Annotated in this window: 542 protein-coding genes, 8 tRNA genes, 2 other RNA genes, 3 pseudogenes, 1 riboswitch and 1 other annotated feature (1 of these 557 running past the window's edge); of the genes and pseudogenes, 259 read left to right on the plus strand and 296 right to left on the minus strand. The window is 58.9% G+C overall.

Annotated elements, in window-relative coordinates; translation table 11 throughout:
- Positions 1-56 carry the final stretch of a multidrug efflux MFS transporter EmrD gene (emrD, locus tag G5171_RS00290; protein WP_005333920.1) on the plus strand. It extends 1,141 nt beyond the left edge of the window, so 56 of the gene's 1,197 nt are visible here — the last part of the coding sequence; its start codon lies off the left edge, out of view; its stop codon occupies positions 54-56.
- Positions 57-184: 128 nt separating this feature from the next.
- Here emrD and G5171_RS00295 read toward each other — a convergent pair.
- A pseudogene (locus G5171_RS00295) lies at positions 185-973 on the minus strand (LysR family transcriptional regulator); the annotation flags it as partial.
- 161 nt (positions 974-1,134) lie between these two features.
- Here G5171_RS00295 and G5171_RS00300 point away from each other — a divergent pair.
- Both G5171_RS00300 and G5171_RS00305 read left to right on the plus strand, forming a co-directional pair.
- Positions 1,135-1,838, plus strand: a pseudogene (locus G5171_RS00300) (formate dehydrogenase accessory sulfurtransferase FdhD).
- Complete coding sequence (locus G5171_RS00305; RefSeq protein WP_421259648.1) at positions 1,825-4,116, plus strand: FdhF/YdeP family oxidoreductase; 2,292 nt, start codon at positions 1,825-1,827, stop codon at positions 4,114-4,116. Before G5171_RS00300 ends, G5171_RS00305 begins: the two are co-directional and overlap by 14 nt.
- Positions 4,117-4,281: 165 nt before the next feature.
- Here G5171_RS00305 and ssrS read toward each other — a convergent pair.
- Positions 4,282-4,463, minus strand: a non-coding RNA gene (ssrS, locus tag G5171_RS00310) — 6S RNA.
- 16 nt (positions 4,464-4,479) lie between these two features.
- The gene (zapA, locus tag G5171_RS00315; RefSeq protein ID WP_005333910.1) at positions 4,480-4,812 is read right to left on the minus strand and encodes a cell division protein ZapA; all 333 of its coding nucleotides are present in this window, start codon (positions 4,810-4,812) and stop codon (positions 4,480-4,482) included.
- 173 nt (positions 4,813-4,985) lie between these two features.
- On the opposite strand from zapA, the gene G5171_RS00320 reads away from it, so the two are divergent.
- The 3 genes from G5171_RS00320 to G5171_RS00330 all read left to right on the plus strand — a co-directional run bounded on the left by G5171_RS00320 (position 4,986) and on the right by G5171_RS00330 (position 8,361).
- Positions 4,986-5,555 (plus strand): UPF0149 family protein, encoded by a 570-nt coding sequence (locus G5171_RS00320; protein ID WP_033138039.1) that lies wholly within the window; start codon positions 4,986-4,988, stop codon positions 5,553-5,555.
- A 177-nt stretch (positions 5,556-5,732) separates the two neighbouring features.
- Positions 5,733-6,956, plus strand: coding sequence for a 2-octaprenyl-6-methoxyphenyl hydroxylase (gene ubiH, locus G5171_RS00325; RefSeq protein ID WP_204383460.1), 1,224 nt, complete (start codon positions 5,733-5,735; stop codon positions 6,954-6,956).
- Positions 6,957-7,092: 136 nt separating this feature from the next.
- Complete coding sequence (locus tag G5171_RS00330; RefSeq protein ID WP_204385383.1) at positions 7,093-8,361, plus strand: FAD-dependent 2-octaprenylphenol hydroxylase; 1,269 nt, start codon at positions 7,093-7,095, stop codon at positions 8,359-8,361.
- Between the two features lie 212 nt (positions 8,362-8,573).
- Here G5171_RS00330 and G5171_RS00335 read toward each other — a convergent pair whose 3' ends face one another.
- Positions 8,574-8,801, minus strand: coding sequence for a hypothetical protein (locus tag G5171_RS00335; RefSeq protein ID WP_033138042.1), 228 nt, complete (start codon positions 8,799-8,801; stop codon positions 8,574-8,576).
- On the opposite strand from G5171_RS00335, the gene gcvT reads away from it, so the two are divergent.
- The 3 genes from gcvT (at position 8,778) to gcvP (ending at position 13,525) form a co-directional block, all read left to right on the plus strand.
- Entirely contained in the window at positions 8,778-9,875 is a 1,098-nt protein-coding gene (gcvT, locus tag G5171_RS00340; protein WP_058056652.1) for a glycine cleavage system aminomethyltransferase GcvT, read from the plus strand. The two genes, G5171_RS00335 and gcvT, sit on opposite strands and share 24 nt — an antisense overlap.
- Before the next feature lie 85 nt (positions 9,876-9,960).
- The gene (gene gcvH / locus G5171_RS00345; protein ID WP_005333898.1) at positions 9,961-10,350 is read left to right on the plus strand and encodes a glycine cleavage system protein GcvH; all 390 of its coding nucleotides are present in this window, start codon (positions 9,961-9,963) and stop codon (positions 10,348-10,350) included.
- A gap of 298 nt (positions 10,351-10,648) precedes the next feature.
- Positions 10,649-13,525, plus strand: coding sequence for an aminomethyl-transferring glycine dehydrogenase (gene gcvP, locus G5171_RS00350; protein WP_421259649.1), 2,877 nt, complete (start codon positions 10,649-10,651; stop codon positions 13,523-13,525).
- 90 nt (positions 13,526-13,615) lie between these two features.
- On the opposite strand, the gene G5171_RS00355 is transcribed toward gcvP, so the two are convergent.
- Complete coding sequence (locus tag G5171_RS00355) at positions 13,616-15,169, minus strand: methyl-accepting chemotaxis protein (protein ID WP_216978550.1); 1,554 nt, start codon at positions 15,167-15,169, stop codon at positions 13,616-13,618.
- A 203-nt stretch (positions 15,170-15,372) separates the two neighbouring features.
- Between G5171_RS00355 and G5171_RS00360 the strand changes: the two genes are divergently transcribed.
- Positions 15,373-16,083, plus strand: a complete 711-nt coding sequence (locus G5171_RS00360) for an HAD family hydrolase (RefSeq protein WP_421259650.1) — start codon at positions 15,373-15,375, stop codon at positions 16,081-16,083.
- 127 nt (positions 16,084-16,210) lie between these two features.
- Here G5171_RS00360 and G5171_RS00365 read toward each other — a convergent pair whose 3' ends face one another.
- Positions 16,211-17,281, minus strand: coding sequence for a permease (locus G5171_RS00365; protein ID WP_216962066.1), 1,071 nt, complete (start codon positions 17,279-17,281; stop codon positions 16,211-16,213).
- A 106-nt stretch (positions 17,282-17,387) separates the two neighbouring features.
- Between G5171_RS00365 and G5171_RS00370 the strand changes: the two genes are divergently transcribed.
- Entirely contained in the window at positions 17,388-17,714 is a 327-nt protein-coding gene (locus tag G5171_RS00370; RefSeq protein WP_005344826.1) for an ArsR/SmtB family transcription factor, read from the plus strand.
- Positions 17,715-17,813: 99 nt separating this feature from the next.
- Here G5171_RS00370 and G5171_RS00375 read toward each other — a convergent pair whose 3' ends face one another.
- On the minus strand, positions 17,814-19,196 hold the full coding sequence (locus G5171_RS00375; protein ID WP_005352966.1) for an amino acid permease: 1,383 nt from the start codon (positions 19,194-19,196) through the stop codon (positions 17,814-17,816).
- 386 nt (positions 19,197-19,582) lie between these two features.
- Between G5171_RS00375 and G5171_RS00380 the strand changes: the two genes are divergently transcribed.
- The gene (locus G5171_RS00380; protein WP_421259651.1) at positions 19,583-19,879 is read left to right on the plus strand and encodes a hypothetical protein; all 297 of its coding nucleotides are present in this window, start codon (positions 19,583-19,585) and stop codon (positions 19,877-19,879) included.
- 239 nt (positions 19,880-20,118) lie between these two features.
- On the opposite strand, the gene ppsR is transcribed toward G5171_RS00380, so the two are convergent.
- The gene (ppsR, locus tag G5171_RS00385; protein ID WP_005344832.1) at positions 20,119-20,931 is read right to left on the minus strand and encodes a posphoenolpyruvate synthetase regulatory kinase/phosphorylase PpsR; all 813 of its coding nucleotides are present in this window, start codon (positions 20,929-20,931) and stop codon (positions 20,119-20,121) included.
- A 347-nt stretch (positions 20,932-21,278) separates the two neighbouring features.
- Between ppsR and ppsA the strand changes: the two genes are divergently transcribed.
- Positions 21,279-23,651, plus strand: coding sequence for a phosphoenolpyruvate synthase (gene ppsA, locus G5171_RS00390; protein WP_421259652.1), 2,373 nt, complete (start codon positions 21,279-21,281; stop codon positions 23,649-23,651).
- Between the two features lie 82 nt (positions 23,652-23,733).
- Here the strand turns inward: ppsA and G5171_RS00395 are convergent, their stop codons facing one another.
- Complete coding sequence (locus G5171_RS00395; protein WP_323935154.1) at positions 23,734-24,606, minus strand: U32 family peptidase; 873 nt, start codon at positions 24,604-24,606, stop codon at positions 23,734-23,736.
- Between the two features lie 11 nt (positions 24,607-24,617).
- On the minus strand, positions 24,618-25,613 hold the full coding sequence (ubiU, locus tag G5171_RS00400; protein WP_042080116.1) for a ubiquinone anaerobic biosynthesis protein UbiU: 996 nt from the start codon (positions 25,611-25,613) through the stop codon (positions 24,618-24,620).
- Between the two features lie 189 nt (positions 25,614-25,802).
- Between ubiU and ubiT the strand changes: the two genes are divergently transcribed.
- Complete coding sequence (gene ubiT, locus G5171_RS00405) at positions 25,803-26,336, plus strand: ubiquinone anaerobic biosynthesis accessory factor UbiT (protein WP_101530750.1); 534 nt, start codon at positions 25,803-25,805, stop codon at positions 26,334-26,336.
- Here ubiT and G5171_RS00410 read toward each other — a convergent pair.
- Positions 26,289-26,705: a hypothetical protein gene (locus G5171_RS00410; protein WP_005359788.1), complete on the minus strand. Its 417-nt coding sequence runs from the start codon at positions 26,703-26,705 to the stop codon at positions 26,289-26,291. The two genes, ubiT and G5171_RS00410, sit on opposite strands and share 48 nt — an antisense overlap.
- Before the next feature lie 187 nt (positions 26,706-26,892).
- On the opposite strand from G5171_RS00410, the gene trmJ reads away from it, so the two are divergent.
- The 20 genes from trmJ to G5171_RS00510 all read left to right on the plus strand — a co-directional run bounded on the left by trmJ (position 26,893) and on the right by G5171_RS00510 (position 45,874).
- The gene (gene trmJ / locus G5171_RS00415) at positions 26,893-27,615 is read left to right on the plus strand and encodes a tRNA (cytosine(32)/uridine(32)-2'-O)-methyltransferase TrmJ (protein ID WP_407957894.1); all 723 of its coding nucleotides are present in this window, start codon (positions 26,893-26,895) and stop codon (positions 27,613-27,615) included.
- Between the two features lie 92 nt (positions 27,616-27,707).
- Complete coding sequence (gene iscR / locus G5171_RS00420; RefSeq protein WP_026035025.1) at positions 27,708-28,211, plus strand: Fe-S cluster assembly transcriptional regulator IscR; 504 nt, start codon at positions 27,708-27,710, stop codon at positions 28,209-28,211.
- Positions 28,212-28,264: 53 nt separating this feature from the next.
- A complete protein-coding gene (locus G5171_RS00425; RefSeq protein WP_013723838.1) occupies positions 28,265-29,479 on the plus strand; it encodes an IscS subfamily cysteine desulfurase in 1,215 nt (404 codons plus the stop codon).
- 41 nt (positions 29,480-29,520) lie between these two features.
- Positions 29,521-29,904, plus strand: coding sequence for a Fe-S cluster assembly scaffold IscU (gene iscU / locus G5171_RS00430; RefSeq protein ID WP_005333813.1), 384 nt, complete (start codon positions 29,521-29,523; stop codon positions 29,902-29,904).
- A 15-nt stretch (positions 29,905-29,919) separates the two neighbouring features.
- A complete protein-coding gene (gene iscA, locus G5171_RS00435) occupies positions 29,920-30,243 on the plus strand; it encodes an iron-sulfur cluster assembly protein IscA (protein ID WP_005333812.1) in 324 nt (107 codons plus the stop codon).
- Between the two features lie 118 nt (positions 30,244-30,361).
- Complete coding sequence (gene hscB, locus G5171_RS00440; RefSeq protein ID WP_042013204.1) at positions 30,362-30,880, plus strand: co-chaperone HscB; 519 nt, start codon at positions 30,362-30,364, stop codon at positions 30,878-30,880.
- 28 nt (positions 30,881-30,908) lie between these two features.
- A complete protein-coding gene (gene hscA, locus G5171_RS00445; protein WP_288728017.1) occupies positions 30,909-32,756 on the plus strand; it encodes a Fe-S protein assembly chaperone HscA in 1,848 nt (615 codons plus the stop codon).
- Between the two features lies 1 nt (position 32,757).
- A complete protein-coding gene (fdx, locus tag G5171_RS00450) occupies positions 32,758-33,096 on the plus strand; it encodes an ISC system 2Fe-2S type ferredoxin (protein WP_005333808.1) in 339 nt (112 codons plus the stop codon).
- A 173-nt stretch (positions 33,097-33,269) separates the two neighbouring features.
- Positions 33,270-34,574: an aminopeptidase PepB gene (pepB, locus tag G5171_RS00455; RefSeq protein ID WP_421250294.1), complete on the plus strand. Its 1,305-nt coding sequence runs from the start codon at positions 33,270-33,272 to the stop codon at positions 34,572-34,574.
- Positions 34,571-35,854, plus strand: a complete 1,284-nt coding sequence (pepB, locus tag G5171_RS00460) for an aminopeptidase PepB (protein WP_005359802.1) — start codon at positions 34,571-34,573, stop codon at positions 35,852-35,854. Before pepB (G5171_RS00455) ends, pepB (G5171_RS00460) begins: the two co-directional genes overlap by 4 nt.
- 267 nt (positions 35,855-36,121) lie before the next feature.
- Complete coding sequence (ndk, locus tag G5171_RS00465; protein WP_005333805.1) at positions 36,122-36,550, plus strand: nucleoside-diphosphate kinase; 429 nt, start codon at positions 36,122-36,124, stop codon at positions 36,548-36,550.
- A gap of 167 nt (positions 36,551-36,717) precedes the next feature.
- The gene (locus G5171_RS00470; RefSeq protein WP_033136073.1) at positions 36,718-37,821 is read left to right on the plus strand and encodes a bifunctional tRNA (adenosine(37)-C2)-methyltransferase TrmG/ribosomal RNA large subunit methyltransferase RlmN; all 1,104 of its coding nucleotides are present in this window, start codon (positions 36,718-36,720) and stop codon (positions 37,819-37,821) included.
- Positions 37,822-37,832: 11 nt separating this feature from the next.
- Positions 37,833-38,624 carry a PilW family type IVa pilus biogenesis/stability lipoprotein TapF gene (tapF, locus tag G5171_RS00475; protein ID WP_085943024.1) on the plus strand — a complete coding sequence of 264 codons (792 nt, stop codon included), beginning with the start codon at positions 37,833-37,835 and terminating at the stop codon, positions 38,622-38,624.
- Positions 38,614-39,582 carry a cytoskeleton protein RodZ gene (rodZ, locus tag G5171_RS00480; RefSeq protein WP_219264689.1) on the plus strand — a complete coding sequence of 323 codons (969 nt, stop codon included), beginning with the start codon at positions 38,614-38,616 and terminating at the stop codon, positions 39,580-39,582. The genes tapF and rodZ overlap by 11 nt, the downstream gene beginning before the upstream one ends.
- 10 nt (positions 39,583-39,592) lie before the next feature.
- Complete coding sequence (gene ispG, locus G5171_RS00485; RefSeq protein ID WP_288728027.1) at positions 39,593-40,708, plus strand: flavodoxin-dependent (E)-4-hydroxy-3-methylbut-2-enyl-diphosphate synthase; 1,116 nt, start codon at positions 39,593-39,595, stop codon at positions 40,706-40,708.
- A 138-nt stretch (positions 40,709-40,846) separates the two neighbouring features.
- Positions 40,847-42,124 carry a histidine--tRNA ligase gene (gene hisS, locus G5171_RS00490; protein WP_005344864.1) on the plus strand — a complete coding sequence of 426 codons (1,278 nt, stop codon included), beginning with the start codon at positions 40,847-40,849 and terminating at the stop codon, positions 42,122-42,124.
- A gap of 3 nt (positions 42,125-42,127) precedes the next feature.
- On the plus strand, positions 42,128-42,778 hold the full coding sequence (locus G5171_RS00495; protein WP_421250291.1) for a YfgM family protein: 651 nt from the start codon (positions 42,128-42,130) through the stop codon (positions 42,776-42,778).
- Positions 42,771-43,955 (plus strand): outer membrane protein assembly factor BamB, encoded by a 1,185-nt coding sequence (bamB, locus tag G5171_RS00500; RefSeq protein WP_421250290.1) that lies wholly within the window; start codon positions 42,771-42,773, stop codon positions 43,953-43,955. The genes G5171_RS00495 and bamB overlap by 8 nt, the downstream gene beginning before the upstream one ends.
- Before the next feature lie 74 nt (positions 43,956-44,029).
- Positions 44,030-45,526, plus strand: coding sequence for a ribosome biogenesis GTPase Der (gene der, locus G5171_RS00505; RefSeq protein ID WP_043823902.1), 1,497 nt, complete (start codon positions 44,030-44,032; stop codon positions 45,524-45,526).
- 123 nt (positions 45,527-45,649) lie between these two features.
- Positions 45,650-45,874 (plus strand): zinc ribbon domain-containing protein, encoded by a 225-nt coding sequence (locus tag G5171_RS00510; protein ID WP_005344872.1) that lies wholly within the window; start codon positions 45,650-45,652, stop codon positions 45,872-45,874.
- 373 nt (positions 45,875-46,247) lie between these two features.
- On the opposite strand, the gene mltF is transcribed toward G5171_RS00510, so the two are convergent.
- Positions 46,248-47,732, minus strand: coding sequence for a membrane-bound lytic murein transglycosylase MltF (gene mltF, locus G5171_RS00515; RefSeq protein ID WP_421250289.1), 1,485 nt, complete (start codon positions 47,730-47,732; stop codon positions 46,248-46,250).
- Positions 47,733-47,881: 149 nt separating this feature from the next.
- On the opposite strand from mltF, the gene purL reads away from it, so the two are divergent.
- A complete protein-coding gene (gene purL, locus G5171_RS00520) occupies positions 47,882-51,805 on the plus strand; it encodes a phosphoribosylformylglycinamidine synthase (protein ID WP_421259653.1) in 3,924 nt (1,307 codons plus the stop codon).
- Positions 51,806-51,869: 64 nt separating this feature from the next.
- Here the strand turns inward: purL and G5171_RS00525 are convergent, their stop codons facing one another.
- The 26 genes from G5171_RS00525 to G5171_RS00650 form a co-directional block, all read right to left on the minus strand.
- A complete protein-coding gene (locus G5171_RS00525) occupies positions 51,870-53,405 on the minus strand; it encodes an HD domain-containing phosphohydrolase (RefSeq protein WP_254204468.1) in 1,536 nt (511 codons plus the stop codon).
- A 16-nt stretch (positions 53,406-53,421) separates the two neighbouring features.
- Entirely contained in the window at positions 53,422-54,852 is a 1,431-nt protein-coding gene (locus tag G5171_RS00530) for an HD domain-containing phosphohydrolase (RefSeq protein WP_216978568.1), read from the minus strand.
- Positions 54,849-55,979, minus strand: coding sequence for an FIST signal transduction protein (locus G5171_RS00535; RefSeq protein ID WP_421259654.1), 1,131 nt, complete (start codon positions 55,977-55,979; stop codon positions 54,849-54,851). Before G5171_RS00535 ends, G5171_RS00530 begins: the two co-directional genes overlap by 4 nt.
- Positions 55,980-56,170: 191 nt before the next feature.
- On the minus strand, positions 56,171-57,634 hold the full coding sequence (gene nuoN / locus G5171_RS00540; RefSeq protein ID WP_194496077.1) for an NADH-quinone oxidoreductase subunit NuoN: 1,464 nt from the start codon (positions 57,632-57,634) through the stop codon (positions 56,171-56,173).
- On the minus strand, positions 57,631-59,175 hold the full coding sequence (gene nuoM, locus G5171_RS00545) for an NADH-quinone oxidoreductase subunit M (protein ID WP_421250286.1): 1,545 nt from the start codon (positions 59,173-59,175) through the stop codon (positions 57,631-57,633). Before nuoM ends, nuoN begins: the two co-directional genes overlap by 4 nt.
- 98 nt (positions 59,176-59,273) lie before the next feature.
- The gene (gene nuoL, locus G5171_RS00550; RefSeq protein ID WP_421259655.1) at positions 59,274-61,121 is read right to left on the minus strand and encodes an NADH-quinone oxidoreductase subunit L; all 1,848 of its coding nucleotides are present in this window, start codon (positions 61,119-61,121) and stop codon (positions 59,274-59,276) included.
- Positions 61,118-61,426 (minus strand): NADH-quinone oxidoreductase subunit NuoK, encoded by a 309-nt coding sequence (gene nuoK, locus G5171_RS00555; protein ID WP_005337247.1) that lies wholly within the window; start codon positions 61,424-61,426, stop codon positions 61,118-61,120. Before nuoK ends, nuoL begins: the two co-directional genes overlap by 4 nt.
- On the minus strand, positions 61,423-61,974 hold the full coding sequence (nuoJ, locus tag G5171_RS00560; protein WP_005359828.1) for an NADH-quinone oxidoreductase subunit J: 552 nt from the start codon (positions 61,972-61,974) through the stop codon (positions 61,423-61,425). The genes nuoK and nuoJ overlap by 4 nt, the downstream gene beginning before the upstream one ends.
- A gap of 10 nt (positions 61,975-61,984) precedes the next feature.
- The gene (gene nuoI, locus G5171_RS00565) at positions 61,985-62,527 is read right to left on the minus strand and encodes an NADH-quinone oxidoreductase subunit NuoI (protein WP_005337245.1); all 543 of its coding nucleotides are present in this window, start codon (positions 62,525-62,527) and stop codon (positions 61,985-61,987) included.
- Positions 62,528-62,537: 10 nt separating this feature from the next.
- Complete coding sequence (gene nuoH / locus G5171_RS00570) at positions 62,538-63,506, minus strand: NADH-quinone oxidoreductase subunit NuoH (RefSeq protein ID WP_005337244.1); 969 nt, start codon at positions 63,504-63,506, stop codon at positions 62,538-62,540.
- The gene (gene nuoG, locus G5171_RS00575) at positions 63,503-66,259 is read right to left on the minus strand and encodes an NADH-quinone oxidoreductase subunit NuoG (RefSeq protein ID WP_421250284.1); all 2,757 of its coding nucleotides are present in this window, start codon (positions 66,257-66,259) and stop codon (positions 63,503-63,505) included. Before nuoG ends, nuoH begins: the two co-directional genes overlap by 4 nt.
- A 41-nt stretch (positions 66,260-66,300) precedes the next feature.
- Positions 66,301-67,686 carry an NADH-quinone oxidoreductase subunit NuoF gene (gene nuoF, locus G5171_RS00580; RefSeq protein ID WP_421259656.1) on the minus strand — a complete coding sequence of 462 codons (1,386 nt, stop codon included), beginning with the start codon at positions 67,684-67,686 and terminating at the stop codon, positions 66,301-66,303.
- Entirely contained in the window at positions 67,683-68,225 is a 543-nt protein-coding gene (gene nuoE / locus G5171_RS00585) for an NADH-quinone oxidoreductase subunit NuoE (protein WP_005337236.1), read from the minus strand. Before nuoE ends, nuoF begins: the two co-directional genes overlap by 4 nt.
- An 80-nt stretch (positions 68,226-68,305) precedes the next feature.
- Positions 68,306-70,111: an NADH-quinone oxidoreductase subunit C/D gene (gene nuoC / locus G5171_RS00590; protein ID WP_107685022.1), complete on the minus strand. Its 1,806-nt coding sequence runs from the start codon at positions 70,109-70,111 to the stop codon at positions 68,306-68,308.
- Positions 70,112-70,113: 2 nt separating this feature from the next.
- Positions 70,114-70,788 carry a NuoB/complex I 20 kDa subunit family protein gene (locus tag G5171_RS00595; RefSeq protein ID WP_005344917.1) on the minus strand — a complete coding sequence of 225 codons (675 nt, stop codon included), beginning with the start codon at positions 70,786-70,788 and terminating at the stop codon, positions 70,114-70,116.
- 29 nt (positions 70,789-70,817) lie between these two features.
- Positions 70,818-71,222: an NADH-quinone oxidoreductase subunit A gene (locus G5171_RS00600; RefSeq protein ID WP_005344919.1), complete on the minus strand. Its 405-nt coding sequence runs from the start codon at positions 71,220-71,222 to the stop codon at positions 70,818-70,820.
- A gap of 377 nt (positions 71,223-71,599) precedes the next feature.
- Positions 71,600-72,169: a DUF1566 domain-containing protein gene (locus tag G5171_RS00605; protein WP_005351118.1), complete on the minus strand. Its 570-nt coding sequence runs from the start codon at positions 72,167-72,169 to the stop codon at positions 71,600-71,602.
- A 13-nt stretch (positions 72,170-72,182) separates the two neighbouring features.
- Positions 72,183-73,622, minus strand: a complete 1,440-nt coding sequence (locus G5171_RS00610; RefSeq protein WP_421259657.1) for a DUF1566 domain-containing protein — start codon at positions 73,620-73,622, stop codon at positions 72,183-72,185.
- Between the two features lie 59 nt (positions 73,623-73,681).
- A complete protein-coding gene (locus G5171_RS00615) occupies positions 73,682-76,129 on the minus strand; it encodes a proprotein convertase P-domain-containing protein (RefSeq protein WP_421259658.1) in 2,448 nt (815 codons plus the stop codon).
- Positions 76,126-78,132, minus strand: a complete 2,007-nt coding sequence (locus tag G5171_RS00620) for a prolyl oligopeptidase family serine peptidase (RefSeq protein ID WP_421259659.1) — start codon at positions 78,130-78,132, stop codon at positions 76,126-76,128. Before G5171_RS00620 ends, G5171_RS00615 begins: the two co-directional genes overlap by 4 nt.
- A complete protein-coding gene (locus G5171_RS00625; RefSeq protein ID WP_421259660.1) occupies positions 78,132-80,270 on the minus strand; it encodes a TonB-dependent hemoglobin/transferrin/lactoferrin family receptor in 2,139 nt (712 codons plus the stop codon). The genes G5171_RS00620 and G5171_RS00625 overlap by 1 nt, the downstream gene beginning before the upstream one ends.
- A 162-nt stretch (positions 80,271-80,432) precedes the next feature.
- A complete protein-coding gene (locus tag G5171_RS00630; protein WP_245130660.1) occupies positions 80,433-81,311 on the minus strand; it encodes a flagellar motor protein MotB in 879 nt (292 codons plus the stop codon).
- Positions 81,286-82,044, minus strand: coding sequence for a flagellar motor protein (locus tag G5171_RS00635; protein ID WP_335843154.1), 759 nt, complete (start codon positions 82,042-82,044; stop codon positions 81,286-81,288). The genes G5171_RS00630 and G5171_RS00635 overlap by 26 nt, the downstream gene beginning before the upstream one ends.
- A 364-nt stretch (positions 82,045-82,408) precedes the next feature.
- A complete protein-coding gene (locus G5171_RS00640; protein ID WP_005344933.1) occupies positions 82,409-83,731 on the minus strand; it encodes a Na+/H+ antiporter family protein in 1,323 nt (440 codons plus the stop codon).
- A gap of 262 nt (positions 83,732-83,993) precedes the next feature.
- Positions 83,994-84,671 carry a ribonuclease T gene (gene rnt / locus G5171_RS00645; protein WP_005344934.1) on the minus strand — a complete coding sequence of 226 codons (678 nt, stop codon included), beginning with the start codon at positions 84,669-84,671 and terminating at the stop codon, positions 83,994-83,996.
- A gap of 99 nt (positions 84,672-84,770) precedes the next feature.
- Positions 84,771-85,514, minus strand: coding sequence for a phosphatase PAP2 family protein (locus tag G5171_RS00650; RefSeq protein ID WP_216978582.1), 744 nt, complete (start codon positions 85,512-85,514; stop codon positions 84,771-84,773).
- A gap of 246 nt (positions 85,515-85,760) precedes the next feature.
- On the opposite strand from G5171_RS00650, the gene G5171_RS00655 reads away from it, so the two are divergent.
- The 8 genes from G5171_RS00655 (at position 85,761) to G5171_RS00690 (ending at position 95,158) form a co-directional block, all read left to right on the plus strand.
- Positions 85,761-86,882, plus strand: a complete 1,122-nt coding sequence (locus G5171_RS00655; protein ID WP_216978583.1) for a 4-phosphoerythronate dehydrogenase — start codon at positions 85,761-85,763, stop codon at positions 86,880-86,882.
- A 193-nt stretch (positions 86,883-87,075) separates the two neighbouring features.
- Positions 87,076-88,092: an aspartate-semialdehyde dehydrogenase gene (locus G5171_RS00660; protein ID WP_216978584.1), complete on the plus strand. Its 1,017-nt coding sequence runs from the start codon at positions 87,076-87,078 to the stop codon at positions 88,090-88,092.
- Positions 88,093-88,363: 271 nt separating this feature from the next.
- Positions 88,364-90,556, plus strand: a complete 2,193-nt coding sequence (locus tag G5171_RS00665) for a FimV/HubP family polar landmark protein (protein ID WP_421259661.1) — start codon at positions 88,364-88,366, stop codon at positions 90,554-90,556.
- A 188-nt stretch (positions 90,557-90,744) separates the two neighbouring features.
- Entirely contained in the window at positions 90,745-91,554 is an 810-nt protein-coding gene (truA, locus tag G5171_RS00670; RefSeq protein WP_421211352.1) for a tRNA pseudouridine(38-40) synthase TruA, read from the plus strand.
- 119 nt (positions 91,555-91,673) lie between these two features.
- Positions 91,674-92,537 (plus strand): acetyl-CoA carboxylase, carboxyltransferase subunit beta, encoded by an 864-nt coding sequence (gene accD / locus G5171_RS00675; protein WP_005344944.1) that lies wholly within the window; start codon positions 91,674-91,676, stop codon positions 92,535-92,537.
- 2 nt (positions 92,538-92,539) lie between these two features.
- Positions 92,540-93,799, plus strand: a complete 1,260-nt coding sequence (gene folC / locus G5171_RS00680; RefSeq protein WP_421259662.1) for a bifunctional tetrahydrofolate synthase/dihydrofolate synthase — start codon at positions 92,540-92,542, stop codon at positions 93,797-93,799.
- A gap of 74 nt (positions 93,800-93,873) precedes the next feature.
- On the plus strand, positions 93,874-94,668 hold the full coding sequence (gene dedD, locus G5171_RS00685; RefSeq protein WP_337072093.1) for a cell division protein DedD: 795 nt from the start codon (positions 93,874-93,876) through the stop codon (positions 94,666-94,668).
- Between the two features lie 172 nt (positions 94,669-94,840).
- On the plus strand, positions 94,841-95,158 hold the full coding sequence (locus G5171_RS00690; RefSeq protein WP_216953896.1) for a heavy metal-binding domain-containing protein: 318 nt from the start codon (positions 94,841-94,843) through the stop codon (positions 95,156-95,158).
- Positions 95,159-95,266: 108 nt separating this feature from the next.
- On the opposite strand, the gene cysG is transcribed toward G5171_RS00690, so the two are convergent.
- The 5 genes from cysG to G5171_RS00715 all read right to left on the minus strand — a co-directional run bounded on the left by cysG (position 95,267) and on the right by G5171_RS00715 (position 100,808).
- Positions 95,267-96,646: a siroheme synthase CysG gene (gene cysG, locus G5171_RS00695; protein ID WP_421259663.1), complete on the minus strand. Its 1,380-nt coding sequence runs from the start codon at positions 96,644-96,646 to the stop codon at positions 95,267-95,269.
- 197 nt (positions 96,647-96,843) lie between these two features.
- On the minus strand, positions 96,844-97,854 hold the full coding sequence (asrC, locus tag G5171_RS00700) for a sulfite reductase subunit C (RefSeq protein WP_040066440.1): 1,011 nt from the start codon (positions 97,852-97,854) through the stop codon (positions 96,844-96,846).
- Between the two features lie 11 nt (positions 97,855-97,865).
- Complete coding sequence (gene asrB / locus G5171_RS00705; protein WP_216978590.1) at positions 97,866-98,705, minus strand: anaerobic sulfite reductase subunit AsrB; 840 nt, start codon at positions 98,703-98,705, stop codon at positions 97,866-97,868.
- A gap of 1 nt (position 98,706) precedes the next feature.
- Positions 98,707-99,765 carry an anaerobic sulfite reductase subunit AsrA gene (asrA, locus tag G5171_RS00710; RefSeq protein WP_043819574.1) on the minus strand — a complete coding sequence of 353 codons (1,059 nt, stop codon included), beginning with the start codon at positions 99,763-99,765 and terminating at the stop codon, positions 98,707-98,709.
- Positions 99,766-99,965: 200 nt separating this feature from the next.
- On the minus strand, positions 99,966-100,808 hold the full coding sequence (locus G5171_RS00715; protein ID WP_042053080.1) for a patatin-like phospholipase family protein: 843 nt from the start codon (positions 100,806-100,808) through the stop codon (positions 99,966-99,968).
- A 265-nt stretch (positions 100,809-101,073) separates the two neighbouring features.
- Between G5171_RS00715 and G5171_RS00720 the strand changes: the two genes are divergently transcribed.
- Complete coding sequence (locus tag G5171_RS00720) at positions 101,074-102,090, plus strand: S66 family peptidase (protein WP_421259664.1); 1,017 nt, start codon at positions 101,074-101,076, stop codon at positions 102,088-102,090.
- Between the two features lie 102 nt (positions 102,091-102,192).
- Here the strand turns inward: G5171_RS00720 and G5171_RS00725 are convergent, their stop codons facing one another.
- The gene (locus G5171_RS00725) at positions 102,193-103,788 is read right to left on the minus strand and encodes a methyl-accepting chemotaxis protein (RefSeq protein ID WP_421250277.1); all 1,596 of its coding nucleotides are present in this window, start codon (positions 103,786-103,788) and stop codon (positions 102,193-102,195) included.
- A 256-nt stretch (positions 103,789-104,044) separates the two neighbouring features.
- Between G5171_RS00725 and hutW the strand changes: the two genes are divergently transcribed.
- Positions 104,045-105,406 (plus strand): heme anaerobic degradation radical SAM methyltransferase ChuW/HutW, encoded by a 1,362-nt coding sequence (gene hutW, locus G5171_RS00730; RefSeq protein WP_421259665.1) that lies wholly within the window; start codon positions 104,045-104,047, stop codon positions 105,404-105,406.
- A gap of 111 nt (positions 105,407-105,517) precedes the next feature.
- Here hutW and G5171_RS00735 read toward each other — a convergent pair whose 3' ends face one another.
- A complete protein-coding gene (locus G5171_RS00735) occupies positions 105,518-106,921 on the minus strand; it encodes a DEAD/DEAH box helicase (protein ID WP_421259666.1) in 1,404 nt (467 codons plus the stop codon).
- A 182-nt stretch (positions 106,922-107,103) separates the two neighbouring features.
- Positions 107,104-107,580 (minus strand): glutathione peroxidase, encoded by a 477-nt coding sequence (locus G5171_RS00740; protein ID WP_100653573.1) that lies wholly within the window; start codon positions 107,578-107,580, stop codon positions 107,104-107,106.
- 349 nt (positions 107,581-107,929) lie between these two features.
- On the opposite strand from G5171_RS00740, the gene G5171_RS00745 reads away from it, so the two are divergent.
- On the plus strand, positions 107,930-108,538 hold the full coding sequence (locus G5171_RS00745; protein ID WP_337072099.1) for a 2OG-Fe(II) oxygenase: 609 nt from the start codon (positions 107,930-107,932) through the stop codon (positions 108,536-108,538).
- A gap of 204 nt (positions 108,539-108,742) precedes the next feature.
- On the plus strand, positions 108,743-109,732 hold the full coding sequence (locus tag G5171_RS00750) for a D-alanine--D-alanine ligase (RefSeq protein ID WP_040066371.1): 990 nt from the start codon (positions 108,743-108,745) through the stop codon (positions 109,730-109,732).
- Positions 109,733-109,900: 168 nt separating this feature from the next.
- Here G5171_RS00750 and mngB read toward each other — a convergent pair whose 3' ends face one another.
- Together mngB and mngA are read right to left on the minus strand one after the other, a co-directional pair.
- Complete coding sequence (gene mngB, locus G5171_RS00755) at positions 109,901-112,555, minus strand: mannosylglycerate hydrolase (protein WP_337072100.1); 2,655 nt, start codon at positions 112,553-112,555, stop codon at positions 109,901-109,903.
- Positions 112,556-112,641: 86 nt separating this feature from the next.
- Entirely contained in the window at positions 112,642-114,588 is a 1,947-nt protein-coding gene (gene mngA, locus G5171_RS00760; protein WP_337072101.1) for a PTS 2-O-a-mannosyl-D-glycerate transporter subunit IIABC, read from the minus strand.
- A gap of 247 nt (positions 114,589-114,835) precedes the next feature.
- Between mngA and G5171_RS00765 the strand changes: the two genes are divergently transcribed.
- Entirely contained in the window at positions 114,836-115,555 is a 720-nt protein-coding gene (locus G5171_RS00765) for a GntR family transcriptional regulator (RefSeq protein ID WP_043851054.1), read from the plus strand.
- A gap of 127 nt (positions 115,556-115,682) precedes the next feature.
- On the opposite strand, the gene xseA is transcribed toward G5171_RS00765, so the two are convergent.
- Positions 115,683-117,062: an exodeoxyribonuclease VII large subunit gene (gene xseA / locus G5171_RS00770; RefSeq protein ID WP_337072102.1), complete on the minus strand. Its 1,380-nt coding sequence runs from the start codon at positions 117,060-117,062 to the stop codon at positions 115,683-115,685.
- A gap of 147 nt (positions 117,063-117,209) precedes the next feature.
- Positions 117,210-117,956, minus strand: a complete 747-nt coding sequence (locus G5171_RS00775) for a lysozyme inhibitor LprI family protein (protein ID WP_337072103.1) — start codon at positions 117,954-117,956, stop codon at positions 117,210-117,212.
- A 625-nt stretch (positions 117,957-118,581) separates the two neighbouring features.
- Between G5171_RS00775 and guaB the strand changes: the two genes are divergently transcribed.
- From guaB to G5171_RS00795, 4 genes are all read left to right on the plus strand, one after another.
- On the plus strand, positions 118,582-120,045 hold the full coding sequence (gene guaB / locus G5171_RS00780; RefSeq protein WP_005345006.1) for an IMP dehydrogenase: 1,464 nt from the start codon (positions 118,582-118,584) through the stop codon (positions 120,043-120,045).
- 84 nt (positions 120,046-120,129) lie between these two features.
- Positions 120,130-121,719, plus strand: coding sequence for a glutamine-hydrolyzing GMP synthase (gene guaA / locus G5171_RS00785; RefSeq protein ID WP_076495702.1), 1,590 nt, complete (start codon positions 120,130-120,132; stop codon positions 121,717-121,719).
- Positions 121,720-122,100: 381 nt separating this feature from the next.
- Positions 122,101-122,373: a hypothetical protein gene (locus G5171_RS00790; RefSeq protein WP_139473124.1), complete on the plus strand. Its 273-nt coding sequence runs from the start codon at positions 122,101-122,103 to the stop codon at positions 122,371-122,373.
- A gap of 239 nt (positions 122,374-122,612) precedes the next feature.
- Positions 122,613-126,263, plus strand: a complete 3,651-nt coding sequence (locus tag G5171_RS00795; protein WP_421259667.1) for a hypothetical protein — start codon at positions 122,613-122,615, stop codon at positions 126,261-126,263.
- Between the two features lie 295 nt (positions 126,264-126,558).
- Here G5171_RS00795 and G5171_RS00800 read toward each other — a convergent pair whose 3' ends face one another.
- The 5 genes from G5171_RS00800 to G5171_RS00820 form a co-directional block, all read right to left on the minus strand.
- A complete protein-coding gene (locus G5171_RS00800) occupies positions 126,559-127,386 on the minus strand; it encodes a bifunctional transcriptional activator/DNA repair enzyme AdaA (protein ID WP_199428642.1) in 828 nt (275 codons plus the stop codon).
- A gap of 51 nt (positions 127,387-127,437) precedes the next feature.
- Positions 127,438-128,202, minus strand: coding sequence for an SDR family oxidoreductase (locus G5171_RS00805; RefSeq protein WP_421259668.1), 765 nt, complete (start codon positions 128,200-128,202; stop codon positions 127,438-127,440).
- 384 nt (positions 128,203-128,586) lie between these two features.
- On the minus strand, positions 128,587-129,660 hold the full coding sequence (locus G5171_RS00810; protein ID WP_421211323.1) for a lipocalin-like domain-containing protein: 1,074 nt from the start codon (positions 129,658-129,660) through the stop codon (positions 128,587-128,589).
- A complete protein-coding gene (locus tag G5171_RS00815; RefSeq protein WP_421243714.1) occupies positions 129,657-132,086 on the minus strand; it encodes an FtsX-like permease family protein in 2,430 nt (809 codons plus the stop codon). The genes G5171_RS00810 and G5171_RS00815 overlap by 4 nt, the downstream gene beginning before the upstream one ends.
- Positions 132,087-132,116: 30 nt before the next feature.
- Complete coding sequence (locus G5171_RS00820) at positions 132,117-132,797, minus strand: ABC transporter ATP-binding protein (RefSeq protein WP_421211319.1); 681 nt, start codon at positions 132,795-132,797, stop codon at positions 132,117-132,119.
- 197 nt (positions 132,798-132,994) lie between these two features.
- Between G5171_RS00820 and G5171_RS00825 the strand changes: the two genes are divergently transcribed.
- Together G5171_RS00825 and nhaD are read left to right on the plus strand one after the other, a co-directional pair.
- Positions 132,995-133,462 carry a DUF4357 domain-containing protein gene (locus G5171_RS00825; RefSeq protein ID WP_005333716.1) on the plus strand — a complete coding sequence of 156 codons (468 nt, stop codon included), beginning with the start codon at positions 132,995-132,997 and terminating at the stop codon, positions 133,460-133,462.
- Positions 133,463-133,569: 107 nt separating this feature from the next.
- The gene (gene nhaD / locus G5171_RS00830; RefSeq protein WP_421259669.1) at positions 133,570-134,994 is read left to right on the plus strand and encodes a sodium:proton antiporter NhaD; all 1,425 of its coding nucleotides are present in this window, start codon (positions 133,570-133,572) and stop codon (positions 134,992-134,994) included.
- 76 nt (positions 134,995-135,070) lie between these two features.
- Here the strand turns inward: nhaD and G5171_RS00835 are convergent, their stop codons facing one another.
- The 11 genes from G5171_RS00835 to G5171_RS00885 all read right to left on the minus strand — a co-directional run bounded on the left by G5171_RS00835 (position 135,071) and on the right by G5171_RS00885 (position 149,761).
- Positions 135,071-136,282 carry a Bcr/CflA family multidrug efflux MFS transporter gene (locus G5171_RS00835; RefSeq protein WP_421243712.1) on the minus strand — a complete coding sequence of 404 codons (1,212 nt, stop codon included), beginning with the start codon at positions 136,280-136,282 and terminating at the stop codon, positions 135,071-135,073.
- Between the two features lie 112 nt (positions 136,283-136,394).
- Positions 136,395-138,089 carry a hypothetical protein gene (locus G5171_RS00840; protein WP_421259670.1) on the minus strand — a complete coding sequence of 565 codons (1,695 nt, stop codon included), beginning with the start codon at positions 138,087-138,089 and terminating at the stop codon, positions 136,395-136,397.
- A gap of 58 nt (positions 138,090-138,147) precedes the next feature.
- Positions 138,148-139,476: a hypothetical protein gene (locus G5171_RS00845; protein ID WP_421259800.1), complete on the minus strand. Its 1,329-nt coding sequence runs from the start codon at positions 139,474-139,476 to the stop codon at positions 138,148-138,150.
- Positions 139,477-139,582: 106 nt separating this feature from the next.
- Positions 139,583-140,143, minus strand: a complete 561-nt coding sequence (locus G5171_RS00850; RefSeq protein WP_337072111.1) for a hypothetical protein — start codon at positions 140,141-140,143, stop codon at positions 139,583-139,585.
- A gap of 34 nt (positions 140,144-140,177) precedes the next feature.
- The gene (locus G5171_RS00855; protein WP_421243710.1) at positions 140,178-141,602 is read right to left on the minus strand and encodes an NAD(P)/FAD-dependent oxidoreductase; all 1,425 of its coding nucleotides are present in this window, start codon (positions 141,600-141,602) and stop codon (positions 140,178-140,180) included.
- Between the two features lie 102 nt (positions 141,603-141,704).
- Positions 141,705-142,544 carry an FTR1 family iron permease gene (locus G5171_RS00860; RefSeq protein WP_204383065.1) on the minus strand — a complete coding sequence of 280 codons (840 nt, stop codon included), beginning with the start codon at positions 142,542-142,544 and terminating at the stop codon, positions 141,705-141,707.
- On the minus strand, positions 142,544-145,549 hold the full coding sequence (locus tag G5171_RS00865) for a YncE family protein (RefSeq protein ID WP_421259671.1): 3,006 nt from the start codon (positions 145,547-145,549) through the stop codon (positions 142,544-142,546). The genes G5171_RS00860 and G5171_RS00865 overlap by 1 nt, the downstream gene beginning before the upstream one ends.
- 4 nt (positions 145,550-145,553) lie before the next feature.
- On the minus strand, positions 145,554-146,003 hold the full coding sequence (locus G5171_RS00870; RefSeq protein WP_421259672.1) for a hypothetical protein: 450 nt from the start codon (positions 146,001-146,003) through the stop codon (positions 145,554-145,556).
- Between the two features lie 249 nt (positions 146,004-146,252).
- Entirely contained in the window at positions 146,253-146,729 is a 477-nt protein-coding gene (locus G5171_RS00875) for a DUF2919 domain-containing protein (protein ID WP_421243706.1), read from the minus strand.
- Positions 146,730-146,877: 148 nt separating this feature from the next.
- The gene (gene corA, locus G5171_RS00880) at positions 146,878-147,825 is read right to left on the minus strand and encodes a magnesium/cobalt transporter CorA (protein ID WP_005345036.1); all 948 of its coding nucleotides are present in this window, start codon (positions 147,823-147,825) and stop codon (positions 146,878-146,880) included.
- A gap of 292 nt (positions 147,826-148,117) precedes the next feature.
- Positions 148,118-149,761 carry an electron transfer flavoprotein-ubiquinone oxidoreductase gene (locus tag G5171_RS00885; protein ID WP_421259673.1) on the minus strand — a complete coding sequence of 548 codons (1,644 nt, stop codon included), beginning with the start codon at positions 149,759-149,761 and terminating at the stop codon, positions 148,118-148,120.
- Between the two features lie 169 nt (positions 149,762-149,930).
- Between G5171_RS00885 and G5171_RS00890 the strand changes: the two genes are divergently transcribed.
- From G5171_RS00890 to aroG, 5 genes are all read left to right on the plus strand, one after another.
- Complete coding sequence (locus G5171_RS00890; RefSeq protein WP_193860402.1) at positions 149,931-150,683, plus strand: electron transfer flavoprotein subunit beta/FixA family protein; 753 nt, start codon at positions 149,931-149,933, stop codon at positions 150,681-150,683.
- Positions 150,680-151,606, plus strand: coding sequence for an electron transfer flavoprotein subunit alpha/FixB family protein (locus tag G5171_RS00895; protein ID WP_268011779.1), 927 nt, complete (start codon positions 150,680-150,682; stop codon positions 151,604-151,606). The genes G5171_RS00890 and G5171_RS00895 overlap by 4 nt, the downstream gene beginning before the upstream one ends.
- A 225-nt stretch (positions 151,607-151,831) precedes the next feature.
- Positions 151,832-152,920, plus strand: coding sequence for a 3-phosphoserine/phosphohydroxythreonine transaminase (gene serC, locus G5171_RS00900; protein WP_005345045.1), 1,089 nt, complete (start codon positions 151,832-151,834; stop codon positions 152,918-152,920).
- 224 nt (positions 152,921-153,144) lie between these two features.
- Positions 153,145-154,428, plus strand: coding sequence for a 3-phosphoshikimate 1-carboxyvinyltransferase (gene aroA / locus G5171_RS00905; protein ID WP_421259674.1), 1,284 nt, complete (start codon positions 153,145-153,147; stop codon positions 154,426-154,428).
- 220 nt (positions 154,429-154,648) lie between these two features.
- Positions 154,649-155,704 carry a 3-deoxy-7-phosphoheptulonate synthase AroG gene (gene aroG / locus G5171_RS00910; protein WP_005345047.1) on the plus strand — a complete coding sequence of 352 codons (1,056 nt, stop codon included), beginning with the start codon at positions 154,649-154,651 and terminating at the stop codon, positions 155,702-155,704.
- A 92-nt stretch (positions 155,705-155,796) separates the two neighbouring features.
- On the opposite strand, the gene G5171_RS00915 is transcribed toward aroG, so the two are convergent.
- Positions 155,797-158,052 (minus strand): LTA synthase family protein, encoded by a 2,256-nt coding sequence (locus G5171_RS00915; protein WP_337072119.1) that lies wholly within the window; start codon positions 158,050-158,052, stop codon positions 155,797-155,799.
- Positions 158,053-158,307: 255 nt separating this feature from the next.
- Between G5171_RS00915 and G5171_RS00920 the strand changes: the two genes are divergently transcribed.
- Entirely contained in the window at positions 158,308-159,393 is a 1,086-nt protein-coding gene (locus tag G5171_RS00920) for a hypothetical protein (RefSeq protein WP_216978618.1), read from the plus strand.
- Between the two features lie 82 nt (positions 159,394-159,475).
- On the opposite strand, the gene lysC is transcribed toward G5171_RS00920, so the two are convergent.
- A complete protein-coding gene (gene lysC, locus G5171_RS00925; protein WP_337072120.1) occupies positions 159,476-160,828 on the minus strand; it encodes a lysine-sensitive aspartokinase 3 in 1,353 nt (450 codons plus the stop codon).
- A 90-nt stretch (positions 160,829-160,918) separates the two neighbouring features.
- Positions 160,919-161,142: riboswitch (Lysine riboswitch) on the minus strand.
- Positions 161,143-161,249: 107 nt separating this feature from the next.
- Positions 161,250-162,578: an amino-acid N-acetyltransferase gene (gene argA / locus G5171_RS00930; protein WP_005345063.1), complete on the minus strand. Its 1,329-nt coding sequence runs from the start codon at positions 162,576-162,578 to the stop codon at positions 161,250-161,252.
- A 270-nt stretch (positions 162,579-162,848) separates the two neighbouring features.
- Here argA and msrA point away from each other — a divergent pair, with 270 nt between their 5' ends.
- Positions 162,849-163,481 carry a peptide-methionine (S)-S-oxide reductase MsrA gene (gene msrA, locus G5171_RS00935; RefSeq protein WP_005352745.1) on the plus strand — a complete coding sequence of 211 codons (633 nt, stop codon included), beginning with the start codon at positions 162,849-162,851 and terminating at the stop codon, positions 163,479-163,481.
- A gap of 245 nt (positions 163,482-163,726) precedes the next feature.
- Here msrA and G5171_RS00940 read toward each other — a convergent pair whose 3' ends face one another.
- The 3 genes from G5171_RS00940 to G5171_RS00950 are packed head-to-tail and all read right to left on the minus strand — an operon-like array spanning position 163,727 to position 164,976.
- Positions 163,727-164,062, minus strand: a complete 336-nt coding sequence (locus G5171_RS00940) for a DUF3802 family protein (protein WP_421259675.1) — start codon at positions 164,060-164,062, stop codon at positions 163,727-163,729.
- Positions 164,063-164,119: 57 nt separating this feature from the next.
- Positions 164,120-164,596, minus strand: a complete 477-nt coding sequence (locus tag G5171_RS00945; RefSeq protein WP_216978621.1) for a GNAT family N-acetyltransferase — start codon at positions 164,594-164,596, stop codon at positions 164,120-164,122.
- Positions 164,593-164,976, minus strand: coding sequence for an MmcQ/YjbR family DNA-binding protein (locus G5171_RS00950; protein ID WP_216978622.1), 384 nt, complete (start codon positions 164,974-164,976; stop codon positions 164,593-164,595). Before G5171_RS00950 ends, G5171_RS00945 begins: the two co-directional genes overlap by 4 nt.
- Positions 164,977-165,093: 117 nt before the next feature.
- On the opposite strand from G5171_RS00950, the gene G5171_RS00955 reads away from it, so the two are divergent.
- The 3 genes from G5171_RS00955 (at position 165,094) to G5171_RS00965 (ending at position 168,353) form a co-directional block, all read left to right on the plus strand.
- Entirely contained in the window at positions 165,094-165,885 is a 792-nt protein-coding gene (locus G5171_RS00955) for an alpha/beta fold hydrolase (RefSeq protein ID WP_216978623.1), read from the plus strand.
- Positions 165,886-166,136: 251 nt separating this feature from the next.
- Complete coding sequence (locus tag G5171_RS00960) at positions 166,137-167,507, plus strand: leucine-rich repeat-containing protein kinase family protein (protein WP_421259676.1); 1,371 nt, start codon at positions 166,137-166,139, stop codon at positions 167,505-167,507.
- A 198-nt stretch (positions 167,508-167,705) separates the two neighbouring features.
- The gene (locus G5171_RS00965; protein ID WP_421211293.1) at positions 167,706-168,353 is read left to right on the plus strand and encodes a thiopurine S-methyltransferase; all 648 of its coding nucleotides are present in this window, start codon (positions 167,706-167,708) and stop codon (positions 168,351-168,353) included.
- Positions 168,354-168,683: 330 nt separating this feature from the next.
- Here G5171_RS00965 and G5171_RS00970 read toward each other — a convergent pair whose 3' ends face one another.
- Positions 168,684-171,470, minus strand: a complete 2,787-nt coding sequence (locus G5171_RS00970; protein WP_421259677.1) for an insulinase family protein — start codon at positions 171,468-171,470, stop codon at positions 168,684-168,686.
- 162 nt (positions 171,471-171,632) lie between these two features.
- Here G5171_RS00970 and sixA point away from each other — a divergent pair, with 162 nt between their 5' ends.
- The 3 genes from sixA to G5171_RS00985 all read left to right on the plus strand — a co-directional run bounded on the left by sixA (position 171,633) and on the right by G5171_RS00985 (position 173,523).
- Positions 171,633-172,100 (plus strand): phosphohistidine phosphatase SixA, encoded by a 468-nt coding sequence (gene sixA, locus G5171_RS00975; protein ID WP_021230584.1) that lies wholly within the window; start codon positions 171,633-171,635, stop codon positions 172,098-172,100.
- Between the two features lie 134 nt (positions 172,101-172,234).
- Positions 172,235-172,441, plus strand: a complete 207-nt coding sequence (locus G5171_RS00980; RefSeq protein WP_005336998.1) for a DUF1107 domain-containing protein — start codon at positions 172,235-172,237, stop codon at positions 172,439-172,441.
- Positions 172,442-172,605: 164 nt separating this feature from the next.
- A complete protein-coding gene (locus G5171_RS00985) occupies positions 172,606-173,523 on the plus strand; it encodes a DMT family transporter (protein ID WP_421211289.1) in 918 nt (305 codons plus the stop codon).
- A gap of 105 nt (positions 173,524-173,628) precedes the next feature.
- Here G5171_RS00985 and G5171_RS00990 read toward each other — a convergent pair whose 3' ends face one another.
- Positions 173,629-175,245, minus strand: coding sequence for a peptide ABC transporter substrate-binding protein (locus tag G5171_RS00990; RefSeq protein WP_421211287.1), 1,617 nt, complete (start codon positions 175,243-175,245; stop codon positions 173,629-173,631).
- Between the two features lie 383 nt (positions 175,246-175,628).
- Between G5171_RS00990 and fbp the strand changes: the two genes are divergently transcribed.
- Entirely contained in the window at positions 175,629-176,663 is a 1,035-nt protein-coding gene (gene fbp / locus G5171_RS00995; RefSeq protein WP_421259678.1) for a class 1 fructose-bisphosphatase, read from the plus strand.
- Between the two features lie 248 nt (positions 176,664-176,911).
- Here the strand turns inward: fbp and mfd are convergent, their stop codons facing one another.
- Positions 176,912-180,379 carry a transcription-repair coupling factor gene (gene mfd / locus G5171_RS01000; protein WP_421259801.1) on the minus strand — a complete coding sequence of 1,156 codons (3,468 nt, stop codon included), beginning with the start codon at positions 180,377-180,379 and terminating at the stop codon, positions 176,912-176,914.
- 55 nt (positions 180,380-180,434) lie between these two features.
- Positions 180,435-181,010 (minus strand): hypothetical protein, encoded by a 576-nt coding sequence (locus G5171_RS01005; RefSeq protein WP_005336991.1) that lies wholly within the window; start codon positions 181,008-181,010, stop codon positions 180,435-180,437.
- 76 nt (positions 181,011-181,086) lie between these two features.
- On the opposite strand from G5171_RS01005, the gene G5171_RS01010 reads away from it, so the two are divergent.
- From G5171_RS01010 to lolE, 3 genes are all read left to right on the plus strand, one after another.
- Positions 181,087-182,322, plus strand: coding sequence for a lipoprotein-releasing ABC transporter permease subunit (locus tag G5171_RS01010; protein ID WP_005345085.1), 1,236 nt, complete (start codon positions 181,087-181,089; stop codon positions 182,320-182,322).
- Between the two features lie 97 nt (positions 182,323-182,419).
- Complete coding sequence (gene lolD / locus G5171_RS01015; protein ID WP_198303926.1) at positions 182,420-183,118, plus strand: lipoprotein-releasing ABC transporter ATP-binding protein LolD; 699 nt, start codon at positions 182,420-182,422, stop codon at positions 183,116-183,118.
- Positions 183,118-184,359, plus strand: a complete 1,242-nt coding sequence (gene lolE, locus G5171_RS01020) for a lipoprotein-releasing ABC transporter permease subunit LolE (protein ID WP_005336986.1) — start codon at positions 183,118-183,120, stop codon at positions 184,357-184,359. The genes lolD and lolE overlap by 1 nt, the downstream gene beginning before the upstream one ends.
- A gap of 87 nt (positions 184,360-184,446) precedes the next feature.
- On the opposite strand, the gene yfbR is transcribed toward lolE, so the two are convergent.
- Positions 184,447-185,037 (minus strand): 5'-deoxynucleotidase, encoded by a 591-nt coding sequence (yfbR, locus tag G5171_RS01025; RefSeq protein WP_139401703.1) that lies wholly within the window; start codon positions 185,035-185,037, stop codon positions 184,447-184,449.
- A 92-nt stretch (positions 185,038-185,129) separates the two neighbouring features.
- A complete protein-coding gene (locus G5171_RS01030; RefSeq protein ID WP_005336982.1) occupies positions 185,130-185,564 on the minus strand; it encodes a YccF domain-containing protein in 435 nt (144 codons plus the stop codon).
- Positions 185,565-186,005: 441 nt separating this feature from the next.
- Between G5171_RS01030 and tig the strand changes: the two genes are divergently transcribed.
- From tig to ppiD, 6 genes are all read left to right on the plus strand, one after another.
- Entirely contained in the window at positions 186,006-187,316 is a 1,311-nt protein-coding gene (gene tig, locus G5171_RS01035) for a trigger factor (protein ID WP_005345092.1), read from the plus strand.
- Positions 187,317-187,402: 86 nt separating this feature from the next.
- Positions 187,403-188,026 (plus strand): ATP-dependent Clp endopeptidase proteolytic subunit ClpP, encoded by a 624-nt coding sequence (clpP, locus tag G5171_RS01040; protein WP_005336979.1) that lies wholly within the window; start codon positions 187,403-187,405, stop codon positions 188,024-188,026.
- A gap of 70 nt (positions 188,027-188,096) precedes the next feature.
- Positions 188,097-189,371 (plus strand): ATP-dependent protease ATP-binding subunit ClpX, encoded by a 1,275-nt coding sequence (gene clpX / locus G5171_RS01045; RefSeq protein WP_201938413.1) that lies wholly within the window; start codon positions 188,097-188,099, stop codon positions 189,369-189,371.
- A 141-nt stretch (positions 189,372-189,512) separates the two neighbouring features.
- Positions 189,513-191,867: an endopeptidase La gene (gene lon / locus G5171_RS01050; protein ID WP_421259679.1), complete on the plus strand. Its 2,355-nt coding sequence runs from the start codon at positions 189,513-189,515 to the stop codon at positions 191,865-191,867.
- 240 nt (positions 191,868-192,107) lie between these two features.
- Entirely contained in the window at positions 192,108-192,380 is a 273-nt protein-coding gene (gene hupB / locus G5171_RS01055; protein WP_005315375.1) for a nucleoid-associated protein HU-beta, read from the plus strand.
- Positions 192,381-192,530: 150 nt separating this feature from the next.
- Complete coding sequence (gene ppiD / locus G5171_RS01060; protein WP_421250253.1) at positions 192,531-194,444, plus strand: peptidylprolyl isomerase; 1,914 nt, start codon at positions 192,531-192,533, stop codon at positions 194,442-194,444.
- Between the two features lie 223 nt (positions 194,445-194,667).
- Here ppiD and G5171_RS01065 read toward each other — a convergent pair whose 3' ends face one another.
- The 5 genes from G5171_RS01065 to G5171_RS01085 all read right to left on the minus strand — a co-directional run bounded on the left by G5171_RS01065 (position 194,668) and on the right by G5171_RS01085 (position 200,923).
- Positions 194,668-196,260, minus strand: coding sequence for an ABC-F family ATPase (locus tag G5171_RS01065; RefSeq protein ID WP_005336974.1), 1,593 nt, complete (start codon positions 196,258-196,260; stop codon positions 194,668-194,670).
- A 165-nt stretch (positions 196,261-196,425) separates the two neighbouring features.
- Positions 196,426-198,078 carry a cation acetate symporter gene (locus tag G5171_RS01070; protein WP_026035062.1) on the minus strand — a complete coding sequence of 551 codons (1,653 nt, stop codon included), beginning with the start codon at positions 198,076-198,078 and terminating at the stop codon, positions 196,426-196,428.
- Between the two features lie 11 nt (positions 198,079-198,089).
- Positions 198,090-198,401 (minus strand): DUF485 domain-containing protein, encoded by a 312-nt coding sequence (locus tag G5171_RS01075; RefSeq protein WP_157160654.1) that lies wholly within the window; start codon positions 198,399-198,401, stop codon positions 198,090-198,092.
- 105 nt (positions 198,402-198,506) lie between these two features.
- The gene (locus G5171_RS01080; protein ID WP_157160655.1) at positions 198,507-199,133 is read right to left on the minus strand and encodes a 3'-5' exonuclease; all 627 of its coding nucleotides are present in this window, start codon (positions 199,131-199,133) and stop codon (positions 198,507-198,509) included.
- A 2-nt stretch (positions 199,134-199,135) separates the two neighbouring features.
- On the minus strand, positions 199,136-200,923 hold the full coding sequence (locus tag G5171_RS01085; protein ID WP_421259680.1) for a putative nucleotidyltransferase substrate binding domain-containing protein: 1,788 nt from the start codon (positions 200,921-200,923) through the stop codon (positions 199,136-199,138).
- A gap of 168 nt (positions 200,924-201,091) precedes the next feature.
- On the opposite strand from G5171_RS01085, the gene G5171_RS01090 reads away from it, so the two are divergent.
- The gene (locus G5171_RS01090; RefSeq protein WP_337072130.1) at positions 201,092-201,898 is read left to right on the plus strand and encodes a crotonase/enoyl-CoA hydratase family protein; all 807 of its coding nucleotides are present in this window, start codon (positions 201,092-201,094) and stop codon (positions 201,896-201,898) included.
- 70 nt (positions 201,899-201,968) lie between these two features.
- On the opposite strand, the gene G5171_RS01095 is transcribed toward G5171_RS01090, so the two are convergent.
- A complete protein-coding gene (locus G5171_RS01095) occupies positions 201,969-203,468 on the minus strand; it encodes an alanine/glycine:cation symporter family protein (RefSeq protein ID WP_421250251.1) in 1,500 nt (499 codons plus the stop codon).
- Between the two features lie 349 nt (positions 203,469-203,817).
- Between G5171_RS01095 and G5171_RS01100 the strand changes: the two genes are divergently transcribed.
- Positions 203,818-204,255 (plus strand): GNAT family N-acetyltransferase, encoded by a 438-nt coding sequence (locus tag G5171_RS01100; RefSeq protein WP_216978638.1) that lies wholly within the window; start codon positions 203,818-203,820, stop codon positions 204,253-204,255.
- A 71-nt stretch (positions 204,256-204,326) separates the two neighbouring features.
- The gene (locus G5171_RS01105; RefSeq protein ID WP_421259802.1) at positions 204,327-205,097 is read left to right on the plus strand and encodes a zinc-dependent peptidase; all 771 of its coding nucleotides are present in this window, start codon (positions 204,327-204,329) and stop codon (positions 205,095-205,097) included.
- An 80-nt stretch (positions 205,098-205,177) separates the two neighbouring features.
- Here G5171_RS01105 and G5171_RS01110 read toward each other — a convergent pair whose 3' ends face one another.
- The 9 genes from G5171_RS01110 to G5171_RS01150 all read right to left on the minus strand — a co-directional run bounded on the left by G5171_RS01110 (position 205,178) and on the right by G5171_RS01150 (position 216,785).
- Positions 205,178-205,774, minus strand: coding sequence for an acetate uptake transporter (locus tag G5171_RS01110; RefSeq protein ID WP_005345103.1), 597 nt, complete (start codon positions 205,772-205,774; stop codon positions 205,178-205,180).
- Positions 205,775-205,998: 224 nt separating this feature from the next.
- Positions 205,999-209,001 carry a DUF748 domain-containing protein gene (locus G5171_RS01115; protein WP_421259681.1) on the minus strand — a complete coding sequence of 1,001 codons (3,003 nt, stop codon included), beginning with the start codon at positions 208,999-209,001 and terminating at the stop codon, positions 205,999-206,001.
- 52 nt (positions 209,002-209,053) lie between these two features.
- Positions 209,054-209,815: a substrate-binding periplasmic protein gene (locus tag G5171_RS01120; RefSeq protein ID WP_421211266.1), complete on the minus strand. Its 762-nt coding sequence runs from the start codon at positions 209,813-209,815 to the stop codon at positions 209,054-209,056.
- 36 nt (positions 209,816-209,851) lie between these two features.
- Positions 209,852-210,262: a MerR family transcriptional regulator gene (locus G5171_RS01125; protein ID WP_266133925.1), complete on the minus strand. Its 411-nt coding sequence runs from the start codon at positions 210,260-210,262 to the stop codon at positions 209,852-209,854.
- 2 nt (positions 210,263-210,264) lie between these two features.
- The gene (locus tag G5171_RS01130) at positions 210,265-211,233 is read right to left on the minus strand and encodes a hydroxymethylglutaryl-CoA lyase (RefSeq protein WP_421259682.1); all 969 of its coding nucleotides are present in this window, start codon (positions 211,231-211,233) and stop codon (positions 210,265-210,267) included.
- Entirely contained in the window at positions 211,230-213,200 is a 1,971-nt protein-coding gene (locus G5171_RS01135; protein WP_421259683.1) for a biotin carboxylase N-terminal domain-containing protein, read from the minus strand. The genes G5171_RS01130 and G5171_RS01135 overlap by 4 nt, the downstream gene beginning before the upstream one ends.
- Positions 213,197-214,033, minus strand: a complete 837-nt coding sequence (locus G5171_RS01140) for an enoyl-CoA hydratase-related protein (RefSeq protein ID WP_421259684.1) — start codon at positions 214,031-214,033, stop codon at positions 213,197-213,199. Before G5171_RS01140 ends, G5171_RS01135 begins: the two co-directional genes overlap by 4 nt.
- A gap of 11 nt (positions 214,034-214,044) precedes the next feature.
- Positions 214,045-215,646, minus strand: a complete 1,602-nt coding sequence (locus G5171_RS01145) for a carboxyl transferase domain-containing protein (protein ID WP_421259685.1) — start codon at positions 215,644-215,646, stop codon at positions 214,045-214,047.
- Entirely contained in the window at positions 215,643-216,785 is a 1,143-nt protein-coding gene (locus G5171_RS01150) for an isovaleryl-CoA dehydrogenase (RefSeq protein ID WP_421259686.1), read from the minus strand. Before G5171_RS01150 ends, G5171_RS01145 begins: the two co-directional genes overlap by 4 nt.
- Before the next feature lie 305 nt (positions 216,786-217,090).
- Here G5171_RS01150 and G5171_RS01155 point away from each other — a divergent pair, with 305 nt between their 5' ends.
- From G5171_RS01155 to ffs, 8 genes are all read left to right on the plus strand, one after another.
- On the plus strand, positions 217,091-218,248 hold the full coding sequence (locus G5171_RS01155) for an acyl-CoA dehydrogenase family protein (RefSeq protein ID WP_421259687.1): 1,158 nt from the start codon (positions 217,091-217,093) through the stop codon (positions 218,246-218,248).
- Positions 218,249-218,388: 140 nt separating this feature from the next.
- Positions 218,389-219,171: an enoyl-CoA hydratase gene (locus tag G5171_RS01160; protein WP_421259688.1), complete on the plus strand. Its 783-nt coding sequence runs from the start codon at positions 218,389-218,391 to the stop codon at positions 219,169-219,171.
- Positions 219,172-219,189: 18 nt separating this feature from the next.
- Positions 219,190-220,302, plus strand: a complete 1,113-nt coding sequence (locus G5171_RS01165) for an enoyl-CoA hydratase/isomerase family protein (protein WP_421250243.1) — start codon at positions 219,190-219,192, stop codon at positions 220,300-220,302.
- A 51-nt stretch (positions 220,303-220,353) separates the two neighbouring features.
- Positions 220,354-221,274, plus strand: a complete 921-nt coding sequence (mmsB, locus tag G5171_RS01170) for a 3-hydroxyisobutyrate dehydrogenase (protein WP_421250242.1) — start codon at positions 220,354-220,356, stop codon at positions 221,272-221,274.
- A gap of 52 nt (positions 221,275-221,326) precedes the next feature.
- A complete protein-coding gene (locus G5171_RS01175; protein ID WP_042052836.1) occupies positions 221,327-222,106 on the plus strand; it encodes an SDR family oxidoreductase in 780 nt (259 codons plus the stop codon).
- Positions 222,107-222,464: 358 nt separating this feature from the next.
- Positions 222,465-223,901 carry an arginine-ornithine antiporter gene (gene arcD / locus G5171_RS01180; protein WP_005336921.1) on the plus strand — a complete coding sequence of 479 codons (1,437 nt, stop codon included), beginning with the start codon at positions 222,465-222,467 and terminating at the stop codon, positions 223,899-223,901.
- 105 nt (positions 223,902-224,006) lie between these two features.
- Entirely contained in the window at positions 224,007-224,795 is a 789-nt protein-coding gene (locus G5171_RS01185; RefSeq protein WP_042052835.1) for a sulfite exporter TauE/SafE family protein, read from the plus strand.
- 102 nt (positions 224,796-224,897) lie between these two features.
- An RNA gene (gene ffs, locus G5171_RS01190) (signal recognition particle sRNA small type) lies at positions 224,898-224,994 on the plus strand.
- A 323-nt stretch (positions 224,995-225,317) separates the two neighbouring features.
- On the opposite strand, the gene G5171_RS01195 is transcribed toward ffs, so the two are convergent.
- Complete coding sequence (locus G5171_RS01195; RefSeq protein ID WP_421259689.1) at positions 225,318-227,141, minus strand: ATP-binding protein; 1,824 nt, start codon at positions 227,139-227,141, stop codon at positions 225,318-225,320.
- 8 nt (positions 227,142-227,149) lie between these two features.
- Entirely contained in the window at positions 227,150-227,641 is a 492-nt protein-coding gene (locus G5171_RS01200; RefSeq protein ID WP_005351410.1) for a molybdopterin-dependent oxidoreductase, read from the minus strand.
- Between the two features lie 338 nt (positions 227,642-227,979).
- Here G5171_RS01200 and G5171_RS01205 point away from each other — a divergent pair, with 338 nt between their 5' ends.
- The 6 genes from G5171_RS01205 to G5171_RS01230 all read left to right on the plus strand — a co-directional run bounded on the left by G5171_RS01205 (position 227,980) and on the right by G5171_RS01230 (position 234,133).
- A complete protein-coding gene (locus tag G5171_RS01205; protein WP_005333409.1) occupies positions 227,980-228,330 on the plus strand; it encodes an STAS domain-containing protein in 351 nt (116 codons plus the stop codon).
- Positions 228,327-228,743, plus strand: a complete 417-nt coding sequence (locus G5171_RS01210; protein ID WP_005351415.1) for a hypothetical protein — start codon at positions 228,327-228,329, stop codon at positions 228,741-228,743. The genes G5171_RS01205 and G5171_RS01210 overlap by 4 nt, the downstream gene beginning before the upstream one ends.
- Before the next feature lie 18 nt (positions 228,744-228,761).
- Positions 228,762-230,867 (plus strand): SLBB domain-containing protein, encoded by a 2,106-nt coding sequence (locus tag G5171_RS01215; RefSeq protein ID WP_005360128.1) that lies wholly within the window; start codon positions 228,762-228,764, stop codon positions 230,865-230,867.
- A gap of 1 nt (position 230,868) precedes the next feature.
- Positions 230,869-231,537 (plus strand): tyrosine-protein kinase family protein, encoded by a 669-nt coding sequence (locus tag G5171_RS01220; RefSeq protein ID WP_076493047.1) that lies wholly within the window; start codon positions 230,869-230,871, stop codon positions 231,535-231,537.
- A gap of 23 nt (positions 231,538-231,560) precedes the next feature.
- Entirely contained in the window at positions 231,561-233,051 is a 1,491-nt protein-coding gene (locus G5171_RS01225; protein WP_421259690.1) for a SpoIIE family protein phosphatase, read from the plus strand.
- Between the two features lie 80 nt (positions 233,052-233,131).
- The gene (locus G5171_RS01230) at positions 233,132-234,133 is read left to right on the plus strand and encodes a glycosyltransferase family 4 protein (RefSeq protein WP_421259691.1); all 1,002 of its coding nucleotides are present in this window, start codon (positions 233,132-233,134) and stop codon (positions 234,131-234,133) included.
- 288 nt (positions 234,134-234,421) lie between these two features.
- Here G5171_RS01230 and G5171_RS01235 read toward each other — a convergent pair whose 3' ends face one another.
- The 3 genes from G5171_RS01235 to G5171_RS01245 are packed head-to-tail and all read right to left on the minus strand — an operon-like array spanning position 234,422 to position 237,430.
- On the minus strand, positions 234,422-235,057 hold the full coding sequence (locus G5171_RS01235; protein WP_005333398.1) for a sugar transferase: 636 nt from the start codon (positions 235,055-235,057) through the stop codon (positions 234,422-234,424).
- Entirely contained in the window at positions 235,054-236,247 is a 1,194-nt protein-coding gene (locus G5171_RS01240) for a glycosyltransferase family 2 protein (RefSeq protein ID WP_042010803.1), read from the minus strand. The genes G5171_RS01235 and G5171_RS01240 overlap by 4 nt, the downstream gene beginning before the upstream one ends.
- A gap of 31 nt (positions 236,248-236,278) precedes the next feature.
- The gene (locus G5171_RS01245; RefSeq protein ID WP_421259692.1) at positions 236,279-237,430 is read right to left on the minus strand and encodes a glycosyltransferase; all 1,152 of its coding nucleotides are present in this window, start codon (positions 237,428-237,430) and stop codon (positions 236,279-236,281) included.
- 157 nt (positions 237,431-237,587) lie between these two features.
- Between G5171_RS01245 and G5171_RS01250 the strand changes: the two genes are divergently transcribed.
- The 4 genes from G5171_RS01250 (at position 237,588) to G5171_RS01265 (ending at position 241,794) form a co-directional block, all read left to right on the plus strand.
- A complete protein-coding gene (locus G5171_RS01250; RefSeq protein WP_124929590.1) occupies positions 237,588-239,003 on the plus strand; it encodes a GumC family protein in 1,416 nt (471 codons plus the stop codon).
- Positions 239,004-239,398: 395 nt separating this feature from the next.
- The gene (locus G5171_RS01255; protein ID WP_421259693.1) at positions 239,399-240,103 is read left to right on the plus strand and encodes a Cthe_2314 family HEPN domain-containing protein; all 705 of its coding nucleotides are present in this window, start codon (positions 239,399-239,401) and stop codon (positions 240,101-240,103) included.
- Between the two features lie 387 nt (positions 240,104-240,490).
- Positions 240,491-241,036 (plus strand): hypothetical protein, encoded by a 546-nt coding sequence (locus G5171_RS01260; RefSeq protein ID WP_421259694.1) that lies wholly within the window; start codon positions 240,491-240,493, stop codon positions 241,034-241,036.
- Between the two features lie 131 nt (positions 241,037-241,167).
- Positions 241,168-241,794 carry a hypothetical protein gene (locus tag G5171_RS01265; RefSeq protein ID WP_421259695.1) on the plus strand — a complete coding sequence of 209 codons (627 nt, stop codon included), beginning with the start codon at positions 241,168-241,170 and terminating at the stop codon, positions 241,792-241,794.
- Positions 241,795-241,897: 103 nt separating this feature from the next.
- Here G5171_RS01265 and G5171_RS01270 read toward each other — a convergent pair whose 3' ends face one another.
- Positions 241,898-242,743, minus strand: coding sequence for a DUF1194 domain-containing protein (locus tag G5171_RS01270; RefSeq protein ID WP_368151326.1), 846 nt, complete (start codon positions 242,741-242,743; stop codon positions 241,898-241,900).
- Between the two features lie 158 nt (positions 242,744-242,901).
- Between G5171_RS01270 and G5171_RS01275 the strand changes: the two genes are divergently transcribed.
- Together G5171_RS01275 and G5171_RS01280 are read left to right on the plus strand one after the other, a co-directional pair.
- Entirely contained in the window at positions 242,902-243,669 is a 768-nt protein-coding gene (locus tag G5171_RS01275) for a hypothetical protein (RefSeq protein ID WP_421259696.1), read from the plus strand.
- Positions 243,670-243,759: 90 nt separating this feature from the next.
- Positions 243,760-244,206, plus strand: a complete 447-nt coding sequence (locus tag G5171_RS01280) for a hypothetical protein (RefSeq protein WP_421259803.1) — start codon at positions 243,760-243,762, stop codon at positions 244,204-244,206.
- Here G5171_RS01280 and G5171_RS01285 read toward each other — a convergent pair.
- Genes G5171_RS01285 through G5171_RS01300 form a run of 4 tightly spaced genes read right to left on the minus strand, consistent with a single transcriptional unit; the run spans position 244,184 to position 249,160 of the window.
- Positions 244,184-244,660, minus strand: a complete 477-nt coding sequence (locus tag G5171_RS01285) for a hypothetical protein (RefSeq protein ID WP_100653878.1) — start codon at positions 244,658-244,660, stop codon at positions 244,184-244,186. The genes G5171_RS01280 and G5171_RS01285 overlap by 23 nt on opposite strands.
- 11 nt (positions 244,661-244,671) lie before the next feature.
- Positions 244,672-247,212, minus strand: a complete 2,541-nt coding sequence (locus G5171_RS01290; protein ID WP_421259697.1) for a hypothetical protein — start codon at positions 247,210-247,212, stop codon at positions 244,672-244,674.
- Entirely contained in the window at positions 247,209-248,408 is a 1,200-nt protein-coding gene (locus tag G5171_RS01295; RefSeq protein ID WP_421259698.1) for a glycosyltransferase, read from the minus strand. Before G5171_RS01295 ends, G5171_RS01290 begins: the two co-directional genes overlap by 4 nt.
- Positions 248,405-249,160, minus strand: coding sequence for an acyltransferase (locus G5171_RS01300; protein WP_421259699.1), 756 nt, complete (start codon positions 249,158-249,160; stop codon positions 248,405-248,407). Before G5171_RS01300 ends, G5171_RS01295 begins: the two co-directional genes overlap by 4 nt.
- 299 nt (positions 249,161-249,459) lie before the next feature.
- On the opposite strand from G5171_RS01300, the gene G5171_RS01305 reads away from it, so the two are divergent.
- Genes G5171_RS01305 through G5171_RS01320 form a run of 4 tightly spaced genes read left to right on the plus strand, consistent with a single transcriptional unit; the run spans position 249,460 to position 254,590 of the window.
- Complete coding sequence (locus G5171_RS01305; protein WP_421259700.1) at positions 249,460-250,779, plus strand: lipopolysaccharide biosynthesis protein; 1,320 nt, start codon at positions 249,460-249,462, stop codon at positions 250,777-250,779.
- Entirely contained in the window at positions 250,767-252,173 is a 1,407-nt protein-coding gene (locus G5171_RS01310) for an O-antigen ligase family protein (RefSeq protein ID WP_421259701.1), read from the plus strand. Before G5171_RS01305 ends, G5171_RS01310 begins: the two co-directional genes overlap by 13 nt.
- Entirely contained in the window at positions 252,170-253,441 is a 1,272-nt protein-coding gene (locus G5171_RS01315) for a glycosyltransferase family 4 protein (RefSeq protein WP_421259702.1), read from the plus strand. The genes G5171_RS01310 and G5171_RS01315 overlap by 4 nt, the downstream gene beginning before the upstream one ends.
- 12 nt (positions 253,442-253,453) lie before the next feature.
- The gene (locus G5171_RS01320; RefSeq protein WP_421259703.1) at positions 253,454-254,590 is read left to right on the plus strand and encodes a glycosyltransferase family 4 protein; all 1,137 of its coding nucleotides are present in this window, start codon (positions 253,454-253,456) and stop codon (positions 254,588-254,590) included.
- Between the two features lie 44 nt (positions 254,591-254,634).
- Here G5171_RS01320 and G5171_RS01325 read toward each other — a convergent pair whose 3' ends face one another.
- The 3 genes from G5171_RS01325 to G5171_RS01335 form a co-directional block, all read right to left on the minus strand.
- Positions 254,635-255,681: a diguanylate cyclase domain-containing protein gene (locus tag G5171_RS01325; RefSeq protein ID WP_421259704.1), complete on the minus strand. Its 1,047-nt coding sequence runs from the start codon at positions 255,679-255,681 to the stop codon at positions 254,635-254,637.
- A 301-nt stretch (positions 255,682-255,982) separates the two neighbouring features.
- A complete protein-coding gene (locus G5171_RS01330; protein ID WP_421259705.1) occupies positions 255,983-258,781 on the minus strand; it encodes an HD domain-containing phosphohydrolase in 2,799 nt (932 codons plus the stop codon).
- A gap of 363 nt (positions 258,782-259,144) precedes the next feature.
- Entirely contained in the window at positions 259,145-260,758 is a 1,614-nt protein-coding gene (locus G5171_RS01335) for a response regulator (protein ID WP_421250214.1), read from the minus strand.
- A gap of 362 nt (positions 260,759-261,120) precedes the next feature.
- Here G5171_RS01335 and G5171_RS01340 point away from each other — a divergent pair, with 362 nt between their 5' ends.
- The 13 genes from G5171_RS01340 to G5171_RS01400 all read left to right on the plus strand — a co-directional run bounded on the left by G5171_RS01340 (position 261,121) and on the right by G5171_RS01400 (position 278,329).
- Entirely contained in the window at positions 261,121-262,293 is a 1,173-nt protein-coding gene (locus G5171_RS01340) for an HD domain-containing phosphohydrolase (RefSeq protein WP_421259706.1), read from the plus strand.
- A complete protein-coding gene (locus tag G5171_RS01345) occupies positions 262,290-266,318 on the plus strand; it encodes an ATP-binding protein (protein ID WP_421259707.1) in 4,029 nt (1,342 codons plus the stop codon). Before G5171_RS01340 ends, G5171_RS01345 begins: the two co-directional genes overlap by 4 nt.
- A 956-nt stretch (positions 266,319-267,274) precedes the next feature.
- Positions 267,275-268,408, plus strand: coding sequence for a hydrogenase 2 small subunit (gene hybO, locus G5171_RS01350; RefSeq protein ID WP_216978671.1), 1,134 nt, complete (start codon positions 267,275-267,277; stop codon positions 268,406-268,408).
- 2 nt (positions 268,409-268,410) lie between these two features.
- A complete protein-coding gene (gene hybA / locus G5171_RS01355) occupies positions 268,411-269,457 on the plus strand; it encodes a hydrogenase 2 operon protein HybA (protein ID WP_216978672.1) in 1,047 nt (348 codons plus the stop codon).
- Positions 269,450-270,637: a Ni/Fe-hydrogenase cytochrome b subunit gene (hybB, locus tag G5171_RS01360; RefSeq protein ID WP_421259708.1), complete on the plus strand. Its 1,188-nt coding sequence runs from the start codon at positions 269,450-269,452 to the stop codon at positions 270,635-270,637. The genes hybA and hybB overlap by 8 nt, the downstream gene beginning before the upstream one ends.
- Entirely contained in the window at positions 270,634-272,337 is a 1,704-nt protein-coding gene (gene hybC / locus G5171_RS01365) for a hydrogenase 2 large subunit (RefSeq protein ID WP_058059088.1), read from the plus strand. Before hybB ends, hybC begins: the two co-directional genes overlap by 4 nt.
- The gene (locus tag G5171_RS01370) at positions 272,337-272,867 is read left to right on the plus strand and encodes a HyaD/HybD family hydrogenase maturation endopeptidase (RefSeq protein WP_421259709.1); all 531 of its coding nucleotides are present in this window, start codon (positions 272,337-272,339) and stop codon (positions 272,865-272,867) included. Before hybC ends, G5171_RS01370 begins: the two co-directional genes overlap by 1 nt.
- Entirely contained in the window at positions 272,849-273,364 is a 516-nt protein-coding gene (hybE, locus tag G5171_RS01375; RefSeq protein WP_421259710.1) for a hydrogenase-2 assembly chaperone, read from the plus strand. Before G5171_RS01370 ends, hybE begins: the two co-directional genes overlap by 19 nt.
- Positions 273,365-273,495: 131 nt before the next feature.
- Positions 273,496-275,106 (plus strand): ABC transporter substrate-binding protein, encoded by a 1,611-nt coding sequence (locus G5171_RS01380; protein ID WP_421259711.1) that lies wholly within the window; start codon positions 273,496-273,498, stop codon positions 275,104-275,106.
- Positions 275,091-276,101, plus strand: coding sequence for an ABC transporter permease (locus tag G5171_RS01385; RefSeq protein ID WP_421259712.1), 1,011 nt, complete (start codon positions 275,091-275,093; stop codon positions 276,099-276,101). Before G5171_RS01380 ends, G5171_RS01385 begins: the two co-directional genes overlap by 16 nt.
- Positions 276,091-276,906 (plus strand): ABC transporter permease, encoded by an 816-nt coding sequence (locus G5171_RS01390; RefSeq protein ID WP_416034699.1) that lies wholly within the window; start codon positions 276,091-276,093, stop codon positions 276,904-276,906. Before G5171_RS01385 ends, G5171_RS01390 begins: the two co-directional genes overlap by 11 nt.
- Positions 276,900-277,688, plus strand: coding sequence for an ATP-binding cassette domain-containing protein (locus tag G5171_RS01395; RefSeq protein ID WP_421259713.1), 789 nt, complete (start codon positions 276,900-276,902; stop codon positions 277,686-277,688). The genes G5171_RS01390 and G5171_RS01395 overlap by 7 nt, the downstream gene beginning before the upstream one ends.
- Positions 277,688-278,329 carry an ATP-binding cassette domain-containing protein gene (locus G5171_RS01400; protein WP_421259714.1) on the plus strand — a complete coding sequence of 214 codons (642 nt, stop codon included), beginning with the start codon at positions 277,688-277,690 and terminating at the stop codon, positions 278,327-278,329. The genes G5171_RS01395 and G5171_RS01400 overlap by 1 nt, the downstream gene beginning before the upstream one ends.
- 332 nt (positions 278,330-278,661) lie before the next feature.
- On the opposite strand, the gene hypB is transcribed toward G5171_RS01400, so the two are convergent.
- Entirely contained in the window at positions 278,662-279,498 is an 837-nt protein-coding gene (gene hypB, locus G5171_RS01405) for a hydrogenase nickel incorporation protein HypB (RefSeq protein ID WP_421259804.1), read from the minus strand.
- Between hypB and G5171_RS01410 the strand changes: the two genes are divergently transcribed.
- Entirely contained in the window at positions 279,379-279,759 is a 381-nt protein-coding gene (locus G5171_RS01410) for a hypothetical protein (protein ID WP_421259715.1), read from the plus strand. The two genes, hypB and G5171_RS01410, sit on opposite strands and share 120 nt — an antisense overlap.
- On the opposite strand, the gene hypA is transcribed toward G5171_RS01410, so the two are convergent.
- From hypA to G5171_RS01505, 19 genes are all read right to left on the minus strand, one after another.
- On the minus strand, positions 279,737-280,078 hold the full coding sequence (hypA, locus tag G5171_RS01415; RefSeq protein WP_010633719.1) for a hydrogenase maturation nickel metallochaperone HypA: 342 nt from the start codon (positions 280,076-280,078) through the stop codon (positions 279,737-279,739). The two genes, G5171_RS01410 and hypA, sit on opposite strands and share 23 nt — an antisense overlap.
- A gap of 69 nt (positions 280,079-280,147) precedes the next feature.
- On the minus strand, positions 280,148-281,152 hold the full coding sequence (gene hypE / locus G5171_RS01420; RefSeq protein WP_279989571.1) for a hydrogenase expression/formation protein HypE: 1,005 nt from the start codon (positions 281,150-281,152) through the stop codon (positions 280,148-280,150).
- Positions 281,149-282,261 carry a hydrogenase formation protein HypD gene (gene hypD, locus G5171_RS01425; RefSeq protein WP_421259716.1) on the minus strand — a complete coding sequence of 371 codons (1,113 nt, stop codon included), beginning with the start codon at positions 282,259-282,261 and terminating at the stop codon, positions 281,149-281,151. The genes hypE and hypD overlap by 4 nt, the downstream gene beginning before the upstream one ends.
- Positions 282,255-282,506: a HypC/HybG/HupF family hydrogenase formation chaperone gene (locus G5171_RS01430; protein ID WP_257697510.1), complete on the minus strand. Its 252-nt coding sequence runs from the start codon at positions 282,504-282,506 to the stop codon at positions 282,255-282,257. The genes hypD and G5171_RS01430 overlap by 7 nt, the downstream gene beginning before the upstream one ends.
- 5 nt (positions 282,507-282,511) lie before the next feature.
- On the minus strand, positions 282,512-284,950 hold the full coding sequence (gene hypF, locus G5171_RS01435; protein ID WP_421259717.1) for a carbamoyltransferase HypF: 2,439 nt from the start codon (positions 284,948-284,950) through the stop codon (positions 282,512-282,514).
- A complete protein-coding gene (gene selB, locus G5171_RS01440) occupies positions 284,947-286,830 on the minus strand; it encodes a selenocysteine-specific translation elongation factor (RefSeq protein ID WP_421259718.1) in 1,884 nt (627 codons plus the stop codon). Before selB ends, hypF begins: the two co-directional genes overlap by 4 nt.
- Before the next feature lie 4 nt (positions 286,831-286,834).
- A complete protein-coding gene (gene selA / locus G5171_RS01445; protein ID WP_421259719.1) occupies positions 286,835-288,313 on the minus strand; it encodes an L-seryl-tRNA(Sec) selenium transferase in 1,479 nt (492 codons plus the stop codon).
- 314 nt (positions 288,314-288,627) lie between these two features.
- Positions 288,628-288,719: transfer RNA gene (locus G5171_RS01450), tRNA-Sec, on the minus strand.
- Between the two features lie 213 nt (positions 288,720-288,932).
- Positions 288,933-289,424 (minus strand): hydrogenase maturation peptidase HycI, encoded by a 492-nt coding sequence (hycI, locus tag G5171_RS01455; protein WP_124929561.1) that lies wholly within the window; start codon positions 289,422-289,424, stop codon positions 288,933-288,935.
- Positions 289,424-289,837, minus strand: a complete 414-nt coding sequence (locus G5171_RS01460) for a formate hydrogenlyase maturation HycH family protein (protein ID WP_421259720.1) — start codon at positions 289,835-289,837, stop codon at positions 289,424-289,426. The genes hycI and G5171_RS01460 overlap by 1 nt, the downstream gene beginning before the upstream one ends.
- Entirely contained in the window at positions 289,830-290,645 is an 816-nt protein-coding gene (locus tag G5171_RS01465; RefSeq protein ID WP_005301886.1) for an NADH-quinone oxidoreductase subunit B family protein, read from the minus strand. The genes G5171_RS01460 and G5171_RS01465 overlap by 8 nt, the downstream gene beginning before the upstream one ends.
- Positions 290,645-291,202 carry a formate hydrogenlyase complex iron-sulfur subunit gene (locus G5171_RS01470; RefSeq protein ID WP_043850919.1) on the minus strand — a complete coding sequence of 186 codons (558 nt, stop codon included), beginning with the start codon at positions 291,200-291,202 and terminating at the stop codon, positions 290,645-290,647. The genes G5171_RS01465 and G5171_RS01470 overlap by 1 nt, the downstream gene beginning before the upstream one ends.
- 9 nt (positions 291,203-291,211) lie before the next feature.
- On the minus strand, positions 291,212-292,930 hold the full coding sequence (locus G5171_RS01475) for an NADH-quinone oxidoreductase subunit C (RefSeq protein ID WP_421259721.1): 1,719 nt from the start codon (positions 292,928-292,930) through the stop codon (positions 291,212-291,214).
- 80 nt (positions 292,931-293,010) lie between these two features.
- Complete coding sequence (locus tag G5171_RS01480) at positions 293,011-293,964, minus strand: respiratory chain complex I subunit 1 family protein (protein ID WP_040065713.1); 954 nt, start codon at positions 293,962-293,964, stop codon at positions 293,011-293,013.
- Position 293,965: 1 nt separating this feature from the next.
- On the minus strand, positions 293,966-295,837 hold the full coding sequence (hyfB, locus tag G5171_RS01485) for a hydrogenase 4 subunit B (protein WP_421259722.1): 1,872 nt from the start codon (positions 295,835-295,837) through the stop codon (positions 293,966-293,968).
- Entirely contained in the window at positions 295,837-296,502 is a 666-nt protein-coding gene (locus tag G5171_RS01490; protein WP_123172985.1) for a 4Fe-4S dicluster domain-containing protein, read from the minus strand. The genes hyfB and G5171_RS01490 overlap by 1 nt, the downstream gene beginning before the upstream one ends.
- Positions 296,503-297,244: 742 nt before the next feature.
- Entirely contained in the window at positions 297,245-299,113 is a 1,869-nt protein-coding gene (gene kup / locus G5171_RS01495) for a low affinity potassium transporter Kup (protein ID WP_024944982.1), read from the minus strand.
- A gap of 576 nt (positions 299,114-299,689) precedes the next feature.
- Complete coding sequence (locus G5171_RS01500; protein ID WP_421259723.1) at positions 299,690-301,426, minus strand: ATP-dependent nuclease; 1,737 nt, start codon at positions 301,424-301,426, stop codon at positions 299,690-299,692.
- Between the two features lie 112 nt (positions 301,427-301,538).
- Positions 301,539-302,573 carry a restriction endonuclease gene (locus G5171_RS01505; protein ID WP_376901102.1) on the minus strand — a complete coding sequence of 345 codons (1,035 nt, stop codon included), beginning with the start codon at positions 302,571-302,573 and terminating at the stop codon, positions 301,539-301,541.
- A 537-nt stretch (positions 302,574-303,110) separates the two neighbouring features.
- On the opposite strand from G5171_RS01505, the gene G5171_RS01510 reads away from it, so the two are divergent.
- From G5171_RS01510 to fdhD, 5 genes are all read left to right on the plus strand, one after another.
- Positions 303,111-303,710, plus strand: a complete 600-nt coding sequence (locus tag G5171_RS01510) for a 4Fe-4S dicluster domain-containing protein (RefSeq protein ID WP_033112617.1) — start codon at positions 303,111-303,113, stop codon at positions 303,708-303,710.
- 46 nt (positions 303,711-303,756) lie between these two features.
- Complete coding sequence (gene fdhF / locus G5171_RS01515) at positions 303,757-305,901, plus strand: formate dehydrogenase subunit alpha (protein WP_421259724.1); 2,145 nt, start codon at positions 303,757-303,759, stop codon at positions 305,899-305,901.
- 96 nt (positions 305,902-305,997) lie between these two features.
- Entirely contained in the window at positions 305,998-306,396 is a 399-nt protein-coding gene (locus G5171_RS01520; protein ID WP_421259805.1) for a hypothetical protein, read from the plus strand.
- Between the two features lie 416 nt (positions 306,397-306,812).
- Positions 306,813-308,945 (plus strand): sigma 54-interacting transcriptional regulator, encoded by a 2,133-nt coding sequence (locus tag G5171_RS01525; RefSeq protein ID WP_421259725.1) that lies wholly within the window; start codon positions 306,813-306,815, stop codon positions 308,943-308,945.
- The gene (fdhD, locus tag G5171_RS01530) at positions 308,942-309,772 is read left to right on the plus strand and encodes a formate dehydrogenase accessory sulfurtransferase FdhD (RefSeq protein ID WP_421259726.1); all 831 of its coding nucleotides are present in this window, start codon (positions 308,942-308,944) and stop codon (positions 309,770-309,772) included. The genes G5171_RS01525 and fdhD overlap by 4 nt, the downstream gene beginning before the upstream one ends.
- Positions 309,773-309,879: 107 nt before the next feature.
- Here the strand turns inward: fdhD and asd are convergent, their stop codons facing one another.
- The 4 genes from asd to G5171_RS01550 form a co-directional block, all read right to left on the minus strand.
- Positions 309,880-310,992 carry an aspartate-semialdehyde dehydrogenase gene (asd, locus tag G5171_RS01535; RefSeq protein ID WP_005345266.1) on the minus strand — a complete coding sequence of 371 codons (1,113 nt, stop codon included), beginning with the start codon at positions 310,990-310,992 and terminating at the stop codon, positions 309,880-309,882.
- A gap of 330 nt (positions 310,993-311,322) precedes the next feature.
- Entirely contained in the window at positions 311,323-312,630 is a 1,308-nt protein-coding gene (locus tag G5171_RS01540) for a D-amino acid dehydrogenase (RefSeq protein WP_337993052.1), read from the minus strand.
- A 157-nt stretch (positions 312,631-312,787) separates the two neighbouring features.
- The gene (locus G5171_RS01545) at positions 312,788-314,308 is read right to left on the minus strand and encodes a cryptochrome/photolyase family protein (RefSeq protein ID WP_421250189.1); all 1,521 of its coding nucleotides are present in this window, start codon (positions 314,306-314,308) and stop codon (positions 312,788-312,790) included.
- The gene (locus tag G5171_RS01550) at positions 314,308-314,472 is read right to left on the minus strand and encodes a DUF2256 domain-containing protein (RefSeq protein ID WP_421259727.1); all 165 of its coding nucleotides are present in this window, start codon (positions 314,470-314,472) and stop codon (positions 314,308-314,310) included. The genes G5171_RS01545 and G5171_RS01550 overlap by 1 nt, the downstream gene beginning before the upstream one ends.
- Before the next feature lie 460 nt (positions 314,473-314,932).
- Here G5171_RS01550 and G5171_RS01555 point away from each other — a divergent pair, with 460 nt between their 5' ends.
- On the plus strand, positions 314,933-316,318 hold the full coding sequence (locus tag G5171_RS01555) for a tryptophanase (protein ID WP_421250188.1): 1,386 nt from the start codon (positions 314,933-314,935) through the stop codon (positions 316,316-316,318).
- A 132-nt stretch (positions 316,319-316,450) separates the two neighbouring features.
- Here G5171_RS01555 and cdd read toward each other — a convergent pair whose 3' ends face one another.
- The 3 genes from cdd to G5171_RS01570 form a co-directional block, all read right to left on the minus strand.
- Positions 316,451-317,335: a cytidine deaminase gene (gene cdd, locus G5171_RS01560; RefSeq protein WP_421250187.1), complete on the minus strand. Its 885-nt coding sequence runs from the start codon at positions 317,333-317,335 to the stop codon at positions 316,451-316,453.
- A gap of 197 nt (positions 317,336-317,532) precedes the next feature.
- The gene (locus G5171_RS01565) at positions 317,533-318,219 is read right to left on the minus strand and encodes an LrgB family protein (RefSeq protein WP_021230200.1); all 687 of its coding nucleotides are present in this window, start codon (positions 318,217-318,219) and stop codon (positions 317,533-317,535) included.
- Positions 318,216-318,572: a CidA/LrgA family protein gene (locus G5171_RS01570; RefSeq protein WP_421250186.1), complete on the minus strand. Its 357-nt coding sequence runs from the start codon at positions 318,570-318,572 to the stop codon at positions 318,216-318,218. The genes G5171_RS01565 and G5171_RS01570 overlap by 4 nt, the downstream gene beginning before the upstream one ends.
- Before the next feature lie 165 nt (positions 318,573-318,737).
- Between G5171_RS01570 and G5171_RS01575 the strand changes: the two genes are divergently transcribed.
- Positions 318,738-320,447, plus strand: a complete 1,710-nt coding sequence (locus tag G5171_RS01575) for a glycoside hydrolase family 36 protein (RefSeq protein ID WP_421259728.1) — start codon at positions 318,738-318,740, stop codon at positions 320,445-320,447.
- A gap of 78 nt (positions 320,448-320,525) precedes the next feature.
- On the opposite strand, the gene G5171_RS01580 is transcribed toward G5171_RS01575, so the two are convergent.
- On the minus strand, positions 320,526-321,026 hold the full coding sequence (locus tag G5171_RS01580; RefSeq protein WP_421250184.1) for a hypothetical protein: 501 nt from the start codon (positions 321,024-321,026) through the stop codon (positions 320,526-320,528).
- 155 nt (positions 321,027-321,181) lie between these two features.
- Complete coding sequence (gene sbcB, locus G5171_RS01585; protein WP_421250183.1) at positions 321,182-322,609, minus strand: exodeoxyribonuclease I; 1,428 nt, start codon at positions 322,607-322,609, stop codon at positions 321,182-321,184.
- Between the two features lie 1,218 nt (positions 322,610-323,827).
- Here sbcB and G5171_RS01590 point away from each other — a divergent pair.
- From G5171_RS01590 to rplY, 5 genes are all read left to right on the plus strand, one after another.
- Positions 323,828-325,105, plus strand: a complete 1,278-nt coding sequence (locus G5171_RS01590; RefSeq protein ID WP_421250182.1) for an HD-GYP domain-containing protein — start codon at positions 323,828-323,830, stop codon at positions 325,103-325,105.
- A 120-nt stretch (positions 325,106-325,225) separates the two neighbouring features.
- Positions 325,226-325,648, plus strand: a complete 423-nt coding sequence (locus tag G5171_RS01595) for a CBS domain-containing protein (protein ID WP_005333273.1) — start codon at positions 325,226-325,228, stop codon at positions 325,646-325,648.
- Positions 325,649-325,886: 238 nt separating this feature from the next.
- Positions 325,887-329,786 (plus strand): ATP-dependent RNA helicase HrpA, encoded by a 3,900-nt coding sequence (gene hrpA, locus G5171_RS01600; RefSeq protein ID WP_421259729.1) that lies wholly within the window; start codon positions 325,887-325,889, stop codon positions 329,784-329,786.
- Positions 329,787-329,880: 94 nt separating this feature from the next.
- Positions 329,881-330,759, plus strand: coding sequence for a hypothetical protein (locus G5171_RS01605; protein WP_421259730.1), 879 nt, complete (start codon positions 329,881-329,883; stop codon positions 330,757-330,759).
- Between the two features lie 116 nt (positions 330,760-330,875).
- The gene (rplY, locus tag G5171_RS01610; RefSeq protein WP_005345280.1) at positions 330,876-331,163 is read left to right on the plus strand and encodes a 50S ribosomal protein L25; all 288 of its coding nucleotides are present in this window, start codon (positions 330,876-330,878) and stop codon (positions 331,161-331,163) included.
- Between the two features lie 109 nt (positions 331,164-331,272).
- Here the strand turns inward: rplY and G5171_RS01615 are convergent, their stop codons facing one another.
- A complete protein-coding gene (locus G5171_RS01615) occupies positions 331,273-331,665 on the minus strand; it encodes a MerR family transcriptional regulator (protein ID WP_421250179.1) in 393 nt (130 codons plus the stop codon).
- Between the two features lie 122 nt (positions 331,666-331,787).
- Here G5171_RS01615 and G5171_RS01620 point away from each other — a divergent pair, with 122 nt between their 5' ends.
- Complete coding sequence (locus G5171_RS01620; RefSeq protein WP_421250178.1) at positions 331,788-332,963, plus strand: thiolase family protein; 1,176 nt, start codon at positions 331,788-331,790, stop codon at positions 332,961-332,963.
- Here the strand turns inward: G5171_RS01620 and G5171_RS01625 are convergent.
- The 11 genes from G5171_RS01625 to G5171_RS01675 all read right to left on the minus strand — a co-directional run bounded on the left by G5171_RS01625 (position 332,960) and on the right by G5171_RS01675 (position 345,206).
- Positions 332,960-334,183, minus strand: coding sequence for an EAL and HDOD domain-containing protein (locus G5171_RS01625; RefSeq protein WP_005345291.1), 1,224 nt, complete (start codon positions 334,181-334,183; stop codon positions 332,960-332,962). The two genes, G5171_RS01620 and G5171_RS01625, sit on opposite strands and share 4 nt — an antisense overlap.
- A gap of 116 nt (positions 334,184-334,299) precedes the next feature.
- Positions 334,300-335,556 (minus strand): OmpP1/FadL family transporter, encoded by a 1,257-nt coding sequence (locus tag G5171_RS01630; protein ID WP_337072196.1) that lies wholly within the window; start codon positions 335,554-335,556, stop codon positions 334,300-334,302.
- Between the two features lie 251 nt (positions 335,557-335,807).
- Positions 335,808-337,091, minus strand: coding sequence for an outer membrane protein transport protein (locus G5171_RS01635; RefSeq protein WP_216978735.1), 1,284 nt, complete (start codon positions 337,089-337,091; stop codon positions 335,808-335,810).
- Positions 337,092-337,493: 402 nt separating this feature from the next.
- A complete protein-coding gene (locus G5171_RS01640; RefSeq protein ID WP_182963791.1) occupies positions 337,494-338,273 on the minus strand; it encodes a DUF3379 domain-containing protein in 780 nt (259 codons plus the stop codon).
- A complete protein-coding gene (locus G5171_RS01645; RefSeq protein WP_216978736.1) occupies positions 338,266-338,865 on the minus strand; it encodes a sigma-70 family RNA polymerase sigma factor in 600 nt (199 codons plus the stop codon). The genes G5171_RS01640 and G5171_RS01645 overlap by 8 nt, the downstream gene beginning before the upstream one ends.
- A gap of 37 nt (positions 338,866-338,902) precedes the next feature.
- Positions 338,903-340,390: a hypothetical protein gene (locus tag G5171_RS01650; protein ID WP_421259806.1), complete on the minus strand. Its 1,488-nt coding sequence runs from the start codon at positions 340,388-340,390 to the stop codon at positions 338,903-338,905.
- 20 nt (positions 340,391-340,410) lie between these two features.
- Complete coding sequence (locus tag G5171_RS01655; RefSeq protein WP_421259731.1) at positions 340,411-341,859, minus strand: VWA domain-containing protein; 1,449 nt, start codon at positions 341,857-341,859, stop codon at positions 340,411-340,413.
- Positions 341,850-342,842 (minus strand): VWA domain-containing protein, encoded by a 993-nt coding sequence (locus G5171_RS01660; protein ID WP_236768100.1) that lies wholly within the window; start codon positions 342,840-342,842, stop codon positions 341,850-341,852. Before G5171_RS01660 ends, G5171_RS01655 begins: the two co-directional genes overlap by 10 nt.
- Complete coding sequence (locus G5171_RS01665) at positions 342,839-343,378, minus strand: DUF4381 domain-containing protein (protein WP_236768099.1); 540 nt, start codon at positions 343,376-343,378, stop codon at positions 342,839-342,841. The genes G5171_RS01660 and G5171_RS01665 overlap by 4 nt, the downstream gene beginning before the upstream one ends.
- The gene (locus tag G5171_RS01670; RefSeq protein WP_236768098.1) at positions 343,363-344,265 is read right to left on the minus strand and encodes a DUF58 domain-containing protein; all 903 of its coding nucleotides are present in this window, start codon (positions 344,263-344,265) and stop codon (positions 343,363-343,365) included. Before G5171_RS01670 ends, G5171_RS01665 begins: the two co-directional genes overlap by 16 nt.
- The gene (locus G5171_RS01675; RefSeq protein WP_421259732.1) at positions 344,256-345,206 is read right to left on the minus strand and encodes an AAA family ATPase; all 951 of its coding nucleotides are present in this window, start codon (positions 345,204-345,206) and stop codon (positions 344,256-344,258) included. The genes G5171_RS01670 and G5171_RS01675 overlap by 10 nt, the downstream gene beginning before the upstream one ends.
- Before the next feature lie 182 nt (positions 345,207-345,388).
- Here G5171_RS01675 and fadI point away from each other — a divergent pair, with 182 nt between their 5' ends.
- Positions 345,389-346,699 (plus strand): acetyl-CoA C-acyltransferase FadI, encoded by a 1,311-nt coding sequence (gene fadI, locus G5171_RS01680; RefSeq protein ID WP_337072199.1) that lies wholly within the window; start codon positions 345,389-345,391, stop codon positions 346,697-346,699.
- The gene (gene fadJ, locus G5171_RS01685) at positions 346,699-348,846 is read left to right on the plus strand and encodes a fatty acid oxidation complex subunit alpha FadJ (protein ID WP_421259733.1); all 2,148 of its coding nucleotides are present in this window, start codon (positions 346,699-346,701) and stop codon (positions 348,844-348,846) included. The genes fadI and fadJ overlap by 1 nt, the downstream gene beginning before the upstream one ends.
- Positions 348,847-349,014: 168 nt before the next feature.
- On the opposite strand, the gene G5171_RS01690 is transcribed toward fadJ, so the two are convergent.
- The 4 genes from G5171_RS01690 to G5171_RS01705 form a co-directional block, all read right to left on the minus strand.
- Entirely contained in the window at positions 349,015-350,535 is a 1,521-nt protein-coding gene (locus G5171_RS01690) for a SpoVR family protein (protein WP_421259734.1), read from the minus strand.
- A gap of 9 nt (positions 350,536-350,544) precedes the next feature.
- Positions 350,545-351,816 carry a YeaH/YhbH family protein gene (locus G5171_RS01695; protein ID WP_064337906.1) on the minus strand — a complete coding sequence of 424 codons (1,272 nt, stop codon included), beginning with the start codon at positions 351,814-351,816 and terminating at the stop codon, positions 350,545-350,547.
- Positions 351,817-351,839: 23 nt separating this feature from the next.
- Positions 351,840-353,762: a PrkA family serine protein kinase gene (locus G5171_RS01700; RefSeq protein ID WP_005345315.1), complete on the minus strand. Its 1,923-nt coding sequence runs from the start codon at positions 353,760-353,762 to the stop codon at positions 351,840-351,842.
- Between the two features lie 591 nt (positions 353,763-354,353).
- On the minus strand, positions 354,354-356,270 hold the full coding sequence (locus G5171_RS01705; RefSeq protein WP_421173057.1) for a RecQ family ATP-dependent DNA helicase: 1,917 nt from the start codon (positions 356,268-356,270) through the stop codon (positions 354,354-354,356).
- 355 nt (positions 356,271-356,625) lie between these two features.
- Between G5171_RS01705 and sstT the strand changes: the two genes are divergently transcribed.
- Entirely contained in the window at positions 356,626-357,876 is a 1,251-nt protein-coding gene (sstT, locus tag G5171_RS01710; RefSeq protein ID WP_421173056.1) for a serine/threonine transporter SstT, read from the plus strand.
- 605 nt (positions 357,877-358,481) lie between these two features.
- Here the strand turns inward: sstT and G5171_RS01715 are convergent.
- The 3 genes from G5171_RS01715 to pabB all read right to left on the minus strand — a co-directional run bounded on the left by G5171_RS01715 (position 358,482) and on the right by pabB (position 361,889).
- Positions 358,482-359,780 carry a serine/threonine transporter gene (locus tag G5171_RS01715; RefSeq protein WP_005351750.1) on the minus strand — a complete coding sequence of 433 codons (1,299 nt, stop codon included), beginning with the start codon at positions 359,778-359,780 and terminating at the stop codon, positions 358,482-358,484.
- A 216-nt stretch (positions 359,781-359,996) separates the two neighbouring features.
- The gene (locus tag G5171_RS01720; protein ID WP_421173222.1) at positions 359,997-360,563 is read right to left on the minus strand and encodes a CoA pyrophosphatase; all 567 of its coding nucleotides are present in this window, start codon (positions 360,561-360,563) and stop codon (positions 359,997-359,999) included.
- A 42-nt stretch (positions 360,564-360,605) separates the two neighbouring features.
- Positions 360,606-361,889 carry an aminodeoxychorismate synthase component I gene (gene pabB / locus G5171_RS01725; RefSeq protein WP_421173224.1) on the minus strand — a complete coding sequence of 428 codons (1,284 nt, stop codon included), beginning with the start codon at positions 361,887-361,889 and terminating at the stop codon, positions 360,606-360,608.
- A gap of 294 nt (positions 361,890-362,183) precedes the next feature.
- On the opposite strand from pabB, the gene G5171_RS01730 reads away from it, so the two are divergent.
- Positions 362,184-363,710 carry a fumarate hydratase gene (locus tag G5171_RS01730; RefSeq protein WP_421259735.1) on the plus strand — a complete coding sequence of 509 codons (1,527 nt, stop codon included), beginning with the start codon at positions 362,184-362,186 and terminating at the stop codon, positions 363,708-363,710.
- Between the two features lie 204 nt (positions 363,711-363,914).
- Here G5171_RS01730 and G5171_RS01735 read toward each other — a convergent pair whose 3' ends face one another.
- On the minus strand, positions 363,915-364,493 hold the full coding sequence (locus tag G5171_RS01735; RefSeq protein ID WP_005333203.1) for a PhnA domain-containing protein: 579 nt from the start codon (positions 364,491-364,493) through the stop codon (positions 363,915-363,917).
- A gap of 183 nt (positions 364,494-364,676) precedes the next feature.
- On the opposite strand from G5171_RS01735, the gene G5171_RS01740 reads away from it, so the two are divergent.
- Together G5171_RS01740 and G5171_RS01745 are read left to right on the plus strand one after the other, a co-directional pair.
- Positions 364,677-365,897, plus strand: coding sequence for a methyltransferase (locus tag G5171_RS01740; protein ID WP_421259736.1), 1,221 nt, complete (start codon positions 364,677-364,679; stop codon positions 365,895-365,897).
- A gap of 306 nt (positions 365,898-366,203) precedes the next feature.
- The gene (locus tag G5171_RS01745; protein WP_421250174.1) at positions 366,204-367,667 is read left to right on the plus strand and encodes a chitinase; all 1,464 of its coding nucleotides are present in this window, start codon (positions 366,204-366,206) and stop codon (positions 367,665-367,667) included.
- A gap of 126 nt (positions 367,668-367,793) precedes the next feature.
- On the opposite strand, the gene G5171_RS01750 is transcribed toward G5171_RS01745, so the two are convergent.
- Together G5171_RS01750 and smrB are read right to left on the minus strand one after the other, a co-directional pair.
- Positions 367,794-368,348 carry a porin family protein gene (locus tag G5171_RS01750; RefSeq protein ID WP_041234263.1) on the minus strand — a complete coding sequence of 185 codons (555 nt, stop codon included), beginning with the start codon at positions 368,346-368,348 and terminating at the stop codon, positions 367,794-367,796.
- A 695-nt stretch (positions 368,349-369,043) separates the two neighbouring features.
- Positions 369,044-369,568: an endonuclease SmrB gene (gene smrB / locus G5171_RS01755; RefSeq protein WP_005333198.1), complete on the minus strand. Its 525-nt coding sequence runs from the start codon at positions 369,566-369,568 to the stop codon at positions 369,044-369,046.
- 82 nt (positions 369,569-369,650) lie between these two features.
- Here smrB and prmB point away from each other — a divergent pair, with 82 nt between their 5' ends.
- Together prmB and aroC are read left to right on the plus strand one after the other, a co-directional pair.
- A complete protein-coding gene (prmB, locus tag G5171_RS01760) occupies positions 369,651-370,586 on the plus strand; it encodes a 50S ribosomal protein L3 N(5)-glutamine methyltransferase (RefSeq protein ID WP_113739592.1) in 936 nt (311 codons plus the stop codon).
- Positions 370,587-370,598: 12 nt separating this feature from the next.
- Positions 370,599-371,687, plus strand: coding sequence for a chorismate synthase (aroC, locus tag G5171_RS01765; protein ID WP_021230156.1), 1,089 nt, complete (start codon positions 370,599-370,601; stop codon positions 371,685-371,687).
- Between the two features lie 112 nt (positions 371,688-371,799).
- Here aroC and G5171_RS01770 read toward each other — a convergent pair whose 3' ends face one another.
- Positions 371,800-372,627, minus strand: a complete 828-nt coding sequence (locus tag G5171_RS01770) for a substrate-binding periplasmic protein (protein WP_337072206.1) — start codon at positions 372,625-372,627, stop codon at positions 371,800-371,802.
- A 348-nt stretch (positions 372,628-372,975) separates the two neighbouring features.
- Between G5171_RS01770 and G5171_RS01775 the strand changes: the two genes are divergently transcribed.
- Positions 372,976-374,379, plus strand: a complete 1,404-nt coding sequence (locus G5171_RS01775; protein ID WP_421259737.1) for a DEAD/DEAH box helicase — start codon at positions 372,976-372,978, stop codon at positions 374,377-374,379.
- A gap of 113 nt (positions 374,380-374,492) precedes the next feature.
- Here G5171_RS01775 and G5171_RS01780 read toward each other — a convergent pair whose 3' ends face one another.
- The 3 genes from G5171_RS01780 to cra all read right to left on the minus strand — a co-directional run bounded on the left by G5171_RS01780 (position 374,493) and on the right by cra (position 377,846).
- Positions 374,493-374,879 (minus strand): MAPEG family protein, encoded by a 387-nt coding sequence (locus G5171_RS01780; RefSeq protein WP_216978747.1) that lies wholly within the window; start codon positions 374,877-374,879, stop codon positions 374,493-374,495.
- Between the two features lie 220 nt (positions 374,880-375,099).
- The gene (locus G5171_RS01785; protein ID WP_421243605.1) at positions 375,100-376,293 is read right to left on the minus strand and encodes an aromatic amino acid transport family protein; all 1,194 of its coding nucleotides are present in this window, start codon (positions 376,291-376,293) and stop codon (positions 375,100-375,102) included.
- Between the two features lie 566 nt (positions 376,294-376,859).
- On the minus strand, positions 376,860-377,846 hold the full coding sequence (cra, locus tag G5171_RS01790) for a catabolite repressor/activator (RefSeq protein ID WP_421259738.1): 987 nt from the start codon (positions 377,844-377,846) through the stop codon (positions 376,860-376,862).
- 296 nt (positions 377,847-378,142) lie between these two features.
- Between cra and fruB the strand changes: the two genes are divergently transcribed.
- From fruB to fruA, 3 genes are read left to right on the plus strand one after another with little or no spacing between them, the layout of a single operon-like run.
- Positions 378,143-379,243, plus strand: a complete 1,101-nt coding sequence (fruB, locus tag G5171_RS01795; RefSeq protein ID WP_421259739.1) for a fused PTS fructose transporter subunit IIA/HPr protein — start codon at positions 378,143-378,145, stop codon at positions 379,241-379,243.
- Positions 379,243-380,232, plus strand: a complete 990-nt coding sequence (gene pfkB, locus G5171_RS01800; RefSeq protein WP_421259740.1) for a 1-phosphofructokinase — start codon at positions 379,243-379,245, stop codon at positions 380,230-380,232. The genes fruB and pfkB overlap by 1 nt, the downstream gene beginning before the upstream one ends.
- A complete protein-coding gene (fruA, locus tag G5171_RS01805; RefSeq protein ID WP_421259741.1) occupies positions 380,229-381,965 on the plus strand; it encodes a PTS fructose transporter subunit IIBC in 1,737 nt (578 codons plus the stop codon). The genes pfkB and fruA overlap by 4 nt, the downstream gene beginning before the upstream one ends.
- A 101-nt stretch (positions 381,966-382,066) precedes the next feature.
- Here fruA and G5171_RS01810 read toward each other — a convergent pair whose 3' ends face one another.
- Complete coding sequence (locus G5171_RS01810; RefSeq protein WP_421259742.1) at positions 382,067-382,318, minus strand: DUF1289 domain-containing protein; 252 nt, start codon at positions 382,316-382,318, stop codon at positions 382,067-382,069.
- 150 nt (positions 382,319-382,468) lie between these two features.
- Between G5171_RS01810 and mltA the strand changes: the two genes are divergently transcribed.
- Positions 382,469-383,620: a murein transglycosylase A gene (gene mltA, locus G5171_RS01815; protein ID WP_421243599.1), complete on the plus strand. Its 1,152-nt coding sequence runs from the start codon at positions 382,469-382,471 to the stop codon at positions 383,618-383,620.
- Positions 383,621-383,740: 120 nt separating this feature from the next.
- On the opposite strand, the gene yfaE is transcribed toward mltA, so the two are convergent.
- The 5 genes from yfaE to ubiG all read right to left on the minus strand — a co-directional run bounded on the left by yfaE (position 383,741) and on the right by ubiG (position 389,575).
- A complete protein-coding gene (gene yfaE, locus G5171_RS01820; protein ID WP_421243598.1) occupies positions 383,741-384,064 on the minus strand; it encodes a class I ribonucleotide reductase maintenance protein YfaE in 324 nt (107 codons plus the stop codon).
- Complete coding sequence (nrdB, locus tag G5171_RS01825; protein WP_005336708.1) at positions 384,061-385,194, minus strand: class Ia ribonucleoside-diphosphate reductase subunit beta; 1,134 nt, start codon at positions 385,192-385,194, stop codon at positions 384,061-384,063. Before nrdB ends, yfaE begins: the two co-directional genes overlap by 4 nt.
- An 80-nt stretch (positions 385,195-385,274) precedes the next feature.
- Entirely contained in the window at positions 385,275-387,542 is a 2,268-nt protein-coding gene (gene nrdA / locus G5171_RS01830) for a class 1a ribonucleoside-diphosphate reductase subunit alpha (protein WP_323908400.1), read from the minus strand.
- A gap of 621 nt (positions 387,543-388,163) precedes the next feature.
- On the minus strand, positions 388,164-388,859 hold the full coding sequence (locus G5171_RS01835; protein WP_421250164.1) for an HAD family hydrolase: 696 nt from the start codon (positions 388,857-388,859) through the stop codon (positions 388,164-388,166).
- Positions 388,859-389,575 (minus strand): bifunctional 2-polyprenyl-6-hydroxyphenol methylase/3-demethylubiquinol 3-O-methyltransferase UbiG, encoded by a 717-nt coding sequence (ubiG, locus tag G5171_RS01840; protein ID WP_421259743.1) that lies wholly within the window; start codon positions 389,573-389,575, stop codon positions 388,859-388,861. The genes G5171_RS01835 and ubiG overlap by 1 nt, the downstream gene beginning before the upstream one ends.
- Before the next feature lie 198 nt (positions 389,576-389,773).
- On the opposite strand from ubiG, the gene gyrA reads away from it, so the two are divergent.
- Complete coding sequence (gene gyrA, locus G5171_RS01845; protein ID WP_421250162.1) at positions 389,774-392,512, plus strand: DNA topoisomerase (ATP-hydrolyzing) subunit A; 2,739 nt, start codon at positions 389,774-389,776, stop codon at positions 392,510-392,512.
- Positions 392,513-392,619: 107 nt separating this feature from the next.
- Here gyrA and G5171_RS01850 read toward each other — a convergent pair whose 3' ends face one another.
- Positions 392,620-394,017 carry an alpha-amylase family protein gene (locus tag G5171_RS01850; protein ID WP_421250161.1) on the minus strand — a complete coding sequence of 466 codons (1,398 nt, stop codon included), beginning with the start codon at positions 394,015-394,017 and terminating at the stop codon, positions 392,620-392,622.
- Between the two features lie 262 nt (positions 394,018-394,279).
- Between G5171_RS01850 and G5171_RS01855 the strand changes: the two genes are divergently transcribed.
- Positions 394,280-394,435 (plus strand): hypothetical protein, encoded by a 156-nt coding sequence (locus G5171_RS01855; RefSeq protein ID WP_005336695.1) that lies wholly within the window; start codon positions 394,280-394,282, stop codon positions 394,433-394,435.
- Between the two features lie 158 nt (positions 394,436-394,593).
- On the opposite strand, the gene G5171_RS01860 is transcribed toward G5171_RS01855, so the two are convergent.
- The gene (locus G5171_RS01860) at positions 394,594-395,649 is read right to left on the minus strand and encodes a PA0069 family radical SAM protein (RefSeq protein ID WP_337072215.1); all 1,056 of its coding nucleotides are present in this window, start codon (positions 395,647-395,649) and stop codon (positions 394,594-394,596) included.
- Between the two features lie 173 nt (positions 395,650-395,822).
- Here G5171_RS01860 and G5171_RS01865 point away from each other — a divergent pair, with 173 nt between their 5' ends.
- The 14 genes from G5171_RS01865 (at position 395,823) to G5171_RS01930 (ending at position 412,761) form a co-directional block, all read left to right on the plus strand.
- A complete protein-coding gene (locus tag G5171_RS01865) occupies positions 395,823-396,410 on the plus strand; it encodes a tetratricopeptide repeat protein (RefSeq protein ID WP_421250160.1) in 588 nt (195 codons plus the stop codon).
- Between the two features lie 233 nt (positions 396,411-396,643).
- Positions 396,644-398,572, plus strand: a complete 1,929-nt coding sequence (gene thrS, locus G5171_RS01870) for a threonine--tRNA ligase (protein WP_005336690.1) — start codon at positions 396,644-396,646, stop codon at positions 398,570-398,572.
- Between the two features lie 21 nt (positions 398,573-398,593).
- Positions 398,594-399,124: a translation initiation factor IF-3 gene (infC, locus tag G5171_RS01875; protein ID WP_196783562.1), complete on the plus strand. Its 531-nt coding sequence runs from the start codon at positions 398,594-398,596 to the stop codon at positions 399,122-399,124.
- A gap of 86 nt (positions 399,125-399,210) precedes the next feature.
- Complete coding sequence (rpmI, locus tag G5171_RS01880) at positions 399,211-399,408, plus strand: 50S ribosomal protein L35 (protein WP_005300673.1); 198 nt, start codon at positions 399,211-399,213, stop codon at positions 399,406-399,408.
- A gap of 15 nt (positions 399,409-399,423) precedes the next feature.
- Entirely contained in the window at positions 399,424-399,780 is a 357-nt protein-coding gene (gene rplT / locus G5171_RS01885) for a 50S ribosomal protein L20 (RefSeq protein WP_005300683.1), read from the plus strand.
- Positions 399,781-400,145: 365 nt separating this feature from the next.
- Entirely contained in the window at positions 400,146-401,129 is a 984-nt protein-coding gene (gene pheS / locus G5171_RS01890; protein WP_139459358.1) for a phenylalanine--tRNA ligase subunit alpha, read from the plus strand.
- A gap of 12 nt (positions 401,130-401,141) precedes the next feature.
- The gene (pheT, locus tag G5171_RS01895) at positions 401,142-403,529 is read left to right on the plus strand and encodes a phenylalanine--tRNA ligase subunit beta (protein ID WP_421259744.1); all 2,388 of its coding nucleotides are present in this window, start codon (positions 401,142-401,144) and stop codon (positions 403,527-403,529) included.
- Between the two features lie 3 nt (positions 403,530-403,532).
- The gene (gene ihfA, locus G5171_RS01900) at positions 403,533-403,829 is read left to right on the plus strand and encodes an integration host factor subunit alpha (protein ID WP_005300715.1); all 297 of its coding nucleotides are present in this window, start codon (positions 403,533-403,535) and stop codon (positions 403,827-403,829) included.
- 15 nt (positions 403,830-403,844) lie between these two features.
- Complete coding sequence (locus G5171_RS01905; RefSeq protein WP_421259745.1) at positions 403,845-407,834, plus strand: response regulator; 3,990 nt, start codon at positions 403,845-403,847, stop codon at positions 407,832-407,834.
- The gene (locus G5171_RS01910) at positions 407,821-409,065 is read left to right on the plus strand and encodes a response regulator (protein ID WP_139402131.1); all 1,245 of its coding nucleotides are present in this window, start codon (positions 407,821-407,823) and stop codon (positions 409,063-409,065) included. The genes G5171_RS01905 and G5171_RS01910 overlap by 14 nt, the downstream gene beginning before the upstream one ends.
- A 3-nt stretch (positions 409,066-409,068) precedes the next feature.
- Positions 409,069-409,710: a GNAT family N-acetyltransferase gene (locus G5171_RS01915; protein WP_123173087.1), complete on the plus strand. Its 642-nt coding sequence runs from the start codon at positions 409,069-409,071 to the stop codon at positions 409,708-409,710.
- Positions 409,711-409,770: 60 nt separating this feature from the next.
- Positions 409,771-410,544 carry a Sir2 family NAD+-dependent deacetylase gene (cobB, locus tag G5171_RS01920; protein WP_005336680.1) on the plus strand — a complete coding sequence of 258 codons (774 nt, stop codon included), beginning with the start codon at positions 409,771-409,773 and terminating at the stop codon, positions 410,542-410,544.
- Positions 410,545-410,635: 91 nt separating this feature from the next.
- Positions 410,636-411,112, plus strand: coding sequence for a hypothetical protein (locus G5171_RS01925; RefSeq protein ID WP_421259746.1), 477 nt, complete (start codon positions 410,636-410,638; stop codon positions 411,110-411,112).
- Positions 411,112-412,761, plus strand: a complete 1,650-nt coding sequence (locus tag G5171_RS01930) for a diguanylate cyclase domain-containing protein (protein WP_421259747.1) — start codon at positions 411,112-411,114, stop codon at positions 412,759-412,761. The genes G5171_RS01925 and G5171_RS01930 overlap by 1 nt, the downstream gene beginning before the upstream one ends.
- A gap of 87 nt (positions 412,762-412,848) precedes the next feature.
- Here G5171_RS01930 and G5171_RS01935 read toward each other — a convergent pair whose 3' ends face one another.
- The 7 genes from G5171_RS01935 to G5171_RS01965 form a co-directional block, all read right to left on the minus strand.
- On the minus strand, positions 412,849-413,853 hold the full coding sequence (locus G5171_RS01935) for a substrate-binding domain-containing protein (protein WP_216962786.1): 1,005 nt from the start codon (positions 413,851-413,853) through the stop codon (positions 412,849-412,851).
- Positions 413,853-414,785, minus strand: coding sequence for a ribokinase (gene rbsK / locus G5171_RS01940; protein WP_216962783.1), 933 nt, complete (start codon positions 414,783-414,785; stop codon positions 413,853-413,855). Before rbsK ends, G5171_RS01935 begins: the two co-directional genes overlap by 1 nt.
- A gap of 108 nt (positions 414,786-414,893) precedes the next feature.
- Positions 414,894-415,769 (minus strand): ribose ABC transporter substrate-binding protein RbsB, encoded by an 876-nt coding sequence (rbsB, locus tag G5171_RS01945; protein WP_005351947.1) that lies wholly within the window; start codon positions 415,767-415,769, stop codon positions 414,894-414,896.
- A gap of 30 nt (positions 415,770-415,799) precedes the next feature.
- Positions 415,800-416,768 (minus strand): ribose ABC transporter permease, encoded by a 969-nt coding sequence (rbsC, locus tag G5171_RS01950; RefSeq protein ID WP_005336670.1) that lies wholly within the window; start codon positions 416,766-416,768, stop codon positions 415,800-415,802.
- Complete coding sequence (gene rbsA / locus G5171_RS01955; protein ID WP_421255122.1) at positions 416,765-418,294, minus strand: ribose ABC transporter ATP-binding protein RbsA; 1,530 nt, start codon at positions 418,292-418,294, stop codon at positions 416,765-416,767. Before rbsA ends, rbsC begins: the two co-directional genes overlap by 4 nt.
- Positions 418,295-418,330: 36 nt before the next feature.
- Complete coding sequence (gene rbsD, locus G5171_RS01960; RefSeq protein ID WP_021230086.1) at positions 418,331-418,750, minus strand: D-ribose pyranase; 420 nt, start codon at positions 418,748-418,750, stop codon at positions 418,331-418,333.
- Positions 418,751-418,983: 233 nt separating this feature from the next.
- Complete coding sequence (locus G5171_RS01965; protein ID WP_266134628.1) at positions 418,984-419,601, minus strand: glutathione S-transferase family protein; 618 nt, start codon at positions 419,599-419,601, stop codon at positions 418,984-418,986.
- Positions 419,602-420,254: 653 nt separating this feature from the next.
- Between G5171_RS01965 and G5171_RS01970 the strand changes: the two genes are divergently transcribed.
- Entirely contained in the window at positions 420,255-420,950 is a 696-nt protein-coding gene (locus tag G5171_RS01970; RefSeq protein ID WP_421259748.1) for a hypothetical protein, read from the plus strand.
- Positions 420,951-421,342: 392 nt separating this feature from the next.
- Here the strand turns inward: G5171_RS01970 and G5171_RS01975 are convergent, their stop codons facing one another.
- The 4 genes from G5171_RS01975 to potA all read right to left on the minus strand — a co-directional run bounded on the left by G5171_RS01975 (position 421,343) and on the right by potA (position 425,236).
- Positions 421,343-422,410: an extracellular solute-binding protein gene (locus G5171_RS01975; RefSeq protein WP_421259749.1), complete on the minus strand. Its 1,068-nt coding sequence runs from the start codon at positions 422,408-422,410 to the stop codon at positions 421,343-421,345.
- Positions 422,411-422,491: 81 nt separating this feature from the next.
- Positions 422,492-423,262, minus strand: a complete 771-nt coding sequence (potC, locus tag G5171_RS01980; protein WP_421259750.1) for a spermidine/putrescine ABC transporter permease PotC — start codon at positions 423,260-423,262, stop codon at positions 422,492-422,494.
- Entirely contained in the window at positions 423,259-424,146 is an 888-nt protein-coding gene (potB, locus tag G5171_RS01985) for a spermidine/putrescine ABC transporter permease PotB (RefSeq protein WP_421259751.1), read from the minus strand. The genes potC and potB overlap by 4 nt, the downstream gene beginning before the upstream one ends.
- Entirely contained in the window at positions 424,133-425,236 is a 1,104-nt protein-coding gene (potA, locus tag G5171_RS01990) for a spermidine/putrescine ABC transporter ATP-binding protein PotA (RefSeq protein ID WP_421259752.1), read from the minus strand. Before potA ends, potB begins: the two co-directional genes overlap by 14 nt.
- Positions 425,237-425,437: 201 nt before the next feature.
- Here potA and G5171_RS01995 point away from each other — a divergent pair, with 201 nt between their 5' ends.
- The gene (locus G5171_RS01995) at positions 425,438-426,175 is read left to right on the plus strand and encodes a hypothetical protein (RefSeq protein WP_421259807.1); all 738 of its coding nucleotides are present in this window, start codon (positions 425,438-425,440) and stop codon (positions 426,173-426,175) included.
- Positions 426,176-426,191: 16 nt separating this feature from the next.
- Positions 426,192-426,878 carry a DUF2987 domain-containing protein gene (locus tag G5171_RS02000; protein ID WP_421259753.1) on the plus strand — a complete coding sequence of 229 codons (687 nt, stop codon included), beginning with the start codon at positions 426,192-426,194 and terminating at the stop codon, positions 426,876-426,878.
- A 103-nt stretch (positions 426,879-426,981) separates the two neighbouring features.
- Here G5171_RS02000 and ttcA read toward each other — a convergent pair whose 3' ends face one another.
- From ttcA to ccoN, 11 genes are all read right to left on the minus strand, one after another.
- Positions 426,982-427,890: a tRNA 2-thiocytidine(32) synthetase TtcA gene (ttcA, locus tag G5171_RS02005; RefSeq protein WP_005336634.1), complete on the minus strand. Its 909-nt coding sequence runs from the start codon at positions 427,888-427,890 to the stop codon at positions 426,982-426,984.
- A gap of 74 nt (positions 427,891-427,964) precedes the next feature.
- Positions 427,965-428,912, minus strand: a complete 948-nt coding sequence (uspE, locus tag G5171_RS02010; RefSeq protein WP_421259754.1) for a universal stress protein UspE — start codon at positions 428,910-428,912, stop codon at positions 427,965-427,967.
- Between the two features lie 153 nt (positions 428,913-429,065).
- A complete protein-coding gene (locus tag G5171_RS02015) occupies positions 429,066-429,821 on the minus strand; it encodes an FNR family transcription factor (RefSeq protein ID WP_005336632.1) in 756 nt (251 codons plus the stop codon).
- 68 nt (positions 429,822-429,889) lie between these two features.
- Positions 429,890-430,576, minus strand: a complete 687-nt coding sequence (locus G5171_RS02020; protein WP_019446375.1) for a sulfite exporter TauE/SafE family protein — start codon at positions 430,574-430,576, stop codon at positions 429,890-429,892.
- Complete coding sequence (gene ccoS / locus G5171_RS02025; RefSeq protein WP_005336630.1) at positions 430,560-430,748, minus strand: cbb3-type cytochrome oxidase assembly protein CcoS; 189 nt, start codon at positions 430,746-430,748, stop codon at positions 430,560-430,562. The genes G5171_RS02020 and ccoS overlap by 17 nt, the downstream gene beginning before the upstream one ends.
- Positions 430,749-430,886: 138 nt before the next feature.
- Positions 430,887-433,271, minus strand: coding sequence for a heavy metal translocating P-type ATPase (locus G5171_RS02030; protein WP_421259755.1), 2,385 nt, complete (start codon positions 433,269-433,271; stop codon positions 430,887-430,889).
- An 86-nt stretch (positions 433,272-433,357) separates the two neighbouring features.
- Positions 433,358-433,858, minus strand: a complete 501-nt coding sequence (locus G5171_RS02035) for a FixH family protein (RefSeq protein WP_005345427.1) — start codon at positions 433,856-433,858, stop codon at positions 433,358-433,360.
- A gap of 141 nt (positions 433,859-433,999) precedes the next feature.
- Complete coding sequence (gene ccoP, locus G5171_RS02040) at positions 434,000-434,980, minus strand: cytochrome-c oxidase, cbb3-type subunit III (protein ID WP_047435046.1); 981 nt, start codon at positions 434,978-434,980, stop codon at positions 434,000-434,002.
- Positions 434,980-435,159: a CcoQ/FixQ family Cbb3-type cytochrome c oxidase assembly chaperone gene (locus tag G5171_RS02045; protein WP_005336620.1), complete on the minus strand. Its 180-nt coding sequence runs from the start codon at positions 435,157-435,159 to the stop codon at positions 434,980-434,982. Before G5171_RS02045 ends, ccoP begins: the two co-directional genes overlap by 1 nt.
- A 10-nt stretch (positions 435,160-435,169) precedes the next feature.
- Entirely contained in the window at positions 435,170-435,784 is a 615-nt protein-coding gene (gene ccoO, locus G5171_RS02050; protein WP_021230095.1) for a cytochrome-c oxidase, cbb3-type subunit II, read from the minus strand.
- A 16-nt stretch (positions 435,785-435,800) separates the two neighbouring features.
- Positions 435,801-437,225 (minus strand): cytochrome-c oxidase, cbb3-type subunit I, encoded by a 1,425-nt coding sequence (gene ccoN, locus G5171_RS02055; protein WP_005336616.1) that lies wholly within the window; start codon positions 437,223-437,225, stop codon positions 435,801-435,803.
- Between ccoN and G5171_RS02060 the strand changes: the two genes are divergently transcribed.
- The 16 genes from G5171_RS02060 (at position 437,217) to rmf (ending at position 456,829) form a co-directional block, all read left to right on the plus strand.
- Positions 437,217-437,396: a hypothetical protein gene (locus tag G5171_RS02060; protein WP_148344940.1), complete on the plus strand. Its 180-nt coding sequence runs from the start codon at positions 437,217-437,219 to the stop codon at positions 437,394-437,396. The two genes, ccoN and G5171_RS02060, sit on opposite strands and share 9 nt — an antisense overlap.
- A 111-nt stretch (positions 437,397-437,507) precedes the next feature.
- Entirely contained in the window at positions 437,508-437,969 is a 462-nt protein-coding gene (locus tag G5171_RS02065; protein ID WP_421243579.1) for a hypothetical protein, read from the plus strand.
- 93 nt (positions 437,970-438,062) lie between these two features.
- The gene (locus G5171_RS02070; protein ID WP_005345435.1) at positions 438,063-438,521 is read left to right on the plus strand and encodes a GAF domain-containing protein; all 459 of its coding nucleotides are present in this window, start codon (positions 438,063-438,065) and stop codon (positions 438,519-438,521) included.
- A 102-nt stretch (positions 438,522-438,623) separates the two neighbouring features.
- A complete protein-coding gene (gene proQ, locus G5171_RS02075) occupies positions 438,624-439,262 on the plus strand; it encodes an RNA chaperone ProQ (RefSeq protein WP_005345438.1) in 639 nt (212 codons plus the stop codon).
- A gap of 8 nt (positions 439,263-439,270) precedes the next feature.
- Positions 439,271-441,286, plus strand: coding sequence for a carboxy terminal-processing peptidase (prc, locus tag G5171_RS02080; protein ID WP_005345439.1), 2,016 nt, complete (start codon positions 439,271-439,273; stop codon positions 441,284-441,286).
- Between the two features lie 143 nt (positions 441,287-441,429).
- Complete coding sequence (gene pepN, locus G5171_RS02085) at positions 441,430-444,054, plus strand: aminopeptidase N (protein ID WP_421259756.1); 2,625 nt, start codon at positions 441,430-441,432, stop codon at positions 444,052-444,054.
- Positions 444,055-444,122: 68 nt separating this feature from the next.
- Complete coding sequence (locus G5171_RS02090; RefSeq protein ID WP_005345441.1) at positions 444,123-444,344, plus strand: DUF2835 family protein; 222 nt, start codon at positions 444,123-444,125, stop codon at positions 444,342-444,344.
- A 278-nt stretch (positions 444,345-444,622) separates the two neighbouring features.
- Positions 444,623-449,461, plus strand: a complete 4,839-nt coding sequence (locus tag G5171_RS02095) for an NAD-glutamate dehydrogenase (RefSeq protein WP_421259757.1) — start codon at positions 444,623-444,625, stop codon at positions 449,459-449,461.
- 77 nt (positions 449,462-449,538) lie between these two features.
- A complete protein-coding gene (gene pyrD, locus G5171_RS02100) occupies positions 449,539-450,549 on the plus strand; it encodes a quinone-dependent dihydroorotate dehydrogenase (RefSeq protein WP_421259758.1) in 1,011 nt (336 codons plus the stop codon).
- A 90-nt stretch (positions 450,550-450,639) separates the two neighbouring features.
- Positions 450,640-451,176, plus strand: a complete 537-nt coding sequence (locus tag G5171_RS02105) for a cell division protein ZapC (RefSeq protein WP_421211051.1) — start codon at positions 450,640-450,642, stop codon at positions 451,174-451,176.
- A gap of 372 nt (positions 451,177-451,548) precedes the next feature.
- Positions 451,549-451,812 (plus strand): type B 50S ribosomal protein L31, encoded by a 264-nt coding sequence (locus tag G5171_RS02110; RefSeq protein ID WP_005336598.1) that lies wholly within the window; start codon positions 451,549-451,551, stop codon positions 451,810-451,812.
- Positions 451,813-451,938: a type B 50S ribosomal protein L36 gene (ykgO, locus tag G5171_RS02115; protein ID WP_005336596.1), complete on the plus strand. Its 126-nt coding sequence runs from the start codon at positions 451,813-451,815 to the stop codon at positions 451,936-451,938.
- Between the two features lie 141 nt (positions 451,939-452,079).
- Positions 452,080-454,275, plus strand: coding sequence for a bifunctional 23S rRNA (guanine(2069)-N(7))-methyltransferase RlmK/23S rRNA (guanine(2445)-N(2))-methyltransferase RlmL (gene rlmKL, locus G5171_RS02120; protein WP_216978784.1), 2,196 nt, complete (start codon positions 452,080-452,082; stop codon positions 454,273-454,275).
- Complete coding sequence (locus tag G5171_RS02125) at positions 454,275-454,505, plus strand: glutaredoxin family protein (RefSeq protein WP_216978785.1); 231 nt, start codon at positions 454,275-454,277, stop codon at positions 454,503-454,505. Before rlmKL ends, G5171_RS02125 begins: the two co-directional genes overlap by 1 nt.
- Before the next feature lie 73 nt (positions 454,506-454,578).
- Positions 454,579-456,492, plus strand: a complete 1,914-nt coding sequence (locus G5171_RS02130) for an ABC transporter ATP-binding protein (RefSeq protein WP_216978786.1) — start codon at positions 454,579-454,581, stop codon at positions 456,490-456,492.
- 157 nt (positions 456,493-456,649) lie between these two features.
- Positions 456,650-456,829, plus strand: a complete 180-nt coding sequence (gene rmf / locus G5171_RS02135) for a ribosome modulation factor (protein WP_005315693.1) — start codon at positions 456,650-456,652, stop codon at positions 456,827-456,829.
- A gap of 84 nt (positions 456,830-456,913) precedes the next feature.
- On the opposite strand, the gene fabA is transcribed toward rmf, so the two are convergent.
- The 5 genes from fabA to G5171_RS02160 form a co-directional block, all read right to left on the minus strand.
- A complete protein-coding gene (gene fabA, locus G5171_RS02140; RefSeq protein ID WP_196783564.1) occupies positions 456,914-457,453 on the minus strand; it encodes a 3-hydroxyacyl-[acyl-carrier-protein] dehydratase FabA in 540 nt (179 codons plus the stop codon).
- Positions 457,454-457,551: 98 nt separating this feature from the next.
- On the minus strand, positions 457,552-459,528 hold the full coding sequence (locus G5171_RS02145; RefSeq protein ID WP_421250144.1) for a Lon protease family protein: 1,977 nt from the start codon (positions 459,526-459,528) through the stop codon (positions 457,552-457,554).
- 913 nt (positions 459,529-460,441) lie between these two features.
- A complete protein-coding gene (locus G5171_RS02150) occupies positions 460,442-460,750 on the minus strand; it encodes a hypothetical protein (RefSeq protein ID WP_421259759.1) in 309 nt (102 codons plus the stop codon).
- Positions 460,751-460,850: 100 nt separating this feature from the next.
- Positions 460,851-462,098 carry a tyrosine-type recombinase/integrase gene (locus tag G5171_RS02155; protein ID WP_421259808.1) on the minus strand — a complete coding sequence of 416 codons (1,248 nt, stop codon included), beginning with the start codon at positions 462,096-462,098 and terminating at the stop codon, positions 460,851-460,853.
- 381 nt (positions 462,099-462,479) lie between these two features.
- Entirely contained in the window at positions 462,480-462,782 is a 303-nt protein-coding gene (locus tag G5171_RS02160) for a YebG family protein (protein ID WP_203117064.1), read from the minus strand.
- A 170-nt stretch (positions 462,783-462,952) separates the two neighbouring features.
- Between G5171_RS02160 and G5171_RS02165 the strand changes: the two genes are divergently transcribed.
- Positions 462,953-463,828 (plus strand): esterase/lipase family protein, encoded by an 876-nt coding sequence (locus tag G5171_RS02165; RefSeq protein ID WP_421259760.1) that lies wholly within the window; start codon positions 462,953-462,955, stop codon positions 463,826-463,828.
- A gap of 90 nt (positions 463,829-463,918) precedes the next feature.
- Here G5171_RS02165 and G5171_RS02170 read toward each other — a convergent pair whose 3' ends face one another.
- Positions 463,919-465,892: an SDR family oxidoreductase gene (locus G5171_RS02170; protein ID WP_421211029.1), complete on the minus strand. Its 1,974-nt coding sequence runs from the start codon at positions 465,890-465,892 to the stop codon at positions 463,919-463,921.
- A 248-nt stretch (positions 465,893-466,140) separates the two neighbouring features.
- On the opposite strand from G5171_RS02170, the gene G5171_RS02175 reads away from it, so the two are divergent.
- The 4 genes from G5171_RS02175 to G5171_RS02190 all read left to right on the plus strand — a co-directional run bounded on the left by G5171_RS02175 (position 466,141) and on the right by G5171_RS02190 (position 469,452).
- A complete protein-coding gene (locus tag G5171_RS02175) occupies positions 466,141-466,713 on the plus strand; it encodes a phasin family protein (protein WP_139462516.1) in 573 nt (190 codons plus the stop codon).
- A gap of 94 nt (positions 466,714-466,807) precedes the next feature.
- Positions 466,808-467,995, plus strand: coding sequence for a patatin-like phospholipase family protein (locus G5171_RS02180; protein WP_120414267.1), 1,188 nt, complete (start codon positions 466,808-466,810; stop codon positions 467,993-467,995).
- 1 nt (position 467,996) lies between these two features.
- The gene (locus G5171_RS02185; protein ID WP_005345492.1) at positions 467,997-468,638 is read left to right on the plus strand and encodes a TetR/AcrR family transcriptional regulator; all 642 of its coding nucleotides are present in this window, start codon (positions 467,997-467,999) and stop codon (positions 468,636-468,638) included.
- 25 nt (positions 468,639-468,663) lie between these two features.
- Positions 468,664-469,452 carry a hypothetical protein gene (locus G5171_RS02190; RefSeq protein WP_323889209.1) on the plus strand — a complete coding sequence of 263 codons (789 nt, stop codon included), beginning with the start codon at positions 468,664-468,666 and terminating at the stop codon, positions 469,450-469,452.
- An 85-nt stretch (positions 469,453-469,537) separates the two neighbouring features.
- Here G5171_RS02190 and G5171_RS02195 read toward each other — a convergent pair whose 3' ends face one another.
- Together G5171_RS02195 and G5171_RS02200 are read right to left on the minus strand one after the other, a co-directional pair.
- The gene (locus tag G5171_RS02195; protein WP_421259761.1) at positions 469,538-470,968 is read right to left on the minus strand and encodes a wax ester/triacylglycerol synthase family O-acyltransferase; all 1,431 of its coding nucleotides are present in this window, start codon (positions 470,966-470,968) and stop codon (positions 469,538-469,540) included.
- A 254-nt stretch (positions 470,969-471,222) separates the two neighbouring features.
- Positions 471,223-471,555, minus strand: a complete 333-nt coding sequence (locus G5171_RS02200; protein WP_100645872.1) for a polyhydroxyalkanoic acid system family protein — start codon at positions 471,553-471,555, stop codon at positions 471,223-471,225.
- Between the two features lie 259 nt (positions 471,556-471,814).
- Between G5171_RS02200 and G5171_RS02205 the strand changes: the two genes are divergently transcribed.
- Positions 471,815-472,543, plus strand: coding sequence for an FFLEELY motif protein (locus G5171_RS02205; protein ID WP_157160780.1), 729 nt, complete (start codon positions 471,815-471,817; stop codon positions 472,541-472,543).
- 104 nt (positions 472,544-472,647) lie between these two features.
- Here G5171_RS02205 and G5171_RS02210 read toward each other — a convergent pair whose 3' ends face one another.
- From G5171_RS02210 to prpB, 3 genes are read right to left on the minus strand one after another with little or no spacing between them, the layout of a single operon-like run.
- Complete coding sequence (locus tag G5171_RS02210; RefSeq protein WP_421259762.1) at positions 472,648-474,093, minus strand: bifunctional 2-methylcitrate dehydratase/aconitate hydratase; 1,446 nt, start codon at positions 474,091-474,093, stop codon at positions 472,648-472,650.
- Positions 474,094-474,103: 10 nt separating this feature from the next.
- Entirely contained in the window at positions 474,104-475,231 is a 1,128-nt protein-coding gene (gene prpC, locus G5171_RS02215) for a bifunctional 2-methylcitrate synthase/citrate synthase (RefSeq protein WP_270656830.1), read from the minus strand.
- A 10-nt stretch (positions 475,232-475,241) separates the two neighbouring features.
- The gene (prpB, locus tag G5171_RS02220; RefSeq protein WP_421259809.1) at positions 475,242-476,129 is read right to left on the minus strand and encodes a methylisocitrate lyase; all 888 of its coding nucleotides are present in this window, start codon (positions 476,127-476,129) and stop codon (positions 475,242-475,244) included.
- Positions 476,130-476,276: 147 nt separating this feature from the next.
- On the opposite strand from prpB, the gene G5171_RS02225 reads away from it, so the two are divergent.
- The 4 genes from G5171_RS02225 (at position 476,277) to rsmF (ending at position 481,672) form a co-directional block, all read left to right on the plus strand.
- Positions 476,277-476,903, plus strand: a complete 627-nt coding sequence (locus G5171_RS02225; protein WP_421250138.1) for a paraquat-inducible protein A — start codon at positions 476,277-476,279, stop codon at positions 476,901-476,903.
- The gene (locus G5171_RS02230; RefSeq protein WP_005333132.1) at positions 476,887-477,489 is read left to right on the plus strand and encodes a paraquat-inducible protein A; all 603 of its coding nucleotides are present in this window, start codon (positions 476,887-476,889) and stop codon (positions 477,487-477,489) included. The genes G5171_RS02225 and G5171_RS02230 overlap by 17 nt, the downstream gene beginning before the upstream one ends.
- Before the next feature lie 55 nt (positions 477,490-477,544).
- Complete coding sequence (locus G5171_RS02235; RefSeq protein WP_421250137.1) at positions 477,545-480,097, plus strand: MlaD family protein; 2,553 nt, start codon at positions 477,545-477,547, stop codon at positions 480,095-480,097.
- Between the two features lie 144 nt (positions 480,098-480,241).
- A complete protein-coding gene (gene rsmF, locus G5171_RS02240; RefSeq protein WP_421250136.1) occupies positions 480,242-481,672 on the plus strand; it encodes a 16S rRNA (cytosine(1407)-C(5))-methyltransferase RsmF in 1,431 nt (476 codons plus the stop codon).
- Between the two features lie 226 nt (positions 481,673-481,898).
- Here the strand turns inward: rsmF and G5171_RS02245 are convergent, their stop codons facing one another.
- From G5171_RS02245 to yceD, 15 genes are all read right to left on the minus strand, one after another.
- Positions 481,899-482,183 (minus strand): RepB family protein, encoded by a 285-nt coding sequence (locus G5171_RS02245; RefSeq protein ID WP_216978799.1) that lies wholly within the window; start codon positions 482,181-482,183, stop codon positions 481,899-481,901.
- A 161-nt stretch (positions 482,184-482,344) separates the two neighbouring features.
- The gene (locus tag G5171_RS02250) at positions 482,345-483,373 is read right to left on the minus strand and encodes a site-specific integrase (protein ID WP_236280468.1); all 1,029 of its coding nucleotides are present in this window, start codon (positions 483,371-483,373) and stop codon (positions 482,345-482,347) included.
- A gap of 283 nt (positions 483,374-483,656) precedes the next feature.
- Positions 483,657-484,436: a TatD family hydrolase gene (locus G5171_RS02255; RefSeq protein WP_216978800.1), complete on the minus strand. Its 780-nt coding sequence runs from the start codon at positions 484,434-484,436 to the stop codon at positions 483,657-483,659.
- A gap of 25 nt (positions 484,437-484,461) precedes the next feature.
- Positions 484,462-485,409 (minus strand): DNA polymerase III subunit delta', encoded by a 948-nt coding sequence (holB, locus tag G5171_RS02260; RefSeq protein WP_216978801.1) that lies wholly within the window; start codon positions 485,407-485,409, stop codon positions 484,462-484,464.
- Positions 485,394-486,035 carry a dTMP kinase gene (tmk, locus tag G5171_RS02265; protein WP_216978802.1) on the minus strand — a complete coding sequence of 214 codons (642 nt, stop codon included), beginning with the start codon at positions 486,033-486,035 and terminating at the stop codon, positions 485,394-485,396. The genes holB and tmk overlap by 16 nt, the downstream gene beginning before the upstream one ends.
- Entirely contained in the window at positions 486,035-487,036 is a 1,002-nt protein-coding gene (gene mltG / locus G5171_RS02270) for an endolytic transglycosylase MltG (RefSeq protein ID WP_162632596.1), read from the minus strand. The genes tmk and mltG overlap by 1 nt, the downstream gene beginning before the upstream one ends.
- Positions 487,026-487,832: an aminodeoxychorismate lyase gene (gene pabC, locus G5171_RS02275; protein ID WP_216978803.1), complete on the minus strand. Its 807-nt coding sequence runs from the start codon at positions 487,830-487,832 to the stop codon at positions 487,026-487,028. The genes mltG and pabC overlap by 11 nt, the downstream gene beginning before the upstream one ends.
- 68 nt (positions 487,833-487,900) lie before the next feature.
- Positions 487,901-489,142 (minus strand): beta-ketoacyl-ACP synthase II, encoded by a 1,242-nt coding sequence (gene fabF / locus G5171_RS02280; protein ID WP_064337925.1) that lies wholly within the window; start codon positions 489,140-489,142, stop codon positions 487,901-487,903.
- An 82-nt stretch (positions 489,143-489,224) separates the two neighbouring features.
- Positions 489,225-489,461 carry an acyl carrier protein gene (gene acpP, locus G5171_RS02285; protein ID WP_005300909.1) on the minus strand — a complete coding sequence of 79 codons (237 nt, stop codon included), beginning with the start codon at positions 489,459-489,461 and terminating at the stop codon, positions 489,225-489,227.
- A 158-nt stretch (positions 489,462-489,619) separates the two neighbouring features.
- Positions 489,620-490,354, minus strand: a complete 735-nt coding sequence (gene fabG / locus G5171_RS02290) for a 3-oxoacyl-ACP reductase FabG (RefSeq protein ID WP_005351850.1) — start codon at positions 490,352-490,354, stop codon at positions 489,620-489,622.
- A 13-nt stretch (positions 490,355-490,367) separates the two neighbouring features.
- Positions 490,368-491,303 (minus strand): ACP S-malonyltransferase, encoded by a 936-nt coding sequence (gene fabD / locus G5171_RS02295; RefSeq protein WP_216980309.1) that lies wholly within the window; start codon positions 491,301-491,303, stop codon positions 490,368-490,370.
- Positions 491,304-491,374: 71 nt separating this feature from the next.
- Positions 491,375-492,334 (minus strand): beta-ketoacyl-ACP synthase III, encoded by a 960-nt coding sequence (locus tag G5171_RS02300; RefSeq protein WP_216978804.1) that lies wholly within the window; start codon positions 492,332-492,334, stop codon positions 491,375-491,377.
- Between the two features lie 7 nt (positions 492,335-492,341).
- Entirely contained in the window at positions 492,342-493,361 is a 1,020-nt protein-coding gene (gene plsX / locus G5171_RS02305) for a phosphate acyltransferase PlsX (protein ID WP_421211009.1), read from the minus strand.
- 9 nt (positions 493,362-493,370) lie between these two features.
- Entirely contained in the window at positions 493,371-493,538 is a 168-nt protein-coding gene (gene rpmF, locus G5171_RS02310) for a 50S ribosomal protein L32 (RefSeq protein WP_005300935.1), read from the minus strand.
- Between the two features lie 19 nt (positions 493,539-493,557).
- Positions 493,558-494,079, minus strand: a complete 522-nt coding sequence (gene yceD, locus G5171_RS02315) for a 23S rRNA accumulation protein YceD (RefSeq protein ID WP_005345553.1) — start codon at positions 494,077-494,079, stop codon at positions 493,558-493,560.
- Between the two features lie 118 nt (positions 494,080-494,197).
- Between yceD and G5171_RS02320 the strand changes: the two genes are divergently transcribed.
- Positions 494,198-494,779: a Maf family protein gene (locus tag G5171_RS02320; protein ID WP_421243563.1), complete on the plus strand. Its 582-nt coding sequence runs from the start codon at positions 494,198-494,200 to the stop codon at positions 494,777-494,779.
- Positions 494,780-494,879: 100 nt separating this feature from the next.
- Here the strand turns inward: G5171_RS02320 and G5171_RS02325 are convergent, their stop codons facing one another.
- Positions 494,880-495,542 carry an HAD-IA family hydrolase gene (locus G5171_RS02325; protein ID WP_421243562.1) on the minus strand — a complete coding sequence of 221 codons (663 nt, stop codon included), beginning with the start codon at positions 495,540-495,542 and terminating at the stop codon, positions 494,880-494,882.
- The gene (rluC, locus tag G5171_RS02330) at positions 495,542-496,486 is read right to left on the minus strand and encodes a 23S rRNA pseudouridine(955/2504/2580) synthase RluC (RefSeq protein ID WP_005351815.1); all 945 of its coding nucleotides are present in this window, start codon (positions 496,484-496,486) and stop codon (positions 495,542-495,544) included. The genes G5171_RS02325 and rluC overlap by 1 nt, the downstream gene beginning before the upstream one ends.
- A 413-nt stretch (positions 496,487-496,899) precedes the next feature.
- Here rluC and rne point away from each other — a divergent pair, with 413 nt between their 5' ends.
- Positions 496,900-499,992, plus strand: a complete 3,093-nt coding sequence (gene rne, locus G5171_RS02335; protein ID WP_421250089.1) for a ribonuclease E — start codon at positions 496,900-496,902, stop codon at positions 499,990-499,992.
- Between the two features lie 995 nt (positions 499,993-500,987).
- On the opposite strand, the gene G5171_RS02340 is transcribed toward rne, so the two are convergent.
- The 4 genes from G5171_RS02340 to apbC all read right to left on the minus strand — a co-directional run bounded on the left by G5171_RS02340 (position 500,988) and on the right by apbC (position 505,316).
- Positions 500,988-502,457, minus strand: coding sequence for an inorganic phosphate transporter (locus G5171_RS02340; protein ID WP_005345566.1), 1,470 nt, complete (start codon positions 502,455-502,457; stop codon positions 500,988-500,990).
- Positions 502,458-502,833: 376 nt separating this feature from the next.
- Positions 502,834-503,415: a dCTP deaminase gene (gene dcd / locus G5171_RS02345; RefSeq protein WP_005336719.1), complete on the minus strand. Its 582-nt coding sequence runs from the start codon at positions 503,413-503,415 to the stop codon at positions 502,834-502,836.
- A gap of 63 nt (positions 503,416-503,478) precedes the next feature.
- Positions 503,479-504,123, minus strand: coding sequence for a uridine kinase (gene udk, locus G5171_RS02350; RefSeq protein WP_005345570.1), 645 nt, complete (start codon positions 504,121-504,123; stop codon positions 503,479-503,481).
- 110 nt (positions 504,124-504,233) lie between these two features.
- On the minus strand, positions 504,234-505,316 hold the full coding sequence (apbC, locus tag G5171_RS02355) for an iron-sulfur cluster carrier protein ApbC (protein WP_005345574.1): 1,083 nt from the start codon (positions 505,314-505,316) through the stop codon (positions 504,234-504,236).
- A gap of 186 nt (positions 505,317-505,502) precedes the next feature.
- Here apbC and metG point away from each other — a divergent pair, with 186 nt between their 5' ends.
- Positions 505,503-507,536, plus strand: coding sequence for a methionine--tRNA ligase (gene metG / locus G5171_RS02360; protein WP_421259763.1), 2,034 nt, complete (start codon positions 505,503-505,505; stop codon positions 507,534-507,536).
- Positions 507,537-507,673: 137 nt separating this feature from the next.
- On the opposite strand, the gene G5171_RS02365 is transcribed toward metG, so the two are convergent.
- Positions 507,674-508,540: a CHAD domain-containing protein gene (locus G5171_RS02365; protein ID WP_421259764.1), complete on the minus strand. Its 867-nt coding sequence runs from the start codon at positions 508,538-508,540 to the stop codon at positions 507,674-507,676.
- 15 nt (positions 508,541-508,555) lie between these two features.
- Positions 508,556-508,828, minus strand: coding sequence for an acylphosphatase (locus G5171_RS02370; protein ID WP_005345583.1), 273 nt, complete (start codon positions 508,826-508,828; stop codon positions 508,556-508,558).
- Between the two features lie 82 nt (positions 508,829-508,910).
- Between G5171_RS02370 and G5171_RS02375 the strand changes: the two genes are divergently transcribed.
- Positions 508,911-510,341: a methyl-accepting chemotaxis protein gene (locus G5171_RS02375; RefSeq protein WP_421259765.1), complete on the plus strand. Its 1,431-nt coding sequence runs from the start codon at positions 508,911-508,913 to the stop codon at positions 510,339-510,341.
- A 126-nt stretch (positions 510,342-510,467) separates the two neighbouring features.
- Here the strand turns inward: G5171_RS02375 and G5171_RS02380 are convergent, their stop codons facing one another.
- Positions 510,468-512,036: a flagellin gene (locus tag G5171_RS02380; protein ID WP_421259766.1), complete on the minus strand. Its 1,569-nt coding sequence runs from the start codon at positions 512,034-512,036 to the stop codon at positions 510,468-510,470.
- Between the two features lie 293 nt (positions 512,037-512,329).
- On the opposite strand from G5171_RS02380, the gene G5171_RS02385 reads away from it, so the two are divergent.
- Both G5171_RS02385 and G5171_RS02390 read left to right on the plus strand, forming a co-directional pair.
- Positions 512,330-513,523 carry a class I SAM-dependent methyltransferase gene (locus G5171_RS02385; RefSeq protein ID WP_005336736.1) on the plus strand — a complete coding sequence of 398 codons (1,194 nt, stop codon included), beginning with the start codon at positions 512,330-512,332 and terminating at the stop codon, positions 513,521-513,523.
- A 352-nt stretch (positions 513,524-513,875) separates the two neighbouring features.
- Positions 513,876-515,060 (plus strand): acyltransferase family protein, encoded by a 1,185-nt coding sequence (locus tag G5171_RS02390; RefSeq protein ID WP_421259767.1) that lies wholly within the window; start codon positions 513,876-513,878, stop codon positions 515,058-515,060.
- 34 nt (positions 515,061-515,094) lie between these two features.
- Here G5171_RS02390 and G5171_RS02395 read toward each other — a convergent pair whose 3' ends face one another.
- The gene (locus G5171_RS02395; protein WP_335865713.1) at positions 515,095-515,523 is read right to left on the minus strand and encodes a GNAT family N-acetyltransferase; all 429 of its coding nucleotides are present in this window, start codon (positions 515,521-515,523) and stop codon (positions 515,095-515,097) included.
- Positions 515,524-515,928: 405 nt separating this feature from the next.
- Here G5171_RS02395 and selD point away from each other — a divergent pair, with 405 nt between their 5' ends.
- Genes selD through G5171_RS02410 form a run of 3 tightly spaced genes read left to right on the plus strand, consistent with a single transcriptional unit; the run spans position 515,929 to position 518,745 of the window.
- Positions 515,929-516,966, plus strand: coding sequence for a selenide, water dikinase SelD (gene selD, locus G5171_RS02400; RefSeq protein ID WP_270904894.1), 1,038 nt, complete (start codon positions 515,929-515,931; stop codon positions 516,964-516,966).
- Entirely contained in the window at positions 516,963-518,078 is a 1,116-nt protein-coding gene (gene mnmH, locus G5171_RS02405; RefSeq protein ID WP_421250079.1) for a tRNA 2-selenouridine(34) synthase MnmH, read from the plus strand. The genes selD and mnmH overlap by 4 nt, the downstream gene beginning before the upstream one ends.
- Positions 518,079-518,100: 22 nt before the next feature.
- Positions 518,101-518,745: an MBL fold metallo-hydrolase gene (locus tag G5171_RS02410; protein WP_139408220.1), complete on the plus strand. Its 645-nt coding sequence runs from the start codon at positions 518,101-518,103 to the stop codon at positions 518,743-518,745.
- 804 nt (positions 518,746-519,549) lie between these two features.
- Here the strand turns inward: G5171_RS02410 and rnd are convergent.
- From rnd to G5171_RS02445, 7 genes are all read right to left on the minus strand, one after another.
- A complete protein-coding gene (gene rnd, locus G5171_RS02415; protein ID WP_058059758.1) occupies positions 519,550-520,662 on the minus strand; it encodes a ribonuclease D in 1,113 nt (370 codons plus the stop codon).
- Between the two features lie 108 nt (positions 520,663-520,770).
- Positions 520,771-522,447 carry a long-chain-fatty-acid--CoA ligase FadD gene (fadD, locus tag G5171_RS02420; protein WP_085942148.1) on the minus strand — a complete coding sequence of 559 codons (1,677 nt, stop codon included), beginning with the start codon at positions 522,445-522,447 and terminating at the stop codon, positions 520,771-520,773.
- Positions 522,448-522,645: 198 nt separating this feature from the next.
- Complete coding sequence (locus G5171_RS02425) at positions 522,646-523,524, minus strand: alpha/beta fold hydrolase (RefSeq protein ID WP_421259768.1); 879 nt, start codon at positions 523,522-523,524, stop codon at positions 522,646-522,648.
- Between the two features lie 8 nt (positions 523,525-523,532).
- Positions 523,533-524,048: a Slp family lipoprotein gene (locus G5171_RS02430; protein WP_019446435.1), complete on the minus strand. Its 516-nt coding sequence runs from the start codon at positions 524,046-524,048 to the stop codon at positions 523,533-523,535.
- Between the two features lie 119 nt (positions 524,049-524,167).
- On the minus strand, positions 524,168-524,869 hold the full coding sequence (gene tsaB / locus G5171_RS02435; RefSeq protein WP_421259769.1) for a tRNA (adenosine(37)-N6)-threonylcarbamoyltransferase complex dimerization subunit type 1 TsaB: 702 nt from the start codon (positions 524,867-524,869) through the stop codon (positions 524,168-524,170).
- Between the two features lie 90 nt (positions 524,870-524,959).
- Positions 524,960-526,879, minus strand: a complete 1,920-nt coding sequence (locus G5171_RS02440) for an ATP-dependent DNA helicase (protein ID WP_421259770.1) — start codon at positions 526,877-526,879, stop codon at positions 524,960-524,962.
- Between the two features lie 67 nt (positions 526,880-526,946).
- The gene (locus G5171_RS02445; RefSeq protein ID WP_139408228.1) at positions 526,947-527,192 is read right to left on the minus strand and encodes a hypothetical protein; all 246 of its coding nucleotides are present in this window, start codon (positions 527,190-527,192) and stop codon (positions 526,947-526,949) included.
- Positions 527,193-527,379: 187 nt separating this feature from the next.
- Positions 527,380-527,504 (plus strand) — a sequence feature (His leader region).
- A gap of 28 nt (positions 527,505-527,532) precedes the next feature.
- Here G5171_RS02445 and hisG point away from each other — a divergent pair.
- From hisG to hisIE, 8 genes are all read left to right on the plus strand, one after another.
- Complete coding sequence (hisG, locus tag G5171_RS02450; protein WP_005352174.1) at positions 527,533-528,429, plus strand: ATP phosphoribosyltransferase; 897 nt, start codon at positions 527,533-527,535, stop codon at positions 528,427-528,429.
- Between the two features lie 12 nt (positions 528,430-528,441).
- Positions 528,442-529,767, plus strand: a complete 1,326-nt coding sequence (gene hisD / locus G5171_RS02455) for a histidinol dehydrogenase (RefSeq protein ID WP_421259771.1) — start codon at positions 528,442-528,444, stop codon at positions 529,765-529,767.
- Positions 529,764-530,834 (plus strand): histidinol-phosphate transaminase, encoded by a 1,071-nt coding sequence (gene hisC, locus G5171_RS02460; RefSeq protein ID WP_421259772.1) that lies wholly within the window; start codon positions 529,764-529,766, stop codon positions 530,832-530,834. Before hisD ends, hisC begins: the two co-directional genes overlap by 4 nt.
- A gap of 15 nt (positions 530,835-530,849) precedes the next feature.
- The gene (gene hisB, locus G5171_RS02465; protein WP_421259773.1) at positions 530,850-531,974 is read left to right on the plus strand and encodes a bifunctional histidinol-phosphatase/imidazoleglycerol-phosphate dehydratase HisB; all 1,125 of its coding nucleotides are present in this window, start codon (positions 530,850-530,852) and stop codon (positions 531,972-531,974) included.
- Entirely contained in the window at positions 531,974-532,615 is a 642-nt protein-coding gene (gene hisH / locus G5171_RS02470; protein ID WP_421259774.1) for an imidazole glycerol phosphate synthase subunit HisH, read from the plus strand. Before hisB ends, hisH begins: the two co-directional genes overlap by 1 nt.
- Positions 532,616-532,620: 5 nt before the next feature.
- The gene (gene hisA, locus G5171_RS02475; protein WP_236398436.1) at positions 532,621-533,382 is read left to right on the plus strand and encodes a 1-(5-phosphoribosyl)-5-[(5-phosphoribosylamino)methylideneamino]imidazole-4-carboxamide isomerase; all 762 of its coding nucleotides are present in this window, start codon (positions 532,621-532,623) and stop codon (positions 533,380-533,382) included.
- Complete coding sequence (gene hisF, locus G5171_RS02480) at positions 533,382-534,155, plus strand: imidazole glycerol phosphate synthase subunit HisF (RefSeq protein WP_047440078.1); 774 nt, start codon at positions 533,382-533,384, stop codon at positions 534,153-534,155. The genes hisA and hisF overlap by 1 nt, the downstream gene beginning before the upstream one ends.
- 182 nt (positions 534,156-534,337) lie before the next feature.
- Positions 534,338-534,904: a bifunctional phosphoribosyl-AMP cyclohydrolase/phosphoribosyl-ATP diphosphatase HisIE gene (gene hisIE / locus G5171_RS02485; protein ID WP_421259810.1), complete on the plus strand. Its 567-nt coding sequence runs from the start codon at positions 534,338-534,340 to the stop codon at positions 534,902-534,904.
- A gap of 33 nt (positions 534,905-534,937) precedes the next feature.
- On the opposite strand, the gene G5171_RS02490 is transcribed toward hisIE, so the two are convergent.
- Positions 534,938-536,404 (minus strand): KAP family P-loop NTPase fold protein, encoded by a 1,467-nt coding sequence (locus G5171_RS02490; protein WP_421172356.1) that lies wholly within the window; start codon positions 536,402-536,404, stop codon positions 534,938-534,940.
- A gap of 359 nt (positions 536,405-536,763) precedes the next feature.
- Here G5171_RS02490 and G5171_RS02495 point away from each other — a divergent pair, with 359 nt between their 5' ends.
- Positions 536,764-538,053 carry a sensor domain-containing diguanylate cyclase gene (locus G5171_RS02495; RefSeq protein ID WP_421259775.1) on the plus strand — a complete coding sequence of 430 codons (1,290 nt, stop codon included), beginning with the start codon at positions 536,764-536,766 and terminating at the stop codon, positions 538,051-538,053.
- Positions 538,054-538,152: 99 nt separating this feature from the next.
- On the opposite strand, the gene G5171_RS02500 is transcribed toward G5171_RS02495, so the two are convergent.
- Positions 538,153-539,775, minus strand: a complete 1,623-nt coding sequence (locus tag G5171_RS02500) for an acyl-CoA synthetase (RefSeq protein ID WP_421172354.1) — start codon at positions 539,773-539,775, stop codon at positions 538,153-538,155.
- Positions 539,776-540,429: 654 nt separating this feature from the next.
- Here G5171_RS02500 and G5171_RS02505 point away from each other — a divergent pair.
- On the plus strand, positions 540,430-541,956 hold the full coding sequence (locus G5171_RS02505) for a YfcC family protein (RefSeq protein ID WP_201910884.1): 1,527 nt from the start codon (positions 540,430-540,432) through the stop codon (positions 541,954-541,956).
- A 62-nt stretch (positions 541,957-542,018) separates the two neighbouring features.
- Here G5171_RS02505 and G5171_RS02510 read toward each other — a convergent pair whose 3' ends face one another.
- Positions 542,019-542,207: a hypothetical protein gene (locus G5171_RS02510; protein WP_005345660.1), complete on the minus strand. Its 189-nt coding sequence runs from the start codon at positions 542,205-542,207 to the stop codon at positions 542,019-542,021.
- A gap of 501 nt (positions 542,208-542,708) precedes the next feature.
- On the opposite strand from G5171_RS02510, the gene G5171_RS02515 reads away from it, so the two are divergent.
- Positions 542,709-543,248: a glycine zipper 2TM domain-containing protein gene (locus G5171_RS02515; protein ID WP_026035120.1), complete on the plus strand. Its 540-nt coding sequence runs from the start codon at positions 542,709-542,711 to the stop codon at positions 543,246-543,248.
- Positions 543,249-543,362: 114 nt separating this feature from the next.
- On the opposite strand, the gene xdhC is transcribed toward G5171_RS02515, so the two are convergent.
- The 10 genes from xdhC to ygfK all read right to left on the minus strand — a co-directional run bounded on the left by xdhC (position 543,363) and on the right by ygfK (position 560,306).
- Positions 543,363-543,848, minus strand: coding sequence for a xanthine dehydrogenase iron sulfur-binding subunit XdhC (xdhC, locus tag G5171_RS02520; protein WP_421259776.1), 486 nt, complete (start codon positions 543,846-543,848; stop codon positions 543,363-543,365).
- On the minus strand, positions 543,845-544,723 hold the full coding sequence (gene xdhB, locus G5171_RS02525) for a xanthine dehydrogenase FAD-binding subunit XdhB (protein WP_421259777.1): 879 nt from the start codon (positions 544,721-544,723) through the stop codon (positions 543,845-543,847). Before xdhB ends, xdhC begins: the two co-directional genes overlap by 4 nt.
- Complete coding sequence (gene xdhA, locus G5171_RS02530; protein ID WP_421259778.1) at positions 544,716-547,034, minus strand: xanthine dehydrogenase molybdenum-binding subunit XdhA; 2,319 nt, start codon at positions 547,032-547,034, stop codon at positions 544,716-544,718. The genes xdhB and xdhA overlap by 8 nt, the downstream gene beginning before the upstream one ends.
- A gap of 364 nt (positions 547,035-547,398) precedes the next feature.
- The gene (locus G5171_RS02535) at positions 547,399-548,700 is read right to left on the minus strand and encodes an NCS2 family permease (RefSeq protein ID WP_421172372.1); all 1,302 of its coding nucleotides are present in this window, start codon (positions 548,698-548,700) and stop codon (positions 547,399-547,401) included.
- Positions 548,701-549,097: 397 nt separating this feature from the next.
- The gene (gene guaD / locus G5171_RS02540) at positions 549,098-550,414 is read right to left on the minus strand and encodes a guanine deaminase (RefSeq protein WP_040069820.1); all 1,317 of its coding nucleotides are present in this window, start codon (positions 550,412-550,414) and stop codon (positions 549,098-549,100) included.
- A gap of 52 nt (positions 550,415-550,466) precedes the next feature.
- Positions 550,467-551,990 carry a nucleobase:cation symporter-2 family protein gene (locus G5171_RS02545; protein WP_139734930.1) on the minus strand — a complete coding sequence of 508 codons (1,524 nt, stop codon included), beginning with the start codon at positions 551,988-551,990 and terminating at the stop codon, positions 550,467-550,469.
- Positions 551,991-552,085: 95 nt separating this feature from the next.
- Positions 552,086-554,983, minus strand: coding sequence for a molybdopterin-dependent oxidoreductase Mo/Fe-S-binding subunit (locus tag G5171_RS02550; protein WP_421259779.1), 2,898 nt, complete (start codon positions 554,981-554,983; stop codon positions 552,086-552,088).
- Entirely contained in the window at positions 554,980-555,756 is a 777-nt protein-coding gene (ygfM, locus tag G5171_RS02555) for a molybdopterin-dependent oxidoreductase FAD-binding subunit (RefSeq protein WP_421259780.1), read from the minus strand. The genes G5171_RS02550 and ygfM overlap by 4 nt, the downstream gene beginning before the upstream one ends.
- A gap of 80 nt (positions 555,757-555,836) precedes the next feature.
- Positions 555,837-557,165, minus strand: coding sequence for a putative aminohydrolase SsnA (gene ssnA, locus G5171_RS02560; RefSeq protein ID WP_421259781.1), 1,329 nt, complete (start codon positions 557,163-557,165; stop codon positions 555,837-555,839).
- A 30-nt stretch (positions 557,166-557,195) separates the two neighbouring features.
- Positions 557,196-560,306, minus strand: coding sequence for a putative selenate reductase subunit YgfK (ygfK, locus tag G5171_RS02565; RefSeq protein WP_421259782.1), 3,111 nt, complete (start codon positions 560,304-560,306; stop codon positions 557,196-557,198).
- Positions 560,307-560,442: 136 nt separating this feature from the next.
- On the opposite strand from ygfK, the gene G5171_RS02570 reads away from it, so the two are divergent.
- Positions 560,443-560,670, plus strand: a complete 228-nt coding sequence (locus G5171_RS02570) for a hypothetical protein (protein ID WP_159158880.1) — start codon at positions 560,443-560,445, stop codon at positions 560,668-560,670.
- A gap of 109 nt (positions 560,671-560,779) precedes the next feature.
- Here G5171_RS02570 and mocA read toward each other — a convergent pair whose 3' ends face one another.
- Positions 560,780-561,445 carry a molybdenum cofactor cytidylyltransferase gene (gene mocA, locus G5171_RS02575; RefSeq protein ID WP_338071901.1) on the minus strand — a complete coding sequence of 222 codons (666 nt, stop codon included), beginning with the start codon at positions 561,443-561,445 and terminating at the stop codon, positions 560,780-560,782.
- On the opposite strand from mocA, the gene yqeC reads away from it, so the two are divergent.
- Together yqeC and yqeB are read left to right on the plus strand one after the other, a co-directional pair.
- Positions 561,444-562,280, plus strand: coding sequence for a selenium cofactor biosynthesis protein YqeC (yqeC, locus tag G5171_RS02580; protein ID WP_421259783.1), 837 nt, complete (start codon positions 561,444-561,446; stop codon positions 562,278-562,280). The genes mocA and yqeC overlap by 2 nt on opposite strands.
- Before the next feature lie 38 nt (positions 562,281-562,318).
- Positions 562,319-563,911, plus strand: a complete 1,593-nt coding sequence (yqeB, locus tag G5171_RS02585; protein WP_421259784.1) for a selenium-dependent molybdenum cofactor biosynthesis protein YqeB — start codon at positions 562,319-562,321, stop codon at positions 563,909-563,911.
- A gap of 103 nt (positions 563,912-564,014) precedes the next feature.
- On the opposite strand, the gene G5171_RS02590 is transcribed toward yqeB, so the two are convergent.
- The 7 genes from G5171_RS02590 to ygeW form a co-directional block, all read right to left on the minus strand.
- On the minus strand, positions 564,015-565,100 hold the full coding sequence (locus tag G5171_RS02590; RefSeq protein ID WP_151285962.1) for a calcium/sodium antiporter: 1,086 nt from the start codon (positions 565,098-565,100) through the stop codon (positions 564,015-564,017).
- Positions 565,101-565,260: 160 nt separating this feature from the next.
- Positions 565,261-566,184 carry a DMT family transporter gene (locus G5171_RS02595; RefSeq protein WP_421259785.1) on the minus strand — a complete coding sequence of 308 codons (924 nt, stop codon included), beginning with the start codon at positions 566,182-566,184 and terminating at the stop codon, positions 565,261-565,263.
- 194 nt (positions 566,185-566,378) lie between these two features.
- On the minus strand, positions 566,379-567,311 hold the full coding sequence (arcC, locus tag G5171_RS02600; protein WP_421259786.1) for a carbamate kinase: 933 nt from the start codon (positions 567,309-567,311) through the stop codon (positions 566,379-566,381).
- A 95-nt stretch (positions 567,312-567,406) separates the two neighbouring features.
- Positions 567,407-568,831, minus strand: a complete 1,425-nt coding sequence (gene hydA, locus G5171_RS02605; protein WP_421259787.1) for a dihydropyrimidinase — start codon at positions 568,829-568,831, stop codon at positions 567,407-567,409.
- Between the two features lie 110 nt (positions 568,832-568,941).
- The gene (locus G5171_RS02610) at positions 568,942-570,159 is read right to left on the minus strand and encodes a YgeY family selenium metabolism-linked hydrolase (RefSeq protein WP_279458779.1); all 1,218 of its coding nucleotides are present in this window, start codon (positions 570,157-570,159) and stop codon (positions 568,942-568,944) included.
- Between the two features lie 125 nt (positions 570,160-570,284).
- Positions 570,285-571,484 carry a diaminopropionate ammonia-lyase gene (dpaL, locus tag G5171_RS02615; protein WP_421259788.1) on the minus strand — a complete coding sequence of 400 codons (1,200 nt, stop codon included), beginning with the start codon at positions 571,482-571,484 and terminating at the stop codon, positions 570,285-570,287.
- Between the two features lie 138 nt (positions 571,485-571,622).
- Entirely contained in the window at positions 571,623-572,810 is a 1,188-nt protein-coding gene (gene ygeW, locus G5171_RS02620; protein ID WP_019445868.1) for a knotted carbamoyltransferase YgeW, read from the minus strand.
- Between the two features lie 602 nt (positions 572,811-573,412).
- Here ygeW and G5171_RS02625 point away from each other — a divergent pair.
- Positions 573,413-574,006 carry a hypothetical protein gene (locus tag G5171_RS02625; protein ID WP_042055951.1) on the plus strand — a complete coding sequence of 198 codons (594 nt, stop codon included), beginning with the start codon at positions 573,413-573,415 and terminating at the stop codon, positions 574,004-574,006.
- Positions 574,007-574,047: 41 nt separating this feature from the next.
- On the opposite strand, the pseudogene G5171_RS02630 reads toward G5171_RS02625, so the two are convergent.
- Positions 574,048-574,936, minus strand: a pseudogene (locus G5171_RS02630) (Wadjet anti-phage system protein JetD domain-containing protein).
- A gap of 212 nt (positions 574,937-575,148) precedes the next feature.
- On the opposite strand from G5171_RS02630, the gene G5171_RS02635 reads away from it, so the two are divergent.
- The 3 genes from G5171_RS02635 (at position 575,149) to G5171_RS02645 (ending at position 578,002) form a co-directional block, all read left to right on the plus strand.
- Complete coding sequence (locus tag G5171_RS02635) at positions 575,149-576,390, plus strand: esterase/lipase family protein (protein ID WP_421250060.1); 1,242 nt, start codon at positions 575,149-575,151, stop codon at positions 576,388-576,390.
- 483 nt (positions 576,391-576,873) lie between these two features.
- Entirely contained in the window at positions 576,874-577,077 is a 204-nt protein-coding gene (locus G5171_RS02640) for a hypothetical protein (RefSeq protein WP_005345744.1), read from the plus strand.
- A gap of 298 nt (positions 577,078-577,375) precedes the next feature.
- The gene (locus G5171_RS02645; RefSeq protein WP_236348320.1) at positions 577,376-578,002 is read left to right on the plus strand and encodes a heme-binding beta-barrel domain-containing protein; all 627 of its coding nucleotides are present in this window, start codon (positions 577,376-577,378) and stop codon (positions 578,000-578,002) included.
- Between the two features lie 36 nt (positions 578,003-578,038).
- Here the strand turns inward: G5171_RS02645 and G5171_RS02650 are convergent, their stop codons facing one another.
- From G5171_RS02650 to cmoM, 6 genes are all read right to left on the minus strand, one after another.
- On the minus strand, positions 578,039-578,566 hold the full coding sequence (locus G5171_RS02650; protein ID WP_421250059.1) for a DUF6979 family protein: 528 nt from the start codon (positions 578,564-578,566) through the stop codon (positions 578,039-578,041).
- 158 nt (positions 578,567-578,724) lie between these two features.
- Positions 578,725-579,111: a septal ring lytic transglycosylase RlpA family protein gene (locus G5171_RS02655; protein WP_421250058.1), complete on the minus strand. Its 387-nt coding sequence runs from the start codon at positions 579,109-579,111 to the stop codon at positions 578,725-578,727.
- A gap of 221 nt (positions 579,112-579,332) precedes the next feature.
- A complete protein-coding gene (mukB, locus tag G5171_RS02660; protein ID WP_421259789.1) occupies positions 579,333-583,760 on the minus strand; it encodes a chromosome partition protein MukB in 4,428 nt (1,475 codons plus the stop codon).
- A gap of 3 nt (positions 583,761-583,763) precedes the next feature.
- Positions 583,764-584,483, minus strand: coding sequence for a chromosome partition protein MukE (mukE, locus tag G5171_RS02665; RefSeq protein WP_421250056.1), 720 nt, complete (start codon positions 584,481-584,483; stop codon positions 583,764-583,766).
- Positions 584,464-585,783 carry a chromosome partition protein MukF gene (gene mukF, locus G5171_RS02670; RefSeq protein WP_041207658.1) on the minus strand — a complete coding sequence of 440 codons (1,320 nt, stop codon included), beginning with the start codon at positions 585,781-585,783 and terminating at the stop codon, positions 584,464-584,466. The genes mukE and mukF overlap by 20 nt, the downstream gene beginning before the upstream one ends.
- 100 nt (positions 585,784-585,883) lie before the next feature.
- Positions 585,884-586,660, minus strand: a complete 777-nt coding sequence (cmoM, locus tag G5171_RS02675; protein ID WP_407959415.1) for a tRNA uridine 5-oxyacetic acid(34) methyltransferase CmoM — start codon at positions 586,658-586,660, stop codon at positions 585,884-585,886.
- Between the two features lie 101 nt (positions 586,661-586,761).
- Between cmoM and elyC the strand changes: the two genes are divergently transcribed.
- From elyC to pfkA, 3 genes are all read left to right on the plus strand, one after another.
- A complete protein-coding gene (gene elyC, locus G5171_RS02680) occupies positions 586,762-587,532 on the plus strand; it encodes an envelope biogenesis factor ElyC (protein ID WP_421231039.1) in 771 nt (256 codons plus the stop codon).
- Positions 587,533-587,667: 135 nt separating this feature from the next.
- A complete protein-coding gene (gene tpiA, locus G5171_RS02685) occupies positions 587,668-588,423 on the plus strand; it encodes a triose-phosphate isomerase (RefSeq protein WP_120414341.1) in 756 nt (251 codons plus the stop codon).
- 149 nt (positions 588,424-588,572) lie between these two features.
- Positions 588,573-589,544, plus strand: coding sequence for a 6-phosphofructokinase (gene pfkA / locus G5171_RS02690; protein ID WP_005336840.1), 972 nt, complete (start codon positions 588,573-588,575; stop codon positions 589,542-589,544).
- Positions 589,545-591,140: 1,596 nt separating this feature from the next.
- Here the strand turns inward: pfkA and G5171_RS02695 are convergent.
- Entirely contained in the window at positions 591,141-592,382 is a 1,242-nt protein-coding gene (locus tag G5171_RS02695; protein ID WP_115522932.1) for a dicarboxylate/amino acid:cation symporter, read from the minus strand.
- 270 nt (positions 592,383-592,652) lie between these two features.
- Here G5171_RS02695 and G5171_RS02700 point away from each other — a divergent pair, with 270 nt between their 5' ends.
- The 3 genes from G5171_RS02700 to G5171_RS02710 all read left to right on the plus strand — a co-directional run bounded on the left by G5171_RS02700 (position 592,653) and on the right by G5171_RS02710 (position 596,121).
- The gene (locus G5171_RS02700; RefSeq protein WP_005336842.1) at positions 592,653-592,937 is read left to right on the plus strand and encodes a pyrimidine/purine nucleoside phosphorylase; all 285 of its coding nucleotides are present in this window, start codon (positions 592,653-592,655) and stop codon (positions 592,935-592,937) included.
- 152 nt (positions 592,938-593,089) lie between these two features.
- Positions 593,090-594,475 (plus strand): L-serine ammonia-lyase, encoded by a 1,386-nt coding sequence (locus G5171_RS02705; protein WP_113740008.1) that lies wholly within the window; start codon positions 593,090-593,092, stop codon positions 594,473-594,475.
- A gap of 275 nt (positions 594,476-594,750) precedes the next feature.
- Positions 594,751-596,121, plus strand: a complete 1,371-nt coding sequence (locus G5171_RS02710) for an L-serine ammonia-lyase (protein WP_005336844.1) — start codon at positions 594,751-594,753, stop codon at positions 596,119-596,121.
- Between the two features lie 854 nt (positions 596,122-596,975).
- Here G5171_RS02710 and G5171_RS02715 read toward each other — a convergent pair.
- A complete protein-coding gene (locus G5171_RS02715; protein WP_005360946.1) occupies positions 596,976-597,254 on the minus strand; it encodes a YcgL domain-containing protein in 279 nt (92 codons plus the stop codon).
- Positions 597,255-597,361: 107 nt separating this feature from the next.
- On the opposite strand from G5171_RS02715, the gene minC reads away from it, so the two are divergent.
- The 5 genes from minC (at position 597,362) to mtgA (ending at position 600,482) form a co-directional block, all read left to right on the plus strand.
- Complete coding sequence (gene minC / locus G5171_RS02720; protein ID WP_106843635.1) at positions 597,362-598,081, plus strand: septum site-determining protein MinC; 720 nt, start codon at positions 597,362-597,364, stop codon at positions 598,079-598,081.
- Positions 598,082-598,099: 18 nt separating this feature from the next.
- A complete protein-coding gene (minD, locus tag G5171_RS02725) occupies positions 598,100-598,912 on the plus strand; it encodes a septum site-determining protein MinD (protein WP_005345776.1) in 813 nt (270 codons plus the stop codon).
- Positions 598,913-598,914: 2 nt separating this feature from the next.
- A complete protein-coding gene (gene minE, locus G5171_RS02730) occupies positions 598,915-599,184 on the plus strand; it encodes a cell division topological specificity factor MinE (RefSeq protein WP_005345779.1) in 270 nt (89 codons plus the stop codon).
- A 195-nt stretch (positions 599,185-599,379) separates the two neighbouring features.
- Positions 599,380-599,706 (plus strand): HI1450 family dsDNA-mimic protein, encoded by a 327-nt coding sequence (locus tag G5171_RS02735; protein WP_005352317.1) that lies wholly within the window; start codon positions 599,380-599,382, stop codon positions 599,704-599,706.
- Positions 599,691-600,482: a monofunctional biosynthetic peptidoglycan transglycosylase gene (mtgA, locus tag G5171_RS02740; RefSeq protein ID WP_228023760.1), complete on the plus strand. Its 792-nt coding sequence runs from the start codon at positions 599,691-599,693 to the stop codon at positions 600,480-600,482. The genes G5171_RS02735 and mtgA overlap by 16 nt, the downstream gene beginning before the upstream one ends.
- Positions 600,483-600,485: 3 nt before the next feature.
- Here mtgA and G5171_RS02745 read toward each other — a convergent pair whose 3' ends face one another.
- Positions 600,486-600,614 (minus strand): hypothetical protein, encoded by a 129-nt coding sequence (locus G5171_RS02745; protein WP_019445852.1) that lies wholly within the window; start codon positions 600,612-600,614, stop codon positions 600,486-600,488.
- Between the two features lie 147 nt (positions 600,615-600,761).
- Between G5171_RS02745 and G5171_RS02750 the strand changes: the two genes are divergently transcribed.
- Positions 600,762-601,085, plus strand: a complete 324-nt coding sequence (locus G5171_RS02750; protein WP_005336851.1) for an HI1450 family dsDNA-mimic protein — start codon at positions 600,762-600,764, stop codon at positions 601,083-601,085.
- A 55-nt stretch (positions 601,086-601,140) separates the two neighbouring features.
- Here G5171_RS02750 and G5171_RS02755 read toward each other — a convergent pair whose 3' ends face one another.
- Positions 601,141-601,452 carry a DUF1289 domain-containing protein gene (locus G5171_RS02755; RefSeq protein WP_005345788.1) on the minus strand — a complete coding sequence of 104 codons (312 nt, stop codon included), beginning with the start codon at positions 601,450-601,452 and terminating at the stop codon, positions 601,141-601,143.
- 1 nt (position 601,453) lies between these two features.
- On the minus strand, positions 601,454-602,332 hold the full coding sequence (locus G5171_RS02760) for a CvfB family protein (RefSeq protein ID WP_005345791.1): 879 nt from the start codon (positions 602,330-602,332) through the stop codon (positions 601,454-601,456).
- Between the two features lie 231 nt (positions 602,333-602,563).
- Between G5171_RS02760 and G5171_RS02765 the strand changes: the two genes are divergently transcribed.
- The 4 genes from G5171_RS02765 to G5171_RS02780 all read left to right on the plus strand — a co-directional run bounded on the left by G5171_RS02765 (position 602,564) and on the right by G5171_RS02780 (position 604,947).
- Positions 602,564-603,778, plus strand: coding sequence for a YecA family protein (locus G5171_RS02765; RefSeq protein WP_421243529.1), 1,215 nt, complete (start codon positions 602,564-602,566; stop codon positions 603,776-603,778).
- A 170-nt stretch (positions 603,779-603,948) separates the two neighbouring features.
- Entirely contained in the window at positions 603,949-604,413 is a 465-nt protein-coding gene (locus G5171_RS02770; protein WP_005345795.1) for a MarR family winged helix-turn-helix transcriptional regulator, read from the plus strand.
- Positions 604,414-604,415: 2 nt separating this feature from the next.
- Positions 604,416-604,604, plus strand: a complete 189-nt coding sequence (locus tag G5171_RS02775; RefSeq protein WP_204383253.1) for a DUF4250 domain-containing protein — start codon at positions 604,416-604,418, stop codon at positions 604,602-604,604.
- Between the two features lie 163 nt (positions 604,605-604,767).
- Positions 604,768-604,947, plus strand: coding sequence for a hypothetical protein (locus G5171_RS02780; protein ID WP_005336860.1), 180 nt, complete (start codon positions 604,768-604,770; stop codon positions 604,945-604,947).
- A 168-nt stretch (positions 604,948-605,115) separates the two neighbouring features.
- On the opposite strand, the gene G5171_RS02785 is transcribed toward G5171_RS02780, so the two are convergent.
- A complete protein-coding gene (locus tag G5171_RS02785) occupies positions 605,116-605,703 on the minus strand; it encodes an FMN-dependent NADH-azoreductase (RefSeq protein ID WP_421259790.1) in 588 nt (195 codons plus the stop codon).
- Between the two features lie 225 nt (positions 605,704-605,928).
- On the opposite strand from G5171_RS02785, the gene G5171_RS02790 reads away from it, so the two are divergent.
- From G5171_RS02790 to G5171_RS02805, 4 genes are all read left to right on the plus strand, one after another.
- On the plus strand, positions 605,929-606,819 hold the full coding sequence (locus tag G5171_RS02790) for a DMT family transporter (protein ID WP_164461759.1): 891 nt from the start codon (positions 605,929-605,931) through the stop codon (positions 606,817-606,819).
- A gap of 85 nt (positions 606,820-606,904) precedes the next feature.
- Positions 606,905-608,083: a formate-dependent phosphoribosylglycinamide formyltransferase gene (gene purT / locus G5171_RS02795; RefSeq protein WP_421259791.1), complete on the plus strand. Its 1,179-nt coding sequence runs from the start codon at positions 606,905-606,907 to the stop codon at positions 608,081-608,083.
- A gap of 126 nt (positions 608,084-608,209) precedes the next feature.
- Positions 608,210-608,869, plus strand: coding sequence for a hexitol phosphatase HxpB (hxpB, locus tag G5171_RS02800; RefSeq protein WP_047440653.1), 660 nt, complete (start codon positions 608,210-608,212; stop codon positions 608,867-608,869).
- 274 nt (positions 608,870-609,143) lie between these two features.
- Positions 609,144-609,347, plus strand: a complete 204-nt coding sequence (locus tag G5171_RS02805; protein ID WP_005336871.1) for a CPXCG motif-containing cysteine-rich protein — start codon at positions 609,144-609,146, stop codon at positions 609,345-609,347.
- Between the two features lie 174 nt (positions 609,348-609,521).
- Here the strand turns inward: G5171_RS02805 and G5171_RS02810 are convergent, their stop codons facing one another.
- Complete coding sequence (locus tag G5171_RS02810) at positions 609,522-610,139, minus strand: riboflavin synthase subunit alpha (RefSeq protein WP_128835639.1); 618 nt, start codon at positions 610,137-610,139, stop codon at positions 609,522-609,524.
- Between the two features lie 132 nt (positions 610,140-610,271).
- Between G5171_RS02810 and G5171_RS02815 the strand changes: the two genes are divergently transcribed.
- From G5171_RS02815 to G5171_RS02845, 7 genes are all read left to right on the plus strand, one after another.
- Entirely contained in the window at positions 610,272-610,478 is a 207-nt protein-coding gene (locus G5171_RS02815) for a YaeP family protein (protein WP_421259792.1), read from the plus strand.
- A 149-nt stretch (positions 610,479-610,627) separates the two neighbouring features.
- Positions 610,628-612,007, plus strand: coding sequence for an MATE family efflux transporter (locus G5171_RS02820; RefSeq protein ID WP_421250054.1), 1,380 nt, complete (start codon positions 610,628-610,630; stop codon positions 612,005-612,007).
- Between the two features lie 159 nt (positions 612,008-612,166).
- Positions 612,167-612,243 (plus strand) — tRNA-Val (locus tag G5171_RS02825).
- A gap of 13 nt (positions 612,244-612,256) precedes the next feature.
- Positions 612,257-612,333 (plus strand) — tRNA-Val (locus tag G5171_RS02830).
- Positions 612,334-612,351: 18 nt separating this feature from the next.
- Positions 612,352-612,428: transfer RNA gene (locus tag G5171_RS02835), tRNA-Val, on the plus strand.
- Positions 612,429-612,462: 34 nt separating this feature from the next.
- Positions 612,463-612,539: transfer RNA gene (locus tag G5171_RS02840), tRNA-Val, on the plus strand.
- A 38-nt stretch (positions 612,540-612,577) separates the two neighbouring features.
- A tRNA-Val gene (locus G5171_RS02845) sits at positions 612,578-612,654 on the plus strand.
- A gap of 162 nt (positions 612,655-612,816) precedes the next feature.
- Here G5171_RS02845 and G5171_RS02850 read toward each other — a convergent pair.
- The 6 genes from G5171_RS02850 to fadR form a co-directional block, all read right to left on the minus strand.
- A complete protein-coding gene (locus G5171_RS02850; protein WP_421259793.1) occupies positions 612,817-614,652 on the minus strand; it encodes a sigma 54-interacting transcriptional regulator in 1,836 nt (611 codons plus the stop codon).
- 283 nt (positions 614,653-614,935) lie between these two features.
- Positions 614,936-615,400 (minus strand): hypothetical protein, encoded by a 465-nt coding sequence (locus G5171_RS02855; RefSeq protein WP_201973168.1) that lies wholly within the window; start codon positions 615,398-615,400, stop codon positions 614,936-614,938.
- A 172-nt stretch (positions 615,401-615,572) separates the two neighbouring features.
- On the minus strand, positions 615,573-616,451 hold the full coding sequence (locus G5171_RS02860; protein WP_421259794.1) for an AEC family transporter: 879 nt from the start codon (positions 616,449-616,451) through the stop codon (positions 615,573-615,575).
- 12 nt (positions 616,452-616,463) lie between these two features.
- Positions 616,464-617,021 (minus strand): YaeQ family protein, encoded by a 558-nt coding sequence (locus G5171_RS02865; RefSeq protein ID WP_005336887.1) that lies wholly within the window; start codon positions 617,019-617,021, stop codon positions 616,464-616,466.
- A 188-nt stretch (positions 617,022-617,209) separates the two neighbouring features.
- Entirely contained in the window at positions 617,210-617,350 is a 141-nt protein-coding gene (locus G5171_RS02870; RefSeq protein WP_005345965.1) for a TIGR02808 family protein, read from the minus strand.
- Between the two features lie 265 nt (positions 617,351-617,615).
- Entirely contained in the window at positions 617,616-618,329 is a 714-nt protein-coding gene (gene fadR, locus G5171_RS02875; RefSeq protein WP_026034983.1) for a fatty acid metabolism transcriptional regulator FadR, read from the minus strand.
- 333 nt (positions 618,330-618,662) lie between these two features.
- Between fadR and nhaB the strand changes: the two genes are divergently transcribed.
- Both nhaB and dsbB read left to right on the plus strand, forming a co-directional pair.
- The gene (gene nhaB / locus G5171_RS02880) at positions 618,663-620,243 is read left to right on the plus strand and encodes a sodium/proton antiporter NhaB (protein WP_216962989.1); all 1,581 of its coding nucleotides are present in this window, start codon (positions 618,663-618,665) and stop codon (positions 620,241-620,243) included.
- Positions 620,244-620,341: 98 nt separating this feature from the next.
- Positions 620,342-620,863, plus strand: a complete 522-nt coding sequence (dsbB, locus tag G5171_RS02885; protein ID WP_005336895.1) for a disulfide bond formation protein DsbB — start codon at positions 620,342-620,344, stop codon at positions 620,861-620,863.
- A 78-nt stretch (positions 620,864-620,941) separates the two neighbouring features.
- Here the strand turns inward: dsbB and G5171_RS02890 are convergent, their stop codons facing one another.
- The 3 genes from G5171_RS02890 to uvrB form a co-directional block, all read right to left on the minus strand.
- Entirely contained in the window at positions 620,942-621,589 is a 648-nt protein-coding gene (locus tag G5171_RS02890) for a DedA family protein (protein WP_040069761.1), read from the minus strand.
- A 179-nt stretch (positions 621,590-621,768) separates the two neighbouring features.
- Positions 621,769-622,026, minus strand: a complete 258-nt coding sequence (locus G5171_RS02895) for a YkvA family protein (RefSeq protein WP_421250049.1) — start codon at positions 622,024-622,026, stop codon at positions 621,769-621,771.
- The gene (gene uvrB, locus G5171_RS02900) at positions 622,023-624,035 is read right to left on the minus strand and encodes an excinuclease ABC subunit UvrB (RefSeq protein WP_421259795.1); all 2,013 of its coding nucleotides are present in this window, start codon (positions 624,033-624,035) and stop codon (positions 622,023-622,025) included. The genes G5171_RS02895 and uvrB overlap by 4 nt, the downstream gene beginning before the upstream one ends.
- 133 nt (positions 624,036-624,168) lie before the next feature.
- Between uvrB and G5171_RS02905 the strand changes: the two genes are divergently transcribed.
- Positions 624,169-624,244, plus strand: a tRNA-Asn gene (locus G5171_RS02905).
- A gap of 138 nt (positions 624,245-624,382) precedes the next feature.
- On the opposite strand, the gene G5171_RS02910 is transcribed toward G5171_RS02905, so the two are convergent.
- A complete protein-coding gene (locus G5171_RS02910) occupies positions 624,383-624,880 on the minus strand; it encodes a hypothetical protein (protein ID WP_216978859.1) in 498 nt (165 codons plus the stop codon).
- 137 nt (positions 624,881-625,017) lie between these two features.
- On the opposite strand from G5171_RS02910, the gene G5171_RS02915 reads away from it, so the two are divergent.
- A complete protein-coding gene (locus tag G5171_RS02915) occupies positions 625,018-626,703 on the plus strand; it encodes an aspartate:alanine antiporter (protein WP_005345980.1) in 1,686 nt (561 codons plus the stop codon).
- Between the two features lie 310 nt (positions 626,704-627,013).
- On the opposite strand, the gene fabB is transcribed toward G5171_RS02915, so the two are convergent.
- Positions 627,014-628,225, minus strand: coding sequence for a beta-ketoacyl-ACP synthase I (fabB, locus tag G5171_RS02920; RefSeq protein ID WP_100645761.1), 1,212 nt, complete (start codon positions 628,223-628,225; stop codon positions 627,014-627,016).
- A gap of 90 nt (positions 628,226-628,315) precedes the next feature.
- Between fabB and mnmC the strand changes: the two genes are divergently transcribed.
- Entirely contained in the window at positions 628,316-630,334 is a 2,019-nt protein-coding gene (gene mnmC, locus G5171_RS02925; protein ID WP_421259796.1) for a bifunctional tRNA (5-methylaminomethyl-2-thiouridine)(34)-methyltransferase MnmD/FAD-dependent 5-carboxymethylaminomethyl-2-thiouridine(34) oxidoreductase MnmC, read from the plus strand.
- A 95-nt stretch (positions 630,335-630,429) separates the two neighbouring features.
- Here the strand turns inward: mnmC and G5171_RS02930 are convergent, their stop codons facing one another.
- Both G5171_RS02930 and G5171_RS02935 read right to left on the minus strand, forming a co-directional pair.
- Positions 630,430-631,026: a DUF922 domain-containing protein gene (locus tag G5171_RS02930; protein WP_337073813.1), complete on the minus strand. Its 597-nt coding sequence runs from the start codon at positions 631,024-631,026 to the stop codon at positions 630,430-630,432.
- 183 nt (positions 631,027-631,209) lie between these two features.
- Entirely contained in the window at positions 631,210-631,674 is a 465-nt protein-coding gene (locus G5171_RS02935; RefSeq protein ID WP_421250046.1) for a hypothetical protein, read from the minus strand.
- A 195-nt stretch (positions 631,675-631,869) separates the two neighbouring features.
- Here G5171_RS02935 and dcuC point away from each other — a divergent pair, with 195 nt between their 5' ends.
- The 5 genes from dcuC to G5171_RS02960 all read left to right on the plus strand — a co-directional run bounded on the left by dcuC (position 631,870) and on the right by G5171_RS02960 (position 638,313).
- Positions 631,870-633,222, plus strand: coding sequence for an anaerobic C4-dicarboxylate transporter DcuC (gene dcuC, locus G5171_RS02940; RefSeq protein WP_203116837.1), 1,353 nt, complete (start codon positions 631,870-631,872; stop codon positions 633,220-633,222).
- 91 nt (positions 633,223-633,313) lie between these two features.
- Complete coding sequence (locus tag G5171_RS02945; RefSeq protein ID WP_421250045.1) at positions 633,314-634,960, plus strand: bifunctional metallophosphatase/5'-nucleotidase; 1,647 nt, start codon at positions 633,314-633,316, stop codon at positions 634,958-634,960.
- Between the two features lie 186 nt (positions 634,961-635,146).
- Positions 635,147-636,790 carry a hypothetical protein gene (locus tag G5171_RS02950; protein WP_421210163.1) on the plus strand — a complete coding sequence of 548 codons (1,644 nt, stop codon included), beginning with the start codon at positions 635,147-635,149 and terminating at the stop codon, positions 636,788-636,790.
- A 144-nt stretch (positions 636,791-636,934) separates the two neighbouring features.
- Complete coding sequence (locus tag G5171_RS02955; protein ID WP_139407751.1) at positions 636,935-637,438, plus strand: M48 family metallopeptidase; 504 nt, start codon at positions 636,935-636,937, stop codon at positions 637,436-637,438.
- 65 nt (positions 637,439-637,503) lie between these two features.
- A complete protein-coding gene (locus tag G5171_RS02960; RefSeq protein WP_421250321.1) occupies positions 637,504-638,313 on the plus strand; it encodes a DUF2927 domain-containing protein in 810 nt (269 codons plus the stop codon).
- A gap of 177 nt (positions 638,314-638,490) precedes the next feature.
- Here G5171_RS02960 and G5171_RS02965 read toward each other — a convergent pair whose 3' ends face one another.
- On the minus strand, positions 638,491-638,742 hold the full coding sequence (locus tag G5171_RS02965) for a DinI family protein (RefSeq protein WP_005333426.1): 252 nt from the start codon (positions 638,740-638,742) through the stop codon (positions 638,491-638,493).
- A 74-nt stretch (positions 638,743-638,816) separates the two neighbouring features.
- Positions 638,817-641,243, minus strand: coding sequence for a DNA polymerase II (locus G5171_RS02970; protein WP_421250320.1), 2,427 nt, complete (start codon positions 641,241-641,243; stop codon positions 638,817-638,819).
- 166 nt (positions 641,244-641,409) lie between these two features.
- On the opposite strand from G5171_RS02970, the gene G5171_RS02975 reads away from it, so the two are divergent.
- Together G5171_RS02975 and G5171_RS02980 are read left to right on the plus strand one after the other, a co-directional pair.
- The gene (locus tag G5171_RS02975) at positions 641,410-641,904 is read left to right on the plus strand and encodes a prolyl-tRNA synthetase associated domain-containing protein (protein ID WP_421212381.1); all 495 of its coding nucleotides are present in this window, start codon (positions 641,410-641,412) and stop codon (positions 641,902-641,904) included.
- Positions 641,905-642,167: 263 nt separating this feature from the next.
- A complete protein-coding gene (locus G5171_RS02980; RefSeq protein WP_421259797.1) occupies positions 642,168-643,418 on the plus strand; it encodes a GGDEF domain-containing protein in 1,251 nt (416 codons plus the stop codon).
- A gap of 125 nt (positions 643,419-643,543) precedes the next feature.
- On the opposite strand, the gene G5171_RS02985 is transcribed toward G5171_RS02980, so the two are convergent.
- From G5171_RS02985 to G5171_RS03000, 4 genes are all read right to left on the minus strand, one after another.
- Positions 643,544-644,404 (minus strand): PA4780 family RIO1-like protein kinase, encoded by an 861-nt coding sequence (locus tag G5171_RS02985; RefSeq protein ID WP_005346020.1) that lies wholly within the window; start codon positions 644,402-644,404, stop codon positions 643,544-643,546.
- Positions 644,405-644,599: 195 nt separating this feature from the next.
- Entirely contained in the window at positions 644,600-645,595 is a 996-nt protein-coding gene (locus G5171_RS02990) for a lauroyl-Kdo(2)-lipid IV(A) myristoyltransferase (protein ID WP_337073820.1), read from the minus strand.
- Between the two features lie 149 nt (positions 645,596-645,744).
- A complete protein-coding gene (gene lpxM, locus G5171_RS02995) occupies positions 645,745-646,734 on the minus strand; it encodes a lauroyl-Kdo(2)-lipid IV(A) myristoyltransferase (protein WP_337073821.1) in 990 nt (329 codons plus the stop codon).
- Positions 646,735-646,989: 255 nt separating this feature from the next.
- A complete protein-coding gene (locus tag G5171_RS03000) occupies positions 646,990-647,982 on the minus strand; it encodes a TDT family transporter (protein WP_216978873.1) in 993 nt (330 codons plus the stop codon).
- Between the two features lie 102 nt (positions 647,983-648,084).
- Between G5171_RS03000 and G5171_RS03005 the strand changes: the two genes are divergently transcribed.
- Complete coding sequence (locus G5171_RS03005) at positions 648,085-648,990, plus strand: LysR substrate-binding domain-containing protein (protein ID WP_335840825.1); 906 nt, start codon at positions 648,085-648,087, stop codon at positions 648,988-648,990.
- 96 nt (positions 648,991-649,086) lie between these two features.
- On the opposite strand, the gene nfo is transcribed toward G5171_RS03005, so the two are convergent.
- The 5 genes from nfo to G5171_RS03030 form a co-directional block, all read right to left on the minus strand.
- The gene (gene nfo, locus G5171_RS03010) at positions 649,087-649,929 is read right to left on the minus strand and encodes a deoxyribonuclease IV (RefSeq protein ID WP_216978875.1); all 843 of its coding nucleotides are present in this window, start codon (positions 649,927-649,929) and stop codon (positions 649,087-649,089) included.
- A 320-nt stretch (positions 649,930-650,249) separates the two neighbouring features.
- Complete coding sequence (locus G5171_RS03015) at positions 650,250-650,579, minus strand: YbaB/EbfC family nucleoid-associated protein (RefSeq protein WP_041210739.1); 330 nt, start codon at positions 650,577-650,579, stop codon at positions 650,250-650,252.
- Between the two features lie 114 nt (positions 650,580-650,693).
- Positions 650,694-653,273 (minus strand): DNA polymerase III subunit gamma/tau, encoded by a 2,580-nt coding sequence (gene dnaX / locus G5171_RS03020; protein ID WP_421259798.1) that lies wholly within the window; start codon positions 653,271-653,273, stop codon positions 650,694-650,696.
- Positions 653,274-653,445: 172 nt separating this feature from the next.
- Positions 653,446-653,991: an adenine phosphoribosyltransferase gene (apt, locus tag G5171_RS03025; protein WP_005352403.1), complete on the minus strand. Its 546-nt coding sequence runs from the start codon at positions 653,989-653,991 to the stop codon at positions 653,446-653,448.
- Between the two features lie 134 nt (positions 653,992-654,125).
- Complete coding sequence (locus G5171_RS03030) at positions 654,126-654,503, minus strand: YbaN family protein (RefSeq protein WP_216978877.1); 378 nt, start codon at positions 654,501-654,503, stop codon at positions 654,126-654,128.
- A gap of 218 nt (positions 654,504-654,721) precedes the next feature.
- On the opposite strand from G5171_RS03030, the gene dusC reads away from it, so the two are divergent.
- The 3 genes from dusC (at position 654,722) to G5171_RS03045 (ending at position 656,998) form a co-directional block, all read left to right on the plus strand.
- On the plus strand, positions 654,722-655,666 hold the full coding sequence (gene dusC / locus G5171_RS03035; RefSeq protein ID WP_421259799.1) for a tRNA dihydrouridine(16) synthase DusC: 945 nt from the start codon (positions 654,722-654,724) through the stop codon (positions 655,664-655,666).
- Between the two features lie 97 nt (positions 655,667-655,763).
- Positions 655,764-656,132, plus strand: a complete 369-nt coding sequence (locus G5171_RS03040) for a TraR/DksA family transcriptional regulator (RefSeq protein ID WP_421250042.1) — start codon at positions 655,764-655,766, stop codon at positions 656,130-656,132.
- Positions 656,133-656,290: 158 nt separating this feature from the next.
- Positions 656,291-656,998 (plus strand): substrate-binding periplasmic protein, encoded by a 708-nt coding sequence (locus G5171_RS03045; protein ID WP_232307774.1) that lies wholly within the window; start codon positions 656,291-656,293, stop codon positions 656,996-656,998.
- 74 nt (positions 656,999-657,072) lie between these two features.
- On the opposite strand, the gene yjjG is transcribed toward G5171_RS03045, so the two are convergent.
- The 3 genes from yjjG to G5171_RS03060 all read right to left on the minus strand — a co-directional run bounded on the left by yjjG (position 657,073) and on the right by G5171_RS03060 (position 659,517).
- Positions 657,073-657,756, minus strand: coding sequence for a pyrimidine 5'-nucleotidase (gene yjjG / locus G5171_RS03050; RefSeq protein WP_236348757.1), 684 nt, complete (start codon positions 657,754-657,756; stop codon positions 657,073-657,075).
- Between the two features lie 22 nt (positions 657,757-657,778).
- Positions 657,779-659,269 (minus strand): M17 family metallopeptidase, encoded by a 1,491-nt coding sequence (locus G5171_RS03055; protein ID WP_421250041.1) that lies wholly within the window; start codon positions 659,267-659,269, stop codon positions 657,779-657,781.
- Between the two features lie 171 nt (positions 659,270-659,440).
- Positions 659,441-659,517, minus strand: a tRNA-Met gene (locus G5171_RS03060).
- Positions 659,518-659,678: the final 161 nt, after the last annotated feature.

Below are 659,678 nucleotides of genomic sequence, written 5' to 3' on the forward strand. Positions count from 1 at the left end.
TGAGCTTTGTCTGGTTGCGCCACCACGGCTCGCCGCACGAGCAGATGGCGATTTGATGCCCGCGCTTGTTCTCTGAAAGCCCGCCTTCTGGCGGGCTTTTTCTTTGCCAGAACCGGATGAGGTTTACCGCTTGGCCTGCATCAAGGCGCGTTTGCCGGTTCACCTTCAGCCACCAGTTCAAGAAAGGCGCGCATGGCGGGGGTGATGCTCTGCTGGCAGAGCGGGCGAGGCCGGCGCTGACGATGGCCCAGCCCAGCCGATGGCGTACGGCGCTGACCAGATGGAACAGCGAGTCGGTCTCCAGTACCACGTTGAGCGAGGTTCCCCCCTGCTCGGCGGCGCGATCCAGATACTGACGAAATTGCATGGTGCGGCTGGGCAGCACCAATGGCTGTTGCTGTAGTTCAGCAAGCGCAATGTCGCCGCTGTGCGGGTACAGATCCGCTTCGTCACGGTTCATCAGCACCGCCATCTGGTTGGCGCCTTGCGGGTAGACATGAAAGGCGCGCCGGCCAGCTCCGCCGGCGGGTTCATCAAATCCCAGTCCGATATCGCACTGATGCAGCTCCAGCTGTGATAGCAGGGCTTCGTTGCTGAGCACCGACAGGCGAATGACGATGTCGGGATAGCGCTGCTTGCAGCGGGCGATAAACGGCATGATGTCTAGATTGGACTGGGGCACGATGCCGATGCGCAGGGTGCCGGATAGCTCGCCCTGAAACAGCGCCAGCTCCTGCTTGAGCGCCTCCTGTTCCAGCAACATTCGTTCGGCATACTGGCGTACCAGCTCGCCGGCCTCGGTCAGGGCGACAAACTGGCTGGTGCGTACCACCAGATCGGTGCCGACACTCTTTTCCAGCGCGGTAATGCTGGCCGAGAGGGTGGGTTGGGTGATGTGGCAGGCTTTGGCCGCTTTGGCAAAATGCCGGTGTTTGGCCAGCTCGTGAAAGTAGTGAAGTTGCTTGATGTTCATCTGGTTGTAGTGGAGGCAGTGGAACCGGCTATTGAAGAATTAATTAATTGAAAAAACATCTTCGATAGAATAACTCTATCAGGATATAGATTTATTTCATTGGTTTTGCGTCAGTCGCCTCTCTAAACTTGAATGCAGTTTGCATTTTTAGGCCAACCTGCATGCCTGCCCATTCTCCCGTCGCAACCCCCGCCAACTTGCCGTCACTGGATCATCTGGTAGAGGAGGTAGCCGTCGCCATCAACATCAATGGCATCAACCATGCGGTGATGATGGCGACCCCGGACGATCTCGACGACTTTGCCGTCGGCTTTCTGTTTGGCGAGGGGATTATCCGGCATAACCACGAAGTCCACGACATTGAGATCGCGCCAGCCGAGCAGGGGGGGGGTGCTGGACATCACCATCGCCAACCGCTCTCTGGCCGCCCTGACCGAGCACAAGCGCCGGTTGACCGGGGTGACCGGGGTGACCGGCTGCGGCATCTGCGGCGTAGCGGCGGTAGAGCAGGCGTTGCCCGCTCTGTCGGTGTTGCCGCTGACGCCGCCGCTGGATGCCGAGGGCCGGATCCTCCACTGCCGGGAAGATATCGGGCGCCACAATGCTCTCGACAATGCTGCTGCGTCAACACAGTGCGTGCGACACCCTGGTGGTGACCAGCCGTTGCGGTAGCGAGCTGGTGCAAAAAGCCGCCCGCTTTGGTGCCCGTCATCTCATCTGTCTGGCATCGCCCAGCCAGCTGGCGGTCAGGCTGGCCCTCAAATACAACCTCAACGTCGTTCATATTCCCAAGTTTGATCCCCCGGTCAGCTATTCGAGCTATCGCCCGGCGGATCCCATCGGAGAGTGCCATGAGTCATATTGAAAAGCCCGCCAAAGCCGGCGGTTTTTCGTCCCTGCAATCCACCATGAAACAGGTGCTGCGCAGCCAGAAGACCCGTCAGAACATCAAGAACCTGCTGCGGGTCAACCAGACCGACGGTTTCGACTGCCCGGGTTGTGCCTGGGGTGACAACGACCACGGTACCTTCCAGTTTTGTGAAAACGGCGCCAAGGCGGTGGCATGGGAGTCTACCGGCAAGACGGTAGGGGCCGAGTTTTTCGCCGCCCACTCGGTGCGCCAGCTGGCTACCCAGAGCGACTACTGGCTCGAGTATCAGGGGCGGCTGACCGAGCCGATGCGCTACAACCCGGCGACCGATCACTACGAGCCGATAAACTGGGACGACGCCTTTGCCCTGATTGCCGACACCCTCAAGGGGCTTGCCAGCCCGGATGAGGTGGAGTTCTACACTTCGGGGCGTGCCAGCAACGAGGCCTCTTATCTTTATCAGCTGTTTGGCCGCCTGTTTGGTACCAACAACTTCCCCGACTGCTCCAACATGTGCCACGAGGCGAGCGGGGTGGCGCTGATCCAGTCGGTCGGCATCGGCAAGGGGACTGTGGTGCTGGATGACTTTGACCAGGCCGATGCGGTGTTCGTCTATGGACAGAATCCGGGTACCAACCACCCGCGCATGATGAATGCCCTGCGCCAGGCGGCGCGCGGCGGCTGCAAGATCGTCAGCTTCAACAACTTGAAAGAGGTGGCGCTGGAGCGCTTCGCCAGCCCGCAGAGCCCGCTGGAGCTGCTGACTCCGGCTGCCACCACCATCAGCCACCAATACCTGACGCCGAAACTGGGTGGCGACATGGCCGCCATCCGCGGCATGGCCAAGTACATCCTGGAAGAGGCGCCGGAGGCGGTGGATCGCGACTTTATCGCCCGCCACACCCGCCACTTTGCCGAGTACGAGGCGCAGGTGCGTGCCACCGACTGGGCCATGATCGAGCAGCAATCCGGCCTGACCCGCGCCGACATCGTGCAGGCTGCCCGGGTCTTTGCCGCCAGCCAGCGCATTATCAGTTGCTGGGCCATGGGGGTGACCCAGCACCTGCACTCGGTTGATACCATTCGCGAAATCGTCAACCTGCACCTGATGCGTGGCCAGATTGGCAAGCCGGGTGCGGGGCTCTGTCCGGTTCGGGGTCACAGCAACGTGCAGGGCAACCGTACCATGGGTATCAACGAAAAGCCCACCGCCGCCTTTATCGAGCGGCTCGAGCGTCACCTGCAGGTGAGCCTGCCGCGGGCCCGCGGTCACAATGTTTACGAAGCGCTCAAGGCGCTGGACCAGGGCAAGAGCAAGGTGCTTATCTGCCTGGGCGGCAACCTGGCGGCAGCGGCGCCCGATACCGACTTCACCTACGGGGCGATAAAAAAGGCCGAGCTCAACGTGCAGATCAGCACCAAGCTCAACCGCAGCCATCTGCAGGTGGGTAAGGCTGCGCTGATCCTGCCCTGCCTCGGCCGTACCGAGCTCGATATCCAGCGCAGCGGCAACCAGAAGATCACGGTGGAGGACACCTTCAGCATGGTGCACGCCTCGACCGGCGCAGCCGAGCCTGTGTCGCAGCTCTGCCTCTCTGAGACCGACATAGTTGCGCGGATGGCTCATGCCACTGTGGGCAGTGAGCGGGTCGACTGGCTGGCCCTGCGCGATGACTATGCCCGTATCCGTGATCTCATCGAGCAGACCATCGCCGGCTTTGCCGATTTCAATGCCCGCATCCAGCAGCCGTGCGGTTTTCATCTCGATAACTCCGCGGCGCTGCTGACCTGGAATACCGCCAGTGGCTGCGCTGAGTTTCGTGCCAGCACCCTGCCGCAATCAGTGTTGCCGGAATGTACCCGCCATGCCGAGCAGATGGTGGATCAGCCGGTACTGCTGCTGCAGAGCCTGCGCTCTCACGATCAGTACAACACCACCATCTACGGCATGGATGACCGCTATCGCGGCATCAAGGGCCAGCGCAACGTGGTATTCATGAACGAGGAGGATGCTCGCCAGCTTGGCTTTGCCGAAGGGGAGCGGGTCGACATGGCGGCCATCTGCAACGACGGGCGCGAGCGCATTGTTACCGGATTCAACGTGGTGATCTACGAGATCCCGCGTGGCAACATCGCGGCCTACTATCCGGAGACCAACCCGCTGGTGCCCATCGACAGTATCGGGGCCGGGTCGTTTACCCCCACCTCCAAGTCCATCCCGGTGCTGGTGACGGCCTCCCGCCAGCAGGAGAACTTGTTGCTGCTCAAATAGAAGCGCTAACGCGACTGGCTGCGCTAACACAGCATGCACTGTGAATGCTGTGATGCCCCGGGTGAGCTTTTCATCCGGGGCATTTTTTCAGCTCTGAAAGGGGTAGGGGGCGTTGATCATCAGGCAAAGAAAAAGCCCGTCACGCTGGTGACGGGCTTTTGCTGTTGGTACCCCGAGATGCCGTTGCCGGTTTGGGCCCTTGAACCGTCGGTTCAAGGCGGGGATCGGATCTGACCGCAGGCTTCTCGGTCGTGCCGAGCATGCGCAATAGCCAGAAGGCAGATCCCCTGTTTGGTATGAATATCGGCTCGGGGACTTGAACCGGCTGACAAACATCCCAGGGAATTTTAAAACGGTTTGCGATTAGGGCTGCTGCCCCTCTTCGCTGGAATCACCATATTGTCCGTGCTCGATCAGGGCCGCTTCGATGGTGCGCTGCAGCATCTTGATCCGCTTGTCCATGGTCTCAGAGTATTGGTGGTTCTTCTCTTTTTCAAGGCAGAGCTCATGACAGAAATTGAGCGCCGCCATGATAGCCAATTGCTCGTTGCTGGAGACTTTGGAACGTTGACGCAGGTCGATCAACTTGTCGGTCAGCTGCTCGGCGGCCTGGCGCAGGGCATCCTGCTGTCCCAAGGGACAGGATACCTTGTAGGGACGTCCCAAAATGACGATTTCTACGGCCTCTGTGCTCATGCCTTCCTCAATACGGCGGAGCTGATTTCCGCCTTTATCCACGTGGACAACTGGGCGGGACTATATAGCGCAGATGCATAAGTTTCAAGGCCTTGCTGGCTCTGCAAGAGGGAGAATGCTAGGATCCTGACCATTAATTCTGCAAATTTGCCTGAACTTTGAGCGGATCCTCTATGAGCAAAACAAACCCCCTTAAATATGCGGCTGTGGCCGACATCATGGAGCAGCACGAGCTGATGGCCAGTGCAGTCGAGGCCCATGGTGTGATCTGCGGTCTGGTGTGCGGTGGTGTGGCACTGGATGAGAAGAGCTGGGTCCCCCATTTCAACGATCTGGTGAACGACGGTTTCGGCCTGCCGGCCCCGGTGCGCCAGGTGATGACCGATCTTTATCACAATGTAGTCGAGAGCCTGATGGCCCAGAAGGGGGTCGAGCTGCTGCTGCCAAGCGATGATGCTCCCCTCGACGAGCGCATCGATTCGCTGGTGGACTGGTCACAGGCATTTCTGGCCGGTTTCGGCGTGGTGCAGCAGGAGCTCTCCCGCGCATCGGAAGAGCTGCAGGAGATGATCCAGGATATCGCCAGCATCACTCAGGTCTCCGCCGAGTTCGATCAGGAAGATGACGAGAACGAAGCTTCCTTCCTGGTGCTCTACGAACACGTCAAACTGGGTGTCATGATGGCCTTCGAAGAGTTTGGCAAGCGCCCCGATACCCCGAGCGCGCCGCCGACCCTTCATTGAGGTGCGGGTCAACGCGACCCTTACTGAATCTGCAAGAGCGCCTGATGGCGCTCTTTTTTATTTCCTTGTGGTGGCTAACCCTGTGAGGCGCAACCGGTTTTTTGCCGGTGACCTCGCATTCGGCCAGCGGCTTTGTGATAGCATGAGGCCACCTTTTTCACTTCTTCCTCTCTGCTTATGTCTCAATCTGATGTGCGACAGGTCGATGTCACCTTGGTCGGCGGTGGAATGAGCGGTGCCGTGCTGGCCCTCTCGCTGGCGGCCCTGCTCCGATCCGATGGCTCCCCCCTCGAGATCCTGCTGCTGGAGGCAAGCGTCCCCGAACAGCACACCCATTCAGGGTTCGACGCCCGCGCCATTGCGCTCTCGGCCGGTACCTGTGATGCGCTGTTGCGACGCGGACTCTGGCCGCTGTTTGCCCCCCATTGCGCCCCCATTACCCAGATTCATGTCTCGGATCGGGGCCACTTCGGTCAGGCTCGCCTGTCGGCTGCCGAATACGGCCTGCCCGCGCTGGGCCAGGTGATCGAGCTAGCATCCGCCGGCAAGGCGCTGCAACGGGCGATGGCGGCCTCGCCCAATCTCCGGGTTTGTTGTCCGGCACGGGTGAGCGAGATTGCGCCCGATGAGGATAAGGTGACCCTCACCCTCGAGAGCGGTGAACAGATTGAGACCCGCCTGCTGGTGGCGGCAGACGGCGGCAACTCCTTTGTGCGTCAGCACTTCAAGTTGCCGGTGACCCGCCACGACTTTGAGCAGCACGCCATCATCGCCACGGTCAAAACGGCGCAAGACCCTGAGGGACGCGCCTTCGAGCGTTTTACCGAAGGGGGGCCGCTGGCCCTGCTGCCGATGCAGGAGGGGCTCTCCTCGCTGGTGTGGAGCGTCGGGCAGCATGAGGTGGATGAGCTGACGGCCCTCGATGAGGCGGCGTTTCTTGCCCGTCTGCAGCAGGCCTTTGGCTGGCGGCTTGGTCGCTTCGAGCAATGCGGTGTGCGTAACGTCTATCCGCTCATTCTGACCGCCTGCGACTACCCGCTGGCCCAGCGCACCGTGCTGGTCGGTAATGCCGCCCACGCCCTGCACCCGATTGCCGGGCAGGGCTTCAACCTCGGGATGCGGGATCTGGACCTGCTTACCGGCGCCGTAGCCAAGGCGTTGGCAGAGGGGGAGGATATCGGCAGCTTCAAGGTACTGAGTGGCTACTGGCAGCAGCGTCAGCGCGATCAGGAGCAGACCGTCTGGCTCACCTCTTCGCTGGCCCAGCTCTTCTCCAATGGTCACGATCCGCTGGTGGCGGGGCGCAATCTGGCGCTCACCCTGATGGGGCGATTCCCGTGCCTCAAGGCGCCGCTCGCCTCGCGCACCCTGGGCTTTGTCGCCGATGTGTGCGGCAACTAGCCAGCACTTGTTGAGTGGAGCCTGTTGACCGGAAGATGGTGACCGCCATTCGTTGATCAAAACCTATTGAATAAAGAGGTGATGCCTGCGGGCGTCCCCTCGCTGGCCAGCCGGTCAGCCCTGAAAGGATGAGATGATGCAGATGCAAAATGTGGATGTGGTGATTGTCGGTGGCGGCATGGTGGGGCTGGGGCTCGCTGCGGCCCTGAAACATAGCGCCCTCAAGGTGCTGGTGGTGGAGGGACAACTGCCCGACCCGCAGCTGGGGGAGGTGGCCGATAATCGGGTCAGCGCCCTGAGTCTGGCCAGCCAGCAGATCCTGCGCCATGTCGGCGCCTGGGACGGCATTGAAGCGCGCCGCCTGCAGGCCTATGACAAGATGGCGGTGTGGGAGCAGGACAGTTTCGGCCATATCGACTTCGATGCCGCCAGCCTGCGTCAGGCCAACCTCGGCCACATCGTCGAGAATCGGGTGATCCAGCTGGCGCTGCATGAGGCGATTGAAGGTGCCAGCAATATCCAGCTGCTGACCCCCGCCAGAGCCAAGAGCCTGCAGAGCGGCCCGGCGGGCGCCTTGTTGCTCCTTGAAGATGGTCAGGCCATCTCGGCCAAACTGGTGGTGGCTGCCGATGGCGCCCACTCCTGGGTGCGCCGTCAGGCCGATATCCCGCTCACCAGCTGGGATTATGGCCACCACGCCCTAGTGGCGACGGTGCGCTGCGCCGAACCCCATGAAGCGGTTGCTCGCCAGATCTTCACCCCGGATGGCCCGCTCGCCTTTTTGCCGCTGTGGCAAGAGAACCTCTGCTCCATCGTCTGGTCGCTGCCTGCGGCCCGCGCCGAGGCGCTCTGCGCCTGCGATGACGAGCAGTTCAATCGCCAGCTTACCGCTGCCTTCGATGCACGGCTCGGTCTGTGCAAGGTGGAGGGGCCGCGCAGCGCGATTCCTCTTACCGCCCGCTATGCTCGCGACTTTGCCCGCGAGCGGCTGGTGCTGGTGGGGGATGCCGCCCATACCATCCATCCGCTGGCGGGCCAGGGGGTCAACCTCGGCCTGCTGGATGCTGCCGCGCTGGCGGAGCAGATCTTGCAAAATCATGCCGCGGGCGAGGATATCGGCCTGCTCGCTAACCTGCGCAGCTACGAGCGCTGGCGCAAGAGCGAAGCGGCTCGCATGCTGGCGGCGATGGAGGGGCTCAAGCGGCTGTTCAGCGGGGCCAACCCGCTCAAGAAGCTGGTGCGGGGCGTGGGATTGCGGGCAGCCAATCTGCTGACGCCCTTCAAGGAGGGGGTGATCCGCGCCGCCATGGGGCTGGAGGGCGAGTTGCCCGCATTGGCCCGTCCTGACTGGGTCGTTGCGGCGACCAAGGGCAGTGCCATGCAGGCCAAGGGTGAAAAAAACTAATATTACTCGCGTTTTTTGACAACAAAAGTAATCCGACAAGGCTGATGACCCGTTTTGGGTGTCAGCCTTTAATTTTGCTCTGGAGCGAAACGTTTTTCTGCAAATTGTGACGAAACGGTAAAAATCAAAATTTAATCTCGCCTGAGTCGGCTTATAGCTGTTTTTATCACTGCATTTATCTTAGTGTCTGGAGTCAGTTTTACGGGAGGGGATTAGTTTTTTTTGAGCGGCACGCTCGCCTGCTTGTCATATAATCCGCTCCGTTCAAGGAATCCCTCTTGCCTGGCAAGGGCAGGAGCGAGCACACACTTTTGGATCCGGTCGCTTTTTGCTGCGCGTAGTGCAGTCAGAGCGGTGGCGCGGGTCGCAAGGGTGGTCGCCAAAGCGAAAAGGCTTTTTGCTAAGGAAAGAATGCGATGATCCAGACTACTGTACTGCATCCCAAACACCTGGAAGCCGGCGCCAAGATGGTGGACTTCCACGGTTGGGAAATGCCCATCAACTACGGCTCCCAGCTGGAAGAGCACCACGCGGTGCGCAGCGATGCCGGTATGTTCGATGTCTCCCACATGACCATCGTCGATTTGACCGGCGAACGGGTTAAAGCCTTTCTGCAACACCTGCTGGCCAACGACGTGGCCAAACTCACAGCCCCCGGCAAGGCCCTTTACAGCGGCATGCTCAATCCGGAAGGCGGCGTGATCGATGACCTCATCACCTATTACCTGACCGATACCTTCTACCGGCTGGTGGTCAACTCCGCTACCCGCGAGAAGGATCTGGCCTGGATCCGCCATCACGCCATCGATTTCGATATCACAGTAACCGAGCGTCCCGAGCTTGCGATGATTGCGGTGCAGGGCCCCAACGCCAAGGTCAAGGCTGCTGCTGTGCTGAGCGCCGCTCAGCGTACCGCCGTGGTGGGGATGAAACCCTTCTTCGGCGTGCAGGCTGGCGATCTCTTTATCGCCACCACCGGCTACACCGGCGAGGATGGTTATGAAATCGTGGTGCCGCAAGAGAAAGCCTGCGAGCTGTGGCAAGCGCTGCTGGATAACGGTGTGGCCCCGTGCGGCCTCGGTGCCCGCGATACCCTGCGCCTGGAGGCGGGGATGAACCTCTACGGTCAGGATATGGACGAGTCAATCTCTCCACTCGCCGCCAACATGGCCTGGACCATCGCCTGGGAGCCGAGCGATCGCAATTTCATCGGCCGTGACGTGCTGGAAGCGCAGAAAGCGGCGGGCAACCAGCCCAAGCTGGTGGGGCTGGTGATGGAAGAGAAAGGGGTGCTGCGTGCCGGTATGCCCGTTACCTTCACCGCGGCAAACGGTGAGAAGCGGGAAGGTGTGATCACCTCCGGCTCTTTCTCCCCCACCCTGGGCTACAGTATTGCCCTGGCGCGGGTGCCCCGCGATATCGGTGAGCTGGCCGAGGTGGAGATCCGCAAGAAGCTGGTCACCGTGAAGGTCACCAAGCCCGCTTTCGTCCGTAACGGCCAGAAGCTGGTTTAACATCGTCTTGGGGGAGGGCTGTGCCTCCCCCCATCCCTTTTCATATTCGTTTTTAAACGCGACTCAAAGATCAAAGGAAGCACAAATGAGCCATATCCCGAGCGAACTGAAATATGCCACTTCCCACGAGTGGATCCGTGTTGAAGCCAACGGCGAGGCCGTGGTCGGTATCACCGAGCACGCCCAGGAGCTGCTGGGTGACATGGTGTTTGTCGAGCTGCCGGAAGTGGGCAAGCAGGTCAGTGCCGGTGACGACTGCGCCGTGGCCGAGTCGGTCAAGGCGGCCTCCGACATCTACAGCCCGGTGAGCGGCGAGATCATTGCCGTCAACGAAGAGCTGGAAGGGAGCCCCGAGCTGGTCAACTCCGATCCCTACAGCGCTGGCTGGCTGTTCCGCATCAAGCTCGATGACGAGAGCGAGCTGGCCAACCTGCTGGATGCCGAAGGCTACCAGAACGTGGTGGACGAAGAGTAATGCCCCGGGCCCTGCCAACACAGCAGGGCCCCTTTGTATGACAGCCAGCCGGGCAAGCACCGGCCGGTGGAAGGGTGAAGTCGCCCGCGCCTGCCGTTTGCCAGCCTAGGTGCCTAGGGGGCAAACGGGCCGGTCCGCAACAAGGCGATCCCCTCTTGATGCTGCCGTAGCATCTGGTGCCGCACCCTGTCTGCGGGACCCAGAACATGAGTGGAGTCGGTATCAGCCGACGATCAGGAACATCAGGTCTTGGTTATCAGGATGTCATGCCAGGACTTATTTATCAGGAAATAGGGAAATGACCCAGTCACTGTTTGAACTCGAGCAAAAAACCGATTTTGTCCGCCGCCATATCGGCCCGGGCGAGGAAGAGCTGCGCCAACTGCTGGCGACCGTTGGGGCCGAAAGCCTGGACGATTTGATTGAACAGACCGTGCCCGCCGCCATTCGCCTGCCGGGCCCGCTCGGCATCGGTGCTGGCATGACCGAAGTAGAGGCGCTGGCCAAGCTCAGGGGCTATGCCGCCCAGAACAAGATTGCCAAGAGCTATATCGGCATGGGCTATCACGATACCCATGTGCCCCACGTCATTTTGCGCAACGTGCTGGAAAACCCGGGCTGGTATACCGCCTACACCCCGTACCAGCCCGAGCTGGCGCAGGGCCGTCTCGAAGCCCTGCTCAACTTCCAGCAGCTGACGCTGGATCTCACCGGCATGGATCTGGCCAGTGCCTCCCTGTTGGATGAAGCGACCGCCGCCGCCGAGGCGATGGCGCTGGCCAAGCGGATGGCCAAGTCAAAATCCAACCTCTTCTTCGTGGCCGATGATGTGCACCCGCAGGTGATCGACGTGGTCAAGGAGCGCGCGGTTCACTTCGGTTTCGACGTGGCGGTTGGCGCCGCGAGCGATGCGGTGAGCGAAGAGGTGTTTGGTGCCCTGTTCCAGTACCCCACCACCACAGGTGAGGTGAAAGATCTGCGCGCCCTGATTGCCGCCGTACAGGCCCAGAAAGGGCTGGCCTGCGTCAGCGCCGATCTGCTCTCCCTGCTGCTGCTCAAATCCCCGGGTGAGCTGGGCGCCGACGTGGTGTTGGGGTCCGCCCAGCGCTTTGGCGTGCCCATGGGTTACGGTGGCCCCCACGCCGCCTTCTTTGCCACCCGCGATGCCTACAAACGTTCCATGCCGGGTCGTATCATCGGTGTCTCCAAGGATGCCCGTGGCAAGGCTGCGCTGCGTATGGCGATGCAGACCCGCGAGCAGCATATCCGCCGCGAGAAGGCCAACTCCAATATCTGTACCGCACAGGTGCTGCTGGCCAATATGGCGAGCTTCTACGCCGTTTACCACGGTCCGGTAGGGCTGAAAACCATCGCCTCCCGCGTGCACCGTCTCACTACCATTCTGGCGCTTGGCCTCAAGGCCAAGGGTGTGGCCCTCAAGCATGCCAGCTGGTTCGATACCCTGACCGTGCTGACGGCAGATAAAGCAGCACTCATTGCCAAGGCTGAAGCTAATGGCATCAACCTGCGTGCAGACCTCGACGGTGCGGTAGGGGTCTCCCTCTCTGAAACCACCACTCGCGGCGATGTGGCCGAGTTGTTCGATCTGTTCCTCGGTCAAGGCCATGGCTTGGATATCGAGGCACTCGACAAGGCGGCCCAGACCCATCACGCCATCCCGCAGGATCTGCTGCGCACCGACGCCGTGCTGACCCACGAGGTGTTCAACAAGTACCACTCCGAAACCGAGATGCTGCGTTATATCCATCGTCTCGAAGCGAAAGATCTGGCCCTCAACTACGCCATGATCTCCTTGGGCTCCTGCACCATGAAGCTCAACGCCACTGCCGAGATGATCCCGGTGACCTGGCCCGAGTTTGGCAAGTTGCACCCGTTTGCGCCGCTGGCGCAGGCCAAGGGCTACCAGCTGCTGCTGGCCGACCTCGAAGATTGGCTGGTGAAAGTGACCGGTTACGATGCGGTCTGCATGCAGCCCAACTCTGGGGCGCAGGGTGAGTACGCTGGTCTCTTGGCCATCAAGAAGTACCACGAGTCTCGTGGTGAGGGGCATCGCGATATCTGCCTCATTCCGGCTTCTGCCCACGGCACCAACCCGGCATCTGCCCAGATGGCGGGGCTCAAGGTGATCGTCACCGCCTGTGACAAATCCGGCAACGTGGATCTCGACGATCTGCGCGCCAAGGCGGCCGAGGCGGGGGAGCAGCTCTCCTGTCTGATGGTGACCTACCCCTCGACCCACGGGGTGTATGAGGAGACCATCAAGGAGGTGTGCGACATCGTTCACCAGCACGGTGGTCAGGTTTACCTCGACGGTGCGAATATGAACGCGCAAGTTGGGTTGACGGCGCCGGGCTTTATCGGGGCGGACGTTTCCCACCTCAACCTGCACAAGACCTTCGCCATCCCTCACGGCGGTGGCGGCCCGGGCATGGGCCCCATCGGCGTGAAGAAACACCTGGCGCCGTTCGTGGCCGGCCATGCCGTGGTCAAGACCGACAAGGAGAGCCGCAACAACGGCGCCGTGTCGGCCGCACCGTTCGGCTCGGCCAGCATCCTGCCCATCAGCTGGATGTATATCGCCATGCTGGGTGATGAGGGGCTGAAGAAATCCACTCAGGTGGCCATCCTCAACGCCAACTATCTGGCCAAGAAGCTGGGTGACTCCTTCCCGGTGCTCTACTCCGGTCGTAACGGTCGTGTCGCCCACGAGTGCATTCTGGATATCCGCCCGCTCAAGGAGGCCTCCGGCATCAGCGAGATGGACGTGGCCAAGCGGCTGATGGACTACGGTTTCCACGCACCGACCATGAGCTTCCCGGTCGCGGGTACCCTGATGGTCGAGCCGACCGAGTCGGAATCCAAGCGCGAGCTGGACCGCTTCGTCGAGGCGATGACTTCCATCCGCGCCGAGATTGCCAAGGTGCAGGAGGGGCAGTGGAGCCTCACCGACAATCCGCTGGTCCATGCACCGCACACTCAGGATGACGTGATGGATGCAGAGTGGAATCGTGGCTACAGCCGCGCCGAGGCGGTCTTCCCGTCCAACGCCATGCGTGCCGCCAAACTGTGGCCGTCAGTCAACCGCATCGACGACGTCTACGGCGATCGCAACCTGTTCTGCTCCTGCATCCCGACCGAGGAATACGCCAAGTAAAGGCGTGTTCAGAATCGCGTACTAAACAATGCTAAACAACAGGGCCACCCAAACGGGTGGCCCTTTTTATATGTCATCTGATTGCTACGGCTATCCAAAGGTCCGGCTTAAGTCCTTGAGCTGGCTCGCTTTGGTCTGCAAGTTGGCGCTGGTTTCACTGACCTGATCGATTTTGAGGCTATTATCGTGAGAGAGCGAGGATATCTGGTTGATATTGCGGCTGATCTCCTCGATGACCGCTTGTTGCTCGGTAGCTGCGGCGGTTATCTGGTTGGAAAAATCAGAGACCTTGTCTATCTCGACCACAACCTGATTGAGGTTGCCGGTACTTGCCTGGGTGGTGGCGAGGCAGGCGTTGGTTCTGGTCACATTGAGATGCATCATCTCTTTCCATTCCCCCAGGGTTTGCTGGATATGGCCAATGCTGTTCTGGATTTGCTCTGTCGCCTTATGGGTTCTGGTCGAAAGGCTGCGTACCTCGTCTGCCACCACCGCAAAGCCGCGCCCCTGATCGCCAGCCCGCGCAGCTTCGATGGAGGCATTGAGCGCCAGCAGGTTGGTTTGATCCGCAATACCGCGAATTTCGCTCATTATGCTGCCGATACGCTCGGATTCACTTGCCAGTTCGACGGCTGACTGAAAGGCTTGCTCCGCCTGGGTTGCCAGCGCCGACATTTCTTCTCCCGCTTCCGAAAGCTGCTCGCTGGTGGTGATGCAGTGGCTGCGGGCCTCTTCGATCTGGTTGCTGCTGTCCTGAATGTTGCGGCTAATCTCTTCGGCAGCCGATGCCATCTGGGTGACTGCGGTGGCGACTTGCTGAATTTGCATATCCTGTGCGGAGATATCCTGGCTGGCCAATGCTGCCGAACCGCTCAAGTTGTTGGCCATGGCGTTGAGCGAGACAGTCGTGTCATCGACCCTTCCCAGCACGGTACGGATTCTGGCTTGCCACAGCTTGATATGGAAATCGGCAATGCTATGGGGTGCATCCCCCGAGAAGATGAGGCGGCTAATGCTGTCGTAGTCTTGCTCGAGCTGCTGCAAGTATCGCGGCGTGCGGAAGAGAGAATTACGGTTGAACCAGATGGCGGTCAACAGGGGAATGATGATCCAGAGCGCTTGCAGTGGTGGGAGTAGCCAGCCTGCGCTGATAACACAAACTAACAGCAGGGGGATGGTCATCATGGTTGGCGTGATCAGGCGCTGTCCCATGTGAATGGCAGAGCCGGTTTCGCGGGCTTTAAGAGCCTTGTACATCTTGCTGGCCCGCTCTTTGTGCTCCGCAGTGGGGCGACAACGGACGGATTGATAACCCACCATCTTGCCATCTTCATAAATCGGGGTGACGTAGGCATCTACCCAGTAATAGCGACCATCTTTGCAGCGGTTCTTTACCATGCCTCGCCATGGCTTGCCCGCCTTCAGGTGGGCCCAGAGATCGGCAAATGCTGCTTTGGGCATGTCGGGGTGGCGCACCAGGTTGTGATGCTGCCCCAGCATCTCTTCCAGACGATAGCCTGCCACCTGACAGAATGCCGGATTGGCATAGGTGATGTCCCCTTTGAGATCGGTCGTCGATACCAACTGCACATTATCGGTAAATTCAACCTCGGTATCTGTGGTGTGAAGTGTACTGGTTACCATGTTCAGGCTCCGGTTTTGCCATAACGGAATGCTTCGCCTGAGTATGGCAGAGGATGTTCATTTATTGTGTTGTTACACATTAACTCTTGTGCTACTGCGTGGGGACGGGACGGGTCTCACATTTTTACAGCGCGGTTTGGCGAGGAAAGGCAAGCCAAGTAACATGGCGTGACTTATGGCTGTGCAGCGAGACAGGTAACGCAATGAAGTTGGATGCGATTTTATGGGATTATGACGGTACTCTGGTCAATTCGGTGCCGAAGAATATCGATATCACCAAGCAGATCCTGGCTGAGGTCGCCCCCCATCTGACCGGAGAACATCTGCCGCGCTATCTGCGCAGCGAAGCGGAGTATCACCATGCCAATCACTCCGCCAAGAACTGGCAGGCGCTCTATATGGATTACTACGGTTTGTCGCGGGACGAGATGGTGCTGGCTGGCAGTCTGTGGGCCAAGCATCAGGAGATGAACCGGACCGAGGTGCGTTTTTTTGCGGGGCTGGAGGCGGTGATTGACCATTTCTCTGCCATTCCCCACGGAATTTGTTCGCAGAACTCCCAAAAGAACATTCGCCGGGTACTGGAGCTGCATGGCGTGAACAGCCTGTTCAAGGCTGTGGTCGGCTATGATGACGTGCCCGGACAGCAGCAAAAACCTCATCCTTTCGGTGGCCTCAAATGTCTGGAGTCTATCTTCGGCCCAGCCAGGTGCCAGTCGCTGATCTATATCGGTGACCATGAAGCGGATGTGCAGTTTGCCCGTCATTTGCAAAGGGCGCTTGGCGAGCAGAGCCGTGTGATCTCGGTGGCTGTCGCCTATAGCTGCGCGACCCCGGAGCGCTGGGAACACCAACCCGACCATATCGCCCGTGACGTCGAGGATCTGCTCCCCATTATCGGGCAATATCTGTAACGCCGGTTGCAGATTGTCGTACGGAACATGCAAAACGCCGATCAGTTGATCGGCGTTTTGTCTATGGGATGCCTGATGGTTTCACACTCTGCTGGCTTAACACCCTGTCTGTTTAATGATGGGCGACTTAAAACAACAGTTGCGTCAGGTAGCCCATCAGGATCGCCATACCGAGTATCACGGTAAGGAAGGCCGCAATCATCGGGGTTCTGAACATGGATTTGAGCAGGATCACCTCGGTCAGACTGGCACCGGCACTGCCGATGATCAGCGCCATGACGGCGCCCATTCCCATCCCTTTGCCCAGCAGTACCGACGCCAGCGGGATCACGGCCTCGGCGCGGATGTAGAGCGGGATCCCGACGATGGCGCTGAATGGAATGGCCAGCGGGTTGTCGGCGCCAGCATGGGCGGCGATCCACTCGGCCGGAATAAAACCGTAAATAAACGAGCCGATGAGCACCCCCAGCAGCAGGAAGGGCAATACCGTTTTGAACTGCTGCCAGGCATCGATGCGAGCTTTGACCCAGGCGGTGGGGAGCTGTGGCGCTCTGGTCAGGGCAGCCGTGCCATCGCCGCAGCAGGGGAGGGTAGCCTGTTCTGCCATCTCTGGTTGCGGAGCCGGGCAGCACGCCGTCCCCTTGAGTTGTTTGATTGCGCGAATGGTACCGCGTTGGTTGTCACTGCAATTTGTTTGAGTTGTGGCGCGGGTCGCCGGGCCACAGTCGCTACCGCAAGAGGGGGTGGCCTCTTTGGGGTCGATGACGTGGCGCTCGAACCCGAGCCTGTCGAGCAGCATGCTCGCCATGACGGAGACGCTGGCGGCGATCACGGCGTAGAGCAGGGTCACTTTCCAGCCGAAGGTGGCCCACATCAAGCCGACGATGATGGGGTTCAGCAGTGGCGAAATAAACAGGAAGGTGAGGGTGGGGCCAAAGCCAGCTTTGGCCGAGAGCAGCCCTCTCAGCATGGGGATGGTGGAGCAGCTGCAAAAGGGGGTGACGGCACCGAGCAGGGCCGAGAGCAGATAGCCCTTGCCATGGCGCGCCCCCAGCATCCGCTGGATCTTCTCGTCGGGGATCTTCTGGCGGATCAGGCTGACCCCGGCGCTAATGACCAGAAACAGCACCGACAGCTCGACAGCCAGAAACAGGAACATCTGGGCTGCATCGGTCAGCATGGTTAACCACTCATTCATTGTCGTATCCTCACTTGGTTTCTATATTTCCAAAATAATCGAAATGAATGGCCGGTCAAGATATTTCTGGTATTATCGAAATATCAAATTTGTGGAGGGCGCAGAGATGCAACTGGAAGAGGTCGCCAAGGCATTGAAAGAGCTGGGTCATCCGACCCGGCTGTTTATCTTCAAGCATCTGGTCAAGGCGGGAGAGCAGGGGCTGCCGGTGGGGGAGCTGCAAAAGCAGCTGGCGATCCCCGCTTCTACCCTCAGCCACCATATCGCGGCGCTGGTCTCGGTGGGGCTGGTGAAGCAAAACCGGGAGAGTCGCACCCTGCTTTGCGTCTCTCAATACGCGGTGTTGGAGGAGATCATCGCCTTTTTCCGTGATGAGTGTTGCGTCAATAGCCCGGAGCATCGGCAAGATCAAAGGCAAGAGCTGCCTTCCTGAGGGCTATGGCTGCTAGTAGTGCGGTCAGTTGCGCTGAGCGCAATAAAAAACGCCGATCATGTGATCGGCGTTTTGCATTGTTTTTCTCAGCTACGGGCATTAACCCAGATTGGCTGCGACCTTGCTTTGGGCTTGTCCCTTGCGCTTGATGACAAAGCCAATGCCCAGTACCACCAGCCAGGCGGGGATCAGTTCGACTGAGATGCGGAAATCGGGGGTCATGTACATGATCACCAGGATACCAGCCATGAACGCGAGGCAGAGGTAGTTGCCGAAGGGATACCAGAACGCCTTGAACTTGGGCTGGACGCCTTCTGCGACCTTGGCCTTGCGGAACTTGAGGTGCGCGAGGCTGATCATCGCCCAGTTGATCACCAGTGCGGAGACCACCAGCGCCATCAGCAGGCCGAACGCCTTGCCCGGCATCAGGTAGTTGATCAGCACGCAGAGCAGGGTGGCGATGGCCGAGACCGAGAGGGCAACCAGTGGCACGCCGCTCTTGTTGGTCTTGAGCAGGGCTTTCGGGCCGTTGCCCTGTTTGGCCAGACCGAACAGCATCCGGCTGTTGCAGTAGACGCAGCTGTTGTAGACCGACAGTGCCGCTGTCAGCACCACGATGTTGAGTACGGTGGCGACCAGATTGCTGTCCAGAGCGTGGAAAATCATCACGAACGGGCTGCCGCCTTCCACCACTTTACCCCAGGGATAGAGGGACATCAGGATAGCCAGGGCGCCGATGTAGAAGATGAGGATGCGGTAGATCACCTGATTGGTGGCCTTGGGAATGCTCTTCTCGGGATTGTCCGCTTCGGCGGCGGTAATGCCCACCAGCTCCAGACCGCCGAAGGAGAACATGATCACCGCCATCGCCATCACCAGACCGCTGATGCCGTTGGGGAAGAAGCCCCCTTGTGCCCACAGGTTGGTGACGCTCGCCTCGGGTCCGCCGGCACCGGAGAGGAGCAGATAGCCGCCAAAGCCAATCATGCCGATGATGGCGACCACCTTGATGATGGCGAACCAGAACTCCATTTCGCCAAACGCTTTGACGTTGGAGAGGTTGATGGCGTTGATCAGCACGAAGAAGAAGGCTGCCGACATCCAGGTCGGGATCTCGGGCCACCAGTACTGGACATAGATGCCCACCGCGGTCAGCTCGGCCATGCTCACCAGCACGTAGAGCACCCAGTAGTTCCAGCCGGACGCAAAACCGGCAAACTCGCCCCAGTATTTGTAGGCAAAGTGGCTGAAGGAGCCGGCTACCGGCTCTTCCACCACCATTTCACCGAGCTGGCGCATGATCAGGAAGGCGATAAAGCCACCGATGGCATACCCCAGCAGGACTGAGGGGCCTGCCATCTTGATGGTTTGGGCAATGCCCAGAAAGAGGCCGGTGCCGATGGCGCCGCCCAAAGCAATCAACTGAATGTGGCGGTTTTTAAGGCCGCGCTTCAGCTCCTCACCGTCTTGTTTCAAATCCATGGGTCTGTCCTTACGTCTCTGTTGTCTCTGGTCGGTGTTGGGCTCATCCTGAGCAGGCCGCATTGCGTAGCCAAAACCTGACGAAATCTGTATTTATTTCGTTACGCCATGCCGTTTTCAATTTTTAATGTTGGCTGGCAACCGAAGCAGAATAGTGATAATCCGCCATGAATGCACCTATTTTCCATCTCTAATGGCCGTATTTTGTACCAAAGGCAGCTTTTTCATGATTTGAAGAGGCTTCTTGGTAGTTTTTGGTTGATGTTTGTGCAATCGAATTCTGTTTTGTTGACATTTTGTCTTGTTGGTGTGCTTTTGTGGTGCCAAGCCACAAATGGATGCAAATGATGCCAAACAAGCAAGAGTACAGGGAAGAGTGCAGGGAGTTGGAGTACAGAGAGCGCGAAAGCGTGCTGCAACAAGGGGTTGCCCGGGGTGTGCTGGTGGCGCTCTGGTTAGGGATTGCTGCCAGTCCGCTGTTGTTGCTGGTGGCCGCGATTATGTTGCTGGGTTGGCTGTTACTCGGTGATCAGGAGTTGCTGCACTACTGGCAGCCGCTGTTGCTGATTGGTGGGGTAACGGGGGCGCTCGTTGGCGGCTGGCTGGCGGAGCGGGTTCGCCTGCGCCACGGTTTGCTGGCCTTCTATGCCCGGTTGATGAACAACCCTGAGCTCAATCGTTAGTTAACGCTGGCTGTTTGCCGAGCGCAGCAGAACGGAATCGAATAGCAGCTAACTGGCAGCGGGTGACAAGGGCACAACGGCAAGGTCGACAAGAAGAGGGATAAGCATTTGTGGTGCTTATCCCTTTTTTATCCATGCTTTTCACTGTCATCTATGTGAATTGCAGTTAGCAACAGCTGACTTTCGCCGCGACACTGTAATTTTTATCTTTTGTTGATGCCGATAGCTGTCAAGCTGGATTAACAGAGCTGGCGGCGCAGACCGGTCGCCTCGAGAACCTTGGCGCTGATCTCCTCCACCGAGTGGGAGCTGGTATCGAGGAAGCGTATCGCCTCCTGGCGAAACAGCCTTTCCACGCAGGCCAGCTCTTGCTCGCACTGTTCGATGGAGGAGTAGCGGCTGTTAGCGCGGCGCTGGTTACGGATCTCGTGCAGCCGCTGCGGCGCTATGGTGAGGCCAAACAGCTTGTGACGGTTGGCCTTGAGGGGGGCGGGCAGCTCCAGCATCCCCATGTCCTGCTCGATAAAGGGGTAGTTGGCGGCGCGAATGCCAAACTGCAGCGCCAGATAGAGGCTGGTGGGGGTCTTGCCGCAGCGGGAGACCCCGATCAGGATGATGTCCGCCTCATCGTACTCTTTGGTGGTGATGCCATCGTCGTTGGCCAGTGCGAAGTTGACCGCCTCGATGCGATCGTCATAGAGCTTGCGATTCTCCATACCGTGGGTGCGGTGGAGGCGGGGCTCGGCTTTTACCCCCAGCTCCTGCTCCAGCGGGCTGACGAAGGTATTGAGAAAGTCGTGGCCGCACGCCTCCGATTTCAGTACCTCTTCCCGTACCAGCGGGTCGACGATGGTGTGAAACAGGATGGGGCGTACCCCGGTCTGGCGGAACTGCTCGTCGATCCGCATCCGTACCTGACGGGCTTTCTCCAGTGTCTCCACAAAGGGGATAGTGATCTGCTCGAAGGCCAGCGGAAACTGGCTCAGTACCGCGTGGCCGAATACTTCGGCGGTGATGGCGGTGCCGTCTGAAACATAAAATACGGTGTGCACGTAGGGCTCCTGTGATACCGCGGGTGGGATCGCATGGGGTAAAGGGTGAGAAGTATCTCCCGAAACCATATCAGTTTTGTCAACCAGTCTGCTGTGCCCAAGTTGTGAAGTGGCTTGCAAACCTGAATCGTTATCTTTTTGTGTCGCCATTGTAGAATGTTCCGGTCATTCGACCATCCCCAATGCTTGCTCGGGGATTTTTTTGAAAACCAATAGAAAACGTTTTCATGGTCGTTGGCAACAGAAGAAACAGACAATAACGCACCTGACTTACCCATAACCTCATCGATTAAATCGGGCGCACGAGGTGCTATGGCATCGGTGCCCACCAACCTGGAGACATCCAAGTGCAACAGTACGTGCTCTGGTACGAACAACTCGGAATGCAGGACGTAGAACGAGTTGGCGGCAAGAACGCATCCCTTGGCGAGATGATCAGCAACCTCTCTGGCGCCGGCGTATCCGTGCCGGGGGGCTTTGCCACCACCGCCTTTGCGTTTCACGAGTTTCTGGAGTCAAGCGGCCTCAACGGCAAGATCCACCATCTTCTCGACAATCTGGACGTGGACGATATCGCCGCCCTCAACCGGGCCGGTCAGCAGATCCGCGACTGGGTGATCGAAGCCCCGTTCCAGCCCGAGCTGGAGCAGGCGATCCGGGTTGCCTATGAAAAGTTGAGTGCAGGAGTCGAGGCCTCGTTTGCGGTGCGATCCTCCGCCACCGCCGAGGATATGCCGGACGCCTCCTTTGCCGGTCAGCAGGAGACCTTCCTCAACGTACGTGGCATTGATGCCGTCATGACGGCGGTCAAGCATGTGTTTGCTTCCCTGTTCAACGATCGCGCCATCTCCTATCGGGTGCATCAGGGCTATGACCACAAGGGCGTTGCCCTCTCGGCCGGGGTGCAGCGGATGGTGCGTTCCGATCTCGCCGCCTCCGGCGTCATGTTTACTCTGGATACCGAGTCCGGCTTCAACGACGTGGTTTTTATCACCGGGGCCCATGGTCTTGGCGAGATGGTGGTGCAAGGGGCGGTCAACCCGGACGAGTTCTATGTGCACAAGCCGACCCTCAAGGGGGGGCGCCCGGCGGTGGTGCGCAAGACCCTCGGCTCCAAGCTTATCAAGATGACCTATTCGGACGATGCCGGTCACGGCCGTCAGGTGAAGATTGTCGACACCGATGAGGCCGAGCGCAGCCGCTTCTGCATCAGCGATGAGGAGGTGATGGCGCTGGCGAAACAGGCCCTTATCATCGAGCAGCACTATGGCCGCCCGATGGATATCGAGTGGGCTAAGGATGGTCAGGATGGCCAGCTCTATATCGTGCAGGCTCGCCCGGAAACCGTGCGCAGCCGTCAGGAGGCCAACACCCTCGAGCGTTTTGCACTCAAGCAAGCGGGTAAGGTGTTGATCGAGGGGCGTGCCATCGGCCACAAGATTGGCGCGGGCCCGGCGCGGGTCATCTCCTCCATCAGCCAGATGGACGAGGTGCAACCCGGCGACGTGCTGGTGACTGATATGACCGATCCGGACTGGGAGCCCATCATGAAGCGGGCCTCCGCCATCGTCACCAACCGTGGCGGCCGCACCTGCCATGCTGCCATTATCGCCCGCGAGCTGGGCATTCCGGCAGTGGTGGGCTGTGGCAACGCCACCGACCATATTCAGCCGGGCCAGCGGATCACCGTCTCCTGCGCGGAAGGGGATACCGGTTTTATCTATGACGGCGAGCTGGACTTCGATGTGGCAGTGACCGAGGTGGGCAATATGCCACGCCTGCCCATCAAGATCATGATGAACGTCGGCAACCCGGACAGGGCGTTCGACTTTGCCCAGTTGCCTAATGCTGGCGTAGGACTGGCACGCCTTGAATTCATCATCAACCGGATGATCGGCGTGCACCCCAAGGCCTTGCTGGAGTTTGACCAGCAAACCCCAGAGCTGCAGGCCACCATCGGCAAGATGATCGCCGGTTACGACAGCCCGCGGGAGTTCTATGTGGCCAAGCTGACCGAGGGGATCGCCACTCTGGGGGCCGCCTTCTGGCCGGAGCGGGTGATCGTGCGGATGTCGGACTTCAAGTCCAACGAGTACGCCAATCTGGTGGGCGGTCGTGGCTACGAGCCCCACGAGGAGAACCCGATGATCGGTTTTCGTGGCGCATCCCGCTACATCGCCGACAGCTTCCGCCCCTGCTTTGCCCTCGAGTGCGAGGCGATCAAGCGGGTGCGCGATGTGATGGGATTGACCAACGTCGAGGTGATGATCCCCTTCGTGCGCACCGTGGGCGAGGCGGAGCAGGTGATCGACATCCTGGCCGAGAACGGTCTGCGCCGTGGCGAGCGGGGGCTCAAGGTGATCATGATGTGCGAGATCCCGAGCAATGCCCTCTTGGCAGACAAGTTCCTCGAACACGTGGACGGCTTCTCCATCGGTTCCAACGACATGACCCAGCTGACCCTTGGGCTGGATCGGGACTCGGGGCTGATTGCCCACCTGTTCGACGAGCGCAACGAGGCGGTCAAGGCACTGCTGTCGATGGCGATTCAGGCCGCGCGCAAGGCGGGCAAGTACGTGGGGATCTGCGGTCAGGGGCCATCTGATCACCCGGACTTTGCCGCCTGGCTGGTGGAGCAGGGGATCGATTCGGTGTCTCTCAACCCCGATACCGTGGTCGATACCTGGCTCTATCTGGCGGAGCAGCATGGTGCCAAGTAAGTCACTATCGACATGAGTGATTAGAAAGGGGGGCCTAATGGCCCCCTTTTGATCGCTATTATCTTATGTTTTGCCCTTGGGCTTATTCCACCAGGCTCATGCCGGGGATCTGGCGCCAGTAGCCGTTGCAGTCACTTCCTTGCTGCAAGGAGAGGGGAGCCTGGCCCTGCCGGTTGACTTTGAAGCGGGCCAGCATCACCAGCGTCTCCATCCCTTGCGGCGAAAGCCTGACCACATCTACCAGACCTTCCATACCAGCCAGCTCGTTACCCAGGTTGTAGCAGTAACCGGACTGGGTCTGGATCCCGTTGAGATTGAACACCCGCTGCCCCTCGCGGCTGTTGGCCAGTCGTCCGGTGGGGTAGTTGATGCAGGCGAGCTCGCAGTTGTCTTTCGGTTTGTCAAGGGAGCGGGCGGTGAAGCAGCGCGCCGAGTAGGCGAGCGGCAGATGGCCGTAGGCAAACACCTCCACCTCAAATTGGTCGCGCAGGGGGCCCAGATCCTGATTGAGCTGGATCAGCCAGTCACGGGAGAGCTCCACCGGCATGACCCAGCGTTTCATCCCCTGTTTGAGCAACATGCGCAGCACATCGGCGTTATAGGCGTTGATGGCGGGACCACAGACGAAGGGGATCCCTGCCTCCCTGGCGAGTTGCACTGTACCGAGATCGTTGGCTTCGACCATAAGATCGCCATTGTCGACCAGTCGCTTCACCTCCTTGAGCTCGGAAGGGGCGGAGATAAGGGCGAGGGTCGAGAGCACCACCTGCTTGCCGGAGCTGGCCACCTGACGGGCCAGTGCAATCCAGTCATCGACTTTGAGTTCGCGCCGCTTGCTGCAGACTGTCTCCCCCAGATAGATGATGTCGGCCTGACTGTCGGCAGCGGCATGGTAAAAAGCTTCGGTATCGGCTTTGGGCCAGTAGAAGAGCAGAGGCCCGAGAGAAAATTGCATGGGTGGACTCCTTATTGCCACTGACGATGGTAGGCACCGAGGGTAGTCTGGCTACCTTCGGAGACGCGGGCGAGCTGGGCATCCCACTCAGCTTTAACCTGATAGGCCTCGGGATTGGCCTGATAGGCATCGATGGCTGCACGCCAGACCCGGGTCACTTGCTCCACATAGGCGGGGCTGCGCTGGCGCCCTTCAATCTTGACCGACTGGATCCCGGTCTTGAAGAGCTCGGGCAGGAGACCCAGGGTATTGAGACTGGTGGGCTCTTCCAGCGCGTGGTAGGTCTGGCCATCCACGTCGAAACGCCCCTTGCACAGGGTCGGATAGCCAGCATTTTCGCCCGGGCCATAGCGGTCGATCAGCACCTCGTTGAGCCGCGACTCGAGACCATTCGGGGTCTCTTCCCAACGGACGAACTTGGCCGGTGAGCAGGCGCCGACGGTGTTGGGACTCTCGCCAGTCATGTAGGAGGAGAGATAGCAGCGCCCCTCGGCCATGATGCAGAGGCTGCCAAAAGCGAATACCTCAAGGCCAACATCGGTCTCGCGGGCCAGCTGCTTGACCTGATGCATGGAGAGCACCCGGGGCAGCACCACCCGTGTGACATTGAATTGCTGCTGATAGAAGCGAATGGCGGCGGCATTGGTGGCGCTGGCCTGCACCGAGACATGGAGTTCCATCTCGGGGTAGTGGCGGCTGGCATATTCCAGCACGGCGAGATCGGCGATGATTAACGCATCGGCGCCGAGGGCCACCCCGCGATCAACCGCCTGTTTCCATCGAGTATCGGCCCCGGGATGGGCAAAGGTATTGATGGCAATATGCAGCTTGCGACCATGTTGATGCACATAATCTACCGCCTTCTCCAGTTTGCTGTCGGTAAAGTTGAGACCGGCAAAGTGGCGGGCATTGGTGTCATCCTTGAAACCGATATAAACGGCATCGGCCCCGTTATCCACGGCGGTTTTCAGTGCCGGCAAACTGCCTGCCGGACAGAGTAATTCCATTGGTACGCTCCGAGAGTGCATATGAAGGGCAAACGAGCCCTGATTGTATGCAGCCATGCACTCCCGCTTTTTGACCTGAGGCAGCTTTGTGTGGCTTTACCCTTCTTGAGGTAACCCTGCACAAGTTTGATTTCCAACAGGATCTTGACACTCTCCCTGTGTTTGAATGCGCAAAAAAGGGAGTCTATCGTGTTTCAACAACTGCAACGCCGCCTGGTCGAACAGGCTCCGCGCTTCTTGCGCCATCCCCTCAAGCTGGTTCCCTTCAATCTGCAAAAGCAGCTGATGGAGAGTTTGCTGGCCCGGGTTTTCAAAGAGGCTATCGAAGATGGCGATTTCGAGTTTCTGGCAGACAAGTGGCTGAAAGTCGAAGTCTCTGATCTGGAGCTGTGCTGGTTTATCAGTGAGCAGAATGGCCAGCTGGTGGTGGCTCGCGAGTGTGACAAGGCCGATGTCTGCTTCAGCGGTACCGCCAACGACCTGATCCTGATTGCCGGTCGCAAAGAGGATCCGGATTCGCTCTTTTTCCAGCGCAAGCTGAAGATAGAAGGGGATACCGAACTGGGCCTTGAGGTGAAAAACCTGATGGACAGTCTGGATCTCGATGGCTTGCCAAGCCTGATGAAGTATCCCCTGATGGATCTGGCGACGTTTATCGAACGGGCCCGTACCGCGTCAGCGCAGGCTCCGGTGCAGACGGCGCCGGGCGGGATCCCGTCTTAAGTGGACAATCACCCCATGGGCATGGCGACGATAATGGTGCCGTGCCCAGAGGCAACGACAGGCCCACAGACAGGGCACCAAGGCGATGAGTGCCGCAGGGGCGGGCAGCTGTGACATGGCTAGCCCCGCAGCCAGCCAGATGAAGGGCTGCGCTTCATACAGCCACTCCGGCTGTAGCCAGCGTTTGCTCGGAAAGATAATCAGATCGGTACGTCGGTAGCTGGAGCGCATCATCCAGGTCACCGCTCCGGCGATAAACAGTAAGGCTCCTGCAAACCAGAGCAGGGGCTGATCACTCAACGTAATAATGGCAATGGCTGCCAGCAGGTAGAGGCTGGGCAATCTCTCATAGATAAAGGGAGGAAGCATGGCGCGGTGTCTCCTGTGCCGTTTATCGGATATCCATCAAGTTTAGTCCCCCCCTCTCACTTCCCTCATGCTGGTTTGTTATACAAACGGGTGGTTTTGTTCTGAAATGGCTCGGCTTTTACGGTGCCAACATCGTGTTCTCTTATGTTACAATTGCGCGCCATTTTTGACTGAAGATTGACTGGGCATGTTGGATCAGATTCGTATCGTTTTGGTAAACACCTCTCATACCGGCAACATGGGGTCTGCGGCACGTGCCATGAAGACCATGGGGTTGACCCAGCTGGTATTGGTTGATCCGCAAGCCTTGCCGGATGACAATGCCTTCGCCCTGGCGGCTGGTGCCAGCGATGTGCTTGCCAATGCCCGTATCGTCCCGACACTGGATGACGCGATCGCCGATTGTGGTCTGGTGATTGGCACCAGCGCCCGCTCGCGAACCCTGAGCTGGCCTATGCTCGATCCCCGTGAGGCCGGCGAAAAGTCGGTGGTCGAGGGGATGCAGCACCCGGTTGCGCTGGTGTTTGGTCGTGAACGCACCGGTCTCACTAATGACGAGTTGCAAAAGTGCCACTACCACGTGGCCATTCCGGCCAATCCTGATTACAGCTCCCTCAATCTGGCCATGGCGGTGCAGACCCTCTGTTACGAAGTGCGGATGCGCTGGCTGCAGGGGCAGGCCGCCGAGCCTGAAGAGGAGATGGCCTATCCGAGTGCCGCCCAGCTGGAAGGGTTTTATCAGCACCTGGAACAAACCCTGATGAAGACCGGTTTTATTGCCGATGACCATCCGGGTCATGTGATGAGCAAGCTGCGTCGCCTGTTCAATCGAGCTCGGCCGGAAGCTGCTGAGCTCAACATTCTGCGCGGTATTCTGACCTCGGTGCAGAAAGCGCGCATACCGGATTAATCCGACTGATTTACTCAACCATATACTTGACTGATTTGGTCGGGTATGTGACCATGTGCCCCATTAAATTGCTTCGCAAGACGGTAAGGCACATGAGACTGACTTCAAAAGGACGTTACGCTGTAACCGCCATGCTCGACGTGGCGCTGCATGCAGAGCAGGGGCCCGTCCCCCTTGCCGATATTTCCGAGCGCCAGGGCATCTCGTTGTCCTATCTCGAGCAGCTCTTTGCCCGCCTGCGCAAACATGGTCTGGTGAGCAGCGTGCGTGGCCCAGGCGGTGGTTATCGCCTCGGGTTGGCCCCAGGCGAGATTTCGGTTGGTCAGGTGATCACCGCGGTCGATGAGTCGGTCGATGCCACCAAGTGCCTCGGCAAGGGCGGCTGCCACGGTGGTACCCAGTGTCTGACTCACTCCCTGTGGCGCGACCTGAGTGAGCGGATCTCCAGCTTCCTCGGGGATATCACGCTGGCCGAGCTGGTACGCCAGGCCGATGTGCGCCGCATTGCCGGCAAGCAAGATGAACAAATGAAGACCGTGTTGTCCCTGGTTGATCGGGCAGAACACGGCGATGTGAGCTTGAAAGTCCAACTATAAACGTGCTTTCCACAGCGGGACTCTGTATGACCCGGACTGTGACGGAGAAAAACATGAAACTGCCTATTTACCTTGATTATTCGGCAACCTGTCCGGTGGACCCGCGTGTCGCAGAAAAAATGATGCAGTGTCTCACCATGGATGGCCTGTTCGGCAATCCGGCTTCCCGTTCTCACCGCTTTGGCTGGCAAGCCGAAGAGGCGGTGGATCTGGCCCGTAATCAAGTGGCAGATCTGATCGGTGCCGATCCCCGCGAGATCGTCTTCACTTCCGGTGCGACCGAATCCAATAACCTGGCCATCAAGGGGGTTGCCCACTTCTATGCCAGCAAGGGCAAGCACATCATCACCTCCAAGACCGAACACAAGGCGGTGCTCGATACCTGTCGCCAGCTGGAGCGTGAAGGGTTCGAGGTGACCTATCTTGAGCCGATGCCCAACGGCCTGTTCACTATCGAGATGATCGAGAATGCCATGCGTGATGACACCATCTTGGTCAGCATCATGCATGTGAACAACGAAATCGGTGTGGTTCAGAACATTGCCGCCATCGGCGAGTTGTGCCGTTCCCGCAAGATCCTGCTGCACGTGGATGCCGTTCAGAGTGTGGGCAAGATCCCGGTAGATGTGGAAGCACTGAAAGTGGATCTGCTCTCCGTCTCAGCACACAAGGTGTATGGTCCGAAAGGGATCGGTGCACTGTTTGTTCGCCGTAAACCCCGCGTTCGTCTGGAAGCCCAGATGCACGGTGGCGGCCACGAGCGCGGCATGCGTTCCGGTACTCTGCCGACCCACCAGATCGTCGGGATGGGCGAAGCTTTCCGCATCGCCAAAGAAGAGATGGTGAGTGAAGGCGAGCGCATCTTGGCTCTGCGCCAGCGTCTGTGGAATGGCATCAAGGATATTGAAGCCGTCTACATCAATGGCGATCTGGAGCAACGTGTTCCGGGTAACCTCAACGTCAGCTTTGCCTATGTGGAAGGGGAATCCCTCATCATGGCGCTGAAAGATTTGGCGGTCTCTTCCGGTTCGGCCTGTACCTCCGCCAGCCTGGAACCCTCCTATGTGCTGCGCGCACTGGGTCTGAACGACGAGCTGGCACACAGCTCCATCCGTTTCAGCATGGGTCGCTTCACCACCGAGGAAGAGATTGACTACGCGGTCAAGCTTATTCGTGACTCCATCGGTCGTCTGCGCGAGATGTCCCCACTGTGGGAGATGTACAAAGACGGCGTCGATCTGAACACGGTCGAATGGGCTCATCACTGATCCACCGGGTCAGTGAGCAACAGAATTAGCAGGAGTGAGATATGGCTTACAGTGAAAAAGTAATCGACCACTACGAGAATCCTCGCAACGTCGGTGGTTTCGACAAGAATGATCCCAGCGTTGCAACCGGCATGGTCGGTGCGCCCGCCTGTGGTGACGTGATGAAGCTGCAATTGAAGATCAGCGACGAAGGCATCATCGAAGATGCCAAGTTCAAGACCTACGGCTGCGGTTCCGCCATCGCCTCCAGCTCCCTGGTGACCGAATGGGTCAAGGGCAAGACCCTGGACGAAGCGGCTGGCATCAAGAACACCGATATCGCCGAAGAGCTGGCTCTGCCACCGGTGAAGATCCACTGCTCCATTCTGGCCGAGGACGCCATCAAGGCTGCTATCGCCGATTACAAGCAGAAGAAAGGTCTCTAAGCGCCGGAGAGCAGTATGGCTATTACCATGACAGATGCCGCCGCGGCACGGGTTTCCTCTTTTTTGGCTAACCGGGGCAAGGGCATTGGCCTGCGCCTCGGCGTCAAAACCACCGGTTGCTCCGGTCTGGCCTACGTGCTTGAGTTCGTTGATGAACTGACCGATGAGGATCAGGTGTTCGAGCAGCAGGGCGTCAAGATTATTGTCGATGCCAAGAGCCTGATCCATCTGGATGGCACCGAGCTGGATTTCGTCAAGGAGGGCCTCAACGAGGGCTTCCAGTTCAACAATCCCAACGCCAAAGGCGAGTGTGGTTGCGGCGAAAGCTTCAGTGTCTGAGTTGTTTGACGTCAATGATCCTTCGTCTGTGGTTGAGCGGGTTGCCCATGACCCGTTCAACCACATCTCATTTGCCAAGGGCGAGTGAGGTTGTGGCGAATGTTCCCAAGAGGTTTGCATGAATCATTTCGAGCTGTTTGGGCTGGTTGAAGGCTTCGAGCTCGATACCCGTCAGTTGGCTGATACCTACCGCCAGCTGCAAACCCAATTCCATCCTGATCGTTTTGCCACCGCCCCCGAACGGGAGCAGCTGGCTGCGGTGCAACGTGCCGCCCAGATCAACGAAGCATTCACCACCCTCAAGGCGCCGCTACGCCGTGCAGAATATCTGCTCTCCCTGCGTGGCACTGATATCCGTGGTGAACAGCAGACCCTGCAAGATACCGCATTTCTGATGCAGCAGCTGGAGTGGCGCGAGCGTCTGGCCGATCTGAAAGATGACGCCGACCCTGAGCGCGCCATCAAGGATTTTCGCAGTGAGATCAGGCATGATCACCAGATGTTGATGCAGCAGCTGACCGAGTCTCTTGCCGCCGGTAAAGATCTCGTTGCCGCTGATTGCGTTCGCAAACTCAAGTTTGTCGACAAGCTCCTTGAAGAGCTGGAACGATTCGAAGACTCGCTTCTCGAGTCTTGATCCTTTAACGCTGGAAGTTTCATTACCCATGGCATTACTGCAAATCGCCGAACCCGGCCAGAGCGCTGTTCCTCATCAGCACAAACGTGCCGTCGGCATCGATCTCGGCACCACCAACTCTCTCGTCGCTGCGGTTCGCAGCGGTCACGCTGATACTCTTTGCGATGAGCAAGGGCGCGACCTGCTCCCGTCAGTGGTGCACTATCAAAGCGACGCCATTCGAGTGGGGATTGATGCCAAGCGCGAAGCGGCACTCGATCCTCACAATACCATCGTCTCGGTCAAACGGATGATGGGCAAGGCGCTGGCCGATATTGATACTCGCCAGCAGCCCTACCAGTTCATTGCTGCCGACAATGGCATGCCGCAACTGCAAACCCGTCAGGGGCTGGTCAATCCGGTGCAGGTCTCGGCCGAAATTCTCAAAAAGCTGGCCGAGCGTGGCGCCCAGACTCTCGGGGGCGATCTCGATGGCGTGGTCATTACCGTGCCGGCCTATTTCGATGATGCCCAGCGTCAGGGCACCAAGGATGCCGCCCGTCTGGCTGGTCTGCACGTGCTGCGCCTGCTCAACGAGCCGACTGCGGCCGCGATTGCCTATGGCCTTGACTCCGGTCAGGAAGGGGTGATCGCGGTTTACGATCTGGGGGGCGGTACCTTCGATATCTCTATCCTGCGTCTGCATCGCGGTGTGTTTGAAGTGATGGCGACCGGCGGTGATTCCGCCCTCGGCGGTGATGACTTCGATCACCTGTTGGCGGACTGGATCAAGGAACAGGCGGGCCTCACCGGTGAGCTGGATGCCCATCTGCAGCGCGAGCTGCTGGATGTGGCCGCTGCCGTCAAGCACGGTCTGACCGATGCCGAGCAGGTGGCGTGCACCTTTGCGGGCTGGCAGGGTTCAGTGAGCCGTAGCCAGTTTGATGAGCTCATCACCCCGCTGGTGAAACGGACCTTGCTGGCTTGTCGCCGCGCCCTGCGCGATGCGGGCCTTGAGCAGGTGGAAGTGCTGGAAGTGGTGATGGTTGGTGGCTCCACCAGGGTGCCGCTGGTGCGCGAACTGGTGGGCGAGTTCTTCCAGCGCACGCCGTTGACCAGCATCGATCCGGACAAGGTGGTCGCCATCGGCGCCGCCATCCAGGCCGATATTCTGGTGGGCAACAAGCCCGATGCCGAGATGCTGTTGCTGGACGTTATCCCCCTGTCGCTGGGTCTGGAGACCATGGGTGGCCTCGCCGAGAAGGTGATCCCGCGCAACACCACCATTCCGGTTGCCCGCGCCCAGGAGTTCACCACCTTCAAGGATGGTCAGACCGCCATGGCCATTCACGTGGTACAGGGTGAGCGCGAGTTGGTCGCCGATTGCCGCTCCCTGGCACGCTTTACCCTGACCGGTATTCCGCCGATGGCCGCCGGTGCCGCCCATATTCGCGTCACCTTCCAGGTGGATGCGGATGGTCTGCTCTCGGTGAGCGCCATGGAGAAATCCTCCGGCGTGCAGGCCGAGATCCAGGTCAAGCCCTCTTACGGGCTGGCGGAGCAGGATATCCTCAACATGCTGAGTGCCTCCATCGAGAACGCCCAGCAGGATATGGATGCCCGCATGCTGGCCGAGCAGCAGGTTGAAGCCGATCGGGTGGTCGAGAGTCTCAATGCGGCGCTTGCCGCCGATGGTGATGCCCTGCTCAATGCAGCCGAGCGTGCCGAGATTGATGCCGCCATCGCCCATCTGCTGATCATGCGCAACAGCGGCGCAACCCATCAAATCAAAGAAGCCATTGAGGCAGCCGATGCTGTCAGTGGCGAGTTTGCAGCCCGCCGGATGGATGCTTCCATCCGCAAGGTGCTGACCGGACAAAACGTCAACAAGGTGTAATATGCCAAAACTGATCATTCTTCCTCATCCCGTACTCTGTCCGGATGGCGCCGCCCTCGAGGGGCAAAGCGGCGAGACCATTCTGGATGTGGCGCTGCGCAATGGTATCGAAATCGAGCATGCCTGCGAGAAATCCTGTGCCTGCACTACCTGCCACTGCGTGGTGCGCGAGGGCTTTGACTCGCTCGAGCCAAGCGACGAGCTGGAAGACGACATGCTGGACAAGGCGTGGGGGTTGGAGCCGGAATCCCGTCTCAGCTGCCAGGCAAAACTGGCGGACGAGGATCTGGTGGTGGAATTGCCCAAGTACACCCTGAACCTTGCCTCTGAACGCCATTAATTACACATGAGTGAATTGCACGTGCAGCATCCTGTGGTGCTTCAGTGATATGGTGGAAGGCCGTGACCCTCGGGGGCACGGCCTTTTTTGTATTCGTTATTCTCTCTTTGCTAATAAGCTCTTTCCCATAAAGAGTGCTTATACATAGTGCCAGTAAAAAGGAAGCAAACACGATGGCTGACATGATGAAGGTAGCGTTATCCACCCAGGCTGCGGCTACCTATTGGGGCGAGGGCGCCCAGCTCAGTTTCAATGGCGACGAGGCACTGATCCATCTCGGTGCCGCCGGTCAGGAGAAGGATGTCCTGCGCACCGTTCAGCGCGCTGCCCGTCGCCTCGAATCGAGCGGGATCAAGCGGGTGACGCTGGCTGGAGAGGGGTGGGATCTGGAGCGTCGCTACGCGTTCGCCCAGGGGTTCTACGCCGCCAAGGGAGCCCGTGAACTGGATTTCGGCCAGCAGAGCGACGCGGACGCCCGTGAACTGAATGCGCTGCTCAAGGCTGCTCGCTGGGTACGTGACATCACCAATGGCTGTCCGGAAGAGATCTACCCCATGAGTCTGGCGGAATCGGCCCTGTTGCTTATTCGTGGTCTGGCCGGGGATCAGGTTACTGCCCGCATCACCGCCGGTGAAGCGCTACGTGAGTCTGGCCATATCGGGATCTGGTCGGTTGGCCGTGGCAGCGAGCGCGAGCCTGTGCTGCTGGAGCTAGACTACAACCCGACCGGTGATCGCCATGCGCCCGTGGTGGCGGCGCTGGTGGGCAAGGGGATCACTTTTGATTCTGGCGGCTACTCCATGAAGTCCTCTGACAACATGCTGCCGATGAAGTCCGACATGGGCGGCGCCGCCATGGTCACCGGCGCGCTGGCGCTGGCCATCAGCCGCGGTTTGAACCAGCGGGTGAAGCTCATTCTCTGCTGCGCCGAGAACCTGGTCTCCGGCCACGCTTTCAAGCTGGGCGACATCCTTACCTACAAAAACGGCATTTCGGTCGAGATCCAGAACACCGATGCGGAAGGGCGTCTGGTGCTGGCCGATGGCCTGATGGCGGCCTCCGACAGCGGTGCAGCTTTTATCCTTGACGCAGCCACCCTGACCGGCGCCGCCAAGATGGCGCTGGGGCGCGACTACAATGCGGTGTTTGCCCTCGATGAGACCGAGCAGCAGCGCGCACTGGCCGCCGCCAAGGTGGAAAACGAGCAGGCGTGGGCGCTGCCGCTGGAGCCCTGGCATGCCAGCCAGCTCACCTCGGCCTTTGCCGATCTGGGCAACGTCGCCTCAGCCGAAGGCACGGCCGGTGCCACCACGGCTGCTGCGTTCCTTTCCCGTTTCGTACGTGATGAGGGCAAGGGTTGGGTGCACCTGGATCTGGCGGCCTCTTATCAGAAATCGGGTAACGATCTCTGGGCAACCGGCGCCAAGGGGCACGGTCTGCGCACCATCGCCCGCTGGCTGCAGGAGGTGACCGCATGAATGTCTGGTTAAGTCGTGAATTTGCACCGGCCGAGTGGGGGGAGGGGGCGCTGCTCTCTCACCGTGCCGACGGCATGGTGATCCATCTGGTGACGGCCAATCCGCTGCTCGATATCCAGCAGGCGGCCCGTCGCCTCTGCCAGCAAGGGATCCAGAAAGTGACCCTGGCTGGTCATTGGGAGCGTGAACAGCAGTGGGCATTTGCACAAGGGCTGCAAACCCCCAAGGCGGAGGTGCAACTGCAGTGGGCCATGTCCTCGGAAGAGGACCGAGAGGAGCTGGAAGCGCGCTGGCTCTGTGGCCGCTGGGTGCGCGAGATGACCAATGCCACCCCGGAGCAGTTGGGCCCGCTGGAGCTGGCGGTGGAAGCGGCCTCCTTTATTACCGAGCTGGCGCCGGACAAGGTGAGTCATCGCATTTTGAAAGGTGAAGCGCTGCAACAGGCGGGCTGGGTCGGCCTCTATCAGGTGGGCCGCGGCAGTGCGCGCGAACCGGTATTGCTGGAGCTCGACTTCAACCCGGGACGTGACCCCAAGGCGCCGGTAGCGGCAGCGCTGGTGGGCAAGGGGATCACCTTTGACTCCGGCGGCTACTCCATGAAGAGCTCCGAGGGGATGCTCACCATGAAGTGCGACATGGGGGGCGCGGCGATTGTCACCGGTGCACTGGCGCTGGCCATGCTGCGCGGGCTCGACAAGCGGGTGAAGCTGATCCTCTGCTGCGCCGAGAACCTAGTCTCCGGCCACGCCTACAAGCTGGGCGACATCCTCACCTACAAGAACGGCACCACGGTCGAGATTGTGAATACCGATGCCGAGGGGCGGCTGGTGCTGGCCGACGGCCTGCAACTGGCGAGCGAGTCCGGCGCACCGCTGATCATCGATGCCGCGACCCTGACCGGCGCAGCCGTGATGGCGCTGGGTGGGCGCTACAATGCTCTGTTCGGCCTCGACAAAGGGTTGGTAAGCCGGGCCATGACCTATGCCGATGCTGAGCATGAGCCTGCCTGGCCGCTGCCGCTGGAGCCCTGGCACCGCCAGCAGTGCCCCTCCCATTACGCCGACACGGCCAACAGCCGTCCGGTGAAGGGGGGCGGGCCGGGTGGCGCCTCCAACGCTGCGGGTTTCCTCTCCCGTTTCGTTGCCAACGAAGGGATGGGCTGGTTGCATATCGATCTGGCCGCCTGCTTCAGTGACAACGGCGATGCCCTCTGGGCGCCGGGGGCCAATACCCTGGGGATGCGCACCATAGCGCGGGCCCTGCTGGCGGAAGCCAAATAGGCGAGACAAGGCACCTTCGGGTGCCTTTTTCATGCTGTTCGAATTGTGAACAAAAGATGGGGTTTTGGCGGCTTAAGGTAACTATCGTGCGCAAGCGCACATATTTTCCGGCTCTGCTCGGTCAAGATGAGTGTGGATGTTGATTGCAAGGGAGTGATGTTTAATAAAAAGTTGCTCGTTTGTGTGTTTTTCCGGTTTTTGTTTACGTATAATCGCCAGCGAACATGGATTCTAACAATAAAACTCTGTAGTTAAGGAAAGATATCAATGGCCATCGAACGTACCTTCTCTATCGTTAAACCGGATGCTGTCAGCAAGAACCTGATCGGTGCCATCTATAGCCGTTTCGAAAGCGCAGGCTTGAAAGTGGTGGCATCCAAAATGCTGCACATGAGCAGTGAACAGGCTGCCGGTTTCTATGCCGAGCATCAGGGCAAGCCTTTTTATGACAATCTGGTCAGCTTCATGACCTCTGGCCCTGTCATGGTGCAGGTGCTGGAAGGGGAAGACGCCATCCGTCGCAATCGCGAGATCATGGGGGCTACCAACCCGAAAGAGGCGCTGGCTGGTACCTTGCGTGCCTGTTATGCCGAGAGCATCGATCGCAACGCAGTGCATGGCTCCGATGCACCGGCATCCGCAGCCCGCGAAATTGCCTACTTCTTCTCTGACAACGAGATCTGCCCGCGCGGCTGATTTTTGTGGATGATGACCCAAGGGAGCCTCGGCTCCCTTTGTTGTTTTCGCCGTTTACGCAATATCCCTCTATTCTCCAGGTGGAAAGCCAGACCCATTATTTGTACAATGCCGCCCCCTGACGTCGTCAGCCAATAATTGATGAAGTGTTTGAACTGAGGCCATTGATGAGCGAAACAAAAATCAACCTGCTGGATCTTGATCGGGATGCCATGCGTGCCTTTTTCGTCGAACTGGGCGAGAAGCCATTCCGGGCAGATCAGGTCATGAAGTGGATCTATCACTTTGGGTGTGATGATTTCGATCAGATGACCAACGTCAACAAGGTGCTCAAAGAGCGCCTCAAGGCGATCGCCGAGATCAAGGCGCCCGAGATCAGCCGCGAGCAGCGTTCTGCCGATGGCACCATCAAGTGGGCCCTGCAGGTGGGCGATCAGGAGGTCGAGACCGTCTACATCCCGGAAGATGACCGCGCGACCCTCTGCGTCTCCTCTCAAGTTGGCTGTGCGCTGGAGTGCAAGTTCTGCTCCACGGCTCAACAAGGCTTCAACCGCAATCTGAAAGTCTCCGAGATCATCGGTCAGGTGTGGCGTGCGGCCCGCGTGGTCGGTGGCAAGCGTCCCATCACCAACGTGGTGATGATGGGGATGGGCGAGCCGCTGCTCAACCTCGCCAACGTGGTGCCCGCCATGCGTCTGATGATGGATGACTACGGCTTTGGCATCTCCAAGCGCCGGGTGACCATCTCCACCTCTGGCGTGGTACCTGCGCTGGACAAGCTGGGCGACCAGATCGACGTGGCGCTGGCTATCTCCCTGCACGCCCCAAACGACAAGCTGCGTTCAGAGATCATGCCGATCAACGACAAGTACAACATCGAGGAGTTCCTCGCCGGTGTCCGTCGTTACCTCGAAAAGTCCAATGCCAACGGTGGTCGGGTAACCGTCGAGTATGTGCTGCTCGATCATATCAATGACGATATGCAGCATGCCCACGAGCTGGCCAAGGTGCTCAAGGACACTCCGAGCAAGATCAACCTGATCCCGTTCAACCCCTTCCCGGGCAACCCTTATGGCAAGCCGAGCAACAGCCGTATCGATCGCTTCTCCAAGGTGCTGATGGAGTACGGTTTCACCGTGATTGTCCGCAAGACCCGTGGTGATGACATCGATGCCGCCTGTGGTCAGCTGGTGGGGGACGTGATTGACCGTACCAAGCGAACTATCAAAAATCGGATGCAACAGGATGGGATTTCCGTCAAAATGGTTTAAATGCTAAGCCATTGTATAGACAGGGAATGGATACACGTACATTGATCGTAGTGGCAGCGCTCTGCGCGCTGCCAGGCTGTGTGACCGAGACCACTTACGCTGGCCAGAACTCGACCCAGCGTGAAGTGGGTCCTGACCTCAAGGCGGCTGCCCAAACCCGCCTCGACTTGGGTATCCAGTACTTGCGTCAGGGCAATGCCGAGCAGGCCAAGTTCAATCTTGACCGCGCCCTCCAGTATGACCCCTCCAACCCCCAGATCCAGATCGGTTTTGCCTACTTTTACCAGAAGGTAGGAGATTTCAAGGCAGCCGAGACCCATTACAAGAACGCCCTTGCCATGGATCCGTCCAATGCTGACGCAATGAACAACTATGGTGCCTTCCTCTGTGATCGCGGCAGGTATGCCGAGGCAGATCAGGCGTTCAACCAGGCTGTTATTCAGCCAGGCTACGTAAAAATTGCCGATACCTATGAAAATGCGGCACTTTGTGCGCTGCAAAATCGCAGAAATGATAAAGCAGGCGAGTACTATCGCCTGGCCTTGGGGTATAATCCCCGCAATCCAGGGTTATTGCTGGACTTGGCCGAGCTTTCCATGAAAGATGGCAAGCTGCCTGATGTGCAGTCCTACCTCGCCCGTTTTGCCGATGTGTCAGACGAGAACGAGGAGAGTCTCTGGTTGAGACTTCGGCTGGCACAGGCGATGGACAAGCCGGCATTACTTCACCAATTCGGGACTGAGCTGGTAAGGCAATATCCCACTTCGCAACAAGCCAAGCGTTATTTAGCCAATGACTATTGAACAGCAACACGATTTCCAAGACGACTCCCAGGCAGTAGGCCCAGGCCAATTGCTGCGCAACGCCCGTGAACAGCTTGGCTGGACACGAGAACAGGTTGCGTCCCGCATTCACCTTCGTCTGACCCTGATCGCCGCTATCGAATCGGATACCTACGACAAGCACACGTCCCACACCTTTATTCGGGGTTATTTGCGTACCTATGCCAAGCTGGTCGGGATCCCCGACGAGACCATTCTGGCCGCTTACGACAAGCTGGGTCTGACTCCTCCCGACAATATCGACATGCAGAGCTTCTCCCGTCGTTCTCGCCAGCAAGCCAACGACAATCGCCTCAAGGTGGTCACCTGGTTGGTTATTCTGGTGTTGATTGCGCTCTCGGTCGCCTGGTGGTGGCAGAGTACTTCACGCCGCTCCGCCGGTGATGAAGCCTTGGCTGCCACCGAGATGAGTGCAACCAGTTCAACACCGGTAGCGTCTGCTACCACGGTGCCTGATGCAATCAATAGCGCTCCGGCGGAAGGTACTCCTATCGCCCCTGCCGCCCCTGATGTAAATACTCCAGCGATGGTTTCTGGAGCAAGCACCACCCTGACGCCGGCCTCTGCGGCCGTGGCCCCGACCGATGTCAGCGCGGCTGTCGGCACTGCGACCGATGCTGTGGTATCCGGCGCCAATGGCACCGAATCTAATGAAGCTGTCGTTGATCCGGCGACTGCGCCGCAACTGAAGATGAGCTTCACCGCCGATTGCTGGCTGGATGTTAAGGATGCCAACGGCAAGACCCTGTTCAGTGGTCTGAAGAAGGCCAACGACGAGCTGGTGCTGGAAGGCGCCGAGCCCCTGAAGTTCATCATTGGCGCGCCGATGGCGGTCAAGCTTGACTACAAGGGTCAGTCGTTTGATATGAGCCGTTACAACAACGGTCGTACAGCCCGCTTCTCACTGCCGCAGGAGTAATCTGTTTCCCATGTCATCTCACGAATCTCCCATTATTCGTCGTAAATCCAGACAGATCATGGTTGGTAATGTACCGGTTGGGGGCGATGCCCCCATTACCGTGCAGACCATGACCAACACCAAGACCACAGATGTTGCCGCCACCGTCGAGCAGATCCAGCGGATCGAGCGGGTCGGTGCCGATATCGTTCGTGTCTCCGTGCCCACCATGGAAGCGGCGGAAGCGTTCCGGCTGATCAAACAGCAGACCCGCATTCCCATCGTCGCCGATATCCACTTCGACTATCGCATCGCCCTGAAAGTGGCGGAATACGGCGCTGACTGCCTGCGTATCAATCCGGGTAACATCGGCAACGAGCAGCGGGTGCGCTCGGTGGTCGATTGCGCGCGCGACCTCAATATTCCGATCCGTATCGGGGTCAATGGTGGTTCGCTGGAGAAAGATATTCAGGAGAAGTACGGCGAGCCGACCCCCGAAGCGCTGGTGGAGTCCGCCATGCGGCACGTGGAGTATCTCGATCGCCTCGATTTCCAGGATTTCAAGGTGAGCGTCAAGGCCTCCGACGTCTTCCTGGCAGTCGGCGCCTATCGCCTGCTGGCCAAGCAGATCGAGCAGCCGCTGCACCTTGGCATCACCGAAGCGGGCGGTTTCCGTGCCGGCGCGGTGAAATCTGCCATCGGTCTGGGTATGCTGCTCACCGACGGCATCGGCGATACCCTGCGTATCTCGCTGGCGGCGGATCCGGTGGAGGAGGTGAAGGTCGGTTTCGATATCCTCAAATCCTTGCGTATTCGCTCCCGTGGCATCAACTTTATCGCCTGTCCCTCCTGCTCTCGGCAGGAGTTCGACGTCATAGGCACAGTCAATGCACTGGAAGAGCGGCTCGAAGACATCATCACCCCGATGGATGTCTCCATCATCGGCTGTGTGGTGAACGGGCCGGGCGAAGCGCTGGTTTCCGACCTTGGTCTGGCGGGTGCCGCCAACAAGAGTGCCTTCTATGAGGGGGGCCAGCGGGTCGATCGGCTCGACAACAAGGATCTCATTCCTACTCTGGAGCGCCGCATTCGTGCCCGCGCCGCCATGCTGGATCCGGCCAACCGGATCCCGATGGACAAGGAGTGAGCGAAACAGGGCCACATGGGGTGGCCCTCTTTCCAGGTGACTGATTTTACACCCCGCATCCGGACTCCCTGATTTTACCTCGGGGGTGAAACTCCCTATAATGCGGCCAAATTTTACCTCTTTTTCTCGAGTATCAACGTGGCAAAACAGATCCAAGCTATTCGCGGTATGAATGATTGCCTGCCGGAGCAGAGCCCGGTATGGCAGAAAGTTGAACAGATCCTGCGCCAGGTCGTTGCCAGCTATGGCTACAGCGAAGTGCGCATGCCGATTGTCGAGCAGACTCATCTGTTCAAGCGCGCCATCGGTGAAGTGACCGACGTGGTCGAAAAAGAGATGTACACCTTTGAAGACCGCAACGGCGACAGCCTGAGTCTGCGTCCGGAAGGGACCGCCAGCTGCGTCCGTGCCGGTATCGAGCACGGTCTGCTTTACAACCAGGAACGCCGGATGTGGTACATGGGCCCCATGTTCCGTCACGAGCGTCCCCAGAAGGGCCGTTACCGCCAGTTCCACCAGTTCGGTGTCGAGCTGTTTGGCATCAACGGGCCGGACATTGACGCGGAGCTGATCATGCTGACCCACCGCCTGTGGCGTCTGTTTGGCATCAGCGAACATGTCACCCTGCAGCTCAACACCCTGGGGCAGAGTGCCGAGCGTGCCGCTTACCGTGATGCGCTGGTAGCCTATCTGGAGCAGTACAAGGACCAGCTGGACGAAGAGAGCCAGCGCCGCATGTACAGCAACCCGTTGCGGGTGCTCGACTCCAAGGATGAAAAAGTACAGGCCATTTTGGCGGGTGCCCCGCGTCTGTTCGATCACCTGGGCGAAGAGAGCCTGGCCCACTTCGAGGGGCTCAAGCGCCTGCTTGAGTCTGCCGGGATCAAATACGAAGTGAACGAGCGTCTGGTGCGTGGTCTTGACTATTACAACCTGACCGTGTTCGAGTGGGTCACCAGCAGTCTGGGTGCCCAGGGCACCGTCTGTGCCGGTGGCCGCTACGATGGTCTGGTAGAGCAGTTGGGCGGTCAACCGACCCCGGCCGTGGGCTTTGCCATGGGCATGGAGCGTCTGGTGCTGATGCTGGAGACCCTCGAGCTCAACGCCGATATCCGCCCGGCGGTGGATGTTTATCTGGCGATGGTGGGCGAGGGGACCGAGCAGGCTGGCTTCCAGCTGGCCGAGCGTCTGCGCGATGCCCTGCCTGACCTGCGCCTCATGAGCCACTGCGGCGGTGGCAACTTCAAGAAACAACTCAAGCGTGCCGACAAGAGCGGTGCGGCAATCGCCCTGATCCTTGGTGAAACCGAGGTGCAAAACGGGGAGATCACTATCAAATATCTGCGTGGTCAGGCCGAGCAACAGACCGTCAAGGTTGACGCCGCCATTGCCCTGCTGGCAGCCAAAGGAGAGTAAGCTGTGGAAGTCTATACCACCGAAGAACAACAGGTTGAGGTTATCAAGGAGTGGTGGAAAGAGAACGGAACCTCGGTGATTGCCGGGACCGTGATCGGTCTGGTCGGTCTGTTCGGCTGGCGCTATTACAACCAGCACCAGCAAGAGACCATGGAGGCCTCCTCCAACTCTTACAACCAGGTGATTGAGCTGCTGGCCAAGGGCGATGTCGCCGGTTTCGAGCAGGCACAGCAGTTTGTCACCGCCAACAAGGGCGACTCCTACGGCGAACTGGCCGCTTTGCAACTGGCTGCTGCTGCCGTCAAGGCGGGCAAGCTGGATCTGGCTGCCGAGCAGCTGGAGCTGGTGGCGACCACAGGTGACGAGAGCATTCGTCCCATCGCGGCGTTGCGTCTGGCCCGAGTGCTGAATGATCAGGGCAAGGCAGATGAAGCGCTGGCCCAACTTGGCAAGATCAACAGCGACGCCTTCAAGGCCCAGGTGGCCGAAGTGCGCGGTGACATCCTGCAAAAGCAGGGCAAGATTGAGGAGGCTCGCGACGCCTATCAGGCGGCGGCGGATGCCGGCGGCCTGCAGGGTAGCGCCGAGCTCAAGCTGAAAATGGATGATCTGGCCCTGCCGGCCGTTGCGACTGGTGAGGCACCGGATGCGTAATCTATTCAAGATGGTGGCGCTGGGGGCTGCGGTCTCCTTCGCTCTGCAGGGTTGCTCCCTGTTCAGTTCGGAAGAGGATCTCAACCCGATGGCGCCGCTGCCCAAGGTTGAATCTTCCTTCACTGCCGACACCGCATGGTCATCCACCGTGGGTGATGGCATCGGTGACTTCTACTCCCAGCTCAAGCCGGTGGTGGAAGAGGACCGCATCTACGCGGCTGCCCGCGACGGCGATGTCAGCGCCTTTGATCGTGCCAGTGGCGATCGCCTCTGGACAGTCGATCTGGCTGACCTGCCGGTCAACGCCGACAAGCGCAGCGCGCGCCTCTCGGGTGGCTTGGTATCCCGTTACGGCAAGCTGTTCCTCGGCTCCGAGAACGGAGTGGTATACGCCCTGAACGAAGAGAATGGTGATGTGCTGTGGCAGACCAATGTGCCCGGCGAAGTGGTGGCGAGCCCTGCGGTGGAAGATGGCCGCGTGGTAGTGCTGACTACCTCCGGTCGCCTGATTGCCCTCGATACTGACGAAGGCAAGGTTCAGTGGACTCTCTCTGAAGAGCAGCCGCCGCTGACCCTGCGCAGTGCAGGTGCGCCGGTGATCACCAATGGTGCCGTGATTTATGGCCGCGCCGATGGCAAGGTGGGCATTGCCCTGCTCGGGAACGGCCAACCGGTGCGCCAGTCCAAGGTCGCCGACCCGCGCGGTGCCACCGAGCTTGACCGTATGGTGGACGTCGATGCCAGCCCGCTGATTGCCGGTGATGAGCTCTATGCCATCGCCTACAATGGCCAGTTGATGGCACGCAAACTGATGAGTGGTGACGAGGTGTGGAAGCGCAAGTATTCCGGCTATCGCGATCTGGCGATTACCGGTAATGCCATTGTGCTGACCGACAGCCGCAGCCACCTGTTTGCCGTGGACCGCCGCAACGGTCTGGAGCTGTGGTCCAATACCCAGCTGGAAAACCGCACCGTCACCGCACCTGTCATCTTCGGTGACTATGTGGTGGTAGGCGATGTGGAAGGATACCTGTATTGGCTTGATCGTACCGACGGTACCATCAAGGCGATGCAGCAGCTCGATAGCAGTGGTCTCTACGCCGCTCCCTTGGTGGATGGCGAGACCCTGTATGTACAGAGCCGTGGCGGCAAGTTGTACGCCCTCAAGCGTCCTTGATCGTCCGTTAATGTGAATATACGGCTCCTGGTCTTCGGACCCGGAGCCTTTGTCGTCTTGAGAATGAGGCTTTTATGACTCCTGTAGTAGCCCTGGTGGGCCGCCCAAATGTGGGGAAATCCACCCTGTTTAACCGTCTGACTCGTACCCGGGATGCCCTGGTTGCCGATTTTCCCGGTCTGACCCGGGATCGCAAATACGGTCAGGCGAAGCTGGGCGAGCTGGAATTTATCGTGGTCGATACCGGTGGTATCGATGGTACCGAAGAGGGGATCGAGCTGAAGATGGCCGAGCAATCCCTGTTGGCCATCGAAGAAGCGGACGTCGTGCTGTTCATGGTGGATGCCCGTGCCGGTCTGACCGCGGCGGATCAAGCCATCGCCGAGCACCTGCGCAAGGCCCACAAAAAGGTATTTCTGGTGGCCAACAAGACCGACGGTATCGACGGTGATTCCGCGGTTTCCGAGTTCTACGGTCTGGCCCTGGGCGAGGTCTACCAGATCGCGGCCGCCCACGGTCGTGGCGTACTGAGCCTGCTGGAACTGGCCCTGGCCCCCCATCTGGAGACCCTGGTTGATGCCGCTACCGATGAAGATGCGCAGGATGAGGAAGAGGAGGACTTCGACGAAGAAGCCCTGCTGCGCATGGTGGCTGCCGGTGAACTCGATACCAAAGAGGACACCAAGGAGACGCCGTTCGCCGACCTGCCCATCAAGTTTGCCATCGTCGGTCGCCCCAACGTCGGTAAATCGACCCTGACCAACCGCATGCTGGGTGAAGATCGGGTCATCGTCTATGACATGCCCGGTACCACTCGTGACTCCGTTTACATTCCGATGGAGCGTGACGAGCAGAAGTATGTGGTCATCGACACCGCCGGTGTGCGTCGTCGTGGCAAGGTGCACGAGACGGTGGAGAAGTTCTCCGTTATCAAGACCCTGAAAGCCATCGAAGATGCCAACGTCTGCCTGCTGGTGATCGACGCTCAGGAGACCATCACCGATCAGGACTTGAGCATTCTGGGCTATGTGCTCCATGCCGGTCGCTCCGTGGTGCTGGTGGTGAACAAGTGGGATGGCCTGGATCAGAAGGTTAAAGAGGATGTGAAGAACGAGCTGGATCGTCGCTTGGGCTTCATCGACTTCGCCCGCGTTCACTTCATCTCCGCCCTGCACGGTAGCGGTGTAGGCCACCTGTTTGAATCCATTCAGGAGGCTTATCAGTCCGCCACCCGTCGTACCAGTACGGCGATGCTGACCCGCATCATGCAGATGGCGCAGGAAGATCACCAGCCGCCGATGGTCAATGGTCGCCGCGTCAAGCTCAAGTATGCCCACGCCGGTGGTTACAACCCGCCACGCATCGTGATCCACGGCAACCAGCTGAACGACTTGCCGGACTCCTACAAGCGGTATCTCATCAACTACTTCCGCAAGTCCCTCAAGATCATGGGCTCGCCGATCCGGGTCGAGTTCCAGGAGTCGGTCAACCCGTTTGAAGGCAAGAAGAACACCATGACCCTGAGTCAGGAACGTCAGCGCAAACGCCTGCTGAAGATGAAGAAGAAATAAGTCCTTGCGGCTGCCCTCACCGGCAGCCGCTTTGTTATCCTCGCCATGTTAAGGTGAGGAATAAGGGGAGGGGAACCCGCCATGGGCAAGCCTATCGCAGGTTCACTTTATGAGGAGTCTACAATGGAAGCCCTGCTTTGCCCGTCATGCCAGGCTGAACTGGATACCCGCAGCAAGGAGCAAACCTGTGGTCAGTGCCAGGCACCTGTTCGCGTCACGGCCATCTGCCCGACCTGCCAGCAGGAGCTGGAGCGTCTCAAGGCGTGCGGCGCGGTGGATTACTTCTGCAACCACTGCAACTCACTGATCTCCAAGCGGACGGTACAGTTCAAGGCGGCGCTGGTGTAAGACGATTTTCAGGTGAGAAAGAAGATAAAAAAACCCGGCGAATGCCGGGTTTATGCTGTGTGCTCTGCAATAAGCAGGGTATAGGATCGATTTCTGCGCCACAGGTTGCGCTTGATGTCATTAAGCTTGAGTTTGCGTCTGGGGCTCCAGCTGCACTTCGCTTTTCTGACCAGACTGATTTTTCTACGTTTTTGCATCTTGGTCTCCTCCCAACTCAGGTGGCCATCCCGGCCTTGGGTCATTGATGGCGCCCATCCGAAATTGCTGTTATTTACTCTCTCAACATAATGAAAACAATGCGATTTCGGATAGGCTCCGATGTGGATCGATGGTAACAGAGAAGTTTGCGTGAAAACAGCCGAATAATGGCTGGTTAGCGCATGGTGATCTGATTGACCACTTCGGCGATGATAGTCGGGCGCTCGGCGATCTCCGGCTCGCTGTCGTTGTCGAGACTCTCCCGTTGGTGGGCCTTCTGTTGCTCGTTATCGAGCCAGAGCAGGCTCTGGTAGTACTGACGCACGTTGTTGACATAGTTGCGCGCCTCGCTGCCGCGGGCATAGCCGTAACGCACCTTGCGATGCCAGCGTGCTTGCTGCAGCAGCGGCAGCACATCCTTGACGTCGCTCCAGGCGTCGGGATTCTTGCCTAGTTCCTTGGTCAGACGGCGCGCGTCCATCATATGGCCGTAGCCGATGTTGTAGGCGGTGAGAGCAAACCACACCTTCTCGTCCTCGGGCACCGAGTCGGGAACCTTTTCCATCATCTGCTGCAGATAGAGAGAGCCCCCCTTGATGCTCTCTTCCGGATGAAGCCGATCATTGACCCCCATCGCCTTGGCGGTGGGCTCGGTCAGCATCATCATGCCACGCACGCCGGTGTAGGAGCGCGCCTGCGGGTCCCAGTGGGACTCCTGATAGCTGATGGCAGCCAGCAGGCGCCAGTCGATATTCTTGGCGTGGGTCTGGAACAGCGGCTGGTACTTGGGCAGCAGGCTCTTGGCCCGCTGCAGGAAAGTGCGGGTATCGACGAAGTCAAAGTTCTGCACGTGGCCGAAGTACTTCTCGTCCAGCTTGGCGATAGCGCCGTCCATAAAGCGCTGACCGAAAAAGTCGATGACGCTGGCATAGAGGCTGTCATCGGGCAGCTTGCTCATGGCCCAGGCAACGGTCTGCTTCTGTGCCAGGGTCAGCCCCTCGGTGAGCTCCGGGTAGTAGCGCTGGGTACGGGCCAGCACGGTATCCTGCACCACCGTGTAGTCAATCTTGCCATCCACCACCTGCTTGAGCAGTTCCTCCACATCGGCGTTGTGGCTGGTGCTCCACGTCAGTTTGGGATTCTCTTTGCTCATCTCTTTGAGCAGATCTTCCCCGGTGGAGCCGGCGGCCACCACCAGCTTGCCTTTTATATCGTTCAACGAGGCCGGCTTGGGCTTGCCATTACGGTATACCAGCTTGGGAGAGACCTGGTAGAAGCCCGGGCCGAAGCGAAACAGCTCGCGCCGCTCCTGAGTGACCATGATGGCGGCTGCCGCCAGATCGACTTTACCCTTTTTCAGCAGGGTAACCAGTTCGTCAGTGGTGTTGACCGGGATGATGGTGAGTTTCACCCCCAGCCATTCGGCATAATGTTGCGCCAGCTCATAATCGAACCCCTGGGCGAGGTCGTCACGCTGGTAATAGGATGTGGGGCCATAGATGGTGCCAACCCTGATCTCGCCTCGTTGGCGGATCTGCTCCAGCTGGCTGGAGGGGGTATAGAAGTCGCAGCCAACCAGCGTCAGCGTCAACAACAGCCCGATAAACAGTCGAAAAATGCAGCGCAAGTAGGTGAGTACCTTTGTTGAAAAAATCGGCATTTGTCAAAAAAGAGGCACCTTTATACCAGAGAGTGTGCGCAGAGTCACACTGCGTGAAGTGAGAAAAACGTTTGTCCGCTGTGAGCCAGATCCCTATAATACGCGCGTCTCAATTCCCCCCCACTTTAAAACTTGGTGAGAAAGGTCATATGGATATCTTGCGTGGTGCCCCAGCACTGTCTGATTTTCGTGTCCAAAAACTGCTGCAACGCTTCGCACAGATGAAAAACGAGAGTGGAGTAGAGAGCGGAGTAGAGATAGAGGATGTCTATGCCGAGTATGTGCACTTTGCCGAGCTGACAAGCCCCCTCTCTCCCCCCGAGCGAGCGACCTTGGGCCAGCTCTTGCGCTACGGCCCGACCATCCCCGAACACACCCCCAGTGGTCAGCTGTTTCTTGTTACCCCCCGCCCCGGCACTATCTCCCCCTGGTCTTCCAAAGCAACCGACATCGCCCACAACTGCGGCCTGAAACAAGTCAAGCGGCTGGAGCGTGGTATTGCCTATTACCTGACCATCAAGGGGCCGGGTGAGCTGAGTGCCGCCCAGCGCAGCGCCATTGCCGCCGTGCTCCATGATCGGATGATGGAAGTGGTGTTTGCCGAGATGAGCGAAGCTGCCGCCCTGTTTGCTCACCACGAGCCTCGCCCCTTCACCCAGGTGGATGTGCTGGGCGGTGGTCGCGTAGCCCTGGCCGAAGCCAACGTGGCGCTGGGTCTGGCGCTGGCCGACGACGAAATCGACTATCTGGTGGAGAACTTCACCAAGTTGGGTCGCAACCCCAACGATATCGAGCTCTACATGTTCGCCCAGGCGAACTCCGAACACTGCCGTCACAAGATCTTCAATGCCGACTGGACCATCGATGGTGAGCAGCAGCCCAAGTCGCTGTTCAAGATGATCAAGAACACCTTCGAGCAGACGCCGGATCATGTCCTCTCTGCCTATAAAGACAACGCCGCCGTGATGGAAGGGAGCCAGGGTGGCCGCTTCTTCCCGAGCCCGGCCAACGGCGAATACCAGTATCACCAGGAACAGGTCGACATCCTGATGAAGGTGGAGACCCACAACCACCCGACCGCCATCTCCCCGTTCCCGGGGGCAGCCACCGGCTCCGGCGGCGAAATCCGCGACGAGGGAGCCACCGGTCGTGGTGCCAAGCCCAAGGCGGGTCTGGTCGGTTTCTCCGTCTCCAACCTGCGCATTCCCGGCTTCGAGCAGCCCTGGGAGCAGGATTTCGGCAAGCCGAGCCGCATTGTCAGCGCCTTTGACATCATGCAGGAGGGGCCGCTCGGCGGCGCCGCGTTTAACAACGAGTTCGGCCGTCCGGCCATTCTCGGCTACTTCCGTACCTTCGAAGAGGAGGTGCCGAGCCACAACGGCGTCGAGGTGCGTGGCTACCACAAACCCATCATGCTGGCTGGCGGCATCGGCAACATCCGCACCGAACATGTCCAGAAAGGGGATATCCCGGTCGGTGCGGCGCTGATCGTGCTGGGCGGCCCGGCGATGAACATCGGTCTGGGCGGTGGTGCCGCATCCTCCATGGCCTCCGGCCAGTCGGCCGAAGATCTCGACTTTGCCTCGGTGCAGCGTGACAACCCCGAGATGGAGCGCCGTTGCCAGGAGGTGATCGATCGCTGCTGGCAGCTGGGTGACGACAACCCTATCGTCTTTATCCACGATGTGGGGGCGGGTGGTCTCTCCAACGCCATGCCGGAGCTGGTCAACGACGGTGAGCGTGGCGGTCGTTTCGATCTGCGCGCCATCCAGAGCGACGAGCCGGGCATGAGCCCGCTGGAGATCTGGTGCAACGAATCCCAGGAGCGTTACGTGCTGGCGGTAGCGCAGGACAAGCTGCCGCTGTTCAAGGCGCTGTGCGAGCGTGAGCGCGCCCCCTATGCCGTCATCGGTACCGCGACCGAAGAGAAGCATCTGACCCTCTCTGACGACCACTTTGACAACCAGCCCATCGATCTGCCGCTGGACGTGCTGCTCGGCAAGGCCCCCAAGATGCACCGCGACGTGGTGACTCTGCCTGCACAAGGCAAAGCGCTCCAGCTCGATGGCATCACTTTGAGTGACGCAGCCGAGCGGGTTCTGCGTCTGCCGACCGTGGCGGAGAAGTCCTTCCTTATAACCATCGGCGATCGCAGCGTGACTGGCTTGGTCAATCGCGATCAGATGGTTGGCCCCTGGCAGATCCCGGTGGCCGATTGCGCCGTCACCGCTGCCACCTACGACAGCTATCACGGCGAAGCCATGTCCATGGGCGAGCGTACCCCGGTGGCGCTGCTCTCCCACGCCGCCTCCGCTCGCATGGCGGTGGCGGAAGCGCTTACCAACCTGGCGCCGGCCCACATCGGGTCGCTGAAGCGGGTCAAGCTCTCCGCCAACTGGATGGCCGCTGCCGGTCACCCGGGGGAAGATGCCGGTCTCTATGAGGCGGTCAAAGCGGTGGGCGAGGAGCTCTGCCCAGCCCTTGGCATCACCATTCCGGTGGGCAAGGACTCCATGTCCATGAAGACCCGCTGGCAGCAAGATGGTAAGGAGCACAGCGTCACCTCGCCGCTCTCCCTGCTCATCTCCGCCTTTGCCCGGGTCGAAGATGTGCGCAACACGGTTACGCCACAACTGCGTACCGATCTCGGTGAAACCGACCTTATCCTCATCGACCTTGGCAACGGCAAGCAGCGCCTCGGCGCCTCGGCGTTGGCGCAGGTCTATCGCCAGTTGGGTGACAAGGCGCCGGATCTCGACAATCCGGTCCAGCTCAAGGGCTTCTTCAACGCCATTCAGGCGCTGGTGGCCGATCGCAAGCTGATCGCCTATCACGACCGCTCCGACGGCGGCCTGTTTGTCACTCTGGTGGAGATGGCGTTTGCTGGTCACTGCGGTCTCGACATCCAGCTCGATCGTATCGGTGGCGAGCTGTTGCCTGCGTTGTTCAACGAGGAGCTGGGCGCCGTCATTCAGGTGCGTCGTGAAGATAAAGAGGCGGTGATGACCCTGCTGGCCGGCCACGGTCTGGCAGCCTGCTCCCATGTGCTCGGTACCGTGCGCGAAGGGGATCTCATCACCCTGCAACGGGCCGGTCAGGAGGTCTATCGTGCCAGCCGTACCGCCCTTCGCACCATCTGGGGCGAGACCAGCTGGCAGATGCAGCGCCTGCGCGACAACCCCGAGTGCGCCGACAGTGAGCACGCGGCCCGTCAGGACGCCACCGATCCGGGTCTGCATGCCAAGCTGACTTACAACCCGTCCGAGGATGTGGCTGCACCTTACATTGCCCGCGGGGTCTCCCCCCGTCTGGCGGTGCTGCGCGAGCAGGGGGTCAACTCCCACGTGGAGATGGCGGCGGCGTTCGATCGTGCCGGTTTCGCGGCTGTGGACGTCCATATGAGCGACATTCTCTCCGGTCGCATCAAGCTGGAGGAGTTCCAGACCCTGGTGGCCTGTGGCGGCTTCTCCTACGGTGATGTGTTGGGTGCCGGTGAAGGCTGGGCCAAGTCCATCCTGTTCAATGACAACGCCCGTGAGCAGTTCCAGCGCTTCTTCGAGCGCGGCGATACCCTCTCTCTGGGTGTCTGCAACGGTTGCCAGATGATGTCCAACCTGCGGGATCTCATCCCGGGTGCTGATCTCTGGCCGCGCTTTGTACGCAACCGCTCCGAGCGCTTCGAGGCCCGCTTCAGTCTGGTGCAGGTACAGGAGTCCCCGTCGGCCTTCTTCGCCGGCATGGCAGGCTCCGTGATGCCCATCGCCGTTTCCCACGGGGAAGGGCGTGTCGAGGTGCGCGATGCCGCTCACCTGAGCGCACTGCAGCAGAGCGGTCTGGTAGGGCTGCGCTTTGTCGACAACCGCGGCAGCGTGACCGAGCAGTACCCGGCCAACCCAAATGGCTCGCCGGATGGTATCACCGCCGTGACCACCACCGATGGCCGCGCCACCATCATGATGCCGCACCCGGAGCGGGTGTTCCGTACCGTGGCCAACTCCTGGCACCCCGACAACTGGGGCGAGGACGGCGCCTGGATGCGGATGTTCCGCAACGCCCGGGTTCGTCTGGGTTAATAGAGACAGCACCAGCGCATAAAAACAGAAACCGGCCATTTGGCCGGTTTTTTTATCCGTGTCGTTACGGCTTGCCGAGCGGTTGGGGGATAAAGTCTCCCCGGTCTAGGATCCGCAGACAGGCATCCACCACATCCGCATCGAGCTGATGGCCACGCATCTGGATGATCTGCTCCCTTGCTTGGGGAATGCCGAGGGCGGCGCGATAGGGACGATCCGAGGACATGGATTCGACGATATCGGCGACGGTGAGGATGCGGGCCTCCAGCAGGATCTCATCCCCCTTTAGCTTCCCTGGATAGCCGGAACCGTCCAGATACTCGTGGTGCTGGTGGATCATCCGGGCGATGGGCCAGGGTAGAGCAATATCCTTGAGCACCAGATAACCTGCCGTCGGGTGCTCCTTGACCAGATTGAACTCCTGGGGGGTCAGCTTGCCCGGTTTGGTCAGGATCTCGACAGGCACCTGGATTTTACCGATATCGTGCACCATGGCGCCCAGATAAAGACCACGTAACTGTTTGTCACCCAGCCCCAGTTCCCGACCGATGGCCAACGCCAGAGTAGCGACGTGCTTCTGGTGACCAGCGGTGTAGGGATCGCGTTGTTCCAGCACGGCAGCGATGGCTCCCAGCGCATCCTCCAGGGCCAGCTCCAGTTGGCGGGCATGCATGGCTTTTTCTCGCTGAGCGGCGAGATAGGCTTGCTGGGTACGACGAGCTTGCAGGCCATATGTCAGGTAGTCAGCCAGTCCGTTGAAGAGGTGTACTTCCTCATCGGTGAAGGCTCTGGCCTGCGTGCTGTGAATAAGCAGGCCACCTGGCACTGCGGCTTGCCACGGTAATGGCAGCAGCAGCCGGCCCCTCAGGGTGGCGGAGTGGTGAACCAGTTCGATGCCGAGTGCTTCGTTAAGCATCTCGCCTGAGCTGATGGCCCGGATCAGGGCCACATCCCGGGTGAGCCAGTCATCGCTGGCAAACCAGATAGCCTGACCTGCCTGCGCCAGGATCTGCATTCTGTCCTGATCAGCGGCCTGCAGCACGATCACCAGAGGAAAGCGACCATCGAAGGTGATGGCATCGCAGATCTCCTGCAGTAGTGTCTGCTCGTCCCCCTGCTTGAGCATGGCATGGTGGGCGCGGGTAATGGCTTCAAGCGTCCAGGTATATTGCTGGAGACGCTCCTGCTGCTGCTTCTGGTCGGTAATATCTTCGAAAAAGACACCGACGCCGATCACCTTGCCCAGCTCATCGTACAGGGGAAACTTGGTGGTACTGAGCCAGCGGCCTTCCCCTCCCTTCAGATAGGGTTCTTCGTGATGCCGGGTTTTGCCGCTGGCCATGACCTGGAGATCATCATCCCGATAGCGTTGTGCCAGTTCGGCCGGAAAAAAGTCGGCATCACACTTGCCAACCAGCTCTGCCGGGGTGAGGGCAAGATCGTTGGCCAAGAGACGGTTGCAGGCGATGAAGTGTGAACGGGTATCTTTCAGCAGGACGCGATAGGGCAGCTGTTCCATCACCTGATGGAGCAGGGCTGCGGTAGGGTGATCGCTGACGCCCGGTGGCTGAGTGGATGGCGGTATATTTTTAAACATCATCTTGGTGCAACCAGAGTCAGGTGGTAGTAAAGCGGTAGCCCGCTTGCCAGACGGCGAAACAGGCATCGACCACCCGTTCGTCGTAATGCACTCCGGCATAGCGCGTCAGCTCGGCGAAGGCTTCGGTGAGGGGGAGGGCACGCCGGAACGGACGGTGGGCCGTCATGGCGGCGAGGGAGTCGGCGACCCGTATAATTCTCGCCTCCAGAGAGATGGCATCCCCCTGCAGCCCCTGCGGGTAGCCACTACCATCCATGTTTTCATGGTGCTGCTGCACTATGGTGGTGATGGGCCAGGGGAAGTCAATTTGTTGCAGGATCTCGCGACCTGTCTCCGGATGTTGTTTGATCAGTTCGAACTCCACCTGTCTCAGTTCCCGTGGGCGGGTGAGGATCTCTGCTGGGATCTGCAACAGGCCGATGTTGTGCACCATGGCCGCAAGGCCCAGCCCATCCAGCTGCTCCTGCGGCAGTTGCAGCTGTTGACCGATGGCCAGCGCGAGATCGTGCACGCGCCGTTCGTGTCCTGCCGTGACCGGATCTTTGTGGGCAATCGCGGAGGAGAGGGCCGCTATGGTCTGAAACAGCAGGGTGCGCTGGCGCTGCTCGCTCTCCTTGATATGAGTGATGTCGACCAAGGCGCCGATGATACCTGCCACCTCGCCCTGATGGTCATAGAAGAGATCCTTGAAGTTCAGCACCTGGTAGCGGTGGCCGCTGCGATCAAACAGCGTATGTTCGAAATATTGCGGCTGCCTGCTGCGCAGCACCTCCATGTCACGTTGGGTATATTCGTCCGCCATCTCTGGCGGCAGGATTTCGTCTACTCGCTTCCCCTGCAGATCGGTCCTGCTGATCCCGGTCACTTGAGTAAAGGCAGGGTTGCAACTGATAAAGCGCCCTTCAACATCCTTGTAGAATACCGGGATGGGGATGGCCTTGAGCAGGGACTCGTTGAGGCGCTGCATGTCGACCAGCTCGGCCTGCTGGCGCCTGGCGAGCTGTTCGCTGTCCTTGCATAGCTGGATGGCTCGAGCCAGATTACCAAGTACCGGGCTGAACAGATGGCAGACCGGTACAGTATGCTGCTGGGGGTGGGGTGCCAGCAGCAAGATGAGATATCCCCCGTCAACCCTGAGCCGATAGGCAAAGTGGTATGGCCGGCCACCGGGGAGAGGCACAGTTGTTTGCAGCGCACACTGATCTCCTTCACCAACCCAGGTCGGCAAGGAGAGCCGAGAGCCACAGTGCCGGGATAGCTGATCATCACCAATGACCTTGAGCAGCTCATATCCTTCCCGTTGCTGCTGCAATACCACACCAACCGGTGTGGCACAGTGAAACATAAAACGCTGCAACACCTTGGTGAGCAGGGCATCGAGTGTGACCTCCCGACCAATACAGAGGGCGAGATCGCAGACAATGGCCATGGCGTGATCGTTGTTCACCGCGGTCCCTCCCCGTTGCAGAGAATGGCGCCGTTGTGAAACAGCGGGTAGTCCCCTGGTCGCAGGTTCCCTATTTCACCAAGGGAGAGGGCACCAGCCAATTCATGTGCCCCACTGTGAGTGAAGAGGGTTTCCAGCTCAAGCGCACTCTGCGTACCGAAGTGCTGCTGACGCCCGGCGCAGTAGTAGAGCTCGATGTATTCAGGCACACCATGCTGGCTGAGTTTTCCGGCCAGCTCAATGGCATGGGTTGTCGGACTTTGCGGCGCCTTGAGCAGCGTGAGAATACTGTGGTCAGGGACCTCTCCCACGCAGAGCAGGGCACCCTCTTCGGTGACGGCGACCGGGATCCGCACGATTACATCGCCATTGGCTCTGAGCAACCCGAGCGGCAAGTGGACGCCGTACTGGTAGAACTGCTCCGGGGTGAGGTTCTGCTGGAATTGCTGCCGGATCAGGGATTGATAGCGGCTGAAGGCGGGTTCCCAGTCGATAAAGGAGATCTTGTTGCCCTCGCTGCTGGTGGCAAGCATGGGTTGAGCAGTGAGCTGGTAGCCGTGCTCGAGCAGGGAGTAACTTTGGTGGGGAAGCAGTACACAACTGACCCCATGATCCAGCAATGTCCGGGTATCAAACAGGCAGGGCATGGCAGTGAACTGACCGCTGCCCGCATTGACGCCGGCATAGTTGACCCTATCTGCCAGCCGCAAATAGAGCCCTTCAAGAATGGAGGCGATATTGGGGATCATGGCGTCGAAAGTGAGAAAGAGGGTAGGAATTTTCTGTGCATCCGGCCACTCGGAAAGTCTGGAGGCCAGTCGCTCGCAGATGATGGCGGCCAGTTCATCGGCGCTGGCTGTAGAAGAGAGCGGGATCAGCAGAGGGTTGTGAGATGTGGATCTGGGCAACAGCCAGGCCCCCCGTTCGTGGAAACCATGTCGGCTGACCAGGCTTGGAAAGATGGCGCCACAGAGCTGAATATCGAGGCGCTGACACTGCTGCTGCAGTTCGGCAACACGTGCGGCATCCCGCTCGGCCAGCAACACATCGAGTCGTCCCCCTCGGTAGGGAAGCAGTGTATCGGTCAGTGGATGCGCATCAAATTGATGAAAAGTAGGCTGCATCATCGCTCGGAACTCCATTCCTGCCAGTCATCAATATATCAGCAAGGGGGCTGGCTGAATACCCATCAATATTTGATGTGTCAGTATAAGCCTTTCTAAAGACAGGCAAATTTGAGTCGTGGCAGGGGGTATCGGTTATGTGGCAATAAAAAACCGGCCACAGGGACCGGTTTTGATTGAGAGGTTGTTTGATATTACTGCAGTACCACGTTCTGGAAACCCTGTACCAGAGAGATGACGGGTTGTGGGTAGAGGCCGAGCAAGACCACCAGTGCGGCAGAGAGCAGCACTACCACACCACCGGAGGAGAGTGCCCAGTCGGCGCTGGCATCCCGCTGCTGCATGCCTGGTTCGCGCAGATAGAGGGTCACCATCACCTTGAGGTAGTAGTAGAGACCCAGTGCGCTGCCGAGCACGATGGCGCCGGAGAGCCACCAGAGCTGCGCCTCGACGGTGACGCCGATGAGGTAGAACTTGCCGATAAAGCCGAGGGTCATCGGGATGCCCGCGAGTGACAACATCATCACCGTCAGTACGGCTGTGAGGTAAGGACGCTTCCAGAACAGACCGCGATAGCTGTGCAGGGAGTCTGCATCCTTGCCGCGATAGGGGCTCGACATCATGCTCACCACCCCAAAGGCACCCAGGCTGGTGAACAGATACATCAGCAGGTAGACCCCGGCCGCTTCCACCGGCATCTGGCCGAATCGGCTCGCCACGATCACCGCCAGCAGGTAACCGAAGTGGGAGATGGAGGAGTAACCCAGCATCCGTTTCACGTTGGTCTGCACCAGGGCCAGCAGGTTGCCGACCAGGATGGAGATAACCGCCATGGCTGCCAGCAGCCAGTGGATCATGGGATCGCTCGCCGCCGGTACCGCCAGATAGAAGCGCAGCAGCACGGCAAAGACCGCCACCTTGCTGACGGTGGCGAGGAAGGTGGCGACCGGTGCCGGGGCACCTTCGTAGACATCCGGGGTCCAGAGGTGGAAGGGGGCCAGGGAGAGTTTAAAGGCAAAGCCGACCAGCATCAGCCCCAAACCGCCCATCAACAGCGGGTGGTGAGCCGGGCTCTCGGCCAGGGTCTGCCCCAGGGCTGCAAAGCTCAGGCTGCCTGCCTGTGCATAGAGCAGCGCCATGCCAAACAGCAGGAAGGCGGTAGCTGCGGCAGAGAGCACCATGTACTTCACTGCCGCTTCCAGCGAGTGGCGCTCGCGGTAGGCGTAACCCACCAGACCGAACATCGGCAGGGTCAGCATCTCGATCCCGATAAAGAGAGAGGCGAGGTGACGGGAGCAGGCCAGCACCAGACCACCGGCAGTGGCGATCAGCAGCAGCAGGAAGAACTCCTCCCGGTTGTCCGGGTAGGCTTTCAGCCACGATTGACCGAAGGTGCAGGTGGCCAGGGCGCCGATGAGCACCAGTCCCATGTAGAAGACGGCGTAACTGTCCACTTGCAGCAGCGGGGTGACCCCCTGATCCCCTTGCGCCATCACGATGGGCAGCGAGAACAGAGCAAGGTTGAGGCCAACGATGGTCACGGTAAAGGCGGTGGTGACACAGCGGCGCCAGGCGATGGCCAGCATCAGGGCCGCCATGGCCCCGGTGGTCAACAGCAGGGGAAGCAGTGCCAGCAGTTGGGAAGCGGAGAAAGTCATTGCAGGGCTCCAGCAGTCGGCAGCAGATACCAGTGCAGCACGTTGATAAGGCTGCTGCTGGCGGTGTCAATCACGGGTTGGGGATAGAGGCCAAGCAGAACCAGCAGGCCCGCGATCACCATCATCATGGTCAGCTCGCGGCGATCCAGTCCCTTGAGCATGCTCTCATCCTTGGCGGGGCCAAAGCAGGCGCGCTGCAACATGATGAGGGAGTAGACCGAGGCCAGTACCAAACCGAAGGTGGCGACCGCCGTGATGACAGGGGCAACCTGGAAGCTGCCGACCAGGATCAGGAACTCGCCGACAAAGTTGCCGGTGCCCGGCATGCCGAGCGACGCTACCGAGAAGAAGAGCATCACGCCGGGCAGATAGCGCAGGCGTCCCCACAGGCCGCCCATCTGGCGCAGATCCCGAGTGTGCAACCGCTCGTAGAGCTGACCGCAGAGGATAAAGAGGCCGGCAGCCGAGAGACCGTGGGCGATCATCTGCACAACGGCACCCTGCAGGGCCACTTCGCTACCTGAGTAGATAGCGATCATCACAAAACCCATGTGGGAGATGCTGGTGTAGGCCACCAGGCGTTTAATGTCGGTCTGGGCAAAGGCCACGATGGCGCCATACACGATGCCGACAAGACCCAGCACCATGGCGTAGGGAGCAAATTCGGCGGAGGCCTCCGGGAAGAGGGGCAGGGCAAAGCGCAGCAGACCATAGGCCGCGGTTTTCAGCAAAATACCGGCGAGGTCCACGGAGCCTGCGGTCGGCGCCTGACTATGGGCATCCGGCAGCCAGCCGTGCAGCGGCACCAGCGGCATCTTGACCGCGAAGGCGATGAAGAAGCCCAGCATCAGCAGCCACTGTACACCCTTGCTCATCGGGGTATTGAGCAGATCTAGATAGTTGAAGGTGAAGACACCGGTAGCATGCTGGTGGGTCAGCACCAGCCCGATGATGGCCACCAGCATGATCAGGCCGCTCACCTGGGTGTAGATGAAGAACTTGGTCGCCGCGTTGATCCGTGATTTGCCGTCAGTGACCGAATGGCCCCAGAGCGCAATCAGGAAGTACATGGGAACCAGCATCATCTCCCAGAAGAAGAAGAAGAGGAACAGATCCAGCGCCATAAAGACGCCGAGCACGCCACCCAGGATCCAGAGCAGGTTCAGATGGAAGAAGCCGATGCGTTGCACGATCTCTTTCCACGAACAGAGAATGGCCAGTACCCCGATAAAGCAGGTGAGGATCACCATCAAGAGCGACAGGCCATCCACCGCCAGATGCAAAGAGATGCCGAAGCGCGGGATCCACGGCAGGCGCCACTCGGCGGCCCAGGCGGAGGCAGCACCGGAGACGCCCGCGCTGTCGAGACCCGTGGTGGCAAGGGAGAAGTCACCACTTAGCCAGATGGCACAGGAGAGCAGCAGGCTGGCGCTCATGGAGAGGAGGGCTACCCAGCGGACAAACTGCCCGCCGAGACGCTCCATCTGCCAGCAGAGCAAGCCGCCGATAAAAGGAATTAGCAAGATCCAGAGTAAGGTCACGGTATCAGCTCTCGTTCAAGTTCATATGAGATTGCGCTCCCTGTTCCATCAGGGAGAGCAAACAGCCCGGCTGTACGGTCTTCGTGTTGTTCATCGCGTTACCCCAACAGCAACAGCGCCAGCACCAGCACGGCGCCGATCCCCATGGAGGCGGCATACCAGCGCAACTTGCCGGTGACTGTCCAGGCCAGCAGCTGGTTGCCCCGCAGGGCAAACCAGGCGGGCAGGCCCATCATCCAGTCCAGCGGGTCTCGGGCCAGCAGCCGGGTCGCCAGCAGATAGGGTTTGACCCACAGCTGGTCGTAGAGCCAGTCAAAGCCCCAGGCGTTGAACCAGAGGGTGCTGAGCAGGCGGCCTGGCGCGCTGTTGGCAATGGCGGTGGCCAGACGGCGCTCACCAAGGAACAGAAACGCGGCCAGCGTGATGCCCGCAATGGCGATGATGCCGGAGGCTACCTCCAGTGCATGGCGACCCTCTTCGATATGGTCCCCCGGGCCTGCGGGCAGTACACCTGCCAGTGGCGGGGTGATCAGCGCGCCTATGCCGGTAGAAAGCACCAGCAGCACCAGCAGCGGCAGATGGTGAGCCAGACCGTGACCAGCGTGGGCTTTGGTCTGCTCTTTGCCATGGAAGGCGATAAAGATCAGCCGGAAGGTATAGAGCGAGGTGAGGAATGCCCCTACCAGACCTGCCCACAGCAGCGCGCTTTGGCCAGAGGCTTCTACTTGCCACAGGATGGCGTCCTTACTGTAGAAACCGGAAGTGACCAGCGGCAACGCCGCCAGCGCCGAGCCCCCCACCAGGAAGCAGGCATAGACCAGCGGCAAACTCTTGCGCAGGCCACCCATCTTGAAGATGTTCTGCTCATGGTGGCAGGCAACGATAACGGCACCGGCGGAGAGGAACAGCAGCGCCTTGAAGAAGGCGTGGGTCATCAGGTGGAAGATGGCCCCTTCCCATGCGCCGACACCCAGTGCCAGAAACATGTAGCCAATCTGGCTCATGGTGGAGTAGGCGAGGATCCGCTTGATATCGGTCTGAACCAGCGCGGCAAAGCCTGCCAGCACCAGGGTGATGGCGCCAACCAGTCCGACCAGATGGAGGATCTCTGGCGCCAGCAGGAACAGGCCGTGGGTACGTGCAATCAGGTAGACACCGGCGGTCACCATGGTGGCGGCGTGGATCAGCGCGGAGACCGGGGTCGGGCCTGCCATCGCATCCGCCAGCCAGGTTTGCAGCGGCAGCTGGGCCGATTTGCCGACTGCGCCGCCCAAGAGCATCAGGCAGGCCAGCGACAGGGCAGGGGAGCCCTCGGCAAACAGGGTCGGGGCACGAACCAGCAGCTCGTGGATATTGAGGGTGCCCAGTTCCCGATAGAGGATAAACAGGCCGATGGCGAGGAAGACATCACCCACCCGGGTCACGACAAATGCCTTGAGGGCCGCCGCTCCGTTGTTGCGATCCTTGTAGTAGAAGCCGATCAGCAGATAGCTGCACAGCCCTACCCCTTCCCAGCCGAGGTAGACAAACAGCAGGTCATCGGCCAGTACCAGAAACAGCATGCTGGCGATAAAGAGGTTGGTGTAGGTAAAGAAGCGGGAGTAGCCCTCTTCACCGCGCATATACCAGGAGGCGAACAGGTGGATAAAGAAACCCACCCCGGTCACTACCCCCAGCATGGTCAGCGACAGGCCATCCAGTGCCAGCGAGAAGCTCGGGGTAAAGTTGCCCACCGCCATCCATTGCCACAGGCGCTGGACATAGACGCCCCCCTCGGGCGGGTTGCCCAGAAAGTCGATGCCCACCCACAGGGTAGTGAGGGCCGACAGGCCAATGGAGCCCACCCCGATCAGCGCCGAGGTACGCTCGCCAAACCGGCCGAGGGAGAAGGCCAATACCAGCCATCCCAGCAGCGGAAATAGAAAAGTCAGATATAAGAGGCTCATCCGCGCATCTCACTCACAGTGTCCACGTTCAGGGTGTGGTAACGACGATAGAGCAGCAGTAACAGGGCAAGGCCGATACTGGCCTCCGCTGCCGCCAGAGAAATCACCAAGATATACATGATCTGGCCATCGGCCTGGGCCCAGCGGCTACCCGCCACCACAAACGCCAGTGCCGAGGCATTCATCATGATCTCGATACTCATCAGGATGTAGAGCAGGTTGCGGCGGATCAGCAGACCGCACAAGCCGATGCAGAAGAGCACCGCGGCCAGCAGGAGGCCGTGCTCCATAGGGATTCCATTCATTGCTGACCTCCTTCTTGTGCAGAGCGGGATGCTGTGCGGGGGACGGAGAGCACTTCACCGCTCTTCTCTTCCCGACCCAGGTGATAGGCGGTTACCAGACCCGCCAGCAGCAGGATGGAGGCAAGCTCCACCGCCAGCACATAGGGGCCAAAGAGCTCGACACCTACCTGCTTGGCGGTCACCTCGGTCACTCCGATCAGGCCCCCGGTCACCCCGAGAATGCCGTGGGCCAGAAAGCCCAGCAGGATCAGCGAGAGCAGGGCTGGGCCCCCCCAGGTCATGGGGGTGAGCCACTTTTTCTCCTGTGCCTGGGCACTCCCCAGGTTCAGCATCATTACCACGAACACGAACAGCACCATGATGGCGCCGGCGTAGACGATCACCTGCAGGGCGCCCGCAAAGGCGGCACCCAGGCAGAAGAAGATCATGGCCACGGCGATGAGGGAGATGATGAGATTGAGCAGCGCATGCATGGGATTGCTGGTGCTGATCACCCGCAGCGTGCTGTAAATGGCCACCAGGGCCGAGGCATAAAATGCCAGTTCCATGATTGACTCCTCAGGGCAGCAGGCTCTTGACATCGATGGGCTTGGCTTCGTTTTCGGCATCCCCTTTCGGCTTACCGTCGATGGCCATCCCGCTCATGCGATAGAAGTTGTAGTCCGGGTATTTGCCGGGCCCGCTGATCAGCAGATCCTCCTTCTCGTACACCAGATCCTGGCGGCGATACTCACCCATCTCGAAATCCGGTGTCAGCTGGATGGCGGTGGTGGGGCAAGCCTCTTCACACAGGCCGCAGAAGATGCAGCGAGAGAAGTTGATGCGAAAGAACTCCGGATACCAGCGACCATCTTCCCGCTCGGATTTTTGCAGCGAGATGCAGCCGACCGGGCAGGCAACTGCGCAGAGGTTGCAGGCCACGCAGCGCTCGTCCCCGTCGGGGTCGCGGGTCAGCACGATGCGACCGCGGTAGCGGGGGGCCGCATAGACTGCCTGCTCCGGATAGTTGAGGGTTTCACGGGGCCGCCAGGCATGGGAGAAGACCATGGCCAGACTGCGTAACTGGGTGCCGACACCCTGAATAATGCTAACAATTTTCATATTGAGTGCCTCACTGCGTACTTATCAGTACAACTGCCGCGGTGACCAGCATATTGATCAGGGTCAGCGGCAAGCAGACTTTCCAGCCAAACGACATCACCTGGTCAAAGCGCGGGCGAGGCAGGGAGGCCCGCAGCAGGATGAAGAACACCATGAAACAGGCGGTCTTCAGGGCAAACCAGATGAAGGGGGGCAGCCAGGGGCCGTGCCAGCCACCGAAGAAGAGGGTCACGATGAGCGAGGAGATCAGCACGATGCCGATATATTCGCCCACGAAGAAGAGACCCCACTTCATCCCCGCATACTCGATGTGATAGCCGTCGGCGAGCTCCTGCTCGGCTTCTGGCTGATCGAACGGGTGACGGTGGGTGACGGCGACACCGGCAAACAGGAAGGTGACAAAGCCCAGGATCTGGGGCACCACGTTCCACAAGTCTGCCTGTGCCTCGACGATATCCCGCAGGTTGAAACTGCCGGTCTGGATCACAATCCCCATCAGGGATAGCCCGAGAAACACCTCGTAGGAGAGGGTCTGGGCCGAGGCGCGCAAGCTGCCAAGCAATGAGTATTTGTTGTTGCTCGACCAGCCGGCGAACAGCACCGCATAGACCGCCAGCCCTGCGATGGCCAGGATGTAGAGCAGCCCCACATTGAGATCCGCCACGCCCCAGGTGGGGGTGATGGGCACCACCGCAAACGCCAGAATAAAGGCAGTGAAGGCGATGATGGGGGCCAGGATAAAGATCCGGCGATCGGCGAAGGGCGGGATCCAGTCCTCCTTGAAGAACATCTTGATCATGTCGGCGGCCAGCTGGAGCAGACCAAACGGCCCCACACGGTTGGGGCCGTAGCGATCCTGCCACAGGGCCAGCAGACGGCGCTCGATGAAGCTCATGAAGGCGCCAGCCCCCACGATCCCCACCAGCACGATCAGTGCTTTGCCCACCTCCAGCAACAGATCGATCAGCGACTCGCTCATGCGATCACCTCCTGCAGGTTAGTGATTGAGGCTTGTTGCAGGGCCGTCGGCAGGCCGTTCACCCCAAGGGGGAGCCCCACCAGACCGGCGCTTAGCTGATCGCTCAGGCGCAGGCGAAGTTGCCAGTGGCTCCCGCCCCAGGAGAAGGAGACCTGATTACCGGCATGCAGGGCCAGACGCTCTGCATCAAGGGGATTGAGCACCAGCTCGGGTTCATTCATCCGGGCCTGAATAACCGGGCTGCGAGCGGAGAGCTCCTCACCGCCAAACAGCTGGGCATAATTGACCACTTGCAGCGCCTCTGCGGCCTTGAAGGGGGCGGGGATGGTGGTGAACCAGCCGAGCGGCTCCTTGCCTTCTGCCTGCGGGTCTGTTGCTTCCAGCAGACGGCGACCCGGATCGCCAGCACGCAGTTTGCCACCCACTTCATCCTGGAACTTGTTCCAGGCGGAGGGAGAGTTCCAGCCCGGCGCCCAGGCGAACGGTACTTGCGGCAGCGGCTGACGGGCTCCGGCATACCCTTCCATGGAGAAGTTGAAGGGGGAGTCGGGATCTTGCGCTACCCGCGGTTCGCTGACGTTCTGATCCGCCAGCATGGAGGTGCGACCGCTGTAACGATGCGGCTCACGGGCCAGTCGCATGCCACGGATCCGCAAGCCTGCGTTGGGCGCCGCTTCCAGCATGGTAGCCAGCAGCGGATTGCTGGTGGCGCAGTCATGGTTGACCTGGTCGAAGTTCTGCCAGCGCAGCGGCTTGCGTTCGATCGCCCCTTGCAGCGCCGCCAGCCAGCGCCACCCTTCACGCACCTGAATATCGGCGTTGTAGAAGGCGGGTGCATAGACCTGGAAGAAGCGTTGGGCGCGCCCTTCCATGTTCACCAGGGTGCCATCGGCCTCGGCAAAACTGGCCGCTGGCAGCACCAGATCTGCCTTGTTGGCGGTCGGGGTCGCCTGATGGTCGATGACCAGCAGGTGCTGCAGCCGTGTCAGAGCAGCATCCACCCGGTTGCGCGGCGCGCGGCGGTAGAGATCGTTCTCCAGGGTGACCAGCGCCAACCCCTCTTCTGACTCGATACGCGCAAGGGCGGCTTCGAGTGGCTTGTCTGACAAGGTTTGGGCGCCCAGCATGGCCAGACCCAGCGAGTTGGCCTCCTGGCCAACCAGCGCGATGTTGGCTTCCAGACCTCGGCCTTTCAGGGCGCGGGCAATGTTGCTGGCCGCCTCAACCAGCGCCACATCGCGGGCACTGGAGCCTGCAATGATGAGCGGCTTCCTGGCGTTGCCGAGCAGCTCGGCCCAGCGAGTCGCTTGTGCCTGCAGCTCGGGGCAGAGGTCGGCCACGGCCGGTGCACTCGGGTCGAGCAGGTTGGCGATGGCAAAGCCAATGCGCGCCTGATCGGCATAGGGGGCGTGCAGCTTGTCGGCCGCCACATCGTCCAGACGGGTGGTGTCGAGGCTGGTGATGAGCAGCGGGTAGCGCTCGTTCTGCCCCAGGGTCTGAACGGCGGCGACTTGCCACAGATCCACCTTCATCTTGCGGGCCAGCTCGCGGGCCTTGCCCTTGACGGCTTGGCGCAGCGCCAACGCGATACGGGCGGCGCTCATGGTGACATCTTCACCGAGCAGCAGAATGGCGTCGGCCTCTTCCATGTCCCGCAGGCTCGGGGTTGGCACGCCGCCCTGTTGCAAGATCTGCAGCATCTTCAGCTGACAGGCCCACTCGGCCTGCTCGACGCCTGCGTAGAAGTTGGCTTCACCCACCAGCTCGCGCAGGGCAAAGTTGCTCTCCAGCGAGGCGCGGGGCGAGCCGATGCCGATGAGGCTGCTAGCGCTGCGCAGGGCATCGGCGGCGCGGTTGAGGGCGCCATCGACCGTGATGGTCAGCTGGTCGTTGCCATCTTTGAGCAGCGGTTGGCGCGGGCGGTCGGCCAGATTGACGTAGCCATAGCCAAAGCGGCCACGGTCACAAAGGAAGTAGTGGTTGACGCTGCCGTGGAAGCGGTTTTCGATGCGGCGCAGCTCGCCATAACGCTCGCCCGGGCTGATGTTGCAGCCCACGGAGCATTGCTGGCAGATGCTGGGGGCAAATTGCATGTCCCACTTGCGGTTGTAACGTTCGGAGTGGGTCTTGTCGGTGAAGACGCCGGTGGGGCAGACCTCCACCAGGTTGCCGGAAAATTCACTCTCCAGGGTGCCATCCTCGACCCGTCCGAAATAGACGTTGTCGTGGGCACCATAGACCCCGAGATCCTCGCCACCGGCATAATCCTTGTAGTAGCGGACGCAGCGGTAGCAGGCGATGCAGCGGTTCATCTCGTGACCGATGAAGGGGCCCAGCTCCTGATTCTGGTGGGTGCGTTTGGTGAAGCGGTAGCGACGGCTGTTGTGGCCTGTCATCACCGTCATATCCTGCAGGTGGCAGGCGCCGCCCTCTTCACACACCGGGCAGTCGTGGGGGTGGTTGGTCATCAGCCACTCCACCACGCTCTTGCGAAATTCTTTAGCCTCTTCATCCTCGATGGCGATGTAGCTGCCATCGGTGGCCGGGGTCATGCAGGACATGACCAGACGACCGCGCTTGTCATCGGCATTCTGATACTGTTTGACCGCACACTGGCGGCAGGCGCCAACGCTACCCAGCGCCGGATGCCAGCAGAAATAGGGGACGTCCAGACCCAGCGACAGACAGGCTTGCAGCAGGTTATCTGCTCCGTCTACCTCGTACTCTTTGCCGTCTACATAAATGGTTGCCATACAACTTCCCTGAAACCTGTTTTGTGAAATCTGTGGTGTCGTTACCAGCGCTCGCCCAGCAGATTGGGCTGGATCCCTTTGACCGGCTTGCGGTTATCACCGCTGCCTTTGATCCCGGCCTCGAATTCGGAGCGGAAATATTTGATGGCGCTGGCGAGCGGCTCGACGGCGCCCGGTGCGTGGGCGCAGAATGTCTTGCCCGGGCCAAGGAAACCGCAGAGTTGCTCCAGGGTCGCCAGATCGCCGGATTGCCCTTCGCCACGTTCCAGTGCCCGCAGCAGCTTGACGCTCCAGGGCAGGCCGTCGCGGCAGGGCGTGCACCAGCCGCACGACTCGCGGGCGAAGAACTCCTCCATGTTGCGCAGCAGACTCACCATGCTGATGGAGTCATCCACCGCCATGGCGAGGCCGGTCCCCATCCGGGTGCCGACCTTGCCGATACCGGCGGTATACATCTGGGCATCGAGGTGCTCCGGCAGCAGGAAACCGGTGCCCGCGCCGCCCGGTTGCCAGGCTTTCAGGCGATAGCCGCTCTTCATGCCGCCGGCGTAATGTTCAAACAGCTCGCGGGCGGTGATGCCAAAGGGCAGCTCCCAGACCCCGGGGTTGTTCACCTTGCCGGAGAAGCCCATCAGCTTGGTGCCGTGATCTTCCGAGCCCGGCAGCGCCAGCCCGTGATACCAGGCGACTCCGTTGCCGATAATGGCGGGGACGTTGCAGAGGGTTTCGACGTTGTTGACGCAGGTGGGTTTGCCCCAGACGCCGGAGACGGCGGGGAAGGGGGGTTTGGCGCGCGGGTTGGCACGGCGCCCTTCCAGCGAGTTGATCAACGCCGTCTCTTCACCACAGATGTAGCGGCCGGCGCCGGTGTGGACGAACAGCTCGAAGTCAAAACCGGATCCCAGAATGTTCTTGCCCAGTAGACCGGCGGCCTTGGCCTCTTCCACCGCACGGCGCAGGTGGATGGCAGCATCCACATACTCGCCGCGCAGGAAGATGTAGCCGCGATAGGCCTTGAGCGCCCGGGCACTGATGATCATCCCCTCGATCAGCAGATGGGGCAGTTGCTCCATCAGCAGGCGATCTTTCCAGGTGTTGGGTTCCATCTCGTCGGCGTTGCAGAGCAGGTAACGGATGTTCATGCTCTCGTCTTTGGGCATCAGCCCCCACTTCACACCAGTGGGGAAGCCCGCGCCGCCACGCCCCTTGAGACCGGCATCCTTGACGGTACTGACAATCTCGTCCGGGCTCATCTGGCCGAGCGCCTTGCGGGCGGCGTCATACCCCTGTTTGGCCTGATACTCCTCCAGCCACACCGGCTGGCCGTCATCCCGCAGCCGCCAGGTGAGCGGGTGGGTCTCGGCGGTGCGGGCCGTGCGGTTGGCGGTGCCAAGAGAGGCGAGGATTTTGTTCTGCGGCAGGCTCATGGGTAAGCCTCCAGGGTTTTCAGCAAGGTCACCGGATCGAGGCCGCCATAGGTGTCGTCATCGATCATGATCGCTGGCCCCTTGTCGCAGTTGCCAAGACAGCAGACCGGCAGCAGGGTGAAGCGACCATCCGGGGTGGTTTGACCGGGGCCGAGGTTCATCACCTCCTTGAGACCGGCCAGCAGATCTTCATGGCCATTGATGTAGCAGACCATGCTGTCGCAGACGCGGATGATGTGGCGCCCTACCGGCTGGCGGAAGATCTGGCTATAGAAAGTGGCAACCCCCTCCACGTCGCTGGCGGGAATGCCGAGCTCGGCCGCGATGGCGTGAATGGCGCCGTCGGGTACCCAGCCTCTGGCCTGCTGCACGATCTTGAGCGCTTCGATGCTGGCGGCGCGGGGATCTTCGTAGTGGTGTTTCTCGTGTTCGATGGCATCGCGTTCAGCCTGGCTCAGAACGAAGTCGTCCTGTTTGCTGCTGCATGCCCCTTGCCCCTGTGGGGTCTGATTATTGTGACACTGACATTGCTGGCTCATGACTTGACCTTTGGTGGCTTGTCCTTTTACTGCTCGTCCGGCGATCCCGATTCCCGGCCATGGCCGGGAGGGCGGATCACTTAACGGTCCACATCCGACATAACAAAATCGATACTGCCCAGATAGACGATGAGGTCCGACACCATGCTGCCTTTGATCACCGAGGGGATCTGCTGCAGGTGAGCAAAGCTCGGGGTGCGGATCCGGGTCCGGTAGCTCATGGTGGAGCCATCGCTGGTCAGGTAGTAACTGTTGACGCCCTTGGTCGCCTCAATCATCTGGAACGATTCGGCAGCGGGCATCACCGGGCCCCAAGACACTTGCAGGAAGTGGTTGATCAGGGTCTCGATGTGCTGCAGCGTGCGCTCTTTGGGCGGCGGCGTGGTGAGGGGGTGATCCGCCTTGAAGGGACCCTCCGGCATGTTCTTCATGCACTGTTCGATGATCGACATGCTCTGGCGGATCTCCTCGATCCGCACGGTGGCTCTGTCGTAGGCATCGCCATTGCTGCCGACCGGTACTTCAAAGTCGAACTGATCGTAACCGGAGTAGGGACGCCATTTGCGTACGTCGAAGTTGAGGCCGGTGGCGCGCAATCCGGCCCCCGTGGTACCCCAGGACAACGCCTGCTCGGTGGTGTAGGCCGATACACCTATGGTGCGACCGCGCAGAATGCTGTTGCGCATCGCTGCTTTTTCGTAATCCATCAGACGCTTTGGCAGCCAGCTCAGCAGGTTGTCCTGTACCAGCCGTTGCCATCCCTTCGGCAAGTCGTGGGCCACACCGCCGATACGGAACCAGGCCGGGTGCATACGGGCTCCGGTGATCGCCTCGATGATGGTGTAGATCTTCTGCCGGTCGGTGAAGGTGAAGAAGACCGGGGTCATGGCCCCCACGTCCTGGATATAGGTACCGAGGAACAGCAGGTGGCTCTGGATGCGGAACAGCTCCGCCATCATCACCCGGATCATGTCGACCCGCTGTGGCACCTTGATGCCAGCCAGCTTCTCGACCGCCAGCACATAGGGGAGGTTGTTCATCACCCCGCCCAGATACTCGACCCGGTCGGTATAGGGGATGTAACTGTGCCAGGATTGGCGCTCGCCCATCTTCTCGGCACCACGATGGTGATAACCGATGTCGGGCACGCAGTTGCGGATCTCCTCGCCATCGAGCTGCAACACCAACCGGAAGGCGCCGTGGGCAGAGGGGTGGTTGGGGCCGAGGTTGAGGAACATGTAGTCCTCGTTCTCGTTGCCGCGGGCCAGGCCCCACTCTTCCGGTTTGAACAGCAGGTTCTCCTGCTCCATGTCCTGTTTGGCGGCATCGAGCATGAAGGGATCGAATTCGGTGGCGCGCGCCGGGTAATCCTTGCGCAGCGGGTGACCCTGCCAGCTCTTGGGCATCATGATCCGGGTCAGATGGGGGTGGCCATCGAAGGTGATGCCCATCAGATCCCACACTTCCCGCTCGTACCAGTTGGCATTGGGGAAGTGGTTGGTGATGGTGGGCAGATGCAGGTCACTCTCGGCCAGCGCCACTTTCAACATCACATCGGCGTTACGGTCGATGGAGATGAGGTGATAGAAGACGGTGAAATCGCTCTGGGGCAGACCGTCGCGATGGCTGCGCAGCCGCTCATCGGTGGCGCTGAGATCAAACAGCATCACAAACGGGGAGGGCACCTTGCGCAAAAAGCCCATCACATCCTGAAGCCGTTCGCGGGGAAGCCAGACCACCGGCACGCCAGTGCGCGTGGTCTGCACGGTGAAGTGCTCGGCCCCGAAGTGGGCAAACAGTTCGCCAATGACTTTGGCATCCTTGTGGTCGCTGGGCTGCCACTGGGCCATGGCGTAATTGCTGGGAAAATCACGAGTCAGTTTCATGGTCAGATCTCATCCGGCGTGCGCAGGTTGGTCACATTGATCCGTTCGCCGCGCTTGCGCTCTTTTTCGGCCTGCATCTGGGGACGGTAGATCCCCTGATCGCCCACCACCCAGGAGAGGGGGCGGCGCTCTTTGCCGATGGAGTCCTGCAGCAGCATCAGGGCTTGCAAAAAGGCTTCGGGACGGGGCGGGCAACCCGGAATGTAGACGTCGACCGGCAGGAACTTGTCCACCCCCTGCACCACGGAATAGATGTCATACATGCCGCCGGAGTTGGCGCAGGCCCCCATGGAGATCACCCACTTGGGTTCGAGCAGCTGTTCATACAGGCGCTGGATGACTGGCGCCATCTTGATGAAGGGGGTCCCTGCAATCACCATGAAGTCGGCCTGACGGGGCGAGGCGCGGATAACTTCGGCGCCGAAGCGGGCCACATCGTGGGGGGAGGTGAAGGCGGTACACATCTCCACGTAGCAGCAGGAGATGCCGAAGTTGTAAGGCCAGAGGGAGTTTTTGCGGCCCCAGTTGACTGTGTCTTGCAGCACCTCCTCGAGGCGGCCCATCATGATGCCGCGCGTCGCTTCTTGCGCCAGTGGGTCATCGACGGTCTGGCGCTGCTCCTGGGGGTAGCGCTCAACGGGTGCATCCGGGTCAATCCGGGTCAGGGTGTACTTCATGGTGCAACCTCAAGGAAAGGGTCTGTGGTTCAATCACTGTTTTTGTTGTTCAGCTGCGGTTTGCGCGGTGACCAGTCCAGTGCGCCGATGCGCCAGAGGTAGATCAGGCCGATAAGCAGCAGTCCGATGAAAATGGTGGCTTCAATAAAGCCGACCCAGCCGCTCTCCCGCACGGAGACAGACCAGGCAAACAGGTAGAGCGCCTCGACGTCGAAGATGACGAAGAACATGGCGACCAGATAGAACTTGGCGGAAAAACGCAGGCGGGCACTGCCGACCGAGTCGACACCAGATTCAAATGGCTTGTTCTTGGTGCGGCCGTAGGCGCGACCTCCCAGCAGGGCGGCGAGACCTATCATCACCAGACAGATGGTGATGGCACCGATGACATAAATGGCAAAAGCCCAATGTTGAGCAGAAATATCAGCAAACATAGAGGTTTTTCCTAACCAAATTAATCAAGTGACTTAACAATAATGTTACGCATTATGACACTTTCGCACTGATTTACATGTCATTTTTACGGGTTAATTATTAATCGGTTAACCGGTAATTAAATTTTGTTAAGAAGCGCACTTTTTTGTTGGTTATGGTGGGCGAGAAAGGCCTGGAAAGCGCAGAGAATTGCTCCTCGTCATCACCTGAAAGGGGTATATCGCGTGCGGAGCAGGAGCAGATCGGTATCGCGGGCAGGGGGCACAGGCGGGAGAAGAGCGTGATGGCGGGTGAGGTAGGGGGGCGGCAAGAGCAATAAAAAGAGAGGCTTTCAAGCCTCTCCTGTCATCGCGTTCCGGTTTCGAGCGTGGGGCGGTCAGGGTTTATTGGCGACCAGCAAGACCTGATCCGGGTAGGCGCCAATGGAGCGAAGACCGATATCTCCCGAGGTGATATCCAGATACGCCCGCTGGCCATTGGCGGAGGTTACCGTGCTGCTCATCAGATAGACATAGCCTTCATTGACCTCTTTACCGCCCCCCGCCATGGCGCGCGGGAAAATGGCTTCATTGAGAGAGGGCTTGTAGCAGGCATGCTCGACCAGGGTTGCCAGCTCCTTGATGTCGGGCAGGCGCCACTGGCTGATACCGCCGAAGTGATAGAGAGCATGGCTGCTGTCACTGCGGATCCGTTCCGCCACTTGCAGCCCCTGCTGCCAGTAGTAAACGGTCGGTTCACCCAGGCAACTGCTGCCACTCCATGTCTGCCCCAGTTTGCATCGCATCCAGGTGAGGCCGGTGTGTTGATCCGTGACGGTGCCGTTGCCATGGTCAAGAAAACGGGCAGAGGGGGCGGTGCGATCCATGGTGTCATCACAAATGGCAGCACCGTGGGCCAGGGGGGCCAGCAGTGCCAGCATGGCGAACGAAAAGCGATAAAGGCTCATGATATTCCTCGGATTATTGGGGAGTGGCGACCAGTCGTACCTGCATCAGCTCGATATAGGTATCTTGCTGCACCAGCGCGGGATAGGTGGTGCCCGCATCTTCTCCCAAGAGCTGGACTGTGCGTTTGCTGATGGGACCACCGGAGAAGCGCTGAGCTGTGTTGCTGGTGGCGCTCCAGTAGTAGCCATGGTAGGTGTCATCTTCCGAGGGGGCGATATCCGGGAAGTAACGGGTATCCACGATGATGCGCTGACCCAGCGGGTCCTTGGCCAGGCTACCGTAGTGCATCAGTGACATCAGTTCACCCATGGTGGGCAGCCGCCACTGGCTGATGCCGCAGCGCTGCTCGCCATTGAGCCACTGCTGATACGCGCGGGTGGTCAGCATGGTGGCCAGCGCCTGTGCTCGGGCGAGGGCCGCCAGATCTCCTTCGGCGGTGAGCTGTTCGATCCTCTTATGAATATGCTGGTAGGCCGCTTGCTGCTCGCCTGCGGTCGCCTTGAACTGCTCATCCTCATAGGCAAAGGGCCTGCTTTTCCAGGCCGGGCTCAAGGGATCGTCCGATTTGACCTCCCACACCAGACCGGTATTGAGATCCTTGACGCACTGCCAGCTCGGCGCGTTGTCGGGGAGAACCTGACCGCGATCATCGAGTTTACGATAGGCAAGTTGGGGACGAGTGCGATTCCAGCTGGCATCTTGTCCCGGATAGTCGGCGGGTTCCTGTTCCAGCAGCGGGTCATTGCCATCGCTGAAGGTGGTGACGCCGGTGACGGTCAGCAGGTTGCGTGGCTGCTGCTGCACCAGCAGGGTCAGCAGTTCGCTTTGGGTCTCTTCAGCAAACTGGCCGTTGCGCTGCCACTCCTGAGCCAATTGCGCCAGCATCAGGCTGATGGCGCGATAGCTGGTGGTGAGCAACTGGGTCTCCTTGGCGTTGGCAAGGCGTGTGCGGGCCTGTTGCTGCAAGCTGATCGCCACCTGTTGCAGCGCCTGATCAAACTGGCCGAGACCTGCGAGGGCCACGCGGTCGCTGCCCGGTTGCAGCAGCGCGAGATCGGCCAGCAGCTGCGTCAGTGCGCGATCGGCGGCCACCCCTTCGGCAATGCGGCTCTGCCACAGGGTACTGAGCAGGGTTGGTTGCAGCCGTTGTGGATCCCCTTTGGCGGCCGGATGTGCCAGTAGCAGGCCTCCGCTCCTCGGTACGAAAAGCAAGGGCGAGTTGACGATGTTGGCCGAACGGCTGACCAGGGCCACAGCTCCTTCGCCGCTGACGGCAGGATCGGCGGGATCACATTGCCAGTTCTGATCCAGATCGGCGCACAGGGTACCGGCGGTCGGCAGAGCGACATCGACCCGGTAGTCCGGGATCGCCAGTGGTGCGTTATCTTCCCCGCCGCCACAGGCGCTGAGCAGGGCTGAGAGGGTTGCAATAACCAGTACGGATGATTTCACTTCACATTCCTTGATTCGGTCACAGGTTCACGGGGGCGGTAACCCCCGTGGTGCAGGATTCAACGGCGCGGGGTGCTCCGGCGCCAGAGGCGGGGCCAGAGGGCCAGCAACAGCAGCAGGGGGGAAGTCGTGCCGCCACCCCCTTCATCCTGCTCAAGGGGAATGATGCCGGTGTTGGGCAGGGCTTCATCCTTGTCGCAGCGGGCGCCGACTTGCTGGGCTACCCGCCAGTTGCGCAACTGACCGGTGTCACCGGCGCTGGTGTCGTTGATCTCCAGCAGCCAGCGGCCAGCGAGCGGTTCGCCGTGCAGCTTGTCCAGCGATTCGAACGGTACCAGTTCACGGGGGAACTCCCCCTTGAGCCGGGTATGGCTGACGTAACCCTTGTTCCACAGGCTGATCCGGGTGCCGTAAGGGGAGGTGAGCCAGATCTCCAGCTGCTCCAGCTTGCTGTGCTCCAGATCGAGGGCAACCACGAATCCGCTGTCGATGCGGGCCTTGCTCTCGGGCAGGGTGAGAGTGAAGCGGGACAGGCCGTGCCGCTCACCGCTCACCGCATCTTTGATCTGGCCACCCTGGCCGATGGCCCGCTGCCAGAGCGGTTCACCGATCGGCAGTTGCAGGTCAAGGCGGGTCTGGCGCTCGGTGGGGCTGGGCAGGGTGAGCTGGAACTGCAGCGGCAAGGTGACTGCCTCGCCACAGGTCAGGTTGCTCGCTGCTTCCAGCGGCAGGGTCCAGCGGGCGGTGCCATCGGCGTTGAGCTCTCCCTGCCAGTGACCGTCACCCACGAGCCCCTTGGTCGGGAGCAGGTTGGCGTCAGCTACGGTCAGAGGGCGGCCGCTCTGGTTGGTCAATTCGATGGCGAGGCTCTTTTTCTCCCCGGGCAGCAGGTAGCTGTCATCGGCAAGGCGGGCCGCGATGGGAGTGGGCAGCAGGGCGTGGTGGCGGAAGGCCTGCTCCAGCAGCTTGCCATAGCTGCGAGCCGGATAGAGGCGGTTGGCGGTATCCACGGTGACGCGCGCCAGCTGGGGCATCCGCACCTGCGGGCCGAGACCGAAGTGGGATTCAATCAGCAGGGTATCGAACTCGTCACGGGCTACCTCGCCATACTGTTCAACGGCCTGGCGCAGCGCGGTGAAGAGCGGGGTGCCCCACAGCTGGTCGCCGTTGCTGCCGTTGATGGTGAGGTGAGCCGGATAGAGGAAGCCCGGATGATAGCGCGCCCGCAGGTCATCGAGCTGACGGGGCGTCCGGCCGCTGATCCTGGCATCCCAGTTGAAGACCATGAAAGGCTCGAACTGGCGGGCTTCGGGACTGCGCTGGCGCCAGCTGGCGGCCAGATAGTCGCTAAAGCCCTCGCCGATGGCGCCCCAGTCCCCCTCTTCTCCCATGTCGGGCAGGATATGGTGCTGCACCGCATGGCCAAACTCGTGCCAGATCACCATGGGATCTTCCGCATCGGGCACCCCTATCCGGCCAATTTCCAACCGGCGCAGGAAGGGGTCATAGAGAGAGTTGTCATGCTCCCCGGCATCGGTATCGATGGCCAGGGGGCCGCCCATCAGCGTCGGGTAGCCAAGGGATTCCACATGGCGCTGGGCCAGATCCAGATGGTAGTAGCCATTGATATCGAGGAAGGCGGGCTGCTGGTGATCCAGCTGGAAGCCATCGGCATCAGGGCTGCTAAAGGGGGCAGTTTCCGGCTCCGTGCCATCCACGACCCGGGCGCGTGGGCCACTCAGCTGGTAGGTGTCATCCACCTTTTGTACCGTGAGCGGGACGGTGCGATAGGCCCGGTTGTCCAGCACCAGATCGTGGCGCCACAGCAGGTTGCCATCTTGCAGCTGGGTGCGGGGATCGAGGGCAAAGATGCGGGCCTGCACCGTGGCCGCTTCCCCTGCCAGCGGGACCGCTTCGGCACGGGTGTTGGCCTCTTGCAGCGTGCGCCCCAGCAGGGCGCTGCCATCGCAGGTGACAAACAGTTGCCAGTGGCTGCTCTTGCTGTTGCCCGGCTGGCTTTCCACCGCCAGCAGACGCCAGGCCGCAGTCAGGGTGTCGCCATCCTGCCAGTACCAGGGCTGGGCTTCGTCACTGCCAGCGAATTTCCACACAGTACCATCCAGCGTGGCGGTATAGGCATCCACCCCGGCGCGGCTTGCTTCATCACATGGAGCCGCCTGTGCCTGCATCAGCCGGGTATTGTGATAAAGGCGCCACGGGCGACCCTGCTCATCGAGACTGACGGCGGCCATCAGGCCGGCGATCGGTGCGCCATTGAGCTGCTGGCGATAATGCAGATAGTGGCCCAGCTTGCCTTGGCGCTGATAGGCCGGGGCATCACTCAGGGTGACGCCGAGCTGCTGTTCGAGCCAGAGGCGGGGATCGGCCGGGGCGTCCTGTTCGACAAAACGCAGTTCGGCGGCCTCGGTGGCAAAGCCAGCCAGCCCCAGCAAGAGGGCGGGCAACAGGGGTTTCATAGTGGTACTCCCAATCAGCGGCAGGGTCATTGATTGATCCCCGCCAGATGCAACAAGAAGGCAAATTCACGAGCCCGATCGCCGCCACCAGCGCGGTGGCCACCCTCCAGTTCGGTCAGCAGCAGGTAGGGTCCGGAGCCCGTGCTGTGCTCCCGCAGGCGAGCCAGCCACTTGACCGGCTCCCAGTAGGGGACCTGGCTATCGTGCAGGGCGGTAGTGACCAGCAGGGGCGGGTAGGGGGCGCGGTGCAGGTTGTCGTAGGGGCTGATGCGGCGCATCGCCTGATACTCTGTGGGCTTGGCCGGGTTGCCCCACTCCTGATACTCCTGACGGGTCAAGGGGAGGGCGGGATCGCTCATGGTGCCGAGCATATCGACGAAGGGAACCTGCAACACGGCGCCGCTAAAGAGCGTCGGTTGCTGGTTGAGGGCCGCAGCAACCAGCGTGCCCCCCGCGCTGCCCCCCATGGCAAACAGGGGCAGGGGAGCAGAGTCGGGCGACCAGTGGCGCAGGGTATTGCCGGCAGCAATAAAGTCGCTGATGCCGTTCTGCTTGTGTATGCCCCGTCCGTCGCGGGTCCACTGCTCCCCCAGCATGCCGCCGCCGCGCACATGGGCGATGGCGTAGACAAAGCCCCGATCCAGCAGGCTTAACAGCTCTTTCTGGTAGTAGGGGCGCATCGGCGTGCCATAGGCGCCATAGCCATAGAGCAGCACGGCACGGGGGGCCAGATCTTTGCGCCACACCAGCGAGACAGGCACCCGGGTGCCATCGGCAGAAGTGATCCAGCGCCGCTTGCTCTGATAGGGCAATGCTTTATTGTCTGCGGTGTGCTGGTCGTTGATCCACTGGCCGCTGGTCAAATCCAGCCAGCGTTGGCCGGGGGGCTGGCTCAAGCCCTGACTGCGCACCAGAATACGGTCGCTGGCCGGGTCATGTTCTCCTTGCAGCCAGCCGGTACCGGCGCCACTGGCCAGCGGCAGGCGCTGGCGTTCATGGCCGTTGCGATCGAGCAGGGCGAGCCAATCCTCCCCCTGCTGGCGAAACTGCACCACCAGATGGCGATCAAACAGTCGCCATTTCTCGGGATCGCCGAGATCCTCCCCTTTGGCGGGCCACAGGCGCTGCCACTCACCGAGCGGCGTGCTGGCTGAGTAGAGGGCAAACGCCCCCTCCCGGTTGCTCTTGATCACCCAGCCGGATTGGCTGTCCAGATAGTATTCCACCCCGCGTTGGCGGGGTTTGACCTGCTGCGGCTTGCCCGAGTCGAGCAGGTATTGCTCCGAGCTGTCGTGGTTGTTGCCCTGCAACACCAGATGCTGGCCATCCGTGGTGCGATAGAGGCTGAGCAGCCAGGCGGGATCCTGCTCCTCATAGAGAGTCTGCTCCTGGCCATCCTGCCAGCTGCGCAGCTGCCAGGGGCGTAGGGTGTAGCGCTCGTTGGCGATGCTGTAGAGGGTGCGACCATCTTGTGACCAGGCGAGATCAGCGCTGCGCTGTGCCAAACTGGCCAGCGCCTTGCCGCTTTGGAGATCGAGCAGGGTGACCTGATAGTCGAGATCGCCGCGCCTGTCTTCGGCGATGGCCAGTGTGCGGTTATCCGGGCTCAGGGCCCAGCCGCCCGCTTCGTAATAGCCCTCACCCGCTCTGGTGGGAAGCCGTTGCTGCACCTTGCCCCCGTGGCGTTGCCAGAGTGAGCCATCCGGGCGCAGCTGCCATGCCTGATCGCCGCGGACAAGCCAGTTGTCTGGCACAGATTCCCCCGCCGGATGGCGGGTAAACTCGGCGCGCAAGGTTGCTTCCAGCGGCTGCTGCGCGGCGAGCTGCTGCTCGCTCCAGCGATTTTGCTGCTTGAGCAGGGCGAGAATGGCCGGGTTGCTACGGCTCTCGTCCCGCAACCAGAAGTAGGGATCCTGGCGTACGGGATTGCCTGAAATCAGGTGCGATTGGGACGGGATCGGCGGTGGCAGGGCCTCTTGCGCCCACGCCAACGGGGCGGCCAACAGGGCTGCCATGATTGCATGATGCTTCATCACATCCCCACGAAACGGTAGCTGAGGCTGGCTGACAGGTAGCGGCCGCTCTGGCTGTAGAGGGAGGTGTCGCTGCCAGCCGGGAGTCCGGCCACATCCTGATAGCGGACGTAGCGGGTATCGAGCAGGTTGCCGATGGTGGCATTGACCTTGAGCGCCTCGGTGATCTGCCAGTCGCCGGTGAGGTCCAGACTGAACCAGCCTGCGCTGCTCTGGCAGGCACCGTTGTAGCCAGTCTGCGCATTGGCGCACTGGGGCACTTTGGTCATGGCGGCGGCATAGTTGCCACTGAGCTCAACCCCCCAGTCGAGCTGTTGCCAGCGCAGGGTGGTGTTGCCTTCCAGCGGTGTCTGGGTGCGCAGCGGCTCACCGCGGTGATCCTTGCCATCCATCCAGGCCAGATTGGTCGAAAGCTCCCACTCGTCGCTCAGCCAGAGGCTGGCGGCCAGCTCGGCGCCCCAGGTTTCTGCTTTGGCAACGTTGCGATACTGGCGCAGGAAGACACCGTCATCGAGGCGAAAACCGGTCTGGCGCCAGTCGATGAAGTTGTAGTAGCGGTTGTAGAAAACGGCCGGTTTGACGCTCCAGTTGTCGCTTTGGCCATTCACTCCCCACTCCAGACTGTGGCTGGTCTCCTCCTTGAGGTTGGGGTTGGCAATGATCTCGAACGGCGGCATGGCAAAGTAGTGAGGAATGTTGCCGTAAACCTGATCGTAAGCGGGAGCGCGGAAGCCGTTGGCATAGCTGAGCCAGCTGCGCCATGTTTCGTTGAAGCGGTAACTGGCCGCCACACTGGGGGAGATGTGATCGCTGTGGTTCTCGGCCAGATTGCTGTCCGGTGCGCGCAGGCGCTGGCGGTCAAAGCGCAGGGTCGGGGTAAACTGCCAGTTGCCCAGATCGATCACATCGCTCAGCCAGATACCATCGCGGCGGGTCTCGGCCTTGCTGAAGGGGGCTTTCTGTTCCTGGGTGGTGATGCCATCTTCCAGGGTCAGATTGCTGACCGGCCGCTCGTGGTTGGCCTGCTCCAGCTCCACACCGTAGCTGAAGGTGTGATCCAGCGAGCCGGTGCTCAGCTTGCTCTGCAGCTCCAGCTCACTGCCAAGGCGCAGCTCCTCGAATGTGGAGAGGGTGCGCTGGCTGCGATATCTGGGATAGCCGCTCAGGGCATCGTTGCGCAGCAACTGGCGCTGGTTGGCCTCGTTGCGTGACTGGTTGCCAAACAGGCTCCAGTTGAGGGTATCGATCATGCCCAGATCGCTGGCTTCCCAGCTGAACTTGCCGCCCTGGGTGCGCTGATCGCCATCTTCCTGAAAACCGACCACGTCCCAGCTGCCATCGGGTTGGGGCACCGCTTTGGGCCCCATCTGGCGTTTGGCGTGATCCTCGTAGTAGTCCAGCTCCAGCCGCAGAGCGTGATGGGCATTGAGGGGGAGGCGGCTGCTGGTGGAGGCACTCATGCCATCCAAATCAGCCGGAATGCGGTTCTCCTCAAAGTTGGCGGTTTCGTTGCCGCGCCAGCCGGAGAGGCGCAACAGATGTTCGCTCTCCAGTGCCCGCACCGCGCCTGTCATGCTGAGCTTCTTCTTGTTGCTGTCGCCACCGTAGAGAGTCTTGGCCGCCAGATAGCTATCCTGCTGTTGCAGATAATCTTCCGGCTGCTTGGTATTCATCACCACGGTGCCGCCGATGGCATCGGAGCCATGCAAGGAGGAGCCGGCCCCCTTGGCCACCTCAATCTGCTTGATGTCATCAAGGTCGAAGTTGAAGCGACCTACCTTGTCATTGATGTTGTCGGCGCCAAAGCCGTCGCTGACGCGCACCCCATCCTTGATCAGCAGGATACGGTTGCCACCGATGCCGCGTACGCTGATGTTTTGCGGTCGCCCGGCAGAGCCGGTGACCGAGACACCGGGGATCTTGCGAAACACATGAGTCAGCTCGCTGGCGACCTGACGGTCCAGCTCTTCCTGGGTGATGACGGTAATGGAGCCGGAAACATCGGAGAGTTTCTGTTGTACCCGTTGCCCGGTGACAATGATGGTGTCGTCGCTGCGCGCCTTCTCCACAGGGGGAAGACCGGCCGCGCCAGCGGAGGCACACAGGAGTGCCGGCCATGCCTGAAGCAGTTTGTTCATAATGATAATTGTTTTTATTTAAGCCTGAAGGGCGGCATTATTGCAGAGGCCTGACCACTTGGCAATAAATGGCAATCATTATCATTAAGATCTTATGGCGTTGATATTATTGAGTTATTTGTTTTTAAAAAGAGGCTCCCGCGCGAAGCGGGAGCGGGGGGATCAGGGCTTGAGCAGTTGCAGTGACTCTTCTGCTGCCTTGCCTTGGGAGAGGGTGATATCGACCCGGCGGTTCGCCTGGCGATGTTCGGGGGTGTCATTGGCAAAGCGGGGTTGAGTGTCGGCAACACCCTGAGCGATGACTCGTCTGGCATCCAGCTGGGGATTGGTCAGCATGGTCTGCACGATGGAAGAGGCCCGCAGCACCGAGAGCTCCCAGTTGTTGCGATAGAGCTCCACCGGCGCTTGGGAGTTGTCGGTATGACCGGTGACCACTACCTGCCCCGGGATGTTGGCCAAAATGCCGGCGATCTTGTTGACCAGCGGGATGAACTGGGGCTGCAGGAACGCCGAATCGGAGGGGAACAGCGCCTTCTCGCCGATGCGGATCACCAATTGACTGCCGAGTTGCTCGACCTCGAGATCCTTCGATTCAATCTGGGCCTTGAGCTGTTGCTCAAGCTTCTGCTTGGTCACCTGCACCCACTCCTGCTCCTTGGTCTTATGGGGCCAGGATTCGGTGGCGCTCGGCTTTTCCGAGGCACCTATGGTCTCGTTGAATGGATCCGATGCCGCCATGGGGGCATCTTTCTCCAGCACAGTCTCTTCTTTCGGGCTGCTTGGCGTGGTCTTCGATTCCGGTTCAAGAATCCCTGTGCCCCCCTGCATCAAGGGTGAGCCGGCAGGCGGGGAGATGAGGCCGATTTTACCCAGCGACTCGATAAAGCCCTGGATAAGCACTCGGGTTTCGGACTGCTTGGCCATGGCAAAGGAGTAGAGCACCACAAACAGGGCGAACAGCAATGTCATGAAGTCGGCATAGGAGACCAGCCAGCGTTCGTGGTTCTCCGGCGCTTCAGCCTTTTTCTTTTTCGCCACCATGGCCTCCCAGATAAGGTTCGAGGGTCACTTGCAGGCGTGCTTGGGACTCGCCATCCACGATGCAGAGAATGCCGGTCAGAGTCATCTCCTTGTAGTGGCGGATCTGGTGGGCAAACCCCTTGTAGCGGTTGCCGAACGGCAAGAAGATCAGGTTGGCGGCGGATACCCCGTAGATGGTGGCGATAAAAGCCACCGCGATGGCGCCACCCAGCTTGTCGGGGGCATCCAGCAGACCCATGGCGTGGATCAGGCCAAATACCGCGCCGACGATCCCCATGGTCGGGCAGTAGCCTCCCATGGCTTCATAGAATTTGACCGTCTGTTCGAGATCTTCCTGTTCAAATTCGATCTCGTTCTCCAGCACCTCGTGGATTTTGTTCTTCTCGTAGCCATCGACCATCATCTGCACCCCTTTCTTCAGGAAGGGATCCTTGATCTCCTCGATCATCCCTTCCAGCGCCAGCATGCCGCTGCGGCGAGCATTGCCTGCCAGGGTCTCCAGCAACTGGGCCTGTTCCAGCATGTCGAGTTTGAGGGGAGAGAGCAGCCATTTGAAACGCTTCATGGTGCTACCGACGACAGAGAAGGGGAACTGGGTCAGCGCAGCGCCTATGGTGCCGCCGATCACGATGAGGAATGCGGGCAGATCGAGCAGTGCACTGGGGTGACCACCCTCGATCATGTTGCCGCCAAGGATGGCGATCAACGCCAGCACCAAGCCAATCAAGCTCATTTTTTACACGTCCCTGTATGTTGATAATGGCTAGTGTAGCTAGTTAAGTATCAGTTTTTCAAAATGATATCCAATCGCTGAGCAATTAATCGGCGTGGTATGTGGCTGCGGGTGTCGCGCACAAAGCGGGGAGAGGCAAACGTTGTTATGGCATCAGTGGCGAGAGACTGACTAAGAGCGAAACAGTCTGCGGCTACTATAGTGCGCAATCATCCAGAGTCGGGAATCCATGAAGCACAATAAAGAGCTTCTCCTCTCGGGACCATATCCTGGTGATTAGGTGACGTCATCATCAAGAAGGCGACCATCAGGTCGCCTTCTTGTTTCGTATTTTGCAGTATATGGCTCGATGTCAGAGGGGCGATCAGAGCACCATGGCTGCAATCCAGCCGAAGATCACCAGCGGGATGTTGTAGTGAATAAAGGTGGGCACCACGCTGTCCCAGATATGGTCGTGCTGGCCATCGGCGTTGAGGCCGGATGTCGGGCCCAGGGTAGAGTCGGAGGCCGGTGACCCCGCATCCCCCAGCGCGCCAGCGGTACCGACCAGCGCGATGATCGCCATCGGTGAGAAGCCGAGCTGCAGACAGAGCGGCACATAGATGGTGGCGATGATGGGCACGGTGGAGAAGGAGGAGCCGATCCCCATGGTGATGAGCAGGCCCACCAGCAGCATCAGGAAGGCGGCGATCCCCTTGTGCTGGCCGATGCCGGAGGCGACCACCTGTACCAGAGAGTCGACCCCGTGGGTTGCCTTCATCACCGCGGCAAAACCGGCGGCGGAGATCATGATGAAGCCGATCAGCGACATCATGCGCACCCCCTGGGTGAAAGCATCCTGGCTTTCGCGAAACTTGATGACGCCGCCGCAGGTGAAGATGACAAAACCGGCCAGCGCACCCAGTACGATGCTGTTGGTCATCAACTGCAGCCCCAGTGCTACACCAATGGCCAGCAGGGCCACCCAGATATGAGTGAGGTTGAGCTCGACCGCTTCGGGCTCGGCATCCAGGATCTTGGCCAGATCGTACTGGCGCGGTTTGCGATAGCTGATGAATACCGCAATCAGCAGGCCCAGTACCATACCGGCAACCGGAATGGCCATCGCCAGCGGGATCTGGCTGGTGGTGATGGGCACGCCGTTATCGATCAGGTTCTTGGCCAGAATGTTGTTCAGGAAGATGCCGCCAAAGCCGACCGGCAGCACCATATAGGTGGCGGTCAGGCCAAAGGTGATGACACAGGCCACCTGACGACGGTCGATCTGCATCTGCGCCATTACATGCAGCAGCGGCGGGATCAGAATGGGAATAAAGGCGATATGAACCGGGATCAGGTTCTGGGACGAGATGGCCACGGCCAGCACGGAAGAGAGCAGCAGGGTTTTAACCCACATGATGCGGGTCGAGCTGGCATCCTTGCCCAACTGGCTGATCACCTTGCGGGCCAGCAGGTCGGTGATCCCGGAGCGGGAGATGGCAACCGCAAAGGCGCCCAGCATGGCGTAGGAGAGAGCAATCTCGGCGCCACCGCCCAGGCCACCGCTGAAGGTGGTGAGGGTATCGGTCAACGATAGCCCGCCCACCAGGCCGCCAGCAATGGCCCCCAGCGCCAGCGAGACCACCACATTGATCCGCAGCAGACTGAGCACCAGCATCAGCCCGACTGCGATAACAACAGGATTCATTTGATTTCCTTATAGTTTGTTATTGCTGTCTGTCATATGAAGGGGGGTTAGTTTGCGAAAAATGTGACAAATGTCGAGTAAAAAATCGGTCAAGCCGGCCATATCACTGCTGCTTGTGGCGCCGGGTTGATCAACATGAGGCTTTCCGACCTGTTTGTCTCCATAGATCGCATACATAACGGTTGATAGTGATTATCGGTGCGCTGTGCGTTCAAACCCGTTTCGCAAAAAGCGAAGGCTGCCAGTGGCAGCCTTCATTTGTTTATGTCTGCACGTCGTCATCGGCAGGGGTATCCGGTGTGTCGTCATCCGGATACGCTGGCGGCCAGCCCCCCATGCTCTTCCAGCGGTTGACGATATGACAGAACAACTCGGTGGTGCGCTCGGTGTCATAGAGGGCAGAGTGCGCCTCTTTATTGTCAAACGGGATGCGGGCGCTCTGGCACGCTTTGGCCAGCACGGTCTGACCCAGCGCAAGCCCGGATAGGGCGGCGGTGTCGAAGGTGGCAAACGGGTGGAACGGATTGCGCTTGAGGCCTGCTCGTTCGGCGGCGGCCATCACGAAGCCGTGATCGAAGGTGGCGTTGTGGGCCACTATGATGGCGCGGCCGCAATCCTGTTCCTTCATCCCCTTGCGGATCCCCTTGAAGATCTCGGTCAATGCCTCTTTTTCCGAGACTGCGCCACGCAACGGGTTGTAGGGGTCTATGCCGGTGAACTCCAGCGCGGCCTTTTCCAGATTGGCCCCTTCGAAGGGCTCGACATGAAAGTGGAACACCTGGTCGGGAACGAGCCAGCCCTGCTCATCCATTTTCAGGGTGTAAGCCGCGATTTCGAGCAAAGCATCGGTCTTGGCGTTGAACCCGGCTGTTTCAACATCGATGACGACGGGGTAAAAACCACGGAAACGGCCCTTGAGGGTATGAACTGCGTCGGTCATGGGATCTCGGTCGGGATAAAATGAGGCGGCATTATCGCAAAAAAGCGTTGGCTTGTCCTCCCATCCCACGCAGGAAGCCTGTGCAAGATGGCGCTGGATTCAATATCTGTGCAGCCACCAGCGGGCGGCGATCAGCGCCGTGACAGTGCCAAGCAGGGCGCTGGCCAGCACATCCACCGGCCAGTGCATCCCCATTACCATGCGCGACAGACCAACCCCCAGGGCCCACAGTGGCAGTAGCCAGACGCCCGTGGGGGCGCGGGCCAGCCAGATGAGGCCAAAGAATTGGGCCAGGCTGATGGCGGCGATACTGTGGCCAGAGGGGAAGGCGTAATTCACCTCCTTTTGCCAGTGGTGGCCGAGCCACTCTGGCAGGGCCAGCAACTGACTGGCCGCATGCACCTGCTCACTGCGTACATCGACGCTACTGGCGTAGAAGCTTTTAATGGCCGGGATCAGCCCCTGACTCTCCAGCCAGAGCAGGTAGGGTCTGGGCTCTTCGGTCAGGTGTTTGACCAGGCTCTTGATCACCCAGTCGCTGGCAAGCAGGGCCGCCAGTGCACACCCCAGCGCAATGAAGGAGGCCCACTCCAGTTTGAGTTTGTAGCGGGTCAGTAGCAGCAAGAGGGCGCCACTGACCCCGATCCCGGGAATATCGACCATGCGGGTCAGGGCGTATGACCACCATAACCAGCCTGAATGCAGGGAGTCGATCAGAAAAGGCTGCCAGGGCAGCGTAGTGAGCAACAGCAGCGGCAGGATCAATAGGGCGCTAAACCCGAGCACCTGACTGCGCGTGAGTGATGGGACTGGGGCTGAGAGCGATGATGAGTGTGGCGGCATGGCTAGTATGGGCTATCGCAAAATGAGGAGGCATTGTGCCATCGGGGCATGTACAGACCAAGCCGAGCCGAGGGTTTGTTACCTCTGCTTACACATTTGTAGCGAAATATTCTGTTTGAACAGTCGGATCGAGCCGTCACCGCGCAATGGATGCCGATTCTCTGCCGATTGCATCACAGGCTGAAATCTCGGGCGGCTTTGCGCTAGAATGGCGCCCCCGTGGCGGTTGTGACCAAAGAGAGCCCGATGAAGATAGTCGTTGATGAGAATATGCCCCATGCCGTTGAGCTGTTTGCCGAATTTGGCGAGGTAGTCGCCTTGCCCGGACGGCAGATGCAGGCTAGCGATCTGCTGGATGCTGATGTGCTGCTGGTGCGTTCGGTCACCCGCGTCAACGGCGATTTGCTGGCAACCAGCCCCAAACTCGGGTTTGTCGGCACCGCCACCATCGGCACCGACCATGTGGACAAGGCCCTGCTGGCAAGTCGCAATATTCCCTTCTTCAGCGCCCCCGGTTGCAACAAGTACTCGGTGGGGGATTATGTACTCTCGGCTCTGCTGGTACTGGCGGAGCGTTACGAGCTCGACCTCTCGGCGATGACGCTGGCGGTGATTGGCGCGGGCAATACCGGTGAGTGCGTGGCTGGCAAGGCCCAAGCGCTCGGCATGAAGGTGCTGCGCTGTGATCCGCCCAAGGCGCGGGATAATCCGGATGCGGGTTTTGTCGACTATCAGACCGCTCTTGACGCCGATATTGTCAGCTTTCACGTACCCATTACCCGTGAAGGGCCGGATGCCACCTACCATCTGCTGGATGCAGAACAGATAGCTGTCCGTCCTGCCGGGCAGATCCTGATCAACGCATCCCGCGGTGAGGTGTGGGATAACCGGGCCCTGCTGGCACGCCAGTTGAGCGATGCGCCGTTGCGACTGGTGATGGATGTGTGGGAGAACGAGCCCGAGCCACTGGCAGCGCTGGTGCCCCATACCGAGATTGCCACCCCTCATATCGCCGGTTACAGCCTGGAGGGGAAGGCGCGTGGCACCTGGATGCTCTATCAGGCGCTCTGCCAGCAGCTGGGGCGCGAGCCTCGTCAGGATTTGAGTCAGCTGTTGCCAGCTCCCGATGTGCAGGCAGTGGTGCCGGGCCGCATACCGGATCAGGCGCTGATCAAGCAGCTGGTGCATCTGGTCTATGACGTGCGCCGCGATGATGCCCGTTTTCGGGTACGACTCGGCCAGTCCGGCAGCTTTGACGAGCAGCGCAAACACTATCCCGAGCGCCGTGAACTGTCCTCCCTGCAGATTGAGGGGGCCTTTGCCTGTCAGGCGCTCGGCGCCTTGGGATTTGCGCTGTCACGCTCCTGAACAGGGGGCAAATTGTTGGAAGATAACGGGAAGAGGTGAGCCGTACTGGCCATACTGAAACCATTTTTTACTGAGTTGGCGCAGATCCTGCTGCGCCAACTCAGCTATATCAGGCAGCGTCATCTCGCAGCGCGAGAGTATGCCGACCATGGTGCCAGCCGGCGCCATTGCAGCATTATCAGAGGAGAACAGAATGAGCCAGCAGTTTAACGTAGCGGTATTGGGTGCCAGCGGCGCCGTGGGTCAGGCGATGATCGAGATCCTGGAAGAGCGCGAATTTCCGGTAGCGACCCTCTATCCGCTGGCTTCCAGCCGCAGTGCCGGTGATACCGTGCGTTTTGGCGGCAAGAACCTCGAGATCCTCGATGTGGAGGAGTTTGACTGGAGCCAGGTGCAGATCGCACTCTTCTCCGCCGGTGCCGAGGCATCTGCCAAGTGGGCACCGATTGCTGCCGAGCACGGCTGCATCGTTATCGACAATACCTCCTGCTTCCGCTATGACGAAGATATCCCGCTGGTGATCCCGGAAGTGAACCCGGATGCGCTGGCCGATTTTCGCAATCGCAACATCATCGCCAACCCCAATTGCTCCACTATCCAGATGTTGGTGGCCTTGAAGCCGCTGCATGACGAAGTGGGCATTGCCCGTATCAATGTTGCCACCTATCAATCCGTGTCCGGCTCGGGCAAAGAGGGGATCAGCGAGCTGGCGGGACAGACCGCTCATCTGCTCAACGGTCGTCCGGTAGAACCGACCCTCTATCCGCAGCAGATCGCCTTTAACCTGATCCCGCAGATCGACAACTTCACCGACAACGGCTACACCCGTGAAGAGATGAAGATGGTGTGGGAGACCCAGAAGATCCTCGGCGATGCCAGCATTGCCGTGAATCCGACTTGCGTGCGGGTGCCGGTCTTCTACGGCCACGCCGAGGCGGTACATGTCGAACTGCACCAGCCGCTCGATGCCGAACAGGTCAAGGACCTGCTGCGCAATGCACCGGGCGTGACCCTGTTTGATGACGAAGGGGACTATCCGACCCCGGTGCGTGATGCCACCGGCAAGGATGAGGTGCTGGTCGGTCGGGTGCGCCAGGATATTTCTCATCCGAGTGGTATCAATATGTGGATCGTGGCCGATAACGTTCGTAAGGGCGCGGCAACCAACAGTGTACAGATTGCCGAGCTGCTGGTTCGCGACTATCTGTAAGGCTGGAGAGATGTCACAGATGCGCAGCAGGGAGTGCTGCGCATCCGGCCTGTGATCAAACCGGGGTGTGACCCATGCCGCACTCCGTTACATCAAGATTCTGTTGCGATATCAACTGATTAAGTTTTTTCCTACACTCAGAGTCAAGTCGGGTGCTAAATGTGTCGGACTACTGGCTTGCGACGCGAGCCTGATTTATATTGAACCGACTGTTTTGGGGTAACTATCCAGATTTTTCAATGTGATAGGGCCGTCATACGAAGGAACGAATATGGGACATTCCCGCATAACATTGGCAACGCTTTTCGCATTGGGTCTGCTGGGCAACGTCCAGGCTGAAGATTCGGCGCGGGAGCCTTTTTTTGTCGAGCTAAAAGGCCCTGACGAGCCCGTACCTCCCGCCGTCAATACCCAACCGCTGGCGCAGCCGGTCGCCAGACCCGTTGCGCAACCGGTACGTGCAACCGCCCAGCCTGTGGTTCGTCAGGTCACGGCCAATGCCGGTAGTTATGGCCCTGTTCGTCCAACCGATACCCTCTGGAGTCTGGCGAGCAAATACCGCCCCTCCAGTAATGTCAGCGTCTACCAGACCATGGTAGCGATCTACGAGAAAAACCCCCGCAGTTTTGCCGATGGCAACATCAACCACATTCTGGTGGGATCCCGCATTTTGCTGCCGACCGTGGCCGAAGCGAGCGTCATCACCGACGCTCAGGCGCGAGCCAGATTCCGCAGTGACAACGCCAGCTGGAAGGGGCTGAGTCCCAAGTATCTCGCCGAGAAGCAGGCCCATGGTGCCAAACCGGCGGCCAAGCCCGTGAAGGTTGAGACTGCCAAAGCCGAACCGGTGAAAACCGCGCCAGCTCCGTTGCCTGCGGCAAAAGCGGCCCCCATTCCTGCTCCTGTTGTAGCACCGCAACCGTCTGCTGAAACCAAAGATGTTGTCAAGGCGAGCGAGCCCGCGTCAAAAGAGGCGGTGGCCCCAGTCCCGGCGACGAGCGCCGCAGCAAACACCACACCGGCGCCTCTGCCTTCCGATCTTGAAAAACCGGTGGGCAAACCGGCCACCGAGATGGCGCTGGCACTGGAAGATGCCAACGCCCAGCTCGGTCAGGTGACCGAGATGAACCACAGGCTCAAACTGCGCCTGCAATCCCTGACCGAAGAGGTCGAGACCCTCAAGGCCCAGTTGCAGGATCAGACAGCACTGCAAAAAGAGCTAGCCGAGTTGAAGGCCAGACCTGTCCCCCCCGTGGTGGCAGAGCCTGAACCCAAGCAGCACTGGCTGATGGAGCTACTCTCCTCGCCGCTCAATCTCGCCATGATCATCTTGTTGCCGGTGCTGCTGGTATTGGCGCTGGTGACCCTGTGGCTGCGGGCTCGGGCTCGTCGCGAGCTGGAGGAGCAGGAGAAGAGCCTCTCCGAGTCCACCGCCATGATGATGGATCAGGAGCAGAGCGAGTTCGATGATCTGCTAAGCGTCGATTTGACTGATAACGAGCCGGTGCGCCCGATGCCGGATCTCAACACTCCTGATGGTTTTATGCCGGTCGAGCCCGATGCGTCAGCTAAAAAGCCGGATGTTGACTTGGTCTTCAGCGACGATGGCGAGATAGATCTGCAAGGTTTCGAGCCGGAGCGAATGGCTGCCCAGCCAACCAGCAGTGACCCTGATCTGGTTCCGGATCTCGATCTCTCGCTGGATGAGCCTGTCGCGTTGGCCAATGAACCCGACATGGATCTGGCCAGCGAGTTCAACCCCAAGTCCAGGGGGGCTGATGAGCTCATGAGTGAAGAGGAGCTGCAGGCAGCCCTGTTTGCTGAGCTTGATGCGGATCTTTCGGCTGATCTGGAACCGGAGTTGAGTGCAAGCAGCAAGAGTTCGGCTGCTGATGATCTGGCCAGTTTTGATCTGGGTGATTTTGAACACGAGGTGGATGAACCGGCTGCGGGCGAGGGCAACAATGCCATCGACTTGAGCGTGGATGGTTCGGCTGATGATATGTTGGCCGAGTTGGGGCTTGAGTCAACCAAAGGCAAGGAGACCGAGCTGGATCTGGAGTGGGATCCCAATGAACTGGCGCTCTCCGATTTTGAGGATGCCTTCACCGAAGTGGAGTCTCATCCGGCAGATGTGCAGCCGCGTGAGCAAGCGCAGGAGAGCGGCTACGTCGAGATCGACAAGCTGCTGGCCGATGCCGATGCCAGCACCACTGAGCAGGAGCCTTATCAGGGCTTCTCGCTGGATGTGGGGCTCGATGGCTTCCCCGAGGTGCTGCCGGAATCCACCGGGTTTGACGTGGATGCCGACGACGGTGGTGTGGGAGCCAAGCTGGATCTGGCCCGCGCCTACCTCGAGATTGATGACAAGGACAGCGCCCGCGAATTGCTGCAAGAGGCGGCAGCGCAGGGAACTGATCATCAGCGTGCCGAGGCTGAGAAACTGCTCAAACGGCTGGGGTGAGTCACCTTCCATAACGAGATAAGCATGACGAGGGCAGCCAGTGGGCTGCCCTCTTCTTTATGGTGATGTTTGATGGGGTTGAGGCCAGGCATGCCAGCCAATTGTGCGCTTTATGGGACTTTTCTAGCTGAGCGCGTATAATCCGCCCCGTTTCTTTCACTGCGTTTCACAACAAGACAAGTTTATCCATGCGAATTGCCCTAGGTATTGAATATGACGGCAGCCGGTATTTCGGCTGGCAGCGTCAGCGTGAAGTGATCAGCGTACAGGAGGAGTTGGAGAAGGCCATCAGCCGGATCGCCAACCACCCTGTTTCCATCCAGTGTGCCGGACGCACCGATGCCGGTGTCCATGCGACCGGCCAGGTGATCCACTTCGATACCGAGGCGAACCGTGCCGAAGGTGCCTGGACCCTGGGGCTCAACTCCAACCTGCCGCCTGATATCGCCGTGCGCTGGGTCAAGGAGGTGGACGACACGTTCCACGCCCGCTTCAGTGCCACCGCTCGTCGCTACCGCTATGTCATCTACAACCACAACTTCCGTCCGGCGATCCTGGGCAGTGGCGTCAGTCATTATCACGAGACCATTGATGCCGAGTTGATGCACCAGGCGGGCCAGAGCCTGATCGGGGAGCATGACTTCAGCACTTTTCGCGCCGTCGCTTGCCAATCCAATACCCCGTGGCGCAATGTGACCCATCTGTGCGTCAGTCGTCAGGGGCCCTACATCGTGCTCGATATTCGTGCCAATGCCTTCCTGCACCACATGGTGCGCAATATCACCGGGTCCCTGCTGCTGGTGGGGCAGGGGCTCAAACCGGTGGAGTGGATTGCCGAGGTGCTGGCGGCCAAGGATCGCAATCTGGCCGGGCCGACCGCCAAGGCTGGTGGCCTCTATCTGGTCGACGTGGATTACCCGGCCGAGTTTGCTCTGCCGCAGTTGCCGCTCGGCCCGCTGTGGCTGCCGGACTCGGCACCGGGTACGACCAGTTTTTAGTAACTGCGCCCGAAAAATTGTGGTTTAATGACCCGTCATTTGTTGCCATCGAGCTATTAAGTCATTGAACAATCTAGGCTCGATGCGTTTTGTCAGGCACAAAAGCATTAAGGAATTCCATGAGCTGGCTTGAGAAGATTCTTCCCAAGAGCAAGATCACTGCACCCCGTCGTCACAACATTCCGGAAGGGGTGTGGACCAAGTGCAGTGCTTGTGAACAGGTGCTCTACCGGGCAGAGTTGGAGCGCAACCTCGAAGTGTGCCCCAAGTGTGATCATCATATGCGCATCAGCGCTCGCGCCCGTCTCGAGAGTTTCCTCGACGAGCAGGGTCGTACCGAGATCGGTGCCGAGCTGGAGCCGCAGGATGTACTGAAATTCAAGGATTCCAAGCGCTACAAGGATCGTTTGTCTGCCGCCCAGAAAGCGACAGGAGAAAAAGATGCGCTGGTGGTAATGAAAGGGACCCTCAAAGGAGTGCCGGTTGTCGCCTGTTCCTTTGAGTTCTCCTTTATCGGTGGCTCCATGTCCTCCGTGGTCGGTGCCCGCTTCGTGCGCGCCGTCGAGGAGTGCATCAAGGAGGGCCGCGGTCTGGTCTGTTTCTCCACTTCTGGTGGTGCCCGCATGCAGGAAGCCCTCTTCTCCCTGATGCAGATGGCCAAGACCAGTGCGGCGCTGGACCGACTCTCCAAGGCTGGCCTGCCCTTTATCTCTGTACTGACCGACCCCACCATGGGGGGGGTCTCCGCAAGTCTGGCGATGCTGGGTGACATCAACGTGGGCGAGCCCAAGGCGCTCATCGGTTTTGCCGGCCCTCGGGTTATCGAGCAGACCGTACGCGAGAAACTGCCGGAAGGCTTCCAGCGTTCCGAGTTTCTGCTGGAGAAGGGTGCCATCGACCTGATTATCGATCGTCGCGACATGCGTAACCGTCTGGCCAGCCTGCTCGCCAAAATGCTGAATACTCACGTCATCGAAGAGTGAAGATGAGTTCAAACATGCAACAATCCCAAAGCCGGTCGCTTGTCGACTGGCTTTCTTATTTGGAGCAGATCCATCCGGTCAATATCGACATGGGACTGGATCGGGTCGGTGCCGTTGCCCGCCGCATGGAGCTTACCCAACTGCCGTTCAAGGTGGTCACGGTGGCGGGCACCAACGGCAAGGGCTCCAGCTGTGCCATGGCGGCCAGCATTCTGATGGCCGCAGGCTATAAGGTCGGCGTTTACTCCTCGCCCCATCTGCTGCACTTTACCGAGCGAGTGCGGGTCAACGGGCAGGAGCTGCCCGACAGCGACCACTGCGCCGCCTTTGCCGAGGTGGAAGCGGCTCGCGGCGAAATTGCCCTTACCTTCTTCGAGTTCGCGACGCTGGCTGGGCTGTGGTTGTTCCGCCGCGCCGCGCCCGATGTGCTGCTGCTGGAGGTGGGGTTGGGTGGCCGGCTCGATGCCACCAATGTGGTGGAGTCCGATGTGGCGATGATCACCTCCATTGCCCTCGATCACTGCGACTGGCTGGGTGATACCCGTGAAGCCGTGGCGGTGGAGAAGGCTGGGGTCTATCGCGCCGGCAAACCCGCCATCAGCGGTGAGCCCAATCCACCTGCGACTATCGCGAGCGAAGCACAGCGTCTTGGTGCCAACCTGCGTCAGGTCGGTATCGATTTTCGTGGCGATGAGCGCGAGAGCGGTTGGGATTATCTGGGCCTCAACCAGTGGCGGGATCTGCCCAAACCGGCGCTGCCGCTGATGAATGCAGTGACTGTGCTGGCGGCGCTGGAATCGCTCGGCTTGCCGCTGCCGGAGTCTGCCATTCGTGACGGGCTGGCCAATGCCCGGCTGGCTGGCCGGATGCAGCAGCTGCAAAGCGCGCCGCTGGTGATCGTCGATGTGGCCCACAATCCCCATTCGGCAGCTTATCTGGCAGCGCAATTGCGCAAAATGCCCTGCTCGGGTGTGCGCCGCGCCGTGGTCGGCATGCTCAAAGACAAGGACATGGCGGGATCCCTTGCCGAACTCGATGGCCTGATTGGCGAGTGGTATCTAGCCAGTCTCACCGGCCCGCGCGCCGCCACCGCAACGCAGCTGGCTGCCGCGCTGGGGGGGGGGAAGGAGCCTGCCAGGGAGTTTGATGATGTCAGCGCCGCTTATCAGGCAGCGTTGGCCGCATCGAGTCCGGACGATATGGTCATTGTGTTTGGTTCGTTTTACACTGTCGCCGACATTCTGGCGGGTGTCGCCGTCTAGGCCACACCCCGGATCCCCAGCCCTCGGGCGGGGAGCCAAATCGCATATTGAGTTACGTAAAGGTAGGATTCAACTTGGCCTCGAAGTTTCAAAACCGTCTGGTGGGCACCGTCATCCTGGTGGCCCTGGTTGTTATTTTCCTGCCGGACTTGCTGGATGGTCACAAGCTGGCGCAAAAGGAGGAGGCTTTTGCCAAGATCCCGCTGCGCCCCGAGCTGGAGCCTGCCAAGCCTGCGCTGCAGGTCTCGGCAGCCAGCACCTTGCCGGCCGATCATCTGGCCAGCCAGCAACAGGCCTCTGCGGCCCAGCAGTGGCAAGTGGAAGAGGTGGCGGACCCCATGACCCTCGCCGGTCAGGGCAGCGGCGCACAGCCGGCTACAACCCCTGCGGCACCGGTACAGTCGCAACCGAATGCCCAACCCAAGCCACAGCCCAAGCCGGAAGTGGTGGCCAAAAAACCGGTCGAACCGCCCAAGCCAGCACCCAAGCCGACACCAGCCAAACCGGTTGAAGTGGCCAAGGCTCCTACGCCAGCCAAACCGCAGGCTGGTCAGATCAAGTCCCTCGACGATCTGATTGAAAGCAAGATGAATCAGCCGACCACACCTGCACCCGCTGCCGCGCCAGCGCAGGGTAGCTGGATCCTCCAGCTTGGCGCCTTCAAGAACGTCGACAGCGTCAATGCGCTGGTGAGCAAGCTGCGTGCAGCGGGCTACTCTGCCCACACCTCGCCGCGCACACCGGTGCAGGGGCAGCTCAACCGGGTCTTTATCGGGCCGGATGTCTCCAAGGCCAAACTGCAGGGGATGCAGGGACGGATCTCTCAGATGACCGGCCTCAGTGGCTCGGTGGTCTCCTACAACCCGTAACGGCGTTGCCGCGGGCTAGACCCTCTGCCATCAACACCGCGCCCCGTGCGCGGTGTTTTTTTTATCTGGCTGTCGTGATTTTTAAGGTCGGCGTCGTACAGGACACCACCCGGTTGGGATTTGCTGGCAGTTGGGGTAGTCTGGGGCCTTCTGCTACTCACAGGAGTTCAAGATGATCCTCTCGACAACCCCCACGCTGGAAGGCAAAACCATTCGTGAATACCGCGGTATCGTGGTTGGCGAAGCCATTCTCGGCGCCAACATTTTCAAGGATCTCTTTGCCGGGATCCGCGACATCATCGGCGGCCGCTCCGGCGCCTATGAAAAAGAGCTGGCTCGCGCCCGCGACATCGCCTTCGATGAGCTGAAAGAGCGTGCCGCCGCCCTTGGTGCCAATGCGGTGGTCGGTATCGATATCGACTACGAGGTGGTGGGGCAAAATGGCAGCATGCTGATGGTCAGCATCAGTGGCACCGCCGTGCTGGTGTGATGCGCCAAGCAAGGGTTGCCGACAACTGCCGTCGCAGGCAGGGTCACGGATAAAGTGCCGGCTGCCCAAGGGCCGACAACCCGGTTGTCTGCCCTTCTCGTTTATTGATCAATTTCTGCCGTTGCCATACCAGTCGAGCTGGTCGGCCAGAGTGACCACCGAGCCGATGATGATGAGACTCGGGCTCTTCACCTGACGGGCCAGTTCGGCCAACTGCTGCAGCTCGCCGCGCACCACTTGCTGACTGAGCTGGGTGCCTTGCTCCACCAGCGCCACCGGGGTGTGACCGGGCATGCCGTGGGTTTGCAGCGCATCCTGAATGCGGGCGGCATGGGCCAGCCCCATGTAGAACACCAGGGTCTGGCGGGGGGCCGCCAGCGCCGACCACTCCTGGGCGATATTGCCCTCCTTGTCGTGGCCGGTGATGAACTGCACCCGCTGGGCGTGATCGCGGTGGGTGAGGGGAATGCCGCTGTAGGCGGCGCAGCCCGATGCGGCGGTGATGCCCGGTACCACCGAGAAGGGGATGCCCGCCTCGGCCAGGGTTTCCAGCTCCTCGCCACCCCGGCCAAAGATAAAGGGATCGCCCCCCTTGAGCCGCACCACCTGTTTGCCCAGCTGCGCTTGTTCCAGCAACAGCTGGTTGATCGCCTGCTGGGGTACGCAGTGGCGTCCTGCCTCCTTGCCAACAAAGATCCGCTCGGCATCCCGGCGAACAAGCGCCAACACCTCCTGCGACACCAGCCGGTCATAGACCACCACATCCGCCTGCTGCAGCTGCTGCAGACCGCTCAGGGTAAGCAGGCCCGCATCGCCGGGGCCTGCGCCCACCAGGGTTACGCTTCCCTTGCTCTGCGGTTGCTCATCGAGTAGCTCGGCGACGTTCTGCTCGGCGGCCTGTTGTTGGCCGCGGGCCAGCTGGCATGCCAGTCGCTCATGGCTAAAGAGCCGCTCCCAGAAGCGGCGGCGGGCCAGCTTGTCCGGAATGAGTTTGACCTGCTCGCGCAGCTTGCCCGCCAGCGCCGCGAGTTGGCCGAGGTGTTGCGGCAGCATGGCTTCAAGTTTTTCCCGCAGCTGGCGGCTTAGAACCGGCGCCGCGCCTGCGCTGGAGATGGCCACCATCAGCGGCGAGCGGTCGATGATGGCGGGCATGATGGCGCTGCAGTGGGCCGGAGAGTCCACCACGTTGCAGAAGATTTGGCGCCGATTCGCTTCGTTGAAAACCTGCTGGTTGACCTCGGGCTGGTTGGTGGCGGCGATCACCAGCCACTTGCCATCGAGCAGCTCGGGGTGAAAGTCGGCGGCGCAGACGGTCAGCACTCCCTGCTCGGCCCAGCTCATCAGCTGGGGTTCCAGATGGGGGGCATTGATGGTCACCCGGGCTTTGGCATCGAGCAGCAGGCGCGCCTTGCGTACAGCGACTTCGCCACCGCCGACGATAAGCACCGGCTTGTGTTGCAGCTGACAGAAGAGAGGGAGAAAGTCCATAACAGGCTCCGGATGCTGGCCCGCTCGCAATGCCGCGCCGGGCGAGATAGCAGGGCACGCCGTGACGTACCCCTGATGGTCGGGGGAAAGATCCCCCGACGGGAATAAAAAAGGGGAAGGGTGATCTACGCCCGGGCCAACGACAGATCCCCACCGGTGTCGGCCACTTGATCACGCTTCCCCAAACGAGGTTTTTCCTATTGCACCGCTTTGACATGCATGTTGGCGACGTACTGATCTTCGGCCCAGAAGATGCGGTCAGCGACCATGGCTTCCGGGTTGAGGGTGACGCCGCGCAGCACCCGCTCCTTGAACTTGTGATAACCGGCCCGGTCGATAAGGTGACCCATGTGCAGGTAGATGGGCTTGCCATCCAGCATCTCGGCCTCGAACTCGAACAGGTTCTTGATCACCGCATGCAGCACCTCTTCGGTGACCCAGTTGAGGAACAGCTTGCCGGTACGGGGGGTCTTCTTGCTGGTGCGCCCCCCCAGCTTGACCATGTAGAGCTGCTTGGGATCCCGCTGCCAGGCCAGGGTCGGGCAGGCCAGCACACACTCGCCACAGCCGATACACTTGCTCTCCTCCTTCACCGCCTTGCCATGCTTGATGGCGAGGCAATCCACCGCGTGGTGGCTGCATGCCTTGACGCAGGCGCCGCAGCCGATGCAGCGCTCGGCATTGAAGTGGATCTTGGCGATGCCGAGGATGCCGAAGTCGGCCATGTTGGCCTTGGCGCAGTCGTTGGGGCAGCCGGCGATCACCATCTTGAGGTGATAGGGGTTGGGGTAGAGGTGTTTCTCCATCCGCTGAGCCAGCCCGGTGCAGTCGATATTGCCCTTCTGGCAGATGGTGTTGCCCTGACAGGCGACGATATTGCGCCCGCCGATGGTCTGGTAACCGGCTGTTGTGTCCTCTACCTCGATGCCGCAGGTCTCCACCTCGATCTCCTTGATAAAGGGTTCGAGGGCGGCGTTGACCTTGTCCATGTCCTGATATTTGATGCCGGGCATCGCCAGCTTCTGGCGGGTGGTGAGGTGGATCAGGCCGTTGCCGTACTGTTCGGCGATCTGCTGGGCCACCGCCAGCAGGTGGGCGGGCATGATCCCGCCGGGAATGCGTACGCTGATCATCGCTTCGCCGCGCACCTTGGAGAGGCGGTATTCGTTCTTGGCGCGGGCCTTGATGATGTCGATATCGAGACTCATGGTGTTCTCCCTCAGTCGATCAGATGCTGGGCCTGGTCAAAACGAAAGACCGGTCCATCTACGCAGATATAGGTGTCGCCCATCCGGCAGTGGCCGCATTTGCCCACGGCGCAGGCCATGCGGCGTTCGTAGTCGACCCAGATTCGATCCTTGGGGATACCCCGCTCGAGGAAGGCGAGCACCACGAAGCGGATCATGATGGGGGGGCCGACCACGATCACCTGGATATCCTCCTTGTCAGCGAGATCCAGCTGGTCGATGTAGTCGGTGACCCGGCCAATGCGAAACTGCTCGCTCTCCTTGCCCTCGTCCAGGGTGACGATAAGGTTCTGCTGCTCGGCCCAGAGCGGCATCTCGTGGCGATAGAGCACCGCCTGCTCGTTCTTGAAGCCGAGGATCATGTCGAGGGATTTCACCTCTTCCGGATGTTTGCTGAAGCGGCGCAGCAGCCCCTTGACCGGCGCTACGCCGGTGCCGCCCGCCACCACGATGAGGTGCTGGTTGCGATAGGTCTCCAGCGGATAGCCGTTGCCGTGGACGCCGCGCATCCACACCTTGTCGCCCACATCGAGGGCAAACAGCGCATCGGTTACCTTGCCGACCTTGCGGATCAACAGATCCACATAGCCATCGCCATAGTCGGAGGCCGAGATGGGCGCTTCGCCCACGGTGGGCAGGGAGATCTCCACAAACTGGCCGTAGTGGACATCAAAGTCGCGTGATACTCGAAAGTTCCACTCAAGTTCGGTGTGGCGCTCGATGGCCAGAATGGTGTAGGCCTTGGGCAGCAGGCGGTTTTCGACCACGTCCTGCTGCGGTTCTGCTGTTGCGGTTTGCTGGCACTGGCACATATCAGTTCGCCCCCTGCGCGTTGTCGGCTGCGATGGTCTGTTCGACCACATCGGTCATCTTGTTGATGATGTTGCTAAAGGAGATGTAGTGAGGGCAGCGATCGTCGCAGCGGCCGCAGCCGACGCACATGTGCTCCTCTCCCTGACGGGCCTTGTAGTCGTTGACCTTGTGCAGGGCGCGATAACGCAGGCGCTCGCCATGTTTGGCGCGAAAACCGTGGCCACCGGCCATGTCGCTAAAGCCATCCACCATACAGCTGGCCCACTGGCGACGGCGCTCGCCCTGCTTGGGGTTCTCGGCATAAGTGAGGTCGTGCACGCTGTAGCAGCTGCAGGTCGGGCAGGAGGTGGTACAGCGGCCGCAGCCGATGCAGCGGCTGTCGTACTCGGCCCAGACCGGATGGGCGGTGAGGATCTGGCGGATCCGCTGGGGGTCGTCACAGACGCTGTCCGGGGTGCGTACCTTGACCGGGTTGCTCTGGACAAATTCCGGGGTGAAGTCATCGGATTCACCCAGCTCGGCAAAGTAGCCGAGCAGCTCGGGATCCTTTACCTCGATACGGGCACCCTCATCGCTCAGACGAATGGCGGCGGCGTAGTCCTGGGTCTCGTTGCTGCCCATGGAGACGCAGAAGCAGTTCTCGAAGCTCTCGCGGCACTCCAGCAGCACCAGCTTGAGCTTGCTGCGCAGTCTGGCGTAGTAGACGTCGCTGTTCTGGCCATTTTTCAGGTAGACCTGATCCAGCCTGCGCAGAGCGTGGATATCGCAGCTGCGCAAGAACAGCAGGGTGGGCTTGGCCTCCACCTTTGATTCGCGCAGCTCCAGATTGTCGAAGTGGAACAGGGTCTGGGTGATGGGGAGCACCACTTCTTTCGGGGAGAAGTGGGACTTCTCCTGCCACACCAGATCGGCCGGATGGCGGATGCTGTGGTAGGTGACGTTGTCGGTGTCGGAGAAGCGGCCGCCTCGATATTCGGCCGCGGGCGCCATGATCCGGTAATCGGGCAGCAGCCGCTCGAACAGCTGCGCCAGCGCGGGATGGGTGAGAAGAAACGACATAAATAAACACCTTGTATGAGGGTGAGATGCCCTGGCATAGGGATGAGGCGCGGGCCGGTCAGGGTGTCTGGCACCGGTTCTGGCCGCGCTTGCCTCGCCACGGTCTGTTTTTATGACTCATGTTGCTCAACTGACCCGATTGTTATTGTGTTGGCGGCGCGTGCGTCGCGGCAGGTCGGGTCATGCCTGTAAAACCCTTATCAATTGAGCAGGGCGGCCTGATAGCCTGCGCACTTGCCCATCACGTATCCCATCTCCAGCTTGTTGATATCGCGGGTAAAACGGGAAACGGGGAAGTAGTCAGCCGGGGCGATCACCTCGATCTGGCAGTCCTCCGGCGGATTGGCGATAAAATCGAGCGCCTCGTTGTAGCTGCGATCCCGCTGCTCCAGCGCCTGTGCCAGCGCGGGACGGGTCTTGAGCAGGGTGCGGATCATCCAGGGGAAGGGCATCGGCTTTAGCCGATAGCCAAGGGGCTCGGAGAGGATCACCGTCAGGTGACGGGCACCGCGGCGGTAGGCCTCGATCACCGGGATGGAGTCGGCTACCCCGCCATCTGTCATCGGTACCCCGTGCACTTCCGGGTATTCGTGGGAGGCGAGGGGAATGGCGCAGCTGGCGGGCAGCACCTCGTTCATGTTCTCCGGCTTGACCCGGATGTACTCCGCCTTGCCGGTCAGGGTATTGGTCACCACCGCATAGAAGGGGATGCCGGTCTCCCGGTAGGCGTGAATGTCGAGAGGATACTTGCTGCAGCTGGTGTTCCACAGCCAGTGGATATCCACCAGATTGCCCCCCTTGGCAAAACGCAGGGGATCCATAAACTGCTGGCTGCACGCCAGTTTGGTCAGGATCTCGTGGCTACGGCCATGCTGGCTGGCGAGATAAGCCAGCAAGTTGGTGGCCCCCGCCGAGACGCCGATGGCGAAGTCAAAGGGGCGATAGTCATGCTCGATAAACGCATCCAGCACGCCGCTGGCAAATATGCCGCGCATGGCGCCGCCTTCTACAACCAATGCGCTGGGGGATGCGTTTTTGTTCATGACAGGCACCTCATTGATAAGTCAGAGAGAAAAAGTGGGAAAGAGAACGTCCGGGCTGTCAGGCCGACCGTTCTGACAACCAACCGGGGTTGGCCATCGCAATGAGGTCATTCTAGGAAGGGGATAGTGTTTAGAATATCTGTTAATAATGAATCAAGTGTTTTGTATTTCTAAACGACACTGATAAACCCGTTGTGATCAAAGGGGTTGTGTAGGAGTCTCAACGACTCTGTGATGGCTGGATATTGGCAAGGATGAGTGTGTCATGACGTTATTGGTTCCCCCGCTGCTCCGACGTGGCGATACCATCGCTTTTTTCTCCCCTTCCAGCGCGGCGACCGCCTGGGCACCCAACCGTTTTGCCCGCGCAAAAGCCTTTCTTGAGGGGCAGGGCTTTAGGCTCAAGGCGGGCAGCCTCACCGGCCAGCAGGATCACTGGCGATCCGGCTCCATCGCCGCGCGGGCCGAGGAGCTCAACGCCCTTATTCGCGACCCAGAAGTGCGCTGCATCATGTCGGTGATTGGCGGCAGCAACTCCAACTCCCTGCTGCCCTACCTCGATTTTGAGGCGCTCAAGCGCGATCCCAAGATCATCGTCGGCTACTCCGATGTGACGGCACTGCTGCTCGGCATCCACGCCCAAACTGGCCTGGTTACCTTTTATGGCCCGGCGCTGGTGGCCTCGTTCGGCGAGTTGCCGCCGCTGGTGGAGGAGACGCTGGCCAGTTTTTTACAGATTGTGCTGGCCGACGAGGCTGGCGTTCCCTGCACGTTGCCCACCCCGGCAAAGTGGAGCGATGAACGGCTCGATTGGGAAAATCAGACCCGGGCCAAGCAGTGCCAGCCCAACCGGCTGATCTCGGTGGGGACTGGTCGGGTAGCGGGGCGGCTGATAGGCGGCAACCTCAACACCATGGCGGGGATCTGGGGTTCCCCCTATATGCCGGCCATCGAACGCGGTGACATTTTGCTGCTGGAGGACAGCCTGAAATCTGCCGAGACGCTGGAGCGCTCCTTTGCCCATCTCAAGCTGTGCGGGGTGTTTGAGCGGATCGGCGCGCTTATCCTTGGCAAGCACGAGCTGTTCAACGATCAGGGTAGCGGCAAGCGCCCCCTCGATATCCTGCTGGAGGTGGTGGGGGAGCCGAGCTTCCCCATTCTGGCGGAGTTTGACTGCGCCCATACCCACCCCATGCTGACATTGCCGCTTGGCATTGAGGTGGCACTCGATCTTGACCGCCAGCAGCTCACCTTGCTGGAGCCCTGGTGGGATGGTTGTTGAGGCTATGTGCTCAGAGGATTGAGAAGTGATTGATACTGCTCATCAAAAACCATGTGCAATAACAAGCGCGACTGAGAGTCGCGCTTGTTGCAGTTGGCGGTATTACCAGCGGTAGGTTTTCAGTAGTGCTTCCAGTTTCTGACACTGCTCCACCAACTGGATGCTGGCGAGGTTGGCGGCGTGAGCTTGACCCAGGGTGTCGTTGGAGGTGTTGCGAATATCGCTCACCGAGCTGTCTACCTCATGGCATACCCTGTCCTGTTCTTCGGCCGACTGCGCCATCTGGGCGTTGAGGTCGTTGATGCGGGCAATGCGCTCGATGATGTTCTGCATGGCGGCCAGGGTCGCCTCGGTTTTGCTGATGCTCTCACCGGCTTTGCTTTTTGCATCCCCGATCACCGTAACTGCGCTCTGGGCCTCATTTTGCAGGGCGGCGATCATCTGGGAGATCTCTTCGCTGGCGGCGCGACTGCGATTGGAGAGGGCCCGCACTTCATCGGCCACTACCGCAAAGCCACGGCCTTGCTCGCCCGCCCGGGCTGCTTCAATGGCTGCGTTGAGGGCCAGCAGGTTGGTCTGATCGGCAATCCCCTTGATCACCTCGAGTACGCCGTCAACCGCAAGACAGCGGCTGTCGAGTTGCTGGATCACCTGATCCACCCGATCAATCTCTGCCGACATCTCGCCCATATCGGTGATGGAGTGCTGGGCTAGGCGGCTGGTGTTGGCAGCATCCTGATTGGTGAGTGCGGAGAGCTCGGCGCTATGGCGGGCATGTTCGCGCACCTCATGAGAGCTGGCGGCCAGCTCGCTGACGGCGGCGGCGACCTGGGTGGTCATCCCCTCTTGCTGGCGGGCCGAGTTTTCGGTCTGGGTCGCCACCTGACGGATCTGGTTTGACTCCTGATAGAGCTGGTGGGTTGCCTCTTCCACCTCCTGCAGGCTGTGGCGGAATCCCTGCACCATGTCATTGACTGCGCGGGTCATCTGGCCCAGTTCATCCCGGCTGTGATTGACCAGGGGGAGGGCGAGGTCGCGCTCTTTGGCCATCCGAATCATGGTGAGCTGCAACTGGCGCAGTGGGTGTTTCACGTAGCGTTGCAATACCCACCAGAGCAAGCCGAAGCCGATGCTGAAGACGGCGGCCAAGCTGCCGCTCAGGATAAGGTTGTTGTGGCGGATCTCGCCGAAGGTGTGGCTGAGGTCATAACTGATCCGCACTGCCCCCATTACGGTCCCTTCATTGACCTGGTGACAGGTGAGACATTGGGTGCCGCGATACTCCTTGTAGGCTTTGAACGGTTTGATCAGGGTGAGCCGGTTGCCCTGCTGCTCCAGAATGGCTTCGCCTTGATTGATAGCGCGCTCATCGAGGGGATCCTGCGCTTTCTGGTCTGGGTGACCCGGGCCAAACAGGTTGCTGACGGCAGGGGCGCGGATCAGGCGAGCCTCGACGATGCCCGCTTCACTCTTGAGCTTGGTCTGCACGATTTGTCGGTTGGCCATGCCACCGGTCATCATCAGGACGTTGAGCTGGTCCATGTAGGTGTTGGCGGCGCTTTCCACTTTTTCGCCCGCCAGCCGGATAGCGAGATCCCGTTGCAGCCATGCGGAGAGTTCGAAGCAGAGGCCAAAGGTGGTGCTGATGACCAGCGCAAGAGGGAGGAATATTTTCCAGTTCAAGGAGAGGTTATGCATTTTGGGCAAGTTCCATGCGCTTGGTGTTGTTATGTGATCCCGTATCATCTTGATCGTAGACGAAGAAACGGCGGGAGATGGTTCTCTATCGGCACACGATAACCACTCTTGAGTAAATAATCTGTTAAGCAGATCGGTAATGCAGGTTGCCAAAATGGCTTTCAGGAGGGGGGCTGCTCCTCGGGTTGATCCAGAACAAATTGCCAGTAACGATAATCGTTATCATTGTCGTTATTTGCTGATAATAGTGACCATCATGAATCTGACCCCTTCCATGACCGGTATTGCCACGCCGGATCCCCTCAAGTTTGCTTTTAGCGCCAAGACCTCGGCTCACGCCAGTCGGGGAGGGATGCGCCCCTTCCCGCTGGATGAGGCTGGCTGGCAGAGCTGGTGGCAGCGAGAGAGTGAAGCTGAGGAGCGCGCCCTCTACATCCACATTCCTTTTTGCCGAAAGCGCTGCAGCTTCTGCAATTTCTTTGAAAATGGTGCCAACCCGGCGCGGATCAACCGTTATGTCAACGCCCTCTGCGCCTCCCTTGCGCAGGCGGCTGACACCCCGCTGGCGCAGAGCATGCCGTTTTCAGCCGTCTATGTGGGGGGCGGTACGCCGACTGATATGAGCGCCGACGAGCTGGCCATGCTGGCCGCCGTGATCCGCCGTTTTCCTCTGGCGGCGGATGCCGAGGTGACGCTGGAGGGACGCCTCAACGGCTTTGATGATGAGAAATGGCAGGTGGCGTTGGCGGGGGGCTTCAACCGCTTCTCGTTCGGGGTGCAGAGCTTTGATACCCGGGTGCGTCAGCAGGCTGCCCGTTTCGATGACAGGGAGACCTTGCTGACCCGTCTGGGTGAGCTGACCCGGGATGATGCGGCTGTGATCGTGGCGGATCTCATCTTTGGTCTGCCCGGTCAGGATGATGCCGTGTGGCAGCAGGATATCCGCGATGTGATGGCGAGCGGTGTACACGGGGTCGATCTCTACCAGCTCATCGCCATGCAGGGCACCAATCTGGAGCGGGCGCAGGAGAAGGGCACCCTGGATTGGCTCGCCGATGGCCAGCAGCGGGCGGCCATGTATGCCTATGGCGGGGCGCAACTGGAAGCCCACGGCTGGGAGCGTCTCTCTTGCAGTCACTGGCGGCGCAGCCCGGCCGAGCAGAGTCGTTATAACCAGATGGCCAAGCGCGGTGCGGAGATCCTCCCCTTTGGCGCCGGTGCGGGGGGCAGCATTCTTGGCCACGGTTTGATGTATGGACGGGATCTGGCCCCCTGGCATGACGCGCTGGCCAGTGGCAAGCGGGCGCCCGGGATGGTGATGGGACGCAATCCCAATGCAAGGATGGACGGTCTGCTGCGTGGCGCCCTCGACAGCGGTGTGCTGGCGCTGGATCGTCTGCCAGCGCCTTTGCTGACCCATCTGATGCCGCTTTTTGCCGCCTGGCAGCAGCACGGGCTGGCCGAGATCGAGAACGCACGGTTGCAACTCACCCTCGCCGGCCGCTTCTGGAACGTCAATATGCAGGCTGGCTTGTTCGAGTTCTTGCAGCTCAATCCGCTCGATGGTTCTGCGCCGCTCAGCCATGGTACTGCCGCGGTACGCCATTCGCTGGTTTGAGCCCGAGCGGAGCATTTGCACGGAGCATTTGCCCGGCTCCGTGCGATCCATAACGAAAGAGGGAGCCTTGCAGGCTCCCTCTTTTGGCTTGGCAGTTAGCGTCGCGCGAGCTTACTCGTCGCTGCTCTCCTGATAGCTGTCACGCTGCGCCTTGGGCAGGCGGCGCATCGGCGCAAAGCCGATATCCTCGCCCACCACTTCCCGCTTGCGGGACTTGTTTTGAGGAGACTGGGCGGGATTTTTGCTGGCGTCACCCTTGGCTTTGCCCTTGCCCGCGGCTTGCTTGCCCTTGGCATTGCTGCTCTTGGCGTTGGCATGACCACGAGCCCGAGGCGGGTTCTGCACCGGCTTGCTGCCCGGCAGAGTCTGGCGACTCGGCTTGCCGCTTGGCTCATACCCTTCCAGGATCTCCATGGTCAGGGATTGGCCGATCAGGGCTTCGATCGCCTTGAGCTGACCCAGCTCGTCCTGACTGACCAGCGAGATGGCCTCGCCGCCACGACCGGCGCGGCCGGTACGGCCGATACGGTGGATGTAATCCTCCGCCATCTGGGGCAGTTCAAAGTTGATCACGTAGGGCAGTTGATCGATATCGAGACCGCGGGCGGCGATATCGGTCGCTACCAGCACCCGCACCTCGCCACTGCGAAAATCGGCCAGTGCCCGGTTGCGGGCACCCTGGCTCTTGTCACCGTGGATCGCCACGGTATTGAGACCATCTTTTTGCATCTGCTGGGCGAGGCGGTCGGCGATCTGCTTGGTGCGAACAAAGACTAGCACCCGCTGCCAGTTGCCACGGCCAATCATGTGGGAGAGCAGCTCGCGGCGGCGTTCCCGATCTACCTGAATGATGCGTTGGGTCACCTGCTCCGCGGCAGTATTGCTGGGGTCCACCTCGATCAGGGTGGGGTCGTTCAGCAGATCGTCCGCCAGCGCCTTGATATCGTTTGAGAAGGTGGCAGAGAAGAGCAGGGTTTGCCGCTCTGCAGGCAGCGCCTTCATGATGCGGCGGATGTCGACGATAAAGCCCATGTCGAGCATGCGATCCGCTTCATCCAGCACCAGCACTTCCAGCTGGCTCAGGGTCAGGGCGCCCTGGGTCAGCAGATCCAGCAGACGGCCCGGGGTGGCGACCAGAATGTCCACACCCAGCTTGATGGCGTCCAGATTGGGCTTGATGCTGACACCGCCATAGGCGATCAGAGTCTTGAATGGCAGGTGGTGGGCATACTTGATGATGCTCTCGCCCACCTGGGCTGCCAGTTCGCGGGTCGGGGTCAGTACCAGTGCGCGCACCTGACGACGGCCTCGACCGTGGTTGGCCAGCAGACGCTGCAACATCGGCAGGGTGAAACCGGCCGTTTTGCCTGTGCCTGTCTGAGCGCCGCCGAGCACATCCTGACCGGCCAGAATGGCCGGAATCGCTTGCTGCTGGATGGGGGTTGGCTGTTCGTAACCCAGCTCCTTGACGGCCCGCAGAATATGCGGAGACAGACCCAGTTCGTTGAATGACATGTTCGAGAGAAACTCCTGAGATGAGCCTTTGGCTCAACGGGCAGCCAGCATGTTGGGGCCAGCCACGATATGGAAAAGATAGTGGGGCCGTAATATAGCAAAAGAGCGGCCGCTGCGCAGTAGCTGTCGCACCGGCCGCCACACAATCGTTCAACGCAGTGGCGTAAAACGGCTCAGGAGAGTCAGAGTATCTCGCGGATCTGCTCGGCCAGACTCTCCGGTTTGGCCTGGGGGGCGAAACGCTCTACCACATTGCCATCACGGTCGATCAGGAACTTGGTGAAGTTCCATTTGACGTTTTCCAGCCCAAGAAATCCCGGTTTCTGTTGCTTGAGCCACTGGTAGAAGGGATGGGCATGCTCACCGTTGACATCGCACTTGGCCATGATAGGGAAGGTGACCGGATAGTCGAGGGAGCAGAAGCGGGCGATCTCGTCCGCATCCCCCGGCTCCTGCTGACCGAACTGGTTGCAGGGGAAGCCCAAAATCACCAGCCCCTTGGGGCCGAGCTCCCGATAGAGCGTTTCCAGCCCTTCATATTGGGGAGTAAAGCCGCAGCGACTGGCCACATTGACCACCAGCACTACCTTGCCCGCCAGTTGAGTCAGCGGGTAGGGGGTACCATCCAGTCGTTGCAAAGTGAGATCGGGCAGAGGCATATGAAGATCCTTTCGTGGGTGATGCGCGGGTTGTGCCGTGAGTGGTTCGGTCGGTGACAGAGACAAGCGCCGGATGAACAGCAACATGGCGATGCGGATACGGTATCGGTTGGCTCTTGGTACCGCAAGGAGGCCGCGGCGCCTCCTCGTCCCGATTGCAAGGGCCATCACAGTTTCGACAGCCAATACGCCTGTTGGCGGAGCGGGATCACAACTGGCGATAAAAAGCGGGGAGGCGGGCAGCAACTCGCGTATTGATGTTGGGACTTCTCAAGAGAAGTAAACCGGTTTGTGACTTTGCCGGTAAGTCGCTACAAAGCGCCCTCTTTCCACTCATTGTGAGCCAATCTTGGACTATCAAGCTGCCATGGATGCCATTTACACCCGGGGATGGGTGATAGTGGATGATTTTTTGACCGCCGCCGAGGTGGATGCCCTCAAAGCCTGTTTGCCAGGCGAATGGCAACCGGCCGGGATCGGCCGTGACGCCCTGCACCAGGGCAATCCCGATATTCGCCGTGACCAGATCCACTGGCTGGAGCCCTCTCTCGGTGCGCCGGTGGCCGACTACCTCGCCCGGATGGAGTCCCTGCGTCTTGCCGCCAACCGGATGCTGATGCTGGGATTGTTCGACTACGAGGCCCACTTCGCCCGCTATCGCAGCGGGGATTTTTACGCCCCCCATCGGGATGCCTTTGCCGGTCGCTCCAACCGCCGTCTTACCACCGTGTTTTACCTCAACAACGACTGGCTGCCCGAAGCGGGTGGAGTGCTGCGTATGTATGACGACAAGGAGCAGTTTCTGATGGATGTCAGCCCCAAGGGGGGGCGGCTGGTCATGTTTCTCTCCGAGGAGTTTCCCCATGAGGTGCTGCCTGCCAATCGCGAGCGCTACAGCATTGCCGGCTGGTTTCGGGTCAATGGCAACGGCATGGGAAGGGTCGATCCCCCGCGCTGAGGGGCAATGTGTCCCGATTTTGACACAGGGGAGACTTTTCACTGCAAGAAGTGGGGTCATGGGTCTCCCATCAGCTGACAAGGGTTGATCTCCCTTGCTACACTGGCGCGCACTTATGTTCGTATCTGGCTTCGTCCGGTTTTTATGGTGGTTGGCTTATCAAATGGTCATGACGAGGCCGCTTTTCCCAAGGGATCACATCTAATGAAGAACATGCATGTCTTGCTGCTGTGCGGCGGCGGTGGCTCCGAGCACGAAGTCTCTCTGCGCAGCGCCAATTTCCTCGAGCAACAACTGGGCCTTCTGCCCGGTGTCGAAGTGACCCGCGTCGAGATGTTCGCCGATCGCTGGCTCAGTGCCGATGGCCGCGAGTGCAAGCTGGGGCTCGACAAGCTGCTTTCGTTTGACAGCGTGGCCCGTCCGGTGGATTACGTGGTGCCCTGCATCCACGGCTACCCGGGTGAGACCGGCGATCTGCAATCCTTCCTCGAGCTGGCCGGATTGCCTTATCTCGGTTGCGATGCCGAGGCGAGCAAGATCTGCTTCAACAAGATCAGCACCAAGCTGTGGCTCTCCGCTATCGGTATTCCCAACACCCCGTACCTGTTCCTGACCGAGCAAAATGAGGCGGCGCTCGCCGAGGCCAAAGCTGCGCTGGCCAAGTGGGGCAAGGTCTTTATCAAGGCTGCTTCCCAAGGCTCTTCCGTTGGCTGCTACTCCGCCAGCAACGAAGCGGATCTGGTAAAAGGCATTGCCGATGCCTTTGGTTACTCCGAACAGGTACTGATTGAGAAGGCGGTCAAGCCGCGCGAGCTGGAAGTGGCGGTTTACCAGTATGGTGACGAGCTGGTGGCTACCTATCCGGGCGAGATCTGCGTGCCGCAGGACAAGTTCTACACCTATGAAGAGAAGTACAGCAGCGCCAGCCATACCGAGACGGCACTGCGTGCCGAGGGGTTGACCGAGGCGCAGGCCGATGCGATCCACGAGTACGCCCTCAAGGCGTTCCGTCAGCTGAAACTGACTCACCTCTCGCGCATCGACTTCTTCCTGACCGAGGAGGGGGAGATCCTGCTGAATGAAATCAACACTTTCCCGGGCATGACCTCCATCTCCATGTTCCCGAAACTGCTGGAGCATCACGGTCACCGCTTCGCCGACTACCTTGAGCAGATCCTGCGCAAGGCCAGCTAAGCGCGATCTCCCGCTCGCGGGATGAAGAAGAACCCAATAAAAAATCCCCGCCAATCGGCGGGGATTTTTTATGCCTTTATCAAGCGGGGCAGGCCAGCTGAAGGGATAAACAGGCGGGGAGGGGATGACTCTTCCCCGCCTGTTGCTACCTGTGGGTGTTACCGGCGGTTAGCCGTGAGCCACCCGAAAGCGCACGCTGCGGGAGTGGCAGGGCGCCAGATCGCCAAACTCGCCAGCGGCCAGTTCAAGAGGCAGGGGTTGTTCATCCATCCGCACCGCTTGCCAGTCGCTCAAGGTGTGCTGGCTGGTCACCTTGCCTCCCTCCAGCACCGCCTGTTCGCTCGGGTTGTAGACCCTGATCACCAGCGCCTCTTCATCCTCGGCTTTTTTCAGGGCGCTCAGCACCGGACCGGAGGGATCCATGGCGAGCAGACTGAAGTGGAGCGGGGTGGTGAAGCTCGCTTTGTTGAGCTTCATGGCATCGAACGGGATCTTGTTGTAGCAGCGCACCGGGGTGAGGTAGCTGCGCGCCGCCTGCATCACGTTGGCGCTGATGTGATCACCGGCAAACGCCAGCAGGCTGAAACGGCAGCTGAGCTTGCCACGCACCTGGGAGTCCGGGGTGGGCAGCTTGATGCCGGAGGGGCGACCCGGGCGCAGCAGCAGCTCCTCTTTACCGAGTACGCCGACCCCGCGCAGCAGGGTGAGTGCCAGGGTGTCGCACTGCTCACCGATCACTTCAAACTCGCGCAGACCGTCACTCAGCACCGCCAGCCCCTGCTTGCCATCTTGCAGGGCGACGAAGTTCATCAGCTGCCAGACCGGAATGGGGGCCTCTTTCCACCCCTCCGCTTCCCAGTTCGCCATGGCGCTGTCGCGGGTGGGGCGGGTGATGCAGCCAAACTGGTTGTCGGAGACCACGGTGTCGCTCGGGAAGGGGGTGGGGATCAGCACTCGCACCCGATGATCATCGGCCTGATTGTCGAGCTCCAGCTCGATATCGATACGCGGGCTCTGGTGCGCCAGCGTGATACGGCAGGTGACATCGAGGTGACCGTTGCACTGGCGGCTGGCCCGCTCGGCGAGGTTGGCCGGCAAGGCCATACGCAGTTTGAGAGTGGCGATGCTCTGCCACGCCTGATGGGTGACCTCGCGGGTCACCGCAAACTCGGTGGAGTAGCGCAGCCACTCGTCCCGCGATGGCGAGTAGTCATACTCGTCGCCATCATCGGAGCCCTCTTCGAGAGTGAGCACCTGATCAAAGGTGGTGCCGCGCAGTTTATCCAGGATCTGCAGGGTGCCGTTGTCATTGAGGGCTATGCGATAAAAATCGTTCTCCAGCAGCTCGCCGCTGGCCGTCACCGGTTGCTCCAGTCCCGGCTGGTTGCCCTCGATATGCAGAGTGCAGTAGCCCATGGCGGGCAGGGGATGACAGAGCTGGATGTCGTACTCCATAAAGGGGTCGTAGTTGCCGTAGTGCACGATCTGTCGGTCCACCAGTCCCGGGTCAATCTCGCGCTTGGCGCGGATGAAGTAGGGGACCGGCTGGCCCGCTTCATCGCGCAGGGCAAAGGATTGGGCGCGAATGCGGATGCTGGTGTTGATCACCTCCTGACGGGGGAAGGGCATCAGGTTGAACAGGCAGAGTTTGTCGGCCACCTGCACGCCGTCTTCGCAGAGCGCCACCGGCATATTGTCGACAATCTTGCGCATGTAGAAGCGGATCAGGTTCTCGGCCATGTCGTCTGCCAGAATGAAGCGGGTCATCACCTCCTGATGCACCTTGTCGCTGCAGCAGCAGCCGATGCTGTCATGGGCGTGGTTCTTCATGATCTCCTTCCACATCTTCTCCAAAAGCCCGTGGTGGTACTCGAAGCCGAGCGCCCAGGCGATGCTCGCCAGCGGCTCGAGGATGTTGACGATCTTGTTCTCGATGGCGGCGTGAGCCAGCTTGATATCCATCCGGGTGGAGGAGATGGTGCGGTGTACCCGCATGTATTTGCCGTCGTTGAACTCCCCCTTGAGGGGGGCCAGCTGGTCGCGGCATGCCTCGATACGCTCGAAGACCTGCTCGAAGCGGCTCATGTGGAATTCACGCTGGGGGTAGATCTCCCGCAGCTTGTCGATGATGGCGAAGATGTTCTGTTGCAGTGGCATCTGGTCGTGGCCGTTGGGCAGCAGGATATCCTTGGTTACCGAGGCCTTCTCCAGCACCTCGAAGTAGGATTCGAGCCGCTTGCGCAGGCCCGCTTCATCTTCCGGCAGGTACTTGCCGATGGCGTAGCCGAGCGGCAGGACCTGGGCGGTCACCTCGCTGCCATCGTTGCTCTGCCAGAGGAACTCGGTCTTGTCGGTGCCGTGACGCTCGGAGCAGCCGCGCCAGAACATGGCCCGGTCAATCCCGAAGCCGTTGAAGATGTGGGGTAGCTGGGAGGACATACCGAACGAGTCGGGCAGGTAACCGATCTTCATCGGCTCGCCAAGGCTAAGGCAGTCGCGCATCCCGTAGAGCAGGTTGCGCAGGATGGACTCGCCGCTCACCTGCATGGTGTCGGTCTGGGTGTACCAGGGGCCAATAATGAGTTTGCCCGCTTCCACCAGCGCCTTCACCCGGGCCTTGTTCTCGGGCTGGATGGCGAAGTAATCCTCCAGCACCGCGGTCTGGCCGTCCAGCACATAGAACTTGTAGTCGGGGTCGGACTCAAGCCGCGCCAGGATCTCCGCCATGTTGTTGACCAGCAGGATGCGGGACTCCTCGGTGGTGAAGTACCACTCCCGATCCCAGTGCATGTGTGGCGTGATGTGAACTCGTGAAACTGTCATGACAATGATCCTTTGCTGACGCACGGCGGCCCTTGCCTGCCGTGCGGAAAAATAGTCTGTTGAAAAAGCGGTGGTGAAGATGCGCCTTACTCTGCAGCGACCACCTGATAGGTGCCGCGCTGCATGGCGTGACGGCGCCAGCCGATCAGCACCACAGTGGAGATAAGGGTGCCCACCAGCGCCGCTCCGAGCCAGACGGCGGCAGCCATCAGGGCGCCGTGGCCGCCATCGTGGAGCAGGAAGAGGGAGAAGATGCCAGCCCCCGGGGTGGAGAGACCAATCCCCATGGCACCCACCATGGCGCCGGTGACCACCGAGCCTGCGAGGAAGGAGCCGATCACCCGGATCGGATCTTCGATGGCCATCGGAATGGCGCCCTCGGTGATCCCAGCCAGCCCCAGCAGCCAGGTGGATTTGCCGGTCTCGATCTCGAAGGTCTGGAACAGGCGCGGTGCCAGCAGGGTGGAGAAGGTGACGGTAAAGGCCGAGACCATCTTGACCGCGCCGAAGATGGCGTAAGGGCCGTAGACCCCGTTGGCCATGGCGCCGAGGCAGAAGGCGTAGGCCGCCTTGTTGACCGGGCCACCTAGGTCAAACGAGCACATAAAGCCGAGCAGGGCGCCCAGCACCAGCGCATTGGTGCCGGAGAGGCCGTTGAGCCACTCGGTGAGGCTGTTGTTGAGCCAGGCCACCGGCTGACCGATGACAAACAGCATCAGGCTGCCCGCCACCAGGGTGCCGATCACCGGATAGAGGTAAAAGGTGAGAAAGCCGTTGAAGTTGGGGCTAAGGCGCACATGCTGCTTGACCCAGCGCATCAGGTAACCGGCGATAAGGCCACCGACCACGCCGCCGAGAAAACCGGAGCTAATCATGTTGGCGGCCAGTCCCGCTGCAAAGCCTGGGCCCAGCGCCGGTTTGTCCGCCAGCGAATAGGCGGTATAGGCCGCCAGCACCGGCACCATCAGAGTGCCCAGCATGCCACCGCCCAGCTTGCGGTACATCCAGAGCCAGGAGTTCTCGGTATCAAACAGATGCTGCAGGCCGAAGATCTGGGCCAGCAGCACAGAGACGGCGAGCACGGTACCGCCTGCCACGATGAGCGGCACGGCAAAGGAGATGCCGCTCAGCAGCGCCTGCTTGAGCTCGGTCTTGAGGCTCACCTTCTTGCCGGTCTGCGCGTCGCTCTGGCTGGTGTTGGGCGTCGGGGCGGTGCGACCGGCCTTGGCCGCTTCCAGCGCGTCATTCAGGATCCGCTCGGCATGGCGGATGGGCTCGGCCACCGGCGTCTCGATCCGGGGGATACCGGCGAAACGCTCCTGCTCCTTGATGGCCACCTCGGCGGCGAAGATGCAGGCCACCGCAGCATCGAGCGCCTCTTGCGGCAGGCGATCCTCAATGCCGTTGGCACCCTGCTTTTCGACCAGTACCCGAATGCCCAGCTTGCGCCCCGCTTTTTCCAGATACTCGGCGGCCATATAGGTATGGGCGATCCCCGCCGGACAGGCGGTGACACAGACCACAGTGGGTTTATTTGTATCTAAGTTGTCTTCTTTTGCTGGTTGCTTGCCGCTATCCCCTTCACCATCGAGCAGCGCCATCAGCTGCTCGGCACTCTGGGCCGCCAGCACTGCCTCGCGGGTATCGTCATCCACCAGGGCGGTGGTGAGGGTGGTGAGCAGTTGCATGTGGGTGGAGCCCGCCTGATCGGTTGGGATCGCCAGCATGAAGATCAGGTTGACCGGCTCGGGGCCGTCGATCCCCTCCCAGCCCAGCTCCTCGCTCAGGGTCGCGACGGCAAAGGCTGCTTCACGCACCGCATCGCACTTGCCGTGGGGTACCGCCAGCCCTTCGCCAAGGGCGGTGGGGCCCTGCGCCTCGCGGGCCATGACCGCAGCCAGAAAGGCGGCCTTGTCGTGCAGCTTGCCGGCCTGATCGAGCCGATCAGCCAGGGCATGAATGGCCGCATCCCGATCGGCAAACCGGGTTTGCAGCGTGATGAGATGGGGGCCGGTAAGACTGGTCAGATTCATGATGATCCTCTGTCAGGTTGGCTTGCCAGCAAGCCGTCATGGTGAAAGTGACTGCGATGCTAACAAACCGGCCGACTGATTTTTGTGAGTGGTATCATACAATTCATTATTTGTATTGTTTTTGTATTGTTTGGTCGAGGTGATTTGTTAGGTCAAAGGAGGCTGAGCCGTTTTGTCTGCCGGGTAACTGGGGTAGAATGACGCCTCTTCCATTTATCATGGCGCAGAGCCGACGAGGTGGCCTTTCGTGTCGAAAAAACCTATGTATCGCCAGATAGCCGACACCATCCAGCAGTGGATTGCGCAAGGGGAGCTGGCCCCCGGCGATGCCCTGCCCACCGAAGCCGAGCTGCGCGAGCAGTTCGGGGTGAGCCGGGTAACGGTGCGTCAGGCCCTCAAGCAGCTGACCGAACTCAACGTCATCGAGAGCATTCAGGGCAGCGGCAGCTATGTGCGGCAGGAGAAGGTGAACTACGACATCTATCAGCTCACCAGCCTCTATGAGAAGGTGACCGATCCGGCGGCCGAGACCCACAGCGACATTCTCGCCTTCGAGGTGATCAAGGCGAGCAGTGAGTTGGCCGAGCGGCTCAATCTGGTGGAGGGGGCGCTGGTCTATTACGTCAAGCGGGTACGCTTTATTCGCCAGATCGCGGTGACGCTGGAGGAGACCTGGATGCCGCTCGCCCTCTTCCCCGATCTCAGCTATGCGGTGATGCAGGGCTCCAAGTACCACTACATCGAAGAGGTGAAGCAGCTGGTGATTGACCGCAGCGAGCAGGAGATCATTCCGGTGCTCCCCTCGGCGCAGGTGGTGGAGGCGCTCGGTATCGATCCCGCCAAGCCCATTATCGAGAAGGTCTCCCGCGGCTTCTTGCAAGATGGCACCGTGTTCGAGTTCAGTCGCAACTTCTTCAAGAGCGATGATTACAAGTTCACCCTGGTCGCTCGCCGCGCCAAGGGGTGAGCGGGCGGCAGCACCCGAGATAAAAAAGGCCACCACCGAGTTTGCGGTGGTGGCCTTTTTGTTTGACCGATTAACGGGTCGATGCCGGGCTAAATAGCAGATTGGCTGGTGGTTTGATGCTGCTGATCTACTGCGCTGAGTCTTTGATAACTTCCTCGACCCGCACCTGCAGGCTCCCTTGCGCCAGGGTGGTGATGAGCTGGTCGCCACTGTTGACCTGATCGGCGCGGCTGATGACTTCGCCACGCGCAGTGCGGGTGATGGAGTAGCCGCGCCCCAGAGTAGCGAGCGGGCTCACCCCGTCGAGACGGGTGGTGAGCATGGCGAGGCGGTGACTGGCAAGGTCTTGCCGCTTGGCAATCAGGGCATAGAGCCGCTCCTCGGCCAGCTGGTGGCGGCGCTTGCCAGCTGCCAAGAGGCGCTCCGGGCTCTTGCCCTGCAGGCGCAGCTCAAGGTTGGCGAGGCGCCGCTCACCCTGATGCAGCCGCTGGCGCAATAGCTGCTGCAAACGGGTGGAGAGCTCGTCGAGGCGCTGGGACTGCTGCTCCAGTCGCCGTTTCGGATCCTGATGATCGAGCCGCTTTTGCAGCAGGATGAAATCGTGGCGGGCAGCGGTCTGCTGGCGGTTCATCGCCTGCAGCAGTCGCTGCTTGAGGTGAACGAGACGCTGGGCGCGGGCGCTCTGATCCGGCGCCACCAGCTCGGCGGCGGCCGACGGGGTAGGGGCGCGCAAGTCGGCGGCAAAGTCGCTGATGGTGACATCCACCTCGTGGCCCACTGCGCTCACCACCGGTATGGCTGAGTGGGCAATGGCACGCGCCACCGCCTCTTCGTTGAAGCACCAGAGATCTTCGAGCGAGCCGCCGCCGCGCCCGACGATAAGCACATCCACCTCGGCACGCTGGTTCGCTTTGGCGATCGCCGCGACGATCTGGCTGATGGCGGCGCTCCCCTGTACCTGAGTCGGGTAGATAAAGACCGGCAGATCCGGCGCGCGCCGTTTAAGCACCGTCAGCATATCGTGCAGGGCGGCGCCGGTGGCGGAGGTGATAAGGCCCACCGCCCGCGGTTCACGGGGCAGCGGCCGCTTGCGGCTTTCGTCAAACAGCCCCTCGGCGCCGAGGCGGCGCTTGAGCTCTTCAAAACGCAGCGCCAATACGCCGTCGCCCGCCGGCTGCATCGACTCGATGATCAGCTGGTAGTCGCCGCGCGGCTCATAGAGGGAGACCCGCGCCTGCACCAGCACCTGCATGCCATCCTGCGGGCGGAAGGCCACCCGCCGGTTGTTGCCCTTGAACATGGCGCAGCGTACCTGCGCCGACATGTCCTTGAGGGAGAAGTACCAGTGACCGGAGCTTGGCATCGCCAGATTGGAGAGCTCGCCGGTCAGCCACACCAGCCCCAGATCCTGCTCCAGGATCATGCGCACGGCGCTGTTGAGGCGGGTGACGGTAAAGACCTGCTGCTCGCGGCCGTTCGCCGCACTGGATGGGGTAAATCGGTTCAATGGCGTACCTGTGGTCTGCCCCGGCGGGGCCGGGATAAAACGATGGACACTATCTTACCCCAGTGCGGGGCAGGTGCCGAGCCTCTATCTGGAAGTGATGCGTTACGGGTATTCAGGCCATATATAACTTGCCACGCATGAAGACATTCAGTATCCACGGTCACAGCCTGTTGTCATCGACAAATTTTTAGGAAAAACGGTGCCATCAAGGCCGGCTCTCATACCGCAGGAATATTCCCGGCATTTCATATCAGGGTCGAGTATCAAGATACTGCCAGCCCGATTAACTATGCGTAACGAACATGCTTTATCTAGTTCATCTGTATCCGATGAGGGTATATATTGGTATTCATTTCCAACAAGTTTGGCTATGCCATTAATATCACAAATATGCCCGTTTGTATTAAATGTTAATATGGAGAAAGATATGGTTATATTGTCTCTCGCTTCAATTGATATGTAATTTTTAGCATCAATCAAGTAATATCCTTCCTTTGTCGAGTTACTTATTATTGGTACTGAATGCGAGAGATAATGCGTACCAATCATTGTTGTATCGGCAGGGATGCTCTTTTCCCAATTTTTCAGTGTTTCCAGTCTGATCCGATAATTTTTTATGAGACAGTCAGCAGATGAGCACTCTTTCTTAATCTGTTTCAGCCAAGCTCGTTGTGATTTTTTTATAATATCATTATCTGCGCTATTTTTGAGTGAGAGTAGATATGTTTTGGCAAGTTCTTCATCTAATTTACTCAGCTCAGGCGTCATACATATCAACTTTTCATTTGATGTTTTTGCTTTCTTACAATCAAAACTGGCGGCATGAGATAAATAGGGTGAGATAATGAATGATGCTGCGACAAACAGATTTATGATTGATTTCTTACGAGACATTTCAACTCCGTGTTGGGGTTTTAAAAAAATTAAAATGTTGATTTGTTGCTAGATTATGGCGCTGAGGTAACCCCTTATGAAAACAAGCTTCAGCTATTGGTGCGGTGGGTTCGTAACCACGGCATATGTGAGTAATCATACGGAGCTCATGATGTTTTGCACCACTAATTTTTCACCTGTGCAACAAATGGCCTGTATGTTGTCTCATAGGTATGACAATGGCGAAAATAGTTGTTGTTTTTAGGTGCTGCTGCGGTGGCAAAACCGTACCCGAATAGGAAATATGTGCCATGCGAGGCGCGATTCGAACAAGAAAAAAACGCTCAAAAAACAAGCGATTTGACGCTCTTTTTGGTGGGATAGGTAAGGCGAGGGGAGCCATTCTGACCGCTCTGAGAGGGGCATCTGGCAAACGGGCAGGGTGCATAAAATACCACTTAGCCAACTCTTTTGCCCCGAAATGGCGCTTTTCGTACTGATAATCTTGGTTTTTTGGCGTTTTGGCCGCCTAAAAGAGGGCTATGCCATAAAAAATTCAAAAAACTTCTTTACCAGTGACCAATGCGTGAGTAAACTTCGTCGGCAATATTTTACACCCCCACTTCCTCAACGGTGAGATATTGCCATGCTCAGGATTGCCAAAGAAGCGTTAACCTTCGACGATGTACTGTTGGTTCCCGCCCACTCCGAAGTTCTTCCCAATACTGCCGATCTGCGTACCAAGTTGACCTCCGCCATCAGCTTGAACATCCCGATGATCTCCGCTGCCATGGATACAGTGACCGAAGCCCGTCTGGCTATCGCACTGGCCCAGGAAGGCGGTATCGGCTTTATCCACAAGAACATGTCCATCGAGCAGCAGGCTGCTGAAGTGCGCAAGGTCAAGAAGTACGAGAGCGGCGTGGTCACCGACCCCGTCACCGTGCGCCCTGACATGACCATCGCCCAAATCAAGGAGCTGAGCCACAAGAATGGCTTCGCCGGTTACCCCGTGGTGACTGACGGCAATCAGCTGGTCGGTATCATCACCGGCCGTGACGTGCGCTTCGTGATTGACCTCTCCCAGACCGTTGAACAGATCATGACCCAGAAAGATCGTCTGGTCACCGTGCGTGAAGGGGCCCCTCGCGAAGAGGTGGTTGCCCTGATGCAAAAGCACCGTATCGAAAAAGTGCTGGTGGTGAACGGCGACTTCAAACTCAAGGGCATGATCACCGTTAAAGATTTCCAGAAAGCCGAGCGCAAGCCCCACGCCTGTAAAGATGACAAGGGTCGTCTGCGGGTCGGTGCTGCGGTTGGTGCCGGTGCCGGCAACGAAGAGCGCGTCGCTGCGCTGGTAGAAGCCGGTGTAGACGTGCTGCTGATCGACTCCTCCCACGGCCACTCCCAGGGCGTGCTGGATCGTATCAAGGCCACTCGTGACGCCTATCCGGATCTGCAGATCATCGGTGGCAACGTCGCGACCGCCGCGGGCGCCAAGGCGCTGGCTGCTGCTGGTGTCAACGCCGTCAAGGTCGGTATCGGCCCGGGCTCCATCTGTACTACCCGTATCGTGACCGGCGTGGGTGTGCCCCAGATCACTGCCATCTCCGACGCCGTTGATGCGCTGGAAGGCACCGGTATTCCGGTGATTGCCGATGGCGGCATCCGCTTCTCCGGCGACATCGCCAAGGCCATTGCCGCGGGCGCCAGCTGCGTCATGGTCGGCTCCATGTTCGCCGGTACTGAAGAAGCGCCGGGCGAGATCGAGCTCTATCAGGGTCGCTCCTTCAAATCCTACCGTGGTATGGGTTCTCTGGGCGCTATGTCCAAAGGCTCCAGCGATCGCTACTTCCAGACCGACAATGCCGCCGACAAGCTGGTACCGGAAGGTATCGAAGGTCGCGTGCCGTACAAGGGTCGCCTCAAAGAGATCATCCACCAGCAGATGGGCGGCCTGCGCTCCTCCATGGGCCTGACCGGCAGCGCCACCATCGACGACATGCGCACCAAAGCTGAATTCGTGCGCATCTCCGGCGCCGGGATGAAAGAGTCCCACGTCCACGATGTGACCATTACCAAAGAAGCCCCCAACTATCGGATGGGCTGATAAAACGGGGCCCTGCGCCCCGTTTTTCCACCCTTTTTTTATCCCGTGCCCTTTGTGACAACATCAGCCTGATGCAGGAATAAAATGACTAAAGACATTCACCAGCACCGTATCCTTATCCTCGACTTCGGTTCCCAGTACACCCAGCTGATCGCCCGCCGCGTGCGCGAAATCGGCGTTTACTGCGAACTGTGGGCCTGGGACGTAACCGAAGAGCAGATCCGCGAATTCAATCCGAGCGGTATCATCCTCTCCGGTGGCCCCGAGTCCGTCACCGAAGCGGGCAGCCCGCGCGCCCCCGAGTATGTATTCAACGCCGGTGTCCCTGTGTTCGGCATCTGCTACGGCATGCAGACCATGGCCGAGCAGCTGGGTGGCAAGGTGCAATCCTCCACCGAGCGTGAATTCGGTTACGCCAAGGTGGAAGTGCTCGGCGAAGCTGGCAAGAGCAGCGCCCTCTTGCGCAACATCGAAGATGCCATCGCCGACAACGGCAATGCCCTGCTGGATGTCTGGATGAGCCACGGTGACAAGGTCACCACCATTCCGGCCGACTTCACTACCATCGCCCAGACCCCGACCTGCCCCCACGCGGCCATGGCCAACGAAGCCAAGCGTTTCTACGGCGTGCAGTTCCACCCGGAAGTGACCCACACCCGTCAGGGTGCCCGCATGCTGGAGCACTTCGTCAAAGACATCTGCGGCTGCGAGTGCCTCTGGACGCCGGCCACCATCATCGACGACGCCGTTGCCCGCATCCGCGAGCAGGTGGGTGACGATGAAGTGATCCTCGGCCTCTCCGGTGGGGTCGACTCCTCAGTGGTCGCCATGCTGGTACACCGCGCCATCGGCGATCGCCTGACCTGCGTCTTCGTCGACAACGGCCTGCTGCGCCTGAACGAAGGCACCCAGGTGATGGAGATGTTTGGCGATCACTTTGGTCTGAACATCGTCAAGGTCGATGCCGAAGAGCGCTTCCTCTCCGCGCTGGCCGGTGTTGACGAGCCGGAAGCCAAGCGCAAGATCATCGGCCGCGTCTTCGTCGAAGTGTTTGATGATGAAGCGAAAAAGCTGAAAAACGCCAAGTGGCTGGCGCAAGGCACCATCTATCCGGACGTTATCGAATCTGCCGCCAGCAAGACCGGTAAAGCCCACGTCATCAAGTCTCACCACAACGTCGGCGGCCTGCCGGAAGAGATGAAGATGGGTCTGGTCGAACCGCTGCGCGAGCTGTTCAAAGACGAAGTGCGCCGCGTCGGCCTCGAGCTGGGTCTGCCTTACGACATGCTCTACCGTCACCCGTTCCCGGGCCCGGGTCTGGGCGTGCGCGTCCTTGGCGAAGTGAAGAAAGAGTACTGCGATATTCTGCGCCGCGCCGATGCGGTCTTTATCGAAGAGCTGCGCAAAGCCGACCTCTACAACCAGGTCAGCCAGGCGTTCGCCGTGTTCCTGCCGGTGCGCTCCGTTGGCGTGATGGGCGATGGTCGCAAATATGACTGGGTCATTGCCCTGCGTGCCGTCGAAACCATCGACTTCATGACCGCCCACTGGGCTCACCTGCCGTACGACTTCCTCGGTCACGTATCGAACCGCATCATCAACGAGATCAACGGTATCTCCCGCGTGGTGTACGACGTCTCCGGCAAGCCGCCCGCAACCATCGAATGGGAATAAGCGGCGCGCGCCCTTCTGCCCATCGAGCATAAAAATGCAAAAAAGACGCCCTTGCGGCGTCTTTTCTTTTTACAATCGTTTGCGCCGCAATTTTCTGCCCGCTAGCAGCTTTGCCCGGGCGCGCCCCTGTCACATCTAACAGGAGGCGATTTTTGGCATCGGCACTAGGCTCTTTCATGCCCATTGCGACCGGCCCCTGATGATACGGCGCCAGCAAGCCTTATCAGACAAGGCGGGCGGCAACAGGGCCGAGATGCGGCAAAGGGGAGTCAGCGAGCCTACCGGCAGCGGCTCCCGGTGGAGACTGGAAACCACTTTAATCAACGGGGCGCAGCCCGATCGGCCAAACGAGTCGGGATCATAGAGCACGGAGAGTTTGATATGTCAGAACAAGCAGTGTTGGTAGGTGGATGGACCGCATATCACAAGCTGACCGCCGAAGATCAGGCAGTGTTCAACCAGGCGATGAAAGGATTTGTCGGGGTACAGTACACCCCCTTTGAAGTCTCCACCCAGGTGGTGGCTGGTACCAACTACCGCTTCAAGTGCAAGAGCACTGTGCCGCTCGCCCAGCCGATCCATGGCGAAGCCGTGGTACAGATCTTCAAATCACTGGACGGGGATGCCCATATCACCTCCATTACCCCGATCTGATTGGGTTGTGGGGCAAGGCGGGGAGGGGGAATAACCTCCAATCTGTTTGCTCCTAATCCTGAAAATAAGAAAGACGCCTTAGGGCGTCTTTTTAATTCTGATGCACCTTCATGTTTATCTGCGGCCTATTGCGTAGTTAATTTATTTTTGCTCCAGAACAAAATTTTATGCGATCGGTTTGGGTATTTCTCTATAGGGAGTGGCACAATGTGATGTCCTGAATGGAGAAAATGTGCGACATGATGGTGTGCCAAAAAAATACTTCGTCTGAACCTTGGAATCTAGTACCTCTTACGCCCGAATACCTCGAGGCCGAACATGGTGAGTATGTTGCGGCAATTGAATCAGCTTTTGCTGACGAGCAAATCCGGAATATAGCCTTGTCTGGTAATTATGGGGTAGGTAAAAGTAGCATCCTGCGAGAGGTTGCTCGCAGACAGAAAGACCGAGTGGTTGAGCTATCGTTGTCGACCCTTGCTCCAATAGAAATGTCACAACTCGACGAATCTGTGCCAAAACAGGCAACTACCCAGACCAATCGTATCCAGCAGGAAATCGTCAAACAGTTACTCTACCGAGAAGAGCCAAGTAAAACGCCAGGTTCGCGGTTTCAACGTATTCAGCGCTTTCGATGGCCACGAGAAATTGGGATGGCGATAGTACTTGGATTTGTTTTTGCGATCATTTTCTTACTGACCGGATGGACAAATCAGATTATTGCCTCGCTGACAATGTTAAAAGGTGTCGGTGATTGGGCTCACGCTGGAGTTTTAGGGCTAGGTGCGGGGGCTGCGCTTCTGGTTCGCTGGTGGTTCTATGGGAAATTTCACATCAAGCAGTTTTCAGCTGCTTCGGCAACCGTGACTCTTGACGACCATTCTGTTTCATACTTTGATCAGTATCTTGATGAGATCGTCTACTTTTTTGAAGTGTCAGAACATGATGTTGTGATCTTCGAGGATATTGATCGCTTCAACGACTCATATATTTTCGAAACCCTCCGAGCGTTAAATACATTACTTAACACCGCACCTCAGATAAAAAACTCAATTCGTTTCATCTATGCCATTAAAGACAGCATCTTCGACCAGATTGGATTAGAAGCAGAAGGTCGAAAGCTTGAGATGGGTATAGTTACAACCGATGATCCTGCACTGGTTGAGTCCGCACGAGCAAACCGTACTAAATTCTTTGACATGGTTATTCCCGTTGTCCCATTTATCACACACAGAAGTGCTCGCAATCTAGCAACACAACTGCTGGGGAAAATAGATCATGACGTAGCTCCTGCTCTGCTAGATTTAGCTGCACAATATGTCCCAGACATGCGATTGCTAAAAAACATTCGAAACGAGTTTATTGTTTTTCGTGGTCGGATTTTTTCGGGTGACGGTGAGCAGCTCCAGCTAAGTGAAACCGATCTTTTTGCGATGATGCTATACAAAAGTACTCATTTGACAGACTTCGAGTATATCCGGCTTGGCAAGAGTAATCTTGATATTCTTTACAAATATAGTCGCGAAATTGTAAATTCGAACATAACTAAACTTGATAGGAAATGTATAGAGTTACGTCAACAGCTCGCACGGCGAACTGGTGCTGAAAGACGCAACAATAAATTAGGTGAGAAGCTAATTGCACATGTAGAGCGGACGCTAGAATCAATCGGCACTCAGTGGCAAAATGGTTCTTTAAATTTTAAACAAGAAGCCTTGTCTAAGGATGAGCTTAAGCAACCAAGTTTCTGGGCTAGTTTCGTCGCGGCAGATTCTAATACTGCCGTACTTCAATGGCACAGTAATTATTACAATAAAACTTCACTATCATTCACTCGTAATAATCTCGCAGGTGCTCTAGATGATCCTCTAGATGCTGAAAGTTGGAACGAAGAGGATCACAGATTTTTAACTGAACAGATTGAGGATAAGCAGCAAGATATAAGATTCTTGAGAACTGCTGAGCTTAATGAGTTAATTAAACGACCTGATTTTATTGTGATGTATGAGGGGGTTGAACAGCCCTTCGATACAATTGCGAAGTCTCTCCTGAAACCTGGTTTAGCTTATCAGCTTGTCTGCGCAGGATACCTCAACAGAAATTTCACTTTATATACGTCAACCTTTCATGGAGATCGAGTAAGTCCTGCAGCGACTAACTTTATCATTCATCATGTTGAAAGAGGCCTGATGGATGAGTACTTTGAATTATCTCCAGATGATGTTGATGCCGTCGTTCGTGAGCGAGGTAGAAGCTCACTGAAAGAATCCGCATTGTATAATATAGCCATCCTCGACCACCTTTTGGTGACTGATATCAATGGATCAGATATTATGGTTCGTTCCCTTGCGGAGCTTGGGAATAACCAGACGCGTTTTTTACAGTCATATCTCTCTGCAGGAACACAAAGCGCAGCCTTTATTAAGCAATTTACAGCTGTTTGCCCGAGGGTACTTGTTTATCTGATCACTCAAGTCGAATTGGAAGAAGGATTACGGTTGAAATTGGTCGATATGGCACTGGCTCATCTTACATCATTAAAGCTTCGTGCTGATTCGGCGGTAGCTAAATATCTCTCAACATACTATTCAGAATTCATATCGTTGACTTCTGACTCTACTGAATCTGCCATAGCAGAGCGTATAGGTAATCTTTATGCTGATTCGAGTATCAAGGTGTTTAGCCTCAAGCATCTTGGCAAATCTGTTTGTTCATCATTTGTCTCACGTAATGTGTATGAGATCACTCATGAGAACCTCACTATTGCGATCAGCAACACAAATACAGTAGCACTTGATGTCATTCGTACAGCAAACAATACAACTTACGAGTATGTACTTGCGCATTTAGGTGCTTATTTAAACAATACGAAAGGACTTACCACGACAATTGATGCAAATGAGCACTTCAACATAGTGATAGAAGATGTGCTTGGGCGAGAAGAATCTTTCCTTGGTGATGTGATCGAGCGTGCAGCGTCAAATTGTATAATCACAGATTTGAATGACGTGTCTGATACCGCGTGGCCTGCTTTGGCAGAGCACTTGCGTTTCCCTGCTACCTTTAATAATATCAGTTGTTATTTCGATGTGTTTAATTCGATTGATTCACACTTGGCAAAGGTGCTGACTCATGCAGGATGTATCACCGAGAATAAAAAAAATGAAGATAAGATAAAGGAAAAATTAGCTGTCGCTGTACTGGAGGCGAAGGTAGATATCCCATCACCAATATTACGTGTAGAACTTGTCACAAGCTTGGATTTGGGCGAGTTCCTAAATGTTGAGGATGTTGCACCGGAAGCTGGGGAATTATTCCCTCTGCTGCTAAAAAACAAAATTATTGCGGACGAGTTTGAAACTTACGCGTATCTTGCTACGTTGGATTGGTCGACGCGCCATCAATTTATTTGTGCATCGGAGAAATTTGTCAATTACATGTCGCCAGAGCTAGTGGGTACAGATTTGGCTAGGCTTTTGACCAGCAATGATATTGATTCAGCGATCAAAATGGTGATTATCGATCAGTCTGTTGAATATGTAGAGGTGGGTGGTGCTCAGGGGCTTGAGGAGTTGGCTCAGTTTGCAGCTATCAATCGACATCAACTACCGTCGATAGTTTTGCATAAAATGGCACAGGCAGGTATTGATGCTCAATTGCTCGTACAGTTACTCGAACCTAATCTGGTATCAATCCCAACTGAACAGTTATTCAAAATTTTAACTTCAGTCGGTGGCGATTATGCGAAGCTAACTACGGTCGGATATGACAAACCTAGGATTCCAAATACATCAGCCGATCGTGCGCTGCTTGATCGTCTCAAACAAGATGGGATTGTCGGAAAATATGACGAACAGGGTGGGTTGATAAAAGTAAATAAGAGATACAAATAAGTAGGGTGCAATGAAATTGCACCGCTAATTTGTGCCTTATATTTTGCACAAAAGCCGCTTTGCAAACGGTGCAATGCGCTGCGCTTATTGCATCCTACGTCTTTTCGTCAATTCGCTGGGGTGGTGTGGCTAAGCGCTATTCCTCGCCAAAGCAATAAAAGGGGCGATTTGCGCCCCGATTCTTCAGGTCTCCCCGTTTTATATCGCCACAGGCTTGTCTGGCGCTGCCTGATTGTCTGCTGACTCACTACCAAGATGCCTGTGTTCCTCATCAGGCGGACAGAAAAAGCCACATTCACTCATACCTCGCCGCTTCCCAGACGTGTATCGCCTGTTTGCGGGTCTCGCCCCAGTGATAGCCGCCGAGTTTGCCGTTTTGCTGGATGACCCGGTGGCAGGGGATCATCAAGGCGACGGGGTTGGCGCCCACCGCCAGTCCCACGGCGCGGGCAGCCTTGGGATTGCCGACGGCGCTTGCCACCTGGGCGTAGCTCACCACCTTGGCGGGCGGGATCTGCAGCAGCGCCCGCCAGACGCTGATCTGAAAGTTGGTGCCGCTCACGTACAAGGAGATGGGGCGATCCGGTGCCTTGCTGCCATCGAACATGGTGTTGATGACCCCTTGGGTGCGTGATGGCGCCTCCCTAAGCTCTGCCTCGGGCCAGTTATGGGCGAGGGCGGCCAGCGGCACCTCTGGGGCCTTTTCATCGAGAAACGAGAAGTTGCACACCCCCCGCGGGGTCAGGGCGACGAATGCCTGACCAAAGGGGGTGTCGTGCACCCCGTGATCGATAACCAGCCCGGCCCCGCGCTGTTTGTACTCGCCCGGCGTTACCGCTTCGAGCTGCACGAAGTGATCGTAGAGCCGCGAGCCGCTGCTAAGGCCCAGGGTATCGGCCACCTCAAGCAGCGGACGCGACTCCTGCAGCAGCGCCTTGGCCCGCTCCAGGGTCAGCACCTGCAGATAGCGTTTGGGCGTCACTCCGGCCCAGCGGCTGAACAGCCGCTGGAAGTGGAAGGGACTTAAGTGAACGTGCGCCGCTATCTCGTCCAGAGTGGGCTGGCGCTCCACCTGACTTGCGATAAAACGGATGGCATCGGCGATGCGGGCGTAATCAGACATAAGGCGCTCTCACGATAAGGTTGCGGTCGCAGGGTGTGGGGGGCGACAACGTCATGTGCGACAAATTGATACCCCACCATCGGCCAGCAGCGCAATGCCGGTGGTAAAACTGGAGGCATCGGACGCGAGGTAGAGGGCCGAACGGGCGATCTCCTCCGGTTGGGCCAGACGTTTGAGGGCATGCATATTCTGCACAAAGGCGAGGCTCTCTGGCGTATTGGCAAAAGCCCGCCCCATGGGTGTGTCGGTACCCCCCGGCAGCAGGGCGTTGACCCGCACCCCTTGTACCCCATACTCGGCAGCCAGCACCCGGGTCAGACCGATGAGGCCCGCCTTGCTCGCCGCATAGGCCGCCATGCCGGGCAGCCCCAGGGTATGGCCGACAAAGGTAGAGGTAAAAATAAGCGAGCCGCCGCCACGCGCCAGCATGGCGGGGATCTGGTACTTGGCTCCCACAAAGGCGCTGGTGAGGTTGGTATCCAGAATTTCCTGCCACTGCGTCAGCTCAAGCTCCTCTATGCTGCCCGGCGTGCCTGTGGTACCTGCGTTGTTGAAGGCGATATCGAGCCCGCCGAAACGGGTTAGCGCGAGATCAACAAGATCGCGGGCGTAAGTCTCACTTTTCACATCTCCCGCCAGACTCACCGCCTGGCCCCCCTCGTGGCGGATCTCCTCCACCAGCAGATCCAGTTCGGGCTGGCGGCGGGCGCCGACGACGACGCTGGCTCCTTCGCGGGCAAACAGGATGGCGCTGGCGCGGCCGATACCGGAGCTGGCGCCGGTGATGATGGCGACCTTGTTGGACAGTGATGACATGGCAGTTCCCTCGCAGGTGTGTTGTGCGCCAAATCAGTGGGGCACAGGGTTGGCTGTGGGTTGGAACCCCAGTAGGTTCCAACCGACTTGGGTTTGGCCCCCACTATGGCAACCACTCCTCGCTGGAACGACCCGAATCTTGCTCTCTTTGTCCCCAAGTCGTTTTGCGACATGTCGATACAGTCCTTCGCGGCAACAAAAAGGGGCGTTCTGCGCCCCGAATTCTTTATAATGCCCCCCTTTAAAATCGCCGGATCCAGGTGCGGCGCGCCCTGTGTGCTGCAGTGAGGGGCGAGAGCCCCGGCGCCATGGTGGCTGCGTGCATCATCAAGCCTGCCTGGCAGGGCATTGACGGCGATTGCAATCAACAGACACGCTCCTGGATCAATAGCCCGTCATCTCCAGATAGCCGACCCCCTTGGCATCCCCCGAGACAGAGACCGCGCCCTCCCAGTAGTCAAAGCGACCTGTCATGGCCTGATTGGGCTGACGGGCTTTGATGGTGAGGCTCATTCCGGCGGCGTTTAGCTGCCACTCGACGGGGTAATTCTGCCCCTTGGGGCCGCGCCAGGTGTTGCCCGGGGTAAGGCGAATCGCGTCGGGGGCGAGCATCCGGCTGCTGCCATCCCGCTCAATCAAGATGCCGTAGCGATTCTCAGGCTCTGCGCGGCCCGCCTTGGTGCGCAGGCGAAACAGCATCAGCTCGCGGCCATCGGCCAGTTGCAGCGAAAACCAGTCCCAGCCCGATTGCCACTCGGCCAATACCGAGCTGCTCCATTCGTGATCAAACCACCCTTGGCCTGTGACGGTGCGGGTCTCGCCATCACGAGTCAGGGTGCCGTGAAGAGTGAGGCGCGGGTAGGAGTAGTAAAAGGAGGCGTTGCCTGGGCTCTTCTCGCTGTAACCGGCCTTGCCTTGTAGCACCAGCGGCTTGGCGGCAGTGACGGTGAGGTTCAGCTCGCCAATCTTGCTCTGTACCTTGAGGGTGGCGGGGAAGAGCGCCGCCCCTTGCGAGGCAAGCCGCCACTCCCTGAGCCAATATTGGCCGCCGCTGGCCCCCGCCAGTCCCGGCCCCTGCCGACTGGCCCGCTCATCTTGCTGGTGGCTGCCACGGTCGAGATCCGTGATGGCAAACTGGGCCAGCCAGAGCTGGGGCGTGAGCCAGGGGTTGCTGGTGCGAAGATCTTGTTCGATACCCTGGCGAAACAGAGTCCACTGCATGCCATATTCGCGCCCCTGTTCATCCTTGAGGTTGCCGGTGAGATACCACCACTCGGAGCGGTAATCGGGGTGGGCGGCGTGATCCTCCGGCAGTTTGATAGTTTGCCCCAGCAGCACCTTTTTAAAGCTGTCGCTGCCACCCCCGAGCAGGGCGCCCAGATCGCTGGCAGCGATAGCTCCGCTATAGAGCGTCCAGAGCATACCCAGCGCCAGCGGCCACCCTTTGATCTGTTTCATACCACTCTCCTTGCCGCATACCAGGATGCCAGTGCGCCACATACCGGTGCCAGCAACAGGGCGGTGACCGCATGAAGGGGGGCGGCCTCGAAGGCGAGGCGCCAGCCAAAGGCGCGAGGGTTGACCACCTCGATCAGCACCCAGGCGAGGCCATACCCCACCGGCAGAGCCAGCAGGGCGGTAAGCAGCCCCAATCCAGCCCCTTGCCACACCAGCAGCTGGCGGCAGTGGCGGGGGCTCAAGCCCAGACTCTGCAAGATCTGCAGCTCGCCACGGCGCGCCAGCCCCAGCACCATAAAGGCCGAGCCTATGCCGACAAAGGCGATGCCGAGGATCAGCAGTTTCAATAGCTCGGTCACCACAAAGGTCTGGTCAAACACCTTGAGGGCCGCGCTGTGAATGGCGGGGGCGGAGAGCAGATTGAGCTGCTCGCCAAAGCGCTCGCGCAGGTGGTCGGCCAGCTGCTCGGGATGGTCGCTAAAGAGGGCGAGGGATTGCACCGCCCCCGCCTCGAAGGCATGCAGGATCTGCCCCTTGTCGCTGCCGTAATCCTGATAGACGCCGGTGACGGTGAACTGCCTTGGCCCCTGCTCGCCGCTGATCGCCAACGTCTGGCCCACCTTGACCCCGAGGCGCACCGTCAGCGGTTCGCTCGCCAGCGCTTCGTCTGGGCGGGTCGGCCAGCGTCCGGCCAGCAGCGGATAGGCCGCTTTAAGCTGGGGGATAAAATCCATCTGCGCCCACTCGATGGGCTGCCCCTGCCAGCGGGCCGGATGCACCGAGCGGCGCGAGGCGGCGCTCACCAGCGGATTGGCGAGCAGGGGCTTAAGGGTCGCTTCGCTCAAGGTGCCCTTGCTGCCCGCCACCCCCTTGGGGGCGGTGACATAGAGATCGGCGGCCAGACGCTGGCCGAGCCAGATCTCCACGCTTGAGCGAAAACTCGACACCATGACCCCGATGCCGATGGCCGCCGCGATGGCGAGCTGCAACGCCATCACCGCGATGGCGGTGCGATCGAGGTGATAGAGGGTCTCGGCTACCCCGAGCCGGGCCGTGAGGGGGCCGCCCGCGCGCCGTCGCAGCCAGCCAAGCAGGCCGCGCAGGGCATCGGGCAGCCAGAGCGCCATGGCCAGCAGCCAGCCTCCGGCGATAAACAGCGCACCGGTGAGACCGGTTTGCGGCAGCCACAGGCACAGAGCGCACAGCAGCAAGATGGCGATGGCCAGCAAGCGCCGTCGCCACGGGTGCGCAGGGGGGCGGCTGCTCCCGGCGCGCAGTTCGAGGGGGGATTGGCGCAGCAGTTGCCACCAGCCGGGCAGGTTGGCGGCCAGCGTGCCGAGCAGCCCGATCAACAGCGCCTTGAGCAGGCTCACGGGGGAGAGGCGCAACATATCGATGGGGTTGGGCCCATAGAGATCGGCCAGCGCCTGGGTGAGCTGCCCCATCAGCGCCAGCGCCAACAGGCTGCCGAGCAGCACCCCGAGCAGGGTGCCGATGGTGGCAAGAATAAGCAGTTCCAGAATGAGCCAGCGGAGCACCCGGCTCGGCCCCATCCCCAGAATGATCAACTGGGCCAGTTGGGGGCGGCGCACGCTCTGGACAAATCGCTGGGCGTTGAACACCAGAAACAGTCCCACCGCCATGGCGAGCAATGAGAGCGCCGTCAGGTTAAGGGCCAGTGCATCGCCAAGCTGGCTGGCATCGAGCGCCGGGCTAATGGGCTCAAGCCACAAGGGCTGGTTAGGGTAATCGGTTTGCAGGGTGGCCTGCAGGGTACGAGCCTCGGCGTCGCTTAGCTTGAAGACGATGCGATCGAGCCGACCCGTTTTATCCAGCAACGGCTGGGCGAGGCCGATATCGGTTATCAGCAGCCGCTCCATGGGCACGGCGCCCGGTTCGAACGTGCCCGCCAGCGTCAGGGTCAGGGGGCGGGCGCTTGCGCCATCACTGCCGCCCAGCACAAAGCGGCGGCTCTGGCCTGCTTGCCAGCCAAGGCGATCTGCCTCGGGGGCCGCCAGCCAGATGCTGTCGGCACGGTTGAGGGAAAAGGCGGGCTCGCTTGCGGGTTGGGCGCCAAACAGCTGGCGCAGGGGGCCGGGGTTGAAGAGATCCATCCCAAGCAGTTGAAAGCTGCGCCCCTCTTCATCCTTGAGCCAGCCATGGATCTGGGGCATGGCATCGAGGGCGGGCTGGCTGGTCACCAGTTGTACATAAAGCTGTTCATCCAGCCCACCAGCGGGGGCCAGCCGGTAGTTGGCTTCCCCTGCCAGCTGGCTGCGGGCGGCAACAAAATTGGTACGGGCACTGTGGTTGAGCAGCTCGATGGCCACCACCAGTGACACCCCCAACACCAGCCCGGCCAGACTCATCAGCAGCAACCAGGGGTGACTGCGATAGAGGCGCAGCAGCGCTTTGAGTGGCAGCATCAGCGTGCTCCCGGCAGTTGCAGTCGCCGTTTAGTCATGACGGGGTCCCTTGAGCTCGATAAGTTGGCCCCCTTCGAGGCGCAGCACTCTGTCGGCCAAGGCCGCATAGGCGGGGTTGTGGCTCACCAGCAGCAAACCGGCGCCGGTATCGCGCACTGCCGCCACCATCAACGCCATTACCTGTTCGGCATTGTGCTCATCGAGGCTGCCGGTGGGTTCGTCGGCGAGCAGCCAACCGGGTTGATGGATGAGGGCGCGGGCCAGCGCCACCCGCTGACGCTGACCGCCGGAGAGCTGCTCCGGCCAGGCATGGCGCTTGTGGCTCATATCGAGCCTGTGCAGCAACAGGTCAATCCTGGCCTCATCCGGTGGCAGAGCGTTGATGGCGAGCGGCAGGGCCAGATTCTCGGCCACGTTGAGGGTCGGCAGCAGGTTGAAATCCTGATAGACGATACCGAAATGGCGGCCCCGCAGGCGCGCCCGCTCGTCGGGGGAGCGGGTGTCGATCCGGGTCTCCCCCAGCCAGATCTCCCCTTCATCCGGTGCAATCAGCCCGGCGATCAGATTGAGCAGGGTCGACTTGCCGCAGCCGCTTTGGCCCAGCAGCAGGGTGATCTCGCCAGCGGGGAGGGCGAGATCGAGATGGTGGAACAGCGGCAGTCGTTCACTGCCGTTATCGAAGCTCTTGCAGAGGTTGCGCAGGGTCAGCATGGGATAACCGTTTGATGGTCAATGGCTTTCATCATGCTTGGTACGCTAGCACGGCCAGCATTGATCAACACCCCTTACGGCTGATCAAGAGTGCCAGTTAGTGATCAAGGCGGCAAAAGAGCAGTGGATCCTCGCTGGATCCCGCTTGCCCGAGGTGGTTAGAATAGGGGCTTCCATGGGTCACAGGATGAGCAAGGATGTTACACAAGCAAGTCAGTTTTATCATCGATAGCAAGGGCAACAAGCAGGCTGCCGTCGTCCCCATCGAGATCTACAACGAGCTGATGACCCTGCAAAAGGCACTCTCCGACAACCGGCCGGGGGAGCGCGAGCTCTACCACTTCAACGGCAAAGGGGCCGAGGCCCACGGTTATCCGGTGGGCAAGCGGCAAAATCCGGGCTTTATGGTGCTGGCCGGTTCCACCGCCAATGGCGAGGATGCCGCCTCCCTGCGTGAAGCTGTGATCGAGCTGCGTCACGAACTGCTGGAGAAGGGGGTTATAGTGCCCCGCAGTCAGGGCGGATTTGTCTTTACCGCCGATCAGCTGTTCAACAGCCCGAGTCTGGCGGCCAGTCTGGTGGCGGGCAACAACCGTAGCGGGCTGGATGCCTGGCAGAACAGCGCAGGTTATACCCTCAAGCAGTCGGGTTTCGGCAAGAAATAATCCCGCGTTTTGACAGCACACCAATTAATCGTTAATTGACCTGGATGAATTCTTCTTTTCATCCAGGTGCTAGCATGGTTGCCAGACGGTTCTAAAAGGAAGAGACCATGTCTGCGCTCACCCCTGTTATGTTGCTGCTTTCCCTGTTTATCCCTCCCGCCCATGCCAGTAGTGGCCCTGTTTTGTTGACATCCTCCGCCATCGGACTTTTTTGTGTCGGATTGTTTGTGTTGGCCTACGCCCTGGTGATGGCTGAAGAGTATCTGCAACTGCGCAAGTCCAAACCCGTGCTGGTGGCCGCCGGGGTGATCTGGATCCTGATCGGTATCGCCTACCAGCAACAAGGGATGAGCCCTGTCGCCGAGCAGGCATTTCGCCATACCTTGCTGGAATATGCCGAGCTGATGCTGTTCCTGCTGGTGGCGATGACCTACATCAATGCCATGGAGGATCGCAGGCTGTTCGATGCCCTGCGCGCCTGGCTGGTGCGATCCGGTTTTCACCTGCGCACCCTGTTCTGGTTGACTGGCGGGTTGGCATTTTGCATCTCGCCGGTGGCAGACAACCTGACCACTGCGCTCTTGATGTGTGCCGTGGTGTTGAAGGTGGCCAATGGTGATCGGCGTTTTGTGAACCTGGCCTGTATCAATATCGTGGTGGCAGCCAATGCCGGTGGTGCTTTCAGTCCTTTTGGGGATATCACCACCCTGATGGTGTGGCAGGCGGGCAAGGTACAATTTGGCCAGTTCTTCACCCTGCTTATTCCCTCTCTGCTCAATTTTCTGGTCCCGGCCATCCTGATGAGCCTGATGGTGCCGCGTCATGTGCCGGAGGCTGATAACGAGGTGGTCGATCTCAAGTGGGGTGCCCGCCGCATCGTCGCGCTGTTCTTGCTGACCATCATCACGGCGGTGCTATGCCACAGTTTCCTCCACCTGCCACCCGTACTGGGCATGATGCTGGGACTCGGTTATCTGCAGTTTTTCGGGTTTTATCTGCGCAAGTCGTTGCCACGATCCCTTGCACACAAACGGGCGCTCTACGAACGCAATGGCGACACTGAAAGATTGCGCAGCCTGGGCTCTGTGGTGCCATTCGATGTGTTCAACAAGGTGGCCAAGGCGGAGTGGGATACCTTGCTCTTCTTCTACGGAGTGGTGATGTGTGTAGGGGGGCTGGGCTTTATGGGCTATCTGGAGCTGGTATCACACTGGTTGTATGCCGGTGGGGAGCCCACCATGGCCAACATCTTCATCGGGGTGTTGTCGGCCATCGTGGATAACATTCCCGTGATGTTTGCCGTGCTGTCGATGAACCCGGATATGGCGCTGGGGCAGTGGCTGCTGGTGACCCTGACCGCCGGGGTGGGCGGCAGCCTGCTCTCCATCGGCTCTGCGGCCGGGGTGGCCCTGATGGGACAGGCCCACGGCATGTATACCTTCTTTGGCCACCTGAAGTGGCTGCCTGCCATCTTGCTTGGTTATCTGGTGAGCATAGGGGCGCACCTCTGGCTCAACAGTGCCCAGTTCTGAACGTCTGGCCGCCAGTACGAAAAGAGGCTTCCGTTGACGGAAGCCTCTTTCGTTTTCATAACGGGGGATAGGGGGATCAATCGCCTCGCTTGCCGGTCAGCAGCCAGTAACTCAGGGTGGAGCCCACCCCGCAGCAGGCGATGGCGATGGCCATGGGCAGCGGCGAGTGGGGCGGATTGAGGTTGACCAGAATCCCGACCAGGGCGCCGATGCCAAAGCGCAGGGTGCCCGCCAGTGCCGAGGCGGTGCCCGCAGATTGCGGGAAGTGGCCCATCAGGCCGGTCATGGCGTTGGCGCCCACCAGACTGATATGGCCGACAAACAGCACCACCGGAATGACGATGCCCCACAGGCCGCCGGTCTGGCTCCAGGCGTTGTAGACCAGCAGGGCGCCCGCGCAGGGCAGCACCAGCAGGCCGTATTGCAGCATCCGCTCGGCGCCCACCCCTTTCACCAGTCGGCTGTTGACGAAGGTGACCACCATCATCAGCAGAATATTGAGGCCAAACAGCCAGCCGTAGTGCTCGGTCGGCACCTTGAAATACTCGATATAGACGTAAGGGGAGCCGCTTAAGAAAGCGAACATGCCGGAGCTGGAGAGGGAGCCGCACAGCACGTACCCCATGGCGCCGCGATGGGAGAGCACCCCCCAGTAGTTTTTGAGGATCTGGCCGATCTTGAGCGGCTGACGGTGCTCCGGTTTCAGGGTCTCCTGAATTTTCCACTGCATCACCAGACAGATCAGCAGGCTGATCCCCACCAGCAGCCAGAAGATCACCCGCCAGTCGGCGTGGGCACTGATATAGCCGCCCACCACAGGCGCCACCAGCGGCGCCAGGGTCATCACCAGAATGACGAACGACATGGCGCGGGAAAACGCATCCTTCTCGAACAGATCGCGCAGCAGGGCATTGACCACCACAGAGCCCGCCGCGCCGCCCGCTGCCTGCAGCATCCGATAGGCCAGCAATTCGGGCAGGGAGTCCGCCATGGCGCAGCCCACCGAGGCGACGGCAAACATCACCAGCCCCGCCAGGATCACCGGCTTGCGGCCATAGCTGTCGGCGAGCGGGCCGTAGAAGAGCTGGCCGATGGCAAAGCCGCCCAGAAAAGCGCTGATGGTGAGCTGGGCACCGTCGATGCTGGTGGCCAGATCCCGGGCGATGGCCGGAATGGCGGGCAGATACATATCCACCGCCAGCGGGGTCAGACCCGCCAGAGCACCCAGCAGGATAAACAGGAAACGGGGGGAGAGGGCGGCAGCCTGAGCTGTTGGCGATTGGGGCATAGGGTATCCGCTGGTGAACCTTGGTTGAAAAGGGAGAAGGGCGAGTCTATCAGGTTTGCCCCCGCTCGGCATGACGTTCCTGCCCCCTCAAAAGGGGGAGATGCCCGGCCATTCAGGCACCTTGGGGTGTACGCTTGCGGTCATGTGGGCGCACTGCGCGGATCACTCCCCCCAGCCAGAGCAGCCAGGCCAGCGACGAGATGGCGTACCCGAGCCGCTCCGGCCAGCGGGCGGTGAGGGTAAAGGTGAGGCTGTGTTGTCCGGCGGGCACCCAGACCTGTACCAGCCCGTTACGGGTGCTGCTGACGCTAAGCGGCAGGCGCTGGTCGAGCCTTGCCTGCCAACCCGGGTAATCAAACTGGTGCAGGATCAGTTTGGCGGGCGCCGGGGCATCCACCGTCAATTCGATATGACGAGGCTGCCAGCGCTGGATCTGCCAGTTTACCCCCTGATGGTCGCTGGTGATGGCGGGCTGGAATTCCTCTTTCCAGGCCAGCAGGGTGGGGGCAAACATGCCGCGTGGCACCTGCTTTGGACGGTATTCGCGGGCGCTGCGCTTGCTGTCGAACTCTCCGTCGAGCTGACTCTTTACGGGAGCCTGGGTGAGCGGCGCCTCGCGTACATAGATCCCCTGCGAGAGCAGGGTGAGGGCAAGCAGCAGCCACCAGACCCACTGCCACGGGCGATAGGTGGGGGTACCCAGCGCCACCACGGCGACGGTAGCGATGACCAGCAGCAGATTGAGGCGCCAGGGAAATTGCACCAGTTGCAACGGAGTCAGCAGCCGCCACAGGGGCTCGCTTGGTGGCAGCATCATCAAAAAGCTCAGGGTGCCAATGACCCCCCAGAGCAGCAACTCGGGATGGCGTGGCTCGCGGGCGGCAGCCCAGGCTACCAGCAGCAGACCCAGGGTGAGCAGCGTCAGCCAGGCGAGATGGCCGCGAAAGCGCCAGTCATCACGGCTTTGGGGCAAACGATCGAGAAAGTTGCGCTGAAATTCGAACATGCCGGTGCGCATCTGCTCCATGGAGATCCCCCCCTGATCCAGCAGAGCGGGCAGCAGCAACAGGCTGGCCATCGCCAACCCCCAGAGCTGGCCCAGCAGGGTGCCAATGAGCGGGGAGGCGGTGACAGGGACACTGACAAGCGCTGTGCTCCCCTTGTAGCGCCAGACCAGCAGCAGGCTGCGCAGGGTGAGCAAGCCCAGAATGAGCAGGGTGCTTGGTAGATGGGAAAGCGTCAGCATGGAGACGGCCAGTGCGAGCAGCAGTAACGCAGAGGGGGCGCCGCGGCAGAGGCGATCCTGCGCCAGCAGTGCCAGCGGTGCCCAGACGAAGGCCCAGCTCTCTGCCAGGGCAAAGCGGGCGTAGATATCGATGGCCAGATGATAGGGCAGCGCCATATAGAGCAGACTGGCCGCCAGCGCCCGTCCGTGGCCGGCAAAGGGGCGCAACCAGAGATAGGCAAACAGGCCGGAGAGCCAGAGTGCCACGCTGCTGCTCCAGAGCAGCGGCGTCATCGCCTCGTGGGCCAGTGGGGTGGGGCCGGCGAACAGGGCGCTCACATAGTAGGGCAAGGGGGGATAGAAGAAAAAGACCGGGCTGCCGAAGGCGCCGTTCATCTCCATCAACCAGCGCGGATAGAGCTCACCTTGCCACAGTTGCACGGCAAAGAAGTGACCGGAGAGCAGGTGGTGAAACAGATCATGGCCCTGACTGCCGCCACGCAGCCAGAATGGCAGCAACAGGAGGGCACAGGCCCCGGTCAGCACCGACAAAACCCACAGCCACTCTCTGGTTACACGCATAAGGAGACTCGTCTGTTATGGATGCGCAGTGAGTGTACCCGAGTTGTTCCCCTCTTTTTTAGTTGCTTTGGCTGATTTTTGCGCTCTTTCTATGTTTCTTGTCACTTTTGCCATGGGTTGTCTGCCGCGAGGGAATGGCGAGCCAGAGGCCGGGCTCGGCGGCAAAGCGCGGGGCAAACCAGTGCTGGCGCACCGCAGTGGGCATTTCGTTCGCGTCGATGGGGCGGCGACTGAGGCGGCAGGCTCCCCGAGAGAGCGCCAGCGCCGCATCCCCTTTGTACCAGCCGTCCGTCATCGGCAGAGCTGTGGTTTCCCGCAGCAGTCTCACTCCCCACTGGGTCACCAGCGCCGGGCAGCTTTTCTCTGCGAGCCTTGCCGCCTGCAACATGGCGGGTGGACGGGGCAGGGTAAAGGTCACGCCGAGCAGCAGCAATCCGGCCACCGCGACTACCCACTCGCCACGGCGCGGCAGCCAACCTGCCAGCAGCACGATACCGAGCAGGGTGATGGGGGCCAGATGGCGGGGATTGTCGGGATTCTGGCCAAACAGGGTCCAGAGCAACAGGGCAAGCCAATAGAGTGTCCAGAGCGGGGGGAGGGCGGCAGGGTGGTTTTTTGCTCTTTGCCAAAGCGGCAGCATCAGCAGCGCCACCATCAACAAGGGCCAGAGCGGGGTGAGCTGATCGTTGAAGGTGCGCGCCCAGCTCAGCAGCCGATCGCCGTGGGCCGCCGCCGTGTTGCCCCAGAGGGTAAAGTGGCCGTCGGTAAAGCGGCGTCCCTCGCTGAAATAGGCCCAGCCATCGGCCTGCCAGACAAAGAGCAGGCTGATAAGTCCAACCTGTGCGATGGGGAGCACAAATCTGATGCGCGTTTCCTTCTGCGCCAGCCCGAGCCACAGGGGCAGCAGCGCCAGCACAAAATAGGAGGGGCGCAGCGCCAGCATAAGGCCCAGTAACAGACCCGCCAGTGCAATTCTGCGCTGCTGCAAGGCCAGCAGCGTCCCGAGCCAGGCGGCGAGCGCCGGCCCATCCGAAAGGCCGGAGAGGGCGAGCGTCGGGGTGAGCGGCAGGGCCAATACCAGCAGCCAGACTGGGGCGAGCAGGCTGGGCCGTTGCCACAGTTTTACCGCCAGCAAGGCGGCGAGCAGCGCCAGCAAACTGCTACCGAGCAGACTTGCCCACTGCACCGCGCGGGCCGGTTCGTCCACCGCCAGATTGATCAGCCGTGCCAGCCAGATAAAGGCGGGGTAGCCCGGAAAGTGGGGGGAGAATTCCAGCACGCTAAAGCGCGTCACCCCGTGGGCGAAATTGAGGGCATCGTCGGAATCGAGGGCCACCGGGAAGGCCAGCAGCCAGCCTAGCCAGACCAGTTGCAGCAGGATCAGCAAGTAGGGTCGATTAGCGAAGCGTAATCGGCCGTGGTGACGCCCCCCTTCTCCCCTTGCGGGAGAGGGGCCGGGGATGAGGGGGGCCGTCGGCATCAATGAGAGGTCATCAAAGCGGCGCCAGCACGGCCATCAGCGCTTTTTCCGCTGCGGCAAAGGCGGCGGCGTCGGCGGGCTTGGCGCCCACCCCGAATACCCCCGGGTTGCCGATGGCATCCAGCACCTTGGCCAACGCCTGTTCGGCCGCCTTGCGATCCCCCTCGCTAAGGGAGGGGAGGATCAGATCGAGGAAGCGCTTGCTCTTGACCACCAGCACCTTGGCGGTCTGGTAGTCGCCAAGATTCTGGCTGGCCCCTTCGAGGCGGCGCTCGATCTCCGCCTTGTAGGCCCGGTTGAGCAGGGCGGCGGTTGCTGCGGCGTCTTTCCCCTTGATGGCGGCGGCCAGCGGCCCTTGCAGCTCCACCTTGTGGTGCTGTTCCAGATAGGTCAGCTCGTCGGCAATCTCGCTCAAGGTGGCGCTGGCATCCTTGCCGTCAGTGGCGGCGCCCAGCAGCGCCTCGCGGGCGTCGATCAGTGGCTCCTTGCCGGCGGCGGCGTAGGAGTATGCCTGCGCCTGCCCGCTCAGGGTCAGCAGCAGGGTGAGGGCGAGTAAACCCGGGCGGATGGTCATCCTGTTCTCCTTACTTATGCCAATGGCGCGGCACTCAGGCCACGCTCTGGGTTTCGATTACGGTATTTTCGTTGCGATGGTTAAAGATGGCATGACGTCTGTCCACCCCGTCGATCACCATGTCGGCCGCCATCATCCCCATCTCCATGGCGGTGTCGGTGAAGATGTAGCGAAATGTCCCCTGACGGCCGGTCATGATGAGGTTACTGATCGGCATCAGCGCCTTGATGGCTTCGTTACGGCGTGCCTGATAGCCCAAATCCATCAGCGGATAGGCGTACTCGCTGCGGGCTTCGAAGGTCTCATCGCCAAGCTTCTGGGTATCGACGCCGAGGCTCGCCAGATCAGCTGTAACCCGACCGCGCAGATCAGAAAGCGGAGCCTGCCAGGTGGCATCCCCCGGATTGCAGGGGATCTCCAGCATTACCGAGGTCTGGCCTTGGGGCGCCATAAAGGGGCTGCGGCGGCGCGGCTCCTGCAAGCGGGTCGCCAGAATATGGGGGTCGGAGAGGTACTGCCAGGTGTTGTCCGACAGGTTCTCTGTTTTAAGCGGCATATTGACGAAGCGAAGCGACCGGTAGTGCAGATCGCACGGCAAGCCCAGATGCTGGCAGGTGAGTGGCAGCGGCAGGGTGGAGATCACCTGATCAAATTGCTCGCTCTGCTCAACGTCATCTTGTTTCCAATAAACCCGTTCGATGCGGCCATCAGCCTGCTCAAGGCGGGTGATGGTGGCGCCGGTTTTCAGCTCAACGCCCTCTGCCACCAGCCGCTCCCCTAGGGTGGTGAAGATCTGGCCGAAGCCATACTTGGGGTAGCGATATTTGCGGGCATAGGTGCGCACCGAGATACTGCCGTTGCGTCTTGGCAGCAGGCGGCGCGCCACGTCTTTGAGATCGATGAGGCTGATGCGCTGACCGGCCCAGTCGGCGGAGAGCTTGTCCGGGTTGATGCCCCACAGCTTGCCGGTGTAGCCCTCGAAAAACTGGCGGTAGAGGGTGCGACCAAAGTGGCTCTGGATCCACTCGGCAAAGCTCGCCTTGGCAAAATCATCCGGCTTCTTGGCAAAGGGCAACAGCAGCAAGTCTTTCACCGCACCGGCCATCAGGGCGAGCGGCGCCGTCTTGAGCAGGTTGGGCAGGTTCAGGGGGTAGTCATAGGTGCGTCCGCCAAAGCGGATCACGCTCTTGCGCTCGGCATGGAGCAGATCGTCCCCCATCAGCTCGTCGATAAAGGCGAGCAATTCGGGGTTCTTGGTGATAAAGCGGTGGCCGCCGTAGTCAAAGCGATACTCCCCATCGCGCCCCTTGAAGGTCTGGGTGGCGCACATGCCACCGACCACCGGCTCCTGCTCGAACAGGGTGACGGCAAAACCGGCGCGGCGCAGGCGCCAGGCCGCCATCAAACCGGCGGGGCCAGCGCCCAGCACTGCAATGCTTTTCTTGTTGTTATCGCTCATGACCTATTCCGAAACTGCTTGATAGATAAGGGAACCGCGCCAAGGCGCGGCTCTCGAATAGTGTTGTTACCCCGCGGCCTTGTTGCCACAGGGCGTGTTGGCTTAGCCCTTGCTGGATGCAGTGCTCACCTGCGGGCGGTAGCTGCGTTGCCAGAGGGTAACGAAGATCGCCAGATAGAGGGCCCAGGTCAGCAGCTGCAAGCCAGCGGGTGAGGCATTGTAGCCAAACAGGGCGCGCAGGAAGGTACCAAATACCCCCTGATCGTCGAGAATGTGGCTGATGTCGAACACCGGCGTGGTCCAGAAGGTGATGATATCCGCCGCCTGCAACATGTTGACGGCGGACGAGAGCAAGCCTGCGGCGATGATGATGATAAGCAGGCCAGTCCAGCGGAAGAAGGGAGCCAGCGCCACCTTGCGGGTGGAGCGCAGCAGCCCCCACACCAGCGCGATGGAGACCAGCAGCCCTGCCAGCGCGCCCATCATGCCGGATTGCAGATCGACCCCTTGGCCCGAATAGAGCAGGGCGGAGAAGAAGAGCACGGTTTCAAACCCTTCGCGCATCACCGCCAGAAAGGCGAGCAGCACCAGCCCAAACAGGTTGCCGCCATCGATGGCCGCATCGATGCGCGCTGTCATGGCCCCCACCTGGGATTTGGCCTGCTTTTGCATCCAGATCGCCATATAGGTGAGCACCAACGTGGCGAAGATGAGGATCCCCGCCATCAAGAGGTGGTTGTAGCGCTCGCTCTCGAACTGGCTCACCACCACCTGGAACAGGAAGGCGACCACAAGGGAGGCGACAAGGCCGAGCGCCACCCCCAGATAGATGAACTTGTTGTAGCGGCTCGCCCCCAGCTTGGCGAGGTAGGAGAGGCAGATGCCGACCAGCAGGAAGGCTTCCAGCCCCTCGCGCAGGGTAATGAGAAAACTTGCAAACATCAGGATTGAGGCTCCGTAGCGGGCGTGACGGGGAGAGGCTGCAAGGTGAGTTGCAACCGATTTAGTTGTAGACGCGTGAGCAGCACTATGGGTGGCTCCGGCAAGCTCGGCTCGGCGGCGCGCACCGCATCATTGACCCACTTGGGGTAGGTGCGGAAATTGAGTTTGATGTCGGCCTTGAAGGGCCCTTGGGCATCTGCGGGCAGCGGCCAAGCTTCATCTCGCCAGCCATCGGCCGGAATGCGGGTATCTTCCAAGAGCTTGGCGTAGCGCCAGAACTTGAGCCCCACCGGCTTGCCCTCGGCATCGCCGAACACTTTTCTGAACAGTCGCGCATCTTCTGGGACAGCGCCATCCACCGGCTGGCCGCTGGCAAGCACCAGCTTGCCGTTGGCGTCTGTGACGGTCAGCTCCAGCCAGAGTTCACGAAAATCGGCCACCCCGGTGGGCAGGGCATGGCCTGCGCCGGTATTGGCGACTCGCACCACCAGCCGCTGACTATCGGCCGCCTGTTCGATACGGGCGGAGAGGGTAGCGCTGGAGCGCAAGAGCGCCAGACTCTCCTGTTCAAGGTCTGGATTGCGCAGCCCCACCAGCTGGTGCTGGGCGCCAGTAAAGTTGTGGCGATAGAGCCGCGCCTTCATGGTGCCGTTTTCGGTGGACTGGCCCGCGACCGGTGCGCCGCCATTGCTCGGCTCCGGGTTCATGTGGCAGTCAATGCAGGTGCGCCGCTTGGCAGGATCCTCGGCCTTGGCGAAGCTGGATTTTTCCCACTCGTCCCAGGTGTTGACGATATTGGCGCCGGTGCCCGGGGCAAACTCGTTGTGGCAGGATTTGCACAGGGCCGCATCGCGGTAGAAATCCTTCTGGTAGGAGGCTTTGTGGGCTGCCGGGCGGGCGTTGATCTGCCGCTCGGCCAGCCAGTGCTGGAGGCTGCCGCCCGGGGCATCCTCGAACACATAGCTCTCCCGGTCTTTCAAATTCACCGTAAAGGCGCTGTTGCCGCCCGCATCTTCCACTTTGGTGATGCGATGGCAGAGCACGCAGCCGGTCCCTTCCTCAACCACAGGTTCGCCCGCCTTGTGGGCGGCAATCAGCGAGGCGCCGCCCTGCTCGAACATGTGGGAGCCCTTGGGCAGATCCAGCTGGCCTGTCATCACCTGCTGGGGCATATGGCAGCCCTGACACCACTGGCCGAACGCTTCCCCTTCGGTTTCGCGGGCCAGCGCCTGCACCACCTTGTAGTAGGGGTGGGAGTTGCCCATCAGTCGGTGGTTGCTCTCGCTCCAGTCCTTGAAGGCCTGTTGGTGGCAGTTCTGGCAGGAGGCGGAGTTGAGCCACTCCTTCGGGTGGGTAGTCGGCGCCTTGGCGGGATCAGTGCGCGGGGCATCGAGTCGCAGCCAGTTGGCGAGATAGGGGAGGTTGCCATCGGCGGTGACGAAGGCGTGCAGATCTTCCATCATCGCCTTCACCTCGGGCTGGGGCTTGGCGGGGTCAACTGCCTCGGCCCCATCGCGGGTGTCATGGCCCATGCCGCCCTGGGTCTGCTGGGTCATGCGCAGGTATTCGCTGACAAAATCCCCCGCCACCATGTTGGTGAGGTTGGCGTGGCCGTTGATGGCGTTGTCGCCGCTCTTCTGGCGATGGGCCGCCATCAGATAGCGGTTGGTGAAATTGAACCCATCCAGATGGCAGGAGTTGCAGCTCATCCAGTTGTCCCCCGCCATGGGGAAGCGTGAGTTGGACGCGGTGTTGCCCAAGTTGAACAGCCGCTCGCCGCGCTGAAGAGGCTCGGGGCGCGGATCCGTCTCTACCAGCTTGGCGAAGTGGGGCGCATCAACCGTGACTCGGGCGAAGGGGCCGCTGCCGCCGCTATTGAGGCGGGTGAGATCCTGCCCCATGGCGTTGTGCACCAGAATGTGGTCGCCATCGATCAGCAGATCCCGCGGATTCTGGCCCGGCAGGTGGCGCAAGAGCTGGGTCGCCTTGGCGCCCCCCTGAAACTTCTTGCGGCGGTGGCGGTTGTTGTTGGACTTGCCGCTGCGGGAGAGATCGAACACCAACAGATCTTCCGAGCCCGCCAGGGTCAGATAGACCCGCTTGCCGTCGGCGGCGAAGCGCGCCGCGAACGGGTTGGAGACAATCTGGCTGCGGTTGCCGACGCTTGGCAGGTTGATCTGCAAAAAGAGCTGCTTTCTTTCATCGACCCGCTCTTTCTCCTCATCGAGATCGATGATGGAGACGGCCGGAAAGACGGTGCTCTGAAACTGGAAGGGGTGATCGAAGCTCCACAGCACATGAGGCAGCCAGGCCTCGCTGCCATCGGGGGAGAGGGCGATGCCATCGAGCAGGCGCGGCAAGCCCTGGGAGTCGCTCGGCGTGTCGCTATGGGTCTCGGTCAGGGTGATGAGCTTGGGCTTGGGAAGCGAAGAGCCCTTGGCGCTGTGGCCAAGCTTGGCGAGATCATAGATGGCGAGCTGGCCGGTCATGGCGTGGGTCAGCAGCAGGCGATCGTCGTCGGTCAGGGCCAGTCCACGGGGAGTCTCGGCGGTTTCTGCATCCAGCTGGAGGTTGCCGGCGCTGTCGTAAGCCTGCAGGCGAGCGGATTCGAACAACGTGACCCAGAACCACTGCCGCTTGGCATCGAAGATGACCCCATAGGGGCGATGACCGGTGGGGATCGCCTTTTCCAGATCGAGATCATCATCCAGCAGCAGCACGCGATCGCCGCTGTAGTCGGTGACCAGCAGAGTGCCATCATCGGCGCGGGCCAACTGGCGCAGATCGCCCCCCAGCTGCACCTCTTTGAGCCGCTTGCCGCTATCGCGCTCAAGCAGGGTGACGGAACCTGCGCTCAGGTTGGCGGTGACGAGGCGCGGGCTTTGCCCCTCCTCATAGGCGATCATCCCTGAACTCATCTGCTGGGCAAACGCGAAAGGGCTGGCCAGCAGCAGGACGAGTGTCAACAGGGGTGACAAACATGCACAAAGAGATGACTTCAACATGGGATCAGGAGCGCCATTTCAAGATGGTCCAGCGCCAGGCGTGGCGCAGCACCAGAGGAGTTAACGCCAATGTGCTCAGCCAGTGGGCCCAGCTGGCGAGGTTGCCCGTGGCATCGCCCGGAGTGCCGTGCAGCACCAGCAGCAGGCCGCTGGCCAGACAGATCAGCAGCAGGGCTTCAATAATCCGCCCCGTGGTGCGTAAAAAGGGTTTGTTGCTGCGGTTCAACAAGCTGCGATGGGAGAGCCAGAAGGCGCCAAACAGCAGCGGGAACAGGGTGAGCGAGAGCATCACATGGAAAAACAGATTCCAGCGTGCCAGCGACCAGAGCGGGGTCAGCGGTTCCCACAGCAGCAGGCCGGAGAAGAACATCAGATAGAGGGTGCCCTCGGCGGCCTGATGGTGGTAGGCCAGCCACTGCCAGAATTGTCGGGGTGAGAGAGAAAGGCTTGTCATAAAGGCTCCAGCACCCGGGCGGGGCCGCCCGGGGGGAGCAAGTTTATAACGCTGTAAGAGTAATGAAAAGTGTTATCAATTGTATTGCTGATGAATCAAAGCTGAATGCAGTGACCGAACACCTATATTGATGATCCCTTATCCGATTGGGTGTCACCAATGGGGCTAGAGTGCGGGCGTTGCCGCCCCTCGACAGCGGGGCAGCGGCCTCCTCATGTTTACGGTCCGATGCTATGACCACGTGTCTGGCTAGATGGAGGGTTCCTGATGAGGATCATCAGCAGCATATTCCCGTAGCTGGCGGCTGCGCAGCAGATACCATAGTGACCAGAGGCTGGCGACCAGCACCAGTGCGGTGGGCCAGCTGAATGACCACTTCTGCAGATTGAGGCTGTGGAGTTGCATCAACAGGCCGCTGATGGCAGAGCAGAGCAGCAGCAACGGGCTGTGGCGCCGGAGTCTGGCGCGAATGCTCTGGGTCTGCTGATAGGTGCCCCCGCAGGCGAGCAACGCCAGCATGGCGGGTACGTCGGTCAGCAGGCTGATGTAGAGACTTATCCTGTCGGGATAGAAGAGGGTCAGGATCTCGCTGCCGCTCTCGCGGGTGACGCCGGCCATCAGAAATAGCCAGACCGAGCGGGTCAGCAACAGGGCGATGGGCCAGAACCAGAGGGGCGGGCGCAACTGGCCGTGATCGTCATAGCGGTGTTCGGGGTAGAGGGTCATGGTTGCCCGATATCCATTCATAGAGTGCAGGTGATGCAGAGGATATGGGGCGAAGGCGACCCCTTTGCAAGGCAAGGGAGAGGGGGGGAATTAATCGGGGGCCATGCCCCCCAATCCGCGAGAATCTTTTTGTGCCGGGCAGCTGGCGTTACAGCCAGCCTTTGCGCTTGAAGAAGAGCCCGGTGCCGAGCGATGACATCACCATCAGCACCAGTGACATGGGATAACCATACTCCCAAGCGAGCTCCGGCATGCGGCCGAAGTTCATGCCGTAGATACTGGCGATCAGGGTCGGCGGCAGGAAGATTACGGCGGCTACCGAGAAGATCTTGATCACCTTGTTTTGCTCCAGATTGGTTACCCCCATGGAGGCTTCCAGCTGGAAGTTGATCTTGTCAAACAGGAACTGGGTGTGGGGCAAGAGAGACTCCACGTCGTGCAGCATCTCGTCGATCCACTTGTTCTGCTCCAGGCTCATGCGTTGGCGCAGGCTGCGTTTGAGGAAACGCAGGGCGCGGCGGGTATCGTGCAGGGAGAGACGGATCTGACCGTTGGCCTCTTCCTGTGCCAACAGCTCCTTGAGCATGGGGTTGATCTGATCCGGCTCGAAGATCTGATCTGCGGTGTTTTCCAACGTTTTGTAACCATCTTCGATAAGGTCGGAAAGGTACTCTACCTTGAGGTTTTGCACCTCCAGCAGGATGTCGAGGGCATCCTCCACTTCAAGCCGATCCTGGCGCATGTAGTGGCGCAGCAGGCGTACCAGCCCGATGTCATCTTCACGAATGCTGATCAGCAGGTTGTTGCGCAGGGTAAAGGAGACGTGGACACCCTTGGTGTCACGACCGATCCGCTGGGGAAACAGGGAGTGAATGTGCAGACCATCGGTATCCCAGTAGAAACGGGCGGATGCTTCGATGTCGTCGAGCTCTTCTTTGTCGGGGACCTCTTCCAGGAACAGGCCCGTCAACCATTCTCGCTCTGCCGTGTCCGGCTTGTAGGCATCCAGCCAGACCGTGTTGTCAGGTACTATGTCGTCAGGCCCGAGCGTGACTATGTCCAGCACCTTGTTGTTGAGAATGTAGGCGGTGATCATCTGTCCCCCCTTAAAATGTCATGGGTAATCAGGGATGGTTGCACAGGTCATGCGGCCTTAGATCGCAGCAGAAGGCGATCCCGTGGATAAGCAGATCGGGCCGATGGAAAACCTGAATGCGGCGAACTATACAGGGGCGGGCCGCGCTTGTCAGGGGCTATTCATCAGGGATTCAGCTTGTTTGTTCAAAAAACCAGCGAGGTCGGATCACCTGAGCGGCTATGCGGGGTAGAACCCGCCTTTGGCTGGGGGAGGGCTAGCTGGGGCTGCTTGTTGCCGCTGCCCCGCTTCATCACATATTCGGATAATTGGGCCCGGAGCCCCCCTGTGGTGGAGTCCAGATGATATTTTGACTGGGATCTTTAATGTCACAGGTCTTGCAGTGAATACAGTTGGCAGCGTTGATCTGCAGTTTGGCCGCACCTTCCGTTTCCAGTACTTCAAACACCCCTGCCGGGCAGTAGCGTTGGGCGGGTTCGGCCCAAGTGGGCAGATTGACCTCGACCGGAATGCGCTCGTCCTGCAGCTTGAGGTGACAAGGCTGATCCTCGTCGTGACTGGTGTTGGCCAGATACACAGACGAGAGCTTGTCAAAGCTCAGCTTGCCATCGGGTTTGGGATAATGGATGGGCTCGCAGCGACTGGCCACGCGCAGCTGACGATAATCGTGCGCCTTATCGAGCAGCTTGAAGGGCGAGTTTGCGCCAAACAGCCGTTGCTCCAGCCAGTTGAAGGCACCGCCTAACCAGGGACCATAGCGGTGAAGCGCCGCGCCGAAGTTACGCGCCGCCTTGAGTTCGCAGGCCAGCCAGCTCTGGTGCAGTTCGTCGCCATACTGTGCCAGATCTCGGCCCCCCTCATCGCCTCCCCGCAGTGCCATTGCGACGGTTTTTGCCGCCAGCATCCCCGATTTCATGGCGGTGTGGATCCCCTTGATGCGGGAAAAGTCGAGGGTGCCCGCATCACAACCGATCAGCAGGCCGCCGGGAAAATGCATGCGGGGCAGGGCGTGCCAACCCCCCTTGGTGATGGCGCGGGCGCCGTAACTGATGCGCTCCCCCCCTTGCAACACGCCGGCGATAAGCTGGTGATGCTTGAGGCGCTGGAATTCGTCGAACGGGCTGAGCCAGGGGTTCTGGTAGTTAAGATCGACAATCAGCCCGACCGCGACCTGATCCCCCTCCATGTGATAGAGATAGAAGCCACCGTGGCTATTGCCACCCCTCTGCTTGCCAAGGGGCCAGCCACTACCGTGCAGCACCCGTCCTGCTCTGCCCCGACCTGCAGGCAGTTGCCACAGCTCCTTGAAGCCGATGGCGTAGTGTTGGGGTTGGGCTGGGTTTTCCAGATTGAACTCGGCGATCAGCTGCTTGCCGAGATGGCCGCGGGCCCCTTCGGCAAAGAGGGTGTAGCGACCGAGCAGCGCCATGCCGGGCACATGATCAGCTTTTGGGTTCCCAGCCCGATCCAGCCCCAGATCGCCGGTGATCACCCCCTTGACCCGGCCTGCTTCCATGATAAGTTCGCTGGCGGTAAACCCCGGGTATATTTCGACTCCCAGCTGCTCCGCCTGTTGGCCAAGCCAGCGGCAGAGATTGCCAAGACTGACCACATGGCAACCCTGATTGTGCATCCGGGGTGGCACGGCCCAGGCGGGTAGTTGCAGGGAGCGTTGCTCGCTTTGCAGCAGATGCACCTGATCGTCGCTGACCGGTACGCCGAGCGGTGCTTGCTGCCAGCAATCCGGCAGCAGTTCTTGCAAGGCGACGGGATCAAACAGGGCGCCGGAGAGCAGATGGGCGCCAATTTCCGCCCCTTTCTCCAGCAGACAGACCGAGAGAGTGGCATCCTGCTGTTTCAGGGCGATGGCTGCAGTGAGCCCCGCCGGACCGCCGCCGACGATGACGACATCAAATTCCATTGCTTCCCGTTCCATCTTGCCTCTGCGCTCTGGTTGGCCTAGGGTAATGCTGGTAGTTTACGTAAACGTAAAGCAGTTGTAAGCAAAACTGGGCAAGAAAAAGCAAAAAATCAGGGAAGAGCGTACTGCAACAAACGCAGAGGCACACTAATGAATTCAATCCAAAGAGACGAGGCATGACCCCATGAAGCTGCTGGTCGCAATCAAACGGGTAGTCGACTACAACGTCAAGATCCGGGTGAAGGGAGACGGCTCCGACGTGGAGCTCGCCAATGTGAAGATGGGGATCAACCCCTTTTGTGAAATTGCGGTGGAGGAGGGGGTCAGGCTGCGGGAAGCCGGGGTTGCCAGCGAACTGGTGGTGGTGACATTTGGCCCTGACGCTGCCGCCGAGCAACTGCGCCATGGGCTGGCGCTGGGGGCGGATCGGGCGCTGCATTATGTCACCGATGAGACGCTCACACCGCTGACTGTCGCCCGTGCCTTGCACAAGGTGTGTGAGCAGGAGCAGCCAGATCTGGTGCTGCTCGGCAAGCAGTCCATCGATTCAGACAACAATCAGGTGGCCCAGATGTTGGCTGCTCTCAATGATTGGCCGCTGGCGACCTGCGCGTCCGCCCTTAAGGTGGAAGCGGGAGAGCTGCTGGTGACTCGCGAAATCGACGGTGGCCTCGAGACCCTGGGCATGCCTTTGCCTGCGGTAGTGAGCGCCGATCTGCGTTTGAATGAACCGCGTTTTGCCTCGCTGCCCAACATCATGAAGGCCAAGCGCAAGCCGCTGGATAGCGCTCCGTTCTCGACACTCGCCGTTGAGGTGGCCAATCAGACCCGTTTGCTCGGGGTGATGGCACCGCCAGCCCGCAGCGCCGGGGTCAAGGTGGGCTCGGTGGACGAGCTGGTGGACAAACTCAAACACGAAGCGAAGGTGCTGCCATGAGCGTGCTGATCATTGCCGAACATCATCAGGGTCATCTGGCCGACAACGTGGCACAACTGGTCACCGCCGCCGGAGCCATCGGCGGTCAGGTCGACCTGCTGTTGCTGGGGCAGGGGCTGACCGAGGCGGGTGAACAGGCGGCAGCCCTCAGCGGCGTCGACAAGGTGTTGCTTGCCGAACATCCCCTGTTGGCCGACGGGCTGCTGGATGGGGTGGACAAGCTGCTGGCCAGCTGGTGCAAAGGTTACAGCCACTGTCTGATGGCGGCGAGTACCATGGGCAAGGCGTTGCTGCCACAGGTCGCGGCCCGGCTCGGGGTGGAGATGCTCTCCGAGGTGACGGCTATCGAGAGCAGCGACATCTTCCTGCGCCCCATCTATGCGGGCAATGCCATTGCCAGAGTGGCAAGCTCGGCACCCGTCAAGGTGATGACAGTGCGGGCCACCGCGTTTGCCAAGGCGGCGACGGGCGGACAGGCTCTTATCGAGCACTTGGCCGTGCCCGAATTCGCTGGCCGTACCCGGCTGGTCGAGCGCCGCGCGGTGCGCTCCAGCAGGCCCGAATTGACAGCCGCTCGGGTGGTGGTCTCCGGTGGTCGGGCGCTGGGCTCCAAGGCGCAATTTGCTCTGATTGAGGCGCTGGCCGACAAGCTGGGCGGCGCGGTGGGGGCATCGCGGGCCGCCGTTGATGCGGGATATGTCGCCAACGATCTGCAGGTGGGGCAGACCGGCAAGGTGGTGGCGCCGGAGCTCTATATCGCGGTCGGTATTTCGGGGGCCATCCAGCATCTGGCGGGGATGAAGGAGTCGAAAGTGATCGTGGCCATCAACAAGGACAGCGACGCCCCCATCTTTCAGGTGGCGGACTACGGGCTGGTGGGGGATCTCTTCACCCTGCTGCCTGAGCTCACCGCCAAACTGTAAATTTGTCAGAAATGGCTGAGCTGTGGTCGTTTATGCGCTCTGCCCGCCATTTCTGTGCATGTTCCCTGCAAGCCCTGACCCGTTCAGGGCTTTTTCTACTGCAAGGGGGATGCAGAGTGATGGTAAAAGGTTGAGCCAGCTCCCAAAAAGCCTTTGATCCTGTGGCGGCTCTTGTGTAAAACCTGACAAGTCATCGATTACTCTCATCCACTCACGGAAAGCGTCATGAGCAAACAGATTTACAACTTCTGCGCCGGCCCCGCCATGCTGCCGGTTGAAGTCATGGAGCGCGCCCAGCGCGAATTTTGTAATTTTCAGGGGCTGGGAGCCTCGGTCATGGAGCTTTCCCATCGCGGCAAGCCCTACATGGCGGTTGCCGAGAAGGCCGAAGCGGATCTGCGCGAGCTGCTGGCGGTGCCGGACAACTACAAGGTGCTCTTCATGCACGGTGGCGGCCGCGGTCAGTTCTCCGCCGTGCCCATGAACCTGCTGGGCGGGGCCAACAAGAAAGCGGACTTTCTGCTGACCGGTGTCTGGTCCCAGAGCGCGGTGGATGAAGCCAAAAAGTATGGCGATATCCAGACCTTCCAGGGTGTTGCCAAGAACGAGCAGGGGATCTCCCACCTGCTGCCGACGCCGGCGTTTCGCGCCGATGCGGCCTATGTTCACTACTGCCCGAACGAAACCATCGACGGCATCGAGATGTTCGACATCCCGGCCACCGGCGAGGTGCCGCTGGTAGCAGATCTCTCCTCCACCATCCTCTCCCGTCCTCTCGACGTGAGCCGCTTTGGCATCATCTATGCCGGTGCCCAGAAGAATATCGGGCCGTCCGGGCTTGCCATCGCCATCGTGCGCGATGATCTGCTGGATCAGGCAAGAGCCGATGTCCCCTCGATTTTTGACTACAAGCTCACTGCCAAGAACGACTCCATGTTCAACACGCCGCCCACCTACGCCTGGTATCTGGCCGGTCTGGTGTTCGAGTGGCTCAAGGAACAGGGTGGCCTCGAGGCGATGGAAGCGCGCAACAAGGAGAAGGCCGACTTCCTCTATGACTATCTCGATCAGTCGAGCTTCTATGGCAATCAGGTCGATGTCAGCTGCCGTTCGCGGATGAACATCCCGTTCCAGCTGAAAAATGCCGAGCTGGACAAGCAGTTCCTGGCCGAATCGGAAGCGGCTGGTCTGCTGGCGCTCAAAGGGCACCGCATTGTCGGCGGCATGCGCGCCAGTATCTACAATGCCATGCCGCTGGAGGGGGTGAAGGCCCTGGTCAGCTTTATGGATGGCTTTGCCAAGCGCCACGGCTGATAAGAGAGCTCCACCTGTTTGCTGGCGGCCTCTCGTGACAACCCGTGAGCCGCTTACAGCTATTGCAGTGATTCAAGACGCCGGGTATACCCCGGCGTTTTTTTCAACAGAACCAGCGCGCTGGCGTTTGCCGTGCGATTTCCGCTGAAAGTGCCCTTGCCGAGCGGGACGCAGGCTGTTAACGTCCGGACAGGCGTTTATTTTTGAGATAGCACAGGAAGTCTATGAATTTGTTGCGTTTGGAACCCATTTCACGTGTGGCCGGTGAGGTCAATTTGCCCGGCTCCAAGAGTGTCTCTAACCGAGCGCTGCTGCTGGCGGCGCTGGCTCGTGGCACCACTCGTCTGACCAACCTGCTCGACAGCGATGACATTCGTCACATGCTGGCTGCGCTGACCCAGCTCGGGGTCAAGTACAAGCTCTCCGCAGACAAGACCGAGTGTACCGTGCAGGGTCTGGGCCGCAGCTTTGCGGTAAAAGAGCCGGTCAATCTGTTCCTCGGCAACGCCGGTACTGCCATGCGACCGCTGTGCGCCGCGCTATGCCTCGGTTCCGGTGAATATACCTTGGGTGGCGAGCCGCGTATGGAAGAGCGTCCCATCGGCCATCTGGTGGATGCCCTGCGTGAAGCGGGTGCCCATATCCAGTACCTGAAACACGATGGTTATCCGCCGCTGGTGGTGGACGCCAAGGGGCTGTGGGGCGGCGATGTGCACGTCGATGGCTCCGTCTCCAGCCAGTTTCTGACCGCGTTTTTGATGGCGGCGCCGATGGCGGCCGGTGATACCCGGATCCACATCAAGGGAGAGCTGGTCTCCAAGCCATATATCGATATCACCCTGCACATCATGAAGCAGTTCGGGGTGGTCATCGAGCACGACAACTACAAGCTGTTCTACATCAAGGGCAACCAGACCTACATTAGTCCGGGTGACTTTCTGGTGGAAGGAGATGCCTCCAGCGCTTCTTACTTCCTCGCAGCGGGCGCCATCAAGGGCAAGGTGCGGGTCACCGGTATCGGCAAGCACAGCATTCAGGGTGATATCCACTTCGCCGACGTGCTGGAGAAGATGGGCGCGCGCATCACCTGGGGCGATGATTTTATCGAGGCGGAGCAGGCACCGCTGCACGGAGTGGATATGGACATGAACCATATTCCCGATGCGGCCATGACCATCGCCGTTGCCGCACTGTTTGCCGAGGGGCCGACCTCCATTCGCAATATCTACAACTGGCGGGTGAAAGAGACCGATCGTCTGCACGCCATGGCGACCGAGCTGCGCAAGCTTGGCGTTGAAGTGGAGGAGGGGCATGACTTCATCACCGTGACCCCGCCGACCCAGCTCAAACATGCCGAGATCGACACCTACAACGATCACCGTATCGCCATGTGCTTCTCGCTGGTGGCGTTGTCGGATACTCCGGTCACCATCAATGATCCCAAGTGCACCTCGAAGACCTTCCCGGATTACTTCGACAAGCTGGCCAGTATCAGCTCGCGTGGCTGATCACTGACAAACCCGTCATCATCGACGCTTCGGGCCCGCGCTGAGCGGGCCTTCTTGCCTTCCTCACCAGCATCGTCATTTCGCGTAGCATCATTTCAATAACTTGCAAGATTGCCATGCAAAATAGTTTTGTGATTGCTGTAATTTCCTATTTACACATGCGCTGTCGCGGGCTATGTTGAGATTTCCTAATCGCAGTCATCTAGCAGGAAGCCTTGTCATGCAGCATCAAACCGACGACGTTCGTATCAGTGAAATCAAAGAGTTATTACCCCCGGTTGCGGTGCTTGAGAAGTTTCCGGCTACCGAGGTGGCCTCGTCCACCGTTTTTGAATCCCGTCAGGCCATTCACAATATCCTGGCCGGCGAAGATGATCGTCTGCTGGTGGTGATTGGTCCTTGCTCCATCCATGATCCGGTTGCCGCGCTGGAGTACGGCAAGCGCCTCAAGGCGTTGCGCGACGAGCTGAAAGGTCAGCTGGAGATCGTGATGCGGGTCTACTTCGAAAAACCGCGCACCACAGTGGGCTGGAAGGGGCTGATCAACGATCCGTACCTCGACAATAGCTGCAAGATCAACGACGGTCTGCGCATTGGTCGCAAGCTGTTGCTGGATCTCAACGACATGGGGCTGCCAACTGCCTCCGAGTTCCTCGACATGATCACCCCGCAATATGTGGCGGATCTGATGAGCTGGGGCGCGATCGGTGCCCGTACTACCGAATCCCAGGTACACCGCGAGCTGGCCTCCGGTCTCTCCTGCCCGGTGGGCTTCAAGAACGGCACTGATGGCACCATCAAGGTGGCCATCGATGCCATCGGGGCTGCCAGTGCGCCGCACCACTTCCTGTCGGTCACCAAATACGGTCACTCCGCCATCGTGGCGACCCGCGGCAACCCGGACTGTCACATCATTCTGCGTGGTGGTCGTGAGCCGAACTACAGTGCGGCCCATGTCAGCGAAGTTGTGAAGGGGCTGGAGAAGGCCGGTTTGCCGCAGAAGGTGATGATCGACTTCAGTCACGCCAACAGCAGCAAACAGTTCAAGAACCAGATGGTGGTGGCCGAAGATGTAGCCGGTCAGCTGCGTGCCGGCAGCAAGGCGGTGTTTGGTGTGATGGTGGAGAGCCATCTGGTGGAAGGGCGTCAGGATTTGGTCGAGGGCTGCGAGCTTACCTTCGGTCAGAGCATCACGGATGCCTGCATCGGTTGGGCCGATACAGAAGTGCTGCTGCGCAATCTGGCGGATGCCGTTGCAACCCGCAACGCCCGCTAAAGACGGGATTTTGCAGTCGCAGTGACAAAGAGAAAGTAATAACCAGAGGCCGCTATTGCGGCCTCATCTATTCGTGTTGCAGGGCTTAAGGCTCAGGGTTGGGCATCGGGCCGGAAGCTGGCGCGGATCTGCGGAACCAGGCTCGAGGGGTCGAACCCCTTCTCTTCTCCCAGCACCGGATGGAGCAGAGGCTTGTCCTCGATGGGGGTGATATCCCCCGCCAGCAGCTGGCGGGTGGCCTGACCCATCTGGTAGAGCTGGCGCACCGGAGCAAATTGTTCCCCGAGGATAAGAGGATCATCGCTGCGGGCAAAGGCCATCATGGGGATCTGGTAGGTGGCATCGCGCGCCGGTTTGTCGCCGTGAATACCCTTGCCGGCGGACATCAAAAACGGCTGGTGATCGCCAAAGGCCACCACCAGATAGCGCTTGCCCGACTGGTCGAGGGTCTTGAGCAGACGCTCAAGCGAGGCCATGGCATCCACCACCCCGGTGTAGTAGGTGTTGAGCAACTGGGTGTCGCTCTCGCTCTGGTTCGGGCAGGCGCCGCTGCGCTCCTGCCCCTGATAGCGGGGGCCATCGAAGGGGCCGTGCCCCTGCATGGTGACCGCATAGGCAAACAGCGGCTTATCATCCTGTTCGCTGCGCTTGAGCAGGTGGTCGATCAGCGCATCATCTGAGATATAGAGCCCCTTGTACTCAAGGGTGGTAAAACGGGTATCGAACCAACGCTCCTCATAGCCGAGCGCCGGGATTGCCTTGGCGCGGCCCCAGAATTTTTCTACGTAGGGGTGGGCGAACAGCGTCTTATAGCCGCTCTGTCTGGCGCTCTGGGCCAGCCCCGGCACCTGCTCCGAGAGGTAGTAGTAGGGCACCACCCCCTGCTTGAGCAAGCCCACCGGCAGGCCGGTATTCATCTCGAACTCCGCCAGCACCGTCATGCCGCCAGTGGTGGGGGAGTGGATGGTCTTTTGCCACTGCTGCACGCTGGCGGGCAGGGATAGGGTGGGGGCCGGGGCGCAGATACGCCCCTTCCAGTCGAGCCAGAGCGACTCATATTGCAGCACGATCACCAGATCCCAGCGCGGCGCAATGCCTTGGGGCGGATGGCTCAACTGCGGGGTCAGCTCGTTGATCTGCAAGGGGTAGCGAAACACGCTGCCGCTTTGCAGCATCTCGTCCACCAGATTGAACAGATAGAGGCCGGGGCCGGAGCGGATGATGTCCCTGTGGTAGTTGACTGCGCGATCCACGTAACGAATGTTGGCCCCCAGCAACTTGTTGCCGGTCTGGGTGGCAAAGACACAGAGGGCAAAGAAGGCGACGGTGGCGGCTGCGGTGCGCAGCACCCAGCGTGACAGGGCAAAGCGCCAGCAGAGAAACAGTGCCAGCAAAAGGGTGAAGATGGGTAGGATGGGGTGCTGATCGAGGAGAATCCGCAGCAGCGCCAGCAGGTTGCCAAAATCATCACCCCCGAGTGGCACCCCGTAGATGGCGATCTTCATAAAGTTGGCCAGCAGGCCTATTCCCGAAAGTGCGGTAAAGACCAGCCCCATATAGAGGTTGAAGCCCGCGAGCGCGCAGAGGCTCCAGCCCAGCACCATGCTGCCCCAGGCCAGATAGTAGTGTTCCGGCCGAAAGCCTGACCAGAGCAGAAACTCCCCCAGCTTGAACACCACGAAGCCGTGCAGCAGCACGAAGGTGAGGTTGCCGAGCAGCAGGCTGCCGATGATCCGCCAGCGCAGGCTGCGGCGCAGCGTTGGCAGCACCGTTTTGAGCACGGCGGCGCTCAGAACCAGTACCAGAGTAAGGCTCACCATCAGATAGGTGAGGTTGAAGCCCTGCTCCGGCAGGGTTTGCAGGATCTGGCTGAAATCGCCGCTCTCGGGGCGATCTTTGAGCAGCAGACCGATGCGCAGCTGATAGCGGCTGGCCAGTGCATCGTCCGGGGCGCGCAGGGTGCTGTTTAGATCCAGCGAGCAGCGGTTATTGCGGCACACCTGACGCTTATCCACCGCCTGACTGAGCTGGTCTATCCGCTCCCCCTTGTCGTTGAGCAGCTCCACTCGCACCTTGTCCCCCGCTTGCAGCGGCCCCCGCAACAGCCACTGGCTGCGCACCACCAGATAGAGGCCGCGGCTGTCGCTTTTATAGAGCAGGGCGTGGCGGGTGAGGGTGGCCAGCGGATTGTCGGCGGGGCCCAGCACCAGCGGTTGGGCACGGCCCAGCCAGCTGCCGGGATTGATCAGCGGTAATAACAGCGTCAGCAGCAGCAATCCGCCCAGCAGGGCCAGTAGCCCGGAGGACAGACTCAGGGCACGGGGGCGGCCTGAGGAGGGGCGATTCATATAAGCTCATCCTTTGAGCGAGTAAGGGAGAGATCGTTCATCCGTATAGAGTTTGACCCGATGGTGCGGGCCTTGTTCCAACTTGTCAATTTAATGACCACTTAATGAATATTTGGTTACAGCTCAACCTTGCAAATTGTGATCCCGATCGAGGGGTTGTTCGGAATATGTGATGAAAGCGTCATCATGGGGTTTTGCCACTGGCTTGGGAGGGGTGTGCTGTTTAGGCTCTCAATAGCGACAGGAGGTACATGTATGAATCCTAAGGTGATGGCGCGTCAGGCCAGATTACTGCGCATGCTGGAGAGCAAGGAAGAGATCCGGATCGGACGCGAGCGCGACTGTCCGCTGCCACTGGCCCAGCTGACCAAACTAAAGGATACTCATCCCGCGGTGGTCAAGGTCTATCGCCACGGTCTTACCGCCGAGGTGTTTCACCTCAAGGTAGAGGGGCATCACTGGTGCCTCAAGCGGCGGCGTCAGGATTCGCTGGTAGCCAACCTTGATGGCAAGACCGCTTTCCTCACCGAGCTGGAACGGCGGCGTGAAATCGAGGCGCTGCGCGAGCTGCATCCCACCATCCTCTCCCATGTGGTCTGCACCAGCTTTGGCTCGGCGCGGGCTGGAGTGCTGGTTTCCCCCTGGTTGCGGGGTGTGCCGGTCCATCAGCTCAACGAGCGCAATCTGGCCCAGATGCTGGAGGTGCAGGGTGAGCTGGCCCGCTGGGGCTGGTTTGACTGGGACCCGAGCCCTGGCAACCTGCTCGATGATGGCGAGCAGATCTGCGTGTTCGACTTTGGCTATATGTGGACCTTTGACCCCCGCTTTGAATACAACTCCAATGGTCTGGTCGACTCGCAGTTCCATGTGCCGGAGCGGCTGGAGACCCGCACTCTCTCGGGGCTCTGGCTCGATGAGGCCGATCCCTTGCCGCAATTTCGCTATTGGCGCGAGCTTTGTCTGAAATGGGTCAAACGGGAGATCCATCACCTGATCCGCGAAGGGGCAAGTGCCCCTGTGCTGGCCCGCTTGCAAGCCCTGCAGGGGGAGTGGAGCACCGCGCTGGCGAGTGACGAGGCGCTGGCCGCCAACTGGTGGCGGGACATGTATCGCAGCCACCAGCTCGATGTGGCCGATGATCTGAGCGGCCAGAGCTGCGGCCCGCTGACCCTGCGTCGTCTTGACTGGCTGGAGCAGGCGGTAACGGATCACTATCCGCTGCTGGTGGACAATCTCTCATCTCAACAGACGGAGCTTGGCCAGACCGGGCTGCTGGCCCGCTTGCAGCAGCTGCGCCGCGAAGCCGTGGCCTGCCAGTTGCCCGCCACCAGCTTTGCCTGAGCCAATACGTCAGTGATACATAAATAAACAGGGCGCCTTGTCGGCGCCCTGTTGCATGGTAGGAACCGCATCGCGGTGAGGGTCAGTCCAGCAACTCCTGATGGAGGCGGTTGACGATATTGCCCGCCTCGCTCTCCTTGACCAGGAAGCAGAGGTTATGGGCGCTGGCGCCGTAGCAGATCATCCGGATGTTGTGCTCGCGCAGGGCGTCAAAGACCTGACTGCCCACCCCGTTCACTTCGCTCATCCGGTTGCCGATCAGCGCCACCAGTGCCAGACCGGTTTCCACCTCCACCTTGCAGAGTTGCCCCAGCTCGGCCAGTACCTTGTCGCTCAGGATCGGCTCGCCGTTGCTCTGGCTGCCGGTGTGATCCAGCGTCAATGACACGCTCACTTCCGAGGTAGTGATGAGATCCACCGAGATGCGGTGACGGGCCAGAATGCCGAACACTTCGGCCAGAAAGCCGTAGGCGTGGAACATATTGAGGCTGTGCAGGGTCACCAGCACCTGCTGGCGGCGCAGGGCGACGGCGCGAAACAGCGGGCTTGAATCTGTGCTGGCACGGATCCAGGTACCACTGGCGGCAGGATCCTTGGCGGAGCCGACAAACACCGGAATATTCTGGCGCACCGCCGGTTGCAGGGTGGCAGGGTGCAGCACTTTGGCGCCGAAGGTGGCCATCTCGGCCGCTTCGACAAAGCTGATTTCGGGAATGGGGCGGGCGCGGGTGACGAGGCGCGGATCCGTGGTGTAGATGCCGGGCACATCGGTCCAGATCTCGATACTGGCGGCATCGAGCGCTTCGGCGAGCAGGGCGGCGCTGTAGTCGGAGCCGCCACGACCCAGCGTGGTGGTGCGGCCATCGCCATCGGCACCGATAAAGCCCTGGGTGATGATGAGGCTGTCGCCCAGCTGCGGGCCCAGCGTCTGCTGGCAGAGGGTACGGGTGGTGGCCAGATCGACGGTGGCCTTGCCAAAGCGGCTGTCGGTGCGCATCAGCTGGCGCACATCCTGCCAGTGGGCCTTGACGCCGCGCTGGCGCAGCAGTTCGGTAAAGAGACGGGTAGACATCAGCTCGCCACAGGCGATGAGGCGATCAGCCAGTTCGGCATCGGTCTGCTGGCTGGCCTGCTGCGACATGGTGCGGATCTCGCCGAGTTGATCGTGGATCAGCGCCGTCACTTCGGCGGGGTGGCCAAGGTCGGCCAGAATTGCCTGTTGAATGTCGGACAGCTTGGCCAGCTGCTCGTCGCGGCCCGCTTCGTCCAGCTCACCTTGTGCCAGAGCGACCAGCAGGTTGGTGACACCGGCGCTGGCGCTCAGTACCACCACCCGCGTGGCGGGATTGGCCAGCACGATATCGGCGCAGTGATTCATGGCCGGGAAGTTGGCGACACTGGTTCCGCCAAACTTGGCGACATTGATCGGGCTCATTGCTTACTCCTGTCTTATTTTAAGATTCCGGTTCCATCGGGCAAAAAAGAGAGGAGGAGGCTGAAAATGGCAGGAATGAACGAAGCTATCCCGGCCAGAAGCACTCCACCTGCAGAGCCCATCCCGTACCGCCCCTGACAGGGCGCGGTGGGGGATGATCACTACCGATGACAACCCGGGGGATTCAGCCCCCGCAGCCGACGTTGAGGTTACCAGTCTCCTCACTCGTCTCGGCGCTGCTCCCCCTGACCCAAGTTCACCGGACGCTGGCGTCCTCCCTTGGGCTGCCTGGGCAGCGCTCCTCTTCTGGCTCCACCAGGGTGGTGGAGTGCATTTAGAAATACCCTGCGTTGGATTGCACTGTCAATCGAGTTTGTGAAAAAGTTCAAATTGTCAGCTAACTCAACGCAGGATCAATGACTTAGGCAATGGTCTTTGACAAAACCTTGGAACGGCGCTGCCAGTTGTAGAGACGCTGGCGCGCCACCGGCAGATCTTCCACTTCCAGCGGATCAAAGCCCCGCTCCCGGAACCAGTGGATGGAGCGGGTGGTAAGCACGAACAGGCGGCGGATCCCGAGCCGCTTGGCCCGCTCGGCCACCTTGGCCACTAACTGATCCCCCCGGTTGGAGTTGCGATAGTCGGGATGGATGGCGACGCAGGCCATCTCCGCCATCGCCTCTTCCATAAAGCAGTAGAGGGCCGCGCAGCCGATGATGAGGCCATCGCGCTCGATGATGGTGAACTTGTCGATCTCCATCTCCAACTGCTCGCGGGAGCGGCGCACCAGAATGCCTTCCTCCTCCAGCGGGCGGATCAAATCCAGAATGCCGCCGATATCCTCGATGGTGGCGGCGCGGGCCTGTTCGGCGCTTTCCCGAACTATCTGGGTGCCGAGGCCGTCACGGCTGAACAGCTCCTGCAACATGGCTCCATCATCCTGATAGCTCACCAGATGGGAGCGGGGCACGCCGCCGCGGCAGGAGGCAATGGCTGCGCGCAGGTAGCGGGCGGTGCCAGACATCTCTTCGCCCGCCTGCTCCAGCTCCACCAGCAGCTCTTCGGCCTGCTCGGGGAAGAGCTCGGAGATGGCTTCGCCGCGTCTGTCCATCACCCCCTGGGTGCTGCTAAAGCAGATGAGCTTGTCCGCCTTGAGGTCGACCGCCACCCGGCGGGCCACCTCTTCGGAGCTCAGGTTAAAGCTCTCGCCGGTGACCGAGCAGCCGATGGGGGAGATGAGCACCAGACTCTTCTGATCGAGCTGGCGGGTGATCCCCTCCACGTCGATGCGGCGCACCCGGCCGCTGTGGCAAAAGTCGATGCCATCATCCACCCCCAGTGGCTGGGCAGTGACGAAGTTGCCGCTCACCACACTGATCCGCGCCCCCTGCATGGGGGTGTTCGCGAGCCCCATGGAGAGCTGGGCGGTGATGTCATATTGCAGGCCGCCACACACCTGTTTGATGATGGTGAAACTCTCGTCATCGGTGACCCGGATCCGCTTGTGATACTGGGCCTCGATACCGGCGCGGGCCAGCGCCTCATCGTTTTGCGGACGTGAACCAAACACCAGCACCAGGCGTATGCCCAGTGTCTGCAGCAGGGCGATATCGCTGACGATATTGGCGAAGTTGGGGTGGCAGATGGCTTCTCCCCCCATCATCAGCACAAAGGTGGCACCCCGATGCACATTGACATAGGGGGTGGATTGCCGGAAGGCATTGACCAGACTGGGTTCGCGTTCACGCACTTGATATTTCTTCCATAAAAAAACAGCGATTGGCTCAATATATGAAAATTAATTCACAAATCAAGACTAAATATTGATTTTGGCCGTTTCTGGTCTCTACGAGGGGCGGCTTGGCCGTGCAGATCGGGAAAGGATGGTTGGAAGCGCAGATGGCTGTTGGGGCGAGCGGGGAGGGGCCCGCCGGTTGATCCAGCGCGATAAACTGCTATCTTCGATGCTCCTTTTCGTCAGCTGTGTGATTTCACAGGGTTTTATACAAGGACAGAATTCATGGAACAGATTATTTCACCGGCAGATGCCCTGCCGGGACGACGCGAAGCGATGGTGATTGGTCAGCAGCATGCGGTGAATGGCAACCCGACCCAGGGTCCCTGGCCCGAGAACATGGAGATCGCCTGGTTTGGTATGGGCTGTTTCTGGGGCGTGGAGCGCCTGTTCTGGCAGCAGCCGGGCGTCTATTCCACCGCGGCCGGTTATCAGGGCGGTGTGACCCAGAACCCCACCTACAAAGAGGTGTGCAGCGGCCTGACCGGTCATGCCGAGACGGTGCAGGTGGTGTTTGATCCGGCGGTGATCAGCTACGGCGATCTGCTCAGACTGTTCTGGGAGCAGCACGATCCGGCGCAGGGGATGCGTCAGGGCGGGGACATTGGTACCCAGTATCGCTCGGTGATCTTCTATGGCGATGAGAGCCAGCAGATCATTGCCCAGCAGAGCATGGCGGCCTATCAGCAGGCGATGGCGGCAAGCGGCGACAGTCGTGCCATTACCACCCGCATTCTGCCGCTGGCGCCCTTCTACTACGCCGAGGATTACCATCAGCAATATCTGGAGAAAAATCCGGATGGCTACTGCGGATTGGGTGGCATTGGAGTCTGTTTGCCGCCAAGCCTGAACCGCTGAACAGGTTTGTAGTCGATTTCTTAATAAAAGTGAAAATAAATGGTCGGAGGAGGGAACTTATTGCGACCAGTCGGGACTAACTAGGTAGCGTCCAGGGATCGGATGCAAAGTCCAGACACATTTCTTGCCTTGATAACCGCCTGATGAATGAACGCACTGGCGGGTTGAAAATGATAGCAAGCAGGGCTGCCCACCAAGGCGGCCCTTTTCATATCTGCTTGTTTTCGCTCGGGAGGGGCGATCGGTCAGGCGATCGCGCTGTCGAACAGGTTCTTGATGAGATCGATAAATTCGATGAGGAAGGTTTTTTGTTCCGGGGTCGGGGCGCGCAGCCAGACAGCAGAGAGCACCTCTTCCAGATCGGCGACCACGGCGTCGGCCTCCTGCATGATGGCGAAACGCACCTTGGGATCGAGCTGGGGGTTTTGTTCGCAAATGGCCATCAGGTTGCTGGCAACACGGCCACTGACCAGGTCTTCGATGGTCTCGTCACCATCGCTCTGCTGTTGGGATTCAAACAATCCCAAACTCTCCACCAGATACTCGATCAGCGAGATATAGCCTTCACTTTCTACCACCATGGTTGCTGCCTCAATACAGTAACAATACGAAAATTGAGCGTATTTTAGTGGCTTGCTCTAGCTTGGCAAGCTGCAGTGCAGGCGATGGCGAGTAAAACTGACTCCGCCCCGCTCCACGCACTCCAGCCCGGTCAACGTAAAGCCATGTCGTAAAAATAGCTCATAACTGAAGGCGCTGGCCTCGGTGGTGATGAGCGTCAGACCGAGCCCTCTGGCTCCCGCGAGCGCCGTGGTGAGTAACAGATTGCCCAGTCCCTGGCGCTGATGGTCGGCGCTCACATAGAGCAGACTGAGGTGGCCATCGGAGCTCAGAGTGACAAAACCGAGAGGCACATTTGCCTGCTCTGCCACCCAGCCGTGGTGTTCACGCAGCTGGCCGACAAAGCCCGGATGCTGTGAACCGAGGGCCCACTGCTCCACCTGTTCTGCGCTGTAGTGCTCGGGGCCGCTGTGTCGCACCGCCTGCTCAAACAGGGTCACGAGGGCGGGGATATGTGTCTCGTCAAGGGGGATAATACGCAGTGCTGGCGTCATAAGGTTGGGTCGTCAGTGGGGGAGAGGGTGCGCGGCGCCTGTGGCCGTTTGGCTTTGGGCAAACCCGCGACAACCCGCTCATAGGAGTGGAGCACCCAGCCTTGCCAGAGATCATCCGGCAAGGTGCTGTTCAGGGTCACTGTGTTCCAGTGTTGTTTGTTCATATGCCAGCCCGGTTTGACCTCGGGGTGGATCTCGCGCAGCAGCAACGCTAGCTCGGGCTCGCACTTGAGGTTGATGGTAAGCGGCTCGGCCTGCCAATCCACCAGCGCGAACATCTTGCCCGCGATGCGGTAGACCAGGATCTCCGGGCCAAACGGTGTATCTTCGGTGGTGCCCGGCAGGGAGAGCAGAAAGTGGCGCAAACGGGTCAAATCCATGGTGGGTTCTCGCGCAAGGGGTGATCCGGGTCATGTCAGGCGCATATCTATCGGCGGGCCTGTTCTGTTAATATGCGCCAGCCGAGTATACCCCCCATCACCAAGGGAGCCTATTGGATGTTGTATCACAAGACTTTCGAACTAGGTCCCGAGCGGGATTGGGTGGTGTTTGTCCACGGCGCCGGTGGCAGCTCCTCCATCTGGTTCAAGCAGCTGCGCGCCTATCGCGAGCACTTCAATGTGCTGCTGCTGGACTTGCGCGGCCACGGCCAGTCCCACCAGCTGCAACAGGTGGTCAAGGGCCACTACAGCTTTCGGGAAGTGACCGAAGATATCGTTCGGCTGCTCGATCATCTCGATATCCGCCGCGCCCACTTTGTCGGCATCTCCCTTGGTACCATCCTGATTCGCCATCTGGCCGAGCTCTGCCCGGAGCGGGTCAAGAGCATGGTACTGGGGGGCGCCATCCTGCGGCTCGATATCCGATCGCGGGTGCTGGTGCAGCTGGGCCGACTCGGCCAGCACTTCCTGCCCTATATGTGGCTCTACCGGCTGTTTGCCTTCATCATCATGCCGCGCCAGCACCATCAGGAGTCGCGCAACCTCTTTGTGCGCGAGGCCCGCAAGCTCTGCCAGAAAGAGTTCAAGCGCTGGTTCCGCCTCGCCACCGAGGTCAACCCGCTGATGCGCTATTTTCGCGAACGCTCCCTGCCCATTCCCACCCTCTATGTGATGGGGGAGGAGGATCATATGTTTCTGGCACCGGTGCGCGAACAGGTGGCCATCGATGCCAGCTCCTCGTTGGCGGTGATCCAGCGGTGCGGCCATGTCTGCAATGTGGAGCAGCCGGAACAGTTTAATCGTCGTACGCTGGCATTTATTCAATCGCTGGGGTGCGGACGGAAATAAGGATTCGTTACGCTGTGCATTCAGGTCATGCTACAGCGGCATTGCAAGCAGGCCGTGAGCAAAGCGCTGCCAACGTGCAATAGATGTCGCTGTCTTGGCGATCGTATAAGCCGCATACTTTCAAGCTACAAGGGGTGATCTGCCCCTCTGATTCTTTATAATGCCCCCCTTTAAAATCGCCGGACCCGGGTTCGGCGCGCGCTGATGGCTGGCTACGTCATCAGGCAGATCATCAGGATTGAGAAACGGTTATGCATACTCTGGAACAGCTGCGCGCAGGTGAACTGTGCGGTGCCCGCCATCTGAAGCTTTGTGAAAACCTGACGGAGTTCCCCACCGAGATTTTGAGCCTGAAAGAGACGCTGGAGGTGCTGGATCTCACCGGCAACCAGCTAAGCGCGCTCCCCGACGAGCTGGCCGGGTTTGGCAAACTGCGCATCATCTTCTGCTCCGAGAACCGCTTTACCGAGCTGCCCGAGGTGCTGGGGCGTTGCCCGGCGCTCACCATGGTGGGCTTTAAGGCCAACCGGATTGCCACCGTCTCGGCCAGGGCGCTGCCCGCCGGTTTGCGCTGGCTGATCCTGACCGATAACGCAATTGAAAGGCTGCCCGATGAGCTGGGCCAGTGCGACGCCCTGCAAAAGTTGATGCTGGCGGGCAACCGCCTGCGCGAGCTGCCGACGAGCCTTGCCAACTGCCGCAATCTGGAACTGCTTCGCATCGCCGCCAACCGCATCGAACGCTTCCCCGAGTGGCTGCTCTCGCTGCCGCGCCTTTCATGGCTTGCCTACTCCGGCAACCCCTTTAGCGAAGGGGAGGAGGCGCGGGCCATCGATGATGCCCATGTCACGCCGATTGCCTGGGAGACGCTGGCGCTGGGCGATCTGCTGGGGCAGGGAGCATCCGGCGTTATCCATCGCGCCACCCTTGTGGGTAATAGTGCTGATGAAGTGACTCAGGCGAGCGGCAGAGCCGATGCCAGTCAGGTGGCGGTCAAGCTGTTCAAGGGGGCGGTGACCAGCGATGGACTGCCCCGCTGCGAGATGGCGGCATCGCTGGCGGCGGGCACTCATTCCAACCTTATCAAGGTGATAGGCAAGGTGGCGGATCACCCCTCCGGCATTCCGGCGCTGGTGATGGAGCTGATCGACCCGGCCTTTGCCAATCTGGCCGGGCCGCCGAGCCTGGACTCCTGCACCCGGGATATCTATCCCGAGGGGCTGCATCTGAGTGTGCCGGATGCGCTGGCGATGGCCCACGGCATTGCCTCGGTGACTGGCCATCTGCACCGCGCGGGCATCATGCACGGGGACCTCTACGGTCACAATATTCTTTTTGCCCGTGGTTCTGACGCACCGGCTCGCGCCCTGCTGGGGGATTTTGGCGCCGCTTCCTTATATGACCGCTGCGACCGCGAGCGGGCCATGGGCCTTGAGCGACTGGAAGTGCGCGCCTTTGGTTGCCTGCTGGAGGAGCTGCTGGCCCATTGCGATACGCAAGACTCACTGCTTGATGGGTTGCATCAGCTCAAAGCGGCCTGCCTCTCGGAACTCCCCGCCGAACGCCCCGATTTTGCTTATATCGAGCGTCAGCTGGCGGCCGCTCGCGCCACGCTGTCGTGATCTAATTGACGTTGGCAGGCACGTTATAAACGCAGCCAATAGCGCTCATTGCGACAGCGAGGCGCACGGCAAGGTGACGTCCCGCCATTCTCCCGATAACACGCCGAGGCTGCGCGGCAAAAAGGGGAGGGCAGAGGGTTGCGCGGTGCCGGTTAAGTTGTGATATTGAGGCATCTTTAGTACAGAAGGGTAATAACGATGGAAGCTGCGTTTTGGCATCAGCGTTGGGAAGAGAACCGGATTGGCTTTCATCAGGCGGACTTCAACCACTGGCTGCAATCCTGGTGGTCAGCCCAGCAAGCGGACGAGCCGGTGCTGGTTCCCCTGTGCGGCAAGTCCCGTGACATGCTCTGGCTGAGCGCTCAGGGCCATCCGGTCGACGGTTTCGAGCTATCGAGCCTTGCCGTCAGCCAGTTCTTCAGTGAAAACCAGCTCGCCGCGACCGTGAGCGAAGTAGGCCCTTATCAGTGTCATCAGGTGGACAGCCTGCGCATTTTTCAGGGGGATTTTTTCGCCGCCTCCAGTCTGGGTCGCTGTTACCGGCTGGTCTATGATCGCGCGGCGCTGATCGCCCTGCCGACCGCGATGCGCCGCCAGTATGCAGCCCTGATCAGTTCGCTGGTCGAGACCGGCGGCCAGATCCTGCTGGTGACCCTTGAATATCAGCCGGAGCAGCAGAGTCAGCCCCCCTTCTCGGTGGGTGAGATGGAGGTGCGAGCCCTGTTTGAGCGCGATTTTCGTATCGAGGTGCTGGGGCGCGCCGCCGAGGTGGATCACCCGCGGGTGTTGTCGGGCCAGCTCTCCTACTTCGATGAGGTAGCCTACCGGCTGGTTCGCCGGGGTTAACGGGCAGCTAACGGGCGAGCAAAGGGTGATCTGCGCCGACAAATCATCGGGCTATGCGCTCTTCGCTACCTCCTTTGACGTAGATCAACGTGATTGGCGGGGGGAGTGCCTAATATGAGGCTGTTTCTCAATCACTGTTGGCATTGCAAAGCGAGTATCGGGTCTTTCCCGCTTGCTGATCAGCAACTCAGTGTCTGATTTTCACGCTCATGTTCACTTTTGGCGGCTTTGGTCGCAATTGTTATGGTTTTTCCAGCCGACCCTGATGGGTCGGCTTTTTATTGTCTGTGATTTGCCGCGGGCAGGAAAATGGAGGATGTCGAGGCCTGATCAGGCCTCGAAGGTGGCGGCATTGAGCCGAAATGCCCGTGGATCATCGATAAACTGGCCGGTGATCCGCTCGTCATGTTCGTGCCCCTGACCATAGCTGCAGAGGATCAGCCGATCGGAGGTGCGCGAGCGCAGCTGGGTGATAAAGCGCACCAGATCGGCGCGGCTCAACTTGCCCACCTCATCGCAGACCCGTTCCCGCTGATCGAACCCCAGGTCCTTGTTGCCAATACTGACCCACAACCGCTGGCCGCGACTGCGCAGGTTGGCATCCCGCTCGCTCAGCTGGGCTTGCAGCCCCGCCTTGCTCTCTTGCCACTGCTGCTCGGTAAATTCGAGCATGGCCAGCGGGAAGAGGTCGATAAACTCCTCCACCGCATCGAGCAGGATCTGCGGCCCCGCCACCGGCGACTGGATATAGAAGATCAGCCCCGGATGGCGATTGAGGGGCAGGTTGCCGGCACCCACCACATACCCCAGTTGCTGGCGGGTGCGCAGCTCGTGGAAGAAAGTAGAGGACATGATGTGGTTCGCCAGGGTAAAGCAGGCGAGATCCCGCGCCCGGGTGGTACGGGACTGGTAGTAGACCAGCAGTGCCGAGTCTTCGTGATCGCAACCCTGCTCGCGAATAAGGGTGCCCCTGTCCTGAATGGAGATGAGCGGACGACGGGTCTCGCCGCTCGGCTTGCTGCTGGTGCCATTGATATCGCTCAGGTGGCGCTCCATCAGGGCGGCCAGCTCCAGCGCTTCGGCGGCAGTCCAGTCGCCGTGTACCAGCGCCTCGACATGCACCTCGCCAAACAGCTGGGCCACGAAGCCGGGCATCTCCTCCAGCTCGACGGTGCGCAGGTGGCGCAGCAACTGCTCGAACGGCGGGTTGTTCGGTTGCAGCAAACTGGTGAGCTGGTTAAAGAGCTGGGAGATGGGGCGCGCCTTGGACTGGTTGTCCCAGTTGCGGATGAGCTGCTCTTTGATCTCGGCGAAGCGGCCCGGATCCGGATACCCCAGCGTGCGGTTGCCGAGGATCATGTCGAGCAACAGCGGCTGCTTGTCGGCAAAACCGCTCAGGTTGATGGTAAAGCCCCCCTGATGGGCATAGATCTGGTAGCCCAGCCCCGCCAGCTCCGCCGGATAGGTGAGGGCGTTGAGGTGGTCTGCCAACAGCTCCACGGCAAGGCGCGCCATGGCGATATTGCGCGGATTTTTGACCGCATGTTCGCTGTCGATGGAGATGTAGAGATTGCCCTTGGGCACGCTGAACAGGTGCTCATGGAGGTGCCAGAGGCGAAAACCGGGGCGATCGATAAGGCAGGCGGGCATGTCGGCGGCAAGCTCTGGCGTGCGCGGATCGAGCCTACTGCTGATAAAGGGGTTGGGCTTGGGTAGCGCCAGCGCCGGATCCGGTTCGCTCTGCTGCCAGCGAATTTTCTCGGCCTCGGTAATGGTTGCCACGCTGTAGGGGGTCTGATACCAGCGGGCCAGCCGATCGGTTGCCACTTCCGGCGCAGTGATGGTGATACGCAGGTTGTGCGGGGTGAGCTTGGCGAGGAAGCGGCGGATCAGCCCCTCGTCATATTCGCGCATCATGTAGTCGCCGTAGAGCAGATCCTCAGGTTTGTAGCTAAAGAGGTTGAGCACCAGCCCCGACACCGTATCGAGGGGGCGGCCGCGCTCCTGAAAACGGAACGCCGATTCGAGCACGGTCCGTTTTTCGTCGTAGCGCCAGCTCTGCAGCCCTTCGCGGCCAATCAGTTTCAGATAGCCAAACAGGGCGGCGAGGATGTCGTCCACATGCTCAAGGCCCAGAGGTGTGAGGCCGAAGTTGACGCCAAAATCCTTGAAGTTGGCGCCGCTTATGCCACCGCCCGCCGAGAGCTGATTGACCCAGCCTTTCGCCTTGAGCAGGGAGAGCAGGCTGCCATCCCCCTCATAACCGATCAGATGGCTCAGGAAGGTGAGGGGCTTTTTGTCGTAAAACTCGTCCACATTGGGCAAGGGGAAGCTGAGCGACAGCTTGCGGGTCTCCTTGACCGGATTGATGTGGATGCGCACGCCGAGATCGTCGAGCCGGTAGAGCGGCATGGTGAGAGTCGGGGTTCCCAAATTGCGATTCAAAATGGGAGCAAAGTAGCGACAGCACCACTGCAACTGGGTATCGATGGATTCCGGCGAGATCATCACCAGCGCCATGCGATCCGCGCTGTAGTGGCTTTCGTAAAAACGGATAAGGTCGGAGCGCAGATCCCGTCCCGGCAGATCGGCCAGGGTATCAAGGTTGCCCACCGAGAACTTGGCGAAGGGGTGCGCCGGGTTGACCGTCTCTTTATGCACCTGATAGCTGCGGCGCATGTCGTCCTGCAGCTTGAGGCGATACTCGGAGTCGACCGCATTGCGCTCCTTGTCCACCCACTCCGGATCAAAGGTGGGGCAGATAAAGAACTGGGAGAAGCGATCCAGCCCTGCTTCGAAGAAGCCGTTGTCGATCTCGAAGAAGAAGTTGGTGAATTCGGTGCCGGTCCAGGCGTTGTTGCTGCCGCCATGACGGCTCATAAATTGCTGGTACTCACCAGGCTTGGGGTAAGTGGCGGTGCCGAGAAACAGCATGTGTTCCAGAAAATGGGCCATCCCCTGCCGGTCGACAGGATCGTCAAAATGGCCGGTATTGACCGCCAGCGAGGCGGCCGATTTGTCGGTGTCGGGATCACAAATCAACAAGACCCTGAGCCGGTTAGCCAGCTCCAGAAAATGGTATTGCCGATGGTCATTGGGACTGGCATATGGGCTCATTGGCGTGTGACTCACGTTGGATTTATTTGAATTTAAACATGATTATCGACCCCGCTATCCCGTCAGGCAAACCCTTTTCTGAGAGGTAGCGCAATTGTTTCCACACCCGTAGCGGGGTAAGATCCCCCGGCTATCAAAACAGGCCCTTTGGGCGAGGTTGTAATGAAGATCTATATCATGCGTCATGGCCAGGCTGGCATGAATGCGAAAACAGATGAACAGCGTCCATTGACCGAGCAGGGTATTGAAGAGTCTATCCAGATGGCTCGCTGGCTGGCGCCTCAGCTGATTGGCCCGCTGGATCGGGTGATTCACAGCAACTATCTGCGGGCACGCCAGACCTGGCAAGCTATATGCAGTGAGTTACCTGACGCCGCAGCCGTTGAAGAGAGTGGCGACATTACTCCCTATGGTGATCCCGCTTTCGTGGCCAGCTACCTCACTACTCTGGCTGAGCAACATGACCAGATCCTGATGGTCAGCCATCTGCCTCTGGTGGGTTATCTGGTGCAAAGCCTCTGCCCGGCTGCAGGAGCACCCATGTTCGCCACTTCGGGGATTGCCTGTATCGAGTGGCATGATGGCAAAGGAGCCTTGCTCTGGCTCGAAGGGCCGCATACAATAGGTTAAAAGTTAATAAAAAGTTATAGATTGAATTTTTTTGGGAAGAGATGGGCGAGTTTTCCGGATTTTTATAAATGTTTTTCGGAATTAATTCGCAGAAGCTGCTGTCATACGGATACAACTGCAAGAGGTTGCAAACGATGAGAGTGTTCAAGAAGTACCTGCCACTGATGGTGGCAAAGCATGTCAAAACCTTCTTTAAAGGTCGGATTTACATTCATGGTCGGGGGCGGTTTGATTTCCAATCCGGTTTGTTGCTGATGCCAAATCCGGCGGATATTCCCCACCGCCAGACAGTCACCGAGGTCAACGAGCTGATCTCAAGATTGCACATGGATGCCGCGTGATGCGCTTCTGAACCTGTTTCTGCACTGATATGCCCGCACCTTTGCGGGCATATTTGTTTCTGGCGACTGGCTTTCGCGCGATGCCTGGTCAGCTCCGCACCTTTGTTTATTTTCCGTCGCTCCCTATACTGGCCCGCTGTTGTCTCTTCGGTCTGGATCGTTTCATGCCCCTTGCCATTCTGTTTCCTTTCTCCTGCATTGCCATCTGGGCTGGCAATGGCATCGTCAGCAAACTGGCGGTCGGCATGTTGTCCCCCGCGGCCTTGGCCTGGTCACGTTGGGTGGTGGCTGCCTTGGTATTAAGCCCGTTTCTGGCCCGTCGGGTATGGCGTGTACGCGCTCGCCTGTGTGCTGGTCTTTGGCAGATCGCCATGCTGGCGCTGCTGGGCATGGTGCTCAACCAGACCTTTGGTTACTACGCGGCGCAAACCATGGGGGCCACCGAGATGGGGTTGATGATGGGGCTGACGCCACTGTTGACGGTGTTGCTTAGCATCTGGCTGCTGCGCGAGCTGCCCACTTGGGGTGCCGTGCTGGGGGCGCTGCTCTCGATCCTCGGCTTGTCTATCTTGCTGGGGCAGGGGGATCCTACCCGGCTGTTTACCCAGGGTATTCATATCGGCTCGGTCTACATGCTGCTCTCGGCGGGTACTTATGCCCTCTATAGCGTGCTGCTCAAGAAGTGGGAGCTGGGGCTCGACAACTGGTCGCTGCTCTATGGTCAGGTGCTCTGCAGTGTGGTGATCCTGACCCCCTTCTTTCTGCTGGTGGATGGTCAGCTGCCCGAGGGGCGGGCGCTCTGGCTGATCTTCTATGCGGGGATCCCTGCCTCGGCACTCTGTCCCTGGCTCTGGATGCAGGGGATCACCCTGCTCGGCGCCAACCGTACCGCCATTTTTATGAACCTGCTGCCGGTGATGACGGCTGGCCTTGCCATCACCCTGCTGGGCGAGCGGCTGACCAGCTATCACCTGATCGGGGGCGGTCTGACTCTGCTGGGTGTTTTGCTGGCACAGCTGCTGGTGCGTCCGGTGGTGGCGGGGAGTCGCCGGGGGGCGTTGGCGCCCTGTCCCGAAGAGTAAGCTTGCGCGAACGCGTAAGTGGGCCCAATGGCCCGCTGGCCGCCAATGAAAAAGCGCCTGCAGCAATGCAGGCGCTTTTTTTATGATCAGGTAGTGCCAGACCGGTTACTGGGCGACCAGATAGAGGTCCCGGCTATAGACGATGTCTTGCGGGCTCTCATAGGGATAACCCTTGACGAACGGCTTGAGCAGTCGCGATTTGACGTAGAAGTAGAGCGGCGCGATAGGGGCGTCAGCCTCGATCAGTGCTTCTGCCTGCTGGTAGAGCTGATTGCGCTCGGCTGCATCCTGCGAGTCGTGAGCCTTGGCCAGCAGGGCATCGTACTCCTTGTTGAACCACTTGCCGCTGTTGGCACTGCTGCTGGAGGTCAGGATATCGAGGAAGGTGGAGGCATCGTTATAGTCCCCGTTCCAGGAGTAGCGACTCACCCCGAAATCCCCCTCGTTCAGTGCCGAGACCATGGTTTTCCACTCCATGTTGTTGAGGGTGGCGGTGACCCCCAGGTTGTGTTTCCACATGGAGGAGACAGCCAGCGCGATCTTTTTATGGCTCTCGTTGGTGTTGTAGAGGATATCCACGCTGAGCGGTTTGTCCGGGCCATAACCCGCTTCGACCAACAGGGCGTTGGCCTGCTTGATCCGCTCCTCTTTGCTCTGCTGCTGGCTGGCCGGTTTTTTCAAATCGAAGCCATCGACACTCGGTGGGGTCAGGCTGAAGGCGGGTAGCTGTCCCTGTCCCAGGATCTTGTCGGTAATGGTTTCCCGATCGATGGCCAGCGAGAGCGCCTTGCGAACCTTGGGATCATCGAACGGTTTACGGTTCACATTGAACACATAGTAATAGGTGGCGAGCATGGGAGCGCTGACCAGATCTTGAGGGCTCTGGCTCTTGATGTGCTTGTACTGCTCCAGTGGGTAGGTGGTGTAGTGCAGCTCGCCGGTGCGGTAGCGGTTGTAAGCGGCGGTTTCGGAGACGATCTCCAGATAGACCACCTTGTTCAGGACGGTGTGCTGGTTGTCCCAGTAGTGGGTATTGCGCTCGGCACTCAGCCGCTCGTTGGGGGTCCACTCCTTGAGCACAAAGGCGCCGTTGGAGACGATGTTGCCCGGTTTGACCCACTCCTTGCCGAATTTTTCGATGGTGGCTCTGGGGGCCGGGAAGGTGGTGTAGTGAGCCAGCATCTTCAGGAAGAAGGGGACCGGAGTGTTAAGGGTGACCTGCAGAGTATGGTCATCCAGTGCCTTGACACCCAGCGTATCCGGGCTCTTCTTGCCCTGGATCACCTCACCGGCATTGGTGATACCCATCAATTCGATAAACCAGGCGTAGTTGGAGGCGGTCTTGGGGTCGGCCGCCCGTTGCCAGCCATAGACATAATCTGCGGCAGTGACTGGCTCTCCGTTTGACCATTTGGCCTCCGGCCTCAGCTTGAAGGTGTATACAGTACCGGTGTTGTCGATGTCGTAGCTGAGAGCGCCTGCGGGTTGGGGTTTACCCTTGCCATCCAGTACATAGAGCCCTTCAAACAGATCGTTGACGATCTCGCTACCGGCACTCTCTTCCACCAGCTGGGGGTCGATGGTAGTGGGCTCGGTGCCGATATTGGTCACATAGATTTGTTGGGCATCTGGCAGCAGCTTGGTACCGGCAGGCACTTGGGCAGCCCAGGCGGGAAGGGCAAACAGTCCGGCTACCATGCCGGCAATGAGAGTCTTGTTCATTGATAATCCTTGAGTTTTATTTGCTTCCAAAGCGAAATCAGTGTGCTGGATTGGCGATTGGATCTCAAGAGGCAATGGCTGAGGCCTGCACAGGCCCATCAGACTCCATTTTTAATGGTTCAAGGTCAGTCAGCTTATGGCTTGCTGCAGGTTATTACCACGAATTAAGGGGGTGCAAGTAATCGAATGACACCGTGCAAAAAGCATGAATGATCATCGGGCAAGGGGAAATTGGCTATTTATCAGGCTGCTTAATTCGCTGCAAAAATAAAAAACAGACGTTACATTAGGTTACAAAACAAAGCGGCCGAGGATCGGCTTTTTTTTTGTCGATGCTTGCAAACGTTTTCAATGCCAACGGAAATGATCTTAAAGGACCAAAAATGCGAAACATGATCACCATGGGCGAGTTCATCGTCAAAAAGCAGGCAGATTATCCTACTGCGACCGGCGAGTTGACCTCGTTGCTCAGCTCGATTCGTCTCGCTGCCAAGGTGGTGAACAGGGAGATAAACAAGGCGGGGCTGGCTGACATCATCGGCTCCATGGGCGCTGAAAACGTACAGGGTGAGGTGCAGCAGAAGCTGGATGTCTACGCCAATGAACGTTTCAAGGCGGCACTGGAAGCTCGTGGCGAGGTGTGCGGTATGGCTTCGGAAGAGGAAGAGGACTTCGTGGCCTTTGACTCACCACTCTCCAAAAACTCCAAGTATGTGGTGCTGATCGACCCCCTCGATGGATCTTCCAATATCGACGTCAACGTCTCGGTCGGGACGATCTTCTCCATCTACCGCCGATTGAGCCCGCAGGGATCGCCGGTGACGCTGGAAGACTTCCTCCAACCGGGCAACCGTCAGGTCGCCGCCGGTTATGTGGTTTACGGATCCTCCACCATGCTGGTCTACACCACCGGCTTTGGCGTCAACGGCTTTACCTACGATCCTTCCATCGGCTGCTTCTGCCTCTCCCACGAGAACATCCGCATCCCGGAAGAGGGCAAGATCTACTCCATCAATGAGGGCAACTACATCAAGTTCCCGGACGGGGTGAAGAAGTACCTGAAATATTGTCAGGAGCGCGATGAGGCGACCCACAGACCCTACACCTCCCGCTATATCGGATCCCTGGTTTCCGATTTCCATCGCAACCTGCTCAAGGGCGGCATCTACATCTATCCGTCCGGCACCAACTCGCCGAGCGGCAAGCTGCGCCTGCTCTATGAGTGCAACCCGATGGCGTTTCTGGTGGAGCAGGCCGGTGGCAAGGCTTCCGACGGCTTTGGCCGGATCATGGATATCCAGCCCACCGCGCTGCACCAGCGTACCCCTTACTTCGTTGGCTCGACCAAGATGGTGGAGCGGGCCGAGGCCTTTATGCGCGAGTTCTCCGCCCATGAGGATCCAGCCAACCAGGGCTGAACGTCAGAGGTGTAGGTTGGTGCTGAGCGCAGCCGAAGCCCAACATTTACCGGTGCGATTCCCTCTCCCCCCTGGGATAGGGCAGGTGGAGGGGAATGGTTTTCACTGCCCCCCTCATCCCCGACCCTTCTCCCACAAGGGGACAAGGGAGACGCTAGTCACCAGCCAACGTAAACAAAACGGGAGCCGATTTGGCTCCCGTTTTAGTTGGCATTATCTCTCTGGCTCGCCGCCAGCCTTGCAGAGACTCACAGGCTGTTGTTGGCCAGATCCGCCAGCAAGCCATCCACCAACTTCAGGCGCATGGCCCTGTCCTGAGTCGGCACCTGGAAACGCAGCCGGGTCGGCCCGTCCATCTTGTAGACCCGGGGCTGGCTGGAGAGCAGCTTGACCAGATAGGCCGGATTAACCTTGGTCTCCTGGGTGAAGTCGAGATAGCCGCCGCGCTCGCTCATCTCCACCCGGCGAATGCCAAGGGCGGTGGCCCGCTGGCGGAAGGCAGCCAGCTCCAGCAGGGTTTTGGTCGCCTCCGGCAAGAGGCCGAAACGGTCGATCAGCTCCACTTTCAGCTCGCGCAGCTCCTGCTCGTCCGCCGCACTGGCGATCCGCTTGTACATGGAGAGGCGCATGTTGACGTCCGGAATATAGTCATCCGGCAGCAGCGCAGGCAGGCGCAGCTCCACCTCGGTGTGCTGGCTCATCAGCTGCTCGAGCGACGGCTCTTTGCCATTTTTCAGCGCCTCGACCGCCTGCTCCAGCATCTCCATGTAGAGGGTGAAGCCGACTGATTCAATCTGGCCGCTCTGATCGTCGCCGAGTAGTTCGCCTGCACCACGGATCTCCAGATCGTGGGTCGCCAGCGCAAAACCGGCGCCGAGATCTTCAAGCGAGGCGATCGCCTCAAGCCGCTTGGCCGCATCCTTGGTCATCAGCTTGGGATGGGGGGTGAGCAGGTAGGCATAGGCCTGATGATGAGAGCGGCCAACCCGGCCCCGTAGCTGGTGCAGTTGGGCCAGTCCGAGATGATCCGCCCGATCCATGATGATGGTGTTGGCGCTCGGCACGTCGATGCCGGTTTCGATAATGGTGGTGCAGACCAGCAGGTTAAAGCGCTGGTGGTAGAAGTCGGACATGATCCGCTCAAGGTCGCGCTCGCGCATCTGGCCGTGGGCGATGCCGATGCGGGCCTCGGGCACTAATTCGGCAAGATCGGCGGCGCACTTCTCGATGCTCTCCACGTCATTGTGCAGGTAGTAAACCTGACCGCCGCGCTTGAGTTCCCGCAGCACAGCCTCGCGCACCACCGCCGGTTCGTGCTGGCGCACGAAGGTCTTGATGGCGAGTCGCTTGGCGGGCGGCGTGGCGATGATGGAGAGATCCCGCATGCCGGACATTGCCATATTGAGGGTGCGTGGAATAGGAGTGGCGGTGAGGGTGAGGATATCCACATCGGCCCGCAGCGCCTTGATCTTCTCCTTCTGGCGTACCCCGAATCTGTGCTCCTCATCGACGATGAGCAGCCCCAGATCCTTGAAGGTGAGTTCGGAGCCGAGCAGCTTGTGGGTGCCGATGATGATGTCCACCTTGCCTTCGGCCAATTCCTTCATCACTGCGCTCTGCTCTTTAGCGGAGCGGAAGCGGCTCAGTACCTCGACCCGCACCGGCCAGTTGGCGAAGCGGTCGCGGAAGTTGTCGTAGTGCTGTTGCGCCAGCAGGGTGGTGGGCACCAGCACGGCAACCTGCTTGCCGCCGTGTACAGCCACAAACGCTGCCCGCATCGCCACTTCGGTCTTGCCGAAACCGACGTCGCCGCACACCAGTCTATCCATGCTCTTGGCCTGACACATGTCCCCCAGCACTGCATTGATGGCGTTGAGCTGATCGTCGGTCTCCTCGAACGGGAAGCTGGCGGCAAATTGGCGATAGGCCTCTTTGTCGTGCTTGAAGGCAAAACCGGCGCGAGCGGCGCGATGAGCGTAGACATCCAGCAACTCGGCTGCCACGTCGCGCACCTTCTCCGCCGCCTTGCGCCGCGCCTTGCTCCAGGCTTCACCGCCGAGCTTGTGGCTGGGCGGGTTATCAGAACCGGTGTAGCGGCTGATAAGGTGCAAGCTGGTAACCGGCACGAACAGCTTGTCGCCGCCGGCATATTCGAGGGTCAAAAACTCGGTGGGCAGGCCACCGGCATCGATGGTTTCGAGCCCCAGATAGCGGCCGACCCCGTGATCCAGATGGACCACTGGCTGACCCTGGGTTAGCTCGCCCAAGTTTCTGATCACCGCATCGGAGCTCAGGTTCTTGCTCTTCTCCCGCGCCCGCTTGCTGCGCACCTTGCCGCCCAGCAGTTCGGTCTCGGTGATCAGCGCCAGTGGATCCTGACCGACCTCCTGCCACAGGAAGCCACGCTCAAGCGGTGCAACCAGCAGGCCGTGGCGATCCGGGCTCGCCATAAAGGCGTCGAGAGAGGGGAACTCCTTGGGTTGCAGTGAGATACGCGCCAGCAGATCGCCGAGTACCTCCCGCCGTCCTTCGGATTCCACCGCAAACAGGGTGCGCCCGGCAAAACCTTGCAGGAACTGGTTGAGCGCCAGCAGGGGTTGCTCTTTGCTGTGATCGAGTTGCAGGTCGGGCAGCGCGGAGATGGGCAGATCGTGCTGACCAGCATCACCGGCGGTAGCGGACTCTTGCAGCCGCACCGCACCATATTGGCCCAGAGAGGCAAAGAGCTGTTCCACCGGCAGATAGAGCTGGGCCGGGGGTAGCAGGGGGCGAGTGTTGTCCCAGCGTCTGTCTTCATAGCGCTGGCCGATATCGTTCCAGAAACGCTGGGCGGCGGGGTAGATATCCCCCACGGTGAGCAGCAGGGTCTCTGCCGGCAGGTAGTCAAACAGGCTGGCAGTCTGGTTGAAGAAGAGTGGCAGATAATACTCGATGCCGGCGGGCCAGCGTCCCTTGCTCACCTCCTGATAGACGGAGCCCTCGGCCCGCGACAGCTCGAACTGCTCGCGGAACTGGCCGCGAAACAGTTCGATGGCCGCCTCGTCGGTAGGGTATTCCCGGGCGGGCAGCAGGCTGACCGTCTTGACCGGTTCGCTGGAGCGCTGGGTCTCGGGATCGAATGGGCGGATGGAGTCCACTTCATCGTCGAAGAAGTCGATGCGATAGGGGCTGCTACTGCCCATGGGGAAGAGATCGAGCAGGGAGCCGCGGGCGGCAAATTCGCCATGTTCCAGCACCTGATCCACCGCCACGTAACCCGCCTCGGCCAGCCGCCCGCGCAGCTGTTGCAGGTTGAGGCGCTGACCGGCCTTCACCATCAGGCTGTATTTGTCGAGATAGACCCGGGGGGCGCAGCGCAACATCAGGGTGGAAATGGGGACAATCAATACCCCCTTGCTCATCTGCGGCAGCTTGTAGAGGGTCTCGAGTCGCTGGGAGATGATGTCCTGATGGGGAGAGAAGGTGTCGTAGGGCAGGGTCTCCCAATCGGGGAACAGCAATACGGGGGCGGACTGATCGGCTAGCTGCTTGTCTGCCAGCAAATACTGTAGCTCCTGCTCCAGGCGCAGGGCGCTCGGGGTATCGGCGGTGATAAGCAGTACCGGCCCCTTGGCTTCACTGGTGAGACGGGCTGCAATCAGCGAGAGGCTGCTGCCGACCAGCTGGCCGAGCGTGATCTTTTGGCCCGCTTTGGCGGGCAAGGCGGGGAGTGTCATTGGCATGATTCGATTCTTTTAACGTTGACGTTATCTATCGCGACGTTCGCTCTGGTTAGCGCTGACGTTCTTGGGCGCGCAGCTTGAGCTGCTTCGATTGCACGTGGAGGCTGGCACGAACCAGAAGTTCACGGTCATCTTCGCGGATCCGCACATAGTCGAGCTGCACATGGGTGCCATGTTCACCGCCGTCGAGCTGTTTGACCTGGCCATAGCAGTAGATGGCGGCCGCCTCTTCCCGCAGGAAGATCTTGAGGCGCACTATCTGGTGCAGGTGCGGCGCAGCCCCGTGATCATGATAGGGGTGCAGGTAGGTGAGCTGGCCAGCCCCGAAGCGCAGGGTGTGGAAGCGCTGCTCCGGATGGTCCTGCAGGGAGAGCACATAGCCCATGATCATGTCGATCTTGCGGGACTGCTGATTGACGATCTCGATCAGGTCGTGCATCGACTCGTTCTGGTTGCGCAGCAGGCGGGTGGTCACCAGATCGATGGAGGTAATGGCCGAAGAGATCCGAAAGGGCTCCGGCAGCTCAGCGTCCAGCTCCTCCAGCGAGGGGAGGTGGAAGTCGGCCGGCATGGGGATCACATTGACCGGCGTGGCATGAGTGACGCTGAAGAACTGTTCCTGCATGGAGGCTATCCCTTGTTGTCATGGACGGTTTCCCTTTATTATCCGGTATCTTATTTTGTTGGCAACGTACATATCCTTGAAGACCGGACTTTTTCAGCCCCTTTCGCTGGCCATCGGCCTGCGTTATGCAGGCTCGAAGCGCAGCAATCGCTTCGTCTCATTTATCTCCCTGTTCTCTACCTTTGGCATCGCCATCGGGGTTGCCGCCCTGATGGTGGTCATTTCGGTGATGAACGGTTTCGAAGGGCAGCTCAAAGGGCGCATCCTCGGGGTGATCCCCCATGTGGTGGTGACCAATCAGGCTGGCCGCATTGATGCCGACCCGCAAGGCTTGCCGGATCTGGCCAAATTACCCCATGTGGTCGCCTCGGCCCCCATGCTCGACAGCGAAGGGATGCTGCAAAGCCCCGGCCAGCTGACCGGGGTGAGCGTGCAGGGGATCGACCCTGCGAAGTGGCCCAAGGATGACATCCTCCACAGCCAGATGCTGGGGGGGCGCCTCGATACCCTGCAGGCTGGCCACTACCGCATCGTGCTGGGGCAGGGGGTGGCACGCCGCCTCAATGTTTCCATCGGCGATCAGGTTCGGCTGATCCTGACCGAAGGGACCCGCTTCACCCCGTTTGGCCGGGTACCGGCCCAGCGCCTCTTTACCGTCTCCGGCATCTTCGGGGTCGGCGCCGATGTGGATAACCAGATTGCGCTGATCGCGCTGGGGGATGCCCAGCGACTGCTGCGCCTGCCGCCAGAAACCGTCGGTGGCATTCGCCTTTGGCTCGATGATCCCTTTGCCGCTGACGAGGTGATCAAGACACCGTTGCCGGATGGGCTGCTGTGGCAGGATTGGCGCCGCGAGCGGGGCGAGCTGTTCCAGGCGGTCGCCATGGAAAAACGGATGATGGGGCTGATGCTGGTGCTGATCATCGCCGTCGCCACCTTCAACATCCTCTCTGCGCTGGTGATGGTGGTGACGGACAAGGAGGGCGAAGTGGCCATCCTGCGCACCATGGGCATGAGTGAATCAGGGATCGTCAAAATCTTCATGGTGCTTGGTGCCTCCAGCGGGGTGATTGGTGCCCTGTTTGGCGGGCTGGCTGGCCTTGCGCTCTCTTTGGGTCTCAACCCTCTGCTCAATGCGGTGGGGCTCAACCTCTATATGGCGGCGGGCGGCAGTGGCCTGCCGGTCATCGTCGAACCGGCTCAGGTCATCACCATCTTGCTGGGCGCCGTGCTGCTGAGCTTCAGTGCCACCCTCTATCCGGCGGCCCGCGCCGCACGGGTGAAACCGGCCGAGGCGCTGCGTTATGAGTAATGCCGTGAATAATACATCTTCTGTTGTTACCTCCGGTGCGAGTACCGGCGTTGTTACTGGTGCCTCTGTGGTCACTGGCGTAAGTGGAGCCCCTGTTATGAATGAAGCCGTATCCCGTGAACCTCTGCTGCGCTGCCAGGCGCTCAATCATGTCTATAAAGAGGGGGAGCTGGAGACTCAGGTGCTCAAGGGGATCGATCTCTGTGTCGCGCCCGGTGAAATGCTGGCGGTGGTGGGGAGCTCGGGCTCCGGCAAGACCACTCTGCTGCACCTGATGGGGGCGCTGGACAACCCCTCCAGCGGCGCCGTGCTGTTCAAGGGTGAGGATATCCACCACTGGGACAGTCGTACCCAGGCTCGCTTTCGCAACCGCGAGCTGGGCTTTGTCTACCAGTTCCACCACCTGCTCTCCGAGTTCAGTGCGTTGGAAAATGCGGCCATGCCGCTGCTGATCGCCGGTGAGTCGGTGGCGGTTGCCACCGAAAAGGCAACCAAGATGCTGGGGCGGGTGGGGCTCTCCCATCGCTTGAATCACCGTCCCTCCGAGCTTTCTGGTGGCGAACGTCAGCGGGTGGCGATCGCCCGAGCGCTGGTCAACGAACCGAGCCTGGTATTGGCGGACGAACCCACCGGCAATCTGGATCACGCCAGTGCTACTGCTGTCTACGAACTGCTGTGTGAACTGAACCGTGAACTGGGCACTGCGTTTGTGGTGGTGACCCACGACCTGAGCTTGGCGGCCAAGCTCCATCGCCGGGTGAACCTGGTGAGCGGCGTGATGGCGGAGGTTGCCTGATGTTCAAACCGCTGCCCCTCTTTCTGGGCCTGCGTTACAGCCGCTCCCGCCGTCGCAACGGGTTTATCGCCTTTATTTCTGCCTCTTCCCTGATCGGTATCGCCCTCGGGGTGATGGCGCTGATCTTGGGCCTCTCCGCCATGAACGGTTTCGAGCGGGAGCTTAAAGATCGGGTGCTCTCGGTCGTGCCGCAAGGTGAGCTGGACGCCGTCGAGCGGCCGTTGCCGGATTGGCCACGTCTGCGTGACTACCTGCTGGCTCAGCCGGGCGTTGAGGCGGCAGCGCCGGTCATTCGCCTCAATGGCCTGCTGGAGCATGGCTCTGCCCTCAAGGGGGTGCAACTGCGCGCAGTGCTGCCCGATCTGGAAGCCAATCTGTCGGATGCGGGCAAATACATGACGGGCCGTGGCCTGCGTGAGCTGCAACCGGGTGAACGTGGCGTGATCCTTGGCAAGACCATCGCCGACAAGCTGGGCGTCAAGGTGGGGGATTCTGTTGCCCTGCTGCTGCCGCAAGGGGGCGATCAGGCCGGGATTAAGAATCCCCGCCGCGAAGCCCTGACCGTGGTGGGGCTGCTGGAGATCGGCGGTCAGCTCGACGGCCTGCTCGGCTTTATGCATCTGGCCGATGCGCAAGCGATCACCGGCATGGGCAGCGATGTGGAGGGCTTCAGCCTGCGGGTGAGCGATGTGCTTAATGCACAAAATATTACGATCGCCGCGGCGCAGCAGTTCCCTCATCACGTCTATATCCGCAGCTGGATGAACAGCCAGGGCTACCTCTATCAGGACATCCAGATGGTGCGTACCGTCATGTATGTGGTGATGCTGATGGTGGTGGCCGTCGCCTGTTTCAACATCGTCTCCACCCTGGTGATGGCGGTGAACGAGAAGCGCAGCGAGATCGCCATCCTCAAGACCATGGGGGCGAGCCCCGGCCAGATCCGGCTTACCTTCGTCATTCAGGGGATGGTCAACGGTGTAGCCGGTGCGCTGCTTGGCGCCCTGCTGGGCGGGCTGCTTTCGAGCAAGCTGACCCAGATCCTGAGCGTTGTCGAAAAGCTCATCGGCCATCGCTTCCTCAATCCGGATATCTACTTTATCGACTTCTTGCCGACCGAGTTGCATATGCAGGACCTGCTCATCGTGACGGGCGCCGCCATCCTGATGAGTCTGGTGGCGACCCTCTATCCCGCCTGGCGGGCGAGCGGTCTGGTACCCTCCCGCGAGCTGGGTCACTGATGCGTTGCATCTAATGCGCAATAAAGAACGAAGGGCCCGCCGGTGCAAACCGGCGGGCCCTTCTGTTTTCTGGTCATGTAGACTGGCTTAGTGAGCGTTCAGCTCATCGAGTGGCAGGGAGAAGCTGGCCACAAAGGTGTCGATAAAGTAGCGCATCTCATCGCTCATCCGCGCTTCCAGCATGGCCTCAAGGCGTTTGCGAGCCGGTTCGAACTCCCGGTTACCCGCGTTGATCTCCTCCAGACACTTGGTATAGGCGCAGAGGGTGTCGGCATCCTTGACCAGTCTGGCCAGCTCGTCATCCTGGGCTGCCGAATCGAGCAAGGGGCGAAAGTCATCGATCAGTTCTGGCGGCAGCATGCCAAGCAGACGCTGTTCGGCGGCCAGCTCTATCTTCTTGTACTCGCGGGCGATCTCGGGATTGAAGTATTTGACCGGGGTAGGCAGATCGCCGGTCAGCACCTCACTGCTGTCGTGATAGAGGGCCATCACGGCGGCGCGGTCGGCATTCACGCTACCGCCAAACAGCCGGTTTTTGATGATGCCGAGGGCATGGGCCACCATGGCGACCTGCAGGCTGTGCTCGGCGATGTTTTCCGGCTGGATGTTGCGCATCAGGGGCCAGCGGTAGATGAGTTTCATGCGGGCGAGATTGGCGAAAAAGTGGCTGGGTAACATGATGGCCTCAACAAAAGAGAATAGAAAAGGGCAGACTCTAGTCTGCCCTTTTTTTCGTTGCAGGGCAGCGTCTGCCCGCGTATTTCCCGCCGTTAGCGGATATAGCGGCCCGATTCCGCCTCCTGATTGGTCACAATCATCTGGCCAATGGGCGCCAGGCTGATCAGCGCCAGCTTGAGGTGCTGGATACCGAACGGGATACCGATAATGGTCACAAAGCAGGCCAGTGCGGAAGCGATGTGGCCGATGGCCAGCCAGACACCGATCAGCACGAACCAGAGGATGTTGCCAATCAGCCCCAGAGTGCCGGTGCCTATATCACTCTGGCCGGTCATGGTCTTGCGATTGACCGCCTGCTTGCCAAACGGGAAGAAGGTAAAGGTGCCGATCACGAAGCAGGCTCGTCCCCAGGGAATGCCGACCAGCGAGATAAAGCAGACAAGACCGGCCAGCCACCAGGCCAGGCCCATAAAGACACCTCCCAGTACAAACCAGAGCAGATTGAACAAGAAGCGGAAAAAGGCCATGTGAGTGACTCCAGAACATCAATTTGGTTGCCACCATAACGAGGGAGGGGTAGGGACGCAATGGTTGATTGGCCCAATCGCCATTTGGCTGGACAAATTGAGTCGCCGCCCGCAACGGTGGGCTGTTTTTCGGTGAAAGATGGGCAATAAAGCGGCGTTCGGATGAAAAAAGGTGAACAAACGCAAAATTATTGCCATCGGATAGTTGAAGTCTGGCACCTCTCTCCCCATATAAAGGGCAGTTTTGCACGAATTGTGCTTGCACGCCGCTCAATGTGGGGGATGTGTGGCTCGACTCGACCAAAGTGCGCCGCTATAATGCCGCGTCATATTTTCTCATCACAAAGACATATCGTTGTCTTTATAAACAGGAAGACTCCGGGCTTTGCCCAGGGGCAATAAAGGGTCAGCACACAGTGCTGAGTTGAACGAGGTAGAAGAATGCAAGTTTCTGTAGAGACAACCCAGGGTCTGGAACGCCGTCTTACCATCACTGTACCGGCCGCTACCGTAGACGCCGCTGTGCGTAAAGAATTGAATGGCCTGGCCAAAACTCGTCGCATCGACGGTTTCCGTCCTGGCAAGGCTCCGGTTGCCATCATCAAGAAGATGTTCGGCGCCATGGCTCACGCCCGCGTTGCTGATGAAATGATGCAGAGCAACTTCATCAAAGCCATCATCGAAAACAAACTGAGCCCGGCCGGTGCCCCGACCATGGATCCGAAAGAGATCAAAGAAGGTCAGGATTTCGAATTCACCGCCACTTTCGAAGTGTATCCGGAGTTCGAAGTTGCAGGTCTCGAGACCATCAAGGTCGAGAAGCCGGTTGCGACCGTGAAGGACGAAGATCTGGCCAACATGATCGACACCCTGCGCAAGCAGCACGCTACCTGGGCTGATGCCGATGTTGCCGCTGCCAATGGCATGCGTGTGACCATGGACTTCGTCGGTTCCATCGACGGTGAAGAGTTCGACGGCGGCAAAGCTGAAGGCTTCAACCTGGTGCTGGGCGCTGGCCGCATGATCCCGGGCTTCGAAGACGCCATCCTGGGCAAGAAAGCGGGCGACGAGTTCACCATCGAAGTGACCTTCCCGGCTGACTACCACGCTGAAAACCTGAAAGGCAAAGAGGCCAAGTTCGCTTCCAAGCTGATCAAGGTTGAAGAGCAGATCCTGCCTGAGCTGACCGAAGAGTTCGTGAAGCGTTTCGGTATCGAAAGCGGTTCTGTTGAAGAGCTGAAAGCCGAAGTGCGCAAGAACATGGAGCGCGAACTGGCTCAAGCCCTGAAAAACAGCGTGAAAGAGCAAGTTCTGAACGGTCTGGTTGAAGCCAACCAAATCGACCTGCCGAAAGCTGCCGTTGCTCAAGAGATCGACGCACTGCGTCAGCAGGCTCTGCAGCGCTTCGGTGGTTTCCAGGGCGGCAACGCTCCCGAGCTGCCGGCTGAACTGTTCCAGGCTCAAGCCGAGCGTCGTGTACGTGTAGGCCTGCTGCTGGGTGACGTGATCCGCACCAACGAGATCAAGGCTGACGATGCCCGTGTAAACAGCATCATCGAGTCCATGGCGACTGCCTACGAAGATCCGAAGGAAGTGATCGAGTACTACCAGAAGAACGAACAGATGCTGAACGGCGTTCGTAACCTGGCAGTAGAAGATCAAGCCATCGACCTGATCCTGTCCAAAGCGCAAGTGACCGAAAAAGAAGTTGCATTTGACGAAGTGATCAACAAGTCTGGCGCCGCTGCCTAAGAACATTTGACTTAAGGTCAAGACTGTTAAGTATAATGGCTCGTGTGATCTCCACTCGGGCCATTTTATTTTAGGGACAATGCCTTATGTACAAGAACTATAACGATATGACCGATTCTCCCAGCAATGCGCTGGTCCCCATCGTGGTCGAACAGACTGCCAAGGGTGAACGTTCCTACGATATTTACTCCCGTCTGCTGAAAGAGCGGGTGATCTTCCTGACCGGTCAGGTTGAAGATCACATGGCCAATCTGGTGGTTGCCCAACTGCTGTTCCTCGAGTCCGAGAATCCGGACAAGGACATCTATATCTACATCAACTCGCCGGGTGGTTCGGTGACTGCGGGCATGTCCATCTACGACACCATGCAGTTCATCAAGCCGGATGTCAGCACCGTCTGCATGGGGCAGGCCTGTTCCATGGGTGCCTTCCTGCTGGCTGGTGGCGCCAAGGGCAAGCGTTTCTGCCTGCCTAACGCCCGTGTGATGATCCACCAGCCGCTGGGTGGCTTCCAGGGGCAGGCATCTGATATCCAGATCCACGCCCAGGAGATCCTGAAGATTAAAAATACCCTGAACGAGCGCCTGGCGTTCCACACCGGTCAGGACATGGCTACTATCGAGCGTGACACCGATCGTGACAACTTCATGTCCGCCGAGCAGGCTGTGGCCTATGGCTTGGTAGACGGTGTCCTGAGCCAGCGTAGCTGAGCAGGGTGTCCCGGTCTGTTGTAAACTCAACAGGCCGATCCATCCTCTATTGATAAAACGAGGTTGCTGAATGACAGAAAAACGCAAGGGTGAGGGTGATAAGCTGCTCTACTGCTCTTTTTGCGGCAAAAGCCAGCATGAAGTGCGCAAGCTGATCGCTGGCCCTTCCGTCTACATATGCGATGAGTGTGTCGAGCTGTGCAACGACATCATCCGCGAAGAGATCCGCGAGATCTCGCCCAAGCGCGATGGTAACGAGCTGCCGACCCCTCATCAGATCCGCGCTCATCTCGATGACTATGTGATCGGGCAGGAGTATGCCAAGAAGGTGTTGGCCGTTGCCGTCTACAACCACTACAAGCGTCTGCGCAACAGCGGCGAAAACAGTGGTGTGGAGCTTGGCAAATCCAACATCCTGCTGATTGGCCCGACCGGCAGCGGCAAGACCCTGCTTGCCGAGACTCTGGCTCGCCTGCTGGATGTGCCGTTCACCATGGCCGATGCGACCACCCTGACCGAAGCAGGTTACGTGGGCGAGGACGTGGAGAACATCATCCAGAAGCTGCTGCAAAAGTGCGACTACGACGTAGAAAAGGCTCAGCGTGGCATCGTCTACATCGACGAGATCGACAAGATCTCCCGCAAGTCGGACAATCCCTCCATCACCCGCGATGTCTCCGGGGAAGGGGTACAGCAGGCACTGCTCAAGCTGATCGAAGGAACCATCGCTTCCGTGCCACCGCAAGGTGGTCGCAAGCACCCGCAGCAGGAGTTTTTGCAGGTTGATACCTCCAAGATCCTCTTCATCTGTGGTGGTGCCTTTGCCGGTCTGGACAAGGTGATCGAGCAGCGTTCCGTGAAGGGGACCGGTATCGGTTTTGGCGCCGAGGTAAAATCCAAGGATGCCAAGGCCACCCTGAGCGAGACCTTCGCCAAGGTAGAGCCGGAAGATCTGATCAAGTATGGTCTGATCCCCGAGTTTATCGGCCGTCTGCCGGTGGTCGCGACCCTGACCGAACTGGACGAGGCTGCCCTTATCCAGATCCTGAAAGAGCCGAAAAACGCACTGACCAAACAGTACGCTGCGTTGTTCGATCTGGAAGGGGTTGAGCTCGAGTTCCGTGACGACGCACTCAACGCCATAGCCCGCAAGGCGATGGAGCGTAAAACCGGTGCTCGTGGTCTGCGTTCCATCGTGGAAGCCGTACTGCTGGATACCATGTATGACCTGCCTTCTCTGGAAGGGGTCAGCAAGGTGGTGATCGACGAGACCGTGATCAAAGGGGACTCTGCGCCCTTGATGATCTACGAAAATCCCGAGACCCAGGCTGCTGCATCAGAGTAAATGTCTGATTTTTAATCAAATGGAAGGGGCTTTTTGCCCCTTTCATGCTTTTTGCGGTTTCGGCGATTGAATCTCATCTCTGCGCCCCCATATACTCAGCCAAGCGCTTTGCCAACGGTATAACAAGCCGAGAGGACATATATGAACCTAGAGCGTTCAGAACGCATCGAGATTCCCGTCCTGCCTCTTCGTGACGTGGTGGTTTACCCCCACATGGTCATTCCACTCTTTGTGGGGCGGGAAAAATCCATTCGCTGTCTGGAAGCGGCCATGGAGCAGGACAAGAAAGTTCTGCTGGTGGCCCAGAAGGATGCGTCAACCGACGAGCCGACGGTGGAGGAGATCTTCTCCGTCGGGACAGTGGCCAATATTCTGCAGATGCTCAAGCTGCCGGACGGCACCGTCAAGGTGCTGGTAGAGGGGGGACAGCGTGCCCGCCTGGAGCGGATGATCGACGACAAGGATTTCTTTGTCTGCGAGGCCCAGTACATCCCCTCCCAAGCCATTGAGGAGAAGGATCAGGAAGTGCTGGTTCGCTCCGCCATCGGCCAGTTTGAAGGCTATATCAAGCTCAACAAGAAGATCCCGCCCGAGGTACTGACCTCGATCTCGGCGATCGACGATGCTGCGCGTCTGGCTGACACCATGGCGGCCCACATGCCGCTCAAGCTGGAAGACAAGCAGAAGGTGCTGGAGATTGTCTCTGTCTCCGAGCGCATCGAATTCCTGATGGCGATGATGGAGTCGGAAATTGACCTGCTGCAGGTCGAGAAGCGCATCCGTACTCGCGTCAAGAAGCAGATGGAAAAGAGCCAGCGCGAGTATTACCTAAACGAGCAGATGAAGGCCATCCAGAAAGAGCTGGGTGAGCTGGAAGATAGCCCAGATGAGTTTGAAGCCCTCAATCGCAAGATTGAAGAGGCTGGCATGCCGGAAGATGCCCGTGACAAGGCGCAGGCCGAGCTTGCCAAGTTGAAAATGATGTCGCCCATGTCTGCCGAGGCTACCGTGGTGCGCAGCTATGTGGACTGGATGGTTCAGGTGCCGTGGAAAGCGCGCTCCAAGGTCAAGAAAGACCTTGGCAAGGCGCAAGAGGTGCTGGATGCCGATCACTATGGCCTGGAGAAGGTCAAGGATCGCATCCTTGAATATCTGGCGGTACAGGCACGGGTGAACAAGCTCAAGGGCCCCATCCTCTGTCTGGTTGGGCCTCCCGGTGTGGGCAAGACCTCCCTTGGCCAATCTATCGCCAAGGCGACGGGCCGCAAATATGTGCGGATGGCCCTCGGTGGGGTGCGTGACGAAGCGGAGATCCGCGGTCACCGCCGTACCTATATCGGTTCCATGCCTGGCAAACTCATCCAGAAGATGGCGAAAGTCGGTGTGAAGAACCCGCTGTTCCTGCTCGACGAGATCGACAAGATGAGCTCGGACATGCGCGGCGATCCCGCATCCGCCTTGCTGGAAGTGCTGGATCCGGAACAGAACAACAGCTTCAACGATCACTACCTGGAAGTGGATTATGACCTGTCGGACGTGATGTTCGTGGCCACCTCCAACTCCATGAACATCCCGGGCCCGTTGCTGGACCGGATGGAAGTGATCCGTCTCTCCGGTTACACCGAAGATGAGAAGCTCAACATTGCCAAGCAGCATCTGGTTGCCAAGCAGATCCAGCGCAACGGCCTGAAAGAGTCCGAGATCACCATCGAAGATTCTGCCCTGGTCGGGGTGATCCGCTACTACACCCGCGAGGCGGGGGTGCGGAGTCTGGAGCGCGAGATCTCCAAGATTTGTCGCAAGGCGGTCAAACGCATCCTGCTGGACAAGAGCATCAAGCATGTTCAGGTCAATCAGGAGAACCTCAAGGAGTTCCTCGGGGTGCAGCGTTTCGATTACGGCAAGGCCACCGACCAGAATCAGGTGGGTCAGGTGTGTGGTCTGGCGTGGACCGAAGTGGGGGGCGATCTGCTCACCATCGAGACCACCAACATGCCGGGCAAGGGCAAGCTCACTTATACCGGTTCCCTCGGTGAAGTGATGCAGGAGTCCATTCAAGCGGCGATGACGGTGGTGCGCACCCGTGCCGAGAAGCTGCGCATCAACGCCGACTTCTACGAGAAGCGTGATATCCACGTGCACGTGCCGGAAGGGGCCACCCCGAAAGATGGTCCGAGCGCCGGTATCGCCATGTGTACCGCACTGGTCTCCAGCTTGACCGGTAATCCGGTTCGTGCTGATGTGGCGATGACAGGAGAGATCACCTTGCGCGGCGAAGTACTACCCATTGGTGGTCTGAAGGAGAAGTTGCTGGCAGCCCACCGTGGCGGCATCAAGCGAGTGCTTATTCCGAAAGAGAACGAGCGTGACCTTGAGGAGATCCCGGCAAACGTCAAACAAGACCTTGAAATTTATCCTGTTCGCTGGATTGACGAGGTGCTGGAATTGGCGTTGCAGGACAATCCGCAGGGGTTTGAGCGCGTTTCTGTCGTGTAAATGTTGATGCGCCGCAAATTTGGCGCATTCGGCGGGTGGTTAAGGCTTGCATGCGCCCGATAACGGAAGTAGCCTTGACCACCGATCGGGTACTCGTGATGAGTCGCAATGCGTTGTGTGGCGCGGGTTTGCGCCAGATTGTCACTTGCAACTGATCAGGAGGCTTGCTATAAAACCTCCACTTGTTGTGGCCAGGGAAATCAGCGCCGCAGCGGTGTTCGATAAAAGGGGAATATAAGAGTGAATAAATCTCAACTGATTGACAAGATTGCAGACGGTGCCGATATCTCCAAAGCTGCCGCTGGCCGTGCATTGGATGCCTTCATTGATGCTGTTGGTGAAGCGCTGAAAGAGGGTGACCAGGTTGCTCTGGTCGGTTTTGGTACTTTCGCTGTACGCGAGCGTGCTGCCCGTTCAGGCCGTAACCCGCAGACTGGCGCGACCATCGAAATCGCTGCTGGTAAAGTTCCTGCCTTCAAAGCTGGTAAGGCCCTGAAAGACGCTGTTAACTAAGTCGGTCGCTGATATCCGTCGGCTACCGTCCTTGGTCGCAGACCAGACAAGTTAGAGAGTCTTCTCTCATACTGATTGACCAAGGCGCATCGCAATCGGTGCGCCTTTTTATTGTTTACGCCCATCGAGTTCGGGAGCATAAGTACAAACATGATGTTGGATAAACTACGCGAAGGGGCGCAGGGCAAGGTAGCCAAGGTTATCTTGGGCCTGATCATCCTCTCCTTTGCCTTGGCTGGTGTAGGTAGTTACCTGAACGGCCCGGCCCGTACCGCCCCCGCCACCGTCAATGGCACCGAGATCAGTGCTGCGGCACTGGAAAATGCCTACCGTAACGAGCGCGCCCGCATGGAATCCCAGATGGGAGAGGCATTCAGCCAGCTGGCCGCGAACCCCGATTACATGAAACAGTTCCGCCGTGGCGTGCTGGATCGGCTGATCGATCAGGCGCTGCTGGACAGCAAGGCCCGTGAACTGGGTCTGCGCATCAGCGATGAACAGATCAAGCAGGCCATCGTTGCCATGCCGGAGTTTGCCGAGAACGGCAAGTTCAACAATGACCGCTATCTTCAGTTGATCCGTCGTGCTGGTATGACTCCCGAAATGTTCCGTGACTCCCTGCGTCAGGATATGGTGCGTCAACAGCTGATGAGCGCCCTGCTGGGCACCGAATTCTCCCTCAAGGGTGAAGCGGAGCAGCTCGACAAGCTCTACAACCAGACTCGCGATCTGCGCCTGGTTCGTCTGGCTGCCGCCAACTACATGGCTGACGTTCAGGTCTCCGACAACGAGCTGGAGCAGTACTACAAGACCAATGGTGCCCGTTTCATGAACGACGAGCAGGTCAAGGTCGACTATCTGCTGCTGGACGCCGCCAACCTCGCCAAAGATATCAAGGTCACCGAGCAGGATGCCCAGGATTACTACGATCAGCACCAGGATCTGTTCCAGCGTGCCGAGCGTCGCCACGTGGCTCATATTCTGATCCCGTTTGGCAAGGATGAGAAAGCGGCTGAGCAGAAGGCCGAGGCCGTATTGGCCAAAGCCAAAGCTGGAGATGATTTTGCTGCATTGGCCAAGGCTGACTCCTCCGATACCTTCTCTGCCAAAAAAGGCGGCGAGCTGGACTGGTTCGAGAAAGGGGTGATGGATCCGGCTTTCGAGAAGGCGGCCTTTGCCCTGAACAAGGCTGGTGATCTCTCCACCGTAGTGAAGAGCCCGTTCGGTTTCCACATCATCAAGCTGCTGGGGGTTCAAGCTGCCCAGACCAAGCCGTTTGCCGATGTGAAGGAAGAGACCATCACTCGTCTGCAAGCTGACAAGGCCAAGGAGAAATTCTTTGCTGAGCAGCAGAAGATGGCTGACCATAGCTTCGAGAACCCGGACTCGCTGGATCTGACTGCCGAGGCAATGGGGATGAAGGTCGATTCTACCGATTACTTCACTCAAACAAATGCCCCAGCACCGCTGAACGATCCCAAGGTGCTTTCTGTGGCGTTTTCCGAGCAGTTGCGCGAGGACAACACCAACTCCGACGTGATCGAACTCACCGATGGCAAGGCGCTGGTACTGCACATCACCGGTCACAAGCCCAAAGCGGTCAAGCCGTTGGCCGAGGTGAAAGAGCAGGTGATTGCCGCCATCAAGCATGACAAGGCTAGCGAAGTGGCCCGTGGCAAGGCTCAGGGTTTGCTGGACAAGCTGAAGGTCGGTGAGAGCATAGATGGGGACCTGGCTGCTTTGGGGCTGAAAGTAGAAACCCACAAAGGGGTTTCCCGCTTCGAACGGGCGATGGATGAGAATCTGGTCACAGAAGCCTTTATGTTGCCCCATCCCAAAGATGGCAAGCCCAGTGTCGGGTTGGTTGCAGAGAACAATGGTGATCGCGTGGTAGTTGCGCTGGACAAGGTCAACGTCCCTGCCGCCGCATCCGGCATGGCCGCCATGCTGCAAGCTCAGCTGGGTCAGGGCAAAGCCCAGGTGGATTACAAGTCTCTGATCGACGAGCTGCGCAAAGCGGCCAAGATCGAGTACTTCACCAGTGTGGAAGCGACCGTCGAGTAATCGGCACTGCCCAATCCATTGAAAACGGCTCCTTGATGGAGCCGTTTTTTTATCTGTGGGCAAGAGGGGGGGATATTTAAGCTCTGCTCTCTGCTCTCTGCTCTCTGCTCTCTGCTCTCTGCTCTTCGTGTAGTCACATCGCGGCTATACGTCCTGATACGGGATATAAAAAAACCGGCACCTGAGTGCCGGTTTTGCATTGCGCACTTGCGCAGGAGTGGGGTTATACCACGCCCTGGGTGCGCAGGTAATCCTCGTAGGTGCCGCCGAAGTCGCGGATACCATCTTCGCTCAGCTCCAGAATGCGGGTCGCCAGAGAGGAGACGAATTCGCGGTCGTGGGAGACGAAGATCAGGGTGCCTTTGTACATCTCGAGAGCCAGGTTCAAGGATTCGATAGATTCCATGTCCAGGTGGTTAGTCGGCTCATCCATGATCAGGATGTTGGGGCGCTGCATCATCAGCTTGCCGAACAGCATGCGGCCCTGTTCACCACCGGAGAGCACCTTGACCGGCTTCTTGATGTCGTCCTGGGAAAACAGCAGACGGCCCAGTACGGAGCGCACAGCCTGCTCGTCTTCGTTATCCTGTTTCCACTGGGCCATCCAGTCGAACACGTTGAGGTCGGTATCGAAATCTTCGGCGTGATCCTGAGCGTAGTAACCGATCTGGGCGTTTTCGGACCACTTGATGGTACCGGTATCCGGTGCCAGATCCCCGACCAGCGTCTTGATCAGGGTCGATTTACCGATACCGTTGGTACCCAGAATGGCGACCTTTTCACCCACTTCCAGCATCATGTTGAGGCCCTTGAACAGGGGCGCCTCGCCATAACCTTTGGACAGGCCTTCGATCTCCAGAATGTTGCGGTAGAGCTTCTTCTCCTGCTCGAAGCGGATGAAGGGGTTCTGACGGCTGGAGACCTTCACTTCCTCAATCTTGATCTTGTCGATCTGCTTGAGGCGGGAGGTCGCCTGGCTGGACTTGGAGGCGTTGGCACTGAAACGGGAGACGAAGGATTGCAGATCGGCGATCTGGGCCTTCTTCTTGGCGTTGTCGGCCAGCAGACGCTCGCGCGCCTGAGTGGCGGCCAGCATGTAGTCATCGTAGTTGCCCGGATAAACGCGCAGCTCACCGTAGTCCAGATCCGCCATGTGGGTACAGACGGAGTTAAGGAAGTGACGGTCGTGAGAGATGATGATCATGGTGCTTTCACGTTCGTTGAGCACCTGTTCCAGCCAGCGAATGGTGTTGATATCCAGGTTGTTGGTCGGTTCGTCCAGCAGCAGGATATCGGGGTTGGAGAACAGTGCCTGTGCCAGCAGCACCCGCAGTTTCCAGCCAGGAGCCACTTCGCTCATCGGGCCGTTGTGCTGCTCGATGGGAATACCGGCACCCAGCAGCAGTTCGCCTGCGCGAGATTCGGCGGTATAGCCGTCATACTCGGCGACCAGACCTTCCAGCTCGGCGGCCTTCATGTAGTCGTCGTCGGTCGCTTCGAGGTTAGCGTAGATGGCATCGCGCTCGGCGATGGCCGCCCACAGCTCGGTGTGACCCATCATGACCACGTCCAGTACGCGCATATCTTCGTAGGCGAACTGATCCTGACGCAGCTTACCGATGCGCTCGTTGACGTCCAGGCTCACATTACCGCCAGTGGGCTCCAGATCACCGCCGAGGATCTTCATAAAGGTGGACTTGCCACAGCCGTTGGCGCCGATAAGGCCATAGCGGTTGCCGCCGCCAAACTTGACGTTGATGTTCTCAAACAGCGGCTTGGCGCCGAACTGCATGGTGATGTTGTTGCTACTTAACAAGGTATGTGTCCCGATTGGTCTGTCAAATGGCGCGCATTATGGCACAGATCCCCCGAAAGTTTTAGCGAGAAGTGTGATCTTGATCGGGGCAAGCGGGGCGTGCAGCCGATTGATGGGCAATAAAAAAAGCCGGCACGAGGCCGGCTTGGGAGTGTGATTGACTCATCAGTGGGAGGTGGCGCCAGAGGCACCCAGCCCGGTTTGGGAGCGAACGAACTGCGGCAGGAACTTGGCGTGTTCGTCAGCGGCGTTCTGGGAGCTGTCGGTGATGGAGAAGAACCAGATCCCGACGAAGGCCAACCCCATGGAGAAGAGGGCAGGGTATTCGTAGGGGAAGATGGCCTGGGCATGGCCCAGCACTTTCACCCACACGGTCGGGCCCAGGATCATCAGGGTTACGGCGCTCACCAGTCCCAGCCAGCCACCGTAGACGGCGCCACGGGTGGTCAGGCGTGACCAGAACATGGAGAGGAACAGTACCGGGAAGTTGCAGCTGGCGGCGATGGAGAAGGCCAGACCCACCATGAAGGCGATGTTCTGCTTCTCGAACAGGATCCCCAGACCAATGGCAACCACGCCCAGCACCAGAGTCGTCATCTTGGAGACACGCAGTTCATCGGTCTCGTTGGCCTTGCCCTTCTTCAGCACACTGGCATAGAGGTCATGGGAGACCGCAGAGGCACCGGCCAGGGTCAATCCGGCAACTACCGCCAGAATGGTGGCAAATGCCACGGCGGAGATGAAGCCGAGGAACAGGCTGCCACCAACCGCATTGGCCAGGTGGACGGCTGCCATGTTGGTGCCGCCCAGCAGGGCGCCGGTGGCGTCCTTGAAGGCCGGGTTGGTGCTGACCAGCAAGATGGCGCCAAAGCCAATGATGAAGGTGAGGATGTAGAAGTAACCGATAAAGCCGGTGGCGTAGAACACCGATTTACGCGCCTCTTTGGCGTCACTCACGGTGAAGAAACGCATCAGGATATGGGGGAGACCGGCGGTACCGAACATCAATGCCAGCCCGAGCGAGATGGCGGAGATGGGGTCAGCAACCAGGCCACCCGGACTCATGATGGCGATCCCTTTCTCGTGCACCTTGACCGCTTCGCTAAACAGGGCACCGATATCGAAGTTGACCGATTTCATGACCATGATGGCCATGAAGCTGGCACCGGAGAGTAGCATCACTGCCTTGATGATCTGCACCCAGGTAGTGGCCAGCATGCCGCCAAACAGCACGTAGAGCACCATCAGGATACCGACCAGCACCACGGCCACATGGTATTGCAGGCCAAACAGCAGCTCGATCAGTTTGCCGGCACCGACCATCTGGGCGATCAGGTAGAGGGCGACCACCACCAGCGAACCACAGGCGGAGAGGGTACGCACTTCAGTCTGCTTGAGACGATAGGAGGCGACATCGGCAAAGGTATATTTGCCGAGGTTGCGCAGCCGCTCGGCGATCAGGAACAGAATGATGGGCCAGCCCACCAGAAAACCGATGGAGTAAATCAGGCCATCGTAGCCGGAGGTGTAGACCAGCGCGGAGATCCCGAGGAAGGAGGCGGCGGACATATAGTCACCGGCGATGGCCAGACCGTTCTGGAAGCCGGTGATACGGCCACCGGCCGCATAGTAGTCGGAAGCCGAGCGGTTGCGCTTGGAGGCCCAATAGGTGATGAACAGGGTGGCGGCCACAAAGACCACGAACATCACGATGGCCGATACATTGAGGGGTTGGCGTTGTACCTCGCCGGTCAGCGCATCCGCTGCCAGCAGGGGGGAGGAGGCCAGTGAGGCCAACAGCAGCCACTTGCCTTTCATGCTTTTTGCGCTCATGACTGCACTCCCTTGAGGATCTTCTGATTCAGCTCGTCAAACTCGCCGTTGGCCCGAAACACATAGATGCCGGTCAACACGAAGGAGGAGAGGATCAGTCCCACCCCGACCGGAATGCCGCGAGTAATGGTCGACCCTTCGCTCAAGGGGGTGCCCAGCCAACCGGGGGCAAAGGCGATGAGCAGAATAAACGCCAGGTAGAGTCCCAGCATCAGAGCCGAGAGGGCCCAGGCAAAACGCTGGCGCTTGGCGACCAGCTCCTGGAAGTTGGGATCTTGCTGGATCCTCAGATAGCTTTGCTGTTCCATTGCAGTTCTCCATGACATGAGTGTCAGCGGTGGATGGGGTAACCCCGACGAGCAGGCAATCTGCTCATGTAAGCAAAATGTGAATTAAATGTTATTTTCCGACAATTAGACTTTGGGATAAGTGAGCGGCGAGCCGCAGGTCAGGCGCAGGTAGATGAGCGCGGCCGTGGTGGCATCGGCAAGGGCATCGTGGGCGGGCAGGGATGGCAGTTCAAGGTGGCTGCAGATGGCGTTCAAGTGGAGGTCAATGGCCGCATCGGGATAGCGACGATAGAGGTGGTCGTGATAGAGCTGGCTCACCTCGATCCCTCGCTGGGGCAGGGTCAATCCCCACAATTTCTGGCAGGCGAGATTGAGAATGCGCAGGTCGTAGGCGATGTGATAGCCCACCAGTTCACGGGGGCCGATAAAGTCGAGCAGCAGGCGCAGCGCGGCTTCCAGCTCCATCCCCTGTTGCAGATCCTGATGGCGCAGACCGTGGATCACCACCGATTGGCCGGTCAGGCTGGCCGGTGGCTGCACCTTGATGGCGAGAGCCTCGCCGGTCAGCAGCCGGTTGCCCTGAATGCGCACCGCCCCGATGGAGACGATCTCAGCCTGCTCGGGATCGAGACTGGTGGTCTCGAAATCGAGAGCGATCCGTTCATCTTTCGGTGGGGTGGCAAAGAGCGGCGCGAACTCGCCCGTTCGGAACCCGCGGCCATACCAGTAGCGTCGAGCGCGGCTCAACATGACTATTGTCTCAGACGAAAGTGCAAGGTGAGCCACTGCTGGAACTTCTTAACCTGATGCAGCGCCTGACGCAACAGATCCCGCTCACTGTGGCTAAGCTCGCTTGTCTGCACCCGACTATTGCCCCCCTTGAGCTGGCTGCGCAGCCTCAGCCGGATAAAGAGCCGAAACGCCTCTGCCAGATTGCTGCCATAGTCGGTACTGAGCCGCTCGGCGGCCACCAGCGCATCGATGCGTCCCAGGGTCGAGGTCTCCAGAATGCCTGCCTCAATGGCCAGCATGCGGATACCGTGCACCAGCGGGAACAAGCCGCCCCGCTTCAGATCCAGCCCTTCCGGTGGCTGCTCCAGCCGGCCAAACAGGGTGAGGGGGGCATGAAAGGCCACTGCCGGTCGCACCATATCCGCCAGCAGGTCCCGTCTGTCCGCCAACTGTTCGCGCAGCGCTCTGGCAACCGGCAGATGGAGCTGTCGATCCCCCGCGATGGGGTGAGCATCGGCCAGGGTGGCGAGCCAGAGTAGCTCATCCTCTTTTGCCGTGGTGCAGGCGCTGGCAATGGCGCTTTGCCACTCGCTGCCTGTTTTTACCCAGGCCGGATTGTTCACCATCACCTGCCCGGGGCACAGCGGGTAGCCGAGGCGCTCCAGCAGGGCGCTGAATTCGGCCAGATCGGCTGCCTGGGTGGGCCATGCCAGCCCCTCTGGCAGGATCAGGGCGTTGTCCTGATCGGTTTTGAGGATCTGTTCGCCGCGCCCCTCCGAGCCCAGCATCAGCAGGCAGACCTTATCCTGCACCTCGGGGGGGATCACCAGCGCAAAGGCTTTGGCGATCAGCTGTTCGTTGATGGTGGCGATGAGCTTCATCAAAAAGGCGGTGTGGATCCCCTGTGTAAACAGCGAGCGGGTCAATTGCTGCTGCTCGCGGGCCACCGCCTCCAGTGCCGGCAGGCTGTCGGCGCGGGCAATGCGCAGGGTCAGTACGTGGGAGTGGGTCGAGAAGAGCCCCAGCACCTGAGTCAGTTGCAAGATGCCCGCCACTTCGTTGCCACGCCACACCACCAGTCGCTTGATGCGATGGCGGGTCATCAGCAGCAGGGCATCAAACAGATAGCTCTCCAGCGGCAGACCAATCAGCGGCGTGGGGGTCAGCACCGAGAGGGAGGCCGTCAGCGGCAATCCCTTGAGGGTCAGGGCGTGGAGCAAGGTCTTGCGGGTTGCCAGCGTGAGGGAGCCGTCGTGGGCCGGGTAGAGCAGGCAATCGGTCCCCTTGCTCACCATGGCTTCGGTCGCCGCGAGCAGTGACAGCTTGCTGTCGACGATAAGCGGTGCCTGCAGGTGGCCGGGTTCGATGCGGGTCAGGATAAATTCAGCCAGATTCTTCTGACCCAGTTGTTCGCGTTGCTCCTGCTGGCGCTGGCGCTCGGCCAGATTGGCGGTGAAGTAGCTGGCAAACTGCGGATCTTGCTCACAGAGCGCCAGAAAGGTGTGGCGAGGAATGAGTTGGCAGAGGCTATCTTCCAGTGCGGTGAAGCGGTGGCGGCAGCGACCATCAAACTGGGCGCGCACATCGAACAGGTCATCAACCCCGTAATCACCAAACTGGTGGTGAGGGGCCGACTCTTCCACCGCCCCCTTGATGATGAGATAGAGGCCGGGAGGCTCGTCCCCCTCCTTGAGCAGCAGATCCCCGGCCCGAAAATAGCAGAGCGAGAGGTGACGGGAGAGCCGCTCGCGCGCCTCCTCGCCCAGTCGGTCGAACGGTGGTCTGGCAAAATTGAACAGGGTTGACATGACAGCGTCCTCTGCTGGCTTGCGGCACTCATGCAGCTCCCAGTGTGACAAAGGGAGAGGGAGGCGACCAGCCGACTTTAGTCTCAGCTGTACCGCCTGTTTACACTCTGATAACGTAGTGGTATGACCAGTGAGTCAGTTTCAGGGATCAAGGAGAGGACAAGGAAGATGGAAAAACCAAGGGTCAAGTGCGAGATCCACGACGGGATTGCCGAAGTGATGCTGACGCGGGGGGACAAACTCAATGCGCTGGACCGCACCATGTTCAGTGCCATCGATGAGACATTGACGCAGCTCGCCCGGCACAAGGGGTTGCGGGCGGTGATCCTGCATGGCGAGGGGCGGGCCTTCTGTGCCGGGCTGGATGTGAAATCCATGCTCAAGCAGCCAGTGGCGGCACTCGATATTCTCAAGCGCGAGGCGGACGAGGCGACCAATCTGGCCCAGCGTGTTGCCTATGGTTGGCACCAGCTGCCGGTGCCGGTGATTGCAGTGACCCAGGGAGTCTGTTTTGGCGGTGGCTTGCAGATTGCGCTCGGCGCCGATTTTCGCTTCAGCACCCCCGATTGCCGCTTCTCGGTGATGGAAATCAAGTGGGGGATCATCCCCGACATGAGCGGTAGCGTCACCATGCGTAACCTGATGGGGCTGGATACAGCCATGGAGCTGGCCATGAGCGGGCGCGAGCTCGATGCCATCGAGGCCAAAGCTCTAGGGATGGTGAGCCGGGTCTGCGCCGATCCGCTGGTGGAGGCGCGAGAGTTTGCCCGCACCCTTATCACCAAGTCGCCGGATGCACTGGCGGGGATCAAGCAGCTCTACAGCCAGGCCTGGGCCCGCAGTGACGAGGCGATGCTCAAAGAGGAGACCCGGCTGCAAAAGCAGATCCTGGGGCGACCCAATCAGTGGCGGGCCACCCTTAACAGCCTGTTTCGTTGGCGTCTGCCCTTCGGGCCGCGGCGTAATCCGCTCTGAGATAAGGTGACAGGAAAAAGAAATGGCAGCCGAGGCTGCCATTTAAATTGATGTCTTATGTCGTTCTGGTTCAGGAGGTCTTGCGATCCTGATCCGGCTCGAACTGATGGCCCGATTTCTCCAGCTCCAGGTTCTCTTCGGAGCGCTTGCCCACCCAGTAATCGGCATTTTTGATGCCGAGCTTCTCCGGGTGGAACACTGGATCCAGCCCTTGCGCCTGCTGCGCTTCATAATCCTTCAGACAGGTGAAGGCGGTCTTTTGCAGCAGCAGAATGGCGATGATGTTGAGCCATGCCATCAGGCCAACCCCGATATCACCCATGCCCCACGCCAGATCTGCGGTCTTGACGGTGCCGTAGACAGTGGCAGCCATCAACGCAATCTTCAGCAAGAAGGTGAGCCAGGGGCGATTAATCTTGCGGTTGATGTAGGCGATGTTGGTTTCGGCGATGTAGTAGTAGGCAACGATGGTGGTGAACGCGAAGAAGAACAGCGCGATGGCCACGAAAATGCTGCCAAAGCCCGGCATCATGCTCTCCATGGCGGTCTGCACATAGCCCGGGCCTGCTGCGATACCGGCAATACCCGTGTAGATGGCGGCGCCGTCCGGCCCTTGTACATTATAGAGGCCGGTGATCAGCAGCATAAAGCCGGTGGCGGAGCAGACGAACAGGGTGTCGATATAGACGGAGAACGCCTGCACCAGACCCTGCTTGGCCGGGTGACTCACTGCCGCAGCAGAGGAGGCGTGCGGCCCGGTACCCTGACCCGCTTCGTTGGAGTAGACCCCGCGTTTTACCCCCCACATGATGGCCAGACCCAAAATGGCACCGAAACCGGCATCCAGACCGAAGGCGCTCTTCCAGATCAGCAGGATCACGCCTGGCAGTTGGCCGATATTGAGGGCGATGATGACGCAAGCCACGATGATGTAACCCAGCGCCATGAAGGGCACTACGGTACTGGCGAAGTTGGCGATACGCTTGACGCCACCGAAGATAATAAAGCCGAGCAGCAGCGCCAGACCGGCGGCGGTGACGTTCGGATCGATATTAAAGGCGGTCTGCAGGCTGGAGCCGATAGAGTTGGCCTGCACCCCAGGCAGCAGCACGCCGCAGGCGAAGACGGTCGCGATGGCGAAGGTCCAGGCGTACCACTTCATGCCAAGCCCTTTCTCGATATAGAAGGCCGGGCCGCCGCGGTATTCACCGTTGATCTTCTCCTTGTAAACCTGACCCAAGGTGGACTCCACGAAGGCGGAGCTGGCGCCAAGGAAGGCAACCATCCACATCCAGAACAGGGCGCCCGGACCACCGAAGGTGATGGCGGTCGCCACACCGGCGATGTTACCGGTCCCCACGCGACCTGCCAGGGTCATGGCCAGCGCCTGGAAGGAGGAGACACCGGCATCGGTGCTCTTGCCATCAAACATCAGGCGCACCATCTCTTTGATATGACGCAGTTGCAAAAAACGGGTGCGCAGGGAGAAGTAAAGACCGACCCCCAGACACAGGTAGATGAGCGCTGGGCTCCATATTACACCATTGATGGCATTGACGATTTCATTCATGTACAACAACTCCTTTGTTGTGTTTGTGGCGCTGTCTTGGCGAGATCTTGGCCTCGCTCTCTGTCACAGTTTGGGGCTCATTTGTTAACAGTCCGAGGTAAGCAAACGAGGGTGGCTCCAAGTGGTTTGGCAGGGCGCAAACCCGCGCCATGCATGGGAGGTAACATATCGAGTTGAATCCATTCTTCCCAGCTAAAAATGTTGTTTTGTTGCAAATTTGTGAATTGACAAGGGTGGGTGGATAATGGCAGGCAGCGTTTTCTATGAGTAAAGATGAAATCCTCCTTGTTGATCTGCGCCGGACAATGTGACGGGCGTAACACAATGGAAAGCAAACATGAGGCCAACAATGAACAATGACCCTGACACCTTGACGATCTGTCCCCCTGAGGCCGACGACGGGAGCGCCATCGCCCACCTGTTCATCCAATTGGGGTATCCTGCCGAAGGCGCTGACGTGACGGCGCGCCTGTTGGCGCCTGATCCCGCGAGCTCCGTGCTGCTCGCCTCCCAGGCTGACAAGGTGGTCGGCGTGCTGGTGTGGCACAAGCTGGCTCCACTGCATGTTGCACCAGCTTGGGGCCTGATCTCGGCGCTGGTTGTCGATGAAGGGGCAAGAGGGGCGGGAGTGGGCACAGCCTTGCTCAAGGGCGCCGAAGCGATGGCGCGGGCCGCTGGTTGCGCCCAGCTGGAGCTCTCCAGCAGTCTCAAGCGCGAGGCGGCACACCGTTTCTATCTGGCGCAGGATTATCAGGAGCGGCCGAAACGGTTCGTCAAACTGCTGTAACCTGTTTTTTTACATCAAAAGAAGGAGTAGGTGTGCTGGGATGGTTCAAATGGCTGGGTGGTCGCCCGAAAATGCCCATGAGTGAGGATGAGTTGGCACTGTGGCGTCAGGCGCTGGCGGCTGTGCCCATCTTGCAAGGGCTCAGCAACACCGAGCAGACGACGCTTATCGGCTTGGGGCAACAGCTGCTCAAGCGCAAGACCCTCACCCTGATCGGGGTAGAGCTCAGCCGCCGTCAACAGGCGGTGCTGGCGCTGCAGGCGGCGTTGCCCATCTTGCACCTCGGCCTTGACTGGTATCGCGGCTTTCACGAAATCATCATCATTCCCGAACCCGTGACCCGGCGCCAGGAGGTACAGGATGAGTTCGGTCTGGTGAGTGAGTTTGAAGAGGAGAATGCTGGCGAATCCTGGCCGCAAGGGCCGCTGGTGCTGGCCTGGAGCGAACTGCAGCAAGATGGCGACTGGGACGGCTTTAATCTGGTGATCCACGAGCTGGCCCACAAACTCGACATGCTGGGTGGTGAGGCGGACGGTGCGCCGCCGTTGCCGGGGCTGATGAGCAGCCAGCTGTGGCAACAGGCCTTTCAGAGCGCCTTCGATACGCTGTGCCAGCAGCTTGATCGGGACGAGGTAACCGCCATCGATCCCTATGCGGCCGAACATCCCGCCGAATTTTTTGCCGTCAGCTGCGAGTGCTTCTTTACCGACCCGCTGCGGTTGCAGCAGGTTTATCCGGCGGTATACCGACAACTGAGCCAGTTCTTCAGTCAGGATCCTGCACTGCGTTTCCCCGCAACCCGCTTGCTGGCGGGGGAGGGGGACACTGGGTCACTTGGCTGATAACCGATCTGTTGAACGGTTATTCGAGATAGCAAAAAGGCACCCTCGGGTGCCTTTTTCACAATCTGAGGGCTTGCCTATCAGGCAGCGGCTTTCAGCTGTACGGCGGCGGCTTTCTTGTGATCGCCGATCGGCATTACGGTGCGGCCGAACTGCTCGTTGATCACGGTGGCCATGGCCAGGTAGATGGCGCTGGCACCACAGATGATCCCTTCGAAACCGGCGATGGTGCCGATCAGGGTGCTGCCGGTGAAGTCACGGGCGGCCAGCAGGAAGAACAACACGGTCAGGGAAGCGAACACGAACTGCTTCACGCGCGGGTAGTTGACGGTGCCAACCAGCATGAACAGGGTGAACATGCCCCACATCAGCAGATACCAACCCATGTAAGCGTGCGGAGTGGCTTCGGCCAGACCCATGGTCGGCATCACCAGCAGGAACACCAGGCTCCACCAGAAGGTGCCGTAGGAGATGAAGGCGGTCACACCGAAGGTGTTGCCACGCTTGTACTCCATGATGCCGGCGATGATCTGGGCCAGACCACCGTAGCACAGGCCCATGGCCAGGATCATGGCGCTGATGGGGAAGAAACCTGCGTTATGGATGTTCAGCAGGATGGTGGTCATACCGAAACCCATCAGACCCAGAGGGGCAGGGTTGGCCAATTTTTCGCTCACGTGGCATTCTCCAAAAATAGAGGTGGGGGTTAACAAAAGACGCGCGATTTTAGGCAGGCTGCGGCGCGCCCGCAAGGGGGCAAGGGGGATAAATCGTAAAAAAACTACGTGATTATTTGCATCAGAGGCCAAACGCTCACCAAAGCAGGCTGTTTGGTGAGCAAAAGGTGTCAAAATAGTTGAGGGGGTGTATTTTTATTACGCTTTTGCGCAGTGCGGCGGCGTCACTGATCCAGTGTCAGGATCACTTTGGCTTCCTTGTCCTCTTCCTTGACCTGGCTGTCGAGCACGAACAGCCGCTCCGGAGCGATCCCCTGGTTGTCGACCAGAAACTCTTTGGTATTTTGCGCCCGGCGCATGGCAAGATTGCGCAGGGATTTGGCGGTGATGAGCTGTTGATCCCGCAGCAGGATCACTGCTTGTGCCCGCAGTGCCGCGCTCTCTTCATCCAGATGGAGGCGGTCCGCCAGATCATTTAGATCTTCGCCAAAGCGCTCTTCATAGGCTTGGGCCAGCGCCTCTTGCAGTGCGGGATCCTGTTCCAGCAGGTCGAGATCCGCCTGATTGCCGGTGAGCTTGGCCAGTACCCGCTCCAGCTTTTGCCGTTGCAGGATGGAGCGCTCCTCGTTGAAGTTGACCTTGCCGCGAATGTTCATGCTGAGCTTGGGTCTCTCCTTGAGGGCCTGTGCCAGCTTGACCAGTTTCTCCTGCTGGGTGGGGGTGAGATCGGGCTCCCCCGGCAGGAAGGGAAGTTCGTCGAGATCGTCGGTGCCATCGGCCAGCGAGGCGAGCAGGGAGAAGGGGGAGGTGATCGCCTTGCTCAGGGTGTTGCCCAGCACATCCCAGAAGATATTGCCGATACTGAAGTCCGGTTGATCGAGATCTCCCTTCACCTTGAGGTTCATCTGTATCACCCCGTTGGCATCGCTCAGCAGGGCGATGGCCAGCCCCAGCGGCAGATCCTTGGCCTGATCGCTCTTGATCTTCTCGCCCAGTTGCAGCTTCTTGATGGTGATGTCGTTATCCCCCTCCAGTCGGTTGCCTTCCAGCTTGTAGTGCAGCTTCATGGAGAGCTGCCCCTTGTCGATGGCATAACCGGCATAAGTGCCCGAGTAGGGGGTGAAGGTGGTGAGCTCCAGATTGTGGAAGGCCACCGCGATGTCGAGGATCGGGTTGGCGACCAGCAGGTTGGTGCCGCCACGAATGGTCACCGGCGCATAGCGATCCACCTTGCCGTTGAAGGCGAGATCGGAGCGTTGCCCCGGAATATTGCTGATATGGCGGCTCTGGCCGCCCAGCGAGGCAATATCGGCCACGAAATCCTGACTCAGGCTGCGATCGGCAAAGCGCAGGTTGCCCTGCTCGGTGCGCAGCTGGTCGATGGTGAAACGAAAGTCGGGAGCCTTGCTGCCTGCCGCCGCTTGAGTGCTTTTGGCTGACGCCGGTTGTGGCAGCAGCAGCTGTTGCAGGTTGGTGGTGCCATCCTCGTTGATCTCGATGCGGGCGAAGGGCTTGTTAAGGGCAATGTCCTTGATCCGCATCTGCTGGCTGATGCCGTCGTACGTCAGACCGGTGAGGGCCAGGGTGTTGAACTCCAGCAGCCGTTGATTGTCTGCCCGATCGACCACTTTGAGCCCGTTGACATCGAGCCCCCCTTGCAGGGTCAGCTTGCTGAGATCTCCCTGGGCGGTGGTGGCGAGATCGAGTCGGGTCTTGCTGCTCAGCAGCCCGTTTTGCACCTTGATACGCACCAGATCAGCCAGATAGGGTTGCGCCAGCGTCAGGGGCAGCCCCTGCTGGTTGATGTCGCCGCTTAGGGTGAAGGGGCTCAGGGTCAGTTGGCCATCAAAGGCGAGGGGACTGCTCTGGTTGAACTGGGTGGCCAGAGTCAGTTTGCTCGGTTGCTCCCCCTTGCTGCCCAGTGGCCCCAGCGCTAGCTTGAGGCCTGAGATCTGACGTGCCTGCGGTTTGCCGCTGCTCGATTCGGTGAGGGTGAGATCACCCTTGTCGATAAGGATCTGCTTGATCTGCCACTGCCAGGGTTTGTCTGCCCTGTGTTTCTTGCCGTTACCTGCAGCCTTTGTTTTTTGTGCCGACTTGGGCGCCGCATTGTTGGCCACCTCGTTTGCGGCGTAGGCTTCTTTGACGGGCTTGGCGGGAGCCTGTTCAATCAGCAAGTCGGCCAGATCCAGCTCCTGCTGTGGGTTGAGGGTGGCCTTGATCAGGGGTTGTTGCATGGTGATCTTGCCGATCTGGAGCGACTGTTTCTGGCCATCGACAGCCAGATCGCTAAGAGCCAGCTGGCCGAAGCGGGCAAACTCGTCGCCCTTGAGTTTTTTAAGCTGCCAGTTGTCCAGGGTCAGCTTGCCTTTGGACAATTGCCACTGCACCCCTTGCTTGCCCTCTTTGAGCTGGTACTCCACCTCCGCATTAGCGTGGCCCTTGGCCAGATCCAGCTTGAGATAGGGTGCCCAGAGCGGGGCGAAGGGTTTCAGCTCGACCAGCTTGAGGCTCACCTTGCCCTGACCCATGCCGCTCATCACATCGAGCTTGCCGTGAGCGGCGAGGCTGCTTTTGCCGTTAATGGCGGCACTCAGCTGATAGGCAGTCGGATGGTTTGCCTTGGTGCGCAGGTTATCGAGCTTGATGGTCACTTTTTCCATATAGAGAGGCGGCAACCAGCCGGGTTCGCTCTCCTTGCGTTGATCCTGATAGCGCACATGCCCATCAGTGACAGCGATGCTGGCGATGTCGACCAGTAGCGGGGCGCTGGCTGTCTCGGGCTCGGGGGAGGGGGCAGAAGTGAGCACGGTCGCCAGCGCATCGGTCAGATTGAGTCGAACATCCCCCTTTTTGTCTGCCAGCCGTTGCAGCAGCACTACGGGTTTGATCAGGGTGACGGCGGAAAGCACGACCCCTTTCTGCTGCCAGCTGGCTTGTAGGTCGGGGGTGATAACGAGCTGCTCAAAACGGATGATAGGTTGCTGTTTGGCATCGAGCAGGGCAGTCGCGCCGAGGGTAAGAGAAGGGGTGCGCAGTCCAACATCAATCTCCCCCAGCGTCAGTTGCAGGCCGTAGTGCTCGGCCAGCCAGCCTGGCAGATAGCGTTGGAGCAGACGGGGGGTCTGCCACAGCAGCAGTGTAATCAGGATAAGAAGCAGCAGGAAAGCGTAGGCAAGGTAGCGCAGAAAGCGGGGTTTGTGGGACGCTGGCTCGGTAGTGTTCATTTGGTGCACTCCCATTTGGTTCCCACCATGGTACAGAAAAGCTGGATAGTAATCATGGGGTTGCGTACTGTTGTACGCCGTACTTTGTCCAAAGGCGATCCAGTTCACCCTTTTGTTGCAGGGCTGCCAGCCATTGTTCCAGCTGGGCAGGAGTAATGGGTGCCGCAGGGTGAAGAATGGCGCGGTGTTGATACTGTTGATCCCATTTTTTCGAGATCAGCAGCTGGTTGGCTGTGTCGGGATGGGCCAGCAGATACTGGTTAAGGTAAGAGACGTTGATAATGGCCACCTCACCACGCCCTTTGAGCAGTGCTTGCAGGGCGCTGACATTGTCTTTGACCAGGGTGATATTGAGCTTGCGCTGCAGGTAGATGGGATCGGCATTGAACTGGCCGATGCCGTAGTGGTAGCCGGTCACCCCGATAAGGTGGTGCCGAGAGGGGTCATCGAAAAAGCGCTGATCCCGGCCCTCTTTGCTCAGGGCCACATAGACTTCGCCACCACCGAGAAAAGGCGCAGTCATCTTGAGTTTCTCCGTTTGCCAGCCCCAGTTGCTGTCTTCAAACAGCATCAACGAAAAGCGACCCATATCAAGCGCTTTGTAGCGGTTGGCAGCCGAGGTGGGGACAAAGACGAAGGTCACCTCTTTTTGCACCGCGTTGAGCTGCTCGATAAGATCCAGTGTCAGCCCTTCATAGTGCGCATCTGAGAGTTTGACCACGAAGGGCGCATAGGGATAGCCACCAACCTTGACGAGGGAATGGCACCAACCGGGCAGGCTGAGGAACAACAATAACCAGCACCAATATTTCATGAGATCACCAAGGTAATGACATGATCCCAGATTCGGTTAATCTGTGTCGGTTTTCAAGCTGTTAAGGGAATTAACACAGCGTTGTTCGGCGGCTTCCAGCTCGGCCATCACCATCTGGATATCTTCCAGTTGCTGGTGCAGCACACCGCGTTTTGCCTCGATCAGCTGGATCATGGAGTGGAGCTGGGTTTTGCTTGACCGGTCGGTGTCATACATCTCGAACAGCTCGCGGATCTCCGCCAGGCTAAACCCCAGCCGTTTGCCGCGCAGGGTCAACTTGAGCCGGATCTTGTCCCGATGACTGTAGATGCGGGTTTGACCCTCCCGCTGGGGAGTGAGCAGACCCTCGTCCTCGTAGTAGCGGATGGTGCGCGGCGTGACATCGAACTCGTGGGCCAGCTCCGAAATGCTGTAGGTGATCTCCTTGCCGGACAGGGAACGCGACATGGTTATGACTCCTGTCGCTGGGCGTGTGGCTGGCAGAGGCTGGCACGCAGCCGCTCGGCATTGGCGTGCAAGGCCTGACCGACCCGTGAGCCGTTGGGGCGACCGAGCTGCTCGCAGACCCACTGGCCGGTGGCCGCCAGTTTGTCGAGATCCACTCCGGTTGTCATGCCAAGGCCGTGCAGCAGGTAAACCACCTCTTCTGACGCCACATTGCCGGAGGCGCCCGGCGCATAGGGGCAGCCGCCAAGGCCCGCTACCGAGCAGTCTATGGTGCGAATGCCGCGCTCCAGCGTGGGCAGCAGGTTGGCCAACCCCTGGCCGTAGGTGTCGTGAAAATGGACCGCCAGCCGGCCGGCCGGGATCTCGTGCAGCACCGCATCCAGCATGGGGGCCACCGTGCCCGGGGTGCCGACGCCGATGGTGTCCCCCAGCGAAATTTCGTGGCAGCCGAGATCCAGCAGTTGCTCGGCCATGGCGGCGACCCGTTTCGGGCGGGTCGGGCCATCGAACGGGCAGGCGATGACGGTGGAGAGGTAGCCACGCACCTTGATGCCGAGGCGTCGTGCCTCCTGCACCAGCGGGGCGAAGCGCACCAGCGATTCCTCCACGCTGATGCCGATATTGGCGCGGGTAAAACCGTCGGAGCAGGCGGTGAAGAGGCCAATCTCGTCGGCGCGGGCGGCAATGGCTGCTTGCAAACCTTGCAGATTGGGCACCAGGGCACCGTAACGGGTTGAGCCCTTGCGCGGCAGTGCCTCGAACAGTGCTGCGGAGTCCGCCATCTGCGGCACCTTTTTCGCAGAGACAAAGGCACCGACCTCGATGCGCTGCAGACCGCTGTCGGTAAGGCGCTGGATCAGCTCCAGCCGCTGTACCAGGGAGAGGGGCGCGGCTTCATTTTGCAGGCCATCTCGCGGCCCCATCTCCACCAGACTGACCCTGTCGTCACGGACGTCCTGTGATCGGTTCATGGGTGATCCTCCAGTGAAGTTGTCTCTTCGGCAAAGCGCACCAGTACGGCCCCCTGGCTTACCTGCTCGCCCTGTTTGCACTGCAGGGCTTCAATTATCCCGTCCCGCTCTGCACGCAACTGGTGTTCCATCTTCATCGCCTCCAGCACCAGCAGGGGGTGCCCCTTGCTGACCGTTTGCCCCTGCTCGACCAGCACGGCCACTACGATGCCGTGCATGGGCGCGATGGCACCCTGCACCTTCTCGTTTGCCTGCTCATGGTGGTGGCTGTGCTGCTGATCATCAGCAGTGAAACGGATGCGCTGGCCCCCCAGGGTCATGATGAAGGCTGCCTCCGAGCCTGCGACCGTCTGAATGGGGATCTGTTGCCAGCAGCCACTTCGTTGTAGCCGGATATGGTCGTCGCCTCTTTGGTAGCAACGGGTCTCCCCTTGCCACTCAAACTGGCCGCCATGATCGTTAAGGGTCAATACCCGGAGCTCATCACCGATGCGCACCGCCGCTGTCCAGCAGCGATCCGGCCCCAGCCGAAATCCGCAGGTTTGCTGCCAAGGGGAGGTGCCCGCAGGACGGCTAGCCAGCCAGAGGGTGGCCAGCGGCCAGGCGAGTTCAGGGATGGGCTGCGCTGTGGTGGGGATGGGCCACTGGGTATGGTGGCCCATGGCCAAGACGTCGGGCTCTTCACACAGGCGCAGCAGCAGCGGGCCGTTGTGCACCAGCGGGCCGAGATCCAGCGCAGCCAGTGCATCAGCCAGTTGGGCGAACGCCTCGGCGCGGCTTTGGCCGTGGGCGATCAGCTTGGCGATCATGGGATCGTAATAGGGGCTGACCTCATCGCCAGCGGTAACGCCGGTGTCGATGCGCACGCCAACGGGCCAGTGGAGCCAGTGGATAGGCCCGCTGGCGGGCAGAAAACCGGCCGCCACATCTTCGGCGTAGAGGCGCGCCTCCACTGCATGGCCGCGCAGCACCACTTCCTCCTGGGTGAGTGGTAGCGGCTTGCCTTCGGCTACGGCCAGCTGCCAGGCCACCAGATCCTGCCCGGTCACCGCTTCGGTGACCGGATGCTCCACCTGCAGCCGGGTGTTCATCTCCATAAAGAAGAACTCATCCTTGCAGAGCAGGAACTCGATGGTGCCCGCCCCCTGATAGTGGATGGCCTTGGCTGCGGCCACGGCTGCCTTCCCCATGGCGCGGCGCAGAGCCGGAGGGATGTCGGGGGCGGGCGCCTCTTCGATCACCTTCTGATGGCGTCGCTGCAACGAGCAGTCCCTGTCCCCCAGATAGATGGCGTTGCCGAGGCTATCGGCAAAGACCTGTACTTCCACATGGCGAGCCTGGGGCAGATAGCGCTCGAGCAGTACCAGATCATCGCCAAAGGCAGCCTTGGCCTCCCGCTTGACTGCCGCCAGCGACTCGTCAAAGTCAGCCAGCTGATCGACCCGGCGCATCCCCTTGCCACCGCCGCCGCTGGCCGCCTTGATCAGCAGAGGGAAGCCCACCAGGCTTGCCTGATCGCGCAAGAAGTCCGGCCGCTGATCCGTGCCGTGATAGCCAGGCAGCACAGGTACACCGGCAGCCTGCATCAGCGCCTTGGCGCCCGATTTGTCGCCCATAGCGAGAATGGCGGCGCCGCTTGGGCCGACAAAGCGCAGGCCGCGCTGTTCGCAGGCGGTGGCAAAATCGCTGTTTTCCGACAGAAAGCCGTAACCGGGATGGATGGCATCGGCGCGCGCCTCTTTGGCAATCTTCAGCACCCTGCCGGTGTCGAGATAACTCTCTCTGGCCGGTGCTGGCCCCAGATGCCAGGCCTCATCGGCCAGACGGGTGTGCATGGCGTGGGCGTCGGCATCGGAGTAGAGGGCGATGGTGTGGATGCCGAGGCGTTTCGCCGTCTTGATGATGCGCACGGCGATTTCGCCGCGATTGGCGATCAGCAGGCGTTTAATCTGAGAGTGATAGGTCATGTCTCATCCTTGAAACGGGGACGCCAGGCGGGAGGACGTTTGTCGAAGAAGGCCTGCATCCCCTCCTGGGCTTCGAGCCCCACCCGAACCCGGGCAATGGTCTCGACGGTTTTCTCTTCGTGCAGGCGGGAAGGATGGGCCTCTATCGCCGCCAGCAGCCGTTTGGTCTCTTTCATCGCTTCCGGCCCGTTGCGGCACAGACGAAGGGCTTGCGCCCGTCCTTCCGCCAGCAGTTGATCCGGTTGGCAGAGTTGATGCGCCACATTGAGCCGACAGGCGGTGATGGCATCGAATGGTTCGGCACTGAGCATGTAGCGGCGCGCCTGACGCATTCCCATGGCGCGAACCACGTAGGGGCTGATCACCGCAGGCACTAGCCCGAGGCTTACCTCTGAGAGGCAAAAGCGGGCATCGTTGCTGGCCAGCACCAGATCGCAGGCACAGATCAGCCCCAGCGCCCCGCCATAGGCGGCCCCTTGCACCAGCGCTACCGTAGGGAAGGGGAGCTCGTCGAGGGTCTGCATCAGCCGCGCCAGTACCCGGGCGTCTTCGCGATTGTGCTCGAAATCGGCATGGGCCAGATTGCGCATCCAGTTGAGATCGGCGCCCGCGCAGAAGTGTTTGCCCTCGGCCCGCAGCAGCAGGACATGAGGGCGTTCGGCGAGATCATGACCATGGAGATGGGCCAGATCATCGAGGCAGTCGAGCAGCCCCAGCATCAGGTCGGCATCAAAGGCGTTGTGGCGGGCCGGGCGCGACAGCACCAGCTCGGCCAGCGGGCCATGCCGTTCCAGCCGAAACGGGGTCTGGGAGGAAGTGAGTGGATCTGGCATGGGGTTGCTCCTTACATCCGGAAGATGCCGTACTGTTCGGTGCCCTGGCGGGCACCCTGACAGGCGGCCAGTGCCAGCGCCAGCACGGTGCGGCTCTGGGCTGGGTCGATGACGCCGTCATCCCAGAGGCGAGCGCTTGCGTAGTAGGGGTGGCCCTGGCGCTCATACTGCTCTATCACCGGCGCGCGGATGGCTGCTGCTTCCTGCTCGTTAAGGCTCTTGCCCTCGGCAGCCAGCTTGTCCCGACGTACCTGCACCAGCACGCCGGCCGCTTGCTCGCCCCCCATGACGGAGATGCGGCTGTTGGGCCAGCTAAAGAGAAAATCGGGTTCATAGGCGCGGCCGCACATGCCGTAGTTGCCGGCACCGAAGCTGCCACCGACTATCAGAGTGATCTTGGGCACCCGGCTGCAGGCCACCGCGGTGACCAGCTTGGCGCCGTGCTTGGCGATCCCCTCTTTTTCTGCGCTACTCCCCACCATAAAGCCGGTGATGTTCTGCAAAAAGAGCAGCGGGATGGCACGCCGGTTACAGAGTTGGATAAAGTGGGCCCCCTTCTGGGCGCTGTCGCTGTGCAGCACGCCGTTGTTGGCGAGGATCCCCACTTCCATGCCGCAAATACGGGCAAAGCCGGTCACCAGGGTGGTGCCGAACAGCGCCTTGAACTCGTCAAAGTCAGAACCATCCACCAGTCGGGCAATCAGTTCGCGGGCGTCGTAAGGGCGTTTGAGACTGGTGCCCACCAGACCGTAGAGCTCCTCGATCGGGTAGCAGGGGGGCTCGTAGCCGGGGCTGCTCTCTATCGGCTCGTTACCCAGATGAGTAACCAGCGTGCGGGCGATGGCCAGCGCATGGGCATCGTCACGGGCCATATGATCAGCAACGCCGGAGTGGGCACAGTGCACTTCAGCACCGCCCAGGGCCTCGGCGCTGATCTCCTCGCCGGTGGCGGCCTTGACCAGCGGCGGACCCGCCAGAAAGATGGTGGCCTGCTCCCTGACCATGATGGATTCATCCGCCATGGCGGGCACGTAGGCGCCGCCTGCGGTGCAGAGCCCCATCACCACCGCCAGCTGCGGGATATTCTGGGCCGACATGCGGGCCTGGTTGTAGAAGATGCGACCAAAGTGATCCCGGTCGGGGAACACCTCATCCTGCATCGGCAGAAAGGCGCCGCCGGAATCCACCAGATAGAGGCAGGGGAGACGCAGCCGCTCAGCGATGGTCTGGGCACGCAGGTGTTTTTTCACGGTGAGCGGGTAGTAGGTACCACCCTTCACGGTGGCGTCGTTCACCACCAGCATGCAGAGCCTGCCCGAGACCCGGCCGATGCCGGTGATGATACCGGCGGCGGGTACCGGCTCGTCATAGACCTGCCAGCCAGCCAGCGCCGACAGTTCGAGAAACGGGGAGCCCGGGTCCAGCAGCTGATTGATGCGCTCGCGGGGCAGCAGCTTGCCACGGGCCTGATGGCGGGCGTTGTTGGCCGCGCCGCCCCCTAGCGCGATCTCGGCAATGCGGGCGTGGAGATCGTCGACCAGCACCTGCATTGCAGCCCGATTGGCCGCATATTCCGGGCTCGCCGTGTCGAGACGGGAGTGGAGACGACTCATGCGTTATCCCCCATCAGCTCGCGGCCGATGAGCCAGCGGCGGATCTCCGAGGTGCCGGCGCCGATCTCGTAGAGTTTGGCGTCCCGCAGTAGGCGGCCAGTGGGGTATTCGTTGATGTAACCGTTGCCGCCGAGCAGCTGGATGGCATCGAGGGCCATCTGGGTGGCGTTTTCGGCGGCAAACAGGATGGCTGCGGCGCAATCTTTACGGCTGGTGCGACCCTGATCGCAGGCGCTCGCCACCGAGTAGACCAGCGCCCGGCTGCTGGCGAGGCGGGTATACATGTCGGCGAGCTTGCCCTGCACCAGCTGGAACTCGCCGATGGCTTGACCGAACTGCTTGCGCTCACGCACATAGGGCAGCACTACATCCATGCAGGCCTGCATGATGCCAAGGGGGCCCGCAGCCAGCACCACCCGCTCGTAATCGAGCCCGCTCATCAGCACCTTGACCCCGCCGTGCAGGGTGCCCAGCAAGTTCTCCTGCGGCACTCGGCAGTTGTCGAACACCAGCTCGCAGGTGCTGGAGCCGCGCATTCCCAGCTTGTCGAGCTTCTGGGCGGTAGAAAAACCGGGAGTCCCCGCCTCGACGATAAAGGCGGAAATTCCTTTGGGGCCTGCACTGGTATCTGTCTTGGCATAGATGACGAAGGTCTCGGCATCGGGACCGTTGGTGATCCACATCTTGTTGCCGTTCAGCACGAAGTGATCGCCCTCGCGCTCCGCGGTGAGGCGCATGCTAACCACATCGGAGCCTGCGCCCGGCTCGCTCATGGCCAGTGCCCCCACATGCTCGCCACTCACCAGCGGTGGCAGGTAGCGCGCTTTCTGTTCCGCCGTGCCGTGGCGGTGGATCTGGTTGATGCAGAGATTGGAGTGGGCGCCATAGGAGAGGCCGACCGAGGCGCTGGCGCGGCTTACCTGTTCCATCACCAGCACGTGGGCCAGATAGCCGAGATTCACCCCGTCATACTCCTCCGCCACCGTGATGCCGTGCAGCCCCAGCTCACCCATCCGGGGCCAGAGATCACGGGGAAAGGCGTTGCTCTGATCGATCTCGCTGGCGCGCGGGGCGATCACTTTCTGGCAGAAGGCCGCAACCTGTTCGGTCAGGGCATTCAGGGTCTCATCCATCTGCATCCATGCTCTCCTTGCGGATATGACAGTCGGGTAGGAAGGTGGGCTAGACCGGCTGACTCGGCGTTACGGCTGGCAGTGGTCGGTCCATTTTGTACTTCACTTCTGCCACAAGTTTACGTTAGCGTAAACGTAAATCAATTGTTAATCTGTTGTGTGTCGATAGATAGGCGGTAGTGAGAGCGTCAGCAGCTACCACGACAACAGCGCCATAGTGGCAGATCCGAATGACGCAGCGTGTGGGCGACGCGTCATAAAGCGCTAAAGCGGTAAAATAAGCGCGGGGCAACAAGGGAGCGAACGACAAGATGGATTTTACCCTGACCGATGATCAACAGGCGTATGTGGAGGCCGCCGCCGCCTTTGCCGATGAGGCGCTCAAACCCCATGCCGCGCGCTGGGACAAGGAGCATGAGTTTCCGATCCCGACCATCAAGCAGGCGGCCGAGCTCGGGTTTTGTGGCCTCTATACCCCGGAGCCGTTTGGCGGATTGGGGCTGCCGCGCCTCGATGCGAGCCTCATCTTCGAGCGTCTCGCCATGGGCTGTACCTCGACTACTGCGTACCTGACCATTCACAACATGGTGAGCTGGATGCTGGGTAGCTGGTTGCCCACCGAGGTTGCCAAGGAGTGGGTGCCCAAACTGGCCAGCGGCGAGCTGTTGGGCTCCTATTGCCTTACCGAGCCGGGTGCGGGTTCCGATGCGGCGGCCCTCAAGACACGAGCGGTGTGCGAGGGTGACAATTATCTTATTGAGGGAACCAAGGTCTTTATCTCGGGAGCGGGCAGCAGCGATGTGCTGGTGGTGATGGCGCGCACCGGTGGTGAAGGTGCGAAGGGGATCTCAGCCTTTATGGTACCGGCTAATACCCCCGGCGTGAGCTACGGCAAGGCAGAAGAGAAGATGGGCTGGAACAGCCAGCCGACCCGGGAGGTTGTTTTCAATGGGGTTCGCATTCCTGCCTGCTATCGGTTGGGCGAAGAGGGGGAAGGGTTCAAGTTCGCCATGCAGGCGCTTGATGGGGGGCGCATCAATATCGCCATCTGCTCGGTGGGCACTGCCCAGCAGGCACTGGACGATGCGCTGGCCTATGTGCAGCAGCGCCAGCAATTTGGTCACCCGATCAGCGAATTCCAGAGCGTGCAATTTCGCCTGGCCGATATGGCGACCGAGCTGGCTGCCGCCCGTCTGCTGGTGCGTCAGGCCGCCGACAAGCTGGATCGCGGGGCACCGGACAAGAGTGCCTGGTGTGCCATGGCCAAACGGTTTGCCACCGATGTGGGTTATCGAATCTGTGATGAGGCTCTGCAACTCTTTGGCGGCTATGGTTATATCCGCGAGTATCCGCTCGAGCGCTATCTGCGCGATACCCGTGTACACCGCATTCTGGAGGGCACCAACGAGGTGATGCGACTCATCATCGCGCGCCGCATGCTGGCCGATCACGGTTTGTCGCTGGGCTAACCGATGGTCGCATCAAGGGTGTGTTGCCTACCACCCGATTTGCACCATGCCATGCCGGTTTCGGCTTTGTGAGCCAGCCACAGGTTGGTGTCATTCAAGCCTGTCATCATGGCGGCAGCTTCATCGACAAGGACAATGTTATGACAAGGATCAGACTCGAATATCATGGCCACGTGGCCTATATCACCCTCGACCATCCCCCTGCCAACACCTGGACCCTCGCCAGCCTGCAGGCCTTTTTGCAGATGATGGTGGAGCTCGACAGTCGTCCCGATGTGGTGGCGCTGGTGCTCCGCGGAGCAGGCGACAAATTTTTCTGCGCCGGTGCCGACCTAAATATGTTTGTCGAGGGGAATGTCGAGCTGGCCCGCGAAGTAGCCGAGGACTTTGGCAAGGCCTTCGAGGCGCTGGCCCGTTTTCATGGCGTCAGTATCGCCGCCATCAATGGTTATGCCATGGGCGGCGGGCTGGAAGTGGCGCTGGCCTGTGATATCCGCATCGCCGAGCAGCAGGCGTTGCTGGGACTGCCGGAAGCCTCGGTGGGCTTGCTTCCCTGTGCCGGTGGCACCCAGCGCCTGACCGAGCTGGTGGGGCCGGGCTGGGCCAAGCGGATGATCCTCTGCGGCGAGAAGGTGAGTGCCTCGCTGGCCTACGAGATGGGGCTGGTGGAGGAGGTGGTGAAAACCGGTCAGGCGTGGGAGGCCGCGCACCAGATGGCCCATCTGGTGGAGCGCCAGAGCCCGAGCGCCCTGCGCGCCTGCAAAACCCTGATCAATCTGGGCCGCAGTGGCCCGCGGGATGCCGCCTTGCCCCTTGAGCGGTCGCTGTTTCTCGAACTCTTTAGCGATGCCAACCAACGTGAAGGGGTGGCCGCCTTCCTGGAGAAACGCTTACCGCGCTGGCAATATGGCCCAACAGAATAAATCCATACGGAGCCGTTTATGAGTGAGCCGGTCAAGGTTAGCTGTTATCCCACCGAAGATGGCCATCAGATCGGGGTGTTGACCCTCGACAGCCCTGCGTCTCTCAACGCATTGAGCCTGCCGATGATCCAGATCCTGCAACAGACGCTGACCCGTTGGGAGCAGGATCCCGCCATCGTCTGTGTACTGCTGCAGGGGATGGGTGAGAAGGCATTTTGTGCCGGTGGCGATATCCGCTCCTTCTATTACCGCAAGCAGGAGGCAAGCGGATCGGAACTGTTCGAATATGCCCGCGACTTTTTCGAGCAGGAGTACCGGCTCGACCACCACATCCACTCTTACCACAAGCCCCTGATCTGCGTGGCGGACGGTATCTGCATGGGGGGCGGTATTGGCCTGTTTGCCGGAGCCGATTTTCGGGTGGTGACCGAAAGAAGCCTGTTCGCCATGCCGGAGGTGACCATCGGCCTCTACCCCGACGTGGGGGCGAGCTGGTTTTTAAGCCGGATGCCGGGGCGGCTGGGGCTCTGGCTCGGTCTGACTGGTGCCCGCTTTAATGGCGCCGATGCCCTTGGGGTGGGGTTGGCGGATCACGCCATCGCCAGTGGCGAGCGCAGTGCGCTGCTGTCACGCCTCGCCGTACTCGACTGGGCTGCCAGTGGTGATCCCCGTGAGCAGATCGAGCTGCTGCTCAGCGGGTTGCATGGTGAGGTGGTGGCCCGGTTGCCTGCGCCAGTATTGCTGCCCCATCAACAAAGGATCGATGCCTTGCTGGCGGGACGCTCGTTGCAAGGGGTATTGGGTCGGTTGTTCGAGGCCCAGTTCGATGAACAGGAGGCGGTACTTCAGCAGGCGCAACAGATCTGCCGCACTGGCAGCCCCATCAGCCGCGCCATTTTGTGGCGCCAGTATTGGCAGGCTCGTCGCAACTCACTGGCAGAGGTATTTGCCGAGGAACTGACCCTCTCGGTCAACTGCGTGCTCAAGGGGGATTTTGTGGAAGGGGTGCGGGCACTGCTGATCGACAAGGATAAAGATCCCCGCTGGCAGCAGCTACTACCGGAGGGGGCGTGGCTGGACGAGTTCTATCGCTGGCCGCTGGGGCGCAATCCGTTGACCTGCAAGGAATAACATCTTGGCAACCGGCGCACGCCGCCATCAGCAACGCAAGGAGCAAGCGGGATGACAAGGATAGGGTTTATCGGGCTCGGCAACATGGGGGGGCCCATGGCGGCCAATCTGGCCAGGGCCGGGCACACGGTGCAGGTGTTTGATCTGGTTGCCCAAAACATTGAGCGCGCCATCGCCGCTGGCTGCATCGCCACGGGGGATGCCCGCGAGGCGGTGACCGGCTGCGAGGTGGTGATCAGCATGCTACCTGCGGGGGAGCATGTACGCGATCTTTGGTTGGGCGAGAGCGCCGGTGAGCGAGGTGGGCAGGATCTGCTGGCAGCACTGCCGGTTGGTGCACTGGTGATCGACTGCTCCACCATAGATGTCGACTCTGCCCGTCAGGTCGGGGAGGCGGCCCGCGCGCGTGGTTTGCGTTTTATCGATGCCCCTGTCTCGGGTGGTGTCGCCGGTGCGGCCGCCGGGACGCTCACCTTTATCGTCGGTGGCGACGGGGCGGATTTCGAGTCAGCCAAGCCCCTGCTCGCCTGCATGGGGCAGAATCTGTTTCATGCCGGGGCGTTGGGGGCAGGGCAGATCGCCAAGATGTGCAACAACATGCTGCTTGCGATCCACATGGCGGGCACCGCCGAGGCGTTGGCCCTCGGGGTGAAGGAGGGGCTGGATCCCGCCGTGCTCTCCACCATCATGGGCAAGAGCTCCGGCAACAACTGGAGTCTGGAGCGCTACAACCCCTGGCCCGGGGTGATGGAGAATGTCCCTGCCGCCCGCAACTATCAGGGGGGCTTTATGACCCGTCTGATGGTGAAAGATTTGGGGCTGGCCATGGCGCTGGCCGAGCATGCTCACAGCGCTGTGCCCATGGGGGCGCTCGCGCGTAACCTGTTCAACCTGCATGCCGCTCAGGGGCAGGGGAGCCGCGATTTCTCCAGCATCGTCGAACTCTATCTGGATAAACAGGGTCCCGCCTGACGGGCCACCTCTCTTCAAGGCATCTCCCTTCGACCAGCTACAAGGAGCATTGATGGATATCAAAGATAAGGTCATCGTTATTACCGGTGCCGGACGTGGCTTGGGACGTGCCATTGCGCTGGCCTTGGGCGCACAGGGGGCGACGCTGGCGCTGCTCGACATCAATCGCGCCGATCTGGAGGCGACCGCAGCCCTGGTGCGCAGCCAGAATGATCAGTGCGATCAAGATAGCCAGTGCGAGCTGTTTGTCTGCAATGTGGCGAGCGAAGCCGAGGTTGAGGCCGTGTTTGCTGCCATCAAGGGGCGTTTTGGCGTGCTGCACGGTCTTATCAACTGCGCCGGCATTTTGCGCGATGGCATGCTGATCAAGGTGAAAGAGGGTGAGCTGGTGGAGAAGATGACGCTGGCCCAGTGGCAGAGCGTGATTGACGTCAACCTCACCGGTACCTTCCTCTGCGGTCGTGAAGGGGCGGCGCTGATGGCGCAAGGAGGGCAGGGGGGCGTTATCATCAACATCTCTTCCATCGCCCGCGCCGGCAATATTGGCCAGAGCAACTATGCCGCCAGCAAGGCAGGGGTTGCCTCGCTGGTGGTGACCTGGGCGCGGGAGTTGGCGCGCCATGGCATTCGGGTGATGGGGATTGCCCCCGGGGTGTTTGCCACCGACATGACGGCGGCGATGAAGCCGGAGGCGATGGCGCGGATGCAGCAGGCCATTCCGGTCGGCACCCTTGGCGAGGCGCAGCAGCTGGCCGAGACGGTGAGCTTTATTTTTGCCAACGACTATCTGTCGGGAAGGATGATAGAACTGGATGGCGGTTTGCGTTTATAGGGATTTACATAATGGGCCCCGGTGTTTCCACCGGGGCTTTTTTATGCAGATTATTTATACAGAGAGTGCCTGAATGGCGATGCATAGGAACCATGCGAGTCAGGTTGTGTTGGCAGAAAAATGAGAAATATCAATGGGTCTTGGTTAATTTGAGCCAGCTCACAGGCCATATGGGTCAGTGCTGTAAAATTGCGCGCGGTCAAGGCGGTGCATGATTGACGGGACGAGGGATTGCGGTCGGAATAGTCATGCAATATAGTTGCCGCCTTTTTCACGGGGTCAGGATTCCCAGCCCCTCCCATATTGCGCGCAGTATGAATACGGACGCTCTGCCGCCGCCTAAATAAACAGGATTGAAATGGACAAGAAACTAGGGCTGGGCGCCCTCATTTCGCTGGTGATCGGCTCCATGGTCGGCGCCGGGGTCTTCAGTCTGCCACAAAACATTGCTGCGCATGCCAGTGCCGGGGCGGTCGCCCTGGGTTGGGCCATCACCGGTCTTGGCATGATCTGTCTCGCGCTGGTCTATCAGAACCTCTCCATGCGCCGCCCCGATCTCGATGGCGGTATCTTCAGCTATGCCAAGGCCGGTTTCGGCGATTTCATCGGTTTCAACGCCGCCTGGGGTTACTGGCTCTGCCAACTGCTGGCCAACGTCTCTTACGCCATCGTAGTGTTCAGCGCCCTGAGCTACTTCTTCGATACGCCTGACAACGTCATCTTCGGTGACGGCAATACGCCGGTGGCCATCACGCTGGCCTCCATCCTGATCTGGTCGGTGCATGCGCTGGTGCTGCGCGGGGTGCAGGTCGCTGCGCTGGTGAATATCGTCACCACCATCGCCAAGATGGTGCCGCTCATCGTCTTCTGTGTCGCGATCCTGCTGGCCTTCAACATGGATACCTTCACTCTGGATATCTGGGGCCAGAACAACATGGAGCTTGGCTCCGTGATGGATCAGGTCAAGTCCACCATGAAGGTGACCCTCTGGGTCTTTATCGGGATTGAAGGGGCCGTGGTGGTCTCTGCCCGTGCCCGTCATCGCAAGGATGTGGGCCGAGCTACCGTGCTGGCGCTGCTCGGCGCCCTGACGCTTTACGTGATGGTGACCCTGTTCTCGCTGGGTGTCATGAGCCAGCCGCAACTGGCGGCGCTCAAGAACCCTTCGACCGCCATGATCCTTGAAGCCGTGGTCGGCCCTTGGGGCGCCTGGCTTATCAACATTGGTCTGGTGGTGTCTGTGATGGGTGCTCTGCTCAGCTGGACCGTGCTGGCCGCTGAAGTGCCCTACATCGCGGGCAAGACCGGTGTGTTCCCGGGCTGGTTTGCCAAGGAGAACAAGAACGGCTCGCCGCAGGTGTCCCTCTGGTGCTCCACCTGTCTGGTGCAGATCTTCCTGATCATCATCTACTTCCAGAGCAGCACCTATCTGGCGCTGGTCAACATCGCAACCTCGGCGGCGCTGGTGCCTTACGTCTTTTCGGGCGCTTATGGCCTGAAGCTGGCATTGAAAGGGGAGACCTATCAGGGTCAACCTCATCAGCGCAAGCGTGACCTGCTGCTGGCCCTGGTGGCGACCGTTTACGGCTGCTGGCTGGTCTATGCTGCCGGTGTGGAGTACCTGCTGCTGGTGGCGCTGCTTTATAGTCCGGGCATCTTCATCTACTGGAAGGCGCGTCAGCATCACGGTCTGCGCGGCCTTAACCGATTGGAGCAGGGGATGACGGCGGCCCTGCTCGGCTGTGCCGTGCTGGCCTTCTACAAGGTGATGGACGGTACCATTCCACTGCACTAACCGGCACAATGAAGAGATGGCCCTCGCGCCATCTCTTTTTTTTCATGCAGATATCCACTGTTGCCCGGCCGTGTTGGCCAGTTTTTGTTTAACACAGGAATTTTTATGCTGTTTATGGGTTACCTCCTGCTGGGCGCCTTTGCCGGTATGCTGGCGGGACTGTTCGGGATCGGCGGCGGTCTTATCATTGTCCCCGTGCTGGTCATTACCTTTCGCGCCCAGGGCATCGACCCTGAAATCATTACTCATCTGGCCCTTGGCACCTCGTTGCCCACCATGATCTTTACCGGATTCAGCTCGCTGCGGGCCCACCGGGAGGCGGGCGCCGTCGATTGGGTGATGATCCGCCGACTCGGCGCCGGCATGCTGATCGGGGGTTGGCTCGGCGGCATGACCGCCAATCTGCTCAGCACCAGCACCCTCAATATCATTATCGGCTGCTTCGCCTGGAGCATGGCGCTACAGATGGGGCTCAACCTTAAACCCAAAGCGGAGCGCCATATGCCGGGGCCGCTCGGCACAGGCATTGCCGGTACCATCATTGGCTGGATGTCAGCCCTGTTTGGTATTGGCGGTGGCTCGCTCACTGTCCCTTATCTGAGCTGGAACTCGGTGCCAATGCGCAATGCGGTAGCGGCCTCTGCAGCCTGCAGCATACCCATCGCGCTGGCGGGGAGCCTCAGCTACCTCTATGCGGGTTGGGATCATGCCGATCTGCCCGAGTGGAGTGTGGGCTACATCTATCTGCCCGCCCTGCTGGGCATTGTGCTGACCAGTACCCAGTTCGCACGCATTGGCGCCAAGCTGGCACACCGCCTGTCACCCACACGCCTCAAGCAGGCCTTTGCCCTGCTGATGCTGCTGGTGGGGGCGAAATTTATGCTGTTTAGCTGATTCATTCAGCAGATTGTTGAAAAATAAGGCAAACGATCTGTTGGAGGGTAGAAAGCCGTTGCATTGAACGCCCAGTTTGCCTATTCTCCTCGCCGGTGGTCCTATTGGTCCTCTCGCATTGATAACCCGTCGACCTGGTCAGGACCGGAAGGTAGCAGCCAAGGCGGGGGACTCGAGTGCCGGGATGTGGCTGGTAGGGCCACCACTTGTTTCTGCCATTCAATAAGTTAGCTTTCTAAAGCCCTTGGTCATCCACTTTGTGTGGACGACGAGGAGCTCATCGATGAATCTCTGGCTCAGTCCCCACGGCATCTGGTATTACCGGAAAGTCACCACGCTCCCCTGTGGTCGTCGTAAAGAGATCAATAAATCCCTGCGTCCCCGAGACAAGCCGACGGCCCGTGCAGCTGTTGTGAAACTGCCTGCCTGTGCGCGTTCCAGACCCAAGCCAATTCAGTTGCCTGCAGAGGTCAATGTTGCTCCACATGAGCAATCAGTAGCCCGGAATCAGGGGGGGGGTTATTACTTGGTGACACGCAGGGTGGCGTTGTATTTGAGCCGACCATCGGAAATATGTCTGTTTATCTCGCTTAGCAGCGTCTCTTTATTGATGGGCTTGGTGATATACCCGTTCATGCCATGGGAGAGATAGTATTGCTTGGATTCCGGCATCGCATCAGCCGTCAGGGCGATGATGGGGATATCTGCCCAAGGCATCTGGGAGGTGCGGATCCGGGTGGTGGCCACCAGGCCATCCATCACTGGCATCTGGACATCCATCAACACCAGATCAAATTCGGTGTGACCCAGTTTCTCCAGCGCCTCTTCTCCCTGAACGGCCAGTGTGACCTGATGGCCCACGGAGTCGAGCATGGCGCCGATCACCTTGCGGTTGGTGGCATTGTCATCAACCAGCAAGATGCGATAACTCTCCTGATCCAGCGGTTTGGACGGCAGGCAAACAATCGAGGGGGTCGTGGCTCTGGCGGGCCAGATGTAGGTAAAGGTACTGCCATGCCCTTCGCTGCTCTCTACCGAGATATCGCCGCCCATCAGGCGTGCGAGATTACGGGATATTTCAAGTCCCAGGCCCGATCCGCCATATTGGCGGGTGATCGAGACATCCGCCTGGGCGAATCGTTGAAACAGGTTCTTTAGCTGACTTTTGCTCATGCCGATCCCGGTGTCCTGGATCGAGATGCGTATCGAGTGGCGATCCTGCTCCAACAGGGTGCTATCAACATGGATCTTTACTTCCCCCTGATGGGTGAACTTGATGGCATTGCTCACCAGGTTGAAGAGGATCTGGCGCACTCTCAGCGGGTCGATCATCAACCACTCCGGCGTATCGGAGGCAACAGTCAGGGTCAGTTTGATCCCTTTTGCATCGCAGTTGCTCTGCATCAGGGCCCGAATATCCTCCAGCAGCTGGGGCAAGTGATGGGGGGCCAGTTGCAGCTCGATCTTGCCCTCTTCCAGCTTGGATACATCCAGAATGTCGTTAAGCAGACCGAGCAGATGATTTGCCGATTCCCGCGCCGTCTCCAGATAGTCTCGCTCCCTCGGGTCCATATCCCGGTCGGCCAGCAGTGAGAGCATGCCGAGAATGCCATTCATGGGGGTGCGAATTTCATGGCTCATGTTGGCCAAAAAGCTGCTTTTGGCTCTTGTGCCTGCCTCTGCCGCCTGATTTGCCCGCAGCAGTTTGTCATTGAGCTGCTGCATCAGTTTGTGCTGCAGAAACGAGATATTCATTTGCCGCCAGATCAGCAGGGCGAGCACAAAGAGCAGCGCAAATTGCAGGGTCGCGATGAGTGTCGTCGTGATGATCTGCTCCCTCACGCTGTCGCGACGCGCCACATCAAACAGGGTCGCCTGCTGGTTCACCTCCAGAGTCAGCTGATGGAGCAGGGGAAGCAGGGAGGCAAGCTGTTGGCGCAGCTCCTGATGGGCAAGATTGTCGAGCGGCTTGGTGGCTTCCGGGCCGAGCCAGATATCCGCCAGAGAGATGTAGGATCGAATGGCTTTGCTTGCCTGCTGATATATCTCTGTTTGCTGAAGCAGGCTGCGATCCTTGCTCTCCAGCACCAGATCCATGCGGCTGACCAGAATATCGTATCTGAGCTGGAAGGTCGGTTGCGACTCATGGAGCAGCGAGCTTTGAAAACGCAGCGCTTCGTTATAGAGCTGGAAATAGTTCCACATCACGTTGTCTTCGCCCTGGCTGGTACTGCGCTGCAGATCCTGAAATTGCCGGTACTGGATGGTACCAATACCGGCAAAGGCTAGGAGCAGCACGCAGAGCACCACAAACAAGAAACGTTGACTGGCCGCCATGGAACGCATGATGGGATCTACTCCACTTTTATCGCACTGATCTGCCAGATAGCCCGACCGTAATAGAGCTTGTTTTGCAGTTCGGGATATTGATCGAACGGATAGACAAGGAACAGCGGCCCTTTGTCACGCACCGACAGTGGCTTGCCATTGATCGTGCGGGCGAGGATGACCCGATACTGCTCGGCATCGCTTGTCGGCACCTGTACCGAGTAGTCATTGAGCGCGGTAATGGTGAGCTGTTTGCCGGTTGCCCCGACCTTGGCCAATACATCTTGCAGCAGCGGGCCGCGAAAGGTCTTGGCTTCGTCATACCAGGGGGTATGGGTTTTGATTTCGTGTACCGGCAGTTGATCCAGCATGGCGCTGTCCCACAGGGCCAGAGCCTGATGAGTGGGGCTGCTGATGGCGCCTTCAACCTTCAACACGGCACTGTCAGGGGAGGGGGCTGCGTATGCGGTGCCGCAAAGGGCTGCCAGCAGTGGTGCGATGTAAAGGCCTGCTTTCATGGTCTCTCCTTCCTGGAAAATGGCGGCATGGGGGCCGAGCCAACGGTGGCTTGTGAAGTGTGTCCAAAGGCAAGCAATAATCGGGCCCAGTCTAATGGGCTTGAATTATCAGCCATTTAGCCTGTTATCGGGCGATCTCGGCCAAGGTGAATTGCAGTTTGCAACGTTCGGGGGAGGTTAATTGCAATTTGGCAATCAAAACGAGGAGTGGGTGTCGGTGAATAAGGCGCAAAGAGTATCATTTGGAGAACAAGAGCCGTGGCACTGCCCGGCATAACATTTGCAACGTGCTGAATGCCGTGACAGCAAATAGTCTGAGAATCGACAAGGAGCTAGCGATGGAAAGCATGACTTACACCCTTAATGATATCCAGGTAGTGGTACTGGAAAACGAGTTTGACGCGATGGCCGTCAGTGAGCTCCGCCCGTTGTTTGAAACCCTCTCGACCCACCCGGGAGATATCCTGGCCGATATCAGCGATGTTCATTTTATCGACTCGTCGGGGATCGGAGCCTTGGTATTTCTCTATAAAAGATTGATTATGAACGGGCATCAGATGGCCCTTGTCTGTGGACCCGGTCAACCTCATGACCTGCTGGAGATGCTGCATATCGATCGGGTGATCCCCTGCCATGAGAGCATCAAGGCCTATATGCGCTCCCGTGGCATGATGGCCGCTGCATCATGAAACGCTTTGGTATCCTGCTCTCATCCATTCTGCTGTCGGGTTGCGCGCAGTGGCCGCCGGAGGGATATGGCGGCATGGCCGAGGCAAGACCCACCCGTATTCCGGTCAATGAGGATGAACGGCGGGTCTGGTCTCGTTATGATGAGCGTCAGAAGGAACTCGACTTGCAGCTGACGGAATTAAAGCAAGCGAGTCTGCAGGGGTGTATGCCTGCCGAGTTGAAACGACTACAATCTCAACGTATTGATATCGAACGGGATATGCACGGACGGCTCTGGTCGGATGTAGCCTGGCGTCAGACCGTGTTGGCACAATCACTACAACAAGTACGTTTGCGGCTGCAACAGACAACAGCGGATGGCTGTCGTGCTGATTGGTCAGGGCTCCCCTTACGCCAATGGGGGCAGACGTAACAGACGAAAAGGATGTCTATGAAACGGGGCGCTCTCGAAGGATTGATCTGTGTTCTCTTGCTGTTGTTCACCTGCCCGTTACTGGCCTCCACCTTATTGGCTCCCGGTGATCGGTTGGCAATAGTGCAACCCGGTGAGCCTGCTTTTGATCAGCCTTTCCAGATCAACAAGCAGGGGGAGATTGCACTGCCTGAGGTCGGCAACGTCGTGGTGGGGGGAAAGACCCTGCAACAGGCGGATGAGCTGATCCGCACTGCCCTCAAACCTGTTTACAACAACCTCTCTCAATTGACCGTCACCTTGCTGGAGAAGCGGCTGCTGATCAGCGTGATGGGCTATGTCAAAAAACCCGGCAGTTATGATCTGGCGCCCGATGGCAACGTGCAGATGGCCCTCGATGCCGCTGGCGGTCTGGTGCCCGGTGCCCAGCTCAACAATATGCAGGTGCGGCGTGGCAGCACGGTCTCTAGCTTCGACTACAAGCGTTATCTCGATACCGGCGATGCCAGCGTGTTGCCGCCATTGCAATCCCTCGATGTGGTGTTCGTGCCCGCATCGCCTTTGATCGGCAACGTGCAGATCGATTTTGATGCGGCGACCCTGGCGGCAGGTGGGGATGGCGATACCGGCAAGGCGATCAAGGTATTTGGCGAGGTCAACAGCCCCGGCGCCTTCAGTTTCAAGAGCGGCAACTCTATCGTGGATCTGCTGATGCGAGCCGGTGGGGTGACCCGCTTTGCCGGGGTGGAGCGGATCCGGGTGATCAATGGTGATGCCCCCGAACTGTTCGATCTCAAAGCCTATCTCGACTCCGGCAACAACAAGCTGCTCCCTAATCTGGCGCCGGGCGCCACCATCTTCGTGCCCAAGGATGAAGAGCAGATAAAACGGGGAGCGCGCACCATCTACATCATGGGCGAGGTGTTCAAACCCGGCGCCTATGAGGGGCGGGAAGGGGACTCCTTCCTCGATATTCTGGCCAATGCCGGCGGCCCGACCCGCTATGCCGAGAGTCGCCAGATCCGTTTGCTGCGCACCGATGGCACGATCGAACCCATCGACTTGCAGGCCTATACCGAAGGGATGCAAAAGGCGCTTCCCCAAGTCAAACCCGGTGATGCCATTTTTGTGCCGGAAAAGACCGATATCAACGAGAAGTCCTGGTTGAAAGTGGCACCCGGACGGGCGGTGATGGTGATGGGGGCGGTGCGGATCCCGGGCCGCTATGAATGGTCTGACGAGATGTCGTTGCTGGATCTGATCGCCCACGCCGGAGGACCCAACGAGCGGGCCGATATCGCCAAGGTGCAGATCCTGACCGCCGAAGGGGGGCAGGCCACGCCGACCCTGTTTGATCTCGACAAGTTCCTTCATCAGGGCGGGGCGCTGGCCAGCCTGCCGAAGATCCGGGCCGGATTCACCATCATGATCCCCGAGCTGCCCACCGATCCCAGTGACAACAAGTCCCAGTGGGTGCGCCAGTCACCGGACAGTTCCATCTATATCTTCGGTCAGGTCGGAGCCCCCGGTCGCTATGCCTTCAATGAGCAGATGGGCTTTATCGACATCCTGTCTGCCGCCGATGGTCCGACTGCGGCGGCGGATCTGCGCAATGTGCGTATCGCCCATCGCAGTGGCAGCACGGCGCGGGTCAGCAAGCTCGACCTTGCTCTCTACTTTGAAACCGGCGATGAAACCTTGCTGCCCAAGGTGCTGCCCGGCGACTCCATCTACCTGCCGGAGAAGAATCGTCCCTGGCTCGACGAGCCGAAGGAGAACACCATTCGGGTGCTGGGAGCGATAGCCCGTCCCGGTCGCTACCGCTTTGACTCCTCCATGACCCTGTTGGATCTGCTGGCCGAGGCAGGGGGCCCGACCAGCAGCGCCTATATCAAGAAGATTGTGGTGATCAACATGGCCACCAGTGGTCAGGGGGATCAGGCCCGCAGCTTCGATCTCGACGGCTTTGCCAAAGAGCCCGACTTTAGCCAGTTACCGGTGCTGCGCGCAGGGGACACCGTCTTTATCCCTGACAGCAAGAGCAGCAACTGGGCCATTTTCATGGATGGCATGCGCGACATTTTGACCACGATTTCGGTGGTGGCCCTGGTCGGGACGCTTTGATATGAGCATCCCCATTCAATATCTGGAGCTCGAATCCCTCTACGCGGCGACGGTCGCCCGGGGGATCCGCTCGCTGGCGGTCACCTCGTCAGAAGGGGGAGAGGGGGTGAGCTCCATCTGCGATGCGCTGGCAAGGCGCTCGGAGGCGGATGGGCTGCGCACCCTGCTGGTGGATCTCAATCTCTATCACCCCGGCCGCGCCACGGCGGTTGCCTGGGGTCCCAATGATGTGCCCGAGCCTGTGGCCACTGGCCGCTCCTTGTCCTTGCTCCCGGCGCCGGGCAAGGATCTGATGGCCTTTCGCAACAAGGATACCTTGCGTCAGCTGCTGGTTCGCTGGCTGGAGCATTACGATGTGGTGATCTTCGATACCTCGCCGCTCACCGCCCTCAATCGGGGCAATATTCCGGCCGATCAGGTGTGTGGGGCCTGTGAAGGGGCGCTGCTGGTGGTATTGGCCGGGGTGACCCCGACGACCGTGGTACAAAGTGCGGTGGATAAACTGACCCGTGCCGAGGCCAATCTGGTTGGCGCTGTCTATAACGACAAACTCAACCCGGGGCTGGCCAGCGAGATCCTGCGCGAACTCAACCGGCTGCCCAGTAACCGGGTGACCGAATGGCTCAAGCGCTGGTGTCGGCGCAGCGCCTTGCTCAATTTCCGGATCTGATCGCTCGCTGATGGAGGCCCGATATGGATGACTGGTTGCGATCTGCTCCGGCAACCCTGCAGGCGGTGCGCGAACTGCGCAACCGGCTGGCACAGGGACTCTCCCTGTTTCAGGTCTCCCCAAAGGATCAAGCCAACTGGCTGCTCTGTTTCAGTGAGCTGGCCACCAATAGCGTCAAACACACAGCTCCTCCTGCGACCCGGCTCTGGCTCACGCTGAAAGAAGATGAAACGGGCTTGAGTCTGATACTGGAGGATGATGGCGGCCCTCAACCCGGTCTTGCCAGCGCGCCGTTACCCGATGAGCTGCAGGAGGGGGGATACGGGCTGGCGCTGGTGCACCAGCTGTTTGCCGAGGTGCACTTCTCTCGCGACGGTGATCGCAATCGCGTGACCCTTCGCCAGCAGGGCCCGCTCAACCAACTGCCGGTGCTCGCGGTGATCGACGATGACAAGGTGATGCGTGCCTTGCTCACCGCCTACCTTCATGAGCACTACCGGGTTGAAAGTTATGCCGACTCCCATGCCGCCCTGCTGGCGCTCGGGAAGCAACCTCCCGCGCTGGTGCTCTCCGATATCGAGATGGAGGGGATCGATGGCTTTGGGCTGCGTCAGCAGTTGATGAAGGATCCCAAGATGAAGGGGGTGCCCTTTATCTTCCTGACCGGTCATCAGGATCAGTGGACCCAGAGTCGGGCGGGGGCGCTGGGGATCGATGACTTTCTGGTCAAACCCATCACCAAGCAGGACCTGTTGCTGGCGGTTTCGCGGGTGCTACAACGATCGGAGCAGCTCAAGTCGCAATGGGGCGAGCAGCTGGATCAGCGCATGACCTCGGCGCTGCGCCCGTTATTGCCCTCCACCTCCATTGGGGGATACCAGCTGGCTTTGCAAACCCGCGCGGCCACCGTGGGGGGCGGGGACTTTCTGCTGGTCAAGGATCGGGTGCTGTGGCTCGGGGATGTGATGGGTCACGATGCAGAAGCCAAGTTCTTTGCCCATGCCTATGCCGGTTATCTGCGCGGCTTGCTGACGGCGCACGATCTGGAGCGCGCCCCCGCCCGTTTGCTGACCATCTTGTCCAATGCGGTTCACAGTGATCCGCTCCTCGGGGCTACCCTGCTCACCACCCTCTGTATTGAGCTCGGCAACGAGGGGCGGGTGCAGTGGGCCAGCGCGGGCCACCCTGCGCCCTGGTTGATCGGGCCCGGCACCATCCGTCAGGTCGGCGTGACCGGCCCCTTGCCCGGTTTGCGCCCGGATCCCCACTTCGTGACCAATGAGCGTCAGCTCAAGCTCGGCGAGATCCTGCTGTTCTGGACCGACGGCCTGCTCGATAGCCGTGATGCCGCAGAGCGCCAGTGCTGGGAGTCGCAGCTCAAGGAGATCTGCCTGACCTCGGGGCCCGGTCTTGAGCAACTGGCTCATCGCATTGCCCGCTGGTTTGATGAGCGCATCAATGATGCCGCCCTCGATGACATGACCCTCCTGCTGGTCGCCTGTCCCGGCGCCTGATCCTGCCCCTCTTTGCCTGACTGGCCCGCTCTATGCAGCGCCCCATTTCAGGTGGCATGGAGCCACGGGAGGAGGGCCTTATGTTACCCATGCAGCAGATCTGGCTGGCCATCGATGCGCGTCAGGTCGGTGGAATTGAAGTTCACATTATCCATCTCGCCAACGATCTGCTGGCCAGGGGATTTCGCCCCACCATAGTGCTGGTGAGCAACCACGGTATGACCCCTTTTACGACCCTGCTCAAACAACAGAGCTTGCCCTACGAGGTGTGCCAAAACAGCCGCGATTTTATGCGCCGTCTGGCCCGCCAGCCTGCTTCTGTGCTGATCCATACCCACGGCTACAAGGCCGGGGTGCTGGGGCGGCTGACAGCCTGGTTCACCGGTAAATCGGTGGTCTCGACTTTTCACAGTGGAGATGACGGGGAGGGATTGCTGAAGTTTTACAGCTGGCTGGATCGCACTACAGCGCGTTTTGCGAAGTGTATTGCAGTGAGCGAGCCCATCGCTCGCAAATTGCCTGTGCCAAGCACGGTGATCAGCAACTTTGTGCCTATGCCTGCAACGCCTGCATCGGTAACTGGCAACCGGATTGCATTTGTCGGCCGCCTCTCGCCGGAAAAGGGGCCGGAGGCGTTCTGCCAGCTGGCCGCCTTCTGCCCGGAGGGCGCGTTTCATCTCTACGGGGATGGCCCCATGAAAAGGGCTTTATGGCAGCAGTACGGTGATCGCGTCCAGCTTCATGGTTTCCAAAACATGGCCAATGAGTGGCACAACATCGACCTGCTCTGCATCACCTCCCGCTTTGAAGGGTTGCCGCTGGTGGCCCTGGAGGCGATGGCTCACGGCATACCGGTTTGTACCTTTGCGGTGGGGGGCCTGGTCAATCTGATCGACCATAAATCCAATGGCTGGCTGGTGGAGCCCGGCCATGTGAGGGATATGGCGGAGCTGGTCAACTACTGGCTGCGCAGCGATGGGGTGGTGCGCAGCAAAATGAGTCAGGCGGCCCGCAACACCATAGCCCGCGGGTACAGCGTCAACAACAGAGTGACCGATATTCTGGCTGTCTACGGCGTCTGAATCACAAAGCGAAACCTGCCAAAACGAGTGGCTGCTGGCCACTCGTTTTTTATGTGCCGGTGTTATGGGAAGCAGGGGGCGGATTGCTTCTGTGATCACGCAACGCTTGGGTTCCTGCGGTTGGTTAATCTGGCATCAGGCCTTTGGATGGATGGGGTCAGATGATGGCGATCAGATCGCTGACTTATCTGTGATCACCATTGATTTGCCACAAGGATGCGCCATAAAAAAAGGCCATTGCAGTGACAATGGCCTGATGGGGTTGAGATGTGGCTGAGATTGGCGGGATTAGCGCCCCTTCTTGCCAACCATGATGGCGATCGTCTTGCCGATGATATGCACATCCTGCACCAGCCAGCGCCAGGGGTGGAGCAGGGCGACCGAGTAGGCCAGATCGAACGCCAGCTTGCTGCGCACATCATCCAGCGACTCGTCGTAACCCTGATTGACCTGTGCCAGACCGGTAATGCCGGGGGCCACTTCATAGGTGCGTTCGATAAAGTACGGCACCGCATCTTCCAGCCGGTTGGCGATCCCGGGTCGCTCCGGACGGGGGCCGATCAGCGACATCTCCCCTTTGAGCACATTGATAAACTGCGGCAGCTCATCGAGCCGGGTTTTGCGCAGGAAGTCGCCGCTGCGGGTGATCCGGCTGTCCCCCTTGCCACACCAGACCGGCCCGGTGGCCGCCTCGGCATCGGCGCGCATGGTGCGAAACTTGATCATGAAAAAGAGCTCGGTATGGGTGGCGTGGCTGCGCCCGATCCGCAACTGACGAAAGAACACTGGCCCCGGGCTATCGAGCCGGATGGCCAGCATGATCAGTGGCCACAGCGGCAGCGTCAGCAGCAGGCCAAGAGTGGCACCGAGCAGATCCATGCTGCGTTTGACCACCAGGGTCAATCTTGGAATGGGGTGTGTCATACGGCTTTCTCCTGTGACATGAAACGTATGGGGGCGCGCAGGCAGTAGCGCAGGGTGCCCATGCCGTTGTACCAGTGTCCGAGTACCAGATAGTGGATCTTGCGAAACAGATTGGGCCAGGGGTGGACAGGGGTCAGCTGGATCAGGATGACCAGCAGATACCCCAACAGTTGCAGCCCCAGCAGCAGCTGAAACAGCAGAGATTGGGTAGCCAGCGGGATGGCGCAGAGCCACAGCAGGGTCAGGCAGAGCGGCATCAACACCCGCAGCCCCTTGCCACTGGCAAAGTTGAAGGCAACCCAGCCGAACTTGGGGTGCAGCAGGGGCAGCAACCGCAACAGCTGCTGGGTGTTGCCAGCCCCGATCCGCTTGCGCCGTGTCGCCTCCAGCGCGGCATCGGAAACTTCCAGCTCCAGTGCGGCGCAGCGATTGTCATAGACCGCCCGATACCCCTTGGCGATGGCCTGCATCGGCAGGATGAAATCGTCGTTGATGGTATCGGCGGCCAGTGGGGTGAGGCACTCCCGGCGCATCATGTAAAAGGCCCCATGGGCCCCCAGCATGCCGCCAAGGGCCGACTCGCAGAGCTTGATCTGGCTTTGATAGTGCCAGTAACTCTCCTCGCCCTGAGAGCCCGGTTGCCAGAACCGGTATGCTTCCCCGACCACCCCTACCTTGGGATCGGCAAAATGGGCGACCGCCAGCAGCAGGCTGTCGATGGGCAGTAGGGCCGAGACATCGGTGAGGGCCACCAGATCGCTGTGCACCCGGGTCATGGCCTCGTTGAGCACGGCGACCTTGCCGCGATTGCGGGGGTGATCAAACAGCCTGATCTGCAACTGCTGCAGGGCGGGATCACCGAGCTGGCTCAGCGCAATGGGGTAACTGTTGTCGCTGCAGCCGTCGAAATGCACATGTACCCACAGCTTGTCGGCGGGGTAATCGAGGCTGGCGAGGTTTTGCAGCTTGGCCGCGATGGTCGCCGCCTCGTTGTAGACCGGCATCAGCAAAGTGATGGTCGGCAGCGCCTCATCGGTGGCGTCTGCTTTGAACCCTCGATCCAGAGGGCGCGGTGGATTGGCTACCTTGCGCGCCTGCCGACCACCGAATTTGAGCAGCAGGGGATAGCCGACATGGTGGTAGACCACCAGTACAGCGCACAGCCAGAACACGATCATGATCCATTCCATGGGATGCTCCTCTGGTCATCGGGTCGCTTGATCAGCGGTTGTAAAGCTGCTGATAGGCCTGAGCCATCCGGCTCAAGCTGCTTTGCTGGCACACAAACTCACGGGTGACGGCACGCAGGCTATGGCACTGCAGCAACCCTTGTGCCAGAAGCTGGGCAAGGCGGTCGGGATCCCGCTCCGACAGGATATGGCCGCTGGCCTGGCAGACGATCTCTCTGGCCGCCCCCACATCGCTCATCACCACCGGTACCCCGCAGGCCTGTGCTTCCAGCACGCAAAGCGGCATCCCCTCCGCCAGCGAGGGGAGGCAGAAGAGATCCAGCCCCTGATAGAAGCGCGGCATGTTTTCGACCAGCCCCAGAAAATGGACCCGATGGGCGATCCCCAGTTGCTGACACTGTTGTTGCAACGCATTTTGCAAACTGCCGACCCCAGCCAACGCAAGATGCACCTCCTCCGGCAGGGCGCGGATCGCCTCCAGCAGCAGAGTGTGACCCTTGACCGACTCAAGGCGGGCGGCGCAGCCAATCAGTTTGACCTCTTGGGGCAGCCCCAACTCATGGCGGGCGGGGTTGATGGCGCCCGGCGCAAAGCGCTGTTCATCAATGCCATTGGGAATGACGGTCGGTGACAGTTGGCCAAGCTTGGCTTGCAGCTGACTGGCGACCAAAGTGGCATCCGCCACCAGAACGGGTTTCAAGATGCGCACACCCAAGAGTGCCAGCGTGCGCTGATGCGGGTTATCGAGATACCAGGCATCGTGCTCGGTGTGTACTAGGGTGGGCACCCGGGCCAGCCGACTGGCCAAGCCGCCATAGAGCATAGGCCCCAGATGGTGGGTATGTACCGCGATGGGCTTGAGTTGGCGCAGCAGCCGGGTGAGCCGCCAGAGGGTCGCCAGCGACCAGCCCGCAGGCTTTTCCAGACAGTGAATATTGCCAGCAAAGGGATGCAGGGCGGGCCAGGCGTTTAGCACATCCGTTTTGCGCCCTTCAAGGGAGATGATATGCACCGGCTGATCGGCCGGGCTTGCCTGAGTGAGGTTGAGCACCATGGTCTCCAGCCCGCCGGGCTGCAGGTGCTGCACGATTTGTACGACAGGTTGCAGGGCAGGTTGCACGATGGGCTTGGCGCTGGCGCTCCCGCGGGGATGGGGTCTGTGCGACGGGGTTGATGACAACATGGTTCGCGCTCCGGCAAGGGAAGGGGTAACACCCCGGATAGCGGGAGAATGCGAATCTTGTACCACTCTTGCGATCTGCCCACAGAGGCGATCAGCTCCTCTGGTGGCACTGCCTTTGCATCGTGCGAGGGGAGCGCTTTTCTCAGGGAGTGAGGCCATGCCTGTCCAGTTCTATTACAACCTCTACATCATTCTCTTTGCCGCCTGGCGCCGTCGCTATCTGCTGGTGATCCCGGTACTGGTGATGCCGCTGGTGGGCGTGACGGTCGGCTTGCTCACCCCCAAGGAGTATGAGAGCCGCACCACCTTTATGGTGCCGCAAGATGCCAACCAGACACCGACCCTCAAGGATCTGATCACTCAGGAGAGCCTGAAAGATCGCTTTGCGGTGCTTGAAGCCCTGCTGCGCAGCCGTTATGTACTGGATGGGGTGGCGCGGGATCGCGGTCTGGTCAATGATGAGACCCCCCCAGCCCAGCGCGATGCCATCATGGACTGGCTCTCGAGTGCCGTCTCGCTGCGGCTGATCGGCGATGAGGTGATCGAGATAAAGGTCAAGGCGGATTCGGCGGCCAACAGCGCCGGTTTGCTCGAAGCCATTTCGCGGCGCTTTTTCTTCAACCTGCTCAGCAAGGGGCGCCAGTCGGCGGAATCGTCCGAACGTTTCCTGCAAAGCCAGCTCGACAGCCGCCGCAGCGAACTGCAAGCGGCCGAGCAGCTGCTCGCCGATTTTAAACGGGAGCATGCCAGCGCCTTGCCCCAGCAGCAGAGTACCAACGTCGCCCGTCTTTATGGTTTGCAGGAGCGCTATGCCGAGAGCCTGATCACCTTGCAGCAGGCCAAGGCCCGGGTCGATCAGCTATCGCTGGGGCAGGAGAGTCAGCTGGCCCGCCAGCTGGATGAGAAGCTGCAGCTGATGCGCACCGAGCTGGTGTTGCTGCGGGCCCGCTACAGCGACGAGCACAGCAAGGTGCAGAGTCTGCGCTATCAGATTGACCAGTTGCAGCAGGAGTTCGAGCAGCTCAAATCCCAGCCGGATATGGCCCGCGGGCCCGAGTGGCAGCTGGCCCAGACGCAGCTGACGGAGGCGGAGCAAAACGCCGCCGGCTTGAAGAGCCAGCTGGATGGGCTGGACAAGGTGGTCGACTCCCAGGGGGATACCGAGCGCCAGCTCGCCGAGCTGGAGCGGGATCTTGCGGTCAAGCGCACTCTCTATCAGGATTTGCTGCTGCGCTATGAGAAGGCCAAGGTGACCGGCGATCTGGGCAACTTCGAGCAGGGGGAGCGGATCAAGGTGATCGACAAGCCCTTTGCCCCCAGCAAGCCGAGCAACTACCCGCTCTGGCTGTTTCTGCTGGCGGGCATTGTTGGCGGGCTGGGGCTCGGCTGCGGTCTTGCGCTGGTGGCCGAACTGGCGGATGCCAGCCTGCGCCGCTCCGATCAGCTGGCCGCCCTGGTCAAGGCACCGGTTCTAAGCCGGATTCCCTACTGCGAGCCGGTGCCGGACTATCCATCCCATAGTGATCAGGCGCTCGATGGGCAGGTGTTGCCCTTATCACCGGAGCCGGGTTGATTGGCGCAACCAGCGGGCTGCCAGTCTGAATCTGGATATTTCTGAAAAGGCCTTGTGATAAGGCCTTTTTTATGAGTATCAGGCGGTGTTTTGGGAGGCGACGCTATTTAATTAGGCTCGATTCGATTTGCGTCCTGATGTTGTTAAGAAGACGAGGCAGGTAGCATTTTCCATAGCAACAGATTGACTGTGATTTTGTACAGTGGTAGAAATGGACCCAAATAAATGAAACAGAGACAATCAGTTCATAAACTGGAGCTAGGTTGGTAATTTAATGATTTTAAAGTGATTTTCAGAGTGGGTAATGTATCAAAGGGCGGCGTCGTTCGGAATGATAAGTTATTGGTTTAATACTGCCTTCAATATAATTAATGTTATGTTTATTTGGAGGGGGCGTGCATTTATTTGAGGAAGTTGTTTTATACGATTCTGATAATCCAGTACGAAAGCGTGGGTTAGAAGGAAAAGAAGTCCACTGTGAAAATAATTTGGAGTGGTATGTATTCCGTTGTGGGCAAACTCTGGTTCGCTTGTCTTGTGCAATTGATAAATGCCATCTGTCATTAAATCAATTGGAGTATGTTGTTAACAAAAAACGTTCAGATGAAAAATTTACAAACGCAGATTATATAGAATATGAAATTGAAAATTTCTTGATTAGAAGCAGTGCTATTTATGATCGTGCTTTAATACTAGCCAGTAGTCTACATGACTTAGGTATTGCCGACGAATCTATTTCTCATATGTCAGTTGTCACAAATTCTCATGTTCAATCATCTGGCATGGCTGACCAACTTAAAAAATTACGTAAGCATTGCACTGAATTTAGAGAAATGCGTAATAAAATCGTTCATCATGCCAATTACACAGATGAAGCATTTGATTTGTTGTCAATGCTACATAAACTTGATGCCAGTGAAAAGCAAGGTAGTAGCGTTACATTACCTCAAGATGTTCTAATCAAATTAACTGATGATTTTATGCATATACAAATAAGTGAGTTTAAAGAGCATTTAAATTCAATAGTTGAATCAGTAGAGAAAATATATGATAAGTCGTTACTTATTTATGCAACTAACAAAATTAGAAATACAAAGTAAACATAACAAATTGCTGCGTGTGGATTTGATATAGCTCGTAGGTTCGATTAGCAAAGCGTAATCGGACGCTTGCGGTGATACTTCCGGCTAATATTGCATACGTTCAGGCGGTGACCTTTGCTGTCTGTTCGAGAGTTAGCTTCGGGATGGTATAGGAGTAGCAAGATGGAAAAGTGTTGGCTTGTTGAAGATGCATCTCCTAGGAAGGCCACGAACGTCCGATTACGCTTCGCTAATCGAACCTATGGTTCTCCTAATTTTCAGGTAAACAAGGCGTTAGGCACTTGTCATAAAATATTTTAAAATATTGTTTTTTATGCATAAAGGTATGCTATGGAAGGAAAAATAAAATTAGCTCTACTCATTATTACTCTTATGGAAAGAGCTATGAAGGAAATCTCCCAGAATCCTGAATTGAGAGGTTCTATTCTAGATGGTGCACAGAATATTGATGATTGGCTGCAAGAAAAGTTAGGCAATGTTAGCAGACCTTCGACAAAAGATAGTGTCGCATTAGCTATTGAGACATCTGTTGTAAGAGATCGGGATACTATTTGTTCCATTATTGCTGTTATTACTACTCTTTATGCGACTAGAAAAGTTACAAGGGGGGCTCATGTTGGTGGTACATTGAGAAAATACTTCGGCGAGGACGTTTTTCCACACATTGATGAGAAAGAACTAAGGTTCGCCAAGCCTGTAAATGAAAATGTTTATAATTATGTTCTGAAAAGTGTCAGTGAATCATTTTTTGATGTCATGAAAGAATACGACTTCAAGAAATATGCTGATTTTTCAAACGTTGACTCCGGCTACGGAACCTGGGCAGTGACATCATGCTCAGCGGTTCATGGCCTAACCAAAACTTTATTGAATTATGGGCCTGATATTTTAAGTTTTCTAAAAACGCTCCTGAATTTTAAACGCGTATAACAAAGCCTCCCAGCAGAATTCGTCTGCGGTGGTGCAGCTGAAGGCGGTGTTATATAGCTAATCGAACTTTGTATCTTGCTTCTGGCAAGTAGCGGCTGCTGCGAGGCAGTTTATTTCAAACGTGAGGATCGATGAATCAACCCATGGCGCTCACTGATGACTACACGTTTTGCGTCGCAGGCACCGGTACGGAATACCGCTTGTGCGCTCCCTATCTGCTCCCCGAAGCGGTAGACCCAATAGCTATGCTGGCAGTTGCCAATCAGTCCCTCGCCCTGCATCCCTATGCTGCATTATCACAAGATGCTTCAAGAGCTCGGAGCGCTGCCGCATTTATGTTGCTATGTGTGGGACGAGCCGCTCAGGCAGAAGTCATTCTCCGAGAGGCGATCTCCGCGCAGATGGTTTCAGAGGACGATGCTGCTCGCGTTAGCTCAGAACTACGCCTGGTGCAGGTTTTGCAGCGGCTCGATCGTGCAGATGAAGCTGTCAGCTTGGCCACCCAAGTAGTTTGTCGGTTGCAACCAAAATCCCTTATGCGGCATTTCGCATTGCATCATCTTGGCAAGGCTCTCGCACAGACCGGTGCTTATGACAACGCTCGCGCCGTGTTGTCAGAGGCGCTCTCTCTACGCCAGGCGCTGGGTAAGAGTGAACTTATCGCATCCACTCTGGAGGCGTTATCGTTGTTGCCCTCAGAAGAACAAGCGGCGCAGCATCCATATGGTAAGACTTGGCATATTTGTCAATCGGGCTAATTTCGTCAGGGTGACTAGCCTTTTCGCGCTGTATTCAGGTCATCGTTGCCCCAAAAAAATCAGGGAGCCATAGCTCCCTAATCGCGACACACGAGGTGATAGATCAGCCGATGGCGGGGGTTTGTTGCCAGTTGGCTTGCTGCAGGCGTCCCTGATTACGGCGTTGATAGCGCCAGGCTAGCAGTAGCGGCATACCGAGCAGCAGCTGGGCGGCCAGCGGGATCTCCTCGATGGGGGCGGCCAGTGCACCTTCCGGAATAATGCCCCCCTCAATTTCGGCAGCCAGTTTGAGCTCCAGCGCATTGCCAAAGTCGGCGAAGGTGGTGGCATTGATGACAAATGCATCCTGACCGCCCGCCACGTTTTCCACATACCACTCTTGCAACACCCCATCGGCATAGTCCTGACCTATGGTGATGCCGTTGATGGTATCGATGCCGGAGGCGAGCAGTTGATCCCGCACGGTAGAGGTATCCAGCCCGTTGTTCTGGATCCCGTCACCCGACACATCCATCACTTGGCGGGCGGCGGTGTAGTTGTTGGTATCAAACTGCTGGGCACCAAAGGCCATGGCCGAACCGGGGGCCGTCATCCCCGCATAGGGGCGCACCAGGGCATCCAGGGTGGCGGCGAAGTTGTTGATGGAGGTCATGTCGTAGAGGTGGAACCAGTCAGTCATCACGCTCTGCTGGTTGCTGCTGCTCCACATGATCATCTGTACGGCGATGGACCCGAGTTTGCCACCACTGGTGTCGAGGATGGCGCTTTGTACATCCTGACTGTAAAAGGCGTCCACATACCCCTGTAATTGCAGATTGAATTCCGATGAACTGACGCTGCCCGACACATCCATCAGCAGTTGCAGTTCGGTATCGACTTCGGTCAAGGCGTATGCGGGGGAGGTTACCAACAACATCCCCAGCAGCCCTGCCAACGGTTTGAGTTTCATTGCTCACTCCTATTCCCTGGCGCTAGTGCCAGCAGGGTGGAATGAATAAAGCGTGCCAGCTTTGTTGCATCCTCTGACTTGGCTTGGTCCGGGTGAGAGCGGGCAGGCATGGAACTTGCGACAGCGGTCAAAAGCGCTGATAACCGGCAGGAGTTGCGATGGAGATCCGTCCCTGGCAGTGGGCACCCAACTGGCTGCTACTTGGTTTGGCCAATCAGTGGGGCATGGTGTGGCTCAATATGGGCCACTTCAACCTGCTGGTGGTGTTGCTGATTGCTATCTGGTGGCAAATTGCATCGCGGGTTGCACCGAGCTGGCGCCCGCATCCACTGGCGCTCGCCCTCTTTATCCTGCTGATCCTGATCCCCAGCGCCAGTTGCAAGGCGCTGGCCTGTCTGTTGCTGGTGGCCTCGCTGTGGCGCCGTCATCAGAGTGGCGATGAGCGGGCGGTGTTGCAGATTGTGCTCGCCTTTACCGTGGCGGTGTTGTGGGGGCAGCAGGTGTTTGCCCTGCTCTCTGGCCCTGTGCTGGCGCTCGATGCCTGGGTGGTGGGCCAGTGGTTGCAGCTGCTAGGCTGGGAGACTCGCCTTGATGGCAATCGTATCGAGCGGTTGGGGGGCCATGCGCTGATCGTGCTCAAGGGGTGCTCCTCGTTTTCTCAACTCTATCTGGTGGTGCTCTCCTGGCTGGTCTCCTGCTGCTGGCTGGCGCCGGAGCGCCCCCTCTACCGGCAGTGGCCCATGTTGCTGCTGGTTTGCCTGCTCTATATCGGGGCCAATCAGCTGCGGTTGGTGCTGATGAGCCTGGATCTGCGCTGGTATGGCTGGCTGCATACCGGCTCGCTGGCCCAGCTCTACCAGTGGGCCATCATGTTGTTGGTGATGACCATCCTCTTTCTAAGGGGGCGCCGTGATGGGTCTGTCTAAGGGATATCTGCGGTTGGTGGCGTTATCAGAGCCGGGTGGTCAATATGATGCTGCTGGTGATGACCATCCTCTTTCTAAGGGGGCGCCGTGATGGGTCTATCTAGGGGATATCTGTTGCTGTTGCTGGTGGCACTGCTCAGTGCTGCCGCCATGGGCTGGCGTTATCAGAACCGGGCGATCAATGAGGGGGCCAAACCCATGCTAATGGAGCTGGTCCAGTTGGGCTGGCGCTTGCGGGTGGCCACGCCGGTATTGGGCGGCACCTATGTCAGCTATCAGCTGGCCCATCCCCGCTGTGACGGCCTGCTGCAGGCCATGCTGGTGGCGCCTGATAGCGAGGCGATGTCAGTGACGCTGGCGGGTGAAGGGATGAGTCAGGGGGTGATGTTTTTAGGCGAGCTGCACCAGAGCCCGCCGCTGCTCTCGTACCGTCTTACCCAGGGTTGGCGCAAGTTGTGGGGGCTGGCCCCTTATCCCCTCTATCGGGTGGCTTTGCCAACCTCTTGCCTCGGCCTTATTGCGCCGCCGCTGGGGTGACCGACCCCGATTCACCGTTTGGCAGAATGCGGATCAGCAAGGTATTGGGGGCCAGCATGGGGTCATAGCGGGGCTCCAGCTCAATGGCGCGAGCTCCCAGCAAACGGGTGAGGGCGGTCAGTCGCACGCTCGCCATCCGCGCACTCTCCAGCATGTCAGTTTGCAGCCCGGGGCCGCTTACCAGCGCAATTCGGGCCGGATCCTTGCGTCCTAAAAACTGATGCAGCAGCTGCTCCTGATCCGCTGGCAGTTGTGTCTCCGCTTGCTGGTACTGCAGTTGCAGCTGGGGCTGTTCGGCCAGTTGCTGTTCCCGCAACTGGTTGAGGATCGGCAGGGTCTCATTGACCGGCTCCTGACGGGCGCAACCGGTGAGGATCAGCAATGGCAGCATTAGGGGCAACAGGCAGCGCAGGGCGCTGTCTTTGGCTGTGGAGCGGGGAGTCTGGTTGGCCATACGCAGTCACTTCAGGAGGATGAGTTGGCACCAGTTTGCAATGTTTTCAATCCCTTGGCCAGTTGTTCAATCTCGCGGCGCCACTGGATCCAGGCGGCAGAGGGCAGTTGCTCTGCCACCTGCCAGCGGGTCGGCAGCTGATCGCGCAGACGCTCCAGCAGCAGGGCGGCTTCCACCTGATAGCGGGCCTCCTGCTCCAGCCAGGCGAGCCAGCGCAGATCTTCGATGGCTTGCTGCAACAGCAGCAGATCGTGAGAGAGGCGGTGCGCCTCGCAGGCTTGTGGGCCGAGCAGCATAAAGTCGCTCTCCCGCCCGTCGGTGGGGTCATAGGGCAGGGCGGTGGGCATGCGGCCATGCCACTGCAAATAGCCTTCGGCGCCGCTTTGCCACAGATAGAACCCGGCGGCTCTCGGGGTGCCCAGATTGTAAAACCAGGGGGTGACCTTGTGCTGGCGTACCCGCGCCACATCGGCCTTGTCGGCGCCAAAGCCTGCGTTGATCAAGGCAATCTCCACCTCTGCCAGCAGACCAGCCTGACCCGGATGATTGAAGTGACCTGCGCGGAGCACCGCCGGATCCCGCCGTTTCATCTCCCGCGCCAGGCTGGTAATGGCGGGCAGAGTGGCAAGATCCGGCTCATCAAACAGGCTCCATGCCAGCGGGGGCAAGCCGCTGGCGGTCAGCCCCTGTTGCCGCGCTTGCCACTGATCAAGCTGGCTGGCAGGGTCGCCCCCCCAGCGTTTGAGCGGGGTATAGGCCAGCAGGGGGGGCACAAAGCCGAGCCCGGCCGCTTCTCCCATGATCTCCCGCATCCCTGCTTCATCTTGTGGCAGGGCGGGCGAGAGGCCGCTGATCCCCAGCTTGGCGAGCCGCTCCAGATCGCAGCGACTGGCTGTGGCGATCTGCTCTTTTAGCACCTCGGGGTTTGGGCTTAGCCAGTTCAGATAGGGGGGCGCTTCGACATAGATGCCGACCGGCTTGCTGGCCGCGGGCAGGGTCAACGGCAGCACCTCGATAGTCAGTGGCAGCTGCACCAGTTGCTGTTGGCTGAGCAGCTGAATATTGCCCAGATAGCGTCCCGCCGGGGCGTCTCTGGGGACGGTCATTTGCAGCACCAGACGCCGTGGCACCCCTGCCAGTAGGGTGAGCCCGGCGATCCCCTCGACCAGCTCCTGATCCGAGGGGGCCAACAGGGTGCCGCTCGCCTGCGGGCGAACCAGATGCCACTTGCCGTAATAGGGGATCAGCGCCAGCGGTGATCCTGCCTGTTCGGGGGGCTGGATCACCAGCAAGGGGGCCGGATCGTCGGTGGCGGCGTGTATGGCAAACTCCAGCAACAGCTGGCTGCCACGGGCCGCCAGCACCGGTTGTGAAGCCTGCAGCAACGCATCGGCCGCAGATAGCGGGGCGATCTGCAGGGTTGGGGCGGCATCTGTAATCGGCGTGAGGCTCAGTTGCTGCGAAGCAGGGGCTGGGGTTGGGGAATAGGGGGCCAGAGTCCACTTCTCCAAAAACAGCTGGCGCTGCTTGGTCAGCACGATGGCGGTAGCGTCGGCCAATACAGCGTGATCTTTCCCACTATTCGGGAGCGCCTCTTTGCTGGTGGGGGCCGGATAGGGGGCAAGCAGCAGTCCCGCCAGGTACTTGGCATCCGGTGAGTGACCTACCAGTGTGATAGTGAGCGGGCCGCCTGGGTGGTTCAGGGTGACATGAACGGGGCCGCCCTGTCGTGCCCCGAACAGCTGCCAGGGATCCGGGTTTGGCAGTGCCTCGCGGGATTGTCCCGCCAGATAGCGCTGCGTTAGCCACTCCTGCGGTTGCCACTGCTCGGCCCAGATGGGCTCGCCATTGACCAGAACGCTGCGCTCGAAGGGGTGGGGCAGATACTCCCACTCGCCGGGGTCATCGAGCCAGAGGGTGAGCTGGTAGCGCCCCTTGGCGACCTCCACCCGTACGCCATCCAGATTGCGCAGCCCATCGCGCACCAGGGCATCGCCGGAGGGGCGCAAGATGGCGGTGGGGTGGCCAATCAGCCGGGGATCCCCCGGGCTCAGGGGCTCAAAGCCGGTAAAGCGGGGCGCAGCCGCCGCCCCCAGATCCAGCGCAATGGTGCCCGCAGGCAGAGTCAGACCGGGCTCCCAGTACCAGCGGTGAATGGTCATTGAGGGGGCGTTATCGGCCATAAAGAGATAGAGCTTGGTGAGTTTGTCCAGCGCCAGCGCTCTGGGCTGGCTGGTGCGCCACTCACTCAAGGCAAAGCGCTGGGTGAAGGGGCCGGGGGCGACAATCCGCTCCAGATTGACCCGGCTGCGGTAGTTGACCGAGGCCTCATCGTCGATACGCAGGATCAGGGTTTGCGGGCGGGCGCTGGGGTTATGGCCCTCGATCACCAGTTCATCATCGCTGCCTATTGGCCAGTTGTGGGTGCTCAGATCGAGCCGCTGGGGGGTCTGGTTACCTGTCAGGGGCAGCGGGGTCTGCCCCTCCAGCCGGGTAGCGCCCATCGCTGCATTGGCGCAGAGCAGGATAACCAGCCAGAGCCTTTTGCTCATCCGGCTAGCCCCTTCAACCAGTTGTTCAGCTCGGCAGCCTTGTGATCCCAGCTTTGCAGGGCCACCTGTTGTTGGCGAGTGTGGCGCCCTTCGCTGCGGGTGAGCCCCTCCCAGCCACTCTCCTGAAACCAGCCCGGATTGGGTTGATCAAAGGCGGCCCGATTGATGGCCTGGGCCAGGCTCTCCCCACTGCGGGGGAGCTGGATCTGATCCCGATAGCCATCGAGCGCCGGAAAATCGGTGCTGACGATGGGGCGCCCTGCGGCCAGATACTCACGCAATTTCAACGGATTGCAGGCACGGATCTGGGCGTTGTCGACAAAGGGCAGCAAACTCACCTGCCAGTGCTGGGCATAGGCCGCCAGCGTGTGATGGGGACGGGGCCCCAGCAGATGGATATTGGGGAGCCCCTTGAGGGGGGAGATATCGGTCTGGACCGGGCCAATCAGCACCAGATCCCAGTGGGGCAGGGCGGCGGCCGTCTCTGCCAGCAGGGGGATATCAATCCAGTCGCTCAGGCTGCCGTAAAATCCGGCAATGGGGCGGCCGGAGGGGAGATCCGCCGGACGCTCTCTGGGGGGCATAAACAGCTCGAGATCCACACCGTGGCTGAGGAGCCGGGTTTTATGGGGGGGGAAGCGGCTGGCCAGCGCGGGGCTGGCGGCCAGAATGAGATCCGCTTTTTCTACCAGTCGGGTTTCGCAGTGGGCGATAGCCTGATGATCCACCCCCGCCAGCGCCGAGAAGTCATCGCCGCAGTAGTAGATGACCGCCCGCTCTTCGAGCTTGCCAATCAGATCGACGGCGCTGGGCAGGGAGATCCAGAGCAAGGGGCGATCCAGCTCGGGCAGCTGGCGCCGGATCTGCGCCGCCAGCCAGTGGCCATTGATCTTGCCCGCTAGCCAATTGCCCGGTAGCGGCAAGGCTAGCGGCGGCAGTACCCGGGGGCTGCTGGCTTCGGATGGCGCAACCGACTGGCCGCCAGAATGGCGTGCGCCGCGCAGCACGGCCCCCAGTTTGCGGACGATGCGGGTGAGATCATGAAGGGTAAAGCGGGGGCAACGCATGCCGATGGAGTTGACCCAGAGCACCTGATAATCGGGCAACAGACGCTTGATCAGGTGCTGGGTGCTGGAGGGGTGCTGACCCCAATCCTCGCCCAGTACCACCAGTTGCGGCAGTGAGTGTGGTTTCATGAAAAGGTCTCCGAAGCGTGTGCGAGGTCGCTGTGATCCTGTGGTTGCAAGGGACGAAGTACGGTGGCCGGTACACCCGCTGCCAGCACACCTGCGGGCAGATCCCGGGTGACGACGCTGCCTGCGGCGACAATGGTGCCGGCGCCTATGGTGACACCGGCCATCACCATCACCCCGGTGCCAAGCCAGACATCCTGCTCCAGCACAATGGCCCCCACCTGTTCATCGCGATCCGGTTTGCCAAGGGCACGATCGCGGGCGTTGACCGGGTGCCCCGGGTAGCCCGCCAGAAAGGCACGCCCTGCAATCCGTACGTTATCCCCCAGCACTATCTTGCTGCCCACCGCCAGGGTGGTCTGCCAGCCAATGCCGACATTGCGGCCAATCACCAGCCTTGGTGTCTGGCTCGATGCCCGGCCGCTGATGGTCATGGCGGCGCTGAGGCGGCAGTCGGCACCAATTTCGATGGTGACCGGACCGCTGATATAGGGGATGCCGCCATAGAGATAGAGACGCGGAGCGGGGGCCGTGAGGCGAGATTGAAACAAGGGGGTCCACCAGAGGGTGCGGGTCAGGGTCGCCAGCGCGTTGCTGCCGAGCAAATAGAGCCGATAAAGCAGCCGATGCAGGGGAGGGATCACTGGGCATGACCAGTGGCGGGCACTTTTGGCCAGTCGCCATACCCGGCGGGCCAGTGGCGTCTCCCCCTGTTTTGCCCAGCTTTTCATGCGGTGCAGGTTGATGGTGTTCATGGCGACCTCTCCCTCTGGTGCAGTCCGTTGCTCGCTAAGCAGAAAGCAGGGATCGGGCCAACAGGACGACCCCAGTGTGATCGGGCCAAATGGGGCTAAGAGGAGGGGCAGATTGCGCCGGTCGGTGCAATTTGCAGCCCGCGTTGTGCAAAACGCAAATGCCAGTCTCATTCTGGGCCTGTTTTGGACGGTTAAGCCGCACAGAGAAGCTATCGTCTCTGGGCGGGAGTGAGTGGCGTGGGCTTTGCATTAGCGGTAGCTGACCCGAAGCGAGATGCTTCGGGTGGCTGGGAGGCCCTATGAAACTTGGTGTGAACCAGATTGCCATGCTCTACTACGCCGGTGGCTTGCTCTTGATGAAGGGGATCTCCCTGCTGATGCTGCCGGTGCTGACCCATCAGCTGCTGCCTCGTGAATACGGCCAGCTGGAGGTGCTGCTGACCCTCATCAATCTGGGCTCCCTGATCCTTGGCTTCGGGCTGGTGGATGCCCTCTACCGCTTTGCCGGATTGGCGAAAGATGAGCAGGAGCGTCAGCAGGTGGTGGCCCGCATGTTTGGTCTGGTCTGGCTGATCGCCCTGGCCAGTCTGGTGCTGCTCTGGCTGCTGGCGCCTGTGGTGCAAGCCTGGCTGCCGGTGGAAACCCGCCTTGCGGATGTGCGCTGGGTGCTCTGCGCCCTGCCGTTTGAAGGGGTGATCGGCGTGCCGCTGGCATGGCTGCGGATGCGCAATCAGGCGCGGTTCTTTTTCGTGGCGACCGCAGGCAAGGCGGTGATCCAGTCGGTGTTGACCGGCTGGTGGCTCTGGCTCGGCTGGGGCGTGAGCGGGGTGCTGGCCTCCGGCACCCTGACCTGTGTTGCACTGGCGCTGCTGCTCAGTCTCTGGCAGTGGCGAGATAGCGGGATCCGCTTTGACTGGCAGCACTATCGGCCGCTGCTGCGCTATGGATTGCCCCTGGTGGTGAGCGGGCTCGCAGGCTTTGCCCTGAGCGGACTGGATCGCTGGCTGCTGGCCGATGTGGTGGGGGAGGCGCTGCTTGCTTACTACGCGGTGGCGGGCAAGTTGGCGCTGGCGGTGGGGCTGTTGCTGCAACCCTTTGCCCTCTGGTGGTATCCCCGCCGTTTCATGCTGCTGCGCGAGCCTGATGGACTGCGACTCAATGCCCACTACAGCGTGATGGGGTCGGTACTGGGGTTTGTCACCGCGGGGATTGTTGGGCTCACTGCCCCCTTGCTTATTCGCTGGCTGACCCCGGAGAGCTATCACGGGGCGATCGCCTATATTCCGCTGCTGGTGCTGGGTATGGCGGTGCGCAATGTTTCGGACTTGCTCAATGTCGGCTGCTTTAGCGGCGAGAAGAGCAATGCCCAGATGGTGATCAATCTGGGCTGCAGCGCCCTTGGGGTGGCAGGCTTTCTGCTCGCCATCCCCCCCTTCGGGGTCGCCGGGGTGATCTGGACCCTGCTGCTGGTCTATCTGGTGCGGGCGCTCGCCTTTTATCTGGTGAGCCAGCGGTTGCTGCCGCTGCCGTATCGCCTCTCGCCCCTCTGGGCCAGTTCGCTCGGGGCACTGGCGATGGTCTGGCTCGGCCAATGGTGGGCAGGATCATGGCTCGTCTAACGCCAGCCATCTGGGCAAGCGCCATCTGTCTGGTGCTGGCCCTGCTCTGGTGGCGGCTGCCCCATCCCTTGCTGCTGCCAGTGCTCGGCCTTGCCATTCCCGCCATCTGGTTTGCCCTGCGCTGGCCCTTCTTGATGGTGCTGGGATTTGTCACCTTCTCCTTCTTTCGACTGCATGAGGTGTTCCCCCAGCTCTATCCCCTCAAGATCCCGCTGCTCTTCTCGCTGGCCGCCATCGGCGCACTGGTCTGGCACATTTTGCTGACCGGCCGGATCAAGCCCTACTGGAGCCAACCCCTGAGCTGGCTGACGGCCTTCTTTGTGATGGTCTCCATCGGTGTGCTGTTTGCCAGCAACCGGGGCGAGGCGATTGCCACCTGGACCGGCAGCTACAGCAAGATCTATCTGATGACCCTGGCCACCGCCTGGCTGGTGCGCACCCCGGGGGATTTTGCGTTGGCGGTGCGCACCTTTGTGGTGGCGGGTTGTCTGGTGGCGCTGGTGGCCCTCTACAACAAGGCGAGCGGGATCGGACTGGTGGAGGGGACCCGGGTGACCATAGGGCGCGAGCTGGGCTCTGTGCTGGGGGATCCCAACGATCTGGCGCTGGTGCTGCTCTTTCCTGCCGGTTTTTCGCTGAGCTTGCTGCTCAATCAGGGCAATGGGGTGGGGGGGCGTTTACTGGGGGGGCTCGGCTTTGCGCTGACTGCGGCCGCCATTATCGCCACCCAGAGCCGGGGTGGTTTGCTGGGTATCTGCGCCGTTGGTGGCCTGTTTGCCTGGCAGCGGGTGAAGTCGAAAACCCTGTTGATCTCGCTGGGGATGGTCGCGCTGGTGGTGCTGTTTGCCGCCGCCGGGATCAGCGACCGGGCATCTGGCGGTGCCGCCGAGAGCGGGGTCGATGCCTCGGCCATGGGGCGGATCTACGCTTGGCAAGCTGCCTGGGGGATGGCACTGGGCCATCCGCTGGTAGGGGTGGGCTTGTCCAATTTTTATTACAACTACTTCTTCTACAGCCCCCATTGGGATGGACTCAATCATGCGGTGCACTCCACCTGGTTCGGGGTGCTGGCTGAAACCGGCTTTGTCGGGCTGGCGCTGTTTATCGGCATGGTGACGGTGACACTGCGCAGTTGCTGGCGTTGTCAGCTTGCTGGCATGCCTCCTGCAGTGATCACGGCGATGCAGGGGGTGATGGCCAGCATGGTGGGATTTGTGATTTCGGGATCCTTCCTGACCCAGGGTTTTACCTGGCCCATCTATCTGGAATTGGCGCTGGCCGTCGCCGCCATCAAGTACGTGCAGCAGGCGGCCACAGAGGTGAAGGCCACCGCTGCGGATCATCAGGAGGCAACCCGGTTGCCGGCAGTGCCACCAAAGGGAGCAAGAGGATGAACGCAATCCCTGTTTTGCTGGTTCACTACGGAGAGGACTGGATCCGCGGCAGCGAACGCTGCCTGCTGGATCTGCTGGCCCACCTCGATCGCAGTCGGTTTACGCCGTTGCTCTGGTGCAATAGCCCAACGCTGGCGGCAGAGGCGGCCACCCTCGGGGTAGAAACCATGGTCGAGCCGTTCAGCCTGCTGCTGGGATGGCAGGCGCCCCGCTTTGATCTTGCGGCCCATCGGCGCCTCTCCCGGCGAGCCAGAGAGCTCATCACCGAGCGGCAGATTGGGCTGGTGCATGCCAACAGCGCGGCCCCTTGTCAGTGGCTGGTGGGGGTCTGTCGGGCGTTGCAGGTGCCGCTGGTGTGCCACCTCCATGCCCGCTACCAGCCCAGAGACAGATTCAGCCTGCGGGTTCATCAGGCAAGCGTGCTGATCGGGGTGAGCGAGCCGGTGTTGATCGGTTGGCGCCAGGATGGCTGCGCGGCCGATCGGTTGATCCGGGTACCCAACGGGGTGGATGCCGCTCGTCTGAATGGCGGTGCTCACTGGCCGGTCGTCGGCATGCTGGGCTTGCCCCCGGGGGATATGATCATCGCAACCGTCGGCTCCCTGATCAAACGCAAGGGGATTGATCTGCTGATCCGCTCGCTGGCTGCCCTGATGGCATCGGGGGAGGAGGCCCAGTTGCTGATCATTGGCAGCGGCCCGGAGCGGGAAGCATTGATGGCGTTGGCTGTCGAACTCGGGGTGGCCGAGCGCGTCCACTTTTTGGGCGAGCGGCCGGACAGTGCCGCGATCTTGCGGGGCGGGGTGGATCTGCTGGTCTCTGGAGCCCGTGAGGAGGTGTTTGGTCTGACGTTGGCGGAGGCGGGCATGTTGGGGCTCCCGGTCAGTGCCTATCGGGTGGGCGGCATCCCTGAAGTAGTGGAGGAGGGGGTGACCGGTTTGCTGGCAACCCCGGGGGATTGGGCCGAGATGGCTGATCACTGGCGGCAATTGAGCAATCCGCAGCGCCGATGTGAAATGGGGCGGGCCGCTCAGTTGCGTGCCGCACAGTTGTTCACGGTGGCGCGCTATGTCGACGGGGTCACGGCGGTGTGGGACGCCGCGCGGGCTGGTCGTTGGCACTCAACGGCCCCCGCGCCCTATCGCACACTCATTCATTGGGCGGGGCAACGACTCGTTGCCAGAGGGCGCAATATGCTGGCGAGTGGGGTGGCAAGAGTGGCGCAAAGAGTGCAACTGGGGTTTGGCCGCCGCAAGGTGCCAGAGTAAGGGAGTAGCAAGATGAGCATGCAAACTGAGCCGGTGTTTGGAAAGGTCATCGTCGTGGATCCCATCCCGTTTCGCGGTGGCTCCAAGGTTGCGACCGAAGTGCTGCTCGATGAGTTGGCCAAACGGATGCCCGGGCTCACATGCCATGTGCTGACCCAGGATCCCGGCTCCTGGTCCCGTTGTCAGCATCATCCTCTTTGGCTGCCCCACATATTGAAGGGGCGGGAGTCCGGCATCGGCTATCTGCTCAAACAGGGGTGGCAGACCCTGCTGATCCTCTGGCTGGTGTTGCGTCTGGGGCAGGTGAAGTGCCTGGTGGCGGCGTCCGGGCCGGGGGTGGATCTCTGCTGTTACTGGGCGGCCCGCTGGTTGCGGTGCCGGGTGGTTCAGCTGATCCATGGCCCTGTGGGGTGCTCGGGGCTCTCTGCCAGAGCCTTGCAACGGGCGAGTTTTGTGTTTTATCTCGAATCAACCCGCAGCTCCTTGGCGGCATTGCTGGCCCGGCTTGGTGAGACCGAGTTCCCGTCACACTGGCAGCCATTTACCAATGGTTTGAGCGAGATTGATTGGCCCAAAGCGACTCTGGGGGGGCCTCGTATTTTGTGGGCGGCCTCGTTGCTGCGCTGGAAGGGGCTGGAGACCATGCTGGCCGCCCATCAACTGATCCCTGATGCTCGCCCCGAGCTGATGGTGTGCTATCTGCAGCCCAAGGGCACGCTGCAGCCCTGTAGCCAGCCTCAGCCACAGCTGCCAGACACGCACTGGTATGCCAACCCCGCCAATCTTGACGAGATCCGATCTCAATGCGGCATTTTTGTCTCCACGAGTCACCAGGAACCCTTTGGTCTCTCCATTCTGGAGGCCATGGCGGCGGGATTATGCGTAGTGATCCCGGCCGATGGCGCCTGGTGGGATCGACACCTCACCGATGACGTGAATTGCCGCAAATATCAGCCAAACGATCCCGGCGATCTGGCGCAGGTGCTGGCCAGCCTCAACACCATGCCCGATGTGGTCAAGCGACTTGGCCATCATGCCCGCCTGCATGCCATGGCCCATTACAACGCGGCGGATACCTATCAAAGCACACTGGATCAGTGGGAAGGTATGTTGCGATGGGATGCGTTGAGCCTTGCCGTGCATGGTTAGCGCGCAGTGGTTTCCCGTGAGGAGGATGGGGGCGTATGAGGGACTTATGGGCAGACTGGTTGCGGGAGGCTGGGTGACTCCGCCACTCTGATGCAGTTACGGCCGGATGATTTGGCGGTGTAGAGCGCAGAATCAGCCAGTTTGACCAGTTCAGATGGCTGCCAGTGACTCGATGGTCTGAGGCAGGCAACACCCATGCTAACGGTCACCAGACCGGTGGCATTTTGTGCGTGTGGCTGCGCCAGTGCAAAAATCAGTCGCTGGATATGTTGGGCAATTTCATAGGCGGATTGACGCTCGACATGTGGCAGCAGGATGACAAATTCCTCTCCGCCGTAGCGAGCCACCAACTCCCCCGAGCGGCGCCCGGATTGCGCCAGGGTATGGGCCAGCAATCGAAGGCACTCGTCACCGGCAACGTGGCCATAGAGATCGTTGAACTGCTTGAAATGATCGATGTCGAGTATGATGAGCGCAATCGGCATCTCTGTCTGAATACAGTGTTCCCAGGCCTGGTTCAATGAGTTGTCGAACAGACGACGGTTGCCGATATTGGTGAGCCCGTCGGTATTGCTGAGCGCTTCCAGTTTCCGGTTCGCTTCCGCCAGCTCCTTGGTTCTGAGCTCGATAATGAGCTCCAGCTCATGTTGGCGCTCCTCCAGACTGGTCATCGGGTAAATTTCGCTTTCCCGAGCAGCACTGTAAGGGATGGAGATACTGCTGTGAGCAATTTTCCACGCCATGGCTTCGTGTCGAAAAATCAGCACCAACCTGGCGGTTCTGCGGGAGAGGATAGGTTCTGATTTCGGTAGATGGATATGGAAGAAGGCGGTGACAGCCACCACATCAGCGGCCAGATCTTGCAGGGTTACATCGAGTATTTCCAGGCGGATCCTGCCCGGGATCTGGGCAAAATCGCGGCGGGTTATCCGGATCCACTCATCTTTATCGGTAACCAGAACATCACTGCTGCCGGCAAAACCGCTGAAATTGTCGCTAAACCGCGTGGTGAGCCGATCATCCCGTGATGAATACAGCTCGATGTACTCATCAAACAGTGAGCGGATCAACGGTTCCCGTTCAGTGGTCATTGCGCTGGGCCCATGTGAAGTGGTCACGTTTTTAAAACGTTCGATTGAACTATAGTCAATTATGTCGTTTTAATTGGCTATCTATCTTGATTTTTATCGTTTTTTGTTCGATTACCGTTATTGGCAAGTGTCCGTAAGGTCAGTCAGAACAAGGTGCCATGGAGAGGATTAGCATGGCTGTCCGGTGCATATCCTCCCCATCTCTATTGCGCATCGGGGTGACCACCGGTGACAAGACGGCGGGTCTGCATGCAGATCCCCAGATTGCAGGCATCAGGTAACCCAGAGTGCCTCGCGGCGATCAATGGCTGGCGAGATAGGGGCTGATATCCACCTCGTCAATGAGCTCCGGGCTCATGTAACGCTTGGCATAGCGCAGGTAGACGCCAGAGCGGAGAAAGAGCGCAAACAGCTCGGGGTCGATATGGTGATCCTGTTGCATGAATCCCATGATGCGGATGGCCTCCGAAAGAGATTTGGCTTTCTTGTAGGGGCGATCGCCGGCGGTCAGCGCCTCGAAGATATCGGCGATGGCCATCATCCGGGCAGGGATGCTCATCTCGTCCCGTTTCAGCCGCTTGGGATAACCAGTGCCATCCATCTTCTCATGGTGTCCCCCTGCGATTTCCGGCACCTGTTTCAGGTTGGCGGGGAAGGGGAGTTTTTCGAGCATGATGATGGTCTGGATCATGTGCTCGTTGATCTTGTAGCGCTCCTCATCTGTGAGGGTGCCCCGGCGGATGGCGAGGTTGTAGAGCTCGCCGCGGTTATAGAGGTATTCAGGGGTGTTGACCTGAAATCCCCAAGGGTTGTCAGGGGCAAGGCGGTCGCGGTTGCTGCGGGTGAAGAGGTGATCCGGGCGATCGGCCAACAAGGGGTCGGTGACCGGCAGCGGTGACTCCGCGGCCCGCTGTTTGCGCGCCAGTTCATCCTGAGAGATCCCAATCCGATCGGAGAGCGTGCGCTGCCAGGTGCGGCCCGCGATCTGCTGCAGTCTTGCAATATCCTCTGTGGCCATAAATTCGCCCCCTTCGTTGCAACGGGCGATAAAGGCAAACTCCTCATCCAGCTGTTGCCACTGCTGTTGCAGCGTGGCCTGTAACGTGGCCTCATCACCCCCATGGAGACGTGCCTGCCAGTAGGCAATCTCGGCATCCCGTTTCAGCACTTCAAAGCGCATCCTGACCTCGTGAATGCGATCGCACAGGGTTTCCAGCTTGGTGGCCTTGTCGACCACAAACTCCGGAGTGGTGACTTTGCCGCAATCGTGCAGCCAAGCCGCGATATGTATTGCTTCCCACTGTTTTTCATCGAGCGAAAAGTGTTGGAAGGGGCCCTCCTTGGCCTCACATGCCGCTTCTGCCAGCATCTTGGTCAGTTCGGGGACTCGCTGACAGTGGCCACCGGTATAGGGGCTCTTGGCATCGATGGCCCCTGCGATGAGCTGGATAAAGGCTTCCAGCAGATTGCGCTGCTCCTCTAGCAGTCGCTGGGTGGTGAGCGCTACGGCGGCGGTGGAGGAGAGGGCTTTGACAAAGGACATCCGCTGCGGGGTCAGGGATTTCTGCTGTTCATCGATCAAAAACACCAGGGTGCCGAGCAGTTGGCCATCGCGGTTTTTCAGGGCTATCGGCCAGAAAGTCAATGGTGTGTCACTTTCCTCGATGTATGGAAAAAGGATCTGCAATTCGCTGGTGACCAACGCGACGGGTTCCAGTTCAACTCCTTGCAAGCTCTGGAACAGTGGATGTTTGGGTTGATTGAGGGACCCGATACTGTGGGTTGGCTTTTGCTCCTGTACCTCACCATTCCAGCACAACCCAGCCAGATCCAGCGTCTTGTTGCCGTTATCGGAGAGGTAGAGCATGCAGCCTGTTGCACCGGTGAGTTGCTGCATTTCGCTGAGTAGCCGTAAAAGCAAGCGGGGGAAGCTGGTCTCGCTTGAGAGTGACGTGGAAAGCTGCAAAAAGTGCTGGATCGTCGATTTCATGTTACCCATGGCCTGGGATAGATCGATGATTTCGGCAATATATGTGTTGACCCGGACAGGGTCATGGAAGTCGAAGCTGGCAATTTTTCCTGCCTCTTGCGTCAGGGCATCAAGAGGCTTGGCGGCGGTTCTGGCAAGCATTATTGCTGCGAAAAGGGCAAGAATCAGAAATATCCCCGACAATAGGAAGGTCTGGTTGCGAATGGTGATGGCGGTAGCCAGTAATTCATCGACAGGTGCCGCAATCCAGAGTGATAGCCGTGATTCATCCGCATCCGGCAGATCAATGCGCATTCCTTGCCAATCGTGCCCTTCCGAGTGAAACGTCAGTTTATCTATGTTCTGGTGTTGGCTGGCATCTATCAGATGTTGCAGCATGGGGAGCTCTGCCTCAGCGACCTTAGCTAGCCGATATGCCCCGTTCTCACCGTGAATGATCATGCCGCCTTTATGACTGGTAACCAATTCCCCCATCTCATTGACGATGGCCTGCCGCATATTTGGGGTGATCATGGCAGATTTGAGCAAGCGTTCGATGGATCTCAGACTCAGGTCTACCCCGACGACGCCAGCCCCGTTCTGCATCGGTTTGGCAAAGCTCAGGTTTATCTCCTGAGTATCGATCGAGATATAAGGTGGCGTTTGAACCAGTCGTCCAGCCTGTTTGGCTTGAATAAACCATGGGCGCGTTCTGGCATCAAAGAGCTGCCCTGATACCTGTTTGTGTTCGATGATGGTGAGATTGTCGGTCAGCGCGAAGATGTCCGTGAGGGTCGCAGTCTCTTGGTGCCGAACGCTTTTCAATATCCAGTGGGTATTGGCTGGAGGGGTCAGGCGTTGCACCTCTGCATCGGCAGGCCAGCGCATAAGCCAGAACATATCGCCGTTGTGGTACCCGGCATAAACCCCATTGGCTGAGCGCTGTCCTTTTAGCAAGGTTGCCATGTAAGGAAGGTTAGCCATGCGAGCAGCTAATGTTGTTGCCTCGATCAAGCGTTGCTGGGCGAGCATATTGGTGCTCAGTGCCGCAGGTCGAAATAGTCCCTCCAGCTCTTGAATCGTCAGTTGGCCGATCAGGCTGAATCTATCTTCGGCTTCCTTCATCAGCATGATTTTTGTCTGTCGGTATTGGTGGCCGAGAGTGCTCAGGGCAAACACCAGCAACAAACCTAAGAAAAGATGTGCAATATGGACATACAAGGGGATAACACGGCGAAAAAGATTCATGTTATCTCCTCAGGTAAATGGGGTCATGAAATGAGCCATAGAACAGACAACCCAACGGGATCATGGACAGTATTATTGTGTTCATCCTGCCTGCTGCATACATGAAGATTACCCCGTTGTGTTACACCACAAGATGAAGATCAATGGAAAGGACGGAGAAAACCCATCGTGTGTTACTCACCCATCACATAAGCAGAAAATAATTTGCGGCGGTGTCACGGCTGAACACGGGGACCTTGATCCGGTTCATTCTGGATATGGATTGAAATCCTCTTTTTGCGGGAAAATTGCTGAGATATTAAGCAGATGGGATTCTTCGTCAAGCGATGCAGTAACGGTAGCGCCATTAGCTTCCAGCATGATTTTTCCATGATAACCATTGCGACTGTGCATTTCTTTATTATCTGAGGAGGAGAGTTGATCGAACAGAGATGAGACACTGCTGATATCCAGCATGCTAGAGCTATCAATATTCAAGATAATGCTGTCTGGTTTTTTCAGACAGACAATCTCCACGCAGGAGGAGGGCGCTGCATGTTCACAAGCGAGCCGTATCAATATTTGAAATGCGGAATAACAGAGAAATTCGTCACCGGCGATGAACAGCTCGTCATAGAGATAATTTTTGGGTTTGGTCAGCTTGATATCGAGCTTTTTCTCGGCATAGAGATTTTTGAATTGTACCGAGAGCCGGTTGAATATCTCAAAGAGCTGGACTTTTCCCGCTTTCAAAACAAAGGCACCGGTTTCAATCTGATAGATCTCGGTGGCCAGACGGGTCAATTCCAGCGCATCGCCCACTGATTTTCTGGTAATGGAGAGCTGTGTCTTCTGGATCATGTTGAGCGATGGATCGGCCGCCAGCTCTTCCAACAGATGCACCGCATTGAGCAGGGGCTCCCGGATTTCATAGCGGATATTGAACTCGAGGCTCTCTTTGAGCCTGTTGAGCTCCAGCATCTGATCGAACTCTTTTTGCAGGTCTTTTCTGGCATGCACCAGCCGCATCAGATTGGCAATACGGAAACGCAGCATCTCGATGTCGATCGGCTTGGTGATAAAATCGACTGCTCCCAGTTTCATCGCCCGTTTACGGGAATAGATATCATCCAGTGCCGTCATAAAGACGATGGGAATATGTTCTGAATGGGGGTGTTCACGCAAAATTCTGGCGACATCAAATCCGTTCAGCTTGGGCATCATGATATCCAGCAGCACCAGGTCGGGTGGATTATCCGACTGGCAGATATTGATCGCCTTTTCGCCATCCTTGACTAGCTTGAGATGAAACTCTTTGCGAAATACCGAGGTGATCAGCATCAAATTATCTGGAACATCGTCAACCACCAGAATAGTGGGACTGTCCTGATTGCTGGCGATCAGATCGCTGTTGGAAAAACGGTGCAAACGACCAAAATCGAATTGAGATAGCTGGAGTTGCGATTGACTGGTTGCCAAAAGCAGCCGAGCGATCCTGTTTTTAAGTACATCGGGTTTGAGCGGGGTCAAAATAATGTCAGAGACTTTCGCCTGAACAAATTGTTCGATCCGTGAGCGATCGATCCCTGAGGTCAGGGTCAAAAAAGGCAGTGTGTGATAAGGGGCTGTGCTGCGGATATTTTTCAGCAGTGTGAGCAGATTCGCCGAGTCGATATCGATATTGCAGATGATCATGGCAACGGGGCCGTCAGATATGCAACGTTCCAGCGCCTCTACACTCTCCACCACCGTAATCTGGCTTATGCCAATGGCACGTAACTGCTGGCAGAGCGCATCACTATGCACATTATCTTTTTCCAGTACCAGCGTGGGCCCGGCAATGATTTTTGCTATGTCCATATGGCTATCTGATGTGCCCATCTGTTGCTGTATCCTGCCAGCTCATTTTGAGCATGATAATATAGAGTGCATGACCTTGGTCAACCGATACTGCGGTTATCTTGTGCTGGAGATCTAAATCTATACAGAGGCACATATCTTCAACTGGATTAACGGCTCAATCTGATCTGATGTCACAGCGACAGTGGGCGTAAGCCATCCTGTGACGCAACAAAACTGCCGCAATCACATATCCGCTGTCTTCTTGGCCAACTGTTGACTCCATTGGTTAGACCGCATATTTCAACCGGGTTGCCATGGCTGCCAGCCGGTGGATCCGTTATGGTGTGAGAAGGGCTGTAAAGGTTCACAGCCTTCCATCATGGCAGGGAGAATCACAAGATATGGAACATCTTGCCCTGGACGCAATTCGTCCTGTGGTGCTGGTGGTTGATGATGATACCGGCACCCTCAATTTGATGAATGCACTGCTCAGTGCTCGCTATATCATCAAGCTGGCGACCACGGGTCGCAAGGCGCTGGAGATAGCCCTTGCCGACACGCCTCCCGACCTTGTGCTGCTCGATATCATGATGCCGGATCTGGATGGACATGAGGTGTGCCGTCAACTGAAAGCCGATCCAAAGACAAGCGAAATCCCGGTGATTTTTCTGACCGCCATGGCGCAGATCGAGGATGAGCGGCAGGGATTTGCACTAGGTGCCGCGGACTACATTACCAAACCCATCAGCCCGCCGATCCTGTTGGCCCGCATCGACACTCACCTGATGCTCAAGCGAGCGGTGGATCAACTGCGTGCATCTCGTCACCAGCTGGCGTGTCAGCATGCAGGGCAAGCAACGCCTCATCACGCCCTTGCACTGGGTGCCGCTTTGTTGCTGGCTACGTTTGCCGCGCAGCGTGTCCTTGATGTGCAACCTCATGTCTTTTACACCCAATCCTGCCTCAAAGCGCTGGTTAGCCAGCTGGTAAATCAGTCGCACTATCGGGATGCGTTGGCTGGGCTCGATCTCGAGCTGCTTTATCAGGCCGCTTTGCTGAGGGATGTGGGGATGTTAAGTGTTCCGGAAACCGTCCAGTGTAACTCTGCGCCACTGACTCTGTCAGAGCGTGAGCAGATCGTCCGCCATCCTGAGTGGGGAGAAGTTGCGATCGCCCGGTTGGCGGGGTGGGTTGAGGAGTCTGTCGCCTCTGAGAACCTGGGGGAAGAGTGTTGTGCTGATAACAGTACTAATAGGCTACTCACCGGGTTTGCCCTCGCCGGGATATTGGCTCGTCATCATCATGAGCGCTGGGATGGCAACGGCTATCCCGATGGTCTGGCGGGAGAAAAGATCCCGTTGGTAGCGCGCCTGATGGCTATCGTCGATGTATATGGTGCTCTGCTTAGTGAACGACCCTATCGTCCGCCTTTCTCCCGCGAGCAGGCACTGGCACTAATGATGGCTGGGAGAGGCAGCCAGTTTGATCCTCTGCTGCTGGATTGTTTTGTCGCTCTGGCGCCGACATTCCCGCCGCTTGGCGGAGTGGCTGACGGAGCATGCCATACACCATGAAATCCCGTCTTTGGCATATGGTCGCCGTGCTGTTGCTCTCCCTGATGTTGGCCACGCTGGTCGATGCCTTCTATCTGGAGCTGGAGCGGCAGGAGTATCGCCAGTCGCTGGATACCCGCATTCAGCGCGAGGGCGACAATCTGCAGCAACTGACCCTCTCAAGCAAGGGGATGGGGGCGGTGCAACTGGCTGGCCGCCTCAACCGCGAGATCCAGCAATCGTCACTGCTCGAGCGGGGGGAGCTGAGCCCGAGCGAAGCTCTGCAGGTGTTGGCGCAGGGGGTGAAGGCCAATCATGCCTTTGTTACCAATAAAGCAGGGGTGATTGTCCGTGATTGGGATGCGCTTGGCCGCCATGTCGTCGGGCAGGATGTGTCGTTTCGCTCCTACTTCAGGCAAGGGCTCAAGGGGCTGGAAACAGTAGATGCCGGGGTTAGCCTCAATACCGGCAAGCGGATGATCTATGTGGCGGCGCCAGTCTCTCACGATCGGGCGCAAGGAAGCGACATTACTGGGGTGGTGGTGGCGCGTTACGAGATGGCGCTGCTCGATACCTTTCTGGCCGGGTGGGGCGATACCATCGGTTTGCTGGTCTCGCCAGATGGAGTGGTGATGGCCAGCAACAAGAGCGATTGGCAAATGGCGGTGGTGGGACCGAACTCTGCCGCCAGGCAACAGCAGCTCTTTGCCTCTCGCCTATATGGACACTACTTTGCCCCGGATCGCAAACCGGTGATCCTGCCTGCACTCGATGGCAGTGAAGTTCGGATAGGGAAAGATAGCTATCTGGTGAGCCGCATGCATATCGAGTGGCACGATGCCAAAGGGCAGTGGACGCTGCTGCTGTTGGGCAATGTGGAACAGGCCGTGTCAGGATGGCGGCGAGTGGCCTTGTTCGGCACCGCCCTGTTGATATGTCTGAGCTCGGCCCTGCTCTGGCAGGGGCGGATGTTGCGTCGCCGCAGCATTCGCGAGCGCAACGAGCAGTTTGCCTTCCAGCAGGCGTTGATCGATACCCTGCCACATCCTCTCTTCTATACCGACAATCAGGGGCGCCTGCTGGGGGTGAATCGCGCCTTTACCAGCGCATTTGGTGGCGCCCGGCCGGTCGAAGGCAAGCGGCTGGCGGAGTTGCCGCAACTGGCCGGACTGGATGCGGTGGATGAGGGTAACACCTTGCAAAGGGTGGCGGGCAGTCAGGCCAGAACGCAGCATGAGGTGCGCCTGTTTTCGCCGGATGGCCGTCCTCTGGACATGCTCTATTTTCTCTCGGGGATCGAGCTTGCCGAGAGCGAGCGAAGCGGTGCGGTCGGCAGCTTGGTCGACATCACCCCGATCCGTGCCGCCGAGCAGGCCATGCGGGAGGCTCATGACCGGATAGCGGCAGATCGCCAGCGGCTGCACGAGAGCGAGCAGCGGATCCAGTCCATGGTGCGCAACGTACCGGGTATGGTCTATCGCTGCTTGCCTCATCATCCCTGGACCATGTTGTTCGTCAGCGACGAGGCGGAAAAATTAACCGGCTATCCCGCCAGCGATTTTGTCGATAACAGCCGCGATTTTGGTGACTTGATCCATCCCGATGACCTCGAACTGAGCAACCGCAACACCATCGAGGCGATTGCCGAACACCGGCAATACATCAACGAGTACCGCATCTTCGATCGCTGGGGTCAGCTCCGCTGGGTCTACTCCATCGGACTCGCCACCTATGATGCCGAGGGTAAGGCCATCTATCTGGACGGGATCATCTTCGATTTCAGCGACCGCAAGCAGGCTGAGGCCGCCATGCTAGAAGCTAGGCAGATCGCCGAAGATGCCACCCGAACCAAGAGCGAATTTTTGGCCAACATGAGCCATGAGATCCGCACGCCAATGAATGCCATCATCGGTATGGCCCATCTGGTGCTGCAAACCAACCTCTCCCCCGAGCAGCACAACTATGTGAGCAAGATAGACAGAGCGGCGAACAACCTGCTCGGGATCCTCAACGACATCCTTGACTTTTCCAAGATGGAGGCGGGCAAGTTGCAACTGGAGAAGGTGGATTTCCAGCTCAACGAGGTGTTCGAGTGGCTGGCGGATCTTACGGCGTTTCGGGCGCGGGAAAAGGGGCTGGCGCTGCTGTTCGATCTGGCCGCTGATCTGCCTGACCGTTTGTGCGGCGATCCCCTGCGGCTTGGCCAGATCCTGCTCAACCTGACCAGCAATGCCATCAAGTTCACCGAGCAGGGAGAGGTGATTGTCCGGCTGGCACGCAGTAACGAGCGAGATGGCAAGATCTGGCTGCAGGGCAGTGTGCAGGATAGCGGTATCGGCATGACAGCCGAGCAGTGCCAGCGTCTCTTCCACTCCTTTGAACAGGCTGACAGCTCGACCACCCGCAAATATGGTGGCACCGGTCTTGGTTTGGCCATCACGAACAATCTGGTGCAGCTGATGGATGGGGAGATCCGGGTGGAGAGTACCCTTGGGCAGGGCAGCGAGTTCCACTTCCGTATCTGTCTCGCCACCCTGTCGGATCAGAGTAAGGAGAAAGAGCAACGTGTGGCCATGCCGCTGGCGCCGCAGCGTCTGCTGTTGCTGGAGTCGTGTCCTGCTTCGCGAGCGGCCATTCTCCACCAGCTGGCGGCGCTGCCTGTTGAGCTTGTCTGCGCGGACGAGCCCGCCGCAGTGCTGGCACTGCTGCATCAAGGCATCGCGGCGGGCAAACCCTGTGATCGAGTTGTGCTGGGCTGGCTGGAGGGGGAGAGCTGGTTGTCAGAGGTGCTGCAGGAGGTTGGCACGCTGGCAGCGCCGCCCGCGATCTTGCTGATCACCTCGGGCGATCCCGCACCGCTTGCCAGCTATGTTGCTGCGCTGGGGTTGGCGCCGTGTGATGTGCTGGCCCATCCGTTTACCCCGCAGGCACTGTGTCAGGCATTGTGTAAGGCGCAGGGGGGCGATGCCGTGGGACGAGAGGCGTTATCGGATGCAAGCCCCTATCATCAGGTTGCGCTGCCCGCTCATGGGCTGGCGGGGGCTCGTCTGCTGTTGGTGGATGATAACGACATGAACCGGGAGGTGGCGCTGGCCCTGCTGGGCAAGGAGCAGATCTCCCTGGTCTGTGCTTGCGATGGGGCACAGGCGCTCGCCCTGCTGGCGCAAGATCGCGGGTTTGACGGCATCCTGATGGATTGCCAGATGCCGGTGATGGACGGATATACCGCGACCCGGTTGATCCGCGCCGATCCGGCGCTGTCCGGGATCCCCATTATCGCCATGACTGCCAGCACCATGGCCACAGATAAAGAGAAGGCGCTGGCGGCCGGCATGAATGCTCATATCGCCAAGCCTTTGAATATGTCGCTGTTGCTGGCGACCCTTTCGCACTGGATTAAACCTGCCAGACCGCTGGGAGCCGCTAGCAACTCGCAGGTGTCAGACGATGTGACCCCTTGGCAAGATGTGCTCGGTCTTGATGTACAACGGGGCATGGCAGTAATGGGGGGGGACAGTGTGCTCTACCGAAATATGTTGCAGCGTTTCTGCCAGGGACAGCAGGGATTTGAAGCCAGTTTCCACTCAGCGTGGGCCTCGGATGACAAGGGGACGGCCCGGCGTCTGGCTCACACCCTCAAGGGCAGTGCCAGCACCATAGGCGCAACCGGTGTGGCGGCACAGGCTGCGCTGCTCGAGCGCGCCTGTGAAGAGGCGGATTACGCAGGGGTTGCAACCCGCTTGCCATCCCTGATGGCAGAGCTGATGCCGCTGTTGTCTGGGCTGGAAGCTGTGCTGGCATCGTCCCCCATGGCGGTGGTAACTTCCCGGGGTATCGATGCCGAGATGCTGGCGTTGCAACTGCGGCAGTTGAAGGCCTTGTTGGCACAGAGCGATGCCCAGGCGTTGGCGCTCTGTCAGCAGATAGAGGCTGATCTGGCTGGCAGTGAATTGCAGCTGCGGGCTGCGTTTCAAGAGGTGAGTCGGGTGGTCAACGAGTTTGAGTTCGATCAGGCGTTGCAGTTGCTGGAGCCACTGCTCGGCTGATGATTAATACATTGATCGTTTGTCATGATCATCGTCACCCCTACCCATTTCTTTTCGTTGCCATTGAACAAGAATAATTATCATCCATATCGATGAACATGGATATTTACGCTCTGGTTAATTACGCAGGGTGACGTGAAGGTAAATAGTGTGACTGTGGGCGATAACATCTGTAACAGGATGAGCAAATATATCTCGATTTAAATATGATAACTATGTTGCCGCAGCCGTCCAACTTGCCATTTCTCTCACTGTTAATTTGAATGCAGATTCACGATGATGCGTAAACATATCAGTGAATGCGATATTTTACTCACCAGCATCCAATACAATAAAGAGTGGGGGAAGTCGTACTGATATGCATAGCCAGGCGGCATCTTTTCATTAAGCTGTGTTAAGTGTCAGGGACGCTGGGTGAGGTTATGCTGTGTGGGCTAGCAGGAGGAATCATCGCCCTGCAGTGCAGGAAAAATGCAAGCTGAAACCAAGCGACATTCAGGTAAATCGTGCCGTGCAGGCCGTGCTTGCTACCGGTGGTAGCTGGCCGAGAGACCGTTCTGGTATGGGGAGGCAAGTCAGGAGGTTGTCCCATGGATGACTGTATGGAATATGCAATGAGATGAGTAAAGATATATTCAATGGATTATTTATTGGTGGGCATCAGTATTGTTAAATAAGCGGTACAGCCAAGATTTCAGTCATGTTAATTTGGCTCGCAGCGAAAGAGAGGGAGATGCGGTGATTAATTATTTTATATCCAATTAAGTGCATAAAATTTATTAAGCAGCCAGATATCTCTTTGGGGGTAATTGATTTCGTTTGTGATGTGGCTCGCTATGGAAATAGGGGTAAGCCGGTCGAAGTTGATAGAGATCAATACTGTGATGTGGGTGAGTCCTTAGCATTTCTCCTATTAAGCATTTACCAAACAAGTGCTCACTACGGGAATAAGAAGAATGGTCGAGGATAATTTTTTATCGGCTCATGGGATTAATCGCCGTGATTTTATGAAATTGTGTGCCGGGATGGCCGCAACCCTGGGATTAAGTCAGAATGCCGTCGCCAAGATGGCCACTGCGCTCACCAGCCCCGAGCGGCCGCCGGTGATCTGGATAGGGGCGCAGGAGTGCACCGGCTGTACCGAGTCGCTGCTGCGGGCCACGCACCCCACCATCGAGAACCTGATCCTCAATACCATTTCGCTGGAGTACCACGAGGTGCTCTCGGCGGCCTTTGGTCATCAGGCGGAAGAGAACAAGCACAACGCCATCAAGCGCTATAAAGGCAAGTATGTGCTGGTGGTGGATGGTTCCATTCCGCTCAAGGATGGTGGCGTCTACTGCATGGTGGCCGGTGAGCCCATCGTCGACCATATTCGCCGTGCGGCTGCCGATGCGGCTGCCGTCATTGCCATTGGTTCCTGTGCAGCCTGGGGTGGCGTCCCTGCCAGTGGTGGCAACCCGACCGGCGCTGTCAGCCTTGAAGAGGCGCTCGGCAATATCGGCACCCCCATCATCAATATCCCGGGTTGCCCGCCCAATCCTCACAACTTCCTCACCACGGTTGCCTACTACATCACCTACGGCAAGCTGCCAGCGCTGGATAGCAAGAAACGTCCGCTGTTTGCCTATGAGCGACTGATCCACGAGAACTGCGAGCGTCGTCCGCACTTCGACGCAGGGCGTTTTGCCAAGGAGTTTGGCGATGAGGGGCACCGTCAGGGCTGGTGTCTCTACCATCTGGGCTGCAAGGGGCCGGAGACCTACGGCAACTGCTCGACCCTGGAGTTTTGCGATGTGGGCGGCGGCATCTGGCCGGTCGGCATCGGTCACCCCTGTTATGGCTGCAACGAGCAGGGGGTCGGTTTTAGCAAGGGGATCTTCCAGCTCGCCAAGGTCGAGAACCCGACTCCGAGGGTGGATAAACCAGATGTGAAGATCCAGGAGGGGGGCTATACCTCGCCCACCGCGACCGGCCTGATCGGTGGCGCCCTCGGGGTGCTGGTCGGGGTGAGTCTGATGACGGTGCGTGAACTCGGTCGCCAGCAGAAGCGCCACGAAGCCGGGCAGCACCCATCACGGGAGGAGTGACCGTGAACAGACGCAACTTCCTCAAATTTGCCTCCGTCGGCGCGCTGGCGGCGGGCACCACCGTCTCCGGCAGCGCATTGGCGGCGGCCGAGAACAAGCCGCCCATTCCCGGCGCGCTCGGCATGCTCTACGACTCTACCCTCTGCGTCGGCTGTCAGGCCTGTGTGGCGGAGTGTCAGCGCCTCAATGGCAATCCTGTCAACCCGGCAGGGGCGCAGACCTGGTCCAACAACGACAAGCTGACCCCCTACACCAACAACATCATTCAGGTGTGGAAAAGCGGCACTGGCGAGCACAAGGATCAGCTGGTGGATGGCTATGCCTACATCAAGAAGCAGTGCATGCACTGCGTCGATCCCAACTGCGTCTCTGTCTGTCCGGTGCAGGCTCTTAAAAAAGATCCCAAGACCGGCATCGTTCACTACGACCCGAGCGTCTGCACCGGTTGCCGCTACTGCATGGTGGGTTGCCCGTTCGATGTACCCAAATATGACTATGACAATCCGCTGGGGGCGATCCACAAGTGCGAGCTCTGCAACCAGAAGGGGCTTGAGCGAATTGATCAGGGCAAGTTGCCCGGCTGTGTCGAGGTGTGCCCCACCGGCGCCGTCATCTTCGGCACCCGCGAGGAGCTGATGGCCGAGGCCAAGCGCCGGTTGCTGGCGACTCCGGGCAGTGAATATGCCTATCCGCGCCAGACCCTCAAGGCCAACGACCCCTACCTGCACGAAGTGCCCAATTACCAGCCCTACGTCTATGGCGAGAAGGAGGGGGGCGGCACCCAGGTGCTGGTGCTGGCCGGGGTGCCCTATACCAAGCTCGACATGCCCGACTTGCCGGAGCTCTCCTCCGGTGCCCGCTCCGAGCATATCCAGCACACCCTCTACAAGGGGATGGTGCTGCCCATGGTGGTGCTGACCGGCCTTTCGGTGCTTATCCGTCGCAACACCAAGAATGGTCACGATCACCATCATGATGATGGCCATGATCAGGGGAGTGCGCAGATCAAGGGTCAGGGCTCCACAAAGGGAGGCAAGGATCATGAGTAATCACAAGGCGTATCCCCTCGGCGGCAAGCTGGTCAGCTGGCCTGTACTGGTGCTGGCGCCGTTCGTCATCCTGTGCGGCATGTTGATCCTCAAACGTCTCATCCTCGGATTGGGCTCGGTCACCGACTTGAATGGCGGTTATCCCTGGGGTTTGTGGATTTCGTTCGATCTCTTGATCGGTACCGGTTTCGCCTGCGGTGGCTGGGCGCTGGCCTGGGCTGTCTATGTGTTCAACCGGGGTGAGTATCACCCGCTGGTGCGACCGGCCCTGTTGGCGAGCCTGTTTGGCTACTCGCTCGGTGGTCTCTCCATCACCATCGACGTCGGCCGTTACTGGAACCTGCCGTACTTCTACCTGCCCGGTCACTTCAACACCTCATCGGTGCTGTTCGAGACGGCGGTCTGCATGACCATCTATATCGGGGTGATGGCGCTGGAGTTTGCGCCCGTGCTGCTGGAGAAGTTCGGCTGGAAGAGCTCCATGGTGCGACTCAACAAGATCATGTTTTTCATCCTGGCGCTGGGGGCCCTGCTGCCCACCATGCACCAATCCTCCATGGGCTCGTTGATGATAGTGGCGGGGGAGAAGATCCATCCGCTCTGGCAAAGCTACGAGTTGCTGCCGGTCTTTTCGCTTCTGACCGCATTCATCATGGGTTTTTCCATAGTGGTGTTTGAAGGATCCCTGGTGCAGGCCGGATTGGCGGGGCGGGGCCCCAACGAGAAGCCGCTCTTCTACAAACTGACCCAGGTGATCGACATCTTCCTGATCCTGTTTGTGGCGCTGCGCTTTGCCGAGATCGTCATCCACGACAAGTCGGCCTACCTCTCCGAGCTCAATCGTTACTCCATCATGTTCTGGAGCGAGATTGCGCTGATGATCTTCCCGCTGCTGGTGTTCCACTGGGACAAGAGCCGCCGGGATTCGCGCATGTTGTTCCTGGGGGCCCTCAGCATGCTGCTGGGCGCAGCCCTCTGGCGACTGGATTACTCCCTGCTCGCCTTCAACCCCGGCAATGGCTACCACTACTTCCCCTCCGCGGAGGAGGTGCTGATCTCCTTGGGCTTTGTTGCCATCGAGGTGTGTGCCTATTTGCTGTTGATCCGGCTGCTGCCGGTACTGCCATCACTTGAACGTGTTCACCAAGATTATCAGGCCCGAGGGAAAGCCAACGTATGAGCCAACGTATCACCATAGACCCCATCACCCGCATTGAGGGGCACCTGCGTATCGACTGCGAAATCGAAGGCGGCAAAGTGACCAAGGCCTGGTCGTCCGGCACCATGTGGCGCGGCATGGAGGAGATCGTCAAGGGCAACGACCCGCGCGATGCCTGGATGATAGTGCAGCGCATCTGCGGGGTATGTACCTCTATTCACGCCATCGCTTCGGTGCGGGCGGTGGAGAACGCCATCGGCGCCAAGGTACCGGTCAACGCCCAGTACATCCGCAACCTCATTATCGCGGCCCACAACATCCACGATCACATCGTCCACTTCTACCAGCTCTCCGCGCTGGACTGGGTGGATATCACCGCGGCCCTTGAGGCCAATCCGCAAAAAGCGGCGGACATGCTCAAGGGGGTATCAACCTGGTCCCTTAACAGTGCCGACGAGCTGACCAAGGTGCAGGACAAGATCCGCGCGCTGGTGGCGAGTGGCCAGCTCGGCATCTTCGCCAACGGCTACTGGGGTCACAAGGCGATGAAGCTGAGCCCGGAGGTGAACCTCATCGCCGTGGCCCACTATCTGCAGGCACTGGAGTGCCAGCGCGATGCCAACCGTATTGTCGCCATTCTCGGCGGCAAGACCCCCCACATCCAGAATCTGGCGGTGGGCGGCGTGGCCAACCCCATCAATCTGGATGCGCCGAGCGTGCTCAACCTGGAACGACTGCTCTACGTGAAGAGCTTTATCGACCGGCTCGGCGAGTTTATCGAGCAGGTCTACAAGGTGGATGCCGCCATCATCGCCGCGCACTATCCCGAGTGGCTGACGCTGGGGCAGGGGGCCAAGCACTACCTGAGCGTGCCGGAGCTGCCCACCGACGCCAACGGCGGCAGCTTCCTGATGCCGGGCGGTTATATCGAGAATGGCAATCTGGCGGGTTATCGCCCTATCGAGAGCCATCAGGATGGCTGGCTGATGGATGGCATCGCCGAGAGCAACAAGCACGCCTGGTACAAGGATGACGAGCCCCTCAAACCCTGGGATGGCAAGACCGAGCCCGATTACACCGGCTGGCAGGATGACGGCAAGTACTCCTGGGTCAAGTCCCCCACCTTCTACGGCAAGGTGGTGGAGGTGGGTCCTCTCGCAGACTTGCTGGTGAAACTGGCCGCCAAACACCCGGAGACGGTGGCGCACTTCGATCAGCTGAACGGCATCTACAAGGCGCTCACCGGCTCGGCCATCAAGACCGAGCAGCTGCACTCCACCATGGGCCGCATCATCGGCCGCGCGGTGCGCTGCTGCGTGCTCAAAGATACCCTGTCCCATCAATGGAAGGCGCTGGTGGACAACATCGGCAAGGGGGACACCACTGCCTATATCAAGGCGGAGATCCCGGCGGACAAGGAGTTTCGCGGAGTGGGCTTTGAAGAGGCGCCGCGCGGCATGCTCTCCCACTGGATCGTCATCAAGGGCGGCAAGATCGAGAACTATCAGGCGGTGGTGCCCTCCACCTGGAACTCGGGTCCGCGCAACTTCAACGATGAACCCGGCCCCTACGAACAATCGCTGGTAGGCACCCCGGTGGCCGATCCGGCCAAACCGCTGGAGGTGGTTCGCACCGTCCATTCGTTCGACCCCTGCATGTCCTGTGCGGTGCATGTGGTGGATACCCAAAATGGCGAAACGACTCAGGTGAAGGTGTTGTGATGAACATCCTGATCCTGGGCGTGGGCAACCTGCTCTTGAGTGACGAGGCCGTCGGCGTGCGCATCGTTGAGGGGCTGGGGCGCGAATACCGTTTCGCCCCCGGCATCGAGCTGCTCGACGGCGGTACCGCCGGCATGGAGTTGCTCGAAGCGATGGCCAGTCGCGATCACATCATTCTGGTGGATGCGGTGCGCAGCGGTAATCCGCCGGGCACCGTCGTGACCCTGAAGGATGAGGAGATCCCGACCCTGTTTGGTCGCAAGATATCCCCCCATCAGCTGGGGCTGGCGGACGTGCTCTCGGCGCTGCACATGACGGGGGAGTCGCCCAAGCGGCTCACCCTGATCGGGGTCGAGCCTGAATCCCTCGAACCCCGCATCGGCCTCACCCCCGTGGTGGCGGCAGCCATGGGGGAGGCGACGGATCGGATTTTGACTCTGCTGGCTGCCGTTGGTGCGCCCGCCATTCCGCTCTCTGAGCAGGAGAAAGCTGAACAAGAGCAGGAGGGCCTATGGCGCAGTCTCATTTAAGCGAGCTTGATGCTGCGCAGGAGTTTGCCGGTTTTGCCAGCAATCCCGCGCCTCTGCTGGTAGCCCAGTTCGAGCGGATCGCTCGTGAAGAGATGCAGGCGTTGCCTTTCTATCACGCCACCATGCCCATTGTGGCGGAGTGCACGTTGTTTGAAGGTCAGTGGCTCGGCTGTGTGCTCACCCCCTGGATGCTGAGCGTGGTGCTGCTGCCGGGGCCGGATCAGCTCTGGCCGGTACGCAGCAACAGCGATCGGCTCGCCCTGCAGCTCCCCTGCGGCAACATGACCTTTATGGTGGGTGAATTGCCCGAAAGTGGTCAGCTGTTGTCCTGCTCCCTGATGTCGCCGCTCGATCCCCATCTCGGGGCCGGGGAGGGGCGAGCGCTGGTGAGCAGCACCCTCAAGATGCTGCTCTCCTTGCCGGTGCAGCAAGGGGCTGGCGGTGTGGATCTGGGCCGCAGACGGCTATTCGGTGCCCGGCGTGGTCAACCGGCATAGTCCCTAGGTTTCACGCGAAATCAAGTTTAGAATAGGGGGCCATTTTGGCCCCTCACTCCCATGTTCAGACACGCATTCCGCCTCTTTTTTGAGTGATGATCCGTGAGTGGTACAAAACAAGAAGGATCCCCATGACTGTTCCACGCAATTCTCTTCGCTATTACTGTGGCACCAGTGCTGCCGCCCTGTTGACTCTGCTGGTGGGCACCGCCTCTCACGCGGCGCTGGCCGCTGCCCAACCTGTGCCTGCCGAGCTCAAGCTCGCCATCGGAGCTGAACCCACCGAAGGGTTTGACCCTCTGCTCGGCTGGAGCCACGGCAGCTACCTGCTGCTGCACAGTCCGCTGCTCAAACAAAACGCCGATCTCAGCTGGCAAAACGTGCTCACCCAATCGGTGACCCCGAGCAAGGATGGCAAGGGGTGGCTCATTACCCTCAAGCCTGACCTGAAATTCTCCAACAGTGCGCCGCTCACCGCCGAAGATGTGGCCTTTACCTACAACAGCGCAGCCAAGGGCGGCGGTAAGATCGACATGGGCAACTTTGTCTCGGCCAAGGTGCTCTCACCCACCGAGGTTGCCATCACCTTGAGTGCCCCCCAGAGCACCTTTGTCAACGTGCTGGGATCTTTGGGGATAGTGTCGAAGCAGGATTACGACGCAAAAGCATATGCCCAAAAGCCGGTCGGCGCCGGCCCCTACCGGCTGGTAAGCTTCCTGCCCGGCCAGCAACTGGTGGTGGAGGCGAACCCCTATTACGCCGGCGGCAACAATGACTTCAAACGGCTGGTCTTTGTCTTTATCGATGAAGAGAGCGCCTATGCCGCGGCCCAGAGTAGCCAGCTCGATGTGGTGCGCATTGCCCCGTCACTGGCGCCCACCGTGCCTGCTTCCCTCAAGCTCTGGGTGCGGCCGAGTGTGGAGAACCGTGGCATCGTCTTCCCTATTCCGCCTGCGGGTGGCAAGGATGCCAAGGGTTATCTCATCGGCAACGATGTGACCTCGGATGTAGCGGTGCGCCGCGCCATCAACTACGCCATCGACCGCAAGCTGCTGGCCGACCAGCTGCTGGAAGGACACGCCATCCCCGCCTACAGCGCGGTGGAAGGGTTGCCTTGGCTAAACAAAGCAACTGCCTTCAAGGATGGGGATGCGGCCCATGCCAACGCCCTGCTCGACGAAGCGGGCTGGAAGATGGGCAGTGACGGCATCCGCCACAAGGGCAATCTGCGCGCAGCCTTTACCCTCTGGTACACCAGTGGCGACAGCACCCGCCGGGATCTGGCGGAAGCGGTGCGGGCCATGCTCAAACCCATTGGCCTTGAGGTGAGCCTCAAGTCCGGCAGCTGGGAGCAGGTGGAGCGGGAGATGCACGCCAATCCGGTGCTGATGGGGTGGGGGAGTCTGGATCCCATGGAGCTCTATCACCACTACCAGAGCGGCTCCGGTGGCGTGGAGTTCTACAATCCGGGCTACTACAGCAACCCTGTGGTGGATGGCCACCTCAAGCAGGCGCTGGATGCCCCGAACTGGCAGGCGGCCGTGCCGTTCTGGCAGCAGGTGGAGTGGGATGGCAAAACGGGCGCCGGAGTGCAGGGAGATGCGGCCTGGGCCTGGCTGCTAAACGTGCAGCACACCTATCTCGCCAACCGTTGCATCGATCTTGGCAAGGGGGCGCCGGAAATCCACGGTAGCTGGTCACTCCTCAACAACCTGCAGGATTGGCGGTGGACGTGCCGTTAAGTTCGCCCTTGAGTCATTCAGGTTATTTGTTGCTAAAAGCCCTGCTGCGTCTGGCAGGGCTGTTATGTCTGGTCTCGGTCGCCACCTTTGTGCTGCTGAGTTACTCCCCCATCGACCCCATCAAGGCCTATATCGGCAACGATCTGCTCCATGTGCCGCCGGAGCAGTACGCCCGCATAGCTGCCCGTTGGGGGCTGGATCAGCCGCTCTGGCTGCGCTACTGGCACTGGTTTACCCAGGTGCTGCGGGGGGATCTCGGTTACTCCATGCTCTACAACGCACCTGTGGGTGAAGTCATAGGCCAGCGCTTTGCCGCCTCCTTCCTGCTGCTGGCGGGCGCCTGGCTGCTATCCGGTTTTTTCGGGATTTTGCTGGGCCTCTGCGCCGGTCGCTATCTCAATCGCTGGCCCGATCGCCTTATCTGCCGCTTCGCCTACCTGCTCGCCTCCTTGCCCACCTTCTGGGTCGGCCTGTTGCTGCTCGCCCTGTTTGCGGTGCACTGGCCGCTACTGCCAGTCTGCTGCGCCTGGGCGCCGGGCCTCTCCGCCGATGAGGCAGATTGGGTTATGCGAGCACGCCATCTGTTGCTGCCGGTGGCTACCTTGGCGCTGCTCGGGCTTGGCAATATTGCCCTGCACACCCGGGAGCGGGTGGCCGAGGTGTTGGAGAGCGACTTTATCCGCTACGCCCGCGCTCAGGGGGATGGTGGCTGGCCCATGCTGCGTTTTCATGTGCTGCGCCACGCCCTGACCCCGGCGCTCTGCCTGCAGTTTGCCTCCCTTGGCGAGCTGATTGGCGGATCGCTCTTGGCTGAAAAGGTCTTCTCCTATCCGGGGCTCGGCCAGGCCACCGTGGATGCGGGGCTCAGGGGCGATATTCCCCTGCTGATGGGAATCGTGCTCTTCTGCACCCTGCTGGTCTTTATTGGCAACACGGTGGCCAGTTTGCTGCTGGCCCGCATCAATCGGGGTTGGGAGGGTGAGCATGCTGTTTAATCCGCTTCCCTCCATACTGCGGTTGGTTTTTGCCCTGCTCGGATTGGCGCTGCTGGCCACTTACGGCTGGAGCCTCTCTCATCAGGATGTGCCGATGGATCTGCTGGCGCGCCAGCAGCCTCCCTCGCTGACCCACTGGTTCGGCACCGATCAGATGGGACGGGATCTCTGGTTGCGTGCTTTTCAGGGCACCCTCACCAGTCTGGAACTCGGCATCAGCACGGCGCTCTGCAGTGGTCTGCTGGCCATGATGGCGGCAAGCGTGTCGCTCATTCACCCCAGATGTGATGCGGCGGTGCGAATGGTGATCGACGCCATGCTGGCGCTGCCCCATATGCTGCTGCTGATCCTCATCTGCTTTACCGTGGGGGGCGGTATGCGCGGGGTGATCCTGGCGGTGGCACTGACCCACTGGCCCAAGTTGGCACTCATTCTTTGTGCAGAAGCGCGGCGGATCGCCTGCAGCGACTATGTGGTGCTGGCCCGCTGTCAGGGGATGGGGGCGCTGCGTCGCTGGCGCATCCACCTGCTGCCGGGGCTGTTGCCCCAGTGGTTTATCGGCACCTTGCTGATGTTTCCCCATGCGGTGCTGCACAGCGCGGCCTTGAGCTTTCTCGGCTTTGGGCTGGCGGCCCACGAGGCCTCGCTGGGCCTGCTGCTGGCCGATGCCCTGCGTTATCTGGCCGGCGGTGGCTGGTGGCTGGCCCTCTTCCCGGGGCTGATGCTGCTGCTGCTGGTTCTGCTGTTTGATCAGGCTACCCGCGCCTTGCAACAGCTGTTGTGGCACAGGAGTGAACCATGCTGAGTTTTGATCAGGTGACCATAGAGGCGGCCCACTACTCCTGGCTGGGGCGGCGCAGCTGGCAGCCTTTGCTGACCGATATCAGCCTGCAACTGGCGCCAGGGGAGATAGTGGCGCTGGTGGGGGGGAGCGGCGAGGGCAAGAGCCTGCTGCTGCAAAGCGCTCTGACTCTGCTGCCGGACAATCTGCGGATGCGCGGCACCATCTCTCTTGATGGTACTCCTCTGTGCGATGCCAGCCGGGCCCGTTTGCGCGGCCACACCCTCTGCTATGTGCCACAGGGGGTGAGCGCCCTCAATCCGCTGCTGACGGTGGAGCGTCAGCTGGGGCGTGCGGCACGCCTCTGCGGCCAGAGCTGTTCTCGCGAGCGGCTCGGCGAGCAACTGCTGCGCTACCAGCTGCCCGCGACCACCCTGGACAGATTCCCGCGCCAGCTCTCCGGTGGCATGGCCAAGCGCATTCTGGCATGCACTGCTGCCCTCGGCGGCGCCCGCTACATTCTGGCAGACGAGATCTCCGCCTGGCTCGACGAGGGGCTGGCCTGTCTGCTGCTCGGCCAGTTGCGTGAATTGGCCAATCAGGGCAGCGGTATCCTCTGGGTGACCCACGATCTGGCGCTGGCGGCCCGCTTTGCCGATCGCATCGTGGCGCTGCATCAGGGGCAGGTGAGCGATACCTTGAGTTGCCATCATCTGCGCCAGGGGCAGGGGAGCGAGATGCTCCGCGCCCACTGGCAGGCGCTGCCCGAGTTCAATGCGCTCTTCTCTGTGCCGGAGGTTTCCTGATGTTTGAAGTACGAAATCTCACTATCGCCCAGGGGGAGCGACCCCTCTGGCAGGGGTTATCGCTGACGGTGAAAGCGGGCGAACGGCTCGGCATCTCCGCCCCGAGCGGTTATGGCAAGACCACGCTGGGGCGGGTATTGGCGAGTTGGCAGCCTGTTCGGGCAGGCGGGCAGATCCTGCTGGATGGGCAGTCGGTGCCTGAACAGGTAAAAGGCTATAACCCCATCCAGCTGGTGCCCCAGCACCCGGAGCTCACCTTCAATCCCTATCGCACCACCGGGCAGGCGCTCTGGGATGTATGGCGCCCCGATGACGCCATGCTTGCCCGCTTTATGGTCAAGCCTGCGTGGCTCGGTCGTAAACCCGGCCAGCTCTCCGGCGGTGAGCTGGCCCGCATCGCGTTGCTGCGCGCCCTCGATCCCCGCACCCGGTTGCTGATTGCCGATGAGGTGACCGCCCAGCTGGATCCGCAAATCCAGCGCCAACTCTGGCGGGAGTTGATGGTTGAGTGCGAGCAGCGCGGGCTTGGCATGGTTATATTCAGTCACCAGCAGGCGCTGTTGCGTCAGATCTGTCATCGGGTGCTGCGCTTTGGTGAGGTGCCTGCTGAGCAGGATGCAATGGCTCGTAGCGTGGCCTAAGAGTTGGCGTTCTCCCTTCATCCCCAACCCTTCTCCCGCAAGGGGAGAAGGGAGCAGAAGGTGCCATCTCACCACGCTCAGGGTTTGGGAAACAGGACGGGTTGTTAAGCCCACAGACTTTCTGGGGGGCTGTGCGTACTTTGAGCACCTCGCGAGCATTCACAAACCGATTCCCTCACCCTGGGGAGAGGGCCAGGGTGAGGGGGCGCGAGTATGAAACGTTGGCCATTCTGTATACAGAGAGAATCGTTGGCAAAGCGCGCAGATAAAAGAGAGGGAGGCATCAGCCTCCCTCTCTTGTTTTCTACCGTTATCAGCGGTGTTTAACCGGTTCAAGCACTGGCCAGCCAGTTGAGCCAGGCATCCATCCCTTCACCCGTGGTGGCGCTGACCTGGATCACCTGAATATAGGGGTTGACCCGTTTGGCGTTCTCGATGCAGCGGGCCACGTCAAAGCTGACGTAGGGCAGCAGATCGATCTTGTTGATCACCATCAGCTGGGCGGCGGCGAACATGTCCGGGTATTTCAGCGGCTTCTCTTCCCCCTCGGTGACGGAGAGGATTGCCACCTTGTACTTCTCGCCGAGATCGAAGCTGGCGGGGCAGACCAGATTGCCCACGTTCTCGATAAAGAGGATGCCCCCTTCATTGGCGGGCAGCTGGTGGCAGGCGTCGTGGACCATTTTGGCGTCCAGATGGCAGCCCTTGCCGGTGTTGATCTGCACGGCAGGGACGCCGGTGGCACGGATGCGATCCGCATCGGCGCTGGTCTGCTGATCCCCTTCGATCACCGCGCAGGGGCGTTTGTCGGCCAGTTGGCGCAGAGTTTCGCACAGCAAAGTGGTTTTGCCTGAACCCGGGCTAGAGACCAGGTTAAGCACCAGCTGGTCTGCGGCAGTGAAGTGTTCGCGGTTGTGGGCCGCCAGCGCGTTGTTCTTGGCCAGCACATCCATCTCGATGGCGATCAGCTGGCGCTGCCCCATACCTGGCACCGACAATCCCGCTTCCCCTTTGCCATAGTGCAGATCACCCTGCTGATGGTCATGGTCATGGTCATGGTCATGGTCATGGCAGTGATCATGGGGATGCGTGTGGGAATGGCCGTGCTCATGAGAGTGGGCATGATCATGATGATGGTCGTGGGGGTGATCATGACCCTCGTAGCTTATGGGAGCTCGCACCCCGTGGTAGTGGTGATGGACATCCCCCTGATGGTGATAGTGGTGGTGAATGATCAGGGTGCGCGGCGCACTCTGCTCGTGATCATGATGGTGATGGGCGTCATGACCATGATGGTGGTCGTGCTCATGACCATGTTCATGGTGATGTTCATGTTCGTGATGATGCTCATGATCGTGCTCATGGCCGGCGATCCGCGCCTGGCTGCATCCGCATACGCTACACATATCAACTTACCTCGATGTCGGTGATGCGCAGGCTATCACCCTGCGCGACTCGTAATTTGTATCCGCCGCACCCGGGACAGGCCTGCCCGCGCTCGGTGAGGGTGACCGTCTGGTTGCAGTCGTAACACCAGGCCTCTGCCGCCTGGTGCTGAAAGTGCAGCTGGGCCCCCTCGACGGCGGTGCCCTTGGCGGCCGCCTCGAAACAGAAGGCAATGGTGTCCGGGTCGACGCAGGAGAAGCTGCCAACCTCGAGCCAGAGGGCGGTCACCTTGGTAAAGCCCCGCTGGGTGGCCTGCTCGGCCGCCAGATCGATGGCAGCCATGGCCAGAGACATTTCGTGCATGGTGACTCCTTAACCGATATGGGGAGGAGCAGTGACTCCTCCCTGTAATTGACGGAACGGCATGGTTGCTCAACAGATCCGCGGCAGCAGCTCCCCCTGCGGCAGCTCCAGATAGCGGCGGCTGCCCCAGGGGTTGTTGAGGATCACCTTGTGGCGCTCGCTCGCCTGCACAACGCCGATCTGGCTTGCAGCGGGGTTGAATTGTCGCAAGATGCCCAGTGCGTCCTGCGCCTGTTCGGCAGGCAGGGCCAGCACCATGGTCCCCTCGTTGGCGAGATCATGGGGCTCGAAACCGTAGAGCTCACACAGTCCGCGCACCGGATCGCACACCGGAATGGCGGACTCCTCCAGCTCGATGGCAACACCGGAGGCGCTGCTCCACTCGTTGAGCACGGCGGCAAGGCCACCGCGGGTGGCGTCGCGCAGGGCGTGCGGGGTAATCCCCGCTTTTAGCAGCGCTTCTACCTGTGGCCAGAGGGTGGTGCAGTCGCTCTTGAGATCAGAGCCCAGTTGCAGGGCGTCGCGGGCCATCAGGATGCAGGCGCCGTGGCTGCCGATATCCCGCGACACCAGAATGGCGTCACCGGCCTTGAGGTTGCGTACCGAGATGCCCCGGCTCTGCTCAGGCAGCGGGAAGGTGCCGACCCCGCTGGTGTTGATAAAGATCTTGTCGGCTGCCCCCTTGGGCACCACCTTGGTGTCGCCGCAGACGATGCGGGCGCCGCTTTTGGCAAGCTCTGCTGCCATCGACTCGACGATGCGGGCGAGATCGGCGTAGGGAAAGCCCTCCTCGATGATAAAGCTGCAGCTCAGATACTCTGGCTTGGCCCCCATCATGGCGAGATCATTGACCGTGCCGGCGATGGCCAGCTTGCCGATATCCCCCCCCTCGAAGAAGAGCGGCGAGACGGTAAAGCTGTCGGTGGTGAAGGCAACGGGGCCGCTCACCGGCAGCAGGGCGGCATCTTCACCGCGCAGCAGGATCTCGTTGCCAAAGTGGCGAAAGAATAGCTGGTTGATCAGCTGGTTCATTTCTACACCGCCGCCGCCGTGGCTTAACTGAATTTCTCTCATTGGATCCCCATATATCGGTAGTAGGCATTGCAGGCCCCTTCGGAGCTGACCATGCAGCTGCCCATAGGCTGGGTCGGGGTGCAGCCCCGGCCAAAGACTTTGCACTGGTTCGGTTTGGCCAGGCCGCGCAGGATATCGGCGCACTGACACGCCTTGTGGTCATCGATGGGAGTCTGATCAAGCTGGAAGTAGCCCTCCGCATCGCGCTTGGCAAAGGCATCGCGCAGGCGCAGGGCGGAGGCGTTGATATCCCCCAGACCTCGCCAGCGAAAGTGCTCGCGGGTCTCGAAAAAGCGCTCGACCAGCCGCTGGGCGGCTTTATTGCCGCTGGCAGTGACGGCGCGGCTGTATTGCACCTCCAGCGCGTAGCGACCCTCCACCTTCTGGCGCACCATCATCAAGAGCGCCTCCATCACGTCCACCGGCTCGAAACCGCTCACCACCACAGGCACCTGATAGCGATCGACGATGGGCAGGTAGATATCGGCGCCGGTGATGACGCTGACGTGGGAGGGGCCGATAAAGGCGTTCACCTTGGCCACCCCGTCGGCCATCACCGCATGAATGGCGGGGGGCACCAGCACATGGTTGATATGAAACAGCAGGTTATCGATCCCTTGATCTTCCGCGGCAGCCAAGAGCGCCGCAGTCATCGGGGTGGATGTCTCGAAACCGATGGCGAAGAAGACCACGGTTTTCTCCGGATTCTCTTTGGCGATACGCAGGGCGTCGAGGGGGTCGTAGACCGGGCGGATATCGCTCCCCTTGGCCCGCTGCTGGGCCAATGTGCCTTTGGAGCCTGGCACCCGGATCATGTCCCCCAGGGTGACCAGAATGACGTTGGGCTGGCGGGCCAGCTCGATGGCCTGATCGATGCGCTCTTTGGGCATGATGCAGACCGGGCAGCCGGGACCGTGGACAAACTCGATGCTGGCCGGCAGCAGCTGGTGCAGGCCGTACTTCATGATGGTGTGGGTATGGCCGCCGCATACCTCCATTACCCGCAGCGGTTCGGGGAGTAATTTGGCCAGTTCGGTGATCTGGGCGGCGAGGGCGCGGATCACCTCGGGCTGGCGAAAGCCCTGAAAGAGATCATTGAGGGTCAGCATGGCAAGATATCCTGTTTGGGCATCAGGGCCACCATCTGGCGGAAGCTCTCGAGGCTGGCCTGCGCCTCCTCGTCGTCAATCTTGCTCATCACAAAGCCGATATGGAGCAGCACATAGTCGCCCACCTGGAGGGGCTCTTCGAGCAGCATGCAGCTGACGCGCCGCTGCACCCCCAGGGTGTCGACGGTGACGCAGTTATCTTCGGGGTGCAGTTGCACCACCTGAGAGGGGATGGATAGACACATGGATTTCAGGACTCCGACAAGGTGGCACAACCGGCTGTGGCAGGCTGGTGCGTGGCAAGATGGTGGATGGCAAACCAGAGCTGACCGGCGGCGATGCCACCGTCATTGAGCGGCTGGGTTTCGCTGGTCAATACCTGCCTGCCAGCGGCTTCGAGAGTGGGAACAAGCTGATCCATCAGCACTCGGTTTTGAAAGACGCCCCCCCCTAGCGCCACCGGATAACCGGGGAAGCGCTCGGCCAGGGCAACCACCAGATTGCTGATGGCGCGGATAAAACCGGCGGCCAGGCTGGCGGTTGAGGTGCCTTGGCGCCGCTCGCTGACAAGGGTATTGATGAGCTCGGCCCACTGGATCTGCAGTGGCCCTTCCGCTGATTGGCTGAGATCAAAGGCGAGGGGAAAGGGCTGTTCATCGGGTGCCAGCTGCAAGGCAGCCGCCTCCAGCAAGAGTCCCGCCTCGCCCTCGTAATCCGGGGTGTTGATCACCCCCAAGAGTGCCGCCACCGCATCGAATAGCCGACCGATGGAGCTGGTATGGGGGGCGTTGCGACCCAGCTGCCAGAGCTGGTGCAGGTTGTTGATCCGCTTAAGGGGCAGTTGCTTGATCAACGGAATATCGAGGGCACTGATCTGCTCAGGAGTGTGCGATTCAAACAGCAGCCCCAGCAGCTGGCGCGCCGGCTCGCGAATGGCCGCTTCGCCGCCGATCAGCTTGAAGGGGGCAAGGTGGGCAACCCGCTCAAATCCCTGAACGTCTGCGATCAGCAGCTCGCCGCCCCAGAGGGTACCGTCATCACCAAGGCCGGTGCCATCGAAGGCAACACCCAGCACCGGGCCCGTGATGTTGTGCTCGGCCATCACCCCCAGCAGGTGGGCGTGATGGTGCTGCACCTCGAGGTGAGTTGCACCCTGATCCTGGCAATAGCTTTTGGCCCACTGGTGGCTGAGGTAGCCGGGGTGGCGATCCGAGACCAGCAGTTCTGGCTTGAGATCGTAGAGATCGCGAAAGGTCGCCAGGGTCTGCTCGAAGTGCTCCTGCATCGGCAGGCTGTGCAGATCGCCGATATAGGGGCTGTAGATGCGCTGGCGGCCGAAGGCGAGCGCCAGCTGGTTCTTCTGCTGCGCTCCGACTGCCAGCAGTGGCGCCTTGACCGCCTCTTGCAGGCTGGGAGTGCAGGGGGCATAGCCCCGGGCGAGGCGCAACGTCTGGCGCCGCCCGCCTGCCCACTGCACCAGACTGTCGTCGCACGGGTGCAGGATGGGGCGGTTGTGATCCAGGATGCCGTCAATCTCGCGGCCGAGTTCCCTGACCACCGCCTCGCACTCGATAAGGATTGGGCTGCCGCGACCATTGGCGCTGGTGGCCACCAGCGGCATGGCGCAGGCGTCCAGCAGCAGCTGATGGAGCGGGGTATAGGGGAGCATGATGCCAAGGTAGGGGATGCCGGGGGCGATCCCCTCGGCCAGCGGCGCAGTTGTCAGTCGGGATTCTGACGGCCGATCATCGTTTTCGCGCTTGCGCAGCAAGGTGATGGGTCTGGCCTGAGAGGCGAGCAGTTGCCACTCGTCTTCGCTGCCGGTGACATGCAGTTTGGCCTCGGCAAGGGAGCCCATCATCACCGCCAGCGGTTTGCGCGCGCGCCGCTTGAGCGTTCGCAATCTGGCCACACTCTGTTCATTGCGGGCATCACACATCAGGTGATAACCCCCCATCCCCTTGACCGCAATCAGCGCCCCCGCTTGCAGGGCACGTGTAGCTTCGTGCAGGGCATCCACGCGCTCGGCCAAGGCATCGCCGTGGCCGGAGCGCCAGCTGAGGTGAGGACCACACTCGGGGCAGCTCACCGGCTGGGCGTGGTAGCGTCGATCCAGCGGGTTTTCATAGGCCGCCGCACAGCGCGGGCACATGGCAAAGCCCGCCATGGCGGTATGGGGGCGGTCGTAGGGGAGGCGGCGGATAATGGTGTAGCGCGGGCCGCAGTGGGTGCAGTTGGTAAAGGGGTAGTGGTGGTGGCGATCGTTGGGGTTGGCCACGTCCCGGGCGCACGCCTCGCACATTCCCTGATCCGGCGAGATGGCGACCGTGGCCGCGCTCTGCTGCTGGCTCGCTTTAATTCGAAACTGGCCATGAAATTGGCCATCGAAGTCGGGATCATGAGCAAGGGGCAGTTCCCGCTCGCTGAAATGATCGATGCGGCTAAGTGGCGGCGCCAGTTCCCGCAGTTCGCGGGCAAAGCTGGCCAGCTGCTCAGGGGATCCTTCGGCGCCGATGGTGACGCCGTTGGCATCGTTCAGCACATAACCGGCAAGGCCGTGGCGCAGCGCCAGCCCATAGACGAAGGGGCGAAAGCCGACCCCCTGTACGATGCCGTCGATATGAAATTCGCGGCGCAGCCGGTTGGCCACAAGATTGGCAGACACAGAGGGGGCGATGGTGGCGCTCATGCCAGCTCCATCTCATCTTGAGTGGCTGGCAAACGCAGCACCCGGCGCTCGTTCTCCTCGCGCCGCACCCAGCCATCCATCTCCATGCGCAGGCAGAACGGAATGGCGTATTTACGCGACAAGCCGGTGATCTCCTTGAGGGATGCCATGTCGATCAGATCTCCCACCTTCTGGCCCGCCAGCACGGCGGCGACCATCTGGTTGTAAAGCTCGGCGTCGTAGTAGATGGGGCCATCGAGCTGCACCAGATACTTGAGTCTCGCCAGATTGCGCAGCTGCTTTTGCAACGCGCCTTTTTGTAGCAGGCCCTGCTGCAGGGCCGCGGGCAGCTGGCGGGTGATAAAGGGATCAAGCTCCACGCCGCCGGGGCCCAGTTTACCGGGCTCGTACCCCTCCTTGCCTTGATCTCGCACCACCTTGAGCACCAGCTGCGCCTCTTCCCCCAAATCATCTTCCGACTCGCCGCTGCCCTGCTGCCACTTCTCATGGTGCAGGCGAACAAGCTGCTCGCTCTTGAGCTGCTGGAGCAGGGCCTGAATGACCGGCAGTGCGATGCCAAAGCGGGTTGCCAGCTCGGCGGCACTAAGCGGTTCGCTGGCCAGCGTAGCGAGCAGCTGGTCGCGGCTTTGGGCCAGCCAGCAGTTATCCAGTAGCCACTCACCGAGAGGGGTGACCTGCTCTGGCCGCTGGTCAAAGCGGCTAGCAAGCACATAGCCATTGAGCCCCAGTTGCAGGGTGGCCGGGTTGTAGTGCTCCAAGTCATCAGGCAGCTCGCCCAGCAGAGTGTGCAGTGCCTTGCGTCTGGCGGGATGGATATCGCCGCACCAGACGATGCGGGCGCCGTGCAGCAGTTCGCTGCTGCCGTGGCGAATGATGGCAAGCGGCTGGCCGAAGAAGCAGGGGATGGGGTTGGTAAAGATCAGCCGCGCCAGCTGGGTGTCCTTGATGGGTACAACGCGCGCCCGACCGTGCCAGCTGCCGAGGGCCACTTCCACCTCCTGCGTGCGTAGTGCCTTGCTGCTCAGGCTCTCGGCGTTGAGCCGCACGATAAGGTGGGTTGCCGCCTCGCACTGGCCGGCAGCGCTGGTAAGGCAGTGACCGCGGGCCACCTCCTTGTGGGGCACCTTTTTAAGGCCCACAGCTACCCGGCAGACGGCGCCAATTTCATCAAGGCTCTGGTGATAGGCCTGCAGGGAGCGCACCTGCACCTCCCGATCGGCGGGGTAGAGGCGCAACTTGTCCCCCACCTTGAGGCGGCCCTGTTGCAAGGTGCCGGTAAGCACTGTGCCGGTGCCATTGGCGGTAAAGACCCTGTCTACATACAGTCGCGGGGCGCTCTGCTCGTGGGCAGCGTGTGAGGCAGGTAGCTCGGCAAGCTGGCGCACGATGGCGGTGTGCAGGGCAGCCATATTCTCGCCGGTTTTGGCGCTGACGCTGACGATATCGGGCACCATGCCGCTCTCGTCCATCACCCGCTCCAGCAGGCTCTCCTCCAACAGCAAAAGCTCGTCAGGGGAGACCAGATCGCACTTGTTGATGCAGACCAAGAGGCGCGGCACCCCCATCGCCTTGAGCAGGCGCAGGTGATCGCCGGTCATTGGCATCCACCCCTCGTCGGCGGCAATCACCAGCAGCACCAGATCCAGACTCCAGAGCCCCGCCACCATATTGCGGATATAGCGCTCGTGGCCGGGCACGTCGATGACGCCTATGGTGTTGCCCTGACCGTCGTCGAAGTGGGCAAAGCCGAGATCCTGGGTCATGCCGATGGCCTGCTCGTGGGCGCGGGCGGTGGTGATGCCGGTGAGGGCCTTGATCAGCAGGGTCTTGCCGTGATCCACGTGGCCGGCAAGACCGATAACGGCGCGATAGGGGGTCATGGGATCAAGGCTCCTCGGTCGCATTTGTTGCATTGAACGGGGCGGGCAGTAGCAACTCCCTGAGTTGGGCGATCAGCAGTTCCATCTCGGTCGGCAGCAGGGTGGCCATATTGAGCAGCACCTTCTGCTGGCGCACGGTGGCGATGACCGGCACCGGCAGTTCGCGCAGCGCATCGAGCAGCTGCTGGGCCGGGCGCGGGTCGGTGCACTCCAGCGCAGGGGCCGGGTAGAACTCGTCCGGCAAGGTGCCGCCGCCCACCACCAGCTGGGCGGGGACCGGCACAAAACAGCCGGGCAGGGCTTCCATCAGCTGGGAGGCTCTCGCCTGCATGGCGGCGGGGTTGCTCAAGGTGCGTTGGGCAATGCCCTCACCGATGGGAGATTTGTTGAGCTTGTGGATGAGCAGACGTTCGAGCAGGGAGTAGACGATGCGGCTCGGGCGGAAGGTGCGCATCATGGGGTGTTTTTCCAGCCGCTTGATAAGGTCGCTGCGGCCGCTGATGATGCCCGATTGCGGGCCCCCCAAGAGCTTGTCACCGGAGTAGCAGACCAGATCTGCCCCCGCCTTGATGTACTGCCGTACCGAGGTTTCATCCGGCGCAAACTCTTCGGTGGTCAAGCCGGAGCCCTGATCCACCGCCAGCACTACATGTTCGGGCAGGGCGCGGGCCACCTCGCCGATGTCGGGGGATTCGGTAAAGCCGCGAATGGCGAAATTGGATCTGTGCACCATCAGTACCAGCGAGGTCTGATCGGTGATGGCATCGAGGTAATCGTTGGCGGTAGTGATATTGGTAGTGCCCACCTCCACCAGTTTGGCACCGGAGAGCGCCAGAATATCGGGAATGCGAAAGCCGCCGCCAATCTGGATCTGCTCGCCGCGCGAGACGATCACCTCGCGCCCCTTGGCCACCTCCTGCAGCAGCAAAAAGAGCGAAGCGGCGTTGTTGTTGACCACCAGCGAATCCTCGGCCTGGGTGAGGCAACGGAGCAGGGGGGCGATCAGCCCCTTGCGCCCGCCGCGCTTGCCGGTGGCGAGATCCAGCTCCAGATTGTTGTACCCGGTGTTGAGGTCACGCACCTCATCCCACAGCTCGTGACTTAATGGCGAGCGCCCCAGATTGGTATGCACCAGGGTGCCGGTGGCGTTGATCACCCGGGTTTGACGCTGGCGCAACTGCTGTCGGCAGCGCTTGGCAATCAGCGCCGCGATCTGCTCGGGGGCAACGCCATGCTGGCGAAAATCTTCGCTCTGGCGCAGCTCGCTCAGGGTGTCGCGCACCGCCTGAGTCACCAGCGGGCGGCTCAGCGCTTCGATAAAACCGGCGAGAAAGGGTTGCTGCAGCAGCTGTTCCACTTGCGGCAGACGGCGCGTTTGTTGCTGGCCGGGCTGTTGCTGAGAATCTGGCTGTGAATCGTCGGCAGCCGTACCTGATGCGGGCTGGCGATGGGGGATGGCTGGCGCGTGAGACGAGTTCGGCATGGGATTACCAGTGCAGTGCGTGGGTTCGGGATGCGCACCGGTTTGCCGATAGAGAGGCCGAGCTGACGGGTTATGGCACTACTGGCGATTTGCGGATGAGTGCAAACTGGATGCATCAATGAGCGGGTATAAATTAATGCTGCATCGATGCTGATAAATTAATTTTTGGCCAGCGAGATAACCTGAGTTCGGATTATATTGGCAAGCGGCAAGCACCTTTTTTAAGGTATTACTTCAAACATATTGAACAAACAATGGAAATAACATCCAAGCCGAAGAATTCAGCGAGAGAGTATTTGTTCAATAGATGAATTTGGCGGAAGAGGCAGGAATCGAACCTGCCAAAGCCTTCTCGGCTCACATCGGTTTTGAAGACCGAGGAGGCCACCAGACCCCATCAACTTCCGTAACGGTCGCCATTTTGTGGCAAATTTCTGTGACTGGCAACGCTTTTTTTGTCATAAAAAATCGAGAGTTAGCGATTTTTTGAAAAAATCAAAGAACCTTGTTTTATATCAAGTTCAGCACAATTAGCCCGATGTTTTTAATTTAACATCGGGCCTCGATCACATTGCCTGAACCGTCGGTCAATAACGGTCGTTAACAACTCGATAAATAATCACCGGTTGGCGTTGGCAATATTCCACTGATCCAGTTTATCTATTAACAGACCAGTATCACTGGCGGCATCAAGATGCTGATAAAGATAATCCATCGCCTCGCTCACCATCTCGGTCATCGGGAAGGAGAACGCCACGATGGCCGGTTGTACTCCGACAAAGATCACCTCTGGGACAAAGGTCTTGAGCTCGTCGATCAGGAAATTGAGCGGCATATTGTGGGTCGAGAAGATAAACATCTCGGCGATGGTCTCGGGGGGGATCACCTGCAGGGTTCCCGCCTTCTCGCCGATCTCGGCGGCATCCACCAGCACCACCCGCTCCGGTTGCAGCTCCCGCACCTTGTAGACCACATTTTCCGGCGCGATGCCGCCGTCGATATGGATCCAGCCGGACAGGGGGGCGGCTTGCAGTTTGTCGGCAAGATAGGGGCCGGCACCGTCGTCCCCCATCATGGCATTGCCCACGGTCAACACGAGATTGCAGCCCATCAGCGGCTCCTTACCATCAGGTACATATGGGGGTCGTTAAAGAGGGCAGTGAGCTGATCCATAAAGGTGTGGGTCCAGCCCAGCTCCTGCTCATCCAGCACATTGTCGGCTTTGCGCAGTCGGTCGAAGGCACAGGCCAGCATATGGCAGTGCTCGCGATAGATGGTGATCTCGCCAAAGGTGAGAAATCCCTCCATCTTGCGGCGCGCCTCGCTCCCCTCTGGCAGCTTGGCTACCCAGTCGCGATAACCGGTCAGCGAGCAGACCAGGTCTGCTCGCAGGCAATCGACGATGCCGAGGTGATGGCCGATGGCGAGGCTGTAGTACATCACCTCTTTGGCTTCCTCGGGGACGTCGAACTGCTCGTCGACGAACTTGCGCGAGAGGCGGTAGAAGAAAACCTCGTCAGCCATGCACCGCCTCTCCCTTGCCGGCCGCCCGGTTGAGGCAGGCGTTTGCGAGGTTGTTGACGATCTCCGCCAGGCGCGGATCGTCGTGCTGATCGAGGTAGCTCTGGATGCGCAGATCCACATCCTGCTGGGTCGCCCCTTCAAGCAGGGCCATAAACTCGTCGGCGATGATCCGCCCCTGCCGGTAACCTGCCATGCGGCGCGCTTCGCGCTCGATCATCACCCGGATTTCATTGGGGATGCCGGTGTGGCGCAGCTCGACCCGCTCACCCGGTTGCACCTCGTGGCTGGTGGCTTTGAGTTTCTGTTCCAGCAGGCCGAGCGCCACGGCAAAGCCGTAGATGGTAGCCGCCGGTGTCGGAGGGCAGCCGGGGATATAGACATCCACCGGCACGATCTTGTCGGTGCCGCCCCAGACGCAGTAGAGGTCGTGGAAGATGCCGCCGTCACAGCCGCAGGCGCCATAGGCGATGCAGATCTTGGGATCGGGCGCCGCCTCGTAGGCGCGCAGGGCCGGTACCCGCATCGCCCGCGTCACCGCGCCGGTAAAGAGCAGGATGTCGGCGTGGCGGGGGGAGGCGACCACCTTGATGCCGAAACGCTCGGCATCGAACAGCGGGGTGATGGTGGCGAAGATCTCGATCTCGCAGGCGTTGCAGCCGCCGCAATCGACCCGGTAGACATAGGCCGAGCGGCGAATGTCCTTGAGCAGGGTCTTCTTGAGTTTGGTGATCTCGGGATCCTGTGCCAGCGGCACGGCGCGGGTATGGGCATGGCCGACAACCGGTTCTATGCCTTTTATCTTGCTCATCACATCCACTCCTGTTGTGTGGCCATCGGTGTGGCTATCGGTGTGATCAGGGCCGAGTCAGGCTGGCTCAGCATGCTCTGTTTTCGTTTGCAGTCGGGGCAGTGATGCAGCCGCTCCGGGGTCGCGAGCGGTGTGCCCGCCTGCTTGAGGGTGTCCTCCACCAGCGCCACCAGTTTGCTCGGGGCAAAGTAGGTGCCGCACAGGGTGCAGGGGGCCAGCGCAAAGCGGGCCTCCTCATAGAGATCCGCCTTGTTGGTCACCGCCAGCTCGAACTCGGGGGAGAGGGCGATGGCGCGGGTCGGGCAGACCTCCTCGCAGCGGCCGCAGAAGATGCAGCGCGCCATGGAGATCTCCCAGCGCCGTTCGCCGGTCTCCATGTCCACTTCCATCACCAGCGCATTGGCCGGGCAGGCCTTGGTGCAGGCGGCGCAGGCGATGCACTGATCCGCCTGATATTTGGGTTTGCCGCGAAAATCCCGGTTCACCTCGTAAGGGGCGAAGGGGTACTTGGCGGTCGGGGTGCCAGCCTTGAGGATGGTCTTGAACAGCTTGATCATGATGACCCCTTATTTCAGCGGAGAGTTTTTGCGATCGATGCCGTAGCGCTCGATCTCCTTGTAGGAGACCACGGTGGATTTGCCCTTCTTGGGGTCGACCAGAGTGACCCGGTCGGTACAGGAGTAGCAGGGATCCAGACTGCCGATGATGAGCGGCGCATCCGCCACGGTATTGCCGCGCAGCATGTAGCGCAGGGCGGGCCAGTTGGCGTAGGTGGCGGCGCGGCAGCGCCAGCGGAACAGCTTCTGGTTGTCTCCGGTCATGCTCCAGTGGACGTTCTCGCCGCGGGGCGCCTCGGTAAAGCCCAGCGCAAACTTGCCCGGCTGGTAGGTGAACCCTTCGGTCAAAAGCGGCCCTTCCGGCAGGTGCTCAAGACCAAACTCAATCATGTCGAGGGAGTCGTAGAGCTCGTGGATGCGCACCAGCACCCGGGACTGCACATCGCAACCCGCCTTGGTCTGGATCTCCATCGGCAGCTCGCGGTAGCCGGCAAAGTCGTGGACCCGGCGCACGTCGCGCTTGAAGCCGCTCGCCCGCACCATGGGGCCGACGCAGCTGAAATCGCGGGCAATCTGTGGCTCGAGCTTGCCGATACCGATGAGGCGGGAGGAGATGTTGGCGGTATCCAGCAGCATGGCCACCAGGGGTTTGAGCTCATCACGGAGTTCCCGCACCAGCTGGGCACCCTTGATGCGATCTTCCTTGAAGATGTCACGGCGTACCCCGCCAATCAGGTTGAGGCCGTAGGTCTTGCGCGCACCGGTCAGCAGCTCGGCCAGGGTCATGGATTTTTCCCGTACCCGGAAGAACTGCATAAAGCCGGTGTCGAAACCGGTGAAGTGGCTCGACAGGCCGATGTTGAGGATATGGCTGTGCAGGCGCTCCACCTCCAGCAGCACGGCGCGGATCATCTTGGCCCGCTCCGGCACCGGAATACCCATGGCGTTCTCTACCGAGGTGGTGTAGGCGACGCTGTGGGTAAAACCGCAGATGCCGCAGACCCGGTCGGTCAGAAACGCCACTTCGTTGTAGCCCATCCGGGTTTCCGCCAGCTTCTCCATGCCGCGATGGACATAGAAGAGGCGGTAGTCGGCATCGATGATGTCTTCCCCATCGACGAACAGACGAAAGTGGCCCGGTTCGTCCGAGGTGATGTGCAGCGGGCCGACCGGCACGATGCGGTTGGCATCACTGCCGAGCTCGTTGACGAAGGGGTAGGTCTCGGTGTCGGTGGTGGGCATCGGGCGCTGGCGGTAATCCATGGCGTCCTTGCGCAGGGGATGGATATCCTCCGGCCAGTCGTCCGGCAGCACCAGACGGCGTTCATCCGGCAGACCGATGGCGCGTAGGCCGAACATGTCGCGGATCTCCCGCTCGCCCCACACCGCCGCCGGAATGGTCGGGGTGATGGAGGGGTACTCCTGGGTATCGGCATCCACCAGCACCTTGACGGTGATCCAGCACTTGGTGTCGCCCTCCATGGAGAAGACGTGGTAGACGGCGAAGTGGCCGTTGAGGCTGCGCTCGTCATTGGCAAAGGAGAGCGGAAGCCAGCCCCCCAGCTGATGGAAGATCAGGCTGGCGGTCTCGACCAGACTGGTGGGTTTGACGGTGATGGTGGCCTGATCGGCGGTTTGCCACTCCTCGTCGACGATGGCGTGGGGCAGTTGTGCTCGCACCTGCTGGATGTAGTCGCAGCCGATGCGATCCGAAATGGCGATGGTCATGCAGTTCTCACTTTAATGTTCGGGAATGAGCATTCACAAATGATGAAATTGGAAAAAATTGCTGTGCTGGCGGGCATGGCTCAGACCCCGACCAGATAGGCGAGCAGCGCCAGCAGGGCCAGCCCCAAGCCGTAGCGGGTGAGCTTGTGGGTGCGCACGAACTGGGTACGGGCCATGGCGTTTTCGATGATGCCGGCCAGCAAAAAGGCCACCAGCAGCTTGCAGGCGAGGATCAGCGCCGCGCCGATAAGTGCCGGCAGACTCCAGTTGGTCGCCTTGCCGAAGGGCAGGAAAATCACCAGAAAGAGCTGCACCACTACCAGCTGCTTGAGGCCGATGGAGAGCTTGAGCAGGGCCAGGCCCGCACCGGAGTACTCGGTAAGCGGCCCCTCCTGCAGCTCCTGCTCGGCTTCGGCGCAGTCAAAGGGCAGCTTGCCCATCTCGACAAACACCGCGAAGGCGCAGGCGGCACCGGCCAGCAGGGTGGCGATGGGAGCGGCCAGTGGCTGGGTCGCCACATAGCTGCTGATGTTGCCCAGATCCGAGCTGCCCACCATCATCGCCATGATGAAGCAGGCGAGCACCAGAATGGGCTCCACCAGAATGCCGAGGGTCAGTTCGCGGCGGGCACCAATACCTGCAAACATGCTGCCGCTGTCGAGCCCCGAGAGGGAGAAGAAGAAGCGGAAGATGGCGAACAGATAGATATCGGTGATGAGATCCCCGGCGATGGGGAAGGGGGACTCGTGAGTCAGGGTCGGCAGCGCCATCCCTACCAGCAAGAGGGCGGCGATGAGCAGCGCAGGCATCAGGTTGAAGATGATGCCGGCAGGCTCGGGGGTCACCTCCTGACGGCGCAGGAGCTTGGCGATATCCCGGTAATCCTGCAGCAGGCCCGGCCCCTGACGGGAGTGCATCTTGGCCCGCAGCACCCGGTTGAAACCGGTGGCGAGCGGTGCCAGCGCCAGCATGGCGATGGCCTGGGTCAGGGCGAGGGCAACCATGCCCCAGCTCGGCATTTCAAGAACAGGCATATCAGACTCCTACAGCCATCAGGATAAAGAGCGCCAGCACAACACCGTGCAACAGCCAGCCAGCGGCAGAGGGGGAGGCGCTCACCCCGTGCAGGGCGCTGGCCAGATCGAGCTGCGGCTGCTTGCGATAGAGCGGCGCGCAGAGTTGGCGCAAGGTGTGAGTGACACCGCCAGAGGTAAGGCTCATGCGCTCCTCATAGGCGTAACCACAGGCCCACGGGGTGCCAGCGTGACGACGACCGAGCTTGGGCCCCTTGAAGATGGCCAGTACCAGCAACGGGATGAGGAACAGACCCAGCAGGGTGATGGCGATAACGGGTGGTGAGAGGATCGCCTGTGAGCTGTCGAGTGGCAGCAGGGTGGCGCCAGTGGCCACGTTCATTTGGTCGCTTACCAAGGCTTGGCCATAGCTGGCGATATGGGGGGCAATCCAGGGGGCGCCCAGACCCAGCACCAGACAGACGGCGGCCAGCAGCAGGGTGCCTGCCACCATGGCGCCCGGCACTTCGCGGGCGTGGCTCGCGTGTTCGCTGCGCGGGGCGCCGCAGAAGCAGATGCCGTACACCTTGACGAAACACATCACCGCCATGGCTCCGGTTACCGCCAGCATCACTACCGCGAGCGGCGCAACGACAGAGGTGCCGAGTTTGGTCATGGAAAGGAGCGACTGATAGATAAACCACTCGCTGACAAAGCCGTTCAGCGGCGGCAGCGCCGAGATGGCCATGGCACCGATGAGGAACGCCAGCGCAGTCCAGGGCATCAGCTTGGCCAGCCCCCCCATCTTGTCCATATCGCGGGTGTGCAGGCGGAACATCACCGAGCCGGTGCCCATAAAGAGCAGGCTCTTGAAGATGGCGTGGTTGAGCAGGTGATAGAGGGCGCCGAGCAGCCCCAGCACCACCAGTGCCGGTTGCTGGTTGGCGATGCCGATCATGCCGATGCCCATCCCCATCAGGATGATGCCGATGTTCTCCACCGTGTGGTAGGCGAGCAGCCGCTTGAGGTCATGCTCGGCCAGCGCAAACAGCACCCCGAGCACCGCCGAACAGGCACCGAAGATCAGCACCACATAGCCCCACCAGAGCTGGTTGGCGCCGAGAAAATCGATGCTGACTCGCAAGATGCCAAAGAGACCCAGCTTCACCATGACGCCGGACATCAGCGCCGAGATATGGGAGGGGGCAACGGGCTCGGCCACCGGCAGCCAGCCGTGCAGCGGCACGAAACCGGCGCGCAGGCCAAAGCCGCAGAAGCTGAGCAGGAACACCAGGGATGCCAATGTGCCCGCCAGATGGTGCTCGCGCAGCGCGGCGAACTCCAGCGAGCCGCTTTCGCGGCAGAGCAGCCAGAAGGCGACCAGCACCAGCGCCATGCCGATATGGTTCATCACCAAGTAGAGACGGCTCTGTTTGGCGGCCTCGGGGTTGGTCTTGACCAGCCAGTAGGTGGTGAGGGTCACCAGCTCGTAGCAGAGCAAGAAACCGAGCGCGTTGTCGGCCAGCACCATGCCCACCATGGCAAAGAGGAAGAGGTTCATCAGCGCGCCGATGGCCACATCCCCCTTGCCCTGATATTCGCGGATATAGGCAAAGGAGTAGAGGGCGACGGCGACGCCGACGGTGCTAATCACCAGCAGCATCAGCGCGGCCAGCATGTCGAGGTGAACCGAACCCAGCAGCCAGAGTTGGCCGTCGACGGGGGCGCCTTGGGCAAAGATCTGGATGGCGGCGACCAGACCCGCGAGCGAGCCCAGCAGGGCAAAACCGCTATTGAGACGGTTGGCCAGTGCGGGCAACTTTTGCAGGAGCAAACCGGCGGCAGCGCCCAGCAAAAAGAGCAGGAGCGTAGCCATTACAAGGGGGGACAACATCAGCGAACTCCCTCTGTGGTAGATAAATCGGATGCAGGGAGCGCCGTGGCAGGCGCCGAGAAGGCAGAGGCCCCTTGCGGGTTGGTGTCGGCCGCTTGCTGGCGACGGATACGGGCGGCGCGTTCGGTGTCGCCGTCATTGACCAGCTTCAGTGCCTGGGAGGGGCAGGCACTGACACAGGCCGGGCCTTCGGCGCGAAACTCGCACAGGTCACACTTGACCGCGATGCTGCGCACGCCCGGCTCCCAGCTCAGCAGATCCTCGCCAAAGCAGCGCAGACCGGCGGAGGTGGAGGGGTTGCTGGAGCGGATGGAGCAGGGGATATAGGTGTCGTAACTGGTGGCCACGGCCACCGGACGGCTGCCGCCGCTCTGGATAGCGCCAAAGGGGCAGGCCACAGCGCAGAGATTGCAGCCGATGCAGAGCGACTCGTTGAGTTGCACGCAATCGCCGGTTTGGCGAATTGCCTCGACCGGGCACACCTTGATGCAGGGGGCATCGTCACAGTGACGGCACTGAACCGGCATGGTCGCCTGCTCGTGTCGCATAACGGTTAAACGGGGGGCTTGCTGCAAACCTTGCGCCTTGTGTACCTCGCTGCAGGCCGCCATACAGGTGCCACAGCCGATACAAAGCTTGGGGTCAGCGATAACGAAGCGGTTCATAGCCTACCTTGTCGTGTCGCGAACGGAGAAAGTAGGGGCAGGTTGGCAAGATACGGGCCAGAATGGTTTTTGCAGGAAAATTGGTTTTAACTGGTTGTTTTTAAATGAATAAAAATATTGGTGTGGTTGGGTGAAAGGGCTGGCATGGCTGTCGAACTGTGACGTTCGTCACTTGTGACGAAGCCGCCAAGAGGGTTCGTCACCCCCCGACACGGCTGAATGCGGGGGTCGTGACAAGGGACGAAAGGGTGATTCGTCTGCGCTTAGGGCATCGGTGGGAAGGCGTAGGGTGCAATGAACGAAGTGAATTGCACCGTTGGCAACATATGGTCGCCGTGGTTTGCTCCCTTCTCCCCTCGCGGGAGAAGGGCTGGGGATGAGGGGGAAAGTCAGCCATATGGTCACGGTGCACGGCGCTGCGCTTGTTGCACCCTACGGCGGTCTGTCTGTTCGGATAGAGCCCGTCTGTGTTGAAACCGTAGGTTCGATTAGCGAAGCGTAATCGGACGCACGAGAACGCAAATATATCGGCAGCATACCGGGAACAGGGTGCAATGAACGCAGTGAATTGCACCGTTTACAGCATATGGTCGCCGTAGTTTGCCCCCTTCTCCCCTTGCGGGAGAAGGGCCGGGGATGAGGGGGCCGGTAATCGGGGTTAACGGAAAAGAAGAGGGAGGCCCATGCCTCCCTCTCTATTTGCTGAGGTTTTCTACGCCATCAAAAGGCCATCAACCCGCCATCAGATATCCACCTGCGAACCCAGCTCGATAACCCGGTTGGGCGGGATCTCGAACTGATCCGGGGCGCGCAGGGCGTTGCGCTGCAGCAGCATAAAGAGCTTGCCGCGCAGATAGAGATACCAGGGGCGGTCTTTCATGATGAGCGACTCGTGGGCCATAAAGAACGAGGTCTCCATCATCCGGCAGCTCAGCCCCTCGGCGTTGCAGCGGTGGAAGATCTCCTCCACGTTCGGGGTCTCGCGCCAGCCGTAGCTTGCTACCACCCGCCAGAAGGTGGGGGAGAGCTGCTCGATGCAGACCCGGCGCACATTGTGGACGTAGGGCACATCTTCCACCCGCAGGGTGAGCAGGATGATCCGCTCGTGCAGCACCTTGTTGTGCTTGAGGTTGTGCAGCAGCGCATGGGGGATCACGTTGACCACCCGCGACATATAGACGGCAGTGCCGGCCACCCGGGTCGGCGGGGATTTCTCCAGCGAGGCGATCATCGGCTCAAGGGAGTTGCCGTGCTCGTTCAGGCGACGAATAAGCTGAAAGCGCTCGCTCTTCCAGCTGGTCATCACGGTGAACATCACTGCGCCCAGAGTGAGCGGCAGCCAGCCGCCGGAGAAGATCTTGGCGAGGTTGGCGGCAAACAGCGGCACGTCGATACAGAGCAGCGCGGCAAACAGGATGGCCACCAGATACTTGTTCCAGTGCCAGCTGTTCTTGGCCACCGAGCAGGAGAGGATGGAGGTGAGCACCATGGTGCCGGTCACCGCGATGCCGTAGGCCGCCGCCAGATTGCTGGAGTGCTCGAAGCTCATGATGACGATCACCACCGAGATATAGAGCATCCAGTTGATGACCGGAATATAGATCTGGCCGGACTCCTGCTCTGAGGTATGAACGATGCGAATGGGGGAGAGATAACCGAGCCGCACCGCCTGCCGGGTCAGCGAAAAGACCCCGGAGATCACCGCCTGCGAGGCGATCACCGTCGCCATGGTTGCCAGCAGCAGCAGCGGCACCAGCGCCCATTTCGGCGCGAGCAGGAAGAAGGGGTTGGCAATGGCGGCGGGGTTACTCAGCAGTAGCGCACCCTGCCCGAAGTAGTTGAGCACCAGCGACGGCAACACCACGATAAACCAGGCGAGGCGAATTGGATTTTTGCCAAAGTGGCCCATATCCGCGTAGAGCGCCTCCACACCGGTGATGGCCAGCACCACGGCGCCGAGAGCAAAGAAGGAGGTGGTCTGGTACTGGATAAAGAAGCGCACCGCCCATATGGGGTTGAGCGCACCCAGCACCTCGGGGTTGTGGATGATGCCGCGCAGCCCCAGCACCGCCAGCGTCATAAACCAGATCAGCATGATGGGGGCAAACAGCTTGCCCACCATGGCGGTGCCATGTTTCTGGATGGCAAACAGCAGGGTCAGCACCAGCACCGAGAGGGTGACGATATAGGGGTCGAGGGCGGGGGTGAGAATGCTCAGACCCTCGATGGCCGACATCACCGACATCGCCGGGGTGATCACCACCTCGCCATAGAAGAAGCTGCCACCAATCAGGCCGAGGATGATCAGCAGCGGTGTCCAGCGGGTGGAGGCGTTGCGGGTCGCCAGCGACATCAGGGTGAGAATGCCACCCTCGCCAGCGTTGTCGGCCCGCATCACAAAGGAGAGGTACTTGACCGACACCACCAGGATCAGCAGCCAGAAGATCAGCGAGAGAAAGCCGAGAATGGAGGCCGGCTCGACGCCGAACCCGAATTGACCTGACAGGCACTCGCGCAAGGTATAGAGCGGGCTGGTGCCGATATCGCCATAGACTACGCCAATCGCCGCCAGCATGACGCCGGACATGGCTTGTTGTTTATCACAGTTCATGAGTTCATCTTGTCAGTTTGATGTTTACACGTTTGCCACAGCAGATCGCCCCGAACACATCAGGTATGTGTGGATACAACATCGGGGGGAAATCAAAGGATTGCGATGGGAAGGGAGCTAATCGGATATAAAGATGCGTTTCATGGGACACAGTCTGTTCATCTGTCGTTAAGCTTATAATGACACACACTCTGCGGGTTCATGCTCAGGTATAAATAATCAAAACGTCCTTTTGAGTAAGGTTATTAATTGGCCGTTGATTGAAATATTCACCCGCTCTGCGGGCAACCGTTTGTTTTATCTGGGGAAGCGCTTTGGCCACTATTTTTTACCGAGCTGAGTGAAAAACAGACGATAAAATAGTGACTAATTAATTGCTGGCAGGATGAGAAAGGGGAAGTTGTTGGGTAGCAATAGAGTCTTTATTTGGAAGGGAAAAATGTAGGGTGCAATGAACGAAGTGAATTGCACCGCTAATTAAAAATGCAAGAGGTGCAATGCGCTGCGCTTATTGCACCCTACCATGCTTGTGATTATTTTATGTTTAATATTGAAATGGCCGATGGCTTAAAGGTGTTATCGTAGCCATTTTATCAATGCATCAACGCTATTAAAATCAGCACAAGAATTTTTTATTCCAATATCTGTGTTGTCGATGCTGGATTTAAATCTAGCCCATTCATTTTCATTTTTAGAACGAAGGCCAAGGTGTGATTCTATAGCTCCACGCTTCCAGAGCCAAATGTTTTTCTCTAATAGCCTATCGTGTAATGAATTAATGGCGCCATGAGAGCTTGGATCTTCCGCCATAATGGCGCAATGCTTTGCATTAGGTATTTCACCTTTCATTTCAATTTTCTTTTCACTCTGAAGTTTTTTCAATATTTCATTTAAGATGATTAGAGCGTCGTCATCACGGCTGATATGTCCGTTGTGAATTGCACCTTTAAATACATAGTCTAAATCCACTATACCTTTAGAAGGTAAGTCCATTTCATGCAATATTCGCATTGTTTTACCAATATTATCGACCGATCCTGTTTCAATTAACGCAATATTATGTTGGCCAAGTGTTTTATTTGTGATTTTTTGATATATAGAAGGCAGCAATCTTAATTCTGTCTTACCTTCGGTTAGAATAACTGCGTTTGCAAATAAAATTTGGGTGGATTGACTTAGGGAAAATAGATGGCCGGCTTGAGCTGCTGCATCTGGAACTGCAATGCTAAGGGCTTCACGTAGTGGTGTTCGGATATGCGTGCCTAATTCACCTGATTTTCTAACAAATAATGTATGCTGTGCACGATCAGCTGTAATCATTTGAGCTGAATGAGTGGTATAAATTACTTGATATCCATGCAAAGATAATTGATAGAGAGCCTCTCTAACCTGTTCAATAGCAAATGGATGTAAATAAAGTTCTGGTTCATCAATCAATAATAGAGTTGTTGTTGGGGAGTCTGAGCTTTGCTTAATCTCGGCAAGGTGTTGTATTAACGCCATCTGAACTGATCTTTGAGCACCATGGCCATATGATGCAATATCTCGTCCGTCTAATTTATTCTCATAGACTTTTACTGTCCCTGCGTTAAATATATCTTCAAAATCAGGAACGTCAAAATGTAGTTTTAAACTGATTCCAGGAAATAGATTTTCAATTTTGTCATTTATGGATTTATCAATTTCTGCTAATTCATCTAACCGTCTTTCCCCATCCGCACTCATCCTTCTTCTTATTGCATTTAAATTTCGATTAACGACTTTCGAATGTTGTTCATTAAGTGCAGAGCAAAATTCTTTTAAAAGTTTACCTATAGTTGAAGTGCTTTTTGCTTTTCCTGCATCTTCAGAAGCATTTTCCATTGCGCCAACTTTAATTGGCTCCGGAAATAGACATTTGATTGCATTCCATATTCCACGAGGATTGTTTTTAAACTCGCCTGACTCGAAATTGAAAATCTCCAATAATAAATCAGCTTTTTTTGTTGCACCAGTAGGCTGGGTTCTTTTTATTATAGCAACGCCATCTTGAATGTATGGCTGTAAAGATGCTCGATGCTCCTCACTGAGTCGTAGAATTATCTCTTCGGAGATGCCACATATTTTACCTTCAACAATAATATCTGTATCAATATTATTGTAATCCTCACTAGATAGTACTCTTTCTTTTACTAGCCATTCTAATGCAGAGAGAATATTTGATTTGCCAGCGTTATTATAACCTACCAATGGTGTATAGGGGGTCAATGTTATACCAAGGCTTTTACAAGATTTGTAGTTTGTAATCGAAAGTTTTTCAATATAATGAGACATTTATTCTTATCCTGAAATGATTTATGTGATAATGATGTTTAATTGCACAATAACTGCACATATGAATTTTTATTATGGTACCGTTGCTCTGCACTGTATCTATAGCTCTTAACTATCGAGGTAGCCTTAGTAGAAAATCATCTGCAATTTCAAAGAGAAGATCAGAAGGATCTTCGCCTTGCTCTTTCATTTTGAGCATCTCGCTTACCTTTTCATCATTTAATACAAGCATTAATTTACCATGTTCTCTCATTGCGCCCTGCATCATGGTAATCGCATTCTGATCTGCTCCGACTCGAGTGATAATAAATGCCACGCGTCTAAGTCCTCGTTCTAATAAGTACTTCTCTGTTGTAAGCACTTGTCCTTGCTTTATTTTCCCAGAATAGTTTTTAAACTCAAAAAGAACATATCGACTATCAAGGTGATCAATGACAAATTTCCAAAATTCAGTCGTAGGCTTTACACGACATACATAGTCATATCGATGAAGCCCATCATCCGTTCTTTTTTGAGAATGCCACCCATGAAGATCATTTGAAAACAGGTATCTAAGTATTTTGTCACATATTTTTTCATATGCAGACCAACTGGTCTTTCCTTTTTTGATAAGACCTAGTTCTTGTATTAGGGTAGTCCCTCTAGTATCTAATGCCTGTGGCTTGGTGAGGCTAAGGGAGTTAAGAGTAAGAGGTGATTTCGAATTCTTATTTACAGGTTTTACATCTAAAGATTCGTAAGGTGTGGATTCTAATATAGTACCTAACTCTTCGGCCAGAGATGGATTGTTTTTGCACCATGATTTTAAATCTACTCGGTCGATTAGAGTAATATTAAACTTATCTTGGATAATAACTCTTAGTTCTGATGGTATAATACAAGAAACAACTAGCATGCCTTTCTGGACTTGCGCAGAAGCACCATTTATAGCTAGCCGACTAGCTGCTGCATCAATAAGCGAGTATTGAGCTCGAGCAGTACGATAAAATTTTACTTCAATAGCCCAGTCTTCATTTTTATAGCGAGCTAACAAGTCAAAACCATTATCTCCCCTAACATCATTTTTTATAGCTATAAAATCATTTTCTTCTAAAATCTTTACAACTAGCTGTTCAAATAATTGCCACGTTCTTGTTGGTCGAATCATATGCTAAATATAACCTGTTTTAATTTTACTCTGGCGTTAAAAAATTGTGTGTGACAGCCAGTAACCCTAATCACTCTGTAAGCTAGTCACAGTCTGCTGTTCTGAGTTGAGGAGTACTTTGTGCTTCTGTATGGAAAAAACTCAACGGAGCTGGTTGCCAACTGAAGCATGCTATCCAATCGGGTAGGGGGTAAAAAGGGCAATCGGCGCATAATCTGTCCGAGATCAATAAATTAGTCATTGATTGGTTGTTGTTTGTTCGCTTGAGCTGAAAGGGCAGGGTGATAGCCTTTGTCAGCCGGTGTCGAGCTCGTCACTTTTGTCGTGTCGATCACACTTCCCACCCCGTCGTCACCCTCGTCAGTGGTGGCAATTAGCACGTTATTCTTTCTAATTACTTCTTTATTTTCAGTTGCTTGTGAATTTTTATCGCACCCTTGGCCCGTTTTGGTCTGATAAATGCTTTGTGGGGGGCTGGCCGCCTCTTTGCCTGTCGGCGGGCGGCCCGGTGTAACGAACCATTTAGGATCCCTCTCTATGAACAGCTTCGTGATTGCAGATCCCAGTCTCTGTATTGGGTGTCGTACCTGTGAGGTGGCCTGCGCCGTTTCACACCAGTCAGGGTCTTGCAGCGGGACCCTTGAGCGGGAGGGCGGCCTGCATCTTGCCATCGAGGATGGACATCTGGTCTCCAAGGACAGCTACTTTCAGCCGCGCCTGAAGGTGATCGTGGGCAGCAAGGTGACCACGCCGGTGCTCTGCCGCCAGTGTGAAGACAAGCCGTGCGCCATGGCCTGCCCGAACAATGCCATCGTCAGTGAGGATGGTTGCGTCAAGGTGTTGCAGGAGCGCTGCATCGGCTGCAAGTCCTGCGTGGTGGCCTGTCCTTACGGCGCCATGGCGGTAGTGCTCAAAGAGGTGGCACCCGCTGCCGATTCGCTCTTCAAGCGTCCGCAGACCAAGGCGCAGGCGCTCAAGTGCGATCTCTGCCGTCACCGCGAGGCGGGCCCGGCCTGTGTCGAGGTGTGTCCGACCCAGGCGCTGCGGCTGGTCACGCCGGAGCATCTTGAAAACCTGAACCGGCAGAAGCAGCTGGCCAGTGCCGAGGCACTGCTGGCGATGCCGGCGCGGGTGTGAGCGGGCTTGCCGAGCCGTTTTTCGTTAACAAACAAGAGTGTGAGTCATGAAAAAAGTCATTACCGTGTGCCCCTATTGCGGCACCGGTTGCAAAATCAACCTGCTGGTTGAAAACGACAAGGTGGTGGGGGCCGAAGGCGCCAACGGCCGGACCAACGAGGGGCAGCTCTGCCTCAAGGGCTATTACGGTTGGGATTTCTTGAACGACACCAACCTGCTGACCCCCCGTCTCAAGAGCCCGATGATCCGCCGCGAGCGCGGTCGCAAGTTCGAGGCTGTCTCCTGGGATGAGGCGATCGAGTTTGCCAGCAGCCGTCTCTCTGCCATCAAGGCGAAATATGGCCCGGACGCCATCATGACCACCGGCTCTGCCCGTGGCCCCGGCAATGAAGCCAACTATGTGATGCAGAAATTTGCCCGTGCGGTGATTGGAACGAACAACGTCGACCACTGCGCGAGGGTGTGACACGCACCCTCAGTCTCCGGTCTGGAGACAACTGTAGGCAACGGCGCCATGAGCAACGCCATTCCCGAAATTCAAGAGACCAAGTGCCTGCTGGTGTTTGGTTACAACGCTGCTGACTCTCACCCCATCGTCGCCCGCCATATCCTCAAGGCGAAGGCAAACGGGGCCAAGGTGATTGTGTGTGATCCCCGCATGGTGGAGACCGCCCGCATCGCCGATCAGTGGCTGCCGCTCAAAAACGGTTCCAACATGGCGCTGGTTAACGCCTTCGCCAACGTGTTGATCAATGAAGGGCTCTACAACAAGGCATTTGTCGCCAACTACACCGAAGGGTTCGAGACCTTCAAGGCGACAGTGGCCAAGTACACCCCGGAATATGTCGAGGGGATCACTGGCCTCAAAGCCGCCGATATCCGCGCCGCCATTCGCACCTACGCCGAGTCGCCTGCTTCCATGATCCTGTGGGGCATGGGGGTGACCCAGTACGGTCAGGCAGTGGACGTGGTCAAGGGGCTGGCGGGTCTGGCGCTGCTGACCGGCAACTTCGGTCGCCGCGGCACCGGCTGCGGACCGGTGCGCGGTCAGAACAACGTGCAGGGCACCTGTGACATGGGGATGCTGCCGCATCAGTTCCCGGGTTATCAGTCGGTGGCCGATCCCGCCATCAGCGCCAAGTTTGCCAAGGCGTGGGGCGTGGAGTCTCTGTCCCAGAAACCCGGCTATCGCCTGACGGAGCTTGGCCACAAGGTAGAGGAGGGCAAGTGCAAGGCCTTCTACATCTTCGGTGAAGACCCGGCCCAGACCGAGGCTGACTTGGGTCAGTTCCGCCGCACTCTGGCGGGGATGGAGCTGGTGATCGTGCAGGATATCTTCATGACCCAGACCGCCGAGATGGCCGACGTCATTCTGCCCGCCACCAGTTGGGGCGAGCATGAAGGGGTCTACAGCTCGGCGGATCGCGGCTTCCAGCGTTTCTACAAGGCGGTGACGCCCCCTGAAAACGTGAAGCCGGACTGGGCCATCTTCTCGTTGATGGCGACCGCCATGGGTTACCCCATGGAGTACCACAACACCGAAGAGATCTGGGACGAGATGCGTGCGCTCTGCCCGCTCTATGCCGGGGTCAGCTACGACAAGATGGCCGATCTCAAGAGTGTGCAGTGGCCTTGCCCGACAGAGGATCACCCGGGCACCAGCACTCTGTTCGAGGGGAATGTGTTCACCACCCCGAGCGGCAAGGGTCAGCTGATCGCCTCCGAGTGGCGGCCGCCGCTGGAGCAGCCCTGTGCCGAGTACCCGCTGGTGCTCTCCACCGTGCGTGAGGTGGGTCACTACTCCTGCCGCTCCATGACCGGCAACTGCTCGGCGCTGCAGACCCTGGCCGATGAGCCGGGCTATGTGCAGATCCACCCGAGCGATGCCAAAAAGCTTGGGGTGAAGGATCAGGCGCTGGTCTGGATCTCGTCGCGCCGTGGCAAGGTGATCACCCGGGCCAACTACAACGACCGGGTCAACGCCGGGGTGGTCTACATGACCTACCAGTGGTGGATCGGGGCCTGCAACGAGCTCACCATCGAGCACGTCGATCCCGTCTCCCACACGCCGGAGTACAAGTACTGCGCGGTGAAGATAGAGCGCATCGACAATCAGCCTGAGGCGGAAGTGTACGTCCAGACTGAATACAGCGCGCTCAAGGCGAAATTGCGCAGCGCAGCCAAAGGCTGATCGCCCTAAAAAAGAGGTTCTGCACAAATAAGGGAACCCGACTCGGATTTATCGAGTCGGGCACCCTTTTATTACCCAAAGAAAGGGGAGTAAATGATGCAACATGAAATTGGTCGCTTATTCGGACTTTTCTATGTTGGCACCTATCTGGCGGCGATATTGCTGGGAATAGGTTGCTATATTTGGCGCGACGAGATGATATTTCTGCTGGGCTTCGGTTTTTTCGGCTGTTTTATGGCAGCGCGGCTCGCCATGAGCAGCGTATTTTCTGCCTTGAGTATTTCCAGTGCCTGGCTGATCGGGTTTATCTCCACCACCTTGATCAACTGCCTGCTGCTGGGGGTGATCACCCTGCTGATCTACCTCACCCACCAGAGCGTCACTACCGAGCTTGCCGACAACGCCAGCTGGCTGCTGATGGCCTTCCAGAGCCTGTCGGCCCTCTTTATCTTCGGTGGCCTGAAGTGCTGCCACAGCCGGATCATCACCTCATAAACTGCCGACGGATGGGCAGTAAACGCCATCTCGAAAACCGCAGCCAGCGAAGAGGAGAGGCAGATCTGACAGTTGACGGCAGCCCACTTTTCGGGCGCCTTAATTGAGATCAAGAACTGATGAAATAACCGGTTAAATATGGCTATCAGATATATTAAATCGGATTGTAATGAAATTTGAGCTCATCTATGATGAGTCGCCATTCCAATATATCCCCCGATAACGATGTTACTTTTTGTTGTCGTTCGTTAATAACAACTCTGGAATTGCAACATGCGACAATTTTCGTCACCGCTTTTCTTATTAGCAGCCACTTTTACGGGCTGTGGCTATTTATTTTGGTGACGGGGGCTTGTCGTGATGCGATGGCATGGACAGCCTGACTGGTGACTAAATCGATATAACGTGAGGCCGCAATGCTAAATGTGAGTGCCATCCCCCTGGACGAGATCTCTCCCATCTGGGACGACGGTTTCCTCCTGCTCTCCAAATCCCTCCTGTCGGCCGTGACGCTCGATGATTTTATCAACAAACTCAACAAGATAGATGCCAGCTTCGGCGGCGTAACCCGGGTCAACCTGATCCTCAACATGGGTGCGGACGAGGAGGCCATCTTCTACTTCATGGGACATTCCGGCCCAAAGCATCTGGTCTGCCCCAAGGCAGAGCTGCACCTCTCCCCCCGTCCTACCAAAGAGACCCCGGAACAGGCCATCATTCTCGCTGCCGCCCGCTTTGAGAATCGCTGCCCGGCGCTGGATCGCGAAGGGGTCTACGGGGGGCTGCGCTCCTACTGCCAGCTCCCCATCACCACCGCCCGCAGCCACTTGGGCGGGGTCGAGTTTATCAACACCCAGCTCGACAGCTTCACCATGGAGACCCTGGCCAAACTGACCCAGCTGGCGGCCATTATCGCCATTGCGCTGGAGAACGTGCTCGACAAGGAGCGCACTCTGGAGCAGGCCAACTCCCTGCGCCTTGAGCGCGACAGCTGCAAAATTCTGGTGGATGTGACCAATGCAGTGATCAAACTGGTGCGCATCGCCGAGCTGCCCAAGAGCCTGTTTACCATCCTGCATCACCACTTCGGCATCAGCAGCTTGTGTCTGGCGGAGTACAACGCCACCTCCGACAGCTTCAAGAGCTATCTGGTCAATCAGCACCAGAGCGATCAGCCGGGCATCATCGATCACTCCTGTTTTGAAAAGAAGTGCCTGCAGGGTGCCCTTGGCCACAGCGAGCCGTTTTTCGTCTATCGCGAACACGGTCACGGCTGCAGCAATCGCTGCCGCTTTACCTCCCAGATCCTGCCCCCCGAGGCCGACAGCTCCTGCATTTTGCCGCTGCGCTATCGGGGCAACCTGCTGGGGGTGCTGATCCTCTCGCACCCCAACGCCGACTTCTTTGCCGATATCGATATCTCCTTGCTGGAGCAGGTGGCGGCACGTACGGCCATTGCCATGAACAACGTGCAGGCGCAGCAGGAGATCTCCAACACCAACGGCGCCAAAGAGAAGACCATTCGCATCAACGAGCCGCAGATGCAGGGGGAGTTCCCCCACATCATCTACCAGAGCGCGGTGATGGAGAGCGTGCTGGAGAAGGTGCGGCTGGTGGCCGAGAGCGACAGTACCGTGCTGATCCTCGGCGAGACCGGCACCGGCAAGGAGCTGATCGCCCAGGCCATTCACGCCCTGAGTGCCCGCCACGACCACGAGATGGTGAAGGTGAACTGCGCCGCCATTCCCACCGGTCTTATCGAGAGCGATCTCTTTGGCCACGAGAAGGGGGCCTTTACCGGCGCTCTGACCCAGCGGATCGGCCGCTTCGAGCGGGCCCACAAGGGCACCCTGTTCCTCGACGAAGTGGGGGATATGCCGCTGGACTTGCAACCCAAACTGTTGCGGGTATTGCAGGAGCACGAGCTGGAGCGGGTGGGCAACAGCAACCCCATCGCGGTGGATGTGCGGCTGGTGGCCGCCACCAACTGCGATTTGCTCTCCATGGTCAAGAACAAGCGCTTTCGAAGCGATCTCTACTACCGCCTCAACGTCTTTCCCATCGAGCTGCCGCCGCTGCGCGAGCGGCGCGAGGACATTCCGCTCTTGGTCAATTTCTTTATCAAGAAGATCGCCAAGCGGATGCGCCGCACCATCACCTCGATCCCCGCCGATGCCATGAAGATGCTGGTCTCGCTCCCCTGGTACGGCAATATCCGCGAGCTGGAGAACGTCATCGAGCGCGCCGTGGTGATGACCCGCGGCCATGTGCTCAACCTCTCGCCCGATGAGCTGATGCCCCTCAAGGGCTACCACAAGATTGAGACCCTGGTCTATGACGAGCCCGCCACGCCGCTCTTTGCCGAGGAGGGGCCGATTGATGAGCGCGAGGCGATCATCGCTGCCCTGCGTGACTGCAACGGCATCGTCGCTGGCGAGCGGGGGGCGGCCAACCGTCTCGGCATGAAGCGCACCACCTTGCTCTCAAAAATGAAGCGGCTCGGCATTTCGGCCAGAGATCCCGAGATCATTGACGGGGTCGCACCATGAGAGAGCTACTTGAGCTGGAGGCGCAGAACGAATTGGCCCGCTGCGCCATCCATCGCGAGGTGGTGCACTACCGCGCCGATGCACTGACCTGCGACAGCGAAATGGCGCTCCCCTCCGAGACGCCGGTGGCGCTGGTCTACAACGGCATCGCCCACAGTGTGATGATGTGTTCGGCCTCCGATCTGGAGGATTTCGCCATCGGGTTTTCGCTATCCGAGGGGATCATCGACAGCCTGCTCGATATCCACGACATCGAGCAGATCGACGGCTGTCAGGGGATTGAGCTGCATATCACGTTGGCCAATCGCTGCGTTTATCGCCTCAAAGAGAAGCGGCGCACCATGGCGGGACGCACCGGTTGCGGCATCTGCGGCAGCGAGAGTCTGGAGCAGGTGATCCGCACCCAGCCAAGCTTGCCCGACAGTCAGCGTCTGGCGGTAGGGCATATCGACAAGGTGCTGAACGCGCTGCGCCCGCTCCAGCTGCTGGGTCAGCGTACCGGCGCTACCCATGCGGCAGTGCATCTGGATGGTGAGGGCAACATTCTCGCCATTCGCGAGGATGTGGGACGCCATATCGCGCTGGACAAGCTGGTGGGGCACTTGTGCCGCACGGGTCGCCGTGACGGTGCCATTCTGGTGACCAGCCGCGCCAGCTTCGAGATGGTGCAAAAGTGCGCCAGCGCCGGAGTGGAGATCTTGCTCGCCATCTCCGCTGCCACCGAGCTTGCGGTCGAGCGGGCCGAGCAGACCGGGCTGACGCTGGTGGGTTTTTGCCGCCCCGGGCGGGCCGAGATCTACAGCGGCTGTCAGCGTATCCTGCTTTAAGTGACTGCAAGAGTGAGAGCCTGCTAAAGGGCTTATAAAAACTGGCAATAAAAAAGGGCGGGGAGTGTGACTCCCCGCCCTTGTTGTATCTGCCTATAGCTTGCGGATTAGCGCGCCAGCAGGATACGCAGCATGCGGCGCAGCGGCTCGGCGGCGCCCCACAGCAGCTGGTCACCCACGGTAAAGGCGGCCAGATACTCAGGACCCATATTGAGCTTGCGCAGACGACCCACCGGAATGCTGAGGGTGCCGGTGACGGCAGCTGGAGTCAGCTCGCGGGCGGTGATATCGCGATCGTTGGGGATCACTTTCACCCAGTCGTTGTGGGCAGCCAGCAGCGCTTCGATCTCCGCCAGCGGCACATCCTTTTTCAGCTTGATGGTAAAGGCCTGACTGTGGCAGCGCAGGGCGCCGATCCGCACACAGAGACCATCCACCGGAATCACGGCGTTTTCGATACCCAAAATCTTGTTGGTCTCGGCCTGACCCTTCCACTCTTCACGGCTCTGGCCGTTGTCGAGCTTGGTGTCGATCCAGGGAATAAGGCCACCGGCCAGCGGCACGCCGAAGTTGTCCACCGGTAGGGTGCCGGAGCGGGTCTTCTCGGTGATCTTGCGCTCGATGTCGAGGATGGCGGAGGCAGGATCGGCCAGCTCAACCGCCACTTCATCACGCAGCATCCCCATCTGGGTAACCAGCTCGCGCATATGACGGGCACCGCCACCGGAGGCCGCCTGATAGGTGGCCACGCTCACCCACTCCACAAGATCGGCCTTGAACAGGCCGCCGAGGGCCAGCAGCATCAGGCTGACGGTGCAGTTGCCGCCAACGAAGGTCTTGATGCCGTCGTTCAGGGCCTGCTCGATAACGTCGCCGTTGACCGGATCCAGAATGATGACGGCGTCTTTCTCCATCCGCAGGGAGGAGGCGGCGTCAATCCAGTAACCCTGCCAGCCAGCGGCTTTCAGGCGTGGATAGACATCCTTGGTGTAGTCGCCGCCTTGGGCGGTGATGATGATATCCTGCTTGGCCAGCGCCTCGATATCGAAGGCGTCTTGCAGAGTACCGGCATCGACGCCGAAGTTGGGAGCGGCCTCACCGGCCTGGGAGGTGGTGAAGAATGTGGGTTGAATATGGGCGAAATCCTGCTCTTCCTGCATCCGGCTCATCAGAACCGATCCCACCATGCCACGCCAACCGACCAAACCTACTTTTTTCATATTGTCCTACCCTGGATTGCTGCTAAAGAAACTCGTGGTGACACCCGTAACCCCTTGTCTGGCGACGCCTGTTTACAAGCGGTTTACAGGCCATTTAAAAAATATGCGCTGCGAAAAATGCGTCTATCCACATTACGGATTGTGGCGGCTTGCGCAAGTCGAATTGCGCAATATTCTGTGCCGTTTGCTGCATTAACCGGCAGCCAGAGCACCGCTCAGGCAGACGGGGAGGGAGAAGGTCAACATCAGACGAAAAGGCCACCGTTTATGGCGGTGGCCTGTCAATAAAGCGGTTGAAAAGCGAGTGAAACAGCCCGACTGTGTGTGCGTCTAGCCGTAACGGGCCAGAGTGAGCCCCTCATCGCTGATAGCTGGCTCGCTGCCGCTGATCAGATCGCACAACAGCTGACCCGAACCGGCCGCCATAGTCCAGCCCAGGGTGCCGTGGCCGGTATTGAGCCAGAGGCCGGGAATGGGGCTCGGCCCCACCAGCGGGGTGCCATCCGGTGTCATGGGACGCAGGCCGGTCCAGAACTCGGCCTTGCTGATATCGCCCCCTGCGGGGAAGAGATCGCCGACCACCATTGCCAGCGTGTCGTGGCGTCTCGGATTCAAGGCGAGGTTGTAGCCCGACAGCTCCGCCATGCCGCCGACCCGGATCCGCTCGTCAAAGCGGGTGATGGCCACCTTGTAGGTCTCGTCGAGCACGGTACTGCGCGGCGCGGCCTCGGCATTGATCATCGGCAGGGTGAGGGAGTAGCCCTTGACCGGATAGACAGGCAGCTCCAGCCCGAGCGGGCGCAGCAGCGGCCGCAAAAAGCCGGTGGCATAGCTGCCCAGCGCACAGACGATGGCATCGGCGCGATAGCGCTGCTCGCCGGCCCGCACCGCCACGGCGCGGCCGCGGGCTTGCTCAATCTCGTCGATGTCGCAGTTGAAGACGAACTTGACCCCGAGCTTCTCGGCTTCAAGGGCAAGGGCCTTGGTGAAGCGGAAGCAGTCGCCGGTCTCGTCGCCGGGCAGACGCAAGCCGCCAACGATTTTGCCGCGCACCCGCGCCAGCGCAGGCTCTGCCGCTTCGCAGCCGCTGGCATCCAGCGACTGGTAGGGGACGCCATACTCCTCCAGCACCTCGATATCGCGCTGACTGGCATCGAGCTGGGACTGGCTTCTAAACAGTTGCAGGGTGCCGAGCTGACGCCCTTCGTAATCGATGTTCAGCTCGTCGCGCAGCAGCTTCATGCAGTCGCGGCTGTATTCGGCCAGACGCACCATGCGCCCCTTGTTGGTGGCATAGGCGGTCGGGGTGCAGTTGGCGAGCATTCTGAGCATCCAGCGAAGCTGGAAGGGGTCGGCGGTGGGGCGCACGGTGAAGGGGGCATGCTTTTGCAACATCCATTTTGCCGCCTTGAGGGGAATGCCGGGGGCCGCCCAGGGGGCCGCATAACCCGGGGATATCTGCCCGGCGTTGGCATGGCTGGTTTCAAGGGCGACGCCACCTTGTCGCTCCAGCAGGGTCACCTTGTGACCCGCTTTGGCCAGATACCAGGCGCTGGTTACCCCTATCACGCCGCCACCGAGAACCACTATCTCCATATCGTCTTTCCTTGACTGATCTCCTGATGTGGCCACCACCATAATCAGCCGCCACAGGATATTCAACCGCTCTGCGCAGGATTGGGATCTCCGTCTGCTTGCCAGTCACAAGCTGGTGTTTGGTGCGATGGTGAGCCTGATTGCCAGCGTAAATCGCTGCGCTCTTGTCAGTGTGACTGTGCCAGGGGACATGGCCCGCTTACAACTGCTCCAGCTTGATCAGGTAGTGCTCCGCGGTGGCCAGAATGGCCTGCTGCTGCGCTGCGGCTTGGCCATCCCAGTTGGCATAGGGGAGGGCGAGGCGGGGATTGCCGCCAAGTTTGTCCCGATTGCGCCAGAGAAAGTGCCAGTAGAGGCTGTTGAAGGGGCAACTTCCGTCGCCGTGGCGTGCTTTGATCTGATAGTGGCACCCCTTGCAGTAGTGGCCCATCCGCTCGAGATAGGCGCCGCTGCTGGCGTAGGGCTTGCTGCCCATCAGGCCGCCATCGGCAAACTGGCTCATGCCGCGGGTGTTGGGCAGCTCCACCCACTCGATGGCATCCACATAGATGCCGAGATACCAGTCATCCACCTCGTCAGGATCGATCCCCGACAGCAGGGCAAAGTTGCCGGTCACCATCAGCCGCTGGATATGGTGGGCGTAACCATGCTCCAGAGACTGGCGAATGGCGTGGCGCACGCAGGCCATCCTGGTTTCTCCATTCCAGAAGAAACCGGGCAGCGGCCGGTTGGCCCCGAGAAAATTGGTCTGCTGGTAGTCGGGCATCTTCTCCCAGTAAAGGGCACGGACAAACTCGCGCCAGCCGAGGATCTGGCGGATAAAACCCTCCACCTGCGCCAACGTGATGGTGGCCTGATTGGCCTGCCAGTGGGTCTCGGCGACGCGGATCACCTCAAGCGGATGAAGCATCTTGCTGTTGAGTGAAAACGACAGACGGCTGTGAAACAGGCTCCAGCCCCGCTCGCTCAGGGCATCCTGATAGCGGCCAAAGTGGGGCAGGCAGTGGGTGAGAAAATGGGCCAGCAGCTCGCGACTCTGACGTCTTGTGATGGGCCAAGGCAGTTGGCTGGCATCCGCCTCGCCTATGGTGCTGACCCCGTGGCGGGTCAGCATGGTATCAATCTCGCTCACCTCGTTGGCAAAGGTGAGAGGTTCCGGGATCGGCTGACGCTCCGGCAGCTTGGCGCGGTTCTCGTCATCGAAGTTCCAGCGCCCGCCAAGGGGTTGGCCGCGCTCATCGAGCAGCACTTGATATTGCTTGCGCAGGGCGCGGTAGAAGAATTCCATCCGGCTGTGAGGATAGCGCTGCCAGCCATCGCGGGGGGTGAGAAAATGCTCGCTCTCCACCTCGGTGGCAGGGATGGCAAGGCCCGCCGCCCAGCTTTTCAACTGGCTGGCGAGGCGCCACTCGTCCGGGCTCTGCCAGGCAAAGCTGCTGGCCTGATGTGCTTCGAGCTGAGCCTCCAGCAAGCCGGGCAAGTCGGGCCAGCGGGCGCTCTCATCTAGGGGCAGGTAACAGACGCGGTGGCCCGCTTGGGTGAGTGCTGCTGCGAAGGCGCGCATGGCGGCAATGAAGGCCAGCACCTTCTGGCGATGGTGGCGGCAGTAGTCGGTCTCCTGGCGCAGCTCCGCCATCAGGTAGCAGATCGCCGGATCCGGGGTGCGAAACCAGCTGTGAGCGGCGTTCAGCTGATCGCCAAGAACAAGACGCAGCTCCATCAGACTTGCTCCCCCTCGGGTTGCTGACTGCTGTGACGAGCGTGGCGACAGCGCTCGCTGCAGTAGCGAACCTCCTCCCAGCTGCGCGCCCACTTGCGTCGCCAGCTGAAGGGGCGCTGGCAGACGGGGCAGATCTTCTCGGGCAGATGGGGTTTGCGATGCATGAGGGTTTCCGGCCTTGGCTGATGGGGGATGTGGCGTGTGGGTAGGGAGAATAACGAACCGGGGGCGTGGACGGATCAACCTCACTGCCAGTTTGCCGCGCAGATGCGCACTTTGTGAGCGGGCGCACAGCCCGTCGGTGCCCCCCTTGTTTGCAAATTAACCAGCCGTTAACGTGGCGAGGCTGCCTGTTGGCAGCATCCATCAATGGATCTTGTTGGCCACCGACTGTCTACAACCGATATGGAGGGGAGTGATGCCAATCATGACAGCTACGCCCCGGGCAGCTTGCCTGCTCGCCCACTGGTATACCCGGGATCCCATTCTCACCTTCGACTTTCCTCACCGCTGATTGGCGGTACCCGCCGTTTGAATTTGTCAGCCGGACGACCCTGATCGCCCCGGCCTTTTTGCCAATCCCGATTTCAAACACACTGGCCTTGCGCCGGTGAGGAGTGTTTTATGCGTCGTATACCCGAGCCGTTTCGTATCAAGATGGTCGAGCCCATCAAACAGACCACTGGCGCCGAGCGTCGTGCCGCCCTCGAGGCCGCTGGCTGGAACCCCTTCCTGCTGCTGGCCGAGGATGTCTATATCGATCTGCTGACCGACAGTGGCACAGGTGCCATGTCCGACCGCCAGTGGGCCGGCATCATGATGGGGGACGAAGCCTATGCGGGCAGCCGCAACTTCGTCGAGCTGGAGCGCGCGGTGCGCGAGATCTTTGGCTATCAGCATGTGATGCCCACCCACCAGGGGCGCGGGGCCGAGCAGATCCTCTTCCCCGAGCTGGTCAAACGCTGCAAGGGCAAGGCGTCGGTCTTTATCTCCAACTACCACTTCGACACCACCAAGGCCCATGTGGAGTTGGCTGGCGCGCGGGCCATCAACCTGCTCACCCCGAAAGCCCTCGACACCACGGCCCCCTACGCCTGGAAGGGGGATTTTGATCTCCCTCGCCTGACCGACACCATCGAGACCCTGGGGGCCGACAACGTGGCCGGCATCATCATCACGGTCACCTGCAACAGCGCCGGCGGTCAGCCGGTCTCCATGGCCAATATGGAGGCAGTCTCGGCGCTGGCCCGTCGTCACCATATTCCGGTGGTGATCGACGCCGCCCGCTTTGCCGAGAACGCCTGGTTTATCAAGGAGCGGGATCCGGCTTATGCGAAGTGCAGCATCAAGGAGATAGTGCGCCAGATGTTTGCGCTGGGGGACATCTTCACCATGTCGGCCAAGAAGGACGGGCTGGTCAATATCGGCGGACTTTGCTGTTTCAAAGAGGATCTCGACCTGTTCCGTGCGGTGCAGGTGCGCTGCGTGGCGATGGAGGGGTTTGTCACCTATGGCGGCCTTGCCGGACGGGACATGGCGGCGCTCGCCATCGGACTGCGGGAGGGGATGGATGAGGAGTATCTCACCTATCGCATCAGTCAAGTGGCTTATCTCGGCGAGCGGCTGGCCGAGGCGGGTATCCCGATCCAGACCCCCACCGGCGGCCATGCGGTGTTTGTGGATGCCAAAAAGCTGCTGCCCCATATTCCGGCCGAGCAGTTCCCGGCCCATGCGCTCGCTTGCGAGCTCTATCTGGAAGGGGGTGTGCGCGGGGTGGAGATTGGCTCCCTGTTGCTCGGGCGCGATCCCGCCACTGGCAAGCAGGAGGCGGCGGACTTCGAGCTGTTGCGTCTGACCATTCCGCGCCGGGTCTACACCCGGGATCACATGGACTATGTGGCCGACTGCCTGATCGCGGTGAAAGCGCGGGCCAGCGACATTCGCGGGCTCACCTTCGACTACGAGCCGCCGCTGCTGCGCCACTTCACTGCGCGGCTAAAACCGGTCTGATCAGCAACCGGTTAGACGGGGTGATCAACCGCGCCAAGCCGTGAGATCAAGGGCAGCTCTCGGTTAAACGGCCAAGTAAAAAGCCCCCGCACCAAGGTGCGGGGGCTTTCGTTTATCGACACAAAGCCGGGATCAGACCGCCTGATACTCCAGCTCGACCGAGCCCAGCGCCTTGAGGGTGGACTGGGCTGAGTCACGCTGGCTGATCTGGCCGTTTTTGTTCTCCAGCAGCACGGCGCGGCGGATGGTGGCGAGATCTTCGCCGTTAAGCACCGCATGGGCGCAGGCCATCTGCATCGGCGGCAGGCTGGGGTTGAAGGCAGCGTTCTCGGCGTAGCGGCCAGAGAAGATGCGGCCATCGGCAAACTGCAGCGCCACCGCGGCATAGCCCTGGCTATAGGGGGCATAGCTTTGACGGGCGGCGGCCAGTGCGGCTTGCCACAGCGGGTCTTCGCTTTGAAGTTCAAGCTCTGCGTGATCCTGCGGGCTCATCAGCGCATCCGTGATGTCGAGATCTGCCGGGCCAAACGAGTGGGGCAGGAAGGATTGCAGGGCGCTCAGGTCATCGGGCAGGGAGACTTTCAGGGTCTTGGCGGTGCTCAGCTCGTTCATGAACTGACGGCAGTGGCCGCAGGGGGTGTAGTTGACGGTGATTTCAGATATCCCGGTCTCGCCACCCAGCCAGGCGTTGGAGATGGCGGACTGCTCGGCGTGAACCGAGTGGAACAACCCTTGCCCTGCAAACTCCATGTTGGCACCGAAGTACCAGGTGCCGCTCAGGCCGCAGGCGATGGCACCGACATAAAACTTGGAGATGGGCGCCACCGAGCAGGCAGTAGCCAGCGGCAACAGGGCGAGGCGCAGGGCGCGATCATCGAGACCTGTGGCGGCTTTCAGGGTGGCGACTTGCTCCGGCGTGAAGCGGGCGTTGAAGTCGGCACTATCCAGCATGGGCTGCACGGCTGCTTTGAGCGGGGCAGAGAGGGTATCGAATGGCTTGGCAAAACGGGGATGCATAGTGTGTCCTCAAAGGCCAATTGGGCGGCCATTGTAGGGAGCAAGCTCGGGTAAATGTGTGAGCAGGCTCACGCCCTGATGGGCAAACGGAGGGGGATGGTAATGGAAACGTTTGTCTTGTGCAAATTGTGCGGCAGGTCGCACCCCGAGAGGCCAGCGGGCCCCTCGGAATGGTCAACAGGTGGTCAATGGGGTGATCAGATCAGCCAGTGATAGATGGCAAACAGCAGCGGCGCGACGGCAGCGGTGAGGATCCCGCACACCACCATGGCGAGCGATGCAAAGGCCCCCTGGGTTATCCCCTTCTCGGCGGAGGTGGCGGTGCCGATGGCGTGGGCACAGGCCCCCATGGCGAGCCCTTGGGCTTCCGGATCGGTCACTTTCAGCAATCTGAGCAGCGGGTAGCCGATCAGGGCACCGACAATCCCCACCACCACCACCACGGCGGCCGCGATGGCTGGAATGCCGCCGATGGACTGGCTGACGCTCATGGCGAGCGGGGTGGTGATGGATTTGGTGGCCAATGAGGCGAGCAGCGCCGGATCTGTGCCCATAAAATGACCGATCAGCAAGGTTGTGCACACCGAGATCAAGACGGAGGCGAGGGTACAGATTAGGATGGGCTTGAGCTTGGCCTGGATCTGGCGCGCCTGTTGATAGAGCGGCAGCGCCAGCGCCACTACGGCGGGCTCCAGCAGCATGGTAATGGGGCTGCTGCCGCGCTCGTACTGCTCAAGGGGCAGATCAAACCAGAGCAGCAGGCCGATGATCACCGCGGTCGGCACTAGCACCGGATTGATGATGGGCCAGGGCAGGCGGCGATAGAGGGCGCGGGTGGCGAAATAGAGCGCCAGGGTCAGGGGAATGGCTAGCCAGAAGATCATTTGTTCATCCTCTGGTAGAGCCGACCGACGGTGGCGAGGATCAGCACGATCCCGAGCACGATGCAGAGCATGATGACGCCGAAGGATTGGCGCAGGGGCTCAAGCCAGGCCACCAGTCCGACCGCGACCGGCACGAACAAAACGCCCATATGGCGCAGCAGCAGGCCAGCGCCAAGCTCGACCCAGTGCAGCTTGATCAGCTGCAGGGAGAGCAGCACGAACAGCAGCAGCATGCCGATGATGCTGCCGGGAAAGGCGAAAGGCAGGATGGCTGCCACGGATTTGCCTGCCAGCAGGCAGGCGGCGATGACCATAAAGTCACGAAAGTACAGCAAGGCGCGTTGCGCGATCACGTGAACCTCATCGACTGGGAAGAAAAATCGCAGTTTACCAGAGAGGGCGGGTCGCGGCATTAAAACAATAACAACTGAAATCAGTTCGTTTGAAGCTGATTTGTATGCAGATTATCTGTTGAACATCGTCTGATAGAACCCTTTTTCGAACTACAAGGAGTAGTGATGACATCCCTCTTGTCCCGAGTTCGCCAGCTGGCGAACGATAATGCGTTGCCACCCCATCTGCTGCAAACCCGTCAGTGGGAAGGGCCCCTGTGTCGGGTGCGACTCGACAACACCGGTTCTGATGCCACCCCGGTCGAGCGCTGGGTGCTGTTTGACGGCAAGCTTGGCCTGCCGGTGGAGAGCGCCATCTATGGCGAAGGATTCCAGATGCTGGCCCAGACCATGGGTAGCTGGCAATCACCGCAACATGTCGGCCGTTGCCCCGATGCCAGCGTTTATCGCATCACCGATGACAATGTCTATCACACCATTCACAACCTGTTGCTGGTGGAGCATGGCAAGGGGTGGCTGCTGCTCGCCTTTGCCAGCTGCCACCGTTTTGGCGGGGAGTTTCGCCTCTATCCTGATGGTCGCCTGCAGATCCTGATGAACTGCGAAGGGCGAAAACTTGCGGCCGGTGGGCACTGGCAGAGCGAGGCGCTGATCTGCCTCGAAGGGGCGGAGCGCGAGGATCTGCTGGCCGAACTGGCACAGCTGATCGAGGCCGAGCACGGCTCGCTGATCGGTAAGGTAAGTGAGCGCCCGAGCGGCTGGTGCTCCTGGTATCACTACTACGCCGAGGTAAGTGCCGCCGACATTCGCGAAAATCTGCAGGTGCGTGCCGAGCGTTTCCCGCCCCTGCGTTACGTGCAGATCGACGACGGCTATCAGGCTAAAATGGGCGATTGGCTCACTCCATCGGCCAAGTTCGAGCAGGGCGTTGCGGCACTGGCTGCGGAGATCAAACAGGCTGGCTGCGAGCCCGCCCTCTGGGTCGCTCCCTTTATTGCCGAACCCACTTCGCAGGTATTTCAGGATCACCCCGACTGGTTCGTGAAGGGGGATGACGGTCTGCCGTTGCCCTCCGAGCGGGTCACCTATGGTGGTTGGCGCTGCACTCCCTGGTATGTGCTGGATGGTACCCACCCCGAGGTGCAGGCGCACCTTGAGCAGGTGTTCCGCACCCTGCGCGAACAGTGGGGCATCCACTACTTCAAGCTGGATGCCAATTTCTGGGGCGCCATCCACGGTGGTCGTTTCCACGATCCGGCCGCCACCCGGGTTGAAGCCTATCGACGCGGTATGGCGGCCATCCTGCGTGGTGCTGGTGAAGGCGCTTTCCTGCTCGGTTGCAATGCCCCCATCTGGCCAAGCCTTGGGCTGGTGCACGGCATGCGGGTGAGCGATGACGTGGAGCGCAATGGCCACCGCTATCGCCAGATCGCCCGCGAGGCCTTCTGCCGCGCCTGGCAGAACGACAAGCTCTGGGTCCTCGACCCCGACTGCATCTGTCTGCGGGATCTGCCGACCCAGCAGGCGAGCCAGGCTGAATACAGTTTCCATCTGGCAGCGTTGGTGGCAAGCGGCGGCATGATGCTGGCCGGTGATCGGCTGCAAGATCTCGATGAAGAGCAGGCTGCGCAACTGCGCAAGTTGCTGGCGCTCTGCGCCGCCCGGACACCTTCTGCCCGTTTCGAGTCGATGGACTTTGCCTGCGGCGAAGTAAGCCTGCCCGAGGGCGGCACTCTGCTCTGCCTCTTCAACTGGGAGGAGCAACCACAGGAATTTCTGCTGCCGGAAGGGGGAACCGATTTTTGGCAGGGACAGGCAGTCGGCACGGCTGTCACCCTGCAAGGGGGCGAGGGGCGGGTGATCCGCTACACCTGATCACAGCGTCACCATAAGCAATTCAGGCTCCATCACGGAGCCTGAATTGTTTCAATCAGCGGTTATCAGCCACGTTTTTTAGTAACGCCACTCAAAACCGACGGCGTATTTGGCGGAGCCATAGCCCGGGATATCACTGCCGGAGGCGATCGCCTTGAGGGTCAGCAACGGGGTGATGGGCACCCCCAGACCAAAACCGATGGCCAGCTGATCATTGGGGTTCCCCATTAGATCGACCCGCATCACCCGATAGAGGGACATATCCTCGCTCAGGTGCATATAGGCTTGCGAAGCGCGGTTATAGACCTGACCAAACACCTCCAGCTGGAAACCTGACTGGGCGCTAATGGCCAGCGGTACCCCGACAAACTTGTAGAGATGGGAGCCGTTGAAGTAGCTGTTGGTGATCAGGGGAGTGAAATCAGTCTGCTGATAAAGGGAATTGAAGTTCTGTTCTACGATGCGATAGGTCTGCTCGGGCAGGCGAGCAAGATAGTCCGGCACATCGAACCGGTATGCGGCGTTGGCTACCAGCGGCAGCAGGGCCAGTAATCCGAGCAGTGCGTGGTGACGAGGCATCAGCAAATGGCTTCCGTTCTGCCAAAGAGATCTCTTGCTTGGGAGACATCCGCTCAGGATGTTGCAAGATATTGGTTTTTGGGGAAATCCCCTTCGTCATTATGACCTGAAGAAGGGGACGGGCGGGAAGGATTTATTGTGAAACTACTCACAACTCATAAATCTTCCAGATAGTGGTAGAGACTCTTTAGAATTGCAAAGTTCCGTTCGTTACTCTGGTTCTGCTCGGCCAGCGCCTCGAGACGGGGCACATAGTCCGGCAGACGGCGGCTGAAGTAGTCGCTGCAGTGCAGGCGCCAGCGTTTCTGCTCCGCTTCGCTCAAGGTGTGCGGCCAGTTGCGGGCGCGATAGCGGAACAGCATCTCCGGCAGCCGGGAGTCGGTAAAGGCGAACTCCCGCTCACCCAGCAGATCCGCGGGGGTGGCACGCACCAGATCCATGGTGGACTTGTCGCCATGGCCAAAGAATCCGGCGTAGAGCTGGGTATCGGGGTCGCTGTCATTACTGCCGGTGAACTCCTGATTGAACACTTCCACCAGTTTTTCCCGCACCTCGGGGTGGGCGCGCAGCAGATCCAGGCTCTTGCGGCACTGCTCCCGATCGATGCCGAGCTGGTCGGCGCGCTCCGCCGTCAGGGTGGCGGCCGGCGCCAGCACCGGGCACTTGTTGATGTGCACCAGTTTGACCGGAATGCCCGCCAGATCCCCCAGCTCCTCTTTCTTGGTGTAGAGGCGCTCGCGGATCTCCTCGCTCGTGAGCTCTATAAGCGGGGTGGGGTCGCGGGTCAGGTCGACCATGATCACCGCGTTCTGGTTGGTGGGGTGCCAGGCGAGTGGCGAGACCCAGCTTGCACAACCTTGCCAAGGAGAGAACATGCCGGAGACGTGCACCAGCGGCTTCATGGTCACCACGTCAATCAGCGCCTTCACCTTGTTTTTGTTGCGCAGATCAAAGAGATAACCAAACAACTTGGGTTGGGCTTTTTTCACCAGCTTGGCCATCTCGATAGTGGCCAGCACGTCCGAGAGCGCATCGTGGGCATTGGCATGGGCCACGCCGTTGGCGACTGTCAGCTTCTCCAGCCGGAAACTCGGCTTACCCTCCTCGTCAAAGGCCCACTCGATCCCCTCCGGCCGAAGGGCATAGCAGGCCCGCAGCATGTCGAGAATATCCCATCGGGAGTTGCCGTTCTGCCAGCTGTAGGCATAGGGGTCATAGAAGTTGCGATAGAGGGTGTAGCGGGTCACCTCGTCATCGAAGCGGATACTGTTGTAGCCCAGCACACAGGTATTCGGAGTGGCGAATTGCTCGTGGATCTGGCGAATGAAATCCGCCTCGCACAGCCCGTCCTTCATCGCTTTTTGCGGCGTGATGCCGGTGATCAGACACGCCTCCGGATCCGGCAGGTAGTCTGCCGGAGGCTTGCAGTAGATGACCAGCGGCTCGCCAATGATGTTGAAATCCGCATCGGTACGAATACCGGCAAACTGCGACGGCCTGTCCTTGGCGGGGCTGATGCCGAAGGTCTCGTAGTCGTGGAAGTAGAAGGTTGGCTCGTTGCCCGCGTGTGCTGTTTTGCTCATGTTGCTCGAGATGAGGTATCCGATGACGGCGCCTGGCGCCAGGGTGGGCGGTGCCAGGCACCACAATTGCCTGCATGGTAAACCATAGCGCAGACAGAACGAAGGGCGAGCCGTGCAGGTGGCGGTTTATTGGGCAGTTGATCCCGACATCTTGTGCATTTCTGCTCTGTTAACCGAGTCTATAAGACCAGTCTATCTCTCAGGATGTGATGATTTTTTAATGACATCAGTAGTGATCGGTAAAGAGGGCCCCTTCATTGGCGATCCTGTCCAGGTTCGGGGTCTGGCAGCCCACCATCCCCGGTTGTAGGCACTGATGTTTCAGTAGCCGATGTCATCGCTCATGATGGCAAGATATTGGGCTTGGCGGCTGCTGTGGCACTACCAGCGGTGGCCATTATTGGCTCCACATCCTAATCTGATGTGAATTGGTACACAAAATATGCGATGAAAGCAGCGTGCGTTTAACACATTGGAAATATCATCCCGTACAGGCTGTTGGAGGGAATGGAATACCCGGATGGGCACATTTCCCTTTATCGCTGTCGTTATGATCTATAAAGAGTGATATGACCTGAATAGCCCCATTTAACCGCAGCTTGGACATCAGCTTTAAACCGTTTCACTCTATAAATTCCGTTTATCCTTGTCGCCTAATAGCGAATATAACCGCTGGTTATCCGATATTTTTTCTCCAGCCCTTCAGTCGCCGGCTATCGGGGGGGGCTGGAGGGCGCATGGAAGGCTGTATCGAGAAGGCATGAGGTATCTACCGCTATCGATGGCGATAAGGCGAATAAATGGGTGGTGGAGTTCACAGTTCGGCTAATTAATTTAGGGGATGAGGGCTGCTATGTCCGTAGTGGTGTGTCTTTATTCAAATATCTTACTGGCAAGCCGAGCACTCTTTAATTCTGATTAAGTCATAATTAAGTAAAGTGGAGGTGTTGATTTTTTCGCTCAGAGATGAGTTTTAAAACTGCTCACAATCTCATCGCGATATTTAAAAGAGTGTGCTCGCATATTTTTGAAAGGATAAAAATGACTTGAATGGGAGTGGCCAAATAAATCCAGCTGTGACCTTTGTCTTTGCAAGGTGTCAGGGTCATAAATGCCTATAAAAACAAGGTAAAAGGCTGTGCTATTGACTAGATTGATAGAAGGCAAGGCATAAAACAGCATCAGTTTGATACGACAACATCGCGTGGGACAGAGATCATGAATAGAGTGCAGGGAGCCAGATTGTTCTCGTTACCGGTAGATCTCAGACAGGTGGTGTATGCCTTGTCTGCGTCACTGGACTTGGTGGGCATTGGTGATGTGGCCCACGGTAAACGGGTCGGGATTATGGCTGCCGAGTGCAGCCGGGAGCTGGGGATGAGTGAGGCCGAACGCTGTCTGCTGTTCGAGCTGGGTGTGCTGCATGATATCGGTGTCTCCTCGACCATCACCCATCACCATCTGGTCAGCGAGTTCGATTGGGAGTCCTCCCAGCGCCACTGCGAGGTGGGATATCAGCTGCTCAAGGATTTCCGTTTGCTGGCCCCGCTGGCCCTGCCTATCCGTTATCACCATACCCACTGGCACCTGTTGCGCGAGATGGCCGATGTGGACCCCAATGTAGCCCGTCAGGCCAACCTTATCTTTCTGGTGGATCGCTGCGATGCGTTGGCTGCGCCCTACTATGGCGATGGTTCATTGTTGATGCATACCAACGAGATCCGCGCACGCCTGCAGGATTTCCGTGACGAGTTCTTTGCCCCCGAGCTGGTGGATGCCTTCCTCAAGGCGTCTCGCTCTGAGGCATTCTGGCTGCAGCTGGAAGCTCGCTCCATCAATGATTACATGCTGGAGATGCTGCAGGTGCGGGAGCCTTGCCTGACCTTCAACGGGGAGCTAAAAGCGCTGGCGCAGATCTTCTCCGGCATTGTCGACGCCAAAAGCCCATTCACGATGACGCATTCACTCGGTGTGAGCAGGTTGTCTCGGGCACTGGCAGAATTGATGGGAGTCAGTGCCATCCATTGTGACATGCTGGAGATCGCCGGTTTGCTGCATGATCTTGGCAAGCTCAGGGTGCCGGACGAGATCCTCGACAAGCCTGCCAGCCTGACGAAAGAGGAGCGGGCAATCATCAATACTCACAGCTTCGAGACTTACCAGATCTTGCGCCATATCGAAGGGTTTGAAGAGATTGCCTGTTGGGCGGCCTATCACCATGAGGAGCCTGACGGGGAGGGCTATCCGTTCCACCTGCCGGCATCCGCCATGGCGCTCGAAGCGCGTATTCTGCGGGTCGCTGATATTTTTCAGGCAATGGTGCAGGACAGACCTTATCGCCGCGGTCTGCCGGCTCGTGACGCATTGACCTTTATGCAGCAACTTGCGGATCAGGGGCGGGTCGATCCCGCTGTGGTGGCGGTGTTGGCCGATCACCTGCCGCAGATGATGATGGCAGCCATTCCGGATCGCGAGCCGGATCATGCCACCAATTGAGGGAGAGGCTGGCCGCTGACTCATACTGCCGTCAGCCAGCTATGCTTGGAACAAGCCGAGCATGGTGCCGGTACCGGCGCACAAGACGCCAGCTTGATGGACTACCGTAGGGGAGCAGATATGGAATCGCTAAAAGCCAAGGATTATATGCAGAGCAGACCCATCACCTTCACTGCCGACATGATGGTGCAAGCTGCGGTCGAGAAATTTCTGAACAGTCATCAGCTCGGTGGCCCGGTGGTGGATGGCCAGGGCCATCTGATTGGCTGGATCTCCGAGCAGGATTGCATCGCAGTGCTGCTTAAGGAGGCCTATCACTGCGAACAGGTGGCGCAGGTCAAGGATGTGATGCGCAAGGAGGTGTTGTCGGTGGGGCCCGATACCAGCATTTTGAGCCTGGCGGAGATGATGATGGGACAAAAGCCGAAGATCTATCCGGTGGTGGAGGAGGGACGCCTGCTCGGTGTCATCAATCGTCACAATGTCATGCAGGCCATTCACGCCCAGCTCACCACCTGTTTTGTCCATCACACCCACGGTTAACCCTCTTTTCCTCTCTCCCAAGGCAAGTTTCGGCTTGCCTTGGCTATTTCATATGCTGCCATTTATCATGTTATGCCATCTTGCAATGGTTGTTTTGTCATGTTTGAGGATCGGCCAATCTCTCTGTCTTCCCATAGATAACGCTACGTTAAGGCTTGCACCGCCCAGCCTCGCTCTTTAGGATCTCCCCCAGCTATCGATATGGCCCCTCTGGGCACCTATTTAAGGAATTCGTACCTTGTCTCTCTCTATCGAGGCGCTGCGCCGCCGTCTCCCTGCCTGCATGAACCTTGACGCCCGCCGTCTCTCCAGCCGCCTGCATGGGGTCAAGAAGCTGCCTGAAGGCAAACAGGCCGCCGTGCTGGAGACCATCGCCGCTGATTTGGCCGCCGCCGAAGTGCGCTATCAAACCCGTCTGGCCGGAGTGCCCAAGGTCACCTATCCGGACAACCTGCCGGTCAGCCAGAAGCAGGCGGAGATCGCCAAGGCCATTCAAGAGCATCAAGTGGTGATCATTGCAGGCGAAACCGGCTCGGGCAAAACCACCCAGATCCCCAAGATCTGTCTGGCGCTCGGGCGCGGGGTGAAGGGCTTTATCGGCCACACCCAGCCACGCCGTTTGGCAGCCCGCACCGTCGCGGCCCGTATTGCCGAAGAGATGGAGTCCGAACTCGGTCACTACGTGGGCTACAAGGTGCGCTTTACCGATCAGGTGAGTGAGCAGACCCACATCAAGCTGATGACCGACGGTATCCTGCTGGCGGAGATCCAGAACGACCGGATGCTGACCCAGTACGACACCATCATCATCGATGAGGCCCACGAGCGCAGTCTCAATATCGACTTCATTCTGGGCTATCTCAAGCAACTGCTGCCTAAGCGCCCCGATCTCAAGGTGATCATCACCTCGGCCACCATCGACCCGCAACGTTTCTCCCGCCATTTCAACAAGGCGCCGGTGATCGAGGTCTCCGGCCGCACTTATCCGGTGGAGGTGCGCTACCGCCCACTTACCAGTGACAAGAGCGAAGGTCTTGAAGAGCGCGACGAACTGCAGGGGATCTTCGACGCGGTGGAAGAGCTGGCCCGCGAGGGGCTGGGGGACATCCTTATCTTCATGAACGGCGAGCGGGAGATCCGCGATACCGCCGATGCCTTGCGCAAACTCAACCTGCGCGATACCGAGGTGTTGCCGCTCTACGCCCGTCTCTCCAACGCCGAGCAGAACAAGGTGTTCCAGCCCCATGCTGGGCGACGCATCGTGCTCGCCACCAACGTGGCGGAGACCTCGCTGACGGTGCCGGGCATTCGCTACGTCATCGATCCGGGCACCGCCCGCATCAGCCGCTACTCCTGGCGCACCAAGGTGCAGCGCCTGCCCATCGAGCCGGTCTCCCAGGCCAGTGCCAATCAGCGTAAAGGGCGCTGCGGCCGGGTGGCAGACGGTATCTGTATCCGCCTCTACTCGGAGGAGGATTTCAACAGCCGCCCTGCCTTCACTGACCCCGAGATCCTGCGCACCAACCTGGCTTCCGTCATCCTGCAGATGCTGGCGCTCGGCCTTGGCAATATGGAGGCGTTCCCCTTCGTCGAGCCGCCTGAATCCCGCCATATCAAGGATGGCCTGACTCTCTTGAAAGAGCTGGAGGCGGTGCGCGAGCTGCCCGCCACCGGCGATCGCGAAGCCAAGCTGCAGCTGACCGAGACCGGTCGCCAGCTCTCGCGCATCCCTCTTGATCCGCGTCTGGCGAAGATGGTGATCAGCGCGGCGCAGACTGGCTGCCTGAGCGAGGTGATGGTGATCACCGCGGCCCTCAGCATTCAGGATCCCCGCGAGCGGCCCATGGAGAAGAAGCAGGCCGCCGACGAGCAGCACAGACGCTTTGAGGACAAGGATTCCGACTTCCTTGCCTTCGTCAATCTGTGGAATTACCTGAAAGAGCAGCAGGATGCCCTTGGCAGCAATCTGTTCCGCCGCATGTGCCAGAAGGAGTTTCTCTCCTACCTGCGGGTGCGTGAATGGCAGGACATTCACTTCCAACTGCGTCAGACGGTCAAGGAGCTTGGTTTTAAAGCCAACCATGAACCTGCAGATTTCAAGACGGTGCACTGCGCGCTGCTGACCGGCCTCTTGAGCCATATCGGCAACAAGGATCTGGAAAAACCGGAGTTTCTCGGCGCCCGCAACGGCCGTTTCCACCTCTTCCCTGCCTCGGGTCTGTTCAAGAAGCCGCCCAAGTGGGTGATGGCCGCAGAATTGGTGGAAACCTCGCGTCTCTACGCCCGCATCAACGCCAAGATTGAGCCCGAGTGGGTGGAGCCGCTGGCAGGCCACCTCATCAAGATGCACCACAGCGACCCACATTGGTCGAAGAAAAACGGCGCTGTAATGGCCAAGGAGAAGGTGACCCTCTATGGTCTGACCCTGGTCAACGAGCGCACCATCAACTTCAGCCGTATCGATCCGGCGCTGTGCCGCGAGCTATTTATCCGCCGCGCCCTGGTGGAGGGAGATTTCGAGACCCGCCACCGTTTCTTCAGCGATAACCGCAAGCTCCTGGCCGAGGTGGAGGTGCTGGAGCACAAATCCCGTCGGCGCGACATTCTGGTGGATGACGAGGACCTGTTCCGCTTCTACGATGCCCGTTTGCCGCAGGAGGTGATCTCTGCCCGTCACTTCGACAAGTGGTGGAAAGAGGCGCAAAAGCAGGATCCCGAGCTGCTCAACTTCGAAAAAGAGATGCTGATGAAGGGGGATGCGGCCCACATCAGCGATCTCGACTACCCCAACTTCTGGCAGCAGGGGCGCCTCAAGCTCAAGTTGACCTATCAGTTCGAGCCGGGGGAGGCGGCTGATGGCGTGACCCTGCATATTCCGCTGCCGCTCCTGAATCAGGTGGAGGTGAAGGGGTTCGAGTGGCTGATCCCTGGGTTGCGTCACGAGCTGTTGGTAGCCCTCATCAAGTCGATGCCAAAACCGATGCGCAAGAACTTCGTACCGGCCCCCAACTATGCCGATGCGCTGCTAGCCAGCATCAACCCCGAACAGGGGCCGCTACTGGACGAGATGGAGCGTCAGCTGCGCCGCATGACCGGCGTCACCGTACCTCGTGAATCCTGGGACTGGACTGCTGTGCCCGATCACCTGAAACTCACCTTCCGGGTGGTGGACGACAAACACAAGAAGGTGGCGGAAGGCAAAGATCTGGAAGCCTTGAAAGAGTCGCTGCGCGGCAAGGTGCAGGAGACCCTGTCACAAGTGGCGGACGATGACATCGAGCAGTCCGGCCTCACTCTGTGGAGCTTTGGTGAATTGCCTCAGGAGTACAGCCAGAAGCGCGGTGGCTTCGAGGTGAAAGCCTATCCGGCGTTGGTAGACGAGAAGGATTCGGTCGCCATCCAGCTGGTGGAGAGTCCGGTGGTGCAGCAGCAGCTGATGTGGGCGGGCCAGCGCCGGCTGGTGCTGCTCAACGTGCCATCTCCCATCAAGTATCTGCAGGAGAAGCTGCCCAACAAGGCCAAGCTCGGGCTCTATTTCAACCCCTTTGGTAAGGTGGCGGAGCTGATTGATGACTGTATCGCCTGTGGCTGCGACAAGCTGATCGAACAGCATGGCGGGCTGGCTTGGGACGAGGCCGGTTTCGAGGCGCTCAAGGAGTTTGTCCGCGCCGAGCTCAACGATGCGGTAGTGGAGGTGGCCAAGCAGGTGGAAGCCGTGCTGACGCTCTCCCATGAGATCAAGAAGCGGCTCAAGGGGAAGATGCAGCTCGACACCGCTTTTGCCATGTCGGATATCCAGCAGCAGCTCGGCAACCTTATCCACAAAGGCTTTGTCACCGAGACCGGCTGGCAGCGGTTGCCTGATTTGCTGCGCTATTTGCGGGCCATCGAACGGCGCCTCGAGAAGCTTGCCATCGATCCCAACCGGGATCGGGTCTACATGCTCAAGGTGCACAGCGTGGAGTCGGAGTACAAGGCGCTGCTGGCCAAGATCCCCAAATCCCAGCTTATTCCCACCGAGGTGGCCAATATTCGCTGGATGATCGAGGAGCTGCGGGTGTCGTTTTTTGCCCAGAATCTGGGGACCCCCTATCCGGTCTCCGATAAACGGGTGCTGAACGCCATTGCTCAGTGCTAAGCTGCTATCTGTCTGTTTTAACTGCGTGATATAGAGTGTGGGAAGGGGTTGCCAAGGTGGCGGGCCCTTTTAAACGGAAGTCAGGGAGGCAAGGATGCTGGGGATCTGGTTGAGCGTGGCGCAGGTGGTGATCAGCGGTTATCAGCCCATCGCGGAACAAACCTGGGTGCAGTTGAACCCGGAATATTACCCCCTGACACGCACGCCGCCCGCCATGTTTGTTGCGTGGCGTGGCAACCAGTTCCCGCCACTGGCCCTGAAGCAGAAGCATGGTCGCTGGCAGATCCTCTTTCCCGCCCGGCTGGTCCCCCCTTTCGATTTGTTCGAGGGGGAGGCGCAGCTTTCTAAAACCTATTTGGCAAGGCTGCGACGCATCGATGAGATGGCTTACGGGGTCGTACCTGGTCAGGTGGGTGCAATCGTGCAGCAGGGGAGTGGTTTCCCTGGTTATGGCGCGCAATCCATCGCGCCCTTTATCGCCGAGTTCCGCACACCCCAAAACACGTTCGGTGGTGTCGATATTTCCACCGATACCGACGAGAGCGAACCTCTGCTGGCTCAATTAGGCGTGACGTTTCGCACTGCGGGGATGAGTGGTGCACAAGGATATGAGGGCGTAGCGAGCGCCGATATGGCGCTCGCCAGCCACACGGCTAGCTTATCCGCAGGCAGTGATGCCATGCTCACCCTCTCTGATCCGGCAGCAGGCGACCCACAAACCGTGTGTCATCAGGTCGCGGCAGGGGAGACCCTGTGGCGCATTGCCAACCAGCTATCCAGTGCCCGGGGGGCTGATACCTACAGCTATTTGTTGGCGCTGGTGGCGGAGAATCAGCAACGGCTTGGCAAAAGCATTCGGGTCAGAACGGGGGATGGCCTTTACTGTCCGCGCGCCGAGACCCTGGCGAAGTTTGATGCCCTGAGCCCGGCCCAGCGTCAGCAGCAATTTGCCCGACTGGAGCAGGGACGCTAAATGCAGAATCGGTACCTTGTATCCGCATTTGGCCCGTGGTAGTATTCGCGCTCGTTTTGCGAGGTGCCGACCGGTCGCAGTCTGCACCATACATTCCTTTAAAAGAGATACATACTATGTCTTTCGTATTCCAAGCTGAAGTCCGTTCTGACCTGGGGAAAGGTGCGAGCCGCCGCCTGCGTCAAGCTGACCAAGTTCCTGCCATCGTTTATGGTGCAGGTAAAGAAGCCCAGTCCATCACCGTTGACCACAAGAAATTCATCCTGGCCCAAGAAAAGCCGGAATTCTACGAGTCTGTACTGACCCTGGTTATCAACGGCGAAGAAGTTAACGTAAAAGTGAAAGCTATCCAGCGTCACCCTGTACGTTACAAGCTGGTTCACCTGGACTTCGTTCGCGTTTAATCACGAACTGTCAGGTAGCAGAAAAGCCACTCTCAGGAGTGGCTTTTTGCTATAAGGAATCTTGTGAGCGGACTGAAAGAACAATCAGGTCAGCCACAGCCACAACCGGTTATCCCAGCTGGCTAAGCGCTTGTTGGCAGCGCTGCTCGGCGGCATCCAGCTCCAGCTGCACCATCCTGATATCCTCCATCTGTTGCTGCAGCGTCTTCCGTTTCTCGGTGACCAGCCCGAGCATGGTTTGCAGCTGGGTACGGCTGCTCTTATCTGCATCATAGAGATCAAACAGTTCTCTAATTTCGGCCAAGCTGAAACCTAGTCGCTTGCCGCGCAGGGTAAGCTTGAGGCGAACCCGATCCTGCTTGCTGTAGATGCGGGTCTGCCCTTCCCTGGCTGGATTGAGTAATCCCTGATCCTCATAGAAGCGGATGCTGCGCGTCGTAATATCAAATTCCCGAGCCAGCTCACTGATGCTGAAGCGCCGTCCTTCATCCTTGTTGTTCATACAGACTTCTTGGTGAACTAAATCCTGTCTGCACCTTACCTAAACGTAAACTGCACTGCAACTCTTGTTCCATCGCGTCAGAACCCCTATGTTATGGCCATGTAACAAACAGAGGTAGGCAAATGGATATTGCAATTGTGGCGGCAAAACGGACTCCGATGGGGGCGTTTCAGGGGGCATTGGCAGAGGTGACTGCGCCTGAGTTGGGAGCCTGTGCCATTGAGGCTGCACTACAGCAAAGTGGGCTTCGTAAGGAGCTTGTTAATGAAGTGTTTATGGGCAATGTGCTGGCGGCGGGCGTGGGGCAGGCGCCCGCCAGGCAGGCATTGTTGAAAGCAGGGCTGCCACATGGAGTGCCCGCTACCACGATCAACAAGGTGTGCGGCTCTGGCATGAAAGCAGTGATGATGGCGGCTGATACCATCCGTCTTGGCGACAACAGAGTGGTGGTGGCGGGAGGGATGGAGAGCATGAGTCGTGCTCCCTATCTACTGGATAATGCGCGCAGTGGCTTTCGGATGGGGCATCAACAGGTGCTGGATCACCTCTTCCTCGATGGTTTGCAAGATGCCTATGATGGCCAGTTGATGGGGATACATGCCCAGCGCAGTGCCGATCAGGCCGGTTTGACTCGCCGTGCTATGGATGAGTTCGCCCTGGCATCGCTGCAGCGTGCGCGCAACGCACAGCAATCAGGTGCGTTTGTGTCCGAATTGACAAGTGTCTATCGCGGTGATCGTCTGTTGCTGGCCGAGGACGAACAACCGGGCAAGGGCAGACCGGAGAAGATCCCGACCCTGAAGCCAGCGTTTGGCAAGGAGGGCACCATCACGGCGGCTAATTCGAGCTCCATCTCGGACGGCGCGGCGGCGCTGATATTGATGGATGGTGCCACGGCTAAAGCCTGGCAGGTACCAGTGCTGGCACGGATTGTCGCTTATCAGAGCCACGCGGCATTGCCCGCAGAATTTACCTCCGCGCCCATTGGCGCCATTTCACGGCTGCTGGCGCGTTTGGCATGGTCGGTGGAAGAGGTCGATCTGTTCGAGATCAACGAGGCTTTTGCCATGGTCACCATGCTGGCCATGAACGGGGTCGGTATTCCTCATCACAAGGTCAATGTGCATGGGGGGGCTTGTGCCCTCGGTCATCCCCTGGGGGCGAGTGGCGCGCGCATTCTGGTGACGCTCATTGCCGCGCTGCAGCAACGGGGTTTACGGCGGGGAGTGGCCGCCCTCTGTATCGGTGGTGGTGAGGCGACCGCTATCGCTGTCGAGGTGAATGACGAGACGAATTAATTGGTGGCTTCCATCGCCAGCAGCTGTTCGTTGACCCAGGTGGTGGCGGCCAGATAGAGGTGACTCACCTTATCCTCGTTGAGCCCTAACTTTGCGGTTCTGGCCGTGACTCTTGACCAGTTGGCATTTTCGTAATCTTCACAAAACGCGAGGTAGAAACCGAGATTGCCTTTGCGTTCCAGTAGCGCCAGCCGAATATCGTCGATAAGGGGAATAGTGCCGAGCAGCTTGTCCATCGGCTGCTCCATCAGCACGTCCAGCAGGGAAAAGAGGCCGGTAATAAATGCCTGTTGTGCCTGCTGGCTCGGGGCATGGGCATGAGCCAGCAGCTCACAGAAGCGGGCACGGATCATCGACATCTGGTAAAGCTCGGCGCTCTTGCCTTTGCCAGCGCTGGTCGCCGCCACCAGCGAGACAAAGCGCTTTAGCTGGGTGTTGCCCAGATAGATGGCAGCCTGGCGAAATGACGAAATAGGGTTGGTGTGACCTTTGAGATGGTTAACGTAGCGCAGCAGCTTGAGTGATAAAGAGATATCCTGACCGAGTAGTTGCTCAATCTTGTTGATATCAGGCTCTGCCTCGTTGACCACGTTGAGCAACTGCATCACTACGACCTGAGCCGGCTCCATGGTAGCTTGCTTGACCATCTCGGGTCGACTGAAGAAAAAGCCTTGGAACAGCTGGATCCCCAGCTGTTTGACCCGTTCGAACTCAGCCTTGTCCTCTACTTTTTCCGCCAGATAGGTGAGCCCCAGCGTTTGATGACGTTGGATAAACACCTTGATCTGCAGCAGGGGGGTAGCGCGAAGATCAAACTTAATGATGTGAATAAAGGGGAGGAAGCGCTCCCAATCCGGCGACATGGTGAAGTCATCGAGGGCCAGCTGATAACCCAGCTTGTGCAGCTGTTTCACCTTTTCCAGCAGGGCATCATCCGGTGGAGAATCTTCCAGGATCTCAATCACCACTTTTTCGGGCGGCAGGCACTCTGCCAATCCCTCCAGCAGCAGTGAGTGGGGAAAATTGATAAAGCAGGGGCGGCCCCCCAACAGCTGATCGATATTTTGTTGCAGAAACTGTTCAACCACCAGGCGTGACGTCGCCTGCTGGGAGGAGATACTCGGGAAGACATTATTCAGACTATCGCGAAAGAGCAGCTCATAGGCATGGGTATTGAGATCTCTGTCGAGGATCGGCTGTCTTGCTACGTAGGAATACATGCCTTGCTCCAGTAAAGGTACTGGGTTGATTTTATGGTGTTGCGGAACACTATGCCAGTTTTGACCCTGTTCGGTAAGGCAATAATTGGCATAGCGTTTTTCTGCAGGGAAGGAATTTAGAAGAGATAACTCAATTGGGCGCCAGCCAGCCAGGCATCTCCCTCGGATGTCCCCTGGAAGGTGGAAATACTCTGCGGGTTGCCAGGTTGCAAAGCCATTTTTTCAGTAACATCAACCTTCTTGCCATCGATCAGGGTCAGCCCCAGATCCATGGTCAGGTTGGGGGTGAATTGATAACCCATCCCCAGGCTGTACCAAATTCGGTCTGCATCCGGAATGGAGATGGTACGGCGATCTGCTGGTACAGGGCTCGCATCGTAAGCTACTCCTGATCGCAGTTGCCACTGTGGAGTGAGTTGATAGGTCATCCCGATCGCATAGCGCCAGCTATCTTCCCAGTGTTCATCCTTGATATGCATGTTGGGCAGTGTATCCAGATCTGCTTCCAGCTGGACAAATTTGCTCCAGTTGGTCCAGTTCAGGCTGCCATGAATAGCCAGTTTTTCAGTCAGCTGATGAAATGCTGCAAGCTCTGCCGTTGCCGGTAGCGGAAGATCCAGAGAACCTGTGTCTCTGAGTTCTTTGCCGCTGGGCAGGCCAATGATGGCGTCACCCGAGAGTGTCAAGTTGACATCGTGGCGGTATGAGAGGCCAATCCGGGTCTGTTTGGATAGTTCCAGCAACGCGCCGACATTCCAGCCCCATGCCCAGCCATCTCCTTGCAGATGCTTTGCTATCAGGTTGCGCGAGGGGAAGGTGCCGCCGACTTCGCCCTCACCCTGAATAGCTGAAATACCGGCTCCTACCGACAACATCTCATTGATGCGGTAGGCAAGTGAGGTACCCAGATCCATGGTCTTGATATCGGAAACATTACCAAAGTGCCCGGCGCTGTAGTTATCTGGCATCTTGATGCCAAGGCCGTAGTAAGAGGTGGCCGATAAGCCGAGGCGCCACTGTTCATTGAGCGGGATGATCAAATAGGCGTTGGGTACCCAGGCTGCGGCCGCGATATCGTGCGCACTCGCATCCGAGGTGACGATACCAGCTTGGGTCGGCAAGCGGGTGTTACCTTCAATATTGACGTCAGGACTGACATAGATGACACCGCCAGACAGCGCCATTTGATCGAAGCGGGTCATGGCTGCTGCATTGCGGGAGAGCACACTGGCGTTATCCGCGATGGCTGCCTCACCGGCAAAGGCGCGTCCAAGGCCTGTGGCGGATTGTTCAGCCAGCTGGAACCCGGCGGCATGAGTCTGACCCGCGATCACCAGCAGGGCGATGGCGGACGGTTTGATGATGGGATGCATGGCAAAATCCTTGCTGTTACCCGAAGGTTCAATCGGTCATATGAATGGAGACAGGATTTTATATGGTATGACCAGTAAGGCAACGGCAATGGCATCTATCTGGAGAAAACAAGATTAAATGCTGGGATGATGTGCTCTAATAGATTGATTGAAAAGGAAAAATAAACACATGTGTGCTACATGTGTGCGCTGAAATGGGTTTTCGGATAAAAAAAGAGCGCCTGTCGGCGCTCTTTTAGAGTGAGCTGTAATCAGAACTTCATGTTGAACTGGGCTGAGGCGAGGAAGGCGTTGCCGTGGGAAGAACCTTTCCAACGCAGAGCGTCTGAGTGGTTACGCAGACCCTCGTTGACATCAACCTCTTTACCATCCAGATAGGCCATGCCGAAATCAACACTCATATCGGTGTTGATATGGTAGGTGGCGCCAGCGCTATACCAGACACGGTCGGAGTCCGGGATACTCAGGCTACGATATTCCGGTTCGATAGGACTGTTATCATATGCAAAACCAATACGTGCTTCCCAAGCCGGGTTGATATACCAGGTACCACCGATAGAGTAACGAGTAGAGTCTTTAAACTTTTCGTCCTTTTGCAGACATACGCCGCCAGCGCATTGGTTACTGGTTGCTTTCAGCTCCTGGAATGCGCTCCAGTCAGTCCAGTTCACGGAGTAGTGTACGGCGAATTGCTGATTCAAACGGTGATAACCGGCAAACTCTGCTTGAGCAGGCAGATCCAGTTTCAGATTGCCATCAACAACGCGGTTCCCTGAAGTGAGTCCCTGGAAGTCACCATCAAAGCTCATATCGACTTGTGAGCGATAAGTCAACGCAAAGCGATTGTTTTCATTGACTTCGTACAGAGTACCTACGTTCCAGCCAAAACCCCAGGTGTCGCCTTTCAGGTGAGCCAGACGAGTATCTGTTGCCAGCGGACCGCCTTGACTCGGCGGGTTCAACGGACCCAGCAGACCGGCATAGCGGTTCAGTTCGGCTGCACCGTAAACAGCATTAATACCTGCACCGACGCTGAAGTGTTCATTGATGCGATAGGCGATGTTCGGGTTGATATTGAGAGTCATCAGCTCAGTATCACCAGCACCTGCACCAGCAGGGAAGGTTTTGGAGTACTCGGTAGACAGCCCGTAGTTGGAGAAGAGCCCGATACCCCAGGCCCACTGGTCATTCAGCGGCTGGATAAAGTAAGCAGCAGGAACGAAGGCTGCCGGAGCAATGCCTGATTCGCTGGCGGGAATTGGCCCAAAGGGAGTACCAACGCTGCCATTAACATCTACGTCCGGTTTGATGTAGGTACCGGAGACGGAAACTGCCATCTTGTCAAAGGTGGTCATGGCGGCAGGGTTACGGGACAATACGGAGGCGTTGTCGGCGATAGCCGCTTCGCCGGCATAGGCGCGACCCAGACCGGAGGCCGAGTGCTCGTTCAACTGGAATGCCGCGGCATGGACTTGACCGGTGGCCAGCGCGATGGTGGCGGCAATCAGGCTCTTCTTGAAAATAGTTGTCGTCATGGTGTTCTCTCTTGTAGGCAGATTTTTTTGCCGATATTGGCTGCACGTTCAATGCAAACCTCGACAAAATCCGTTTTTATTTCAGCTTCTTCCCAATCAATTCTGGCGTGATTCTATGGATCTGGTAGGAGGTAAGAAATCAGACCAGTGACAGCAGAATACATAAAAGTGATCGATGTGTTAATCATTTGTTTTAACTTGCTGTTTAATTCATCATTTTCAGGGTCTAAAGGCGGAATATTGACCTGGATTGCTGATCTCCGTCACAAAAATAATTTTGTCAATTTTTCGAAATCTTGAGGCAAATGAGTGACAAAGGGGAGTAATCAGGGAGGGAACAGGCAGCGGCTCGTGACCGCCGCCTGCTATTGAGGATGGATCTGAGGTTGTTAACCAGCGATGTTAAATGTCCCACTGCAGACGTGACTGCAGGGCGTTGGCAACGGGGGCAAGTGGCTCTTTCATTTCGCCAATCAGTACCATATTGGCGCCTTTGAGCTGGACTATCTCCCCTTTGAGGGTGCCATCTTCAAAGGTGGCCTGTTGCAGGGTTAATGGAACATGTTTGGGCACTAAAAAGAGAGTGACTGGCCCCATCTTTCCCTGGATCACCATGTGCAAGGCTGGTCCCTGATAAAACGAGCAGTGATTGACATAGGTCACCTTGAGCCCATCCATCCCGCTTAAGGTGGCGCCATACTTCTCCATCTTGGCATTTATGTTATGCAGATTGACCTGCTCATCGACACCTTCAATAAAGGGTTCTTCGCCATAGACATGAGCCATCGCCACCTGTGCGAGGGAGAGGGCCGCAGGAGCCGTTTCTGGCAGCGTGATCCAGCGGGTGCTCATTCCCAGCAGGAAGGCGACCGATGCAGCCAGGGCGATCTGGCGCCAGGATGTTGATGTCCGGAGCTTGACTGGTGCCGTGCCAAGGGGGCGGGATGGCGTCATATCATCTTGCCTGTCACTGTCTTGCAGCATGGCTTGCCTGAGCAGGATCCGCTCGGCCAGTCCGGCGGGAACCTCTACCTGCATGGCGCGCTTGAGGCTTCTGTCGAACTGCTTCATCTCGTCGAGGTAGTTCCGATTGGCCTGGCTTGCTTCAGCGGTTTTGAGAAAGTCCGGTTGTTGATCGTTGGGCTGGATCATGGCGTTGCGGCGAAATTCGAGTTCATCCATGTCCGTGTCCTCTTGCTTGGTTCTTCTGCTCCATCGCCTCCTTGAGCTGGTTGCGGGCGCGAAACAGTCGGGTCATGACGGTGTTCTTGTTGAGGCCGAGCATCTCGGCAATCTCCTCACCACTGAATCCTCCCACGACTTGCAGCAGCAGTGGCTCCTGATACTCCTCCGGCAACCGGGCGATGTGACGGTGCAACCACTCGTTCTCCATCTCCTGTTCACTGTGCAGCGTATCGTGCTGGGGTTGAGGGTGATCGTCGAGAGCCACCAGTTCCAGCTGTTTGCGTTCAAAGCGGCGGGCGTTCTCCCGTCTGAGGATGGTGATCAGCCACCCCTTGGCCGCCTTGTCATCCTGCAGTGTGTCGATAGCCTTCCAGGCACGCAGGAAGGTCTCTTGCACCAGATCTTCCGCTACGTTGGGATCCCGGGTCAGCCAGTAGGCATACCGGTATAGATCGCCGTGCAGCGCATGAACCAGTGCTTCAAATTTGGTTTGTTTGTCAGCCATGGGATCAGAGACCGGCGAAGTGGCCGGATCATTTCCACCAATATGCTGCTGAGCACGTTTTTTTCTAAAAAACAGCAGTGCCATAGGGCAATCCTTGTCAGGGGGCGTGGCGGCGGGAGCGCTAACTCCCGTGCGCCAGCAGGTAAATCAGGTGCGCAATACCGGCGGTTTCATCAGCCCTGAGGGTACGCGCCAGAGCGCGCCACTCGATGGGAGGGGCAGAAGAGGGCCGTGCAAAACAGGCTCGCTCGAGTGCGGCGAGCGCGTTGCCTACCCGATTATGCCCAGCGTCAGGCAACTGGCCTAATTGATAATAGGGGACCTGCCAGCGTAAGGTCGCCCACAGGATCAGTGCCTTGCGACTGGCATCCGGCTGGTGTCGGGCAAGGGCACGTTGCAGTTGATAGAAGGCTCGCCAGCGGGGGCTGCGGCGCCATAGCGCACGCAGTGTTATGGCCAGCACGACCCACCAAAGGCTCTCTCGCAGTGCCACCTGCGATGTCTGCTCATCAGGTTGCCGATTTGCTGTTGCCTGAAACGTCAGCGTGATGGCGGGCAGGCTGGCCTGCTCAATCCGGCCGCTTTGGGTATTAAACCAGGGCAGATCAATGGGGGGCAGCTGATAGTCACCGCTCTGCTCCGCGACCAGAGTCTGGCGCCACTGTCGCTCAAACAGCAGCTTGCCATCGCGGTAACGCTCCTGCTGTTGCTCGCCATCGGGATGTGCCTGTATGCCGCTTGGCAGTTGATGGGCCATCAGGGGGGCAAGCTGTATCTGACCGCTGTCACCATTCTCCATGGTCAGGCTGAGGATCCGGATCAGCGGTTCACCCACTTCCCCCGTGGTGGCCGGTTCAAGACGCTGGCTCAGGGTCAGCCGGGTGGCCACCGGCGTGGCGGGGGCTTTGTCGACCCTCACCTCTAGCGGTGCCGCACGGGCCGAGAGTCGTTGCGCTTTTCCCCCTTGCTGCGTGAGCTGCCCCTGCAAGCGGGGTGAGTCGAGGTACCAGAGTCCCGGCGCTTTTGCCTGAATAAGCCAGCTGCGGGTGAGCCGGCCGGGTAGACCTGCCTGAGCGGGGGCGATCCACTCGTCGCTACCGAGGCGACGGATGGTGAAGTGGGCAGAGCTGAGCTCGCTCAGGGCCGGGTTTTGCATACTGGTGGGCAGCCAAAGAGTCAGGCGGTAGATCACCGGCTGGCCGGGATAGAGCGGGCCCTGATGATCAAGGCTGGCCTGCATCTCGGGGGGCGAGGGGGCTGCGGGTTGCGGCAGCGCCGCTGTTTTCACCTCTCTCAATGGCAGGGTGAGCGAGGGGGTGAACTCATTTCCCAGCTTGAGCGGGGCAATCATCACCTTTGTATTCGCGGGTGAGTCGCTCTGGTGCAGCGGGATCTGCCAGCGAGTCAGTTGTTGTACCGGGGTGGTGACCCGGCTCATGGTCACTCTGCCCACTGCAAATTGGCGCAGTAGGGGGGAGATCTCCAGCTCGTTGCTCTGGCGCTCGCCATCCGCTTCGATGATCAGCAGCCAATCGCTGGGGTCAGCCCCTGGCAGCAGCTCTGCCCGGGGGGGCAGGGCCCAACCAAGTGGACTCGCCAGTGCGAGCAACAGTCCCCATCCTGCCCGCGTCACCAAGGCTCCTCCACCTTGATCAGATCCCGGCGCAGCGCCTCTTTGCGCAGTCGTTGCTCCAGCAGCAACACCGGGGGGGAGGGTGGCATGGGCATTGCCGTCACCTGCTGTTCAGCCGATGGTTCGGGTTGCTTGCTGTTGCTGGTATTGGGAGCCGCCGCTGTGCCCTGTAACAGAGAGAGGTTATAGAGCGCATCTTCATGGCCGGGTTCAAGCGCCAGAGCGGCCAGATAGGCCTCTTTGGCTGCGGCAAACTCCCCCAGTTGCAGCAGGGCATTGCCGCGGTTGTAGTGGGCAGTGGCACTCGCTGCTTCCTGATAGGCTGAGATAGCTTGCCGATAGGCTCCGGCCCGATACCAGGAGTTGCCGCGCCAGACTGGATCGTTGAAGGTGCGGGCAGCCCGCTGAAAATCCCCCTCTTGATAAGCCTGCATCGCTTGCAAGTCTACCCTCTCTGCCGCTTGCAGGTCTTGTGGCGAAAGCAGCTGAGCTCCTACCATCAGCGCCATCATCAACCGGGCGCCGACTCTGGCCAGCAAGGCCAGTGGTAACAATGGGATCAGCAACCATGGGCCAAGATCCAGTGGTGCCGGGGTGAGGGCCAAGGTCGTGGTGGGGAGAGGGGCAAAGCGGGGGACGTCGCTGCCAAGCCACTGTAGCTCACCGCCGAGACGGTTGGCCAGAGCGGCAATGGCCTGACTATCGGGGGCGGGCAACTGTGCAGGCATGCGGGCGGCAAACCCCAACTCACTGGCCGGAATGGCGGGCATGGGGGCCGGTTGACCGCTGCTGGCGAGCAGAATATCGAGGCGTGCCGACTGGGTGTCGCGGCAGAGAAGGCGTTGCTGGCAGGGCCACAGAGCAGCGATTTGGGTCATCTGATTCTGGGTGAGGTCGTCGGTGATCAGCAGCAGACGTGCTTGTTCACCGGGAGCAATCTGCTTCATGGCAAGTTCCACCGCCCGTGCCGGGTTGCTGCCCTGCAGCGGCATGATATCGGGGCGCAAGTCGGGCAGTAGCAGCGAAAGGGCTTGATGATCACGGGTTGGTGACATGGCGAGGTAGGCATCGCCCGCGTAGAGGATCAGCGCAATGCGCTCTCCCTTTGCGCGGCTCAGCAGCTGCTGCAACTGCCATCTGACCCGGGTCGCCCGATCCGGTTTGAGGTCGGTGGCGGTCATCGAGCGTGACAAGTCCAGCAGCCAGATATCGAGCGGCGCCGCAGGCTGCTGTTGCAGCTCGCCGCGCAGTGCGGGACCACTCAGGGCTAAAATGACGGGCAGGGTTGCCAGCCAGAGCCAGGGGCGCTGAGGACGAGATGCTGGCAGCAGATAAGCCTGCATAGCAGGTGCGAGCAGCGGGGGCTGGCGACGATGGTGCCACCCTTGCCAGAGCCAGGGGATGAGTGCGATCAGCCACAGGGGGCGGAGCAAGATCAGCTCCATCTGCGCGCGCCTCGTGCCAGCCAGTTGCGCACCATGCGAAACTCCAGTCTGCCGTGCCCTGATGGCAGAAGCAGCAAGCCACAAAGCAGTGCCAATGGCCAGGGGTAGAGCTCGATCACCGGCTGGTACTGGGCAATCGGCATTGGGGCAGGTTCAAGGGCATTGAGGGTCGCGTTGATGGCATCGAGATCGCTTTGGGTGCGTGCCCGAAAGTAACGCCCCTGGCCTGTCTGTGCCAGCTCTTTCAGAAGCGGCTCGTCCAGTTCGCTGCTGGGATCGGCCTGACCGCTGCCCGCCTCATCGTAGGGTTGGATAAAGGTATCGGGATCGGCCCCGACCCCCAGCGTGTAGATCCGTATTCCCTGTGCCGCGGCGAGTTTGGCCTCCTGCAGCGGGTCGGCATTGCCTGCGGTATTGCGGCCATCAGTGACCAGCAGCAGGGCGGTGGGGCGACCAGGATCCCCATGCTGGCGTGCCAGCTGGATCGCCTCGCCAAGGGCGGTGGTTCGGCCGACCAGATCAAAATCGAGCTCGTCGCTCAAGGTCAGCAGCGCCGGGATCTCCTGGGTGAGGGGAGAGAGCAGGTAAGCGTGATCGGCAAAGACGATAATGCCCACCCTGTCACCGGCCCGTTTGGCGATCAGCGCCTTGATCTGCTGGCGCACTGCCGTCAGCCGTGCTTGCTGCTCGCCGTTGTCGAGCATATCCGGGGTACGCATGCTGTCTGACAGATCCACCGCCAGCAGCAGATCCCGACTCCCCTCATATTGGATCACCGGTTCCCCCCACCACTGGGGGCGGCAGAGGGCGAGGATAAGGGCGCACCAGAGCAGCATGGCGCGCCAGAGCGGCAATCCGGCCTGAGGACGCAGCAGCGGAAACCCGGGGTGAGCCAGATAGCCGCGGCGCAAGGGTGGCAAGCCGAAGCGCACCAGCAAGGGCAGCACCAGTGCCAGCGCAAACCAGGGCCAGGCCAGGATCATGAATGCCTCCGCGCGGCTTTACGCCTTGGGCGGGTGGAGCGTTGCAAGAAGAGGCTCTTACCCCAGCGGCGATAATGTTGCCGAAGCTGTTCGCTCTGCTCACTGCTCGGGTTCTGGTTGCCATAGAGCCAACTGCTCCAGTGAGACGAGAACTGGCTGAAATCGCTGCCGCCGTGACGATCGACGAAGGCGAGCCAAGCCTCTCCCTGTAACTGGCGTGCCTCGGGCCAGCGTTGCAGTGCTTCATGACGCAGGGCCTCCTGTATGCGTGCCACCAGCAGCGCCGGATCTCCCTCCAGCTGACGACACCAGCGGCGGTAACGTATCACCCTGCGGGCAATCAGGATGATCAGCAGCAGCACTAACGCTGTGATCAATAGCCACAATAGCGCCTGCACTCTGGGGTCAAGACTCTGTTCAATCAGATCCGGCCCCGGGTGGATGTCTCGCATCAGGGCGGCCAGCGGCGGAGTGATGGCGTCGGAGGCGGGACTGGCGCTGCCGAGTTCGGCGGGGGAGATCATCCCTGATGACATAACCCCTCCTGCCACTGCTGTTGCAGCGTCTGGCTGTTATCGAGCAGATAGAGGCGCTGCACCAGCGGCAGCAACAGCTGCTTGCCATGGGCCAGCTGCTGTTCGGCAGCTTGCTGGTAGCGGCGGGAGAAACCGGCATGGCCCCCATCCAGCCAGCCCTGATAGTGCTGGGCTGGCCGATCGATGGCCACCGGCAGCTGGCCGTCAGGGGGAAGGGCAGCCTCAAGGGGATCGCGGATCTGCCAATAGTGGATATCGTGGCGGCGGGAGAGCAGCTGCAACTGCTGACAGAGCGCTGACTCACAGGGTCTGTGGTCGGTGATCAGCGTCAGTTTGGCACCATGGGGCAGCTTCACGCTGGCCAAGGTGTCGGCCAGTGAATGGGATAGTACCCGACGTGCCAGCCCTTGCTGGTAGTGATGGCAGAGGGATTCGAGCAGGGGCAGCACGCTGCCGCGCTGGCTCTGGTGATTTGGGATAAGCCCGTGGCAGATCAGGGTGTTGTGCTGCTTCTCCCCTTGCCAGATCAGGGCTGCTGCCAGCTCGCATCCCAGACGCGCCTTGAGCTGCCGTGTGGAGCCGAAATACATGGCGGGGGAGAGATCGAGCAGCAGCCAGTGCGCCTGATCCAGCTCCTCGCTATAGAGGCGGGTATAGGGACGACCGAGGCGCGCCGTCACTCGCCAGTCGATATGGCGTACCTCGTCACCCGCCTGATAGGCGCGCAGCTCGCGAAACGTGAGTCCGGGAGAGCGGCCAAGTTTGCCGCGTTCGCTATTGCTTCGGCCTAAGTTAGGTGGCTTCTTGGCTTTCGCCCAGAGCCGGATATTGAGCAGCCGTGGCAGCGACAGGGCGATATCGGGATGGAGGTCCGGCGCTAGGGACATGGCACTTGATCCAGCAGTTGGGCGATCAGGATGTCGTTATCCAGATTGTCGGCCAGTGCCTGATAGCTGGGAATAAGGCGATGGCGCAGCACCGGATAGGCTTGCAGCTGGATATCTTCCGGCAGCACATAATCTCGTCCGGCAAGCCAGGCTCGGGCGCGGGCGGAGCGAGCCAGCCCCAGCGTAGCCCGAGGGCTGGCCCCCACGGCAATCAATGGCTCAAGGGCAGGGCAAAGACCACTGCCCGGGCGAGTGGCGCAGACCAGCTCCACCAGATAGTGCTCCAGTCGGCTTTGCATGGTCACCGCCAGCACTTCGCTGCGGGCACGCAGCAAGCTGGTCTGACTCAGGGTCACTGGTGCCGCGCCAAGCTGTTCGCCGCTGGCGTTGAGCTGCAAGATGGCGAGCTCCATGGTGGAGCTCGGGTAATCCACCATCAGCTTGAGCAGAAAGCGGTCGAGCTGGGCCTCCGGCAGGGGATAGGTTCCCTCCTGCTCGATAGGGTTCTGGGTGGCGGCGACCATAAAGAGGGGCGGCAGCCGCCAGCTCTTTTTGCCCACGGTGATCTGGTGTTCGGCCATGGCTTCCAGCAGCGCTGATTGCACTTTGGCCGGCGCCCTGTTGATCTCGTCCGCCAGCACCAGATGGTTGAAGAGGGGGCCTGGCTGGAATACAAAACTGGTATCCTGCGGGTGAAACACCTCGCTGCCGGTGAGATCCGCGGGAAGCAGGTCGGGGGTGAACTGGATACGGGCAAAGCGCCCTTCGACGGCGCCAGCGAGCGCCTTGACGGCGCGGGTTTTGGCCAGCCCGGGAGCCCCTTCGATTAACACATGTCCTTCACATAACAGTGCAATCAGGAGCCCTTCTATTAGCTCCTCCTGCCCCAGGATCTGACTGCCAAGATAGTCCCTAAGTGCTCTGAACTCGGCCGCTGCCATGCGATAAACCCGTTGTTTTTATGGAAGTTGATCTTTTTATACTCCAGTTGCTCCCCAAGGGCGAGCAAAGGGGCCTTGCCGTGCTTAATTTAGTTTCAATCAGCTGTATGAAACTTGTGATTGGATTGTTAAGATGTGGCGCAATGAGGTCAGACCTCTGCCTTTTAAACCAAGGAGCCAGGATGAAACAGCCATTGAAACTGACGACTCGCCAGGGCGAACGGATTGCCGTCGTGGCGGGGCTGCGTACCCCCTTTGCCAAGCAGGCTACCGCCTTTCATGGCGTGCCTGCAGTCGATCTCGGCAAACTGGTGGTGAGCGAGATGCTCGCCCGTACCGATCTCGATCCCAAGCTTATCGACCAGCTGGTGTTTGGTCAGGTGGTTCAGATGCCGGAAGCCCCCAACATTGCCCGCGAGATCGTGCTCGGTACCGGCATGAGCGTCAATACCGATGCCTATAGCGTCTCCCGCGCTTGCGCCACCAGTTTTCAGGCGGTGGCCAACGTCACCGAATCCATCATGGCCGGTACCGTAGACATCGCCATCGCCGGCGGTGCTGACTCCTCCTCCGTACTGCCTATCGGAGTGAGCAAGAAGCTGGCCCGCGCCCTGGTGGATCTCAACAAGGCGCGCAATCTGCAGCAGCGCTTCAATATTCTGCGGACATTGAGGATCAAGGATCTGCTGCCGGTGCCGCCTGCCGTGGCGGAATACTCTACTGGCCTCTCCATGGGGCAGACCGCCGAGCAGATGGCCAAGAGCCACCAAATCAGCCGTGAAGCGCAAGATGCGCTGGCGCACCGCTCCCATACCCTGGCCGCGCAGGCTTGGGCTGATGGCAAGCTCAGCGGTGAGGTGTTTACCGCCCATGTGCCGCCCTACAAGTCGCCGCTCGAGCGGGACAACAATATCCGTGAAAGCTCGGATCTCGCGAGCTACGCCAAGCTCAAGCCGGTTTTTGACCGGGTTCATGGCACAGTGACTGCGGCCAACGCCACGCCGCTGACCGATGGCGCCGCCGCCGTGTTGCTGATGCGCGAAGGTCGGGCGAAAGAGCTTGGCCTCGAACCGCTTGGCTTTATCCGCAGCTTCGCCTTCTCGGCCATCGATGTCTGGCAAGACATGCTGATGGGCCCCTCCTATGCCACGCCGCTGGCGCTGGACAGAGCCGGCATCACGCTCAGCGAACTGACCCTGATCGACATGCACGAAGCCTTTGCCGCCCAGACTCTGGCCAACCTCAAGATGTTTGCCAGCCACGAGTTTGCCCGTGACAAGCTGGGTCGCGATCAGGCCATCGGCGAGGTGGACATGGAGAAGTTCAACGTCCTCGGCGGTTCGCTGGCCTATGGCCACCCCTTTGCCGCGACCGGTGCGCGGATGATCACCCAGACCCTGCACGAGCTGCGTCGTCGCGGTGGGGGACTGGGGCTCAACACCGCCTGTGCGGCGGGTGGATTGGGCGTGGCTATGGTGTTGGAGGTTGAATAATGAGCGCTAAGACTTTTTCCCTGGATGTTCGCAAAGATGGCATCGGTATCCTCACCATGGATGTGCCGGGCGAGAGCATGAATACCCTCAAGGCTGCCTTTGTGGAGGAGATCCGCACCGTGCTGGCCGAAGTGAAACGTAACAAGGATTTGATCGGTCTGGTGATCACCTCCGGCAAGAAAGACTCCTTCATCGCCGGCGCTGACATCACCATGCTGGCCGCCTGCACCAGTGCCAAGGATGCCGAGACCCTGTCGCGGGAAGGGCAGGAAATCTTCGCCGAGATCGAGGGGCTGACCATTCCGGTGATCGCCGCCATTCATGGTCCCTGCCTCGGTGGCGGGTTGGAGCTGGCGCTGGCCTGTCATGGCCGGGTGGTGACCGATCATGGCAAATCTGTGCTGGGATTGCCGGAAGTGCAGCTCGGTTTATTGCCGGGTTCTGGCGGTACCCAGCGTCTGCCGCGCCTTATCGGGGTGGCCAAGGCGCTGGATCTGATGCTGACCGGCAAGCAGGTTCGTGCCAAACAAGCCAAGAAATTGGGGCTGGTGGACGATGTGGTGCCGCCGTCAATCTTGCTGGATGCTGCCATCAAGCTGGCCAAGAAGGGTAAACCGCGCCATCAGTTGAAGCGGGATCTGCAGGGCAAGGTGCTGGAGACCAACAAGCTGGGCCGCAAGGTGCTGTTCGATCAGGCCAGCAAGGGGGTGAAAGCCAAGACCCGCGGCAACTACCCGGCGCCGGAGCGGATCCTGGATGTTGTGCGCATCGGCGTGGAGGAGGGGATGAAGGCCGGTCTGGCTGCCGAATCCCGCCACTTTGGCGAGCTGGTGATGACTGCTGAGTCTGCCGCCCTGCGTTCCATCTTCTTTGCCACCACCGAGATGAAGAAAGAGGTCAACTATCAGGGGGCCGAGCCGCGCAAAGTGGCCCATGCTGCTGTGCTGGGCGGTGGTCTGATGGGGGGCGGCATCGCGTTCGTCACCGCTACCAAGGCGGGCGTGCCGGTGCGGATCAAGGATGTGGCAAGCTCCGGGATCGGCAATGCCATGCGCTACAGCTATGACATTCTGGCCAAGAAGCTCAAGCGCCGTCACATTCTGCGCAGCGAATTGGAAAAGCAGATGAGCCTGCTGACCGGCACCCTCGACTACTCCGGTTTCCACCGGGTGGACATGGTGGTGGAGGCGGTGTTTGAAGATCTCGCGCTCAAACACCAGATGGTGAAAGACGTAGAGCGTGAGTGCGGTGAGCATACAGTGTTTGCCTCCAATACCTCGTCACTGCCCATCAATCAGATTGCGGCAGAGGCGGCACATCCGGAGCGGGTCGTGGGGCTGCACTACTTCAGCCCGGTGGACAAGATGCCGCTGGCGGAGATCATCCCCCACGCTGGCACCAGTGCCGAGACGGTCGCCACCACCCTGGCCTTTGCCCGTGCCCAGGGCAAAACGCCCATCGTGGTGAAGGACGAAGCCGGTTTCTACGTCAACCGCATCCTCGCGCCCTACATGAATGAAGCGGCGCGACTGGTGCTGGAAGGTGAGCCGGTGGAGGTGTTGGACAGCGCGCTGCTGGACTTTGGTTTCCCGGTTGGTCCCATCACCTTGCTCGATGAGGTGGGGATCGATGTGGGTGCCAAGATCTCCCCCATTCTCGAGAAAGAGCTGGGCGGCGAGCAGTTCCAGGCACCCAAGGCGTTCGACAAGCTGCTGCAAGACGATCGCAAGGGGCGCAAGAACGGCAAGGGCTTCTATCTCTATGGCAGGGCGGCACCGCGCAACAAGCTGACCGGCAAAGAGGGCAAGAAGACGGTGGACGAGAGTGTCTATGGCGTGCTCGGCATCAAACCTTCCGCCAAGCTGGCCCGTCAGGAGATTGCCGAGCGTTGTGTGTTGCTGATGCTCAACGAAGCCGCCATGGCGCTGGATAGCGGTGTGGTGGCCTCGGCCCGTGATGGCGATATCGGGGCCATCTTCGGCATCGGCTTCCCGCCGTTCCTCGGCGGCCCGTTCCGCTATATGGATACACTCGGGATCGATCATCTGGTTGGTCGTCTGGAGTATTACCAGAAGCGCCACGGCGACCGGTTTGCTCCCTGTGCCCGCCTCAAGGCGATGGCCGCGGAGCAGCAGACCTTCTACTGATAATCGCTGCAGAGTGACCGCAAGGCAAAGAGGCCCGCACACCATGCGGGCCTCCTTCTATGTTGTGGTTTGTTCGGGTTGTACGGCTTGGGCAGCGCTCATGCTGGCAGAAGCAACCGATTAAAAAACGGCCCACCGAAGTGGGCCGTCGAGATATCGGGTCACGGGTCAGATCCCCGGTTTGCGCTCCGGGCAACGACCTATGATATCGGGCGGCAGCTCGCCGTTATCCTGCTCCAGCACTACATCAAACCCCCACAGCTGATGGAGGTGTTTGAGCACCTCATGGCGTGAGTCGCCAAGGGGGATGCGGTTGTGGGGCACATAGCGCAGGGTGAGGGATCGATCCCCCTTCACGGCGACGTTGTAGACCTGAATATTGGGCTCCAGATTGCTGAGATTGTATTGAGCTGACAGGGTGTTGCGCACCTGACGGTACCCCTCCTCATTGTGGATGGCGGAGACCTTGATGTAGTTCTTCAGATCGTCGTCATCAATGGCGAACAGCTTCATGTCGCGCATCACTTTGGGGCTTAAGAACTGGCTGATGAAGCTCTCGTCCTTGAAGTTTTGCATGGCAAAATGAAGGGTCTCCACCCAGTTGCTGCCGGCATAATCCGGGAACCAGTATCTATCCTCCTCGGTTGGGTTCTCGCAGATGCGGCGCAGGTCGGTAAACATGGCAAACCCCAGCGCATAAGGGTTGATCCCCGAGTAGTAGCGACTGTTGTAAGCCGGTTGATAGACCACGTTGGTGTGGCTGTGCAGCACCTCCATCATGAAGCGATCGCTCAGCTTGCCCTCGTCATAGAGGTGGTTGAGGATGGTGTAGTGCCAGAAGGTGGCCCACCCCTCGTTCATCACCTGAGTCTGCTTTTGTGGATAGAAATACTGGCTGATCTTGCGCACGATGCGTACCACTTCTCGCTGCCAGGGCTCCAGCAAGGGGGCATTCTTCTCGATGAAGTAGAGAATGTTCTCCTGAGGCTCGGCAGGATATCGTCTGTCCTCCACCCCTGCCGCTTTATGCTGCTTTGGCAGGGTGCGCCATAGCTCGTTGACCTGAGTCTGCAGATAATCTTCCCGCGCCTTCTGACGCCGCTTCTCCTCCGCCATCGAGATCTTCTGGGGACGCTTGTAGCGATCGACCCCGAAGTTCATCAGGGCATGGCAGGAGTCGAGCAACTGCTCCACCGCCTCGATGCCGTGCTTCTCTTCACACTCGGTGATGTATTTTTTGGCAAACAGCAGGTAGTCGATGATGGAAGAGGCATCGGTCCACGCCTTGAACAGGTAGTTGTTCTTGAAGAAGGAGTTATGACCGTAGCAGGCGTGGGCCATCACCAGCGCCTGCATCGGCATGGTGTTCTCCTCCATCAGATAGGCAATGCAGGGATCGGAATTGATGACGATCTCGTAGGCCAGTCCCATCTGTCCGCGCTTGTAATTGCGCTCGGTATGGATAAAACGCTTGCCGAACGACCAGTGCTGATAGCCGATGGGCATGCCGACGCTGGAGTAGGCATCCATCATCTGCTCGGCGGTGATCACCTCGATCTGGTTGGGGTAGGTGTCCAGCTTGTAGAAACGGGCGACCCGGGCGATCTCCTGGTGATAGGTCTCCAGCAGATCGAAGTTCCAGTCTGGTCCGTCATCCAGTGGCGCTACACGTTTTTCAGTTTCGATCATGTGACCTCCTCACGCCGCTTGTTTCTTGAACAGCTCGCGGAACACCGGATAGATATCCTCGACCTTGCGAATGTGCTCCATCGCAAAGTGGGGGAACTGGCTGGCTACCGACTCATATTCGTGCCACAGGGTCTGGTGGGCACGGGTAGTGATCTCGATGTAGGAGTAGTACCGCACCCTTGGCATGATGTCCCGCACCAGGATCTCCCTGCATTGCGGTGAATCATCTGCCCAGTTGTCACCATCCGACGCCTGCGCCGCATAGATATTCCACTGGTTGGCGGGGTAACGCTCGTTGATGATGTCATTCATCATCTTGAGGGCGCTGGAGACGATGGTGCCGCCGGTCTCCTGGGAGTAGAAGAACTCGTGTTCGTCCACCTCCTTGGCCTGGGTGTGGTGGCGGATATAGACCACCTCGACGTTCTTGTAGGTCCGGCTCAGGAACAGATAGAGCAGGATATAGAAACGTTTTGCCATCTCCTTGGTGGCCTGATCCATGGAGCCCGAGACGTCCATCAGACAGAACATCACTGCCTGACTGGAAGGGACGGGCCGTTTGACGAAGTTGTTGAACTTGAGATCGAAGGTGTCAATAAACGGCACCGCATCGATCCGTCGTTTCAGCTCCCTAATCTCCTTCTCGAGCAGGGCGATTTCGGCAAAGTGCTCGTTGGGATCGGCGGCCAGCAGAGCCAGCCGATCTTCCAGTTCATGCAGTTGGCGCTTCTTGCCCGCTTGCAGCGCCATGCGCCGCGCCAGTGAATTTTGCAGGGAACGCACCACGTTGATATTGGCGGGCACCCCGTTGGAGGTGTAGCCCGCCCGATAGGTTTTCACCTCCATTAGCTGGTTGAGCTGGGTTTTCTGCAGCCTGGGCAGCTCCAGATCTTCAAACAGCAGATCGAGATACTCATCCTTGGAGATCTGGAACACGAAGTCATCGGCCCCTTCACCCTGATTGGATGCCTGCCCCTCGCCGGAACCCTGTCCGCCGCCCCCTCCTTTGGGGCGGTCAATCTTGTCGCCGGAGACGAATTGATCATTACCGGGATGCACCATCTCCCGTTTACCGCCGTGTCCCTGATGAAAATGGGGCTCGCCGATATCCTTGGTCGGGATGCTGATGCTCTCACCCTTGTCTACGTCCTGAATGCTGCGCTTGGAGACAGCATCCGAGACCGCTTGTTTTATCTGCTTCTTGTAGCGGCGGATGAAGCGCTGCCGATTGACAGCGCTTTTGTTTTTGCCGTTGAGCCTGCGGTCGATAAAATGCGCCATAACTCCCCCTTGAACAGTCAGGGTCAGGATGACTTGCGTACCCTGAGATACCATTCGGAGAGCAGTCGCACCTGTTTACGGGTGTAGCCTTTCTCCATCATCCGTTCGACAAAGTTATCGTGCTTCTTCTGCTCCTCAGCCGAGGTTTTGCTGTTGAAGGAGATAACCGGCAGCAGCTCTTCCGTGTTGGAGAACATCTTCTTCTCGATCACGGTGCGCAGCTTCTCGTAACTGGTCCAGTTGGGGTTACGGCCTGCATTGTTTGCCCGGGCACGCAGCACGAAGTTGACGATTTCGTTACGGAAATCTTTCGGGTTGCTGATCCCGGCAGGTTTTTCAATTTTCTCCAGCTCGCTGTTGAGGGATGCTCTGTCAAACAGCTGGCCGGTTTCGGGATCACGGTACTCCTGATCCTGGATCCAGAAGTCGGCGTAGGTGACGTAGCGATCGAAGATGTTCTGCCCGTACTCGGAGTAGGACTCGAGATAGGCGGTCTGGATCTCCTTGCCGATGAACTCCACATAGCGCGGGGTCAGATAACCCTTGATGAACTCAAGGTAGCGATCGTGCAGCTCTTGCGGGAACTGCTCGCGCTCGATCTGCTGCTCCAGCACATAGAAGAGGTGCACCGGGTTGGCGGCCACTTCCGCGTGGTCGAAGTTGAAGACGCGGGAGAGGATCTTGAACGCAAAGCGGGTAGAGAGACCATTCATACCTTCGTCTACACCGGCGTAGTCGCGATACTCCTGATAGCTCTTCGCCTTGGGGTCGGTGTCTTTCAGGCTTTCGCCATCATAGACCCGCATCTTGGAGTAGATGCTGGAGTTTTCCGGCTCTTTCAGCCGTGACAACACAGAGAACTGGCCCAGCAGCTCGAGGGTACCCGGGGCACACTTGGCCTCGGTCAGCTCGCTGTTGATCAGCAGCTTCTCGTAGATCTTCACCTCTTCCGAGACGCGCAGGCAGTAAGGCACCTTGACGATGTAGACCCGGTCGAGGAAGGCCTCGTTGTTCTTGTTGTTGCGGAACTGCTGCCATTCGGATTCGTTGGAGTGGGCCAGCAGAATGCCGTCAAAGGGGAGGGCGGAGAGCCCCTCGGTGCCGTTGTAGTTCCCCTCCTGTGTTGCAGTCAGCAGCGGGTGCAGCACCTTGATAGGCGCCTTGAACATCTCGACAAACTCCATGATCCCCTGGTTCGCCTTGCACAGCGCACCGGAGTAGGAGTAAGCATCGGCATCATCCTGGGCGAAGTGCTCCAGCATGCGGATGTCGACCTTGCCGACCAGTGAGGAGATGTCCTGGTTGTTGTCATCACCGGGTTCCGTTTTGGCGATGGCGATCTGGTCGAGGATGGAGGGGTTGACCTTCTCCACCTTGAACTTGGTGATGTCGCCGCCAAACTCGTGCAGGCGTTTGGCCACCCAAGGGGACATGATGGGACGCAGGTAGCGGCGTGGGATGCCGTACTCTTTTTCCAGGATCTCACCATCCTCTTCGATATCGAACAGGCAGAAGGGGTGATCGTTGACCGGTGAGCCCTTGATGCGATAGATGGGCACCTTCTGCATCAGGGATTTGAGTTTCTCTGCCAGCGAGGATTTACCGCCGCCAACGGGGCCCAGCAGATAGAGGATCTGTTTCTTCTCCTCCAGCCCCTGGGCGGAGTGTTTGAGGTAGGAGACGATCTGTTCGATGGCCTCTTCCATCCCGTAGAAATCCTTGAAGGCGGGATAGCGTGCCACGACGCGGTTGGAGAAGAGTCGGCTCAGTCTGGGGTTGGCTGAGGTGTCTACCATTTCTGGCTCACCGATGGCGGTCAGCAGACGTTCGGCGGCAGAGGCGTAGCAGGCTTTGTCCTGCTTACACATATCCAGGAACTCCTGAATGGTATATTCCTCTTCTCTCGCTTTTTCATATCGCTGTTGGTAATGCTCGAATATGCCCATAACTTTGCCCTCGTTATAGTCGCTTACCCTGAAAAAAGTGGATGACTGCTTTTGTGTTGTGCGCTTTTAAAGCCTAGTCAACAGACTCCAGTAATCCATCACGGTTGATAGGTTAAATTCTGAAGAAACCTGCCCGATCCTTGTGCGGGGAGGGTCAGTCAACAACACCGCTATGTTACTGACTGTTAAATTATTTTTGCCACGATAGCGAGGTAAATGTCAAAGACATAAAAAATAAATGTTTATGGGAAACAGGGAACTTATTGCGAAAAGATTAAGGGGTTTGACGAAAGGCAATGGGGCTGCGGGTTGGCGGGGTTATGGATGAGAATGTCATTACGTGAACGTCAACGTAAATCACTTTGTTTGGAGTTTTGGCTCTAATTTTTACATTGACGCTACATTTTGAGTGCCCTAGATTGGCGATGTGTGAGCAGCAAGATGCTTTAGCAAGAGAGTTGACTGTTGCCTCACCAAGCTCTGTTTAAGCACGTTTCCGTTGGCTTGACCCTCGCAACCGCGAGGGTCTTCTTTTTCTGCGTCTGTAAACGCTTGTTACTGCTGGTGGCTATTGACGCAGCCAGCACTCACCTAGCAAGGGTAGGCTTGTTGCACGGCCGCCAGGACGCGGGCAAACGGGTGGGCGGCCAACTGGCCTGCGCCCGCCAGCGATTTGGCCTTGACCCGGCTGGTCAGCGGTGTGGCGATACCGCACAGGAAACGGGCCAGAACACGCGCATCCACGGAACCGGTCTTGGCAATCAGCGGATCGCACCAGGCGCGGATCCCCGCCTCGTTTGGCATGGTCAGTGAGGGCAGGGGCGGGAGATGCGCCACCTCGCCGCGACAAACCGAACAGTGGCCACAATGAACCGGCGCCACCTCATCGGCAAAATAGCGGGCGAGGCGGTGGCTCAGGCACTCATCCGAGGTGAAAAAGTCGAGCATGGCTTGCAGTCTGGCCAACTCACTCTGCTCTTTTTGCAAGAAGAGCGCATGGAGCGCGTTAGCCTCCTGCTCGTTGTCCCACCCCTGACGGGTGATCCGGTAGACCTCGGTCATCTGTTTGCTTTCAAGCTCGATCCAGCCTTGCTGCTGCAGGTAGTCGAGCGCCGCAACCGCCCGCTGTCGCTCCCCCTGATAGCCCTGCCAGAGGGTGTCAAAGTCCATGGTGCACCAGCTGCGGGCTTGCGGGGCGCAGGCGAACAGTTGCTCCAGAAACTGGCGACGATCCGGATTGAAGCGGCTCACTATCTCGCCTTTATCCAGCACAAACTTGAAGCGGTAGTCGGCGTAGTAGCTGTAGGCCGGTGTGATGATGCCTGCCATCTCCAGATAGACCAGCAGGGTTTTAAGGGGCAACTGGCGGATATTGGTGTCGTTGGAGAGACGCAGCAGGGTGAATTCCCACTCGCTCCCGCTCTGCTTGATGATGGCAAGAAGTTGGATAATGGCACTCAAATCCGGCGTATCGCCGTAGACGAAGTTCTCCAGCACCGGTAGTTGGCTCTGGTTGGCCAGCACGATACAGCGCGATGGCTGGCCATCTCGTCCGGCGCGGCCAATCTCCTGGCTGTAGTTCTCGATGGATTTGGGCAGATCGTAGTGAATGACCCGCCGGATATCCGCTTTGTCGATGCCCATGCCAAAGGCGATGGTGGCGACGATGCAGTCCACCTTGCCCACCATGAAGTCGTGCTGGATCTGGCTGCGCAGCGCCGAGTCGAGTCCAGCATGATAGGCGCGGGCGTTGATCCCTTCTCTAATGAGTTGCTCGGCACAGGCTTCGGCGGTGTGTTGCAAGGTGACGTAGACGATGGTGGGGGCCGCCGGATCGTTGGCCAACTCCTGCGCGAGCCAGCTATCCCGCGCGTCGGGCGACAGGGGAATGACCGCCAGATCAAGATTGGATCGGTAGAAACCGGTGACCACGACCCCCTCCGGTTCGATGCCGAATTTGGTCTGCATATCCTGAATAACCGCCGGTGTGGCGGTGGCCGTCAGCAGCAACACCTGCGGGATCTTCAGGTCATGGCGATAGCTCGGCAGCTTGAGGTAGTCGGGGCGAAAGTTGTGGCCCCACTCCGAGATACAGTGCGCCTCATCGACGACCAGCAGCGAGAGCGGCACTTGCTGGATAAAGCGGCGAAAGCGCTCGTTCTTGAGTCGCTCCACCGAGATCATCAGGATCTTGAGCTGGCCATCCAGCGCCTGCTGCATCACTCGTCGGCTTTCCTCCGGGCTCTGGCTTGAGTCGAGGGTGGCGGCGCTTATTCCCTTGCTTTTAAGGAAGGCGAGCTGATCGTGCATCAGCGCCAGCAGCGGCGAGATCACCAGGGTCAGATGAGGCAGGGCGAGGGCAGGCAGTTGATAACAGAGCGACTTGCCGGAGCCGGTGGGAAAGATGGCGGCGGCACTCTGACCTGCCAGCACCCGGCTGATCACCGCTTCCTGACCTGGCCTGAGTGCGGAGAAACCAAAATATTGGTTGAGCAGGGATGGGATCATGGTAAGGCTCCGCGGCAAATGGGGGATGATAGCACAGCGATGCCGGTCACGGGTGACACAGGAATGGTCGTGAGGGTAAGGGCAGAGAGTGTCGATAAAACGTACAAAAATGGGTGGTTGCGCTGTGGTTAAGGTTTTGTTGCGGTTTTTTGTGATGGAAACGGGATATTTTTTGGTGAGTCTCTGGAAAAAAAAGATGGCGAATGGGATATTCCGTCATGCAATCCGGTGACTGGCGGATCGGCCCGACAGAAGGCTGGCCACAGACACCACATTCGGGCGACAGGGGTCTCCCGATGAGTGGTTGCAGACAGGACTCATGATTCATGCACTACGGTGCTTAGGGACTTTTTTGATGACACAACAACACCCCCTCCTTCGGCTGGTCAATAGCACCAGTCTGGTCAGCCAGATCCTGGTTGGTCTGGTATTCGGTATCTTGCTGGCGATGTTTGCCCCCGAGTGGGCGAAAACGGCTGGTCTGCTCGGCAGTCTGTTCGTTGGCGCACTGAAAGCGGTAGCCCCGCTGCTGGTATTCGTACTGGTGATGGCGGCCATCATTGGTCACAAGCAGGGTCAGAAGACCAATATGCGACCGATCCTGCTGCTCTATCTGTTTGGTACCTTCTCTGCGGCCGTGGTCGCGGTGATTGCCAGCTTCCTGTTTCCCTCCAACCTCCATCTGGTGGCCAATACTGCCGAGCTCACCCCGCCAGGCGGGATCACCGAGGTGCTGCAGACCCTGCTGTTCAACGTGGTGACCAACCCGGTCAAGGCGCTGATGGATGCCAACTATATCGGGATCCTGGCGTGGGCCATCGGTCTGGGTATCGCTATGCGCCATGCCAACGAGAGCACCAAGGCGCTCATCACTGACCTGTCTCACGGTGTCTCCGCCATCGTGAAAGCGGTGATCCGCTGTGCTCCGCTCGGGATCCTGGGTCTGGTTGCCTCCACTCTAGCTGAGACCGGCTTCGATGCCCTGTTTGGCTATGCTCAACTGCTGGTGGTGCTGATCGGCTGCATGCTGTTTATCGCCTTTGTGGTCAACCCGTTGATCGTCTTCTGGAAGATCAAGCGCAACCCCTATCCGCTGGTGCTGACTTGCCTGAAAGAGAGTGGTGTAACTGCCTTCTTTACCCGCAGCTCTGCGGCCAATATCCCGGTCAACATGGCGCTGTGTGAAAAATTGCGTCTGCCGGAGGATACCTATGCGGTCTCCATTCCGCTGGGTGCCACCATCAACATGGCGGGTGCGGCCATCACCATCACTGTGCTCGCCATGGCGGCGGTACATACCCTGGGGATGGAAGTGGACATGGCAACTGCTGTGCTGCTCTCCGTGGTTGCCACCGTCAGCGCCTGTGGCGCGTCCGGTGTCGCCGGTGGCTCCTTGCTGCTGATCCCGCTGGCCTGTAGCCTGTTTGGTATCAGCAACGACATCGCCATGCAGGTGGTGGCCGTCGGCTTTATCATCGGTGTGCTGCAGGATTCTGCCGAGACAGCCCTTAACAGCTCCACCGACGTGCTGTTCACCGCCGCAGCGTGCATGGCCGAAGATGAAACCTTGCTGGATGTGGCTCCGGTACCGAGCCGCGAAGCCTGATCTCGCAACGGTCAGTTTCGCAACACACTTGCGCCCTCTTCGGAGGGCGCTTTTTATTGTCGGCTTTGCTCTCTTTTCCTCTTTGATCAATCTCATTGGCTGATGTGCCGGACATTCTGTCGCCCTTGTCCAGGGCGCTGCCTTATCTTTATCCCTTTGAGTTGTGCTTACTCCCTCTGTGGTGCGCTATACATTTTTGCCTGCTCTGCCAAGAGCCAATTGCTATGGCTTACCCCAGATCTTCAGGATAATCACAGCATCACAGCATCACAGCATCACAGCATCACAGCATCACAGCATCACAGCATAACAGCATCACAGAAGAATGGAGGTGGCTGGCTGCGGCAGATGAACCCGTCCTATCAGACACGCCATCATGGTTTGGTGAGGGGGAGTAAACGTGTTGGCGATATTGAGCTGCGGGTATGGGGGCGGTACATGGTGAAACTCTAAGCATGTTCAATCATGGCGCTGGTGAGCATACAGATATCCAACAAAGGGAGTAATAAGGGGAGAGCAGGGTAATCGCGGAGGCACAGATTGCAGAGATAAAAAAGCCAGCCGAGTGTTCGGCTGGCTTTTCGCTATCAGTGGCAGGTGAGGGATTAACCGACCAGCTGATAGAGGATGGCGGAGATGGCGATCATCCCCATCACAGCGACAAATACGTTGCTGATATGGCCCTGATATTTCGCCATGGCCGGTACGCGCTTGATGGCGTACATCGGCATGATGAACAGGATGGTGGCGATGATCGGGCCGCCCAAGGATTCAATCATGCCCAGGATGGAGGGGTTGGCAATGGCAGTGCCCCACAGGGTCAGGATGAAGAAGGCGATGATGAACATCTCGACTTTCTTGGCGTTCGGCTCTTTGCCGGACTTGCGCATGTTCTGCACGATCATCCCCTTCAGACCTTCACGGGCACCCAGATAGTGGCCGAAGAAGGAGGAGACGATGGCGACGAACGCAACCAGCGGACCGAAGTAGGAGATGATGGGGCTGGCATGCTGGTTGGCCAGATAGGAGAGCACGGCGATGTTCTGAGCCTTGGCTTCTGCCAGCTGGGCCGGTGTCAGGCTCATGACGCAGGAGAAGACGAAGAACATCACAAAGCCCAGCAGCACCATGGCGGTACGCTTGAGGATGGCATCGGCTTTCTCGACAGCCTGATCACCGTGGTCGCGGCGCTGGGCCAGAGAGAAGCTGGAGATAGCCGGGCTGTGGTTGAAGGAGAAGACCAGTACCGGGATGGTCAGCCACAGGGTAGTGGCGAAATCCTTGGCAGAGGGTACCTGCTCCAGCGCGGCACCGGTCCAGTCCGGGATCAGGTAGAGGGAGATTCCGGCCAGAATGGCGATCAGCGGATAAACCAGCAGCTCGGTCACTTTCAGCATCAGCTTTTCACCGGCCAGCATCACCGACATCATGCCCATGATCAGCACGATGGAGAGGATCCAGCGCGGGGGGGCACTCATCTGCAGCTGATTGACCATAAAGCTTTCGACGGTGTTGGTGATGCCCACACCGTAGATCAGCACGATGGGGTAGATGGCGAAGAAGTAGAGCAGGGTGATTAATTTACCGGCACCCACGCCAAAGTGCTCTTCCACCACTTCGGTGATGTCTGCGTTTGGCTTTTTGGAGGAGAGCACGAAACGGGCCAGACCACGGTGGGCCAGATAGGTCATGGGACCTACCAGCAGCGCCATGACGACCAGCGGCCAGAAACCGCCCATACCCGCGTTGATCGGCAGGAACAGGATCCCCGCGCCAACTGCGGTCCCGAACAGACTGATGACCCAGGTAGAGTCGCGTTTTTCCCAACGAGTGGTTTGAGTAGAGCGGATCCCTTGCTCTGTTGACGCCGCAACTCCCTGCGTGCCAGTGACTGTGTTTGACATCTATCTCACCCCGAATGTGTGGTTCTTATTAAGTCGGCGCAAGGATACGGTTTTTCTAATCAAAAATGTTGATCAAATTCATCTTTACGGCACGAAAAACCGCACTTTCTTATGGAAATGTGATCAAAACAAGAAAAATTCAATTATTGTTTATCAATTGGCACGTTATTTTAGTGTTAATGATTAAATCTCGCCCAGCCAAATGTAGGTAAATTGTTATTTTGCGAGATGCTGGGCTAGCTGGTTGATCATGCTGGCGGTAGCCCCCCAGATAAAGTGCTGTTGCCAGGGGATCCAGTAGATGGTGTGCGGTTTCCCCCCTCTGTAAAGGGTCAGGGGGATATGGTTGCGCCGATCCAGCAGATGGGTCAGCGGCACTTCGAAGGCGTGATCCACCTCATCCGGACTCAGAATGAGGGGATAGTTGCCATCGAGCAGCCCCAGCACCGGCAGCACCTCGAATCGTGACACCGTATTGAGTGGGTTGAGGGTGCCGATCACTTCAATCAGCCGGGCCGGAATGCCGAGCTCCTCTTCGGTCTCCCGCAGCGCCGTGGCAATCAGGTTTTCGTCGCCCGGATCCTGTCGCCCGCCGGGGAAGCTGATCTGCCCCCCATGATGACGTAGCCGTGGGCTGCGCCGGGTCAATAACACGCTGAGCCCCTCATCGCGCATCACCACCGGGATCAATACTGCCGCCGGACTGAGCCCGCCGATGGCGAGGCGATGGGCCGGGGCGGGTCGCTGCAACTGGAAGCGGGTCAGCAGTTCGTGGCGATCCATGGCGGGGAGATCTCCTGTGCGTTGGCCAGACAGTGGGGAGGGTTAAAGCGCCGACAGCGGCGGCAGGATGCGGGCGACCTTGTCATAAGTCTCCTGATATTCGCTGTCGGCGTCGGAGTCGGCGATGATGCCGCCACCGGCCCAGCAGTGCAGGCGACCCGCTTCGGCGATCAAAGTGCGAATGCAGATGCTGGTATCCATCCGGCCATGCTGGCTGAGATAGCCGATGCTGCCGCAATAGGCGTTGCGACGCTGGGGTTCCAGCTCTTCGATGATCTCCATGGCGCGTATCTTGGGTGCGCCGGTGATGGAGCCACCCGGGAAACAGGCCCGCAGCAGATCGACTCCTTGCCAGTGTGCATCCAGCTCACTGTGGATGGTGGAGACCAGATGATGTACCGCCGGAAACGACTCCACAGCAAAGAGATGAGGCACGCTGACCGAGCCAGGCCGGCTGACCCGACCGATATCGTTGCGCAGCAGATCAACGATCATCAGATTCTCTGATCTGTCCTTGTCCGCCTGCGCCAGCTCCTGCGCGACTTGTCGATCGGCCGCCGGATCGGGGTGGCGAGGGCGAGTGCCTTTGATGGGTTTGGTTTCGATATGACGGCCATCAAGCAGCAGGAACCGCTCGGGGGAGAGGCTCAGCAGCGCACTATCCGGCAAGCGGATAAAGGCAGAGAAGGGTGCCTTGTTGGCAGCCGCCAGCAGGCAATAGGCCTGCCACTCATCACCCTGATAGGGGGCGCTGAAACGCTGGGTCAGGTTGATCTGGTAGCAATCCCCCGCGGCGAGATATTCCTGAATGCGGGCAAACTTCTCGCCATACTCGGCGCGGCTCATATTGCTCTGCCACGACCCCAGCAAGGCAAAAGCGGGGGCCGGGTTGGTCTGCTGCTGTTCAAGCCAGGCCAGCCGCTTGGCAAGTCCCGCTTCATCCCCCCAGTGCACCAGCTGCCAGTCGCCAGTCGCCACATTGCGCAGCAGCGCCCAGTCGTAGATACCCACCGCCATGTCCGGCACCGCGATATCGGCGGCGGCCTGCACTGGCAGTCGCTCGAAGCGGCGGCCGAGATCATAGCCAAACAGACCGAGGGCACCGCCAATAAAGGGTAGGTGAGTAGAGCACAGTTCCAGCTCTCCCAGCAGCTGTTGCTGGATATGGGCCAGCAGGGCTAGGGGATCCTCATGGTGTTTGCTGATATTCATCCCGACACGCAGAGTGGTCACCTCGCCGCGGGTTTCGAGGGTCGCCAGCGGATCGGCGGTGATGATATCAAAGCCGTTATCGGCGCCGAGTGGCCCCGCCGATTCCAGCAACATGGCCCACGGCTGATGTTGCAGGCGGGCAAAAAGCTGATGGAGTTCAGCACTGTGGTATAGATGATGGATATGAAGTGTTGGCGTCATTTTATGTTACACAGGCAACAGTTTGGTTCCCGAACCCTAGTCGGTGCTGGTGGGCAAGCGTATCATAGGTGTCGGTGACTTAAGAAAAAACTGCCGTGTCGTTCGTTTTTTGCTGGTTGATAGTTTTTAGCCAGCACGTCAGCACGGCCCATCATATGGAAGCCCTTGCCCTGCTCTGTGGCAGAGACAAGGACCAGTGAGGATGATATGAGCATTATAAAAAAACAGGATTTCATCGATTCTATCGCAGATGCCCTCCAGTACATCTCCTATTACCACCCGTTGGATTTTGTTCAGGCTGCCAAAGCGGCGTATGACCGTGAGGCCAACCCGGCCGCCAAAGATGCACTGGCCCAGATCCTGATCAACTCCCGCATGTCCGCCGAAGGTCATCGTCCGCTCTGCCAGGACACCGGCATCGTGACCTGTTTCGTCAAGATTGGCATGCAAGTGCAGTGGGACAGCGACATGACGGTGCAGGAGATGGTGGACGAAGGGACCCGTCGTGCCTACACCAATCCTGACAACCCGCTGCGCGCCTCCGTGCTGGCCGATCCGGCTGGCAGTCGCAAAAACACCAAAGACAACGCCCCTGCCGTGGTGCATATCGACATGATCCCCGGCAACAAGGTGGAAGTGAGCATCGCGGCCAAAGGGGGCGGCTCCGAGAACAAATCCAAGATGGTGATGCTCAACCCCTCTGACGATATCGTCGAGTGGGTGCTCCAAACCGTGCCGACCATGGGAGCAGGCTGGTGCCCACCCGGCATGCTGGGCATCGGCATCGGCGGTACCGCCGAGAAAGCGGCGGTGCTGGCCAAAGAGGCCCTGATGGAGCACATCGACATTCAGGAGCTGATCGCCCGTGGCCCGCAAACCACAGAGGAGAAGCTACGGGTCGAGCTCTACGACAAGGTCAACAAGCTGGGGATCGGTGCCCAGGGGCTGGGTGGTCTCACTACCGTGCTGGATGTGAAGGTGAAATCTGCGCCGACTCACGCCGCCTCCAAGCCGGTGGTGATGATCCCCAACTGCGCCGCTACCCGTCACGTTCACTTCGAGCTGGATGGTTCAGGCCCCGCCGAGCTGACTCCGCCGAAACTGAGCGACTGGCCGGAGATTACCCGTGAAGCGGGTGGCAATGTGCGCCGCGTCAACGTCGATGGCATCACCAAGGCCGAGCTGGCCAGCTGGAAGAGCGGTGATACCGTGCTGCTGTCGGGCAAGATCCTCACCGGTCGCGACGCCGCCCACAAGCGCATCGCCGACATGCTGAAAAATGGTGAAGGGTTGCCGGAAGGGGTCGATTTCACCAACCGCTTTATCTATTACGTTGGCCCGGTCGATGCGGTGCGCGACGAAGTGGTTGGCCCGGCAGGCCCCACCACCTCCACCCGGATGGACAAGTTCACCGACATGATGCTGGGTGAAACCGGCCTTATCGGCATGATCGGCAAATCCGAGCGTGGCCCGAAAACCGTCGAGAGCATCAAGCAGCACAAGGCCGTCTATCTGATGGCGGTGGGCGGCGCAGCCTATTTGGTGGCCAAAGCAATCAAGAAGGCGCGTGTGGTGGCCTTTGCCGATCTCGGCATGGAAGCGATCTACGAGTTTGAAGTGGAAGATATGCCGGTGACCGTTGCCGTCGATTCCGAAGGCAACAATATCCACGAAACCGGCCCGGCCTACTGGTCGGCCAAGATTGCCGAGCTGGATGGCAAACTCTCCTCCTGAGTGACCGTTTCCGATGCCGGTTAACGGTATCGGCCCTGTAAAGAAGGCGCGTCCATCCGGATGCGCCTTGTTGCTTTGGCTGGCCTGTTATGGGCTCAAGTTGGCCGTTTGCGGCAAGCGGGTATAAAAAAGGATGGCGTGACGCCATCCTTTTTCCGTTGTGCTTGTGCTCTGGCAGCAGACAGCAGAGCAATCGCCCTTGGCTTAGGCCTTTTTCAGGTAGGCAGCAACCAGTACGATCTGCACGCCGTTGACCTTGCCTTCGATATGAAGCGGGTTGTTGGTCAGACGGATGCCCTTGACCAGGGTGCCGCGCTTGGCGGTGAAACCGGCGCCTTTCACGTCCAGATCCTTGATCAGGGTAACGGAGTCGCCCTCTTGCAGCACGGCGCCGTTGGAGTCAACGGTCGGTACGCTGTCGTCATCTTCGTCAGCAATACCAGCTTCAGCCCAAGCCTTGGCTTCGTCTTCCATGTACATCATGTCCAGCAGATCCTGAGCCCACACTTCACCCTTGCCGGAGAGAGCTTTCAGCTGCCGCCATGCCATCACCTGCACCGCAGGCACCTGGCTCCACATGCTGTCACTCAGGCAACGCCAGTGGTTGACCACCAGGGTATCCGGTTGTTCCAGCTGACCACGGCAGGTGTCACAGATAGCAACGCTGTGATCATCGTCGCTGGCGGGGGAGTGAGGCACCACGAAGGCGGTCAGCGCCTGCTCGGCGCTGCACAGTTCACACTTGGCGCCCGCGCGCGCTTGCAGAATGGCGTTGATGGTCATGTTGTTGGTCCCATAGCTAGTGTAAAGCGACCCGCGTTGGGCGGGGCGCGTGAAAGAGGGGGCGGAATATAGCATAAAACCCCGCACTTTGTCAGGTCTGCCCTGGCTCACAAGGTTGGCTGTGCTGTTGCGCGGCGCTGATCGTTTGGTATTGAGAGTGCAATTTGAAGCGGGATCGCTAGAATGAGCCTCCTTTTTGACTGCAAGGCAGGGGCATTCGTGCTGGCTCAACGTTTTCAACAACTGGATCGACTGCTCACCCGCTACCGACGCTGGTGGCAATATCAGCCATATCATCATTTGACCATGGCCTTTGCCGATGAGGTGCCCGAACTGGCGACGTTGCTCAATGGGCTGACGCTGACCCAGTTGGCGGAGTTCGATGCGGATATGGATGCCCTCAGCAGTCTGCTTGCCCCCTGGATTGCCGAGGGAGCCGAGCTGCAGCAACTCAGCCAGCTTGCCCCGTTTACCCCTGAGCCCATCACCTGCAGCAAGGAGATGGCGCTGCATATGCCGGGGCGCAAGCAGGCCCAGATCGAGTCGTTCACCGCCTGTCTGCCTGCCCATCAGGGCCCCTATCTGGAGTGGTGTGCTGGCAAGGGGCATCTTGGGCGGCTGGTGTCACTTCATCGACAGGCTCCTATCCTCAGTCTGGAGTTGCAAGGGCAGCTTTGTGACGAAGGTCGGCTGCTGGCCGAGCGGGATGGCGCGAATATGACCTTTACCTGCGCCGATGCTTTTGCCCCCGAGTCGGCGGCGCTGATCGCCCCCGAACATCACGCTATGGCACTCCATGCCTGCGGCGAGCTGCACACCCATCTGCTGGAGCGGGTGGCCGAACGCAGTGCCCGCGGCGTGACTATCTCTCCCTGTTGTTACCACCTGATCCGCAGCAGCCACTATCGCCCGCTGTCGGCCGCGGCCAACTCCAGCGAGCTGGTGTTGAGCAAAGCGGATCTCAAGTTGCCGCTACAGGAGACGGTGACTGGCGGTGCGCGGATCGCCCGCCTGCGCGAGCAGGAAGTGGTGTGGCGGCTCGGGTTTGATTGCCTGCAGCGTCAGGTGCGCGGGGTGGATGAGTATCTGCCGGTGCCCAATATGCAAAAGAGCCTGCTGACCGGCACCTTCGAGGCATTCTGCGTTTGGGCTGCTGAACGCAAAGGGATTGTGCTGCCCGCCGGGCTCGACTATTCCGCCTGGCTGGAACACGGGGAGCGCCGCTTTGGCGATGTCGCCCGCATGGAGCTGGTGCGTCATTTGTTTCGCCGTCCCCTCGAGATCTGGCTGGCGCTGGATCGCGCGCTCTTTTTACAAGAGCAGGGTTATCGGGTCGAAGTGGGGGAGTTCTGTGCCAAACCCATGACCCCGCGCAATATATTGATCCGTGCCGTGCGCGCCTGACACCGAGCTCTTTGTGAGCGTTATTTGAACATTGTTGATGGCTGATGGGTGAAGCGGGTCAGCCATTTTTTTTGCCACGAATAATAAATTGGTGACAGATCATCTGATCGTCTTTCGCCTCCCCATACGGGTGACAAAACAGGCCAAAATGGTCATCGTTTGAGTTCTTTTATGTCGTTTTAGCTGCGTTGAGTAGCACAAGGTGAAATGGTTCACAAATTACGCGCATTTCTTAATTTTCATCGTGAATTTAGTTGTTGGAACACCTACTCTTGGAGCGCATTAATTCAAACAAGGACGATAAACATGTTCAAACCCAAGCGTTGTGCCTGGCTGATCGCTGCCGCTTGCACATTGCCAAGCTATGCCGCAATGAGTGCAGCCATGAATATTCAACCCGATCCGCAAAATGCGGGAGGATATGTGATTGCGGCCCCGGATCTGGCCGCTGTGGAAAAGGCCAAGACGGCCAACCCCATGTATGCAATATGGGCCAAGGCACTGGCCACCCGGTCAAATAAAATAGTCGATGCCATTGAACCGGGTCTGGCAAGCAATCCTGACAACGTAAAACGGGTTGAACGGGTATTTCCCCAATCTGAATGGGAATATTTAACCCAGATGGCCGCGCCGGAATATACCTATGTCCGCTTCTTGCGGGCCATCGGTAAATTTCCTGCGTTCTGCGGTGAATATACCGATGGGCGCGATTCTGATGCGATCTGTAAAAAATCCATTGTGACGGCCTTTGCCCACTTCTCTCAGGAGACGGGCGGCCATATTGCCAAGGAGAACGTCTCTGATAACCCGCTGGGGCTGGAGGAGTGGCAACAGGCGCTGGTGCATGTGCGGGAGATGGGCTGGTCAGAGGGACAGACCGGCTACACCACCGGTTGCGGTCAGAACGACTGGCAAAACAAGAAGTGGCCCTGCAGTACCGGACAAGGCTACTTTGGCCGCGGTGCCAAGCAGCTCTCATACCACTTCAACTACGGCGCCTTCTCCGAGGCGATGTTCGATGGCGATGCCTCTGTGCTGCTCAACAACCCGGGGCTGGTGGCGGACTCCTGGCTCAACCTCGCCTCGGCTATCTGGTTCTTCCTGACGCCACAGGCACCCAAGCCAGCCATGCTGCACGTGATTGACCGCACTTGGGTACCCTCCAAACGGGAAGTGGATGCCGGTATAGGCTACGGCTTTGGCACCACCATCAACGTCATCAATGGCGGCATCGAGTGTGGCGAACAGAACAAGGACAAGGGGCAGCCGGTCAACCGCATTCGCTACTGGGAAGGGCTGGCCAATCACTACCAGATCCCGGTCAAGGCCGATGAGAAGAATACCTGCTGGCAGCAAACGCCCTATGGCAGCCTCAACCTCAACGGTGCCACCGACGTGCTCTACACCAACTGGGATGGCAACTGGAAATACTATCCGGATCGCCCGGGTGGCTACTCCTTCGAGTGTGAGCTGGTCGGCTTCCAGACCGCCTACTCGGCGCTGGTGCCGGGCGATTACCAGAAGTGCGTGACCAACTTCTACGGCTCCCACGCCAACTGGCCGAAAGTGCGGATCGTCGCCAAGCTCGATCCTGCCCCGGTCGATCCGGTTGACCCGCCCCTTGATGGCCAGCCTGCCTGGGAGGCCAGCAAGGTCTATACCGCGGGCAACAAGGTGAGCTACAAGGGCGCCGTCTATCAGGCCAAATGGTGGACGCAAGGAGATGAGCCCGCCAAAGGTGGTCCCTGGGCTGTGGTGGTGACCAAATAAGGTTGCCGTTGGGATCATGGTCAATCACCATGATCTATCGGTAGTGGAAACAAGCAGGCAGCAGGGAGGAGATATCTCCCTGCTTTTTTACCCGTTATCTGTCCGTTGTCGCCCCATCAGGCGGGATCAGAAACGGTAGTTGAGGCCGACACTGACCCCTTTGACATCGAGTCGAGGCATGGGGATATATTGGTACTCCGCATTGAGCCCGATGCCGGAATCAAAGCGATATTGCCAACCCGCAGCGCCATAAAAACCGACCCCGGAGTCGCTCTGATCTTCCTTGTTGATGGTGTATTCGACTCTGTGGGCGTTGGCGCCCAGTTTGGCATAAAAGCTGTTGCCGGAAGAGACCGGGTATTGTGCATACAGGGCAGAGCGGATCCCTTTGTAATGGATATCTTTCACGTCATTGAGGGTGGCATCGAAGAGGGCGCTGACCACACCACCGGTACCAAACAATACTCCGGAATCGATACCGATATAATCGTTGAACATATAACGGTAATAGAGATCGGCGGTAACGCTGTCACCGCCATCGGCCTGCTCCCCATTTTTGGCTTTGAATGACTGGGTGCCATAGCCAAGGGTGGCGCCGACGATATGGGGAGAAGGGGTCGCTATTGCCACGGAAGAGAAGATCGCCGTGGCAATCACAAGGGGAGTGAATAACTTCATCATGCAGGTTCCAATTAAATAGCGTGGAATATGGCTGCGACGAACATATTTATATGGGCTCGGGTGAGCTTGTCTTATATTCGCAGGCCAGTAGTGAGTGGCAATATCTCATATTGTCAGCGAGATGAATAATCAGAGCCCCCATAACTGTTATGATGGGAGGTGAGAGTGGTTATATTATGCCTGAACAATGGTGAACTGTATCAATACCATCTGAAACGAGCGCTGATAAATTGCAAATTTCATTTGTTTTCTGCACGAATCAACTTAGTGTAACGGGATGTTAGGCTGGCAATATATGCCTTTAAACGTGGACTGGATGGTGAACAAGATGGTGATTTCTTGTGACGGTATATTAGAGGGGGGTAGCCATTGTGGTGTAGTCCGCTACAAAGTCCGCTACAAGATGCTGGCCGCCCCCTTTGCTACCGATTTTTCCACAGCCAGGATTGTCAGCGCACCACAAACGCACCGGTCGGCGCCTGGAGGGGTTTTCCGGTAATGGCTATGGGTGTACTGACTGAATATGTCTCCTTGGAGGTGATGCGGTGCTGCTTTTGTGCAACCTCAGGTGCCACTCTCGGTTATCGCAGCATCAAATCCCCCGGTTAGCGGCCAATCTTGTCCCGACTCTATCACTGCTACGATTCGAGTTGCCCGTTAGGCTGGGCGAGTGGGGGCACTGCTTTTACTCCCTTCTACTCTTCAATATCCAGCAACACCAGAATGGCGCTGTCGCCACCCCATTCACGGGGGGCCTGATGGAAGGCGCGCACATTGGGGTGCTGGGCCAGCCAGCTGGGAATGCGCTGCTTGAGAATATGTTTGCCGATGCCGTGCATCACCGAGGCGACGTGAATGTTCTCTTTTTGGCAGAGGGTGAGCAGGGCGGCCAGCTCCTGTTTTGCCTGCTGCTGGTTCATGCCGTGCAGATCGAGATAGATCTCCGGCGGATAAATGCCCCGCTTGAGCTTTTTCAGCTCAAATTTTGACACATCTTCCCGCACGTAACGGGTCGGCCCATCGTCGTCAAGATGGGGCTGATACTCATCGCTGAAATAGTGGTCAACCCCAAGCTTTTCGCGGGTTTCGCGCAATTCGCGTTTCTGCTTGACCGGGCGTAACTCGGCCCTTATGGTATCTTGCTTGATTTTCCGGGTACCTTTTATCGCATCGCGGAACAGCAGGGTTTCCTCGTCTGTCGGTGAGGGCGTTTTTTTCATCAGATGCTCATGTATTAGGTATGCGTCTTGCCCGCTAGGTAAACGGGGCTCGGGCCGGATATTACTCGACTTGGAGGTGGATTTGGACAAGATATTTATCGATGAGGTGGTTGCCGAGATGCACACCATCCAGGACATGTTGCGTTGGGCCATGAGTCGTTTCAACGACGCCGGGATTTTTTACGGTCATGGAACCGACAACGCCTGGGATGAAGCTGTGCAGCTGGTACTGCCCGCGTTACATCTGCCACCGGATGTAGACCCGGCCATGCGCCACTCCCGTCTGACCAGCAGCGAGCGTCACCGTATTGCCGAGCTGATTATCCGCCGCGTACAGGAGCGGGTACCTGCCGCCTACCTGACCAACAAGGCCTGGTATGCAGGTTGGGAATTCTACGTGGACGAGCGGGTGCTCATTCCCCGTTCCCCCATTGCCGAGATGGTGGCCAACCGTTTCGCGCCTTTCCTCAAACATGAACCGACCCGGATCATGGACCTGTGCACCGGCTCCGGCTGTATCGCCATCATCATGGCCCACGAGTTCCCGGAAGCGGAAGTGGATGCCATCGACATCAGCATCGATGCGCTGAACGTGGCCGAGCGCAACATCAACGATCACGGGTTGGAGCAGCAGGTCATTCCGATCCGCTCCGATCTGTTCCGCGATCTGCCCGCGGGTGACAAGTACGATCTCATCGTCTCCAATCCGCCCTATGTGGATTCCGAAGATATGTCGGATCTGCCGGAAGAGTTCCGTCACGAGCCAGAGCTGGCGCTGGCGTCCGGTTCCGATGGCCTCAAGCTGACCAAGCGTCTGCTGGCCCATGCGGCAGATTTCCTCAAGGATAACGGCGTGCTGGTGGTCGAAGTGGGCAACAGCATGATCCATCTGGAAGCCCAGTTCCCCGAGATCCCCTTTACTTGGGTAGAGTTCGAAAACGGCGGTCACGGCGTCTTTGTGATGACCCGTGACGAGCTGGTGCAGTATCAGGATCATTTCGCCATCTACAAGAACTAAGCAGGAGCGCGCATGGCAGGGAACAGTTTTGGTCAACTCTTTCGGGTCACTACCTTTGGCGAGAGCCACGGCCTGGCGCTGGGCGCCGTGGTCGATGGTTGCCCGCCTGGGCTGGAGATCAGCGAAGCGGATCTGCAGGGGGATCTGGATCGGCGCAAGCCCGGCACTTCCCGCTACACCACGCCGCGCCGCGAGCCGGACGAGGTGAAGATCCTCTCCGGGGTGTTCGAGGGCAAGACCACCGGCACCTCCATCGGGCTGCTCATCGAGAATACCGATCAGCGCTCCAAGGATTACTCCGATATCAAGGATCTGTTCCGGCCGGGTCATGCTGACTACACCTACCACCAGAAGTATGGTCAGCGGGACTATCGTGGCGGTGGTCGCTCATCTGCCCGCGAGACCGCGATGCGAGTGGCGGCGGGGGCGATTGCCAAGAAGTACCTGAAACAGGTGCATGGCATAGAGATCACCGGTTTTCTCTCCCAGCTCGGCCCCATCAAGGCTGAGGCGTTTGACGCGGCGCAGATTGAGCAGAATCCCTTCTTTTTCCCCGATGCGGGCAAGCTGGAAGAACTGGATCAATACATGCGTGACCTGAAAAAAGAGGGCAACAGTATCGGTGCCAAGGTGCAGGTCATTGCGCGCAATGTGCCGGTGGGCCTGGGTGAGCCGGTGTTTGATCGTCTCGACGCCGACATTGCCCATGCCATGATGGGCATCAATGCGGTGAAAGGGGTGGAGATCGGTGACGGCTTTGCGGTAGTGGAGCAAAAAGGCTCCGAGCATCGCGACGAGATGACCCCGGCGGGCTTTGCCAGCAACCATGCGGGCGGCATTCTGGGTGGGATCTCGTCGGGTCAGGATATCGTGGTGAGCATGGCGCTCAAGCCTACCTCCAGCATTACTGTGCCGGGCAAGACCATCAATACCGAAGGCGAGGCCATCGAGATGATCACCAAGGGGCGCCACGATCCTTGTGTCGGCATTCGCGCCGTGCCTATTGCCGAGGCGATGCTGGCACTGGTGTTGATGGATCACCTGCTGCGCCATCGTGCCCAGAATCAGGGGGTGTTGACCCATACCCCGCAGCTGCGCTGATCGGCGCTGTAGCCTATCGACTGAGCGCGCCCTGTTCAGGGGGCTGGCTCTACAAACACATCAAAGGCGACCTCCGGGTCGCCTTTGTTATTTCTGGTCATTGCTTATTCCGTCAATGCGTGCGGAGGGTGCGAGTCAGCAGATCCGCTGCCCCCGGATCGGCATCGAGGCGGCAACTGGGTGGAGAGAACTTGCTGTGGTGCTTGGGCAAGGCCTCGATGGCCTTGTTGATTTTGAGGAGCTGCGCGTCACTCACGCTATTTTTGGCAAACATCAGGCTGACCGGCTGGTGGTGCAGTAATAGCTGGCAGCTGATAAATCCCTCGGCACCCAATTGGGAGAGCCGATAGCGAGCATACTGCCACTCCATGATGATGCCATCGAGGCGGCGGGCCAGCAGCAGATCGATCAGCCGATCATCTGCATTGTACTCGGTCGCCACTTTGAGGGCAGGACATCCCTCAATTTGATGAATGGGGCGAGTACCGCGTAGTTTGCCAATTTTGAGCTCCTTGTTGTGGCACAGTTTGGACAAGGTATCGAGCTTTCCCCAGCGATCCTGATGGCCGGGGATAGGGTTATTACTCAACAGCACATAGGCACTCTGGCGATAGGGGGCAGAGAAGCGGGCATACTTTTGCCGCTCTGGTAGTGGTAGCGCGGCCATCGCTACATCCAGCTGATCGTGTTCTACCAGATGCAGTGCCCGTGCCCAGGGGATCTCGCGAAACTTGGGGGTGAATCCTGCCTGGGTAAGGATCTGGCGGGTCAGGCTGACATCCAGCCCGGCCAACTGCCCCTTGTTATTGAGCTGGCTGAAGGGAGGCCAGTGGCTCCAGGCAACGGTCAGGGGCTGACTGGCCTGCAGGGAAGGTGTCAGCAGAAGCAGTAGGCAGAACCAGGCCTGCCAGTTGCCGTGGGGACGATATTGCGTGCTCATAGCGTGAACCTCGTTATTCTGCTTTTTGTTCTTCTATCCCGAGTACCCGCGGCCCGATGAAGGGGCAGGTAATAAGTAGTCAGTTAATAGTGTGGTGCGTGCGTCATCTGTCAGCGTGATTATTCGAGGCAGAGGAGGGGGCTTTTCTGTACGTGCTGGGAGGAGCATCACATTTTTCTCGTTTATCCGGCACAACTCCGTTAGACTGCGCCCCTATTCTTTCCCCTTTGCTCTGCTCCCCGGGGAAATCGTTGTTTTCTCAATAGGCCCAGATCTTGTGAGATGGCATCGGCTCAGCAGAGGAGCCCCACCACAAATCCCCGGCGCCCCTATCCCTAGCAGGTAACTATGAGTTTTACTTCCCTCGGTCTGGCCGAACCCTTGTTGCGTGCCGTTGCCGAACAAGGCTACGACACCCCGTCTCCCATTCAGCAGCAAGCGATCCCCGCCGTTCTGGCTGGCCGCGATCTGATGGCGGCGGCCCAAACAGGGACCGGCAAGACCGCAGGCTTTACCCTGCCGATGCTGCAACGTCTGATGGAGAGCAAGCGCAAGGTCTCTCCGAACCGCGTCCGTGCGCTGGTACTGACCCCGACGCGCGAGCTGGCCGCCCAGGTGGGCGAGAGCGTGCGCAACTACGGCAAGCATCTGCCCCTGCGCAGCCACGTGGTATTTGGTGGCGTGAGCATCAACCCGCAGATGATGGCGACTCGCCGTGGTCTGGACGTGCTGGTGGCCTGTCCGGGCCGTCTGATCGATCTCTACAACCAGAATGCCGTCAAGTTTGACGAGGTGGAGATCCTGGTGCTGGACGAAGCGGATCGCATGCTCGACATGGGCTTTATCCGCGACATCCGCCGCATCCTGACCCTGCTGCCGAAGAAGCGCCAGAACCTGCTCTTCTCCGCCACCTTCGCCGACGAAATTCGCGAGCTGGCCACTGGTCTGCTGGATAACCCGGCTGTCATTGAAGTCGCCCCGCGCAACAGCACCGCCGAGCGTATCGAACAGCTGGTGCACCCGTGCGACAAGGCCAACAAGATCGCGCTGCTGAGCCACCTGATCTCCAGCAACAACTGGCAGCAGGTGCTGGTCTTTACCCGTACCAAGCACATCGCCAACCGGGTTGCCGAGAAGCTTGAAAAAGATGGCATCAGTGCCGCCGCCATTCACGGCAACAAGAGCCAGGGTGCCCGTACCCGCGCGCTGGCCGGTTTCAAGGATGGCAGCGTGCGTGTGATGGTGGCGACCGACATCGCGGCCCGTGGCCTCGATATCGACAAGCTGCCGCAGGTAGTGAACTTCGAGCTGCCGAACGTGGCGGAAGATTATGTTCACCGCATCGGTCGTACCGGCCGTGCTGGCGCTGCCGGTCACGCCATCTCGCTGGTTGCTGCCGATGAAGGCAAGCTTATCAAGGCGATCGAGCGGCTGACCAAGCAGAACATCCCGTGTGAGCAGGTGGCCGGTTTTGAAGCCTCCCGCGAGACGCTCGATAACATAAGCCGTGGTATCGGCGCGCCGCTGCGCAAAGAGCCTCGTGATCCGAGCGAGCAGCGCCGTGCGCCGCGTCCGCAAGGTCAAGGCCAGCGTCAGGGTGCCACTCGCTCTGGCAACAACGGTGGCAACGCAGGCGCTAACCGATCCGGCAACGGCGGCAAGCCCAAGCCCCAGGGTGGTCAGCGTTCGGCTGATGGCGCCGCCAAGCCGGCTCAGGCCCGTCGTCCCCGTCGCGCCAGCCACAACCAGTAAGGGCAAGGAGAGTCACTCTCCCGCTCTGAACGGTTAAACGAAAAGCCCTGCCATATCGGCAGGGCTTTTCTATTTCTGTTTCGGCGGCTCCGCGTTTGGCTGACCTGCTCTGGTCAGGAGAGCAGGGCGGTGAGCAGGAGACAGGCCGCGCTCACCAGGATCACCGTGAAGGTCAGCCCCATTCCCACCACCCGATAGCGGAAATTCTCCGGTGTGCGACTCATGCCAAAGGCGTGACAGAGGCGACCAAGCAGCAAGGCACTCCCCAGCAGATGAACCACCCAAGGGGCATGGCTGCCGGTTTCGACGAAATAGATCAGTAGCAGAGCGAGGGGGACATACTCGGCAAAGTTGGCGTGCACCCGCATGGCCCGCAGCATGGCGGGATCATCGCCATGGCCGAGCGCCACTTTCTGGCGGTGACGGGTGCGAATGGTACGAATGCTCAGCAACACAAACAGCAGAGCGAGCAGGGCCGCGTAAACAGGCAGTATGGTCATGGTATCTGGCTCCCGGTGTGATGATATCGGGTGGCTGGTGTTGAGAGACGCCACATTGCTCGGCATCTCAAGGTCTTGCCTTGAGGGTAGCAGCCATTAGTACCAGATTGAGCCGTCATATTGCGATATGGCGCACGTTATGCAGACCCCAATAGCAAAAGCCCCGCCAATCTGATTGGCGGGGCTTTTGCCTATCTGGCGTATTGAATTGCAGCAAAGATTACAGCGCGGGCAGCATTCCAAGGCTGACGCTGATCTGGACGCCGACAATCAATGCGCCCATGGCGGCAGCCACTCCCAGCGCCACCACGCCACCCGGGGCGCGGTAGTGGTGGGCGGGAGCTTGCTTGCGGCTCTGCCATACCAGCGCTACCGGCAGCAGTACCGCGAGGATCGCCAGCGCAATGGCAGCGTAGCCAAGCGCCATGATAAAGCCCTGCGGGAAGTAGAGGGCAAACAGCAGCGGCGGCACGAAGGTGATAAGACCGGTCTGGCTGCGGCCCTGCCAGTTGTCCTTGCGGCGGGTTACCTTGGCCATAAAGTCGAACAGCCCCAGCGTCACCCCGAGGAAGGAGGTGGCGAGCGCCAGATCGGCAAACAGGTGCATAGCCTGATTGAAGGCCGGCCAGCTCACCAGCTTGCCGACGTTGGCCAGCAGGCTGTCCAGCGCACCGCCGGTTTGCAGCAGGGCTTGCTGGCCGAGCAGACCGAGGATCGCTACCTGCCACAGCACGTAGAGGATCAGCGGCAGGGCGGAGCCCCAGACAAAGACCCGGCGCAGCTGTTTGGGACAATCGCCGAGGTAGAGCATGACACTCGGAATGGAGCCGTGAAAGCCGAACGAGGTGAAGATGACCGGCAGGCCCGCCAGCAACAGGCCCTGACCCAGCGGCATCGAAAGTAGATGCTGCCCTTCGGTGCGGGGCAGCAGCAACGCCAGCACCACCACCATGATTACCAGTTTGACGGTGAACATCAGCCGGTTGAGGTAATCCACCGAGCGGGTGCCGACACAGACCATGCCGCCAAACAGCAGAGTAAAGGCCCAGGCGGCCTGCTCCTGGCTGAGAGTCATGCCCGCATCGGCCAGCGCCTGTGCCAGCAGGCTGCTGCCACCGCTGATGTAAGCGGAGGCCAGCGAGTAGAACAGCATCAGGATACAGAAGGAGGCGATGCGCTTGCCCCAGGGGCCGAGCAAATGATCCGCCAGCTGGTGCAGGTACCATTTGCCGGTGTTGAGGCTTGCCTCTACTTGCAGCATGGCGGTGAAGGCCATCAGGGCCCAGAGGCCAACCATCAGCAGCAGGGTGGCGGGGCCGCCGAGGGAGGAGGAGGCCAGCGGCAGGGCCAGCATGCCGGCGCCTATGGTGGTGCCGGCAATCAACAGGGTACAACCCAGGGTTTTGGTATTCATGTTATCCATCCGAACGTAGCGGTGTCAGTGCAAACAGGCGATGTCAGCAGTGACGTCAACAAGAGGGGCCGATTGGCGTTATCAGAAGGTGCCTCCGGTGATAGGACCGGAGGCTAGCAATATCGGAACGGGAACATCTGTACCTAAAACCTGTCAGTTGTAAAATATGATTGCCACGTTAGCGGATCAAAATAGCGGAAACAACCCCTTTTATACGGATCTTGTGCTGGCTTGTGGCAGAAAGTGGAAATAAATGATGACAGTGATGGCTGATTGCAGAAAAAAGCACCGATAAAATGACTGGCAGGGGCGCATTGATACAGGTCAGCCAAGTGGCAGCAGCGCAGATAGGGGAGCGGGGAGGGTGTTGTATGAACGCTGGCGTGGCGTTGAGGGACAACAGGGGTGTGGCGGCCGGTTGCTTGGTCGGTCAAACCTGTAGAGAAAGCAAAGCGGGCGGGTAGGGTTATGGGGGAAAACAATAAGGCTGCCGATGCTGGCAGCCTTATTGTCATCTGTTCGCTTTACCCACCCATTGACAGAAAATCGGGTCTGCTGCGGTCAGGTTAGCGACGGCGCTTGAGGGTGCGGCTCACATAGTGCAGCCCGCTCTGGTAGTCGCCGTTCACCGCCTTGAGCGCTAGCTCCAGCGCCTGGTTGGCCAGCGCGTCGTGCTGCTGGGGCAGGGAGTTGATGCCAAAAGGGAGGAAGTCGAGCAGGCGATCGTCCCCGAAGGTGGCCATGGCGAGCTGGCTCATGTCGATCTCTTGCTCCAAAAGGTAGTCGAGTACCCCCTCCATCAGGATATAGGAGGTGGTGATCAGCGCTTCGGGCAACTGGCCCAGCTGCTGGTGCAGATCTTTGATCAGGCGATACCCCTCAAGACGGGAGAAGTGATCCCCCTCACACAGGTGGCGAGCCGTGCTATGACTGGCGACCGCCTGCTCGAAACCGGCTTTTCGCTCCTGACTGATCGTGAGTGCCGGCAGTGCGGTGATCAAGGCGATATGGCGCAAGGTCGGGGTAAGCAGGGAGCTGGTGAGATCAAAGCTCGCTTTCTCGTTTTCACTGGCGACGGTAACGAACTTGTCGGCGGCCATCGCCCGGTCGATGGCGAGGATCTGGCTGCCTTGCGCCTGCAATTTACCGTAGAAGGGGTCGTCCGGCGGCAGGCAGCTGGCCACCAGCAGGGCATCCACATGGCGGCTCACCAGCATCTGGGCCAGCTCTTTTTCGGTGGCGGGATCATCTTCCGAGCAGACGATCAGCAGCTGATAGCCCTGCGCCCGGGCCCCCTGTTCCAGCCGTTTGGCCAGCTTGGCATAACTGGCGTTCTCAAGGTCGGGCAGGATAAAGCCAAGGGTCTTGGTCTGGCCGCCGCGCAGGGAGGCGGCGCGGCTGTCCGGCTGGTAGTTATGGGCGGTGACTACGGCCATCACCTTGTCGCGGGTGGCCTGACTGATGCGGTATTGGTCGGCCTTGCCATTGATCACATAGCTTGCCGTGGTGCGCGAGACACCGGCGAGGGCGGCGATTTCATCCAGTTTCATCATATTGGCTCTGTTTGAGTTGCAAGGCCCACGGTCACTGCCGGGTGAGGGCACCGAAAAGTGTGCGCGGGATCATATCATTGAAAAGCACTCTTTGTGGGTACTTGATCAATTCGCTGAAACGATTCAGTCTGAGTGTAAGTGAAACGATTCAGCCTGTCAGCAACGAAGAGACCCTGTGGCCTGAAAATCGGGCCCCGATCACAGTGAACCGTGCTCGGGTCTATTGTCAGCTGGCGAGTTATCCGAATGTTCAATTGTGACGTACCGGCGCGGCCGGAACCTGATGGAGAGTCTCTATGTTGAAGTTGGCGCGAGAGCAGATCTTGCTGGGACAGTCGGTGGCGACCAAGTCGGACGCCATTGCCCTGCTGGCAGGCAAACTGACCGAAGCCGGTCTGGTGGAAGCGGGCTATGTGGATGGGATGCTGGCCCGTGAAGCGCAGCATGCCACCTATCTTGGCAGCGGCATCGCCATTCCCCACGGCACCACCGACACCCGTCATCTGGTGAAGAGCACCGGCGTCATGGTGGCCCAGTTCCCCAATGGTATCGAGTGGGATGAGGGGCAGATCGCCTACGTCGCCATCGGTATCGCTGCCAAGTCAGACGAGCATCTGGGCATCTTGCGCCAGCTCACCCACGTGTTGGGTGACGAGCAGGCGGCAGCCCAGCTCAAAGAGGCCACCGACGCCGACACCATCATCAATATCCTGACCGGCGCCACTGCCGCCAAAGAGGTGCAATACCTGACCCTGGCTGACTTCCCGGCCGATGATCGCGACCAGCTGCTGCTGGGCGCCGCTGCCCGCGCCAAGTCCGCCGATTGGGGCGATGCCGCCATGGTGAGCGCCCTGCTGGCAAGCGACCCTGCCTATCTGGGCGAGGGCGTCTGGCTGGCCCGCGCGCAAGCGGCCCAGACCGGCTGGGTGTTGGCAACGCCTAGCACTGCACTGAACGCAGGGGAGCTGCCGGTCAGCGCCATGCTGCTGCTGTGCGCCGCAGATAGCGGCCATCTGCCGCAACTGGAGAATCTGGCCAAACTGGCGGCTGCCGGCCAACTCGCTACGCTGGCGGGTGGTGAGGGACTGGCCATGCTGCAAGCGGGCCCCGCGAGCGGTCTTTCCGACACCTTCACCATCATCAACCCCCACGGCCTGCACGCTCGTCCCGGTGCCATGCTGGTCAAGGTGGCCAAAGAGTTTGCATCCGACATCCGGGTTGCCAATCTGGATGGCAGCGGCGAGGCGGTCTCCGCCAAGAGCCTGATGAAGGTGATCGGCCTTGGCGTCAAGTGCGGGCACCGTCTGGCATTTCGCGCCGAAGGGGCTGATGCCGAAGCCGCTCTCAAGGGGATCGGTGAGGCGATCGCCGCTGGTCTCGGCGAGGGGGCGCATTGATGAAGATTGTCACCATTACCCTCAACCCCGCCCTTGATCTCACCACCCGTCTCGATGCGATGAGCCTTGGCGAGGTGAATCTGGTGAGCGAGGCCAACCTGCGTGCGGCGGGCAAGGGGATCAACGTCGCCATGGTGCTCAAGGATTTGGGCCGCGAGGTAGGCGTCACCGGCTGGCTGGGCGCTGACAATGAACAGAGCTTTGTCTCCCTGTTTGCTGAGCGGGCGCTGGATGATCACTTTGTCCGTGTCGCGGGCAGCACCCGCATCAACGTCAAGATCTCCGAGCAATCCGGTCGGGTGACCGATCTCAACCTGCCGGGGCTTACCATCCAGCAAGGGGAAGTGAGCGCGCTGGAGCAGGCCATCGACCAACTGGCAGCGCACGCCGACTGGTTCGTGCTGGCGGGCAGCCTGCCCAAAGGGGTGGCCCCCGATTACTGCGCCCATCTGATCCGTCTGCTCAAGGCCAAAGGCAAGCAGGTGATCTTCGATTGCAGCGGCGCGGCGTTAAGCGAAGGGATCAAGGCGGCGCCGACCCTGGTCAAACCCAATCTGGAGGAGCTGAGCCAGTGGGCGGGCCGCCCCATCAAGACTTTGAGCGAGCAGGCCGAATGTGCCCGCGCGCTGCAGGCAAGCGGCATCCCCAACGTGGTGATCTCCAACGGCGCCGATGGCCTGATCTGGTTTGCACCGGATGCCGTCTGGCAGGCGATTCCACCGCGGATGCAGGTGGTCAGCACTGTAGGTGCCGGCGATTCGCTGGTAGCCGGTCTCGCCCATGGTCTCAGCCTTGGCTGGGCGCCGGAGCAGACCCTGCGGCTAGCCACCGCCGTCTCGGCCTTGGCGGTCAGTCAGGTCGCGGTCGGCTTTGACGATATCAATGTGCTCAACCCCTTACTTGAACAGGTGCGCGTAGAGCGTCTGGATGTGCTGGCACCGGTTCAATGCCATACCCCCTCAATGGAAAACTCAGGAGATGCCCAATGAAAGCAATCTTGGTTACGGCTTGCCCGGCGGGCATTGCCACCAGCTTTCTCGCTGCAAAACGGATAGAACAGCAGGCCAAACTGGCTGGCTGGGAACTCACCCTCGACGTCGGCTCCAGCGTGCAACCCCGCCAGGTGCCGAACAAAGAGCAGATTGCCGCCGCTGATCTGGTGCTGGTTGTCGCCAGTGCTCCGGTGGATCTCGCCGCCTATGATGGCAAGCGGGTCTATCAGGGCAGCATGGATCTCGCCCTGCAGGATCCGGCCGCCTTGCTGGAGGCAGCCGCCAGCGGCGCCAGTGTCTATCGTCATCAAGCCGCCTCCGCCGTTGCCAATGCTGCCGCCAAACCGGCCGCCGCAGGCAAGCGCATCGTGGCGGTGACTGCCTGCCCGACCGGGGTTGCCCACACCTTTATGTCGGCAGAAGCGCTGGAGACCATGGCCAAACAGCTGGGTTATCAGATCCGCGTCGAGACCCAAGGCTCGGTCGGTGCCCAGAACGCCCTGACCGCCGAGGAGATTGCATCCGCCGATCTGGTGTTCCTCGCCACCGATATCGAGGTGGACATGGCCCGTTTCGACGGCAAGCCGGTCTATCGCACCAGTACTGGTGCGGCACTCAAGAAAACCCGTGCCGAGCTCGACAAGGCCTGGACCGAGGCGAAAACCTATCGCCACAGCGGCGCCAGCCAGCCCAAGAAAGAAGAGAAGGCTGGCCCCTACAAGCACCTGCTGACCGGTGTCTCCTTCATGCTGCCCATGGTGGTGGCGGGCGGCCTCATCATCGCGCTCTCGTTCGTGTTCGGGATCGAGGCGTTCAAGGTGGAAGGCACCCTGGCCGCGGCTCTGATGAAGATCGGTGGCGGCTCCGCCTTTGCCCTAATGATCCCGGTGCTGGCCGGCTACATTGCCTATTCCATCGCTGACCGTCCGGGCCTCGCTCCCGGCATGATCGGTGGCATGCTGGCAAGTTCGCTGGGCGCCGGTTTCCTTGGCGGCATCGTGGCCGGTTTCCTGGCCGGTTACAGCGCCAAGTACCTGAGCGACAAGGTGCGCCTGCCGGTGACCCTGGAAGCGCTCAAGCCCATCCTGATCATTCCGCTGTTTGCCAGCCTGTTTACCGGTCTGGTGATGATCTATGTGGTGGGTGGCCCGGTGGCTGGCATCATGAATGCCATGACAGCGTTCCTCAACAACATGGGCTCAGCCAACGCCGTGCTGCTGGGTGTCATCATCGGCGCCATGATGTGCTTCGACATGGGCGGCCCGGTCAACAAGGCGGCCTACGCCTTCGGGGTCGGCCTGCTGGCCTCCAAAACCTATGCCCCGATGGCTGCCGTGATGGCCGCCGGTATGGTGCCGGCACTGGGGATGGGGATCGCCACCTTCCTGGCCCGCACCAAGTTCATCAAGGCTGAGCAGGAAGCGGGCAAGGCCTCCTTTGTACTGGGTCTGTGCTTTATCTCCGAGGGGGCCATCCCGTTTGCCGCCAAGGATCCGATGCGGGTCATCCCGGCCTGCATGGTAGGTGGCGCCCTGACCGGTGCGCTATCCATGCTGTTCGGCTGTGAACTGATGGCGCCCCACGGTGGTCTGTTCGTGCTGTTCATCCCGCACGCCATCAGCAACGTCATGATGTATATCGTGGCGATTGCCGCGGGCTCGCTGCTGACCGGTGTCTCCTACGCCATGCTCAAGCGCGGTGAAGAGCAGGCCAAGCTGGCCACCGCATAAACCTTGCCGTCCGGCAATACGTTATAACCAAGAGCGGCCTGCGGGCCGCTTTTTGTTTTGTCGGGAGGATAGGTAACCTGTGAGGGGAAGATAGGGAGTGGTTAAAAGTCCCAACCTGGTTGTTCTGGCAGCTCGGATTGGGCTACTTCCTGAGCCTTGCGGCGGGCGGCTTCAACCCGCGACTTGCGGGCGCGGCACAGACGCATCACATCCTGCTGCTGGGCGGGGGTCATGGCGAGCCAGTTGAAACGCTCTTCGCGATTGCGCAGGCACCCCTTGCAGTAGCCCTTGTTGTTCACTTCGCAGACCCCGATGCAGGGGCTCTGCAGCGGGAAGATTTCGAGCTGTTCCATCCATCACCTCGCACATCCTGTCACCTTGTTATAACCCAGCGGATCCCCTTTGGAGAAATCCTGCTTCAAGTGATTGATGTCGTTTGCTTTCCCCCTGCAAATTTGGCATCTTCCCCGCCGAGCATGGCTCTTGGCGTTATATGAGGACATATGAACAAACACGCGTACTGGCTGACCGCCGCAGTGCTGGGACTGGCCGGTTGTGCGGGCAACTCTGACAAAGCAGAAGTGCCCAAAAAACAGACCGACAACAGATGCTTTCTTAATTGCGAGGTGCCGGAAAATCTGGGCAAGCAGTATCTGGACGGGACCTTGCCAGAGGATCTGGTGAGGGTGGAGCGGGTCAATAGCCGTGCGCGTGCCGACTACAGCAAGTTTGGCCCGCAGAGCCGACTGGTACTGGAGCGCTCCGGCAAGATGACTCGCCGTTATGGCGAGCTCTATCATCAGCTCTCCCGCTGGGTGGCGGGCGGCGGCAATCCTGCCGACATTACCCGTTACGGTATCAGCCTGGCTCAGCTGGGCGGCGCGGATCGCATGGGTAACGTGCTCTTTACCGGTTACTACTCGCCAGTGCTGGAAGTGCGCCACCGCCCGGATGCCAAGTACAAATATCCCATCTATGCCATGCCCAAATGTGGTGGTCGCTGTCCGACCCGGGCCGAGATCCATCAGGGGGCCCTGGCCAACCGCGGACTGGAGCTGGGTTACAGCAAATCCCTTATCGACAACTTCCTGATGGATGTGCAGGGCTCGGGCTTTGTCCACTATGGCGATGAGGATCGGCTGCAATATCTGGGCTATAGCGGCAAGAACGGCCACGGTTACGTGAGTATCGGCCGGGTGCTGATCGACCGCGGTGAAGTGCCCAAAGAGCAGATGTCGATGAAAGCCATCAAAGATTGGGCGAGCCGCCAGCCGGAGGAGAGCGTCAAGGAGCTGGTGGAGCAGAACCCCTCCTATGTCTTCTTCGAGCGTCGACCCACCAATGATGTGATCGGCGCCGCCGGTATCCCGCTGCTGCCGATGGCGGCCGTCGCTGCCGACAAGACCCTGTTGCCGATGGGGACGCCGATCCTGGCGGAAGTGCCTTTGCTCGACAAAGAGGGCAACTGGACCGGCAAGCACCAGCTGCGGCTGTTGATTGCGCTGGATGTGGGCGGGGCGGTGAAGAAGGGCCACCTCGACCTCTACCACGGCATGGGTGAGAAGGCCGGTGTCGCGGCGGGTCACTACAAGCACTTTGGCCGGGTCTGGAAGCTGGGCCTGCACCATGGGCCGACCGCTGCCCCCTGGTTGTAATCCTCTGAGGGGTTGGGCGTCTGTCATCGGGCGCCCGAGCAAAGATGAAGAGACAAAAAAGCCGCCGGATTGCTCCGGCGGCTTTCTATATTTTGTGCGAGTTGCCAGTCTGTGGCTGCGTCAGCTCTTCTGGATATCCAGCCGGATGGCGCCGACCGGTTTGCAGCAGCAGGGGAGGCACTCCCCCTGGGCGACGAATGCCAGCGGCACATTGGGGTAGTGCACCTTGCCGGCCATCAGCGGAGTGCGGCAGGCGCCGCAATAGCCGCTGCGACACTGGAACTCCACATGATGCCCATGGCGCTCCAGGGTCTCCAACACGCTTTCGCCGGGATGGGCGTGCAGCACGGCACCATCCCGGGTATGTACCCGTGGTGCCACGACCGCTTGCTGTTCGGCAGGCGCGTGCGGGGCAGGGGTCCGCATGTTGGTGGCGTCACTCACAGCTCGAAATCACCCAGGTCATCGGCATTGACTTCGCTGTCGATCTGACCGACCAGATAGGAGCTGACCTCTACCTCTTGCGGGGCGACCTGTACGTTGTCGGATGACAGCCAGGTGTTGATCCAGGGGATCGGGTTCTGCTTGGTGCCGGCAAAGGCTGGCTGCAGGCCGACCGCACTCATGCGCAGGTTGGTGATGTACTCCACGTACTGGCAGAGGATGTCCTTGTTCAGGCCGATCATGGAGCCGTCCTGGAACAGGTACTCGGCCCACTCTTTCTCCTGAATGGCCGCTTCCTTGAAGATCTCGAAGCAGGCCTGTTCGCACTCGGCGGCGATCTCGGCCATCTCCGGGTCATCCTGGCCGGTACGCATCAGGTTCAGCATGTGCTGGGTGCCGGTGAGGTGCAGCGCTTCGTCGCGGGCGATCATCTTGATGATCTTGGCGTTGCCTTCCATCAGTTCACGCTCGGCGAAGGCAAAGGAGCAGGCGAAGCTGACGTAGAAGCGAATTGCTTCCAGCGCGTTGACGCTCATCAGGCAGAGATAGAGCTTCTTCTTGAGCTCGCGCAAGGTGATGGTCACCTCGCGGCCAGCGACGGTGTGGGTCCCTTCACCGTGCAGGTTGTAGAGGGCGGTCGCTTCGATCAGGTCGTCGTAGAAGTGGCTGATGGAGCCGGCGCGCTTCAAGATCTGCTCGTTGGTCACGATGTCGTCGAACACCTGGGCGGGGGTGTTGACGATATTGCGGATGATATGGGTGTAGGAGCGAGAGTGGATGGTCTCGGAGAAAGCCCAGGTCTCGATCCAGGTTTCCAGCTCCGGAATGGAGACCAGCGGCAGCAGCGCCACGTTGGGGCTGCGACCCTGAATGGAGTCAAGCAGGGTCTGGTACTTCAGGTTGGAGATGAAGATGTGCTGCTCGTGGGGCGGCAGGGCCTGGTAGTCGATGCGATCACGGGAGACATCCACCTCTTCCGGGCGCCAGAAGAAGGATAGTTGCTTTTCGATCAGCCGCTCGAACACTTCGTGCTTTTGCTGGTCATAACGGGCTACGTTGACCGATTGGCCAAAAAACATCGGCTCTTTGAGCTGGTCGTTTTGGGTTTGGCAGAAAGTTGAATAGGCCATGGTTACCAGAATGTCTGTATGGAGAAAACAGGAGAGCGGGAGCTTGTCGCTCCCGCCCGGTTATCAGATCTTGTCGTGACTTAGATTTTGCAAGCCCCGCCAGCACAACCGTCATCTTGCAGGTCGGTCTGGGTGTCGTCTGCACCATCACGGGTGTTGTGATAGTAGAGGGTCTTGAGGCCGTATTTGTAGGCGGTCAGCAAGTCCTTCAACAGCTGCTTCATCGGCACCTTGTTGCCTTCGAAACGGGCCGGATCGTAGTTGGTGTTGGCGGAGATCGCCTGATCCACAAACTTCTGCATGATACCGACCAGCTGCAGGTAGCCGTCAACGCTCGGTTGCTTCCAGAGCAGTTCGTATTGATCTTTCAGGCGATCATACTCGGGCACCACCTGTTTGAGAATGCCGTCTTTGGACGCCTTGACCGAAACCAGACCGCGCGGCGGCTCGATGCCGTTGGTGGCGTTGGAGATCTGGCTGGAGGTCTCGCTCGGCATCAGGGCGGTCAGGGTGGAGTTGCGCAAGCCCACGGATTTGATCTCTTCGCGCAGGCTTTCCCAATCCAGATGCAGCGGCTCGTTGCACAGTGCATCCAGATCCTTCTTGTAGGTGTCGATCGGCAGAATGCCCTGGGCATAGGTGGTCTCGCCAAACAGCGGGCAGGGGCCGAACTCGCGGGCCAGCTGCACGGAGGCTTTCAGCAGGTAGTACTGGATCGCCTCGAAGGTGCGGTGAGTCAGGGCCAGACCTGAGCCGTCAGAGTAGCGGGCACCGTTCTTGGCAAGGTAGTAGGCGTAGTTGATGACGCCGATCCCCAGAGTACGACGACCCATGCTGCCCTTCTTGGCGGCGGCAATCGGGTAGTCCTGATAGTCGAGCAGGGCATCGAGGGCGCGTACGGCCAGATCGGCCATCTCTTCCAGATCTTCCAGCTTCTCGATGGCACCCAGGTTGAAGGCGGAGAGGGTGCACAGGGCGATCTCGCCGTTCTCGTCGTCGATGTTGTTGAGCGGCTTGGTCGGCAGCGCAATCTCGAGGCAGAGGTTGGACTGGCGCACTGGCGCCACGCTCGGATCAAACGGGCTGTGGGTGTTGCAGTGATCGACGTTCTGGATATAGATGCGACCGGTACCGGCACGCTCCTGCATCATCAGGGAGAAGAGATCGACTGCCTTGAGGGTCTTCTTGCGAATGGCCGGATCCTGCTCGTACTTGACGTAGAGCTCTTCGAACTTGTCCTGATCCGCGAAGAACGCATCGTACAGACCCGGCGCATCGGACGGGGAGAACAGTGTGATGTCACCGCCCTTGATGAGGCGCTGGTACATCAGCTTGTTGATCTGCACGCCGTAGTCCATGTGACGGACACGGTTCTCTTCCACGCCGCGGTTGTTCTTCAAAACCAGCAGGCTTTCCACTTCGGTGTGCCACAGTGGGTAGAACAGGGTGGCCGCACCGCCGCGCACGCCGCCCTGGGAGCAGCACTTCACGGCAGTCTGGAAGTATTTGTAGAAGGGGATGCAACCGGTGTGGAACGCCTCGCCGCCACGGATTGGGCTGCCCAGACCGCGGATGCGACCAGCGTTGATGCCGATACCGGCGCGCTGGGAGACGTAACGCACGATGGAGCTGGCGGTGGCGTTGATGGAGTCCAGGCTGTCGTCGCACTCGATCAGTACGCAGGAGCTGAACTGACGGGTCGGGGTGCGCACGCCGCTCATGATCGGGGTCGGCAGGGAGATCTTGAAGGTAGAGACCGCATCATAGAAGCGCTTGATGTAGTCCAGACGGGTATCTTTCGGGTACTTGGAGAAGAGGCAGGCCGCTACCAGGATGTAGAGGAACTGTGGGCTCTCGTAGATCTCGCCGGTGACACGGTTTTGTACCAGATACTTGCCTTCCAGCTGCTTGACCGCCGCGTAGGAGAAGTTCATGTCGCGCCAGTGATCCATGTGCGCGTTCAGCTCTTCGAATTCAGCCTGGGTGTAGTCTTCCAGCAGGTGTTTGTCGTACTTGCCCATGTCCACCAGACGAGCCACGTGCTGGTAGAGGTGGGGCGGTTCGAACTGGCCGTAGGCCTTCTTGCGCAGGTGGAAGATGGCCAGACGGGCGGCCATGTACTGGTAGTCCGGGGTCTGCTCGGAGATGAGGTCAGCCGTCGCCTTGATGATGGTTTCGTGAATGTCTGCGGTACGGATACCGTCATAGAACTGGATGTGGGACTTGAGTTCCACCTGAGAGACCGACACGTTGTCCAGACCCTCGGCGGCCCAGTCCAGCACGCGGTGAATTTTATCCAGATCGATGGGTTCTTTGTGTCCGTTACGCTTCGTCACAAACAAGTTCATTGGCTGATGACCTTTAGTTGATTCCCGAAAAACCATCGCACAATGGCACCACCCTTGCCCGGCGATGTGCAGGTATTGGGCAGAGATTGTGCGATGAATCACAAGATGTAGTGTTATTTTAAGTTCGAGCTACAAGATAGTGAGGTCAGCCCGCCATTGCAATGTGTGGATAAGTGACGAGCTGTGGATAAATTGTGAGTCTTGCCACCTCAGTTAGTGACCGCTCACAGTGAGCGGGTTTTCATTCGTCCGCTCCGCTAAATGCAAGTCTCCCGATCGAAGATGGAAAATTTAAATAACTTTTTTTGCTTGCGGAACAGGGTGCTTTTTACTAGCAAACGGCGGCTGATTATCCCTTATGCAATAAGGGTCAAAAGCTGTCCAGTTGTTCTAGCCGCGGGCTCAGCGTGGCAAGGGCTTTGCATCAGACGATGGGGTGTTGTGGCCGCTTTGTGACGGCTATGAGCTTGTCAAATGGGTATCCAACAGGCGGTAAGTTGCCTTTATTATCCATCAATAGAGGAGTGACGGTGGCGCAGGACGCGGGAGCGTAAAGGAAGAGATTTAGGGGGCGGAGAGTCTCTCCACCCCGTTATCACATGTCAGCCGGTAAGGCTGCCGTTACACCTTGGCCGTCAACTCATAGCGCAGCCAGTGGTGCAGGGCTTGCACGGTATCAAACTGCAGATCAGCGCCCCACTGGGCGGGGTCTTCCTCATCATTGAGATACCCCCAACCAGCGACGGCCGTGCGCATCCCAGCATTGCGGCCCGCTTCGATATCCCGCACATGATCCCCCACATAGAGGCAGTGAGCCGCCTCGACTCCCAGCTTCTCGCTGGCAAAATACATGGGGGCGGGGTCGGGCTTGCGTACCGGCAGGGTGTCGGCGCTGACCGTTACGCCGCAGTTGGCGAGCTGTGGCAGGGCTGCCAGCAGCGGCTCGGTGAGAAAGCCCGGCTTGTTGGTGACGATGCCCCAGGGGAGCTGTTTTTCATCCAGCCACTCGATAAGATCCACCATTCCTTCATAGGGGCGGGTACCGACGCAGAGATTGGCTGCGTAGTAGTCGAGCAGGGCATTGCGCAGACGCGTGGCCCCCAGCTCTTCAAGCAGTTCGTCGCCAAGACCCGCTTTCAGCAGCCCGAGCGCCCCATGGGAGGTGGTCTGACGAATGATGTCGTCAGAGAGCGGCGCAAAGCCTTCGCTGATCAGTACGTGGTTGACTGCGGCACCCAGATCCGGGGCTGTGTCGAGCAGGGTGCCATCCAGATCGAACAGCACGCAACGAAGAGGCTGCAGATGAGAGGCGCTCATCAACCTTGCTCCGGGCGGACAAACTCCACCATATAGTTGACGTCGACATTCTTGCCGAGCTTGAACTGGTTGGTGAGGGGGGCGTAGTGGACGCCGCTCATGTCCCTCACCAGCAGGCCAGCGGCTTCACCCATGCGACACAGTTCGGCCGGGGTGATGAATTTTTTGTGATCGTGGGTACCCTTGGGCACCATCTTCATCAGGTATTCGGCCCCGATGATCATCATCAGATAGGATTTGGGGTTGCGGTTGATGGTGGAGACGAACACCCGGCCACCCGGGCGCACCAGGGTAGCGATGGCGCGCAGCACGGAGGCGGGGTCCGGCACATGCTCCAGCATCTCCATGCAGGTGACTACGTCATACTGGCCGGGCGCTTCTTCAGCGTGAGCTTCGGCAGTGATCTGGCGGTACTCTAGCTCGATCCCCTGCTCCAGGGCGTGCAGGCGGGCGACGCCAAGGGGCTCCTTGCCCATATCGATACCGGTAACCTGTGCCCCACGACGGGCCATGCTCTCGGAGAGAATACCGCCACCACACCCGATATCGAGAATGCGCTTGCCAAACAGACCGCCACTTTTGTCGGTGATCCAGTCAAGGCGTACCGGATTGATTTGATGCAGGGGTTTGAATTCACCCTCCATGTCCCACCAGCGGGAGGCGATGGCTTCAAACTTGGCGATTTCTGTCAGATCGACATTGGCATCACTGTTCATTTTTCGAAGATCCTGTGGCAGGGCGCCCGCTTCTGAGTCATGGGCGCAATCTATTGTCCTGGCGGGCATTATAACGGACGGACTTTGTCACACCAGCCTGATCTGATACCCGATTTGTGGCTTAAGGTATTTGGCTCAGTGTGTTACCATGTCGCGCTGTTTAAGCCAAAGAACAACTAATTAGGGATAAGGCTTTCTATGAGCGATCTGGCCAGAGAGATCACGCCGGTCAACATCGAAGAAGAGCTCAAGAGTTCCTATCTTGATTACGCCATGAGCGTGATCGTAGGACGAGCTCTGCCGGATGTGCGTGATGGCTTGAAACCGGTTCACCGCCGCGTTCTGTTTGCTATGAACGAGTTGGGGAACGACTGGAACAAGCCCTATAAAAAATCGGCCCGTGTGGTCGGTGATGTAATTGGTAAATATCACCCGCACGGCGATAGCGCTGTGTATGACACCATTGTCCGGATGGCGCAGGATTTCTCCATGCGTTACATGCTGGTCGATGGTCAGGGCAACTTCGGTTCAGTCGACGGCGACAGCGCCGCGGCGATGCGTTATACCGAAGTGCGGATGGCCCGCATCTCCCACGAGCTGCTGGCTGATCTGGACAAAGAGACCGTGGACTGGGTGCCGAACTACGACGGTACCGAGATGATCCCGGCGGTCATGCCTACCAAGGTTCCCAACCTGCTGGTCAACGGCTCCTCCGGTATCGCGGTGGGCATGGCGACCAACATTCCACCTCACAACCTCACCGAGATTGTCAATGGCTGCCTGGCGCTGATCGAAAACGGCGACCTCACCATTGACGAGCTGATGACCTACATCACCGGCCCTGATTTCCCCACCGGCGGCATTATCAACGGTCGTTCCGGCATCGTGCAGGCGTACCGTACCGGTCGTGGCTCCATCTATGTGCGGGCCAAAGCTGAAGTGGAAGTGGACGAGAAGACCAGTCGCGAGACCATCATCGTTCACGAGATCCCCTATCAGGTGAACAAGGCGCGGTTGATCGAGAAGATCGCCGAGCTGGTCAAAGAGAAGAAGATCGAGGGCATCAGTGCCCTGCGCGATGAGTCTGACAAAGACGGCATGCGCATCGTTATCGAGATCAAGCGCGGCGAGTCCGGCGAGATTGTGCTGAACAATCTCTACAAGCACACCCAGATGCAGACCACGTTCGGCATCAACATGGTGGCGCTCGATAACAACCAGCCCAAGGTGATGAACCTTAAAGAGATCCTGGATGCGTTCCTGCTGCACCGCCGTGAAGTGGTGACTCGCCGGACCGTGTTCGAACTGCGCAAGGCGCGGGATCGGGCACACATTTTGGAAGGTTTGGCGGTTGCGCTGGCCAATATCGATCCCATCATTGAGCTGATCCGCCACAGCGCGACCCCGGCCGACGCGAAAGCGGGCCTGGTTGCCAAGGGCTGGGAACTCGGCAACGTGGCCGCCATGCTGGAAAAAGCGGGCGACGACGCAGCACGGCCCGAGTGGCTCGAGCCCGAGTTCGGTATCCGTGAAGGTCAATACTTCCTGACCGAACAGCAAGCCCAGGCCATCCTTGACCTGCGTCTGCACAAGCTGACTGGCCTCGAGCACGAGAAGATCCTGGAAGAGTACCAATCTCTTTTGGATCTCATTGCCGAGCTGCTGCACATCCTGGCGAGCCCGGCTCGTCTGATGGAAGTGATCCGCGATGAACTGCTGGCTGTGCGTGAGCAGTATGGCGACGAGCGTCGCACCGAGATCAGCATGTCCAGTGCCGAGATCAACATCGAAGATCTGATCACCCCGGAAGACGTGGTGGTTACCCTGTCTCACCAGGGCTATGTGAAGTATCAGCCGCTCTCCGACTATGAGGCCCAGCGCCGCGGTGGTCGTGGCAAGTCGGCCACCCGGATCAAGGAAGAGGACTTTGTGGAGCGTCTGCTGGTGGCCAACACCCACGACACCATTTTGTGCTTCTCCACCCGTGGCAAGGTCTACTGGCTCAAGGTTTACCAGCTGCCGGAAGCGTCCCGTGGCGCCCGTGGTCGTCCGATCATCAACTTGCTGCCGCTGGAAGAGGGTGAGCGTATCACCGCTATCCTGCCGGTGAAGGAATATGACGCCGAGAAGTATGTCTTCTTCGCCACCGCCAACGGTACCGTGAAGAAGACCAGTCTCTCCGACTTCAGCCGTCCGCTCTCCTCCGGTATCCGCGCCATCAACCTCAAAGAGGGCGATGAGCTGATCGGGGTGGATATCACCGACGGCAGCAACGAGATCATGCTCTTCTCCGACGCGGGCAAAGTCGTTCGCTTCGCGGAAGGCAGCGGTCGCGCTGATGCCGATGTCAGCGATGACGTTGAAACCGACGACGATGCCGGCAACGACGATGATGGTAGCGACAACGGCGAAGGCACCGAAAGCAAGGGTACCTTCAAGGGTGTGCGTCCCATGGGTCGTACCGCAGCCGGTGTCCGTGGCATCAAGCTGGGCACCGGTGACAAGGTGGTTTCCCTCATCGTTCCGCGAGGCGAAGGTGCCATCCTCACCGCCACCGAGAACGGTTACGGCAAGCGGACTGCGTTGGCCGAATACCCGACCAAGAGCCGTGGTACCCAGGGCGTTATCTCCATCAAGGTGGATGAGCGTAATGGCAAGGTGATCGATGCGATCCAGGTCGAAGATACCGACCAGATCATGCTGATCACCAACGGCGGTACCCTGGTGCGTACCCGTGTTGCCGAGGTGAGCGTCATTGGCCGTAACACCGGCGGTGTCCGTCTGATCCGTACCGGTGAAGACGAGACCGTGGTTGGCCTGCAGCGTATCGCCGAGAGCGACGAAGACGAAAACGACGCTTTGGCCGTTGACGGTGAGGTATCTGAAGGTACCGATACCGCGACCGGCACTGATGCGGTCGATGCGGGCGACGAGTAATCGTCACCTGTTACCCGAGCAACGTCTCTGAGCAAAAAGAGCGACCCTGGTGGTCGCTCTTTTTATTTGTCTGCTTTTTATGACTCTCCGCTGATCTTACGGCTGGATCACTCCTGCAGCCACATTCTGGCGCTGCGGGCGGGAATGGCGACCCGTACCCACTGGCTCTGCACGTTGACCACGGCGCCTTGGTCGAGCACGTCACGATAGTTGCGATACCAGTTCATCTCGAACCTGGCGGTATCGAGCCAGTACTCCTGCTCATAGTCGCACTTGTTGATGCCGACCAGCCCCTGTTTGCCTCGTTTGAACAACACGAAGCAGTCACCGCTGCCGACTAGCTGCATGGGTTGGCCCTGCACCGCATTGTGGAAGCGGATCATTCCCTTGAGATCGGCGCGCTGGTAGTAATCCTGCCAACGCAAGCCATCCTTGTCTCGGGTTTCGCCATGATCGGAGTAGACCAGCGGCGAGCCACCATCGCGGCCGAGCAGGTAGGCATAGGCCAGCTTCTCGTCAGTCTGGCTTAAGATCTGATAGCGGAAGCCGTCGTTGGTGGGGATGTCGTGGGTCACGGCAAAGGTGACGGCGCGACTGCCCGGTAGCGCCTGACCATAGGCGCCCGGATCCGCCAGCAGGTTCATGCTGCCACCGTAACTGAACGCGCCGCGCAAGGAGGCAAACAGCGGAAAGTCATAGGCCCCCTGACCGCTGTTGTCGAGGTAGGGTTTGAGGAAGCGCTCGTAATCGGTGCTACCTGCGCCCCCTGTGGTGATCACCTCGCCAAATACGTGCATCCCCTGTTTGATCTCGGGGGTGAAGATGGCATTGATCTGGTAATCGCTCATGTGTTTGACCGCATCGACCCGAAAACCCTTGATCCCCATCCCCTTGAGCGCCTTGAGATAAGCCTGTTGCTGGCTGACTACCCAGTTGTTGGGATCCAAGTCCGGCAGCCCCTTGTCACCGGCACCGCCACAGAGTCGCCAATACTGGACATGACCCGGATCGCTCCAGTCGCTGATGCACCCTTCGGGATGAAAATCCTGACCGGAGAGGAAGTTTTGCCCGAGATCGCCAAACAGTTTCTGGCGCTCGAAATAGGCCGGGTTGCTGGCGTAGCTTTGCAGCAGGTCGTTGCCGGGATAGTTGAGATCGCTGCGTTTCCAGCTTTCGTTGGCCATGTGGTTGAGCACCACATCGGCATAGACGGCGATGCCCCGCGCTTTCATGGCGGCGATCAGCTGCTCGAGATCCTGTTTGTTGCCAAGGGGTGAGTCGACAAGACGCAGATCCTGCGGCTGGTAACGGGCCCACCATTCGTTGCCGGAGGACTTGAGAGGTGGCGAGATGAGTACCTGTTTGTAACCGGCTGACTTGATAAGGTCGGCTTTGGCGGTCACTTCACTGTACTTCCAGTTGAAGGCGTGCAGTATGACGTCGGCGTGCGCCAAGGGGGCGATCAGCATGCCTGTGATCGCCCATATTCCCGCTGTGTGTTTCATTATTGTGTCCCTGTTTTTATAGATGCCTGAATGGGCAACCCAGCTTTGGCGGGAACAGGATGTGCTGCAATTCACAACCTGCAGATTTGTGACCGCTTTCAGGATGATTTCGCCGAATATGTGAACTGTTTCGGCTTTTCCTCGCCACCGCCAGTTGCCTTTTTACAAGTGATTTTTTTGTCATTTCCCTGTCATTCCCAGTCGCTATCCTGCCGGGCGAGTGGTGCGTTGTTGCCATCACCTTCACCCTCAGGAGCTGCATATGACCAGTTGGATCACGTGGGAAATTTGGTGGAGCCGGGTATGGGGCGAGTCAGAGGTGCCGCAATATGAAGAGGATGAGCACGAAGTGGCTCATGAACCCTCGCGACTACCGGTTGAAATGGTGCAACAGGGGCGGGATCAGCGCGCAGGCTAAGGCGTTAGCCCTCTCTTTACCGGATAGCGCTTTCTTGTCGTGACATGGCTACTTCGTTGGAAAATTCTGAAAAGCGGGATTTCCACGGGATGTGTTGCGCCATATCTTCCTCTCAAGCTCTTGGCACGCCTGATGTGTGAAGGGCGTGAGCAGGGGGATTAGAAGAGCGACAGCTGCTCCCCGGGGCGGATAAACCCATCCAGCCTGAGCTGAATATGACGTTTGCCCAGATCGAGGCGCTTGCTGATGAGGCGAAAGCGCTGGGCCAGCAGATCGGCAAAATGCCCCTCACCGCGCATGCGGGTACCGAAGGCGGTACTGTTGAGCCCGCCACCGCGGCTGGCTCGCAACTGATTCAAAATAGCCTCCTTCTGGCCCGGATAGTGGGTATCGAGCCAGTCCCCAAATAGCGGCGCCAACTCGTGGGGCAGCCGCAGCAGGATGTAATCGGCGCAGCTGGCGCCCGCCTCGGCCGCCGATTTGATGATCTGCTCCAGCTCCGGCTCATTGAGCCGCGGGATCATGGGGGCGGCCAATACCCCCACCTGTACGCCAGCGTTGGCCAGCTTCTCGATCACTTTCAAGCGGCCGGCGCCCGTGCTGGCGCGGGGCTCCAGCTGTCGGCGCAGGGTTTCGTTCAAGGTCGTCACCGACACCATCACCTGACACAGTCCCTCTCTGGCCAGCTCGGTCAACAGATCGAGGTCGCGCAAGATCATGGCGCTCTTGGTAATGAGCCCGACCGGGTGGCGGTGGGCCAGCATCACTTCCAGCAACTGCCGGGTCAGGCGATAGCGCTGTTCGATGGGTTGATAGGGATCGGTATTGGCGCCAATGACGATGGTCTGTGGCTGATAGGCAGGTTTGGCAAACTCCCGGCGCAGCAGGTCGGCTGCATTGCGTTTGGCAAACAGCTTGCTCTCGAAATCGAGGCCGGGGGAGAGCTCCAGATAGGCATGGCTGGGTCTGGCATAGCAGTAGATGCAGCCGTGTTCGCATCCCTGATAGGGGTTGATGGAGCGACCAAAGGGGACATCCGGTGAGCTGTTGTAGCTGATGATGCTGCGTGCACCGATCTCCCGCACCTCGGTGCCAGGCACAGAGGGGGTGAAGGCGGCATCCCAATCGGACGATTGCCAGCCGTCATCGACCGCCTCGACAAGGGGACCGCTAAAACGGTGATCGATATTGTAGGGGCTGCCTCGTCCTGCCATGGTGTGCACCGACACTGTTCATACATACAGTTATTTTGCCGGTGCCCCGGATAAATGACAACAACTGCTGATCGACCGAGTGCAAAAAGGGTTGTCGCTGGGATCTCTTGCTTGATCGCGGCGCTACATTTCGTTTACATAGACGAAATGAGAATTGGATCACGGAAATCATCATGAGCCCCACCACTTCCCGTTGGCTGTTTATCTGTCTGCTTGCGCTGGTTATCTGGCGTCTGCTTCCGCTCTCCACCGAGCAGGAGATGGCTGCCGCCAACCGTGCCTGGCGCACCGGTCACTTCGATGAGGCGACCCGGATCTGGTCGCCACTGGCGGCGCAAGGGCAACCTAGGGCGCAAGCCTTGATGGGCTGGAGCCATGAGGTAGGGCAGGGGAGCGAGCAGGATATCCATCAGGCCATCAGCCTCTATCGCCAGTCGGCGCAGGCAGGTGATCCCTTCGGCCAATACCGGCTGGCAGAGCTCTATCTGCGTGGTGTCGGGGTCAAGCGTGATCTGCGCCAAGCCTTTCACTGGATGGATCAGGCTGCCCGTAATGGTGATGTCCCGGCCATGCTGAAAGTCGGCGTCCTTCATCTGACGGGGGTCAGCGGCAGGGTCGATTTGCCTCAGGCGAAACAGTGGCTCTATCAGGCGGCACAAAAGGGTAACAAGCTGGCGCTTCAGGTGCTGCAAGAGCTGGCGCTGGCCGAGGAGGGGAGCAGTGACTTTGACTTCAACTGGCAATCCCTGCTTGGTGAATAGTCGGTAGGCGACTCATTTGACTGTAGAAAATATCTGCAAATCCGATACAGCACGCCCGACTTCTGGTAGCATGGGGCCGTTTTGGCTTGGTTTGTCACGTTAGACATGTGGTTTACGTGTCAGGCCGTCTTCGCAAAGTGCTGTGGAGAACCAGAACATCACCTTATTTGAATCTCTTTTCCATCCCGCATGTGACCTTTGGTAGGGGTCACCACTGTATAAGGAAACACATAATGCCAATCATTACTCTGCCTGACGGCAGCCAACGTCAATTTGCCCACTCTGTTTCCGTCATGGATGTGGCTGCGGACATCGGTCCCGGTCTCGCCAAGGCGTGCATTGCCGGTCGGGTAAACGGTGAACTGGTGGATGCGTGCGAGCTGATCGAAGCCGATGCTGCGCTGGCCATCATCACCGCCAAAGACGAAGAAGGTCTGGACATCCTGCGCCACTCCTGCGCCCACTTGCTGGGTCATGCTATCAAGCAACTCTGGCCCCAGACCAAGATGGCCATCGGTCCTGTAATCGACAACGGCTTCTACTATGACGTTGATCTTGACCGCACCCTGACCGATGAAGATCTGGCTGCCCTGGAAGAGCGCATGCTGGCGCTGGTAGCCAAGGATTACGACGTCATCAAGAAGAAAGTCTCCTGGCAAGAAGCGCGTGATGTATTCGAAGCGCGCGGCGAGTCTTACAAAGTCGAAATCTTGGATCAGAATATCGCCCGTGATGACCAGCCAGGTCTCTATCATCACGAAGAGTACATCGACATGTGTCGCGGCCCGCACGTGCCCAACATGCGTCACTGCCACCACTTCAAGTTGCTGAAGATGTCCGGCGCCTACTGGCGCGGTGACTCCAACAACAAGATGCTGCAGCGTATCTACGGTACCGCCTGGGCTGACAAGAAGCAGCTCAAGGCCTATCTCCAGCGTCTGGAAGAGGCCGCCAAGCGCGACCACCGCAAGATCGGCAAGCAGCTCGACCTGTATCACATGCAGGAAGAAGCGCCCGGTATGGTGTTCTGGCACAACGATGGCTGGACCATCTTCCGTGAGCTGGAAACCTTTATCCGCGGCAAGCTCAAAGAGTACGACTATCAGGAAGTGAAAGGTCCGTTCATGATGGACCGCGTTCTGTGGGAGCGTTCAGGCCACTGGGAGAAGTATGCCCAGGCCATGTTCACCACCCAGTCCGAAAACCGCGAGTACGCCATCAAGCCGATGAACTGCCCGGGTCACGTCCAGATCTTCAACCAGGGGCTGAAGTCCTACCGTGATTTGCCGCTGCGTATGGCCGAGTTTGGTTCCTGCCACCGCAACGAGCCGTCCGGTTCCCTGCACGGTCTGATGCGGGTGCGCGGCTTTACTCAGGATGACGCTCACATCTTCTGTACCGAAGAGCAGATCATGGAAGAGGTCTCCGGTTGTATTCGTATGGTCTACGACGTGTACGGCACCTTTGGCTTCGAGAACATCGTGGTCAAGCTCTCCACTCGTCCCGAGCAGCGTATCGGCTCCGACGAGATGTGGGATCGCGCCGAGAAAGCCCTGGCCGAAGCGCTGGAGCTCAACGGTCTGAAGTACGATTTGCAGCCGGGTGAAGGGGCGTTCTACGGTCCCAAAATTGAATTTACTCTGCACGATTGCCTTGATCGTGCGTGGCAATGTGGTACCGTGCAGCTCGACTTTGCCCTGCCTGGTCGTCTGGGTGCCACTTATGTGGGCGAAAACAACGATCGCCACGTACCTGTGATGATCCACCGGGCCATCCTGGGTTCTATCGAGCGTTTCATCGGTATTCTGACTGAAGAGTACGCCGGTCTGTTCCCGACCTGGTTGGCACCGACTCAGGCTGTGGTCATGAATATCACGGATAATCAGGCCGATTATGCTGTGAAAGTAGCCAAAGCATTGAATGATGCGGGTCTTCGCGCAAAAGCGGACTTGAGAAATGAGAAGATTGGCTTTAAAATCCGCGAGCATACTTTGAAGCGAGTACCTTTCATGCTGGTCTGCGGCGATAAAGAAGTTGAAGCCGGTAAGATTGCAGTACGTACTCGTAAAGGGGCTGACCTGGGCACTTATCCTGTTGAAGAGTTCATCGCTCTGTTGACCCAGGAAGTTCAGACCCGCGGACAAAAGAAAGTGGAGGAATAAGCTATAAAAGGCGGAAAAAAACTGGGTAAGCAACCGCAAGCCCGCGCTCACCGGATCAATGAAGAGATCCGTCTGAAAGAAGTTCGTCTGACTGGTCTGGATGGTGAAGCCATTGGCATCACCTCCATTCAGGATGCTCTGAACTTGGCCGCAGAGGCCGGAGTTGATCTGGTCGAGATCAGTCCAAATGCTGAGCCGCCCGTTTGCCGGATCATGGATTACGGCAAATTCCTCTACGAAAAGAGCAAAACAACCAAAGAACAGAAGAAAAAGCAGAAAGTCGTCCAGGTCAAGGAAATCAAATTCCGTCCTGGCACTGACGAAGGCGACTATCAGGTAAAACTACGCAACCTGGTTCGCTTTCTGGAAGACGGGGACAAGGCTAAGGTCACTCTGCGCTTCCGTGGTCGTGAAATGGCCCACCAGGATCTTGGTATCAAGGTTTTGGAGCGTGTCAAGAACGATCTGGAAGAGTTGGCCGTAGTCGAGTCGTTCCCGAAAGTCGAAGGCCGTCAAGCTGTGATGGTCCTCGCACCTAAGAAGAAATCTTAAGGCCCACAAGAAATTGACTCATGGGGCTATCCCCATGAGTCGGTTCGCCTTGCGATTTTGTTGTCACTCACAATGCGGAGTATGAAATGCCGAAGATGAAAACCAACCGGGGCGCCGCAAAGCGCTTCAAGAAGACTGGCTCAGGTCGCTTCAAGTGCAAGCACAACCACCTGCGTCACATCCTGACCAAGAAGAGCAGTAAGCGTAAGCGTCAGCTGGGACCGAAGTTCTTTGTTTCCGCTGCCGACCACAAACGTGTTGTCGCTTGTCTGCCGTACGCATAAGGGGGGATGTGAAAAATGCCAAGAGTTAAACGTGGTGTGACTGCTCGTGCTCGTCACAAGAAAGTAATGAAAGCCGCCAAGGGTTACTACGGCGCCCGTTCCCGTGTCTACCGCGTAGCGGTACAAGCGGTAACCAAAGCTGGTCAGTATGCCTACCGTGACCGTCGCCAGAAAAAGCGTCAGTTCCGTCAGCTGTGGATTGCACGTATCAACGCTGCAGCCCGTCAGAACGGTCTGTCCTACAGCCGTCTGATCAACGGTCTGAAGAAGGCTTCTATCGAGATCGATCGCAAGATCCTCTCCGATATCGCCGTTCACGACAAGCTGGCTTTCACCGCCCTGGTTGAAAAAGCTAAAGCAGCTCTGGTCTAATCCAGCTCTGTTATAAAAAATAAAGGAGGCTCAGGCCTCCTTTTTTGTATCTGTAATCCGCAGCGCTACATCACATAGTCCTTTCTCTTGCTACATCTGTCAGCCGGTTAACACATTCTCCACAGAAGGTGATATGTGAGAGATGTCTAGTTATACAAACATCAGATATGCCAACAAACTAATTTTTTATTCAATTATTTGAGAGTGTAGGTGAGCTGGTGAGACTCACTTGATATAACAAAATGATTTGTAGGGAGAAAAGCCCACCTTAACTATGGTCAGCGAAGGGGCTTTTTTTGTATTATTCCCCTCTTGACCTTATTTAGCCTAAAGGCTCCTGTACCGGGAGTGGTGACGAGGAAGACATGCAACAGCTTGAAGAAGTAGTCGGCCAAGCCAGAGCCGAAATTGAGGGCGTGAGCGATATCGCTACCCTCGACGAGATCCGGGTCAAATATCTGGGTAAAAAGGGCTTTTTTACCGAGCAGATGAAGGGCCTGGGTGCCTTGTCTGCCGAAGAGCGTCCCGCCGCGGGCGCCGTGATCAACCAGGCCAAACAGCAGGTTCAGGATGCGCTGAACGAGCGTCGTGAAGCGCTCGAAATCGCCGTGCTGAATCAGAAGCTGGCCGCCGAGACCATCGACGTCAGCCTGCCGGGTCGCCGCATCGAGAATGGCGGTCTTCATCCTGTAACCCGCACCATCGAGCGCATCGAGCGCCTGTTTGGCGAGATGGGCTTCAAGGTTGCCCGTGGTCCCGAGATTGAAGATGGCTTCCACAACTTCGATGCGCTGAACATTCCGGCTCATCACCCGGCGCGTACCGATCACGATACCTTCTACTTCAATCCTGATCTGATGTTGCGTACCCACACCTCCGGTGTGCAGATCCGCACCATGGAGCATCAGCAGCCGCCGATCCGCATCATCGCGCCGGGCCGCGTCTATCGTAACGACTACGACATGACCCATACCCCGATGTTCCACCAAGTCGAAGGCCTGCTGGTCGACGAACATGCCAGCTTTACCGAACTGAAGGGCATTCTGCACGACTTCCTGCGCAACTACTTCGAGGAAGATCTGACCATTCGCTTTCGTCCTTCCTACTTCCCGTTCACCGAGCCTAGCGCCGAAGTCGACGTGATGGGCAAGAACGGCAAGTGGCTGGAAGTGCTGGGCTGCGGCATGGTGCACCCGAATGTACTGCGTTCGGTTGGCATCGATCCGGAAAAATACTCCGGCTTTGCCTTCGGCATGGGCGTTGAGCGCCTGACCATGCTGCGTTACGGGGTCAACGACCTGCGTGCCTTCTTCGAAAACGACCTGCGCTTCCTCAAGCAGTTCAAGTAAGGGCGAGAGAACATGAAATTCAGTAAATCCTGGGTGATGGAGTGGGTCCGCACCGAGTTGAGTGACAACGCACTGGCCGAGCAGATCACCATGGCCGGTCTGGAAGTGGACGCCGTGGAAGCGGTTGCCGGCCAGTTCAACAATGTGGTGGTGGGTGAAGTGGTCGAGTGCGCCCAGCATCCGGACGCCGACAAGCTGCGGGTGACCAAGGTCAACGTGGGCGAGGCCGAGCTGCTGGACATTGTCTGCGGTGCACCGAACTGCCGTCAGGGCTTGAAAGTGTGTGTGGCCAAAGTAGGGGCGACCCTGCCGGGTGATTTCACCATCAAGAAAGCCAAGCTGCGCGGCCAGCCGTCCCACGGCATGCTCTGTTCCTTCGGCGAGCTGGGTATCGACGTTGAAGCCGATGGCATCATTGAGCTGCCGGCCGATGCCCCCATCGGTACCGATATTCGCGACTACCTCAATCTGAACGACGTCTCCATCGATGTGGATCTGACTCCGAACCGTGCCGATTGCCTCGGTATCGCCGGTCTGGCCCGTGAAATTGGCGTGCTTAACAGCGTGGACGTGGTCGAGCCGACCTGGGCACCAGCTGTTGCCACCATTGATGCAACTTTCCCGATCCGGGTTGAAGCACCAGCTGATTGCCCCCGTTATCTGGGCCGCGTCATCAAGGGGCTGAACTTGCAGGCCCAGAGCCCGCTCTGGATGCAAGAGAAGCTGCGCCGTGGCGGCATTCGCTCCATCGACGCCATCGTCGACATCACCAACTATCTGCTGCTGGAATACGGTCAGCCGATGCACGCCTTCGATCTGGCTACCCTGGAAGGGGAACTGGTGGTACGTCGCGCCCACGCTGACGAGCCGATGACCCTGCTCGACGGTAACGAAGTGAAGCTCAAAGAGACCACCTTGGTGATTGCCGATGCCAAAGGTCCTGCCTGCATGGCCGGTATCTTCGGCGGCAACCGCACCGGTGTATCCGAGACCACTACCGACATCTTGCTGGAGTGCGCCTTCTTCGCGCCGCTCTCCATCACAGGTCGTGCCCGTGCTTACGGTCTGCACACCGACTCTTCCCATCGCTTCGAGCGTGGGGTTGATCCCGAGCTGCAAGCCAAGGTGATGGACAGAGCCACCCGTCTGCTGTTGGACATCTGCGGCGGTGAAGCGGGTCCGGTCATCGAGGTCAAATCCGATGCCCATCTGCCGAAAGCTGCCCCCATCAAGCTGCGTCGCGCCAAGCTCGACAAGGTGATCGGTATCAGCGTGGCGGATGCTCAGGTGGTCGAGATCCTGACCCGCCTCGGCATGCAAGTCACTGTGGATGCTGACGGTTGGATGGCTCTGGCACCCTCCTGGCGTTTCGATATCGCCATCGAGGAAGATCTCATCGAGGAAGTGGCCCGCATCTACGGCTACAACAATATCCCGAACCTGAAACCCACCGCCTCTCTGGCGATGGTGGAGCAGGCAGAAGGGCAGGTGACCCTGAAGCGCGTACGCGATCTGCTGGTTGACCGCGGTTTCCAGGAAGCGATCACCTACAGCTTCGTCGATCCCAAGACCCAGCAAACCCTGTTCCCGCAGAGCGATGCCATCGTACTGCCGAACCCGATCTCGGTCGAGATGTCCGCCATGCGCGTCTCTCTGTTCCCGGGTCTGGTGCAGGCCGTCGTTTACAACCAGAACCGTCAGCAGCCGCGCGTGCGTCTGTTCGAGCAGGGTCTGCGTTTCATCAAGGATGAAAGCGCCGAGAACGGCATCCGTCAGGAGCCGATGCTGGCCGGTATCATCACTGGCAACCAGAGCGACGAGCACTGGGATATCAAAACCCGCGCCGCCGACTTCTTTGATTTGAAAGGGGATCTGGAAGCGGTGCTGGAATTGACCGCCGAAGGGGCCACCTTTACCTTCGAGCGCACCGAGCACAGCGCCCTGCACCCGGGCCAGAGCGCAGCCATCCTGCGCAATGGCGAGATCATCGGCCACATCGGCGTGATCCACCCGAGCCTCGAGAAGAAGCTGGGCCTCAAGAGCCGCGCGGTGATGTTTGAGCTGGAGCTGGACAAGCTGACCCCGGCCAAGGTGCCTGTGGCAGCCGAAGTTTCCAAGTTCCCAGCGAACCGTCGCGACATCGCCGTCGTGGTCGATCGTCAGGTTCTGGCAGGTGATGTGCTTGCGGTAATTAAAAAAGTTGGCGGAAATCAGGTAGTTGGAATAAACTTGTTTGACGTATACCAGGGTGCTGGTATGGCAGAGGACAAGAAGAGCCTGGCCATCAGTCTTGTATTGCAAGACACCCAGCGCACCCTGGAGGAGAAAGAGATTGCCGAGACCGTAGACAATGTCGTGCGGGCCCTTGGTGAAGAGTTGAATGCATCCTTGAGGGATTGATCTATGGCGCTTACCAAAGCCGACATTGCAGAGCACCTGTTCACCCAGCTCGGGATGAGCAAGCGTGAAGCCAAAGATATGGTGGAAGCCTTCTTTGAGGAAATCCGACAGGCGCTTGAGCGTGGTGAACAAGTCAAGATTTCAGGCTTCGGTAACTTTGACCTTCGTGAGAAGAATCAGCGTCCCGGACGCAACCCCAAGACGGGCGAGGATATTCCTATCAGCGCCCGCCGCGTGGTGACCTTCCGGCCTGGCCAGAAGCTCAAGGCCAGGGTAGAAAATGTTGAACCCAACGAGTGATAAAAAGCCAGGCAGATGCCTGGCTTTTGTTTTCAGATGACCAAATTCCCCGTTTTTCTTCTGGGTGCCGTACTGGCACTGCCATTGCACGCCAAGCCTTTGCAGACCACAGTGCTGCCGTTGGCGCCGGCGACCCAGGCTTATGTAAATTCACTGAGTCAGCTTTCGCTCTGCTATCCTGCGACGCTTCCTCCACCATACCTGATGGCCGAGGGGGGACTGCTCAAGGATCGTCTCGCCCGGTTGCAGGAGCTATTCCCGGTTCCCCTCGTGCTCAAAGAGTTGCCCGATTGGCAGACATTGCGCAACGGGCTCACAGAGGGTGACTGTGACATCATTCCCTATGTCGGAATCCGCAAGAAGGCCGTGGAGGGCATGCGGTTAAGTCGTCCGATGATGGAGACCGATGCCGCCATCCTCTACAAGGGTGAAAATCTCAAACAGGCCCGCTTTCTGGTCTACTCGGTGGTAGACTCTGCCCGCCTGCTGCACGAGCTATATCCCCAGGCGCGCATTATTTCCCTAAAGAGCGGAGAGAAGGTCTATGACGCGTTGCAGAGCGGCAAGGGTGATGCCTATCTGGGAGACTATCTGCAACTGCGCTATCTGATGCGCGAGTTTCCTGCCGATGGGTTGCGCCTGCGCCGCCTGTTTGGTGAGGATCGGATCATCAGCTATCGCCTGATGATGCGTGATCAGCCTGAGTTGGCCAACCTGGTGGACACCCTGATCCGTCATATGCCAGCCGGTACTATCTATACCGATCTGGCCCGTTATCTCGATCAGGGGTCGCTCTACGTCAACCAGCCCCACTTCAGTGATACCGAGCAGGCCTGGTTATCTGGTCGTGGTCGTACCGTGCGTTTGGTGGTCAATCCCGATCTGATGCCCTATAGCGGCGTCAATGAGCTGGGGGAGGCGAAAGGGTGGAGTGCAGACGTGCTGCGTTGGGTTACCCAGGAAACGGGTCTGAAATACCAGCTGGTGCCTGCCGCCAGCAAGGCGGAGGCTGTAGAAAAGCTGCGCCGTGGTGAGGCGGATATGATGGCCGGCTTGCCGGAATCCCCGGCATTGACGGATCAGTTCATTTTCAGTCGGACGATCTCCACCAACCGGTTTGCCTTGATCAGCAAGCGCAAGCAGGCTGCCGATCGCATGGCGCAGCTCAAGCGGCAGCGTATTCTGGTGCTGGAATCCCTCTACGATCCCTCCTTGCTCGCCCTGCTCGGTGATCAGGAGTGGGTTCGCACCGACGGCATCGAACAGGGGCTTGCAGCGATCAAACAGGGCAAGGCTGACGCCATGCTGAGCGAGCTATATCAGCTGCAATATCCCCAGCGTACCAACTTGCTGGAAGGGCTCGATATCGAGGAGCTGGAAGATCGCTTCAGTCTTGGCTTTGCCATCAACAAGAGTCAGACCGAACTGGCCGGGGTGATGGATCGCAACCTGATGGCCCTGACCAGCACCCAGATCGACGAACTTAACCAGCGCTGGCGCCGCTTGCTCGTCGTGCAGCAGCCCGGCGTGAGCTACGCCGCCTGGTTTGGCTCCATCGCCATGGCACTGCTGATCAGCGGCATTGTCATTGGCGGGATCTGGCGGTCTCGTCAGCAACTGGCACGGGAGGTGGCCCAGCGTCACGCCGCCGAGAAGGCGCTGGCCATCGAGAGCGAGCTGCGGGAAACCATGTTTCAGGCGTTGCCGGTGCCCGTCTATCTGCGCAATAGCCAGGGCAAGGTGATCAAATCCAATAAACAGGGGCGACGTCTGGCCCTGCGCTATTCGCAGCAGTTGATGCTGCCGCCGGTACAGCCGCAAAAGAGCGAAGGGGAGCTGGTGCTGGGGGATCAGGTCTTCGCCTATGCCCAGCATCCGCTGCGGCTGGACAAGCAGGCACCTGCCACCGATCTCATCGCCCTGTCGGATATCAGTGTGCTGCGTGAGCAGGCCCGTTTCCTGCGTCAGGCAGAGCGCCGCCTGCGCGCCCTGACCAATACCGTGCCCGGCGTGGTGCTGCAGTTTATGTTCGAGCAGGGACGGGTAGGGGGGATCGAGTTTATCAGCCGGGGCTGTTACGAGCTGCTGGGGCTGGCGAGTCAGCAGATCCGTCGTGAGCCCAAACGTGTGCTCATTATGCTGGAGCGCGAGGATCGCCGTCGGGTAAGCCGTGAGATGTTCGCCATGTTGCAGGCTGGCAAACCCTTCGCGTTCACCATGCGCTATTACCATCCGACCAAGGGTCTGCGCTGGTTGCAGTTCTATGGCCGTGGCCGCAGTCAACCGCAGGGTTGGCGAATTTATGCGGTGATGCAGGATGCCACTACCAGGGTCGAGCAGGATCAGGCATTGCAGCACTCCCATGAGCAGGCGCAACAGGCCGTTCTGGCCAAGGGGCGCTTTTTGGCCGCCATCAGCCACGAGATCCGCACGCCGATGAACGCCATGCTCGGCTTGCTGGAGTGGCTGGCCAGTACTCCTTTGTCGAGAGAGCAAGACTCTGCGCTGGCGCGGGTGCGTCAGGCGGGGGATGAGCTGCTCGGCCTGCTCAACGATGTGCTCGACTTTAGCCGCAACGAAAACAGCAAACTCTCCCTCTCGCCGCAACCCACCGATTTTGCCGAACTGTGCGAGCACGTGGCGGCAGTGCACTGGACCAAGGCGCGGGCCAAGGGATTGCAACTGCGCCTTAAGTTGGACCCGGCTCTGCCAGCCCTGCAGACCCTCGACCCTCACCGGGTACGGCAAGTGCTCCACAACCTGCTCTCCAATGCCATCAAGTTCAGCCTGCGTGGGGAAGTGGTGCTGTGGGCTGAGGTGGTCGCATCGACCTTGCGCTTCGGTGTGGATGATCAGGGACCGGGAATCACCGCCAAGATGCGCACCACGCTCTTTATGCCGTTCGAGCAGTTTGCCGTTGAAGGGCAGCTGCGGGCGCCGGGCACCGGTCTTGGTCTGGCGATCTGCAAGCAGCTGGTCGATCAGATGGGGGGGCTTATCGATGTCGAGGGGCGTGTCGGTGGCGGTAGCCGCTTCTATTGCGAGTTGCCCCTGAAGCGGGTGCAGCAGGAGCCGGACTGGCAGCCCAATGTGCGGCAGCTGGCACTCTCTTTACCCCACGATGAGGCGCAAGCTCTCTCGCCCTGGCTCAGTCGATTGGGGATCGCCACCGTCAGCAACGCCGTTGATACGCTGCAAGCGGAGGTGGACGAGAAGGGGCTCTACTATTGGGCCTGGCAAGGGGAGTCCTGGGTGCCAGGGACCATCATCAACCTGCTGCAGCCACGGCTGACCCCGGATCAACCGGTCGCTGGCACCCAGCCCGGGCTCGGCATGCGGGTGCTGCTGGTTGAAGATCACGATGTCAATCGCGAGCTGATCAGCCTGCAACTGGGGCAACTTGGTGCCAGCGTTATCACTGCCGCCAACGGGCAGCTGGCGCTGGAGATGTTGGCACAACAGGAGGTGGATTTTGTGCTGACCGATCTGCAGATGCCGGTGATGAACGGGGCCGAGCTGTGCAGGCAATTGCGCCAATCCGCCCGTTGGGCCCGTCTGCCGGTCTATGTGATCACCGCAGATCTCAGTGATCAGGCGGCAAGGGAGCTGCAATCCTGCGGTTGCGATGGCCATCTGGACAAGCCGGTCGCCCTCAAGGAGCTGGCGACCTTGCTGCGCCATATTGCCAAAGAGGGGAGCAATGTTGTCGCCCCGACACCGGTTGCCTCGCTGCTGACCGATGAACTGGCCGCCCTTTATCTGAAGGCTACCCGTGATGATTTGGCCGAACTTGAGCGCTGCAGCACAGAAGAAGATGAAGTTGGCGTGAATGCTGCTTTACACAAGTTGAAGGGGGCCGCCAGAATGGTAGGGGCGACTGCGTTGGTGGCGGCCATTGAAGAGTGGCAACAGGCGCCCCATCCGATGCTGCAAGCCAGATTGAACCGGGCACTGGATGAGTTCAGCCAGCAGTTTTCAAAGAGGGCTCAAGATGATCATCACTGATGAAGAATTACTGGCGTTGCTCGATTCGGAAGAGCATGAGGCGGCAGGATTTTGCCCCATTGTGCTCTATGCCCTCGACAGCACCGCCCATGAGTTGGCCAGCACCATGACATTGCCCTCCTATGTCACGCTGCACCGTACCCGACCGGATGCCTGCTGGCAGTGGGAAGGGCTGTTTGCGGCAGGTGCCATTGCCCTTTACGACCCCGCCGCTCATCAGCAGGCGGATTACTTCCCCCAGTTGCAGCAGCATGAGGGAATTTACGCTATTGGCGAGGATTGGCTGGGGGGGCTTGCCGCCAGTTACCGTAACTGGTGCAACTGGCTGGCCGCTAACAAGGTGCTGCTGCTCGAGGATCACCCGTTTCAGGGGATGCAACTGCAACAGACCATCGCCGGGTTGGGGCTCTCCTGTCAGTGGGTACAGGATGAATCGGCCTGTCTTGCGGCATTGTCGGCGGGCGACATCAGCCTGCTGGTGTGCGATCTCAGCCTAGTGGAGCAAGATGCCATCAGTCTGCTGATGAACCAGCCCCAGTTGCAGGAGGCCGGGCTGCCCATTGTGCTGCTTTCGGCCCATGAGCAGACGCTGATCGACGGTGCCCGCCGCCTGCTGCACGATGCCGGTTTCAATATTCTGGCGGCGCTGGCCAAGCCGCTTGATTGCGATGAGCTGCTCAGGTTGCTGCGCCGACTCTATCTAGGCCCGCTGCGTCAACAGCGCTTGAGCGGCCAGCGCCGCTCCATCCGCCGGTGGCAGGGGGAGGTGCAGGGTCAGCTTGGGCTGCTCTCCAGTCCCGCGACCCCTCATCCGGTCTGGCTGGCGGTGACGGGTTTGCCCAGCCGCTGGGAGGCGCTCAAGGAGTGGCTGACGGAGCAGTCGCGTACCCCAGCCGAACTAACCCTGCTGATCCACCGTCGAGACCACCTGCTCGGCAATGCCGATCGCTTCGCACTGGTGCTGCAAGCCAGTCTGGCGGGGAGCAAGCTGGCGCTGCTGCTCGATAACAGCCAGCATCTGCCATTCGATCTGCTGGAGCGTTTGCCGCTGCAAGCCTTGCTGTTGGGGCAGGGGATCTTGCCGGAGATGGAGTCCTTGACCGGTGACTCCCTGCTGGGACGCTTTATGGCCCGGGTTCGGGAGCTGGGGATCGCCGTCTATCTGGATGATCCTTACAACCTGCTCGACGTCGAGGTGTGGCGAGAGCGCGGTATGACGGGGCGCTGGTAAGCCATGCCGCGCTACCTCTGCTGGCCCATGCACCGGGAGCGCCTTGGCAAAGGGCTGGAAGGCTGGCCCCATCCGGTTTCCCGAGCTGCGCTGCCACTGGCGATGCAGGTCTCCGGGGTGCCTTGCCTGCTGCGCGAGTTGCATGGGGTGGCGCCTGCCCGCATGCTGGCTGCTTACGATGCATTGAGTGAAGAGAGCATCTATCTGCGCTTTATGCGTCCGAAACGGACACCGCCACCGGAACAGGTTGCCCAATTTCTCAATTACCATCCCGAACAACAGATCTCGCTGCTACTGACCGATCTGGCCGGTGAGCCGCTGGCTCAGGCGCAATCAATCCGCCGCCGCCTTCATCCCGATCGGGCGGAGTTCTCCTGCATCGTGGCGGATCACTTTCAGCACAAGGGGGCGGGGAGGCGCATTCTGCTGGCGCTGGCACTGCTGGCCAGGGCGGACGGGATCCGGGAGTGGACGGCGGAAGTGCTGGCCCAGAACCGGCCGATGCTGACCCTGCTCAAGCGCCTTGGCTTGCCGCTGACCCTGGTAACCGGACGGGAGATGGTCTTTGTCAGGCTGGATCTGTCGGTACTGGATGCCTGGTTACCCGCACCGCCAGCGGCGCCGCTTAAGACCAAGGGCGAATAGTGACACTTTTTTCCCTGTGCTAAGGTCACATTTATTGTGCGGGGATAGACGGAGCAGCTTATGGCGCAGTCATATAAACATATCGTGATCCTGACCGGAGCGGGGATCTCTGCCGAATCCGGCATCAAGACCTTTCGTGCCTGCGATGGTTTGTGGGAAGAGCACAAGGTCGAGGATGTGGCGACCCCCGAGGGGTATGCCCGGGATCCCGAACTGGTGCTGCGCTTTTACAACTCCCGCCGCAAACAGCTGCAACAGCCCCAGGTTCACCCCAATCCGGCCCACTATGCGCTGGCCCGCCTCGAGCGACTGCTGCCCGGTTCGGTGACGCTGGTCACCCAGAACATCGACAATCTGCACGAGAGCGCTGGCAGCAAGAACCTTATCCATATGCACGGCGAGCTGCTCAAGGCCCGCTGTCCCGAATCCGGTCAGGTGATCGAGTGGCGCGGTGATCTCCATCAGGACGAGCTCTGCTCCTGCTGCCAGTTCCCTCAGCCGATGCGTCCCCATGTGGTCTGGTTTGGCGAAATGCCGCTCGGGCTGGATCGGATCTATAGCGCGCTTGCCCAGTGCGATCTCTTTATCTCCATCGGCACCTCTGGCGCCGTCTATCCGGCCGCCGGGTTTGTCCATGAAGCGGGATTGAACGGGGCGCACACCATAGAGCTCAATCTCGAGCCGAGCGAGGTGGGTAGCCAGTTTGACGAAAAACGCTATGGCCCTGCCTCCCTGCTGGTGCCCGCCTATGTCGATGAGTTGCTGGAGGCGTGCGGCATTCATCAACCGAGGCAAGTCGAGGGGCACAACTGGATGGAGATGCGCGGTCCCTGAGCTACTGTGCGACGGGACAGTTGCAATGGTTCGGTGAAATCGCCACACTGGCAACCATTTAAAAAATGGGACGCAGTTGGCGCAAATTACCATGACCGCAGTCAAGCAATGGATCGCTTTTTTTCTCCTGGTGCTGGCCAGTGCCAGCGCATCGGCCTCCATCCCCCTGATGACCCTGATACTGCCAGGTGGCCAGCAGGTGAGCCTCGATGAGGCGGCCCTCTCCGCCTTGCCACAGACCGAATTCACCACCACTACCCCCTGGACTCAGGGCGCCCACCACTATCGCGGGCCGACCCTGTCAGCCGTGCTGGCGGCGCAAGGGATCCCGGATGCTCGCAAGATCGCCGTCTCGGCCCTCAACGGCTATCAGCAGGTGGTGGATCTGGCCCTGTTCGACGGCGTGCCGCTGACCCTGGTGCGTCAGGAGGACGGCAAACCGCTGACCCGGCGCAACAAGGGGCCGCTTTGGCTGCTCATCCCGTTCACCACCTATCCCAAGCTGGACGTGCCCGCCATCCATAACTGCATGGTGTGGCAGGTGACCCGCATCGAGATCGTCGATTGATGGGGCTATCCCGCCAAAATCTGCTGTTGGTTGCGGTGTCGCTGCTGTTTCTGCTCTCGTCGGGCAGCAGCCTCTATCTGCAGTATCGGCAGGAGCAGCTGGTCGATACCTTCTACCGCAATGTCCACTGGAACATCAGCCAGGTGATGCTCGAATCCCAGCGTTTCCTCTACGACCTGCAGCTCTATCGGGCTGGCAGACAGTCGATGGAGACCCTGAGCCTTGATTACGATCTGCTGTGGAACCGGCTCGACATCTTCCTCATCAGCAGTGAAACCGCCGAGATGCGCCAGCGGCACGGGCTCGGCAAGGTTCTGGCCACCCTGTTCGAGCAGATCAAGCAGCTCGAACCCCAGATGGAGGCTGGTGCGCTGCGCGAGGGGGCTGAGCTTGCCCGCTTGCAGGAGGCGATCGCCAGCCAGACCCGTCTCATCGAACAGATAGGGGATCAGATCCTCTCCGGTCAGGAGCGGGAGCATTCGGTCAGCCAAATCCGCAACAGCCTGTTCTGGCTGCAGATCTGGCAACTGATCCTGCTGCTGACCGGTGGCGCTCTGGTCGCTGCCCTCATTCGCGCCAATCTGGCGAACCGCCGGCTTGCCTTGCTCGATCCCCTGACCCAGCTTGGCAACCGCCGTGCCCTGCAGGAGCAGCTCTTTCGCGATCTGCATGCTGGCGAGGTGAGCGCTTTGGTGGTGCTCGATCTCAAGCGCTTCAAGCAGGTCAATGATCTGCTGGGTTATCAGGTCGGTGATCGGTTGTTGCAGATGGTGGCCAACAAGCTGCAGCAGGCCCATGGCAGCCACGCTTACCGGCTCGGAGGAGATGAATTTGCCGTGGTGCTGACCAAGGCGAATGATGCGCTGGAAACCGCCATTCATGAGCTGGTGGATCTGCTCCATTTCGAGTTCGTGACCCGGGAGTGCAGCTTCGATCTGGCCTGTCGGCTCGGGGTCGCCAAGGCGCAGCAACAGGATTCCGCCCGGTTGCTGGATCAGGCCATCCTGGCCCTCAACCAGGCCAAGCGTAGCCAGGAGGGGGCGATCCGCTGGTTTGAGCCCGCCATGCTGCAGCAGTTGCAGTTGAGTCAGCAGCAGCTTCATCAGCTGCGAGAGTGGTTGGCGGGGCGCGAGCCAGCGCCGCTGCGAGTGGCATTGCAGGCGCTGACGGACGGACAGGGCAACGAGATGTGGCAATTGGCGCTTGAGTGGCGTGAGCAGGGAGTGCCTTGCCACATGCGCTGGCTGCAGGAGTGCGGTGTGCTTGGGCCCGTGTTGGCCCGTGTGCTGCAAGCGCACGAGGCGCAGTATGCCGATGGCCGGGCACTGCTGGTCCCGCTCGACAATCAGGCCCAGCTGACCCATCTACAGGCCTATTTGCCGGAGGCTTCCCGTACGCCGCTGGTGTTGCTGGTACCGACGCTGCAGCCGGATGGTGCCTTGCTGGCGGGATTGCGCCAGCAGGGTTGCACTCTGGCGCTCAGAGAGATTGGCAGCACCACCTCGGCGCAGCTGGCAGCCGGCTGGCCTGTCCGCTACTGGCTGCCGCAGGGTGATGAAGATGGTGGGTTATTGCAACCTCTGGCCAGACGATTGGGGCTGGTGCCACTGCAAGTGCTGGCAGCCAGGGAGACCCGGTCGCTGGCCTGAGGGCAAAAAGCGGTATTGCACTGGCAAGAGACAAAATGACACAAGGCGACCTCGGGGTCGCCTTGTTTCGTTTATTGCCCCTGAACGTCAGGTGCGAGGGGCGCAGGATTGCCTGATCACCAGGTCCGGGTCGACGGTGATCAGGTGATTCTCCACCGCTTCGCCGTTGATCCGCGCCAGCAGGCGGGTGACGGCGAGGCGCCCCAGCTCCTCTTTGGGCTGATTGACGGTGGTGAGCGGCGGCGACATAAATTCGGCCAGCGCCACATTGTCATAGCCGACGATGGAGATATCCCGGGGGATCACCAGCCCCGCCTGATGGGCGGCACTGATAGCCCCCATCGCCATCATGTCGTTGCAGACAAAGAGGGCGGTGGGGCGCTCGGGCAATGCCAGCAGACGAGTCATCGCCTGATGGCCGCTGGCGCAATCAAAGTCCCCCTCCTGGATCCAGTCAGGATTGAGCGTGAGACCTGCCTCCTGCAACGCCTGCTCGAAGCCAGCTTGGCGCTGGTTGGCGGGGGCGCGGCTGTGGGGGCCTGTGATGCAACCGATGGCGGTATGGCCCAGCTCAATCAGATGGCGGGTCGCCAGATAACCGCCGTGGAAGGAGTTGTCAGCGATAAGGTCAACATCCTCACTGACCAGCCCCCAATCCATCACTACCACCGGCAGGCTTTTGAGCCAGTCGAGCTGGTTGAACACCTCTTGCTGTCCTTCGCTGCACATGATCAGCAGGCCATCGACCCGCTTGCGCAGCATCATCTTGAGGTAGGAGAGAGCGGTTTCTGCCTGCCCCTCGGTGTTGCCCAGCATCAGGTTGTAGCCCTGCTCGAAGCAGTAACGCTCCACCCCACGCACCACCTCGGCAAAGAAGGGGTTGCTGGAGGTGGTGACCAGCATGCCAATACTGTTGGTCTCCTTCACCTTGAGGCTGCGAGCCACCAGGCTCGGGGCATAGTTGAGCTCGCGCATGGCCGCAAAGACCCGCTCGCGGGTCTCCTCGGCGACGAAGCGCGTCTCGTTGATGACGTGGGAGACGGTGGTGGTCGACACCCCCGCCAGCGCCGCCACCTCCTTGATATTGGCCATCAGTGCCCCTGCGCAGTCTGCTCAAGCAGGAAGGCGTCAACCTCCTGTTTGCTCGGGATGGAGCTCTGGGCGCCGAATCGGGTGACGGAGAGTGCCGCCGCCCCGTGGGCAAAGCGCACCGCGCTGTGGAAATCGGCACCAGCCAGTTCCGCCGCCAGCAGGGCGCCGTTGAAGGTATCGCCCGCGGCAGTGGTATCCACCGCCTTGACCCGAAAGCCCGGGATCAGCTGTTGCTGCTGGGCGTTGCTGCAGTAAACCCCTTGCGCGCCCAGGGTGATCATCACGTCCGCAATGCCCATCTGGTGGAAGCGGGCTGCCGCCTCGCGGGCGCTCGCTTCGTCGGTGACTTTTACGCCGGTCAACAGCTCTGCTTCGGTCTGGTTGGGGGTGATAAGGTCGACCAGCGCCAGCAGCTCGCTTGAGAGCGGACGGGCGGGGGCGGGGTTGAGCACCACCCGGGTACCATGGGCGCGGGCCAGCCGTGCAGCTTCATGGACGCTCTCCAGCGGCACTTCCAGCTGCAACAGCAGGGTGTGGGCGTCGGCGATCATCGCTTCGTGGTTTTTCACCACGGCAGGGGTGATGGCACCGTTGGCCTCGGCGGAGATACCTATGCTGTTCTCCCCCTCATCGCTCACATAGATGATGGCGATACCGGTCGGGAGCTTGGGATCGAGTTCGACAGCACTGACGTCGATACCGTCTTTGGCAAAACCGCTCTTCATCTGGTGGCCGATGGCGTCATCACCGATGCGGGCGATAAAGGAGACGGGAGCGCCGAGGCGGGCGGCAGCGACTGCCTGATTAGCCCCCTTACCACCGGGCACCACCTGATAGCTGTGGCCGGTCAGGGTTTCACCCGGGCGAGGAAAGTGGGGAACGCGCAGCACGTGGTCTGCATTGACACTGCCCAGAACGACGAGACGATTCATGTTGACTACTCCTGATGCATCTTGGCTTGAACACTGTGACTGAGTGAGCCCAAGCCGGGAGGCACCTGAACGAAAGGGAAAAGGGGAGGCGAACCTCCCCTCGAGCACTTACTTGCTGACCACTTGCAGCGGTACCGGAATGGATTTCTCGACCGGCTGACCTTTCAGCACCTTGTCGGCAGTCTCGACGCCGATGGCACCGATCAGGGCAGGCTGCTGGGCCACGGTGGCGGCCAGTTTACCCTTGGCAACGGCGGCTTTGCCATCGTCAGTGCCGTCGAAGCCGACGATCATTACCTCTTTGCCGGCAGCCTGCACGGCGCGGATAGCACCCAGCGCCATCTCGTCGTTCTGGGCGAACACAGCCTGTACGGTCGGATGGGCAGCCAGCAGGTTTTCCATGACGTTCAGACCCTTGGTGCGGTCAAAGTCGGCAGGCTGGGAAGCCAGCACCTGCAGCTTGTTGGCTGCTACGGCCAGGGCAAAGCCTTCGCCACGGTCACGGGCGGCGGAGGTGCCGGCAATCCCTTCCAGCTGAATGACCTTGGCACCGGTACCCAGTTTCTCGGTGATAAAGTCACCAGCCAGCTTGCCGCCCGCCACGTTGTCAGAGGCAATGTGAGCCTTGACCTCACCCTGCGCGGCGCCGCGGTCCAGAGTCAGTACCGGGATGTTGGCGCGGTTGGCCAGACGGATGGCGTTGCCCACCGCTTCGGAGTCAGTCGGGTTGATCAGGATGGCGCCGACCTTGCGCACGGTGAGATCTTCCATGTTGGAGAGCTCTTTGGCCGGGTCATTCTGGGAATCCAGCACCACCAGCTCGTAGCCAAGCTCCTTGGCCTTGGCTTCGGCACCCTCCTTCATGGTGACGAAGAAGGGGTTATTGAGGGTGGAGACCACCATCGCCAGGGTTTGATCGGCGGCATGGGCGGTGCCCAGCACGGACATGATGGCGGCAGCGAGCAGGGTATTGAGCTTTTTCATCATTTCATTCCTTGTGTGTGGCTTGTCTTATCAACGATTGCTTTTGTTATCGATCATCACGGCAAGCAAGATCACGCTGGCCTTGGCGATCATCTGGTAATAGGAGGATACGTCGAGCAGGTTGAGGGCGTTGTTGAGGAAGCCGATGATCAAGGCACCGATCAGGGTCCCCATGATGCGGCCCTTGCCGCCCATCAGGCTGGTACCACCCAGCACCACGGCGGCGATGGCGTCCAGCTCGTAACCCATGCCGGCGGTCGGTTGGGCAGAGGAGAGGCGGGAGGTGACGATAAGACCCGCCAGTGCCGACAGCGCGCCGCACAGACCATACACCGCCAGCTTCACCCGATCCACATTGATGCCGGAGAGGCGGGTAGCCGATTCATTGCCGCCCAGCGCGTAGATGTAGCGACCCAGACGAGTGTGGTTGAGCATGAACCAGGCGAGCAGGAAGACGATGGCCATCAGCCAGATGGGCACCGGCAGACCGAACAGGTAACCGGTACCGAGCCAAGCGAAGTGATCGGCGCCGTCACTGAAACCGGTGGAGATGGGGCGACCCTCGGTATAGACCATGGTGATACCGCGCAGGGCAGTCATGGTGACCAGGGTAGCGATAAATGCCTGCACCTTGCCCTTGGCAATGATGAGGCCGCTGACGCCGCCCAGCAGGGCACCGGCACCCAGAGTGAGGGGCACCACCAGCCAGATCGGTAGCTCCATGGCGACCATGGTCGCCGCCAGCGCACCGCACAGAGCCAGTACCGAGCCGACCGACAGATCGATACCGGCGGTGAGGATAACCAGCGTCATGCCGACCGCCATGATGGCGTTGACCGAGGTTTGGCGCAGGATGTTGAGGAGGTTGTCGGCGGTGAAGAAGTTGGGGCTCAGAAAGGAGACCACACCAATCAGGACCAGCAGCGCGACCAGGGATTTGTTCTCGATCCACCACGCCTTGCTCATGACGCCACGGCGGGAAAGGGTTTGGGTTGTCATTGGGATGCCTCTTGCTCTGCTTGCCACTGTTTACCGACTGCCGCCGCCATCAGCTTCTCCTGATTGGCATCGCGGGTGTTGAACTCTGCGCTGATGCGCCCTTCATGCATCACCATGATGCGATCACTCATGCCGAGCACTTCCGGCATTTCGGAGGAGACCAGAATGATGCTCATCCCCTCCTTCTTGAACTGGTTGATCAGCTGATAAATTTCCTTCTTCGCCCCCACGTCGACGCCGCGGGTCGGCTCGTCGAGGATCAGCACCTTGGGCCTTGTCAGCAGCCCTTTGGCGATGGCCACCTTCTGCTGGTTGCCGCCGGAGAGCAGCTTTATCAGCTGATCCTGACTCGGGGTCTTGATGTTGAACAGGCGCACATAGTCGCTCACCGCCTGCCGCTCGGCCTTGCCGTCGATCTTGCCGTTGCTGATGAACTCGTCGAGGGCGCAGAGACTCATGTTTTCGCGCACCGACAGCTCCAGCACCAGGCCATCCCCCTTGCGATCTTCGGAGATATAGGCGATGCCTGCGGCCAACCCGTCGGCCGGGCTTTTGGGCACCAGAGCATGACCGTCCACTGCCACTTCACCGGCGCTGATGGGACTTGCGCCATAGATAAGCTTCATCAGCTCGGTGCGGCCGGAGCCCATCAGGCCGCTAAAGCCCAGAATTTCCCCCTGACGCAGGGAAAAACTCACCCCGCGCACACCGGGACCGGCCAGATCTTTCACCTGCAGGCTGACGGGGCCGAGCTCGCGCTCAAGACGCGGGTACTGCTCTTCCAGTCGGCGACCTACCATCATCTCGATGATCTTGTCTTCATCCAGATCGCTCACCGCCTTCTCGCCAATCCACTTGCCATCGCGCAGCACAGTGACCCGATCGCAGATCTCGAAGATCTCCTTGAGGCGGTGGGAGATATAGACGATGCCGCAACCCTGCTCACGCAGCTCGCGGATCACCTTGAACAGCTGCTCGGTCTCGGTATCGGTCAGCGCATCGGTGGGTTCATCCATGATGATGACGCTGGCATCGAACGACAGCGCCTTGGCAATCTCTACCATCTGCTGTTCGCCGATGGAGAGATCCCCGAGTCGGGTATCCGGCCCGTGTTTAACGCCCAAACGGGCCAGGAGGGTGCTTGCCCGTTCGCGCAGCTGTTTGTGGTCGATGCTGCCAAAACGGGTGCGCGGTTCGCGACCGAGGAAGATGTTGGCGGCAATCGACAACTCCGGCAGCAGGTTCAGCTCCTGATGGATGATGCTGATCCCCTGATCCTGAGAGTCCCGGGGGCCCTTGAAGTGAACCGGTTGACCGCGGTAGCTGACACTGCCCGCATCGGCCTGATAGATGCCGGTCAGCACCTTCATCAGGGTGGATTTGCCGGCGCCATTTTCACCGAGCAGGGCCATCACCTGGCTCGGATAGACCCGCAGACCCGCTTCGTCGAGGGCTCGCACACCGGGGAAGGTCTTGACGATCCCGGTCAGCTCCAGAATGGGTGAGAGGGGGGAGGTTGTGCTCATTTGCAGCTTCCTTGAAGAGGCCTTCTTTGAAGAATGTCAGAACGCCACACCGGCGCAGAGGATCAGGTTGGCGTAGGGAGTCACCTCGCCGCTGCGCACAATCGCCTTGCTCTGGCGGGAGCGGGTTTTGAACTCTTCGTGCAGGCAGTATTCGATGGCGATGGGCTTGCCCTGGGCGGCTGCGTGCGCTTCAAGCTGATCGACCAGCGCCTGATGGGCGGCGGGGCTGATCTGCTTGATCTCGCTCGCCATGATCACCTTCTCCACCACCAGATCGGTGAGCAGGGCGGTCAGTACGGTTGCAAGGCTGGGCGTCCCCGCCATCAGCGCCAGATCGATCCGCTCCGGACCTGCCGGAATGGGCAAGCCGGCATCGCAGACGGTGATCTCGTCGGTGTGGCCCATCTGTGCCACCAGAGCACTCAGGGGAGCATTGAGCAGTACGCCTCGTTTCATACAGCACCTCATCAGGCCTTGGCCCGTCAATCTGTGAACCGCTAGGCAACCGGTTACGCAACCGGTTGCGTCATGGCGCAAAGATAGGCTTTTTACTAAGGAAGGGCCACGGCAAAACCACGGAAATGTGAAAACGATCTCAAAGGCGGGAGAAGAAGTACAGGGGAGGAGGCAGGAAGGGTGTCAGCAGAGCCCTGGCACCCTTGTTATTCATCGAGCTATTGATTTTATGGTTAGTTGGCCAGTGCCTTGGCGACCGCCGGACGGCTCAGCATGCGTTGATAATGATCGGCCACTTTGGGGAATTCACTGATCTCGACCCCATCGCTTTTCAGCCAGCCCGCGACCACGAACAGATAGATGTCCGCCACGCTGAACTGCTCGCCGAGTACCCAGGGACCGGCGAGATAGTGCTGCTCAATCTGGGCAAAGCCATCGCGCATATTGCTGGCGACTTTCTGCTGCATGGCGGCAATGGCTTGCTCGTCATCGGCCCAGCGGCTGCCACGGCGACCGTGGGCATGGGAGACATGCACAGTGGAGGCGAGGAAGCTGTTGACCTCCTGCATGCGGGCCAGCAGGAACGGGTTGTCCAGCGGCGCCAGTTTGGCATCGGGGAAGCGCTGTGCCACATAGTACAGCAGGGCCGGGGTCTCGGTCAGGGTGCCCTGCTCGGTGACAAGGGCAGGCACCCGCCCTTTGGGGTTGATGGCAAGATACGAAGGATCACGCTGCTCCCCTGCGGCGAGGTTGACGAGACGGGGTTGAAACAGGGCATTCGCTTCCAGCAGGGCAATCTGCACGGCCATGGCACAAGTGCCGGGAGCGAAATAGAGGGTCAGATCGGACATGAATACTCCTGATTGGCTCAGGCCACCCGCGATATCGGCGAAAAGCGTGTTTTCCGTGATATCTCGAGGGGTCATGAAAAAAGAGAGGGGGCAACGTTTGCCCCCAACCAATCTACACCCCTAAGGGGCGATGAAAAAGCGCAGAATTAATCGGTTTGTTTGCCCATTTCATAAATTCCTCGGCTAAGGGCGCAAATCAGATGGTGTTGAACTTGATGGGATAGTTGATACCTGAGGATGGGTGGTTGGTACTGAAAGGACTGGGGCACAGTAGCGTCCTTGGTTGTTCTCCCGCTCTTGCACGATCTGATCGTCATCAGATATTCTAATGTTTGGGTCGTTACAATGAATCCTATCTAACAAGATTGATCTTCATTTAGATCATCAAACAGAAAACGGCCTTTTTAGATAACTTTTTGATGACTGCAATCGTTTGCGTTTGATACCATGTTCTTCTACAAACTTTCCACTGCTGTCATGGTAGCTGTAATGTTTTATCATGCTTTAATCCGGTTATAAAATAGCATGTAGGGAGTTGAAAATATATATGCAGTAGCCATGTTGTTTACTAAGAGAAGGGGAGTGAAACTCAGCGAAATTGAGAGTTTTAAGGAAAGGTAGGAAGTAGGTTAAGGAAAATAAAGAGGTGATCAATGGATGATGACAAGGGAAAGTCAAGCAATATCAAAAATAAAACCAAACTGATATCGGGTTTTGTAGCTTTGGCAGTGATATGCGGAGGGTGGTACTGGTGGCTTAAAGAGCCCTATATTGAGCCAGAGATTAATCCCACCCCAACAGAATTGTTTACTATTCAGGGCGAGTTTCCTTTTGATAAGGGGTATCAATTAGCTGTTAATAGTACTTTCATTGCATCTAATAAAACTGACTCTACTTGCAGCAAAACTTTTTATGCGTTCGGAGTTATACCTGCAAATACTAGACTCAGGGGATGGCAAATAGATAACCCCATTAAGAAATATCAATCAAACAGATTCAGTGTAAAAGTGTCAAAAGACTATTTATTGCCTGGCCGATGTAATTGGGTGTTAGATTCTGTTGGCTATTTTATAGTGAAGGCAGGTTCCGAGTTGGAGGCTAATTTGAAAGCTAACCCTTCAGATCAACATAATCGTCAAGGGTATTTTTTATCTTCAGCATACAGCAATTGGAGTGAGTTAAAACTGGGTAGACGTAACTATAAAGTTCATAATAAACCGCTACCATCGATAGTTAATTTTAAATTCGTTATGGAGGAAAAAATGTCAAGCTATAAACAAAATACTGTTTTAGAGAGTGCATATGGCGATCCACTAAATAATAATTTGTCCTATGAAAAGGGGGTATAAAGACTGTTAGTTAGATTAGCGAATCGTAATCGGACGTTAGCTGTTTCGATAAAATTGCACAGTTATTCCCCATAAACACATCCATTTTGCCTATATCTCCACAGTGGGGTCGCTATGAGTTCCTCCCTTCTAAATGGAGAAATACATCGCCCCCCCTCATATTTCCCTACAAATTTGATCTGAAGCCGGCTGCAGTGGAGCACTTACAAAAATTGTGGTCTGTCTGGCTTAAAGATGACTATCTATATATTTTGCTGTTAATCGATGCGCGCCTGTGCCTCTCTGTGTCTATGACTGTCGTGCTTAAAAATTGAGCTGGTGGTTAAAAAGAGAAGGGGGCAAATATTGCCCCCTTTATCCATTAAGCCCGTGAGGGCCGATTAACCGCCGATTTAACCGGCCTTGGCCACCATGGCTTTCAGCTGCAGGAAGTACTGCTCGTAGAGGCGGGAGACATCACCCACATCGGACTGGAATTCGCCCTTGCGCTTGATCTCGTCGTTCGGGAAGACCATGGGGTTATTGCGAAACGCCGGGGTGAGCAGTGGAATAGCATCCTTGACCGGGGTGGGGTAGCCAATCGCCTCGGCCACCTTGGCGGCCACATCGGGGCGCATCAGGAAGTTGATCAGGGCGTGGGCCTCTTTCACATGTTTGGCTTTGGCCGGGATGGCGAGGTTGTCCATCCAGAGCACGGCGCCTTCTTCGGGGTAGGTCATCTGGATGGAGGGATATTCGCGCTGGGCGCCGTAGGCCGAGCCGTTCCACAGCATGCCGATATTGACCTCACCGGCGATAAAGGGGTCGGCCGGGTTGTCGGAGTTGAACGCCTTGACGTTGGGCATCAGCTTTTTCAGGTATTCGAAGGCTTCAGAAATTTGCGCCTTGTCTTGAGTGTTGGGGCTGTAACCCAGCTGCACCAGCGCGATATGGAACACCTCGCGGGCATCGTCCATCAGCAGCAGGCTCTCTTTCCACTCCGGTGCCCAGAGCTGTTTCCAGCTGGTGACCGGCTGCTCGATGATGTCAGTGTTGGTGCCGATGCCGGTTGCGCCCCAGATATAGGGGATGGAGTAGCTGTTGTCCGGGTCGTACTCATGGTTGAGCAGGGTAGGGTCGAGGTGCTTGAAGTTGGGCAGCTGGGCGCGATCCAGCGGCTGCAGCATCCCCTCTTTGGCCATTTTCGAGATGAAATAGGTGCTGGGCACCACCACGTCATAGCCGTCGCCATGGGTTTTCAGCTTGGCGTAGAGGGTCTCGTTGGATTCGTAGGTGGAGTAGATCACCTTGATACCGGTCTCTTGCTGGAACTGCTCCAGCAGGCCGTCCGGCACATATTCCGACCAGTTGTAGAAGTAGACCACCTTGTCATCGGCCGCGTGAGCGCTCTGGCTCAGCAGCGGGGTGGTGAGGGTGAGGGCGGCTGCCAGCAGGGCGCCGGCCTTGTGTTGGATTGTCATCAACAACTCCTTGGGGTTATGGGGCCTTGCGGCCCACCGTGACAGAGTTCGCCAAAGGTGGCGGGTACGAAACGGGCAGGGTCAACCCTGCCGTTTACGCAGTAACAGTTGCGCCAGCAGCACCATCCCGAGGGAGGCGACCAGCATCAGGGTGGCCAGGGCATTGACCTCGGGGGAGACCCCCACCTTGACCATGGAGTAGATCTTGAGCGGCAGGATCTCGTAGGCCGGGCCGGTGACAAAGGAGCTCACCACCACGTCGTCCAGCGACAGGGTAAAGGAGAGCAGCCAGCCCGCCATCACCGCCGGCAGTGCCAGTGGCATTATGATGCGGCGCAGGATGATCCACTCGCCAGCCCCCAGATCCCGCGCTGCCTCCAGCATTCGCACATCAAAACCGCACAGCCGCGAGTAGACGGTGATCACCACGAACGGCAGGCAGAAGGTGATGTGGGCGATCAGCAGCGACCAGAAGCCCAGCGCAATGCCGGTCACCACAAACAGGGTCAGCAGGGAGATGGCCATGACGATATCGGGGGACATCATCACCACGAACAGCATGCCGCTCACGTACTGTTTGCCGCGAAAGCGGTAGCGAAACAGCGCTACGGCGGTGAGGGTGCCGATCAGGGTGGCCGCGGTGGCGGTGAGGGCGGCGATGGTCAGGGAGTGCTGGGCCGCCTGCATCAGGCTGGCGCTGGCAAACAGCTTCTCATACCAGCCCAGGGTAAAGCCGCGCCAGTCGATGCCATATTTCGACAGGTTGAAGGAGTTGGCGATCAACACCCCGATGGGTACATAGAGATAGCCAAACACCAGCAGCAAGAACAGAGCTTTCAGTGCGCGCATCATGCCAGCTCCCCCTTCTTGCTCAATAGCTTGCCCGCCCGCCAGTAGCAGTAGACCAAGAGCGCCATCAGCACCGTCAGCATCACGCTGATGGCAGCACCAAAAGGCCAGTCACGGCTGTTGAGGAACTGGGTCTTGATCAGGTTGCCGATCAGCAGGTGCTTGGCGCCCCCCAGCAGATCGGAGACATAGAACATCCCCATGGCGGGCAGGAACACCAGCAGACAACCGGCGATGATACCAGGCAGGGTGAGAGGCAGAATGATCCGCACCAGTCGCTGCCAGCCGTTGGCGCCGAGATCTCGCGCCGCCTCCAGCAAACGGCCATCCAGCTTCTCGATGCTGGAGTAGAGCGGCAGCACCATAAAGGGGAGCAGCACATAGACCAGCCCGATGATGACGGCCACCTCGGTATACATCATCTGCAGCGGCCGCTCGATAAGCCCCAGATCCAGCAGCCACCCATTGATCAGTCCCCGGGTACCGAGCAGCACTTTCAGCGCATAGGTACGGATCAGGGAGTTGGTCCAGAACGGCACCACCACCAGAAACAGCAGCAGCGGGCGGATACGCGCTGGCAGATGGGCCAGCAGCCAGGCAAAGGGGTAACCCACCAGCAAGCAGATGCTTGTGGCGAGCAGCGCCAGCCAGAGAGAGTGGAGCAGCACCTCGAAATAGAGGGGGTCCAGCAAGCGGCTATAGTTGCTCAGGGTAAAGAGCGGTGCGATAAGCTCGGACTCGTCCCGGGTCAGGAAGCTGACACCGATGATCATCAGGTTGGGCAGGAAGACAAACAGCGTCAGCCAGCCCAGGATCAGCGCGATGGCCCCGTTGCGAAAGCCGTTGTGGGCAAAGCTGTGCGCTACCCGCAGATTAGTGAGGCTCATAGGGCAGCACCACCTCCCAGCTGTCGACCCAGTGGATCGCCACCTCCTGACCCAGACGGTAGTCAAAGTCGGGGTCATCCTCGTCGAAGAACTCTGAGATAAGCAGCTGTTTGCCGCTTTCGAGTTCGATCACCGAATCCAGCGTCGCCCCCTTGTAGTTGCGCTCGCGGATGTTGCCCCGCAGCGCGCCACTTTGATCGTCATCCTGATCGAGAATGCGCAGATCTTCCGGGCGCAGCAGTACCAGCACCTTGTCGTCAGGCTGGAACGGCAAGGTGGTATGAAGCAGACATTCGCGCCCCTCTACCTCCGCCTGCCAGATACCGGGCTCGCGCTGGCTGATCAGCTTGCCATCCATCACGTTGATCTCGCCGATAAAGCGGGCCACGAACAGATTGGCTGGCGATTCGTAGATATCGCGCGGGGTGCCGCGCTGGATGATCTTGCCGCCTTCCAGCACCAGGATGCGATCAGACATGGTGAGTGCCTCTTCCTGATCATGGGTAACGAAGACAAAGGTGATGCCAAGGCGACGTTGCAGCGCCTTGAGCTCGCTCTGCATCTGCTTGCGCAGCTTGTAGTCGAGCGCCGAGAGGGATTCGTCGAGCAGCAGCAGGCGCGGCTTGTTGACCACGGCGCGGGCGATGGCGACCCGTTGTTGCTGACCGCCGGAGAGCTGATCCGGGCGGCGATTGGCCAGCTCGGTGAGCTGCACCATGGCGAGTGTCTCCTCGACCCGCTGGCGGATCTCGTTGGCAGGTACTTTCTGCATCTCGAGGCCAAAGGCGACGTTTTCAAACACCGTCATATGGGGGAAGAGCGCATAGCTCTGGAACACGGTGTTGATGTGCCTGTGTTCGGCGGGGATATGGGTGATCTCGTCACCGGCCAGATGGATGGTGCCACCATCGACCGATTCGAGCCCGGCCAGCAGGCGCAGCAGGGTGGTCTTGCCGCAGCCGGAGGGGCCCAGCAGGGTAAGAAATTCACCGTCATAGATTTCAAGGTCAAGGTCACTCAGGATCACCTTGCCATCGTATTTTTTGCTGATCTTGTTCAGCGCGACAATTACCTGTGGATTGTTCATCATCCGCCAGTCTCACCCCAGCCAGTGGCCATCGTGTTGAAAGAGGGCCGCATTCTATGCAGCCGACACATGAAATTAAAGGCTTTTTGGCCCGAATTAGCCGCAAGTGCGCAGGAAAAACGGCTACGAATAGCAGACCAAATCGCTATAATGTGCCACCTGATTTGGTCGTTTTCGATATTGGATAGTCAATTGAGTAATAAAATGCGTATTGGCGGCTCCCTTGAGCAGTCTCTGAACCAGGGCTACCGCCTTGATCTGAAAGGGGTCATCCAGGAGGGATGGCAACAGACCCGCCGTACCGGATTTGGCCTGCTGCTGGCGATTGTCGGGGTGACGGCGATCTGGATCCTGCTCAGCAATGTGCTGCTGTTGCCCTATCTGGGGGATGACAGCCAGATGAATGTGGCCATGGTGCTGAGCCTGCTGATGACGGTGGTGATGGCCCCCATGACCAGCTCCCTCGATATGCTGGGGTTGCAGCAGTCGGTCGGGGTGCGCGCTAGAGCCAACCAGGTGTTCGACTTCTTCCGCCACTTTGTACGCCTCGGCATGCTGAGCCTGCTTGGCAGTCTGCTCACCAGCCTGTTTGGCCCGCTATTCGATCTGCTGGGATTGCCCGCAGTGCTCTCTTTCATCCCCTCGGCTCTGATCGGCATGGGGCTGCTCTTTACCGTACCTCTGGTGCTGGAGCGTGGCCTGACGCCGCCCCAGGCCATTCTGGTTTCTCTTAAACTCTTTGCGCGCGGCTGGCCCAGCATTGTGCTGTTCCACGGCGTGATGACCGCGCTCTTCTTCCTGGCTCTGCTCCCCATGGGGTTGGGGCTTATCTGGGTGGCACCGCTCTATTTCAACTGCAAGGGGATCCTCTATCGGGATCTCTGCGGGGTGGGGGTAGAGGTTAACGAGGTGACAGAAGGCCCCAACCATTTCAATGCATGATGCAAAAGGACGTTGAATGACCCGTCGATATGGAGTGACCAAGGCTGTGCGCCAGAGTCTGCTGGCCACGCTCTTGCTGCCAGGGCTGGCGCTGGCTGAGCCGGTACTGGATCTGCAATACAGCACCTTCTACAGCCAGATGAAGACCTTTGCCAAAGGGGAGTTTGGTCACGCCAGACTGGGGTTTTATCTGACCGATCCGCAAAATGGCCAGCGCTGTGGCCTCACCTTTGTCCGGGTTGCAACCGACAGTAAGGAGGTCGCGGGCGAGGTAACGGTCGATAGCGAACTACGCCTGCCTTTTGATGAGGATCTCAACCTCGACAAGGGGATCGTGACCGTTGGCCTTAAAGAAGAGCACGCCACTTGCGATATGACGGTACAGGTGATGGCCGACGCACCGAACGGGCCCGAGCTGCCCTTGGCCGAGCTGGCGGCCCGTCAGCAGCAGATGCAGTCGCTGCTCGACAAGATGGCGGGCATGGTCGGCAAGCACTTCCTGCCGAAGATGGAAGGGGTACGCATTACCCTGGTGCAGCAGAGCGGAACAGCTTATCTGATTGATGGCGCCCGTCAGGAGGCGCTGCCCTGGCAGGAAGGCCATCTGTTGCTGAGCAATGAGCAACTGGCCGCGTTCGCCACCGGGCAACTGCGCCTGCAGGGTGACGTGCTGCGACTGACCCCCTGGCTGCATAAAGGGTGAGATAGGTCGCGCTGTCACCGCAGTGACAGGCCAATCCAGAAAGCAAAAAAGGAGCGTTCATCGCTCCTTTTTTATTGCGTGGCGTGTGCCTTGTGAGAGCGGCTTAGCGCACTTCAATCACATCAAGCATGTCCATCTCGTCGATATCCAGCAGCGGCGCCTTTGGCATCTCGGGCGGATCAAACGCCTTGTCGCCACCATCGATGATGCCGGAGTCGCGATTGATGCTCTTGAAGTCAAACAGCTTGTGGTCGAGTAGGTGGCTCGGGATCACGTCCTGAATGGCGGTGAACATGGTCTCGATACGACCGGGGAAGCGGCGATCCCAATCCTGCATCATCTGCTTGATGGCTTGACGCTGCAGGTTCTCCTGCGAGCCGCACAGGTTGCACGGAATGATGGGGAAGGCTTTGACGTCGGCGTAGCGGATCAGATCCTTCTCTTTGCAGTAGGCCAGCGGGCGGATCACCACGTTCTTGCCATCGTCGCTCACCAGCTTTGGCGGCATGGACTTGAGCTTGCCACCGTAGAACATGTTGAGGAACAGGGTCTCGAGGATGTCATCGCGGTGGTGGCCAAGGGCAATCTTGGTGCAACCCAGCTCCTGTGCGGTGCGGTAGAGAATACCGCGGCGCAGCCGTGAGCAGAGGGAGCAGGTGGTTTTGCCTTCCGGTACCTTCTCCTTGACGATGGAGTAGGTATCTTCCTCGACGATCTTGTACTCGATACCGAGAGAATCCAGATACTCGGGCAGCACATGCTCGGGGAAACCGGGCTGCTTCTGATCCAGGTTGACGGCAACCAGATCGAAATGGATGGGGGCGCTGGCTTTGAGGCTCATCAGTATGTCGAGCATACCGAAGCTGTCCTTGCCGCCGGAGAGGCAGACCATGACCTTGTCGCCCTCTTCAATCATGTTGAAGTCGGCAATGGCCTGACCCACGTTGCGCCGCAGGCGCTTCTGCAGTTTGTTAAAACTGTATTTTTCTTTGGCGTTCAGCTCTTCTAGCATGCTCGTAAAACCCGGGACACAAATAAGCGCGTTATTATAGCCATGTCCCGGGGGAGGGCAAGGTGCCAGGCACCTTATGATTGATTGCGACGACTGTCGACCGGGCAGCTGTAGTCCGCCGGTTTGAGGATCAGGATGTCGCAGGAGAGGCGGTCAATCACATGTTCGGCTGTATTGCCGAGCAAAGCTGCAGAAAGACCGGTACGGCCGACGCAGCCCATGATCATCAAGGTTGCTTTGAGCTCTTCGGCCATATCCGGCAACACCTCTTCCGGTAGCCCCTCTGCTACCCGGGTCCAGAGATGACCGATCCCGAACTTGTCGGCATGGCTGAGCAGCAGGCTTTCGTGGTGTTTGCGGATCGCTTCGTTGTAGGCGTTGGGATCAAACTCCGGCAGCTCTATGGCCACGTTGACCGGGGTGCCCGGGTAGGTGTTGACCAGATAGAGGTTGGAGCCCAGTAGTTCGGCGATGTCGCTTCCCTCCTGGGTGATCCGTTCGTTGAGCAGTTTCTGATCCGGATCGTCGCTTGAGCAGTTGATGGCGGCGATGATGTTGCCGCCCCGTTGCCAGTGACCCTCCTTGACCAGCAGCACCGGACAGGGGCATTTGCGCAGCAGGTGCCAGTCGGTGGGGGTAAAGATGAAGGTTTGCAGGAAGCTGTGATGGTGAGTGGCTTTGACCACCAGATCGTGGCGCTGCTCCAGCACTTCCTGAATGACACACTCGAAGGGGCGATTGTGCCAGACTACCTTCACTTCGCATTCGATCCCCTGTGCCCGATAGGGGGTCAGGATCTCGTCCAGCCACTCACGTCGCTGTGAAATGACGCCATCACGCATCTCTTGCCGCTCGTCCACCGAGAGCATGGCAGTCATTTCATACGAGAAGTCATAGATGGTGAGCAGCAGGGTCAGATGGGCGCTTTCGTCCAGCTCGGCGACTTTGACTGCCCGTTCGAGGGCGATTTGACGCTCCTCTTCTGGATTGATAACCACCAGAATATTCTGATATTTGACCATCTTCTCCTCCTTGGAAAAGTCCAATGACAGCAGAATCTTAGCCATTACAGCTTAGCGCAGGAGGAGGGTATGGGGAACGTACCGGATCACATTCCAGAGGAAAGGATCCGGCAGGGAAAGCAGGAGACAAGCGAGAGGGTAAGCGGAAAAATATCAGCCGCAGGGCGGGCGAGTTGCACCGGCCATCATGCCCAGCGCGACCTGATCCAGTACGGTAATGTATTTGCCTTTGACGCTGATGAGACCGGACTTCTGGAAACGGCCGAGCAGACGACTGATAGTCTCGACGGTCAGCCCCAGATAGTTGCCAATGTCACCACGGGTCATGGATAGACGGAACTCCTTGGCGGAGAAGCCGCGTTCGGAGAAGCGTACCGACAGATTGTGCAGGAAGGCGGCGAGGCGCTCTTCGGCATTCTTCTTGGAGAGCAGCAGGATCATCTCCTGATCGCCCATGATTTCGTTGCTCATCAGACGCATGATCTGCTGGCGCAGCTTGGGCATCTTGCCGGAGAGATCATCCAGCACTTCAAACGGGATCTCGCACACCATGGCCGTTTCCAGCGCCTGGGCGAAGGAGGGGTGGGCCTGTTTGTGGATGGCGTCAAAACCGACCAGATCGCCAGCGAGGTGGAACGCGGTGATCTGCTCATCCCCTTGCTCGGTGATGGTGTAAGACTTGATGGTCCCGGAACGGATGGCATAGAGCGATTTGAACTCATCGCCAGCCTTGAACAGCTCTTCACCCTTCTGGATCGGCTTCTTGCGCTCGATGATGCTGTCCAGCTGATCAAGCTCGTTGTCGTTCAGAGTGAAGGGAATACAGAGCTGACTGATGCTGCAATCCTGGCAATGAATTGCACAGCCACCGCTCTGGATACGTCTGCCAGGTTTCTTTTCCGGGATCATAGGCTCATACGAATAATTGATTTATATCAAACAAGTTTACCATCAACTCATCCGTTTTGGATAGGGTTTCAAAAGGAAGCAATGCCAATCCAGAAGGTATGCACCCCGAACAAAATGAGCAGCAGGGCACCGCCAAGGCGCAAACTGCGCAGGGTGAGCCAGTATCTCAGGCGATCGGCAAGCCCGCCCAACGCGAACAGGGTGGGCAGGGTGCCGAGACCAAAAAAGAGCATGATCAGCGCCCCGCCACTGGCCGAACCGGCCGCTGCGCTCCAGGTCAGCATGGAGTAGACCAGCCCGCAGGGGAGCCAACCCCACACCATGCCAAAGGGCAGTGCCTGCACAGGTGAGGTGAAGGGGAGAAACTTGCCCGCCAGCGGTTTGATACGGGGCCAAAGTCTTGCGCCGAGCCGCTCCAGCAGCAAGATCCCTTGCCACCAGCCCGCCAGATAGAGACCAAGCGCAATCATCAATAACGCCGCCACCAGGCGTAAGCCGGCAATAGCGTGTTTGCCTGCGCCCAGCTCGCTGGTGGTGGCGAGCAGGCCGCCCACCAGTGCACCTGCAATCACATAGCTCAGGATCCGGCCGAGGTTGTAGTTGAGCAGATAGGCAAGCCGCCCCCAGAAGTGCTGCTTGTTGGCGGGGATCGCCATGGAGAGCGCGGCGGAGACGCCACCGCACATGCCGATACAGTGGGCAGAGCCTGCCAGTCCGACCAGCAGGGCGCCGGCCAGATCAAGGTTGTGGGTCATGGTCAGCAGGCTTTACGGGTTTGTGGGCAGGTTGCTCTTCGTCAAACAGGATGTTGGAACCCTGCCGGTCGAGATCTTCAAACTGTTCGGAGCGAATGGCCCAGAAGAAGACGACCCCGGCGATGATCACAAACAGGATGGCGATGGGGATCAGGACAAAAATTATATTCATGAGAGGTACCTTGGCGTTCATCCTTGGCAAGTGTCCCCTATGGTAACCCTGTTCGGGCAGGGGGCCAGCCGCTATCAGTGAGAAATGTGGCCTGCATTGGAGGCAGGCCACATTTTCAGCTATTTTCCGCCACCGGTCTCATCGGTTGAGGCGCATCGAGTTGGTTACCACGATGAGTGAACTGAGCGACATGCCCGCCGCCGCCAGATAGGGGGGCAGCCAGCCGCAGGCCGCCAGCGGCAGCACCAGCAGGTTGTAACCGATGGACCAGGCGAAGTTCTCGATGATGATCTTGCGGGTACGCATTGCCAGCACTCTGGCCTCGAGCAGTCGGCTCAGGTCATCGGCCAGCAGGATGGCATCGGCGCTGTTTTTCGCCAGATCGGTGCCACCAGCCATGGCAAACGAGGCGTGAGCGCCAGCCAGTACCGGGGCGTCGTTGATGCCATCGCCCACCATGATGCTGATATCCCCTTGGGCTTCCCGGGCCTTGAGGTAGGCCAGCTTGCCATCGGGCGAGACCCCCTTGACCAGCTCATCCACTCCTAGCTCGCGGGCAATCTCGTCTGCCTGCAAAGAGCTGTCGCCAGTCAGCACGGTAGTTTGCAGACCGGCCGCCTTGAATGCCGCGATCAGCGCCCTGGCATCGGGGCGCAGGGTATCTTCCAGATTGAAGCGGGCCAAGACCTTCTGCTCGTCGGCCAGATAGATAGCCAGACCGCGGCCGCGTTCTTGCGCCGGATCCAGCCCAAGCCAGCGGGCACTGCCGATGCGGTAGCGTACGCCATTCACCAGCGCCGTGATGCCGTGACCGATGACCGGGGTGATCTCGCGAACGGATGGCAACACGGCGATGCTGTCGGCGGGCAGTCGGAAGGCGCGGGCAATGGGATGTTCGGATTGCGCCTCCATGGCCCGAGCGATGGCGAGGCAGTGGGCCACGTCAAGGTCGGCCAACGCTTGAGTCTGCGTCAGACTGATCTCGCCAGTAGTCAGGGTACCGGTCTTGTCCATCACGATCCGGTTGGCTTTGGTCAGCACGTCCAGCACATGACCACGGCGCAGCAGAATGCCGTTACGGGTCAGATTGGCGGTGGCCGAGGTCAGCGCCGTCGGGGTGGCCAGCGACAGGGCACAGGGGCAGGTGGCAACCAGCACGGCGAGGGTGACCCAGAACGCCTGATCCGGTTGATGGAAGTGCCAGAAGGTCCAGACCGCGGCGGCAATGATCAGCAGCACCAGAATAAAGTGGCGCGACAGCTGATCCGCCATCTGGGCGATGGCCGGTTTGTCGTCGAGGGCGTGATCCTGCAGCCGCATGATCTGGGCGATCCGCGACTCTTCGATACGGTGGCTGACCCGGATCTGCAGCGGGGCATCGGTGTTGATGGTACCGGCATAGACCTGCTCACCGGGCTGTTTGAGCAGGGGCAGCTGTTCACCGGTCAGCATGGATTCGTTGAGGCTGGCTTGCCCTTCGACAATGATGCCGTCCGCCGGCAATGTTGCTCCGGCCAGCACCCGTACCCGATCGCCGACCTGCAAGGTCTTGGCCGCTACCTCATGCTCCCCTTCATCATCGATGCGGGTCGCCATGATGGGCACCAGTCGTGCCAGGTTGGAGCTCGATTCCGACGCCTTGCGCCGGGCCCGCAACTCGAGAAAGCGCCCCAGCAGCAGGAAGAAGACGAACATGGTGATGGAGTCGTAATAGACCTCACCGGTATTGAACACGGTGGCCCACATGGAGGCGATAAAAGCCCCGATCAGCGCCAGCGACACCGACACATCCATCGACAGATGGCCCTGTTTCAGGCTGCGCCAGGCACCCACGTAAAAGGGTTGGGCTGAATAGATCATGATGGGGGTGGAGAGCAACAGGCTTATCCACTTGAAGTAGACCATGAACTCATCTTCAACACTGATGAAGAGGTCCATATAGAGAGCCACGGCGCACATCATCACCTGCATCGAGCCAAGCCCTGCCAGTGCCAGCCGGAACATATAGCTGCGCACCTCTTTGGCGTAGAGCGCCTCCTGTTGATGGGTCTGGAACGGATAGGCGCGATAGCCGATCTGGGCAAATCCCTTGAGGATGTCACTCAGGGAGAGCCGGCCCGGATCCCACTTGATGCGGGCCCGGTGGGTGGTGGTGTTGACGTTGATGTAGCGCAGGCCGCCAAGGGTCATTAGGTGACGTTCGATAAGCCAGGCACAGGCGGCGCAGGTGAGCCCTTCAACTGTCAGCTGGATTTCGCGAAGGGTACCGTTGTCGGTGACAAAATCCTGTTGTACTTCTGCCAGATCGTAGTGGGTGAGGGCGGCCAGCTCCTCGGGCACCAGATCGCCCTTGGTGCCGGGAGCGGTGCGGTGATCGTAGTAACTGGCGAGGCCGCACTCCATGATGGTTTCTGCCACAGCCTGACAGCCGGGGCAGCACATGGGGCGAACAATCCCCTTTATCTCGAGGGAATAGCCACTATTGGCGGGTACCGGCTCGCCACAGTGAAAGCAGGGGGTCATGCGTTATGCCTCCCTGAATGCAGAATGCAAGCAGCAGGGGCACTGGCGAGCACCGGCTCGCCACAGTGAGAACAGCCGGTCATGGCTTAGCGTCCTTTCGGGTCGAGTTCGACAGGGGCCAGGGTGGGCAGCTGGACGGTCTCTTGCAATCGCCATTGGTGATCAAAGGCATCGACCCGAATGTGCCACTTGCCGACCAGCGGCTTGTCGAAATGGAGGCGATAGGTACCGCTCGCATCGGCGGTGATCATGTGTTCACTGTCCTGACCGGCCAAGGTCGGGTGGAACAATGAGAGATAGAGAGCTTGCCCGGCAGGAATGTCACCGCTGATGGGTTTGAGGGTCAGCTCGTTGCCGTCAACCTCCAGCCCAAAGCGGATATTGAGCGCTTCGGAGCGGTCAAACTTGCTCAAGTCCTGATTGATCTCTTTCCCTTGTTTGTAATAGTCCTCGGCCACCAGATTGACCCCATCCTTGCTGGCGATGATGGCGGTGGCTATGCTGCCAACAACGGCGGCAGTGGGGAGGGCGATGATAAACCAGGGCCAGAATTGGCGATACCACGGTTTGGATAGAGGTTGGGTCATGATTGCTACTGCCATGAAACGAATGATTAACGTGGAAGATGGTTTTTACGTAACACAAGATAACAAAAAGCCTCGAGGAGTCGAGGCTTTTTGCTGTGTAATCACGTGTTTATCACATGTTACGACTTATGTGAGCGACCTTTATTTAGCAGGCTGATGGGACAGGCTGTAAACGTAGGAGGCCAGCAGGTGAACCTTGTCCTCACCCAGAATATCTTTCCAGGCTGGCATCACGCCGTGACGACCGTGGGTGATGGTTTGTACCACCACTTCGCGGGAGCCACCGTAGAGCCAGGTGTTGTTGGTCAGATCTGGCGCCCCGACGGCAATACCGCCCTTGGCATCGGCACCGTGGCAAGCTGCGCAGATGGCGAAGCGGGCTTCACCTTTCTTCGCTTCCACCAGGTCAACCTTGCGACCGGAGAGGCTCAGCACATAGGAGGCCACTTCCTGAACGCCATCTTTGCCGAGGATTTCACCCCAGGCAGCCATGATCCCCTGACGACCGCCCATGATGGTGGTCTTGATTTGATCAGGCTGGCCGCCCCATTGCCATTCGCTGTCGGTCAGGTTCGGGAAGCCGCGGCCACCACGGGCATCGGAGCCGTGGCACTGGGAGCAGTTCTGCAGGAACAGACGCTGACCCACTTTCAGGGCTTCCGGATCCTTGGCGATCTCGGTGATGGCTCGATAGGTTTTGCCATCCGCTTCGTAGGTGAGTTCACGGAACTTGGCGCCGTAGATCTCGTCAGCCTTGGCGACCTCGCGGTCATACTCCACTGCGCGACCTTCGGCCTTAGCCGATTCGGTTGCAGCCTTGGACTCTGCCAGCGAGCGCACGTCCTGGTTGGAACTTTGCCAGCCCAGAAGGCCTTTGAAGTTGCCAAGCCCCGGGAAGGCGATCAGATAGACCAGACCGGTGACGATGAAGAAGAGGAACATGTAAGTCCACCACTTCGGCAGCGGGTTGTTGATCTCCTCGATGCCATCGAAGGAGTGACCCATCGATTTGCCTTCTTCAACACCCATCTTGTCCTTGCGGCACCACATCAGCAGCAAGAAGCAGCCGAGGATGGTTCCCAGACTGATGACAGTCACAAAAATGCTAAACAGAGTGCTCATTATTGTTTCGCTCCTGCGTTCTTTTTATCAGCACCGGGTTGCTCATCATCGGCAAAAACCAGATTGGCAGCCTCGTCGAAAGAGGTCTTGCGGCGTTTGCTGTAGGCCCAGACGATGATGCCAATCATGATGGCCATCAACAGCAAGGTATACAGACCGCGAAATGTGCCGTAGTCCATTTTCGCCTCCTTATTTCAGGGCATGACCCAGTGATTGCAGATAGGCCACCAGCGCATCCAGCTCGGTTTTACCCTTCACGGCTTCGCCAGCACCCTGAATGTCGGCGTCGGTATAGGGCACACCGAAGTGATCGCGGAACAGCGCCAGTTTTTTGCCGGTCATCTCGCCAGTCAGCACGTTGGTATCAAGCCAGGGGTAGGCGGGCATGTTGGATTCCGGTACCACATCGCGCGGGTTGATCAGGTGAACCTTGTGCCACTCGTCGGAGTAGCGGCCACCGACACGGGCCAGATCCGGACCAGTACGCTTGGAGCCCCACAGGAAGGGGTGCTCCCAGACGCTCTCACCTGCGACAGAGTAGTGACCGTAACGTTCGGTTTCGGCACGGAACGGACGGATCATCTGGCTGTGGCAGTTGGTGCAGCCTTCGCGAATGAAGATGTCGCGCCCTTCCATCTGCAGAGCGGTGTAGGGCTTGAGGCCCTCCACCGGCTCGGTGGTTTGCTTCTGGAAGAACAGCGGAGTGATTTCAACCAGGCCCCCCAGACTGATGGCGAAGATGATGCCGACCACCAGCATGGGAACGCTTTTTTCAAATATTTCGTGACGGTTATTGTTGCTCATGGGTTGACCTCTTCAATCATGCTGGCTGGGCGACAGGTTCCAGAGAACCTTTGGGCGCAGTGATGGTGCGATAGGCGTTGTAAGCCATCAGCAACATGCCGGTGACGAAGAAGCAGCCACCCAGGAAGCGCACGAAATAGAAGGGATAGGATGCCTGCAGCGCTTCAACGAAGCTGTAGGTCAGGGTGCCGTCTTCGTTGACTGCACGCCACATCAGGCCCTGCATCACGCCGGAAATCCACATGGCAACGATGTAGAGCACGGTGCCCACGGTCGCCAGCCAGAAGTGAACGTTGATCAGCTTGACGCTGTACATCCGGCCCTGGCCGAACAGGTTCGGGATCAGATGGTAAACCGCACCGATGGAGACCATGGCAACCCAGCCCAACGCACCGGAGTGCACGTGACCAACGGTCCAGTCGGTGTAGTGGGAGAGGGCGTTGACGGTTTTGATCGCCATCATCGGGCCTTCGAAGGTCGACATGCCGTAGAAAGAGAGGGAGACGATCAGGAAGCGCAGGATGGGGTCATAACGCAGTTTGTGCCAGGCACCGGAGAGGGTCATGATGCCGTTGATCATGCCGCCCCAGGAGGGGACGAACAGGATCAGGGACATTACCATCCCGAGGGACTGAGCCCAGTCAGGCAGTGCGGTGTAGTGCAGGTGGTGCGGACCGGCCCAGATATAGAGGGAGATCAGCGCCCAGAAGTGCACGATGGAGAGGCGATAGGAGTAAACCGGACGACCGGCCTGCTTGGGCACGAAGTAGTACATCATCCCCAGGAAGCCGGCGGTCAGCAGGAAGCCTACCGCGTTGTGGCCATACCACCACTGCACCATGGCGTCCATGGCGCCGGAGTACATGGAGTAAGACTTCATGCCGGAGAGCGGTACTTCCATGTTGTTGACAATGTGCAGCACCGCAACGGTGATGATGAAGGCGCCGAAGAACCAGTTCGCCACATAGATGTGGGAGGTGGTGCGCTTCATCAGTGTGCCGAAGAAGACGATGGCATAGGCGACCCATACCACAGTGATGGCGATGTCAATCGGCCACTCCAGCTCGGCATACTCTTTGGCGGAGGTGTAACCCAGCGGCAGAGAGATGGCGGCAGAGAGAATGATGGCTTGCCAGCCCCAGAAGACGAAGGTTGCCAACGGGCCACCAAACAGTCTGGTTTGACAGGTGCGCTGTACCACGTAGAACGAGGTGGCCATCAGGGCACTGACGCCAAAGGCGAAGATCACTGCGTTGGTGTGGAGGGGCCGCAGACGACTGTAAGTCAGCCAGGGGGTTTCGAAGTTGAGGGCAGGCCAGATCAACTGGGCTGCGATCAGTACGCCAACCGACATGCCGACAATTCCCCAGACAATCGTCATGACGGTAAACTGGCGAACAACGGTGTAGTTGTACTCAGGATGGTTAGTTGTATGGCTCATCGTTATATTCCGCTTCCGATGCTGCTGTTGTTTGATGTTTTATCCGGAAAACCGGACTGGCTCCATCAAGCCACCGCCAACCAGTTGTTAACGCCTGTTAACGAAAGGAAAAGCAAAAGATGGCTAAATGAAAACTGCATGGGAATGATACTGAAGCGACAGGTAAAATAACAGTATAAACAGTGATATATTTGGTTCCGTCCGGTATCGTTCTGGCCGTTTTTTACCTTGTTCGTGATCACAAAAAAACATTTTAATTGCATCTTAAACGGACGTTTTTTGATGAAAGAGAGACTTACCGCACGTAAAGTACTGCACCTTGCACTTGTATTGGCGCTGCTATTGGCGCTGGTGGCCTATCGCACCTGGTTTTCGGCCGATAACAGCATGACTGCTGGCCAGACAAAAGATCAGATTTGTGATCTTTCCCACACACCTTGCAGCGCATTGATTGGTAACAAACCACTAACGGTGGCCATCAAGGTGTTACCGCTACGTGCCGAACATGACTTTGCAATAGATATCCAAGGGGGCGACCCGGAAATCAAGCCGTTAAAAGCCTGGCTGGAAGGGCGAGATATGTTTATGGGGACCATTCCGGTGAACTTTGAACAAGTCGCGGGAGGATGGCAGGGTACAACACTGGTAGGAAGCTGTACCTCTCTGGTCATGGTCTGGTTGCTCAATATTGAATGGAGCAATGGCCAACGCCAGCAATTGGCCCTCTCTGTTGCCCGTGAATAATCGTTCAATGGTGGCAGAGTGGAAAAAATATTTGAAATTTCCCTGGCAGGCGTTACCTTCCCCAAACCATCAGGGAGTGAAGTGCATTTAATCATGATTGAAAAACAACCATTTTATCGCACCCTCAACCAGCAGGCCAAGGCACTACTGGAGGGCGAAACCGATCTGATTGCCAATATGGCCAACTTGTCTGCGCTGCTGAATCAGGAGCTGACGGAGATCAACTGGGTCGGTTTTTATCTGTTGCAGGGCGAGACTCTGGTATTGGGGCCGTTTCAGGGCAAACCGGCCTGTGTGCGGATCCCGGTCGGCCGCGGGGTGTGTGGCACAGCAGTGGCTGAGGGGAAAACCCAGCTCATTGATGATGTCCACCAGTTCGACGGTCACATCGCTTGCGATGGCGCGAGCAACTCGGAAATCGTGATCCCGGTGCGCCGCGGTGACGAGATCATCGGGGTACTCGATATCGATAGTCCAGTTTTTAACCGTTTCGACCAGCAAGATCGAATTGGTCTTGAAGAAACAGTGCAAATTTTGGAAAGCATGCTCTAAGTCATTGCTAGATGGTTCGCAAAAGGCCCCAAGCTCTCTATAATGGGGCCTTTGTTGTGCTCGGGACGTGCCCGTGCGTTTATATGAAAGCCAAGGTTATACATGGAAAACACTGAGAAGCTGAAGAACAGTAAAGAGATCGTTGCCTACCTGGTCGAGAAATTCCCGGCCTGCTTCGTTGCTGAAGGAGAGGCCAAGCCGCTCAAGATTGGCATCTTCCAGGATTTGGCCGAGCGTCTTGCTGACGATGCCAGAGTCTCCAAGACCATGCTGCGCTCCGCACTGCGTCAATACACCTCCAGCTGGCGCTACCTGCACGGACTCAAAGCTGGCCAGGCTCGCGTTGATCTGGATGGTAATCCGGGTGAACTGCTGACCGAAGAGCACATCGAGCACGCCAAGCAAGCTCTGAAAGAGAGCAAAGAGCGTGTATTCGCCAGCCGTCGTACCAATACCAAAGAGAAGGATGAGAAGGCCAAGAAGCCTCGTCGCCCTGCTGTGCGCAAAACCGAGAAGGCTGATGTCGCTGCCAAGCCGAAGGCTGCCGCCAAAGTGCCCGCTGCTGAAGCTCCGCTTGTTAAAGTGGATGCCGCTACGCTGAAAGTGGGCCAGGATGTGCGCGTCGTTATGGGTAAATTCCCGGTTCCGGCAACCATCAAGGAAGTGACCAAGGACGATGTACAGGTCCAACTGCAGACCGGCATGATGGTGCGGGTCAAATCAGAGCACTTGGTTCTCTAAGGAGACAAATGTTGAAGCATGGCGTAATTCGTTTTTCCCTCGTTGCCTGTAGCCTGGCGCTTGCCGGGCTTGCACAGGCCATCGAGCCGGTGCTCAAGGAGAGTGATTTGCCTGTGTTGGCTCAAGAGAGCCAACATGCTACGGCCAGCAAGCGAATTACCAATCTGTTTACCCGCTCGCACTACAAACAGTTCAAGCTGGATGATGCCTTTTCCTCCGTGATTTTCGATAAATATCTGGAGAATCTGGACTACAGTCGCAACCTGTTTTTGGCCTCTGATATCAGCCGTTTTGAAAAATACCGTAACGGTTTTGACACCGACCTCGAAAGAGGCCGTCTGGCACCCGCCTACGAGATGTTCAACCTGAGTCAGCAACGGCGTTATGAGCGGTTCGAATACGCCCTCAAACTGCTTGACACTCCCTTTGATTTCACCCAGCCCGACAACTATGTGTTCGATAGAGAAGGTGCGGCTTGGCCCAAAGATGAAGCAGAGCTCAACGAGCTGTGGCGTCAGCGAGTCAAGTTCGATGCCCTGAGCCTCAAACTCAGCGGCAAGGAGTGGCCCGAGATCAAGGAGCTGCTTGGCAAGCGTTACAACAACGCCATCAAGCGAATGTCCCAGACCGAGAGCGAAGATGTCTTCCAGCTCTTCATGAACTCCTTCGCTCGCGCCATCGAACCCCACACCAGTTACCTCTCACCGCGCAGTGCCGATCGTTTCAACACCGAGATGAACCTCTCGCTGGAAGGGATCGGTGCCGTGTTGCAGGCGGAAGATGACTTTACAGTCATCCGCTCCCTGGTACCCGGTGGTCCTGCTGCCAAATCCAACCACCTCAAGCCTGATGACAAGATCACCGGGGTGGGACAGGAAGATGGCAAGATTGTTGATGTGATCGGCTGGCGTCTCGATGACGTGGTCGAGCTCATCAAGGGACCCAAGGGGAGCAAGGTCAAGCTTGAAATTCAGCGCGGCAAGGGCGCTACCGCCAAGACCGAACAGATCGAGCTGACCCGTGACAAGGTGCGCCTTGAAGATCGCGCGGCCAAGTCCAAGGTGATCACCGCCGAAGGCAAGAAGATCGGTGTCATCGAGATTCCAAGTTTCTACGTCAATCTGCACGATGATGTGATCAAGGAGCTCTCCAGCCTCAACAAGCAGAAGATCGATGGTTTGATCATCGATCTGCGCGGAAACGGCGGCGGAGCCCTGACCGAAGCCTCTGCCCTGAGCGGTCTCTTCTTTGGCAGCGGTCCTGTGGTTCAGATCCGGGATCATATGGGTCGTATCACGGTCAACGGTGACGATGATGGCAACGTCTATTACGGCGGTCCCATGTCGGTGCTGATCGACAGATACAGTGCATCTGCCTCCGAGATCTTCGCCGCCGCCATGCAGGATTATGGTCGCGCCCTGATCCTGGGGGAAAACTCGTTCGGCAAGGGGACGGTGCAACAACATCGCAGCCTCGCCAAGGTCTATGACTTCTACGAGCAGCCGCTGGGTCACGTGCAGTACACCATCGCCAAGTTCTACCGGATCAATGGTGGCAGTACCCAGAACAAGGGCGTTGCGCCGGATATCAGCTTCCCGACACCGGTTGCGCCGGAAGAGACGGGCGAAAGCCGCGAGTTTAATGCGTTGCCTTGGGACAAGATAGCCTCAGCCAACTACGAGAAACTCGGCAATTTCACCAGTCTGCTGCCCAAGTTGCAGGCGGCGCACGATGCTCGGATCGCCAAGGATCCCGAGTTTGCCTATGTGATGCAGGACATCGCTGACTACAAGGAGGAGAAAGACAAGAAGTCGGTCTCCCTCAACGAGGCGGAGCGTGTTGCAGAGCAGGCGAAACAGGATGAGAAAGCGCTTAAACGTACCAATGAGCGCTTGGCACGTCTTGGCAAGCCGGCAGTCAAGAGCCTGGACGAACTGCCCGCTGATTTTGAAGCGCCCGATGAGTATCTCATCGAAGCGGCCAATATCACGGCGGATCTGGCTATGGACAGCAAACGCAGCTGACAGGCAACCCATCATGCACAAGGGCGACTGCGGTCGCCCTTTCTTTTTATCTGGCACATCTGATGTCATGCAAATCGTTTGACCCCGCCAGTTGGTTGTGACAGCCTCTTTCTCGCCTTTAACAAGCGTGGAAGCAGACAATAATGACCGATCACTCCCAGGCCATGACGGCCAAATATCGCCAGGATTATCAGGCGCCGCTCTACTGGATCGACACTATCGACCTCGATTTCCAATTGCAGGAACCACTGACCCAGGTCACTGCCATCACCCGCATTCGCCGCAACGGCGAGCACAATGCGCCGCTGGTCCTCGATGGCGAGCAGCTGACCCTCAAGAGCATTGCCATCGATGGCATTCCCTGTGACCACTACGAGCAAGGCGAGAGCAGTCTGACCCTGTTCAACCTGCCTGCCGAATGTGTGCTGACCATTGTCACCCTGCTGGATCCGGCCGCCAACACCGCACTCGAAGGGCTTTACAAGTCTGGCGATGCCTACTGTACCCAGTGTGAAGCTGAGGGCTTTCGTCGCATTACCTATTATCTGGACCGCCCCGACATTCTGGCACGCTACAGCACCCGCATTACCGCCGATAAAGCCAAATATCCTTTCCTGCTCTCCAATGGCAACAAGGTCGACAGCGGTGATCTGGATGGCAGCCGTCACTTCGTGCAGTGGCAGGATCCTTTCCCCAAACCGAGCTACCTGTTTGCGCTGGTGGCCGGTGATTTCGATGTGGAGCGCAGCCACTACACCACCAAGAGCGGCCGCAAGGTGGCCCTCGAGATCTTCGTCGACAAGGGCAACCTCGATCGCGCCGGTTTTGCCATGGAGAGCCTTATCAACTCCATGCGCTGGGACGAGCAGCGTTTCGGCCTCGAGTACGATCTCGACATCTACATGATCGTCGCGGTGGACTTCTTCAACATGGGCGCCATGGAGAACAAGGGGCTAAACATCTTCAACTCCAAGTTCGTACTGGCCAACCCGGCCACCGCCACCGACAGCGACTACCACGGTATCGAACGGGTGATCGGTCACGAATATTTCCACAACTGGACCGGCAACCGCGTCACCTGCCGCGACTGGTTCCAGCTCAGCCTGAAAGAGGGGCTGACGGTATTCCGGGATCAGGAGTTCTCCTCCGATCTGGGCTCCCGCGGCGTCAACCGCATTAACAACGTGCGTACCGTGCGCGGCCCGCAGTTTGCCGAAGATGCCGGCCCCATGGCGCATCCGATCCGCCCGGATGTGGTGATCGAGATGAACAACTTCTACACCCTGACCGTCTATGAGAAGGGGTCGGAAGTGATCCGCATGATGCACACCCTGCTAGGTGAAGAGGCCTTCCAGGCCGGTATGCGCCTCTACTTCGAGCGTCACGACGGCTCGGCCGCCACCTGCGATGATTTCGTGCAGGCGATGGAGGATGCATCCGGTGTCGATCTCGGCCGTTTCCGCCGCTGGTACAGCCAGTCCGGTACCCCCGAGTTGACCGTCACCGACGAGTACGATGCCGCCAGCGGTATCTATCGCCTCCATGTGAGCCAGCACACCCCGCCGACTCAGGATCAGCCGCAGAAGCTGCCGCTGCATATCCCCTTCGATATCGAGCTCTATGACGAGCAAGGTGCCGTCATCGCGCTGCAATATCAGGGCAAGGCCATCGGCAACGTGCTCGATGTGCTCGAAGCGGAGCAGACCTTCGAATTCGATCAGGTGCCGGTCAAGCCGGTTCCCTCCCTGCTGCGGGACTTCTCCGCGCCGGTCAAGCTGTACTATGACTACAGCGATGAAGCGCTCGCCTTCCTGATGCGCTTTGCTCGCAACGAGTTTGCCCGCTGGGATGCCGCCCAGATGCTGATCAACAAAGCGGTCATCGACGGGGTGGCGCGGGTGCAACACGGGCAGGGGGTTGAGCTCTCCCAAACCCTGCTGGCCGCCTTCGTCGCCATTTTGGACGACAGCGAGCTGGATTTGGCCCTCAAGGCGGAGATCCTGGCGCTGCCAGGTGAAGCGACCCTAGCCGAGCTGTTCGAGGTGGCCGATATCGATGCCATCCATCAGGTGCGCGACGCGATCCACACCCGTCTTGCCGAGGCCTTTGGCGCGCGCTTGGCGGCTACCTATCAGAGCCTGCGTCTGAGCGGCTATCAGGTGGTGCACGCCGATATGGCCAAGCGGGCCCTCAAAGGGGTGGTGCTCGGCTATCTGGCTGCGCTGGATGCGGAGCATGCCGATGCGCTGGTGCGCGAGCAGTACGCAACCGCCGACAACATGACCGACACCCTGGCGGCGTTGCAGGTGGCCAACGGCTATCTGCTGCCATGCCGCGCTGCGCTGCTGGCCGACTTCGAGGGCAAGTGGGCCAAGGATGGACTGGTGCTGGACAACTGGCTGCGGCTGATTGGCAGCAAGCCGGCTGCCGATGTGCTCGGCGAAGTGAAGCAGGCAATGAATCATCCTACCTTCAGCATTCGCAACCCGAACCGGCTGCGGGCGCTGATCGGCAGCTTCGCCATGAGCAATCAGGTGCAGTTCCATGCGGTGGATGGCAGCGGTTACCGCTTCCTGACCGATCTGCTGATCGAGCTCAACGAGGTCAATCCACAGGTGGCCTCCCGCCTCATCACTCCGCTTATCCAGTTCAAGCGACTGGATGAGGTGCGCAAGGCGCTGATCCGCGCCGAGCTGACCCGTCTTGCCAACCTTGAGGGGCTGGCACGGGATCTGTTCGAGAAGGTCAGCAAGGCGCTGCAGCAGTAAGTGTCGATGGGGCAGGAGCGTTACGCTCCTGCCCCATTGTGTGATTTGTCGTGTGATCAGGAGCAAGCGTGAAGCAGTTTACTTTTCGGCTCTCATTGAATAGCGATGAGGTGATGCTGATGTATCAGGGCCACGTCAGACGGCTGGTGGTGCGTAGCGAACAGGGATTGACCCTGGAACTTGGTATAGAAAAAATACGGCCCTTTGTCGCCATCAATGGTGTGCATGGCTACTTTCGGCTGAAAACCCAGGACGATTACCGCTTTATCAGTCTCGAACGCATAAATTAACAAAAATCGAACAGATTACCGACTGTTTATCTGCTTTGCGTCACTATCTATCCGGTAAACTGGCACAAAGGTAGTGGGAATTTCTGTATTTTTGGTTATTTGCAAAATTTCTCACAGTTTAAGCCGTGATCTGTACCTTGTTTTTAACATCTCGTTAGCACCTTTCCTCGCCTTCCCTTATCCAAGCCATTACACTTCGCAACAACTCTGCACCAGCGGGTAACCAGGGTGGTTGCCTCTGCGTCGGTGGTTAATGTCGTCCGATAAGGAATATAAAAATGGCATTGAAAGACGCCCCTACCTCAGTTCTGCTCGAAAACGTTCTCAGCCTGATCCATCAGAAGTTGCCCAAAAACAGCGCCTCTCTGGTCGAGCGCTTCGTTGCCAAGTTCTACGGCAACATGGCGAGCTCCGACCTGCACGATCGCAATGACAGCGATCTCTACGGCGCGGCCCTGAGCCTGTGGAATGCCCTCAATCAGCGCACCGGCACCGATCCCTACATCCGGGTCTACAATCCCGAGCTGACCCGTCACGGCTGGCAATCGCCCCATACCATCGTCGAGGTGATCCTGCAGGACTCGCCCTTCCTGGTGGACTCCATCCGGATGGCGCTCAAGCGACTCAATATCACCGCCCACATGATGCTGCACCAACCGCTGCACCTCATTCGTGGAGCGGATGGAAAGATTGATGCCATTCTGGAACTCGACAACACCGACGGGCAGACCTCGGTTGAAACGGCATTCCTTATCGAGATCGATCACCTCACCAGCGAGGAGCAGATGGCCGCGCTGGCTGCCGAGCTCAACTCCGTGGCTGGTGAAGTAGCGCTGGCAGTCGGCGACTGGCAGCCCATGCTAGCCAAGCTCAATGAGATCATCGACGAGCTTCCCAAACGCAAGAGTCCGGCCAGCAAGGAGGAGGTGGCCTCCTGCGTTGCCTTCCTCAAATGGGTAGCTGCCCACAACTTCACCCTGATGGGTTATCGTCGCTACGACGTCAAAGCGGTGGAGGGGGATCACGAGATCCTGCCGCAGGCCAGCTCCAGCCTGGGGCTGATGAAGAACTCCATCAAGGAGGTGGGCCAGCGCCTTGGCAACATGCCAGCCAGCGCACGTCACGCCGCTCTGAGTTCTGACCTGCTGATCCTCACCAAATCCAACAGCAAGTCCCGGGTGCACCGTCCGGCTTATGTGGATTACATCGGCATCAAGCGCTTTGACGAGCATGGCAAGGTGATCGGGGAAGATCGCTTCATAGGTCTTTACGCCTCTTCCATCTACAACACCAGCGCGACCCAGATCCCGCTCATCAGCCATCGTCTCGAACGCATCATGGCTGCCTCCGGTCACGAGAAGGGCTCCCACGCCTACAAGGCGCTGCTGAACGTGCTGGAAACCTATCCCCGTGACGAGCTGATCCAGGCCCGTGAAGAGGAGCTGCTGGCCACCGGTCTGGGCGTACTGGAGATGCAGGAGCGGGACATGCTGCGGCTGTTCGTGCGCCGCGATGTGTACGGCCGTTTCTTCTCCTGCATGGTCTATGTCACCAAGGAGCGCTACAACACGGCGCTGCGGATAAAGACCCAGCAAATTTTGCAGAAATATTTTGGCAGTAATGAAGAGGTGGAGTTCAACGTCTACTTCACCGAAGGCGTGCTGGCGCGGACCCACTACATAGTGCGGGTCAACAACAACAACGTGGATGTGGATGTGAACGAAGTACAGAACAACCTGATTGAAGCGGCCCGCAGCTGGGACGACAGACTCGACTCCGTGCTGCTCTCTCACTATGGCGAGGCCCGTGGCAACGAGCTGCGCCGCCGTTTCAGCACCGCATTCCCCCGTGCTTACAAGGAGGATGTGTTGCCTGGCTCGGCCGTGGCCGACATCATGGCGCTCGATAACCTGAGCGAAGCCGAGCCACTCGGCATGCTGTTCTACCGCGCGCAGGAGGAGGAGAACGATCGTCGGGTACGGCTCAAGTTGTTCCATCGCACCGAGCCCATTCACCTCTCCGATGTACTGCCGATGCTGGAAAACATGGGACTGCGGGTGATCGGTGAGACCCCGTATCAGGTACGCACTCCGGGTGGCGATCTGTTCTGGATCCTCGACTTCTCCATGTTGCTGCACGGCGAGCAGCCCTTTGATCTGGCCCAGAGTCAGCAACGCTTCCAGCAAGCCTTTGCCGCCATCTGGAACAAGCAGCTGGAAGATGACGGCTTCAACCGGCTGGTATTGGGGGCGGGTCTCACCGGCCGCCAGGTGTCGGTGCTGCGCGCCTATGCCAAATACATGCGTCAGACCGGCGTCTCTTTTAGCCAGTCCTATATTGAAGAGACCCTGACCCGTTATCCGGAGATTGCTCAGCTGCTGTTCACCTTGTTTGAACAGCGCCTGGATCCGGCCGGCAAGCAGGACGTCAAGGTACAGGCCAAGTTGCACGAGCAGCTTGCCACCAAGCTGGATCAGGTGGCCAACCTGGACGACGATCGCATTATTCGCCGCTATGTGGAGATGATCGACGCTACCCTGCGTACCAACTACTACCAGCTGGACAAGGCGGGCAACATCAAGCCCTACATCTCCTTCAAACTGGCTCCCTCCACTATCACCGACATGCCGCTGCCGCTGCCGAAATTCGAGATCTTCGTCTACTCGCCGCGAGTGGAAGGGGTACATCTGCGCTGGGGCAAAGTAGCTCGTGGCGGTCTGCGCTGGTCAGATCGCAAAGAGGATTTCCGCACCGAAGTACTGGGTCTGGTGAAAGCCCAGCAGGTCAAGAACACCGTCATTGTGCCGGTGGGGGCCAAGGGCGGTTTCTATTGCAAACAGATGCCGGTGGGGGCAACCCGCGCCGTCATTCAGGAGGAGGGAAAGGCCTGTTATCGCCTGTTTATTCGCGGTCTGCTTGATGTGACTGACAACATCATCGGCGGCGAGGTGATCCCGCCCAAATCCGTGGTGCGTCACGACGAGGATGACTACTACCTGGTGGTGGCCGCCGACAAGGGCACGGCTACCTTCTCCGACATCGCCAACGAAATAAGCCTCGAATATGGCCATTGGCTGGGCGACGCGTTTGCCTCCGGTGGCTCGGTCGGTTACGACCACAAGAAGATGGGCATCACCGCCCGTGGCGCCTGGGAGTCGGTCAAACGGCATTTTCGTGAAATTGGCGTCAACTGCCAGACCACCGATTTTACCTGCGTCGGGATCGGCGACATGGCGGGAGACGTGTTCGGCAACGGCATGCTGCTCTCCGAGCACACCCGGCTGGTGGGCGCGTTCAACCACATGCACATCTTTGTTGACCCCGCTCCGGATGCGGCCAAGAGTTTTGTCGAGCGCCAGCGCCTGTTCGATCTGCCGGGCTCCAGCTGGGATGACTACAACCGCGAGCTGATATCACAGGGGGGCGGCATCTTCCTGCGCTCGGCCAAGTCCATCAAGCTGAGCCCGGAAATACAAACCCTGCTCGGTACCGACAAGGCCAGCATGGCACCGAACGAGTTGATCAAAGCGCTGCTCTGCCTCAACGTCGATCTGCTGTGGAACGGTGGCATCGGCACCTATGTGAAGAGCGCTCGCGAGAGCGATGGGGAAGTTGGGGATCGCAGCAACGACGCACTGCGAGTCAACGGCCGCGATCTGCGGGCCCGTATCGTGGGTGAGGGGGGCAACCTCGGCTTTACCCAGCTCGGTCGGGTGGAGTACGCCAGTCAGGGCGGTCGCATCAACACCGATTTTACCGACAACGTCGGCGGTGTGGATTGCTCCGACAACGAGGTGAACATCAAGATCCTGCTGAACCAGTTGGTTGCGGCAGGGGATCTGACCCTCAAGCAACGTAACCAGATGCTCTACGAGATGACCGACGACGTGGCGCAGATCGTGATCACCAATGCCTATCGCCAGTCCCAGTCCATATCGGTCACCAGCTTCCGCGGTTCTGAACAACTTAAAGAGCAGCAGCGCTTCATTCAGGGGCTGGAGCGGGAAGGCAAGCTCGATCGTGCACTGGAGTTCCTGCCATCCGATGAGGAGCTCTCCGAGCGGATGGCGGCAGGGCAGGGGCTGACCCGCCCCGAACTGGCGGTGTTGGTGGCGTACGGCAAGATGGTACTGAAAGAGCAGCTCAACTGCCCGGAAGTGACCGACGAGCCCTTCCTCGCCAACATGCTGGTCACCAGCTTCCCGGCCAAGGTACAGCAGCAGTTTGGTGCCCAGCTGGCCGATCACCCGCTACGCGGCGAGATCATCGCTACCCGGGTTGCCAACATGCTGGTTAACGACATGGGGCTCAACTTCGCCAGCCGGATGAAGGACGAAACCGGTGCCTCGGTCGCCGAAGTGGCCTGCTGCTTTGCCATGGCCCGCGAAGTGTTTGGCATGAACCAGCTGTGGCGCGATATCGAAGGGTGCGACAACCTGGTGGATGCCCAGACTCAGCTCGAGCTGATGTTCTACAGCCGCCGGATCGTGCGCCGTGCCACCCGCTGGTTCCTGCGCGCCCGCAATCGCAGCTGGAGCATCAGCGAGAACATCGCCTTCTTCCGTCCGGCGTTCGAAACCCTCGGTCAACACCTCTACGAGGTCATGGATGAGAGCGAAGTGGCCGAGCATCGTCAGGCTGTAGCCAAGTGGATGGAGAAACAGGTGCCGGAGGCCATTGCCCGTCAGGTAGCCCATATGAGCAGCCTCTTCTCCAGCCTGGATCTGGCGCAGATTGCCGCGGAGCACAAGACCGATATCCTGCGCGCCGCCAATGTCTACTATCGCCTCGGTGCCAAACTGGATCTGCACTGGTTCCTCGACCAGATCAACCATCAGCCGGTCGGCAACCACTGGCAGGCGATGGCGCGAGCCTCCTTCCGCGAAGATCTGGACTGGCAGCAACGCAGTCTCACTTCTGTGGTACTGGAAGGGTGCAAAGGAGAGGGAGAATGCGCTACCATACTGGCCAACTGGATTTCGGAGCATGAGCAACTCTTGTCCCGTTGGACCCATATGTTGGCCGACTTCAAGACCACCAGCACTCACGAGTTCGCCAAGTTCTCGGTGGCCTTGCGAGAGTTGAACCTGCTCCAGTTGAATTGTCGGGCACTTTAATTACCAGATTAAGGCATGGCACCGACATTACACCCAAAGCCCCGGCCAGTTGCCGGGGCTTTCTTTAAGGAGCAAAGATGTTGTACCCCATCGCCAGGCATTTCCTGTTCAAGCTCAATCCGGAACAGGCTCACGATATCTCCATGAAATATTTGCCCCGCCTTCTCGGTACGCCACTCGATTGTTTCTTCCGCCAGAATTTGCCGAAACGCCCCGTCACTGTCATGGGGCTTTCTTTTGCCAATCCGGTGGGATTGGCGGCCGGTCTGGATAAAGATGGTGAGTGCATTGACGCGCTGGGCGCCATGGGATTTGGCTTTATCGAGGTCGGTACCGTCACCCCCAGACCCCAGAGTGGCAATGACAAGCCCCGCTTGTTCCGGGTTATTCCGGCAGAGGGGATCATCAACCGGATGGGATTCAACAACAAGGGGGTGGATCATCTGGTGACCAAGGTAAAAGAGGCCAAATATCAGGGGGTCATCGGCATTAATATCGGCAAGAACAAAGACACTCCCATCGAGCAGGGCAAGGATGATTACCTGATCTGCATGGACAAGGTTTATGATCATGCCGGTTATATTGCCGTCAATATCTCTTCCCCCAACACCCCGGGGCTGCGTTCGCTGCAATATGGCGAGGCGCTGGATGAGTTGCTGGCCGCCCTCAAGGTGCGTCAGCAAGAGCTGGCCGCCCAATATAAAAAGTACGTGCCGCTGGCGGTTAAAATTGCCCCGGATTTAAGCCTTGAAGAAATAGATCAGGTGGCCGCTTCGTTGGTACGGAATGGTATTGATGGGGTTATCGCCACCAATACCACCCTCGAGCGTGAAATGATTTATGACATGCCCCACGCCGGTGAAGCTGGTGGCCTGAGTGGTCGTCCGCTACAGCACAAGAGTACCGAGGTGATCCGTCATCTGGCCAAGGCGCTCAATGGTGCTCTGCCAATTATCGGGGTGGGTGGTATTGATAGTGCCATGGCTGCCCGTGAAAAGCTGGCTGCCGGTGCCAGTCTGGTACAAATTTATAGCGGCTTTATTTATAAAGGGCCGGGGCTGGTCAAAGAGATTGTGACCAATATTTAAGAAATAGATGGAGGAGCCCTTTATTTGACGTTGCTGATTTCCTGCATATGGAATAAAGTCAACTGGTAATTATCAAGTAAGGGCTCCAACATGTTTATTCAACCGACCGATAGCTGGCAATGGCACTATGATGCCCAGAATGACCGTCTGATGTTGGACCTGTCTGATAACATGTTATTTGCGACCGAGTATAAAGGGCGACAATTGGTGCCCAGCTCGTTTGCGACCCAACCTTTTTGTGTCGATGATGCAGCCCTCTATTATCAATTGATGGATAAAGCAGCCGAACTCGAGTGGAGTATTCCCCATCAGGTACAGCTGGTGCTTAATGCCATAGCGGTCAGTCGTTTTTATAAACCCCTGATGCCGCAAAGCTGGTTTTTTAGTGAACAGCATCCGCAAGTGATCCCGCAAAATGGTGATCTGGTCTTGATGAATACACCCCATGGCAACGGTGAATTTATGGTCATTGAGGCTGGGGAGCAGGCCAGCGTCTGTTTGAACCTCACTGCCGAGCTGGTATTGACCACCAGTAAAACCTTGCCGCGTTTCGGGGTGATCAAGGTGATGAATAACCGGATGAAACCGCGTATTACCGTGACCGAGCAATACCGTAAGGTCAGTTGATATAATTTCATCAATCGTTTCATCTCTGTTATTACACCGCGTCTCTTTTACTGTTTTCACCTCTGTAGCATCTCGTTTCTGATATCTCATTGAACCGCGAACATCTTGCCTATTCTCATTGATGGTTATGATTCAGCCTCTCCTGAGGCTTGTTACACTCACTTGCACCTTGTGTTTTGACCCACGCAGTGTCTTGGCCTTCCGTGCTGCAAGTATGGAGCCTCCCTCTTGTTTCTTTCCGCTGGCGTAGTGCCTCCACCTCAGTATCAACACATCACTCACTGAAGCGATTTTCTTCATACGACATTTTATGCTTGAAACGAGAGCTATTCTCACTTACATTTTGTTATAACATAACAAAATGGAGTTGCCATGAAGCCTCATATTCACCCGGATTATCGTTTGGTGCTGTTCCATGACACGGCAGCAGATGCCTTTTTCCTGGTCGGGTCAACCATCAAGAGCGATCGCCGCTATACGTGGCAAGACGGGAAGGAGTATCCCTATGTGTCGCTCGATGTTTCCAGCCAGTCGCACTCGTTCTATACCGGCAAGCAGAAGCAGGTATCGAGTGAGGGGAGTGTGGCCCGTTTCAACAAGCGCTTTGGCGCATTTTCAAGCAAGAAGGAGTCCTGAATGCAGGTCGTCTGTTCACTCAAATCCGCACGGGCACGTCATCCCGATTGTCAGTTGGTGCGCCGTCGGGGCAAATTGTTCGTCATTTGCAAAAGCAATCCCCGTTTCAAGGCTCGTATGAAGTGATCCGCTAAATGATGTCTGGCCCCATGATCTCCCCATCGGGTAGTCATGGGGTCTTTTACCTTTATTCGCCACCTATCAATCTGTTTCCATCCTGCTGTTTGCGCCGACTTTTGCATGCTCCAGCCCGCCTGATGAGGTATAATGCGGCACTATTTTTATGGGTTCCCCGTGAGCGTGATGAAAGAATTTTTTGCAACCTGCCCCAAGGGGCTGGAAAACCTGTTGGCCGATGAGCTGACCAATCTTGGCGCAGAGCAGGTTCGTGAGACCGTGGCTGGCGTCCATTTCAAAGGCGAACTGGCGATTGGCTACAAGGCCTGTCTGTGGAGCCGTTTTGCCTCCCGCATCGTGCTGGTGCTCTCCGAATTCCAGATGAACGACGATCTGGATCTCTATCTGGGCGCCCACACCATACCCTGGGAAGAGCACTTTTCCGGCACCTCTACCATCGCGGTGGACTTTACCGGTACCAACCCTGCCATTCGCAATACCCAATATGGCGCGCTGAAGATCAAGGATGCCATCGTCGACCGCTTCACCAAGCGCGGTCACGTGCGTCCTGACGTGGACAAGAAGTCGCCGGATATTCGCATCATGGCGCACCTGGGCAAGGGCAAGGCCAATATCACGCTGGACTTGTCAGGCCCGGCGCTACACCAGCGTTTCTATCGTCAGGGCACAGGTGAAGCACCGCTCAAAGAGAACCTGGCCTGCGCCATGATTACCCGTAGCGGCTGGGCCGGTGAGCCCATGATGGACCCTATGTGCGGTTCCGGTACCTTGCTGATTGAAGCGGCCTTTATCGCCGCCGACATGGCACCGGCGCTGCGCCGCGAGCGCTTCGGGTTCGATCGCTGGCTGCAGCACGATAGCGAGCTGTGGCAAAGCCTGATGATGGAAGCGCAAGTACGCGCCAAACGTGGCATGCAGCGTTGCGAAGTCAAACTGTTTGGTTGTGATGCCGACCAGCGTGTGCTGCTCAAAGCCCGTGATAACGCCAAAGCAGCCGGTGTGGCCCATCTCATCACCTTCAGGCAGGCCGACGTCACCAAGCTGGAAAACCCGCTGCCGATGTCTGCCGCTGTTGAAGGGGAAGAAGGTCAAGGGGAGGCCCGTCAGGTCGGTATGCTCATCTCCAACCCGCCTTATGGCGAGCGTCTTGGCGAGTTCCCGGCGCTGCTGGAAGTGCATCAGGCCCTCGGTGATGCTCTGCGTCGCAGCTTCCAGGGGTGGAGAGTCTCCATTCTGTCCGCATCCCCCGAGCTGCTTAGCTGTCTGCGCCTGCGCGCCGACAAGCAATATCGCCTGTTCAACGGTGCCCTCGAGTGTCAGCTGCGCAACTACCAGATTGCACTGGACTCCGTGGCCTCCCAAAAAGAGGTGGCACAGGACTTTGCCAACCGTCTGCGCAAGAATCTGAAAACCCTCGAGAAATGGGCCAACAAAGAGGGCATCGATTGCTATCGCATCTACGATGCCGACTTGCCGGAATACAACGCCGCCATCGACCGTTATCAGGACTATCTTGTGGTGCAGGAGTATGCCGCGCCCAAGGACATCCCCGCCCAGAAGACCCGTCAGCGTCTGCTCGACATGGTGCAGGCCGCCATCAAGGTGACCGGGATGGATGGCGAGAAGGTGATCCTGAAGGTGCGTGAGCGTCAGGAAGGGAAACAGCAATATCAGAAGCTCTCCGAAGAGCAGCACCGGATGGAAGTGCAGGAGTACGGTGCCCGTCTGTGGGTCAACCTCTATGACTATCTGGATACCGGTCTGTTCCTCGACCACCGTCAGACTCGCCGTATGCTGGGTCAGATGGCCAAGGGCAAGCGCTTCCTGAACCTGTTTGCCTACACCGGCAGTGCCACCGTGCACGCAGGTCTTGGCGGTGCCAGCGAGACCACCACGGTGGATATGTCGCGCACCTACCTGAACTGGGCGCAGGACAACATGCGTCTCAACTCGCTGGTGGGCCGTCAGCACAAGTTTGTCCAGGCAGATTGCCTGAAGTGGTTGTCTGAAGCCGATGAGCAGTACGACCTCATCTTCATCGATCCGCCCACCTTCTCCAACTCCAAGCGGATGGACGAGAGCTTCGACGTACAGCGCGATCACCTGCTGCTGATGCAGCACCTGAAGCGCCTGCTGGCGGCGGACGGCACTCTGGTCTTCTCCAACAACAAGCGTCACTTCAAGATGGATCTGGCCGGTCTCGAGGCCACTGGTCTCAAGGCCCAGAACATCACCCAGAAGACGCGACCGAAGGATTTCGAACGTAACCAGCACATCCACAACTGCTGGATCATCACCCATGCGCCGGAGCAAGGCGAGGTGTGATGCTGACCCTGTTTCATACCGACGGTTGCCACCTGTGCGAACAGGCGTGGGCGCTGGTGGAGGCGGCTGGCCTTGCCACTACCACCCGCCAGTGCGACATCATGGATGATGAGCAGTGGCTTGCCGCCTATCGGGTGCGCATTCCGGTGCTGCGTGACGAGGCGGGCCGCGAGCTCGGCTGGCCCTTCACGCTGGTGGAGCTCAAGGGCTGGGCCGCCCGTCAGGGGTGAGAGTGATTTGACGATAAAACGGGGGCAGACCCAGTCTGCTGCCCGTTTTTTTCATATGAAATAAGGAACACACATGGCTCTTTTAACATTGCACGGCGCATGTCTGTCGTTCAGTGATTTCCCGCTGCTCGACAATGCCGAATTGACCATCGAGCGGGGCGAGCGCCTCTGTCTGGTTGGCCGCAACGGGGCGGGCAAGTCCACTCTGATGAAGGTCATTGCCAGCGAATTGCCGCTGGACGACGGGCGTCTGGTGCTGCAACAAGATTTGAAAGTGACCCGCCTTGAGCAGGATCCGCCGGCTTCCAGCGAGCTGACGGTGTTTGACTATGCCGCCGAAGGGCTGGCGGGGGTGGGGGAGCTGCTCAAGCAGTACCACCACATCTCCATGGAGCTGGCGAGCGATCCGTCAGATGCCAATATTCGCAAGATGAGCGAATTGCAAGAGCAGCTCGATTATCAGAACGGCTGGCAGTTCGAGACCCGTATCAGTCAGGTGTTGACCCTGCTGGGGCTGGATCCTGACGTGACCCTCGATAGCCTCTCCGGTGGCTGGCTGCGCAAAGTGGCGCTGGCCCGTGCGCTGGCTTGCGATCCCGACTTGTTGCTGCTCGATGAGCCGACCAACCACCTGGATATCGAAGCCATCAACTGGCTGGAAGATTTCCTCAAGGATTTTCGCGGCGCCATCGTCTTTATCTCTCACGATCGGGAGTTCATCCACAAGCTGGCAACCCGGATCATCGATCTCGATCGCGGCGCCATCACCTCCTGGCCGGGCAACTACGACGAGTATCTGCAGGGGAAAGAGGAGTGGCTGCGGGTCGAAGAGCTGAAAAATGCCGAATTCGACCGCAAGCTGGCCCAGGAAGAGGTCTGGGTTCGGCAGGGTATCAAGGCTCGCCGTACCCGTAACGAAGGCCGGGTGCGCGCCCTTGAAGCGATGCGGATGGAGCGCTCCCAGCGCCGCGAGCTGCAGGGCAAGGCCAAGCTGCAACTGGACGAGGTCAATCGCTCCGGCAAGCTGGTGTTCGAGACCGAAGGGCTGGGGTTGGACTTTGGCGATCGCACCCTGTTCAAGGAGCTCAATCTGCAAGTGCTGCGTGGCGACAAGATTGCGTTGGTCGGCCCCAATGGCTGCGGCAAATCGACCCTGATCAAGCTGTTGCTGGGGCAGCTTGAGCCGACCCGTGGCACCGTCAAGGGGGGCACCAATCTGGAGGTTGCCTACTTCGATCAGTACCGCGAGCAGCTCGATCCCGAGCAGACGGTGGTGGACAACGTCGGGGAGGGCAAGCAGGAGGTGATGGTGCGCGGCCGCTCCCGTCACATTCTTGGTTACCTGCAGGACTTTCTGTTCGAGCCCAAGCGGGCCCGTACCCCGGTCAAGGCGCTCTCCGGTGGCGAGAAGAACCGGCTGCTGCTGGCAAAGCTGTTCCTTAAACCCAGCAACCTACTGATCCTAGATGAACCGACCAACGATCTGGATGTGGAAACCCTGGAGCTGCTGGAAGAGCTGCTTTCCGACTATCCCGGCACCCTGCTGCTGGTGAGTCACGATCGTCGCTTCATCGACAACACAGTGACCGGCTGCTGGCTGTTTGAAGGGGATGGCCGCATCAGCGATTACGTGGGTGGTTACGCCGACATGATGGCGACCCGCGAACAGCAGAACGCTCAACAACAGGCCAAGAGTGCACCGGTCAAGGCCCCGGAGCCGGTCGTTGCCGCCGCGCCAGAAGCGCCGAAGAAGAGCAAGAAGCTCTCCTACAAGCTGCAGCTTGAACTGGAAGGGTTGCCTGCTCGTCTTGAGCAGCTGGAAGCCGAGCTGGATGCGCTGCAAAGCGAGATCAACCAGCCAGGGTTCTTCTCGCTGCCGGCAGATAAAACCCAGCCGAAACTGGATGCGCTCAATGCCGCTGAAGCCGCGCTGGAGCAGGCATTTGCTCGCTGGGAAGAGCTGGAAGGACTCAAAAATCAGGAGTAAGTTCCCTGTAATTAAAACTTAATCCAGTTCAGTGCCTTGTGTCACATAGCCCGGTTAGGGTGGAAGTTTTTGTTTGACCGAGTGCGTTCGCAGGAGTAAAGATGAAAGCGACCGATGCAGAATTGGTCGCTTTTTTTTTCCACGAAGAGGGTCGTAGATGATGAAGAGACAGAAGCGGGACCGTCTGGAAAGAGCTCGTGCTCGTGGTTATCAGGCTGGCGTGGTCGGCAAACAGAAAGAAGCGTGTCCGTATCAATGCCTGGATGCCCGAGGGCATTGGCTTGGTGGTTGGCGTGACGCCATGGAAGGGCGGGGCTCAGGCCTCTTCATGAAGTAGCAGCTACTTCATCACTCATTACAAAAGGAAAGGGGCCGTTGTGGCCCCTTTGCGTTAATGCTGTTTTACTACCAATCAGAGAGATCAGAATGCGGTGGTATCTTTGAACAGGCCCACTTTCAGGTCGGTGGCGCTGTAGATCGGACGGCCGTCGACTTCGACCACACCATCAGCAATCCCCATCACCAGCTTGCGGTTGATGACGCGCTTGAAGGTGATCTTGTAGGTCACTTTCTTGGCAGTCGGCAGGATCTGGCCGGTGAATTTCACTTCGCCCACGCCCAGAGCACGACCCTTGCCGGGGCCACCTTTCCAGCCAAGGAAGAAGCCAACCAGCTGCCACATGGCGTCCAGACCGAGACAGCCAGGCATCACAGGGTCACCCGGGAAGTGGCAATCGAAGAACCAGAGATCCGGAGTAATGTCGAGCTCAGCCAGGATCTCGCCCTTGCCGTGTTCGCCGCCGTTGTCATTGATCTTGACGATGCGGTCCATCATCAACATGTTGGGGGCAGGCAGCTGACTGTTACCCTCACCAAACAGTTCGCCACGGCTGCAAGCCAGCAGCTCTTCACGGGTAAAAGAGTTCTTGCCCTGCTCGCACAGGGAAAGGCGGGCTTCCATGGTGGTATTGTCTACGGTCACGCGGTATTTCCTTCAAATGGGTCAAAGCCGGGCCAATTTAGCTTACAGTTGTTCGCTAAACAACTCCGATCACTTCATCAGCGGCCAAACAGGCGCCCCAGCAGGGATTGCAGCAGTCCGACTTTGGCAGTGGAGCCGTTCAACTCGTCCAACCGCTCCTGAATACGGCCAAACAGGGTATCGGGCATATCAGGCTCACCGGCGACACAGCCAGTCAGCAACTCGATGGCCTCTTCCACATGATCCACCGGGTGGATGTGGAACTGGCCTGCTTCAACCGCTGCAATCACCTCGTCAGAGAGGTTCAGCTGCTGGATGTTGGTGCCCGGCAAAATGATCCCTTGCTTGCCGGTGATGCCGTGGATTTTGCACACCCGGAAGAAGCCTTCAATCTTCTCGTTCACGCCACCAACGGCCTGCACATTGCCAAACTGATCGACCGCACCGGTCACGGCGAAGTGCTGATAGATAGGCTGGCGGGCGAGGGCAGAGAGCAGGGCACACAAGCCGGTCAGGGAGGCGCTGTCGCCATCAATTTCGTGGTAAGACTGCTCGAACACCAGATTGGCCGACAGGGGGGAGGGGTTCTCTGCACCAAATTTGTTGGAGAGATAGCCGTGGATAATCATCATCGCCTTGGCGTGGATATGACCGGCCAGCTCCGCTTTGCGCTCGATATCCGCCACATCGCCATCACCAAGGTGTACGGTCGCGGTGAGGCGCACCGGCTCGCCGAAGTCATAAGGGTGACCGGAGACCTGAATGACAGACAGGCCGTTGATCTGGCCAATCTCTTCGCCGTCGGTTTGCAGCAGGATCTGGCCGTCGATAACCCCCTGATCGGACTGCTCAACCAGATAGTTGAGGCGGTAATCCTGCTCCTCCAGTGCGCCGCGGATATGCTCGTCGGTGACCACATCAGATTCCAGCTCCCGGGCCAGACTGTCAGCCATCCGCATGATGGCGGAGAGTTGCACTTCGGAGAGCGACAGCCACTCCTGATGGTCACAGAGGCGGCTGGCATGACGACAAAGGGCGGCGAGGGCGGCTGGCGTGAAGTCCAGCAGGCTCCAGCGCTGGCGCAGCCAGGCCAGGTACTGCAGAAATTCCTGCAGATCCTCTTCAATATTGACCTCTGACACCAGATCCGCGCGCAGGAAGATGCGTTCGGACATATCCCGATCCAGCATCTGGAACTCGGCCACGTCCAGTCGGTCACCAACCAGGATCAGCTTGAGCTTGATGGGGGTCGCTTCAGGCGCGAAGAAGGGGGTCAGAGTTTTCCCTTCCTGATAGGCGTTCCAGTCCAGCTCGCCTTTTTGCATGGCATTTTTCAGTTTGAACCAGAGGTGAGGCTGGTCGAGCAGCTCATCCAGTTGCAAGATGAGGTAACCGCCATTGGCTTCCCGCAGCAAGCCGGGCTCCAAAAGGTGCTGGTTAGCATAGACAGAGCCTTGTTCGGTCTGGTAGTTGATGGAGCCAAACAGAGTATCCCAGTTGAGATCACGACCGTAAATTACCGGTGCTTCCTGCTCTTCATGATGAATAAGCAGGTTGATGAGCACCGGATGCTGAAACTCCAGTCCCAATGCAACGTGGGCCGCCAGATCCGAGAGAAAGTCATCGATCTTCGGATCATTGTTCTGCTTGCGCATGATCCTGGTCACAATGCGTTCGGCGTCGAGATGGTGGCTCAACAGCTTGAGCAGCTCGCCAACCATTTCACAGAACTCAACGCCAGTACCGGGTTGCAGTCGCAGCCAGATAGGTTTGAACGGGTTGTTGAGATTCTCGGTATAGCAGAGGTCGAATAGATCGCCATCCTTGCCATTGGATTCGGCAATCAGAGTGCGGCACACATCTTCATAATCTGCACCCGGGAACCCGTTGAGCAGCATAACCGGGCAATCACCATCAAAACTGGCCAGGCGTTTGATACCGGAGATTGCTCTGGGTTGCAGAGCGGCAAAGGGGATGGGGTCAAGCTCACTTAGCTTAGGGAACTGTTCAATCGCAAAAGCGGGTTTTAATTGTTCTGATGTTAATTCAGCCACTTAAGACGTCCGGTCGAAGATAGGATCAATTGTTGCCATTATACACAGTTCAATAAGCGGTGACAGGAAACAAGATACTAAATTTAACATAATATACATTATGCGCAGTGTTGGTTAAGAGTAAAACAGAGGGGCCGGAAGGCCCCCAATTCAAAATCACGGCAGTCTATAGCGCCACGAGCATTATCACCAAGTTTAAACAATGTTCGGCCATAGCCATATAGTTCCTGATTTTCTTTCAGTTTCAGCAGGATACTTGGGAAGGTCCACTCTACGGGCTTTCCGCCCAGTTCGGGATTGAACCATACGCAGCAGGTATCATTGCTCTCCTCATCATTCAGCGGCTTGACGGTTATCCTATAGCCACCGCCTGAAAGTGTCACAACTTGAGAAGTATTGGAATCTTTGCATTACTACGCCTTGTTACGCTAATAGCTCTAGCTTAATCAGTATCAAAATGACAATACAGCAAGCAATGAACCTTCACAGAATGCCATAAGGCTTCAGACATTTTTCCAGGGCTGACCCGTCGCACCAGATCGGCCAGACTCAGCACGTCCCCTTGGCCATCAGCTCCTCGAGGGTTGTGACCCGAAATGGTGAACGTTCTCCCATTTATTTTTCTCTCTTCTGGTGTGGGCCTACTCTGTGAGACATGTTGAAGGTCAATTTTAACCTTGGTTTCACAAATGATGCCGATAACCCCATTTATCGGCATCACCATCCTAGTCCTTATCAACGTTGTTTTGCTCTGAGCTATCTGGAGCGGCTCTCACGAACCTGACCTCATTACGCTTATAAATATGAAAGTCAGGATGTTTTCCTTCGTGTATATCTTCAATAAGCCTTTACGAGGGCCTGTCCCCCGCCCAGGAATGGTGTAGGTTTGGTTTTCGCCGTTCTTCCCATCTTGTTACCACGAATATTCTTTGTCACGTGCATCCCCTGTTTGAGCACCATGCTTCATACGGATATTTATGCGGTTCTGGCGAAAAAAGAACTCAATGATAACAACCTTGCCTTGTGAGAGATAATGCCCCTCCCCTTTGGTTTGCGTGAGCATGGTGGGGGTGAGCTGTAGAGATAACAAGATATAGCAATCGCCCCCTCCCATTGGTCGATATTCTGAAACCACAAATGTCGTATTTTGAGACAAGCGTTCACTATTAAAATGCTTGAACAATATGTGTATTGGGCTCCCCTTTTCACAGTGGGCAGCCATTGCACTCACTCCGATTGACAGGCATATGTTGTAAAATGACGTGGTTCAAGGTGATGCCATTCCATTTCTTTACTCTTCGTTATCTCTCACTTGTGTGCTTTTATCGCAATCTGTCGAGCGGTTTTTGCTGTGCACTCTCATGGCGTTCGCTTTGGCTTGTGTGCAGGTATTTGGAGGTAGTGTCGATACTGTCGTGGCCCGCATCAGCTTGTACGTGGGAAAGTGGTCGGCCGTTGAGGTTGATGTCATGAGTGATCCCGGTATGGCGAATAGCGTGGGGAGAGAGTTGCCGCATTTCGGCACCATCCTGATAAAAGCCATCCAGCTCGGCAAGCTCGGCACCTTTGGTTATCACCGCTTGTATCAGCTCACGCAGCTGACGTATCCCTAAATTGGCATTAAGTTCTCCCTGCTCCCGGCCGTGGGCTGCCGCTTTATGACGGATAAAAAGCGGGGTCTGCTCGTTGGGTGCCGGCAAGGGCGAGAGTCCCAGAAACGTGCGATAACGTTCGAGTGCTTGAAGCAGCGCCTGTGAAACGGCAACAGTGCGGCGCTTGCCCCCCTTGCTACTGGGTATGTAGTAACCCCAGACGCCGGTTTTGCGATCCCGCCTGAACTGCCCCATCACAGGGGTAAAGCCCGGCCGTGCTGCAACCTCAGAGATCCGCAGATAGCAGGCGTACATCAGAATGGTGAGAAAACGGCTGCGCTCGTGCTGCTCCGGATGGTCGTTGGCAAGGGTATCGGCGGCCTGCATCACGTATGACCACTGCAACTCGCTGAAGGCCTGCACCTGATCATCGGCCTCCTGCTGTTGCGGCCGTTTGACCCGCTGCAGTAGCAGAGCGGGATTCCTGTCCATGTACTCCTCCTGGATCAGGAACTGGAAGAAGGTCGACAGGATGGCGAGCTTGGTCTTCATCGCCTGCTCGCTAAGACGATAGGGCAAGGTGCGGCCCTGTTCCCGTTTGCCCAAAAACGGACGCCATTGCGGATTGGGCAACCGCTCTCCCCACTCCTTGTCGAGGACAAATTGCGCCACGTTGCGGTAGGCGATTAACTCTTCAGGTGGCGACTGACAGTAGTCGAGATAGCGGATCATGATGCGGCGAGTGAGATCTTTCGGGCTGATGGCCGCCTCGCAAAAGCACCAGTGCAAAAAGGTGGTCAGTTCGCTGCGATAGGTTTTGTAGTTGTTTTCGCTGTTGCGCTGCTCCAGCAGCCAATCGACCGCCAGTTCGTAAACCAGCCCGGCATCGGGCACATCGTTGAGGCTGAGGTTGGCAAGGTACTGATTGACCTGTGGGTTACCGGCCTCCAGATAGATAAGGCTGTCAAACAGCGGCATGGCTGGCGGCAAGGATAATGGTTGTTGAGTCATGGTGTTGCTTGTTGATGCTGAGATGAGTCGATATGAGCCTGTGAGCCGAGTTGCTAGAAAAGGGCTCGTGATACATGAATGCGGCTTCTGTTGGGATTGGTACTACCTCTTGTTATTGCTGATTAAGGTCACCAGGAGCGATCTGGATAACGTTCTCTCCACTGTTTGCTCAATTATTTCCTCATAGATCAGGCTGATGTCGCGCAGTGGTGCTCGCTATTTAGTTATGCATTGGATATGCACCGTTGTTAAAAAATTCTCGGGGTAAATAGCCGTAAAAATGGTTTTAAATGCAAATAAAGTGAATGCCGCGAGCTGTTTATCCCGAGAAATAGCAGGTCTGTGCAATCAGGCCACCTGCTTTAGTGGCTTCTCCTTGCGCCTGGCTGCTGAAGCCTCTTCCTCTTTCGTGCCTGCTTGAACCTTGCCGCCGCGCAGCAGGGTTTGCAGCACATCGCGTTGCTCTGCCAGGTAGAATGCCAGACTCTCTTGCTGCTCTGGGGCCAGCTCGATCGGGGCGCCAGCCAACAGGGTCATCAACTCGTCGGCCGTATCCAGCAGCTTGTCATAGGCATCGGCCTCTTTTTTGCTGGCAAAGGTCATTTTTTCCACTCCCCCACGAACAACCACATATTTGATCTCGACAGCCATGATGGCCTCCTCTTGGTGATGATGGATAGAGTATATGTATGGATATACAGTGTTGCAAATAACCTCACCGTAAAAGAGTTCGCCGGGGTTTAGCGACAAAAGCCGCGCTGGATCAAGTTGTCTCAAAGTGCCATTTGACTTCCACGCCAGACTGGTCGGATCATGGCCTTATGACGATCGTACGACACCTGTTTATCCTGCTGATGGTAGAGGTGCTGCTCCTCGGGAGTATCGCCCACGTGGTCGTGGGACTTCCCTGGTTGCTGACCCTGCTGTTTGTGGTGTTTACCCTGCTTGGGTTGCGTTGTCTGGTGGTGCTCGGCAGCTGGCTGTTTACCCGTTTCTACCCCTCCCCGGCTATCGGCCCCTGGCGCAGGGTGAAGATGATGGCGCAGGAGATGCTGGCCTACCTCTACACCTTCACCTTGTTGCTACCGTTCGAGCCTTTGCTGATGGCACCCGATCGGCTGCGTCCATGCCAGCGCCCCGTATTGCTGGTGCATGGTTACGGTTGCAGTCGCGGGATCTGGCGCACCCAGCGCGCCCAACTGGAGGCCGCAGGCCATGTGGTCGCCACCATTACCCTGATGCCACCATTTGGTCATATCGATGAGATGGTGCCGCTACTGGCCAAGCGAATTGACGATGTGCTCGCGCAAACTGGGGCTGACAAGCTGGTGCTGGTCGGTCACAGTATGGGCGGGCTGGTCTGCCGCGACTATCTGGCTATCCATGGTGGTGACAAAGTAGAGCGCCTGATCACGCTGGCAACGCCCCATCAGGGCAGTCAGCTGGCCGCCCTTGGGCTTGGGGCCAATGCCCGCGAGATGGAGCCAGGCTCCGGCTGGTTGCAGCGTTTCGCTTCGGTGCCGCTTTGCGTACCCGGCATCTCGGTGCGTACCAGTCACGACAACGTAGTGATGCCGCAGGAACGGCAACGATTGGCGGGAATGGAAGATATCGAGTTGCCCGCCATCGGGCATCTTTCTCTGCTCTATTCCCGCCGTACGACGGATCTGCTGCTTGAGTTGTTGTCCCGAGTCTGACCCTCCTTAATCGTTCTTCAACTGCTATTCCAAATAAAACAGGGGCCTGATTGCTCAGGCCCCTGTTGATCTCTTTATCGCATCACCCGGTTAGAAGTGGATACCCTTGATCAGGGTCGAGACGGCAACCTGATCGGCGGTGGCCTTGGATTTGTCGCCATCCTTGGGGTCGGCAAAGGTGCGGAAGCTGGTGTTCATGATCACCTGGGCGACGCGCGGCGCCAGAGCGTGAACCACCTGACCGAACACCCCGAGGCGAGTGGCCAGTCGCACATGCTTGTTGATGATGGTATCGCACACCAGATCGGCCGCCTCTTCCGGCGTCATCATAGGTACCTGCTCATAGACCTTGGTCGGTGCGACCATCGGCGTTTTCACCAGCGGCATATTGATGATGGAGAAGCTCACCCCCTTGTCGGCAAACTCGGAGGCGGCAGTCCGCACCCAGGCATCAAGGGCCGACTTGGAGGCAACATAGGCGGAGAAGCGCGGCGCATTGGTCAACACCCCGATGGAGGAGATGTTGATGATGTGCCCTTTTTTCTTCTCGATCATGGTGGGCAATACCCCCATGATCACCTTGAGCGCTCCAAAGTAGTTGAGCTGCATGGTGCGCTCCAGATCGTGGAAGCGATCGAAGGAATCCTCGATGGAGCGGCGGATGGAGCGGCCGGCATTGTTGACCAGAATATCGACGCCGCCGTGATCGGCCACGATGCGAGCGGTGATCTCCTCGGCCTGCGCCAGATTGGAGAGATCCCCCTGATAGATCTCGATGGTCAGCCCCAGCTCGGCAAACTCGGCTTTAGTCTCGGCAATCTTCTGCTCGTCGCGGGCGATGGTAACGACGTTGGCCCCCGCCCCCGCCAGCTTGCGTGCGGTGGCACGACCAATGCCGGAGGTGGCTCCGGTCACCAGCACTACCTTGCCCTCTACCCGACCACGCAGGGAGCGATCGATAAAGAGCTCGGGGTCAAGGTGGCGCTCCCAGTAATCCCACAGCCGCCAGGCGTAGCTGTGCAGCGGCGGTACTTCGATGCCGGTGCCTTTCAGTACCCGCTGGGTTTCGCGACTGTCGAAACGGGTGGGATAGCTGATAAGACGGAACACATCCTTGGGCAGACCCAGATCGGCGATGGCAGCATCGCGGATGCGGCGCACCGGCGCCATGGTCATCAGCATGGCGGTCAGGTGGCGGGGAATGAAGTTAAAGAGAGAGGCGTTGATGCGGATCGCAGGCTCTGGCGCATGGGCGGCGCGGGAGAAGGTGCTCAGCATGTCGCCGACCCGCATCGGGTTGGGGTCGGTCAGGTGGAAGGTTTTGTTCTCCTCTCCCTCCTGATGGGCGATATGCACCATGGCATCGACCACGAAGTTGACCGGCACGATATTGATACGGCCCCCTTCCACCCCAATGGCCGGCATCCAGGGCGGCAGCAGACGGCGCAGCTTCTGGATGGTCTTGAAGAAGTAGTAAGGGCCGTCGATCTTGTCCATCTCGCCGGTATTGGAGTCACCGACGACGATCCCCGGTCGATAGACTCGCCACGGAACTGTGCACTCGTTTCGCACAATCCCTTCCGCTTCGTGCTTGGTCTGAAAGTAAGGCATGTCGAGGTGCTCGGCCTCATCGAACATGTCCTCGCGAAACAGACCGTCAAACAGGCCCGCAGCAGCGATGGAGCTGCAGTGGTGGAACTGCCCCGCCCCCAGCCGCTCGGCAAGTTGAACAGCCTGACGGGTCCCTTCGGTGTTGACCTGCTGCTGGATCCCTGCCTTGGCGTTGAGGTCATAGATGGCCGCCAGATGGAAGAAGTGGTCGATCTTGCCGATCAACTGCTCCTGCATCTCGGCCGATACCCCCAGCAGCGGTTGCGTCATGTCGCCAAAAACAGGGACTGCGCGCGATTCATCCATATTCCAGAATGAGAACAACTCTGACAATTTCTCCTGATGAGAGGCGCGCATCAGAAAATAGACGGTACAGTCGGGATGCTGTTGGAATAACTTTTTTATCAATCGACGCCCGATAAAACCACTACCGCCAGTAATGAAATAGTTCATAAAGAGAATCCTGCTACTGATTAGGGTGTTACTAGGTTGTTAGATATATCACGATTCATATGGGAATCCGCAATTTGATTGTCGGTTCGTGAGCAAACCCTAATTTCGGTGGTGTGCCTGTTCCGTTATTAGGTAGAACCCTCTATTTTTTGTCCCTAGACTGGAGTTGAAAAATCAGTAATGCCACAACCCGATTGCAGTTTCGTTGTCGCCATTACATTTAACAGTCGTTATTCAAGGAGAAGATCATGGCTAAGAAATTGAAAGCGCTGGCAGGGTCAGTGACCGACAACCAACTCACCTCCACCATCAAGGAGTCTACCCAGCAGATCTGGTTGGCCGGTCTGGGCGCCTATGCCAAGGCGCAGGAAGAGGGTGGCAAGATCTTTGAAGCCCTGGTGCAGGAAGGTGAAGCGCTGCAAGCAAAAACCCGTCAGAGCGCAGATGAGAAGATTGCAGCTGTGACCGACAAGACCGCCAATACCTGGGGCCGTCTGGAGCAGGTTTTTGAAGATCGCGTGGCCCGCGCTGTGGCCAGCCTCGGCATTCCGACCCGCAAGGATATCGACAAGCTCTCCAAGCGCATGGCCGAGCTGACCGACGTGGTCCAGCAACTGCTGGATGCGCAGGAAGAGGAGGCCCCTGCCGCTGAAGCCAAACCGGCTGCCGCCAAAAAGCCCGTTGCCCGCAAGCCTCCGGTAAAGAAGGCTCCGGTAGCCAAGGCCAAAGAGGCCGTGGTTGAGCAGGCCGCTGATCTCCTTTCCGCCGCTGAAGATGCGGTGAAAGAGGTGAAGGCCAAAGCAGAGAGCGTCCTGCCCTGATCCCTCGCGGTGACGGAAGGTGATTGATACCGGCCCATGCCCTGCGCTGGGCCGGTCTTGTCATGGTGAATGTCATGGATAGAGAGGCGACGCTATGAGTACCATCGCAATTGCCCTTGCTGGCGGCGGGCCGCTCGGCGGCATCTACGAGATCGGTGCCTGCGCAGCCCTCTCTGACAGCATCAACGGCTTGCGCCTTGACCATGCCGATATTTATGTTGGCGTCAGTTCGGGGGCCGTGGTGGCGTCAGCGCTGGCCAACGGCATCTCGCCGGCAAAGCTGGTGCGGATCCTGCTCAGCGATGATTCGGGGGAGATGTTTGACCCGGCCACCTTGCTGCGACCCGCTTTTCGTGAATATGCCGACCGCCTGACCTCGATCCCGCCACTGGCGTGGCAGAGCCTGACCTACTATCTGGCGGCGCCCTGGAAGCGAAGCCTGTTTGAATCGCTGCAGGGACTCTCCAAGGCCATTCCGACCGGACTGTTCGACAATCGCGGGGTGGATCGCACCCTGACCCAGTTTTTTTCTCGCCCCGGCCGCAGCAACGATTTCCGCCAGCTGCGCAGCAGACTGTTTGTGGTCGCTACCGAACTCGATACCGGCCATCCGGTCGCCTTCGGCAGCCCGGGGCTCGATGATGTGCCCATCTCGGCGGCGGTACAGGCGTCAGCCGCCCTGCCCGGTCTCTTTCCGCCCTCCTTGATCAACGGTCGTTACTATGTGGACGGGGCGCTGATCAAGACCCTGCACGCTTCGGTAGCGCTGGAAGAGGGGGCGGATCTGGTGTTCTGCATCAATCCGCTGGTTCCCTATGATGCGGACATGGCCGCCGGCACCCCGACCAATCTGGTGGACAGCGGTCTGCCGGTGGTACTGGCCCAGACCTTTCGCGCCATCATCCACTCCCGCATGCATGTGGGGATGGATCGCTACAAGCACCAATATCCCGACGCCGACGCCCTGCTGTTTGAGCCCTCTTCTGCCGATGGCGAGATGTTCTTCACCAATGTGTTCAGTTACCGGGATCGTCGCCGCCTCTGCGAGCACGCTTACCAGCATACCCGTCGCGATCTCTGGCAGCGTCGTGACGAGCTGGCGCCGGTGCTGGCCAAACATGGCCTCGAGCTCAATCTGGCCGCGCTGGCCGATGAAGATCGCACCCTGCTGGCCCCCGGCATTGGCTCGGTCGCCGCCCTCGACAAGTCGCTGGAGCAGTTGCAGCACTGGCTTGCCAAACGCTATCGCCACGGCGTGCGCCGTTCATCACCAAAGGAGTAGCATGGATCGCAAACCCAAACGCCGTACCCGGGAGCGGATCCTGACCACTGCCCTCGCCTGCTTCAATCGACAAGGGGAACCCAGCGTCACCACCTCGGCCATTGCGGCCGAGATGGAGATCAGCCAGGGCAATCTCTACTACCACTTCCACAACAAGGAGGAGATCGTCAACGCCCTGTTCTGCGAATTTGAACAACAGATGGATCGCCTGTTGGAGGCGGTAAGCACCCCGTCCGATGAGCCCGAAGATATCTGGCTCTTTCTCCACCTGATGTTTGAAGCCATCTGGCAGTACCGTTTCCTCTACTACGATATCGCGACCCTGATGAGTGGTTATCATCAGGTGGAACAGCGCTTTTCCGCCCTGCTGCGCCGCAAGGAGCAGACCGCCATCGCCATTTGCAACCATCTGCAAACGGTCGGGCTGATGGAAGGCACGGCGCAACAGATGCGCACGCTGGCGGCTAATGTGGCGCTGGTGGGCACATTCTGGATCTCTTACCAGCGGGCACTGCACCCCAAGGCGGACGCCGATATCGCCCTCGGCGTCTTTCAGGTGATGCAGCTGGTCGCACCCTATTTGCGGGCCGATGCCCGCGCTCATCTGGGCGCCCTCGCCCATCACTACACCGACAAGGTTTGATTCACATGCTACAGGGAGAACAAGCATGACCACTTCACAACTCGAATTTGTCCCCTTCCCCTACGCGGATGCGGCCTATGACTATGCTGGCCAGAAGCTGGCGGACAACTGGGATCGTCTCCATCAGGGGGATGCCGAACCCTGGCCCGAGGATGAACAGGTGCAGGATGCCTGGCGGGCCTATCATGCCGGGGATTTTGCCCGGGCCGTCGCCCTTGGCGAAGCGGCCGGTGAGGCGGGCCTCAATGTGGCGAACAAAGCGCTGGTGATCCATGCCAGCTATCTGCTGGAAGACAAGTATGCCAAGCGCGCCGCCTTCGAGCGGGCGGCCAGCCATGCCGAGAAGCTGCAAAAACGTCAGCCCAGGAACGCCAACGCCTGGTATTTCCACGCGCTGGCCCTTGGTCGCTACAGTCAGGTGATTTCCATCTCCAAGGCCCTCTCGCAAGGAATTGGCGACAAGATCAAGGTAAGCCTTGAGAAGGCGCTGGAGCTGGCGCCAGATCACGCCGAGGCTCATATCGCCTTTGGCGCCTGGCACGCGGAGATCGTCGACAAGCTGGGGGCCATGATCGGCGGCCTCACCTATGGCGCCAAGAAGGAGGAGTCCGAGCGTCACTTCAAGGAGGCGCTGGCGCTGATCCCCGACTCGGCTATCGCCCGCATGGAGTACGCCAACGCACAGGTGATGCTGCACGGCAAGAGCCGCCTGAAAGCCGCCGAAGCCCTCTATGCCGAAGCGGCCGAGTGCGAACCCATGGATGCCATGGAGCGCCTCGATGTGGAGGCGGCGCGGGAAGAGCTGGAGGATTAACCGCTATTCCCACTATTCATAGATAACAAAACAAGAGGCCAACCCGCGGGTTGGCCTCTTTTTATTGGGATTTTTACGTATCGGATCAACTCAGCAGCGCATCAAGGCCGTTCGGGTCGAACAGCAGTTCAGGCTCCAGCAACACCAGCAGTAACAGTTGTTCAAACTCCACGGCGAAGCGGTCGACAACCTGATCCGGGTCAGGTACCAGCTTCTTGTCGGTGATAAGGCCCAGCTGCACCTTGTGATCGTAAGAGAGGATGGAGACGCCGACACCGATATCCCCCGATTGAGGCACCCAGAACAGCGGCTGACGCAATTTTGCTCCAGCCAGATAGAGGGTCTGCTGCGGGCCGGGCACATTGGTGATCACCGCGCTGGCCTTGGCCGTGAGCAGCTCGACGGCCTGCTGCTGCACCGCATTGGGGGCCATGCCAAGGGCATGTAACAAGTTGAGCACTACTACGGGTTGTAGCGAGGTGCGCAGCGCCTGCATTCGGTCACGTACGGTATAGAGCCGCTGCAACGGGTGTTCAACATCCAGTGGCAAGTCCAGGGCCACCAGCCCGAAGCGGTTGCCAAGTGCCCCCTCATCGTCCGGTGCACGCATATTGACTGGCACCAGGGCGCGGATCTTGACCTTGTTGGCATCATCCCCCTTCTCCTGCAGGTAGTGGCGAAACGCCCCTGCGGTGGCGGCGATCAGCAGATCGTTGACCGAGCAGCCCAGTACCTTGCCCACTGCCTTGATATCCGGCAGATCAATTTGCTCCGACCAGGCCACCCGCTTGGTGCTGGTGGTCTTACCCCGCAGGCGGCAGGGGGAGTCATCACCGAGGGTGGCGATATTGCACAGCTCGCTCGCCAGATCGCGCCCGGTCTTGAGGTAATCCACCGCCTTGGTGGGATGGGTGACCACTTCGACATATTTGGACCAGAGGCTACCGGTCAGCTTGAGACCGGCCCGCACCAGCCGGCTGCCCTGGTGGCAATCCTCCTCATCCTCGTCATCGCTGTCATCCAGTGGCTCCGGTGACGGTGGTCGCGGCGCCCCTTCCGGTGTGTTATCCATCATGGTCAGCATGGCTCGCACCAGCGAGAAGCCGTCGCCCATGGCGTGGTGAATGCGCACCACCAGCGCTTGCCCACCCAGCGACGTGTCGGTCAGGTGCATATCCCACAGGGGGCGCTGGTGGTTGAGCGGCGTCGAGGCGAGATCGGCCACCAGCTTCTCCAGCTCCAGCTTGCCCGCTTCACCCGGCAGGATCACTCGCTTGAGGTGCTGATCGAGATCGAAATCGGGATCATGGCGCCAGTAGTAGGAGCCCCCCTCCAGCACGGCCCGCTGGTGGAAACGGGGTTGCACCGAAATGGTATGGCGCAATCCGGCCCGCAGACGCGTTTCATCAAGCTCTCCTTCAAACATCAGGACACCGATGATCTGCATCAGGTTGTTGGGTCTGTCCATGCGTAACCAGGCGGTATCGACGCAGGAGATAAATTCACTCAGTGGCATGGTTGTTTCCCTACAAAATGAATTTACCGAGGCGGCAAATTGCTCCTTCCCTCATATCCGGATGAGGGCTTGATGCAATCAGAATGACTTTAATGAGTGCCGACTCGAAATATGAAATAAAGATGAAAGATTACTTACAAATAGAATCGAGACATCGCTGGATAATAAATCTGACAAACCACATGGCTTGCAAACTTATTTCAAACAGCCATCGTTTACAGCTGGTTTATTTAAAACCAGTGCAACGAAGAGTTTCAAACACGTTTGGGGCAAGGTAAGCGATTGTCGACATAATCGAGGATCTCCTGCTCCAGCACGCTGCGTACTGGCAACAGCATCAAACCAAGATGCACTTCCAGTTCCAGGGTATCTTCGTCCAGGGTGAGAGTGCCATGTACCCCTGAGCCGCGAAAGCGTAACTCGGTCTCCTCTTCATCCGCCCATTCGCAATCGAGTTGATAGCTCTCGCTCATGTCCGCAGCGATGGCTTCGGCCGCGATCCGGGCGGCGGCCAGTCCCAGCGGATGCTGACGGCTGATCTGGATGGTAGAGAGTGCGCTGCTGCCAGCAAGCGAGTTGAAGAACATGGTAGTTACTCTGGGTCATAAGTTAGTTATTGATATTAAACACATGTTCACAACAAATGAAAGGATGGTTCACATAAATGGGACTCACTTAACAGAGTCGAGAGGGATGCAGGCCATCAGCGGGGCATGGCATTTATTCCCTCCCCCGTGCGCGCTACACTTGTCACGGAACGATCAGCAAAAGCTGCTTGTTTTTCATTCACTTGTATCTTCGTATCACCGAATCCCCATCAATGGGCCCAAGGCCAGAGAGCTGTAGATGACGCATCAAGAACATGCCCACGACGACGATAGCACCCTGGGTCGGCTCTACCGCCAGCTCAAGCGGGTTGCAGCCTTGCGCGAGCAGATGCGTGCTCACCCGGAGGATCTGCAGGATCGGGATCGGCTACGCCAGTGGCAGGCCGACCGGTTGGGGCGAACCCATCGTGATCTGCTGGAGAGTGACCGCTACGGCCCGGCGGCCGAGTTTTTCCTGACCGATCTCTATGGCCCCGGGGATTGCGCCCGCCGCGATGCGGACGTGATGCGGGTGATGCCAACCGCCGAGCGGCTGTTGCCGGAGTCCGGCCTCAAGGTGCTGGCGCAAGCGATCGAGCTCGACGCTCTCTCCGAAGAGCTGGACTACCTGATGGTGGTGGCGCTGCGGCGCATTGATGGCATTGATCCCATCACACCGGATCATTACACCATCGCCTATCGTGCCGTGGGTGAACAGGCGCGCCGGGAACATCAGATTGCGTTGGTGAGCGAGCTTGGCATGACGCTGGACAGACTGGCGAGAAAGCCGCTGCTGGGGGCAACCCTCAAGCTGGTGTCAGGGCCAGCCCATCTGGCGGGGCTTGGCGAGCTCTTCTCCTTTGTCGAGCGCGGCTATCAGGTGTGTCATCAGATGGGGCGTGCCAACGAGTTTCTCGAGACCATCGCCAGTCGCGAGACGGCCATCATGACGGCGCTCTTTAACGGCGACAGCAGTGCGCTGGGGTAAGGCTTATTGAGGGATAAGCCGCCAGAATAACAAAGCGGGCCGATGAGCCCGCTTTTCGTTTATCACTGTTTGCCGATATGTTGGCCAATGCAAGAGCGGAGCGATCAGATCACCAGCAGATCCATAAAGGCGTGCATCGGGGTGGCGGCAAGGCGCGGCCCATCCTGACAGAGGGCCAGAATGTCGCTGACCCGTTTGGCCGGGAAGCGGGTGGCCAGATTGTGCTGGAATTTCTCCACCAGCAGCGGGATCCCCTCCTCCCGACGGCGACGATGGCCGACCGGATACTCCACCTCCACCTTGGCGGTGTGAGTACCGTCCTTGAAGAAGATCTGGATGGCGTTGGCAATGGAGCGCTTGTCCGCCTCCAGATATTCGTGGCTGTAGCGTTTGTCCTCCTGCACCACCATCTTGCTACGCAGCGCGTCGATGCGGGGATCGGCCGCCACGTCATCCTCGTAATCCTCGGCGATCAGGCGCCCAAAGATCAGCGGCACCGCCACCATGTACTGCAGGCAGTGGTCCCGATCGGCCGGGTTATTGAGGGCACCCACCTTGCTGATGATGCGAATGGCCGACTCATGGGTGGTGAGTTCGATGCGGTCGATCTCATCCAGCCGCCCCTTCACCTGACCGTGCAGTTTCATGGCGCACTCAACCGCGGTCTGGGCATGGAACTCGGCGGGATAAGAGATCTTGAACAGCACGTTCTCCATCACATAGCTGCCGTACCCCTGATGCAGGGCGAACTGGTTGCCCTTGAACAGCACATCGTAGAAGCCCCACTTGGGGGCGCTCAGCACACCGGGATAGCCCATCTCGCCGCTCATGGTGATAAGGGCGAGGCGCACCGCGCGAGAGGTGGCATCTCCTGCCGCCCAGCTCTTGCGCGACCCTGCATTGGGGGCATGGCGGTAGGTACGCAGGCTCTGGCCATCGACCCAGGCCTGGGAGACCGCATCGATTACCTGATCGCGGGTGCCACCCAGCATATGAGTCACCACGGCGGTGCTGGCGACCTTGACCAGCACCACGTGATCGAGACCGACCCGGTTGAAGGAGTTCTCCAGCGCCAGCACCCCCTGAATTTCGTGGGCTTTGACCATGGCCACCAGCACATCGCTCATGGTGAGCGGCGCCTTGCCCTCGGCCACGCGAGTACGGGAGAGCCAGTCGGCGGTGGCCAGAATGCCCCCCAGATTGTCGGAGGGGTGACCCCACTCGGCGGCCAGCCAGGTGTCGTTGTAATCGAGCCAGCGGATGATGGCGCCGATATCCCAGGCCGCCTTGACGGGGTCGAGGCAGAGCTGGGTACCGGGCACCCGGGCACCATGGGGTACCAGTGTCCCGGGGACTATAGGGCCAAGGTGCTTGGTGCACTCGGGAAAGCGCAGGGCCAAGAGGCCACAGCCGAGCGTATCCATCAGGCAGTAGCGGGCGGTGTCGAGGGCCGCCTCGCTGGTAATGGGGTGGTTGCAGACATAATCGGCAATATCGACCAGCACCTGATCGGGCTCGGGTCTGTGGTTGACGTCGACGTTGGCGGACATCGTGATTTCCTTATCGTTGTTGTAGAGAGACAAAGTGACGGGGGGCCGGGCCGACATAATCGGCGCTCGGGCGGATGATCCGGTTGTGCTCGCGCTGCTCCATCACGTGGGCGCACCAGCCGCTGACCCGCGAGCAGACGAAGATGGGGGTGAACAGCTTGGTCGGGATCCCCATGTAGTGATAGGCGCTGGCGTGGAAAAAGTCGGCGTTGGGAAAGAGCTCTTTCTCCTCCCACATCACCTTCTCCGCCTCGCAGGAGACGCGATAGAGGCGATCATCCCCTACCGCCTCGGCGAGCTTGGCCGACCACTCCTTGATGATGACGTTGCGTGGATCCGAGGTGCGGTAGATGGCGTGGCCAAAGCCCATGATCTTCTCCTTGGCCGCCAGCTTGGCCAGCAATTCGCGCCTTGCCTGCTCTTCATCCTGCCAGTGTTCGATCATCGCCATGGCCGCCTCGTTGGCACCGCCATGGAGCGGGCCGCGCAGGGTGCCGATGGCCGCGGTGATGCAGGAGAACATGTCAGAGAGCGTCGAGGCGCAAACCCGCGCCGCAAAGGTGGAGGCGTTGAACTCATGCTCGGCGTAGAGGATAAGGGAGACATGCATCACCCGCCGCTCCAGCTCGCTCGGTGCCTTCTGGTGCAGCAGCGCCAGAAAGTGGCCACCGATACACTCCTCGTCGCTGTCGAGGGCGATACGAATACCTTCATGGCTGAACTTGTACCAGTAGATCAGAATGCCCGGGAAGGCAGCCAGCAGCCGATCCGCCACTTCATGCTCATGCTCGAAACCATCTTCCGGCTCCAGATCGCCGAGCATGGAGCAGCCAGTGCGCAGCACATCCATGGGATGGGCATCGGCGGGAATGCGTTCCAGCACTTCCAGCAGCGGCTGGGGCAAGGTGCGCAGGCGGCGCAGCTCGCGCTTGTAGGCGTCAAGCTGCTGCTCACCGGGCAACTCCCCCTTGAGCAGCAGATAGGCAACCTCCTCGAACTGGGCGCTATCGGCCAGCTCCTTGATGTCATAGCCGCGATAGGTAAGACCGGTGCCACTCTTGCCTACTGTGCAGATACTGGTCTCCCCTGCGCTTTGACCGCGCAGACCGGCCCCGCCCAACGGTTTTTGCTGTCCCATAAGCTGCCTCCTATTCCTTGGCTGTAAACAGACGATCCAGTGTCTGCTCGTAGTGGTGATATCCGAGGAAGTCGTAGAGTGACTCCCGGGTCTGCATGGTCTCCACGACAGCGCGCTGATGGCCATCCTGGCGAATATGTTGATAGACGTTGAGGGCGGCCTGATTGGCGGCCCGGTTGGCACTCAAGGGGTAGAGCACCATGTCGACCCCGTGGGCGGCCAGTTGCTCTTTGTCAAACAGTTCGGTTTTGCCGAACTCGGTCATGTTGGCGAGGATCGGCACTTTGGCCGCCTGCTTGAACTGGTCGTACTGAGCAAGCTCGGTCACCGCCTCGGCGAAGATCATGTCGGCCCCGGCGGCCACATAGGCAGCGGTGCGTTCAAGAGCAGATTCCATCCCCTCTACCGCCAGTGCATCGGTGCGGGCCATGATGACGAACTCGCTATTCTCGCGGGCATCTACTGCAGCCTTGATCCGATCGCACATCTCCTCAAGCGGGACCACCGCCTTGTTGGGACGATGACCACAGCGCTTCTGGGCCACCTGATCTTCCATATGGACGGCGGCAACTCCGGCTCGCTCGAACGCGCGAATGGTGCGGGCGATATTGAATGCCCCACCCCAGCCAGTATCGATATCGACCAATAGCGGCACTCGGGTCGCCGCTGTGATCCGTTCGGCATCGATCAGCACGTCGTTGAGGGAGGTCATGCCGAGATCCGGCAAGCCATAGGAGGCATTGGCTACTCCGGCGCCGGAGAGATAAAGAGCTTGAAAGCCGCTGCGCTCGGCCATCAGCGCCATATAGGCATTGATGGTGCCGACGATCTGCAGGGGATGTTCATTGGCAAGGGCGGTGCGAAAGCGCAAGCCTGCCGAGGGGGACAAACTGGACATCATGACTCCTTTCACCTGTCTAGTCTGGCTATCTAATATCACGTTTACGTTAACGTCAATTATACTTTCGTAACATTCCGGCCGCAGGCAAGACAGGAAACCGGTTTTAGGGTAAATTTCACCAATTCCTTCAACAGGTTGAATTGTATGATGGAGCCCGGTTCCGTAATTGTCTGTCCGGCGTGCGACTTGCTGATCCAGCGCAAAGCACTGCCGCTGCGTCGTCATGCCCACTGCCCGCGTTGTCATCAGCATCTCTATGGCCGTTATGCCTTTCGTCCTTCCCAGTTGATGGCCTTGACCATCACCGGTTTTCTGCTGCTGCCCTCCGCCTTTTTCGAGCCCCTCATCTATCTGCGGCTGGCTGGCGTCAACTCCGATGCCAACTTGCTGCACGGGATTTTTGTGCTGTTTGGCGAGGGGGAGTTCTGGGTTGCTTCCCTGGTGCTCTGGTGCGCCGTACTGGCACCGGTAGGGTTATTGGCGGGGATCTTTGTGCTGGCTTCGGGTCTGGCCAAACGTTGGCACATTCTTCCCGTCACCTTGAAGCTGGTCGAGGTGTTTCGCCACTGGGCCATGCTGGAGGTCTATATCGTCAGCCTGCTGGTTGCCCTGTTCAAACTGATCGACATCGCCGATGTGCGCCTCGGTGGCGGCTTGCTCAGCCTCGGTATTTTGATGCTGCTCAACATGACCCTGCTGATCCTGTTTGACCCCGCCCCCTACTGGGCGCGGATCCCGTTAAAGGAGCCGGAACATGACCAGCGCCCGTGAGATGGGGCTCTGCCGCTGCCATACCTGCGGTTTGCTGGTGCGCTATCAAGCCGGGGCAGTCTGCCCCCGTTGCAGCAGCAAATTACAGGTGCGCATTCCCCGCTCCCTCGCCTGGTCGTGGGGCTTGCTGGCGCTCGCCACCTTCATGTTGTTGCCTGCCAATCTGTTGCCCATAACCCATTTCTACAACAAGGGGTTGCTGCAGTCAGATACCATCTTCAGCGGTATCATGATGCTCTATCGCAGCAAAATGAGCGGGATTGCCACCATAGTCCTCACCGCCAGCATACTGGTGCCAGTGGGAAAAATATTGGGGCTGGGCTGGATCTGCTGGCAGTTGCAGCGGGCCAAACCGGTGCGGCGCAAGCGCCAGCTGGTGATGTATCGGGTGATCGATTTTATCGGTCGCTGGTCGATGCTGGACTTGTTCGTGATTTCGCTGATGGTGGCGCTGGTCGATCGGGGTGTGCTGCTGAGTGTCCGCGCAGGCCCGGGGGCCACCGCCTTTGCCGGTGTGGTAGTGCTGACCATGATGTCGGCCCGCATGCTCGATACCCGTTTACTGTGGGACAAGGCGGCCCGTTGATGATTTCTCTGTTTTTGTCTGATGTGCTGTTTAATCCAGCCAATAAGGAGTCACTATGATCGGGGCTGAACCCGTCATTGAAAAGCGTCGCTGGTTATCACCGGTCTGGCTGTTACCCCTGATAGCCCTGCTGCTGGCAGGTGGCTTTCTCTATCAGCAGGTATTGAGCCGTGGCCAGCTTATCCAGATCAACTTCGCCCAGGGCAACGGCATCTTGCCGGGGAAAACCCAGGTTCGTTACCAGGGGGTGGCCATCGGCGTGGTGCAAGAGCTGGAGCTGGCTGAAGATGGCCGCAAGATTGCGGTGATGGCCAAGATTGACAGCCGTGCCAGGCCGCTGATCCGCAAGGGATCCGACTTCTGGCTGGTGAGCCCCAAGGCGTCGCTCACCGAAATCTCCGGCCTCGATACCCTGGTCTCCGGCAACTACATCAACCTGCAACCGGGGCGTGAAAGCAATCCGCTGGAGGAGACCTTCGATGCCCTGGAGGGCCCTCCTCCCGGCTATCAGGCTCAGGGGCGGATGCTGCACCTGACCGCCGATTCGCTGGGTTCGGTAGGGATTGGCGCCAAGCTCTATTTCCGCGGTATCGAGGTGGGCAGCGTCATCAATACCCGCCTGGGTCAGGACAACCAGAACGTCATTCTGGATCTGGTGATCGAGCCGCGTTTCGAACATCTGGTCAAAGCTGATACCCGCTTCTGGAACATCAGTGGCATCAAGGGCTCCTTCAGTCTGGCCGGGGTGAGCGTGGAGGCTGGCAGCCTCACCTCCATTCTGAGCGGCGGCATTGCCTTTGACTCGCCCAAAGATTCACCGGAACCGGAGAAGGGACAGACTTTCGTCCTCTATAAAGGGCTGGCGGAAGCGGCGCGTGGCGAGCGTATCGACATTGCGGCTGGCGATCTTCCAGTCAAGGAGGGGATGCCCATCCTCTATGAGGGGATCGAGATTGGTCGTATCGACCCCATTCGCCTCACCGACAAAGGCCGTGTGGTCACAGCGCTGATCAACCCGGAGCAGGCCTATCGCATTACCGACAAGAGTCAACTGGTGTGGGAGAGCGTCTCCCTCTCCGCGACCGGTGTGCAGCATGCAGATCGCCTGCTCTCCGGTCCGGCCATTCGCCTCGACTATGTGGCGGGCAAACCGGCACAGAAGATGGTTCTGACCGATCGCGCGCCCCAGAGCGGCACCAAGGTGACGCTGCAGGCTGACGATCTGGCGGGGCTCAATCAGGATGCACCTGTCTGGTACAAAGGATTGCAGGTGGGCCGTATCAGCCAGCTCACCCTGGATGCGCGCGGCAATGCCAGCGTCGAGCTGGTGATGGCGCCGAACTATGGTCATCTGCTCAACCGTGCCCGCTTCTATCGCGCTGCCCCGCTGCAGATCGATGCCGATCTGAGCGGCATCAAAGTAGAAACCAGTCCTGCCAGTGCCTGGTTGGGAGGCGGGATCAAGCTGGTACAAGCCAGCAGTGGCGAGCGGATTAACCGTCTCTACCCCAGTCAGGAGCTGGCACTGCTCGGTACCCGTGATGCCAAGCCCCAACGCTGGTTGCTCAAGGCAGATCAGGCCGATGGCATTGGCATTGGCTCGCCTGTGCTATATCTTGGGCTGGAAGCGGGCAAGGTCAAACAGCTACGCGCCGCCAAAGAGGGGGTCGAGATCGAACTCGAAATTGATGGGGTCTATGCTCCTCTCCTCGCACAGCAACCCCAGTTCTGGAAAAAACCGGCCATCGACACCAAGGTGCGGGTCGATGGTGTGCAGGTCAAGGTGGGCAACCTCGGTACCCTGCTGCGTGGCGCCATCGAGTTCGATCGGTTGGCCAATGGCCGCAGCAGTCATCAACTGTTCGATTCCAGGGAGCAAGCCAAGGCCAAGGTGCGCCAGCTGTCACTGGTGGCAGAGAGCAATCCGGGGCTCGGGATTGGCAGCCCGATCCGCTATCGCGGTGTCGATATCGGCAAAATTGAAGAGATCGAGCTGGAGCCGTCACTGGGTCAGGTGATCTTCAAGGCGGAACTCGATGGCCACCACGCCGAGCGTTTCCTGCAGTCCGGCGCCCGCTTTACTCTGGTGCAGGCCAAGCTGGGGCTGGGCGGTGTCGCTCACCTCGATACCCTGATCAAGGGGGCGTTTGTAGAAGCACAACCCGGAAAAGGCGCAGGCAAAGATCGCTTCCCCTTGAGTCAGGTCGGCCCGGTGGGTCTGGCCCTGACCCTCAAGAGCCCCTCCGTCAATGGCCTGAGCGTCGGCAGTCCGCTACTGTTTCGCAAGATGGTGGTGGGCAGTGTCACCAAGGTGGCGCTGGCTCGGGATGGCAGCGAGGTGGTGATCGGTGTCAACGTGGATCAGGAGTATGCCCATCTGGTGCGGGCCAACTCCCGTTTCTGGAATGTCTCCGGGGTTAAGGCGGATATCGGGCTGACTGGTGGCACCATCGAAGTGGAGACGGTGCAGAGCCTGCTGGCCGGCGGCATTGCTTTCAATACGCCGGAGAGAGAGATGGGGCCGACCGTCAAGGCTGGTCACAGCTATCCGCTCTACGGCAAGGCCGAGAAAGAGTGGCTGGAGTGGAGTCCGCGTATCCAGCCCTGATCTCTTCCCTTTGTATCTCATCCAAGCCCGGTACAGTGCCGGGCTTTTTTATATTCCAGTGCCTGTTGATAGGGTTCAGATTCAGAATATTCTTAGCCTTGTGATAGGATATCGCCCCTCTTTTTCGGTCAACGAGATGGCACAGTGCACGACAACACCTTCCTTCCCGATTACTTTTTACGCCACATTGCAGCCATCATGCCGGCCCATCTCTCGATGGATGAGTTTGTGGCCAGTTGTCGACGTCCGCTGCGCCGCAGCATTCGGGTCAACACCTTGAAGATCGCCGTCTCGGATTTCGTCGCCCTGATGGAGCCACTGGGTTGGCAGCTCGACCCTGTGCCCTGGTGTGATACCGGCTTCTGGCTGACCCGCAGCGATGAAACTGTCCCACTTGGCAACACCGCCGAGCACTTGAGCGGGCTCTTCTACATTCAGGAAGCGAGCTCCATGCTGCCGGTGACGGCACTCTTTGCCAGCGACAAGATCAAAGCGGATGGCATGTTGCTGGATGCGGCGGCGGCCCCCGGCTCCAAGACCACCCAGATCGCGGCTCTGATGAACAATCAGGGAATGCTGGTTGCCAACGAGTTTTCCAGCAGCCGGTTGAAAGTGCTTAGCGCCAATATCCAGCGCTGCGGCGTGACCAATGTGGGGATGACCCATTTTGATGCCAAGGTATTTGGCCAGTGGTTGCCGGAGACCTTCGATGCCATCCTGCTCGACGCCCCCTGCTCCGGTGAAGGTACGGTGCGCAAGGATGAAGATGCACTGCGCAACTGGAGTATCGAGAGCATCGACGAGATCGCGGCGGTGCAGCAGGGGCTGCTGGAGAGTGCCTTCCATGCCTTGAAACCGGGTGGCGTACTGGTCTACTCCACCTGTACCTTGAGTGAACAGGAGAATCAGGCGGTCTGCCAATCCCTGCTGGACAAGTTTGGCGATGCCTTGAGTTTTGACTCGTTGGCAGACCTGTTCCCCCATGCAGAGCAGGCCTGTACATCCGAAGGATACCTGCACGTTTGGCCCCAGATCTTCGACAGTGAGGGCTTTTTCGTCGCCAGATTACGCAAGCATCACTCGGTGCCCAACACCATGTTCAAGCCGGGCAAGCTGGGTAAATTCCCTTTTGCGCCGCTTCCTGCCAAAGAGGCGGAACTCATATTGCGAAAAATTGAAGCCAACTTTGGGGTAGCACCGCAGGGTCAGCTGTTTGGCCGCAATGACGAGATCTGGCTCTTCCCCCAGCGGTTTGATCAGGTGCAGGGCAAGCTGCGTTTCGACCGCATCGGCATCAAGTTGGCCGAAACCTTCAAGAAAGGTTATCGCCTCACTCATGAGTGGGCACTGGCCTATGGCGATAAAGCGAGCAAGGGCGTGGTTGAGCTGGATAGCGCCAATGCGCGGGAATTCATGATGGGGCGGGATGTCTGGCCAGAACAGGATGCTGGCACTGGCGAGGTGATCGTCCGCTATCAGGGGCATACCCTGGGCATGGGGAAATGGGTGGGGAGTCGGGTTAAGAATGCCCTCCCCCGCGAGCTGGTGCGTGACAACAATCTGTTCAATGCGTAGTGGGACGCTCGGTTCATCAGCACTTGAACGAGTCTGAAATACCCACACTCTGGTTGAACTTTTCTTCGGATCTTGAAAAGCCTTGAGCCTTGTCTAAGCTTAAGGCAATCCGAACACCAGTTAGCGCACGGCTCTGCAAGGAGCCAATTCCCCTATGCCAGGTACAAGGAATTCGTACCTGGCTTTTTTTATCTCTTCACGTTTCGCTGTTACTTCACTTTTGTGTCTATTCAACAGTCTCTTCGAGCTGTGTGGCGACTCTGTTTTCAAACGGAGGTTCTCTACCCAGCTCATGTTGGTAGAGCAGATCGATCGCCTGCTCGATGAGTGATGCCTGACTGTCTTCGAGATGAAGACCCAGTGCGGCCAATCGTTCGGCGTGGCGATTGCTGATCCAGCATTGCAGCCGGGTATGGGTCTCCTGCTTGCGTTTTACATGTTGGCGCTGCCGCTCGGCATTGTTTTGGGGCCCCGCCTCTTGCTCTTCACGCACTGTGATTTCTTGGCTCATATGTCCTTGCGATATTACGTTTCCGAGTTTGTTATCTCTCATCACATGCCATTATCCATTGGAAGATGCCCCTTCCACCTTGGGCTGCTGGCTGCACGGCAAATATATCATCAGATCAACAGGATATCATTTAACATAAAAAACGAAGTGACGCAGTTGTGTCAAAGCAAGCCATCAAGGGCATGATCGGAGAACTTATGGGCGTCATCGAAGTACTCCTGCAGGGTCCGCATATCCTTGTGGCGCGTCACTTCTATGATCTTGTTCATCGGCTTACCGGCAGTCACCGCCGAGGTAATGAACCCGCGACGCAGGCTATGGCCACTGACGTAGAGATCGTCAATAGTTTGGCCGGTTCGGCGCTTGATCATCAGATTGATGCCCTGGGGGCCGAGTGGTTCGGCCATCAATTGGCCCCAGCGGTTCATGCGTCGAAACAGCGGCCCCTCGCTGATCCGGCTTTTGTGTAGCCATTTTTGCAGTGCCGACACGGGGCAATAGTGTTTGCCCGGAATCAAGGCTATCTCGGTTTCATGCAGCTGATGCTTGCTCGGTTTGAGGCGAAGGCGGATCCCCTGCCCCACAAAATCGAGATCGCTCACTTCAATTCGGGCTGCTTCCGAGCGGCGCAAGGCGCCACTGAACATCAAGAGCAGCAGGGTATGATCACGCAAGCCAGCCAGATCACCGGTGTCGATGCCATCGAGCACCTGGGTCAATGGTTGCAGCGTCAGGGCGCCGGTTTTGCGTTTACGGTTATCCCCCAACCTGACAATACCGCGCATCATCTCCTTGATTTCGGGATGTTCGGTGGGCATGGGGTGAATGCCTTTCTGCTTGAAGGCATAACGGATCCCCGCCAGCCGTCTCACCAGGGTTGCTGGTTTTCGAGGCTCGCCATTACGCAGTTCTCCCTTCCCCTCCTCTTTATCCAGCCATATCCAGTCGGCCAATACGCCGTCGGCCTGATCAGCGAGAAAATTCATGATGTCGTGATGGGTCGTTTGTAGCGGATCCAGCCCGTGCAATTGACACCAGAAGACAAAAATACGGGTATCCGCCTGATAGGCATTGAGGGTGGAATCCGCTTTTGCACTGCGCAAAAAGCGGCGTGCCCGACTATTTAGCTGCGCATCGAAAACAGTCTGCAGTGACTGATGAGCCGGATTGGATAAGGATGGATATGCCACGGAACACTATGATTCATATGAAGTTTGATAGGATCTTACAGGATCCTTTCCATACATCAAGTATCGATAATGAATATTATCGATACTTATAGCCTGATGTTTTAATACCCTTTGACCACGGTGAAAAAACGAAACATCGGAATATCATTCACCCAGTTTTGTATGGATGAACGAGTTGAATTGACTGGGTGGGTGAGAGATAACGTTGTGCTAGGTTGATTTTCAGGTGGGTAATCAGCTTGGTATTTGAAATATAAAAGCCCCGAGCAACGGGGCTTCTGTGTTATTTTTTCGCCAGCTTGAACAGTTCAAAGAAATTCCGGCTGGTGGCTTCTGCCAATTCATTAAGCGGAATATGACGCAGATCGGCAATAAACTGCGCAACGTCTCGCACAAAGGCAGGTTCGTTCTCCCTCCCCCGATGCGGAACAGGTGCAAGATAGGGCGAGTCGGTCTCGACCAGCAATCTGTCGAGGGGCAGAGCCTTGACCACTTCTTGCAGTGCAGACGCATTTTTGAAGGTGGCGATCCCGGAGATGGAGATATAGAACCCCATCGCCATCGCGGCTTGCGCCATCTCGAGAGACTCGGTGAAACAGTGCAGCACACCGCCCACCTGATCAGCTCCCTCTTCACGCATGATCTGCAAGGTATCTTGCTGGGCATCGCGAGTGTGGATGATCAGCGGCTTGTTCAACGCGCGGGCAACCCGGATATGTTCGCGGAAAGAAGCTTGCTGCACCTCTTTGTTTTCAGGGGAATAAAAGTAGTCAAGCCCAGTTTCGCCGATGGCGATCACTCTTTCGTCCGCAGCCTGTGTCAGCAACAAGGCTGTATCCACCCCGGGTTCCTGATTGAGCGGGTGTACACCGCAAGAGGCAAACACCTGGGGATAGGGAGCGATCGCCTCGAGCATGGTCGGGAACTGTGCCTGAGTCACACTGACACAGAGAAAATATCCCACGTCCAGTTTCGCGGCCTTGGCAAGTACATCAGACATGCTGGTCTGCTTGCTGCCATAGCTGAGGCGATCGAGATGACAGTGGGAATCAACGAGTAACATATAAAACCTTTCTGCTTGTCGGTACTTATAACCAGCGACTGAGCCAGTTCATCAGATGGATGGTGGGATTGGAGAGCTGACCCGGCTGACAGGCCGCTTTCAGGGCAACCAGATCTTGTTCTGCCTCCAGCAGTTTTTCGCTGGAGTGCTGCTCCGCCAACCGCTGGCTCAAGATGGCCAGATCAGGCATGGCCAGCTGATGGTGACCACATCCGGCCTGGGTTTTCAGGGCATCACACAAGAAGAGCTGCAACCAGTGCAACCTGACCTGCGTCTCCTGACCAAGCTGGCTGCACAGTGCCGTCGCCTTGACCGGACTTTGACTCAGGGCGACAAACTGTTCCAGCAGTTCGCGGCGAGTACCGTCCTGTTGCAGCTCGATATAGTCGAGTACCCGCAGCGGTGCCCCCTGACAGATCCGCACCTGAGCCAGAGTGGCCTGATGACCCTGCTCGGCCAACCAGCGTACTGTTTCCCCTTCCGCAGGCAACTGACAGACATGTTTGTGACAGCGACTGAGAATGGTGGGAAGCAACCGGGAAACCTGGGAGGCAATCAGCAACAGCAAGCTGTCGCCGGCCGGCTCTTCCAAGGTTTTCAGCAGGGCATTGGCCGCGGATTCGGTCATCCGCTCCGCATCAGGAATGATCACCACCTTGCCACGGCCGAGATGGGCAGAGCCCTGCAGCCGGGTGCAGATCTCGCGAATGGCCTCGACCCCGATGGTCTTGCTGTCGCGCGTTATGGTGCCGAGATCCGGGTGGTTGCCCTTGTCAAACAGCTGGCAGGAGTGGCACTGACCACACGGTTCTCCACGATCCGGTTGTTGGCAAAGGTGCAAACGCGCCAGCCGCTCAGCCAGTTGCTCCTTGCCAAGACCGGGATCGCCCAGCAACAACCAGGCGTGGCCGAGACGACCGGACTGGGCCGTCTGGCTCAGGGCATGCCAGTCAGGGATCAGCCAGGGATACATAGCGGCTCGTTCGACAGATAGTGATCCAATGCACACTCGATGGCCGCTTTGACCTGTTCCGGCGTTTGCGCCGCATCGATCACCACAATGGAATCATCCTGGGCGGCCAGTTCGAGATAACGAGTTCGGGTACGCTCGAAGAAGCTCAGTTGCTCCAGTTCGATGCGATCCAGCTCGCCGCGATGGCGTGCGCGCTGCAAGCCAAGGGCAGGATCGATATCGAGATAGAGGGTGAAATCCGGCTTGAAGTTGCCGAGCACCGCCTGCTTGATGGCTCCGATAAGCTGGGCATCGATACCACGGCCGCCCCCCTGATAGGCCTGGGAGGAGAGATCGTGGCGATCCCCCACCACCCAGATACCATCGGCCAGTGCCGGCTTGATGCGGGTCTCCACCAGTTGTACCCGGGAGGCATACATCAGCAGCAATTCCGCCTCGATGGTGAGGCGCTCGTCGTGCACCTCTTTGACGATAGCCCGCATCCGCTCGGCCAGTGGCGTACCACCCGGCTCGCGGGTGCACTCGATCCGGTTGATGCCGTGGCGCTGCAGATAGTCGGTCACATAACGAACGGCCGAGCTCTTCCCTGCCCCTTCCAATCCTTCGATCACAATAAATTTAGACATTAGGGTTTCTTCAATATGTATTCACGAACCGCCCGATTGTGTTCATCGAGAGTCTTGGAGAAATAGTGGGCACCGCCCCCCTTGGCGACAAAATAGAGATAATCAGTCGACTTGGGGTTAAGCGCAGCTTCGATGGAGGCCTTTCCTGGCATGGCAATAGGCGTGGGCGGCAGACCGTCGATCACATAGGTGTTGTAGGGATTCTTGTCGGTCAGATCGCTGCGGCGAATGTTGCCATCGAAGCGATCCTTCACCCCGTAAATGACGGTGGGATCGGTTTGCAACTTCATGCCCAGACGCAGACGGTTGACGAATACGGAGGCGATCTGCGCCCGCTCGTCCGGCTGGCCGGTCTCTTTCTCGATGATGGAGGCCATGATCAGCGCCTCATAAGGGGTCTTGTAAGGCAGGTTGGCCTGACGTTTCTCCCAGCTCTGCTGCAGGAAAGTCTCCATATCCTGATGGGCGCGACGCAGGATCGAGAGATCGCTGGCATGGGTGGTATAGGCATAGGTTTCCGGCAGGAACCAACCCTCCAGCTTGCCATTCTCGATGCCGAGTTCCTGCGCCAGGTCGGCTTCGGATTGCTCGACGGTCAACCGCTCAAGGTATGGGGCGCTGGAGAGTTGCTTTTGCCAATCCTCGAAACGGGAACCTTCGACGAAGGTGAGGCTGAAGTGAAACTCCTTGCCCGATGCGAACAGGGAAAGGGTCTCCTTGAGAGGGGCCCCTTCCTTGATTTCATAGGTGCCCGATTTGATGGCCACCAGTTCGGGATGGCTGCGCAGCCAGAGCCGCACCGCCCAGGGGCTGGTTTCCCCCTCACCCAGTTCGGCGATCAGGCGCGCCGCATGGGCGCCCTTCTCCACCGTAAAGAGCCGGGTCGGCCCCTTGTTGGTGAGCGTCTCTACCTGTTGCCATTTGTAATGTACATAGCCCCCGGCAGCGGCTACCGTCAGTGCCGCCCCCGCGAGCAGGGTGTAAAGCCGATTAAACTTCAATGACCAAACGCTCCTGTAAACGGCGACTCAATACCGCTGGGGGATAGTGAATATCCTCGATGCCATTGACCGGCACGATCCCCATCAGGGTATTGGTGAGCCACACCTCTTCCGCCTGCCATAGTGACTCCAGCGGAGCCTCTACCACACGCAACTCAATACTCATCTGTTTCAACATCGCCATCACCTGGCGACGCATGATGCCATCGACACCACCGCGGGCGAGATCGGGCGTAAACACCGTCTTGCCCCGACGCCAAAACAGATTGGCACTGACCCCTTCAATGAGAAAACCGCGACTGTTAAGCACTATCCCTTCGACTGCATTTCGGCTGACAAGTTCGCTTTTCAGCAATACCTGCTCCAGACGATTCAAGGTTTTAAGCCCGGCCAGCATGGGGGCATCACCGATCCGCTGGCGGCACACCACCATCTCGATCCCCTCCTGTTGCCACTGGCCATAGTGAGTGGGAAATGGCGCCAGAGTGACAATCCGGGTTGTGTGCTGACATCCGCTGCCGTCATAGCCCCGCCCCCCCTCGCCGCGGGTCAGGATCACCTTGGCCACGCATTGTGGCTGCTCGGCCACCATCTCTTCAACCTCCCGGGTCAAGAGATCCCAGTCCGGTTCAACCAATCCCAGCCGGCTATTGGTCTGTTGCAGTCGAGCCAGATGCGCTGGCCACAGCAATACCTGTCCTTCTCTCACCGCCATGGTGGTGAAATGACCGTCACCATAAGCCAGCCCCCGATCATGGGCCGAGATGGTATCAAGCTTCACGCCATTGATAAGCAAAGGGATCCCTCCGATAAAAAAGGCCCGATACCGGCAGTATCGGGCCTGTGTCTTTGCCCTGCGGCAAATTATACGCGTTTGAAGATCAGTGAGCCATTGGTGCCGCCAAAACCAAACGAGTTGGAAAGGGCGTACTCGAAGCTGCCTGGCTTGGCCACATGGGGCACCAGATCCAGATCGCACTCATCATCCGGGTTGTCCAGGTTGATGGTGGGTGGAGCCACCTGATCACGCAGAGCCAACACAGTGATGATCGCCTCGATGGCTCCGGCGGCGCCCAGCAGGTGACCGGTCATGGACTTGGTGGAGCTGATCATCAAAGATTTGGCGTGCTCACCAAACACCGACTTCATGCCACGCAGCTCGGCCACATCACCCAGCGGGGTGGAGGTACCATGCGCGTTGATGTAACCAATCTGCTCGGGGGCAATGCCCGCATCCTTGATGGCATTTTTCATGGCGCGGGCGCCACCGTTGCCATCTGCAGGAGGCGCAGTCATGTGGTACGCGTCACCGCTCATGCCAAAACCGACCAGCTCGGCGTAGATCTTGGCGCCACGGGCCTTGGCGTGTTCGTACTCTTCCAGTACCAGTACACCGGCACCGTCACCCAGCACGAAACCATCGCGATCTTTATCCCACGGACGGCTCGCTTTTTGCGGCTCGTCGTTGCGGTTGGAGAGTGCCTTGGCGGCAGCGAAGCCACCCATCCCCATCGCGGTGGAGGCTTTCTCGGCGCCACCGGCGACCATCACATCGGCATCACCGTAAGCGATCATCCGACCCGCCATACCGATGGCATGGGTACCAGTGGTACAGGCGGTGGTCACAGCGATGTTCGGCCCTTGCAGACCTTTCATGATGGAAAGATGACCGGACACCATATTGATGATGGTGGACGGAACGAAGAAGGGACTGATCTTGCGCGGGCCGCCGTTGACCAAGCTTTCGTGGTTCTGTTCAATCAGACCCAGACCGCCGATACCGGAGCCAATCGCCACGCCGACACGTTCGGCATTCTCTTCATTGATGGTCAGCCCGGAATCATCCAGCGCCTGCATACCGGCCGCGATGCCGTATTGAATGAAGAGATCCATCTTGCGAGCGTCTTTACGGTTGATACCGTACTGCTCGGGATCGAAATCCTTGACCAGACCTGCGAAGCGGGTTGCAAACTCGCTGGCATCAAAGTGTTCGATAAGGGAAATGCCGCTCTGCCCGTTGAGCAGTGCTTGCCAGCTGGATTCGGCAGTGTTACCCACCGGGGAAAGCATCCCCAAGCCGGTCACCACGACTCTGCGTTTTGACACTGAGGTAGTCTCCGAGAGGTGTTTTGAAAAGGAACAAATACAAAAGAAGCGGCCCTTGGGCCGCTTCTTTCAGAACAGGAACTTATTCCTGATTAGCGGTGATGTAGTCGATAGCCGCTTGAACAGTGGTGATCTTCTCGGCTTCTTCATCAGGAATTTCGGTATCGAATTCTTCTTCCAGCGCCATTACCAGTTCAACGGTATCCAAAGAGTCAGCGCCCAGGTCGTCGACGAAGGAGGCAGCGTTCTTAACGTCTTCCTCTTTAACACCCAGTTGTTCGATGATGATTTTCTTTACGCGTTCTTCGATGTTGCTCATGACCTGAATTTTCCTTTAAAAATACGCTATTTGCGTCTGGTTGGGGTAGTTTATTCAATTGACGTGAGTTTGCAAGTAGCTTGCCGCTGGTCAAACCACGAAATGTGCCAAACTTCGGCGTACTATCGCAAATTTGAACAGATCTCACGACAAATTGATTACACCATGTACATCCCGCCATTAACATGCAGGGTTTCGCCGGTGATATAGGCTGCTTCATCAGAAGCCAAGAATACCACAGCTGCGGCAATTTCTTTTGGATCACCCAAACGGGCGGCAGGCACCTGACTCATGATGCCGGCACGTTGATCGTCATTCAGGGCACGGGTCATGTCGGTTTCGATGAAACCGGGAGCAACCGCGTTCACTGTGATACCACGGGATGCCACTTCCCGCGCCAACGATTTGGTAAAACCAACCAGACCGGCCTTGGCGGCAGCATAGTTGACCTGACCGGCATTGCCCATGGTTCCCACCACGGAGCCAATGCTGATGATGCGACCGTGACGTTTCTTCATCATGGCACGCAACACCGGTTTGCTCAGACGATAAAGCGAGGTCAGATTGGTATCGATGATCTCGTTCCACTCGTCATCTTTCATCCGCATCAACAAGTTGTCACGGGTGATCCCCGCGTTGTTGATCAGGATGTCGATGTCGCCAAAGCGCGCCTTGATGGCGGCGAAGACGGCTTCGATGGATTCCTGGCTGGTCACGTTCAGTGCCATGCCGCAACCATTGTCGCCCAGATAGGCGCTGATCGCCTCGGCACCGCTCTCACTGGTCGCCGTACCGACCACTTTCGCGCCACGGGCCACGAATGTTTCGGCAATCGCACGGCCGATGCCACGACTGGCACCGGTCACCAACACAACCTTATCGGTAAAGCTCATTACTTGCTCCTGTTTACTTGATCTGGGCCAGCGCCTGCTCGAAAGAGACGGCATCGTTGGCGTGAATACCTTCCACGCGCTTGTCGATACGCTTGGCGAGCCCGGTCAACACTTTGCCCGGTCCCATCTCGATCTCGAGGGTAACCCCCTCGTTGGCCATCCGTTCGACAGTCTCGGTCCAACGAACCGGGCTGAACAGCTGACGTACCAGCGCTTGCTTGATGGCGGCCGGATCCTGTTCACAGGATACGTCGACATTATTGATGACAGCGATGGTTGGAACCTTGATCTCGATCCCGTCCAGCGCAGCTGCCAGTTTTTCTGCGGCAGGTTTCATCAACGCGCAGTGAGACGGTACGGAGACTGGCAGCGGCAACGCACGCTTGGCACCCGACTCTTTCATCAGCACGTTGGCGCGCTCAACGGCCTCTTTGTGACCGGCGATAACCACCTGGCCCGGAGAGTTAAAGTTGACCGGAGAGACCACCTGCCCTTCTGCCGCTTTTTCGCAGTTGGCGGCGATGGATTCGTTATCCAGGCCGATGATGGCCGCCATGGCGCCGGTGCCTTCCGGTACCGCTTCCTGCATGGCCAGACCACGCAGCTCGACCAGTTTGACCGCATCGGCAAAATCGAGTGCGCCGCTGCAAACCAGCGCGGAGTACTCACCCAGGCTGTGACCCGCCATCATGGCAGGCGTTGCCCCACCCTGCTGTTGCCACAGGCGCCACAGAGCGACAGAGGCTGTCAGCAGCGCAGGCTGAGTGCGCCAGGTTTTGTTCAGATCTTCAACCGGACCATCCATCACCAAGGCAAACAGGTCATAACCCAGCACCTGGCTCGCCTCGGCGAAGGTCTCCTTGATCACGGCATGTTGTTCGGCCAGCTCGGCCAGCATGCCTACGGACTGGGAACCTTGTCCCGGGAAGGCAATGGCAAATTGGGTCATCATTGATTCCTTTTAGATAAGACAAAAATGAAATCGGTGACGGAATGATGGAGACACCATCCCGCCGAAGATCAAAGGCGAACCAGCGCCGAGCCCCAGGCGAAACCGCCGCCAAAGGCCTCCAGCAGAACCAGCTGACCCGGTTTGATCCGGCCATCCCGCACCCCTTCGTCGAAGGCAACCGGAACAGAAGCGGCAGAGGTATTGCCGTGCTTGTCGAGGGTCAGTACCACTTTATCGAGGCTCATACCCAGCTTCTTGGCGGTGGCACTGATGATGCGGAAGTTGGCTTGATGCGGCACCAGCCAATCCAGCTCGCTCGGCTCGATACCGGCAGCGGCCAACGTTTCGGTTACGATCTCGCTCAGACGGGTGACTGCTACCTTGAAGACATCGTTGCCCTTCATATACATGTAGGCTTCGAGCTCGGCACCCGGCATGCCACGACGGGGTTGCGGCAGCTTGAGCAGCTCGCCATAACGGCCATCGGCATGAAGATGGGTAGAGAGGATGCCCGGCGTCTCGCTGGCACCGACAATCACAGCCCCGGCCCCGTCACCAAACAGGATGATGGTGCCGCGATCTTGCGGATCGCACATGCGGGAGAGCACATCGGCCCCGACGACCAGCACATGGCGGGCGGCGCCGGATTTGACGAATTGATCGGCAATGGAGAGTGCGTAGGTGAAGCCTGCGCAAGCAGCAGCCACGTCAAAGGCAGGAATGCCCGGAACGCCGAGCAGCCCCTGCAGCTCGCAGGCGGCAGCCGGGAAGGCATTTTCAGCACTGGTGGTGGCCAGCACTATCATATCGAGATCGGCAGCGGTCAGGCCGGCTGCATCCAGGGCGCGCAGGGCGGCCTGGTAAGAGAGGGTGGCAACGGTTTCGTCAGCCCCGGCAATACGGCGCTCACGGATACCGGTGCGTTCCACGATCCACTCATCACTGGTCTCAACCATCTGCTCGAGATCGGCGTTAGTCCGCACTGAACTCGGCAGGTAGCTGCCAGTACCCAGAATTTTGCTATGCATAGAGTTCTTATAGATCCCTGTCAGAGAAGACAGCTTCAAGGCGATCTGCTATTTGCAGTGGAAGTTGATGTTTGGCCTCTTGTGCGGCCAGCAGGATCGCATTACACAGAGCGCGCCGTTCGGCCCGCCCATGACTTTTTACCACAATGCCGCGCAATCCTAACAGACTTGCTCCGTTATACTGGTCGGGGTTCAGGTAAGAAAAACGCCGTTTGAACATAAATCCGGCGATCCGGCCAAGAAAAGTGCGTTTCTTGCGGGGATATCCGGCCAGCTGAGCCATCATCCGCACCACCCCTTCTGCCGTCTTGAGGGAGACATTGCCGACAAAACCGTCGCAGACGATCACGTCGCTGTCGCCGCTGAAGATGCGATCCCCTTCGATGAACCCGACATAATTGAGTGCGGGACACTGACGCAACAATTCGGCGCTGTGGCGCACCAGATCGTTGCCCTTGATCTCCTCCTCGCCGATGTTGAGCAAGGCAACACGGGGTGATGCAATGCCTTCTACCTTTTCGGCCACGACGGAGCCCATCACCGCAAACTGCAGCAAGGTATCCGCATCGCAACTGACGTTGGCGCCTAGATCCAGCATCACGGTACGTTTGCCGCTCAATGTCGGCAGCGCCTTGATAAGGGCGGGTCTGTCTACCCCGGGCAGGGATTTGAGCACGCACTTGGCCATCGCCATCAACGCACCGGTATTGCCAGCACTGACGCAGGCATCGGCCTCACCGGCTTTCACCAGATTGAGTACCACCCGCATGGAGGAGTCTTTCAGAGTTCGCAGCGCCACGATCGGTTTATCACCCATGCCAACCACCTGGGATGCATGTACGAAACGAACGCGGGGATGATTCAGCAAGCCATGTTGCTGCAGCAGAGAGGAGGTCTGGTGGTGGTCACCGACCAGGATCAGTTTTAGCTGGGGTAAAAGAGACAGTGCCTGCACGGCGGCAGGCACTGTTTCCGAGGGGCCAATATCTCCCCCCATGATGTCTAGCGCGACAGTTTGCGTAGACAAAGGCAATCCTTAAGCGATTACCTTTTTACCGCGGTAGAAACCATCGGCAGTCACGTGGTGACGACGATGAATTTCGCCACTGGTCTGATCAACAGTCAGGGCAGCGGTGGTCAGCGCATCGTGGGAACGACGCATGCCACGCTTGGCACGGGTTTTACGGTTCTGTTGTACGGCCATTGTAGGCTAACTCCTAAATTCACTTACGTTTAAGCTCTTCAAGAACTGCAAAGGGATTCGGCCGCTCATCAGCAGGTTCGATTTCACCCCAGGTCATCTCCATGTTTCCTCTCGGGCAGGCATCCAGAGAATGCATTGCGACTTGAGGCAACGAGAGGATGAGCTCATCCTCCAGGATTTGATGAAGATCTATCTCGCCGTTTTCGTCCAACTCAATGGGCTCATAAGCTTCCGGCAGTTCTTCCTCGTTTGTTCTTTCGAACAGCGGAGTGTAGATAAATTCAGCTTCACAGAGGTGTTCGAATGTCTCTCCGCAACGTTGGCAAACCAGGTCAACCTTGGCATGGGCAGTGCCTTTCATAACGGTCAACTTCTGGACATCTTTGCCAAAGTGCAGTGATACCTCGATATCACTCTGCAAGCCAGCGGTTGATTCCTCCAGCCTGGGCATCTGCGACTTTTCCACTATCCCGATGTAATCGAGCAGCTTCAAGGCACTACGGACTGGATCAACCTTAACGGGCAACTTCACCTTTTGCATAGGGCGCGAATAATATAGGTCCAACAACTGATAGTCAAAGGAAAAAGTCCTTACCGCCGATGATTTTAACGTCACAAGTCCCTAGAATGCCGGTACTCGCTTTCATCGGTACCTAATTATGCCACAGAATCTGATCCTCGCCTCAACTTCTCGCTATCGCAAAGCCTTGCTGGAGAAGCTCGGACTCCCCTTTGAATGTGCCGCCCCCGATGTGGATGAGCGACCAGTGGCTGGCGAATCTGCCGAGGCGCTGGTGGCTAGGCTGGCCCATGCCAAGGCTGATGCCATCGCCGGGCAACGTGATCACGGCTTGATTATCGGCTCTGATCAGGTGTGTGTATGCGATGGTCACATCCTCGGCAAACCGGGTACCATCGACAATGCCATCGCCCAGCTGATGGCGGCCCAGGGGCGCAGTGTCACCTTCTACACAGGCCTGTGCGTAGTGAATGCCGCAACCAATGAGGCTCATCAACTGGTGGAACCCTTCACTGTCCATTTTCGCAACCTCGATGAAGCCGCCATTCGCCGCTATGTAGAGGCAGAATTGCCACTAGATTGTGCTGGCAGCTTCAAATGTGAAGGTATGGGCATCGTGCTGTTCAAGGGGCTGGAGGGGCGCGATCCTAACGCCTTGATCGGTCTGCCACTGATCGGCCTGATCGAACTGCTGGAGCGCCACGGTATTGCCCTGCCCTGATTGCGGGCGAATAGATAAGCTAGATCGAGGATATAAAAAGCCCGATCAATAGACCGGGCTTTTTATATCAATCAGATTGATGTCTCTTAAAGAGAAGCGTCTACAACAGCCCGCGAAGAGCCGTCATGGAGTCCACCACCGCTACAGGTTCGTGACGACTGAGAGCATCACTACTATCTACACCCCAAGTAACGCCAATACGCGGCATGGCAATTGCCTCGGCCATCGCCATATCGTGAACAGAGTCGCCGATCATTACGGCCTGCCGGGGTGACAGCCCCAGCTCGTCCAGGATCTGCTCAAGCATCAGCGGATCAGGCTTGGAGCGAGCCTCATCGGCCCCACGACTGGTCACAAATAACGGGTGCAGCCCGGTCTCATCCAATACCCGATCCAGCCCACGGCGCGATTTCCCGGTAGCGACAGCAAGTTGCAGTCCCCGTGACTGCCAGTCATGTAGCAACTCCCCTGCCCCGGCAAACAGCGGGCTGGGGGTAGCGTCGTGCAGATAGTGATGACGATAGCGATTGATGAGTGCGGCAATCTGGCGCTCATCTCTGGTAGCGCCACTGTCACTGCATAAGGGGAACAGACGGGACATGGCGACATCGAGGCTCAACCCGATGATCTGCCGGATCTGGGCTGGAGCAGGAACCGCTAGCTCACAATCTCTGGCGGCCCCCTGCACACAGGCCACAATCCGGCCCACCGAATCCATCAGGGTACCATCCCAATCGAAAATGGCGAGCCGGATATCCTGCATCAGCGTGGCAAGCCGTTGAGGAAGTTGTCGAGCTCAGGTGCCAACGGCGCTTCGACCTGCATCTCGCGACCATCGGCCGGATGGGTGAAGCTGAGCTTCCAGGCATGCAAAAAGAGCCGTTTTAGCCCTTGGCTGCGCATTTTCTCGTCAAACGCCGCTTCACCGTACTTATCGTCACAGGCGATCGGGTGACCGGCATGCAGGGTGTGCACGCGGATCTGGTGGGTACGGCCAGTAATGGGGCTGCACTCGACCAGGGTCGCTTCGGCAAATTGACGCACGATACGGAACCTAGTTTCGGAGGGCTTGCCATCGGCACTGACCCGCACCACCCGTTCACCGGATTGCAGATCATTCTTGCGCAGCGGTGCGTTGACCACTTTTACATGGGCCTGCCACTTGCCGCGCACCAGCGCCAGATACTGCTTGCGCATGGTCTTGACGCGCAACTGCTCATGCAGGCTACGCAGGGCGCTGCGCTTTTTGGCGACCAGCAGCACGCCGGAGGTGTCGCGGTCAAGGCGGTGCACCAGCTCGAGGAAACGGGCTTCTGGACGCAGGGCTCGCAGCCCCTCAATAACGCCAAAGCTCAGGCCGCTGCCACCGTGTACGGCCATGCCGGAGGGCTTGTTCAGCACGATCATGGCATCGTCTTCGAACAGGATCTGGCTCTCCAGACGCTGGATAACCCCGAGGTTTGCCGAAGGCAGCTCATTCTTCTCGGCAACGCGCACGGGAGGAACCCGCACCTCGTCACCTGCGCAGAGTTTGTACTCCGGTTTGATGCGCTTTTTGTTTACCCGCACTTCGCCTTTGCGAAGGATGCGATAGATCAGGCTCTTGGGGACGCCCTTTAGCTGAGTCTTGAGAAAATTGTCGATGCGCTGCCCGTCATGCTCAGCTTCGATGGTGAGCAGCTGCACTTGTTGTTGTATCTGTGTCATGGCGCGGATTTTAACACTGCCAGCGCCCCTTGGCTGCATGGTTTGTTGAAAAATGGCGCCTTGCTATAAAAGAGGTTTAAATGGGATAATAAACAAGGTTTTGTCATTGTGTTCAAGCCTTGTACTAAGTGGCCAAAAAGTATGCCACCCAATCCCGAAACACCGTGTATACAAGAACATGACGGTTCCCGGGTGCGAGGTACAACGCATGGAGAACACAAACATCACCGTTTATTTGTCTCCATTTCGGCATCCTTATTCATTCCTTCTCGAGAAGTGATGACCAGAACGCCCTTAGTTTGCGCCTCATGCATACCCCAACCGGGAGGTTGCCCCAGTATGCTGAAGACCCGAGGCCGGCGCTGGCAGGACCCAGATGGAGGAAATCAAAATGACACAATAATGAGAACTCAATGAAAAGAATGCTTATCAACGCAACTCAAGAAGAGGAGTTGCGCGTAGCGCTGGTTGACGGACAACAGCTCTACGATTTGGATATTGAAAGTCCGGGACACGAGCAGAAGAAAGCGAACATTTACAAGGGTAAAATCACCCGCGTAGAACCCAGCCTTGAAGCTGCTTTTGTCGACTACGGCGCCGAGCGCCACGGTTTCCTGCCGTTGAAGGAGATCGCCCGCAATTACTTCCCCTCCGGTTACTCCTATCAGGGTCGTCCCAACATCAAAGAAGTGGTCCGCGAAGGTCAGGAAGTTATCGTCCAGATCGACAAGGAAGAGCGTGGCACCAAGGGTGCAGCCCTCACCACCTTTATCAGCCTGGCAGGTAGCTACCTGGTACTGATGCCCAACAACCCCCGTGCCGGTGGTATCTCCCGCCGTATCGAGGGTGATGAGCGGACTGAACTGAAAGAAGCCCTGAGTGGATTGACCGTGCCGGAAGGCATGGGCCTGATCGTGCGCACCGCTGGTGTGGGCAAGTCGCCAGAAGAGCTGGAGTGGGATCTGAACGTTCTGCTCAACCACTGGGACTCCATCCACAAAGCCTCCCAGGAGCGCGCTGCGCCGGTACTGATCCACCAGGAAAGTAACGTCATCGTGCGTGCCATCCGTGACTATCTGCGTCGCGATGTGGGCGAGATCCTGATCGACAATCCGGTGATTTTCGAACGCGCCAAGGCCCATATCGAGCTGGTACGTCCCGATTTTCTCAACCGTGTGAAGCTGTACAAGGGTGAAGTTGCCTTGTTCAACCACTTCCAGATTGAGAGCCAGATAGAATCAGCCTTCCAGCGTGAAGTGCGCCTCCCCTCCGGCGGCAGCATCGTTATCGATCCGACCGAAGCCCTGACTTCCATCGATATCAACTCCTCCCGCGCCACCAAGGGCGGCGATATCGAAGAGACGGCGCTGCAAACCAACCTGGAAGCGGCCGACGAAATTGCCCGTCAATTGCGTCTGCGCGACTTGGGTGGCCTGATCGTAATCGACTTCATCGACATGACCCCGGTTCGCCATCAGCGCGAAGTGGAAAACCGTCTGCGTGAAGCAGTTCATCAGGATCGTGCCCGCATCCAGCTGGGTCGGATCTCCCGTTTCGGTCTGCTGGAGATGTCTCGCCAGCGTCTGCGCCCCTCCCTCAACGAGTCCAGCAGCCATATCTGCCCCCGTTGCCAGGGCCAAGGCGTGATCCGTGACAACGAATCCCTTGCCCTGTCCATCCTGCGTCTCATCGAAGAAGAGGCCATGAAGGACAACACCGAGCAGGTTCACGGCCAAGTGCCGGTGGATGTTGCCGCCTATCTGCTCAACGAGAAACGTGCCGCCATCGCCAGTCTGGAACAGCGCAATGATGTGCGTGTTTACATTATTCCGAACCAGCATCTGGAAACCCCGCACTACGAAGTGACTCGCATTCGTCAGAACGAGATCCCGGAAGCGGCCAGCTACGAGCTGAAAACCGAGATTGCCAAGCCGGTCTACCAACCGAAGCAAGCTCAGGTGATCGAGCGTGAGCAACCGCTGCTGCAAGGCTTTGCCCAACCGGCACAACCGGCCCCTGTTGCACCGCAACAGCCGGCAGCTCCCGTTGCTGCGGCCCCTGCCGAAGCCGGCTTCTTCAGCAAGCTGATCAAAGGCATTACCGGCCTGTTCAGCAGCGATGCCGCCCCTGCCGACGTGAAAGCGCCCGCCGAGAAACCAGCAGCTCGTGAAGCACGCAAGGATGAAGGTCAACGTCACCAGCGCGAAGAAGGCCGTGGCCGTGGTCAGCGTCCTCGTCGTGATGACAATCGTGGCAACCGCAACAATGCGGAAGCTGGCGAGAAGCGTGAAGGTGGCAACCGCGAAGGTGGTGAAAACCGCAATCGCCGTCCGCGCAAAGAGCGCGAGCCTCGTCAGGAGCGTGAAGCTCGTGGCGAAGTGCGCAGCGAACAGCGCATGGAACGTGAACCCCGTCAGGAACGCGAGCCTCGCGAACCGCGCCAGGAACGTGCACCACGTCCGGCCCGTGAACCTCGTGCTCCCCGTGAGCCGCGCGCCGAAGTCGTTGTTGAAGCGGTAGACACCGTTGATGCAACTGCCGTCCAGCCACGTCAGGAAAAAGAGCAGAAAGTGGCCGAGCGCCGCGAACGTCGCCAACTGCGCAAGCAGATCCGCGTCGATGTCGCCGCTGCTGACACCCCTGCCCTGCCGGTTGACGAAGTACCTGCGCAAGCTGACGTGATCGATGCCACCGTGGGTAACGAGCAGGAAGAGCAGAGTGAAGGCCAGCGCCGTTCACGCCGCACTCCGCGCAGCCAGCGTATCGAAGGACAGCGCCGCAAGCGCATCAACGAAGATGCCCGCAGCCAGCGTGATGAAGAACAGCAAGATACTACCACTCTGACCACCGCAGCCCAGGCAGATATTGCCAAAGCGCAGGTTGAAGAGCCGGTAGTGCCCGTTGTTACCATCCCGAGCGCTGAAGCCGTCGCAGCTGCCCTGCAAGCCTCTGCCGCACTGACCGAGCATGTGGTTGTCGAAGCCGTTGCAGAAGAAGCTGCCGAACAGGCTGCTGCCCAGGTTGAAGCAACTCAAGCCGATGTGAGCGCTAGCCCGGTTGTTGCAGCTGTTGCAGAAGTCGTGGTTGCAGCAGAGCCGGAAGTTGTCGTTGTCGCCGCTCCGGCTGTCGACATGGCTGCCACTGAAATCGTTGAAACTGCTCCGGTTGTTGAAGAAGCTCCTGCTGTCAACACTCCTGTCGTGGAAGCTGTACCGGCTGCAGCCGAAATGCCAGCTGATGTTGTCGAAGCCCCGGCACCTGTCGCTGCTGTTGCGATTGAAGAGACTCCGGTCGTTACAAAACAGGTAGCTCACGGTGCTGGCCTGTTGGCTCGTGCCCGCAAAGCATCCGCGCCGATGGCAACCCCTGCCGAAGCTCCTGCCCTGCCTACTCGTGAGCCGGTTAACTACCCGCCGCTGGTACGCAACGAAGTGAGCACATCAGGTCGTCATGGTGGCAGCACTGCCGCCGTCGACGTGGCCACCTGCCCAGCGGGTCGCCCCTGATATCCACCGGTAACGACTAAATTGAGAGCCACACCATTGTGTGGCTCTTTTTTATCTGCATGACATCGGTTGATAACGCCTCATCAATAAGGAGTTTGGATTAGGAACCTAATGAAAATATCCCATTAAATGCACTCTGCTCAGTTAGGTAATGCCTCAGATATCCTCCTCTACACCATATTTGGCTTGAGATAGTGATTAACCAGATATGTTTCTCGCCACCAGCCAGGTTAAACCATGCCTCAGAGCTTTATAGCCAACCATATCGGGTAACGATGGTGAAAGTTAACCTTCGACTCTTGTGGATGCGGGCGAATAGACAAACAAGATACATAGAAGTAACAGCACCACAGATTGGCTCATGACCCGCCCCTCTGCTTGCACTGGCGGACCTGGCGACTGCAAGCAAGGTCAGTATCGCCAAGAATTGGCTCTCTTTTGCCAAGCCCTATCAAGATTTTCTCGTTATCTTCGAATACTTTAAAAATTAAATTCAACAATAAGCTTGTTGGCATATAAAGGCCGAAGGCGATTCAGCGGATACGCAATACAAACAAGGATTGATCTGTATTACCCCGCGGCAATACTGCTCAAGCTCTCAGGAGTTGGGTTAGTCAGCATTTCAATCCCTGTTCATTCTAAAAGGGAGCCTGCTGATGATTGATGACCCGCGGCAAAAACTGATAGATCTACCCATCTTCATGATTTACTTGCTACTGACTCGGCTGCGATATGGATTTTGCCGATAACAGGTATGTGGAGATCACCGCTGTCGTCATACCAAATAAAGATCCTTGTTTCACACAATCTGTGTGAGTGTGAGATGTGTGAAAATATTTCACAAACAAGCCCTGACTATCGCATTCATGATGCGCTCTCATACCATTCAGTGGCCCTTGCCCTGTCCAGCCAGGTATCAAATCGATAATTTACAACCTGATATAGAAGCACAAAAAAAGGGCCCGTAGGCCCTTTATCGAAAATGGTATTGGCATTTAGCCAAACAGATGATTGCTGACGATAAAGAGACCGCCAGAGAGCAACATTGTCAGCGGTAGAGTCAGCACCCAAGCCATCAGGATGGTCTTGATAGTCTGGCTCTGCAGGCCGGATTTGTTGGCAATCATGGTACCCGCCACCGCAGAAGAAAGAATATGGGTGGTAGACACAGGCATACCGGTCAGACTGGCGACACCGATGGAGGTTGCAGCCGTGATCTGGGCCGCAATGCCCTGGCTGTAGGTCATGCCTGTGGTGCCGATCTTCTCGCCCACGGTATGAACGATACGACGCCAGCCCACCATGGTGCCACAACCCAGCGCCAGCGCGATGGAGACAATCACCCAGGTCGGTGCGTATTCAGCGGTCGCGGTCAGATCCTTGCGCCATTTGGCCAGATCGGTCAGCTCCTTGGCTGGCAGTGGCAGCTTGGCTGCCTTGCGGGCGGTGTCATCGATACAGAGCAGCAGACGACGCACTTCACGGCGGTCGGTCAGGCTCATCTGATCATAAGTACGCACGGCCCCCAGACGGGCATCCAGGGTGGCCATCGCCTGCAGCACGCCATCGGCGGAACAGTGGGTCATCAGCTCTTCCTGAGCCGTTACCGGTGCAGAGAAGTTGATGACACCTGAGAGGGCTGACTGGTTTCGCTGGTAGATCTCCATGATGCGCTGGTTGGCATCCTGGGTCCGATCCAGATCATAGGAGCGGCTGTTCATGTCCAGCGCGAAATAGGCGGGCGCCATGCAGATCAGCACCAGCATCACAAGACCGATACCCTTCTGGCCATCGTTGGAGCCGTGCACGAAGCTGACGCCCATGGCCGAGGCCACCAGGGTAAGACGCGCCCAAAACGGCGGGTGCTTCTTGCCATCCACCAGCTGACGCTCTTCCGGTGTTTTGTGGATCTTGTTGCTGGTCCAGATGCGTTTCATTGCCAGCAGCAGCAGTGCCGCGATGATGAAACCTATGGTGGGAGAGATGATGAGGGAAAGCATGATGTCGATCGCTTTGCCCACGTTGATCCCTTCTGTCACCGGTTTATGGGTGATCCAGGCATAGGCGCCGCCTACCCCCAGAATGGAACCGATCAAGGTATGTGAACTGGAGGCCGGGATCCCGAAGAACCAGGTGCCCAGGTTCCACACGATGGCGGAAAACAGCAAGGAGAAGACCATGATCAACCCTTGGGTGGAGTCCATCCCAAGCAGCAGGTCGATGGGCAGCAGATGGACAATGGCATAGGCCACACCCAGACCGCCGAACATGACGCCAAAAAAGTTGAAGATCCCCGATGCAACGACCGCCAGGTGAGCGGGCATCGCCTTGGTATAGATAACCGTTGCTACCGCGTTGGCGGTATCGTGAAAGCCGTTGATGAATTCATAGGCAAGCACAAAAAAAACGGCCAATACTAAACCGATCGACCACCACAAACCCAAACCACTAAACATTTCAAACATAAAAAAAAGCCTGTTTATGAGTTGCGGCGGATTATGCCAGATGGCGGCCAACACCATAGCCACCATTGAAATATTTCAGCCATAAAAAAAAAGAGCTTTTTGGAAAAAAATATCCTAGAGCCAGTCCTCATGCGGCTTGCCATCGATTAATTAAAGCCATCAATGATTGCAGGAAATGGCAAAATTAGCTGACAATTAAACCAATAATTTCATTTTTATGACGCATTTATGACAGAAAAACGGGAAAAAGTGGTGATAAAACAACCCGCCCCTCCCATCTCATCCGACCATTACCATTAACCCCATATCCATTTGATTCCAGATGCAAAAAGGGAGCACCTTGTGCTCCCTTGAATCGTTGCAGTGCCGTCTGTCATCAGTCCTGATTGATGCGGCTGGCAACGGCGCCCTGCTGGCTTTTGTACTTGGCATTTTCCCGCTTGTTGTAGGGGCGGGCCGCAACACCGGAGAGCATCTCGAAGTTCAAGGCGCCAATCTTCATCTTCGGGCGCAGCGCCAGCGGCAGTTTGCCACCATTGTAGAACTCCAGCACGATACGACCGGACCAACCCGGATCGATCCGGTGCGCCGTCACGTGCACCATCAGACCCAGGCGCGCCAATGAAGAGCGGCCATCCAGCCAACCGACGATATCGGCAGGCAGGGTGACGGATTCGTAGGTCACTGCCAGCGCCAGCTGACCCGGGTGCAGATAGAAAGCTTCGCCATCGGGGATGTGGATCTCGTCACTCATCACCCGATCGATGGCATCGGCCATCTCGCTGCTCGGGCCGCTCAGGTCGATATAGGGCGCGGTATGATCGCGAAACACCCGAAACTCGTTACCCAGCAGCACATCGACACTGACACCACTGATCCGCTCTACCCCGGGCCGTGGCTCAATGACGATCTTGCCTTCATCCAGATGGCGTTCAATATCGGTATCACACAGACGCATTGGGCGACTCTCCTGACAAATTGTGCTTTTAAAAAAGCCGGGCATCACCCGGCTTGTTTCATCTTAACCAATCAACATGTGGCGAATACGCGCCTTGAGCATGTCGATGGCGATGCGGTTCTTGCCACCACGGGGCACGATCACATCGGCATACTGTTTGGACGGCTCGATAAACTGCAGGAACATCGGACGCACCGTCTTCTGATACTGCTTGAGCACGGAGTCCATGGTACGGCCACGCTCCTGCACGTCACGCACCAGACGGCGCAGCAAGCAGATGTCGAGCGGGGTATCCATAAAGATGGAGGCGTCCATCAGATCCCGCAGACGACTGTCGGTCAGCAGCAGGATCCCTTCCAGAATGATCACCCGGCGCGGGGCAAACGGGGTCACTTCGCTCATCCGGGTGTGTTCGGTGTAGGAGTACTGGGGAATGGCAACCGCGTCACCTTTGACCAGCTGGCTAAGGTGCTGTACCAGCAGGTCGTGATCCAGCGCGTTGGGGTGGTCATAGTTGGTCTTGACCCGCTCTTCCATGGTCAGGTGGGTCTGATCACGGTAGTAGCAATCTTCGGTGATCACACCAATCTGACCTGCGCCCAGTTCGGCCACCAGCTCTTCATAAATGGTCTGGGCTATAAGACTTTTGCCAGACGCAGATGCGCCCGCAATACCGATGATCACACACGAATGTTGAGTATCAGACATGACAAATACCTAAAAGAGAAGAGCAGTGGGGATGGTTTAAACCGATCCATTATATAAAAAAGGGTGGGTCATGCCCACCCTCAATTCCCTTTCAAGTGACCGACCGCCGATTATTCATCCAGCGCCATGGCATAGAGAGGGGTCGCAATCGGTTTTGCGCTGAAAAAGAGTTCAGCCCCTACCCTGCGCGCCAGCTTCAAATAAGCCTGAGCCAAGCTTCCTTCCGGTGCACCGAACACCGTCGGACAGCCATCATCCATGTGTTGGCGGATATCAATGTGCAGCGGTAATTGACCAAGCAGTGCCACTTGATACTGCTCTGCCATCTTCTGGCCGCCACCGGTACCAAACAGCGGCTCATGATGACCACAGGCGCTGCAGACGTGGTAGCTCATGTTCTCGATGATGCCAAGCACCGGCACATTGACCTTGTTGAACATAGCGATCCCCTTGCGGGCATCGGCCAGCGCCACATCTTGCGGGGTGGTGACGATCACTGCCGCCGAAGTCGGCACCTGCTGTGCCATGGTGAGCTGGATATCGCCGGTACCCGGCGGCATGTCCACCACCAGATAATCCACCTCGCCCCAGCGGGTCTCATGGAGGATCTGCGCCAACGCCTTGCTCGCCATCGGGCCGCGCCAGATGGTGGCATCCTGCTCGGAGACCAGATAGCCGATGCTGTTGCTCTTGAGGCCACAGGCCATCACCGGCTCCATCAGCTTGCCATCATGGCTGACGGGACGCTCCTTGAGGGTGCCCATCATGGTGGGAATGGAGGGGCCATAGATATCGGCATCGAGAATAGCGACCCGCGCGCCCTCTTTTTGCAGCGCAAGCGCCAGGTTGACCGCGGTGGTGGATTTGCCCACCCCCCCCTTGCCGGAGGCGACCACGATGATGTTGCGAATGCCCTGCACGGCATTGAGGCCCTGCGCCCTCGGCATGCTGGCGACGTCAATCTCCAGAGCCCAGTCGATACGGGCGGCACCGGTGGCACTGCGCAGTCTGGCATCGTAGTTCTCTTTGAGCTGATCGAGCAGCGAGAGACCTGCAAACGGCAATACCAGCCGGATAGTTAGCCCCTGACCCTGATTGATGATCTCGCGAACGAATCCGGCATCCACCAGATCCTTGTGCCAGCCTGCTGGCTTAAATTCGGCGAGGATCTGTTTTACTGAATCAATCACCATTAACTCCTCATTATCTTGTCATTATCTTGAGGTGAACGGTTACCGCACACAAATCAGTGGCTTGCCTGCCATCGTAACAGCAGGTGCAGCCAAGGTTGGCACAGCCACAACCCTAGGCAGGCTACCCCCAATTCGGGTAACATGCACGGCACTCTATCATCCCAACAAGCACATCAAGAACGTAATATGGCAACTGATCCTCGTAAAATGCTGGTAACCTGCGCCCTCCCCTATGCCAATGGCTCCATTCACCTTGGCCACATGCTGGAACATATCCAGGCCGATATCTGGGTTCGTTATCAGCGAATGCGCGGTCATCAGGTGCACTTTATCTGTGCCGATGATGCCCACGGCACCCCGATCATGCTCAAGGCACAGCAGATGGGGATCACCCCGGAAGAGATGATCGCCGCTGTCTCCAAGGAGCACCAGGCCGATTTCGCCGGGTTCAACATCAGCTTTGACAACTATCACTCCACCCACAGCGACGAAAACCGCGAGCTGGCGGAGTTGATCTACGGCCGCCTGAAAAATGGTGGTTTTATCAAGAGCCGCACCATCTCCCAGCTGTTCGATCCGGAAAAATCCATGTTCCTGCCGGACCGTTTCGTCAAGGGGACCTGCCCCAAGTGCAAATCTCCGGAGCAGTATGGCGACAACTGTGACAGCTGCGGCGCCACCTACAGCCCGACTGAGCTTATCGATCCGAAATCTGCCGTCTCCGGCGCAACTCCGGTAATGAAGGACTCCGAGCACTTCTTCTTCGATTTGCCGCAGTTTGAAAAATGGCTCTCAGAGTGGGTACGTGGCTCCGGCGCCATTCAGGAAGAGATGGCCAACAAGATGCAGGAGTGGTTCGAAAGCGGCCTGCAGCAGTGGGACATCACCCGTGACGCCCCCTACTTCGGTTTCGAAATTCCCGGCGCCCCGGGCAAGTACTTCTACGTCTGGCTGGATGCGCCCATCGGTTACATGGCTTCTTTCAAGAACCTGTGCAACAAGCGTGGCGACATCGACTTTGACTGCTACTGGAAAGCGGACTCCGACGCCGAGCTCTACCACTTCATCGGCAAGGACATCGCCTACTTCCACTGCCTGTTCTGGCCGTCCATGCTGGAAGGTGCAAACTTCCGCAAGCCGACCAAGGTCAACGTGCACGGTTATGTGACCGTCAACGGCGCCAAGATGTCCAAGTCCAAGGGCACCTTTATCAAGGCATCCACCTACCTGAACCACCTGGATCCGGAGTGCCTGCGTTACTACTACGCCGCCAAGCTCAACAGCCGCATCGACGATCTGGACCTGAACCTCGAAGATTTCGTGCAGCGGGTCAACGCTGACGTGGTCAACAAGCTGGTTAACCTCGCCTCCCGCAACGCCGGCTTTATTGCCAAGCGTTTTGGCGGCAAGCTGGCGGCAACCTGCGCCGAACCCGAGCTCTACGCCGAGTTTGCCAACGCCCGTACCGCTATTGCCGAGGCTTATGAGAGCCGCGAGTTCAGCCGCGCCATCCGCGAAATCATGGCGCTGGCCGACAAGGCCAACCGCTATGTGGACGACAAGGCTCCCTGGGTCATCGCCAAGCAGGAAGGGGCAGATGCCGAGCTGCAAGCGGTTTGCTCTGTCGGCATCAACCTGTTCCGCGTGCTGATGGCCTACCTCAAGCCCGTCATGCCGCTGCTGGCCGAGCGTGCCGAAGCCTTCCTGGCCGAAACCCTCAGCTGGGATAGCATCGAAATGCCGCTGGTCGATCATACCGTTGCACCGTTCAAGGCCCTCTTCTCCCGCATCGAGCCTGCGAAGATTGAAGCCATGATCGAGGCATCCAAGGAAGACCTGGCCAAGGAGCAGGCACCGAAAGTGAGCGGCCCGCTGGCTGATGACCCCATCAGCGAAACCATCACCTATGACGACTTCGCCAAGATTGACCTGCGCGTAGCGCTGATCAAGAAGGCCGAAGCGGTACCGGAAGCCGAGAAGCTGCTCAAGCTGCAACTGGATATCGGCGGCGAGACCCGTCAGGTGTTTGCCGGTATCAAGTCCGCCTACAACCCGGAAGATCTGGAAGGCAAGCTGACCGTGATGGTGGCCAACCTGGCCCCGCGCAAGATGCGTTTCGGCATGTCCGAAGGCATGGTGCTGGCCGCAGGCCCGGGCGGCAAGGATCTCTGGATCCTGGAGCCGCAGGAAGGCGCCCAGCCGGGCATGCGCGTCAAGTAAGCGTATCGCTGACTGCGACCACAGCCAGATAGAGAAGAGAGGCCAAACGGCCTCTCTTTTTTTGTCTCACCTGTTTGGCCTGGATAGTTTTTGTAGATGCTGGTCGCGGATGACGTCCGCAGATTACGGTCTCGGGGCTATCCACCACCGGGATTCTTGGGCGATACATTTTGTTCTGAATACCTGACCACCCGACTTGCCATGTCATCCATGTTGTGGCCTGCCTGCATCGCCAGTTTGAGCGCCACCAGCTCCGCCTGCTGGCAGTCCAGTTGACGCAATCGGGTGGTGATCTTCCCCTTCAACTTCTGCCGCAGTTTCATCTGCTTGCAGGTGTTCCCCTGCTCTGCTCGCAACCTCCGCCGCCATTGACGCCAATCCTGCAACTGGCCGAGTCGCTCCTGCCAGTGAGTCAAAGTGCTCAACCAGCCGGGATCTCCACTCCCCAGATCCAGCAACAGTTCCACGCCATAACGGGCCTGCTTGATCTCGAGGCGCAGCCGATGCCAGCGGCGCAACTGTTGCTGACGGGAGCTGGCAGATTTCCCAACGCAGGGAATAGGTTCATCGAGAGCGCTCTGCGCCTCATCAAGGCGCAGGGCCAGATGCTGCTGATAGAGCGATGCCAATGCCCGCGCATCCGGCACCTGCGCCACCGCTGCAAGCCAGCGGGCCAGTCGCCTAGACAACAGGGGCACGCGACAGGCCGATTTGTGGGTATTACCAGTGCTGGCAGGCGGCTTGCCAAAACGCTCGGCGTAGACCTGCGCATCCCGCAGCGCTGAGAGCCGCCCGACCGAGCGCAGCAGACGCTGCTCCAGCTCGGGATGATAGGTGAGTGGCCGCCACAGGGCGAGCAGCGCCAGCAAGCGGCGCGCCGCGATACGGTAGCCATGCACGGCCGGTTCGCTGGCCTCTTCGCGCACCGCTCGCGCCGCCTCCTGATAACGGGCGACCCAGCTTGTTGCCTGAGTCAGCAACAGACTTTCCTTGTCAGCGTCCATCTCGTCCCCGCCCCTTCAGTTGGTGTGAAAGCCCTGGCCGGTGGGCGGCAGCGCCTCTTCATACTCCATCCGGGTCACCCGGGCGGTGCGCGGGCCATGTTCCAGCCAACCCAGCATCATCTGCACCCCCTGTGCGGGGCCGCTGATGAGGATCTCCACCGAGCCATCCTCCAGGTTGTAGGCATGGCCCCGCAAACCCAGTTGCAGCGCCCGCTCGCGGGTGAAATAGCGAAATCCCACCCCCTGCACCTGCCCCCACACCCGAATGACAAACGATTGCTCTCCCATTTCTCACACCTTCCGCTTAAGAAAAAAATTCCCGAGACGATAATGTGCCCGACACTCTATCTCTGCAGGATGCAGCTCCATTATGAAAGAAGTTAAATTCCGGTGGGTTGACCGCTATCTCATTCACCTCACCATCAGTGAAAAATTCCATATCGCGTTCTGGTTACCTCTCTTCATCATCGCCTTTCTCAGCTGGTATATGCTGGCGGCCAGCCATCAGCAGGAGATCTCCCTGCGGGTAGCGCAGTTGCAGCAACGGGTCGAGACCACGGCGCAACTGGTCAGCCAGCAGCCAACGCTCACTCTGCCAGCCGATCTGCGCATCCAGCCACAAGGGGTGAGCGGGCTCGAACAGCAGGGCGATCGCTACCGCTTCACCGCACCAGCGGGTCAGGCTGGCTATGTGACCGGCGAGCTCGACACCAGCACCTCCTCAATGTGGGATGATCAGGGCACCACGCTCACCATGATTGGCGCGCTGGCGGCCCTGATGGCACTGGTGATCCACTACATGATGACATTTGTCTCCGGCGCCCTTTACTCCACCAACAAGGCGCTGCAAACCGTGGCCGACGGTGATCTCACCTTCCGCCTCAACTTCTTCCCGGTACGCGACGAGTTCTCTACCCTGGCGGGCAGCATCGACCGCTTTACCGACCGCCAGCATCAGATCGTCAAGCTGGTCGAAGAGTCTGCCGAGGCGCTGACCATGGCCGCCGACGAGTTTCGCGACCACGCCAGTGAAGGCGAAAACATGGCGCGCGCCCAGCGCCAGCACATGGATTCGCTGGCCACCGCCATGGAACAGATGTCAGCCGCCATTCGCGAAGTGGCGCGCAATGCCAACGACACCCTGCAGCAGACCCGTCAATCGAGCGAAGAGGCGGCCAATGGCGCCAACCGGGTGGCCCGTACCATAGAGGCGATCCGCACCCTGGCCGACGAGATTGGCAATGCCTCCGGTGCGGTAGAGCGCCTGACCCACAATGCCAACCGCATCAACGAGGTGGTAAGCGTCATCAACGCCATCTCCCAGCAGACCAACCTGCTGGCCCTCAACGCCGCCATCGAAGCGGCCCGCGCCGGTGAGCAGGGTCGCGGCTTTGCGGTGGTAGCGGACGAGGTGCGCACCCTCGCCAGCCGCACCCAGCAGGCGACGGTGGAGATCCAGCAGATGATCGAAGAGCTGCAAACCGGTACCGGGGCGCTGAACGACATCATGGAAAAAACCGTGGGCCGCGCGGCTAGTAGCCAGCAGCTCATCAGCGAGGTGGGGCTGGATATCGAAAAACTGAGCAACCACAGCGATGCGGTGCTGGAGATGAGCACCCAGATCGCCACTTCCAGCGAGGAGCAGAGCTCGGTGGCCGCCGAGATCACCCACAATCTCGATCAGGTACGCCATGAAGCGGCGCAGGTGGAAGAGTCTGCCAGCGCCTCGGTAGCCGGTACTCAGGGACTGAAAGCCACCGCCAGCGAGCTGACCCAGGCACTCAAGGGGATCACTCTCTGACGCTTGCCACAATAAGTCCGGTAAAAAGCGGCAATGTGAGAAGAGGCCACCCGCTGGGTGGCCTCTTCTCTTTATTGATGGTGCTAATGGATGGCGACCAATTACTATGCTGGCTGGCAGCACCGCTCAGGATTGCAGCAAACTCAGGGCCGCATTGGGGCGACTGTTTGCCTGACTCAAAATCGAAGAGCTCGCCTGCTGCAAGATTTGAGTGCTGACCAAACGCGCCGATTCTACCGCCATGTCGGCATCCTGGATCCTTGAGCGGGCAGCGCTGAGGTTCTCATTGGCATTAGCCAGATTGCGTACCCTTGAATCCAGCGCGTTGGCTTGGGCCCCGAGCCGAGAACGCTGAACACCCAGCTGTTTCATACCCACATCCAGGGTTTTGATGGCCCTGCTGGCGTTGTCGTCACTCAGGACATCAATGTTATCAACGGTGTATTTCCTCTTGTCCTCTTGATAAAAACCAAGCGCATTCAAACTCGATCCCTGCATGTCAATATTGGAATACTTGTCGCCTGATGAACGAAGCTCCATCTGACCGATATATGTCGTCGGTGTGACGTCGGGCAACAGAGAGGTTAGAGAGGAATTGCTGATCACCGGAGGCGCCGGTGGTGCGGGTTGCGCAGGAGGGGTTGTGCCATTGGCCAGTGCAAGGCTGTTTCCCTGAGAGCTATGTATGGTCAGTTCATTGTTGGCGGGATTGCTGTTGTTGGAGGCACTCACATAAAAACCCAGTCCTGCCGATTGCGCAGTATTGTTGATACGCCGAACCACCTCCCTCATCAGATCGCCGTTTTCGGGCGTAGGATTGACCGGATCCCATCCGGTCATATCAATGCCCGTGGTCAAATCCACAGAGTGGCCCGCCACATCGATATAGGAGGGTAATGCGGATAAATCGACTGCGGAGGCGACTGAAAATGGCAGTTGTTGCGCTTTTACCGGCCCCTGATTATTGGGGAAAGTAGTCCCGTTGATATCTGCCACGAACGCTTCCAGTGTGGAATAGTCCTTGTCAAAGGTCACGCCATTGAGGGTGACCGGCTGAGATGACAGCTTGAGATCTGCAATCTCATATGCCCCCGGTTTGCTACCTGCCGGACTGCGCGCTTGCCACTCCATCTCCCCCAGATTTTTGGTCTGGGCATTGAGATCGGTAATGACGGTATTCTGCCCTGCATAGGCACCGACCGAGAAGATGCCTTTGTAACTCCCCGCCAGCAGATCCTGCCCGGCAAACCGGGTGCCTGTGGCAATCCGGTCCATCTCCAACTGCAATTGCTTGAATTCGGCATTAAGAGCAACACGATCCTCTGCCGTATTGGCACCGCTTCCCGACTGCAGCGCCAAGGTGCGCATCCGCTGCATCAGGTTCATCGACTCATCAAGCGCACCATCAGCCACGTTGATCACCGAGATCCCATCGTTGGCGTTGCGAATAGCGGTGTTGACCCCGTTCACTTCACTGGTGAGGCGATTACTGATCTGCAAGCCGGCTGCATCATCGGTGGCACTGTTGATGCGCAAGCCGGATGAGAGTCGTCGATATACCGAATCCAGCGTGTTGGATGATTGACCAAGATGGCGAGAAGCATTAACGGCAGAAATATTGGTAGCGATGGAGAGGGACATGGACAGCTCGATACAGGAAAGATTCAAAATGGTCTTCCCCACTATCGACATCATCAAATGACTCTTTAGCGAAAATCACTATAAAGTAAGGTTAAAACGCTTTATTGACTACATTTTGCGCACATGACAACCAGTGTTGAACGCAAAACAAGCATAACCAACTGTGGCATATAATATAAGCAGCGTGAAACGCCAACATTGAGATTCTGCAAATCCTGCATATGCAACACTCGGTCGTTGTCCAGACGTACATTTCGTCACTCCGCCATATACCAGCAAAGGCTGGCTTAGCCGCCCTATTGCACATAGAATGTGGCCCCTTTTCTTTCTACCATCGGCAAACATCCATGAGCGCTTCCATCTATCTCGTCAAAGGCCGCGAAAAATCCCTGCTGCGTCGCCACCCCTGGATCTTCTCCAAGGGGATTGAGCGGGTTCAGGGCAACCCCATTGACGGCGATACCGTCGAGATCTATGCCAACGATGGCAAGTGGCTCGCCCGTGGCGCCTGGTCAGGCAGCTCCCAGATCCGTGCCCGGGTCTGGACCTTCGACAAGGATGAGACCGTCGATCTCGACTTCTTTATCCGTCGTCTCAAATATGCGCAGGAGTCTCGCGATCCGCTGATCAAGCGTCAGGGCCTCACCGGCTATCGCCTCTGCGCCGCCGAATCCGACGGCCTGCCGGGTCTGACCATCGACCGTTATGCCGATTTTCTGGTGTGCCAAATTCTCTCTGCCGGTGCCGAGTTCCAGCGCGAGCTGATAACGCAGGCACTGCGTACCCTCTACCCCGAGTGCAGCATCTATGAGCGCTCCGATGTGGCAGTGCGCAAGAAGGAAGGGCTGAAAGAGCGCACCGGCGTTATCTATGGCGAGACCCCGAACGAGCCGGTGGTCATTGAGGAAAATGGCGGCGTCAAGATCCTGGTAGACATTCGCAACGGCCACAAAACCGGCTTCTATCTGGATCAACGTGACAACCGTCAGGCTGCCGCCAAGTACACCGAAGGCAAGCGGGTGCTCAACTGCTTCTGCTACACCGGTGGATTTGGCGTCTATGCCCTAAAGGGCGGCGCCAAGGAAGTGGTCAACGTCGATCTCTCCCAGAATGCGCTGGATATCGCCCGCCAGAACGCCGAGCTGAACGGGCTGGATACCAGCAATACCCAGTTTGTCCGTCACGACGTGTTCAAGCTGCTGCGTGAATACCGCGAAAAGGGCGAGAAGTTCGACGTCATCGTGCTGGATCCGCCTAAATTTGCCGAGAGCAAGGCGCAGCTGCTGGGTGCCTGCCGTGGCTACAAGGACATCAACATGCTGGCGTTCCAGCTGCTGGCACCGGGTGGCGTGCTCTTGACCTACTCCTGCTCCGGCCTGATGGAGCAGAGCCTGTTCCAGAAGATCGTTGCCGATGCAGCGCTCGATGCCGGTCGCGATGCCCAGATCCTGGAGCTGCTCTCCCAGGCGTCTGATCACCCCATCGGTACCGCCTATCCGGAAGGCTTCTACCTCAAGGGTCTGGTGGTACGCGCCCGCTGATCGGCAACCACCCTCCCCTTGTGATCAATCAGGCCCCTTGCGGGCCTGATTGTTTTACATCGCGTCCTATAGGCCTAAGCCTGACGCTCGCCCCGTTGACCACCCTCTCTGCTTTATGGGTGTTCTCTCTCCTCCTCTTTCCCTGCCTGCGTCCCACGTCTTTATCTGTTTAAATTTCTTTGCACAATAACTGCACATTTATGATTTAAATCACACCCGTATGACTCTCTTTTCCGTAGTGTGATCCCGCCTGCGGCAGCCAAGCCGGGGCAACCGTCCCATCAGGAGTGATGGACGGTACAACAACAAAAACCGATGTCAGGCCAAGCTGAACATCACAAAGGATCCCGTTATGAATCAATCATTGCCGCTGTTAACGCCGCTGCGGGGCATCGCTGCCCTGATGGTGGTGCTGTTCCATGCCCGCTTGCTGCTCTTTCCCCAGTTGATGGAGTCGATCGCAGGCCACACCCAGCTCATCGAGAATGGCTACCTCTGGGTCGACCTGTTCTTTATTTTGAGCGGCGTGGTGCTGGCCCATGTCTATGGCGAGGCCTTCACCCGCACGCCCCGCACCGTGAGCTATGGCCGTTTTCTCTGGCTGCGGCTGACCCGTGTCTACCCCCTCTATCTGGTGACCCTGCTGCTGCTGGTCGGCTGGGAGCTTTACAAGGCGCAGCACGGGGTGGGCTTCTACGCCGGCCCCTTGTTCAAGATGTGGGAGTGGGAAGGGATGCCCCCCTTCGGCTCCCCCTTCACCCCGGCCGAGGCGCTGCCGAGCGCCTTCCTGCTGCTGCAGGTGATGACCGATCACGGGCTGACCTGGAACTTCGCCGCCTGGTCGCTCAGCGTGGAGTGGATCAGCTACCTATTGTTCCCGCTGCTTATCCCGCTGGCGGTGACCCGCAGTCGCTGGAGCCATCTCGCCCCCCTGCTGGCGCTGACGGTGCTGGCCTTTATCGTACACAGTCGCGGCACCCTGGATGTCACCAGCGGGGCGCTGGCGGTGGGACGCGGGGTGAGTGAATTTGTGCTCGGCCTCTGGCTGCTGCCAAGGGTCAAGGCCGCGCAAGGCTTGCCCATGATGAAGCATGATCTGCCGCTGCTGGTAGCCTTTGCGCTGCCCTTCGCGCTGATGCAGTTCACCATGACGCCGCAGCTGACACTGCTGCTGATCGCCTCCTACGTGCTGCTGATCTGGATTGCCGCCGCTCAGGGGGAGCGCCGGAGTCCGCTGCTGCGCCTTTTGGATAACCGCTTCACCAACTGGCTGGGAGATCTCTCCTACTCCATCTACCTGCTCCATGCGCTGGTGCTGCTCACTGGCTGCGAGCTGATCCACTATCTGGCGCCGGGGAGCACCGAATGGTGGTATGGCCAGACCAACCCGCTGCTGGGGGTAGTGGCAACCTTGCTGATGCTGGTGGTGCTGATCGGACTCTCGGCGTTGAGCTACAACCTGCTGGAGCGGCCACTGCAACGGCGCCTGCGCCGGCTCGGCAAGGCTCGCCAGCCGGTGCTGGAGCAAGCCGGATAAGCTAATCTCACCCTGTCTGGATGAGTTGACGGGCTTATGCCAACTCATCCAGTACCAGTTCATCCAGACTGCTCATTACCCAGGCACTCGGGTGCTGGCTAAATCCGAGCTTGGGGTAGTACGCCACCGCCTGCGGCGCGGCCAGCAGGATCAGCTTGCAGCCGGGCTGCAATTGTAAAAACGTCTCGCGAATAAGGGCTTTGCCAATCCCCTGCCCCTGCACTGACTCAGCTACCGCCAGATCCGAGAGGTAGCAACAAAAATGAAAATCGGTCACCGAGCGAGCCACCCCGACCAGGGTCTCGCCCTGCCAAGCGGTGATCAGCAAATTGGCGTTATCCAGCATGCCCTGCAGGGTGTCCGGATGGTCCAGCGGCCGTCTCGCCCCCAGCGAGGTCTGCGCCAACAACGCCGCAAACTGCGCCGTGGTGATGGGGTGGTTAACCAAAAATGTGGTGGACACTAAGCTCTCCTGTTGTAGATCGGCGGTTGCGTGCTTTTGGTCTCTTTGGCGTTCTTTTTGCTGCATCTGTACTGCAATCAATCAGCCAGCGCCGGATCCAGACCGATGACAGGCAAGTGCGGGCAATTCCCTGCTGTTTATGTGAATTCCTGTTCGAACCCCAAGGGGCAAATGTGGCATAATGCCCCGTCCTGTGGCCCTTGGCGGGGCTGCGCTGGCGTACCTTGTCGCCCATTTCTTCCCCGTCCGGCCTGGCGGTCTTTCATAACTGCCAGTCATCGCTGCCCCTGTTGGCACCGAGGCCACCCATATTTGCGGCTTCTTGTCTTCCTCACTACAAGGCCGCCCATTGACCAAGACGGCTCCACAGAGCCTCTGCTCTGTTTGCAAATAAAAGGGGTAAGTATGTCTTCCATTCGTCTGACCCAATACAGCCACGGCGCTGGCTGCGGCTGCAAAATTTCTCCCAAGGTACTCGACACCATTCTCAAGAGCCAGATCCCGGGCTTCAACGACCCGACCCTGATCGTTGGCAACAGCAGCAAGGATGACGCGGCCGTGGTCGATATCGGCAACGGTCAGGGCATTGTCTCCACCACCGACTTCTTCATGCCCATCGTCGATGACCCCTTCACCTTTGGCCGCATCGCCGCCACCAACGCCATCAGCGATATCTACGCCATGGGCGGCAAGCCTATCGTTGCCATCGCCATCCTCGGCTGGCCCATCAATACCCTGGCGCCGGAAGTGGCCCAGCAGGTGATCGACGGCGGCCGTCAGGTGTGCCACGAAGCGGGCATTTCGCTAGCCGGTGGTCACAGTATCGATGCCCCCGAGCCCATCTTCGGCCTCGCGGTCACCGGTATCGTGCCCCTGGACGCCATCAAGCAGAACGATACCGCCAAGGTGGGTGACACCCTCTATCTGACCAAGCCTCTTGGTATCGGTATCCTCACTACCGCCCAGAAGAAGGGCAAGCTGAAGCCGGAACACGAGCAACTGGCCCCCAACGCCATGTGCACCCTCAACAAGATCGGCCAACGCTTTGCCGAGCTGCCGGGTGTCCACGCCATGACCGACGTGACCGGTTTTGGTCTGGCGGGCCATCTGCTGGAGATGTGCGAAGGATCCAATGTCAGCGCCCGCCTTGACTTCAAGGCACTGCCACTGCTGGATGAGGTGGATTACTACCTGAGTGAGGGCTGCGTTCCGGGCGGTACCCTGCGCAACCACGACTCCTACGGCCACAAGCTGGATGCCATGGACGATCGCACCCGCAACATCATGTGCGACCCGCAAACCAGCGGCGGCCTGCTGGTCGCCGTGGGTAAAGAGAGCGAAGCCGAGCTGCTCGCCATCGCGCAAGAAGCTGGCCTAGAACTCTCGCCCATCGGTCAGATCAAGCCCCTTGAGGGCTCCCGCTTTATCGAGATTGTCCAATGAGTGAATTGCCACTGGCCACGGACTACGCCCAGATTTTTTTAGGCGATGTGCCGTTGATTGATGTGCGCGCCCCCATCGAGTTCAAGGAGGGGGCCTTCCCCTGCTCGACCAACCTGCCCTTGATGACAGACGATGAGCGCGCCCAGGTGGGGACCTGCTTCAAGAAGCAGGGTCAGGCCGCCGCCATTGAGCTTGGACACAAGCTGGTGGGGGGAGCAGTGCGTGCCGAACGACTCGAAGGCTGGCTGGCGCAGTTGCGCCAGCAGCCCGATGCCCTGCTCTACTGCTTTCGCGGCGGCCTACGCTCGCAAACCGTACAACAGTGGCTGGCTGATGCCGGGGTGACTCGCCCCCGCGTCGCCGGTGGCTACAAGGAGCTGCGCCGCTTCCTGATCGACACCCAGGACAAGGCCTCTGCAGAGTGTCACTGGAGTGTGCTGACCGGCATGACCGGCTCCGGCAAGACCCATATGCTGGACCATGTGGCCCAGGCGCTCGATCTGGAAGGACACGCCCATCACAGGGGCTCGTCGTTTGGTCAGCTGCCCGGCGGCCAGCCCAGCAACATCAACTTTGAAAACAACATGGCCATCGAACTGCTCAAGCGCCGCCATCAGGGCGAGCATGCCTTCGTGGTCGAAGATGAGAGTCGCCTGATCGGCCGCTGCTGCCTGCCCCTCTCCCTCCATGAGGCCATGAGTCAGGCACCGCTGGTGGTGGTAGATGTTCCGCAAATCGATCGGGCCGAGCAGATCCGCGAAGATTACGTGCACGATCTCTGGCTGCGCTATCAAGCCATGTATGGCCAGGAAGCCGGTTGGCCACTGTTTGCCGCCTACCTCACCGATGCGCTGGCCCGCCTCAAGCGCCGTCTTGGCGATCTGGCCCACCGCGAGCTGGATGCCCTGATGCAGACCGCCCTGACCGAGCAGGAAAAGAGCGGTGATACCGCGCTGCATCTGGCCTGGATCACGTTGCTGCTGACCCGCTACTACGACCCCATGTATCTCTATCAGCTTGGCAACAAGCAGGAGCGCATCGTGTTTCGCGGTGATAAACAGGCCTGTCTCGACTATTTCGCCGAGCAGCATGCCAGCGCGCTGCGCGGCTGACCCATCCCAAGAGAGGAACTCTATGTTGAAATTCGAGGTGATCCCGGTCACCCAGTTCGCTCAGAACTGCTCCCTCATCTGGTGTGACGAAACCCATCAGGCCGCCCTGATCGATCCGGGCGGCGAAGCGGACAAACTGCTGGCGGCCATCGCCAAACGCGGCCTGACCCTGACCCACATCCTGCTGACCCACGGTCATCTGGATCACGTCGGTGCTGCCGCCGAGCTGCGTGAAAAAACCGGCGTCGCCATTACCGGTCCCCACAAGGAGGACGCCTTCTGGCTCGACATGCTACCCCAGCAGAGCCAGATGTTCGGCTTCGCCCATACCTCCGCCTTCACGCCGGATCGCTGGCTTGAGCAGGGTGACAAGGTGCAGCTTGGCCAGTGCGAACTGGAGGTCTACTTCTGCCCCGGCCACACCCCGGGCCATATCGTGCTGCTGAGTCAGGCCGAAAAACTCGCCTGGGTTGGCGATGTGCTGTTTGCCGGCAGCATAGGCCGCACCGACTTCCCCCGTGGCGATCACGGCACGCTTATCAAGTCGATCACCGAGACCCTGCTGCCGCTGGGTGACGAGATCGTCTTTATCCCGGGCCACGGCCCCAGCTCCACCTTCGGCCGCGAGAAGGCAAGCAACCCCTACCTGACCCAGCCTATCTGGTGATCAAAAAAGGCAGCGGTGTTAGTCGCTGCCTTTTTTTCTGAAGTCCTCATTGCTATAGGTACAAGCGAGTCTTTATAATTCACCATGATTTGGCTCGACCATCCAAACTTGGGAACAAAAATGTATCTTGCTTTAGCTATTGCCATATTGTTATTTATTTTTTTCCTGAAGAAATCACGAGCCAGATATAGAATCAGAGATTACAAACGCCCAACAATCATTCATGGGATAATAATACTACTCGTTAATATTGCATTTGAAATAATATATAGAGCTGAGTTTGTCCCCATTCAGGTCAGTTACAGCAGCTTACTAACCTATGTACTGCCTCAAGTTATATACTACCTATTGTTGATCACCATTTTTTTAGTTATGGCATATAGATATGGTTTTTTCATATGGCCAGATGATAGAAATGCAATAAATAGACAGCATACAATCAATATCCCCATGTGCTTCTTGTTGACTATTTTTATAGTATGCCCATCTGCCATGCGAAATGGAATTATTGAAGCATCACCCTATCTGCATGTTTGCAGTCTTATTGGTAGCGGACTTACCTCTATCTATCTTGTAAGAATTTTCACTATCAAGTTCAACAAGACAATTAATAATATATAGCTTTTTATTGCCAACACAGTCACGAAAAATAAGTTCGTTTATTTCGATCTCTTGTTCTTGAGCCACAATTATTTGATAAGCGACCGCAAGAGATTCTGACATTTTAAATCATAAATTCCCCCTGAAAATAAAAATCCCCACCCGAGGGTGAGGATTGATTTATCGGTACAACCATCTGGTGGCTTATTGTGCCAGCAGGTGACCGACCAGCTCATGACGCCACCCTTGCAGCAGCATCGGCTTGTCGCTGCGGGCCCGCTCTTCGTCGTTCATCCGCCAGCTCCAGGTGAAGTACTGGTGAATGATCTTCTTGCTGGCAATCAGCTCGGGCGGAATATTGCTCGCCTTGGCCTTCTCTTCCACCATGGCCTTGATGCGCTTGAGCTCGGCCTTGTACTGGGGGAAGTCGACCAGCCGACGAATGGGCTCGGGCCAGCTGTCAGGATCGCTTTGCTGCGCCTTGGCGACAATATCGAGCATCCGCTTGCCGTGGATCTTGATCTCGATGGGCGAGAGGCCGAGCTCGTTGAGATCCCGCAGGGAGGCAGGACGACGCTCTGCCACCTTGAACAGGTGCAGCTCTTTCACCACAAAGTTAAGGGCCAGATCGCGGCGCACCGCCTCTTGCTGGCGCCAGGCGGCCAGCTCGCGCAGAATGGCGAGCTCGCGGCGCCCCAGTTGCCAGGCGTTGACGATGTCAAGATATGCCTGACGGGGATCGCTACCCTGGGTCTTGCGGGCGGAGTGGTTCTGGCACTCCTGCTCGAACCAGGCAAACTTGCCGCTTTCCCGCAGTTTGGCCATCACTTTCTCGTAGAGCGGCATCAGGTAGAAGACATCCGCTGCCGCGTATTCGAGCTGACGCGGTGTAAGCGGGCGGGCCAGCCAGTCGGTGCGCGCCTGATCTTTTTCCAGCTCGACCCCGAGGAATTCATTCACCAGCGCACCAAAGCCGACCGAAACGCCGTAACCGAGAAAGGCGGTAGCCAGCTGGGTATCGTGCATCTGGTTGGGCAGGTGGCCCGCCTGATGCTGGATAAGCTCCAGATCTTCGCCAGAGGCGTGCAGGATGGCGATCTGCCCTTCCCGGCCCAGTCGCTGCCAGAGGGCGGAGAGATCCAGGGTGAGCGGATCCAGCAGCGCCAGATGCTCGCCGTCATAGATCTGGAACAGGCCAAGCTGGGGGTAGTAGGTACGGGTGCGAACGAATTCAGTATCGATAGCCAGGGGAACGTCGGCCAGAGAAGCGAGATACTGCTCAAGTTCGTCTTGCTGAGTGATAAGTTGATAGTGCATCTGTGCCTGCGCGGTTGATCAGGGCCAAAAAGAAAAAACCGTGGGATGACCCACGGTTTTGCATAACGACGGTGCTGGTTTGCAGAAGATTCTGCAGCCGCAGTCCGGTTATTGCTTGGCAATCTCCTCGTCGCGCAGTACGCGCCGCAGGATCTTGCCCACATTGGTCTTGGGAAGTTCGTCACGAAATTCTACCAGTTTCGGCACCTTATAGGCAGTCAGATGTTTGCGGCAGTGGGCAATAATCTCGTCCTCCTGCAATTTTGCATCTTTCTTGACCACAAAGATCTTCACCAACTCGCCGGAAACCTTGTGCGGCACACCGACAGCGGCCACTTCCAGCACTTTCGGGTGCAGGGCAACGACATCTTCGATCTCGTTCGGATAGACGTTGAAACCGGAGACCAGGATCATGTCCTTCTTGCGGTCAACGATCTTGAAGAAGCCCTGCTCGTCGCACACGGCGATATCACCGGTACAGAGCCAGCCATCCTGCATCACTTCGGCGGTCGCCTCGGGGCGCTGCCAGTAGCCCACCATCACCTGCGGGCCGCGCACCTGCATTTCGCCCGGGGTGCCGAGGGCATGGATCACCTGACCGTTGTCATCCACCAGCCGGATCTCGGTAGAGCAGACCGGCAGACCGATGGAACCGTTGTAATCGGTCAGATCGTAGGGGCAGACACTCACCAGTGGCGAACACTCGGTCAGGCCATAGCCTTCCAGCAACGGGGTATCGGTCAGCGTCTTCCACTTCTCCGCGACCGCGCGCTGCACCGCCATGCCGCCACCGATGGTCAGCTTGAGCTTGTCAAAGGCGATCCCCTGAAACTCTTCGTTGTTGACCAGCGCATTGAACAGGGTGTTGACCCCGGTAATGCAGGTGAAGGGGTACTTCTTGATCTCTTTGACAAAGCCCGGGATGTCGCGCGGGTTGCTGATCAGCAGGTTGTAACCGCCGATACGCATAAAGAGCAGGCAGTTCACGGTCAGGGCGAAGACGTGATAGAGCGGCAGCGCGGTGACCACGAACTCCTTGCCACGCTCCAGCATGGGGCCGTAGACGCCGAGGCACTGCTCGACGTTGGCAATCATGTTTCGATGGGTCAGCATGGCCCCTTTGGAGAGGCCGGTGGTGCCACCGGTGTACTGCAGGAAGGCGAGATCGTCGTTGGTGATCTCCGGCTTGATGTACTGCAGGAAACGCCCCTTGGAGAGGGCCTGACGCATGGTGGTGGCGTGGGGCAGATTGTATTTCGGCACCAGCTTCTTGACGTACTTGACCACGAAGTTGACCAGGGTGCCCTTGGCCAGCCCCAGATTGTCACCCATCCGGGTCAGGATAACGTGCTTGATCGGGGTGTCGTAGACCACTTTTTCCAGGGTATGGGCGAAGTTGGAGACGATGACGATGGCCTTGGCACCGGAATCTTTGAGCTGATGCTCCAGCTCGCGCGGGGTATAGAGCGGGTTGACGTTGACCACTATCATGCCGGCGCGCAGGATGCCGAACACGGCGATGGGGTATTGGAGCAGGTTAGGCATCATCACCGCAACCCGATCCCCTTTCTCCAGCTTCAGCTCGTTTTGCAGGTAGGCAGCAAAGGCGCGGGACTGCTCTTCCAGTCGGCGGTAGGTGATGGTTTGGCCCATGTTGACGAAGGCGGGCTGATCGGCAAACTGGGTCACCGAGGATTCGAACATCTCGACCAGGGAGCTGTATTGGTCTGGATTGATCTCGGCGGGGACCCCTTCCGGATAACGTTTCAGCCAGACTTTTTCCACAAACTTCTCCTGCATAACTAGCACCTGTGCGCTCACTGTGTTGCCTCCGTCCCGGTTCACATCCATTTTAATCGGTTGTTTTAAGCTGATACTCTAATGCCGCACATATTTACACAGCGCAACATCAATTAACAGCAAATTAACAACAGAAAAATGTGAGGGAGAAAACAAACCTGGAATTATTGAAAGCTGGCGATTCTACCGAACTTGACAAAACTTTACGATACAAACGGCCGTATCAACCGAATTTTCCATATAAAAATGGTGGTTTCCACCCAATATGACCCGCTCGATCTGCTGGAAGGCATCCTGACGGGCCTGCCATTGGGCTTCAAGTGCAGCAAAGCCCTGCTCCCCCTGAATCAACAGCACAGGACAGCGGATAGCCGCAATCAGTGCCCGAGCTTGTCCTTCGCTCATTCTCAGAGGTGAAAGATCTCGCAAACGGGGGTCGCTGCGCCAGTGCCAGCGCCCTGCCCGCTCTTCAAGCTGCCGTTCACAGATAAGACGCGCCGCCTGCGGCGTGATATCCGCCACTTTGCAACGGGCGGCGACAGCCTCATCGATGGAGGCAAAGCCGTTGGCACTGCGCTCCCGGGTGCGACTACGGTTTAAAATCGCACGTCGCAGCTGGGCAGGTACCTCCTCATCGGGCTGGCTCAGCGGCCCCAGCCCCTCCAGCATGATCAACCGCTCCACCTGTTCGGGGAACACCCCGGCATAGGCGGAGGCGATCAGCGCCCCGAGGGAGTGGCCGAGCAGAGTGAAACGCGACCAGCCCGCCGCCTGCACGATCTGGTAGAGATCGTCCAGCCAGTCGACAAAGACATAGGGGGTGGCTTTGTGATCGGAGTGACCGTGCCCCGGCAGATCGACACAGATGAGGTGAAAATCCCCCAGATGCGGCGCCAGCGGCAAGAAGCTGGCACTGTTGTCGAGCCAGCCATGCAGGGCGATCAGCAGGGGTTTGCCCTGCTGAGCCTGATCCGCGAGTTGATTCTCAAGCAGGGCCACCTGCCGACCATCTGCCAAGGTGAGCAGACGTTCGTGCAGAGTGCTTTTGATGCTCTTGATCATGGCAAGCCTTAACGACGCAGCGGCCGTCTCGGCCAGAAGGGATCATAGAAGGGGTCATAGAAGTAGGGGTCCATATAGCGCACCTCCACCTCCTTGACTGGCGGCCACAGCTTGCTGCCCGTCACATTGAGCACCGAGAAGCGGTACTTGTGCTCGCCAATCTGGCTATCAACCGGTTGGCCTATGGTACCAAGCACCGTCAGACTGCGCCCCTTGGCGTAGAGGGTCGGATCGACAAAACCCTTCATGATAGCCAGAAAACGGCCCGGGCTCTGCTCGGTCTGCTCCGGCACACCGTTGGACTTGAGCGGCAGATAGACCACTTCAATAACGCTCTGATCCGCCTTGTTGTGCACCGCCGAGATAACGCCGCTCCAGCGCGCCGGCTTGCCCTCCATTCCGCCAAGGGCGGGCTGATAGGCCACCAGCTGGTTTTCAGGCTCATAGGCCAGCTCCTTGGGAACCGAGCTGCAGGCCCCGAGCAGCAGGGCCAGCGCCCCGACCACCATAGTGCGTTTCATCATATCGCTTCTGGTATTACGCATCATGTCACTCTCCTGTTGCCAGCGTGGCCTGTCGGGGCCACCCGCTTTTATTGCAGCTGATGAGCGGCAAGAGCGACATGCTGTCAGTGCTCCTGCCCTTATTCGCGACCCGGCAGTTTTTTCCAGGTCACCTTGTCACGCAAATAGACCGGCGTCGCCTGCTCCACCGGCACCGCCTCCCCCGCCAGCCAGGCGGCGCGGGCCAGCGGCAACATATCTTCTGCCGCCGGGAAGCGCACCTGACTCACCGCCAGCTCATCGGCCAGACCACTCAGGGTCTCGCCATAGGTTTCAAAACCGGTGCCGACGCAGGTCACAGGGCCCGCCAGCTTGCCACGGACTTCAACCAGTGCCGCGGGCTCGCTCACCACCTCGTCACCCACCAGTTGCATGCGGCCATCAATTAGCTCATAGCGGCCGAAATAGACCTCGTTCATCCGCGCATCGATGGCGGTCAGCACCTGCTGGGCATCATCCAGTCGATAGGCCCCTTGCGCCATGGCGGCGAGGGTCGAGATGCCAATCAGCGGGACACCCGCACCAAACGCCAGACCTTGCGCCACACTGATGCCGATCCGCACCCCGGTAAAGGAGCCCGGGCCGCGACCGAACGCGATGGCATCGAGGTCACTCAAACTTATCCCGGCATCCTCTAACACAGCCTGAACCATGGGCAGGATTTTTCGGGTGTGATCCCGTGGCGCCTCCTCCCAGCGGGAGAACAGCTTGTCACCCACCAGCAAGGCGGCGGAGCAGGCTTCGGTGGCGGTATCTACGGCCAGGATCTTCAACTCATTCATGCTTTCCAATCTCTATAAAATCAGTCAATTACATAACCGGCAAGCGAGATATGCTCACCCGTTGTTCAAATCTGTTATCTGGCGGCACACTTATTCACCGCGTTCAGTGCGATCGAAAAAACTCCCCAGCGTTCCCAACTCCCGGGTGCGAGGGATGGCGGGCAGACTCTTGATAAAGGTGGCGCCGTAGGGTTTGTTGACCATTCGTGGATCACAGATGACCAGTACGCCGTGATCACTGCGATCACGAATAAGCCGCCCCACCCCCTGCTTGAGCGCTATCACTGCCTTGGGCAACTGCAGTTCGGCGAAGGGATCGCCCCCCTTGAGCTTGCAATCATCCACCCGTGCCTTGAGCAGCGGATCATCGGGGCTGGCAAACGGCAATTTGTCGATGATAACACACGACAACGCCGCCCCTCGCACGTCGATCCCCTCCCAGAAGCTGCTGGTCGCCACCAGCACGGCGCGGCCATTCTCGACAAACTCCTTGAGCAACCGTTGCTTGTTATCCTCCCCCTGCAACAAGACGGTGCGGCCAATCTCCCGGCGCAGCACCTCGGCCACCTGACGCATTACCTGATGGCTGGTGCAGAGGAAGAAACAGCCCCCCGGCGTCTTGTTGATGAGCGGGATCATCAGATTGGCCAGCAGCTCGCCACGGCCAAAGGCGTTGGGCTCCGGCAGATAACGGGGCACACAGAGCCGCGCCTGCTCGCCATAGTCGAACGGACTGTCGAGGATCAGCTCGGCGCTGCCCGCCAGCCCCAGCTCGGCCTTGAAGTGGTCAAAACGCATATCCACCGTCAGGGTGGCGGAGGTGAAGACCCAGGCCACTTCCGGTCTTTGCACCTCGGCACTGAATCGCTCGGCCACCGAGAGCGGGGTCAGATTGAGGGTGAAATGAAGCCGTGAGCAGTCGTACCAGTAGGAGAAACCGGTCTGATTGACCGCCAGCACTTCACCCAGGCGGGTGCGCAGTTCACTGATGCGCTCGAAGGCATGATCCAGCTGCTCGCCACGGCCGAGAGCCAGTTTCAGCACCTCGTAGCAGAGCCCGATGGCATCGTTGAGACGAGCCAAGGCCTGACCCCAGAGCGGCTGACGCAGCATGTCGCGGGTATTGCCGCGACCGCCATCCACTCCGAAGGCAAGACGCAAGTCCTGACTGGCGATAGCGAGCCGGTCCGCCGCCTTGCCGAGCTGGGCCATGTCGTGGGCTTCGGCCCGATAGGCCAGCTGGATATCCTGCGCCAGATCCTGAATCGTTCGGCTGCCTACCGACTTGCCGAAGTAGTTGGTGGCGATCTCCGGCAGCTGGTGTGCCTCGTCAAAGACATAGACTTGCGCTTCGGGCACCAACTCACCAAATCCGGTGTCTTTCACCGCCATATCGGCGAAGAAGAGGTGATGATTGATCACCACCACCTGGGCATCCATGGCGCGGCGACGGGCTACCACCAGATGGCAGTCGTCGTAATAGGGGCAGTCGCGGCCGAGGCAGTTGTCGTTGGTGCTGGTGACGTGGGCGAGGATCTCGGCGTTCTCCTGCAATCCCGGAATATCCCCCACATCGCCGTTATCGGTAGCAGTGGACCAGGATTTGACCTTCACCAGATCGTTGAGCACTTCTGGCTTTTGCAGATGGGATTCGCTCAAGAGCCGGTTCATCCGCTCGATGCAGAGATAATTGCTGCGCCCCTTGAGCAAGGCCACCGGCGGGGTATAGGAGAGCGCCCCTGTGATGGTCGGGAGATCCCGATAGAAGAGCTGCTCCTGCAGGTTCTTGGAGCCGGTACTGATCACCACCCGCTTGCCGGATTCCAGCGCAGGGACCAGATAGGCGTAGGTCTTGCCGGTACCGGTCCCCGCCTCCACTAGCAGACGGCCACCACTTTTGATGGCGCGCGCGACCGCTTCGGCCATCTCCAGTTGGGGAGCGCGGGCTTTGAAACCGTCGATATGGCTGGCCAGAGGGCCATCTGGCTTGAACAGGGTCTGGATGGTCAAAAGGGCGTCCCGCAGCAAAAGCGGCCATTATGCCAAAAGTGTGGCAAAAGCGGGACTGATTCTGCGCCTAGACGAACAGATCGATCTGGTGATCGGGATCCGGCTTGTGATCGTCCTCCTCCGCCTTTGGCTGATCACGCTTGGCGGGCGTGTTATAAGCCTGCTGGCGCTGCTGGGAGTCACTGTTGTCAGTGCCGGTCTTGCGCAGTTGATGTTTCTTGCTGATCTGGTTCACTTCCCGCTTGATCTCTTCGCTACCGGGCGCGGCAGGTGCCCGGGGCAAAATGGGGAACAACAGGTCCTGGCTGGGCATGATACAAACTCCTGCGGGGGTTATTGTCTAGTTATCGACCAGAAAACCGTTTTCTCAACTTTAATCGATCAAATCACAATTTCGGGTTGCATTTTCTGTCAAGGCAGGTAGTTTAAATCAGGCGTCAATTACGACATCTTATTTTGTAAAGGATTGATTACATGAAGTTCACCACCCTGAAGACTCATCACCACCATCATCATCCCGACTAGTCTTTCAGGAGGTTGACTGCTGGAAGACACTTAACTGGTGACTTCCAAAAGGACCGCAAGATTCATAAACCCTCGGAAGCACCCACTTCCGAGGGTTTTTTCGTTTTTGACTAGAAGGAAATCGAGCAATGGAAACACAACGTCTGCGTATCGCCATGCAAAAGTCCGGTCGTCTGAGCCAGGACTCCCAAGCCCTGTTCAAGAGCTGTGGTCTGAAAATCAACCTGCGCGAGCAGCGCCTTATCGCCCATGTCGAGAACATGCCCATCGATATCCTGCGGGTGCGCGATGACGATATCCCGGGTCTGGTGATGGAAGGGGTGGTCGACCTTGGCATCATCGGCGAGAACGTGCTGGAAGAGGTGCAGCTTATTCGTGCCTCACAGGGACTACCCTTCGAGGTCAAAACCCTCAAGCAACTGGACTTTGGTGGCTGCCGCCTCTCGCTGGCGGTGCCGGAAGATGTGACCTACACAGGGCCACAAAGTCTGGCGGGCAAGCGCATCGCCACCTCCTACCCCGGGCTGCTCAAGCGCTTCTTTGATGAAAAAGGTCTTGGCTTCAAGAGCGTGATGCTGGGCGGCTCGGTGGAAGTGGCACCCCGTGCGGGCCTCGCCGATGCCATCTGCGATCTGGTCTCCACCGGCGCGACCCTAGAAGCCAATGGCCTGAAAGAAGTAGAGGTGATCTACCGCTCCAAGGCGGTACTGGTACAGGCCCCCAACCCCTTGTCCGATGCCAAGCAGAAGCTCATCGACAAATTGCTGCCCCGCATTCAGGGGATGCAACAGGCCCGCGAGAGCAAGTACATCATGCTGCACGCCCCCAAAGACAAGCTCGATGCCATCACCGATCTGCTGCCGGGTGCCGAGCGCCCCACCATCATGCAGCTGGCCGGTGACACCAATCAGGTGGCCCTGCACGTCGTCTCCAGCGAGACCTTGTTCTGGGAGACCATGGAGCAGCTCAAGGCTCTGGGTGCCAGCTCCATTCTGGTGCTGCCCATCGAAAAAATGATGGAATAAGGAAGGGACATCATGCAGACCCTGATCTGGAAGACCCTCTCCCCTGCCCAGCAGGCCGACGTGCTGACCCGCCCCGCCCTCAATGACGAAGCCGACATCGGCGCTGTGGTGCGGGAGATCATCGATGCGGTACGCAGCCGGGGCGATGAGGCCCTGCGCGAGCTGAGCCAGCGCTTCGAGCGCGCCCCCCGTGAACAGCTGCGCGTTAGTGAAGATGAGATTGAAGCCGCCTGCGCGCGGCTGGATGACGACATCAAAAATGCCATCGAAGCGGCCATTGCCAACATTCGCACCTTCCACGCCGCGCAAGTGCAGCCAGTGGTACGGGTAGAAACCCAACCAGGTGTGGTATGCGAGCTGCGCACCCAGCCCATCAGTCGGGTCGGCCTCTATGTGCCGGGGGGCAGCGCGCCGCTCCCCTCCACCGTGATGATGCTGGCTATTCCGGCGGCTATCGCCGGTTGCCGTGAAGTGGTGCTCTGCACCCCGTCCCCCGCCAGCGACGAGATCCTGTTTGCCGCCCGCGCCTGCGGCGTCGAGAAGGTGTTCGCCATCGGCGGCGCCCAGGCCATCGCCGCCATGGCTTACGGCACCGAGAGCATTCCCAAGGTGGACAAGATCTTCGGCCCGGGCAACGCCTATGTGACCGAAGCCAAGGGGCAGGTATCCCGCGACTGGCGCGGCGCCGCCATCGACATGCCAGCCGGCCCCTCCGAGGTTCTGGTGATTGCCGACGAGAGCGCCAACCCCGCCTTCGTGGCGGCGGATCTGCTCTCCCAGGCCGAGCATGGCCCCGACAGCCAGGTGGTGCTGGTGACCACCTCACCGCTGCTGGCCGATGCCATCGCAGGGGAGATCAAGAGCCAGCTGGCCAAACTGAGCCGCCGCGATATCGCCGCCCAGGCGCTGGGCTCAAGTCTGGTGATCCTCTGTGACGATCTGGCAGAAGCGTGTGCCATCTCCAACGCCTACGCACCGGAGCACCTGATCGTGCAGACCCGAGCCCCGCGTGATCTGCTGGATAAACTCGAGAACGCCGGTTCCATCTTTCTGGGAGCATGGACCCCCGAGTCAGTCGGCGATTACGCCAGCGGCACCAACCACACTCTGCCTACCTATGGCTATGCCCGCACCTGTTCCAGCCTTGGTCTCGCCGATTATCAGCGCCGCTACACGGTGCAGGAGCTGAGTGAGCGCGGTATTCAGGGCCTTGGCCCCATTGTCGAGCGCATCGCTCAGGCCGAAGGGCTCGATGGCCACAAGAACGCCGTGACGCTGAGATTGAACGCCCTGGTCGCCGCGCCCCAACCAACAGCACAGCAAAAGGATTTGTCATGAGCATTGCCAATCTGGCGCGCCGCGTGGTGCGGGCCCTCACCCCTTATCAATCCGCTCGCCGCATCGGCGGCAAGGGCCACGTCTGGCTCAACGCCAACGAAGCGCCGCAGGCCTATCCCTTCACCATCGAGGGGAGCCGCCTCAACCGCTACCCCGAGTGCCAACCGGCCGAGGTGGTGAACAACTATGCCGCCTATGCCGGGGTTAATCCCGATCAGGTGCTGGTGAGCCGCGGCGCCGACGAGGCCATCGAGCTCTTGATCCGCACCTTCTGCGAAGCGGGTGAAGATCAGATCCTCATCTGCCCGCCCACCTACGGCATGTACGCCATCAGCGCCGAGACCTGTGGCGTGGGGATTGTTGAGCAGCCGCTGACCGCCAGCCGCCAACCTGACTGGCCCGCCATCGCCGATCGCCTCAGTGACGTGAAGCTGGTGTTTCTCTGCTCCCCCAACAACCCCACCGGGGATCTGGTGGGTCGCGATGGCCTCATCGCTTTGCTGGAGAAAGCCCGTGATCGCGCCATCGTGGTGGTGGACGAGGCCTATATCGAGTTCTGCCCCGAGGCCTCCGTGGTGGACCTGCTGGCCCGCTTCCCCAATCTGGTGGTGACCCGCACCCTCTCCAAAGCCTTTGCTCTGGCGGGGATCCGCTGCGGCTTTACGCTGGCGAGCCCCGAGGTGATCGCCATGCTGGCCAAGGTGATCGCCCCCTATCCCATCCCCGAGCCCATCGCCCAGATCGCGGCGCAGGCACTCTCCCCCATGGGGCTGGAGCTGATGCGCGAGCGAGTGGTCGAACTCAACAAGCAAAAAGCCGCCTTCAAGGCAGAGCTGACAACGCTTGCCTGCGTGAAGGAAGTATTCGAGGACAAGGGCAACTTCGTGCTGGTGCGCTTTGTGGATGGCGCCGCCGTCTTTGCCGCCATGAAGGCTGCCGGCATCATCTTGCGGGATTTCTCGACCAAGCCGGGCCTTGATAACAGCATTCGCGTCACCATCGGCTATCAGGGCGAGATGGTTGCCGTGCTGGCGGTACTGCGTGATCTGCCCTCTCCCACTTTGTAAGACAAGGATGTAGCGATGAAGACTCCGTTTTTGTTTATCGACCGCGACGGCACCCTGATTGAAGAGCCGGTGACCGACAAGCAGGTGGATAGCCTCGCCAAGCTGCGCTTCGAGCCCATGGTCATTCCGGTGCTGCGCGAGTTGCAGGCCGCCGGTTACGTGCTGGTGATGGTGACCAATCAGGATGGGCTGGGCACCGCCAGCCTGCCGCTGGAGAACTTCCAGCCTCCCCACGACCTGATGATGCACCTGTTTGAATCGCAAGGGGTGAAGTGGGAGCAGGTGCTGATCTGCCCCCACTTCCCCACCGACGGTTGCAGCTGCCGCAAGCCCCACCTCGGGCTGGTGAAAGAGTATCTCGCCTCCGGTCGCATCGACTTTGCCAACTCCTTCGTGATTGGCGATCGCCAGACCGATCTGCAACTCGCCGAGAATATGGGCATTGGCGGTATTCGCTACCACCCGCAGGATCACAACTGGCTAGCCATCCGTGATCAGCTGTTATCCAAGGGCCGCGTAGCCTCGGTGGAACGCTATACCAAGGAGACCCGCATCCAGGTGGCAGTGGATTTGGACCCTTCTGCCACAAACAAGAGCGGCGGCAACCAGATCGCCACCGGCATCGGCTTCTTTGATCACATGCTGGATCAAATTGCCACCCACGCCGGTTTCCAGCTCAAGCTGAACGTCAGCGGCGATCTGCATATCGACGATCACCACACGGTGGAAGATGTGGGGCTGGCGCTGGGTCAGGCACTGCGTCAGGCCCTTGGCAACAAGCGCGGTATCGGCCGCTTCGGCTTCGTGCTGGCGATGGACGAGGTGCAGGCGGTGATCGATGCGCGTCCGCTGACCGAGCAGGAGGTGAGTACCGCGCTGGATCTCAGCGGTCGCCCCTACTTCGTGTTTGACTGCCCGAGCGGCTTTGGCCGCGACAACGTGGGCGAGATGGCCACCGAGATGGTGCCTCACTTCTTCCGCTCCCTCTCGGACGCCATGGCAATCACCTTGCAGATGAAGGTGGGCAGCGGCAACACCCACCACCAGGTGGAGGCGCTGTTCAAGGGCTTTGGCCGCGCCCTGCGCCAGGCCATTCGGGTGGAAGGGAGCGAGCTTCCCTCCAGCAAGGGAGTGCTGTAATGGATGTGAGCAAGCAGAAGCTGGTCATTATCGATACCGGTTGTGCAAATCTGGCCTCGGTCAGAATGGCCTTCGAGCGCCTCGGCGTGCAGCCGCTGGTCTCAAGCCAGGCCGCCGATATCGAGCAGGCGGACAAGCTGATCCTGCCCGGTGTCGGCACTGCGGTTGCCGCCATGAAAAACCTCAACGAACGGGGGCTGGTGCCCCTTATTCGCGCCGCCAAGCAGCCGCTGCTGGGCTTTTGCCTCGGCATGCAGATGCTGGCGGAGGCCTCCGAAGAGAGCATGGGTACGGATGACTCGTCAGAGCGGCTTATCGACTGCCTTGGCATAGTGCCGGGCAAGATCCGGCTGATGGAGGTGGGCAACCTGCGTTTGCCCCACATGGGCTGGAACCAGATTGAGCATGACGAGAGCCATCCTCTGCTCAAGGGGATCCCGAGCGGCAGCTACTTCTACTTCGTGCACTCCTATGCGCTGGAGGTGACCGAAGCGACGCTGGCGACCTGCGACTACGGCCAGCCGTTTACCGCCATCGTCGGCGGGGTTGCAGAGCACAGTAACTTCTTTGGTGCCCAATTTCACCCGGAGCGCTCAGGCCCAGCCGGAGCCCGTTTGCTGCAAAATTTTCTGGAGCTGTGACTAGCATGATCATTCCCGCAATTGACCTTATCAACGGTCAGGTAGTTCGCCTCTATCAGGGGGATTACGAGCAGAAGACCGAATACAGCAGCAGCCCGCAGGCCCGCTTCGATGAATATGTCTCCCAGGGGGCGGTGCAGCTCCATCTGGTGGATCTGGACGGTGCCAAGGATGCCAAGGCGCGCCAATTGCCCCTGCTGACCCAACTGCTGTCGGCCACCGAAGCACCGGTGCAGGTCGGTGGCGGCGTTCGCACCGAACTGGATGTGGCGGATCTGCTGGCCGCCGGCGCCAGCCGGGTGGTGATTGGCTCCACCGCCGTCAAATCCCCGGATCTGGTGGCGAGCTGGATGGAGAAATATGGCCCCGAGCAGATCGTGCTGGCGCTGGACGTCAATATCGATGAGCAGGGCAATCGCCATATCGCGGTAGCAGGCTGGCAGGAGAACAGCGGAGTGACCATCGAGGCACTGATCGAGCGCTTCCTCCCCGCCGGGCTCAAGCATGTGCTCTGCACCGACATCAGCCGTGACGGCACCCTGGCTGGCACCAACGTCGAGCTCTATCGGGATCTCTGCGCCCGCTACCCGAGCGTCGCCTTTCAAGCCTCCGGCGGCATTGGCGGCATCGCGGATATCGAGGCGCTCAAGGGCTCCGGCGTCAAGGGGATCATCCTTGGTCGCGCCCTGCTGGAGGGCAAATTCTCGGTAGGTGACGCCATCGCCTGCTGGCAAGCCCCCGCAGCCGATACCACAGGAGGCAACTGATGCTGGCAAGACGCATTATCCCCTGCCTTGACGTGAAAGATGGCGTGGTGGTCAAAGGGGTGCAATTTCGCAACCACGAGGTGATGGGCGGCATTGTCGAGCTGGCCCGCCGCTACGCCGAAGAGGGTGCTGACGAGCTGGTGTTCTATGACATCACCGCCTCCAGCGATGCGCGGGTAGTGGACAAGAGCTGGGTGAGCCGGGTGGCGGAGGTGATCGATATTCCCTTCTGCGTTGCCGGTGGCATCAAAAGCGTCGAAGACGCCCGCCAGATCCTGGAATTTGGCGCCGACAAGGTCTCCATCAACTCTCCGGCGCTGGCCGATCCGACTCTGATCAGCCGACTGGCCGAGCGCTTTGGCGTACAGTGCGTGGTGGTGGGCATTGACTCCTACTTCGACGCCGACACGGGCCACTATCAGGTCAAACAGTTTACCGGTGACGAGAGCCGCACCCGCACCACCGCCTGGCACACCCTCGACTGGGTGCAGGAGGTGCAAAAGCGCGGCGCAGGTGAAATCGTGCTGAACGTGATGAATCAGGACGGCATGCGCCAAGGTTATGATCTCGACCAGCTCAAGCTGGTGCGAAGCGTCTGCAAGGTGCCGCTGATCGCCTCCGGCGGCGCCGGTGCCATGGCGCACTTTCGCGATGCCTTCACCCTCGCCGATGTGGATGGGGCGCTGGCCGCCTCTGTGTTCCACAAGGGCCTTATCCCCATTCCCGAATTGAAACGCTGGCTGAAAAACGAAGGAGTCGCCATCCGTGAATAACTTCTCAGACAACACACAAACAACCGCCAGCGCGCGCCCCCTTGCCGAGCAACTCGACTGGGAAAAGTGTAAATGCGCCATGATCCCCCGCCCAGAGTGCCGGTCTGATAATAGAGGAGCCGATACCCGTGCATAATTCCAACTTATTAATTGAACAGCTCGACTGGGCAAAATGCGATGGCATGATCCCCGCCATCGTCCAGCATGCCGCCAGCGGCGAGGTGCTGATGCAGGGCTTTATGACCCGCGAGGCGCTGGAAAAGACCCTGGCTACCTGTCAGGTCACCTTCTTTAGCCGCAGCAAACAGCGGCTCTGGACCAAGGGGGAAAGCTCGGGCAATGTGCTCAACCTCGTAGCCATCAGCACCGACTGCGATCAGGACTCTCTGCTGATTGCCGCCAACCCCGTCGGCCCCACCTGCCACAAGGGCACAACCTCCTGCTTCCATGGTCACCCACTGCCGCCCCTCGGTTTTCTGGCGGAGCTGGAGCAGGTGCTGGCAGCCCGCAAAGGGGCCGATCCGGCCACCAGCTACACCGCCAGCCTCTACGGCAAAGGCACCAAGCGCATCGCCCAGAAAGTCGGTGAGGAAGGTGTTGAAGTGGCGCTGGCCGCCATGGCCAAGGATCGGGAGGAGCTCATCAACGAATCCGCCGATCTGCTCTACCACCTCACCGTGCTACTGCAAAACGAAGGGCTGGGATTACAGGATGTCGTTCAGCGGCTTTATGAGCGGCATCAAAAATAATATTCATGTTTAGAAATGGGCTTATGCCCATTTCTATTTTAAATTGCATGCTAGCTCAACCAGATCTTGATAATCATTAATATTGATATTTTGATTTGCCAAATAATATGCTAGTAGCGCTTCTTCATGTCTAGCCTCGGCAAATGAATCCATTGAATATTTACCCAATACTCCCCCTATCGAAATAGCTTCCTTTGCGGCAACTAATTGAGCTTTATTTTTGATGGAGAAAAAGAAACAACCTATGTATTTTGATATACTTACTTCAGCTTTTAAAAGCTCTGAGCTATTGTTCTCCCAAGGCAAATAAAAACCTAACTCTTTATTAGATTTAAATCGCTCGTAGAACCCAATGTTGGAGACTGACTTTTTACTATCATTTCTAAGTGATAATTCTAAACTAACTATCTGTCTATATAGCTCAGGCTCACGCTCTTTGGCTAAAAGAAGTATGGAAAAAATTACCAAATCAAAACTATCACTAAAGTTTGATATTGCAGCCTTTACTTTGTCTATGTATTGTTCAATATCTCTAAGCTGAAGACTAAAGGCATCTGCGAGCACAGATAGCAACAATGAAAATTCGCCTATTGTTTTAAATCTTGGAAAAAGGTGCTCAAATAATGCATCATCAAGAGTCATGTAGCTTTCAATAAATGACGCTTTTGATATTTCCTTTAAGGCAAATTGCCGCCTGAAAAAACGTCTTAGATAAGCAGATGCATGAAATCCTTCACCATAAATGACCTTGATAGAATGCTGTAACTGCTCGGTATCCGTGGCCAATACAAAAACCACTTCGGGAATATCGAAAATATGCTTGATGGTCTCAAGCATCTCTACTGCATAAGAGGGGCGACAGCGATCCAGCTCATCTATCAAAATGAATGCGGGATAATCCAGTTCTCCTTCACTTAAACCAACAGCTCCCTCAACCCATTGGCGGATCTCTTGTTTAAGATACTGAATAGATTCATAACGCTCTTTGTGATTGCTGCAAAGTGTATCAACCAGCTTATCTGCGTCTTCGCCTTCCACAGAAAAATCACTATCTTCCCATCCAGCTTTTTTAATGGCTGACTTGAGCACCAATTTCCCGCCAACTTTGAGCAAACCCAATAGTTTGGACTTGATGCCATCAGGTATGGCAACCTTATTTCCCGTTGCATCTCTCAATTGATCGATAATCGACGAAATCACCGTCAATAAGGGATCATCGGAAAAGTCCTGCTGCCAAGCGTCGATATAGACAGTGGGATAGTGCGCTTTCAGCTCCATATACCAGCGCTTGATAAACCAGGTTTTACCCGCCCCCCACTCGGCATTGAGGTTGAGCACATAGTTGCGCTGCTTGCCTTCGGCGGCGAGGTAGTTGGTCAGAAATTCGGCATAGCGGGCGCGATCCAGCCGATCTGCGCTCAAACTCTCTTCGCTACCCGCAATGGCCCCCGGCCCGTCCCACTGAACTGTGTCATTCCAATTAAACGGTGCCACTGCCATCTCGTATCTCTCCATATTGCGTTGCTGGAGATGATATCAGGGACACCGAGGAAATAGTTTGACTAAAGACCTGTTCGTTACCCTTTTTGCCACTTGGGGAGGTTTATTTAGCTGTTGTTCAACTTCTCTGCCGAGAGCCGATGATAGAGGGTCGATACATGGTGGCAAGCTATCTCAACAACCATGGACTCAACTGATTTCCTTTGATTTGCTCAGAGGTTACAACCATGTGACATAACGCAGAACCTGCGGAAATAAATGAGAAATATGCCGTGAAGAGTGCTTAATTTAAAGCAGTTGATGCACGTTGGCCTCGTGTTCAGCCAACCAATCACAGCGACCCAAGGATGGCCAACTTCATGAAGGATGAACCCTTCTCCACCCGATTGCAGCACGAGCTGGATCACCTCAGATCCATCTTTAACGAGATGGGGGCTTACCTCTTTACCAAGGATCTGGATGGCCGTTATATCTATGCCAATCAGGCTGTGCTGGATCTCTTTGGTTGTACCCTGGCCGAACTGCAAGGCAAGGATGATCGCGCCTTTTTTGACCTCGACTTCTCGGAAGATCTGAGACGAAATGATCGTCAGGTGCTGGAGCAGCAGGTCGCCATCGCCCGGGAGGAGATCAACTACCTCAAACCCACGGGAGAAAAACGGGTCTACTGGAGCGTGAAAAAGCCGATGTACGACCGAGATGGCAACCTGATCGGTCTGTGCGGCATCTCCACCGATATCACGGAACACAAGCTGATTGAGGCCCATATGGCCGAGCAGCATCAGTTGCTGGAGATCATCCTGGCCAATGTGGATGCCCATATCTATATGAAGGACAGCCAGCACCGCTTTCTCTACGTCAATCAGAAGGTGTGTGCCCTGCTCGGTTTACCCGCCGAACAGATCATCAACCGCAGCGATAATGAGCTGTTTTCCCCACACGGAGCCAACCAGCTGTGGCAGCTGGACAACCGGGTGTTCGAAACGGGTGAGCTGCAAGCCGGTGAAGAGTCACTGACCGATACCGAAGGCAAGCAACATTACTACTGGTCTGTCAAAGTCCCCTTCAAGCTGGCTGATGGTACCCCCACCCTGATCGGTATCTCCTCCGATATCACCGAGCTGCACCAGCTCAAGGAACAACTGCAATATCAATCGGTTCGTGACAGCCTCTCCGGACTTTATAACCGCCGTTTCTTCTTCGAGGTGTGCGAAAAGAACCTGAGTATGAACATGCGCCACCAGCTCACCTCGGTGCTGATAGTGCTGGATGTGGATCAGTTCAAATGCATCAACGATCGCTACGGTCACCCGCTGGGCGATCAGGCGCTGATCCATCTGGGCAGGGTGATGCAATCGGTGCTGCGCAGCGAAGATGTGCTGGCCCGCATCGGCGGTGACGAGTTTGCCATCTTGCTGCCCAACACCACCCTCTCGGCCGCCGCATCACTGGCCGAACGGCTGCGCAAGCAGGTGATGCAAAGCCCGTTACCCCTTGCCGATGGGGATGAGCTGGTTATCACCATCAGCGCCGGGCTGGTGGAAAATAGCAAGGGGGAGCAGATGGAGAGCCTCTACGCGCGCGCCGATCAGATGCTCTATCAGGCCAAACAGAGCGGCCGCAACTGCGTCGCGTGCAAGGCACGATAGCTGGCTGGCCAGTCAGGCACTCCCACTTCCCTTGCTGCATTTATCCCGACAGCTTAGTCATCCTATTGCACGCTGCTTTCACTCACGCTCGATTAGCACCTAACCCAGTTGTTTGCGCAGCACAAATTTTTGCACCTTGCCGGTGGAGGTCTTCGGCAGCGGGGTGAAGATGATGCGTTTGGGGGCCTTGAAGTGGGCCATCTGCTCCCGGCAAAAGGCGATCAGCTCCGCCTGGGTAGTCTCTCGCCCCTCTTTCAATTTCACGAAGGCGCAGGGCACCTCCCCCCACTTTTCATCGGGCATGGCGATCACCGCCGCTTCGTCCACATCGGGATGGCGATAGAGCACATCTTCCACCTCCAGACTGGAGATATTCTCCCCGCCGGAGATGATGATGTCCTTGGATCTGTCCTTGATCTCCACATAACCATCCGGGTGCCATACCGCCAGATCGCCACTGCGAAACCACCCCTCCGCCATCGCCTCGGCGCTGGCGACCGGGTTCTTGAGATAGCCTTTCATCACCACATTGCCCCGCAGCACTATCTCCCCCATGGTTTTGCCATCTTTGGCCACCGGCTCGCCACTGACCGGATTTATGACCCGCATATCCCCCTGCAGAGGCGACGCAACACCCTGCCGTGCCTTGAGGCGGGAGAGCGCCGTGGCATCCTGCCCCTGCCAGCTTCTTTGCGGCTCGCACAACACGCAGGGGCCATAGGTTTCGGTGAGGCCGTAAACGTGGGTCACGGCGATCCCCATCGCCTCCATGCCGGCGATCACGGTGGCGGGGGGCGCAGCGCCAGCGGTCATCACCTTGATGGGGTGATCCAGCCCACGCTTGAGCGCCTGATCGGCATTGTTGAGCATATTGAGCACGATGGGCGCCGCGCAAAAGTGGCTCACCTTGTGCTCGTGCAGCGCCTCATAAATGGCGGCGGCCTGCACATGGCGCAGGCAGACGCTCACCCCGGCGGTCGCAGCCAGCGTCCAGGGGAAACACCAGCCGTTGCAGTGAAACATCGGCAAGGTCCAGAGATAGACGGGATGTTTGGGTAGCTCCCAAGAGAGCACGTTGTTGATGGCGTTGAGGTGGGCGCCGCGATGGTGATAGACCACCCCCTTGGGGTTGCCGGTAGTGCCGGAGGTGTAGTTAAGGGAGATGGCCTGCCACTCATCTTGCGGCAACCAGCCGGGTTCATCGCCGTTACCAGTGGCAATAAAGGTCTCATAGTCGAGGTCACTAACAAGCGCCCCCTCCCGGTAGAGGGGATCGTCGATAGCGATGACCAGCGGTTGGCGCTCCAGCAGATCCAGCGCCTTGCGCACCACGGCACCAAACTCCCTGTCCACCAGCACTACCTTGCTCTGGGCATGCTGGAAGATAAAAGCCATTGACTCGGCATCGAGCCGGGTATTGATGGTGTTGAGCACAGCGCCGCTCATGGGCACCCCGAAGTGAGCTTCAAACATCGCCGGGATATTGGGCGCAACGATGGAGACGGTATCCCCCTCCCCGATGTCGTGAAGCCGCAGGGCCGAAGCCAACTGGCGGCAACGGCGGGCGGTCTCGCCCCAGCTCTGGCGCAGCGAGCCGTGGATCAGCGCCGGATAGTCAGGATAAACCCGCTCCGCCCGCCCCAGAAAGCTGATGGGGGTCAGGGCCTCGAAATTGGCGGCGGTTTTGGCAAGGTCGCGCTCATAGATGTTCTGCACTGTCATCGGATTCCTTCCTCACAAGTGGCACAAAACGGGCAGTTCCGGGATCAACAAGCGACATGGGCATCCTGCCCGTCACTGGTCTCTTATGGGGATGACAGCCTAACAGTGAGCCTGCGGCGGCAGGTATTAGCAAAACGTCTTAGACAGGAGCTGCCGCCTGCCAACAGGGCCCTCTGTTTTCGTTGCAAAAAATATTGCGTTACGGGAAAGCGTGCCATTTTTTCACAGGCTTTTTTTTGGCGAATAACGAAAAATGACGATAGTGGAATATTATTCCGCCAAAGCTGATTTATATGTTATTTCATTCATCTCGGCACGCACTATTTTCATGGCATTTATTTAAGGCAACCCACGTTAAGCGAAAAGTGAAATAGTTATTGCATAATAACTTTTATTTCATATCAGCTGTTAAATCCATGGAAAATAAATTTTGTGAGCCATCCCATAAAGCGAGCATGGCACCATGTTCATCCAGCCGCACACGGGTTACGGTTACAACGTGAAATAATCTACCGGATGTTCAATATCAGGCCAGATTTCTCGCCAATCACTACGCAATACACAGTGAATTTGCGTACCTTGGATGTATGACGCAGAAACCCTATCGACCCGATATTCCGCCGAGCCCAAACCTGCTTTATCAAGGAGCATTTTATGTGTGCCGTGCCGAATACCACACCACGCAGACAATTCCCCACTGCATTTACCATTCTGTTTCTTATTATGTTGCTGGCCATTGCACTGACCTGGATAATTCCGGCGGGCGCCTATGCCAAGCTCTCTTATAATCCGGCCAGTGAAAGCCTGATGGTCAATAGCCCACAGGGGGAAATAAGCCGACTTCCCGCAACCCAGGATGCCCTGGCAAAACTCAATATCAATATTGCGGTGGAGCAATTTACCAACGGCACCATCCGCAAGCCCATCGCCATTCCCGGCACCTATGCCCGATTGGAGCAAGCACCCAAGGGGCTCGGTGACGTGGCGGTCAGCATGGTCAAGGGCACCATAGAGGGGGCGGATATCATCGTCTTTATTCTGGTGCTCGGGGGGCTGATCGGCGTCATCAACAAGACAGGTGCCTTCAGTGCGGGGCTGGTGGCGCTATCGCGCAAAACCCGGGGCAACGAGTTCCTGTTTGTGGCGCTGGTCTGCTTCGTGATGGCACTGGGAGGCACCACCTGCGGACTGGAGGAAGAGGCGGTCGCCTTCTACCCCATACTGGTACCCATCTTTCTGGCGCTCGGCTATGACTCCATCGTCTGCGTAGGAGCCATCTTCCTCGCCGCCTCCATGGGCACCACCTTCTCCACCATCAATCCCTTCTCGGTGGTGATCGCCTCCAATGCCGCCGGCATTCCCTTTACCGAGGGGCTGATCTTTCGCGCCATTGGCTGTCTGGTGGGCACCCTGGTGGTGATCGGTTATCTCTACTGGTACTGCAAGAAGATCAAGGCCAATCCAGCCTTCTCCTACACCTATGAGGACAGAGAGAGTTTTCGCGCCCGTTTTCTCAAAGAGGGCTCTATGGACGAAGGGGTGCCCTTCACCCTGCGCCGCAAGATCATTCTGACCCTGTTTATCCTCGCCTTCCCGCTGATGGTGTGGGGCGTCTCCATGGCGGGTTGGTGGTTCCCGCAGATGGCGGCCTCCTTCCTGACCATCGCCATCATCATCATTTTTATCTCGGGCCTCAAAGAGAAAGAGGCGGTCGAAGCCTTCACCCAGGGCGCATCGGAGCTGGTGGCGGTCTCCCTCATCATCGGGCTGGCACGAGGGGTCAATCTGGTGCTGGATCAGGGGATGATCTCGGACACTATTCTGGCCTACGCCTCCGATCTGGTCTCCGGCATGCATGGCGCCGTGTTCGCGGTGGCGCAGATGCTGGTGTTCACCCTGCTGGGGCTGGTGGTGCCCTCCTCCTCCGGGCTCGCGGTGCTCTCCATGCCCATCATGGCGCCGCTGGCAGATACCGTGATGATCCCCCGTTATATCGTGGTATCGGCCTACAACTGGGGCCAATACGCCATGTTGTTTCTGGCCCCCACCGGACTGGTGCTGGTCACCCTGCAGATGCTCGGCATCCAATTCAACAAGTGGGTCAAGTTCGTGCTGCCCATGGTGGGCTTTGTGCTGGGATTTGGCGCCCTGATGCTGGTGGCGCAAGTGATGTTGGCCTGATAGGCCTGTGATACATGAGTGACAACACCCCGAGCCTGGCACGGGGTGTTCTTTTGTCAGCCTTAGTGACGCACCCGCCCCTGCTGGCGGAAGCAGTAGAGTTTAAGGCTGATGTCGGCGATATCGGCGGGAAGCTCCTCTCCCTGCTCGGCCAGGGGCCGGTAGAGGGATGAGAGCAGACGTTCGGCCTGCTGCACCGTGATGATGTTGGCCTGAATGGCCGGGGTGATCCAGCTGGGTAACATTGACATATCTCCCCCTCGTTGATCCGGTGATCTCGGGTGAAGTCTTCATTTCAGGTCTTACGCGGTTGTCTGCCGACCCGTTCACCCTCTGCTTCACCCAATCAAAGCAAAATGCTTGCCGTGATCTCTTATCGGCCAACATCCGATGGGGCTGGAGCCATTTATCAACCACTTGCGTGGCCATCTCAAAGAACAGCACGCCGTTCAAAACCTCTCCCTTGACCTGCCCCCGTCAGCACTTTGCCACTCTGGCATTCTGCTCACCGCCCGCCTTGCAAATCGCGACTCGAATTGCTCCTTATTACACTGGCACAGTCCACCATGCGCCGGAAACCGGTCACTTTTAGTCCGTTGTCGCCAAAGCCAGACACTTTTTCGGTGTGGCTATTTTTTGACCTTGCCAGCGCCTGTCGCAGGCCCATCCCCCTCGCCTTGTCCGGCCAACCGGTTGTGACAAGATGGCGCCAGATTGGAACAGCCCGTATGGGTATGCAGGAGAACCATAAAATGAACAGATCCATGATGGCAGGTATCGGTATTGGCATCGCCTCGGCCCTGGCGCTCTCGGCCGCGGCCAGCGGCTCCCTCTTTACACCACAACCCACCTTTGCCGAGGTGATCGCCAGCAAGCCGATCACCGAGACCATCAAGACTCCCCGACAGGAGTGTCGCAACGTCACCGTGACCCACCGCAAGCCGGTACAGGATGAGCACAAGATCCTCGGCACCGTGGTGGGCGCAGCGCTGGGTGGCGTGGTTGGCCACCAGTTTGGCGGCGGCAGTGGCAAGAAGGTGGCCACTGCTGCAGGGGCCGTCGCGGGGGGTTATGCCGGTAATCAGGTGCAGGGCAATATGCAGGCGGGGGATACCTACACCACCACCGAACAGCGCTGCAAAACCGTACAGGATACGAGCGTCAACACCATTGGTTATGACGTGACCTATCGCCTCGCAGGTCAGGAGGGGGTGATCCGGATGAAGCAAGCCCCCGGCGCCACCATTCCGGTCAAGGATGGCAAATTGGTGATCGACCAGCCAAAAGTGTGATTTCTCCTGACCCCACTCAGCAGCAGGCCCGCCTCTTTCGAGGCGGGCCTGTGTTTTTGGGCGGCTTGTTTCCTTTTTCAAGCAACGGCACTCAGGGTCATTGCGCCCGGTCAGTTACCCCTTGCAGCACTTCTTCACCGCCCGCACCACGTTCTGATAACCGGTACAGCGGCAGAGGTTGCCCGACAGACCGCGGCGGATCTCCGCATCGGTCAGCGGGCGGCGTTCGGTCTTGTCGAGCAAAGCCGCGCTCGCCATCACGAGGCCCGGGGTGCAAAAACCGCACTGCACCGCCCCCTCATCGATAAAGGCCTGCTGCACATCGGAAAGCTCGTTGCCTTTGCGCTCCCCCTCCACGGTACGAATGGATTTGCCATCGGCCCAGACCGCCAGATAAAGACAGCTGTCGATGGCAGTGCCATCCACCCGCACGGTACAGGCGCCGCACTCACCGACACTGCACCCCTCTTTCACACTGATAAGCCCCTGCCCGCGCAGGAAGTGGAGCAGCGACATGGTGGGCGGCACTGCATAGGAGTAAGGCTTGCCGTTGATCTCGCACTGGATCTCCACGGCGGGACAGCTTTGCAGTTGCATCATAGGATCTTGCCTCCGGCACGTTCTACTGCGCAGGCGACCACCCGCTGCGCCAGGGTTTTGATAAGGTGCAGGCGAAACTCTTTCTCCGCCCGCCAAGAGGATCGCGGCGCCACATCGGCCACCACCGCCTCGGCAATCGCTGCCAGTGTGGCGCGAGTCAGGGGTTGCCCTTCGGCTGCCGCTTCTGCGTGCGGGGTACGCACCGGGGTCGGGGCCGCCACCCCGTAGGCCAGCCGCAGACGCTTGAAGTGGCCATGCTCAATCTGACAGTAGGCGGCGCAGCCGATGGTGGCGATGTCCATGGCATCGCGCATGGCGTACTTGAAGTAGTGGGAGCCCACCTGGGTGTGCGCGTCCGGGGCAAAGTGAAACGCCACCAGGATCTCCGCCGGTTGCAGCGCCACCTTGCCGGGGCCGGTATGAAATCCGGCGATGGGAATGCGGCGCGTGCCACTGGGCCCGGCGATTTCCAGCTCAGCCTCCAGCGCGACGGTAGGCGCCGCCGAGTCGGCACTGGTGGCGCCGTTGCAGATGTTGCCGCCATAGGTGGCGACATTGCGGATCTGCGGACCGGCGATGGTGGCAGCGGCTTCGGCCAGCATCGGCAGGCGGCGCTGCACCAGCTCGTTTTCGATGAGCTCGGTAAAGGTGGTACCGGAGCCGATACGGATCGACCCATCAGGCAGCTCGCTCACCCCTTTGAGCTCGGGCAAGTCGTGAATATCGACGATATGGCGATAGGCGGCGTTGAGGTGATGAAGCTGGATCATCACATCGGTGCCACCGGCCAGGAGGCGCGCCTCGGGGTCAGCCTGACGCAGGGCGACCGCCTCGGCCACGCTGTGCGCCTTGTAGTAACGGGCAATATCAAACATGGTGTTGCTCCTCCCCTGATCCCTCGCCAATCAAACCCGCCGCAACAAACTCCCTGAACAGGGTCTTGGGGGTGATGGGCAGCTCGTTGATGGCGACACCGGTCGCCATGCGGATAGCGTTACGGATCGCCGGGCCCGGCGAGATGATGGGTGGTTCCCCCAGGGATTTGTGGCCATAGACCGACTGGGGCTCGTAGGTCTGCACGAAGTCGCATTCAAGCTCCGGCAAATCCAGCATGGTCGGGAACTTGTAGTCGAGCAGGTTGGGATTGCGCACCACGCCGCTCTTGGCGTCGATGATCATCTCCTCGAACAGGGACCAGCCGATCCCCATCCCCATGCCGCCATGCACCTGCCCCTCCGCCAGCTGCGGATTGAGGATCTTGCCCGCATCGTGCAGGTTTATGATGCGATTGATGGTCACCTTGCAGAGATCGATATCGACGCTGAGATCGACAAAGGTACAGCCGAAACTGGGCGGGTTGGTGGTGGTTTTGTGGGAGACCTCGGAGGTGATCTGGCCGCCGATAGTGAGGTGGTAATAGGCGTTGACCGACACCTCGGCGACGCTGATCAGCACCTTATCCGGCGCACCGGCCAGCACCACGTAGCCGTCGATCAGGGTCAGCGACCCTACATCCTGATGGCAGAGCTGGGCCGCCAGCGACAAAATGCGGGCCCGCAACTGCAGCGCCGCCTGATGGATGGCGGGCGCCGCCACATAGCTCTGGCGCGAGGCGAACGAGCCCGGATCGTAGGCGGTAATGTCGGTATCCTGAGTCGAAATGACCCGGATCTGCTCAAACGGGATGCCTAACGTCTGGGCCGCCATCTGGGCAAAGACGGTATCCGACCCCTGTCCTATCTCGGTGGCACCGATCTGCAGATTGACGGTGCCATCCTGATTGAGCAGCATGCGGGCGCCGGCAATTTCGACCCCCACCGGATAGGTGTTCGAGCCGTAGCTAAAGCACGCAACCCCAATGCCGCGCCGCACCCGGCTTGCAGGATCCTGCCCCAGACACTCGGCCTTGAGTCGATCCCACTCAAACATCTCGCGACCACGGATCAGGCAGTCCGGCAACCCGGCGCTGTAGATGGTCTTCTGGTTGACCTGATTGACGTCCCCTTCCCTCGCCACGTTGGCGATCCGCACATCAAGCGGATCCAGCCCCAGTTCGGCGCAGGCGTCATCCAGCATGCATTCGAGGGCAAAAATCACCTGCGGCGCGCCGTAACCACGCATGGCACCGGCGGTAGGCAGGTTGCTGTAGAAGGTTTTGGCGTCATAACCGAAGGCGCTGCGCGGATAGAGGTAACTGATCTTGTTGCCCCCGGCGCTGGCGATGGAGTGGCCGTGAGAGGCATAGCCGCCGGTGTTGGAGAGCACGTCGAGCTGATAGCCCTTGAGGGTGCCATCGCGGTTGAGGCCCATCTTGCCGTCGATGGTAAAGCCGTGGCGGGTGCGGGAGGCAAAAAAGCACTCCTCCCGGCTCAGGGTCACCTTGACGGGCACACCGCCAAGCTTGTAGCTCAGAAACGCCGCCATCGGCTCTTCCAGCACATCCTGCTTGTTGCCAAAACCGCCGCCCATATAGGGCTTGATCACCCGCACGCTCGACCAGGGCAGGCCGAGGGACTTGGCCACCCGGCTGCGCACTATCTGGGGGATCTGGGTACTGCTGACCACGATGATGTGGTCCGGTTGATCCATGTAGGCGTAGCAGGTCACCGTCTCCAGATGGCAGTGCTGCACTACAGGAGTCCGGTAGTGCCCCTGAAACTGCAGGTCAGCGGAGATAATGGCCTGCTCCGGGTCATTGGCGCGAAGCTGACTTTGGCGCAGCAGATTGCCGCTCGGGTGAATGGGATAGGCATCGTCGGCCAGCGCGCTTTGGGCATCCGTCATCACCGGCAGCGGCTCGTAAGTCACCTTGACCAGGGCGGCAGCCTTCTCGGCCACCAGCGGATCCCGGGCCACCACGATGGCGACCCCATCACCAAAGTGGCGCACATGATCGGTGAGCAGACGGCGGTCTTTCACATCCCGTTTCGCCTCATCGAGGGACCAGGCGTGACCGGCGGTGCGAAAACAGGTGGTGGGCACATCCTCATGGGTAAACACGGCTTCGACCCCGTGCAGGGCCAGCGCGTCGCTGGCGTCGATTTTGAGCACCTTGCCGTGGGCAATATTGCTGCGCACGTACTTGGCGTGGCGCATCCCGAGCATGATGTTGTCATCGGTATAACGGGCACTGCCGGTCACCTTGGCCTCGGCATCCACCCGCTTGAGCGGTAATCCTATGGACATATGCAAGTCCTTTTTCGAATGGAAAAATCTGGAACCGGCATAAAAAACAGCAAGATATGCGCCTGTTTCCCGCCATCGTCAGGAGAATGGGGAGAAGTGTGAAGGGGATCCCATCTAGCCCGCTTTTGTTGGCTCGCAGCGACAAGCCAAGGGCAGCCCCTGAGCAAACGGGGCACATTTGCGGTGAAAAAAACGGCAGAGCGAGGAGAGCAAGGGTGGGAGCCTATCAATCTGGTAGGAGGATTTATCAAAATGGTATCACGATGGCACCAGCGGCTAAGGCATGGTAACCAACGTTGACGATCAGAGCGCCGCAGATATAAAAATGGGGCCGCCAGTGCGACCCCAAACGGGCGGGTTATCCCTAAATAGCCCACCCCCCAGCATAAAAGAGCACCAGCGCCAGGGCGATGACCACGGTGCCGACGTTGAGCTTGTGCCACTCCTTCGAGCAGATGCGGCCGATCACCAGCGAGCTGAAGCCGAGCATGATGCCGGTGACGATATTGCAGGTGAGCACAATAAATACCGCGCACACCAGCCCGGACATGGCCCCGACAAAGTCATCGAAATCGAGTTTGGTGACGTTGCTCAGCATCAAGAGCCCCACATACATCAGGGCTGGCGCGGTGGCATAGGCGGGCACCAGATAGGAGAGCGGCGAGAGGAACAGCATCAGCAGGAACAGGCCACCGACCACGGTCGCGGTGAGGCCGGTTTTGCCCCCCGCCGCCGTGCCCGCGGCCGATTCGATATAGACGGCAGCCGGGGCCGCCCCCACCAGACTGGAGAAGATGCTGCTGACCGAGTCGGCACTGAGTGCCTTGCCGCTGTTGATGATGTGACCCTCCTTATCGAGCAGGTTGGCCTGCCCCGCCACGGCGCGGATGGTGCCGGTGGCATCGAATACAGCCGTCATTACCAGCGCCAGTACGCTGGGCAACACCAGCGGCGAGAGGGCCCCCATGATATCCAGACTGAAGATGAGGGACTTGCCCTGATCGTCCGAAAGGCTCGGCAGGGCGAACAATCCCTGATACTTGACCGCCGGATCGAAGATAAGGCCGAAGATGGAGATGGCGATAATCACCAGCAAGATCCCCCCCGGTACTCTCAGCTTCTCCAGCCCGAAGATCACCGCAAGGCCGATCAGGGACATAATGACCGGCATGGAGGTAAAGGCCCCCAGCGCCACCGGCAACCCCTCGAGCGGGTTCTTGATCACCAGCCCCACCCCGTTGGCGGCAATAAGCAGCAGAAAGAGACCGATCCCGATGCCGGTGCCGTGGGCAATTCCCATCGGCAGGTTGTCGAGGATCCAGCTACGCACTCCGGTCACCGAGATGGCGGTAAAGAGTACCCCCATCAGGAAGACGGCGCCCAGCGCCACCGGAATGGGGATCTGCTGCCCCAGCACCAGACTGAATGCAGTAAACGCCGTGAGGGAAATAGCGCAACCGATGGCCATCGGCAACTTGGCCCAGAGCCCCATCAAGAGCGAACCGAACCCCGCCACCAGACAGGTGGCGACAAACACGGCGCCGGGAGGAAAGCCCGCCTTGCCGAGCATGCTCGGCACCACGATCACCGAGTAGACCATGGCAAGGAAGGTGGTGAGGCCCGCCAGCACCTCCTGTCTGACGTTGCTGCCCCGCTCGCTGATCATAAAGTAGCGATCAAGAGCCGTGAGCGGCTGTTGCTTTGGTGCGCTCTGGCTGGCGTCATCATTGGCCAGCTGTTCCACGCTGTTTGTCCTGCTGTTTGCTTGGGTCATACCCAACTCCTTCACACGCGCCTGAATGTTCCATGACGAAATGGCGACAGGATCTGCGGGTCTGCCGAGCGCCAGTCTGATGAGAAACAGGCGATGGTGGCAGAGGATGCGACAGACAGACCAGGGCAGGCAGCCTTGACTCAAACGTTTGCCTTGCTGGTCAAAAAAACCGGGCCATTTCACGTTCTATGCGGGGAGATCCCCTGTGGTGCGGCAAGACTGGCGCCCCTGTGGAGCACGCCAGCCGCCGTATTCGTTGGGGCTGCGCCGCGGCAGCCCACTCCAGCCCCTACCCCCGTTCATGCACCAGTTGGCCATCCACATAGGTGCGGTAGATGGATCTGTCATCTCCCAGGGTCAGCAACACAAAGAGCTTGTCCCGCAGGGTGGTGGAGTTGTCATAACGCAGCTGCTGCAGCGGGGTGGCGACCGGGTCGAGCACCACGAAGTCCGCCTCCTTGCCCACCGCAAAGCTGCCGATCTTCTCGTCCAGCCCCAACGAATGGGCGCCGCCCAGGGTCGCCAGATAGAAGGCCTGATAGGCCGAGAGCCGCTCGCCCTGCAACTGCATCACCTTGTAGGCCTCGTTGAGGGTCTGCAGCATGTTGAAGGTGGTGCCCGCGCCGATGTCGGTGCCCATCCCCACCTTCACCTGCTTGCGCCACGCCTTGTGCAGCTTGAATAGACCGCTGCCGAGATAGAGGTTGGAGGTGGGGCAAAACGCGATGGTGGAGCCGGTCTCCTTCAGGCAATCCCACTCCTGCTCTTCCAGATGGACGCAGTGGGCAAACACGCAGTTGTGGCCGGTCAGCCCATGCTGGTGATAGACATCGAGATAGCCCTTGTGCGCCGGGAAGAGGGATTTGACCCAGGCAATCTCGTCCTTGTTCTCGCACAGATGGGTGTGCAGATAGGTGGTGGGAAACTCTTCGCGCAGCCGCCGCGCCATCGCCAGCTGCTCGGGTGTCGAGGTGGGTGCAAATCGTGGTGTGATGGCATAGAGCAGGCGACCATTGCCGTGCCAGCGCTCGATAAGCTGCTTGCTCTGCACATAGCTGCTCTCGGCGGTATCGAGCAGATAATCGGGCGCATTGCGATCCATCATCACCTTGCCCGCGATCATCCGCATATTGATGCGACTGGCCGCCTCGAACAGGGCATCCACTGACTCGGGGTGAACGGTGCCAAACACCAGCGCCGTGGTAGTGCCGTTACGCAGCAACTGCTTGATAAAGAAGGTGGACATCTCGCGGGCATATTCGAGATCGTTGTAGCGCCGCTCGGCGGGGAAGGTGTGGCGGTTGAGCCACTCCAGCAGTTGCTCGCCATAGGCTCCCACCATCTCGCTCTGGGGATAGTGAATGTGGGTATCGACAAAACCCGGCACTATCATCTTGCCGCGATAATCGCGCACCCGCACTTCGGCCGGAATACGCGCCTTCCCCTCCTCCCACTCACCAAACCAGTCGATGCAGCCGTTGCGAATGATCAGCAGGCCATCCTCGATAAGACGGGCGTTGGACTCAATCTCCTCGGGCTGATCCACCACCCGGGTGATATCGAAGAAGCTGCCGCGTACCGCTTTGACAGAGTTGTCGTTTTTCATAACCGTTTCCCTGTTTTTCTTGTTCTGTTGACGTTTTTTGCCGGTTTAACCGTCAGATCCGTTCCACTTGTGGCGCCACCGCCTGCCCGGGCACTGGCTCTGGTGACCCCTCACCCTTGCTGGCCGATGGCTGGCCCGCACTGCGGGCGGTAAAGATCACATCCGGTTTGTCGCTCAGCTGGATCACCTCCACCGCCTCGGCATCCCTGACGGCCGCCTTGCGCTTGCGGCTTTGCGGCAGCACCAGATTCATGATGATGGCGGTGATACCACCGGCACAGATGGGGTTCTCCACCAGCATGTAGATACCCGCCGGCAGCACCTTGAAGACGTTCGGGTCATAGGAGACCCCGAGCCCAAGACCCAGCGAAGTGGCGACAATCAGGGTCTCCCGCCGATCGAAACCGTGGCTGATGATGATGCGACCACCGGCGATGGCGATCATCGAGAACATGATGACCATGGCGCCCCCCATCACAGGTGACGGTATGGTGGTAAAGAAGCGTCCCACTACGGGGAAAAGCCCCAGCAGCACCAGAATGACGGCAATAAACTTGCCCACATGGCGTGAGGCCACCCCGGTCATCTGGATGACGCCGTTGTTCTGGGCAAAGGTGGTGAGTGGCAAAGAGCCGAGGGCAGAGGCGATCACCGAGACCAACCCATCCGCCAGCACGCCGCCGGAGAGCCGTTTTTGAAACTCGGGGCCCTGAATATCCCGGTGGGAAACCATGGCGGTGGCGGTGATGTCCCCCACCGCCTCCAGCACGCTCAACAGATAGATGGTGCCCGCCAGCATAAAGGCATGAAAATCGAAGGAGAAACCGTACTTGAACGGGATCGGCACCGTAATAAGCGGCAGGTTTTCAAGGGCGGAGAAATCCACCATGCCAAGCATCAGGGCAACCGCATAGCCCACCAGCAGGCCGATGGCAATGCCGCTCATCCGCAGCAGCGGGCTTCGGCTGCAGTTAAAGGCGACGATAACGCAGAGCACCAAGAGCCCCAGCCCGATGTGCTCATATTTGCCAAAGGTGCCGCTGCTCATGGCGGAGAAGCCGCCGCCAAAGTCGATGATCCCCACCTTGATAAGGCTCAGGCCAATCATCAGTACCACCACCCCGCTCACGGTCGGGGTGATCACCCGCTTGAGGTAGGGCAGCACAAAGGAGGAGCCCATCACCAGAAAGGCACCGACAAAGGAGACCCCGAGCAGGGTCGAGACGATCAGCTCCTCGTGGATGCCATCTTTTTTCATGGCGCCGCCGAGGGCGATCATCACGGTCACGAAGGAGAAGTTGACCGACTGGATGGAGAGCAACCCAGACCCGATGGGGCCATAACGGTTCACCTGCAGCCAGGTGCCGATACCGGAGGCGATCATCGCCATGGAGACCAGATAGGCGGTGATCTCGGTGGAGAGGCCCAGGGCGCCGCCGACGATCAGCGCCGGGGTTACCATAGGAACAAAAATGGCCAGCAGATGGGTCACTGCACCCATCAGGGTTTGATAAAACGGGGGTTTGTCTTCCAGCTCGTAAATGAGATCCGAGTGCTTGCGTGTTGTTTTAGACATCGTGTTTGTCCCATCACACAGAATGTAGGCGGAGTACTCATTCCGCCGTCAGGCGCTGGGGGCGAGCTGGCGCCCGCCCCTCACCTTTTCTTTTGTTATGCCGACACTTTTTGCTCCAGCTTGCCCAGTTCGCGCAGGATCTGCTCCGGCGTGAAGTGCCACTTGCGCAACCAGACACCACAGGCGTCGTGGATGGCGGTGGCTATGGCAGGCGCGGCGCCGTTGACCCCGATCTCCGAGATGGATTTGGCGCCGTAAGGGCCGACCTTGTCGTCACTCGGTACCAGGAAGGCCCGAAAATCGCGGGGAATGTCGCCAATCTTGGGCGCGCCATAGCTCTTGAGATCCCGGGTGAGCGGGATACCCTTGCTGTCGTAGCAGATCTCCTCGGTCATGGTGTGGCCGATGGCCCGCATGGTCGCCCCGTAGATCTGGCCGAGGGCCAGCTCCGGGTTGATGGGCGTACCGCAGTCGAGCAGGGCGTAGAACTTGTCGAGGCGGATCTCGCCGGTTCTGACGTTGACCGCCACCTCGGCGAAGTTGGCGCCATACGGGAAGGCCAGCTCAGAGGTGATGTAGCTGGCGGTGCCCACCAGAATGCCGAAGCCGGTACCGGTCTCGGCCTTGTGGGCCAGCTTGGCGAGGGTCACCTCCCCCTGCTTGCCGCGCACTATACCCGGGTGAACCAGTTCCACATCCTCCACCGGCTCGCCCAGCATGGCGGCGCCGTGGAACAGGATCTTCGCCTTGAGGTTCTCGGCCGCCATCTTGGCCGCGTTGCCGGAGAAGCAGGTACCGGACGAGGCGTAGGCCCCCTTGTCGAACAGCGCGTGGTCGGTGTCACCGGAGATCACATGCACATCGCTGAGCGGGCAACCGAGCACCTCGGCGGTCAGCTTGGCCACCACGGTATCGAGGCCGGTGCCGATATCGGCGCCACCGGAGTGAACGATAAAGGTGCCGTCAGACTCCAGCTTGACCATGCAGTTGGCCTGATCGATATCCGGGATCCCCGATTTTTGCATGATGATGGCGACGCCACGACCGATGCGCCAATCCCCGTCGGCGGGTTTGGGACTATCCCAGGCAATCAACTCGCGGCCCTGTTTGAGGATGGGTTCGAGGGCACAGCTGGCCGCGTGGGGCACAGAAGTCGGCATCTTGCCCTCACCGATGGCACCCAGCACCTTGAGGATGTCCCCTTCATGCACCCGGTTGTGCTCCACCATGTCGAGCTGATCGATGCCCAGTTTCTCGGCAAGTTCGGCAATGGCCATGGTCAGCGCGAAGTTGCCCTTGGGCGCGCCGTAGCCCTGATAGGCACCGGTCGGGCAGATGTTGCTGTAGTAGGTGTTGACGGTAAAGCGCACGTTGTCGCACGGATAGAGCGGCAGGGAGAGCGCCGGGCCGTTGCTCGGCACCGTCAGAGAGTGGTTGCCGTAAGGACCGGTGTTGGCACGAAAATCCATTTCGATGGCGGTGATAGTGCCATCTTTCTTGGCCCCCACTTTCACCTTCACCTTGGCCACGTGGCGGGAGGTGTTGCTGATGAACTCCTCTTCACGGGTGTAGCGGAAGGTGACCGGACGACCGGTGACCCTGGTCGCCCAGGCGCACACCTCTTCCAGCAGGATATCCTGCTTGGAGCCAAAGCCGCCCCCTACCCGCTCCTTGATCACATGCACCTGATGCTGCTTCATGCCGACGATCCGCGCCACCTGACGGCGCACGTGCCACGGCACCTGGGTGGATGCGTGAATGACCAGACGATCCCCATCCATGTAGGTGAAGCAGATATGCGGCTCGGTCGGGCACTGCTGGGCCTGGGTCGATTCGTAGGTGCGCTCGACAATCTCGTCCGCCTCGGCAAAGCCTTTGGCCACATCGCCGATCTGGCCATGGACGCTGGCGGCCAGGTTCTCGTGCGGGCGGGAACCGATGGGGAAGTTGATGATCATGTGCTCGTCACCGCGACGCACCGAGCAGGCGTTCTGCTGCTCGAGATCCGCCGGTGCCCCGGCCATGTAGACGATGGGCTCGTCGTGGACCAGCGGGGCATTGGGGGCCATCGCCTCGTCAATGCTCATGACCGCCGGCAGCACCTGATACTCGACCTCGATGAGTTTGAGCGCGGCCAATGCGATGGCTTCGCTCTCGGCCACCACGGCGGCCACCCGGTCACCGACGTGACGCAGCTTGCGGCCAAACATGCGGCGATCGAGCGGTGACGGCTCGGGCGCGCTCTGGCCACCTGGGGTGTAGTAGATATCGGGGCAGTTGAGGTGGGTGATGACATGCACCACCCCCGGCATGGCTTCGGCGCGGCTCACGTCGAGTTTGGTGATCACCGCATGGGGATGGGGGCTGCGCAGCATCTTGATGACCAGCGCATCCTCGGTGACCCGATCCTCCACGTAGCAGGGCTTGGCCTGTACCATCTTGGCGGCATCAACCTTGGGGCAGCTCTTGCCGATATGGCGCAGATCGTCACGGAACTCGGGGGCAATCTGGCACAGATAATCGGGATCCTTCATCCGTGAACTGGCCAGCTCGATAGCCTGATAGAACTGCTGGTAGCCGCCGTCCCGGTGAAAGAGGCCCGAGAGCGCGTCATCGATTTGATCACGGGTCGGTTCGGGATGGCGATCAAGCAGGTCGGTGACGATGAGCGCCGCAGCCGGATCGTTGTAGCCGGACTGCACCACGCCCACATCTACCATCGCCTGCTGTACCAGACTGAGCTGGTTCCAGCTGCCCAGCGACTCTGCGGTGCGCACCTCTGATCCATCCAGTTGTGCGGCGATCAGCAGGGAGGCGTTGATCACCTTGCCGTTGAAGAGAATGGCATCTGAGCCGGCAAAGCCAAAACCGTCGTCGCTGTTGCGCACCGAGTGCATCCGGCACTGGTTGAACAGCACCCGCTGGGCATTCTCGCCAGCCGGGGTGATGACGGTGCGCAGGGCACCGTTCAGTGTGAAGTTGAGTTCCATCATGCCTGTACCTCCTGCTGCTGGCACTCGACCAGCAGATCCGCCACCACTACCCCGCTGATATAGCGCTTGTAGGTCACGCTGCCGCCGAGATCCTCGCGCGGTGCAACCAGCTCGCCCACGGCCGCCTCCAGCGCGGCATCGTGCAGATCGCGGCGCTCCACATCACGCAGGCGCATCGGCTGCGGGGTGACGCCAGCGACGGCCACCCGCATCTCGCCAATGCTGTCGAGGGCTACCGCGGCGGTCATCACCGCCAAGCCATCGGCATTGCGGCTGATGCGGCGAGTGGCGCAGCGCAGTTCAGGCTCCGGCAGCACCACCCCCAGCACCAGCTCCTTGCGCTGGCCGGCCAGATAGGCATCGATGGGTTGCAGCTGGTTGTTCTCCAGCACTACCACGGCTTCAAGGACCAGCAGTACCGGCAGCAGCGGGGAGTCCTGCTGCTGGCAGGCAAGTTCGCCGCCAATGGTGGCCTGATTGCGCAGATGGCGGGAGTAGACAAACCCCAGCGCGTCGCACAGGGCGGCCGGAGTACGGGGGTCGTCTTTGAGGGCTTGCAGGGTGACGGTGGCGCCGATATGGAGCTGGCCGTGCTGCTGCTCAATCTGGTTCAGTCCCAGCTTGTCCAGCGAGATAGCGACCTTCTTGTCGGTGCGGGTCGGAGCGGCGTTAAGCTTGCTGCCGCCTCCCATGTAGACGGCGTCGTTGCCGAAACTGGCCTTGAGTTCCAAAGCCTGACCCAGTTGCTCGGGTCGGAAGAATTGCTCAATCATGTGTCGTCCTTACTCTTGCTGCCCGCCGCCGGGGAAATCCACACGGCGGGCAATCCGGTCCAAAACTGTGGAAGGTGGCCTTAGGCCAGCTGATCCATCCGTTGCCACAGGCGGCTCGCCACCTTGCTGGCCTGCTCGTAAATGGGCGCGGCATCGAACGGGAACTCGCGATCCTGATAGACCATGCGTCCCTCGACCATCACGCTGTTGACCGAGGATGAGCCCATACCGAAGGCGAGATGGCCACCGAGGTTGCGCGGCGCCAGCGGGGTCGGTGCGTCGTAGTCGCAAATGGTGAGGTCGGCCTTGTATCCCGGCTCCAGGCGGCCAAATTTGGCGCCGAAGTTGCGCTCCAGCAGGGTGTTGCCGTTCCACAGGAAGCGGGCAAAGCTGTCAGGCCACAGGGCGCCACCGGCATCCTTGTGCTTGAAGTAGGCGAACTTGAGCTCTTCGAGCATGTCGGAGCCGATACCATCGGTGCCAAGCGCCAGATTGCGATACTCCGGCAGGTGCATGTTGTAGCCCACGTGGTTGTTCATGTTGGAGCGGGCGTTGTGCACCAGGAAGGCATCGCGGCTGTTGAGCAGTTCGATGTCAGCCGGGCTCAGGTAGATGCCGTGGGCAATCAGGGTCTTGCTGTCGACAATGCCAAACTCGTCCAGCCGGGCGATGGGCTCCTTGCCATAGTGGTGGTGACCGTGAGCCATGTCGTAGCGGTCTTCCGCCACATGGATATGCAGCCCGCGACCGGTGACCTGCACCGCTTCGCGCAGCATGGCGAGCCCCTCGTCGGGCACGGTGAAGGGGGCGTGTGCGCCGATATGGGCCTCCACCAGATAGGGTTCGCTCCCCTTGGCTTTGGCGGCATCAATGGCCTGCGCGAACAGGATGTTCTCCTCCACCCCGGCCTGCAGTTCGGCGAGGCCGCCGTTGCGATCCGTAGTCTCGAAGCATGTCATGCCACGCAGACCCGCCTCCATAAAACCTTTGCGCAACACATTCAGGGAGCCCTTGATGAAGTTGGGCGAAGCGTGATGGTCGATCACCGCACTGCAGCCGCTCTTGATCGCCTCAAGCGAGCAGATGAGACCGCTGTAGTAGAGGGACTCTTCATCGAGCGCCCGATCGAGCCGCCACCAGAGGTTTTTCAGGGTGGAGATAAAATCCGGGCAGGGGGCAATATTGGCCATGATCCCCCGCGACAGGCCGGAGTAGAAGTGGTTATGGGCACAGACGATGCCCGGCATCACCAGCTTGCCCCCCATCTCCCGATAGTTGGCCTCCGGGTAGAGGGCCCGCAGATTGGGCCCCACCGCTTTGATAAGGGTGCCTTCGATGGCGATATCCACCCCTTCCAGTACACGGGTCGGCTCCAGCTGGACGGCGGTGACGTTCTTCAGAATAAACATGGTTTGCTCCTTCGCTTATTCGTTATTCGCTCAGGCCTCGACGGCCCCCAGCAGGTAGTGGTGATGGGCATGGACATGGCTGATGATCCGGCACATGTCGCCAAGGGCCGCTGGCGCATCCTTGATCCGGCTCTGGGCGTCTATGGTCAGGCGATAGGTCTCGCCATCCTGACGCACCCGCAGTTCGCCACCATCCGCCAGATAGAAACCGGGGTTGCGGCTGTTGTCGAAGTCCTCGGGCAGGCTGAAGATGGTGACCTTGTCCTGATAGGGCTTGCCCTGCCACGGGCAGAACTGGGCGCAGTTGCCACATTCGTTGCAGTAGGCATCCAGGTGCAGGGTCTGGAACTGATCCTTGAAGCCCGGCACCGCGATGGCGACGTTGGCCCGGTTGGGGCAGACATCCACGCACTTGCTGCAGAGGTAGTTGCACTCGAGGCAACGGTGCGCCTCCTGCGCCACGAAGGCATCGCGCTCGTTTTTGTCGACCAGGGTGACGGCGATGCTCCCCTTGCGGCGATAGATCTCGTCCTTGCCCGATGGCTGGATGGTCACTTCACTCTGCTGGCTGGCGATATGCTCGCGAGAGAGCACCAGATCCGCGGCGCGGCGTGCACCACCGATGGCACCGACGATGGAGGACGGACCGCTCTGCACGTCACCGATCAGGAAGACGTTGCGACGGCTGGTTTCGCCGGTCTGGCTGTCCACCTCGGGCCAGCCATCGCTGCCCAAGGGAATGCCCATCGCTTTGAGCACCTCGCAGTCAGGCTGCTCGCCGATGGCGGTGATCAGCGCATCCATCTGCATCACTTCGGTCTGCTCGGTGGGCACAGGACGGCGGCGGCCCTGCTCGTCAGGATCCCCCAGCGCCATCATCCGAACTGTGAGCTTGCCATCTTTCTCAAAGCGCTCCGGATTGGTGAGGAAGCAGAAACGCACCCCATCCTCCACCGCTTCCAGATACTCCTCGCGATAGGCGGGCATCTCTTTTTCGCTGCGGCGGTAGATAACGGTCACATCGCTGACACCCGGCACCTTGAGGGCGGCGCGGGCGCAGTCCATGGCGGTGTTACCGGCGCCGATCACCGCCACATGGCGGCCCAGCGGCAGCGGTTTGCCCTGATTGAAGCTGCGCAGGAAGTTGAAGGATTTGTAGACCCGATCATGACCCCCTTCGAGACGCATGCCGCCGTTCTTGTCGGCACCGATGCCGACGAAGACATAGGTAAAGCCCTGGGCGTGCAGCTTGTCGACGGTGAGCGCCGGATCGCAACCAAACTCGAATTTGACCCCGTGGGCGGCGACAAAGTCGATGTCGTGCTGGATAAGCTCGGCCGGGATGCGGAACTCGGGGATGATGTGCTTGACCACGCCACCGGCATCCGCTTCGCGCTCGAACACGGTGACCGGGTGGCCGGCGCGGGCCAGAAAGTAACCGGCGGAGAGACCGGCCGGGCCTGCACCTATTACCGCAACCGGGTGCTTGTCACCACTGCCTGCCGGTTTGTGCCAGCGGGCCTTGTACCCTTCCCAGCCGCGCTCCAGCGCCACTTTTTTCAGCTCACGGATATTGAGCGCGCTGTCGTAATCGAGACGGGTACAGTTGTACTGGCACTGGTGATCGCAGATATGGCCGGTGATGGCGGGCAAGGCGTTGCGCTGATAAATCAGCTCAAGGGCTGCCACATACTCCCCCTCGCCCATCAGGCGAATGTACTCGGGGATATCCTGATGCACGGCGCAGGCGGTGACGCAGGGCGCCACGTAGCAGTCGGTCAGCGGCAGGCCACCACCCACTTCGATGCGATCCTCGGACTTCCACTCCTTCTGGGTGTAATCCATTGTGAGGGCCTTGGCGGCAAGCGCCTCCAGCTTGGCCACATCCACCTGACTCATGCCCCAGCTGTCAGAAGCGTCGATCTCTTTGAGGCACTCGATCTGGCGCAGGTAGCCGCCCGGTTTGAGCAGGTCGGTAGCCATGGTGATGGGACGAATACCGGTCTCGAAGATCTCCGCGATATTGAACTTGCTGGCGCCACCCGAGTAGGAGATGGGCAGCTTGCCATCGAAAGCGCGGGACAGCACAGCCGCCACGTTGATGGAGAGCGGGAACAGCGCGCGGCCGGACATATACATCTCATCGCCGGGCAGCGCCCCCTTGCGGTTGATGGTGCCAAGGGTGTTGGTCAGCTTGACCCCGAAGGTGAGCCCCTTCTCGGCCCCCAGCGCCATCAAGCGGGTCAGCATCGCCTTGGCCTGCTCCAGCTTGAGGTCGTGATCGAACGACTCTTCGCTCAGACCAATGTAATCAAAGCCACAGGTATCGAGGATCTCGCGCACCCGCGGGTAGCCCAGCAGGGTCGGGTTCAGTTTGACGAAGGTGTTGAGCCCCTTCTCTTCCAGCATGTAGCGGCAGATGGCTTCAATTTCGTTCGGCGGGCAGCCGTGCATGGTGGAGAGGGTGACGCCGTGCACCAGCTCAGCCGGGATGCGCTCCACCAGCTGTTGCAGGCGATCGCGCCGCGCCCCCAGTCCCAGCTCGGCGATAAACTGCTCGTCGGCCACGAGGTCACGTACCACCTGCTGGTACTCGGCAAATTTCGGACTTTGGCTTGCATCCATCAGGCTGTGGATGAACTGCTGCATCGGTGGCTGTTTGATGCCATCGAGGTTGTAACCCACGCTCATGTTGAAGATGAATGACTTGGCCTCTCCGTCGAGACGGGGATCGAACACCTCTTCCAGCAGGTAGAGGGCAAACCAGGCTTTCAGATACTCGTCAAACGCCTTGGGCAGGGTGAACTCGGTAGACCACTCGGTGTTGAAGCACTCGTCTTCGGCATCGATGCAGGGCTTTTCCAGTTCGAGACGGTCCAGGATCTGCACCGTCTTGAGCTCGATAAAGCGCCCGCCGGTCAGCCAGGAGGTGACGATGTTCTGGGCCAATTGGGTATGGGGGCCGGCTGCCGGGCCAATGGGAGTCTCGCAGGTTTCACCGAACACCTTGATCTTGCGCTCGTCCTGCTTGCGATAAAATTGTGCGGCGGGAATACCGAAAATAGTCTGACTCTCTTTATATTCCGCAAAAATACGGGTCAGAAGGTTCTTGAAGGGAACGGGTCGCATAATATCGCCCATGGCTATCTCCTTGCAGCTGTTCTGCGCATTGGCAGCATGAATAAATGGGGTATCCCGCACGGGCATTACCCCTTGGCAAGGAGAGGAGCAACTATCAGGCCACTCCATCGGCAAAACTATTTTTTAGGGTAAAAGCGTGAGATGGCTCGAATTAATGAAGGCGGTTTGGCATGTCGCCATTATGATTAATGAGAGTGGTTCTCACTCACTTGATATTTTATTCAAGGCAATGCCAGAGAAAAATGAAAAGTATCAAATCGGCAGCGATAAATATCACTTTGATAGGGTAAAAATCATCCAGCATTATCGCAAGCCAGCCCCGGCCAATATGGCCGGGGTTTGCTTAAAAGTCACTGCCATATAAAAGGCGGTCGTCGCTATTTCGGTTTATCCAAAGGCTGCGAGATGACTCGGCGTTACCGCCCCGCTGGCTGCCATTGCACGCAGAGGGAGGTGGGTCCCAACGATGCGACTCAGCCCTGCTCGGTCGTAAACTCGTCGGCAGAACGCAGCTCCAGTTCGCCACGGATCAGCGCCTGATAGCGCTCGGGGGTATCGATATCAAAGAGGATGGCAGGACTCTCGACCGGTATGGTGCGATGGGGACGTTGCAGCAACCAGCGGCGCACCGAACCCTGTGCCGGCGCGGCAGCCAGCTCCCTTGCGAGGGATTTTGGCAGCAAGACCGGATGACCCGCCTCCCCCTCAAAGCTCGGGAACAGGGCGAGCTCTCCGCGCGCCTGCCACAACTGCTGATAGACCTCGCACGGGATACAGGGCAGATCCCCGTGGCTGATAAAGAGGTAGTCAGCATCGCTGGCCGCCAGAGCGCAGCGGATGGAACTGCCCAACCCCTGCTCATAGTCAGGGTTGTGGACGATGAGGATGTCTGGGCGATTTCCATAACAGGCAGCGAGCTCGGCCCCGCGATGGCCCACGACCAAAATAATCCGGGAGCAGAAGGCCAGGGCATTTTTGAGACTTGCATCAAGAATTGTCCCCGAGCCATAAGGTAGCATCATTTTCCATGCCCCCATGCGGGATGACAAACCTGCTGCGGTAATTATACAGTCACACTGTTCACGCCCCCGAGCCTGCACCTTTTCATTCACCTCGCTATTTATTTCGGTCATTGCCATGTCCTTGCCACACTCTGTTATTCACGCGTTTCCGGATATTGGTTCGCTTTTAAATCCACTGCTTGAAAATAGTGACAACCATACCACGCTAATTAGCCTTTGTGGTGCCGGCGGAAAAACCAGCACCCTGTTCTGGCTGGCGGAATATTTTTATAAGCAGGGTAAAAGGGTGCTAATTACCACCACCACCCGGATGTTTCTGCCAGCCCCGTCACACTATCGGGAATTGATTATCGAGACGGATCCCGTTCGTCAACTTACCCGCTGTCAGGCCCTGCCGGATGGCCCGACCCTGGTTGCCCTGTTCAGCCATCTCGACGAGCGCACCGGCAAGGTTGCAGGGCCGGATCTGCGCCAAATCGACCTGCTCAAAGGACAGCAGCGCTTCGATCTCATCCTGGTCGAAGCGGATGGCGCCCATCACAAGTTATTGAAAGTGCCCGCTTTGCATGAACCTTGCATTCCACACCAAAGTGACTGGGTGATCGCCCTGCTGGGCGGCGCCATGGTGGGAGCCAATGCCGAGCCATCGCAGATCCACCGCTGGGCTGAATTGCAGGCTCTGTGCGGGATTGCGGCGGGTGAGCCACTTGACTGGGCACTGTTTGACAAGCTGCTCTCCCACCCCGAGGGGGTGTTCAAGGGCACCCCGCCCGGGGCGAGCCGGATCTGGTTTATCAATGGCGATTATCAAAATGAGGCGTCGTGGCTGGCGGAATTGATAAAGCTGCAGAGCCGCCACCCCGAGATCCACGCCATCTGGCAGGGGGCCGTGCGCGAATCCCCCCCCATCCGTCACCTGATCTGCACAGCTCCGCACGGGGAGGCGCTTTAGCCTCACCCTGACGTTTTAAGGATGAAAAGAGGTACCTTATGAATCTGTTTGCACACGCAGCCCGACTGGAACAGGAGAACACTCCGTTTGCCATGGCCCAGATCATCGAGAGCCGGGGCTCCACCCCGCGCCATCAGGCCCAGATGCTGGTGATGGCCGATGGCCAGATCCTAGGTACCATCGGCGGCGGCATGATCGAGCGGCTGGTGATCGAGGAAGCGATGGCCGCCATTGCCGAGCGCAAGCCGCGCATCTTCCACGGCCGGATGGCACGCAACGGTGAGCATGCGGTCGGGTCGGATTGCGGTGGTGCCATGTCGGTCTATATCGATGTCTATGGTCTGCGACCACGGCTGGTGCTCATTGGTGCCGGCCACGTCAACCGGGCTGTGGCCCATGCCGCGGCGCCGCTCGGCTTTGATGTCCATGTAGGGGATTGCTTCGAGGGGAGCCTCAACCCTGACCTCTTCCCAGCCGGTACCCATCTGATGCAGGCCGATACCATCAGCGCGGTGATCGAGAAACTGGCCATCGAGCCCGCCAACTTCGTCATCATCGCCACCAACCATCAGGACAAGGAGGCGCTGGATCGGCTCATCAGCCGTCCCCTCGCCTATCTGGGGCTACTCGCCAGCAAGCGCAAGGTGCAGACCTTCACCCAGGCGCTGCGCCAGCAAGGGGTGAGCCAGGAGCAACTGCAGCAGCTGCACGCCCCCATTGGTTACAACATCGGAGCCGAAACCCCGGAAGAGATCGCCATCAGCATCCTCGCCGAGCTGCTGCAGGTGAAAAACGGCAAATCGGGTGGCCTGATGCAGGACGATGTGCGCCTCAAACGGGATCAGCTGGTGGTGATGCGTGGCTCCGGCGATATCGCCACCGGGGTGGCGCTGCGCCTGCACAATGCCGGCTTCAAGGTGGTGATGCTGGATCTCGACAAGCCCACGGTGATCCGCCGCACTGTCGCCTTCGCTCAGGGGATGTTCGACGGCGAAACCAGCGTCGAGGGAGTGCGTGCCAAGCGGGTCGAGAGCGTCGAACAGGCATTCGAGCAGCTGGATCGGGGCGTCATTCCGCTGCTGGTTGACCCCGACTGCGCCACCCTCACCGAGCTCAAGCCTCGCTATCTGGTGGATGCCATCCTCGCCAAGCAGAACCTCGGCACCCACAAGGAGATGGCCCCCATTACGGTAGCCCTCGGCCCGGGGTTTGAGGCGGGGCGCGACTGCGATGCGGTCATTGAGACCAACCGTGGCCACCATCTGGGGCGAGTCATCTATCAGGGCCCCGCCCAGCCCAATACCGGCATTCCCGGGGTGATCGAGGGGCACTCCGCCCGCCGGGTGGTGCGCGCCCCCGTCGCCGGAGTGATGAAGAGCATTATCAAGCTCGGTGATCTGGTGCAGGAGGGGGATGTGATCGCTCACGTGGGGGACGCCCCCATTATCGCGCCGCTCTCCGGCATGGTGCGAGGTCTGCTCAGCGATGGTATCGAGGTCACTGTCGGCTTCAAGATCGGTGACATCGACCCCAGAGGCGAGCGGGCCGACGCCACTACGGTATCCGACAAGGCCCGCGCCATCGGCGGCGCCGTGCTGGAGGCCATGATGCATCTGGCCCAGCGCCGATAACGGCTCTTCGCGTCCCCTCACCAAGCCAAAAGCCCCGCCATGATGGTGGGGCTTTTTTCGGCCTGTCGGTTGATGCAGCTCCTTTACATCAGGAGAACCTGCATCACGACCGGGTTCGTTGCAATCGCCAGGCTCGCACCGCCAGCACAACCAGAGTGATGGCGGTGAGCGGCAACACAAAACCGGTTAGCGCTGCACTGAACTGACCTTGCAGCGGACTGGATGTGGCGTGGAGGATCAGCCAGCAGGTGTAGCCGATGTAGTAGGCCAGAAACAGGGCCCCTTCCCAGCGGGCGATGGTGTAACCGGTAAAGAAGATGGGCAGGCAGGCAAGCGCCACCGCAATCATTACCGGAATATCGAACTGAAGGGCGGTGGCCGACACTTCAAGCCCACCGGGAGTGACGATGGAGGTGAGCCCCAGCACGCAGAGGATATTGAAGATATTACTGCCCACCACGTTCCCCACAGCGATATCCCGCTCCCCGCGCAGGGCTGCGACGATGGAGGTCACCACTTCGGGCAAGGAGGTACCGGCCGCCACTATGGTCAAGCCGATGATCAGATCGCTCACCCCGAAGTAGTGGGCAATCTCAACCGCACTGCCAACCAGCAGACGGGAGCCGAGGATCAGCAGACCCAGACCTGCGGCAATAAAGAGCAGATTGCGCAACCAGTTGCCCGCCGTACTCGCTTCACGGGTACCAAACTCCTGCTCGTACTCCGCCTGCACCGCTTTGTTTTCCCGTCGACTCTGGACAAAGAGAAACACGGTGTAGGCGATGATGCCGGCAAACAGCAGCGCCCCTTCCAGTGGCGCAATACGGCCATCGTAGCCCAGCAACAACACCAGAAAAGAGACCACTATCATCAGGGGAACGTCGAGACGTACCAGTTGCTGGGAGACGGTCAACGGTACGATCAGTGCCGAAATACCTAAAATAAACAGCACGTTAAAGATATTGCTGCCGACCACGTTCCCCACCGCTATCCCTGCCTGCCCCTCGAGGCCAGACTGGATGCTCACCGCCAGCTCGGGAGCACTGGTCCCAAAGGCCACTATGGTCAATCCCACCACCAGTGGCGATATCCCCATCATGGTGGCGAGGCGAGATGCGCCCCGCACCAGAGATTCGGCCCCCACCACCAGACACACCAGGCCTACAGCCAACCACACCAGCGTCATCATACGGTCTCATCCTTGCCGTTAGGTTCGTTGAAATAATCACAATAAATCAGATACCTGTGCTCCAGCACAGTCAGACCACGCCATTGTAACGAGGGGCTGATCCCCTGTCGCGGGCTCTTTTGAGTGCTGTTTATCGTGCCACTGGCAGCCCAGTCACCACTCAACCGTGCTTGATACGGGTTTCCCCCGCCACCGACACCACGGAGCGCTTGCCCTTGCGACTGATGACGAGAAGCGCCAGCACGATAAGGGCGATGCCGCTCCCTTCCACCGGCCCCGGATTTTCGCCCAGCAGCCACCAGGAGAGCAGCACACCGGTCACCGGCACCGCCAGAGTGCTGAGGCTGGCGATACCCGCTGGCAGTTTTTTCAGTACGAACAGCCAGAGACTCCAGGCGATGGCGGTGGCGAAGATGGCGCTATAGGCCAGCGCCCCCATCACGTAGGGCTGCCAGTCGATGGGGCGCTCCGGCACCAGCGCCGCCACCAGCGCCATCACTATGGTTGCGTAGATCATCTGCCAGGTGGTGAGGGACATCAGATCCACCCCGGGATGGCGGGCATACATCCGCTTGGCGATGATGGCGCTGATCCCCCAGCAGATGCCGGAGAGGATCGCCAAGATCGCACTCTTGAGGGATTCAAGATGCAGCAACCAGGGCTGGATCACCAGCAGCAGGCCGCAGGCCGCCACTCCGACCGCCAGATAGTGCAGCTTGCGCATCCGCTCGCCGAGAAAGAGCGCCGCGAAGATCACCACCCAGAACGGCATGGTGTAACTCAAAATGGCCACCTTGCCCGCCCCGCCGCTGATCAGCGCCCACTGGGCCAACCCCACCATGCCGCAGGTCTGGAACAGGGCGATGGCCAGGGTATAGCGAAACGGGGTGGGTTTGAGATAACGGCGGCCGCGCAGGGCCAATACCAGCAACAACACCAATGAACCACACAAGCAGCGCAGGGCGGTGAACTCGAACGCCCCCGCGTAGAGCATCACCTGCTTCATCACGATCCAGCTGTAACTCCAGATGGCGGTGAGCAGGACGAGTCCCCCCAGCGCCGCCATATTGACCTTTCCACTCATCTCTCACCACGCATTGCTCTGCCTTTCGCCTCTTGTTCCGATGGGCCAACCCCTTACCGGGGTTGCTATCTTACCCCTGTGCTGGCGGGCTGCCCACGATCTATGGGAAATCGACCTCAGCCGCGGCAGCGCCCTAGCCAAAAACAGCAGGGGGCCAAGGCCCCCTGTCTATCACCCCATCATCGCGTTGCACGCTACAGGCTGATCACGGTCCCGGTCTTGCCTGCGATCCCCTCGGCCGCCTTCTCCAGCAAGGTGATCAGGGATTTGCGCCCGGGCAAGGATGTTGCAAACGAGAGCGCTGCCTCCACCTTGGGCAGCATGGAGCCCTTGGCAAACTGCTCCTGGGCAATAAAGCTGTTGGCATCGGCCACGCTCAACTGATCGAGCCACTGCACATCGGGCTTGCCGAAGTTGATGGCCACCTTCTCCACCGCGGTGAGGATGATCAGCATGTCGGCGTCGATAAGCTCCGCCAGCTTGGCACTGGCCCAATCCTTGTCGATCACCGCACTGGCACCGCGCAGGTGATTGCCCTCGCGCAGCACCGGAATGCCGCCGCCACCGACGGTGATCACCACCTGACCGGCGGCCAGCATGGCAGAGACGGTCTCTTTCTCGATGATATCGACGGGTTTGGGGGATGCGACCACCCGGCGATAGCCGCGACCGGCGTCCTCTTTGAGCCGCTCGCCCCTGGCCATCAGCGCCTCGGCCTCCTCCTTGCTGAAGAAGCCGCCGATGGGCTTGCTTGGGTCAAGGAAGGCGGGATCATTTTTATCCACCTCAACCTGGGTCACCAGCGTGGCAACCGGCTTGTGAATGCCGCGTTCCAGCAAGGCTTCGCGCAGGGCATTTTGCAGGTCATAGCCGATATAACCCTGACTCAGGGCCACACAGACCGACATCGGCAGATGGGGGGATTTTGGCTCGTGGCGGGCCGCCACTTCGAACGCCTGCTGGATCATTCCCACCTGAGGGCCGTTGCCGTGGGTCACCACCACCTCATGCCCCTGGGCGATCAGGTCGGCAATGGTGCCCGCCGTGCTCTGCACCGCCTTCATCTGCTCGGGCAGGTTGTTGCCCAGCGCATTGCCACCAAGGGCCAGTACGATTCTCTGTTTCATCTTGTTATCTCCAGTGATGGGACAAGCCGGCGCAATACCGGCCCACCTTTCGTTGTTCACATAACCTTGCTGCTCTGCCTGTTTCGAACGGATTGTCAGCCTGCCACCGCGGGGCAAGGCGAGTGCAGCTCCGGCGCCAAGGCCGGATCAAAGGGCGCTCTGGCCAAAAACCGGCCATGACCACGCCGCCCTAGAAACTCGCCGTCGCGGGCGACTATCTCGCCGCGGCTCAGGGTCATTCTGATCTGGCCAGGGCAGCGCATTCCCTCGTAGGGGCTGTAGTCGCCGTTGTCATGCAGCAGTGGGTGAGAAATCACGGTGTCACCACGGGGATCCATCAGCACCAGATCGGCGTCAGACCCCGGTTGCAGGTTGCCCTTGCGCGGCCAGAGGCCAAACAGGCGCGCCGGGTTGGCGCTGGTGAGGGCCACGAAGCGGGACGGCGAGATGCGCCCGCCGAGCACCCCGTGGGCAAACAGCAGCAACATCCGGTTCTCGACCCCGGGCAAGCCGTTGGGGCAGCGGCTGAAATCGCCGCCTGACAGGGTCATGCGCTGGGCGTGGGAGAAGTTGCAGTGATCGGTCGCCACCGTGTCGATGTCGCCAGCTGCGATACCGACCCACAGCTTGTCCTGCTCGCGGCGCGAGCGCAGCGGCGGGCTGAGCAGATAGTCGACCCCGTTCTCCCGGTAGTAACAGCTGTCATCGAGCAGCAGATATTGCGGGCAGGTCTCCACCCAGACAGGCTGTCCCTGACTACGCGCCAGTTTCAGATACTCCAGCCCCAGTCCGTTTGAGAGGTGGACGATATAGAGTGGCGCATTGCCCGCCAGCCCCGCCAGATTGATCATCCGGGCCACCGCCTCCGCCTCGCACTCCAGCGGGCGACTCTGCGGGTGATACCAGGGTTCATGGTGACCCGCGGCCAGCAGGGCCGCCCGGCGCGCCGCGATGGCGGCATCGTTCTCGGGATGGACGGTGGCGAGCGCCCCTACTTCCTTGAGGCGGGCCAGGGCACGCAGCACGTCATGGTCCCCCAGCTTGTACTGGTAGGTGAGATAGAGCTTGAAGCTGCTGATCCCCTCCTCCTGCACCATGGCGGCCATCTCATTAAGGATGGCGTCATCCACATGCTGGATCACGCCGTGAAAGCTGTAGTCGATCACCGCCTGATCGGCGGCGTAGTCGTGATAGCGGGCCAGCTGGTGATGCAGATTGCACCCCGCCGGGCCAAATCCCATATGATCGACGATGGTGGTGGTGCCACCACAGGCGGCGGCACGGGTACCGCTGAAAAAGTCATCGCAACTGCGGGCAATCCCCACATCGATGTTGAAGTGGGTATGGACGTCGATGCCGCCCGGCATTACATAGCAGCCGCTGGCATCGATCACCTCGGTTTCGCCATCGGGCTGGATATCGGCGGCACGGGCGCGGATCACCCCGTTCTCGATCAGCAGATCCTGACGATATTCACCCTGCGCATCGACCAGCACGCCGTTCTTGATCAGCCGTTTCATCCCCACCACCTTGAATGCTTTTTGCCTTCAAACAGCAAGGCCCCGCCTCAATGGAGACGGGGCACTTTCAACAGCCGGGCGGCGATGGCAGTCACCACCCGGCAGACCCCTTACTTGTCCAGCTCGGCCAGATAGAGCATGGGGATCACGGCGTACATGGCGGCGCACTTGACCAGATGCTCTTTCCAGGTCTTCTCGTTCGGTGCGTGGGCCTCCGGCTCTTTACCCGGGCCAAAACCGATGACCGGAATACCGTGGCGACCCATGATGGAGACCCCGTTGGTCGAGAAGGTCCACTTGTCCACCACCGGCTCCTTGTTGAACAGCTCGCGATAAGCCTTGGAGAGGGTTTTGACGGTGATGTGATCCTCTTCCACCTTCCAGGTCGGGAAGTAGCACTCGGTCGGGTAGACCAGACCGGTATAGGCCGGACGGTCGTACTGGTACATGGAGACCTCGGCACCGGCGGCTTTTACCGCTGGCAGGGCGCGGATCTCGTCGAGCGCCCCTTGCCAGGTTTCGCCCCAGGTCAGGCGGCGGTCGATGGAGACGGCGCAGCTGTCTGCCACGGCGCAGCGACTCGGAGAGGTGAAGAAGATCTCGGAGACGGTCAGGGTGCCCTTGCCGAGGAAGTCGTCATGACCGAGGTTGTGGCTGAGCTCCTGCAATTCGCCGAGGATCGGGCCCATCTTGAAGATGGCGTTGTCACCGCGCTCCGGCGCAGAGCCGTGGCAGCTGACCCCCTGCACTTCCACACGGATCTCCATGCGGCCGCGTTGGCCACGGTAGATCTGGCAGTCGGTGGGCTCGGTACTGACCACGAACTCGGGGCGGATCTTGCTCTGCTCGATGATGTACTGCCAGCAGAGACCGTCGCAATCCTCCTCCTGCACGGTACCAGTCACCAGCAGGGTGTACTGATCTTCCAGCCCCAGATCCTTGATGATCTTGCCCGCGTAAACCATGGAGGCCATGCCGCCTTCTTGGTCAGATGCGCCGCGGCCACCGATGATCTCGTGATCTTCCATCCCCTCATAGGGGTCGAAGGTCCAGTTGGCGCGGTTGCCGACACCGACGGTATCGATGTGGGCATCCATGGCGATCAGGTGCGGGCCGTGGCCGATATAACCCAGCACGTTACCCATGGGGTCGATCTCGACCTTGTCGAAACCAACCTTCTCCATCTCCTGCTTGATGCGCAGCACCACGCGCTCTTCATCGCAGCTCTCGCTCGGGATGGCGATCATGTCGCGCAGGAATTGACTCATCTCGGCCTTGTACTGGTAGGCCTTCTCCAACACCATTTCAAACGGAATTTGCTTGCTCATTGTGATTCTCCATAACAACTGAGAGTGCGCGGCCTGTTCGTCGGCAGCGCCCTGTGCCCGTTACCGCGCCCCGTTGGCGAGGCGCGATCAATACTTCAATTGGTGTCTCTGCTCTGGCGGGAGAGTTAGTCGCAGGCAGGATGTTTTCCTTCCCACACCACTTCCCGGTAGTGGGTGACATCGGTGTCCCCTTCGGTGTTGATGATGAGTACGACCGAGTTGCTATCCAACCCCAGACGCTCCATCAGCACCGCGCGATCCGGGTGGTGACGCACCGCTACCAGTATTCCGGTACCGACCGAGCCGGACTCACCGGAGATGATGCGAGGATCATTGCCAAGAGGGTTGCCCAGCACTCTCATCCCCAGCGCCGACACCTTGTCGTGGCAGGAGATAAACTGGGTGGTGCAGCTTCTGAGCAGTGGCCAACCGAGGGGGTTGGGTTCGCCACATGCGAGACCGGCCATGATGGTGCGCATATCGCCCCCCACGTTGACCATCTCCCCCGCCACGCCGGAGCGGTAGATGCAATCGGCCTGATCCGGTTCGACCACGATGCTGTGCAGGTTTTTCGCCCCGAAGCAGTCCACCAGATAGCCGAGTACTCCGCCCGCCAGCGCCCCTACCCCGGCCTGCAGCAGCACGTGGGTCGGCTGCTTGATGCCCATATCCTGCATCTGCTCGACCGCTTCGTCGGCCAGGGTGGAGTACCCCTGCATGATCCAGGTCGGGATCTTGGTGTAGCCCTCCCAGGCGGTGTCCTGCACTATGTGCCAGCCGCGCTCTTCGGCCATCTTCATGGTCAGGCGCACGGTGTCGTCGTAGTTCATGTCGGTGACGATGCACTCGGCACCCAAATTCAGGATGTGATCCACCCGCTCCCGGGCCGAGCCCTTGGGCATGTAGACCACCGCATGCTGGCCCACCTGCTTGGCGGCCCAGGCAACGCCGCGACCGTGGTTGCCATCTGTGGTGGTGGCGAAGGTCATCGGCTCCTTGATGGTGCGTTTGATGAGATCGAAGGAGAAATCTTCGATGGCCACCCCGTACTTTTCACAGAGCAGGTTGGCGATGGCATAAACGCCACCCAGCATCTTGAAGGCATTGAGGCCAAAGCGCTTTGACTCGTCCTTGACCAATATATTTTTCACCCCGATATAGGCGGCCAGATCTTTCAGGTCGCACAATGGGGTCGGCTCATAACCGGCCAGTTTTTTATGAAAAGCGCGAGCCTTTTGTGCTTCGGCGCGAGAAAACAGCGGAGATGGCTCGGCGGTAAAAAAGCGGTTATCGGCAATATCCATCTTCAGCGAAAATTGGGACATGCTTACCTCACTAGGCGTTATCTGACAAAGAGCTGCCTCGCCGGGAGATCCGTTATCCAGATACCGCGGGGAGAAAACTCGAAATAATGGATTCGACAGCGTGGGCAGGATGAATATTCACCCTGCCCACGCTGTTATTTATTTCACCCGCTTTTGCGCCTCTTTAATCAGATTTTCCAGGGTTTCTGCCGGCGCGGAGAATTTACGAGCCATGATCATGGCGGCGATAATATACGGCTTCCAGCTCGCCTCTTTGTAAGTGGCGATACGGTATTTCTCGAATACCCCTTCGGTTACTTCCCCTTCCTTGCAGGAGACACCGGAAATATCGGCGGGCAGGCAGTGCATATAGAGCGCTTCGCCACCCTTGGTGAGCTTCATCATCTCCTCGGTGCAGTGCCAATCCTTGTGCTTGGCGTTCTGCTCAAGACAATGTTTCTCCAGCTCTTTCAGGCCAGCGTGGTCATTGGCACGCAGCAACTCGGTGCGCTGCTCCATCACCTTGTAGGGGGCCCAGGACTTGGGATAGACGATATCGGCATCCTTGAAGGCCTCTTCCATCGAGGTGACCTGGCGGAAACTGCCGCCGGAAGCCTTGGCATTCTCCTTGGCCACTTCGATCACGTCCGGGATCAGGTCATACCCTTCCGGATGGGCCAGGGTCACGTCCATGCCAAAGCGTGTCATCAGACCGATGATGCCCTGCGGCACGGAGAGCGGCTTGCCGTAGCTGGGAGAGTAGGCCCAGGTCATCGCAATCTTCTTGCCCTTGAGGCTCTCCAGGCTGCCGAAGTGCTCCTGCAACCAAGCGAGATCAGCCATCGACTGGGTCGGGTGATCAATGTCGCACTGTAGGTTGACCAGCGCCGGACGCTGGGGCAGCACCCCCTTCTCGAACCCTTCATCCAGTGCGGCACCCACTTCACGCATGTAGGCGTTACCGGCACCCAGATACATGTCATCGCGGATACCGATGGCATCGGCACAGAAGGAGATCATATTGGCGGTTTCACGGACGGTTTCTCCGTGGGCGATCTGGGATTTGCCCTCATCCAGATCCTGCTGGGCCAGACCGAGCAGGTTCAGTGCAGAGGCATAAGAGAAGCGGGTTCGGGTGGAGTTATCGCGGAAAACCGAGATACCGAGCCCGCTGTTAAACAGTTTGGTGCAGATATTTTCGGCGCGCAGGGTCTTGAGTGATTCGGCCAGTTTCAATACCAGCTCCAGCTCCTGAGGGGTTTGCTCCCAGGTCAGCAGAAAATCTTTTTCATGCAGGTTGGATTTGAGTGCTCTGATCTCTTTGATTAATTCGTTAACTGCTTTCATCGTTCGCCCCAATCATTGGATGAGATATGGATAGCTCCCCTTTCACTCACGATGTCACCAGCATCCCGGTTGTGGGTGAGCGGGTCGGTTAGCGTCGATATGAGGCAATCAATAACCATGCCAAACCAATAAAATGCAGGCAGATATTAATAAATGGCGAAAGTGTGTGATGTCACCCACAAAATCAGCGGCTATTTCAGCGGTTTATTCCATAAAAGGATGGATAGGGTGGCCAAGCGATAAAATAGCAAGGTGATAATAATCAGAGGCAATATCCCTGCGCCGGTGAGAATTATCATCAAAGGTCAGTTTCAAGGGCTGAAATGATATCACTGCGGCTGCCGTTATCATTATGATAATGCCGTACAGCACCTTTTCTCTTGATGGGATCTCTCCTGCGGTGACACTGCAGCCATCTTGCCTCCCCTGCACTCCCCACCGCATCGCCTGGCGCGAAGTGACATCGCTGGGCGAGGTTGGCCCGAAGTGCTAACGTGAATACGCCAGCTGCGCATCTGTATCGGATGCTCAGAAGAGGCCGACGTTCACGACCGCAACTGCGCGGATGAACCTGCATGACTTACATCTTTGAGGGATTATCTATGTCCAGGAATGCTGCTCTGCTCATCACCCTGACCCTGCTCGGGATCGCCCCTGCCCACGCCATCAGCGCCAAATATGCCGAGCAGCTGGAGCGCTCCGGCTGCACCCAGGTCACCGAGGCGCAGGGCTGTGACATTCACAAAACCAAAGCGGAAAATGCCAAGGCGGGATTTGGCACGGCCGCCCCAGCCGCGGAGGGCGGTCTGAATCTCAGCTATGAGCAGAAGCTGGAGCGCTCGGGCTGCACTCAGGTGAGCGAGCTCAATGGCTGCGATATCAACAAGACCAAGGCTGAGAACGCAGCTGCCGGTGTTGGCAATGCTCCGGCCGCGGCAACCAGCGCCAGCCCCTATGCGGGCAACTGGATCGCCACCTTCCCCCAAACCGGCGCCACCGTGGCCAATATCCGCATCGATGGCAAGGATCAGGTGTGGGTCAACGACAAGAAGGTCAATGCCAAGAAATCCGATGGTGCGCTGGTGTTCAAGGATGGCATGGTCATCTACACCATTCAGGGGGATCGCCGCATCAAGGGTGAAGATGGCTGGGTCGATAATGATGCCGGCACCAAGGGGCCCATCAACGCCAAGTAAACAGCTGACCACAAAATGACGGGGAGCGCGGGCTCCCCGTTTCACACCTGATTGCCCATCGCTTCCAATGACCAGCTCCACCAGCGAGGCGCCAGAATCAATACCTCCTGCTCCAGCCAAGTCCCGTCTGTGATCAGTTTATCGAGCCAGGGAACGCCTGCCAACGCGCCATGACTATCGACCTGATCAGCCTGCTTAGTCACACGCCAGCTCGATGGCAATATCGATACCCCGTTGATCGAGATCGCCAAAATGGGCCCACTGCACGCCCGCAGGCAGCAGCGGGATCAGCTGTTTGGCCAGGGTGGTATTGCGACCGGGGGCAAAAAGCAGCAGTTGCCCAGGTTGCAGCGGGTAGTCGACAAAGGCCCCCTTGTTCTCCACCGTAATGACCCGCTCCCCTTGCCAACCGATGGCAGCCAGCATGCCCAGAGTCCGCTCCGGCAACGCCAACTCTCCCAACAACGCCATCATTGCAGTCATATCGTGCTGCTGACCCTGCAGATCGACCAGTGAGAGCGGTTCGAGGGTACGGATGCGGATCACCTCATCCTGCGTGAGCGACAATTCCGCAAGCAGTGGCGCGGCAAGGGATGCTGACCGCGGATGCTTGCTGTCCCCATGCCAGAGGGCATAAAAGCAGGCCTGATTGAGCCGTGCAGGCAAACTCACTCCCATTCGTTGCAGCTGCTCCCCCTTGTCCGGTTCGGGGGGCGCAGCCCGTGCCAGTTGTCCGGTCAGATAAGTCCGCCCCGCGTCGGTCAACGCATAATGAGCACCTCGGCCAACCGGCTTGATCCCGGCCACTGCCTGCAACAGATCCTTCAGCTCCCTACCATGCCGACTCTCAAGAGAGCAGCCCTTTCCGTTCTGGCTATCGAGCAACCGTGCACACAAATCCTGTACCCGCATCTCATCAAACAGCGACATCCTCACCTCTCCATGTGGCGTCATCTGACGAAGTAGAGGTGATTTTCCCTGTCATTACCGTGACCGGCTTCGCAAGCGGTTCTTATCAACCCCGCCATGCATGGCCCGTTACTGGTAAACCAGCTACAAAGGGCGCAAGCTGGTTTGATATAGAGATACACTGCACTCTTCGCGGCACGACAACGCGATACCCGCTTTCACAAGGGCTTGCCATGACCGACGCCACAGACCCCTCGCCATCCTCTTCCTGGCATCTTTCGGATATCCGCGAGCTGGCGCACCTGCTGACTCTGGCGCTGCCCGCCGCGGTAGAGATCACCGAAGCGGTACATCAGGCGGTACTGAGCGGTATGGGGCTCAAGGGACGGGATGAGGGAAAAACAGCCGGGATCACCGGGCTGGTCTACAAGGGGGTACATGGCACCGCCAACACCCTGGGCAGCGGTATCAACCATCTGCTCAGCCGCCTGCCAGCCACTCCGCCGCCCCACCAGATCCCCGAAACCCCGAAACGTGCAGCCCTGATCGCCACCCTCAACGGCGTATTGGGGGACAAGCTGGTCGAGCACCACAATGCCCTCGCCACCCCCATGACCCTGCGCTATCAGGGCAAGCCCCTCGATTGGCAGGCGATGCCAAAGGATCTACCCCGCGAGGGACGGGTGCTGCTGATGATCCATGGCCTCTGCATGAACGATCTGCAGTGGCAGACCGAGCATCAAGGCAAGCCGGTCAATCACGGGGAGCAACTTGCCAACGAGCTTGGCTATCAGCCTCTTTACCTGCGCTACAACTCGGGCCTGCCCATCGTACAAAACGGGCAGCAACTTGCCCTGTTGCTGGAGCAGTTGCTCGCCCACTGGCCGGGAGAGCTCAAAGAGATAACGATAATGGGCTACAGCATGGGCGGACTGGTTGCCCGCAGCGCCTGCCACCATGCCAGCCAGGCCGGGCTCACCTGGCCTGCGCACCTTGCCAACCTGATATTTCTCGGCACACCACACCACGGCGCGCCGCTCGAACATGTCGGTCACTGGCTGGAGCAGTTGCTGCCCGCCACCGCCTACAGCGAGCCCTTCGTCAGGCTGGCACGGCTGCGCAGTGCAGGCATCAGGGATCTGCGCCACGGCAAGGTGATCGATGAGGTAGCCATACCCGATCCCGCCGCGCCCTTGCGCGATCCCCGCATCCCACTCCCCTTGCCCGGTGGCGTCAACTGCTATGCCACTGCCGCGACCACTGCCGCCAAGCGCAGCCTGCTGGCCGACCGGCTGATAGGCGATGGACTGGTGCCCCTTCGCAGCGCCCTCGGCCAGCACAGCGAGGCGCGCCATCAGCTGACTTTTCTTCCTGCCCATACCTTGATTGTCTATCACACCAGTCATATGGCCCTGCTCGGCAGCCCGCAGGTTGGCCAGCAACTGCTGCGCTGGCTCAGCCCCTTGCAGCTATAACGCGCTGGCTATTAAAGCAACAGAGTGCTGGTTCACAAGGTATCCCTGTGGCACTCTGAGACGTCAAAGGGAAGACCCACACTGACACCTCATGTGTCCCCACTGCAAAGGAGCGCCACGATGGCCAAAGCAAGCAAGAAAGAAAGAGATCAAGAAGAAGATCGTCGCTCGTCTTGAGAAAATTGCCAAGCATGAAGGCAAGATCAAGAAGCTGAAGAAGGCCCTGAAGTAGGGCCCACCGCATATGAAAAACCGCCAGCTGGCGGTTTTTTCATCCCGATTTTCGCCCCTTTACCATCGTTTTGATACCAATGGCCTTGATGTAAACGCCTCAAGCGCACATCAGCAAAACAACCCGGCTGAAACCACGCACGTTCTCATCACCGCTATTTGGTCTAACAGCGCCAATCGGGCGCCGCGCCCATCCTTACCAGCAACTACCTTCAACTGAGTGTTTGATATGAGCCAGCAGTGGAGCGCCATATGTACTCTTACACCCTCACCTTCAGGGAAGATGTCGATCGCCTGACCGCCCCCGAGCAAGAGATTACCTTGCAGAGCCCCGCTCAGGCGGGGGATTTTATTATTCTCTCCGACGGCAGCCGCCATCAGGTGATGTTTGTCACCCACCGCGCCCACTACAGCAGCCTCTATCTCGATAAAGGGGTCAGGGTACCGCAGAGTTAGTGGCTATCGCCTTTAATTGATGGGGCTGGGTGAAATATTCACGCCGTTGACGTAATAATCATCGCATCATGTCAACGTTCCTTTATCTCTATCACGATATATCTGAGGAAGCGCGATGAAAAAATCCAACATTGTCTTATATCAAATTAAATTTATTTAGCCACGAAAAAACAAATCATACCTCACAAAAACAAATCACCATCACTCAATATCATTGACCACACCCTTGGTGCGTTATAACAATTACTTTGCTGAACATATTTATTCGCAAGTCATTATTAGTGATGGAGTTATCACAATGAATAAAGTTATCTTACCCATAGCATTAATTACCTGTGCCACGCTCGCTCACGCAGAGTCCAGTACTATTATCAACGGTCTGGATTTTGGTCCATTAGCTCAGTTGGCTGGCACATGGAAAAGCACCGATGCTGGTGGTGTAGATGTAGCACCCGGCCAGGAGGGCAGCAAAGTAGGAAAAGGGGGACCAGCAGTGGAACCCTTTTACGAAATCATCACCTTTGAACCGGCGGCCGATGCAAAAAATGCCAGCGAACAATATCTGGTAGCCATGTATTACAAGCAGGAAGTATTCAGAAAAAGCGATAATGGGAAATTTCATGACCAACGCGGTTATCTGATTTATGACAAGACCAATCAGCTTGTTTACAACTCATACTGTATACCTCGTGCAGTCTGTGTGGTCACTGAAGGCAAAGCGGGTAACAAAATCGAGTTCAAGACGGGCAAGCGCGGTATTGCGGAAAGCAATTATATGACCATTAATGATTCCACCGCGGATTTCTCGATGACTCTGGACTTCTCAGAGAAAAATCTCCTCAAATACAGTCAAACCACCAACCTGATGGTGTATGGCAAGCCATTCGCACACTCCGATAGTGCATCCCTGACCAGAACCAATTGATGTTTCATGGCCAAGGTATTCATTATCTTGGCTTTTTTATATTCGTCGATAGTCTATCCTGATGGCATCCTTATCCCACTCGGGATTGAGCACACCGGCATACCAGAGTGTCAGAATGACATCCATCTGATTGTTATGCTTCACAACCTTGCCGCTCTTACAGGCCGAGAGCACCTCCAGCCATAACTGCTCGGGATTGATCGGTTTGGTAATATCCTTGTGTGACAATAAATCAATGGCAGCCAACACATATGCTCTGGTTTTGGTCGCAGCTACATAATGAACTGGCATGATGCAACTGATACAACCAAGACTGCAAAGAGTCAGAAACGTGACCTTTGGATTATTTTTAAATTTACCTGTACTGATATCATCACCAAATGCTTCAGCAATAGCCATATCCCAGGCGGTGACATGACCGTAATTATTCTGAACCATCAGATGAACAGCTCTCAGCGCTGCTCCACCGTATTTACCATAGATAATCATCACTAATCCCTCCGTTTGCCACATAGTAAGGTCAAACAGGCGAGATAGGCTAAAATAAATATCAATCACGACCATCTAGTTTTTCCATTGATAACAAATCCATTTGTAGCTGAATTAAATATTGATCCAAATCAATGTTATATCTTTATCTACCGAAAGGCTGACTGGTCGATGTCAGCCTCCCAATATCATTCATCAACATCCATTTTCGTGTATAAACAGGTCCCCCCAGCCTAGAGCACCTCTATTTTTACATTGATAATCCCGTCACGAATATTGCCGATGGCACTAAACGCAGATTTGGAGAGATCGATAATACGTCCCTTTTTAAAGGCGCCGCGGTCATTGACCTTGACCACTACACTCTTGCCGTTGGCGAGGTTGGTGACCCGCACCATGGAGCCAAAGGGCAATTCCATATGGGCGGCGCTATTGAGGTTGTTACGATATAACTCGCCGCTGGCGGTCTTTTTGCCGTGATAGCGGTCGGCATAATAGCTGGCATAGCCGGTTTCGCTATAGCCGCGCCAGCTGCCGCCGTGACTCTCGTCATAACGGCTGCTACAGGCCGCCAGCAGCAGGCAAAGAGATAACAGCAGCCCTTTCTGGATATGTTGCACCTTTCCCCTCTCCTCTCTTCTTCTTTCCACTCTGCGCTATTTTTGCATCTTCGATGCGGCCGGTGACACTGGCGGCATGTTCGCAAGCAACTTCTCGCCTTATTGTCAGGCCGCAGCGATGGTGCGGCTACTTTGCCATATCTTCCATGTAAAAAGGGAGGCAAATGCCTCCCTTTCAACTAGTTACCGGTCATCCCGTGCCGGGATGAGCCAGAGACGTCTCAGGCAATCAGCTTGTCGTCGGCAAAGCCGAAGCCACGCAGGCCCACCACATGCACATGCTCGTGCTTGCCCTGCACCTTGCGGATGAGCTTGTAGGTGGTGCCCTTCTCCGGGCTGATGTTCTCGGGCGCCGCGATAAGCAGCTGCATATCCTGCCGCTCGCACAGCTCGAACAGGGTGGCGATGGATTTGCCATCCAGACGGGCCGCTTCGTCGAGGAACAACAGGCGGCAGGGGGCGATATCCTTGCCGCGCAGACGGCGGGACTCCTCCTCCCAGCTGATCAGCACCATCAAGAGGATGGCCTGACCGGTACCGATCGCCTCGCCGGTGGAGAGCGCGCCGCTCTCGGCACGCAGCCAGCCATCGGCCCCGCGCTGCACCTCGATCTCCAGCTCCAGATAGTTGCGATAGTCGAGCAGCACGTCGCCCATCACCTGATAGCTGCGATCCCCCTGCTCGATCTGAGGATTGAGGCGCTGGAACAGCTTGGCCATCGCCTCGGAGAAGCTGAGCTCCTTGTCGGCGAACAGATCGTTGTGCATGGCGGTTTGATCGGCCAGCGCCGTCAGCAGACGGGTGTGGGCCTCGCGGATATTGACGTTGAGGCGCACCCCGCGCACCAGACCGAAGGCAATGTTCTGCAAGCCCTGATTGAGCACCCGGATGCGGTTCTGCTCGCGGCGGATGATGTTGGTGATCTTGGCCGCCACCTCGTGGGAGGAGAGCGACAGATGGGTTTCCCGCTGCTTGAGCTCGTCAGCCAGACGGGCCAGCTCGATCTCCATCTCCTCGATCGCTTCCACCGGATCATCGGAGCGGATAATGTCGTTGCGAATGCGATCCTTGAGGTAACGGTAGACCTGCACGTAGAAGGCCACCTTCTGCTCGGTGCTGCGGTTGCCCTCGGAGAGACGCAGCGCATCGCGCAGGGCCTCGTCGTGGGCCACCGCCACCCGCAGGGCGCCGAGGGCCTTGTCCGACATGGAGCGCAGCTCGTCGCTGTCAAGATACGCCAGCTCGCGCTTATTTAAACGCTTCTCGACGTCGGTCTCCCGCGCCAGCCGCACTACCCGCGACCAGCTCGCCTTGTGGCCCACCAGAGATTTACGGGCGCTGTAGTAATCCTTGCCTTCGAGCTTGAGACGACCGCCAAGGGATTCGATCTCGCGCTTGGTGACCTGCAACTGGGCCTCGGCGCTGGTGCGACGGGAACGGGTGCGGATCAGCAGCTCTTCAATCTCTTTCTTGTGAGCGCGCGCCTTCTCTTCCATATCGTCAGAGAGGGTCAGCCCCATGGCCGCCAGCTCCTGCTCGAACTCGGTCAGGGTCTGGCGCTTGGCCTCGACGCTGGAGTTAAGCGCAGTGCGCAGCTGCAACGCCTCGGTGTGACGTTGGGCAATCTGCTTGTGCTGCTCGCCGGCGGTGCGGGCTGCCAGCTCGGCCGCTTTCAGCTTCTCTTTGAGTCGCTCGCTCATCTCGGAGGCCTTGCCCAGCAGGTCTTGCGCATCCTGATAGGCAAAGTGCGGCAGACGGGCCACCAGCTGATCGAGGGCGTAGCAACGGCGTTTCTGCTCGGCCAGCAGATCGCTCACTTCATCATAGGCAGCCTGCAACGCAGCCAGATCCTGCGGATCCTGACGCAGCACCTGCACCATGGTTTCCAGTTTTTCCAGCGATTTGCCGTGTTTGGCGATAAAGGCTTCGGCCTGTTTCAGCGCGTCCACGTCAGCATGAGCCGCCTCAAGGCGGGCAGCCAGATCAGTCTCGGCAAACAGGTGAGCAAAGGGCAGCATCCCCTGCACCAGCTGGATATGGCGGGTCAGCTGGGCGGCGGCCGCTTTGGCATCACTCAGCTGCTTGTCGCACTCGCCGATGGCCCCTTGCAGCGCGCGCAGTTCGGCCTGTTTGGCTTGCACGTCGGCTTCGGGGTCGGGGCGGAAGGCGATATCCAGATGCTGGCCAATAAAGTCGCGGAAGTGACCGTAGAGACGGTGGTACTTCTGCTGCTCGAAGGCGGCCTTGGCGTAACCCTCGATCAGCCCTTCACGCTCAAGGTCGAGCTGCTCGATCCGCTTTTCACGGGCGGCGCGGCCAAACAGCGGCAGCTCGGGGTAGCGGGAGAAGCGCACCTGACGCTTGCTGGTGCGCACCAGCACGGCGTCCCCCAGCTCATCGGCTTCCACCAGATCCTCGTCAAAGGAGTCGGGGTTGCCCTGAATCAGGTAGATATCTTCCGGGCAATCTTCCAGCTTTTTCAGCCGCTCGATGGCGCCCTCAAGGTCGAGCACCACCAGGGCGCTGCGAGCCGGGCCGTAGAGTGCGGAGTAGTAAGGGGCATCGTCGATGGAGATGTCGTCGTAGACATCGGAGAGCAGCACGCCCCCCACCTGCTCGGCGATGCGAGCCAAGCGCGGATCCGCCTCCCCAGCGCCCAGCTGCAGGTTGCGAATTTGCAGCTCCAGCGCCTGTTTCTGCGCCGCGATGCGGTTGCTCTCCTGCTCGAACTCGCGCTCCTTGTCGAGCACTGTCTGCATACCGGCCGAAAGCTCTTCGGCGGTAGTCAGCGGTAAACCGCTCTGCTCGCGCAGCTGCTCGAGCTTTTCAAAGGATTTGAGCCAGCGCGGCGCCAGCTTGGTCAACTCCGCAATATCACGGCCGAGCTGGGTGCCCTGATGCTCGAGGCTGGCGCGGCGCTGGTTCACCTCAGCCTGCTGCTCGGAGAGCTCCTCCTGACGGGTGCGCTGGGCTTCGAGGAAGATCTCCAGCTCATCGCTGCTGGCAATCAGCTGGCCAGAGGCCTGCTGCAGCTCGTCACGCAGCTTGAAGAGACTCTTCTGGCTTTCGCTCTCTTTCTCGAGGCGAGCCAGCGCGGCGCGCAGCCCCTGCCCCTGGGCAATGCGAGCCTTGTCTTCGATGTGACGCTTGAGCAGCGCCTGGGCGGTGGGCCAGGCGGCCTCGCGCACTGTTTCCGGAGCGATGCTGAGCAGCAGCGCCAGCGCCGCTTCGTGCTCGGCCACTGCCGCCTTGGCCAGCGCCAATTGCTGTTCTGCCCCCAGCACCCGGCTGGTGAGGCTCTGCTCGGCGGCGCGGAACTGGTGCAGGGTGTCGCTCGCCTGTTCGGCGGTCAGCCCCGACAGCTCGCACTGCTCGCGGGCAGCCTCCAGCGCCTGCACCGCCTGACGGTACTGGATGGCGCGGGTCTGCTGGATATCGAGCGCCTGCTGGTAGTCGGCCAGCTGGGTCTTGAGACTGTCGACTTCTGCCTGTGCCAGCTCCTTGCGCTCTTCCACTTCCAGCAGCTGGCCGTGGATCTCCTCCACCACCGCCTGCTGCTGTTCGAGTTTGTCAGAGAGATCCGCCAGATCGGCGCGGTACATCTCGATCTTCTTCTGCAAGCTGACAGCCGCCATCACCTTGGCCAGATGCTCGGAGGCAGACTCCAGCTCGTCGGTCAGCAGTTTTTCGCGGTTGGTGAGCTGCTCCACTTCATCGGCCAGGTAGATAGCGCGCTGCTTCTCTTCGGCCAGAATGCGGCGCTTGTCGGCCAGCTCCTGGCGCGCCTTGAGGGCCAGCTCGGAGAGACGGCTCTTCTCGGCGGCGTTGCGCACATAGTCGGCAGCCACATAGTGGGTGGTTTCGGTGATCAGGTTCTTGAACAGATCCCGCTGCCCCTGGGTTTCCTTGATCGCTTCCAGCGTGCGGCGGTTTTCATAGATGGCCGCCTCCATGTCTGCAAACGCCTTGCGCACGCCGGAGTTCTCCGGCAGCAGGTATTCGCGCAGGGAACGGCTGATGGACGAGGAGATGCCGCCGTAGAGGGAAGCCTCGATCAGGCGATAGAACTTGCCGCGATCCTTCTGGTCACGCAGCTTCTTCGGGGTGATGCCGAACTCGAACATGAAGTTGTGATAGTCGGTCACCGTATTGAATTTGGCGACTTTCAGCGCCCCCAGCTCGGCTGCCGCCCCTTTCAGATCGGCGAAGGCGCGTACCCGCCCCTTGCCGCCATCGAGCTTCTCCAGCAGCAGATCGGTCGGCGCCAGATTCTCCGGCACATCCACCAGCGCAAACGGGGTGATGTTGACCTTGTTGTCGCGGTTGGCCACCTGTTCGAGGTGAACGCCGACCCAGATCCGCTGTTCGCGGCTGTTCATCACTTCCAGCAGGGAATAGCAGTGGCCGCGCTGCAGCTTGCCGTAGAGCCCCTTGTCACGGGAGGCGCTGCTCGATCCCGCTTCCGTGGTATTGCGGAAGTGAAGCAGTGACTGGTCGGGGATGAGCGCCGCGATAAAGGCCGCCATGGTGGTGGACTTGCCCGCGCCATTGCCGCCGGAAAGAGTGGTGACCAGCTGGTCGAGATCGAAGGTCCGGGCAAAGAAGCCGTTCCAGTTGACCATGGTCAGGGATTTGAACTTGCCTCGCACCGGTTATACCTCCAGATCCAGTTGTTCTTCATCGAGATCCGCCTCGATGTCATCAAAGAGCGAGTCGCTGCTCGGCATTTCGTCGTCGTGGAAGATGGCTTCACCCTCCTGGATCATCCGCAGCTGAACGGCGCGCGGATCTTCATCGGAGCGCACGTCGGCGGCGAAACGGAACACCGATTCGTTGACCCGGAATTTATCCCCGTTACCAAGAGCGGTGATCATGCCAAGGCGGCGCAGACGGCGCATGGAGGTACGGATCTTTTCGAGCAACTTCTTCTTGTCGAGATCGGTACCGCCGGAGCGGCTGTTGACCATCCGCAGCAGCTGCTTCTCGTCAGCGAGGCTCAGCACCTCCTCTTGCAGCTCGGCCATGGCAAATACCCCTTCCGAGGCGAGACGATCCGGACTCAGGTAGAGGTAGCAGAGCACCTTGCCCACCAGCATATCGAGCTCGGAGAGCACAGTCGTGCCGATGTCGGAGCTCGGGCGCGGGCGCAGGTAGAAGAAGCCTTCCGGCGCCTTGATCAGCTCCACCTGATAGCGGCCGTAGAAGATCTCCAGCTCGCTGTGATATTCGAGCAGCGCCGAATGCTGCTCGAACTCGTCGGCACTGATGTGGCGACCGGAGCGCAAGGCTGTGTCGATGCGCGGAAACAAGGGGTTGGCAATCACCTCTGCGAGGCGCAGCGGCAAGGGAAACTCAGAATTGATCAATGACATAGGCCTGAACCTTGGATCCAGCTTGGTTAATGGGTTTCCATGCGGGTTGGCGATGCAGTTCGCGCTCGCCGCTGGCATGGCCCAGGCGCACGGCCTGGTCGATCAGAAGACGCGCCACATCGAAGTGGGCATGAGCCGGGTAGTCCAGCAGGTATTCCCGCAGCACATCGGCCAAGTCCAGCTGCTGGCCCTGCTCGGGGTAGCGGGCCAGATAGCGCTCGATGCGCTCGGCCAGCTCCTGGTTGATATCCACCATCTCGACATACTCCATCTCGAGTGGCACCTCACCGGTCACCTCCTCGTCGTGGATGGCGATGGTTTCGTCGCGCAGCTCCAGCAGACGGGGCTCTTCAGCCACCCGCAGCTGCCAGTTGTGTTGCTCGAAATTGCGGATGGACTCGCGCAGCCGCTGGCTGAAGGCGCGGTTCTTGTCCATGTCGATGGCGTTGCGGATAAATTTGTGGACGTGCCTGTCGTAGCGGGACCAGAGCTCGATGCACTGCTGACCCCAGCTGGTGATGACGTCAAGGCGCCCTTGCAAGGCGTGAGTCAGCTCCTCGACGTGGAACAGATCGTCGCGCCCCTGCGCTGCTTCCTGAATATTGAGCAGCCCCGCCTGCAGGCGGTGACCGGCAGCATCCAGGGTATCTTGCAGCTCGCGCAGGGTCTGGCCGGTCTCGTGCAGCAGCTTTTCGCAGCTGTGAATGGCATCGACCCAGTTCTGGGTCAGCAGGGCCGCAATCTCGCTTTTGACCTGATTCTGCTGCTCATCCATGGCGCGCTGGGTGAGATCGATGCGCCCCAGGGTCTCTTCCAGCGAGAAGGTGAGGCGCGGCAGCACCTCGGCATCCCACTGCTCGCGGGTGTTGGTTTCAAGCGCCGCCTTGCGGGCGGTGTCGAGCTCGGCAGCCAGGTGCTCGAGCAGAATGGAGAGCTTGATGGAGTCAACCTGACGCTGATCCATAAAGAAGTCGACGATGCTCACACCCAGACGCGACAGGCGGTAGAGGCTCTCCCCCGCCACCATGTCGGTGTTGAAACGCGACAGCAGCTGCTGACGAATGAGATCGTTGATGGCGTTGTTGGCGCGACCGGTGAGGGTCTCGTCCATCTGGCCGAAGGCGCTGCTGACATAGCCAAAGGCATCGTGCAGCGCCGCTTCCGACAGGTCCGACTCATCTTCGGACAGGGTCTTGATTGCAATCAGAAAGGCCAGCCGGTCGGTCGGCAGGCTCAGCGCCAACCCCTCCTGCCTGACCCATCCCACCATCTCTGGCAGGGTACGGGATGTACTCATCATGATGTTGTCATCTCGTTGTTGTATTGGGCGCAAAATCATGCGCGCGGCTACATCCGGTAGCATCGAAAACATGGTTCACATCGACGTGAACAGCGAGCAATCAGCTGGCCGGCTTCTGGGCCATCACATGGATATAGCGACCGAGGGAGACAAAAGGCTCCTGACGGCAATATTGCTGCTCCATGGCCAGCAGATCGTCGAACTTCTCCACCTGATCCTGCTTGTGACGCATATAGTCGTGGATGACCCGCACCCCCGTCTTGCCGATGATGCGCAGCCCCCCGCGACCAATCCAGTCATAGACCAGCTCCGGCAATTGGGGATTGGTGGGCGTAAGCGCTGTCTGCCGCTTCTTGCGAAGGCCAAGGCGCACATAGTCAAAATTGCCCACCACCAGGCTCTGGAACAGCAAGCCATGACGGTTGTAGAAAAGCAGCGACAGTATGCCCCCGGCATTGACGAAAGGGAACAGACCCAGCAAGGTCTGGCGCGGCTCGGCGAGCCACTCCAGCACCGCATGGCAGAGCACCAGATCAAAGGTACCGGTCACGTGTTGCTTCAGATCCTGAATGGGGCAATGGATGAGACGGATTTTGTCTTCCAGCCCCTTCTCGGCGATCTGGCTGCGGGCCAGTTCCAGCATTTCTGCTGACAGATCGCACAGCTCCACCTGATGGCCCATGGCCGCCAGCTTCTGGGCGAAATAACCAAACCCGCCCCCCGCATCGAGGATGCGCAGCGGTCGGTTGCCAAGGCGGGCCAGGCAGGCTTCGATGTCGCTCCAGACAATGGTGGTGCGGATGCGCCCCTTGGTGGAGTCGTAAATGTTGCGGGCGAACTTGTCGGCGCGCCCGTCAAAACTCTGATCGTGCTTCAAGGAGAAACTCAACATTAGCGCCACAGGGTTGTGGCCATCCCAAAAAAGAGAGGTATTCTGTCACATCCCGAATTTGCTGAAAACTCAAGGAAGTGTCTGTCGTGTTTGTGCTCAAAAAGTGGCTGGGTCAGCTGTTGATGCCGCTCCCCTTCTCCCTCTCCCTGCTGCTGGTCGCCCTGCTGCTGCTCTGGTTCACCCGTTTTCAGAAAACCGGCAAGCTGCTGGCCACCCTCTCGCTGCTCATTGTGGCGCTGATGGGGATGCGGCCGGTGAGCTATGAACTGGCCCGCGGGCTGGAACAAACCTTCCCGCCATTCGAGGTGAGCCAGCATCCCAACATCGACGCCATCGTGGTGCTCGGCAATGGCCATGTCAGCGATCCGGCGGTGCCCGAGCGCTCCTGGCAAAACAATATTGCACTGGCTCGCACCCTCGAGGGGGTACGGCTGGCCCAGGCGTATCCGCAGGCAGAGCTTGTCTTTTCGGGCTATGTATCGGGAGATCCCCTCTCCAATGCCGAGGTCAATGCCCGGATGGCCGAGAGTCTCGGCATTCCCCGCGCGCGGATGACGTTGTTTGAAAACAACAAAGACACTCATGATGAGGCGGTCAGTATCAGTCGCCATCTGAAAGGAAAAGAGGTGGCGCTGGTCAGCTCGGCCACTCATTTGCCGCGTGCCATGGCCCTCTATCAGGGTCAGGGACTCAAGGCCGTGCCAGCCCCCACCGACTACACCGCCAAGCAGAGCCAGGTACCCCAGCCCCTCTACAGTTATTTACCCAAAGGGCGTTATCTGATGTATTCCGAAGCTGCCATCCACGAATGGATTGGGGTATGGTGGGCTCGCTTGCGGGGGCAGGTTAACGAATGAGCGATCAAGCGTTTCATTCCTGATTTGGATCAGGAAAGCGAAAAAAAATTACGTCATTTGCCGCCGGGTCAGCTATCTTGGGCTCGGTTCAATTCATATAATGTCGCGCAATCAAATGCCTAGGAGATATACAAGATGAGACAGCACCTGGTAATGGGTAACTGGAAACTGAACGGCACCAAAGCTTCTGTAGAAGCTCTGATCAAAGGACTGACCCCGGCTGCTGCCGCTCATCCTTCTGTACAAGTCGCCGTCTGCCCGCCGGTTATCTTTTTGGGTCTGGTTGAGCAACTGACCGCTGGCAGCAAGATTGCCTACGGTGCCCAGAACGCTGACGTTCACGAGTCTGGTGCCTTCACCGGCGAAAACGCCCCCTCCATGCTGAAAGCCTTTGGTTGCACCTACTCTCTGGTCGGCCACAGCGAGCGTCGTACCCTGCACGCAGAGAGTGACGACGTGGTTGCTGCCAAGTACGAAGCGATCCAGAAAGGCGGCCTGATCCCGGTTCTGTGCATCGGTGAAACTCTGGAGCAATTCGAAGCCGGCGTGACCAAGAACGTGGTTGAGACCCAGCTGAAAGCCGTTATCGACCGTTGCGGTATCGCCTCCTTCAACAACGCCGTTATCGCTTACGAGCCGGTATGGGCCATCGGTACTGGCAAGACTGCCACTCCGGAGATCGCTCAGTCCGTTCACGCTCACATCCGTCAGTACCTGGCCGGTTTTGATGCCGCTGTTGCTGCCAAAGTACAGATCCTGTACGGCGGTTCCGTCACTGGCGCCACTGCAGCCGACCTGTTCGGTCAGCCGGACATCGACGGTGGCCTGGTCGGTGGTGCGTCCCTGAAAGTGGACGACTTCTCCCAGATCATCGCTGGCGCTGCCAAGTAATCGTTGATTACGGCAAAGAGAGGGGCTCGTCCCCTCTCTTGTATCGCTTTTCCTATGGTGGCCCCCGCATCCCATATGAAAGCCGATATAGTAAAAGTGGCTTGTCTATTTAAACATTCGTATTTGACAACTCAGATCCAGAGGCACTCATGACCAAACAAATCAAACGTATTGGTGTTTTGACCAGTGGTGGCGACGCACCGGGTATGAACGCAGCCATTCGCGCCGTGGTTCGCGCCGGTTTGCATCATGGCCTGGAAGTTTACGGTATTTATGATGGCTACCTCGGTCTGCACCAGGATCGCATCGTCAAGCTAGAGCGTCACAGCGTCTCCGACGTGGTGAACCGTGGTGGTACTTTCCTCGGCTCCGCCCGTTTCCCTGCCTTCAAAGACCCCGCAGTGCGCGCCGAAGCGATCGAAAACCTGAAAAAACACGGTATCGATGCGCTGGTCGTCATCGGTGGTGACGGCTCCTACATGGGTGCCAAGAAGCTGACCGAAGAGGGTTTCCCCTGCATCGGCCTGCCGGGCACCATCGACAACGACATCGCCGGTACCGACTTCACCATCGGCTTTGATACCGCCCTGAACGTGGTTGTTGACGCCATCGACCGTCTGCGCGACACCTGCAGCTCCCATCACCGTATCTCCGTGGTCGAGATCATGGGCCGCCACTGTGGCGACCTGGCCATGTCTGCCGCCGTTGCCGGTGGTGCCGAATATGTGATCGTGCCGGAAGTAGCCTTCGACAAAGAGAAGCTGCTCAAGCAGATCAAGGAAGGCGAAGCCAAGGGCAAGAAGCACGCCATCATCACCATCTGCGAGCACGTTACCGACGTGAACGCCCTAGCGAAAGACATCGAAGCCCTGACCGGTCGTGAAACCCGCGCCACCATCCTGGGTCATATCCAGCGTGGCGGAGCCCCGACTGCTCGTGACCGCATCATGTCCAGCCGTATGGGTGCTTACGCCGTTGAGCAGCTGCTGGCTGGTCACGGTGGTCGCTGCGTCGGTATCCAGCGCAACGAGCTGGTACACCACGACATCATCGACTGCATCGAGAACATGAAGCGTCCGTTCGATCAGGAGCTTTACAACCTCTCCACCACCCTGTTCTAAGCCTCGCGGCTTTTTACCGGCTGTTGATGACAAAAACCCTCCATCGGAGGGTTTTTTAATATCTTACAAAAACGGGGGCATCGACACGCTGTGTGGCCCTCACCATACGGGTTGCCTGATTCCAACCCTTGCGCCATCTGACTGATCACTAGCCTTCCTCTCCTCACAGCAACCGGCTTCAGCCTACGAACAGAGTTCCGGTATTGTCGTGGATGTTTTATCACTGCGAACCGGATTACGTTGACCTGTGTTCTGTCGACCCTGAAACGAGCTTGTTCGGCCTCCTCGTCATACGCCGCTTTTTATGTCTCAATCTTGTAGAAGGGATTCAGATATCTCACCCAACCATGCTCCGGCGCAGCTCTCGTATTGCACTCACATGACTCACGCAGATGTACCGCCCACGCAAATCGCTGCTCGCACCCAGCCCAGCCAGAGGATACGCCTCTGGCCTATTGCGCACCTCACTCTTGCTGCGGCCATGTCTATACCGAGACCGACGGGAAAATTGGCGGTGATAAAACAGCCAGCTGCTACTCTGTATCCCCCCGATGCACCGCTCTCCTCCCTATGAACCCAGTATATTGCTGTAAAAATGCGGAGACTCCGGACTGATAAAGTGATGGTAAGACAAGGGCTGGCAACCAGATTGTCTCCATAGACTTCTTTTGGATGAGCTATCTACGTCAGGAATCGTCAAACTATGGCCTTACACACTTTTTATGGCCTCAATGGCACTGTTGCAAGGGTGAAAACTTATAAAACGCCACTAAAGCTCCATACAAGACCCACCACCAAGCCAACCAGCATCTCAACAACCAATTGAATTTAAATGAAATAATCATAAAAACAGAATCTTGAATGCCTACCATGCCAGAGCAGGTGATAAAATCAGCTCAATATGACAAAAACAGCCATTTCAACCAACCCAAAACATAAAATGGCTATTTTATCAATTTACACCTTGTTTTACCCCCTTGTTATGGTATCTTGACTACATCAACCAACAACTTAGGGAGAGAAAAATGAAAGAGTTTGTCGTTACTGCCGTTTTCACGGTGTTTTTCACCCTGGTTGCTGTCTCTCTGCCCTCACTGTCACAGTTCTGAGCCGGATAGAGAGGCATCAATCCGGACCGACCCTCTTTGCCATGTCTGTTTAATCGCCACCAACTGGCGCTTTTCAGTAATAATGCCGAGATGGTCAACATAGATATGATTTCATCACGTTGACGCTGTTTCTTTCGCCACAAGGGTGTAACCAGGATGGTTTAACCATATGGCTTGATGGAGTAGAACCAGCAGCAAATCATATCCGAGGGGAGCGAGGCTCCCCTTTTTGTTACCCGCCGTTTGACAATCCCCTACCCCGGCATCTACAACAGGCCGGTTAACGCCATACGGCCCATGCCCACAACTGATGTTTTCCCCTCCTGTGCTATCCATTCAACACAGCTAAATCCGTCAGCAATCTCTTGTGCACACCTTTGCTCTGATGCTTGTCCGGCAGATATAAAAAGCCCCCGCCATCATGGCAGGGGCTCGCGTTACGCAGTGTCAGCTCAGGGCTGTTATATCTCAGTCCAGCTCAAAGCAATTATGCCTTGTTCCAGCGCTCTGGGTCATATTCCGGGCTAAAGCGGTCAACAATGACAGCACAGGCCGCATCGCCGGTGATATTGAGGGAGGTGCGGATCATGTCGAACAGACGATCCAGCGCGAACAGCAGCGGCAACCCTTCAATGGGGATCCCGGCCGCCAGCAGCACGGCAACCACCAGGAAGCTTGGGCCCGGCACACCGGCCTGACCGATCGCCCCCAGAGTGGAGGTCACAATGATGGCCGCCCAGGCGCCGACGCTCAGATCGATGTTGTAAACCTGCGCGAAGAAGATGGCGACCAGGCCGTAATAGATGGCGTTGCCACTCATGTTGATGGTGGCACCCAGCGGCAACACGAAGGAGGCGGTCGCGTTGGTCACTTTCAGATCATGCTCGCAGGTCTCCATATTGACCGGCAGGGTCGCCATGGAAGAGGCGGTGGAGAAGGCCACGATCTGCGGCTTCTTCATGGCAGAGAGGTACTTCATCACCGGCGTGTTGGAGAACATCATCACCAGCAGCGGATAAACCACGAAGCCGAAGATGAGGATGGCAGCCACATAGACCACGAACAGCTTGAGTACCAGGGTCAGCACATCGAAGCCATAGGTTCCGATGGCTTCCGCCATCAGACCGAACACCCCGAGCGGCGCGATGATCATCACCTTGTTGATCATCCAGACGAAGGCATCCACCAGGGTATTGAGCCCATCGACCAGCGGCTTGGCCCGCTCGCGCGACTGTTTGGCCAGCGCAATGCCGAGGAACATGCAGAACACCAGGATCTGCAGGATATTCGCTTCGTTGAGGGAGTTGAAGACGTTGGTGGGGATCATGCCAAGCAAGGTGGCGACTGCATCCGGCAGCGCCCCTTTATCGGCGTAGTCACCGCCAAACATGGAGGCAACGGAAGCGAAATCAACCCCGACACCCGGTTTGAAGATCTGCCCCATCACCAGCGCCAGCAACACGGCCAACGCTGAGGTCACGAGGAAGAAGGCCAGCGTCGCCGCCCCGATCTTGCCCGCAGCCGGGCTGGCGCCCAGATTGGCGGCGCCGGAGAGGATGGCAACCGCCACCAGCGGGATCACCAGCATTTTGATCAGTTGGATAAACAGGGTACCGAGCGGTGCAAACACGGTGGCTTGTTCACCCATGAACGCGCCGACCACTGCGCCCAGTACCATGGCGACCACAACCTGGAAGCCGATGTTTTTAATGAGTCCTTTAGTTAACACAATATGTTCCTTTATGTAGCAAAATTCACACTTTTCCCAGTGCAATTAACCAAACAGGGGAATGAGCGGCTGCCCATTCCCCTGTTTGCGCGTGTTATCTCACATTTAATTGCTGTTTTAAATCAGCAAATCATTAACCTTGGCTATTAATAAGTTTGCGAAAAAGTGAAGATTCAAAGCGGCCTCGGCGATTTTTACCTCATCCCCCATGACAACTGGCAAAAGATTGTGCTAGTTTGGCTGCACAAACGTACACACAGGGATGTAAAGATGCTGAAAGTTAACGAGTATTTCGACGGAAATGTAAAATCCATCGGTTTCGAACAAAAAGGCGAGAAATCAACCGTCGGGGTGATGAACGCCGGTGACTACCTGTTCAACACCGCCGCCCCCGAACGGATGACAGTGATCAAGGGCGCCCTCACCATCCAGCTGGCTGATGAAGATGAGTGGCACACCTACAGCCAGGGTGAATCCTTCCTGGTGGCCGGTCACTCCTCCTTCAAACTGGAAGTGAAAACCCCCACAGCTTATCTGTGTGAATTTCTCGACTGATCAGGCCGGTTGAAGGGGATCAGCCCCTTCAACTTTCTTGATCCCCCCAGCCCCATTATCTGTGTCCATGTCACAGCACCGCACATCCCCGCTTCCTATCCACATCAAAAATCCTAGAATAAACAGACATAAACCATCACCGGATTGATGTCATGATCAGCGTGTTTGACCTGTTTTCCATCGGAATTGGCCCCTCCTCTTCCCATACCGTCGGCCCCATGCGTGCCTCTTACGCCTTCGTCCAGCAGCTCAAGCTGCAAGGGCATCTGCCACAGGTTACGCGGGTCGAAGTGGAGTGTTACGGCTCGCTGGGCCAGACCGGCAAAGGGCACGGCACTGGCAAGGCGATCATTCTGGGGTTGTCGGGCTTTGAACCGGAATCGGTCGATATCGATGCGATTCCCGCCATTCTGGCTCGAGTGGAAAAGGAGCAGAACTTGCAGCTGGCAGGCGAACAACCAAGCCATTTTCCCCGCACCGGAGCCATCATCTTCAACCGCCGCAAGACCCTGCCGGCCCACACCAACGGCATGACTCTGCGGGCCTTTGATAAAGAGGAAAACCTGCGCTTCAGCCAGACCTACTACTCCATCGGGGGCGGCTTCATCATTGAAGAGAGCCACTTTGCCACCGCCAAGGAGGAGGCCGCCAAGTCCGATGCCGAGCACCCTGTCCCCTACCCGTTCGACAGCGGCGCCCAGCTACTGGCCCACTGTCAGGAGAGCGGACTCTCCATCTCGGGGCTTATCCTCGCCAATGAGCGGGTATTTCGCAGCGATGAGCAGATAAAAGCGGGGCTGCGCAAGATCTGGCAGGCGATGCAGGGCTGCGTCGAGCGTGGCTGCAAGAGCGAAGGGGTGCTGCCGGGCGGCCTCAAGGTTCGGCGCCGCGCCCCGGGGCTGTTCCGCCAGCTAAGCTGCGAGACCAACTTCAACAAGGATCCGCTGATGGTGATGGAGTGGGTCGATCTCTTTGCGCTGGCGGTCAACGAGGAGAACGCCGCCGGTGGCCGGGTGGTCACCGCCCCCACCAATGGCGCTGCGGGCATCATCCCCGCCGTGCTGCACTACTACGATCGCTTCGTGCACAAGGTGGATGACGAGACGCTGATCCGCTACTTCCTCACCGCGGCTGCCATCGGCATCTTATATAAGAAGAACGCCTCCCTCTCCGGGGCCGAAGTGGGCTGTCAGGGTGAGGTTGGGGTTGCCTGTTCCATGGCGGCTGGCGCACTGACCGAACTGCTGGGTGGCAGCCCGGCCATGGTGGAGAACGCCGCCGAAATAGGCATGGAGCACAATCTCGGCCTCACCTGCGATCCCATAGGCGGACTGGTGCAGGTACCCTGCATCGAACGCAACGCCATGGGGGCGGTCAAGGCGATCAATGCCGCCCGCCTCGCCCTGCGCGGCACCGGCGAGCACAAGGTGTCGCTCGACAAGGTGATCAAGACCATGTGGGAGACTGGCAACGACATGAAGACCAAATACAAGGAGACGGCCCGTGGCGGCCTCGCCGTTAACATTACCGAATGTTAAAAAACGGCAAATGACTCCATTTGGTTCCGAAATGCCCGGCATCGCCGGGTATTTTTATGGGCAAACGCTTAACAAAATGGATAAGCACAAAAATAAATTTTATACTCGCGCCTCAGATTCAACAAAAATAGATCTATTTCAACTTTTTTTAGGTCTGGAGCCGTTACACTACGGTTATCTGGTTCTGTGACCTGCGCTGACAAGCGCGTTCCATGGATCTCCCAAATTTCTGTGAGTGGGCATGCCGCCCCCTTCTACCCTGAGGTAATAGTGACATGATCAGCGTTTTTGATATCTTCAAAATCGGTGTAGGCCCCTCTTCTTCCCACACTGTTGGCCCGATGAAAGCGGCCAAACAGTTTGTTGACGAGCTGCGCGCGGGCGGCAAGATCCGCGATGTAACCCGGATCAATGTCGATGTCTACGGCTCCCTCTCCTGGACTGGCAAAGGCCACCATACCGACACTGCCATCATCATGGGCCTGGCTGGCAACCTGCCGGAAAATGTTGATATCGATGCCATCCCCGAGTTTATCTCTCGTGTTGAGCAGACCGAGCGCCTGCCGATCGGCCTGCACTGCCACACCGTCAGCTTCCCGCGTGACGCCATGGTATTCCACGACGAAGCCCTGCCGCTGCACGAAAATGGCATGAAGCTGACCGCCCTGATCGAAGATGAAGTGGTCTACAGCAAGACCTACTACTCCATCGGTGGTGGCTTCATCGTTGACGAAGAGAACTTCGGCAAGGCTGACAGCGGCGACATGTCCGTACGCTATCCGTTCAAGAGCGCCGCCGAGCTGGTTGCCCATTGCAGCCAGACCGGTCTCTCCATCTCTGCCCTGATGATGGAAAACGAGAAGTGCTTCAACACTCCGGAAGAGATCTACAAGAAGTTCGGCAAGATCTGGAACACCATGCGCGAAGGTATCGAGCGCGGCTGCCGTACCGAAGGCGTGCTCTCCGGCCCGCTGCGCGTACCCCGTCGTGCCGCGCCGCTCTACCGTCAGCTCAACACCAACGAGAACCTCTCAAGCGATCCGATGAACATCGTTGACTGGGTCAACATGTTCGCTCTGGCCGTGAGTGAAGAGAACGCTGCCGGTGGCCGCGTGGTCACTGCACCGACCAACGGCGCTGCCGGTATCATCCCGGCCGTACTGGCTTACTACGACAAGTTCATCCAGCCGGTTGGCCGCGACGAGTACACCCGTTTCTATCTGGCTGCCGGTGCCGTCGGCATCCTCTACAAGATGAACGCCTCCATCTCCGGCGCCGAAGTGGGCTGTCAGGGTGAAGTGGGTGTCTCCTGCTCCATGGCCGCTGCAGGTCTGACCGAGCTGATGGGCGGTAGCCCGGAGCACGTCTGCGAAGCTGCCGAGATCGGCATGGAACACAACCTGGGTCTGACCTGTGATCCGGTTGCCGGTCAGGTACAGGTGCCTTGCATCGAACGTAACGCCATCGCAGCCATGAAAGCGGTCAACGCCTCCCGTATGGCCCTGCGTCGTACCTCCAAGCCGCGCGTCTCCCTGGACAAGGTGATCGAGACCATGTACATCACCGGCAAGGACATGGACTCCAAGTACCGTGAAACCTCCCGTGGCGGTCTGGCCATCAAAGTGATGCAGGTTGCCTGCGAATAAATAGGGGTTGCGACCCTCATTTGAACAAAGGCGGGATATCCCGCCTTTTTTATTGCCCGAATGGGATGCTGGGTACTGATACCGGCATACCGACCATTTCACTGTAGGGCGTCGCTGATATACCCCTTCTACGCCACCGCAATGCGGATTGCCTTGTCTGCATACCTCTCTAATTACATACCTTGATTAACTCTTCTCAATGCATTGAGAGAGACATTACGCCCCTACATGAAACCTGTACCTGCTATCTTGCCCCAGCCACGATTTCACAACTAATCGATATCGAGATGGCCCCTCATCTCAATATCCCCCTTTGGTCATACCCTTGTTTGGCAAGACGCGGTTACCACTCCCCCTGCGGATTATCACGCCGCCACATTGATTGCCTCCTATGTGGCACTTTCGTGATCAGGGCAAACAATCAAGTACACAAACAGGGGGTTAGCTCATCATTTTGGCCACAGCGCATCGCGCAAACTGGTTTTAGTACAGTTATCACCACCCTCTTTACGCCCTATTTGATGTAAAACGCATCGAGCAGTGGAGGCCAAAAAAGCGCCCAAAGAAGGGGCTGAAAATAATCGATGAATGGGCCAATAGTCGTTCAAATGGAGGGTATGAGTACGCGCCACTCGCTATTTTTGTGAGCGCCAGCAAAGGTTGAGGATATGGTGTTGGGAGTAGATTGACTTTCTATTTAAACAGCGAAAAGTGAATATCACCAAAGGGAGGGTTTAATTTGGCCAGATCCTGTCACGGGATTATCGCAAGCTACCTCTCCGGGGCCGGAATGCGTCATGCAGAGTCACAAAGAATTAGCCCCGCTGGGCAGAACACACCACGGGGCTGGATATTCAGGATGGTTTTTTCAGGCTGGCCTTGTGCTGCTCCAGCAAATTCTCGGGGGGCGGCGGCACCTGCAGGTAGAACCCCTGGTTGGTCAGCGCGGCCATCACCTTGCCAACATCAGCCAGCCCCAAGGGCTTGGCCGGATCCAGCTTGGTCATCAGCACCAGCTCGGGACGCCCGAATGCGCTCAGCAATGGCTCGGGAACGCGGGAGAAATCCTCTCTTTTTTCAACAAAAAGGTAGGTCTCGGCTTTTTTGCGACTTTTATAGACTGCACACAACATGGAAATTGATATAATCCGACGAGTTTATTGCCTCTGATGGGGGCAAACTATAACATCAGGAATTGAATAACAATAACGGATTAGCATCTCTGCCTCGGGGAAGATTCATGGTTGAGCGCGATAACGAATTGAAAGGGACCACCTTCACTATTTCTGTGTTGCATATCAGCGATGGCGAGCCTGAGCGGATACGTCAGTTGTTGGCCGAAAAAGTGGCCCAGGCCCCCTACTTTTTTAATTGTGCGCCGCTGGTGATCAATGTTTCCCGACTGGAACATATTCCCGATTTCGAACAGCTCAAGGAGCTGGTGGAGTCCGAAGAATTTGTGCTGGTCGGCATCACGGGTGCGCGCAGCGAAGAGATGAAGACAGCCGCCAAGGCGGTGGGATTGGCCGTGATGGCCTCGGGCAAGAGTCGCAAGAGCGAACCGGAACCCGAGCCAGCCCCCGCGCCAGCCGCCCCTGAGGTAGTTCGTGAGCCCGAACCCGCCCCCTTGATTCCGAGCAAGGTACATGTGGGGCCAGTACGCTCCGGCCAGCAGATTTATGCCGCCGGCACCTCGTTGGTAGTGCTGGGGTCCGTCAGTCCGGGGGCCGAAGTGCTCGCCGATGACAGCATTCATATTTATGGCACCCTGCGTGGCAGAGCCATAGCCGGCGCCAAGGGCAACACCCAAGCCCGGATCTATTGCCAGCAATTACAGGCCGAACTGCTCTCCATCGCGGGCACCTTCCAGCTGAGCGATGCGTTGCCGGCAGGCCTGATCCAGCAACCGGTTCATATCCGGCTGGATAATGAACAACTCCGTATAGACCGTATCAAATAGAGTTACAAGGAAGCGAGAATGGCGCGAATCATAGTCGTTACATCGGGTAAAGGTGGCGTTGGCAAGACCACAACCAGCGCAGCCCTGAGTACCGGTTTAGCCCAGCGTGGCCACAAAACAGTGGTCATCGATTTTGACATCGGTCTGCGAAATCTGGACCTCATTATGGGTTGTGAGCGACGCGTGGTGTATGACTTCGTCAACGTCATCAACGGTGAAGCCAACCTCAATCAGGCGCTCATCAAGGACAAACGTTGCGAGAACCTGTTTATCCTGCCCGCCTCCCAGACCCGGGATAAAGATGCCCTGACCAAAGAGGGTGTCGAGAAGGTGCTGGATCAGCTGGCCGAAATGAAGTTTGACTACATTGTCTGCGACTCCCCGGCCGGGATCGAGGCGGGCGCGCTGATGGCGCTCTATTTTGCCGACGAAGCGATCGTCACCACCAACCCGGAAGTCTCTTCCGTACGTGACTCCGACCGCATCCTCGGCATCCTGGCCTCCAAATCCCGCCGTGCCGAGCGTGGCGAAGACCCCATCAAGGAGCACCTGCTGCTGACCCGCTACTGCCCGACCCGGGTCAACCGTGGCGACATGCTGAGCGTGCAGGATGTGCAGGAGATCCTGGCCATTCCGCTGCTCGGGGTGATCCCTGAGTCCCAGGCAGTGCTGCGCGCCTCCAACTCCGGCGAACCGGTCATTCTGGACAAGGAGTCCGATGCCGGTCAGGCCTATGACGATGCGGTTTCCCGTTTGCTCGGTGACACCAAGGAATTTCGTTTTCTGGAAGAAGAGAAGAAGGGCTTCTTTAGCCGACTGTTCGGGAGTTAAACATGTCATTATTGGATTATTTTCGTTCCAACAAGAAACAGAACACCGCACAACTGGCCAAAGAGCGGTTGCAGATCATCGTTGCTCACGAGCGTTCATCCAGAGGGGGGCCGGATTACCTGCCCCAGCTCAAGCAGGATATCCTCGATGTGATCCGCAAATACGTCAACATTGATCCGGAGAAGATAACCGTTCAACTGGATCAGAAGAGTGATGAGCTGTCAGTGCTGGAGCTCAACATCACCTTCGCCGATGACAACAAGAAGGGATGAGCTGACGCCCTATGCGTGACCCCTTCCCCCAATGAAACCGGATCCCCTGGCAGGATCCGGTTTTTTATTGGCACAAAAACAGGTCACAGCGGCTCGCCTCATCTCGCCAAGGGGTCTGCCGACAGCTAGAATAGCGCCGCCCCGCAGACAGTGTCTGTGCTGGTACCTTTTTCTCTTTTCTGGAACAGACCGCTTATGTCTATGAATGACGAAATGCACAGCGTCGAGGAACTGCTCGATACCGCCCTCGAACTCTTTATGGAGCTGGCCTCTGACAACCTGCCGGAGCAGGAGATCGCCCGTTTCAATCAGGAGTTCAACGACCGCGGCCTGCTGGCCGAAACCGACCCGGCCGATGACTGGGAAGCGGACGTGGGTTTTGCGGTGAGCGACACCGACTATGCCGAGATCTGGGTAGGCCTTGGCAATGAAGAACAAGAGTATGAGCACCTGTTTGCCCGCATGCTGCTCTCCCGCCGTGTTGACGAGAAGTTCTGCCACATCGAATGGCTGCCCCAATAATTCCGGATCCCGATGATCCCAGCCACTATCAGTGGGAGTCAGCCCCTGCTGCCGTGGCCCCCGTGCGCCCATCTGCATCCCTTGGGCGCCGGGTGTTGAGGTGGGCAGGCAAGATCGCGCTGGCCGGGCTGCTCTGCTCGGTCGGCTCGGTCGCCTTGCTGCGTTTTATCGATCCGCCGATGTGGAGCTGGCGTATCGAGCGGGCCCTCTTTCCGCCCGCCAAGATCACCCAAGTACGCCATCAATGGGTAGATCTGGCGTCCATCTCCAAGGAGCTGCAACTGGCGGTGATCGCCGCCGAGGATCAGCGCTTTGCCGATCACAACGGCTTTGACATGGATGCCATCAACGCCGCACTCAAGCACAACCAGCACAGCGAACGGGTGCGCGGTGCCAGCACCCTCAGCCAGCAGACCGCCAAGAACCTCTTTATGTGGAGTGATCGCAGCTTCCTACGCAAGGGGCTGGAGGCCTGGTTTACCCTGCTGATGGAGCTGGGTTGGGACAAGGCCCGCATTCTCGAGGTCTATCTCAATATCGTGGAGTTCGGCCCCGGCATCTATGGCGCCGAAGCCGCGGCCCGCACCTACTTTGGCAAACCGGCCAGCCGCTTGACCCGCTACGAGTCATCCCTGCTGGCCGCCGCCCTGCCCAACCCGTGGCGCTATCGGGTCAAGCCCCCTTCACCCTATGTGCAGAAGCGCTCGGTCTGGATCCGCCGTCAGATGGGGCAACTTGGCCAGATCACCCTCAATCGGGTGCATCAGGCCGACTGATCCTCAGGGCTCATCGGGTTTCTCCGGTGGGCCCAAATGGCCGCCTACCGTTTCGCGGTGAAGCGGCAGATAGTGCCACCACCAGGCCTCGCGCCGTCGCTTGATCTGTTGCCGCCGTCCCCGCTGTTTCATCCCCTCACTCCCTGCCAGCTGATCCGCGCCTTAACCATACTCCCCCAAGGGCAACTTGGACAGGCCAGGCGTCCCAGGCGCACTGGTCTGGCCGCCACAGCCAATAATTGTTACAGTAGCGAACCTTGATGTATCTGGAGTGATTTCATGGAACAGCGTACCCCGGATCAGCTGGTCGAATGGGCCTATGATCAGTTTCTTGAGCAGGCCGCCGATATGCTGGCCCCCGAACAAATAGTCGACATCACCCTGGAGTTTGAGCAGCGTGGCGCCGTGGAGGCGACACTGCCCAATGCCGACTGGTCGACCGAGCTGGGTGAGCCGGTCGATATGGAACGCTGGGTCGAAGTGTGGGTCGGTTTGCTGGATCATCAGGATGAGTTTGAGGTGATCTTCGCCACCTTCCTGCTGCCCCGTCTGCTGACCGAAGATCAAGTGCATGTGCGCTGGCATCGCCAGCAGCAGGCATAAGAAAGGCGCCATCGGCGCCTTTCTTGTTTCTATGCTCTTTTATTTCTGTTCTCTGCTAATCCTGCGCCGCGATAGCCTTGGCCAGACAGCGGCGGCACCAGCAAGCACTGGCCTCCTGCATTGGCAGAACCGGCAACTGACTGCACCAGCACTGCGCAATGGTCTGACCGGCAGAGACGGCGCAATAGGCCGGTTCGCCACAACCCGGACAGAGGTGAGTACTTTTCGAGCCATTCAGCTCGGCCATCACCGCCAGCTGGGCCTTGCTATCCATCGCCGACCAGTGGCCGATCTCGCTCAGGGTGCGGCCACAACCAAGGCAAAGCCCGTCTTTCGCCTTGCAGAGGCCAACACAGGGGCTCGGCATCTTATTCGCTATCCTGCGCCTGCTCACCTGCTTGTACCTGCGCGGCACCGGCGTCGGTCAGGGTAATGGCGTTATCTTCGATGACAATCTTGCCCTGCTTGTAGAGGCCGCCGATCGCCTTCTTGAAGGTGCCCTTGCTCATGCTGAACAGCTTGTAGATGAGCTCGGGTTCGCTCTTGTCACCCACCGCCAGACTGCCGCCCTGCTTTTTCATCCGGCTCAGAATGCGCTCACCGGCATCATCGACCCGCGCCAGACCCGGCTTTTGCAGGGTCAGATCGAGCTTGCCATCTTCGCGCACCTGCTTGACCCAGGCGGTTTGCGGCCGACCGGTCATCACTCGGCCAAACACTTCGTTCTTGAACAGCATGCCGGGATACTGACCGTTGACGATCACCTTGATACCTAGAGGAGAATGCTCCCCCGGCAGCGCGGTCACTTCGTCACCGACCTTGAAGTTGCTGCCGGCCGGTGTCAGGAAACGCTCGATGCGGCTGGTGCCGACCATGCGTCCTTCGTTATCCAGTTGCAGACGCACCAGATAGACGTGGCCCACCTGCATCGGCTTGTTCTGCTCGCGGCTGGGCACAAACAGATCCTTTTTCATGCCCCAGTCGAGGAAAGCACCAATCTTGTTGGCATTGACCACTTTCAGACCGGCAAATTCGTCCACCATGGCAAACGGCTTGTCGGTGGTGATCACCGGCTCGCAATCGGCATCCAGATAGAGGAAGACCTGCACGCTATCCCCCTCTTTCACCCCTTCCGGCAGTTGACGCTTGGGCAGCAGCAGTTCACCGTACTCATCGGCCGCAAGCCAGGCGCCGCGATCTTCGAGTTCAACAACGGTGAGGGTGTTCATCTTGCCAATCTGTATCATGGTGCTCTCTTTTCTCATTACCCGGATGGGCCAATTGATCATGGCCCCTATGGGCGCGCATGTTACCTCAAGAGCGGTGATCCGGCCTAGTCCCCAAGCCACCACTGGCCGCCATTTCGCCCTTATCTTATCCGCCAATGGTGATTAAATCGCCAAACAGGCGGCCATTTGCTGCAAATAACCCCACTTTTAGATAGACTTCGCGGCTGTTCAAATCCAGAGGAACTGTCGATGAACCCATCCACTCGTACCCGCCATCTTAATCAATGGATCCAGAGCCACAGCCAGCAAGACATGACCTACCCGGCCCTGCACGGTTTTCTCTGTGCCCGTCTGGTAGGGCCAGAGACCCCTGACTGGCAACGCCCGCTGGCTGGATTGCTGGAACAGGATGCCGAGTTGGATGAAAAAAGCGCAGAAGCCCTCAACCATCTGATCGCCGAGCTGGAAGCCCAGGCCGACGACGCCCAGCTGGCACTGCCGAGCCAATGCCGCCTGCCCAGCGATAACCCGGAGCAGGTGTTCGAGCAGAGCCATCCCCTCGGTCAGTGGTGCTACGGTTTCAGCCAGGGCTTTGCCACCTGGCCCAAGCCGAAGGATTTGAACGACCCGACCACCCAGTACCGCTTCAGTCTGGCCGCCGAGCTGAGCCTGTTTCGCGACAAGCAGATGGCCCAGATGCTCTATAGCGCCGCCGCCAGCGAACTCCCCTTTGTCGAGTTCTGCAAACGACAGCGCCAGAATATGAAAACCGCCCTCAACCAGTTGCTCAACCTCGACCAGTATCAGGCAGCTCCCAGCGCTGATGTCTCCCTCAATGGCGAACAGGCCCAACAGTGGCAGACCTGGTTCGAACTGGCCGACAGCTGCCGCGATCATCAGGCCCGCCTCGGCTGGTTCGAGAAGATCATCGCCGATGCCACTCCGCTCTTTGATGAAGCCTTTTGGCAGCAAATCGCTGGCCACGGCTGGAGTGCCCCCGAACTGCGCCCCCTGCTGGCCGCCAGAGCCGGGCGCGCCGACTGCCTGTTGCGGCTTGGCAAGCTGGGTGAAGCCAAAGCGGAGTATCTGGATCTGCTGACGATCTGCGTGGCCGATGAGCTGGGTTGCCGCTACAACCTCTCCACTCTCTATGCACTGCAAGGGGATTGGCAGGCGCTGGCCGCCCTGCTGGTGCGCTTTGATGAAGCTTCCAGCTGGTTGCTATACAACAAGGCGCTGATGGTCTTTGCCACCGAGGGTGCCGAGGCAGCCAAGCCCCATCTGCTGGTCGCCATCGAGGCCAACCCGCACATTCCTGCCTGCCTGCTGGGTCAGCGCAAGCTGCCCAAACAGGAGCCGCAAAGCTGGCAAGCGGGCAGCCGTGACGAGGCGGCGCTCTACGCCATCCACACTCGCGAGGCTTGGCTCAAGCAGAACGCCCTCATCTGGTTGCGTAAAGGCTGAACAGCGTTGGCTTAAAATCCCGTCGGTCAGACCCGGTTTTTCCTTGAGGGCGTGCGCCACCGCACATTTCATCGCAACCGGGTCAGACAAATCAGCTTGAGTTTCGTATCATCAATGTCAAAGTATCAAAAGAAACTGCATCTGATGCAGCCGTCACAGCAGGGTGTAATATGTCAAAAATCATAGCGTTACTCGCTCACTACCCGCCCTATCAGTTGGTACATGCCGCCGAGATGCTACGGGATACCTTCGAACAGTTTTATGAACAGCGTTACCAGCTGACCGTGCCGCAATGGCGCCTGATGATGGTGCTCGGCCCCAACTACCCCATCAGCCAGAAAGAGCTGGTCGAGGCGAGCGGCATGGACAAGGTGCGCATCTCCCGCGAGATCCGCCGTCTGGTCGAAAAAGGGATCATCTTCACCGAGAGCAGCGAGCAGGACAAACGCATCAGCCTGGTCTCCCTCACCAATGCCGGCCAGGCACTCTTCCTGCAGCTCAAGAGCGAAGCTGGCAGCTGGCAACATACCCTGACCGACTATCTGCCGAGCGAATCCCGCGAGGCGATCCGCCAGCATCTGCACAGCGTCAGCGCCGCCATCGAGCAGCTGCAATCACTGGATCGGGAGAAATAATCATGGATTTGAAAAAGTTCGCCACCATGGATATCAACATGCTGTTGAGCGTCGTCAATATGCAGCTGCGTGATCACTATGACGACCTGGATGATCTCTGCAAGGCGCAGGAGATCGATCAAGCAGCACTGGAAGCGCGGCTCGCCAGCGGCGATTTTCACTACCAGCCGGCGCAGAAACAGTTCAGATAAAGAGAGCTAGCGGGATCGGGATCACAGCGCCAGTGATGGCGCTGGCTCTGCGGTAAAAACCTGATATGGTCTGAAGAGCCCCAACAGGGTGATGCACGGATACATCACCCTGTCACAAGAGGGCATTAAAATCGTTTCAGGTGAGCAAACCAAGGATGACCCCATGATACTGATGACCCGACAGAGCCTGTTGATCACGCTCTGCACCCTGTTGATGATCAGCCTCTTCACGCCCCACTTGCCGCAAAGTACCGAACAGTGGCTGACCACCCTCTTGCTTGGCCTGCTGGTCGCGGTGGCACTGCTGCTGGTGCGCGGTTGTCGCCGCTTTATGATGGAGTAGTGACTCCGCCAGAGCGTCCATACCGACCGCTTGCCGCGATACTCTCTGTAGCAGCAACGTCTGTCACAATCATATCGAGCCAAAAAACAAACGCAGCCTGATGGCTGCGTTCTTGTATCTGGTGGGGCAACCCCTTGAAGAGATAACCCCTGACGGGATAGAGAGCCCTTAAATAGCCAGAGCCTCAAGCTGCGCTTTAGCCGCTTCCATCCCCTTGCTCTGGGCATCCGGGCCCATCCCCATCCCTTCGGCGTAGATGAAATCCACCTCTTTGATACCGATGAAACCTAGCACGGTACGCATGTAGGGAGTGACCAGATCGGTGACGCGACCAACGTGCATGCCGCCGCGAGGGCTGATCACCAGCGCACGGGTATTTTCAACCAGACCGACCGGACCGGTCTCGGTATAGCGGAAGGTGACGCCGGCACGGGCAACCAGATCGATCCAGTTCTTCAGCTGGGTCGGGATGTTGAAGTTGTACATGGGGGCCGCAATCACCACCAAGTCGCTCGCTTTGAGTTCGGCGATCAGCTCGTCGGACTGGGCGATCACCGCCAGTTGACGCTCATTGAGGTTGTCACCACCGCGCAGGCCGGAGGCCAGCTCGCCATCCAGCACCGGCAGGTTGAGGGCAGCCAAATCACGCACGGTGACGGCATCATCCTGATGATCAGCCAGGAAGCCGTCGATCAGGGCGTTGGATTGGGAATATTGACCCAGGATGCTGGATTTGAGTACGAGGATATTGGCCATGGTGAAACTCCATTTGGTTGTCGGTTGAACAGCTGCGCTGTCGATAGAGGTCACTCTAAACATTGTGCTTATTTGCTGATAGCGAAAATAGATGCTCAACTTGTTCAAATTTTTTGATGAAAGGCCACTTCCTCGCCAGCCAGCCCTGCGGCCGTGCTTCAACCCTTGGCAGAACAAACGATTGCCGTTATGATCCGCCGCACTTTTTCCAGCGACCAGGATCCCATGATACCCTCGCGCAGGCACTCTCCTTTGGCCGGTGCAGTCTGGATGATGGTGGCAGGACTCTGCTTCGCCGCCGTCAACAGCCTAAGCCAGTATGTCAGCTTCAAACTCGGCCTCCCATCGACCCAGGTCGCTTTCCATCAATACCTGATCGCCCTGATCTGCCTGCTGCCCTGGCTAGTTCGTCATGGCCTGCGCCAATCCCTGATGACCAATCAGTTCCGGTTGCACCTGTTGCGGGTATTGTTGGCAGTGATCGGCATCCAGCTCTGGCTCTGGGCACTGGCGTACCCCGTCCCCATCTGGCAGGGGATCGCCCTGCTGATGACCTCACCGCTGTTTGCCACCCTGGGCTCCGCCCTGCTGCTCAAGGAGCAGGTGAGCCACGCCCGCATTCTGGCCACCCTGGCGGGCTTTGCCGGCGCCATGCTGATCCTCGCCCCCTGGACTGACGAATTCAACTGGGCCTCCCTGCTGCCGGTGGCAGCGGCGCTGTTCTGGGCCGGCTACTCCCTGATGGTGCGCTATCAGGCGGCCAACGAATCATCCCACACCATAGTGGTGTATCTGCTTATTTTCAGTACCCCGTTCAACGTCATGCTGGCCCTGCCGGAGTGGCAGTGGCCAAGCGAGAGCCAGTGGCTGCTGGTAGCCGCCTCCGGCGTGCTGACGGCACTGGCCCAGATGTCCATCGCCCGCGCTTACAGCGTGGCGGAGGCCTCCTTCGTACAACCTTTCGATTTTGCCAAGCTGCCGATGAACGTGCTGGCGGGCTGGCTGGTATTTGGCTGGGCGCCCCCCGGCCGTCTGTGGCTTGGCGCCGCCATCATCATTGGCGCCATTACCTTGCTGACCCATCTGGAGCAGCGCGCTCACAAACCCGTTTCCTGAGGTACGCCATGCGTGCCTCTTTTTTTGTCCGCTATTCGTGCGATAGCGATCATCAACAATGACCATCGACATCAGGAGAGATCGTATGTTTGGAACCGCAACCCGCCCCGGCGCCACCCGTGCCCTGCTGCTGGGCTCCGGCGAACTTGGCAAGGAGGTCGCCATCGAGTTGCAACGCTTCGGGATCGAAGTGATCGCCGCCGACCGCTACCCCAATGCCCCCGCCATGCAGGTGGCCCACGCAGCCCACGTGCTGGATATGCTCGATGGCAACGCCCTGCGTGCCCTGGTTGCCGAGGTTAAACCCGACCTCATCATCCCCGAGATTGAAGCGATTGCCACCGATACCCTGGCTGCCCTTGAGCAAGAAGGGGTCAAGGTAGTGCCCAACGCCCGCGCTACCCAGCTCACCATGAACCGGGAAGGGATCCGCCGCCTCGCCGCCGAGACCCTGGGTCTGCCCACCTCACCCTACCGCTTTGCCCAAAGCAAAGAGGAGTTTGTCGCCGCCGTCGAGGCTATCGGCCTGCCCTGCGTGGTGAAACCTGTGATGAGCTCGTCCGGCAAGGGACAGAGCGTACTGCGCGATCTCGCCAAGATCGATGAGAGCTGGACCTACGCCCAGGAGGGTGGCCGCGCCGGCCGTGGCAAGGTGATCGTCGAGGGCTTCGTTCCCTTCGAGTACGAAATCACCCTGCTCACGGTACGCGCCGTCGATGGCATTCACTTCTGCGACCCTATCGGCCACCGTCAGGAAGATGGCGACTACCGCGAATCCTGGCAGCCACAGGCGATGAGTGAACTGGCGCTGGCCCGCTCCAAAGCCGTGGCGGCCAAGGTGGTCGAGGCCCTCGGTGGTTACGGCCTATTCGGGGTCGAACTCTTCATCAAGGGGGATGAGCTGTGGTTCAGCGAAGTCTCGCCGCGTCCTCACGATACCGGCATGGTGACCCTGATCTCGCAGGATCTCTCCGAGTTCGCCCTGCACGTGCGCGCCATTCTGGGGCTGCCGGTCGGCACCATCACCCAGTATGGGCCGAGCGCTTCCGCCGTGGTACTGCGCGAAGGGCACAGCCCGGACATCCGCTATCAGGGAATTGGTGAGGCATTGGCGCTGGTGCCGGGCGCCCAGCTGCGGCTGTTTGGCAAGCCGGAGATCGCCGGTCGTCGCCGTCTTGGCGTGGCGCTGGCCCGCGCAGCGGATTGCCAGGATGCGGTGGAAAAAGCCAAAGCCGTGGCCGCCAAGGTCGAAGTACTGTTCTAAGGGCTTTTTTGCCACAGCAAAACAAACGTTTGCCGATGTGATCGGGCGCAAGGGGCATGGCAATGCCCCTTTTGCATTTCCCCGTCAGGCTTATAATCCCCTCTTCAAATTTGTCAGGAGTACAAGATGTTAGCTGCCGTGATCTTCGATATGGATGGTGTTCTGATTGACTCGGAACCCTTTTGGCAACGGGCCCAGATCGCCGTTTTCTCCGAACTGGGTCACCCCCACACCGTCGAGGATTGTGAATCGACCATCGGCGTGCGCATCGATCAGCTGGTCGCCCACTGGTATCGCCTGCGCCCGTGGAGCGGCCCAACTCAGGAAGAGGTAGTACAGCGCATTCTGGATCGGGTCAACGCCCTGATCCTCTCCGAAGGTCAGGCCAAAGCCGGTGTGCTGGAGGCGCTCGACCTTATCGAAGCCCGCGGCCTGAAAGTGGGTCTGGCCACCTCTTCCCCCTTTGCGATGGTAGAAGCGGTGCTCGGCAAACTCGGCATTCGCGATCGCTTTATGGCGGTTCACTCCGCTGAAGTAGAGCGTTTCGGCAAACCGCACCCGGATGTCTACATCCACGCCGCCGAAAAGCTGGGGGTGGAACCGGTACACTGTCTGGCCATCGAAGATAGCTTTACCGGTCTGCTGGCAGCCAAGGCGGCCTCCATGACCGCGCTGATCGTGCCGGATCCGGCTTTAGTGGGTGACCCACGTTTGGCCATCGCCAACTACCAGCTAAGCTCGCTGGCCGAACTCAATGCCGACATGTTGGCCAGCTGGGTCAAGTAGCGCCTATCGGCGCCTTGTTGCGCTCGCGTCCTCATACCCGCAGGGGGCTTCAGCCCCCTGTTATTGCCAGACAAAACCGTTGGCAATCCCTCCTCTTTTCACTCGTCATTCACAACCAGATTGTTCCTCTCGCACACGACCAGTCCAACCGGTTGCACCTTGCCATCCCTCAGGCTTGATCTCTGTCATAAACGTGCGTTTGCTCGCGGTTAACCCCCTGCAGCCCGACTAGAATCAGGGTAGATAGGCGGCCCCAGGGCCCGAGGAGGTTATCATGATCGAGTACACCAGCAAGCGCATCGTCTGCCCCCACTGCGGCCACCATACCCGGGTCGAGCTGGATGCCAGCCAGGGTGATCAGGAGTTTTACGAAGATTGCATGGCCTGTTGCAATCCGATCCACCTGCGGCTTCACCGCGACGAAGCCCGCGACTGTTTGCAGTTGTTTGTGGATGCAGACGACGAGCAACTGTTTTGATTGCGAGTCACAAAAGGCCGAGCAGCTGTTTTGCCTGCAAGTCGCAAAGAGTTGAGCAGATGTTGTGACTGCGAGTAATGGAAAGTTGAGTGGATATTTTCACCATGTAAATAACAAGGGCCTGCACACTGCAGGCTCTTGCTTATGAGGCGATTGAAACCGAGCCGTTTCCTTTCAGTGACCCCCGCGCGCCGCCAGCACCCGCTCCACGGTATCGACGATGGCCTGGGTCTGGGGATCGATCTCGATATTGGTCTGCCAACCCGCCTTGACCCAACCCAGGTTGGTGCGAGCCAGGGTCTCGGGGATCAGGTGAACGCAGAACTCCCGCTCACGCACCTCACCGATGGTCAGGCTGATGCCGTCGATGCCGATATACCCCTTGGTCAGCACATATTTCATCAGCTCGGGGGCGAGGCGATACCACACCTGACGGTTGTTGGGTGTATCGATCACCGAGGTAACCTCCGCCATGCCGATGATATGGCCAGACATGGCATGACCGCCGATCTCGTCGCCAAAGCGGGCAGCCCGCTCCACATTGACCTTGTTCCCCACCTGCAACAAGCCTAGGTTGGTGAGGCGCAGGGTCTCCTGCATCAGATCGAAGCTGACCAGATCCCCCTCGACCCGGGTGACGGTCAAACAGCAGCCGTTGTGAGCCACCGAGGCGCCGAGGGCCAGCCCTTCCCCCCACGCCGGGCTTGGCATGCGGATCACATGGGTACGGAAGTTGGGTTGCTCCTCGATGGCCACCAGTTCGGCGGTCCCCTGCACTATGCCAGTGAACATCTCTCGTCTCCTGCTACGGCAAAAAGGGCAGGTTAACCTCGGGCAGAGGGTGAGACAAGGGTACAGGCTGACAAGCTTGCGCCCGATCGCTATAGTGACGCCGTTCACATCCGGGTAAACAAGGAAAAAGAAATGCAGGTATATCAATGTTGTGAAGCGATCCGCATCGCCTATAACCAGATTGGCTCCGGCGATCAGGGCTATGTGCCAAACGCCATCGCCGCTACTATCCGCGCCCTCAACGCGGTCGCCGCCGATGAGCGGGTGCCCGCCGAGCTGCGCGAGCAGGCTGCCTATGCCGCTGCCAACCTGCTGATCAGCGATCACGAAGACGCCTGATCCTGCCCCTCGGGGCGGCAACTATTTCGTCCTGGCTGAATTTCAGGCTAGAATGCCTCCCCCACCCTTTGCACTTTCGTCCGAAAGTGCAAAGGCTCTTCCCGATTTCCGCTCTTTTTTACTCTTATCTGATCCACTCGGAGGTGTCAGTGCAACGTTATTGGTCCGAGGCGAAGCAGCTCGTCCGTCTAGCCAGCCCCATTCTGGTCGCCCAGGTGGCCCAGGTCGCCATGAACTTCGTCGATACCGTGATGGCGGGACAGGTGAGTGCGGTCGATCTGGCCGCCGTGTCGGTGGCCTCCAGCTTCTGGCTACCGGTGATCCTGCTGGTGCAGGGGATCATCATGGCGCTCACCCCCATCGTCTCCCAGCTCAATGGTGCCCGTAAACGCGAAGCCATTCGCCCGGCCGTTCATCAGGGCTTCTGGCTGGCACTGATCGTCACCCCGCTGGCGATGATTGCGCTTTATTACAGCCCGCTGGCGTTGCAGTTCATGGATGTGGAACCTGTGATGGCCGCCAAGACCACGGGCTATCTGCATGCCATCCTGTGGGGTCTTCCCGCGTTCGTGCTGTTCCAGGTGCTGCGCAACTTCAGTGAGGGGCTCTCCCACACCATGCCTACCATGGTGATCGGCTTTGTCGGGCTGGCGGTCAATATTCCCGCCAACTACATCTTCATTCACGGCCACTTCGGCATGCCGAAACTAGGCGGGGTGGGTTGTGGCGTGGCCACGGCCATCGTGCTGTGGGCCATGCTGCTGGCGATGATCCTCTATGTGAAGCTCTCCCGTCACTTCACCGAGATCCGGCTTTTCTCCCAGCTGGCTCGCCCCAACGGCAGCAGGATCTGGCGCCTGTTTCGCTTGGGCTTCCCCATCGCCATGGCGATCTTCTGCGAGGTGACCCTGTTTACCGTGGTAGCCCTGATGCTGGCCCCCTTCGGCGCTGAAACGGTGGCGAGCCACCAGATTGCGCTGAACTTCTCCAGCCTGGTCTTTATGCTACCCCTCTCCATCGGGGTGGGTGTCACCATCCGGGTCGGCCACAGCATAGGTGAAGGGCAGCCCCATCATGCCCGGGTAGCGGCTCGCACCGGTTTGATGCTGGGGATGGCCATCGCCGCTGCTACTGCCGCCATGACGGTGCTGCTGCGCGAACAGATCGCCTCCATCTATACCGATGATCAGCAGGTGATCGTCCTGGCGGCCATTTTGCTGTTCTTCGCCGCCATCTATCAGATCTCCGACTCGGTACAGGTGATCGCGGCCGCCGCACTACGCGGTTACAAGGATACCCAGGCGATCTTCTACGTCACCATCGTCGCCTACTGGGGACTGGGGCTGCCCACCGGCATGATCCTGGGTCTGACCGACTGGCTGGTGCCGCGGATGGGGCCGCAGGGCTTCTGGATCGGCTTTATCGTCGGCCTCACCAGTGCGGCCCTGATGCTGGGGGCGAGATTGCGCTATATCTACGGCCGTTTTGCCACTCCGGAAGCCTGCACCACCCTGTCGCGATCTCAGTAACAGGGCTTGGCGAGCGACAACTCGCCTGCAAAATCAACAGGCTGCGCAAGAACTGGGCAAACAGTCTCCTTTGTGCATATGGCCTGTTGACAGCCTTGGGGGGCATGGGTAGTATGCCGACCACGTCAGCAGCGCTGGCGTAGTGAAGTAAGAGAAAGTGGGTTTATAGCTCAGTTGGTTAGAGCACTACCTTGACATGGTAGGGGTCGTTGGTTCGAATCCAATTAAACCCACCACTTTTTCTGTGATGCGTCCTTAGCTCAGCTGGTTAGAGCACCACCTTGACATGGTGGGGGTCGGTGGTTCGAATCCACTAGGACGCACCATTACAGAATACTGATTATGCGTCCTTAGCTCAGCTGGTTAGAGCATCACCTTGACATGGTGGGGGTCGGTGGTTCGAATCCACTAGGACGCACCATTCAGTTTCAAAACTTTGCAGATATTCCAGATGTGGGTTTATAGCTCAGTTGGTTAGAGCACTACCTTGACATGGTAGGGGTCGTTGGTTCGAATCCAATTAAACCCACCACTTCTGCATAAAGAAATAAAAGTCGCATTGCGCACCCTGCGTCCTTAGCTCAGCTGGTTAGAGCATCACCTTGACATGGTGGGGGTCGGTGGTTCGAATCCACTAGGACGCACCAGATTAAAAAAGCCCGCTCGTCGAGCGGGCTTTTTGCATTCTGTCCGCCCCCCTTCCCCGCCAATCCGTTCAGCACTGTTCGGCAATGGCGCAAAGCCTTGTTCCCATAAAAAACCCGTGTCATCCGATAAACGACACGGGCCAGATCGATGCCGCCAGCGCCTCAGCTCTGCACGGCAATCTCGTACTTCTTTATCTTGCGATAGAGGGTGGCAATCCCAATCCCCAGCGCCTGTGCGGCCAGTTTCTTGTTGCCGAGCCGCTGCAGGGTCTCTTCTATCATCTGTTTCTCCATGCTCTCAAGGCCGCTCTCACCCGGAACGGGTTCAGGCAGCTTCTCCGGCGTGGCGGCGAGCGGAGCGGTAGCAGGTACATTGAACGCCGCATCCAGATTGGTCACCGGGATCGACTGGGCCGCCACGCGATGGGGCTCCTGATTGCGGATGATGTTGGGGGGCAGCAGGCTGGCGTCAATCACCTCGCCCGCCTGGCTGACGTTGACCAGATATTCGATGAGGTTGCTGAGCTCGCGCACGTTGCCCGGCCAGCGATACCCCTTGAGCAACGCCATCACCTCGGGCGCCAAACCGGGATAGACGATGCCAATGCGGCTGGTGTGCAGGTTGAGGAAGTAGTGGGTCAGCAGCTCCACGTCCCCTTCCCGCTCCCGCAGCGGCGGCAGGTTGAGGGGGATGACGTTGATGCGATAGTAGAGATCTTCACGAAACTTCCCTTCGGCGATGTATTGATCGAGATGCTGGTGAGTGGCGGCGATGATGCGAATATCCACCGGCACCGGTCGGCTGGCTCCGATGGGGGTCACCTCCCGCAGCTCCAGCACCCGTAGCAGCTTGGCCTGCATGGTAAGCGGCATGTCGCCAATTTCGTCAAGGAACAGGGTGCCCTGATGGGCCGCCTGAATCAGGCCCTGCTTGCCACCGCTGGAAGCGCCGGTAAAGGAGCCCTTCACATAGCCAAACAGCTCGCTCTCCAGCAGTTGTTCGGGAATGGCGGCACAGTTGATGGCGATGAAAGGCTTATCCTGTCGCGGACTCAGGCGATGGACGGCGCGGGCCACCACCTCTTTACCGGTGCCGCTCTCGCCGCAAATCAGCACGCTGGAGGGACTCAGGGCGATGCGATGCAGCAGTCGTTTGAGGGTGCGCATCGGCTTGCTCTCGCCGATCAGCTGATCGATCCGCACATCCGGATCCGGCTCCTGAACCAGACCGGAGTGGGACTGATGAAACGCCATCAGAAAAAGCTGCTGGCCCTGCACATGGTGCAGCTGGCCGATGATCAGCTCCTGACGTCCTTCAAAGGTGATGATGTGCTGAAGATGACCGCTCAGCCCCTGTTGGGAGAAGGTGAGCGGGCGGATCCCCACTTCGCGCCCCTGCAGTTGTGCCTGCTGGCAACCCAGATGATGGAGCGCCGCCTCGTTGGCGTAGAGCAGTTGGCTCTTCTCATCGAGCAGCAGGCAGCCCTGATCCATGTTGGTCATCAGATTGAGGAACACCTTGTTGACCCCGTCCGACAACCCGCGCGAATCGAGCAACTTGGCCACAAAGATGGTAGAGATGTGGCGCACATAGTCACACACATCTTGCAGATTGTTGTTGAGGCGCGCCTGCTGCTCGTCGCTGAAGGCTACCAGACTGATCACCCCGATACAGCGCTCGTCCACCATGATGGGCACCCCGAGGAAGGCGCGCTCACGACAGCTCTCCTTGCAGGTACAGCCGTCACACACGGGATCATCGCTGGTGTGGGTAACGATCTTCTCCCGCTGGTTATCAATCACATAGCGCAGCAGGCGGGAATCCCCCTCCAGCTGACGTCCGAAGAACTTGCCATAGGGCCCGGTGCCAGCCACCCGAACCATATCGGCATCCACAATCTCGACCTCAAGCTGCAGCACACTCGCCAGCATCTTGGCAAAGCGCAAGATGGTCGGCTGGATCTGCATCAATAGACACTGGTTGCTCACGGATCTCATCCATCATTCCTTTTTGTTCTTGTTATCCTCCCCCTAAAGGGAGTCATGCTGGCCAGATACTAAGGGATATCAGGGGGAACTACTTCGGGGGGGATCACGAAAAGGGAAAATGATCAGCATCCTCCGCGACTTCAGAGGTACAGATAAAATTCAATAAAAACATAAAGATGAAAACACATACAGCAAGATAAACCACTTGGGTCAGCCAAGCCTGCTGATCTGCGGACGCCATCGATGGATCATGCTGAATGTGGGGAAAACAACCTCTGATATGGCATTTGGTTCACGCGCCGCGTACCTGTTTCAGGACTTGGCACTCATGGTCGAAATCCGCTTTATCTTGCGGCTGAATGTAACTTTGCCAGCGGGCAAACAGCTCGGCCGTCGGATAACGATGCAGACGAATACCGGTGCGATAGAGTTTGGGAAAGAGTGGGTCTGGCTGGGATCTCACGACCAGACCTCGCAGCATCTCGCCAGAGGGAATGGCAATCACCAGCTCATCCCCCTCTTTCAACCTTATGGCCCCCAGGATGCCGATGCCGCCGATGGCTATGTCGCGCACTACTACATAGGGCACCGGGTTGAGCAACTCCAGAAACCAGTTGCGACGGCGACATTCTGCCTTGTAACCACCGCCACTGAGGATAAAACGGCGGTGTCTGCGCCAGTCATAACCGGTAGGCAATGCCGGGTCATAGCGCGATTTGGCCTGCCCCACAGGATCAGATTGCTCACTTGTGCCCATCCGGTTTCCCTCACTGGCATTGGTTAAACAGTGTCAGTCAGCTCTTTTCAACTATAGCTGTCGCCGTTAGGCCCGGGGCTCAGGGTTGGATAGGGGGACGACAGATGTATCACGAGGCAATGATGCGGTACGAACCGTTTCCACGAGAAGAGCCGCAGCGATGCAATCTGACTTAGCCAGGCAGATGAAGTGCCAGCCAGACCGCTAGCGGGATCACCAGCACAGAGAGGGCATTGCCGCCGAGCACGATACTGGCCACCTTGTCCGGCTGGCAGTGATACTGTTCGCAGAGCATGTAATTCAAGACCGCAGGGGGCAAGGAAACCGACAACATCAACAGCGGGATCCACTCCGTCTTGAGCGGCAACAGCCAGATCGCCAGCAGCAGCGACAATCCCCCCGCCAGCAGATAGAGCAGGTTGCACTTGAGCGCGAGGCCAAGGTGATCGAGCTCCCCCTCCATCAGGCGAATACCCAGCGCAAAGAGCATCAGGGGCACCGAGATCTGGCCAAGCAGCGAGGCCGTGGTCACCACATATTCCGGCAGCGTAATGTGCAGGTTAGCCACCAGCAAACCGGCCAGCGCGGACCACAGCACAGGGCTGCGCAGCCACAGCCAGCGGGAGGTATTGGCCGAGAGGATAAACATACCGACCGAGAAGTGCAGCAGATTGGAGAGCACAAAAAGGATCACAATGGCCCCCAGTTGCTGCTCGCCGAATGCCAGCACCATCAAGGGGATACCGAGATTGCCGGTATTTCGGAACATGGCGGGCAAGATCAGGGCTGCCCGCTCAATCCCTTTGAGTTTGAGCAGTGCGAGCAGCAGACCGGGTAACAGAATAACCAGCGCCCCCGCAGCAATCAGCGGCATATGCTCCGCCAGCGGATACTTGACCAGCGCGGAGAAGACCAGCGCCGGGGTAAACAGCTCGATATTGGCCCGATTGACGTAACCGAGCGCGGCCCCCGGTCGCAATCGCCCGTAGAGGGCGCCGAGCCCGACCACACCGAACACCGGAATGACGATATTGAGCAAGGCGCTGAACATGGGCGGCGTCCGTTACAGTTCGCGGGCCGGTTTGCCCATCAGCACCACCGGATCCAGCGTCACTTCCAGTGCGCCGTTACTTACCCAGAGCTGACCATCGGAGATAGTGCAGGTGAGCTGCATGGTGCGCTCGACCATGGCGGTGAGCGGCAGAGTCTGGCTGTCGGAGAGTTCGATGATGCTGAGGTTGTCATGCTGGCTCAGCTTGCCCTGGTTCTGCTTCCACCAGACGCTGGTGCCACGACCGCCGTAGAGGTAGAGCACCACCTGACGGGCGCGGTTGCAGGCTTTTTTGAGCCGTTTTTCATCGGGTTGGCCCAGCTCGATCCAGAGCTCTATTTCGTCCGAGTAGTTCTTGCACCAGAGCTCGGGTTCATCATCGGCGCTCAATCCCTTGGTGAATTCCAGTCGCTCGGCGGCGTGCCAGGCAAAAGCCGCCAGCCGGATCATCATCCGCTCATCGGTTTCGGAGGGGTGGCGCGCCAGCGTGAGGGAGAAATCCTGATACAGATTGCGATCCATATCAGACAAACTGATCTGGGCCTTGAATACGGTTGCCTTGAGAGCCATAGAAAACCTTGAACACCTGATAAGAGAAGGGTGAGTGGGAAATACGGGCGCCAGTGTAATCAAAATCGGCGGCAGGTTCGACCATCCTGACCAAAGATTTCCCCTTCCCTGCCGGTATAAGTGCTTTAAAAAACACAAAAAACAAATGCCAGTCCGAAGACTGGCATTTGGCGGCATGGAGAAGCGACTCACTTCTCGGCGGACTGTACCCCGAACGCGTTCAGCAGCATGCAACAGGTCACTGCCACCGCCACGAATCCGCTCAGAAAGATAAAGGGCATGGCCCCGTATCCCAGTACTGTCCAGATGGTGTGTTCAAGAAGACTCATTGTTGTGTCCTTCATCCGGTGAAAGGTGTGTTCCTTCTGGCGGATATTGGCTCCGCTCTTGATGCCTCCATTTGACCTCAATCAGCGGTTGGGTCCTATGCCACCAAAGTGATAAATGCAGGGTTCATTTGCGCTGGATCAAGCTTTTTGACCAAATATCCATGCAGTTCAAGCAATTACCACCGCAAATAAAGGATAGACACAAACACGGCAGGATAAAAAAACGCGCCGGATGGCGCGTTTCTTGGACAGCACAGGCAAGGGATCAGTTATCGCACAGATCGCTTGGCATGTCCTGACGCAGACGGGTCCACAGCTTGCCGGACTCGATACCGTACTGACGCACCGTCATGAACACGGCTTCGTGGTTCTTGGTCTCCGCCAGATTGAGCAGGGTCTTGTAGTAGGCATCTGCGGTCTCGCGGGCCTGCTTGTCGGAGAAGTAGTAGCTGCCGACTCTGCTGTACAACCCTTTGAAACCGTTCAGGATCAGGGCGTAGATCGGATTGCCGGAAGCAAACGCCAGCTGGTGGTGCAGGCGATAATCGAACTCGGCATAAGCCTGTGCGTTGTTCTCGACCCCATCTGCGCCACGCAGGATCTCGGCGGCCTGTTCCGGATTGTGACGGATCGCCCCGCGGATAAAGATGGTGCAGATGTGGGTTCGGGCGGAGAGCAGCTGAGCTATCAGATCAGGTACCTTGTCCTGATCCAGACGAGCCAAGGTCTCCAGAATATTGAGGCCGGAGGTTTCCCAGAAATTGTTCACCTTGGTCGGCTTGCCATGCTGTATGGTCAACCAGCCATCACGGGCCAGTCGCTGCAGCACTTCCCGCAAGGTCGTCCGCGTCACCCCGATCAACTCGGATAATTCACGCTCGGCGGGCAGAATAGATCCGGGAGGAAAGCGATTGTTCCAGATGGACTCGATGATGTATTCCTCGGCAAACCCAGCTGGGCTCTGCGCTTTTATAACCATGAATTGACTCTGTTGTAATGCGTAAAAAGGCTGACGAATGATATCAAAGCGATGATGGCTGGCAAGCATAAGGTCAGTCCTCTGCTCACATATGGCAAATATAGTGTTGGGAATATGTATCTAATCGCCACGAGGGAGCCAGCCAACCCCGACAAGGTGGTTATAAAACAGACACATGGGCAGAGATCCATCGGCTATCATTTATAATCGTCACGCTTTTTGATTAAAATCACGAGGAATCAGACAGATAAAGGCCAACATCCGGAGGCACAGGTCGAATCATCCTTGACTGCATAGAAGCAGATCCTAACAACAAAGTTGAGACCCATTATCATGCCAATAAGCCTAGGGCAGGCATTCGCCAAGAACTTCTTGGGCAATGCACCACAGTGGTATAAAAGCGCCATCTTGCTATTTCTGGTGATCAATCCGATTGCCTTCCACCTTGATCCTTTCATTGCGGGCTGGTTACTGGTCGTTGAGTTTATCTTCACCCTGGCCATGGCCCTCAAGTGCTACCCCCTGCAACCAGGTGGTCTGCTCGCGATCGAAGCCGTGTTGATCGGCATGACCTCCGCCGATCAGGTCAAGCACGAGCTGGTCGCGAATATCGAAGTGCTGCTGTTGCTGGTGTTCATGGTGGCAGGCATCTATTTCATGAAGCAGCTGCTGCTCTATGTCTTCACCAAGCTGCTGATCGGCGTACGTTCCAAGATCCTGCTCTCCCTCTCCTTCTGTCTGGTCTCCGCCTTCCTGTCAGCCTTTCTCGATGCCCTGACCGTGATTGCCGTGGTGATCAGCGTCGCCACCGGCTTTTATGCCATTTATCACAAGGTCTCGTCCGGCAAGGGATTTGGACATGCACATGACCACACCCATGATCAGGAAGTAAAGGAAGACCACTATCAGGCTCTCGAGCAGTTCCGCGCCTTCCTGCGCAGCCTGATGATGCATGCCGCCATCGGTACCGCGCTGGGTGGTGTCTGCACCCTGGTGGGCGAGCCGCAAAACCTCATCATCGGCGAGCAGGCTGGCTGGCACTTTGGCGAGTTTGCCATTCGTATGTCCCCCGTCTCGCTCCCCGTCTTTATTTGCGGTTTGCTTACCTGTGTGCTGGTCGAGAAGATGGGATGGTTCGGTTATGGTGCCAAATTGCCGGAGTCGGTGCGCGCCATCATGGAGGAGTACAACCTGCATGAGAATGCCAAACGCACCCAGCAGGACAAGGCCAAGCTGATGGTACAGGCTCTGATCGCCATCTGGTTAATCGTCGGCCTGGCTCTGCATCTTGCAGCGGTAGGATTGATTGGCCTCTCGGTCATCGTGCTGGCAACCTCGTTCACCGGAATTACCGAAGAGCATGCTCTGGGCAAGGCCTTTGAAGAGGCGCTGCCCTTTACCGCCCTGCTGGCTGTGTTTTTCAGCGTGGTCGCCGTCATCATCGATCAGCAGTTGTTCAAGCCGGTGATCCAGTGGGTTCTTTCGGCGGAACAAGAGCAACAATTGGCGCTTTTCTATGTAGCCAACGGTCTACTCTCCATGGTCAGTGACAACGTCTTTGTCGGCACCGTCTACATCAATGAGGTGAAGACTGCTCTGCTCAACGGTGCCATCGACCGCGCCCAGTTCGATCTGCTGGCGGTAGCCATCAACACAGGTACCAACCTGCCATCGGTCGCCACCCCCAATGGTCAGGCCGCCTTCCTGTTTATGCTCACCTCGGCATTGGCGCCGCTGCTGCGCCTCTCCTATGGCCGCATGGTCTGGATGGCGCTACCCTACACATTGGTGCTGGGGCTGGTCGGCTTTTTCTCTGTCGAATTACTGCTTGGCCCTGCCACCGAATGGTTCTATCAGCACGGATGGCTGGTGATGGAGAGTGCGCTGCCAGCGGTACAGCCAGCGCTGCATTAATCCGTTGCGACGGTTTCCGAGGGCCCTTTCAGGGCCCTTTTCTTTTCTGCCCCGCTCTGCTCTAATTCAGCCACTGTTTTTTCTGAGAGATCAATGAGATGATCGAGTTTCTCCGCCGTATCGCCGCCCATCGGCTGGCTTGGGGTCTGTTGGCAGCATCAGCCCTGTTCCTCGAGTTGTGCGCCCTCTTCTTCCAGCATGTGCTGGGCCTCTCCCCGTGCGTGATGTGTGTTTACGAACGGTTGGCGACCCTGGGTGTGCTGGCCGCCGGTCTGCTCGGCATGGTGGCGCCGGATAAGTGGTATGTTCGCTGGAGTGCCATGTTGCTGTGGGGCTACAGTGCCTTCCGTGGCTTCCAGCTGGCCCTCAAGCATGTGGACTATCAGGTTAACCCCTCCCCATTCAACGTCTGCAGCCCGTTTGCCGACTTCCCGAGCTGGGCTCCGCTCGATCAGTGGCTCCCCTGGCTCTTTATGCCGGAAGGGGATTGTGCCCAGATCACCTGGCAGTTCTTCGGTTACTCCATGCCCCAGTGGCTGGTCGTCATCTTCGCCGCTTACCTGTTGGTCTTCACCGTGGTGGCCATCGGCAATCTGGTGAAAGGGCGTTGCTGCAACTGATCATCATGGCCGTGTGGAGATAAAAAGGGGGAGCCATCATGGCTCCCCCTTTCTCGTTCTGGCTGACCGTATTTCTGGTTACGCCCTGGCAGTGCTCATCTTGGCCTTGACTGCGCCAATTACCATAGGCAACAGGGAGATACCGATGATGCCGAAGATCAGCAGGGTAAAGTTATGACGCACCACCGGCAGATTGCCAAAGAAGTGGCCAGCATAGACGAAGGAGAGTACCCACAGCAGGCCGCCAACCAGGTTGAACGCCAGGAAGCGCGGATAGGTCATGGCCCCCATCCCTGCCACGAACGGCGCAAAGGTACGCACAATTGGCAGGAAGCGGGTGATGATGATGGTCTTGCCACCATGCTTGGCATAGAAGGCGTGGGTCTTCTCCAGATAATCCCGGCGGAAGATTTTGGAGTCCGGGTTGCGGAACAGCTGCTCGCCAAAGAAGTGACCAATGGTGTAGTTGACCACGTTGCCCAGCACGGCAGCGATGATCAGCACGGCCGCCAGGGTATGGACGTCCAGCACGCTGCCCACAGTAAGCGCACCGGCGGCAAACAGCAGGGAGTCACCCGGCAGGAACGGCGTCACTACCAACCCGGTTTCACAGAAGATGATCAGAAACAGGATGGCGTAAACCCAGACGCCATAGTTCTCGAACAGCTCTTTCAAATGCACGTCAACGTGCAGGATAAAGTCGATTGCAAAGAGGATCAGATCCATTTTTTCCATACCCATAAAGTGAACGGCGTGGAGTCTACGCCAATGCCATTCGGGCGACAATCTCTGGGTCAGCCTCTTTTTCATCCTGCTGTGCTCACCTTCAAATGAAACCGTTTTTCCGCTTCCTTCGAGGGTGGGAGCACAAAGAGAGATGCAGAGCGTCGTGTTGAAAAGGGGAACTAGGAGGCCTGTTCCAGATCGCTGCGCACGGCGGGGGGAAGGCAACGCTCCCAACCCCACAGCAACACCAGCAGCAGGGTCACGTCATCGAACCAACCCAGCAAGGGCACCACGTCGGGAACAAGATCCACCGGGCTGATGCCATAGAGCAGGATAAGGATCACCAGGCCCCTTGCCCACCAGGGGGTAGCGGGATGGCGAAAGCCATGATAGAGACGACACAGTCGTTGCCAGACAACCCAGCGTTTGCGGCTCATGACTCGATCAGCTCGCCGCGCAACCGCTGGATCTGATCCCGCAGTGCCGCCGCCTGCTCGAATTCCAGATCTTGCGCATGCTGGAACATCTGCTCCTCCATCCGCTTGATCTCTTTGGCAATCTCGCTGGCAGAGCGGACATGGTACTCCCCTTGCGGTTCGGCGGCCTTGCGACTCCCCTTGCCCACTTTGCCTGCAGTGCGGCTGCCCCCCATGTCCATCACATCCCCCACCGACTTGTTGAGCCCTTTGGGAGTAATGCCGTGCTTGAGGTTGTGGGCATGCTGCAAGGCGCGGCGCCGCTCGGTCTCCTCGATTGCCACCTTCATGGAGTTGGTGATGGTATCGCCGTAGAGGATGACCTTGCCGTTGAGGTTGCGCGCCGCCCGACCGATGGTCTGGATCAGCGAGCGGGTAGAGCGCAGGAAGCCCTCTTTATCCGCATCCAGAATGGCCACCAGCGACACCTCCGGCATATCGAGACCTTCCCGCAACAGGTTGATGCCCACCAGCACATCGAACTTGCCGAGACGCAGATCGCGGATGATCTCCACCCGCTCTACGGTATCGATGTCGGAGTGGAGATAGCGCACCTTGACCCCGTGCTCCGCCAGATATTCGGTCAGATCCTCCGCCATCCGCTTGGTCAACGTAGTGACCAGCACCCGCTCCTCGATGGCAACCCGCTTGCGGATCTCGGAGAGCAGATCGTCAACCTGAGTAGTCACCGGACGCACCTCGATCTCCGGATCGAGCAGGCCGGTGGGGCGCACCACCTGCTGTACCACATCGCCGCCGGACTTCTCCAGCTCGTAGGGGCCGGGAGTCGCCGAGACAAACACTGTCTGCGGCATCAGCGCTTCAAATTCGTCAAACTTGAGTGGCCGGTTGTCGAGCGCCGAGGGGAGCCGAAAGCCGTATTCCACCAGGGTCTCCTTGCGGGAGCGGTCCCCTTTGAACATGGCGCCGATCTGCGGCACCGTGACGTGGGACTCGTCGATGATGAGCAGGCCGTCCCCCGGCAGGTAGTCAAACAGGGTGGGTGGCGGTTCCCCCGGCGCACGGCCGGAAAGGTAGCGGCTGTAGTTCTCGATGCCGGAGCAGTAGCCCAGCTCCTGCATCATCTCCATATCGAACTGGGTGCGCTGGCTGATCCGCTGCTCCTCCACCAGTTTGTTGAGGGACAACAGCTGCACGCGGCGGCTGCGCAGCTCTTCCTTGATATGTTCGATAGCCCCCAGGATAGTCTCTCGCGGGGTGGCATAGTGAGTCTTGGGGTAGATGGTGTAGCGCACCACCGTCTGCTCAATGGCGCCGGTCAGCGGGTCGAACAGGGAGAGCCGCTCCACCTCCTCATCAAACAGCTCTACCCGCAGCGCCAGCTTGTCCGATTCGGCGGGGTAGATGTCGATCACCTCGCCGCGTACCCGGAAGGTACCGCGCTGGAAGGCCATGTCGTTGCGGGTGTACTGCAATTCGGCAAGACGGCGCAGGATATCCCGCTGGTTGATCACATCCCCCACTTTGAGATGCAGCATCATGCTCAGATAAGCTTGGGGATCCCCCAGACCATAGATAGCCGATACCGAGGCGACAATCACCACGTCGCGCCGCTCCAGCAGTGCCTTGGTGGCCGACAATCGCATCTGCTCGATGTGATCGTTGATGGAGGCATCCTTCTCGATGAAGGTGTCGGTGGTCGGCACATAGGCTTCCGGCTGATAGTAGTCGTAGTAGGAGACGAAATACTCCACTGCATTATCCGGGAAGAACTCCTTCATCTCGCCGTAGAGCTGGGCGGCCAGGGTCTTGTTGGGCGCCAGAATCATGGTGGGGCGGTTGAGGGTCGCGATGACATTAGCCATGGTGAAGGTCTTGCCCGAACCGGTCACCCCGAGCAGGGTCTGGTGGGCCAGTCCTGACTCGATGCCGTCGAGCAGTTGGGCAATCGCCGCAGGCTGATCCCCGGCGGGTTTAAACTGGCTGGCTAACTTGAACAATTTGCTCATGAACACTCCCAACACAAAACAGCAGAGGAGCAGTGTAACCGAGGGTTTGGCAGCGGTATACCCGCGCCATCATCCCGCGAATGGCTTGACCACCTCGGACACCTTCTGTATGATGCCCCTCCTTGCATGATGTTCCCCCGTAGTTCAGTCGGTAGAACGGCGGACTGTTAATCCGTATGTCACTGGTTCAAGTCCAGTCGGGGGAGCCAATTCCTCACCATCTCGGTGCAAGTTATCCACTTTAGTGCCCTCTCCTGCCAAATTTAATGCACAAGATCCTTCCTGCTGCCGATGCTCCCTTTTGTTACCCGTTCCGGCTCGACAGAGTTTTCTCCTGTCACACCTAACTATTTGATTTTTATGCAAACATTTTTCTTCCGGTATTTTTTGAACAGCCCTTGCATCCCAGTACTGGCGCGGCTTTGAGGGCGATGAACAAGATTCATAAACAGGGTTATCCACAGATTCTGTGGGTAAGTACAGCAAACCCTGTCAGGACGCGGGATTGCCCGTGATAGCCCCCGACGAAGAGTCATTTTGCTGGCCAACCTGATTTTATGCTGTTTTTTTGCCCCCTCAGGAACAGCGGGGTGATAGGCTCTATTGGCACTTTTCGGAGGTATCTTTTTGCCAACCCTTTCCCCGAGGGCGGGTGAGTAGATATCAACCTGATTTGGCCCTCTGCCAGCAATGACTGCTATCGGTTGAATCTGCTGAAACTGATCCCTGTCGACCGGCTGGACAGCAGAATCTAAAATATCTGCCTGCGCCAAAGAGCTTCGGTAGCGGGCAGCATATTTCACTAATTGACATCGGCAATGGCAGTAAAAATCCCCTGATTTCATTCGCGTGTCTCCCTATCACGCCACCAGCGTCATAAATAGCGCCCAATAACGACCGATTAATCGTCCCTTTGCGCTTCTTTATTGGGGATAGATCCGGCACAATATCGGCCCCACTTTTTTCCTCGGTTTTTCCGGGCATGACCATAGATTTTGTGACACTGCTACATCAAAGCGACTCCCTGCTGCTCTTCGTGGTACTGGCTTTTGGCCTGCTGCTTGGCAAGGTGCGAATTGGCAACTTTCAGATTGGCAACACCATCGGCGTATTGTTCACCGCCCTGCTGTTCGGCCAGATGGGCTTCGAGTTTACGGCCACCACAGAAAACGTCGGCTTTATGCTGTTCATCTTCTGTGTGGGGATCGAGGCTGGCCCTCACTTCTTCAGCGTCTTCCTGCGCGATGGCATCCACTACATCACCCTGACCCTGGTGATCTTGCTGACGGCCCTACTGCTGACGGTGGGGCTGGCCAAGTTCTTCAATCTGGGACCGGGCATGGCAGCGGGGATCCTGGCTGGTTCTCTCACCTCGACACCCGCGCTGGTAGGTGCCCAGGATGCCCTGCGCAGCGGTCTGCTCAATCTGCCCCATCAGACCGACATGCAGGCGGTGCTCGACAACATGGGCATCGGCTATGCCCTGACCTATCTGGTCGGTCTGGTGGGCCTGATGCTGGTGGTTCGCTACCTCCCCTCGCTGGCACGACTCGACCTCAACACCGAGGCGCAGAAAATAGCCCGTGAGCGGGGCCTCTCTGACAGCGACAGCCGCAAGACCTACCTGCCCATCATCCGCGCCTATCGGGTTGGTCCCGAGCTCGCGGCCTGGATCGGTGGCCGTACCCTGCGGGAGACCGGCATCTACCCCCACACAGGCTGCTATGTGGAGCGGATCCGCCGTAACGGCATTCTCGCCAGTCCCGATGGGGATGCCGTCATTCAGGAAGGGGACGAGATCGCCCTGGTAGGCTATCCCGAGAGCCACGAGAAGCTGGACGTCAACTATCGCAACGGTAAAGAGGTGTTTGACCGTAACCTGCTCGACCTGCAGATCGTCACCGAAGAGATAGTGGTGAAAAACGACGCAGTGGTCGGCCGTCATCTGGTGGAACTCAACCTCACCGAAAAAGGGTGCTTCCTCAACCGGGTGGTCCGCTCCCAGATCGAGATGCCGTTCGATCGCAACATCATGCTGCAAAAGGGTGACGTGTTGCAGATCAGTGGCGAGAAACAGCGGGTCAAACTGCTGGCCAACAAGATCGGCTTTATCAGCATCCACAGCCAGACCACGGATCTGGTGGCCTTCACCACCTTCTTCGTACTCGGGCTGCTGATCGGCTCCGTCTCGCTGGTGTTCGGTCAGATTGAATTTGGTCTCGGCAACGCCGTCGGCCTGCTGTTGGCAGGTATTTTGATGGGCTATCTGCGTGCTAACCACCCTACCGTGGGTTACGTACCACCTGGCGCCCTGCGACTGGCCAAGGATCTCGGTCTGGCGGTCTTTATGGTGAGCACCGGTCTCAAGGCGGGTGGCGGCATCCTCGATCACCTGAGCGAAGTGGGGGCCGTGGTACTCTTCTCCGGTATGCTGGTCACCACCCTGCCGGTGCTGGTCGGTTACCTGTTCGGGGTCTGGGTATTGAAGATGAACCCGGCCCTGCTGCTTGGCGCCATTACTGGTGCCCGTACCTGCGCTCCCGCCATGGATGTGGTCAACGAGGCCGCCAACAGCTCCATTCCGGCGCTTGGCTACGCAGGTACCTATGCGGTGGCCAACGTGATGCTGACGCTGGCAGGCTCCTTTATCATCGGCTTCTGGTTCTAACCAGCAGCCATCAAGTTACCGCTAACAAAGAAGGGAGCCTCAGGTTCCCTTCTTGCTATCTGCCTTTCTCCCAAGTGCGGCGCAGGCTCATTGGTGTGGCGCCCCCCATCTGCGCTGAAATCTGCCACCAAACCACTCCCCCTATTCCACAATGGTCGATGCTCTGCTATGCTCTGCTCTGCTCTGCTCTGCTCTGCTCTGCTCTGCTCTGCTCTGCTCTGCTCTGCTCTGCTCTGCTCTGCAACGATTGATGGCAAATCCCGAAGACAAAAAAAGCGCCCTGAGGCGCTTTTTTCATATAAACCGGATATCAGCCTTTAAACTTGCTGAACACCAGAGAGGCGTTGGTACCGCCAAAGCCGAAGCTGTTGGACATGACGGTGTTGAGCTCGGCTGCTTCGTACTCACGCACGATGGGCAGACCTTCGGCCTTCTCGTCCAGGGTCTCGATGTTGATGCTGGGGGCGATGAAGCCGTGTTCCATCATCAGCAGGGAGTAGACAGCCTCGTGCACGCCCGCAGCGCCCAGCGCATGGCCGGTCATCGCCTTGGTGGCAGAGATCTTGGGACCGTTGGCGCCAAACAGCGTCTGGATAGCTTCCAGCTCTTTGGTATCTCCCACCGGAGTGGAGGTGCCGTGGGTGTTGATGTAATCAACCTTGCCCACACCCTGCATTGCCATCTTCATGCAACGCACAGCACCTTCACCGCTCGGCGCGACCATGTCATAACCATCGGAGGTAGCACCGTAACCGGTCAGCTCGGCATAGATGTGAGCACCACGAGCCAGCGCATGCTCCAGCTCTTCGATCACCAGAATGCCGCCGCCACCGGAGATGACGAAACCGTCGCGGTTCGCATCATAGGTACGGGACGCTTTTTCCGGTGTGTCGTTGTACTTGGTGGAGAGGGCACCCATGGCGTCAAACTGGATGGTAGAGGACCAGTCCAGCTCTTCACCGCCGCCGGCGAAGACCACATCCTGTTTGCCAAGCTGGATCAGCTCCAGCGCGTGACCGATGCAGTGGGCAGAGGTTGCGCAAGCTGAGCTGATGGAGTAGTTAACCCCCTTGATCTGGAACGGGGTGGCCAGACAGGCAGAGGTGGTGGAAGACATGGTGCGCGGCACCATGTAAGGGCCCACACGCTTGACCCCTTTCTCACGGGCGATGTCCACAGATTCCGAGGTATTCTTGCCGGAGGCACCACCAGAACCGACCACCAGGCCGGTACGCTCGTTGGAGACCTGATCTTCCGCCAGACCGGCATCTTCAATGGCCTGCTGCATGGAGAGATAGGCGTAGGCCGCAGCGTCGCCCATGAAACGCATGACTTTACGGTCGATCAGTTCAGACGGATCGAGTTTGATGTTACCCCAGACACGGCTGCGCAGGTTGTGCTGCTCGAACTGCTCGGAATAGGTGATGCCGGATTTACCTGCTTTCAGGGAGGCCAGCACTTCTTCCTTGTTGTTGCCGATACTGGAGATGACGCCGATACCGGTGATCACTGCTCTTCTCATTAATTCATCTCGTCTGGAAAAACTGGCGCCAAGTCTACCCGCTTTCGGCTGCCAAACTGGTCTGCTTTCACGTAGAATGCCCGCGATTTTGTGACGCGAGCCGAGGAAAACGTGAGTCAAACATCCTTACATCATGCCCGATTGGACTGGAATGAAGCGGGAACTCCTGTCTCCAGTGACTTCGGGGATGTGTACTTTTCCAATGATAACGGTCTAAGTGAAACCCGCTACGTCTTTTTGCAGCAAAACCGGCTACCTGCGCGATTTTCGCACCACGATAGTGACAGTTTCGTGATAGGTGAAACAGGTTTCGGCACAGGCCTTAACTTTCTGGCGACAATGCAAGCCTTCCTGGAACAGGCGCCTCAATCCGGCAACGGCTCCCGTCTGCACTTCATCAGTTTCGAGAAATACCCCCTGACCCGGGACGATCTGCGCAAAGCGCTGGCTGCCTGGCCTGAACTTGGCCACTTGAGTCAGGATCTTATCGCCCAATGGCCGCTGCCGCTTTCCGGTTGCCACCGCCTGCATTTTGCGGGCGGCCGCATTCGCCTCGATCTCTGGTTTGGCGACATCAAGGATATGCTGCCGCTGGTACCGCACCGGGCAGAAGGTCTGGTGGACGCCTGGTATCTGGATGGTTTCTCCCCGGCCAAGAACCCGGAGATGTGGACACAGGATCTGTTTGATGGTCTCGCTCGCCTCGCCCGTCCCGATTGCTCCATCGCCACCTTTACCTGTGCCGGTTTTGTCCGTCGCGGCCTGATTGCCGCCGGTTTTACCATGAAGAAGGTCAAGGGCCACGGTAGCAAGCGGGAGATGCTGGTAGGGGATCGCACCGACAAGCAGCCGCAGCATACCATAGTCCCCTGGTATGCCCGTCCTGCCGGACGCGCTGGCGAGGTGGTGATCATCGGCGGCGGCATCGCCTCGGCCATGACGGCGCTCTCTCTGGTGGAGCGGGGTCGCAAGGTGACGTTGCTGTGTGCAGATGGCGAACCGGCCACCGGCGCCTCGGGCAACCGCCAGGGTGCCCTCTATCCCCTGCTTAACGGCGAGCACGATGCGCTGTCACGCTTCTATTCGCTCGCTTTTGGCTATGCCCGCCAACGGCTGCAGGCGTTGGCCGAACGCCATCCTATCGCTTTCGAATTATGTGGAGTGACACAGCTCAGTTATGACGACAAATCGGCAGCCAAGTTGGCGAAAATGAGCCAGGGCCCCTTCCCGTCCGAACTGATGCATTCCCTCTCTACAGCAGAGGTAGAGCAGGTGGTTGGCCTGCCCTGTGGCCACAGCGGCGTCAGTTACCCGCAGGGGGGCTGGCTCTGTCCGGCCGATTTCACCCGCGCAGCTATCAAAGAAGCACAAGCCAGCGGGCTGCTGGAGGTCGTGTTCAAGACCGAGGTAGTCGCCATTGCCGAGCAGGCCGATGGCTGGCAAGTAGAAAGCCAGGATGGCCGCCACTGGCAGGCCCCCAATCTGGTGGTCGCCGCCGGTCACCAGTTGCCAGCACTGCTCCCCTTTGCCGAGCTGCCCCTCTATCCAGTGCGTGGTCAGGTGAGTCATGTGCCGACCACGGCCAGCTTGCGTCAGCTCAAGACCGTGCTCTGTTATGATGGCTACCTCACCCCGATGCACAACGATCAACACTGCATCGGTGCCAGTTATGGCCGCAACCAGAGCAGCCTTGAGTTTCGTGCCGAGGAGCACATCCAGAATCAGGTGCGGTTGCAAGCCTGCCTGCCGGAGCAAACCTGGCCCGCCGAGGTGGATGTGAGCGGCAACGAGGCGCGCGTGGGGGGGCGTTGCGCCAGTCGGGATCACCTGCCGGTGGTGGGGCCAGTGGCCAGACTGCAAGGTCTGGCGGATCACTATGCGCAGCTGCAGCATGATCAGCACAACGCCCAGCCGCTCCCCCTTCACCCCGGCCTCTATGTGCTGGGGGCGCTCGGTTCGCGAGGCCTCTGCTCGGCGCCGCTCTGTGGTGAGCTGCTCGCCAGCGAGATCTGCGGCGATCCCCTTCCGCTGGCCGCCGATCTGCTGGAAGCGCTCCACCCAGCCCGTTACTGGGTACGCAAGCTGCTCAAGGGCAAAGCGCTGGTCTAAACCGGACTCTGTAAACAAATAGAATGGCCGCCCATCGGGCGGCCATTCTATTTATCAAATCGTGCGATGCTGGATATTGCGTCTTGAGATAGCGCTCACTTGGGCCAGTGCACACCCAGCTGCTCGCCGTAACCAGTCTGACGCTGGAAATCGTCTACCCTTGCCTTAACCTTGTTCAATTCGCCACTGCCCGCAGCCCAGGCGGCATAGCGCAATGCCTGGCAATCTGCATGGCCTGGTAGTGCCGCAATCGCCCCGCCCACCTGATTTCCGCCTTGCAGCACCATCTCTTTGAAACGGGATTCATAGTCAAACATGCTGGAGAGCAGCCGCCCCCAGCGTTGGCGAGCAGGGTCACTCCCCTCCGAACTCTGACGCCAGCGGGGCAACAATACGGTGGCATGAGTCGTTACCGTAACCCGTTTGAGCTGGCAGCGTCCCGGCAACTGGTCGGTTTCCAACTGCCACTCCATCTGATAACTCGCCTTGCCGAGAACAGGCTTGCCGTTCACCTTGGGGGCACTCTGGGCAATCGCTCGGGCCAGTTGATCTGACTGGGCAGCGCTTATCTCATAAAAACGGACATTGATGCGGGACTCTGGCACCACTTGCGGCCGGCTCGGCTGAGCCTGACTCATCAGGGGTAACAGCAACAGCACGCTCCCCACTACTCCATAAACCTTGCTGACCATGCCAGACTACCTTCCTTGATTGCACGGGCGGAGTACCAACCTTGGTGAAACCCACCGCCACACAGATGACGGGTATAGCCTATGTGTGACCAAGAGGCGGCGCAATACAATGATGAGCCCAGAAATCAGAGCAAGCTCACAGGTTGCGTGAGCAAAGTATGGCACAAGGATGAAACTGTATTTTTATTGAGCAGCAGGACTGATGCGCTGCCAGTTGAGGTGATAGTTTTTCACATTGATGTCATGACCATCTATCTGAATAAAATGATCATTTTTAAGACGGTTGGCAAAAAAGTCCTGATCTGCCCCCTCATTGAGCCACAGTTCGCAAAGTCCCCGTTTTTCCTCTTTGGCATAGAATCTCGGGGTGACCAGCAGCGCGACCCCATCTACCCGAATGGCATGACGGGCCAGGCAGTTTGCTTCGGTGGTTTTGGATGCCAGCGCGGCAAAACGGGGTTTCTTCCCCTCGGCAACCACCAGTACGCCGTAAGAGTGAGGAGCCATGAGACGCCGCATGGCGACCGCCTGATGAGGACCGGTTTGATGAAAACCGTCATTGGTTACTGCAAACACGCAAGTAGGTGAAAATAGCATCGCGAGCAGGAAAAGAGAGCGTTTAATGCCTGAAAAATCACCAATCACCATATAAAAGCCTCAAAAGACAACCAAGGCTGGCAAGGGTAGGTAGCCAAACCCGCTGGGTAAAGTACCTTTACCTTTCTTTAATTCTGTTCATGGGGTTAAACGTTGATTTAGCTCACACAACATCCTGTTTCCAGTCGCCACTCTACCCCTATCGGAATAGACTCCCTCCACTCTCATCCAATCAGAAGGCAACATATGCTGGAACTCATCGTTGGCACCCTGGTCACCCTGGTGGTGGGCCGTGCCATTTTCAAAGGATACTCCGCGACCGGGGTGCTGCTGAGCGGCGGCTTGCTGCTGCTGGTCATCACCGCCATGATGGGCAAGCCGGTGCTGCCGAGCAAGGTAGTCAGCACCGGTTATATCGCAACCGATATCTTCGAATACGTCCGCTTCCTGCTCAATGACCGTGGCGGTGGACTGGGGATGCTGATCATGGTGCTGTGCGGCTTTGCCGGCTACATGAGCCATATCGGCGCCAACACCATTCTGGTCAAGCTGGCCAGCAAACCGCTTGGCATCATCAAGTCCCCCTATGTCCTGCTGGTGGCTGCCTATCTGGTGGCCTGCGCCATGTCGCTGGCGGTGAGCTCCGCCACCGGCCTCGGCGTGCTGTTGATGGCCACCCTGTTCCCGCTGATGGTCAACATGGGGATCTCCCGTGGCGCGGCAGCCGCCGTGTGCGCCTCGCCAGCCGCCATCATTCTGGCACCGACCTCCGGTGACGTGGTGATGGCCGCCCAGGCCGCCAACATGCCGCTGCTGGATTTTGCCTTCAAGCTGACCCTGCCCATCTCGCTGGTGGCGATCGCCTGCATGGCGGTGACCCACTTCTTCTGGCAGCGCTACCTTGATCAAAAATCCGGTGAGCACAACGAGCCGGTCGCCCCGGGTGATCTGGTGACGACTGCGCCCGCTTTCTACGCCATCCTGCCCTTTACCCCCATCATCGGGGTGCTGGTGTTTGACGGCAAATGGGGCCCGCAACTGGATATCGTCACCATCATCGTCATGTGCATGGTGTTGGCCAGCCTGCTGGAACTCGTGCGTATCCGCAATGGCAAGGAGCTGCTGGACGGTCTGCAGGTCTGCTGGCGCAACATGGCTGACGCCTTTGCCGGTGTGGTCATGCTGCTGGTCGGTGCCGGTGTCTTCGCCCAGGGTCTGATGACCATCGGCTTTATCGACACCCTGCTGGCTCACGCGCAGGATCTCGGCTCCGGCGGCCTGATCATGATGCTGTCACTGGTGGTGATCACCACCCTGGCCGCCTTCACCACCGGCTCGGGCAATGCCCCCTTCTACGCCTTCGTAGAGCTGATCCCCAATCTGGCCAGCAGCCTTGGCATCAACCCGGCCTATCTGGTAATCCCGATGCTGCAAGCCTCCAACCTGGGTCGCACCATTTCTCCAGTCTCCGGGGTGGTGGTCGCCTGTGCCGGGATGGGTAAGCTCTCGCCGTTCGAGGTGGTCAAGCGCACCAGTATGCCGGTCGCCGTCGGCCTGCTGGTGGTGATCGTCGCCACCCAGATCATGGTACCCGCCTGATCACTGGCCAGCCCGGCATCCTGCCGGGCTGGTATCCTCCCCCCCCTTTGCAGTAGACTCGGTGCTCATTTCCCCCCTAAGGAGGACCGAGATGAGTATTACGGTTCAACTTGCCCATTTCAGTGATTGCCACTCCCACTTCGATGGCGCGCCCATGAGCTTCTCCCCTGTCGGTGAAGGCCAGTGGCGCACCCAGTGCGGCGGTTATGCCCGGATCCTGACCCGACTGACCCAACTGCGTGCCCAAGCCGCAGCAGCTGGCCAGCGTTTTCTGTTTCTGCACGGTGGCGACTCCTTTCAGGGCTCGCTCTATTTCAACCGCTTCAAAGGGCGCGCCAACGCCGACCTGCTCGCCATGCTGGCCCCCGATGCCATGGTACTTGGCAACCACGAATTCGATCTAGGCAACGGCCCGCTGGTGGAGTTCTTGCGCCAGCTCGATTTTCCGGTGCTGGCCGCCAATCTGGATAACAGTCAGGAGCCTGCCGACACGCCGCTTGGGCTGTGGGATATTCCCCACCTCTACGACGCCCATCAGCCCTGGCATCGTCAGGTGATCGACGGGGTTCCCTTTGCGCTGCTCGGCATCACCCTCGCCCAGATGGCCGCCATCGCCAACCCGGATCCCCACACCCGTTTCCACGCAGTGGCTGACACCCTCAGCAAAGTGCTGCGGGAGATAAAGAGCGAAGGGATCCAGCATATCGTGCTGCTGAGCCACCTCGGGCTGGATCAGGACAAGCTGCTGGCCGAGCATTTCCCCGAGCTCAGCCTGATCATCGGTGGCCACACCCACAGCCTGCTGGGGGATCTCGCGCCGCTGGGTCTGCCAAGCGAAGGCAGCTATCCGCTGATGAACAACGGGGTGGCCATTTTGCACGCAGGCCACAGCGCCCTCTGCCTCGGCGTCTGCGAGCTCACCTTCGATAAGGCGGGCCGTGTCGTACAAAGTGAGGGGCAGCTGGAGTGGCTCCCCTGGCAACCCTGGCCGTTCGCCTCCACGCCACCCGCCGGGCTCACCTTCTGCGAGCCGGATCCACAGCTTGAACAACATCTGGCCAAACGCTATCGGCCAGAGATCGAGACCATGAGCCAGCGCATCGTCACCCGACTGGCAGCGCCACTGCACCATCAGCGGCTGCCGGATGCCACCTTGCCCCATGGCAGCCAACTCGCCCCGCTGGTGGCCCGCGCCATGCTGACCGCCGCCCGTGAACAAGTGGGTGAGGTAGACTTTGCCCTGCACAATGCTGGCGGCGTGCGCTGCTCGCTGGAGCCTGGCCCCCTGAGCGAAGCGGATATCGCCGGTCGCCTGCTGCCGTTTGCCATTCCCCTCACCCTCTATCGGGTGCACGGTCACGAGTTGGCGGAAGCGCTGGAGAATGCCATCGACAACGCCACCAATAACGGCGTGGTCGGCAATGGTAACGGCAGCTTCCCCTACACTGCGGGAATACGATTCACCTATCAGGCCAATCTGCCCAAGGGCCAGCGCATCACCCGACTGGAGTGGGAAGCCGCCCCCTGCCAGTGGCAAACGGTCAATGCCGAACAGGTCTATCGGGGGGTGTCAAGCGCCTATACCGCCTCCGGCAAGGAGGGTTACACCGCACTGGCGCGTACCCTGACCCAGCACAACCAGGAGCTCGGCATCACCCTGGCCGATGCTTTTATCCGCTGGGCTCGCCACCTGCCAGCGCTGGAAGCGCAGCCGCCTCTGGTTGAGTACTTCAGTTGATATCGGGGGATGCCTTTGCCACATCCCCCTGATGGCCTATATTGCCGCAGCCAGCGCCCGGTTTCCTTCCAGAACCGGGCTTTTTCGAGAATATTTTCCCCACACGGGCCCGCCCCATTGCATCGTACTCACTAGCTCGGCAAGATAGGCCCGCTTTCAAGACCAGCTGCAGGAACAGGCGACTTCATGAATCACTCCATCCGTTTCACTCCCCCTCGCGTCAACCCGGGCATCAAGCCAGCCATCGTGCTGCTGACCGCCCTGCTGGCGCTGCTCTTCTGTCTGCGCAACCCGCTTGTTTACGCCATGGCGCCGGGCTTTGATGCCTCGCTGTTCGCGGTGATGGGCAAGATGTGGAGCGAAGGGGGTGTGCTCTATCGCGACATGATCGACATCAAGGGGCCGATGATCTTCGCCCTCGATGCGCTGGGCTATGGAATGGGTGGTTTTGTCGGGATCTGGGCGCTGGAGTGGGTGCTATGCTGGCTCGGACTGCTAGCCAGCTGGCAAGCCTTTGCCCAACTTGGCCTCTCGTTCAAGGCGCGTCTCGGTGCCATGCTGGCGGTGTTGGCCCTCTACGGTACCCGTTACTACTACGGCAACATGACCGAGGACTGGACCTTCCATCTCGCCCTCATCGCCCAGTGGGCCTTTATCACCCTGCTGCTGGACAAGGGATTTCGCTGGTGGCCCGCGCTGGTGGCGGCCCTCACCTTCGCCATCGTCGCCTGGATGCGCACCAACAACGGCGCCTTCTGGGGGGCCTGGTATCTGGTGCTGTTCTGCCACTGGTGCCTGCACGAGAAGTGGCGCGACGCTATCTTGCTGCTCATCTCCAGCCTGCTGGGGCTGGCGCTGATTGGCGGCCCGCTTTACGCCTACTTCCAGCAGCATGATCTGCTGGCGGCCTTCAAATACTACGCCTTCGACATCTTCTTCGAGGGGAGCTATGGCAACGGCTTCTCTCCCATGGTGGGCGCCGTCGGCCTGCTGCGCACAGGCCTGGTGATGCTGCTGCCCGCCTTCATCATTCTGATGCTGAGCCGCCGTCAGGAGTGGTATCTGCCCGCCTTGCTGGCGACCCTGTTTGGGGTGCTGTTTACCCTGATCGCCAACTCGGTCTCCGGCCATGTGTTCGATCACTACGACGTACTCTATCTGCAACTGGCAGTGCTGCCGCTGGCAGTATTACTGGATCGCAGCGAACAGCAGGCTGATGCGATCGGCCTGCTCTGCATCTCGCTGGTGGTACTCACCGCCAGCTGGCTGCTGGCCCAGCAGCTCGCCTTTGGCTGGAGCACCAAGGAGTGGTCCCTCGAGCGAGTCAACGAGGTGCTCGGCACCAGCCTGCTGTGGGCGCTGCCGGTGCTGATCCTCATCCCCCTCTGGCGCGCCTGGGATGTGCGCAGTGCCACCCCCTGGCTGGCGACGCTGGCCATGCTGCTGCTGATGATCAACAACGCCTGGGAAGGGACCCTCAAGGGTCGCCCCTTCAATCCGGCGGCGCAGGTACGGGTCGATCGCATCAAGGCCGAGACCAGCCCGAGCGACAAGATCTGGGTCGATGGCATCCAGCCGCAATATTATCTCTGGACCGATCGCCAGCCGGCTTCCGCCTACCTCTTCTTTGCCAACGTCAATCCGCCCTATGACGTGCGTGAGCGGGTGCTGGCCGATATCCAGCGCCAGACTCCGAAGTTCATCATCGCCAAGCCGGACCGGGTGAGCGAGGAGCTGAAAAAACCGAGCTCCCCTTCCCATCTCGCCTTCTATCAATACCTGACCAGCCACTACGAAGAGGTGGATCCGGGTCTCTATCGCCGACGCTGATTGTCAATACGCCCCGCAGGGCGGCCATTGTTGCAATGGCCGCCCTTTTTCTTGCGCCAGAACGCCTTGCAGCAGCGGCCCGTAGTAGGCAAGCCCGCCCGAGATAACTACAATGACGCTCTTTTTGATGTAACGAGTGACACCATGGCGGAACTGACTTATCTGGGCGGCTATCCCGACCCTCTCAAGGCACAGGTACAGCAGTTGATTGCGGCAGGCAAGCTGGGGGAGATGCTGGCCAAACGCTACCCCGAAAGCCACCCGATCCAGAGCGATAAGGCGCTGCTTGCCTACACCATGGAGCTGAAGAACCGCTACCTCAAGAGCTCGGCCCCCCTGTCAAAAGTGGTGTTCGATGGCAAGATCAACGTGATCAAGGATGCCCTCGGCCTGCACACCTACGTCAGCCGGGTGCAGGGCAGCAAGCTCAAGGCCAAGAATGAGATCCGCATCGCCGCCCTGTTCAAGGAGGCGCCGCCCCCGTTTCTGAAAATGATCGTGGTGCACGAGCTGGCCCACATCAGAGAGAAGGATCACAACAAGAGCTTCTACCAGCTCTGCCAGCATATGGAGCCGGACTATCATCAACTGGAGTTTGATCTCAGGCTCTGGCTCACCTGGCGCGATATCGACAAGGCCAGCCGCTAGGCTGACACCCGTTTCAGGGAGGAAACATGTCATTTGCCGCCACCCGCTTTATTGCCACTTTGGTAATGACCAGCTTGGGCCGCGCAGCCCATCCCCGCTGCGCGTCACGCGGGCTGCTGGCCCTGCTGCTTCTGCTCGCGGGACACAGCGCCCGGGCCGATGAGCGCTGGCAGAGCGACAGCTATCTCACCGAGAGCTTTATGGCCATCGCCATGGAGCGGGAGTATGGCGAAGCCAGGCAGACCCGTTTTGCCCGCTGGCAACAGCCGATCCGGCTGCAGCTTGTCAACGAGTCGGGCGACAAACCCCTGCAGGCCGATGTGGTGAAGGTACAGGCGGCCCATCTGGCTCGCATCACCGGCCACCCCATCAGCATGGTGACCGCAAAGCCCAACCTTACCCTGATCATGACCGACTACAGCAAGATGAAGAGCTGGGCCAACCGCACCATGGGGGGCGATCCGTCGGTCGGGATGGCACTCAAGGAGGGACTCTGCCTGGCCAACTTTGCAACCAATGCAAAACACGAGATCAGCCGTGCCACCATCATCATTCCGGTAGACTACAGCCGGGCCAAGGGGCGCTTTCTCGACTGCGTGGTGGAGGAGTTCACCCAGGTGATGGGGCTACCCAACGACTCGGACAAGGTGTTTCCCTCCATCTTCAATGACAACAGCATCGACAGTTTCCTGACCGGCCTCGACTATGTGCTGCTCAAGCTAGCCTATCACCCAGCCCTCAAGGCCGGGATGAGCAGCGATGAGGTACGCGCAGCCCTGCCGCTCGCAATCAAGGATCTGCGCGCCAAAGGGGAGATCCGCGAAGCCAATCGCCGGGTGCAGCAGCAGAGCCTGAAAAGCTGGGCGGGGTTGTAACGGGCCTGGCTCACCCCAGAGCCAGACAAGCCACCGCGAACCTCTCACCACCCACAAAAAACGCAGCCACCTGGCTGCGTTTTTTGTTATCCGAGGATCAACGGTGCGTTATCGGGCATGCACGTTTATACGCCGCCCATGTATCCAACGCCCGTGTTATCCACTGACCGAGCGGGATCAGGATGCGACATTCTCTTCCGGCATCCAGCTCTCGGCGTTCTCCCACACCTCCTGCACCATGGCTTCGGCCAACTCTTTGTCTTCCTTACTGGCACGGCTGACGGTCAGAGCCATGGCACTGCCCGGCGCGACCCGCACATGGATGTCGGGGAATTTTTCACCAAGCTGCTTGAGCAGCTCCTGACGCAGCGCCTCCATGGTCGAGGTCGGGATCTGATGTTTTCTGTCGATGATGATTTCAAGACGCATAGGAAACTTCTCCATAATTTATAACTGTATTTTTATACAGCATTCATGGGAAGTAAAGTGCCATCTTGCACCAATCAGAAAAGATCCAGCTGCTGACCACAGATCCGGTCGAACGACTCGCCGATAAAGGGCAGAATGGCATCGGCAATGGGCCGCAACTGCTTGTCTATGTAGTGTTCGTAATCGATGGCGCTGCGCCGGTACTCCAGCGGTTCGGGGCCATTGAGGGTCATCAGATAGGCGATGGAGCCCCGATGCTGATAACGCAGGGGCAAACCGCGACGCAGGTTCTCCTCATCGGCCAGCCGCGCCGCCCGCACATGGGGTGGCACGTTCTTCTGATACTCCTCGAGCTTCTGGCGCAGCCGTTTGCGGTAGATGAGCAGATCGTCGTGACGACCGGCGCGAGTCTCATCCACCATGGTGCGCACATAGCCGCTGGGATCTTCATCGTGAAACACCAGCTCATAGAGGCGGGTCTGGAATTGCTTGGCCAGCATGGTCCAGTCGGTACGCACCGATTCGAGCCCCTTGAACACCAGCTGTTCACTCCCCTCGCTGGCCTTGCCAACCAGCCCCGCATAGCGCTTCTTGCTGCCCTTCTCCAAGCCGCGGATGGTGGGCATCAGAAAGCGGCGGTAGTGGGTCTCGTACTGGATCTCCAGATAGCTCGGCAGATCGAACTCGCGCTTGATCAGTGCAGCCCAGTTATCGTTGATCATTTGCGCCAGTCGCTGGCCGATCTCGTCCGCCTCATCGGGGCTGGTCTCGCGCCCCAGATGAACGAAAGTGGAGTCGGTATCGCCATAGATCACCTCGAACCCCTTCGCCTCAATCCACTCGCGGGTCTGCTGCATGATGCTGTGGCCACGCAGGGTGATAGATGAGGCAAGGCGCGGATCATAGAAACGGCAGCCCCCCGACCCCAGCACGCCGTAGAAAGAATTCATGATGATCTTGATGGCCTGGGAGAGCGCCTTGTTGCTGGCGGCCTTGGCCCGATCCCGCGCCGCCCACAAGGTAGCGATGAGCTCCGGCAAGAAGTGCCGCTCGCGGGAGAACATGGCGCCGCGAAAGCCCGGAATAGCGTGCTCGGGATGCTGCAGCCCCTCGATGAGCCCCATGGGGTCGATGCAGAAGGTGCGGATGATGCTGGGATAGAGGCTCTTGAAATCGAGTACCAGCACATGGCGATAGAGACCGGGTTTGGAGTCCATCACATAGCCACCTGGGCTTGCGAGCCCACCGTCGGCTGGCAGATTGGGGGCCACGTATCCGCCGCGATGGAGCCGCGGCAGATAGAGGTTGGTAAAGGCCGCCACCGAGCCCCCCACCCTGTCCAGCTCCAGGCCGGTGAGAGAGGCGCGTTCAATGGCAAACGGGATGAGGTGGCAGAAATCGAAGATCTCCCACACCAGCTTGCAATCTTCCAGGTTGTAGCGGGCCAGCGCCTCCTTGTCGGAGTGGAACAGTTCGGTGATCTTCTCCCCCCGATTGGCCACATCTTCGATATCCTTGCCACGGCCGAGCAGTTCGCTCGCCACCGCATCCAGGCTATAGCTGGCAAACTGCCAGGTGGCGCTTTTCAGGGTATCGATGCCATCGAGCACCATGCGCCCGGGGATAATGACGTTGCCAGTCTGGGGATCGCCCCGTGACGAGCGCCAGAAGCAGAGCTCGCGCCCCCGCCCGAGCCGCAGCCGCCGCTTGTTAAGCTCGGCGCGGCGTAGCAGCAGGCGAAAGTCAAAATTGACCACGTTCCAACCAATCACCAGGTCGGGGTCATGCAGGCTGAACCAGCTCTCCAGCGCACTCAGCAAGGCGCTCTCGTCCTCTACCCACTGGACCTGAGTGCCCCAGCTCTCGGCATCCGCTTCCGGGGTGCCGATCATGATGACCCGCGCATCCTGTTCACTGTAAAGGCCGACCGAGAAGAGGGCACCGTCCATGGCGCACTCCACGTCGAGGGACACCCAGGAGAGGGTTGGCGTCACCGCCTGCGGCGCGCAGCGCGCCTCGTTCACCTCCCAGTAGCCCTGCTTGCCTCCCTTCTTCACCGCCCGGCCATCGAAACGCACACCAGCTGTGATGAAACGCTCCATCAGAAACCGCTCCGGCAGCCGGATATCCGCCTCAAAGTGCTCCAGCCCGCGAATAAGCAGCAGCTCGATGGCGCGGTGAAAGGCACTCAGGGTGGCGAAATAGCAGCCCACCACAGGGCGGCCATCGAAAGTGTGCATCGGCAGGCGGCGAAACCGCCCGCTCACCCCGGCCCCTTTGAATAGCTCGGCGGCTTCTGCCATATGGCTCTGTGGCAAAAAGAACACCGGCTCCTGCCCCAGCACCACCACCCGCACCGGCCCCTGCGCGCTCCAGAGCCACATCACGATTTCGGTGGTTGCAGCCTGCCCGTTGCGACCGCGCACGTCCCGACCGTGGCGGGTCAGGATAAAACCGTCGAGGGGCGGAGTGGCGGGTACGGTGGGCTGGGTTGCAGTCATGAAGCGTAAAGGGGCTGTCCGAGAATAGCACCATTGTACGTTCATACAGTACCTGCTCGCAATCGTCACGCTGGCTGCGAGGCGGGAGTCAAACTGGTAAGCTCGATCCGGTCGTTATTCCCGCCCATCCCGTTCTGACCACTCTTCGCCGACAAAAGGAGTCTTTGTGGCAATCTATTCCCTGCTGGATCAGCTGGCTATCCCCTACCAGCGTGTTGAACATCCCCCGGTGTATACCTGTGAGGAGGCGAGCAGGCTGCTGCCCGACCTGCCCGCCGCCAAGACCAAGAACCTCTTTTTGCGCGACCCGAAAAGCGAGCGGCTGTTTCTGGTGGTGAGTCCGGAGGAGAACCGGGTCGACCTCAAGGGGCTGGCAGCCATGCTCGGGGTCAAACGGCTGAGCTTTGGCTCACCCGAGCGACTCGATGCGGTGCTCGGCCTCACCCCGGGCTCGGTGACCCTGCTCGCCATGGTGCGCGATAGGGGAAAAGCGGTAGAGCTGGTGGTAGACGAAGCCATCTGGCAGGCCGAACAGGTGCAGTGCCATCCGCTGGTCAACACCGCCACTCTGATCATCCGCCTCGACGACGTGCGCCGTCTGCTGACCCATCTGGGCAGGGAGGCCATCGTAATGCGCTTGCCTGCTGCAACCTGCGATTAACACGAGGGCTGGCGGTGGGGGCAACAGTGTCGCCAACACGGCCATATTTCTCGCAGCACAATTGCCCGATAAAACAATAAGATCTCCCTTTATCCCCTGATAAATCGAGTCAGCTGTGGCCATCGTGCAAGAAGTAGAGAGCAAACAGATTCGACCATTTAACCAATTGATCATAGGTTGAATTCATGTTGTGATCGGATCCTGCCAGCGGGCGATACCCCATCGCCCGTTCGTCCACAGGTGACTTCCCAGAGAGCCCCTTGATGCCAAGTCTGTTTTCCTCGGCCCAGTTGTTGAGTCTGGTGCTGTTTGTCACGCTGTCACATGTGGGGGTCGCCACCATTTTCGCCGCCATGTGGCACTCCCATCGCCATATCCGAGCGTTGAGCTACTGGTCTGCGGGGGAACTGGTAATCGCGGGGGCATTCAGTTGCCTGCTGCTGCGCCCCCTTGAGGGAGATGCTTCCCTTGCCAATATTCTCTGCACCAACTTGCTATTGATGACGACAATCCCGCTCTATGAAAGGGGGATGCGTCATTTCTTTCGACGTGAAGCGGACCAGCTGGGCTGGCTGCTTCCCGCCGTTACCCTCGGCGGTTTCGCCCTGTTTGCCCTGACCGCCCTGCAGCACCCCCTCTCTGATGTTCACAGCCGGATCATCGTACTCTCCGGCGTGCTCTCGCTGCAGATTGCGCTGCTTATCTGGCAGCTCTGGCGCTACCAGCGGCTGGTCCCTGTCTATCGGGTACTGCGCTTTGCCATCCTGTTGCTCGGCCTGCAACTGTTATTGCAACTGCTGCGGATCGCCAAACACCTCTGGTACCCCGAACTGGCGGCCAATACCTTCACCGACCCCCTGCTCGGGCCGGTGATACTGCTCAGCCTGCTCTTTACCATCGCCCGCAGTTATCTGCTGCTGAGCCTGGTTCATACACGCCAACAGCACGCGTTAATGCAGGCTCAGCGCAAACTGGAGCTGCGCGCCAATCAGGATGAACTGACCGGCCTGTTCAGCCGCCACTATTTCGAACAACAAGTGGCACAGCGCGGCGGCACAACATCCCCTTGCCAGCTGCTGCTGATCGATCTGGACAACTTCAAGCAGATCAACGACCGCCACGGCCACCCCGCCGGTGATGACATGCTGCGGGCCGTGGGGCAGGTGATCGCCAATACCCTGCCTGCCGAGGGGGTGGCCGGTCGGCTTGGCGGCGATGAGCTGGCGCTGCTGCTCGCGCAGCCACTGGATCTCACTCACTACTGCCACACCCTGCAGCAACAGATCGCCGATGCGACGCGGGAGCTGGCCGGTGGCCCCATCAGCCTCAGCATCGGCCTCACCTCGCTGCATCCTGACGAGGGATTCGAGCACGCTTACCTGCGGGCCGATCGTGCGCTTTACGCCGCCAAACAGACAGGAAGGCAACGGGCCTGTGTGCAGGAGCCCCACCACAGCGAACCGCAGCCACTGCAGCCCGATCATCTTCTCTCATTAGCCCTGCTGGCCGGATAGAATAGATGTCTCCACCATATTGCCAACTCTCTGTCATGCCATCACCCCGACAGGAGTCAACCAGGCAGATAGCACAATAAAAAGAGCGCCCCGGAGGCGCTCTTTTTGCGAACGTGGCAAAACCGTTAGTAGCTGTCTTCCTGCTCAGCCTTTAGCCTGGCCTGACGTGCATAGGCCTCCTCTTCGGCGCTCTCGATCTCCTGCAGCACCGAATCGAGATCGATGGCGGCGCGGCTCTCTTCAAAGTGACCGGTCAGTTCGCTCTCGGGGGTCAGTTTGCCATCTTCAAACAGCGCCCACATCTCCTGGGCATAACGGGTCTTGAGCAGCTCGGGTGCATACATGCCGTAGTAGTTGCGCATGTTGTTGACGTCGCGCTCCAGCATCGCCTTGGCCTGGTTGTTGGCGGCGGCATCCACCACCTGGGGCAGGTCGATGATGACAGGGCCATGTTCATCCACCAGCACGTTGAACTCCGAGAGATCGCCGTGAATAAGGCCGGCGCAGAGCATCCGCACCACATAGCGGATCACCTTGTGGTGATCGATGACCGCCTGCTCGGGAGTGAGCGCCACATCGTTGAGGCGTGGCGCGACATTGCCATCCTCATCGGTGATAAGCTCCATCAAGAGGACGCCATCGAGGCAGATATAAGGCTGTGGCACCCGCACACCGGCCGCCGCCAGCTTGAACAGGGCATCGACTTCGGTGTTCTGCCACACCTCTTCATGCTGCTTGCGACCGTACTTGGAGCCCTTCTCCATGGCGCGAGCATCTCGGCTGCCCCGCACCTTGCGCCCCTCCTGATAGACCACGGCCTGCTTGAAGCTGCGCTTGGATGCCTCTTTATAAACTTTGGCGCAACGGATCTCGTCGCCGCAGCGCACCACATAGACATCGGCTTCTTTGCCGCTCATCAACCGGCTGACGACCTCATCGACCAGGCCGTCATCAACCAGAGGTTGGATTCGATTTGGAATTTTCATGGCCGCCCTTTTACCCTATTTCCGCTCTCGAAGATAGCTCCGCGCACACGCACCTGCCTATCCCTGACATAAGACACCCTGTTATCCCCTGTTTGCGCTGTTTTTGTCCACCCGTTCACCTTAAAAACCACCGGCAACAGACCACATACGAAAGATCTCGATGCCAACAAAATTGGCCCGCAAGCGGGCCAATTTTCAAGGCTCGGGCGGCAAGCCCTGACGAATACGCTGAATACCCGCTTCATAGAGTCCGTCATCCCCCTCCTGATGCTCCAGGGTTTCGAAGATCTTGAGAAACCACATGTACTGCTCGGGATGACGTGCCACCTGCATCTCCACTACCCGGTTCATGGCGTTGACGTCTGCCAGCAGATCGGCGGTGGGATAAGGGTCAAACGGCGGCTCGATCTCCAACAGATAGCACCCCTCATCCTCGTCATAGCTGGCGAAGATGGGCACCGCTCTGGCGCCAGTCAGCTTCACCAGCTTGGGCAGCGCCGGCAGGGTTGCTTTGGGGCGGCCGAAAAAGGGAACAAACACGCTCGCCTCGCGGCCGTGATCCTGATCCGGCAGATAGAAAAAACTGGCGCCAGCGCGGATCGACTTGATCGCCGGCTTGATACCGACACTGCGCTCATAGACCTTGCCCCCTTTGGCCCGCTCGCGGTTGATGTACCAGTCAAAAACCTGATCTTTCGGGCTCTTCATCATGGTGCACATCTCGATGCCCATCATGGAGAAGTAGCGACCAATCATGTCGACCGCCCAGGTATGAGGCACCACCAGGATCACCGGACGGCCTGCGGTCTGCTCCGCTTGCACATGCTCCCAGCCGCTCACCTTGACGCGGCGGGTCAGGCGAGCCTTGCTGCGCCAGCTGAGCTCGCCAAAGCCCATAAAGGTCTTGAGACCGACCCGGATCGATTTGAGCAGCAGTGCCTGCCGTGCGGCGGCGTCCAGCTCGGGAAAACAGATCCTGAGGTTGGTGTCGGCAATATAGGCCTGCTTTTTCGAGAAACGCAGCAGGGTTGGAGAGACCAGATCGGCAAAACGATCCCGCAGCCTTGCAGGAGTAAATGCCAAAAGGGAGAGCAGGCCCAGCGCGCACCAGCTGCCCCACCATTTGGGATGCAGCAGGCGAATATGAAATGAGGTATCAAATACCGGATCTAACGGGGACATGGCGGCCATCAAGTCATCAAAAACAAGCGGTTATTGTAGTTATCCTGACATTTTTTTCTACCCTGAGCAGGCTGTCCGCCGATCAGCAGGTACTGATCAGACGAGTGACCATAAAAAATGGCCCACAACGGGCCATTTCAATAAATCCGGTGTCAGGGTCAACCATGGGGCGACAATCCCTTGCGGATCCGCTGGATCCCCGCTTCGTAGAGGCCATCCGGCCCCTCCTGATCTTCACGGGTATCGAAGATCTTGAGGAACCACATGTACTGGCCCGGATGGCGCGTCAGCTGCTGTTGCACCATATCGTTCATCCGACAGGTATCGGCCATCACCTCCTCGGTGGGATAGTTGTCAAACGGCGCATCTATCTCCAACCGGTAGCAGTGGTGCTCTTCGTCATAGCAGGCGAGTAGCGGCACCGCCTTGGCGCCGCTCACCTGCACCAGACGGGGCAAAGCTGGCAGGGTCGCCTTGGGGTGGCCAAAGAAAGGGGCAAAGATGCTCTTCTCGCGGCCATGATCCTGATCCGGCAAGTAGAAGAAGCTGCGACCACTCTTGATGGTTCGGATCACCGCCTTGATCCCGGCGCTGCGCTCATAGACGCGGCAACCGTTCTTGGCTCGCGCCCGGTTGAGGTGCCAGTCAAACACCGGATTGCGCGCCCGTTTCATCATGGTGCACATCGGCACCCCACGCTGGGTGAAGCAATAACCGGCCGCATCCACCGGCCAGGTGTGGGGAACCACCAGGATCACCGGCCGACCGGCAACCCGCTCAGCCTCGATGTGTTCCCAGCCACTCACCTGCATCCGGCTCATCAGATAACGCTGACTGCGCATGGTGAACTCGCCAAATCCCAGCAAACTCTTGAGGCCGACCCGGATCGAGGTCAGCGCAATGGCATCCCGCTCTTCCGGGCTCTTGTCCGGGAAGCAGATTTCCAGGTTGGTTCTGGCGATATAGATCTGTTTTTTAGAGACGCGAAACACCAGCGGCGCCAGGGCATCGGCCAAACGATCGCGCAATCGTACCGGCACAAACGCCAGCAGCATCAATACGCCGAGGGCCAGCCAACTGAACCAGTAACGGGGATGCAGAAAACGGGTTTCAAAGGAGGAATTAAATACGGGATCTTGGGGAGACATGATTCGGGGTCAAGCAAAAAAGTTGTGCTGCATTGTAGTCATCCTGACAGGTAATACCAGTTAATTCCATGGCCAGCAGCCCGACACGAGCGCGAGGTCAAAGAACCACAAAAAAATGCCCCGCACTACGGGGCATTTTGTTCGTTACACAACCAGAGTGGTGGCTCTTGGTCCAACCATCGTATGACTGGCCGTTTATCCCGTCGCTCTCGGAGCGCACTGCTTGACCATTTTTCGATATCACATCGTCAAGCGTCAGCGATGAGCACCCTGGCGGGTAATGCCGTTATTCATTTCGGTATCACGCTGCGGCAGAAAAAACATCAGGTAACGCAGCGCCACATACCCGACGATCACGGTAGCAACCCCAAGCTCGAAGTGGGCCAGCAATCTTATCTGCTCAACGTAGTGACTCCCTTGCGCAAACCCTTCAACCAGATGGGCTACTTTGAACAGGGCAGTGGCACCGATCACCAGCGGGAAGGTGAAGGCGGCATAACCTGGCGAGAAGGGCAGACGCAGCAATTTGATGAAAGCCAGATAGATGATACCGGTCATCAGAATGGCAATCCCCAGCAGCACGGCCACCAGCAGCAGTGACGGCTCCTGGTTGACGGTCAGGTAACCGGCCAGAGAGAGGCTGGCAGGGGCAGCCAGAATGGCGATGGTCGGTTTGGCGGCATCCGGCACTTCATGACTGAAGATCAGGCGATAGAGCATCAGCGGCAGCATCAGGCCGTAGCAGATGATCCCGAACCAGAGCAGACCGTTGGCCAGCGGGGCAAACTGACCGCCCGGGAAGGCGACGTCAGCCACGATGATCCCCACCGGCGGCACGAACCAGCTCGGCACCATGTGGTGGATTTCAAACTCTTTGGCGCGATGCCAGATAAAAGTGGCCAGGAACAGCAGGTGAACTGCCACGGCAAACAGCCAGAGGGCTTCGCCCGCTTGCGGTGCAATCATACCCAGCGCTTTCGAGACCACCATGGTGCCCATGGCATAGGTCGGTACCACACTACCCACCACGGGGTGAGCGAGATCCTGCAACAGCAGGCGGGGGTGAAGCAGAAACTTGAAGGTCAGGATCACCAGCAGCACGGCCGCAATGGCGGCGCCCAGCAGCTGCATCCGGCCATCGAAGTGACCGGCATTTTCCCAACACCAACCAAGGCTGGCGATGCCCAGCGCCAAACCCGCCATAGGGGTTGGGGCGGCAGCCAGTGATTTACGGGTTCTTGCGATCATGATGACACCTTTCTATTGATGACGATGGCGATAGGATAATGGCCCCTTATCGTTTACGATATCTAAATGAATTGAATCAATCATTCAGGAAAACCAAACACAATGAAACTGACCCTGCAGCAGCTGAAAGTGTTCGCCACCATTGCCCGCTATGGCAATCTTGGCCTTGCCGCCAACGAGCTATGCCTGAGCAAGGGGGCTGTCTCCCAGTCGCTGCAGGAGCTGGAGCGCCAGCTCTCCACCCCGCTGTTTGACCGCATTCACCCCAGATTGCAGCTCAACAACGAGGGGCGCCTGCTGCAACCGGCCGCCGAAGAGCTGCTGACCCGGATGCAGGATATCGAGAACCTGTTCAGCCCCGATGCCGAGCCGAGCGGCCAGTTGCGCCTTGGTGCCAGCCAGACCATCGGCAACTACCTGCTCCCCACCCTGCTCGCCAGCAGCAAACAGGAGCTGGGGCTCCCCCCCAAGGTGACCATCAACAACACTCACCTGCTCTGTCATGCGCTGGCCAACTTCGAGCTGGATATGGCGCTGATCGAGGGGGAGAACCACCACCCCGACCTGCTCGCCGAACCTTGGCTGCAGGACGAGATGCTGGTGGTGGCCCCACCCGGTCACCCGCTTGCCAACAAGAAGGAGCTCTCCCTCTCCCGTCTGGGGGGCGAGACCTGGGTATTGCGTGAAGCGCAATCGGGCAGTCGCGAGCAATTTATCCAGCAGATCCAGCCCGAGCTGCCCCGCTGGCAACCAGGGCTTGAACTCAACACCCTGGAGGCGGTGATGCTGGCGGTGGAGAAGGGGCTTGGCATCTCCTTTATCTCCCGGCTGGCAGCCTCGGATCGCCTGGCAGATGGGCGACTGATCGCCCTGCCCCTCTCCCGTCGCTTCCCGCGCCAGCTCTCCCTTATCTGGCACAAGCAGAAGTACCACTCCACCTCCCTGCGCCACTTTATCCACTTCTGCCGAGCTCAGGTGAAGGATGCCGAGGTGAGCCACGCAGAGTAACGCCCGCTCGGAGCGCCGCTGGCCGGCCCGCCCGCCAATGACGGAAAAAGCAGAGAGGGAGCCACGGCTCCCTCTCTTTGATTCACCTGTTCGGTATCACTGCGCCAGACTGCGCAACCAGCTGATCTCCTCACCCCAGATGGACTCGTCTATAGTTTCGAGGATAAGCGGAATGCGATCGAAGCGATCATCATTCATGATGTGGTGGAATACCGCCTCCCCCAGATTGCCCTCGCGCAAGCTGTGATGGCGATCGACCCGGCTGCCGAAGGTGCACTTGGCACCGTTGATATGCATCCCCTTGAGATAGTGAAAACCCACCGTGCGGTCGAACTCGGCAAAGACGGCGGCACAGCTCTCGGCGGTGCGCAGATCGTAGCCGGCGGCAAAGGCGTGGCAGGTATCGAAACAGATCCCGACCCGGCTCTTGTCCTCCACCCCCTCGATGATGGTGGCGAGGTGCTCGAACGACCAGCCGAGATTGGTCCCCTGCCCGGCGGTGTTCTCGATCACCGCCGTTACCCCTTCACTGCGCTCCAGTGCCCAGTTGATCGACTCGCTCACCAGCTTGAGGCTGGCCGCCTCTGGGATCTGCTTGAGATGGCTACCTGGATGGAAGTTCAGATAGCAAAGCCCCAGCTGCTCACAGCGCTTCATCTCATCGAGAAACGCATCGCGGGATTTTGCCAGAGCATCGGGATCCGGGTGGCCCAGGTTGATGAGATAGCTGTCGTGGGGCAGGATCTGCTGCGGCAGAAAACCGGCCTTGTCACAGGCCGCCTTGAAGGCGCGGATGGTGGCATCCGACAAGGGGGCCGCCTGCCACTGACGCTGATTCTTGGTAAAGAGGGCAAACGCGTTGGCCCCGATGGCCTGGGCACGGGCGATGGTATTCTCCACCCCGCCGGCCGCACTGACGTGGGCTCCGATATATTTCATACAATCTCCTCAATACGGCAAGCCGCCATTATGCCGATCCCGCCCCTCCGGGCCAAACCGGGATATCCGATAGCAGGTATCGACAAATAGCGCCCCCTTCTGCGAGGCGTAGCAATTCACGACGTAATTTACCTGTGTGGTGGCCACCTCTCCCCACAAGGGGGCTGATCCATCCGGTCCATACCTGCATAGCATGCATAAAAAACGCAGCGCTATCGCACGGGCGATAACTGCTGCTTTTTGGGGTCCCTCGGACGTATCCCTTGCCATGGCCAGAATGGCTAGCGACAAGGGAGCAAGAATGCGCGGGGAAAGTCGCCTTAGAACGGCATCTTGAACCCTGGCGGCAGTTGCATGCCACCGGTCAGTTCGCCCATTTTGGTCTTATTCTGCTCTTCCACGCGGCGCACGGCATCGTTGCAAGCGGCGGCAACCAGATCTTCCAGCAGCTCCTTGTCATCTTCCATCAGGGAGGGATCGATCTCGATGCGACGGACGCTGTGGCTACCAGTCATGGTGACCTTGACCATGCCGGCACCGGCTTCACCGGTCACTTCCATCTGGGCAAGCTGCTCTTGCATCTTCTGCATACGCTCTTGCATCTGCTGGGCCTGTTTCATCAGGTTACCCATTCCACCTTTACCAAACATATGTCGTCTCTCGTCTTGAAATCCGGCATCCAGCGCCGGGCTGTGGGCTTGTCTGTCCTAGATGGGGACAGCCAAACTGCTTTTCAACCGGGAGCCAGCTCCCGGCCACGGAATTTAGCGGTTGAGGGGCTCGATGCTCTCGTGATGGAGCACGGCACCAAACCGCTGAACTAAAAACTGTACGTTGGGATCCTGCTCCAGATCCCGGGTCACCTGCTCGCGTACCCCCAGATAGAGGCGATGCTCGATCTCAAGGGGAGTCTCCTTGTCAGGCACCACACCGAGCGTTACCTCGACCTGTACCGGTTGCCCCAGCGCAGGCCCGATGATCTCGGCCAGATCGGCGCGCGCCTTGTCGCTCACCAGATGGCGCTGCTCGGGCTTGAGGGTTAGCAGGACTTTATCCCCTTCCCGCGTCATCACCGAGTTGATGGCGAGCTGGCGCAGCCGACCACCCACCTGGGTATGAGCAATCAACTCGGCCCAAGCGTCACCACAACCATTGAGCAACGAGGAGGGAATAAGGCGGGTCGCCTCCCCCTCTTGCGGCTCGCTGTCGCTCTCGAGCTCATCCCAGTCGATGGTCTCCATCACCGGCTGAGGAGGAGCAGGCTCACTCTCGAGTTGAACCTGGGGCAGTAGAGCTGGTGCCAGCGGTGCTGGTTCCTGACGAACGCTATCATGCCAAGCAGGCTGCCCCTCCAGATCCCAGGGTGGCAGATCGGTCGGCTGCGCGGGTTGGATCGCAGTAGGTGTGGTGTGATTGGATGAACTACGAACAGGATCCGGCACTGGCGAGGCCATAAAGCTCTGGCTGAGGTACTCCTCGTAATCCCCGTTATCGCTGGACTCGTCGTAGCTGTCGGTATAGAGATCCACCGGTGGCTGCTCGCCAAACTGCCCCATGGCGGAGCCACTTGGGGTTGCAGCCTGACTGATAGCAGACGACGCTGCACGCTTCGCATCTGGCGCAGGGACAGCAGCCTGACGCACAGGCACAACCGGCACCGCACGGGGCGCAGGTGCTGGCGCGCTGCTCTCTCCACGTTGGCGACTACGCAGCATATTGCGCTTGCCCAGCAGACTCTGCATGGTCGATACCGCCGAGACTGGCTCAAGCACTTCCGGAGCTGGCGCAGTCGAAGCACAATTCATCTGTACAGGCGCCATCTCTCCAGTAGCCATCTGAGCGGCGTCACTTGGTACCGAAAGTGTCGGGTTTGCAGCAGCCCTCTCTCCCCAACTCGCAGCGTCAACCGCCATGCCGCTATTCACGCCAGAGAGCGTGGCCGACTCGGCCTGATAACCCATACCGGTCGCCTCGCGCAGCAGCTCATCCTGCTGGCTGAACAGCTCGGCGGCTTGCGCCTCTTCCTCGCTGTCTGCGAGGTTGCCGGTGTCATCAGTCATCGCAGGCAGGGAAAGATCCACCACGGGCACAGCACTGGTAGCAACAGGGCTGGCTAAAGGTGCAGGCACGGCGCCGCTGATCGGTGCCAGAGCGGCCGATTCAGCGGCCTGGCGCTTTCCCGGCAAAGAGACTACCGGAGTGGCACTGCTCGTCATTGACGGGGGCAATGCGGTGAGGCTGGCAGGATGCAGGGCATCGCGCCTTGGCGAGAAGGCGAGCATCCGCAGGCAGGTCATCTCAAGCGCGGTGCGGCCATCAGGTGCCCAGGGCAGATCTTTGCGGCCACCCAGTACAATCTGGTAGCAGAGCTGCACCTCTTCCGGGCTCATCGCCTTGGCCAGTTGCAGCAGGGAATCGGCATCCGCCCCCTGCTCCTGCACGCTGGCAGGCAGCAGCTGCGCCATGGCGATGCGATGGAGCAAGCCTTCCAGCTCGGCGTGGAGCTGATCAAAATCGGGGCCCAGGGTGACGATCTCGGTGATCTTGGCCATGGTCGCGGGGGCATCTTGCCGCAAAATGGCTTCCAAAAGCTGGTGCAGATGACGGTGATCGAGCGTGCCCAGCATCGCCAGCACGCTGTCGAGGCGCACGCTGCCGTTACCGTGGGCCAACGCCTGATCGGTCAGGCTCAGGGCATCGCGCATACTGCCGTCAGCCGCTTTGGCCAGGGCCAGCAGGGCGCGCGGTTCGAAGGGTTGGCCCTCCTGATCCAGCACCCATTCGAGCTGCTTAGCGATCTGGGTCTGATCCAGACTCTTCAGATGAAACTGCAGGCAGCGCGAGAGAATGGTAATGGGCAGCTTCTGCGGATCCGTGGTGGCCAGCAGAAACTTCACATAGGGGGGCGGCTCTTCCAGGGTTTTCAGCAGCGCGTTGAAGCTGTGGCGCGACAACATGTGCACTTCGTCGATGAGATAGACCTTGAAGCGACCGCGGGCCGGACGGTACTGCACGTTGTCGAGCAGCTCGCGGGTATCTTCCACCTTGGTGCGGGACGCCGCGTCAATCTCCAGCAGGTCGACAAAGTTGCCCTGATCGATCTCGCGGCAGGTATCGCAGACGCCACACGGATGGCTGCTGATCCCCTGCTCGCAGTTGAGGCTCTTGGCCAGAATACGGGCGATGGTGGTTTTGCCGACGCCGCGGGTGCCGCTCAGCAGATAGGCGTGATGCAGCCGTCCCTGATCCAGGGCGTTGGTCAGGGCAGTCAGCACATGTTGCTGACCAACCACTTGTTCAAACGTATGGGGGCGCCATTTACGCGCCAGAACCTGATAGCTCATAAATCCATCATGCAGGGAAGACAGGGCATTGAGGCCGGATGCTAACACAAATGGCGGGCTGGCTGTATCGGCTATCGGTCAGAGCGGGAGGGATCGCTTGATTTTCAAACCGATGCCCACATAGGCATCGGTTCAACGCAGGCCCGATGCAGAGGATCGGGCCGAAGAGGCATTACTCGCCAGCCAGTTCGACCAGTGAGACCACCTTGATGCCAGCGGCAGTCAGGCGGGCATCCCCCCCCAGAGAGGGCAGGGAGATGATGAAGGCCGCATCGGCCACTTCACCACCGGCACGGCGGATCAGCTTGACGGTGGCATCGACGGTACCGCCAGTGGCGAGCAGATCGTCCACTACCAGTACCTTGTCACCGGGCACGATGGCATCGGTGTGCAGTTGCAGAGTATCGGTGCCGTACTCGAGGGCATAGGACTCCTCGATCACTTCGCGCGGCAGCTTGCCCGGCTTGCGGACCGGCACAAAGCCAAGTCCCATGGCGTAGGCAACCGGTGCGCCAAAGATGAAGCCGCGAGCCTCGGTACCAACAATCTTGGTGATCCCTTGATCACGATAATGATTGGCCAGCAGATCGATGGTGGCCTTGAAGGCCTCGGCGTTCTCGATCAGGCTGGTAATGTCACGAAACAGAATGCCCGGCTTCGGATAGTCGGGAATGGTCTTGATGCTCGCTTCGATAAATTTCAGGGTTTCCGGATTCATGGTTTGACCGTTTGTTTTTCGACCCAGGATGGCCGTTTTATCTTAGTCTTCCCGCCAGCGGGAAATAAAAAAGCCTGTCACGCAAGAATGACAGGCCGACTCCATAGCATTATTGCCGCAATAGCTTAGGGACTTCACTTCTCCATTGCAACTGGCTCCAGGACCGGCAGACGCATTAACCAGGTGAGCAGGATCACCATTATGAAAAGCAGCAGCCCCCTGACCCATAACAACGGCACCACCGCCAGCGACACCGAGAAGGTGAGCAGAATGAAGATAATTGCGCGCCGCCGTGCATGACGGCGAATACCGCGATACTGCTGCCAGTCTGCGATGGGTGGGCCAAACCAGGGATGGGCCAGCAGCCAGTGGTGAAAACGGGGGGACGAGCGGGCAAATAGCGCCGCCGCCAGCAGCATGAAGGGCGTGGTCGGCAACAGGGGCAGCACTATGCCGATGATGCCAGTTACGAATGCCAGCCAGCCCAACCCCATCAAACACCAACGTTTCATCGCAGCCCCTCTTGCATGCTCTTGCGCCATCCTAACAGGATCCGCCCCCATGTTGACAACGATTCCCATTATCACGGCAACTGATGCCCCGGATTACAGGGCTTGTGAACCAGTAATGGCCTGAACCTGCCCATTCCCATGGCGTGACGGCTGACAACCTGCCCCGTTACCACTACAATCTGCGCTCTTTTTTCTCTGTTTGTCCTTCGGAACCGGTTATGCGCGTTATTTTGGCCCCCATGCAAGGGGTGCTGGATCACCTGATGCGGGAGGTACTCACCTCCGTCAATGATTACGACCTCTGCGTGAGTGAATTTATCCGGGTGGTCGACCAACTGCTGCCCGCCAAGGTGTTCCATCGCCTCTGCCCTGAACTGCTGCAAGATGGCAAAACCCACGCAGGCACCCCGGTGCGGGTGCAATTGCTGGGGCAACATCCCCAGTGGCTGGCCGAGAACGCTGTGCGCGCCATCGAGCTCGGTTCCCCCGGGGTCGATCTCAACTTCGGCTGCCCCGCCCCCACGGTCAACAAGAGCAAGGGGGGCGCAGTGCTGCTCAAAGAGCCCGAGACCATCTACCGCATCGTCAAGGCGGTGCGGGACGCTGTGCCAACCCATCTGCCGGTGAGCGCCAAAATTCGGCTCGGTTACGATGACAAGGATCTTTACCTGGAGAACGCCCAAGCGGTCTACCAGGGAGGTGCCAACGAGCTGGCCGTCCATGCCCGCACCAAGCGCGAAGGGTACAAGGCCCCCGCCCACTGGGAGTATGTGGACGCCATTCGCCGCGCCCTGCCCATCCCCGTCACCGCCAACGGCGAGATTTGGGATCATCAGGATGCCCTCGCCTGCGCCCGCGTTTCCGGCTGCGATGCCCTGATGGTCGGGCGCGGCGCCATCTCTCTGCCCAATCTGGCCAACGTGATGAAAACCGGCTGCCCGCACATGAGCTGGGCCGAGGTGCTGCAGCTGATGGTGAGCTACACCGAGCAGGATCTGGCCAGCGAAAAAGCCGACTACTACCCCAGCCGTATCAAGCAGTGGTTCAGCTATCTCAAGCGGGAATATCCCGAAGCGGACCTGCTGTTTCAAGAGATCAGGGTACTCAAAGAGACCGACCCCATCCGCGATGCCCTGCTGCAAGCGGCCAAAAGCCACGGCTAACCACGTTTAACTTGACGCATGTCATCTTGATAGAGTTATCGGATCCCTATACTGCCCCGAAACTGCTGTCTGTCCTGTGGGGGATAATGTGTGTGAAATGACGCAAGCACAGCTGGCTGTCTGGCGTAATCGCCTGCTGTCCGACTGGGCCCAAGAACGAGAAACGCTGATCGGTCAGCTCAAAGCCTGCCGCCGTGATGAATGGGCCGAACAGGTCGGTCACTGCGAGCAGGATCAACTTGTAGAACTGACCAGTCGGCTTGATCTGCCGAAGGTAGAGCAGAGCGTGGCCCGCCTCAAGCGGATCGATGCAGCACTCTGCCAGATGGATCTCGGCCTCTACGGCCTCTGCTCCGATTGTGAAGAGCCGCTGGCCACTGAACAGCTGGAACAGGATCCGACCCTGCAACGCTGCCCGCGCTGCGAAGCCCGTTATCGCAAAGGATTCCACGCCCACGAGCTCTGAAAGATGCACCTGCCGGTGCATCCTCTCTTTACCGTATAACTGGTGACACTCCCATTCCTGTCCAATACTCGACTATATGAGCCGGTTCGAGGGGATGAGTCGTGTACAGACTCTTGTTGTTATGGTGTTTATGCTGCCAGGTTAATGCACAGGAGTCTTTGGTCGTTGGCTGGAGCAACTGGCAACCGTTCAGCTATCGCAACGAACAACATCAGTTGCAAGGGTTGGATATCGAACTGCTCAACGCCATCCTGCAGCGGGCTGACTATCAACCCCGTTTCATTGAAATGCCATGGACCCGGGTACTGCACGAATTAGAATTTGGCACGGTACAACTGGCCATGTCAGCCAACATCACCATCGAACGGCAGCAATATGCCCGCTTCAGCCACCCCTATCGGGAAGAGGAAACGGTCATCATCATCCGCAAAGAGGATGAACCGCGCTGGCGCAAGATCACGACTCTGGAGCAGCTGATCAACACTCCCGATTTTCATATCGGCCTGCTCAAGGGGTTTGACTACGGTGAGGCGTTCCGCCGCCTTGTCGCCGACCCCAAAGTTCAACCTCGGCTGCAGGAACGGTTCACGTTGGAGCAACTGCTCAAGATGCTCAATGGCGGGCGGATCCAGGGGTTTATCCTCGACCCGAACAGCTTGCAAGAGTGGAAAGATCAGGGCATTACCTTGAAACAGCTCCATATCCTGCTTCGTATCGAGCGCACCCCGGTCCATCTTATGCTCAGCAAAAAGAGCACATCGCAAGCACAGCTGGATCGACTCAATCAGGCGATTGACCAACTCAAGCAAAGTCCAGAATATCAACAGATCCTGACCCGCTACACCCATACCTCGCTCGCAGAATAACAACAGGAGAGCCGATGGCTCTCCTGTTCTCTAAGCAGGTTCCTTTCAACGGCACATCATGCACAACTTAATCTTCACTCCTGACCGAGCACGATGTCAGTTAGATGGGAGAAGTGATGGATCTCGTGGGTGGCATCACATTCGTCACCCTGCTTGCGCGGGTTATACCAACAGGTAGCAAGCCCCTGTGCAGCCGCACCGGCAATATCGGTCTTGGGATTGTCACCCACCATCAGCACTCTGGCAGGATCCGGAGCCCCCATCAGCGAGAGGGTGTGCTGGAAAATGGCTGGCGCTGGTTTGGTCACCCGGATCTCGTCGGAGATCACCAGCGGCTCGAACCATTCGCTCCAACCCAGTTTACCGAGCCGTCCCCGCTGGGGAACGCTGAAGCCATTGGTGATGATCCCCATCTTCACCTTATCCTTCAGCTGCTGCAGCGTCTCCACCACTCCCTCAAGGGGCATACTCAAAGCCACAATCTGCGCCAGAAAGGTGTTGTTCATTACCATCGGGTCAACATTGACTTGCTCTGCAAAGCGGGAAAAACGGGTCTCTTGCAACGCAGTAGCGTCTATCTCACCATTGTTGTACTGCTGCCACAGGCCGTGGTTGAGAGTGTGATAGGCGGCCATGCCAGCCTCATCCACTTCTACGCCATAGAAGCAGAGGGTCTGCTCCAGCGCCTGTGTCACCGGGAAATCGAGCAGGGTTTCATCCAAATCGAACAGCACCCAGTCATAGCTTGGTTGTTTCACAGAAATCCTTGTATCAGTTAGATTATTCGCAAGCTGAATGTCCCACTCGACCCAGTGGGCCAGCCAGCAGATCCAGCGTGAGCCGCACACCAAAACCGGTTACTTCACTGGATACCACCCCGTTCCCACCCTTATTGCGAAAACCGCTCAGATCAAAATGTAGCCAGGGGGTCTGCTCGGGCACGAAGTGAGCTAGAAAGCGGGCGGCATCGATATGATCCGGCGAGCTACCTGGTGCACACTGCAACAGATCGGCCCACTCGCTCTCGATGTTGTCATCGTAATCCTCATCGAGCGGGAAGGGCCAAACTCGCTCGCCACTGTGCTGACCCAGCTTGACCAGTGATGCCAGCCATTCACTGCGATTGGTAAAGACGCCACTATAGCGGCTGCCCAGCGCCCGCTTGCACGCCCCGGTCAGGGTCGCATAATCGATCAGCAGATCAGGGGTATCCTGCGCCGCCATTACCAGGGTATCGGCCAGCACCATTCGCCCTTCAGCATCGGTATCAACCACCTCTATGGAGATGCCATTGATGGCGGTCACCACTTCACCTGGACGATAGGCGTGAGGGCCGATATGGTTCTCGGCAATGGCCAGCCAGCAGTGCACCTCGTAGGGTAATTGAGCACGGCTGATGGCGTAGAGAGCACCCAGCGCCACTGCGCTACCCCCCATATCGAGATGCATGCCATACATGCTGCCGGAAACTTTGAGGTTATAGCCCCCGGAGTCATGGCAGATCCCCTTGCCCACCAGCGCAATACGGCGCACCGGCTTGGGTGGGTAGTAGCTGAGCTTGACCATGGCACCCTGATTATCTTCCGAGCCACGGGCGACGGCCAAAAAGGCGCCGGCCCCCAGCTCGGCCAACTGTGCCTGATCATAGTGATGGCACTGCCAACCTTCGTCATGGGCAAGCTGGCTGACAAACTCGCGATAGCTGGCCGCCGTCAGCTCGGAGGCGGGCAACACCGCCAGATGACGGGCCAATCCATTGCCCCCCGCTTCGCTATAGATACGAGCCAGATCCAGCACCACCGCAGGAGAAACAGACAACTGCTGATAGCTCCAGACACTTCCGCTGCGGCTTTTGCTGGTCGGCAACGAAAGGTTGGCGGCCAACAGAGCGGACAACATCAATTCTGCCAGCATCACCCGCTCGGAGGGGGAAAAACCTTCCAGATGCAGCCCGAGCCGTTCAACCTTGAGCCCGGAAAGAGGGGCTATCCAGCCTCTGACCTGCTTATAAAGACGGTGATCCCGCGTCACATTGCCAGCCACAAATATGACCAGCAACAGGGTGGAACCATGCATCAGGGTGAAGGGTGCTTTTTGCCCAAGCGCCAACTGGGTGTTGATCCCCGACAGGGCTGGTAACGACAGTAATGCCTCCTTCTGCTCTTCGGCGATCAGCAGCAGTTGCAACGGCAGTCCCTGGGCAAGGGCTTCGGCCAGCGTGGCATCCCGGCTTTCAATAGCAGGAGGAAGATAAGTGAAGGGTGTGATCACAGGCGAGAGCCTCATCCATGAAGAGATACCTGATGATACCCAACAAATGGTTGATACGACCAGTTTTGGTCTTGAAAAAGCGTCAGAAATAGCAGCAATCACCAGATGGTGACGAGCATCAAGAAGGATTGTTCAATGATTGGCAATGCAGGAAGGTAACGTTCAGAGAGTTGGTTGCGGGGGCCGGATTTGAACCGACGACCTTCGGGTTATGAGCCCGACGAGCTACCGAGCTGCTCCACCCCGCGTCCGAATTGTCACCCTCAAGCCGAGCAGTAGCTTGATGGCGTTTGTATACTTTCGATTGTTTACACAATCGCAAGCTGACGAAAAGTTGGTTGCGGGGGCCGGATTTGAACCGACGACCTTCGGGTTATGAGCCCGACGAGCTACCGAGCTGCTCCACCCC

The organism is Aeromonas sp. 600774, from assembly GCF_049175075.1.
Classification (GTDB): domain Bacteria; phylum Pseudomonadota; class Gammaproteobacteria; order Enterobacterales; family Aeromonadaceae; genus Aeromonas; species Aeromonas veronii_A.

What these genes read in the sequence shown, in the direction of transcription:
- G5171_RS00305 (WP_421259648.1), top strand. Translation starts at nt 1,825, where the DNA reads ATGAGTCATATTGAAAAGCCCGCCAAAGCCGGCGGTTTTTCGTCCCTG.
- zapA (WP_005333910.1), bottom strand. Translation starts at nt 4,812, where the DNA reads ATGAGCACAGAGGCCGTAGAAATCGTCATTTTGGGACGTCCCTACAAG.
- G5171_RS00320 (WP_033138039.1), top strand. Translation starts at nt 4,986, where the DNA reads ATGAGCAAAACAAACCCCCTTAAATATGCGGCTGTGGCCGACATCATG.
- ubiH (WP_204383460.1), top strand. Translation starts at nt 5,733, where the DNA reads ATGTCTCAATCTGATGTGCGACAGGTCGATGTCACCTTGGTCGGCGGT.
- G5171_RS00330 (WP_204385383.1), top strand. Translation starts at nt 7,093, where the DNA reads ATGCAGATGCAAAATGTGGATGTGGTGATTGTCGGTGGCGGCATGGTG.
- gcvT (WP_058056652.1), top strand. Translation starts at nt 8,778, where the DNA reads ATGATCCAGACTACTGTACTGCATCCCAAACACCTGGAAGCCGGCGCC.
- G5171_RS00335 (WP_033138042.1), bottom strand. Translation starts at nt 8,801, where the DNA reads ATGCAGTACAGTAGTCTGGATCATCGCATTCTTTCCTTAGCAAAAAGC.
- gcvH (WP_005333898.1), top strand. Translation starts at nt 9,961, where the DNA reads ATGAGCCATATCCCGAGCGAACTGAAATATGCCACTTCCCACGAGTGG.
- gcvP (WP_421259649.1), top strand. Translation starts at nt 10,649, where the DNA reads ATGACCCAGTCACTGTTTGAACTCGAGCAAAAAACCGATTTTGTCCGC.
- G5171_RS00355 (WP_216978550.1), bottom strand. Translation starts at nt 15,169, where the DNA reads ATGGTAACCAGTACACTTCACACCACAGATACCGAGGTTGAATTTACC.
- G5171_RS00360 (WP_421259650.1), top strand. Translation starts at nt 15,373, where the DNA reads ATGAAGTTGGATGCGATTTTATGGGATTATGACGGTACTCTGGTCAAT.
- G5171_RS00365 (WP_216962066.1), bottom strand. Translation starts at nt 17,281, where the DNA reads ATGAATGAGTGGTTAACCATGCTGACCGATGCAGCCCAGATGTTCCTG.
- G5171_RS00370 (WP_005344826.1), top strand. Translation starts at nt 17,388, where the DNA reads ATGCAACTGGAAGAGGTCGCCAAGGCATTGAAAGAGCTGGGTCATCCG.
- G5171_RS00375 (WP_005352966.1), bottom strand. Translation starts at nt 19,196, where the DNA reads ATGGATTTGAAACAAGACGGTGAGGAGCTGAAGCGCGGCCTTAAAAAC.
- G5171_RS00395 (WP_323935154.1), bottom strand. Translation starts at nt 24,606, where the DNA reads ATGCAATTTTCTCTCGGGCCTCTGCTCTTCTACTGGCCCAAAGCCGAT.
- ubiU (WP_042080116.1), bottom strand. Translation starts at nt 25,613, where the DNA reads ATGGAATTACTCTGTCCGGCAGGCAGTTTGCCGGCACTGAAAACCGCC.
- G5171_RS00410 (WP_005359788.1), bottom strand. Translation starts at nt 26,705, where the DNA reads ATGCTTCCTCCCTTTATCTATGAGAGATTGCCCAGCCTCTACCTGCTG.
- trmJ (WP_407957894.1), top strand. Translation starts at nt 26,893, where the DNA reads ATGTTGGATCAGATTCGTATCGTTTTGGTAAACACCTCTCATACCGGC.
- iscR (WP_026035025.1), top strand. Translation starts at nt 27,708, where the DNA reads ATGAGACTGACTTCAAAAGGACGTTACGCTGTAACCGCCATGCTCGAC.
- G5171_RS00425 (WP_013723838.1), top strand. Translation starts at nt 28,265, where the DNA reads ATGAAACTGCCTATTTACCTTGATTATTCGGCAACCTGTCCGGTGGAC.
- iscU (WP_005333813.1), top strand. Translation starts at nt 29,521, where the DNA reads ATGGCTTACAGTGAAAAAGTAATCGACCACTACGAGAATCCTCGCAAC.
- iscA (WP_005333812.1), top strand. Translation starts at nt 29,920, where the DNA reads ATGGCTATTACCATGACAGATGCCGCCGCGGCACGGGTTTCCTCTTTT.
- hscB (WP_042013204.1), top strand. Translation starts at nt 30,362, where the DNA reads ATGAATCATTTCGAGCTGTTTGGGCTGGTTGAAGGCTTCGAGCTCGAT.
- hscA (WP_288728017.1), top strand. Translation starts at nt 30,909, where the DNA reads ATGGCATTACTGCAAATCGCCGAACCCGGCCAGAGCGCTGTTCCTCAT.
- fdx (WP_005333808.1), top strand. Translation starts at nt 32,758, where the DNA reads ATGCCAAAACTGATCATTCTTCCTCATCCCGTACTCTGTCCGGATGGC.
- pepB (WP_421250294.1), top strand. Translation starts at nt 33,270, where the DNA reads ATGGCTGACATGATGAAGGTAGCGTTATCCACCCAGGCTGCGGCTACC.
- pepB (WP_005359802.1), top strand. Translation starts at nt 34,571, where the DNA reads ATGAATGTCTGGTTAAGTCGTGAATTTGCACCGGCCGAGTGGGGGGAG.
- ndk (WP_005333805.1), top strand. Translation starts at nt 36,122, where the DNA reads ATGGCCATCGAACGTACCTTCTCTATCGTTAAACCGGATGCTGTCAGC.
- G5171_RS00470 (WP_033136073.1), top strand. Translation starts at nt 36,718, where the DNA reads ATGAGCGAAACAAAAATCAACCTGCTGGATCTTGATCGGGATGCCATG.
- rodZ (WP_219264689.1), top strand. Translation starts at nt 38,614, where the DNA reads ATGACTATTGAACAGCAACACGATTTCCAAGACGACTCCCAGGCAGTA.
- ispG (WP_288728027.1), top strand. Translation starts at nt 39,593, where the DNA reads ATGTCATCTCACGAATCTCCCATTATTCGTCGTAAATCCAGACAGATC.
- bamB (WP_421250290.1), top strand. Translation starts at nt 42,771, where the DNA reads ATGCGTAATCTATTCAAGATGGTGGCGCTGGGGGCTGCGGTCTCCTTC.
- der (WP_043823902.1), top strand. Translation starts at nt 44,030, where the DNA reads ATGACTCCTGTAGTAGCCCTGGTGGGCCGCCCAAATGTGGGGAAATCC.
- G5171_RS00510 (WP_005344872.1), top strand. Translation starts at nt 45,650, where the DNA reads ATGGAAGCCCTGCTTTGCCCGTCATGCCAGGCTGAACTGGATACCCGC.
- mltF (WP_421250289.1), bottom strand. Translation starts at nt 47,732, where the DNA reads ATGCCGATTTTTTCAACAAAGGTACTCACCTACTTGCGCTGCATTTTT.
- purL (WP_421259653.1), top strand. Translation starts at nt 47,882, where the DNA reads ATGGATATCTTGCGTGGTGCCCCAGCACTGTCTGATTTTCGTGTCCAA.
- G5171_RS00525 (WP_254204468.1), bottom strand. Translation starts at nt 53,405, where the DNA reads ATGATGTTTAAAAATATACCGCCATCCACTCAGCCACCGGGCGTCAGC.
- G5171_RS00535 (WP_421259654.1), bottom strand. Translation starts at nt 55,979, where the DNA reads ATGATGCAGCCTACTTTTCATCAATTTGATGCGCATCCACTGACCGAT.
- nuoN (WP_194496077.1), bottom strand. Translation starts at nt 57,634, where the DNA reads ATGACTTTCTCCGCTTCCCAACTGCTGGCACTGCTTCCCCTGCTGTTG.
- nuoL (WP_421259655.1), bottom strand. Translation starts at nt 61,121, where the DNA reads ATGAGCCTCTTATATCTGACTTTTCTATTTCCGCTGCTGGGATGGCTG.
- nuoK (WP_005337247.1), bottom strand. Translation starts at nt 61,426, where the DNA reads ATGAATGGAATCCCTATGGAGCACGGCCTCCTGCTGGCCGCGGTGCTC.
- nuoJ (WP_005359828.1), bottom strand. Translation starts at nt 61,974, where the DNA reads ATGGAACTGGCATTTTATGCCTCGGCCCTGGTGGCCATTTACAGCACG.
- nuoI (WP_005337245.1), bottom strand. Translation starts at nt 62,527, where the DNA reads ATGAAAATTGTTAGCATTATTCAGGGTGTCGGCACCCAGTTACGCAGT.
- nuoH (WP_005337244.1), bottom strand. Translation starts at nt 63,506, where the DNA reads ATGAGCGAGTCGCTGATCGATCTGTTGCTGGAGGTGGGCAAAGCACTG.
- nuoG (WP_421250284.1), bottom strand. Translation starts at nt 66,259, where the DNA reads ATGGCAACCATTTATGTAGACGGCAAAGAGTACGAGGTAGACGGAGCA.
- nuoF (WP_421259656.1), bottom strand. Translation starts at nt 67,686, where the DNA reads ATGAGCCTGCCGCAGAACAAAATCCTCGCCTCTCTTGGCACCGCCAAC.
- nuoE (WP_005337236.1), bottom strand. Translation starts at nt 68,225, where the DNA reads ATGAGCCAGCAATGTCAGTGTCACAATAATCAGACCCCACAGGGGCAA.
- nuoC (WP_107685022.1), bottom strand. Translation starts at nt 70,111, where the DNA reads ATGAAACTGACTCGTGATTTTCCCAGCAATTACGCCATGGCCCAGTGG.
- G5171_RS00595 (WP_005344917.1), bottom strand. Translation starts at nt 70,788, where the DNA reads ATGAAGTACACCCTGACCCGGATTGACCCGGATGCACCCGTTGAGCGC.
- G5171_RS00600 (WP_005344919.1), bottom strand. Translation starts at nt 71,222, where the DNA reads ATGTTTGCTGATATTTCTGCTCAACATTGGGCTTTTGCCATTTATGTC.
- G5171_RS00605 (WP_005351118.1), bottom strand. Translation starts at nt 72,169, where the DNA reads ATGAGCCTTTATCGCTTTTCGTTCGCCATGCTGGCACTGCTGGCCCCC.
- G5171_RS00615 (WP_421259658.1), bottom strand. Translation starts at nt 76,129, where the DNA reads ATGACCCTGCCGCTGATTGGGAGTACCACTATGAAACCCCTGTTGCCC.
- G5171_RS00620 (WP_421259659.1), bottom strand. Translation starts at nt 78,132, where the DNA reads ATGAAGCATCATGCAATCATGGCAGCCCTGTTGGCCGCCCCGTTGGCG.
- G5171_RS00625 (WP_421259660.1), bottom strand. Translation starts at nt 80,270, where the DNA reads ATGAACAAACTGCTTCAGGCATGGCCGGCACTCCTGTGTGCCTCCGCT.
- G5171_RS00630 (WP_245130660.1), bottom strand. Translation starts at nt 81,311, where the DNA reads ATGGTGGCGAAAAAGAAAAAGGCTGAAGCGCCGGAGAACCACGAACGC.
- G5171_RS00635 (WP_335843154.1), bottom strand. Translation starts at nt 82,044, where the DNA reads ATGAGCTTGATTGGCTTGGTGCTGGCGTTGATCGCCATCCTTGGCGGC.
- G5171_RS00640 (WP_005344933.1), bottom strand. Translation starts at nt 83,731, where the DNA reads ATGAATCCTGTTGTTATCGCAGTCGGGCTGATGCTGGTGCTCAGTCTG.
- rnt (WP_005344934.1), bottom strand. Translation starts at nt 84,671, where the DNA reads ATGACCGACGCAGTTCATACCCTCAAGGGCCGTTTCCGTGGTTTTTAC.
- G5171_RS00650 (WP_216978582.1), bottom strand. Translation starts at nt 85,514, where the DNA reads ATGCCGCCACACTCATCATCGCTCTCAGCCCCAGTCCCATCACTCACG.
- G5171_RS00655 (WP_216978583.1), top strand. Translation starts at nt 85,761, where the DNA reads ATGAAGATAGTCGTTGATGAGAATATGCCCCATGCCGTTGAGCTGTTT.
- G5171_RS00660 (WP_216978584.1), top strand. Translation starts at nt 87,076, where the DNA reads ATGAGCCAGCAGTTTAACGTAGCGGTATTGGGTGCCAGCGGCGCCGTG.
- G5171_RS00665 (WP_421259661.1), top strand. Translation starts at nt 88,364, where the DNA reads ATGGGACATTCCCGCATAACATTGGCAACGCTTTTCGCATTGGGTCTG.
- truA (WP_421211352.1), top strand. Translation starts at nt 90,745, where the DNA reads ATGCGAATTGCCCTAGGTATTGAATATGACGGCAGCCGGTATTTCGGC.
- accD (WP_005344944.1), top strand. Translation starts at nt 91,674, where the DNA reads ATGAGCTGGCTTGAGAAGATTCTTCCCAAGAGCAAGATCACTGCACCC.
- folC (WP_421259662.1), top strand. Translation starts at nt 92,540, where the DNA reads ATGAGTTCAAACATGCAACAATCCCAAAGCCGGTCGCTTGTCGACTGG.
- G5171_RS00690 (WP_216953896.1), top strand. Translation starts at nt 94,841, where the DNA reads ATGATCCTCTCGACAACCCCCACGCTGGAAGGCAAAACCATTCGTGAA.
- cysG (WP_421259663.1), bottom strand. Translation starts at nt 96,646, where the DNA reads ATGGACTTTCTCCCTCTCTTCTGTCAGCTGCAACACAAGCCGGTGCTT.
- asrC (WP_040066440.1), bottom strand. Translation starts at nt 97,854, where the DNA reads ATGAGTCTCGATATCGACATCATCAAGGCCCGCGCCAAGAACGAATAC.
- asrB (WP_216978590.1), bottom strand. Translation starts at nt 98,705, where the DNA reads ATGTGCCAGTGCCAGCAAACCGCAACAGCAGAACCGCAGCAGGACGTG.
- asrA (WP_043819574.1), bottom strand. Translation starts at nt 99,765, where the DNA reads ATGTCGTTTCTTCTCACCCATCCCGCGCTGGCGCAGCTGTTCGAGCGG.
- G5171_RS00715 (WP_042053080.1), bottom strand. Translation starts at nt 100,808, where the DNA reads ATGAACAAAAACGCATCCCCCAGCGCATTGGTTGTAGAAGGCGGCGCC.
- G5171_RS00720 (WP_421259664.1), top strand. Translation starts at nt 101,074, where the DNA reads ATGACGTTATTGGTTCCCCCGCTGCTCCGACGTGGCGATACCATCGCT.
- G5171_RS00725 (WP_421250277.1), bottom strand. Translation starts at nt 103,788, where the DNA reads ATGCATAACCTCTCCTTGAACTGGAAAATATTCCTCCCTCTTGCGCTG.
- hutW (WP_421259665.1), top strand. Translation starts at nt 104,045, where the DNA reads ATGAATCTGACCCCTTCCATGACCGGTATTGCCACGCCGGATCCCCTC.
- G5171_RS00735 (WP_421259666.1), bottom strand. Translation starts at nt 106,921, where the DNA reads ATGTCATTCAACGAACTGGGTCTGTCTCCGCATATTCTGCGGGCCGTC.
- G5171_RS00740 (WP_100653573.1), bottom strand. Translation starts at nt 107,580, where the DNA reads ATGCCTCTGCCCGATCTCACTTTGCAACGACTGGATGGTACCCCCTAC.
- G5171_RS00750 (WP_040066371.1), top strand. Translation starts at nt 108,743, where the DNA reads ATGAAGAACATGCATGTCTTGCTGCTGTGCGGCGGCGGTGGCTCCGAG.
- mngB (WP_337072100.1), bottom strand. Translation starts at nt 112,555, where the DNA reads ATGACAGTTTCACGAGTTCACATCACGCCACACATGCACTGGGATCGG.
- mngA (WP_337072101.1), bottom strand. Translation starts at nt 114,588, where the DNA reads ATGAATCTGACCAGTCTTACCGGCCCCCATCTCATCACGCTGCAAACC.
- G5171_RS00775 (WP_337072103.1), bottom strand. Translation starts at nt 117,956, where the DNA reads ATGTCTCGTAAGAAATCAATCATAAATCTGTTTGTCGCAGCATCATTC.
- guaB (WP_005345006.1), top strand. Translation starts at nt 118,582, where the DNA reads ATGCTCAGGATTGCCAAAGAAGCGTTAACCTTCGACGATGTACTGTTG.
- guaA (WP_076495702.1), top strand. Translation starts at nt 120,130, where the DNA reads ATGACTAAAGACATTCACCAGCACCGTATCCTTATCCTCGACTTCGGT.
- G5171_RS00790 (WP_139473124.1), top strand. Translation starts at nt 122,101, where the DNA reads ATGTCAGAACAAGCAGTGTTGGTAGGTGGATGGACCGCATATCACAAG.
- G5171_RS00795 (WP_421259667.1), top strand. Translation starts at nt 122,613, where the DNA reads ATGATGGTGTGCCAAAAAAATACTTCGTCTGAACCTTGGAATCTAGTA.
- G5171_RS00800 (WP_199428642.1), bottom strand. Translation starts at nt 127,386, where the DNA reads ATGTCTGATTACGCCCGCATCGCCGATGCCATCCGTTTTATCGCAAGT.
- G5171_RS00805 (WP_421259668.1), bottom strand. Translation starts at nt 128,202, where the DNA reads ATGTCATCACTGTCCAACAAGGTCGCCATCATCACCGGCGCCAGCTCC.
- G5171_RS00810 (WP_421211323.1), bottom strand. Translation starts at nt 129,660, where the DNA reads ATGAAACAGATCAAAGGGTGGCCGCTGGCGCTGGGTATGCTCTGGACG.
- G5171_RS00815 (WP_421243714.1), bottom strand. Translation starts at nt 132,086, where the DNA reads ATGCTGCCACTCAAAGCGCTGCTGCGCCTCTATCGCAGTCACCCCTGG.
- G5171_RS00820 (WP_421211319.1), bottom strand. Translation starts at nt 132,797, where the DNA reads ATGCTGACCCTGCGCAACCTCTGCAAGAGCTTCGATAACGGCAGTGAA.
- G5171_RS00825 (WP_005333716.1), top strand. Translation starts at nt 132,995, where the DNA reads ATGTTACACAAGCAAGTCAGTTTTATCATCGATAGCAAGGGCAACAAG.
- nhaD (WP_421259669.1), top strand. Translation starts at nt 133,570, where the DNA reads ATGTCTGCGCTCACCCCTGTTATGTTGCTGCTTTCCCTGTTTATCCCT.
- G5171_RS00835 (WP_421243712.1), bottom strand. Translation starts at nt 136,282, where the DNA reads ATGCCCCAATCGCCAACAGCTCAGGCTGCCGCCCTCTCCCCCCGTTTC.
- G5171_RS00840 (WP_421259670.1), bottom strand. Translation starts at nt 138,089, where the DNA reads ATGCGTGTAACCAGAGAGTGGCTGTGGGTTTTGTCGGTGCTGACCGGG.
- G5171_RS00850 (WP_337072111.1), bottom strand. Translation starts at nt 140,143, where the DNA reads ATGACCATCCGCCCGGGTTTACTCGCCCTCACCCTGCTGCTGACCCTG.
- G5171_RS00855 (WP_421243710.1), bottom strand. Translation starts at nt 141,602, where the DNA reads ATGAGCGATAACAACAAGAAAAGCATTGCAGTGCTGGGCGCTGGCCCC.
- G5171_RS00860 (WP_204383065.1), bottom strand. Translation starts at nt 142,544, where the DNA reads ATGTTTGCAAGTTTTCTCATTACCCTGCGCGAGGGGCTGGAAGCCTTC.
- G5171_RS00865 (WP_421259671.1), bottom strand. Translation starts at nt 145,549, where the DNA reads ATGTTGAAGTCATCTCTTTGTGCATGTTTGTCACCCCTGTTGACACTC.
- G5171_RS00870 (WP_421259672.1), bottom strand. Translation starts at nt 146,003, where the DNA reads ATGACAAGCCTTTCTCTCTCACCCCGACAATTCTGGCAGTGGCTGGCC.
- G5171_RS00875 (WP_421243706.1), bottom strand. Translation starts at nt 146,729, where the DNA reads ATGACCCTCTACCCCGAACACCGCTATGACGATCACGGCCAGTTGCGC.
- corA (WP_005345036.1), bottom strand. Translation starts at nt 147,825, where the DNA reads ATGATCACCGCCTACATTCTCAACAACAAGGTGCTGGACATAGTCACG.
- G5171_RS00885 (WP_421259673.1), bottom strand. Translation starts at nt 149,761, where the DNA reads ATGGAACGGGAAGCAATGGAATTTGATGTCGTCATCGTCGGCGGCGGT.
- G5171_RS00890 (WP_193860402.1), top strand. Translation starts at nt 149,931, where the DNA reads ATGAAGCTGCTGGTCGCAATCAAACGGGTAGTCGACTACAACGTCAAG.
- G5171_RS00895 (WP_268011779.1), top strand. Translation starts at nt 150,680, where the DNA reads ATGAGCGTGCTGATCATTGCCGAACATCATCAGGGTCATCTGGCCGAC.
- serC (WP_005345045.1), top strand. Translation starts at nt 151,832, where the DNA reads ATGAGCAAACAGATTTACAACTTCTGCGCCGGCCCCGCCATGCTGCCG.
- aroA (WP_421259674.1), top strand. Translation starts at nt 153,145, where the DNA reads ATGAATTTGTTGCGTTTGGAACCCATTTCACGTGTGGCCGGTGAGGTC.
- aroG (WP_005345047.1), top strand. Translation starts at nt 154,649, where the DNA reads ATGCAGCATCAAACCGACGACGTTCGTATCAGTGAAATCAAAGAGTTA.
- G5171_RS00915 (WP_337072119.1), bottom strand. Translation starts at nt 158,052, where the DNA reads ATGAATCGCCCCTCCTCAGGCCGCCCCCGTGCCCTGAGTCTGTCCTCC.
- G5171_RS00920 (WP_216978618.1), top strand. Translation starts at nt 158,308, where the DNA reads ATGAATCCTAAGGTGATGGCGCGTCAGGCCAGATTACTGCGCATGCTG.
- lysC (WP_337072120.1), bottom strand. Translation starts at nt 160,828, where the DNA reads ATGAGCCCGATCAATGTCGCCAAGTTTGGCGGAACCAGTGTCGCCAAC.
- msrA (WP_005352745.1), top strand. Translation starts at nt 162,849, where the DNA reads ATGGAACAGATTATTTCACCGGCAGATGCCCTGCCGGGACGACGCGAA.
- G5171_RS00940 (WP_421259675.1), bottom strand. Translation starts at nt 164,062, where the DNA reads ATGGTGGTAGAAAGTGAAGGCTATATCTCGCTGATCGAGTATCTGGTG.
- G5171_RS00945 (WP_216978621.1), bottom strand. Translation starts at nt 164,596, where the DNA reads ATGACGCCAGCACTGCGTATTATCCCCCTTGACGAGACACATATCCCC.
- G5171_RS00950 (WP_216978622.1), bottom strand. Translation starts at nt 164,976, where the DNA reads ATGGATTTGACCCGTTTGCGCCACTTTCTGCTCTCCCTGCCGGGCACC.
- G5171_RS00955 (WP_216978623.1), top strand. Translation starts at nt 165,094, where the DNA reads ATGTTGTATCACAAGACTTTCGAACTAGGTCCCGAGCGGGATTGGGTG.
- G5171_RS00960 (WP_421259676.1), top strand. Translation starts at nt 166,137, where the DNA reads ATGCATACTCTGGAACAGCTGCGCGCAGGTGAACTGTGCGGTGCCCGC.
- G5171_RS00965 (WP_421211293.1), top strand. Translation starts at nt 167,706, where the DNA reads ATGGAAGCTGCGTTTTGGCATCAGCGTTGGGAAGAGAACCGGATTGGC.
- G5171_RS00970 (WP_421259677.1), bottom strand. Translation starts at nt 171,470, where the DNA reads ATGAGCCCATATGCCAGTCCCAATGACCATCGGCAATACCATTTTCTG.
- sixA (WP_021230584.1), top strand. Translation starts at nt 171,633, where the DNA reads ATGAAGATCTATATCATGCGTCATGGCCAGGCTGGCATGAATGCGAAA.
- G5171_RS00980 (WP_005336998.1), top strand. Translation starts at nt 172,235, where the DNA reads ATGAGAGTGTTCAAGAAGTACCTGCCACTGATGGTGGCAAAGCATGTC.
- G5171_RS00985 (WP_421211289.1), top strand. Translation starts at nt 172,606, where the DNA reads ATGCCCCTTGCCATTCTGTTTCCTTTCTCCTGCATTGCCATCTGGGCT.
- G5171_RS00990 (WP_421211287.1), bottom strand. Translation starts at nt 175,245, where the DNA reads ATGAACAAGACTCTCATTGCCGGCATGGTAGCCGGACTGTTTGCCCTT.
- fbp (WP_421259678.1), top strand. Translation starts at nt 175,629, where the DNA reads ATGCGAAACATGATCACCATGGGCGAGTTCATCGTCAAAAAGCAGGCA.
- mfd (WP_421259801.1), bottom strand. Translation starts at nt 180,379, where the DNA reads ATGACACTCCCCGCCTTGCCCGCCAAAGCGGGCCAAAAGATCACGCTC.
- G5171_RS01005 (WP_005336991.1), bottom strand. Translation starts at nt 181,010, where the DNA reads ATGCAGGAACAGTTCTTCAGCGTCACTCATGCCACGCCGGTCAATGTG.
- lolD (WP_198303926.1), top strand. Translation starts at nt 182,420, where the DNA reads ATGAATGAAGCCGTATCCCGTGAACCTCTGCTGCGCTGCCAGGCGCTC.
- lolE (WP_005336986.1), top strand. Translation starts at nt 183,118, where the DNA reads ATGTTCAAACCGCTGCCCCTCTTTCTGGGCCTGCGTTACAGCCGCTCC.
- yfbR (WP_139401703.1), bottom strand. Translation starts at nt 185,037, where the DNA reads ATGTTACCCAGCCACTTTTTCGCCAATCTCGCCCGCATGAAACTCATC.
- G5171_RS01030 (WP_005336982.1), bottom strand. Translation starts at nt 185,564, where the DNA reads ATGGCCTTTTTCCGCTTCTTGTTCAATCTGCTCTGGTTTGTACTGGGA.
- tig (WP_005345092.1), top strand. Translation starts at nt 186,006, where the DNA reads ATGCAAGTTTCTGTAGAGACAACCCAGGGTCTGGAACGCCGTCTTACC.
- clpP (WP_005336979.1), top strand. Translation starts at nt 187,403, where the DNA reads ATGTACAAGAACTATAACGATATGACCGATTCTCCCAGCAATGCGCTG.
- clpX (WP_201938413.1), top strand. Translation starts at nt 188,097, where the DNA reads ATGACAGAAAAACGCAAGGGTGAGGGTGATAAGCTGCTCTACTGCTCT.
- lon (WP_421259679.1), top strand. Translation starts at nt 189,513, where the DNA reads ATGAACCTAGAGCGTTCAGAACGCATCGAGATTCCCGTCCTGCCTCTT.
- ppiD (WP_421250253.1), top strand. Translation starts at nt 192,531, where the DNA reads ATGATGTTGGATAAACTACGCGAAGGGGCGCAGGGCAAGGTAGCCAAG.
- G5171_RS01070 (WP_026035062.1), bottom strand. Translation starts at nt 198,078, where the DNA reads ATGAAAGGCAAGTGGCTGCTGTTGGCCTCACTGGCCTCCTCCCCCCTG.
- G5171_RS01075 (WP_157160654.1), bottom strand. Translation starts at nt 198,401, where the DNA reads ATGGAACAGCAAAGCTATCTGAGGATCCAGCAAGATCCCAACTTCCAG.
- G5171_RS01080 (WP_157160655.1), bottom strand. Translation starts at nt 199,133, where the DNA reads ATGTTGAGCCGCGCTCGACGCTACTGGTATGGCCGCGGGTTCCGAACG.
- G5171_RS01085 (WP_421259680.1), bottom strand. Translation starts at nt 200,923, where the DNA reads ATGTCAACCCTGTTCAATTTTGCCAGACCACCGTTCGACCGACTGGGC.
- G5171_RS01090 (WP_337072130.1), top strand. Translation starts at nt 201,092, where the DNA reads ATGGAAAAACCAAGGGTCAAGTGCGAGATCCACGACGGGATTGCCGAA.
- G5171_RS01095 (WP_421250251.1), bottom strand. Translation starts at nt 203,468, where the DNA reads ATGAATGAAATCGTCAATGCCATCAATGGTGTAATATGGAGCCCAGCG.
- G5171_RS01100 (WP_216978638.1), top strand. Translation starts at nt 203,818, where the DNA reads ATGAACAATGACCCTGACACCTTGACGATCTGTCCCCCTGAGGCCGAC.
- G5171_RS01105 (WP_421259802.1), top strand. Translation starts at nt 204,327, where the DNA reads ATGCCCATGAGTGAGGATGAGTTGGCACTGTGGCGTCAGGCGCTGGCG.
- G5171_RS01115 (WP_421259681.1), bottom strand. Translation starts at nt 209,001, where the DNA reads ATGAACACTACCGAGCCAGCGTCCCACAAACCCCGCTTTCTGCGCTAC.
- G5171_RS01120 (WP_421211266.1), bottom strand. Translation starts at nt 209,815, where the DNA reads ATGAAATATTGGTGCTGGTTATTGTTGTTCCTCAGCCTGCCCGGTTGG.
- G5171_RS01125 (WP_266133925.1), bottom strand. Translation starts at nt 210,262, where the DNA reads ATGTCGCGTTCCCTGTCCGGCAAGGAGATCACCTACAGCATTTCGGAG.
- G5171_RS01130 (WP_421259682.1), bottom strand. Translation starts at nt 211,233, where the DNA reads ATGAACCGATCACAGGACGTCCGTGACGACAGGGTCAGTCTGGTGGAG.
- G5171_RS01135 (WP_421259683.1), bottom strand. Translation starts at nt 213,200, where the DNA reads ATGACCTATCACTCTCAGATTAAACGCCTGCTGATCGCCAATCGCGGC.
- G5171_RS01140 (WP_421259684.1), bottom strand. Translation starts at nt 214,033, where the DNA reads ATGCCAGATCCACTCACTTCCTCCCAGACCCCGTTTCGGCTGGAACGG.
- G5171_RS01145 (WP_421259685.1), bottom strand. Translation starts at nt 215,646, where the DNA reads ATGAGTCGTCTCCACTCCCGTCTCGACACGGCGAGCCCGGAATATGCG.
- G5171_RS01150 (WP_421259686.1), bottom strand. Translation starts at nt 216,785, where the DNA reads ATGCAGATGGATGAGACCCTGAATGCCCTGACCGAACAGGTTGCGGCC.
- G5171_RS01155 (WP_421259687.1), top strand. Translation starts at nt 217,091, where the DNA reads ATGGATTTTACCCTGACCGATGATCAACAGGCGTATGTGGAGGCCGCC.
- G5171_RS01160 (WP_421259688.1), top strand. Translation starts at nt 218,389, where the DNA reads ATGACAAGGATCAGACTCGAATATCATGGCCACGTGGCCTATATCACC.
- G5171_RS01165 (WP_421250243.1), top strand. Translation starts at nt 219,190, where the DNA reads ATGAGTGAGCCGGTCAAGGTTAGCTGTTATCCCACCGAAGATGGCCAT.
- mmsB (WP_421250242.1), top strand. Translation starts at nt 220,354, where the DNA reads ATGACAAGGATAGGGTTTATCGGGCTCGGCAACATGGGGGGGCCCATG.
- G5171_RS01175 (WP_042052836.1), top strand. Translation starts at nt 221,327, where the DNA reads ATGGATATCAAAGATAAGGTCATCGTTATTACCGGTGCCGGACGTGGC.
- arcD (WP_005336921.1), top strand. Translation starts at nt 222,465, where the DNA reads ATGGACAAGAAACTAGGGCTGGGCGCCCTCATTTCGCTGGTGATCGGC.
- G5171_RS01185 (WP_042052835.1), top strand. Translation starts at nt 224,007, where the DNA reads ATGCTGTTTATGGGTTACCTCCTGCTGGGCGCCTTTGCCGGTATGCTG.
- G5171_RS01195 (WP_421259689.1), bottom strand. Translation starts at nt 227,141, where the DNA reads ATGCGTTCCATGGCGGCCAGTCAACGTTTCTTGTTTGTGGTGCTCTGC.
- G5171_RS01200 (WP_005351410.1), bottom strand. Translation starts at nt 227,641, where the DNA reads ATGAAAGCAGGCCTTTACATCGCACCACTGCTGGCAGCCCTTTGCGGC.
- G5171_RS01205 (WP_005333409.1), top strand. Translation starts at nt 227,980, where the DNA reads ATGGAAAGCATGACTTACACCCTTAATGATATCCAGGTAGTGGTACTG.
- G5171_RS01210 (WP_005351415.1), top strand. Translation starts at nt 228,327, where the DNA reads ATGAAACGCTTTGGTATCCTGCTCTCATCCATTCTGCTGTCGGGTTGC.
- G5171_RS01215 (WP_005360128.1), top strand. Translation starts at nt 228,762, where the DNA reads ATGAAACGGGGCGCTCTCGAAGGATTGATCTGTGTTCTCTTGCTGTTG.
- G5171_RS01220 (WP_076493047.1), top strand. Translation starts at nt 230,869, where the DNA reads ATGAGCATCCCCATTCAATATCTGGAGCTCGAATCCCTCTACGCGGCG.
- G5171_RS01225 (WP_421259690.1), top strand. Translation starts at nt 231,561, where the DNA reads ATGGATGACTGGTTGCGATCTGCTCCGGCAACCCTGCAGGCGGTGCGC.
- G5171_RS01230 (WP_421259691.1), top strand. Translation starts at nt 233,132, where the DNA reads ATGTTACCCATGCAGCAGATCTGGCTGGCCATCGATGCGCGTCAGGTC.
- G5171_RS01235 (WP_005333398.1), bottom strand. Translation starts at nt 235,057, where the DNA reads ATGACACACCCCATTCCAAGATTGACCCTGGTGGTCAAACGCAGCATG.
- G5171_RS01240 (WP_042010803.1), bottom strand. Translation starts at nt 236,247, where the DNA reads ATGGAATGGATCATGATCGTGTTCTGGCTGTGCGCTGTACTGGTGGTC.
- G5171_RS01245 (WP_421259692.1), bottom strand. Translation starts at nt 237,430, where the DNA reads ATGTTGTCATCAACCCCGTCGCACAGACCCCATCCCCGCGGGAGCGCC.
- G5171_RS01250 (WP_124929590.1), top strand. Translation starts at nt 237,588, where the DNA reads ATGCCTGTCCAGTTCTATTACAACCTCTACATCATTCTCTTTGCCGCC.
- G5171_RS01260 (WP_421259694.1), top strand. Translation starts at nt 240,491, where the DNA reads ATGAAGGAAATCTCCCAGAATCCTGAATTGAGAGGTTCTATTCTAGAT.
- G5171_RS01265 (WP_421259695.1), top strand. Translation starts at nt 241,168, where the DNA reads ATGAATCAACCCATGGCGCTCACTGATGACTACACGTTTTGCGTCGCA.
- G5171_RS01270 (WP_368151326.1), bottom strand. Translation starts at nt 242,743, where the DNA reads ATGAAACTCAAACCGTTGGCAGGGCTGCTGGGGATGTTGTTGGTAACC.
- G5171_RS01275 (WP_421259696.1), top strand. Translation starts at nt 242,902, where the DNA reads ATGGAGATCCGTCCCTGGCAGTGGGCACCCAACTGGCTGCTACTTGGT.
- G5171_RS01280 (WP_421259803.1), top strand. Translation starts at nt 243,760, where the DNA reads ATGGGTCTATCTAGGGGATATCTGTTGCTGTTGCTGGTGGCACTGCTC.
- G5171_RS01285 (WP_100653878.1), bottom strand. Translation starts at nt 244,660, where the DNA reads ATGGCCAACCAGACTCCCCGCTCCACAGCCAAAGACAGCGCCCTGCGC.
- G5171_RS01290 (WP_421259697.1), bottom strand. Translation starts at nt 247,212, where the DNA reads ATGAGCAAAAGGCTCTGGCTGGTTATCCTGCTCTGCGCCAATGCAGCG.
- G5171_RS01295 (WP_421259698.1), bottom strand. Translation starts at nt 248,408, where the DNA reads ATGAAACCACACTCACTGCCGCAACTGGTGGTACTGGGCGAGGATTGG.
- G5171_RS01300 (WP_421259699.1), bottom strand. Translation starts at nt 249,160, where the DNA reads ATGAACACCATCAACCTGCACCGCATGAAAAGCTGGGCAAAACAGGGG.
- G5171_RS01305 (WP_421259700.1), top strand. Translation starts at nt 249,460, where the DNA reads ATGAAACTTGGTGTGAACCAGATTGCCATGCTCTACTACGCCGGTGGC.
- G5171_RS01310 (WP_421259701.1), top strand. Translation starts at nt 250,767, where the DNA reads ATGGCTCGTCTAACGCCAGCCATCTGGGCAAGCGCCATCTGTCTGGTG.
- G5171_RS01315 (WP_421259702.1), top strand. Translation starts at nt 252,170, where the DNA reads ATGAACGCAATCCCTGTTTTGCTGGTTCACTACGGAGAGGACTGGATC.
- G5171_RS01320 (WP_421259703.1), top strand. Translation starts at nt 253,454, where the DNA reads ATGAGCATGCAAACTGAGCCGGTGTTTGGAAAGGTCATCGTCGTGGAT.
- G5171_RS01325 (WP_421259704.1), bottom strand. Translation starts at nt 255,681, where the DNA reads ATGACCACTGAACGGGAACCGTTGATCCGCTCACTGTTTGATGAGTAC.
- G5171_RS01330 (WP_421259705.1), bottom strand. Translation starts at nt 258,781, where the DNA reads ATGCTGATGAAGGAAGCCGAAGATAGATTCAGCCTGATCGGCCAACTG.
- G5171_RS01335 (WP_421250214.1), bottom strand. Translation starts at nt 260,758, where the DNA reads ATGGGCACATCAGATAGCCATATGGACATAGCAAAAATCATTGCCGGG.
- G5171_RS01340 (WP_421259706.1), top strand. Translation starts at nt 261,121, where the DNA reads ATGGAACATCTTGCCCTGGACGCAATTCGTCCTGTGGTGCTGGTGGTT.
- G5171_RS01345 (WP_421259707.1), top strand. Translation starts at nt 262,290, where the DNA reads ATGAAATCCCGTCTTTGGCATATGGTCGCCGTGCTGTTGCTCTCCCTG.
- hybO (WP_216978671.1), top strand. Translation starts at nt 267,275, where the DNA reads ATGGTCGAGGATAATTTTTTATCGGCTCATGGGATTAATCGCCGTGAT.
- hybB (WP_421259708.1), top strand. Translation starts at nt 269,450, where the DNA reads ATGAGTAATCACAAGGCGTATCCCCTCGGCGGCAAGCTGGTCAGCTGG.
- hybC (WP_058059088.1), top strand. Translation starts at nt 270,634, where the DNA reads ATGAGCCAACGTATCACCATAGACCCCATCACCCGCATTGAGGGGCAC.
- G5171_RS01370 (WP_421259709.1), top strand. Translation starts at nt 272,337, where the DNA reads ATGAACATCCTGATCCTGGGCGTGGGCAACCTGCTCTTGAGTGACGAG.
- hybE (WP_421259710.1), top strand. Translation starts at nt 272,849, where the DNA reads ATGGCGCAGTCTCATTTAAGCGAGCTTGATGCTGCGCAGGAGTTTGCC.
- G5171_RS01380 (WP_421259711.1), top strand. Translation starts at nt 273,496, where the DNA reads ATGACTGTTCCACGCAATTCTCTTCGCTATTACTGTGGCACCAGTGCT.
- G5171_RS01390 (WP_416034699.1), top strand. Translation starts at nt 276,091, where the DNA reads ATGCTGTTTAATCCGCTTCCCTCCATACTGCGGTTGGTTTTTGCCCTG.
- G5171_RS01395 (WP_421259713.1), top strand. Translation starts at nt 276,900, where the DNA reads ATGCTGAGTTTTGATCAGGTGACCATAGAGGCGGCCCACTACTCCTGG.
- G5171_RS01400 (WP_421259714.1), top strand. Translation starts at nt 277,688, where the DNA reads ATGTTTGAAGTACGAAATCTCACTATCGCCCAGGGGGAGCGACCCCTC.
- G5171_RS01410 (WP_421259715.1), top strand. Translation starts at nt 279,379, where the DNA reads ATGGTCATGGTCATGGTCATGGCAGTGATCATGGGGATGCGTGTGGGA.
- hypA (WP_010633719.1), bottom strand. Translation starts at nt 280,078, where the DNA reads ATGCACGAAATGTCTCTGGCCATGGCTGCCATCGATCTGGCGGCCGAG.
- hypE (WP_279989571.1), bottom strand. Translation starts at nt 281,152, where the DNA reads ATGAGAGAAATTCAGTTAAGCCACGGCGGCGGCGGTGTAGAAATGAAC.
- hypD (WP_421259716.1), bottom strand. Translation starts at nt 282,261, where the DNA reads ATGCTGACCCTCAATGATCTCTTTCAGGGCTTTCGCCAGCCCGAGGTG.
- G5171_RS01430 (WP_257697510.1), bottom strand. Translation starts at nt 282,506, where the DNA reads ATGTGTCTATCCATCCCCTCTCAGGTGGTGCAACTGCACCCCGAAGAT.
- hypF (WP_421259717.1), bottom strand. Translation starts at nt 284,950, where the DNA reads ATGAGCGCCACCATCGCCCCCTCTGTGTCTGCCAATCTTGTGGCCAAC.
- selB (WP_421259718.1), bottom strand. Translation starts at nt 286,830, where the DNA reads ATGACCCCCTATCGCGCCGTTATCGGTCTTGCCGGCCACGTGGATCAC.
- selA (WP_421259719.1), bottom strand. Translation starts at nt 288,313, where the DNA reads ATGCCGAACTCGTCTCACGCGCCAGCCATCCCCCATCGCCAGCCCGCA.
- hycI (WP_124929561.1), bottom strand. Translation starts at nt 289,424, where the DNA reads ATGGGCTGCAATCTCGTGTTGACCGTGGGCAATGCCATGATGGGGGAC.
- G5171_RS01460 (WP_421259720.1), bottom strand. Translation starts at nt 289,837, where the DNA reads ATGGCTGACGAGGTTTTCTTCTACCGCCTCTCGCGCAAGTTCGTCGAC.
- G5171_RS01465 (WP_005301886.1), bottom strand. Translation starts at nt 290,645, where the DNA reads ATGAGCAAGATAAAAGGCATAGAACCGGTTGTCGGCCATGCCCATACC.
- G5171_RS01470 (WP_043850919.1), bottom strand. Translation starts at nt 291,202, where the DNA reads ATGATCAAGCTGTTCAAGACCATCCTCAAGGCTGGCACCCCGACCGCC.
- G5171_RS01475 (WP_421259721.1), bottom strand. Translation starts at nt 292,930, where the DNA reads ATGACCATCGCCATTTCGGATCGCATCGGCTGCGACTACATCCAGCAG.
- G5171_RS01480 (WP_040065713.1), bottom strand. Translation starts at nt 293,964, where the DNA reads ATGCCTGTTCTTGAAATGCCGAGCTGGGGCATGGTTGCCCTCGCCCTG.
- hyfB (WP_421259722.1), bottom strand. Translation starts at nt 295,837, where the DNA reads ATGTTGTCCCCCCTTGTAATGGCTACGCTCCTGCTCTTTTTGCTGGGC.
- G5171_RS01490 (WP_123172985.1), bottom strand. Translation starts at nt 296,502, where the DNA reads ATGAACCGCTTCGTTATCGCTGACCCCAAGCTTTGTATCGGCTGTGGC.
- kup (WP_024944982.1), bottom strand. Translation starts at nt 299,113, where the DNA reads ATGAACTGTGATAAACAACAAGCCATGTCCGGCGTCATGCTGGCGGCG.
- G5171_RS01500 (WP_421259723.1), bottom strand. Translation starts at nt 301,426, where the DNA reads ATGTCTCATTATATTGAAAAACTTTCGATTACAAACTACAAATCTTGT.
- G5171_RS01505 (WP_376901102.1), bottom strand. Translation starts at nt 302,573, where the DNA reads ATGATTCGACCAACAAGAACGTGGCAATTATTTGAACAGCTAGTTGTA.
- G5171_RS01510 (WP_033112617.1), top strand. Translation starts at nt 303,111, where the DNA reads ATGAACAGCTTCGTGATTGCAGATCCCAGTCTCTGTATTGGGTGTCGT.
- G5171_RS01520 (WP_421259805.1), top strand. Translation starts at nt 305,998, where the DNA reads ATGCAACATGAAATTGGTCGCTTATTCGGACTTTTCTATGTTGGCACC.
- G5171_RS01525 (WP_421259725.1), top strand. Translation starts at nt 306,813, where the DNA reads ATGCTAAATGTGAGTGCCATCCCCCTGGACGAGATCTCTCCCATCTGG.
- fdhD (WP_421259726.1), top strand. Translation starts at nt 308,942, where the DNA reads ATGAGAGAGCTACTTGAGCTGGAGGCGCAGAACGAATTGGCCCGCTGC.
- asd (WP_005345266.1), bottom strand. Translation starts at nt 310,992, where the DNA reads ATGAAAAAAGTAGGTTTGGTCGGTTGGCGTGGCATGGTGGGATCGGTT.
- G5171_RS01540 (WP_337993052.1), bottom strand. Translation starts at nt 312,630, where the DNA reads ATGGTGGTGGCCACATCAGGAGATCAGTCAAGGAAAGACGATATGGAG.
- G5171_RS01545 (WP_421250189.1), bottom strand. Translation starts at nt 314,308, where the DNA reads ATGGAGCTGCGTCTTGTTCTTGGCGATCAGCTGAACGCCGCTCACAGC.
- G5171_RS01550 (WP_421259727.1), bottom strand. Translation starts at nt 314,472, where the DNA reads ATGCATCGCAAACCCCATCTGCCCGAGAAGATCTGCCCCGTCTGCCAG.
- G5171_RS01555 (WP_421250188.1), top strand. Translation starts at nt 314,933, where the DNA reads ATGCGTCGTATACCCGAGCCGTTTCGTATCAAGATGGTCGAGCCCATC.
- cdd (WP_421250187.1), bottom strand. Translation starts at nt 317,335, where the DNA reads ATGCATCCCCGTTTTGCCAAGCCATTCGATACCCTCTCTGCCCCGCTC.
- G5171_RS01565 (WP_021230200.1), bottom strand. Translation starts at nt 318,219, where the DNA reads ATGATCTTCTGGCTAGCCATTCCCCTGACCCTGGCGCTCTATTTCGCC.
- G5171_RS01575 (WP_421259728.1), top strand. Translation starts at nt 318,738, where the DNA reads ATGACATCCCTCTTGTCCCGAGTTCGCCAGCTGGCGAACGATAATGCG.
- G5171_RS01580 (WP_421250184.1), bottom strand. Translation starts at nt 321,026, where the DNA reads ATGCCTCGTCACCACGCACTGCTCGGATTACTGGCCCTGCTGCCGCTG.
- sbcB (WP_421250183.1), bottom strand. Translation starts at nt 322,609, where the DNA reads ATGAGCAAAACAGCACACGCGGGCAACGAGCCAACCTTCTACTTCCAC.
- G5171_RS01590 (WP_421250182.1), top strand. Translation starts at nt 323,828, where the DNA reads ATGAATAGAGTGCAGGGAGCCAGATTGTTCTCGTTACCGGTAGATCTC.
- G5171_RS01595 (WP_005333273.1), top strand. Translation starts at nt 325,226, where the DNA reads ATGGAATCGCTAAAAGCCAAGGATTATATGCAGAGCAGACCCATCACC.
- G5171_RS01605 (WP_421259730.1), top strand. Translation starts at nt 329,881, where the DNA reads ATGCTGGGGATCTGGTTGAGCGTGGCGCAGGTGGTGATCAGCGGTTAT.
- rplY (WP_005345280.1), top strand. Translation starts at nt 330,876, where the DNA reads ATGTCTTTCGTATTCCAAGCTGAAGTCCGTTCTGACCTGGGGAAAGGT.
- G5171_RS01615 (WP_421250179.1), bottom strand. Translation starts at nt 331,665, where the DNA reads ATGAACAACAAGGATGAAGGACGGCGCTTCAGCATCAGTGAGCTGGCT.
- G5171_RS01620 (WP_421250178.1), top strand. Translation starts at nt 331,788, where the DNA reads ATGGATATTGCAATTGTGGCGGCAAAACGGACTCCGATGGGGGCGTTT.
- G5171_RS01625 (WP_005345291.1), bottom strand. Translation starts at nt 334,183, where the DNA reads ATGTATTCCTACGTAGCAAGACAGCCGATCCTCGACAGAGATCTCAAT.
- G5171_RS01630 (WP_337072196.1), bottom strand. Translation starts at nt 335,556, where the DNA reads ATGCATCCCATCATCAAACCGTCCGCCATCGCCCTGCTGGTGATCGCG.
- G5171_RS01635 (WP_216978735.1), bottom strand. Translation starts at nt 337,091, where the DNA reads ATGACGACAACTATTTTCAAGAAGAGCCTGATTGCCGCCACCATCGCG.
- G5171_RS01640 (WP_182963791.1), bottom strand. Translation starts at nt 338,273, where the DNA reads ATGGATGAACTCGAATTTCGCCGCAACGCCATGATCCAGCCCAACGAT.
- G5171_RS01645 (WP_216978736.1), bottom strand. Translation starts at nt 338,865, where the DNA reads ATGGCACTGCTGTTTTTTAGAAAAAAACGTGCTCAGCAGCATATTGGT.
- G5171_RS01655 (WP_421259731.1), bottom strand. Translation starts at nt 341,859, where the DNA reads ATGGAGCTGATCTTGCTCCGCCCCCTGTGGCTGATCGCACTCATCCCC.
- G5171_RS01660 (WP_236768100.1), bottom strand. Translation starts at nt 342,842, where the DNA reads ATGATCCTGGCCTGGCCCTGGTTTGCGCTGGCACTGGTGCTGCCCTTG.
- G5171_RS01665 (WP_236768099.1), bottom strand. Translation starts at nt 343,378, where the DNA reads ATGTCATCAGGGATGATCTCCCCCGCCGAACTCGGCAGCGCCAGTCCC.
- G5171_RS01670 (WP_236768098.1), bottom strand. Translation starts at nt 344,265, where the DNA reads ATGTCCCTAGCGCCGGACCTCCATCCCGATATCGCCCTGTCGCTGCCA.
- G5171_RS01675 (WP_421259732.1), bottom strand. Translation starts at nt 345,206, where the DNA reads ATGGCAGCGGCCGAGTTCAGAGCACTTAGGGACTATCTTGGCAGTCAG.
- fadI (WP_337072199.1), top strand. Translation starts at nt 345,389, where the DNA reads ATGAAACAGCCATTGAAACTGACGACTCGCCAGGGCGAACGGATTGCC.
- fadJ (WP_421259733.1), top strand. Translation starts at nt 346,699, where the DNA reads ATGAGCGCTAAGACTTTTTCCCTGGATGTTCGCAAAGATGGCATCGGT.
- G5171_RS01690 (WP_421259734.1), bottom strand. Translation starts at nt 350,535, where the DNA reads ATGATCGAAACTGAAAAACGTGTAGCGCCACTGGATGACGGACCAGAC.
- G5171_RS01695 (WP_064337906.1), bottom strand. Translation starts at nt 351,816, where the DNA reads ATGGCGCATTTTATCGACCGCAGGCTCAACGGCAAAAACAAAAGCGCT.
- G5171_RS01700 (WP_005345315.1), bottom strand. Translation starts at nt 353,762, where the DNA reads ATGGGCATATTCGAGCATTACCAACAGCGATATGAAAAAGCGAGAGAA.
- G5171_RS01705 (WP_421173057.1), bottom strand. Translation starts at nt 356,270, where the DNA reads ATGATCCCATCCCTGCTCAACCAATATTTTGGTTTCTCCGCACTCAGG.
- sstT (WP_421173056.1), top strand. Translation starts at nt 356,626, where the DNA reads ATGACACAACAACACCCCCTCCTTCGGCTGGTCAATAGCACCAGTCTG.
- G5171_RS01715 (WP_005351750.1), bottom strand. Translation starts at nt 359,780, where the DNA reads ATGTCAAACACAGTCACTGGCACGCAGGGAGTTGCGGCGTCAACAGAG.
- G5171_RS01720 (WP_421173222.1), bottom strand. Translation starts at nt 360,563, where the DNA reads ATGGATCGCCACGAACTGCTGACCCGCTTCCAGTTGCAGCGACCCGCC.
- pabB (WP_421173224.1), bottom strand. Translation starts at nt 361,889, where the DNA reads ATGTTGCTGGAATCGGCGGGGCCACTCGGCGCCGATAACGGCTTTGAT.
- G5171_RS01730 (WP_421259735.1), top strand. Translation starts at nt 362,184, where the DNA reads ATGAGCATTATAAAAAAACAGGATTTCATCGATTCTATCGCAGATGCC.
- G5171_RS01735 (WP_005333203.1), bottom strand. Translation starts at nt 364,493, where the DNA reads ATGACCATCAACGCCATTCTGCAAGCGCGCGCGGGCGCCAAGTGTGAA.
- G5171_RS01740 (WP_421259736.1), top strand. Translation starts at nt 364,677, where the DNA reads ATGAGCCTCCTTTTTGACTGCAAGGCAGGGGCATTCGTGCTGGCTCAA.
- G5171_RS01745 (WP_421250174.1), top strand. Translation starts at nt 366,204, where the DNA reads ATGTTCAAACCCAAGCGTTGTGCCTGGCTGATCGCTGCCGCTTGCACA.
- G5171_RS01750 (WP_041234263.1), bottom strand. Translation starts at nt 368,348, where the DNA reads ATGATGAAGTTATTCACTCCCCTTGTGATTGCCACGGCGATCTTCTCT.
- smrB (WP_005333198.1), bottom strand. Translation starts at nt 369,568, where the DNA reads ATGAAAAAAACGCCCTCACCGACAGACGAGGAAACCCTGCTGTTCCGC.
- aroC (WP_021230156.1), top strand. Translation starts at nt 370,599, where the DNA reads ATGGCAGGGAACAGTTTTGGTCAACTCTTTCGGGTCACTACCTTTGGC.
- G5171_RS01770 (WP_337072206.1), bottom strand. Translation starts at nt 372,627, where the DNA reads ATGAGCACGCAATATCGTCCCCACGGCAACTGGCAGGCCTGGTTCTGC.
- G5171_RS01775 (WP_421259737.1), top strand. Translation starts at nt 372,976, where the DNA reads ATGAGTTTTACTTCCCTCGGTCTGGCCGAACCCTTGTTGCGTGCCGTT.
- G5171_RS01780 (WP_216978747.1), bottom strand. Translation starts at nt 374,879, where the DNA reads ATGACCATACTGCCTGTTTACGCGGCCCTGCTCGCTCTGCTGTTTGTG.
- G5171_RS01785 (WP_421243605.1), bottom strand. Translation starts at nt 376,293, where the DNA reads ATGAATACCAAAACCCTGGGTTGTACCCTGTTGATTGCCGGCACCACC.
- cra (WP_421259738.1), bottom strand. Translation starts at nt 377,846, where the DNA reads ATGATGAAACTGGATGAAATCGCCGCCCTCGCCGGTGTCTCGCGCACC.
- fruB (WP_421259739.1), top strand. Translation starts at nt 378,143, where the DNA reads ATGTTGAAGTTGGCGCGAGAGCAGATCTTGCTGGGACAGTCGGTGGCG.
- pfkB (WP_421259740.1), top strand. Translation starts at nt 379,243, where the DNA reads ATGAAGATTGTCACCATTACCCTCAACCCCGCCCTTGATCTCACCACC.
- fruA (WP_421259741.1), top strand. Translation starts at nt 380,229, where the DNA reads ATGAAAGCAATCTTGGTTACGGCTTGCCCGGCGGGCATTGCCACCAGC.
- G5171_RS01810 (WP_421259742.1), bottom strand. Translation starts at nt 382,318, where the DNA reads ATGGAACAGCTCGAAATCTTCCCGCTGCAGAGCCCCTGCATCGGGGTC.
- mltA (WP_421243599.1), top strand. Translation starts at nt 382,469, where the DNA reads ATGAACAAACACGCGTACTGGCTGACCGCCGCAGTGCTGGGACTGGCC.
- nrdB (WP_005336708.1), bottom strand. Translation starts at nt 385,194, where the DNA reads ATGGCCTATTCAACTTTCTGCCAAACCCAAAACGACCAGCTCAAAGAG.
- nrdA (WP_323908400.1), bottom strand. Translation starts at nt 387,542, where the DNA reads ATGAACTTGTTTGTGACGAAGCGTAACGGACACAAAGAACCCATCGAT.
- G5171_RS01835 (WP_421250164.1), bottom strand. Translation starts at nt 388,859, where the DNA reads ATGAGCGCCTCTCATCTGCAGCCTCTTCGTTGCGTGCTGTTCGATCTG.
- ubiG (WP_421259743.1), bottom strand. Translation starts at nt 389,575, where the DNA reads ATGAACAGTGATGCCAATGTCGATCTGACAGAAATCGCCAAGTTTGAA.
- gyrA (WP_421250162.1), top strand. Translation starts at nt 389,774, where the DNA reads ATGAGCGATCTGGCCAGAGAGATCACGCCGGTCAACATCGAAGAAGAG.
- G5171_RS01850 (WP_421250161.1), bottom strand. Translation starts at nt 394,017, where the DNA reads ATGAAACACACAGCGGGAATATGGGCGATCACAGGCATGCTGATCGCC.
- G5171_RS01855 (WP_005336695.1), top strand. Translation starts at nt 394,280, where the DNA reads ATGACCAGTTGGATCACGTGGGAAATTTGGTGGAGCCGGGTATGGGGC.
- G5171_RS01860 (WP_337072215.1), bottom strand. Translation starts at nt 395,649, where the DNA reads ATGGCAGGACGAGGCAGCCCCTACAATATCGATCACCGTTTTAGCGGT.
- G5171_RS01865 (WP_421250160.1), top strand. Translation starts at nt 395,823, where the DNA reads ATGAGCCCCACCACTTCCCGTTGGCTGTTTATCTGTCTGCTTGCGCTG.
- thrS (WP_005336690.1), top strand. Translation starts at nt 396,644, where the DNA reads ATGCCAATCATTACTCTGCCTGACGGCAGCCAACGTCAATTTGCCCAC.
- rpmI (WP_005300673.1), top strand. Translation starts at nt 399,211, where the DNA reads ATGCCGAAGATGAAAACCAACCGGGGCGCCGCAAAGCGCTTCAAGAAG.
- rplT (WP_005300683.1), top strand. Translation starts at nt 399,424, where the DNA reads ATGCCAAGAGTTAAACGTGGTGTGACTGCTCGTGCTCGTCACAAGAAA.
- pheS (WP_139459358.1), top strand. Translation starts at nt 400,146, where the DNA reads ATGCAACAGCTTGAAGAAGTAGTCGGCCAAGCCAGAGCCGAAATTGAG.
- pheT (WP_421259744.1), top strand. Translation starts at nt 401,142, where the DNA reads ATGAAATTCAGTAAATCCTGGGTGATGGAGTGGGTCCGCACCGAGTTG.
- ihfA (WP_005300715.1), top strand. Translation starts at nt 403,533, where the DNA reads ATGGCGCTTACCAAAGCCGACATTGCAGAGCACCTGTTCACCCAGCTC.
- G5171_RS01905 (WP_421259745.1), top strand. Translation starts at nt 403,845, where the DNA reads ATGCCTGGCTTTTGTTTTCAGATGACCAAATTCCCCGTTTTTCTTCTG.
- G5171_RS01910 (WP_139402131.1), top strand. Translation starts at nt 407,821, where the DNA reads ATGATCATCACTGATGAAGAATTACTGGCGTTGCTCGATTCGGAAGAG.
- G5171_RS01915 (WP_123173087.1), top strand. Translation starts at nt 409,069, where the DNA reads ATGCCGCGCTACCTCTGCTGGCCCATGCACCGGGAGCGCCTTGGCAAA.
- cobB (WP_005336680.1), top strand. Translation starts at nt 409,771, where the DNA reads ATGGCGCAGTCATATAAACATATCGTGATCCTGACCGGAGCGGGGATC.
- G5171_RS01925 (WP_421259746.1), top strand. Translation starts at nt 410,636, where the DNA reads ATGACCGCAGTCAAGCAATGGATCGCTTTTTTTCTCCTGGTGCTGGCC.
- G5171_RS01930 (WP_421259747.1), top strand. Translation starts at nt 411,112, where the DNA reads ATGGGGCTATCCCGCCAAAATCTGCTGTTGGTTGCGGTGTCGCTGCTG.
- G5171_RS01935 (WP_216962786.1), bottom strand. Translation starts at nt 413,853, where the DNA reads ATGGCCAATATCAAGGAGGTGGCGGCGCTGGCGGGGGTGTCGACCACC.
- rbsK (WP_216962783.1), bottom strand. Translation starts at nt 414,785, where the DNA reads ATGAATCGTCTCGTCGTTCTGGGCAGTGTCAATGCAGACCACGTGCTG.
- rbsB (WP_005351947.1), bottom strand. Translation starts at nt 415,769, where the DNA reads ATGAAAAAGCTCAATACCCTGCTCGCTGCCGCCATCATGTCCGTGCTG.
- rbsC (WP_005336670.1), bottom strand. Translation starts at nt 416,768, where the DNA reads ATGACAACCCAAACCCTTTCCCGCCGTGGCGTCATGAGCAAGGCGTGG.
- rbsA (WP_421255122.1), bottom strand. Translation starts at nt 418,294, where the DNA reads ATGAGCACAACCTCCCCCCTCTCACCCATTCTGGAGCTGACCGGGATC.
- rbsD (WP_021230086.1), bottom strand. Translation starts at nt 418,750, where the DNA reads ATGAAACGAGGCGTACTGCTCAATGCTCCCCTGAGTGCTCTGGTGGCA.
- G5171_RS01965 (WP_266134628.1), bottom strand. Translation starts at nt 419,601, where the DNA reads ATGTCCGATCTGACCCTCTATTTCGCTCCCGGCACTTGTGCCATGGCC.
- G5171_RS01970 (WP_421259748.1), top strand. Translation starts at nt 420,255, where the DNA reads ATGGATGATGACAAGGGAAAGTCAAGCAATATCAAAAATAAAACCAAA.
- G5171_RS01975 (WP_421259749.1), bottom strand. Translation starts at nt 422,410, where the DNA reads ATGACAATCCAACACAAGGCCGGCGCCCTGCTGGCAGCCGCCCTCACC.
- potC (WP_421259750.1), bottom strand. Translation starts at nt 423,262, where the DNA reads ATGATGCGCGCACTGAAAGCTCTGTTCTTGCTGCTGGTGTTTGGCTAT.
- potB (WP_421259751.1), bottom strand. Translation starts at nt 424,146, where the DNA reads ATGAGCCTCACTAATCTGCGGGTAGCGCACAGCTTTGCCCACAACGGC.
- potA (WP_421259752.1), bottom strand. Translation starts at nt 425,236, where the DNA reads ATGATGAACAATCCACAGGTAATTGTCGCGCTGAACAAGATCAGCAAA.
- G5171_RS01995 (WP_421259807.1), top strand. Translation starts at nt 425,438, where the DNA reads ATGCGTATTGGCGGCTCCCTTGAGCAGTCTCTGAACCAGGGCTACCGC.
- G5171_RS02000 (WP_421259753.1), top strand. Translation starts at nt 426,192, where the DNA reads ATGACCCGTCGATATGGAGTGACCAAGGCTGTGCGCCAGAGTCTGCTG.
- ttcA (WP_005336634.1), bottom strand. Translation starts at nt 427,890, where the DNA reads ATGCTAGAAGAGCTGAACGCCAAAGAAAAATACAGTTTTAACAAACTG.
- uspE (WP_421259754.1), bottom strand. Translation starts at nt 428,912, where the DNA reads ATGGTCAAATATCAGAATATTCTGGTGGTTATCAATCCAGAAGAGGAG.
- G5171_RS02015 (WP_005336632.1), bottom strand. Translation starts at nt 429,821, where the DNA reads ATGATCCCGGAAAAGAAACCTGGCAGACGTATCCAGAGCGGTGGCTGT.
- G5171_RS02020 (WP_019446375.1), bottom strand. Translation starts at nt 430,576, where the DNA reads ATGACCCACAACCTTGATCTGGCCGGCGCCCTGCTGGTCGGACTGGCA.
- ccoS (WP_005336630.1), bottom strand. Translation starts at nt 430,748, where the DNA reads ATGAATATAATTTTTGTCCTGATCCCCATCGCCATCCTGTTTGTGATC.
- G5171_RS02030 (WP_421259755.1), bottom strand. Translation starts at nt 433,271, where the DNA reads ATGACCCCCTGCTTTCACTGTGGCGAGCCGGTACCCGCCAATAGTGGC.
- G5171_RS02035 (WP_005345427.1), bottom strand. Translation starts at nt 433,858, where the DNA reads ATGACCCAACCTCTATCCAAACCGTGGTATCGCCAATTCTGGCCCTGG.
- ccoP (WP_047435046.1), bottom strand. Translation starts at nt 434,980, where the DNA reads ATGAGCACTCTGTTTAGCATTTTTGTGACTGTCATCAGTCTGGGAACC.
- G5171_RS02045 (WP_005336620.1), bottom strand. Translation starts at nt 435,159, where the DNA reads ATGGACTACGGCACATTTCGCGGTCTGTATACCTTGCTGTTGATGGCC.
- ccoO (WP_021230095.1), bottom strand. Translation starts at nt 435,784, where the DNA reads ATGAGCAACAATAACCGTCACGAAATATTTGAAAAAAGCGTTCCCATG.
- G5171_RS02060 (WP_148344940.1), top strand. Translation starts at nt 437,217, where the DNA reads ATGGCTCATCGTTATATTCCGCTTCCGATGCTGCTGTTGTTTGATGTT.
- ccoN (WP_005336616.1), bottom strand. Translation starts at nt 437,225, where the DNA reads ATGAGCCATACAACTAACCATCCTGAGTACAACTACACCGTTGTTCGC.
- G5171_RS02065 (WP_421243579.1), top strand. Translation starts at nt 437,508, where the DNA reads ATGAAAGAGAGACTTACCGCACGTAAAGTACTGCACCTTGCACTTGTA.
- G5171_RS02070 (WP_005345435.1), top strand. Translation starts at nt 438,063, where the DNA reads ATGATTGAAAAACAACCATTTTATCGCACCCTCAACCAGCAGGCCAAG.
- proQ (WP_005345438.1), top strand. Translation starts at nt 438,624, where the DNA reads ATGGAAAACACTGAGAAGCTGAAGAACAGTAAAGAGATCGTTGCCTAC.
- prc (WP_005345439.1), top strand. Translation starts at nt 439,271, where the DNA reads ATGTTGAAGCATGGCGTAATTCGTTTTTCCCTCGTTGCCTGTAGCCTG.
- pepN (WP_421259756.1), top strand. Translation starts at nt 441,430, where the DNA reads ATGACCGATCACTCCCAGGCCATGACGGCCAAATATCGCCAGGATTAT.
- G5171_RS02095 (WP_421259757.1), top strand. Translation starts at nt 444,623, where the DNA reads ATGGCATTGAAAGACGCCCCTACCTCAGTTCTGCTCGAAAACGTTCTC.
- pyrD (WP_421259758.1), top strand. Translation starts at nt 449,539, where the DNA reads ATGTTGTACCCCATCGCCAGGCATTTCCTGTTCAAGCTCAATCCGGAA.
- G5171_RS02105 (WP_421211051.1), top strand. Translation starts at nt 450,640, where the DNA reads ATGTTTATTCAACCGACCGATAGCTGGCAATGGCACTATGATGCCCAG.
- G5171_RS02110 (WP_005336598.1), top strand. Translation starts at nt 451,549, where the DNA reads ATGAAGCCTCATATTCACCCGGATTATCGTTTGGTGCTGTTCCATGAC.
- ykgO (WP_005336596.1), top strand. Translation starts at nt 451,813, where the DNA reads ATGCAGGTCGTCTGTTCACTCAAATCCGCACGGGCACGTCATCCCGAT.
- rlmKL (WP_216978784.1), top strand. Translation starts at nt 452,080, where the DNA reads ATGCGGCACTATTTTTATGGGTTCCCCGTGAGCGTGATGAAAGAATTT.
- G5171_RS02125 (WP_216978785.1), top strand. Translation starts at nt 454,275, where the DNA reads ATGCTGACCCTGTTTCATACCGACGGTTGCCACCTGTGCGAACAGGCG.
- G5171_RS02130 (WP_216978786.1), top strand. Translation starts at nt 454,579, where the DNA reads ATGGCTCTTTTAACATTGCACGGCGCATGTCTGTCGTTCAGTGATTTC.
- rmf (WP_005315693.1), top strand. Translation starts at nt 456,650, where the DNA reads ATGATGAAGAGACAGAAGCGGGACCGTCTGGAAAGAGCTCGTGCTCGT.
- fabA (WP_196783564.1), bottom strand. Translation starts at nt 457,453, where the DNA reads ATGGAAGCCCGCCTTTCCCTGTGCGAGCAGGGCAAGAACTCTTTTACC.
- G5171_RS02150 (WP_421259759.1), bottom strand. Translation starts at nt 460,750, where the DNA reads ATGGCTGCCCACTGTGAAAAGGGGAGCCCAATACACATATTGTTCAAG.
- G5171_RS02155 (WP_421259808.1), bottom strand. Translation starts at nt 462,098, where the DNA reads ATGCCGCTGTTTGACAGCCTTATCTATCTGGAGGCCGGTAACCCACAG.
- G5171_RS02160 (WP_203117064.1), bottom strand. Translation starts at nt 462,782, where the DNA reads ATGGCTGTCGAGATCAAATATGTGGTTGTTCGTGGGGGAGTGGAAAAA.
- G5171_RS02165 (WP_421259760.1), top strand. Translation starts at nt 462,953, where the DNA reads ATGACGATCGTACGACACCTGTTTATCCTGCTGATGGTAGAGGTGCTG.
- G5171_RS02170 (WP_421211029.1), bottom strand. Translation starts at nt 465,892, where the DNA reads ATGAACTATTTCATTACTGGCGGTAGTGGTTTTATCGGGCGTCGATTG.
- G5171_RS02175 (WP_139462516.1), top strand. Translation starts at nt 466,141, where the DNA reads ATGGCTAAGAAATTGAAAGCGCTGGCAGGGTCAGTGACCGACAACCAA.
- G5171_RS02180 (WP_120414267.1), top strand. Translation starts at nt 466,808, where the DNA reads ATGAGTACCATCGCAATTGCCCTTGCTGGCGGCGGGCCGCTCGGCGGC.
- G5171_RS02185 (WP_005345492.1), top strand. Translation starts at nt 467,997, where the DNA reads ATGGATCGCAAACCCAAACGCCGTACCCGGGAGCGGATCCTGACCACT.
- G5171_RS02190 (WP_323889209.1), top strand. Translation starts at nt 468,664, where the DNA reads ATGACCACTTCACAACTCGAATTTGTCCCCTTCCCCTACGCGGATGCG.
- G5171_RS02195 (WP_421259761.1), bottom strand. Translation starts at nt 470,968, where the DNA reads ATGCCACTGAGTGAATTTATCTCCTGCGTCGATACCGCCTGGTTACGC.
- G5171_RS02200 (WP_100645872.1), bottom strand. Translation starts at nt 471,555, where the DNA reads ATGTTCTTCAACTCGCTTGCTGGCAGCAGCGCACTCTCTACCATCCAG.
- G5171_RS02205 (WP_157160780.1), top strand. Translation starts at nt 471,815, where the DNA reads ATGACGCATCAAGAACATGCCCACGACGACGATAGCACCCTGGGTCGG.
- G5171_RS02210 (WP_421259762.1), bottom strand. Translation starts at nt 474,093, where the DNA reads ATGTCCGCCAACGTCGACGTCAACCACAGACCCGAGCCCGATCAGGTG.
- prpC (WP_270656830.1), bottom strand. Translation starts at nt 475,231, where the DNA reads ATGGGACAGCAAAAACCGTTGGGCGGGGCCGGTCTGCGCGGTCAAAGC.
- prpB (WP_421259809.1), bottom strand. Translation starts at nt 476,129, where the DNA reads ATGTCCAGTTTGTCCCCCTCGGCAGGCTTGCGCTTTCGCACCGCCCTT.
- G5171_RS02225 (WP_421250138.1), top strand. Translation starts at nt 476,277, where the DNA reads ATGATGGAGCCCGGTTCCGTAATTGTCTGTCCGGCGTGCGACTTGCTG.
- G5171_RS02230 (WP_005333132.1), top strand. Translation starts at nt 476,887, where the DNA reads ATGACCAGCGCCCGTGAGATGGGGCTCTGCCGCTGCCATACCTGCGGT.
- G5171_RS02235 (WP_421250137.1), top strand. Translation starts at nt 477,545, where the DNA reads ATGATCGGGGCTGAACCCGTCATTGAAAAGCGTCGCTGGTTATCACCG.
- G5171_RS02245 (WP_216978799.1), bottom strand. Translation starts at nt 482,183, where the DNA reads ATGAGCCAAGAAATCACAGTGCGTGAAGAGCAAGAGGCGGGGCCCCAA.
- G5171_RS02255 (WP_216978800.1), bottom strand. Translation starts at nt 484,436, where the DNA reads ATGTTACTCGTTGATTCCCACTGTCATCTCGATCGCCTCAGCTATGGC.
- holB (WP_216978801.1), bottom strand. Translation starts at nt 485,409, where the DNA reads ATGTATCCCTGGCTGATCCCTGACTGGCATGCCCTGAGCCAGACGGCC.
- tmk (WP_216978802.1), bottom strand. Translation starts at nt 486,035, where the DNA reads ATGTCTAAATTTATTGTGATCGAAGGATTGGAAGGGGCAGGGAAGAGC.
- acpP (WP_005300909.1), bottom strand. Translation starts at nt 489,461, where the DNA reads ATGAGCAACATCGAAGAACGCGTAAAGAAAATCATCATCGAACAACTG.
- fabG (WP_005351850.1), bottom strand. Translation starts at nt 490,354, where the DNA reads ATGAGCTTTACCGATAAGGTTGTGTTGGTGACCGGTGCCAGTCGTGGC.
- fabD (WP_216980309.1), bottom strand. Translation starts at nt 491,303, where the DNA reads ATGACCCAATTTGCCATTGCCTTCCCGGGACAAGGTTCCCAGTCCGTA.
- G5171_RS02300 (WP_216978804.1), bottom strand. Translation starts at nt 492,334, where the DNA reads ATGCATAGCAAAATTCTGGGTACTGGCAGCTACCTGCCGAGTTCAGTG.
- rpmF (WP_005300935.1), bottom strand. Translation starts at nt 493,538, where the DNA reads ATGGCCGTACAACAGAACCGTAAAACCCGTGCCAAGCGTGGCATGCGT.
- yceD (WP_005345553.1), bottom strand. Translation starts at nt 494,079, where the DNA reads ATGCAAAAGGTGAAGTTGCCCGTTAAGGTTGATCCAGTCCGTAGTGCC.
- G5171_RS02320 (WP_421243563.1), top strand. Translation starts at nt 494,198, where the DNA reads ATGCCACAGAATCTGATCCTCGCCTCAACTTCTCGCTATCGCAAAGCC.
- G5171_RS02325 (WP_421243562.1), bottom strand. Translation starts at nt 495,542, where the DNA reads ATGCAGGATATCCGGCTCGCCATTTTCGATTGGGATGGTACCCTGATG.
- rluC (WP_005351815.1), bottom strand. Translation starts at nt 496,486, where the DNA reads ATGACACAGATACAACAACAAGTGCAGCTGCTCACCATCGAAGCTGAG.
- rne (WP_421250089.1), top strand. Translation starts at nt 496,900, where the DNA reads ATGAAAAGAATGCTTATCAACGCAACTCAAGAAGAGGAGTTGCGCGTA.
- G5171_RS02340 (WP_005345566.1), bottom strand. Translation starts at nt 502,457, where the DNA reads ATGTTTGAAATGTTTAGTGGTTTGGGTTTGTGGTGGTCGATCGGTTTA.
- dcd (WP_005336719.1), bottom strand. Translation starts at nt 503,415, where the DNA reads ATGCGTCTGTGTGATACCGATATTGAACGCCATCTGGATGAAGGCAAG.
- udk (WP_005345570.1), bottom strand. Translation starts at nt 504,123, where the DNA reads ATGTCTGATACTCAACATTCGTGTGTGATCATCGGTATTGCGGGCGCA.
- apbC (WP_005345574.1), bottom strand. Translation starts at nt 505,316, where the DNA reads ATGGTGATTGATTCAGTAAAACAGATCCTCGCCGAATTTAAGCCAGCA.
- metG (WP_421259763.1), top strand. Translation starts at nt 505,503, where the DNA reads ATGGCAACTGATCCTCGTAAAATGCTGGTAACCTGCGCCCTCCCCTAT.
- G5171_RS02365 (WP_421259764.1), bottom strand. Translation starts at nt 508,540, where the DNA reads ATGGACGCTGACAAGGAAAGTCTGTTGCTGACTCAGGCAACAAGCTGG.
- G5171_RS02370 (WP_005345583.1), bottom strand. Translation starts at nt 508,828, where the DNA reads ATGGGAGAGCAATCGTTTGTCATTCGGGTGTGGGGGCAGGTGCAGGGG.
- G5171_RS02375 (WP_421259765.1), top strand. Translation starts at nt 508,911, where the DNA reads ATGAAAGAAGTTAAATTCCGGTGGGTTGACCGCTATCTCATTCACCTC.
- G5171_RS02380 (WP_421259766.1), bottom strand. Translation starts at nt 512,036, where the DNA reads ATGATGTCGATAGTGGGGAAGACCATTTTGAATCTTTCCTGTATCGAG.
- G5171_RS02385 (WP_005336736.1), top strand. Translation starts at nt 512,330, where the DNA reads ATGAGCGCTTCCATCTATCTCGTCAAAGGCCGCGAAAAATCCCTGCTG.
- G5171_RS02390 (WP_421259767.1), top strand. Translation starts at nt 513,876, where the DNA reads ATGAATCAATCATTGCCGCTGTTAACGCCGCTGCGGGGCATCGCTGCC.
- selD (WP_270904894.1), top strand. Translation starts at nt 515,929, where the DNA reads ATGTCTTCCATTCGTCTGACCCAATACAGCCACGGCGCTGGCTGCGGC.
- mnmH (WP_421250079.1), top strand. Translation starts at nt 516,963, where the DNA reads ATGAGTGAATTGCCACTGGCCACGGACTACGCCCAGATTTTTTTAGGC.
- G5171_RS02410 (WP_139408220.1), top strand. Translation starts at nt 518,101, where the DNA reads ATGTTGAAATTCGAGGTGATCCCGGTCACCCAGTTCGCTCAGAACTGC.
- rnd (WP_058059758.1), bottom strand. Translation starts at nt 520,662, where the DNA reads ATGCACTATCAACTTATCACTCAGCAAGACGAACTTGAGCAGTATCTC.
- G5171_RS02425 (WP_421259768.1), bottom strand. Translation starts at nt 523,524, where the DNA reads ATGATCAAGAGCATCAAAAGCACTCTGCACGAACGTCTGCTCACCTTG.
- G5171_RS02430 (WP_019446435.1), bottom strand. Translation starts at nt 524,048, where the DNA reads ATGATGAAACGCACTATGGTGGTCGGGGCGCTGGCCCTGCTGCTCGGG.
- tsaB (WP_421259769.1), bottom strand. Translation starts at nt 524,869, where the DNA reads ATGAATGAGTTGAAGATCCTGGCCGTAGATACCGCCACCGAAGCCTGC.
- G5171_RS02445 (WP_139408228.1), bottom strand. Translation starts at nt 527,192, where the DNA reads ATGCCCAGCCAGGACCTGTTGTTCCCCATTTTGCCCCGGGCACCTGCC.
- hisG (WP_005352174.1), top strand. Translation starts at nt 527,533, where the DNA reads ATGGAAACACAACGTCTGCGTATCGCCATGCAAAAGTCCGGTCGTCTG.
- hisD (WP_421259771.1), top strand. Translation starts at nt 528,442, where the DNA reads ATGCAGACCCTGATCTGGAAGACCCTCTCCCCTGCCCAGCAGGCCGAC.
- hisC (WP_421259772.1), top strand. Translation starts at nt 529,764, where the DNA reads ATGAGCATTGCCAATCTGGCGCGCCGCGTGGTGCGGGCCCTCACCCCT.
- hisB (WP_421259773.1), top strand. Translation starts at nt 530,850, where the DNA reads ATGAAGACTCCGTTTTTGTTTATCGACCGCGACGGCACCCTGATTGAA.
- hisH (WP_421259774.1), top strand. Translation starts at nt 531,974, where the DNA reads ATGGATGTGAGCAAGCAGAAGCTGGTCATTATCGATACCGGTTGTGCA.
- hisA (WP_236398436.1), top strand. Translation starts at nt 532,621, where the DNA reads ATGATCATTCCCGCAATTGACCTTATCAACGGTCAGGTAGTTCGCCTC.
- hisF (WP_047440078.1), top strand. Translation starts at nt 533,382, where the DNA reads ATGCTGGCAAGACGCATTATCCCCTGCCTTGACGTGAAAGATGGCGTG.
- hisIE (WP_421259810.1), top strand. Translation starts at nt 534,338, where the DNA reads ATGATCCCCGCCATCGTCCAGCATGCCGCCAGCGGCGAGGTGCTGATG.
- G5171_RS02490 (WP_421172356.1), bottom strand. Translation starts at nt 536,404, where the DNA reads ATGGCAGTGGCACCGTTTAATTGGAATGACACAGTTCAGTGGGACGGG.
- G5171_RS02495 (WP_421259775.1), top strand. Translation starts at nt 536,764, where the DNA reads ATGAAGGATGAACCCTTCTCCACCCGATTGCAGCACGAGCTGGATCAC.
- G5171_RS02500 (WP_421172354.1), bottom strand. Translation starts at nt 539,775, where the DNA reads ATGACAGTGCAGAACATCTATGAGCGCGACCTTGCCAAAACCGCCGCC.
- G5171_RS02505 (WP_201910884.1), top strand. Translation starts at nt 540,430, where the DNA reads ATGTGTGCCGTGCCGAATACCACACCACGCAGACAATTCCCCACTGCA.
- G5171_RS02510 (WP_005345660.1), bottom strand. Translation starts at nt 542,207, where the DNA reads ATGTCAATGTTACCCAGCTGGATCACCCCGGCCATTCAGGCCAACATC.
- G5171_RS02515 (WP_026035120.1), top strand. Translation starts at nt 542,709, where the DNA reads ATGAACAGATCCATGATGGCAGGTATCGGTATTGGCATCGCCTCGGCC.
- xdhC (WP_421259776.1), bottom strand. Translation starts at nt 543,848, where the DNA reads ATGATGCAACTGCAAAGCTGTCCCGCCGTGGAGATCCAGTGCGAGATC.
- xdhB (WP_421259777.1), bottom strand. Translation starts at nt 544,723, where the DNA reads ATGTTTGATATTGCCCGTTACTACAAGGCGCACAGCGTGGCCGAGGCG.
- xdhA (WP_421259778.1), bottom strand. Translation starts at nt 547,034, where the DNA reads ATGTCCATAGGATTACCGCTCAAGCGGGTGGATGCCGAGGCCAAGGTG.
- G5171_RS02535 (WP_421172372.1), bottom strand. Translation starts at nt 548,700, where the DNA reads ATGATCAGCGAGCGGGGCAGCAACGTCAGACAGGAGGTGCTGGCGGGC.
- guaD (WP_040069820.1), bottom strand. Translation starts at nt 550,414, where the DNA reads ATGAAAAACGACAACTCTGTCAAAGCGGTACGCGGCAGCTTCTTCGAT.
- G5171_RS02545 (WP_139734930.1), bottom strand. Translation starts at nt 551,990, where the DNA reads ATGTCTAAAACAACACGCAAGCACTCGGATCTCATTTACGAGCTGGAA.
- G5171_RS02550 (WP_421259779.1), bottom strand. Translation starts at nt 554,983, where the DNA reads ATGATGGAACTCAACTTCACACTGAACGGTGCCCTGCGCACCGTCATC.
- ygfM (WP_421259780.1), bottom strand. Translation starts at nt 555,756, where the DNA reads ATGATTGAGCAATTCTTCCGACCCGAGCAACTGGGTCAGGCTTTGGAA.
- ssnA (WP_421259781.1), bottom strand. Translation starts at nt 557,165, where the DNA reads ATGTTTATTCTGAAGAACGTCACCGCCGTCCAGCTGGAGCCGACCCGT.
- ygfK (WP_421259782.1), bottom strand. Translation starts at nt 560,306, where the DNA reads ATGGGCGATATTATGCGACCCGTTCCCTTCAAGAACCTTCTGACCCGT.
- yqeC (WP_421259783.1), top strand. Translation starts at nt 561,444, where the DNA reads ATGTCCTTGCCACACTCTGTTATTCACGCGTTTCCGGATATTGGTTCG.
- mocA (WP_338071901.1), bottom strand. Translation starts at nt 561,445, where the DNA reads ATGGCAATGACCGAAATAAATAGCGAGGTGAATGAAAAGGTGCAGGCT.
- yqeB (WP_421259784.1), top strand. Translation starts at nt 562,319, where the DNA reads ATGAATCTGTTTGCACACGCAGCCCGACTGGAACAGGAGAACACTCCG.
- G5171_RS02590 (WP_151285962.1), bottom strand. Translation starts at nt 565,100, where the DNA reads ATGATGACGCTGGTGTGGTTGGCTGTAGGCCTGGTGTGTCTGGTGGTG.
- G5171_RS02595 (WP_421259785.1), bottom strand. Translation starts at nt 566,184, where the DNA reads ATGAGTGGAAAGGTCAATATGGCGGCGCTGGGGGGACTCGTCCTGCTC.
- arcC (WP_421259786.1), bottom strand. Translation starts at nt 567,311, where the DNA reads ATGAAACAGAGAATCGTACTGGCCCTTGGTGGCAATGCGCTGGGCAAC.
- hydA (WP_421259787.1), bottom strand. Translation starts at nt 568,831, where the DNA reads ATGAAACGGCTGATCAAGAACGGCGTGCTGGTCGATGCGCAGGGTGAA.
- G5171_RS02610 (WP_279458779.1), bottom strand. Translation starts at nt 570,159, where the DNA reads ATGAGCAAGCAAATTCCGTTTGAAATGGTGTTGGAGAAGGCCTACCAG.
- dpaL (WP_421259788.1), bottom strand. Translation starts at nt 571,484, where the DNA reads ATGTCCCAATTTTCGCTGAAGATGGATATTGCCGATAACCGCTTTTTT.
- ygeW (WP_019445868.1), bottom strand. Translation starts at nt 572,810, where the DNA reads ATGAAAGCAGTTAACGAATTAATCAAAGAGATCAGAGCACTCAAATCC.
- G5171_RS02625 (WP_042055951.1), top strand. Translation starts at nt 573,413, where the DNA reads ATGTCCAGGAATGCTGCTCTGCTCATCACCCTGACCCTGCTCGGGATC.
- G5171_RS02635 (WP_421250060.1), top strand. Translation starts at nt 575,149, where the DNA reads ATGACCGACGCCACAGACCCCTCGCCATCCTCTTCCTGGCATCTTTCG.
- G5171_RS02640 (WP_005345744.1), top strand. Translation starts at nt 576,874, where the DNA reads ATGTACTCTTACACCCTCACCTTCAGGGAAGATGTCGATCGCCTGACC.
- G5171_RS02645 (WP_236348320.1), top strand. Translation starts at nt 577,376, where the DNA reads ATGAATAAAGTTATCTTACCCATAGCATTAATTACCTGTGCCACGCTC.
- G5171_RS02650 (WP_421250059.1), bottom strand. Translation starts at nt 578,566, where the DNA reads ATGGTCGTGATTGATATTTATTTTAGCCTATCTCGCCTGTTTGACCTT.
- mukE (WP_421250056.1), bottom strand. Translation starts at nt 584,483, where the DNA reads ATGTCATTGATCAATTCTGAGTTTCCCTTGCCGCTGCGCCTCGCAGAG.
- mukF (WP_041207658.1), bottom strand. Translation starts at nt 585,783, where the DNA reads ATGATGAGTACATCCCGTACCCTGCCAGAGATGGTGGGATGGGTCAGG.
- tpiA (WP_120414341.1), top strand. Translation starts at nt 587,668, where the DNA reads ATGAGACAGCACCTGGTAATGGGTAACTGGAAACTGAACGGCACCAAA.
- pfkA (WP_005336840.1), top strand. Translation starts at nt 588,573, where the DNA reads ATGACCAAACAAATCAAACGTATTGGTGTTTTGACCAGTGGTGGCGAC.
- G5171_RS02700 (WP_005336842.1), top strand. Translation starts at nt 592,653, where the DNA reads ATGCTGAAAGTTAACGAGTATTTCGACGGAAATGTAAAATCCATCGGT.
- G5171_RS02705 (WP_113740008.1), top strand. Translation starts at nt 593,090, where the DNA reads ATGATCAGCGTGTTTGACCTGTTTTCCATCGGAATTGGCCCCTCCTCT.
- G5171_RS02710 (WP_005336844.1), top strand. Translation starts at nt 594,751, where the DNA reads ATGATCAGCGTTTTTGATATCTTCAAAATCGGTGTAGGCCCCTCTTCT.
- G5171_RS02715 (WP_005360946.1), bottom strand. Translation starts at nt 597,254, where the DNA reads ATGTTGTGTGCAGTCTATAAAAGTCGCAAAAAAGCCGAGACCTACCTT.
- minC (WP_106843635.1), top strand. Translation starts at nt 597,362, where the DNA reads ATGGTTGAGCGCGATAACGAATTGAAAGGGACCACCTTCACTATTTCT.
- minD (WP_005345776.1), top strand. Translation starts at nt 598,100, where the DNA reads ATGGCGCGAATCATAGTCGTTACATCGGGTAAAGGTGGCGTTGGCAAG.
- minE (WP_005345779.1), top strand. Translation starts at nt 598,915, where the DNA reads ATGTCATTATTGGATTATTTTCGTTCCAACAAGAAACAGAACACCGCA.
- G5171_RS02735 (WP_005352317.1), top strand. Translation starts at nt 599,380, where the DNA reads ATGTCTATGAATGACGAAATGCACAGCGTCGAGGAACTGCTCGATACC.
- mtgA (WP_228023760.1), top strand. Translation starts at nt 599,691, where the DNA reads ATGGCTGCCCCAATAATTCCGGATCCCGATGATCCCAGCCACTATCAG.
- G5171_RS02745 (WP_019445852.1), bottom strand. Translation starts at nt 600,614, where the DNA reads ATGAAACAGCGGGGACGGCGGCAACAGATCAAGCGACGGCGCGAGGCC.
- G5171_RS02750 (WP_005336851.1), top strand. Translation starts at nt 600,762, where the DNA reads ATGGAACAGCGTACCCCGGATCAGCTGGTCGAATGGGCCTATGATCAG.
- G5171_RS02755 (WP_005345788.1), bottom strand. Translation starts at nt 601,452, where the DNA reads ATGCCGAGCCCCTGTGTTGGCCTCTGCAAGGCGAAAGACGGGCTTTGC.
- G5171_RS02760 (WP_005345791.1), bottom strand. Translation starts at nt 602,332, where the DNA reads ATGATACAGATTGGCAAGATGAACACCCTCACCGTTGTTGAACTCGAA.
- G5171_RS02765 (WP_421243529.1), top strand. Translation starts at nt 602,564, where the DNA reads ATGAACCCATCCACTCGTACCCGCCATCTTAATCAATGGATCCAGAGC.
- G5171_RS02770 (WP_005345795.1), top strand. Translation starts at nt 603,949, where the DNA reads ATGTCAAAAATCATAGCGTTACTCGCTCACTACCCGCCCTATCAGTTG.
- G5171_RS02775 (WP_204383253.1), top strand. Translation starts at nt 604,416, where the DNA reads ATGGATTTGAAAAAGTTCGCCACCATGGATATCAACATGCTGTTGAGC.
- G5171_RS02780 (WP_005336860.1), top strand. Translation starts at nt 604,768, where the DNA reads ATGATACTGATGACCCGACAGAGCCTGTTGATCACGCTCTGCACCCTG.
- G5171_RS02785 (WP_421259790.1), bottom strand. Translation starts at nt 605,703, where the DNA reads ATGGCCAATATCCTCGTACTCAAATCCAGCATCCTGGGTCAATATTCC.
- G5171_RS02790 (WP_164461759.1), top strand. Translation starts at nt 605,929, where the DNA reads ATGATACCCTCGCGCAGGCACTCTCCTTTGGCCGGTGCAGTCTGGATG.
- purT (WP_421259791.1), top strand. Translation starts at nt 606,905, where the DNA reads ATGTTTGGAACCGCAACCCGCCCCGGCGCCACCCGTGCCCTGCTGCTG.
- hxpB (WP_047440653.1), top strand. Translation starts at nt 608,210, where the DNA reads ATGTTAGCTGCCGTGATCTTCGATATGGATGGTGTTCTGATTGACTCG.
- G5171_RS02805 (WP_005336871.1), top strand. Translation starts at nt 609,144, where the DNA reads ATGATCGAGTACACCAGCAAGCGCATCGTCTGCCCCCACTGCGGCCAC.
- G5171_RS02810 (WP_128835639.1), bottom strand. Translation starts at nt 610,139, where the DNA reads ATGTTCACTGGCATAGTGCAGGGGACCGCCGAACTGGTGGCCATCGAG.
- G5171_RS02815 (WP_421259792.1), top strand. Translation starts at nt 610,272, where the DNA reads ATGCAGGTATATCAATGTTGTGAAGCGATCCGCATCGCCTATAACCAG.
- G5171_RS02850 (WP_421259793.1), bottom strand. Translation starts at nt 614,652, where the DNA reads ATGAGATCCGTGAGCAACCAGTGTCTATTGATGCAGATCCAGCCGACC.
- G5171_RS02855 (WP_201973168.1), bottom strand. Translation starts at nt 615,400, where the DNA reads ATGGGCACAAGTGAGCAATCTGATCCTGTGGGGCAGGCCAAATCGCGC.
- G5171_RS02860 (WP_421259794.1), bottom strand. Translation starts at nt 616,451, where the DNA reads ATGTTCAGCGCCTTGCTCAATATCGTCATTCCGGTGTTCGGTGTGGTC.
- G5171_RS02865 (WP_005336887.1), bottom strand. Translation starts at nt 617,021, where the DNA reads ATGGCTCTCAAGGCAACCGTATTCAAGGCCCAGATCAGTTTGTCTGAT.
- G5171_RS02870 (WP_005345965.1), bottom strand. Translation starts at nt 617,350, where the DNA reads ATGAGTCTTCTTGAACACACCATCTGGACAGTACTGGGATACGGGGCC.
- fadR (WP_026034983.1), bottom strand. Translation starts at nt 618,329, where the DNA reads ATGGTTATAAAAGCGCAGAGCCCAGCTGGGTTTGCCGAGGAATACATC.
- nhaB (WP_216962989.1), top strand. Translation starts at nt 618,663, where the DNA reads ATGCCAATAAGCCTAGGGCAGGCATTCGCCAAGAACTTCTTGGGCAAT.
- dsbB (WP_005336895.1), top strand. Translation starts at nt 620,342, where the DNA reads ATGATCGAGTTTCTCCGCCGTATCGCCGCCCATCGGCTGGCTTGGGGT.
- G5171_RS02890 (WP_040069761.1), bottom strand. Translation starts at nt 621,589, where the DNA reads ATGGATCTGATCCTCTTTGCAATCGACTTTATCCTGCACGTTGACGTG.
- G5171_RS02895 (WP_421250049.1), bottom strand. Translation starts at nt 622,026, where the DNA reads ATGAGCCGCAAACGCTGGGTTGTCTGGCAACGACTGTGTCGTCTCTAT.
- uvrB (WP_421259795.1), bottom strand. Translation starts at nt 624,035, where the DNA reads ATGAGCAAATTGTTCAAGTTAGCCAGCCAGTTTAAACCCGCCGGGGAT.
- G5171_RS02910 (WP_216978859.1), bottom strand. Translation starts at nt 624,880, where the DNA reads ATGAAATCAGGGGATTTTTACTGCCATTGCCGATGTCAATTAGTGAAA.
- G5171_RS02915 (WP_005345980.1), top strand. Translation starts at nt 625,018, where the DNA reads ATGACCATAGATTTTGTGACACTGCTACATCAAAGCGACTCCCTGCTG.
- fabB (WP_100645761.1), bottom strand. Translation starts at nt 628,225, where the DNA reads ATGAGAAGAGCAGTGATCACCGGTATCGGCGTCATCTCCAGTATCGGC.
- G5171_RS02930 (WP_337073813.1), bottom strand. Translation starts at nt 631,026, where the DNA reads ATGGTCAGCAAGGTTTATGGAGTAGTGGGGAGCGTGCTGTTGCTGTTA.
- G5171_RS02935 (WP_421250046.1), bottom strand. Translation starts at nt 631,674, where the DNA reads ATGGTGATTGGTGATTTTTCAGGCATTAAACGCTCTCTTTTCCTGCTC.
- dcuC (WP_203116837.1), top strand. Translation starts at nt 631,870, where the DNA reads ATGCTGGAACTCATCGTTGGCACCCTGGTCACCCTGGTGGTGGGCCGT.
- G5171_RS02945 (WP_421250045.1), top strand. Translation starts at nt 633,314, where the DNA reads ATGAGTATTACGGTTCAACTTGCCCATTTCAGTGATTGCCACTCCCAC.
- G5171_RS02950 (WP_421210163.1), top strand. Translation starts at nt 635,147, where the DNA reads ATGAATCACTCCATCCGTTTCACTCCCCCTCGCGTCAACCCGGGCATC.
- G5171_RS02955 (WP_139407751.1), top strand. Translation starts at nt 636,935, where the DNA reads ATGGCGGAACTGACTTATCTGGGCGGCTATCCCGACCCTCTCAAGGCA.
- G5171_RS02960 (WP_421250321.1), top strand. Translation starts at nt 637,504, where the DNA reads ATGACCAGCTTGGGCCGCGCAGCCCATCCCCGCTGCGCGTCACGCGGG.
- G5171_RS02965 (WP_005333426.1), bottom strand. Translation starts at nt 638,742, where the DNA reads ATGCGTCTTGAAATCATCATCGACAGAAAACATCAGATCCCGACCTCG.
- G5171_RS02970 (WP_421250320.1), bottom strand. Translation starts at nt 641,243, where the DNA reads ATGACTGCAACCCAGCCCACCGTACCCGCCACTCCGCCCCTCGACGGT.
- G5171_RS02980 (WP_421259797.1), top strand. Translation starts at nt 642,168, where the DNA reads ATGCCAAGTCTGTTTTCCTCGGCCCAGTTGTTGAGTCTGGTGCTGTTT.
- G5171_RS02985 (WP_005346020.1), bottom strand. Translation starts at nt 644,404, where the DNA reads ATGAAAATTCCAAATCGAATCCAACCTCTGGTTGATGACGGCCTGGTC.
- G5171_RS02990 (WP_337073820.1), bottom strand. Translation starts at nt 645,595, where the DNA reads ATGGCCGCCATGTCCCCGTTAGATCCGGTATTTGATACCTCATTTCAT.
- lpxM (WP_337073821.1), bottom strand. Translation starts at nt 646,734, where the DNA reads ATGTCTCCCCAAGATCCCGTATTTAATTCCTCCTTTGAAACCCGTTTT.
- G5171_RS03000 (WP_216978873.1), bottom strand. Translation starts at nt 647,982, where the DNA reads ATGATCGCAAGAACCCGTAAATCACTGGCTGCCGCCCCAACCCCTATG.
- G5171_RS03005 (WP_335840825.1), top strand. Translation starts at nt 648,085, where the DNA reads ATGAAACTGACCCTGCAGCAGCTGAAAGTGTTCGCCACCATTGCCCGC.
- nfo (WP_216978875.1), bottom strand. Translation starts at nt 649,929, where the DNA reads ATGAAATATATCGGAGCCCACGTCAGTGCGGCCGGCGGGGTGGAGAAT.
- G5171_RS03015 (WP_041210739.1), bottom strand. Translation starts at nt 650,579, where the DNA reads ATGTTTGGTAAAGGTGGAATGGGTAACCTGATGAAACAGGCCCAGCAG.
- dnaX (WP_421259798.1), bottom strand. Translation starts at nt 653,273, where the DNA reads ATGAGCTATCAGGTTCTGGCGCGTAAATGGCGCCCCCATACGTTTGAA.
- apt (WP_005352403.1), bottom strand. Translation starts at nt 653,991, where the DNA reads ATGAATCCGGAAACCCTGAAATTTATCGAAGCGAGCATCAAGACCATT.
- G5171_RS03030 (WP_216978877.1), bottom strand. Translation starts at nt 654,503, where the DNA reads ATGAAACGTTGGTGTTTGATGGGGTTGGGCTGGCTGGCATTCGTAACT.
- dusC (WP_421259799.1), top strand. Translation starts at nt 654,722, where the DNA reads ATGCGCGTTATTTTGGCCCCCATGCAAGGGGTGCTGGATCACCTGATG.
- G5171_RS03040 (WP_421250042.1), top strand. Translation starts at nt 655,764, where the DNA reads ATGACGCAAGCACAGCTGGCTGTCTGGCGTAATCGCCTGCTGTCCGAC.